At 46.0% G+C, this 922746-nt stretch carries 804 protein-coding genes, 14 tRNA genes, 7 pseudogenes and 2 riboswitches (2 of these 827 running past the window's edge); of the genes and pseudogenes, 378 read left to right on the top strand and 447 right to left on the bottom strand.

Annotated features, from left to right (window positions below; all coding sequences use genetic code 11):
* From ACXAD4_RS09605 to uspE, 6 genes are all read left to right on the top strand, one after another.
* Positions 1 to 149, top strand: partial view of a FixH family protein gene (locus tag ACXAD4_RS09605; protein ID WP_039461225.1) — the end only. The gene continues 343 nt to the left of window position 1, outside the view; only the last 149 of its 492 coding nucleotides appear in the window; its start codon lies off the left edge, out of view; the stop codon is at positions 147 to 149.
* Positions 146 to 2539 carry a heavy metal translocating P-type ATPase gene (locus ACXAD4_RS09600; RefSeq protein ID WP_475240957.1) on the top strand — a complete coding sequence of 798 codons (2394 nt, stop codon included), beginning with the start codon at positions 146 to 148 and terminating at the stop codon, positions 2537 to 2539. Before ACXAD4_RS09605 ends, ACXAD4_RS09600 begins: the two co-directional genes overlap by 4 nt.
* Complete coding sequence (gene ccoS, locus ACXAD4_RS09595) at positions 2532 to 2741, top strand: cbb3-type cytochrome oxidase assembly protein CcoS (protein ID WP_475240955.1); 210 nt, start codon at positions 2532 to 2534, stop codon at positions 2739 to 2741. Before ACXAD4_RS09600 ends, ccoS begins: the two co-directional genes overlap by 8 nt.
* Positions 2728 to 3408 (top strand): sulfite exporter TauE/SafE family protein, encoded by a 681-nt coding sequence (locus tag ACXAD4_RS09590; RefSeq protein WP_475240953.1) that lies wholly within the window; start codon positions 2728 to 2730, stop codon positions 3406 to 3408. The genes ccoS and ACXAD4_RS09590 overlap by 14 nt, the downstream gene beginning before the upstream one ends.
* Before the next feature lie 75 nt (positions 3409 to 3483).
* Positions 3484 to 4239, top strand: coding sequence for an FNR family transcription factor (locus tag ACXAD4_RS09585; protein ID WP_039461230.1), 756 nt, complete (start codon positions 3484 to 3486; stop codon positions 4237 to 4239).
* Between the two features lie 273 nt (positions 4240 to 4512).
* Positions 4513 to 5454, top strand: a complete 942-nt coding sequence (gene uspE, locus ACXAD4_RS09580; protein WP_475240950.1) for a universal stress protein UspE — start codon at positions 4513 to 4515, stop codon at positions 5452 to 5454.
* 74 nt (positions 5455 to 5528) lie between these two features.
* Here uspE and ACXAD4_RS09575 read toward each other — a convergent pair whose 3' ends face one another.
* The 6 genes from ACXAD4_RS09575 to ACXAD4_RS09550 form a co-directional block, all read right to left on the bottom strand.
* Entirely contained in the window at positions 5529 to 5789 is a 261-nt protein-coding gene (locus ACXAD4_RS09575; protein WP_475240948.1) for a hypothetical protein, read from the bottom strand.
* A gap of 282 nt (positions 5790 to 6071) precedes the next feature.
* Positions 6072 to 6347, bottom strand: a complete 276-nt coding sequence (locus ACXAD4_RS09570) for a hypothetical protein (RefSeq protein WP_475240947.1) — start codon at positions 6345 to 6347, stop codon at positions 6072 to 6074.
* Positions 6348 to 6562: 215 nt separating this feature from the next.
* Positions 6563 to 7477, bottom strand: a complete 915-nt coding sequence (locus ACXAD4_RS09565; RefSeq protein ID WP_475240944.1) for a LysR family transcriptional regulator — start codon at positions 7475 to 7477, stop codon at positions 6563 to 6565.
* An 89-nt stretch (positions 7478 to 7566) separates the two neighbouring features.
* Positions 7567 to 8088, bottom strand: a complete 522-nt coding sequence (locus tag ACXAD4_RS09560; protein ID WP_475242746.1) for a mobilome CxxCx(11)CxxC protein — start codon at positions 8086 to 8088, stop codon at positions 7567 to 7569.
* Positions 8089 to 8302: 214 nt separating this feature from the next.
* A complete protein-coding gene (ttcA, locus tag ACXAD4_RS09555) occupies positions 8303 to 9196 on the bottom strand; it encodes a tRNA 2-thiocytidine(32) synthetase TtcA (protein ID WP_107298135.1) in 894 nt (297 codons plus the stop codon).
* A gap of 245 nt (positions 9197 to 9441) precedes the next feature.
* Positions 9442 to 10617: a serine hydrolase gene (locus ACXAD4_RS09550; RefSeq protein ID WP_475240941.1), complete on the bottom strand. Its 1176-nt coding sequence runs from the start codon at positions 10615 to 10617 to the stop codon at positions 9442 to 9444.
* Positions 10618 to 10925: 308 nt separating this feature from the next.
* On the opposite strand from ACXAD4_RS09550, the gene ACXAD4_RS09545 reads away from it, so the two are divergent.
* Positions 10926 to 12410: a carboxypeptidase M32 gene (locus tag ACXAD4_RS09545; protein WP_475240939.1), complete on the top strand. Its 1485-nt coding sequence runs from the start codon at positions 10926 to 10928 to the stop codon at positions 12408 to 12410.
* Between the two features lie 177 nt (positions 12411 to 12587).
* Here the strand turns inward: ACXAD4_RS09545 and ACXAD4_RS09540 are convergent, their stop codons facing one another.
* Together ACXAD4_RS09540 and ACXAD4_RS09535 are read right to left on the bottom strand one after the other, a co-directional pair.
* A complete protein-coding gene (locus ACXAD4_RS09540) occupies positions 12588 to 13184 on the bottom strand; it encodes a hypothetical protein (RefSeq protein ID WP_475240936.1) in 597 nt (198 codons plus the stop codon).
* Between the two features lie 178 nt (positions 13185 to 13362).
* The gene (locus ACXAD4_RS09535) at positions 13363 to 13674 is read right to left on the bottom strand and encodes a hypothetical protein (protein WP_475240935.1); all 312 of its coding nucleotides are present in this window, start codon (positions 13672 to 13674) and stop codon (positions 13363 to 13365) included.
* Positions 13675 to 13805: 131 nt separating this feature from the next.
* Here ACXAD4_RS09535 and ACXAD4_RS09530 point away from each other — a divergent pair, with 131 nt between their 5' ends.
* Entirely contained in the window at positions 13806 to 14081 is a 276-nt protein-coding gene (locus ACXAD4_RS09530) for a hypothetical protein (protein ID WP_475240934.1), read from the top strand.
* A 71-nt stretch (positions 14082 to 14152) separates the two neighbouring features.
* Here the strand turns inward: ACXAD4_RS09530 and ACXAD4_RS09525 are convergent, their stop codons facing one another.
* The 3 genes from ACXAD4_RS09525 to pepT (ACXAD4_RS09515) all read right to left on the bottom strand — a co-directional run bounded on the left by ACXAD4_RS09525 (position 14153) and on the right by pepT (ACXAD4_RS09515) (position 16641).
* On the bottom strand, positions 14153 to 14848 hold the full coding sequence (locus tag ACXAD4_RS09525) for an RES family NAD+ phosphorylase (RefSeq protein WP_475240931.1): 696 nt from the start codon (positions 14846 to 14848) through the stop codon (positions 14153 to 14155).
* Positions 14849 to 15253 (bottom strand): MbcA/ParS/Xre antitoxin family protein, encoded by a 405-nt coding sequence (locus ACXAD4_RS09520; RefSeq protein ID WP_475240930.1) that lies wholly within the window; start codon positions 15251 to 15253, stop codon positions 14849 to 14851.
* 155 nt (positions 15254 to 15408) lie between these two features.
* Positions 15409 to 16641 (bottom strand): peptidase T, encoded by a 1233-nt coding sequence (pepT, locus tag ACXAD4_RS09515; RefSeq protein ID WP_475240928.1) that lies wholly within the window; start codon positions 16639 to 16641, stop codon positions 15409 to 15411.
* A gap of 425 nt (positions 16642 to 17066) precedes the next feature.
* Here pepT (ACXAD4_RS09515) and ACXAD4_RS09510 point away from each other — a divergent pair, with 425 nt between their 5' ends.
* Positions 17067 to 17468: a hypothetical protein gene (locus ACXAD4_RS09510; RefSeq protein WP_475240925.1), complete on the top strand. Its 402-nt coding sequence runs from the start codon at positions 17067 to 17069 to the stop codon at positions 17466 to 17468.
* 73 nt (positions 17469 to 17541) lie between these two features.
* Here ACXAD4_RS09510 and ACXAD4_RS09505 read toward each other — a convergent pair whose 3' ends face one another.
* The 3 genes from ACXAD4_RS09505 to ACXAD4_RS09495 all read right to left on the bottom strand — a co-directional run bounded on the left by ACXAD4_RS09505 (position 17542) and on the right by ACXAD4_RS09495 (position 19739).
* Positions 17542 to 18150, bottom strand: coding sequence for a DUF2987 domain-containing protein (locus ACXAD4_RS09505; RefSeq protein WP_475240923.1), 609 nt, complete (start codon positions 18148 to 18150; stop codon positions 17542 to 17544).
* Positions 18151 to 18153: 3 nt separating this feature from the next.
* Positions 18154 to 18870, bottom strand: coding sequence for a glucosaminidase domain-containing protein (locus ACXAD4_RS09500; RefSeq protein ID WP_475242745.1), 717 nt, complete (start codon positions 18868 to 18870; stop codon positions 18154 to 18156).
* Between the two features lie 68 nt (positions 18871 to 18938).
* The gene (locus ACXAD4_RS09495) at positions 18939 to 19739 is read right to left on the bottom strand and encodes a DUF2189 domain-containing protein (protein ID WP_475240922.1); all 801 of its coding nucleotides are present in this window, start codon (positions 19737 to 19739) and stop codon (positions 18939 to 18941) included.
* A gap of 387 nt (positions 19740 to 20126) precedes the next feature.
* Between ACXAD4_RS09495 and potA the strand changes: the two genes are divergently transcribed.
* From potA to ACXAD4_RS09470, 5 genes are all read left to right on the top strand, one after another.
* The gene (gene potA, locus ACXAD4_RS09490; RefSeq protein WP_475242743.1) at positions 20127 to 21245 is read left to right on the top strand and encodes a spermidine/putrescine ABC transporter ATP-binding protein PotA; all 1119 of its coding nucleotides are present in this window, start codon (positions 20127 to 20129) and stop codon (positions 21243 to 21245) included.
* Positions 21229 to 22086 carry a spermidine/putrescine ABC transporter permease PotB gene (potB, locus tag ACXAD4_RS09485; RefSeq protein WP_475240919.1) on the top strand — a complete coding sequence of 286 codons (858 nt, stop codon included), beginning with the start codon at positions 21229 to 21231 and terminating at the stop codon, positions 22084 to 22086. The genes potA and potB overlap by 17 nt, the downstream gene beginning before the upstream one ends.
* A complete protein-coding gene (potC, locus tag ACXAD4_RS09480; RefSeq protein ID WP_475240916.1) occupies positions 22086 to 22856 on the top strand; it encodes a spermidine/putrescine ABC transporter permease PotC in 771 nt (256 codons plus the stop codon). The genes potB and potC overlap by 1 nt, the downstream gene beginning before the upstream one ends.
* A gap of 109 nt (positions 22857 to 22965) precedes the next feature.
* The gene (locus tag ACXAD4_RS09475; protein WP_475240915.1) at positions 22966 to 23997 is read left to right on the top strand and encodes an extracellular solute-binding protein; all 1032 of its coding nucleotides are present in this window, start codon (positions 22966 to 22968) and stop codon (positions 23995 to 23997) included.
* Between the two features lie 347 nt (positions 23998 to 24344).
* Positions 24345 to 25388, top strand: a complete 1044-nt coding sequence (locus ACXAD4_RS09470) for an extracellular solute-binding protein (protein WP_475240912.1) — start codon at positions 24345 to 24347, stop codon at positions 25386 to 25388.
* 64 nt (positions 25389 to 25452) lie between these two features.
* Here the strand turns inward: ACXAD4_RS09470 and ACXAD4_RS09465 are convergent, their stop codons facing one another.
* A complete protein-coding gene (locus tag ACXAD4_RS09465) occupies positions 25453 to 26340 on the bottom strand; it encodes a LysR family transcriptional regulator (protein WP_475240910.1) in 888 nt (295 codons plus the stop codon).
* A gap of 95 nt (positions 26341 to 26435) precedes the next feature.
* On the opposite strand from ACXAD4_RS09465, the gene ACXAD4_RS09460 reads away from it, so the two are divergent.
* Entirely contained in the window at positions 26436 to 26879 is a 444-nt protein-coding gene (locus ACXAD4_RS09460) for a PACE efflux transporter (protein ID WP_475240908.1), read from the top strand.
* A gap of 54 nt (positions 26880 to 26933) precedes the next feature.
* Here the strand turns inward: ACXAD4_RS09460 and cobB are convergent, their stop codons facing one another.
* From cobB to ACXAD4_RS09395, 13 genes are all read right to left on the bottom strand, one after another.
* Positions 26934 to 27644, bottom strand: a complete 711-nt coding sequence (gene cobB / locus ACXAD4_RS09455; RefSeq protein WP_475240907.1) for a Sir2 family NAD+-dependent deacetylase — start codon at positions 27642 to 27644, stop codon at positions 26934 to 26936.
* Positions 27645 to 27824: 180 nt separating this feature from the next.
* Entirely contained in the window at positions 27825 to 28565 is a 741-nt protein-coding gene (gene pstB / locus ACXAD4_RS09450) for a phosphate ABC transporter ATP-binding protein PstB (protein WP_475242742.1), read from the bottom strand.
* A gap of 89 nt (positions 28566 to 28654) precedes the next feature.
* Positions 28655 to 29899 (bottom strand): phosphate ABC transporter permease PstA, encoded by a 1245-nt coding sequence (pstA, locus tag ACXAD4_RS09445; RefSeq protein ID WP_475240904.1) that lies wholly within the window; start codon positions 29897 to 29899, stop codon positions 28655 to 28657.
* The gene (pstC, locus tag ACXAD4_RS09440; protein ID WP_475240903.1) at positions 29892 to 31253 is read right to left on the bottom strand and encodes a phosphate ABC transporter permease subunit PstC; all 1362 of its coding nucleotides are present in this window, start codon (positions 31251 to 31253) and stop codon (positions 29892 to 29894) included. Before pstC (ACXAD4_RS09440) ends, pstA (ACXAD4_RS09445) begins: the two co-directional genes overlap by 8 nt.
* Before the next feature lie 22 nt (positions 31254 to 31275).
* Positions 31276 to 32322: a PstS family phosphate ABC transporter substrate-binding protein gene (locus ACXAD4_RS09435; RefSeq protein ID WP_475240901.1), complete on the bottom strand. Its 1047-nt coding sequence runs from the start codon at positions 32320 to 32322 to the stop codon at positions 31276 to 31278.
* A gap of 190 nt (positions 32323 to 32512) precedes the next feature.
* Positions 32513 to 33589, bottom strand: coding sequence for a formate dehydrogenase subunit gamma (locus ACXAD4_RS09430; protein WP_475240898.1), 1077 nt, complete (start codon positions 33587 to 33589; stop codon positions 32513 to 32515).
* Between the two features lie 99 nt (positions 33590 to 33688).
* Positions 33689 to 34306, bottom strand: coding sequence for a formate dehydrogenase FDH3 subunit beta (fdh3B, locus tag ACXAD4_RS09425; protein ID WP_187462056.1), 618 nt, complete (start codon positions 34304 to 34306; stop codon positions 33689 to 33691).
* A gap of 12 nt (positions 34307 to 34318) precedes the next feature.
* The gene (locus tag ACXAD4_RS09420; RefSeq protein WP_475240896.1) at positions 34319 to 37174 is read right to left on the bottom strand and encodes a formate dehydrogenase subunit alpha; all 2856 of its coding nucleotides are present in this window, start codon (positions 37172 to 37174) and stop codon (positions 34319 to 34321) included.
* Between the two features lie 13 nt (positions 37175 to 37187).
* On the bottom strand, positions 37188 to 37412 hold the full coding sequence (locus ACXAD4_RS09415; RefSeq protein WP_475240895.1) for a twin-arginine translocation signal domain-containing protein: 225 nt from the start codon (positions 37410 to 37412) through the stop codon (positions 37188 to 37190).
* Positions 37413 to 37606: 194 nt separating this feature from the next.
* Entirely contained in the window at positions 37607 to 38212 is a 606-nt protein-coding gene (locus ACXAD4_RS09410; RefSeq protein ID WP_475240892.1) for a TorD/DmsD family molecular chaperone, read from the bottom strand.
* 9 nt (positions 38213 to 38221) lie between these two features.
* Positions 38222 to 39901: a 4Fe-4S binding protein gene (locus ACXAD4_RS09405; protein ID WP_475240891.1), complete on the bottom strand. Its 1680-nt coding sequence runs from the start codon at positions 39899 to 39901 to the stop codon at positions 38222 to 38224.
* A 285-nt stretch (positions 39902 to 40186) separates the two neighbouring features.
* Positions 40187 to 40897: a DUF3306 domain-containing protein gene (locus tag ACXAD4_RS09400; protein ID WP_475240888.1), complete on the bottom strand. Its 711-nt coding sequence runs from the start codon at positions 40895 to 40897 to the stop codon at positions 40187 to 40189.
* Positions 40887 to 41357, bottom strand: a complete 471-nt coding sequence (locus ACXAD4_RS09395) for a DUF3305 domain-containing protein (protein ID WP_475240886.1) — start codon at positions 41355 to 41357, stop codon at positions 40887 to 40889. The genes ACXAD4_RS09400 and ACXAD4_RS09395 overlap by 11 nt, the downstream gene beginning before the upstream one ends.
* A 266-nt stretch (positions 41358 to 41623) precedes the next feature.
* Between ACXAD4_RS09395 and fdhD the strand changes: the two genes are divergently transcribed.
* The 5 genes from fdhD (at position 41624) to ACXAD4_RS09370 (ending at position 47256) form a co-directional block, all read left to right on the top strand.
* Positions 41624 to 42541: a formate dehydrogenase accessory sulfurtransferase FdhD gene (fdhD, locus tag ACXAD4_RS09390; protein ID WP_475240883.1), complete on the top strand. Its 918-nt coding sequence runs from the start codon at positions 41624 to 41626 to the stop codon at positions 42539 to 42541.
* On the top strand, positions 42541 to 43455 hold the full coding sequence (locus ACXAD4_RS09385) for a substrate-binding domain-containing protein (protein WP_475240881.1): 915 nt from the start codon (positions 42541 to 42543) through the stop codon (positions 43453 to 43455). The genes fdhD and ACXAD4_RS09385 overlap by 1 nt, the downstream gene beginning before the upstream one ends.
* Before the next feature lie 567 nt (positions 43456 to 44022).
* Positions 44023 to 46008 (top strand): SDR family oxidoreductase, encoded by a 1986-nt coding sequence (locus tag ACXAD4_RS09380; RefSeq protein ID WP_475240879.1) that lies wholly within the window; start codon positions 44023 to 44025, stop codon positions 46006 to 46008.
* Positions 46009 to 46019: 11 nt separating this feature from the next.
* Positions 46020 to 46538, top strand: coding sequence for a DUF2505 domain-containing protein (locus tag ACXAD4_RS09375; protein WP_475240877.1), 519 nt, complete (start codon positions 46020 to 46022; stop codon positions 46536 to 46538).
* An 85-nt stretch (positions 46539 to 46623) separates the two neighbouring features.
* A complete protein-coding gene (locus tag ACXAD4_RS09370; RefSeq protein ID WP_475240875.1) occupies positions 46624 to 47256 on the top strand; it encodes a TetR/AcrR family transcriptional regulator in 633 nt (210 codons plus the stop codon).
* A 277-nt stretch (positions 47257 to 47533) separates the two neighbouring features.
* On the opposite strand, the gene ACXAD4_RS09365 is transcribed toward ACXAD4_RS09370, so the two are convergent.
* Positions 47534 to 48547, bottom strand: a complete 1014-nt coding sequence (locus ACXAD4_RS09365) for an extracellular solute-binding protein (protein ID WP_475240872.1) — start codon at positions 48545 to 48547, stop codon at positions 47534 to 47536.
* Positions 48548 to 48986: 439 nt separating this feature from the next.
* Between ACXAD4_RS09365 and ACXAD4_RS09360 the strand changes: the two genes are divergently transcribed.
* Both ACXAD4_RS09360 and pbpG read left to right on the top strand, forming a co-directional pair.
* Entirely contained in the window at positions 48987 to 49358 is a 372-nt protein-coding gene (locus tag ACXAD4_RS09360; protein ID WP_475240871.1) for a hypothetical protein, read from the top strand.
* Between the two features lie 112 nt (positions 49359 to 49470).
* Entirely contained in the window at positions 49471 to 50367 is an 897-nt protein-coding gene (pbpG, locus tag ACXAD4_RS09355; protein ID WP_475240869.1) for a D-alanyl-D-alanine endopeptidase, read from the top strand.
* A gap of 76 nt (positions 50368 to 50443) precedes the next feature.
* Here pbpG and ACXAD4_RS09350 read toward each other — a convergent pair whose 3' ends face one another.
* From ACXAD4_RS09350 to ACXAD4_RS09330, 5 genes are all read right to left on the bottom strand, one after another.
* Entirely contained in the window at positions 50444 to 51382 is a 939-nt protein-coding gene (locus ACXAD4_RS09350) for an alpha/beta hydrolase (protein WP_475240867.1), read from the bottom strand.
* A 308-nt stretch (positions 51383 to 51690) separates the two neighbouring features.
* Positions 51691 to 52050 (bottom strand): phasin family protein, encoded by a 360-nt coding sequence (locus ACXAD4_RS09345; RefSeq protein WP_317521471.1) that lies wholly within the window; start codon positions 52048 to 52050, stop codon positions 51691 to 51693.
* Positions 52051 to 52127: 77 nt separating this feature from the next.
* Positions 52128 to 52757, bottom strand: coding sequence for a phasin-related domain-containing protein (locus ACXAD4_RS09340; RefSeq protein ID WP_475240865.1), 630 nt, complete (start codon positions 52755 to 52757; stop codon positions 52128 to 52130).
* A 234-nt stretch (positions 52758 to 52991) separates the two neighbouring features.
* Positions 52992 to 53273, bottom strand: a complete 282-nt coding sequence (locus ACXAD4_RS09335) for a polyhydroxyalkanoic acid system family protein (RefSeq protein ID WP_475240863.1) — start codon at positions 53271 to 53273, stop codon at positions 52992 to 52994.
* 161 nt (positions 53274 to 53434) lie between these two features.
* A complete protein-coding gene (locus ACXAD4_RS09330; RefSeq protein WP_475240862.1) occupies positions 53435 to 53950 on the bottom strand; it encodes a lecithin retinol acyltransferase family protein in 516 nt (171 codons plus the stop codon).
* Positions 53951 to 54192: 242 nt separating this feature from the next.
* On the opposite strand from ACXAD4_RS09330, the gene ACXAD4_RS09325 reads away from it, so the two are divergent.
* Positions 54193 to 55446, top strand: coding sequence for a transglycosylase SLT domain-containing protein (locus ACXAD4_RS09325; RefSeq protein WP_475240860.1), 1254 nt, complete (start codon positions 54193 to 54195; stop codon positions 55444 to 55446).
* Positions 55447 to 55512: 66 nt separating this feature from the next.
* Here the strand turns inward: ACXAD4_RS09325 and ACXAD4_RS09320 are convergent, their stop codons facing one another.
* The 3 genes from ACXAD4_RS09320 to ACXAD4_RS09310 all read right to left on the bottom strand — a co-directional run bounded on the left by ACXAD4_RS09320 (position 55513) and on the right by ACXAD4_RS09310 (position 59847).
* Entirely contained in the window at positions 55513 to 55899 is a 387-nt protein-coding gene (locus tag ACXAD4_RS09320) for a hypothetical protein (RefSeq protein ID WP_475240858.1), read from the bottom strand.
* Between the two features lie 406 nt (positions 55900 to 56305).
* Positions 56306 to 58345, bottom strand: a complete 2040-nt coding sequence (locus tag ACXAD4_RS09315) for a sensor histidine kinase (protein WP_475240856.1) — start codon at positions 58343 to 58345, stop codon at positions 56306 to 56308.
* A gap of 8 nt (positions 58346 to 58353) precedes the next feature.
* A complete protein-coding gene (locus ACXAD4_RS09310) occupies positions 58354 to 59847 on the bottom strand; it encodes a sigma-54-dependent transcriptional regulator (RefSeq protein ID WP_475240853.1) in 1494 nt (497 codons plus the stop codon).
* Positions 59848 to 60129: 282 nt separating this feature from the next.
* On the opposite strand from ACXAD4_RS09310, the gene ACXAD4_RS09305 reads away from it, so the two are divergent.
* From ACXAD4_RS09305 to ACXAD4_RS09275, 7 genes are all read left to right on the top strand, one after another.
* Positions 60130 to 60942, top strand: coding sequence for an ABC transporter substrate-binding protein (locus ACXAD4_RS09305; RefSeq protein WP_475240850.1), 813 nt, complete (start codon positions 60130 to 60132; stop codon positions 60940 to 60942).
* On the top strand, positions 60943 to 61644 hold the full coding sequence (locus ACXAD4_RS09300; RefSeq protein WP_475240849.1) for an ABC transporter permease: 702 nt from the start codon (positions 60943 to 60945) through the stop codon (positions 61642 to 61644).
* Positions 61645 to 61657: 13 nt separating this feature from the next.
* Positions 61658 to 62365, top strand: a complete 708-nt coding sequence (locus tag ACXAD4_RS09295) for an energy-coupling factor ABC transporter ATP-binding protein (protein ID WP_475240846.1) — start codon at positions 61658 to 61660, stop codon at positions 62363 to 62365.
* A complete protein-coding gene (gene mobA / locus ACXAD4_RS09290) occupies positions 62349 to 62933 on the top strand; it encodes a molybdenum cofactor guanylyltransferase MobA (RefSeq protein WP_475240843.1) in 585 nt (194 codons plus the stop codon). Before ACXAD4_RS09295 ends, mobA begins: the two co-directional genes overlap by 17 nt.
* Positions 62930 to 64699, top strand: a complete 1770-nt coding sequence (locus ACXAD4_RS09285) for a bifunctional molybdopterin-guanine dinucleotide biosynthesis adaptor protein MobB/molybdopterin molybdotransferase MoeA (protein ID WP_475240840.1) — start codon at positions 62930 to 62932, stop codon at positions 64697 to 64699. Before mobA ends, ACXAD4_RS09285 begins: the two co-directional genes overlap by 4 nt.
* A 675-nt stretch (positions 64700 to 65374) precedes the next feature.
* Complete coding sequence (locus ACXAD4_RS09280) at positions 65375 to 66091, top strand: DUF3581 domain-containing protein (RefSeq protein WP_475240838.1); 717 nt, start codon at positions 65375 to 65377, stop codon at positions 66089 to 66091.
* Positions 66092 to 66283: 192 nt separating this feature from the next.
* Positions 66284 to 66844, top strand: coding sequence for a hypothetical protein (locus ACXAD4_RS09275; protein WP_475240836.1), 561 nt, complete (start codon positions 66284 to 66286; stop codon positions 66842 to 66844).
* 74 nt (positions 66845 to 66918) lie between these two features.
* Here the strand turns inward: ACXAD4_RS09275 and ACXAD4_RS09270 are convergent, their stop codons facing one another.
* Positions 66919 to 68436 carry a tetratricopeptide repeat protein gene (locus ACXAD4_RS09270; protein WP_475240835.1) on the bottom strand — a complete coding sequence of 506 codons (1518 nt, stop codon included), beginning with the start codon at positions 68434 to 68436 and terminating at the stop codon, positions 66919 to 66921.
* A gap of 414 nt (positions 68437 to 68850) precedes the next feature.
* On the opposite strand from ACXAD4_RS09270, the gene ACXAD4_RS09265 reads away from it, so the two are divergent.
* From ACXAD4_RS09265 to ACXAD4_RS09250, 4 genes are all read left to right on the top strand, one after another.
* Complete coding sequence (locus tag ACXAD4_RS09265) at positions 68851 to 69738, top strand: LysR family transcriptional regulator (protein WP_475240834.1); 888 nt, start codon at positions 68851 to 68853, stop codon at positions 69736 to 69738.
* Positions 69739 to 69842: 104 nt separating this feature from the next.
* Positions 69843 to 71021, top strand: coding sequence for an efflux RND transporter periplasmic adaptor subunit (locus tag ACXAD4_RS09260; protein ID WP_475240831.1), 1179 nt, complete (start codon positions 69843 to 69845; stop codon positions 71019 to 71021).
* 14 nt (positions 71022 to 71035) lie between these two features.
* Positions 71036 to 74167 (top strand): efflux RND transporter permease subunit, encoded by a 3132-nt coding sequence (locus ACXAD4_RS09255; protein WP_475240829.1) that lies wholly within the window; start codon positions 71036 to 71038, stop codon positions 74165 to 74167.
* Complete coding sequence (locus tag ACXAD4_RS09250) at positions 74160 to 75695, top strand: efflux transporter outer membrane subunit (protein ID WP_475240826.1); 1536 nt, start codon at positions 74160 to 74162, stop codon at positions 75693 to 75695. The genes ACXAD4_RS09255 and ACXAD4_RS09250 overlap by 8 nt, the downstream gene beginning before the upstream one ends.
* 601 nt (positions 75696 to 76296) lie before the next feature.
* On the opposite strand, the gene ACXAD4_RS09245 is transcribed toward ACXAD4_RS09250, so the two are convergent.
* On the bottom strand, positions 76297 to 77637 hold the full coding sequence (locus ACXAD4_RS09245) for a patatin-like phospholipase family protein (RefSeq protein ID WP_475240824.1): 1341 nt from the start codon (positions 77635 to 77637) through the stop codon (positions 76297 to 76299).
* Positions 77638 to 77812: 175 nt separating this feature from the next.
* Here ACXAD4_RS09245 and dgcN point away from each other — a divergent pair, with 175 nt between their 5' ends.
* On the top strand, positions 77813 to 78817 hold the full coding sequence (dgcN, locus tag ACXAD4_RS09240) for an N-acetyltransferase DgcN (protein ID WP_475240821.1): 1005 nt from the start codon (positions 77813 to 77815) through the stop codon (positions 78815 to 78817).
* 10 nt (positions 78818 to 78827) lie between these two features.
* A complete protein-coding gene (gene dgcA, locus ACXAD4_RS09235) occupies positions 78828 to 79796 on the top strand; it encodes an N-acetyl-D-Glu racemase DgcA (RefSeq protein WP_475240819.1) in 969 nt (322 codons plus the stop codon).
* 89 nt (positions 79797 to 79885) lie between these two features.
* Here dgcA and ACXAD4_RS09230 read toward each other — a convergent pair whose 3' ends face one another.
* A complete protein-coding gene (locus ACXAD4_RS09230) occupies positions 79886 to 81460 on the bottom strand; it encodes a BCCT family transporter (protein WP_475240817.1) in 1575 nt (524 codons plus the stop codon).
* A gap of 263 nt (positions 81461 to 81723) precedes the next feature.
* The gene (locus tag ACXAD4_RS09225) at positions 81724 to 82659 is read right to left on the bottom strand and encodes a Gfo/Idh/MocA family protein (RefSeq protein ID WP_475240816.1); all 936 of its coding nucleotides are present in this window, start codon (positions 82657 to 82659) and stop codon (positions 81724 to 81726) included.
* A gap of 105 nt (positions 82660 to 82764) precedes the next feature.
* Here ACXAD4_RS09225 and ACXAD4_RS09220 point away from each other — a divergent pair, with 105 nt between their 5' ends.
* Entirely contained in the window at positions 82765 to 83523 is a 759-nt protein-coding gene (locus ACXAD4_RS09220) for a phosphatase PAP2 family protein (RefSeq protein WP_475240814.1), read from the top strand.
* Positions 83524 to 83753: 230 nt separating this feature from the next.
* Entirely contained in the window at positions 83754 to 84632 is an 879-nt protein-coding gene (locus ACXAD4_RS09215) for an AEC family transporter (RefSeq protein ID WP_475240813.1), read from the top strand.
* 89 nt (positions 84633 to 84721) lie between these two features.
* On the opposite strand, the gene ACXAD4_RS09210 is transcribed toward ACXAD4_RS09215, so the two are convergent.
* Positions 84722 to 85078 carry a helix-turn-helix transcriptional regulator gene (locus ACXAD4_RS09210; RefSeq protein ID WP_317521443.1) on the bottom strand — a complete coding sequence of 119 codons (357 nt, stop codon included), beginning with the start codon at positions 85076 to 85078 and terminating at the stop codon, positions 84722 to 84724.
* A gap of 272 nt (positions 85079 to 85350) precedes the next feature.
* Between ACXAD4_RS09210 and ACXAD4_RS09205 the strand changes: the two genes are divergently transcribed.
* Entirely contained in the window at positions 85351 to 85734 is a 384-nt protein-coding gene (locus tag ACXAD4_RS09205) for a hypothetical protein (protein ID WP_475240812.1), read from the top strand.
* 119 nt (positions 85735 to 85853) lie between these two features.
* On the top strand, positions 85854 to 86297 hold the full coding sequence (locus tag ACXAD4_RS09200; RefSeq protein WP_475242741.1) for a DUF411 domain-containing protein: 444 nt from the start codon (positions 85854 to 85856) through the stop codon (positions 86295 to 86297).
* Positions 86298 to 86369: 72 nt separating this feature from the next.
* Here the strand turns inward: ACXAD4_RS09200 and ACXAD4_RS09195 are convergent, their stop codons facing one another.
* Positions 86370 to 87332, bottom strand: coding sequence for a hypothetical protein (locus tag ACXAD4_RS09195; protein WP_475240810.1), 963 nt, complete (start codon positions 87330 to 87332; stop codon positions 86370 to 86372).
* A 233-nt stretch (positions 87333 to 87565) separates the two neighbouring features.
* Between ACXAD4_RS09195 and ACXAD4_RS09190 the strand changes: the two genes are divergently transcribed.
* The 5 genes from ACXAD4_RS09190 (at position 87566) to ACXAD4_RS09170 (ending at position 94777) form a co-directional block, all read left to right on the top strand.
* Positions 87566 to 88261, top strand: coding sequence for a DUF2786 domain-containing protein (locus tag ACXAD4_RS09190; RefSeq protein WP_475240808.1), 696 nt, complete (start codon positions 87566 to 87568; stop codon positions 88259 to 88261).
* A gap of 289 nt (positions 88262 to 88550) precedes the next feature.
* Positions 88551 to 89855, top strand: coding sequence for an inosine/guanosine kinase (locus ACXAD4_RS09185; protein WP_475240806.1), 1305 nt, complete (start codon positions 88551 to 88553; stop codon positions 89853 to 89855).
* Positions 89856 to 90079: 224 nt separating this feature from the next.
* Entirely contained in the window at positions 90080 to 91069 is a 990-nt protein-coding gene (locus ACXAD4_RS09180) for an ABC transporter substrate-binding protein (protein WP_475240805.1), read from the top strand.
* A complete protein-coding gene (locus ACXAD4_RS09175; RefSeq protein ID WP_475240802.1) occupies positions 91059 to 93143 on the top strand; it encodes a putative bifunctional diguanylate cyclase/phosphodiesterase in 2085 nt (694 codons plus the stop codon). The genes ACXAD4_RS09180 and ACXAD4_RS09175 overlap by 11 nt, the downstream gene beginning before the upstream one ends.
* 431 nt (positions 93144 to 93574) lie before the next feature.
* Positions 93575 to 94777: a multidrug effflux MFS transporter gene (locus ACXAD4_RS09170; RefSeq protein WP_475240799.1), complete on the top strand. Its 1203-nt coding sequence runs from the start codon at positions 93575 to 93577 to the stop codon at positions 94775 to 94777.
* 320 nt (positions 94778 to 95097) lie between these two features.
* Here ACXAD4_RS09170 and ACXAD4_RS09165 read toward each other — a convergent pair whose 3' ends face one another.
* The 5 genes from ACXAD4_RS09165 to ACXAD4_RS09145 form a co-directional block, all read right to left on the bottom strand.
* Positions 95098 to 95877, bottom strand: a complete 780-nt coding sequence (locus tag ACXAD4_RS09165; protein WP_475240796.1) for a dimethyl sulfoxide reductase anchor subunit family protein — start codon at positions 95875 to 95877, stop codon at positions 95098 to 95100.
* 2 nt (positions 95878 to 95879) lie between these two features.
* Entirely contained in the window at positions 95880 to 96497 is a 618-nt protein-coding gene (locus ACXAD4_RS09160; RefSeq protein WP_475240794.1) for a DMSO/selenate family reductase complex B subunit, read from the bottom strand.
* Positions 96498 to 96507: 10 nt separating this feature from the next.
* Entirely contained in the window at positions 96508 to 98934 is a 2427-nt protein-coding gene (locus tag ACXAD4_RS09155) for a DMSO/selenate family reductase complex A subunit (RefSeq protein ID WP_475240793.1), read from the bottom strand.
* 296 nt (positions 98935 to 99230) lie between these two features.
* Positions 99231 to 100070: a hypothetical protein gene (locus ACXAD4_RS09150; protein ID WP_475240791.1), complete on the bottom strand. Its 840-nt coding sequence runs from the start codon at positions 100068 to 100070 to the stop codon at positions 99231 to 99233.
* Positions 100071 to 100154: 84 nt separating this feature from the next.
* Entirely contained in the window at positions 100155 to 101192 is a 1038-nt protein-coding gene (locus tag ACXAD4_RS09145; protein ID WP_475240789.1) for a DUF1214 domain-containing protein, read from the bottom strand.
* A 166-nt stretch (positions 101193 to 101358) separates the two neighbouring features.
* Between ACXAD4_RS09145 and ACXAD4_RS09140 the strand changes: the two genes are divergently transcribed.
* Together ACXAD4_RS09140 and ACXAD4_RS09135 are read left to right on the top strand one after the other, a co-directional pair.
* Positions 101359 to 102363, top strand: coding sequence for a LysR family transcriptional regulator (locus ACXAD4_RS09140; protein WP_475240788.1), 1005 nt, complete (start codon positions 101359 to 101361; stop codon positions 102361 to 102363).
* Positions 102360 to 103286: a LysR family transcriptional regulator gene (locus ACXAD4_RS09135; protein WP_475240786.1), complete on the top strand. Its 927-nt coding sequence runs from the start codon at positions 102360 to 102362 to the stop codon at positions 103284 to 103286. The genes ACXAD4_RS09140 and ACXAD4_RS09135 overlap by 4 nt, the downstream gene beginning before the upstream one ends.
* Before the next feature lie 34 nt (positions 103287 to 103320).
* Here the strand turns inward: ACXAD4_RS09135 and ACXAD4_RS09130 are convergent, their stop codons facing one another.
* On the bottom strand, positions 103321 to 104118 hold the full coding sequence (locus ACXAD4_RS09130) for a hypothetical protein (RefSeq protein ID WP_475240784.1): 798 nt from the start codon (positions 104116 to 104118) through the stop codon (positions 103321 to 103323).
* A gap of 306 nt (positions 104119 to 104424) precedes the next feature.
* Positions 104425 to 108339 carry an ATP-dependent RNA helicase HrpA gene (gene hrpA, locus ACXAD4_RS09125; RefSeq protein WP_475240782.1) on the bottom strand — a complete coding sequence of 1305 codons (3915 nt, stop codon included), beginning with the start codon at positions 108337 to 108339 and terminating at the stop codon, positions 104425 to 104427.
* A 182-nt stretch (positions 108340 to 108521) separates the two neighbouring features.
* Here hrpA and ACXAD4_RS09120 point away from each other — a divergent pair, with 182 nt between their 5' ends.
* Together ACXAD4_RS09120 and ACXAD4_RS09115 are read left to right on the top strand one after the other, a co-directional pair.
* Positions 108522 to 109055: an LA_2272 family surface repeat-containing protein gene (locus ACXAD4_RS09120; protein WP_317521430.1), complete on the top strand. Its 534-nt coding sequence runs from the start codon at positions 108522 to 108524 to the stop codon at positions 109053 to 109055.
* A 198-nt stretch (positions 109056 to 109253) separates the two neighbouring features.
* Positions 109254 to 109715, top strand: a complete 462-nt coding sequence (locus ACXAD4_RS09115) for a tellurite resistance TerB family protein (RefSeq protein ID WP_475240779.1) — start codon at positions 109254 to 109256, stop codon at positions 109713 to 109715.
* A gap of 91 nt (positions 109716 to 109806) precedes the next feature.
* Here ACXAD4_RS09115 and ACXAD4_RS09110 read toward each other — a convergent pair whose 3' ends face one another.
* From ACXAD4_RS09110 to ACXAD4_RS09100, 3 genes are all read right to left on the bottom strand, one after another.
* On the bottom strand, positions 109807 to 111441 hold the full coding sequence (locus ACXAD4_RS09110; protein WP_475240777.1) for a hypothetical protein: 1635 nt from the start codon (positions 111439 to 111441) through the stop codon (positions 109807 to 109809).
* 45 nt (positions 111442 to 111486) lie between these two features.
* Positions 111487 to 112227: a DUF2278 family protein gene (locus tag ACXAD4_RS09105; protein WP_475240776.1), complete on the bottom strand. Its 741-nt coding sequence runs from the start codon at positions 112225 to 112227 to the stop codon at positions 111487 to 111489.
* Between the two features lie 358 nt (positions 112228 to 112585).
* Positions 112586 to 113017, bottom strand: a complete 432-nt coding sequence (locus ACXAD4_RS09100) for a MarR family winged helix-turn-helix transcriptional regulator (protein ID WP_475240774.1) — start codon at positions 113015 to 113017, stop codon at positions 112586 to 112588.
* 101 nt (positions 113018 to 113118) lie between these two features.
* On the opposite strand from ACXAD4_RS09100, the gene ACXAD4_RS09095 reads away from it, so the two are divergent.
* Both ACXAD4_RS09095 and ACXAD4_RS09090 read left to right on the top strand, forming a co-directional pair.
* Complete coding sequence (locus ACXAD4_RS09095) at positions 113119 to 113610, top strand: DUF2798 domain-containing protein (RefSeq protein ID WP_475240771.1); 492 nt, start codon at positions 113119 to 113121, stop codon at positions 113608 to 113610.
* Positions 113611 to 113656: 46 nt separating this feature from the next.
* Positions 113657 to 113944: a DUF3861 domain-containing protein gene (locus ACXAD4_RS09090; RefSeq protein ID WP_475240770.1), complete on the top strand. Its 288-nt coding sequence runs from the start codon at positions 113657 to 113659 to the stop codon at positions 113942 to 113944.
* A 98-nt stretch (positions 113945 to 114042) separates the two neighbouring features.
* Here ACXAD4_RS09090 and ACXAD4_RS09085 read toward each other — a convergent pair whose 3' ends face one another.
* A complete protein-coding gene (locus ACXAD4_RS09085) occupies positions 114043 to 114345 on the bottom strand; it encodes a hypothetical protein (RefSeq protein ID WP_475240768.1) in 303 nt (100 codons plus the stop codon).
* A gap of 142 nt (positions 114346 to 114487) precedes the next feature.
* The gene (locus ACXAD4_RS09080) at positions 114488 to 116866 is read right to left on the bottom strand and encodes a helicase-related protein (RefSeq protein WP_475240766.1); all 2379 of its coding nucleotides are present in this window, start codon (positions 116864 to 116866) and stop codon (positions 114488 to 114490) included.
* A gap of 538 nt (positions 116867 to 117404) precedes the next feature.
* Between ACXAD4_RS09080 and ACXAD4_RS09075 the strand changes: the two genes are divergently transcribed.
* The 8 genes from ACXAD4_RS09075 to ACXAD4_RS09040 all read left to right on the top strand — a co-directional run bounded on the left by ACXAD4_RS09075 (position 117405) and on the right by ACXAD4_RS09040 (position 124799).
* Positions 117405 to 118136: a PIG-L deacetylase family protein gene (locus ACXAD4_RS09075; protein ID WP_475240764.1), complete on the top strand. Its 732-nt coding sequence runs from the start codon at positions 117405 to 117407 to the stop codon at positions 118134 to 118136.
* A 412-nt stretch (positions 118137 to 118548) separates the two neighbouring features.
* A complete protein-coding gene (locus tag ACXAD4_RS09070) occupies positions 118549 to 119433 on the top strand; it encodes an alpha/beta hydrolase (RefSeq protein ID WP_475240763.1) in 885 nt (294 codons plus the stop codon).
* 59 nt (positions 119434 to 119492) lie between these two features.
* Complete coding sequence (locus ACXAD4_RS09065; protein ID WP_475240760.1) at positions 119493 to 120329, top strand: oxidoreductase; 837 nt, start codon at positions 119493 to 119495, stop codon at positions 120327 to 120329.
* 25 nt (positions 120330 to 120354) lie between these two features.
* The gene (locus tag ACXAD4_RS09060; RefSeq protein ID WP_475240759.1) at positions 120355 to 120837 is read left to right on the top strand and encodes an SRPBCC family protein; all 483 of its coding nucleotides are present in this window, start codon (positions 120355 to 120357) and stop codon (positions 120835 to 120837) included.
* A gap of 30 nt (positions 120838 to 120867) precedes the next feature.
* Entirely contained in the window at positions 120868 to 121779 is a 912-nt protein-coding gene (locus ACXAD4_RS09055; RefSeq protein ID WP_475240757.1) for a helix-turn-helix domain-containing protein, read from the top strand.
* A 233-nt stretch (positions 121780 to 122012) separates the two neighbouring features.
* A complete protein-coding gene (locus ACXAD4_RS09050; RefSeq protein WP_475240755.1) occupies positions 122013 to 122753 on the top strand; it encodes a GlcG/HbpS family heme-binding protein in 741 nt (246 codons plus the stop codon).
* Positions 122754 to 122868: 115 nt separating this feature from the next.
* Positions 122869 to 123951, top strand: coding sequence for an L-dopachrome tautomerase-related protein (locus ACXAD4_RS09045; RefSeq protein ID WP_475240753.1), 1083 nt, complete (start codon positions 122869 to 122871; stop codon positions 123949 to 123951).
* 68 nt (positions 123952 to 124019) lie between these two features.
* Positions 124020 to 124799 carry a glycine betaine ABC transporter substrate-binding protein gene (locus ACXAD4_RS09040; RefSeq protein WP_475240751.1) on the top strand — a complete coding sequence of 260 codons (780 nt, stop codon included), beginning with the start codon at positions 124020 to 124022 and terminating at the stop codon, positions 124797 to 124799.
* A gap of 138 nt (positions 124800 to 124937) precedes the next feature.
* On the opposite strand, the gene ACXAD4_RS09035 is transcribed toward ACXAD4_RS09040, so the two are convergent.
* The 3 genes from ACXAD4_RS09035 to ACXAD4_RS09025 form a co-directional block, all read right to left on the bottom strand.
* Positions 124938 to 126398 carry a cryptochrome/deoxyribodipyrimidine photo-lyase family protein gene (locus ACXAD4_RS09035; RefSeq protein WP_475240749.1) on the bottom strand — a complete coding sequence of 487 codons (1461 nt, stop codon included), beginning with the start codon at positions 126396 to 126398 and terminating at the stop codon, positions 124938 to 124940.
* A 109-nt stretch (positions 126399 to 126507) separates the two neighbouring features.
* Positions 126508 to 127527, bottom strand: coding sequence for a DUF2955 domain-containing protein (locus ACXAD4_RS09030; RefSeq protein ID WP_475240746.1), 1020 nt, complete (start codon positions 127525 to 127527; stop codon positions 126508 to 126510).
* A gap of 34 nt (positions 127528 to 127561) precedes the next feature.
* Positions 127562 to 127981, bottom strand: a complete 420-nt coding sequence (locus ACXAD4_RS09025; protein ID WP_475240744.1) for a MarR family winged helix-turn-helix transcriptional regulator — start codon at positions 127979 to 127981, stop codon at positions 127562 to 127564.
* A 211-nt stretch (positions 127982 to 128192) separates the two neighbouring features.
* Between ACXAD4_RS09025 and ACXAD4_RS09020 the strand changes: the two genes are divergently transcribed.
* Complete coding sequence (locus ACXAD4_RS09020; protein WP_475240742.1) at positions 128193 to 129188, top strand: NADP-dependent oxidoreductase; 996 nt, start codon at positions 128193 to 128195, stop codon at positions 129186 to 129188.
* A 193-nt stretch (positions 129189 to 129381) separates the two neighbouring features.
* Entirely contained in the window at positions 129382 to 130278 is an 897-nt protein-coding gene (locus ACXAD4_RS09015; RefSeq protein ID WP_317521419.1) for a 1,4-dihydroxy-2-naphthoyl-CoA synthase, read from the top strand.
* A gap of 307 nt (positions 130279 to 130585) precedes the next feature.
* On the opposite strand, the gene ACXAD4_RS09010 is transcribed toward ACXAD4_RS09015, so the two are convergent.
* Positions 130586 to 131725: a GGDEF domain-containing protein gene (locus ACXAD4_RS09010; protein WP_475240739.1), complete on the bottom strand. Its 1140-nt coding sequence runs from the start codon at positions 131723 to 131725 to the stop codon at positions 130586 to 130588.
* A 257-nt stretch (positions 131726 to 131982) separates the two neighbouring features.
* On the opposite strand from ACXAD4_RS09010, the gene ACXAD4_RS09005 reads away from it, so the two are divergent.
* Positions 131983 to 132783, top strand: coding sequence for a LysR family transcriptional regulator (locus ACXAD4_RS09005; protein WP_475240738.1), 801 nt, complete (start codon positions 131983 to 131985; stop codon positions 132781 to 132783).
* Between the two features lie 251 nt (positions 132784 to 133034).
* Here the strand turns inward: ACXAD4_RS09005 and ACXAD4_RS09000 are convergent, their stop codons facing one another.
* Genes ACXAD4_RS09000 through ACXAD4_RS08990 form a run of 3 tightly spaced genes read right to left on the bottom strand, consistent with a single transcriptional unit; the run spans position 133035 to position 136672 of the window.
* Positions 133035 to 134219 (bottom strand): OmpP1/FadL family transporter, encoded by a 1185-nt coding sequence (locus ACXAD4_RS09000; RefSeq protein ID WP_475240736.1) that lies wholly within the window; start codon positions 134217 to 134219, stop codon positions 133035 to 133037.
* A gap of 35 nt (positions 134220 to 134254) precedes the next feature.
* Positions 134255 to 135307, bottom strand: a complete 1053-nt coding sequence (locus ACXAD4_RS08995; protein WP_475240734.1) for a tetratricopeptide repeat protein — start codon at positions 135305 to 135307, stop codon at positions 134255 to 134257.
* Positions 135308 to 135322: 15 nt separating this feature from the next.
* Entirely contained in the window at positions 135323 to 136672 is a 1350-nt protein-coding gene (locus ACXAD4_RS08990) for an anaerobic sulfatase maturase (RefSeq protein WP_475240731.1), read from the bottom strand.
* Positions 136673 to 136931: 259 nt separating this feature from the next.
* Here ACXAD4_RS08990 and ACXAD4_RS08985 point away from each other — a divergent pair.
* Both ACXAD4_RS08985 and ACXAD4_RS08980 read left to right on the top strand, forming a co-directional pair.
* A pseudogene (locus ACXAD4_RS08985) lies at positions 136932 to 137633 on the top strand (formylglycine-generating enzyme family protein); the annotation flags it as partial.
* A 76-nt stretch (positions 137634 to 137709) separates the two neighbouring features.
* Positions 137710 to 139410 (top strand): alkaline phosphatase family protein, encoded by a 1701-nt coding sequence (locus tag ACXAD4_RS08980; RefSeq protein WP_475240729.1) that lies wholly within the window; start codon positions 137710 to 137712, stop codon positions 139408 to 139410.
* 115 nt (positions 139411 to 139525) lie between these two features.
* On the opposite strand, the gene ACXAD4_RS08975 is transcribed toward ACXAD4_RS08980, so the two are convergent.
* The 4 genes and pseudogenes from ACXAD4_RS08975 to ACXAD4_RS08960 form a co-directional block, all read right to left on the bottom strand.
* A complete protein-coding gene (locus ACXAD4_RS08975) occupies positions 139526 to 140527 on the bottom strand; it encodes a CobW family GTP-binding protein (RefSeq protein WP_475240728.1) in 1002 nt (333 codons plus the stop codon).
* Positions 140517 to 140666 (bottom strand): annotated as a pseudogene (locus ACXAD4_RS08970) (carbonate dehydratase); the annotation flags it as partial. The gene ACXAD4_RS08975 and the pseudogene ACXAD4_RS08970, both read right to left, overlap by 11 nt.
* A gap of 57 nt (positions 140667 to 140723) precedes the next feature.
* Positions 140724 to 141179 (bottom strand): Fur family transcriptional regulator, encoded by a 456-nt coding sequence (locus tag ACXAD4_RS08965; RefSeq protein ID WP_475240725.1) that lies wholly within the window; start codon positions 141177 to 141179, stop codon positions 140724 to 140726.
* Positions 141180 to 141426: 247 nt separating this feature from the next.
* Entirely contained in the window at positions 141427 to 142710 is a 1284-nt protein-coding gene (locus ACXAD4_RS08960) for a phytanoyl-CoA dioxygenase family protein (protein WP_475240723.1), read from the bottom strand.
* Here ACXAD4_RS08960 and ACXAD4_RS08955 point away from each other — a divergent pair.
* On the top strand, positions 142709 to 143101 hold the full coding sequence (locus ACXAD4_RS08955; protein WP_475240720.1) for a helix-turn-helix domain-containing protein: 393 nt from the start codon (positions 142709 to 142711) through the stop codon (positions 143099 to 143101). The two genes, ACXAD4_RS08960 and ACXAD4_RS08955, sit on opposite strands and share 2 nt — an antisense overlap.
* Positions 143068 to 143715 carry a substrate-binding domain-containing protein gene (locus ACXAD4_RS08950; protein WP_475240719.1) on the top strand — a complete coding sequence of 216 codons (648 nt, stop codon included), beginning with the start codon at positions 143068 to 143070 and terminating at the stop codon, positions 143713 to 143715. The genes ACXAD4_RS08955 and ACXAD4_RS08950 overlap by 34 nt, the downstream gene beginning before the upstream one ends.
* Before the next feature lie 194 nt (positions 143716 to 143909).
* Here ACXAD4_RS08950 and ACXAD4_RS08945 read toward each other — a convergent pair whose 3' ends face one another.
* Positions 143910 to 144458 (bottom strand): carboxymuconolactone decarboxylase family protein, encoded by a 549-nt coding sequence (locus ACXAD4_RS08945; protein WP_475240718.1) that lies wholly within the window; start codon positions 144456 to 144458, stop codon positions 143910 to 143912.
* Between the two features lie 76 nt (positions 144459 to 144534).
* Positions 144535 to 144777, bottom strand: coding sequence for a DUF2798 domain-containing protein (locus ACXAD4_RS08940; RefSeq protein WP_475240717.1), 243 nt, complete (start codon positions 144775 to 144777; stop codon positions 144535 to 144537).
* 90 nt (positions 144778 to 144867) lie between these two features.
* Between ACXAD4_RS08940 and ACXAD4_RS08935 the strand changes: the two genes are divergently transcribed.
* Entirely contained in the window at positions 144868 to 145812 is a 945-nt protein-coding gene (locus tag ACXAD4_RS08935) for a LysR family transcriptional regulator (protein WP_475240715.1), read from the top strand.
* Positions 145813 to 145890: 78 nt separating this feature from the next.
* Here ACXAD4_RS08935 and ACXAD4_RS08930 read toward each other — a convergent pair whose 3' ends face one another.
* The 4 genes from ACXAD4_RS08930 to ACXAD4_RS08915 all read right to left on the bottom strand — a co-directional run bounded on the left by ACXAD4_RS08930 (position 145891) and on the right by ACXAD4_RS08915 (position 150585).
* On the bottom strand, positions 145891 to 146406 hold the full coding sequence (locus ACXAD4_RS08930; RefSeq protein ID WP_475240713.1) for a hypothetical protein: 516 nt from the start codon (positions 146404 to 146406) through the stop codon (positions 145891 to 145893).
* A gap of 199 nt (positions 146407 to 146605) precedes the next feature.
* On the bottom strand, positions 146606 to 148900 hold the full coding sequence (locus tag ACXAD4_RS08925; protein ID WP_475240711.1) for an ATP-binding protein: 2295 nt from the start codon (positions 148898 to 148900) through the stop codon (positions 146606 to 146608).
* Between the two features lie 40 nt (positions 148901 to 148940).
* Complete coding sequence (locus tag ACXAD4_RS08920) at positions 148941 to 149735, bottom strand: phosphate/phosphite/phosphonate ABC transporter substrate-binding protein (RefSeq protein WP_475242740.1); 795 nt, start codon at positions 149733 to 149735, stop codon at positions 148941 to 148943.
* 307 nt (positions 149736 to 150042) lie between these two features.
* Positions 150043 to 150585 carry a nuclear transport factor 2 family protein gene (locus ACXAD4_RS08915; protein ID WP_475240709.1) on the bottom strand — a complete coding sequence of 181 codons (543 nt, stop codon included), beginning with the start codon at positions 150583 to 150585 and terminating at the stop codon, positions 150043 to 150045.
* Positions 150586 to 150732: 147 nt separating this feature from the next.
* Here ACXAD4_RS08915 and ACXAD4_RS08910 point away from each other — a divergent pair, with 147 nt between their 5' ends.
* Both ACXAD4_RS08910 and ACXAD4_RS08905 read left to right on the top strand, forming a co-directional pair.
* On the top strand, positions 150733 to 151113 hold the full coding sequence (locus tag ACXAD4_RS08910; RefSeq protein ID WP_475240707.1) for a winged helix-turn-helix transcriptional regulator: 381 nt from the start codon (positions 150733 to 150735) through the stop codon (positions 151111 to 151113).
* A gap of 94 nt (positions 151114 to 151207) precedes the next feature.
* Positions 151208 to 151579 carry a DUF2237 family protein gene (locus tag ACXAD4_RS08905; RefSeq protein ID WP_475240706.1) on the top strand — a complete coding sequence of 124 codons (372 nt, stop codon included), beginning with the start codon at positions 151208 to 151210 and terminating at the stop codon, positions 151577 to 151579.
* On the opposite strand, the gene ACXAD4_RS08900 is transcribed toward ACXAD4_RS08905, so the two are convergent.
* The 3 genes from ACXAD4_RS08900 to ACXAD4_RS08890 form a co-directional block, all read right to left on the bottom strand.
* Positions 151539 to 152600, bottom strand: coding sequence for a methionine synthase (locus tag ACXAD4_RS08900; protein ID WP_475240705.1), 1062 nt, complete (start codon positions 152598 to 152600; stop codon positions 151539 to 151541). The genes ACXAD4_RS08905 and ACXAD4_RS08900 overlap by 41 nt on opposite strands.
* A 29-nt stretch (positions 152601 to 152629) precedes the next feature.
* The gene (locus ACXAD4_RS08895; RefSeq protein WP_475240702.1) at positions 152630 to 153604 is read right to left on the bottom strand and encodes a DUF1852 domain-containing protein; all 975 of its coding nucleotides are present in this window, start codon (positions 153602 to 153604) and stop codon (positions 152630 to 152632) included.
* A 320-nt stretch (positions 153605 to 153924) separates the two neighbouring features.
* Positions 153925 to 155628: a protein adenylyltransferase SelO gene (locus ACXAD4_RS08890; protein WP_475240701.1), complete on the bottom strand. Its 1704-nt coding sequence runs from the start codon at positions 155626 to 155628 to the stop codon at positions 153925 to 153927.
* Between the two features lie 483 nt (positions 155629 to 156111).
* Between ACXAD4_RS08890 and ACXAD4_RS08885 the strand changes: the two genes are divergently transcribed.
* The 5 genes from ACXAD4_RS08885 (at position 156112) to ACXAD4_RS08865 (ending at position 161025) form a co-directional block, all read left to right on the top strand.
* Positions 156112 to 157203, top strand: a complete 1092-nt coding sequence (locus tag ACXAD4_RS08885) for a calcium:cation antiporter (RefSeq protein ID WP_475240699.1) — start codon at positions 156112 to 156114, stop codon at positions 157201 to 157203.
* 21 nt (positions 157204 to 157224) lie between these two features.
* Complete coding sequence (locus ACXAD4_RS08880; protein ID WP_475240697.1) at positions 157225 to 157884, top strand: DedA family protein; 660 nt, start codon at positions 157225 to 157227, stop codon at positions 157882 to 157884.
* Between the two features lie 3 nt (positions 157885 to 157887).
* Positions 157888 to 159300, top strand: a complete 1413-nt coding sequence (locus ACXAD4_RS08875; protein ID WP_475240695.1) for a magnesium transporter — start codon at positions 157888 to 157890, stop codon at positions 159298 to 159300.
* 36 nt (positions 159301 to 159336) lie between these two features.
* Complete coding sequence (locus tag ACXAD4_RS08870; protein WP_475240693.1) at positions 159337 to 159987, top strand: MarC family NAAT transporter; 651 nt, start codon at positions 159337 to 159339, stop codon at positions 159985 to 159987.
* Between the two features lie 111 nt (positions 159988 to 160098).
* Positions 160099 to 161025, top strand: coding sequence for a LysR family transcriptional regulator (locus ACXAD4_RS08865; RefSeq protein ID WP_475240690.1), 927 nt, complete (start codon positions 160099 to 160101; stop codon positions 161023 to 161025).
* A 321-nt stretch (positions 161026 to 161346) separates the two neighbouring features.
* Here the strand turns inward: ACXAD4_RS08865 and ACXAD4_RS08860 are convergent, their stop codons facing one another.
* The 3 genes from ACXAD4_RS08860 to ACXAD4_RS08850 all read right to left on the bottom strand — a co-directional run bounded on the left by ACXAD4_RS08860 (position 161347) and on the right by ACXAD4_RS08850 (position 165432).
* Entirely contained in the window at positions 161347 to 163143 is a 1797-nt protein-coding gene (locus tag ACXAD4_RS08860) for a mechanosensitive ion channel family protein (RefSeq protein WP_475240688.1), read from the bottom strand.
* Between the two features lie 111 nt (positions 163144 to 163254).
* The gene (locus tag ACXAD4_RS08855) at positions 163255 to 164295 is read right to left on the bottom strand and encodes an alpha/beta hydrolase (RefSeq protein ID WP_475240685.1); all 1041 of its coding nucleotides are present in this window, start codon (positions 164293 to 164295) and stop codon (positions 163255 to 163257) included.
* 378 nt (positions 164296 to 164673) lie between these two features.
* A complete protein-coding gene (locus ACXAD4_RS08850; RefSeq protein ID WP_475240683.1) occupies positions 164674 to 165432 on the bottom strand; it encodes a TSUP family transporter in 759 nt (252 codons plus the stop codon).
* A gap of 132 nt (positions 165433 to 165564) precedes the next feature.
* Here ACXAD4_RS08850 and ACXAD4_RS08845 point away from each other — a divergent pair, with 132 nt between their 5' ends.
* From ACXAD4_RS08845 to ACXAD4_RS08805, 9 genes are all read left to right on the top strand, one after another.
* Entirely contained in the window at positions 165565 to 166329 is a 765-nt protein-coding gene (locus tag ACXAD4_RS08845) for an EndoU domain-containing protein (protein WP_475240682.1), read from the top strand.
* 131 nt (positions 166330 to 166460) lie between these two features.
* Complete coding sequence (locus ACXAD4_RS08840) at positions 166461 to 166913, top strand: hypothetical protein (protein ID WP_475240681.1); 453 nt, start codon at positions 166461 to 166463, stop codon at positions 166911 to 166913.
* A 268-nt stretch (positions 166914 to 167181) separates the two neighbouring features.
* Positions 167182 to 168606, top strand: a complete 1425-nt coding sequence (gene sbcB / locus ACXAD4_RS08835; RefSeq protein ID WP_475240679.1) for an exodeoxyribonuclease I — start codon at positions 167182 to 167184, stop codon at positions 168604 to 168606.
* A 214-nt stretch (positions 168607 to 168820) separates the two neighbouring features.
* Positions 168821 to 169360 carry a winged helix-turn-helix domain-containing protein gene (locus ACXAD4_RS08830; RefSeq protein ID WP_475240677.1) on the top strand — a complete coding sequence of 180 codons (540 nt, stop codon included), beginning with the start codon at positions 168821 to 168823 and terminating at the stop codon, positions 169358 to 169360.
* Between the two features lie 109 nt (positions 169361 to 169469).
* Complete coding sequence (locus ACXAD4_RS08825; protein ID WP_475240676.1) at positions 169470 to 169811, top strand: CidA/LrgA family protein; 342 nt, start codon at positions 169470 to 169472, stop codon at positions 169809 to 169811.
* Positions 169811 to 170488 (top strand): CidB/LrgB family autolysis modulator, encoded by a 678-nt coding sequence (locus ACXAD4_RS08820; protein WP_475242739.1) that lies wholly within the window; start codon positions 169811 to 169813, stop codon positions 170486 to 170488. The genes ACXAD4_RS08825 and ACXAD4_RS08820 overlap by 1 nt, the downstream gene beginning before the upstream one ends.
* Before the next feature lie 189 nt (positions 170489 to 170677).
* Complete coding sequence (cdd, locus tag ACXAD4_RS08815; RefSeq protein ID WP_317521382.1) at positions 170678 to 171565, top strand: cytidine deaminase; 888 nt, start codon at positions 170678 to 170680, stop codon at positions 171563 to 171565.
* 167 nt (positions 171566 to 171732) lie between these two features.
* Positions 171733 to 172623: a DMT family transporter gene (locus tag ACXAD4_RS08810; RefSeq protein ID WP_475240674.1), complete on the top strand. Its 891-nt coding sequence runs from the start codon at positions 171733 to 171735 to the stop codon at positions 172621 to 172623.
* A 148-nt stretch (positions 172624 to 172771) separates the two neighbouring features.
* A complete protein-coding gene (locus ACXAD4_RS08805; protein WP_475240673.1) occupies positions 172772 to 173743 on the top strand; it encodes a TAXI family TRAP transporter solute-binding subunit in 972 nt (323 codons plus the stop codon).
* A 90-nt stretch (positions 173744 to 173833) separates the two neighbouring features.
* On the opposite strand, the gene ACXAD4_RS08800 is transcribed toward ACXAD4_RS08805, so the two are convergent.
* Positions 173834 to 174238, bottom strand: coding sequence for a hypothetical protein (locus tag ACXAD4_RS08800; protein WP_475240671.1), 405 nt, complete (start codon positions 174236 to 174238; stop codon positions 173834 to 173836).
* 324 nt (positions 174239 to 174562) lie between these two features.
* Here ACXAD4_RS08800 and purT point away from each other — a divergent pair, with 324 nt between their 5' ends.
* On the top strand, positions 174563 to 175738 hold the full coding sequence (gene purT / locus ACXAD4_RS08795; RefSeq protein ID WP_475240669.1) for a formate-dependent phosphoribosylglycinamide formyltransferase: 1176 nt from the start codon (positions 174563 to 174565) through the stop codon (positions 175736 to 175738).
* Between the two features lie 104 nt (positions 175739 to 175842).
* Here purT and ACXAD4_RS08790 read toward each other — a convergent pair whose 3' ends face one another.
* Entirely contained in the window at positions 175843 to 176487 is a 645-nt protein-coding gene (locus tag ACXAD4_RS08790) for a thiopurine S-methyltransferase (RefSeq protein ID WP_475240667.1), read from the bottom strand.
* Positions 176488 to 176833: 346 nt separating this feature from the next.
* Positions 176834 to 177127 carry a hypothetical protein gene (locus ACXAD4_RS08785; RefSeq protein WP_107348508.1) on the bottom strand — a complete coding sequence of 98 codons (294 nt, stop codon included), beginning with the start codon at positions 177125 to 177127 and terminating at the stop codon, positions 176834 to 176836.
* Positions 177128 to 177358: 231 nt separating this feature from the next.
* Between ACXAD4_RS08785 and ACXAD4_RS08780 the strand changes: the two genes are divergently transcribed.
* Positions 177359 to 177754, top strand: a complete 396-nt coding sequence (locus ACXAD4_RS08780; RefSeq protein WP_475240666.1) for a nitrous oxide-stimulated promoter family protein — start codon at positions 177359 to 177361, stop codon at positions 177752 to 177754.
* Between the two features lie 4 nt (positions 177755 to 177758).
* On the opposite strand, the gene ACXAD4_RS08775 is transcribed toward ACXAD4_RS08780, so the two are convergent.
* The 3 genes from ACXAD4_RS08775 to ACXAD4_RS08765 form a co-directional block, all read right to left on the bottom strand.
* Entirely contained in the window at positions 177759 to 178121 is a 363-nt protein-coding gene (locus tag ACXAD4_RS08775; RefSeq protein ID WP_475240665.1) for a spore gernimation protein, read from the bottom strand.
* Between the two features lie 209 nt (positions 178122 to 178330).
* On the bottom strand, positions 178331 to 179839 hold the full coding sequence (locus ACXAD4_RS08770) for a peptide MFS transporter (RefSeq protein WP_475240663.1): 1509 nt from the start codon (positions 179837 to 179839) through the stop codon (positions 178331 to 178333).
* A gap of 460 nt (positions 179840 to 180299) precedes the next feature.
* Positions 180300 to 180806, bottom strand: coding sequence for an N-acetyltransferase family protein (locus ACXAD4_RS08765; RefSeq protein WP_475240661.1), 507 nt, complete (start codon positions 180804 to 180806; stop codon positions 180300 to 180302).
* Positions 180807 to 181016: 210 nt separating this feature from the next.
* Here ACXAD4_RS08765 and pdxY (ACXAD4_RS08760) point away from each other — a divergent pair, with 210 nt between their 5' ends.
* The gene (pdxY, locus tag ACXAD4_RS08760) at positions 181017 to 181871 is read left to right on the top strand and encodes a pyridoxal kinase PdxY (protein WP_475240660.1); all 855 of its coding nucleotides are present in this window, start codon (positions 181017 to 181019) and stop codon (positions 181869 to 181871) included.
* An 89-nt stretch (positions 181872 to 181960) separates the two neighbouring features.
* Here pdxY (ACXAD4_RS08760) and ACXAD4_RS08755 read toward each other — a convergent pair whose 3' ends face one another.
* The 4 genes from ACXAD4_RS08755 to ACXAD4_RS08740 form a co-directional block, all read right to left on the bottom strand.
* Positions 181961 to 184264, bottom strand: a complete 2304-nt coding sequence (locus ACXAD4_RS08755) for a putative bifunctional diguanylate cyclase/phosphodiesterase (protein ID WP_475240659.1) — start codon at positions 184262 to 184264, stop codon at positions 181961 to 181963.
* Positions 184261 to 185199 (bottom strand): transporter substrate-binding domain-containing protein, encoded by a 939-nt coding sequence (locus tag ACXAD4_RS08750; RefSeq protein WP_475240656.1) that lies wholly within the window; start codon positions 185197 to 185199, stop codon positions 184261 to 184263. The genes ACXAD4_RS08755 and ACXAD4_RS08750 overlap by 4 nt, the downstream gene beginning before the upstream one ends.
* Positions 185200 to 185261: 62 nt before the next feature.
* Positions 185262 to 186671, bottom strand: a complete 1410-nt coding sequence (locus tag ACXAD4_RS08745) for an aminotransferase class V-fold PLP-dependent enzyme (protein WP_475240655.1) — start codon at positions 186669 to 186671, stop codon at positions 185262 to 185264.
* 375 nt (positions 186672 to 187046) lie between these two features.
* Positions 187047 to 187310, bottom strand: coding sequence for a hypothetical protein (locus tag ACXAD4_RS08740; protein ID WP_475240653.1), 264 nt, complete (start codon positions 187308 to 187310; stop codon positions 187047 to 187049).
* A 279-nt stretch (positions 187311 to 187589) separates the two neighbouring features.
* Between ACXAD4_RS08740 and ACXAD4_RS08735 the strand changes: the two genes are divergently transcribed.
* Both ACXAD4_RS08735 and ACXAD4_RS08730 read left to right on the top strand, forming a co-directional pair.
* Positions 187590 to 187663: transfer RNA gene (locus ACXAD4_RS08735), tRNA-Gly, on the top strand.
* Positions 187664 to 187707: 44 nt separating this feature from the next.
* Positions 187708 to 187794 (top strand) — tRNA-Leu (locus ACXAD4_RS08730).
* A 63-nt stretch (positions 187795 to 187857) separates the two neighbouring features.
* On the opposite strand, the gene ACXAD4_RS08725 is transcribed toward ACXAD4_RS08730, so the two are convergent.
* From ACXAD4_RS08725 to ACXAD4_RS08700, 6 genes and pseudogenes are all read right to left on the bottom strand, one after another.
* Positions 187858 to 188325 (bottom strand): acyltransferase, encoded by a 468-nt coding sequence (locus ACXAD4_RS08725; RefSeq protein WP_475240651.1) that lies wholly within the window; start codon positions 188323 to 188325, stop codon positions 187858 to 187860.
* A gap of 55 nt (positions 188326 to 188380) precedes the next feature.
* The gene (locus ACXAD4_RS08720; protein WP_475240650.1) at positions 188381 to 188758 is read right to left on the bottom strand and encodes a hypothetical protein; all 378 of its coding nucleotides are present in this window, start codon (positions 188756 to 188758) and stop codon (positions 188381 to 188383) included.
* A gap of 22 nt (positions 188759 to 188780) precedes the next feature.
* Entirely contained in the window at positions 188781 to 189818 is a 1038-nt protein-coding gene (locus ACXAD4_RS08715; protein WP_475240647.1) for an NAD(P)H-dependent flavin oxidoreductase, read from the bottom strand.
* A gap of 41 nt (positions 189819 to 189859) precedes the next feature.
* Entirely contained in the window at positions 189860 to 190369 is a 510-nt protein-coding gene (locus ACXAD4_RS08710; protein ID WP_475240645.1) for a GNAT family N-acetyltransferase, read from the bottom strand.
* A 96-nt stretch (positions 190370 to 190465) separates the two neighbouring features.
* A pseudogene (locus ACXAD4_RS08705) lies at positions 190466 to 190594 on the bottom strand (ClbS/DfsB family four-helix bundle protein); the annotation flags it as partial.
* Between the two features lie 212 nt (positions 190595 to 190806).
* Positions 190807 to 191436: a LysE family translocator gene (locus tag ACXAD4_RS08700; protein ID WP_475240643.1), complete on the bottom strand. Its 630-nt coding sequence runs from the start codon at positions 191434 to 191436 to the stop codon at positions 190807 to 190809.
* A gap of 143 nt (positions 191437 to 191579) precedes the next feature.
* On the opposite strand from ACXAD4_RS08700, the gene ACXAD4_RS08695 reads away from it, so the two are divergent.
* Positions 191580 to 192236 carry a glutathione S-transferase gene (locus ACXAD4_RS08695; protein ID WP_475240640.1) on the top strand — a complete coding sequence of 219 codons (657 nt, stop codon included), beginning with the start codon at positions 191580 to 191582 and terminating at the stop codon, positions 192234 to 192236.
* Between the two features lie 3 nt (positions 192237 to 192239).
* Here the strand turns inward: ACXAD4_RS08695 and ACXAD4_RS08690 are convergent, their stop codons facing one another.
* The 3 genes from ACXAD4_RS08690 to ACXAD4_RS08680 all read right to left on the bottom strand — a co-directional run bounded on the left by ACXAD4_RS08690 (position 192240) and on the right by ACXAD4_RS08680 (position 193917).
* Positions 192240 to 192932, bottom strand: a complete 693-nt coding sequence (locus tag ACXAD4_RS08690) for a DUF4336 domain-containing protein (protein WP_475240639.1) — start codon at positions 192930 to 192932, stop codon at positions 192240 to 192242.
* A gap of 9 nt (positions 192933 to 192941) precedes the next feature.
* On the bottom strand, positions 192942 to 193385 hold the full coding sequence (locus ACXAD4_RS08685) for a GNAT family N-acetyltransferase (RefSeq protein ID WP_475240637.1): 444 nt from the start codon (positions 193383 to 193385) through the stop codon (positions 192942 to 192944).
* A gap of 196 nt (positions 193386 to 193581) precedes the next feature.
* The gene (locus ACXAD4_RS08680; RefSeq protein WP_475240635.1) at positions 193582 to 193917 is read right to left on the bottom strand and encodes a zinc ribbon domain-containing protein YjdM; all 336 of its coding nucleotides are present in this window, start codon (positions 193915 to 193917) and stop codon (positions 193582 to 193584) included.
* Positions 193918 to 194176: 259 nt separating this feature from the next.
* On the opposite strand from ACXAD4_RS08680, the gene ACXAD4_RS08675 reads away from it, so the two are divergent.
* Together ACXAD4_RS08675 and ACXAD4_RS08670 are read left to right on the top strand one after the other, a co-directional pair.
* Positions 194177 to 194560: a DUF2784 domain-containing protein gene (locus ACXAD4_RS08675; RefSeq protein ID WP_475240633.1), complete on the top strand. Its 384-nt coding sequence runs from the start codon at positions 194177 to 194179 to the stop codon at positions 194558 to 194560.
* Positions 194557 to 195312: an alpha/beta hydrolase gene (locus tag ACXAD4_RS08670; RefSeq protein ID WP_475240630.1), complete on the top strand. Its 756-nt coding sequence runs from the start codon at positions 194557 to 194559 to the stop codon at positions 195310 to 195312. Before ACXAD4_RS08675 ends, ACXAD4_RS08670 begins: the two co-directional genes overlap by 4 nt.
* Positions 195313 to 195339: 27 nt before the next feature.
* On the opposite strand, the gene ACXAD4_RS08665 is transcribed toward ACXAD4_RS08670, so the two are convergent.
* From ACXAD4_RS08665 to ACXAD4_RS08625, 9 genes are all read right to left on the bottom strand, one after another.
* Positions 195340 to 196239, bottom strand: coding sequence for a LysR family transcriptional regulator (locus ACXAD4_RS08665; RefSeq protein WP_475242738.1), 900 nt, complete (start codon positions 196237 to 196239; stop codon positions 195340 to 195342).
* A 70-nt stretch (positions 196240 to 196309) separates the two neighbouring features.
* The gene (locus tag ACXAD4_RS08660; protein ID WP_475240627.1) at positions 196310 to 197614 is read right to left on the bottom strand and encodes a BatD family protein; all 1305 of its coding nucleotides are present in this window, start codon (positions 197612 to 197614) and stop codon (positions 196310 to 196312) included.
* Complete coding sequence (locus ACXAD4_RS08655; RefSeq protein ID WP_475240625.1) at positions 197611 to 199311, bottom strand: vWA domain-containing protein; 1701 nt, start codon at positions 199309 to 199311, stop codon at positions 197611 to 197613. The genes ACXAD4_RS08660 and ACXAD4_RS08655 overlap by 4 nt, the downstream gene beginning before the upstream one ends.
* On the bottom strand, positions 199301 to 200425 hold the full coding sequence (locus ACXAD4_RS08650; RefSeq protein WP_475240623.1) for a vWA domain-containing protein: 1125 nt from the start codon (positions 200423 to 200425) through the stop codon (positions 199301 to 199303). Before ACXAD4_RS08650 ends, ACXAD4_RS08655 begins: the two co-directional genes overlap by 11 nt.
* Positions 200418 to 200993, bottom strand: a complete 576-nt coding sequence (locus ACXAD4_RS08645) for a DUF4381 domain-containing protein (RefSeq protein WP_475240621.1) — start codon at positions 200991 to 200993, stop codon at positions 200418 to 200420. The genes ACXAD4_RS08650 and ACXAD4_RS08645 overlap by 8 nt, the downstream gene beginning before the upstream one ends.
* A gap of 2 nt (positions 200994 to 200995) precedes the next feature.
* On the bottom strand, positions 200996 to 201958 hold the full coding sequence (locus ACXAD4_RS08640) for a DUF58 domain-containing protein (RefSeq protein WP_475240619.1): 963 nt from the start codon (positions 201956 to 201958) through the stop codon (positions 200996 to 200998).
* Positions 201959 to 201969: 11 nt separating this feature from the next.
* Positions 201970 to 202956: an AAA family ATPase gene (locus ACXAD4_RS08635; RefSeq protein ID WP_475240617.1), complete on the bottom strand. Its 987-nt coding sequence runs from the start codon at positions 202954 to 202956 to the stop codon at positions 201970 to 201972.
* A 112-nt stretch (positions 202957 to 203068) separates the two neighbouring features.
* Positions 203069 to 205390, bottom strand: a complete 2322-nt coding sequence (locus ACXAD4_RS08630; RefSeq protein WP_475240616.1) for a multiheme c-type cytochrome — start codon at positions 205388 to 205390, stop codon at positions 203069 to 203071.
* Positions 205391 to 205490: 100 nt separating this feature from the next.
* Positions 205491 to 207038, bottom strand: a complete 1548-nt coding sequence (locus ACXAD4_RS08625) for an arylsulfatase (protein ID WP_475240614.1) — start codon at positions 207036 to 207038, stop codon at positions 205491 to 205493.
* Positions 207039 to 207409: 371 nt separating this feature from the next.
* Between ACXAD4_RS08625 and ACXAD4_RS08620 the strand changes: the two genes are divergently transcribed.
* The 5 genes from ACXAD4_RS08620 to ACXAD4_RS08600 all read left to right on the top strand — a co-directional run bounded on the left by ACXAD4_RS08620 (position 207410) and on the right by ACXAD4_RS08600 (position 214980).
* A complete protein-coding gene (locus ACXAD4_RS08620) occupies positions 207410 to 208975 on the top strand; it encodes an arylsulfatase (RefSeq protein WP_475240612.1) in 1566 nt (521 codons plus the stop codon).
* 450 nt (positions 208976 to 209425) lie between these two features.
* Positions 209426 to 210361: a LysR family transcriptional regulator gene (locus ACXAD4_RS08615; RefSeq protein WP_475240610.1), complete on the top strand. Its 936-nt coding sequence runs from the start codon at positions 209426 to 209428 to the stop codon at positions 210359 to 210361.
* Positions 210362 to 210730: 369 nt separating this feature from the next.
* Entirely contained in the window at positions 210731 to 212419 is a 1689-nt protein-coding gene (locus ACXAD4_RS08610) for an NAD-dependent malic enzyme (RefSeq protein ID WP_475240607.1), read from the top strand.
* 275 nt (positions 212420 to 212694) lie between these two features.
* The gene (locus ACXAD4_RS08605; protein ID WP_475240604.1) at positions 212695 to 212907 is read left to right on the top strand and encodes a hypothetical protein; all 213 of its coding nucleotides are present in this window, start codon (positions 212695 to 212697) and stop codon (positions 212905 to 212907) included.
* A gap of 585 nt (positions 212908 to 213492) precedes the next feature.
* Positions 213493 to 214980 carry an alanine/glycine:cation symporter family protein gene (locus ACXAD4_RS08600; protein WP_475240601.1) on the top strand — a complete coding sequence of 496 codons (1488 nt, stop codon included), beginning with the start codon at positions 213493 to 213495 and terminating at the stop codon, positions 214978 to 214980.
* Positions 214981 to 215094: 114 nt separating this feature from the next.
* Here the strand turns inward: ACXAD4_RS08600 and pepT (ACXAD4_RS08595) are convergent, their stop codons facing one another.
* The 3 genes from pepT (ACXAD4_RS08595) to ACXAD4_RS08585 form a co-directional block, all read right to left on the bottom strand.
* Positions 215095 to 216336 (bottom strand): peptidase T, encoded by a 1242-nt coding sequence (gene pepT / locus ACXAD4_RS08595; RefSeq protein WP_475240600.1) that lies wholly within the window; start codon positions 216334 to 216336, stop codon positions 215095 to 215097.
* 83 nt (positions 216337 to 216419) lie between these two features.
* Positions 216420 to 217781: a C4-dicarboxylate transporter DcuC gene (gene dcuC, locus ACXAD4_RS08590; protein ID WP_475240597.1), complete on the bottom strand. Its 1362-nt coding sequence runs from the start codon at positions 217779 to 217781 to the stop codon at positions 216420 to 216422.
* 185 nt (positions 217782 to 217966) lie between these two features.
* The gene (locus ACXAD4_RS08585; RefSeq protein WP_475240594.1) at positions 217967 to 218827 is read right to left on the bottom strand and encodes a MurR/RpiR family transcriptional regulator; all 861 of its coding nucleotides are present in this window, start codon (positions 218825 to 218827) and stop codon (positions 217967 to 217969) included.
* Positions 218828 to 219515: 688 nt separating this feature from the next.
* Here ACXAD4_RS08585 and ACXAD4_RS08580 point away from each other — a divergent pair.
* Positions 219516 to 221501, top strand: coding sequence for a bifunctional metallophosphatase/5'-nucleotidase (locus tag ACXAD4_RS08580; RefSeq protein ID WP_475240592.1), 1986 nt, complete (start codon positions 219516 to 219518; stop codon positions 221499 to 221501).
* Between the two features lie 108 nt (positions 221502 to 221609).
* Here ACXAD4_RS08580 and ACXAD4_RS08575 read toward each other — a convergent pair whose 3' ends face one another.
* Positions 221610 to 222545, bottom strand: coding sequence for a LysR family transcriptional regulator (locus tag ACXAD4_RS08575; protein WP_475240591.1), 936 nt, complete (start codon positions 222543 to 222545; stop codon positions 221610 to 221612).
* A 128-nt stretch (positions 222546 to 222673) separates the two neighbouring features.
* Here ACXAD4_RS08575 and ACXAD4_RS08570 point away from each other — a divergent pair, with 128 nt between their 5' ends.
* Positions 222674 to 223702, top strand: coding sequence for a B12-binding domain-containing radical SAM protein (locus ACXAD4_RS08570; protein ID WP_475240588.1), 1029 nt, complete (start codon positions 222674 to 222676; stop codon positions 223700 to 223702).
* 30 nt (positions 223703 to 223732) lie between these two features.
* A complete protein-coding gene (locus tag ACXAD4_RS08565) occupies positions 223733 to 224293 on the top strand; it encodes a DUF1349 domain-containing protein (RefSeq protein ID WP_475240586.1) in 561 nt (186 codons plus the stop codon).
* A 46-nt stretch (positions 224294 to 224339) separates the two neighbouring features.
* Here the strand turns inward: ACXAD4_RS08565 and ACXAD4_RS08560 are convergent, their stop codons facing one another.
* The gene (locus ACXAD4_RS08560) at positions 224340 to 225299 is read right to left on the bottom strand and encodes a hypothetical protein (protein ID WP_475240584.1); all 960 of its coding nucleotides are present in this window, start codon (positions 225297 to 225299) and stop codon (positions 224340 to 224342) included.
* Positions 225300 to 225443: 144 nt separating this feature from the next.
* Between ACXAD4_RS08560 and ACXAD4_RS08555 the strand changes: the two genes are divergently transcribed.
* Positions 225444 to 225719, top strand: coding sequence for a hypothetical protein (locus ACXAD4_RS08555; protein WP_475240582.1), 276 nt, complete (start codon positions 225444 to 225446; stop codon positions 225717 to 225719).
* A gap of 26 nt (positions 225720 to 225745) precedes the next feature.
* Here ACXAD4_RS08555 and ACXAD4_RS08550 read toward each other — a convergent pair whose 3' ends face one another.
* The 6 genes from ACXAD4_RS08550 to ACXAD4_RS08525 form a co-directional block, all read right to left on the bottom strand.
* A complete protein-coding gene (locus ACXAD4_RS08550; RefSeq protein ID WP_475240580.1) occupies positions 225746 to 226438 on the bottom strand; it encodes an SDR family oxidoreductase in 693 nt (230 codons plus the stop codon).
* Positions 226439 to 226465: 27 nt separating this feature from the next.
* Complete coding sequence (locus ACXAD4_RS08545) at positions 226466 to 227371, bottom strand: hypothetical protein (protein WP_475240579.1); 906 nt, start codon at positions 227369 to 227371, stop codon at positions 226466 to 226468.
* A gap of 176 nt (positions 227372 to 227547) precedes the next feature.
* Positions 227548 to 228204, bottom strand: a complete 657-nt coding sequence (locus ACXAD4_RS08540; protein WP_475240577.1) for a DMT family transporter — start codon at positions 228202 to 228204, stop codon at positions 227548 to 227550.
* A 373-nt stretch (positions 228205 to 228577) separates the two neighbouring features.
* Positions 228578 to 229633, bottom strand: a complete 1056-nt coding sequence (locus ACXAD4_RS08535; RefSeq protein WP_475240575.1) for an SDR family oxidoreductase — start codon at positions 229631 to 229633, stop codon at positions 228578 to 228580.
* 190 nt (positions 229634 to 229823) lie between these two features.
* Complete coding sequence (locus tag ACXAD4_RS08530; RefSeq protein ID WP_475240572.1) at positions 229824 to 230708, bottom strand: SMP-30/gluconolactonase/LRE family protein; 885 nt, start codon at positions 230706 to 230708, stop codon at positions 229824 to 229826.
* 20 nt (positions 230709 to 230728) lie between these two features.
* Positions 230729 to 231337 carry a short chain dehydrogenase gene (locus ACXAD4_RS08525; protein ID WP_475240571.1) on the bottom strand — a complete coding sequence of 203 codons (609 nt, stop codon included), beginning with the start codon at positions 231335 to 231337 and terminating at the stop codon, positions 230729 to 230731.
* Positions 231338 to 231437: 100 nt separating this feature from the next.
* Here ACXAD4_RS08525 and ACXAD4_RS08520 point away from each other — a divergent pair, with 100 nt between their 5' ends.
* Positions 231438 to 232334 carry a LysR family transcriptional regulator gene (locus tag ACXAD4_RS08520; protein WP_475240568.1) on the top strand — a complete coding sequence of 299 codons (897 nt, stop codon included), beginning with the start codon at positions 231438 to 231440 and terminating at the stop codon, positions 232332 to 232334.
* Between the two features lie 185 nt (positions 232335 to 232519).
* Here the strand turns inward: ACXAD4_RS08520 and ACXAD4_RS08515 are convergent.
* From ACXAD4_RS08515 to ACXAD4_RS08500, 4 genes and pseudogenes are all read right to left on the bottom strand, one after another.
* Positions 232520 to 232808: pseudogene (locus ACXAD4_RS08515) on the bottom strand (SDR family NAD(P)-dependent oxidoreductase); the annotation flags it as partial.
* A gap of 247 nt (positions 232809 to 233055) precedes the next feature.
* A complete protein-coding gene (locus ACXAD4_RS08510; RefSeq protein ID WP_475240565.1) occupies positions 233056 to 234168 on the bottom strand; it encodes a hypothetical protein in 1113 nt (370 codons plus the stop codon).
* A gap of 476 nt (positions 234169 to 234644) precedes the next feature.
* Positions 234645 to 237206, bottom strand: a complete 2562-nt coding sequence (locus ACXAD4_RS08505; RefSeq protein WP_475240563.1) for an ExeM/NucH family extracellular endonuclease — start codon at positions 237204 to 237206, stop codon at positions 234645 to 234647.
* 464 nt (positions 237207 to 237670) lie between these two features.
* Complete coding sequence (locus tag ACXAD4_RS08500; RefSeq protein WP_475242737.1) at positions 237671 to 238237, bottom strand: glutathione peroxidase; 567 nt, start codon at positions 238235 to 238237, stop codon at positions 237671 to 237673.
* 250 nt (positions 238238 to 238487) lie between these two features.
* On the opposite strand from ACXAD4_RS08500, the gene ACXAD4_RS08495 reads away from it, so the two are divergent.
* Positions 238488 to 238853 (top strand): hypothetical protein, encoded by a 366-nt coding sequence (locus tag ACXAD4_RS08495; RefSeq protein WP_475240560.1) that lies wholly within the window; start codon positions 238488 to 238490, stop codon positions 238851 to 238853.
* A 52-nt stretch (positions 238854 to 238905) separates the two neighbouring features.
* On the opposite strand, the gene ACXAD4_RS08490 is transcribed toward ACXAD4_RS08495, so the two are convergent.
* A complete protein-coding gene (locus ACXAD4_RS08490) occupies positions 238906 to 239796 on the bottom strand; it encodes a homocysteine S-methyltransferase family protein (protein ID WP_475240559.1) in 891 nt (296 codons plus the stop codon).
* Between the two features lie 213 nt (positions 239797 to 240009).
* The gene (locus tag ACXAD4_RS08485) at positions 240010 to 240918 is read right to left on the bottom strand and encodes a S1/P1 nuclease (protein WP_475240557.1); all 909 of its coding nucleotides are present in this window, start codon (positions 240916 to 240918) and stop codon (positions 240010 to 240012) included.
* A 201-nt stretch (positions 240919 to 241119) separates the two neighbouring features.
* Between ACXAD4_RS08485 and ACXAD4_RS08480 the strand changes: the two genes are divergently transcribed.
* Positions 241120 to 242040, top strand: coding sequence for a LysR family transcriptional regulator (locus ACXAD4_RS08480; protein WP_475240554.1), 921 nt, complete (start codon positions 241120 to 241122; stop codon positions 242038 to 242040).
* A 68-nt stretch (positions 242041 to 242108) separates the two neighbouring features.
* On the opposite strand, the gene ACXAD4_RS08475 is transcribed toward ACXAD4_RS08480, so the two are convergent.
* The 3 genes from ACXAD4_RS08475 to ACXAD4_RS08465 all read right to left on the bottom strand — a co-directional run bounded on the left by ACXAD4_RS08475 (position 242109) and on the right by ACXAD4_RS08465 (position 245693).
* Positions 242109 to 243278 carry a DUF3179 domain-containing (seleno)protein gene (locus ACXAD4_RS08475; RefSeq protein ID WP_475240552.1) on the bottom strand — a complete coding sequence of 390 codons (1170 nt, stop codon included), beginning with the start codon at positions 243276 to 243278 and terminating at the stop codon, positions 242109 to 242111.
* Between the two features lie 204 nt (positions 243279 to 243482).
* Entirely contained in the window at positions 243483 to 244292 is an 810-nt protein-coding gene (locus tag ACXAD4_RS08470) for a tetrahydrofolate dehydrogenase/cyclohydrolase catalytic domain-containing protein (RefSeq protein ID WP_475240550.1), read from the bottom strand.
* A gap of 114 nt (positions 244293 to 244406) precedes the next feature.
* Positions 244407 to 245693, bottom strand: coding sequence for an L-lactate MFS transporter (locus tag ACXAD4_RS08465; RefSeq protein WP_475240548.1), 1287 nt, complete (start codon positions 245691 to 245693; stop codon positions 244407 to 244409).
* Positions 245694 to 246216: 523 nt separating this feature from the next.
* On the opposite strand from ACXAD4_RS08465, the gene ACXAD4_RS08460 reads away from it, so the two are divergent.
* Both ACXAD4_RS08460 and pepE read left to right on the top strand, forming a co-directional pair.
* Positions 246217 to 246414: a hypothetical protein gene (locus tag ACXAD4_RS08460; RefSeq protein WP_475240545.1), complete on the top strand. Its 198-nt coding sequence runs from the start codon at positions 246217 to 246219 to the stop codon at positions 246412 to 246414.
* 99 nt (positions 246415 to 246513) lie between these two features.
* A complete protein-coding gene (gene pepE / locus ACXAD4_RS08455; protein ID WP_475242736.1) occupies positions 246514 to 247245 on the top strand; it encodes a dipeptidase PepE in 732 nt (243 codons plus the stop codon).
* Positions 247246 to 247334: 89 nt separating this feature from the next.
* Here pepE and ACXAD4_RS08450 read toward each other — a convergent pair whose 3' ends face one another.
* The 3 genes from ACXAD4_RS08450 to ACXAD4_RS08440 form a co-directional block, all read right to left on the bottom strand.
* Positions 247335 to 248252 (bottom strand): cation efflux transmembrane domain-containing protein, encoded by a 918-nt coding sequence (locus ACXAD4_RS08450; protein ID WP_475240544.1) that lies wholly within the window; start codon positions 248250 to 248252, stop codon positions 247335 to 247337.
* 201 nt (positions 248253 to 248453) lie between these two features.
* Positions 248454 to 249038, bottom strand: coding sequence for a putative ATP-dependent zinc protease (locus tag ACXAD4_RS08445; protein WP_475240541.1), 585 nt, complete (start codon positions 249036 to 249038; stop codon positions 248454 to 248456).
* 205 nt (positions 249039 to 249243) lie between these two features.
* Positions 249244 to 250629 (bottom strand): PTS transporter subunit EIIC, encoded by a 1386-nt coding sequence (locus ACXAD4_RS08440; RefSeq protein ID WP_475242734.1) that lies wholly within the window; start codon positions 250627 to 250629, stop codon positions 249244 to 249246.
* Between the two features lie 542 nt (positions 250630 to 251171).
* On the opposite strand from ACXAD4_RS08440, the gene ACXAD4_RS08435 reads away from it, so the two are divergent.
* The gene (locus ACXAD4_RS08435) at positions 251172 to 252371 is read left to right on the top strand and encodes an enolase C-terminal domain-like protein (protein ID WP_475240540.1); all 1200 of its coding nucleotides are present in this window, start codon (positions 251172 to 251174) and stop codon (positions 252369 to 252371) included.
* 144 nt (positions 252372 to 252515) lie between these two features.
* On the opposite strand, the gene ACXAD4_RS08430 is transcribed toward ACXAD4_RS08435, so the two are convergent.
* The 5 genes from ACXAD4_RS08430 to ACXAD4_RS08410 form a co-directional block, all read right to left on the bottom strand.
* Complete coding sequence (locus ACXAD4_RS08430; RefSeq protein ID WP_475240538.1) at positions 252516 to 253226, bottom strand: GntR family transcriptional regulator; 711 nt, start codon at positions 253224 to 253226, stop codon at positions 252516 to 252518.
* A 183-nt stretch (positions 253227 to 253409) separates the two neighbouring features.
* Positions 253410 to 254987: a BCCT family transporter gene (locus ACXAD4_RS08425; protein WP_475240536.1), complete on the bottom strand. Its 1578-nt coding sequence runs from the start codon at positions 254985 to 254987 to the stop codon at positions 253410 to 253412.
* Between the two features lie 634 nt (positions 254988 to 255621).
* Positions 255622 to 256086 (bottom strand): hypothetical protein, encoded by a 465-nt coding sequence (locus ACXAD4_RS08420; RefSeq protein WP_475240534.1) that lies wholly within the window; start codon positions 256084 to 256086, stop codon positions 255622 to 255624.
* 267 nt (positions 256087 to 256353) lie between these two features.
* Positions 256354 to 258078 carry a class I SAM-dependent methyltransferase gene (locus ACXAD4_RS08415; protein WP_475240532.1) on the bottom strand — a complete coding sequence of 575 codons (1725 nt, stop codon included), beginning with the start codon at positions 258076 to 258078 and terminating at the stop codon, positions 256354 to 256356.
* 118 nt (positions 258079 to 258196) lie between these two features.
* The gene (locus tag ACXAD4_RS08410; RefSeq protein ID WP_475240531.1) at positions 258197 to 258703 is read right to left on the bottom strand and encodes a hypothetical protein; all 507 of its coding nucleotides are present in this window, start codon (positions 258701 to 258703) and stop codon (positions 258197 to 258199) included.
* 469 nt (positions 258704 to 259172) lie between these two features.
* Here ACXAD4_RS08410 and ACXAD4_RS08405 point away from each other — a divergent pair, with 469 nt between their 5' ends.
* From ACXAD4_RS08405 to ACXAD4_RS08390, 4 genes are all read left to right on the top strand, one after another.
* Complete coding sequence (locus ACXAD4_RS08405; RefSeq protein WP_475240530.1) at positions 259173 to 260099, top strand: WYL domain-containing protein; 927 nt, start codon at positions 259173 to 259175, stop codon at positions 260097 to 260099.
* 206 nt (positions 260100 to 260305) lie between these two features.
* On the top strand, positions 260306 to 261589 hold the full coding sequence (locus tag ACXAD4_RS08400) for a 2-hydroxycarboxylate transporter family protein (RefSeq protein ID WP_475240528.1): 1284 nt from the start codon (positions 260306 to 260308) through the stop codon (positions 261587 to 261589).
* Positions 261590 to 261749: 160 nt separating this feature from the next.
* Entirely contained in the window at positions 261750 to 263375 is a 1626-nt protein-coding gene (locus ACXAD4_RS08395) for an ATP-binding protein (RefSeq protein WP_475240526.1), read from the top strand.
* Positions 263372 to 264052 (top strand): response regulator, encoded by a 681-nt coding sequence (locus ACXAD4_RS08390; protein WP_475240524.1) that lies wholly within the window; start codon positions 263372 to 263374, stop codon positions 264050 to 264052. The genes ACXAD4_RS08395 and ACXAD4_RS08390 overlap by 4 nt, the downstream gene beginning before the upstream one ends.
* Positions 264053 to 264086: 34 nt before the next feature.
* Here ACXAD4_RS08390 and ACXAD4_RS08385 read toward each other — a convergent pair whose 3' ends face one another.
* From ACXAD4_RS08385 to ACXAD4_RS08375, 3 genes are all read right to left on the bottom strand, one after another.
* Positions 264087 to 264416 (bottom strand): hypothetical protein, encoded by a 330-nt coding sequence (locus ACXAD4_RS08385; protein ID WP_317521324.1) that lies wholly within the window; start codon positions 264414 to 264416, stop codon positions 264087 to 264089.
* Between the two features lie 116 nt (positions 264417 to 264532).
* Positions 264533 to 265057: a hypothetical protein gene (locus ACXAD4_RS08380; RefSeq protein WP_475240521.1), complete on the bottom strand. Its 525-nt coding sequence runs from the start codon at positions 265055 to 265057 to the stop codon at positions 264533 to 264535.
* Positions 265058 to 265138: 81 nt separating this feature from the next.
* Positions 265139 to 265738, bottom strand: a complete 600-nt coding sequence (locus tag ACXAD4_RS08375) for an HAD family hydrolase (RefSeq protein WP_475240520.1) — start codon at positions 265736 to 265738, stop codon at positions 265139 to 265141.
* A gap of 301 nt (positions 265739 to 266039) precedes the next feature.
* On the opposite strand from ACXAD4_RS08375, the gene ACXAD4_RS08370 reads away from it, so the two are divergent.
* The gene (locus ACXAD4_RS08370) at positions 266040 to 267548 is read left to right on the top strand and encodes a Na+/H+ antiporter NhaC family protein (protein ID WP_475240519.1); all 1509 of its coding nucleotides are present in this window, start codon (positions 266040 to 266042) and stop codon (positions 267546 to 267548) included.
* Between the two features lie 410 nt (positions 267549 to 267958).
* Positions 267959 to 268090, top strand: a complete 132-nt coding sequence (locus ACXAD4_RS08365; protein WP_475240516.1) for a hypothetical protein — start codon at positions 267959 to 267961, stop codon at positions 268088 to 268090.
* 36 nt (positions 268091 to 268126) lie between these two features.
* Here ACXAD4_RS08365 and ACXAD4_RS08360 read toward each other — a convergent pair whose 3' ends face one another.
* Together ACXAD4_RS08360 and ACXAD4_RS08355 are read right to left on the bottom strand one after the other, a co-directional pair.
* Positions 268127 to 268930, bottom strand: coding sequence for a transporter substrate-binding domain-containing protein (locus tag ACXAD4_RS08360; RefSeq protein ID WP_475240514.1), 804 nt, complete (start codon positions 268928 to 268930; stop codon positions 268127 to 268129).
* Positions 268931 to 268994: 64 nt separating this feature from the next.
* Positions 268995 to 269606 (bottom strand): TetR/AcrR family transcriptional regulator, encoded by a 612-nt coding sequence (locus ACXAD4_RS08355; RefSeq protein ID WP_475240513.1) that lies wholly within the window; start codon positions 269604 to 269606, stop codon positions 268995 to 268997.
* Positions 269607 to 269756: 150 nt separating this feature from the next.
* On the opposite strand from ACXAD4_RS08355, the gene ACXAD4_RS08350 reads away from it, so the two are divergent.
* On the top strand, positions 269757 to 270881 hold the full coding sequence (locus tag ACXAD4_RS08350) for an efflux RND transporter periplasmic adaptor subunit (protein WP_475240511.1): 1125 nt from the start codon (positions 269757 to 269759) through the stop codon (positions 270879 to 270881).
* Positions 270882 to 270883: 2 nt separating this feature from the next.
* Entirely contained in the window at positions 270884 to 273982 is a 3099-nt protein-coding gene (locus tag ACXAD4_RS08345; RefSeq protein ID WP_475242733.1) for an efflux RND transporter permease subunit, read from the top strand.
* 62 nt (positions 273983 to 274044) lie between these two features.
* On the opposite strand, the gene ACXAD4_RS08340 is transcribed toward ACXAD4_RS08345, so the two are convergent.
* Both ACXAD4_RS08340 and ACXAD4_RS08335 read right to left on the bottom strand, forming a co-directional pair.
* Positions 274045 to 275190, bottom strand: coding sequence for a J domain-containing protein (locus ACXAD4_RS08340; RefSeq protein WP_475240510.1), 1146 nt, complete (start codon positions 275188 to 275190; stop codon positions 274045 to 274047).
* Positions 275191 to 275448: 258 nt separating this feature from the next.
* Positions 275449 to 276156: a helix-turn-helix transcriptional regulator gene (locus ACXAD4_RS08335; protein ID WP_475240509.1), complete on the bottom strand. Its 708-nt coding sequence runs from the start codon at positions 276154 to 276156 to the stop codon at positions 275449 to 275451.
* Positions 276157 to 276704: 548 nt separating this feature from the next.
* On the opposite strand from ACXAD4_RS08335, the gene ACXAD4_RS08330 reads away from it, so the two are divergent.
* Together ACXAD4_RS08330 and ACXAD4_RS08325 are read left to right on the top strand one after the other, a co-directional pair.
* Positions 276705 to 278021 carry a glycoside hydrolase family 18 protein gene (locus tag ACXAD4_RS08330; protein ID WP_475240507.1) on the top strand — a complete coding sequence of 439 codons (1317 nt, stop codon included), beginning with the start codon at positions 276705 to 276707 and terminating at the stop codon, positions 278019 to 278021.
* 303 nt (positions 278022 to 278324) lie between these two features.
* Positions 278325 to 278418, top strand: a riboswitch (glycine riboswitch).
* A 100-nt stretch (positions 278419 to 278518) separates the two neighbouring features.
* Positions 278519 to 279892, top strand: coding sequence for an alanine/glycine:cation symporter family protein (locus ACXAD4_RS08325; RefSeq protein ID WP_475240506.1), 1374 nt, complete (start codon positions 278519 to 278521; stop codon positions 279890 to 279892).
* A gap of 64 nt (positions 279893 to 279956) precedes the next feature.
* On the opposite strand, the gene ACXAD4_RS08320 is transcribed toward ACXAD4_RS08325, so the two are convergent.
* The 3 genes from ACXAD4_RS08320 to ACXAD4_RS08310 all read right to left on the bottom strand — a co-directional run bounded on the left by ACXAD4_RS08320 (position 279957) and on the right by ACXAD4_RS08310 (position 281875).
* Positions 279957 to 280364 (bottom strand): nuclear transport factor 2 family protein, encoded by a 408-nt coding sequence (locus ACXAD4_RS08320; protein WP_317521314.1) that lies wholly within the window; start codon positions 280362 to 280364, stop codon positions 279957 to 279959.
* Between the two features lie 99 nt (positions 280365 to 280463).
* A complete protein-coding gene (locus tag ACXAD4_RS08315) occupies positions 280464 to 281093 on the bottom strand; it encodes a hypothetical protein (RefSeq protein WP_475240505.1) in 630 nt (209 codons plus the stop codon).
* A 119-nt stretch (positions 281094 to 281212) separates the two neighbouring features.
* Positions 281213 to 281875, bottom strand: a complete 663-nt coding sequence (locus ACXAD4_RS08310; protein WP_475240503.1) for an HAD hydrolase-like protein — start codon at positions 281873 to 281875, stop codon at positions 281213 to 281215.
* 353 nt (positions 281876 to 282228) lie between these two features.
* Here ACXAD4_RS08310 and ACXAD4_RS08305 point away from each other — a divergent pair, with 353 nt between their 5' ends.
* Positions 282229 to 282534 (top strand): high-potential iron-sulfur protein, encoded by a 306-nt coding sequence (locus ACXAD4_RS08305; RefSeq protein ID WP_475240501.1) that lies wholly within the window; start codon positions 282229 to 282231, stop codon positions 282532 to 282534.
* A gap of 115 nt (positions 282535 to 282649) precedes the next feature.
* On the opposite strand, the gene yegD is transcribed toward ACXAD4_RS08305, so the two are convergent.
* The gene (yegD, locus tag ACXAD4_RS08300; RefSeq protein ID WP_475240500.1) at positions 282650 to 284002 is read right to left on the bottom strand and encodes a molecular chaperone; all 1353 of its coding nucleotides are present in this window, start codon (positions 284000 to 284002) and stop codon (positions 282650 to 282652) included.
* Positions 284003 to 284253: 251 nt separating this feature from the next.
* Here yegD and ACXAD4_RS08295 point away from each other — a divergent pair, with 251 nt between their 5' ends.
* Positions 284254 to 285213 carry a patatin-like phospholipase family protein gene (locus tag ACXAD4_RS08295; protein WP_475240499.1) on the top strand — a complete coding sequence of 320 codons (960 nt, stop codon included), beginning with the start codon at positions 284254 to 284256 and terminating at the stop codon, positions 285211 to 285213.
* A 59-nt stretch (positions 285214 to 285272) separates the two neighbouring features.
* Positions 285273 to 286280: an alpha/beta fold hydrolase gene (locus ACXAD4_RS08290; RefSeq protein ID WP_475240497.1), complete on the top strand. Its 1008-nt coding sequence runs from the start codon at positions 285273 to 285275 to the stop codon at positions 286278 to 286280.
* Between the two features lie 5 nt (positions 286281 to 286285).
* On the opposite strand, the gene ACXAD4_RS08285 is transcribed toward ACXAD4_RS08290, so the two are convergent.
* A complete protein-coding gene (locus tag ACXAD4_RS08285; protein WP_475240495.1) occupies positions 286286 to 286753 on the bottom strand; it encodes an ASCH domain-containing protein in 468 nt (155 codons plus the stop codon).
* Between the two features lie 142 nt (positions 286754 to 286895).
* Between ACXAD4_RS08285 and ACXAD4_RS08280 the strand changes: the two genes are divergently transcribed.
* A complete protein-coding gene (locus ACXAD4_RS08280; RefSeq protein ID WP_475240494.1) occupies positions 286896 to 287519 on the top strand; it encodes a thioredoxin domain-containing protein in 624 nt (207 codons plus the stop codon).
* 558 nt (positions 287520 to 288077) lie between these two features.
* Positions 288078 to 289157, top strand: a complete 1080-nt coding sequence (locus ACXAD4_RS08275; protein ID WP_475240492.1) for a porin — start codon at positions 288078 to 288080, stop codon at positions 289155 to 289157.
* A gap of 77 nt (positions 289158 to 289234) precedes the next feature.
* Here the strand turns inward: ACXAD4_RS08275 and ACXAD4_RS08270 are convergent, their stop codons facing one another.
* Positions 289235 to 289921 carry a M15 family metallopeptidase gene (locus tag ACXAD4_RS08270; protein WP_475240491.1) on the bottom strand — a complete coding sequence of 229 codons (687 nt, stop codon included), beginning with the start codon at positions 289919 to 289921 and terminating at the stop codon, positions 289235 to 289237.
* Positions 289922 to 290347: 426 nt separating this feature from the next.
* Here ACXAD4_RS08270 and ACXAD4_RS08265 point away from each other — a divergent pair, with 426 nt between their 5' ends.
* The 15 genes and pseudogenes from ACXAD4_RS08265 to ACXAD4_RS08195 all read left to right on the top strand — a co-directional run bounded on the left by ACXAD4_RS08265 (position 290348) and on the right by ACXAD4_RS08195 (position 308020).
* Entirely contained in the window at positions 290348 to 292498 is a 2151-nt protein-coding gene (locus tag ACXAD4_RS08265) for an adenosylcobalamin-dependent ribonucleoside-diphosphate reductase (protein WP_475240489.1), read from the top strand.
* Between the two features lie 18 nt (positions 292499 to 292516).
* On the top strand, positions 292517 to 293212 hold the full coding sequence (locus tag ACXAD4_RS08260; RefSeq protein WP_475240487.1) for a TSCPD domain-containing protein: 696 nt from the start codon (positions 292517 to 292519) through the stop codon (positions 293210 to 293212).
* A 286-nt stretch (positions 293213 to 293498) separates the two neighbouring features.
* Entirely contained in the window at positions 293499 to 295436 is a 1938-nt protein-coding gene (locus ACXAD4_RS08255) for a hypothetical protein (protein WP_475240486.1), read from the top strand.
* 394 nt (positions 295437 to 295830) lie between these two features.
* Positions 295831 to 296319 (top strand): toxin-activating lysine-acyltransferase, encoded by a 489-nt coding sequence (locus ACXAD4_RS08250; RefSeq protein WP_475240484.1) that lies wholly within the window; start codon positions 295831 to 295833, stop codon positions 296317 to 296319.
* A gap of 6 nt (positions 296320 to 296325) precedes the next feature.
* Complete coding sequence (locus tag ACXAD4_RS08245; RefSeq protein WP_475240483.1) at positions 296326 to 297708, top strand: protein adenylyltransferase SelO family protein; 1383 nt, start codon at positions 296326 to 296328, stop codon at positions 297706 to 297708.
* A gap of 21 nt (positions 297709 to 297729) precedes the next feature.
* Positions 297730 to 298902 carry a glycosyltransferase family 2 protein gene (locus tag ACXAD4_RS08240; protein ID WP_475240481.1) on the top strand — a complete coding sequence of 391 codons (1173 nt, stop codon included), beginning with the start codon at positions 297730 to 297732 and terminating at the stop codon, positions 298900 to 298902.
* 107 nt (positions 298903 to 299009) lie between these two features.
* Positions 299010 to 299174, top strand: a complete 165-nt coding sequence (locus ACXAD4_RS08235) for a hypothetical protein (RefSeq protein WP_475240479.1) — start codon at positions 299010 to 299012, stop codon at positions 299172 to 299174.
* Between the two features lie 91 nt (positions 299175 to 299265).
* On the top strand, positions 299266 to 299406 hold the full coding sequence (locus ACXAD4_RS08230; protein ID WP_475240477.1) for a hypothetical protein: 141 nt from the start codon (positions 299266 to 299268) through the stop codon (positions 299404 to 299406).
* Between the two features lie 94 nt (positions 299407 to 299500).
* Positions 299501 to 300763 (top strand): HlyD family secretion protein, encoded by a 1263-nt coding sequence (locus ACXAD4_RS08225; protein WP_475240475.1) that lies wholly within the window; start codon positions 299501 to 299503, stop codon positions 300761 to 300763.
* On the top strand, positions 300760 to 302883 hold the full coding sequence (locus ACXAD4_RS08220; RefSeq protein ID WP_475240474.1) for a peptidase domain-containing ABC transporter: 2124 nt from the start codon (positions 300760 to 300762) through the stop codon (positions 302881 to 302883). The genes ACXAD4_RS08225 and ACXAD4_RS08220 overlap by 4 nt, the downstream gene beginning before the upstream one ends.
* A 134-nt stretch (positions 302884 to 303017) precedes the next feature.
* The gene (locus ACXAD4_RS08215; protein WP_475240473.1) at positions 303018 to 303707 is read left to right on the top strand and encodes a class I SAM-dependent methyltransferase; all 690 of its coding nucleotides are present in this window, start codon (positions 303018 to 303020) and stop codon (positions 303705 to 303707) included.
* A 16-nt stretch (positions 303708 to 303723) separates the two neighbouring features.
* Positions 303724 to 305238 carry a radical SAM protein gene (locus ACXAD4_RS08210; protein ID WP_475240471.1) on the top strand — a complete coding sequence of 505 codons (1515 nt, stop codon included), beginning with the start codon at positions 303724 to 303726 and terminating at the stop codon, positions 305236 to 305238.
* 68 nt (positions 305239 to 305306) lie between these two features.
* A pseudogene (locus ACXAD4_RS08205) lies at positions 305307 to 305474 on the top strand (cytochrome ubiquinol oxidase subunit I); the annotation flags it as partial.
* A 282-nt stretch (positions 305475 to 305756) separates the two neighbouring features.
* Positions 305757 to 307025, top strand: a complete 1269-nt coding sequence (locus ACXAD4_RS08200; RefSeq protein WP_475240470.1) for an NADH:flavin oxidoreductase/NADH oxidase family protein — start codon at positions 305757 to 305759, stop codon at positions 307023 to 307025.
* 134 nt (positions 307026 to 307159) lie between these two features.
* Entirely contained in the window at positions 307160 to 308020 is an 861-nt protein-coding gene (locus ACXAD4_RS08195; RefSeq protein ID WP_475240468.1) for a RecX family transcriptional regulator, read from the top strand.
* 67 nt (positions 308021 to 308087) lie between these two features.
* On the opposite strand, the gene ACXAD4_RS08190 is transcribed toward ACXAD4_RS08195, so the two are convergent.
* From ACXAD4_RS08190 to ACXAD4_RS08180, 3 genes are all read right to left on the bottom strand, one after another.
* The gene (locus ACXAD4_RS08190) at positions 308088 to 308393 is read right to left on the bottom strand and encodes a nuclear transport factor 2 family protein (protein WP_475240467.1); all 306 of its coding nucleotides are present in this window, start codon (positions 308391 to 308393) and stop codon (positions 308088 to 308090) included.
* A 115-nt stretch (positions 308394 to 308508) separates the two neighbouring features.
* Positions 308509 to 309435, bottom strand: coding sequence for a sodium-dependent bicarbonate transport family permease (locus ACXAD4_RS08185; RefSeq protein WP_475240465.1), 927 nt, complete (start codon positions 309433 to 309435; stop codon positions 308509 to 308511).
* Positions 309436 to 309438: 3 nt separating this feature from the next.
* Positions 309439 to 309684, bottom strand: a complete 246-nt coding sequence (locus ACXAD4_RS08180; protein WP_475240464.1) for a hypothetical protein — start codon at positions 309682 to 309684, stop codon at positions 309439 to 309441.
* A 113-nt stretch (positions 309685 to 309797) separates the two neighbouring features.
* Between ACXAD4_RS08180 and ACXAD4_RS08175 the strand changes: the two genes are divergently transcribed.
* The 5 genes from ACXAD4_RS08175 to ACXAD4_RS08155 all read left to right on the top strand — a co-directional run bounded on the left by ACXAD4_RS08175 (position 309798) and on the right by ACXAD4_RS08155 (position 314598).
* The gene (locus ACXAD4_RS08175) at positions 309798 to 310730 is read left to right on the top strand and encodes a LysR family transcriptional regulator (RefSeq protein WP_475240462.1); all 933 of its coding nucleotides are present in this window, start codon (positions 309798 to 309800) and stop codon (positions 310728 to 310730) included.
* Positions 310731 to 310879: 149 nt separating this feature from the next.
* Complete coding sequence (locus ACXAD4_RS08170) at positions 310880 to 311596, top strand: SGNH/GDSL hydrolase family protein (RefSeq protein ID WP_475240460.1); 717 nt, start codon at positions 310880 to 310882, stop codon at positions 311594 to 311596.
* A 557-nt stretch (positions 311597 to 312153) separates the two neighbouring features.
* A complete protein-coding gene (locus tag ACXAD4_RS08165) occupies positions 312154 to 312987 on the top strand; it encodes a DUF3100 domain-containing protein (protein ID WP_475240459.1) in 834 nt (277 codons plus the stop codon).
* Positions 312971 to 313420: a hypothetical protein gene (locus ACXAD4_RS08160; RefSeq protein ID WP_475240458.1), complete on the top strand. Its 450-nt coding sequence runs from the start codon at positions 312971 to 312973 to the stop codon at positions 313418 to 313420. Before ACXAD4_RS08165 ends, ACXAD4_RS08160 begins: the two co-directional genes overlap by 17 nt.
* A complete protein-coding gene (locus tag ACXAD4_RS08155; RefSeq protein ID WP_475240456.1) occupies positions 313420 to 314598 on the top strand; it encodes a M20 metallopeptidase family protein in 1179 nt (392 codons plus the stop codon). Before ACXAD4_RS08160 ends, ACXAD4_RS08155 begins: the two co-directional genes overlap by 1 nt.
* A gap of 733 nt (positions 314599 to 315331) precedes the next feature.
* On the opposite strand, the gene ACXAD4_RS08150 is transcribed toward ACXAD4_RS08155, so the two are convergent.
* Positions 315332 to 316672 (bottom strand): patatin-like phospholipase family protein, encoded by a 1341-nt coding sequence (locus tag ACXAD4_RS08150; RefSeq protein WP_475240455.1) that lies wholly within the window; start codon positions 316670 to 316672, stop codon positions 315332 to 315334.
* Between the two features lie 394 nt (positions 316673 to 317066).
* Here ACXAD4_RS08150 and ACXAD4_RS08145 point away from each other — a divergent pair, with 394 nt between their 5' ends.
* The 4 genes from ACXAD4_RS08145 (at position 317067) to ACXAD4_RS08130 (ending at position 322526) form a co-directional block, all read left to right on the top strand.
* The gene (locus ACXAD4_RS08145; RefSeq protein ID WP_475240453.1) at positions 317067 to 318092 is read left to right on the top strand and encodes a LacI family DNA-binding transcriptional regulator; all 1026 of its coding nucleotides are present in this window, start codon (positions 317067 to 317069) and stop codon (positions 318090 to 318092) included.
* Between the two features lie 132 nt (positions 318093 to 318224).
* The gene (gene nhaC / locus ACXAD4_RS08140; protein ID WP_475240451.1) at positions 318225 to 319721 is read left to right on the top strand and encodes a Na+/H+ antiporter NhaC; all 1497 of its coding nucleotides are present in this window, start codon (positions 318225 to 318227) and stop codon (positions 319719 to 319721) included.
* Between the two features lie 9 nt (positions 319722 to 319730).
* On the top strand, positions 319731 to 320903 hold the full coding sequence (locus ACXAD4_RS08135) for a MalY/PatB family protein (protein WP_475240449.1): 1173 nt from the start codon (positions 319731 to 319733) through the stop codon (positions 320901 to 320903).
* Positions 320904 to 321218: 315 nt separating this feature from the next.
* The gene (locus ACXAD4_RS08130; protein WP_475240447.1) at positions 321219 to 322526 is read left to right on the top strand and encodes a YjiH family protein; all 1308 of its coding nucleotides are present in this window, start codon (positions 321219 to 321221) and stop codon (positions 322524 to 322526) included.
* A 40-nt stretch (positions 322527 to 322566) separates the two neighbouring features.
* Here the strand turns inward: ACXAD4_RS08130 and ACXAD4_RS08125 are convergent, their stop codons facing one another.
* From ACXAD4_RS08125 to ACXAD4_RS08115, 3 genes are all read right to left on the bottom strand, one after another.
* On the bottom strand, positions 322567 to 323271 hold the full coding sequence (locus ACXAD4_RS08125; protein WP_475240444.1) for an SDR family NAD(P)-dependent oxidoreductase: 705 nt from the start codon (positions 323269 to 323271) through the stop codon (positions 322567 to 322569).
* Positions 323272 to 323351: 80 nt separating this feature from the next.
* A complete protein-coding gene (locus ACXAD4_RS08120) occupies positions 323352 to 323534 on the bottom strand; it encodes a hypothetical protein (protein ID WP_475240441.1) in 183 nt (60 codons plus the stop codon).
* A gap of 178 nt (positions 323535 to 323712) precedes the next feature.
* The gene (locus ACXAD4_RS08115) at positions 323713 to 325209 is read right to left on the bottom strand and encodes a phospholipase D family protein (protein ID WP_475240438.1); all 1497 of its coding nucleotides are present in this window, start codon (positions 325207 to 325209) and stop codon (positions 323713 to 323715) included.
* A gap of 75 nt (positions 325210 to 325284) precedes the next feature.
* On the opposite strand from ACXAD4_RS08115, the gene ACXAD4_RS08110 reads away from it, so the two are divergent.
* From ACXAD4_RS08110 to ACXAD4_RS08085, 6 genes are all read left to right on the top strand, one after another.
* A complete protein-coding gene (locus ACXAD4_RS08110; RefSeq protein WP_475240435.1) occupies positions 325285 to 325602 on the top strand; it encodes a DUF1656 domain-containing protein in 318 nt (105 codons plus the stop codon).
* A gap of 14 nt (positions 325603 to 325616) precedes the next feature.
* On the top strand, positions 325617 to 326489 hold the full coding sequence (locus tag ACXAD4_RS08105; protein WP_475240433.1) for an efflux RND transporter periplasmic adaptor subunit: 873 nt from the start codon (positions 325617 to 325619) through the stop codon (positions 326487 to 326489).
* On the top strand, positions 326489 to 327940 hold the full coding sequence (locus ACXAD4_RS08100; protein ID WP_475240430.1) for an FUSC family protein: 1452 nt from the start codon (positions 326489 to 326491) through the stop codon (positions 327938 to 327940). The genes ACXAD4_RS08105 and ACXAD4_RS08100 overlap by 1 nt, the downstream gene beginning before the upstream one ends.
* 142 nt (positions 327941 to 328082) lie before the next feature.
* Positions 328083 to 329294, top strand: coding sequence for a sodium/glutamate symporter (gene gltS / locus ACXAD4_RS08095; protein ID WP_475240427.1), 1212 nt, complete (start codon positions 328083 to 328085; stop codon positions 329292 to 329294).
* Between the two features lie 90 nt (positions 329295 to 329384).
* Positions 329385 to 330101, top strand: a complete 717-nt coding sequence (locus ACXAD4_RS08090; RefSeq protein WP_475240425.1) for a YrhK family protein — start codon at positions 329385 to 329387, stop codon at positions 330099 to 330101.
* Positions 330102 to 330362: 261 nt separating this feature from the next.
* The gene (locus tag ACXAD4_RS08085; protein ID WP_475240422.1) at positions 330363 to 330671 is read left to right on the top strand and encodes a transthyretin-like family protein; all 309 of its coding nucleotides are present in this window, start codon (positions 330363 to 330365) and stop codon (positions 330669 to 330671) included.
* A 78-nt stretch (positions 330672 to 330749) separates the two neighbouring features.
* Here ACXAD4_RS08085 and ACXAD4_RS08080 read toward each other — a convergent pair whose 3' ends face one another.
* On the bottom strand, positions 330750 to 332363 hold the full coding sequence (locus ACXAD4_RS08080) for a hypothetical protein (protein ID WP_475240420.1): 1614 nt from the start codon (positions 332361 to 332363) through the stop codon (positions 330750 to 330752).
* 518 nt (positions 332364 to 332881) lie between these two features.
* Between ACXAD4_RS08080 and ACXAD4_RS08075 the strand changes: the two genes are divergently transcribed.
* Positions 332882 to 333769, top strand: a complete 888-nt coding sequence (locus ACXAD4_RS08075) for a LysR family transcriptional regulator (protein WP_475240417.1) — start codon at positions 332882 to 332884, stop codon at positions 333767 to 333769.
* Positions 333770 to 333985: 216 nt separating this feature from the next.
* Here ACXAD4_RS08075 and ACXAD4_RS08070 read toward each other — a convergent pair whose 3' ends face one another.
* Positions 333986 to 336220 carry a patatin-like phospholipase family protein gene (locus ACXAD4_RS08070; RefSeq protein WP_475240414.1) on the bottom strand — a complete coding sequence of 745 codons (2235 nt, stop codon included), beginning with the start codon at positions 336218 to 336220 and terminating at the stop codon, positions 333986 to 333988.
* Positions 336221 to 336499: 279 nt separating this feature from the next.
* Between ACXAD4_RS08070 and ACXAD4_RS08065 the strand changes: the two genes are divergently transcribed.
* Positions 336500 to 336808, top strand: coding sequence for a hypothetical protein (locus ACXAD4_RS08065; RefSeq protein WP_475240412.1), 309 nt, complete (start codon positions 336500 to 336502; stop codon positions 336806 to 336808).
* 50 nt (positions 336809 to 336858) lie between these two features.
* On the opposite strand, the gene ACXAD4_RS08060 is transcribed toward ACXAD4_RS08065, so the two are convergent.
* Together ACXAD4_RS08060 and ACXAD4_RS08055 are read right to left on the bottom strand one after the other, a co-directional pair.
* Positions 336859 to 337392, bottom strand: a complete 534-nt coding sequence (locus ACXAD4_RS08060) for a hypothetical protein (protein ID WP_475240409.1) — start codon at positions 337390 to 337392, stop codon at positions 336859 to 336861.
* A 79-nt stretch (positions 337393 to 337471) separates the two neighbouring features.
* Positions 337472 to 337855 (bottom strand): hypothetical protein, encoded by a 384-nt coding sequence (locus tag ACXAD4_RS08055; protein WP_475240406.1) that lies wholly within the window; start codon positions 337853 to 337855, stop codon positions 337472 to 337474.
* Positions 337856 to 338387: 532 nt separating this feature from the next.
* Between ACXAD4_RS08055 and ACXAD4_RS08050 the strand changes: the two genes are divergently transcribed.
* Positions 338388 to 339602, top strand: coding sequence for a cation:proton antiporter (locus tag ACXAD4_RS08050; RefSeq protein WP_475240404.1), 1215 nt, complete (start codon positions 338388 to 338390; stop codon positions 339600 to 339602).
* Between the two features lie 46 nt (positions 339603 to 339648).
* Here the strand turns inward: ACXAD4_RS08050 and ACXAD4_RS08045 are convergent, their stop codons facing one another.
* Positions 339649 to 340545: a LysR family transcriptional regulator gene (locus ACXAD4_RS08045; protein WP_475240401.1), complete on the bottom strand. Its 897-nt coding sequence runs from the start codon at positions 340543 to 340545 to the stop codon at positions 339649 to 339651.
* Positions 340546 to 340814: 269 nt separating this feature from the next.
* On the opposite strand from ACXAD4_RS08045, the gene ACXAD4_RS08040 reads away from it, so the two are divergent.
* The gene (locus ACXAD4_RS08040) at positions 340815 to 341246 is read left to right on the top strand and encodes a hypothetical protein (protein ID WP_475240400.1); all 432 of its coding nucleotides are present in this window, start codon (positions 340815 to 340817) and stop codon (positions 341244 to 341246) included.
* Positions 341247 to 341301: 55 nt separating this feature from the next.
* Here the strand turns inward: ACXAD4_RS08040 and ACXAD4_RS08035 are convergent, their stop codons facing one another.
* The 17 genes from ACXAD4_RS08035 to pdxY (ACXAD4_RS07955) form a co-directional block, all read right to left on the bottom strand.
* Complete coding sequence (locus ACXAD4_RS08035) at positions 341302 to 342195, bottom strand: LysR family transcriptional regulator (protein WP_475240397.1); 894 nt, start codon at positions 342193 to 342195, stop codon at positions 341302 to 341304.
* Positions 342196 to 342368: 173 nt separating this feature from the next.
* Positions 342369 to 343142 carry a hypothetical protein gene (locus ACXAD4_RS08030; RefSeq protein ID WP_475240394.1) on the bottom strand — a complete coding sequence of 258 codons (774 nt, stop codon included), beginning with the start codon at positions 343140 to 343142 and terminating at the stop codon, positions 342369 to 342371.
* A 20-nt stretch (positions 343143 to 343162) separates the two neighbouring features.
* The gene (locus ACXAD4_RS08025; protein ID WP_475240392.1) at positions 343163 to 343570 is read right to left on the bottom strand and encodes a glycine zipper family protein; all 408 of its coding nucleotides are present in this window, start codon (positions 343568 to 343570) and stop codon (positions 343163 to 343165) included.
* Positions 343571 to 343732: 162 nt separating this feature from the next.
* Complete coding sequence (locus ACXAD4_RS08020) at positions 343733 to 344176, bottom strand: F0F1 ATP synthase subunit epsilon (RefSeq protein ID WP_475240390.1); 444 nt, start codon at positions 344174 to 344176, stop codon at positions 343733 to 343735.
* A gap of 17 nt (positions 344177 to 344193) precedes the next feature.
* Positions 344194 to 345579, bottom strand: a complete 1386-nt coding sequence (gene atpD / locus ACXAD4_RS08015; RefSeq protein WP_475240389.1) for a F0F1 ATP synthase subunit beta — start codon at positions 345577 to 345579, stop codon at positions 344194 to 344196.
* 20 nt (positions 345580 to 345599) lie between these two features.
* A complete protein-coding gene (atpG, locus tag ACXAD4_RS08010; RefSeq protein ID WP_475240386.1) occupies positions 345600 to 346472 on the bottom strand; it encodes a F0F1 ATP synthase subunit gamma in 873 nt (290 codons plus the stop codon).
* 15 nt (positions 346473 to 346487) lie between these two features.
* The gene (atpA, locus tag ACXAD4_RS08005) at positions 346488 to 348029 is read right to left on the bottom strand and encodes a F0F1 ATP synthase subunit alpha (protein WP_475240385.1); all 1542 of its coding nucleotides are present in this window, start codon (positions 348027 to 348029) and stop codon (positions 346488 to 346490) included.
* Between the two features lie 13 nt (positions 348030 to 348042).
* Positions 348043 to 348576 carry a F0F1 ATP synthase subunit delta gene (locus ACXAD4_RS08000; protein WP_475240384.1) on the bottom strand — a complete coding sequence of 178 codons (534 nt, stop codon included), beginning with the start codon at positions 348574 to 348576 and terminating at the stop codon, positions 348043 to 348045.
* Between the two features lie 10 nt (positions 348577 to 348586).
* Positions 348587 to 349057, bottom strand: a complete 471-nt coding sequence (locus ACXAD4_RS07995) for a F0F1 ATP synthase subunit B (RefSeq protein WP_475240382.1) — start codon at positions 349055 to 349057, stop codon at positions 348587 to 348589.
* A 35-nt stretch (positions 349058 to 349092) separates the two neighbouring features.
* Positions 349093 to 349329 carry a F0F1 ATP synthase subunit C gene (atpE, locus tag ACXAD4_RS07990; RefSeq protein ID WP_107297835.1) on the bottom strand — a complete coding sequence of 79 codons (237 nt, stop codon included), beginning with the start codon at positions 349327 to 349329 and terminating at the stop codon, positions 349093 to 349095.
* Between the two features lie 43 nt (positions 349330 to 349372).
* Positions 349373 to 350140: a F0F1 ATP synthase subunit A gene (gene atpB, locus ACXAD4_RS07985; protein ID WP_475240379.1), complete on the bottom strand. Its 768-nt coding sequence runs from the start codon at positions 350138 to 350140 to the stop codon at positions 349373 to 349375.
* A 21-nt stretch (positions 350141 to 350161) separates the two neighbouring features.
* A complete protein-coding gene (locus tag ACXAD4_RS07980; RefSeq protein WP_475240377.1) occupies positions 350162 to 350536 on the bottom strand; it encodes an ATP synthase subunit I in 375 nt (124 codons plus the stop codon).
* 500 nt (positions 350537 to 351036) lie between these two features.
* The gene (locus tag ACXAD4_RS07975; RefSeq protein ID WP_475240375.1) at positions 351037 to 352032 is read right to left on the bottom strand and encodes a porin; all 996 of its coding nucleotides are present in this window, start codon (positions 352030 to 352032) and stop codon (positions 351037 to 351039) included.
* A 260-nt stretch (positions 352033 to 352292) separates the two neighbouring features.
* Positions 352293 to 353510 carry a sodium/glutamate symporter gene (gene gltS / locus ACXAD4_RS07970; RefSeq protein WP_475240372.1) on the bottom strand — a complete coding sequence of 406 codons (1218 nt, stop codon included), beginning with the start codon at positions 353508 to 353510 and terminating at the stop codon, positions 352293 to 352295.
* Positions 353511 to 353660: 150 nt separating this feature from the next.
* Positions 353661 to 355688, bottom strand: a complete 2028-nt coding sequence (locus ACXAD4_RS07965; protein WP_475240370.1) for a carboxylesterase family protein — start codon at positions 355686 to 355688, stop codon at positions 353661 to 353663.
* Positions 355689 to 355851: 163 nt separating this feature from the next.
* On the bottom strand, positions 355852 to 357042 hold the full coding sequence (locus tag ACXAD4_RS07960; RefSeq protein ID WP_475240368.1) for a BamA/TamA family outer membrane protein: 1191 nt from the start codon (positions 357040 to 357042) through the stop codon (positions 355852 to 355854).
* 168 nt (positions 357043 to 357210) lie between these two features.
* Positions 357211 to 358080: a pyridoxal kinase PdxY gene (gene pdxY / locus ACXAD4_RS07955; protein ID WP_475240366.1), complete on the bottom strand. Its 870-nt coding sequence runs from the start codon at positions 358078 to 358080 to the stop codon at positions 357211 to 357213.
* A 306-nt stretch (positions 358081 to 358386) separates the two neighbouring features.
* Here pdxY (ACXAD4_RS07955) and aspT point away from each other — a divergent pair, with 306 nt between their 5' ends.
* The 4 genes from aspT to ACXAD4_RS07935 all read left to right on the top strand — a co-directional run bounded on the left by aspT (position 358387) and on the right by ACXAD4_RS07935 (position 364311).
* Entirely contained in the window at positions 358387 to 360099 is a 1713-nt protein-coding gene (gene aspT / locus ACXAD4_RS07950; protein ID WP_475240363.1) for an aspartate-alanine antiporter, read from the top strand.
* Between the two features lie 90 nt (positions 360100 to 360189).
* Complete coding sequence (locus ACXAD4_RS07945; protein ID WP_475240361.1) at positions 360190 to 361797, top strand: bifunctional aspartate transaminase/aspartate 4-decarboxylase; 1608 nt, start codon at positions 360190 to 360192, stop codon at positions 361795 to 361797.
* Positions 361798 to 362090: 293 nt separating this feature from the next.
* On the top strand, positions 362091 to 363548 hold the full coding sequence (locus ACXAD4_RS07940; RefSeq protein ID WP_475240359.1) for an amidohydrolase: 1458 nt from the start codon (positions 362091 to 362093) through the stop codon (positions 363546 to 363548).
* 94 nt (positions 363549 to 363642) lie between these two features.
* Positions 363643 to 364311 (top strand): trimeric intracellular cation channel family protein, encoded by a 669-nt coding sequence (locus tag ACXAD4_RS07935; protein ID WP_475240356.1) that lies wholly within the window; start codon positions 363643 to 363645, stop codon positions 364309 to 364311.
* Positions 364312 to 364369: 58 nt separating this feature from the next.
* Here ACXAD4_RS07935 and ACXAD4_RS07930 read toward each other — a convergent pair whose 3' ends face one another.
* Both ACXAD4_RS07930 and ACXAD4_RS07925 read right to left on the bottom strand, forming a co-directional pair.
* Positions 364370 to 364612, bottom strand: a complete 243-nt coding sequence (locus tag ACXAD4_RS07930; RefSeq protein WP_475240354.1) for a hypothetical protein — start codon at positions 364610 to 364612, stop codon at positions 364370 to 364372.
* Between the two features lie 112 nt (positions 364613 to 364724).
* A complete protein-coding gene (locus ACXAD4_RS07925) occupies positions 364725 to 364976 on the bottom strand; it encodes a hypothetical protein (RefSeq protein WP_475240353.1) in 252 nt (83 codons plus the stop codon).
* A gap of 317 nt (positions 364977 to 365293) precedes the next feature.
* Between ACXAD4_RS07925 and ACXAD4_RS07920 the strand changes: the two genes are divergently transcribed.
* The gene (locus ACXAD4_RS07920) at positions 365294 to 367057 is read left to right on the top strand and encodes an ABC transporter ATP-binding protein (RefSeq protein ID WP_475240351.1); all 1764 of its coding nucleotides are present in this window, start codon (positions 365294 to 365296) and stop codon (positions 367055 to 367057) included.
* Entirely contained in the window at positions 367051 to 368835 is a 1785-nt protein-coding gene (locus tag ACXAD4_RS07915) for an ABC transporter ATP-binding protein (RefSeq protein WP_475240350.1), read from the top strand. Before ACXAD4_RS07920 ends, ACXAD4_RS07915 begins: the two co-directional genes overlap by 7 nt.
* Before the next feature lie 74 nt (positions 368836 to 368909).
* On the opposite strand, the gene ACXAD4_RS07910 is transcribed toward ACXAD4_RS07915, so the two are convergent.
* On the bottom strand, positions 368910 to 369797 hold the full coding sequence (locus ACXAD4_RS07910; protein ID WP_475240349.1) for a hypothetical protein: 888 nt from the start codon (positions 369795 to 369797) through the stop codon (positions 368910 to 368912).
* A gap of 603 nt (positions 369798 to 370400) precedes the next feature.
* Here ACXAD4_RS07910 and ACXAD4_RS07905 point away from each other — a divergent pair.
* The 5 genes from ACXAD4_RS07905 (at position 370401) to ACXAD4_RS07885 (ending at position 376940) form a co-directional block, all read left to right on the top strand.
* A complete protein-coding gene (locus tag ACXAD4_RS07905; RefSeq protein WP_475240347.1) occupies positions 370401 to 371717 on the top strand; it encodes an MATE family efflux transporter in 1317 nt (438 codons plus the stop codon).
* 190 nt (positions 371718 to 371907) lie between these two features.
* Positions 371908 to 372783: a hypothetical protein gene (locus tag ACXAD4_RS07900; protein ID WP_475240344.1), complete on the top strand. Its 876-nt coding sequence runs from the start codon at positions 371908 to 371910 to the stop codon at positions 372781 to 372783.
* 186 nt (positions 372784 to 372969) lie between these two features.
* On the top strand, positions 372970 to 373440 hold the full coding sequence (locus ACXAD4_RS07895; RefSeq protein WP_475240343.1) for a Dps family protein: 471 nt from the start codon (positions 372970 to 372972) through the stop codon (positions 373438 to 373440).
* A gap of 115 nt (positions 373441 to 373555) precedes the next feature.
* Positions 373556 to 375724, top strand: a complete 2169-nt coding sequence (gene katG, locus ACXAD4_RS07890; protein WP_475240341.1) for a catalase/peroxidase HPI — start codon at positions 373556 to 373558, stop codon at positions 375722 to 375724.
* 301 nt (positions 375725 to 376025) lie between these two features.
* Positions 376026 to 376940: a DUF2971 domain-containing protein gene (locus ACXAD4_RS07885; RefSeq protein ID WP_475240339.1), complete on the top strand. Its 915-nt coding sequence runs from the start codon at positions 376026 to 376028 to the stop codon at positions 376938 to 376940.
* 74 nt (positions 376941 to 377014) lie between these two features.
* Here ACXAD4_RS07885 and ACXAD4_RS07880 read toward each other — a convergent pair whose 3' ends face one another.
* From ACXAD4_RS07880 to rlmC, 4 genes are all read right to left on the bottom strand, one after another.
* Positions 377015 to 378004 carry a linear amide C-N hydrolase gene (locus tag ACXAD4_RS07880; protein WP_475240337.1) on the bottom strand — a complete coding sequence of 330 codons (990 nt, stop codon included), beginning with the start codon at positions 378002 to 378004 and terminating at the stop codon, positions 377015 to 377017.
* A 104-nt stretch (positions 378005 to 378108) separates the two neighbouring features.
* Positions 378109 to 378999, bottom strand: coding sequence for a LysR family transcriptional regulator (locus ACXAD4_RS07875; RefSeq protein WP_475240335.1), 891 nt, complete (start codon positions 378997 to 378999; stop codon positions 378109 to 378111).
* A gap of 93 nt (positions 379000 to 379092) precedes the next feature.
* Positions 379093 to 379497 (bottom strand): DUF4345 domain-containing protein, encoded by a 405-nt coding sequence (locus ACXAD4_RS07870; protein WP_475240333.1) that lies wholly within the window; start codon positions 379495 to 379497, stop codon positions 379093 to 379095.
* Between the two features lie 61 nt (positions 379498 to 379558).
* Positions 379559 to 380683 carry a 23S rRNA (uracil(747)-C(5))-methyltransferase RlmC gene (gene rlmC, locus ACXAD4_RS07865; RefSeq protein ID WP_475240330.1) on the bottom strand — a complete coding sequence of 375 codons (1125 nt, stop codon included), beginning with the start codon at positions 380681 to 380683 and terminating at the stop codon, positions 379559 to 379561.
* 248 nt (positions 380684 to 380931) lie between these two features.
* Here rlmC and ACXAD4_RS07860 point away from each other — a divergent pair, with 248 nt between their 5' ends.
* Positions 380932 to 381939, top strand: coding sequence for a zinc-binding alcohol dehydrogenase family protein (locus ACXAD4_RS07860; RefSeq protein WP_475240328.1), 1008 nt, complete (start codon positions 380932 to 380934; stop codon positions 381937 to 381939).
* A 95-nt stretch (positions 381940 to 382034) separates the two neighbouring features.
* Here ACXAD4_RS07860 and ACXAD4_RS07855 read toward each other — a convergent pair whose 3' ends face one another.
* Complete coding sequence (locus ACXAD4_RS07855; protein WP_475240327.1) at positions 382035 to 382982, bottom strand: LysR family transcriptional regulator; 948 nt, start codon at positions 382980 to 382982, stop codon at positions 382035 to 382037.
* Positions 382983 to 383229: 247 nt separating this feature from the next.
* Positions 383230 to 383724: a hypothetical protein gene (locus tag ACXAD4_RS07850; protein ID WP_475240324.1), complete on the bottom strand. Its 495-nt coding sequence runs from the start codon at positions 383722 to 383724 to the stop codon at positions 383230 to 383232.
* A 181-nt stretch (positions 383725 to 383905) separates the two neighbouring features.
* Between ACXAD4_RS07850 and ACXAD4_RS07845 the strand changes: the two genes are divergently transcribed.
* Positions 383906 to 384244 (top strand): winged helix-turn-helix transcriptional regulator, encoded by a 339-nt coding sequence (locus tag ACXAD4_RS07845; protein WP_475240321.1) that lies wholly within the window; start codon positions 383906 to 383908, stop codon positions 384242 to 384244.
* 183 nt (positions 384245 to 384427) lie between these two features.
* On the opposite strand, the gene ACXAD4_RS07840 is transcribed toward ACXAD4_RS07845, so the two are convergent.
* Both ACXAD4_RS07840 and ACXAD4_RS07835 read right to left on the bottom strand, forming a co-directional pair.
* The gene (locus ACXAD4_RS07840) at positions 384428 to 384622 is read right to left on the bottom strand and encodes a transposase (protein ID WP_475242731.1); all 195 of its coding nucleotides are present in this window, start codon (positions 384620 to 384622) and stop codon (positions 384428 to 384430) included.
* Entirely contained in the window at positions 384606 to 385631 is a 1026-nt protein-coding gene (locus ACXAD4_RS07835; RefSeq protein WP_475240318.1) for a hypothetical protein, read from the bottom strand. Before ACXAD4_RS07835 ends, ACXAD4_RS07840 begins: the two co-directional genes overlap by 17 nt.
* Positions 385632 to 385746: 115 nt before the next feature.
* Here ACXAD4_RS07835 and ACXAD4_RS07830 point away from each other — a divergent pair, with 115 nt between their 5' ends.
* On the top strand, positions 385747 to 386760 hold the full coding sequence (locus tag ACXAD4_RS07830) for an IS110 family RNA-guided transposase (RefSeq protein WP_475240316.1): 1014 nt from the start codon (positions 385747 to 385749) through the stop codon (positions 386758 to 386760).
* Positions 386761 to 387105: 345 nt separating this feature from the next.
* On the opposite strand, the gene ACXAD4_RS07825 is transcribed toward ACXAD4_RS07830, so the two are convergent.
* The 7 genes from ACXAD4_RS07825 to ACXAD4_RS07795 form a co-directional block, all read right to left on the bottom strand.
* Entirely contained in the window at positions 387106 to 388158 is a 1053-nt protein-coding gene (locus tag ACXAD4_RS07825; protein ID WP_475240314.1) for a hypothetical protein, read from the bottom strand.
* Positions 388159 to 388515: 357 nt separating this feature from the next.
* Positions 388516 to 389829, bottom strand: coding sequence for a DUF1501 domain-containing protein (locus ACXAD4_RS07820; protein WP_475240311.1), 1314 nt, complete (start codon positions 389827 to 389829; stop codon positions 388516 to 388518).
* Positions 389830 to 389841: 12 nt separating this feature from the next.
* The gene (locus tag ACXAD4_RS07815) at positions 389842 to 391389 is read right to left on the bottom strand and encodes a DUF1800 domain-containing protein (protein WP_475240308.1); all 1548 of its coding nucleotides are present in this window, start codon (positions 391387 to 391389) and stop codon (positions 389842 to 389844) included.
* Between the two features lie 301 nt (positions 391390 to 391690).
* Positions 391691 to 393001 (bottom strand): DUF1501 domain-containing protein, encoded by a 1311-nt coding sequence (locus ACXAD4_RS07810; protein ID WP_475240306.1) that lies wholly within the window; start codon positions 392999 to 393001, stop codon positions 391691 to 391693.
* Positions 393002 to 393004: 3 nt separating this feature from the next.
* On the bottom strand, positions 393005 to 394528 hold the full coding sequence (locus ACXAD4_RS07805) for a DUF1800 domain-containing protein (protein WP_475240303.1): 1524 nt from the start codon (positions 394526 to 394528) through the stop codon (positions 393005 to 393007).
* 223 nt (positions 394529 to 394751) lie between these two features.
* Entirely contained in the window at positions 394752 to 395504 is a 753-nt protein-coding gene (locus ACXAD4_RS07800; protein ID WP_475240301.1) for a DsbA family protein, read from the bottom strand.
* Positions 395505 to 395551: 47 nt separating this feature from the next.
* Positions 395552 to 395932 carry a hypothetical protein gene (locus tag ACXAD4_RS07795; RefSeq protein ID WP_475240299.1) on the bottom strand — a complete coding sequence of 127 codons (381 nt, stop codon included), beginning with the start codon at positions 395930 to 395932 and terminating at the stop codon, positions 395552 to 395554.
* 290 nt (positions 395933 to 396222) lie between these two features.
* Between ACXAD4_RS07795 and ACXAD4_RS07790 the strand changes: the two genes are divergently transcribed.
* Positions 396223 to 396876 carry an outer membrane beta-barrel protein gene (locus ACXAD4_RS07790; protein WP_475240297.1) on the top strand — a complete coding sequence of 218 codons (654 nt, stop codon included), beginning with the start codon at positions 396223 to 396225 and terminating at the stop codon, positions 396874 to 396876.
* Positions 396877 to 397006: 130 nt separating this feature from the next.
* Here ACXAD4_RS07790 and ACXAD4_RS07785 read toward each other — a convergent pair whose 3' ends face one another.
* The 8 genes from ACXAD4_RS07785 to pcp all read right to left on the bottom strand — a co-directional run bounded on the left by ACXAD4_RS07785 (position 397007) and on the right by pcp (position 407104).
* Positions 397007 to 398818 (bottom strand): M3 family oligoendopeptidase, encoded by a 1812-nt coding sequence (locus ACXAD4_RS07785; protein WP_475240295.1) that lies wholly within the window; start codon positions 398816 to 398818, stop codon positions 397007 to 397009.
* A gap of 42 nt (positions 398819 to 398860) precedes the next feature.
* Positions 398861 to 399622, bottom strand: a complete 762-nt coding sequence (gene btuD, locus ACXAD4_RS07780; RefSeq protein ID WP_475242730.1) for a vitamin B12 ABC transporter ATP-binding protein BtuD — start codon at positions 399620 to 399622, stop codon at positions 398861 to 398863.
* A 37-nt stretch (positions 399623 to 399659) separates the two neighbouring features.
* Complete coding sequence (btuC, locus tag ACXAD4_RS07775) at positions 399660 to 400652, bottom strand: vitamin B12 ABC transporter permease BtuC (protein ID WP_475240293.1); 993 nt, start codon at positions 400650 to 400652, stop codon at positions 399660 to 399662.
* Positions 400653 to 400733: 81 nt separating this feature from the next.
* Positions 400734 to 401795 (bottom strand): succinylglutamate desuccinylase, encoded by a 1062-nt coding sequence (gene astE / locus ACXAD4_RS07770; RefSeq protein WP_475240291.1) that lies wholly within the window; start codon positions 401793 to 401795, stop codon positions 400734 to 400736.
* A gap of 188 nt (positions 401796 to 401983) precedes the next feature.
* The gene (gene ihfA / locus ACXAD4_RS07765; RefSeq protein WP_475240289.1) at positions 401984 to 402280 is read right to left on the bottom strand and encodes an integration host factor subunit alpha; all 297 of its coding nucleotides are present in this window, start codon (positions 402278 to 402280) and stop codon (positions 401984 to 401986) included.
* Positions 402281 to 402875: 595 nt separating this feature from the next.
* Positions 402876 to 405263 carry a phenylalanine--tRNA ligase subunit beta gene (gene pheT / locus ACXAD4_RS07760; protein ID WP_475240287.1) on the bottom strand — a complete coding sequence of 796 codons (2388 nt, stop codon included), beginning with the start codon at positions 405261 to 405263 and terminating at the stop codon, positions 402876 to 402878.
* Positions 405264 to 405281: 18 nt separating this feature from the next.
* Positions 405282 to 406265, bottom strand: coding sequence for a phenylalanine--tRNA ligase subunit alpha (gene pheS, locus ACXAD4_RS07755; RefSeq protein ID WP_107297789.1), 984 nt, complete (start codon positions 406263 to 406265; stop codon positions 405282 to 405284).
* Positions 406266 to 406417: 152 nt separating this feature from the next.
* Complete coding sequence (pcp, locus tag ACXAD4_RS07750; protein WP_475240285.1) at positions 406418 to 407104, bottom strand: pyroglutamyl-peptidase I; 687 nt, start codon at positions 407102 to 407104, stop codon at positions 406418 to 406420.
* A gap of 217 nt (positions 407105 to 407321) precedes the next feature.
* Here pcp and ACXAD4_RS07745 point away from each other — a divergent pair, with 217 nt between their 5' ends.
* Both ACXAD4_RS07745 and ACXAD4_RS07740 read left to right on the top strand, forming a co-directional pair.
* A complete protein-coding gene (locus ACXAD4_RS07745) occupies positions 407322 to 407579 on the top strand; it encodes a YiaA/YiaB family inner membrane protein (RefSeq protein WP_317521211.1) in 258 nt (85 codons plus the stop codon).
* 2 nt (positions 407580 to 407581) lie between these two features.
* A complete protein-coding gene (locus ACXAD4_RS07740) occupies positions 407582 to 408022 on the top strand; it encodes a hypothetical protein (protein WP_475240282.1) in 441 nt (146 codons plus the stop codon).
* A gap of 95 nt (positions 408023 to 408117) precedes the next feature.
* Here the strand turns inward: ACXAD4_RS07740 and rplT are convergent, their stop codons facing one another.
* The 5 genes from rplT to yqfB all read right to left on the bottom strand — a co-directional run bounded on the left by rplT (position 408118) and on the right by yqfB (position 411826).
* Positions 408118 to 408471, bottom strand: a complete 354-nt coding sequence (gene rplT, locus ACXAD4_RS07735) for a 50S ribosomal protein L20 (RefSeq protein ID WP_007469869.1) — start codon at positions 408469 to 408471, stop codon at positions 408118 to 408120.
* Positions 408472 to 408512: 41 nt separating this feature from the next.
* Entirely contained in the window at positions 408513 to 408707 is a 195-nt protein-coding gene (gene rpmI, locus ACXAD4_RS07730) for a 50S ribosomal protein L35 (protein WP_007469870.1), read from the bottom strand.
* A 96-nt stretch (positions 408708 to 408803) separates the two neighbouring features.
* Complete coding sequence (gene infC / locus ACXAD4_RS07725) at positions 408804 to 409355, bottom strand: translation initiation factor IF-3 (protein ID WP_082060595.1); 552 nt, start codon at positions 409353 to 409355, stop codon at positions 408804 to 408806.
* Between the two features lie 3 nt (positions 409356 to 409358).
* On the bottom strand, positions 409359 to 411290 hold the full coding sequence (gene thrS, locus ACXAD4_RS07720) for a threonine--tRNA ligase (RefSeq protein WP_317521207.1): 1932 nt from the start codon (positions 411288 to 411290) through the stop codon (positions 409359 to 409361).
* 218 nt (positions 411291 to 411508) lie between these two features.
* Complete coding sequence (gene yqfB, locus ACXAD4_RS07715; RefSeq protein WP_475240279.1) at positions 411509 to 411826, bottom strand: N(4)-acetylcytidine aminohydrolase; 318 nt, start codon at positions 411824 to 411826, stop codon at positions 411509 to 411511.
* 122 nt (positions 411827 to 411948) lie between these two features.
* On the opposite strand from yqfB, the gene hutC reads away from it, so the two are divergent.
* From hutC to hutH, 5 genes are all read left to right on the top strand, one after another.
* Entirely contained in the window at positions 411949 to 412662 is a 714-nt protein-coding gene (gene hutC / locus ACXAD4_RS07710) for a histidine utilization repressor (protein ID WP_475240277.1), read from the top strand.
* A gap of 262 nt (positions 412663 to 412924) precedes the next feature.
* On the top strand, positions 412925 to 414157 hold the full coding sequence (gene hutI, locus ACXAD4_RS07705; protein ID WP_475240275.1) for an imidazolonepropionase: 1233 nt from the start codon (positions 412925 to 412927) through the stop codon (positions 414155 to 414157).
* Between the two features lie 10 nt (positions 414158 to 414167).
* A complete protein-coding gene (hutG, locus tag ACXAD4_RS07700) occupies positions 414168 to 415193 on the top strand; it encodes a formimidoylglutamase (protein ID WP_475240272.1) in 1026 nt (341 codons plus the stop codon).
* A 55-nt stretch (positions 415194 to 415248) separates the two neighbouring features.
* The gene (gene hutU / locus ACXAD4_RS07695) at positions 415249 to 416940 is read left to right on the top strand and encodes a urocanate hydratase (protein WP_475240270.1); all 1692 of its coding nucleotides are present in this window, start codon (positions 415249 to 415251) and stop codon (positions 416938 to 416940) included.
* A gap of 23 nt (positions 416941 to 416963) precedes the next feature.
* A complete protein-coding gene (gene hutH / locus ACXAD4_RS07690; RefSeq protein ID WP_475240268.1) occupies positions 416964 to 418496 on the top strand; it encodes a histidine ammonia-lyase in 1533 nt (510 codons plus the stop codon).
* Positions 418497 to 418606: 110 nt separating this feature from the next.
* Here hutH and ACXAD4_RS07685 read toward each other — a convergent pair whose 3' ends face one another.
* From ACXAD4_RS07685 to ACXAD4_RS07660, 6 genes are all read right to left on the bottom strand, one after another.
* On the bottom strand, positions 418607 to 419356 hold the full coding sequence (locus ACXAD4_RS07685) for a DUF3726 domain-containing protein (RefSeq protein ID WP_475240265.1): 750 nt from the start codon (positions 419354 to 419356) through the stop codon (positions 418607 to 418609).
* Positions 419353 to 421068, bottom strand: a complete 1716-nt coding sequence (locus ACXAD4_RS07680; RefSeq protein ID WP_475240263.1) for a hypothetical protein — start codon at positions 421066 to 421068, stop codon at positions 419353 to 419355. Before ACXAD4_RS07680 ends, ACXAD4_RS07685 begins: the two co-directional genes overlap by 4 nt.
* A gap of 105 nt (positions 421069 to 421173) precedes the next feature.
* The gene (locus tag ACXAD4_RS07675; RefSeq protein ID WP_475240261.1) at positions 421174 to 422766 is read right to left on the bottom strand and encodes a BCCT family transporter; all 1593 of its coding nucleotides are present in this window, start codon (positions 422764 to 422766) and stop codon (positions 421174 to 421176) included.
* 94 nt (positions 422767 to 422860) lie between these two features.
* The gene (locus ACXAD4_RS07670) at positions 422861 to 423853 is read right to left on the bottom strand and encodes a membrane dipeptidase (protein WP_475240259.1); all 993 of its coding nucleotides are present in this window, start codon (positions 423851 to 423853) and stop codon (positions 422861 to 422863) included.
* 10 nt (positions 423854 to 423863) lie between these two features.
* Complete coding sequence (locus tag ACXAD4_RS07665) at positions 423864 to 425324, bottom strand: aldehyde dehydrogenase family protein (RefSeq protein WP_475240256.1); 1461 nt, start codon at positions 425322 to 425324, stop codon at positions 423864 to 423866.
* 4 nt (positions 425325 to 425328) lie between these two features.
* A complete protein-coding gene (locus ACXAD4_RS07660) occupies positions 425329 to 425721 on the bottom strand; it encodes a RidA family protein (protein ID WP_475240254.1) in 393 nt (130 codons plus the stop codon).
* A gap of 155 nt (positions 425722 to 425876) precedes the next feature.
* On the opposite strand from ACXAD4_RS07660, the gene ACXAD4_RS07655 reads away from it, so the two are divergent.
* The 3 genes from ACXAD4_RS07655 (at position 425877) to ACXAD4_RS07645 (ending at position 428601) form a co-directional block, all read left to right on the top strand.
* Positions 425877 to 426773, top strand: coding sequence for a LysR substrate-binding domain-containing protein (locus ACXAD4_RS07655; protein ID WP_475240251.1), 897 nt, complete (start codon positions 425877 to 425879; stop codon positions 426771 to 426773).
* A 231-nt stretch (positions 426774 to 427004) separates the two neighbouring features.
* Positions 427005 to 427868, top strand: coding sequence for a fructosamine kinase family protein (locus ACXAD4_RS07650; RefSeq protein ID WP_475240248.1), 864 nt, complete (start codon positions 427005 to 427007; stop codon positions 427866 to 427868).
* A gap of 529 nt (positions 427869 to 428397) precedes the next feature.
* Positions 428398 to 428601, top strand: a complete 204-nt coding sequence (locus ACXAD4_RS07645) for a CPXCG motif-containing cysteine-rich protein (RefSeq protein ID WP_317521193.1) — start codon at positions 428398 to 428400, stop codon at positions 428599 to 428601.
* Between the two features lie 115 nt (positions 428602 to 428716).
* On the opposite strand, the gene ACXAD4_RS07640 is transcribed toward ACXAD4_RS07645, so the two are convergent.
* Complete coding sequence (locus ACXAD4_RS07640; protein WP_475240245.1) at positions 428717 to 429331, bottom strand: riboflavin synthase subunit alpha; 615 nt, start codon at positions 429329 to 429331, stop codon at positions 428717 to 428719.
* A gap of 211 nt (positions 429332 to 429542) precedes the next feature.
* On the opposite strand from ACXAD4_RS07640, the gene ACXAD4_RS07635 reads away from it, so the two are divergent.
* The 14 genes from ACXAD4_RS07635 (at position 429543) to ACXAD4_RS07570 (ending at position 441070) form a co-directional block, all read left to right on the top strand.
* Positions 429543 to 431297 (top strand): diguanylate cyclase domain-containing protein, encoded by a 1755-nt coding sequence (locus tag ACXAD4_RS07635; RefSeq protein WP_475240243.1) that lies wholly within the window; start codon positions 429543 to 429545, stop codon positions 431295 to 431297.
* A gap of 163 nt (positions 431298 to 431460) precedes the next feature.
* Positions 431461 to 432831 (top strand): MATE family efflux transporter, encoded by a 1371-nt coding sequence (locus ACXAD4_RS07630; protein ID WP_475240241.1) that lies wholly within the window; start codon positions 431461 to 431463, stop codon positions 432829 to 432831.
* Between the two features lie 99 nt (positions 432832 to 432930).
* The gene (locus ACXAD4_RS07625; RefSeq protein ID WP_475240238.1) at positions 432931 to 433974 is read left to right on the top strand and encodes a DUF3080 domain-containing protein; all 1044 of its coding nucleotides are present in this window, start codon (positions 432931 to 432933) and stop codon (positions 433972 to 433974) included.
* A gap of 127 nt (positions 433975 to 434101) precedes the next feature.
* Positions 434102 to 434362 (top strand): DUF5062 family protein, encoded by a 261-nt coding sequence (locus ACXAD4_RS07620; protein WP_107297765.1) that lies wholly within the window; start codon positions 434102 to 434104, stop codon positions 434360 to 434362.
* 81 nt (positions 434363 to 434443) lie between these two features.
* Positions 434444 to 435232, top strand: a complete 789-nt coding sequence (locus ACXAD4_RS07615) for a ParA family protein (RefSeq protein WP_475240236.1) — start codon at positions 434444 to 434446, stop codon at positions 435230 to 435232.
* 282 nt (positions 435233 to 435514) lie between these two features.
* Positions 435515 to 435591, top strand: a tRNA-Val gene (locus ACXAD4_RS07610).
* Between the two features lie 29 nt (positions 435592 to 435620).
* Positions 435621 to 435697 (top strand) — tRNA-Val (locus ACXAD4_RS07605).
* Positions 435698 to 435724: 27 nt separating this feature from the next.
* Positions 435725 to 435801: transfer RNA gene (locus ACXAD4_RS07600), tRNA-Val, on the top strand.
* A gap of 29 nt (positions 435802 to 435830) precedes the next feature.
* A tRNA-Val gene (locus ACXAD4_RS07595) sits at positions 435831 to 435907 on the top strand.
* A gap of 26 nt (positions 435908 to 435933) precedes the next feature.
* Positions 435934 to 436010: transfer RNA gene (locus ACXAD4_RS07590), tRNA-Val, on the top strand.
* A 34-nt stretch (positions 436011 to 436044) separates the two neighbouring features.
* Positions 436045 to 436121 (top strand) — tRNA-Val (locus ACXAD4_RS07585).
* 47 nt (positions 436122 to 436168) lie between these two features.
* A tRNA-Val gene (locus ACXAD4_RS07580) sits at positions 436169 to 436244 on the top strand.
* Positions 436245 to 436806: 562 nt separating this feature from the next.
* A complete protein-coding gene (locus tag ACXAD4_RS07575; protein WP_475240234.1) occupies positions 436807 to 437889 on the top strand; it encodes a porin in 1083 nt (360 codons plus the stop codon).
* Between the two features lie 37 nt (positions 437890 to 437926).
* Entirely contained in the window at positions 437927 to 441070 is a 3144-nt protein-coding gene (locus tag ACXAD4_RS07570) for an ExeM/NucH family extracellular endonuclease (protein WP_475240232.1), read from the top strand.
* A 56-nt stretch (positions 441071 to 441126) separates the two neighbouring features.
* On the opposite strand, the gene deoR is transcribed toward ACXAD4_RS07570, so the two are convergent.
* On the bottom strand, positions 441127 to 441873 hold the full coding sequence (deoR, locus tag ACXAD4_RS07565; protein WP_475240230.1) for a DNA-binding transcriptional repressor DeoR: 747 nt from the start codon (positions 441871 to 441873) through the stop codon (positions 441127 to 441129).
* Between the two features lie 266 nt (positions 441874 to 442139).
* On the opposite strand from deoR, the gene ACXAD4_RS07560 reads away from it, so the two are divergent.
* On the top strand, positions 442140 to 442904 hold the full coding sequence (locus ACXAD4_RS07560) for a glutathione S-transferase N-terminal domain-containing protein (RefSeq protein ID WP_475240228.1): 765 nt from the start codon (positions 442140 to 442142) through the stop codon (positions 442902 to 442904).
* A gap of 16 nt (positions 442905 to 442920) precedes the next feature.
* Here the strand turns inward: ACXAD4_RS07560 and ACXAD4_RS07555 are convergent, their stop codons facing one another.
* The 3 genes from ACXAD4_RS07555 to ACXAD4_RS07545 form a co-directional block, all read right to left on the bottom strand.
* Complete coding sequence (locus ACXAD4_RS07555) at positions 442921 to 443817, bottom strand: LysR substrate-binding domain-containing protein (RefSeq protein ID WP_475240225.1); 897 nt, start codon at positions 443815 to 443817, stop codon at positions 442921 to 442923.
* A gap of 144 nt (positions 443818 to 443961) precedes the next feature.
* Positions 443962 to 444315 carry a bactofilin family protein gene (locus ACXAD4_RS07550; RefSeq protein ID WP_475240223.1) on the bottom strand — a complete coding sequence of 118 codons (354 nt, stop codon included), beginning with the start codon at positions 444313 to 444315 and terminating at the stop codon, positions 443962 to 443964.
* Positions 444316 to 444323: 8 nt separating this feature from the next.
* Positions 444324 to 445277 carry a M23 family metallopeptidase gene (locus tag ACXAD4_RS07545; RefSeq protein WP_475240221.1) on the bottom strand — a complete coding sequence of 318 codons (954 nt, stop codon included), beginning with the start codon at positions 445275 to 445277 and terminating at the stop codon, positions 444324 to 444326.
* A gap of 198 nt (positions 445278 to 445475) precedes the next feature.
* Between ACXAD4_RS07545 and ACXAD4_RS07540 the strand changes: the two genes are divergently transcribed.
* Together ACXAD4_RS07540 and ACXAD4_RS07535 are read left to right on the top strand one after the other, a co-directional pair.
* Positions 445476 to 446594: an efflux RND transporter periplasmic adaptor subunit gene (locus ACXAD4_RS07540; protein ID WP_475240219.1), complete on the top strand. Its 1119-nt coding sequence runs from the start codon at positions 445476 to 445478 to the stop codon at positions 446592 to 446594.
* Positions 446594 to 449671: pseudogene (locus ACXAD4_RS07535) on the top strand (efflux RND transporter permease subunit); the annotation flags it as partial. The gene ACXAD4_RS07540 and the pseudogene ACXAD4_RS07535, both read left to right, overlap by 1 nt.
* A gap of 360 nt (positions 449672 to 450031) precedes the next feature.
* Here ACXAD4_RS07535 and cydB read toward each other — a convergent pair.
* Together cydB and ACXAD4_RS07525 are read right to left on the bottom strand one after the other, a co-directional pair.
* Positions 450032 to 451030, bottom strand: a complete 999-nt coding sequence (gene cydB, locus ACXAD4_RS07530) for a cytochrome d ubiquinol oxidase subunit II (protein ID WP_475240217.1) — start codon at positions 451028 to 451030, stop codon at positions 450032 to 450034.
* A 10-nt stretch (positions 451031 to 451040) separates the two neighbouring features.
* Complete coding sequence (locus ACXAD4_RS07525) at positions 451041 to 452444, bottom strand: cytochrome ubiquinol oxidase subunit I (RefSeq protein ID WP_475240215.1); 1404 nt, start codon at positions 452442 to 452444, stop codon at positions 451041 to 451043.
* Between the two features lie 279 nt (positions 452445 to 452723).
* On the opposite strand from ACXAD4_RS07525, the gene ACXAD4_RS07520 reads away from it, so the two are divergent.
* Positions 452724 to 453971 carry an NADH:ubiquinone reductase (Na(+)-transporting) subunit B gene (locus ACXAD4_RS07520; RefSeq protein WP_475240212.1) on the top strand — a complete coding sequence of 416 codons (1248 nt, stop codon included), beginning with the start codon at positions 452724 to 452726 and terminating at the stop codon, positions 453969 to 453971.
* 68 nt (positions 453972 to 454039) lie between these two features.
* On the opposite strand, the gene ACXAD4_RS07515 is transcribed toward ACXAD4_RS07520, so the two are convergent.
* Positions 454040 to 454714 carry a GNAT family N-acetyltransferase gene (locus tag ACXAD4_RS07515; RefSeq protein ID WP_475240209.1) on the bottom strand — a complete coding sequence of 225 codons (675 nt, stop codon included), beginning with the start codon at positions 454712 to 454714 and terminating at the stop codon, positions 454040 to 454042.
* Between the two features lie 139 nt (positions 454715 to 454853).
* Positions 454854 to 455528: a fructose-6-phosphate aldolase gene (locus ACXAD4_RS07510; RefSeq protein ID WP_475240207.1), complete on the bottom strand. Its 675-nt coding sequence runs from the start codon at positions 455526 to 455528 to the stop codon at positions 454854 to 454856.
* A 219-nt stretch (positions 455529 to 455747) separates the two neighbouring features.
* Between ACXAD4_RS07510 and ACXAD4_RS07505 the strand changes: the two genes are divergently transcribed.
* From ACXAD4_RS07505 to ACXAD4_RS07495, 3 genes are all read left to right on the top strand, one after another.
* Complete coding sequence (locus ACXAD4_RS07505) at positions 455748 to 456680, top strand: glycyl-radical enzyme activating protein (RefSeq protein ID WP_475240205.1); 933 nt, start codon at positions 455748 to 455750, stop codon at positions 456678 to 456680.
* A gap of 2 nt (positions 456681 to 456682) precedes the next feature.
* On the top strand, positions 456683 to 459109 hold the full coding sequence (locus ACXAD4_RS07500) for a formate C-acetyltransferase/glycerol dehydratase family glycyl radical enzyme (protein ID WP_475240203.1): 2427 nt from the start codon (positions 456683 to 456685) through the stop codon (positions 459107 to 459109).
* Positions 459110 to 459306: 197 nt separating this feature from the next.
* The gene (locus ACXAD4_RS07495) at positions 459307 to 460053 is read left to right on the top strand and encodes a DeoR family transcriptional regulator (protein WP_475240201.1); all 747 of its coding nucleotides are present in this window, start codon (positions 459307 to 459309) and stop codon (positions 460051 to 460053) included.
* On the opposite strand, the gene ACXAD4_RS07490 is transcribed toward ACXAD4_RS07495, so the two are convergent.
* Positions 460023 to 462044, bottom strand: coding sequence for a tetratricopeptide repeat-containing diguanylate cyclase (locus ACXAD4_RS07490; RefSeq protein ID WP_475240198.1), 2022 nt, complete (start codon positions 462042 to 462044; stop codon positions 460023 to 460025). The two genes, ACXAD4_RS07495 and ACXAD4_RS07490, sit on opposite strands and share 31 nt — an antisense overlap.
* Positions 462045 to 462542: 498 nt before the next feature.
* Here ACXAD4_RS07490 and ACXAD4_RS07485 point away from each other — a divergent pair, with 498 nt between their 5' ends.
* The gene (locus tag ACXAD4_RS07485) at positions 462543 to 463472 is read left to right on the top strand and encodes a carbamate kinase (protein WP_475240196.1); all 930 of its coding nucleotides are present in this window, start codon (positions 462543 to 462545) and stop codon (positions 463470 to 463472) included.
* Between the two features lie 79 nt (positions 463473 to 463551).
* On the opposite strand, the gene ACXAD4_RS07480 is transcribed toward ACXAD4_RS07485, so the two are convergent.
* Positions 463552 to 465936, bottom strand: a complete 2385-nt coding sequence (locus ACXAD4_RS07480) for an ATP-dependent helicase (RefSeq protein WP_475240194.1) — start codon at positions 465934 to 465936, stop codon at positions 463552 to 463554.
* 308 nt (positions 465937 to 466244) lie between these two features.
* On the opposite strand from ACXAD4_RS07480, the gene ACXAD4_RS07475 reads away from it, so the two are divergent.
* Together ACXAD4_RS07475 and ACXAD4_RS07470 are read left to right on the top strand one after the other, a co-directional pair.
* Positions 466245 to 467348, top strand: a complete 1104-nt coding sequence (locus tag ACXAD4_RS07475; RefSeq protein WP_475240192.1) for a phosphoribosylaminoimidazolesuccinocarboxamide synthase — start codon at positions 466245 to 466247, stop codon at positions 467346 to 467348.
* A 285-nt stretch (positions 467349 to 467633) separates the two neighbouring features.
* On the top strand, positions 467634 to 469502 hold the full coding sequence (locus tag ACXAD4_RS07470) for a methyl-accepting chemotaxis protein (RefSeq protein ID WP_475240190.1): 1869 nt from the start codon (positions 467634 to 467636) through the stop codon (positions 469500 to 469502).
* Between the two features lie 88 nt (positions 469503 to 469590).
* Here the strand turns inward: ACXAD4_RS07470 and ACXAD4_RS07465 are convergent, their stop codons facing one another.
* On the bottom strand, positions 469591 to 470400 hold the full coding sequence (locus ACXAD4_RS07465; protein ID WP_475240188.1) for a MerR family transcriptional regulator: 810 nt from the start codon (positions 470398 to 470400) through the stop codon (positions 469591 to 469593).
* A 155-nt stretch (positions 470401 to 470555) separates the two neighbouring features.
* Between ACXAD4_RS07465 and ACXAD4_RS07460 the strand changes: the two genes are divergently transcribed.
* Positions 470556 to 471206 (top strand): Crp/Fnr family transcriptional regulator, encoded by a 651-nt coding sequence (locus ACXAD4_RS07460; protein WP_475240185.1) that lies wholly within the window; start codon positions 470556 to 470558, stop codon positions 471204 to 471206.
* 83 nt (positions 471207 to 471289) lie between these two features.
* Here the strand turns inward: ACXAD4_RS07460 and ACXAD4_RS07455 are convergent, their stop codons facing one another.
* Positions 471290 to 471841 carry a phosphoribosyl-AMP cyclohydrolase gene (locus ACXAD4_RS07455; protein ID WP_475240183.1) on the bottom strand — a complete coding sequence of 184 codons (552 nt, stop codon included), beginning with the start codon at positions 471839 to 471841 and terminating at the stop codon, positions 471290 to 471292.
* A gap of 966 nt (positions 471842 to 472807) precedes the next feature.
* Between ACXAD4_RS07455 and ACXAD4_RS07450 the strand changes: the two genes are divergently transcribed.
* Positions 472808 to 473389 (top strand): cytochrome b, encoded by a 582-nt coding sequence (locus tag ACXAD4_RS07450; RefSeq protein ID WP_475240181.1) that lies wholly within the window; start codon positions 472808 to 472810, stop codon positions 473387 to 473389.
* A gap of 86 nt (positions 473390 to 473475) precedes the next feature.
* Here ACXAD4_RS07450 and ACXAD4_RS07445 read toward each other — a convergent pair whose 3' ends face one another.
* The 5 genes from ACXAD4_RS07445 to ACXAD4_RS07425 all read right to left on the bottom strand — a co-directional run bounded on the left by ACXAD4_RS07445 (position 473476) and on the right by ACXAD4_RS07425 (position 478761).
* Entirely contained in the window at positions 473476 to 473961 is a 486-nt protein-coding gene (locus ACXAD4_RS07445; RefSeq protein WP_475240178.1) for a 2TM domain-containing protein, read from the bottom strand.
* A gap of 313 nt (positions 473962 to 474274) precedes the next feature.
* Complete coding sequence (locus ACXAD4_RS07440) at positions 474275 to 475816, bottom strand: alanine/glycine:cation symporter family protein (protein WP_222549055.1); 1542 nt, start codon at positions 475814 to 475816, stop codon at positions 474275 to 474277.
* A 440-nt stretch (positions 475817 to 476256) separates the two neighbouring features.
* Complete coding sequence (locus tag ACXAD4_RS07435) at positions 476257 to 477156, bottom strand: cation diffusion facilitator family transporter (protein ID WP_475240175.1); 900 nt, start codon at positions 477154 to 477156, stop codon at positions 476257 to 476259.
* 29 nt (positions 477157 to 477185) lie between these two features.
* Positions 477186 to 477575 carry a hypothetical protein gene (locus tag ACXAD4_RS07430; protein WP_222549053.1) on the bottom strand — a complete coding sequence of 130 codons (390 nt, stop codon included), beginning with the start codon at positions 477573 to 477575 and terminating at the stop codon, positions 477186 to 477188.
* Between the two features lie 100 nt (positions 477576 to 477675).
* Positions 477676 to 478761, bottom strand: coding sequence for a baeRF10 domain-containing protein (locus ACXAD4_RS07425; protein ID WP_475240172.1), 1086 nt, complete (start codon positions 478759 to 478761; stop codon positions 477676 to 477678).
* Between the two features lie 439 nt (positions 478762 to 479200).
* On the opposite strand from ACXAD4_RS07425, the gene ACXAD4_RS07420 reads away from it, so the two are divergent.
* The 5 genes from ACXAD4_RS07420 to ACXAD4_RS07400 all read left to right on the top strand — a co-directional run bounded on the left by ACXAD4_RS07420 (position 479201) and on the right by ACXAD4_RS07400 (position 485726).
* Positions 479201 to 479623 (top strand): hypothetical protein, encoded by a 423-nt coding sequence (locus ACXAD4_RS07420; RefSeq protein ID WP_475240170.1) that lies wholly within the window; start codon positions 479201 to 479203, stop codon positions 479621 to 479623.
* Positions 479624 to 479670: 47 nt separating this feature from the next.
* Positions 479671 to 480501, top strand: coding sequence for a magnesium transporter (locus tag ACXAD4_RS07415; protein ID WP_475240167.1), 831 nt, complete (start codon positions 479671 to 479673; stop codon positions 480499 to 480501).
* A 151-nt stretch (positions 480502 to 480652) separates the two neighbouring features.
* A complete protein-coding gene (locus ACXAD4_RS07410) occupies positions 480653 to 483406 on the top strand; it encodes a cation-translocating P-type ATPase (protein ID WP_475240164.1) in 2754 nt (917 codons plus the stop codon).
* 147 nt (positions 483407 to 483553) lie between these two features.
* Complete coding sequence (locus ACXAD4_RS07405; protein ID WP_475240162.1) at positions 483554 to 484468, top strand: LysR family transcriptional regulator; 915 nt, start codon at positions 483554 to 483556, stop codon at positions 484466 to 484468.
* Between the two features lie 151 nt (positions 484469 to 484619).
* Entirely contained in the window at positions 484620 to 485726 is a 1107-nt protein-coding gene (locus ACXAD4_RS07400) for a patatin-like phospholipase family protein (RefSeq protein WP_475240160.1), read from the top strand.
* Positions 485727 to 485781: 55 nt separating this feature from the next.
* Here the strand turns inward: ACXAD4_RS07400 and ACXAD4_RS07395 are convergent, their stop codons facing one another.
* The 9 genes from ACXAD4_RS07395 to ACXAD4_RS07355 all read right to left on the bottom strand — a co-directional run bounded on the left by ACXAD4_RS07395 (position 485782) and on the right by ACXAD4_RS07355 (position 496993).
* The gene (locus tag ACXAD4_RS07395; protein ID WP_475240157.1) at positions 485782 to 486903 is read right to left on the bottom strand and encodes a porin; all 1122 of its coding nucleotides are present in this window, start codon (positions 486901 to 486903) and stop codon (positions 485782 to 485784) included.
* Positions 486881 to 487324, bottom strand: coding sequence for a hypothetical protein (locus ACXAD4_RS07390; protein WP_475240155.1), 444 nt, complete (start codon positions 487322 to 487324; stop codon positions 486881 to 486883). The genes ACXAD4_RS07395 and ACXAD4_RS07390 overlap by 23 nt, the downstream gene beginning before the upstream one ends.
* 248 nt (positions 487325 to 487572) lie before the next feature.
* Positions 487573 to 489021 carry a decarboxylating NADP(+)-dependent phosphogluconate dehydrogenase gene (gnd, locus tag ACXAD4_RS07385; RefSeq protein ID WP_475240152.1) on the bottom strand — a complete coding sequence of 483 codons (1449 nt, stop codon included), beginning with the start codon at positions 489019 to 489021 and terminating at the stop codon, positions 487573 to 487575.
* 12 nt (positions 489022 to 489033) lie between these two features.
* Positions 489034 to 489747, bottom strand: coding sequence for a 6-phosphogluconolactonase (gene pgl / locus ACXAD4_RS07380; protein ID WP_475240150.1), 714 nt, complete (start codon positions 489745 to 489747; stop codon positions 489034 to 489036).
* Positions 489748 to 489752: 5 nt separating this feature from the next.
* Positions 489753 to 491252, bottom strand: coding sequence for a glucose-6-phosphate dehydrogenase (gene zwf, locus ACXAD4_RS07375; protein WP_475240147.1), 1500 nt, complete (start codon positions 491250 to 491252; stop codon positions 489753 to 489755).
* A 227-nt stretch (positions 491253 to 491479) separates the two neighbouring features.
* Complete coding sequence (locus tag ACXAD4_RS07370; protein ID WP_475240144.1) at positions 491480 to 493066, bottom strand: ABC transporter ATP-binding protein; 1587 nt, start codon at positions 493064 to 493066, stop codon at positions 491480 to 491482.
* A gap of 2 nt (positions 493067 to 493068) precedes the next feature.
* Entirely contained in the window at positions 493069 to 494091 is a 1023-nt protein-coding gene (locus ACXAD4_RS07365; protein WP_107297724.1) for an ABC transporter permease, read from the bottom strand.
* Positions 494091 to 495176: a microcin C ABC transporter permease YejB gene (locus ACXAD4_RS07360; protein WP_475240142.1), complete on the bottom strand. Its 1086-nt coding sequence runs from the start codon at positions 495174 to 495176 to the stop codon at positions 494091 to 494093. Before ACXAD4_RS07360 ends, ACXAD4_RS07365 begins: the two co-directional genes overlap by 1 nt.
* 2 nt (positions 495177 to 495178) lie before the next feature.
* Positions 495179 to 496993 (bottom strand): extracellular solute-binding protein, encoded by a 1815-nt coding sequence (locus ACXAD4_RS07355; RefSeq protein WP_475240140.1) that lies wholly within the window; start codon positions 496991 to 496993, stop codon positions 495179 to 495181.
* A 241-nt stretch (positions 496994 to 497234) separates the two neighbouring features.
* On the opposite strand from ACXAD4_RS07355, the gene ACXAD4_RS07350 reads away from it, so the two are divergent.
* Positions 497235 to 497570, top strand: coding sequence for a PBPRA1643 family SWIM/SEC-C metal-binding motif protein (locus ACXAD4_RS07350; RefSeq protein ID WP_475165080.1), 336 nt, complete (start codon positions 497235 to 497237; stop codon positions 497568 to 497570).
* Between the two features lie 101 nt (positions 497571 to 497671).
* Complete coding sequence (locus tag ACXAD4_RS07345; protein ID WP_317521150.1) at positions 497672 to 498127, top strand: RNA methyltransferase; 456 nt, start codon at positions 497672 to 497674, stop codon at positions 498125 to 498127.
* Positions 498128 to 498150: 23 nt separating this feature from the next.
* On the opposite strand, the gene ACXAD4_RS07340 is transcribed toward ACXAD4_RS07345, so the two are convergent.
* Both ACXAD4_RS07340 and ACXAD4_RS07335 read right to left on the bottom strand, forming a co-directional pair.
* Positions 498151 to 499881, bottom strand: a complete 1731-nt coding sequence (locus ACXAD4_RS07340) for an ATP-binding protein (protein ID WP_475240137.1) — start codon at positions 499879 to 499881, stop codon at positions 498151 to 498153.
* 2 nt (positions 499882 to 499883) lie between these two features.
* Positions 499884 to 500426: a heme NO-binding domain-containing protein gene (locus ACXAD4_RS07335; protein ID WP_107297719.1), complete on the bottom strand. Its 543-nt coding sequence runs from the start codon at positions 500424 to 500426 to the stop codon at positions 499884 to 499886.
* 273 nt (positions 500427 to 500699) lie between these two features.
* On the opposite strand from ACXAD4_RS07335, the gene ACXAD4_RS07330 reads away from it, so the two are divergent.
* Entirely contained in the window at positions 500700 to 500957 is a 258-nt protein-coding gene (locus ACXAD4_RS07330; RefSeq protein ID WP_475242729.1) for a c-type cytochrome, read from the top strand.
* A gap of 396 nt (positions 500958 to 501353) precedes the next feature.
* On the top strand, positions 501354 to 503441 hold the full coding sequence (fusA, locus tag ACXAD4_RS07325) for an elongation factor G (protein ID WP_107297717.1): 2088 nt from the start codon (positions 501354 to 501356) through the stop codon (positions 503439 to 503441).
* Between the two features lie 73 nt (positions 503442 to 503514).
* On the opposite strand, the gene ACXAD4_RS07320 is transcribed toward fusA, so the two are convergent.
* The 5 genes from ACXAD4_RS07320 to ACXAD4_RS07300 all read right to left on the bottom strand — a co-directional run bounded on the left by ACXAD4_RS07320 (position 503515) and on the right by ACXAD4_RS07300 (position 511534).
* Positions 503515 to 504306 carry a DUF4922 domain-containing protein gene (locus ACXAD4_RS07320; RefSeq protein WP_475240135.1) on the bottom strand — a complete coding sequence of 264 codons (792 nt, stop codon included), beginning with the start codon at positions 504304 to 504306 and terminating at the stop codon, positions 503515 to 503517.
* 438 nt (positions 504307 to 504744) lie between these two features.
* On the bottom strand, positions 504745 to 505920 hold the full coding sequence (locus tag ACXAD4_RS07315; protein WP_475240132.1) for an amino acid permease: 1176 nt from the start codon (positions 505918 to 505920) through the stop codon (positions 504745 to 504747).
* 468 nt (positions 505921 to 506388) lie between these two features.
* Positions 506389 to 506649 carry a hypothetical protein gene (locus ACXAD4_RS07310; RefSeq protein WP_475240130.1) on the bottom strand — a complete coding sequence of 87 codons (261 nt, stop codon included), beginning with the start codon at positions 506647 to 506649 and terminating at the stop codon, positions 506389 to 506391.
* Positions 506650 to 506764: 115 nt separating this feature from the next.
* The gene (locus ACXAD4_RS07305) at positions 506765 to 509011 is read right to left on the bottom strand and encodes a hypothetical protein (protein ID WP_475240127.1); all 2247 of its coding nucleotides are present in this window, start codon (positions 509009 to 509011) and stop codon (positions 506765 to 506767) included.
* A 282-nt stretch (positions 509012 to 509293) separates the two neighbouring features.
* Positions 509294 to 511534: a hypothetical protein gene (locus ACXAD4_RS07300; RefSeq protein ID WP_475240125.1), complete on the bottom strand. Its 2241-nt coding sequence runs from the start codon at positions 511532 to 511534 to the stop codon at positions 509294 to 509296.
* Between the two features lie 435 nt (positions 511535 to 511969).
* On the opposite strand from ACXAD4_RS07300, the gene nirB reads away from it, so the two are divergent.
* The 4 genes from nirB to cobA all read left to right on the top strand — a co-directional run bounded on the left by nirB (position 511970) and on the right by cobA (position 516747).
* The gene (gene nirB / locus ACXAD4_RS07295; protein ID WP_475240122.1) at positions 511970 to 514531 is read left to right on the top strand and encodes a nitrite reductase large subunit NirB; all 2562 of its coding nucleotides are present in this window, start codon (positions 511970 to 511972) and stop codon (positions 514529 to 514531) included.
* Positions 514531 to 514854: a nitrite reductase small subunit NirD gene (nirD, locus tag ACXAD4_RS07290; protein ID WP_475240119.1), complete on the top strand. Its 324-nt coding sequence runs from the start codon at positions 514531 to 514533 to the stop codon at positions 514852 to 514854. Before nirB ends, nirD begins: the two co-directional genes overlap by 1 nt.
* 111 nt (positions 514855 to 514965) lie before the next feature.
* Positions 514966 to 515820: a formate/nitrite transporter family protein gene (locus ACXAD4_RS07285; protein WP_475242727.1), complete on the top strand. Its 855-nt coding sequence runs from the start codon at positions 514966 to 514968 to the stop codon at positions 515818 to 515820.
* 168 nt (positions 515821 to 515988) lie between these two features.
* The gene (gene cobA / locus ACXAD4_RS07280; RefSeq protein ID WP_475240117.1) at positions 515989 to 516747 is read left to right on the top strand and encodes a uroporphyrinogen-III C-methyltransferase; all 759 of its coding nucleotides are present in this window, start codon (positions 515989 to 515991) and stop codon (positions 516745 to 516747) included.
* 109 nt (positions 516748 to 516856) lie between these two features.
* On the opposite strand, the gene ACXAD4_RS07275 is transcribed toward cobA, so the two are convergent.
* Both ACXAD4_RS07275 and ACXAD4_RS07270 read right to left on the bottom strand, forming a co-directional pair.
* A complete protein-coding gene (locus ACXAD4_RS07275) occupies positions 516857 to 517279 on the bottom strand; it encodes a DUF6691 family protein (protein WP_475240114.1) in 423 nt (140 codons plus the stop codon).
* A gap of 13 nt (positions 517280 to 517292) precedes the next feature.
* Positions 517293 to 517712 (bottom strand): YeeE/YedE family protein, encoded by a 420-nt coding sequence (locus ACXAD4_RS07270; protein ID WP_475240111.1) that lies wholly within the window; start codon positions 517710 to 517712, stop codon positions 517293 to 517295.
* A 178-nt stretch (positions 517713 to 517890) separates the two neighbouring features.
* On the opposite strand from ACXAD4_RS07270, the gene ACXAD4_RS07265 reads away from it, so the two are divergent.
* Entirely contained in the window at positions 517891 to 519543 is a 1653-nt protein-coding gene (locus ACXAD4_RS07265) for an FAD-dependent oxidoreductase (RefSeq protein WP_475240108.1), read from the top strand.
* A 101-nt stretch (positions 519544 to 519644) separates the two neighbouring features.
* Here the strand turns inward: ACXAD4_RS07265 and ACXAD4_RS07260 are convergent, their stop codons facing one another.
* Both ACXAD4_RS07260 and ACXAD4_RS07255 read right to left on the bottom strand, forming a co-directional pair.
* The gene (locus ACXAD4_RS07260) at positions 519645 to 520712 is read right to left on the bottom strand and encodes a hypothetical protein (RefSeq protein WP_475240106.1); all 1068 of its coding nucleotides are present in this window, start codon (positions 520710 to 520712) and stop codon (positions 519645 to 519647) included.
* A 307-nt stretch (positions 520713 to 521019) separates the two neighbouring features.
* Entirely contained in the window at positions 521020 to 521406 is a 387-nt protein-coding gene (locus tag ACXAD4_RS07255) for a DUF805 domain-containing protein (protein ID WP_475240104.1), read from the bottom strand.
* Positions 521407 to 521627: 221 nt separating this feature from the next.
* Here ACXAD4_RS07255 and ACXAD4_RS07250 point away from each other — a divergent pair, with 221 nt between their 5' ends.
* The gene (locus ACXAD4_RS07250; RefSeq protein WP_475240102.1) at positions 521628 to 521984 is read left to right on the top strand and encodes a YcgJ family protein; all 357 of its coding nucleotides are present in this window, start codon (positions 521628 to 521630) and stop codon (positions 521982 to 521984) included.
* A 21-nt stretch (positions 521985 to 522005) separates the two neighbouring features.
* On the opposite strand, the gene ACXAD4_RS07245 is transcribed toward ACXAD4_RS07250, so the two are convergent.
* A complete protein-coding gene (locus ACXAD4_RS07245) occupies positions 522006 to 522908 on the bottom strand; it encodes a LysR family transcriptional regulator (protein ID WP_475240099.1) in 903 nt (300 codons plus the stop codon).
* A 167-nt stretch (positions 522909 to 523075) separates the two neighbouring features.
* On the opposite strand from ACXAD4_RS07245, the gene ACXAD4_RS07240 reads away from it, so the two are divergent.
* The gene (locus ACXAD4_RS07240) at positions 523076 to 524764 is read left to right on the top strand and encodes an L-lactate permease (RefSeq protein WP_475240097.1); all 1689 of its coding nucleotides are present in this window, start codon (positions 523076 to 523078) and stop codon (positions 524762 to 524764) included.
* A gap of 211 nt (positions 524765 to 524975) precedes the next feature.
* Positions 524976 to 527825: an FAD-binding and (Fe-S)-binding domain-containing protein gene (locus ACXAD4_RS07235; RefSeq protein WP_475240095.1), complete on the top strand. Its 2850-nt coding sequence runs from the start codon at positions 524976 to 524978 to the stop codon at positions 527823 to 527825.
* Between the two features lie 92 nt (positions 527826 to 527917).
* On the opposite strand, the gene ACXAD4_RS07230 is transcribed toward ACXAD4_RS07235, so the two are convergent.
* The 12 genes from ACXAD4_RS07230 to ACXAD4_RS07175 all read right to left on the bottom strand — a co-directional run bounded on the left by ACXAD4_RS07230 (position 527918) and on the right by ACXAD4_RS07175 (position 543697).
* Entirely contained in the window at positions 527918 to 529195 is a 1278-nt protein-coding gene (locus ACXAD4_RS07230; RefSeq protein ID WP_475240092.1) for a glycosyltransferase, read from the bottom strand.
* 209 nt (positions 529196 to 529404) lie between these two features.
* The gene (locus tag ACXAD4_RS07225; protein WP_475240090.1) at positions 529405 to 530628 is read right to left on the bottom strand and encodes a hypothetical protein; all 1224 of its coding nucleotides are present in this window, start codon (positions 530626 to 530628) and stop codon (positions 529405 to 529407) included.
* Positions 530625 to 532007, bottom strand: a complete 1383-nt coding sequence (locus ACXAD4_RS07220) for a DUF3131 domain-containing protein (protein ID WP_475240088.1) — start codon at positions 532005 to 532007, stop codon at positions 530625 to 530627. The genes ACXAD4_RS07225 and ACXAD4_RS07220 overlap by 4 nt, the downstream gene beginning before the upstream one ends.
* Positions 532008 to 532024: 17 nt before the next feature.
* A complete protein-coding gene (locus tag ACXAD4_RS07215) occupies positions 532025 to 533431 on the bottom strand; it encodes a DUF3131 domain-containing protein (RefSeq protein ID WP_475240086.1) in 1407 nt (468 codons plus the stop codon).
* Positions 533432 to 533457: 26 nt separating this feature from the next.
* Entirely contained in the window at positions 533458 to 534780 is a 1323-nt protein-coding gene (locus tag ACXAD4_RS07210) for a DUF3131 domain-containing protein (RefSeq protein ID WP_475240083.1), read from the bottom strand.
* Positions 534770 to 536635, bottom strand: coding sequence for a glycosyltransferase family 2 protein (locus tag ACXAD4_RS07205; RefSeq protein ID WP_475240081.1), 1866 nt, complete (start codon positions 536633 to 536635; stop codon positions 534770 to 534772). Before ACXAD4_RS07205 ends, ACXAD4_RS07210 begins: the two co-directional genes overlap by 11 nt.
* Positions 536636 to 536650: 15 nt before the next feature.
* Positions 536651 to 538318 carry a glycoside hydrolase family 9 protein gene (locus ACXAD4_RS07200; protein ID WP_475240078.1) on the bottom strand — a complete coding sequence of 556 codons (1668 nt, stop codon included), beginning with the start codon at positions 538316 to 538318 and terminating at the stop codon, positions 536651 to 536653.
* Between the two features lie 3 nt (positions 538319 to 538321).
* Positions 538322 to 540454 carry a glycoside hydrolase family 2 protein gene (locus ACXAD4_RS07195; protein WP_475240076.1) on the bottom strand — a complete coding sequence of 711 codons (2133 nt, stop codon included), beginning with the start codon at positions 540452 to 540454 and terminating at the stop codon, positions 538322 to 538324.
* 38 nt (positions 540455 to 540492) lie between these two features.
* The gene (locus ACXAD4_RS07190) at positions 540493 to 540942 is read right to left on the bottom strand and encodes an ATP-binding protein (protein WP_475240075.1); all 450 of its coding nucleotides are present in this window, start codon (positions 540940 to 540942) and stop codon (positions 540493 to 540495) included.
* Positions 540943 to 540960: 18 nt separating this feature from the next.
* A complete protein-coding gene (locus tag ACXAD4_RS07185; protein WP_475240073.1) occupies positions 540961 to 542142 on the bottom strand; it encodes a nucleotidyltransferase family protein in 1182 nt (393 codons plus the stop codon).
* Positions 542143 to 542153: 11 nt separating this feature from the next.
* The gene (locus tag ACXAD4_RS07180) at positions 542154 to 542486 is read right to left on the bottom strand and encodes an STAS domain-containing protein (protein ID WP_475240071.1); all 333 of its coding nucleotides are present in this window, start codon (positions 542484 to 542486) and stop codon (positions 542154 to 542156) included.
* Positions 542438 to 543697: a PP2C family protein-serine/threonine phosphatase gene (locus ACXAD4_RS07175; RefSeq protein WP_475240068.1), complete on the bottom strand. Its 1260-nt coding sequence runs from the start codon at positions 543695 to 543697 to the stop codon at positions 542438 to 542440. Before ACXAD4_RS07175 ends, ACXAD4_RS07180 begins: the two co-directional genes overlap by 49 nt.
* A gap of 311 nt (positions 543698 to 544008) precedes the next feature.
* Here ACXAD4_RS07175 and ACXAD4_RS07170 point away from each other — a divergent pair, with 311 nt between their 5' ends.
* The 3 genes from ACXAD4_RS07170 (at position 544009) to ACXAD4_RS07160 (ending at position 551223) form a co-directional block, all read left to right on the top strand.
* Positions 544009 to 544938: a hypothetical protein gene (locus tag ACXAD4_RS07170; RefSeq protein ID WP_475240066.1), complete on the top strand. Its 930-nt coding sequence runs from the start codon at positions 544009 to 544011 to the stop codon at positions 544936 to 544938.
* Positions 544939 to 545226: 288 nt separating this feature from the next.
* Positions 545227 to 550194 (top strand): beta strand repeat-containing protein, encoded by a 4968-nt coding sequence (locus ACXAD4_RS07165; protein WP_475240064.1) that lies wholly within the window; start codon positions 545227 to 545229, stop codon positions 550192 to 550194.
* A gap of 147 nt (positions 550195 to 550341) precedes the next feature.
* Complete coding sequence (locus tag ACXAD4_RS07160) at positions 550342 to 551223, top strand: multidrug transporter (protein WP_475240062.1); 882 nt, start codon at positions 550342 to 550344, stop codon at positions 551221 to 551223.
* Between the two features lie 103 nt (positions 551224 to 551326).
* Here the strand turns inward: ACXAD4_RS07160 and ACXAD4_RS07155 are convergent, their stop codons facing one another.
* From ACXAD4_RS07155 to ACXAD4_RS07130, 6 genes are all read right to left on the bottom strand, one after another.
* Complete coding sequence (locus ACXAD4_RS07155; RefSeq protein WP_475240059.1) at positions 551327 to 554173, bottom strand: response regulator; 2847 nt, start codon at positions 554171 to 554173, stop codon at positions 551327 to 551329.
* Positions 554174 to 554610: 437 nt separating this feature from the next.
* Positions 554611 to 555567, bottom strand: a complete 957-nt coding sequence (locus ACXAD4_RS07150) for an alpha/beta hydrolase (RefSeq protein ID WP_475240056.1) — start codon at positions 555565 to 555567, stop codon at positions 554611 to 554613.
* A gap of 30 nt (positions 555568 to 555597) precedes the next feature.
* Complete coding sequence (locus tag ACXAD4_RS07145) at positions 555598 to 556518, bottom strand: hypothetical protein (RefSeq protein ID WP_475240054.1); 921 nt, start codon at positions 556516 to 556518, stop codon at positions 555598 to 555600.
* A gap of 1 nt (position 556519) precedes the next feature.
* Positions 556520 to 556789: a hypothetical protein gene (locus ACXAD4_RS07140; protein WP_475240052.1), complete on the bottom strand. Its 270-nt coding sequence runs from the start codon at positions 556787 to 556789 to the stop codon at positions 556520 to 556522.
* A 14-nt stretch (positions 556790 to 556803) separates the two neighbouring features.
* A complete protein-coding gene (locus tag ACXAD4_RS07135) occupies positions 556804 to 558102 on the bottom strand; it encodes an HlyD family type I secretion periplasmic adaptor subunit (RefSeq protein ID WP_475240049.1) in 1299 nt (432 codons plus the stop codon).
* Positions 558095 to 559819 carry a type I secretion system permease/ATPase gene (locus tag ACXAD4_RS07130; protein ID WP_475240046.1) on the bottom strand — a complete coding sequence of 575 codons (1725 nt, stop codon included), beginning with the start codon at positions 559817 to 559819 and terminating at the stop codon, positions 558095 to 558097. The genes ACXAD4_RS07135 and ACXAD4_RS07130 overlap by 8 nt, the downstream gene beginning before the upstream one ends.
* A gap of 210 nt (positions 559820 to 560029) precedes the next feature.
* On the opposite strand from ACXAD4_RS07130, the gene ACXAD4_RS07125 reads away from it, so the two are divergent.
* Both ACXAD4_RS07125 and ACXAD4_RS07120 read left to right on the top strand, forming a co-directional pair.
* Entirely contained in the window at positions 560030 to 561481 is a 1452-nt protein-coding gene (locus tag ACXAD4_RS07125; protein ID WP_475240043.1) for a DUF3131 domain-containing protein, read from the top strand.
* A 168-nt stretch (positions 561482 to 561649) separates the two neighbouring features.
* Positions 561650 to 562444, top strand: coding sequence for a family 16 glycosylhydrolase (locus ACXAD4_RS07120; protein ID WP_475240040.1), 795 nt, complete (start codon positions 561650 to 561652; stop codon positions 562442 to 562444).
* A 19-nt stretch (positions 562445 to 562463) separates the two neighbouring features.
* On the opposite strand, the gene ACXAD4_RS07115 is transcribed toward ACXAD4_RS07120, so the two are convergent.
* From ACXAD4_RS07115 to ACXAD4_RS07105, 3 genes are all read right to left on the bottom strand, one after another.
* On the bottom strand, positions 562464 to 562739 hold the full coding sequence (locus ACXAD4_RS07115; protein ID WP_475240038.1) for a hypothetical protein: 276 nt from the start codon (positions 562737 to 562739) through the stop codon (positions 562464 to 562466).
* A gap of 204 nt (positions 562740 to 562943) precedes the next feature.
* A complete protein-coding gene (locus ACXAD4_RS07110; RefSeq protein ID WP_475240035.1) occupies positions 562944 to 564161 on the bottom strand; it encodes a NupC/NupG family nucleoside CNT transporter in 1218 nt (405 codons plus the stop codon).
* A gap of 262 nt (positions 564162 to 564423) precedes the next feature.
* Complete coding sequence (locus ACXAD4_RS07105) at positions 564424 to 565341, bottom strand: LysR family transcriptional regulator (protein WP_475240033.1); 918 nt, start codon at positions 565339 to 565341, stop codon at positions 564424 to 564426.
* Positions 565342 to 566018: 677 nt separating this feature from the next.
* Between ACXAD4_RS07105 and ACXAD4_RS07100 the strand changes: the two genes are divergently transcribed.
* The 6 genes from ACXAD4_RS07100 (at position 566019) to ACXAD4_RS07075 (ending at position 571438) form a co-directional block, all read left to right on the top strand.
* Complete coding sequence (locus tag ACXAD4_RS07100) at positions 566019 to 566837, top strand: phosphate ABC transporter substrate-binding protein (protein WP_475240031.1); 819 nt, start codon at positions 566019 to 566021, stop codon at positions 566835 to 566837.
* 104 nt (positions 566838 to 566941) lie between these two features.
* Complete coding sequence (pstC, locus tag ACXAD4_RS07095) at positions 566942 to 567853, top strand: phosphate ABC transporter permease subunit PstC (RefSeq protein ID WP_475240028.1); 912 nt, start codon at positions 566942 to 566944, stop codon at positions 567851 to 567853.
* 5 nt (positions 567854 to 567858) lie between these two features.
* Positions 567859 to 568725, top strand: a complete 867-nt coding sequence (gene pstA / locus ACXAD4_RS07090; RefSeq protein WP_475240026.1) for a phosphate ABC transporter permease PstA — start codon at positions 567859 to 567861, stop codon at positions 568723 to 568725.
* Between the two features lie 17 nt (positions 568726 to 568742).
* On the top strand, positions 568743 to 569492 hold the full coding sequence (gene pstB, locus ACXAD4_RS07085; protein ID WP_475240023.1) for a phosphate ABC transporter ATP-binding protein PstB: 750 nt from the start codon (positions 568743 to 568745) through the stop codon (positions 569490 to 569492).
* A gap of 1166 nt (positions 569493 to 570658) precedes the next feature.
* Complete coding sequence (locus ACXAD4_RS07080) at positions 570659 to 571024, top strand: hypothetical protein (RefSeq protein WP_475240020.1); 366 nt, start codon at positions 570659 to 570661, stop codon at positions 571022 to 571024.
* Between the two features lie 90 nt (positions 571025 to 571114).
* A complete protein-coding gene (locus tag ACXAD4_RS07075; RefSeq protein WP_475240018.1) occupies positions 571115 to 571438 on the top strand; it encodes a hypothetical protein in 324 nt (107 codons plus the stop codon).
* Between the two features lie 183 nt (positions 571439 to 571621).
* Here ACXAD4_RS07075 and ACXAD4_RS07070 read toward each other — a convergent pair whose 3' ends face one another.
* From ACXAD4_RS07070 to ACXAD4_RS06955, 24 genes are all read right to left on the bottom strand, one after another.
* The gene (locus ACXAD4_RS07070; protein WP_475240016.1) at positions 571622 to 571819 is read right to left on the bottom strand and encodes a hypothetical protein; all 198 of its coding nucleotides are present in this window, start codon (positions 571817 to 571819) and stop codon (positions 571622 to 571624) included.
* Position 571820: 1 nt separating this feature from the next.
* Positions 571821 to 572513 carry a hypothetical protein gene (locus tag ACXAD4_RS07065; RefSeq protein ID WP_475240014.1) on the bottom strand — a complete coding sequence of 231 codons (693 nt, stop codon included), beginning with the start codon at positions 572511 to 572513 and terminating at the stop codon, positions 571821 to 571823.
* The gene (locus ACXAD4_RS07060; protein ID WP_475240013.1) at positions 572498 to 573193 is read right to left on the bottom strand and encodes a hypothetical protein; all 696 of its coding nucleotides are present in this window, start codon (positions 573191 to 573193) and stop codon (positions 572498 to 572500) included. Before ACXAD4_RS07060 ends, ACXAD4_RS07065 begins: the two co-directional genes overlap by 16 nt.
* A gap of 11 nt (positions 573194 to 573204) precedes the next feature.
* Positions 573205 to 573741: a baseplate complex protein gene (locus tag ACXAD4_RS07055; protein WP_475240011.1), complete on the bottom strand. Its 537-nt coding sequence runs from the start codon at positions 573739 to 573741 to the stop codon at positions 573205 to 573207.
* Entirely contained in the window at positions 573741 to 573932 is a 192-nt protein-coding gene (locus ACXAD4_RS07050; protein ID WP_475240009.1) for a hypothetical protein, read from the bottom strand. Before ACXAD4_RS07050 ends, ACXAD4_RS07055 begins: the two co-directional genes overlap by 1 nt.
* Before the next feature lie 76 nt (positions 573933 to 574008).
* The gene (locus tag ACXAD4_RS07045) at positions 574009 to 576651 is read right to left on the bottom strand and encodes a phage tail-collar fiber domain-containing protein (RefSeq protein ID WP_475240006.1); all 2643 of its coding nucleotides are present in this window, start codon (positions 576649 to 576651) and stop codon (positions 574009 to 574011) included.
* A 13-nt stretch (positions 576652 to 576664) separates the two neighbouring features.
* Entirely contained in the window at positions 576665 to 577267 is a 603-nt protein-coding gene (locus tag ACXAD4_RS07040) for a phage tail protein (RefSeq protein WP_475240003.1), read from the bottom strand.
* Positions 577254 to 578441: a baseplate J/gp47 family protein gene (locus tag ACXAD4_RS07035; protein WP_475240001.1), complete on the bottom strand. Its 1188-nt coding sequence runs from the start codon at positions 578439 to 578441 to the stop codon at positions 577254 to 577256. Before ACXAD4_RS07035 ends, ACXAD4_RS07040 begins: the two co-directional genes overlap by 14 nt.
* A complete protein-coding gene (locus ACXAD4_RS07030) occupies positions 578434 to 578772 on the bottom strand; it encodes a DUF2590 family protein (protein ID WP_475239999.1) in 339 nt (112 codons plus the stop codon). The genes ACXAD4_RS07035 and ACXAD4_RS07030 overlap by 8 nt, the downstream gene beginning before the upstream one ends.
* Positions 578769 to 580655 carry a phage tail tape measure protein gene (locus ACXAD4_RS07025; protein ID WP_475239997.1) on the bottom strand — a complete coding sequence of 629 codons (1887 nt, stop codon included), beginning with the start codon at positions 580653 to 580655 and terminating at the stop codon, positions 578769 to 578771. The genes ACXAD4_RS07030 and ACXAD4_RS07025 overlap by 4 nt, the downstream gene beginning before the upstream one ends.
* Before the next feature lie 18 nt (positions 580656 to 580673).
* Positions 580674 to 580817, bottom strand: coding sequence for a DUF6890 family protein (locus ACXAD4_RS07020; protein WP_170114892.1), 144 nt, complete (start codon positions 580815 to 580817; stop codon positions 580674 to 580676).
* A 13-nt stretch (positions 580818 to 580830) separates the two neighbouring features.
* Entirely contained in the window at positions 580831 to 581124 is a 294-nt protein-coding gene (locus ACXAD4_RS07015) for a putative phage tail assembly chaperone (protein WP_475239994.1), read from the bottom strand.
* Positions 581121 to 581360 carry a hypothetical protein gene (locus tag ACXAD4_RS07010; protein WP_107297663.1) on the bottom strand — a complete coding sequence of 80 codons (240 nt, stop codon included), beginning with the start codon at positions 581358 to 581360 and terminating at the stop codon, positions 581121 to 581123. Before ACXAD4_RS07010 ends, ACXAD4_RS07015 begins: the two co-directional genes overlap by 4 nt.
* A 2-nt stretch (positions 581361 to 581362) precedes the next feature.
* Entirely contained in the window at positions 581363 to 581593 is a 231-nt protein-coding gene (locus ACXAD4_RS07005) for a hypothetical protein (protein WP_475239992.1), read from the bottom strand.
* 3 nt (positions 581594 to 581596) lie between these two features.
* Positions 581597 to 582091 (bottom strand): hypothetical protein, encoded by a 495-nt coding sequence (locus ACXAD4_RS07000; protein ID WP_475239990.1) that lies wholly within the window; start codon positions 582089 to 582091, stop codon positions 581597 to 581599.
* A complete protein-coding gene (locus ACXAD4_RS06995; RefSeq protein ID WP_475239987.1) occupies positions 582088 to 582306 on the bottom strand; it encodes a TraR/DksA C4-type zinc finger protein in 219 nt (72 codons plus the stop codon). The genes ACXAD4_RS07000 and ACXAD4_RS06995 overlap by 4 nt, the downstream gene beginning before the upstream one ends.
* Positions 582307 to 582315: 9 nt before the next feature.
* A complete protein-coding gene (locus ACXAD4_RS06990; protein WP_107297659.1) occupies positions 582316 to 582771 on the bottom strand; it encodes a phage protein in 456 nt (151 codons plus the stop codon).
* A 3-nt stretch (positions 582772 to 582774) separates the two neighbouring features.
* Positions 582775 to 583899 carry a DUF2586 domain-containing protein gene (locus tag ACXAD4_RS06985; RefSeq protein WP_475239983.1) on the bottom strand — a complete coding sequence of 375 codons (1125 nt, stop codon included), beginning with the start codon at positions 583897 to 583899 and terminating at the stop codon, positions 582775 to 582777.
* 4 nt (positions 583900 to 583903) lie between these two features.
* A complete protein-coding gene (locus ACXAD4_RS06980) occupies positions 583904 to 584560 on the bottom strand; it encodes a virion morphogenesis protein (RefSeq protein ID WP_475239980.1) in 657 nt (218 codons plus the stop codon).
* Positions 584535 to 585032: a phage tail protein gene (locus tag ACXAD4_RS06975; protein ID WP_475239977.1), complete on the bottom strand. Its 498-nt coding sequence runs from the start codon at positions 585030 to 585032 to the stop codon at positions 584535 to 584537. The genes ACXAD4_RS06980 and ACXAD4_RS06975 overlap by 26 nt, the downstream gene beginning before the upstream one ends.
* Complete coding sequence (locus ACXAD4_RS06970) at positions 585032 to 585454, bottom strand: head completion/stabilization protein (RefSeq protein WP_475239975.1); 423 nt, start codon at positions 585452 to 585454, stop codon at positions 585032 to 585034. Before ACXAD4_RS06970 ends, ACXAD4_RS06975 begins: the two co-directional genes overlap by 1 nt.
* 103 nt (positions 585455 to 585557) lie before the next feature.
* Complete coding sequence (gene gpM / locus ACXAD4_RS06965) at positions 585558 to 586271, bottom strand: phage terminase small subunit (protein WP_475239972.1); 714 nt, start codon at positions 586269 to 586271, stop codon at positions 585558 to 585560.
* A gap of 7 nt (positions 586272 to 586278) precedes the next feature.
* Positions 586279 to 587289, bottom strand: a complete 1011-nt coding sequence (locus tag ACXAD4_RS06960) for a phage major capsid protein, P2 family (RefSeq protein ID WP_475239970.1) — start codon at positions 587287 to 587289, stop codon at positions 586279 to 586281.
* A gap of 9 nt (positions 587290 to 587298) precedes the next feature.
* Positions 587299 to 588147, bottom strand: a complete 849-nt coding sequence (locus ACXAD4_RS06955) for a GPO family capsid scaffolding protein (protein ID WP_475239969.1) — start codon at positions 588145 to 588147, stop codon at positions 587299 to 587301.
* 173 nt (positions 588148 to 588320) lie between these two features.
* Here ACXAD4_RS06955 and ACXAD4_RS06950 point away from each other — a divergent pair, with 173 nt between their 5' ends.
* The 4 genes and pseudogenes from ACXAD4_RS06950 to ACXAD4_RS06935 all read left to right on the top strand — a co-directional run bounded on the left by ACXAD4_RS06950 (position 588321) and on the right by ACXAD4_RS06935 (position 593071).
* Positions 588321 to 590105, top strand: coding sequence for a terminase large subunit domain-containing protein (locus ACXAD4_RS06950; protein ID WP_475239966.1), 1785 nt, complete (start codon positions 588321 to 588323; stop codon positions 590103 to 590105).
* Entirely contained in the window at positions 590084 to 591094 is a 1011-nt protein-coding gene (locus ACXAD4_RS06945) for a phage portal protein (RefSeq protein ID WP_475239964.1), read from the top strand. The genes ACXAD4_RS06950 and ACXAD4_RS06945 overlap by 22 nt, the downstream gene beginning before the upstream one ends.
* Before the next feature lie 68 nt (positions 591095 to 591162).
* A pseudogene (locus tag ACXAD4_RS06940) lies at positions 591163 to 591312 on the top strand (ogr/Delta-like zinc finger family protein); the annotation flags it as partial.
* A 109-nt stretch (positions 591313 to 591421) separates the two neighbouring features.
* A complete protein-coding gene (locus ACXAD4_RS06935; RefSeq protein WP_475239962.1) occupies positions 591422 to 593071 on the top strand; it encodes a hypothetical protein in 1650 nt (549 codons plus the stop codon).
* Here ACXAD4_RS06935 and ACXAD4_RS06930 read toward each other — a convergent pair.
* The 11 genes from ACXAD4_RS06930 to ACXAD4_RS06880 all read right to left on the bottom strand — a co-directional run bounded on the left by ACXAD4_RS06930 (position 593060) and on the right by ACXAD4_RS06880 (position 598653).
* Positions 593060 to 593263, bottom strand: a complete 204-nt coding sequence (locus tag ACXAD4_RS06930; RefSeq protein ID WP_475239960.1) for a hypothetical protein — start codon at positions 593261 to 593263, stop codon at positions 593060 to 593062. The two genes, ACXAD4_RS06935 and ACXAD4_RS06930, sit on opposite strands and share 12 nt — an antisense overlap.
* A gap of 172 nt (positions 593264 to 593435) precedes the next feature.
* Entirely contained in the window at positions 593436 to 593618 is a 183-nt protein-coding gene (locus tag ACXAD4_RS06925; RefSeq protein WP_475239957.1) for a hypothetical protein, read from the bottom strand.
* A 199-nt stretch (positions 593619 to 593817) separates the two neighbouring features.
* Positions 593818 to 596073, bottom strand: coding sequence for a replication endonuclease (locus tag ACXAD4_RS06920; protein ID WP_475239954.1), 2256 nt, complete (start codon positions 596071 to 596073; stop codon positions 593818 to 593820).
* Between the two features lie 18 nt (positions 596074 to 596091).
* On the bottom strand, positions 596092 to 596307 hold the full coding sequence (locus ACXAD4_RS06915; RefSeq protein ID WP_475239951.1) for a hypothetical protein: 216 nt from the start codon (positions 596305 to 596307) through the stop codon (positions 596092 to 596094).
* A complete protein-coding gene (locus ACXAD4_RS06910; RefSeq protein ID WP_475239948.1) occupies positions 596304 to 596531 on the bottom strand; it encodes a hypothetical protein in 228 nt (75 codons plus the stop codon). The genes ACXAD4_RS06915 and ACXAD4_RS06910 overlap by 4 nt, the downstream gene beginning before the upstream one ends.
* Positions 596528 to 596713 (bottom strand): hypothetical protein, encoded by a 186-nt coding sequence (locus ACXAD4_RS06905; protein ID WP_107297643.1) that lies wholly within the window; start codon positions 596711 to 596713, stop codon positions 596528 to 596530. The genes ACXAD4_RS06910 and ACXAD4_RS06905 overlap by 4 nt, the downstream gene beginning before the upstream one ends.
* On the bottom strand, positions 596710 to 597126 hold the full coding sequence (locus tag ACXAD4_RS06900; protein WP_107297642.1) for a hypothetical protein: 417 nt from the start codon (positions 597124 to 597126) through the stop codon (positions 596710 to 596712). The genes ACXAD4_RS06905 and ACXAD4_RS06900 overlap by 4 nt, the downstream gene beginning before the upstream one ends.
* The gene (locus ACXAD4_RS06895) at positions 597123 to 597509 is read right to left on the bottom strand and encodes a hypothetical protein (protein WP_475239946.1); all 387 of its coding nucleotides are present in this window, start codon (positions 597507 to 597509) and stop codon (positions 597123 to 597125) included. The genes ACXAD4_RS06900 and ACXAD4_RS06895 overlap by 4 nt, the downstream gene beginning before the upstream one ends.
* 38 nt (positions 597510 to 597547) lie before the next feature.
* Entirely contained in the window at positions 597548 to 597841 is a 294-nt protein-coding gene (locus ACXAD4_RS06890; RefSeq protein WP_475239944.1) for a hypothetical protein, read from the bottom strand.
* 10 nt (positions 597842 to 597851) lie between these two features.
* Positions 597852 to 598397 carry a phage regulatory CII family protein gene (locus ACXAD4_RS06885; RefSeq protein ID WP_475239942.1) on the bottom strand — a complete coding sequence of 182 codons (546 nt, stop codon included), beginning with the start codon at positions 598395 to 598397 and terminating at the stop codon, positions 597852 to 597854.
* A 40-nt stretch (positions 598398 to 598437) separates the two neighbouring features.
* Positions 598438 to 598653 carry a hypothetical protein gene (locus tag ACXAD4_RS06880; RefSeq protein ID WP_475239939.1) on the bottom strand — a complete coding sequence of 72 codons (216 nt, stop codon included), beginning with the start codon at positions 598651 to 598653 and terminating at the stop codon, positions 598438 to 598440.
* Between the two features lie 90 nt (positions 598654 to 598743).
* Here ACXAD4_RS06880 and ACXAD4_RS06875 point away from each other — a divergent pair, with 90 nt between their 5' ends.
* From ACXAD4_RS06875 to ACXAD4_RS06865, 3 genes are read left to right on the top strand one after another with little or no spacing between them, the layout of a single operon-like run.
* The gene (locus ACXAD4_RS06875) at positions 598744 to 599355 is read left to right on the top strand and encodes a phage repressor protein CI (protein WP_475239937.1); all 612 of its coding nucleotides are present in this window, start codon (positions 598744 to 598746) and stop codon (positions 599353 to 599355) included.
* The gene (locus ACXAD4_RS06870) at positions 599352 to 601265 is read left to right on the top strand and encodes an AAA family ATPase (RefSeq protein WP_475239935.1); all 1914 of its coding nucleotides are present in this window, start codon (positions 599352 to 599354) and stop codon (positions 601263 to 601265) included. Before ACXAD4_RS06875 ends, ACXAD4_RS06870 begins: the two co-directional genes overlap by 4 nt.
* On the top strand, positions 601258 to 602106 hold the full coding sequence (locus ACXAD4_RS06865) for an SRA domain-containing endonuclease (protein ID WP_475239933.1): 849 nt from the start codon (positions 601258 to 601260) through the stop codon (positions 602104 to 602106). Before ACXAD4_RS06870 ends, ACXAD4_RS06865 begins: the two co-directional genes overlap by 8 nt.
* A gap of 108 nt (positions 602107 to 602214) precedes the next feature.
* On the opposite strand, the gene ACXAD4_RS06860 is transcribed toward ACXAD4_RS06865, so the two are convergent.
* Positions 602215 to 602388 carry a hypothetical protein gene (locus tag ACXAD4_RS06860; RefSeq protein ID WP_475239931.1) on the bottom strand — a complete coding sequence of 58 codons (174 nt, stop codon included), beginning with the start codon at positions 602386 to 602388 and terminating at the stop codon, positions 602215 to 602217.
* Positions 602389 to 602782: 394 nt separating this feature from the next.
* On the opposite strand from ACXAD4_RS06860, the gene ACXAD4_RS06855 reads away from it, so the two are divergent.
* Positions 602783 to 603100, top strand: coding sequence for a hypothetical protein (locus ACXAD4_RS06855; RefSeq protein WP_475239928.1), 318 nt, complete (start codon positions 602783 to 602785; stop codon positions 603098 to 603100).
* 398 nt (positions 603101 to 603498) lie between these two features.
* Here ACXAD4_RS06855 and ACXAD4_RS06850 read toward each other — a convergent pair whose 3' ends face one another.
* Complete coding sequence (locus ACXAD4_RS06850) at positions 603499 to 604422, bottom strand: hypothetical protein (RefSeq protein WP_475239925.1); 924 nt, start codon at positions 604420 to 604422, stop codon at positions 603499 to 603501.
* A gap of 228 nt (positions 604423 to 604650) precedes the next feature.
* Positions 604651 to 605181, bottom strand: coding sequence for a hypothetical protein (locus tag ACXAD4_RS06845; protein ID WP_475239922.1), 531 nt, complete (start codon positions 605179 to 605181; stop codon positions 604651 to 604653).
* 103 nt (positions 605182 to 605284) lie between these two features.
* On the opposite strand from ACXAD4_RS06845, the gene ACXAD4_RS06840 reads away from it, so the two are divergent.
* Positions 605285 to 606289: a phage integrase gene (locus ACXAD4_RS06840; protein WP_475239920.1), complete on the top strand. Its 1005-nt coding sequence runs from the start codon at positions 605285 to 605287 to the stop codon at positions 606287 to 606289.
* A 29-nt stretch (positions 606290 to 606318) separates the two neighbouring features.
* Here ACXAD4_RS06840 and ACXAD4_RS06835 read toward each other — a convergent pair whose 3' ends face one another.
* Together ACXAD4_RS06835 and ACXAD4_RS06830 are read right to left on the bottom strand one after the other, a co-directional pair.
* Entirely contained in the window at positions 606319 to 607098 is a 780-nt protein-coding gene (locus tag ACXAD4_RS06835) for a hypothetical protein (RefSeq protein WP_475239917.1), read from the bottom strand.
* Between the two features lie 12 nt (positions 607099 to 607110).
* Positions 607111 to 607809, bottom strand: a complete 699-nt coding sequence (locus ACXAD4_RS06830; protein ID WP_475239914.1) for a hypothetical protein — start codon at positions 607807 to 607809, stop codon at positions 607111 to 607113.
* A 405-nt stretch (positions 607810 to 608214) separates the two neighbouring features.
* On the opposite strand from ACXAD4_RS06830, the gene ACXAD4_RS06825 reads away from it, so the two are divergent.
* The 3 genes from ACXAD4_RS06825 to ACXAD4_RS06815 all read left to right on the top strand — a co-directional run bounded on the left by ACXAD4_RS06825 (position 608215) and on the right by ACXAD4_RS06815 (position 611432).
* Positions 608215 to 609855 (top strand): mechanosensitive ion channel domain-containing protein, encoded by a 1641-nt coding sequence (locus ACXAD4_RS06825; RefSeq protein WP_475239911.1) that lies wholly within the window; start codon positions 608215 to 608217, stop codon positions 609853 to 609855.
* A 261-nt stretch (positions 609856 to 610116) separates the two neighbouring features.
* Complete coding sequence (locus ACXAD4_RS06820) at positions 610117 to 610563, top strand: META domain-containing protein (protein WP_475239908.1); 447 nt, start codon at positions 610117 to 610119, stop codon at positions 610561 to 610563.
* Between the two features lie 620 nt (positions 610564 to 611183).
* Positions 611184 to 611432, top strand: a complete 249-nt coding sequence (locus tag ACXAD4_RS06815) for a hypothetical protein (protein WP_475239906.1) — start codon at positions 611184 to 611186, stop codon at positions 611430 to 611432.
* Between the two features lie 71 nt (positions 611433 to 611503).
* On the opposite strand, the gene metE is transcribed toward ACXAD4_RS06815, so the two are convergent.
* Complete coding sequence (gene metE / locus ACXAD4_RS06810; protein WP_475239903.1) at positions 611504 to 613795, bottom strand: 5-methyltetrahydropteroyltriglutamate--homocysteine S-methyltransferase; 2292 nt, start codon at positions 613793 to 613795, stop codon at positions 611504 to 611506.
* A gap of 234 nt (positions 613796 to 614029) precedes the next feature.
* On the opposite strand from metE, the gene metR reads away from it, so the two are divergent.
* Positions 614030 to 614941 (top strand): HTH-type transcriptional regulator MetR, encoded by a 912-nt coding sequence (gene metR, locus ACXAD4_RS06805; RefSeq protein WP_475239900.1) that lies wholly within the window; start codon positions 614030 to 614032, stop codon positions 614939 to 614941.
* Positions 614942 to 614995: 54 nt separating this feature from the next.
* Here the strand turns inward: metR and ACXAD4_RS06800 are convergent, their stop codons facing one another.
* Together ACXAD4_RS06800 and ACXAD4_RS06795 are read right to left on the bottom strand one after the other, a co-directional pair.
* Positions 614996 to 615184, bottom strand: a complete 189-nt coding sequence (locus ACXAD4_RS06800) for a DUF4250 domain-containing protein (RefSeq protein ID WP_044623045.1) — start codon at positions 615182 to 615184, stop codon at positions 614996 to 614998.
* A gap of 115 nt (positions 615185 to 615299) precedes the next feature.
* The gene (locus ACXAD4_RS06795; protein WP_475239898.1) at positions 615300 to 615968 is read right to left on the bottom strand and encodes a hypothetical protein; all 669 of its coding nucleotides are present in this window, start codon (positions 615966 to 615968) and stop codon (positions 615300 to 615302) included.
* Between the two features lie 264 nt (positions 615969 to 616232).
* On the opposite strand from ACXAD4_RS06795, the gene ACXAD4_RS06790 reads away from it, so the two are divergent.
* The 5 genes from ACXAD4_RS06790 to ACXAD4_RS06770 all read left to right on the top strand — a co-directional run bounded on the left by ACXAD4_RS06790 (position 616233) and on the right by ACXAD4_RS06770 (position 623937).
* Entirely contained in the window at positions 616233 to 617405 is a 1173-nt protein-coding gene (locus ACXAD4_RS06790) for a GGDEF domain-containing protein (RefSeq protein ID WP_475239895.1), read from the top strand.
* Positions 617406 to 617677: 272 nt separating this feature from the next.
* On the top strand, positions 617678 to 619321 hold the full coding sequence (glpA, locus tag ACXAD4_RS06785; RefSeq protein ID WP_475239892.1) for an anaerobic glycerol-3-phosphate dehydrogenase subunit A: 1644 nt from the start codon (positions 617678 to 617680) through the stop codon (positions 619319 to 619321).
* The gene (gene glpB / locus ACXAD4_RS06780; RefSeq protein WP_475239891.1) at positions 619318 to 620655 is read left to right on the top strand and encodes a glycerol-3-phosphate dehydrogenase subunit GlpB; all 1338 of its coding nucleotides are present in this window, start codon (positions 619318 to 619320) and stop codon (positions 620653 to 620655) included. The genes glpA and glpB overlap by 4 nt, the downstream gene beginning before the upstream one ends.
* Complete coding sequence (gene glpC, locus ACXAD4_RS06775; protein ID WP_475239889.1) at positions 620652 to 621863, top strand: anaerobic glycerol-3-phosphate dehydrogenase subunit GlpC; 1212 nt, start codon at positions 620652 to 620654, stop codon at positions 621861 to 621863. The genes glpB and glpC overlap by 4 nt, the downstream gene beginning before the upstream one ends.
* Before the next feature lie 184 nt (positions 621864 to 622047).
* Complete coding sequence (locus tag ACXAD4_RS06770; protein WP_475239887.1) at positions 622048 to 623937, top strand: methyl-accepting chemotaxis protein; 1890 nt, start codon at positions 622048 to 622050, stop codon at positions 623935 to 623937.
* Between the two features lie 3 nt (positions 623938 to 623940).
* On the opposite strand, the gene ACXAD4_RS06765 is transcribed toward ACXAD4_RS06770, so the two are convergent.
* Positions 623941 to 625152, bottom strand: coding sequence for an MFS transporter (locus ACXAD4_RS06765; protein ID WP_475239884.1), 1212 nt, complete (start codon positions 625150 to 625152; stop codon positions 623941 to 623943).
* A 103-nt stretch (positions 625153 to 625255) separates the two neighbouring features.
* Here ACXAD4_RS06765 and ACXAD4_RS06760 point away from each other — a divergent pair, with 103 nt between their 5' ends.
* The 5 genes from ACXAD4_RS06760 (at position 625256) to ACXAD4_RS06740 (ending at position 631177) form a co-directional block, all read left to right on the top strand.
* Positions 625256 to 626125, top strand: coding sequence for a LysR family transcriptional regulator (locus tag ACXAD4_RS06760; protein ID WP_475239882.1), 870 nt, complete (start codon positions 625256 to 625258; stop codon positions 626123 to 626125).
* Between the two features lie 325 nt (positions 626126 to 626450).
* Positions 626451 to 627818 carry an anaerobic C4-dicarboxylate transporter DcuC gene (gene dcuC, locus ACXAD4_RS06755; RefSeq protein ID WP_475239880.1) on the top strand — a complete coding sequence of 456 codons (1368 nt, stop codon included), beginning with the start codon at positions 626451 to 626453 and terminating at the stop codon, positions 627816 to 627818.
* A 361-nt stretch (positions 627819 to 628179) separates the two neighbouring features.
* Positions 628180 to 629727, top strand: a complete 1548-nt coding sequence (locus ACXAD4_RS06750) for a methyl-accepting chemotaxis protein (protein ID WP_475239877.1) — start codon at positions 628180 to 628182, stop codon at positions 629725 to 629727.
* Between the two features lie 218 nt (positions 629728 to 629945).
* A complete protein-coding gene (locus ACXAD4_RS06745; protein ID WP_475239875.1) occupies positions 629946 to 630767 on the top strand; it encodes a winged helix-turn-helix domain-containing protein in 822 nt (273 codons plus the stop codon).
* Positions 630746 to 631177: a hypothetical protein gene (locus ACXAD4_RS06740; RefSeq protein ID WP_475239873.1), complete on the top strand. Its 432-nt coding sequence runs from the start codon at positions 630746 to 630748 to the stop codon at positions 631175 to 631177. Before ACXAD4_RS06745 ends, ACXAD4_RS06740 begins: the two co-directional genes overlap by 22 nt.
* Positions 631178 to 631284: 107 nt before the next feature.
* Here ACXAD4_RS06740 and ACXAD4_RS06735 read toward each other — a convergent pair whose 3' ends face one another.
* From ACXAD4_RS06735 to ACXAD4_RS06720, 4 genes are all read right to left on the bottom strand, one after another.
* On the bottom strand, positions 631285 to 631512 hold the full coding sequence (locus ACXAD4_RS06735) for a hypothetical protein (protein WP_475239870.1): 228 nt from the start codon (positions 631510 to 631512) through the stop codon (positions 631285 to 631287).
* Between the two features lie 713 nt (positions 631513 to 632225).
* On the bottom strand, positions 632226 to 632771 hold the full coding sequence (locus ACXAD4_RS06730; RefSeq protein WP_475239867.1) for a type II secretion system protein: 546 nt from the start codon (positions 632769 to 632771) through the stop codon (positions 632226 to 632228).
* A gap of 211 nt (positions 632772 to 632982) precedes the next feature.
* A complete protein-coding gene (locus ACXAD4_RS06725) occupies positions 632983 to 633426 on the bottom strand; it encodes a phosphate-starvation-inducible PsiE family protein (protein ID WP_107297610.1) in 444 nt (147 codons plus the stop codon).
* A 67-nt stretch (positions 633427 to 633493) separates the two neighbouring features.
* Positions 633494 to 634435: a universal stress protein gene (locus tag ACXAD4_RS06720; protein WP_475239864.1), complete on the bottom strand. Its 942-nt coding sequence runs from the start codon at positions 634433 to 634435 to the stop codon at positions 633494 to 633496.
* Positions 634436 to 634554: 119 nt separating this feature from the next.
* On the opposite strand from ACXAD4_RS06720, the gene ACXAD4_RS06715 reads away from it, so the two are divergent.
* Complete coding sequence (locus ACXAD4_RS06715) at positions 634555 to 635499, top strand: LysR family transcriptional regulator (protein WP_475239862.1); 945 nt, start codon at positions 634555 to 634557, stop codon at positions 635497 to 635499.
* Positions 635500 to 635667: 168 nt separating this feature from the next.
* Here ACXAD4_RS06715 and ACXAD4_RS06710 read toward each other — a convergent pair whose 3' ends face one another.
* Positions 635668 to 636876, bottom strand: coding sequence for a phosphoribosyltransferase family protein (locus ACXAD4_RS06710; protein ID WP_475239859.1), 1209 nt, complete (start codon positions 636874 to 636876; stop codon positions 635668 to 635670).
* A 323-nt stretch (positions 636877 to 637199) separates the two neighbouring features.
* Between ACXAD4_RS06710 and ACXAD4_RS06705 the strand changes: the two genes are divergently transcribed.
* Positions 637200 to 639584: a YgiQ family radical SAM protein gene (locus tag ACXAD4_RS06705; RefSeq protein ID WP_475239857.1), complete on the top strand. Its 2385-nt coding sequence runs from the start codon at positions 637200 to 637202 to the stop codon at positions 639582 to 639584.
* A 77-nt stretch (positions 639585 to 639661) separates the two neighbouring features.
* Here ACXAD4_RS06705 and ACXAD4_RS06700 read toward each other — a convergent pair whose 3' ends face one another.
* From ACXAD4_RS06700 to ACXAD4_RS06690, 3 genes are all read right to left on the bottom strand, one after another.
* Positions 639662 to 639817 carry a hypothetical protein gene (locus ACXAD4_RS06700; protein ID WP_317521059.1) on the bottom strand — a complete coding sequence of 52 codons (156 nt, stop codon included), beginning with the start codon at positions 639815 to 639817 and terminating at the stop codon, positions 639662 to 639664.
* 83 nt (positions 639818 to 639900) lie between these two features.
* Positions 639901 to 641556, bottom strand: coding sequence for a diguanylate cyclase (locus tag ACXAD4_RS06695; protein WP_475239854.1), 1656 nt, complete (start codon positions 641554 to 641556; stop codon positions 639901 to 639903).
* A gap of 501 nt (positions 641557 to 642057) precedes the next feature.
* Positions 642058 to 642801 carry a DUF2884 family protein gene (locus ACXAD4_RS06690; RefSeq protein WP_475239851.1) on the bottom strand — a complete coding sequence of 248 codons (744 nt, stop codon included), beginning with the start codon at positions 642799 to 642801 and terminating at the stop codon, positions 642058 to 642060.
* 176 nt (positions 642802 to 642977) lie between these two features.
* On the opposite strand from ACXAD4_RS06690, the gene ACXAD4_RS06685 reads away from it, so the two are divergent.
* On the top strand, positions 642978 to 643457 hold the full coding sequence (locus tag ACXAD4_RS06685; protein ID WP_317521056.1) for a LabA-like NYN domain-containing protein: 480 nt from the start codon (positions 642978 to 642980) through the stop codon (positions 643455 to 643457).
* Positions 643458 to 643557: 100 nt separating this feature from the next.
* Here the strand turns inward: ACXAD4_RS06685 and ACXAD4_RS06680 are convergent, their stop codons facing one another.
* Complete coding sequence (locus ACXAD4_RS06680; RefSeq protein WP_475239849.1) at positions 643558 to 644232, bottom strand: cation efflux transmembrane domain-containing protein; 675 nt, start codon at positions 644230 to 644232, stop codon at positions 643558 to 643560.
* 192 nt (positions 644233 to 644424) lie between these two features.
* On the opposite strand from ACXAD4_RS06680, the gene ACXAD4_RS06675 reads away from it, so the two are divergent.
* The 3 genes from ACXAD4_RS06675 to aqpZ all read left to right on the top strand — a co-directional run bounded on the left by ACXAD4_RS06675 (position 644425) and on the right by aqpZ (position 647050).
* Complete coding sequence (locus tag ACXAD4_RS06675) at positions 644425 to 645309, top strand: LysR family transcriptional regulator (RefSeq protein WP_475239847.1); 885 nt, start codon at positions 644425 to 644427, stop codon at positions 645307 to 645309.
* Between the two features lie 94 nt (positions 645310 to 645403).
* Complete coding sequence (locus ACXAD4_RS06670) at positions 645404 to 646225, top strand: UDP-2,3-diacylglucosamine diphosphatase (RefSeq protein WP_475239845.1); 822 nt, start codon at positions 645404 to 645406, stop codon at positions 646223 to 646225.
* Between the two features lie 135 nt (positions 646226 to 646360).
* A complete protein-coding gene (aqpZ, locus tag ACXAD4_RS06665; protein ID WP_475242726.1) occupies positions 646361 to 647050 on the top strand; it encodes an aquaporin Z in 690 nt (229 codons plus the stop codon).
* Between the two features lie 71 nt (positions 647051 to 647121).
* Here the strand turns inward: aqpZ and ydiJ are convergent, their stop codons facing one another.
* Positions 647122 to 650187 carry a D-2-hydroxyglutarate dehydrogenase YdiJ gene (ydiJ, locus tag ACXAD4_RS06660; RefSeq protein ID WP_475239842.1) on the bottom strand — a complete coding sequence of 1022 codons (3066 nt, stop codon included), beginning with the start codon at positions 650185 to 650187 and terminating at the stop codon, positions 647122 to 647124.
* 148 nt (positions 650188 to 650335) lie between these two features.
* Positions 650336 to 651829, bottom strand: coding sequence for a phosphatase PAP2 family protein (locus tag ACXAD4_RS06655; RefSeq protein ID WP_475239840.1), 1494 nt, complete (start codon positions 651827 to 651829; stop codon positions 650336 to 650338).
* A gap of 169 nt (positions 651830 to 651998) precedes the next feature.
* Between ACXAD4_RS06655 and ACXAD4_RS06650 the strand changes: the two genes are divergently transcribed.
* Together ACXAD4_RS06650 and ACXAD4_RS06645 are read left to right on the top strand one after the other, a co-directional pair.
* On the top strand, positions 651999 to 653642 hold the full coding sequence (locus tag ACXAD4_RS06650; protein ID WP_475239837.1) for a VRR-NUC domain-containing protein: 1644 nt from the start codon (positions 651999 to 652001) through the stop codon (positions 653640 to 653642).
* Between the two features lie 616 nt (positions 653643 to 654258).
* Entirely contained in the window at positions 654259 to 655569 is a 1311-nt protein-coding gene (locus tag ACXAD4_RS06645) for an outer membrane protein transport protein (RefSeq protein WP_475239834.1), read from the top strand.
* 68 nt (positions 655570 to 655637) lie between these two features.
* Here ACXAD4_RS06645 and ACXAD4_RS06640 read toward each other — a convergent pair whose 3' ends face one another.
* Positions 655638 to 657545, bottom strand: coding sequence for a carboxylesterase family protein (locus ACXAD4_RS06640; RefSeq protein WP_475239832.1), 1908 nt, complete (start codon positions 657543 to 657545; stop codon positions 655638 to 655640).
* Positions 657546 to 658107: 562 nt separating this feature from the next.
* On the opposite strand from ACXAD4_RS06640, the gene ACXAD4_RS06635 reads away from it, so the two are divergent.
* From ACXAD4_RS06635 to ACXAD4_RS06615, 5 genes are all read left to right on the top strand, one after another.
* Positions 658108 to 659352: an outer membrane protein transport protein gene (locus ACXAD4_RS06635; RefSeq protein ID WP_475239830.1), complete on the top strand. Its 1245-nt coding sequence runs from the start codon at positions 658108 to 658110 to the stop codon at positions 659350 to 659352.
* Positions 659353 to 659552: 200 nt separating this feature from the next.
* Positions 659553 to 660380, top strand: coding sequence for a pirin family protein (locus ACXAD4_RS06630; RefSeq protein ID WP_475239828.1), 828 nt, complete (start codon positions 659553 to 659555; stop codon positions 660378 to 660380).
* Between the two features lie 337 nt (positions 660381 to 660717).
* Positions 660718 to 662826: a TonB-dependent receptor plug domain-containing protein gene (locus ACXAD4_RS06625; protein ID WP_475239825.1), complete on the top strand. Its 2109-nt coding sequence runs from the start codon at positions 660718 to 660720 to the stop codon at positions 662824 to 662826.
* Positions 662826 to 663389 (top strand): YfiR family protein, encoded by a 564-nt coding sequence (locus ACXAD4_RS06620; RefSeq protein ID WP_475239823.1) that lies wholly within the window; start codon positions 662826 to 662828, stop codon positions 663387 to 663389. Before ACXAD4_RS06625 ends, ACXAD4_RS06620 begins: the two co-directional genes overlap by 1 nt.
* A complete protein-coding gene (locus ACXAD4_RS06615) occupies positions 663382 to 665406 on the top strand; it encodes a sensor domain-containing diguanylate cyclase (RefSeq protein WP_475239820.1) in 2025 nt (674 codons plus the stop codon). Before ACXAD4_RS06620 ends, ACXAD4_RS06615 begins: the two co-directional genes overlap by 8 nt.
* Before the next feature lie 83 nt (positions 665407 to 665489).
* Here the strand turns inward: ACXAD4_RS06615 and ACXAD4_RS06610 are convergent, their stop codons facing one another.
* Positions 665490 to 665960, bottom strand: coding sequence for a DUF2947 domain-containing protein (locus ACXAD4_RS06610; protein WP_475239818.1), 471 nt, complete (start codon positions 665958 to 665960; stop codon positions 665490 to 665492).
* 142 nt (positions 665961 to 666102) lie between these two features.
* Positions 666103 to 666321 (bottom strand): hypothetical protein, encoded by a 219-nt coding sequence (locus tag ACXAD4_RS06605; RefSeq protein WP_475239815.1) that lies wholly within the window; start codon positions 666319 to 666321, stop codon positions 666103 to 666105.
* Positions 666322 to 666730: 409 nt separating this feature from the next.
* Here ACXAD4_RS06605 and ACXAD4_RS06600 point away from each other — a divergent pair, with 409 nt between their 5' ends.
* Together ACXAD4_RS06600 and ACXAD4_RS06595 are read left to right on the top strand one after the other, a co-directional pair.
* On the top strand, positions 666731 to 668275 hold the full coding sequence (locus ACXAD4_RS06600; RefSeq protein ID WP_475239813.1) for a long-chain-fatty-acid--CoA ligase: 1545 nt from the start codon (positions 666731 to 666733) through the stop codon (positions 668273 to 668275).
* A gap of 118 nt (positions 668276 to 668393) precedes the next feature.
* The gene (locus tag ACXAD4_RS06595) at positions 668394 to 669158 is read left to right on the top strand and encodes a DUF3108 domain-containing protein (RefSeq protein WP_475239810.1); all 765 of its coding nucleotides are present in this window, start codon (positions 668394 to 668396) and stop codon (positions 669156 to 669158) included.
* Between the two features lie 16 nt (positions 669159 to 669174).
* Here the strand turns inward: ACXAD4_RS06595 and ACXAD4_RS06590 are convergent, their stop codons facing one another.
* The 7 genes from ACXAD4_RS06590 to ACXAD4_RS06560 form a co-directional block, all read right to left on the bottom strand.
* The gene (locus tag ACXAD4_RS06590) at positions 669175 to 669426 is read right to left on the bottom strand and encodes a hypothetical protein (RefSeq protein ID WP_475239807.1); all 252 of its coding nucleotides are present in this window, start codon (positions 669424 to 669426) and stop codon (positions 669175 to 669177) included.
* Positions 669410 to 669988 carry a gamma-glutamylcyclotransferase family protein gene (locus tag ACXAD4_RS06585; protein ID WP_475239804.1) on the bottom strand — a complete coding sequence of 193 codons (579 nt, stop codon included), beginning with the start codon at positions 669986 to 669988 and terminating at the stop codon, positions 669410 to 669412. Before ACXAD4_RS06585 ends, ACXAD4_RS06590 begins: the two co-directional genes overlap by 17 nt.
* Before the next feature lie 35 nt (positions 669989 to 670023).
* Positions 670024 to 670971 (bottom strand): 5-oxoprolinase subunit C family protein, encoded by a 948-nt coding sequence (locus tag ACXAD4_RS06580; RefSeq protein ID WP_475239802.1) that lies wholly within the window; start codon positions 670969 to 670971, stop codon positions 670024 to 670026.
* Positions 670953 to 671678: a 5-oxoprolinase subunit PxpB gene (pxpB, locus tag ACXAD4_RS06575; RefSeq protein ID WP_475239800.1), complete on the bottom strand. Its 726-nt coding sequence runs from the start codon at positions 671676 to 671678 to the stop codon at positions 670953 to 670955. Before pxpB ends, ACXAD4_RS06580 begins: the two co-directional genes overlap by 19 nt.
* On the bottom strand, positions 671665 to 672414 hold the full coding sequence (locus tag ACXAD4_RS06570) for a 5-oxoprolinase subunit PxpA (RefSeq protein WP_475239798.1): 750 nt from the start codon (positions 672412 to 672414) through the stop codon (positions 671665 to 671667). Before ACXAD4_RS06570 ends, pxpB begins: the two co-directional genes overlap by 14 nt.
* Before the next feature lie 174 nt (positions 672415 to 672588).
* A tRNA-Gly gene (locus tag ACXAD4_RS06565) sits at positions 672589 to 672664 on the bottom strand.
* 3 nt (positions 672665 to 672667) lie between these two features.
* Positions 672668 to 672741 (bottom strand) — tRNA-Cys (locus tag ACXAD4_RS06560).
* Between the two features lie 261 nt (positions 672742 to 673002).
* Here ACXAD4_RS06560 and ACXAD4_RS06555 point away from each other — a divergent pair.
* Positions 673003 to 673818 carry a hypothetical protein gene (locus ACXAD4_RS06555; protein ID WP_475239795.1) on the top strand — a complete coding sequence of 272 codons (816 nt, stop codon included), beginning with the start codon at positions 673003 to 673005 and terminating at the stop codon, positions 673816 to 673818.
* 63 nt (positions 673819 to 673881) lie between these two features.
* On the opposite strand, the gene nspC is transcribed toward ACXAD4_RS06555, so the two are convergent.
* From nspC to ACXAD4_RS06540, 3 genes are all read right to left on the bottom strand, one after another.
* Positions 673882 to 675021 (bottom strand): carboxynorspermidine decarboxylase, encoded by a 1140-nt coding sequence (gene nspC / locus ACXAD4_RS06550; RefSeq protein ID WP_475239793.1) that lies wholly within the window; start codon positions 675019 to 675021, stop codon positions 673882 to 673884.
* A 206-nt stretch (positions 675022 to 675227) separates the two neighbouring features.
* A complete protein-coding gene (locus ACXAD4_RS06545) occupies positions 675228 to 676472 on the bottom strand; it encodes a carboxynorspermidine synthase (protein ID WP_475239791.1) in 1245 nt (414 codons plus the stop codon).
* A gap of 70 nt (positions 676473 to 676542) precedes the next feature.
* A complete protein-coding gene (locus tag ACXAD4_RS06540) occupies positions 676543 to 679440 on the bottom strand; it encodes a diaminobutyrate--2-oxoglutarate transaminase family protein (RefSeq protein ID WP_475239788.1) in 2898 nt (965 codons plus the stop codon).
* A gap of 959 nt (positions 679441 to 680399) precedes the next feature.
* Here ACXAD4_RS06540 and ACXAD4_RS06535 point away from each other — a divergent pair.
* Positions 680400 to 681422 carry a PTS sugar transporter subunit IIC gene (locus ACXAD4_RS06535; RefSeq protein WP_475239786.1) on the top strand — a complete coding sequence of 341 codons (1023 nt, stop codon included), beginning with the start codon at positions 680400 to 680402 and terminating at the stop codon, positions 681420 to 681422.
* A 79-nt stretch (positions 681423 to 681501) separates the two neighbouring features.
* Here the strand turns inward: ACXAD4_RS06535 and rpe are convergent, their stop codons facing one another.
* Positions 681502 to 682173: a ribulose-phosphate 3-epimerase gene (rpe, locus tag ACXAD4_RS06530; RefSeq protein ID WP_475239785.1), complete on the bottom strand. Its 672-nt coding sequence runs from the start codon at positions 682171 to 682173 to the stop codon at positions 681502 to 681504.
* Positions 682166 to 682615 carry a ribose 5-phosphate isomerase B gene (gene rpiB / locus ACXAD4_RS06525; RefSeq protein ID WP_107297574.1) on the bottom strand — a complete coding sequence of 150 codons (450 nt, stop codon included), beginning with the start codon at positions 682613 to 682615 and terminating at the stop codon, positions 682166 to 682168. Before rpiB ends, rpe begins: the two co-directional genes overlap by 8 nt.
* Positions 682616 to 682867: 252 nt before the next feature.
* Between rpiB and ACXAD4_RS06520 the strand changes: the two genes are divergently transcribed.
* From ACXAD4_RS06520 to ACXAD4_RS06505, 4 genes are all read left to right on the top strand, one after another.
* Positions 682868 to 684259, top strand: coding sequence for a sucrose-specific PTS transporter subunit IIBC (locus ACXAD4_RS06520; RefSeq protein ID WP_475239782.1), 1392 nt, complete (start codon positions 682868 to 682870; stop codon positions 684257 to 684259).
* A gap of 39 nt (positions 684260 to 684298) precedes the next feature.
* Positions 684299 to 685750, top strand: a complete 1452-nt coding sequence (locus ACXAD4_RS06515; RefSeq protein ID WP_475239781.1) for a glycoside hydrolase family 32 protein — start codon at positions 684299 to 684301, stop codon at positions 685748 to 685750.
* Positions 685751 to 685841: 91 nt separating this feature from the next.
* A complete protein-coding gene (locus ACXAD4_RS06510) occupies positions 685842 to 686690 on the top strand; it encodes an SIS domain-containing protein (RefSeq protein WP_475239779.1) in 849 nt (282 codons plus the stop codon).
* A gap of 286 nt (positions 686691 to 686976) precedes the next feature.
* Entirely contained in the window at positions 686977 to 687276 is a 300-nt protein-coding gene (locus tag ACXAD4_RS06505; RefSeq protein ID WP_475239777.1) for a helix-turn-helix transcriptional regulator, read from the top strand.
* An 81-nt stretch (positions 687277 to 687357) separates the two neighbouring features.
* Here ACXAD4_RS06505 and ACXAD4_RS06500 read toward each other — a convergent pair whose 3' ends face one another.
* From ACXAD4_RS06500 to ACXAD4_RS06485, 4 genes are all read right to left on the bottom strand, one after another.
* The gene (locus ACXAD4_RS06500) at positions 687358 to 687663 is read right to left on the bottom strand and encodes a helix-turn-helix transcriptional regulator (protein ID WP_475239774.1); all 306 of its coding nucleotides are present in this window, start codon (positions 687661 to 687663) and stop codon (positions 687358 to 687360) included.
* A gap of 603 nt (positions 687664 to 688266) precedes the next feature.
* Positions 688267 to 688353 (bottom strand) — tRNA-Leu (locus ACXAD4_RS06495).
* Between the two features lie 79 nt (positions 688354 to 688432).
* Positions 688433 to 688508: transfer RNA gene (locus tag ACXAD4_RS06490), tRNA-Gly, on the bottom strand.
* Between the two features lie 3 nt (positions 688509 to 688511).
* Positions 688512 to 688585 (bottom strand) — tRNA-Cys (locus ACXAD4_RS06485).
* Positions 688586 to 688836: 251 nt separating this feature from the next.
* Between ACXAD4_RS06485 and ACXAD4_RS06480 the strand changes: the two genes are divergently transcribed.
* Positions 688837 to 689991, top strand: a complete 1155-nt coding sequence (locus ACXAD4_RS06480) for a family 16 glycosylhydrolase (protein WP_475239772.1) — start codon at positions 688837 to 688839, stop codon at positions 689989 to 689991.
* 56 nt (positions 689992 to 690047) lie between these two features.
* Here ACXAD4_RS06480 and pgsA read toward each other — a convergent pair whose 3' ends face one another.
* From pgsA to uvrY, 3 genes are read right to left on the bottom strand one after another with little or no spacing between them, the layout of a single operon-like run.
* Entirely contained in the window at positions 690048 to 690605 is a 558-nt protein-coding gene (pgsA, locus tag ACXAD4_RS06475; protein WP_475239769.1) for a CDP-diacylglycerol--glycerol-3-phosphate 3-phosphatidyltransferase, read from the bottom strand.
* A 38-nt stretch (positions 690606 to 690643) separates the two neighbouring features.
* Positions 690644 to 692476: an excinuclease ABC subunit UvrC gene (gene uvrC / locus ACXAD4_RS06470; protein ID WP_475239766.1), complete on the bottom strand. Its 1833-nt coding sequence runs from the start codon at positions 692474 to 692476 to the stop codon at positions 690644 to 690646.
* Positions 692476 to 693120 carry a UvrY/SirA/GacA family response regulator transcription factor gene (gene uvrY / locus ACXAD4_RS06465; protein ID WP_039468571.1) on the bottom strand — a complete coding sequence of 215 codons (645 nt, stop codon included), beginning with the start codon at positions 693118 to 693120 and terminating at the stop codon, positions 692476 to 692478. Before uvrY ends, uvrC begins: the two co-directional genes overlap by 1 nt.
* A 920-nt stretch (positions 693121 to 694040) precedes the next feature.
* Between uvrY and ACXAD4_RS06460 the strand changes: the two genes are divergently transcribed.
* From ACXAD4_RS06460 to ACXAD4_RS06435, 6 genes are all read left to right on the top strand, one after another.
* Complete coding sequence (locus ACXAD4_RS06460; protein ID WP_317520991.1) at positions 694041 to 694592, top strand: ECF-type riboflavin transporter substrate-binding protein; 552 nt, start codon at positions 694041 to 694043, stop codon at positions 694590 to 694592.
* A gap of 3 nt (positions 694593 to 694595) precedes the next feature.
* Positions 694596 to 696293, top strand: a complete 1698-nt coding sequence (locus tag ACXAD4_RS06455) for an ABC transporter ATP-binding protein (protein WP_475239762.1) — start codon at positions 694596 to 694598, stop codon at positions 696291 to 696293.
* Positions 696290 to 697129: an energy-coupling factor transporter transmembrane component T family protein gene (locus ACXAD4_RS06450; RefSeq protein WP_475239760.1), complete on the top strand. Its 840-nt coding sequence runs from the start codon at positions 696290 to 696292 to the stop codon at positions 697127 to 697129. The genes ACXAD4_RS06455 and ACXAD4_RS06450 overlap by 4 nt, the downstream gene beginning before the upstream one ends.
* A 507-nt stretch (positions 697130 to 697636) precedes the next feature.
* Positions 697637 to 698722, top strand: coding sequence for a glycosyltransferase (locus ACXAD4_RS06445; protein WP_475239757.1), 1086 nt, complete (start codon positions 697637 to 697639; stop codon positions 698720 to 698722).
* Positions 698723 to 698728: 6 nt separating this feature from the next.
* Positions 698729 to 699727 (top strand): glycosyltransferase family 52, encoded by a 999-nt coding sequence (locus ACXAD4_RS06440; RefSeq protein WP_475239755.1) that lies wholly within the window; start codon positions 698729 to 698731, stop codon positions 699725 to 699727.
* 236 nt (positions 699728 to 699963) lie between these two features.
* Positions 699964 to 701322 (top strand): ABC1 kinase family protein, encoded by a 1359-nt coding sequence (locus ACXAD4_RS06435; RefSeq protein WP_475239754.1) that lies wholly within the window; start codon positions 699964 to 699966, stop codon positions 701320 to 701322.
* 24 nt (positions 701323 to 701346) lie between these two features.
* Here ACXAD4_RS06435 and ACXAD4_RS06430 read toward each other — a convergent pair whose 3' ends face one another.
* Together ACXAD4_RS06430 and ACXAD4_RS06425 are read right to left on the bottom strand one after the other, a co-directional pair.
* The gene (locus ACXAD4_RS06430) at positions 701347 to 701688 is read right to left on the bottom strand and encodes a hypothetical protein (protein WP_475239753.1); all 342 of its coding nucleotides are present in this window, start codon (positions 701686 to 701688) and stop codon (positions 701347 to 701349) included.
* A 136-nt stretch (positions 701689 to 701824) separates the two neighbouring features.
* The gene (locus ACXAD4_RS06425) at positions 701825 to 702730 is read right to left on the bottom strand and encodes a DMT family transporter (RefSeq protein WP_475239751.1); all 906 of its coding nucleotides are present in this window, start codon (positions 702728 to 702730) and stop codon (positions 701825 to 701827) included.
* Between the two features lie 100 nt (positions 702731 to 702830).
* Between ACXAD4_RS06425 and ACXAD4_RS06420 the strand changes: the two genes are divergently transcribed.
* The 4 genes from ACXAD4_RS06420 to ACXAD4_RS06405 all read left to right on the top strand — a co-directional run bounded on the left by ACXAD4_RS06420 (position 702831) and on the right by ACXAD4_RS06405 (position 707096).
* The gene (locus tag ACXAD4_RS06420) at positions 702831 to 704321 is read left to right on the top strand and encodes an aminotransferase-like domain-containing protein (protein ID WP_475239749.1); all 1491 of its coding nucleotides are present in this window, start codon (positions 702831 to 702833) and stop codon (positions 704319 to 704321) included.
* 201 nt (positions 704322 to 704522) lie between these two features.
* Entirely contained in the window at positions 704523 to 705572 is a 1050-nt protein-coding gene (locus ACXAD4_RS06415) for a PQQ-dependent sugar dehydrogenase (protein ID WP_475242725.1), read from the top strand.
* Between the two features lie 142 nt (positions 705573 to 705714).
* On the top strand, positions 705715 to 705885 hold the full coding sequence (locus ACXAD4_RS06410) for a hypothetical protein (RefSeq protein ID WP_475239746.1): 171 nt from the start codon (positions 705715 to 705717) through the stop codon (positions 705883 to 705885).
* A 2-nt stretch (positions 705886 to 705887) separates the two neighbouring features.
* Entirely contained in the window at positions 705888 to 707096 is a 1209-nt protein-coding gene (locus tag ACXAD4_RS06405; RefSeq protein ID WP_475239744.1) for an MFS transporter, read from the top strand.
* 106 nt (positions 707097 to 707202) lie between these two features.
* Here the strand turns inward: ACXAD4_RS06405 and htpX are convergent, their stop codons facing one another.
* Together htpX and ACXAD4_RS06395 are read right to left on the bottom strand one after the other, a co-directional pair.
* The gene (gene htpX / locus ACXAD4_RS06400; protein ID WP_475239742.1) at positions 707203 to 708081 is read right to left on the bottom strand and encodes a protease HtpX; all 879 of its coding nucleotides are present in this window, start codon (positions 708079 to 708081) and stop codon (positions 707203 to 707205) included.
* 328 nt (positions 708082 to 708409) lie between these two features.
* A complete protein-coding gene (locus tag ACXAD4_RS06395; RefSeq protein ID WP_475239739.1) occupies positions 708410 to 708820 on the bottom strand; it encodes a hypothetical protein in 411 nt (136 codons plus the stop codon).
* Between the two features lie 413 nt (positions 708821 to 709233).
* Between ACXAD4_RS06395 and ACXAD4_RS06390 the strand changes: the two genes are divergently transcribed.
* A complete protein-coding gene (locus tag ACXAD4_RS06390; RefSeq protein WP_039468590.1) occupies positions 709234 to 709392 on the top strand; it encodes a hypothetical protein in 159 nt (52 codons plus the stop codon).
* Between the two features lie 181 nt (positions 709393 to 709573).
* On the opposite strand, the gene bioD is transcribed toward ACXAD4_RS06390, so the two are convergent.
* From bioD to bioB, 4 genes are read right to left on the bottom strand one after another with little or no spacing between them, the layout of a single operon-like run.
* The gene (gene bioD / locus ACXAD4_RS06385) at positions 709574 to 710254 is read right to left on the bottom strand and encodes a dethiobiotin synthase (RefSeq protein ID WP_475239736.1); all 681 of its coding nucleotides are present in this window, start codon (positions 710252 to 710254) and stop codon (positions 709574 to 709576) included.
* Entirely contained in the window at positions 710247 to 711071 is an 825-nt protein-coding gene (bioC, locus tag ACXAD4_RS06380) for a malonyl-ACP O-methyltransferase BioC (protein ID WP_475239733.1), read from the bottom strand. Before bioC ends, bioD begins: the two co-directional genes overlap by 8 nt.
* On the bottom strand, positions 711061 to 712221 hold the full coding sequence (gene bioF, locus ACXAD4_RS06375; RefSeq protein ID WP_475239731.1) for an 8-amino-7-oxononanoate synthase: 1161 nt from the start codon (positions 712219 to 712221) through the stop codon (positions 711061 to 711063). The genes bioC and bioF overlap by 11 nt, the downstream gene beginning before the upstream one ends.
* Positions 712208 to 713260 carry a biotin synthase BioB gene (bioB, locus tag ACXAD4_RS06370; RefSeq protein ID WP_475239729.1) on the bottom strand — a complete coding sequence of 351 codons (1053 nt, stop codon included), beginning with the start codon at positions 713258 to 713260 and terminating at the stop codon, positions 712208 to 712210. Before bioB ends, bioF begins: the two co-directional genes overlap by 14 nt.
* Positions 713261 to 713400: 140 nt before the next feature.
* Between bioB and bioA the strand changes: the two genes are divergently transcribed.
* Together bioA and ACXAD4_RS06360 are read left to right on the top strand one after the other, a co-directional pair.
* Positions 713401 to 714681: an adenosylmethionine--8-amino-7-oxononanoate transaminase gene (gene bioA / locus ACXAD4_RS06365; protein ID WP_475239727.1), complete on the top strand. Its 1281-nt coding sequence runs from the start codon at positions 713401 to 713403 to the stop codon at positions 714679 to 714681.
* A 118-nt stretch (positions 714682 to 714799) separates the two neighbouring features.
* Positions 714800 to 715366 carry an LON peptidase substrate-binding domain-containing protein gene (locus ACXAD4_RS06360; protein ID WP_475239724.1) on the top strand — a complete coding sequence of 189 codons (567 nt, stop codon included), beginning with the start codon at positions 714800 to 714802 and terminating at the stop codon, positions 715364 to 715366.
* Between the two features lie 77 nt (positions 715367 to 715443).
* Here ACXAD4_RS06360 and mlc read toward each other — a convergent pair whose 3' ends face one another.
* Positions 715444 to 716658 carry a sugar metabolism global transcriptional regulator Mlc gene (mlc, locus tag ACXAD4_RS06355; protein WP_475239721.1) on the bottom strand — a complete coding sequence of 405 codons (1215 nt, stop codon included), beginning with the start codon at positions 716656 to 716658 and terminating at the stop codon, positions 715444 to 715446.
* A 263-nt stretch (positions 716659 to 716921) separates the two neighbouring features.
* On the opposite strand from mlc, the gene queE reads away from it, so the two are divergent.
* From queE to ACXAD4_RS06315, 8 genes are all read left to right on the top strand, one after another.
* On the top strand, positions 716922 to 717590 hold the full coding sequence (gene queE / locus ACXAD4_RS06350) for a 7-carboxy-7-deazaguanine synthase QueE (protein ID WP_475239719.1): 669 nt from the start codon (positions 716922 to 716924) through the stop codon (positions 717588 to 717590).
* A 169-nt stretch (positions 717591 to 717759) separates the two neighbouring features.
* On the top strand, positions 717760 to 720642 hold the full coding sequence (locus ACXAD4_RS06345) for a hydrogenase expression protein HypA (protein WP_475239717.1): 2883 nt from the start codon (positions 717760 to 717762) through the stop codon (positions 720640 to 720642).
* 156 nt (positions 720643 to 720798) lie between these two features.
* Positions 720799 to 721635 carry a helix-turn-helix domain-containing protein gene (locus tag ACXAD4_RS06340; RefSeq protein WP_475239715.1) on the top strand — a complete coding sequence of 279 codons (837 nt, stop codon included), beginning with the start codon at positions 720799 to 720801 and terminating at the stop codon, positions 721633 to 721635.
* An 81-nt stretch (positions 721636 to 721716) separates the two neighbouring features.
* Positions 721717 to 722325 (top strand): GNAT family N-acetyltransferase, encoded by a 609-nt coding sequence (locus tag ACXAD4_RS06335; RefSeq protein ID WP_475239712.1) that lies wholly within the window; start codon positions 721717 to 721719, stop codon positions 722323 to 722325.
* Positions 722326 to 722549: 224 nt separating this feature from the next.
* On the top strand, positions 722550 to 724169 hold the full coding sequence (locus ACXAD4_RS06330; protein ID WP_475239711.1) for a methyl-accepting chemotaxis protein: 1620 nt from the start codon (positions 722550 to 722552) through the stop codon (positions 724167 to 724169).
* A 104-nt stretch (positions 724170 to 724273) separates the two neighbouring features.
* On the top strand, positions 724274 to 725674 hold the full coding sequence (gene asnS / locus ACXAD4_RS06325) for an asparagine--tRNA ligase (protein WP_222548936.1): 1401 nt from the start codon (positions 724274 to 724276) through the stop codon (positions 725672 to 725674).
* A 249-nt stretch (positions 725675 to 725923) separates the two neighbouring features.
* Positions 725924 to 726442 (top strand): DUF2937 family protein, encoded by a 519-nt coding sequence (locus ACXAD4_RS06320; RefSeq protein WP_475239709.1) that lies wholly within the window; start codon positions 725924 to 725926, stop codon positions 726440 to 726442.
* A gap of 139 nt (positions 726443 to 726581) precedes the next feature.
* Positions 726582 to 727160 (top strand): hypothetical protein, encoded by a 579-nt coding sequence (locus ACXAD4_RS06315; RefSeq protein WP_475239708.1) that lies wholly within the window; start codon positions 726582 to 726584, stop codon positions 727158 to 727160.
* Positions 727161 to 727224: 64 nt separating this feature from the next.
* On the opposite strand, the gene ACXAD4_RS06310 is transcribed toward ACXAD4_RS06315, so the two are convergent.
* Positions 727225 to 728136, bottom strand: a complete 912-nt coding sequence (locus ACXAD4_RS06310; RefSeq protein WP_475239707.1) for a LysR family transcriptional regulator — start codon at positions 728134 to 728136, stop codon at positions 727225 to 727227.
* A gap of 342 nt (positions 728137 to 728478) precedes the next feature.
* Between ACXAD4_RS06310 and ACXAD4_RS06305 the strand changes: the two genes are divergently transcribed.
* From ACXAD4_RS06305 to ACXAD4_RS06275, 7 genes are read left to right on the top strand one after another with little or no spacing between them, the layout of a single operon-like run.
* Positions 728479 to 728931: a copper chaperone PCu(A)C gene (locus tag ACXAD4_RS06305; RefSeq protein ID WP_475239704.1), complete on the top strand. Its 453-nt coding sequence runs from the start codon at positions 728479 to 728481 to the stop codon at positions 728929 to 728931.
* A gap of 15 nt (positions 728932 to 728946) precedes the next feature.
* Positions 728947 to 729552, top strand: coding sequence for a cytochrome c3 family protein (locus tag ACXAD4_RS06300; protein WP_475239701.1), 606 nt, complete (start codon positions 728947 to 728949; stop codon positions 729550 to 729552).
* On the top strand, positions 729552 to 731213 hold the full coding sequence (locus ACXAD4_RS06295) for an Lcl domain-containing protein (RefSeq protein WP_475239698.1): 1662 nt from the start codon (positions 729552 to 729554) through the stop codon (positions 731211 to 731213). Before ACXAD4_RS06300 ends, ACXAD4_RS06295 begins: the two co-directional genes overlap by 1 nt.
* A 58-nt stretch (positions 731214 to 731271) precedes the next feature.
* Positions 731272 to 732372: a YncE family protein gene (locus ACXAD4_RS06290; RefSeq protein WP_475239695.1), complete on the top strand. Its 1101-nt coding sequence runs from the start codon at positions 731272 to 731274 to the stop codon at positions 732370 to 732372.
* 12 nt (positions 732373 to 732384) lie between these two features.
* Positions 732385 to 732951 carry an SCO family protein gene (locus tag ACXAD4_RS06285; protein WP_475239692.1) on the top strand — a complete coding sequence of 189 codons (567 nt, stop codon included), beginning with the start codon at positions 732385 to 732387 and terminating at the stop codon, positions 732949 to 732951.
* Positions 732944 to 733417, top strand: coding sequence for a TlpA family protein disulfide reductase (locus tag ACXAD4_RS06280; protein WP_475239690.1), 474 nt, complete (start codon positions 732944 to 732946; stop codon positions 733415 to 733417). The genes ACXAD4_RS06285 and ACXAD4_RS06280 overlap by 8 nt, the downstream gene beginning before the upstream one ends.
* Positions 733418 to 733747 carry a c-type cytochrome gene (locus ACXAD4_RS06275; RefSeq protein ID WP_475239687.1) on the top strand — a complete coding sequence of 110 codons (330 nt, stop codon included), beginning with the start codon at positions 733418 to 733420 and terminating at the stop codon, positions 733745 to 733747.
* A gap of 66 nt (positions 733748 to 733813) precedes the next feature.
* Here ACXAD4_RS06275 and ACXAD4_RS06270 read toward each other — a convergent pair whose 3' ends face one another.
* A complete protein-coding gene (locus tag ACXAD4_RS06270; RefSeq protein ID WP_475239684.1) occupies positions 733814 to 734284 on the bottom strand; it encodes a YehS family protein in 471 nt (156 codons plus the stop codon).
* 186 nt (positions 734285 to 734470) lie between these two features.
* On the opposite strand from ACXAD4_RS06270, the gene ACXAD4_RS06265 reads away from it, so the two are divergent.
* A complete protein-coding gene (locus ACXAD4_RS06265; protein WP_475239682.1) occupies positions 734471 to 734689 on the top strand; it encodes a VF530 family protein in 219 nt (72 codons plus the stop codon).
* Here the strand turns inward: ACXAD4_RS06265 and thiE are convergent.
* Both thiE and thiM read right to left on the bottom strand, forming a co-directional pair.
* Positions 734686 to 735306 (bottom strand): thiamine phosphate synthase, encoded by a 621-nt coding sequence (thiE, locus tag ACXAD4_RS06260; protein WP_475239679.1) that lies wholly within the window; start codon positions 735304 to 735306, stop codon positions 734686 to 734688. The two genes, ACXAD4_RS06265 and thiE, sit on opposite strands and share 4 nt — an antisense overlap.
* 9 nt (positions 735307 to 735315) lie before the next feature.
* The gene (thiM, locus tag ACXAD4_RS06255; RefSeq protein WP_475242724.1) at positions 735316 to 736119 is read right to left on the bottom strand and encodes a hydroxyethylthiazole kinase; all 804 of its coding nucleotides are present in this window, start codon (positions 736117 to 736119) and stop codon (positions 735316 to 735318) included.
* A 197-nt stretch (positions 736120 to 736316) separates the two neighbouring features.
* Between thiM and ACXAD4_RS06250 the strand changes: the two genes are divergently transcribed.
* A complete protein-coding gene (locus tag ACXAD4_RS06250; protein ID WP_475239675.1) occupies positions 736317 to 737066 on the top strand; it encodes an enoyl-CoA hydratase-related protein in 750 nt (249 codons plus the stop codon).
* Between the two features lie 79 nt (positions 737067 to 737145).
* Here the strand turns inward: ACXAD4_RS06250 and ACXAD4_RS06245 are convergent, their stop codons facing one another.
* Positions 737146 to 738492: an MFS transporter gene (locus tag ACXAD4_RS06245; RefSeq protein WP_475239672.1), complete on the bottom strand. Its 1347-nt coding sequence runs from the start codon at positions 738490 to 738492 to the stop codon at positions 737146 to 737148.
* Positions 738493 to 739032: 540 nt separating this feature from the next.
* Here ACXAD4_RS06245 and ACXAD4_RS06240 point away from each other — a divergent pair.
* The gene (locus tag ACXAD4_RS06240) at positions 739033 to 740223 is read left to right on the top strand and encodes an amino acid aminotransferase (protein ID WP_475239669.1); all 1191 of its coding nucleotides are present in this window, start codon (positions 739033 to 739035) and stop codon (positions 740221 to 740223) included.
* A gap of 94 nt (positions 740224 to 740317) precedes the next feature.
* On the opposite strand, the gene ACXAD4_RS06235 is transcribed toward ACXAD4_RS06240, so the two are convergent.
* Both ACXAD4_RS06235 and ACXAD4_RS06230 read right to left on the bottom strand, forming a co-directional pair.
* A complete protein-coding gene (locus ACXAD4_RS06235; protein WP_317520959.1) occupies positions 740318 to 740623 on the bottom strand; it encodes a hypothetical protein in 306 nt (101 codons plus the stop codon).
* A gap of 309 nt (positions 740624 to 740932) precedes the next feature.
* The gene (locus ACXAD4_RS06230; protein WP_317520958.1) at positions 740933 to 741343 is read right to left on the bottom strand and encodes a MarR family transcriptional regulator; all 411 of its coding nucleotides are present in this window, start codon (positions 741341 to 741343) and stop codon (positions 740933 to 740935) included.
* 398 nt (positions 741344 to 741741) lie between these two features.
* Here ACXAD4_RS06230 and ACXAD4_RS06225 point away from each other — a divergent pair, with 398 nt between their 5' ends.
* Positions 741742 to 742416: a DUF2982 domain-containing protein gene (locus ACXAD4_RS06225; RefSeq protein WP_475239666.1), complete on the top strand. Its 675-nt coding sequence runs from the start codon at positions 741742 to 741744 to the stop codon at positions 742414 to 742416.
* A gap of 17 nt (positions 742417 to 742433) precedes the next feature.
* Here ACXAD4_RS06225 and uhpC read toward each other — a convergent pair whose 3' ends face one another.
* The 11 genes from uhpC to ACXAD4_RS06170 all read right to left on the bottom strand — a co-directional run bounded on the left by uhpC (position 742434) and on the right by ACXAD4_RS06170 (position 756271).
* Positions 742434 to 743762 carry an MFS transporter family glucose-6-phosphate receptor UhpC gene (gene uhpC / locus ACXAD4_RS06220; RefSeq protein WP_475239664.1) on the bottom strand — a complete coding sequence of 443 codons (1329 nt, stop codon included), beginning with the start codon at positions 743760 to 743762 and terminating at the stop codon, positions 742434 to 742436.
* A 60-nt stretch (positions 743763 to 743822) separates the two neighbouring features.
* The gene (gene uhpB / locus ACXAD4_RS06215) at positions 743823 to 745349 is read right to left on the bottom strand and encodes a signal transduction histidine-protein kinase/phosphatase UhpB (protein WP_475239661.1); all 1527 of its coding nucleotides are present in this window, start codon (positions 745347 to 745349) and stop codon (positions 743823 to 743825) included.
* Entirely contained in the window at positions 745349 to 745957 is a 609-nt protein-coding gene (uhpA, locus tag ACXAD4_RS06210) for a response regulator transcription factor UhpA (protein WP_317520953.1), read from the bottom strand. Before uhpA ends, uhpB begins: the two co-directional genes overlap by 1 nt.
* Positions 745958 to 746141: 184 nt before the next feature.
* Entirely contained in the window at positions 746142 to 747542 is a 1401-nt protein-coding gene (gene uhpT / locus ACXAD4_RS06205) for a hexose-6-phosphate:phosphate antiporter (protein WP_475239658.1), read from the bottom strand.
* 366 nt (positions 747543 to 747908) lie between these two features.
* Positions 747909 to 748562, bottom strand: coding sequence for an MBL fold metallo-hydrolase (locus ACXAD4_RS06200; protein ID WP_475239655.1), 654 nt, complete (start codon positions 748560 to 748562; stop codon positions 747909 to 747911).
* Between the two features lie 192 nt (positions 748563 to 748754).
* On the bottom strand, positions 748755 to 749309 hold the full coding sequence (gene mepK, locus ACXAD4_RS06195; RefSeq protein WP_107297527.1) for a peptidoglycan L,D-endopeptidase MepK: 555 nt from the start codon (positions 749307 to 749309) through the stop codon (positions 748755 to 748757).
* A 174-nt stretch (positions 749310 to 749483) separates the two neighbouring features.
* Complete coding sequence (locus tag ACXAD4_RS06190; RefSeq protein WP_475239652.1) at positions 749484 to 751166, bottom strand: L,D-transpeptidase family protein; 1683 nt, start codon at positions 751164 to 751166, stop codon at positions 749484 to 749486.
* A 192-nt stretch (positions 751167 to 751358) separates the two neighbouring features.
* Entirely contained in the window at positions 751359 to 752528 is a 1170-nt protein-coding gene (locus ACXAD4_RS06185; RefSeq protein ID WP_475239650.1) for a DUF1513 domain-containing protein, read from the bottom strand.
* Positions 752509 to 753516: an imelysin family protein gene (locus ACXAD4_RS06180; RefSeq protein ID WP_475239647.1), complete on the bottom strand. Its 1008-nt coding sequence runs from the start codon at positions 753514 to 753516 to the stop codon at positions 752509 to 752511. Before ACXAD4_RS06180 ends, ACXAD4_RS06185 begins: the two co-directional genes overlap by 20 nt.
* A gap of 13 nt (positions 753517 to 753529) precedes the next feature.
* Positions 753530 to 754960, bottom strand: a complete 1431-nt coding sequence (locus ACXAD4_RS06175; protein ID WP_475239645.1) for a di-heme oxidoreductase family protein — start codon at positions 754958 to 754960, stop codon at positions 753530 to 753532.
* A gap of 81 nt (positions 754961 to 755041) precedes the next feature.
* On the bottom strand, positions 755042 to 756271 hold the full coding sequence (locus tag ACXAD4_RS06170) for an imelysin family protein (protein WP_475242723.1): 1230 nt from the start codon (positions 756269 to 756271) through the stop codon (positions 755042 to 755044).
* A 265-nt stretch (positions 756272 to 756536) separates the two neighbouring features.
* Between ACXAD4_RS06170 and ACXAD4_RS06165 the strand changes: the two genes are divergently transcribed.
* Positions 756537 to 757022, top strand: a complete 486-nt coding sequence (locus ACXAD4_RS06165; protein ID WP_475239642.1) for a MarR family winged helix-turn-helix transcriptional regulator — start codon at positions 756537 to 756539, stop codon at positions 757020 to 757022.
* 27 nt (positions 757023 to 757049) lie between these two features.
* Entirely contained in the window at positions 757050 to 757895 is an 846-nt protein-coding gene (locus ACXAD4_RS06160; protein WP_475239640.1) for a LysR family transcriptional regulator, read from the top strand.
* Here the strand turns inward: ACXAD4_RS06160 and ACXAD4_RS06155 are convergent.
* On the bottom strand, positions 757855 to 758625 hold the full coding sequence (locus ACXAD4_RS06155) for a TSUP family transporter (protein ID WP_475239638.1): 771 nt from the start codon (positions 758623 to 758625) through the stop codon (positions 757855 to 757857). The genes ACXAD4_RS06160 and ACXAD4_RS06155 overlap by 41 nt on opposite strands.
* A 383-nt stretch (positions 758626 to 759008) precedes the next feature.
* On the opposite strand from ACXAD4_RS06155, the gene ACXAD4_RS06150 reads away from it, so the two are divergent.
* Positions 759009 to 760310 (top strand): anaerobic C4-dicarboxylate transporter, encoded by a 1302-nt coding sequence (locus tag ACXAD4_RS06150; RefSeq protein WP_475239636.1) that lies wholly within the window; start codon positions 759009 to 759011, stop codon positions 760308 to 760310.
* A gap of 76 nt (positions 760311 to 760386) precedes the next feature.
* On the opposite strand, the gene ACXAD4_RS06145 is transcribed toward ACXAD4_RS06150, so the two are convergent.
* The gene (locus tag ACXAD4_RS06145) at positions 760387 to 761277 is read right to left on the bottom strand and encodes a LysR substrate-binding domain-containing protein (protein WP_475239634.1); all 891 of its coding nucleotides are present in this window, start codon (positions 761275 to 761277) and stop codon (positions 760387 to 760389) included.
* Between the two features lie 205 nt (positions 761278 to 761482).
* Between ACXAD4_RS06145 and cuyB the strand changes: the two genes are divergently transcribed.
* Positions 761483 to 762193, top strand: a complete 711-nt coding sequence (cuyB, locus tag ACXAD4_RS06140) for a cysteate racemase (protein WP_475239632.1) — start codon at positions 761483 to 761485, stop codon at positions 762191 to 762193.
* A gap of 56 nt (positions 762194 to 762249) precedes the next feature.
* Here the strand turns inward: cuyB and ACXAD4_RS06135 are convergent, their stop codons facing one another.
* Positions 762250 to 763038 (bottom strand): TSUP family transporter, encoded by a 789-nt coding sequence (locus ACXAD4_RS06135; protein ID WP_475239629.1) that lies wholly within the window; start codon positions 763036 to 763038, stop codon positions 762250 to 762252.
* 598 nt (positions 763039 to 763636) lie between these two features.
* On the opposite strand from ACXAD4_RS06135, the gene ACXAD4_RS06130 reads away from it, so the two are divergent.
* From ACXAD4_RS06130 to ACXAD4_RS06115, 4 genes are read left to right on the top strand one after another with little or no spacing between them, the layout of a single operon-like run.
* The gene (locus tag ACXAD4_RS06130; RefSeq protein WP_475239626.1) at positions 763637 to 764356 is read left to right on the top strand and encodes a (Fe-S)-binding protein; all 720 of its coding nucleotides are present in this window, start codon (positions 763637 to 763639) and stop codon (positions 764354 to 764356) included.
* Between the two features lie 13 nt (positions 764357 to 764369).
* Positions 764370 to 765794: a LutB/LldF family L-lactate oxidation iron-sulfur protein gene (locus tag ACXAD4_RS06125; protein WP_475239625.1), complete on the top strand. Its 1425-nt coding sequence runs from the start codon at positions 764370 to 764372 to the stop codon at positions 765792 to 765794.
* Positions 765795 to 765796: 2 nt separating this feature from the next.
* Positions 765797 to 766552, top strand: a complete 756-nt coding sequence (locus tag ACXAD4_RS06120) for a LutC/YkgG family protein (RefSeq protein WP_475239622.1) — start codon at positions 765797 to 765799, stop codon at positions 766550 to 766552.
* 22 nt (positions 766553 to 766574) lie between these two features.
* On the top strand, positions 766575 to 767480 hold the full coding sequence (locus ACXAD4_RS06115) for a LysR family transcriptional regulator (protein ID WP_475239620.1): 906 nt from the start codon (positions 766575 to 766577) through the stop codon (positions 767478 to 767480).
* Positions 767481 to 767556: 76 nt separating this feature from the next.
* Here ACXAD4_RS06115 and ACXAD4_RS06110 read toward each other — a convergent pair whose 3' ends face one another.
* The 10 genes from ACXAD4_RS06110 to cmoM form a co-directional block, all read right to left on the bottom strand.
* On the bottom strand, positions 767557 to 767997 hold the full coding sequence (locus ACXAD4_RS06110) for a group II truncated hemoglobin (protein WP_475239617.1): 441 nt from the start codon (positions 767995 to 767997) through the stop codon (positions 767557 to 767559).
* Positions 767998 to 768230: 233 nt separating this feature from the next.
* Entirely contained in the window at positions 768231 to 770720 is a 2490-nt protein-coding gene (gene torA, locus ACXAD4_RS06105) for a trimethylamine-N-oxide reductase TorA (protein ID WP_475239615.1), read from the bottom strand.
* A gap of 23 nt (positions 770721 to 770743) precedes the next feature.
* Positions 770744 to 771928, bottom strand: coding sequence for a pentaheme c-type cytochrome TorC (gene torC / locus ACXAD4_RS06100; RefSeq protein ID WP_475239612.1), 1185 nt, complete (start codon positions 771926 to 771928; stop codon positions 770744 to 770746).
* A gap of 58 nt (positions 771929 to 771986) precedes the next feature.
* Complete coding sequence (torE, locus tag ACXAD4_RS06095) at positions 771987 to 772160, bottom strand: trimethylamine N-oxide reductase system protein TorE (protein ID WP_475239610.1); 174 nt, start codon at positions 772158 to 772160, stop codon at positions 771987 to 771989.
* A gap of 224 nt (positions 772161 to 772384) precedes the next feature.
* Positions 772385 to 773170: a tetratricopeptide repeat protein gene (locus tag ACXAD4_RS06090; protein WP_475239608.1), complete on the bottom strand. Its 786-nt coding sequence runs from the start codon at positions 773168 to 773170 to the stop codon at positions 772385 to 772387.
* A gap of 344 nt (positions 773171 to 773514) precedes the next feature.
* Positions 773515 to 774510 carry a membrane lipoprotein lipid attachment site-containing protein gene (locus ACXAD4_RS06085; protein ID WP_475239605.1) on the bottom strand — a complete coding sequence of 332 codons (996 nt, stop codon included), beginning with the start codon at positions 774508 to 774510 and terminating at the stop codon, positions 773515 to 773517.
* 295 nt (positions 774511 to 774805) lie between these two features.
* Positions 774806 to 779269, bottom strand: a complete 4464-nt coding sequence (gene mukB, locus ACXAD4_RS06080; protein WP_475239603.1) for a chromosome partition protein MukB — start codon at positions 779267 to 779269, stop codon at positions 774806 to 774808.
* Positions 779269 to 779997 carry a chromosome partition protein MukE gene (gene mukE / locus ACXAD4_RS06075; protein ID WP_475239600.1) on the bottom strand — a complete coding sequence of 243 codons (729 nt, stop codon included), beginning with the start codon at positions 779995 to 779997 and terminating at the stop codon, positions 779269 to 779271. The genes mukB and mukE overlap by 1 nt, the downstream gene beginning before the upstream one ends.
* Positions 779978 to 781300 carry a chromosome partition protein MukF gene (mukF, locus tag ACXAD4_RS06070; RefSeq protein ID WP_475239599.1) on the bottom strand — a complete coding sequence of 441 codons (1323 nt, stop codon included), beginning with the start codon at positions 781298 to 781300 and terminating at the stop codon, positions 779978 to 779980. The genes mukE and mukF overlap by 20 nt, the downstream gene beginning before the upstream one ends.
* Positions 781297 to 782118: a tRNA uridine 5-oxyacetic acid(34) methyltransferase CmoM gene (cmoM, locus tag ACXAD4_RS06065; protein ID WP_475239597.1), complete on the bottom strand. Its 822-nt coding sequence runs from the start codon at positions 782116 to 782118 to the stop codon at positions 781297 to 781299. The genes mukF and cmoM overlap by 4 nt, the downstream gene beginning before the upstream one ends.
* Before the next feature lie 120 nt (positions 782119 to 782238).
* Here cmoM and elyC point away from each other — a divergent pair, with 120 nt between their 5' ends.
* From elyC to ACXAD4_RS06050, 3 genes are all read left to right on the top strand, one after another.
* Positions 782239 to 783021, top strand: a complete 783-nt coding sequence (gene elyC, locus ACXAD4_RS06060; RefSeq protein WP_475239594.1) for an envelope biogenesis factor ElyC — start codon at positions 782239 to 782241, stop codon at positions 783019 to 783021.
* Positions 783022 to 783360: 339 nt separating this feature from the next.
* Positions 783361 to 784749, top strand: coding sequence for an L-cystine transporter (locus ACXAD4_RS06055; protein WP_475239592.1), 1389 nt, complete (start codon positions 783361 to 783363; stop codon positions 784747 to 784749).
* Between the two features lie 197 nt (positions 784750 to 784946).
* Positions 784947 to 785822, top strand: a complete 876-nt coding sequence (locus ACXAD4_RS06050) for a DMT family transporter (RefSeq protein WP_475239590.1) — start codon at positions 784947 to 784949, stop codon at positions 785820 to 785822.
* A gap of 75 nt (positions 785823 to 785897) precedes the next feature.
* Here ACXAD4_RS06050 and kdsB read toward each other — a convergent pair whose 3' ends face one another.
* From kdsB to ACXAD4_RS06025, 5 genes are all read right to left on the bottom strand, one after another.
* Positions 785898 to 786644: a 3-deoxy-manno-octulosonate cytidylyltransferase gene (gene kdsB, locus ACXAD4_RS06045; protein ID WP_475239589.1), complete on the bottom strand. Its 747-nt coding sequence runs from the start codon at positions 786642 to 786644 to the stop codon at positions 785898 to 785900.
* On the bottom strand, positions 786644 to 786823 hold the full coding sequence (locus tag ACXAD4_RS06040) for a Trm112 family protein (protein WP_039468742.1): 180 nt from the start codon (positions 786821 to 786823) through the stop codon (positions 786644 to 786646). The genes kdsB and ACXAD4_RS06040 overlap by 1 nt, the downstream gene beginning before the upstream one ends.
* Positions 786804 to 787820 (bottom strand): tetraacyldisaccharide 4'-kinase, encoded by a 1017-nt coding sequence (gene lpxK / locus ACXAD4_RS06035; RefSeq protein ID WP_475239586.1) that lies wholly within the window; start codon positions 787818 to 787820, stop codon positions 786804 to 786806. The genes ACXAD4_RS06040 and lpxK overlap by 20 nt, the downstream gene beginning before the upstream one ends.
* On the bottom strand, positions 787820 to 789577 hold the full coding sequence (gene msbA / locus ACXAD4_RS06030; RefSeq protein ID WP_475239584.1) for a lipid A ABC transporter ATP-binding protein/permease MsbA: 1758 nt from the start codon (positions 789575 to 789577) through the stop codon (positions 787820 to 787822). Before msbA ends, lpxK begins: the two co-directional genes overlap by 1 nt.
* Before the next feature lie 133 nt (positions 789578 to 789710).
* Positions 789711 to 792080 carry a DNA internalization-related competence protein ComEC/Rec2 gene (locus ACXAD4_RS06025; RefSeq protein ID WP_475239581.1) on the bottom strand — a complete coding sequence of 790 codons (2370 nt, stop codon included), beginning with the start codon at positions 792078 to 792080 and terminating at the stop codon, positions 789711 to 789713.
* A 31-nt stretch (positions 792081 to 792111) separates the two neighbouring features.
* Here ACXAD4_RS06025 and ACXAD4_RS06020 point away from each other — a divergent pair, with 31 nt between their 5' ends.
* Positions 792112 to 792642: a DUF2062 domain-containing protein gene (locus ACXAD4_RS06020; protein WP_475239580.1), complete on the top strand. Its 531-nt coding sequence runs from the start codon at positions 792112 to 792114 to the stop codon at positions 792640 to 792642.
* A gap of 219 nt (positions 792643 to 792861) precedes the next feature.
* On the opposite strand, the gene lolE is transcribed toward ACXAD4_RS06020, so the two are convergent.
* From lolE to lolC, 3 genes are read right to left on the bottom strand one after another with little or no spacing between them, the layout of a single operon-like run.
* Positions 792862 to 794106 (bottom strand): lipoprotein-releasing ABC transporter permease subunit LolE, encoded by a 1245-nt coding sequence (lolE, locus tag ACXAD4_RS06015; RefSeq protein WP_475239578.1) that lies wholly within the window; start codon positions 794104 to 794106, stop codon positions 792862 to 792864.
* Positions 794106 to 794795: a lipoprotein-releasing ABC transporter ATP-binding protein LolD gene (gene lolD, locus ACXAD4_RS06010; protein WP_475239575.1), complete on the bottom strand. Its 690-nt coding sequence runs from the start codon at positions 794793 to 794795 to the stop codon at positions 794106 to 794108. Before lolD ends, lolE begins: the two co-directional genes overlap by 1 nt.
* Positions 794788 to 795996 carry a lipoprotein-releasing ABC transporter permease subunit LolC gene (gene lolC / locus ACXAD4_RS06005; RefSeq protein ID WP_475239574.1) on the bottom strand — a complete coding sequence of 403 codons (1209 nt, stop codon included), beginning with the start codon at positions 795994 to 795996 and terminating at the stop codon, positions 794788 to 794790. Before lolC ends, lolD begins: the two co-directional genes overlap by 8 nt.
* A 190-nt stretch (positions 795997 to 796186) precedes the next feature.
* Between lolC and ACXAD4_RS06000 the strand changes: the two genes are divergently transcribed.
* From ACXAD4_RS06000 to ACXAD4_RS05980, 5 genes are all read left to right on the top strand, one after another.
* Entirely contained in the window at positions 796187 to 796765 is a 579-nt protein-coding gene (locus tag ACXAD4_RS06000) for a PilZ domain-containing protein (protein ID WP_475239573.1), read from the top strand.
* Positions 796766 to 796767: 2 nt separating this feature from the next.
* Positions 796768 to 800223, top strand: coding sequence for a transcription-repair coupling factor (gene mfd, locus ACXAD4_RS05995; protein WP_475239570.1), 3456 nt, complete (start codon positions 796768 to 796770; stop codon positions 800221 to 800223).
* 29 nt (positions 800224 to 800252) lie between these two features.
* Positions 800253 to 801065: a peptidoglycan binding protein CsiV gene (locus ACXAD4_RS05990; protein WP_475239567.1), complete on the top strand. Its 813-nt coding sequence runs from the start codon at positions 800253 to 800255 to the stop codon at positions 801063 to 801065.
* Positions 801066 to 801241: 176 nt separating this feature from the next.
* A complete protein-coding gene (locus ACXAD4_RS05985; RefSeq protein WP_475239565.1) occupies positions 801242 to 801820 on the top strand; it encodes a GNAT family N-acetyltransferase in 579 nt (192 codons plus the stop codon).
* A gap of 47 nt (positions 801821 to 801867) precedes the next feature.
* Positions 801868 to 802341 carry an FKBP-type peptidyl-prolyl cis-trans isomerase gene (locus ACXAD4_RS05980; protein ID WP_475239563.1) on the top strand — a complete coding sequence of 158 codons (474 nt, stop codon included), beginning with the start codon at positions 801868 to 801870 and terminating at the stop codon, positions 802339 to 802341.
* 110 nt (positions 802342 to 802451) lie between these two features.
* Here ACXAD4_RS05980 and ACXAD4_RS05975 read toward each other — a convergent pair whose 3' ends face one another.
* From ACXAD4_RS05975 to hinT, 9 genes are all read right to left on the bottom strand, one after another.
* Entirely contained in the window at positions 802452 to 802670 is a 219-nt protein-coding gene (locus ACXAD4_RS05975; protein WP_475239561.1) for a DUF7661 family protein, read from the bottom strand.
* A gap of 34 nt (positions 802671 to 802704) precedes the next feature.
* Positions 802705 to 803994: an NAD(P)/FAD-dependent oxidoreductase gene (locus ACXAD4_RS05970; protein ID WP_475239559.1), complete on the bottom strand. Its 1290-nt coding sequence runs from the start codon at positions 803992 to 803994 to the stop codon at positions 802705 to 802707.
* A gap of 399 nt (positions 803995 to 804393) precedes the next feature.
* On the bottom strand, positions 804394 to 804936 hold the full coding sequence (gene ycfP / locus ACXAD4_RS05965; RefSeq protein ID WP_475239557.1) for an alpha/beta hydrolase YcfP: 543 nt from the start codon (positions 804934 to 804936) through the stop codon (positions 804394 to 804396).
* A 95-nt stretch (positions 804937 to 805031) separates the two neighbouring features.
* Positions 805032 to 805877 (bottom strand): DUF6279 family lipoprotein, encoded by an 846-nt coding sequence (locus ACXAD4_RS05960; RefSeq protein ID WP_475239556.1) that lies wholly within the window; start codon positions 805875 to 805877, stop codon positions 805032 to 805034.
* 235 nt (positions 805878 to 806112) lie between these two features.
* Positions 806113 to 807003, bottom strand: a complete 891-nt coding sequence (locus ACXAD4_RS05955) for a phosphotransferase (protein ID WP_475239554.1) — start codon at positions 807001 to 807003, stop codon at positions 806113 to 806115.
* Positions 807004 to 807040: 37 nt separating this feature from the next.
* The gene (gene lpoB, locus ACXAD4_RS05950) at positions 807041 to 807634 is read right to left on the bottom strand and encodes a penicillin-binding protein activator LpoB (RefSeq protein ID WP_475239553.1); all 594 of its coding nucleotides are present in this window, start codon (positions 807632 to 807634) and stop codon (positions 807041 to 807043) included.
* Positions 807635 to 807684: 50 nt separating this feature from the next.
* A complete protein-coding gene (locus ACXAD4_RS05945) occupies positions 807685 to 808071 on the bottom strand; it encodes a YcfL family putative periplasmic lipoprotein (RefSeq protein ID WP_317524398.1) in 387 nt (128 codons plus the stop codon).
* Positions 808071 to 809456 (bottom strand): COG3014 family protein, encoded by a 1386-nt coding sequence (locus tag ACXAD4_RS05940; protein WP_475239551.1) that lies wholly within the window; start codon positions 809454 to 809456, stop codon positions 808071 to 808073. Before ACXAD4_RS05940 ends, ACXAD4_RS05945 begins: the two co-directional genes overlap by 1 nt.
* A 239-nt stretch (positions 809457 to 809695) precedes the next feature.
* Entirely contained in the window at positions 809696 to 810046 is a 351-nt protein-coding gene (gene hinT, locus ACXAD4_RS05935) for a purine nucleoside phosphoramidase (RefSeq protein ID WP_107297478.1), read from the bottom strand.
* A 442-nt stretch (positions 810047 to 810488) separates the two neighbouring features.
* Between hinT and ACXAD4_RS05930 the strand changes: the two genes are divergently transcribed.
* Together ACXAD4_RS05930 and pyrC are read left to right on the top strand one after the other, a co-directional pair.
* Positions 810489 to 812492 (top strand): methyl-accepting chemotaxis protein, encoded by a 2004-nt coding sequence (locus ACXAD4_RS05930; protein WP_475239550.1) that lies wholly within the window; start codon positions 810489 to 810491, stop codon positions 812490 to 812492.
* Between the two features lie 218 nt (positions 812493 to 812710).
* Positions 812711 to 813742, top strand: a complete 1032-nt coding sequence (pyrC, locus tag ACXAD4_RS05925; RefSeq protein ID WP_475239548.1) for a dihydroorotase — start codon at positions 812711 to 812713, stop codon at positions 813740 to 813742.
* A 73-nt stretch (positions 813743 to 813815) separates the two neighbouring features.
* Here the strand turns inward: pyrC and ACXAD4_RS05920 are convergent, their stop codons facing one another.
* The 4 genes from ACXAD4_RS05920 to ACXAD4_RS05905 all read right to left on the bottom strand — a co-directional run bounded on the left by ACXAD4_RS05920 (position 813816) and on the right by ACXAD4_RS05905 (position 820967).
* The gene (locus ACXAD4_RS05920) at positions 813816 to 816914 is read right to left on the bottom strand and encodes an efflux RND transporter permease subunit (RefSeq protein ID WP_475239546.1); all 3099 of its coding nucleotides are present in this window, start codon (positions 816912 to 816914) and stop codon (positions 813816 to 813818) included.
* A gap of 2 nt (positions 816915 to 816916) precedes the next feature.
* The gene (locus tag ACXAD4_RS05915; protein ID WP_475239544.1) at positions 816917 to 818002 is read right to left on the bottom strand and encodes an efflux RND transporter periplasmic adaptor subunit; all 1086 of its coding nucleotides are present in this window, start codon (positions 818000 to 818002) and stop codon (positions 816917 to 816919) included.
* Position 818003: 1 nt separating this feature from the next.
* Positions 818004 to 819044 carry an efflux RND transporter periplasmic adaptor subunit gene (locus ACXAD4_RS05910; RefSeq protein ID WP_475239543.1) on the bottom strand — a complete coding sequence of 347 codons (1041 nt, stop codon included), beginning with the start codon at positions 819042 to 819044 and terminating at the stop codon, positions 818004 to 818006.
* A gap of 414 nt (positions 819045 to 819458) precedes the next feature.
* Positions 819459 to 820967 carry a fumarate hydratase gene (locus ACXAD4_RS05905; protein WP_475239540.1) on the bottom strand — a complete coding sequence of 503 codons (1509 nt, stop codon included), beginning with the start codon at positions 820965 to 820967 and terminating at the stop codon, positions 819459 to 819461.
* A 265-nt stretch (positions 820968 to 821232) separates the two neighbouring features.
* Here ACXAD4_RS05905 and pabB point away from each other — a divergent pair, with 265 nt between their 5' ends.
* The 4 genes from pabB (at position 821233) to ACXAD4_RS05885 (ending at position 826478) form a co-directional block, all read left to right on the top strand.
* On the top strand, positions 821233 to 822636 hold the full coding sequence (pabB, locus tag ACXAD4_RS05900) for an aminodeoxychorismate synthase component I (protein ID WP_475239538.1): 1404 nt from the start codon (positions 821233 to 821235) through the stop codon (positions 822634 to 822636).
* 202 nt (positions 822637 to 822838) lie between these two features.
* Positions 822839 to 823447, top strand: coding sequence for a CoA pyrophosphatase (locus tag ACXAD4_RS05895; RefSeq protein WP_475239537.1), 609 nt, complete (start codon positions 822839 to 822841; stop codon positions 823445 to 823447).
* Positions 823448 to 823628: 181 nt separating this feature from the next.
* Entirely contained in the window at positions 823629 to 824882 is a 1254-nt protein-coding gene (locus ACXAD4_RS05890) for an aromatic amino acid transport family protein (protein ID WP_107297470.1), read from the top strand.
* 234 nt (positions 824883 to 825116) lie between these two features.
* Positions 825117 to 826478, top strand: coding sequence for an L-serine ammonia-lyase (locus ACXAD4_RS05885; protein WP_475239535.1), 1362 nt, complete (start codon positions 825117 to 825119; stop codon positions 826476 to 826478).
* Between the two features lie 72 nt (positions 826479 to 826550).
* Here ACXAD4_RS05885 and ACXAD4_RS05880 read toward each other — a convergent pair whose 3' ends face one another.
* From ACXAD4_RS05880 to ACXAD4_RS05860, 5 genes are all read right to left on the bottom strand, one after another.
* The gene (locus ACXAD4_RS05880) at positions 826551 to 827519 is read right to left on the bottom strand and encodes an ADP-ribosylglycohydrolase family protein (RefSeq protein WP_475239534.1); all 969 of its coding nucleotides are present in this window, start codon (positions 827517 to 827519) and stop codon (positions 826551 to 826553) included.
* Positions 827520 to 827644: 125 nt separating this feature from the next.
* Positions 827645 to 828232, bottom strand: a complete 588-nt coding sequence (locus ACXAD4_RS05875; protein ID WP_039457464.1) for an acetate uptake transporter — start codon at positions 828230 to 828232, stop codon at positions 827645 to 827647.
* A 435-nt stretch (positions 828233 to 828667) separates the two neighbouring features.
* On the bottom strand, positions 828668 to 829990 hold the full coding sequence (locus ACXAD4_RS05870; protein WP_475239532.1) for a hypothetical protein: 1323 nt from the start codon (positions 829988 to 829990) through the stop codon (positions 828668 to 828670).
* Between the two features lie 239 nt (positions 829991 to 830229).
* The gene (gene nfsA / locus ACXAD4_RS05865) at positions 830230 to 830952 is read right to left on the bottom strand and encodes an oxygen-insensitive NADPH nitroreductase (protein WP_475239530.1); all 723 of its coding nucleotides are present in this window, start codon (positions 830950 to 830952) and stop codon (positions 830230 to 830232) included.
* Between the two features lie 97 nt (positions 830953 to 831049).
* Positions 831050 to 832249, bottom strand: a complete 1200-nt coding sequence (locus ACXAD4_RS05860) for an iron-containing alcohol dehydrogenase (protein ID WP_475239528.1) — start codon at positions 832247 to 832249, stop codon at positions 831050 to 831052.
* A 273-nt stretch (positions 832250 to 832522) separates the two neighbouring features.
* Here ACXAD4_RS05860 and ACXAD4_RS05855 point away from each other — a divergent pair, with 273 nt between their 5' ends.
* The 4 genes from ACXAD4_RS05855 to ACXAD4_RS05840 all read left to right on the top strand — a co-directional run bounded on the left by ACXAD4_RS05855 (position 832523) and on the right by ACXAD4_RS05840 (position 836959).
* On the top strand, positions 832523 to 832786 hold the full coding sequence (locus ACXAD4_RS05855; protein WP_317524380.1) for a GrxA family glutaredoxin: 264 nt from the start codon (positions 832523 to 832525) through the stop codon (positions 832784 to 832786).
* A 199-nt stretch (positions 832787 to 832985) separates the two neighbouring features.
* Positions 832986 to 834668: an aspartate:alanine antiporter gene (locus tag ACXAD4_RS05850; RefSeq protein ID WP_475239524.1), complete on the top strand. Its 1683-nt coding sequence runs from the start codon at positions 832986 to 832988 to the stop codon at positions 834666 to 834668.
* Positions 834669 to 834941: 273 nt separating this feature from the next.
* The gene (locus ACXAD4_RS05845; RefSeq protein ID WP_107297463.1) at positions 834942 to 835616 is read left to right on the top strand and encodes a response regulator; all 675 of its coding nucleotides are present in this window, start codon (positions 834942 to 834944) and stop codon (positions 835614 to 835616) included.
* Positions 835616 to 836959, top strand: coding sequence for an ATP-binding protein (locus ACXAD4_RS05840; RefSeq protein ID WP_475239521.1), 1344 nt, complete (start codon positions 835616 to 835618; stop codon positions 836957 to 836959). Before ACXAD4_RS05845 ends, ACXAD4_RS05840 begins: the two co-directional genes overlap by 1 nt.
* Before the next feature lie 79 nt (positions 836960 to 837038).
* Here the strand turns inward: ACXAD4_RS05840 and fabV are convergent, their stop codons facing one another.
* From fabV to ACXAD4_RS05820, 4 genes are all read right to left on the bottom strand, one after another.
* The gene (fabV, locus tag ACXAD4_RS05835; protein ID WP_475239519.1) at positions 837039 to 838241 is read right to left on the bottom strand and encodes an enoyl-ACP reductase FabV; all 1203 of its coding nucleotides are present in this window, start codon (positions 838239 to 838241) and stop codon (positions 837039 to 837041) included.
* A gap of 199 nt (positions 838242 to 838440) precedes the next feature.
* On the bottom strand, positions 838441 to 840717 hold the full coding sequence (locus ACXAD4_RS05830; protein ID WP_475239518.1) for an acyl-CoA dehydrogenase: 2277 nt from the start codon (positions 840715 to 840717) through the stop codon (positions 838441 to 838443).
* Positions 840718 to 840775: 58 nt separating this feature from the next.
* On the bottom strand, positions 840776 to 841450 hold the full coding sequence (psrA, locus tag ACXAD4_RS05825; protein ID WP_475239515.1) for a TetR family transcriptional repressor PsrA: 675 nt from the start codon (positions 841448 to 841450) through the stop codon (positions 840776 to 840778).
* A 1213-nt stretch (positions 841451 to 842663) separates the two neighbouring features.
* On the bottom strand, positions 842664 to 843512 hold the full coding sequence (locus ACXAD4_RS05820) for an SDR family oxidoreductase (RefSeq protein WP_475239514.1): 849 nt from the start codon (positions 843510 to 843512) through the stop codon (positions 842664 to 842666).
* A gap of 341 nt (positions 843513 to 843853) precedes the next feature.
* Here ACXAD4_RS05820 and ACXAD4_RS05815 point away from each other — a divergent pair, with 341 nt between their 5' ends.
* Complete coding sequence (locus tag ACXAD4_RS05815) at positions 843854 to 844708, top strand: MurR/RpiR family transcriptional regulator (protein ID WP_107297457.1); 855 nt, start codon at positions 843854 to 843856, stop codon at positions 844706 to 844708.
* A gap of 357 nt (positions 844709 to 845065) precedes the next feature.
* Positions 845066 to 846511 (top strand): pyruvate kinase, encoded by a 1446-nt coding sequence (gene pyk / locus ACXAD4_RS05810; RefSeq protein ID WP_475239512.1) that lies wholly within the window; start codon positions 845066 to 845068, stop codon positions 846509 to 846511.
* A 76-nt stretch (positions 846512 to 846587) separates the two neighbouring features.
* Here pyk and ACXAD4_RS05805 read toward each other — a convergent pair whose 3' ends face one another.
* Positions 846588 to 847049, bottom strand: a complete 462-nt coding sequence (locus ACXAD4_RS05805) for a glycine zipper 2TM domain-containing protein (RefSeq protein WP_475242722.1) — start codon at positions 847047 to 847049, stop codon at positions 846588 to 846590.
* 84 nt (positions 847050 to 847133) lie between these two features.
* Between ACXAD4_RS05805 and aat the strand changes: the two genes are divergently transcribed.
* From aat to speB, 6 genes are all read left to right on the top strand, one after another.
* Complete coding sequence (aat, locus tag ACXAD4_RS05800; RefSeq protein ID WP_475239510.1) at positions 847134 to 847847, top strand: leucyl/phenylalanyl-tRNA--protein transferase; 714 nt, start codon at positions 847134 to 847136, stop codon at positions 847845 to 847847.
* Entirely contained in the window at positions 847844 to 848557 is a 714-nt protein-coding gene (locus ACXAD4_RS05795) for an arginyltransferase (RefSeq protein WP_475239507.1), read from the top strand. Before aat ends, ACXAD4_RS05795 begins: the two co-directional genes overlap by 4 nt.
* 175 nt (positions 848558 to 848732) lie before the next feature.
* Positions 848733 to 848951 (top strand): translation initiation factor IF-1, encoded by a 219-nt coding sequence (gene infA / locus ACXAD4_RS05790; protein ID WP_005298441.1) that lies wholly within the window; start codon positions 848733 to 848735, stop codon positions 848949 to 848951.
* A 280-nt stretch (positions 848952 to 849231) separates the two neighbouring features.
* On the top strand, positions 849232 to 849408 hold the full coding sequence (locus ACXAD4_RS05785) for a hypothetical protein (protein ID WP_475239503.1): 177 nt from the start codon (positions 849232 to 849234) through the stop codon (positions 849406 to 849408).
* Positions 849409 to 849574: 166 nt separating this feature from the next.
* Positions 849575 to 851497 (top strand): biosynthetic arginine decarboxylase, encoded by a 1923-nt coding sequence (speA, locus tag ACXAD4_RS05780; RefSeq protein WP_475239501.1) that lies wholly within the window; start codon positions 849575 to 849577, stop codon positions 851495 to 851497.
* 104 nt (positions 851498 to 851601) lie between these two features.
* Positions 851602 to 852516, top strand: coding sequence for an agmatinase (gene speB, locus ACXAD4_RS05775; protein ID WP_475239498.1), 915 nt, complete (start codon positions 851602 to 851604; stop codon positions 852514 to 852516).
* A gap of 179 nt (positions 852517 to 852695) precedes the next feature.
* Here the strand turns inward: speB and clpA are convergent, their stop codons facing one another.
* Both clpA and clpS read right to left on the bottom strand, forming a co-directional pair.
* Positions 852696 to 854960 carry an ATP-dependent Clp protease ATP-binding subunit ClpA gene (gene clpA, locus ACXAD4_RS05770; RefSeq protein WP_475239497.1) on the bottom strand — a complete coding sequence of 755 codons (2265 nt, stop codon included), beginning with the start codon at positions 854958 to 854960 and terminating at the stop codon, positions 852696 to 852698.
* 48 nt (positions 854961 to 855008) lie between these two features.
* On the bottom strand, positions 855009 to 855329 hold the full coding sequence (gene clpS / locus ACXAD4_RS05765; RefSeq protein ID WP_107298674.1) for an ATP-dependent Clp protease adapter ClpS: 321 nt from the start codon (positions 855327 to 855329) through the stop codon (positions 855009 to 855011).
* Positions 855330 to 855791: 462 nt separating this feature from the next.
* Here clpS and cspD point away from each other — a divergent pair, with 462 nt between their 5' ends.
* Positions 855792 to 856013, top strand: a complete 222-nt coding sequence (gene cspD, locus ACXAD4_RS05760) for a cold shock domain-containing protein CspD (protein WP_187463223.1) — start codon at positions 855792 to 855794, stop codon at positions 856011 to 856013.
* Between the two features lie 278 nt (positions 856014 to 856291).
* On the opposite strand, the gene icd is transcribed toward cspD, so the two are convergent.
* Complete coding sequence (icd, locus tag ACXAD4_RS05755) at positions 856292 to 857545, bottom strand: NADP-dependent isocitrate dehydrogenase (RefSeq protein WP_475239494.1); 1254 nt, start codon at positions 857543 to 857545, stop codon at positions 856292 to 856294.
* A 142-nt stretch (positions 857546 to 857687) separates the two neighbouring features.
* Here icd and rluE point away from each other — a divergent pair, with 142 nt between their 5' ends.
* The 4 genes from rluE to purB all read left to right on the top strand — a co-directional run bounded on the left by rluE (position 857688) and on the right by purB (position 861813).
* The gene (gene rluE, locus ACXAD4_RS05750) at positions 857688 to 858329 is read left to right on the top strand and encodes a 23S rRNA pseudouridine(2457) synthase RluE (RefSeq protein ID WP_475239491.1); all 642 of its coding nucleotides are present in this window, start codon (positions 857688 to 857690) and stop codon (positions 858327 to 858329) included.
* 255 nt (positions 858330 to 858584) lie between these two features.
* On the top strand, positions 858585 to 859700 hold the full coding sequence (gene mnmA, locus ACXAD4_RS05745) for a tRNA 2-thiouridine(34) synthase MnmA (protein WP_475239489.1): 1116 nt from the start codon (positions 858585 to 858587) through the stop codon (positions 859698 to 859700).
* A 14-nt stretch (positions 859701 to 859714) separates the two neighbouring features.
* Positions 859715 to 860332: a high frequency lysogenization protein HflD gene (gene hflD, locus ACXAD4_RS05740; protein ID WP_107298669.1), complete on the top strand. Its 618-nt coding sequence runs from the start codon at positions 859715 to 859717 to the stop codon at positions 860330 to 860332.
* A 110-nt stretch (positions 860333 to 860442) separates the two neighbouring features.
* The gene (gene purB / locus ACXAD4_RS05735; protein WP_475239486.1) at positions 860443 to 861813 is read left to right on the top strand and encodes an adenylosuccinate lyase; all 1371 of its coding nucleotides are present in this window, start codon (positions 860443 to 860445) and stop codon (positions 861811 to 861813) included.
* A gap of 65 nt (positions 861814 to 861878) precedes the next feature.
* On the opposite strand, the gene ACXAD4_RS05730 is transcribed toward purB, so the two are convergent.
* The gene (locus ACXAD4_RS05730; protein ID WP_475239483.1) at positions 861879 to 862232 is read right to left on the bottom strand and encodes a tRNA-binding protein; all 354 of its coding nucleotides are present in this window, start codon (positions 862230 to 862232) and stop codon (positions 861879 to 861881) included.
* Between the two features lie 183 nt (positions 862233 to 862415).
* Here ACXAD4_RS05730 and ACXAD4_RS05725 point away from each other — a divergent pair, with 183 nt between their 5' ends.
* On the top strand, positions 862416 to 863549 hold the full coding sequence (locus ACXAD4_RS05725) for a ribosomal protein uL16 3-hydroxylase (RefSeq protein ID WP_475239481.1): 1134 nt from the start codon (positions 862416 to 862418) through the stop codon (positions 863547 to 863549).
* 67 nt (positions 863550 to 863616) lie between these two features.
* Here the strand turns inward: ACXAD4_RS05725 and ACXAD4_RS05720 are convergent, their stop codons facing one another.
* The 7 genes from ACXAD4_RS05720 to ACXAD4_RS05690 all read right to left on the bottom strand — a co-directional run bounded on the left by ACXAD4_RS05720 (position 863617) and on the right by ACXAD4_RS05690 (position 872164).
* Entirely contained in the window at positions 863617 to 865728 is a 2112-nt protein-coding gene (locus tag ACXAD4_RS05720) for a methyl-accepting chemotaxis protein (protein WP_475239478.1), read from the bottom strand.
* Positions 865729 to 865944: 216 nt separating this feature from the next.
* Positions 865945 to 866934: a murein tripeptide/oligopeptide ABC transporter ATP binding protein OppF gene (oppF, locus tag ACXAD4_RS05715; RefSeq protein ID WP_475239476.1), complete on the bottom strand. Its 990-nt coding sequence runs from the start codon at positions 866932 to 866934 to the stop codon at positions 865945 to 865947.
* Entirely contained in the window at positions 866934 to 867899 is a 966-nt protein-coding gene (oppD, locus tag ACXAD4_RS05710; RefSeq protein ID WP_475239475.1) for an oligopeptide ABC transporter ATP-binding protein OppD, read from the bottom strand. Before oppD ends, oppF begins: the two co-directional genes overlap by 1 nt.
* Positions 867900 to 867968: 69 nt before the next feature.
* Positions 867969 to 868880 carry an oligopeptide ABC transporter permease OppC gene (gene oppC, locus ACXAD4_RS05705; protein ID WP_475242721.1) on the bottom strand — a complete coding sequence of 304 codons (912 nt, stop codon included), beginning with the start codon at positions 868878 to 868880 and terminating at the stop codon, positions 867969 to 867971.
* Between the two features lie 15 nt (positions 868881 to 868895).
* Entirely contained in the window at positions 868896 to 869816 is a 921-nt protein-coding gene (oppB, locus tag ACXAD4_RS05700; RefSeq protein WP_475239473.1) for an oligopeptide ABC transporter permease OppB, read from the bottom strand.
* A gap of 116 nt (positions 869817 to 869932) precedes the next feature.
* Positions 869933 to 871564, bottom strand: a complete 1632-nt coding sequence (locus ACXAD4_RS05695; RefSeq protein ID WP_475239471.1) for an ABC transporter substrate-binding protein — start codon at positions 871562 to 871564, stop codon at positions 869933 to 869935.
* A 426-nt stretch (positions 871565 to 871990) separates the two neighbouring features.
* Complete coding sequence (locus tag ACXAD4_RS05690) at positions 871991 to 872164, bottom strand: hypothetical protein (protein ID WP_475239470.1); 174 nt, start codon at positions 872162 to 872164, stop codon at positions 871991 to 871993.
* Between the two features lie 625 nt (positions 872165 to 872789).
* Here ACXAD4_RS05690 and ACXAD4_RS05685 point away from each other — a divergent pair.
* Entirely contained in the window at positions 872790 to 873182 is a 393-nt protein-coding gene (locus ACXAD4_RS05685; protein ID WP_475239467.1) for a MerR family transcriptional regulator, read from the top strand.
* 102 nt (positions 873183 to 873284) lie between these two features.
* On the opposite strand, the gene ACXAD4_RS05680 is transcribed toward ACXAD4_RS05685, so the two are convergent.
* From ACXAD4_RS05680 to moaA, 6 genes are all read right to left on the bottom strand, one after another.
* Positions 873285 to 874319, bottom strand: coding sequence for a porin (locus tag ACXAD4_RS05680; protein ID WP_475239465.1), 1035 nt, complete (start codon positions 874317 to 874319; stop codon positions 873285 to 873287).
* 487 nt (positions 874320 to 874806) lie between these two features.
* A complete protein-coding gene (locus ACXAD4_RS05675) occupies positions 874807 to 875343 on the bottom strand; it encodes a hypothetical protein (protein WP_475239461.1) in 537 nt (178 codons plus the stop codon).
* A gap of 236 nt (positions 875344 to 875579) precedes the next feature.
* Positions 875580 to 876029, bottom strand: a complete 450-nt coding sequence (gene moaE / locus ACXAD4_RS05670; RefSeq protein ID WP_475239458.1) for a molybdopterin synthase catalytic subunit MoaE — start codon at positions 876027 to 876029, stop codon at positions 875580 to 875582.
* Positions 876030 to 876031: 2 nt separating this feature from the next.
* Complete coding sequence (gene moaD, locus ACXAD4_RS05665; RefSeq protein ID WP_475239454.1) at positions 876032 to 876277, bottom strand: molybdopterin synthase sulfur carrier subunit; 246 nt, start codon at positions 876275 to 876277, stop codon at positions 876032 to 876034.
* Positions 876274 to 876753, bottom strand: a complete 480-nt coding sequence (moaC, locus tag ACXAD4_RS05660; protein WP_039456847.1) for a cyclic pyranopterin monophosphate synthase MoaC — start codon at positions 876751 to 876753, stop codon at positions 876274 to 876276. Before moaC ends, moaD begins: the two co-directional genes overlap by 4 nt.
* A 44-nt stretch (positions 876754 to 876797) precedes the next feature.
* Positions 876798 to 877787, bottom strand: a complete 990-nt coding sequence (gene moaA, locus ACXAD4_RS05655; RefSeq protein ID WP_475239452.1) for a GTP 3',8-cyclase MoaA — start codon at positions 877785 to 877787, stop codon at positions 876798 to 876800.
* Positions 877776 to 877919, bottom strand: a riboswitch (molybdenum cofactor riboswitch). It overlaps the preceding gene by 12 nt.
* Before the next feature lie 179 nt (positions 877920 to 878098).
* On the opposite strand from moaA, the gene ACXAD4_RS05650 reads away from it, so the two are divergent.
* The 3 genes from ACXAD4_RS05650 (at position 878099) to yvcK (ending at position 880169) form a co-directional block, all read left to right on the top strand.
* On the top strand, positions 878099 to 878326 hold the full coding sequence (locus ACXAD4_RS05650; protein ID WP_107298655.1) for a hypothetical protein: 228 nt from the start codon (positions 878099 to 878101) through the stop codon (positions 878324 to 878326).
* 153 nt (positions 878327 to 878479) lie between these two features.
* The gene (locus tag ACXAD4_RS05645) at positions 878480 to 879055 is read left to right on the top strand and encodes an LON peptidase substrate-binding domain-containing protein (RefSeq protein ID WP_475239449.1); all 576 of its coding nucleotides are present in this window, start codon (positions 878480 to 878482) and stop codon (positions 879053 to 879055) included.
* A gap of 223 nt (positions 879056 to 879278) precedes the next feature.
* Entirely contained in the window at positions 879279 to 880169 is an 891-nt protein-coding gene (yvcK, locus tag ACXAD4_RS05640) for a uridine diphosphate-N-acetylglucosamine-binding protein YvcK (protein WP_475239448.1), read from the top strand.
* Here the strand turns inward: yvcK and ACXAD4_RS05635 are convergent.
* The 3 genes from ACXAD4_RS05635 to uvrB form a co-directional block, all read right to left on the bottom strand.
* The gene (locus ACXAD4_RS05635) at positions 880131 to 880490 is read right to left on the bottom strand and encodes an Hpt domain-containing protein (RefSeq protein ID WP_475239445.1); all 360 of its coding nucleotides are present in this window, start codon (positions 880488 to 880490) and stop codon (positions 880131 to 880133) included. The two genes, yvcK and ACXAD4_RS05635, sit on opposite strands and share 39 nt — an antisense overlap.
* 18 nt (positions 880491 to 880508) lie before the next feature.
* Positions 880509 to 881951 carry a quorum-sensing sigma-54 dependent transcriptional regulator LuxO gene (gene luxO / locus ACXAD4_RS05630; protein WP_475239442.1) on the bottom strand — a complete coding sequence of 481 codons (1443 nt, stop codon included), beginning with the start codon at positions 881949 to 881951 and terminating at the stop codon, positions 880509 to 880511.
* Positions 881952 to 882355: 404 nt separating this feature from the next.
* Positions 882356 to 884392 carry an excinuclease ABC subunit UvrB gene (gene uvrB / locus ACXAD4_RS05625; RefSeq protein WP_475239439.1) on the bottom strand — a complete coding sequence of 679 codons (2037 nt, stop codon included), beginning with the start codon at positions 884390 to 884392 and terminating at the stop codon, positions 882356 to 882358.
* Between the two features lie 861 nt (positions 884393 to 885253).
* Here uvrB and rsxA point away from each other — a divergent pair.
* The 7 genes from rsxA (at position 885254) to nth (ending at position 892293) form a co-directional block, all read left to right on the top strand.
* Entirely contained in the window at positions 885254 to 885835 is a 582-nt protein-coding gene (gene rsxA / locus ACXAD4_RS05620; RefSeq protein ID WP_187462332.1) for an electron transport complex subunit RsxA, read from the top strand.
* A gap of 1 nt (position 885836) precedes the next feature.
* Positions 885837 to 886418 (top strand): electron transport complex subunit RsxB, encoded by a 582-nt coding sequence (rsxB, locus tag ACXAD4_RS05615; protein ID WP_107298648.1) that lies wholly within the window; start codon positions 885837 to 885839, stop codon positions 886416 to 886418.
* 1 nt (position 886419) lies between these two features.
* A complete protein-coding gene (gene rsxC, locus ACXAD4_RS05610; RefSeq protein WP_475239435.1) occupies positions 886420 to 889140 on the top strand; it encodes an electron transport complex subunit RsxC in 2721 nt (906 codons plus the stop codon).
* 2 nt (positions 889141 to 889142) lie between these two features.
* Positions 889143 to 890189 carry an electron transport complex subunit RsxD gene (gene rsxD, locus ACXAD4_RS05605; RefSeq protein WP_475239433.1) on the top strand — a complete coding sequence of 349 codons (1047 nt, stop codon included), beginning with the start codon at positions 889143 to 889145 and terminating at the stop codon, positions 890187 to 890189.
* Between the two features lie 10 nt (positions 890190 to 890199).
* Positions 890200 to 890832 carry an electron transport complex subunit RsxG gene (gene rsxG, locus ACXAD4_RS05600; RefSeq protein WP_475239430.1) on the top strand — a complete coding sequence of 211 codons (633 nt, stop codon included), beginning with the start codon at positions 890200 to 890202 and terminating at the stop codon, positions 890830 to 890832.
* Positions 890833 to 890834: 2 nt separating this feature from the next.
* A complete protein-coding gene (locus ACXAD4_RS05595; protein WP_475239429.1) occupies positions 890835 to 891530 on the top strand; it encodes an electron transport complex subunit E in 696 nt (231 codons plus the stop codon).
* A gap of 127 nt (positions 891531 to 891657) precedes the next feature.
* Complete coding sequence (gene nth / locus ACXAD4_RS05590) at positions 891658 to 892293, top strand: endonuclease III (RefSeq protein WP_475239427.1); 636 nt, start codon at positions 891658 to 891660, stop codon at positions 892291 to 892293.
* Positions 892294 to 892422: 129 nt separating this feature from the next.
* On the opposite strand, the gene ACXAD4_RS05585 is transcribed toward nth, so the two are convergent.
* The 3 genes from ACXAD4_RS05585 to motY form a co-directional block, all read right to left on the bottom strand.
* Positions 892423 to 892761: a hypothetical protein gene (locus ACXAD4_RS05585; protein ID WP_475239425.1), complete on the bottom strand. Its 339-nt coding sequence runs from the start codon at positions 892759 to 892761 to the stop codon at positions 892423 to 892425.
* 138 nt (positions 892762 to 892899) lie between these two features.
* Positions 892900 to 893223: a hypothetical protein gene (locus ACXAD4_RS05580; protein WP_475239422.1), complete on the bottom strand. Its 324-nt coding sequence runs from the start codon at positions 893221 to 893223 to the stop codon at positions 892900 to 892902.
* Positions 893224 to 893301: 78 nt separating this feature from the next.
* Positions 893302 to 894150 carry a flagellar protein MotY gene (gene motY / locus ACXAD4_RS05575; protein WP_475242719.1) on the bottom strand — a complete coding sequence of 283 codons (849 nt, stop codon included), beginning with the start codon at positions 894148 to 894150 and terminating at the stop codon, positions 893302 to 893304.
* 242 nt (positions 894151 to 894392) lie between these two features.
* Between motY and rnt the strand changes: the two genes are divergently transcribed.
* The 3 genes from rnt to ACXAD4_RS05560 all read left to right on the top strand — a co-directional run bounded on the left by rnt (position 894393) and on the right by ACXAD4_RS05560 (position 899209).
* Positions 894393 to 895061 carry a ribonuclease T gene (gene rnt / locus ACXAD4_RS05570; protein ID WP_475242718.1) on the top strand — a complete coding sequence of 223 codons (669 nt, stop codon included), beginning with the start codon at positions 894393 to 894395 and terminating at the stop codon, positions 895059 to 895061.
* Positions 895062 to 895473: 412 nt separating this feature from the next.
* Positions 895474 to 896697, top strand: coding sequence for an outer membrane protein transport protein (locus ACXAD4_RS05565; RefSeq protein ID WP_475239419.1), 1224 nt, complete (start codon positions 895474 to 895476; stop codon positions 896695 to 896697).
* 40 nt (positions 896698 to 896737) lie between these two features.
* Positions 896738 to 899209, top strand: a complete 2472-nt coding sequence (locus ACXAD4_RS05560) for a VolA/Pla-1 family phospholipase (protein ID WP_475239417.1) — start codon at positions 896738 to 896740, stop codon at positions 899207 to 899209.
* Positions 899210 to 899309: 100 nt separating this feature from the next.
* Here the strand turns inward: ACXAD4_RS05560 and ACXAD4_RS05555 are convergent, their stop codons facing one another.
* A complete protein-coding gene (locus ACXAD4_RS05555; RefSeq protein ID WP_317523322.1) occupies positions 899310 to 899915 on the bottom strand; it encodes a peroxiredoxin C in 606 nt (201 codons plus the stop codon).
* A 317-nt stretch (positions 899916 to 900232) separates the two neighbouring features.
* On the opposite strand from ACXAD4_RS05555, the gene ACXAD4_RS05550 reads away from it, so the two are divergent.
* From ACXAD4_RS05550 to ACXAD4_RS05540, 3 genes are all read left to right on the top strand, one after another.
* Entirely contained in the window at positions 900233 to 901555 is a 1323-nt protein-coding gene (locus tag ACXAD4_RS05550) for a Na+/H+ antiporter family protein (RefSeq protein ID WP_475239414.1), read from the top strand.
* Between the two features lie 154 nt (positions 901556 to 901709).
* Complete coding sequence (locus ACXAD4_RS05545; protein ID WP_475239411.1) at positions 901710 to 903092, top strand: response regulator; 1383 nt, start codon at positions 901710 to 901712, stop codon at positions 903090 to 903092.
* A gap of 61 nt (positions 903093 to 903153) precedes the next feature.
* Positions 903154 to 907497, top strand: coding sequence for a transporter substrate-binding domain-containing protein (locus ACXAD4_RS05540; protein WP_475239410.1), 4344 nt, complete (start codon positions 903154 to 903156; stop codon positions 907495 to 907497).
* A gap of 142 nt (positions 907498 to 907639) precedes the next feature.
* Here the strand turns inward: ACXAD4_RS05540 and ACXAD4_RS05535 are convergent, their stop codons facing one another.
* Complete coding sequence (locus ACXAD4_RS05535) at positions 907640 to 907978, bottom strand: Grx4 family monothiol glutaredoxin (protein ID WP_475239407.1); 339 nt, start codon at positions 907976 to 907978, stop codon at positions 907640 to 907642.
* Positions 907979 to 908276: 298 nt separating this feature from the next.
* On the opposite strand from ACXAD4_RS05535, the gene sodB reads away from it, so the two are divergent.
* The 3 genes from sodB to ACXAD4_RS05520 all read left to right on the top strand — a co-directional run bounded on the left by sodB (position 908277) and on the right by ACXAD4_RS05520 (position 913308).
* Complete coding sequence (gene sodB, locus ACXAD4_RS05530) at positions 908277 to 908861, top strand: superoxide dismutase [Fe] (protein ID WP_317523325.1); 585 nt, start codon at positions 908277 to 908279, stop codon at positions 908859 to 908861.
* Between the two features lie 251 nt (positions 908862 to 909112).
* Complete coding sequence (locus ACXAD4_RS05525) at positions 909113 to 910219, top strand: efflux RND transporter periplasmic adaptor subunit (RefSeq protein WP_475239405.1); 1107 nt, start codon at positions 909113 to 909115, stop codon at positions 910217 to 910219.
* A complete protein-coding gene (locus ACXAD4_RS05520; RefSeq protein WP_475239402.1) occupies positions 910219 to 913308 on the top strand; it encodes an efflux RND transporter permease subunit in 3090 nt (1029 codons plus the stop codon). The genes ACXAD4_RS05525 and ACXAD4_RS05520 overlap by 1 nt, the downstream gene beginning before the upstream one ends.
* A 60-nt stretch (positions 913309 to 913368) precedes the next feature.
* Here the strand turns inward: ACXAD4_RS05520 and asd are convergent, their stop codons facing one another.
* Positions 913369 to 914487, bottom strand: a complete 1119-nt coding sequence (gene asd / locus ACXAD4_RS05515) for an aspartate-semialdehyde dehydrogenase (protein WP_475239400.1) — start codon at positions 914485 to 914487, stop codon at positions 913369 to 913371.
* Between the two features lie 809 nt (positions 914488 to 915296).
* Here asd and nhaC (ACXAD4_RS05510) point away from each other — a divergent pair.
* The 6 genes from nhaC (ACXAD4_RS05510) to nifJ all read left to right on the top strand — a co-directional run.
* The gene (gene nhaC / locus ACXAD4_RS05510) at positions 915297 to 916745 is read left to right on the top strand and encodes a Na+/H+ antiporter NhaC (protein WP_475239397.1); all 1449 of its coding nucleotides are present in this window, start codon (positions 915297 to 915299) and stop codon (positions 916743 to 916745) included.
* Positions 916746 to 917241: 496 nt separating this feature from the next.
* Complete coding sequence (locus ACXAD4_RS05505; RefSeq protein WP_475239395.1) at positions 917242 to 917961, top strand: nucleoside recognition domain-containing protein; 720 nt, start codon at positions 917242 to 917244, stop codon at positions 917959 to 917961.
* Positions 917961 to 918425, top strand: coding sequence for a YjiG family protein (locus tag ACXAD4_RS05500; RefSeq protein WP_107298624.1), 465 nt, complete (start codon positions 917961 to 917963; stop codon positions 918423 to 918425). The genes ACXAD4_RS05505 and ACXAD4_RS05500 overlap by 1 nt, the downstream gene beginning before the upstream one ends.
* An 80-nt stretch (positions 918426 to 918505) precedes the next feature.
* Positions 918506 to 919627, top strand: a complete 1122-nt coding sequence (locus ACXAD4_RS05495; RefSeq protein ID WP_475239392.1) for a M20 family metallopeptidase — start codon at positions 918506 to 918508, stop codon at positions 919625 to 919627.
* Positions 919628 to 920070: 443 nt separating this feature from the next.
* Entirely contained in the window at positions 920071 to 921420 is a 1350-nt protein-coding gene (hcp, locus tag ACXAD4_RS05490; protein ID WP_039459247.1) for a hydroxylamine reductase, read from the top strand.
* 142 nt (positions 921421 to 921562) lie between these two features.
* A protein-coding gene (nifJ, locus tag ACXAD4_RS05485; protein WP_475239389.1) for a pyruvate:ferredoxin (flavodoxin) oxidoreductase crosses the window boundary here: on the top strand, positions 921563 to 922746 show its 5' portion. Its footprint extends 2389 nt past the window's final position; only the first 1184 of its 3573 coding nucleotides appear in the window; the start codon lies at positions 921563 to 921565; its stop codon lies beyond the right edge, outside the window.

Raw genomic sequence — 922746 nt, 5'->3', positions numbered from 1 at the left:
CAGGGACTTATCGCTTTGAATCTCCAGAGGTTATTGAAGGTCCATGGTTCGTTGAGTTAGAGCCGTTTGATGGAGACTGGATGTTACAAGGACGTGTTAACCTGCCAACATCCGACCCGATTTCGCTGTACGGGCAGATTAAGGAATGACGAAAGACTGTTACCACTGCGGCGATCCTGTTCCACAGGATTGCCATCATCATGTAGAAATTCTCGGCCAGATCCGTGAAATGTGTTGCCCAGGTTGTGAAGCGGTAGCGCAGACCATTGTGGATAGTGGCCTCACCTCTTATTACGAGTACCGCACTGCGCCTGCAGAAAAAGCGGACTTGGTACCGCAACAACTGCAATCCCTCCTCCTCTACGATCACGATGAAATCCAACAAGAATTTGTCCGTGAAAGCGAGAATTGCAAAGAAGCATCGCTATCACTCGACGGTGTTTCCTGTGCCGCATGTGCATGGCTAATCGAGAAACAACTGAAGCGTGAACCGGGCGTTGTATCCATCAAGGTCAACACTACGACTCACCGAGCACTTTTAGCTTGGGACCCAGACACTGTTAAGCTCAGTCACCTTTTGAGTGTTATCCACCGTTTAGGCTACAAAGCCGCCCCTTTTGAAGCTGATGCTCAAGAGCAGCAATACCACCGCACGATGAAAGGCTACCTCTACCGCCTTGGTATCGCAGGTATTGCGACAATGCAGGTGATGATGTTAGCAATCGCCCTGTATTTTGAAATCTTTGGCGACTTAGATGCCGAGTTCAAAAACTACCTCCGCTGGGTCAGTTTAATCTTCGCCACCCCCGTCATGCTCTACTCGGCACTGCCATTCTACCTTAATGCGTGGCGTAATCTGCGAGCAAAAACATTAGGAATGGATGTCCCCGTTTCTATCGCTATGTTATTTGCCTATGTGGCAAGCCTTTATGCAACAGTAATGGAAAAAGGCGAAGTGTTCTTCGAGTCGATTTCGATGTTCGCTTTCTTTTTATTGCTTGGTCGCTTTCTTGAAATGCGCGCAAGACGCCATGCCGCTGCCGCCAGTGCTAACTTACTAAAGCTGGTCCCGGCAATGGCGACATTGGAAGACGGCTCACAGGTCGCTGCCAAAACATTGAAAGTGGGTGACGTTGTCACAGTGCTGCCAGGTGAAAGCCTTCCTGCTGACGGTGAAATCTTAAAAGGCCAAACGTCCATTGATGAATCTATGGTAACGGGTGAATCGATGCCTGTACCAAGAATCGTGGGTGATGCAGTTTTTGCGGGTACGATTAATGGTGACCATCATATTACGCTCAAGGTAACTAAAGACCGCCAGAACTCGCTGATTTCAAATATTGTTCGCTTACAAGATGAAGCACAAAGCTCCAAGCCCAAGGTGGCTGAGGTTGCCGATATTGTTGCCCGTTACTTTGTTGCAGCCATTTTGATCATTTCAGCTGGCACCTGGCTTTACTGGTATCAGCACCGCCCAGAAGATGCATTGTGGATCACCCTGGCTGTATTGGTAGCAACGTGTCCATGTGCCCTATCCCTTGCTACACCAACAGCGCTAACGTGTTCGACTTCCAGCCTAGGTCGTTTGGGGATCCTTTTGCGCCGCGGCCATGTACTGGAAACTCTGTGTAATGTTAACCAGCTAGTCATCGATAAAACCGGTACGCTGACTGAAGGTAATATCCGCTTAGTGAAAACCCAGACTTTCAACGGCCACTCTGAAGATAAAGCATTGGAAGTTGCAGCAGAACTTGAGCGCTTCGCCAATCACCCTATCGCTCGAGCTTTTTCTGCTTACCGAAACGAAAAGCCGCTGTTCAATGATGTTGAGAATGTGATTGGTAGTGGTTTAGCTGGAACAGTTGATGGTCAAGAGTGGCGAATTGGTAAAGCCGACTTTGTCTTAGCGCTGAATCCTAATAAAGAGCAACTGCTTGCCGGTTGTGATAACCGTTTCCAGGTATGGTTGAGCTGTAACGGCGATCTCGTAGCTAGCTTTATGTTGGCAGACCCTATTCGCGAAGACAGCCCTGAGCTTATTAAGCAGTTTCAGGCTGAGGGGATTCAAGTCACTATGCTGACCGGTGACCATTCAGCATCCGCACAGGTGGTAGCCGATAAACTGGGTGTCGATCACCTTGAAGCAGGTGTCTCTCCTGAAGGCAAGTTGGAATACCTCAGAAGCCTAGACAAAGACAAAGTAGCCCTAATGATTGGTGACGGTGTAAACGATGCTCCTGTACTCGCTGGTTCACACCTTTCTGTTGCCATGGGCGGTGGTACTGATATAGCCAAGTCATCGGCTGATATGGTATTACTGGGCGACCAGCTATCTCGCATTCTACGTGCCAGAAAGCTGGCGCAAAAGACGCGTAAAATTATCCGGGAAAACCTAGCTTGGGCGCTTGGGTACAATTTGATCATCCTACCGCTTGCGGTTGCCGGATTTGTGGCACCTTATATCGCTGTTGTTGGTATGTCCGGTAGTTCGATCATTGTTGTTTCAAATTCTTTAAGGTTATTAAAAGAAAATGGCTAGTCTTTACTTGTTAATCCCTATCGCGATTGTCTTCGTATGTATAGCTGTCGGGATTTTTCTTTGGGCTGTTCGCACTGAACAGTTTGAAGATCTTGAACGCCAAGGCTACGATATCCTGTTCGATGAGGATGAGTCAAAGCCGACTGAAAACCAGAATGAACACGCTGCGAATGAGATAAGTGGTAACCATGGTAACCGTTGATTTCTATGCGGCGTTCATCATAGGTTTGATGGGGGCTGGCCATTGTCTGGGCATGTGTGGAGGGGTTTCTGCTGCTATTACCCTCGGCGTACAAAATAACCAACACACTTCCCGTTGGCCATATTTAGTGTTATATAATCTTGGCCGAATCGCATCGTACATGATTGCCGGAGCGATTATCGGTGGCGCTTTTGCCAACCTTGCAAGCTACGGTAGCCAGGTAACGGCATTAGCATCATTACGGTTACTTGCCGCTACCATGATGATTTTACTCGCTTTATACATAGGCCAATGGTGGCACGGTGTGAGTAAGATTGAAGTGATAGGTAAAGGCCTATGGCGTTTTCTATCACCAATGGCAACAAAGCTACTACCGTTACGCAGTCCTATCGCCGCTATTCCCTTCGGGGCTTTATGGGGGTGGCTCCCATGTGGTTTAGTGTATTCCACATTGAGTTGGGCCGCAGTTGCAGGCAGTGCGACATCAGGCGCTAGTGTGATGTTAGCTTTTGGTTTAGGTACCCTACCTGCCATGATCGCGGTGGGCTCTATGGCAAATCAACTGCAGAAGTGGCTTAAGAATCTTTACTTTAAGAGAGCGAGTGCCTTGCTGTTATTGGCCTACGGGGTTCATACTGGTTATATCGCAATCAAACAAATAATGTAGGCTTTTTTAATACTCGTCATAATGATTCATATTATGTTAAAATATTGACCTACATCAAATTGGTTAGACAGGCTTATGATATCAGACAAACTAACAACCAAACGTATCCAATCAGGCGGATGTGCGATCCATTGTCAGGATTGCAGCATCAGTCAGTTGTGTATTCCATTTACGTTGAATGAGTCTGAGCTAGATCAGCTAGATCAAATTATCGAACGCAAAAAGCCAATCCAGAAAGGACAGGAGCTTTTTAAAGCGGGTGATGAACTGAAGTCACTGTACGCAATCCGTTCGGGTACAATCAAGAGCTACACCATTACCGAGCAAGGTGATGAGCAGATCACTGCTTTCCACTTAGCCGGTGACTTGGTTGGCTTTGATGCTATCAATGAAATGATGCACCCGAGTTTTGCTCAGTCTTTGGAAACATCAATGGTTTGCGAGATTCCATTTGAAATTCTCGATGATCTGTCAGGGAAAATGCCAAAACTTCGTCAGCAAATTATGCGTCTGATGAGTAATGAGATTAAAGGCGACCAGGAAATGATTCTGCTGCTATCTAAGAAAAACGCTGAAGAGCGTCTAGCAGCCTTCCTGTACAACTTGTCTCTACGTTTTTCACAGCGCGGTTTCTCTCCTCGTGAGTTCCGCCTGACAATGACACGTGGTGACATTGGTAACTACTTGGGCCTAACCGTTGAGACTATCAGCCGTTTGCTAGGTCGTTTCCAGAAGTCTGAAATGCTAAGTGTTAAAGGTAAGTACATTACTATCCTCAACCATGAAGAGCTTGCGAAGCTCGCTGGTGTGAACAAAAACACTATTGCGTAACAGAATCGCCTAAGTGAATGATTATAAAAAGTGATACGCGAGCCGTATCACTTTTTTTATATTAATTTCCCGCCGTTACTCCCCTATTCTTATCCTTTACGTTAAAGTTATTAGTAACCAAAGACGCTTTTTGTGACATTTACATAACAAGCAACTGATTTTGGTAAGATAACTCTGAATGTTTCTCTGCCCGAAAGTGACAGATAGATATCATTCCTTTGAGGGAACAGAGACTGGTTTAGATGCCAACACGGTTTGTGTAAGGGGGCAGTTATGACCAAATACAGCAATATACTCGTTGTTGCCGATCCGGCGCAGGATCATCAACCAGCATTGTCTCGCGCTATTCATCTTGCTCGTCGTTCCGATGATGTAAAAATCACCCTTTTCCTTGCAATCTATGACTTCTCGTATGAGATGACATCCATGCTATCTGCCGATGAAAGGCAAGCGATGCGTCGTGGTGTCGTTATGCAGCGTGAAGAGTGGTTGAAAGACTTGATTCGTCCTTATACCGATGATGGTTTTAATATTCAGTTGACGGTTGTGTGGCACAACCGGCCCTATGAAGCCATTATTGCCGAAGTGTTCAGTAATCATCATGACCTAATTATCAAAGCAACTCATGACCACGATAAGATTGGCTCTGTGATTTTCACACCGACAGATTGGCACCTGTTGCGTAAGTGCCCGTGTCCGGTACTTATGGTGAAAGATCATAGTTGGCCTGAGAACGGAAAAATCTTGGCTAGTGTTAATCTTGCCGCTGATGATGAAACCCACGACAAACTCAATGACTCTATCGTTGATGAAGCGAAATCTGTTGCTGATTTACTGGGGGCCGAAGTTAACTTGGTCAACGCCTACCCTGCGACACCAGTTAACATCACAATCGAATTACCTGAGTTTGATCCTGCTTCGTATACCGATGCAGTCAGAGGACACCATCTCAAATCGATGAAGGCGCTACGCCATAAGCACGGCTTACCTGAAGAGCAGACACATGTGCTTGAAGGGCTACCGGAAGATATTATTCCCCAGGTGGCTGAAGATATCGATGCTGAGCTAGTGATCTTGGGTACAACAGGACGCACAGGATTATCTGCGGTCTTTATTGGTAACACCGCTGAGCACACCATTGATAGCCTGAATTGTGATTTATTGGCTCTGAAGCCAGATGGATACGTGAGTCCTTTAAGTCCTAACCTGCCATAGAACAAAGCTAAACTGATTAAATAAAGCCTCGTAAGAGGCTTTTTTTATTGAATCATTTGGGTTATACGCCCTATCTATCTTAACTCTATTGGTTGAACCGGCTGTACTTGATTGCTCGCCGGTTTCTCTTCGGCGTTAGCTAGCTTTTTCAACAGAGAAGTAAGATACAGCTCATTCCTGATTTTGTTGCAGTAAGCATGGCTGATATTTCTGCGGTTCCACTCACTGGCAATCGCAACACGAGTCTGTGTGGATTTTCGCCCAAAGGCGTAAGTTTCACAGATTTCAAGGTTACTCATTTGCTGTGGTGTTTTGGTGACAGTGCTACTACGCATACCTAACTGCTGTGATTGCGAAGATGAGCAACCTGCCAAGCTTGATAAGCAAAGTGCAATAAGCGCTGTTTGAAGCAGCTTTGAACGGCGAATCATTGAAGGTATAAGCATAATATTGAATTATAATGATTTATTGTCTGTCGCCATTATAACCGATTACGTCTTACATCCAATCTAATTTGCCCCTTTCACTGTGAACCTGCTACAGCTTTCCGGTCGTTGAATATAGTAAAGGGCTGATTAGCACATATCAGCCCTTTAAAGGATTCGATTTTAGAACTTTTAGTCTGCAGTATTGTAGTGATATTCAAACACTGAGCTGCTTGAATCATTCACTCGGGCATCTCCAATGTGGCCAGCAGGCATTGATGCATCACCTGAAGTGGTTAACTGAGCCTCCATCACACTCATTGCTGGTGTGTTTGTCTGCTTAATTAAGTGTGCAGTAGGCGCAGTACGCTCACCTGCAGTCGAAAGATGGTAATCCAGAACATCAGTTGCCATTGCTTGTGAAGACAGAAACAAAGCGCTGATGATAACGAAAGCTGATTTTTTCATAACCTACCTCTGTGTGTATTATCAGTACCCTCTGTCCATGAGAGTGTTGAACAATTCTTTGTGAGGTTTGAACTCCCTCACTTGATGTACACATTGTAGGGTTACGACTGCCTTAAACCCATGGCAGAAATGGATTAGTGAAATACCATAAACGCATCTCTGAATGATAGCTTAATGCTTAAAATGGATTTCTTTTGCTTCTCTTATTGTACGCTTTACTTATTTGTCACCCGAAGCTGTTTGATTTCTTGCTCCAGCCAGCGGTACTTATCTGTATTCCAGTGCTTTTGGTTATACGCCATCACAACATCCATAACGTCACGTCGTTCGGGTCGGCCTGTCTCGTCCATTTCAACAAACTGAAAGGTCTGCTGATCAACTATTTTGTATAACTCTCTTGGAGCAATAAACAACATGTCTTCAGTTTTTAGCGCTTGTAGGATTGGGTGAGCATGTTGGCTTCTAAATGCGGGCTTTTCTCGCAGTTTGGCATATCTTTTCACGAGTTCCATTTGTTGATTGAAGCCAGGTACAACCATACCTGCCCAGCGATAGTTATCTAACTCCTCGATCGGGATAGGCTGATTTTCTTGTACAAAGCCACGGCGGCAAATAAAACCAATTTGACTCTTGGCGATATTTTTTTGATATACATCTTTAGGGGTGACTAAGGGCTGGTAAGTAATGGCGAGATCACAGCGGCCATCTTGTAATTGGGCAATAGTACTGGAGCCAAAACTATAAAGTTCCAGCTCGACATTTGGGCAAGCGCGGTTAAACAAACGATAGAATTCAGTGCCATAACTCTCTATCAAAAAACCATTGAGAGCGATTCGAAAGCGGCCTTCCATTTGGGATGGTTCAAACTGTCTGCTTTCTAATGCTTTTTCGAGCTGAGTATAAATACCGGGTAATACCGAAGCCAACTCTTCAGCTCTCGGGGTCAACTTCAGGCCTCGATTATGGCGGACAAATAATTGATCATCCAACGCTTCACGTAACCGTCCAAGTGCCCTGCTCACCGCAGGTTGACTGGTCTCCAGTCTATCTGCTGCACGGTGGGTATTTTTTTCTTCCAACAAGACGAGGAGAACCTTGAGCAGATTAAGATCGAGGTGATGAAGGTTCATGAAGTTCCCTGTAGTAACAAATGCGCTTAAAGATTATCTGGTGACTTAAAGGGAATATTAATCGGATTGTAGAATTAACTCTAGAAATTCTAAAACTTCCCACATAAGTCACAATTCGATGGTTTCATATTTTTTGGCTTTATATGGCAAGACGAACAAGCTTGAGAAAACTCAATTAAGCTCTGCCGGTAACCATAACGCTTCTCTCTATCGGTTATCTTATAAACGTGATCACCGGAAAATTGACCATGATAGTCATTTCTAATTGCGGATAAAACGCTGCTTGAAATGGAGTCATTACTGTCTATGAGAACAGTTAGTCTGCCATAAATTGAAGTACTTGATGACAAAGCTTGAATAGCATACTCGTTCTGGTCATCCCACTTGGCTAACAAGGACCATAGGGAAAGAATTATTTGAGCGAGTAATACAATGGAGGTGAGAATGACAATTGATGCAATAATGATGAAGCGTTGACTGTTGTTGAAAACAATAAGCATAACAAGGGCCGGAGACACTATACCGCACAGTGTGATTAGATAGCGAAGGCGGTGTAATTGGGCTTTTCTTCTTTCGAAGATCTTTATTGCTGCGTAAGTGTAAAACCGCATCTCCAATAAATGAACTGGCATCCCTACCTCACAATATAGTCATTCCATTTGGCGATAAGCATATTATAGCTCTCGGTTGAGTATTTATGACGATTCTAGGGTTAGAGTAAAGAAGTCGTAAAGAAAAGAGATTCAAACAGGTAGGAACAGCGTGAGGATATCGATAATGGCATTAAAAAAGGGAGAATATCAATATCCTCCCTTTCGTTTAAGATTAGATGTTAGTCACATCAATAAACATAGATTCATCAATGTTGGTTGATGAGACAACCGCTTCACTGAATTCGTACTCTTCACGTTCGCCTTCGCGATCTAGTGGCAAGTTAACGAAGTCAAACAGGTTACGGTCTGCTAGCTGACTTGGGCTAACATTTTGAATTGATTTAAAAATGCTTTCAACGCGACCTGGCGTCTTCTTATCCCAGTCAATCAACATCGCTTTGATCGCCTGGCGCTGCAAGTTCTCTTGCGAGCCACATAGGTTACAAGGAATGATTGGGAATTCCTTGTGCTCTGCGTATTTGATCAGATCTTTTTCGCGGCAGTACGTCAACGGGCGGATAACCACGTTACGGCCGTCGTCTGAACGTAGCTTTGGTGGCATCGCTTTAAGACGAGAGCCATGGAACATGTTCAAGAACATGGTCTCAACGATGTCGTCCAGGTGGTGGCCCAGAGCAAGTTTGGTTGCGCCAATCTTCTCTGCGAATGAATACAAAGTACCACGGCGCAGACGTGAGCAAAGGCCACAGGTCGTCTTACCTTCTGGGATCTTCTCTTTAACGACCGAGTAGGTATCCTTATCCACGATGTAGTAAGGAATATTCAGCGTTTCAAAGTAATCCGGTAGGATGTGATCTGGGAAGCCTGGCTGCTTCTGATCCAAGTTAACGGCAACAACGTCAAACTTGATAGGTGCGGCTTTTTGAAGATTCAACAGGATATCCAGCATCGCAAATGAATCCTTGCCACCACTTATACATGCCATCACAACATCATTTTCTTCGATCATGTTGTAGTCAATAATGGCATTACCAACATTTCTTCGAAGGCGCTTCTGAAGCTTGTTGAATTCAAGTGTTTCTTTTCTAGTATCTGTTTGATTCATTGCGATTACTCACACTGCCGACAGTATCGACGGTTGATTTCCTGATTGGATTTTCGTAAGGCGAGGATTATACGGATTTTTGAGGCCAGTTGAAATATTTGTCTTTGCCAAAAGCGCGGTACGGTATACATACTCACATTGGTCGTCACTCATGGCCAAAGTAGTGCTTTGTAACTAAAGTGATTTGTCTGGATGGCAAAAGAAAGCCGCATCGAATGATGCGGCTTTAGCAGTAATATCTTCAGTTACTTAAACAAGCCAATGAAGAACAGCTTGATGTAATCAATCAAACGACTGAATAGTCCACCCTCTTCGACTGATTCCAAGGCAACCAACGGCACTTCGGCAACGTCCTCACCATCAACTTGGTAGAAAATCTTACCAACAATTTCCCCTTCATTGATTGGCGCTGTCAGCTCTGAAGTCAACTCGACGGTTGCATTCATCTTGCTCACATCACCCCGTGACAAGGTCACGTAAGTATCTTCCATTGTGCCCAAAGAAATAGTGTCGGTATTACCCATCCACACTTTTTCATTGATAAGCTCATCACCCTGCTTGTGAGGTGAGACGGTTTGGAAGAAACGGAAACCGTAGTTCAATAATTGCTTACTCTCAGCCTCACGCGCTTTAGGGCTGCTTGAACCCATTACGACAGAGATCAAGCGCATGTCGCCTTCAGTCGCTGAACTAGCCAAGCTGTAGCCGGCACCACTGGTGTAGCCAGTTTTCATACCGTCTACATTCAGGCTGCGGTCGCCTAGTAGGCCATTACGGTTACGTTGGGTGATGTTGTTGTAAGTAAACGAACGCTCGCTGTAGATGGAGTAAATGTTCGGAAGATCTTTAATCAGTGCTCGACCAAGCAGTGCAATATCGTATGGCGTTGAGTACAGCTGATCACTATCTAAACCATGTGGGTTAGAGAATGAGCTGTTGTTCATGTTTAGCTTCTTGGCCCACGAGTTCATCAGGCTAACAAACGCCCCTTCTGAACCAGCTACATGCTCAGCAATTGCCACACTGGCATCATTGCCCGATTGAACAATCAAGCCACGGTACAAATCCATCATGTTCACTTCAGTATTTACCTCAATAAACATCTTTGATGAATCCGGGAAATTCCTAGCCCACGCATTGCGGCTGATCACCACTAGATCGTCTTCGCTGATGTTGCCGCTTTTCATTTCCTGGCCAGCAACATAGCTTGTCATTAGTTTCGTTAGACTTGCTGGGTTAAGTTGCTCATGGGCATTTTTTTCAACAAGAATCTGACCAGTATGGTAATCCATCAATACATAACCGTTTGCACCCAGAACTGGTGCATCGGGAATGACTGTAGGTGCAGCAAAGGCAGAGGCCGAAAGACAGATTGTACCTGCAGCTAAGGTGCGAAAAGAGTGTTTCAGTTGTATATTCATTATTCTCGCCGTCGATGGTGTTATTGGGAGCAGTATATCTAACCTAAGAACGAAATCTTGTAAGCTTTACGAAGTCTTACGTTATTGTAAAATCCGTTACAACTGGCATTTAAGTTAGTGTATTTTTTAACCCAAGATATAAAATTTCAAGCAACATTTCCTGCTTTACTTCGCGTATTTCAATGCTGATCGATTCAATTCATACCAGTAATCAAGTATCAAGGCATAGCGCATGCGTTAAAATGCCGTTAGGATAAAGTAAAGTAACATTTTCTCAGGCAGAGATAAGTCTACATAAAGGAATGACAATGACTTTCTATGAAAAACTAGTACACCATAATAAGAAGATTTCTCGGCTTGAACACCTTGAAGCCATTTGTGGCTGGGATCAGGCTTCAATGATGCCTGAAGGGGGGAACTCTGCCCGCTCTGAAGCATTGGCAGAGCTTGCGGTAATTAAGCATGAGCTCTCTACAGCACCACAACTTTCTGAGTGGTTTGAACAAGCTGAAGGGGAACAACTGGATGTGGAAGAAGCAACCAGCCTTCATGAAATGAAGCGTAGTTGGCAGCAGGCAAACGTATTGCCAGGCGAGCTGGTAGAAAAGAAATCTTTAGCGTGCTCCAAATGTGAACACGCTTGGCGGACTCAGCGTGAAAAGAATGACTGGCAGGGCTTTAGCCAAAATCTCAAAGAGGTTGTCGAACTGGCTAGGCAGGAAGCACAGATCCGTGCAGAGGCAACAGGGTTAAGCCGTTATGATGCCCTACTCGATTTGTATGAACCGGGCATGACGACCAGTGAGCTCGATGCGCTATTCAGTGATGTAAAAGCCTGGCTACCCGAGCTGATCCAACAAATCATGGAACGCCAAAGCCAGGATGTTACCATTCAGCCTGTAGGCCCTTTCCCCGTAGAGCAGCAACAAGGCTTAAGCCGTGCCTTGATGATCAAACTGGGTTTTGACTTTAACCACGGTCGACTTGATAAAAGTGTCCACCCTTTCTGTGGCGGCGTGCCGACTGACGTTCGAATTACGACAAGATATGATGAAGCCGACTTTACTTCTGCTCTGATGGGCGTGATTCATGAAACAGGCCATGCACGTTATGAGCAAGGTTTGCCAGAAAAATGGGCTGGATTACCGGTCGGTAAGGCTCGTTCGATGGGGATCCACGAATCACAAAGCCTGTTCTTTGAAATGCAGCTATCACGCAGCGAGTTGTTTATCGATATTCTCGCTCCGCTTGCCGCTGAGACATTCCAGCGCAGTGATGACCCTGCCTTATCTTCGGAGAACCTGACTCTGCTCAATACGCGAGTTAAGCCTGGCTACATCCGTGTTGATGCCGACGAAGCCACCTATCCTGCCCACGTGATTTTACGGTATGAAATTGAGCGTGATCTGGTTGAAGGTAAGATCGAAGTCGAAGATATCCCTGAACTATGGGATAAGAAAATGTCCCAATACTTAGGTCTTTCAACCAAAGGTAATTTCTCTGATGGTTGTATGCAGGACATTCACTGGACTTTCGGTGCCTTTGGTTACTTCCCATCTTACACCCTAGGGGCGATGTACGCAGCGCAGTTCATGGCGGCGATCAATAAAGAAATGAATGTTGATAACCTTGTTCGTGAGCGCAATTTACAGCCGATCTTCAACTGGCTAGATCGCCATGTTTGGAAACGTGCTTCAACGGCCTCAACTGATCAGCTGCTGATTGATTCGACGGGTGAAAGGCTTAATGCCAAGTATTTCAAGCAGCATCTTGAGCACCGCTATTTGAAATAAATAAGGTTTGAATTAAAGCATTAGTAATGCATAAGAAAGCCGCTAGATATTAGCGGCTTTTTTCAAGAAGGTGGTTTGTGCATTTTTACATTCTTCGAAATTCAAGCTTTTAGTTTGTTCTCATAGACAGCTTTAAAATTCACTCTGGCGTTCATACCCCAACGAAATTGTTGACGTTTATACTTTCTTTCTCTCATAACAACCTGTCATCAAGTTTACCAACATAAGCTCAACGCCACGCTTTAAGGTTGCATGAGTTGAGTTTAGTCCACATAACTCCCAACCAAAACGCTCAGAAGCCTTCTCCACAGTTATGAACGCTTTCTTGTATTTTTTGCTCAGCATTTCGACTGCCAAATCAATATCGAATGTAGTTTTCTCTATTGGGATTGGGTTTGTTAGGTCAATCTTCATGTACCAATGCCCTTCTTCGGCCTGGGTAAGATCTGTTAGACGGAAAATTGAATCTTCGTTTACACCATGAATGTGCCATTCATCATCTGATGACTTATCTCCATTTGTGATAAGTACTCCAACACAATTAATACCGGACTTAATCATGCTTATATGAGCCTTGCGTTCAGACCAATTTGGATTGATGCTGCCACGCTTGGTTAACGCTGGCTTATCATTAAACACGTAGACCCGACCATTTGAAATCTCTTCCATCCACACATTAAGTGACACTACGTTATTAGGAAGCACAGCTCCCCAAGCCATAGGGTTCTTCAGGCGTTGTCCTAGGTAGTCACGATATAGTTCGTTGATTCCCATGCTGATTACTCCAATGAGAAATAGGCTAGCAACAAACTTTGCAATATACAGTATGACGTACCAAAAGTATATCTAAAGAGGAGCACTAGGCTACTTATAATTGATTTCAGACCACATTACACTTCAATTGGAGCGTTAACTGGCTAGGAGTAGAGTCATCGTAAGCATAAAAAAGCCGCTAGATAGTAGCGGCTTTCTTCAAAAAGGTGATTTGTGCTCTTGTGGTGGTGAGCTTTGATAATGCGTATTTCAACTTAGCCTCAAGCCTTTCATGCTCTAATGTCGCGTGTTTGATGCCTTGCAATCCATCCATTGATTTCGCTTTTCTGTAATGCGATGTGCATTGTGCGAGTTTACACTCTGCGACCTTCAAGCTAACTCTAAGCTCTTCCGCTTGTAACTTCCATTCATGTGCTTCTAGCTTAAGAAGCTGTAAAGTGCCGTTAATACCGCTCGATGATGCTTCTGACATACTGCTCATAATGTACATAACGTTTCCTCATCGCTAGTTGATGGCGCTAGATTACCAGTACAAAAAAACACCACTTACCATTTTGCGCCAGTCCGCTTTTTCATGATCCGGCTTATACTGATTACACCCGGAGCGTTAGGAGGCTGACAATGAAATACACGGCAGGTGATCTTGATTACAAAGGTGAAGAGTCTGGGGTTCATAACTGGATCACCAAACAAGGCAAGAGTTTTTACTGGCACCCAGATTGGCTACATATTGCTGAAGACCAAACCGGCCTCCACGCCAAGCAGCAGCTTGAAATCACCAATAATGAAAAGGGAACCAAAGATCACGCGGTGCTCGCTATCTTGAAGCATCTCAATGACTGGATGGTGGATGAAATTGATAAGCACCCGGAAGTGAAGAACCAACCGAAGTTGTAGGCCAAGTAGCTAAAGTGCACTTGGATATAATCCCAAAACAGGCACTGGGCGGGTTCCAGTGCCTTAGACTCTTAGACTAGGTTAAGCTCGAGAACAGAGTTAACAGAGTCTCCATTCCACTTATAGGTGAAGTGTCGACTTTGGCATACTTTATTTACTAATACTGGCTTGTACAGCACATAGCAATCGTGACCTTGATGCCGTACCGATTGGTAAACAATACCGTCCCCTTTTGCGACTTTGATATCGCTGGCCAGTGCCTGAGAGTGTGCATAATTGGTCGGGTGATACAGCGTAGAATCTAACAGATGCTGTTCACGCAAATCCACTAACTCAGCATTGAACCAAGCATCAATACAGCGCATCTGGATATCCTGAGCTGGTTCATTGGTATATCCCATCACCCGCTCCATATGATGGACGGTCTCTTTGATCGCGGTGTTTACTTCAGGTGAAGCATAATAGCCTCCGAAGTCAGACGTATTGAAACGCGCTCCCTCCGGGTTTACATGAGTAAATGCCGCCATGACATAGCTACAGTGAGGGATCCCGACGAGTCTTTCTTCAGATGGTATACGACCAAAATCCCCAGTCTCCTCCGCCAATCTTGGATTAGTAATTGCTTCAATCGCAAAAATTGCTTCTAGCTGCTCAGGCTCGGCAACATCCTCATAGAGATTAATCGGTGGGTATTTTGAAGGGATCAACCGGTAACAAAGCTGGTCAGAAAAGGACGCCTTCTTCATATCATTAAAATTAATGTCCATTTATGAATGCCCGCCACGCCATGCATTCAACCTTGTCGCGACGTGGTAGAGGTCAACAACTTTTCCCTGACACATGATTTCCATTGCTGTACGCCCAGCAAAAAAAGGATGACTATTGGGCTTTTGCACCCAGTTATACACACTCTCTTCCGCCGTGAACATGATCCGCAGGCACTTGTGGATATTGAGGATATAACTCATTCTTTCCAATAAATCTTTCGATACTTTGGCTGATTCCGGATGAGTACGGTACTTATTCAGCGTCGAACGGCTACTCAGTCCAAGCAGTACCATTTGCTGGTTTTGGCTGCAAGACCATTTATCAAGAATGTTGAAAACAACGGGCAAGACGGCATTACCTGCCTGGGCGAGTTGCTGGGATTGATTGGCTTGGGCTGCATTCATGATCACCGCTCCATTTGTCTATATATGGACAAATTTAGCATATATCTACATATACAACCACATTGGTGATATTTATTTCCTCTGAAAATGGATAAAAAAATACCCAGCATTGCTGGGTATTTCGAAGATACAATTTGAAAAGTGCTTACAGTGGCTTATGCCTGAGTACTCTTTGCAGTATTCTCGGCAATTTTCACAATAACCTTAACTGCCTGCTCCATTCCTTCAATTGTGATGAATTCATGAATGCCGTGGAAGTTGTAGCCGCCTGTGAAAATGTTCGGGCATGGCAGTCCCATGAATGACAAGCGGGCACCGTCCGTACCACCACGGATAGGCTTAATCAAAGGCTGTACATCACATTCAATCATCGCTTGTTTAGCAAACTCGATAATGTGCGGATGAGGCTCAACCATTTCACGCATGTTGTTGTAGCAATCAGTTAAAACAAGCTCAACACGACCTTTCTTCAGCTGGCTGTTCAGTTCGTCAACTTTGGTTTGCATGAATGCCTTACGGCGCTCTAGGCCTTCACGGTCGAAATCACGGATAATGTAACCAAGCTCAGTACGGGCAACCGCTGGCTCCATTGATTTCAAATGGTAGAAACCTTCGTAGCCTTCTGTGCACTCTGGCGTTTCTTCTGCTGGCATCATCAACTGGAACTGCGCTGCGATGTTCATCGCATTAACCATTTTATCCTTAGCTGTGCCAGGGTGAACATTGATACCGTGGCAGATGACATCAGCTGACGTGGCATTGAAGTTTTCGTACTCCAGTTCACCGACAGGGCCACCATCGATGGTGTATGCCCACTTAGCGCCAAACTTCTCGACGTCAAATAGGTTAGCACCACGGCCAATTTCTTCGTCCGGGGTAAAGCCGATACAGATATCACCGTGTGGGATTTCAGGGTTCGCTTTAAGGTGAGCAACTGCCGTAATGATTTCAGCAATGCCCGCTTTATTATCCGCACCTAGCAAAGTGGTGCCATCAGTGGTGATCAGATTATGACCATGCAGCTTGTTCAGATCTGGATATTGAATTGGCGACAGCACTTCATCACCAATACCAAGGGCGATATCTCCACCTTGATAGTTCTCAACGATCTGAGGTTTTACATCTTTACCTGAAGCATCAGGTGCAGTATCCATATGGGCAATAAAACCAATCGCCGGTACTTCATGGCTGACATTTGAAGGTAAACGAGCTGTCAGGTAGCCGTTTTCATCCAGGGTGACATCTGAAAGGCCGAGTTCAACCAACTCATCCTTCAACTGCTGAGCTAATACACGCTGCCCTTCGGTACTTGGGCACTGGGCATTGGCTGGGTTAGATTGAGTTTCAAAGCTCACGTATCGTAGAAAACGCTCAATTAAGTTATCCATGTCCCACTCATTTTGATCAAATTAATTACTATGCTGAGCAAGTATCCCGATAGGAGCAGTTAAATGAATTGCGATGAATCAGTTTTTTGTGCATTAAATGAATAATGCACAGAGCGCTGACCAATTTTTCCTGCGCAAATCACACTAAAACCAGCATTTTTGATTGATTAGTCAACAGTGATTGCACTTGTGTGCTGCGAAATTCTGCTTCCGTAGTTTAAATTGTGTTGGTAATTTATACGTATGTTTCGTTTACGCCTGATCATTACTTCGGTGAAGCCGAAGTTAAAGTGTGTGGAAATGTAAAAGGTTGATCATCCACTATAGAACACACATCTTATTTAGCTGCCATTCAGTATGTGTGACATCGGTAGAAAATATTTTTTCAAATAGTGCATAAGATGAATTTAAACCAAGGAGGTCTTATGCTGACAAATCTATTTCTACCGCATGAACCCATTGAAAAAACTTTGGATGTTCAAATACCTGTTATCAACGATAATATTCCAGCCAAACTAAAATTGAGGTATAGGAAAGGAAAATTAAAAGCAAATTTACACTTCTGCAATAAAGATGGAAATGAAAAGCTAGACTTGTTCTATCCGCGTATTGCTTCAGAGTTCAAGCGCCAAGCACAGCTTAACTTTACCCAATGTTGTCACTCTCGCTACTTACCCAACTTTCTATTAACTTCTCAAGTGTCGAAATGGTGCAATGACAACGCCAAGTTGTATATATCTTACGAAACACCGAACGGCATCAAAGTGACAGAACATCAAAAAGGAGGTATCAGAATCAAAGCCAGAAATAGTGATTTAAATGTCTAACTTTCCTTCTGTTTATAATATACAAAGCCCGGATTATTATCCGGGCTTTCATTTTTGCTTAGACAGTATTAGATCAGGCTTGGGGGATCCAAGGCGTTACTTTTACCGCTGGTTGCGAAAAGCTCACTGTTTCACCAACAGCAAGTGAGGAGAGTTCGATAATTTTGGTGTCGCCATTATCAAAATGAACAACAACACCTTCGACATCCGGCATAAACCAACCGGAGAACATTCCGCCCAGATCAGACAATATCTGGTTCATCTGAGGCACAAGTTTAGCCACTTCTGATTGTTCGAGGGATGTACCGTATTCATGCTTCGCAATGACCTGCATAGACACATCGCAGGTAATGCCATCATCAATAACAAAAGTGACATCAGGGTTAGCCTGGCGTAAGTTGCTGTCGATAGGTACCGTCAGCTCATTGTTATCAGGGATGACTAACTCTTCGAAATGTTTGTCCTTGCGCATTGACCCTTTGTAGATCTGACAAACGCTACCATCTTGCTGGTTAAGAAGAAACAAGGCAATTTTGACATCATCGTGCCCTTCTTTCACATTCTGCTTGAGCTTGCCGTAAAGTGTGCTGTAACGCATTTCTATGTTCTGTGCTGCTGCATCCTGAGCATAGAGTGATGTGCTGGCAAATAAGCCAGCCAAAAGCCAATGGGTCAACTTCATCCTTTATCCTTGGCGCCAATATTGATTGTTATGCCTGATCATGGCCTGTATCTCATCGACATAAGCCTGACCACGTTCTGAGTAACGGCTTAGCCCTTCGGCCAACTTCGTACCTTCAATTATCTCACCTGACATCCGCTGAGCAGCTCGTATGTCACGCAAATCTTGGTAAGCACGATTGGTATTTACATTCATGAAGTACGCTTGTACCGACAAATAAGGTGAGGCAAAAACAGCGACTTCATGATTAGCGCCGTCATTTCGGGCGTTCGGGACTAATCCGCAGCCCTTACGATAACACCATTGACCAAAATAGTTGTTTCCTTCCACTGCAAAGCGTGATGTTCCCCACCCTGATTCATTGGCGGCCTGGCTTAACACAAGCGATTCAGGAATCATATCTACTCGGTTCAACATTTCGGACAGCCATTCGCCTGTCACACCCTGCTCATGAAGTGACACCTTGTATGTCTCTGCCAGCTTTTCTACGTAATTACGTTGATCGCTGGATAGAGGCTCTCTGGCGGAGACTGTAGGTTTAATGGATTCTAAGAACTGACGTTCTTTATCAACCCGCTGGTTCTCATGTTCAACCGCCGGGCGGAGGAAATCAAAGAAAGCAGCTTTCTTTTGGTTAACGTCAGTAATTTGGGAGAAATCGGGTTTGCTTCCTTGTGATGAGGCCGCTGGGGCCTCATCGTTGGCGCTTTGGGAGGGCATTTCGCCACATGCTGTCAATCCACTGACCAATGCAATAATGGCGACTTTACTGGTTGTTATATTTTTTATCACGCGTCAAAAACCTTTGGATCCCCCTGCTGGTTTTGGTCGTTATCGTCTTGGCCTTTCTGCACGGTAGTGACATGAAGTGAAACACCGAACAGATTACGGTAGATAATGGCTTTCACATTGAAGAAGAATGGGATCGTCCAGATCAAACCAATGCCAGCAGTGGCAAATGAAATAATAAACATTGTTAGGATGACAATAAAAATTGCAGTCATCGGCAATAGTTTACGCAAAGTCGCGATAAGTGAAAACTGAATTGCTTTTAATGGCGACAAACGTTTTTCGCAAACCAGCATAATAGCCAAGCTAAAGCCCATAGAAAGCAGCATGCCAAGAATTGGGAAAATCGCATTGGCAATACCCTGCAGCGAAGCACTCAGCAGAATGGTAATAATAGATGCCAATGCAAAAGGGAAACCTTTGACCAAATAGCTCGGCTTACTCGGCAAGCCTACGGCATGATTCAACGCCATCAAACTCACACCTGCCAATAGCGGTGCACTTAATACATCTGACCAAAAGTTTGCCATATAGCCTGCTTCAATAACTGAGGCAGAAATCTCTCCGCCGGTCATGATGGCATCAAAGAAAACCGCAGCGCTTCCTAGTTGGACTTGAAGGCCAAGCAGAAGTAACGCAACTTGGGCGAGAAACAAACCAATAACCGCTGGCAAGAAAGTCAGAAAATTCTTGGCTGTAATCTTCCAGGCCTCTTGAAGCACAGACAGAGACTGGAGTTCACTCTCACCTTTCAATGCTCTTTCAATTGAACCGCCAACTTGGAATGTTTTGTTATTCATTTGTATTTCACTAACTATTACACACTTGGCCCGTGATTGTACGCTAGTTAGGCACGATAGAGAAACTTTGGGCCAAAAAGCTGCTTTTGCATTCAGTGGGCTATTATTGCTGGCAAATTAGCCTGTGCTGCTGAATACACTATGATTAATAGGTTATGCCAGAGCAACCTTTGGGTTTACTTATTGATTTATAGGCTTAATTTACCAGGTTGTTAACCGGGCACTTAGACTGTCATAAAACAAAGATACGCTTGTATGAAAATAGTCTAAGAAATTGAAAAAAAACGCTTTGAATTACACGTTTAGGGGACTATTATGCGCCCCCTAAAATCAACCTAATAGTTGGGGGGATTATCTATGAAACCCCTAGGTGGAGATCTCGTAGAATTGAACGCTGCAGAAACAACTAAAGCACCAGTGATTCAGCTAAAAGGGCTGAGCAAAAGCTTCGACGGAAAGCAAATTATCGCTGGTCTCGATCTGAATGTGAACGATGGTGAATTCTTAACCATCCTTGGCCCTTCTGGCTGTGGTAAAACAACGGTACTTCGACTTATCGCCGGCTTTGAAAATGCCGATGCGGGTCAGATTGTTATTGCTGGCAAAGACGTGACAGGTATTCCGGCTGAACAGCGCAATGTGAATACTGTATTCCAGAGTTACGCGCTTTTCCCGCACATGACAGTATTTGAAAATGTTGCCTTCGGCCTGCGTATGCAGAAAGTCGCTGAAAGTGAGATTGAACCACGTGTAATGGAAGCGCTTCGCATGGTGCAACTCGAAAAGTTTGCCCCGCGTAAGCCTCATCAGCTTTCTGGTGGTCAGCAACAACGTGTTGCTATTGCACGTGCTGTGGTCAACAAGCCGAAAGTATTGTTGTTAGATGAATCTTTGTCTGCGTTGGACTACAAACTTCGCAAACAGATGCAGATCGAGCTTAAACAGCTGCAGCGTAAACTGGGCATTACCTTCATTTTCGTTACCCACGATCAGGAAGAAGCCCTATCAATGTCAGACCGTATCATTGTTATGCGTTCTGGTAATGTTGAGCAAGATGGTTCTCCACGTGAAATCTATGAAGAACCTGAAAACCTATTTGTTGCTCGGTTCATCGGTGAAATCAATGTATTTGATGCCGTTGTAAAAGAACGACTAGATGAAACCCGCGTATTGGCGAATGTTGAAGGTCGTCCTTCAATGATTCACTGCAAACTACCGGTTAGCGCGGGTGACAAGGTTAAGGTATTGCTGCGACCTGAAGATATTCGCCTTGAAGAAATCAACAATGGTGATGAAGCACAAGGCATCATTGGCTATATCCGTGAGCGTACCTACAAGGGTATGACGCTAGACTCTGTTGTTGAGCTAGAGACGGGCACGTCTGTCATGGTAAGTGAATTCTTCAACGAAGATGATCCTGATGTAGACCACTCTCTGGATCAAAAAGTTGCGGTTACTTGGGTTGAAAGCTGGGAAGTGGTGCTGGCAGATGAACAAGAAGCTTAATCTTCAAAACATCATCATAACCATCATTGTTGGTTGGCTATTGCTGTTTGTCTTTATGCCAAACCTGATGATCATCGGTACCAGTTTTCTGACCCGAGATGATGCGAACCTGATTGAAATGACCTTTACATTGGACAACTACATCCGGTTGTTCGATCCGCTTTATGCCAAGGTCATGATGCATTCGTTTTATATGGCGCTGGTGGCCACCCTGCTTTGCTTGGTGATTGGCTACCCGTTTGCCTATGCGATTGCAAAGATGCCAGAGAAATGGCGTCCATTCATGCTGTTTTTGGTGATTGTGCCGTTTTGGACTAACTCACTGATCCGTACTTACGGCTTGAAGATCATGCTAGGTACGCGCGGTATTCTAAACAATACCCTGCTCTACCTAGATATTATCGACAAACCGATTCGTATTATGTACACCGAATACGCGGTCATGGTTGGTCTGGTATACATTCTTCTGCCGTTTATGGTGCTACCGCTTTATTCGGCGATTGAGAAGCTTGACCATAACTATATTGAAGCGGCACGTGATTTGGGTGCGAACAAATTCCAGACGTTCGTAAAAGTGATTTTCCCATTGACCATGCCTGGCATCATTGCTGGCTGTTTGTTGGTTCTGTTACCTGCTCTGGGTATGTTCTATGTCTCCGACTTGCTTGGCGGTGCGAAGAACCTGCTTATCGGTAACGTAATTAAGAGCCAGGTATTGAACGCCCGTGATTGGCCGTTTGGTGCCGCAACCAGTATTGCTTTGACTATCGCGATGGCAGTCATGCTGTACGCCTACTACCGGGCAGGCAAACTGCTTAACCGAAAAGTGGAGCTTGAATAATGGGACGCGCATTTAAAATCAGTTTTATGACTGTGGTGTATGCCTTCCTATATACACCAATCATTATCTTGATTGTAAACTCATTCAATGCCAGCAAGTTCGGCATGAAATGGGGCGGTTTTACCACCAAGTGGTATCACCAGTTGGTTAACAATGACAGTTTAATGCAGGCAGCATGGCACTCTCTGAATATTGCCGTGTTCTCTGCAACTGCAGCAGCGATTATTGGTAGCTTGACGGCCGTTGCCCTCTTCCGCTACCAGTTCCGTGGTAAGCACTTTGTCAACGGCATGCTATTCGTTGTAATGATGTCTCCGGACATTGTGATGGCAATTTCGCTATTGGCGCTGTTTATCTTGGTGGGTGCGGAGCTTGGCTTCCTTACCTTGCTGCTTTCGCACATTACATTCTGCCTACCATTTGTCGTGGTAACGGTTTATAGCCGTTTGAAAGGTTTCGATGTGAAGATGCTGGAAGCTGCACGTGACTTGGGTGCTAGCGAGTGGGTGATCCTGAAACAGATTATCCTACCGCTTGCCAAGCCTGCTGTAGCCGCTGGATGGTTATTGAGCTTCACCCTGTCTCTGGATGACGTGATTGTCAGCTCATTCGTGACAGGCCCGAGTTATGAAATTCTGCCTTTGAAGATTTACTCCATGGTTAAAGTGGGTATTTCACCAGAAGTGAATGCATTGGCTACAATTATGCTGATTGTATCTTTGATTCTGGTTGTCAGCTCTCAGCTACTCGCTCGAGAGAAGATCAAATAAGGCTAGCAACACCGCTTTAAATTTGGCTTTAGCCAAAGAACGAGCAAGTGGCCTTCGGGCCACTTGTTTTGTATTAACACCCTAAAAGGGTTTTGGAGATGATAATCTAATGAAAAAATGGTCCGCTTTTCTAGCCGGTACTGCATGCGCTGCAGCAATGTTCACTAACGTTGCCAATGCGGCAGACAAGGAATTAGTCTTTATGAACTGGGGCCCGTACATTTCTACGGAGCTGCGTGAACAGTTCACTAAAGAAACTGGTATTAAAGTGATTTATTCGACTTACGAGTCGAACGAGACTATGTACGCTAAGTTAAAAGCCCACCCTCAAGGTTACGACCTGGTTGTGCCGTCAACTTACTTCGTTGCTAAAATGCGCGATGAAGGCATGTTACAGAAAATCGATAAATCAAAGCTAACTAACTTCAAAGAGCTTGATAAGAATTATCTGGATAAGCCTTTTGACCCAAACAACGACTACTCGATCCCACACGTTATCGCAATGACAGGCTTGGCAGTCAACACTGACATGTACGATCCTGCCGATTTCGATAGTTGGGCGGACCTTTGGAATCCTGAGCTTGAAGGCCAACTGATGCTTATGGATGACACGCGAGAAGTGTTCCACATTGCTCTGCGTAAATTAGGTTACTCTGGTAACACCACCGATCCTAAACAGATCGATGAAGCTCACGAAGAACTGAAGAAACTGATGCCAAACGTTTTGGTATTCAATTCTGATAACCCAGCAGCACCTTACCTAGCCGGTGAAGTGGGCTTGGGTATGCTTTGGAATGGCTCAGCGGCTGCCGCTCAAAAAGAAGGCCTGCCGATTGAACTGATTTGGCCGAAAGAAGGCGGTATTTTCTGGGTTGATAGCCTAGCCATAGCCAAGAATGCCCAAAACGTTGAAGCAGCACACAAGATGATCGACTTCTTGTTACGCCCTGACGTGGCAGCCAAAATTTCTGAAGAAACGGGTTATTTGACTGCGGTTGAAGCATCGAACGCGAAATACAAAGACAACCCTACTCTATTCCCACCGCAAGAAGACCTTGACCGCGGTGAGTGGCAGGACGCGGTTGGCGAAATGAACATCCGATATGAAAATTACTTCCTGGAACTGAAAGCAGGCCAGTAATAATCGACTATTTTGAAGGCAGCCAATTGGCTGCCTTTTTTATACCGAAAATATACCAATTTTGACTATTAATAGTTCAGACAGTTATTAGTCGTTGATATTCCATATCATAGTCATTCCATTCCCTGTTATAATATGCTCTTAAAAGCGCTGTATTATCAGTGCTTTTTACAGAACCTTACTACCCTTGTGACAAGGGTAAACATCCGACGTTCGGCTTATGGGCTGAGCATAACGACACTTTGCAGGAGAAGCGGTTAGTACTTCACCGTGATGATTTTCATCCATAATTAGTACATTCGCTAGAGAACACTCTCAAAATCCCATTTAGTTTGGAGCATATAACAATGAAAAAATGGTCTTCTTTAATGGCCGGTGGTGTTTGCGCAATGGCTATGTTTTCGAACATGGCAACAGCCGCAGACAAAGAGCTTTATTTCTACAACTGGTCTGAATATATCCCTTCAGAAGTTCTGGAACAGTTCACGAAAGAAACTGGCATTAAAGTGATTTATTCGACCTACGAGTCGAATGAAACCATGTACGCGAAGCTGAAAACTCACGGTGACGGCTACGATCTAGTGGTTCCTTCAACCTACTATGTATCGAAAATGCGTGAAGAAAATATGCTGCAAAAAATCGACAAGTCAAAGCTAAGCCACTTTGATGAAATCGATCCGAACTTCCTGCACAAGCCATTCGATCCTGAGAACGACTACTCTATCCCTTACATCTGGGGGGCAACCGGTATCGGTGTTAACACTGATATGATGGATAAAGACGAAGTTGCTAGCTGGGCTGACCTATGGGACCCGAAATGGGAAGGTCAGCTAATGATGATGGACGACGCGCGTGAATTTTTTCACATCGCACTGCGTAAACTTGGCTACTCTGCGAACACCAAAAATCCTGAAGAGATTAAGGCCGCGTACGAAGAGCTTAAGAAGCTAATGCCTAACGTACTGGTATTCAACTCTGACTACCCTGCCAACCCTTACATGGCTGGCGAAACATCTCTAGGGATGTTGTGGAATGGCTCGGCTTACATGGCTCGTCAAGAAGGCGCGCCAATTGACATCGTATGGCCAAAAGAAGGTGCTATCTTCTGGATGGATAGCATCTCTATCCCAGCTAACGCGAAGAATATAGACGCTGCGCACCAGATGATCGACTTCCTACTTCGCCCTGAGAATGCAGCGAAAATCGCTCTAGAAATCGGTTACCCAACACCAGTTGCAACAGCGAAAGATAAACTTCCTGCTGACTTTGTTAACGATCCAAGCATCTACCCACCACAAGAAGTGATGGATGCCGGTGAATGGCAAGACAGCGTAAATGGTGCAAACACCCTTTACGAAGAGTACTACCAGAAGCTGAAAGCAGGTCAGTAATCTCTCTCCTCCGTATAAAAAACTCGGGCTCCAGCCCGAGTTTTTTATATCCTGCTAACTCTTTTCATTCCACGTCATCCAACAACCCATTTAAAGCAATATTTAGCCACTTCACCGCAGGCCCGACAGCTTTTCCTTTGGGAGTCACGCATTCAACCGGAGCTTGCCATTCTTTGTGATCGAAGGTTACGGGCAGTATTTTCATTTTACCCATTGATGCCCTCTGTTTGGCTTCATGGCTTGGCAGGTAGGTCCAACCCAAACCTTTCTCAACATATTGAATCAGTACATGGTGATCGTTCGTCCACCAATGCAGGGAAGATATCGGCGGCATGTAAGACATGGACTTTCCACTTTCGCCTCTTACCATTAACTGGCGATAAGGGATCAAATCTGCCGGCGTGACGCTGTCATGTTTTGATAAAGGATGTTCTGGGCAGGCAACGGGCACAAAGCGAATACTCCCAATGTATCGAACATCCAGTTCTTTGAAGTGAACCATGTCAGTCAACATGACCCCGAGATCCCCTTTTCCGCTAAGCAAGAGATTAGGAATATCAGTACTGCTGGCCAGCATAGTACTTAGGGTTGTCGATGGAAAGCGTTGGCTAAACTCATCAGCAATTTCTCCGAGTTTATCAATCAATAAGTTATCGTCAATTAAGATGGTGACTTCCGTTTCTTGGCTATCACTCAATGCATTTGCCGCGCTCTGTAACTCAAAGCTTTGCTGCAAAGTGGCTTCTGCAAACCTGAGCAAATGCCGCCCTTGTTCTGTCAGTGTTGGCTTTCTCGTAGAACGATCAAACAGTTCGACATTTAAATCAATTTCTAAGTTTGCAATACCCTGGCTAACTGCTGATTGGACTTTTCCCAGCTGTCTGGCACAAGCAGAAAAAGACCCTAACTTAGCCGCTATAACAAACATCTGGAGCTGGTCAAGATTGTACATACTATCAGTAATAGTGATGATAACTAACTAGATTAAATCACAGATAAAGATACATTACACGCACAAAACAACTTGCATTAGCTTAGGAAAAAATGATGACTATTAAAGAACGTATCTTACACACAGTGTTGTTTGAAGTGTTTGCCCTTGTGATTTTGATGGGAGCCGCAACGATTTTCACCAAGCATAACCCAGCCGTTGTCGGTGGACTAAGTATCGTGATGTCATTGATCGCGATGACCTGGAACTACATCTACAATGTGATATTTGATAAGTTTGCCGGAGAGGATCGCTTAAGCCGTACAGTTAAAACACGAATCCTGCATGGCCTCGGTTTCGAAGGTGGGCTAATTTTTGTCACGATTCCGGTATTGATGTGGGTACTGCAGCTGGACTTTTGGACTGTGCTAGTCCTTGATTTGGGCATTGTGATTTTCTTTTTGATCTACGCAATCATCTATAACTGGTCTTATGATCACGTTAAAGCGAAGTTTTTCACAAAGCCAACGCCAATCGAAGCTCACGTTTCTGAATGCTAAAGTAGAATGCCCGCAATGAGCGGGCATTTTCAAAAGAATCAATGCCTGTAAGGTTTAACCAAGTATTTCTTCAACAAAGTTAGGGACTAGCATTGATGCTGGCCCATAACGCTTTTCAGCAAATTCGCTTTCGACTTCACTCGGCTCTAGGTTCAACTCAATCGTATGAGCCCCGTGCATCGCCGCCTCGTGGACGAAACCCGCTGCCGGATACACAGCACCCGATGTACCGATAGAAATAAACAGGTCTGCCTCTAAGAGAGCATCATGGATTCTGTCCATACCAATTGGCATTTCTCCAAACCAAACTACGTTAGGGCGCATCGGAGCAGGCATCTGGCAGCAATGGCAATGATCATCTAGTGATATATCCCCACTCCACTCTACTGACTGGCCTGTTTCACTACATTGGGCTTTGAGCAGCTCGCCATGCATATGAATAACATTTTTGCTGCCTGCAGCTTCATGCAGGTTGTCGATGTTCTGAGTAACAATGGTGACCTTGCCATCAAGCTCTTGTTCAAGCCTAGCCAATGCTTTGTGTGCATCGTTAGGGAAAACTGTGCCGCTTTCTAGCTGCTGGCGACGCAAATTATAGAAATTCTGCACGAGTGCCGGATCACGATAATACCCTTCAGGCGTTGCCACATCTTCTATGCGGTGGTTTTCCCACAACCCATCCTGGTCGCGGAAGGTACGGATGCCTGACTCTGCAGAGATGCCCGCGCCGGTTAGTACAACTATATTTCGATATGGGAAAAGCATGGCCGTGTCCTTTCTTTATTCTCTAGTTAACTTTATACCATTGTTTTCATGTGGTTATAAGTGAAACGTCTACGACATTAGTCTAATTATAAGTAACAAACAAAAAGTTATAGTGCGCTAGGGAGTTAAAATGGAATGGTCAAGTCCATAAAGAGCCTACATAACATGTACACAATTGAACTAACCGAAATGACCAGCTAGATACTGTGTGGTTAAAGGATGTTGTGGTTGTGAAAAGAACACTTCCGCCTTGTCGACTTCAACCAATTTACCTAGGTGGAAATAAGCTGCCCTATCAGAGATTCGTGAAGCTTGCTGCAAGGAGTGAGTGACAATAATGATACTGAAATTTTGCTTTAAGTCTTTAATTAATTGTTCAATTTTGTCTGTCGCTATAGGATCTAATGCCGAGCATGGCTCATCCATCAATATGACTTCCGGCTGAATAGAGATTGCCCTAGCAATACACAGGCGTTGTTGTTGACCTCCAGATAAACCCAAAGCAGGTTGATCGAGCCTGTCTTTTACCTCGTCCCACAACCCAGCCCTCTTAAGGCATTGTTCAACACAGTGATCTAACTCCGTACGGTTACTGATCAAACCATGAATTTTAGGGCCGAAGGCAATGTTGTCATAAATCGATTTAGGAAATGGGTTGGGCTTTTGGAAAACCATCCCTACCCTTGCCCTTAGCAGTTCAGGCTCCATCTGCATCACTTGCTGGTTATCCAAAGCAATGTCGCCTGAGACACGACAATTAACAATGGTGTCATTCATACGGTTAAGACAACGAAGAAACGTGGATTTACCGCAGCCTGAAGGGCCAATCATAGCCAAGACTTCCTGTTGACCTATATCCAGGTTAACGTCATATATGGCCTGCTCCCCGCCGTAAAACACATTCACATCTCGGGCTGTCATCTTTGCATGAGCGATCAAAGGTTGGCCTAATGTTTTACTGCCAATGTCATCACTATCTTGAAACTTTATGGGTGTCAGTAACTTACTCATTAGCCCTCCCGCTCTAACCGATGGCGTAGATACAATGCCAGTCCGTTCATCAAAACTAAAAAAGCGAGCAATACCAAAATGGCTGCCGCCGTAATTTCAGCAAAGCCTTTCTCAGGGTTTTCCGCCCACAAATAGATTTGTACAGGTAGAACAGTGGCGGAATCCAATATGCCGTTAGGGATATCTACAATGAATGCGACCATTCCGATCATTAACAATGGTGCTGTTTCACCAAGTGCCTGCGCCATCCCGATAATGGCCCCTGTTAACATACCAGGCAACGCCATGGGCAATACCTGATGCAACACTACCTGCATGTGCGATGCTCCCATCGCCAAACCGGCTTCTCTTATCGAAAGCGGAACCGCAGTGATCGCTGCTCGGCTTGATATCACAATTGTTGGTAATGTCATTAGTGCGAGCACCAAGCCACCTACCAGCGGGGTCGAACGAGGCAAGCCAAATACACTCAGGAAAACCGCCAAACCCAATAAACCAAACACAATAGAAGGTACTGCCGCGAGATTATTGATGTTTACTTCGACAAAGTCGATAAAACGGTTTCTTGGCGCAAACTCTTCCAAATAAACAGCGGTTGCCACGCCAAGAGGAAAGCAAATCACCAGCGCAGTCAACAAGGTATACATTGAGCCAACCAATGCCCCTCGAATACCGGCAAACTCTGGATTTCGGCTATCACCATTTTGAAAAAAAGTCGTGTTAAATGTCGTTTTCACCTGAGCTTGCTGCAGCAGCGCTTGATACCAACCCTCTAACTTATCCGCTAAGTTAGCATCCCGATCGCCTGATTTATGTAACCGGTTAATACTGTCCGATGCCGGCAGCCACACTAACTCAATTATTCCCGCAGTCGGTTTCTGGTTGCGCCATTGTTCTACCAGTTGGTATTCCGCTGACTCGGAGATCAACTTGTAGAGTAATCGGCGATCTGAACGAGATTGCACGGCAGGAAACTGTGCTCGTAAGCTTTCCCGAATAGCCGCACGCGCTTTACTTGAAGTGACGGTATCCGGCACTTCTACACGCAGTTGTATTTCTGTGGCTTTAAACGCTGGCATTCCTTTAATCGCAATGGCGGAAAAAATCAGCAGCAAGAAGCCCAGTGAAAAGACGATTGCCGCCAGTCCTATCGTTTTATGGATACTCTGATGTCGATAGCGACGTTTTAAGCTCAAGCTAATGCGCTGGTTCTTGTCCGCTATAGCGTGGTTAAACTCAGTCATAATGCTCCCGGTATCGCCTAACTAGTCGAAGCGCAACCACATTAAGTGACAGGGTCACCAAAAATAATACTAAGCCAAGGCCAAATGCCGCGAGTGTCTTGGCGCTATCAAACTCTTGATCTCCAATCAGTAAGGTAACAATTTGTACCGTCACCGTTGTCATTGATTCAAGCGGATTAGCAGTAAGGTTGGCAGACAATCCTGCAGCCATGACGACTATCATGGTTTCACCAATCGCCCTTGATACCGCTAGCAATAACCCGCCAACAATACCGGGAAGTGCGGCTGGCAATACGACCTTATTTATCGCTTCAGCTTGGGTAGCACCCATTGCCAATGCGGCATCTTTCAGATCTTTTGGCACAGAACGAATCACATCGTCAGAGAGTGATGATACAAATGGGATAATCATCATCCCCATCACTAATCCAGCAGCCAAGGCACTCTCTGAGGATGTCTGAGTAAGACCTATGCCTTCGGCGAGGCGACGTATGAAAGGGGCTATAAATAGTGCAGCAAAATAGCCATAAACCACTGTTGGGATCCCCGCCAGAATTTCCAAAATCGGCTTCACCCACTTCCTCACCTTTGCTGGTGCATACTGTGAAAGATAAATTGCGGTAAATAAGCCCACAGGGGCAGCAACCAGCATCGCAATAAAGGTGATCATAAAGGTGCCTGCGAATAGCGGCACAGCGCCAAATGCACCGCTAGCCCCGGCTTGATCTTCTCTAATCGCAATTTGAGGTGACCAGTGCAGGCCAAATAGAAAATCAGAAAGTGGAACGAGTTGGAAGAACCGAATGGCCTCAAAAAGTAGGGACAATAAAATACCCAAAGTGGTGATTATCGCAATAAGGGAACCACCCCATAAAAAGCCGATAGTGATCCGTTCAACGACTTTTCTGGCTTTGAAACTCGCATTAATGCGCCACCAAACTGCAATGCTGGCGATGAATGTCCAACCAAATGTGATAGCGTGAAAAACCTGCTTTAAAAACGCCGTTTGTTCACGATAATAGTTTGCGGCGTTAGCCATGTTGTCAGATGTTGCAGACAAAATGCCATCAGCGATCCCGATAACTTGGGAGACAATGACGTTGGTCGTTTCAAGCGAGTGTTGCGAGAGATATTGAACAAGTAGATAACGTGCAAGACTTTCACTGGAAACAAACCAGAAAATACCAAGCAACAGCAATGGCGCAACAACCACTAAAACAGCAGACAAGCCATGGAAATGTGGCAGCGAATGCAGCTGACTCTGCCTACCGAGTTGCCAGGCAATGCGCCTCGCTTTTTCCCGGCAGGCAAAGAAAGCAACCATTGTAATAAGCAATACTAGCCCGAAAATCATGGATAGTTGCCCGTCGCTTACTCTAAGGGATGTTCACAGTCAGGTTTACTCCTTCATCCCTGACTTCAGTCCACTCAGTGTCATCCAGTGGGATCAGGCCGCGGTCAGTGAGGTATCCTTCTGCGCCTATCGCATCTTCACTGGTAAAGAGGTCTACATACTCTTTCAGACCTGGTACAACACCGATATGGGCCTTCTTAACATAGAAGTACAGCGAACGTGAAACCGGGTACTCCCCCGCACTGATAGCTTCAAACTCTGGTGCGACACCATTGATTTTCGCTCCGTGTACCTTATCGCTGTTCTGGTCGAGGAAACTGTAGCCAAAGATACCAAACGCCGACGGGTTAGCACTTAGCTTCTGAACAATCAGATTATCGTTCTCTCCCGCTTCGATAAACGCACCGTCTTCACGGATGGCATGGCAAGCGGCCTGAAAACGTTTCTTATCCTCTTTCTTCAGCTTTTGAATACTGTCGTTCTCAAGGCAACCTTCCTCCATCACCAGCTCGACAAACGCATCTCGAGTCCCTGATGTTGGCGGAGGGCCAAGCACTTCTATTTTGGTATTCGGCAAATTGGCATTGATGTCTTTCCAGGTCTTGTTAGGGTTTCCAACTAGCTTACCTTTTTCATCAGGCAGTACCTTTGCCAAAGCCTGGTATAGTTCGCCAACAGTCAGCGACATCACATCACTTTTTACTGAATTAGCCAGTACAATACCGTCATAGCCAATTTTGACCTCGACGATCTCTTTGACGTTATTGTTCATGCAATTCTCAACTTCTGAGCCTTTGATTTTGCGAGAAGCATTAGTAATGTCTGGCGTATCAACCCCAACCCCGGCACAGAATAATTTTAAACCGCCACCGGATCCGGTTGATTCAACCTTAGGTACCCCAAAGTCTGTCGAGCGGCCAAATCGCTCAGCGACAACAGTCGCAAATGGATAAACCGTTGACGAACCAACGATGCTGATTGTATCGCGAGAAGCGGCATATGTTTCAGTAGCGGCAAACGCTGAAACCGAAACCAGTGCAGCTGCTATTACTCTATTTAACTCAAGCATTAAACTGTCCCACCATTGACTGATTTAAACCCACTTCCACAGTAGAAAATCGCATCCAAAGCTGCCAATAAACTTCGATGACAATTTCAAGAACCCTTTGTTAAAATCTTAACAAACCAGTCATTCACCCAGCTGCAGATATAAAAAAACCGGTAGGGTTAGCTACCGGTTTTACCATAATAATCAGCTGTTATGCGTTATCCTGAGCGGCGTTGCCTTTCTTATCCGCCTCGGCTTTCTCATCATAGCCAGGCTGGTTTTCAGGCAAGTCTTTCACTTCTTCGTACCACAAATCATGGTGCTCTTTGGCCCAAGTTTCGTCCACTTCACCCGTGATCATGCCATCAAGACCCGCTTCCATACCAAACAAACCAATGTAAATATGGAAGATGAAGCCACAGATAAGTACCAATGCAGACAGCATGTGAACTAAGTGCGAGAGTTCCATATCACGACGTGTTTGGTCGAAGATTGGGAAATCCAAGATAAAACCACTGGCCACGATAAAGGCACCAAAGAAGATCAACAACCAAAAAATCGCTTTTTCACCACCATTGGAGAACCCAGCTGATGGGTGACTGCCTTTGTGCTTACCGACCATACCGCCCATCTTCATGAACCACTGCATATCAACTTTGTTGAAAATACTCTTACGCCACCACTTAACCAGTACCGCTACCAAGAAAATCGCAAACAAAGGGCCAATGTAGTTATGGTATTGCTTAGCTGCATAGATCACCCAACCCCACAGCTCAGTAGGAACGATAGGCTTGATAAAGTACTTACCATAAACCAGCGTCAATCCACTAAATGCCAAGGTCAAGAAGGTGAAAGCTAAACTCCAGTGCAACGCCCTATCCAACCGGCTCCAGCGTTTGATCTTACGGCCTGTTTTGGGCTTGCTGAGCTTTAATGGGCCAACGACAACATACGCCAGCGCCACCATCACCAAACTGCCAAAAATGGCTAGTGCGCCAAGTGGTGACATCCACTTTTCTTTCATAATGAACCAGGTCTGCCCCGGTACACTAATCAGCACACCATGCTCTGGTGACTTCGATGTGGTATAGCCCTCTTGGCCATCTTTGACTGCTCGCCAATAGTCAGCACCGGCAAAACCAATGACTTCATGCCTTACAACAGACTCGCCCAAGCGCTCAGATTCAGAGTTAGCACCGGTTTCATTACTTGCTGCCGCCGATAATGAAAACATCAATACCAAGGCGGTTGTTAGCAAAAAGAACCAGTGTTGAATTCGCTTAGTCATATTACTCCCGACTGTTTGTTCAACAGTTATATTCAGATCTCTTTACCCAGAGGCAACCTCAGCGTTAGAGATTGCCTCTTGTTCGTTTGCTAGGACTCGTTATGCCTTACGCACTTTGGCTGCATCGTAAGCCAGGTCGTCAGTACTCGCCCAACCCGCTTCTTTTGCCCCACGAGCAACAACACGCTCACGGTAGATATCAGAGATTTTCGCAGCATCACCTGCCAGTAGCGCCTTGGTTGAACACAGCGAAGCACACATTGGAAGCTTACCTTCAGCAATACGGTTGGCACCATACTTCTGTTTCTCTTCTACCGAACCCGTTTCGACATTCGGGCCGCCGGCACAGAAGGTACATTTGTCCATCTTGCCACGTTCAGCAAAAGCCGTTTGCTGCGGGAACTGCGGCGCACCAAACGGACAGGCAAACAAGCAGTAGCCACAACCGATGCAGAGATCTTTATCATGCAGAACAATGCCATCTTCGGTTTGCACAAAGCAGTCAGCCGGACACACCGCCATACATGGCGCATCACTACAGTGCATACAGGCTACCGAGATAGAGTTCTCATTTGGCAAACCATCGTTAAGGGTAACGACGCGACGGCGCTGAATACCCCATTCAAGTGCATCATCATTTTCGTTTTTACAAGCTGTCACACAACCGTTGCACTCGATACAACGTTTAGAGTCACAAAGAAATTTCATACGTGCCATCAGAATGACTCCTTACGCTTTAGAGATTTTACAGAGGGTAACTTTGGTTTCCTGCATCTGGGTCACAGGGTCATAACCATATGTAGTTGCCGTGTTGGCCGCTTCGCCAGAAACAAACGGCGCACAGCCATCAGGGTATCGACCACGTAAATCTTCGCCCTGGAACTTACCACCGAAGTGGAACGGTATAAATGCCATTCCCGGTTTCACACGAGGCGTTACCATGGCTTTAACATGGATTCGGCCTTTCTCTGCACCTTCAACCCACACCATTTCACCGTCTTTGAAGCCAATATCATTGGCATCTTTCGGGTTTACCTCTACAAACATCTCTTGCTGCAATTCTGCCAGCCATGGATTAGAACGGGTTTCGTCACCACCACCCTCGTACTCAACCAATCGACCGGAGGTCAATACGATTGGATATTCGTCTGACACGTCTTTATCCTGAATTGACTTGTACAACGTCGGCAGACGGAACATGGCTTCGCTGTCATTCCACGTTGGGTAATCTGTTACAAGGTCACGGCGTGGCGTGTACAGCGGCTCACGGTGAAGCGGCACTGCATCTGGGAATGTCCATACCACTGCACGTGCTTTGGCGTTACCAAACGGAATACAGCCGTGCTTGATGGCTACACGCTGGATACCGCCAGACAGGTCAGTTTTCCAGTTCTTACCTTCAGCCTGTGCTTTTTCTTCAGCGGTCAGGTCATCCCACCAACCAAGCTGCTTAAGCATCTTGTCGGTAAACTCTGGGTAACCATCTTCAAGCTCACAGCCTAGCGAGAAGCTGTCATCTGCTAGAAGGCTTTCACCATTGCGCTCTACACCGAAACGGGCACGGAAGTTACCGCCACCTTGAGCGACAGTTTTCGATGTATCGTACAGAATATGAGTACCAGGGTGCTTCATCTCTGGTGTGCCCCAACAAGGCCACGGCAAACCGTAGGTTTCTCCGTTGGCTGGGCCACCTTCCGCTTCCAAAGAAGTCTTATGGAACGTGTGCCAGTTCTGCTGATGCTCTTTCAGGCGCTCAGGGCTCTGGCCAGTGTAACCAATAGTCCACATACCCTTGTTGTATTCTCGGGTGATGTCTTCAATTACAGGCTGGTTGTTTTCAACACGGATGTGCTTGAACAGCTGCTCGGAAAGACCAAGCTTCTGAGAGAGCAGATACATGATTTCGTGGTCTGGCTTGGATTCGAACAGCGGCTCAATGATCTGATCGCGCCACTGAACTGAACGGTTGGTTGCCGTTACAGAACCAGTAGTTTCGAACTGGGTAGTCGCTGGCAGTAGATATACATTGTCTTTGCGGTTGTTCATTACCGCAGCAACGCCTGGGTATGGGTCAACAATCACCATCATATCCAGTTTTTCCATTGCCTTGCGCATTTCGGTACCACGGGTTTGCGAGTTCACCGCATGGCCCCAGTAGAACATGGCTCGGATGTTATCGTTCTGCTCGATGTTGGCTTTGTCTTCAAGCACACCATCAATCCAGCGAGAAACAGGAATACCGGCATTATTCATTGGTTTCTTGCCACGGTATTCATTCTGGTCGAAGCGACCCTTCAGCCACTCGTAATCCACATCCCATACTTTCGCCCAGTGTTTCCAGGCTCCTTCAGAAAGGCCGTAGTAACCAGGTAGGTTGTCAGACAGTACGCCAAAGTCCGTCGCACCCTGTACGTTATCGTGACCACGGAAAATGTTGGCACCACCACCTGATTTACCCATGTTGCCAAGGGCAAGCTCAAGAATACAGTACGCTCGGGTGTTGTTATTACCTGTGGTGTGCTGGGTACCACCCATACACCAAACCACACATCCTGGGCGGTTCTCAGAAAGCATTTTTGCCGTTTGATAAACTTCCGCTTCTGGTACACCACTTACGCGCTCTACCTCAGCAGGCGTCCATTTGGCGACTTCTGCTTGTACTTCATCCATACCCCAAACACGCTGGCGAATGAATTCTTTGTCTTCCCAGCCATTTTTGAAAATGTGGTATAGCACACCCCAGATGAAGGCAACGTCAGAGCCAGGACGTAGAGAAACATAGTGATCAGATTTCGCTGCTGTACGGGTACGACGAGGGTCCGCTACCACAATCTTACAGCTGTTGCGCTCTTTGGCGATCAGGATGTGCTGCATCGCAACTGGGTGCGCTTCTGCAGGGTTTGAGCCGATAAACAGGATCGACTTACAGTTATGCATGTCATTGAGCGAGTTGGTCATCGCCCCGTAACCCCAGGTGTTTGCTACACCGGCAACGGTTGTGGAGTGACAGATACGCGCCTGGTGGTCAACGTTATTCGAGCCCCATAGCGAGACCATCTTACGGAACAAGTAAGCCTGTTCGTTGTTGTGCTTAGCAGAGCCCAACCAGTACACTGAATCTGGACCCGACTCTTCACGAATCTTCTTAACTTGCTGGCTGACTTCATCCAAAGCCTGCTCCCAGCTAAGCTTTTTCCACTTACCGTCAACCAACTTCATTGGATATTTGATACGGCGTTCACCATGGCCATGCTCGCGGAGTGCAGCACCTTTTGCACAGTGGCCACCGGCGTTGAACGGGTGATCGAATGCTGGTTCCTGACCAGTCCACACCCCTTCTTGTACTTCAGCGTAAATACCACAGCCAACAGAACAGTGAGAACAAATAGTACGCTTCACTTCAGCCGGCGCTTTAGGATCAACGTCTTTAGCTTCGGCTTTTTTCATCATGCCCGGTGCAAACATGCTTGCACCAGCCATACCACCAGCAGCAGCCAGTGATGAATTTCGGATAAAGGAACGACGCGAAATACCTAGCTGGTTTTCGTCCTTGCTTACGTTATCGGAACGTTTAATCAGTTTCATTTATTGCTCCGCCTTACAAGGTTTCGTAGTAATCGCGAATATGCTGAGTTTCGCGATAGCCAGTAGTGTTGTCATCTTGATCTTTGGTATAGCCTTCAGGCTTGTCGGCCTTCGCCTGAACCGCAGTTGCTGTACCTGCAACAACAGCACCAGCCGCCACGCTCAAGCCAATATTTTTCAATAGTTGGCGTCGGCTTTGACGGGTTTCATTTTGACTAGGTTTTTTCTGCTCACTCATAAAAGCTTGCTCCTTATCGTGTTTCCGAATCCGATAGGCTCGTTTCGGAAATCAATTTTTTTGCTAAGTTTTTCGTAAAATAAATAACGACTTAAAAGGCTTGTTCCAACTATCCACTGAGCACCCTCATTGCATCGCTCATTAAATAGTTCGGTAGCGGTTACGTCGTCACAAAAATGAAAATTAGGTAAAGTCTAGTTCACCTCTACTAATCGTGTTTTTTCCACCAGCAGGAACTGAAGAGCCAACTCAGCAACAGCGTTATAAAACACAGCGCTGTTGGCAGCTTTAAGATCAGCGCATAGTCGCTCAAACCATGCCGCGATATGACGATTGAAGAAAACTTGCTGCAAGTGCTTGTCTCCCCCTTCCACCAGCATCGCCATCACTTCCAATAATGCGGCGATGTGATCTTCCGGCTCTTTGACATTCTCTTCACGGGCAAAGCCCAACTGCATAAGATCACGACGAAGATGGGCAAGAGGCATTTCCATCAATGAACCGGTTAGGTACCAAGATCCAAATGGGACGATCTCGCCACGACCGATGCCGATAAACAGATCTTGATACTCTTCTTCAGCAGCTAAAACTGTTGTGGTCTGTGCCGCCAATTTGAGAACAGGCCAAGAAGCTGCCATTGTGTTTGATGAAGATGCATTCTGATTTGCTTCAACATCTAGTGCAGAAAGCCAATCTAAAACGCTTTGATCCGGTGCCTTGCGAAACAAATGTGCCAACAAGCCATATATTTCAACACGCAGTGCACTATCTTCTTGTTGAGTTTGAAGTACTGATTCCATTTGCTTTTCCTACACTTTTAGCTGACTTTCAGGATCATCGACGATCGTCGAGAAAATATCGCGAACACGGCAGTCTTCGCACATATTCAACCGACGAATGGCTTCTCCCTGAAACTGAGAGTGATTTTGTAACTTCTCGGTCAACATTTTCACCATAGAAGCTGGAGCAAATGGTTTACCGCAACTGGTACAACAAGCCGCTTCTTCCTCATGCAGAACCTGTGCTTCCTGGCGTGTCTCTGCATTCCAAGTCAAACCCGGATTAAGGGAAATCACTTTTTCAGGACACGCTTTTTCACACATGCCACATTGCACGCAATCTTGTTCAATAAACAAAAGACCTGGACGATCGCCAATGGCATGAAGTGCTCGCGTCGGGCATACAGACACACAGCCCATACACAATGTGCAATCTTCAGACTTGCACTCTACAGAACCATAAGGGGCATTTTCAGTTACCGCAGTACGTTCTGGTTTTACCGCCGCGTTTTCATAAAGGGCATCAAGAACCGTAAACAACTTCGCGCGTTTATTGCCTTCCAATGGAGTAGCTAGATTCAATAATGCAGAGTCAAAACCCGTGAAGGTCTTGGCACCAGCAAAATCAAACAGAGCAATACGTTCAACGTCATAGCCCATATCAGCCAAAAATGACTGAGCCGTTGCTAATTCATCACGTAGTACACGATCGATAGTGTCAGGAATATAAGAGGTGTTTGTCGCCAAAAGCACTTGATGTGCACCATAAGCCAATGCACTAAACCAAGAATCAATGCCTACCGTAGCCAGTTCTTCCAATGCAACCGGAATAACAGACTCAGGAAGATCAGAGATGATCGTATTTACCTTGTCTTCATCCCGGTTACCATAGAAAAGCAATGTCGGCTTTTCCCCACCCGCTTTTCGATAGTTTTCCAATAATCGATAAACAAAGTGTTGAGTATTTGCCGGATCAGGTAACGCATAAGAAATCGCTTCGGTCGGACATGCTGTCGCACATGTTCCCACACCTTGGCAAAGGTATGGGTTGATTTCTATATGATCGCCAGTGCTGGACAATGCACCAGCAGGGCAAGCATCAACACAACGCTCACATCCAGTCACACCGCGAGATGAGTGCGCACAAAGATCAGGATTCAGTCGAAAGTATTTCGGCTTATCAAATGTCCCAATCATCTCAGGAAGATCTTCGATGACATTTGCCAGTTTCGCTTTTCCTGCCCCAACGGCATAATAACCCGGTGCAGAAATCTCAAGCTCGGATAGGCCCTTGTCCGTCATATCAACAATCAAATCAAAGCAATCACGGCCAATCGCCACTTTTGCCAAGTTCACTGTCGTCAACATGCTCTCGATATCACAAGAGACTTCAAATGCCCCTAGGTAACCTTTTACGGTTGCCTTAGAAGCAAAGTAAAGGTTATCCCGTTTAACACTGTTTTTGGCTTTTTCTTCAGAATCGGCCTTCGCTGTGGCAAGTAGGGTTACCGAATTCAGCGAAGTAAACTGTGTTTCAAGGGTTGTGATTACGTCTTCTGCACCCACCAGCAACACATTCCCGCGGCTTTCATAAGAAACCGTTGGTGGAATGAGATTGGAAAGCTCGACGGTACCATTTATGGCAGTCAGTCTCGCTTTACCATTTTGCTCTTTGGTAGCGGATAGTGCTTCAAGTGTACTATTTAACATTATTATTCCTGTCTACTCGTCACCGTTAGTCAGTGGCGATTGAAACGCACTGTTTAGAAAAGGGTTTTCTAAATAACTCGCTTCATACTCTTTACTAGAGCAATAACCGATCCAACTTTTCACGGAATAAAATGACTTATAGGGAGCCAAAATCTCTTTAGGACAGTTTGACCAAACCACTTAGCGACAATTTGTCCCACCACTTGGTGAGTATTGCGCCAAAATGTCCCGATCATTTTTAAGGTTATTTTTCCCTTTTTGTCCCAGTTCGTTTGTTGTTAGGTATTAAGTTGGCTTTTCTTCACTCTCTATTTCAGTAGGGATAGAAAGTGCGAGGCCTGTTTCAACATCTACTGCCTCATTAGAATCAGAATCGAGTGCATCCGAGTCTTGTGTGCCAAAGCCTTGTATATCTGAGCCTTGCACGTAAGCCTCAGGTGTTGCTGTTTCAAGCTGCTCCGTTGTATTCTCAACTGCATGAGCCTCACTCCCCGCTTCTGTACAAGCATTGAGAGCTTCCTCTGCTGTTTCCGCAACCTCATTGACCCATTGACGAAGCTGCTGTGTTACCTTGGTATCAAGCACAGGCACATTTGAAAAATCTTCCGTGTGATCGTCCATGTCACTGATATAGTTAAATTCATCAGAGTGAAATAACTTGCGCAGCGCCGCCTTTTTCACAGACTTTTCAACCCCTTGCTTCATAAAGGTTGATACACCAGAATCAAACGTTACCTTTGCCGCATCAGCAAGGGTTAACTCAGGAAGTGTGGTTTGTGGATCAGAGCCGTTATCTTCATCATCAAGTTTCACAGTCTCGCTGCTAGCAATGCTCTCTGACTCGGAAGCGTTGAGATCATCTTTTACCGGTTTCTGATCAATCGGTTCATGATCGATAAGCTCTTGTTCTTTCTTATCCGGTTCGGGATAAGCTTCGCCTTCGTTCTTGGCGTTGATTTTGCGCTGAGACCAACGCTGGAAGAAGTTAGTTGCCACTAGAACGCCCTTTTTGCTCTTTGTTTTTACAACGTTTACGACGATATTCGATTTGTTCGCCATGACGACCGATAAAGGCCTCCATCCAAGCTTGGATTTGTAAAGGTGCTTTTATATGAAGAACTTGATAGTCACCATCCATGTAGCTACTTGCCAACCCTTGGGCGGCCGTAATCAGTAATGGCGATAGCTGTTCGTTTTCTTCTTCACAAACAATAAATAAGTGTGGATCACGCGAGCTGAGGTTAAAGCGGTAGTCAGAACGTTCGTGGCGATGCAGTTCCAATGGCATCACATAGCCACCTTCTTTATTTGCCAGTGTCTCTTTTTCATCTTCGTCATATAAACAAACGTCTTCAATTGACCAAGAAAGTGTTGTCCAACGACCAACTTGCTTTTCTTCTGATACCAGACGAAATGCTATCGGCCACAATGACTCATTTTTATATTGTTCAGGCACACTCACTCCTTAGCTTTTCGGTTCGGGCTTATCTAATTGATAACCCCATAAAGCAAGGATCAGACCAACTTTATAAAAGCACTTCCAAACAGATGACATTTCCAGAAACAAATAAGTTGGAATGATGTTTGCTAATACATCTGACAACGACTTAATCTATGTTTTAAAAGTAGACGTTCCAGAAAGTGTTGCGTATACATGAACACATCCAACAGGAAGATCTCCTTTAGATGCTAAGTAACAACCATCAACAGCAGGATAATTTGATGAGCCAATTGCCAAAAATAATTAAAACAAATTCATCTGTTAGTCAGACAATGACCGTTCAGGTAATGGATGAGTATGGCGATATGATGGAAAAAGAAATTGCCTGTGAACATCCCCTTACCGTCTATCTCAACTGGGTAGAGATTGTCACCCTAATGACGTTAGGTGAACGTCCATCCGCACTTGTGCTTGGTTACCTCAAAAACCAAGGTTTTATTGAAGACATCGACGCCATCGAATCTTTGATCATTGACTGGGAAACCAACTCCGCCGCCGTCATTACCCGCGAAAATACCGATGGCCTAGAAAAAAAGCTGGAAAAGAAAACCGTTACGTCTGGATGCGGCCAAGGCACTATGTTCGGTAACGTAATGAAGAAATTGGAAGGTATCCAACTACCTAAACCAAGTATTCCCCAATCAAAGCTTTATGGCTTGCTTGAGTCGCTGACCCACCATAACGAAACGTATAAAGCTGCCGGTGCCGTTCACGGCTGTGCGGTGTGCAAAGACACGGAGATTTTGTCTTTTGTTGAGGATGTAGGTCGCCACAACGCTGTCGATACACTCGCTGGTGAAATGTGGCTCAAAGGTGAGCAAGGTGCCGACAAGATTTTCTACACCACGGGTCGATTGACCTCTGAGATGGTGATCAAAGTGGCTCAGATGGGCATTCCTGTTCTGCTCTCTCGTTCAGGTGCAACTCAAATGGGCTATGAGCTTGCTCAGAAACTGGGGATCACCATGATCGCCCGCGCCAAGGGCCACCGCTTCCAGGTGTATAACGGTGTTGAAAATCTAATACTAGATGTAAAAGGTGATGCTAAAAGCCTACCTGTTGAAGATGCACATAAACCAACACATAAAGGTGAAACTGATCAGCAGCATTCTAGCCACCAGCAAGGTGGTAGCAAATAATGGAAAATAGCTACCCGGAGTTCATGAATGCCAAGCAAGTGGCCGAATATCTCGATTTGAATGAAAAGAAAGTGTACGCCCTTGCCAATGATGGATTACTACCCGCAACCAAAGTCACCGGCAAATGGCTTTTCCCAAAAGCACTGCTCGACAAATGGTTACTTGAGTCCTGCCACAATGGGGTTTTGAACGATCGCCTACTGATAGCGGGCTCCGATGATCCTCTGCTACAGATGATCGTGGGTGATATGGCGAATAAGCTAGGTAGCACGGCGCTTATCGGTTATACCTCAACGGGCACCCGCCAAGGTCTGGCAATGTTGAGTAAAGGTCATGTCGATATGTGTTGCATTCATTGGGGACATGCCGAAGAAGCCGCTCTTCGCCATCCCGCATTGCTGCAACAATACAGCGGTCATCGTAATTGGGTTCTTATCCATGCATTCGAACGCCAGCAAGGTTTAGTGGTGTCTCAAGAGATAGCAGACTGCGTGAATAACCGTTCTATTCAGCCTCAGGAGCTACTGTCTTCCCGTTGGCGATGGGCAATGCGCCAAGAAGGTGCCGGTAGCATGCGAGCCCTATCTGAATGGTTACATACTCACGCTTTCACGATTGAAATGCTGACCAGTATAGGAACCTGCAATAGTGAAAGAGAACTCGCATCGAACATTGCCAGAGGTGAAGCCGATGTTGGTTGTGCCAGCCAAAGTACCGCGGGGGAATTTGGCCTTGGATTTATACCCCTTTGTACTGAAGCCTTCGAGCTGGTGATCCCGAAAAATATCTATTTCAGAGACCTGCAACAGAAACTCCTCCACGCCTTAAGCGATAATACTATTCAGGGCAAAGGTGATCAGCTAGGCGGTTATAATTTTACCCGAAGTGGTCAGCAGGTTTGGAGTGGTAAGTAACCACCCAACTAAGAACTCGAAACTAATCTTGCTAAAAACACATAACTCAATAAAGAGGGGCAGCAGATGCCCCTCTTTACGATTTCATTAATCGCTATCAAAACGGATTTTCTTTCAATATCCAGCCTGAAGAAAATGCTATCAATACAAAAATTTAAAGATGAAAAACGCCAGCTTTGCCATCATAAGAAAACCTAACGCTATCTACCCCTGAAAAAGACTCTTTCTCCTTACCATTCATGCTGTTATCTAATAACTTTACAGATAAACCAATCAATAAAGTCAAGCACGTTAGACCTTTCGCTTATATACATTTATTAATGTTTAGCACCTGTCATATATTCGATATTTATCACTGGTCGGATGTGACAAATGAAACCCAAAAAGAAAAAACGTGAGCAATTACTCTAAAACGTTAAATTCCCGCAAGGAATCTTGATCTAGAGCACATTTCTTCAGGATTTGCTTTGAGGATACCTGCCACTAGATGCACACTGAAGTAGGTCATCTGACCAGTAAATTACTCTGCAATTGAATGTAAAAATAAATACCGCGTAAGGAGTGGTCATGAATTATTTCATTACCGGCGCAACTGGATTTATCGGTTCTCAGTTATTACAACGTCTGGCTAAACGTCCTGGTGATATCTACCTACTCACCTATGACAAAATTTCTGAAGATAGACTGGAAGCTCTGTTAGAAAAACATAATCTGCCTAAGAACAAGTTTCACTGCATCAAGGGCTCGATTACCGAACCAAACCTTGGCATCTCAGCTGAAGATACCAAGAAGCTCACTGGAACAATTGATCAGTTCTTCCACCTAGCAGCTATCTATGATCTGACTGCTAGCGAAGAAGATATGATGCGCGCCAATATTGAAGGCACAGAACATACACTTCGTTTCGCCGAGCGCATTAACGCTGGTTGTTTCCACTATTTCAGTTCAATTGCTGTTGCGGGCCAATACCGTGGCTGGTTCCGCGAAGACATGCTGAATGAAGCGACTGGACTTGAGCATGCTTACTTCTCAACCAAGCATAATGCTGAAAAACTCGTTCAAGAAACAGCGACTATCCCTTGGCGTGCTTATCGTCCGGGCATTGTTATCGGCGATTCGAAAACGGGTGAAGCCGATCGTGTTGACGGCCCATACTACTTCTTCAAGATCATCCAGAAGCTACGCCGCGCACTACCAGAGTGGGCTCCTCTTCTAGGCCTTGAAGGCGGCCGCCTGAACCTAGTACCGGTTGACTATGTTGCCGATGCTATCGACCATATTTCTCACAAACCTGAATTGGATAACCAGTGTTTCCACATTGTGGACCCTGACCCATACCGCTCAGGTGAAGTGATTAACTTATTTGCCGAAGCAGGCCACGCACCACGTATGGCTATGCGTTTGGACATGCGTGTGTTCCGCATGATCCCTTCTCACTTCTGGTCTCAGCTTGGTCAAGTTCCAGCACTCAAGCGTTTTATCGATGCGATCAGTAAAGAAATGGACATGCCGCAAGACGCGCTGAGCTACTTCAACTACCCGACCCAGTTTGATTGCAGCAACACGCTAAATGCGCTGTCAGACAGTAACATCTGCTGTCCTCGCCTAGCCGATTATGCTGACAAGATTTGGGATTACTGGGAGCGCAACCTAGATCCTGAGCTGCATGTCGAGAAAACCTTACAAGGCTGTGTTAACGACAAAGTGGTTGTGATCACTGGTGCCTCTTCAGGTATTGGTTACACCACTGCGATTAAACTGGCAAAAACGAAAGCTCGCCTAGTACTGATTGCCCGTGACCTTGAGCGTCTACAGCAGACCCGAAATGAAATCGAGCGCTTGGGTGGCCACGCCTTCATCTACCAGTGTGATTTGAGCCAAGATGAGCCGTCTCAGGAAGTGATCAAGCAGATCAAACACGACCATGGCAAGGTTGATATTCTAATTAACAACGCCGGCCGTTCTATCCGCCGATCAGTAGAGAAAGCAACTGACCGTCTGCACGATTACGAACGTACCATGCAGATCAACTACTTCGGTGCGCTGCGTATGATTCTGGGTAACCTGCCAGAGATGATCGAAGCCGGTGAAGGCCACATTATCAATATCTCATCCATTGCGGTATTGACTAACCAGCCATTGTTCTCTGCTTATGCGGCATCAAAATCAGCACTGGATACTTTTACCCGTACAGCAAGTACTGAACTAGGTGGACAAGGCATTGATTTCACAACTATCAACATGCCGCTGGTTGAAACTCGCATGATCTCTGATCACTACCGTGAAGCTGAAGGTGGTATCCCACTGCTAACTCCAGAAGAAGCGGCTGACTTGATCATCAAAGCCATTATTGAGCGACCGAAGCGCATTGCAACCAAACTAGGCCTGCTTGGCGCATTCATCCACGGTGTCTATCCGAAACTGGGTGAACTGCTAATGGCAACGGGTTACAACCCTGACCACGGTAAGCACGATAGCGAAGATGCTGAGCCTAAACAGCCTTCTGCTGATGTAGTGGCTATTAATAGCATCATGCGCGAAATACACATGTAAGGATGTAAGTAATGCAAGTTTCAGTAATCCACGACTACAAAGAAGATCTTGATACCTTACTGCGCTATTTCAGTGAAGAAGACCTCATTACTGAAAAGTACCAGAAACTGGGTGCCAAGAATGTCCGTGTCGCTACGCTTGAAGAAACAGAAGATGGGTTCCGAGTAGAAACCCAACGAGAAATGCCAGCGAACGTACCTGCAGTGCTGAAAAGCTTGCTTGGTAGCTACAACACCATCAAGCAAACCGAGTCTTGGCATTGGCAAGAGAATGAGCAGCTGGTCTGTAAGCTGCAAATTGAAATCTTGGGTGTCCCTGCCACTATTGAAGGCCAAATGGTTTTCAGTGAGCCAGCGACCCGCCCAGGAATTGCCACTTCCAACCATGTCACTATGGATGTGAAATCAGCCATTCCACTGGTCGGAAGCACCTTAGTTTCCTTCATTTGTGGTGATATGAAAGAGCAAATGCAAGGCGAGTATGACTTCCTCCGTGAAGTACTGCCGCAATTGGTTGCAGAAGAGCAATAATGCTCCCCCCATCACCTTCGGCATAGTCAAAATATGCTAATGATGGTAATGTCGAAGGTGAAGCTCGAATAACAAGGAAAAGATGATGAAAACCAAAGATAGGATTTTGTCAGTTAGTCTTGAGCTGTTTAATCGTGATGGTGTTGCCCAAGTTAGCACGTTAATCATCGCTACCGAGATGGGGATCAGCCCTGGTAACTTGTATTACCATTTCCGTGGCAAAGATGAAATTATTGCGACTCTGGTCAATGAGCTGCAAAACTCCCTGACGACTATCAGCAATGAGTACGCAAGCCAGGTCAAGGACTTTGATGACTACTGGCCATTTATGCATACCGTAATGGCACTATTTACCCATTATCGCTTTTTGTTCAGGAACCTGGATAGCCTTAACGGTCAGAACCCACAGATCAAGCGTAAGATCAGAACCCTGATCCTCAAGCTCCGTCATTTGTGTAATGACATGCTTAAGCATCTTGTCGCTCTTGATAAATTGAAATGTGATGAGCAAAGCTTGCCGCTTCTGGCTGATAACCTATTGCTTGTCAGCTTGAACTGGTTGAATTACCAAACATTGCTTGATGACCATTACACCGAAAGCGACCTAGCCCGCTCTGGTGTTCTGCGCCTGATTTCAATGGTGGAGCCGTATCTAACCGAGAACGCGAAGTCTCCTTTTTTTACCCACGAGGATCTCGTTGAAGAGTTAGTAAACTGATCCTCCAAGTTAGAATTTCATCCTATTTGTAATAATCAAAAACACCCTATGCCAGAGCACAGGGTGTTTTTTCTTGTATTAAACTAGAATTTTGCTAAATCTCTTTAACAGCATCACTTTTAAGGTGCTCAATGAAAGTCATCGTTTTAGTCTTCCTTTTCATCGCTAACACTGTGTTCTTCGCTATGCATACTAAATCGAGCGATCCTAAACAGATAGTAAACAGCAGCATGGTCAACAATACAGCGCCATCACCTCATAGCAAAAATAATTAGCTTTATAGGTCAAATTGCACTTCGTCCAGCAGCCTAACTGCCGCAGTCCGGAACTCGGAGATTTTATCAAGAGGCAGCGCATCAGCGTTGAAATCACCCCAAGAAGCCACTAACTCTGTTGGCTGAACACCTGGTTTGACCGGATATTCAAAATTCGCAGCTGCATACATTTCCTGTGCTTTGCTGTCAGACAAGAACTCCATCAGTTTAAGGGCATTATCAGTATTCGGGGCATGCTTAGCCATCGCCATACCACTGACATTGACGTGAGTACCGTTTTGCTCTTGGCCTGGGAAGTTTATATACACCGATTCAGCCCAACTGCGCTGATTTTCATCTGCCATCATGAGGCCGAAGTAATAACTATTGCTGACGGCTATATCACAAAGCCCTTCTTTTACCGCTTTTACTTGGCCGCGATCATTGCCTTGTGGCCTACGAGCTAGATTATTCTTAAACCCTATCAGCCATTCTCTTGCTTCCTCTTCGCCATGGTGGGCTATGATCGATGAGACTAACGAAATGTTATAGTGATGTTTGCCCGAACGGGTACAGATTTTCCCTTTCCATTTAGGGTCGGCTAGATCCATATAATCAAAGTCACTTGGTAACCTGCCAACACGATCTCGTGAAGATTGGACATTACGGGTACGCAGCGTCAGTGCATACCACTCACCTTCGCTATCTCGGTACTGACTAGGAATATTCTTATTTACAACTTCATTATTAACTGACTTAACCAAACCTTCATCGGATAATTCAATCAAGTGGCCGACATCCGTCGTCAATATGATATCAGCAGGGCTCAAGCGGCCTTCATGCTTGAGCATTTCGGTAAAGCCTTCTCGAGCAAATTTCACATTCACTTTTATACCAGTTTTATCGGTAAACTCATTAAACAATGGCTCGACTAAAAAGGCCTGTCGATACGAATAGACATTGACTTCTTCGGCTGCGATAGAAAATTGAGGAAAAAATAAAGTTGCTGAAACAGCACCCAATAATAGCTTTTTCATGGACATCTCTTTAAGAATGATAGACGTTATCAATACCTATTGAGCAGCATAAGATTTAGCAGAAACACCTGCAATCACATAAATTTTGCTTTATATCTCAAAACTTTACTCCCTAATTTAGTCACCCCCATTGATTTTAATACCTATAAAGAAAGCATATTTGTCAGCATTATCATATAGTTAAGCAACTTAACCCATTTACCACAACGTGTCTTTATCACTATATAATTATTAAATTAAGTGACAATTTTAATAATTAAAAACAGACATCACATACATTTAATAAATTGTTCAATGTCATTAATACATACTTACCATGAATCGCACTTGCTCATACCGTAAATTTATTTTCCAATTAAAATAGTCTTTTACATTTTGAAAAAGTATATCTCTCTGTATTGTGCTAAAAATTGACAGTTAGCATAAATGGATGACCGGTATGAACATCAAACTTTTTAAAAGCCTATCAGAATCAACAATTTGTATTGTTGTGTTCTACACGTGCTTCCATTGGTTGATGGTCAGGTTCGCGGGCGAATTCTATACCGATATTGTTGGCAAGTTTTACCGCTTCTATATCGTTTCATCTACCTTATTTATTATATTGGAAGTACTGCAATTCTACCGAGGCAGTTCATGGGGCTATCTAGCCTACGCGTTTGCGACTGTCGCCATCATGGCCACTTCCTTCGAGCCTAACTTACTCACCGAGTTGGCTCTACAAATGATGATTACTATCGGTGCGTTAGGGTTTGTGTTTTGTATGTACCAATGGTGGGAGGATAAAGGCTGGGAGGATCAAGAGCCCTAGCGGATGAACTGTGACAGGGCGACCTTCCCAATTAACGTTAAACTAACTTTACCTGTCCCTGCCCTCAAGCTACCCTTGTCTGTAATGCAATAAACCGTTATATCAACAAGGAGTGGTTTTGTTTCGCCATCTCAATCGACTTATCGCCATTGGCCTACTCATGTCAGGCGTCGCTGCGCATGCCAGTAAACTAAACACCGATAACATCCAAACTGCATCTGTCAGTACATATGTTACCGATCTCGACACCAACAAGACGCTTTTCCAGAAAAACTCAGACATAGTGATGCCAGTCGCCTCGCTGACCAAAGTGATGACAGCGATGGTCGTGCTCGATGCCAAGCTCCCATTGGACGAAGCCATTAGCTTTGAAAAAATCGACAAAGAAAGAATATACAACGGCTATTCGCGTATCAGAATGGACTCTACCCTTAGCCGCGGAGAAGCCCTTCACATTGCCTTAATGTCCTCTGAGAACCTGGCTACGGCGGCTTTGGCACGGCAATACCCTGGGGGCTATGATGCATTTATCAAAGCCATGAATACCAAAGCAAAAGCTCTCGGTATGTCAGATACCGTATTTGTTGATAGCTCTGGCTTAGATCCAAATAACGTATCTACCGCTGCAGATATCACCAAGATGATCAAAGCAGCCTATGCCTACCCTAAAATCAAGAAATACAGCACCACACCTGTCCATACTGCCTATTTCAAAAAGCCCCGTTACAAATTGGGTTACACCAACACCAATGCGCTTGTTAGGGGCCAGAAGTGGAAAGTTGGATTGAGTAAGACGGGCTATTTAGATATTGCGGGGCACTGCCTGGCCATGGTTACCCATGTAGAGGGCCGACAACTGCTAATTGTAACGCTGGATGCCTACGGCAAGCTTACACCTGTGGGTGATGCTGGCAGAATCAAGAAATGGCTTCAAAGTGGCAATAGCGGTAAGGTATCGGAATCTGCAATGCACTACCAGAAGCAGAAGCTCTCAACCTTAACCAACTAACATCAATAACGCATAGCCGCTTAAATAAAACGAGCCCTAAATGGGCTCTTTTCTTATGCTAAATAACCAAATCAAATCAACTGGCTTTTTTATCAACTGACTCGCCCGCTTCCTTGAATTTCTCCTTAATAAACCCAGCCATCAACTTCATGACTTCGCGAGCTTCACTTAGTTGATAGAACAGCGGAAAGACATGCGGTACTCCCTTAACAACGTTAATCGTAACGTCATTACCAGCCTCGCCTAGCCTTTGGGCAAGATGAATAGCATCATCCATCAATAACTCTTCGGTACCTGCTGTGATAAATGTCGGCGGCAAATCATGATGGTCAGCATAATAGGGAGAGATATCTGGGTCGCAAGGATTCTGCATGCCGATATAGTTGTTTCTCATCAGTAGCAAAGTGCTCAAATCAAAGAATGGATCATCCTTGCATTTCTTGAAGGCCGACTCACCGGTTACTGCCATATCGGAAACTGGCGACATCATAATACCGCCTGCGGGTTGCGGTAGCTTTGCTTCGCGTATTCTCAGCATGGTGCTCAAAACCAAATTACCACCAGCAGAATCTCCAGCGAAAAAGATTTGATGAGGGTGGTATCCTTTCACCAACAACCCACGGTACACCGCAAAACAGTCGTCAGGGGCGGCAGGATAAGGGTTTTCTGGCGCTAGGCGATAGTTGACCGTTAGGCCGCGTGAGCTCGTATGATTAGCAAGGCGTGCGAGAAAGGCGTTGTGGATCTTTGGGCTGTGAAAACAGAACCCTCCCCCGTGGAAGTAAAGGATAATCTTATTACCGCTACTCTTGGGCATATCGACCCAATCGCAAGACACATCGGCGAAACGGGTTGGCGTGATCTCCATCCCCTTTGGTGCAGCAATAAAAGGCCCATAGTTATCAATAGATAAAATGAGATCTCGCATTTCTTCGGTTGATTCACAGTTTGCAAGACGTTGCCGCATAATTCGGAATAAAACCTTGTTGAAAGCCCTATTACGCCAACTATCCATATACGCCACCTTTTTTACAATTCATTTACAAAGTTAGAATTAAACAAGGGGTTTGGTCAATATCTGGTAGCAAAAAAATGATGCTTTTATTTTAGAAGTGCCTAGTTTTCTGTTAGTTAACGTTCAAACAACCGTTTTTCTAGGGTGCAAAAAAACTCTGCCAGTAAAGGCAGCAAAAATAGCAAAAAAGGTGCGCGTGCATGGCCCACGCGCAACCTAAAGGCTTCACAACCTGCAGACTGGGAACGGTTGGTCAGCCCGGAGCTACTTATTGTCTGGCTGGCATAAACGTAGCTCCGTATTGGCAGTTACTCTGCTTCTGCCAATTTCTCAACGGCTTGAGTCAGTTTGTCGATTTTCTCGTCCATACGCTCAAGCTTCTCACGGTCAACGCCACTTAGGCGATAGAACAGATCATTCATACCTGCTTCTACTTCCTCAGTCGCTTTTTCCGTGTTCTTACCAATACACTCTTTCGCTTGGATTTCGACTTCTTTACCGCGCTCAACAAGCTCGTCAAACATCTGGTTTGACTTCTCATTAAGCTGCTGAGCTTCTTCCAAGCTACGGCTGTAAATACCAAGGCCTGCTAACCAAATGTTACGTGCAATGCCTTCACCACTTTCAACGACATTTTTTGCCGCTTTCACTACTGTATTGTTGCTCATAATCATATCCTCTTGCGTTATCTTGCTTTAAGCACGCTCGATTTAACTCACGGCTGCATATCTATTGGAAGCTATGCTTACACCACTTCAGGTTTTGTACTTACCGCAGGCTTGTCTTCAGCTTTAGCCTTTGGTTCCGCAACAGCTTTAGTTGCCGCTACGGTCTGTGGCTTTACCGGCGCCTCGACCTCTTTTTTCTCAGCTTCTGGCTTAGCCGCTGGAACTGGCTGAGCAGCTTTTACTGTTTTACGGCGTGCAACACTTGGTTTCTTGGCTGCAGGGGCTGCTTTTTCAGTGGCTTTCGCAGCAGTACGCTTACGTGGAGCCGGCTTTTTCTCAGCTTGAGCTTTCTGGCGCTCTACCAAAGCTTCAATATTGGCAGTTAGCTGGTCGATCTTGTCGTCAACACGATCTAGGCGCTCGTTATCCAAACCAATGAATTTCTGAACCATGTTGTGCATGCGTTCTTCAATCGCTACTGAGGTCTGGCTGCGTGCAGTGTGTACTCGCTCTTTGGTTTTCGACTCAACTGCACGTCCACGCTCAATCAGCTCATCAAATAGGCTCTTGCCTTTATCAGAAAGCTGATTCATTTCTTCAGCGCTCTTGGCATAAGCACCAAGGCCAGCTAACCAAATGTTGTATACCATTGCGTCACGAATCTGCTCTTTATTTGATTCTTCCGCAGTCTGTTTAAAAATCCCCATCAGTTTCCCCTCCATACTTTTGCGATAATGCCAGCCAGTGGGTATTGCCTGACTGCTTGTATGTAATTTACGAATTTCAATTAGAATGTTCTCCCTAAAACAACACTTTATCGCGAGAGAGAGCTTGTTTGTGAGGACCGTCACAAGAGAGGTCTGAATACGGTTTATTAATCAGAGGGATAAAAAAAGAGCTCATCATGAGCTCTTTTAAAATAATAAAGAATTTATTTTGAATTAACTCGCCAGAAGGTGCTTGTCGAGCTGTTCAGTAATATGGCTTTCAATGGTTGATGCAAAGAAGGCAGCTGCAAAGCCGACAAGCTGAAGCTGAATGGTTATTTTCCCATCCTCAGCATGCAAATAGCCTTTTGCAGCAGAGTGTTTGATATGCATTTTATCGTCTTGCCAGGACCAAGTAAGGCCATACTCCTGTTCAAGCTGGCCTGCAATTTTTTCGCTTAGCGTAGTAATGTCATCATGTGCTCTGTCATGATGGCGTTCAATTAAAATCGTCACAGAAGTTCTCGCGCATTAGTGTATTTACTCAGTCACCTTTTGTTAACATACGGCCTAACTATAAAAATTTCTGTGGGACAGATCTAACATTTTGAAATTTGTTGCAGATACCCTAAGAGAATATGTATCACCTGTCATACTTGCTTCAACCATAAACTTAATCACAGCAAGCGACGAAGCAAAGTCGGCAGAATCAAGCTTGCCCCAACAGCCAATTTAGCGCCTTGGACGGCATTATGGTAAGGCTGCTTTTCAGATGACGTTAACACAGCGCCCAGAAGTAAGCCAACCCCCGCCATTTTGATCACTGTCGAAGGGGCGCTGAGCGTCATATACCCACCTGCCGCCGCGACCACCAAACGCTGAAATTGAGTACACTCTATCTGTAAGCCGTGGGCCTCCCGGACAAATTGTTCACAGTTCTGGCTAAACAAGTTATAACTTCGCCCTAGTTTTGATTTGGCATACCGCACTGCCGCCCTAGGATACGGGCCTGCAATATCACTAACTTCTATCCGGCGCCCTTCTGAAAACTCTCCCTCCGTCTCCCGCTCGACCCGACGCCATTTCTTAGAGTTATGAATAACATAGCCTCGGCCATCAGCGATGCCATAGTGCCAATAAGTACTACAGCGAATTCTCAATACCGTACCGGCCGGAAAATTTGTGCTCTGCATAAATACGTCTATCCAAGTCGCTATCAGTATCGTAAAGCCTAGTTGTTACTGAGCAATAATGTGAAATTTGTCTCATTTCGAATAAGAACTCATATTATCGGGCTATAACGCGCTTTACCTTGGTAGCTTACTTCCAATCTACCTGAACACTGCTAACATAAAAAAAGACGTCAAAATAATGACAGATATCACAATAAATTTTTGACTGGCGATAATTTATTATGATCATTAGAAGTATATTTTTGTTTTTGTTCATAAGTTTCACAATTGGATGTCAATCAATCCCAACGGTCAATCAAGGAGACTTAAGCGCGCAAACCGCTTCTGCTCAGTCATTTCCTGAAGATGCTGATAACAAATGTGAAGTAGATAGCCGTTTGTTTGCTGGCAGCTTTATTGCCACTGGCTCCCGTCATACGCACGCCGAGTCTTCATCAGCAATTAATTCGCTAGTAACAAGCCCTACTGATTTTCATCCAGAACTCACTTCAAACGACATACCTACACAAACCCTGGTTGAAGAGCCTGACATGTGGGATTTGCTTGCCAGCGAGCTCACCATGGCGGTGCCAAATAACCGTACAATCCGCTATTACAAGCGATGGTATGTCAATAATCCCTACCATGTAGAGAAGGTGACTGCCCGGGCAGAGCCTTTTCTTTATTATATTTACCAGCAAGTTAATGCCCGTGATTTACCTATAGAGCTGGTCCTTCTACCCTTTGTTGAAAGTAGCTTTGATCAATTTGCCTACTCGCACAAAGGCGCAGCAGGCCTTTGGCAATTTACTGAGCCTACCGGTAAGACGTTTGGATTAGATATTATTAAAGGCTATGACGGGCGGAGAGATATTGTCTATTCAACAGAGGCTGCCTTGGATCTCCTCGAATACCTGTACGACAAGTTTGATGGGGATTGGCTGCATGCGATTGCTGCATACAATACGGGTGGCGGCCGAGTAAGGGCTGCCATCAAGCAAAACAAAAAATTAGGCAAATCGACTGATTTCTGGTCTCTTAAGCTTCCCAAAGAAACCCGCCACTATGTACCTAAATTGTTAGCCATGGCAGACCTGGTTAAGCATCATGGCTATCGATACGATATTCCACTCCATACAATCAAAGCTGAACCTGTACTTGAAGAAATTACTATAAGTCGAAGGGTTAAGTTAGGTACAGTTGCGGCATATTCTGGTTTATCGAGTAAAGAGCTGTATCACTACAACCCTGGCTATACCGCTGGATATACCCGAAAAAATAAAGACAACAAAATCTTGATGCCGATGAAGAACAAAACCCAGTTCTTCGAGCATAAGAATGCCCGCACCTACGCCAAACAAACTTACGACGTGTACGATATTCAGGCAGGAGATTCACTAAACCAGTTGGCCTACATCAACAACATTTCGGTTGATTTAATCAAGCAGGTTAACAACCTCAGTGACGCTACCATTTTTGCTGGCCAAAAGCTGTTAATCCCCAACCACAGTGAGTAGCAGGTAAGCACTCTTTACAAACGGCATCGACAAAAAAGCAGCAAGCAACACTGAATTGCTTGCTGCTTAGTTCGAGGTAACGGCCGCAAGAGTTTCTTCTTTTTTAATTGTCGTTGTTTCAATAGGCGGGATACTTAAGTGAGTAATTTCCGTTTCGGTTTCTATGAACTGATCAGAATCGTGTCCCTCTGGATCAAGCCAGGCCAACATTTGGCCTTCTAGAACATTGAGTGTTTTCAGATCCGACTCATTGTGTGATAGAGACAAACCAATCAATATCCCAGCCATTAAGCACACAGGGGCAACAAGATGTCGAATAACCAAAACACATGCCATCGCTGCAACGGATATTAATGTTGCAAAATAGATGTTTCCAGGAAGGTCTGAGTAAAAAGCGATATAAAGAGCAAAAAATTGAAGCAAGGCTCCCAGTGATAAAACTGCAATTTTCATAGCGTCATCCGTAACTTGGCCTTTTCTGCAAGTATAGACACTCAAAAAATAATGCCGAAGTTTTTATGCGCCGCCGGCATACATCATACAAATTGACAGTGTGCACAATTCTATCAATTAATGCTTCAAATATAAGAAATTTGATCTATGATGAAAAAGTGAAAATAAAAACACAAAGATCTTCAATTTGTCATAAAAGGGTAATATATGCAGCATCAAGAAATGATCAATCCAACTCACACAGGCATCATCACACGTACGGTATTCACTAGCTTGGCATTTATGGTTGTTGGCCTCGTCTTCATGTAATCACCTCACGGTAAAAAGCGATGAAACTTTTATTGTTAAAGCGTTCATTAAAGTAAAAAGGGCATGTTAAAACATGCCCTTTTTGCTATTTGATGACCTAAATTGTCTCTAAGTCTACAATCATCTTGTTTTCGCTATTGGCTTTTTCCGGCAGATACACTGTAAATACCGATCCAGTACCCAATTCTGATTCCACTTCGATATCACCACCTATCCCACTGACAATACCTTGGCTGACCGACAGCCCCAAGCCAGTCCCGCTCCTTCGGGTGGTATAGAAAGGATTGAATATGCGCTCGATGTTCTCTTGGCTGATGCCGCAACCATGATCTTTAATCTTGACCATGGCACCAATGGCTTCGCCCTTTTCATCAAACCAATCTTCAGTACTGACAACCAATGTGCCCTGATCGTCCATCGCATGAATGCCGTTCATTTGTAGATTCACTAATACCTGAAGCATTTGGTGGCGATTAACCTCTACACTGCAACGCGCATTGAGCTCAGTTTGGATTTCAACATCGAATTTCTTGGTGCCACTTCGTACCAAGGTCAAACTTTCTTCAACAATGGGATTCAAATGCTGCCAAGTCACTTCATCTTGGACACCACCTTGTCGGCTATATTGCAGTAGGCTTCGGGTAATATTACGAATACGATCAATCTGCTCGTGAATGGCCTCCAGCTCTTCCCGGACACGCTCAGTATCATCTCCCAGCTCAAACTGCATCAATTCCACATTACCCAAAATGACCGCTGTGGGATTATTGATCTCATGGGCTATGCCTGCTGTTAGCTCGCCCAAGGCCGCCAACTTCTCATTACTGACCAATTTACTTCTGGCCTGGTTCAGTAGTTTGATATGCTGCTCTAGCTCTTCGGTTTTTTCTCGCAGGCTTTGAGTTCGCCTTTGCACCTTGTCTTCGAGCTGCAATGAAGCCTGTTTGATTACCTCATTCCTTTGGTGAAGTTGATCAAGCATGGTATCAAATTGCTTGCCGAGAATTTGAAGCTCATGACCGCGTGTTAAGTCCAAGCTACCTATACGGCGGTCAAGGCCTAACTGAATCGCAGAAACCACCTGGTGCATTTTCTCGATAGGCCGAAACAAATCTCTCGCACCACGGTAGACGATCACTCCAGAAAGCAATAGAACCAATACGATCCCTACCCCGAGTTCAACAATATTGGTCAAGTAGATTTTGATCATCGGCCATTCGAGATATCCGGTGTAAAGCATCCCGATAATATTGCCGTTATAGTCTTTCAGTGGCTCATAGGCCGAGACATACCAATCGTCATAGACAAAAGCCCGATCGACCCACATATCACCCTGTTCAAGGACCGATTCTTTCACATCGTCTGACACTCGTGTGCCAACGGCGCGGCCATTTAACTGGGTGCTATCCAAAGGTACATTGGTACTGACTCGAATATCACTCATAAATAGCGTAACCGTACCGATACTGCCTTCAGGCAAAGTATCTGACGCATAAACCAAGTCACGGATACGATCGACAAGTTGGGTACTGTTATTGAGCAAAATCCCGCCATCGACTATCCATTGCAAGTCGCCATGCTGGTTGAAAATCGGTATTAAACTGCGACTGATCAGCCCGTCGGATACCAGGGAGTTTTCATCCAACAACGGAATTTGGGCACGTGCGGGCAAATCTGGATGAAGGTCATCCAACTCATAAGAAGCCAATCTCTGGAAGAAAGTCTGCTCCTCGCCCTGCTGGAGGAGCTGTCGATTTGCCTTGGGAAACTCACCTAGGGCGGAAGCCGGATGAATTACCACAAAATCCAAGTCATACTGGCCGGCTTGTTGTTTGACCCAATCTATCAGCTGACTTTGATCTTCTTTGAGCAAGGTCTGGAATTGGTATGATTCAGTCAGAGAGCCCAACCGCATTCTTTGCTCTTTCTGCAACAACTCCATACTGTGATGAGCAACAGCAAGATCAGCCCGTACATTCATCAAGGCATTTTGCCAAGTGTAAATCACCGTCCAGTACATAGTCAGGGCGATCAACGCCAGCAAGGTAATAATTATCGGCACAGAAGTCAGCAGAAGTAGCCGATAACGCACCATAGTCCGAAGGCGCCGAACCCAAATCGCAATGCACTGTTTCATGGCCGACCCTACTCTTCTGACTCAGTCAGGACTTCATCAGCCCATTCCTTGAACTTTCGCTCCAACGTTTTACGCGCTACACCGAGCTGGCGGGAGGCTGCTGACTTATTGCCTTCATGGGAATCGACAACTTGCATAATGTGGGCTTTTTCGACTTCCTTCAGTGTCCAATCACTTGGATAGCAGAATGTAGTGTCATCACCCTCCTGACATCGGCATGGCTGATTATTTTCACTAGCGCCAGATGACAAAGATGACTGCTCAGAACTATCGGCTATTTCAGTGACAGCGTCACTCGCAGTATTGGCACTCAAAGGGGCCTCGCCTGCCAACTCACGCCAGTAATCTGCAGGAGGTTTACCCAGCAACAAACAGCGTTCCATCATGTTACGTAATTCACGGATATTACCCGGCCAGTCATAGGCCTGCATCGCAGAAATATCTTCATGAGTCCAATTAACAGGCTTGGAGCCTAAATCTTTGGCAAGTTGCTGAGTAAAGTGATGGGCAAGCGCTGGAATATCATCTAGGCGATCACGTAGAGATGGCAGTTCGATAGTCAGCACATTAAGACGATAATATAAATCGCGACGGAAGCGCCCTTCGGCCACTTCTTCTTTCAGGTTTCGGTTTGTTGCTGCGACAATTCGCACGTCGACCTGTACTTCACGCTCGGCACCCACCGGGCGAATCGCTTTCTGCTCCAAGGCACGCAGTAAGGATGACTGCATGGACATCGGCATTTCACCGATCTCATCCAAAAACAACGTACCGTTGTTTGCGACACGGAACAGGCCTTCACGGCCTTTTTTCGCACCGGTGAAAGCCCCTGAGACATGGCCAAACAGTTCACTTTCAAGCAAATCTGGTGCGATAGCACCACAGTTCAATGGTACAAAGGGGCCGCTTCGTTTGCTCAGCTGATGAAGCGCACGAGCAACGAGCTCTTTACCAGTGCCAGACTCACCTTCTACTAATACTGCAGCTTGTGAAGGAGCTATTTGGGCGATGAGCTTTTTCATCGACAAGGTACTTTGCGCGTCACCGATAATATCAACCGGATAACTGCGTTCGACATCTCGCTGCAGCGCAAAGTTTTGTCTTTCAACCAAACGACGCTCGATACAGCGCTGTACCGACTGCATCATTTGATCAAGATTGAATGGTTTCAAAATGAAGTCTGATGCACCAGCCCTCAGAGCCTTAATCGCTGTTTCCAAGTCAGCGTAACCCGTCATGAAAATAACGTCACTACGACGTGTCTGCGGATCAAAGGCTTCATGCCACTCAATACCGGAGCGTCCCGGCAGGTTGATATCAACAATCAACAGATCGAAATGGCACCTTTTACGCAGCTCTTCCGCTTCCTCAATGCTTCCTGCAACATCAACCTGAGCAAATTGTTTGCTCAACGCTTTTTTTAGAATGGCACGCATTCCCGGCTCGTCATCGACGACTAAAACCGATACCGCAGACCATGACACTGACGCATTTTCAGACATAAAAACTTAAATACATTATGGTTATAGTGGTGGGACATTTTGTCTCACTCTCATTATGTCTGTCAAAGATGTTTCAAAATGTTTTTCAAACAATGTGAAGACTAACGAACATTTTGTTTTAAATCATTATCTTATCAGTGCACCTAAAGGTATTATACGCAACATGTTCAAGTTGGCATTTGATTTGCTTATTGACTCGCTCATAGCGATGAAGAATATCTCCTTTGGAGAGCTTCGCTTGCGTAAAATAAATGACAAAATGACGTTCAGTCAGGAAGACCTATGAAACTATTAAAAACAACTCTTATTGTATTAGCCCTAGCTTCTTCAGCTGCAATTCAAGCTGCAGAGAATATGACGGTGCGATTGGCAACAACTACCAGTACATATCACTCTGGCCTATTGGACTACCTGCTACCTGAGTTCAAAAAAGATACCGGTTACACGGTTGAAGTACTTGCTGCTGGTACAGGCAAGTCTCTGCGCATGGGTGAAAACGGTGACGTTGATTTAGTGATGACCCACGCACCAAAAGCTGAAGCCACCTTTGTTGAAAAAGGCTTTGGTGTTTTACCGCGTAAACTTATGCACAATGATTTTGTCATTGTTGGCCCTAAGACTGACCCAGCCCATATCAGTGACATCAAAGATGTTACTACTGCCCTGAAAACCATTGCTGACGAGAACGAAACCTTTGTCTCACGTGGTGATGATTCAGGCACCCACAAAAAAGAGCTGAACCTTTGGGCACAGACCAAAATGGAACCAAACTTCGGTGGCTACAAAGCTGTTGGTCAAGGCATGGGGCCAACATTGAATATGGCCTCTGAGCTTCAGGCCTACACCATGACAGACCGTGGCACTTGGCTAGCTTACCAAAACAAGCTAGATCTTAAGATTGTCCTGCAAGGTGACTCTCGCCTGTTCAACCCATACCAAGTGATTTTGGTAAACCCAAGCCGTTACCCTGACATCAACTACCAAGGTGCCAAGTCTTTCAGTGACTGGTTGGTAAACCCGAAAGCGCAGACCATGATCAACGACTACAAGCGACACGGCGAACAGCTTTTTGTCGCGGATGCTATTGCTCAGTAAATGGATATCTGGCAAACCACTCACCAAGCGATCCAACTGCTGTTTAGCGGCGATACTGCCCTGTGGGGGATCGTTGGTGTTTCATTTTCGGTTTCAATGTTGGCAATAGGCATTGTGCTATTGCCAGCACTGCTGATCAGTTTCGCCCTCGCCTATGGCCGATTTCCAGGGCGCTGGCTGATTTTGTCCTTGTTCAATACTTGCCAATCTATCCCGACAGTGGTGATCGGTCTGTTGCTCTACATGCTGCTCTCACGGGCAGGGCCTTTGGGTGATTGGAAAATGCTGTTTACCCAGCAGGCAATGATATTGGGGCAAATGCTGATCTGCCTGCCTATTCTCGTATCCATGATGCACGCTGCTTTTCAAAACAGTGATAAAAGAGCTTGGGAGACCTCACTGACGTTGGGCGCAAGCCTGCCAAGAGCATTTATGAGCCTAATGTGGGAGAGCCGCTTTCCACTCCTAGCTGCTATTATTGCTGCATTCAGCCGTGTGATCACAGAAGTTGGCTGTTCCATGATGGTTGGTGGTAATATCCTCAACTCAACACGAAATATTCCAACTGCGATTGCGTTGGAAAGCTCCAAAGGAGCCTTTGCACAAGGTGTTGCCTTAGGAATGGTGTTACTGATTTTGGCTTTAGGGCTAAACTTTTTCCTATCTGTTGCGCGTGGCAAAGCCCACCTTCGCACTAACTAAGCCGGAGAATTTGATGACGCAACTCTCTATCGAGGCCACAGACCTATCGGTTAGATTCAAAGACCGGCTCTTATTCCATGTTCCGAATCTTGTGCTTGGACCAAGGGATGCAGTCTATCTCAGTGGCGATAACGGTGTGGGAAAAACCACCCTACTAAAGGTCCTCAGTGGTTTGCAGCGCCCAACGACAGGCTCCATCAATATAAACAAACCGTCTATCTTGAGGCGTTTATTCTGCGCCCAATCCAATAATGGCGTAGTTTATATGCATCAAACCCCTTATATGTTTGATGGAACTGTGCTTGATAATGTCTGTTATGGTCTTAAATTCACCGTTCGTGATCGCCGGAACCGACGGACAGAGGCGATCAATGCCCTTCGTATGGTAGGCTTGGAAACATTGGCCGATGAACACATATCTGTTCTTTCTGGTGGTGAACGACAACGAGTTGCGATGGCTCGCGCGTGGGTGACTAAACCTGCGGTGCTGTTGATGGATGAATCCAGTGCCAGCCTTGATCAAGAATCAACCGAGCGACTTGTCGTGCTGTGCAAAGACCTACTTTCTCGCGGTACCAGCCTCGTGATCACGAGTCACCAGAAAAATGCGCTAACAGAACTGTGCCGCCGCCAATGGACGATTACAGATTCCCAACTCATTGAACGCGCTGACCTTCAGCTCGTTGACGAGGACAATAATAAATATGCCTACGCCGGATAACACAAGCTGGGTCATTTTGGCTGGTGGTCAAGCCAGCCGAATGGGTGGAAATGACAAAGGATTAGTGACGCTCGCAGGCCGAGCAATGATTGAACATGTCATCGACACCCTTGCTAAACAAACCGCATCAATCACTATCAACGCAAACCGCAATCAAGATACTTACCGCCAATATGGCACCGTGTTTGGTGATCACATCAAGAATTACCCAGGCCCTCTTGGCGGGATGCATGCTGCGCTACACCACCTCGAATCCGAATGGATAGGGTTTGTACCTTGCGACTGCCCAGCCCTGCCCGCAGATCTTGTCGATAGAATGAGCAGCGCTTGTGACAGCCGTACCGATATAGCTGTTGCTCACGATGGTGAACACATTCAGCCAGTTGTCACTCTGGTTAATCGCCGCATCTTGCCCAAACTCGAGCAATTCTTGGAAAATGGCGACCGTAAAATTATTCTGCTCTATCGCCAGTGCAATATGATCACGGTCGACTTCAGTGATCAACCCAATGCTTTCGTCAATCTCAATACGCCAGAAGAACTAGAACAATTCGGACAAGCACTATGAACCCAATTCAATCATCCCTGCCGATGCTGGGCTTTGCCGCATGGAGCGGAACAGGCAAAACTACGCTACTAGAGGCCATGCTGCCTAAACTCGTTGAGCGTGGTATTCGTGTTGCGGTTATCAAACACGCACATCACAATTTTGATATCGATAAAGAAGGCAAGGACTCCTACCGTCTTCGTAAGGCGGGCGCTGCGCAAATGCTGATATCTTCACGCTACCGCCGTGCCATGGTTACCGAAACACCGGAAGAAGAAGCCACTCTACCTCAGCTCATCGCTCAGCTGGATCTCAATGAGCTCGATTTGATCTTGGTAGAAGGCTTCAAGAAACTGAGCTTCCCTAAAATTGAGCTTCATCGCGCAGAGATTGGCAAACCATGGCTGTTTCCTGAAGACGATAACATCATTGCTGTCGCATCAGATACTCCTACTGAAACTGTCCTACCAAAGCTAGATATCAATGATCTCGACAAACTCACGGCATTTGTCGCTGACTTCACTACCAAGCATTCTGGCCAATCACTAAGCTGTAGTGACCTTGACCCATCCGGCATGCTGTCCGTTGCCGAAGGCCGCGATCGTATCCTGAGCCAGATTGTCGCACCAAGTACCGAAAAAACCGTTGAATTAAAAGAAGCATTGGGACAAATTGTCGCAAGCGATATTTTGTCGCCAGTCAATGTGCCGCAACACACTAACTCAGCGATGGACGGTTACGCCATTCGCAGCGATGATCTAGGCCGAGAAAGCTATCAGGTCGTTGCTCAAGTAATGGCAGGTCATAGTTATGATAATCCTTTAAATCACGGTGAAGCCGTCCGAATCATGACCGGCGCACCCGTACCGCAAAATGCGGATACTGTGATTATGCGTGAGCAAGCTCATCAGAACGGTGACAGCGTCACGTTTGACTTAGGTATGGGAGCAATCAGAGCAGGACAAAATGTTCGCCAAGCCGGTGAAGACCTTGCCATCGGTCAAGCCGCGGTTCAAAGCGGTACACAAATCACAGCACCTGAACTGGGTATGATTGCTTCACTGGGATTGAGCTCTGTTACCATTAGACCACAGGTCAAAGTGGCTATTTTCTCTACCGGTGATGAAGTGCAACACCCAGGTGAAGCGCAAAAACCAAACTGCATCTATGATTCGAACCGTTACACGCTTCATGCCATGCTCACTAAAGTTGGCTGTGAAGTGATTGATCTCGGCATCATCGAAGATAGCGAGAAAGCATTGGAAGCGACCCTATCAACAGCCAGCGAACAAGCCGATCTGATCTTGTCTTCTGGCGGCGTTTCAGTGGGTGATGCTGATTACATCAAGACCGTATTGGACAAACTAGGCCAAATTAACTTCTGGCGTATCAATATGAGACCGGGTCGCCCTCTCGCTTTCGGTCATATTGATACAACACCGTTCTTTGGCCTTCCGGGCAACCCTGTTGCTGTTATGGTCGCGTTCATGCAGTTCGTTGAACCTGCTATCCGCAAACTTCAAGGCATGAACGACTGGCAGGCACCATTCTTTACCGCTGTGGCGGAAGAAAAACTACGCTCGCGACCAGGCCGTACCGAATACAGCCGAGGTATCTTTGGAATTGATGCTAATGGCCGACTAACGGTGAGAAGTGCAGGCAAGCAAGGTTCAGGTATCTTACGTTCTATGAGCGAAGCAAATTGCTTGATTGAAATCCTACCTGAGCAACCAGGTGTAGAGATTGGTGAGAAAGTGCGTGTGATTCCGTTGGAAAACCGAATCTAAAGAGTGAAGAGATAATGGCGGTTTGGTCTCTGCACTGTCGATAACAGCTGCAGAGACTACCAGCCTGAGAGTTTACGCTGCAATTATTATGAGCACTCAGCAAACGGTGTTTAAGCCACCGTTTACTGAGTGCTTATTTTTTGCAGCTTCCGTGCTACTTTATTTTTCCTGAGCTTCTACACGTCTAGAAGATGGTTTATTGTGCTCCGTACACGCATATCGCTTGTACACAGCATCTTGGAATTGCTCAGATAAAGTAACCCTAGCCATTGTTCGTCAATAATTGAGGAACCTGTCTGTTCCTTCCCTCAAGCGGACTCAGCGACGAAGCTGAACCATTGCTTATCAGAAAGGTAATAAACGACTTTATATCATTCTTAGTTAGGATTTGTATGTTATTGTCATCCTTGTCGTTTTCAGCAATAGTACAAAATTATGTATTGAGTTGCACTAAAAAAATTTTCTCACGCTATAATCACTTCCATAACTGTGACAAATGTAATCAATCATAGTGATTTGGTATAATAATCGGCCAGTCGCTATACTGAGTTTTGAGTCACTATCAGCTGATTTATTTTCTTTTCCTAGTCATTTTTCACTGGCTAGACCATTTATGATGAAGATATCAGGTAGAATAGATGACAGTTTAATTAACCCACTATCAGTACGTTAGGCATGTTTCTAGATTCATATTACTTAGAAGAGAATGGTGTATTCAGCTTTACCCGTGAGCAAGCGAGTCACTTTGCAAAGAAAATCGCTGGCGATTTCAATCCCATTCACGATGAAGATAACAAACGTTTCTGCGTTCCTGGTGATCTTCTATTTTCAGTTGTACTTTCACGTGCAGGCATCAGTAAAAAGATGCGCTTTGAATTTGCAGGCATGATCAATGATGGCATCGGCCTGAAAGCAAAACACAGCTGCTTCAACGATTTCGCTATTGTTGATGATGCTGATAAAGAGTATCTGCATGTTACTCGTGAAGGTGACATCACCACAAACAAAGCTCTCATCGAGCAGGTGACCAAAAGCTACGTTCAGTTCTCGGGCATGAACTTCCCACACATCATGGTTCCTTTGATGAAATCTAAGGAGATCATGATCAACACAGCGCGCCCATTGGTTATCTACGAGAGCATGGAGCTCAACTTTGAACGCCTAGACCTCACCTCCCCTACGGTTGAGCTAGCCGAGTCACAAATCGAAGTTGATGGTAAGCGTGGTAGCGTGACACTTAACTTTCACTTCAAGGAAAACGGTGAAGTGGTCGGTACTGGACGTAAGCGCATGCTTATGAGTGGCTTGAAGCCATATGACCAAGCAGCGATTGACGATTTGGTTGAACGCTTCAATGCACGTAAGGCTGAATTCTCAGCCATTGCCGCCTAAAATTAATTCACTGCTAACTTAATGATTTATCCTTTAAAGCCGTCTTTATGACGGCTTTTTTATTACCATATTCACGCCAGCCACTAGCATGTTCTCCGATTGATCCTCCATAAGACCCTATACTTTATGTTGTCATAAAGGTGTGACAACTCATTCCATGATGTTGATTTCAGACTAGGTGGAGAAATAATCATGGTTAATCTCTTAAAATCAGCTCTTTGCGTATCAGCCATCCTGTCAACCAGCTTAGTTGCAGTGCCAGTATTGGCTGAAGACAATAAGATGTCTGAAGATTTGATGACAGAAAAAATAGGCAGGGCCAAGTCTGCCGCCCCCGCATCAATCAGTGATGAAGCGACTATTGTCGTTGACGGTAAAGTCGTTGTTGAAGGTTCAAATGGCTGGACTTGCATGCCAGATACCTTCCCGGATGACGGCATGCCTATGTGTAACGATGCAGTATGGATGGAAATGTTGACAGCAATGATCAACAAGAAAGATTTTACCGCAACAAAGATTGGCATTTCCTACATGTTACAAGGTGACCGAGGCGCCGGTGTCAGTAACTCAGACCCTTATCATCCAGACCCTAAAAATGCTGAAGATTACACCGAAACCGGCCCACACCTAATGATTATTGTGCCAAAAGCCATGCTCGAGGGGATCACCGATGACCCTTCATCAGGTGGTCCATACGTGATGTGGAAAGATACCCCATATGTACACATTATGGTTCCGGTTGCTGACAAATAATCTAACGGTGACGATTGAAATAATAACTCAACCCGGCCTACTCGCCGGGTTTTCAATGCATGGCTTGCAACAAACTAGGCTGAACGAGAGACTGGATGATTCTGCAAAGCATCCATATAGGTTTTACTCCGCATAATCTCTGTCTCTAAATCTAGATGACGGATGATATAGTTACTGCGCTTTAGCCTTTTGATAACTTGTAACGCCTGCTGCTTACTTGATGCATCGACAGTAAGAAGAGCCGTTAGGATCATGCAATTGATATCAAAAGAAAATGGATAATACCTTTCCACTACATCCAAGGTTATCACTTGGCTTTGTTGCTGTTCGGGGGCGAGTTTAGGTAACTTCTTCAACCATATATAGACTTTCTGTAGCTTGCTATAAGGTTTCGCCGCCCATTTATATAAATCTGTATTTTGTTTGTGCAATTCCAACGCATTGATTTTATTAACCAATGAAAAACACAACTTCACCTCACCAAAAGTTGCCAAAACACGTAACGACACAAGATTCAGATGCAGGCAAGGCTTTCTCTTTCTCATCACATCATTGTGATAGATGTCCAACGCCATTGCTCTCGCCTTAAGCCCCTTCCCTGCCTTATTGATATGAAGGGTCTTCAGCAAATTGACTAACGCGACAAGTTCTTCACGCTTGTCTGCAGATAAACGCTTAAACAGGCTTCTCAATACAGGCTCAAACAATGTTCTATACTGGTCTTTGCTCACTTGTATACCAGAAAACAAAAAGGCTTCTGAAAGCTCAATCGCTAACTCGCAATAGTCTTCCAACTTGCTCGGCATATACTTCAGCCGCTTAGCCAATACCGAAGATAACGACTCAAGTTTTTCTTGCTCAATCAAGCAACGAACTAGCTCGACAAATGCCTCTTGGCTGGCAGGATTTGATTCGAATGCAATATACCTGTGCTGGAAAATTGCTTCGATATTATTGAGCTTTTGGTACTCTTCCGCTAAGCGAGTATGGACTAAAAAAGGCAGTTCATCCTTCTTTAATAACCATTGCAGAGCCGAAATACTTTGCTTTGGCTCGGGGCAAAAGTCACTGAAATGAATGATATTTCTTGGCTCTATCAATGCCCTATCATGCTGTTGATATAAGTTAAGAAAATCATTATTCATCTGCTGTTTATAAAGTGACAGCAATGAAAGATTCAGCAACTGAGGGTTTTTGATCTTGTCTTTGTACTGACTAACACTTGTCGTGAATCTTTCTAGGTTATTACCAGCACTTTGGAATACATTTTCATAAAACGCTTTATGCTTTAATAGCCGGTTGAGCAATGTATTAAAATTCTCATAACTAAATAAGCCAGCAACCACATGGTCAGCATCCAGAGACCGGGCACTGTTACAGTCAAAATCACTTGCCAGTTCTGATAGTGCTAATAAAAACAGTGGATAGCGCTTAAAAAAAGAACTATTTCTTTTTTCAACAATATAGTCAGAAACCTTTTTTTGATATTGATATTCATAGTCAATGAAATAGACATCATGAATGTTACGATTGATTTTTAGCTGATTAAAATCAACAACATCCACGTTAACAATGCCTGCCTTTACAAACATTTGCTTTACTTGGAAAGCACGATCTCTATTTTCGCAGCAAATTTGCGCTGACAATTGCGACAAAGGAATCATTATAAAAAGACAGTTAACCGACAAGTAAATATATAATCACTATAGCCAATCATTCTGATATAGCAAAAAATGACAAATATATAATTAAGTAAATATTATCTATTTATTTTAATATTAATAGCTTAGCATCACAACAGGACAATAAAATGACATCAATGTGAAATTCCGACAATATATTGTCACCATCGGCGTGATCTAATCAATATTTAGCATTCTCTTTCCACTCACAGTTATCAATCGATTGCTCTTATATGATGATACTGTCAAAATAACTTACTGAGAGAAATGTGTTTTTTAAGCAATAATTGTGATTTTCACCCCAAGGATAGATAGGGTCAGATTGTGAATTTACGCCAGATAGAGGTATTTTACGCTGTAATGAAGAGCGGCAGTGTGTCAGGGGCTGCAAGATTACTGCACGTTTCACAACCAAATATCACTCGAGTGCTCGCTCACACAGAACTTCAGCTTGGTTTTCCTCTGTTCCACCGTCACAAAGGACGACTTATCCCTTCTGAACAAGCCGAAGCCTTGTTACCTGAAGCTGAAAAACTCTATCGCCAAGTGGGAAACCTACAATCGCTCACCAGTAAACTACAGAAAGGACACACCCATCTTCGAATCGGCGCTCCACCTATTCTTTCAACCAATCTCATCCCTCCGGTATTAGCTAAGTTATATCAGTCATCTCCAGTATCGGCGGAGATCTCGACAGGAAATCAAAATGAGCTCTGTGATGCTCTATTGGACAATCAACTCGATTTCGCGATCAGCTTTGGCCACACTGCTCCACCAAGGATTAGTAGCCAAGAGTTAGAAAAGGCCGAAATGGTCGCCTTGCTGCCAGATAATCTTGCTTGGTCTTCGAGCTCAATAACCATACCTGAGCTACTTGATGTCGCTCCTGTTATTGGCCTGGATGCTCGCGACCCGCTAGGACTAGCAGTTAAACACTCGGTCCTAAAACACCAGCCTAATTACCACTTTCAAATATCAGTAAGATCGTATTCGACCGCAGCTGAGTTAGTGATTCAGGGCATGGGCGTTACGATAGTTGACCCTTGGACAGCAAATAACTACCAAGATACAGTCAGGGTTATTTCATTGGCAGAGCAGATCCCTGTCACCATTAGCTTACTTTTTGCCGATCATTCCCCTTTATCTTCAACAGCTAATCAGTTTATTGATCTTCTTTGTCAGTACTTAAAAGAGAATCCTACGCAAAGATAAGACACTGTCCCGTCACAAACCTGAATAAGCTATTCATTACTCTTAATGATTAGAGCAAGGCTTAGTCACGCTTTTAGTTTGTAGCTTTAAGGTAGGTTGGCGAAATGATCAGTGTTAAGCAGCAACTGTTACAACCGTTCTCATTGTCTTTAGCTCTTTTAAGCTTCACCTTTTTGCAGGGTTGTGAAGACAAACAAGCTACAGCCCCGCAAGGGCCACAATATGACATCGGCTATGTAACCATCGCAACTAAGTCAGTAGAACTGCGCGATGAAATGCCAGGTCGAACAGTCGCCTCTTATGAAGCTGAAGTTCGGCCTCAAGTAGGCGGGATCATCCTCCAGCAACTGTTTGAGGAAGGTACCATGGTGTCAAAGGGCCAGCCCCTTTACCAAATCGACCCTGCACCATTTCAGCTTTCACTTGATCAAGCCCGTTCTGATTTGAATAAAGCTACGGCGAATCTGGCTACCGCAAGAAATCGTGCAGATAGATACCGCCGCCTTGTGAGGGAAAAAGCTGTATCCCGGCAGGATTATGATGATGCTGTCGCTACATACCAAGAAGCACAATCAAACGTTGCCAGTGCTAAGGCCAGTGTTGAAAACGCCAAAATCAACCTCAACTATACCAAGGTCAACGCCCCTATTGATGGTCGAGCCGGGCGGTCTTCCGTTACCGCTGGTGCTTTGGTCACTGCCAATCAATCAGCCCCCTTGGTAACAGTACAAACTTATAACCCCATGCATGTCGACCTCACCGCTTCGAGTACTGAGTTACTGCAGTTTAGAAGAGAGTTGGCCCAAGGCGCTTTCAAGCGCGACGATGCTGAATTAAGTGATATTCAGTTGTCTCTTGAAGATGGCACCACTTACGACCAGCCCGGTACTATCCTTTTTTCTGACATCAACATCGATGAAACAACGGGCTCTTTTGTACTGCGGGTATCTTTTCCAAACCCGCAGCAAATTCTACTTCCCGGTATGTTTGTCAGAGCTTCCCTACCAAGAGGGGTAGTCGACAAGGCGATTTTAATTCCCGCCAAAGCCTTAACCCGCACCCCCAAAGGAGACGCCCAGGTGAGCGTCATCGGACAAGACAACAAAGTAGAAGTGAAAACCGTACTAACCGACAGACTGGTGAATAACCAATGGCTGATCACCAAAGGGTTGAACGTCGGCGATAAAGTCATTGTCGATGGCTTGCAGTTTGTCCGCTCTGGTGCACCTGTCAGCAAGTCCCATGAAGTCAGCAGCACAACGACTAACAATCCTTCGAAGTAAAATAGGACGGGTTCATGGCTCATTTCTTTATACAGCGACCTGTTTTTGCATGGGTGCTTGCCATTTTGGTGATGTTGGCAGGGGTGATTTCTATCATCCTGCTACCCATTGCCCAATACCCGACTATTGCACCGCCGGCAATTCAGATTTCTGCCACCTACCCTGGCGCTTCGGCGAAAACGGCTGAAGATTCTGTAACCCAGGTTATCGAACAGCAAATGAACGGCCTTGATAACCTGCTATACATGTCCTCCACCTCGGACTCTTTCGGTAATATCACCACGACTCTCACCTTTGCGGCAGGTACCGACCCTGATATTGCTCAGGTACAGGTTCAAAACAAACTCTCTGTCGCGACCCCTTTATTACCGCTAGAAGTGCAAAACCAAGGAGTAAAAGTAGAGAAAGCCAGTAACTCTATTCTGATGGTAATTGGCTTCGTCTCTGATGATCCCTCCTTAACCAATGAAGATATATCTGACTACATTTCCAGCAATGTGCTAGACCCTCTAAGCCGGGTCGATGGTGTGGGTCAAACCCAGTTGTTCGGGGCAGAATATGCCATGCGGATATGGCTGAACCCTTACCAACTGGAAAATTATGACTTGATGCCTTCTGACGTTGTGACTGCGATACAAGAGCAGAATGCCCAGGTATCAGCAGGCCAACTCGGCGCAGCACCTGCCGTGCCAGGCCAACAACTAAACGCCACAATTACCGCCCAATCACGGTTGCAAACCGTTGAACAATTTAAAAAAATCTTGCTCAAGGTCAACCCTGATGGCTCTCAGGTGTTAATGGAAGATGTTGCCAAGGTTCAATTAGGGTCGGCGTCTTACCAAACGGTCTCGAATTACAACAAGCAGTCGGCAACGGGGATATCTATAGCCCTGGCAACCGGCAAGAATGCTCTGGAAACCGCCAATGCCGTTAGAGCCAAGCTCGGTGAGCTCACCCCTTTCTTTCCTGAAGGTATCAAGGTGGTTTACCCCTATGACACCACCCCATTCATTGAAATTTCGATAGAGGAAGTAGTTAAGACCCTTCTCGAAGCGATCTTCTTGGTGTTCTTGGTGATGCTGCTGTTCTTGCAGAGCTTCAGGGCAACATTGATCCCGACGATCGCGGTACCGGTCGTGGTTCTCGGTACCTTTGCTGTACTGCTCGCTCTAGGGTACTCCATCAATACCCTGACGATGTTTGCACTCGTACTGGCTATCGGCCTGCTGGTTGATGATGCCATCGTGGTGGTGGAAAACGTAGAGCGGATCATGGAGGAGGAAGGGCTAGAACCAAGGGAAGCGACCGAAAAGTCCATGACCGAAATCACCAGTGCCCTGGTGGGTATCGGTATGGTACTGTGCGCGGTGTTTATCCCAATGGCCTTTTTCGCAGGTTCTACCGGCGCAATCTATCGCCAATTTTCAATTACTATCGTCACTGCGGTTGCCCTTTCTGTGATGGTTGCCATCATTCTGACACCTACCTTATGTATCAGCCTGCTAAAAACTACGGATGGACACAAAACAACGGGCTTTGCTGGCTGGTTCAACCGCAATTTCAATAAAGCCACTGAAAAATACACCTCTGCGGTCACCATTATTACCCATAGAAGTATCCGCTTTTTATTGGTTTATTTAGGTATTGGCGCCGTCATGGCACTGCTGTTTTTACGCCTGCCAAGCGGTTTTCTTCCGGATGAAGACCAAGGCATCATGATGAGTATGGTGCAGTTACCCAGTGGCTCAACCCAGGAGCAAACCTTAGAAATTCTCAATAAAGTTGAAGATCACTTTTTGGTGGCTGAAAAGAAAAACGTGAAGTCTGTTTTTTCTGTTTCAGGTTTCAGCTTTGCGGGCTCAGGTGCCAATACCGGTATGATGTTTATTGCCCTTAACGACTGGGATGAACGAACCGCTGACAGCGATAAGGTCAATGCCATTGTCGGACGGGCAATGATGGCCTTTACCGAAATCCCTCAAGCATTGATATTTGCTTTCGCCCCACCTGCAATTATGGAATTGGGTAATGCCACTGGCTTTGATATGTTCCTGCAAGATCGTTCTGGGCTCGGCCATGAGAAAATGACTGAAGCACGAAACCAACTCTTGGGCATGGCCGCTCAGAACCCTAACCTTATCCAAGTGCGTCCTAACGGGTTGGATGACACCCCCCAGTACCATATCCAAATTGATCAGCTAAAAGCCCGGGCTCTAGGCGTGTCGATCAATGACATCAACAGTACCTTAGGTACAGCTCTGGGTAGTAACTATGTGAACGACTTTATAGATCGAGGCCGGATCAAACAAGTTTACGTACAAGCCGACATGCCTTATCGCATGAATCCGGCAGATATCATGGAATGGAAAGTACGGAATCAGTCCGGCGAAATGGTGGCTATGCGGGTTTTCAGCGAAGGGGAATGGACTTATGGCTCCCCTCGCCTTGAGCGCTATAACGGTACGTCTGCCATGGAAATACTAGGCGAACCTGCACCGGGCGTCAGTACCGGCGAGGCCATGCTGGAAATGGAACAAATCGTCAGCCAATTGCCTAAAGGGGTTGGCCTTGAATGGACGGGGATGTCCTATCAGGAACGTATCTCTAGTGGTCAGGCACCTATGCTCTATGCCCTGTCGATACTTATAGTATTCCTGTGCCTTGCTGCACTTTATGAGAGCTGGGCGGTGCCCTTCTCGGTCATCCTAATCATACCGTTAGCCATATTGGGAGCGGTGACTGCTACCTTGGTTTTCGGGCTTGATAATGACGTTTATTTCCAAGTCGGGTTGCTTACAACCATTGGGCTAGGGTCGAAAAACGCCATCATGATTGTCGAGTTTGCCAAGTCATACCATGACTCAGGTGAAGATATGTTCAAGGCCGCCATTCATGCTGCCAAAATCCGCCTTCGTCCTATATTGATGACGTCTCTCGCCTTCGGCATGGGTGTTGTCCCATTGGCAATATCCAGTGGGGCTGGTTCAGGTGCACAAAACGCCGTGGGTACCGGCGTGGTAGGTGGCGTTCTCACCGCAACCTTCCTCGGTATCTTCTTCGTGCCTTTATTCTTCGTCGTTGTCACACGGGTGTTTTACGGACCTGATAAAGAGCCTGCTACCGCAGAGGAGACCAAGAATGACTAAAACAACGTCGCTTGCCTTCTGTATCTATGCAGCCATAAACCTAACTGGGTGTACTATCTTTATTCCGAGCTACCAACAGCCTGTCGCTCCTATTGATACGACATGGCCTGTGGATGAAAGTGACAACAACTTTTCCATTTATACCGGGAGTAATGTACCCGGTGTATCCAATCGCTATACAGAAAGCCTTGAGCCATCAATCAGCCGGGTTTCTCCCTATGAAGATTGGCGGGCATTTATCCAAAGTGACAAGCTCACACAGGTCATTGAACTCGCACTTCGCAACAACCGGGATGTACGGATTGCAATATTGAATATCCAACGTGCCGAAGCACAATACGGTATTCAACGTGCAAACCGATTACCAAATATCGATCTCGGCGTTACGGGCGCGAACCAGCGGCTGTCTGAAAACGTTAATAATGGTAATTCAACGATCAGCCGCCAATACAGTGTTGACCTTGGTGTAAGCAATTATGAAATTGACTTCTGGGGCCGGATTCAGAGTCTCGAGCAGCAAGCACTTGAGCAGTATCTGTCAACCATTGAAGCGCGGAAGAATACTCAACTGAGTTTGGTGAGCAGTGTCGTTGAATCCTACTTAACCCTGATTGCTGATCAGCGCTTGTTGCGTTTAGCCGAAGATACTTTGCGGGTTCAGCAAGATTCATTAGCGCTAACAGAAAAAAGTTTTAACAGTGGTGTAGCAACCGGCCTTGATGTATCGCAGGCTAAAACGACTGTAGCCACGGCACTTAAAGATGTTGCCCTGTTCACCAGCCAAGTGGATGTCGACATTAACGCACTAAACACATTAGTCGGTACACGTGTGCCAATTCACCTGCTCCCTCAGTTAGCCGACAACATCGGTTTTGCGCCTGTCCATGTCGGTGTACCTTCTGACGTACTGCTTCGCCGCCCTGATATTTTATCTGCCGAACACCAACTACGTGCGGCGAATGCCAATATCGGCGCAGCAAGAGCAGCATATTTCCCGACGATCTCACTCACCGCAACCGGTGGATTACTCAGTGCATCGGCTGATGATCTGTTTTCTGGTGACAGCCGAAGCTGGGTATTCACACCAAATCTAGTGTTGCCGATTTTTAACTGGGGTGAACTCGACAGCCAACTTGATGTTTCCATTGCTGATCAGCAAATTGCGCTAAACCAATACGAGCTGGCTATACAAACTGCATTTCGGGAAGTTGCCGACGCGCTAGCGAACCAAGCAACCTTGAAAGACCAAGTGTCAGCCCAGCAAATGCTGGTCGATGCAACAGGTGAAAGCTTCCGTTTATCCAACCTGCGCTTTGACGAAGGGGTTGATGACTACTTCACGGTGCTTGATTCTCAACGCGAGTTTTATACCGCCCAGCAAGAGCTCATCAATACCAAGCTCTCTGAGGAGCTCAATTTAATCACCTTGTACAAGGTACTGGGTGGTGGCTGGGTAGAAACAGATGTACCAATGCCAGATTCGTTACCGTCGACGAATGCTCTATATAACCAGCAGTACAGTCAATAACATTGGTTTTTATCGCAATACACGCGTCAATACCACGGTCAGTATCTTTCATGAACTGACAAAACAGCCATCCTTATGACTTTTCCACAAGATTACGCAAAAGGATGGCTGCGATGAGGCAAATACAGCTAGACAAATATCCCGATTACCATCACCAAAACTTCAATTATTAATCTTTTCTATCGCTGATCACTTTAACTGCACTTTTTGTAATTAAATTACATCACTGTAGATCACACATGCCAATAACCACTTGAAAAGTGACGCAAGTCACACTATTATTCTTCTTGTGGCAGCAATCAAGCCACCTAAAAGTAAATTTATTACAGAAATATAACAGAGGTGACTCTCATGAACTACGATTCTCTTATGGCAATGCACTACATTCTTTCTAAGCGTGTTAAATCTCAAACCAAGCAAAAGCGTAAGTAATAAACCTAACTCTCAATCCTAATTGAATGGTTAGAACGCAGCAAACTATCTACAAAAAAGCTATCAACAATAACCAATAACCAATAGCCAAGACATGATGACGAGTAAGTCCTCCTAATTGGAGGCGTATATAACGCCCCCTCTAACAACTCGTCAATTAGAGCAGATTCTACAGCTCTTCACCGCCATCGCGGTAACTATTGAGAAAGGCTTGAAAAGATTCATTTTGCATTAACTGCTGATACCCCTCCTCGATTAAAGCGTCCACCTGCTCAGGATCCAAACTCAAATCTGTAGGTATCTGGTTGAGATAATGCTTTTGCTTTATGCCAGTTACATCTTGCAGGTTGATATCAACGAAATAAGTCGACATCTGTACATCTTCGGTAGAAAGAATGGAAGCCCAACGATCCATGGTTCTAGCAAACAAACTTTTTGATGCATCATTAAAACGGTGTAGCTGAATGTCTGTCATTGCCGACAACGTCTCTTTGATTGTCGGTTCTTTGGTTGATCGCTCCATCTCAAAATCAGGCGATGTAGAGGCATCGACCACAATCATCACGAAATGCGGCAGTGGCTTTGCACCAATCCGTTTAAAGAAAGCTTCACCACCGCCAGAGCTTTCAATGACATCATAAAATGACAGCAGTCCAAGGTTGTCCGTTATGCCACCGTCGACGAGATGAATAAACGTCCTGTCGTATTTATCCTGGTAGCTTTTCAGCCCTTCAACCGTATGGCGAGTATGTGCCTTTCTCTCACCATCCGATGATAATTCAATTAATTGACTTTGTTCGCACCCTTCATGGTTTCTCAGTACCACTGGATTAAATACCAAGGGGACTGCAGAAGAAGCTGTCACGGCATTAGCGACGGGATAAGTGGATAAGTCAGAACACAGCAGATCAAAATACTCTTGAAGGAAAGAAAAGCGTATCCCGCCCCCTAAATCTGATGCATTCACCACCACAATGGGTTTATCTGGCCGGTTCATATCAGCAAAGGTTGCACCGTAGAATAAATTGGCTTGATAGTAATCGATGGTCCGCTGGGTTCTCCCCCCAGTTGTAAACCAAGTCCTCGGGCTTATAACCCGCGAAAAGAGATCATCACTGATGCTGTGATAAAGGAAATCTTCTTCAAAATCCGTAAAAAGCTTGTCGCCGTACAAACCATAATAAGCCGCAGTAAAACTTCCGCCAGATACAGAGCTGATAAAGTCGACTTCTTCTAACACTGGCTTGGTGGGTTGATCGAATTTCAGCGATGTATCCCTCAACGCTTTCATCACACCGTATGACAAGGCTGCAGCCCGCGTTCCACCACCTGACATCGCAATAGCAACGGTAATTTCCCCCTTGTTTACCCGGTTTGCCGCTGTAGTGAGTGAATAGGTGTTCTCTGTATTCAAAGACAACTTAGGCTCATTAACGACTTTGCCATATGTCGTGCAACCGAAAGACGTTACCCCAAGCAACAAGCCAAATACTTTCTCTGCTAGATGCATTCCCCACTACCTATTCGCTTCTCTTTTTCTTATACATTAGTTGAGGCTAGAAAATGGAGGTGTAGCAACTAAGCGACTATAACCTGAGGTTATACCCTTGAAACATTTAAGTATTCGAGCTTGGGTCTATGCTGATTTAAGGTGCCATTACGATAGCAAATACCAAGGATGAACCATGCAAATTCCACAACCTTACCTGTTATTCCTCGGCGATGTCACAGATCCCCTCTCTGCAAAAACCGCAAGGGGCATTCTGCAATGGCGGCCGGAGATCTGTGTCGGCCAACTTAGACTCACACCGGATACTGTCAGTCTTGATTTAGCAGATCTTTCCCTAGAAGATGCCTATGCCAAAGGCGCGCGAACCTTAGTACTAGGAACGGCCAACTCGGGTGGCTACATTCCTCCTAGCTGGCTGGCGACCCTTGAACGCGCACTAGACATCGGTTTTAACTTGGCGTCGGGCATGCACCAACGTTTGGGTGATAACCCGACACTGGCGCAAAAAGCTAGGACCAATAACTGTAAGCTTTTCGATGTCCGTCACTTCGATGGCGACTTGGGTGTTGGCAACGGTAAACCCCGAGAAGGCAAGAGGCTACTGACAATAGGAACGGATTGTTCGGTTGGGAAAATGTATACCTCCCTTGCGCTCGAAAAAGAGATGAACCATCAGGGACTGAACACCCAGTTTTGCGCGACGGGTCAGACAGGGATATTCATCGCTGGTAAGGGTATTGCCGTTGATGCCGTGGTGGCTGATTTTATTTCCGGTGCCACTGAAGCGATAAGCCCAGCATTTGATGATCATGATTGGGATGTCATTGAAGGACAAGGTTCGCTGCTTAACCCTTCTTTCGCTGGTGTCAGCCTTGGGCTTTTACACGGTGCCCAACCCGATGCTATGGTGCTTTGCCACGAAGTTGGGCGCCAGCACATTCGTCACCTCTCCCATATGCCCATGCCTGATTTGGCGTACGTGATGGAAGCAAACTTGACGGCTGCTCGCCTGACCAACCCTGACGCTAAATTTGTCGGGATCTGTCTCAATACCTCAGCACTGGATATTGAAGATGCCCGCGCATACTGTGAACAGCTTGCTAGTCAGTTCCAGTTGCCAGTTACTGACCCAGTTCGATTTGGTGTATCTACCATTGCCGAGCAACTTCATCAGTTTTAAAGGAGCATCCATGGAAATCTCTGCCCGTCACGAGCGCTTCGACCTGGCAAGACCATTTGTTATTTCCCGCGGTAACCGAACCCATCAAGACGTTGTTGTAGCCACTGTACAATTGGGTGATCGCAGTACGAATGCCGAATGTACTCCCTATGCCCGCTATGGCGAAAGCATCGAAAGTGTGATCAAACAAATAGAAGACTTTAATGAGGTTCTTACACAACACCCTGGCTTATCAGCCAAGTCTGTTCAGCAGGAACTCGTGCCACAGTTGCCTGCAGGAGCGGCTAGGAATGCTATCGACTGTGCGCTCTGGCGGCTCAATGCAGAAACAAACTTTCCTGCACCGCTGTTTGATATCAAGCAACAGATCACCACGGCGATGACGGTTTCAATCGATACTCCACCGAAAATGGCCCAACAAGCAAGAGAGCTTTGTGATTTGGGGGCAAGGTTACTCAAGGTAAAGCTGGATGACAAACAAATCGTCGAAAGGGTCGCTGCGGTAAGAGAAGTGGCGCCAGATTGTGAAATCATCTTGGATGCCAACGAGGCGTGGGAGCAGCAAGCATTAGCAGAACTGTTCTCCTCACTGACTGAGTACAACATTCGAATGATCGAGCAACCTGTACCAGCAGGTAAAGATCATTTGTTGAAAGGCTTTCCTCACCCTATCCCTATGTGTGCCGATGAAAGCTGCCATACTAGCGGTGACCTCGCCGGATTGGAGGGATGCTATGAAATGGTCAATATCAAACTGGATAAAACTGGCGGATTAACTGAAGCCATAAAGCTCGCCCAGCAAGCCAGAGCCCAAGGGCTGGAAGTCATGGTCGGTTGCATGGTGGGTACATCACTAGCTATGGAAGCCGCCCTGCCTGTTGCCAGCCAGGCTGAGTTAGTCGATTTAGACGGCCCTGTGCTACTAAAACATGACCGTGAGAATGGTTTAGTTTATCGAGATGGTTTGATACTGACTTAACCCAGACAGATTAATGCCCAAAGTCTAGGCATAAAAAAACGCAAAGCCATTTCAATGGCTTTGCGCTTATCATTAGTTACGACAGAGTATTACGACTGACTAGCCACTTCCGCTTGCTCCCAGCTTTGCTGAGCTTTCGCTTGAGATTCTGCCTTCTTGCCCTGCATACGTAACACCGCGGTAGGGCCAGTTACCAAGGTAACAGCAATCAAAATGGAAACAGGGACTGCAGTAATCACGATAAACGACTGTAGTGCATTCAAGCCTCCATCACCAGCAAGTAGTAACACACCTGCAATTACACCCATCGCCAACGCCCAGAACAAACGCTGTGATTTCGATGGCTGATTGTCGCCTGATACGACTAAGGCAATTGAGTAAGCCATAGAGTCGCCAGTTGTCACAACAAATGTTGTCGTCAACACCAAGAACGCAGGGATCAGCAGCTCGTTGAACGGTAGCTGTGCCAACGATGCTAGCAAAACAGCTGGCAGGCCAGAGTCAGCAAGCGGGCCAGAAATACTGCCTGGAACCTGAAGCTCAAAGAAAATCCCTGTACCGCCCAATACCGTAAACCAGAAGTTAGTTACGATCGGCGCGGCTACTGCGATTGTTAGGATTAATTCGCGGATGCTACGACCTTCAGAGATGCGGGCAATAAAAATAGCCATCATAGGTGCAAAGCCGATAAACCAGCCCCAGAAGAACCATGTCCACCACTGGCTCCAAGCAGGACTATCTGCATTCACACTCATTTCAGGCAAGTGCTGAATGTATGAAGCGAAGGCTAGGCCAAAGTGCTCAAAGATAAATTGAGTTGGACCAAATACCAGCATAACCATCAACAGAGCAAAAGCACCGACAATGTTGAAGCGGCTCAGCCATTGAAGGCCTTTATCCATACCTGTAAAGGCAGATAGCGAGTAGATTGCAACAACAACGGCCAAAATCACCATCTGACCTGAAGCATTGTTCTCAATACCAGCAACCACTTCAAGGCTGTAACCTAGCTGTGATGCCAAGAATCCGATTGGACCGATTGTACCTGCCGCTACCGCAATGATTGAGCATGCATCAATCACGGAGCCAACCCAATGGTTTTCTAGCTTGTTACCCACAATAGGATAAAGCAGCGCGCGAGGGCGAAGTTTTACCCCACCTTGATGGTGTGCGTACATCAGAACAATCGTTGCTAACGTGCCAAGTGCTGCCCATGCCAAAAAGCCCCAGTGCATAAAACTTTGGCTAAGCGCCGGCACTACTGCAGCAGATGTCTGCGCTTCCACGCCGTCAAAACTTGGCGGCATCGTCATGAAGTGGTAAATCGGCTCGGCAGCAGACCAGAACACACCGCCGCCAGCAAGCAGTGTACACATAATCATCGCTAGCCAGCGGAATGTGCCAATTGTCGGCTTGCTGTTCACAGCGCCAAGGCGTTGCTTACCATATGGGCTTACAGCAATCACAAGGGCAATTACAAGATTGATCACCATCAGCCACTGCCAGAATTGGCCAAATGCAGCTGTAGAGTATGAAAAAGCGGTATCAATAATCTGACTGATTAATGTCAAATCATAGAGGGAGAAGAGGAGGAACAGCCCTAGAAAACCAATCGTTAGAACTGAAACTGTTTTGTCGCTACCTTTTAGGGTATTGCTTAGCATAATAATCTCACGGTGTGTGTGAGGGGCGGCACTTTAACAGCACATTCCCCACCACACCAGTGAAATATTTCTTTATATTTTATAACGACAACTCAAACACATAGCATCATTAACAGACAACCTAGAAAAATAGTCAACTATTAGAGATAGTTATCAGACATGCTACCCACTCCGGGTTAAATACTTTGAACACGAAATATTTTTTGTGACGCAGCTCAAAATCACATCAAACCCGAAGTATCAAAACGCCTACAATACTCTCTTCATTTCACTTGATTAACCAAATGCTCTGCTAACAAATGACTATGCAGGTTACGTTGAGTAAGGGAAAGTGCCTGTTTTCCTGTACTTACCACTTCTAACCAATGCTCTGCCATTGCATGAAAGCCTTTGGCAGCTAGCATTGGCGTCCAGTCAGTAAGTTTAAGACGCTCTTCTTTATTACCCTGCCAACAGCTCCCTTCAGTAAATGAATCAAACCGGTAACTGGCATTTTGATAATTGGCCGATACCGTTTCCATGGTTGAACCATGTTGGCGGTTCATTGATGCATGGAAAAGCGTTTGTCCCTGCTGCCATTGCACATCCAACCTTCCCAATAACCTTTGCCCACCGCTTTGCACAAACTGACTGGTCACAAAGGTATCATCAGGTGCAATACTGCCATTGAGATTAATGCTATCCAGTGGATGAATAAAATCATCAAAGATAAAGGTACGCGCCTCGCCCGGCAAATCATGACGGTGTTTCTCCCAGCGTAATGACAATAATGGTGTTGTCATCTGGGTATCATTCGCAACACCAGGCAAGAATTGTTGATAGAGAGGGATATAACGACGATTAAAACCCATAAATAAAGGAACTTGATGGCTTTCAGCCAGATTATGCAGCCGTTCGCATTGATCATAATTATCTGCAAGCGGCTTATCGACAAAAACAGGTAAACCAAGTTTTAGAAAATACTCGGCCAACATAGGATGTGAAGACGTCGCGCTGTGGATCATGACGGCATCTATTCCTGCCTTAGCGAGTTCACGGTAATCCGTATAGCTTTCCTTTATATGATACTTCCTGGCCAGTTGCTGTAAGCGTTCAGGATTACGGGTACAAAATACCCACTCTACGTTTTCCAGTTGGGTTAGTACTGGTAAGTGGGCTTTAACGGCAATATCACCTAATCCAATCAGGGCAATCTTCATCTTCTTCCTTACTAAACTTAAGCTAACGGTTTATGACACTTATTTTACTTTTTAGAGAGTAAACTCTGATAGAATCCCGTCTCCATTTTATGAAGTGTATTGATTATGTCTCTCCGTCCATTCATCCAACAAAAAATACCCGGCCTTATTGCACTCTTGTTAATGACCACTGTCTTGTCTGCAGTATTGGTATTTTATTCTCAAGCAAACTTGAATGGACCTGTCTCTGATATCAGTGGAATGTTGTTTTCGCTTTTAACACACTCTGCAGGAAACCCAGGATTCCTGGTATCCGTCGCCGTATTTATGCTCATTCCAATCGTGTTAAGGTTACCACGTAAGTCTCTGATCAAACTAGGTATTCAATTTGCGCTGCTTCTTGCTCTGAGTTTTGTGGCAAAAACGGTGATGAAGCACATTACTGAGGTCCCAAGGCCATATACACATGAGCTTCAAGCGCTTCACATTGTCGACACGCCTCAAGCGTTCTATGCTCTGGGCCAAGAAAAGAAAGACGAAGCAGTACAGGAAGCCAGTAAAAGCGTTAGCCACTGGCGCATTAGTCATTGGCAAGGAGAAACCAACTATTCGCTACCATCTGGCCATACCATTTTTACCGCAGTCTGTGTGGCTTTCTGGGGTGGTTTTTTCTTAAGGCGTCGACAGATTGTACCTGCAAGCATCATTATTCTATGGGCAGTTGGTGTCGGTATCAGCCGTATTTGGTTGGGCATGCATTGGCCGACTGATCTGCTAGCCTCTATCTTCGGTGCCGCTTGTTTGTACCTCTGTATTCCAGAGTGGGGACTGTCGCCGGAAAAGCAGGGGAAACTGACTGAGCAAGGGGCTAAGCAGGCAGTGTAATACGCGCGTTTAGCAGCTAAGTCAGTACCCTCCGATAATACCTGCTGGTCAAGCATCAAACTCTTCCCCTTGGTCTTGACCGGCAAAATAATGCTTTTAGCACAATACTTTACCTAAACAACCCAACTGACACATTACTCCACTTTTTCTCAAAACCACCCTATCCGCATGCTTAGAATTACGGTAATTTTATTTAAGAACTATTTTGGGTTATTGGCATAAGGGAAGGCATGCTAGAACAAATTTTAGGGATACTGTTTCCGGTATTCACTTTGGTATTGATTGGCTTTGCTGTTGGACGCTGGTTAAAACCAGATTTCCGGCCTATCAACCGCATAAACATGGATGCATTTACCCCCGCCTTGGTGTTTTCGTCACTGGTTACTATGCCGTTGGATGCCGAACAGCTTCCCTTACTGTATGCTTCGCTCATTGCTGTCCTTATCCCCGGTATCCTCATGATACCTATTTGTCGCATTGGCAGACTTAATTATAAAGCGTGGGCTCCACCACAAATGTTTCGCAATAGTGGTAACCTCGCTATTCCTCTCTTCACTTATGCATTCGGGGACTCGGCTCTCGCCCCTGCTGTTCTATTGTTTGTGGTATCGGCCTGCGTTCACAGCAGCCTTGGTTTGGCCATGCTTAGCAATGGAAATCCTTTTAAACAAATGATCAGGATGCCAATCTTTATTGCCACTTGTGCGGCATTGCTTTTCAACATCAGTGGTACAGGCGTTTGGAAACCTCTGTATGACGCGACGGCATTATTAGGACAAGCAGCCGTACCCGTTATGTTACTGTCATTGGGTTCGCAGATGTGTAATTTACGTTTGGAAGGGTTAAAAATCGGGCTTGTTTGCACCTGCCAGTCTCTGGCGACTGGTGCTATAGCGTTTTCGCTGATCTACTTTTTTGTCCCTCTACCCACTCTAGAACTGCAAATGATGGTGCTGTTCACCATGCTACCGCCAGCGGTAATGAATTATCTCTATGCTGAGCGCTTTGTCGTCGAACCTACAAACGTCGCCTCGATGGTGCTATTTGGCAATTTCTTCAGTATTTTCGCGTTACCGCTCTTACTCATGTTTTCACTGTCTTTGGCTTAAACAAAAACACCTCTGCCGATATTTTAATGAAAAACTATTGGCAGAGGTGTCAGACACGCGATGCATCAAAAAGGGTTTTACAAACGGGATTAATGCACTTCTACGCTATGCACGTATTCTACAACCAGCTGATTGCCTTCATAACGTACATTTCTGATGTCACCATCAACAATGAAGGTATTTGTCAGGGTCACAGAATTTGGCATTTCACCGCCCATTTGATTACGTAGTGACGGCAAGGTCAGCATTGGGTCGACACCAATATAGCTACAGAACTGGGTGACAAAACGGTGCTCTAGAGGAACACTTCCACGAAGAATGTCAGAAAAGACAAGCTGGCTCACCCCTAGACGTTTAGCCATTTCGATCTGGGTTACTCGCATCTTTGCCTTGTAGCTCATCCAAGTATCGTGAAGAACCTGACGGTCTTGTTCTGTATATTGCATCTTAATTTCCTTGCGCCCTGTACCTAGTGCACTTGTATTTTTTCGTTGTACTTATTTAAGCTGATCCTTAAATCAGTTTTGTCAGAGAAAAGTAAGGCTTCAAGGCTTTCAAAGCCACGTCACATAAGGGGCGAGCTCGTTTTCATTAAAAACAAATGGTCATTCATAGACTTGTCATTTTTTGTCCAAACAGTGTATTGTCTTGCTCTTGAGATTGTTCAATCCCAAAAATGATGGATATAATGTGCTTGTCCACCCAATAAAGGTTCGTTATGCGCTTGCAAAAGATGATTGCCAAATTTGTCATCTTCATGATGCTGTTTGTTTCAGTAGCATCAAATGCATCTACCTCTCAGTTTGGTTCTGCTCCTTACAATGACTGCAGCTCCATTGCGGTAATATCCCACTGTTGTAACCCTAGTTCGAGTATGGCATCAACCATTTCCGATGACGGTGATACTTGCCATATCGTTGAAACAACAGCATCGGAGAACTGCTGCAAAGACAACCAATGCCATTCCGTGCAGATCCCTATCGCCATTCTTGCTGATGAACTTATCGTTGCTCCTTTAGAAGGTTCGCACCACTATAAAGAACTTGAAGGTAGCTACCGCCTGATAAACCGGGTGATCTTCCGCCCTCCTGTCATTGCTTAATTTGGTCTTTAAAGGCCAAACACTAAACGTGCTTCCATTTCAACAGCACCTTAACGTTTCACACTAAGCAAAATAATTTATTAAAAATTAATACGTTACTGACAGGTATTATCATGAAAATGTCTTCAAAAGCCCTAATCGCAACAGCATTGATCACAACGAGCTCATTCTCTTTCGCCCAAACTTACAAGGGAACGAACTATCAATCTCCTTACTGTGGCTGCTGTAAAGAGTGGGTAAAACACATGGAAGATAACGGTTTCGAGCTAGATGTCGTTTATCAAGAGAACATGACACCGACTAAGATTGACTTGGGCATCCGCCCTAAATATGCCTCTTGCCACACTGCAGAGATTGAGGGCTACTCCTTTGAAGGTCACGTACCAGCCGAAGATATTCTTCGCTTTATCGAATCTAAACCTAAGCGTATGGTTGGTCTAGCCGTTCCTGGCATGCCGATGGGGTCACCAGGTATGGAATACAACGACCAAAAAGATCCGTATGAAGTGCTCGCCTTCGATGAGAATGGCCGCACTATGGTATGGTCTCGCCATAACCAGTAGTATTGGCTAAATTCATAGAAATAGAAAAAGGCGCCGTCGCGCCTTTTTCTTTGTTCAAACAGCTTGTTTAGCTTATAGCTTATCGAACCACTGTCGGTTCGGATCCTGTTGTTCAGCCCACTCTGGTTCAAGCTCGCGATGCTCAAGATAAATCTGCATAGCGGTAAAATAAGTAAACGCCGTTAGTTCAGAATCAGCCCCGAAATGTTCAAAAAAGGCATCTTCTTGCTCGGCAAGCTGATTCAAGGATTTTATCCCCTGCTTCAATATCCACTGAGTCGCATGGGGCGGGATCATGGTACGGTGCAGAATCAGCTCAACGATATCGCCGACATTAACATCAACCCCCTTTGCTTTGCTCGTCTCAGGCATAGCCAATGCAGCTTCTTCCGCTAACAGGGCCTTCAAACTATCAATGCTAGCCGTACGCTCTGCCACAGAGTAACCATAGGTCGTTTTAGCAAAACGGATGGCATATCCAAGACGGTCGCGCCCCACGACTTCAACCACTTCCTCAAGGTATTCCTGAGGAATGTTATAAGACTTTGCCAACTGCTCCACGGCATGACTCAAACTCGTGTAAGTAATCCCATCAAACTGAACATGAAAACTAGTACTCAAAGCAGCGACCGGTAAACCATCGATAGTAAGAGGCCAGCCTTTATAGTTAACTCGTGCTTTGGCAATTTCAAACATTTTCCAAGCGCTTTCGCGAAAACCTTCCAAGGCCTTGCCTTCAAATTCAGACTGTTCTAGCTCTTCCTTGGTCCAGTTAACCCCAATTTGCAGATGCTTCTGGTACTTGCGGTGGAGCTGTTCTTTTACTTTGTCACGCAACAGTTCCAGGTCACTCGCTTTGACACCTTTGCAAATGCCATAACACTCCTGGCAGCTAGGCAACAGCACAGGTAGCTTTTGGTGATCGTAATTAGGTGATGGCAAAAAGGCAAAAGACTCAAAATAAGGCTCACCACAAAACCAGCAGGTATGGCGATAATTGAATGGAACATCAACGGATTGGTAGGTCGCTGTCATAGCAAAAATACCCAAAAGAAAAACTGTGAAGTGACTTAAGCCTATTATGCGCACGCCGCAATCAAGACTCAAGGCGAAGAGCTGGCAATTTCCTGATATAACATGAATACATAGCTACTGAGATACTCGCATATATTCAAGGGAAAAACTGCATAAACTATCCGCTTAAGAGAATTGTGCTGGCTTCGTGAACACGTTAAAATATGTGCCCTTTTCTATCATGGTGCGATCGAATGTCTGAACAAAAGCGAAAGGCGCTCAAAAAAATTGCAAAATGCCTCGAGCTGGGTAGCTCCGCCAACGTCAATGAAGCTGCGCAAGCCATAAAAATGGCGCATCGCTTGATGCTTAAATATGGCCTTGAGCAAGACGACATCGAATTTATCCAAATGGGTAAAACCAAAACGCAAACCCTACTGCCTGCTGATATCAGCCAGCAGATTTTGAAGATCATCCGCGGTATCAATCGCCGCTTTGGTGTCGAATGCGTATTGACCAACCATAAAGGCCTCAAACAGGCTGAGTTCATTGGTGTCGCTGAGCGTGCTATCTTTGCCGCGTTTGCTTTTGACGTTGTTTACCGTGAAATGAACCAGCAGACCGGTCAATTCAGAAACAGCTTCCAAGGTACTGGTACCAGTACTGCCGAAGTGACCCGTCGAGTCTCGTCATTCCTTGCTGGTTGGCTTGAAGGCGCACTTGAAAAGCTACCTGAACTCAACACTGATGATGACCATGATAAGCGCATGAGTAACTTCATCGACAAAGAGTTTGAGAACCTTGATCGGGAAACCTTTAAGAAACAGCTTCAAGAAGCGATGAATGCCCTAACCGATGATTACGAAAAAGGCATGAAAAAAGGCCGCTCCATCTCGGTTAACCGCCCTGTTGCCGGTGAGAAAGCGTTCCAGCCAAAGCTGCTTTCATAAGCTAAGTCACTCAACATCCACCAACCAAAGCATTTTGGGGCAGTTATTGAGTGGCATATGAATATTAAGGTATAATTTCTCCTCGCTTATTAAAAAACAGCCAACACTTTGGCTGTTTTTTTGTTGGTAAAATAAGCAGTTATACCTTTTTGAAATAGTCGTTAAATTTTTCCGAATAAAAAAACAGCAACCAATCACAAAATGTCATCTTAACGTCATGAAGTGGGATGTAAATCTCATTTTTATGATACAATGAAACAAAATTCCTTTTAACCGATAGCCTTCAAACATGAAATTCCCTGGTCAGCGTAAATCAAAGCATTACTTCCCAGTTAATGCCCGCGATCCATTAGTAGCTCAAATCCAGCAAGAAAATCCGCTATCTCGTACTCACCTTGTGGGTGTCGGCCAAACAATCGTAGATATCGAAGCGCGTATCGATGATGAATTTTTGGCTCGTCACAACCTTAGCAAAGGCCACTCACTGGTTCTTGCTGAAGACAAGGCGGAGTTGCTATATCAAGAGCTGAAAGAGCGTAATCTAATCAGCCATGAGTACCCAGGTGATACCATTGGTAACACCCTACATAACTACTCTGTTCTTGCGGATGACAAATCTATCCTTCTTGGCGTGATGAGCCAGGATCTAAAGATCGGTTCTTACGCTTACCGCTACCTTTGCAATACCTCTAGCCGTATGGATCTAGATTTCTTGCAACCTGTTGAAGGGCCTATTGGTCGCTGTTATACCCTTATCACCGAAGACGGTGAACGCACCTTTGCGATCAATGAAGGGGAAATGAACCAGCTGAAGCCAGAATTCGTGCCTGAAAGTGCATTTGAAAATGCCTCTGCACTAGTGCTTTCCTCGTACTTAGTTCGTGGTAAGCCAGGCGACCCAATGAAGGACTCAGCACTAAAAGCTATCGAACACGCTAAAAAACACAACGTACCTGTTGTTCTGACTCTTGGTACCAAGTATGTCATCGAAGGCATGCAAGACTGGTGGATTGACTTCCTCAAAGAACACGTAACCTGTGTTGCGATGAACGAAGAAGAAGCTGAAGCGCTAACCGGTGAGAAAGATCCACTTATCGCCGCAGACAAAGCCCTTGAGTGGGTTGACCTAGTTCTATGTACCGCTGGCCCAGTTGGCCTTTACATGGCGGGTTACACTGACGACGAACTCAAGCGCGAGTCGACCCTGCCTCTTCTGCCTGGACGTATTGCTGATTTTAACAAATACGAATTCAGCCGCCCTATGAAGAAAGCAACGTGTGAAAACCCAATTCGCGTATACTCGCACATTGCGCCATACCTAGGCGGCCCGGTGGAAATCAAAAACACCAATGGTGCTGGTGATGCTGCGTTATCTGCCCTTTTACATGACATGTCTGCAAACCGTTTCCACAAAGCCAATGTGCCTAACTCGGGTAAACACGTAGGTGATTTCCTAAGCTATTCTTCGTTTTCACAAATTTGCCAATACTCAAACCGCGTAAGCTATGAAGTATTGACTCAACACGCCCCTCGCCTATCGCGCGGACTCCCAGAGCGTGAAGACTGCTTGGAAGAAGCATACTGGGAACGTTAATCGCCACCAGCTGATTGCTATACACAAATAAACACTATGAAACGGAGCCTCGGCTCCGTTTTTTATACCCCTTTCTTTTTATGTCTTTGATAGTAATTGTCCTAACATTAAATTAAGACATAACCCCTAAACTATTGATGATATTATCATTATTCAAAGGTGGGTGGTCGAGACTGAAAATAAAAAATGTTGCGCATTTAGTTGGAAACAAATGGGATGTTTCAATGATGAAAGTGGTGGCAGTTTTATTACAGGTTCTTTTGTTGATTGGCTGTAGTGAAGACCAATCAGGACATAAGGCTGCGAAAGAAACGACTCAGGTTTCTGTCGTCACCGGTATGCAACCCGGGACCGGCTTATTAAGAATTGCTGATAGTGAACATTACTTTCAACAACAAAACATAACTGTTGATATTAAAGAAAAGCCCAGTGGCAAGCTTGCGATTCTCTCTATAATAGATAAAGAAGTTAATGCCGATATCATTTTTGCAGCAGATATTGCCTATCTTGCTAACCAACACTTGCTGAACGAATACCGAGTAGTTGCCACCGTTTTTGATTCAGACAACCTCAACGCTATCGCCAGTAAACAAAGTTTTGATGATATTCAAGCGATATCTGGTAAAACACTTTGTACCCAATACCTTTCTGCCTTGCACTTCTTTGGTCAAGTCCTTGTTGAAAGAAGTGCGATTCAAAATGTCACTTACAAATTCTATAAAGTCTCAGAGCTCAATGACAGACTTCTCGATGACGAATGTGACTTTATTACCACACGAGAACCCTTGATTGCAGACTTACTGATTAAAAGTGAAGACCAAGCTCAGCTCGCTTTCTTTCCAGGTATTTACTTGCAACATGAATTGATGCTTGCTCATGACCGAGTCCCTGACGAAATATTAAGCAGATTTATCAAGGCTATGATTCAGGCCGAAAGTTTGTTCAACACCTCCCCTGAACAAGTTAACTTAATCCTGAGTCAGAGCTTGAAAACTAGTCCAAAGCAATTGAGTATCCTTCATAATGACAGTGTCTGGGAAGTGTCGCTCTATCAGCCATTGCTCCCGTTACTTGAGCGTCAGATGGAATGGCTCATCTCGCATGGTGTCGATGAGGGTAAAGGTAAGTCATTTACTTCATCAGCCTCATTAAGGCCAGATGTATTACAGCATGTAGCCCCGTTACGACAGACGGTGATTGCATATGAAGATTAGTATCAAGCAAATCATTGCCCTCTTCGTTATCCTGCTGACAGGGTTTATATTTGCCCTCTTCTATGTATCAGAGAAACAAAATCAAATCAGAGAAGAAGTCATCAAGTTAGATGAACAAGCCTTTAGGCTGACGCAGGAAACCAATCGGCTGAATGTCTTTGTGGCCGATTACATTTTCAGGCAATCGCCTGATTCTTTGGAAAAGTGGGTCAAGACACTTAATAGTGTCGAGCTACAGTATGAACAATTGTTATTGTCTACCAACCTTAATGATCACTCCATATCCAAACGTATCGATGCCGACATATTTAGGATCAGAAAGCAATTTTCACTACTGCAAGGTGCAACAAGCAACAACGACACCCACTGGATAACGATTAACCTCAATACATATAATCAAAACCTAATCACCCACCTCAACAAACTGATCAAAGAAGTCAGAAAGACAGCCACCAGTGATTTGTCGAAACTGACAGCTAATCAAAGAGTCATTTTTTCTATCATAACAACCTTGGCGATATTACTGCTGGCAGTCATACATTCCGCCCTCATCGCTCCGCTGAAAATTGTTAAACATTTACTCTTTCGTATAGGTCGAGGTGACAAAGTTATCGATTTTAGAAAATCGAATATCCAAGAATGGTCCCAACTAACCAGTGATATTGAGTCCATGTACTATGACTTAAAAACAACCACCGTCAGTAAAGCCGCTCTTGAATCTGAAATCGAAATGAGAAGAACTGCGGAGAGGCACGCTAACACACTCGCCCGTACTGATTATTTAACTGGCTTACCTAATCGCAGACGTTTAAGTGAACTATTTGAGTTAAAGAAAAGGCAACATAATAAGCTTTTTCTCATGTTCCTTGATATCGATAACTTTAAGTCTATCAATGATAATCTCAACCACTCAGTAGGTGATGAACTGCTGCGTCGCGTCGGACGGCTAATAAAAGGTCAATTAAAAGGCAATGATGTGGTCGCTCGTATTGGTGGTGATGAGTTTGCAATTATCTACCTAGACAGCAGTGAGAAGAGTGCAATAGATTTATCACGGGCCATTCGGCGCAAGTTAAGCCAACCTATTCAAATAGCAAATACGACGATTAGGGTACGCTGCTCTGTCGGTATCGCAACCTACCCCAAAGATGGTGAACAAGCCAACACTTTACTTGCAAATGCTGATACAGCCATGTATTACGCAAAAAGACACCAAGTCGAAACATCTGGTATCGCATTATATACCACCCAAATTGGTAACCTTAGTAAAGACGACTTTGTCATCAACCAAAACCTTAAACTCGCGATAGAAGCCAATGAATTTGACGTATGGTTTCAGCCACAAATCAATATTCAGACGGGTATCGTTGAAGGGTTCGAAGCATTACTGCGATGGAAAAAACAAGATGGAAATTTTATCAGCCCAGAGCTCTTTGTCCCCTTACTAGAAGAATCAACGGATATCGTTGTAGTGGGTGACTTCGTTATTGATAAAGTCATTGAATTTCACCAAGTACTTCTTAATGCAGGCTACCAACTCTCTATTTCTATCAATGTTTCTGCTGTACAGTTGGAGAATGCCGATTTCATAACAACCTTACAACAAAAAATAGCCAGCAAAGGCCTGTCACCAGAGAGTTTTCCACTGGAGCTTACTGAAACAGCTATCTTTAAGAATAAAGAAAAAGCCCTTCAATCAATGCAACAGTTGAATGAGCTTGGTTTTTCTCTTCAGCTTGATGATTTTGGTACAGGTAATGCGTCACTCGATCTTCTGCTGAGCAAACAATTCGACACTGTTAAAATTGATAAATCTTTCACCCTAGATGCACCATACAATCAGCAAACTGATGCCGTCATTCGAGCCATTTCAAAGCTTTCCAAAGAGCTCAACTTTACGATTGTTCTTGAGGGTATAGAGCAAAACATTCATCATGATTTCGCTGCTAAGTATCAGATAGAATTGGGGCAAGGCTACTATTACGCTAAACCGATGCCACGCGATGCAGCCACTCAATGGGTTCTAGACAACAAAAAGCATATCCAAGATATCTCGATTGAAGTCAGTGCTTAATACCTGATATTATCCGGAGCTTATAACCTTGTGGACGTATTTAAATAAGCCGTTTTATGGGCAGTATATCTTCTAAATTATTGATAGGTATAGCTTTGCTGTTAGCACTAGTCGGTGCCGGGCAAATCGCGTTTTTTTGGATCGTTGTTTCAAATATGGATTCAATGGAAACACCCTATTACTGTTTAAAAGAGGGTATTGAATATCAATGTAGTCGGGATGAATACAACGCCATTTACTATAGCGATTGAATTTACACGTCACACCTTACACTCTCGATGAGAATACGCATTCCAAAGCAAGTTGATTAGCATCAATACAGAAAAGCCAATAGTTGATATAATCAACTAAACTCTGCTTTTACTGCGCCCTCTTCCAGTTAACATAAGCGGCTACCACACTGCTGTCGCTCATCCATTGAGAGTAAACCTTTGAAGAAATCCCAACCAATACTGGGGAAATCCGGTACGTTATTTTTCCTTGTCATCATTAGTGCCTTTCCCCCACTGACGATTGACTTGTACCTGCCTGCGTTGCCACAAATGGTCAATGTGTTCAACACAGATCAATCCATGGTAAACCTCACTCTCAGCAGCTACTTCGTCACCTATGCGGTCGGCTTGCTATTCTGGGGGCCATTGAGTGAAAAGTTTGGTCGCAAACCTATCTTATTTGTTGGGATAAGTGGATACATCATTGCTAGTATCTTATGCGCAATGGCAGGCAGCATTGAACAGTTGATCGGCGCACGGGTTATTCAAGCCTTTGCCGGCAGTGCAGTTACCGTTGTCGCTACCGCAATCGTCAAAGATCTGTTTGATGGACGTGAACGCGAAAAGATCATGGCGACCATTATGTCTCTAGTGATCATTGCACCTATGGTAGCCCCGGTTCTTGGTGCTTTTCTATTGAAAATCGCCTCTTGGCGAATGATGTTTGTTACGCTTGCAGTATTTGGTGCCTTCGCTTCTATACTGGCGTTCTGCTACAAAGAGACGCTTGAAGCCAAGTACAGTGGCTCTATCATTCGCTCATGGGGAAGGCTTTGGGTCGTACTGAAAAACCCAAGATTCGTTGCGCTGCTGGTGATTTTCTCTATCACGCCAATCGCCATGATGGCCTTCCTAGCCGCTGGCTCATATATCTATATCAATGGTTTCGGACTTACCGAACAGCAATTTAGCTATGCGTTTTCATTCAATGCATTGTGTGCTTCATTCGGGCCAACCATTTATATGAAGCTATCTCGTCATATTCCGGTTCAGAAAATCATCACCTTATGCTTCTTCTTACTCGCTACAGCTGGAGTGTTAACGGTTACCATCGGCCATACATCGCCAATAGTGTTCGCGTTAATTGCCGCACCAGCAACTTTAATGGTGATTACCATGCGTGTACCTGGGACTAATCTGATGCTTGACCAGCAAGACAGTGATACAGGCTCGGCTGTCGCATTAATCCAGTTCTGCGGCATGATTTGCGGCTCGCTTGGCATGGTATTGGTTTCCATCCGTCCCGATTCGCTGATTGAAAACCTCGGAATTCTTCAGTTTATCGTAGGCCTCACAGGTGGTGTGCTTTGGTTACTGGCTAGAAACCAGCCATTTGTGGCCAATAAGCTCATCAAGCAATAACGTCAGAAAATAACTTCAAATAATAGATATCTTCACGCAAAACCGGCACTTAAAAGTGTCGGTTTTCTTTAAAAGCCCTTGCTATAAACTAACAAGACCCGTTTCATACGCTTACTGTTTTCCGAGTAATAAATGAAATGGAATGCACTATCGCGTTAACCCCCCCTTAATTACAGGGAGTTACAAAGAAAATCTGGGATGATACAGTATAATCAACCTTATTTAAGCAGCAAATAAACAGGCCAAGCTTTTCAACTTGGCCTGTTATATCTATTTTTCTATTCATTAATCTATGAGCATTTAAACACAGCTTTTAAACACTACATGCTTATCGCCCACAAGTTATAAAAACTCACACGTCCAACCAATTCACCAATTACCAGCAAGCCACACGCAGAGAGTAAGATTGGCTGAGCTGATTTCTGTTTCAATAGAGCAAAAAAGGCCAGCCCCCCACCAATCAACAATGCAACACCTTGTGCTACCCACAGGCTACTCTGCTGCGCAGCCAACAAAGGCTCCACCCCAGTAACAAAGGTAATGTAATCAAAGCGCAACGCTAAAGTGATCACTATTGCGGCAATTGAAAAAGCCATTCCATGTCGAAAAGCACCGAGCACAGCAGCTAGCGCCCCACCGGTGATAAATACCGTCGTCAGCATCTGAATCGTTGTATGGGAAGTATCCCAAGCTGCGACAGTACTCAGCTGATAGACTTTCGGAATAGTGGTGATAAAAGCAATGGCAAAAATAGCCGCTACCCACCGCAGCACTTTTCTTTGCCCCTGTGTTCCTTTCTCATAGTATCCCGCAAGGCCGACCAATATACCCAGACCAGCAAACGCCCCGCCTAGCAAGATTTCATTACTCATTGGAGAGCGCCCGATACCCGCCAACAGGTTCAAAGCACGCATTGGCACGCCTAGGTGGAACATGCCAACAAGCATGCCAACAGATAGCAGTACCATAGAGACCAAAATACCAATAGACAGCTTGCGCTCAGTCATACCATTGACAGGTTGGCTCAACAATAAAATCAAATACGCGCCCGCGGCAGCTTGTGCCAGTACCGTAAAAAATACCAAAGGTAATTCATGCATAACTACACCTCCGCCCTATTCTGAATCGTTCCGGCTTTATCACCGCTTGGCCTTGACTTGGAATGCGGATGAATAACCAAATTTGGCTTGGTTAAATTCGCATTCGGTAAAGGGGCAATTTCATTGAGCTGGCCATATTTTTCCCTCAGCTCAGCAATTGGCCCAAACTCTATCGCCCGTTGCGGGCAGGCCTCGACACAAACGGGCGGTTTACCCTGCTCCAGCAAGTCAAAGCAACCATCGCATTTACTCATGACTTTCTTTTCAGCATCGAACTGAGGCGCACCATAAGGACAGCGCATTTCACAGTACCGACAGCCTACACACTGGTCTTGATCGACAACCACCAGCCCATCTTGTTCACGCTTAGCCATTGCTCCTGTCGGACAGCCCTGCGCACAGGCGGGCTCATCACAATGGTTACACGCAATGGAGAGGTAATAGCTGTAGACATTCTGTTGCCATAGGCCATCTTTTTGCACCCATGTGCCTCCACCGTACTCATAAACGCGACGAAGTTTAGGGCCGACATCCAAGTCTTTCTTGTCTTTGCAGCTTACAGAACACGTTTTACAGCCCGTGCACTTGGCTGAGTTAATATAGAATCCATATTGCGCCATTACTCACCCCCTAAGCCTTTTGGATTTCCACTAGATTCGAATGCTGCGGATTACCTTTTGCCAAAGGAGAAGGCCGCTGTGTTGTCAGAGTATTAATACATCCTCCAACATCGATCCCTTTCTTGTTCGGTTGATACCATGCCCCCTGCGGGACGGCGACAACCCCCGGAATGATCCTTGCTGTCACTCTCACTGGCATATGGATTTGGCCGCGATCATTGAACACCATCACACGATCCCCTTGGATCAAGCCCCGTGACTGGGCATCAACAGGGTTCATCCAGACTTCATCATGAACAGCCTCACGCAGCTGCGGGACATTGTGATAAGTCGAGTGGGTTCGGCCTTTGGTATGGAAGCCAATCATCTGCAATGGGAACTGCTTCATGCGCTCAGGCTCACCCAAGCCTTCGAAACTCTCACAGTACTCAGCAACGGCTGTGATCTTATCGCCTGCTGGCAACTCCCACGTATCAGCAATGTTTGCCAAGCGCTCAGAATACATTTCAATCTTGCCCGAAGGTGTTTTTAGAGGGTTGGCCGCAGGGTCATCTCTAAAAGCTTTGAGTGCGATATGGTCTTCACTCTTTGCCAGTTTACGGTCAATGATCCCCATACCATCTGTTTTGGCATATTCTGGAAGGTGAGGGTTTGCTTTGCGAAGGTTCTGATAGCAATAGGCAATCCACTCCTCGTAAGAACGCCCTTCAGTGAAGGCATCGAAGGTTCCCATTTTCTTGGCGATTTCAGCCAATACATCATACGTCGGACGGTTTTCCCACAGCGGCTCAATCGCTGGCTGCAAACGAGTTACGTAATGATAAGCCCCTGTCGCGTAAGAATTATCAATAAGATCGCTAGTTTCCAGTGTTGTCACATCAGGCAACAGAATATCAGCATAACGCGCTGATGGCGTCATATGATGATCCCAGACCATGATGAACTCACACATCGACTCATCTTGTAGGATGTCATGGGTTTTATTAAGATCCGAATGCTGGTTCATGGTGACGTTACTGGCGAAATGCCACAAGAACTTGATATTCGTATCCAGTTTATCCTTATTGCGGATATAGCTGTTTTCGGCAGTCATTTCGGTACCACGGGTAATAGCATCCGTCCATAGGAAACAAGGGATCGATGTCTTAACAGGGTTGGCCGTAGCAAAACCAGGAACAGCATATTTAACACTGCTGCCCCAGTTACCTGTGTTGGTACCCAGCTTACCGAATTGCTTGGTCATCACGGGCAACATCATGATTGCCCGTGCAGACTGCTCGCCGTTGGCGGTACGTTGCAACCCCCATCCTTGAGAAATCCAAGCGGCTTTAGCGCCCGACATTTCTCTTGCCAATTGCTTTATCCTTACCGGGGAGATGCCGCAAATTTGGCTCGCCCATTCTGGCGTTTTTTCAATGCCATCAGAGCCCTTGCCAAGAATGTAATCTTTATAGGAGGCATTTTCAGGAGCTGAATCTGGCAGCGTACTGGCATCCCACCCCACGGTATAGCGATTGATAAACTCATCATCTGCCAAGCCTTCAACAATGAGGGAATGCCCAAGGGCTGCTACTAGTGCTGCATCTGTACCTGGCTTAATCGGTATCCACTCGGCATCGAACGCAATACTGCTATCAGACATACGGGGATCAATGATAATCACTTTGGCATTGCTACGCTTCAATGCTTCGAAAGCTTCTGCAATCTGTCCACCGCCCGACATCCGGGTTTCAGCCAAGTTTTGACAGAACATGACCACTAAATCCGAGTGAGCGATATTCGATATCAGGCTCCCCTGACCACTGCCGTATACAAAAGGTTCTACGGTAGAGATTTGCGCTGTCGAATAAGTACCATGTTGTTCTAGAAAACCGCCGATGGTATTCAAAAAACGCTTATTGGCATTTCGGCCCAATAGATTTGCACCGGTAGAGCCAGAGCCATATTGGTAATAAATCGCTTCGTTACCATATTCTTCGATGGTGTACTTGAGCTTATCAGCAATAATGGTCGTTGCTTCATCCCAGCTTATCCGCTGGAATTTCCCTTCACCGCGCTTACCCACCCGCTTCATCGGATACTTCAATCGATCTGGGCTATAGGTTTTCCATTTCACCGAACGGCCACGCAGACAAGGACGGATCTGGTGCTGACCCCATACCTCATCATCAATACCGTTCTCCGTTGAAATTTGAGTCACAACACCGTCTTTGGTGTGGACTTTCAACGGGCAGCGACTGCCACAGTTGACCAAGCAAGCACTGTATGAAATCTGCTCTTCTGTGTCGCTAACAGGTGTTTGCGCTTGTGCAGATTTAGAGAAAGGAAGAGGGACGCTCGCAGCGATTGCTGCCATTCCCCCAGCCTTAGCCGAATGCCCAAGAAATTGCCTGCGAGACAACCCCTTCATGAAGGCATTAAATTTATGACTATCCATTGCCACCGCCTTAATTATATTAAATTCTACAATCAGATTACGGTGGAACATATGTTGTGAATATTGATTAATATCAACAGATTTATCAGCAATAAAACACCTAATCACAAAGTGGTATTTCGATCACCAAGAGTAGCAATTATTCGCTTGCGGAATATTTGAGGAAAATCTGATAAATCAGTAAATGAGAATTAATTACATGATTAAGTTAAACCAGAAAGGCCATAGCAACTTCACTATGGCCTTGTTCTTTATATTCTATTGAGTGGAAAGCTATTAGCTGTTTAAGCAATAATTTAAAAACGCCAATCGAAGCCTACAGAAACCTTTGTTTCTTCTCCACGTAAAGAGTCAATGCTGCCTGTTGGATCGTTAATGTCATTGACTTTAATATTGGTATATTTACCTTCGAGGTAAATATTGAACACGGCATCGCCTAGTTGTGTCCGGACGCCCTGCAATAACACCAGATCTACCATCTGCATGTCTACACCACCGTAGCTTGAACCGCCAAATGCCTGAAACACAGTATAGTGCGTATCATTCCAAGGCTGAAGCCCATAAAGGTTGACTGAGGCCATATGCGCGTGATCACCGCCAAGCAACTGTTTTACATCAGCCCCTCTAATAGACATGCTATTCGTTCCTGTCGAGTAACCATTTAGCATGCTGCTGTTAGATTGACCGTTAAATCCTTTGGCTATTTCATCAGTATCAATGTCAACATAAGAATAGTTGACGGACGGGAAGAATAACGTCTTGCCGTTAGCTGCTGTCAATGGGAGCATATAACCTGCAGTGTAGAAATTCGCGGCATCCGTTAAATTGACATCTGCGTAGACACCACCGAATCGCTCATCAAAATTTGCCAGGCGAAATCTGAAGTCTTCTGACTGGGTAAAGTATTCGCCAATCATAATAGTTTGTGTTTGATACTCACCATTACCGTATAAGTTATCAAAACCGCCACCTGCGACGAGCTTTATTTCGCCTTTATCATCCGATGCAATACCACCCCGCCATGAGGTATTTCGTGGATCTGCATCGTGAACCTCTGTATCTAGAGCCAATGCTGGAGCTGAAAGAGACATAGCCGCAATAAGGCTAAGAGAAAGAAGAGTTTTGCTGCTGTTCATTTTTTGTGCCTATAATTTTTAAAATCTGTTTTGCTTTAATTCGCAATTAAGAGGCACAATCCTTGTGCGAATTTTCCCTGAATTTTATTGAGTTGAGATTGCTGGCATTTTATATTCGCCATCAATAATATTTTGAGCAGGTTCATAAACACGCATTAGTAAGTTCCAACCATCGGTAGTATCTAAGCGGTTAGCCACATCACCACAAACGGCCTTATCTCCATAATGCATCGTGAAAGTACCATCTGTATTCATATCTGCCGTGGCACTATTAATATTGTTGTGGTCTGAGAACATGTAACCCGCATCGTTATATACCGTGATGGACCAAAACGCGTCATTTTCTGGTACTTCATAGGTCGCGGTATAACATACATCTGTATCGAGCTGTGGTGCCTGAGCGATATACACTGTTTCTGAACTTGGGAATAAACCCCAAGATGTTGCGACTGCCATGTTATGCCCTTTATAGCGATCGACCTTGCCTCGTTCACCCTGCCAGTCGTTAGGATACTGAGTGATGGTATCCCGCATGTCTTTTTCATATGTCGAGCGCATCTCTAGCATGCCCTGCCAATCCCAATTAACCATTGGCTTTGGTTCCATACTGCCAGACTCAACCTTCACACCAGCAAGCACATCACGTGCAATTGCGATATCAGCTTCATCTGTCGCATCAAACAACTGGATACGAGGAATAGCCACTACCCAACGTGAGTACTCTTGTTTGTCAAATGTATGAGTGGTTCCCGCCCCCTTTAGGATATGCAAAGTCTTATGCTCATTATCCAACACATAGACAGACACATATCTATCATCTGCATGCTCTGGGATGGTTATGCTATAACCTTCACTGGTATCAACCGGAATGCCTGCATAAAGTGTATCGCGGTTCATGCGAGGAACAGGTTGATTGTCTGTAGGTGTAGGCTCCTCATAAACCAAACCATGGTTCATGCCGCCCTCATCGAAGAAACGGTAAATTCGGGCATCCATCTCAACTTCGGCAAAGTTCTCTACCGTGACAGGTTTTGGCGTGGTTTCTGCTGCTACATTCACAGCATTGAGTGATAGCGCAAGCGCTAATCCTAAAGTGATTCGTGATTTAGTTAAGTTCAACATTTTGTGCCTCTTATCGTTTGTTAAGTACCGCGGTAGGCGGCTCGTTCATTTCGATGGGGGTAATTTAATCGACGAGTGGCATTTCTCAAATGGAATCAAGATACTTTCAAAAAGTCCTGAAATTCATATATTCTAATATCAAGTACCTAACTTACCAGGTGGAAAAATGAATGATGAAGACATGTTCAGAATTGACTTCAACTGCTTGAAAGTATTAAAAATTATTGGAGAGGAAAACAGCACACATAAAGCAGCAGAACGGTTGAAGGTAGGTCAATCGGCGGTAAGCAAAACATTGAAGCGCTTAAGAGAACAATTTAACGATCCATTATTTACACGAAAGCTTCATGGATTAGAGCCAACGCCGAAGTGTGAGCTTATCCTTACTCGTCTTCCTCATGTGCTGAGTGAGATCGAAGAACTCTTCCGAGATAGCCATACCTTTGAGCCAGAGCACTTCGATGGGGTCATTAAGGTTCATATCAATGCCTCACTCTGCCACCCTTTAACCAGTATTCTGATTGAAAAGTTTCATCAGCTTGCCCCTAAGGCGACGCTGCAATTCGAAGATTGGTCATACAATACAGAACAACAGATAAAAATCGGCCAAATAGACCTGGGCATCAATTTCTACCCTATCAATATCTCAAAAGAACTGTTTCAACAGCCAATATGCTATCCAAAATTTAAGTTGTGTTGTGCTAAAGACAATCCAATTGCTCAAAAAAATAAAGTAACCATTAGTGATATCGCTAACTCATCATTAGTATTAGCGATCATGCCTGACTACAGTGTCAAAGAAAGTTATATCGAGACTTACCTAAAACGCAGGGGATATATTCCAAAGGTCCTGCTTCGTACTGACAAATTAGAAGTTTGCAGCAAAGTACTCAAGATTACCAACAGTATTTGCCCTGTTAGCGAAGTGGTGAGTCCAATAATGGAAGAGGAAGATTTAGTCTTACTAGACATCGATCATCTAGATGATGTCAAGCATTACCCAATAGCATATTTTATTAATAATAGAGTAAAAGATTCAGCTTATTCCAAGTGGTTGATCCAGGTGATAACTGATGTAATCAATGACCTTACCTTGATGTATAAAAACCCACAACACCAATATACCTACCCAAGGCTCACCCCTGAACACTATAAGAGCGGTCAATCATGAAAGACGAAGAATTGTTTAAGATTGATTTTAATAGTCTAAAGTTACTTAAAGTCCTTGGTGAAGAAAAGAGCAGTAAACGAGCAGCACAACGCCTATATATCACCCAGTCTGCTGTTAGCAAGGCGCTGAATCGATTAAGGGAGCAATTCGATGATGACTTGTTCATCCGCCAAAAACACAGTTTAGAACCAACAGAAAGATGTATTCGGCTGCTAAATCGTCTTCCAGGCGTGATGAGTAGCTTAGAAGACCTATACAGCGACAGAAGTAACTTTAACCCTGAGAGTTATAACGGCGACATAAAGATCCAAATCAACTCGGTACTGAGTTACGGCATAATGACAAACCTATTTAAAAAAATTCATTCATTAGCCCCGAATGCAACTCTGATAATGGAAAATTGGTCCCCTAATACTGAGCAGAACATCAAGCAAGGCACTGTCGATATCGGTATTAATTTCTATCCGTTAGAGCTATCCAAAGATATTGCCCAAATTGCAATTTGCAATCCTGAATTCAAGCTGTGCTTTCATAAAGATAGCCCACTAGCAAAAAATCAATTCGTCACACCTCATGACGTTGCCAACTACCCACTTGTCTTGGCCATTCAACCAAGTTTCAATCAAAAAGAGAGTCTTTTAATTAAATATTTCAAAAAGCGTGGTTTAAACCCTCAGATTTTATTACGTTCAGATAAAGTTGATATTTGCTTGGAAACAGTCCGCAAAATACCGAGCTTTATGGTGGTCAGTGAAGTTGTTCAAAGCGAGTTGTTTGAAGAGTTAGTATTGGTCGATATGAATCATTGGGAGGAAGTCCATCACCTTCCCATCGCCTGTTACCTTTCACATAAATTAAAGATAACACCTTACTCACAGTGGTTGACTCGGGTGATACAAGAAACAATTGATGAGCTTTATTAACACAAAAAGCCCTCTTTGACTGAGGGCTATAATCTTAAAACTGATAATTAAATTCTATCCGATGATCACCATTGGCATAGTTTGTATTTTCGCTCCAGTTAGCAAAATATCGAACATTGGTACGAGGATTAATTTGATAACTCAACGCAGCTTCATGAAGTAATACACTTTCATCGTTTTCCAAGCCATAATTTTTGAAGGTGTCTGACCCCGACATTGTCCCCATATACATTGGGTTATAATTCAGCCAAATATTATCTGTAATTTCTAATTTGCCGTATAGCCCAACAACATAATAGCTACCATGTAAGTCCCAGCGTTCTTGTGCTGAATCTGCTCCTTTCCCACTGCCATCTAAAGTCTCACCAAACGCGACTCCGACACCAGCAAGGGGGTAAAGATTTACTGGTCCCATTTTAGGAAGAGCTTGAATGAAGCTATATGACGCTGAACCTTGCGTACCCTGCTCTTCCGTAAATGCCACATTAACATCCAGTTGTGCACCACGGCCGTTAGTCAAATCAACGTTGAAGTTACGGTATCGGATAGAATCTATGCTGTCATCTGCCCCACGCCCATTCCAGCCTAGCGCATCTCCAGCTACCCCTTTTATTTCAACCACATTCATACCCATGGTGGAATCGCTGCCAGTATCATACGTTTGACCCACTTTGAAATTTAGGCCCTTGTCTGTATACCCAATACCCGCTTGCGTGTAAACAGCAAGTGGATCTGACATATCTTGAACATCTGTGTCTGAAGCCAGTAAAGGTGTTGAGAATGACATCGCCGCAATAAGGCTAAGAGAAAGGAGAGTTTTGCTGCTTTTCATTGTTTGTGCCTATAGTTTGAAATTTTGTTCTGCTTTAATTCGCAATTAAAAGGCACAATCCCTGTGCGAATTTTCCTTGAATACTGCTGAGTAGTGATGGCAAGTGTATTGCCTCATATAGTTAGTGAAAAACCGCGCTATTGCGGCTTGTTCATTTCGATAGAGGTAATGTAAACGAAGAATGGATTTTCCTTAATGGAATCAGAACGCTTTAAAAAAGTCCTTTAATTCACATGACAATTCTCCCAATAAAAAAAGGCAACCCTGTGGATTGCCTTTTTCATCAGTTAAAAAATTTAGCGTTAATTAACAATCGCTTATCGCATTACGCACACGCTTATCAGATACCGGATAAGGGGTACCCAACTGCTGGGCAAAGTAACTGACGCGTAGTTCTTCAATCATCCAGCGGATCTCTTTCACCTTCTCAGGGACAGGCTGACCTTTAGGGATCTTGTTCAATAGCTCTTTGTAGTCCGAAACCACCGAATCGATCTTCATGATGTGCATGCGGTCTTTGTTCGGGTCGATTGGTAGTTTCTCCATACGGCGCTCGATAGCACGCATATAACGAAGAATATCTGGCAGTTTCTTCCAGCCACACTCAGTCGCAAAGCCTTTGAAAATCAGACCTTCAATCTGCGCCTTAATATCAGACAGGGCAAAAGCCATTGTCAAATCGACACGGCCTTTGAGTTTCTTGTTGATATTAAATGCCGTGGTCAGGATCTCTTCAACCTGCTTGGCAATATCCACAACGGTATCGCCGAGTTCACCACGGACATGTTCTTTAAGTGCTTCGAAAGCTTCAGGCTGCCATACAATGCCGCCCTTCTCTTCAATCAGTTTATCAATACCACAAGCGATACAGTCATCAATCAGATCCATCACCCGACCGTAAGGGTTGAAGTAGAGCCCCAACTTCGACTTGTTCGGCAAGTTAGCATGAAGGTATTTGATCGGCGAAGGCACGTTGAGCAGAACCAAACGGCGCTGGCCTTGCTGCATTGCGGTACGCTGCTCTTCTTCGGTCTCAAACAGCTTGATGCCAACAGAGTCTTTGTTATCAACAATCGCAGGGTAAGCTTTCACTTCAAAGCCACCGCGCTTTTGCTGGTAACGTTCTGGCAGCTGACCAAAGCTCCAGGTCTTCAGGCCTTCCTGCTCGATATCATCATCCGCTACCTTAGACAGGGTTTCTTGCACCTTCTCTTTCAGGCCATCTTTCAGGCTGTAAAGATCTTTGCTCTCACGTAGCTTACGGTTACGGTGATCAACCACACGGTAAGTAATCTTCAAGTGATCAGGCACCTGTTCAAGGTTCCAGTCTTCACGCAATACGGTGACACCCGAAATACGCTTAAGCTCTTTTTCCAGCGAATCTAGCAACGGCATTGCCATCGCTTCAGCACGAGACAAAAAGGCATCAGCGTAGTTTGGTGCAGGAACAAAGTTACGACGCACCGGTTTTGGCAACGACTTAATCAGCGACACCACGAGTTCGTGACGCAAACCTGGGATCTGCCAGTCGAAGCCATCAGGCTCAACTTGGTTCAAGATAGGCAGTGGTACGTGAACCGTTACACCGTCACTGTCTTCACCCGGCTCGAACTGGTAGCTCAGCTTAAGTTTCAGGTTACCCTGGTGCCAGAAGTTCGGGTAATCCAGATCAGTCACATGGCTTGCATCACCCTTGAACAGCATTTCACGTTCAAAGTTAAGCAGTTCAGCATTATCACGCGAGGCTTTCTTCCACCAGGTATCAAAGTGACGACCAGATACCACGGTGTGATCAATACGCTGGTCGTAGAAGTTGAACAACTCATCGTCATCAATCAGAATGTCACGACGGCGGGACTTATGCTCCAGCTCTTCAACTTCACGCAATAGCTTACGGTTCTGTTGATAGAACTTGTGCTTGGTGTCCCAATCCCCTTCTACCAATGCCGAACGGATGAACAGCTCACGAGAAATAACAGGATCAATCTTGCCATAGTTCACTTTACGCTTCGCAACGACAGGAATGCCGTAAATTGTCACTTTTTCAAAAGCAGCAACCGCAGCTTGTTTCTTCTCCCAATGAGGCTCACTGTAGCTTCGCTTAAGCAGGTGCTCAGCCAAAGGCTCCACCCACTCAGGTTGGATCTTGGCTGCGATACGGCCCCACAAGCGTGATGTTTCTACCAGCTCAGCAACCATTACCCACTTAGGCTGTTTCTTGAAAATGCCTGAGCCCGGGAAGATATTAAAGCGAGCATTACGCGCACCTTGATATTCGTTTTTCTCCTGATCTTTCAGACCAATATGCGACAGCATACCGGCAAGAATTGCGGTATGAATACCCTGGTAGCTTGCTTCTTGTTCATTGATGCGGAACTCAAGCTCTTTAACAACTTGGCTCACCTGGTAGTAGATATCCTGCCACTCACGCACTCGTAAGTAGTTAAGGTAATCTTTCTTACACTGACGACGGAACTGATTGCCAGACAACGCTTTTTGCTGCTCTTGGATGTAGTCCCACAGGTTAACAAAGGTCACGAAGTCCGATTCTTTATCGTAGAAACGGCGGTGCTTCTCGTCAGAGGCTTGTTGTTTATCAGAAGGACGCTCACGCGGGTCTTGAATCGACAAAGCACAAGCGATGATCATCACTTCTCGCAGAGAACCATTCTTTGGCGCTTCCAACACCATGCGTGCCAAACGCGGGTCAATCGGCAGGCGAGCCAACTGGCGGCCAATCTGTGACAGACGCTTACGCGGATCTTTCGCTTTGGTGTTAATTGCGCCTAGCTCTTCCAGCAAACGAATACCGTCTTGGATATTACGGTTATCCGGTGCCTCTACAAACGGGAAGGCCTGAATATCGCCAAGGCCAATTGCCGTCATCTGCAAGATAACGGATGCTAAGTTAGTACGCAGGATCTCAGGGTCGGTAAACTCAGGGCGTGACAGGAAGTCTTCTTCTGAGTACAGGCGAATACAGATACCTTCGGCAACACGACCACATCGACCTTTACGCTGGTTGGCACTCGCCTGAGACACACGCTCAATCGGCAGGCGCTGTACTTTGGTACGGTAGCTATAACGACTGATACGCGCAGTACCCGGGTCGATAACATATCGAATACCCGGAACCGTCAACGAGGTTTCAGCAACGTTAGTTGAAAGCACGATACGGCGGCCAGCATGAGTTTGGAACACACGGTTCTGCTCACCGGCCGACAGACGGGCATACAATGGCAGAATTTCGGTATCCCGTAGATTACGTTTTTCTAACGCATCAGCGGTATCACGGATTTCCCGCTCACCATTCATGAAGATCAGGATATCACCCAAGCCCTCATCACATAGCTCGTCTACCGCATCGAAGATGGCTTGAAGCTGATCACGATCGCTATCATCGCCATCTTCGGAAACAGGACGGTAACGTACTTCCACTGGGTAAGTACGGCCTGACACTTCAATAATCGGCGCATTGAAGAAGTGCTTGGAGAAACGCTCAGGGTCGATAGTTGCAGAGGTAATTATGACTTTAAGATCAGGGCGCTTGGGCAGCAATTCACGCAAATAGCCCATGATGAAATCGATGTTAAGGCTGCGTTCGTGGGCCTCATCGATAATGATGGTGTCATATTGGTTCAAGAAGCGATCGTTTTGGATCTCTGCCAACAAGATACCATCGGTCATCAATTTGACCTGGCTGCGATCCGACACTTTATCGTTGAATCGAACCTTGTAACCGACATAAGAGCCAAGCTCACATTGAAGCTCTTCGGCAATACGGCTTGCTACCGAGCGGGCAGCCAATCGACGTGGCTGGGTGTGGCCAATCATGCCTTTAGTGCCAAGCCCTAGCTCCAAGCAAATCTTAGGTAGCTGGGTGGTTTTACCCGAGCCTGTTTCACCGGCAACAATAACAACCTGATTGTTCTTGATCGCTTCAGCGATTTCGTCTTTTTTCTGGCTGACCGGAAGCTGCTCTGGGTACGAGATGGTCGGTCGCTGTGTGGCACGCATCTGCACCGTTTGCATTGATTTCGCAATATCTAGTGCGATCTCATCAAACACGGCGTGTCTTGCCTGCTCTTTCTTGATCCTGGCCGCACCTTGCACGCGTTTGTGCAAACGAAACTGATCGCGCATCATGCAATCTTTAATCGCGGCCTTGAGAGTTTTTTCGTTGTTTAAAACGTTAGCCTGAGGAGTATTCGACTGAGTCAATGGAATTCCTGATATTTCAGCTGGGTATTTCACAAAATTGGACGAATTCTACCACAACTCTGTGGTTTTGCGGCATACGAGAATTGCAGCCCAATTTATTAACGATTGGTATGACATAATTTGCAGCACAAATATGTCTTCAGGTATTATTTTGTCGCAACTTCATACATAGAGTAAAAATAATGAAAAAAACACTAGTTAGCCTTGCGCTGGCAGCTGTGATGGCCTCACCTGCTTTTGCTAACCAACCTGTACAGCTATCAGTACCAGGCAACAACCTGCCAGATGGTAATGTTCACGGTTTCCGTGCTTCTCTTCTATATGGACAGACTCCATCTGTAACTGGCTTCCAGCTACCTATGCTAGGTTTGGCTGAATCTCAAACTTTCAAAGGCTTGAGCTTCGGTATCCTATTCGGTGCAAACCGTGTAACAGGCGACTCTACAGGTGTTAAGTTTGGCCTAGCTAACTGGAACGACAACACTGCAACCGGTGCTGACTTTGGTTTTGCCAACTACACTGGCAGCCAATTCACTGGCCTTCAGTTCGGTGCGCTTAACTACGCAGGCAGCCTAAACGGCCTACAGCTTGGTTTCATCAATGCAACTGACCGCATTGAAAAAGGTATTCAGATTGGTCTAATCAACTACGACAAATCGGGTACTTTCATCAGCAAAGATATCCCAGTATTCCCGATTATCAACGCCCGTTTCTAATCGACAATACACTTAATATCAGTAGCTTGGGGCACAACTCCAAGCTACATCTCTCTTATTTTCAACTCATTCCTGTACTTTCACACCTTTTATTTCTTGAATAACTGCTGACTAAACATCCAATTGCGCCATTTACGAGGAACTCCAGTCCTCTATAAACAGTCATATACTTAATAGAAATGAAACCTGAGGCTCAGCATGTTCAAACAATTGCGTACAATTTTCAGACAAGTCATGAATGAAGGAACAGATGGCGGTGCTGTTGATACCCCGACACTCCATCTCTCCATGGCATGCTTGCTCTGCGAGGTCTCAAACGCCGATCACAGCGATGACCCAAGGGAGATCCAAGCCAAACGCCACCAGCTTGTTTACCTGCTAGATATCAGCGAAGAGAATGCAGACGCATTACTGGAAAAAGCACTCTTGCAAAGCAAGTCATCAGTTTCGCTGTATGACTTCACCAGCAAACTACGCTCTTTAGAGCCCGAACAGCGCTACGAACTTATTGAAGCCATGTGGCAAGTTGCCTATGCCGATGGTGTTTTAGACCCAATGGAAGAAGCGGTGATCCGCCAAGTGGCCGAGCTTATCTATGTCGACCATTCAGAGTATATCCGGGCGAAGTTAGCGGTGCAGAAAGACATGGAGCAAGACTGACTCTGTCAGCAAACTCCACAAAATAAGCCAACACTAATATGATGGCAGTAAAATGACTAGTTACGCTTTTACTGCCAAAGCACTTTTTATATCAATAATTACGTCTTAATTCCTTATCGGTAATCCGTTTACTGGCAAGGTGCTGTTGATTCGCCTGCCATTGCATCCACTGCTTTAGTGCAATAGAACTTTGCAAAGAATAATCTAGCGAGATCCACTCTTTGCGGCCATCTGAATAGTCGGGAGCATCACCAGCCATGACATTCTTAGGACCGCTGGCGGTTTCTACCGTCATGTTGAAAGGCACACCGGCTCCTGTATTAGCGAAGTACAGGCTATCTATGTCAGTGAAACTGATGCCGTCGTTAACCGTGGCTGGGTCTCCGGCCCGATCCATCCCTACAGCTGTATTGTTGGCCACTGGCGCAACGCACTGTTTCGTTTGTGCAGAGAACTGAGAAATCAATGGAGGAGTTGCTTGATTTATATCCGGTACTGAAGCGGTACCATGGCAAGACATACATGAAGAATTTGCATTATCTGCCGGACCATTTAGCCTTTGATTACAACCTAAATGTCCCAATTGACGCATACTGGCACTACCACTATATGAATTTAGCCGGTCGACGGTCTCCCAAATAATTACTTCTTCAGCAAAGCCATTTTCTCTTGGGTTTTTGGGATAATTATATGCGTACTGTCCTTCAGGTGGCGTGTCGTTACCCCACATCAAACCCAGTAGGCTAATTCGCTTCCATGGTTCTGCCTCATCGGCTTTATGAAGCCCGTCAGCAACAAAAGTACCGTATACCCAGCTGGTTTCTGGAGCGCGGCTATCTTTAACTGCAATATCAAATTGCAACAAGCGTACATCTTCCCACTGAGCATAACTACGAGGACACTGCAGGCTTTCTTCCACCAACGTACATTCAGAACCTTTCGCCGGTGTACATTCACAGAACACGGGATCGGAGATATTGGCGTTCCAAGCTGGCATGTTCTGCAATACAGGTAACTGAGCAACCGTAGATGTATTAAAAAGCGGCTTTGCTATCACTGCACCTTCTTGAAATTCAATATTATCAGTTGGAATATCAACGGTGCCATCAGACCTCCAAATTTGACCCAATGTATATGCTGCTGTTGAATTATAAATCGCAACCGCCCACATAGTTGACTTATCTGTTCCGGTACCATCCTTTGTCGAGAAAGTAACTGGAGCCTCACGAGTCAAACCATGTGTAAACTCACGACCACTCATCGCATCATATGTCTGAAAAGGCATATGGAACCAAGCACGCACAGGATTCTCACAAACGCCAAAATCCAATTGACCTGGCTGATTAATATTTCCTTGTTGTGCATATTCCATCACTAACCAAGCATACTCTTTGGCTAGTTTGTTCTTGTCTGCTTGACTCGTGTTAGCCTGAAACAACGGATCAAATTTTTTATCTCTCCATTTTTGCGATTCTTTATCATCAACAGGTTCAGCTGGATATTTATCTGAGAGACGAAATACTGGTTGCTTCCAAGCCGATGTTGGTGCGTTAGTAATTGTTTGACCAGCCCACATTTCTCTAAACTTAACATCCACATCCTGCCAATATGAAGGCCATGTACCAGTACAGGTATTTTCCATCTTATAGTTATTTGCTTTAGATACTGAAATATTTAAAAATAATATTATCATGAAAGTTAGAATAGAAAATTTCTTATCGCTCATAATCAGGTTCCTATAAATATCAGACGGGCTGTATATGATGTTAAGTTAGGCCATATCAGGTTCATCATTAATACAATTACCGTTTTTATCGGTAACTAAGCATTGGCTGGTAAATGCAAAAAAAATAGCGTCATAGCTGCCATCTTGATTTACCACAAAAAACGCCCCATCCTGATAAGATCCATTATCTTTATACTGATACTGACTTGAGGGTGTCCCCTGATTTAAATGCACATCATCAACACCTCGAGGGGGAAGGTCTTGTTCACGATGACGACGGGCACCATACATATGAAAGTCTCGATAACTCTCAGTTTCATTGCGATATGATTCATGAGATTTAAAATCTGTATCATCATAAAGCGTGCCAAAAACAATAACTTCTTTACCCACGACTAAGTAGTCATTAAGTATATTTGTAATATCCTTAGCTGATTGTGGCTCCGTTTGCTTCAACTCATCGACCGGAAATAACGGATGATGAATTAAATCGAGTGCCAAACCTCCTGGCTGACATGTCAACTCCGTAAATCCTTGTACAATATCGATAAAGCTTGCCGACAAATGGCTGACTACATCAAAGTTTGTTTTAACCAACATTCGAACATTGGCTGTCACTTTACTCTGAATATCAATATTTACCTGATATTTCATCCCTCCTTCATTCGGAACTTCACATATAAGGTTATAGTGACTCATACCTGACTTGTGTGAAGTGAATTCACCTTCATCAACATTGATGAAAGCCCTAAAAACGCCATAAGTTTTGTTTTTTGGAAAAGGCATAACCGCCTCCCGATCACGGATAAAACGTTTATACATAAAGATAAGAGTGATAATTTATTTCATAGCATACGCAATCATTCGAAGAAAAATAAAATTAAACATTCAAATTAATCTTATGAAGCTAACCTAATCTCAGTGAAGAAATTAACGTATCACACTCTTGACCCAATATGGTTTAGGTAAACCAATATCTCGATACTCATAAAAAATTAAATATTTGTCTTTAGGTTGAAAGACTAGGCGTAATAATATTAAGTTTCAAATTTGCATTTGTTTACCTTTAAATTATGTGTGCTTTGTTCCAGAAAACCGCCAAATGGCGGTTTTTGTAGAAAAGATACCTTTATGTACATCCTAATCATTTGTCACTAGATAGGTTCTTTGTCATCAAGCCCGTAATGCGCTCAAACTCCTCCAACTCCTGTTGAGAGATCCCTTTCATCATCTTGTCATTCATCTTTGTATCGATTGTGGCAAGTTGCGCCAGAATCTCCAACCCTTCACTCGTGACTAACAAGCGCTGGCTTCGCTTATCTTCTGGGTTTGGCACTTTTTCAATCAAGCTCTGTTTGATCAGTTCATTCAAGAGGCGTGTCACTTGTGCTTTATCGCGATCAAGAAACTGAGCAATATCATTAGCTGTACATGTTTGTTTTTTCGAAATAATTTTCAATACACGCATATGCATTGGCGTAATGCTCAAGTCCAGCTGTTCAATATGTTCATGCATATGGCGCTTCAACATATGGACTAACTGAAACACACTCTCTAGTGACTTTGACTCTGACATCCTAGTTTCCTTAAATAAAATTTAGTTGACCTTATCAACCAAAACACTATAGTTGACATTATCAACTTAATTGACAGCAAATTCAAGACTGGAGCATCTAGATGACTGCAGAAGCAACAATGACAGCCCCGTTCCCCAATCAAAAGAAAACACCCTTGATCTACAAGGTATTGGTCGTACTAGGAATGATGACCCTAATGGGTGGTACCTTGACTGGGGTAATGACATACATGAACGTCGGCTACACCGATACATTCTTTGCCGACTGGTTCAGTTCATTCCTGAAAACAGTATTAGTCATGATGCCTTTTGGTTTCGTGATGATGACTTTAGTCACCAAGCTGATAGGTAAATTGATGCCTAAGGCTAGCGAGAAAAAAAGAAACCTCGTTGTAGGCTTGAATATGGCCGTGATTATGGAGTCTATGATGGCCTTCACGACGACCGCAAATAACATCGGTTTTGATGATATAGGGCTGTTTGCCGATAGCTGGCTGCAGGGGTTCCTTGCTGCCCTACCTGTCGGCCTAGCATTAATCACCATCATCTCAATGACGATTAAACCAAAGATTGAACGCTTTTTAAAAAGCTAAACCTCAAAAGAATTAAATCCTACCCTTTGAATAGCTGGAGAATAAAATGAAACAGCCACATAACTACCGTATTACTATCGAGCGAACCAATGAAGATAACAAATCAACGATGCAGTTCGAGATGCAGGACCGCGAAGATATGTTCACCATTGTCGATGCGATCAAACAAGGCAGCGGCCTAAATGAAAACGACTCGACCCGTCTTGGGGTTGCCCTACGCCTGCTTGGCCCAATGATGATGAAAGACCGCAAACACCCATTGTTTGCTGAATTCTTCCCGCACTTCAAAACATTCATGACCAACTTGAAAGGTAAATTAAAGAATAAAAGCTAACAGTGTTAGATGGTCAAACAAGAGCTGCCTTCTTTATACAAAATAAACAGGCAGCTTGAAGTTTGACTCAACAACGACATTTAAATTTCGAATTAATATTAGGCAAATCGTTGTTCTTGAATCAAGGCGTGTAGGCCTTCAAAGCAACCTGTATATTTTAATGAGTTCGCTTGTTTGGATATGTCTTTGGCTGACATCGGCGCGGTTTCCACCGCATCATAGACTTGCCCCATCACACCTTCCAGATACTCGTCGCTTAGATCAACCAAGCGCACTGGGTAACGTTTACCAACACTGACCTTTGCTTTGAAATAGGTATAGCTTCCCTGCAGCTGCTCAACATTCACATCAAAGCCCAGTAACTTCATCGCGCACACATTTTCATGCCCATTAAACTGCATTCCTTGCTCCCTTGAAGACGATGCAACCTCTCATACCTGGCGAGTATAGGTTGCTTTATTTCCCTTCATTAATTACATGCCAGTGTGACATTTTCATTGAGATTTGATGGAACAAAATAGACAGTAGCCTAATGAGAAATTGCTAACGCACATCTACAGTTCGGCTCGCCTTGCGATACTGAACCCTCCAGCCTTGCCAACGCGGCAACTCCCAACGTTTCGGATCAGCTTTACGGTTTCCGCTTTCATGGACAGCCAACACCAACTTTCGTGGTATGTGGTATTCGATCCGCATAGTCAGGTCTGTCAGGGTGACCTTGTAGGGATAAGCTTGGTCAAAATCAGCCCGCTCCCATTCCGGGATCCCATCAAAAGTGATGTCATCATTCGTAAATAACTCAAAATCTTCGGCAGACTCCACCCCAAGGGCTTCGATTTGCTCACCTAGCCACTCTCGTACATCCACAGGCTCAGCAGCACGCGAGCACACATCAGCCTGATAATTGCCCAAGGCCAAATACAAGTTCCACTGGTGGATGTCTGCGGTGATTTTCTCGCTTAGCCCTGGCAATAGGGTTCCGTCGAGGATCATATCGACAAAGGTATCATGCGCTGAAGCACCTTCCGGTGAAACCCATTCCGACTGTATAACGCGCCCAGCATAAATACGTTGCTTTTCAACCAAACAGCCTTGATCGGATACTTGTGTTCCACCAAAACCTTCTTCACCCAACTCAAGTTGATTCATCAACTCAAACGTGATCGGTGCCATACAGGTCGCCAACACCAAGTTCTGCTTTACGCCTTTACCGGGTAACGCAAATTGATCGAACACCACTGCGGCTTCTGCGTTTTCTGGGAATCGGCTGTCGCGGCCAGTACTCACTTCACTGTAGCCATTGCCTAAGGCTTGTCGACGTTTTTGCCGGCGGACAAAGGTCAGTTCGGGAGCTGCTCTCATCACAGCTAACAGCCATGTATCCCGTTTTACAGATGACGCCACTTCTAGTACGGGTAACCCTAGTGCCTCCCGCATTTGCTCTGAAAGCATGCGCGCTTCTGCCAGAACATCTTTATCAATGCTTAGCCATTCCGGCACGCTTCCTCGTAGCAGCTTAATCAGAGCCATTGCATCACAATGCTTTGGTTCCCATTGGCCAAGCTTTTCACGCGCTTCTTCCCCAGACGGCATTTGCCAAATCCGCTGATATACACTCAGCGAAGCCGCTAAATCCACCATGGCTTCCCGGCTGGCTTTATCTGGCATTGCGGTGATCAGGTGAGCAAACAAGGTATCTATCGGCAAAGGGTATAAAATCTGACCGTGCTCGGTCGCTTTGCCGTCATTGTCGATTGCCTGCATCTGCAACAGCTTGTCTTTAGCAATCAGCAGGGATTTTTCTGGTACGGTATCGACAAAGTCCAAACTATCTAAAGGATAACCACAGCAAGCAGCCGCCAACATAGGTTCAACCAACTCTTCCCTATGCATCTCAGGTGGTGTGATCAGCTCAAGTGGTGCCGCCTTGCCAAATAACCTGACACACGTGCCATCGGTGACACGCCCTGCCCGCCCTTTACGCTGCTCAGCACTGGCTTTGGAAATCGCATGCAACCCGAGTACTGTTCGCCCATTTCTCTGATGGGTCCGGCGCTCTAGACCGGTATCAACAATCAAGGTGACACCTGGGATCGTCAGTGACGTTTCAGCTACATTGGTTGCCAGAATGATCCTTTGTTTATCACTTTCAGTCAGTGCTCGATGGCGTTCGTCATCAGTCACAGAAGCGTGCAAAGGAATGATATCAAGTACGCCAAGCTCTATTTGATCCCTGAAAACCTGCTTCAAAGTAGACAGGCACTGAGCAATTTCTTTTCTGCCCGGCAAGAAGACCAATATATCTTGGTGGTCTTCATATCGTGTCAGTACGGCATCTTTGACTTTGTTCTCAATATGACGAGCATCTGGCATATTGCGGCTATCTGAAGCGATATGCTCAACGGCCACTTGGAAGTTACGACCTTCGGCCCTTAGGCACTTTCCATCGAGATATATCGCTAGGCGTTCACTGTCTAAAGTTGCCGATGTCACTACAAGCTTATGGCTGTTTTTCTGCTTAAGCATTGCCAACAGCAAGTCTGTATCCCAACGCCGCTCGTGGAATTCATCGATAATGACTGTGGTAAAACCGGCTAGCCCATCTTCACTTAACCATCGAAGTGCGACGCCTGAGGTGACAAACACAACCTGAGTCTCATCAGAGAAAGTGTTATCAAAACGGATGGCATAGCCGACTGAATCACCGATTTTTTCATTCCTATCACTGGCAACGAACTCAGCCAGAGATCGACAGGCAACTCGCCTTGGTTCAACCACCAACACCCGGCCTTTTTCTGCGGCCCACACAGGTAACCGGGTCGATTTACCCGAACCGGTTTCAGCCGATACAACAAGATGGGATTGTTCTAGAGAAGCAAGGAACTCGTTTTTGAGCGAGTCAATAGGCAAAGAGATAGACATGGCAGGGTTTTATATCAATAACATGTGATCTATTGTGGCAAGATTTCAGAGACATGTCATGGTGTTCTTGTTCTTGCCGTCATGTGTTGAACTATGCCAATAGAAGATACCCGGTAAACTCAAGAAATAGAGCCCAACCACTGAACGTCTATTTTCAAAATTGAATACCCTTACTCTTTAATTAATTATCCGAGCCGAATATCAAATGGTACTGTTTTAACGTAACCAAAAATAATTAAAGACGACAAGGTGATTATAGTGAGGGGTCACTATAACTAGCCATGAAATCAGACACAAATCTAACTTAACCGCGGTAAATAAACTCGCTTCGCAGTGAGCCTAAAAGACAACTGGAATGCTCAACAATGTTCAATATCCAGGCGACTACTCGAACGCACTGTACCGCAGGTTGCTTATATCGGAAGCAAATACCAGTCGCAGACACAAGCTGAGATATTTACAGAAGAATATTCAGCTTAAACCAAACAATGAAGTTCAGCTCGAAGCCGAGCGGTAGAGAAAGTAAAGGATTAACAACATGAAAAAGAAAACAGCTTTAGTAATTAGTGCTCATTCCGCCGATTTTGTATGGCGCTGTGGCGGTGCCATCGCCCTACATCAAAAACTAGGTTATGACGTGACGATCGCTTGCCTTTCCTACGGCGAACGCGGGGAGTCCGCAAAACTTTGGAAACAAGAAGGCATGACTATTGAAGATGTTAAGCGTATCCGCCATCAAGAAGCGACTGCCGCTGCTGCTGCGCTTGGTGTCAAAGACATTCGCTTCTTCGACTTCGGAGACTACCCGCTTGAGATAGACAAAGAAGGTAAATACCAAATTGTCGACCTTATTCGTGAAGTTCAGCCTGAATTCATCATGACGCACTCTAAATGGGATCCTTATAACACCGATCATATGTACGCAACAGAGATCGTTCTTCAGTGTCGAATGATCGCTCAAGCTTGGGGACATAACCCAGGAGAAAAAGTGCTCGGTGCACCACAAGTTTATTTATTTGAACCGCATCAAAGTGAGCAAATGGAGTGGAAACCCAATACCTTCCTCGATATTTCTGAAGTTTGGGAAAGCAAGAAAGCAGCTATCGAATGCATGCAAGGTCAAGAACATCTATGGACGTTTTACGAAAACCTGGCAGAAAATCGCGGCAATCACTTTAGAAGAAACTCCGGCGGTCAAGCAGGCGGCAGAAGTTGCCAGCACGCTGAAGGCTTCCAGGCTATCTTCCCTCAATGTGTAGATTCTCTGTGACGTGAATAGTTGCAATTACAGCAAACTAGCAGCAAAAATCATCTAGGAAGCAACATAGAACTAGAGATAGAGTAGCGATAGCCTTGAGCATAACAACTAACCAAAGCGCACTTAAAGCCAGTCAATCTACTGACTGGCTTTTTCTGTCTTTCCTACTCGCCACCTATCGCTCAGTTCCGGTTCATAAAATACATGGTCCAAATTCGAGCCTGTCTATCAAGTCGATAGCTATTCATCATTTCATACAAATAACAGTGTGTAGAAATTACACATACTAAGAATCAAGTAAAACTAAGCCATCCCCTTTCCTCGAAATATGTATACATCCTTCTGGGATATGTATACCTCATCTCATCGCCACCCTATTTATACTCCTCCTTGCCCACCAGCGAAGTGTTTAAAGGAGAGGGTTATGATCACGAAATACCTAGCGGACATGATGACTAAAAGTGGCCAGTCACCGGTATTCGAAACGCCTGAAAAATATGGTTTGAAATACCAAGACGTTACCTTTACGACTCTAGATGGTGTAGAGCTTTCCGGCTGGTTAATCGAAGGGAGCACAAAAAAAGTTATTATCCAATCTCACTTTGGCGTGCAGTGCAGCCGTGCTGGCTATACTCCTGCAGGTAAAGGGATGGTAAAACTGTATAAAAAGAATATCTCCTTTCTCCGGCAAGCCAAACATCTGGTCGAGCAAGGCTACAGCGTATTGATGTACGACTTGAGGAACCATGGCAACAGTTCCAAAGGAGTTAGTGAGTACATTGCCTGGGGCTGTGAAGAGTCACACGATGTGGTGGCTGCCGTAGATTACATCTCAACCCATCCTACTTATAAAAACAGCGATATTGGCCTGCTTAGCATCTGTATGGGCACCAGCTCTACCGCATATGCTTATGGTCTTGAGCACGGCCTGCAGAACTACCAAAACATTAAGGCACTGATTTCAGTTCAGCCACTGCGCTACTTAGACTACATGAGTGCCATGGGTATACCTGATTTTCTCACCAAACGCGTGAATCAATACAACATCAAACGAGGCGGTGCGGATCTATCTGGCTCCTTCTTTGAGTTTGTCCCAAACATCAAGGTACCAACGCTTGTTATCCAAAACAAAAATGATCCTTGGACCAAGCTAGAAGCTGTCAACGAGTATTACCAACTGCTTGGTGGCAACAAAGAAATGATGATGCTCGATTTAGATAAAAATCGTGCTGCCGCTTATGAATGGCTAGGCGAGTCTCCGGAATATCTCAGTGCTTATTTTAACAAGCATATGCCTTCGATTAACTAATCAAAACTAGCGATAAAGGCTGGTATAGAAATAATTTTTAAAGAAACGGATTAACAAGCATGATTCAAGTAACCTCACCAAAAGTCATTTTGATCACAGGTGCATCGTCCGGGATGGGTAAAGATACAGCCCTAGATTTAATCAACCAAGGGCACATTGTCTATTGTGCGGCACGGCGTGTTGAAGAAATGGAAGATCTCAATCTCCTAGGAGGCAAGATCATAAAACTCGATATAGCTAATGAGGGTGACATTGTACGTTGTGTCGAGCAAATCATCGATGAGCGAGGCCGTATCGACGTGCTATGGAACAATGCCGGATATGGCCTTTATGGTTCGGTGGAGGAAACGAGCCTGGAAGATGCCAAATACCAATTCGATGTCAATGTATTTGGTCTTGCGCGCTTAACTCAACTAGTCACTCCGTATATGCGAGAAGTAAAGTCTGGCACCATCATCAATACGTCTTCTATTGGCGGAAAAATCTATGCACCAATGGGAGCTTGGTACCATGCCAGTAAGCATGCTATTGAAGGTTTTACCGATTGTTTAAGGCTTGAACTGGAGCCCAAGGGCATCAATGTCGTAGTACTGGAGCCGGGTGCAATCAAGACTGAATTCCCAGAGGTGATGTCTAAGCAAGTGCTTGGCAACTCCGGGCATGGACCTTACCAAGACCTAGCGAAACGTGTCGCCAATTTGAGCCTGAAAGAATCTGGCAAAGATGGTGCAGGGTCACCAACCTCAGTGATTTCTAAGGTAGTACAAGAGATCATTGCCAGCCCGAAACCAAAAACACGTTATGCCGCGGGTAAGTTCTCGACTACAACACTGCTGATGCGACGTTTCTTAAGCGATAGAGCATTCGATAGAATCATTGATTTTATGGTGCGATAACTCCCCCTAGCTCTAGAGGTAAACCATGCCAATGTTAAGCTCACAAGCCTTGTTAGCAGCCAGTATGTCATTCAGTGCCATGCTTGGCTCAAAATCAGTACACACCGAAATTGTTATTCCGAGTGCACCGGAAAACGTGTGGCAAGTTTTGGTTGATATTGAGCGCTACCACGAATGGAACCCTGCAATCACACTGGTGAACGGCACTTTAGCAGTCGGCAACTCTGTGACCTACCGCTTTCAAGAAACCGATGACAAAGCGGCGAACATTACCTCCAGAGTTCAAGCTATCAAGCCTACGGCTCACCTAAACCACAAAGGTGGGTTGTGGGGAATAATTACGTTTGACCAACACTATCGCTTAGCCATGCATGAGTCTGGTACAAAGTTCACAATAGATGAAACCTACACTGGGTTCTGGGTCCATTTCTGGGATCATACACATACCCAAAAACAGTATGAAAATATGGCCTTAGCGCTCAAGCAACGCGTGCTAGATTTATACTAAGCCTCAGAAGATCAATGAGCTAGAAAAGCTATGACGAACATTATCCATATTACGACCATTGACCAGATACATCAGGCGCTTGGCTTGCCACCGCCCATGCATCCCTTGGTGTCACTTATCCAAATTGATGACAAAGTAACAGGCTACGATTATGGTGATTCTACTTATGTATATGATTTCTATCAGATAGCATTAAAGTCAGGGATCAAAGGTGACATCATTTACGGGCGTAATCATTATGACTTCTCCCAAGGCAGCATGATCTTCACCAAACCAGGTCAAGCACAGCAATACACCAATACAGAAAGTGTCGAAAATGAAACGGGCTGGGCTTTACTGTTCCACCCTGATTTAATCCGCCGCTCAGGGCTTGCTAATCAAATGGCGAGCTACTCTTTTTTCTCCTATGACATCCATGAAGCACTTCATGTATCCGACCGAGAAAAGCGAATACTGGGAGAGCTAGTCAATCAAATAGAAGAAGAATACAACCAGAATATAGATAAACATACGCAGAAGCTTATCGTTTCTAATATTGAGCTGATACTGAATTATTGCACCCGATTTTATGAGCGACAGTTTATCATCCGCCAAAATCATAACCTTGATTTGATGGAAAAAGTCGATGCCATTTTATACGACTATTTTGAATCTGATAAAGCGGCGGAAAGCGGGTTACCCACAGTAAAATATGTCAGCCAAACAATGTGTATGTCGAGCAACTATCTCAGTGACATGGTGAAAAATGCCACCGGACGAAATGCCCAGCAATACATCCAAGACCATGTTATTGAAAGGATAAAAAACGCCCTGCTCAGTACTAATGAGCAGGTTAGCCAAATCGCCTATGGGCTTGGATTTGAATACCCACAACACCTATCAAAGTTGTTCAAGGCAAAAACAGGAATGACCCCTATCCAATACCGTAATTCGACCCACTAACGCCTAGGCAAGCGATGGGCATTATATACAAAATGCCCTATGTCTAATAATTAGATTATCACTACGCTAGAAAACATCTTTTTCATTTGAAACATATTCAAATTCAATTTGATAATCACACCTGATGCTCTACTAAGCTTTATTTTGTTTAGTGATTTATTCGCTGCGATCGACAGAAGTTCTTAGCAGTAATATATGGATTAGAATCACGCAATAAACAGGAGATGTGTCAGATGATTAAAAGAACCTTATTAATGATCCTAACCTTTAGCTTTTCCATGTCCGCTCAAGCTAATTTATGCGAAGGATTACCAAGCCATGCAGACCTTTCTAAGGCACTGAAAAGTTCTGTCGCAACAACGAGTGATGAGACGAATGGTGGTCTTGAACTTAATATGTGGGGAACCATCGTCGCTCGTGATGGTACTGTTTGTGCGGTGGCAAAGACCGGCGAACACTTCGGGGACCAATGGCCTGGAAGCCGCGTCATCTCGGCCCAGAAAGCCAATACCGCCAATTCTTTTAGTTTACCTAATCTTGCCCTATCAACTGCAAACTTGTGGACCGCTACTCAACCAGGGGGCAGTTTATTTGGTTTGCAGTTTAGCAATCCTGTCGATATTAACACCGCGTACAAAGGAGATGCCAACAACTATGGCAAGGATAACGACCCCATGAAAGGAAGCCGTATTGGTGGTGTAAATGTTTTCGGTGGTGGGCTTGCCCTTTATGATCAAAACAAAGATATCATCGGTGCTATCGGTGTCAGTGGGGATACTTCCTGTGCAGACCATAACATCGCTTGGAAAACTCGTCATGCACTCAAGCTCGACTATGTTCCTAGCGGTGTATCAGATACTAACGACGATAATATCATTTATGTTGAAGGACATGGTTTTGCGCATGTGTCATGCGGTAACGGTGAATCTGAAATAGCGGCAACTTTGCCGAAAAAATTCCCCATATCTAAGTAGATATTAAGATTGGGTCTGCCAATTATATGCCCCAAATTACTTAACCCTTTTCACTTATTATAAATTTATGCATTTAGAGGGCTTTGGATAACTAAAGGCCTAGGAGTACTGTGCCATGAAGATGAGTAAAACACTATTAGCACTGACCACGATAATGTTATTTAACACAGCACAAGCAGCGGATATTGAAGTTATTGCCAAACTGGAGGGAACACGACCAGGCAATATTACTGTGACCGAGCAAGAACGTATTATTCTGTCGATGCAACCTCTTGATGCCCCAGAATTACGTGTTGTTGAACTACTGAAAGACGGCACCACAACCGCATTTCCTAATCAAGACTGGGCTGATGGCCCAGAAAAAGGTGAAGTGGGTTTTTCTTCTGTGATTGGTATCGATAGCACGCCAGATGGTGTGGTATGGATCCTTGATATGGGCAGTGAAACTGCTCCTGCACAAATTGTTGCGTGGGACAGTGTTAAAAATCGCTTATTTAAGCAGATAGAGATAGGTAAAGAAGTGATGGTTGCCAACTCTTTCATGCAGGATTTTGCCTTAGATACGAAGCGTAACTTGATGTATATCGCTGATACCAGTTTGGGTAACCTGCTTGGCGATCCAGCACCCGCCTTTGTGGTGGTTGACCTAGAAACAGGCAATGCGCGCCGTGTGCTGGAATCACATCCTGCGTTGCTGTCACCTCTGCATGATCTCGAGATTGACGGGTCATTAATGGCCGCCAAACGTGAAGATGGCAGCCTAGATGCGCTGTATCTAGGCTTGAACCCGATCACCATAGATAAACAGTTCGAGTGGGTGTACTTTGGCACCGTCAACGGCAGTGCTATTTATCGCATTCCAGCCAGCGCACTGGCAAACGACAAATTATCTGGGCAATCCCTTGCAGAACAGATTGAATTTTATAATGAAAAGCGTCCAAGTGATGGCATGATCATGAGTGATAACGGCGATATCTATGTCGGTGATGTGGAGAAAAACGCTATTGGTTTGGTTCGTGAAAACCAATATCGAATCTTTGTACAGGATGATAAGCGTTTATCATGGGCAGATGGCTTCTCGACCCAAAATGGGTATCTCTATGTCACACAAAACTCACTACACCTGAACCCTGCATTAAATGAAGGCGAAGAAGGTGCCACCAAACCTTATCACGTTTTACGCATCAAACTTGATTAACCTTTACAGCAATGCGGGAGACTCTCTCCCGGGCTAACTGCTGTCCTACATTTATGGTTGTAGATATTATGAAAAATACTATTGCTATCGGCGTTACCGACCTATCATTCCACCGTGTCACTGCCTCATTGGTAACCCATGTGTTGACGGATATGGGCTTTGAGGTCACACGTCATTATGCACCGCATCAGGATAATTTTTCGCAACTCAAATCAGGCACCGTTGATATGCTTTCATCGGCGTGGCTGCCATCCAGTCATGGGATCTACAAAGAAGATGTTGAAACAGTTCAGCCCCTACAGGAGCTTGGACTTCACTATGAGCCCTATGCACTTTGGGGGGTACCCGATTATGTGCCCGAGCAAGCTGTTTCACAGATTAGTGATTTACTGAAGCCTGATGTAATTGCCAAGATGACCCTTGATATTCAAGGCATTAATCCGGGCGCCGGCATCACTCGTTTTTCACAGCAAATGATGAACGCATATGAGCTAGCTAATGCGGGATATCGTTTTCATACCGGTAGTGAAGAGGATTGTTTTGGTGCTTATGAGCGCGCCGTTGCTGATCAAAAGTGGGTAGTGGTACCGCTCTGGAAGCCTCAGTTCTTACATTACAAATACGTGATTCGTGAGATTACAGAGCCCAAAGGGCTACTCGGTATTGTTGATCGCGCTGTTTTATTACTGCGAAATGATCGCGCGCATTTATTTACCAGTGAGCAATTGGAACAACTCGACAGCCTACGTTTTTCCAATGAAATAATCGCAGCGCTTGATTATCAAGTATGCAGAGAAGGTAAGCCCCTAGATGAGGTGTCCCGTTCTTGGCTTGATGCACAGGCATAAATCACCACGGTAATTCAATATTCACGGCCCTGTACTGTAATAGATACTCATTTTTAGCCTAGGTACGCTCTTTTGAGCGCACCTGAGTTTTATTAAGAGCATATAACTCAATACACTTCTCAAATCACAGATAACCTTCTAGTTATCTGTTCTAACATGTCGTTGTAAAATGCGGTTTGCTTCTTGCTTAACAGTGTTGTTTCTGCGCCACTTCCAATATATATCCCTCGCTCTTCGACCACTCTCCTCGATTGCCACGATAGGTGCAGGGTAAGTGTCACCAATATATAGCTGGTACATTTGCTCTTCCATGGGTGTCAATTGCCATGGTTGATGAATAAGCTCATCAGGCAATTTACTCAGTTCAGGTAGCCAATGTCGAATAAAGCTACCTTCAGGATCATGCTCAATCGATTGCTTTATCGGGTTATAGATTCGAATGGTATTAATACCTGTTACACCCGCTTGCATTTGGAACTGCGGATAATGAATACCCGGTTCGAAATCTAGGAACAATGTTGCAAGATGTTCTACGCCATAACGCCAGTCGATCATCAAATGGTGGCAAAGGAAGCTAACCAACATCGCTCGCATCCGAAAATTTATATACCCGGTTTGATGCAAACAACGCATGCAAGCATCAACCAATGGATAGCCAGTTTTACCGGCTTTCCATGCTTCAAGTTTTTCATCTATATCTTGCTCATATGGGAACGACAGATAGCCTCGGTTAATTGGCCTTTGTTCCATTTCTATTTCTGATTCAAACTTTTGTATGAAATGGCAGTGCCAATGCAAACGGGATGCAAATGCTGACAAAGAACGCCGCCAACCGGGTTTCGACCAATTCGCCAATACAACTTGATACAGCTGCCTTAGGCTTATGTTACCCCACGCGAGGTATGGTGAAAGACGGGAACAGCTATCACAGCTTTTTGAAGGCGATGAAATACCAAAGGCGTAATCCTTGCCTCGGGATTCGAAAAAGCTATCCATTACTTGGTGGGCATGTATTTCCCCGCCGACTTGCATGCTGTGGTTAGAAATATTCCATTGCTTCGGTGGAGTAAAGAGTGGTAGACGGGAATCTGTCACCCATTGCAAAGAATCGAATTCTGGTTTAGCCAACGATGACCGCATAAATTTTCGCCAATGCTTATCCCACCCTTCTCGGGAACTGGCTCCACGAATTACCCCACCCGTTGGAGATTCCACCCATTGTATGCCCTGCGTGGAAAACCACTTAGCAACTTCACGGTCCCTGTCGAAAGTACACTGAAGCCCGATCTCTTGGTGGCTCCGCACACACTGAATATTAAAATTATCTTTCAGTGCTTGGAAAACGGAAATAGCTTCACCTTGTACCGTCACAACCTTACCGCCATATCGACCAAGTTGTTCATTTAATTGCTCAAGTGACTGCAGGACAAAGCGCCAATGCCGTTCACTGTAATGGGGATTATCCAAAAGCATTGGTTCAAAAATGTAGAGAAGTAAACAAGGCGTCTCCGGCATGAGTGAAGCTAGAAATAATGGATCGTGGTCGCACAATCGCAAATCACGTTTGAACCATACAATCTGGATCGCTGTTTTTTTCATTGTCTTTTCCTTTTTGAAAGACAACGGTGTTTTTTCTCATAAAGATCAATATCTGAAACTTTTTTCAGACAACAAAGAGACCGATTATCAATTATCGTTGTGGGGTTGGTTATCGGGAAGTCACCTTGCGATAAATACAGCTGATCAGCCAGCACACCACCAAGGTATATACAACGGCAGTGAAAACACTCAGCAACCGGAATTGGTAGGACTGGTAGATATTGAAATCAAACCGGTCAGCTTGGAGAAGGAGCAAGGCAAAAGGTGTTAACGAATAATGGGCCAAATGCTTGGCCTTGGGGTGATAAATGATTGCTGTCAGTAGCAGGCTGGACAGAAACACTACCGCAAGCGGTAGAAGGTATTCGCCAGAGGTGACTGACAAACCCAGAATATAGGTGACATAGCCTACCACCGCCAATGCACCACCCAGTAAATTCGCACGCAGAAAATCCCAACTGACTTTAGCAACATGACTGACTTCAGGGTAAATGCTGATCACACTCACGGCCACGATGACCATGTAATACTGCTTCAAATCTGTATAGGTGAATAATATGAGTAAAGGCATGAATACCGCCAGCACTACCCACTCTTTATTGAGCAGTAGCGGAGTCGTTTTCGCTTCGGCACCTGAGTGAGAATCAGCATTTGGGCTTTTTGCTGGAAGCAAAACATACATGATATAACTAACCACCATGGCAACGGCAAGACCTAGCAGCAAGCTGGCAGTCAAGGGCACGATGAGTGCTTGGTTGACGATACCGATCGCCGATACCAAGACGATAGCCACGACCCGGATCGGTGCGTGAATAGGGTTTGGCTTTAGTCTGTCAAAGCGATGGCAGGCAAAAATGACGGCGGCAATTGTGAGCAGAAATACCCACGATGACAGCGAATAAACTATGGCTACCAACGCCCCAACCCCCGCGCCAACAGCAGCGGTCACAAATACCTTAACGTATTCTTTGAGTGGGATACCTGGCAGTTGCAACATCATGATGTGCAAACTGAGCAAAGGGCAAAAAAACGAATAAGGCCAATCAAAGAACAATGTAATGGCCACACAAACAGTAAATGTCAGTGTTAATTGCAGTTGTGCTGAAACACCCTTTTGCCCGACGCTCATAATGAGTTTGCTATCCTGCCTCACCTTACATCCCCTAGGCTAAATTGTTAGCCAACTCTAAGCAGAGTTTGCGCAATGACTCGACATCCTCAGCCTTCATACTGGATTTCTCCTCAAGCTGGGTCTTAAGATCTTTGGCTTTTTCACGCAGTGCCAAGCCTTCATCAGTCAAGGAAATGACTTTCTTTCTCTCATCCTCTGCAGAAACTTGTCTGGTTAACAACTGCTTGGCTTCAAGACGCTTAACAATCGGTGTCAAGGTGCCGGAATCCAGTCGTGCACTCATAGATAGCTCTTTCAGGCTGACACCATTTTGGTACCAGAGCGACTGCATCACAATGTATTGTGGGTAAGTGAGGTCGAATTCATCGAGCAGTGGACGGTATGCCCTCACCAATGCATTCGAGGCGGTATACAAGGCAAAACACACATTGTCTGATAGCTTCTGGGCCATACTAAGATCCGAGTTATATCGATTAGGTGTGATGATACCAAAATGCCTGACTTCAAAAAATACTTAGCGCGCAAATTATTTTATCGCAAAGCTATTGCATCTTTCTCGCTCTGGCAGTAAGTTAATGAACAAATAGTTTGCGCGCAAACAATTTACGCAAAAAGTATTACTACGAAAAGCATCTCCACACAGAGCTGATAAGGACTGAATAATGAACAGCCAACAAATCCACCTTGCCTCTCGCCCAGAGGGTACACCATCTGCAGGTAACTTCGAACTGGTCACGGTTGCCCTACCCGAGCTAAAAGAGGGTGAATTACTGGTTCAAAACACCTGGATGTCGGTCGACCCCTACATGCGCGGACGCATGATTGATCGCAAGAGCTACATCCCTCCTTTCCAAATTGGCGAAGTGCTAGAAGGCGGCGCTATCGGTGAAGTTATCCAATCAAATAACCCAGACTTCCCTATTGGTAGCAAAGTCAGCAGCATGTTGGGTTGGCGCAGTCATTTTATCAGCGATGGCAATGGCTTAACCTTGCTGCCTACTACCCCGCTTCCAGAGCAGACTTTCCTAGGGATCATGGGCATGCCGGGCATGACGGCATGGACAGGTCTTTTCCGTATTGCGGAGCTTAAACCAACTGACACTGTCTTCATCTCAGCCGCCTCTGGCGCTGTCGGCAGCATCGCCTGCCAGATTGCAAAAATGCATGGCTGTAAGGTTATCGGATCGGTCGGCTCAGAAGAAAAAGCCCAATATCTTCGTTCTTTGGGTGTCGATGCCACAATCAATTACAAAGAAGCAGACAACCTAAGCCAAGCCCTTGCTGAAGCAGCCCCTCAGGGCATTGATGTGTACTTCGAAAATGTGGGCAGTGAACACTTGGAAGCGGCATTGAACAACATGAATGACTACGGCCGTATTGCAGTGTGCGGATTGATTTCGCAGTACAATGCCACAGAGCCACAACCTGGCCCGAGTAACATGGCGATGTTGATTATCAAGAAGCTCAAGATGCAGGGCTTTATTGTATTCGACCACTGGTCACACTACGGTGAGTATGCACAACAGATGGGTCAATGGATTGCAGAAGGCAAAGTGAAATACGAAGAGACGGTTTACCAAGGTATTGACCAAGCAGCTGACGCTTTCATCGGCCTGTTTGAAGGTAAAAACAAAGGTAAGATGCTGGTTAAGCTCTGATCCCGTCAAACCAAGGGTAATCTAGCATCTTTAAATTAGCCACCAGCTGTCTTTAGCAAGGTTGGTGGCTATTAAATATCCCACCTCACTCAAAACATTCGCCATCTAGTCACATTCTTTCATAAACCATTGACATTTGGCTGTAACTCCCTAGCCTTACATCACCTTTTGTATAAATCAGGCAATCGTCATCATGAGCCGCAAAGAGATTTTTAATCCTGAGCTTTGGGAAGAAGTTCCAGGGTTCGACTTTGAAGATATCACTTACCACCGCGCCAAAGACCAAGGTACGGTACGTGTCGCATTCAACCGTCCAGACTGTCTTAACGCCTTCCGCCCAAAAACTGTCGATGAGCTATACACTGCACTAGATCACGCACGCCAGTGGTCAGATGTTGGTTGTGTTTTCATCACGGGCAACGGTCCATCAGAAAAAGGCCAATGGTCATTCTCTTCAGGTGGCGACCAGCGTATTCGCGGCAAAGACGGTTACAAGTACGAAGGTGAAGAAGCCGGCAAGGCTGACGTAGCCCGTATGGGTCGCCTGCACATTCTTGAGGTGCAACGTCTGATCCGCTTTATGCCTAAAGTGGTGATTGCGGTTGTTCCTGGTTGGGCAGTTGGTGGTGGCCATAGCCTGCATGTTGTTTGTGACCTAACGCTGGCCTCTAAAGAACATGCGATTTTCAAGCAAACTGACCCAGATGTCGCTTCATTCGACTCCGGGTACGGCTCAGCCTACCTTGCTAAGATGATCGGCCAGAAGCGTGCTCGTGAAATTTTCTTCTGCGGCTTTAACTACAGCGCACAAGAAGCTTTTGAGATGGGGATGGTAAACAAGGTAGTTGATCACTTTGAGCTGGAAGAAGAAGCACTTCGCTGGGCAAAAGAGATCAACAGCAAGTCTCCAACAGCGATGCGTATGCTGAAGTACGGCTTCAACCTGCCTGACGACGGTCTAGTTGGCCAGCAGCTATTCGCAGGTGAAGCAACCCGCCTTGCCTACGGCACCGACGAAGCCCAAGAAGGCCGTGATGCGTTCCTAGAAAAACGCGACCAAGACTTCAGCAAGTTCCCTTGGCATTACTGATATTTAGCTAAGAAACATTGCCATACATAAAAAACGCGACCATTATTGGTCGCGTTTTTCTTGAATAATACTGTTTAATAATAAGCGTTGGGTATTACAAATATACGCCCAAGAGTACTATCAAAATGGTGATGACACTCGGTGCTGTTAAACGAAGTATCCACTTTATACAAGACTTCATCACTCCCCCCACTTGTGTAAGACGCATTCACGTTTGGCTGCTTTACATCTAGAAAGAAAGATAAAAATTTTCGTTTGATTTCAACAGGTCATTTCACGACATTTAAGTTATAGCGACCATTAATGTCTAACTGGACTCCACCAAATATCCATTGCGCCCACTGGATTTCACTTGGTACATACACGCATCGGCTTCATCAAGGTAATGTTCGGCTGGATGAAGATCTGTCCAAGTATGGATACCACCGATACTGACACTGACAAAGTCACGTAGCGGGTGTTTTAAGGCAAGCGCACTCACAGCCTCACAGGCTTGTCTCGCTTTCTCTTCCAGGTCTGTTTTGCTGATCCCTGTCAGCATAACGACAATCTCCTCGCCGCCGTACCTCGCAATAACATCACTTTTGCGCTTAAACACATTTCGCATTGTTTGCGAGACTTTCTTCAAATATTCATCGCCTTTTGCATGACCATAGACATCATTCACCTGCTTGAAATGGTCAATATCGATGAGTAGTACACCAAGCGATCTTTGCTTGCTTTCTTGGTTAAGCAACGCCATGTGTTCTTGCAGATATCGTCGATTATATAAACCCGTCACTTCATCAATATAAGAGTAACCATTGAGAATGATATTTTTAGCGGCAATTTCTCGGTTATGGATAACAGCCTTGGCCATCCAGGATTTTTTCTTTTGCTCGTGGTAATAATCGCGAACGTAGCATCGGTAGTTATTAATTGATATGTAATTCAACCAAACATACATAGCACCTAAAGAAAAATAATAATTTGCATACAACACCATACCAGAGTGAAAAATCTCAACCATCATGTTAGCTTGCAATATATAGATGGTATAAACCAATAAAGAGAACGACGGCGGGAAAACCAATAGTTTGGCAACCAAGGTAATCATCATCAAACTGATAATAGAGATATCTGAGAACATAGAGATTGATAATGTATGAATAGTTGCAACTATACTCATCATCACCAAAATACTTAATTTCTGATACACAACTGACTGCCCTGAAATAGCCCCAGATAACAATAGTCCTAGACCAAGTACAGGGAATCCATAGAGAAACAGTTGCTTTACATGTACTCTTTCTATCTCTTTATCAATGATTAGGCTTTCATCTAACCAAAAGTCTGTCACTTGTGACAACACTATCGATATAACGACAACAGCGATAATGACCTGAAAGAGGTACTTCCCATTATGCTGCTGTATATTTTTTTCTAATTCTGTTCTTCGATAAAACATAAATAAAAAAATGCCCTTACATCGGAAACATAAAGGCTAATCCCTAGCATATTGGTTATTATTGTCCGTCTTCAAAAAGAATAAAGTTTCTGGAAAACCTTATTAGCCACCTTTCCTTAACCGACGAAGCCATTATAACCAGCTCACAATTATCTTTGGAATTACCGTTATTCCAATAAGATACCACATCAATCTGCTTTCATTTAACCTAAGATTAATAGATAATCATGTTATGGAATAACAGAAATTATTGATTTATGAATGATTTAAATGCGCTCCATGTTTTTCTTGCTTTGATGCAAACCCACTCAACGACACGAGCTGCCCAAAAACTAGGTCGGTCGCAATCCTACGTTTCTAAAGTGCTCGCCCAACTGCGTGAGGATTTGGATGATCCGCTTTTTGTCCGTACCGCCGAAGGGCTATCCCCCACCAGTTATGCTGTGTCTATCGAACCTAGACTTCGCTCAGCGTTAGACCAAGTCAATATTGCCTTAGAGCCTGAAGAATTTGATCCAAAATTACTCGACAAAATCACCCTGCATATTATCGAGCCATACCTAATCACTATTGGCAAAGATATTATTGACGCAATCCGAAAGGAAACAGATACCGTTATCGATATCCGCCAATGGAGCCCGCTGAGCGAAACCATGATCCAAGAGGAAGTTGTAGATATTGGCATACATATCTTGAACAACAAACCCCAGACATTACACCAAAAACCTTTGTTTAAAGGTCGGGGACATTTCGAAGGCAATACAGATGGTGAATACGTCAAATACATTATTTCGGGGGTCAACGAGTTTGAAAACCGCTACGAGATGATCGATCCTTCAATTGAAACCAAAATTTTCACTGACAATCATATTCTTACCACACAATTAATGGATACCTGCTATACGCTCCGTTATGCACCAGATAAGAACCAGCAAGGCGATTACGATATAGACCTTACGGTTGCTATTATCACCAAAGCATCACGGCGACAATCTGAAAAGATCCAATGGCTTACTAAATTGCTGGTACCACTAATTGAGACGTTTGAAGGCTATTAAGCCAACAATGTGGCACGTTATTCCTGCTGGAATTTCGGCTATCACCAAAATCACTCTTATCAACCATATAATCTCTTCACCCATTACAACCCTTTTCGATATTAGTGATGAGTCATTCCAAACAAGTAAAGCGACTTGCTCAAAAACACCTTAAGCAAGTACGGATGTCAGTATTATCAAGACATTTAAAAAACAAAGAAAAAGCCAAATCATCATGATTTGGCTTTTTGTATAAAGTGATTGCTTCAACTTTAGTAGGTGAAACTTACACCCAAGAAGTGAATCCGACTGTCGAAGGTACCATTGATACCATTCAATGGAAGCTCCCCAAAGCTTCGATTGATATCCACTTCACCCAAATCAGCGTACTCATAGAACATATCGATAGTGACATCATTCCATTTCGTCGCTGCACCGACCGAGTAGCGATATTGCTCGCCAACAGGCACATCTACCCATTGTTTGGTTGGGTCATCTTGTGGTGATGTTTCGTAAGAGAAGCCCGCTTTCAGTCGCCATTGGCTGTTTAGCTGGTAATCTGCACCAAAGGCAAACTTCCACACATCATCCCAATCACGATCAATCGTAGCCGTCCTCGTCTGGCCGGCAGCAAGACCAAACTCCATCACCGTGTTATCCCACTCACTCCATTGATGCCATTGCACCGAAGCCAGGAGATCTAACTTTGGATTTACCGCATAGCTGGCACTGATGTCAGCAATAGCTGGAACAGTGATATCTGTTCGCAGACTACTGAAAATTGGACCATCAATTGGCCCCGATACGCGAGTACCAAATTCATGCTCTAACTTAGTTCGGTAGCTAGCACCGATTGCTAGTCGCTCATCGTGTTGATACATCACGCCGAAGTTGGCCCCAAACGCCCAGTCAGTATCTTTATCGATATCTAGTAAGCTTGTCGATTGTTCTAATGACGCCCAACTGAGCTGAACCCCAGCGCCAACTGACCACTGCGGGTTGATTTGGTAACTGATAGCAGGGTTGATCTGCATGGCTGTCAACGTGATTTCGTCTAGTGCAGCAGCACCTGCCCAATCAGTGCCATATGACAAGCTCGAACCGCCAACGGCACCAAGGGCAATACCGACATGGAGATCATCAGTCACTTGGCGGGCATGGAATGCACCAGCAGATGGCAGCACCGAGTGTGCTTTACCGTCGCCATTATCACCGTTGTCCCGATATTTCATTTCGAGATCAAACCCAAGCAAATTAAACGTCGTGAGGCTCTCACCCATTCCGCTCATCGTCGCCGGGTTAACCCACATCGCCGCAGCCGACCCCGTATAAACACCATCCCCCGCGCCCGCTGTACCTGCATTCGCAGTTACTGCTTCCTGCAGAAAAATGCCACTCGCATTAACAGGTAAAGACAATACTGACATAACGGCCAGTGCTGATTTTAATGGTCGCATTTGCTCCCTCTTTATTATTTATAATTGTGGGTCTATTAGCCCCGTTTAGATTTTAGTTCGTCTATTACAAAGGCGGGGGCGACTTTACCCAGTGATTCCAAACATGCATCAGCATTGAGATGGTCATATCTCACGTAAATATCACACACGGCATACAGCTGCTCTGGCGCCCCAGAAATTTCATAGGCTTTTTCAAATGACGTTGTTGCTTCGTCAACATTGAAAGCTTCTTGCAACACCCCGTTCAAATACCAAAAGTAGCTATTATCTGGCGAGAGTTCAGTCGCTTTACTGATCGCATCTGCAGCTTGTTTTTTCTCATCAAGTCTGACTAACGTCAGCGCTTGGGAATAAAACAAATTTGCTTCATCTGGCAATGCTTTTTGTGCCTGCTCCAGCACCTTGTTCGCTTGCTGGTCATCCCCTTGGGCTCGATAGTTATCTGCCAACCCTAACCAAGCCTGAGGGTTTTGCTTATCGTTATCGAGTAAGGTGTTATAGATGTGGTGTGCTTCATCAAATTCCTGATGCCAGCGATATATATCAGCTAACAGCAACTGGGATGATTGATCGTCCTTCCCTTTGAGGTATTTGATTAACTCCGTCGCCGCCGGCTCCATTAACGCCTGTTGCTTAGCATCCATTTCGCCGTAATTTCGGATTAAGTTTGTGGTTGCGGCCAACCGGACATGCTGGTCACTATCTTGCAGCAGCGACGAGAGCAACCGCCAGCGGTGGGCAAACTGATAAGGCTCAGCCCCCAGCACAGCTGCTTCTCTTACCTGCGGGTTGTCATCTTGAAGGCCACGCGCAACGGCAACCAAGCTATTCTGGTTCGGATGACGTGCTAATTGCCGCAAGGCCTCGGCACGCTTTTCATCATTTTGGCGATGATCCTGCGCGATCATCACCCACTGCTGGATCTGCTTTGCTTGTCTTTGTTGATCTGGAGTTAGCTGCTTATTACTCAATGTTTGATCCATTTGTTGGTCAGTGACATTCGGTTCTGGCAAATTTGTTTCAGCATACGAAGGCATCGGCAAAGCAAATGATGCGCTCAGAACCAGTGCAATCAGTGATTTCTGCATTTCCTTTACCTCAGGTTAAAATCGAGTTGGGAATAGTTGCTGGCGAGATGACATGTTCGGCATGCCTTGCTTTTGTATAGCCTTTTTCAATTCGGCATCGGAATATTTTCCATGGGCGACCGGATGGCCAGTTGACCGCAAAATAAGCGCCATCGCTTTGTCCGCATGCGAGAAAAACTTCTTCCAGCCAGCACACAAATAGTTCAGCCCTGGCTCGCCTTCTTTGGTTCGAATAAACCGGTTTTTCGGGCACTCACCAAAGCAAGCGAACTTGTAGTCACACTGCTGACACTGGCTGGTTAATGTACGGGATTTAGCAAAGCCAAATTTCTGCTGCGCTTCTGAATAAGCCATATCATCGAGTTTTTGATGATGGATATTGCCCACTCGGTAATCTGGATAAACGTAATGGTCACAGGTGAAGACATCACCATTTGGCTCCATTGCCAAACCTTTACCGCAGACCTCACCCAAAGTACAAAGTGGATTCTTTCGCCCCATCCAGGTTTCAACGCTGGCTTCAAAATACTGAACGAATACGTTGCCGATATCATGCTGTACCCATTCGTCAAAGACAGCAATCAAGAAGTCGCCCCACCCTTCGGCAGAAACACACCATGGCTCAACCACTGAGTTCTTGTGCCATGGATTTAAACGCTTATCGCCTTGGCGTAATTGCTCATGCGGGTTCCATTTCTGCGGAGCTGTCGTTCGGAATGTTTTCTGCTCGACAATGGGGATAAACTGGATCTGAGGCGATCTCACTTCGTCTCTCAAGAAGCGGTATACCTCTAACGGGTTCTTGCTCGCTAAGTTGTTCACGCAGGTCAGCGTAGCGAATTTCACTTGGTGCTTATGCAATAGCTCAACCGCAGCCATGACCTGCCTGAAAGTACCACGCCCCGCTCGGTTGGTTCGGTAAGCGTTATGAAGCATTTCTGGGCCATCAATGCTGAGTCCAACTAAGAAATTATTCCCGGCTAGAAACTCACACCACTCATCATTAAGCAGCGTCCCGTTGGTTTGCAGGTCGTTTGAAATCACGACACCTGACGGCTGGTACTTCTTTTGTAGCTCAACCACCTTACGGAAGTAATCAACACCCAGCATAGTCGGTTCACCGCCCTGCCATGAGAAAATGATTTCAGGGGTATTTTGGCCTTCAATATATTGACGGATGTAGGTCTCCAAGGTGCCCTCATCCATCATAGGAGAGCAGCCTTTCTTATACTCAAGTAAATCCTGCTTACTCAGGTAATAACAATATGTGCAGTCAATATTGCACGCGGCACCAATCGGTTTAGCCATTACATGTAATCGCTTTGATGCTTTGCCGTTGTATTGCGGGCCCTGAGTAATCAGCATATTCCACCTACTTATAAACAATTAAGTCAGCCAATAATAATGCGTGCTACACCTGGGCGCTTGTTATACCCCTTATAACCTTTAGGCATGGCAAAAATTCATACAATACCGTCCTTAATTCAATGATCTGTTTGTTGATTCACGGAGACCCTTTATGCCATCACCAACACTAAAACGGGCTGCATTTATTACTCTCTCAGGGCTCACCTTGGTAGCCGCTGCAACTTGGATCAACAAGGATCTGTTTGCCAGCGAGCCTCATCCGGTGATGAAGCAAATTGAGGCGGATATGGTGCTCGTCGAAGGTGGGCAATTTAAGATGGGTTCAAACCTGCCAGAGGCCAGCAAGGCAGAGTCGCCAGCCAGAACCGTGTCGGTTGATAGCTTCTACATCTCTAAATTCGAAGTCACACAATCATTATTTGAGTCAGTGATGGGCTCTTCAATGAGCTACTTCAGCGATCCTAATGTGCCGGTCAATAACTTAAGCTGGCAGCAGGCAAACTACTTTATCGAGCAACTCAACACCCTAACGGGAGCCAACTACCGCCTACCAACCGAGGCTGAGTGGGAATTTGCCGCCAAAGGGGGCAACAAGAGCCAAGGCTATACCTATAGTGGCTCAGACAATATCGAAGATGTGGCCTGGTATGCCGGTAATGCCAAAAACCGCGCTCACCCTGTTGGCCAGAAAATGCCAAATGAGCTTGGCCTATACGACATGACCGGAAACGTCGGTGAGTTTGTGATTGATGCCTATGACGAAGGTTTCTATCGCTATGGTTCAACCGACAACCCTAATAACGCGCAAGATTCAAAAGTTGGCCTCGCCCATAAATCAGTACGCGGCGGCAGTTTTGCCTACGATGAAAACTTATCGGAGAGCTACCGACGTGATTTTGCCAGCCAAAACATCATCATGGCGGATATGGGATTAAGGCTTGTCCGAGACACCAATTAATTTTCCGATAACGAAAGCCGTTAACTTCTCTTCTACACTTCAAATGTTCTTAAAAACAATAACGGAGCCTCTATCAATGAAGATAGCAACAGTACCCCGCCTGTTATGTCTTAGCTTAAGTTTACTCACAGCAAATGCTGTGGCCGCCCCGCAACCTTCGCCGAAATTAGTATTACAGATCACCGTTGATGGCTTGCGTGGTGATTTGCTGGAGCGTTATAAACACAATTTCGGTGATAAAGGCTTCCGATATTTAATGGACGAAGGCGTCTATTACACTAACGCCCATTATCAGCATGGCAATACCGAGACCATTGTTGGCCACGTTTCTCTGGCGACAGGTGCGCCCCCGAGTGTCCATGGCATGGTCGGCAACGTTTGGTACGACCGTCAAAAAGAGCGCTTGGTCTATAACGTCGAAGATGGTGACTACGCGATGCTGACCCAAGGTGCAGGCGTTAATCAGTCGACGGAAATCGACCCGACCCAGAAAACCGCCAAGCTTGATGGCCGCTCACCGGTTCCTATCCTTTCGACTACTTTCAGCGATGAACTGGCGGTTGCTAGCAATGGCGAATCAAAAATCTATTCGGTATCGGTAAAAGATCGCGGTGCGATTTCACTAGCGGGTCATTCTGGCAAAGCCTTCTGGTTCTCTAAAGCCCAGTCTGAGTTTGTCACCAGCAATTACTACTATGATGATTACCCAGCTTGGGTCACAGAGTGGAATGCCCAAGGTTACCCTGCTCGTTACAGTAAACAAAAGTGGGATCTCAGCCTTGAAAGGGAAAAGTACACGCTGAAAGAAGGCCCGCAAGAGCAAAAGGTTGATCTTGCAGGGTTCAAGCGAACTTTCCCGCACCCTTATGGCCCTTCAAGCTTTCAATATTTTAGTACCATGCTGACACTAAGCCCAGCGGGCGATGAGCTGACCGCTGATTTTGCTTCGGCGTTGCTTGAACAAGAAAAGTTGGGGCAAGGCAACTTCACCGATTATCTTGCCGTAAGCTTTTCGTCTAATGACTATGTCATTCATATGTATGGCCCATCAAGCCTTGAAACAGAAGATAACTTGATCCGCCTAGATCAGACACTGGCTAACTTCTTGGGGAATGTCGAAAAACAAGTAGGCTTGGATAATACCCTGATCGTACTTTCAGCCGATCATGGCGTACCAGAAGCTGCCCCAACGGTGAATGCCTTAGGCTATAACACCGCGAAGTACTTCAACAAAGACACCATTATCAGCGAGCAACTGGTTAGCCGGCTAAACAAAGAGTTTGGCCTGGGTGAAGACGCCATTCGCTTGTACTCGCAACCGTATATCTACCTGAACCATGAGGTTATCAAAAACAAAGGGGTCTCTCTTGAAGCGGTACAAAGGGCGGTTGCAGAAGAAGTAGAAAAAGTGAAAGGCATAGAACATGCCGTCACAAGCACAGATATCATGCGCAATACACTGCCTGATAACCGTGTGATGCGCCTAGTGACAAATAACCACCATCCACAACGTTCTGGTGACATATACCTGGTATTCACCCCACGTACCTATATTAATGATATGGATGGATTAACTATCGCATCTACCCACGGTTCACCATGGCGATACGATACCCATGTCCCGGTTATCTTTGCAGGTAATGGCATTGAAGCCAACAAAGTGACACGCAAGGTCACCCCATACGATATTGCACCAACCTTGTCGAATGCACTTGGCATTACTTTGCCTAGTGGTGCAACGGGGGAAGTGTTGAAGGAAGTGAATAATGGCAACTAGCCAGTGACTAATTGGTAACAGTGGCTAGTCGGTAACATTGTCATTTCAAAGTAGTGATATTGTCTCTAGGTAATACCTCTGACAGAGAACCTTGGCTGTCAGAGGTAATACAAGGTTAACCCACTACACAACTAAATATCTGCTCTTCAAGCGTATCATCTAAATTATCAGAGATAAGCTCGATCCGGCTTTCCATACAATCATCTAATTCGACTTCTGTCAGCCCGTCTGGAGTAAGGTTGTACCCAAACACGCCATCATCAGTGATAAATACCGCTTTCATCCGCTCAACATTCAAACCAACAAGCAATGCAACCAGTTTTTGACGGCTGAAAACCTTATCCGGCGCAAAACGCCAACCAACGCTTAGGAACCCTTCGCCCTCATTCGTTGCCTTGAGTACCCCTATTTCTGGCATTGGTTGCTCAGAGACTAATGGCTTTGAATGACCATGGTGGTGATGGTGTGTAGGTTGCTCTTGAGCAGCGGTTGGCCCTTCAAATTCAGACAGGGCAATGTTTCCATGCTGAGCAAAGATAACTTGGCTTTGGGTTTTACCATGTTGCTCTACGTAAGCATGAAGCTGTTCTTTTTCGTTATCTTGGTAAAGATCGACCTTATTGCCCACTACGGTATCAGCAATAGCGATTTGCTGATTAAAGGTATCGTGGCTGGTATACCGAGAGTCAGACAACTTTCTGGCATCGACCAGGGTCAGTGTTTTCTGCAACGAAAGCACATTACGGTAGTGCTCTGATGAGAGCACCTGCAAGACCTCTTTAGGATGGCCAAGCCCTGTAGGCTCAATCAGTAATCGATCCGGCTTAGCTTCAGATAACAATTGATTTAACGCAATCTGCATGGGCAAGCCAGCCGCACAACACATGCAGCCACCGGGAACTTCACGGATAAACACCTGTTGCTCTTGGCTTCTCTGCCCTTCAAACAAGCTGCCATCAACACCTATTTCGCCAAATTCATTAACCAGAACCGCCCAGCGTTCATTGTCTGGTTTGTGTTTCATCAAATTCAGAATGGCGGATGTTTTTCCCACCCCCAAAAAGCCTGTCACGATATTTGTCGGTACCGCGAGTATTTGTTCATTGTCAGAGTTCATTTGCAATTCTCCTATAGCCCTGAACAAGGGTATGGTTTGCAGAGACAACAGATTCCGAGAAAACGGAATACTCTGGAGGGACTTTTGAAATACTATTTAGGTCAAAATTAGCACCTATGTTTGTCATTGGTGATATGTTCTCCATACGTGAAAGGCTTTCCTTATAGTTATTCAAAGCTTGGTCGGTTGATGTAATTTACGAATTGATGCATTCATCACATACACAACTAATTTCTAGTTGAGGGCTGATCACAGTAAACCCCTCTTCGCGTGCATTAGTTTCTAGGCTATTTATCATGCCCTTATCAATAGTTAGCTCTTTGATTTTATTGCACTTTGAACAAATCAAAAATTGCGAAATCCCATGTTCGTGGTCACAAAGGATATGAGAGCACGCCACATATTTATTCGAAACTTTAAGCTTATGTACTAAATGCTCTTGCTCGAGAAATTCCAAAATGCGGTATACCGACATCGCTTGCAGGCTATGGTTGAATTGCTCCTTGCAATAATCTATCAACTCATAAGCCGACAGTGCTTTCTGGGAGTGCAGTAACCCAAATAGCACCTGCTTTCTTTTCACTGTTAACTGCTTACCCCGAGCTTTACAACTCTGCTCCGCATGCTCCATTAGAGCGTCGATGTTGCTCATCGCATGTACCCTTGACACCTTGTGCCTAATAAATCTGCTCAATAAAACCCACCCACCAATATTGTGTTATGTTATAACATAATAATGGACTTCATCAAGCACACACTAAGCTTCATTAAAATCGACATGCAATAAAAAAGGCCACTTTAGAAAAGTGGCCTCATCATTCAGTGAGTCTTAACCAAGGGGCGTTTTACGTTTGATTTAGACAGAATCGTTTATAGGCTCGGTATATCACCATTATTCTTTAGCACTGCGATATCGGCTTTCTTCTCTCAATTTGGGCAAGTAAGGCGGCTTGGTAATCAGCTTTCTCCCAACGCTGATCTAAAGCTTGCCGCAACAATTGCTTCATTGTTTGTGGCGCGAGATCATCAATCGGTGGATCAGTATCAAGATTTGACGGAAAGGAATAACCATCTGATGATGCCGTTAATATGGCATCTTTCTCTAGCTCTGTTAGCACATCATCATGCCAATCATGTGCGAGAGAGGCGTACACAGTCTGCGAAATCTTAGCAAGATCGATAGTTTCCATCGGCTTACCAAATGCTGATGAAATTTGGAGTAAGTTAGCGGTGCGATGTAATTCAGCGGTATCATTTTGTCCTGCAGCGTGGATAACAGCAGGATTGAAGAAAACAGCATCCCCTTTTTTAAGCGGAAGTTGTACGTAATTACTTTCAAAATACTGTTTAAATTCTTCTTCACGACAAGATATATACCCTAGAGGGTAATGTTGAGAAAAAGGCAGCAACTTCGTCGGGCCAGATTCCAATGGCATATCACTGTGGGCTATAGCACCTTGCAAAGTGAGCATTGCTGACATCTTCTGAGCGTGGACGGGATAGTTTCTTAATGCTTCTGGATGCTGAAAGCCTAAATGGTAATCCCGGTGAGATTGTTGTGCTCTCCCACCCGGTCTAACGATGTTCACTTGGGCTGTTACTTGATAATTTGCCCCCAACCAAGCTTCTGAAACCAGTTTGAGTAATGGATTTTTGTAGTATTCAACAAAAACAGCAGGCGAAATGCTGGCACTTTTTTGAAAGGCATTCCAGATGCGTCCGTTTGCCATCGCACCTACTTGAGCAAAATGATCGCCTTCTCCATACCCCTTCTCAGCGTCGAGAATCGATTCAAAAATATCACTCATGTCATCAACCACGGTGGTATTTCCATAGAACCCTTGGATCACCACGATACCGCTGCCATTTAGGAACACATCAGCCATTTCTTCTTTCACGTCTTGCCAGTTGTCTCGGCTAATGCTTCCACCGTCATAGATGACAATGCCTTGGTGGGTCAATTTTGCATGGTGGTAGGTATTGATTGATTGCGGCTTACAGCTATCGATAAAGTCCTCTAGCCTGACTGTTTCCTTGCTCGAAAAGTGCGGGTATTCACGGTTCATAAGTGCCTCCTGCAAAATGGTAGTGACAACCATGTTAAGCATTTGTAACCTTGGAATGTGAGAAAAAACCATCAAAAGTCCATCAAGGAAATCTTCAACGGCAAGGACAATCTTCATGAAGAAATTTACCGTCAAGCAAATTGCGGCTCAGGCTGGGTTTAGTACTGCCACTGTCGACCGCGTTCTTCATGGCAGAAGCGGCGTACATCAGCAAACCAAGCAGCGCATTGAACAGGCAATTTCAGAACTGGAAGAGCAATACAAATTGGATGCTCTTAAGGGACGAACATTTTATGTCGATGTCATCATGCATACACCATTGAGGTTTAGTCATCTTGTCCGGGAGGCGTTGAATCGTATATCTGTTCAAATGTCCCCGATTCGCGTCCGGTTGCGTTATTTCCTGTATCAAGATATTGATATCGATACTTTGGTGTCGGTTATCTATGAAGCAAAAGAACGCGGTAGCCATGTGTGCTACTTAAAGTGCCTGACCATCCAAAGATAGTGAAAGCGGTGAACATATTACATAAAGAAGGTATTCCGGCCGTCACTTTGGTCACAGACATATCCCAATCCAAGCGATTGAACTACATAGGAATTGATAATACGTCCGCAGGGGAAACAGCTGCTTTTTTATTGACTCAGTGGCTAGGTAAACAAAAGAGCGGTATTTTGCTGGTTCAAAGCAGCAATGCATTCCGTGGCGAAGAACAAAGAGCAAAAGGGTTTCGCCATTTTTTAGAAAGCTATCCAAATTTACCGGTTACTACAATAAGTGAAGGATATGGACTGAATGTAGGCACTAAAAAACAGGTCGAAGCAGTGCTAAAAGATAACTCGAATATTAGCGCGGTATACAGTGTCGGAGGGGGTAATCGCGCCATTTTAGATGCATTCAAAGAAATGAATCGCCCTATTGATGCGTTCATAGGACACGATTTGGATGATGATAACCGCTACCTCCTGAGAACTCGGAAAATACAGGCTGTCATTGATCATAACCTTGATGACGACGCTAGAGCCGCTTTTTTCAGCGTATTTGCACCATATGGTCTCATGCCAACCTTTTCGTACACTTCCAGTCGAATCAATGTGGTCACCCCGTTTAATTTACAATAAACCGCCTGTTTATATGAGTTCGATGAGTGTTGCTTGCTGTATATAGCCTCCCGAATACGCATTATTTTCAACACCGATGAATAATAATGAGCCCACTTCGTAAAGTGGGCTCTCTTTAAATCAGATAACTAGACTTAAGTTGTTCATTCACCTAAATGACTTTATCTAATTGAACTCGAGTTCAGTTCGTCTGCTCACTTACTCCAAGCAAACTGCTCAAACACCTTATCGACTGGCGTATGCGCGATATGGTTGACATAGTTACTGATCACTTTCTGTGATAATCCAAGAATCACTTCCAATACCTGTTGCTGGCCATAACCTGCCTCATAGAAGGCGTTCAGCTCTTGCTCAGACACATTGCCACGGCTTCTAACAACGCTGAGTGTAAAGTCCTTCAAAGCCTGAAGCTTTTCTGTCGGCATAGCCGCGTCATTTCTCAACGCTTCTGTCAGTGCTGGATCTACTTTCATGGAATGAGCGATACCCGTATGGGCTGGCACACAGTAATGACATTCATGCTCAACATTGATGGTTTGCCACACTACGGTAAGTTCCTCGGCATCAAATGAGGTACTAGTGAATAATTGATGCAGTTGAGTATAGGCTTTCAAGGTTTCTGGCGATTCAGCCATAACTGAATATAGCCCCGGAACCATACCCATCTGCTTTTGCGCACCTTCAAGGATGGCTTTGCTTTTTGCAGGGGCTGTTTCAACGGTGTGCAGTTTAAAATCGCTCATGGTTTTATCCTCGATATATTAACGTTCTGACTTTACAAGCAGGTTTTGACTAAAGTGTTCAGTAGGAAATACTGATTTATTTGGCTTCTGGTTCTAGAAGCACCTTAGTAACAAAGATACGGACTGTTGGTGCAACAATGGCCAATAGCAACAAAGCAGTTGGCAACATTTGCCCAATTGCATTCATCCAAGCATCAAAAAACACACCATCTTCTGGAAGGCTTTTGGCTGCCATAATCGCCGGCATGCTCAAAAGCATAGTGGGTAACACCATTGACACCATCAGTGGGTATTGAAACTTACGCGGAAATTTCTTCATGGCTTGCTCCGATTGACTAACTTATGACGCTATTCTAGGCTGAGTCTTAGCAATCAAAAATAGACAATATTGAATTTGAAGCGTGCATTTATGAAAGCTAAAGATATTTCCAATCTCTATCTGTTCTGCCAGTCAGTGGAATGTGGAGGGTTTGCCGCAGCCAGTTTACAAACACATATTTCAGCCCCAACCCTGTCCAGAGCGGTAGCAAGCCTTGAAGAGAAACTAGGCGAGAAACTCGTTCACCGTAACGCCAAACAATTCCAACTAACGACTGCGGGCGATGAGTATTACCACCGGTTTGCCGCTTTGTTCTCGCAACTCAATGACGAGTGGACTCAACTATCTAACAGCCAGCCTGTGCTAACAGGCGAGATCCGCATTTCATGCCCAGAGCCGTTTGCCGATCATTTCTTGCAGAAGTTGGCAATTGAATTTATGGAGCTTCACCCTGAAATTACCATCACTATTCACTTCAGTGCCGGGACAGAGCGTTTCTTTGATGAGCAGATAGATCTTGCGATTGTTACCAGTCCTCCCCACGCCAATCATCTTGTGCAACGGCAACTGTTTGAATCCCCCCTACTGTTAGCGGCTTCTCCAGCCTACATTGAAAAACATGGTATGCCTGCTGGTGCAAAAGAGTTGATTTCTCACCGGCTTCTATCGGGGAATAACTTGCCATATTGGGAAATCACTGAAAATGGGAAAACAGTCCGTGTCCCTTATCAACCCAAATATGCCATCAGCAGCTTGAGGCTAAATATAGATGCAACATTAGCGGGAGCAGGAATTTGTATGATGCCCAAAGCAGCGTTTGAGCGATATGCTGAGCACGGGGAGCTGATTCAGGTGTTGCCAGATGTAGAGTGCCCAACAGGAAAAGCATTTCTGGTATGGGCCGATAGAAAGTTGATTGCTTCTAGGGTGGTTGCATTTAGAGATATGGTTTTTGAGCGCTTTGGGCAAACAGCAGAGTTTTTGGCATCAATTAGCTCGGATAAAACTAGCTCAGATAAAACTAACTCGAATTAGAATAACCGATATATTAACGACTAAACGCCAGCTAAGGCTGGCGTTGAAATTCTTTTACTTTGTTATCTTAATCCGGGGTTAGCGATTCAACTTATACAGATAAGCATTTAACCAAGCCAAGGCCAAGATAACCAGGGTCATAACCGGAGGTTTTGACTGCAGCGGTAACACCTCCGCAGGGACATTGGGCAATAGGTGGACATATACTGCCACCAGCATGATAGCAGTGGTAAGGATTGTCGATAACAGCATCGCCTTATCGCGTAATTCACCCGTTATTTTCTTGCCGCCAATCATAATGACTAGCAGCAACACCCCTGCACCCATTTCACCTAATTGCCCCGCCCAACGGGACAAAACAGGAAAAGGTAACTCACTCAGTGCAATTTGGTTGGCGAACATGGTGGTAAACGGGTCAAAGAACTTAACAGTACCGGCCATCAACAGGAAAGCGCCAAGCAAGCCGGTAAGGATTTTCTGTACATTTAGCGATAGCGCATCTGTTACATCAAACGAACGAAATAAAAAGAAACCGGTGACCAGAAACATGGAGCCAATTAATGAAAGCTCAAGAACTAACTGCGATGTACTCATAGCAAAAACCTTTTAAGTTACAGAATAACGAGTTGATGCGATGATCTTAACGGCTCTGTTAGCCTTCAAAAACAGCCAAGTTTGAAGTTGATACTTGCAAATATGAACGGTTGAATCTGTTATCAGTATGCTTTTTCTTCGTGTCGCTTTCTTATCAGAGGCGCTTAGTACCTTGACCGTAGACATGCGTAGAGCCAGATTAAACATATCGTGAACTACATTCGGGAGCGCTATCAGCAAGATCTCCCCACTTTGCGATCATAGCCACCAACTCTTTTTTCTTAACCGGCTTAGTTAAATAATCATCTAATCCACGTTGGTGGCAGCTTTCTTGCTCTTCTAGCATCGCATGAGCTGACAAGGCAATGATCGGGCACCAATTGGATTGACCACTTTTCTGCATTTCTCTGATCTCACAGGTGACAGCGTAACCATCTTTGTTCGGCATTGAGATATCTGTAATGACCATATCGGGCTGATGCCGTTGATACAGTTCGACAGCTTCTACTCCATCTTTGGCAAAAATGAGTTTCAACCTGCTGTTCGCTAACATAGCTTCTACCAACATGCGGTTTACCTGACTATCTTCTGCCACCAGCACAGTTAAAGCAGGTAACTTACTTTCATCAACAAAGTGAGAATTATCAGCCTGAGCAATCATATTTAATGAACCAGCGACATAAGACGTATGCTGTTCAAAACCAATTGAAAATGAGAACGTTGAACCTTTACCTTCTTCTGATTCAACCTGCAGCTTACCGCCGAATAACGCAACGAGATGATTGCAAATAGCCAGCCCCAGACCGGTTCCCTCAAATTCACGGGTAGCTGAGTTATCGACCTGCTCAAATTTATCCATGATAAACGGTAGGCGTTCTGCCGGTATTCCCATTCCTGTGTCTTCTACCGTAAACCGGAGAGTTGGCGTTTGACCTGAAAAATCTTCTTTAACAGACAATTTAACGTAGCCTTTTTGGGTAAACTTCACGGCGTTACCCAGGAGATTTAATATTATTTGGTTCAAACGTCCTTTATCACCAATCACTTGAGTATTGATGCTTGGTGTCATATCCAGTATCACTGGTAAGCCTTTATTCTTGGCTTGGTAAGCGCTCAGTTTAACGGCTTGTTCTAATACCTCACGCAAATCGAATGGCGCATCATTGAGGGTCAATTTTCCTGCTTCAATTTTGCTGTAATCCAAAATATCGTTAATGATAGCCACAAGGTTGTCTGCTGATTGGTTAATGATTTTTAGTTTTTCATGCTGCTCAGGAGTCACTTCACTATCTAATAGCATTTCACTGAGTCCCATAACCGCATTCATTGGGGTTCTGATTTCATGGCTCATATTGGCCAGAAATTCGGACTTAGCTGTGTTGGCTTTTGTTGCCTGAGCCAACGCATCTTCAAGACGTTTATTGACTTGGCGGCGCTCAGTGATATCTCGCTCAACAGCAATAAAGCGAACGACCTCTCCCGCATCATTCAGTACAGGCGAAATATCCATCTCAACCCAGTAAGCCTGGCCTTGCTTGGTATAATTTAGTAGTTCGACTTTAATCGCTTTCTTTTCAACCAATGCATCAGACATCCGCGTAACGGTTTCGCTATCAGTCCCTTTTCCTTGCAGCAACTCACCAGGTTGCCTCCCCAATACCTCTTTCGCTGAATATCCGGTAAGGGCTTCAAAAGCGGGGTTAACCCAGGTAATACAGCCTTTGGCATCAGTGATGATAATGACATCACGTGCATGCTCTGCAACTTGAGCAAGCTGTGTGACCTTCTCTGTCAACGCAATTTGCTGTTGGTGTTTTTGAGCTAGGTCTGACTGTGCCTTGGCGAGCGATAATGACATCTGGTTAAATGCTTCACCAACCCTGGTAACCTCATCATTACCTGTAATCGCAATTTCACCGCCAGGCCCAATCGCACCAACTTGCTCTACCCCTTGTTTTAGCTGCTCCAAGCGCCGTAATAAATACGTACCAAGGGCAAACGAAAAGATAGCAACTAAGGTCATTTCTATTAGGGCAATCAGCAAGCTCATTCGTGTGGCTTGAGACATAAGATCCTTAAAATCATTGACCCTCACCCCCATTTCGACCTTACCGTAATACTCACCGGCGACCACTATCTCGCTACAAACATCATAAACGCCATCATGGACTTCTGATGGTAAGTTATGGGTTGTGACATTTTGGTAGTCACCATGGCGGGTTAGCTCCACCCCATTACGATCGGTGATACGGATATAGGCTAAATTATGTTCAGCGGTAATTGATTGGGCAAAACTGTCCAAATAGGCCAAATCTGTTGCCAGAACAGCGTCCCGAGAAGCGCTCGCAAACACGCTGACTAGCTGTTTGCTACCTGTTTCAAGGCGAGTATCGTTAGAATTCTTAAGCCACTTCAGCCCGGTAAAAATCAATACGGCCAACACCAAGGCTTCAATTAGTGCGATACCTATTATCGTTTTTGTACGTAGTGTCATAACCTAGCCTCACCAATTACACCTTCAGCAGTGTTGATGCCTACAATTGGATACCGAGTGCGACAACATCGTCCCAATCACCATCTTTTGCAGGTTCGAGCCCCTTTATGCTGAGCTTTTGAAATGCCGCTATAGCATCAGAGTGCTGGTTCAAAACAGTTAGGCTTTGCTGTAATGCCGAAACGATAGATCCATCCAGGCCTTTGGCGTACGCTATCGCGTGAGGGGTATAGCTATTGGTTCGGTAAATAACGGTGAGTTGCTGCTTGATTGACTCATCCAAGCTGTTGTAAGTCCGCATTACCCCACCACCAGCGGGATAAAGGCCTTTAGCTACAGCCATGTAGACTGAATCATGCGAGCCCACGTAACTGGGGGAGATTGATAGCCCCTTCTGGCGTAACTCTGATTGAGTCAGGATTGATGCGGCAAAAGCGCGTGGTGCTGGGAAGGCAAGAGAAGCATTATCAAAGTCCTCAATCTGACCCTGCCATTGATTTTTCGCAACCATGATCCCTGTAATCCGCTTATCTTTTGCTCGGGCAAGTGCGGTATAACCCGGGCTCTGGTTAACCAAAGTGAAATGGTACGGATTCATGTAAGCAATATCGTATTCACCCGCGGCTAAGCGCTGCTCAAAAGTCGGAATATCCCGTGCGGTTGCAAAGCGAATGTCCAAGCCCGTCACTTCACTCCATGCCTTGAGCAGCGGCCCCCACTGCTGAGCAAGCTTAGCGGCTGACTGCTGAGGCACAACACCAAAAACCAGAGTTTGTTTTGGTGTATTCTCCGCTTTAGAATTTGCTGCTACACCGCCGGTAAACCACAACGCCATGGCGAAAGCTGCAAATGTGATTTTGTTTTTCAAATTGATTCGCATCTTGCCTCTCCCTTCGACTGCCTATGCTCAGATATCTTCCGCATCAAGGCGAGTTCATGTATTTAACAGCTCTCTGCTGTTGATACAGAAAGATAGTCAAGAAAGGTGCCAAGTTTAGGCAGTGCTAAAAGTGAAATATCTACGGGAGGAAGTTAACTTGCTATTGAGGATACAGAAGCTCTGATCTTGATGATGAGGTACGCGCATTCAGCCATCGTCACTCACCATCAATGCAGAGCGCAAGCTAGAAGCAGAGCACAGCCTAGAATACACCATTTGAGTTAGCGATATCGCCGCCACTGATAAGTGAATATACCCTCATTGAAAAATCAAGCGCCTGAATAGAATCCCAATGCTCAACAATTCTGCCCTCTTCTATGCGCCAGGTATCGATAATGTTCATGCCTTTTTGATCATTGCCTCTATCTTCTTTATTTAACGTGGCATGGGAATGAAATATCACGAAGTCACCATCAGCATAGATATGCTTAACGTCATACGTGTAGTCAGGGTACTCCTCTACAAACTCTTCAAGAAAGCCCACTAACCCGGTAATTTTATCTGGTAGATTTCTATTGTGCTGAACATAAGCACTATCGTTGTAGTGCTCCATGACATAGTCAAAGTTATGATTATTCATCAGGTTTTGTACAAAGTCAGTCACGACTTTTACGTTGTTTAATTCCTGCTCTGTCCAATTCGGTTTTTGCATGGAATCCAGATCGATGATCAGGCTATCTGAACCTTTGGCATCAACTACGTTACTTGCTAATAGAAAAATCAAACATGTCATTGCTTTCCACATAACTCACTCCTAAGTACTTTTTCGATTAGGTATACATTGATCACCATAGTAATTATTAGTAACCTACAGTACAAGAAGGCACCGAAATGTGCGGTAGGCACTTTTTGGTAACCAGCGTTCAATTCAACGTCGAGAAGGAATAGAAAAGTGACAACACCAGCCAAGCCAGAAAGACGCGTTTTTTATAACAATGAAGATTGCCCGGTACGCAATGTTGTCGCGCAGATCGGTGATAAATGGTCAATGCTTATTCTGTTTGCTTTAGTTGACGGAACAGAAAGGTTTAATGCACTGAAGTCCAGGGTGGAAGGAATTTCCCAACGCATGCTGACCCAAACGCTGAGAGATTTAGAGCGGGAAGGTTATGTTAACAGGACCGTATATCCTGAAGTCCCGGTAAAAGTAGAGTATTGCCTGACAGAAATGGGACGCGACTTAGTTAAGCCACTGTACCAATTGGTAACTTGGGCAGATCAGCACCAAGATGATATCAGGCAAGCTCGAAAAGCCTATGATGAAAGAAGTTGAATCTGACGACTCTTATTTCCTTGATGACTGCAAGAAACTATCAACTACACTTTGATCGTTTAGCCTGTAAAAGAGTCTAAAACAAGGTGTGACCATGACTGGTAAAACTAACGTGTTAGGCGGCCCCTTGGCTCTCTGTAACTGCTCGCCTACAACAGGATTCTATAGAGATGGCTATTGCCGCACCGATTATAGCGATGCTGGCCGTCATGTCGTATGTGCCTTGGTAACGGAAGAGTTTCTCGCCTTTACCAAAGCACAGGGCAATGATTTGTCTACACCAAGGCCGGAATTTGGCTTTCTCGGCCTCGCCCCTGGCGATCGCTGGTGCCTATGCGCCCAGCGCTGGAAAGAAGCATGGCAGGCAAGTTGCGCACCACCAGTAGTATTAGCAAGTTGCGAAATAACTACCTTAGATATAATCCCTATTGATGTACTAAAGCAGCACGCAGTTGATGCACATTAGAAAGCTCTCTACGGACAATATCTGCCCCCGCACTTAAGGCGTTAAGTTTAGCTGTAGAGACATCCCGTGACAGAGGCGCCATACCACAGTTGGTACAAGGATAAAGCTTGTCGGCATCGACATACTTCAATGCTTCACGCAATGTATTAGCAACTTCTTCAGGGGTTTCAATGGCATTTGTTGCGACATCAATCGCCCCAACCATCACTTTCTTGCCTCGAATAAGCTTAAGCAACTCGATAGGCACACGTGAGTTATGACATTCGAGCGAGATAATATCGATATTCGACTGCTGTAATTTAGGGAACACTTCTTCATATTGTCGCCACTCAGAGCCAAGTGTTTTCTTCCAGTCGGTATTGGCTTTGATGCCGTATCCGTAGCAGATATGCACTGCCGTCTCGCATTTTAATCCTTCGATTGCACGCTCTAAACAAGCAATGCCCCAATCATTCACCTCAGCAAAAAACACATTAAATGCTGGTTCATCAAATTGAATGATATCAACCCCTGCCGCCTCTAATTCCTTGGCTTCCTGATTCAGTATTTTGGCGAACTCCCATGCCAATTTTTCCCGACTGCCATAATGATCATCGTAAAGGGTGTCGATCATCGTCATTGGACCGGGCAACGCCCATTTAATTGGTTTTTTAGTTTGTTGACGCAAGAATTTAGCGTCTTCAACAAAGACCGATTTGGGGCGGCTCACCGGCCCCACTACCGTCGGTACGCTTGCTTCATAACGGTCACGAATTTTAACTGTTTTGCGACTATTAAAATCTACGCCGCTTAAGTGTTCTATAAAGGTTGTGACAAAGTGCTGGCGCGTTTGCTCGCCGTCACTCACGATATCAATCCCGGCCAGTTCTTGTTCATGTAAAGAGACACGTAAAGCATCGCGTTTGCCATCAATTAACTCGTCACCTTGCAGTTTCCATGGTGACCACAATTTTTCAGGTTGAGCCAGCCAAGAAGGCTTAGGTAAGCTTCCCGCCGTTGAAGTCGGTAATAGTGTTTTCATCGTTATTTCGTCCAGATTCTCGTTATCGATTACGCGTAATTTTCAGACCATTGCTCCAGAATAGATTGATAGGGTTTGATGAAATGCTGCTCGGCAAATCTCCCCTGCTCAATCGCTAACTGGCTGCGTTCTTTACGGTCGTAAACAATTTGAGTTAACGAGTGGTCTAAATTCTTCAAGTTTGGTTGATAACACTTACCGGCAACCGCATTGGCATTATAAATTTCAGGTCGGTAAATCTTTTGGAATGTCTCCATAGTGCTAATCGTGCTAATTAACTCAAGGTTCGAGTAATCATTGAGCAAATCACCGAAGAAGTAGAACGCTAACGGTGCAACGCTGCTCGGCGGCATAAAATAGCGAACCTGTAAGCCCATCTTATTGAAATATTGCTCGGTCAATGACGACTCATTTGGCTGATATTCGAAGCCCAACACAGGATGCTGATTCTCAGTGCGGCGATAAACTTTATTGTCCGATACGCTCAGACAGATCACTGGCGTTTTTTTGAAGTGCTGCTTGTAAGTTTCTGAGCTCACAAAAGACTTAAAGAGTTTGCCATGCAATTCACCAAAGTTATCTGGAATACTGAATTGGGCTTGGTTTTTGTTATGATCCAACAGCAGAACACTAAAATCGTAATCTCTTACATATGAGGAAAAGTTATTGCCAACAATCCCTTCAATACGCTCGTTGGTTTTTCGATCAACAATATTGGTTTTCAATACTTCAATTGATGGAAAGGCATCACCATTGCCTTGAATATTCATATCTACAGAGATGATTTCAAGCTCAACAGAATAACGGTCACCATTAGGGTTATCCCAATGCGCCAAGGCATTAAAACGATTGTCGATCATTCGTAGTGCATTGCGCAGGTTCGCTTGGCGGCTGTTTCCACGAGCCAAATTAGCAAAATTAGTCGTGATACGTGTATTGTCTGATGGTTGATAATTCTCATCAAAACAGATGCTCTTAATAGCAAATGTGAAATCTTTAGTCATCGTGAATTGGTATCCTATATCCTTTGAAAACAACTGACTTTATTCACTCTTTGGGATAGTTATGTTTATATTTTCCCAACCGTTAATTTTCACAGTCATCTGCTATTTATGGAAAATAGCCAGATAGAAAAATCACCGCAAATTACCTAACGCTAAGAGCAGTCTTTTTTATACTGTGTTCACGAATTGAATAAAATTGGTTTTGCTTCACAAAGAACATGAGGAAATTTCATGATTCGGGTTTAACTCAACACCTCCTTACAACATTAATAGCACCAGCCATAAGCGATAGAGCTATAGCTGGCGCTTGTATCGAATCTCTAAGATGAACAACTGTAATGAGATACGCCACCAGCAGTGAAAAACTCTAACGGTCTTAACTTATTATATTTCTTCTCCACCCACTCAGACTGTTCATCGTATGGATTGGCAAGAACTTGCTGCAGTTCATGGATAAGGGAGAAATCCCCATTCGTCGCTTTCTCATAAGCAGGAACAACGAGCCACTCACGCCAGGTGTATTTTGGATTCACCCGCTTCATTTGATTTGAAATTTCGTCAATACTCAGTGCTGGGTTGAACTTCTCACGCCATGAGATCAGCCATTGGTTCCATGCTTCTTCAAGCTCTTTACTTGGTGTTGCATAGAAGCTCTCGGAAATCCCGGAAACCTCCTCTGGAAGGTTTGAGAGCTGGCGGAAGAAGATGGTGTAATCAACATGGGTTTTCATCATCAATGGTAAAAGTTGGGTAAACAACTCGCTATCGAGTGTTTCTAGCCCAAGTTTCGCAGCCCACATGTTACTGACTTTATCCTCCATCACCGTGGAGAACCCCTCGATGATTTGTTCCAGTTGCTCTAATGCTTGTGGGTTTGATTGCAACAGTGGCCTTAGCGCTGAACAAAATGATTCGAAGTTCTTCTCAGCCGCCAATGGTTGGTTGAAGAAAGCAAAATGGCGGCCACCGCCCGTCCATGGTTGGAAGTAAGGGTCAAAGTATTCACAGAAGCCAAATGGGCCATAATCTATGGTAAATCCACCCACAGCACAGTTATCGCTATTGAAATTGCCTTGGCAATAACCAACTCGCAGCCAGTTGGCGATCAAGGACGTCAATCTGTCTCGAAATTCTGTCGCGAGAGTAAGTAACTTATCTGCCATTGGCAGATCAACAGCAATCTGGTCTTTGTACTCCCGCTCAATAATGTGCAACACCATCATTTCCAACTCGGCCATTGCATTGGGCCGGGAACCAACACGAGCCCTTCTGCCAAAGAGTTCCAACTGGCCTACTCGCAAGAATGAAGGGGCAACGCGAGTGGAAATAGCCACAGGATTGGAGACCATAATATCCGGGTTCTCCGAGCGAGATCCCTCGCTGTACCATGGGCGGTCCACGGTTTCGGATTGCGATACAAACAGGCTTAACGAACGGGTTGATGGTACGCCAAGGGCATGCATATACTCTTGAGCAAGAAATTCTCTCACACTCGAACGCAGCACGGCCCTACCATCGGCACCGCGGCAGTATGGCGTCGGTCCACCGCCTTTTAACTGCATCTCCCACCGCTTGTTGTTTAATACCCCTTCAAATACCGAAATGGCTCGGCCATCGCCATAGCCGTTACCCGTTTTAAAGGGACACTGCTCTGTGTATTCATTGCCAAAAATGGATAACGCATAACCTGTCGCCCATCCTATTTTTCGCATCGGTGCAGGTACATAGGCAATATCACCAGAAAATAGCTTTGCAAACTCATCGGTTAGCGCCAAGCTGTCGTCTAATCCCAGCTCCTCGAAAAACTGATGGCTATGGCTGACATAGATTGGTTTGGCAATCGGTGAAGGTTTAACTGGCACATAATGCCCTGATAGTACTTGTCTCGGAAAATAGTCGATACCGTCTTCTGTGGCATCGGGGTCTGGGTTGAGCGTATCTAGCAAAGAGTAATCAGAAGCCTTAGCAAGCTCATTAAGATTGAATATGTTGGCTGACTTCTCAGCCCTATCTTGTTTACTCATCGCTTCAAGTCTCCATGTCTTCAACTTACACCTAAGTGCCTATTAGCAATGATACGTCTACATCACCGAAAAGGCATTAATCACTTCGACAAGCCATTGGTTGCCCTACCCGCACCATTGCACTCGGGCATAGCTGGCCGAGTTGTTGAGTGGCTTCGGCTATAGCGGTTAACCAATCCTGTGTTGCTTGGCTTCACCTCTCGCAATCGGGCGCAGAAGACTCGATTAAATTGGATATCGGCACTTAGGGTGGGTCGCTTCTGTCGTTTCAAGTCCTCCACTAAATGTTCTAAAGCTTCACGTTTATGTGGAGCTAGTTCCCCCATCCTCGCCATGAATGAATTTCACTAATTCATCGCCTCACTCCCCCAACCTCTCTAATGTACGCCTTAAGTACTACTGGAATGGAATCAGTAGCTTTCCAGCCCTATTACCTCGCTAAAGGATGGTAACGCGCGGTAGGGATACCTTTGAAAGGCTGATATGTTGAAAATACTAAAACAAGAATACACACTGCTTGTCGGTATGCTTGCCATTATATTTTTTAAAATGGCTGGCAATACTCTGCTAGATGGAAATAACTCTCCTATTTTATACCTGCTCACCACAGGCATATTATTTTACGTGGTAATGACCGCTATTTTTGCTGTTGTTCGCCACTCCGATGCCATGGCAATTCGGCTCGGCGATCCCTACGGCACGCTTATTTTGACGCTATCTGTCGTCGTACTTAAAGTCATTATGCTTTCATCATTGATGCTCACAGGTGACTCAAATCCCGTCTTGGCAAGGGATACCTTGTTTGCCTTGATAATGGCGGTACTCAATGGGTTCGTCGGTATCGCTCTTTTGATTGGCGGTGTAAAGCATCACACTCAGACCTACAACATAGATGGCATTAAAGCTTATATCGTCGCTATTATCCCACTGGCCATGTTGAGCTTAATTTTACCCAATTTCACCAGCATGGATGACTTTGGCGGTATGTCGGTGGGCTTGACCTGGACGCTTGTCCTCGCATCGCTTGCCCTATATGGCGTTTTTCTCTTTGTCCAAACCCGAAGCCATACCCACTTCTTTATTGACGCCGACAATAAAGACAAGCATAACGCCCCAAGCCAGCTAAGTAGCAATGGTTTCCATTCTATGATGCTCGTCAGTTACTTGTTTGTGGTCGCCGTTTTAGCTAAAAGCTTAGCCGTTCCAATCAACGACAGTATCACCGTAATGGGGGCGCCAGCAGCCTTGGGCGGTTTATTGGTCGCCCTGATCATTCTTGCTCCTGAAGCCTCCGGCGCATTGAAAGCGGCAATCAATAATCACCTTCAGCGCGCAATGAACCTGTTCTTTGGCTCGGTACTTGCTGCCGTCGCCCTGACTATACCCGCTGTATTGCTAGTTTCAGGGGTGATCAACGAGCCCATCCGATTAGGTTTAGACCCCGCAGAAATGGTACTGCTTGTCGCTACCCTGTTAATGACCAGCGTGAGCTTCAGCAGTGGCAGAACCAACTCACTCAACGGGGCAACCCACCTCATTCTGTTCTTCGCCTACATCATCCTGATGTTTGATTAAGACAATTTTGGTAAGGGCTAGATGATGCAACAAATCCTAATGGCTATTTGGCTACAAGACTTTGATTCTTTACAAATCATCAACCCAATAGATCTCTTGTTATTGCTGCTTGGAACAGTCCTTCTATTAGAGTTCAGCTTAGTGTTTTTACCGCTACCTGGTGTGGGTTTAGCATTATTTATTGGTGGGCTAGTTAGTGTAGGCGCTGTTGACCATTACAGTGCAATACTGCTGCTGTCGACTGCCGCTTCTATTGGCACCATCCTGGCCTATCTGCAAGGGCGTTGTCTGTATGGCACAAAGCTGATGCACAACATTGTGCATCGCCTCCCCGAAAATGCTCTACCAAGACTAACAAGGATGCTAGACAAGTATGGGTTCTGCGTCCTTTTTATTTCACGCTATATACCGTTTGTGCGTGTATTAACCCCGATGTTAATGGGCGCGACACTGTTCAATTTTATTCGTGCAGTACTTATCAGTATCACCAGTTCATTAATCTGGGCCATAAGCTTAGTGATCATTGGTACCCAAGCCATGAAACTTCCTTTTATGGCTATTTATCAAGAGCTAATCACTAGGTGGTCCTTAATATTCAGTTTTATTGGTTTGGTGATAGCGCTTATCACCTTATTTATACATTGGATAAAGCAACAATTTCTTAAAATCGACAAGGTATAAACCATGACAATTATTTCAATACCCTTACAACTAAACAACACCGAACAGCTCAGTGAGCTATTGCGATTTTGCATAGACACTCAGAGCGCTGAATTGCTTCACGAATATGTTGAGTCCGCCTCACCTGAGGCAGTTACATTGGCATTCAGGCAATTATCAAACAATGACCGCATTACTGTTTGGGTACTGCTCAGCAGCCAGTCGCCAAAGTTCGCTGCCAACCTTCTTGATCTTTTTACTGATAATGAATTGCTCGAGCTATTCCGCCAGCTCCCATTAGAAACCACCATCGAACTGTTTAAGTATCTCCCCTCGGTAGATAGAAGGTTGCTAATAAGCCAGTTACCGCGTCACCTTCAGTCGCAACTCAAACTCGCTTTACCCCAGAAATGGCGCAATGAAGAACGAGCAGCACTGATCTACCCGGAATATTCAGCTGGCGGTATATGTAAGAATGAAGTCATCAAGCTGCATGAGGAGGCAACGGTCGCGGATTTAAACGCAGCGTTACAGGAAATGGAGCAAAGCTCTAGTTCTGAACATCCAAACTCAGAACACTTGGAATGGCGTTATATCTATTTGCGTGATGATATGAAAACCTTCGTTGGCGCATTAAGGCTGAGAGATGTTTTCCTTCAATCTCCAGATACCCCCCTCAAGCAACATATAGACCCATCGATTCCGGTGGCTCAACCAGAGCTTGAGCTCCATTCCCTAAAAAGCATCTTAGATACAACACAACACCCTGTTATTCCGGTAGTGAATGAATATGGGTTTCAAATCGGCACAGTTGGCTTTAAGCAAGTTAACGAAGCCCTTTATGAACAATCAAAACACCAACTGCTTGAACAATCCGGTGTATTTGGCGGTGATGAATTTCGAACCATGTCGACAATAACCCGCAATCTACGCAGGTTGGCCTTCTTGTTGCCTTCCGTTGTACTGAGCTACGCCGCGGTCTCTATCATTGCCGCTTTTGAGCCCATCATTGAACAGATAGCGGTTCTAGCAGCCATTTTACCGCTTGTTGCTAATCTTTCGGGTGCAGCGGGCAACCAAGCGGTCGCGGTATCAATAAGAGAGCTTTCCGTCGGCCACCTTACTGCCAAAGATCTGTTTTACGTTGTCAGCAAAGAGATCCCCATCGGCCTTATCAACGGCATTCTCATTGGCATTGTGTTAGCCGTACTGACTTTATTGACTCACGGCAGTGAGCATATCGGCTTACCACTGCTCATTGGTGTCGCCTATGCCTTTTCCTCGACTCTCGCCGTCATTATTGGCGGTACATTACCGTTGCTTTTAAGGCGCCTGAGCCTCGATCCCGCCATGTTGTCTAGCCCCGTTTTAACCACATTAACCGACGCTATCTCCTTCTTCAGCGTCCTCTATCTCGCACAGTTATTTTTACTGTAAACACTTTACGCCATACCCATTTATAAGAGTTTGCCTATGCATATCGAAACTTTATTCACCTTCCTGACATTAACCGTTATCGGGCTATTACCGATGATGAACCCACCTGCAGCCGCCACAGTATTGCTGGGGTTGAGTAAAGGAAAAGATAAAAGCTACATCGTTTCTCAAGCCAAAACGGTTGGCGTTTATTTATTCTTCGCCCTGAGTATCACCTTTTTGATTGGCGCATCAATATTAGAGCTATTTAGTATCTCGATACCAAGCTTACGCCTTGGTGGTGGTATTATTATTGTTGCGATCGGTTTCAACATGCTCTTTCCCAAGCCAGACACGAACAATGGCCCTCCAGGACAAGATTCTATCGCGTTGGTACCTTTAACCATTCCATCACTCTGCGGCCCCGGTACCATGGCATTGATCATTAGCCTTGCAGCAGAATTAGCGAGTCATGGAGATGACCTGCACATGCCAAGTGTATATAGTGGGGTATTATCCGGTTTCGCTGTCGTTGCTATAATCGCTACATTTACCCTAAGTATGGCTTATCCCTTGCTCAAAGCCCTTGGCCAAAACGGTATTAACGCCTTTACCCGGATTATGGGCTTCCTACTTATTTGTATGGGGGTACAGTTCTTTACTCTGGGTATTGAAGAGATTGTCCAAGACATCTACAAACTCCTATGAAGATAACACTTTCTTCATTAAGCTATTGAAATAAAGCGCCCTAAATCTATTCTTAAACAAGTACAGTTAACGCAAAGTTAGATACTAGATAAGAAATGCAAAGGGTATTCGATGAAAGAGATCCGTGATTTAGACTTAAACCTTCTAAAGTTATTGCAAGCCGTGGTTGAAACGCAAAACACACATGCGGCTGCCGATAAATTGGGGATCTCACAGACCAGTGTCAGCAGAGGACTGGCAAAGCTAAGGGAGACCTTTGGCGATCAACTTTTTATTCGCAAAGCCCATGGTATACAGCCCTCTGAACTGGCTGAAAAGCTTGCTGAAGCGGCAGATGAAATGTTCAACCCACTGATCAAAGTGGTCGACTCTTACCGCGACTTCGATCCTCAAACATTCAATGGTGAAGTCACTATCGCCTTGAACATCTTCCTGCTTGAGATCTGTGGCGAAGGTATTTTTACCGCATTAAGGGAAGCCCTTCCCAAGGCCAAATTCAAATTAAAATATTGGCAAGAGGGTTCGCTCGCCGAAATGCTAAACGGCCATATCGATTATATGATCCATTTCTCAGCCTTTCCGCTACCACAAGATATCTACCAACATAGGATCAAAGAGATCAAACTTTGCTTAGTCGCTCGCAAAGATCACCCGATTTTAAAAGATGGCAGTGAATGGGAACGTATTCACCAACTGCCCATCGCTAAAGGTATTGTTGACGGCATCAACTCTAAGCGCTCGCCGGTAGAAGAGCTGTATCTATCTAAAGGCTACAAAGCAAACATCGAGCTAGTATCACACAGTGCTCGTGTCATCTTCAGCAAATTAAAAAATACCGATGCGATACTATATGGCAGTTCGTTTATGTTAGAGCTGGACCCTACATTGAGTACCTATCCATTACCGACAGTGCCCAAGGAAATTCGCCAAATACAAGTTAGCGGTGGCTACTTGCAGTCGAAACGAGGCTTTCCACTCAACCAATTACTGCACCAGATAATGCAAACCTACTTTGACGATCTCATCCAACCCGAATAGATATACCCAAGCTACTTCAAGATGCAGGTTCAGCGAGAATTTATAAGCTTATAGACAAGGCATTGTTTTGAAGATCTAGTGGCTCTAAATCAAGAAACAATAACGCGGTATAGAAGCTTAGAAAACTCGCCCTTCGGGAGGGGGGCAGCCCATTCACTCCTTCGTTGAAGCTTTTTGAAAGGGAATGCCATTCCTGCAAACCTTCGCCTTGGATTGAATGCACTGACAACCCTCTGAATCCTGTACCTTGAGGTAACTTGGGTATAAAACAAAGACAGGTGATTACTGTTCACCTGCCTTAACTCACTTGAATGTAACAAGCTACGCCGTAGCATCTTTTCTAGTTGCCGAGGATTGAGCGGGATAAATAATGGTGTCCTTGATTTCATATTTATATTCGAAGCTGAAATCAGGGAATGGGTAGTTGTTGCTTTCATGCCATTGTTTCACTGTTGAAGAGGCTTTCTCTTTTAATTCCTCATCTATCGCAGATATCTTTCCTGCAAATTGGTACTGGTTAGAAAAAGCCAGTTGCGCCCCTACCGTTTCAATTTGCCGCATCACCATTAACAAAACATCTTCTTGTACGGCCATAAACTCATCATGATCTCGACACCTAATATAGGCAAGCACATTCACCAAAATGCCATACTCACCTACCCCCATGAAACGTGCTCGCAGAGGCTCGGCTTCTAACTGAGGGTGTCTTAAAAGTACCCGGCGGATATTCACCAAGAGTAACCTAAGCTGATCCCTAGTTAACTCAGCACGCACTCTGAAGGTATGCTCCATCCGTCGTTTATCCCGCCGCTCTAGGTTATCTATCTCCATATTGGCAAACTCAGAGTTAGGAATAGTGATCAGTGAACGCTCCAAGGTTCTGATCCGGGTCGAACGTAAACCAATACTTTCAATAGTGCCAAGTTTGTCACCATAGCGGCAGAGCTCACCAATCTTAATGCCGCCATCTGCATATAGGGTTAAACCATTAATCACATTCTCCAACACTGGGCGGATTGCCAAAGCAACGGCTAAACCACCGACACCAAGGCCAGCAACTATTGGAGAGATAGAGAACCCCATAAACTCAACCACGTAAATTGCCAGTATTGCGATCGTTAAGCCGCCAAAGATGCGTGCCAATACGGTGATTAACGAGGAGTCGACCTGCTTCCCCCCGTGCTTATGATAGGCAAACAACATCGCTATATAGTTGAACAATGCCATGATTAACCAGGCGGAAAAGAAAAACTGCCAGAGCAAAAAAGCCGTAGACAGCAGCTGGTACACATTACCTGTGATCCATATACCATTGTCGATCACTAAGCGTGTTACCAACAGGATCACTACTGCGCTAAGCATTGAAAATAACCGCCCAAATTGCCAGCGTTGGCCTCTAGACTCCCAATGGTTATTCCAGCACTCGCCTAACTTAAAGCTCACTCTTATAAGCAATTTACAGAGCACGAAAATGCCCAATAAAGCGAACCATTGCCATAAAGGCAGCGGGCCATAGAGCTGGACAAAATCATCGGGAAGTGAATAGATTAAGCTTTTGGAAAACAAGGGACCGGGCGTAACCAGAAACTCTTGATAGTAATCAGTTCGCGATGCCAAGTCATAAGGCATAGCTTCCATCTTGCGGTACCAAGACGACAATTGCTGAACCGTATTGGCAGAGAACACAAATTGACCCTGTCTATTACCGGTCTCTAACCGCACGATAGACAGATCAGAGTTTGCGAAACGCCAATAGCTAATATCTTGGGCCTTTTCGTGATCAGGTGCGGCTTGTAACACTGTGCTATCGAACCTGTCGAGGATCTCCCGCAATAAGATAATTCGCTCCATCATTACCACAGTTCGAGTACGGTTAGGCACCAAAGAAAGATCCATGGTTCTGATAGCCTGATTGTATGCGTGCTTTGCTTCTTTGGACTCCAACGATTCAGCCTGCCAGTGTTTTATCACTATCTCCGAGTAGTACAGGAAATTAACTAAGGTGTGCTTTGGGCTAGACGTGTCGGCGAGTGAAAACGGAGAGTGAGCAAGAGTTGATGCACTACATAGCATCATGAAAAAGAACAATGAACGCCGAATGAGTAATAATAATTTCATGATTGTGCCCTTGACCTGTTTCTTGAAACAACTCACTGCTTTGAAAACTAACTAAAGAGATAAAAGCGCTCAGGTGAGCGCTTTTATTCCAAGAACAACCTATAAGGACAACTACTTGAGGTGCTTGGCAAAAAACTGGTGAATCTCTCTTATAGCATCATCAGACTCGGGCACCTCTGTGACTAGGCCGCTAATATAATCACCGTGTGCCTGGCCATCATACACATGCAATTGGGTGTCTACATTTGCACTGCGTAGTAAACGGTGCATACGAACCGTATCACTCAATAACAGATCACGTGTACCCGTTATGAACAGCGTCGGTGGAAAATCATCAATTTCGGCATATACCGGTGACAATAGAGGGTTTGCTAAATCTTCACCGTTTGCATATAAGTCAAACGTCGCTTGGATAAGGCCATCGCGCTTCCCTAGAGGATCTAATCCCTTCAGGGTTAGCCACGAATCCGATGTTTCTTTTAAATCCGTTGCCGGCGTGCCCGCGTAAATTGCACCCGGTGTCGGCAAATCCATTTTCTGCAATTTCAGCACCGTCGCCAAGGTTAGGTTGCCCCCAGCCGAGGTACCGAATATTGCTGTTGCTTCTGGCTTTTGCGTTTTGGTTAATTCTTGCCAAACAGCGACAGTATCTTCTAGTGCTGCCGGGAATGGGCTGAGTGGTGGTTTACGATAGTCTATGGAAATAACTTGCGCGCCAAGCCCATTTGCGACCCAAGCCGCCTCCCGAAGCGCTGATTCCCCCCCGCCAAACACAAAAGCACCACCGTGAATATGGATCAACCATTTGTCTTTATACTCTGGGGCAACATCTTTAGGTGTCACAAAGAACGTCTCCACCCCAGCATAGGTTTTCGCTTCATAAGTTACACCCAAGCGCTCCATACCTATATGGGCTAGCTCTATACCAGGAGCATTGTATGCTTTTTGAAAGTCTAGCCACTCTTCGGTGGACTCAGGAACAGGAATAACAGGAGGCTGTTCACGATTTTCAATTATTGTTGCCATCTCTGATGAGATACCAGCAGGTGTCGGGATAGTTCGCTCATTCAACATAATGTTAGCCAGTACAGCTGAGCTAGACATGCTTACCAATAATGCAGGAAGAATCGTACGTAGCAATTTCTTTTTCATCATGACTCCAAAAAACCGTATCGTTTATGCCCTGTGGACTGTTGGAGCCATTATTCAGCACATCACACAGCCATTCGATGAATTAGAGAAATTCAATACTGCACGAAATAGGCACACGTAAACCGCCAAATATGAATTACTCAAAACCATGGATATCTACGTAGAAAGCAACGACAATGTGGCTATCAGAGAAGGGATGATTAAGGGGATTAGAATGAAAAAGTACTTGCCTGTTATTGTGATATTTAGCTGTTACCTCGCGTTCTTTTTCGGACTTGTAACTAGGATATCGGCGTTGTGAACAAAGCTTGTGACATGTCGACCAAAGGCTTACCACTATTGCTGATAGTCAGGTATTAAGTGGCAAGCCTAAATGGTTTAAAACAGGTTGGCGTAAACCAGTTTTCCCAACATAACCGTACACACGACTATCAAGGCCGGCTTAACCACCTTGCTACCCTTATGATGAACCAGCTTTGAGCCGTATTTAGCACCAATCCACTGACCGGCAGCCATTGCCAAACCCAGTAACCAGATAATCTCACCGCCAGTCATGAATACCATCACAGCGGCCAAATTGGTCACAAGCAACAGCAGCTTGGCATGTGCCACCGCTTTAGCCGCACTGAAACCCAGCAAGGAGACAAAGCTGATAACGAAAAATGAACCTGATGCAGGACCAAAGAAACCATCATAAAAAGAGATCAACGCCCCGAAAGTAAAACCATACATCCCCATCGATATCCGGCTTTGGGTATCAAAATCTGCAATCCGTGGCGAGAACAAGATATACACCATGGCCGCCAAGATCATAAACGGCAAAAACTGACTCAAAACCGAAGACGGTATACGTTGTACCAGGAAGGCACCAAAACCCGAACTGACAAAAGAGAGTATCAAAGGCACTTTCAGGCTCGAGAAGTCAATCATACCCTGCTTGGCAAAGTAGCCGACTGAAGAAATCTTGCCGAAAATAGCCTGAAACTTATTCGTCGCCAAAGCCTGTGCAGGTGACAAGCCAGCCAATAGTAGCGCAGGGAGAATAATCAACCCGCCTCCACCTCCAATTGCATCAATAAACCCAGCAATCAGGGCTACAAGAAAGAAAATCGCGACGATATCTATTGTTAATTCCACACTTAACCTACAACAGTCCACAACGTTGAAGGCACGTATGTTACCCAAGTAAATGAGTCGTTGCTAAGCTATCTGTGTAACAATTTTCTAGTTGGCATTAATTACACGAAACGAGTTGAAAAGGGATTGCATATGAAAACTCAAATCTTGCTAACCTCCTTTATCGTCTTCAGTAGTCAAGTTACTGCCGACACCCGCGTACCTTTCTTTGATAATGATCCCAATACGAAATATGCCCCTACATACAACTTCGAATATAAGCCTATAGATAAGGATGTCTTGGAAATATGCGGTGACTGGGGCTATGTCGTGACTAACAATGATTTAGAGTCGTTGTTTAATAGACACCCTGACCTTACTGATAGGTTGCTAACTATAGACAGTTCTCTTACTCAAAAAAAACTTGTCAGGCTTTGGGCTGAAAATGATGGCTTTACGCACATATTCTGTGGTGAAAAAGAGAAAGATGGCTCACTTGGTGGATTACACTATGCCCCTAGATATCAAGCGCTTTTTGAGCAAAATCATATATCAATGTGTAAGCTAGGGACAACTAAATGCTTTGATCCGTCCATAAACGAAATTGTAGAGGACAAAGGCATATATTCTGTCCCGGTAAGTTACATAACGCCCGACGGCAGAGGAGGCTTTAAAAAAGTGAATGGCTATAACCTTGAGATGAACGCCGATGAGATCCTCTATGAGGCCACTCGAGGATATTTCAAGCTAAAAGGAAGGAAGGGATGCTTCTTGAACATCCCTGAAACCGATGATTACCCCGCCCATACGGCAGTCATCGTCAGCACCAGAAATAATGCCATTACAACCTTCTATTCTGTTGGCCCTAGAGGTGAAAAATTTAACGCCCGCCAGTACAGCACTAAAGATTGTGAGTAAATGGTCATCCATTTATTATTTGTGTTTTTTTTCTGGCAGTACACAATATCAATCATGCAAATAATTGCTCGCGCTTAACTGGTATGGTATTTTAGAAATGATAAATTTAAACCTTAAAGGATATAAGGTAAATGATATTATATGAAGCACCAGATTATTTCAATGATAATATTCATCTTTTATTAATATCAATGATATCCTTAATAGGATATATATTGAGATATAAAACAGGTGCCTTAAAAGAAAAGATCGGTTATACATTCTTTTTTACAGTCTCTATGATTGCATTTATTGACAATTATTCGATCAACTCCTCAATACAAAGTGCCCTCAAAGGAAAATGTACCCCTTATGATTGTGAAGTGATAGTTGGTGAAGTAGAAAACTTTAAGTCCTATCCTGGTAGAAAAAAGTATATCACTAATGAATTTTTCATTTCTAGCAAAAAATTCATCATCGAGCCAAGAAATATAAGATATGGATACAATAAGTTATATGAGCAAAGAGGTGTATTTAGAGAAGGAAATGGTAACTTTAAAGTATTACTTTATAAAGATTATATTATTAGAATATCAAGGCTCTAATTATAATGTTCTTCATCACATCGAAAAAAGAAAACTCTCTTAATGTTGAACATATGTGAGCCTTCAGTGCCCCTATAGTGCCGGTTTACAAAAGCTAATTCCACTAATCTGCCCCATATTGACGTGGTTTAAGTAGGTTAACTTAGAAGCCATAAAGTACATGACATTAGAAACTGTTGAGGTTTTAAGCGCAAATTTAGCCATGCCCCTCCCCCTAATTCTTTGTTATCATTAAGCCAGATGACACTTTACCCGTGTGAAGATAATAATGAGCAACAACGACAATCAGCCAACCCTGTTTTGGCTGGATTATGAAACCTTCGGAGCCAACCCGGCACTAGACCGCCCTTGCCAGTTTGCAGGTGTGCGTACAGACATGGACATGAACATCATCGGTGAGCCGCTGGTGATCTACTGTAAGCCGCCTGTGGATTACCTGCCTTCACCTGAAGCTTGCCTTATCACCGGGATCACGCCGCAGGAAGCCCATGAGAAAGGCTTGTCAGAGCCTGAGTTCATTGCCCGCATTCACCAAGAGCTGTCTAAGCCGAATACCTGTGTGATTGGCTACAACAATGTGCGCTTCGATGATGAAGTCACCCGCTATACCCTTTACCGTAACTTCTACGACCCGTATGCCTGGAGCTGGCAGAACGGCAATTCGCGGTGGGATCTACTGGATATCATGCGTACTTGTTATGCGCTGCGTCCAGATGGCATGAACTGGCCGACCAACGAAGAAGGTTTGCCAAGCTTTAAGCTGGAGCACTTGTCTGTTGCTAACGGTATCGAACACGCTAACGCTCACGATGCAATGGCTGATGTGTACGCGACTATCGAACTGGCAAAAATCATTAAACAAAACCAGCCAAAGCTGTTTGATTACTTCTTCAAGCTGCGTAACAAGCGTAAGTTGCAAGAGCTGGTTGATATTGTTGAAATGACACCGCTGATGCATGTCTCTGGCATGTTCGGTGTTGAGTGCGGCAATACCAGCTGGATTGTACCGATGGCGTGGCATCCGGATAACAAAAATGCGGTTATCACGGTAAACTTGGCTATGGATCCTACCCCGCTTATCGAGCTATCTGCCGATGAGCTGCGTGAGCGTCTATATACCAAGCGTGCCGAACTAGGTCCAGACGAGCTACCAGTCCCACTTAAGCTAATTCACCTGAACAAGTGCCCTGTACTTGCGCCGGCGAAAACATTGCGTGCTGAAGATGCAGCCCGTATCGGTATCGATCGTGAAGCTTGCCTGAAGAACTTGGCAACATTGAAAGCTCACCCTGAAGTGCGTGAAAAGCTATTGGCAATTTACAGTGTCGAGCGTGAATTTGAAAAACATGACAATGTCGATGCCATGCTTTACGACGGTTTCTTCTCTAATGCTGACCGCTCTACCATCGACATCATCCAGAAAACACCAGAAGAAGAACTGGGCAAGCTAGAACTGAATGTCAGCGATAAGCGTATCAAGCCCCTGCTGTTCCGCTACCGTGCTCGTAACTTCCCAATGACCTTGGATTACCAAGAGCAGCAGCGCTGGAAACATCACTGCCAGGATTTCTTTGAACAGAACCTGCCAAGCTACATGCAAAACCTCGAAGACGTCGCTATGGAGCACCAGTCGAGTGAGAAGAACATGAAGATCCTAAAAGCTGTCTACGATTACGTACAAACACTCGTGTAAACTAGACACCATAGGCAAGACTCGCTTCTTTGCTAGCTAGCTGAAATTTGGTCAAAAAATTTTAGCCCCTTGTGCTCATGCAGCCGAGGGGCTTTTTAACAGTAATGATTCTTCGTTGTGAGATTGCGCAACACCGGAACTGCACCAACACTAAGTAGTGATGGATCTTTAAATTGTCATTCATGGATTCGAAGGTTGAATTGTAGTGATTGATATGACAACACAATCTTTAACACGCTGTTTCCGGTTTCCAAATGTCGATTTCGAGCCAGATGTCCACTTATTGGTTTGGCGAGACAAAACAGAAACCCCACTTACCTTACATGAGTCTCGTTTGCTTGAGGCGCTGTGCTATTGTGCTGGAGAGGTTATCAGCCATGAACAACTGCACAACAAAACCTTCAGCCAGTTAGACCCTTATGAAGACAGCGGCAATCATCACTACGATCTTAACACCGTGCTTAAACCTCTAGCAGCCAAGCTAGACCAACACGGCAAAATGGCAATCGAAATCGAAGTCGTTGCTCCATATGGCTTTAGGGTGCCATTGCCGGAAAAAATGTGTCGATTGGTTCATGAACCTGAAAAAGCAGAAGAAACAGTGACTCCCCCTATCGAAAAACACGATGATCAAGAGTTCCGTTCGGCAACTGAAGAAATAGTCAAAACCAGTGTTGCGCATAAAGTATCTGTGGCTGTGTTAGCGCTAATGGCACTCGGCGTCATTGTTGCTTCTTTTATGGGCTACCTATAACTGAAAAAATTCCGAAGCATAGCTGGAAAATCCGAAGTAACTAAGTGTGGCTTAGATCACGTTTATTTTGTATGATAAATGAGTTTCTTCACCCACACCTGAAGGGCTCATGGCATATCTACGTTCTTTCTTTATCATTTTTTTCTGCCTCATGTTAGGCAAAGGCATTCAACACCTTACAGGTTTAGCCATCCCAGGTAGCATCATCGGCATGCTGATTTTGTTTACCATACTCTCTATGGGGCTTATCCCTGCTCACTGGGCCATGCAAGGCTGTCATTTGTTAATCCGCCATATGGCACTTTTGTTTGTGCCTGTCGGCATCGGCTTGATTAACTACCTCGATCTACTTACCAATAACACGCTTATCATTCTTCTTAGCACTATCGGTAGTAGTGTGGTGGTTTTCGTCGTTATTGGCCTGGCAACACACTATAAGGAAAATCAATGATCTGGCTGCTGACTACCTTGGTCGTGTTCTATACGGCTCGTTATATTTCCAAGCATATCCAGCACCCGATCGTTAACCCGCTTCTCATCTGTTTGCTTGTGATCATTCCGCTGCTGATGTGGCTCGAAGTCCCCTACGAGACCTATTTCGAACAGAACAAGTGGCTAAACGCATTACTGGAACCCGCTGTGGTCGCATTGGCCTTCCCGCTTTATGAGCAATTAAGCCAAATCCGCAAAAAGTGGAAGGTGATTTTCTCAGCCTGCTTAGTAGGTAGTGTACTTTCTATGGTTACCGGCGCGGGTATTGCCTTGGCGCTTGGCGCAGATGCACAGCTTACAGCTTCTATCTTGCCCAAATCTGTCACTACACCGATTGCAATGGCCGTTGCAGAGCAAGTTGGCGGATTGCCTTCTGTTGCCGCTATCATGGTTATTATTGCTGGCTTGTTCGGTGCGGTATTGGGTTATCCCCTGTTTCGGCTTATCGGCGTAAAAGAACCTATCGCCAAAGGCTTAACCATGGGGACAGTATCCCATGCATTGGGCACGGCAAAGGCTGCAGAAGAGAATTATCAGGAAGGAGCATTTAGCTCATTGGCACTGGTGATTTGTGGTGTGATCACGTCAATTTTGGCGCCTTTATTGTTTCCACTCATCATGGCAGTGTTTAGCTAGCTTGTGCTAGTAATCGAATACAATACTAAATCACTGATAATATTCTATAATTTTTTTAGAACCTGTGTGACCCGACTCGCATTAATGCAAACCATGCAACGATACATCGTTAAACGTGATCAAGATCACTCAAATATACAATTACCAAGCCTACAATGTTTCTCCATACACAAGACGGAGTGAAAACTCATGCACACTAAAGTAATGGATGCTTTAGGCGCTCTACCCGCTGATCTAGCTTCTGCCATCAAACCAGTGTTAGAAGCTGAGAATTTCGATGCCACCTTAAGCCCTGAGGTGTTTGCTCAGTTAATGTCGAAAACCAACATGACTGACAGTGAATTGCGTGTTGCATTACTTCCGCTTGCCGCTGCTTATTCTGTTGCACCTATTTCTAACTTCTATGTTGGCGCGATTGTACGTGGTCAATCTGGTACGCTTTACTTCGGTGCTAACATGGAATTCGTTGGTGCTTGCCTTTCTCAAACGGTCCACGCCGAACAATCCGCCATCAGCCACGCTTGGGTGAAAGGCGAAACCGGTATTTCTGATATCACCATTAACTACAGCCCGTGTGGTCACTGCCGTCAGTTCATGAACGAACTAACAACCGCAAAAGAGCTGGTTGTTCAACTGCCTGAACGCGCTGCAAAGTCATTGCAAGAGTACCTACCTGAATCTTTTGGCCCAGCCGACCTGAACATTACTGATGCGCTGCTTACCAAAGTGGACAACGGTATTGAAACCGAAGCTTCTGAAGAACTTGTTCAGCTAGCATGCCAAGCAGCTAACCGTGCCCATGCCCCTTACACCAAGAACTTCAGCGGTGTAGCGTTGAAAGCCAAAGACGGTAGAACTTTCATTGGCATGTATGCCGAAAACGCGGCGTTTAATCCAAGCCTTCCTCCACTACAGGTTGCTTTGATTAACATGAATATGGCTGGCTACCCGTTGGCTGAGATTGAAGAAGCGGCACTGGTAGAAAAAGCGGACAGCACTATCAGCCACCTTTCTGATACGCAAACCACTTTGGAAGCGTTGAACCCAGATATTCCGCTGTCTTATGTTGCAGCCTAACTTTATCTGATTGAATAAAGTATCTGACTGAAAAAACCGCCAACTGGCGGTTTTTTTGTATTTATGCGTTTTTTGGCATTGTCGATTGTTTTTATTACAAAGCGGTTTTCTCTTGCTACCGGTAGGAGTATGATTTTCAAGTTATAAACTCAACCAATCGTTATTACATGTCGCATCAACACAACCCGCTCCAAGGGGCCAGCTGGATGATCTCTGCCGGCCTGGCTTTCGCTATCGTTAACAGCCTAGCGCAGTATTTGAGTATGATTCTTCATATTCCGTCAACCACTGTTGCTCTGTTTCAATACTTCATCGCTTTGGTCGCTATCTTTCCCTGGCTACGGACCTTAGGACTTCGCAACGCCCTGCGCACCCAACATTTTGGCCAACACTGTTTTCGCGTATTTCTCGCTGTTATCGGTATTCAGCTATGGCTTTGGGCATTGGCCTACCCTGTGCCTATCTGGCAAGGTATCGCGCTTCTAATGACTTCCCCGCTATTCGCCACAATTGGTGCAGGCATATTTCTTAAAGAGAACGTCGGCACCGCGCGCTGGTTAGCAACACTGGCTGGATTCAGCGGTGCCATGATCATACTCGAGCCATGGTCAGACGGCTTTAGCTGGGCAACACTGTTACCCGTCGCGGCTGCGTTTTTCTGGGCGTGCTACTCACTGATGGTCAAGAAGATGTCGGCCAGTGAATCACCAACCACCATTGTGGTTTACCTGCTGATCCTTATCACGCCTTACAACCTATTCCTTGCTGTGCCGGAGTTCACCCTGCCGCAAACCGGTTTAACCTGGTTGTTGCTTGGTGCAGCAGGCTTGCTCACAGCGCTAGCACAATGGGCCATCGCCAAAGCGTACGCCGTCGCCGATGCTTCATTTGTTCAGCCGTTTGATCACGCTAAATTACCGCTCAATGTCCTTGGTGGATGGCTAGTCTTTGGTTGGGTTCCACCGGGCAGATTGTGGTTAGGTGCAGCGATCATTATTGCTTCTGTTGCTTTCATTACTCAGTGGGAAAACAAGAAAACGGTGCGGACAGAGAGTTAAACGGCACAATAAACCCACGTCTGTTTCAAACTCAATCCCCTGTTGGTGATAATTCCCAAAGCAACCGGGGATTGTCTTATTCGCACGACAAATCTCATAACCTCACCGTCTACACTCAGCCTAACCAGATAGATGCGAGGTTTACGGAATGTCTTGGCGTGCTTTAGCTTTCTCGTTTATTGGTAGCGCTCTGCTATCACTCTCTTCAATGTCACAAGCTCAATCTTTTGTCACTATCGGTACCGGTGGTGTAACCGGTGTTTACTACCCGACAGGCGGTGCCATATGCCGGCTGGTCAATAAAGATCGGAAGAAGCATGGCGTAAGATGCTCGGTAGAATCTACAGGGGGCTCTATTTATAACATCAACACCATCCGTGCCGGCGAACTGGACTTGGGGATCGCTCAATCAGATTGGCAGTATCATGCCTACAACGGCACCAGTAAATTTGAAAGCAAGGGCCCGTTCAAATCACTGCGTTCATTGTTTTCTATTCACCCTGAACCTTTCACTGTGGTCGCCCGGGCAGACTCCGGCATCAAGAATTTTGAGGATCTCAAAGGCAAGCGGGTGAACATCGGCAATCCGGGCTCGGGTCAGCGCGGTACGATGGAAGTACTGATGAAAGCCTATGGCTGGACGGAGAAAGATTTTGCACTGGTGGCAGAGCTTAAAGCCTCTGAGCAATCCAAAGCCCTGTGTGATAACAAAATTGATGCGATGGTTTATACGGTCGGCCACCCAAGCGGTGCTATTAAAGAAGCGACTTCCGCCTGTGAAAGCGTCATTGTTAATGTCTCAGGCCCTATAGTTGATAAGCTAGTCGAAGAGAATAGCTTTTATCGTAAAGCAACCGTACCGGGCGGTATGTATCGGGGTAATGAGGTTGACGTGCAGACCTTTGGGGTCGGTGCCACCTTTGTCTCATCAGTGGCAGTAGATGAAACTATCATCTACGAAGTGGTCAAATCGGTGTTCACTAACTTTGAGAACTTCAAAAAACTTCATCCGGCTTTTGCCATCCTCACTAAAGAGCAAATGGTCGCAGACGGCCTCACTGCACCACTCCACGATGGCGCAAGAAAATATTATCTGGAAGCTAAGCTCATAGAAGAGTAAATCGACAAAAACAAAAACGAGGAGCTCGTTATCACGACGCTCCTCGCTCTATTCCCAAGAAACTTGGGCAAAAATGTCTTCCGATAATGTTTAGAATCGGATACGGAAACCTAGCTGACCTTCTAGGTCTAGGTCGACATCTTCAACGACATACAGAGTCGGGCCAACTTCACCGTAGAATTCGAAGCTGTTTACAGGCACCTGGAAGCCAATACCGCCACGAACACCAAGTTTGTTGTACTTGTTGTCAACGTACTGGGCACCCACAAAGGTGTATAGGTTGTTCATGCCCGGATCTTGGGTTAGCGAACCTAGGTTGAAGGTTTTATCAAAGGCCAAGCCAAAATCGTCAATACCCAGAGAAAAGCGCAGGTCATCGTGCTTGTACTGGATACCCGACATCGGGCTACCAAAGAAGATACCAACAGCTTGAGATGCATGAGCCGAAAACGGAACTGCAATCATCAGTCCCAACGCTAACAGATATTTTTTCATGATGTAATCATTGTCGTTGCCAAACAAAACTGCGGCTAATCTAACGGTAAAGCAGGTTAAATTCGACCCTAGAAGCTGACTAATGACATAACTTTGACAATCATGACAGAATATTGCTGTGATTCTGTTGTCGTTGGAACCCCCCTAATATAGACGAAAACATCACCAGCCTGTCGTCGTTCTAACCAACTCTTAACTTACGCTTTTTTAGTCATCCGCCATTCGCAAAATTGTCATGAACAAACCAAAAGCAAACGTTTGCGCAAAAGTGAAATTGCTGTATGATCCGCACAAGTTTCACGTCACCTCCAGTAAGGAATTCCCATGTTAGGATCTGCAACCCGCTTGAACGCAACGCGTGTACTTCTTCTTGGCTCTGGCGAGCTTGGTAAAGAAGTGGCCATTGAATGCCAACGCCTCGGTCTAGAAGTTATTGCCGTTGACCGTTATGCCGATGCGCCGGCGATGCACGTTGCCCACCGCAGTCATGTTATCGACATGCTTGACGGTGAAGCACTAAAGCAACTGATTGCCGATGAAAAGCCTGATTACGTTGTCCCTGAAATTGAAGCCATTGCAACCGACACACTAGTTGCACTTGAAGCTGAAGGCTTGAATGTTGTACCAACAGCCAATGCCACCAAGTTGACCATGAACCGTGAAGGTATTCGTCGCCTAGCAGCAGAAGAGCTTGAGCTGACTACCTCTCCTTACCGTTTTGCTGACAACTACGACGACTTCAAAGCCGCCGTAGAACACGTTGGCATCCCTTGTGTGGTGAAACCTGTGATGAGCTCATCTGGCAAAGGCCAGAGTGTCATCAAGTCACAAGAAGATATCGAAAAGGCTTGGAACTACGCCCAAGAAGGCGGCCGTACTGGTGCGGGTCGTGTGATTGTTGAAGGCTTCATCGATTTTGATTACGAAATCACTCTCCTAACCGTCCGTGCAGTAGACGGTACTCATTTCTGTGCGCCAATCGGTCACCGCCAGCAAGATGGTGACTATCGTGAATCTTGGCAACCACAAGTGATGTCAGAAGAGGCAATCAAAGCCGCTGAGAACGCTGCAGGGAAAGTGGTAAATGCACTAGGTGGCTACGGTACCTTCGGTGTTGAGCTATTCGTGAAAGGCGACCAGGTTATCTTTAACGAAGTGTCCCCTCGCCCGCATGATACCGGTATGGTGACACTGATCTCGCAAGAGCTTTCAGAGTTTGCCCTGCACGTTCGTGCGTTCCTAGGCCTACCGATTCACACGATTCATCAATATGGCCCATCAGCCTCTGCTGTGGTACTGGGTGAAGGTAGTTCAGAAGATATTCGCTTCGATAACATTGCCTCAGCAGTGGCTCGCCCGAATACTCAAATCCGCCTGTTCGGCAAACCTGAAATTAACGGTCGCCGCCGACTAGGTGTTGCGCTAACGCGCCGTGAAAGCACTGAAAGTGCTGTTGAAGATGCTATCGCGACGGCCGCTGATATCAAGGTTGTGTACTAATTGCACCTACTCAGCTAGCAATTGTAAAAAGTTAATCATTTTCTAAAAAAGGAGCCATCGGCTCCTTTTTTGTTATCAGTAACTTATACCCTTTTATCTTGGCATCAAGAAACTGTAATCAACCACGCTTCTTCTGCAAAACGCGTCAGGCCACGCTTTCGACGAGGGTGTGACTCATTAGCATCGTCACGGGCCAAATGGCGGATATCACAGCCGGCAAATAGCGCTTCGATTTCATCTTTTACGACTGAGAATGGAGGGCCATCCATTTCGTGCTGCGGGTAATCCAAAGTGATCAGCAAAATACGCCCGCCCGACTTCACCATTGAAAGTAGCTTCTGCACATAACTCTGGCGCATTTCTTGTGGCATTGCGATCAAGGCTGCACGATCGTAAACGATATCAACCGGATCAACGTTGGCAGTAAAGTAATCACCACAGTGGATGGTAATTTCATCAAACTCATAGATTGATTGGCCGTTCCCTACAGGGATCACCATCGGGGTGTAAAAATGTTCAGCAAAGAAAGCACGGACTGCAATCTCGCTCAGCTCAATGCCCACTACTTTCTCGTGCTTAGTCGCAAGCCAGGTCAAATCAACTGACTTCCCGCACATAGGTACCAATACCGAATCTTCATAAGTAGGTTGTACTTCTTGCCAGTATTTCTCAAGCATTGGGTTGGTATCATCAAGGTGAAAACCAATTCGGTTTTCCGCCCAGCGGCTATGCCAAAACTCTGCATCCATTGATCATTTTCTCTTTTTTAGACCGACTGTGGGCTTTATATCAAACTTAGCTTGAGATGGCTAATTAGGCTAAGAAGAATAAAGCAGCTCTAAAAGCCCCTATACGGCGCTATGGAAGCCTTTCTCTATCTACTTGGTGTGAAGCTATTGCTTGTCCTCAATATCGCCTCAGAGGCTCGCGCGCAAAACACGCACATAGAACAAAAAACACACAACCACCAGGTGCAAAAAAAGATGCCGAAGCATCCTTTTTTGCTAACGAGACTTCAAAGGCAAATCCCGCTAAAAATCTGTTCTTCAATTTTCTTTTATGAGAGTCATTGAATAAACGATAAATGCTAGCGAATTATGAAATTCGGAATAGCTTAATCGAGTCACGGCGAACAGTTACACCACGGAAAGTTACTGGCTCAAGCAACGTCATTAGCTGCTTAGATACAAAAAACTTACCGCCGTAGCTACGATCACCACCACGATTTACCCAATCTGCAAATTCATCTGCCAAGTTGAACATAGAGTTTCCAACAAGCAGAACCAACACTTTAGCGACTTCACTGTCATTCTGTTTATTAAACTCAGCGTCGCGAACTTTCTTACGATATTCTTCGACGATTCTTTCCAGGCACTCAAATCTGCTCATATACACCACCACAAAAAAAGAGGTGCGGATACTACTGCTCATACTCGCCGAAATCAACCCACCCAAGGCCTATTCTTGGCAGAAATTTGTAATTTTTTCGTTCTCTTAACATGATTCGGGGCATTTATAAGGAAAATGACGATTTATGTCATATTTTTCACCTTGCCAATAAGTTACATTTGAAATATAACTTTAGTTGTACAGCATTGATTCTTAGCAAGAGAAATGGCCATGAGTGACCACGAAATAGACGCTTCTGTCTTAATCGGGAGCCTGAAAACAGAGTATAAAACCATTGAGGCGATGGTGAAGATTTACTGCAAGGATCATCATGGGACAAAGATGCTATGTGAAGAGTGCGTCGACTTTTTAAACTACGCACTAACAAAGCTCGACCGCTGCCCATATGGCGAGGAAAAACCCACTTGCAAATTATGCCCAATCCATTGCTACAAAGCGGACTACAAAGAGCGCTCACGCATCATCATGCGCTATAGTGGCCCGAAAATGCTCTATCACCACCCCATCCTTGCTATCCGGCATTTAGTGGCTGGCAAAAAGCCGGTACCAGAAAAACCGGCACCGAATGCTTCCAACAGACACAAACGCAAGTTAAGTCAGCAATAGTCCATTAATTTCGGTAGTAATCGACAACTTGAATCGTGCTGGGTGGATCATTGGCTTCCAATGATAACTGGAAGCTTTTGCCGCCTTGCATTTCAATTGTTGAGCCACCACGTCCAGTGACACTGACTCCCTCTATTTTGTCGAAAGAGCGGGATTCGCTGTAATGCATTGTGACGGTTAAATCGACGTCTTTATTAGACGATAACTCAAACTGGCAGATACCGGTTAAACAGTAGACATCCAAATTACCATCTTGATAACGGACGTCCTCAACATTCTTTATCGGGTGAGCTGTTATTTGCAGCTCCTCTCCACACCCAGTCAACATCACCGCACCAATGACTGCAGCAAACAGGTAATTTTTCACACACCCTCCACTATCTTGTGTGTTTTCATACGATTAATATCACACCAATTCGCCTGATCGTACAAGTAAAAATCCTACTCAAGCACCCAATAAGTAGCAGCACTTTCCCACGCACAATAAAAAACGCCAGCAATTAGCTGGCGTTTGGCTTTCAGAAAGTTTATATACGAGGAATAAAACTCTACAAATCAATCTCTGATAAATCAGAATCAATGCTGAGGTGTCAGTGATTTGGCCTCTTCTTCCTTCTCGAGTTCTTCACCTTTACGGATAAGCTTGTTGATCACTTTAGATAGCGCCAGAGTCACAAATGCCATTACAACAGCCAGTACCGCAAGGTTGAAGAAGTAACTCGCATAAACGCTTTCAATCAGATCTTGGGTTAGCTCAACATCTCTAGGCAACGCAATCTTGGTGGAGATAACCGCCGCCAAAATGCCACTTAGTGACAAGGCAACAGAACGAAGACCGATTGAAAAAGCCGACAAGTAGCGAGGCACCATCTCAAAGATAAAGCCAGCACCCAAAGCACCAACAATCAGCTCAGCCAAAGACTGGAAGAAGTGTACCCACAAGATCCAGTCCGCTGAGATTTTACCGTTGTCACCGACAAAGTTGGTTGATAGACCTAGCAGTGAGAATGCAATCGCACTGAAGATAAACGCAGCGGCAAACTTAGTTGGAATTGATGGAGAAATACCTTTTTTCTCAAGCCAACCATAAACGAAGATCACCGGGCCGCCCAATACGAAACACCATAACGGGTTAAATGCAGCATTGGACTCAGGGCGAATTGGGATCAAGCCAAATAGGTGGTCACCCATCAGGTTAATCGCGTAGATGTTCATCGATGTCAGCATCTGACCGTAGTAGAAATAGAACACGATCATGATGAAAATAAGAATTAACACCCCGCACATTTTGTATTTGAAAGCTGTGGTTGCACGAGTGATTTCAAAAATGAAATAACCAATCGCACCCGCACCCAATGCGTAAAGCAGGTATTTACCTTCATCAAGATTCGAGAAGACCCAGAACACCAGACCTAGCATTAAAGCAGATCCTAGTACAAAGACACCCCACACTTTCATTGATACTGGTCGACGGTCAATCTCATTACCCACGGCGACGAGGCGGTCACGGAAAAGCACAAATAGAACCAAGGTAATAGACATCAACCCAGATGCAATATAGAAGTTACCTTGATACGCTAAGAAAGCCACCATGAAAGGGAAAAGGTATTTTGAAGCAAAAGAGCCTAAATTGTTTATCGAATAATTAACCGTCAAACCTTGCTGGAACGAGTCTCGGTTATCAGAAGCATAGGAATTACCCAATAGTACCGTCGGGCTAGTAGCAGAAAGCCCCCTTGCATAGCCGATTAAAGCAATCGCAAAAATACTCAATGGCACATTAAGCGAACTTGCACCTATACCCAAGGTAAAGAAACCGATGGTGTACGTGGTGTAGCCAATATATACCGCACGGAATGAGCCAATATAACGGTCAGCTACAAAACCACCGACGGCCGAGAATACCGGACCAACCGCACCGAAGGCACCCATCATCATGATAGTTTCGGCTTCGCTGTAATTTAGCTCATCAAGAAAAAACTTCGTGAGTAGAACATAGGTGCCGTAGAATGCTGCACCCCAAAGAAACTGCCTTAAGATAAGAACTCTAGCAATAAAAGGGAATCTAGAATTTGCGTCTTGCATATTATACTCCTTCAATATTATGCACTGCGTAAACTAGCAATTTACAACTGATAATTTCATGATCAAAAGCAACTTATTCAACAAATCACCTATACCAGGCGCACTTTTTTGCATATATGTGATATTGATATAAAAATTAACAGTAACGCACTGATTAAAAAGGAAATAATAAACTCATCAGTAAAAGTCAAAACCAATCGCATAGATGATTTTGTATGATGAATATTGCAGTTAAATCGCATCTCTGTTCATTTATTGTGCAAGTTGGTTCTAGATATAAAATTTAAAAGCCCTCTTTTGAAAATCGAAAAACGAAAAAAAATGACTAGTGAAAACTAGTCATTTATACCCAAGCTACCTCAAGATGCAGGTTCAGCGAGATTTTATAAGCTTATAGACAAGGCATTATTTTGAAGATCTAGTGGCTCTAAATCTAGAAACAATAACGCGGAATAGAAGCTTAGAGTTGTTTATAAAACAGTAATGTTGCGTCTATTTCACCATTAGCACTGATTGCAAATGCAGGAATTTCACCAGCAAACTGAAACCCCATAGCGGAATAAAGTTTAGAAGCCACATCACCTTTTCGGGTATCCAACACCAACAGGCTTCTACCTAATTTCACTGCGGCCTTTTCCGCTGCAGCCATTAAAGCCCTACCACACCCTTTACCTCTCTGCTGAGGTAACACCATAAGCTTTTCAATTTCTGCACGATGGATACCATTGGCTTTTTGGCATAGCGCCAATTGCACAACACCGACTACTAAGTCGTGTTCTCTGGCGATAAATAGCCGCCGATCCCCTTTAGAGAGTTCGGACTCTACATTATGCCAATATGAAATGGCTTCTACTTTTTTTAATGGTGGTAAAAATCCGATGGATGCGCCATCGTTAACACATTCAATTAATAACTCAATCAACCCTTGTTCATCATCAGTGGTTGTCACTATTTCCAGAACATCCATGTATCCTCCTACCCTCTAGAGCTCGCCCGCACCTAACTGTACAGATATAAACCAATCTGACATGACCTAACTTGCCTGACAAGTTTAAACTCAACAAATCTTACCCATGATTTCAGCGCTGCAATGTAACAAGTACTTATTAGCAATTGTGATAAGTGGCCTGTCACATTATTATCTGTGTCGTTCACATACCCCAACAGGATAAAAATAATGAAAGGTATTCTTTCTGTTCAGTCACATGTCGTTTATGGGCACGCAGGTAATAGCTCAGCCGTTTTTCCACTTCAGCGCATGGGCTTTGAAGTTTGGCCAATTCACACTGTTCAGTTTTCAAACCATACCCAATATAAAGAAGGGTGGACAGGGCGTGCATTTGCTGCAGAAGATATCACCAGTCTCGTATCCGGCATGGCAGAGATTGGGCAGCTTGAGAACTGCGAAGCTGTACTTAGCGGCTACCAAGGTAGTGCAGAGCAATGCCTTGCTATTAAAGAAACCGTCCAGAAAGTCAAAGCGGCTAACCCGCAAGCTCTTTATGTCTGCGATCCGGTAATGGGAGCACCTGACAAAGGCTGTATCGTCGCTCCAGGCATTGCTGAACACCTTATTAATACTCTGATGCCGATGGCAGATATTATTGTGCCGAATCAGTTTGAGCTCAGCCAGTTTGCGGGCATGGAAATCAACTCGCTAGAAGATGCAGTAAAAGCCTGTCAACTTGCATTGGAAAAAGGCCCGAAAATGGTCCTGGTTAAGCACCTGCACAGTGTATCAAGCGAGAAGTTCTCTATGATGCTGGCAACTCAAGATGGCTGCTGGCTCGCTCAACGTCCTCATCTTGAATTCGACAAACAGCCGGTTGGTGTTGGCGATCTTATTTCAGCACTATTCACTGGCCAATACCTAGCCACAGGCAAGGCCGAGGAGGCTTTCAGCCATTGTAATGATGCTTGTTACGCCGTACTAAAAGAAACGTCACAGCGTGGCGAGTGGGAGCTACAAACCATTGCCGCGCAAAATGAGATTGTTGAGCCAGCCGAGCACTTCCCGCTAGAAGCACTGTAATCGCTGACTAACCTTGGCGAGTAAAAATCAACGCAGCGTGAATAACCGTTCCCTCTGCGTTGATTTCGTTTCTATTGTTGCTTTAGCTCTCAAGCAACGGACTGCGGCACCCTAGCCTTCGACAGCAGCCGCTCAAACAGTTCTGCAGGTAGTGGCTTACTGAAGTAGTACCCCTGTCCGTAATCACATTCTTTTTCCAAAAGGAAATCTGTATGCCAGCGGGTTTCTACCCCTTCAGCCACAACATGAATGTTCAGCGCTTTTGCCATTGCAATAATGGCACCAACTAACTCTCGATTAGGTTCGTTCTGATCAATATCTATTAGAAATGATCGGTCAATTTTCAATTTGTCGAAAGGAAACTTTTGCAGATAACTCAGTGCTGAATAACCGGTACCGAAGTCATCAATCGTCAATTCTACCCCTTGCTTACGTAAGTTATTTAGTAAGGTAATAACATCTTGGGTATGGTCAAACAGCAGACTTTCTGTCACTTCAATATCCAGCCTATTTGCAGGCAAACCTGACGACTCAAGTCCCTGTTGGATTTGGGCTAATAATTTTTCACAATACCTAAACTGCACACTCGAAAAGTTAATTGAAATCTTGATAGGCATAATAGACTGCCACCGAGCGGCTTGATGGCATGCTTGCGTAATGGCTATCTCACCCAGTTTATGGATCAAACCGTTCTTCTCGGCCAACGGTATGAATTCATCAGGAGAAATAAAGCCGAGCCTTTCATCATTCCAGCGCATCAAAGCTTCAGCCCCTACAATCTGGTTGGTTTCCAAATCAAATATAGGTTGATAATGCATTTCAATTTTATTGTTACTAATAGCTTGGCGCAGTCGCCCGTCCAAATCCAAAGAACGCTGGGTATCCGTCAACATACTGTCTTCATAAAACCGAAACGCATTACGCCCATCTTGCTTAACCCGGTACATCGCCGTATCTGCTGCAGCAAGAAGCTGATGGGTATTGTCACCATCCTGAGGATAGACAGACATACCAATACTGGTGGTAATGAAAAACTCCTGATTGTTCCAGAAAAAAGGGCGCTCAAACAGCGATAGGATTGACGATGATAATGACTGAGCAAATGTTTCATCGCTGAGATTGGGAATAATAAGCAAAAACTCATCACCACCTAAGCGAGCTAATACACTACTCCCTCCGACAACGGACAGCAGGCGCTGACTGCTTTCCGTAAGTATATAATCGCCAGCCAAGTGGCCAAGCGTATCATTGATCTGCTTAAAATTATCCAAATCAATAAACATCACAAGTACCTTGGTATTGGTTGCAATCGCATTAGCTATAACTAGCTCCAGCTGTTCATTGCCATATTTGCGGTTAGGCAAACCTGTTAGAGCATCATGCGAAGCTTGATAAGCTAATTTTCGCTCAGAGAGTTTTCGACGATCAATCTCTTCGACCAGCCTTTCATTTTGAACTGCAAGTACTCTTTGCTGTTTATGGGATTCTTCAAATTTCGTTTTTAATATAATGTTGGCATTATTAATATTGAAGGTATAAAACAAACCGATAATTACAGGCACGGCCAAAAAAGAAATACCAACTACAAACCAACCAGATGTAAAGATATCCTTTTCATTAATTGGTGAAAACCAACCTTTTAGCTGATAAGGTGTGTTTTCAATCGGTAGCTCATAGAAAATAATATTAGAGTTTTCGAAAGGATCTTCTTTTATTGAGTTCCAAACCAAAATATCATCAGCACCCGTAGAGAGCAGCATTTTGCTTCTACTGCCTTCGTACTCTTGCGCCGTTAGCTGTTCAATAATAACCGTTGTGTTGATATCGGCGATAAGATACGCCACAGGACGCCCAGAGTAATACACCGTTTTGAATATTTCACTATGTGGTTGCTCTAGGTCGTGTCGTGTATGCAACACATGAGTGCCGTCTAATGTATTCTCGAATCGCTTCACATCAACCTGTAAACTGATTTTTTCAGCGGTATCGACAATTACTGTTCCATCATAACTTGCCAGTATAAAACGTTTGTATACAGGTATTTTATTAATTAGCTTGTTTTTAACCAGTTGATTAAGCTCATTATCAAGCCTAACCAAACTAGCCCCAAGCCCATACTCCATTGACATACCAGACGCTAAATTGGCAAAGAAGGTTGTCATTGCACGGCTAGTGGTAAAATCTGAAACTTCTTCACTTGATACACTATAGAAGTACTCAAGCATACTGGCATAGCTCTGTACTTTAAGTGTTAACTCACGGTGCTGGGACTCTTTCAACCTTGTTTGGCCAAGGTTGGTCACTGCCAAAATCAATATCAGATATGCCGCCAGAAGTACTGCGGCAAGAATGATAAGGTTACTGCTTGACAGTTTTTCAATCCATTTCTTCATAAATCAGTTTCATTGCTCTTAGTAAAGTAGTCGCCATAAAAATAAAATACTGACGGATAATGCTTTTCTATAAGCTTCTGATATGTCCCATCATTTCTAATCTTAGTTAAATATTGATTAAATGCATGACGTAAATCGGGGCTAGTTTTCCTAAAAGCTGCAGCCATACGTTGATCTTGTGAGACCGGTCCAATAACTTTGATCTCACCAGGCCACTTTTCTAAAGCAATTAATGTATCTGCCACATCCAATAACGTGGTTTCTGCATCGTTATTTAATATGGCTGGAACCATTTCGTTTAGTTTCCGCCCGGGCTCAGGCAGGATGATATTCGCACCTGTGTCATACAGGTTATACAAATTAGGGTCGAGGCAAGAATGCTCCATCGCCAAAACGTCTTTATTCTTTATTAAGCTTTTTACGATATTAATATCTTTATCTACATCCCCAGTTGGTTTTATTGGCTGTAAAGGGGAATCGGCCCGTGCAACCAACCAAACAGCAGAGGGAAAATAGTCAGCGGAAAAATCTACGATCTCTTCACGCCAATCGAGCACGGTCGCACCATTAGCAATGATATCGCCCTCAACCTGAATTTGTTCGCCCCATACAAACTCATTATTTACATAGAAGGTATTTTGGCCCGTCAATTTACCGACAACATTATTCCACTGGGCAGGCACGTACTCGTATTTAACCCCGATTGACGAGGCAAACCCTTTAACCAACTCAACATCCAATCCGCTTAGTGACTCGAAATCATCCGTTTTGATATACGAGACAAAATTTGCGTAAGGGACACCGATATGTCGCAAAACACCTCGCGCTTTGATCTCGGCGAGATCATCAGCAGTTACGACTGTACTGGTCACTAGTCCTGTTCCCAGTAATGCAGTCGCAATCAGTGCATTTATTATCCGTTTTGCTTTCTTCATCCATTCAGCCTCTCATCCATGAAATGCGAAAAACGCCCAGCGAATGCCGGGCGTTAATTTGATCAAGCCATACGTGTATAAAGGTCCTCAATCGCCTTTACTAATCCTTTTACATCTTTTTCATTGTGGAAAAGATGAGTTGAAATACGTAGTGCATAGGTTGAAACAGCATCATCTTTATACAATTTAAAGTCCGTCGTCCGTATGATGTAGCCATACTCTTCTCTTAGTCGGTCTCTAAATTCAGTGAGTAATTCACCATCATCTGCGTTGAATGGAAACGGATTGAATGTCGTTAATCCGCTGTCTAATCCTTCTACATCAGGGGAGAACACAAGAGCATGAGGTAGCGCTTTAGTAAGCAAGTTTTTACAAAGCTTACTCAGTGACAAAACTCTTGATTCAATGCGGTCACGGCCAATTTCATCCCACATTTTGCAGCTATCTGCTAATGCTTGCTTAGCCGGATAATGATCATTACCTATATACTGCATCTGCAATTGGGTACCCAGATAGTCAGCATGAGATAGCGAAGAGTTAATGTACCAAAGTGGGTTTTCACACTCCGGCCAATACTCATCTAAACGGGAAGCGTTATCGCGAACATACAAGATCCCTGTCGCCCCCGGGCCACACTGCCATTTATGACCCGACCCCGCATAGAAGTCACAATCGATATCGTGGAAATCCAAGTCCATCATGCCGATGGTATGCGCCCCATCCACAAGTGTTGGCACCGCATATTTTTTCGCGAGTTTACAAATCTTCTTCGCTGGCAGGCGTGTCCCCGTCTTGTAAGTAATATGCGAGAAGACAATCAATTTAACATTACTGTACGCATTCAGCGCTTTTCTAAACGCTTTCACATAATCTTGTTCGCTGACACTTTCAGTACCGGTATAAATTGGCAGCTCTACTTCAACGACCTCAACCCCAAAACGCTGCTTAACAACATTCAGTGGTGACGATGCCGCAACATGTTCATGATGAGTCGTTAAGATGACATCACCTGGCTCAAAGTGGAGACCATTGATAATGGTGCACATCCCATCTGTGGTGTTACGGCTCAGAATGATCTCGTGCGGCTCTGCGCCAAAGCCGGCAGCAACAGATTCAACCATCTCAGAAACATACGGCCAGCCACCGAATTTTCCATCCATATCCCATGGATACTTCGCGACAGTTTTATTGTTCTCATGAAAGGCTTGCAGCACAGGCTTGGGCATTGAACCGGTCGTCCCGATATTCATGTATGTTGAATGTTTATCGAGAATGAACTGTTGCCTAACTTCACGCCAAAATTCATCTTCACCACTTGTTAGATGTAGAGATTGCCAATCAACTGACTCCTCTGAAGCTAAAGCTTGGCTACTAAATACCGTACTACCCACCCCTGCAACAGCTAGCCCTGTAGTCGTTTTCAAAAACTGTCGGCGATTACGGTTTTTCAGATCAGACTCTGAATGACTCATTTTTATCTCCCTGTGTCGTGCACGTAAAAATCGAGAACAATTAACAATTCAATCAATAAAATCACAAAATATTGCCAAATGTAATTATTCTTTTCAGAAATACCGAGCAATATCAAACTATCCCTGTGCAAATACAGCGATTGAATTTACAAAACAGCCATACCTAAAAGGTAATGTTCAATTTTTTGCACAACTAGTTAAACAATTAGACCAAAATCAATGGTGAGACCTAATTGTTATTTCATTTAGCCCGCTTTTGTTCCAGATTTATTGCTATTTCCACATACAAAAACGCCCCGCATAGGCAGGGCGTAAATTACAAACATTATTTCACAAGACGTTTAGTGCTAAGTCGCTTAGGTAACAGCGAAGCTATCATTCATTCTCTTTTTGATTAGAGCAATAGTCTTCAAATGCCTCTTCTGTGTTCTCAAACCCTTGTTGCTCGGCTAATTCCCATGGGCGCTCACACTGCTCCGTTTTCGCACACCAGCTATACCCAGCTGAGCTCTTGCACCCGTACTCGTCTTCATCTGCCCCAACCATAGGCTCAGCAGAATCATTACAACCAATCAATAAAACTCCACTTGAAAAGGCAATCAACGCTATCGCTAATGGTGTTTTACAACGGCGTACCATACTCACCCTCCGCATCAATATGAAATGTGCTATCTCAGTAAACTTAGCTCAGGTTGGTCACTATATCCCGGAGGGGGTTAAACCCAATAACATCTTCGTGTACATCGAAAGCGTTAACGAGTAACGGTACATCCGCTGACAATATGAGAATTGTTTACTAAATGTTCAATCATTTTAATCACACCCATCAAAGCGTGATAAATGTAGCAAATTTTATCTTATCGGATTGCGAGTGAAGCGATACAGGCTTATCGTTTGTTTGTAATCAGTAACTTATACGCGAGCATCGTATAATGGTATTACCTTAGCTTCCCAAGCTAATGACACGGGTTCGATTCCCGTTGTTCGCTCCAAGCGTTCAGGCGCAAAGAACAGTTACTGACGAGTAAGATGACATGCGGTGGTGGCGGAATTGGTAGACGCGCTAGCTTCAGGTGCTAGTGTCCGCAAGGACGTGAGGGTTCAAGTCCCTCCCTCCGCACCAATCTTACTTTTATGCCTATCCAATTTATCAAGCTTTCTAACCTTTTCTACATAGATGCTTATCTCAGACAGGCAGCGCTCTAAGCATTTTTGCTGGGTTGCCCGCATAGATACCTTTTTCAGTAATGTCCTTTGTCACCACACTACCGGCACCAATCACAGAGCCCGAGCAAATTCTCACGGGTAGAATAGTCGCGTTAGAACCAATAGTCACCTTATCTTCTATAACGGTACGTCCCCAGTTATCAGGGTCAGGATCCGGCTCACCCCCTTTGAAAAGATCATTGGCAAACATGACACCATGGCCAATAAAGCAATCTGCACCAACAGTGACATATTCACAAATAAAGGAATGAGATTGCACTTTTGTCCTTTCTCCGATGACTGTATTCTTTTGGATCTCGACATAAGGCCCGATAAATACATCGTTCTGCAAGGTACAACCGTAAACATTAGACGGTTCAATAATAGTGACATTGTCACCACATTCTATATCGACAACTTTGGCCTGGATTATTCTTGGCTGAGGCATCAAATACCTTTAACTTCTTAATTTAGATATGAGAAATCAGATTACATCGCCACAATTAATAAGGCAACGCTTCGGGAGCTACCCCTATATAGTCCGGTGCAAGGGCATGAATAAACTGTACAGCACGTATCGTACTGTGGCCTAACATTTCAGCTTTACAAACCCGATGCATCCCATCCATAACCCTACCCTCATGACATAAGATAATGGGGTAAGACAGATCTGCACTATTAATCAAACTCGCATGTTCTAAAATATTTCTGCATGTTGGTTTGGCTCCACCTAAGTCATACCAGAACGCTTCATCCAACTCCTTTATATTGGCTAACGGCATGTCAAAAACAGGAAGTGCCTCTGAGAGCCGAATAAGGCGAAAAACATCCCAAGCCTGCAATCCTTGCTCTGACTGACGAAAATGATACTGCTGCCTCATATAATTAATGCCTTTGTTCCGATTAGGTTAATGTAGAAGACAGCGACAAGGTCAGCTCCTTGGCCGACACTTCCTTGCAGCCCGATGTATTTTGTCCGCTCCATAACGGTGAGAAATCCCCTTTTCCCTGTTTCTCATACAGGCTCCGCAATTGGGTCATCTCAATTGAGGCATAAGGAAACTCTGGGGCATCCACACAAAGTGGACCAAGCTCTTCCATCACGCGATTCACAATGCCTCGAGCAGGTCTACCAGAGAATATATTGGTCACTGCAGTATGATTTGACCGTTCCCCTTTAAGCGCCAAACGATGAATAGATGATGTTTTCGCCTCGGCACAAAGCAAATGCGCTGTACCGACTTGCACATATTCAGCTCCCAACAACATGGCAGCCTTCACTCCTTCGCTTGACGCTATTCCGCCCGCGGCAATAACCGGTACGTTTACTTTGCACGCTATTTGCGGCACTAAAGAAACAAGCCCCATCTGAGTCGATAACTTATTGGATAAAAACATCCCGCGATGCCCGCCAGCTTCAATGCCTTGAGCAATCACTGCATCAACACCTTGCGTTTCTAACCACAAGGCTTCTTCGACCGTAGTTGCCGTTGAGATAACCGTGGTGCCCCAGCGTTTTATTCGTGCTAATAAATCTTTATCAGGAAGGCCAAAATGAAAACTGATCACGCGAGGTGAAAAAGCTTCTATTGCATCAGCTATATCGTGATTGAATGGGACTCTGTTCGCACCACTGGGCTGGCTTACACACTGGCTCCCAGCTTCTGCAAAATAGGGTTTGAGGGTTTCTTGCCATATGGCATGCTGGGCAGAGTTATACTTCGGCATTTCATGGCAAAAGAAGTTGAGGTTGAACGGCTTATCCGTGGCCGATTTAATCCGCTTTATCTCACTAATGATTTGCGCAATACCCAGCATACCGCAAGGCAAAGAGCCCAACCCACCAGCTTCACATACAGCGATAGCCAACTCACTGTCTTGCACTCCAGCCATAGGAGACTGAATAATAGGTAATGTCGTGCTAAATAAATCCTTTTGCATGGCCTTCCTTATTGAATACATTTCATATTAATAAGGAGCTATCATGCCACTCTTGGGTGACGATAAACGTGCCACACTTCTCCTTCACTCAAAGAGAGCTCTTTTTCAAAAGTTGCCCCGAGTGAGGCTGCTAGTCTTATCGAAGACACATTTTGAGAATGAACAACACTGATCAAATCTAGCTCGGGCAAGAAATGGCTACCCACAATTTGAATGGCTTTGGCCGCTTCTTTTGCATACCCCTTCCCCCAATGGCGACGAATTAGAGCCCACTTTAACTCAGGCATTGGCCAATTTTCGGGAAAAGAGAGCCCTACTAGACCCAAGAACTCGTTACTGTCTTTTAGCTCCAACGCATAAGGCCCATAACCAAGACGATGCCAATGCTCCTCAACACTGGAGATGACTTTTCGGCATCCTTCCATGTCGAGTGGGTCCCCATAGGTATATTGAACAGCCTCTGGATCAGATAAGTAATCCAACAACAAGGCTTCATCACTTTGCTGCAACTTCCTAAGCAACAAACGCTCTGTTGTAATTAATTTAGGCACCAAACACTTCAAGCAACGGCTCCTTGTATGAAACTAAAGGGCTACTAGAGCCATCTAACTATAATCAGTTGATTTTAAGCCGCAAAAGCGATTTTGTTAACAGTAGGTTCTCTTGAAGCGCCTGACTTTTGTCCGCATGTTTTTCATCGGAGATGAAGTATTAAACTGAATCATCCTTCCTAACGTCCACTGCTTGTACCAAGCAATGCCGTAGAGTGTTTCATTATACTGACGTAGCAAATGCCCTGCAGACGACAAGGCTTCCATCGTGGCAACAGCCCCAACCAAGGGGTAGTTATACACCTCGCCTTCAAGGTATGAGAGCATCTCATAACCTTCCTTGTTGACACCAAAAACAGTCGGAGCGGCATCAAAAGACTGTGTTTTAAGGTGCTTGAGCAGCTTATGTACGGAAGGCGTCCAATATCATCGCCAGCTTAACTACGATTAACTGTAGAGAGTAATGCGCCAGCCCCAATAAATACACCGCCTGTGAGTCTATTGAACATCTTCGCTCTGCCAGAAGCAAATACCCAGTTCGAAGACTTGGAGCCCAAATAGGCATAGAATAGTAACCAAGAAAGCTCTAACACTACAAATGTGACAGCAAACACAACATATTGGAAGAACAGCCCATGTGAGGGATTAATAAACTGAGGAAATAGCGCGGTAAAAAAGAGGATAGCTTTCGGGTTGCTGGCACCAACAATAAAGCCGCTAATGAAATGGCTGGCAAAATACGAGGGGACAGCGGTTATCGGCGATGGCTTGTCAAACTGAGTATTGTTGGATGTGAAAGATTTGACACCCAGATAGATCAAATAACCAGCTCCTACCCACTTGATCAAATTAAAAAACAATTCAGACGAAGCAATAATGACGCCCAATCCTGTAAACGATAACGTCAGGATAGAAGTGATAGCCGTCAAACTTCCTAAGGCAGTATATGCGCCCACTTTCCAGCCAGCTGAGACTCCCTTTGTCATGCATAGCAACGAGCTTGGACCCGGTGATGCGGTGAGAACCAAAACGGCAAGCACATAATATATCCATACTTCTAAAGCCATATGGAAACTCCTTTTCCATGATAACGATATTCAAACTAATCAAGTTTAGCCTTAATTCAGCTAACAACGCGACACATCTCACTTCCTTGCAGGAATTGAGACTAAAATCATAAAGATAACCCTAGATTTACAAGGTTTGATATATGCCATTGCCCATAATTTACTCCCTACGAAGATGCCCCTACTGTGTACGGGCTAGGTTGGCCATATTGATGGCACAACAGCCTGTTTGGTTGCGTGATGTGGTTACCAGCCACTTACCCAGCGAGATGCTGCAAGCCTCACCGAAAGGGACTGTGCCTGTATTGGTACTCACGGATTCCACGGTTATCGAAGAGAGTTTGGACATCATGCTTTGGGCATTACAGCATAGTGACCCACACAACTTGCTGTTAAGTGATAAACCTCTATCCCATCAAGCTACGATGATGTCATTGATTAATTGTAATGACAGGGATTTCATTCCCTCTCTGGATAAATACAAGATTGCTGCTCGTTATCACCACGACAATGCCACAACCTACCGTGAGGAATGTGAGCGATTTATTAGCGATCTTGAGGGGCGATTAACGAAACACACATACTTGATGGGTGAACACCCAAGTTTTGCCGACTACGCAATATTGCCCTTTATCCGTCAGTTCTCACGTGTTGAAAGAAAATGGTATTTAACCGCTTCCTACCCTAATCTAGAGCGTTGGCTTACGTCTCATTACCAGAACCCACTTTATTCCAAAGCCATGACCCAATACCCACGTTGGCTCGACACCAAAGAAGAATTTATGATTGGGAAGGAGTAAGACCTATTTATACAGTAACCACTTAAATGACCTTTCTATAAATTGCTTCGCTCCACTCTCCACTATCTCACCATGAGACATGACAATCACCTTAGGGTGCCAGGCTATGAGTTGGTTTAAATGCTCCCTAGCCTGAGATTTTCCAAATGTGAAGCTCAAACGCCAATCAAGCGGCATCTTCCCATTAGGGGCTAAAATACCGACACCTTTGGCGATCAAACGCTGCCAATGATTAAAATTTGAAGATGGAAAGTTTTCGATAAGATCAGTGACTATCAATGTGCCTGACTTTATATGGAAAAACACACACTCTTCCATTAGAGGAGAGCCCGTAAACATGACTTGATCAATCTCATCTGCCCAAGGCCATCTTTGATTATCATTTAATGAGGAATTAAAGTGGATATCAGCACGTTTTTTTATCACTTCACGAGAACCAAAGGTCATTGCATCTGGATAGCAAGATTGCCAATCAGCAATAAACAAATGATGTAAATGATTCGGAGCAATAAGGTACTTAACCTCTCCGAGGTCAGCTAATTGGCTCTTGATTTCACTCGTTAGTTTTATTGGGCTATGTACCCATAATTGATCTTCAGGTAGACGGACAACCGTCATCCGTGTTGTGAAAGGCAATGATAAAAAAGGAACTGCTTCACCGTCTAAAATCCAGATATCATCTGATATTTTACGCATAGTTCCCCCTTATCCTTTCAGATTAAATACCAAGTTAAACTCATGCTCTGATTCACTGACTTGCTCAAAGCCCAAGCGTAAGTAAAGCTTAAGTGCCGGATTAGTTTTTATCACACTCAAACCAACGCTAGCACCCATGTGTAGGGCTTTATCGGTGATAGAACGAATCAAATCACTGCCAATTTTAAGATTCTGATAACCAGGGTGGATTTGGATCTGAATGATGTACCATTGATTTATATCTTCATAATACACCACCTTAAACAGCCCTACCGGTAGGCCATCAAGTTCAATGACCTGAGCAGCATCAAACTCATAACTGATACGCTTTATATACTCATCGCGTGTTGTAGGCATACCGACCTGTTCTAGATGGGGTCGCATTGTGATATCACGTAGATCTATTAAGAAGTTAATATCAGATTCCAAAGCTTTTCTTAGAGATATGTCCATATATTCTCCTTTTCGCCACCTTTATAAATAAAGGAACCGAACAATCAATTAGTGAATAGTCATTATTGAAAGAGTATCAACATTGGCTACAAATGTAGCCAATATCGCAATTAATCTATGAATAAAGATGTAGAGTGCTAAAAAGCATCCTCAACCAACACTCAATATACTGTCTTTATCAATACAACCTAGTTTCTCAAGCTTTCTTGACAAACTTCGCTGTAATCATCATTTCACCCGCACCATCGACTTTGCAATCCAATTGATGATCTTTTCCGTCTACAATGCGACGAACAACCGCTTTCGTACCAATTTTAATCACCAGTGAACTGCCTTTCACTTTGAGATCTTTCGCTACTGTGACCTTATCACCTTCCGCAAGAAGGGTGCCGTTGGCATCTTTGATTGACAATGTATCTTCGTCAGCAAGCTCAGAAGGATTCCATTCGTATGCACATTCAGGGCAAACTAAATGAGATTGATCTTGGTAAACATATTCAGACTGGCAGTTAGGGCAAGGTGGCAATGACATACATTTCTACTTCAGATAGTTACAAAGAAATATATGTTAAATGTTTTTCACCTCATAATCGACTGCTGTGAAACACCTTTAATCAAGCGCCTTTACTCATACTCTGTATTACCCTGATGAAACTGTCCCCAGATATTGTTGATAACAGTAGAGAGCCTAGATGTTATAGGTCGGTATAACTTTTAAGCTTTGACCTGAATGTGGATAACAGCTATTGCTATAATAAGTTGCCTTAAGTCAATGGAAGTGGTGACCGCTTATGATGTATCGAATCCTGGCAGATCTGGTCGTCATTTTACACCTATTGTTCATCATCTTCGCATTGCTCGGAGGCTTACTGGTAATATGGCGAAGCTTCATGGTGTTCGTCCATATTCCTGCAGTACTCTGGATTTCAGTTCTCAGTTTCAAAGGCTGGATTTGTCCTTTGACGCCATTGGAAAACCAATTACGTCAAGCAGCTGGTGACGAGGGCTATCCTGGTGGATTTATTGAGCACTACCTCATTCCAGTGATTTATCCTTCAGGGCTAAGCTTTGATGTCCAAGTGTTGCTGGGTATTACGGCTTTGATGATCAATATCGTTGTTTATTCGTTCGTCTATTATTGGTATAAACGCAGGCAAGGCAGGACGCATGAATGAAAAGTCTCTTGGTAATCATAGTGGTTGGCTACGCCCTCTTCTTCCTTACTTTTTGTTCCCTTCAGCGTCAGTTTCTCTACTATCCCCAGTCTGCCAGTAATGTTTACGGCGAGATGAACACCCACTTTACTGTAGCTGGTGAAAAGCTACACGGCTGGGTGCTCAATGAAGGGCAATCGAAGGCTTTAATCTATTATGGCGGGAATGCAGAAAACATCGAAGCCAACATCCCCTTCTTTAAGGCGGTGATCCCTCACTATAGCGTTTACCTGATCCCTTACAGAGGTTATGGCAACAATCCCGGTAAGCCAACTGAATCCGCTTTATATAACGATGCTGTAGCGATTTTTGAGTCGATACAAAGCCAACATAAATCAGTCTCTCTGATGGGTCGAAGCCTCGGTTCCGGGATTGCCACCTACGTGGCAGCAAATAGGCAAGTTGATAAGCTTATTTTAGTCACGCCTTTCGATAGCATTGAAAATGTCGCCAAAGATATCTACTGGATGTTCCCCGTTTCTTGGTTTATCAAAGACAGATACAGCTCTTCGGATAGAGCCAAACAGATCACCGCACAAACCTATATTTTTATTGCCGGAAAGGATCAGGTGATATCCAGAGCCAGAACCGATCAGCTCATCGCCGAATTTGGCAATCAACTGCAAGAGGTAGTCGTCATAGATAGTGCTGGCCACAATACGATTTCACAATACCCCGAATATACGTCAGGGCTAAAGCGCGCCCTGGATTAGCTCTATAACCCGAAGATAATTACAGCATCAATTATCCTTTACCACTTTAAACAATAACTGCCTCAGCCAACGGTGGCTGGTTTCAGAGGTTCGGCTGGGGTGCCAGATGGCACATAAATCATAAACATCTTCACCAAAAGGCAAAGGCAGCGCCTTGATGTCATAAAGATCAGAAAAAGCTTCAATGGTCGATTTCGGTAAGATACCAATCATGTCTGAATCAGCAATAATCGGCAGCATTTCCACTGCACCTGGTGCCCTCACGATAATATTACGCTGATCAAGTTCCGGAATATCTTCAGCATTCAATAGGCTACGGCGAGCATGCCAGCGGGCCACCACGACATGATCTTCGGCCAAAAACTGATCAATAGAAATTGAATCTGATAAACGCGGGTGATGCTTGCAACACACGACACTGAGTTCTTCAGAATAAAGCACTTGTGATTTCAGCAAGCTGCGACCACGTGGCGGCAAATCAATCACCAAATCATAACGTTGTAATCGTAGATCAGACTCCATGTCCTCAGTGAACAAAGGGTGAATTTCAAACGCGATATTCGGTGCTTCCAAACGAACCTGCTCAATCAAAGCAGGCACAATGCTATAGCTAGCAACCGAAACGCAGGCGATCGAAAAGATCCGCTTTGATGTTTTAGGATCAAACTCCCTCGAAGCAGAAAGCGTCGAACTGAAGTTCTTAAACGAGGCAGCCAATGCTGGATAAATATCACTGGCGAAAGCTGTTGGCTCCACCCCGTTGGCGTTACGGTGAAATAAAGGGTCATCATAAATATCACGCAAACGCTTTAGCCCTTTACTCACTGCTGGCTGGCTCACATCCATCCGAACTGCCGCTTTGGAAAGGCTTTGCTCCTCATACACAGCAACAAAAATAGGAATAAGGTTTAAATCAGTGCTTTTCATCTGCTCTGTCATTTATCATCATTGTTATGCTTCTAATCATAGTCATTAAATTTCAATAATTTAATGGAAACTAATGCTGCTTGTGACCCTTGTCTAACTTAGGTAACGCTTTGGGTAACTTGAATCGAGTAGATGATTTGTGCTGGTTACTGATCATTCGCCACATCTTCTGAAAAATATGCGCTTTTCCTTTACCTGATTGGACTTGATGACTGGTGTTCAACCACGCTTTATCATTACCGGCTCTACTCATTTCTAGATGTTCGGTTGATACACGCAAATGTCTGTACAACTGTGCCCTGGCCTTTGACCACTCGCCTTTCCTCACTTCAAGCCAAAACAGCAGCCATGGTGGCGTTGGGTGGGATTGATAATACCGCTTTCCGGCAAAGAACATACCAAGCGCTATAACCAGTACAGTAACCACCATGATTAAAGTACGTAAGTTAGCCTTCACAAAAGAAGCCGGAGTATGGCGTGCATGAAATTCTTTTCCTTCAAGGGTGATTGTTTCAAGCTTGCTGGTTTTGGCATTCCACCATTGGAACTGGTGCTCGGGTAGCTTGAAATCCCCCCCTTGCTGTATCACATAGACGGTTTCTTCAACTCGGCGTGATTGATAGTCGCCCCGCGTCTGCGAGTCATCCAATCTATGGGGTTGAGGGTATGCCTGAAAATAGGTCGATAACTCACTTTTTAACAGGTTCGGCAACAGTACAGAAAGGCTATCCTGAGCCTCGACAGTCACTTTACGTGTGATTGCATCACCAACTTTTAAATCATCGCTCGATTGCGACCACTCTTGCTTAACATCGACATTTGTCGCAGTAAACCAAGACGTATCCTCACTGAGCAAGCCTGACGGTAAACTAACGTTAAAGGCCAGCGGTTGGGTATATAAAGTACCTGCAACATTACTGCCATCTGGCGCTGAAACCTGCACATTCACAGCGAGTGGAGGCACGGTATAAGAGCCAGATTTAACAGGGTACAAGGTGATTTCCCACCGTTGGCGAGACCACGTCTGCCCGCCTTTTCGCTCGGTATAATTGGTGGCTAATTGATTGCGTTGCTTAGCGATGACATTGGAGATTTCAACCGACTCAATACGGGTGCCCCCGGTAAACCAACGAGGCGTGGCCACTTCAACATTCAAAATGGCCTGTTCATTGACACTAAAGCTAGGTGGGACCTTGGATGGTTCTGTCTCATTACCACTTTGTCCTTTATCATTCCCATCACTCAACCATGCCTTGATTTCTACATCATTGCTTTTCTGAAGCTGCTGAATAGTGACAGCGTAACCAGGCATACTCAGTAAAGATAAGATTAGAGCTAGCCATAATGGTAATGAGGTAATAAACCCTGTTCTCATTGTTGTACCTCACCGGTCAAATCGCTTTTATTTGAATCATTGAGCTGGATCTGAAATTTTGCCCGCAGAAAGTACTTAGGATCGGCTTCTACCCGCCTTAACCATTTATCCGCCAGTTCATCACTGCCTAAAATTTCGCTGGCATTCAGTGTGTCTTTGATCATAAGCTCTGCGGCGGTTTTTTCATCGGCTCCATCAGCTGTGCGAGGTTTGTCATCACTCAACTCGAAAGACTCTTCCGGTCCATCCGTTGTGCCCGCTTGGCTTTCACTGGTGCGGTTGATTTCCTCTACGATGCCGCCGATAACCTTGAGGTTATGTTCAACACCAGATCGTAGTTCAGGATCAAGGATTCTCTTATCAGCTAGAGACTGTAATAAGTCTCTCGCAGCAAGATACTCCCGCTGCCTCGCCAATGCACTCGCCGCGTTGTACAAGCCAAAGTCACTGTCCATTTGCAAGAATGCTCGGTGGGCCTGTTTATACTCACTGGCATAGTAATAGGCCGTCCCTTTTCTTAGCGGGTCAACGAAATGCTTCGCAGCCTCTAGGTAGTCCCCTTTATTGAACAGCCACTGACCTTGCTGATCTGGCGTTAGCCACAAATCCCACCACCATTGCGCTGTTTTATCCCAGACTGTCACCTCTGCTGCAGGTGCAGTTGGCTGTGCTTTTGATGAGACGATTGTTTCCGCTTTAACAACAGGTGCGACCAATAGGCTTCCACTCAGGGTCATGACCACACACCATTGCACCAGCCAACCTTTGCGGAACCACAGCAGCATAAGAAGGGCAATGGGCAGCAACAGTTGATACCCCATATCCTGCCAAGGCATCGATGACTCACCATTAAGTTGCATGTTCCGCTCAACTGAGCGGTTAAGCCGTTCTATATCGCTACTATCGACAGTAACTGAAATGAATCGGCCTCCGGTGTCACTGGCAAGTTGCCTTAATGAATCAAAATCCGCAGGCGCATCGCTGACAACATCACGGTTACCCGCGCCCAGTATCATCAATTGATATGGTTTGTCTGCAAAATAGGTTTTAAAAGCCTCAGCAGTATTCGGGTTAACACCATCAGAAACCATCAACACTGTCGAGCCAGGCCTCCCTTGCAGTAGCTGATCAATAAGCGGCAAAGCCTGTTCAGCAAACTTGCCTTCAACCGGCATAATTTCAGGGGAAATCGCCGCCAATATCGGCTCAAACACCTTTGTATCTTGAGTCATTGGCATCGCAACATGGGCAGAGCCTGCATACACCACCAAACCTGTGCTGCCACCTTGGCGCAGTGCTAACAAGTCACGGACTTTATGTTTTGCCCGCTCTAATCGGCTTGGAGGTAAATCTTTCTCAAGCATCGACTCGCTGCTATCAAGCAGCACCAACATTGAGGCTTTATCCTCACCAAACGGTGAAGCTTGACGCTGCCATGTTGGTCCGGCGCATATCACAATCGCTATCGCAATGATGGCCATCAGTAATTTAAGCGGCAGTTGCTTGCTCCAGCCTCTTTCCCCAATAGTCAGCACATTACGAAGGTGCTCAGGCAGTACATCTTTCCAAGAAGGCTGACTATCTTCACGCCAGCGAAGCCACAATAAAAGCCCCATAGGTATAAAAGCCAGCAACCACATCGGTCTGATAAAATGAAACTGAGTAATCACCTGCTGTAGGTTCACGCTATCCAACATGGTTACCCTCCGAGTCTTCTTTTTGCGAGCTAGTTTTCTTCAAGCTAGCCTCAGAGCCTTTATCCTCCGAGACCCGACGCCGGTGACTGTTGCTGCGTCGATTAAATGTTGCCAGCGAGAATGCAACTAAGTACATCACAACGACGACCGCAATCAGATAGTGGTGAATGCTTTGCTTGGGACGATAGGTTGAGCTTTCATAGAGTTGAGGCTCAAGCTTGCCAATCTCTTCATAAGCAGCAGAGAGTGCTTGACGATCTAATGCAACAAAAGCTTGTCCGCCCGACTCTTGAGCGACACGGTTGATGGTGTCCATATCAAGCGCCGTCTCGCCAACTGTTTGCGGGTCGCCCATGGCAATCATATGGATCCTTACCCCTTTTGCCTTGGCAACCTTGGCTGCTTCAATCGGTTCAACAAAACTATCGGTATCATTACCATCGGTAAGCACGATAGCGACTTTCTCTCTATCTGCATCACCTTTTTCCTGGTGGCTTTGATCAAACACTTTAATTCCCAACCCCATCGCATCCCCTAGATGGGTGCTCTGACCCGCCATAGCCACTTCGGTTTGGTTAAGCAGCGCTAGCCACACATCCTGATCGGCCGTAAACGGTGTTTGCAAAAAAGCCGCATCGCCAAACAGAATCAAGCCCAAGCGATCGCCCTCTCGGGTTTTGACAAAATCTGCCAATACCTCTTTCACGGCATCAAGACGGGAGACTCTCTGGCCTTTTTCGGAGGTAAAATCCTTTTCAGCCATTGATCCTGAAAGATCCACCAGCACCATGACATCCCGACCAAAGCTCTCCCTCACTTGCGGAGCGCCCAAAATAGTTGGCTTGGCTAAGGCTGTGATAATCAGTATCCAAGAAATCACCAAGGTCATACGTTGCCACCAAGATGGTGATAGCTGGTTGGCACCAGCGGAGGGGGTTTCACCTAGCGCCTCAATCAACTGGCTGAAAAATGGCACTTTGATCGCACTTTGCTTGGTACGATAAGCTGGAACAAAATAGACAACCAACAGTGGTAACGGCAGAGCCAGAAACCACCAAGGATGAATGAACTCCAAGTTAGTCAGGGAAAAATTAAACAGAGAAAAGTTAAACATGACGCCCTTCTCCCTGCTCTTTACGTTTAGTCACTAATTTGGCAATAAAACCGCTTTGGGTTTCGCGATGCCCGTGCTGTCTGTACTGAGATGAGTGACTCTTCACCCAGTTAACCGCTTGGTGCTGTAAACGGGTTCGCTCTTCAACATTCAATACCGTCGATGGGTCAACCAGTGACTGTGTCCACTTCTGGCCGAGTTCATCAGCAAAAACCTCTTTCCCACCACTCAACCTATCAAGCTGTTGTAAGAATGATTTGCCAAATAAACGGCCATAGGCGGGATCCAAGTACACCAGTACAACTTTCAAAATCGAGTACAGGCTATATTCAAAGTCTTGTTCATTGGGGTCGAGGTTATTTATTGCCGCAATGGCCTCGCTACGGTAGCGGTTATGCCACCAAAAAAGTAGCCGGCGATAAGCAAGAAAGGCAGCCAGAATAATCAAAGCGGTGGCAAGGATTTTCCAACCGATCGTTTGCGGCATCCAACTGACACTATCAGGTACGGTGACATCAAAAAGATCACGCAGTATATACGTGCTCGGAGGTGTATGTTCGATACTCATTGTTATTGTCTCCCAACAAGCCGTTGGAACTGACTAATGTGGGAACCCGAGGTATCCAGTTCAATAAAAGGAAGGCGTTTCAACGCCATTAATCGAGTCAGTGACTGGCGCGCAAGTTGGCTTCGCTCAGCCAAACTAGCACTGGCATTGGTGATTTTTTCTTTGGAGTCCAGGGTTAACTGATACCGTCCGTCTCCGACCACCCAATTTGATTTTGCGAGCTCATTTGGCAGAGTTTGCTCAAGAGGGTCGTTGACCATTACAGCCAGCACATCGTTATGTATTTGAAACTGCTTGAGCAGATCAAGGTGTTGCTCCTCACAATCACGCCAATCGGTAATAAATACCAGAGTCGATTGGGATAAATTCATTCGCTTAAGCTGCTCAAGCCACAGCGAAAAGCTCACCTTGCCACTATTTGTAGAATCAACGTTAAGTTGCTGATTAGCAATAGCCAAAAGCTTTAACTGCGCCATATACGCGTGCTGGGATCGCTGCGATTTACTGTGGTAGACCTTCTCGGCTGAAGCGATAACGACACCTACCCGATCGCCATCTTTGAGCACTCGCCAACCACACATGGCAGCAATTTCTGCGGCCACGACAGATTTCATCACTTGGGTCGACGAGAAGAACATCTGGCTACGCTGGTCGACGCAAATAATGACATTGCGATCTTTTTCTTCGGTATAACTGCGAACATGGGGCTTGCCCGTTCGAAGGGTTACCTTCCAGTCGAGATTACGAATATCATCGCCCATTTGATAATGACGCAGCTCTTCAAAGTTAAGCCCACGGCCTCGAAATAAGGAGTTATGTCGGCCCGACAAGACGCTACCGGCTTTCAAATGCGGCAATAAGCTAAACGTATTGATCTGGGACTGTAGACGCACTAACCGTGCGTAATCACAATATATACGACTATCAAGCCCGGCAGGCTGAGGGGCAATGTTCGGCTTTGCCATAATGCCCCCTTTTAACCGATTTCTACATGGTCAAGCAGCTCTTCAACAATCCGCAAGTGACTGATCCCATCGGCAAGGGCGTCGTAGCTCAGGGTAAAGCGGTGGCCAAGCACCATAGGTGCCATGGCACGAACATCGTCCGGCAAAACATGGTCACGACCTTGAAGCCAAGCATAGGCTCGCGCGCATTTATCCAGTGCAATAGAAGCACGTGGACTCGAGCCGACCTCAATCCATGTTGCAAGACTTGAATCTGGATAACGCTCTGGCTTACGTGTCGCCATGACCAAAGCAACAATATAGCGCTCGACAAGATCTGAAACCGCAATATTCGGCAGCTGACGGCGGGCCTCAAGTACAATATCTGTTTCAATATATTGATGTGCTTGATCTTCGGAGTGAGATTCACTGGCTCCCAACTCTTCACCACGTACTAGACGAATAATATCAAGCTCGGCGTCATCTTCAGGGTATTCGACCGTTACCTTCATCATAAAACGGTCCATCTGTGCTTCCGGTAGTGGGTAGGTCCCCTCTTGCTCTACCGGGTTCTGTGTCGCCAGTACCATGAACAGCTCTGGTAATTGATGGGTTGTATCGCCTACTGTGATGGTTCCTTCCGCCATCGCTTCAAGTAGTGCGGCTTGCACTTTAGCCGGCGCTCGATTGACTTCATCAGCTAAGACAATACTGTTAAAAATTGGTCCAGGTTGGAAATGGAGCTGGGGTTTGCCGTCGAGATCTTGATAAATCTCGGTGCCCGTTACATCTGACGGCAACAAGTCAGGCGTAAATTGAATTCGACCAAAATCCGTTTGGAGCAAAGCGGCTAAAGACTTCACCGAGCGAGTTTTTGCCGTACCAGGTAAGCCTTCTAAAAGAATATGACCATTAGCCAACAAGCCAATCACCAGTGCTTCAACGACATGGCGCTGCCCGATAACACTTTTCTCAGTTTGTTCAATCAGCTGATTTATAGCTTGCTGTGCTTGGTTCATAGATTCTCTCATCTAGTTAGTATTTTATGGACTGTATCGTACCCATAAGCCCGATAACTATTGGTTATACTGGCCATTACAGCTCAAGCCTTTTCATGGCTCCAATTTGCTATTACCCCCTAATCTGAGCTTTCAACTGAATCACCACTTCTGGTGGTACTATCTTGCCAAGCTGCTGCGTGCAGCCTTCAAACGCCGTAGCAACTTCTCCTCTTTGGTAATTGCGAGCCAGTACCTCACACCGCGCATACAAGTGCTGGGGATTACCGCTTAGTTCAAATGCCGTATTGATAGCCTCGCTTGCTGCCAGGACATCGCTTTGTTCCAGAGCCAACCCATAGACATACCAGTAATGGGAATTATCCTCGGCCATTTCAGCGGCTTTTTTCAGTAACGACTTGGCTTGCTGCATTTCTCCGGCTCGCAGGTACGCAAGCCCTGTACTGTAAGGTAATGCACTGTCGTTAGGCTGGGCCGCCATACCTTGTTTGAGCACATCGAGGGCTAGCGTTTCTTTGTTTTGGCTCCGGTACAAGTCAGCCAGATTGACATAGCTATTGGCAAAATATGGCTCGATCTCAATTGCCCCTCGATACCAAGAGATGGCTTCATCAGCATCCCCCATCGCGCGAGAAACGTTGCCAAGGTTCGTTCTGCCAAACCCTCTATCTGCATTGAATTGTTGGATCTCGATATATTCTTGCAACGGCTTGTTCAGGCTGTCTTTTTGCAACAGGTTCATTTGTGTCCAATGTACGACCAACGCCGCTGCCGTTTCTGTTCTCACCGACAAAACAGGATCTGATAACAATGGGGATATAATCTGCCAACGCTCCGGCCAACCGTAACTAGCCGAGCCTTCAATCGCGCCTAACCGAATCAACTCATTGTCATGTTTAACCGCTCTTGCCAAAGCCACCAAGGTGTTCTGTCCTGAATTACCCGCCATGCGAGACAGTGCCGAAGCTCTGATAATATGACTCAGGGACGAATCTTGAGCAGTATAAGAGAGTGCATCCGGCGCGGCTTTATGGCCAATGCTATCGGCATAAAATGCCACACCAAAATGCTGCTGATTGCGATACTTGGAGTTAGGGAAATGCTTGGCAAGCGTTTTATCTGCCCACTGATCAGTTTGATCTTCATGGCAACCAGTACACACATTGGGGGTGTTGATATGCTTGCTGATATCCGGCCTAGGGATATGCCAGCTGTGATCACGCCTAGGATCAACCTGCATATAGGTCGTTTCGGGCATATGGCAGGTAGTACATTTGGCCGCCTCCGAGCCTTCAGAATGAAGTGTGTGCTTGCTGGAAGCATATTCAGGTGAGACATGACACTGACTACACACAGCCTCTTCAGGGATCTTTAGTTTTGCAGTATGGGGATCATGGCAGTTGGTACAGGTCACCCCCTTCTCCGCCATTCGTGATTGCAAAAAAGAGCCATACACATAGTCCTCGTCATAAATCTGGCCGTCATGATAATAAAGCTCTGGGGTGATCAAGCTCAGCCGATACTTATCCAAAAATGAACCCTTAACATGATCAGCTGTTTCGTTAAGTTGAGTGCGGCGGCTATGGCATTGCGCACAAGTTTGTACTTGGTCAGTCGGACTTATCGAAGCAGGTTGAAGGGTTTTATGCCCCTCCTTTGCAACCCACTGTTTAACAGAAACAGTCAGATCACGCTCGAACCCCATTAGTCCATCTGAATGTGATGCAGACATATCACTATTGCGCTTTTTGACATAGTCGATATGTCCACTGGCAGGGCCATGGCAAGCCTCGCAACCGACATTGATTTCTGACCACGTGGTTTGATAGCTATCTGTCTTGCTATCGTAGTTTTTCTTTAGATTGGTTGAGTGGCAATCGGCGCACATAAAGTTCCAGTTCTGCCCAACATTGGTCCAATAGAATTCATCAACCGGTGTCGCGTCGGGATATAAGTGAAACCAACGTTGCCCACCTTTTTCTGGCGGACGAGCATCCCACGCAAAGGGAATTAACTGAATACGGCCATCAGGAAACTCGACCATATATTGCTGCAGAGGATAAACACCAAAGGTATAGCTAATTTTGAAGTCAGAGAATTGCTGATAAGCACCCGCGATATTGACCCAATACTCATCACCCTTTTTGAAAAAACGATTGGTTTTACCTTTATGTTCGAGCTTTTGGTCGGAAAAGTTGGCCATTACCGATTCAGGTGTTGCATGTTTCATCGCCATTTCATGGTGAGAACCCCGCCACGCTTTTACCTGCTCGGTATGACACTCAACGCAAGCTTCACTGCCAACATACTCAATGGATTGAGCAGTTGCATTATCAACGGTAAATCCTGATACGAATAAAAAAGCAAAACAGTTAACAACGAAGTTGTTGAGTTTGAATTTGCAAAGCCAATCCCATTGAAGCAACCGTGCCATAGCCTTCCTTGAAGAGTGATATCCCTGCAATAAAGATAGTGTATGAAAGACGATAAAGGGCTCCGAAGAGCCCTAGACATTCGTATTTAAATTCAGAACCTTATTTATTTGTTGGCTGTTGAAGTTTTTCCATTACCTGATCAAGCGAGAAGCTTGCCGCTTTCTGCCTTGGTGGGAACTCCTTGAAGGTTTCAAGGAACTTGGCCACATAAGCTTGGGCCGGCACTAGCATGAAGGCGCGGTCAAGCATCCAGTCGTAGTAGGTGTTCGAAGTAATGTCAGCGACCTCGTAAGGGTCCATCCTCAAATTGAAGATTTTAGGTACACGCAGTGGAGTGAAAGGTTCAGCCCAAATACGTAATGTCCCTTTAGCACGCTGCTCCAAGAATACGATCTTCCAGTTGTTGTAGCGAAGTGAACTCAGATCACCGTCATCGGTGAAGTAGAACACTTCTTCTCGAGGCCCTTTATCCACTTCACCGGTTAGGTATGGCAGGAAGTTGTACCCGTCGAGGTGAACTTTAAAATTCTTATCGCCTGCTTGGTGACCTTCAAGTAGCTTCTCTTTGATCTTGTCATCACCGGCTGCTGCGAGGAAGGTTGGCATCCAGTCCATGTGGTGCATGATCTCATTGGATACACTGCCCGGCTCAATTTTACCTGGCCAACGTACCATGGCGGGTACTCGGTATGCCCCTTCCCAGTTAGTATTCTTTTCACCACGGAATGGCGTCAAACCGGCATCTGGCCACGAGTTCATGTGCGGGCCGTTATCAGTCGAATAAAAGACAATGGTGTTATCCTTGATGCCGAGATCGTCCACTTTCTTAAGTAACTCACCGACATGGTTATCGTGCTCAACCATACCGTCGGCATAAAAACTGATCCCGGTCTTGCCTGAGTTCGCTTCTTTAACATGAGTACGGAAATGCATACGAGTTGCATTCCACCATACAAAGAATGGCTTCTCGGCTTTCACTGCGCGATCCATGAAGTCCAAAGCAGCCTCAAGTGTCTCATCATCAACGGTTTCCATCCGCTTACGAGTCAGAGGACCTGTATCCTCAATCTTGCCGTCAGCATATGATTTGATGACACCGCGAGGGCCAAACTTCTTACGGAAGTCAGGGTCTTTAGGGTAATCAACATTCTCCGGTTCTTCCTCAGCATTGAGGTGATAGAGGTTACCAAAAAATTCATCAAAACCATGATTAGTTGGCAGGTGTTCATCTTTATCACCGAGGTGGTTCTTACCAAACTGACCTGTCATATAACCCAGCGGTTTTAGCAGCTCTGCAATAGTGGCATCTTCCGCTTGCAAACCGAGATCAGCACCGGGAAGTCCCACTTTACTCAGCCCTGTTCTCAATACAGTTTGCCCGGTAATAAACGTCGAACGGCCAGCGGTACAGGATTGCTCACCGTAATAATCGGTAAACATCATCCCTTCCTTGGCAATACTGTCTATGTTCGGAGTGTGATAGCCAACCAACCCAAATGTGTAGGCACTGACATTGGTTTGCCCGATGTCATCACCCCAGATAACTAAAATATTGGGTTTCTCTGCTGCGATACTACTGCTTGCAGCACCGACCAGCAGTGTTGCAAGTATCATTATTCGGCTTTTGAAGCCTTTTCTCGCTGTCATATAAACCTCAGTCACTAAGTTAAAATGGCGTCCTGCAACAAAAATTAATAGCTCACAATGGGTAGTTCCGCGACCTGCACCACTCAAAATTAAGTATTTTTCTGCGATTAAAATAGTCCGAAGCCGTGCCTTAAGACCAACTTCGCCTGCGGAAACAGGTGTGATACTCATCACGGTTAACGTCGATTTTACTTCACTCTCATTTGATTAAAAGCGTTTATAAAACATCATATTAGCTAACGTAATTAACCAAAGGTTATAACCGCTATAAAGCGACAAAGCCCCTTAGTTGCCAGTAACTTAGCGCCCAACGACAAATAAGCACCTTTCGTGCTGATTAAAAAAACGCTCTTAATTTGAACGGAGTTATTATGGCAAACCAAGTAAGTAAACTGGCTGTCGGTCTTGGGGTTCTCGCAACGTCAAGCGCTGCTGTTGCAGCAGACAAACCAAACATTCTGGCGATTTTCGGTGACGATGTGGGTTACTGGAATATCAGCGCGTATAACCAAGGCATGATGGGTTACGAAACCCCCAATATTGACCGTATCGCCAATGAAGGTGCATTGTTTACTGATCACTACGGTCAACAGTCTTGTACTGCTGGTCGCGCATCCTTCATTACGGGTCAAGAACCTTTCCGCACCGGCCTTTTGACCATTGGTATGCCAGGCTCCACACACGGTATCCCTGATTGGGCACCAACTATTGCTGACTTGCTAAAAGAGCAAGGCTACATGACCGCGCAGTTTGGTAAGAACCACTTGGGCGATCAGGATCAACACCTTCCAACCGCTCACGGTTTTGATGAGTTCTTCGGTAACCTCTACCACCTTAACGCGGAAGAAGAGCCTGAAACTTACTACTACCCGAAAGATCCTGAGTTCCGTAAGAACTATGGTCCTCGTGGCGTGATCAAATCTTACGCTGACGGCAAAATTGAAGATACCGGCCCGATGACCCGTAAGCGTATGGAGCACGCAGATGAGGAATTCCTTGAAGAATCACTTGCCTTCATGGAAAAAGCAGTAAAAGCCGACAAGCCTTTCTTTATCTGGCATAACACCACCCGCATGCACGTTTGGACTCGCCTACAAGAGAAGTACCAAGGTAAATCGGGTATCAGTATTTACGCTGACGGCATGCTAGAACACGATGATCACGTAGGTATCTTGCTAGACAAGCTTGACGAGCTAAAGATTGCTGACAACACCATCGTTATTTACTCTACGGATAACGGTGCTGAGACCGTAACTTGGCCTGATGGTGGTGCAACCCCATTCCACGGTGAGAAAGGCACTACCTGGGAAGGTGGTATGCGTGTTCCTCAGCTTGTTCGCTGGCCGGGTGTGATTGAACCTGGCTCTCGTATCAATGAAATGATGGCGCACCAAGATTGGCTACCAACGCTTATGGATGCTGCCGGTGTGCCAGATGTGAAAGAACAGCTGGCTGAAGGCTACACAGCTAATGGTAAAGACTGGCGTGTACATATCGATGGCTACAACTTTAAGCCATTCTTTGAAGGTAAAGAAGACAAAGCACCTCGAGAGTCTCTGCTGTATTTCTCAGCCAACGGTGAGCTGAACGCAGTACGCTGGCACGACTGGAAACTGAACTTCGCCGTGATGGAAGGTAACATTTCTGACGCTATTCGCTTTGAGCAAAACTGGCCGCAGATCATCCACCTCCGTGCTGACCCGTTCGAAAAAGCTCCACACGAATCGGCTATGTACATGCGTTGGATGGCTGACAACATGTGGTTGTTCGTACCGATTCAGGACGTAATCGGTGATTTCTTCAAGACGCTGCCAGACTACCCAATGCAGCAAGGCCAGTTGATGAATCCTGCTTCAATCAATTACCAATCATTGGGTCTACAAGGCAAGATGCAACAACTAGATGCCCTGCAGCAGAAAGTTGAAACGATGAAATAATTATCCTTCCTTTTGGATAAACCAAAACGCCCGCGATTCTATGAATGCGGGCGTTTTCTTGTTTGGGGTTTAGGTTGAGAGTTTTGGTGATTTTCTACAAACCTTTCTCTTACACTGCGAAGATGGTTGGCGCTTTTCCGTTGCACGATTTCTCGAGTCCTTTTGCTATCCAAGCTCAAAGCTTGAACTCCTGGTTACAGTAGCTACAGCGGTAAATCTGCTTATATAGCAAGCGCTGCCACCAACGTCTCTTCACTCTTACTACTATTTTATGTTTGCACGATTTGTCCATCGCCATCGCCTGCTTTTGTCATACAAGGCGGCAAAGTATAGGAACAGAGCTCGTTTCATTAAACCGTCAATATGGAAACCCATCGTTTCATTTCATGGAACAGTAAACCCCACAGACTCTGATAAAATAGAACTAACAACCATTATCATCTTGCTGATATGAAAACAGAAGATATAAAGCTTTTCCATAAAGTCGTGGAGTTCGGTTCGATTTCAGAAACCGCGAAATGGATGGACTTGCCCAAATCAAATATTAGTCGTCGGATCAAGCAGCTGGAGGAAGATACCAGTATCAAATTATTCCATCGTCACAGTAGGAATGTCACTCTGACTGAATCTGGAAATCGCTTTTATATCTCAACTGTGTCGATCATCAAGGATCTTGACCAAACCGTTTTATCGCTACAAACCCCAGAAGATGATCTGCAGGGCAAACTCAAAATCATGGTCATGCCTGTCATGCTCAATAAAGCTCAATTGGTTTTGGACTTTATGACATTGCACCCGAATATTGAAGTTGAGGTGATTAGCTCCCCCTATGAGCAAGATTTAATTAAAAACAATATTGATATGGCTTTTAGGTTATCGAACAAAATCAGTGAAGAAAACTTGGTCGCCCGGGAAATGGCTAGAGAAACATTCGGTTTGTATGCCTCACCCCAATATATTGCTGAATATGGTGAGCCGCAATCACTGGAAGATTTAGTAGAGCATTTGTTCATTGTCTATAGATTTAGTAATGGTCAAACTTTCGACAAAGTAACGAGTAAAAACGGAAATATCATCCATCCGAAATCTTCACTTACCGTGAACAGCATATCGCTAATGATAGAAGCGGCGACACAACATAAGGGAGTACTTTTTACTTCTAGACGCATTGGCAAACAGTTTGTGGATAAAGGGCTTCTGCAATTAATTATCCCAAGCTACGCACCAATAATGAATTTATCATGGCTTGTGCACCCACCAAGACATTTCATGTCACGTGAGGGTAAAGCCTTCCTTGATTTTGTCTTGGAAAGACAATCAGATTTGCTATATCCAGATTCAGAGCTCATCGATGTACTTAGAACACCGTTCAAACCACAACAATAAATAAACACAATAAAAATCAAGTCAAACATTGTTATTTACAAACGCAACTAAAAACAAACATAAACAACAAAAATAAAACCCTTGCAAACCCCCAAATTTCATGCACTTTTTATCCACCATAACGAGAAACATACAGCAACAAATTACCACCAAGAAAACAAACAAACAGTAACAAAATCAACATAATTTCAAACATGAGCATTTTACCGTGTTAATGACCGTAAAAAACCCCTCTAAAACTTGATCTAGACCTCGAAATTTCTTCGCTTTCCCTTTGAATAATCAGCAAGGTAGATCTACGATTAGCGCCTAAATGGAAAATCTTACGATAGCCCATTTCCTTACTACCCATGAAACAGAGTCTATTGCATGAATAACGATAAACGCCCCCTCTATATCCCTTACGCTGGCCCTGCGTTACTAGAAACTCCCCTGCTAAACAAAGGTAGTGCATTCTCTGTCGAAGAGCGTATGTTCTTCAACCTGGAAGGTTTGCTTCCAGAAGCTATCGAAACCATTGAAGAACAAACAGAACGTGCTTACAAACAGTTTTTGAAATTCGAAAACGACATGGATAAGCATATTTACCTACGCAATATTCAAGACACTAACGAAACCCTTTTCTACCGTTTGGTTGAAAACCACATCTCCGAGATGATGCCAATCATCTACACACCAACAGTTGGTGCAGCATGTGAAGATTTCTCAAACATTTACCGTCGTGGTCGTGGTCTTTTCATCTCTTACCCGAACCGTGACCGCATTGAAGACATGCTAAACAATGCATCTCGCCACAACGTGAAAGTTATTGTTGTGACGGACGGTGAGCGTATTCTTGGTTTGGGCGACCAAGGTATCGGTGGTATGGGTATTCCAATCGGTAAGCTTTCTCTTTACACAGCGTGTGGCGGTATCAGCCCGGCTTACACCCTACCGGTTGTGCTTGATGTTGGTACTAACAACCCACAGCGTCTATCTGATCCTATGTACATGGGTTGGCGTCATCCTCGTATCTCTGGCCAAGAGTACGACAACTTCGTTGATGAGTTCATTCAAGCAGTTAAACAACGTTGGCCTGATGCCTTGATTCAGTTCGAAGACTTTGCTCAGAAAAACGCTATGCCTCTACTTGAGCGTTATAAAGACAAAGTATGCTGCTTCAACGATGACATCCAAGGTACAGCAGCAGTGACTGTGGGCTCACTGCTAGCCGCATGTAAAGCAGCAGGCAGCAAGCTATCTGAGCAGCGTGTCACCTTCCTGGGTGCAGGCTCTGCTGGTTGTGGTATCGCTGAAGCGATTATTGCGCAGATGGTCTCAGAGGGTATTTCTGACCAACAAGCACGTAGCCAGGTATACATGGTTGACCGCTGGGGTCTGTTGGTTGATGACATGCCAAACCTGATCAATTTCCAGAAGAAGCTAGTTCAGCAGCGCTCGACCATCAACGAGTGGGATACAGAAGACAACAACATCTCCCTACTAGATGTAATGCGCAATGCCAAACCTACTGTTCTGATCGGTGTATCTGGCGTTCCTGGCCTATTTAGTGAAGAAGTGATCCGCGAAATGCATGCACATTGCGAGCGTCCAATCATCTTCCCGCTATCAAACCCGACTAGCCGTGTGGAAGCAACGCCTGCAGACATCATTCGCTGGACTGACGGTAACGCACTAGTGGCAACGGGTTCACCATTCGAACCTGTCGTTCACAACGGTAAGACATACCCGATTGCCCAGTGTAACAACAGCTACATCTTCCCTGGTATTGGACTTGGTGTTCTAGCCGTGGGTGCTCGTCGCGTAACTGACGAAATGCTAATGGAAAGTAGCCGTGCGCTAGCAGAGTGTTCACCACTAGCTATCAACGGCCAAGGTGCCCTACTACCGCCTTTGGAAGAGATCCAGGACGTTTCTCGCCATATCGCGTTTGCCGTTGCTAAAAAAGCTGTTGAACAGCGTAAAGCGCCTAAGAATACTGATGAGCGTATTAAAGAGAAGATCAACGACAACTTCTGGAATGCAGAATACCGTCGTTACAAGCGTACTTCTTTCTAATTTATTTAGGGCAGCATTTAGCTTTCCCCTATTTAAAGGCATCATATCTACTAAGACCCGCCAATAGGCGGGTCTTCTTTATACATTCTTTTTGGTAATTGCAAACTTGCTTTACCGCTATATTAATATTTTCCGTGTTTCCTCCAAAAAAAACACTAAGTCGATACTCAATAATCCACAGTGCAATTACTATATTTCAATCAAACTAAGCAATAGTTTGATGTTTCATAAAGTACGAACAGTTTGTATTCATTAGTAAAGGTATTGGTAATAGTATGCAGGATCTGCCAATTTGCTCTAAATGTGGCCAAGATGAAGAGTATCTCGTTTCAGAAACTGGGGGATATGTGTGCATCTGTGGCCATCAGTTCGAAGGGCAAGAACTTGATGAAATCGAAAAAGACACCAACCTTTCTACTCGGCGAGAAGTAAAAACCAACGCTTACCAAGCCACTTACCAGCATCGTTCAACGTCCCTACTACACTAAACGTCTACACCCAAGTTACCCATATAAAGATCTGTCACTGGTTAAAACCGCTTTTAATGAGCGGTTTTTATTTAACTAATTCATGAAAAATTATTCATCACAGCCATCCAATCCTTTCACAGCCATTCTCAAATGTTAAGAATAGTTGAAATTCACACAACAACTCACGGTTAAATATTCTGCATTATTTAGTTAACACAGAGTAAAAACCAAAAATATCACCAATTATACACCGTTCATTAAGCACCTGTAAGAAACCTAGCAACACAAAGATAAATATATGAAATTAATGAGTTAATTTTACAGAATCAAATACTGCAAGCTTGAGTTGCGCAAATCTCATTGAAAAAACGTGATGTATATCACGCTGATGTAGGCGAATTTCGTGCTAACTTACCGCCCCGTCTACAGATGAAACACCTGATTCTATGTTTCACAATTGTAACTTCAACAAGTTACACATGGCTGGATTCTTCCAGTAAATAACAAATATAAATTCAGAATCATATTCATGAACTGTCATGTAAATGGACGTTTCAGTTTGCTCAACCAGTAATGGTTGAGTGTCATATACAGGAAATTAGTATGAGTGTTACAAACGAAACTTGGTTGACCTCGCTGAACGATGGCCTAGAAGCCGTCATCGGCGCAATTAACGGTGTACTTTGGGGCCAACTCCTTGTTTACCTACTGGTAGCAGTCGGTATTTACTTCACTTTACGTCTCGGCTTTATCCAAATTCGCCAGTTCCGCCATTCTGTTGATGTCCTAAAAAGCGGTAAAGATGTTGATAACGGTATCAGCTCTTACCAAGTGTTCTGTACATCAATGGCAGCCCGTGTAGGTACAGGTAACATGGCGGGTGTTGCTGTTGCTCTAACCGTAGGTGGCCCAGGTGCTATCTTCTGGATGTGGTTGATTGCCCTATTTGGTATGTCTACTGCATTTATCGAGTCAACACTGGCACAGATCTACAAGACCAAAGACGTTGACGGCCAATACCGTGGTGGCCCAGCCTACTACATGGAAAAAGGCCTAGGTATGCGCTGGATGGGCTCACTATTCTCAGTGTTCCTAATCATTGCATTCGGTTTGGTATTCAACGCAGTACAAGCAAACACCATCACAGATGCACTAAGCCACTCTTTCGGCTTTGACGAAACCATCATGGGTGTTGTGATTGTTGCCTTCTCTGCCTTCTTCATCATGGGCGGTCTACGCAAGATTGCGGCAGCATCAGCGAAAATCGTTCCAGTAATGGCTATCGGCTACCTGGCAATTGCAATGATCATCGTGATCATGAACATCACTGAGCTTCCAGCCGTTCTTGCTCTTATCGTTAAGAGTGCATTCGGCTGGCAAGAAGCGGCAGCAGGTGGTGTGGCTTACACCATTGCTCAAGCGATGCAAAGCGGTATCGCACGTGGTCTATTCTCGAACGAAGCAGGTATGGGTTCTGCAGCAAACGTTGCAGCAAGTGCGACACCAAACCCGAACCACCCAGCGTCTCAGGGTTTCGTTCAGATGCTAGGTGTATTTGTTGATACCATCGTTATCTGTTCTGCCTCTGCAGCAATGATCATGCTAAGTGGTGTGATGGATCAGCCAAACGCAGCGACAGGTATCAGCCTGCTTCAGCAAGCGCTAACAAGCGAGCTAGGTAGCTGGACAACTTACTTCATGGCGGCTGCGATTCTGCTGTTCTGTTTCTCGTCAATCATCGCGAACTACAGCTACGCAGAAACTAACGTAATGTTCCTGAACGGTAACACTAAGAAAGGTCTTTTTGCCTTCCGTCTGTGTGTACTTGTGATGGTAATGTTCGGCTCTGTTGCTTCACTTCCTGTGGTTTGGAACCTAGCTGATGCCTCTATGGGTATGATGGCGCTAATCAACATCGTTGCTCTAGTGATGCTATCTAAACTGGCTATCAAGGTTATCAAAGACTACGAAACACAGCTTAAAGCAGGTAAGACTCCAGAGTTTGACCGTTCTAAGTTCCCAGAGCTAGATGACCTAGACGGTGCATGGCACCCAGAAGGTACTGAGCCGGTAGCTGCTACTAGCAAGTAATCTTCTCTGAAGCTACAAACGAAAGGGCCAGCGTGAAAACGCTGGCCCTTTTCATTTATCTTAATGAAGGCCCTATTAAGGCCTAATTTCTTCACTCAAGACTCATAAATCAATTTACTTCGTGAGTTTTTCAGCCGTAATTCGAATTACATCTACCACAACATCACTTGCCGCCTGAAGCGATTTTACTGGCAAGTATTCGTAGATAGAGTGGAAGTTGTGAGCGCCGGTAAAGATATTCGGACATGGCAAGCCTTTTTGCGACAGCACCGCGCCATCGTAACCGCCACGCATTGGGATCGCATTCATCTCGATATTGTTGCGCTGATAAGCCTCCTTGGCGATATCGATAGGGAACCCCGCCTCACCTTCTAGGCTATTGGCCACGTTCTCATAGCGGTCTGACAACTCGATGTCGATATGGCCTTCACCCCATAGTGTTTGGCAGCTATCGGCTAGTTGTTGCAAGAAAGTCATACGATGGGCATAGCCTTGCTTGGTAAAATCACGGATATCCATTTTGAGTACCGTTTTGGCACTGTTACCAGCCATCTCTTTGACCCAGTAATAACCTTCCCTTCCATCGGTATACTCCGGTGCCTCGCCCGGTGGCAACATAGAAATGAACTTATGGGCCATTAACAACGAGTTCTTGAGCTTTCCCTTGGCCGACATCGGGTGTGCGGATTGGCCAGTAAAAGTCACCACCGCATTACCCGCATTCCAGTTCTCATGAACAAACTCACCGATGCCACAGCAATCCAGGGTATAACCAAAATCAGCGCCGAAACTTTCTACATCAAAGGCCTTAGCACCGCGCAAGCCTTGCTCTTCATCTGGCAGGAATGCCACTTTGACTGGACCATGCTCAATCTCTGGGTTTTCAGTTAACACCTGAATTGCGTTCATGATAGCTGCAATTGCCGCTTTATCATCTGCCCCCAGCAAGCTGGTACCGTCGGTAACGATAATTTTCTGCCCCTGATATTGACTGATTTCAGGAAACTCTGCTTGCTTGAGCACTATCTGTAATGCTTCATTCAGTACGATATCGCCACCTTGATAAGAAACAATCTGAGCCTTGGTGTCATTGGTTTGCTCGGCGCTGGTATCTAGGTGGGCAAAGAAAGAAACAGTGGGTAAGTCTTTATTGGTATTGGAAGGCAATGTCGCGGTAAGAATCGCGGTATCTCGAAGAACGACCTCTTCCATGCCTAAGGTTTCAAGCTCTGCTTTTAGTAGCAGAGCCAGTTCCATCTGCCCTTGGGAAGAAGGCATGATGCCCGCGGCGCCTTTTTCACTGCTGGTTGTTGTATTAATTTGGGTATAGTTGATAAATCTATCGACAATATTCATGTTTCAGCTCCGATCTGAATCGAAAATACGGCAGAGTTCTGCTCTGCCGTATGATTGTTAGTAGTTTTAATTGTTCACCGCGCTTACACGATAATTTGTGAGCAAATCATCACAGTCAGCAAACCACCAAGCATTGGAATCGCAGTACGTTTTGCCAGTTCGATTGGCGAGACATTGGCAACCGCTGCACAGGCAATTACAACACCGGCAACCGGTGATGCTGAACGCATCAAACCCGCAGATAGCTGCATTGGCAGTGCAACGTGAGCAGCTGCCGTACCTACTTGCGAAGCCACATCTGGAGCAAGGTTTGAGAAGCTAAAGAATGCCGCATTACCCGAACCTGATAGCATGGTGATCGTAATGATAATACCCACCAGCATCACAACCATGGCTGAATAGCCAAGCCCCATATTCGCGGCAGAGTTTAGCAACAAGTCGATAAAGCCAATCGCGCTAAGGCCGACCACAAATACTTGAGCGGCGATGATCAGTGTTACCACACCAGCAAATACATTGCCCATACCTTCCAGGTACACCTTCAGAGAAGCCGCAACAGTCTTTCCATCACGGGTATAAATGAAGTCACACACCATAGACACGAACAGGGCAATGAACATCGCTGTGACTACGTCCATCTTAATTGATGTGATTGCGAATTTGCTGAATGTCAGGAGTAACATCAATGGAAGAACAGGTAGAATTGCAAACCACTTCGGCGCTTCGCGCTGCTCTTTAGAATCCAAGTTGAATTCGTGGGTGACACCATTCTCTTCGTCTTTACGATCGAAGTAGCGCTGACAGAAGAAGTGAAGGATCGCAATCACCGCCATAGCTGCTAAAGATACAGGCAGCTGGTAGCTTGCAAAGTAAGTCGCAACATCAATGCCAGACACTTCTGCTGCTTTGTTCGCTGCCGATGAAGCAGGACCAAGATCCAAACAACCGGTAGTCGCCACAACCGCTGCTGCCGCAGCAGGGTTACAACCCACACCCACTAGTACAGGGTACATTGCCACCAATAGCAATAGCGCAAGGCCTGTCGCACTCGGGATGAAGATGTTAATTAACTGGCCGATAATGTAAGCCATCGCCAGAACGATGTATGGATTTTTCACATATGAAAGCGGTTTTGTCGCAATTTGAACCATGGCATTGGCCGCACCGATGTGACCCATGTATTTCGAGAAACCACCCACAGCCATGATAATCAAGCCCAGTTTGGCAAGCGTGGTAGAAGAAATCACTTTGATGACTTCAAAGAAGTCCACAACCACAGAGCCGGTATGTGCCCCACCCTTTGGCATGAAATCAGTGTTACCGCTTATCACCCCAAGTGCAATCATGAGCAAGCCAGCCAAGAACAGCACAGCCTGTGTATTATATTTTTTGACAATAAAATATCCGACACCAAATATAGATGGCAGAGCTAAGTATGTAATCATTTATAACCCCTTCAATAGAGAAGCAAAAGTGTTTTATTGGTTTAAAAAATAATGTTTAAATTTATAGAACAGTAAAAAAACGTTGAGTTACCCATACCTCAATATTTAGTAACATTGAAATACAAAGAAATATCCCGGCATACCTGCCGTATTAATTGATATACTAATTATTTATATTTTTAGTATTAGTTTTTGAATACACTAAATTCGTCAAACAATCCTTCTATGCGAGTAAATCGGTTATCTTTCTCTTGATGCATAGATAGCCCCTTGATAAACGCTTCTATCAAGGCAAAACCTGCAGCCCGGTTATTGAAAAAGCCGCTACCAGCACTTTCGACAATAAACTGTACATCACAATAAGAGACAAATGGGTTTACCGGTTGGTCGGTAACCAGAATGTTATGACCACCGCACTCATGGAACCAGCGTACGAGCTTAATAGTTATTGAAGAGTATCTGTGATACGAAATAGCCAGCAAGACATCGTCTTTAGTCACATCAACCAACTGATGCGGTAAGGTTGAGATATCAGCTTTTAACAACACTACATCTTTACGTAAGTACCTGGCTAATAGATAAAAGTAAGTCGCCAAAGCTTCAGATGATGCGCTTCCCATTACATAGAGCTTGCCCTTTGTTTGACGCATCAGCTTCATCGCTAGCTCAAAATCTTTCTCAGATAGGCTATTAAATGTCTTATCTACATTATCGATCGTCTCTTGATAATGGTTTGCCAACAGACCGTCGACGGTATCTTGTGACGGTTCGTGAGTATGATATTCATAGCGCTCAATGGGGGTAGTTAAAGTTTGTGCCAAATCATCTGACACTTCCTTTTTAAATTGAATAAAGCCACTAAACCCTAAGCGCTGTAAAAAACGACCTAACGTTGCTTTGCCTACCCCTATTTGTTTACAAAGCTCATCAATCTTAGCAAACGGCAGCATGGTGTAATGCTCCATAAAGTGGGCGGCAATACGTTTCTCTGCTGCTGTGTATGAGTCAAATTTATTGACTGCATTAATGAACTCTTGCTTATTCATGGGTTTTATTTCCCGCATTTTTCTTTATGTGGGAAATTTTTCCACTCAGTGATTAAATAGGCAAGGGAATACGATTTTCCCAGCAAAATTTTGTGATCACCCGCTTAAGCAATACACATAAACATCAAGGATTAATTTTTTATTTATTATATTGTCACACCACATTAACACATAACGCTTATACAGTATGATCATCTTCATTTTACCCGCTAAATTTTGAGTCATTTTTGCCTCCACCTTTAAAGGGTACTTAATGCTCAACCTTTATTTTGCGCTAAATCAATTCACGGCCATTGTGAATTTATATTCGCGGGATATTTTTCCCAATATAGGCATAGTTCACAAACCATGCAGGTCAATTGATTACTTTAAAAGCAAAACCCCGCCCATACATTCACCGAAAAAATCATTAGTACACTTAGTTACAAGTTCATACTCATATATGGAAATAAATGGATTTGCTCCTATATCCTTTATATTCAACAACCTGCGCCTGATAAAGCAATCGTTACACACAATCGTTTGCTTGCTAGTTGAAGTTCGAAATTTTATGTCTCCGTTTTGTAATTGCCCCTCTGTTTTATCTCGTATATAGTGCGCAAGTCTTAAACTAATAAGGCTTTTCTCTGTGGTTGAATAGTATTCACAGCATTCATCCATCAACAGATAATTATAAATAGGTTATCCCATGAAGTTTACTAAGCCTCTTATCGCGCTTTCTGTCGCAACGGCGCTAGCTGGTTGTGCTCAGTCTACAGTTGAAACAGGTGACTCCTTTACCCTTACTGTCGCCCACATTAACGACACGCATTCTAACTTTGACCCTGTTAAGTCCAGCTTCTGGGCTCGTAACAAACTGGTTTACAACGAGTTCGGTGGCTTCCCTCGTTTGCAGACCATGGCAGATGAGTATAAGAAGGCTGCTGAAGATAATGACCAGAGCTTCTTGTTCCTTCACGGTGGTGACGCATGGCAAGGCAGCGCATACTTCAAACTGAATGAAGGCGCAATGAATGCTGAGTTACTGAGCCGCTTGGGCATTGACGCCATGGCACTGGGTAACCACGAGTTTGATCTTAACAACACAAAACTTAACCAGTTCATCGGTGACATCAACTTCCCTGTTCTTGCTGCAAACATCGACGCCAGCCAAGACGCCGACCTGAAAGACCAAACCAACCTCAAGCCTTACGTTGTTTACGCATTCGACGGCAACCAAAAAACTGAAGTCACTGACCTAGACAACCTTCCTCAAGGTAAAGATATCGTTGCTGTATTCGGTATCGCGCTAGATGACATGCCAAACATCGCCCCTAATACAGGTGACGTAATTTTCCACGACATGGTGGAGTCTTCTCAGGCTACCGTTGATATGTTCCATGCCAAAGGCATCAACAACATCATCGCAGTTACCCACATTGGTAACGCTGTCGATGTCGACGTTGCTTCACAGGTTAACGGTATCGACCTGATCGTCGGCGGTCACTCACACACCCTACTGGGTGATTTTACCAACCTTGGCCACGACAATGGCGGCGAATACGCCCAAATGGTTCAGAACCCTAACGGTCAGAGCCAGACCTGTGTTGTTCAAGCCGGTGAGTACGCACAAGCGATTGGTCAGCTAGACGTGACCTTCGACGCAAACGGCAAAGTCACTAACTGTGCTGGCCTTAACGTACTGCTAAGTAACGACGAGTACTTCCACTCGCCGCTACGTGAAGCAGGTAGCGAATTTAGCGCCGATGAAACCGCTAACGTGGTTAGCTTCATCGAAGGTGAAGACAACATCACCATTACCGAAGAAGAAGCGGTAATGCGCCAGATCATCGACACCAAGTACAAGCCAGCTGTTACCGAAGCTTACGGTAAAGTCATCGCCCAGGTACCAGAAGAAATCAACCACGAGCGTCGCCCAGGTGACGGCGGTACTGACGTTCACGGCTCTGACGTTGCCCCAATTCTGGCAGCTGGCCAATACTACTGGGCTAATTCACCAGAAGTTGTAGCGGTAACCGGCATGAAAGTCGATTTCTCGCTGATCGGTGCTGGCGGTATCCGCACCAACATCGAAGCGGGTGAGTACCGTGAAGGTAACATCTCTCTAGAGCTTCTACCGTTCTCTAACTTCATGTCTGTAGTACCTGTGAAAGGTAAAGACATCAAAGAGCTTATCGACGGTACCGTATCTGCGACCCTTCCAGAAGGTTCTCACGCAGGTAAATTCCCATACGGTGGCCACATTCGTTACCAGTACACTGAAACAACACCTTACCAAAGCGGTAAGCTGGATTACGTTGAAGTGATGACAGGCACTGCGGATGCACCTGTTTGGACGCCAATCGAAGACAACAAGACCTACAACGTTGCAATCAACAACTACAACGCAACAGGTAACGATGGTTGGACGCCGCTATTTACCGCCCAGCAGAAGTCTTCTGGCCGTGTTGACCTTGCTTACGTTGACGGCAAGCTAACAGGCTTCAAAGTGAAGAACATCGTTGAGGCAGATGGCCGCTTCAAGGTGAACTACGAAGGCGAAGCGCCTAACTGTAAGGCTGACAACTTCCGTTGTAACACCGATGCACAAGCTGTTATCGACTACATCGCTGAAAACATGCCGACACTTAAGCCGCTTGACTACAACGTAGTGACGTTTAACCGCGCGAACTAATTTGTTCATTCGGTAAGTCACATAGTAAAAAGGATGGCCTGTGCCATCCTTTTTTTGTTTGCTCTAGAGTACTTAGAAGTATCTCTCTGCTTCCTGTTTCAGTTGACGCTACTTCAGCACACTTTTATCTATCAGTTTTGCATCGACCAGCTGCAGTAACACTTCACGTGTTTGCTCGCGCAAAAAGTCACGCAGCAACCTTACTGTAGGCGTAATGGATTGACGGCTTGGGCAGACCAACCATAGCTCTGTCGCAGTAGGCTTGTATTCCGGCATCAAGGTTATAACCCGCTTGTTGAGAAGATCATCGGCCATATCCAAACAGGATTTGATCGCAATCCCCTGCCCCGAAACGCACCAGCGCCTAACCAAATCACCATCATTGGAAGAACGGTTACCTTTAAGCTTTACTTTTTGGCTTTGCTCACCATTACTAAATCGCCATTCGTCTTGGACAATATCGTGCAGCTGATAGAACAAGCCATTATGTTGTTTCAGCTCCTCTAGAGTGCTTGGCGTCCCATTGGCTTCAAGGTAAGAAGCTGATGCACACATCAAACGCGGCACATTACAAATCTTGAAACCATACATACTGGCGTCAGTCGGGGCTCCGTAACGCAAAGCCATATCCACCGAGTCACGATAAAAGTCGATATTGCTGTCACTGATATTGCTGCGAAGTGTGACATTAGGGTGATTAGCAAGAAAGTCATCCAACCACGGAGTGACGACATTCCTACCAAGATCTGATGAGAGCGAGATCCTGACTTCTCCTTCGATATCATCAAGATCTTCACGGACATTTAGCTTGGCGCTTGCGAGCATTTGTAGGGCTTGCTCGCACTGGGGTAAATAACGCTCACCAGCAGGAGAGATTTTGAGCTGCCTGGTAGTACGGATAAACAGCTCTGCACCAAGGGATGCTTCTACCCGTTTAACTGCCGCACTGGCCGTAGCCACCCGCATATCTAAACTGGTTGCAGCCGCAGTAATACTGCGAAACTCCGCCACCTTCAACACCACTTCGAGATCTTGGATCAGCATACGCTTCCCTCTAATACACTTATTATCAAATATTGTTTGATAATATATCAATTTCAACCCTGTTTTTAAGAAAAGTCACAATGCTTATGATGCTGATCTAGTAAATACATACCGACCGGATAATGAACATGCAGTCTATTGAGTTTCAACAAGGACCAATCCGTCCACCATCAGAAGCCGACAGCTTACTGATCAGAACAACCCAAGGTTGTCCATGGAACAAATGCAGCTTTTGTACTCTATTTGACGGCATGGCGTTTTCCATCCGCCCTGTTGAAGATATCAAGCGTGATATCTGGGCCGCGAAAGCCTTTTACAAAGGGCGAAAATTCGATAGCTGTTTTCTGCAAGACGGTGACTCATTCGCGATGGATACTGAAGATTTACTTGATGTTTTGTTTACCCTCAAACAGGCATTTCCAGAACTGAAACAAATCAGCTCCTATGGCCGAGCACAAACCATGACAAAGAAGTCACCGGAAGAAATGAAAGCCATCTGCGATGCTGGCCTGAACATGCTTTATTGCGGCATGGAGTCGGGCTCTATCGATGTATTGAAGAAAATGAAGAAAGGCATTACGCCTAAATCTATTCTCAAGTCGGCGGAGTATGCCAAGCAAGCGGGAATGAAAATGATGACCTTCATTATTATTGGCTTGGGCGGAAAAGAGCTCTCTGAGCAGCATGTAAATGAAACAGCAGCCCTGCTCAACCATATAGATCCCGAGGAAATCCGTATTCTGTCTCTGGCGGTCAAACCCGGAACCGAACTCGATGCTATGGTCAAAGATGGCCGTTTTACTCCCCTTACCGAAATTGAAATGGTGATGGAGCAAAGGAAACTGATAAGCCTTTTGGAAGGTGTTAAGGGTAATTATGGCAATTACCATTCCATCAACTTGCTGATGGAGCTAAATGGTAAATTGCCTGAAGATAAACCAGAGTTTCTTGCGACAATCGATCGCTTCATGGCGCTAGAGCCAAAACAACAGCAAAACTTCATTCTCGGTCGCAGAGTTAACTATTACAGCCAGCTGGATGATATGAACAACCAGCTTTACTTTGATACGGTACAAAGAGAACTCAACAGAATTGAGCAATCTGGCAATGCGAATATTGACGATATCTTTTATCAACTGCGTCAGCGCATGATTTAACCACATTGAATTTACGAACAGGAACCGACCATGGTTGAAATAAACAACTGGCTTATTCGCAATGAAAACCCAACAAACTGGAAAATCGAAGACCAGAAGCTTCTTGTCCAAGTCTCTGAAGGGAATATCTGGGGAGCCGGATCACCGGAAGTGGATAATATGTTTATCTATCCACTCGGACAAGATAACGCTACTGCGGGAAACTATACCGCACAAGTTTCTATCAATCTGATCCCGAAACAGACTTTTGAACAAGGTGGGCTGGGTATTATTTGGGATACCGATAACTACATCAAAATCAGCAAAGAAATGTTCAACGGTAAGCTGTCGCTGGTGTTTGTTATCGAGAAAGACGGACAACCTGCAATACAGCAGATTATTGATTACTCAGCAGATGAAGTCGTTGTAAAAATTGAAAAGCGTGATCGCTTGGTAACCGCTTCATATGCAGAGTCTTTCGGTGGTTCCTGGACAGTCGTTGGTACAGCTGATGCCCTTGATGGTAAAGAAGAAGGGTTAATGCTCTACACCTTCGGAGGCTCGCAGGTGAACCCTTCTACTGCAAGCTTTTCGAACTTTGTGTTGTTGTGAGACTGTATAGCAAGAGTTGAACAAATCAACTCTTGCTAACATTGATTTATTCGGGCTTGAACATTAAAACAGCCTTATCTTCTACCCGATATAGATAAGGAAAAGGTGAAATTAATCCTGTTTTAATATCATGTTGCATCAAATCAGGGTCGTTTGTGTATTTATCTTCAGTCTGTCCTTTTACCCGCCAAGAATAGGCTGGTTCATAAGAGTATATGCCTTTCAAGCCTGACTCTTTCATGGCATTTGTCAACTTAGTATCATTATGTGAATAGGAGACCACAAAGTATCTATCTGCCTTTGGTACCCCTTCTATATCTAAAGCACCATTTATTACAACAGGATTCCAAATAAAGCCATCTCGGCGTATATGGCACTGTTGAAGCTCTTTCGGTGTGTCTACCCAATCTGGAGAAAATGAATCACTCGCGACATAAGCTTTGCAACTTTCATCTGAAATATCCCATACCGCCGTAAACTTGGTGATATCACCAAAAACGCTTTCTTCATACTCATAAATCGCATACTTATCTTTTGTATATGCTGTTTCAATGACTGACTTAAACTTCTCATAAATCCTTACATAAGCATCTTCTGCTGATTCCTCATTAGAAAAAGGCTCGATAAATAAAAAGGTTTTGCCTTTATAATGCCCAAACAGCTTATCGTATTTTTGCATACCAAAGAAAAAAGAAGCGGCGTCTAATTTGGATAAAGTCGTCGCCCAAACAAACACGCTAGCAGCCGATACCACTTCATTATGAGAATCTATGCTTTGGTAATAGTTCTTTGAAAGCTCATCAAGGTTATTATGCACATCAGGATCTTTCTGAGTACCTAGATACATCAATTGCATTGCGGTACTGTACTTCTTTTCATCATCATAAGATTGAATGACAGCATCTTCTGAATCAATCGCATCTTTTTCAACACTCTCAGCCAATCGTGCAGTTGAGCACCCAGCGAGTAATACACTACCCAGACATAAGGCTAAATACCTTTTCATGCATTCCATCCTTGAAGATATCCAATCTATTGAACAATTAATGCTAACACCAATAGCAACAGGATGCATATTTGACTAGGCATAATTTGACGACGCTCTTTATGGCGCTACACTAAGCACACTTCAAACGTATCTAATGAACTAATGAGCAAACCCACTTCCCTTTGGCAACGTTTCAAATCAGCCGCCGCTGATGTCCTTGATTTCCAATCCCGCGTGTGGGTGGTCAATATTCGCAGCAGCACGCTTCAGGACGAGTCATTTGTCGTCAGCGAAGATAATTTCAAACAACCATTACAATGGATGAAGAAGAAACAGTTTGATGAAGAGATGCTAGAAAAGGTTGAGGTGATGAAAGTCTCTCAGGTATTGGTCTTTCATATTGAGGGCGTGAGATACCGGCTACTTCGGGTGAAGTAACCGATATATTTTGCCCAATAGAAGCTCTACCAATCAATCTGTTGGCCATCTCGGAAGAAGCCGCCTGATGGGCCATCTTGCTCCAATGTCGCAGCCCATACGATACCTTTAGCACCTTCTTCGATGGGACGACCACCCGAACCTCCCATGTCTGTCGCTACCCATCCCGGACAAACTGCATTGACCAAGATCCCTTCCTGACCCAGTTGATTTGCGAGCATCAGGGTTAATGCATTCAAGGCAATCTTCGACATGCTGTAGGCCGGTGTCGAGCCCCCCATGTTATGAAGTGCACCCGCCCCGCTACTGACGTTCACGATCCTGGCTTTAGGGCTTTGCCGCAACCAAGGCAACAGGGCTTGTACCATTCTCCACGCGCCATAGACATTGGTATCCATCGCTTGTTGTACAGTCTCTAAGTCTGCATCGACCACATTCTGCCAAGTATCATAGTGTATCGCAGCATTGTTGATTAGCGCGTCAACCCGAGAAGTCTTGCTATTTACAAAGTGTACGAACCTTTCAACACTGTCGGCATCGGTAATATCAAGTTGTGCAGGGATCAAGTTATCACTCCCTAACTCTTCAACGGTCTGCTTGGCGCTTTCTATTTTTCGCGCAGTGACGAAGACCTTATAACCTTGCAAGGCCAGCTGTCGGCTGGTTTCTTTACCTAGACCGCGATTAGCCCCGGTAATAATGGCAACTGGTTTGGACATAACCTACCCTCTAAAACTTGTAATGCATTACTCACGCACTTCGGCATGCAATTTGGCAATTTTAAGCTGACCCTGCTGCTGGATCACCTCTAGCTTCTGATGAACACGCATATCGTATTTGTCGCCATTTTTGGCCGTCGCTTTCCAATTCACATCATAACTGACCTGCCACCCGTCGTTCTGGTTGCCAGTGATAGACAAGTTTTGGATATCATGGGCATTCCAAGTGATATTATCGGTCACCCCTTTATACCAACGCAGGAAGTCATCATATGACTTTACCGGAAAATCCGGGTAGAGCATGTCTACCGGCTCTGCGATTCGCTGTAAAAAGAAACCCGATTCACGCTGATGATCGAAACCGGCAAACCACAGGTAAACAAAGCTAGCGATATCATTTTGGCTTAATTGCTTACGGGCATCACTGTCATAGCTATCGCTCAAGAGATTCATATCAATCTGCAAACACTCAATCAGTCCTGATTCATCAAACGTGAAATACTCCGTCCACTTATGGGCATCAGGCGAAATAACCTTCTTACCATCTGGTAGATACTTGTTCAGACTGCCATATAACTCAACTTCTACCGTTTTGTTACCCACAGTTCCTTTGATCTCATAATAAAAATCATCTTGAGTACTGTAGGTGGCAAACCAATCTTTTATCGATTGAATATGCCCTTCTCTACCCTGATATTCTGTCCTGTTTTCATCATGGACGATTGTCTTGCTGTCATTAGAGAAAAGCGCCTTTCGCTGCTCGGCAAATACTTCCATATCTTTTTCATCGGTCACTGTATTGCCAATAAGTGAGTACTGGGAGAAGAAAGCATTAATTAGATCTTCGCGGTGTTTCCGCTCTTGGGTATCTTGCGCCGATACATGAGAGCTCACCGCGGCAAGCAGGAGAAAGATAAACGTTATGAATTTCATGGTTTGCATTCCTATCGGCTGTGGGTTCTAACTGCGAAAAAGGCTTAGGTAAAGACTAAGCCTTTTCTAGCAGGAGTGATTGAACAAAGCTGCTTGGGGTTTTGCATCTTATTGCTCAGTAGTGAATACTCTAAGCCGTTTGAGTGCCTTAACACCTTGAGCATCCCGACTAGGTTTTACTCATTGCTTCTTGCCGCAAACACTAAGGCAATACCGCCCAAAATCAGCAAGGTAGAGATCGTTGTAGCAAGCGTAATTTTCTCGCTGAGGACTATCCAGCCACCAATGCTGGCAATCGCTGGCACCGAGAGCTGAACGACGGAAGCTCGTAATATAGATAGGCTGGGTAACACTGCATACCAAATCGCATAGCCTATACCTGAGGCGACCGCGCCTGAAAGCACAGCCAACAACAGGCCGCGTGATGAGATATCTACGATTTCAGGCGAGAAAGAGATGATAATCCCCCCAGCCACGGCAATACTTCCACCCAACAACGAAGCTAATATGAAGCTTACCGACATGATTAACAGCGAAGGGCGTTCACTTTCGCGCTTGCCCAAGATGGTGAAAGCAGCCCAGCATATCCCGGCTAACACCATCAACACGGCAGAGCCAATATCAGGCCGGGTAGCATTCGGGATAAGCAAATAACCAAAACCGGCTAGAGATACAACCAGCCCGCCCCACTCCCAAAGGCTCATTTTATTGCCACTGAAAAGATGAAACCCAATCATGGTGAACTGGACTGACGCAAATAAGATTAACGCCCCCGTGCCAGTCGCCATATTCACATAAGAAAAGGAAAAGGCTGCTGCATAGCCAAATAACATCAGAGCCCCAAGAAGGTCAGATTTTCTCCAATTAGAGGAGCTGAATAATGAATTAGAATGCAGGGCTAGAGTCAACACAGCTAGGGTTATTGCGCCTGATATCAATCGAACTAGAGTGAAGCTAGCGGCATCAATGGCTCCTTCAGCTAATGCCAAGCGACACAATATTGAGTTGCCCGCAAACGCCATCATGGCACAAGTTACATATAGCGCTGTTTTTAGTGGTGAGCTTAGCTGTGAAGCGCTGTGCAATGGCGATTTTTGCAATGAAAACGGCCTTTTGTGTATTTATACGAGTCGTTCCCCCCATGATGGGCGGTTTAACCAAGAAATGCCAGTCGATACAAGTCAATGGTAGTACTTAACTATTACCCTACGGAATAACCCGAGCTTCACGAAATTGCGACATTAAGCTAATGAACATGTCTTCGGTATCAATCACTTCGTGGAATCCAAACCTCCGTGCTTTACTCGTGTCTGACATAATGTCGAACCCTGCCCCGAAGACGAAGTCGCCGTATTTCCAAGAAACAATGTCACCATAGTCGTAAGGCTGCAGATCGTATTTCTCAATCATCTGTGACCAGAGCTCGGCTTTATCACTCATCATTTCGCCCAGATTGATATGACGTCGATGGCCGACTTCCATATCAAAAAACTTGGCTAGCTTTGGCCACATATTCTCCCAGCGAAAGAAATCACCATTGGTGATATTAAACGCTTCGTTGGCACACTTTGGCGTGGTCGACATCCAAGTGATTGCCCGAGCCAACAACGAAGCATCCGTACACTGGTACAACGCATGAAAGTTGTCAGCCGTACCAGGATGGCAAAGCGGTAAACCCAGCTCTCTAGAAATACTGGCATAGATCGCAAGGACCATACTCAGGTTCATCGGATTCCCTACGGCAAAACCACAAATTGCATGAGGGCGACACGCAGACCAACTCCACGATTTACCCGCTTGTCGCTCAGCAATATAATCTTCTTGGGCATAGTAGAAATTTGGCGACATATGTCGTGGATCGGTTTCCTTAGCCGGTGTTTTAAACGGGCCTAGATGATTACCGTAATACTTGGTGCCTTGGACCAAGTGAACATGCTGGAGTGAGGGTGCAGGAAGGTTCTCGATGGCCTCAACCACATGGCGTAACATGCGTAAATTCGGCTCGACAAGCTCTGAGTAAGACGGTGTTTCGATGTAAGCGCCATGAAAAATGTGGGTCACATGGCTGAGTTCATCAAGCTTATAAAGCGTGTCTTCTTGGCTCAGCAGATCCACCGAGATATGTCGAAACGCTTTTTGAATATCTGGTCGTCTGCGCGACACACCGATAACCTCCCAATCGTCCTGCTCGCTTAAATGCTCAATCAGGTTTCTGCCGACAACACCACCAGCACCGGTGACTAAAGCGACCTTCTTATTCATGGAAAACTCCCAAATCGAAGTTAAATACTAACTAAAGGAAATAAAAAAAGTGACTTTACTTTTCAATATACGGGTCAGAATATTATTCAAAGAAAGTCACTGTCTTTTCGATAATGCGTAATAGTGGAGTTAATCAAACCTTATACACACGCTCATAGATAACGCTTATAGATAACGCTTATAAGCCGTTTTATTTCAGTTTGAACAACAAGACTTTATTGAAAGCCGTCACCATGAGTAGATCTTGGTTCTTGCCGCCAATTTCAAGGTTACTGATATGGCCCGCGTCAATGGCAATGAAATCAAATTGTTTACCTTGTTTGTCAAAAACACCGACCCCACCAGGCCCTGCGACATACACATTGCCATACTGGTCAACCTCTACGCCATCAGCCATCGGCTCTGAGGCTGAAGGTGAATTGACCTTGGCAAACTGGGTCTTGTCACTGACTATCTGACCGTCCACTTTGAAACGATAAACCCAACCATCAGAGGTATCAGCAACATACAAAAATGACTCGTCAGGAGAAAAAGCAATGCCATTGGGTAATTTCAGCCCCCCATATACTAACTGGAGGTCACCATCCAAGTAGCGATAAACACCCCTAACAGGCTGCTCTTCTTCCGCTTTCTGCGGGCCGAACCCTTGAATGCCGAACGGAGGATCGGTAAACCAGACGCTATCGTCACTTTTAACAGTTAAGTCATTTGGGCTATTCAAGCGTTTCCCGTTGTATGTCGCCGCTACAATGACTTTCTCACTGTTCCCCTGTGCATATGACAGCTGTCTGTCATGACGTGCAGCCCATAAGTTACCCTTTGAGTCAAAATCAAGGCCATTAGCATAGCCAGAGTTTTCATCAAAGACACTCAGTGTCCCGTTCAGATCATAGGAATATGTCTTGTTGTTGGGGATATCGCTAAATAAGAAGCGCTGATGTTGCGCATCCCACACAGGACCTTCAACAAATCCAAAATCATCACCGACAAGGGTCGGGTTTTCTTCGACCAACAAGCTTGCTGACGCGTTCATGGAGAAAGCAGTGACAGCGACCATAAAAATTAACTTTTTCATCGTAAATACCTCTTGTTAACTCAGTTGCCTGCGAAGGCTTTGAATGTTTGACCCGACTCAACCCCTAGAACCGAACGGACGTAGGATGTGGCGACATCTTTTGCAGCAATCGAGTGGAATCCAGGGAAGTAGTCACCGTATGTACTCAGTGACTCGGTGACCACAGACGGACTGACAATATTGATGCGAATACCGCGCGGCAGCTCAGTCGATACCGCTTTGACGAAATGCTCGATAGCGCCGTTGAGCGTGGCTGCACTCGTCCCATAGGCAATCGGGTGATCAGCGATAATGCCGCTTGTTAACGTGATGCTGCCATGGTCATTGAGATATTCCGCACCAATTTGGGTTAAGTTCACTTGCCCCATCAGGCGGCTGTTAATACCAACATCCCATTCTTCACGCGATAAATTAGCGAAAGAGTTAAAGGCAACATCCCCTGTCGCACTGATGATGGCGTCTAGTTGACCAATAGAATCCAGCGCCGAACGGATTGATACGGGGTTGGTCAAATCAATCTGTACATCGCCACTGCTTTTACCTGCTTTTACCACCTCATGTGTTGCAGCTAGCGCTTCGACAACTTCGCGGCCGATTGTACCTGATGCACCAATTACAAGAATTTTCATTGTTTCGCTCCTTTCTGTTTACGTTTTGAATCTTAGTTAGTTGTATAAGAGAGAAAAACAACAGAAAATGAGTTCACTGTTTACTAAATGGTGCCAATCGATGAACCTAACGTACTTGCAGACCTTCCTTGTGGTCGCCGATGAAAGTAGCTTTACTAAAGCCGCAGAGGTACTTGATGTGTCAAAGGGCATGGTGTCACGCCATGTTCAGAAGCTCGAGGAAACATTGAATTCCCGGTTGTTTCACCGAACCACCCGTTCGATCAACCTTACCGAGGTTGGGGAAGAGTTATATACCAAAGCGAAGCAAATTCAGTTACTGGCCACCGAAGCGGAAATGCGGGTGAAGGATATTACACAGGAAGTCTCGGGCGATCTGAAAATAACGGCTCCGTTTGAATTTGGCCGGGCGCTTTGTCGTCATGTCCTTCCCCCTTTTCGCAAGCAATACCCGAAAGTAAACTTAATCTTGGATTTTGGTCCTATCAAAAAGAAGATCGAAACAGGCGATTTTGATATCGCTTTTAGGGCTTATGATGAACTACCCAACGATGTCATCGCCAAAGAGCTGGGCTTCATCCGAAATGTGCTCGTTTGCAGCGTTAATTATGCACAAGGTAAAAAACTAGAGGCCATTAAAGATATTCACCAGTGCAGTTTCATTCTCAATAGCCAAAATGAACGCTGGAATCAGCTTGAACTGATCAGTGGCCAACAAAAATACCATGTTGAAGTAACAGGAAACCTTCGCTCCAATACGTACAGTTCCATATTAGAACTCGTGATGCAGGATATGGGGGTCGCAAGCTTGCCCTATTATCAAGTCGAGGATCTTCTCGAGCGGGGTGAACTTGTCCAGGCATTCCCTGAGTGGTCGGTGAAAGCACATAAGTTGAGCTTGATATATGCACAACGACGATTAACCCCGAAGAAGCTTGTTACGTTTAACCTTGCGGTTAAACAATGGCTCGACGCTCATAATTTGTACACGATGTGAGTGTCGTTTAACGCTGGATAACAGTTAACCCATTATGGATTGACATTTAAAGATATATTTCAAAACATTGTGAGGTGAAATATATATAAATTATAAAACAGCAACTTAGAATTAAAATTTAAAATCAAGAGAGGCAGGAACCCTTTGATGTACGAGTAGGTAAATCTAAGACGTTTATTAGCCGTTTACGTCAATGATAAACCACCGTCAACGACTAGTGTGTGCCCGAAAATATAGCAAGCTTTGTCAGAAACAAGAAATTCAATAGCGTTAACTATGTCCTCTGTCTGCCCAAAGCGCTTGATAGGTATAATTTCAAAGACTTCTTCCTTGATATTTGATGATTCAGTCTGTCGCTCTTCCCAATGAGGAGTCCATGTAACTCCCGGATCAACAGCATTAAGCGAATACCTGATTGATACTCTCTAGTGCGACTGATAGGCTCAAGCCTTCTAAGGCATACTTTGAAGCGCTATCGAAATAACTGTACCATACACCCACACTTTCCATTGGACTAAGTCGGTCACAGAATGACTGTCTGTTAATGGGAGAATAAAGTGTTTTTACTGCCAAAACCTGTCATTACCACGCAAAAACACAGCCATTATGATGCTATGTATACCACAGCTACTTTTGGGTTGACTCATATATCAACAAATGAATTTAATGGCTTACACAAAACCAGCATAGTGCTGATTTTGTGTATACAGTTTATTAAAAGCTATTTTGTAGCAAGCCAATCACTCACTAAATTATAATAATCACTTTCAAACTGCTCGTAACTGGTAAGTTCGCCTGTCGATACTGCTATAGCGGCTTCGAAACGTGCAATCCAATTTTCTTTGGCAGTTGATGGCATGTCACACGCACCGCTTGTTTGCCCGTATGCTGGCTCAGTAAAAGACGGGGTGCAAGTGATCACTGTTTCACTATCTCGATGCCAGCGGTCACTCTTAATAAACTCCTTAAATCCAAGTTTACCTAGGCCTTTTTCCTGTAGATAAGCAGTCATTGTTGCATAGAGACCATATGCCTCATAACCACCGTGAAGTGCGCCATCGTTAGTTATAATATTGGTGTTTGGCGACTGTTCTGCATGTTTAGTTTGCCATTCATTTAAACTATACACTCCAAAGCCTGAAATGTTCTCAGCGAGCCCTTCGATGAACCAAGCAAAAGGCCCAAGATTAAAGCCAAACTCGTTATTCTTTAACTGACCGTCTATTACATGGCCAAGTTCATGTTTAATCAAACCAAATTCATATTGACTGCCATAAGTATGGTTCTCAAAACCAGCAATCTCGCTACCATGCCCACTACCTGTGGTACCAGTCCCTTGTTTTACACAAAACCCAAGCCGCTTTTTACCATCAGTGGTAGTTGCACCATAAGTATGACGAATCAATTCATCAGGCGTTGAGTCTAATTCTGTCGCTATCTGTAAAAGAGAAACCTCGGCAATGCCCGCTAAACGCTGAAGATTTATTAGTGATACAGCATCACTTGAGACACCTATTTCAAAATGCTCACTCCAATAAGCGGTGTTTCCTATACATTTAGAGCTAGAGTTAGTCTTAGATCGACGTATGTAGCCTCCATCACCATTGTTTGCATCAGATTTAGCTACAATAGGCGCAAGCGCAGTAATTTGACTTTCTATTTCTGTAAACGATGTTCCATCATTAACACCCCAGCCTCCGTTAAAAGCGGAATTACCACCGTTGCTATCATTACCACGGTTGTCATCATTACCACCGTTGTCACTACTACCACCGCAGCCATATAGCGCTAAACCAGCTAAAACTGCACAGGCAATGCACTTCTTCTTTATCATCATTTCCTCAATATATCAGCTATTTACGGCAATGCTATTAACACTACTTTTGGTGTGGCTTTATACCCCAAAGACAACAACACATCATGGCATTTTATTGCTTTGAATTAAAAAACCATACATTGATCACGGTTATAAATACCCACAGCTCAATAAACAACCAGAAGCAATAAGTATCTTATCGGGGTTGAGTTATTGCCGAGTTATCTGTTAGCGACTATATGGAGAGGTTGAGCTGCTCAGCGAAGTATAATTTCTAGCAATACCTAATACGGTTTGCTTTTTGTAGGGGAAAAGTCCATTAACAGAAAATGGATAAGTTCGAATCTATCCAACATTGAGACCACTTAAGTAATATAGCTAACCCGTTATTAATAAGAATTAAACAAAAAATGGGGGGAAATGAATAGTACTCAGATCCCCCGTAACTTATCAGCTTCGCATTGCGCCGGTTGTTTTTACTTACCTAGATAAGGTTATTTTTTGCCATTCTTGTGTTTGTACTCCAGAGTCACAATGATTGGATCGTGATCTGACGACGAGTAAATGTTGTCTGATTTTTCCAAATCGCCGGTGTACTTACTGCTGTACTCAAACAAGTTACTTTCAGCAGCATTGATGTGCCAAGCTTCAACTGCAAGCACCTTATTCACTAGTGATGGACTCGCCAACGCGTGATCCAAGCTACCTAGCTCACCTTCATAGCTGTAGCTGTAGTCCGTTTTGTGCTTCAGGTTTACCAGGCCATAACCTTTTTCTACTAGCTGCCCTTCTTCCTCGAACACTTTTCCATCCAGTGTGGTGTATGACGCGGTGTAGATTTTGCCGCCACGGTCAGCTTCATCGAATGAAGTAAGTGTAAGGATTGGGTCTTCCATGCCATAGGAGTTCAAATCTCCCATCACCAGAACATCACCTTTGATGTCTTGAACAGCTTCACCGAGTACTTTGGCTGCTGAAACGCGGAAGTTATTACAGCTACCCTGTACGTCTTCATCTTCACCGAAAATGAAATCATCTTCCCAACACGTTGAGCCTTTTGATTTAAAGTGATTCACAATCACGGTCAAGTCATCTTTAGCACCAGGGATATTGAACTTTTGCATCATGGCATGACGCTGATAAGCACTTTTCACTCCGCCTTCATCCAGTGGTGCATGCTGCTCCGGCAGCATGATCTGGCGTGCTTTATTCTTCGCCTTCACTTTGTGATGACGGTAGATGATACCCACGGTAATTGCGTCAGTACCAAAGTACTCAACCCCTTCAAAGCCAGGTTCATCTTTAAACGTCAGGTCTGATTTATGCACTTTTACCGCGCGGTAGTGATCTTTCTTGTCCGCTTGCACATCGTTTAATGCATTAACCAATGATTGAAGCGCACTGTTGTCATCAAAACCGTTATTTTCCAGCTCCATCAGGGTAACAATGTCAGCATCCATAGCGACGATTGCATTGACGAGTTTGGCCTGTTGAAGGGTAAATTCATCCACTGAAGGCGCACCACGGTAACAGTTATCGTTAGGCCCGACCGATGCTTCAGTACACATAGGGTTCGGGTTGCCCGATTCCGCATATGAGGTGAAGTAGTTGAGAACGTTAAAGCCTGCTACCTTCAAACCCTCTTCATATGACGTAACAGGCTTGTCTGTCCTTTCATTTTCTGGCTCGCGCCCCAAGTAGCCACTGTTGATAGTATTGGTTGTCACCAAACGGTATTCACCGTAGCTGTAACCCACCATCGCAGTCAGGCCATTAAGCTTATCACCCATACGAAGATAGCCATCTATTGGGTTAAAGTTATCGAACCATGGCACTTCACCATCTTTGGCTTTGTAATCTGATTCAACATAAACACGGCTGATCGCATTTTCGGCAGCCACCTGCTCGGCAGCTTCTGTCTCTGCAGCATAAAGATGCGTCGGGTTATATAGCGGGGTGTTGTGAGCCAGCATCAGGTTATTACGGTATGAGGCATAATCGAAACTGAAGTTACGCGTAATCACCAGTGGGCTATCAGCATCAAGCAATACCTGCATGCCCTCATGGCGCTCCAAAGCGGTATGAAGGTCTTCCCCTTCCTTCACTCGGAAAGCTGTCGGCTCTGGGATTGGGTTATTAGTGCTAACAACTTTAAATGCATTGTTGCGAACATCCAGTTGAGTATTACCATAGTATTCTTTGACGGTCGCTTCAACACAGACCTCTGCCCCTGGTTGAATGTCACTTGGTACAGTACCGCCACCCAAGAAAACAAACACACCGTCAGACGTATTTTCATTGCCATCGCCATAAGGGTCTTGGAAGTAGAAGCCTTTGTATAGGCTTTCACCTCTTGCGGTAACAACACCACGGACAAAGTATTTTTCTGGGCTTTCAAAGCTACCTTCCGGCACGAGTGGGCTTCTGTCACCATCACCTTGTACGTCATAAATTGGAATAAGGTTATCGATATCGCAAACGAACGGATTCGGTGGTGGAGTTGAACCATCACAGGCTTCAAGCCCACTGCAGCCTAGGCCATCAAAGGTATCGGTTGGAAACGTCACCCATTCAGCGTTGACATCAAAATCACTCTCGACATCTGTTCTGCCTGAAGTGACAGCAGGCTCCCTGCGCAGCGTGACATCTTTGGCAAAGTCTTCACGAACACCAAGTTGCCCTAGGCTATCTATCAGCGCTTCACCATCGAACAAGGCGACAACATCATCACCATTAAAACCTAGGCTTCCTGAAGACTGATCACCGACGTCCTTAATATCCTGTGCCGCTGAACTGTGGTACAGCACATAGCTTTCACCACCAGCTAAGCTCACATCATTGAGGTTGATGGTTGTACCAAATGAACTCGCACCATTCATCGCTAGCCGAATGCTATATTCTGAGAGGTTAATTCCAGCATCAGATAAATTAGTGACTTCGATCGCTTTATTATAACTTTTGCCTTCAACATATTCTGTTATTAACAATTGCGCAGAAACAGAAGATGACATCAAAGCCAGAGCAACCGCACTGGCTAATGTGTTGATTCGTGTCATGTGTAAACTCCAATATAAATAAAACCCTAGGCTACTAAAACCGCAGATTTTCCAACTGATAGTGTTATGCTCAGTGAATAATTATTTAATTAGGATAAATTTGAATTAAATATCAAAAATATCATTTTGAGCGAGCCTATTTTTATATATCAATGTTACAAATAACAATTTTAATGAATTAAAAATGGAGTTTTTATTCAACTTCTGACTCAGGTGCACAAGGTTACATAAAGGTACAAATACTGCTCGCAAAATCAGAAGGATACTATTGATACGTCACATAAAAAATGTCAGGAAGGAATTATAATTGTCATCAATACTGAAAACAGGGATGCAATTCAGTTACACCGTCACCACAAAGCATGTTACTAATCTATATACTCAGTAATATGCTTTATACATGGGGAGCAAAGCCGCCAGTAATTTTATATAGACGGCCTTTTCACAGATAATGGAAGTACGATTTATAGGGCTTTTTCAATAGCATCTATCATCACAGCATCAGTTGGATTAGTTCGGCTTGAGAAAACAGCGACTACCTCACCCTGCCTGTCGACAATATATTTATAGAAATTCCATTTTGGTGAAATACCTGTTTCTTTTGCAAGATGTTGAAACACAGGATTCGCCTTTTCGCCTTTAATATGGGTTCTCTCAACCATAGGGAATGTCACCCCATAATCGAGATAACAGACCTTGGCAGTATTTTCTTCGCTGCCACGGTCTTGATTGAAGTCGTTAGATGGAAAACCAATAACAGAGAAACCTTGCTCCTTGTAGTCCTGATACACCGCCTCAAGTTGTTCAAACTGTGGCGTGAAGCCACACTGGCTGGCAGTATTGACAACAACAAGTACCTGCCCCGCAAATTGCTCACACAGTTTGACCGATTCAGTTGAGTTCAATTTATTAAATTGCTGGTCAAACCAAGCACCACATTGTGCTTGCGACGCTGACTTTGCCTCTGCCCGGACTGTTTGTGAATAAAAGGCACCCGCCGCAAGGCATACACCCAAGATACACGCTGTCATTGATAGTCGGCGGGACTGATTAACAGGTTGCTTCTGCTCGATACAACGGCTCTGATTCATAACTCGCTCCCAATTCTCCCTGATGGAAAATGTGACAATAAAACATGTATTTGAGTACGGCAGTTCATTACAGCCTGATCACTATCCGTTCAATAATTAATCATATACCCTGCAATCCCTTTAACCATACCTCGACCTCCATTACACTTGCCCTGTTAAAAATGCAGTTACACGCCGAAGGACAGTTCGAATGCCACAAGTAAACATTGTTCCAAACCCTCAAATTGCCATCATCTTCAAAGGTTGGGCAGAAGACTGGGCCAAAGAAGGTCAGACTAACCAAAAAGATATGGCCAACAAGTTCCACACTGTCTATAAAATTGCGGCAGACATGTTCATCAAAGGCGGTGAAGTGGATATGGAGTTCTTGTCGGCGTTGTTCGAAGACTGCAAGCAGAAGCTTGAGAATGCCCAGGCAATGAATGAGAAAGTGAAATCAGCGCTGAGCGAAGACGATGAGCGCGCACAAGCAATCATCCAGAAAATCACCCATACCGCGCAAGATGCAGCCCATGTGGTTCGCTACTTAGGCCAACTGCTTAAACCAACAGCTTAAAAATAAAAAAGCGATACCAGCACAATGCCAGTATCGCTTTTTAATCAACTCACTAAAGTGAATCTCTCCACTTAGCCAACACGTTTATGTGCTCTGGGCCAATACCACAACAGCCGCCAATGATTGTCGCTCCTGCTTCTCGCCAGCGCTTGGCAAAGACTAGATAATCTTCAGGAGACAGCTCTCGCATTGCTTGCAATGTATCGTTGGCCTCATGGTCTGACTTTATCGGGGTAAAGTTATTGGCATAAGCCCCTATCTCCAAATCCAAGCCATGTGCCTCTATTACTGCTTTGGTATCAATGATCGCCTGCTCCATCACTTCAGGAACAGAGCAATTAAAAAAGATACCTTCACCACCCGCTTGGCATACATGTTCAGCGACAAGTTTTACCTGCTCGCCAGAACGCAATCTCGCTTCACCTTCCGCATCATCAAGAGTAAATGCGTAGTAGCAAGGCTTCTGGGTTTGACTGAGAACCTTTTGGATAGTTTTCAGCTCTTCGACGCTGGAAATTGTCTCAGCGATCCAAAGGTCAACATGCGGATTTTGTGCTTGGATAAGAGCAGTAAAAATACCTACGGCTTCAGCAGGCTTGAATAGATCTGGCCGGTAACTGCCAAATGCAGGCGGAAGACACCCAGCGACCTGCACGACCTTTTTACTGTCTACTGCAGCAAATTTGGCAATCTCGGAAGCTTCACCCGCCAAACGAGGGCCATCCGAGGCGTATAGCGCTTCACCCAAGTGGAAAGGGACACACGCATAGCTATTGGCGATAATGATGTCAGCCCCACTGTCGATAAAACGTTGGTGTGCCTGGCGAACATGGCCCGGAGATTCGATAAGTGCTTGAGCACTCCATAGCGGCTGAGAAAATGGCGCGCCAATGCGTTTGAGCTCCCTGCCCATTCCGCCATCAAGTATGGTTAGTTTCTTCATTGTCAGCCCTATACAACTTAGCTATATCTATATGCTGTATTGAACCACAATATCCATCAAATGTGTTTTGAATCTTGTTCACAGCGAACATGAGATAGTTCAACGAGCATAAAAAAACCGAGCAGGTCACTTAGACTTACTCGGTTTAATCTTTACTTATCCCAAACAGACCTTATGTTATCGGCTGGGTTATGTGTTACGTATTTTGCTGCATTATTTGCGATTCTGGGCGTAAGCTGTGTTGAGCTCTTCTGCCAAACGATAGCCAGCTTGAGTTAAACGCTGTTTTACCAACTCAGAACCTTTCTGGTAGTAAGCCTCTGAAGGCTTGGCGTCTTTTTCGACACTGTAACCAAAGTCGGCTAACGCGTAGCTTTCCTTAACCCACAAATCAACATCAGCCACCTGACCTAATTCCATATTCCCTTTCGGAAAATTTTGCTGCAGAGAAGCTGCAAAGTCGTGGATGTTATGGGCTTCATCTAGCATACCCATGCCGCTATCCCATAGGTGATGGAGATCTTTTTGCGGTACATCCAAGGTATGCTTGTTGGCACCCAAATCCGTCACACACTCATTCTTGCTCAAACTTTGCGAAATAGAGTGCATTGGCTGGTGTGAGTCACCGGCTACATGGCTCATGAACATTAAGCTCGCCGCTTGCGGATTATGCTTGAAGTCTTCGAATAGGTAACTTGCCACCAGCTTGATGTTCGGGGTATGAACAAAATCACACTGGCTGCTCGCTGGGTATGCCTGGTTAATGTAATGCCATGCACCTGTTTCTTTCTCTTCCCATTGGTTCAGCTTGGCAGGGATTGTCTCTCCCATTTGCTGCCATACCTGCTCGGCAGGCACTTTGCGGATTAAGTCCGGCACCATGGCGAGTTTGGCGAACTGACTCGCCCCCTCAAAGCTGTCCATTTTCTGCTGAACATCCTTTGGCATCGACTGGTAAGCCTTACCTGCTAGCTCATCCACTTGCACTTTGACCGCATCGTCCAGATTCTGGTAAGCAATTTCCGCAACAGTGACATGACCTTGGTAGTTCCAAGCCATTGCTGATGTCGGTGCTAGCGCCAACGCTGCCATTGCAGAGGCAACAAGAGTGATATTTTTCATAGCTGACCATATTTACATTTTGTTACATTCGTCGCTACTTTGCTCCTCAGCGAAGTGATGGTCAAGCAAATATCCGCAATAAGCATTTAATTGAGCACGTAATCGATTAACACCCATCAAAACGTTCACTCCTTAAGCAAAATGATCTTGCTAACATCAACTAGGATTATTCTGATAATAAAAAATGACTGTAGGCAAGCCATGCAACTCGATAACTTCGATTTAAATTTACTCAAAGTGTTAGTCGTCCTGCTACAGGAAAAGAACACCCGTAAGGCCGCCGAACGCTTAGGGATCAGCCAGCCTGCAGTAAGCCGTGCATTGGTTAAAATCCGAAGCCATTTTGACGATCCACTATTTATCCGTCAGCCAAGAGGATTAAAACTAACCCCCAAAGCTCAAGGGTTGGAGCAAGAATTGCCTAAGGTCTTGTCCCTGCTCGCTTCTACATTACAAGGCGATGATTTCAAGCCCAGTGAACTAACCGGCATATTTCGTATTGCCCTACATAGCTACTTATCCGAAAGTCACGGCTATGCACTCTTTCAAGCCTTGACTAGAGATGCACCTGAGCTTGATATAGAGATACACAATTACAGTGCCGCTACGGTAAACCAGCTTATCAACCAAGAGCTGGATGCCGGGCTAAGCTTCTACCCAACTGGCGTCCCCAAGGCGCTCAGGCAAATCCCAATTGCAGAAACCTTGATCGGCGCAATATGTAAAAGCAGCCATGAACTGGCAGGCAAAACCGTCCCTATTGTCTCGATGTTGGACTACCCTATTACCGGTTTGATTTTGCCGGATTTGAACAATCAGTACATGCTCATCCAACAGCTGTTTCCTGAAGGTACGATTCTCAAACCGAAGTTACGTAGCCAGTATCTCAATAATGTATTGAGATATATTGATGAGAGAAATGCAGTTTGTATCTGCCCGAAAACTTCATTGGCGAGCCTTTCAGCAGACGATTTCTCATTTATCGAGTTTGCGGGATTAGAAGAAACATTAACGATGAAAATATCCCTGACGTTTAACAACAACCAATTCCGTAGTGCCAAGTACCTGTGGCTGGAGGCGTTGGTAAAGTCGGTATTTGAAGAGTCAGGCACGGTTGGGTAACCAGATATAAAAACAAAAAAGGAAGCACCCTTGGCTTCCTTTATTTGAATACTTATAACCTATCTGTATCAGCTCATCAATTTTGTTTCCGGGAACCAATGTGACCATACCATCCAGAACACGCCGTTTTTTGTCGGTACTTGGTCTAACCGTCCCCACTCAGAATCGGTTTCACCTTTGAAATTAATCTCGCTAAACGCCACTCGTTGGCCGTCTTTCTCCAAACTGAATATATTCACGATATCGTATTCACTGCTATACACCATGACATAGGGCTTACCGGCCATTTCAAACTGATACACTGGGTTTTGTATGGCAAAGTCATGAGTAAAGGCTATTTGCTCGCCAGCGTAATCAAATCCCCACACCTGTTCTTTGGCATTCAACCTATCATCTGCCAAGTCCAATGTCGGGAAAATAGGCCCCCGCTCGGGATCGAACTGCTTTTGCATCGGTTTATCAAACGCTTTGACTAGCAACTTATCCATCCAACGTTCATAAGGGTAAATAAATACCTCGGCATCAGGGTAAATCTCCTGGAATGCCTCCCATGTCATCATGGTATTTGGATATTGTTGGATGTTTGACTCACCAAATTCGGTCTCCATAGTGATTTGCTGGATGAGGTCTCCAGAGTTACGGTCGACCATCACAAGGTTATTGTGAGTTTGGATAAGGATACCGAGATCTGACTTTTCACCATGACCGATATCTTGGTCGATAACCACAGGCAGGTTACTTAAGGCACAAAAGGTCAATGCTACATCTTTGCCGCCAATATTATCTCCAGCGATATGAGGTATTTCCATGTACTCACGTGGATAGCCACGAACGTCACCATTGATCTCTACTGCATAGATAATGTCTTCTTTGCGTAGCTGGTTATTGGCCTCAGCAACAGTTACATAAATCGCATCAGTTTGCTTAGGCGGGAACAACAAGCTCAGCAGGAAGTTTGCCGTAATAATACTGACCAACACGCCCTTGGTTGCCCAACGCATTTTACGGTTAGTCCACAGTCTTGCTTTCGAGTGGAGATACCAAAGGTAGCCCAGTAATACCAAATTCGCGGCGACGAAGTACTCGCTGTACTCATAGTACGCGACGGTCCAACTACGAGGTAAGTTCAAGCTCTGCCCTGGCTCTGTCATCAAAATTGCAGAGAAGATGGAAAAGAACGCTGTCACCACTGCAACAACATAAAAATGGACTTTGTTTAACTTTCGAGATTCACTCATGTATCGCCTCCAACAGCCTGAAGTGAAGTAATGAGTGCATTCTAAGGGAGGTGAAAAAAGCAGCAATCACGCTACCTGTATCGCTGATATACCAAACTTGGTATATCGACATTGAAAATTGAGCAGCCATAAAAAAAGCGCTACAACCGTAGCGCTTTATCAATATGAATTAGATCTAGTCAGCTAGACTAGCTTTTCGGAAACCTAGCTAGTTGTTTGACAGAGCTTAACCGCATTGCCCAATACATTCAGACAAGTCAGGCGACCTACACCGCCTGGTACTGGCGTGATAGCGGCAGCAGATAGGTGACCATCATGGTGTTTGATATCCCCCACCAGCTTGCCATCAATGCGGTTGATACCGACATCGATAATCAACTGACCTTCGATAAACTGAGTATTGTCCAACGTACCGTGATAACCCGTTGCCACCACAATGACATCGAACTTATTCCAGTCTACCGCTGCCAAATCTGAGCGGCTGTTGAAACTAGAAACCGTGCTCTGGCGGTTAATCAACTCGATTGCCAGCGGTTTACCCACGATATTACTGCGACCAAGAATAGCCACCTTCAATCCAGGGAAACTGAACTCCCCGCAATGAAGTTCAATGATATCGATAGCCGCTTGAACGGTACAAGGTAGAACAGGGTTCTGACCCAATACCAGCTGACCAAGCGCTTCAGAGCCAAAACCATCCACATCGACTGCTGCCGGAAGGTCTGGTGCGACTAATCCATTAGGTAAAGGCAGTTGGAATAAAATCGGATGATCCGCCTTTGCGGCCAAGCCATCGAGATCTGCCTGTGTTGTCCCCTCTTCAGGAAGGACAATGTGATGGCAAGGCAATTCCAGCGCTTCAAAAAGGCGTACCTTGTTTCTCACATAGACCTTACTTGCTGGATCATCACCGACAGTAACGATAGTCAGTTGAACGGGAATGCTCTCTGCGTCGATTTTCTCTTTAAGCTCAGCCATTTTGGCTTCGTAAAGTGTATTAATTACTGCTTTCATACTACTTACTGTTTGTGACGAATCTCTTGTTTATAACCAACTGATTCTACTTCAACATTGAGATAGGACAATTAAAATGTGTTTCTCATCACATAATTGCCCTATCTCTGTAGATTATGCAGTCGCTGGCTGTGCTTCCAGAGCTTCTTGCTCTTTTGCGCGCAGTACTTTGGCAACGTGTGCTTTCATCACAACAGAAATTACCAAAGCTACAGATAGGATACCCACGAAGATGTACATGGTCATGGTGTAGCTGCCTGTCAGGTTACGAACGAATGCAGCCAGTGATGAACCAGACAGACCCGCTAGAGCCCAAGCAGTCAGTACGTAGCCGTGGATTGCACCTAGCTGCTTAGTACCGAACAGGTCGCCGATGTAAGCAGGAAGCGTTGAGAAACCACCGCCGTAACAAGTCATAATGATGAACACGACAATCTGGAATGCAATAGCGTTAGACAGCGAAGGCAGCATGAAGAAAGCGCCAATCTGGATGACGAAGAACAGCATGAATGTGTTCGGACGCGTTAGGTAATCAGAAGCCGCAGACCATAGTAGACGGCCAAGACCATTAAGAAGACCCATCACACCAACCATAGTTGCCGCTTCCATTGCTGTCAGACCAGCAATTTCCTGAGCCATTGGTGATGCTGCAGAGATAATCGCGATACCACAAGTGATGTTGATGAAAATCATCACCCATAGGCCCCAGAACGTTGGAGTACGTACTGCATCGTTAGCACTTGATTGGTTCAAGTCTGCTGCTGGTTTCTTAGCTGGCGTACCGCTTTCTTTGGTTTCAACCATAGATGCTGGCTTCCAACCTTCTGGCGGACGTTCTAGGTACAGGGATGCAGAAAGCATAACAACAAAATAGGTTGCACCCATGATGTAGAAAGTCGAAGACAAGCCAAACGCGCTTATCAGCGTTTGAATTACCGGGCTAGCAATCATAGAGGCAAAGCCGAAGCCCATAATCGCAAGGCCAGTTGCTAGACCACGGCGGTCAGGGAACCACTTAATAAGGGTTGATACCGGCGTAACGTAACCCATACCTAGGCCGATACCCGCTAGAACACCGTAGCTAAAGTACAGCATGTACAGGCTTTCCATCGCTACTGCGATACCGGCACCGGCAATACCTGTACCGAAGAAAGTCGCTGCAATCATACCAGTGAAGCGTGGTCCTTTTTTCTCAACCACATGGCCCATAACGGCAGCCGACGCGCCCAAGAAGAAAATAGCGATACCAAAGGTCAAGGAAATTTGCTGCAAATCCCAACCAAACGCTTCATGAAGCGGATTAGAGAATACGCTCCACGCATATACAGAACCGATGGAAATATGAATACCTACCGCCGCGAGTGCAATAAGCCAGCGGTTTTTCACTTGTGCTGTTTTCATTTTTGAGTTACCTAAAATTCGAAGACAGACATACCCTATATGAAATGATTTGAGAGAAAAATAAAGGCAAAATATCGCCCCCATTTCGAAAAGTTAATGCTGAAATAAAGATTTTCAATGCCATACAAAATGAAATTGGGCGTTTTTTTAAGAATAAAGAACATATAAAATTACACCAAATAAGATATTGAAAAATAACACATTTAATGAATTTTTTATGATTTAACACACTTAGAACAACTCGGTTAAACCGCAGTGTTAGATCGCCTGCACTTACATAGTGCAATCTAACTTTTCATTCTTGGAATGATTGATATCCTGAATTTAACCTGAAGTTTGTCTAAATATTAATCATGATTCCTGATTATAAAAAATATAATTTTAAAATAAATTGATAGCGAATTGACAAAACCCTGAAAAACGAACGCTCTTTTACTGGTTAAATATTTGCAGCCCCCCTTAGTTCTTAGCAGTGAGCTCAGAACAAAGAGTTCCGAACAAAGCAAAATAATGAGGTGAGTGTATGGATCAGGCAGAAGGTTTACGCAGCATTTTCCAGCGTCAGCAATGTATCCAGCGTGTTCGCGGATACCACAAACAAATTCGAGAAGCAGTTGCCCATGGTCAAACCCAACAAGTCAGCCAGTTGCTCAAAGGGCTTGAAGCTGCCCAACTTCAACTTGAAGCGACTTATGATCAAGCACCACGACTAGTTCACTGATGGGTAAGGTTGAAGGGACAGTTTTGTGCTCCCCTTCACCTTACTGATAATGAGATTCATATATGCTTAACCTCTTTACCCAAACCAAGAGAATATATGATGGATCTCTTACTACTCAGTAACGGCAAAATTGCTGGCAACACCAAGGTGATGGAATTCGCCCTACCTGCGATTACAGAAGTCTTTACCCGCAAACAAGTCAAAAACGTACTTGTTATCCCTTACGCGGTTATTCGCAGTAGCCACGACGACCGCACCGCTATGGTCGCAGAGTCACTAAGCCACCTTGATGTGAATGTGACCGGTATTCATCGTGCAGAAGACCCTGTAGAAGCCGTTCGCCAGGCAGACGCTATTGTTTGTAGTGGCGGTAATACTTGGGTACTAAATAAGACGTTGCATGATCTTGGCTTGATTGGCCCTATCCAGCAGGCAGTGACTCAGCGTGGTGTCCCTTATGTTGGCTGGAGTGCAGGTGCCGTTATTAGTGCTCCAACAATTCGCACAACCAATGATATGTGTATCGTATCAGCAGCTATCACCCCTTCCCTTGGCTTTGTGCCTTTCCAAATCAATGCCCACTACATTGACGCAACGATTGAAGGCCACATGGGTGAAACCCGTGATGAGCGTATTGAAGAGTTCTTAGTAGTGAACCCTCACCAATCGGTTATTGGTATTCCTGAAGGTTCATGGCTTGCGGTATCTGGCGATACCATGACTTATGAAGCCGCTAACGGCAAACCACTTCACTGGTTCAAGCTGAACCAAGAGCGTAAGTTGATTCAAGCAGGTTCTGATGTCACAGAGCTTATGGGCCTAGACGGCTAATTGCTAACTTTAGCAATTCAGTGATACATAGATTAAAGCACAGAATAAAGGAACACCTCATCCTTTATCTCTGTGCTTTTTTGTAAGGGTTATACCAGCACCATCTCAACATCAACAAAAGTCAGATCACTGGCAAGCGAACCCTGTAGTGACGACTTCACCACCATGACTTGGCGACTCTGCTCATTGCTAAGCGCATCTAAAGACAACCCGACAATCACCAAATAACTACTGCCTGTTTTACTAATATTCAATGACTCAGCCTTCAGCCCAATATCCGTTAGCGCTTGGTTAACCTTTTCAGCGATAGCCTGATGTTGCTTATCGTCCTGTAGCTTGCCACCGGCCAATTCGACAAAGGCTTCTCTGATAATTCGCACAGGCTGTCCAAGCATGGATATCGCCAGCACAACCACGAGCAAAGCATCGCCGATATATAAAAGGAAGTCCCACGAAGAGCCTTGCTCGATATAACCAATTACCACCAGGACGGCACCGGTTGAAGCCGACAATACACCATCAATCAACGACGCCTTCTGGTCAACGGCGAGCATCGAACTATTGCCTTGCAGCTTCTTGTTCTGGATAAAGTAGAACGCCGACAACCCCCAACAGATTGCTACCATCGCAACCGCATAATAGATAATAGGTCCAGTTTTGATCATGGCGATGGGCTCGCCAGCCAAATATTGTAGTATCTTGCCGCCATTACTGGTAAACGCCGAGATAATCACACCAAGGAGCAACAAGCCTTTTACCAAAGAGTACAAAGCTTCGGTTACAAACAACCCGAAAGGAAAAGTCTCAGAGCGAACTGCCTTTATTTCAGCAATTTTCAAGGCAACGATAGATGAAAGAAACAAAATGAAGGACATGTTACCATCAAGCAATAGTGCCTGTGAGCCTGATAGGTAATAGACTCCCCAGCCACTCAAGGCCATCACCAAGTTAGCTAAAACCCCAATACGGATAGATTGGCGTTCGATGGCTATGATTTTTTCTTTCATACTTAATCCAACTTGCAGTAAGTCATTCACAACAAAGAAGCTAATTTGTGCCTCACTATAGCGATCAGATAATTACTTGTCATTAAGGTGATATACCCAGTAAATTGGAGATAGAGGAGAAATGAATAGAAAAAACGCTTTCACTCGAGCTATGAAAGCGTTGAGGACATCCGACAGATCTGTTTAACCTGTCAATGTAGGCTACACACCATAGACAGTGGCTTTCGACACATCCACGACATAGTTGCATGACAACAGGTTGCGACCGATGAGCAACTTATCGGACATCAGGCTTCTGTCTTTTAAATTAACTTCAACCTTGTAGTCGCGATCATCCAAGGTTAAATCGAGCTGGATGCTATAACGCATCTCGGAGCCAAGGGAATTCTGTATCTGGCGAACATGGGTGATTTTTTCACGCATGTGAACCGTTTCCCCTCGTTCATTCGCCGTGATGAAATTCACTATCTTGCCAATGTTTTCCTCGGCATCCGGCGAGAAATCTTCTATTTCAACATTGGTTGCATGAATCGAAGTACGCGTTGCCCCAGTATCTATGCGAGAGCGGAAATTGAGGTTGGCCGCTGGAGAATAAAAGGTTTCCTTCTGGCCGATGAACAGTTTGCTCGTTTGCTCATTACCTAATCCATCGATACTGCACGATTGTGCGTAGTCATTTGCTAATACCGCTGGCGATAGCATTAACGTTGAGACCAATACCGCTCCCAAAGCGATACCCTTGCCTGTTTTCAACGTTTCGACCTTGCATCCTTTCTTTATTAACATGACAACTCCCTTACATGTTTTTCGTTATCCTGTAGCCATCATTACAAAGCTGTTTGACAGCAACAAGTATGTGAAAAAAGGATTTACAATTCTCCAGACGCAAAAAAACGCAGCTATTGCTAGCTGCGTTTTTTACTATTGCTGAGTCTTATTCTTTTGCAGGCTTTATTTATCTTCCTGACTTATTTACTTGTTACATATGGCCTTACTCGTCATCCAACTTAACAAACAGCGTTGTTAGTACGAAAGACAGAGCGAACACACCACACACACCCATTACTGCCTGGATGAAATTCTGTGTACCAGCAGACAGGTAAGCTGGCAGACTGAATACTGATGACAGGATGTAGCTTGTTAGGTGCGTATCAAGCGTTACAGAGATTGCACCGAACACACCCGCAGCCAGACTCGCGGTGAACATCGCCTTAGTGTACTTGGTTAGAACACCGAACAATGCTGGTTCAGTAATACCTAGGATAGCCGTTACACCAGAGCCCGCAGTGATTGAAGATTGCTCTTTCGATACGCTCTTGCGCTGCTTGTACCAGATAGCCAGTGTTGCACCCGCGATAGCCAGGTTACCTAGACACATGATAGGCATCAGCAAGTCCTTGCCGTATAGAGCGAAGTTGTTCAGGCTGATTGGCGTCATGCTGTGGTGGATACCAAATACGATAGTAATTGGACGCGTCAGGCCAAAGATGAAACCTGTCAGTGTTGGTGAAATCTCAAGTAGCGAGCTGACTACCCAGCCAGCACCGTTACTTAGCCACATGCCTAGAGGGCCAACAGCAGACAATGTCGCAGTCGCCGTTACAGCAAAGGCAAGTAGTGGCGTAAATACCGGCTTAGCAACGGTTGGAACAATGCTGTCTACCAGCGGTGTGACTTTTGACAGCAACCAAACTGCCAAGATAGCCGGAACGATGGCACCGCCGTAGTTCATTAGTTCAATTGGCACCACGCCCAGAACTGTCAGTTCAGCTGCATCGCTCGCTGCTTTGAGCGCAGCCGCTTTATCAGCAAGCTGAGGCGATAGCATCGCAGCAGCAACGGCCAGCGCGATGTACTCATTGACGCGGAACATTTTAGCTGCCGAGAATGACACCAGCATTGGCAAGAAGAAGAACACAGCCACAGAGATTGAGCGGAAGAAGTAAACCGTGTCAGATGTTTCAGAAATAACATTGGTTGCGATAAGGCCAGATAGCAGACCCATCAACATACCCGCACCGGCAATAGCAGGTACAACTGGACCGAAGATACCCGCCACGACGCGCATGACGTTCTGGAACAGCTTGCCGTCATCTTTGCTCTTTGGCTTGTCTTCATCACTGACCGCAGCACCATTACCAGCCATAATAGCTTGCAACGCTTTGTGCCACTTCTCAACTTCTACACCAATGATGATTTGGATTTGGCCTTCGGCAAAAACGACACCCTGAACCCCTTTGATGGATTTCAATGTCTCTTCCGATGCCTTCGACTGGTCGGCAATTTTCAGCCTCAGTCGTGTCATACAGTGCGTAGCATCGGTAATATTGCTGATGCCACCCAATGCATCAATCATTAGCGATAGTTTTTCAGTCATCGCATCTTGTTTAGATGATGCAGATGCCTTTTTTCCAAAACCACCCATCGACTCACTAATTTGCATATTTAAATAACTCTCTTTAAGAAAAGAAATCTAGTGGATTAGCTATCTTTTGTAAAACAAAGATATTCACACTTAAGATATGTCTTATAAATTAATCACTCATGATTTCATTTAATTTGAGTTAAACACTCATATTTGAATATCACGCCGTACGAATTTATTTTCTTTTCCTCCTGGCCCTGAGACAGTGCATCAACTTGCACATTTACAGCTCTGTTCAACACCTGAAGTTCCATTTGATGAAGCAAATGATATAGAACCAATTCGAAAATCCAACGGACGAAACTGAGAGTTAAATCACGAAAATTAGGACATTTAGCGCTAAAACAATTAATTTTCTGCGATTGGTCTGTTTTTTGGTCCTGTTTAGCTAAGTTACCGTACCAATTAAATTTATTAAAAAAATAGGGGTTGAAATAACGGTTTTTCAATTGGTATATATAAAAATAGATTCCGGCTCAGATGAGAAATTCATTGTGAAAAAAACATTAATCACAGATGTTGAATGCATTATTACTAAACCTGATCGTCATAATTTAATTACTGTTATCGTCCATACTGATCAAGACGTTACAGGTTATGGTTGTGCCACTTTCCAACAGCGTCCATTAGCTGTCAAAACCATGGTGGATGAATACCTCAAGCCACTGCTAGTGGGTAAAGATGCGAACAACATCGAAGACCTATGGCAGATGATGATGGTCAATGCTTACTGGCGCAATGGGCCGGTGATCAACAATGCAGTATCTGGTGTGGATATGGCGCTGTGGGATATCAAAGCTAAACTGGCCCAAATGCCACTTCACCAACTGTTTGGTGGTAAATCTCGTGATGCGATTCCTGTTTATACTCACGCGACAAGCGACACAATGGAAGGGATCTATGAGCTTGTTGATGGCTTCTTAGAGCAAGGATACAAACATATCCGCTGTCAGCTTGGTTTCTACGGCGGTGTTCCTGAGAATATCCATACGACCGAGAACCCAACTGAAGGCTCATACTACGATCAGGATCAGTACACTGAAAACACTCTGAAAATGTTCAAGGAGTTACGCGAGAAGTATGGTAACCAGTTCCATATTCTCCATGATGTGCACGAGCGCCTGTTCCCGAACCAAGCGGTTCAGTTTGCCAAAGAAGTCGAGCAATACAAGCCGTACTTTATTGAAGATATTCTGCCACCAAGCCAGACCGAATGGCTTGATAATATCCGCAGCCAAACCTCAGTGTCACTGGGCCTGGGTGAACTTTTCAATAACCCTGAAGAGTGGAAGCAGCTTATCATCAACCGTCGCATTGATTTCATTCGCTGCCATGTGTCGCAGATCGGTGGTATCACCCCTGCCCTTAAGCTAGCCCATCTATGCCAAACGTTCGGTGTTCGCCTTGCGTGGCACTGCCCGCCGGATATGACACCGATTGGTGCCGCAGTGAACACACACATGAACGTTCACCTGCATAACGCTGCGATTCAGGAGCATGTGGAATACAAAGAAAATACCCAGCGTGTTTTCCCTAATGCCCAAGAGCCACGCAACGGCTACCTGTATGCATCAGAAGAGATTGGTATCGGTGTAGAAATGGATGTTGCTGCAGCGAGAGATTTCCCGGTGACTTACCGCCCGCACGAGTGGACCCAGAGCCGCCTGCCTGACGGAACTATTCATACGCCGTAAAGAGGTTTTCAGAACCTAGATCCTAGAGCCTAGATCCTGGAACTTATAACTTAGGAACTAGGAACTTAGAACTTAGAACTTAGGAACTAAGATCTCAGTTCTATCACACAAATAGCTGCGTTATTTCTTCCTGAAATAACGCAGCTATTCTTTTTTACCCCTGAACTTAATATTCTCGCGATTAAATGGGATCACGTAGGTGCATTGGTAATCAATATCTATCACCTCGCTGACAATAAACACCTCACCTGTCGAGAGGAAACCTCGGTTAGTGATCTTCATTGCCGCAATCCCTTTTTTACAGCCCAATAATTCCGCTTCTTCTTTAGAAATATTAATCGCTTTATAGCTGGTTAAATACCTGTCGATTTGCAGGCCAAGATCCAAAGTATGGTTTTGCAACGAACTTTCGATAATATCGTCGTTCATTTTAGGAAAGAGTTTTACCGGCAGTTTGGTACTTTCCAGCTGGACGACTTTCCCATTGACCAAACGCAGGCGTTTAATGCTCCAGATATAATCATTTTCATCGCTCAAGAATGAGTTTTTGTCATGAGAGTCAGTAATCTTCTTGTTCAGGCTGACTTTCTTGTACGACATCTCCTCGAAGCTGTTTTCAGTAATTGAGTTATAAACCAGCGGGTTATTGCGGTTAGCCTCTTTGACAAAATGCCCTGCCCCCTGGCGGACAAACACCGCACCGATGGCCTCAAGCTTATTCAGTGCTTTGCGTACAGTAAACCGAGACACCGCATAGCTTTCTGCCAGCTCCCTTTCGGCAGGCAATTTATCGGTGATCACACCTTGGTAAATCTTGCTTAGGATATCTTGAACAACAAATTCAAACTTCTTCATAAATGTGGTGATTACTGCCTGAAAGCTTCGAAGAGGGTTTCTCTATATTTTATTCAATGGCCTCTGACTATTCAAATTAGTCAGCCACTTTCAAGCTGTTAGCAAAGCACTCATGTTCAGCTAAAGCACATAAAAAAACGGCCTCAAAACAAGTTTGAGGCCGCTTTCCTGCATTCATTATTGCTAATAAGCGCTACGTTCAGTTCTTAATCCTTTCACCAAACTCACGCACATTAACAGCAACACGAAGCTGAACGGTAGTGCCGTCGCCACGACACCGGACTGGAATGCCTGAAGCGCTTCCGAGCCACCAATCCAAAGCATCACAGCGGCGATCGAACCTTCTACAGTCGCCCAGAAAATACGCTGCGGAACCGGTGCATCCACCTTACCACCAGCAGTAATACTGTCGATAACCAGCGAGCCTGAATCCGACGAGGTAATGAAGAAGATCAATACCAAAGCAATCGACAGCACGGAAATCACCGAGCTAAATGGCAGTGCATCGTAAACATGGAACAGGGTAAGCGAGATATCATTAAGACCATTTGCACCTAATTCGCCAACTTTGTTCACCACCTGATCGATAGCAATACCACCGAAAATCGACATCCAAATAATCGTCATCAGCGTTGGTACAAAGATCACCGCGAACAGGAACTCACGTACAGTACGGCCATTAGATACACGGGCGATAAACATACCGACGAATGGTGACCATGAAATCCACCATGCCCAGTAGAATACTGTCCACCCGTGCATCCAGGTGGTGTCATCACGGCCATGCGGGTTGCTCAACTCAACAATGTTGCCGAAGTAAGCCATGATGGTTTCTGGCAACGCAACAGTTACCACATCAAAACCTACAAATGCGACAAAAACCAATAGTACAAAAGCAAACACCATGTTGATGTTACTCAGCACCTTCACACCGCCATCAATACCACGGATCACCGAGAAAATCGCAATCGCAGTAACAAAGGCAATCACGCCCATCTGCATACCGATACCGCCTTCGGTACCGAACACGTGGTTGATACCACTGGTTGCCTGCTGAGCACCGAGGCCAAGCGAGGTAGCCAAACCGAACAAAGTCGCCAATACCGCCAAGATATCGATGACATGGCCCAACCAGCCCCATGCCCTATCACCAAATACCGGATAGAACACAGAACGAATGGAGAGCGGCAAACCCTTGTTGAACGCAAAGAACGCCAGCGACAAACCAACAATGGCATAAATCGCCCAACCATGGACACCCCAGTGGAAAATAGTAGCGCCCATAGCCAGCGCTTTAGCTTCTTCAGTATTTGGAGCGACATTGAACGGCGTGCCCCACCAGTTGGTGAAGTAAGCCGTCGGCTCAGCCACACCCCAGAAAAGCAAGCCAATACCCATGCCAGCTGCAAACAGCATTGCTAGCCATGAAACTCTTGAATGATCTGGCTTAGCATCTTTACCACCGATACGAATTTTGCCTAACGGCGACAGCATTAACCCCAGAGTGAAAATGACAAAAAAGTTAGTCAGCCACATGAAGAACGCATCGAAGTCATTGAGGATGCCATTTTTAACGCTGTTTAGCGCTTCTTTGGCTGTTTCGGGGTCGATGAAGATAAGTGCACCGAGGAACAAGATAATCAGTCCTGCACTGGTGCCAAAGACAGGGTTATGTATATCAAAACCCCACTTCTGAATGTTGTCCTGACCTACCTGATAGTCGGTCGTCTCTATACTGTATTTCTTTAGTACACTATCCATAAAGTCACTTTAACGTTGTGTAGTCGATGCTTTTTCGTCCATAAAAAGCACTCGATTATTGTCAGTGATAAAAATTTAATTTAGACCACTAAACATTTTTTAATGTGGGTGCAGGGTAACAGCAATTGATAAACAATTCAAATGCAGTAATTTGATGGTTTTTTGTACTTTTTATTTCACTAAAACTGAAAATCATTGATATGGACACTAAACATTGGCCTGTAAACGGTTCGTTTCGGTAGTTGTTTAGCGGTCGAAAGGTTTTGGGTTGTAGATATGTTTTAAGAATGGAGAACCTTGGCTATTTGTACGAGCCAAACAGCCTCAATTGTTACTTTAAATAATTGCTTAGAGGTTTGATTAACCAAGAGAAATGATCAGAAGGGTATGTTTAAAGGTTCGAAGAAGGCTTCTTTAATTTTTCAAAGATTTTCTAGTATTCAATTAATTAGCAAATTTCCAGCCATTAGATCATCTTTGGCTGTAAGATAGTTCCCAATAACAAAGCGAGCTCAAACCGTGTTTGGGCTCGCTTTCCTACATTCACTATTGCTAAAAAGTGCTGCGTTCAGTTCTTAAGCCTTTCATCAAGCTTCCGAACATTAGCAGCAAGGCAAAGTTACTTGAAAGACCACTAGATCTTCTCTAGCTGATTGACGTATTCCACAGGAAGTTCTGACACAGACATTACAGTTAAGCCATCAGACTTATTCAGCTCCATTGAAGCAGTCTCAGGCAGCTTCCACATTGCCCCTGTAGCTGGATCGATGATAAGCATACCAATCAAGCCACCAAACAGGATATTGCCCAAATACCAGCCATCTAGACTACTTGTCAGAGTATAAGTCACTTCCGTGTAATCTTCTTTTTGGTATGTGATGGTGTATTCAGCCCCATCGAAATATCCAGCTCTACTGGATAAAGTTACGGTGCTTGGTGTAACACCTTTATGAATAACATCACCATTTTCATTAGTAATAATAAAGCTCGCTTCAGATGGGGTGCTACGAATCGAAACGGGGTAAGAGCTATCACTAACAATAGTTGAACAGCCACCAAGCATTGCCACTAAGCATGAGGACAATAAAATCCTTTTCATGTATATACCTATCATTATGTTTGCGTTTGGCTGATAATAGCGAAATTATGCAACCAACAATACATCAACCAAATGCTTATTTGATCTATGATAACAACCACAAATAAAAGGCTAAATACTACAGTACCCAGCCTTGAACTTTACATTTAAAAGGTTTATACGTCAGACAGTTAGTTAACTTTCAACAGCTAGGCTTTTGCGCTGTTCTTTTTAAGTTTCTTTATAATACATCCCTTCCAGATCGAGCCGCTAATGCATTGCCAAAAGTTACCACTCCCCCATCAGCAGCCGGCTCTTAACGCCTTTGATCTGCAATCCCATCGCTTCAAACACATCTTCGAAGTTACGGCATTGTGGTGGTAAATTTGGTAAGGAAAGTACTGCTTCATCGAAGAAACGGGTTTGCTCTTGTTCTGTTTGCCATGCAACTTGCCACCAGTCCAGGATACGTTCTTTTGAGCTGTTCAATCGCTTGGACTTTGGCACCCTATCTTTTTTATTGAGGTTTTCCGATGTGGTTGTCGGCAGTAAGTTCCAGCGGTCATTGTTTGGCCAATAAGCAAAAGGTAAACAATGATCTACGTGGTACTGCTCGCGAAGTTTAATACCGCTCCATACACTTTGGATTTCGGTGCCGCACTGACGAAGGGTATCGACTTTTCTCCGCACTTCTCGGGTGTCGTGATCTTTATCGACCCAAATCAAGCAATCATAGTAGGTTTGGAGATTAATGTTTCTCAGCCGATTATTCTCAAACCGCTTCATTTCAGTAACCCACTGATTAACAACCAAGGGTTCAATCCAGCTACTGTAAAGTCGCAGACAGTCCCAGAGACTTTCGTCGAGTAGAAATGTACCAAAACTTGCTAAGAACTCACTATCAATAAAGAGAGAGCTCAATGATTTCCGTTTCTGGCTTGGTGCAATCATCTCGAATAAACGATTATCTTTCGGGCCTTGATAGATAAATTTTACCGGGCCACTTTTAATGGTTGCCAGTGTTGCTGATAAGGTTTTCTGAAGGGCTTTTGCATCTTCCCCGGTAAACAGTGCACCTATAGCAAGGTCATCTGCAGACAGGTGACGGAGTTTATGCCAGCCATCTTCTTTTACAAAACCCAGCCCTTTGCTGGTATTACTGCTTTGCTGAATGCCTTGGATTCCATCGATTTCAATATCGATTAGCCGTTTGAATTGGCGCATCCAATACAAAGCCACTAGCCCTTGAGGTAAGGCAACCTTACCATCGGTCCGATCGAGCACTGCCCCAGGATGGGCATCTGCAATTCGAAGAAGTGTGCGCAGGAGTGCTAATTTATAAGTTGCCGACTTACTGTCATTTACAATGATATGGCGCACTTTGGTGAGATCACCCGAACCATCGTCCGGCAGGTTTAACACTAACGTTTGCCACTGGACGCTGTTACGCCCCATAGCATCTTCATTCAACTCTGTTTTCAAGCAAACATGCAATGCACGCTCTTTTGCTAACTGCTCGACCTCTTCAGCTGAGACTCCATGGTTTTTACGACCATCATCGAAATCGCCGTGGCGGAGAGTGATGATCAGCTTACCATTGGGTGCTAACAGGTTACTGAGCTTTCTAAATGTGCGTTCACGCTCTGACGGCGGAATATGCATCCATACCGCTGAAAGTAAAATGAAATCGAAGCGGATACCAAGAGAAATGACTTTCTTAAGCTCTGGAAGATTATCGTTCAGCCAGACGACCTCTGTTGACTGGGTATGCTGTTTACCAATTTCACGTAGCGCCTCTGCAGGCTCTACCGCATACACTTCACAACCATTTTCGGCAAACCATAAAGCATCACGTCCACTGCCTGCACCAATATCAAGTACGCATGGCTGTTTGCCCATATCATTTGCCACTGGCCAGAAGCGTTTCCAGCTTGCGTGAACGTCTTCAAAGGCAAGTTTCTGATAATCGCTAGCTAAGCGAGAAGCATTGTTATGGTAAAAATTATTGTGCATTGAGTGGGATATATGAAAGTAGTAAACAGATCAATTTTCATCACTTTAGCTTACCTTTTAGTAAGTTAAAGTGACGATTATCATTATTAGAGAAGACTGGTTTTCAGAAGCCTAAGTTTTATGCGGAGTATCGATTTTCACTTTGAAAGCTTTGGAGCTCGCCGAACTGCGCCAATACCCCCAACATCTCCGCAGGCACGCAATCCCCTGCACAGTAGTCTTCCAGTTCTGACAGTTCACTGATCACCAGTAGCAAGATTTCCAAGGCGATAGCGATATCGCTCTCTGCAAAATTTGCCAGGGTTTTCCAACGGCGTTCTGTCTGGCCATCAGATAGCAAAACTGATTCGCACACTTTAAGGCTGATAGGCTTGAAGTTGTCATCATCACACGCAATCTCTTTCAAACCAAAGAAATCTATCGGCATGACAGAGCCCATGCGAACCTTGGCGCTGACTTTGGTGAGCGTATCTAGGCTCAAGTAACAGTCGCGTTCGATCCCTTCACTGATCATCAATCCTTCGACATACACCAGCACACCTTGTGCCAGATGGTCGTCCAAACATACCGCCCCATTGTTCAGCGATACATAAGCTTGCTTTAATTGATGTCTTGTCAAGTTCACGGTTGAGCACCTTTATTCGTATTGTGAGAACTAGCAAGGCTTGCAGCCTTTTCTACCTTATTTTCAGGGAGCAGTGACTTAATTCATCTGTGAAATTATGTTTCTGCGCAGTATTGTCCACATAAATAGCAAAATTTCACCACTAAAATTTTGTGGACTTTAGAGTAATGACTCATTTGCTTTTAATTCACTCAAATAAAAGCACATTTTTGCACCTGTCGGTTATTTATACCACTGTCAGGGGAGTCACCACAAATTTATACACCTACTCAAAAAAAGTACAATCACCTTATCTACTGATTTTGATTATGTAAACCTGTTGATTTAAACAGCTTGTTACTGCTTTTGATTATGTGATTGATTTTCTTCAGCTTACTTTCTTCAATCAACTGTCATCTTTATAAATAGTCTTGCTTCTACTGATTTTCGGTATATATTAGTGACAAGCCAAAGTACTGGATAAATACACATGACCTCATACAACACTGCTGGAGTATCACACATGGATGTCGAGACTAAGCTCAATGCCGTTGGCTCGGCGCAACGTGAACGGCTGGCCTTTATAGACTTCGCCCTTTACTTCCTTGGTGAGGTCACGCGTAAAGACTTGATTGACCGCTTTGCTGTCGGCCATGCTGCGACCACTCGTGACTTTGCGCTGTACAAAGAGATCATGCCGGACAACCTGAAGCTGGATATGCGCTCTAAGAAGTACTACAAACAGCCAGGGTTCGAGCCGATGTTTAATCTGGACCTGAAGAAAACGCTGGCCACCATTTCTTTAGGTTATGGTGATGGCTTCTCTGGCCATCAGGATTTTCCTATCCAGTGTGAATCCCCGACTTCGCTAACCGTTCCTCGCACGCCAATTATGGCGGCACTGTGTGAAGGTATTTACCGCAATAAATTGCTGGAGATTGAGTACATCTCGACTTCTAGCGGTAAAGGTACGCGCGTGATTGCGCCGCACAGTCTTGTTGATTCCGGTAACCGTTGGCATGTGCGTTCTTTTGACCGGAAGAACGAGCAGTTTATGGATGTGGTATGTAACCGCGTGACTTCGGTAACGATTTTGGATGAAGAGCCGACTAGTGAAGAACGCGTTGAAGCCGACCGCCAATGGCAAAAGTACATTGAAGTCGAGTTGATCCCCCACCCGCACCAAGGTAACCCAGAAGCAATTGAACTGGATTATGAAATGGAAAACGGCAAGCTAGTGATTGAGGTGCGTGCTGCGCTAGCTGGCTACCTGCTGAGAAAGTGGGAAGTTGATTGCAGCGAAGATGGCCGTTTACACGAATATGTCGGTTACCAATTAGCACTGGCTAACCCGCAGGCGTTATACCAAGTTAATAGCGCTACGCTTGCGCCGGGGTATCGCTCGTCAATGAGCTAACAGGCTCGACTGATTCATAAAAGCATAAACAAACCGTCCGAATGGGCGGTTTTTTGTTTGGTTAAACAATACGTTTGGATATGGGCCATGTACAAAAGTTACAAAAGCATTAGATAGTTACATAAACACTCTCTTCAATTTTCCTGCTTGTACATGTTGCTAGACTACGCCCAAACCACAACAACACGTAAAACAACAGGTGAATTATGTTTTCCAATAACACCATGACTCAAAGCGACAAGCGCATGATGAATGTGATTTTTGCGCTATCTGCAGCCGTGATCCTGCTGGCCACCGCGCAAAACCATATGCCAACCGGCATCATCGGCGCGATTGGCGTAATGGCTGTCGTCGGCTATATCTTGAATGTCGCGGGTGATAAAACTCCTATCGTTAACCAGTTCTTCGGTGGCGGTGCCATTGTTATCATTTTTGGCTCTTCCTACATTTTCCACAGTGGCATACTTCCCCAAGAAACCACCGAGACCATTACCACCTTTGTCAAAGGCGGTGGCTTCCTGTCTTTCTTCATTGCCAGTTTGGTGACCGGTTCTATCTTGGGTATGGACACCAATGTATTGAAGAAAGCTGCGCTTAAGTACATCCCGGTTATTTTGGGTGGTGTGGCGTGTGCGTTCTTGTTCGCCGGTGTTGTCGGTGCTGCATTAGGCCATGGCTTTATGGAATCAGTTATGCTTATTGCCCTGCCAATTATGGGCGGCGGCATGGGCGCGGGTGCGGTACCATTGGTTGAGATTATGTCGGGTAATACCGGTATGTCTGCTGAAGTTCTGCTTTCTAAAATGGTACCGGCATTGGCTATCGGTAACGCGATTGCCATTGTCATGGCGGGTCTTTTGGATAAAGTCGGCAAGTTCTTCCCGTCTCTGACAGGTAACGGTCAGCTGATGCGCGGCAAAGTCGAAGAGAAACAAGAAGAGACAGAAGAGCAGCCAATTTCTATCAATGTACTGGGTGTCGGTGCACTATTGGCTATCACCATGTACTTTGTTGGCTCGATGCTGAGCAGCGTGATCAGCATGCACACCTACGCGCTAATGATCATCTTCGTTGCCTTGGTCAAAGTCGCCGGCTTTATGCCTCGCGAGCTTGAGCGCGCAGCACACGGTTGGTACAAATTCGTGGTCGATAACCTAACCCCTGCTCTACTTGTTGGTATCGGTGTGGCATATACTGATCTCAACCAAATCATCGAGTCTCTAAGCCTGGTTTACTTTCTTATGGTTTTCGCCACTGTTCTAGGTGCTATTGTTGGTACCGCGATCATTGGCCGTCTTATGGGCTTCAACCCAATCGAAGCGTCTATTACCGCGGGTCTTTGTATGGCGAACATGGGCGGTACGGGTGATGTGGCAGTACTGGCAGCCAGTAAGCGTATGGAGCTGATGCCTTTTGCTCAGATCTCTTCACGAATTGGTGGTGCGTTTATGCTGATATTGGCCACCATGATTATCGAGTTACTGAAGTAATCCCTAATCATCACAATGAAATGCCGGGTGAGTGATACTCCCCGGCATTTTCCATTTCTTCAATATTTGTTTTGAGCTATTTATCGATGATCTCCTTAGATAAAAGATATCTAGCACAGTATTCTCTCCGCCAATACAGTTATAATCCGAGCCAAATCCAGTGCTTAGTCAAACTACTCGTTCAATGAAACTCAAGAGCTACCTTGCCCTCACCACACTTGCGACTACATCTTCCATCGTTGTGGTCGTAACAACCTTCATCTTCTACCTACTGCAGAATGCGCACATTAACGGGATTGAAGAAAGAGGATTGGAGTTGGCACGGGTACTTGCCCATGATCCGGTAGTGATTGAAGCCGTCAAAGCCAAAAACAACCACCAGCCGTTCGAGCTGCAGCAATATATCGAAGATATTCGGGGTAAAACTGATGCCTCGTTTATTGTGGTGACGGATCAGCAAGCCCTAAGACTCACCCATCCAGACACCAATAAGATCGGTCTGCACTTTAACGGTGATGATATCTATCCTTCCCTTAACCAAGGGGTCGATCATACCAATGTCGCTTCAGGCACATTGGGCAAGGCTATTCGTAACTTTTCCCCCATTACCGATAACGGCCAGATCATCGGCGTGGTGAATATCGGCTATATGTACGATCGCAGTATCGGTATCCTGATGGAGCAATTTGGCAAGATTGGCGGGCTAGTAGCGATTGTTTATCTACTTGGCGTCACTATCACAGGTACCTTTGTGTTCAAGATGAAGCGGACTTTTCTCGATTACGAGCCTGAGATCATCGTTCATAAGTTCCGCGAGCGCGAAATGATCCTCAACAGCATTCGTGATGGGATCATCGCAATAGACAACAATCACTGTATTACCACCATGAACCACAGTGCCAGTAAGATGATTTCAATGGGCAAACTGGGACCGCATGATTACATCAATCAACAGTTATCTTCGTTTTCTGCGACTTTGAGCCATCTGGTACTATCTGAAAGTGACAGCTTTCACCAAGGTCACTTCAGCATAGGCAAACATACCTACCGTGCGGATATCTACCCTATCAAGCACAACAAAGGGATCCGCGGCCATGTGATTGTGTTCTACGCAAACCTTAACCAGGATGAACTTGAGCGCGAAATTGTCTACCTAAAAAACTATGCTGAGTTACTGCGTAGCAAAACCCATGAGTATTCCAACAAGCTTAATGTTTTGTCCGGCATGCTACAGCTTGGTAACTTTGATAAAGCTGTCGATTTTATCCAACAAGAAACCGATAGCTATCAGTCGATTATCCGCAGTATTGTGACCTCAGTGAATGACAGTGCCATCGCCGGGCTATTAATGGCCAAGTTCAACAAAGCCTCGGATCTCGGAGTGACTTTCACCCTTGATGAAGATACCTGTCTGTCGAGTTATGAAAAGGCGGTATCTGAAAAGCTGGTGACCATCATCGGTAACCTTATAGACAATGCCCTGCTTGCAGCCTGGCAGAATCGCAACCAAAAGCCTGCAGAGATCCAGCTCTACCTCAGTGATCGTAACCAGCATATTATTATCGAGGTGCAAGATACTGGTGTTGGTGTACCAGACGAGATCTGCGACTCGATTCTCGAGTTCGGGGTCAGCAGCAAGCACGATGACCAACAAAATGGGGTTGGACTATACCTTGTAAACCAACTGGTTGATTACTTCCATGGTAGTATCGATTGGGAGCGGACAGAACAAGATACCACCTTGTTCAGCCTGTACTTAGACAAACAGATAACGACACGTATATGACAAAAACGACGGTGATGGTGCTAGAAGACGACATTCGCGCCAGCTATACCCTTGAATCCACCATTAACCAGCACCCACAGTTTTCTGTGGTAGCGGTTAGTGAAAGCTATGCTGAAGCCATCATGCAATTCGAGGCGTTCAAGCCTGATTTGGTATTCGTGGATATCACCCTACCTGATGGTAATGGGCTAGCCTTCATTCGCCAGCTTCGCAGCCAAAACGTTGCTAGTAGCTTTATTATGACGACGGCCGAGCGAGAGGCTGCAACGGTTGAACAAGCCGTTCAGCTTGGTGTGATGGATTATTTGGTAAAGCCAATCCGCATGTCGCGGGTCAATCAGGCTTTGGAAGATTACCTCAAATACCGCCAGACCCTGACGACAACAGCCACTGTCGATCAAAACGATATCGACCAACTATTTCGCAAATCAACTGCTGCCCCTGTACGAAATACGCCCAAAGGCATTGATGCGACAACTTTAGCCAACTTGAAGCAATTATTGTTATCAGAACAGCTGCAAGATTTCTCAGCCGATGACATTGGCAAGAAGATGAATGTTAGCAGGGTCACTGCAAGACGTTACCTTGAGTTTTTGGAAACGGAAGGGATGATAAAGCTAGTGCTGAATTACAAAACAGGAGGCAGGCCTCAACGGCTCTACCAACTGTTAGGCTAATAACCGGTTAATTACTCTGGTTATTTTAAACTGGCTATTTCGGAATATTGAACGATTTCTCACCCATACAGGTAAACGTGAAATAGCGGCTGCGTTCATGGAAAGAAGAGAACCCTTTACCCCGGCAGTAAGCACCGTTTAGCTCGTGCATATAGGCCAAGGTTTCTTGATCTTTGACTGAAAAGTAGCTGTTGTTTTCACAGACGACACGGATCTTACCGTCATCACCCTGAGCGTATGACTGCACATTAGAGCCACATAGGGTAAAGCTGGCTTCGACAAACTCATCAGCACGCTCATCAACAGATTTGGTACATCCTGCTATTACCAGGGGTAAAAAAGTCACAATGAGTAATTTTTTCACAACCGGTCTCCTACACACTTATTGGTAAATGCCCAATAATCAGTGTAGTGCGAGATTCTACTTACTGTGTCTCAATTATTGTATAAAAGACTTTTTTACCCAGTCGAATAACAAAATTATCCGTTGATTTGTCTTTTTTTGCCTTTCGGTTCATCGATACGGCGGCGGTGCCAGATTGAATAGTGACGCAGTCCTGCTGGGCCATGAGCGATAACCACTGACATCACCAAGATGACAATAAACAGTTCAGGCTTGTGTTGCGGAATAATAAAAAAGCTACTGAGCAAACCCAGTTTTACAAAGGTGAGAACACCTTTGAGTTGGATCAGCCATAAGCGCGATTGTCGAATTTCCAGCCCTGTCATTATCACACCTGTCACCATCGCCATTATCCACCAATGCAACCACAGTGACTTCTCAACACCATACAGAAATCCAGCGGCACTGCCGGCAATACCCAGGATATGCATCGCCCTGATTGCAGTTTTACTCAGGCGTTGGATCCAAAATCGTGTTTCTGACATACCAAACTGCTCTTGCTGAGCATGCTTGCCCTGTTTTGAGCCTGAAGACTCTTGTGACGGCGATGTTTTGGCTGATGTTGAGGTGCTATCAGAAGGGGATTTCGAAGGTTGGTTCATGGCATTTAAAGGGTATTCAAACAATGCGGTGAAGAATACCCTTAATAACCGTAATTAACTAGGGGCTTTTCGTTCAGATAATTAGCGAGACGCCTTGGTCAGTGTGGTAATTTCACCATCAACAACCATATAGCAGTCCATACCTGCAGCCAGTGCCGCTTTCACACCCAGCTCTGTATCTTCAAATACCACGCAATCTTGCGGTGCAACACCAATACGCTTGGCTGCTTCAAGGAAGGTATCAGGATTCGGTTTGTGGTTAACTACATCATCGGCAGTAACCAGTGCGTCTAACATTGGTAGAATACCGGTTTGATCCAACAGAGGCTCGGCATTGAACATGCGACTGCCCGTCCCCACTGCGACTTTCTTGCTGCCTTTGTTATCAAGCAAGACTTGATATACCGGCTCTATCACTTCGCCCTTATGGGCGATCTCATCGTAAAACTTGTATTTAGTATTCGCTAAGCGCTCTGTATCGAAATTCTGGCGAAAGCTTCGGTTGATCTCATTGGCAATTCGAATGCTAGGCATGCCGCCTAAGTTGTAAAACCAATCACGATCAAAAGGTATCTCATGAATCGCACAGGTCTTTTCCCATGCTTCCAGGTGTGCTGGCATTGAATCAACCAACGTACCATCCATATCGAAAATGATACCCTTGTAGCTTGATAAATCCATGTTTCTCCTTGTTTATTTAGCTTGTCTTTTAAGTATTGGTAACCTCCAAGACACCCGTGCATCCTAACGACACTATATGTCACTTATATTGCAATAAGCTGTTGATGTAAACCTTAATGCCTGTTGATTCTGAAATGGCTTGGTTGGTTTTTAAGCAAAATCATCTCCAATAAGCATAAAAAATAGTAAAACCTTCCCCAGCCCGGTATACATTCAATTATTTTGTATATATATTCAAACAATAAACATTGATATTCACCGTGCCTTTTTTGATATTGGACGTACAGCTAAGGAACGCTACATGGCTCAACCAGACATAACCTCTCTTATCCCAATAATTATTACTCTCGCTTTATCCCTCACAACACGAAACGTTGTTATCGGCTTGTTTGGCGGTGTTTTCAGTGGCGTTGTAATGCTAAACGGTATCTCACCGCTTGATACTTTCGGCACTCTCGTTAAAGACTACTTGGTACCTCAACTGACCGACAGCTACAATGCAGGCGTCATCGTTCTACTTGTCTTCATTGGTGGATTTGTTGCTTTGATGGAGCAATCCGGTGGTGGTCAGGCATTTGCTGCAAAGGTTACTCATTGGGTGAGTACTAAATGCCGTGCGCAGCTATCTTCATGGTTTGGTGGTATTTTTATTTTCTTCTCAGACTTAGGCACACCGCTAATTGTTGGCCCAGTTTTCCGTCCACTGTTTGATAAGCTAAAATTGTCGCGCCAAAAACTGGCTTTTATTATTGATTCCACTTCTTCCCCGGTCGCGATATTGATCCCTTTTATTGGTTGGGGTGTGTATATCATGGGCTTGCTGCAAAAAGAGTTCACGGCTATGGATGTCGCCATTACTGATTGGGAAGCCTTCATCAAGGCTATTCCTTTCCAGTTCTATGCATTTCTGGCTATTTTCATCGTACCGCTAGTCGCATTTAAGAAGCTCGATTTCGGCCCAATGGCTATTGCGGAGCAACAAGCGCAGCAAGGTATTATTACCGGAGCTAGCAGCGAAACCCTCAACACCTTTACGCATAAAAATGCAAAAGCCTCTTTTGTATTTGCGCCATTGCTCGTTATGGCATTGGTATTGATCATGATGCTGGCACCGTTGGGCTTCCCGTTTAAGCAAGTGTCAGGCTCTGTCTTTCGGGCTGCCCTTTCTAGTGCCTACTTCTTTGCAGCCATTACCTTAATTTCATTAATGGCGTTTTATGGAGTACGCAAGCTCAGTGACAGCATCAGTGTATACCTCAAAGGCATGGGTAACATGATGCAAGTAGCAATCGTACTTATTCTGGCATGGACACTCAGCAGCGTAGGCAAAGAATTAGGCACTGCGGCCTACATTGCCGAGCAAGCTCAGGCAGGCTTTCCTTATTGGTTGGTCCCTGCTGTCGCCTTCTTGTTAGCAGCAATTATTTCTTTCGCGACAGGATCATCATGGGGCACCTTTGCCATTATGATGCCTTTAGTGATCCCGACAGCCATTGCTATTGATGCCCCACTTTATGCATGTATTGGCGCGGTGCTATCAGGCGGGTTATTTGGTGATCACTGCTCACCGATATCTGAAACCACCATCTTGTCATCGACAGGCTCTGGGTGCGATCAATTCGAACACTTCAGAACGCAGCTACCTTATGCACTGCTTAATGGCTCAATCGCCTTAGTCAGCTTCATCGCTGCAGGATTGTTGCAAAGTCCTGTAGTACTAGCTGTAGCCCTTATTGCACAGGCTTGTTTGGTATATCTACTATCAAAGTGGAACCGCAACCAGAAAACGGTTCAAGTCAGTACAAGCTAGTTAGCTAAGCTCTTTTCATAAAGACGTTCAACATAACTACACAAATAACAGTGCAAACAGCCAGCATCACTCGCTGGCTGTTTGCGTTTCAGCTTTCGTTAATCACACAAGCATGATGTCACACTTTGACATAGTACTAAACGATGACTGAACCGCATTCATTTTGACGGAATAGTCCTATAACTAGGCAATCGAAGGGGGTATTCTTAGCGTGTATGGTGGAATGTTCAGGAGGTAAGGTTGATGAATGTATTGAATCTTTTGGGAAGCGCTATCGCAATAGGTAAAGCTTTGGCCGGCCTTGTATTATTTCAATGTGCCATTGCAGCCGCGCTAAGTATTGGCCACATCCTTACCGCCCCATTTAAACAACTATTAGCGACCATGTCGAAGGTAAAAAGGAAACATAAGTGAATCTATTCGGATCAGCAGTTGATATCGCATTTCGAGTGGCCCAAACAGGGATCGCTGGGATCGGCTTGTTTATCATAGTGATGACTTTCGTTGGCGCTGGGATCGCACGTTGGTTAGGTCGGGATTAGTCTCCGAGACTGAAGTAACTTCTTCTTGTTGTGCTGTTATTTTACATCTAGCTCTACCAGCCCCCACTTTTTCGCCACTCGATCGAAAAAAACCTGAGTTTGCTTGAGCTCGATCCAATGGTTCACGTAATTGATCCAAACCTGATCTTCTTTTGGCAGGAGCATAGCTATCGGTGTCGGTAAGCGCATCCCATCGACCTTAGCAACACTCAGCTGTGGGTAGCGTTTGACTAACGTCGCCGCTTCGATATTCGAAGTCACAATCGCTGTGGTTTTGTTATCAAGCAGATATTGATGGGTAAGCTTGGCACTCTCGCTGGCATGTTTTCTCGCATTTGGCAGCAGTTCTTCAACAAGACTTTGCTGCACCGTACCCGCAGTCGTCGTCAATATCACTGAAGAAGCATTAAAGTCGCTCCATTTCCTGAACCGCTTAGCATTCGCTTTCGTAACCACAGGCACAAATGCCAAGTGATAGTAGGTATCGCTATAGCCAGCTAATCTTGCGCGGTGCATGTTCAAGGAGGCGCTGCCCGTCATGTCGTATTTATCGGTAACGACACCGTTAACCAGCTTCTTCCAAGTCGTCGGCACGTATTCCACCGTGACACCTAAATCCTTGGCAAGCTCAGTGGTGATATCAATGTCGAAGCCACGGTAAAAATTTGTGGCAGGATCCCGTATAGTCATCGGGCTCCAGTCCCCTGTCGTTCCTACCCTAAGTGTGCCTCGGTCGATAATTTCTGTCAGCCGACTTTTTGCTGCATGGGTCATCCCTGAGAGCAATGACATCAAAATACAAACAATTACCGCTCCACTTTTGATGTACCATGCTTTCATAGATGCCTCTGATACCTAATAACAAAGTTATCTATAAAGATAGCAGTAATTTGTTTTGGCAAATTTAAGCGTTGGAACTTTTATAGCCTTGTAAAAACATTGAGACACATGTTCTTAGGTACTCACGACGTTCCTGCTCTGTTTCCTGGCTCTCCTGACCAAGGTAAGCCCAGTACACCACCTTCCCGTGGCACATGAGCAAAAATTGCAATGCTGCATCGGCGCAGTTCAAATCCGACCTTAACACTCCTTTTGCTATCAACTGACCTAGATAGCCCGCCACCATTTCAGTGGTATTTCTCGGACCGGCATTGAGATATACCTTTGCCAAATCAGGATGGGTATCACTTTGCCGTACCGCTGTTTTGTAGGTATTTAATGCTTCATCACTTAACAGCATATTTTGAAAACGCCAAGCGAACTCCTCGAGGACTTGTTCTGGCTCTCGCGGATCATCCAACAGGCTAATATCAAGCTGATTAGCCGTGCATTTGGCACGAATACAGGTATCAAACAGATCGTCTTTAGTTTTGAAATGCGAATACACAGTTTGCTTGGAAACCTGCGCCCTGACAGCGATGGCCTCCATGCTTATCCCATATCCTTGCTCACAAAACAGATCCGTTGCGGCCTTTAATATTTGTTCCCTTTTCTGGGCACTTCTGGCAGTTAACACACGCTCACCCCTAATTAACAACTATATAGTAGTTTTAATACAATCAAACTGGACAGTCTAGTTCTGATGGTATATTTTTTAAACATATGGACTGGACAGTCTAGTTTTATACCTATACGAAATAGGTATCACTACTTAAGGCAGGGCAAGATGAAAAGGACAACAATAGCCGGTATCGTGATAGGTTCCGTATTGCTAGTAGGCTGTAACACCTCAAGCACATCACCTCCAGAACAGCAATTCAATCAGTTGCTGAGTGTAAATACGATCACATTAGACCCTTCCGATCACTACAGTGTTGAGCGTGAGTACGTCGGGATGGTACAAGCAGGGCAACAGGCAAATTTAGGTGTCGAGCTAGGCGGTAAAGTCGCTCGTATATTGGTCGATGTTGGTGACAATGTTAAAGCGGGTGAGCCTCTTCTTATTTTAGATACTCAACTTTTGATCACCCAAGCTGATGAACTTCGTGCTCAGCAGTCACAAATCACTGCACAACTGGATTTGGTTGAAGCGAACCTGAAGCGACAGCAATCATTGAAGAAAAAAGGCTTTAGTGCCGACTCAGAAATTGATGCCCTAAACAGTCAGCGTAATGCACTACGAGCCAACTACCGTCAGTTAACCGCGTCTCTAGCAGCTAATCAGTTAAGGCAAGACAAATCTACAGTCTATGCGCCTTATGATGGCACTGTCAGCGCACGCCATGTTTCCAAAGGTGATGTGATCAATACTGGCTCACCGACACTTACCCTTCTTGCTTCCACCAGCAAAGAAGCCCATATAGGTATACCCGCCAAACAACTCGGTAAATTAATCAGCCACAGTGATTGGCAACTGCGAGTCGGCCCTGACAGTTACCCGGTCACCCTGTTGAATCCAGGAGCTCGAGTCGACAGTGGTTCCCGTACCGTGAAGTTACGCTTCGCCCTTCCCGAATCTGCTGAGGTCATAGACGGGCAGCTGGCCTATCTACAGTTCAGTGATGTGCATGATAAACCTGGATATTGGATCCCGCTTTCTGCGATGACCGATGGCCTTCGCGGAGTGTGGAACGTGTTTGTGATGAGCGATGAAGATAACCAGCATATTGTTGAACGCCGTTCCATCCAAGTGTTACACGCTAATGCTGAGTATGCCTACGTCACTGGTGCTCTAACTTCTGGTGAACGATTGATTTCAGACGGGCTGCATCGCCTCGTCCCCGGTCAGGCAGTTCAACCAGTAAAAAAGTTACCACTTCCATTGAATAACCGCGATGAGGCCGCGCTATGAAGATGGAAGCCATAATCAGTAATACCCGCCTATTGGTATTGGCGATAGCACTCTTGGTTGTTGCAGGTTTCTCTGCCCTTACCACCTTACCAAGAGCCGAAGATCCGGTCATTCACAACCGTCATGCCAGCATCATCACCCACTTCCCAGGAGCGACTGCAGAACGGGTCGAGGCATTGATCACCGAGAAGATCGAAACCGAACTGCGTCAGTTGGAAGAGATCAAAGAGCTCTCATCGGTATCCAGGCCGGGTATATCGGTTATCCGAATTGAGCTCAACGACGAAATCACCGATTCAGAGCCGGTATGGTCGAGAACCCGAGATAAACTCTCTGATGTGACGCCTTCACTGCCTACAGGCGCTTCCGTGCCCGATCTTCAAAACGAGCACGGCTATGCTTTTACCATGATCACAGCACTGACCTGGCAAGGAGAAAGCCAGCCAGATCTACTCACCTTGCGCCGTTATGCTATCGAGCTTGGTAACCGCATGCGAATAATGAGCGGGGTTGAGTTTGTTGATGTCTATGGCCTGCCCGATGAAGAGATTCAAGTCACGTTAGACCCTGCCGCTACCAGTGCTCTCGGGCGCTCAGCCATTTCTTTATCACAAGCGATTGATCAAGCAGATGCCAAAAACTCCGCCGGTGAGTTGGTTAATGGCAATAATCGCTTTGCACTGGAGGTCTCAGATTCTCTCGATACCCTAGACAGAGTGCGTCGTGTCCCTATCGCTATGGATGACAATGGATTCCTAATTCGAGTTGAGGATATTGCAGAGGTTGAACGAAAAGCCGCCTCTCCACCGTCTGAAATTGGCGTAGTAAACGGTAAGCCTGCGATTATTGTTGCCGCTCGGATGCAACCATCGCTTCGTGTTGATCAGTGGACTGATCGGATGAATCGGCTGCTTGATCAATACCAGCAGCAGTTACCTGCCAATGTATCCGTTGATGTCATTTTCGAGCAGCAAAGTTATACGGAAACTCGCCTTTCCGATCTAAACCAAAGCTTGCTGCTTGGTTTTTCGATCATTCTAATCGTACTGTTGCTGACCTTAGGGATCCGCTCGGCGATCATCGTTGCAATCTCGTTGCCTTTAACGAGCCTTGTTACTTTATCGATGATGAAATTCACTGGGCTACCAATTAATCAAATGTCGGTAACCGGCTTGATTGTTGCCCTCGGGATAATGGTCGATAATGCCATCGTGATGGTCGACACCATTCAACATTACCGCCAACAAGGCAAAGCCAAAATCGAAGCCGCTATGCAGGCTATCCGCCATCTGTGGATCCCGCTGCTTGGTTCGACGCTGACCACTGTATTGGCGTTTGCGCCGATATTCCTGATGCCAGGCCCTGCCGGTGAATTCGTTGGGGCTATTGCGATCACCGTGTGTTTCTCCCTAGTTGGTTCTTACTTGATTTCCCATACGCTGGTTGCCGGTTTCGCCTCCCGCCTTTTGCCTTCTATCAATCAGGGGCAACGCTGGTACCATACCGGTATTGTGATTCCGGCGGTGAGCAAGCGTTTTGAAGGCTCGATTCGATATGCCATCAAACACCCGCTGATCACTGCTGGGTTAGTTTGTATTTTGCCATTCACCGGTTTTTGGGCGGCAACAACCTTAACTGAACAGTTCTTCCCGCCTTCTGACAGGGATATGTTTGAAATCCAGCTGTTCTTACCCCCTCAGGCCAGTATCTTTGCAACATCAGAAGCGACCAAGCAGGTTGATGAGATCATGGCGGAGTATGAAGGTGTTGAACGTGTAAGTTGGGTTGTCGGCGGTAACTTCCCTTCGTTCTATTACAATCTGGTTAGCCGCCAACAAGGTGCACCTTACTTTGCACAGGCTATGGTCAAAGTGCGTGACTTCGAGCTAGCCAATACCATGATCCCTATTCTACAGGCTGATCTTGATAAGCAAATGCCCAATGCACAGATCCTAGTACGTAAGCTTGAACAAGGTCCTCCTTTCAATGCTCCGCTGGAAGTGCGCTTATACGGCCCTAACTTAGACAGGCTCAAAGCCATTGGTGAAGACATTCGTCTAATCATGGCAAGCACACCTAACGTCACCCATACCCGGGAAACCCTGCAACCCGGTACCCCCAAGGTATGGCTCAACGTCAACGAGGAGGCCAGTCAACTAAGTGGTTTAAGTCTTAAAGATTTTGCTGATCTACTCCAAGCTACTTTCACCGGACGTTTGAGTGGCAGCATTATCGAGGCGACGGAGTCCATCCCTGTACGTGTTAGGGTCAGCGATGAAAGCCGAGAGCACATGAGTCAGTTGAGCAGCCTACCGCTTCCGGTGAAATCCGAGAGTGATTTGATGGGCTTGCCTGTCTTTGCGATTGCTGATTTATCACTAACACCAAGCAGAGGTGCCATACCTCGTCGTAATGGTCAGCGTGTAAACGTGATTGAAGGCTATATCCGGGCAGGCGTGCTACCGCAAACCGCTTTGGTACATTTCCAGGCAGAGCTCGAGAAATACCGTGCAAGTATACCAAGTGGTTACAGTATTGAGTTTGGCGGTGAGTCCGCAGAGCGCAATGAATCCGTCGGCAACCTGATGGCTAATCTGACTATGGTCATTACCTTGTTAATCATGGTCGTTGTGTTGTCTTTCAACTCTTTCCGGTTGAGCTTGGTGATTTTCTTTGTCGGTATTCTTTCGGCAGGATTGGGGCTATTGTCGGTGGCAGCCTTTGGCTATCCATTTGGCTTTACCGTTATCATTGGCCTATTGGGACTTGTCGGCTTGGCGATTAATGCCGCTATCGTGATTCTGGCTGAGCTAAAGAGTAGTCCCGAAGCGAGCAAAGGTAACCTTGATGCCATTGTTGTCGCTGTGATGAGTTGTACCCGCCACATTACGTCGACGACGATTACCACTATCGGAGGCTTTATGCCATTGATCCTCGCAGGCGGAGGCTTCTGGCCACCCTTTGCTGTGGCTATCGCTGGCGGTACCCTGCTCACGACCCTAGTCTCGTTTTACTTTGTCCCTGCCGCATTCAAGTTAGCGGTTAAGTATAAGCCTCTTGCTGTTCGCAGTGTTGATTTAAGTAGTGCCACGGCAAGTTAACCACTGAATGATGTAATGGCAAAAGCCAGCCCAACAGGTTCATCTGTTGGGTTGGCTTTATGTTATTGGCAATGTTGCTGCAGGTTGCTGTAAGACGCGGCGAAATTCTTGTTCGGGAAGTATTCGTTGTTGATCAGCAAGCTCTTACTCTTGGCCCAGTTATGGGCAAAAGAGCCGTTGCCATAAGGGATATCGTAAATTTCGAAATGCCTTTCATCTCGGGTATAAATGAGATTGGCAGCCATCCTGCCCGAGCGCTGTAGAGTATTCTTGTAGTACTGGAAGTCACTGTTACAGCTCTTGATCACATAAGAGCCCTTTTCACTGCGCACGCTGATGTAATAGCTAGACGTATTAGCAAATTTCTTCAGCTGCCAAATACCCACTTCACCACTGAGTTGGATGACAGGGATAATTTTCTTTTCAGCCGATTGGGTATTATCCGTCGAGACAACTTGATTGTTTGCTTCTTCTTCACTCACAGCTGGATCATGGTGAAGTAAACGCATCGTTGGTTTACTCATTGTTTGCAGAGGCGGATTGATGCTGTTCCAAACACTCATCAACGGCTCTTTGCCTGGCCCCATCGCCAACCATACCAACCCGACAGGCACACCCAGCATCGCCAAGCGCCCCCAGATACGGCTTCTTCCAATCGCTTTGATTTGATTTGCGACAGCAGGTGTGATCTTCTGAGAGGCCGCGACGAGCTGACCTGAGAGCTCAGGCTTCATAACCTCTTTACTGTCACTGCGCTTTTCACGGCGAAGACTATCTACTTTCGACTGCAAACGGCGGTTTTCTCGACGCAAGGTTTGCATTTCCTCCTCCATCATCTGTTTGTAATTTTTATCGTCATCAGATGGTGAAGCTTTTTCTTGTTCTTTCTGTTTCTCTTGTGCCGTTTTTAGCTTTCTCTCAAGCTCGTCATTTTGGCGTTGAAGGTTTTGATTTACTTCTTCAAGATGTTGACACTTTTTCTTCCATATTTCTGTCTGCTCATTCGATTTCAAGTAGACCACTTGAACCGCTTCTTCATGTCCATGCCCTGACAGAACCTTTTCATAGGCTTGGCCTATCAACTGCATGATTGACTTTGAACCTCCCTTGTCAGGGTGGCACCGACTAGAAAGCAACTTATAACGTCGCTTTACGTCAGCCAGAGGCGTATTTTTATTAATTCCTAGAATATCGAAATACGTCGTCATTCCATTCTTACCGCAAGCATCATTTTTGAACTAACATCCCACTTTCATTATATGCAGATAAACACATATCTTGCTAAATGTATTTTTCCGCTTTTAACAAAAATCCATACAAAAAAGCTATAAACAATATCGATTCATAAAAACAGGGAATGTTATCGGCTTTTGGCGAGAGAAGTTGAGGGCTCGTGCTCAATAAAAGCAAAAACAACCTACTAACTTGTGTAATAGGTTGTTCTTTAATCATTTTAGGTTGATTACTCAGGTATGTAGGTTATGTTTTCGCATTCTGAACTCGCCCGGTGAGCAGCCCATATGCTTTTTAAATACCCTCGAAAAATAGGAAACATCTTTGAAGCCTGCTGAGTGAGCGATCTGGGAAATCTTTTCCCTGTCAGAGCTCAAAAGGCCACACGCTAAGTCCAACCGTTTCTTGATAATGTACTGCTTCAATGTGACACCCATGACATTATGAAACAGCCGAGAAAAATAGGTTGGCGAGTAATGGCATGCATTAGCAAGGTCTTCTTCCCTCAGCGGGGAGCTGATGTTCTCATCGATTATCTTTAGTGCTGGTCTGATAGATAGTTCACGCTGCTCAAAACCCTGCACAGGCTCGGCAACGACATTGTGGGTATGAAGCCTACTGAAGCAAGCATCGATTTCTTGTTTGGTCGCATTAGCAGCAATCACATCCTCACCACCAGCACGAAGTACATTGAGTGCAAGGTCGGCATCTAGGCTATGGTATACCACCACGACTTTGGTTTGCGGAAAACGGCTTTTCACCGACTGTAGCAATTCAAAACCATTCGACGTTGAGTCTATGACCTCGAGGAAGATCAGCTCCTGACCTGTCATGGTTGATAACAGCTCAAAAGGTGAGACGTCCACCACATCATGTGACATCTTTAGGTTTTCTTTCGCTTCTGCCACTTTATCGAAGTGGCTACAACTAACCCATATCACAGCTTCACCTTAATCTATTAAGAAAGTTACAAACGCTTTGTCTGTCTGAACTCTCCCTGTCATAAATCTTCGTCGATCTTTTTATAGTTTTATGTCCGTCAAAAAAGTGACGTCACATTGATAATTAACGTCCATAAACCCAAAAAATTCCAGAAGGCAAATTTGTAGCAACATTAACGCTGTTTTCTCAAAATATTCTGCTAGTGCGATGACTTCAACAGCTTAAAGCGCATATCTGCCTCTAAAATCTCACGATATATACTCAAAGTGAATTAAAATACTTTTTATATGCAAATTAAATCTAATAAATTAATCCGTACTGTATTTTATTAAATTCAACTTTTGCCTTTTTTCACCACGGACACCACAAAATTATAGCGCTTATCCCCATAAGCAAGAAAAAGACCATATCAACACAATTGCAGTGAACGCACTATCACCATATACAATCTGCATCACAAATTTTTAAAGTCGATAGCATTATCAGCACTAGTTCTGACATTTTATTCGGATAGCAAAAGATTAAATGTGTTACGAGGGGGCGAGAGATGAAATACGGATATTTTAACAAGGAAATCTACTACTTTTTTGCCGCTTTTCTTCTCTTTGTCCAATCAGCGCATAGTCTGGCTTCTTCACACCAACTGGCCTTGTACTATCCCGATTGGAAAATTTATGACTCAACCTCCTCTGAACTCACTGAGCTAACGACAAATGATGTTACCCACATCATTTATGCTTTTCTTGCGGTCTGCGGGCCTGTCACCCACTCACCAGAAAACGTTCAACAACTTATGCAAAAGCGCTGTAAAGGAAAGCCCACTGGTCATGTTGTTGTGTTAGATGAGCATGCCGCTCTCAAAGCCAAATTAAAATGGAATACTTCGCACCAAGTGTATTACCGGGGCAACTTTGGCCAGCTCAAATACCTGAAGGAACAACAACCTGACTTAACCATAATTGCAAGTATTGGCGGCTGGACCCTGTCTGAGCCTTTCCACACTGTAATAACCAAGCCGCAGTATCAAGCCAATATGGCCAAGAGTATCGGCACTCTACTTGAAACCTACTCATTCCTCGGAGGCGTGCAGATAAACTGGGAATACCCCGGAGGTTATGGTTTATCGGGCAAAGGGCTATCAGAACGAGAAGTTGAAAAACAAGGCTACACACAACTACTGCAACGCATAAAGACTGAGCTTGATCTGTTAGGTAGTGAAAAGCGTCAGCATTTCGAGCTGTCTATTGCCTTCAATGCCAGCCCGAGGCATCACGGAAGCATCGATTGGCAAGCCACTGCCCCACTATTAGATTTTGTCTATCTGATGAGTTATGACTTTCTTGGACCTTGGAATTCGAGTGTTGGTCATCACACCAATGTATTTGAAACCCCGCTCACTCCGAAAGGGTTTTCCGTAGACGGCCAAGTTAAATATCTTGTCCAGCAATCTGTGCCCAAAAAGAAAATCATTGTTGGTAGCCCTTCACATGGGCGAGGCTGGAAAGGTGTGGCGAATGCCGATAAAAACAGTTTAGAGGCATTAAAAGCTACTCAGAAAGATGGCCTGCCTGCATCGCTAACTGAGTCGGGCTCAATCAGCTTCAAAGACTTATCGCGCCACTTCCTTGAAAGCGACAAGCTGGGATATGTGTATTATTACGATCAACAAGCCGAAGCAGCCGTACTCTATCATCCGACATCTAAGAATTACATTTCCTTCGAATCGCCACGCTCGGCAAAAGCCAAAGCGCAATATGTCCATAACCAGGAACTGGGAGGCATGTTCCTGTGGGAAGCAACCTCTGATCATCAGAACCAGTTGCTTGATGCTATCGTTAGCGGGCTGGATAACAAGCCTCGATAAAGGTGGTCGATATTCCCGATTCAAATGAAAAAGGACGCATAATTATCTAGCACGTCAATCCATCCTCTTAAATTTTGTCGAATTTTTTGAAGACAATCGCATTTTTATCTATTACTATGTCTCGGCAAAATTGAGTTCCGATGAAGACAGCAGGAGAGTGGCAAGTACTACGTCATTACGACAAGTATCAAGCCCGCCGAAGAAGTAAGCTCACTATCCTGTTTGCAGCCACTGCAAACAATGGTCAGTAAATCTTTCAGGCACCTTCTTAGTCAATTGCTAAGTAAGGTATGGACTGTTGTTGGAGGAGCCTCTGGAGAGATCCGTTAAATCGGACGCCGAAGGAGCAAACCTGATTTCAGGTGAAACTCTCAGGCAAAAGGACAGAGGAGATAAGATCAACAGCACAGAAAGTAACACCAACATTCTGATACACCATACAACGGTATAACTGTTGTTCTTTATCTCTTCCTTTGATGTTTAAAGGTAAAGAGAAAATGAACCCACTATATAGCTTCTTACAAACTATCGATAACCTCGTTTGGGGCCCACCACTACTTCTTTTGCTAGTAGGTACAGGCGTTTACCTGACAGTTCGCCTTGGACTGATCCAAATCCGCTACCTACCCCTCGCTTTAGGCTACCTGTTTAAGGGAAATAAAAACAGCAAGGCTGACGGCGACGTCTCTAGCTTTGCCGCGCTTTGTACGGCTCTTTCCGCCACTATTGGTACCGGTAATATTGTCGGTGTTGCTACCGCTATTAAACTCGGTGGCCCAGGTGCATTGTTCTGGATGTGGCTTGCTGCTTTATTCGGTATGGCAACCAAATATGCAGAATGCCTGCTGGCAGTGAAATACCGCGAAGTCGATGCTAACGGCCAAATGCTGGGTGGCCCGATGTATTACATCGAAAAAGGGACGGGTCAAAAATGGCTAGCACGCATGTTTGCTGTATTCGCTTTGGGGGTTGCCTGCTTCGGTATCGGTACGTTCCCGCAAGCCAATGCAATTGTTGATGCTGCCTACCTATCGTTTGAGATCCCACGTGAAATCACAGTGATAGTGCTGACCATTCTCGTCGCCGTTGTAACACTTGGCGGTGTAAAATCCATTGCCAAAGTGGCGAGTAAAGTCGTGCCTTTCATGGCAGTGTTCTACATTATTGCCTGTGTGATTGTGCTTGGTTCCCAGTACAGTGCTATCCCTGAAGCTATTCAGCTTGTTGTGCAGTCAGCCTTTACCGGCCATGCTGCAACCGGTGGTTTTGTCGGTGCAGGTATTATGCTTGCTATCCAATCGGGTATTGCTCGTGGTGTATTCTCGAATGAGTCAGGCCTAGGTAGTGCACCTATGGCTGCTGCTGCTGCGAAAACCGACTCTTGTGTTGAACAAGGCCTGATCTCGATGACAGGTACTTTCTTCGACACCATCATCATCTGTACCATGACGGGTCTTACCCTAGTGGTAACGGGTGCATGGCAAAGTGATTACGCCGGTGCCGCGATGACTAGCTACGCCTTTGCAAGCGGTCTCGACTCGAGCTTTATCGGTCCCATGATGGTGACTATCGGTCTGATGTTCTTCGCCTTTACCACTATTCTTGGCTGGAACTACTACGGTGAGCGCTGCATCACTTACCTATTCGGTGTGAAAGCTATCTTGCCATACAAGATTTTCTTCTTGGTGTTGATTGCAGCAGGTGCCTTTATGAAACTGGATATGATTTGGCTGATTGCCGATATCGTGAACGGTTTAATGGCCATCCCTAACCTAATCGGTTTGATCTTGCTACGCGATGTGATTGTGACGGAGACGCGTGAGTTCTTCCAGAAACTGACACCGCCACCAGCGAACCTACAAACCGCTTAATCTTTTCACTGACTTTCGTCAGCCGTAAAAACACCCCGTGTTGAGGTCATCACACGGGGTGTTGTTATTCTAAGCGACGGGTGAGCTGCTGATATAAATCAAAACTGCTGTCTTCTAGTCGGCAATCGACAATTTTATCACCTTGATGTTTAAAATAAGCCATGCCTGTCATCATCACTTTTTGTTTTTTTGCCGGGATTTTCGCCCATCCGCCACAATACAACGCATGACACTGATAAACGACGACCGTTTTATTTTCATCTTTAATCGTATCGATAATGCGGAAAGTGACCTCTCTAAAGCGCTGGCCCCATACCGTTATAAAATTAAGGTATTCGGTATGACTGAGGAGATAGCTTTTTCCACCCGGTACGTGGAAATGAAAAGGATCGGTGGCCAACTCCTGTAGCTTTGTACTGTTAGCGTTTGACCATACATCGTTAAACCATTGCAGAACCCACTTCTCATCCATGTGATATTACTCCAAGTTCGCTGTCTACTCCCATTTAGCATAGAACTTATAGAGACTTCTATCTAATCATCTTACGATGAGAGAGAGTTAATAAAACACTTAGATGAAACGTGATTGATTTTGCAATACCCAGATTTTAGCCCTTTCATCTTTAGTCGATGCTGCCAGGTTTTCAGCAATTTGACGCCATTGCTGCCGATCCTCTTGATTCAGCTCTACTATGTTGTTTTCACTAAGATCAAGCGCCGTCTCTATAGCCAATTGCTCATACTGCTCTTCATCAGAGATTTTCCATGATTCCAATAGTAAATCCTTCGCCAGCTCCTGATGATTGGTATACGAAAGATAGCGTGCCTTCTCTTTCAAGTAATAAGCTTTTGCCCGAGGTTCGGCATCATCCAAATACACTTCAGCTTGATCCAAATAGTATTTAGCTTGCTCAAAATCATCACGCAGTAAAAAAGTACGCCCTATTTGGCTAAGGAGCTCGCTGAGAAATGTTTTATCGGCGCTGCTTGCTGCCATATTCAACAGAGAAAAGTAGGTTGACGCGGTTAATTCAGGATCATCTTCATTCCAAAGCGCCATGTAGTCTGGGAAATTGAAATCTGCGTAGCGGTGGCAATAAGGGACTTCCTCCTGCGCCGCATGTAATGGCAATGGAGATAGAAAAAGAGGTGTAATAAACAGAGAAAGGGATAAAAGACCCATTGGGCGTAAAATTAGCATAGCAATTCGAATGCAAACAAAAGAAAATAACTGCTTATACTATATGCGGATTTTCCCGCACTACGCCCAAAGAGTTGAGAATCTGGAATGATTCTCACACCACGCTAATATCCGCTGATTTATGCCGATAACGCTAGTCGTGAAAACGCCGCCTGGTAATGTGCCAGGTTCGGAATATGGGGGTGATTTCCCGATACATTCCCAACTTCCACATAATCATAGCCTAGCTCTTGCGAGGCATTCTTGTTGCGATCGCCATTGGCAAAAACGACACGGCGGTCAAACACAACGCCAGAATCTTGCTTGGCACGAAATGCTGCCAGCGCCATGATTTCAGTGCGGCTCAACGCATCGGAAGAGGAAGCAAACGTCACATTGCTGATATCAATACCTGCCGCACGAAGCTTCATTTTTGCCGTAGACGCCCAACCACTTGTTGCAATAGCAATATGAGTATCTTGCTGATCTTGCATCTCATTCAAGAAAGCCTTGGCCCCCAACACTTCACTCACCGTCTCTGGGCTATCTTTAATGGCCTGCTGAACCAACTCGGAATAACGACTTTCGACTTTACGATGGATAAGTGAACGGCTTTCGGAAATACCATGCTTGGCGATGAGTTCATCTAACACACCGGCATCGGTAAGATTGGAGTAATGGGAAAGATCTGTGTCCATTTCAATACCTAGCACGTCTTTGACTGCTTTAACATAGCAATCCAACTCTAGGTTTTTGGAATCCACCAGCGCCCCATCAATATCTAATAAAAACAAATTTGCCATTTTTTATCCTTATGACTCGCTGTACTCGACGCAAGATAATGCGCTTGTAAATAAAATGTTGCAACCCTTAAGCCAACTTAATCTGTAAAAGCTTGTTTCAGATCAAGCCTTATTTGTCAGTATCTTAGTATAAGATTCAAACACTGCCCCACTGATTGTACACTTATCAACCAATTCAATTATCAGTGACTCAATCAACAGATGCGCAAAGTGTAATCACGAAATGTAACAAACTCATTAACATCATCACATTTTTGACCCAACATAGTATCTCGATCCGTATTATCCTTTTGATGCAATATCAAAAACTAAAAACAATGTCGTAAACCTGTGAGCAATAAGAAGGTCGTAATATGAAGAAGACAGCTAATAGAAGGAATTTTCTCAAGCTTGGGCTTGCCAGTGTCATTGGTATGACTGTCGGTAAGGATTTGTTAGTCAAGCCTGCTCATGCAGCAGATTTGCCTCAACTTACAGAAGACGATCCCCAAGCGAAAGCCCTTCAATACGTCCACGAAACACCAGATAGTGAAAAGAACTGCGCTAACTGCGCCTTGATTCAAGGTAATGATGGCGACGAGTGGCGCCCATGCGGGATCTTCCCGGGTAAAGCCGTCAATGCCAACGGCTGGTGCAGTGCGTGGGTGAAGAAACCTTAAGCTTAGCTTTTCCTAAGCTAATACTTAAAGAAAAAGCCTGCTATCAATGTATCCAAGCAGAATGGATCTTGATAGTCAGGCTTTTTTAACTGTCATTTAAGTGAACGATAAACTCTTATCTGAAACACTGCTCAGCCCAACGAGCAAGACCTGCAGTTACGGAACCAAAGTAACTACCGCTAACAACTGGTGTAGATGGCAGTTGTTGCTCAATACAAGCACGCAGTATTGGCGAGCGAGCTGTACCGCCTGTCATATACACCACATCAGGTTTAATACCACTCTGTTCGATGGCATCTGTAACCAGTTGGCTGATGTGAACTCGCGGTGCTTCAATCGCCTGGGCCATTTGATCTTGGCTCACTTCAACTTCCAGCAAATCAGATAGGTGTGATAGAGCCAATCGATGCGATGCCGTGTCTGACAATGCGATTTTGCACTCTTCTGCCTTACGTACGAGCTGGTAGCCCAAGGTCTCACGATAAACCTTAAGCAAGTGCATTAGTTTTTCAGGCTCTGCTGCATCTCGCTGCAATTGCTTCAAGACTGCAAGGTTGGCAGAACCGTAGAAGTCTGTTTGGGCGACAACGTTATTGATGGCAATCGGGTTCCAGAACTGACCAATTGGCATATCGATGCCTTTCTGGGTTTTGGTCCCCAGCCCTAGTAGCGGCATGATCTGACGGAAAGCCAAATAGATATCGAGATCATTACCACCCACGCGTAAACCAGTATGAGCCAGCAAACTGTCGGTTCGGTCAACTTTACCTGCCCAGCTTGGTCCCATTTGGATCATCGAACAGTCTGTCGTACCGCCGCCGATATCAACCACCAATACGGTTTTATCTTCAGTTAAGGTACTTTCATACTCAAGACCCGCAGCGACAGGTTCAAACTGAAACTCAATGTGCTCAAACCCTGCACGCTTCGCAGCCTGGCGCAGAATCGCCTCTGCCTGCTGGTTGGCTTTTTCACCGCCGGTACCCTGGAAGTTGACCGGACGACCAATCATGGTGCTAGTGATCGCCTTATCAAGCTGAGTCTCTGCTTTTTGCTTGATATTGCGCATCATGGCACAGACTAGATCCTCAAAGAATCGTATCTGCACATCTCGCAAACCATTGGCACCCAAGAAGGATTTTGGTGATTTTACGTAATAGACTTCTTCAGGATCTTCAAGGTAGAGATCTAACGCCGCCTGACCAAAAAGCAGATCGCCTTTTTCGACAATGATGTCTTCTTCACGGTTGAATGCAATGGCACGTCGCAAAACTTGTTCACCCAGTTCATCAACTGGCTGCACGCCCATATGGCGGTAAAGGTATTCGCTCACCGCTTCTCGCGTCGGGGCACAAAGTGTCGAAGGGATAAAACTGTTTTCGCCTTCCAGCGCCAGCATGCGTGGCTGCCCTTGCTCCATAACTGCTACTGAGCAATTGGCTGTTCCATAATCAAAACCGATAAACATGTTATCCTCCGAACCAAGAAAAGCCGGCCATCATACTGAAATTAGCCATTTGTTCAATCAAGAGTTTATGACAATGCTAGGTAAGTGCGATTGAGCCCCCTCTTAACATCTTCACTTCCCCTCTACTCGGCCCCTACCCCAACAAAGTTAAGATTAACTTAACCTTTAGCTCTAAAGTTTCAAATATTCAGATCATAACAATGCGACTATGATGTGGCCGTTTTCATCACTACGGCGATAGGAGCAGGCCTATGACGGGAATACATATTTCATGTGCAGTAAACAATGTCGATGCGCTGTCATATCTTCCAACACAAACCGATAAAGTCGCACTCGTAACCGAAGGTGGCGGCCAACGTGGAATTTTTACCGCTGGCGTACTGGATGCCTTTTTGGATGCAGAGTTTAACCCCTTTTCTTTATTGGTTGGCACGTCAGCTGGCTCACTTAACATCGCTTCTTTTATTTGCGGTCACACCAAACATGCCTACCGTGTCATCACCGAGGCCACTACCACCCATGACTTTTTCGATCTGCCTCGTTTTCTCATGGGAAAAGAAGGATTGGATCTAGACTGGCTACTGGAGCAGACACAAACCCGATTACCTTTAGATTGGCAGCAAGGGCACGAGAACATGCGTTCACGCACTGTTCTTGCTTGTGCTTGCCACGCAGAAAACCATCGCGCTTCATTCTTTGATCTTGATAATGATGACTGGCATGTTGCGCTGAAAGCATCATGCGCTATTCCCGTATTGCGCCGGGCGCCAATTCTGAGCCAACAACAATATTGGGTTGATGGTGGTGTAGGCGCTCCAATCCCCGCTCAAGAGGCATACGATAGAGGCTACCGTCATATTGTGGTGATCCGCACAGTGCCTATCACTGCGAGCTTTGACCACTGTTGGATGTCAATTATCAGCAAAGCACTTGGCAAGACTAAAGCTTCAGCACTTATCAAACTGTTACTTGAACATGAAGAAAAGTACCGGCAAACCCAAGCTTTTTTAAATAATCCGCCTGATGACGCCATTATTTATGAAATCCATCCCCAGAAAGATCTCTGCTCAAAATTGATTGGCAGCACTATCGACTCACTCGATCTCGATTATCAGTTGGGCTATCAGTCAGGACGCTACTTTATGGCAACGCTAGGCAGAAAGTTTGCCTCACCGGACGAACTCGATAGCGCTTTATCTCAAGCAGCCTAAATACTTCCCCTCTACGTATAACAACCATGTATAACAATAAAAATACACAGGAAGGTTTCATGACCCCATTACGATCAACGGACTTCGTCACCAAAGAGTCGGTATTTACAGAATTAATGAGCCGCGACATTCGCCGCATGTGGCAACAACGTCAAGAGCACACATTTGATGGTGTCAACGGTATCCCACTCTTCGGCGTCAGCCTTTGCCAAAGTGAAGCACCACTGCTGCAGCAAAACCGATATTGCGTCGTTATAGTGAACGGCCGAAATGAGAGTGTATGGAAGTATCAAGAAGTGATGTTTGAATACTTTTCCCACGGCTTTGACATCTATACCTATGATCACCGAGGACAAGGGGCGTCCGGTCGTATTGCCGATGATCCCGAGCTGGGGCATGTCGACACATTTGCTGACTATGTCGCTGATCTTGAAACCTTTATCGAAACCATCGTACAACCAAGCCGCTATTCCCGCTGTTTTTTACTGGCTCATTCCATGGGCGGTGCGATTTCAACATTGTATTTGGAACAACACCCAAATGTATTCAACGCAGCCGTGTTAAATGCCCCAATGTTTGGTATTCATTTACCGAGCCCGCTGCGTTTTGTCGCCCCTGCAATCGCGAAGCTTTATGATCTCTACCAGTCCAAACCAACATATGGCCTGGGACAAAAAGCTTACCATGAGCAGCCTTTTGAGCAGAACGATCAATGCCAGAGCCAACTTCGCTATGTTTGGGCTAAGCATCTGTATCAAACCCACCCTGAATTACGTGTAGGCGGCCCAAGTGCAAGGTGGATCTGGCAGGCTATGCGAGCGGCTAAACAATGCATTCAGGAGTCAGATAAATTGAAAACACCTCTACTGTTACTCCAAGCAGGAAATGACACCATTGTAGATAATCGCGCCCATCACCTATTTGACAACAATACCGCTCAATGTCAATTGAAGATAATTGAATCAGCACGTCATGAGCTACTGATGGAAAAGGATGAACTACGCAATCAGGTAATGAGTGAAACCCTGTCGTTTTTTGAGCAATTTTTCATTGAGGAATGTGCATAAACCACTTACCGTGGATAAACCTTCTCAAAACGCTCCAACACCAAATCAGACGACTCGTTAAATTCAATATTTAAGCTGGCCGCATACTTGGTAAAGAATGCAATATGGGCATCTCGCCACCATTGATACGACAGATCCCCCTCTCCTTCGAGAGCTGCAAACTCTGGCGTGACTTTATTGAAAGGGCAAATAGAAACGTCTTTGAGTTTGATGATACAAACCGGCTCTTGTACCCAGTTAAGCACAACAGATAAGCGTCCGACTTTTGGTAGGAGCTCTTGCTCGGCATCATAACCCGCTTTCAAGCTGCAAGATGCTCGCTTGATACCAGCGTTGATCAACCTCGCACACTCATTAGCATTGACTTCATCGGCACAAAAATACTCCGCGATAACTTCTGGTATGGCATCTCGCTCTTTGGGCGTCAGTGTTGCTAAGTATTGCTCGAGATATTCCTTCTGTACTTTGTTCATGCGTCCTGCTTCTTTGATTCATTAGTAATGTTGATAGAACACACTGTTCTTGCTCTAGATACAAGTAAATTGATTCTTGTTAGCGATCTCGCTGTCATTTTCATCCATACTTACTGTTTTAATACCCAATACAAATATGAGTATGAATACACTAACTAAAATCTTTGCCTCTACCCTTTTTCTTCTAGTTGCCCTGACAGGATGCAGTGAAAATGAGATGCCTAAGGAAGGGGTCAAATACACGGTCGTTGAGACACCGACTGAAGGTGTTGCTGATGTGGTTGAAGTTTTTTCTCTTGGTTGTGGCCACTGCCGTAATATGGAACTGATGCTTCCTGAAATCAAAAAGCTGGCTGAAGTAGAAATTGACCAAGTGCATGTTACTTTCAATGAAAGCGCACAGTATGCTGCCTACCTTTACTACACAGCTGCAGTTCAGAGTAACGGTAAGCCTTCACCTGAACTGAAAGAGTCACTGTTTGGCTTTGTTCAAGAGCAAGCAGCCGACCTGGATGAAGAAGGACGAAAAAATAAGCTAGACGAAATCTTTAGCCAATATGATCTTGTCAGCCCATTCGACCTAAATGATGAACAGAAAGAGCAAGTCTATCAGCAGATGACAAGCGCAAATCAGCTAGAGCAAAATGCGCAAATTACCTCTGTACCTTCTTTCTTGGTCAAAGGTAAATACCTTGTACAAAATGGCGCCCACGACAGTTTGGAAGATCTAGCTAACACCATTCGCTTCCTTTCTGAGAAGCAATAAACAATGTTGACTGGGCTGACAAATGCCAGCCCAGACACTTAACTACAATTAACGCCCCTGCATATCACCGCTTTAGCTCATAGCTTTATAGCTTTATAGCTTTATAGCTTTATAGCTCATTGATACTGGACATTTAGCTCTATCTTGTCATTACCCACAGTAAACACCTCCTTTCTTGGCAGACATTTCTGTTCTTACCCCCCCACTCAAATCAACAAATCATTAAAATCAACTGCGTTTTGATAACAAGCTTAAGTGTTTCTTGATCTATTTATTAGCGTAATCAATAGAAAAAATTCTAAAGCTCAACAGCTGAAAAAATAGCTTTTTGATATGACGTTACCATTAATACTCTACAGCCATCAGAGCGTAAAAAAGACTGTAACAAATGTTAAGGAACAAAAATAAAGCCAAATAAATACAACAACTTAACCATAAAATTTTCTTTAATCCCATCGCGTTAAGAACATTTCACTATTACTACGGAACTTAGTATTCAAAAATAAAAACAAGCACTTACAAGGTGCGACACACCATTAAAATATTAGGATCTAAGAAATGAATAAAAAGGTAATTGCCCTAGCAGTGGCAGCAGCGGCAGCATCATCGTCTGTACATGCATTGGAAGTTTATAACGATGGCACTAACACTTTCTCTGTTGGTGGTCGTTTGGCAGCAAGTGCTCGTTTCTCTGATGGTGACTCTGAACTTCGTAACCAGTCTTCTCGTATCAACTTCGGTTATACCCACGCTCTAGAAAGCGGCTGGGACATCGGTACTCGTGCCGAGTGGGCATACGATGCGCTGGCTAACAGCTCTGAAGGCAGCCATGTTTCAAACCGTTTGGGTTACATCACTGCTGACAACGAAGACTTTGGTAACTTCACCCTAGGTAAAGCTTGGTCTGTTCATTACGACGTAACAGGTAAAACAGATATCTTCTGGGTTTACGGCGGTGACACAGCCGGTAACTATGACGGTATTTCTGGCGACGGCGGCGTACATGGTACCGGCCGTGCGGATGACGTTATCCAGTACCGCAACAACTTCTACGGCGTTCAGGTTGGCCTACAGTACCAATTCCAGGATTCAAACCTTTCTCGTGATGAACAAGGTAATGTAGATGGTGGCTATGACCGTGACTACGGCTACCAGGCAATGCTAGGTTATGACTTCGATACTGGTATGGGTATCGTGGGCGTGAGCGGTGTTTATGGCGAAACTAAATTCGACGACCGCGCAGACGCAAAAGTTGCGAACGCCGTAATCACATACGAAAACGAATCTCTGTACCTAGCTGCTAACTACGGCCAGTTCCGTAACCACCAAAAAGCGACTGGCAGTGTATTCGGTGACGCTCAAACATCAGCTAACAACGATACAATCAAAGAAGCGACAGGCCTAGAGCTTGCAGCAACTTATGACATCAACCAGTTCCAACTTCTAGCCGGCTACAACCAACTGGAAGATGACAATACTTCGGCTAAGCAAGCATATGCAACCCTTGGTGTAGCTTACTTTACAGGCCCAGTCATTGTTGCGGCTGAGTACCAAATTGACGCAAGCAGCAAAAATGCCTTCGGCTCTGATGCTGGCCTAGACGACGAGCTTGCTCTGCTAGTGCGTTACAACTTCTAAGGTACTAACTCGCTAATCTGTGTTCATTCTGTCGAATTCATTTGACACTTTTGGGGCACCTTTCGGTGCCCCCTTTTTTATTTCACATTAAAAGTGAAATACGTCTCCGGATAGGGCTCATCCGCTAAAGTGAAATGCCACCACTCTTCTTTCAGTGGCTTGAAACCATTTTTGAGCATCACACTTTGTAGCAACATCCTGTTCGCTCGTTGCTGGGCTGTACTTTTCGGCGAACTGGGCCATGAGGCTTTTCCGAAATAATCCCACCCCGTCCCCATATCTAGCTCTTCGCCACTGGCCAGATCAATCAAAGTCAGATCCACCGTACTTCCCCTAGAGTGGCCAGATTTGGCCGCAATATACCCATCACGGAATAAATTCTTCTTCTCTACTGTTGGGTAGTATTTCTCCTTCATTCGCGTATCAGATAAATCTTCTGCCCAACGGACAAAATGGTCCACAGCCTGTTGCGGACGGTAAGCATCAAACACTTTGAAGCCGAGTCCAAACTGTTTCAAATCGCGCTGTGCATTGGCAAGCGCTTGGGCAGTCTCCTCGGTACTGATAGCCTTTGCCGCTTTGTAGCCACTGATCCGTTCACCCACAAAGTTGTCACTGCTGAAATATCGGATATCAACCACTATGGTTGGATCTACCTGCTGGATATCAACGAACCCATCAGGTATTGATTTGGCAATCGAAGGGAAACTCAATAAAGTCACAATAAACACTATGAAGCTATAGTTAGGCATCCTTTGGGTCATAAACTTTCCTTGTGGCAATGTGAATGCGGTAAATAAACTGTAGTGCAACATACATATTTGATGTAACGCCCTACCCTGTTTACATCCTTAGCCATTCAATTTTAGGCGCTAAGTTGTTTTATAAATCAATACACTAGCGATATATGACTTATACTACTTTTGCCTCTGTCGAGCGGTTTGATCACATTTCGCCAAGATTGTTTACAACCAATTTATCTATAAATATCGTTGCTACTACCAATTGGTTACAAAGCTTGATTATCGGCTTGTCAAGACTTGAAGATCTGTTGGGTTAGTGGTTTGATCTGCGCCTTGCTGATTTTCACCCTCCACGCTCAACTGGGTGAGTAAGCTATAAATATGGGTTGGATAACTCTATTTCTAGCTAGCAGCAACACAACATGATAACAGTAAGGTGCATTCATAATGGCGAAATCCCCAACCGCTTCGGAAGTCTCTCAAGCCGTCGATATCGAGTACCAATCCACTTCAATGGAAATTTGGGACAGTAAGTATCGTTTGAAATCAAAGCACGGAGAAGCTATTGATGTCACGCTTGACGATACTTTCAAACGCGTTGCCCGCGCATTGGCAGATCTAGAAAACGATGATACTAAAGATCATTGGTATAACGAGTTCCTATGGGCACTCCGAAATGGGGCAATTCCAGCTGGCCGCATCACCTCAAACGCAGGTGCCTTCGAACACAAACCTGCGACCTCGACCATTAACTGTACCGTGTCTGGCACCATTGAAGATTCAATGGACGATATCCTCGGCAAAGTTCATGAGGCAGGCCTGACACTAAAAGCGGGCTGTGGTATCGGTTACGATTTCTCTACCCTTCGTCCACGCGGTGCCTTTGTCTCTGGTGCAGGCGCATACACATCTGGCCCACTTTCTTTCATGGATATCTATGACAAGATGTGTTTTACCGTCTCTTCAGCCGGTGGCCGTCGCGGTGCGCAAATGGGTACCATGGATATCCGCCACCCGGATATCATCGAATTCATTCGTGCCAAACGAGAAGACGGACGCCTTCGCCAGTTCAACCTGTCGCTGCTGATCACCGAAGATTTTATCGAAGCGGTAAAGAACGATGCTTCATGGCAGCTTATCTTCCCTATCACGGCGAAAGAATCGAAGCAGGACAAACTGGATCTGGACAATGACACCAGCATTGTTTGGGCTGACTGGCCAACCAAAGAAAACCTGGTTGAGGATGCTGAAGGACGCGTAGCATGTAAAATCTACCGCACACTTCCTGCTCGGAATCTGTGGAATGTCATTATGACATCGACCTACGATTACGCCGAGCCGGGCTTTATCCTGATCGATAAAGTTAACCAGATGAACAACAACTGGTTCTGTGAAGAAATCCGCGCGACAAACCCATGTGGTGAGCAGCCACTACCACCTTACGGTGCTTGCTTGCTGGGTTCGGTAAACCTGACCAAGTTTGTCCGCGAACCTTTCACCGACAATGCCCACTTTGACTGGGATGCCTACCGCAAGGTTGTAGCTATCTTTACCCGCATGCTGGATAACGTAGTAGAAATCAACCAGCTTCCACTTGAAAAGCAACGCCACGAAATCACCAGCAAGCGTCGTCACGGTATGGGTTTCTTGGGCCTAGGCTCAACAACTACCATGCTGAAGCACAAATATGGCAGTGCTGCTTCTGTTGCCTTCACAGAGCAAGTTGCTCAGGAAATGGCCATCACCGGCTGGAAAGAAGGCCTGAAGCTAGCAAAAGAAAAAGGCGTTGCCCCTGTGATGGACGAAGAGTTCGAAATCACAGCCAAGATGCTGCGTCTGCGCCCTGAAATGGCAAAAGACGGTATTAAAGTCGGCGACAAGGTAAAAGGCAAGGTCCTTCACGCCAAGTACAGCCGCTACATGCAGCAAGTTGGTGAAATTGAGCCGAAACTGGTTGCCGAACTAGCGAAGCACGGCTGTCGCTTCACGCACCATAGCTCCATCGCTCCGACAGGCACCATTTCTCTGTCGTTGGCTAACAATGCCAGTAATGGTATCGAGCCTAGCTTTGCACACCACTACACCCGTAACGTTATCGTACCGGGCAAGAAGTCCAAAGAAAGCGTAGATGTTTACAGCTTCGAACTATTGGCCTACCGCAAGCTGATCAACAAAAAAGCGATGCCTTACACTACTGATGAAGAATGCCAGCTGCCGGAGTACTTCATTACTGCTGATGACATCACACCGAGCCAGCACGTAGAAGTACAAGCTGCAGCCCAACGCTGGATTGACTCATCGATTTCAAAGACGGCCAACGTACCGACTGACTTCCCGTTCGAAGACTTCAAAGACATCTACATGGATGCTTATGACAAGGGCTTGAAAGGTTGTACAACTTTCCGTTTCAACCCAGAAGTATTCCAGGGCGTGTTGGTGAAAGAGAAAGATCTCGAAAACACCACCTATGTCTTCACCCTAGAAGATGGCTCAACCTTTGAAGCCAAGGGTAATGAAGAAATCGAATACGATGGCGAAACACATACCGCTGCAAACCTTTATGATGCCTTGAAAGAAGGCTACTACGGTAAATTTTAAGGTACAGGTTAGAAAGACATGACAAAGAAAATCGACGGCAAGATTGTTGCCTTCAAAGTAAAGAGCCAAGAGCAAGAAACGCCACAGGCAGCTCCTGCACCAGCTGTACCTGAATATGAAGTCCAGCATATGCATGAAGACATGCCGCGCCCGGAGAAGCTTCTAGGTACCACCTACAAGCTTAAAACTCCTGAGCATATCTCGGAGCACTCGCTCTTCATCACGATTAATGACGTTGTGTTGAACGAAGGTACCGAGCACGAGGTGCGCCGCCCATTTGAAGTGTTCATTAACTCGAAAAGCCTTGAGCACTTCCAGTGGATTGTTGCCCTAACCCGCATCATGTCTGCGGTATTCCGCAAAGGGGGCGACTGCACTTTCTTGGTTGAAGAGCTACGCTCTGTGTTTGATCCGCGTGGTGGCTACTGGAACAAAGGCAAGTACGTACCATCTTTGATCGCTGAAATTGGCAACGTGATCGAGCAGCACCTGACTGAAATCGGCATGCTGGGCAAACCAGACGTCGACGAGCACCAGCAAGCATTTCTTGATGCCAAAAAAGCTGAGCTTGAAGGCAAGAAAGAAGAAACCGAGGAAGAATCAAGCAGCTTCCCGCCTAGCGCGACACTTTGCTACAAGTGCCATAACAAGTCGGTGATCGTCAAAGACGGCTGCCAGACCTGTTTGAACTGTGGCGACTCTAAGTGCGGTTAAGCATTTAGCTATATACCAAACAGAGAGCCGCCAACTGGCGGCTTTCTTTATTCTTAAATTATATAAATTGCCTAAAACCTAATTTAACTTTCTTATTATAAATACGCGTTTCTAAGCAATTAACCATTAACCATTAACCTAGTATTGATGTTGTTAGCTGAAAATTATTTATTGCATTTAATTTCAGAGAGCTAACCTCTTTGTAGTATTTTTTTATTCATGTAAAGAAATTAAGACCTTTTTGTATATCTATGCTTTTAACTCCACAACAATAAGAGTGAAAATCATGGCTATTTCAAATAAAACCCTTACTAAAGTAGCCCTTGGGGTCGGTCTGGGATTGGCAGTAAATGCTTACGCAATATCACCACCAGCAGATCAACTACTCCCCCCAGCAAGGACAGCAAACCTTTTTGCACTAGAAGTTGACTGTGAATGTGTACTTGAGATCACGCCTCAAAAAGTCATCACAAAGAAGATAACCGAACAGGATATTCTCGAAGTTCTCAATGAATCAGGCGCTATGTTTGATGATATTAGCTTTGACAACAAAGCAATTGTTGCGCTGCCTGATGGTTCTATTATCTTTGGCGTAGAAGCCTATCAACCCTATATTGGCGATGAAGACTTTTTGCTCAAACATGACCAATATGGTGAACTATCTATTCTTCTCACCTCCCAAGATGCAATGGATGTCAACGATAATGTTGCTCCTGATTTTGAAGGCTTGGTGATGGGTATTGATGGCAAACTTTATGTCGGTGAAGATGGTAGCGATGACGTACTTAAAGTAGACCCTATAACCGGCGACGTCTATCGCTTTGCCAAAAAAGAAGCTTTCGAGGCGTTAGGTGATGACTTCATTTTCGATATCCAACCGGCAATATCCGCAGACGAGCGTTACATCTACCTAGCCTCTGATGATACACCCAATGTTGTCTATCGCATCCCATATGTATATGGCGCAGGTACACCGGAAATACACGCCAAAGGTCCGGGCGTAAACCCACATGAACTGTCAAAAGACAACACTTTATACATCGTCAACAACAAGAAAAATCCACCACTTTCATATGAAAGATATTATCCGGGCAATTACTATGCCCCATTTAAGCCGGCAAATATTGACGGAACTTTCACACTTACATTTAAAGAAGATACCGATTACTACCCGAAACAAATCACTACGGACCCAATTCCTTGGGATGCTTCCCCGTACCTTATTGCCAGCATTATCAAACAGGCTCTTTATGAACCGGTGAAAATTATGGGGCGCGGCACTATCGGTACACCATGGACATTTAACGACCCGGAAGGATACCGACTACACAGCGTCAATTCTTATGGCCTTCAATATGCTGTTGCCGAACTTGCAAAAGAAGAAGAGCCTAGTGATGACACCTCTCCTAAAGAAGCTGTTGAAGGACAAAACCACATAGAAGCACTGGGAACAGATGCTTATTACGGGAGAATTGAACTTCAGGTAAATGTACAAGTGGTAAGCGGTAGCAATACAGATATGGGTAACTCGGATGTAAATATCGGTTACCTCAATATAAAAGTGGGTGATAGCCCTGAAACGGTAAAGGATAAACTGGTTAAAAAGACTCACCTTGGCGAAGATGATGTTCAGGTCAAAGGCGCAGGTACAATCAAATCCCCTTGGGTATTTATCTTCGGTGGCGATTATAAATATAAAGAAGTCGAATTTAATGTTCTTAACGATTATTACGACAAAATTAAACCTGAAGAGATCTTAATAGGCACACTCAAAGATGCGAGAGCCTTTGATGATCCCGATGGTTTCATGACACGACGAGATAATGGTGACATTACCCTTGCTGACGATGCTGGTGCCCACTTTATTTACAACATTGATAAAAATGGCTACGTCTCAACCCTCATCACGGAATGGGAACTCGTTGTGGCAAATAAGGGCCGTGTCGATATGGAAGGTGGATTAGCTTACGACCAAGACGGAAACCTCTTTGCCAGTAACCATAACTCTTTTGATGGTGATGGAGAACAAGGCGGCAATGTCTTCAAGATCACCCCTTACGGCTATATCTCTATTTGGATCGATGCCGAAGACATCATTGCTGTCACGTACGGGGAAGAAAACGATGTTGAAATCGAAGGCATCGCTTTTGAGCATGGTATCAAAAACAATGGTGAACCAGAGTATCCATACCACCTATTACCAACACCACCGAGTTATCCATAACTCGCTCGTTGCAACTTTCAAACGGTGATTAATATTAAAGCGACCATAAGTGGTCGCTTTCTACCTTACTAATACCTTGAAGCAACCTATAGCCAAGGTCAACTAAAGTCACCTAAATAACTTGATGCTTTATAAAGATTTTATTTTATATATTATAAAAGAAATGCATATCTAGGTTAGTTTTTTGAAAACAAGTTATGTGTCGCATTTTTTATTGTTTCATACTTACAAAAATTTTAAAAACTAGAAGTCAGTCGACTTTTTTTTCTCACCTTCTTTCATTTACAAGTCATTTAATTAATTATATTTCTTAACAAAAAACCTAAGAATTTTAATTAAATACCAATAAACCATATTGGTATAAATTAATGTATCCATACCAATAAGTGATTCTATGAAAAAAGCAGGTGAAATACCAAATATTCACAACTGGAATTCTTTAATTCTTGAAACGACTGAAAGAAGGATTTTCTTTGAGCCTAGACAAGAATTATTAGGTGATTTGTGTTACGTGTACGCAAAAAATGAAAAGAGAAAAAAAATAACCGTTGGATCTTTTTATCACTGGATGATACCAGCCATCAATCAAGAACAAGTTAAGCTTTTTCAAGGTGAATTTGACCGAAATGCGAGCGGGTATGCTTGTTGGGCTTGGGTGAGTGATAAAACCCTCGATGAATACTTAACAGATCCTGGCTTTGTCCCTCATCCTTCTCAATGGAATGAAGGGGCAAATCTCATTGTTTTCGACGTTTGCTTACCTTACCCGGAATCAAAATTTATTAAGCAGTTACTCATGATTAGTAGAAAACTGAAAAAAGCAGGAGTGAAAAGCCTTCACTACCGTGAGCCTGGCAGCTCTGAACCAGTATATAGTTGGTAATCTAGTATGAATAAAAACCTCCTTTTAACTCACAATATACCTAATCACGATAATACTGCACTTTATGGTGATCATTTGCCAGAGCACAGTTTTATTTCTTATCCGGCTTTTAAAGTTAAAGATGCACAAATCGCCTGGATGAATGAAAGTTGGTTTGATGAAAATGACATAGATTTGGCCCAAGCAGAACAGCTTATTCTGGACAACTTTGCTTATGTCAGCCGCGGTTATGCCGATGATAATGAGCTTGATCTCACTGACAGTAAAACTTTCATCGCTGATCGCTACGGCAACACGGGTGATGCGGGTAACGGCGGCAGTGCCCGCTGTGGTCTTAATGGGCAGTTACAGATCAAAGGTAACGGCGTTAACCCGCTGGTTGCAGTCAATGTTGATAAGGGTCACTCATCTGGAAAGTTGCCACTCAGCGAAGCCATCAGTGAAGCATTATGGAGTGAGCTTTGCCATCGTGAACTCCCCTATGGTGCGTTAAGGATTATCGCTATAGTCAGAACTCCGCAGTCAATACTTGGTGAGAATACCTTTGGTGATGAAGTAGAACAGCCTTGCTCTATCATGATCAGAGAAGTGGCTACCCGTCCCGCTCACTTTGAACCCGCACTCAACTTTTGGCCTCGGCAAGGATATGCACATCTACGCGATTTAACACATATTTATGTTCAATCAGCAGTCCAGTTACTTGAGAGCAACGAACGTAAAATGAGCGGTAGTAATACCCCAGTATTCGATGTCGTGGAACGTTTTGTCACCCGTTTTGCAACTCAAGTTGCCGTTAGCCGCATCAAAGGAATGCCGCATGGTTCATTGACCAGTTCAAATATAGCTTTGGATGGGCGTTTTTTAGATTTAGGCACGGTATCCGGAATCGGTGATTTTTCCAATGTGCTGTTGACTTCAGGCCTTGGTGCTACTTGGGATGATCATCATGGTATCAATGAATGGCTACAAACGTTTTTCTTTCATTTAAATAGGCACAGTGAATCAGGGCTTAGTGACACTCAACAAAAAACGTTGCTGAATAAATTTAATACAACACTGGAAGAGCAAGAGAATCGTTATACCGCTATGGAATGTGGTATTCCGGAGCAAACTCCTGATCTCATTGAAATCGGACGAAAAATAAAGAAAGAACTGAGAAAAGACAAATGGCATGTTTCCCGACTGGCCGATTGCGACTTTAATAAAGAAAAGTTTGCATGCGAAGTGAAGTCCGCCCTTGAGCTTGTTGGTTTCCCAGATACAAAACCCAACTTTAAATATAGAGATATCAAATATTCAAGATTCACTATTTTTTCTGACCCTTGCTTACAAGGGCTTTGCGGCACCAAAGAAGAGATCAGTGCGTTTATTTCTCAGTATGTAAATTAAATATCCCAGCAGGCAAGTGAAATGGAAACCTTATCAATAATAATTGCAGTCCCTCTTCTTGTGGAGCTTATCTGTGTCATGGTGTTGATGGCGATATTTCTATTTCGCTGGAAGCCTGAAACCATTAAAGATGATTTACCATTAGTGACAGTATTTGTACCTTTTTATAATGAAGATAAAGCACTTATTATAAAGTCTTTAGAAAAGATAGACCAACAAGAATACGCATCAAAAATACAGGTGCTGATTATTGATGATGGTTCAACAAACGACACACCAAAGTTTGTAAAACAATGGTTGCAGCAAGACAGAAAACAGGACTACATCCTGTTAAGTAAACCAGAGAATACGGGCAGAAAAGGTGCTGCTCTGGATTTTGCTTTAGAGGAGCAAGTCGCTACGGGTGAGATCTATATTGTGGTAGACAGTGATACCTTCATTCAGCCCGGCGGTATTTTAGCGCTAGCCAATAAGATATGGAGCCATCCGGGCTACGCCGCTGTCTGTGGCTATGTGGTACCCAAAAACCGTGAAAGCAACTTGTTATGTAAGTCTCAGTTTTATGAGCACATAGGTGTGCACGGCGCCCTTAGAACTTCTCAGGATCAGCTCGGTGTCGTTCCCGTTCTCGCTGGAGCATTTGTCGCGCACCGTGCCAGTGCTGTCCGTGAACTGGGAGGCTGGAGCGAGTGGTTAGTAGAAGATATTTCTTGGTGCTGGAAAGCCCTCGCTCATCGCTATCGAACTGGTTACACTGCTCAGGCTATAGCAACGACCCAATGTCCTGAAAACAATAATGCACTTTTCCGTCAACGTCGCCGCTGGTCTCGGGGCCGTGTGGAAGCATTCTGGGAAACTTGGAAAGTCTCGCCTTTCATGGGGTTGATATCTCTACCGTGGTTTCTCATCTCGGCGACTGAATTCCTATTTCCGCCCATCTTCATTGCTATGCCACTGTTTGCTCTGTTAGGTATGTGGTTACCTTTAAGTGTAATGGCATTAGCTTTGTTGGTTGAATCGATATTTATCTTCTTCTTTATCGCGAAAACCGGTAATGCCCACAATCTTAATCGTCTTGAGATGGCCATGTTACCGTTTTTTACTCACCTACTTCGCTTTATTACCTGGATCCCCAATATTCTCGGCTATTTGGATGAAATATTTGGCCGAGATAAAAAGTGGCTGACCCGATAGCTTTTTTGGCTTCACAAGAAAATATTTTACAAGATTTAGACTAACTGCAGTCTAGAGGCGGCAGCGCATTACGCCTGCCATTCATTTCACGATATAAGGAAAATATCATGTTTGAGCTAACTGAAGAGCAGATCAATCTAGTCTCTGGTGCTTCATCTGAAGAGAACCGTCCACCGACAACAGGTGGTGGTAACAATGGCTGTCATGAAGAATGTTGCCCACCACCAACAAACCCTCGCCCACCTCACACTGGTGAAGAAGGTCGTTACTAAATTGATAAGTAACGTAGGCTTGTTGAGTTCCTAGCAGATTATCGACAGGCTTTATTATGTTAATTGGAACTTAAACGAAAAGGAAAACATTATGTTTGAACTAAATGAAGAGCAAATCAAACTTGTATCTGGCGCTGGTGAAGAAGGTAGTTCAGGTGGCGGCATCGGTACTGACGAAGAAGGGCGTCCAGGTGGCGGCGGTGGCTCAAGTGAAGAAGGCCGTTACCGTTAATCGATAAAAATCAGACGCAGGTTTAAACCTGTTGTTGCTCACAGGGGTTACCACACCCCTGTTTTTCAAACCACAGCAGTTCCAGTAAATCTCTATGTCTAGGCAATTATTTCGTGAAGAGTACCTTCAGCAACAAAACAAAACTGAGCAAGGACAGATCCTAATTTTATCTGGCCTTAATCAAAGTATTGTAACGGCTTGCTGCATAGTTGTAATTGGAGCCATTCTTAGCCTGCTTGCTCTTGGCAGCTACACCAAAAAAACCCAGCTTGAAGGCGTGATAGTACCGTCAACTGGTCTCATTGCCGTAAAAGCTGCACAAAATGGTGTAGTCGAAGCTATTTATGTAGAAGATGGTCAGCAGATTGAAAAATCTTCCAGTTTATTTCGAGTGAATAGCGAAGTATTTGACATAAGTGGAGAAAGTATCAATCAACGTTTAAAGCGAAGTCTGGAACAACAATTCCAATCACTGCAGAGTCAGCGTGATTACGAACATTTAGTGACTCAATCCCGTATCGACGATCTAACCAGTAAAATTGAACGGTTAGAACTAGAGATCAAGAGTGCTAAGCAGTCACTCGAATTTGCAAAAGAGCGAACTCTGCTAAAACAAGAAGCAAGAGAAAGTTACAGCAAACTACTTAAAAATAATTATATATCGGAACTTGCCTACAAAGATTACCTTTCTAGCCTAGTCAGCCTCCAGTCCGATGAAGAGAGCCGGAAATTAATGATCCAACAACTGGAGCGCGAGCGCGTGGCAGCACAGTACCAGATCGACTATATGTCACTGCAAGGAAATCTTCGTTCTTTGGAGCTTGAGAGGCAAATAGACAGCCTAACTCAACAACAAATAGAACTTACCTCAGCTTCTGAGACTGTTGTCCATTCACCAGTCAGTGGCAAGATCACCACATTACGTGCCGAAAGTGGCCAATCGGTAAATCAGGGAGAAGTTTTACTCAATATCATTCCGAAGCAGGCAAAACTTCAGGTTGAGCTGTATGCGCCCAGTCGTTCAATAGGCTTCCTACGCCCTGGCCAACCGGTTGGATTACGGTTTGATGCCTACCCACACGAAAAGTTTGGCATACAAAAAGGTAATGTCATTCAGATTTCGCAATCGACACTTACTCCAGCAGAGCTAAAAGCACAAGACCAGACCATCCGATCAGATGCCGAAACGCTTTACAAAATCATAGTATCACTCAATAAGCCAACCATTGATGTATATGGCAAGGAGCAGCCCCTAAAAGTAGGAATGCGAGTGAGTGCTGATATCAACGTCGAAACTAGAAAACTATATGAATGGTTGTTAGGGCCCATCGCCCGGATTCAAGGAATAAATGAATGATCCAGATAGAGAACCTAGATTGGGCGTGGCGAAAAAAGCTAAGGCTGGTCAGGCAAACCGAGTCGGCTGAATGTGGTATTGCTTGTCTCGCAATGATTGCTGACTGGCACGGGTTCAAAATTGACTTACCCGCTTTAAGAGCACGTCATCACTTTTCTCAACATGGCCTGACATTGGCAGATGTCATGAACTGTGCTCAGAGCTTAAAACTCTCTTCTCGCCCACTACACGCAACACTTGAGGAATTACCAAAACTCAGTTTGCCATGTATTTTGCATTGGGATATGAACCACTTTGTGGTGTTGAGCAAAGTTACCGATAAATACTACGAGCTTTATGACCCGGCCTCTGGAGTAACTAAGATCTCGAAGGAGGCTATGAATAAGCACTTTACCGGTATCGCCTTAGAGCTGGCTCCTACACATGACTTTGAGAAAGCAGATGTGCGGGAAAAAGTTCGTATTCGAGATTTAATTGGCAAGACGGTAGGGTTTAAACGCGCACTGAGTAAAATATTCATCTTCGCCGTCGCCTTAGAGGTGCTGGCATTAGTGGCTCCATTGGTCAATCAGGTAATTATTGATGAAGTGCTCGTTAGCTTTGATCATAACCTGCTTGATCTTGTGATCATTGCCCTGTTGCTATTGGCAGCGACTCAGAGCTTGGTTAGTTTGGCTCGGCAATGGTTTACCATCTATCTCTCTGTCAACTTCAATATGCAGTGGGCAGCGAATGTCTTCCACCATCTGATCAGGCTACCAATTGACTGGTACGAAAAACGGGAATTGGGGGACATCTCAGCCAAGTTTGACTCACTCAATACCATCCAGCATGCCATCACCAATAATATCATTCAGGCATTACTTGATCTGATCCTTGTAACGGGCACTTTGACAATTATGTTGTTTTACAGCCCGTTGCTGACCATGATCAGCATCACTACAGTGATCCTCTACGCGTTAATGCGTTTTGCTTGGTTTGACAGCTTTAGACGTGCTGAAGAGGAGATCTGGTCAACCAATGCCAAAGAGCAAAGTAACTTTCTAGAGACACTGCACGGCATATTGAGTGTAAGAATCAATGGAGGCATGGGCTGGCGAGAAAATACATGGAAAAACCTCAACATTGCACGTAGAAATGCTCAGTTGAATGAGTCCAAGCTGATGATGATCTACAGCGTTATCATGGAAGGTCTCACCGCTATTTCTACTGCCGGTGTGCTGTGGTTTGGTGCCAAGCTTGTGCTTGATGGGCAATTTACTGCAGGTATGTTAATCGCTTTTTTATCTTTTCAAGGGCGGTTTTCTGGCAGTGTGACCGATTTAATCAACAACTATTTTGAGTTTCGTATGTTGTCAGTACACACAGAGCGTCTAGCTGATATTGTACTGACCGACAAAGAGCAACTTAAAGAAAACATTGCTTTACCGTCTCCTTCGACGAATGAAGTCGAGGTAACAGCTTTGCAAGTGGATAACCTCAGTTTTCGCTATTCAGAAAACAGTCCCCTGCTATTTGAAAATCTTTCATTCAGTGTTTCTGCCGGAGAAGTAGTAGCGATCACAGGTCGCTCTGGGTGTGGAAAAACTACGCTAGCAAAACTCCTGCTAGGACTATATACACCGGAATCTGGCCAGGTAAGGATTTTTGGCCAAGATGTGTCTCACAGCAATTTGTCTGATTTACGAAATGGTATTGGTTCAGTGTTCCAGGATGACCAACTATTCAACGGATCTATTTTGTCAAACATCTGTTTTTTCTCCCAAGATATTGATATGGAAAGAGCAATAGAATGTGCCAAGCTCGCCAATATTCACAATGAAATAGAAGCGATGCCAATGGCCTACCAAACACTGGTAGGAGAAATGGGTAATACTGTGTCAGGCGGGCAAAAACAACGGATTATTTTCGCTCGGGCATTATATAAGCGCCCCAAATTGCTCATTCTAGATGAAGCAACCAGTCACCTAGATGTTACCAGCGAAAAAAAAGTCATTCATGCCGTACGCGAGCTTAACCTGCCGGTAATCCAAATTGCGCATCGCCCGGAAACTATCGCTGCTGCAGACCGTAGTGTTGACATCAGTATTAAGGCACTACTGAGAGGCAATGCCGCGTAATGATTATCCGTCAATAAAGTAAGTAAATACTTTAGTCAAAACATGACGGTATTGCTTTAACCCAATGTAAAAGTTGTACGAATAATTTTACCCATAGGGTTATTTCAAACTAATTTAAGATTAAGGATAAATCGATGAGTACATTAAGTGACGATGATTTAAAAGTTATGAATTATCATGAAGGTCAACCTGATAATTCGACAACTAACGGAAAAAATTATACCTATGATTGGACTAGCATCCATGCTGATAATTTCAAAACGTGTTTTGAACAATTAGGTGAAAAAAAACGAGCCCTCGAAGTGGGTTGTTATGAGGGAAGAACGACAGCCATGCTGGCTAATGTTTTTGATCAAGTGGTGGGTGTAGAGCCAGCCCCTCGAGATTTACTTCTTGAGACGGTTAATGAAAACGATAACGTAACACTTTGTAAAGGCCTACTCTATGACGTAATTAATGATGTGGGCTCAAATTTTGATTTTATTTATATTGATGGTAGCCACATCGGTCAGGATGTACTTCTAGATGTTCAACTCGCCTGGAAAAAACTGAACGTTGGTGGCGTATTACTGATAGATGATTACGAATGGTACAATGACCCGTATATTGTAACGATGTTTAATGATGGGTTCATTGAAAGCCTTGGTTTAGATCATAAAGAATATCGAGCAAGATTTAGCCCTAAACGAGCTGTGGATGCCTGGCTGAGTGTTTCTGTGGAAAGTGAAGTTTTCATCGACGGTTACCAGATTGCGGTAAGAAAACTACGCAATATCAATGATCAAATTAAAAATCGAAGAGTTTTCTTCTCTCCTGATGATTAATATAAAGGGCTAAAGTATGAAAAATGAAAACTTCCTCAGCCTAACTATTAACCTGCTCAAAGCTCTTATGGTAGTATGGGACAAAAATGAACAACAGGTGATTGAAACTCTTGATACATTAGAGTCAGAATATCAAATAAAAAGTAACAGCAACTTAATCTATCTTGCACAGGAAAAGAAGCCTGATGACAATAAACTTATCCAGTTATGGGATAGGAAAAGTAGCTTTATCGATTGGTGCCTGAACAATAACATTGATTATTACTATGACGTACTCACTGGCAGGATTTTCCATGATAAGAAAGAGCAGTATATTGAATATGTGATAACATCCAAAGCAATGTTATATAAACTGCTTCGCAGTTATCCTGCTAAAATAGATCAAGTCTTAAGCTGGAATAACAAATCCTCCGTCAATGACTTTGCTATCAATGAAAAAATTAAATTCTGGATAGATCATAGCCAAGATGAAGCAGCGTTAGTTTCTCCATCAGAAAGGAAAGTCGAAGGTTATTGCCCTAATGCCTTTTTTGATTATATCGTTTGTTATGATGAAGCCTATATGTGTTGTAGTGGTTGGCACGCAGCTAAGAGTATGGGTAACCCATCAGAGCAATCACTCAAAGAGATTTGGAATAGCGAAGAGGCGACATTATTTAGAAAGTCTATTATTGATGGCTCCTACCGGTATTGCTTAAACGACACCTGTGCACATTTAATGGACAGCAATCATCACTTTCCAGCTCTAGAGCAATACCATGAAAGTATCCAAAAAGACATTCTTCGCGGTGATGGCGTGATGTCTCATGGACCTGCCCACCTTAATTGTGGTTTTGACATGTCGTGTAACCTTTCATGCCCATCCTGCCGAAGCGAGCAGTTTATTGAAACTGGAGAACGTGCAAAAAAAATCCAAGAAATAGAAAATGAAATTGAAGATATGGGATCATTCTTTCACAGTCTTTATATTTCTGGATCCGGTGACCCATTTGGTTCACCCTACTCGAAAAAGTTCTTGAAAAGAATGAACAAGGAAGATTTTCCCAGACTGAGATGTCTACATCTTCATAGCAATGGTCAATTATTTAACCAGAAAAACTGGCTTGATCTTCCACAATTCATTCGAGAAGGTGAAGTAGCCGTTGAAATATCTCTTGATGGTGCGACTGGAGAAACCATTGAGAGTAATCGTAGAGGTGTTAAATTTGACAAACTACTAAGCAACCTGAAGTTCATCTCAGAGCTGAGGAAAAACAATGACATCATGTATTTAAACTTCAGCTTTGTTGTTCAGGAAAACAACTTTCATGAGATGAGTGACTTTGTTACCTTCTGTACATCATTGCATGCAGACTGTATTAGTTTCGCTAAAATCCTAAACTGGGGCTCATTTTCTGAAGAGGAATATGAAGACAAAGCTGTTCACTTATCTACACATCCTCGACACCAAGAATTATTAGACATTCTTAAGATAGAAAATCTATACAATGGCAATGTCTCACTCGGAAACTTGAGGTCACTGATAAGTTAACCTTAGATTAATCACTTGCCAACGACATACTCTGACTCATAGCTAAAATGATCTTATAAGGAGTCAGGTATGTCATTACGGACAAGCAAATATACAAAGCATGACAAAGTTCTGGGGGAAATTATTCGGGATTAACTTCAATTGGTTTGGCTTCTGGCCTCACCATGGAATTCCAGTTTGGGTCTAACTGGTCTTATTATTTCCATTACGTTGGTGACATATTTGGTGCACCGCTATTTTGGAGCTTTAGGATTATGGTCGGTTGCGGCATGTTAATGGTCATGCTGTTTACCCTGGCTTTCGCCAGCTACATCGGAATTAAAAATGGATTCCGCATGGAACGCAATGAGCGAAGCTGGAAAAACACTAATTCTCTATGAAGTATTAGTACCGACCTATCAATTGTTCTAGATGCTTCATTGAGAGCAAGAAGGTATCCATTGGCTTGATATAATGATATAAAAAGCACGATCGTACTTATTTTATAGCTCCCAAACATATCCGATAAGGAAATCATTATGGTGCAAGCAGAATTACAACAAAGCACGGAAGCGACCAACACGCCATCTCTCAATTGCCCATTTCCGCTAGGTAAGGCCACAACCATAAAGAACCGCTTGTTCAAGTCAGCCATGAGCGAACAACTCGGTGATGCCAACCACAACCCCAAGCAGGGTTTGGTCACCCTTTACCGCCGTTGGGCCGAAGGGGGGATCGGTTTGGCAATGACTGGCAACATTATGATTGACCGAAATGCACTCGGTGAGCCAAAAAATGTCGTGCTTGATGAGAAGAGCGATCTCACTATTTTCAAAAAGTGGGCAGAAGCCGGAAAGCAAAACGGTTCCCATATTTGGCCTCAACTCAACCACCCTGGTAAACAAATTCCTAATTTCCTGACCAAAGAGCCAGTCGCACCCTCGGCAATACCTTTAACGAGAGGATTAGAGAAAGGCTTCAACACACCAAGAGCCCTTACCGAAACAGAAATTCTCGAGATCATCGGTAAATTTGCGACCAGCGCAAAACTGGCCAAAGACGCAGGTTTTACTGGGGTGCAAATTCATGGTGCCCACGGTTATTTGGTCAGCCAATTCCTGTCTCCAAGGCACAACCAAAGGGATGACCAGTGGGGCGGCGGTCTGGAAAACCGTATGCGCTTCGTCCTTTCGGTTTACCACGCTATCCGAGAGCAAGTTGGCGAGCATTTCCCGATTGGTATTAAACTCAATAGTGCTGATTTCATGAAAGGCGGTTTTACCGAGGAAGACTCCATGCAGGTTGTTCGTTCCTTGGCTGAGGCCGGTATAGATTTAATCGAAATATCCGGCGGTACCTATGAAAGTCCGTCTATGATGAGCGGAAAGAAAGCCAAGCAAAGTACCTTACAGCGTGAAGCTTACTTCCTCGATTATATGGAAAAAGTGCGTAAACTTGTTTCGACTCCCTTGGTCGTTACCGGCGGTTTTCGTAGCGCCCCAGCCATGGCAGAAGCACTGGAAAGCGGAGCAACTGATTTTATCGGTTTAGCCCGGACGACAGCGGTGGATGCAGATTTCCCTAATAAGCTGTTAGCTGACAGCCAATACAGTATGCCATTAATCAATCCAACAACGGGCAACAAAGCCATGGATAAGTTGGGAATGTTAAGCATTACCTGGTATGAACAACAACTTTGGCGCATGGCTAAAGGGCTCGATCCGAAACCTAACTTAAGTGCATGGCGTGTTGTTTTCAAAACCATCGCCAGCGCAGGAATATACGCTTTCAGAAAACGTAGAGCGTAAGTTCGATTCTATTTGTTGCGGTGCTCAGTTGCAGTGCCGCAACATCTTGATTTACCCCCTTCCCCTTTGCTATAAACCTACGGCTCCACACAGCTTCCCACCCTTTGGGCAATAGACGAACGTTTGAAATTTATATGACCTCAGATCAGCCAGAACAGAAGCAAACGACTTATAAAAAGCCGGATAACACTCGCAAGGCATATTCGAAACACACAAATACACGTGATGGTGGGCAAAGAAAGGCTGGGCCGAAGCCTGCTCAGAAAGTCGAAGATGTTTTTGAATATGCGATTTGGTGGCTGAACCAACGCGGATATTCCGTTGCAAAGCTAAAAGAAAAACTTACCCGTAAAACCACCAACGCTGAATGGGTAAAAGAAGTCATTAACCGCTTGCTAGAGCTGGGATACCTTAACGATCAACGCTACGCTGAAACCTATGTCAATTCGCGCTGTCGCTCTTATGGCCCTTCAGTGCTAGCGCAAAAGCTCAAACTACAAGGCGTCGCACAAGCCGATATTGATAACGCATTATTATCGATTGATGAGTCCGAGCAAGATGTATTGATCACCCGTGTTATCAATAAGTACGCCGGGAAAAAGAGTGCAAGAGACATCAGTTTGCGTCTTCAGCAACAAGGGGTCAGCGCGTCTAGGATACAAGCTATATTGCCACAATCCCTAGATAGCGAGCATGAGCAGCAACTGGCTGAGCGACTCATTGCTAAACACGAGAAGAAAATGGGAACAACGGGGCTTATTCAAAAATTACGCAGCGAAGGGATCAGCCAAGAGTGTATCGATCAAGTTCTGCTCATTGAAACAGAGCAAGATGGTGTTAGCGATGACCAACGCAAAGCATTGGAATTTTTGAACAAAAAATATAAATCCCCAATTACTGACTTTGCCGACAAGAAAAAAGCCACTGCATTCTTGGTTCGAAAAGGCTTCAGCTTCACTGACGCCAACTATGCCCTCGAACATCACTTAGAATAGACATTGCTTAATACAGATCAGGGAGCAAAACGCTGTTTTGCTCCCTGTAACTTAATAATTATCTTAGTTAGAGGAAAAAGAGTTGCTCTTGCGTGACGCCCTCATCACCAAAGCTAATTAAGCCGGCTCCTATTACTTCACCAACCTGCCACTTACACCATGCTTTACTACCATCGACCATGACCTCTGTAATATCCATCTTATCGCCATGTTCTCTCAACCCAGTAATATAGGCTTGCAGGCCCTCTCTGCTGTGAACAATGCCATTTTGGTCCAACAGCATGTAATCAAAAGTCACGTTTTCCGCAATCTCATCGGCATCTAAATGGGTGAAGCCACTCGCGTAACCACCCAACTTGTCTTGCGCTGACATGATCCTATCCTCTCTCGGTCTAGGAAGAACTAAAGTTAACATGCAGTATAGTACTTAGCCCCGCTTCAACCTTAACCCCAAAGGGTGAGTATAAATAGCAGATATTAATATTACTCTAAGCCTGTAGATATTGACCAAGAGCTATGAAGAACGGTACACCCAGCAATACATTGAATGGGAAAGTAATTCCCAAAGCAGCCGTTATCGACATACCCGCATTGGCTTCCGGCAAGCTTTCTTTCATAGCTGCAGGTACTGCGATATAAGAAGCACTCGCCCCTAGGATAGCCATTAATGCAATCCCGCCACCGCTAAAACCAAGCATATACCCAAGGCCTGTCCCTGCGATACCGCCAATCATCGGCATCAAAATGGCAAAGCTCACCAAGAACAGGCTGTTCTTCTTGAGTGCCGATAACTGCTCACCCGCTACTAGGCCCATTTTCAGCAGGAACAACGCCAACACGCCCGAGAACAGCTCGATGAAAAACGGCGACAGTTTCTGCACGCTTTGTCCGCCGAAGTAACCGATAAGTAAGCTGCCGACCATCAACAAAATACTCTGGTTGGCTACCAACTCTTTTTTGATAAATTCGGCATTGATGAGTTTCAAGCTCCCCTTGGCCAGTATCAAACCAACCAAAATTGCTGGCATTTCCAGCAAGACTACAAACAGTGGGAAATAGGCTTCATAGTTGATGTTATTAGCCTCGAGTAAGGCCACAGCAACAGCATAGGTCGCGACACTGACTGAGCCGTAATGGGCAGCAACAGCACCGGCATTGATTCGGTCCAACTGGCCAAAGTAACGCAATAATGGGTAGGCTATCAGCGGCAACAACAAGCCAAACGCAATGACCGCAATAGACATAGTAATCAGGCTTGGGTCGATATGTTTCTGTAGCGCGATGCCCCCTTTAAGGCCAATCGCCACCATTAGAAACATACTCAAGGTCTTATATAGCCCCTCGGGAAAAGAAACCTTTGCGCCCAGAAGTTGGCATACAATTCCCAGGACAAAAAAAGCGACGACTGCATCCATAACTTACTGCTTCCCTGAACCTTGAGCTGGTAGTGCTTGACCTCGGAGCAGATGTCCAGGCACACCAGAAATTTGTTTTCCATCCCTGTTTTCAGCAGATTTGAAGGCGCTAAACAAAGTAAACCCAGCCAAACCCGCAGCCAAGATAGCAAAACCCATCAATCCTTGACCAAGCGTTGCACTCAAGCTGTAAAACAAAACCAGCATCGCGCTGGTTAACAGTGGCAAAGCGTAATTTCTTATCTTCATTGTGACCTCCATCGAAATTGAGGAAATCTTAACGCCAGCTTAAAATAGATAAAAATAGATAATAACTATATTATAATTAGATAAAAATCTAATCTTCGTCATTGGAGAATCTCATGTCGTCAAGGCTCCATGCCCATATTGGTACCTTCCGCCAGTTGGAAATTTTATTGGCTGTCTACGAGGAAGGAAGCATTAAATCAGCCTCCGAAGCCTTGTTCCTGACCCAACCTACTGTGTCTATGCAGTTGAAAAAGCTCTCAGAGGCCATTGGTTTACCGCTATATCAGCAAGTCGGCAGAAAGCTCAAGTTCACAGATGCTGGCTTGGCAACAGTCGCAACAGCAAAGAAAATCCTACAGAACTGTGAAGAGTTGGATATGCAACTCTCCAGCCTAAGAGGACTTAAGTCAGGAACGCTAAGGCTGGCCTGTGTCACAACAGCAAAATACTTTATTCCGCATCTACTCGGGCCTTTTTGCGAGCATTACCCTGGGATTGATATCCAGTTTACTATCGCCAACCGACAACAGATCATCGACCGCCTGGAGCAAGGCTTGGATGACTTTTATGTATTCAGTCATTTACCTGAAGGGCTCGATCTCGATGTAATTGAGTTTATGTCTAATGACTTGGTCGCCATTGCCGAAGCCGATCACCCTCTGGCAAACCAGCCCTCGGTATCATTAGAAGAGTTCTGCCAACAAGATTTCCTCATCAGGGAACAAGGCTCAGGTACCCGATATGCCATCGAGGGCTTTTTCAATGAGCAACAGTATAAACCCAACATCAAAATGACAATCGCCAGTAATGAAGCCATCATTCATTCGGTACTGTCACGACTTGGCGTTTCAATCCTGTCGGCCCATACGCTCGCCTTTGGAGAGATTTATGGTGTGAAAACACTCAATGTAGAAGGGTTACCTATCCAATCTAAGTGGTCCTTTTCATGGACAAAAGCCGAGAGCTTATCCCCTATCGCCCAGGTATTTCTGAGCTATGTGGAAACCGAAGGCCGAGAGGTGATGAAAAAAGCGGTTCAGTTTTAATATAACTCGGCAGCCATGTCGCATCTCAATAGGCATTAAACACGCAACAAGAATGAAAGACCTTTCTCTTACTTCTGAGCCTGCAGCCTTGGTCAATTGAGGCTAGGCTTAACCCTAAAATGGTAGGAAGAAGCAACAGAGAGTTTCCAATGCTGCATCAACTTATCCTGATTTTAATGGGTCCTATTTTTTGGGTGCAAGGCAAGTATGTCCGAAAATCTATTCCGTGCCTCAGTGAAGCGGAAGGGCCTCGTCAGGGCCGAAGTGGACAAGGTAAACAACCATTAAGAGTCTTACTACTTGGCGACTCCGCCGCAGCCGGTGTTGGAGCCAAATGCCAGTCACAAGCTCTATCTGGCCAGCTAATTTCAGCGTTAGAAAAGCATTTTAAAGTCGAATGGCAACTTATCGCTAAAACGGGTTTTACTACCAAACAGGTCCTCCAGTCTGTCATGTTACATCCCAAGCAGATGTATGATGTCGTGGTGATTTCTGCAGGTGTTAATGACGTGACCAAACCGACCAGTGCGGCTAAGTGGCTCAAACACCAACAGACACTTACCAATACACTACGAAGCCATTTCTCTTGCCAACACATCATCCTCAATGAAATTCCGCCTATGGAGGTCTTTCCGTCCCTCCCCCATCCATTACGTTGGTATCTAGGCAGCAAGGCCAAGGCTTTCAACCGAAAACTAGCAAAATGGGTAGATACTCAGCCAGATTGTGAACTGGTCAACATAGGGGGACCACTTGATGTAGTCCATATGGCCGTTGATGGTTTCCACCCCGGCCCACAAATTTACCAGCAATGGGGACAAGCGGTGGCAAAACTCATTAAGGCACGGTGGTCCTCACACCGATAAAAACCATTTCTGCTAGTTATTAATATTATTGTTTTTAGTGAATTTTATTATTTCTTAGTATCTGTACACCTAAATTTCATCAAAAAGCTAAAGAACTTTACTTACCAGCCTCAATATTTAATTGTTATTCTTTTAATCAGTATCACCTAAACATTATCAACATATGACTAGTTTTAATCGCCACTTCATGCAATCGCATATCATTCATCACGTCTTCAGCTAAAAAATCCAAATAACATTTATAACATTACTTGAGAGCAAACCCTTGCACGTTCTAAAAAAGTAAAAAACAATACTGTTATGTTGTTAATACAACTTTGCAAAGTTGTCTCACACCCCAAAAACCACAAACCCTGTGTTGTTTTTAGGTTAAACAACAAGTTACTTAACATCATATGTTTAGCAAACTTATAGGATTTGTTGCCACTTGGTTTAAGTGCAAAAAAACAAAATATGTAATAACTTTTGATTCTCAACAAAGTCGATTCACCTCACATTTTATATTTTAACCATCGTTAATATCTCACCCCGAAAAATAACCAATCAGGTAGAAACCTATGAGTAATCGCTCACCTATAAAAGTAGTTGCAATATCAACTATTATCGCAATGGCTGTTATATTCATTGCGCAAGTTGTTATTGGAACAAAAAATATTTCATTCGGGGAAATAAACATTGCCATCCTGCCAATGCTGTTTGCCGTAACGATCGGGATGATCATTTCTTTAAATCCAGTACGTAATAAAATTAGTGCATGGGGTAAGATCTTCACCGAAGAAGAAGAATCTTTCTCATCAAAAATGGTCGGCTTCTGCTTGCTTGTGCTGGGCACCCAGTACGCAGGTATGATCATTCCAAACATCGACATCATTTTGGATGCTGGTATCCCGCTTATCTTCCAAGAGCTAGGCAACCTGTTGCCAATTCTGGTAGCAATTCCGTTGGCCGTGAAATTTGGTATGGGCCGTGAGGCAATCGGTGCATGCTCATCGATTAGCCGTGAACCTTCTATCGCTGTAATCCAGGGCAAATACGGTACCGGCACCAAAGAGTACATCGGTGTTCTGGCGATTTACCTGTGTGGTTCGGTGATCGGTACCCTTTGGTTCAGTGTACTGGGTAGTGTTGGCCCATTAACGGGTATTCACCCACTAGCACTTGCTGCCGGTACTGGTGTAGGCAGTGGTTCAATGCTAAGTGCAGCATCTGGTGCCTTGGTTAGCAACCTTAACCCAGAGATGGCTCAGCAAGCTCTTAGTATTGCTGCGGCATCTAACCTGCTTTCATCTGTACTAGGTGCACTATCGCTTACATTTATCGGTATTCCACTTGCCGAATTCGTTTACAAAATTTGCCAGAAGAAAGAGGTGCAAGATGCAGTCGGTGCTTAATGATATGAAGTTTGTGTTCTTGGCACTGTTGCTTGCCATGTTCACACAAACCCTGACTTCGGGTATCAGCTTCTTTAATATGTGGGATAGCTTCATCGCGATGTCGATTGTAGTATTCCTATCACTGGTGGCCAAAAACTACATCAAGTCACCACTACCGACTTTTGCCTACGCGACCATTATCGGTATTTTGATTTGTTTACCCGAAACAGCAGTAAGAACGTTCTTCCTCGATTCAATCGGCAAAGTACAGTTCCTGTCTTGTACAGTACCTCTATTGGCCTTTGCTGGTCTGTCTGTCGGTGGCAAGATGGAAGAGCTGAAAAAGCTTTCTTGGAAAGTGATTGTATTGTTCCTAGTGGTTTCAACTAGCTGTTTCCTAGGCGCATCTTTGATTGCACAAATTGGCTTCTCAATGAAAGGGATTATCTAATGCTGTCTCGTTTTAATATCGACAATAAGCTTCTTGAGCTAACCACTTTTAGCATCACGGCTCGCCAAGATTTACATCAAATCCCTGAGCTGTCTGGCGAAGAATACAAGACATCCGCATACTGCCAGAACATCATGAATGAGTGTGGCTACGCTATCACGACTTATGAAGGCTATACCGGCTTTATCGCTGATTTGATTGTTGGTGACTCGTTCAAGATGGTTGCCTTCCGTGCTGATATGGACGCACTGGAGATGGATGACCTTACTGACAACGAACATACTTCAAAGCATGCTGGCCGTGCCCACAACTGTGGCCACGATGTCCATATGGCAACGCTGCTAACTGCGGCAAAATATCTGTCAGCTTACAAGGATGAACTAAAGCACAACGTGCGTTTCATCTTCCAGATGGCTGAAGAAGATATGCGTGTCGATGGCGCGAACAAGATGGTCGAACTGGGCTGTATGAATGGCGTGAACGAAGTCTATGCCCTTCACAATGACGCAGCGCTTGAATGTGGTTTCGTCAGCATCAACAATGGCATTATGTCTTCTTACGGCAGTGCCTGGACTCTGGACATCGAGGGCAAATCTGCCCATGGCTCTACACCTCATAAAGGGCTTGATGCAATCCGCGAAGGTGCACGAATTGTCGAAGACATGGACTACATCGTCGCCAAGCAAACTAACCCGTTCTCGCCAGCGGTATTTGTCTGCGGCATGTTCAACGGTGGTACGGTGCCAAACGCTGTAGCTGCTAATGTCCAAGCTCGCGGGACAATCCGCTCGATGGACAGTGAAACTGACGAAGTACTACGTAACAGCTTCGAATCAATTGTTGCCCAGAGCAAGCTTCGTGGTTTCAACACCTCTATGACTTACTGCGGTTACCCTGCCATTATCAACCATCCTGAAGCTTATCAGCGTGTGGTTGAAGCAGCCAGTGATGCGGTTCCTGCTGATATGATGAACATCAATGGCTCGCCAATGACCGGCAGTGAAGATTTCAGCTACATGGTTAACGCTACTGAAGACAAACGCGGTGCGTTCTTCTTCTTGGGTTCAGGTAACAAAGAGAAAGGGATCTGTAACTACCTTCACTCTAACCCGTACTATGTTGATGAACATGCCCCGCTGGTAGGCGCACAAATCTTCATTAATATCGCCACCAGATAAGCGAGTAACACCGCTACATAAACAAGGCCTAGCATATACTCTAGGCTTTTTTCTTTTTAGCTCCGTCACCCTTAAAGCCCTAACCAACCTTTATTTGAAAGGTACATAGCTCCCACAATACCGACAAATTAACTAGCTAGCAGAAATGAATGACAGATATTCATAATGTATCAATTTCAATTAAGTTAACATGGTGAATAACCTTGTAAAAATCTGATGGGAATGGATATCATCTCTATGCTAAACATAAAAAGTCATCTCGAAGATAATAATCTAATAAATATTAAAGATTATTCTTTTATCGATGGTCGAATAATCACTGCCGAGTTTAATAATACTATTTTAATCGTGCAACAGGACAGTATTCGAAGTGAATATGACATTGATATTGTAACAATTGCTAAAGATATTAAGTGCAATATATACACAAACTATTTTTATTCTTATGATTCTTTTAGCATCCGAAAACTAATGTATATAGTCTCTAAAATGAAGCAGCAAGACAAATACAACACTAACATTAAAAAATAATTTAAAAAAGAGATTTTAACCCTGCACAATATCAGGGTTAACGCTCTACTGCCTTAGAATTAAGCTTCTCTAAATCTTTATTTCTGGTAAATCAGGATAACACCAACTGCATAATAAAGTTTACATCAAGACAAAAAAGTTAAAATCTTTGACAACACAGGCCAAAAATAAAAACAATCTGTAATAAATATTATTAGCAACTTCATTGATTAATAGTAAATAGACATTTTTTAATTTTTCCCATTAACCCTGGTTCTATTCTATCCCAATTAAAATTTTCGATATCAGCAGTATCTTTATTCCATGATTCAATACTTTGAAATTGAGAGTAATTAGGTAAATCGTTTTCCCAGTGTTTATCGATTAATCCTTGTACATATCCATAACAATACATATGTTGCATATATTCTTTACTAAACGGAGCGTTTGATGGGGTATCAGGAATTCTATGATCTATATATGAATAATTGAAGGTAGCTCCAATCAACTTACTTTGATGATATATATTATTAATATTATTTCGACCTTGATACTTTATCATCGTTGATATTGACCGCCCCGATATATTAGTCAACGTAGGCTGTGTTGGCTCCCAAATAGCACCTATACGCGAGTTATTTATCATCCAAATATGACTTACTCTGTTTTCTGGCAGATTAATCCCTAACTCAGTAAGTTGCTTATCTTCAACACTTGATAATTCTTCAACATCCATATTTTCTGGAATGAAAAAGGCTTGAGCTATAACACCACCATCTACGTGTAGCTCATCATAAGTAACGCCATTGATATTCAATGGAATAAGAACGGGTTCAAATACACCAGGAATTGAAGCGGATGCTATAAGTACACTTTGGAATAGACGCTCTGCCTCTTCAGTCTCATGCATTGCAATCTCCCCCATATTCCATATCACAGGTCGCTGGGCGTCAAGATTCGTGGTTTTTACTAAAAAAGTTCTCCCTCGTAAGTATTCTTGTTTGACTTTATCTAATAATTCACGATCAATTTCATCTCTGACTAGCTCCTCAAACCTTGCAGTATTCAATAACGATGAGCTTGAAAAAATTTGCCAAATATATCGTGTTTGATAAAGGTCTTGATCAGAAAGTTCTGTATAAAATGCCCTTAGTTTATGATCATAATCTTCACCTAAGAACGCATATAATCCTAAAATAGCTCCAGTACTTATTCCTGTTACCATGCGGAACTCTGGTCGTTTACCACTTTCTGTCATACCATTTAAAAGACCAGCACCATATGCACCATTTGCCCCACCTCCTGATATTGTCAAGAAGTGTTGCGGTTTAATATTGCCAGCGTCATCCACAACAAGATTTTTGTCGAAAGTAGTACTTCGCAGCTTTTCATCAAAAACATATTGTTCAACTGAATATGGTACATCCCCCCAATGCCTGAGTGTTTTAGAACTCAACAAACCATCATTAACTTTTAAATGTGAAGGTACAGGGTTACGTTGTTGACCATTACTACAACCAAATAAAACAAGAGACAACAAAAAGACGAAAGTTTTTTTATACATATATTTCCCAATATAACCTGCAACAATTAAATTAATTACTCCGGAACATAGAACAATTATCATTGCCAGTATAATACTGATTAAGAATTTACTTTAAATATCATAACAATACCATCCATACAGAACCATGAATAAGAGATATTCAAATATGAGTACATTTAATTATAACTATAGTTCAGCAACAATTATAAATTCAGTATATTTTTATTAAGATATCGATTTCCAGATCACAATTTTTTAAATACTTACGTAATCTGTCTGAACATCAATGACGAACATTACTAAACATGCGGCCTTTATTACCTAGCTTTGACCCACCTAACATCTTTCTTCCCAAAATCCCGCTACACTCCGCGCCAATTATTCCTATAGCACATATTCAACGTGTACAGTTATGGCAACCATTAAAGATGTCGCCCAGTTGGCAGGCGTATCCACCGCGACGGTATCACGCGTTATCAACCGCTCTGCTTACGTAGAGCCTGTTACCTTGGAGCGGGTTGAAAAAGCCATCAAAAGCTTGAACTACCAGCGTGACGCAAGGGCCACAGCCCTGGCTAGCCGATCCAATAATACACTCGGTCTACTGACCGGTAACCTTGCAGATCCATTCTTTGCCCTTATCGCCAAGCATGTTGAAGAAGTGGCACGGCAGCAAGGCTGTCAGCTAGTTGTTGTCAGCGGCGGCCATAATGCCCAGCGGGAAAAAGAAGGATTGGATTTTCTTATCAGCCAAGGCTGCGAAGCCATGGTGGTCCACTCCAAGATGCTCGACGACTCGACCCTGCTCAGATACAGCGCACAGCTGCCTGCGATGGTGCTGCTTAACCGGACTATTCCCCAGATAGCCAATCGATCGGTGTGGGTCGATAACCGCAAGGGAGCGGCTGAATCTGTCAGTTACCTGATTGCCCAAGGACACCGTAAGATAGCCTGTGTCACCAGTGATCTTCCGATTGAAGACAGGACAGATCGACTCGAAGGCTATCGTGATGCCATGCAACAAGCGAACTTGGTGATAGAGCCAAACTGGATCATCAACCAGAACTTCAGCGAGCATGGTGGTGAATTGGCTGGTGAGCAGTTGCTTACCCAGTGTCCCGAAGTGACCGCTGTCGTCACTTTCAACGATGTCATGGCAGCTGGCCTAATGACAAGCCTGCACTCTCATGGCTTGAATGTCCCCGGCGACATATCGATAGTAGGTTTTGACGATGTTTTGCTGGCCCGTTATCTCTACCCTCGCCTGTCGACCATACACAACCCGATTGACGAGATGTCCGCCCATGCAGCCAAGCTTGCCCTCAAGCTCAAAGCCAGTGGTTTGAACCCGCCTAGCGATCACCAGTTTCAAGCGACTTTAATCGAGAGACAAACCGTTGCAAGGCCCAGAAAGCCCCTTTTAAGCAAAAAAATGTGACGAAACTCATATGTACATACGCCATGTAAGCGCTTACATGAAACCAGCACCTAGCTCTCATTTTGCGATTAGGTGCGCTTTTAACATTGTGTCATTGAAACAAACCTGTACTGACTCAAAGAGGACAACACAATGACAAATACAAAGCCTCTGCCATCACTTCCGCTGGCGATAGCCCCTATCGCGGTAATGTTTGGCTTACTGGCAATTGGTTACGGCATGCTTGGACTGCGTATCGAACCACTACTATTAGTTTCAGCTGCGTTTACCGGCTTTATCGCTTATCGCATGGGTTACAACTGGGATGACATCATGGGAGCTATTGTTGAGAAGCTCGCCAAAGCCATGCCGGTTATCCTCATTCTGGTCTCGGTCGGTGGCTTGATAGCCAGCTGGATGATCAGCGGTACCATCCCCTACATGGTCTACTGGGGCCTGAAAGTCATCAGCCCTGAATACATCTTGATTGCCGCCTTCTTTGTCACCAGTGTCGTGTCGGTGTGTACCGGTACATCTTGGGGCTCGGCAGGTACAGTCGGTGTCGCACTCATGGGTGTTGCTGCTGGCTTGGATGTCTCCCTTGCCGCTGCTGCGGGTGCTGTGGTTTCCGGTGCTTACTTTGGCGATAAAATCTCCCCACTTTCGGATTCAACCAACTTCGCACCTGTGGTGTCTGGAACCACCCTTTATGAGCACATCCAGCACATGCTCTACACCACATTGCCAGGCTTTGTGATCGCTTCTATCGTCTTTTTCTTTGCAGGTCAGCACGGTGATATCGCCGGTGTTGCTGAGCCCCAAAAAGTGGTCGAGATCCTAGCTGGCCTTGAAAGCCTTTATAACCTAAACATCCTGCTTGTTATCCCACCAGCAATGATCCTTTGGGGCGCATTGACTAAGAAGCCGGTGATCCCTTTGATGCTGACTGCTTCGGCAATTGCACTTGGTCTGGGTATGGTGTTCCAAGGCTTTAGCCTGCAACAAGGTTTCCAAGCTTATGTCGATGGCTTCAACATCAGCATGTTCAGCGCCAACGGCCACGCAATCGATACTATCATTCCAGATGTTTCAAAGCTGCTTAATCGCGGTGGCTTATTCTCGATGATGAGTACTATCCTGTTGGTCTTCTGTGCCTTTGCCTTTGCGGGGATCCTTAGCCTTACAGGTGCACTCAATGTTGTACTTGGACACTTCCTGCACCTTATCCGCACAACAGGCCAGTTAATCCTGTCGACCGTGATCGCGACTATCACCGTTGTGTTCACCACTTCCGATGGCAAGCTGGCACTGCTTATCCCGGGTGAACTGTTCCAAAACGCTTACCGCAAAATGGGGCTAGATACCAAGAACCTATCTCGTACCATCGAAGATGCCGGCACCATTATTGAACCACTAGTCCCTTGGACTGCCGCAGGTGTTTACATGGCCGGAACCTTGGGCGTATCCACCTTGGACTACCTACCATGGGCAATCCAGTGTTATACCGGCGTGATCTTCGCCATTATCTACGGCTTCACTGGCTTCGGTATTGCCAAAGCACCAGTTACCCAAGCACCAATGAATCAGGCAACTGAGCAAGCATCAGAACAACAAGCAACAAACCCTTCGGCAGTTGCTGAAGTGAAATAAGGTAACACCATGACAGTAACTTTCGACCAGGTTCATGACCGCCGTTCAACCGGCTCACTCAAGTGGGACTTCATGACCGAAAAGCTGGGGCTTGATTCTGAAGAGCGCCTTCCTATGTGGGTATCGGATTACGATTTCCAAGCGCCGCCAGCAGTATTGGAAGCGCTAAACCAACGTATTGGGCATGGCATCTTTGGTTATGCCGAGCGAAACAATGAGTATTACCAAGCGATCATCAACTGGTATCAGCAGCAACATGGGATCAATATCGATCAAAACTGGATCACTACGGTCCACGGTGTGTTACCCGGCCTGTCGATGTTAATCCAGATGCTGACTGAAGCTGGCGACAAGGTGGTCATGCAAACCCCTGGCTATGGCTCATTCCGCAAGATCACCGAACTCAATGATCGTGAAATCGTTGCTAACCCTCTGATAAACGACAATGGCGACTACCGTATGGATCTTGGCCACCTCGAGCAATGCTTTGAGCAAGGCTGTAAGGTGATGATCTTCTGTAACCCGCACAACCCTGTAGGCAAAGCTTGGTCGCGAGAAGAGATTCTGTCATTGGCCGAGTTGTGTGAACGCTATCAGGTGTGGTTGCTGAGTGATGAAATCTGGGGCGATTTGGCTATGCCTGGCCATCAATATCACTCCGCACTGGCATTACCCGAGCGCTTGCACAAGCGTCTTGTGGTCGCCACTGCCGCGAGTAAGACATTTGGCCTGTCATCACTGCGGATCTCTAATTTCATGATCCCAAACAGCGAATTGAAAGCTCGCTTTGTCCGTCGACTGGATGCCCATGGTATGGATGTCTATAACAGCCTGGCAATGTGCGCAGCGACGACCGCTTACCAGTCATCTGCTGATTGGCTCAATGCGTTGAAGCTCTATTTGCAGGGTAATATCGACACCTTAGCGACCTTTATTGAAAAAGAGCTACCTCAACTGCACTTCCAGCCACCACAAGCTGGCTACCTAGCTTGGGTCGATTGCCGCGAGCTAACCCTTGAAGATGCTGTTCTAGAACAAAGGTTGGTTGAAGCAGGCATCGTACCGAGCATGGGGGTTGCTTTCGGCACGGAAGGTTCAGGCTATATCCGCTTGAATTTAGGTTGCCCGCGAGAGACCCTGCTTGAGGCTTGCCAGCGATTGAAAATGGCACTGTCGGTATAAGTCACTTCTGGTCACTCACCTATCAGAACGTAGAGTGACAAACTTAAAAAGGATCTGATTGTGTCAGATCCTTTTTTATTGGGCTCACGGCCCTGTCTGCTTATATAGCCTTGTCTGCTTGTATGGGCAATGCAAATACACAACGACTCAGCGCTTATTTGTATATATCTAACCCCACCCACAATGGTTAAAAAAATAAGCTCAAGATCTCATTTTAGCAACACTGTTAACATCACGATCACAAACAGTCCAACTATAAACTTACTCAGCACTCTTTTGTATATACATTATTGTCAATTAAACAAGGAGAGTGCTATGAGTCAAATGAGTGAATCTACCCCCTCCCATACCAATCACTGGTTTCGGTTGTTGGGGTTAAGTGCTATTGGGATCTTTCTCTTTTTTGTACCAGTCACCTTTAACGACAAGCAGAGTATCCCCCTCGATCATATTGTTACCTTTATCAAAACCAGCCTTGGCAGTGGCGCTGCTTGGTATGCAATTGCAATGATTTTAGCTGGGGCTATCTATCCCTTGGTGACAGGAAAGTGGCGGCAAAATACGACTGAAAAAGTATTTCTGGTACTAAAATGGCTAGGTGTGGTTGCTGCTATCTTAGCGGTTACCAAGTCGGGACCTGCCATCTTGCAACAGCCAGATATGTTGCCATTTCTTTTTAACAAGCTAGTCATATCCGTGGGATTAATCGTTCCCGTCGGCTCCGTTTTTCTGGCCTTCCTAGTAAGTTACGGCTTGCTTGAAACCATCGGGATTTTATTACAGAAACTGATGCAGCCTATATGGCGGACTCCTGGCAGGAGCGCCATCGATGCCGTAGCCTCATTTGTGGGTAGCTATTCTATTGGCTTGTTGATTACCAATCGTGTGTATGTTGCGGGCCATTACAGCGCGCGAGAAGCGGCAATTATAGCAACCGGCTTTTCAACAGTGTCGGCCACATTTATGATCATTGTTGCCAAAACACTCGACTTGATGCCGGTATGGAACCAGTATTTCTGGCTCACTTTACTCATTACCTTTATTGTCACAGCGATTACGGTTCGACTTCCTCCCCTTTCACGCATTAATAACGAAGCCCAACATAGGGAGCCGAGTACAGTCAAAGGAAGTCGAATCAAAGTCGCAATAGAAAACGGCCTAGCCGTTGCCGAGAAAGCCCCACCGATTGGCAAGAACATCTTGGACAACTTCAAAGATGGTTTAGTCATGACAATCAGCATCTTACCTTCAATTATGTCAGTGGGTGTTATTGGCTTACTCGTCGCAAAATACACCCCAGTATTTGATTGGATCGGCTACTTATTCTATCCAGTAACCTTGATCTGGGGCTTGGAAGATGGAATGGCATTGGCCAGAGCAAGTGCTTCAGGGCTAGCAGAAATGTTCTTGCCTGCCTTACTCATGAAAGATGCTGATATTATTGCCCGCTTTTCGGCTGGTGTCGTTTGTGTATCCTCGATATTGTTTTTCTCAGCATCGATTCCATGCATTCTGGCAACAAGGATCCCACTTAATGTTTTCCAGCTTGTCATAGTCTGGTTCATCCGAACTTTCCTAAGCCTTATGCTCGCTATCCCTACTGCACTGTTTTTATTCGGCTAATATCTTAAAAAAGGATCTGACTAAGTCAGATCCTTTCTTCTTAAATCAAACCACTATTAATTGGGATCAAGGCTCCCGACAGCTGATGTCTTGTCGGCTGGCTGATATCTATCATGACGCTTGCCATCTGTGCTGGGTCGACAAAGTCAGCGGGGTTAATATCAGGCAAGGCTCTCCTGTTTACTTCGGTATTAATGATGGTTGGCAAAACTGCATTGACGGTAACATTGGTATTGATCAGCTCTGCCGCCAAACTCTCAACTAAGCCGTTCAACGCCATTTTGGAAGCCATATAAGGACCAAAACCTGCACCAATGAAACGCGAGGTATCCCTCGCCGAAACAAACACCATACTGCGGCGGTGTTCACCCAACATCATGGGTACAAGGGCTTTCGCCATTGTCCATGCGGTCTGGAAATTGGCATTGAACAGGCGCTCGACCTCCTCGGCTTCCACATGTTGCCAGTGATTCCAAGAGAATACACCAGCACAATGGTAGTGAGCTTCTATTGTACCCAGGTGCGTTATTGCTTCTTCCACCATACGGCGGGCCGATTTTTCATCGGCCATATCACCATAGATAATTTTTATCGCCCCTTTGTGCCTCTCCTCGAGTTGGCCGCCTCTTTGCTCATCCCCACCCCGAGCAAAACCTACTAGCTTGGTGCCCTCAGATATGAGTTGTTCGATAATCTTGCCAGCCACTTCAGAAAATGGGGCTGCGACAGTTGCTGTTTTGATCATTAGATACCTCTCTTTTTTCAGGAGTATATCTGAATGCCTTTTGCCATTGCCGCAAAGCAGTTTTGCTTTATGTACATACTTTATCGGAGCAGTTGCAGGCTTGCCCTTTCGCACATGATCTGGGCAAACTCAGTACCTTGCCTATTCTCCACTTCCTTGACTAGCTCCGTCAGTAAAACTTCCAGATCTTCAACACTTTTTGTTCTCGCCGATTGCGCCATGTAGTCGGCGATACTTTGCCTTGCTTCCTGCTTTTTACACATTGTTTCATCCTTTACATTGAATCCCAGTCACCCACATCTTAATTTTCAGTCCACATTGATCAACTGATCGCGCTCACAAAACTTTTTTCAAAAACAAAATTAAACAATTTAAAATCAGTAATTTAAATTGAAGTGTCGTGAAATGACTTTGACTTTTTGAATTGGTAATAACACTCCATTACAACTCATTTTGGATTTTCAACATCCGGTAAAATCCATTGCTCAAATGCTGGTTCGATTTCATCCGGGGCTCCATCAATTTGAACTCGTCTTGCTTAGACCAGGTCAAATCATCTTGATGACGGCGTCTTACCTGCCAAAATTTATCGGGATTTGCATCCTGTAAATACATCTTCAATTCACGGGCAAACTCTTCACTTTCAACGAGCAATCCCAACTCTAAATTCGTCATGTCAGATCGCGGATCAAAATTCGAAGAACCAATAAAAGAGATCCTATTATCAGCAATAAACGCTTTGTTGTGGTAGTAGCCATGGCTATTAAAATAATTACCTCGGTGTAACGAGTGGCTATCGTATTCAAATATTTTTATGCCCATTTCCAATAAATCCGAACGATATGCCTGATAATAAGCGGCTGCAAATGGCGAATCATTAGATGCCACTGAGTTTGTCAATACGGTAACACCTATATCACGCTCTACTAATGCAGAAAACATCGAATCATGCTCTTGAGACTGAATCATATAGGGAGTAGAGAGCACTAATTCTTCCATAGGCCATTCATTGATATTTGCAAAATGCTCAATGCGCTTACGCAGATAAGACTGGCTATCGCTGCGCTTCCGCTTAGAGTCAAACATCGGGAAAAGGTCAGCGCCGATATAATTTGGCTCTGGTAACAAATCCACCTTTCGCTCTATCGACTCTACAATCAGCTTATTTTTAGCCGTGGTTTGTTGGTACGCCATAACAAACGAACCCCGATGGCGCTTCGCGCTATAGGCGATCACGGCTCTGACTGGCACTACCAGCTCGCTACCCCATAACTGGCTAAAGTTCTCTTCATACGCACTAATCACCTCACCTTTGACCAGTACATCGAGATCGAAAAAGTTAGCATCAGGGCTATAACCAAAATAGTCATCACCTATATTTCTTCCTCCCAGTACCATTAACTGACCATCAACATTGAAATACTTTTCATGGAGGCGGTGATTTAGCCGTTCACGGTGCATTTCGAAGTCTGCTGCACGGGTTAGCCATCCCATCTTTCTAGCGTTAAATGGGTTAAACAGCTTTATAGACAGGTTCGGGTGTCTATCAATATCAACCAGCCATTTTTCATCGAATATCAACAGATCGTCGACAATCACCGACACTTTCACACCCCGCTTTGCGGCAGCGAGCAGTTCATTCCACAATGTCATGCCTGAGGCGTCAGCGTTCCAGCTAAAGTACTCTGCTTCTATATACCGCTCTGCATTTCGTACAGCCTGGATACGGTATGCCAAAGCCATAGAGGCCTCGGGGATCAGATACACCTCTCCCTGATAGGCTTTGGGTAAAGACATTGACTCTTTGTTTAACCATTGCTCAGGCTTGGCTGAGCAGCCCATCAGCAGTGAGGGTACTAATATGCATAGAAGCTTAAATGGTAATTGGAAGTGAGTAGCTAATAGACTATCTCTAAGCTTTTTTATTAATGTCATCATATTAATTTAGGTGGGTGATTTATTAGTATTAAACAATATAAAATTAAACAGAGACTGAATAGCTCAAAATGATTGATGGGCTTGATCCTACAAACTGGATATAGGGATATTACTTCTACATGGTACATTACAAAACATCAATTCAACCCTATTAATCAACACTATAGAAGAATTAGGATTATGCTATCAATACCTCATGAAATATCTTTTGGTGAGATTTATTTACCTCCACTACTTGTTGTCATGACAATAGCATATTTACTAGCAATCAGTGTATCAAACATCTGTGGAAAGCTCGGTTGGCATAAATATATTTACTCACCTGCTATTGCTGAGTTCTCCCTCATGGTTATTTTTGTAGAAGTATTTAGTCGATTCATTGCAATTGTATAAATTCAGGCCATTCCATGTTTAAAAAACTCATTTTCACTATCCCGCTTATTGCACTTGCAGGGCATATTCTGATCAATAAATATGAGCAGATGGATCATTACCCTTGGACACGTGATGCCCAAGTACGCGCTCATATTATTCAGATTACTCCCCGTGTAACAGGGCCAATCATAAACCTTGCCGTTACGGATGATAGCGAAGTGAAGAAAGGCGATTTGCTGTTCGAGATCGATCCAAGTATCTATAAAGCGGATCTCGAGAAAGCAGAAGCCCAAGAACAGCAAGCGACAGAGCAACTGAAAAAAGCCAAGAACGAGGAAAGCCGCTCGTTGGCATTATCACGTCGTCAGCCAGGTTCTGTGCCAATCTTGAACCTCAATAACTTGCACATTGCCGTTACCACGGCTCAGGCAAACCTCGCGGCAGCGAAAGCCGTTGTTCACGAAGCAAAGTTGAACCTAACATTCACAAAAGTGATGGCACCAGCGGATGGCTATATTACCAACCTCAACCTACGTGAAGGTACTCAGGTTGTGGCCAATCAACCGACCGTGGCCCTGATAGACAAACACAGTTTCTGGGTAGAAGGTTTCTTCAAAGAAACAGACCTGCAAAATGTCAGTCAAGGTGACTTGGGCGTGATTACCCTAATGATGCACCCTGACCAACCATTTGAAGGCAAAATTTCGAGCATCGGTTACGGTATTTCACAGCAAGATGGCAGTACTGGCAATGCTTTGCTTCCTACGGTGAACCCAAACTTCGAGTGGATTCGCCTCGCCCAGCGTATCCCGGTTAAATTTCACTTTGAAATGCCACGGGATGATATTCAGCTTCGTGTAGGAACCACTGCATCTGTAAAAATCATTAAAGAAGAGAGCAACTAATGATGTTGAAGCTCAGCCCAGCAACCAAAGAAGCACTTAAAGTCGCGATTGCTTTTACGCTATCGATCGTGATCGCCATTGCTTTAGGATGGCAGAAGCCCTACTGGGCAGCGATCTCTGTCATTGTTGTTGCGGCGAACGACAACTACAACGTAGCAATCAAGCATGGACGCAACCGACTGTTTGGTACAATCGCAGGTGTGATTTTTGCCGTCTTTAATGTCCACTACTTTGCTCAGGACAGAGAGATGTTTATTTTCAGCGTCCTGTGCTTCGCAGCCATCTGTGTCTATATGTCCAATTGGCAGCGTTATGGCTATGCTTTCAAGATGGCATTCACCGTCGGTATTATCATTGCTGCCATGGGCCAGTTCGACAGTTTCTCAACCTTTGATTTTGCTGTACTTAGGGTGCAAGAGACAACACTGGGGATCTTGGTTTACTCCCTTGTTTTCCAATTTATATGGCCAAGAAACACCGAGTCGCTTTTTAATCAATCCATTAGCCAACTTACTGAGAGGCATATTGAGCAAGTTAAAAGGCAACTTACTGCTCTCTACCTATCAGGAAGTTGCAGTGACATTTCAGATGAAGAAAACGACCAGTCTAGTAAAGAAAACAACCAGTTAGCATTACTGTTAAAGGAAGCCATTTCCGATAGTTCTCGTATTTACTCGCAGCGCAAAATATGGATGAAGCTTGCCGCGTATTTACTTGACACTAATGATGAAAAGGCAGCTTCAACTGATAACAATGACACGCTTAAAAAACACCTGCAGCAAAGGTATCTGACCCTGCAGCAAATAAAGCGACTGCTTTGTCGTCAAGATATCGAGGCCATTGCTCATCTTGCGCCGATCACATCAATGAAACCAATTGAGATCAAGAATGATTTCTGGGGTGAGGTGAAAACTGCACTGATAGCGAACTATCAAAATCGCTTGATCTATGTTTTCCGTTCATTGGCAGCACTGAGCACATGCTATGCATTGTGGATTTATTTACCTATGCCAGCAGGTATTCTATTTCCATTAATTGCATCAAGCTTTGTCAATGCGCTGTGTGATGCACCATCAGCCTATTATAAATATGCGGTATTGGGGATTTGCAGTTTCAGTGTTGTGTTCTTGTTAGAATATATCTTTATTCTGCCCGCCCTCACAGAGGTCTATGAGCTTGCCGCTTTTTACTTTATCAATATCTATTTGGTATGGAAAATGTTTGCGGGGCCACAGTTATCAGTCTTGAGAGTACTGGGAGGCAATATGCTGGTCGTTCTGACAATGTCAGCCCTATATTTAACCCCGGTATATTCAATCACCCAATCTCTTAATATGTTGCTGTTCATTTTCATCATATTAATTGTTGTTAGATTCTATACCATGCTCACGGAGGAGATTGGTGAAGGGATGATGGGATTAAAACCCAAGGCCAGCGGTGAGGGGCAATAGGCACTAGTGCATTTAATAGCCCATAGCCCATAGCCCATAGCCCATAGCCCATAGCCCATAGCCCATAGCCCATAGCGAAGTTATTCCATTTAGCAGATAGCTTCTCTTTTATTGCTCAACATTAAATTAGTGTACTCATACCATGACTTATGAAATATCGACCTTGATGTCGTTTACATTTGCGATCCTATTGCTGTTTATTGGCAAGGGGTTAATCGAACGCTTTGAGATTTTACAGAAATATTCTTTTCCAGAGCCGGTAATTGGCGGTTTTGTCTGTGCGGCAACCGTTGCCCTACTCTATTACTTTGCCAATATTGAAGTCTCATTTTCATTAGAAATAAGAGACTTCCTATTATTGTATTTCTTTGCTGGCATTGGGCTACAGGCAAAAATCAAAACCTTACTCAAAGGTGGTAAGCCGTTGCTTATCTTATTAGTACTTGCTGCCAGTTTTATCTTTCTACAAAACGTCGTCGGTATGAGCGTAGCCTCTCTGTTTGGTCTCGACCCTAAGGCGGGCCTGCTCTCTGGCTCAATCAGTTTGATTGGTGGTATTGGAACAACACTAGCTTGGGCACCAACCTTTGTCCAAGATCTTGGTATCAGCAATGCCATGGAATTGGGCGTTGCATCCAATACCGTCGGATTAATTACAGCGTGTGTCATCGGTGGCCCGATTGCCAACTACTTACTTAAACGCCACAAGCTTTCAGCGTCGAAAGACCATGACCTAACAATTGGATCACAGTTTGATGAAGCGCAAAAGGTTGAATTAAGCCATTATGCAGTATTATGGGCATGGGCTTGGCTCAACGTAACCATTACCATTGGCTACAGTATTGATAAGCTGCTAAAAGCCAGTGGAGCTAACCTACCACTGTTCGTAAGTTGTCTACTTGCGGGTATTATTGTAGGTAACACAGGTCGTTTGTTATTTACCAAAAACAAAACCCAAGAGAAAATTTTTCAGGGCCAGAAAGGCTTGGCAATGATCTCTGATATCTGTCTGGGTATGTTCCTAACAATGGCGCTGATGGGGCTTAAACTATGGGACTTAGAAGGGTTATTTGGCTATATCTCTGTGATAATGTCGGCACAAATTCTGTTGTCTATCGTGTTTACGCTCACTGCTGTGTACTACATGATGGGGCGCAACTATGACTCTGTCGTCATTTGTTCTGGCTTCGGTGGTATTACACTGGGTTCGACGGCAACAGCCATCGTCAACATGACAGCAGTTACCAGCAAATACGGCTCGAGCCCGCAAGCTTTCATCGTCGTACCTTTGGTCTGCGGCTTTTTCATCGACATAATCAATGCCTTGATGATTGGGTTTTTCGTTGGACTATAAAACACCTTAACTTTAAAGAGATCGATATACATCGATCTCTTTTCATATTCTCATCTCTAACCATTCATAATTTCAATAAAGCATTCTCTTATGGCCCATATTTTACCCAATAGAAAGCGTATCCTAGATTTAACATCAGACCAAAAAGAACTGAGAAGACAATTCCGATGGGAAACCATTAATGCGATTTCATATAAGATTGGTGGCTTGTTGTTTGTCATTGGCAGCTACTTCTTCTTTCCAAGTCAAACACAAAATCAGATAATTGGGTCTTGGTTATTCCTTTCAGCTTCAATGATTTATTTACTGGTTAACCTACACGACCTGTCAGTAATCAGAGTCCATTATGCTAATCAAAAAAACCACGACATCAAGTTGAAACTGGAATACTTGAGTGTATGGATATATTTCGTTGGGACGTGTTGTTTTTTATTTGGCCGAGTTGTGTCATTTGATTTTATCGGCATGCCAATTTATGGTACATATCTATTTATATTTGGTAGTTTGCTATTCTTTATTGGTGCAGCAATCAATATAGCATTAGTTACTAAAGAAGAGTCACTCAAACAACTACAACTATCAAATTTAACGTCCATTACCTTCATGCTCGGCTCTGTTTTGTTTTTCGTCGCATCAATACCTGCCATATGGAACTTTGAGTACGTAAACGACAAAGTGGTTGTTCAAGGCTTTCTCGCCTCTCAGTTTATGCTAGGTAGCATCTTCTTTTTATTAGGCGGGGTTTTCAACTATTATCGTCTTTATGATATCGTTCAAGAAGCGATAACTCTTACGAAAAAGCAGTAAAAATAAGCTAATTCAAGTAGATAACAATAAGTTATTTTGTATTCACTACGATAAATTAGAAGTTTAAGTCCGTAACAAATTATCAGTAGTGGATGTAGCAATAACTCGAATTTGAAATTGACGGATGTAACCCTCCAAAACCGATTGTATCTTTTTTAACCACCAGCTTACTATACTTCTCAAGAAAGCAATTTAACGCCACCAAATTATTCCATAATTTACTGAATTTTATGAATAATTTATCCATATAGTGAGAAGATTATGAAAAACATCTCTAAGGTTATCATCCCCATCCTACTATCTTTTAGTACACCTACGTTTGCTACATTCGATATGGATTTCTATGCCGATGAAGAAGCGACCTGGGTGAGGGTAACAAAAAACGGTAAGCCAGTTCCCAATGCTAAAGTGACTAGTGACCATACTGGAAGCAACACTTTTATTACTGATGAACGAGGAGAGACTTTTCTCTTTACTCACTCCATCCGAACAGGAAGTGTAAATTTTATAGCCGTAAGCGATAGCGGGGAAACTATCTCTAAAATGTATACTGTCGATAACAAGAGCTAATCATTAACAATGACGAACTTAAAATTAACAAAAGCCGACAATATTAACTATTGTCGGCTGTCTATCTAACTAATTGCTTTAAAAGCGATAGCCCAGGTTCAGGGTTAACGAATCTCGGTCTTCACCCGTACTGTACATACCCGTAATATTGTAGTTTTTACCCAATTCTTTGTTGAAGCCTACAGTATATGTCCAACGGTCGACATCAATTCCTACCCGGTATGGCATGGTAATGGGAATACCGCCAGCCTTGAAATTAACGCTACCATCGAGGTAATCATCATAATCCTGGTACTCTGCACCGACAAAGATCTGTGCACGGTAGTCCGGCATCTGATAACCAATTAATGGCTGGTAAGTTGCAATGCCATCACCCCAGTCATCGGCACCATCTAGCTTGGTCTTGGTATAGGTCGCTGTTGCTGAAGCAAACAAATTTTTATAGCCAACGGCTAGAGTGGTACCCACCCCTACAGAGCTATAACGAAGGTGGATCGGGATATTCAGATCAACAGCATTCATTTCAGGGATTTCAAGCAAATTACAATCTACAACACAGATTGGCTCGTCATTGCCTTTGAACTGAGTTTTTACCTTGGCATTGATATCAATCTGACCAATGTAACCGAACACATTCCAGAACGGTAAGATGTTGACGTCACCTCGCAAGGTAACACTTTTGGCATTGATTTTAGCGGTTGTTTTTTCTGGGTCGAAAAATTTAGCAATAAAGTTAGGGTCCAGACCAAATACACTAAAACTGGTTAAATCCATGCTCAAATCTTGGTCACGGTAGGCTACCGACACACCGTATGGCATCGGTAAATCAATCCCCTTACGACGGATCATATCTCCCATTAAAGGAAACGTTCGATCTAACTCCACACGCTCTTCACGATAGCGAGGATCAGAGACTTCACTCATCAGATCTTGGTTAAGTACGACAACTCCCATATCACTATCATCATAGTGGGCGACAGGAGTGGTAACATATTCAAGCTTAATTGGTTTTTTCTTTTTTTTACCCGTTGCAGTAATGGTTTTCTTTTTCATAACAACATCACTACCTGGCTGGGCATCGAAAAGTACAACCTGAAGGTAGTCATCAATTCTATAGTCAGCAAAGGTAAATGGTTGAGAGTTCCTCACTTCCATTTTCGTTACTTTCCCCTGCTCGACATGCAATTTAACCCGCATAAACCTGAAATAAGCAACATCTTGTGGCAAGCCAAATTTTGAAAAGTTAAAGCTGATAACCGCTGAGTTATCACCTGTTTTAATATGGCTAACTGAGCTTTTATCATAGCTGTCTGCATAATTTCTAAGGCGATATTCGTTTCGGGTAATTTTGGAAATTTGGTCCAAAACATCTTCATTTTTACTTAGCTTCTTTTCGTCGTACTTCACCCGAAGATCGATATTGCCCTTATGGTCAATACTTTGTACAAGATACGCTTCTGATGAATCGACTTTACCATCATAAGTGACAGTCTTTTTGACATGCTCAACAAGATCACTCGCCTGGACCAAAGAACTCAAGGCGTACTTAGGGATATCTTTCGAAATTTTATACTGTTCGAAGACATCCATTTTCTGTTCTTGTTGCAATTCTTGCTGCATTGAAGATGAGACTCTGCGCTCCTCTGCCAGAGTAACGTCAGGAAAGGCCGCAAGCAATGCAATCGCACCCATGCTTAATGCCCTATTAGACGGTTTAGAAAACAATTTATTTGCTTGAATCATAATTAAACTGCTAGACACAAATAATCAGGACATCAAGCATATTGCCTGATGAAACCTTGAGTAAAAAAGTAATAGAATAATGTAGCGAAGCACATATATACTACGGTTAATGTGCCGTAAACTTTATGACATTATTTAATATTATGATAATCACTTTTGTAGGATCTCTCCCTACATACATTTTCTTTTTGGCTATTTGAATTACTGCGCCCTCACTTTTGATGGACAGAACCCTCATTATTTAAAACTTATTCTTATATCCTCGCTTATGTAGGATTCCTTCCTACACTGCCATAAATAAACCTTTCAAAACATTTCAAACTATTATATTTTAATAAGTTGCTAATCGATGTAATTCAAACAATTACCCTCAATTAATAGGGTTAACAATCATATCCATTTATTTCAGCCTATGGATACTCACATCATTGCACACACAACTTATTTACTTTTCAGGTATTAGCTTAATGAATTTTAGTTTTGAACAGCTTCTCGCATTTGTCTCTGTTTGTGAGCGTCAGTCATTCAGTAAAGCCGCGATGAGCCTAAACAAACACCGGACCACAATCGGCCAAGTCATCACCAACCTGGAAGATCAGCTTGCCATCGAACTGTTCGAACGTGCAGGTCGCAGCGTTATCCCAACCGAAGACGGTAAGTTACTGTACTTATATGCAAAGCAAGCCGTAGAACAAGCTAAAACCTTTGATAAAGTCGCGCTCAGCCTCTCCTACGGTGGATTGGAAAGTATCACTATTGGCTATACCAGTTTTATTCCCCACCCTGCCCTAGCCCAATTGAGAACCCAACTGCTTAAAGACTTCCCTTCAATGAAGGTTAATTTTATGGTGATGACCAAAGATGAGGTCGTCAAAGCACTTCACGACGGCACCGTACATATCGGGCTGACAATAGGACGAGATTCCAAAGCCATTGATAGCTTAGATCGCACTTTCCTCAGTTATGCCAAATTCAAGGCTTTTGTCCATAAAGACAGCCCACTGACACGCCTATCTGATGATGAAGTATTGAATGGACTGAAATCGAGCAGCCAGTTTGTTTTGCGTTCACAGCTTGATGAAGGGTTTGGCGAAAGCTCGATCTTTTCACCAGATTACGAAGTCATTGAGCAATTGTCATTGGTTATCAAATTTATCCGTGAGGGACTTGGTTGGTCTTTCCTGCCACAGTCTATTATGAAATCCTCCTACGCCACAGAAAACTTTGCAGAAGTGAAGTTAAAGGAGTTTGGGTTTGCACCACAAGTACCGGTGATTATGCTGTGCCCCCACTCCAAGCAAATTGGCAATATCAAACAATCCATTATCAAGAGTATCGAATCATTCATTGATTGAGCATTATTGTTGCAAGCAATCTAATCACTTCCTTTAGCCCCCTACTTGGGGGCTTTTCACTTCACAAAGCTCAAAAACATTGACAGACCGGCTTATTATTTAGATTCAGAGCCTCAACATAATCAGCACCTATCCATATAACATTCCTGGACTTCAAATCAAAAAAAAGGTGCCAATGGTTATCCATTGGCACCTTTTCCTTTAATTTAATTGCCTTTAAAACGGCTTACCAAAGAACAGGTAGACACTACTTTCCCCAGTATCAGCATGGCCAAAGGAAACCGCTGCTGCCCCCATCGGCGTTTCCGAACTCAAGAAGACACTCCCGGCTTTAATCCATTCATCGAATTTGGTGTTCGGGTTCTCGGTCCACACGTTACCTATCTCGGCAGAGGCGCCAATGAATACCGGCCATTCGGTACCAACCAATGATTTATCAAGCTTGTAGGCATATACACCCGTCGCCAATACCTTGTGATTCCCTAACAGACTATCGCGGGCATAACCTGAAAGGTTCAAAAAGCCCCCTAAGGAGACCAAATTCGCTAGGCTTTCCTTGTCTTGCTCAACCGATTCAACGTTGACCCGGCCGATAAAGTTATGCGAGCCAATATGGGTCGCCCCTTTCCAGTCCAGTTGATATTGCCAAAAGTCCCCAGCACCGCCACCTTCGGTAACGAAAGAGTCTGCATCACTGGTTTTATAGCCCACTTTGGCCTTCAGTTGCTGACCAGAAGTCGGGAATAAGGTGCCATTGAGGGTATCATAGCCAAACACCAATTCAGGCCCATGCAACCAGTAGTCTCCCAACTTACCAATGAGGTTCGTATTTAGGGCTTCAAAACGACCTTTTTCATACCGATAGGCCAATTCTAGATTGGCGTTATTGGAGATATTTGCACCCAACCCGCCATAGACCTGCCCTGACTTTTGATTCAAACGGGTAAACGGCGCTCCTTCAGTATTCACAAAAGCATTCCAACGCTTTCTGCCATATTCTCCTCCCACAATAGTGTAAAGGCGTTGCGAACTATCAAGCGGTTGGTACCAATCAGTGGCCAGCAGATAATCTGTCCCCAGACTCACGGCCGTACGCCATTGGCCACCGGTGCCAAGCACGTTATTGACGGTCAAAGCACCATCAACCGATAAAAACAAATCATCGTTGAAACTGTCTTCAAAGTGAATCCCGACATCAAATACATTAGGGCCCCAGCTTTTTTCTTCCGTCTTAACCACCAAGGTTGACTCACCGTTGTGATAACTCTCAACAGAGGCACCAACACGTTCAAACTGATCCATGGCATAGACTTCAGCAACAGCATCTTCAACACGCTCCGCATTGATATCCTCGGTCGGCAGGTGTTTCAGCTTACTGAGTATTTGGCCATCAGATACCTGGCTGTTATTACGCAGTTCGATTCGAGATACCGGCTTACTGCTGTGGATAAGAGCCTGTCTTTTGCGCTGCTTGTCCTGCTGGTATGAGGCGTAGTCTGACTGACTCAGCGATAGTTCTGATAAACTCGTCAGCTGCCTCTTGGCTGCAATCTCTCCTTGGGGAACAATACGTTTCATTGCGCTGAAATCAGTCATCTTGACGCCATCAACGCGCGGCATTATCAAGATGTCATCACTTTCCAGTAGTGCAACTTGCTGATTTCTATTTTCATTGGTCAGGAAACCGCTTAATTGACCGACTACGGCAAAAATTGAATCAATACCGTCTTCGCTGCGTAGCGGAGCGCCAATATCGACCGCAATGACAATATCAGCACCACTTTCTTTAGCTACAGAGACCGGCAAGTTATTCACCATACCGCCATCCGCTAGCAATTTACCGTCCCGTTTGATCGGTGCAAGGAACCCAGGTACCGTCATGCTCGCCTGAAGGGCTTCAACAAAATCACCATCATGGAGGACAACCTCACTACGATCTGGCATATTCGTTGCTACAGCCCTAAACGGTACAGGCAGTGAATTGAACGAATTGACGGTTGGCACAAGGCCTACTGATCGGCGAATAAGCGACGACATGGTTTGTCCCTGCAAGGCACCTTTTGCCACCTTGAATTTACCATCCCCGATTCCCATATGAGGATCGATGGGAAAAGCATCCCTGAACTGCTTGTCACGATAACTGAGTTGCTCCCTTGGGATCTCATCTGAAAAGCCAGAGTTGAAATCCAATGACATCATAATGGTCTCAATTTGCTCTGCATTATAACCTAGGGCATACAACCCGCCGATATAAGCACCAATAGACGTACCAGAAACAAAATCAACGGGGATACGGTTTTCCTCTAGTACTTTCAGTACACCGATATGAGCGGCACCTTTAGCGCCACCGCCACCCAGTACCAGGCCTATTTTCGGCCTTTCATCAGCAACAGACACTGTGCTTATTACAAATAATAATGACGCCAGAAAACGACGGGGTTGAAGTTTCATTGAGCCCTCAGTAAATAATTTAATTGAGTCAATTTGCTCCATGACAAATGGAATAGTAAAAATGCAGTGTGCCTGCGGAGCAATGAAGGTTGATATACTAAAATAAAATGATAAACATGTTTCCTTGCTGGCAGCTTAATATATTTTTTAGCTTGAATGATGGCATCCTACATAAAGGATTATCTCAATACCGATATTAAATATAAAATTATCTCAGCGCTAGCGGTAGTCATTACCCTTGACGCAATGACTTTTTAAACACAATTTATGAGATTAACAATGAAAAAGATGACTAAAGTACTTATCCCTGCATTCCTTTTAGCCAGCACTTCTGCATTTGCAGGTTTAGATTTACATTTTTCAACAGAACATAACGCCGCATGGGTAAAAGTTACTGATAATGGTGCGCCAGTTGAAAATGCAACTGTAGTCACCGATCACACTGGAGAGAAAGAATTCACTACAGATGCTGAAGGTCGTACTTACATCTTCATTCCTGAAATTCATTCAGGTGCTGTAAATTTCACCGCGGTGGACGATAAAGGTCAATCTGTTTCTAAAAAGCAATATATTAAAAACGAAAAATAATTAAATTAACAAATTAAAAAGGTGCTAACACTCTTAGCACCTTTTTATCATCACAGATGATAATTTACGCCAATCATCACCCCAGTGTTATTACTTGCCGCTTCACCACGATCTGATTTATAGTTCATTTCAATATAGGCATACTTAAATACCAATCGAACCCCTGCACCGTAATATTGAGCTGTTTCTTTGACTTTTTCTACTTCGCATTTCTCCTCAAAACATATCTGCTGGTGATAAGAATAATAAGCAGAACCTGTTTCAAGAAAGGGTTTTATAGCGAAATACTCATGTGCTCGATAGTTGTAGCCGAGTTCCACACCAAACCTTACTACGCTCTGTGCTTGACCGTCAGTTTGGGAATTGCCGTTATCTTGATACTGTAATTTAAAGCCAAAAAAATCAGTAAAATCAGCACCAATTTCAAATGAATAAGCACTTCCCTCATCTGCAATTTGATATACCCCTCCTCCGGCTCTGAAATCTACATCCGAGACGGTCTGGCTGGCCCAACTCTCCGCTGATTTTGCCGGAAAGGCCAATAGTGTCATCAATGAGATGCTAGTAATAAGTAAAGGTTTCATGGCATGTGTCATTAGGAGGGATAGATATTGAATAATAATAACTATGTTAAAATCTTACACCTGATGCTTCATAACCGGCTTACTGGGTTGTAAAGAACAAGGAGTGACTATTCGACTGATTGTTATTTGATACAACAGAAAATAACCCATAGGGGTAAAGGTGTATGGAATGCGTTTGCTCCCCCTTGAGCTCTGCTGACATTAAGGGGCTAAGCTCCTCACTACCTGTCAGCACTAATATTGCATTATCTTTCATTGTACCTATACCGCAACTATTCATTCCTGTCCCATACCGTTGAGATATTTTCTTTACCAGTTCATCGTGGATGAGATGCATATCGGTCTTTGTAACGGTTTTGGGGAGAAAACCACAGAAGTCAACAATCTCTTTATGTGTAAGGTAGCTGTATGTTTGATTAGGGTCTAATTGCCACTTAACACCCTGACTTAATAATATTTTCACTGAGTTATCCATCCTCTTTTTTACAGTGGAACATTCCTGTCTCTTTATCGAAATGACAATGCTCTTTCTTATGATGTGTATCATTTGCATAAATAGGCTGTGAAACAAAAAGAGCTAGCAGAAAAATAGCGAACCATTTTTTATACATATAACACCTCAAAAAAAATCCCCTCTCCTCATCGGTAAGAAGTGAGAAAAGGGGCAAGCATAGCTTCAACTTTACAATGAACAGGAATTAGTGAATATCATCCAACAAGCAACTTCTTTCTATTGTGACCACTCTCATTATCACAATAGGCAGTGGGTTAATTCAGCTATATTTATACCTCAATCACCTATTCGATACACATCGGTTTGAGATTTGCTTTTATAACTTTTTTATGCTTGATAAGGTAGGAAGGTATCCTTCATAAACGATTATGCTTATTTCCCCCCTTCCCCTTATCATGGATATATCCCTATCCACCATTTACTCACCATGTCCGAATATCATACTTTTTGCTTACTATTCTTCATTACTCTGCTCATTGTGATGATTAACAGTAAAACTACCCGTTTACAAACGACGATAGCTATCACCGCTGGTACATTGTTAGTTTCTGCATTTCTGAAACTGATAAATGCCAGTCAATGGACTAATATATCTAGTCATATCATTGAATTAATAAAACATATCAATTTTGAACACTTCCTCCTCCATGGTATTTTGGGGTTACTGCTTTTTGCCGGTGCTATCAATATCGACATTAAGCGTCTAGCACAACAGAAGTGGGAAGTATTGATACTCGCCTTATTTGGCACATCAATCTCGACCGTGTTTATCGGTGGCATGCTATTCAGTTTATGTCAGGTGATTAACTTCCCATTATCACTGATTCATTGCCTATTGTTTGGTGCTTTAATCTCACCAACAGACCCTATTGCTGTCCTGGCGATAGTGAAGAAACTCGGCGCGCCAGAAAGTATCACCTCCCAAATAGAAGGCGAATCCCTCTTCAACGATGGTATAGGCTTAGTCATCTTCAGCTCACTTTACACCCTCGCGTTTAGCTCTGAGCCAATGACAATAGCAACAGTGGGCAAGGTGTTTTTAACAGAAGCGGTAGGAGGCATCATTATTGGGGCTGCCTTTGGCATCAGCTGCCACTCTGTCATCAAGCTCTGCAGCAGCTTAAACCTCAAAGTCATTCTGACCGTGTTTCTTGCCACCGGAGGTTATGCTTTTGCTGATGTGATTGGAGTATCAGCTCCATTAGCCATTGTTGTTGCGGGGATTATCGTTGGAAACCTCACAATGCAAACGGCGTTTAATGCCAAACAAGGAGAAGTACTCGAGCAAATTTGGGAAGTGATCGATGAGGGCTTTAACGGAATCTTATTTGCACTGGTAGGATTTAGTGTCTTGGTGATCAATGTCCTTCAACAGGATATGATTGTGGTTGTTCTGGCAATCCCTGTCGCTTTAGTTGCCCGTTATTTGAGTGTCTCTTTTGCTTACCAGTTTTTCTCAAAGTTCCGGCAATACAACCCATTGTCAGTCAGCGTTATCGCTTGGGGCGGGCTTCGCGGCGGACTCGCTATCGCCATGGCCCTCTCGATCCCTGCCGATATCTGGCTCGATAGCAATCAAGTGTTAAATCTAAAAGAAATTATTTTGGCAATGACATACGCCGTAGTGATTTTTTCAGTACTAGTACAAGGCACAACCATTCCAAACTTGATCAACAAGGCTAATCGTTATCAATAGAGACTTTGGTGACTATCCTTGTAGTCACCTTACTTCTTGATGCCTATTACTTGTTAGTCATTTCTACAAACTCTGTAATTGCCGTTTGGATAGTTTGCTTAATATCTGTGATCTCATCAGAGTAAGTACACCACATAGCAACAGGTACTACGATATCATCCTTGAACTCATCAAATTTCAATTCCGTGAGGCCATCGACCAAACTCTCATTAACAGAGACCCGAGGCAGGATACCCCAGCCAAGATCTTCTTTAATTAACTTGATCATCAAAGCCAAGCTGTCTACCTGATCATAGTTTGCAGACAGAATTATTTTATGTGACATATCGTCTTTTATCAATGACTTAAGAACAAACTGTCGCGTAGTTTTCAACTTACCGAACAATAAATCAGAAGGCGTTTTCGCTAATTCACCATACTTCGAACCATAAATAGAAAAACGAATATTTCTTAAAAATGTCGCATCCATATTGGTAATGACTCGACGGACATCAACGTTAACAAACCCAATATGAAATTCACCATTTTCAATCCCTTCTCTGATTTCCTCTCTCGCACGAATTAAAAAATTCACTTTAAGTAAAGGAAATTGCTCTGATAAAGCATCACGTACAGCAACCAATACGTTGTTTGGAATGAAGCTGGTATATGCAATCGTCAGTTCCTGTAACTGACCAACCGATAAGCTCATCGCCACTTTGTTCAATGCCGATGCTTGTTCAACGACTAACTTCGCATAGTGATATAGCATCTTACCGGCATCAGTGGACTCCACACTACGACCAACCCGCTCAAACAGCGGTACAGCCAAATCATCTTCTAGGTTACCGATCACCTGACTGGTCGTGGTTCTGTGTTTGCCCAATACAGTGGCGGCTTTACTAAAAGATTTTGTTTCGAAAACTGCCACGAAGGTTGTTAGCTGCTCGATACTAAAGGTCACTACTGTACTTCCGTCTCTCTCATCATTCATTAACAGTAGACTATTTTGTCTGAAACTCAGAGTTATCTCTTTAGTGGCTGCCATTTTTTTGTGCGCAATAACAATTAGTTGTTGATTGCTTAATGACTCGATATCAGGACAACAACGAGGGCTTTATCCTGCATAAGCGAGTTAGCCCTCACCCAAATAACCCATAAAATTCCCAATACTGGTTTCAATACCAGCTTTCATATTTAGCTCAATTGCATCAATTCATTAGGACTCCATAAATGAAAAAAATTCTTATCGCTTCCGTTCTCGCCCTTTCTTTTAACGCTGTTGCTCAACCAATTGAAACACCTCAGTCTAATCGTGATCAACTCAACATGAATCTATCGCAACTGGTACATGTGGAAGGTAACGCAATGGTTTTAGTGACCCCAGATGAGCATGGCGGCTTTGAGAAAGCGCAATATCAGATGGTTGTAAGAGAAGAATACAAAGATGTACTGGTTACTAAGAAACAAGCAAAAATGATGGGATTAGAGAAAAAACGCCATTACTTCATGACATCAATGCACAGTTTCGAACAGCTGGAAGAGGAACTCTTCAAGAGAGTAATTAAAGATAACCCTGACTATTTCTCTGTACAGTACTACCAGCACATCGTGGGAGATGCTGATATTACCGAGTACTCAGCCCGTATCGTTGAATATAAGTAACCTCTAAAAAAACAAGTAAACAAAAAAGCCCAGAACAGCTGTTTGTTCTGGGCTTTCATTTGCTCATTGCAACAAATTCTTTTATTGCTTTCTCGACAACTTGTTTAATTTCAGTCACTTCATCATTAAAAGTACACCACATTGCGACTGGAATAATAAAGTCATCTTTGAACTGATCAAACTTTAGCTCTTTGAGGCCATCAATCATGGTTTCAGTAACAGACACCCTTGGTAGAATGCCCCACCCGAGATCCTCTTTAATCAGTTTAACCATTAAAGCTAAACTGTCTACATGATCATAATTGGCAGAAAGCAGAATTTTCTTCTCCATCTCATCTTCAATCAGGGAGCGAAGAACAAACTGACGAGTGGTTTTTAATTTAGCAAACAACAAATCTGAAGGGGTATTGGCTAATTCACCGTATTTTGAGCCAAAGATAGTAAATTTAAAATTTACCAGGAACGTCGTATCCATATCGGAAATCACATTACGGGTGTAAACATTGACCAAGCCAATATGGAATAAACCCTTTTCAATACCTTCCCGAATCTCTTCCCTTTCACGGATAAAGAAATTGACTTTAAGTAAAGGAAAATGCTCAGCCAGAGTGTCACGTACTACAACCAGTACATTATTAGGAATAAAGCTTGTATAGGCAATACTGATTTCCTGTAACTGGCCCCCTGATAAATTCATTGCGACCTTGTTTAATACCGATGCTTGCTGCACCACCAATTTTGCATAGTGATATAGCATCTTTCCTGCATCTGTCGGCTCGACACTCCGTCCAACTCGTTCGAAGAGTGGAACAGCCAGATCATCTTCTAAATTTGCAATAACCTGACTGGTGGTTGTCCTATGTTTCCCCAAAGCCGCTGCAGCTTTACTAAATGATTTAGACTCGAAAACTGCAGCAAAGGTCATAAGTTGTTCAATGCTAAATGTCACGAAAGCACTTCCTTCCTATTCTTCCTCCATTAACACTAGCACTTTTCTATTTGCTGAACTGAAATCCTTCCTTTTACCGACTAAAGCGTGTCCGATGAAGACAGCTGTGACTACTTATCAATACAAATAACAAAAAAGCCCAGAACAACGGTATGTTCTGGGCTTTGCTGTGATTAGCCGTTAACTGGGTCTTCTTCCATTTCAAGCCGTCTAATCAGCGACTTCAGCATTGGTAAATTGTGGCTTTGATATCCACAGTTTGCGTTGAAGTATTTCAAGTTATCCAATTCAATCTCGTGTTCATGAATGAGATGATAACTAAATTGATACTCGTTACTCATCTTCTGCACAACGGCATTGATCTCGTCAGCTATCTCAATGATATCTTTGTGGTAAATCACGCTTACCATCGCGTGCTTATCGATTATCACAGTATCATCCACCAGCTTCACATCGCTGTTATGCTCGGTTTGAATCGCAACATCTGCATTGACGTGGCTGATCAATAATTCTGATAAGCGCGATTCAATTTCAGACAGAATATCACCAGAATCAAACGGAGTATCTATATAGTCAATTTTGATAACAGAGCTGGTCACCCTGAGCTCTAACAACGCCTCTTCGAACATACTGTGCAAATCACAGTAGGTAGATGTATTTTTTATTCCATGGAAATTGACATTATAATCTTTAATCATGGAATATTGATGATTAAAGATAGGATCATTTAGCATTTCAAAATCATTTGTATAAGTTAGCTCATCACCATCAAATCGCCTTTTTAGTTCGCTAAGGCTTAAATCGGAAATAAAGTAACTTAACAAATCATCCGTGTATGCTTTGTCATATTCAAAGCCGCCGCCTTGTACTAATTCATGGAACACTGATGCCAGCTTTTTATAGTCAACAGCGCTTAGTTTATATTCAAAAGGGTAAATAGAATTCATATATCCTCTCTTGTACACCTTTAATTCAATACGGTATAACCACGACTGGCCATGCAGTGCTTAATGACTTGTTCCACTTCTGCACTGTAAGCAATCTCGCTTTGCTCTTTTGCCCTATGATGGGATGTCAGTCCGCTGACTAGGCCAATCCCAGCGCCGACTTTGGCACCATCTGAACCACTACCACCCGCAATAGCGACGCCTGCAGCACCCAAGGCTGCTCCCCTAGCAGTCGAACCTAGAGCGGATTTGCCCGTACTTTCTACCTGCTGATGTTGAACTTGCTGAGAATACTGCTGACATTCGAACATATCAGCATGATACTTTTCCTGATCGATATTCTTTATGTCAATAATAATATTGGCAAAGCAATTTGACGAAAATAGCAATGCCAATATCGATACTTGGCACATTCTTTTATTTACCATACACGCAACCTGAAGTTTTAATTTTAATAGCAAAGTTAATTTCATGGTTAACCCTATAACAATTAACTTTGATATTAATTATTAATTTATATATTTCACTTACGAAATAAACTCTGGGCTCGGTACTGCCCAGAGCTTTATCGGTATTATTGGAGATAATGCTTAGCGGCGCATTGTTTTTTGGGTTAGCTCAATTGCCCTGAGCTGAGCAACGGCTTTTGCCAATTCCATCTGTGCCACTTGGAAACCTTGGCCTTCTGCTTGGGCTTGGATATTTGCTTCAGCATCTCGGCGAGCTTCATTTGCGCGGGCTTGATCGATGTCCTTCCCGTGCATCGCCGTATCGGCCAGCACGGTTACTACAGAAGGTTGCACCTCAACAATTCCACCTGAAATATAAAGGACTTCTTCAGGTTCCTTCATATCAGACACAAAGCTTGCCACGCCTGGCTTCAATTTACTCAGTAAAGGCGAGTGACCCGGCCTTATACCTAGTTCACCGTCTTGCCCCGATACAGCGAGTGCATGGGCAGGCCCGGAATATAGTGTTTTTTCAGCACTGACGATATCAAGCTGAAAGGTTTTCTGAGTGACCCCCATAGCCATGATGATCCCTCCTTTAATTAAAGTTGTTTCGCTTTCTCGATCACTTCGTCGATAGCACCGCAGTACAAGAATGCTTGTTCTGGAATATCGTCATAATCACCGTTTAGCAGCCCCTTGAAGCCCGCGATGGTTTCTTGCAGAGACACAAATTTACCCGGCTGTCCGGTGAAAACTTCAGCAACATGGTATGGTTGAGTCAGGAAGCGTTCTATCTTACGAGCACGAGCAACGGTTTGCTTGTCTTCCTCTGACAATTCATCCATGCCCAAAATCGCGATGATATCCTTTAGCTCTTTGTATCGCTGGAGTACTGTCTGCACCCCACGAGCAACTTCATAATGTTCCTGACCTACCACTTGTGGGTCCAATTGGCGAGAGGTCGAGTCCAATGGATCAATGGCTGGGTACAGGCCTAACGCTGCAATATTTCGGGACAGTACAACGGTTGCATCCAAGTGGGCGAAAGTGGTTGCAGGAGAAGGATCCGTCAAGTCATCAGCGGGTACATAGACTGCCTGGATGGAGGTGATAGAGCCTTGCTTGGTCGATGTAATTCGCTCCTGCAGCACACCCATCTCTTCTGCTAAGGTTGGCTGATAGCCTACCGCTGAAGGCATACGTCCCAACAATGCAGAAACCTCGGTTCCCGCCAGGGTATATCGGTAGATATTATCGATAAACAACAGTACGTCACGGCCTTCATCACGGAAACGCTCAGCAATGGTCAACCCGGTAAGGGCAACTCGCAGGCGGTTACCCGGTGGCTCATTCATCTGGCCGTATACCATGGCGACTTTGTCCAACACCCCTGATTCCTGCATTTCATAGTAGAAGTCATTACCTTCACGGGTACGTTCACCTACACCGGTAAATACAGAGAGTCCTGAGTGCGCTTTGGCGATATTGTTGATCAGCTCCATCATATTGACGGTCTTACCTACACCCGCACCACCGAATAAACCGATCTTGCCCCCTTTGGCGAAAGGACAAATCAGGTCGATCACTTTTACCCCAGTTTCCAGCAACTCGGTACTATTCGCCTGTTCTTCATAGGAAGGGGCTTCACGGTGGATTGGATATGACTGCTCTTCACCAATATCACCACATTCATCAATAGGTTCACCCAGCACATTCATGATACGGCCCAGCGTTTGCTCACCCACCGGTACGGTAATTGGGTTATGGGTATTTTCGACAACCAAACCACGGCGTAACCCATCAGACGAACCCATTGCGATACAACGTACTACACCACTACCAATTTGCTGTTGGACTTCCAACACCAATGAAAGATTACTTTCACCCGCGACTTTCAAAGCATCGTATACACGGGGAACTGCATCATGTTCAAACTCGACATCGACAACCGCGCCAATGACTTTAACAATTTTACCTGTACTCATTTTTACCTCAGTCATTCTCTTTATACCGCTTGCGCGCCTGCCACAATTTCACTCAACTCCTGAGTAATTGCCGCCTGTCGTGCCTTGTTGTGCACCAGTTGTAGATCATTAATTAGGTCATCGGCGTTATCGGTCGCCGCTTTCATGGCCATCTGCCGTGCTGCCATTTCACAAGCGGTACTTTCCACCGCACCTTGATAAACCTGGGACTCCAGATAGCGAACCATAAGTTCATTCAATATCTCCTTGGGAGGTGTCTCGTAAATGTAATCCCAGCGGGATGGCTTGCTATTATCTTGTGCCGCCCCCGATGTCATGTCGGGGTGTGGAAGTAACTGTGAAATCGTCGGCTTTTGTACCATCGAGTTAACAAAGACATTATTTGCCAAAAACACCCGGTCTACCTTGCCATTCTCATATTTTTCCAACATGGCATTTACCGGACCCATCAATGCTTCTAGCTTCGGTTTGTCCCCTAGACCTGAAGTTTGTGCGACGACATTGCCAATGCTGTGAAAAAAGCTAATGGCTTTGGCACCAATCAGGGTGAATTCGACCTCGACCCCCTTGCTTTGCCACTGTTGCAGATCCTGCAAGACCTGACGGAACAAGTTACTATTTAGGCCACCACACAACCCCCTGTCGGACGCAATCACTATGTAACCTATCCGCTTGATTTCACGCTGTTCCAAATACGGATGGTGGTATTCAAGCTGACCACTAGCGACATGATTGATCACCCGGCGGATCGTCTCGGCATAGGGGCGCGTTGCGCCCATATTGTTCTGTGCTTTTTTGATTTTGCTGGCAGCAACCATTTCCATCGCACTGGTGATCTTCTGTGTGCTTTGCACACTGGCTATTTTGGTGCGGATTTCTTTAGCGTTCGCCATATCGCCCTCCTGCTATCAAAATGCTTGTGTTGCGAAAAATTCCCGCAGCACCTGATGCAATTGAGCTTCGACTTGATCATCATAATGACCACTGACATTTATCTTGTTCAATAGGTCGCTATATTGACTATTGGCAAAATCAATCAATGCCGTTTCAAACTCGACGATACGTGCTAATGGCACATCAGTGAGATAGCCTTTTTCAGCAGCAAAAATACTCAATGATTGCTCGGCAACCGGCATCGGCGAATATTGCTTCTGCTTCATCAGTTCTGTCACCTTCTCACCGTGATCCAACTGCTTGCGGGTAGCATCATCCAGATCGGAAGAAAACTGGGCGAATGCTGCCAATTCACGGTACTGTGCCAGTGCGGTGCGGATGCCTCCGGATAGCTTTTTCATGATCTTACTTTGCGCGGCTCCCCCTACCCGGGAAACTGAGATCCCCGGATCAACCGCCGGACGTAGACCCGCGTTGAACAGGTGGGTTTGCAAGAAAATCTGACCATCAGTAATCGAAATCACATTGGTTGGAACGAAAGCAGAAACATCGCCGGCTTGGGTTTCAATAATTGGCAGCGCGGTCAACGAGCCGGTTTTCCCTTTCACTTCACCGTTGGTAAAACGCTCGACATATTCGGCATTAACCCGTGCAGCCCTTTCCAATAGGCGTGAGTGCAGGTAAAACACATCACCCGGAAACGCCTCTCGGCCCGGTGGGCGCTTCAGCAATAGTGAAATCTGACGATATGCAACGGCTTGTTTTGATAAGTCATCGTAGACTATCAGCGCATCTTCACCACGGTCGCGGAAATACTCTCCCATAGTGCATCCGGCATAAGGTGCCAGATATTGCAACGCTGCAGCTTCAGAGGCTGACGCCACCACAACAATGGTGTTCTCCAGTGCCCCGTGCTCTTCAAGTTTGCGGACAACGTTGGCGATAGTGGAAGCCTTCTGACCAATAGCCACATAGACAGAGTAGATACCGGAGTCTTTTTGGTTGATGATGGCATCAATGGCCATAGCCGTTTTACCGGTTTGACGATCGCCGATAATCAACTCTCGCTGGCCACGGCCAATAGGAACCATGGCATCAACCGCTTTGTAGCCGGTTTGGATCGGTTGGTCGACAGATTTACGGTCAATCACACCCGGTGCGATAATTTCTACCGGTGCAAAACCATCGTGCTCAACAGGGCCTTTGCCATCAATAGGCTGACCAAGGGTATTCACCACACGCCCTAATAGCCCCTTACCAACAGGTACTTCGAGAATACGGCCCGTTCCCTGGACTTTCATGCCTTCACACAAATCGGCATAAGGCCCCATGACTACCGCGCCGACAGAATCACGCTCCAAGTTTAGGGCTAGGGCAAAACGGTTGTCCGGCAGAGCGATCATCTCGCCCTGCATCACATCTGCAAGACCGTTGATCTTAATAATGCCGTCGCTAACAGAAATGATGGTACCCTCATTATGGGCCTGCGCTGGCAGATCAAATTGTTCAATGCGCTGCCTAATTAGCTCGCTGATTTCATTCGAGTTTAATTGCATATCTTTTTACCTATTAACTATGTAAGCGGCTCGAGAGTGAATCCACAGCATGCTTGACACTGCCATCCAGTACGGTTTCACCATCTTTGAGCACCATGCCGCCCATCAATTCCTCATCAACGTCAATGTCTAACTCGATAGAACATTGATATTTTGCCTCAAGTGCCTTGGTCAGATTTTCTACCTGAGACAAATGCAGAGGCTCTGCCACGGTGACACTGACCAACTTGCTCCGCTGGAAGCTAGCGACTATTTCTGCAAAGCTTGCTGAAATATCCGAAATCAAAAAAAGTCGGTCATTTTCTGCAATGATTTTGAGGAAATTGATAAAGAACGGGTCAATATTCTCACCACATACATCTATGACTATCTGCGACCAAACCGCTTTATCACTAACCGACGCTAATGCTTTGCTTGCTTGAAGTTCATTAAGCACCTGACTGGCCAAAGCCAACATGTCGCTCCATGACGCCAGAGAGTCGTGATCTTTGGCAAACTCAAATGCAGCCTTTGCATAGGGACGAGCAATGCTTTTTTCGTCTGACATTATTCCTCCCTTAGATTTCACGGATTAACTTATCGACAAACTCGCGGTTGGTAGACGTATCCAAGTTTTTATCAATCAGTTTTTGCGCACATTCAATAACCAATGAAGCCATTTCATCCTTGAGGTCTTTCTTCATTCGATTTCGCTCCAACTCAATATCCCCCAAGCCTTGTGCCACAATGCGATCCTTTTCTTGTTCAGCAGCCGCCTGGGCTTCAGCGATAATCTGTGCCTTGCGCTGATTACCTTGCTCAACCAGTTGTGAGGCATTTTGTTTGGCTTCATCTATTAATTGCTGGCCATTAGCCTTTGCGATTTGCAGTTCCTTTTCCGCATTAGCCGAGAGAGATAGTGATTTGGCAATTTCATCTCGCCTTTCATCAAGTAACGTCAATAAAGGTGGCCACACGTACTTCATGCATAGCCATACAAAGATCACAAAGGAAATTGCCTGGCCAAGCAGGGTTGCGTTTAAATTCATAACATCCCCAGATTAAGCTTTGTTATTTAATAGGATTAGGCCACAGCAAAAATAATGTAGAGACCAATACCAACACCGATCATAGGGACTGCATCAACAAGACCCATCATGATGAAAAACTGGGTACGAAGCATAGGGGTCATATCAGGTTGTCTCGCTACGCCCTCTAGGTATTTACCCGCCAGGTTACCAATACCGCTTGCTGCCCCCGCAGCACCCAAACCAATTAACAAAGCACCAGCGACATAAAGAATTGCACTTGCAAGATCCATAATAATTCCTAGATATAATTTAATTCAGTGTAGTAATTCGAAATTAGTCTTCTTCAACCGCCATCGCTAAATACACGACGGTAAGAACCATAAAGATAAACGCTTGTAAGAAAACGATTAAAATGTGGAATAATGCCCAAGGCACACTCAGCGCCCACTGCATCCACCATGGCATTAATGCGATCAGGATAAAAATCATTTCCCCTGCATACATATTGCCAAACAAACGTAAGCCTAATGAAATTGGTTTAGAAATCAGTGTAATCATTTCTAAAACAAAGTTTACTGGATATAACAAAGGGTGACCGAACGGTTGCGTTGTCAACTCTTTGATAAAACCCTTAATGCCTTTATGCTTGAGTGTATAGCCAATAATTAAGATAAACACACCCAGCGCCATTGACATAGTGACATTCACATCTGCCGATGGTAAGTCCCTAAAATGTTCAAATCCGAGTATTCGGGTAAACATCGGGAAATAATCAATTGGCAGCAAGTCAATCGCATTCATTAGGAAAACCCAAACAAAGATAGTTAAAGCCAATGGGCCAATTAACTTGTCCTGGGTTTTGAATATCTCCTTAACCAAATCATTTACAAATTCAAAGGTGATTTCTATGAAGCTCTGGAAACGACTGGGAACACCACTTGTTCCTTTTGTTGCCACATATCGAAAAACACCAATAAAAACAATACCAAATAACCAAACCATCAACATGGAATCAAGGTTCAGACTCCAAAAGCCTTCACCGATAGTGAGGAAGGTCAGATGGTGCTCAATGTAATCATGAGCAGTTGTTAATATTTCCACCTCGTTTAACCCTACAACTGGTTAATTTAAAGCAGGCGTAATTAAATGTGCTAACGTAGTAACCACATAGGCTAGAAGCATCTCTGTATAACTCACTGATGAAAAATGAATTACTGAAATAAATAGCAATGCTGTATATGCCCACTTAGTTGTAATATTTGTAACCGCTAAAGACTTAGGATTAAAAACCCCGAGCGTCTTAACTTTAAAATTAGCCATCTGCATACCAAGCTGTGTCGGAAGAATAGACAAAATCACCCCAAACAACACAGACTTAATGTCGATATGACCATTAATTGCAAAACAAATGAAAACCAAGGTTGAACCAACAATACTTTGGCTAATCAACATACTATTAGCAGCTTGCTGTATATCATTACCCGCTAAACCATTCAATGTCAGCCCTCCCAATGTCTTATATCTCCCTTTTTCACACTCCTTCATCCTTTTGCCGTGAAGATGAGTTAATTATATTAAGTAACATTTTATTACGCACATCGCCTTTGACGGATTTAACCCTACATAAATTACCTTATCAAAAAATAAAATAAATATGTTGATCACGACATAAAATATACTTATATTAATCACACGAACACAAAATATCATTTATCTTTTGTGTTCCCGCTGTAAACTGCTAGCGCTTTTATTTTTTCATGTTCCTCAACGGACGAGGAGGCCTGACATTCTTTTAATGTAATAGGCTCTTTGCCCTAATTTTATGCCATTAGTATCTACTATTAGCATAGAGTTAGGGCTTTTTTTTAAGTAGCTATTGGCTATTGGCTATTGGCTATTGGCTATTGGCTATTGGCTATTGGAAATAAATATAACGAGAATAACCCCGGCAATATAAATATTGCCGGGGTTATTTATAATTAAAAACTAGACGTTAATTAAAACGTATAACGTAGACCTAGACGTACTGTGTCTTCAGCATCAACGGTACGGATATCACCGTAACCATCCCCAGCATCCAGACGGTTGTTCATGTACGACAGGTAGCCGTAGATGTTATCGGCAAAATCATAGCCAGCAGTCACCTCGATAAAGTCTGATGTTTTGTCTCCATCAATCTCTTGGTTCTGGTATGCACCAATTAGTTTGAAATCGTTCTGGAATTTGTACTGAATGGCAAATTCGGTACCGTTGAAGTCGTCGGTATCATTGTAATCACCATTGGTGTAAGTCAGTGCAGTATACAAACCGCCATGAGCATAATTCACACCGGCAATAACTTGGTTCTGCTTTTGGTCAATACGCACATTATTTTCGACGTATGAATCATTTGCCGAATACCCCAAGGCGATACCTACACCTACAGGGAAGTTGTAGAGAACCGATACACCATAGCCATCTGAATTGTCTTCCTCACCCAGAATGTAGCTTGCTTGGACATTAGCACCGCCCACCTGTACACCATAAGCAATGGTATTGTTTACCTGCTCGTCACCAGATGCGATGAAAGACTTCTGTGCACCAGTGAATGTCGCGATATCAGACATATCCGAGATTTGCACACCGGCTGTGTTCTGACGACCAAAAGACAGTGCGCCCCAGTTGCCTTTAAGTCCTGCGTACATGTAACGCTGCTTGAAGTTTGTCTCTTGTGAGTTGTCATCAGACGAATTCACCGTTTGCTCGGCTTCGTAAAAACCATAACCGGTCAGGTTATCGTTAATTTCGGTTGAGCCACCGACATTCAAACGAAAACGGCTTTTGTTTTGCATTGTGCCGTCAACTTTGTCGCCATTTTCTTTGCCATTGAAATCACCACGGAATTCCGCACGACCGCCGATGTTTAGTTCACTACCATTCTGGCTATAGACATTCGCTGCTGTTGCTGTCGTCGCCATACTCGCCAACGCCAGAGTGATAAGTGTTTTCTTCATTTTAATTTCCTAATTTGTGTATCGATAGAAAAGCAATAAGATAAATTTGCTTAGTTTTATTTTTAATCTGAGCTAATAAAAAGGTTGGAATTAAATTTATTTAACCTCCGCATCAGATAGCGGAGATAAATATAAGGTAAAAACATATAACCCAATAATCCCTTTTGATGGACCAAACCCTTCACCATCTGTTGATATAAAACAAAGCCTGCGATACACAGCAGGCTATTTAATTATTGATGGTGTTTTAAATGAAACTATTAACCGATAATACTGATAAACCCTTGTAGAATAACCAAGTTCACCATATCAATAAAAAATGCCCCGACGATAGGGATCACAACAAAGGCCTGTGGTGACGGGCCGTACTCGTTAACGAGCGTTCCCATGTTCATAACAGCTGTAGGAGTTGCGCCTAGCCCAAATCCACAGTGTCCTGCCGATATTACAGCGGCATCATAGTTTTTGCCCATCACCCGATAGGTGACAAAATATGAGAACAACGCCAGGATAACCGTCTGTACCAAAAGAATGAGTAAGAAAGGAACGGCTAAATCAAATATATTCCATAGTTTCAAATTCATCAGCGCCATAGCCAAAAACAAATACAGTGAAACCGTACCTAAAATGTCTGTGGTTTCGGTATCTACTGGCTTAGCTTTTAACACATCACAAGTATTGGTAATAATTACACCGATGAACAATGCATAGACAAAATCTGGGATCATCAACCAATCAATAGCCAAACTATTAATATATTGATGGAGGTATTTGGCACCTGTCACACACAACATGATCAGGAACAAGTTAGACATCACTTTCTGCGCCGTTACCCGCTCAATTTTTGTTTCAATAAAGGTAACGACATTCGACTGCTCAGGTTCCTTATCACTATATGTTTTAGATAGGTCATTCTTACTGATCAACCTTTTACCAACTGGGCTACCAATAATCCCGCCCATCACAAGACCAAAGGTCGCAGCAGCCATAGCAATCTCCATGGTATGCTCAAGACCAAAACTCTCAGTGAATGTCTGCGCCCAAGCAGCCCCTGTACCATGCCCTCCTGACAGGGTAATTGAGCCAGCAATAAGTCCCATCAGTGGTTCTAGGCCCAGCATAGTCGCCATCCCAACACCAACGCCGTTTTGAATGACAATGTAAATTGAAGCAATCACCAGAAAAACAAAAACTTTGGCCCCACCCTTGGCAAGTTGCTTAAAGCTAGCTGCCAGACCAACGGTACTGAAAAACATCAGCATCAAGGTGTTTTGTAGGGGTAAATCAAATTCTATCTGTATGCCACTGAGATGAAGGGCTGTTATGATACAGGCGATAACCAAACCACCGACAATCGGCTCGGGAATACTGAACTTGCGAAATACAGCGACATGTTTATTGATAACCAAACCAAGAATAAGCACACAAATAGCAATTAAAAATGATTCCAGTGCGCCAATTGAAATTAATGTATCCATAGAGCCTCGACGTGCTGAGCACCCAGTAACTAACTCTGGGCAATAAAAATTAAGTGGTATTCATTCCATGGAGAAAATCATTAAGGCAGAAAATAAACAGGAAGGTTGTTTCCACACCCTTCCTGTTTTATAGCAACGAAAGATATAATTTTAATTCATATAATTAAACAAAATGCCGCTATCTTTTAGTGCATTACAGGTACCAAACTGAAGGGCTGGGTCTTGACCTTGATTATACTCAGCATCCCATTTGTACTTCTCACCAAACACACCATCTTTATCAACAACCCAAACATTATCGCTGTCGCTGTCATATTGGTTAAAAATATCATCAGTGAACCACACCCGAGACATTTTGCTTTGCAACGCTTTATCTTTGCCGCTCAAAGACAACATTTTCTGCTCATCCATGTTGTAGTAATTGTTAAATACAAAGGGAAGCTCTGACCCATTACAAGCTTTACCAGTCAAACAGCCAATAGATTTAACAATACCGTTGATTTTATCTAGAATGCCGTCATTATCACCTATCGGCCAAACAGAGAACCCTGCATTATATTTAAACTGATACAATGTTACCGGTTGCTTTTGCTCTTGTGCAAAAACATATGAAGCACAGTCAAATAGCAAATCATTTAATAGCTTATGAAACTTACCAATATTTGCTGCGGCGCCACCATCAAGCAATGATTGATCGTTGTTCGGCTTATAATCTTCTAACTTAAATATCTCTGATGTTGTATCACTGCCAAAGAACAAGCTTGCAATAACTGGGTACATATTTTGACGCACTGGTTGGTCTAACTCTATAAAACCACTCAGCACACTACGTACTGTATTTAAAGTTTCTTTAAGGCCATCTTCAAGCTCTGATTCTTCACCCGTTAAATGATCAAATAGTTCATTGATAGTAGTGTCATACCCAAGTTCAGGAAGCAGCAAAGGCTGCTCATCACCATCGGAGATGTTGTATAGAAATAGCAGTTCTATCAATGAAGCAAAGCTGTTTGATTCATTCTCGTTGAACCCCAGCACTGTAGGAACTTTAAATTCTACTTGATGCTTCTGCTCCGTGACGTGGTAGCCTTTTTTCTCAGTGAATAATTTTTTATAGTTCTCTATATAAGGAGCATAAGGCAACAGTGAAGATGTACTATATGTTGTACTCAATATATTGCTTAATTTATTGCTAATTTTGGTATCAATGCCTTTTGCTTTTTCTTGTACAACCAACAATTTATCAATAGGCAAGTTTTCAAGAACGTTTTCGCTGCTCTGTTCTGGGTACTCTGTATTTGCAAAATCAACCAATGATTCACTCAATGCTGCCGCTGACTTGTTGCTTTTTAAAGCAAGTCCTACCGAGTTACTTTGCATTATCGCTTTCGAGAAGTACTTTCCAGCAATGTCGTCAATTCTGTCAGGGTCTTGCTCTTCATCTGTTACTTGTTGAAGGATTCCGATTGAGCTGGCACCAGCTCCTTGGCCAAACACTGTGACCTCTTGGCTATCACCACCAAAGAATCCAATATTCTTATTGATCCATTCCAAAGCCCTTTTTTGGTCACCTATTCCATAGTTGCCCCCCTTTGGATCATTTTCAGGGTCAACCCACAAGCTACCCAACAATCCCAGGCGGTAGTTCAAGGTCACTGCAATAAACGGCTCTGTACGCTCACCCAATGCAGTATCAGAAACACTTTGTGCGACAATCACATCACCGTGATTCATTTTGTGTGAGCCGGAGCCGGTCTCGAATGACCCACCATGAATAAAGACATACACCGGAAGTTTTCCGTAATTTTCAATATTCGCTGGTCGCCAAATATTCAGGTTAAGGCAATCTTCTGATTGGGTGGCAGTGCTTGCACTTGTTTGCGGACAAATATCGCCGAAATCTATGGCGGCAATATTGCCACTTAAACTTTTCATCTGGCTGTGCTGAAAACGACCAGCCTCTGCAAAACGAATCCCCTTGTAGGCTTCAATTTGCACTTTCTCTGTTTCGCCTTGGATATTGTTTATTTGAACAGTTTCAGTCACGCCTGTAATTGTGGCGTTTTCGCTATATACCACCGCGCTATTGTTAACTGGGCTTTCATTTTTATTATCACCACCACAGGCGGCCAAGCCCATGGCAATCGTTGTTGCCACCAGAGTACGAGTAAACAGTTTCATAAAAATCTTCTTCAGAAAAATAATCGTGAATTAAGTCATGCCCAACGTGCTAAACGAATGCCACTAGCCCGTGAATGAAGCGTATTGTAGAGAGATGACATCAAATGCCGTAATCGATTATGTAGGACGTTATCCACCCTTTGCCCGACCACAATTAGAGTCTTTAAAAACCAGAGCCCACTTGGAAATACAGTGCGCTGTCGCCTTCGCTGAAAGCCACATCTACCCCCATGTGGATACCGTAGCGGCGGGCAATTTGGTAACGGAAGCCCACACCATAAGCATCGACACTGCTTTCGCTTTTGGTCAGAGGGTTTTTCAATAGGCCATAGTCCGTTGTCTTACCCGCCCCATAGAAACCCGATAAGGTCCAACGGTTGTCTAGGTGGTACATCAATTGACCTTGCAGGGTGGTTACTTCATCCCCTTGGTAGCGAAACGCCGATACGCCTCTCAGGTCGATATAAGGTTTGGACAATGGTGGCAAAAACCATTCATCTGTTTTCAGGCTCTGGTAATCACCCGCAACAGCTATTGTCCATTTGTTATTGATAGGAATATAGCCTTGTCCCTCCAATTTGAATTGGTCATATTCATAGTCGCTGCCAATGGCCTCGCGATAGAGGTCGTATTCGGCGTTAACCACAAAGCCATTACGCGGGAAGAATAAGTTGTCTATGGTTTCGTATTTCGCCAATAAGCCAAGACTGGACATATTGGTCTCTTTGCCCATAAAACCAGTCAGAAGCTTGTCTGCTAAATGATTGGAAGATTCAATCGTCGAGCGGGAGTAAAACTGTTTAACACCAAGCAACAAAGGAGAGTCCCCTACCCTGAATTCAGCTTTTTGCAATACCACAAGGCCAGTAGATTCGGTATCAAACGCTAACTCGACGTCATTTCCACCGAGTGAGAATGTGTCATAAATATCGAGTTTGGCATTGCCATAACCGACAGCGCCCAAATATCGGATTTTGTCTTTATTCCACGTCCGGCGATGAGCAGCGAAAGCTAGCCAGGTGCCGTTTTGGGTCCCCGCCGCCCCGACAACAGTCACAGCCGGTGGGATAAGTTGGGCACCACCATCTAGTGATTGTTGTGCGAGTTGTTTGCGCTGTTGCTTTTCTGATTCGGATTCATGGAGAAAGATCCCCATCGCTCCGCCACCATAGCCCACGGCAGGTTCAGTGATAATGATAGGTACCGGCAAAAAACCATAGGCGTTCTCAGCCAGATAGTCACCCATGTCAAATTTACCATCCACAGGGTCGGTGAATGAGATGGCATTTGCTGCTGGAATAGCAATTATAGCTGCACTTAAAAAGGCAGCCGTGGTCGTAATTTTTTTTAACATGAGAGATTTAATATAATTATTTAAAAAAAGACTTTCATTAACTGGAAGCCGGTTAATATTTGAAATGGCTTAATCATCGCTACACCCAGCATGGAACAAACCAACATCAACGTCGGTACTAACCTTTTGTTGATAAGTGCAAACAAGGTGGGTAGTTGATTTTTAGTTTTACAGTCCAAAATAAGCAACCTTCTGCAGTTTGTATTTATTTTTCGGGAAAAATATATCGTCCTGGGCGGCAATTGTTTGCAATTCCCACTCATTCAATTGGTATGTTTTCTCCAATACAGAAAAGCTGGCATTGTTACAAAACTCAAAAGCAAGTCGAGAATTTTGACTACTTAGGTATTTCCCCGTGAATAGGGCTGAAATCAAGTCACCAACACCAACTGGTTGTTTGGCAAAATCTAAATATGGACGTTCGGCCAACCATGCTCCATCTTTAGACGCCATCATCATTGTAAATTTGTCTTTGCTAATACTGTGAAGGTGTTTTACCACAACCAATTTTGGGCCTTTGCTCAATGCGATCTGACAAGCCGTAATAGCATCTTGCAAATCGTTGATCTCTATGCCAGTAAACTGGGTTAGCTCATACTGGTTAGGTACTATAATATCCGCCATTGGCATGACTTGGTTAACTAGGATTTCTGCCACACCCGGCGCAACGATACAGCCTTTGGCTGGGTCACCCATTACAGGATCGCAGGTATAGATAGCCTCAGGATTGCGCTCTTTTACCAACTTTACTGTGTCAATAACCGCTTCACACTGCTCCGCACTACCCTGATAGCCGGACAATACCGCTTGGCATTGACCTAATTTCCCTATGTTGTCGATACCGCTAACCAGCTGGGTAATATCTTCAGCCGCAAACGCTCTGCCTGTCCACCCTTGTTCATATTGGGTATGGTTAGAAAACTGCACGGTATGAATGGGCCAAACATCAAACCCCATCCTCTGCAACGGAAATATCGCTGAGCTATTCCCTGCTCTTCCATACACAACATGTGACTGAATGGACAGAATACCAGACATATCTCACCTTCTTCGTTATTTATTAAAGGAAACTAGGCCACATATTACTGGCCGGTGAATTTGGCCGCATAGAGTAAGTAGTCTAAGGAGAATTTAATAATCGTTTTTGACGGATAGCATCCATCGTTATTGATGGCTTTAATAATTGACGGGTATCGTCCTACAAAAGTGATTATTAGATTATTTGCTCTCGCCGTATTATTTTTCACGAACCGGAGCACAGACATTGTTTTGTCGCTCTGAAATCTATTCACGGTAACTACCGCTGAATATCAAACATGACATTATATTTTTATTGGTAAAGCGATGACTATTATTCAAAACTTAATTAGTAGTTCGCCTTTTATCGCCCTATTTTTAACATTAGCCTTCGGTTACTTAATTGGTAAGATTACAATTGGCCGATTTGTATTAGGTGGTGTTGCAGGTACGCTATTAGTCGGTGTACTTATTGGGCAATTTGGCGTACATATTGACCCGGGCGTAAAAAGCATTTTCTTTGCACTCTTTATTTACGCTGTTGGTTTCCAGGGCGGCCCACAGTTCTTTAGTGCATTGAACTTCCGTACTGTGAACATCCTGCTTTCTGCAGTCGTGATGACAGTCACCGGTTTATTGTGCGTACTGGCAGCGGCTTGGATCTTCGATCTCGACCGAGGTACTGCGGCAGGCCTTGCTGCGGGTGGCCTGACTCAATCTGCCATTATTGGTACAGCGGGTGATGCAATTGCCAAGCTTTCCGGCCTGACAGCAGAAGCTAAGCAACTGATGCAAACCAACGTGGCTGTTGGCTACGCGGTAACCTATATCTTTGGTTCATTGGGTCCTATCTTGATGGTGACCTGGATTATCCCAAGCATCATGAAATGGGATATCCGTGGCGAAGCGATCAAACTGGCTGAAAAAGTATCTGGTGGTAAACCTGAGCTTGCGCCGGGTGAATTCAACGCCCTTACCGGCTTGGTAACCCGTGCTTACCTAGTTGATGCGAAAAGTAGCCTACAAGGCAAAACCATTGCCAAAGCCAATGAAAAACTCATTGATATCGCTATTGAAGTGATTGAGCGTGATGGTAAGAGCCTTGATATCGATAAGTACACACCAATTCAAAATGGTGATGTCATCATCGTAACTGGCCGCCGTAACCAGGTTCGTGAGTTTGCCAAAGAAATTGGCCGCGAAGTGCCAGTACCGGCCGGTATCGAACTTATCGAAGAAAACCGCCAGCTTATTGCGACTGATTCCAAGCTGATTGGCAAAACCCTAGAACAGGTTAAGCGTGAAACCAACAATGATATCGCCCGTGGCGTATATATCACTGGTTACCAGCGTGGCGGCAACAACATCGAGATCACTCCAGATCTTGTGGTTAAGAAAAACGATGTTATCCAGTTGACGGGTTCAGCCAAAGACATCAACCGTGTCGAGAAAAACATTGGTAAACGCCTCGGCTCAGCTTTTGTTACCGACTATGTGTTCTTTGGTCTGGGTATGGTACTTGGCCTTCTGATTGGCATGATCAGCTTCAAGATTGCGGGTATCCCGGTCACTATCGGCTCAGGTGCAGGCTGTCTGATTTCAGGCCTAATGGTTGGCTGGTTGCGTAGCCGCAACCCTCGAGTGGCTTCGTTTCCACAGGGCGCTGCTAACTTTATCCGTGACTTCGGTCTAGCTGTATTCGTCGGTATCGTTGGCCTTGAAGCTGGCCCACAAGCTGTCGTTGCCGTTAAAGAAAATGGTTTGACCCTATTGCTGCTAGGTGTTTGCGTCACGCTTATTCCACAACTTGTTTCTTTCTTCTTCTCTTACTACATCCTGAGAATTAGAAACCCAATTGAAGCGCTTGGTTGTGTAACCGGTGGCCGCAGTGCAAACCCTGCATTTGCCGCCCTACTAGATAAAGCAGGCAACTCAACACCGGTATTTACTTTCACAGTAACTTACGCGGTAGCAAACGTATTACTGACACTTTGGGGCCCAATTATTATCGGCATTATTAGTAAAAACGCCGGTATGTAATCCCCTTACTTAATTCGAAAAACATTAACTCAACACTTGCGGGTGTATTTGGGTCGGCCAATTACACCCCACCCTAAGAGAAAAAAGATTATGACTACTGAAACTAACACTATCGACTTTTCAAAATTCGCGAACCTAAGCCCATTTGAGCTTAAAGATAAACTGATTGAAGTAGCACAAACAGTACCAGACCGTGCACTGCTAGATGCTGGCCGTGGTAACCCTAACTTCTTGGCAACACTTCCTCGCCGCGCTTTCCTTCGCCTTGGTGACTTTGCCCTGGAAGAGTCTGAGCGTACATACTCTTACCTAAACGGTGGTTTCGGTGGTATCCCAGACGGTGTTGGCATTGTTGAGCGCTTTGACACTTTTGCTAAGCAAAACGCTAACGCAGAAGGCGTGAAGTTCCTACAAAAAGCATTGAGCTACACCAAAGACCGCCTAGGTATCGACAAGCAAGTATTCCTTAACGAACTTGTGAATGCCTTCCTAGGCTGTAACTACCCAGTGCCAGATCGCATGCTAACCAACATCGAGCAAGTGGTTAAGCAATACATTGGTCAGGAAATGTATGGCAGTATTCCAATGTCACACGATTTCGACCTATTCGCGACTGAGGGTGGCACAGCGTCAATGACCTATAGCTTCCAGTCTATGTTCAACAACGGCCTACTGAAAAAAGGTGACAAGATTGCGCTTATCACACCTATTTTCACTCCTTACCTGGAAATCCCAGAGCTGGCTGAATACGAACTGGAAATTGTTGAGCTTCGCCTAGATGAAGAAACATGGCAGCTACCGGATGCAGAAATTGCCAAGCTAGAAGACACGGATATCAAACTACTGTGTGTGGTAAACCCAGCAAACCCTGCATCGGTGAAAATGTCTGATGAGACACTAGACAAGATTGCAACGCTAATCGATACCAAGCGTAAAGATCTGTTCATCATTACTGATGATGTATACGGTACATTTGCAGATGATTTCGTATCTCTATTTGCAAAATGCCCATACAACACCCTATGTGTTTACTCATTCTCTAAATACTTCGGTGCAACAGGCTGGCGTCTAGGTGTTATCGGAATTCAGCACAACAATGTGTTCGATGACGCACTACAAAACCAATCTGAAGAACAAAAACTGCTACTGGATGAGCGTTATAAAACACTGACTCCAGAGCCACGTACTATTAAATTTATCGACCGTATGGTTGCAGAAAGCCGTGGTGTAGCTCTTAACCACACAGCCGGCCTTTCTCTTCCACAACAGGTTCAGATGGCACTATTCTCACTGGCTTGCCTAATGGATGCGGAAGAAACCTATAAAGATGCGTGTAAGAACATTATCCGCCAGCGTTACAACACCCTATACAAAAACATGGGTGTTGAAATGGAAAAAGATGTCAACCGCGTTGATTACTACACCCTGCTAGACCTTGATGTACTGGGTGCCAAGATGTACGGCCAAGAATTCGTTGACTGGTTCAAAGGCAACAACAAAGGTAAAGACTTCTTGTTCCGCCTTGCTCATGAGACAGGTGTAATCTTGCTTCCGGGTAAAGGTTTCGACGTTGTACACGGTTCGGTACGAGTATCGCTAGCTAACCTGACTCACCACGAGTATGAGCTAATTGGCCGCGAAACCCGTAAGGTGCTGGATGAATACTACAATGACTTCATCACAGCGACACAAGCCTAAAAATTAATAGCTGTGACTCCCCCTCACAGCCGTTAATTTCACTAAATCTAAGCCCCGCAAACATCCTGAGTGTTTGCGGGGCTTATTATTTTGACCAGACTTTATTTTATTAAAATACATTTTTTAAATATCCACATAAATTCCGCATGATGACTGAGTCATCACATCATGATTTAAATTATCTACGTATTAAATTTATTATTAACCCGTCCTCAAGAGATGAACAAACCTGTACTTTATCCATTGCGTTCAACTCTTAATTATCTATTTAAAATCCAGAGTGAATAATACTTATGAATAAATTTGAAAAGCTAGACAACGAAGTAAAAGCCCTTTCTGATGTTATTTGGGATATGGCCTCAAATGTATGGGATTTTGCCGAGCTAAGCTATGAAGAATTCAAGAGCTCTGCTTACGAAAGTGCTGTACTGGAAAAGTTTGGCTTTGAAGTTGTCGAGCGTGATATTGCAGGTCTTGCTACCTCGTGGGTAGCCACTTGGGGTACGGGCAAGCCAGTTATTGGTTACCTTGTTGAATTTGATGCTCTACCAGGTCTTGGTAACGACACTGTACCTTTTCAGGAACCAACCAAAAATGGTAACACCAACGGCCATGGCTGTGGTCATAACCTGATCGGTTCAAGCTCAATTGGTGCCGCTATCGCACTGAAAAACCATATGGAAAAAGAGAACATCCCTGGCACAATCAAAGTCTACGGTTGTCCGGCAGAGGAAGCGTTGAACGGTAAAAACTATATGGCTGCAACGGGCCTCTTTAATGACCTTGATATTTGCCTGCACAACCATCCAGCAATGGTTAACGCAGCCATCAACATGCACTCAACCGCTTCGATTGACTTGATCGTCGAGTGGCATGGTGTAACAGCACACGCTGGTGTTGCCCCTTGGGATGGCCGCAGTGCTCTGCATGCCGCTGAAATCTTCCTGATGTCTGCCAACATGATGCGTGAGCAACTCGAACCTACAGGCCGTCTTCATTACCAAATCCTTGACGGCGGTAGCGCAGTAAACGTGGTACCTGACCATGCAAAAGTACTTGTTCGCTATCGTGGCAAGAGCGCTGAAAATGTACGTAAGCATAAGAACTGGCTAGAAGATATGGCTGAAGGTGCTGCACTCTCTACCCAAACCAAAGCTGAAGTAACTAACCTAGGTGGCATTTATGACTGCCTACCAAATGACGTACTGGCAACGTCAATTACCGAACATATGCAGCGTTACTTCCCTATTGCCTGGACAGAGGAAGAGCAAAATTTTGCCAAATCTATTCAGCGTGAAATGGGCAAGCCGGAAGATGGCCTGGCAACCGATGTGCTACCGGTACAAACTGGCGTTGAAGTGGGTGGCTCTACCGACGTGGGCGATATCAGCTGGCAGGTACCGACAATGGGCGTTATCTTTGCGTCATGGCCTAAGCATATCCCACCACACCAATGGGGTTGTACAGCCTGTAACGGTATGAGCATTGGTCAAAAAGCCGGTCTGCAAGCTGCCCATACTTTAGCAGCCCAAGGTTTGGAACTTATGACCAACCCTGAGCTAATCGAAAAAGCCAAACAAGACTTTGAAGCCAAGAAGAACGGCTTTGAATATCAATCGCTGAATGATTTTGACCAGAACCCACGTGGTAAGTTGGATGATCAAGCCTTGAACCATTATGAGTGCTGCCTTCATACCGCTCTTGAACATTTTGGTATTGGCCACCAGCACAGCGAAAAGTGTAACCACTAATCGCAACATGCAACGAGATAAGCAAGTGCTGCATGGGCACTTGCTTACTTTTACTTTCCACTGGTAATCACACCCACAGAGAATAACTGTAGTTATGTATCACACTGCTATTCTGATTGAAATTATCAGCGTTTTGGGCACGGCTGCTTTTGCCATATCTGCCGTTTTAGCAGCAGAAAAAAAAGAAATCGACCTGTTTGCCGTGATGGTACTAGGTATGATCACCGCCGTTGGCGGTGGCACCATAAGAGATTGCTTGTTAGATGTGCCTATCTTCTGGGCCCAAGATCTTTCCTACATTTGGATAGCATTGGCCAGCAGTATCATCGGCTTTATCTTTTTTGGCCTACTGAAGAAAAAATGGATAAACCGTTTTTATTTGTATATTGATACCTTTGCCATCGCAATGTTTGGTATACAGGGCACAAACAAAGCTTGGGAACTAGGGTTTGGTATTCCCGCAGGCCCAGTCCTGCTAGGCGTCATCACCGCTGTTGGTGGGGGTATAATTAGGGATGTCCTGCTGCAACGCCCAACACTGTTATTTAGCAAAAACCTATATGCAATCCCGGTTACTATTGGCTGTACCCTGCATGCAATGATGCTGATGCTTATCCCAGAAATTGGCAGTATCAGTGCCATTATCTCGATAGCCTTGATCATTTACATGCGCCACCTTTCAATCAATGACAAAATCACATTACCTGAATGGGCATTACTGGGATACAGAATCCAAAAGTTCGAAAATTATCACAATAAGTAAATCAAGTTCGAAGATAAAAAAGGTGGCTCTTAAAGAGCCACCTTTTTATTTTCTGCAATTATTGCATGGACAACCAACCGAATAAAAGTATGACTGATACAGCAAATGCGAATAAGATAATTCGCACAGTTGCAATAATATAGTCTTTTTCATACCACTTAGTATCTTGGTCATTGCTTCCCAAACATTCAACTTCTCTTTTCAATTCTTCAACGTCATACCGGAGGCGTGTCACCTCTTCAATTAATTGTTTTTCTTTCATATCTTCATCTAAAAGCAGCTTCATCTCTAATGGGTTCATCGAAAAATAACCAAACCAATCAACCCTGTAAGGACACAGCCCAGAAAAATAGAAAAGGCCAACATACACCATGGGTGGTTGTTAGCCCATTGATTGATATCTTTCATCTAAATTACGGCCACCAGTCAAGTCGCTTAACTTTAGCCCGTAACTGTTCATTTTCTTTGCTTGACTCCCAAAGTAGTACTTCCAATTGATGGCGGTCTATGCAGTGCTTACCCAAAGGTCTTTCTTTTGGATAATCAGTATTTTTAATATTCCGGTTGAAATTATTTAAGCCAACCGGTTCTGGTAAAGTAAAAACAGTTGATTTAAAGCCCATAAGATGTCGAAGCAACAAAGGGGTTGGGAACTTTATTTTCATTGTATCTTGAATATTATTTGTATATAAAAACTATCCCCTATTTTATATCAAGCGCATATTAACTCATCATCCTCATTGATTGATCACACCCTCTTTATAAATCAAAACTTCCACTCAAAGCACCAATTTAAAAGTATCAATTAAAAAGCAATTTTCCGCCACCAGCAAACTAATGTCATATTAATAACTGCTCAAAACAAATTTCCCCCTATGGCAAATAAACATTAAGTATTCAGAATGATTTCGTATTCAAATAGGTGTACAATTAAGACTTATTCTCAATTGGCACGTGTCGAACCACCTAATGACTGAGCTTCATGACTAAAACACAATTTTTTGCGCACTTTCTGCGTATGAATCGCAAGTCATATATACTGGCGATTATTTTCATATTCCTTGTTAACTGGCTCCAAGTTGAGATCCCGCGCTATATTCAGTTGGCAATTGACCTGATTGATAGCCACTCACCCAATGGCCACCAGCAGCTGACAACCTATGTGGGCACCGTGGTATTCATGGCGATCGCCATGGTTGTCGTTCGCATTTGGTCACGTATGTATGCGCTTAACCCTGGCCGCATTACCGAGGCAGCCCTCAAAAATATTCTGCTGCAGAAGTTGAACCGCTTACCCAATAGCTTTCATAGCCAGTTCGCATCGGGAAAGCTCATCTCAATCATCAACAATGATTTAAATGGTGTTCGCCTGTTATTTGGTGTCGGGTTTCTGCAGTTTTTCAACGCCCTGCTGGCGCTTTCTCTTACCCCTTTGTGGATGTGGCGCATTTCGCCCGAGCTGACACTCTATTCGGTTGTCCCTATCGTTATCGCCTTCGTGATTTTCCGTATCGGTTTCAAACGCATGAAAACACTACACATGGAACACATGCGTAGGCTGCAAAACCTGTCAGCCCAGTTGATGAGTTACTTGTCAGGTATTGATCTCATCAAGAACGAGCAGATGTCTCCTTGGGTAAAGGACGAAGTCGAGAAACTGAACCAGCAACTGCTGCAATGCCGCATGAAAATCACCCGTATACAGGTGTTTTTCATGCCGGTACTGGATTATGCCAACAATCTCATGAAGATTTTGATCCTCGGGCTTGGCGGCTATATGTTAATGAACCAGCAGCTTACCCTTGGTGAAATAACGGCTTTTCTTAGCTATTCCGTGTTGCTGGCGATGCCGCTGATGCAACTAGGACGAATCGCCACCATCTATCAGCGGGGCATGGTAGGTATAGAAAGCGTGCAAACCATCCTTAATGCTGAAGTCCCAGAGCAAGATGAAACACCTTTGGCGCAACATGAAGTCGATGCACTACAGGCCAAAACACTTTCAGTACGTAACCTGAGCTTCAGCTACCCGGGTGACGAAACCCTGGTTTTAGATAACGTGAGCTTCGATATTCCCCCGGGCAAAAAAGTGGGTGTACTTGGTAGCATAGGAGCCGGTAAAACCACCTTGGTCAATAGCCTCAACCACCATTTGGATGTTCCTGCTGGCACCGTTTTCCTCGGCGATAAAGACATTACGACTTTTTCCCGCTCCGACTTGCGCCGATATATCAAAACGGTGACCCAAGACCCATATCTGTTCTCGGCTACGGTAGAGGACAACATTCGCTTCGGCAGCCTCGACCCGGATATTTCAAAAACTCAAGTCGATGAAGTGTTGTCACTCAGCCAGCTAGCCAGTGATGTTGAGCGTTTTGAAAACGGTGACCAAACGCTGGTCGGCGAAAAAGGGATCATGCTCTCCGGTGGCCAGAAACAACGATTGAGTATTGCCCGCGCCCTTTTTGAGCCATCTGATTTGATCATCTTGGATAATGTCTTGTCAGCGGTTGACTACGAGACAGAGCGTAAAATCTTGGAAGGCTTATTCGAGCGCTTGCAAAACCAATCCGTGCTGGTTGTCTCCCACCGCGTTAATGCCCTCGAATATATGGACGAAATCATCGTACTGAGTGAAGGCAAAATCATCGCCAAAGGTGATCACGCTACCCTGCTGCAAACCTGCCCTTACTATTTTGAGACCTGGAAACTGCAACAGAATGAAACGGAGGCAACAGCATGCTAAAGGGCATTGACGTTAAATACTTAAAGCACTTTTTCAAGTTTGCCAAGAAATACAAAGGCTCTGCCATCCTTGGTATTTCCATGTTGCCGCTTACCGTCGCGACCAGTTTGTTGTTCCCTTGGCTGATTATCCAGGTGATTGATAGGCATCTCGCGCAGGAAAGTACCAACGGTATGTGGCTGTATATTGCCGCCCTGCTTGTGGTACTGATCGTCGACTACATTGTTGACACCACCTACTCCTACAACCTGCGCAAAACGGGCCAGTACACCATTACGGATATGCGTTCAGTGCTCGTTGACCGCGTATTGAGACTGCCTCGCAGCTATTTTGATAACACACCCAACGGCGTGACCCTCTCCCGCCTCAGCAGTGATCTTGAAACCATCGGTGAGACATTCATCCAGTCCGTGGTTGGGCTGGTTCGAGATAGCCTCAATACCATCGCCCTATTGGTGATGATGCTCTTTATCGATTGGCAGCTAACCCTAATTGTATTGGTTATCATGCCTCCGGTAATGTACCTGACGGTATATGTCCGCAACCGCCTGCGGGCACTGCACTTGACCACACGCTCTTCATTGGCTCGCGGTATCGGCTATTTGCAAGAAGTGATTTTGGGCGTCAAAACCGTTCAGCTATACCGTGCCGAAGAAGCCGTTGAGCAAAAATACAAAGGCTATACCGATGAGTTTTTAAAAGCGCAGAAGAAGGTCAATAAATACGACGCCGTTCTGTTTTCCTTTATCTCCGGTATTACCTCTATCACTGTGGCACTGATGATTTGGTACGGCTCCGGGCAAGTCTTGGAGGCATCACTGACCTTGGGCGTACTGATTGCCTTTATCAACACGCTGGAGAAAGTGTTTGTTCCGATCCGCGATTTCACCTCGCAAATCGCCTCAATCCAAAGCTCATTTGCCGCGTTCGACCATATTGAAGAACTATTCGTCGAGCCTATCGAAGAAGAAGGCCGTGATTTACAGCCGACACATAAAGTGGAACAACGGCTTAAAGAGTTTGTCAGCCTTGAGTTCCGAAATGTCAGCTTCCGCTACAAAGATGACGCCCCATACGTGCTGAAAAACGTGTCTTTTGTTTTGGAAAAAGGCCATCAAATCGCACTGGTTGGCTCAACTGGTTCGGGTAAATCAACGATCATGCGCTTGATATCGAAAACCTATCAGGATTACGAAGGCAGCATTTTATTAAATGGTATTGAGCTCTCTGAAATCTCTATCGATGACTCAGCCCATTTGTTCTCGCTGATGATGCAGGATGTACACCTGTTTGAAGAGACGATCCATTTCAATATCGCCTTGGGTAAAGAAGATATCTCTCGCGAACAAGTTGAGCAGGCATCACGCTATGTGTATGCCAATAGCTTTATCGAGCAACTGCCACAAGGCTATGACTTCCCGTTAGATAAAAACGGCTCTAACCTTTCCGTTGGCCAGAACCAGTTAATCTCCTTTGCCCGTGCAGTGGCACAAGGCGGACAGGTAATGATGCTTGATGAAGCCACCAGCTCGGTCGACTCCATCACTGAAGATCTTATCCAAAAAGCCATGCAGCGCTTATTCAAGGAAAAGACCGTGATCGCCATCGCCCACCGACTTAGCACAGTGCGCCACTCGGATACGATCCTGGTTCTGGAAAAAGGTGAGATTGTTGAACGGGGTGACCATCAGCAGCTTGTTGAGCTAAACGGTATTTACGCTGGATTGCTCAATGAGTCGGCGCTGCAGGATACCAGTTTAGAATTAGCAAAATCGTAATGTAATTTCGATACAACAAAGGCCGCATTTAGCGGCCTTAATTCGTTTGGCTATTGTCTACTTAGGATTACGAATTAGTTCGCAGGCCAGTGGTAGTAAGTAAGGTTGTCTGGATCAGATTGCGCATCGTTGTTATACAGTGTGCGCAGAGCAGCTTTAGCACGGTCTCCAAATACTTCACCATCAGCACCGAATCCATCGAAGTGATCAAGGAAGCCAAGTGCATGCATGAGTTCGTGAGTTGCTATCTCAACGTCAGCTAGGCAAGTGCCATCTGGATTATCAAGGTTTATCCATACCCATCCACCATCTGCTTTGAAGTAGTTATTCTCGTCAATAACAATAGGGGCAATCTGCATATTGTTGGGGCCAATAGAGGCAGAGCCACAACTTTGGTTACCATGCATTTTTACACTTGTGCCAACAGAGAAGATAAGACCGCCTTTGCCTTCTACTGAAGAGTAATCTAGTTCAGAAGGAAACATATCTTCGTCGTGATCAACGTGGATGTAACCCATGTCTTTAAAGATAGGTCTGCCGATAACTTCGTTGATATTTGCGATTGCTTGCGCAAAGCGAGGGTCTTTTTCGGCAACATCACCTGTTTTCGAATTCACGTTATAGTAAACAGGAATAAGCTCTTTTTCGTTAGCCACATAACGAGCCGTCATTTTCTCAACTGCTGGCGTATTCGGATCCAACGAGCAACGTAGGGACCCGCATTGGTACTCGTTATTTAGATCAACCGACTCTTGGTCAGTTAAAGGGAATTGGTATTCATTATTGACATAAATATCATCTCCGAGCAATTTCCAAGACGTTTTGATAGCTGCGATGGTTTGAGCTTCGGAAGCTGGTTTGTTGCTACCATTACTGCCGCCATTGTCACCGCCACCAGAACCGCCACAGCCAGCTAGCGTTGCTACAGCAAGTGCTGCAAAAACATATTTTTTGTGAGTCATAATATCCCTTTTAAATATAAAACCACCTTAACCTCATCCATATAAGAATAATATTTTGAGTAAGATAGATAATAAGATGCGGGATTTTGTAATAAGTCAGCTGTAATTTCAAATTGAATAACACTATGTATTTATTGCTTATATAATCCGAAATTAACATATAAGTTTTATTTTATTTGTTATTGCGCCTTATAACCCCGCCCTATGGCTTTAATAATGATTATATTATTTTTTTAACTGAGTTATGTATTACTCCTAACACTCATTAATGCCAAGTTTGGGAATTTTTATTCTTTTAGTCTATTTTTTATTCATAAAGAAAAAGAAGGTAAATTATTCGTACCACTTCTTTTTTAAAACCTCTTCGAATAATCGATAGGTATATTTTCTTATGTCATCTTCAGCTTAACACTTGGAAGAAAGGCAAAACCGTCACTCTCGCAGAGTAACAAATTGAAATAATTTACTACATTGACCCTCGAGTCATTCCAGACTTTATCCTCTCAACCACTCCGTTAAACACAAACTTTGAATTAAATTAGGTGGTACAAAATGGGTGTTGGTTCTACTGGAGGAATCGATCTAGAAAATAAAAGCATAGGGATGGCATTAACCAAATTTGCTGTGCCTTCCATATTGGCCGTGTGGGTCTTTGCCCTCTATACCATGGTCGATGGTATGTTCGTGGGCCGCGGCGTCGGCCCCGAGGCACTGGCTGCGGTAAACTTGTCCCTGCCTTTCATCAATATCATGTTTGCAATCTCAATCCTGATCACCATTGGTGCAGGTACTTTGGTCGGTAAACTTAAGGGTGAAGGGAAAATCGGCGAAGCCAGCGAGATTTTCTCGCAAGCCATATACTTTTTAGCCGGCTTCGGCGCTGTTGTTTGCTTCCTTGCCTTTATCTTCGTCGAAGATGTTGCCTACCTGATGGGTGCTCGGGGTGAGCTGATCCCTATGGTAGCCGAGTATTTGGGTACCCTTCTCTTTTTCCAAACCTTCTATTTGATGGCTTATTCGATGGAAGTGTTTGCAAAAATTGATGGCTTTCCGCAACGTGAATTGGCCGCGATTTTATGTGCTGCTGTCACCAATGTCATTCTCGACTACGTATTGATCATTCAGTGGGGATGGGGTCTGCGCGGTGCCGCTATCGCAACAGGTAGTGCTCAGATGCTACAGATGTGCTTGCTAATTCTTCACTACCGCAGCCGCTCAAGTAACCTTCGCTTTGTCCGTGTAATGCCAAAGCTACATAACATCATCAAATACGTGAAAATCGGTACACCTGACTCAATTACCGAAATGTCTGCTGGCTTCGTATTGATGGCTTTTAACAATGCTATTTTGTTCCACTACGGGACTGCCGAGCTCTCTGCTTTCAGTGTCATTGGTTACATCAACAACTTCATGCTGATCACTTATATCGGCCTGACTCAAGGCATGCAGCCAATCATTACTTTCTCTCGCGGTAAGAAAGACCACGGCAGTATTTTGGCTGTTGCCTTGCTGACAGTAAAAGTTGCACTGCTGATTGGTGGTATGTCTGCCTTGGCGGTATTCTTCTTCGGGGACAACATTGCAATGGGCTTCCTGGAAGATCCTGAGTTGGTCGCCATGTCACACCAGTACATGAAGATATTCTCGCTGGGCTTCATCTTTATGGGCGTCAACACTGTTATCTCTGGGTTCTTTACTGCGCTTGAAGCGCCGAAGCGAGCAGGTCTGATTTCACTGATGCGCGGCTTCATCATGGTCATGCTGTTCCTGTCCCTGCTGCCGATGTTCTTTGGTGCAGAATCCATCTGGTGGGTAACAGGCGCTGCAGAATTGGTAACCGTATTTGCCGCTATTATTCTGTTTGCAAGGAAGATCAGCTTCCACCGTATTGGCGCCCCAGTCGTCAGTCCGGCCTCGTAATCTCCCCCCTATTCCCTCTCACAGACTCTCTGTGGGAGGGAATCCTGCGACATTCCTCGATAGCCCTGCACATTGGTTACCATTGGTCAGTGCACCGTTAAGCATGGTTTACACGATAATTGTTGCCTGATCCCTGTTTAATCTCGTGACGTTTATACTAGTAGTGTCTTCAAGCACCCCGGGAGAAGTTATGTTTGATTCATCTTCATGGGACAAAGGCCGTCACTCAGGTCATTTGAGTGAGGATGCTGAAAAGGGAAGACAGCGTCGAATGTACCTTAACGACCCAGGCTCTTTATACCTATTGCACGCTGAACAACAGCTAGAGTGTGGTGAGGGCAAAGATTTAATTTCTCTCAATGAACCGAGACGTAAAGCCAAATCTTTAGTTCGCTGGCCTGATTTGTTGTCGTTAGATATAGCTTACTGGAACGATCAACAAGCGCCGATCATGCAGCTAGGTCGTGACCACAGACAAATTACAGCGAACCAAAGCAACCCAAAATATATATCTACGATCCCAGATACATACATTAATGAGTTTAGAGGAGAGTGGATAAGGCTTCTCTACAATGGCCATTTTGTTTACGGCAACCTATACAGTGCTCTCCATTACATCATCAAATGGGCTCTGGCTGCAGTTAAATCATGGCTAGATAGGCGCTTTCCTTTCCAGTTACAGAGAGACAGCCAATTACTCCCTTATAACGTCGGAAACAATCTGGCCTATCATCAAGAAAATCACTTTAGCAATGAACTGGTAAAAACGTATTTAACTAGCCACTACTGTGACTGGATAAACGCTCACCTTTTCGATTTAACCATTGAGTTGAACCATCACCTCAACCATCAAACGCCCGCAACTTACATCATTGATTACGTGAACGCAAAAGGGCTTCCGTGTGTCGATTTTGTTTGCAAAAACCAAGACGCTTTAAGGCTAATACGCCCAAGCCGCTTTGTTGAAGATATGCAGAGTATGATTTGTGACACCCGTTACCTTGAGCACAAAGCACAAGAATTAGCAGCCAAAATTGAAAACGAAATACGAGAACTAGGTTGGTGAGAAGAGGAAAGGCTCCATTTGGTGTTAGCCAGAGCTAAATTGCGCACCCAGTACAATCTAAAAAAGAGAACATGATGATTATTCTTATCACTTTTACAAACTTGCGATTGTCACCAATACTTTAGCCAATCTTCTCATTATCGGTTCAGTTAGTCGTTAAATTTATACGCTAACTAAGGAGCGACTGTGACCCAAATAGACATTGGTATAAACAGCGAAGGCAGAGTCAAAACGGCCGACGGCCTGAAAAAGTTACTTGCTGATTCTTATACACTATATTTGCAAACTCACAATTTTCATTGGAATGTTCAGGGCCCGCATTTTAGAGACTTGCACCTGATGTTTGAAGAGCATTACACCGAGTTAGCAACTGCCGTTGATGAAATTGCTGAACGTATCCGTACCTTAGACGTACCAGCCCCAGGCACATTTCAAGAGTTTGCCCGCCTCAGCTCAATAGAAGAAGTAGATGGTGTTCCCAGCTCTTCCGAAATGGTAGACATACTTACTAAAGGGCACGAGCAAGTCGTCAGAACCTCTCGAGAGGTTCTCAAGTTGGCACAAGCTGCAAACGATGAGTCGAGCGTTGCGCTAGTTTCAGATCGCATGCGAATTCACGAAAAAACAGCTTGGATGCTGAGAACAATTCAGAAGTAATGTACTGAAACTTAAGCTTAATAAACAACAAATGTAAATATCACGCTGTGAAAAAACAGCACCGCAATTGTCATTATGCAATGTACGTGGAATTCACTGGAATAGGAGAATTATTATGCCGCAGGATAAACCTACCGCGGGTAAATGTCCTTTTTTGCATGGTTCGATGACCACTAATGACCGTACGGAAATTGATTGGTGGCCCAAGTCACTTAACCTAGATATTCTTCATCAGCACGATACAAAAACAAACCCTTTAAGTGACTTTAATTATCGGGAAGAAGTCCAGAAACTTGATTTTGCAGCTCTCAAACAAGACCTTATCGCTCTGATGACAGACAGCAAAGAGTGGTGGCCTGCAGACTGGGGGCATTACGGTGGTTTGATGATACGTATGACATGGCACGCTGCTGGTACGTATCGTATTGCCGATGGTCGAGGCGGTGCCGGTACCGGGAACCTTCGGTTTGCCCCTCTCAACTCATGGCCAGACAATACCAATCTGGATAAAGCAAGACGGTTACTGTGGCCAATCAAACAAAAGTACGGTAACCGCCTTAGCTGGGCTGACCTAATAGCTTATGCCGGTACCATGGCCTATGAATCTATGGGCCTTAAAACCTTTGGCTTTGGTTTTGGCCGTGATGATATCTGGCACCCAGAGAAAGATATCTATTGGGGCTCGGAAAAAGAATGGTTGGCGCCAACAAATAACCCCAATAGCCGCTGGTCTGGCGAGCGAGACTTAGAAAACCCGCTTGCTGCCGTCATGATGGGTTTAATTTATGTTAACCCAGAAGGTGTTGACGGAAATCCTGATCCTCAAAAAACAGCCCATGATGTTCGCGTCACGTTTGCTCGTATGGCGATGAACGACGAAGAGACGGTAGCTCTGACTGCCGGTGGGCACACTGTGGGTAAGGCGCACGGTAATGGTGACGCATCACTGCTCGGTCCTGAGCCTGAAGGCGGTGAACTTCATGACCAAGCCCTTGGCTGGCTGAACAAAGACAAACGTGGTGTCGGCGCTGATGCGGTAACCAGTGGCCTTGAGGGTGCGTGGACTACCCACCCTACGCAATGGGACAACGGTTATTTTAAACTACTGCTCAATCATGAGTGGGAGCTGAAGAAAAGCCCAGCAGGTGCATGGCAATGGGAGCCTGTTGATATCAAAGAGGAAGATAAACCCGTTGATGCCGAAAACCCATCAGTGCGTCATAACCCAATCATGACAGATGCTGATATGGCAATGAAGGTTGATCCTGAATACCGCAAGATATCAGAACGGTTTTACAACGACCCAGCCTACTTCTCAGAAGTCTTTGCCCGTGCATGGTTCAAACTTACCCACCGTGATATGGGGCCAAGAGCACGTTACATTGGGCCTGATGTTCCGTCAGAAGATCTCATTTGGCAAGACCCTGTACCAACAGGGAGCACAAGCTATAACGTGGACGCAGTGAAAGCAAAAATCACGTCCAGCGGCCTATCGGTCAGCGACATGGTATCCACCGCGTGGGACAGCGCCCGCACATTCCGAGGCTCGGATAACCGTGGTGGCGCAAATGGTGCACGGATCCGTCTAGCCCCGCAGAAGGACTGGCAGGGTAATGAGCCTGAACGCTTATCGCGGGTTCTATCCGTCCTAAGTGGTATCGCACAGGAGTCTGGAGCGAGTGTTGCTGATGTGATCGTGTTAGCAGGTAATGTCGGCGTTGAGCAGGCTGCTAAAGCTGCAGGCTTCAATGTTGCTGTTCCATTCTCTCCAGGTAGAGGCGACGCCAGCGCAGACCACACCGATCAGGAGTCCTTTGAAGTATTGGAGCCTCTACATGATGGTTATCGTAACTGGTTGAAGAAAGAGTACCTCGTTACCCCTGAAGAGATGCTATTGGATCGTACCCAGTTAATGGGCTTAACCGCTGCTGAGATGACAGTCCTTGTCGGTGGTATGCGTGTAATCGGCACAAACCATGGCGGTACACAGCACGGTGTCTTTACTGACAATGTAGGTCAATTGACTAACGACTTCTTCGTGAATCTGACTGACATGAATTACACCTGGGAACCTGCTGGCAGTAATCTCTATGAGATCCGCAATCGCCAATCAGGTGAAGTGGCTTGGACCGCAACAAGAGTCGATTTAGTGTTCGGTTCAAACTCTATCTTGAGAGCTTATTCAGAACTCTATGCCCAAGATGATAACAAAGAGAAGTTTGTAAACGACTTTGTTACAGCCTGGGCCAAGGTCATGAATGCTGATAGGTTTGATCTGAAATAAGTCAGCGACTCCACTTAAAGAGGAAAGATGTAAGTTTTCTCTCAACGTAAAGCCTCTGGGATCCCAGAGGCTTTAATATGAAAACAATACCTTACAATCCAATCATTTTGCTTTATCAAAGCCTAAAAAAAGCACCTTTCACTAAATACCTTTCAATCGAGCAAATGTGGCTCTAGTTATTAGTCATAAATAAGTTTGAAATTTTAGCTGCCGTTAACATTTTCCAATGATTTAATTTGACCAAAATTTGCGGGTACGAGTAATGTTTAATTAACACATAACAATAAAGTAGGCGCTAATTGTGGACGGGAATACGCTATTTCATTACACCTCAACGGACGGGCTACTGGGCGTTATGCTCAACAAAGAGATATGGTTTACCGATTACCAGTTCTTGAACGACAAAGGGGAGTTCAAAAAGGCGCTGCATGCCCTCACAGGGCGACTTAGAGACTCAGAGTACAGTGAATGCAGTAAAAACCTGGAAATGCTCCTACATCAAATCGAAACCCAGCACTCCATGTGTGTTTGCTCTTTTTCCGGTACCAGTGACTCCCTAACCCAGTGGCGCTTTTATGGTGATGACTGCCGCGGGAGTTGTATCGGTTTTAGGTCCGATGTACTAAAAAACAATACCAGTGATAGCCCTTCATTAACTTGTTCTGCTCACTATTTTGGCGGTACGCTAATGCTAAGTGAGACATTCAAATGCAGCTATGACCCGCTCCATCACTATATTGAGGAGACCATTAGCCTGTTCAAAGAACTGTTCGACTTCTTGAACACTATGGATATGCCCAACGAACACGAGCAACGAAATACGCTAGAAGCCTTGGCGCCACACTATAAATCATCACTATTTTCCTTGCTCAAAACACTATTTGCCTGGAAGCACCATGACTTCATTAACGAAGATGAATCACGGGCCATTGCACTAGTGCCACTCAGTGAGCTGAGCTATCGCGTAAACCGGAACCTTATCACGCCATATTACAAGCGTACCTTGGAAGATGTCTTTTCCATGGAATCGATCAAAGTCATCATTCTCGGGGCGAAATCCGACAAAAGGAACTCACTGGCGATCTCCAGCTTGACCTCGCAATACGGCGAGCAAGCCCTGCTATGGGGCGCTAACGCCAGAGAGCTATCTCAAATAAGACCTGAGACCTATGAAGATGTAGGACAATGTGCAAGGCACAAGACCCAATATAATTGAAGCCAGCAATACTCGACTCCAATCAAAAAGGCCTCTCACAGCGAGAGGCCTTACCGTTTTACAACTGAACTATTTTACAGCTGAACCATGAATGACTTATCGAGCGGAATACGGAACTCCTTGCCCATCATGTCATAAACATTGAAGCGCACTGTGTTCCAGTTATCTTCGAAGTTGTATTCGAACACGCTGTCGCCGGTTTCTAGACTTTGGGTCAACGTCCATTCTGTCGCATAACCCATCATACCGTTACCGAAATCCATATAAGGCGCGTCAGCAGGCACACGGTAAGGTACAGTTGATAGTTTCATCATGCCATTTTGCACACTTGTTGGTTCGGTCAGTTTGCTCATAAAGTAGCTCGCATGGACGTAGCGACTGTGGGCATTACCGTTACCGATAGAGCCGTAGTCTGTATCACGGTCAGCATTTTCCCAGCGAGACGCCACCTCTTCTTTTTGAGCCAAATGCTGCTTTAGGGACGGGTCATTAGTCATGACCATCGCTTCTTCACCACGGTAGGTATTTACACCATCCTCGTCCATCTCAATCACCAGGCGGTCACCGCTCTTATCAGTCACCGACCAGTGTAAATTCATTTCCATCGGCATGCCATCAAGACTCAAACGACCAAAATCAAGATCCGGTAGCGCTTTGACGATCTCATCAACCGAGGCGTAGTTTGTCAGAAGGTACTCACCGAAAGTGAACTGGGTGATCTGAGAGCTGTTGGTTACCGGCTCCATGGTCATTGAAGGGTAGAATAAGGTGTTCACCTGCAACCCTTCACTGTTAACGCCATCACCCACTAGCTCACCATAGGCAAAAATAGCCACAACATCATATTTGACCTTGTACTCGTCGCCGATTCCATTGCCCTGGATAGACCGCATGTCACCTTTATTGATGTTGCCAAGAACTGGCTTTGTCGATTCGACCCAGTCCATGGTTCTTGTGGTCATTGTTCCTAACTCGGTATTCCAAGCAATAGAAGTACAGGCATCGGCGAGCCCTGAAAGGGTACCACCGAGAAGAATAGCAAGGGCAAGTGTTTTATATTTCATAGTTGCTCCGATTTCACGTTTGGGTATGCTTTTGACTTTAAAGCGATATCGACAAACGATGAAATCGGGTCATGAGGGTTTGATCCTCACTTGGAGGCTATCATTTAAAGGCTATATTGATGGCTATACTGCTTGAATAATGCGGTCGCTTCTTTGACAACGGGACCCGGTATCGTATTGCGAATCCAAAGGTTTATTGGAAATAGCAGGGTGCTGTTGACTTCTCCCAGCTCAATGGTGGCAAGTTCGCCGGAACTCAAAGAATCATCCACACTATGGCGTGGTACGATTGCCCACCCTTCTCCGCTTAGCAGTAATTGCTTGAGGATACCTATACTACTAATCTCTTCGGCGTGGTTAGACAGGGTCACCGTTTTTGCCAGCCCTGAGTTAATATAATCTTCGAGCAATAGTTGCCTTGATCGTTTGACTGCTTTGAGATCATTAAGCTGCTGTTGCTTGATAAAGTTTGGGCTAGCGCAAAGTACGAAGGGTAAATTGAGCAAATAGCTATATTGAATAAATGTCGTCGCCTGGCCAGCAGGCACCAGCATGATAGCCATATCAGCCTCACCTTCTTCCAGTGCTTTTCTCACACTATCTATGTTGCGATGACGCCAGTGAATTTTCACCAACGGAAACTTACTCCTTAGCCCTTTCATCACATCACTGATCAGCCCCATTGGCACCAGTTCGCTATAATAGATACTTAGCTCGCTCTCAATACCTTTTTCGCGGTTCTGGCACAATTGCTCAAATGACTTGGTCGTTTCTGCCAGGTTTTTAGCGTGCTGGTAGAGCACTAGCCCTTCTTCTGTTAGTTGAGGGTAGCGGCTCGTCCTGTCGAACAGTTCCATATTGGTTTCAATTTCCAAATTGGTCACCACCTGCCCCAAGGTCGTCCGGTGTTTGCCCAATTGTTTGGCTGCGGCACTGAAAGATCCACAATCGGCAACCGCGATAAAGGCTTTTATTTGCTCATAGCTGATATTCATTTCACCCTCACCTAACTTCACTCCCTACTCGCTCGAAATCAATCGGCCAAATCCCAACCCTATAATATGGCAAGAAGCAATATACTGACTGAATTACGAGTGACTTTGCTCTGTTATTCCCCTTCTTTCTTGCTTGATCATTTTAATTCCAACTATCCCGAACCCCAGCTCCAGAACGAGATACACCACTAGTAGCCAATGCGGCATTCCATCGACAATCAAACTGCCTACTCGGCCTACTGCCAATCCCAGCATAAATATAACTAGGCTGTATAACGCGTGAAGCTTGTACTTTTTGGTAAAAGCACCCAGCAGCCAAAACAAAGCTAGAGCCATATACAGCCCCATAATGGCTCGGAATATATGAGCAACATTTGTTGGGGTAGCATCGATATCAAACAGGTAGCGCAGTGATATTTCTGGAGCAACGCCATATGAAAGGGCTATGGGCGTTAGTCCGCATGCCGCTAACAATAAAAAGATACTTTGTGGTTTCATAGTGTTTTTGAGTTAATTTAACAATGTCAAAAGCATAGTCGGAGTTTTAATCAACTGTCACTTAGTGACTCAACAACACCATCACTTCCGCATGCTCCGTGTGGGGAAACATATCAAACCACTGCAGCCGCTGAACCTCATAAATCTGCAGAGCCTGCAAGTCCTGCTTCAGGGACTCAGGGTTACAACTGGAGTAGATAATATATTTTGGCCCCAATGCGGCAAGTTGCTCGATTAATGCTTGCCCCAACCCACGACGAGGTGGATTCACCAATACCAACTCAGGTGCACGTCCTTGCAAATGGGAGAATTGGGCAGAATCCAACGCATCAAATTCGAGGTTATTGATCCCCAAATGCGCGGCTGAAAACTTGGCACTGGCAATCGCTTCAGGTTCAATCTCGATACCAACAACACGCTCAACATTATCGGCACAGTGCAAGGCAAATCCACCCACACCGCAGAACAAATCCCACATCGTAGTCGGTGCTAGCTCCCTGACCCAATTGCGAGCTGTCGCATATAGCTGCTCTGCAACCTTCGGGTTAGTCTGGAAAAAACTCTTTGGCCGAATCACCAATGGCACACCATTGAACTGCTCGACCAAATGCTGGGCGTCAGTCAGGAAAACCTCTTCTTCCCCTTCCAAGCGCGCCATATGAATAGGTTGCAGGTTTACCGACACCACCTTCACTTGTGGCCAATCAGCTAGCAACTTTCCAAGGTTCGCTTCAATCCGAGAAACTGCATCTCGACTTCGCATCACGAACCTCAGCATGAACTCCCCCGAGCACTCAGTCCGGGTCAGCAGGATGTATTTCAACTCACCTTTCTTTTTCACCTTGTTGTAAGGAGGGATCCCCGCCATGCAAATCCATGTCTGTAGGTATGCCAATAATGCCTGCATGTCATCTGGATACAGTGGGCAATCACATAAGCTAACTGGCTGGTTATCGGCTCCTTCAATCCCTAGCACTGGCTGATGCGCAGCACCAAGCACAACCATTTTAGCCTTGTTACGACACCCAGTTTTCACGCTTGGAACAACTGATAGCCACTGCTGTGGCATGACTGTTGAAAGCAGTTGTTTAAGCGTTTCATCTTTTTGTTGGATTTGTTGTTGGTATGGCAGACCAGAAAAACAACAGGAGCGGCAGCGTTGTTGGTTAAAGTGAGAACATTGCATGAATTTACGGCTATTGAAGAAAAGCCGCTAGTCTATTCTTTTAAATCAAAAGCACCATTTGGGTTCTCGATAGTTGTCACAAGCGATATTTATCAACACGCTATTCGCGCTACTGACGTTTGCGGTAGCATACTTTGCCCATGCCATTATGGATAGAAAAATCCATAATCATTGGATATTCTGACTCTTTCCCACTACCTGCCAAACCTTCATTATACTTTCCATCAAACATACGGTTCGAGGTCATCATGAAAGCAGTCGGTTATCAGCGCAATCTACCAATCCAAGACGAAGCATCACTACAGGACATTACGTTAGACACGCCAACAGCCACAGGCCATGACTTGCTGGTTGAAGTTCAGGCTATCTCAGTTAACCCAGCGGATTATAAGATACGCCAAGGGGTACCTGCTGAAGACGGTAGATGGAAAGTGATTGGGTGGGACGCTACGGGTATCGTAAAAGCGGTCGGTGAGAACGTGACCTTGTTCAAGCCCGGCGACAAAGTCTGGTATGCCGGTGATATTTCTCGCTCAGGTAGCTATGCCGAAATGCAGTTGGTCGATGAGCGTATTGTGGGCAAAATGCCTCAATCACTCTCTTTTGCAGATGCTGCGGCCCTGCCGCTGACTTCAATTACGGCGTGGGAATTACTATTTGATCGCCTCAATGTCGTAAGAACGGCTTCTGACAAACGTATATTGGTCATTGGTGCTGCCGGCGGTGTTGGTTCAATTATGGTGCAGTTAATCAAACAACTTACCAACCTGGAGTTGATTGCAACGGCTTCTCGTCCCGAGACCATTGATTGGCTCAAAGACTTGGGCGCAGACCATATCATCAACCACCGCAACCCTCTTGGTGAAGAGTTTGAGAAACATGGGCTTGATGAGGTTGACTACGTGGTGAGCCTGAATAATACCGAGCAACACATTGGTGAGATCGTAAAAGTGATCAAACCCCAAGGTCAATTTGCCTTGATTGATGATCCTGCATCGTTAGATATTGTCCCATTCAAGACCAAATGTGTGTCTATCCATTGGGAATTGATGTTTACCCGTTCCTTGTTCCAAACGCCGGATATGCAAGAACAACATGAGTTGCTCAACGAGGTCTCGGAAATGATCGACAATGGTGATATCAAGACCACAGTCGGTGACCACTTCGGCAAGATTAATGCTGAGAACTTGCGAAAAGCCCATGAGTTTTTGGAAACAGGCAAAGCGAAAGGCAAGATTGTGCTTGAAGGGTTTTAAGCTGTTACCCAAGTAGTAATAAATCCATAGACGGGCGCTCACTTTTACAGTGAGCGCCCTTTTTTATTTATCAGCTATCGCGTCATTTCTATTTACTAGCGATACAGTGACGCATAGTTGGGGACATGGCTTACCCAACGTGGCGGATCACCAATATCATCCTGGAAAGCCTGGATAAACTCGCGTACTAAAGGCGTTTGCTTACGGTGTGGATAGACCGCATACACCGCCCTATCTTTGCTGGAAATCACGTGATCCGTCAGTAACGTCACTATCCCCTGCTCTTCGATATTCTGGTTAAGGTTATAAAGATCAATCACCGCATAACCCAAACCATCCCTGACTCCAGCAACCATCATTCGGACATCACTGACCTTGTAGTTACCTTTCATTTTGTATGTTTTGAAGTTGTCTCCATGCGGCTTATCACTCATCCACATTTGATCCAAGGTAGTATCAGCATTGCTGTAAACCACTGCCGGTAGCTCGGCGAGCGACTCTGGAGTTGTTGGAGTGCCGTGTTTTTCTATAAAAGCTTTAGAAGCTATAACAGCAAAATGGGTATTGGCAATTTTTTTGGCGATCAGGTTGGACTCTTCCAGTTTGCCAATCCGGAAGGCCAAATCATAGTGATCGGCAATGATGTCAGCTTTCTTATCATCCAACGACAACGTCACTTTGACATCCGGGTATTTCTGCATAAATCGCGAAATCACCGGCTGAAGATACTCCTGCCCAAGAAATACTGGCGAGGTAATACGAATAGTGCCTTTCGGCGTCGACTGGTATGAGTCCGCGATATTATGGATGTTGTGCAAGGTATCGATAAGCAGCTGGGCCTGCTGCAAAATCTCCTCCCCTGCTGGTGTCAAAGCAAAAGAGCGGGTTGAACGATTGAGCAGTTGCACGCCAAGGCCAGCTTCCAGCTTTTTGATTTGCTTGGAAAGTGAAGAGTTGTCCATATCATGCAGTGCTGCCGCTTTGGAGAACGACCCTTGCTGCACAACATCGAGGAACAATGATAGTTGGTTGGTAATGGACATTGATAACCCTTATCCGTGGCGGCTTATACAAAATAATATAAGGATAGTTTTGAAACTTTAAGTACTTTTTAACCCGTTATCACAACGGAAACCACTAACGTTTCTGTTCGGTGAGTCTCAATGCTCCATTGTACCAACTTCAGCTTAAACTCAAGGGTGTATTACTGTGTTTTCTTCCCGCTCTATACGATGGCATAGCAATCTCCTAATTGGTTATTCATGTCCACTAATCGAGTGAAGTCCATAGTCACTTTGATGTTTTGGGGCCAGATGCCAATATGTAAATCACAAACATAATTATCAAAGGTAATGTCATCCATTTCACCGCGGCAATTATAGAATGAAAATAAAATATTTCATCAGTAACTTCACTCGGGTATCGCAAAAAATAAATCTCTATTGTATTCTCTAGGCAATCTAAAGAACCTAAAAAAAATGGAATATAAACAATTACATTTAATCTTGAGTAAGGGTGATACCCCTTTTTACGAAGAAGGAAAGCTAAAAGCGAAGAAAAAAACAAAGAGTATGAAATCGCATAAATATAGTCGATAAATATCCAATCTAAGAAATATGAAATACCATCATCACCCCACTGATTAATAATGTTCAAGCCAACACTTTTATCAAATGCCAACTGAAGCTCTATAACACTAAATCCATTACCTGAATCAATATTTGGATTCAAAACAAACATTACCAAATAAAACATAATCAAAGTGGCAGTAGTAGATACAATCAACACCGGCACTTTACTTAGAAAATCAATTAAACGTAATCTAATCCCAAAGCTATTATTTATTTATTCCATTGTAATCATCCTTGCATACAGTTGATGTAGCAATCCTATTACATTAATATGATACCAACAAGAATGCACAAAAATGTGCGTCACGCACAAAATGTATACTATTGAGGAAATAATGAAGGATAATAGCCAAACTTGTAATCCCGACTGTCCATATGAAGTCGCATTAGACATCATCGGCGGCAAATGGAAAGGTTTCATTATATTTCATCTATGGAACGACACTAGGCGCTTTAGCGAATTGCAACGGCTGATTCCAAACATCACACAAAGAATGCTTACAAAGCAACTTAAAGAGCTTGAGGGGCATAAAATAATTAAGAGAAAGGTTTATGCCGAAGTTCCCCCTCGGGTTGAATATTCTCTTACAAAGACTGGAGAATCAATCAAACCTGTATTAGAAACCATTGAACAATGGGGGATCAAATATATTCAAGAACAAGAGAAGGCCTAGCGGGTTAATCCGGTTCTACCACACTTGGTAAGTCTGACTACAGTCCTTCCTAGCTTTGCCAATTCTCCTCCAGCTATTGTCGGGTTAGAAGCTGTAGTGCTTCACACTTCAGAACTCGTTAATTAGCTCGAATTAGTAAAGGCACTGATAAAGAATGATGCACTAACACTACTTGTCACATCTCTACCTTCTATGCAAAAGCCAAGCCTCATCCTTGTATGCTTTTCGCCACTTAGAAAGCATGAATGGATGAATATCTAATGCCTCAGCTACCGATTTAACGGTTCGGTGAGTCTCGAAGCTCCATTGCACCGCTTTCAACTTAAATTCTAGTGAATATTGCGGTGTTTTCTTCCCCGTTTTAGTGGACTTTAGGATCGAGCTTAGCCAAATCTAAGTCAAAGTACTGATAATAAATCGGTATGCTGAACTTATCACGTAAGTAAATTAAATATTCAGCAATATCCTTATCAATTTTATTTGGTGAAACTATTATTAACTTATTTGCATTCTCTTTTGAGGGGAAATAAGCATACTCCATCAATTGAGAAAGAGCCTCTCTTATACACCCCAATAAAGATGGTGATGTTTTTATTTCATAAAAAGTGTACTCAGAGCAAGATGTCTTGACTACTAAATCCACCCTTGTCCCATTAGTATTTATTTGCTCCGTGCCTACATTAGAACTTCCAAACTGTTGTACCAATTGAAGATATGCACCATTCTGGATTCGATTATGAATATAATCAACTTGTGTTTCATGATCAGAATGAGCAGTCCAACCAAGATCTTTACCAGGATTATGCCCAGCCACAAAGTTAAATCCGGACGTAATGAATTTTGGTTTTCCATCGTATTGCTGAAAGTTATAATAAGTAGCTTTTATTGACGGATCTTTAGCTGAAAACAACTTTGGTGGTGATTCTAGATTAACATTATTAGGATTAAACTTTACATTAACAAAATGTTTAGGATTAAATGATTCTAAATCTTCAAATTCGGCTCCGACTTCCTTTAAGTCTTGAACCATTTCATCAAGCCAACCACGTTTTTTATATTCATCATATACTAGCAATGACTCTTCATCGTGAACTAACTCTACATTATCTATTTCACCAACCCACCACCGTGTACCTGTTTCACTATTTATTGTATAGAGATGAATATTGACTGTTTTCCCTTTATGCGCATTTCTTCCATTATTAGCAGGCTGTAGAAAGCTATAATGATAGCCATTTATTATTTTACTAGTGTCAAATAGCCACTCCTCATGACCATAACCTACTTGGTCTTCATAAGCCTCTTTATTTTTTGACTTTCCTTGAGGCCCTGATGGCTTTACCCAGCCTTCTGTATTCCAACAAATTCTAGCTATTTTGTCTTGCATCTACCTTCCTTTAATAATCATCGGTATAACGATTAAATTTAACGAATGACATGGACTCCCCCTCATCAGACTTTGCCACACTTGGTAAGTCTGACTACAGTTCTTGGAGGCCACCATGTCACAATCAATTTATGGCATTGATTTAGCCAAACATTCGTTCAGTATCCACGGTGAAGATCACCAAGGCAAGGTGCTGATCCATAAAACAATAACCCGATCGAAAGTCCTTTCTAGTTTTGCCAATATCCCACCGGCTATCGTCGGGATGGAAGCCTGCGGCGCTTCCCATTACTGGGCTCGTGAAATAGCTAAACTCGGCCATACAACAAAAATAATGGCTTCCAAATATGTGGCGCCTTTCAGGACGGGTGCCAAAAATGACCTCAATGATGCCGTAGCAATTTGCGTTGCTGTCACCCGCCCTTCAACACGCTTCGTTAAGATCAAATCACCTGAGCAACAAGCAATCTTGCTCCTTCATCGCGCTCGCGATAACTGGGTTCATGAGCGAACAGCACTGTTAAACCAGATGCGAGCAATGCTGGCCGAATTTGGTATCATCGCACCAAAAGGCCGACATGCCTTACAAACAGCAATTCCAGAAGCACTTGAAGATGCTGACAACCAACTTCCCGATCTCGCGAGGGCTATCCTTTCCGATAGCTACGACCACTTATTGAATATAAATCAACGTATCGCTGACCAGGAACGATGCTTCGATATGCTGGTTTCATGCAGCCATAACGCGCAAAAAATCATGAAAGTTGCTGGTATTGGCCCGATAACCGCAACCGCTGTAATCGCCAGTATCGGCAAAGGTGAGCAATTTGATAAAGGCCGTGACTTTGCCGCCTGGCTCGGTCTAGTTCCGTCTCAATACTCAACCGGCGGAAAGCCGAGGCTTGGTCGAATAACAAAAAAAGGAGATAGATACCTGCGAACCTTATTGGTTCACGGTGCCAGAGCGGTTATCTCGGCCATAGGAAATAAAACTGATCGCCTCAGTCTATGGTGCAAAAGCTTGGTCGAACGACGAGGCTTCAAGCGCGCTATTGTTGCTCTGGCAGCCAAGAACGCACGAATTATCTGGTCGCTACTGAGTAACGACACCGAATATCAACCAATATAAAAACCAAACTTTTTCTAACGGAATAGATAACTTCACCGGGTCATTGCAATAGCCAATGATGATGTAAGGTTCAGACCTTTTGCGGGAAAACCTGATAATGCGGCGGGCACTGTAGATGCCTTCTAACGAATGAGGAACCGCAACCGCGTAGTGTCATCAGGGTCATGGCATCAAAAGCCAGTAAACAGACCGAATGTAGAGCGGCAGTCCCAAACCTTATATTACCTGACGCTATTGTTGACAACCGGGGGAGTCCATGTAGCCGCATTAAGGTGTGAGCGACGCTTGGCTATACTTGAGCGAAGCGAAACTGCCAAGCGTTGCGAATCACTCTTAAATGCTTTGTTAGCTTTTCCACTGGTAGTTATTCATGATCGATTCTGCATAGTTTATGAGATTCAATTTTTTCTGATGTAAATCTGCTGACGAAGTTGAAGGCATTGAGAGGTTCTTTGACCAATATTTCTCTACCAAAGGTTGTAATGCCTCATGACATTTACCTGTTTCTTTCAGCCTAACTTCGGACATAAAACTCTCTTTAAAGCCTTTATCCATTTCACAAGAGGCTTGGTGCCAGCAATATTCGAGTTCCTGCATCATTAAGCCCACAGTCGCATCGCCTGAAGCTAACCAAGATATATCACAAACTCTGTCTCGGAAACTGTATAGAAATTCAGTTGCAGATATAAACATACAAAGATCTTTAGCCATGTTGTCTAACAACTTTTCCTCATCAGATCTCTTCGATTTCAATTGCATATCTTTATCAATCTTGCTTATCATTTTTTTATCAAATTGAGACTGATTTTTACGAGCGTAAAACAAGACCAAAGACAAAAGCATTACAAAACCAAATTGCGGTAAATTGTTAAACTTTACTGTTTCAGTAAGTATCTCTACATGTTTTTTTACACCACCTGGTGTTAAAAATATATTTTTAACGATGACCAAATATGCCTTAACTATGTCAACATTAGATTGAATATTGTTCGTATGTGACCTAATTAAACCTTTAAAGTTCTCCAATGCTTCTTTTGGGTATCCACACTGGTAGTCATCTAATAGTGATTGGTTGAATTCATCCATTGCTTGGTCAGGATTTGAGTATCCAAGGTACAATTCAGATGCTGCAAATATTGTCGAAAAATTCAAGCCGTAACGTTTCACGCAATTTATCATTGCTTCTATATTGTCTCTGTTACGTTTTTGCCATATATCGCCAAAAATATTCGAATCAATGACTAATGAATTCACAGTTTGAGATACATTTCCTGAAACCACTTTAGGGTACCCAGAGAAAGGAAAACCAATGTATATAGGTTTGTCTCCTGTACTGAGATCTATAGTTGTGACTTCAAACGGAATCTCACCAGAAAAGTCAAAAGTTACTGTATTCAATTTCAATCTCCATTATCTCGGTAAAGCTAACATTTTATTTTACGTACACCTTTCGCATATCCGCCCAAAACTCGATATACGCGAAAGAGATATTCGCAAGAAGATCGTATATCATGCCCCAAGAACACAACGTTCCTTAGATCTTACTCCCTTGACCATTCTTTTCGCACACAACAAATCAAACAGCAAAGTACAGATATCCATGCATTTTACTCCATGTAGTGAGTAGTACAAACATCAATAATGAATATGTGAAGTATTTCAGGATGTAGAGGTGGCGCTTTGCAGTATTCAGATACGAAATGTCGCTCCGTAGAAGGAGCGACATAGGTGGTATTACTTAGGCGAGGTTATTGGTTACTTCGACAAAAACGGTATCGTGTTTTGCTCAAACGCTTCTAATGATGGAAATAGTTTTTCAACATCAATATATTCATCAAACCATGTTGCCAGTGTCGCATTAACTTGGTCAGCTGCGATTTCTGGGATCAAGCGGCCATTATTGTAGTCATACTCGCTGCCCGGCGTTAAATCAGGCCATTTACCGTAGGCTTTACCGCCATTCACAGCACCGCCCATTACCAACTGATGACCCGCCCAACCATGGTCTGTACCTGTATCATTAGCCATCAAACGGCGGCCAAAGTCAGACATGGTAAAGGTCGTCACATTATCCAGCATGTTGATGTCTTTAAGATCATCATAGAAGTCTGCCATCGCATCTGAAAGCTGCTCCAATAACGCATGATGGGTATTCTTCTGATTATGGTGGGTATCAAAGCCGCCAAGACCAACAAAGTAAATCTGTCTGTGATGTCCCATTTCCGCATGCTTTTTGATTAACTTGGCCGTGGTATGGAGCTGCTCGCCCAATGAAGAGCGGACGGTATCATCATCCTCTTCACCCAGTAATTCAGCCAACCTTTCATTCTGATAATAACGACTCGACATGACATCCGTGTAGTTGTCTTTGAAGAGGTTATTGAACTGACGATCAAAATGATCTTCCAGCGCTTCTCGACGTTCGTCTTGATCTAGCCCGTTATATTTACCGGCACCGCCTCCCGTCATAACCATTTGCTCATACACATCATTGCGGAGCCATTTCTGCTCGCCGTTCAATGACATCATCGGTGATAAATCGTTGGACATATATACACTTTCAACCATACGACCCGCCCACCCGAGCTTGTCTTCCATGTTGAGCGCACCCGACTGCCACATGGTCTGCTGTAGGTTATGCGCCATCAAAAAGTCTGGGACAGGGTGCGGGGTACCTTCCCCGATAATTGGGCCAACAAGCTGGCCTGAGTTCACAATCACTGTCGCATTGTTGTCCCTGAACACAGACTCCAACCGCGCCATCGCTGGGTGTAAGCCTAGGCTAACTGCCGGGCGATTATTGCCGGCTTCTGATTGAATACCGATATTTACCAGCTCATGCTTTTCAATCGCTAATGTTGGCCGAGCTTTTTCGTACTCATCATAATGAGCATCTACAGGTACCACCATGTTGTAAGCATCATTACCGCCGAAGAGGAAAATACAAACGAGGGCTTTAAATCCATCATCACCAGCAACCGCATGTTTGCTCAATGATAAACCGGGTACTGCTGATAATGCGCCAAGTGCAGTAGAGCTTTTCAAAAAGTGGCGACGTGACATTTTCATTTTGGATAACTCCTACTCTTGGCAACGGAAATCAGGGGAACATTGAATAGCAAATAGCGTTGCAAACGTTCTTCTATCTGTACCAATATTTTTGTCAGTCATCTCAATAAGCAGATTTTCAAGGTAGTGATGCAGTTCATCTGACATCAAGCCAAAGAAGATCCGCTCATTAATCCACTCCATGTAGCGCTCAGGATCATCTACCCTGTTTTCCAAAGGCGTTCTATCCCATGTCCATTGCTTCTGCTGGGTGTATCGATGGCTCAGGATAAGGCCCCACATTGCATTGGAGATCCGGCGCATGGAGTCCATCGTGTGAATGTTGAATTCCGGAGCGGTAAGCTCTTTATTGGCTATTTCCCCTTTCGGGGCGTAATCAGGTTCATAAAAATTGAATACACTCGGTGCCTGTAATGGCGCTTGACCGAAGTTATTCTGAAGTCCAGGGAAATCCCACCAGCGGCGAGAATCATTACTTTTGACGTTTAACGCTCGGCAGAAGTTAGTCATCGCAATGACTGGTTCTTTGACCTTGCCGAAGTTACGTGGATTAGAACCAAAGTTCTGGTGATCTGCCATTGCACGGCCTTCAAGCAAATCTTCATCAAGCAGAATCGCTTTAATCACCGCCTTCATATTGCCGCGTACGCCCGCACCATCATCAATAAAGACCCGTGCAACTCGTTCAATGTAATCACGACGAGGGTTACTGATGGTTAAACGCTGAATTAACAGCCGTGAGATAAAGACCGGCGTATTTGAGTGTTGATATAACAGCTCGATGGCCATATCCAAATCATCGCTAGCACTTTGGCCTGCAGGAAAATCGAAACCTAACACTGACTTAGCACCTTCATCGTGCCAGTCCGGATTATTCACCATGGATTTAGTATTACTGTCTTTCCCGTCAGCATCTTTGTCCTTTCGCCACCCGGTTAATGCACGGGACAGTTCTTCAACATCTTGCTGGGAATAAGCAGGAATCGGCTTTCCTTGATTATCTAATATTGGTTGGCCATTAATATTTAATTGCCATAGGCCAATAGAAAATAGCTGCATAACTTCACGAGCATAATTTTCGTCTGGGAAAGTATTATTTTGCTCATTGTGAGCCCGGCTTCCAGCCAAGGTCAAAAATTGCCCCATTGCCGGGTGCAAAGTAACGGCTTTTAATAGTTCATCAAATCGACCAAAAGCATTTCTCACCAACACATCGTAGTATGAGGCCAAGCCTTCCCCACCCGGGCCACCATTATTCGAGACGACAAATACCTGGCTCAAAGCGAACGCGACTCGTTGACGGAGTTGGTCTCCTCCAGTAAGTGAACGCTGCCACCATGCACTCATTCGGGCACTTTCATTTAATGGTTCACCAGTGTCTTCTGCCACTTTGCGAGCAAGGTTCAAGTGCATGTTCTGACGGGAAAACTGATCTTCAAACCAGCCATCTATCCCGCCATTGAAATCAAGAAGCTTTTCGACATCGCCGTGCTTCGGGCCAAATGTCGCTCGGTACAGGAACTTCGTTGCCTGAACCGAATCATTAATTGTTATTGCCACTGCTCTTCCTTATTGATTCATTCAGCGTCTTTACGCTTAAAACATTAAGCGGCTGAATAATAGGAACTCCGAAAGCAACAAATGTTGATTTTACGTCAATTCATTCGAATCGAAATAAGGGTTGGGAACAGGATAACAAATAAAAAATTCTTACATTTACCCATTGAAGAAGTTAACAATACCTTGAAGCTCCAATGTTAAAAGCAAGTGATAGATAAGACGATATTTTACTTCTAGATCTATGGTTAAAAAAAGAGCCAGCGTCATGCTAGCTCTTTCCATCAATAACTCCGCCTCTGTCTTAAAGAAAATCTAAGGTATTTTTTGGGAATGTCTTTAAAGATGGGAATAGCTTTTCTAAATCCCCATTGTAATCAAACCAATTTGCCAATGTGGCATTGACCTGATCGGCGGCGATCTCTGGGATCAAACGGCCATTGTTGTAGTCATATTCACTACCCGGTGTCAGATCTGGCCATTTACCATAAGCTTTCCCTCCTTTTACAGCTCCACCAACGACCAACTGATGCCCTGCCCAGCCGTGATCAGTGCCTGATTCGTTTGCCATAATTCGACGACCAAAATCAGACATTGTGAAAGCGGTGACCTTGTCGGATAGCCCTTGCCGTTTCATCTCTGTGTAAAAGGCTGCAAGTGCATCAGACACCTGGCCCAACAGACCCGCATGAGCTTCTGCTTGATCTTTATGGGTATCAAAGCCGCCTAAGCCGACAAAGAAGATCTGGCGGTTATGCTTCAGCTCCGCTGCGTTTCTTACCTTGATTAACTTGGCGGTGGTATGAAGCATATTGCCTAGCTTTGTCTGCGGGAAACCATCAAGATCTCCAACGGCCCCCAATGCTTCATCCAATGCGTCGTTCTCGTAATAACGGCTAGCCATAGTCGTTGAGTAGTTTTCCGTATACAGATTGGCAAACTTCTCTTCGAAATGACGCATCATGGCACCAACACGGTCGCTGTTATTCATTCCGTTATACTTGCCTGCCCCATCGCTGGTCATTACCAAAGGCTCGACAGTGTTGTTCCGCAACCACTTCTGCTCTCCGTTCAAAGACATCAGTGGGGATAAACTGCCGGACAGATTCATTTCCTGAATCATGCGACCCGCCCAGCCCAGTTTGTCATTCATGTTTTCTGCACCCGACTGCCACATGGTTTGCTGCAGGTTGTGGGCCATTAGAAAATCTGGCACTCGGCTATTAGGGTTGTTCTCACCAATGATAGGCTCAACTAACTGCCCTGAATTTACAATGACTGTGGCATCGCCTTCATCAAAAGCTGATTTAAGGCTTTCCATTGCAGGGTGTAAACCCAACTGAATATCGTTTTCAGTAGCAATACTTAACGGCACTAACTCTTTCTGAGCAATGGCAAGGTTGGGCCTCGCTTGCACATAAGTCTGGTAAGCACTGTCTGTGGCAGGGATCACCATGTTGTAAGCATCGTTCCCGCCAAACAGGAACACGCAGACCAACGCTTTATAGTCTTCCTCAGAAGCATGGGCCATATTCAATCCGGTCAAAGCAGGCGCAACCGAAGTCGCACTTAACGCTACCGAGCCTTTCAGGAAGTGTCGACGTGATAATTTCATGATTTACTCCTGGCAGCGAAACTCTGGCGAGCATTGAATGGCAAACAGCGTGTCATTGATTTTTCTATCATCACTACGATTCGCTGCACTCATTTCGTCCAACATTTGGCGAATAAACCCGGCTAGCTCAGCCGACATTAACCCCGCAAAGAGACGTTCATTGAGCAACGCAATATACTCGTCGGGTTTGTTTACCCGATTCTCGAACTGTGAACGATTCCAAGACCAATGCTTTTGTTTAGTACTGTCATGAGACAATATCATGGTCCACATCCGGTTAGAGATACGCCGCATGCTGTCCATTGAAAGGATGGCAAACTCCGGTGCCGACAATTGCTTATCTGTTATTTCACCTTTAGGGGCATAATCAGGTTCATAGAAATTGAACACGCTTGGGGCTCGCAATGGGGCCTGACCAAAATTGCTCTGGGTACCGGGAAAATCCCACCAGCGGCTTGGATCATTGCTCTTCACGTTGAAGGCTCGGCACAGATTCGCCATCGCGATAACAGGCTCTTTCACTTTACCGAAGTTACGGCCATTAGAACCGTGATTTTGATGATCCGCCATTGCTTTACCGTCAATGACATCTTGATCCAGCAATATGGCTTTGATCACCGCAGTCATGTCACCACGAGCACCTTTGCCATTATTCTTGAATACATCCGCTACCCGCTGGACATAAGAGCGGCGGGGATTACTTATGGTCAGACGTTTAATCAGTAGAACTGAGATAAACATGGGTGTATTGCGGTGATTGAACAATAAATCTAGCGCTTGTGATAAATCTTGCTCTGGGGACTGACCTTCGGGAAAAGTCTGGCCTAAGACTCGCTTTTCGCCAAAGTCGTGACGTCGGTGATCAGCATACATAGGCTTGAGATAGGTATCACGTCGCCAGCCAGTCAGTACCCTTGCTAACTCTTCGACGTCTTGCTGGGTGTATGTCGGCTCTTTGTTTCCCTGACTATCGAGCTTTGGCATACCATTATTTTGTAACTGCCATAAGCCAAGACTAAATAGCTGCATGACCTCTCTGGCATAGTTCTCATCGGGAAAAGTATTCTTCTCAGGATCAGCCTTGCGACTCCCTTCAAGGGTCAGAAATTTCCCCATTGCGGGGCTCAGTGTGACGGCTTCAAGTAAATCTCGGAAATTGCTAAAAGCGTGTTTAATCAGAACATCGTAATATTCAGCTAACGCTTCAGAATTTGGACCTCCGCTTCTCGATACAACGAAGATCTGACTTAATGCATAAGCGACGCGCTGCCTGAGCTGATCACCGGATGTTAAGCTGCGATTCCACCAAGCGCTTAAGCGAGCATTTTCATTGATATTGTCGCCGCTGGCTTTTGCATATTGCTCAACTAACGGACGGTGTAAACGCCAATTACGCGTAAACTGATCGTTGAGCCAGGCCTCCTGCCCCATGTTTAAAAAGTCTTCAACATCCCCGGACTTTGGGCCGAAGGTGGCTCGGTACAGGAATTTCGCCGCCTGTTCCGGTTCATATATTGAGCTAGCCACGGCACATACCTCTCTCCTTAGTCATTATTGTTCTTGAAGGATTTATTCAATATTAATAATGATTCAGAAGCATCAATAGAAGAAATGAATATCCTTTTTTTGGGACTAAAGTAGCAATTAGCTAACCCTTAACCTCTGAAATATATTAGGAGTGAGTAGTTTGAAGAGAAGGTTTAAAAAAGGCGGGATACACCCGCCTTACTATCATGCAATACAAAAAGTATTAACTCTTGCTTTGCTGCTGAGCGATTTGTGCTTTAACGATTGGACGCAATTGCTCGATAGGCATATAGCCCGGAATGATTTCCGTGCCCATGATCATCGCAGGCGTCCCACGTAAACCGAGCTCGGTAAACATCTGGTAGTTCTTATCGATCATCGCCCGGGTCTCATCTTGGCGCGCTAAGCTCCCCTCGGTCCCCGTATGTTTGGCAATACGAGTAAGTGAGGTTTTATCGTGCATCTGAGGACGTTTTACCAACAACTGATGAACTTGCTCATAGGCATCGCGATTTTGCTGCCATACGTTCAGGGCAAACTCTGCTGAACTAGTACCCAATCCCTTCACATCTTGTTGCTTTAGCGGCACATAGATGTTCACGACTCTAATGTCATTAGGCATTTCTTCAACCAGCTGCTCGAGAACTGGATCCAGCTTCTTACAATATGGGCAGTTATAATCAGTGACATTAACAATAGTGAACGCTGCATCCGCCTTACCAATTGTCGTATGCTGCGGGTTGTTATAAATCCAGTCTTGGTATTTCGCCATCATTTCTGATTGGCGGTTTTGCTGATCAAGGTACAGATTCAAGCTTGTCAGCAGGCCATCGATCAAGTCTGGGTTTTCAACCAACACCGCCTCGATCTTTTCCAGCTTCTCTTGCTGGTTCTGGTTTAATGGCTCAGCGAAGCTAATAGAAGAATAAGAGAATGTCACAGCAGCCACTAGCGGCAGAATAATAGATTTTTTCATGATTTTTCCTAGATTAAATACGTTAACAAGTTGAAGTCGTTAACGCTTTACTCCAGAAAGCAACAATGCCGCAAATGAAGCCGTGTCTTGAAGTACACCAGCTCTTCAAAGTAACGATAAAAATAAGCTAACGGCGTTGGCAGCCATTCCATATCAAAGTGAGTAAACAAAATAAGTGGTGTATCTGCCCCTTCATCCGAGAAAACCTGGTACCGGATGAGCTTTTCACTCAGGCTACAGACACCAGTCTCATTTTGGTCATCACTTTGTTTGGGCGAGATCCGTTGCCACTCAGGGACACTGCTCGCATATGTGTTGGCATCAACGACTTTGAGCTGTAACGTAGAAACAAAGCAAAACACGACCACAAAGCCGATAATGCCAATACTGGCTTTTGCCTTATTTATCAATTGCTCATAGCTATTCACGTTACTAATACTTCTTCATCAAGCCGATTATTCAGAGGTAAGGGTTAGTGCTTTTCTGGCACATTAAGTTCCAACTCAAAAAGCAAAATAACTTTCTATTGCTCAATTTATATTCACCCTACCTCCCCGCGGACATTGTACGCCGATTGTATTGAAATGTATGGATCACAAAAATGCTATTGAACAGCGTTTTATTGATCGTTACTATTCACCGCAACAATAAATGAGCAGGTTAAACCTAGCTCACTAGATAACAGACTTTAAGTCTCGAATACATAATTAGGACAATCATGAAAAAGTTAATGCTACTACCTTTGGCTGCACTTGTAGGTGCTTCTTTCGCTGCTAACGCTCAAGAGCCAATGACCCAGAACTTCGACTACATTTCTGGTGGTTTTCAGTACAGCAAATTTAACAAAGACCTGCCATCTGAAGCTGTAGAACTCAACGGCCGTTATTACGCAACAGCCCTATCTGATGATGCTGCAGGTCTTTACCTACGTGGTAGCTGGAACTTCACCGACAACTTCTTTGTTGAAATGCGTGGTGATGCATCTGCTGTTGACGACTTGATCGTTTCGAATGGCCTTATGGGTGTGGGTTACTACATGCCAGTTCAGGATAACTTTACTGTTTATGGTCTTGCGGGTTACTCAAAATCTCGTATCGAAATTGATGTCCGCTCTTTCTTCGGTAAGTACAGTAATAACGAAGAGCAATCAGGTTTCACCGGTGAGTTAGGTGCTCGTTACCAAGTAATGGATAAGTGGATGGTTGAGCCTGCCGTTCGCGTAGCTGACTACGACGACACTATGTACGAGCTTCGCCTTGGTAACAACGTTCAAATTACCGATCACGTTAGCCTAGAAGCAAACCTATCTCGCATTGATTACGATATCTTCGCTGAAACAAACTTCCAGCTAGGTGCTCGCTACAGCTTCTAATAGAACGCCTCATCAACGTTCTCGCTAGACATTCCTCTTCGGAGTTATTCGCTTACGCTAGGTTAAAGCGACGGCCTGTATAAACAGGCCGTTTTTTTTGCTTTGTAACTAGGTAAATATATGGCTCACATCAGTGACGGAAGCCATTGAACTTGCCAATCACCGACCCAAACTCCTCAATTTGCTTGGCAACCATATCCACGCTCTGCTGCCAGAACGCGGGTTGACGGATATCCATGCCTAGGTGTTTCTCTACCACCTCTTCTGCCGTCATCGAGCCCGTATCACGCAGTAAGGCTTTATAGTCGGTATAGAAGCTATCGCCTTTCGCTTCACGCTGGGCATAGACCCCTTTACTGAACAAGTAGCCAAATAGATATGGGTAGTTATAGAAACTGATCTCTGCGATGCTAAAGTGCAGCTTGCTGGCCCAGAACATCTCATTGGTTTCGTTCATGGCCTCGCCGTACCACTCCTGCCATGTTTCAGACATCAGCGCCTTAAGCTGGTCTGGCGTAAACTCGCCGTCTTTACGTTGCTCATAATAAGCTTTTTCGAACTCATAGCGTACTGGGATGTTAACCATAAGTGCCAAGGCAGACTGCGCTTCTTCCCATAGCATCAGCAGCTGTTCTTGCTCACTGTCGGCTTTGGCCATCAAGGCATCACGCACCACGTTTTCTGCAAAAATTGAGGCGGTTTCAGCCAACGTCATCGGGTAGCGGGTTTGCACCAATGGCATGTCTTTCATCACCCAGTTATGGAAGGCATGGCCCAGTTCGTGGGCTAAAGTGAGTACATCCGACATACTGCCGCCCCAGGTCATAAAGACTAACGGGGTTCGGCTATCAGCAAATTTGGTGCAGTAGGCACCCAAACGCTTGTTTGGCTGCGGGGCTGCATCAATAAGCTTGTTCTCCACCATCATATCGACGAAGTCAGCCATTTCCTGGTCAACATCCGCAAACGCCTCACGGATAATATCGATGCCTTGCTCGAAGCTATATGAAGAGCCTTCGCCACCGGACAAATCAGGCATAGAAGCCATCTCATCCCAAGGTTTTAGCTTGTCAGTGCCAAACAAGCGCGCCATTTGCAATCCTGCTTTTTGCCCAATATGACGGTTGTCTTTAGCAACAGCCATCATGGCATCCAGCGTGGCTTTTTCAATGCGGCTGGTATGCAAGCTTGGATCAAGGAAGTTCACCTGCTGGGAGTGACTACGCTTCTCATATTCGGTAAGGCGAGCACCAGACAGTGCATTCAAAATGGCAGCAAAGCTTTCCTGATGTGCTGTCATCGCTTCAGAGATTGCACGCCAAGCAGGTTCTCTGCGCAGGCTGTCACCGCCATAAAGAATACTCGCCGCCTGTGATAGCCCCATACGTTCTTGCTGACCATCAGGTAATTGCAAAGTGACCTTTAGGCTGCCGGTGATATTGTCGTAGAGACGTCCCCACGCCAGCTTGCCATCAACGTCCAGTGCAGTAAGCAACTGCTCTTCAGCAACAGACAACTGCTGTGGCTTTAGCAATCGCTCGCGCTCAAGCAGGAAACGCCATGACGATAGCGCCTCGTCACCCTCAGTCATTTCGAGCAAAGCATCAAAGTCCTCAAGGCTGAGCTTTACAATCGCCTGCATGAATGGCGTCATGGCTTGGTCAAGCTGGGACTGCAAGACATTGACCTTGCCTAAGAGTTTTTTGGCTTGTTCATCAGCAGCGTCTACCGACAATATGCAATTTACAAACGCACTCAGGGTCATCACCTTCACACGCTCGACTTGTTGTTTTGCCAGCGCGGAAGCCAGTCCTTGCAATGACGTTGAGTCCAATGTTGCCAACTGCGGCAAAAGTGCCTCTACAGTAGCAAGATCTTGTTCGATTTTTGGATCATTCAGATCCTGATAAGCAATGGAAAGATCCCAGCTCGGTGTGTTCATTCGTTCTCCTTGATGAGCATTACGCATTCGTCAAAAAAAGCGTTAATCAGTAAACAATAGGCAAGATTTGCCTTCATGTTCAATCCGCTGTATTTGCGTAGAAAAGACAGCTTCTAGTGTGTCTACTATCATGACGTCCTGTGGCTTTCCTTTCGCCACACATGAACCGTTGTTCAATAAAATCACTTTATCCGCTTCACGGAGGGTACGATTCAAGTCATGGTTGGCCATAACCACCGCGATCCCCTTGCCCGCTAGTCGACGGATTATTTGGTACATAATCGCTTCTTGGCCGATATCCAATGCCGCAGCTGGTTCATCCAACAGCAGTAACTGGGCGTCAGGGTTCAGAGTCGGCCACACTTGAAGACAGGCAGCAGCCAACCTTACTCGCTGCCATTCACCACCCGATAACTGCTGGATATTACGATTGAGCTTATCGATTATTTTCAAGGCGCCGCAGACTTCATCTATCGCCTCTTGAACATTACCAGCAGATAGCTCCCCCAATGGAGACAGGGCCAAAGACAGATAATGATATACCCCTACCGCAAAGGCAGGTTTGTCCTGCTGCGACAAATAGCTACGCATTCTGGCCAGTCGCGGGAGATCTAGCTTTTCGAGTGACTCATCAGATAGGCTGACCTCACCTTTAGCCTCAACCAATCCAGACAGCATTGAAATCGCGCTACTCTTGCCGCTGCCATTGGGGCCGATCAAATGAACAATCTCACCTCGACGGACCGAAAATGAAACCGGTAGTAGCCGCGGTGGCATCGCCAAATTCTTAGCCGAAAGCACCACAGGTTGTGACTCTTTTATCGTTTCCATTCACAACCCCTTAATTAATCTGCGAGCGCATGAGCATCCAAATAAACACCGGCGCTCCCAAACTAGTGATCACCACCCCAACCGGTAACTCAGCTGCCGGTAGCATAACCCTTGCGAGGGTATCAGCTAAGGCTAATAGCAATGCACCGCATATCGCCGACAACGGCAGTAGATACCTGTTTTCTGTACCCAGCGCCAGACGTATCAAATGAGGCACGACTAGACCGATAAAACCGATAACGCCGGCCATGGCAACCGATGAGCCAACCAAAAGGGAGACAACAAGAATCAAGCGCCAACGGCTAGCTTCTACATCTAACCCAAGTTGTTTGGCCTGGTGCTCGCCCAGCATTAATAAATCCAGTTTTTGACCCTGTAGGCAAAGCCATAGTAGTACAGGTAGGATAAATAGCAGCAAGACCAGTTGCTGCCAACTCACCCCTGCAACACTCCCCATCAACCAATACATCAATAGGCGCAGGTTTAAGTCGTCACTGAAATAAAAGGCCCAGGTCACAGCAGCACCGGACAAAATCCCCAAAGCCACACCAATGAGCAGCAAACGGGCTGTTGAAACCCGCTTCCGCCGAGATAAACCGACCAGAACAAGAGTAAACAGCAGTGCCCCAGCCATTGCTGCGATCATCATTAAAATAGGTGTTGGTGCAAAAGGCAGAACAAATAACAATATCACTAACGCAAGGCTGGCACCGCCTGATATCCCAAGCACGCCCGGCTCTGCCAACGGATTCCCTAATAGGACTTGAAGTACCGCTCCTGAGGCCGCCAAAGAGGCACCTACAGCCATAGCTGCCAATAAACGAGGTAACCTAAGCTGTATTAACAGCTGCTGCTCAAGGCCAGTCTGAGCAGACCAAGGCCAAATGAAGATTTCCCCTACGGAAAGCCCTAGAAAAGACGCAATAACTAATGCGATAACGGCAGTGATAAAACCGATGCGCCATCGCGCTTGCCGGCGAACAAGAAGATCATTTAAGAGCATGAGTGAGAAGGCATAATAAGTAACGACGCCTTACCATACCGTCTCACTCATAAAATGAAAAGCGAGCTTTGAGGTAAATACTTATGTCAGCGCTTGGACCTGCCCTTCAGGGCTAACCTCCGTCTTTTTGACCATCAAACATGCCCGCTGACCAATCGCTACATTAGGGTTGGGGAAAACAACCGCTTCTCCCTCTTCCAACACGTAGTATTCAATATCCTCATCACGCCCCAACAAGGTACCCTGCGGGTACATAGTAAAGTTGGCTTGATCATCCGGGAAATTCAGCGTGAAGTGTTCACTCTGCTTCATCAGCGTCCGCGTTACTTTGTACACTGCGAGTTTGTCTTCCCGCCACTGATAACTCGGCACTAACTGTGTCACCAACTCAACCATGGCTTGATAAAACGAAGATAAACGCTGCAGATCATTTTGACCGAATGGAGCGACCTTTCCCAACTCCATCGTTAAGGCCTGTGCACCAAAATACTCCGCGCTATACCAACTGAATGTTGGTGATGGGGAATTTGATAGTAGTGCTGCCTCAATCTCACCCTGCTGTAAAAAAGCAAACAGATCACGCTGTCGCGTTTGATGACGAGAAAACGGACTGACTGCAAAGGTGTAATGCTCAGAATCACGGATGGCACAGTGCAAATCTAAATGCCAACGAGACTGTTCATCCTTTTCACCTTGCTGGAAGAAATCCTTTACCGCCACCTGAAGTGTATTTGCGCGAATGCAGTCAGAGTTGGTTGCAGGGTTTTCAGCTTTGAACAAGCGATTCATATTTTCATCGACGAAACGACGGTGCAGGTTAATCGCTTCCGGATGACCAATGATTATTAGTAGTCGGTGAACAGGTTGAACTTCCCCTGAAAGAATTTTCTCAACTAACTGCTGCAACAACTCTATAGGACTGGTTTCATCACCGTGCACCCCCGAGGAAAGGACAATGTCTTTTGGGGATGCATTATCCGAGATAGAGTTAGCACTAGCCGGTGATATTTTCAGAATGCCCCTACCCAGCAACTCACAAGAAATACCTGACTCAGTCTTCCAAGCCCCCTGCTCTTCAGACAAAGCCATGTTCAGTGTTGCCTCAAGAAACTTTCCTTCCTTTACTCGTTGTAGCATTCCCATTAACCACCTCCATGTTATTAGCTAATCCAGAGCTAATGGAATGCTGTCATTTTACCGCTGCATAAATCAGTTTGAAACCATATAAAAACATAAATTTAACATCGCGCGCACAATTTATTTCGGACATAAAAAAGCCCGGGTAAGTTCTACACACCTTACCCGGGCTCTGTTTTTCAATGTTTTCGCGATTACTTTTCGATTTCGATATTTTCTACGCGAGCTTTAAGTTTCTGACCTGGACGGAAAGTCACAACACGGCGAGCAGAGATTGGGATATCTTCACCTGTTTTAGGGTTTCTTCCCGGACGCTCGTTCTTGTCGCGAAGATCAAAGTTACCAAAACCTGATAGCTTTACCTGTTCACCACACTCAAGCGCTTTTCTGATTTCCTCAAAAAAGACTTCCACCGTATCCTTGGCGTCCCGTTTGCTCAATCCAACATTTTCAAACAGGTTCTCAGCCAAATCGGCTTTTGTGAGCGCCATAGATAATTCCCTCAAGACTATATTGAATGGATTGCAGGAAGACATTAGCCATTCCTACAGCGAATTAGTCGAGTCAGGCAGAAGCCAGAAACCGCTAAAATAGCCAGCTTCTCTGAGCTCAATCCTAACTAGAGTCAAGTTTATGCCAACTTGCTGATTTCCGCCAACTTTTTTATGTCAACTTATCTTTAAATAATTGATTTTCACTAGCACAAATAGCCTCATTTCATGCACCCAGTTGTGCTTAAATCGAATAATTTCTGGTAAATATTGCTACAAATCACGCAACTTTCAACACAAATTGCTACCAAGCCAACTCAATATAGAAATTATCGCTATCTATCAGAAAGTTACCGTATTTAGATTCAGATCAAAAAAATCACAATGTGTTAGACAATTTTATAAAACAATGACTTAAAAACACCGACTTTTTGTAGCAGATTGCCTCATTCAGAAGTATGCCTCTATCACAATACAGAACCAATCAGCTCCATAAACCTAGTTTCACCACGATGAGCAGCAACACCCCACAAAATACGCGCAAAAAAAAGCCCTGCCAAAAAGGCAGGGCTTTCATATCAATCAGGATGCTCGATTAGTCACGTAGTGACGCGCCGAACTTCTCAGAAATGTGAGCAACGATAGCATCTACAGAGCCAGCGATGTCCGCATCTTCAAGCGTACGCTCAACAGACTGAAGAGTTAGGGCAATAGCCAAGCTCTTCTTGCCTTCTTCTACGCCTTTACCTACGTAAACGTCGAACAGCTTAGCGTCGGTTAGGAACTCACCGCCCGCTTCCAGACATGCGTTCACGATGTCGCCAGAAGCTACAGCTTCATCAACAACAACTGCGATGTCACGACGGTTAGCTGGGAACTTAGAAAGCGCTACCGCTTCTGGGATCACTTTAGTGTTGATCGCAGACCATTCGATTTCGAATACGATAGTACGGCCGTTTAGGCCAAGCTTACGCTCTAGCTCAGGGTGAACAGTACCGATCACACCCACTTCTTTGCCGTCTACGATAATCGCAGCAGACTGACCTGGGTGAAGAGCTGGATGCTTAACGGCGGCGAAGCTGTAAGCCTTCTCGTTAGCAGAAAGCTCAAGGATAGCTTCTAGGTCGCCTTTCAGGTCGAAGAAATCAACAGTGTTGGTTTCGATGTCCCAGTGCTCTTCGCTGCGAGTACCCGCGATAACACCAGCCAGCATTGGCTCTTGACGCATGCCGTTTTCAGCCGTTTCACATGGGATGAAACGTAGGCCGTATTCGAACAGGCGAACACGTGGCTGCTGGCGCTTCTGGTTGTGAACAACCGTGTTAAGCAGACCTTGGATAAGGCCAAGGCGCATCGCTGACATTTCCGCAGAGATTGGGAACGGCAGTACTAGCGGCTCAACACCAGGAACGATCAGTTTCTGCTGCTCTGGCTCAACGAAGCTGTATGTGATCGCTTCTTGGTAACCACGGTCAACAAGCAGGTTACGAACACGCTTAAGAGGAAGGTTTGCTTCAACGTGGTCGTGCATCTTAAGTGCTGCAGCTGGGTTCTGGTTTGGAATGTTGTCGTAACCGTAGATACGGCCAACTTCTTCGATCAGATCCTGCTCGATAGCAATATCGAAACGCCATGTTGGTGCAGTCGCCGTCCAACCTGCTTCTGTTGTTTCAACAGTCAGGCCTAGACGCTCTAGGATTTCTACCACTTCTGCATCAGCAATGTGGTGGCCTAGAAGGTTGTCTAGCTTAGTACGACGAAGTGCTACTGTGTTTGGCTTAGGAAGATCTGCTTCAGATTCCACAGCAACAACCGGTGCTACTTCACCACCACAGATTTCAACTAGCAGCTGAGTGGCACGCTCCATTGCGCTTGCCTGTAGTGCGTAATCCACACCACGCTCGAAACGCATTGAAGAATCAGTGTGTAGACCGTAGCTACGAGCACGGCCACGGATGTGGTCCGGTGCAAAGAATGCACACTCTAGTAGTACGTCAGTTGTACCAGACATCACGCCTGATAGCTCACCACCAAAGATACCTGCAATTGCTAGTGCTTTAGTATGGTCAGCAACAACTAGCGTGTCTGCATTTAGCTTAGTTTCGCTACCGTCAAGCAGAGTTAGCATCTCGTCTTGCTCAGCCATGCGTACCACAATACCGCCATTGATCTTAGCAAGATCAAATGCGTGCATTGGCTGGCCTTGCTCAAGCAAAACGTAGTTAGTGATATCTACAACCGGGTCGATTGAACGAATACCACAGCGACGCAGTTTCTCTTGCATCCACAGCGGTGTTTCTGCTTTAACGTTTACGTTCTTAACCACACGGCCAAGGTAACGTGGACACGCTGCAGGTTCTTTGACTTCGATAGACACTGCGTCGTCGATAGACGGAGCAACCGCTTCAACAGCTGGCTCAGTTACGTCAGCACGGTTCAATACGCCAACTTCACGAGCAAGACCGCGAATGCTGAAACAGTCAGCACGGTTTGCAGTTAGGTCAACATCAACAGTAACATCGTCTAGACCTAGGAATTCACGGAAATCAGTACCGTTTACCGCGTCTTCAGCAAGCTCCATGATGCCATCAGACTCAACGTCGATACCCAGTTCAGTGAATGAACAAAGCATACCGTGAGAAGGCTGGCCACGTAGCTTAGCTTTCTTTATTTTGAAATCGCCTGGTAGTACTGCGCCAACAGTCGCAACAGCCACTTTAAGGCCCTGACGACAGTTAGATGCACCACAAACGATGTCTAGCAGCTCTTCTTCACCAACATCAACTTTGGTTACGCGCAGTTTGTCAGCGTCTGGGTGCTGGCCGCACTCAACAACCTGGCCCACTTTAACGCCAGTGAAAGTACCGGCTACTGGTAGTACGTCGTCTACCTCTAGGCCAGCCATAGTGATTTGGTGAGTTAGCTCGTCAGTTGTAACCGCAGGGTTTACCCACTCACGAAGCCAAGATTCGCTAAATTTCATAGTGTATGAACCTCTGGATTACTTGAATTGTTTTAGGAAACGAAGGTCGTTCTCGAAGAACGCACGAAGGTCGTTTACGCCGTAACGAAGCATGGTTAGACGCTCAACGCCCATACCAAATGCAAAACCAGAGTATTTCTCAGGGTCGATACCTACAGAGCGAAGTACGTTCGGGTGAACCATACCGCAACCTAGTACCTCAAGCCATTTACCGTTCTTGCCTTTAACGTCAACTTCAGCTGAAGGCTCTGTAAACGGGAAGTAAGAAGGACGGAAACGCACTTCCACTTCTTCTTCGAAGAAGTTGCATAGGAAGTCGTGAAGGATGCCTTTAAGCTGCGCGAAGTTAACGTTCTCATCAACCAGCATACCTTCCACCTGGTGGAACATCGGAGTATGCGTCTGATCGTAGTCGTTACGGTATACACGGCCCGGTGCGATGAAACGGAAAGGAGGCTTGCCATTTTCCATCGTACGGATCTGAACGCCAGACGTGTGAGTACGCAACATTAGATCAGGGTTGAAGAAGAATGTATCGTGGTCGGTACGTGCTGGGTGGTCTTCAGCAATGTTCAGCGCATCGAAGTTGTGGAATGCATCTTCGATCTCAGGACCAGACTCAGTGTTAAAGCCTAGCTCACCAAAGAACTGTTCAATACGCTCAACTGTACGCGTTACTGGGTGCAGGCCACCATTTTCAATGCGACGACCCGGTAGGGTCACATCGATAGTTTCAGCAGCTAGCTTAGCTTCTAGCTCAGCACGCTGTAGTGCGTCTTTGCGAGCGACGATCGCTTGCTGAACGGCACCTTTAGCCTTGTTGATTTCCTGACCAGCAGAGCGACGCTCTTCTGGTGGAAGCTTACCCAAACCTTGAAGTTGAAGGGTCAATTCACCCTTTTTGCCCAGATACTGGACACGGACTTCGTCCAGAGCGACTAATGAATCAGCCTGCTCGATAGCTGCCGTTGCGTTGGCAATAATCTCGTCTAGATGTTGCATCGTTTCCTCATCCACCTACAGGTGGCGTCCTTTAGGGAGATATAAATTCGCGTAACGATACATACTAAAGAAACATGCGTCTAAATCCAAATCCAATCGTAAGAAAACCGTTGGATTGCGTGAAAAAAACACCAATTCCTCTTAAGGTTGGATTAATTGATGGTTCCTGCTGATATTTGCTGCTCTGATGGAAAACTGGCTGCGGTAACAATCGCGCAAGCAATGCCCTCTACCATGGTCTCAAATGGCATAGAAGGTAATGGCTGGCTTTCAGTGATCTGCAGTTCGTCTTCAATTTGTTCTGGTAGCAGTGGGACATGAACGAAATCGCACATCGAGCTCAACCGTGTTTGCGTCGCAAGGTAGTGGCTTATCCCATAAAACAGGTGGTTACAGACAAAGGTACCTGCGCTGTAAGAGATTTCAGCTCCTACTCCCTGTTGTTTCAAAGCCTGCATCAAGGTCTTGACCGGTAGCTGGGTAAAGTATGCGGCAGGCCCAGCTTCAACAACAGGCTGATCGATAGGTTGATTACCCGCATTATCGGGAATCCGGAAGTCATCAAGGTTAATCGCCACTTTTTCGAAACTGATATTTGCCCGCCCGGATGCCTGCCCTAACATCAACACAATATCAGGCTGAAAGGACTCAATCGCGTCAATACAATGATTCACTGACTCACCTTTCACAACAGGTAATAAAGCTGTTTTCAGCACGATGCCAACTTTATTCATTGTCTGCTGAAATACATCTGTTTGCAGCTGATCGACAATCAATGCCGTTGGGTTAATCGCCTGCCCACCAAAAGCCTCAAAGCCTGTTACCAAAACACGCGTCATATCGTTCTCATTATTACATTAAAAGAAAATATCTAAGTAGATTACCCCACGAAACGGTATAGCAAAATAGCTATTGCTAGCTTGCAAAATAATATCAATCCCTTTGCGCCTCTCATCGTGAATCAAAAATTTATTCTTTTTTTATTGCGCTATCATCCAACATAACCTAGATTAATAAAACGCCGTTCGATTGATAGATGAAACAAGGAAAGAAATCATGGGATCACAAGACAAATACTGGCTTAACTATGCAAAACTCACTTTTATTATCGCTGTTGCAGCAATGATTATTAGCATCGTGATGCTGCCTGGCGATCTCCTCATCAAAGGCTATTACAGCATTTGTAGCCTCTTTCTCATCAGCGCCACTATAACGTTAAGTAAAGCCGTGCGTGATGAAGCTGAATCCAAAAAGCTACTCCAGAAACTGGAAGAAGCTAAAACAGCCCAACTGCTCAATGAATTAGATGATTAGACATGGCATTTGATAGGTCTCTAACCTCAGCATGCCTCAAGCTTGTGGAGCAAATAAAGCAGCTTAAGTTATTGCGTGAAGCTAAGGAGGGGCAGCGCTCTGAGCTTATCATTAAGCAACAGACGCTTAAGTTACAGCACAAGAAATGCGAGCAGGATACTGAGGCGATGATCACTCCTTCACCATGCAATAGAGAGGATAGTGAAGCCAGTGCGTTCAAGGCCTTACTGCGTCGAAGCTGGCGGTTAAAGCAGGCAATAGATAAATGTCATACGTCTGTCCAGCGCCTTGAACTGCAAATCTCACGATTAGAGAAACGGATTGAGGCTGCGTTGATAATGAAAGCAGACGTGATGAAAGTGCTTAAAAAAGGAGAAGGAAATCAGAAATTGCAGATTGGAATCGAATTAATGCTGGTGAAAAACCAACTGTTGCTTGGATAGCCTAGTTAGCCAGCCTGTATCAGAGAAATTATGATTGCGATAGAAAGAAAAAAGGAGAGCCGAAGCTCTCCTTTCCACATCAAAACTGACTGAAATTACAGTGCAGCTTTTGCTTTTTCAACTAGTACTGTGAAAGTAGCTTTGTCGAATACAGCGATGTCAGCAAGGATCTTACGATCGATCTCGATAGATGCTTTCTTAAGACCGTTGATGAAGCGGCTGTAAGACATACCGTTCTGACGAGCAGCAGCGTTGATACGTGCAATCCATAGTTGACGGAAAGTACGTTTCTTGTTGCGACGGTCACGGTAAGCGTACTGACCAGCTTTAGTAACTGCTTGGAAAGCTACGCGGTAAACACGTGAACGTGCACCGTAGTAACCTTTAGCTTGTTTAAGAACTTTCTTGTGACGTGCACGTGCTTGTACACCACGTTTTACGCGAGGCATAGGAGACTCCTAACTAAATTAAAATATAAAACTAAAAACGATTAAGCGAACGGAAGCATACGTGCAACAGCTGCCACTTCACATGCAGGAAGGATAGCGTTTGGACGAAGCTGACGTTTGTTCTTAGTAGTACGTTTAGTCAGGATGTGACGCTTAGTCGCGTGCTTAAACTTAAAGCCACCAGCAGTTTTCTTGAAACGCTTAGCAGCACCTTTGTTGGATTTCATCTTAGGCATGATGAGACTCCGCATTGTTGATAGTTAATAACATAGTAATCAGGCGAACAAAAAGCGCTGCGGTTAAGCAGCGCTTTTGCTACTTGAATGCCGTAATTACTTCTTCTTAGGGGCAAGCATCATCGTCATTTGACGACCTTCAACCTTATTAGGGAAGCTTTCAACAACCGCTAGGTCGCCTAGGTCTTCTTTAATACGGTTAAGAAGATCGATACCAAGACTCTGGTGGGCCATTTCACGACCGCGGAAACGCAGTGTGACTTTACCCTTGTTGCCCTCTTCTAAAAAGCGAGTCAGGTTGCGCAGTTTTACCTGATAATCGCCTTCGTCTGTACCAGGACGGAATTTAACTTCCTTAACCTGGATTTGTTTCTGCTTTTTCTTTTGCTCTTTAGCAGCCTTGCTCTTTTCGAACAGGTACTTGCCGTAGTCCATCACACGACAGACTGGTGGCTCGGCATTAGGGCTGATTTCAACTAGATCAACACCAGCTTCATTAGCAGTATTCATTGCTTCTTCAATAGAAACAACACCAATTGACTCACCGTCAAGACCAGTAAGACGTACTTCGCGTACGCCACGAATTTCACCATTCAGACGATGTGCATTCTGCTTAACTGGTGCTTGGGTTCTTCTTCCGCCTTTAATACCTTATTCCTCCACAATATTGAGCTTGCGACTGCTAATCTCTTGCTGCAAGTAAGCAACAAGATCGTCAATCTTAAATTTACCCAAATCTTTACCCTTGCGAGTACGAACTGCAATCTCGCCTGCTTCAACTTCTTTGTCGCCGCAAACAAGCATGTAAGGCACTCGCTTCAAAGTATGTTCGCGAATTTTAAAGCCAATCTTCTCATTTCTCAAGTCCGCATTAACACGAATTCCAGATTTTTGAAGTTTTTCGACTACTTGTTGAACATATTCTGCCTGGCCATCAGTGATATTCATCACAACCGCCTGTTGAGGCGCCAACCAAGTTGGGAAGAAGCCGGCATATTCTTCGATAAGGATACCGATGAAACGCTCTAGTGAACCAAGAATAGCACGGTGGATCATAACTGGCGTATGACGCTCGTTATTTTCACCAACGTAAGTTGCACCTAGACGCTCAGGAAGTGCGAAGTCTAACTGAACTGTACCGCACTGCCAAGCCCTATCTAGACAATCGTGCAAAGTAAATTCAATCTTAGGACCGTAGAACGCACCTTCACCCTCTTGGATCTCGTAAGGGATCTCCATTGATTCTAGTGCAAGTTTCAGATCCGACTCAGCTTTATCCCACATTTCATCAGAACCTACACGCTTTTCTGGACGTGTAGACAGCTTAACAACGATGTTGTCGAAGCCGAATGTCTTGTAGGTATCGTAAACCATTTCGATACAGCTAGTTACTTCAGCCTGTACCTGCTCTTCTGTACAGAAGATGTGGGCATCATCCTGAGTAAAGCCGCGAACACGCATAATGCCGTGTAGCGCACCTGATGGCTCATTACGGTGACATGAGCCGAACTCAGCCATACGTAGCGGAAGGTCACGGTAAGATTTCAGACCTTGGTTGAAGATCTGAACGTGGCCTGGGCAGTTCATTGGCTTGATAGCGTACTCACGGTTCTCAGAAGACGTCGTGAACATCGCTTCAGCGTATTTGTCCCAGTGACCAGAGCGTTCCCAAAGCACGCGATCCATCATTAGAGGACCTTTCACTTCCTGGTAACCGTACTCAGTCAGCTTTTCACGGATGAATACTTCTAGATCACGGAAGATAGACCAACCATTGTGGTGCCAGAACACCATACCCGGTGCTTCTTGCTGCATGTGGAATAGGTCTAGCTGCTTACCGATTTTACGGTGGTCACGCTTAGCCGCTTCTTCTAGGCGAGTAAGGTGTGCTTTAAGTGCTTTCTTGTCGTGGAAAGCAGTACCGTAGATACGCTGAAGCATCTTGTTGTCGCTGTTACCACGCCAGTATGCACCCGCAACGTTCAGCAGAGTGAAGTGCTGACAGAAACCCATGTGCGGTACGTGTGGCCCACGACACATATCGATGTATTCTTCGTGGTGGTATAGGCCCGGACGGTCATCGCGAGATACGTTCTCGTCTAGGATTTCCATTTTGTACGGTTCGCCACGTGATTCGAATGCATCACGCGCTTCCTGCCAGCTTACCTTTTTCTTGATAACTTGGTACTTGGTCTTCGCCAGCTCTTTCATACGCTTTTCGATCTTCTCTAGATCTTCTTGCGTAAGCGACTCTTCTAGGTCGATGTCGTAGTAGAAGCCGTTGTCGATAGTTGGACCAATCGCCATTTTCGCTTCTGGGTAAAGCTGCTTGATAGCGTGGCCAAGAAGGTGAGCACATGAGTGACGAACGATTTCAAGACCGTCTACTTCATCTTTAACCGTGATGATTTCAAGGCTAGCATCTTCTTCAATAAGGTCACACGCGTCTACGCGGTTACCATTAACACGACCGGCAATAGTTGCCTTCGCAAGACCAGGACCGATCGATTGCGCGACTTCCATTGTAGAAACTGGGTTGTCAAATTGACGCTGACTGCCGTCAGGAAGAGTAATTACAGGCATGTAAATATCCTTTCACAGTGGTCTTGCACACCAAGCAAGACATGTTGAATTAAAAATATAAAGCTTTGAGAGCTAAATAAAAGAAAGCTCAGAGGTCCGGCACTGCAATACTGAGCAGACCAAAACCGCTAAGCGAGGCAGCAACTATAACAAACGCCTATGACAGATTGCAAAGCCACGTCACATTTTATTTTTTACTTGCCCAAATCATTTGAAGGTCACTTGGGTGCCAATTGAAAGCTCACCACGAAGAGTTCTTTGGTTCCGGGGTATATCTCTTCTAGAACATCCCGCAGCTGTTGTAATGGCATGTTTTCACGCTTGGCATGGGTCTGATTAAGCTCGTCGATTGATACCGGCTCGACTCCAGTGATATCCAGCTGGCAAAATACTCTGCCCTCTTCATAAATCACGCCATTAACTCGGCTTCCGACTGCATAATGACTGTCAGCTTCATCACGAATAGTGATGGTTTTCTTACCAGCCAAGATATCCTCTTCAAAACGTGACAAAAACAGTAGCTCTACTATTGCCATCTTTAACATTCCAAGTTAATCAAGCCTCACAATACTGTAGTCACCTCACGCAAAAGCACACAGAAACTTGAAATGAACAACAAATGTTGCTTTGATTTGTATAGGCAATTAGGAAAAGCGTTATGGCTCAGTCACCTCGTTATCAACAGATCAAAAGTTACTTGTTAGAAAGAATTCATACTCGCCAATGGCCACCGGGGCACAAAATCCCGACGGAAATGGCGTTATCTGAACATTTCTCGGTAAGCCGCATGACAGCCAACAAAGCCATCACGGAGCTGGTTAAAGAGGGCTTTCTTGAAAGAACGCCGCGCTTGGGGACTTTTGTCTGTAATAAAAAAGCCGAATCACCGTTGATGGAGATCCGCAACATTGCCGAAGAAGTGAAAAAACGGGGTCACCGCTATTCTTCTGACGTCATTTCCCAATCGACCATTCATGCCACCGAAGATATCGCATTACGATTGGGCGTACGCCAAGGGACAGAAGTCTATTTCACCCAAATCGTCCACTTCGAAAATAGCTCACCAATACAGCTCGAAGAGCGTTGGGTTAACCCGGAACATGCACCGGCTTATATCAAGCAAGACTTCAGCTCACAGACACCCAATGAATACTTGGTGAAAGCCTGCCCGCTAAGTGATATCGAGCATACCGTTGAAGCGCTTTTGCCTCCCCAGCGGATTGCTGAGTTGCTTAAGGTCAGTCCACAGTCACCTTGCTTATTGCTTAATCGCCGTACCTGGAGCAACAACAATTTGATCAGTACTGCCCTGCTCTATCATCCCGGCAACAAATACAAACTTAGCTCGAGGACCAAGGTGGGAGTTCAATAGATCCTAGATCCTGGGTTCTGGATCCTAGGTTCTTAATCTAGGAACTAGGATCTATTTTCTAGGAACTACTCCCCAAAATCTTCCTCTACCTAAGCGCCCTTCAAACGTGCGATCCCTCTCATAAACCAACGATTGTCAGCAATTAATTACAATTACGATCACATTTCATTTACATCCCACCTTGAAATTCAACCTCTAATTGCCTATTTATTTGTATATACATTATCGATTACAGAACACTAAATAACTTCAGGGTCATGAAATGGATAGAGTGCTGACAAACGTCAATATGGTCACCCTAGCGGGCGAAGCTGGCTACCAAGTCATCGGTGATGCCATGATTGGTATTCAAGATGGCATGATTATGTATGCCGGTCACAAAGATCATTTTGACTGCCACGGCCACCCTGAAGTCATTGACTGCCAAAGCGCATTGGTCACACCGGGATTAATAGATTGTCACACTCACCTCGTCTTTGCCGGCAACCGTGCAGAAGAGTTCGAACAACGCCTTAATGGTGTGCCGTATGAGCAAATTGCCAAAGCAGGCGGTGGGATCCTTTCAACTGTTCGTGCAACCCGCGAAGCATCAGAAGATACCCTTTTCAAGCTGGCGTGCGAACGTTTGCAAGGTTTAAAAAATGAAGGCGTAACCACCGTTGAAGTTAAATCAGGTTATGGCCTCACACTTGAAGATGAGCTGAAAATGCTCAGGGTCGCTCGCCGCATTGGTGAAATGCCAGATATCAATGTTTCCACTACCTTGCTCGCGGCCCATGCTCTCCCACCAGAGTACGTTGGTGATCCAGATGGCTATATCCAATTCATCTGTAATGAGATCATTCCAGCTGCAGCCCATGAGCACTTAGCCGATGCCGTCGATGTGTTCTGTGAAGGCATTGGCTTTAGTACCAGCCAGTGCAAGCAAGTTTTCCAGGCTGCACAAAAGCACGACCTTGCCATTAAAGGGCATACCGAACAACTTTCCAATTTAGGTGGTAGTGCCATGGCCGCTCGAATGGGGGCCTTGTCTGTAGACCATATTGAGTACCTCGATAACGAAGGGGTTGCTGCACTCGCTGCTTGTGACACCGTTGCTACTTTGCTACCCGGTGCATTTTATTTCCTACGTGAAAGCCAAATGCCACCGCTTGATCAGCTACGTCAACTGAACGTGCCAATGGCAATTTCCACTGATTTTAATCCCGGAACATCACCCATCGCCTCTATTCGCACCATGATGAACATGGCATGTACCTTATTCCGGTTAACGCCTGAAGAGTGCCTGCGTGGCGTTACAGTCAATGCAGCCAAAGCTCTGGGACTAGGTGAGCAACGAGGGCAGATTTGTTCGGGCATGAAAGCGGATTTAGCCATTTGGAATTTATCTCATCCTGCTGAACTGTCATACCGTCTAGGAGTGCCTGACCTCAAGGCGCGAATAGTTAATGGCGAATTGTTCAATCACGCTGGTTTTTCTAGTTCAGGGCAATAAGGAGAATCCTATGTCGGTAGATATGAGTGTCTGGCAAGGTCGAAGCGATCCTGAAGACGGTAACCTCGGGTTACGTTGGCATGAGGTGATTAAGCCAGCAGATGAAGTGAATGATGCTGGCATTATGCTGCTCGGCTTCGCTTGTGATGAAGGTGTTTCTCGCAACAAAGGCCGTACCGGTGCCTATGACGCCCCTATCACGATTCGAAAAGCCCTGGCAAACCTTGCTTGGCACCACACCGAGCCCGTTTACGACGGCGGTGATATTTCCTGCAATGATGGCAACCTTGAGCTGGCCCAAAAACGCTTAGGGGAAGATGTCAGCCGGGCACTGCGTCAGAAACACAAAGTCATCGTTTTCGGTGGCGGCCACGAGGTAGCTTGGGGAACTTTCCAAGGTATCGGTAGTTATCTGCTGCAAAAGCAGCACGCTCAAGAAGGTGTCATTGAACCAGAAGATCTAGACACCCCCCTTCCGGTTCCCAAAATTGGCATTATCAATTTCGATGCCCATTTTGATCTGCGTAATCCGCCATCTGGTGGCTCTGCCGAGCAAGGCAGTTCAGGGACACCGTTCCAACAAATCGCACGTTTTTGCGAATTACAGGGCTGGCCGTTCAACTATGCCTGCCTCGGCTTGAGCCGAGCAGCCAATACCCAGGCATTGTATGAGAAAGCCGACAAACTGGGTGTGCTTTATTTCGATGACTGTGAACTCACCCACCAGCGCCTGCCACTGGTAATAGAGTCTCTGGAACACTTTATCGCCCAATGCGATTACCTTTACCTGACCATAGATATCGATGTGTTCCCAGCCAGTACTGCACCGGGCGTTAGCGCACCGGCAGCACGTGGTGTACCACAGGACATCATTGAGCCATTAATGAATACCGTATTAGCTGCCGAAACGCCCTCGGGAGAGAAGAAAGTTCTGGTTGCTGATATGGCGGAATATAACCCGAGATTTGATATCGACAACCAAACAGCACGACTCGCTGCGCGATTGGCCTGGACCATCGCCCGTGCCCTACGTTAACCACCGCCGCTGTCTTTATAAACTATTACAGTGACAGCATTGCAAGGAGAGCCACATGACACATGATACCCAACCACGCTTGGATGAAAGCCGCACCATTATTGCCCCAACAGGCACAACGCTGAATGCCAAGTCATGGTTAACCGAAGCGCCACTGCGGATGTTGATGAATAACCTCCATCCCGACGTAGCAGAACATCCACACGCTTTGGTGGTATATGGCGGCATTGGTCGTGCTGCAAGGAACTGGCAGTGCTATGACAAAATTGTCGAAGTACTAAAACGCCTCGAAGAAGATGAAACCTTATTGGTTCAATCCGGTAAGCCGGTTGGAGTATTCAAAACCCACAGCAACGCGCCACGAGTATTGATTGCCAACTCGAACTTGGTCCCTCACTGGGCTAACTGGGAGCATTTCAACGAGCTCGATAAAGAAGGCTTGATGATGTACGGCCAGATGACCGCAGGTAGCTGGATCTATATCGGCTCACAAGGCATCGTACAAGGCACCTACGAAACCTTCGTTGCTATGGCAAAACAGCACTTTGATGGTGACAGTTCGGGTCGCTGGATTTTAACCGGCGGTCTTGGTGGCATGGGTGGTGCGCAGCCTTTGGCAGCTACCATGGCCGGTTTCTCAATGATTGCGGTTGAATGTGATGAGAGCCGTATCGACTATCGCCTACGTACCGGTTATGTTGATTGCAAAGCAACGTCTCTTGATGAAGCCCTAGCGATTATCGAAGAAGCGAAACAAACCGGTAAGCCTGTATCTGTTGGTCTGCTGGGCAATGCAGCAGATGTTTTCTCTGAAGTTGTTCAGCGTGGCATTGTACCAGATTGTACTACTGACCAAACCTCTGCCCATGACCCATTGAATGGTTACCTGCCGCAAGGCTGGACCATGGAGCACGCTGCCGAGATGCGCCTAAGCGATGAGGCCGAGGTAGTAAAAGCTGCCAAAACGTCGATGGCAGTTCAAGTCGAAGCGATGCTTGCCCTCCAGAAAGCAGGCTCTGCCACCGTTGATTACGGGAATAACATCCGCCAAATGGCATTTGAAGTCGGCGTGGAGAATGCCTTCGACTTCCCGGGCTTTGTTCCAGCCTATATCCGTCCTCTCTTTTGCGAGGGCGTAGGGCCTTTCCGTTGGGCTGCGCTGTCTGGCGATCCGGAAGATATCTATAAAACAGATCAAAAAGTAAAAGAGCTGATCCCTGATAATCCTCACCTACACAATTGGCTCGATATGGCTCGTGACCGTATCCAGTTCCAAGGTTTACCTGCACGAATCTGCTGGGTAGGTCTTAACGATCGCGCTCGCTTAGGCAAAGCGTTCAACGAAATGGTCAAGAACGGTGAGCTGAAAGCACCGATTGTCATTGGTCGAGACCACCTCGATTCAGGCTCGGTTGCCAGCCCTAACCGTGAAACAGAAGGCATGATTGACGGCTCTGACGCAGTATCTGACTGGCCACTGCTTAATGCCCTGTTGAACACCGCTTCTGGCGCAACGTGGGTCTCGCTACACCATGGTGGTGGCGTGGGTATGGGCTTCTCACAGCACTCGGGGATGGTCATTGTCTGCGATGGAACAGATGAAGCCGCTGAACGCGTTGGCCGTGTACTACGTAATGACCCTGCTACCGGTGTTATGCGTCACGCCGATGCCGGTTACGACATTGCGGTTAACTGCGCCGAAGAGCAAGGCCTCGACTTACCGATGATCCCATCAACCCAAAAATAATAAGATCACCTAAAGGACGTTGTATGTACCAAATTGAAATCAATCCAGGGAAACTGTCTCTCAAGCAGCTTCGACATATTAGCCGCCACAAGGTGACACTGTCACTTAACAATACTGCTTATGATGACATGTTAGCCAGTACCCAGGCCGTTGAGCAGGTGATCGCAGAAGACAGAGTCGTTTACGGAATCAATACGGGCTTTGGCTTGCTTGCCAATACCCGTATCGCCGTCGAAGATCTAGAAACCTTGCAACGCAGTATTGTTCTGTCCCATGCCGCTGGCATTGGTCAGTTCATGGAAGATCATACGGTCAGGCTGATGATGGCACTTAAGATCAACAGTCTTGCACGTGGTTACTCGGGGATCCGCCCTAAAGTGGTTGAAGCGCTTATCACGCTGGTTAACGCTGAGATCTACCCTTGTATCCCGCAGAAAGGATCCGTAGGTGCATCAGGCGATCTAGCGCCATTGGCTCATATGAGCACGGTACTGTTGGGTGAAGGACAGGCCCGTCATAATGGCGAGGTAATTAGCGGCGCGGCAGCACTGAAAATTGCCGGTTTAGAGCCTATCACCCTTGCACCAAAAGAAGGCTTGGCATTGCTCAATGGCACGCAGGCTTCCACTGCTTTTGCGCTTGAAGGTTTGTTTGCCGCCGAAGATCTGTATGCCTCAGGTACCGTCTGTGGTGCTATGTCTGTCGATGCAGCGCTTGGTAGCCGCCGCCCGTTTGACCCTCGTATCCATCGCGTGCGCGGTCACCGTAGCCAGATTGATGCTGCGATGGCCTATCGCCACCTACTCGACAAAGAGAGCGAAATTGGCTTATCTCACCAGCAGTGTGAAAAAGTCCAAGACCCTTACTCTCTACGCTGCCAGCCTCAGGTTATGGGGGCTTGCTTGCAACAAATCCGACACTCTGCCGATATTCTGGAAATCGAAGCCAATGCGGTTTCTGACAACCCATTGGTGTTTGCCGAAGACGGTGACATCATTTCAGGGGGGAACTTCCATGCAGAGCCGGTTGCCATGGCTGCCGATAACCTAGCATTGGCCATCGCCGAGATTGGCAGCTTGTCAGAGCGCCGCATGGCCCTGTTAATCGATAGTGGGCTGAGCAAGCTACCACCTTTCTTGGTCGATAACGGAGGAGTGAACTCGGGCTTTATGATTGCACAGGTGACGTCAGCAGCACTGGCCAGCGAGAACAAGACCCTTGCCCACCCAGCTTCTGTCGATAGCTTACCGACATCGGCTAACCAGGAAGATCATGTCTCTATGGCGACCTTTGCAGGCCGCAGGCTCAAAGACATGGCTGAGAACACCCGGGGGATCTTGGCTGTTGAGCTGCTCGCCGCTGCACAAGGCTTGGATTTCCGCTCGCCAAACCGCAGTTCAGATCGCTTGGAGCAAGCCAAGGAAATGCTACGTGCACGTGTGAGCTTCTACGATAAGGATCGCTACTTCGCACCGGATATCGAAAAAGCCAATGAGTTATTGCTGGAAGCCCATTACAACACGCTAATGCCATCACAACTGTTGCCTAGTCTTTGAGTAAAGCCTCACAACAGCTTGGTATAGAGTGATATAGAAAGCGCCTCATATTGATTTAATATGAGGCGCTTATTTTATGTTTTCCACTATTTGCTATGCGCTACTTGCGATTAAGCGACCAACTCCCCCGCCCCTTTGGCAGAGACTTCACTGTTCTCGACTAAGAATACCGTTGCCGCTTGCTTGAGTTTTTTCCACTCTGCATCATCAACCTCTATCCCCTCACGCCAAGCATTTAAGTAGGTGTTTCGTAAACTGGCTGAATCGATTTGCTGATACCCTTGCACACTCGGAGATGGGAGAGCGAAGTTAGAAACCGATAATTCAATGGTCATATCATGCACATTTACATGGGCTTCTGAAACATGGCCTTCAGAAACTTCATCAACTTGGTAAAGCTCAGGGAAGACACACCCTTTATTGAGCACATAGAGGGTCTTTTTCGCATCAGAGCCATTTGACCACTGTGCCTTGCAGGCCAGCCCTTTCGCTGACAGCTTCACCAGTTCGCTATAAGCAAGCCAACGGTTGTGGCAATTGCTGACATGGATAGTCAGTGATTTCGTCTCTATCATTTGCTCAACCGCATAATCAATCACGCTGGGTAAATGACAAGCGATGCTCGCTCCAGCCATGTCGATTTCAATCTGATCCGACTTAGGCTTTACTAAGGTGACCGGGCTATCCTTTTCATTAGCCAAAAAAGGCACGGCTGTATTAAAGTGGCTGACGCCATTGAGACCGACCATCTGCAGATCAGCAACCATATTTGCTATCACATCCGCTTCACCACAGCAGCGTCGTAAACCCAGGAAGGCTTTGTATACGGCAGTGACTAGTTCATTATGAGATACAATCATTTTGCTTCTCCTGCTCGATCTTGCTCTGTTAACTCTGCTACCGATGGCAGGATCGGGAATAACCACTCACCATCGTGAATTTCATCCAGCAACGGAGAACCTTGGAAGAAAGTCACTTGCACCCAACGGTCAGAGCGCGGATCGAACTTGGTTGCACCAAATACCGCAAGCTTACAGCGCAACAAGTGCATCGGTAGCGAACCTTTGTGCAAGACATTCATCTGGATATCACCCATGACTTTGTTACCCAAAGTCCATGCCCGCTTGGCAATCCCCCTGAACTGCGGATTCAATACCAAAAACTCGGCCAAGGTTTGTTGCGGCTCGCTTTGTAGCAAGGCGCTATATAGTCGATATACCTGACGGCCAATATCCAAAGGCAGCTCACGCTCTTCACCTGCCTCTACACCTCGAACACCGAGGCGCGGCTCTTCTTTGTCTTGCGAGCGATACCAAAACCAGTAGTTGTTCTCCGGCAGTTGGAAATCAGTATCAATGGCCCAACGGTAACGACTTTCTAATAAGTGCATGAGATCTTGCACTTTCTTACCGCTGGTCAGTGCTAACGTCTCATCGCCGTTCATTTTCTCTTGATAGCTATCTGCAATGTCCGGATATAGCTCCATCACGCAAGAAAGAATAATTTCTTGTGCTTCCAACCCAAGATCTTGCGAAAGCTCAACAAAGGCATGCCAATCTGATGTGCGCTCTAGAGCTAAGTTGGCAATTTCCTTTCTGAAAGAGGTTAACTCTTCAGTGGCCTGTTTGTTCAGTTCACGCTGGTGATCGTCAATCGTGACGACTTGTTTAAGGTGAATCACCGCCTGCTGTAGCAAATAGCTAAGCTGAGGAAACTTAGCTGAGTCAAAAGGTTGATCTAATATCTCACCCAATGCTTGCTCACGAGTGGTCATCCACTGATCAACAATACAAGGGTGGTTGATCAAATAGGGTGCCATTCCCAAACCGGTGGCATTACCCACGCCAAGGTAGCGTTGCAGTGAACGGTGCAAGGTTGTGGCTTTTTCACCTCCTTGCTGCTTCGCGAGATAATGAATCCAATCAAGACTGAACTCACGCAGCAAATACACGGCACACATCTGGGCGCTGAAAGACTGGTGGAAGTCTGGGTTATCTTCCAGCAATTTGAAATCTGCAATACCGAACTTTCCGTTGCCGTATACCGCAGTCGTTCGCAGGATATAACCGACATTCGCCAACTGCTGTGGATCGGGCTGCTCACCTTGGGCAAGGCTAGACACTAAGTGTTCAAATACCCTCACACTTTTATTGGCACGGGCTAACACTAAGGCACTGTTAGGATTACGGCCAGCTTCCTGTAGCGGTACATTGGCACGTAACCTTTCGAGTAACGATGAGTCAACCTCTCCTTGAATAAGAGCAAAAGTGACATCCCATTTTTCGGCAATGACACGGTCATTACGCTCTTCATCGCTGATTTCGTCGCAGAACACCACAAGGTGATAGTGGTTTTGCTGGGTTTCTAGGCGATAAATCGCATGACCATAACCTTCAGGTGATAATTGCCAATCATATTGACTCACCTGCCATTTCTTCTGCGCCATCTGGCGAATAAAGTAACGGACAAAGCTGATTCGGTTTTGGTGCATTGCACCTAGTCTTTCCGGTGCCATAACCACTTCTGGCTGGCGTAAGGTGTTATCAGATTTCAGGGAACGATGTGCATCCATATTGCTCACCACCAATTTTATAATTATGTTTCTGGTTTAAGGCGTCCAACTACCGCCCGGGAATGTTGTTGTAGAGTACGTGTGAATCCATTTGAGTCTGTAAACTTAAACCCCTTGCTCTTTAGCCATCTTCATCGCAATTTTGGGGGCATCCCATAGCGACGGCAGCAGAATGAGCGATACCGGTACAGCGGTTATCACAATGAATGACTGCAGTGCCGATACTCCTCCGGAGCCAAGCGAAATCAATATAAGTGCCGTCAAACCCATCATCACGCCCCAGAAGGTTCGGATGAAAGCATTTGGCTCGGTTTCACCACTGATCACCACACTGATGGTGTAAGTCATCGAGTCACCTGTTGTCACGATGAAGATCGTGGTCAGGATCAGGAACAGAATCGATACAATTAGCGGGAACGGTAGCTGCTGGGTAATCGCCAGTAGTGCCCCCGGAAGATTGAATCCTTCAAACGCCTTACTCACTGAGCCTGGGTCGGCCACTTCAAATGCCACACCGGTACCACCAACGATGGTGAACCAGAAGCAAGTCACGAGCGGTGCCATCACACTGTGAGTCATGACCAACTGGCGAATTGTGCGACCACGGGAGATACGCGAAATAAAGATTGCCATCATAGGGCCATAACCTAGGAACCAGCCCCAGAAGAACACAGTCCACCAGCTTAGCCAGCCTTCATCGCCACGGTAAGTAGACATTGGTATGAAATTATCCAACATGGTGCCAACACCTTGCAGATAACCATTGATGACAAAGTTTGTCGGGCCAACCAGCAAGATGTACAGCATCAGGCCAACCGCCAAGATAATATTCCAGCGGCTAAGGATCTGGATCCCGCGATTCAGACCACTCAAGGCCGAGATGGTATAGATTGCAATGGCAAACAAAATGATGATCAGTTGAGTGGTAAAACCATCAGGAATGGCGAACAAGGCATTTAGGGCATAGCTGATTTGCAAACCGAGGAAGCCAATAGGGCCGATTGTCCCTGCTGCCACCGCAATAATGCAGCAAGCATCGATTGTCGCGCCAATAGCTCCTTTGAGGGCTCGTTCACCAAGCAAAGGATAAAGCAACGTACGGGGTTTAAGCGGTAGCCCTTTGTCATAGTGCAGGTGCATCAGCACAATAGAAGTGAGGCATCCGGTGATTGCCCATGCCAGAAAACCCCAGTGCATGAATGACTGTGAAAGGCTGTTAATCGCCTGCTGCCAAGGTGTCGCGGCCTCGCCGTACAGCGGCGGAGCGCTAACATAGTGGGCAATCGGCTCTGCCGCAGCCCAAAATACGCCACCACCCGCTAAAAGCGTACACAACATGACGGCAATCCAGCGGAAGGCATCGGTTTCAGGCTCATCCAGGTTGCCAAGTTTAACGTGGCCTGTTCTGCCTGCTGCTAAAGCGAGGCCAATCAAAAAGGTAAGTAGCAGCAGAATTTGCCAGTAAGGACCAAAATATTTAACCGACCAGGCAAACCCGGTATTTACAAAAGAAGACAGCAACTCATTGTCATATAGCGCTAGGGTGACAAACAGAGCGATAAAGCCGCCACTAAGCCAGAGTACCGGATTATTGACACCGAGCTTTTCTGTTAGGGTTTCTGTTGTAGGGTGTGTGCTTTTCTGCGAAGGCTGAGTATTAATGGTTTCAGCCTTTGCCGTGTTCATAATGTCAGACATAAATTGTCTCCAGCGGTTAGTGGATTTGTCTGGGCAAAGATAATTAGGTGGCCTGCTGGAGTTATTGGAATGGCAGGCCTTTTAAGTACTTGTGTTACTGCTCGGCGGGCTCAATACCGCTTTGCAGGAAGTTGAACCAGTTACCGCCAATGATTTGGCCGGCTTCGGCTTTACTGAAACCTGTCTTGATCAATCCGTTGTAGATGTTCTCCATCCCACGGCTACCGCTAAACCAAGGCAAGGCATCAGGCCAGCCCGAATTGCTTGCTGAACCTTCACCGTAATCCATCGCTTTCGACCAACGGCCGTTTCGCATCCATTCAAGCACTGATTGTGGTTGGTTCAGGCACAAGTCACTGCCGATACCGAGATGCTCAACGCCGACCATTTCTGCGGTGCGGGCAACCATCTGGCAAAAGTCTTCCAAGGTACACTGGCTGCCATTTGGCAAATGGAACGGATAGAGGCTAAAGCCCAACAAACCACCTCTGGCAGTCAGTGCCTTGATAACGGTGTCCGACTTATTGCGCAGCGCATCATGGGCAAAGGTCGGGTTGGCATGGCTGATGCAAATCGGGCGTGCCGATAGATCAATCGCTTCAAGGGTTGAACGCTCAGCGCTGTGCGACATATCGATAATCATGCCGACACGGTTCATCTCCTCAATCACCTGCTTACCAAAGCGAGTGACACCGTTGTCGTTTTGTTCGTAGCAACCTGTCGCCAGCAGGCTTTGGTTGTTGTATGTCAGCTGCATGATCAACAGCCCCTGACGACGCATCACCTCAACCAAACCAATTTCATCATCAATGGGTGAGCAGTTCTGCGCTCCGAACATGATCCCGACCTTGCCTTGCGCCTTTGCACTCTCTACATCTGCCATCGACATCACCGGCATGATCAGATCAGCATTGCGTTCGAACAACAGGTTCCACTCGGCAAAACGGGTCAAAGTTTCACGGGCATTCTCGTGATACACCAAGGTCGCGTGCACGGCGTGGATACCGCTGGCCTTCAAGGTCTGGAAGTATTCCCGGTCCCAATGGCAGTACTGCAAGCCATCAATCACTATTTCCTGCTGGTACATAGGCCACTCCTTAGTAAGGACGCTGGTAGGCAGTTTTCACTACGGTGTAGAACTCTTTTGCGTATTGGCCTTGCTCGCGAGGACCAAAGCTCGACTCTTTGCGGCCACCAAATGGTACGTGGTAATCCGTCCCTGCCGTCGGCAGGTTCACCATGGCACAACCGGTTTGGATCTGCTCTTTGAACAATGCGCTGGTGCGCAGGCTCTGGGTGATAATGCCGCCGGTTAAACCAAATCGGGTATCGTTGGCTGTGGCAATGGCTTCATCCAAATCAGACACCTTGATGACACAGGCCATAGGGGCGAAGACCTCTTCTTGGTTCACTTCCCAGCTGTTTTGGGTGTTCACGAACAGGGTTGGTGACATGTAATAGCCTTCGTGTTTCAGGTTCAAGCGCTCGCCACCAAAGGCTAGCTCAGCGCCGCTTTGACGGGCATTCTCCACCCAACCGAAGTTAGCTTCAAGCTGCTTGCCATCAACCACCGGCCCCATGAAAATGCCATCCTCTAATGCGTGGCCTACTTTCAGCTCACTCATGCGCTTGATTAACGCTTCAACGTAGGCATCGTGTATACCGTCCATCACGACCAAGCGGGATGAAGCAGTACACTTCTGCCCTGCTCCGGAAAACGAGCCGGCAATGGTTGCTTCAACTGCGATTTGGATATCGGCATCATCAGCAACGATCAAGGCATTCTTGCTCCCCATTTCAAGCTGGCAACGAACAAAGTTTGGCGCCGTTGCAGCCGCCACTTTACGGCCAGTGTCTACCGAGCCCGTAAAGCTCACCGCTTGGATCTGCGTAGAGTTAATCAGCGTATCCCCGACTTCCGCCCCGCTGCCCAGTACCAAGTTGAACGTGCCAGCAGGCAAGCCTTGGCGGGCAATGATTTCTGTTAGCGCCACTGCACTGGCAGGGGTTAGATTGGCCGGCTTCCAAATCACACTGTTACCAAAGGCCAATGCTGGGGCAATCTTCCATGCTGCTGTCGCTGTCGGGAAGTTCCAAGGCGAGATAATCGCTACAGTACCCACGGCTTCCCGAGTCACTTCCACAGAGACACCCGGACGAACAGAAGCGGCGGTATCACCAACCTGGCGTAGCACCTCAGCGGCGTAATACTGGAAGAACTGACCAGCGCGGTAGATCTCACCTCGACCTTCTGCGAACGGCTTACCTTCCTCGCTGGATAACAAGCGGCCCAGTTCGTCACAACGAGCAATTAGCTCATCACCAATGGCCTGCAGCACTGCCAGCTTGCGCTCCATCGGAGTTTTCTCCCACTCCGGTTGCGCTGCATTGGCCGCATCAATGGCTTGCTGAACCTGAGCTTGGCTGGCTTGGGCAAAGTCACCCAAGCTCTCACTGATATCTGATGGGTTGATGTTTGCAACAGTGCGTTGGCCTGACTGCCACTCACCTGCGATATAAAGGGATTGCTCTGCTTGAATTGTCGTTGTCATTGCCATTTCCTTATTCCTTCACCGCGGCGTAAACCACTAGCTCAACTAACATTTCTTCTCGTGCCAAACCCGCCACTACCATGGCTGCACGATTTGGGTATGGGGCATTGAAGTACTCGGCATAAACCTTGTTGACGGTGGCAAGGTACTCTCTGTCAGTCACATAGATCAGCACCTGCAATACAGAATCCAATGACTCACCCGCGCACTCCAAGGTGTGGACTAGGTTGTCCAGTGTTTTGCGGGTCTGGGCCTCGATCCCGCCGTCCACCACAACGCCATTCTGATCAATAGGGATCTGCGCGGTGTAGAGCGTTCCATTATGGGTAATGGCCCACTCAAGCGGGGCTTTAGATGCAAATAGAGAGGTTTTGACAGCTTGCTTTTTATCTTGAAGGCTCACGCTCAACTCCACTTTTGTAATCAAGATGTTTCGAGATGGTTAAATCATGCACTAACCGTACTGATATATCTAACGGTTAATTTTTTACAATTGATAAATTTTATTTAACACTTAAGTTAAGGCATGATGGATAAAGGGCTAACAGGGAGGGTTCAATGGGAATTAAGCTTCAGCAAATGATTCATTTTGTGATGGTAGTCGAAGAAGGCGGCTTCAGAGCCGCAGCAAAACGGGCAAACCGCTCACAGGCAGCACTGTCTACTTCTGTCAAAGAGTTAGAAAGGACATTAGGCCAAGCGCTGTTCGAAACCGGACATAAGGCGCAACTCACCCCATTTGGTAAAGTGTCTTACCCTAAAATTTCCCAGTTCTTGAGTATTTACAATGATCTCGATAATGATCTAAAAGCCATTGCCTCGGGTCAGCAAGGCAAAGTGCGCATCGCTTGCGTCCCTTCCGTTGCCGCTAAACTGATCCCGAGCGTGTTGGCAGCATTCTGTGAGCGCTACCCCAAAGTAGAAGTGAGTTTGATAGACGATAACGCCGCAGGGGTTGAAGCTAGGTTATTAGCCGGAGAAGTCGATTTAGCCTTGGGTAACTGCTCACAGGTTGAAGATGATGCCATCTCTTTCACTCCCTTATTGTCAGATCCACTTGGCGTAGTTTGCCTACAAGACAACCCTCTCGCCCAGCACGAACAAGGGATAAGCTGGGAAACTTTGCTCAAGCAACCGTTTATTCGTAATGGTACCTGTACGTTACTAGAATCGACGCCTGCCCATGTGCTCAGTGAGAAAGCGCTCTATTCCGTCGAGAACATCACCTCTTTATTTTCTGTTTTGGAATTGGGAATAGGTATTACCACCCTGCCTAAATTAGCTTTTCCTACAAATGAAACCAAGTTGGTCTGGCGTCCATTGATTGATCCACCATTGAAGCGTGATATCGGTATTTTCCGTCTCACCGACCGGACTATTTCGCCTCAGGCAAATGCATTTTATTCCCTTTGTGTTGAATACCTTATGTATACCGGCGAAGCACTGGATAAATAAATAGCAGGAGATAAGACGGTTTGAGTCATACACCCACAAAGCCAGTGCATAAATGAAGACAAAGAAGTGCTAATTGATGCCCAATGGAAAATTAATCAAAGGTTCATACACGCTAATTTGGCAATCAAACATTAAAACCTTGATAAATACCCAGTTATTCGCTCAATAAATAGACTACTATGTTGAGAGGCAACAAGCCCAACTGCATATTGATGTTTCGTGGAGGATGCTATGTGGCAAGCAATTTCTCACCAACTTTCTGAGGTATTGGATAGACCATTCAAAATCAGCGAAAAGGAAGTGCTTGAAGGCGGTGACATTAATGAATGCTACTGCATCGGCGACGAAGACGAGCGCTACTTCGTCAAACTCAATGACCGCGAACGGCTTGTAATGTTCGAAACTGAAGCCGAAAGCCTGAGAATGCTCAACGAAACTGACTGCATTCAGGTGCCTCAGTTTATCCATCTAGGCGCAACCAAAGACCGTGCTTTCATTGTGCTCAATTACCTGCCGACCAAAGTGATCGATAACCAATCTGCTTATACTCTTGGTGAACAGTTAGCGCGAATGCATGCCTGGGGCGAACAGGGCGAATACGGCTTTGATCTCGACAACTATGTAGGCCGAACCCCGCAGCCCAACCAGTGGCGCAGGAAGTGGTGCCGCTTCTTTGCCGAGCAGCGTATTGCGTGGCAATTGCAGCTCTGCTCAGAAAAAGGGATCGACTTTGGCAACATAGACACGATCACTGGCAAGGTTATCGATCTTCTGGTCCACCACCAGCCTAAGCCATCTTTGCTTCATGGTGATCTTTGGCATGGCAATACTGCCCTTACCGTCACCGGGCCGATCATTTTTGATCCTGCCAGTTACTGGGGCGATCGCGAGTGTGATATCGCCATGACCGAGTTGTTTGGTGGTTTCCCACCAAGCTTCTATGAAGGTTACCAGTCTGTCTGGCCGCTGGATGATGGTTATGAGGAGCGCAAAGATCTCTACAACCTCTACCATGTTCTTAATCACTGCAACTTATTTGGCGGCAGCTACATCACGCAAGCTGAACAAATGATGGAAAAACTCGGGCTAAAATAAATATTTTTTAGCAGTTCGTCATTTGTGTGACCGTTTAACGATTCAAAGCCGGAGCGACAACTTGCTCCGGCTTATACCTGATACTGGTTATGCCAATGCCCTCGCTGAGCCATTGCTGAGCCATTGCTGAGCCATTGCTGATAGCAAACTTAAGTCGTTACTCGAAGTAAATAAGCAACTTTTTGCAACTAACAAGTAACCTACTATTTTGAAAAGGTGTAAATTAAACCATTATATTTTTTGCACCTTTTTACCCCCATGCATTCACACAATAAATGTTCCAATTCTGACCTAAGTTTTATTTTGTTAATATAAACAAAAATTTATACGTCCAGTCTTTTTTCATGTTCCAACTCCTGACTTTTATTTCTTTTTCAGTTTTTTCTATCACTTCAAACTTTATAGTTAATTTGAGGCGAAAACGAACGCTTAACGCTAAAGTTAAATCATTGAACTGAACCGGTCGTGTTCTTGAGAATTATTGCAACTTGGATGCTAATTCTTGTCATAAGTTTGCAAGGAGTACACTATGAAGAATTTCACAGAGCAGACAGTGGTATGCCCACATTGCGGCCACAACATCCCCATTACCCTTGATGCCAGTGCAGGTAGCCAAGAGTTTTATGATGACTGCCCTGCCTGTTGCCATGCTATTCACCTAAATATGCAAGTTGATGAGCAGCATAAAACCATCAATTTGTTTGTGGACGCTGATGATGAGCAAATATTCTAATCTTTAATGTTGGCGACAATTAATCACCAATATCAATAAGCAAAAACCCCTACTGCTATGTAGGGGTTTTCATTATTTCAAGCACATTGCTATTAGTGTTATTAGCCTTATTGATTTATGCAAGGCCCTTTTCTGCCAATACCCTTTCTACGGTATCGACAATTGCTTGAGTTTGCGGATCAATTTCAATATTGACGTTATCGCCCACTTCCTTGACGCCAAATAATGTTCTCTGCAGAGTTTCTGGAATAAGGTGAACACAAAAACGCTCTTCTTCAACGGTACCAATAGTTAAAGAACAACCATCCAAGCCAATATATCCCTTCCGTAATATATATTTATTGTATGACTTGGGAATTTCAAACCAAATAGTTGTATTGTTTGGCGAGACTTCGATATCAACAATCTGCGTTACAGCATTGATATGACCCGACATGGAATGGCCACCTATTTCATCACCAAACTTTGCCGCACGCTCAATGTTCACCTTATCACCAACATTAAGCTCTCCAAGGTTAGTGACTGCCAATGTTTCTTGCATCAGATCGAAAGAAACATTGTCACCTTCTAACTTAGTGACTGTTAAACAGCAGCCGTTATGCGCCACAGAGGCACCAATTTCCAGTCCTTCGCGCATCTTGCCGAACAAACGAACAACATGGGTTTGAAACGCTTCTTTCTTCTCAATCGCAATAACTTCTGCGGTGCCCTGAACAATTCCGGTAAACATAACAACTCCTGCGGATAAGCTAACTTTCAGCATGTTAACAGTAAATTAGTTCGGTAAAAAGCAAGCCAAATTGCACTATTAGGTTTAACCCTATATGCTCAGCACATATTTACCCATTTATTGAAGCCTGTACTCAATTGGACTCAACATGCTTGCACACCTAAGAAATAATCTTAACAGGCACATACAGGTGTTATTAGCATTGTTAGTTGTGTTAACTGCAATTCCGATTGGCTTTCTGTGGCATCAAAGTGCGGCAAGGATTGTCCACCACACGATAGAAAATATCTACCAGCATGCAAGCCAAGCTGTTCTCAATCATCTTGATGAATTCTTTACAGACGCCAATAAAGTCTATGAACACCAAGAGCGCATCCAATCAGAATTAAGTACAGTCGTTGAGAACAGGGAGGCACTGCTTCACCACATCACTAATGTACTTAACCATCACGACGAAATAGATTATTTCTATTTTGGTAATATGGATGGAGGACTACTTTCCGCTGGCCATCAAGGCAATGAGCATTATTTCCTGATAGAAACCGAAAATGGCAAAGCGGGAAAACTGCAGCATTATGAGTCAGACCATTTTGGCAGCAAGGGAAAGCTCATCGAATCAACCGACAACTTCGATGCCAGAGCCAAAGCATGGTTCCAAAATGCCACTAAGGTTAACTATCCAGTTTGGAGTAAAATTTACGCCGGCGCTTTTGACCCTACCCTACTTGGCATTACGCTGTCCAAAGCCCAACGCGATGATAACGGCAAACTATTGGGTGTATGGGGTTTGGATTTAACCCTCAATACCGTTATTCAAGAGTTGAGCAAAAGTAAACTCAGTGAGCACGGTGATGTCGTTTTGTTTTACAAAAACCAAGTCATCTTGGCCAGCACCTCTAAGTCTCACCTGCCTACTGGCGGCACTCTGACTAAGATCAATCCAACTACCGCCCCTATCCTCGATAAACTGATCAATAAAGATCATGACAAGGGTAACAGCCTGTTGCTTGTCGAGCACAAAGGCAAAGAGTGGGCTGGGTTTATCACTGACTACACTCTCGCAAAAAGTGACTTGGTCAAAATTGCCTTCTATTCGCCAATGACTGACTTTGCACCAGAGTTGGTGACCGCGCAACGTGTTGCCATCTTGCTCACTATTATTTTGGTAATCATTGCGATCTTGCTTGGCCGAAAAGCCGCAGGCCATATTCGTTTACCCATTCAATCTCTAACTCGGGCAGCAGAGCAAATCAGCCAGGGGCGCTGGGGGAGCAAAATCGCCATTACCCGTGATGACGAACTCGGCACTCTCGCCAAATCATTCAATAAAATGCAGCACAACCTTGAACTCACCATTCACAAGCTAGATAGCCAACAGCAAGAAACCAAACGCCTGAACGCCCTATTAGCTCAACAAAACCAAGAGCTGGAAGCTCGGGTCAAAGAGCGCACCCAAGCCCTTAGCACGGCTAATGCCAAACTTCAGCAAATGGCTTATTTCGATGCGCTCACTGGTATTGCCAACAGACGCTACTTCTGGCAACAGCTTGATGAAAAGTGTATTTTTCACAGAGGCTGGTTACTCATCCTAGATATAGATAACTTTAAACACATCAATGATGCTTATGGGCATATTGAAGGTGACAATATCCTCAAGCACTTCACTGCAACCTGCCAGGCGGTTTTACCTGAAAACTGTCTATTTGGTCGCATTGGTGGAGAGGAATTTGCGTTATGGTTAGCAGACTTATCTCGTGAAGATGTTGAAGTCATCACCCAGACGTTACTGTCGACGCTTGCTCAAACCCCTTACAGAAATAGTGACATTTCGGTGGTTGTCTCCACTAGTATTGGAGCGAGTCGCTGTACGGCTAACCCACAAAAATCTTATGCGGTTGCTGACAAACTACTTTACGAGGCGAAGCTAGGTGGCAAGAACCGAGCAGTGATAGAACGGGAAAGTTAACTGCCATGCACAACCTCTTCGAGAAAGCATAATTCTACAACCATAAACATCTGATACTTAACAAAGATTGTGAATTACTCTCTTTTTGCTCGAAGTGAATTGTGTCGCTTTAGCTAATCGTTATAATTCCCGCGTTATTTACTCTTCAATCAGGAGCGCTTTCGTGCACAACTATCGGCGTGAAACACGCCACCTTCTAAAATTGGCCATCCCCGTACTGGTTGCTTCTGTTGCTCAAACGTCCATGGGGTTTGTCGATACCGTCATGGCCGGTGGTGTCAGTGCAACAGATATGGCTGCCGTATCGGTTGCTGCCAGTATCTGGCTGCCTGCGATCCTGTTTGGTGTTGGTCTGCTTATCGCCCTAGTACCTATTGTTGCTACCCTAAACGGCTCAGGCAAACGCGATAAGATCCCTTTTGAGGTCCAGCACGGCTTTCTGCTTGCCGCGTTGATCTCGGTACCTATCATCTTGGTGTTATATAACGCTGGTGCCCTGATTGATATGATGGATGTCGAAGAAGCTTTGGCGGAGAAAACCACAGGATACCTGCATGCGGTACTATTTGCCGTTCCGGGCTTCCTGTTTTTCCAAACGCTTAAAAGCTTCTCTGAAGGCGTTTCAATGACCGTCCCTGCTATGGTTATTGGTTTTATTGGCCTGGCCTGCAATATCCCACTTAACTGGATCTTTGTTTACGGTAAGTTTGGTGCCCCAGCTCTTGGCGGCGTCGGCTGTGGTGTCGCCACTGCGATTGTCTACTGGCTGATGTTCATCTCGATGCTGATATATATCCGCTACAATAAAAAGCTGCGTAGCGTCGGTATTTTCGACCATTGGCACAAACCGCAATTCAAGGCAGTTACCCGCTTATTTCGCCTGGGCTTCCCGGTTGCCGCTTCAATTTTCTTTGAAGTCTCCTTGTTTGCCGCAATTGCATTGCTGATATCACCACTAGGCTCGACCATAGTGGCCGCCCACCAGGTCGCCAGTAACTTCTCGTCGCTGATCTTCATGATCCCGATGAGCTTAGGTGCAGCCTTAAGTATTAGAGTTGGCCACCTTCTTGGTCGACAGGACTTCAACGAAGCCAAAATTGCTAGCCGTTGCGGTTTGATTGTGGCCTTTGTGACAGCTGCAATGACTGCGGTAATGACGGTTGTACTGCGTGAGCCAATTGCTGAGATGTATACCAATAACCGTGAAGTAATCATGATTGCTGGACAACTATTGTTCTTGGCAGCTATCTACCAGTGTACCGATGCCATCCAGGTGGTGGCGGCCGGTGCATTGAGGGGCTACAAAGACATGCGCGCGATCTTCATCCGTACCTTTATTGCCTACTGGATCCTCGGCCTGCCGATTGGCTATATACTCGGTATGACCGATTGGATAGTTGACCCAATGGGTCCACATGGCTTCTGGATCGGCAACATTATCGGCCTAACCGCTGCAGCACTTATGTTAGCCACTAGAATGCTCTGGGTGCAAAAGCAAGACGAAGAAGCACAACTGCAGATGTCATTGCGCTAAGCGGATTTCCTAGCAAGTTCAATAATTAAAGGCGGCCTATGGTCGCCTTTTTGTTTTGCTGCGTATACTTACCATACTACTAGTGACTAGTTCTAAAGCATGTATACAAAGCCCCATATTTTATTAAACACGTTATTTATCCTACTGGCTCTTACGGGGTGTGAGCCCAATACTGCCAAACGCAGTTTCGATACCTATAACGATAGACTAGCCAATGTCCTTGATACCTCACCCGCGACAATCAATGACGATGATTTAGAAGCCTTCCCTGAGCCAAGAGAACTCCTAGTTCCGATTGAAGATATTCGCATTGATCTACTTGATGCCTATGAGTTGAGAAAGTGCGGTCTGTTTAACCTGATTGCAGAGCGCAACTCAATACTGGGGAAAGTGCAGGACAAAACTCGGCAACTCAGGTACGAGCTTATTCTGTTAAATGGACTCAATCACTGCCAAGAAACATTACCGGATGATTCCGATGTGCTTCCAATGCTCGATGGTTACAAACAACAAAAGCAGGCCCAACTTGCCCATCACCTGTGGAATATGTTCACGACTGAAAAAGAGTGGCGGCAACAGTTGACTATACATCATCAACCCTTTGAACTAGGTCTATTTTATGGTTTCGATGAAAGCCTAAATGCATTTAACCACCTTGCCTATATCCAACAGCACATCCAGGCCGGAACCAGTATTGAAGAAAAACAAGCCGATAGACTTATCAAACACCAAGAGCAGCTACATGCCCACCACTATTTCGGGCAGCTTATTTTTTCAATCCAACTTTCCACCTTATGGTTGGATAGCATTACCAACATGCTAGAAGAGAGTGAATCGGCGCTCATTTGCGGCCCAAATCGTAACCAGCAACAAGCCGAGTACCTGAGCAATGTCTTCTACAAATTTTTTGTTAACGAGATACAACCTTATCTTGCCGAACTGGATTCCCAGTACCAGCAAATATCCCCGCCTCTGAGCGAACTGCTAAACCCTGATCATGCCAACAACCAAGCCATTACACCTTACTATGAGAAGTACATAAGCGGAGAGCTACACGACCAGTTCAGGCAGGCGACCCTAAAACACGTCAGCTTTTGGCAAAGAACCTTCAAACGCTGCAATATCAAAGTGGGTATCCACTAACTCGCTAACGGTTACTGCTGCACTGCCAACAATTTCAAAGACTCAGCGCAAAGAAATGCGCCATGTTGCTATAAATGCGTGGCAACAGGCTCTAAGATGAAACTAACAACATTAGGCGGAGCCAAACATGAAGAAAAACAAGAACGATGCAAAGTTGCTGAAAAAAGCGCTCGAACTGGGAATGGCTTTTGCTCAAAAACAAGGGTTTGATGACTTGGACAAGTCCGTCTCATCAAAAGACAAAGTGGAATGCATTTACCGTTTATTGGTTCAGTTCAAGCAAATCACCCCGCTCCCTGAAGACAAGGAAGATGGCCCGAACATGAAACACAAACTGATCTTGTGGATTTCACGGCTTCTTCCACCCGACCACGAGTTATTACAATAAGCATTGCAGCTCATATTAGGCTAATGGTAGCCTATTCTTTTTAGACATTTACACATAGTTACCAAGGTAGGTTCAAGCATTATGCGTCGTGTTGTTTTCAATCAAAAAGGTGGGGTCGGTAAATCCAGTATTACAGCTAACCTTGCCGCCATCAGTGCCGCTAAAGGCTATAAAACCCTTCTTATCGACTTGGATGTCCAAGGTAACAGCAGCCATTATCTTGGCTTTGATATCAACACCGACAACAACAAGAATATTGCTGAGCTGCTTAACCAAACTGTCGGGTGGTTTTCGGTGTCGACGCCTATCAAGTCTTACCCGCAGGCCACACCATTTGAAAACCTCGATATTATTCCTTCTAGCCCTAAGCTTGAAAAAATCGAATCAGAGCTAGAGCGCCGCTACAAGATTTACAAGTTACGCGACGCCCTTGATGAGTTAGACAAGGAATATGACCGGATTTATATCGATACCCCACCCAACTTGAATTTCTTCAGCAAAGCAGCGCTTATCGGTGCCAATAAGCTGTTAATTCCGTTTGATTGTGACAGCTTTTCGCAACAAGCCTTGATGACATTGCTCAACAATGTGGCGGAATTGCGTGATGATCATAACCCCAACCTCGAAGTGGAAGGGGTTATCGTCAATATGTTCAACGCCCAGGCTAAGTTCCCAGCGCAGATCATTGCAGATCTAAAAGATATTGGTTTACCTATCCTTGAGCCTTATCTACCGCTTTCTATCAAGATGAAGGAATCACACTACCACCAGCAACCGCTGATCCACTTGCTGCCTTCGCATAAGCTTACCCAGTCATTCAACGATTTATTTGCAACACTTGAGCAAACAGAGAGTGCAGAAGTCAGCTAGAGCACAGTAGCCCAATAGCTTTTTCACCTTTAGTTAATACCAGCAGTCATCAAAAAATGACTGCTGGTATTGGTTTATCCAGTGTTCAAATGCCAAACCAGTAAATACAACGACGAATAAAAGTGATTGAAATCACAATTTTACCCACCTCGGCGGCGAGAAATAATCCGCCGCGCTCAAAGCATAAGCAAACAGTCACCATAACTTAAAAAAGCCAACTCAAACACTTGCACGAGGGATCATCACTCGCTAATATGCTCCTCGTTCCCACGGGAACGCAGTACGACCGTAGCTCAGCTGGTTAGAGCACCACCTTGACATGGTGGGGGTCGGTGGTTCGAGTCCACTCGGTCGTACCAATTTCTAGCTTAAAACTAGAACACAATTTGCGTCTGTAGCTCAGCTGGTTAGAGTACTACCTTGACATGGTAGGGGTCGGTGGTTCGAGTCCACTCAGACGCACCATTATCACTTAAACATGATAATGACAGTACGACCGTAGCTCAGCTGGTTAGAGCACCACCTTGACATGGTGGGGGTCGGTGGTTCGAGTCCACTCGGTCGTACCAACTTCTAGCTTAAACCTAGAACACAATTTGCGTCTGTAGCTCAGCTGGTTAGAGTACTACCTTGACATGGTAGGGGTCGGTGGTTCGAGTCCACTCAGACGCACCATTATCACTTAACGTGATAATGACAGTACGACCGTAGCTCAGCTGGTTAGAGCACCACCTTGACATGGTGGGGGTCGGTGGTTCGAGTCCACTCGGTCGTACCAACTTCTTACTTAACCACTAAGAAGTACATAATTTGGGTCCGTAGCTCAGTTGGTTAGAGTACTACCTTGACATGGTAGGGGTCGGCGATTCGAGTTCGCCCGGACCCACCAAATTCCAATAAACGCATTACCTCTTTGAGGCTCCCAAGCGTTTATTCGGGCGATTAGCTCAGTTGGGAGAGCACCTCCCTTACAAGGAGGGGGTCACTGGTTCGAGCCCGGTATCGCCCACCACTTATAAAAGCCTGTTCTTCGGAACAGGCTTTTTTGCTTTCTAATCCCTGCCCTGTCTCTCATTTCTCCATATTGCACCAACAGCAAAATAACATACTTAATGCCGTGTAATTAAAGTCCGCATAAACACTGTTTACTTATAGCTCCGGTGATTTTGTCACTTCGTTGACGGTATAAGTTTTACACACACCTACCTTCTCATCAGCCTGCAAATTATGCAGTCAGTTTTTTTATCCATCAAACACACTTACCTACACCACAAATGTTGTGAATGTAACAAAAGTGACTTATTTCACAACTACACTCCATCGCGTCAATTTTTTGCTCGCAAAACCGTTAACAAACATGCTCAACACGAAGCAATATTGGCTAAAACCACGTAACTCATTGAGTCAAAATTGCCTCAGATACATTGCTATCAGAAATTTTTCTCATGAGTTCCAACAAGAATATTGATAGTGCTCTCATTATTAATAGCTAATATTTGCTTCAATACGAGCAGAAAAGTGATAATACGAACAAAATAAAACCAAAATGTTTGAATAACAACAAAGGTTAAATAATGAACATCCTCAAACATAAAAAAACAGCTCTTGCGACATTCGTTTCTGCTCTAATGATTGCCCCGTCGCTTCAAGCGGCTACGGTCTATCAAGCTGACAACGGCGATTATCTGGATATTTACGGCGAAGTCGGTATCGGCGGTCACTTCGGTGCTGATTTCAAGTCAGGCGAGTTTTATAAAGATCAAAGCTACATTGATGATTCTTTTGCCACACTTGGTGCCAAAGGTCGAAACGGCGAGATTCTTTACCGCCTAGAACTTGATTACGAGCGTGAGAACTGGAAATACGGCTCAGGTGACATGGTGCTCAGCATCGACAAACTATACCTTGGCTACGAATTCAACGATCACCACTACATTGAAGCCGGCTTAACCGATACTGCCTTTGATGATTACGACAAGTACGGCGATTTCACCTTTGATACGACGGTAGAAACCGGTGAAGCCGGTGACCAAGACGCGACGGTAAAATATGAAGGCCGTTACGGTGATATCAAGGTAGGTGCTTCTTACAGCTACGATTCCAAGTCTAGCTCCGGCTCTCCACTGGGTGATGTGGTGAACGGCTACGCAGGTTATTTCGGCAAAGTCTTTTCTATCGTTGTTGGTATAGAAGGCCGTGGTGGTTCTGAGGGTGAATCGAAATACGGTGAACAACGCCTACTTGGTTTAGGTATGCGCCTAGCTGTCACTCAAGACCTTACACTTGGCTTCAACGGATTTTTGGAACAAGAAGATATCGCTCAGGAAAAAACTGCAGTTGATGCTAGCGATCCAAACAACAAAGCTTACCGCTATAACGACTACCAAACTCTCGATCATGAAGGTGCTTTGGTCTCCGCCAAGTATAACCTCACCGAGCAATGGCAAGTGGTTGGCTCGGCGAACTATGAAGCCTATGAAAACTGGGACAAAGATAGTGAGTACTGGGACGGCAAAGACTACAACTGGGGTAGCAGCCGTACTTGGGGCACCTTGGGTGTGAACTTCAAACCAACTAGCTCATCGGTACTGGCTATCGAAGGCAACGTCGGTGAAGCCGCTCAAGATGTTTACGCCTACGCACGCGTCTATTTCTAAATCTCACCAATAACTAAAAATAAAGAGTCAAACTTCTATGAAAAACAAAATAACACTGGTTTCAGCAGCGGTTGCTGCCGCCCTAGCCGCTCCTGCAATGGCCGGCATTAACGATATTATTATCTCAGAGTACGTTGAAGGTAGTAGCTATAACAAAGCTATCGAGTTGACGAATACTGGCGATACTGATTATACCTTCGATGGCGATGTTGGCCTTTACTACGATAATGGCCAGTACATTAATATGATCTATAACTCTAAAAAGGAATCGATCCTTAAAGGAGTGACAATCCCTGCAAATAAAGCTGTTGTTTTCGTTCACGGCAGAGCTGGCGAAGATCTTATTACCGCGATTGGTAATAATGGTGCTTCCCATGTTTTGTCTCCGACTTCTGGCTATAACGCAATGGGTTTTAATGGCGATGACTCTGTAACCCTTGCTCGTACTACCGACCCGCGTAGCAACATAATTGACATTATTGGTAATGGTGGCTCTAATTGGGGAGGAGACAAAACCTTCCGCCGTTACCAGGGAGAGTCACAATCATCTACATACAAATCATCTGGCTGGTCTCTATTTGGTAAAGATGATTTCTCTGGGCTTGGTGATACGACATTAGAAGAAAAACCAGCAGAGCCTTTAGACACCACCATAGGTCAAATCCAAGGTGAAGGATTCCGTTCACCTTTGTTGAAAGATGGTGAATACCTATCAACTGATCGTTATCGTGTTACTGGCGTGGTCTCAGCAGTTGCTAACTCATTTGTAACGGGCTTCTACATTTATTCAGATGATGGCAACGAGCTGACATCAAATGGCTTATTCATCCAAACTACTGACGACAAACCTGAGATTGGTTCAACCGTTACCGTTACCGGTAAAGTAGGCGAAGATTATGGTTTGACACTACTTGCTGCAGATGAATGGTTAGTCGACGAAAGTAAAGGTATTCACCCACCAGCATCTGTTGATCTAACGATGATTGCTGCTGACGGTGGCAACTTCGAAAAAACCCTTGAACGTTATGAAGGGATGTTGGTTCGACTACCTCAAGACATTGACCCAGCTACAACGGACGTCAACGAAGACATGCGGGTATCACGTACCTTTAGCTACGACTATGATGGCGGCCGCAACAACATGGTACTGGCATACAAGCGCCCTAATATGCAACCTAACCAAGAGAATATTGCGGGTAGCCAGGCATCTAAAGATCAGATGGCTGAAAACGACAACTTCCGCTTGTTTGTCGACAGTGACGAGAAGCCAGGCAATGGTGAGATCCCTTACTACCCTAACTTCAAAAACGATCCAAAGAATAACTACATTCGCATTAACGACAGCGTCGTTGGTCTTGAAGGCGTTATTCACTTTGCTTATGGTGATTACCGCCTAATCCCAATGAATAACGTGGATGACTCAAACTTCATTCATAATACCGACCGTAAGTCTAAGCCAGAAATCAGTGAGGAAACCGCATCTGATGCCTTTGCTCTTCGCATAGCAACACAGAATGTCCTTAACTATTTCAACTCCCCATATGGCGGTGCGGAAAACCAGCACGGAGACAACCGTGGTGCAGAAAGCCAATACGACTTTGAACGTCAGCAAGCTAAGATCGTTGAGGCTATCTATGGTCTAGATGCCGATATCATTGGCTTGATGGAAATCGAAAACAACGGCTTTGGTACCTACAGTGCCATCACCGAACTTGTTAATGCCGTCAACGAGAAGTACTACTACGAAAACTACGAAGACCGCAACGAGGCAAAATCAATCCACAATAAATACGCATTTGTGGGTTTTGACTCAAACGGCGATGTTGTACTGGATGAACATGACTCGGTAGGCGGTGATGCCATTACTTCTGGCCTGCTATACCGTCCGAGTAAGGTTGCAATCGAATCATCTCGTATTATTGAAATGCCGCGTCAGGAAGCGCCTATCATCACCGATGAAAACGGTGCACCAATTACAGACGACAAAGGTGAAATCCGTGAAAACGGTAAGAACTTCCAGCGTAATACTGTTGCCGCTACTTTCCGCCTGATTAATACCGGTAAGAAACTGACGGTTGCGGTTAACCACCTTAAATCTAAAGGCTCAACTTGTTGGGAAGATTGGCAAGGCTGGGAGACTTGGGAGAATTTCAACACAGAGAAGGATGACGTCAAAAACGATGACTACCAAGGCTCATGTGAAAACTTCCGCGTAGCTGGCGCTGTCGCGCTGGGCGAGCAACTAGCCAAAATGGGTGGTGATCAGGTGGTAATGGGTGACTTCAACTCCTACGCCAACGAAGATCCTATGTTGGTTCTAACCACGATTCCTGAAAAATTACCTGAAGGAAAAACCATTCGCGCAGCACGTGATACCTTCATTGGCTACAAGCCACAATTTGGTGAAAATGGTGCCGAGATCACCAAATCCTTCGGCTTGATCAATGCCGTTGAGATGATCAACGACAAGGTCGAAAAAGAGACCAAGCAAAAACATGCGGTTTGGAGCTACTCCTACAATGATGAGATTGGTTCACTTGACCATGTGCTGATCACCCCGTCATTGTCTAAGAAAGTCATCGATGCAACAGATTGGCATATCAATGCAGCTGAATCACCACTGTTTGATTACAGCAGCAAATACAAGAGTAGCTCTTGGGGGCAAAACCCATTCTATTCTCAAGATCCATATCGTTCATCAGATCATGACTCAGCCATTATCACCTTAAGCTACGGTTATGGTGAAACGGCTGGTGAACCAGTCTTGCTGTCAACAAAGAGTGGCCGTATGGAAGTGGCTTACCCTATTCCAACGGTTGACGCGAAAGCGGGGGATATTGCAAGCATTCAGTTCTCGCCAGCACCGGCAGATATGAGCAAAGTCACCCTGCCGAAGATGACGCTAACTAAAGACGGCAAACAAACCGTTTTGTTTGATGTTAACGGCATTGATGCGGGTGACTATAAAGTAACAATGACGTTAGAGCGTCCAACCAGCACTAAGTCTAGCGCTCAATCTGTTGAGAACTCTTCAGTAACGATGAACGTTGAAGTCGTTAAACGCGACTCGCTGGCTCCAACAGTCACTGAACCAACTTACGACGGTTCAGGCGGCTCTACTGGTTGGTTGGGCCTTCTGTCTCTAGTCGGTCTAGGCTTCCTGCGCAGAAAGCGTAAGTAACACCCGCTAAAGGCTACCCATTAAAAGTAAAAGAGGCTGATTTCAGCCTCTTTTTTTTATTCCTGTTTTAAAAGCCAGCTTTTAGGTAACTCGCTGTCACACAAAACTTCATCGATGTCTTCAATCCTACACATATAGGCTTTTCTGACCTTGCCTATCTTACTGCTATCGGCAACCAGGATGGTTTTCTGCGACTGGCGCATAGCTTGGCGTTTATAAGGTAGTTCGGTAAGTGCATAACAGGTGATCCCCTGCTCAAGATCAATCCCTGCCGCTGAGGCAAACATCAAATCAAACCGCAGATTGTCCAATTCAGTTTGGCTTGATAACGGGTAAAAATGATTGCACTTTTCATCAAACTGACCTCCGCACAAGATAGGCTTGCAATTGGGTTTGCTCTTCAATGCCAAGAATATGTTCAAAGAAAAACAAACGCCTGTAAATGCTATATCATCATCGATGGCATGAATGATGTGGACAGTGGTTGTCCCATTATCAAAAAAAACCGTGTCGTTGTTGTTGACCCTTTGCGCCGCCAATTTTCCAAGTGCACTTTTCTCACTGACATGATTTTCGTTCTGTTCAATGAGTTTATACTCAGCGCTACCTGTGCCTGACTGCTTATTAATGATATAGCCGCCAATCACACTCAGCGTGGGATGAGGAAGGGTTAAATCACGGCGTAGTGTCATTTCGGACACCGCCAACGTTTCTGCAGCCTGCTTCAAATGGATCTTATCTTGGCCCTGTAGCAATTCAGCTAACTGCCTTAGTCGTTTTTCCTGCTTTGTTTCGGTTTTCATGCTTCCAGCTAGCGCCTTTTCTGTCTGTTCACCAACCTCAAGATGGTTTGTTCTAGTATATCTAACCATTCAAAGCAAAATAGAACATTCTCTTTATTCTTCAATCGTGATCGCTTTATTCCGGCAAAATACCTCTACATCATTTCTAATGTTAATCATGCAATGTAAATCACTGAATGGGTTGTCTTTTATCGACTAGAATAGATATACCCACCAGCAATTAATCACTCAATGCGTTGTTTTTACCAAAAGGAATTAGGTTAACAATGAATCAGCTTCTAAACGTTACCACCTCACTGCTTGCTTCAACGTATCGCTGCTGGCAAGGCACCGTGGCGGATAAAACAACCAAGCAGCCAGATCAAACACTCATGCTGTTTGACCAAGAGAATGATGCCGAATGCCGACAGGTCCGCGAAGCGCTGACCCAATTAAATTTAGATATTCTGGTTGTACCCTGCCCCAAAGGCGGCAAGAACCTCGAAGCGTTGAAGGCCAAATCAGGTAAAGGGAATGAAATCCAGCCGCCTGTCTTTGTCGATAACAACCAATCCAAGGCCAAGCAGGGCGCGAAATCAATCCTCAAACACCTTAACCAGCATTATGGCTCAGTCAAAACCTCGACATCTTTGCTTGGTAAAGTCACCAATCAAATAAGTTCAACGCTGGCATCAACGGTTCGCTTTAATTCAGGCACTCAAGCCCAACCTGCCAATCAGCCAGAACTACCTTTGATTTTATACAGCTTTGAGTCCAGCCCTTTTGCTCGGCTGGTGCGTGAAAAACTATGTGAGATGGAAATAACGTACATTTTAATAAACTTGGGCAAACAACAGGTATCAGACATGGGACCAGCAACCATGCGGTGGAGTCTGAAGCCTTATCAGCCATTGCCCGATACCAAGCGCGAAGACTTCTTCAAACAATACGGCAATGTGCAGGTTCCTTTCTTGATGGATCCCAACACCAACCGAGCTATGTTCGAGTCGGCGGATATAGTGACTTACTTGGAGAAAACCTATCAGGGGTAATTTAAGATCCCTGAAATCAATGAGCTAATAAGGCAGATTTACAAATATCTGCCAAGACTTCGATACTTGGCAGGCAGGTATAATTAGGCCTGAAGACAAAAGCAATTCGCCGGTGCGGGCTAGGCTCGTTAAGGTGAATAACCGATAGTTTCTCGTTTGCGGTAACGAGCTGGTCTTTAGCCATAGCAGGTATCAATGTCGTACCTAAATTACCCTGTACCATTTGGATAAGGGTATTCAAGCTCGTCGCACCGAAGCCATGGTTTGCCCGCTGCCCAGAAAGTTTACACACATCCAGCGCATGATCTTTTAGGCAGTGGCCTTCTTTGAGCAACATTAACCGAGTTTGGGTTACCTCATCGCTGGTGATCTCAGTTTGCTGCGAGTGCATTGTGCCTTTCAGGGTGACCCAATAGAAATCTTCTTGCCAGAACTCCAAACTAAGGAGCCCTTCGCAGGGATAAGGCAGCGCCAAAATAGCGGTATCGATTTCACCGCTGCGCACCATATCTACCAGGTGCTGGGACTGCTCTTCCACAACATTGATTTCTGCAAGTGGGAAACGCTCATTGAGAGTAGGAAAGATCATAGGTAGCAAATAAGGCGCAATAGTAGGGATAACCCCAACGCTGATAGGAAAACTCAGCGGTTCACTTTTACTGCTAGCCAAATGCTCCAAATCTTCAATTCGCAATAAAATGTCTTTCGCTCTCTTAAGCACCTCTTGACCAATAGGCGTTACCAAAACCTGTTTATTATTACGCTCAAAGATTTGTAGCCCTAGTTGCTTTTCCAACTCACTGAGCGCAGCACTGAGGGCAGACTGACTGATAAAGCAGAGATCGGCAGCCTTCTTGAAATGTAGGGTTTTTTCTACGGCAAGTGCATAGCTCAGTTGCTTAATGGAAATCATTGCGCCTCTAAGTCTGGAGGTTTAGCCAAACCAAGCGACGCAATTCAATCATCAGTCTGATAGAGAAATGATTTAACGATTTGAAAATACGCGGCTTAATTAAAACTATAAGTATAGACTGTGAGCAGCCGCTTTCCGGTTCTGTTATTGCGCCTTTTTCAGCTTTTGTTCTTCACCTTTTTTCTCATTGGTACCCTTTGCCGTCTTTTCTTCAGCTTTACCTTTTGGCGTAAATTCAACAACATGCTGAGTTTCCGCAGGGAAAGTGGTACCGAAGAATTTACCACCGCGGTCAATACTCAAGTTATCGCAATAGATACTGCCTGAGACCACGCCTTTATCTAAAATCTCGATGGCATTAGCACGGCACACCCCTTCGATTTCACCATTAACGATGATTTTGTCCGCCCAAACCTCACCTTTGATTGAACCGCTTCGGCTAACAATTAATCCTTTTTCTAGCTTCAATGTTCCGTCGATATTGCCATCGACTTGCATGTCACAACTTAGCTTGAGTTCGCCTTGGATGTCACATCCCGCTGCGATGACAGTTGTAGTTGTTTGCTGACTTGCTGCTCCACTTTGTTTATTAAAGATGCCCATTGAATATTTCTCTCTTTTTCAAAAATATGTTCAAAATTGTCCAAACTCCAATCAACGAAAGGCCGAGGGTTCAACGCCCGCCCAACGAAGCGCACTTCATAATGCAGATGGGGCCCGGATGACAAACCTGAGTTTCCGGAATAGGCAATGAGATCGCCTTTATTAACAAAGTCACCGGCTTTCACGGCAAATTTGTGTAGATGGGAATAAGAAGAAGAAAAGCCAAAGGTATGCTGCAAGCGCAAGAAGTTACCGGAGCCCTCTTTACTCGGACGAACGGTTTCCACGACACCATCTGCTGGTGCGTAAACAGGCGTACCGGTATTAACCGCAAAATCCAAACCACGGTGTAAACGCCGCTTACCTGTCACGGGGTGTACGCGGTATCCAAATTGCGAAGACTGCCTGGCATTCAGAACGGGAGCACCATTGGGCAAGCTCTCTAGAATCGCGGTACGGACGGCAGAGTTAATCGCCGCAACATCCAAGCGTTGCTCGATGGCATCGACTTCCCCGGTCACATCAACTCCCAATAGGGTTTCGAGCTCATGCAGTCGATCTGACACGCCGCTCAGTCTATTCTCACGGGCATCCAGATCGGCTTCTAGGTCGAATTTCAGCGACTTCAGCTGTTCAAGCTCCTCAGTCAATGTTGATGACTGAGCTTCCAATTCCATTTGTTTATATTTCGCGTCATCGGCTTCTGACTTTAGGTACACCATCCAACCTACCGCGGTTAACGTTACCGTCACTGCGGATATTGCCAACCAACGTAAGTTCCGCTGAGCCCTATTACTCAGCTGAAAGTGTTTAGATCCATGTATCGAGGAAACCGATATCGTGATTTGTTCCTTCATAAGGGTACTAGCTATTGATAAATCACTTATTTTATAAGCGACCAATGTTCCATTTGTATTAAGCGAGACACGTCAAATTCTTAAAATTAACATTCAAGCTGATTATTGTTAGTATGCAATCAGCTGCTTTTAAAGCATTTTTGATAACTCATTATTAACAATGCATACTGATATTTTGCTTACTAGGGACAGTAACAGATGATTTCAATCAAGGAACTATTTCGACGTAAACCTTGGATACTCTCCGCATTTATTTTGCTCGGTATCGGTCTTTGGTTATTTACTGGCCAGCAAAAGACCCCATCTGACACACCAGTTCCTACTGAGCAAGGTACAGATAACTCCACCGCACCTCCTCTGGCTAAAGTGGTTATCGAGAAGTTCACTGTCGAGCCTGTCACCCGAACGCTTTCCTTATATGGTCGAACCGCGCCCAACCGCAAAGCCACACTCGGTGCTGAAGTGGCCGGTAAGGTTGAAAACTTATTGGTACGCAAAGGGCAGCATGTCAAAACCGGCCAGCCGTTAATCCAACTCGACAAAGCAGATCGCGAACTGCAACTTGCTCGTGCCACAGCATTGCTTAAGGTCAGGAATCAGGAGTTCAATGCTTCTAAATCACTGAAAAATAGAGGCCTTCAAGGTGAAGTAGCATTCAGCCAAGCAGAAGCAAACCTGATTGAAGCAAAGGCGCTGGTTAGAGGCTTGGAGCTAGCATTGGGTAACACCGAAATCTATGCCCCTTTCGACGGCATTATCGAGCTCCTCTATATTGAAAAAGGGGATTATCTCGGTGTGGGTGACCCGATCATTTCTATTGTCGATTTAGACCCTCTCGTGATTAGTGCCGATGTCAGCGAGCGACATATCGACAAGATTTACAAAAGCCAACCGGCTGAAGTCAGCTTGGTCACTGGGTTTACCACGACAGGACAACTTAGCTTCCGAGGTGCCGTCGCCAATGAATCCACCAACACCTACCCAATTGAAGTGGAGATCAGCAACCCTGAGATGGCACTCACAGCAGGCACCAGCGCCAACCTCGATTTGATCTTGGCAACCGAGCCGGCAATAAAAATTACCCCTTCTATGTTGGCTCTAGATGAAGCGGGTAACTTGGGGATCAAAACCTTGGCTGAAGACGACAAAGTTCATTTCGTACCTATCTCCATCGTAAAGGTCGAGCCTGACGGTGTTTGGCTTGGTGGCACAGACACAACGGTAGATGTCATTACCACAGGCCAAGGGTTTGTTAGAGATGGTGATACCGTAATTCCTGTTCGCCCAAGTTCAGCTCAAGCAAGTGGGAGTGAGTAATGTTTGCCATTATAGATGCGGCGATAAACCGCTCTCGTACCATGCTTACCCTGCTGGTTCTGATCTTGCTGGCGGGGGTGATTACCTATCGAGTCATCCCCAAGGAATCTAATCCGGATATTACCATTCCCGTAATTTACGTTTCGGTAAGCCATCAAGGGATTAGCCCGATAGATGCCGAGCGCTTACTTGTTAGACCTCTGGAAAAAGAACTGCGCTCCATCGAAGGCGTCAAGGAAATGAGCGCTGTTGCGTCTGAAGGACATGCCTCGGTCACGCTTGAGTTCATTGTCGGCTCCGATATCAACACCGCCCTGACCGATGTCCGCGAGGCGGTTGACCTTGCCAAGCCCAAGCTCCCCGAAGATGCCGATGAGCCTACCGTACATGAGGTTACCCTCGCCAGTTATGAGCCGGTACTTTCTCTGGTGCTTTATGGCACTGTTCCTGAACGCACCACGATTCAAATTGCCCGTGAACTACAGGACAAACTAGAGAGCTTCAAGCAAGTACTGGAAGTAGATATTGCCGGTGACCGGGAAGATGTCGTCGAGGTACTTGTCGAACCATTGCTGATGGAGAGCTATGGCCTTGACCAAGAAGATGTCTTTAATCTTGTTGCCCGTAACAACCGCGTGGTCGCCGCAGGTTTTGTCGATACAGGCTACGGGCGTTTTTCGGTCAAGGTGCCGTCAGTATTCGACTCATTGAAAGACATCCTCGAGTTACCGATAAAGGTAGACGGTAATAAAGTGGTGACCTTCAGCGATGTCGCAACCATTCGCCGTGCATACCGCGACCCTGACAGCTTTGCCCGCCTCAATGGTGACACTGCTGTCGTATTGGATGTCAAAAAGCGTGCTGGCGAAAACATCATCGAAACAGTCAATATCGTTAAAGCCGTCGTCGAACAAGCGCAAAAACGACCTGAGTGGCCTGACAATCTATTGGTTGAATACACCCTCGATCAATCTGATGATGTTGAGACCATGCTCAATGACCTACAGAACAACATCTTGTCGGCCATTATCCTCGTTGTGATTGTCATCTTGGCGATACTGGGAACCCGTACCGCTTTCTTGGTTGGCGTCTCGATTCCTGGCGCTTTCCTGACAGGTCTTTTGATGTTGGCGGTGAGTGGAGTCACGGTCAATATGATCGTGCTTTTCGCGCTGATTATGGCCGTCGGTATGCTGGTCGATGGCGCAATAGTTGTAACCGAGTATGCCGATCGAAAAATGCAGGAAGGGACAGGCCGCAAACAGGCTTACCGAGAAGCCGCCAAGCGGATGGCATGGCCGATCACGGCTTCGACGGCAACCACCCTAGCAGCATTTGCCCCATTGCTGTTCTGGCCAGATACCACCGGCGAGTTCATGCGCTATCTGCCTTTAACCCTGATCGCAACATTATCCGCCTCGCTGTTGATGGCACTGTTGTTTGTCCCTGTATTGGGTAGCGTACTAGGTAAACCGCAGTACACCACCAAGCGGGAGCAAGAGCGTAAAATCGCGATGGAAAAAGGCGATTTCAGTCAAGCCAGAGGGATCACCAAACTCTACCTTTCCAGCTTGGCGGTAGCTATCAAGCACCCGATAAAGATCCTGATAGCCGCTTTTGTTTTCGCTATTGCCGTCGGCTTTGCATACAGTAAGGCGGGCCTTGGCGTGGTGTTCTTCCCTGAGGTCGACCCGCCTCACTTTACGATTAAAGCACGCTCTCATGGCGACTTATCAATTTTTGAGAAAGATGCCTTAATGCGCCAGATAGAGCAACGCATCATGGGCACGGCAGGGATTAAAAGTGTCTATACCCGCACAGGGGGCAGTGATGAAATCGGCCAGATCCAGTTGAACCCTCTGGATTGGCAAGAGCGTCGACCAATCAAAGACATCATTGCAGAGATGCGCGAGAAAACCGCTGATATTGCCGGGATTGAGCTTGAATTCAAGTTCCCGCAGGCGGGACCGCCAAGTGAGCATGATTTAGTTATTGAGGTGTCCGGTAACAACACTGAAGACATGAACGATGCAGTTCGGCAAGTCCGATACTGGTTAGAGTCCCATCAAGCTTTCACCAATATCTCAGATACTGCAGATAAAGAAGGTATCGATTGGGAAATCAACATCAACCGTGATGATGCAGCCCGTTTTGGTGGTGATGCCACCCTAGTCGGCAACACGGTACAGTTCGTGACAAACGGCCTGAAGATTGGAGAGTTCCTGCCAGATGATACCGACGAGGAAGTCGATATCCTGGTTCGCTACCCAGAAGACAAAAGGGATATCGGTCGCTTTGATGAGCTCAGGGTGAAAACACTTTATGGCATGGTGCCTATCACTAACTTTGCCAGTATTACCCCATCACCGAAACAAGGCACTATCAACCGCCTCGATGGTAAGCGGGTCATTGAAGTTATGGCTGATATGGCGACCGGTTATAACCTGAGTCTGCAACTACCAGTCATTAATGCAGCGATTGCGGAGATGCCTCTCGCCAAGGGGACTCTGGTGACGGTACGCGGGCAAAATGAAGATCAGGAGAAATCTTCTGCCTTCTTGCAAAATGCATTTTTGGTTGCCCTCGCGGTAATGGGACTGATTTTGATCACCCAGTTCAACAGCTTCTATCAAGCGCTGCTGATCTTGAGTGCGGTACTGTTCTCGACCGTTGGTGTGTTCTTGGGACTACTGATATTCCAGCGCCCGTTTGGCATTATCATGTCAGGGATCGGGGTGATTTCGCTGGCAGGTATTGTGGTTAACAACAATATCGTATTGATTGATACCTATAACCAACTCCGACACAGCGGGCTGGATAAGGTAACAGCCATCATGCATACCGGGGCGCAACGTTTACGTCCTGTACTGCTCACCACAATCACCACGATTTTGGGTTTGCTGCCTATGGTGCTTGAGATGAATATCGACCTGATCAACCGATTGGTTGAGTTCGGCGCCCCAAGCACCCAATGGTGGTCACAACTCGCGACAGCGGTAGCTGGCGGGCTGGCGTTTGCCACTTTGCTGACGCTGATCCTAACGCCATGTCTGTTAATGCTGGGACGAGATCATAAACCGCAACTTGATCAACGCGAACCCAAGCCTCAACAACACGATGAAGGCCTTAACACCCCGTCAATCAAAGGCGAAAAAAGCCGCTTAGTTGATCCGGAAGATGTTGTCGAACAGCAATTAGGAAAAGTGTTTGTGCAAGAGGCTGGCGCAACAACTACCTTAACGTCAAGTGAAGTGGAACGAGATAAGTAACTTCTGTATTGCTAACATGCTAAGCCGCCATCGTATGGCGGCTTTTTTATTTCTTGGTAATTCAGCCTAATGCCCATTTAATCACCACAGCAAGCAGGCTAACAGCCAGGATGCCACCTAGGTAGAGAGCAACAAACCAGAACCACCTTTTAAAACAAGGATTAATCATTAGTGATATCCCTCGTCTTCTTTGAGCTTGCCTCTGAATACCCAATAGGAGTACGCCGTATAGCCTATGATCAGCGGTAATAAGAACACCGCACCGCTGAGTAAGAATTTCAGGCTAGTATCCGGCGCAGCCGCATCAGCATAAGTAATGGCGTGAGGCACAATGTAAGGGTAAGTACTGACTCCGAAACCCAAAAAAGCCAGGAAGAACAAACCCAATACTACCAGATAGGCTTGCACTGGCTTATGCTCCATCAGATCTTTGAACAACAGGTAGACCAGAAAAGCAGAACAACCAGGTATCAATAAGAACAGCAGTGCTTGTGGGAAAGAGAACCAACGATCTGCAATCGTTTCATTGCCCAATGGCAACCAAAGACTAAGGATACCGACCATCACCACCATAATGAGCGCACAGCGCTTGGCAATCACATAGAAGCGCTGGTGCATACCGTGTGGCATTTTGATCAGCAGCCAGCACGCCCCGAGCAAGGTATAAGCTGCAACAGTCACAAATCCACAGTACACACTGAATGGCGTAAACCAATCAAACCAACCTCCGCTGTATGCCCTATCGGTAACGCTAACACCCTGCAGTAAGGTTCCGAGGATCATACCTTGTGTGAAAGTGGCCATTAACGAGCCAAGGAAGAACGAGCTGTCCCATAGGAACTGCCCCCGCTTGGTCCTGAAACGATATTCAAAAGCGACACCACGGAATATCAGCCCCAATAGCATCATAATGATCGGGGCATACAAGGCAGGCATTGCGACGGCATACGCCAAAGGAAAGACAGCAAACAATCCTCCACCGCCAAGTACAAGCCAAGTTTCATTGCCATCCCATACCGGTGCGATGCTGTTCATCATCAAATCCCGCTCTTTGGTAGAGTCGGCAGAAATGAACAAGATACCAATACCTAGGTCGAAACCATCAAGAATGACGTAAGCGAAAACGGCTACTGCTATCAAGATGTACCAAATCAATGCGTAATCCATAGCTCATGCCTCACATAGTCAATTTGTTTGAAGAAGCCAGTGATTGTTTTTCTTTGTCCTCATCGCCGACATCCGGCACACTAGATGTCGGTGGCATAACGTATTTTGTCGGCGGCTTGCGCATTAAGCGAAGCAGGTAGAAGAAACCAGCGCCAAACACAGTAAAGTACACCAGCACAAACGCAGCTAGAGACACACTTACCGCTGCGGCATCTACCGGAGATATCGATTCTGATGTTCTCAGCAAGCCATAAACAGTGAATGGCTGACGCCCTACTTCTGTAGTGATCCAGCCGCACAAAATAGCAATAAAGCCTGCAGGTCCCATTGCCACACAGCAGCGGTGGAACAATTCGTTATGGTAAAGCTGGCCTTTTTTGCGCAGCCACAGGCTGTAGAGACCGATAGCCAGCATCAAGAAACCGATACCAACCATGATCCTAAAGCTCCAGAACACAATGGCAACTGGTGGGTGATCTTCTTCAGGAAATGCATCCAGTCCTTTTACTTCTCCATTCCATTCATGGGTTAGAATCAAACTGCCGAGATGCGGAATAGCAATTTTGTAATCGACTTCTTTAGTTTCCTCATTAGGTAAACCAAACAGAATCAATGGCGCGCCTTGCTGAGTTTCATAATGCCCTTCCATCGCGGCCACTTTTGCAGGCTGATGTTCAAGGGTATTAAGACCATGCATGTCACCCACCACGATTTGAATAGGTGTGACAATTGCAGCCATCCACAGCGCCATGGAAAACATGGTTCGGGCCAAATGGTTGTTTTGAGATTTGAGCAAGTGATATGCCCCCACCCCACCGACTACGAAAGCAGTGGTCAGAAACGCGGCTAACACCATATGGACTAATCGATAAGGGAAGGAAGGATTGAACACCACGGCCCACCAGTCCTCAGGGATGAACTGCCCGAGTTCGTTCATGGAATAACCAGCTGGGGTCTGCATCCAACTATTCACTGACAGTATCCAAAATGCTGACATCAAAGTACCAATGGCTACGATTACCGTAGACATAAAATGCAATTTCTTACCAACTCGGTTCATCCCAAACAGCATAACGCCAAGGAAACCCGCTTCAAGGAAAAACGCGGTGAAAACCTCGTAGCCCATCAGCGGCCCCAGTACCGGACCTGTTTTATCAGAGAAGACACTCCAGTTGGTCCCGAACTGGTAACTCATGACAATGCCGCTGACCACACCCATACCAAAACTGATGGCAAATATTTTTATCCAGTATTGATAGAGCTCGATGTATTTGTGCTTACCGGTCTTGAGATACAGGCCTTCCAAGACTGCTAAATAACTTGCGAGTCCGATAGTGAATGCCGGAAAAATAATGTGAAAAGAAACAGTGAAGGCAAATTGGAATCTAGCAAGATCGACCGCGAGTTCATTCATGGTTTCTCCTTAATACCTAATCTGACGCGCCTTTTTTTGGATAAGTATTGAGATAAAAACAACACTTTCCATACTGTGTTTTGTACGCGTTGCTTAACAGTATGGTTCATCTTGCAAAGATATGGCGAAGAGACACCAAACTAGATTTTTCGACTAGCTTGCCGAGTACATAAGGTGCGTTATAGTTAAAACATTGCTAATCGAAATTCCCACTCAGCCCGTAGCAGTAGCAATAAATCTGCTGGCAATCCCATGCCAGTTTTTCGTGAGGGCTAAACAATGAGTCTTAAGTCGACATTAGAAAAGTTTGAACACGCCTTTGAGCCAGGAGGCAAATACCAAAAGTGGTTTCCACTTTACGAAGCATTTGCGACATTGCTTTACACTCCAGGACAAGTTACTAACAAACTAACCCATGTTAGAGACAGCATCGATCTCAAACGGATCATGATAATGGTTTGGCTAGCTGTATTTCCGGCCATGTTTTGGGGATTATACAATGTCGGTAACCAGACGGTTATTGCACTAAACAGTCTGTATTCACCGGAAGAGATACAGCAACTAGTCAGTGAAAACTGGCAATACTCAGCGACTCTCGCTCTAGGGGGGAGTTTATCCGAGTCCGCCAGTTGGGCAAGCAATATGCTGCTCGGTGCTTTTTACTTTCTACCCATCTACATAACCGTATTCATTGTTGGCGGTTTTTGGGAAGTGCTGTTCGCCATTATCCGCAAGCATGAAATCAATGAAGGGTTCTTTGTTTCATCCATTCTGTTTGCTTTGATTCTGCCGCCTACCCTTCCATTGTGGCAAGCTGCACTGGGGATCACCTTCGGGATTGTGGTAGCAAAAGAAGTATTTGGTGGTACCGGACGTAACTTCCTCAACCCTGCCCTAGCTGGCCGAGCATTTTTGTATTTTGCCTACCCGGCTGAGATTTCTGGCGGTATGGTATGGACAGCGGCAGACGGTTACACCGGGGCAACCGCGCTGAGTCAGTGGGCTGAAAACGGCTCGACCGCCATGGTACACAATGCCACAGGCGAAGCCATCACCTGGATGGATGCCTTCGTCGGTAATATTCCCGGTTCAATCGGTGAAGTCTCGACCTTGTTCCTATTAGTGGGTGGCTTGATGATCATGCTAATGGGTATTGCCTCGTGGCGAATTGTCACCGGGGTTATGGTAGGGATGATAATCACCGCCACGCTGCTCAACCTGATTGGCTCTGACACTAACCCAATGTTCGCCATGCCGTTTTGGTGGCACCTTGTTTTGGGCGGCTTTGCTTTTGGTATGTTCTTTATGGCGACAGACCCTGTTTCCGCCGCATTTACTAACAAGGGTAAATGGGCCTACGGGCTCTTAATTGGGGTGATGACGGTATTTATTCGTGTTGTCAATCCGGCCTACCCTGAAGGCATCATGCTGGCAATCTTGTTTGCCAACCTGTTTGCCCCATTGTTTGACAACTTAGTCTCGCGTGCCAACGCCAAGCGTCGACTAAGTCGTCATACCACTAGCTAGACCCAATTCTCCCCTAACGAGTATTTTGCTTAGGGGAGCTTCTTCCTGCTGTTTTTTCCAGAACTTATTCAAGCTAGGCAATCGACAAATATCATCGGTTCTTGATAGCGGACTGGTACCCCTTCTTCAATCAAGTCATCAATCACATCATCGGCCATTTCAACAAAGGCTTCACTGAGCAGATCACAAATCGCTTCCCCACCTTGGGTAATCGCCAGTGCAGAAAACCAAAGCTTTAGCTGAATAGATCGCTGAGCCAATTTGCGGAACAATCCATCACAATCGGTTCGGGCAATATTGATAATCAACTCGCACAAGCAGGCAGCAAGCCCTTGCTGACGAAATGCTTCTTTTACATAAATGGTATGAAGCGTGACTTCATAAAACAGTTCTGACGACTTACGCGGATTGTGGGGATCTTCGAGGTAACGACTAAATGTCGCCACTGCAGCTACCTCACCATTGACGTACACTTCCAGTGCAATATCACTTGCCTGATCCGATTGGCGACTATGGGCAGTTGCCATCTGATTATCTGCAATCACCGCCTGAACCTGATGGTAATCCTCATCAAGAGATTCAACCTCACTTGTCAGCTCAGACAAAGGCTTAATCACAAGCTGCCAATCAGATTTAGGCAATGGCGGTGCAAGGCCAAGCAGGGCTAATTCAGTACTCGACATTAGTGCCAAATTTAAGGAGTCGGAATGGATAGATGAAGATGTGTGGTGAGAAGATTCCATGATCACTCCCTTTGATTTTGCAAAATCGGAGTGTATCAAAACATATTAAAATCACGGTGATGCAATTAAACATCTGTGAGCGGGGTTTCATTTTGTAGGCGTAGAATAAATAAAAGGGCCATCAGGCCCTGCTCACAGATTAGCTTTCATATGAAAGCTTACTGCCAAACTGCCCTTGCCAGTCGGTAGAGAATTGATTGACCGCAGGCTGTACCGCTGGGTTTGCCAGCATTTGCCCCATAACATCTGTCGGAACGGTAATTGCTCCGATACCCAGTTTCATCACTTCTGTTACCTGGCGGGTATTTTTGAAGCTAGCAGCTAGAATCTTGCTCTGGCACTGGTTGGCATCAAGGAGTTGCTGCAAGTCAGCCACAATAGCAATGCCATCCGTCCCCATACCATCGATACGATTCACATATGGGGCAAGATAGTCAGCGCCAGCCATCGCAGCAAGGAAGCCTTGGTAAGCACTGTAAATTGCAGTAGCTAGAACTTGGATACCTTCTTGTTTCATCTTACGAATCGCCGCCAAACCAACTTCGGTCGCAGGCACTTTCACCACAACATCATACGGCATTGCATCTAATGCCTTGGCTTCGGCCACCATATCTTCAACCGTGGTACTGACCACTTGGGCATGAAACCTTGCGTTAGGCCCTAGGATTTCTGCCGCTCCTGCCAATACTTCATTCAGTCCTTTTCCCTCTTTCGCAAGAATCGACGGGTTTGTCGTGATGCCCCGCAGAGGTAGGCAGTGGCTAAAGCGTTTAATTTCAGCTAGATCCGCAGTGTCCAAGTAATACTCAATCATGGTGTCATCCTCAATGTGTTTCGTTGGGCACACTATAACGCTACCAAGCCGAGTAAAATTTGATCGCAATCAAATTAAATTTTATTCGAAAGTTATAACGTTTCGAATATCGAAAGACAAAATCACAATATCGACCCAAATCTGAAAATGCTAACGGCAGCGCTCAGAGCATTACTGCAATGTGAAATGCATATTCGAGAGAGTACGAGTGAGGTATCCATGCACTTTAATATCCAACACTTTTCAACCCATGATGGTGACGGGATCCGAACGATCCTTTTCCTGAAGGGGTGTAGCCTTGCATGCCCATGGTGCCAGAACCCTGAAAGTCGCAGCGAAAAACTCTCACTTCTGTTTGATGAGCGCCTATGCCTTGCTGATTGTGATCAGTGCATTAAGCAAACATCACCTGTTGAGCGTGAGAACGGGAATGTCATCTTCCGCGATGCAGAAAATAGAATTCAAATTCAAAGAGATAAGCTAAAGCAGCAAACGATAGAAACTCTCCGTGGTGTGTGCCCAAGCCAAGCGCTCAGTGTTGTCGGCGAAGATTCCGACATCGAACAGCTCTGCCAGCAATTATTGAGGGATAAACCCTTCTATGAACAGAGCAAAGGTGGGGTCACCTTTTCGGGCGGGGAACCACTGATGCAAGCGGGATTGGTTAGCGAAATTGCTAAAAGGCTGCAGAGTGAAGGGGTCAATACCGCCATTGAAACTTGCCTACATGTACCTTGGAAACATGTCGAGCAAACCCTGCCCTTTATTGACTGCTGGCTAGCTGATCTCAAGCACACCGATAGCGAGATTTTCAAAGCATGGGCCCATGGCTCACTGAGCCGGATCCATAAAAACCTCATTCAACTCGGAGAACGTGCCAAGCGCATGATCATTCGAGTACCTGTTGTGCCTGGATTTAATGATAGCGATAGCCAACTTCGCAACATTATCGATTTTGCCGCCCAGCTAGATAGCTGTGAGGTCGTGCACTTGCTGCCCTACCACACTCTGGGCATTAACAAATATAACCTGCTGGATATGCCTTACCTATGTGCGGACCAGCCATTGAACAACCCTGAACTGCTTGAGCGGGCCAAAGCCTATGGCGAATCACACCCGATCAAACCAATGACGATTACGATTAGAGGCTAACCATGAAACTCAATACCTTACCCGAACGCATCCAAGCCCATAAACATGCGCTAATCAACATTGTAACGCCGCCTATTTGTACCGAGCGTGCCGAAGCCTATACCCGCGCTTACCGTGACAACGAAGACAAGCCGGTTGTGGTACAGCGCGCCTTGGCGCTGGCTGAGCACTTAAAAACCCGCAGCATCTGGATCAAGCATGATGAACTGATCATTGGTAACCAGGCCAGTAAGGTACGTGCCGCTCCTATTTTCCCCGAATATACGGTTCGCTGGCTCGAAGCAGAAATCGATGATCTGGCAGATCGCCCTGGGGCCGGTTTTGCTGTCACCGAAGAAGATAAACAAGCTATTCACGACTTAACGCCATATTGGCGCGGCAAAACCGTTCATGATCGTTGCTATGGTCTGTTTACGGAAGAACAAGAAGCCATTCTAGCCTCAACCATAATCAAAGCCGAAGGCAACATGACATCGGGTGATGCTCACCTGGCAGTGGATAACGAGAAACTTTTGAATATTGGCCTAGACGGTCTATTGGAAGAGACCCGTCATCACCGCAGCCAACTCGACCTCTCACGTTGGGAAGATCTTAAAAAAGATCAGTTCCTGAAATCTGTCGAGATCGTACTGGTTGCGATCCAAGAGCATATCCACAAATACGCCGACTTGGCCGAGACCATGTCTAAGGAAGATCCTCGCCAGCAACGTCGTGAAGAACTTCTTACTATCGCCAATAACTGCCGCCATATCGCCACCAACCCTCCACGCAGTTTCTGGCAGGCACTGCAGCTTTGTTATTTCGTCCAGTTGATGCTGCAGATCGAGTCTAATGGCCACTCTGTATCATTCGGCCGTATGGACCAATACCTACACCGTTTCTATCAGAAAGATATCGAACAAGAGGGCCATATCAGCCGAGAATTTGCCATGGAGCTTCTACAAAGCTGCTGGTTGAAACTGCTAGAAGTGAACAAGATCCGTTCAGGCAGCCACTCGAAGGCGTCGGCTGGTAGTCCGCTATACCAGAACGTGACGATTGGAGGTCAAAAACTCAATGAGCAGGGTGAACCGGAAGATGCGGTTAACTCCCTTTCATTGGCTATCCTGGAAACCTGTGGCCAGCTGCGCTCTACCCAACCGAACCTCAGCGTACGCTACCATGAAGGGCTCGACCAATCCTTCCTGATGGATTGTATCGAGGTGATCAAATGCGGTTTCGGCATGCCCGCTTTCAATAATGATGAAATCGTTATTCCGGAGTTCATCAAGCTCGGCGTTGAGCGCGAAGACGCGTTTAACTATTCGGCTATCGGTTGTATCGAAACTGCCGTACCGGGTAAATGGGGCTACCGCTGTACCGGCATGAGCTTTATGAATTTCGCTCGTATTATGCTGGCAGCACTGGATGGTGGCCGCGATGCAACAACGGGTCAAGCCTTCTTGCCACACGAGAAAAGCTTATCCAAAGGCAATTTCGAAAGTTTCGAAGACATCATGCAGGCGTGGCGGGATCAGGTTACTTACTACACCCGTAAATCAATCGAGATTGACTGTATTGTTGACTCTGTTCTCGAACAACAGGCGCATGATATTTTCTGCTCATCACTGGTTGATAGCTGTCTTGAGCGCGGTAAAACAGTTAAAGAAGGTGGTGCCAAGTATGACTGGGTATCTGGCCTACAGGTCGGCATTGCTAACCTTGGTAACAGCCTAGCGGCTATCAAGCATATGGTGTTTGATAACCCGCAGATCAGCCAGCCAGAACTCGCTGAAGCACTGGCTTCCGACTTTACCGGCAGCGAAGGCGAACAACTTCGTTTACGCCTGCAAAACTTCGCACCGAAATTCGGTAATGATGACGATATGGTCGACAACATGTTGGTCGAAGCCTACCAAGCGTATATTGACGCCCTGTCTGGCTTCAAAAACACCCGATATGGTCGAGGGCCAATTGGTGGTGGTTACTATGCCGGCACATCCAGTATCTCTGCCAACGTACCCTTCGGTGCCGCTACCATGGCAACTCCAGACGGCCGCCTAGCCAAAACTCCGTTGGCAGAAGGGTCGAGCCCGTCTTCGGGTACTGATATCAAAGGGCCTACGGCGGTGTATAACTCACTGGGTAAGCTGAAAACAGATAAAATCCTTGGCGGCGTGTTGCTAAACCAGAAGCTAAGCCCTGCTTCGGTTGCCTCTGACAGTGACAAGCTCAAGCTGAGCATGCTGCTGCGCACTTTCTTCAACCACCACAAAGGTTGGCATGTGCAATACAATATTGTCTCGCGCGATACCTTGCTGGCAGCCAAAGAAAACCCAGACCAATACCGAGACTTGGTGGTCAGGGTTGCAGGCTACTCAGCATTCTTTACCGCGCTGTCTCCTGAAGCACAGGATGACATTATCGCAAGGACCGAACATAACCTATAACTTATCCGCATAAACCTAGCCCGCCAAGATGCGGGCTTTGGTCCAACTTGTCTCTCAGGCCATGACAATGCCCGCCCAAAACGTTAAACTTTCATTAGAAATACATTCGAAATAGCAATCCGAAAGCTTTACTGTTCATAAGCTCAAACTTACTCCTCAACATTTTCGTGATTGCTGACAAGGACATTGAAAGCCTCATGAACCCACGCCATAGCGAAATCCTGCAACTTGTAAACCAAAACAGAAGAGTCTTAGTCGCCGAGTTATCAAGCCATACCGGGGTGTCGGAAGTGACGATACGCCAAGATCTGACCCAGTTAGAAAAACAAGGCTATTTGAAACGCGTCCATGGCGGAGCCACTGCGCTGCAAAGCGATGATATGAACGATAGGCTGAATGTCCGATTTGATATCAAGCAGCAACTTGCCCAGCGCGCCGCAGAGCTTGTCCAACCCGGAGAAACAGTCATGATTGAAGGCGGCAGTGCCAACGCCCTGCTTGCCCGTGAACTGGCCAACCGTGGTGATGTCACTATTATCACACCCAGCGCCTACATTGCAGGTATGATCCGTAAAAGCAAATGTGATGTGATTTTGCTTGGTGGTATCTATCAACCGCAGGGTGAAAGCCTAGTCGGGCCACTTACCCGACTGTGTATTGAGCACACCCACTTCAGCACCGCTTTCCTTGGCATTGACGGTTTTCACCCTGATACCGGCTTCACCAGCCGAGATATGATGCGGGCTGATGTTGCCAATGCCATCCTCAACAAAAACCAACGTAATATCGTGCTGACCGATGCCAGTAAATTTGGTCAGATTTTCTCCACCAGCATCGGTAAGCTCGACCAATTCTCTGTGCTGGTTACTAATAGCGGTATCGATGAAAGCGACTTAGCACTGCTGCGCAAACATCATGTCGCTGTCGAACTGGTTGATAACTGATAACTGGTTGATAGCTTATAGTTATTGCGCCCTGATGCCTTTACTTGGTACAGGGCCCTATCCGCTTTGAGCAACAACGAAACCCACTCTTGGCAGAGTTGTGCGGCGCTCGAGGTAAAAATCGCCCCCATCGAAACAGTGACCGAGTAGTCACCACAGCTCAGTGAAAAGTCTGCGGCAGTGATTTGCTGTTTGATTCGCTGAAGAACTCGTTCACTCTCGCTTTCACGACACGACACAACCATAATGAACTCTTCGCCGCCCCAACGGACGACCACATCACGCTGGCGAACTACTGACTTAAGTCGTTTAGCCATTTCCACCAGCACCTCATCGCCAACATTGTGACCGTAGTCATCGTTGAACTTCTTGAAGTGATCGATATCAATCACCACAACCAACCCGCCATGGCGATAGTCGGCAATCGGCATATTTTTCAACCAACGCTCAAGAAAACGCCGGTTGTGCAGCATTGTCAACGGATCTTTGTTTGATTGCGTCTCTAGCTGTGCATTGGATTGCTCAAGCACCTGCTTATCTTTGTTGAGCATGGAATAGCGCCGATATAACCAGTACAACAAGATAATAATCAATGCAGTACCGAGTTTGAGCATGTTCTCGCTGGCCTTTCGCTCGGCCAACCTTGATGAGGTCAGTGCATTTTCTGCCTTGAGCAACTGGATTTCTTTCTCTTTAACATGCGTGTCGTAGCGTTCTTGCATGTCAAAAAGCTCTTTCCTGCGTATATCGAAAAGATAGCTACGCCCTAACTCTGAGTACTTTTTGTAGTATTGAAGAGCCTGCTGGTAATCATCACGACTTTCGTAAATCTTTGCCAACAGCTCATAGACATAAATCATCCGGTGTTGGATTCGATTGGACTCATAGACCGCCAAAGCCAGCTTGGCATAGTACAGAGCTTGTTCGGTTCGCTGTGAAGAATAGAACGCTTCAGATAAACTCTCATGGCAGTTTGCTACCGAAATACCGTTCTTTCCGCCATGCCGCCTTGCCATAGCCAAACACTGTTCCGCCGCAGTCATTGCAGAAGGCTCATCGCCATGATCCAAGTGGAATGCCGATAAGTTTATCAATGCAATCGTCTTAATACGCACCGAGCGAGTTTTGCCCGATAACTTTAGTGCTTTATCCACATGAAACTTTCTTTGCCGTTCGTTCCCAAGGTATTTGTCTATAACACCCGCATTAATATGCAAAATTGATTCAATGTAGGCATTATTGATTGCGCTTCGACCATACCACTCGAAAGCTCGCTGGCTATAATGCGAAGCGGTCTCCCACTCTTCCATATTGATATAAACCGAAGCAATATTGGAAAGTAACCTCGCCAATTGCTGGTTATCAGAGCGAGAAGAAAAAATCTCATAAGCCTCTTGATACCTATCCAAGGCTTCATTGTAATTTGAGCGCTCAACATCAATATTGGCCAACCATTTCAAACTTCTCGCCAGCAGTAATTGGTAACCAATATGCTCTGCGTTAAGTTTTACTGACTCCAACTTGACTTGCGCCAAGGCATATTCCCGTTGATCCATTAAGGTCAAAGCATCGAGGAACATCACCTCAGCTTCCATCCAGGCTTCTCCCGAGCGCTGGGCGACTTTTTCCAATTGATCGATGAAAAAAACGATATCAACATCAGCGAGATCTTCAGCCTGTTCAATGTTGTAACGCCCAAGCCAATACAAGGCTTGCTCATTGTAGCTTGCCCCATCCTCTATCCGTTGTTTCAAATACACGTTTTGCTTGTTGGCAAGCGAAGGATTATCCCAAGATAAGTTGTAGTACTTGAGAAAAGGATTATCGGCATTGTCTACTTTGCTGGATAAATAGCATTGCTGTGCGGATTTATCACCACCAGCCAGAGCCTTCGGCGAAACAAAACCGCAAAAGAAAATGAAGAATAAACCAACAGTTAGCGCTTTAAGAGGAAAAGGTATCGGCATAGAATGATAGGCAATAAAATTCAACGTCTTCCATAATCGTGTTCCATCGAACAGTATTTTTAACAAAATTTGAGTTAGAAATACAGCAAACTTATGCAACTATCACAATCCGGTTGTAAAGTGAGTTATGCAGTAGTGGCATCTGAGCTTTCCTGCATTGTCGCCAGAGGGCATAGCAAGCACTTTCATGTGATCTTATTAACATTTTTCACTTTCAATTGTCGAAAATAACTATTCGCTTTTTTTGCTAAGCTATATCTCCTTTATTTAAAAACAAAAAAGAAAGCTGCATAGCTTCGGATATTTACGCACTCTTTGAACCCTAGTTTGAATTAATGTGAAATAAACAGAAATTTATTATTAGAGAATTATCACATTCAAGCTCGATGTTTTTTCTTAATCTATCTCTAACCAAGCGTATTTCTAAGCTTGGAATAAAAACAATTAAATACAAATAAATACATATAAACCATATTCCCAAGTCATATCTACACGCTTGGGTGTATAAATGGAGATACGATCATGCGCATAGTTTTAGCACTAGGCGGTAACGCCCTATTGGCTCGAGGCCAAGCCCTTACCGCTGAAAACCAAAGAGAAAATATCCAAAAAGCTGCAGCCAGTATTGCTGCAATTGCCAACGATCACGAAGTGGTGATTGTGCACGGTAATGGCCCACAGGTTGGCTTGTTGATGGAGCAAAACAGCGCTTATCAAGAGTACTCACCTGAAACTACGCCATACCCAATGGATGTATTAGGCTCACAGACCTGTGGCATGGTTGGTTATATGTTGCAGCAAGAGCTTCGTAATATTGACGCAAACCTCTCAGTTGCGACTTTGGTCACTCAGACCGAAGTCAGCAAAGATGATCCGGCTTTTGCCAACCCTACCAAGTTCGTTGGCCCGGTTTACACTGAAGAGCGCGCCAAAGAAATCATGGCAGTAAGCGACAAAGAATTTAAAGCGGACGGCCAATACTTCCGTCGTGTAGTTCCATCACCAATGCCTAAAGCAATTATTGAACAGCAGCAGGTTGAGACTTTACTGAAAAGCGGCAACGTTGTGATTGCTTGTGGTGGTGGTGGCGTACCCGTTTGCCGTCAGGAAGGCAAAATGGTCGGTGTCGAGTGTGTTATCGACAAAGACCTCACCGCTGAGCTATTGGCAGAAACCATCAACGCTGATCTATTCGTGATTCTGACTGACGGTTCCATCTACCGTAATTATGGGAAAGAAGATCAGGCTGAAATGAAAGTTGCTACTCCTGAAGGGCTGTCTCACTTTAACTTCCCAGCAGGCTCTATGGGACCAAAAGTCGATGCTGTGTGCCAGTTCGTCAATAGCGGTCGCGGCAATGCTGCTATCGGCTCACTGTTCGAGCTAGATAGAATCCTGACCAACGAAGCAGGCACATTAATCAAAGCTGGCGAAGGCATTGAGTACTACTAAGTTAAACTAGCTTTGGGTTAATTTTAATATTTAGCCTCTACTTTTCGTAGAGGCTAAATTATTATCACAGAGCGGGCAATTATCGCCGCACCATACTTCTCGCATTAGCCGCAACAATCAATCTATTCACCAATACTTTTTTCTTAGTATCAGCTACCGACTGTAGCTCACGAATAATTCGGTTGATTTCGCCATCTAGATATTTGGCATTTTTGGTTTTCACCATCGCCCGAATGACTTTTTCTGCATTGTCTGGCAATGGCTGCTGCATCGCCCACTTATAGCTGTATTTACTTCTGCCAATTACTACGTCATCACTTTGTTTACTACCACCAAGATTCAACGCTTTCGCTGCCGGAGTTTTCTTCACTTTATTTACCGGTGGCTCGGCCACATCCTGCTCGCGCCCCATCCTGCGACAGTATTCTTCTGCAACCGGGCTGGAGTAATAAGGTAGCGTACCTTGCTGGTATAGCTTCGCTCCCAAGTCCTGTGCCAGATTGATTTTGCCTTCCAGTACAAACCGACTGGCATTGGTTGCCTTAACCGATGGCTTATCCGGCATAGTGTAATAGACAAAGGCTTTTTCTTTCGCCCGGGTCAGTGCCACATACGCCAAACGACGCTCTTCTTCCAAATCAGCCCCTACCGTACCCGATGCACGATTCACATAGGGAAAAGCATCCTTGTCCCAAAACGGCAGGTGGACATGGTTATACTCACACCCTTTAGCCCGGAAGATTGTTGTCAGCTGGATCGAGTCTTGCGCATTCGCTTCATTAGAGCCTGTTGCATTTGAGCCAGTATTATTCTTTACGCTTTTCTGGTTAGACTGCTGAGTGTAATACTCGAAATACTGCAGCGCCTTTTCACAGCTCTGATCCATTGCTTCAAGCACAGTGGCGACGCTGTCTAGGCGCTCAATCGCTTCTTCTATCTCAGAGGCCGTCGCCTCTGTTTTCCAAATCCAGCTATCAAGCCCGCTTTCGTTACGGTATTGCTTATAGACGTCCGACGCCTTGAAACTGCCTTTTCTCATTAAGCGCTGCAAAAGCTCCAGACGTTCAATGAGATTATCCAACTTCAAAGTGGCATTGGCTTTTTCATAGCGGCCAATAAACGTTAGCCACTGCGAAGGCTCCATTCCCGCCAATTGTTCGCATAACGGCTTGAGGGATTTATTCGGTACATAACAATGCGGGAAACTCATCAGGCTGAACAATAACCCCGACTTCTGTGCAACATTCATTTCTGAAAAACGCGGTGTCGCCAACGTCGCCAACTCCATCAGCAACTTCACTTCACGGCTATGAGCCAATACTGATGGTACAGGCATTTGATACGGCAATTGCTTGCTGAGAAAAGCCAACTCAAACAACAGGGTTTGTGACCAGCGGCGAACCAAAATAGCCACATCAGAAGGCTTTCCGCCATCAGCAAGGTATTGCCCTATCGTATTGGCGATTTCACCCACCTGTCTTGAAGAACCACATTCTACAACTTGGGTATCGGAAATCCCTTCACCGGAGACAGTGAGGAACTCGCTGAAGCGTTCCTTGTTATTAGCAATCAGATGGCTAGCCGCTAGCGCTAAGCTATGACCGAAACGGAAAGTCTGCGACAGGGTATAGGTTTTCGCCGGGGCAAAGTCCTGCTCAAAGTTCAGCATAAACTGTGGCGCACTACCCCGCCATTTGTAGATACACTGGTCGACATCACCCACAGCCAACAACTGGGTTTGCGGCCCCAGCAACTGTTTTAGTAAGCGGTATTGGGCAGTGTTGATATCTTGGAACTCATCGACCACCACCAGCTTGCAGTGCTGGTGAAAGTGCTCACGAATCGCATCATCGTTTTCAAGCAGTTTGACTGTTTCCACCAGCCAGTCATCAAAAAACAACAAGCGCTGTTTCTTTCTCAGGCTTTCAAACTGCTCATAGGCATCGAGAATAAACAGGTAGTCCCGGTTGATTTCGGCAATCTTGAACACTTCATGCGGTGAGAGCATGTAGGCTTTCACTAACCCGATAAAGCTCAGCAGCAACTCAATGGTCTTCGGATCTTTGATCATCTGCTGGCGCTGGTAAGTCTTCTCAAGGCCTGAAAGCTCCCTCAAAATAGCCTTTACCAACGCCTTGTCACTTTCACCACTCTGGTAATCGACCCGATAGCCAGTATTGCGAATGAAGCCGGTTTGGTTGAGAAACTTCAAACAAAAACTGTGGAAGGTATGAACAGGTACCTGCGCCTGGATACCGGTATCACGCAACTTGGCCTGAAAATCGGTGCGAATATCGCGGTTGAACATCAACACCAGCATCTCTTCGGCAGGAATCGCTGCCAACTTTTGCTCAATCAGGCCCACCAATGTGGTTGTTTTCCCCGTCCCTGCCCCGGCAATACAAAGGGCATTCCCGTGCTGGTGTTGAATAAATGCCGATTGTTCACTGGTATAACGGGTCATGATGGGCCTTGCCTCAAAAAATGGAGTCTGATTTTGCCACACTTCAAGCCTGTCGCTTGAATAAAATATGACCACTTGAAATCGGTTCACATAAAATCATTCTTTGAATGAAATATAAATTTGCGCAAACGTTTGCTTTTCTAGCTGAAAGGCTATTCGAGTTCTGTTATCATCGCCCGCATTAAAGGTGTAACGACCTTGGCACAATAACCTAGGAACTATAACCTTGGGATTTACGACTACCCTTGGATTACCTAGTTTTGCCGCAACGTTTTACCTTCGTTTAACTTTTGAAATAGGAATTCGCCATGAGCCTTGCTGATCAAGTTCTCGCTGTAAATGATGACCTGCCAATCCGAACTGATAAACCCGTCCATAGTGGTAAAGTTCGTTCCGTCTACTGGTTAACCGAAGAAGATAGCCGCCGCCTGATCGCTGAAAAAGGCTACAACGTTCAGCCTGATGCCCCACTGGCTATCATGGTGATCAGCGATCGCATCTCTGCTTTCGATTGCATCTGGCATGCCGAAGGCGGCCTAAAAGGCGTACCGGGTAAAGGTGCTGCACTTAACGCCATTTCCAACCACTGGTTCAAGCTGTTCCGTGAAAATGGCCTTGCCGACAGCCACATCCTTGATATTCCGCACCCGTTTGTGTGGATCGTCCAAAAAGCCAAGCCAGTTATGGTTGAAGCGATTTGCCGCCAGTACATCACAGGTTCAATGTGGCGTGCCTACAGCCAAGGTGAGCGCAACTTCTGTGGTATTGAACTGCCAGAAGGTCTTGATAAAGATCAGAAACTGCCTGAGCTACTGATGACACCTTCCACCAAAGGCATTCTGACTGGAATTCCGGGTGTGCCTGAAGTTGATGATGTCAACGTAACGCGTGACGATCTGGTCAACAACTACGAAGCATTTAATTTCCGCAGCACTGACGACATCGGTCAATATGAAAAACTGCTTAAGGAAGGTTTTGATGTCATCAGCAAAGAGCTGGCAGCGCTGGATCAGATCTTTGTCGATACTAAATTCGAATTCGGATATGTGACCGATGCCGAAGGTAAAGAAAAGCTGATCTATATGGATGAAGTGGGCACACCAGATTCATCCCGTATCTGGGACGGCGAAGCATACCGCAATGGCGAAATCATCGAGAACTCGAAAGAAGGTTTCCGCCAGATGCTGCTGAACCACTTCCCAGATCCAGACATCCTATTGAACAAAGATCGCATGGATGAGCGTTTCGCTCTAGCCCGCGATAACGAGCTTCCTGTTGAGGCGCTGATGAACCTATCAAAGGTTTACACCGACATCGCCGAGAAGATCACTGGCGAAAAAATCCTGCTTTCTGAAAACCCGAAAGCAGAAATCGTTTCAGTGCTTCGCGAGCAATACGGTTTGATTGACTAGGATTACATTCCTTTATATAGAGCGCGTAATTGTTAAGAAAAAGGCAGCGTCTGTGCTGCCTTTTTTGTTTTCATTACCTTTCCGGTGACCATTAGTCATGGACAATTTGTTGCGTATTTTATACTGCATTTCATTAATCACCCAATAGCATATAAATCTTTAATTTCACAACAACACAGCAAAAAAGTTCAGCTTCAGATCACAAAAACACTCAACAAACGTTAACAATTACGTTACCACGCCGACATTATAACTATCTACTTTTTGTGCTTGTTGAGGGATCCAATGAAGTTTAGCCATAAAGTTGTCGCATCATCATCGGCAATACTATTGGTGGCACTCGCACTACTGTCAGCCAACCAATATTTTAATACTAAAAATCAAATCCAGTCTTTGGTTATGCAAAGCATGGAGGAAATCATTTCCGGCATGAGCAATACCGTCAATGCCGAACTGGAGAGCAAAAAGTCATTAGCGAGTTATACTGCCGGCTTAATCACCAGTGATATGACACTGGATCATATCCATACCGTGATTGAGCAACCCACTATCAAAAATACTTTTTTGCTCACGGGATTGGGATTTGAAAAAGACGGTAGCTTCACCAGTAATGACCCAAGCTGGGATCCGGGAGAATCTTGGGAACCACGAGCACGTCCTTGGTATATTGATAGCAAGCAGAAACGCGACACCATAATCACTGCGCCATATGCTGATTCTGTGACCAATGAGATTTTGGTTTCTATTGCCAGCCCATTAATCGCTAACGGCCAGTTCCAGGGTGCGATCTTTTTCGACATGAGCCTATCGAGCTTAGCCAATCTGGTTAACCAAGTCTCTTTGTTCAATGCTGGATACCTGTTCATCGTAGATGGAAGCGGGACAACTATCGCTCACCCCGATACGAAGTACAATGGCAAACCAATGACCGACTTTATTGGCAACCACTCGATTTCATCTGATGCTGTCCATGCTGAGCTGGACGGAAAAACTGTGACATTATCATTTAGTCAAATTGAAGGCCAAGAGTGGTATATCGGTGCCGTACTTGATGAGAGTGTTGCCTTTGCCGCAGTTAATCAATTACGCAGCGATGCCATTATCTACTCTCTTGTTGCTTTGATCGCAGGGATCATCGCCCTACTGCTGTTGATCAAGGTGTTGATGCGCCCGCTTGCTGATCTTAATACAGCAATACAAGATGTGGCTTCCGGACAGGGAGATCTAACCCGACGTCTTGATACCAACACCGATCAGGAGTTTGCCGTACTAGCGACAGGCTTCAATGCCTTCACTGAAAAACTACAAAACCTGATCCTACAATCTAAGTCTCTCAGCACAGATATTTTGCTCGGTACCGAACAAACTGCCGCAGGCGCTCAGCAATCCGCCTCCGCGATGTCAAACCAACTCAAAGAGCTCGATCAGTTAGCAACAGCGATGCATGAGATGGCAGCGACGTCGGTTGAGGTGGCCAATAATGCTCAGGGCGCTGCGACAGCCGCGCAGCAGGCTGATGAAGCTGTCCAGGATGGCGGACGCATTGTCTCCCACACTGCCAGTGCTATTTCCGATCTGTCTGCACAAATTGATGAGGCAGTCGAAGTCGTTAGGCAGCTAGAAGCTTCGACAGGCAATATTGAATCCATACTTAAGGTTATCAACGAAATCGCCGACCAAACCAATCTGCTTGCCCTTAATGCCGCTATTGAAGCTGCGCGAGCAGGTGAGTCAGGCCGAGGCTTTGCTGTTGTCGCGGATGAAGTACGAACGCTGGCGCAAAGGACACAAGAATCCACGACTGAAATTCGCCAAATGATAGAGCAGCTTCAGTCAGGTGCAAGCTCTGTAGCAAGTGTGATGGGTGTGAGTAAAGAAACTGCAGCTTCAACCGTGGAGAAATCTCAAGAGGCCGACGAAGCATTGGTCAGGATCAGTGGTGCTATCCAGCAAATCAACGATATGAACCTGCAAATTGCTTCAGCTGCTGAAGAGCAAAGCTTGGTGGCAGAGGAAATCAATACCAACACATTAAACATCAAGGAGTTGAGTGTTCAGGTCTCTGACGCTGCAGCGGCAGCCGATCAGGCTTTAGAAGAGCAAATTAGCAAAGTGCGTGAGCAAGACTCAATCATGAATAAGTTTGTTGTTTAAGGTCGCCGTTCAAGGAGTTTAATCCAAACTTACGAATAAAATAAGGCAGCCAATTGGGCTGCCTTATTTTTTAGCTACTGGCACCACGCTATTGTAATCTCACCGGCACCTGTAATTCAGTCAAAAACTCATCGGGATTATCCGTTTCATGGATATCGATTTTGTACAGTTCGATTGCCGGGCCATTCATCGTCAATCCGTTTTCCGCCATATAGGCTTTAACTCTATCGTAATGACGCACGATATCTTCCATCTCGTCGTGTCCCCAGAAATCAAGGCAAATATACTGCCCAGCTTCCAAGGTATAATCGCCATTATCATCCAAGATAAAGCTCTCAGCATACGTTCCATAATTTCCGGCATCAAAATGGCGCTGAGAAATCCGGGCACCGGCATTACCAAAACCGGTATAGCGAGTTTCCTCACCATATTTATCGGCTTCAATTTCCTTGTGCAAACGATCAACATCCCAGAAAGACGAGACCTGTTTCTTACTAATCCAGCACTTTCTTTCTGGCAAGGTACGCAGCGTTATCTCCATATCATCTGGCGTTTGCTTGGTCGCTACTAAATGCCGCTTCCTTAACTGGAGATCTTGCTTCAGCCCCTGCAATTCCGCTTGCTGTTGTTCGATAGCTTCCAGTTGCAATTCAATCAGCGACTCACTCTTACCAATCGTACGATCCGTTAAATGATCTTTGATATCCAGTAAACCAATATCCAAATGGCGTAATGTACGGATGACATTGAGTTTCCAGATCTGCCGGTTGGAATAGTAACGGTAGCCGTTATCCTTAACGTACTCGGGCTCAAGTAGTCCAATTTTTTCATAGTGGCGTAAGGTATCTACGCTGACATCATACAGTTTGCTGATTTGGCCAATTCGATACAGTTTCATAAGGATGCTTACTTTTGTACACGTCTGTTAATTCGTACAAACAATAAGGCACTCGAAAATTCAATTCTGTGCGAATCGCACAAACAGTTAAAAAACCGTGTTAGACTCTTTAAAACATCAACACTGATAGCCGACACTTTCGAAGATGAATCGCGATGGGTATAACGGACGAATATCAAAAACAGCTAGCTAAGTACCTAGACCCAAAACTGTATCCTAGCTTGACGAAGCTATTTCAAGAATCTGGACGAATTACTACCCACCCCAAAGGCTCGATCATTGTCGGCCAAAATGTTGCGATGACAGATATTTGTGTCATGTTGTCGGGGGACGTAGAGGTTTACTATGTCGATCAGCATGGGATGCTGTACATCATGGCAGAACTCAGCGCAGGTAACTGGCGAGGCGAAGTTGAGTTTTTAGAGCCGGGCTCGGTAGGAGTATTCAGTAAGGCGCTCACTGAAGTTGTTGAGCTGCAAATCTCCTATACCACCTTAAGGCAAAGTAATGTCCCAAAAGCAGAGTTATATGAATTTATCGCCCGCAATTTAGGCAGCAGAATAAAGCTTGCGCATAAAACTTATCAGCAACGAACCATCTATACCCTTGAAGAGCGTATACTCGCTCAGCTCAATACTTTAGCTGACTCGTCACGTTGTGTGGATATTACACAGGAAAAGTTGGCGGCTTATATGGGAGCAAGTCGATATCAAATTATCCGTGCACTCAAAAAGCTTGAAGCTAAAGGGCTTGTCGCAAGAAAAAGCTACGGTGTGTTAGAGCTGCTAGAAGAGAAGCACAGATAAAGAATCTAAATCGCCGTGTCGCTAAACCATAAAGAGCTACACGCATGTAGCTCTTCATAGGTTGTTTGGACTGACTATGAATATTACTCGGTATATTCAAGTGAAGAGTGATGCAGCGCGATACGCAATGCACCAGCATCATCTTTAACAAACTTCCAAGTCTTATCTACGCTGGTCTGGTTGCCTTCACCATCAGTGAAATGGACTTTACCCATTGTGCTGGCACTGTTTCCTGTGATGAAGACACCGGCGTTTTCAACTTCACAGGCTTTCCAGTTCTTTAGCGCAAAACCCGTGTCCTGTGGAAATGCCTCATCACCCCCAACAAAATACGACAATGCCCCTTCTGGCGTGGTGCGGAAAGTTTGTGGATTAACCGTCAGGGTTGGTTTGAATAGCACTGTCCCCATTTGATATGCATAGGCCCCCTCGATAACTTCTTCTGCCAATGTTTTAGCGGCTTCATGCCCATTTTCGGTATAGGTCGTGCTGATATCAACCAATGCCTGACACCAACCATGCTGGGCAGCCAATACTTCATCTTCTGTCACCGCTTGATTAACAACAACACTGGCGAAAGCCGACGTTGAGAAAGAGAGTAATGCAACCGTTTTAATCATCGTTTTAAATTTCATAATAGTTACCTAAATAAAAAGTGGTAGGCATAAAACCAAGGGAAAATAAAACTTATTAATACCCTTATGTTTAATGATGTTTATTCTGAATTCTAGGTTCGTAAACTTAACTTTGGTTCGTGAACTTAAACTACCCACAATTATTTAAAACGAATAGCAGAGTTGAAATATATTTCAGGCTCTGTACAGAAATACCGTTTAAACGTAGAAAACTTAAACTCGGAAGTATCAAGGGCTTTCATTGCGATACAAAACATGAACTTACACTTCAAAATGTAAATTCAATGATGAAAAAGTCACACAGTCAAAAAATCGAATATTGTTCTACTATATCACTTGACTCTGGAATGGTTCAAGATATTAGACTAGCCATATTGCAGTTTGATTTATAACTTTAGTGAAGATAATTAATTACACCAACTATTTATTAGCGTTAATTTATCCTAGTAGGTAAATAGTGTTATCCAGTCACTATTTTTGGTTTTTTTATTATCTTCACGTGTTGGCAAGTATATAAGTCAAGTGTAATTTTCGTACCTTGTTCTAAGTAGGTCATTGTAATGACTGATTTGCCCCATGTGTCTCTCCTTTGCACTTGGGGCTTTTTTTTCATTGAGCATTGGTGTTCATCAGTTAGATTGTTTTTTTGCAATCAGCAAGATTCTTTGGCACGCGCACAAGCTAAGTTTTCTAGTTTGCGCATTCAGTATTAAGACATAGATACCTATGGGATTTACGAGCTATTTGGGATATTACATTTAAAAACAACATACTTGTATAGCACTTCAGTCACTTGAAAGATAAAAACCAGTTTTTATCCCAGGATTCAAATATACTGACTTTCTCTTTTACTCCTCATTACTACCCTTTACCTAGCTTTACTTTCAGTTAACAAAACTTGAATAACCCTTAAGTAATAATGGCTTTATACCAAAAATAAAGCTCAGCAAGTAAAGGACTATTCCAATGAAAAGCAACCAACCGTTATCCAACCAGACCATTATCTTCCACTGGCTGACCGGACTCAGCTTCATCGCGACATTCGCCATTGGTTTTTACCTAGTCGATTTGCCTCGTAGCCCAGAAAAATTTGAATTACTTGGCTTGCACAAGTCATTCGGGGTAGCGGTATTGGTTGTTGCCCTGCTTAGGGTTCTTTGGCGGTTAAAAGAAGGGCCTATCCAATGTGCAACCGCAGGTACAGAGGCAGGCGCAAATTGGCAGGTAAAAGCCGCGGCAATCGTTCACTATACCTTACTGGTAAGCACCCTGTTAATGCCTATATCTGGCATTATCATGAGCGTAGGCGGTGGCCATTCCGTTGCATTTTTTTCAATTGAGCTTATTGCTGGCGGGGAAAAAACTGAGTGGGTAAATAGTTTAGGTAAAAGCCTGCATTTCTACGCCTCACGTATTGTCATGATCACCTTAGCCCTACATGTGGCAGGCGCACTGAAACACCACTTTATCGATAAAGATAATACGCTGACCCGCATGCTTCGCATCAAAAAAGGAAAAGGCATCCAACACTCTGCAACACAGAACTAAGCTCATTAACGCGTCAAAGAAAAGAGGCTGGTCTCCGCCAGTCTCTTTTTATAAAGCTTTACCAAATACCAAATTCCAATCGGCAATCAGAGCTTGCGACCAAGCCGTTTCTCAACCTGGCGTTTCTCCCACTCAGCACCAAAGAAGTTGAATACCTCGAAGGCGCTCAAGCCATGTGACACTATCCCTATCCCCCAGCCCATCGCTGGCCACCATGCCCAGATATAGCTCGGATCTGTCATGAAGTTAATGACGAACAACATGGCGATCACCATGACATAAGTGATCAGGTGAGAGTAAAACCCTTTTATTTCCCTGACTTGCTCGATAGCTTTCATTTCATCTTGGGTGATTTTTGTATTTTCGCTTGTGTGTGTTTGCTCGTTCATAATTGGCTCTCCCTGAAGATCGGTAACTGGAATTTCAAACACAGCAGCCAATGATTTTAACGATTCCAACCCTGCCTTATGGCCCCTTTCTATACGCTGGATAGTCCGAACACTCAAACCAGATAACTCAGAGAGATGCTCTTGAGACCAACCACGTTGTAGTCTTAGCTTTCTGACAATCATTGTAGAATCCTTTCTGCTGTTTGAATCAACCGTACTTTTCTTCATGGCAAAAAAGAACGACACAAACCCGACAGTCACCTGACATCACTATTTTTTCAATCACTTATAGTAGCTAATGTCATCAAAATGACAGGTCTTTACGTTAGCTTTTGACGCTAAGTATTATTGTGCCAGCAATTATTTATGTATACCTCATCAGATATCCCATACTGGCTCACAACTTTCTTGGTAACGAGATGAAAAGAAAAGGGCCACTGGGTAATACCCAATGGCCCTTCGTTAATTTAGATTTTGAGTTCGAGAAGAGTGCTGTTTAAACCGTTGTCTTCACTGGCTCTGCATCTCCATCAGTTTGCTCTGAAGATACTTTACCGTGGAATTTCTTCTCCCAGAAATCAGCATTCTTGATACCAAGCTTAACAGGGTCGAAAGTGAATTCTGTCACGCCAGCTTTCTGCTGTTCTTCGTAATCTTTCAGCGCTTTAAGTGCTGGCTTCGATAGGAAGAAGATGATCAAGATACCCACAATGTTTAGCCATGCCATCAGGCCAACACCCACATCACCCATCGCCCAAGCAAGGTTGGCCGTCTTCACTGTTCCGTAGAACACAGCAACCGTTAGGATGACTTTCAGCACGAACATCATACCCGGGAATTTCACTGTACGGCGGATGTAAGCAATGTTGGTTTCTGCAATGTAGTAGTAAGCAAGAATGGTAGTAAAGGCAAAGAAGAACAGTGCAAAGGCAATGAACGGTTTACCGATACCAGGCATTGCACTTTCAATCGCCATCTGGGTAAAGACTGGGCCGTTAGCACCAATGTCTGCCGCTAGGTTCTGGACTAAGAACGCACCTTCTGCACCACCGTGTACGTTGTAAGCACCAGTGATAAGAATCATGAACGCAGTAGCAGAACAAACTAGCAGTGTATCGATGTAGATTGAGAAAGACTGTACCAGACCCTGTTGCGCCGGGTGCTGTACATCAGCAGCCGCTGCAGCGTGAGGACCTGTACCCTGACCCGCTTCGTTAGAGTAAACACCACGTTTCACACCCCAACCGATTGCAGCACCGACACCCGCCATTGGCGTAAAGGCATCACCGACAATCATCATAAAGATGCTTGGCACCATGTTGATGTTCAGTAGGATGATAATGAAAGCAATAACGATGTAGGCTAGCGCCATGAAGGGAACAACAACCTGGGTGAAGCTCGCAATACGCTTAACACCACCGAAGATGATGAAGGCTAGGATAATTGAAACGAAAGTACCGGTTACAATTTTCGCTAGGCTGATTGTACCAATAGTGGTCTCAATCATCTGGCCTGGACCAAATGCCGCTTCAACCGCATTACCGATACTGTTTGACTGTACACCAGGAAGAAGCACACCACAGGCAAAGATTGTAGCAATTGCGAAGATCCACGCGTACCACTTCTGCCCCATCGCCTTTTCAATGTAGTAAGCCGGACCACCACGGAACTGGCCATCTTCATCTTCTTCTTTATAAATCTGCGCCAATGCAGATTCACTGTATGCTGTTGCTGCACCAAGGAAAGCAACAACCCACATCCAGAATACCGCACCCGGACCACCGAAACCGATTGCCGCAGCAACACCTGCAATGTTACCTGTACCAACACGCCCAGAAAGGGAAACGGCTAATGCCTGGAAAGAGGAAATACCCTGAGCGGAACTTTTACCGGATAACAGTAGGCGCCACATTTCACGGAAGTGACGAAGCTGAACAAAACGGGTGGTAATGGAGTAAAACAGACCTGCGCCCAGGCACAGATAAATCAGCACCGGGCTCCAAATTATTCCATTAAGAAAATCTACTAACGACTGCATTAAAAAACTCCCTGTATGATTGGTTAATGCTTCGTCAGTATAATAATCACATTGTAACCCTATTGTTAAATATTTTATTTCATCATGCAATTTAGCGTGATCTACAGCCCATAAATTGGAGGGTATCGCGATAAAGCAGAGAAAGCTCCTACCAGTTAGCGTGATCTGGGTCGATTTATCTGATTCCATTGCTACGGAAATGTTATTTAGCTGTTTAAAAACCAAGCAAACAAACCCAAAAATTCCCGTTTGCTCACAATTTTACGCTGCCGCCTAACCTCATTCCGACTTACGCCAACTCGGTTTTGAAAAGGGGTTGAACATGAGATATGAACTTGATTGAATTCAAAAACCAAAGAAAAAACCAGCACTTATCATGCTGGTCAATTATATTGAAGGCTAACCACTACCCTGTAGCGACAATTAACCAAATCACGTTGCTAAGCCCAAGCAGGATCAGATGTAAAGCTAACATTAATCCAATGCTTGCTCTTGAGCGTGTCAGCAACCTTAGCAATATCACTGCGAATCGTGTCCATATCTTTAACAGTAAGCGCATCATTAGGTGGCATTAAAAAGTTAAGTTCGATGTTCAGCTCCCTGCCTATAGAGACCATCCTCAACTTGTAGGTGGCATTGAGTCTTTGTGCATACTCGGCGGCAACAATCTCTATCGGAATTCGGAGTTCGTTGTTGGTTTTCACCAACATCATTTCCTTACCTGCTGCCAGCATGCTTTTCAGTGGCAAAAAGATAAACAAGTTTGAGGCAACCAGTACCATCACTGGGTCAGCATAATCGACAAACACACCCCATTGAGTATTTTTCAGCAAGAGTGCTGCAGTAAATCCTGCCAGCACACCAAGACTGAGTAACAAATCTCCTACCCATTGGTTCTTCTCAGCCTCTAAAATAGCAGAGCCTATTTGTCGATTCCGCTCCCTCAACAAGAAGGCAATAATTGCACAACCAACTGTGCTGATACCGGCATATAAAATAGCGGGGCCGGGATCAACTGGTGCGCCCCCCGATATAATGTCTGATACTGCGCCTGCCGATGAGTAGGCACACATTCCTATCAAGGTAAGCGACTTGAACACTATCAGCATGGGCTCGAAATGGGCTTTTCCGAACGGAAACTTAGAATTAACCGATTCCGATGATTGTGCCACCAGCTTTAAAACAATAAGAGACAGGCCGCTGAGGCCGACGCTGATCAGGGAATAAGTACCATCAAAGGTAATCATACTGGAATCAGCCAATATTCCCCATACAATACCCAACACAGAAAAGAAGAAGGTAACTGCAATGGATATGATAATTAATCTTTGTTCCTGCATATGAATCTATGCCTTAAGCCTGTTAGGCATTAATAGTTATAATCAACCAATATCGGCAATTTGACTTCATGTAGTGCTAGCCAAGAACGTATTTTTGACTTCGCTTTTGGGATAATTTGATAACTGGAAAACAGCTGACCACATGAGCCTTTATCACTAGTGCCCATTTCTCTTGCCGTCAACAGACCTTTGCTTATCAATGCCTTTAACACAGACTCTTCAATTGTGTAGATACCCAGCGTATTTTTATAGCAAGGAAGTTCTTCAAAGTTTAAATCAGATAACCAGACACCTATATTCTCATCAACCACATAAGCAGCTTCACCTTGGTGATATTCCAATGCATATAGAGAAATGATTGCAGAAAGCTCTTCTTCTGTTAAAGACGAGATACAAGCCTTGTAATAATCTTTTGACATTTTAAATAATAGCCACAATAAAACGCTGAATGGATTTATTGTGGCTACCCTTATTTCAAACAATATAAATCAATATGAAGTTAACAACTAAAACCGATACTTAGTCGAACGTGTAATACAAAGTGGCGCCTGCTCCACCTAAGTAATTCAGCGTTTGTGCCGCTTCCCCATGGACAAGCTCGATATCAGCACCAGCCTGTACCCCTTTGATCAGTAACTGGTCAAACTCATCACTCTCTATCGGGTACGGAATATAAAGCGTTTTTACCTGGCCCAAAGACAGAGCTTCGAGAACAGCCTCTTTACCCACTGCCGCCCTTCCGCATGTTTCGCGGCGAATGATAAGTTGCTTCATTTTATATACGTCGTCCAACGACTCGTGTTCGTCAGCAATCATCTTCACCGTTTCTAGGATCTGGTTATGAGTTGCTTCAAACGGGATAGGCTCAATAGAAACGACCTTATCCGATACAGTGTGGTGCAATGCATGGCTGACACTGTTAGCAATCTTCAAGTTACCACCAAATACAATGCGATCGAATTCGCTGTTTTCCATGAAGTAAGCATTGATCTCTTCAGCTGCCTCACGGATCACACGACGCTCTGCATCAAGCGCTCGTCTTTCGGATGCTTGGGTTCGTGCCTTACGGCCACCAGGCCTTAGGAACACACCTGTATCAATACCTGATTCCAATACTCCCTCTTCCAACTCTGCTGGTAAATCAACAGAGAGAATCCGATGCTCTGTCTCAGAGAAAAGGATAACGAGATACTTTCCGTAACGATGAAGAAGAGAGAGTAGCTGCTTTACCTGTGGGATACCGTAGTATGCTTTGGTCTGCACAGGCAGTGGCAACTGCACCACAAAATCTTCTTCAAAGTCGGTGAAAATTGCAATAGAACGCCCTTTCAACTCCAAAGACTCGACCTTGTCGATAATCCGGTTTTCGACAGCTTTCCAAGTTAGTTCCGAGTCGATTTCAGTGAGAATATCATCACCGTATTTCTCAGCTAGCTCGCTAAGCTGGTTTCTAACTTCGATAAGCCAGGCAGGACGCTCTTTGTGGTTCGCTGGGTTCTTCATATCAATATTGATATAAAGGGATAGCATGTCTGAATCCTGAGCTTTTCTAGTACTAATGTAGTTATTCAGAACATCAAAAATATCTTGGATATTGTTCTTCATTGTAAGTCTCTCTAAATCGCAATGTAATTAAAGCAAGCTGATTCGGGGGGTACAAATAACCACTTACTTTATGGCGAGGTAGTTACCTCTCAAATTTCGCTGAGCATGATAAAGTCTCGAATGACACGAGAGTCAACAAACAAAAAAACCGACAAGTGTTACATAATATTTCACAGGGAAAGTAAAGTTATCAAAACGGCAAGATAAACAAGCAAAATCACTTCCAATAAACAGTGATATTCAATTTTGAATATCTCAATTTCCTTCACTTTGAAATTATTCCACTTAGCATTATCGACATCAGCCCGATAGAAACGACTCAAAATATCGATTAAAAGTGATTTTTTTGCAGATGCATGAATTTCGCTTCTATTTTATTTGTCTGTTTTTTATTTTAATTTCTTTGATTATTATCTGTTTTCAATAAATTTGAGGTCCCATGGCTTATGTTATTGTTTTAGGCACCGTATTTACACTTACGCTGTTAGCTAGAAAGCACATTATGAAAAATAGGCAAATTAAAGATTTTGTTGCTGACATTGAACAGAATCACTTATTCGGTAAATTCTGCCCGGATACTACAACTTATAATGCTTTTAAAACCAAACACGAGCATGTTTATACTGTCATCGGCTATCAGCAAATTGAAGAAAGTGCTTATATTGCAGAGGTTTGCCTTGCTAGCCAATCACTGAAAAGGTTATCAACAATTACCAACGAAACTGCCTTAAATGTCATTGGTAACGGTAGTATTCATCAACTTTGTCAATTTTGGCAAAGTGATTTTTTTGACCACGTTGTTCGATTAAATATGCTCCAAATTGAAAATAGCTCTCCAAAACATTTTGCGATTGGCAATTAATACTTTAACGGCAAGCTGAAACCATTACTAAATTTTGATGGCCCCAAATGAATACTGATATAGATACACCTCTTTATTCAAGACATCACATTGATGTTCAGTCGATACGCTTCCTGGACTTTGATGACCAACAACAAATTGAGTACTTGGTCACGGGAGACATTGAACATGTTATCAACGTTTTACAGCACTGCCCACATGGTCAAGTACAGCATTTAATCGAGCAATTAGAGTTAATTGGTCATAGCAAACGTGCCAGACATATTGCGGTTCAATTGGGGATCATCCTATCCGAGGCTGAAACCAACCGTGATTACCTTACGACTTCTGTCAGCGAGCACGTACTGCAGCGAATCGGCTGGATCGTCACCCTTGCCCTGCTGGGGATCGTATCAGGATTAATTATTGCCCAGTACGAAGACACACTGAGCCAACTGGTATTGCTCGCGGTTTATATGCCCGTTATTGCTGCAGCAGGTGGCAACACTGGCTCGCAAGCCGCGACGCTTGTCATCAGAGCGCTGGCAACCGGTGAGGTACAGCAAAGGCAGTGGTTTCGGGTCGCCTTGAAGGAATTTAGAGTCGGTCTCGTTCTGGCTGCCGCGGTTGCTTCAGTCGTTGTTGTACGTATTTTGATATTCAGTGATGTCACCAGCCTTGGCGACTTTTATATCTCCGATATCGCGTTGGCTATCGCAATGGCCTTATTTATTCAAATAGTCTTATCGACAACACTTGGCGGAGTGCTACCTATTATTGCAAGGGTCTTTAAGCTCGACCCAGCTGTACTGGTAAGCCCTATGCTCGCTTCAATTGTCGATATTTCAGGGATGTGGATCTATTTCTCGGTGGTCAATGCCACCTTGGGTATTAGCTAGCTCCAAACCTTAAATTTTTTATTAACTTGGTGCCACTTTGCCGGAGTTTATCAGGCATTGCAGCACTGCTACACCCACACTTATCAATAAGTAAAACACATGATGAAAAATACTTGCTCTCAATGTAACCACTCGAATGGGAGCCAATTACATGATTACTAAATGGTTTTCCATCAAGAGTTCTGATTCTCTAGAGATCCTTGAAAGTAGCAAAGACACAGGACTTTCAAGCTCTGAAGCACAATCTCGCCTTGAGCGTTACGGCCCGAATGAAATATCTGACAAGCAGGCTACACCTGGGTGGAAGATATATTTAGAGCAATATAAAAACCCATTGGTCTTTATTCTTGCCATTGGTGCCATTGTTTCATGGGTTACCGGGCATTTAATTGATGCCATCGCTATTGCCGTGATCATCCTAATCAACACAGGTATTTCATTCTGGCAGGAATTCAAAGCCCAAAAAGGAATGGAAGCGCTTAAAGATATGGCTGCGCCAAAGGCTGAGGTTTTCCGCGATAGCCAATGGATCAGTGTGGCTGCAAAAGAGCTAGTGCCTGGTGATGTCATCAAAATCAATACTGGTGATATTTTACCTGCCGATGTCAGGCTGCTTGAAGCAAACCGCCTATCTATCGACGAGGCAGCCCTTACCGGAGAATCTGAGCCTGTCAATAAAACGATAGAAGCAATTGATGACCCGTCTGTTGGTATTGGTGACCAGAAAAACATGGGCTTTATGACCACCATTGTCACCACAGGTACCGGTCTTGGCCTGGTTACTGCCACGGGTATGGATACTGAGGTAGGTCATATCGCCGATATGATGAACCAAACCGAAGAAACAAAATCACCAATGCAGGCCCGTATGGATACGCTTGCAATGATGTTGCTGTTCGTTGGCCTCGGTGTTGTTGCACTTGTTTGTGGAATTGGTTTGTACCACGGCATGCCATGGCTGGATATCCTGACAACCGGTATTTCCTTGTCTGTTGCCGCTATCCCTGAAGGCCTGCCTACGGTTGTGACTATCGTATTGACGATGGGCTCAACCAAGATGGTCAAAAACAACGCCCTTGCCAAGCAGCTATCAGCAATTGAAACACTGGGCTCAACAACGGTTATTTGTTCGGATAAAACTGGTACCCTAACCCAAAACCAGATGCAGGTTATGAAGGCTTATGATGTATCAGGCCGCTACTGGAATGTGTCTGGTAAAGGCTTTGATCCAAAGGGTGAGTTTATCCCTGATGGCCATAAGCTGAATGTGGCTGACAGCCCTGCGATGATCAAAGGCCTGATGGTTGCAACGCTGTGTAACGATGCCGAATACATCAATGCCGAAGGTAACTGGACAGTCCGTGGTAACCCTACAGAGGGTGCATTGATTGTGGCAGCAGCCAAAGCCGGTTTAAAACAATCGGAGTTGCTTGAATCATCCGGTTATAAGATCGTCAAGAAGTTCCCATTTGACTCTGCCCGTAAGATGGCATCAGTTATCGTTCGTGACCCAGAAGGTAACCACTTCTTGGCACTCAAGGGCGCACCGGATGTTGTCCTGAACAAGTCAGCCAACTTTATGACTGACAAGGGATATATCCCGCTAGCTCCGACTGCATCAGAAGGAAACCTGGGGTATGACCTAAGTGCTTCTATGGAAATCAAAGCTGATTTCCAGCAGGCCATTGCCCAATTTGGTAGTGAAGCCCTTCGTACCCTTGCTGTCGGCTTCCGTGAACTCACAAAAGCTGAACTGGAGTTAGATTACCCGGAGCTTGAGAAAGACATCAATATCCTTGGTATCTATGGCATCATGGATCCACCGCGTCCGGAAGTCCGTGATGCAGTAGAACAGTGTTACCAGGCCGGTGTTCGTACCGTGATGATCACTGGTGACCATGCTGCAACTGCAGCAGCTATTGCCCGTGATATTGGTATCATCCGTAGCGAAAACGACAGGGTTGTAACAGGCGCAGAGCTTGACCAACTCGATGATAAAGAGCTGCAACAGATCTGTCCTCAGGTTGCTGTTTTTGCCCGTGTGACCCCTGAGCACAAGCTACGTATAGTAAAAGCCCAGCAAGAGAACAACGAGGTTGCCTCGATGACAGGTGATGGTGTGAATGACGCACCAGCCCTTCGCCGTGCTGATATTGGTGTTGCCATGGGTATTACTGGTACGTCTGTTGCCAAAGACTCGGGCGACCTGATCTTACTGGATGATAACTTCAGCACCATCGTTAAAGCCGTCCGCCAAGGACGTCAGATTTTCGATAACCTACGTAAGTTTATCCGCCAGGCATTGACCGCCAACGTCGGTGAAGTATCGGTTATCCTGTTCGCGTTCTTGTTGATGGGTCCCGATGCCATTTTGCCACTGACACCGCTGATGATCCTTTGGGTCAACCTTGTTTCAGATGGCCTACCGGCCCTTGCCCTGGGTGTTGAACCGGAAGAGAAAGATCTTATGGAAAGGAAGCCGCGCAAGCGTAACCAGGGCTTCTTCTCCGAAGGACTTGGCCACCGCATCGTAACCCGTGGCCTTGCACTGGGTGCACTTAGTTACGCAGGCTTTGCGATGGCACTAAACGCAGGATACAGCGCCTACTATGCACAAACCGTTGCCTTCCTGACGCTGATTTTCTCGCAGTTGTGGCACCTGTTCGATAGCCGTACTTTCACCACGGTGTTCCGCAAGAACCCGTTTACCAATAAGTACCTGCTGTTGGCTATCGCCGTATCCGGCGGCTTGTCGCTAGCTTTGGTATATAGCCCATTTGGCGAACTGGTATTCCACACCCGCCCATTGGAATTTAGCCACTTGATGATGATTGTTGCCGCTTCGGGGGGAATGACTTTCATCCTGTCAGCCATCAAAGAGCTAACCAAGACCAAGCTTCTGTAAAGAAGAAAGGCTTAAGACCGCAGCATACTTGCTGCGGTTTTTCTCTTAGAACTTAGCGGGATAGACAATCACTGACTACTGAAAGTGGCCATGATTTCCGCTATTGTTAATAACAGCAAAACGATTTCAATAACTTCAAGGCTAATTATGGAAACTCGCCTAGACGAACTTAACCTCAACTTGATGCGTCTACTAAAAGCACTGGTCGAGAAAAAAAGCACCAAACTTGCTGCTGAACAACTAGGTATGTCCCAAGCGACAGCAAGCCGAGGATTAGCAAGCCTTAAAGAAGTATTTGGTGAAATGCTCTTTGTCCGCAAGGCCCATGGCATCGAACCCTCAGCAATGGCAATCAAACTGGCAGCCGTTGTTGATGATATGCTTAGCCCAATTCAGGACGTACTGGAGGACTTTGCCGAGTTTTCTAGTGAAGATTTCAATGGCAACATTTCAATAGTAGCAGATTCGGTCTACTACGAAGAGCAAGGAGCCAAACTGATATCCCAACTCTACAAGGCGCTACCTAATGCCTCATTTTCTTTTTTCAACTGGGATGAAAACAGCTTGGAAGAAATGCTCAACGGCAAATTTGACTATTGTATTGTCGATAACGAGATGGAATTAGGGCAAGACATCTATCTCAAGCCGCTGTTTAGCGAAAAAACCGTGTTGATTGCCAAGGAAAACCACCCGATATTGAGCCTAAGTTACGACTGGGATGAAATTGCTGAGCTCCCATTGGTGATCCTGCCACCTCCGGTACAAAATACCCCACTAACCAGCATCGAAGTCGAGTATTTACGTAGGGATCTTACCCCTAATATTCTTTTGCGCTCCTACAATATCCAGGCAGCTTGCCAATTGGTATCAGAGACTGATGCGATTATGTTCTCGAGCATTAGCACGGCGAGCAACTTTGAGGGAGTAACCCATTATCCTGCCCCTCCGTTGAGCCACCAGTTCAATGAGTTTACTATTTATGGGGGTTACCTCCAGACTAACAGGAATCACCCGCTGTATCGTTATTTACACAACACTATCTCCGCTATTTTCAATCCATAGACAATGTGAGTTGAGACATACCACCGTAATGATTTGAACAGCTTATAACGGCAATGCCAATTGACTCTAGCACCATTCAAGACTCTACAATTTTGTTTATTTTGCAGTGTTACCTGCCAGTAGTAACGTATCGTTTTGAATAGGTTTAACCATGGCATTTGATGAGCCAAGCAATTATGCCCTTGTGGTTCAAGGGGGAGGACAAAAGGGCAGTTTTGCCGCTGGTGTGCTTGACCAGTTTATGAAGTATAACTTCAATCCGTTTTCATTTTATGTCGGCACATCAGCCGGCGCATTGAATATATCTCCTTATGTCACAGGACAAAGCGGCTTTGGATTGAACTTTATTTTGAATTTCACGACCAAGTCCCGCTTTTTCAACCTCAAGCAGTTTATCAAGCGTAAACAGCAGATGGATCTTGACTGGGCATTTAAGGCCATGATGGAGACCAAAGACAGTTTGCAAATTGAAAAAGGTAAAGAAAAGCTTAATTCGAGAGAAGCATTAGCCTGTCTGACTGATTCGGAGTCACTTCAAGACGCTTATTACCCTATTTTTACCGACAATTGGTATGACGTACTTCGCGCAACATGCGCCATTCCAATCCTATACCAGCAACAAGTCGAAATAGATGGAAAGACATGGATAGACGGTGCGATTGCTGCCAACACCCCTGTGATTAAAGCTTATAAAAGAGGATACAAGCGTATTGTGGTTATTCAAACCTCGCCGCTTGAAAATGATAACAAGCAGTTAAACGAAAAGCAGATACTCCATTCTCGAAAACTGTTGCAAGAGAGCCTTGAACATATCCATTGCCAACACCTTTACAATAAGCGAAGACAACAAGCAAAGTACTATGAACGCAGGCTTGAAAGAATTATCAATCAAAGAATAAAGGCTTTATCCAATTCGCAGAATGGGGTCGATAGCGAGCAAAAAGAGAAACAAAGTTGGGGCACTTATTTAGAAGATACACTTCACTTGGTCTCGATACATGCCAAGCGGTTTGGTTTCGACCCTTCCAATACCAAAGCGCTGGAGTTACTCGTCACCTTATTTGATAATCAAGCCATTGTTGATGACTTTTTAGATTCACCTCCTGAAGATAGCTTCATCTATCGCATTGCTCCCAAACGTCGCTTGAAAAGCAAAACCTTGCTGAGTAGCCGTAATGATATCCTGGAAGATTACTCCCACGGCAAAATGTGCGCATCTGAGTTTTTGGCTGACTATATTCCACAAGTCTATTCATAACAATGATAAAAAAGGCACGCTCATAGCGTGCCTTTGACTCGGGATTCCATATAAATTAGAGGTTAAAGCTATAATTCAAGCCCAAGGTAAAAATATTTGCCGAGCGGTCGTCTGGCTCTTGCCCTGTTGGGTATGTGAAACTACCTCTCGAATCACCTTTGGCTTTGGTATAATGCCACTCTGCGACCGCTGCCAAATTAGGTAATATGTCGTACCTTGCCCCCAAACTAAAACTATCAGACTTATCCTTGTTGCCCTCTTCCCCACCGGTTCTTTTACCGTAAACGACATACGGCGTCCAATCGTGGTAATGATACAGCAAGGAAACATAGCCCCCCCAAGGAGCATCTTTACTGGTTGTCCCTTCAAAGATAACCGTAAAATCTTGCCACTCATACTTCAGGCCATATGACCAAGTTTTACTGTCTATTGGAACGGAAAGCTTGCCAAATTTAATGGGAACACCAAAGTCATTAAACTCGATAGGGATAATGTTTTCGACCGTTGTAATATCGAGCCTAGCTTCGAAATAGTTGAGATAGACGCTCCAAACATCACTCTCTAAATCCAACCGCAAGCCATAGAGTTCTTTCAGATCAACATCATAGTAAGTATTGTTAATTTCATTATCATCAATCGACGTTTCAAATGCGGCATAAGGTTGTACCTGAAGCAGCAAACTATCATTCAATACCAAGGTATAATAGCCATCGATGCCATCATAGCGGGTAAAACCACCGGTGGTATCGTATACCTCAGCAGGAAGCCTTACCCAAGGGTAAGCCTGGTTAACAAACACCACTTGGGAATACATAAACGTCGGTGAACGTAATCGCCCAGCACGTATTTTCAAGTCGGCAATAGGTTCAACGGAAATATAGGCCCATTCCAGATCCGGATCGCTAAAATTATCTGATGGACGTTTTACAAGCTGCGCTGAGGCATGAAGCCAGTCTGTGGGGAAAATATCGGCCTGTAAACCCACTATGGTGTCACAATCAAAACACCACTCGTCGGTAATATTGCGGGTGTAATAATATGGCGTGTCATTATCGCTTTTTGCCGCGGCGACCGAAGCAAAACCAGATATAGCCAACCAATCAGGTAATTCAACCGCTTTTACCGCTAAAGAGGAAAACAGCAACAACGCAGTACTAATGTATTTCAAGCAGTACATTGAGCCCTCCTATTTGGCTTATCGGCAAATACCCTATGGCAGATGGCTCTTGCTCCAGCCACTGATGCACCAATTCAATATCATCAGATTTCATCTCTGTTGGTGGCTTCGCTCTGCCTGAGAAAGCAATCGATGACCAAATCCTTTTCATCTGCCCCTCACTCTTCCTTAAGATTTTCTGATAAAACTCCTTTCTGTATTCACTACCAGAAGGGAAGTCGATTAATTCTATTTTCCCAATCCCTGGAATTGTTTGAACCTTGCCAGAAAAAAGGAGTTTTGCTTTGGTTTTGGTGAGCTTTTCTGCAGGCGGTGTCGGTGTAGAGGTGACAATGGCATAACTCTCCGCCAAGGTTGTTGGAGAAAAAACGATAAATAAAAATAAAAGACAGCCAAACACTCTTTGCAATAAAAATGTCACATTACACGCCCCAGATATTTCCTATAGAAATATCGTAGGCAGGATTAATTCATTCAATTAACAATTCATTGTTGATTTTGATTCAAGTCACATAAAATCTATTAATTGTTTTTTGACTTTTATTTGACAGCTAATTCGTCAATATATTGAACCACTTAAAGCAATTTATCGCTTTTAATTCTATAAAAAAAGACGCTGAATCTTCAGCGCCTTAATATTAGCAATGCGTGTGATTCTTTATAACCTAATTAAACATCGTAGGTTGTTGAAGAAATATCACCACCAGTTCCTGTCCAATTGGTGTGGTAGAACTCGCCACGTGGCTTGTCAGTGCGCTCATAAGTGTGGGCACCAAAGTAGTCACGTTGTGCCTGAAGCATGTTTGCTGGTAGACGAGCAGTCGTGTAACCATTCAAGAAAGTCAGTGCCGAAGACATACAAGGCATTGGCAGGCCAGTCTCGAATGACTTAGCAACAACCTTACGCCATGCAGGTAGGCAGCTTTCAAGAATATCTTTGAAGTAGTTATCAAGACCAAGGAACGCAAGCTCTGGGTTAGCTTCGAAAGCATCGCGAATGTTACCCAAGAATGCGCTACGGATAATACAACCACCGCGCCACATTAGAGCAACGTTACCGTAGTTCAGATCCCAGTTGTTAGACTCAGACGCTTCACGGATCAGCATAAAGCCCTGCGCGTAAGAGATGATCTTAGATGCAAGCAGTGCCTGACGAAGTGCGTCCAACCACTCTGACTTATCACCTTCAACAGCTGTAATTGGGTTGTTGAACAGTGATGCTGCTTCTTCGCGCTGCTCTTTCAGTGAAGACAGGCAGCGTGCGAATACTGATTCAGTGATCAGCGTTAGCGGGATACCGTGATCAAGCGCGTTGATACCTGTCCACTTACCGGTACCTTTCTGACCAGCAGTATCAAGGATTTTCTCTACCAGCGGCTCACCATCTTCATCGCGGTAGCCAAGAATGTCAGCGGTAATTTCAATCAGGTAGCTATCTAGCTCAGTTTTGTTCCACTCAGCAAACGTCGTCTGCATCTCATCGTGGGACATACCCAGGCCTTCTTTCATGAAGTGGTAAGCTTCACTGATCAGCTGCATATCACCGTATTCGATACCGTTGTGAACCATCTTCACAAAGTGACCTGCGCCTTCTTTACCTACCCAGTCACAGCATGCTTCACCTTTATCGGTTTTAGCAGCAATTGCCTGGAAGATAGGCTTAACATGTGGCCATGCTTCAGGATCGCCACCTGGCATGATAGATGGTCCGAAACGTGCACCTTCCTCACCACCGGATACACCAGCACCAACATAACGGATACCTTTTTCACGTAGCTCTGCCACGCGGCGGTTAGTGTCTGGGTAGTTAGTGTTACCACCATCAATGATGATGTCGCCTTCGTCTAGCAGCGGTACTAGGTTGTCGATGAACTGATCAACAACTGCACCTGCACGAACCATCAGCATCACCTTGCGTGGTGATTCTAGTTTGCCAACCAGATCTTCAAGAGAAGTTGCACCGACAATGTTGGTACCCTTAGCCGGACCCTGCAAAAATTCATCAACTTTCGCCACAGTACGGTTGTAAGCAACCACTTTAAATCCGTTATCGTTCATGTTTAGGATCAGGTTCTGACCCATCACGGCCAAACCGATAACACCAATATCAGCTTTCATTTACTTCTCTCCTTATGCCAGCTCTTTGGCTGCCTCTGAATCTAAATACCACTCGGTTGTGCCAGCCTTTGAGCTGACTTTAGCTGCTGGGTATGCTTCTGCAGCCGGTGCGTTGTCAGCGATCTCTTTGATCACTGCCGATTTACTTGCACCTAGTACCAAGTAAGTAATACGTTTAGCGTTTGCCAGCAAGTGCGCGGTTTTCGTCACGCGGATCTGGCGAGTGTCTGGATGTGCAGCAATTGCTGCAATTTCTGTTGTGTCGTAGTCCGTTTGCCCTGGGAACAATGAAGCGGTATGGCCATCGGTTCCCATGCCAAGTAAGATCCAATCAAACTCAGGTACCCCATCTTTTTCTGGGATTTCTGCAATCATCTCTTCGGCAAAACGGATCGCTTCCATCGCAGCAAACTCTTCACCGCGAATACGGTGGATATTTTCAGCAGGGATGGCAATGTGATCGAATAACAAGGCTTTCGCCTGACCGTAATTACTCTGCTCATCTTCTGGCGCAACGCAACGTTCGTCGCCCCACCAAAAGTGAAGATTTTGCCACTGGATAGACTGAGCAAACTCAGAGCCCGCTAAAAATGCAAACAACTGAGACGGGGTGCTGCCACCGGACAGTGAGATATGAACAGGTCGGCCACGCTCACTGTATTCCTTCAGGTTGTTAGCCAATGCATGAACAACCTGATCAGAGTTTTCAAATACATGGTAATTCATGAGTTTTATAACTCGCAGTAGTCGGTGTTGGTCAGGTTCTTACAAGGGAAGCGCCATTCACGATCGTCTCGCGACAATAGCTCATCGGCTTCTTTCGGCCCCCAAGTACCTGCGGCATAACCGTATAGGTGCTCTGGGTTTTCCTTGTAGTCCAAAATAGGTTGTACAAACTGCCAGCATGCTTTCACCGCATCTGTACGAGCAAACAAGGTCGCATCACCTTTCATCGAATCCAGTAGCAAACGCTCATAAGCGGTTAGCATATGGGTCTCTTCAAGGCTTTCGTAGTGGAAGTCCATGCTCACTTCTTTGGCTTCAAAACCAGCACCCGGCTGCTTAAGGCCAAAGCTCATCAAGATGCCTTCATCTGGCTGGATACGAATGATCAGTTTGTTTTCTGGGGCGTTTGCACCAAATACTGGGTGAGGCGTCTTCTTAAAGTGAATAACCACTTCAGTCACACGGGTTGGCAAGCGTTTACCTGTGCGCACATAGAACGGCACGCCGTTCCAGCGCCAGTTATCGATAAACATCTTCAAACCAACATAGGTTTCGGTACGCGAGTCTTCTGCCACACCCGGCTCTTCGCGGTATCCCACAAGGTGATCACCACGCACATCGGATTCGGTGTATTGGCCCAGTACCAAGTTGTTTTGCAGATCTTTTTCAGAAAGCGGCTGAAGGCTCTTGAATACCTTCATCACTTCATCACGCATCGAGTCAGCATTAATCGCTGCCGGCGGCTCCATACCTACCATTGCCAATACTTGCAACAAGTGATTCTGGAACATATCACGAACGGCACCAGCCCCGTCGTAATAACCACCACGCTCTTCAACGCCAAGGAATTCAGCCGCTGTGATTTCAACGTAATCAATGAAGTTACGATTCCAAAGCGGTTCGAACATACCGTTGGCAAAACGGAACACCAATAGGTTTTGGACTGTTTCTTTACCTAGGTAATGGTCGATACGGTAGATTTGGTGCTCTTGGAAATGGGCGTGTAGATCTTTATCTAGCTGCTCGGCAGTTGCCAAGTCGTAACCGAAAGGCTTTTCGACAATCAGGCGTTTCCAGCCGTTTTCTTCACTGTTGAGGCCATGAGCTGCAAGGCACTCTGGAATAACGCTGTAGAGGCTCGGCGGAGTCGCCAGGTAGAAGGTCGTATTGCTGTTAGTTTGATACTTCTGCTCGATATCATCCAAACGAGATTTCAGTTTGGCGTAATCTTCTACATTCTTGGTATCAATGGCTTGGTAATGAAGGCGTTGACAGAAAGCATCAAGCACCTGAGGGTCAACTTTTTCGTTGGCTGTCAGCGAATCTTTCAATTTCTGCTGGAACTCATCATCAGAGTAGTGAGTTCGGCTTACCCCCAAAATAGCGAATTCTTCAGACAGCAATCCATTCGCGAATAGGTGGTAAAAGGCTGGGATCAACTTACGATGAGTCAGATCACCCGACGCCCCGAAGATGACGATACAATTATTTTCAGGCTTAACCATAATGCTTTCCCACTCGCCTGAATCCATCAGGACAAGTTATTCATTTTATTGTGTTGTGAATGTTATCAACACGGCTAAAAAGCACCAGAAGGTTTTCCCTATCGCAGCGATAGGTAAAACCTTCAATTGGTCACATTTTAGTCGATAATGAGAACGGCGCCTTTTGGGCGCCTCATTATGTATGAGAAGCACATAACATCCCAGCTACATTTGTCTGGTACTACCACCTAAGACAAGGCAACTAATTGCTTTGTATACTCTTGTTGCGGCTCACTAAACAGGGTTTGAGTTTCCCCCTGTTCAACCACCTGCCCTTGGCGAAGCACCAGGGTATAGTGACAAAGCGACTTCACAACATGGAGGTCATGGCTAATAAAGAGGTAGGTTAAGTTATACTTTTGCTGTAGGTTTTTTAATAACGTAAGCACCTGAAATTGAACAGTTCTATCTAGCGAAGATGTTGGCTCATCCAACAGGATAAACGCCGGTTTCAGCACCAGAGCACGGGCAATAGCGATCCGCTGGCGCTGACCACCAGAGAATTCATTTGGATAGCGATGACGTGTTTCGGGATCGAGTTCTACATCTCGCATCACATCACAAATGACCTTGTCTTCCTGCTCTGGCGTTAGGTTTTGATGAACTTTTAGCCCCTCACCAATAATTTGTGCCACTGACATTCTCGGGTTCAAGGCTGAAAACGGGTCTTGGAAAACCACTTGCATCTTGCTGCGTATGGGCAACATTTGTTTACGATTAAACGCCGAGATATCTTCTCCGCGGTATAAAATTTCACCGGTACTTTCCAGCAATTTGAGAATCGCCATGCCTGTTGTCGACTTGCCCGAGCCACTCTCCCCCACCAAACCGACACTGTGGCCTGTACGAAGTAAAAAGCTCACATCGGTCACCGCTTTGATATGATCCTTAACGCGCTTTAATACCCCACCTTTGACAGGAAACCACACCCGCAAGTCTTTTACCTCGAACATGGGTGCCGCTGCCATATCAACAGGGACCGGCTCACCACTTGGATCGGAGTTGATCAACTTGATGGTATAAGGATCTTGCGGCCGTTCGAACACTTCAGTCATGGTGTTGGTTTCCACCAAACGCCCCATCTGCATCACCGCAACACGATCGGCAATTTTTCGAACGATGCTCAAGTCATGGGTGATAAACAGCATAGCCATGCCCATTTCACGCTGTAGATCTTTGAGCAAATCCAAAATCTGCGCCTGTACCGAAACATCCAGTGCCGTTGTCGGTTCATCGGCAATCAACAGTTCCGGCTCGTTAATAAGCGCCATCGCTATCATTACCCGCTGGCGCTCACCACCTGACAATTCGTGCGGATAAGATTCCAATCTTTTTTCTGGGTTTCTGATCCCGACTTTCTGCAACCATTCCAGCGCTTTCTTCTGCGCTTCTCGCTGCCGAGTACCACGGTGGATAGCGAGGATTTCACACAACTGGCGGCCAATTTTATGCAGTGGATTCAAAGACATCATCGGCTCTTGAAAGATCATACCAATGCGGTTACCCCGTAAACCACGCATTTCCCGCTCACTACAACGCATCATATCGATGCCATCATAATGAATATGGCCGCTGAGATAACGGGTGGATGATTTCGGCAGTAAGCGTAAAATCGCATTGGCTGTTACCGATTTTCCCGATCCACTCTCCCCCACCAGCGCAAGGGTTTCTCCGCGTTTAATATCCAGGCTAACGTTGTAGGTTACCTGATTGGTTGATTTTCCACTTTGAAAGCCCACCGACAGATTTTCAATAGTAATAATAGGTTGAGACATGGTTACCTCTGATGGTGGGGATCAAATGCGTCACGCACGGCTTCACCGACAAACACCAGCAAACTCAGCATGATTGAAAGGACAACGAAGGCAGATAAGCCCAACCACGGCGCTTGCAAGTTAGTTTTGCCCTGAGCCAGTAGTTCACCTAATGATGGGGAACCCGCTGGCAGGCCGAAGCCAAGGAAATCCAGTGACGTTAGTGTCGTTACCGAGCCGCTAAGAATAAATGGCATCATTGTGAGTGACGCCACCATAGCATTCGGCAGCATATGGCGTAACATAATACGTCCATCACCGACGCCCATCGCCTGGGCAGCCCTGACATAATCAAGGTTCCGACACCGAAGGAATTCGGCACGAACCACTCCGACTAGTCCCATCCAACTAAACAGCACCATGATGCCAAGCAGCCACCAGAAATTAGGCTCAACAAAGCTGGATAAAATGATCAGCAAAAACAGCGTCGGCATGCCGGACCATACTTCAATAAAGCGCTGACCGAACAAATCGACCCATCCGCCGTAATACCCCTGACTAGCACCAACGATGACACCAATCACAGTAGAAATAATGGTAAGCGCAAACCCGAACAAAACAGATATACGAAAGCCATATATGATGCGGGCTAGCACATCACGCCCTTTGTCATCCGTACCAAGCCAGTTAACACTATCCGGTGGCGACGGAGCCGGGCCAGACAAGTTGTAATTGATAGTGTCGTAACTAAAGCGGATAAGCGGCCAGATCATAAAGCCGTCAGCCTCGATCAAGTCCGCCACATAAGGGTCGGTATAATCGGCTTCAGCATCAAACTCACCACCAAACTCGGTTTCTGAGTAAGGGGTGACAATGGGGAAATACCACTGCGATTCAAACTGAATCACCAGCGGCTTGTCATTAGCAACCAGCTCTGCGAACAAGCTGAAGAAAAACAGGATCGAGAAGATCCATAATGACCAATAGCCCCGCTTGTGAGCGCGGAACCTCGCCCAACGTTCCTTGGTTAATGGGTTAAGTTTCACTAACGTGCCTCAAAATCTATCCGTGGATCGACCAATGTATAGGTAATATCCGAAATAATGTTCAGCAACAGCCCGAGTAGCGTCATGATATACAAAGAGCTAAATACTACCGGGTAATCTCGCTGTATGGTCGACTCAAACCCTAACAATCCTATCCCTTCAAGAGAGAACATCACCTCGATAAGCATCGCCCCTGTGAAGAAGATGCTGATAAAGGCCGCCGGAAAGCCTGCGATGATGATCAGCATGGCATTACGGAAAACATGGCGGTACAAAATGCTGCGCTCATCAAGCCCCTTGGCGCGGGCAGTGACCACGTACTGCTTATTGATTTCATCTAGGAAGGAGTTTTTGGTAAGCATGGTCAAAGTGGCAAAGCCGCCAATAACCATCGCCAGAATAGGCAGTGTCAAATGCCAGAAATAGTCGATGATCTGCTGGTACCAGTTCAGCTGGTCAAAATTGGACGACACCAACCCGCGCAACGGGAACCAACTAAAATAATTGCCACTGGCAAAAAATATGATCAGCAATATCGCGAACAAGAAACCGGGGATAGCATAGCCAACGATCACTACCGCACTACTCCAAACATCGAACCGCGAACCATGTTTGATAGCCTTGGCGATCCCTAATGGAATAGAGACCAAATAAATGATTAGCGTACTCCAAAGCCCTAGTGAGATAGAGACTGGCAAGCGATCAATGATCAAGTCGATCACATTACCGCCTTTGAACAGGCTCTCGCCAAAGTTGAATGTGGCGTAATCCTTGAGCATATCGAAGTAACGCTCGTGCAATGGCTTATCAAAGCCAAACTGTTTCTTGATTGCTTCGACCACTTCAGGATCCAGCCCGCGAGAGCCTCGGTAACCGGAGCCGTTTTCAGAAGGCTCTAGCGATCCAACTTCCTGCCCGCCACCGGTAAAACGCTCCATGATACCGGAGCTATGGCCTTCAAGCTGAGCCACTGCCTGTTCAACCGGTCCTCCTGGCGCAATTTGAATGACAAAGAAGTTGATGGTGATGATCGCCCACAAGGTAGGGATCACCAACAACAGACGCCGAATAATATATGCCGACATACTTACCGCCGCTTCTCAGGTAACTTGGCCGCTTTTTCAGTATCAATCCACCAGGTATCTCGACCCAAAGAGTATTTTGGCCGTACATCCGGCCGAGAGAACTTATCCCAGCTCGACACACGGAACATACTGATATGCCACTGCGGGATGACGTAGAAGTTCCACTGCAATACCCTGTCGAGTGCCCGGCCAAGGCTTAGCAACTTATCTGGGTTTTCCTGATTTTCTGCTATCTGCTCAGTCAGGTAGTCAATTGCCGGATCTTTTACCCCTGCGGTATTATAGGTACTGTCGATAAAATTACTGTTCCAGGCAATCATCAGGTTCGGGCTCGGGTAAGGGTTAGCCCCGTAACCGGCCGAGACCATATCGAAATCCCTGTCACGCAAGCGTTTGATGTACTGAGTGGTATCAACAGTACGCAAACGCATATCGATACCCAGTAATTTCAGGTTCTTCTGAAGAGGAATCGCCAGACGCTCAGTGGTCGGGCTGTACATCAAAAGCTCAAAGGTAAAGGCTTCTCCGTTCTCAACATTTGTCATAACTTTGTTCTGCACTTCCCAACCGGCTTCTTTCATCAAGGCCAAGGCTTTTCGAAGTTGAACGCGTATACGGCCGGAGCCATCAGATACCGGCGGCTGGTACTCCTCGGTGAACACCCTCGCAGGTACTTTGTCTTTTACCGGAGCCAGAACAGCAACCTCATCGTCGGATGGCAGTCCCTTGGCTTCATAATCAGTATTTTGGAAATAGCTGCGAGTACGGGTGTACTGGTTATAGAAGAGGCTTTTGTTCATCCACTCGAAGTCCATGGCATAAGACAGGGCTTCTCGTACTTTGGGATCGCTGAAATAGCTGCGCTCGGTATTAAACACAAAGGCCTGCATCGACTGCGGAATCTGGTGCGGGATCTCTTCCTTTATAATGTATCCCTTATCAAAATTCGGGCCTTGGTACATGGTGGCCCAGAACTTAGCAACGTTCTCTTCGCGTATATCATATTCACCGGCTTTAAACGCTTCCAAGGTGACGGTTTCATCCCGGTAATAATCGTACTTGATCGTCTGGAAGTTGTTCCGGCCGACATTAACCGGCAAATCTTTCGCCCAATAATCTTTCACCAAGGTGTAGGTGACACTTTGACCAGACTTGTAGTCAGTAATTTGGTAGGCGCTGCTGCCAATTGGCGGTGTATTGAGAGGCTCACTGAGGTTCTTGTCTTTCCAGTAGTGCTCAGGCAATACGTTCATGCCCTGTACTAACGCCAACAACACTTCTCGGTTCGGCTTGGCCATCTCGATTCGAGCGGTACGCTCAGACTTCGCCGTGACCGATTTGACATCTTTAAAGTAAACCTTGTATTGGGCGACTCCTTCCTTCATGAATTTATCAAAGGTAAAGGCTACATCAGCGGCAAGGATCGGCTCACCGTCATGGAATTTGGCATTCGGGTTGATATCCACTTCCATCCAGGAAAAATCTTCCGGGTAACGAACCTTTTCGGCGATGAGGGGGTAATAGCTGTCAATTTCATCTTCTGAGGACACAAACAAGGTGTCATAGATAGCTTCGCTCCCTGCCGCCGATACTCCCCGTGAAGCAAAACGGTTGAAACTATCAAAAGTGCCAACTTGAGCGTAGGTTACCTGCCCGCCTTTGGGAGCATCAGGATTCACGTAGTCAAAATGGGTAAAGTCCCCAGGGTATTTAGCGGTTCCAAACCCTACCAAAGAGCGGCTTTCTATCACTTCACTAGCCGATACGGAACCAGCAATGACCATCGCCACCAGCAACGACGAGACGCTTTTGTACATCTAGGCCTCCATGCAAAAAATCTGTTTCAGACGGCGCTTACTGGCACCATCTTACTCGTTGAATTAGATGAAATTATTTTGTGGTATATGTTTACGATAGGACACTAATGACAAATGAACAACCACTCAATAGGCAATATGAAAACCTGTGATCACTTGCGACAAGCTATTGAAGCCGTTAATATCGCCCGCTTTCAGGTTTACGGACCGCAATCTCATCTACATTTGCCAGGATAACCCTATGTCAAAGTTCTTCTATAAAGGCCGCATTGAGAAAAAACCAAAGCACGAGAGCTACGGCTTTAATACCAAGCAAGCCAAGAAGTTAGGCACTGAAGTCAACCCACTTCAACTTATTGTCAATAGCGATGAGAAAAAAGCTGAAGTCGAAGCACAGCTTGAACAACACCAAGTCGTCGCCACGATTACGGTTAATCCAGAAGCAGAAGAAAATCTGGTTGAGCTGGAAACATTGATCAACAAACCTAAAACGACAGTATTTGAGAAAACCCCAAACCGTAATGACCCGTGTTCGTGCGGAAGCGGTAAAAAGTACAAGAAGTGCTGCGGTAAATAACCCCGCCAAGCGGTATTAGAGTGGCTAGGGGAAGTCCCCTGCCATTTTTCGTCAAAAAACGTATAATCTCGCGCTGTTGTAAAATTTCGGAAATACGAGTTATGAGCAAAGGTTACGCCTGTGTTGGGTTGTTCAACCCAAAAACCCCTGAAAATGTTGGTTCTGTGATGCGCGCTGCTGGCTGCTACGGCGTCAATAGTGTGTTCTATACAGGCACTCGCTACGACCTTGCCAAGAAATTCTGCACCGATACCAAGAATACCATCCTTGATATCCCATTAATCGGTGTCGAAGATCTGAAAAACATTATTCCGCATGATTGCGTACCCGTTGCCGTTGATCTTGTGGAAGGTGCCAAGCCACTACCTGACTACAAACACCCAAAACGTGCGTTTTACATTTTTGGCCCGGAAGATGGCACGCTGAAAAAAGACATCACCAACTTCTGCCGCGAAACTATCTATGTACCGACCAACGGTTGCATGAATCTTGCTGCCGCAGTTAATGTCATCCTATATGACCGCATGGCTAAAGGTGAGAGTTTTTCGAACCATTAAGGTCTAAGACTCAAGCAAAAACACTAATGGGGGACAGTTTCTGTGCCCCATTTTTCTATCATTTCCCTAAGCTCAACACTCTGGTATGGCTTACAAAGGATGTCGTCCATTCCAGCCGTAAAGCACTCTTCCCGCTCTGCTTTGGTGGTGCCAGCAGTCAAGGCAATAATAGGTTTACTGTAACCCGCGCTGCGAAGCCGCTCTGTTGTCGCATAACCATCAAGAACAGGCATCCGGCAATCCATCAGGACAATATCAAAGTCTTGCTGCTCTAATATTTCTAGTGCTTTCTGGCCGTTGTCAGCAATGGCTGGCGTAATGCCGAATTTGCCCAGCATCAACTTGATGATCATTTGGTTAGTTTTCAAATCTTCTACGACCAAGATAGACAAGTCATCAATAGACGCCGCGCCACCAAATTGGCCTTCACTTTCATCAACCGTAACCTGATTGATTTCCAGTGGTAAAGTCACGGTAAAGGTGGTTCCTCTTCCATCTTCACTATCGACTTCAATCCAACCTTTCATCTGCTCAGCCAACTTTTTACATATAGCCAACCCAAGCCCAGTTCCCTCATGTTGGCGATTACTGGAGTTATCAACTTGGGTAAACGGCTGAAACAAGGTGGCGATTTTATCTTTGGGGATCCCGCAACCGGAATCACGCACCATAAACTTCATTGCATCGTCTTGCCACCCAATAGTGACCGATACGAACCCTTGCTGGGTGAACTTAATAGCATTACCAATTAGGTTTACGAAGATTTGCTTAATACGGTCCTCGTCCCCCAAAAGCCACTGAGGTGTATCCGGCATAAAGTGAATAGAAAAATCTAGCTGCTTTTCATTGGCAGGATGCTGGAAAATATCTTTGAGCATATTGGTCATCAAGCGACTATCGAAAGGCTTAATCGCTAGCTCCATCATCCCTGCATTGATCTTGCTGTAATCAAGTAAGTCATTGATGATAGCCCTTAGCAGTTCGCCCGAGTGATGAAGTGTCGACAACAAGCCGCTCTGGTGGTTATCCAAATCGGTATCAGACAAAAGCTCAGCGGTACCAAGTAAGCCGTTTAACGGCGTACGCAGCTCATGGTTTATCATTGCCAAGAAATCACGGGTCGATTTCTCAGATTCCTCTGCGGATTTCCGTGCGCGAATCGCATCTTCAAGCTTTAATTGGCGGTCAATCGAGGTACGCAGCATTTCGCCAATCAAGTTCATATGCTTGCGGATGGTAGTATGCCACTCCCTTCTCTCATCGATACGGGTAACAAAATACCCTTTCACCGCTGAATTACTCAGAGAAAACCAGTGAAGCTGTTGATGCTCGTCCCAGTGCTCGCCAATGGTATCCAGCTTGGCAGGAGGAGTGCATTTCTCATTGATTTCAGAGGAATACGTAATATTAAGAGCAGGTGTTGATTGACAGCTTATCTTAACCGCACAAGCACTCACCGCATGGCTGGATACCAAAGCATCAAGCAATTCTTTGATAATGCCAAAAGAAGGTTGGTATTTAAGGAACGTATGCCCGAAACGAAGCAGCAAGTTATCCATCTTCTGCTGGTAAGAAAGAAAATCTGACCCACTGGCGACTTGATCTCGCATCTGTTCAAGGTTCTGTTCTACCAACTGTTTAGTCTGATAGAGCTCTAGACTTTTTGACTCAAGTAACATTTCAGCCATTTTCCTGGCTTCACGCTCCCGGTCAATTTTCTTTTGCATCAAAGCAACTTGACGTTCCAAATCCATAATTACCCCGCGTTAAGGGTCAGCGTAAACCGGACATGGCTCTGGTCTTGATTTACCGGCTCCATCTCGATATCCATCTCTTCGTTGAAGTGCTGGACACAACCACGGATCAAGCCTAGGCAAACATGGGAAAAACAACGTGCGGATATATAGTCGAGCACCATCTTGGCTGAGGTTTGCGATATAAAGTCGAACTGCGGCGGGTTGGCATTGGGATAAAGCTTTTTCACTTCAATGTGAATATGGCGCTCTACCCTTTCAATAAAACTGAACGTACCTGTTGGCTTATCACCGTTACCAAGCGGCATGGTCGTTAACAAACGCGTAAATAATGCCTCGCCATACACTTCTTGCAGCGCCTCGGGAGACACACCGGTAATTTTACTCAAACAGACAATCATCTTCACCAATACCCGGTGATCATAACTTCCCACTGCCGTGTAGATCCCATCAACCCCGGCATCATCAAGCATCTGTTGGCATACCTCTAAACCAAAGCGATTTTCAACGATATCGAGAAACTCGGTAAAAATAATTCCTTTCATAGACTTAATCTCCCTTTGCCCATGATTTGAGTATGGAAAACGAATGGCTTGTGGTCAAAATTATTGCAACTAATTTCATTAGATATAACCCCAAGCCCTTCACCCCAGCCTTTTTCAGTAAAAGGTTGCAACCGCGCTATTGCGAAAGGCAAGCGGTAGCATTATTTTGTTGGCACTTGTCATAAACTTAAGTTAACCATGAAACGTAACATCCTTTTTTCCTTCCTTTATATAGCAAGTACATTTTCCAGTTCAGCCGTCTTTGCTAACTCGATGCCTTCCGGTAACTATGAGGACGGTAAAATGAAATCTTTTTCCTGTCAGTTCTGTCATGGCCAAACGGGTGTGGCCAAAAAGAATGGTTACCCACATATCAACAACCAAAACGCCCTATACCTTTATAACTCCATGAAAGCCTACCAAAAAGGTGAACGAAGCGGCGCATTTAGTGAAATGATGAAGCAACAACTCTCGGTACTCAATGACCAGGATTTGGCTGACATTGCTATCTATTTTTCCGAGCAACCATAATGTAACAACCTATGCTCGCCTGTCAGGGAATTTACCCTAAGCCACTGGTAGCTTTTAGCGTTTACTACTAGAATTAAGCGGATTTGGTGGCATGTAGGCTGCCATTTTTACATCATCATCGTTCACATTCAGTGAACAATGAGCAGGTAAATGACCAAGATGTGAGCCAAAAAACAGCTTTATCAAAGCGCAATTTGACAGTGATTTGGGAAACATATTGTGTTATTACATGCAGCTCCTGTGGGTTTATTGAGCGTTTACGCCAGAAAACCTAAAAAGACGGAGCAAAAACAAGCAAATGTTCATTTTATCTTAAATGAGCTATGTAATGTTTGTTGGAATCAGTGATATACTCCCCCACCGAATAGTGACACTAATTGTTTATAGAGAAAAACAATGGCAGATTTATCTAAATACAGAAACATTGGTATTTTCGCGCACGTTGATGCGGGTAAAACCACTACTACTGAGCGTATCCTTAAGCTTACTGGTCAGATCCACAAGACTGGTGAAGTACACGACGGCGAATCAACTACTGACTTCATGGAGCAGGAAGCTGAGCGTGGTATTACAATCCAGTCTGCAGCAGTTAGCTGTTTCTGGAACGGCCACCGCCTAAACGTTATCGATACTCCTGGACACGTTGACTTCACAGTTGAAGTATACCGTTCTCTTAAAGTTCTTGACGGTGGTATCGGTGTATTCTGTGGTTCTGGTGGTGTTGAGCCTCAGTCAGAAACTAACTGGCGTTACGCGAACGAATCAGAAGTATCTCGTCTGATCTTCGTTAACAAACTAGACCGTATGGGCGCTGACTTCTTCAACGTTGTTGATCAGGTTAAGAACGTTCTTGGTGCTACTCCGCTAGTAATGGTTCTTCCAATCGGTCGTGAAGACGACTTCGTTGGTGTTGTAGACCTACTAAGCCGTAAAGCTTACGTTTGGGACGAAACTGGTCTTCCAGAAAACTACACAATCCAAGACGTTCCTGCTGACATGGTAGACGACGTTGAAGCTTACCGTGAAGAGCTAATCGAAACTGCTGTTGAGCAGGACGATGACCTAATGGAAGCTTACATGGAAGGTGAAGAGCCTTCTATCGAAGACATCAAGCGTTGTATCCGTAAGGGTACTCGTGACATCGCGTTCTTCCCAACTTTCTGTGGTTCTGCGTTCAAGAACAAGGGTATGCAGCTTATCCTTGACGCTGTTGTAGATTACCTACCATCTCCAACAGAAGTTGATCCTCAGCCGCTAACAGACAAAGAAACTGGTGAGCCAACTGGTGAAGTTGCAACTGTTTCTGCTGATGAGCCACTAAAAGCGCTTGCGTTCAAAATCATGGACGACCGTTTCGGTGCACTTACGTTCATCCGTATCTACTCTGGCCGCATGAAGAAGGGTGACACTATCCTTAACTCTGCGACTGGTAAAACTGAGCGTATCGGCCGTATGGTTGAGATGCAGGCAGATGACCGTAACGAGCTTACTGAAGCACAAGCTGGTGACATCATCGCTGTTGTTGGTATGAAGAACGTTCAAACTGGTCACACTCTATGTGATGTTAAGCACGAGTGTACTCTTGAGCCAATGATCTTCCCAACTCCAGTAATCTCTATCGCAGTAACGCCTAAAGACAAAGGCGGTTCTGAGAAGATGGGTATCGCTATCGGTAAGATGGTTGCAGAAGATCCATCATTCCAGGTTGAAACTGACGAAGAAACTGGCGAAACCATCCTTAAAGGTATGGGTGAACTTCACCTAGACATCAAGGTTGACATCCTTAAGCGTACTTACGGCGTAGACCTAATCGTTGGTCAGCCACAGGTTGCTTACCGTGAAACTATCACTCAAGCAATTGAAGATAGCTACACGCACAAGAAGCAGTCTGGTGGTTCTGGTCAGTTCGGTAAGATCGACTACCGCATCAAGCCAGGTGAAGTTGGTTCTGGCTTCAAGTTCTCTTCAACTGTTGTTGGCGGTAACGTTCCTAAGGAATTCTGGCCTGCAGTAGAGAAAGGCTTCGAAGGCATGATGGACAACGGTGTCCTAGCTGGCTTCCCAGTTCTTGACGTTGAAGTTGAGCTATTCGACGGTGGTTTCCACGCAGTTGACTCATCAGCAGTAGCATTCGAAATCGCAGCGAAAGGTGCATTCCGTCAGTCTATGCCTAAAGCTGGTGCTCAGCTTCTTGAGCCAATCATGCACGTTGACGTGTTCACTCCAGAAGACCACGTTGGTGACGTAATCGGTGACCTTAACCGTCGTCGCGGCATGATCAAAGACCAGCAAGCTGGTACTACTGGTGTTCGTATTAAAGCAGACGTTCCTCTATCAGAAATGTTCGGCTACATCGGTCACCTACGTACTATGACTTCTGGCCGTGGTCAGTTCTCTATGGAGTTCGCACACTACGCACCATGTCCAGCAAACGTTGCTGAGCAGGTAATCGCAGAAGTTAAAGAGCGCGAAGCTAAGAAGTAATTCTTATCTGAGTAAGCTTTAATAGCTGATAAAAACCCGATAGCTTGGCTATCGGGTTTTTTTTGCTTTGTTTTTATGAGCTACAGTTGGCAAGGTATTTCATCAAGCCGTACTGCTTTAGCCAGTCGAGTTGTTCTTCATGCTTCACCAAAAAACGCCCTGAATAGTTTATCCCGTTAGCAAAAACACCTTCGATGTTATTTTTGCTGCGGGGAAACAATAGCATCCAGCGCTCGGTCAGAAGTAGGTTGTAAGGGGCACAACTTCCGTCAGTTGTTTCTGCCAATAACCCCAACCTCGACATCATAGAGAGGTAATTCTCATACAGTTCCTTGGCATCTAACCCTTGCAAGGGAACAAATTGATGCTCAAAGGGTAACTCCCCTGCTGCAATGACCTGCTCTAACGGAATGGGCGAACGAACAAGCTGCATATGACGATGTGTTTGGCTTGCACCAGCGATGGGTCCATTATTGTAAAAACCGAAGACATCGGGATGATCAAACCCTTTTAGCCAGCCCTGGAAATCACTCAAGCTAAGACAGGTTTGCTGTGGGACAAAAGCTTTTGAACAAATAAGAAGATGAGGAGACAAGACCGGAAACTTATTCAACAAGCAGACATGCTCTTTCCCGGCATCGGCAACGTAAAGAGATTGTTCATAAGGCAGGAACGGATTGCCTTGGGTAGACGTCGCACGAAACTTTTTAGTCGCATTGGGCGTAACGACATGGCCTAAAAATGCGATACCCTGCTCTTCTATCACTTGGGCATCGGTGACTATCGGCATTAGACTGCCATCTGCCAACGCCTGTTGAGAAACTTGGGTGGCTCTTTCCCACAACGTTTCAGTTTGACCGGACATATGTCCCTCCTCTCTATCCTTCTTTCACCATTGTATACCCAAGTGCGCCCAAGGTGTTTGTTTCAAAACGCTTTATTCAAACATATAGACAACCCTTGAAGTTACCTAATGCAGTGTACACATTAGTTTACAACGATAGCCTTTTTCGCCATATACAGGATGAAGGCTAGATATAGCTGCAAACCACGAAAGTTTGTATTATCAATGCCATTGGAAAACACTGCTTTATCCTATTCCCAATAGTACTCCATAGAGCAGTTAGAAGTTTTTGTTTGGTCGCTAAAACTTCAACAGGTAGTTTTGTTTGGTCGCATCCTACCTATCCAGCCTGTTTGCCTTTTGCATCATTCAGGTAGAAACAAAAAGGGCGTTTACCCAGTAAACGCCCTTATCCCTATTTGTTTTTCAGATTATTCTTCAGTACGGTAACTGCTGATATTAAATCAACTCTGCAGCCAGCAAGAAGCAACCGAACAGGAAGCTCAAACCCATCGCCAGCTGGCCACCTGATGCTTGATACAGCACACCCGACGCATCGACCTCAAATGTACTGTCATCTTCTTTTCGCAGCTTCATTGTCATCGCCATTGGGATGAATACGGCCAGGAATACCAAGATAATACCGGCGTAGCCCAATACAGAGAGGAACTGATCAGCAGCAAACAATGCACCTGCTAACGGTAGTATGAACGTCAGTACGTAAGTCACTGCTCGGTTCTGACGGAATGTATCCACGTTTTGGTCAAACAGGGCCATTGCCACGCCAAGGAAAGAAGTAAGCAGGGCAAGGCCTGTGAACACTGACAGAATCAGGTTAATCATGCTGTGGCTTGAGCCCAATGCAGCAATGAGTTCAGAAACGTTAGTGAAATCAACCATCTGCTCTGCACTTAGATTACCCATCGCCGCATATAGCCATAGTAGGTAGCTGAACAACGGAACCAACGAGCCGATCACTACCATGTTACGTAGTTGCTTGTGAGTCGCTTCTTTGTTGTATGTTACCAAAGATGGGATAACGACCATGAAGCCAAAGCTGGTGAACAGTACTGAGCTGGTTTTGATAAGGTCAATCTTATTGTCGCTGGTTGCTACCATCAAGTTATCGATTGAAATCGTTGGCACCAAAGACAGAAGCGTCAGTACCAGCATAATTACCATCACGGCAAACAATGCGCGGTTTAACTTATCAATCACTGCAGTACCCGCAGCCACAACGATACCAGCAATTAGAGTAAAGGCAATCTGGCTCTGCATCAGGCTGAGATCAAGGCCGATGCTGGATAACAGCTTCTGAACCAGGTCCCCTGCCCCAATGATGTACGCCATCAATAGGCAAACAAGCAGTGCATACAGCAGGCCATTGGTCACCAGCTGGCCACCTTTACCGAGCGTTTTGCGAGCAATGGTATTCATACCAAGGCCGCCACCCGCCTTAATACTGGCTTCAAGCAATAGAAGTGCAGCGTACGTTGTACCCAGCCAGATCACCAGCATCAACAACGTACCCCAGACCAGCCCGAACTGGGCCAATACCATAGGGATAGCCAACATACCGGCACCCAGTGCCGTACCCGCAATAATAAGAGAACTACCAAGCAGTTTTAGATTCACAATTTTGTCTCGTAATAATGTGTCTCCGCCTCGTAAAGGGCAGAAAACGAAAAGGGGAAATAATCTATTTTTCAAGGTGCTGCAGATGAAAATGCAGCAATAGAGAATTAGTGACTAAATCGGAATGCGGCAAAATAGCCGTAAAACTGGAAGTTTGCGGAAGGTTTAGCAGATTGAGAATGGCAAGCGCAAGGTAAATTAGCGGCCGAGGATAGATGGATCTTCCCCGCAGTTTTATTGTTCATTAATCGTACTCCAACAACGATAAATCCCTATAAGTAAGGTAACCTTCCACTGATTACCCTTGTTTTGTTTGGTCAGTTAGCAACTTATATGGTCATTAGAAGCACTTCAACACTCGCACGTGAAATCTTATTTTCCAAAAATGAAAATTAAGATTTCAAGCAAATAAAAACCCTTTGGCCATTGGCGCAAAGGGTTCGATTTCACTCAGAAAGAGGGAGTAGCTTAGGCTGATACCACTTCACCGGATTTGGCTGCGATTAGCGTCAGCTTGTTAAACGAGGCTGGATAAACACTGATGGTGCTGCCATCGTCAAAAAGTAGGCCGTCATAAAAGTTACCACTCCACTTTACACGGGTGAAACGTGCATAGCGCGCTTTACTGTAGACCTCTTCGAGGGCGTTGATGGCGCCTTGCTTTTTCACTTGTTCCAAAATTGCTGGACTTAGTAACTTTTCTGCCACTGACTTGGCCGATTCGTTCATCCCTTTTTCTCTGTATCACTCAACGATTATTTTGTTTTACCAAAATTATACAGAGTTGCAAGGGGGAATCTCTCACTTGATCGATTCCCCCATTTTCTAGCTCAAAAGTGTCGATTTAATGGACAGTGGTTTCATCTGATATTTCAACCATTTTTCCACCAGATTGAATGAAGCTTGCTATTGCTTGTTGTTGCAAATCCATCGCAGCTTTTACCTCTGGGAGATATGTATTCCACATTGGGTCACCAAATGTTCTTGGACGTAACTCTTCACAGGCTGAATTGGAAGCTGGGGCATAGTCTGTACATATTGCAGGACCTTCATATGGGAACAAATACGTACCATGACCACCATGTTTGGCACGAATGACCCCACGGAGAGCTGTATTAGTTACACTAGCTGTTGTTTCTGAAATAGGTTCCAGCTCCAAATGTTCAATCAATGGTTCAGTTCCAGCCAAAGGCTTGCCTGGCACATAGTTGACAACCACATTATCTGGTAAGTAATCTGACCCATCAGTTTTGCAATCATCCGCAATATTAGGATCACAAGTGCCCGCCGCTTCAACTAGTAACAGCGGTTGATTTTTATTATCTCGTTGACGCGAAATAAAGTTTGCTGGATCTCCGCTGTCTACTGCGGCTTGAACTGCTGGATACATTTCGGCTGTAACCATATCGAAGACCATGTCTTCTAGGCTTGCTACTTGTTCAGCATTCTCTTCTTTATACACTTCTAAGGCATCTAAACCTTCTACTTTGGACATCGTATCGGCATCATACACACCCACCATTCCTGCTATGGCTAGCTGTATGTCGCTTGAACTTCTAATCTCGGTTTCCACCTCTCCACCGAGTAATGGTGAGTTCATCACTAAATCAGTTAAGTGCATTCCAGGAACAGCAAGGCTAACCGTTTTAAAGCTAAGCTCTGGATAGTCCTGAGACATATCGCTTACCATTGTAGAAATTATACCGCCCAGGGAATGACCGATTAAGCTTACATCCGTGCTGTCAACAAAAGGTGTATTATTTAATGCTTTGCGCAACGTCAACTGATCAATCACCGCCTGACGCTGGTTATCTCGTAGGGTCAATGCACTTAGCAAGTTTAAATATACTGACTTTTCTTGATTAACTTCACCAGAAGAAGCGGTTATGTCTATCGTACCATCTTGATCTAGATCGATACCACGCTCACCATGCAAAGGATGATCAATTGCAATCACTAAGCGATTTTGCTCTAAAATCCGGCCTGTCATGGTTTGAGCACTTTCTTTGTTTGCAGTAATTCCATGGACAAAAATTGCGGCAGGCAATTGCGGAGCATTAGGATTTAATAAATCAGCCCCTTTTGGTGCATAAATTACGACAGGAATTTTTAAATCTGGGATTGTTGGCTCTGGCACAGCATTGCCATTTTCGCCACCATGTACAAATTCACCATTTGTCCCCTTCCACCAACTGTACAATGATGGGCAAGATACAATCTTATCAGCTGCCACCGCTTTGTATTCAAAACTACCTTCTTCATAAAGTTGCGGCACTTTACAATCGATTTTATCAATAGGTAGTTCCAAGTAATATGGAATTGTTAATTCTGCCGAATACATTTCGGGACTATCTTTCCAAGGTTTTAGTCGTTTGACATTTTCCAGCGTCGGCTCTAGTGGCATATTCTCAATAGCCGCATCCATAACCGGATAGATACTCTGAGTAGTAAAGCGCGCACTATAAACAATACTGTCTTGAACACCTGCGGCTGCCAAATCATTGTGGTTGCTTTGGATCTGGCTTACAAAGGCATCGCCTTTTGCATGGCCAAGATTATCACCCTCAACTAGGCTTTGATAATAGTTTGAGCGTCTTAGTGTATTGCCCGATACATCGGTAATACCCTCCGAAAGTGCAAGAACAAAAGTGGTCGATTCAGGTAGTACAACTTTTGGCAGAACCTGAATATCACCCGACTCCGTTACCTCAACCACATAGTCTTCGTTTGGTTTAAGCAGCTCACCGGTTTCAACGTTCAGGATATACGTTTTCTCCGTCAGCGTATTGGTATCAAGCGCATCTTCTGGACCAGAAATTGGCAATACTATTGGGTAGCCAGTAGACCACCCATCTAATGCACCATAGACGTTCTCGTAGTTTCGGTAATCCACTTCACCGCCATTCGCTTCTTGTTCAAGCTCCAGGGTACCATCACTATCGGTAAGTAGAATGTCGTTGGGATAGATCACCTGATCCAGATTGAATGGAACATACTGCCGTGGATCTTCAGAGGTATCTATCTCATTACAGGCCGTGAGCGAAGCCGCAATGACAAGTGCCAGACATAGAGGTTGTGTATTTTTTATCATTGTCATTTCCATCGGTTTATTAAACTGCTTTCAGACGCTCGGCTATCCTAAATGAAAAGCAGTAAAACCCCGACGGCCACACTCTATTAACCTACTGATTTAATAAATTATTTATATTTTTAGGTTTTTTATCGCGCTATCTATTTGAAAAAAACGAGCGGTATACATCAAGCATGATTGCTTTGACTGCTCATTGCTGGGGGCGTCATCCCTTGACCTTGCATTTAAAATACAGATGACAAGGGATGACTGACGACTCACCTTAGGTGAGAGACTTCTCTCTTATTGGGAACCTAAAGGTTTTTGAGCTTCGGTGTGATAGTACTTTGCATCGAAATCTATCACTTTGCCTTGTGAGTCAATAAAAGCAGCAACTGTATTTTGCAGTTGCTCTTTCGAGGCTTTGACCCGATCTTGCTCTTCTTCGCTGAACTCCGGATCACCAATTGCAGAAGGGAGCAATTTACCGTCTTCCGTTTCTTTGGCTGGCCCTTCATATGGAAATAGATAGCTGCCGTGTCCACCATGCTTCACTCTGATGGCACCTTTCACTACCATATCCTGGCTACCATCAATATCACCGAATAACGTATCTAGCTGCAAATGGCTAATTAATGGTTCAGTACCGGCTAATGGCAATCCCGACACTTGGTTTGGAATAACAGCATCTGGCAAGTAATCATCGCCGGTTTTACAATCCCCCTCAATTTCTGGATCACATGTACCGCTTATTTCAATGAGCAACGTTGCCTGTTCGGTATTTCCGGACTGCATGCTCGTATAGTTAGCGGGATCGCCGGCATCCACAGCAGCTTGTACGGCTGGGAACATTTCTTTGCTGACACTCTCATAGAGCTTATTTTCAAGTTCTTCTACTTGTTCACTGTGCTCTTTTTCATATTCAGCCAGCGCTTCCAGTCCTTCCACTTTGGTATCAACATCTGCATCGTACACACCGACTATCCCTGCGATGGCAAGCTGGATGTCTGTTGAATTCTTAATTTCTGTGCTGACTTCATCGCCTAAGGTTGCAGAATTCATGACAAGGTCAGTCAAGTGCATACCGGGTGCGACTAAGCTCACGGTAGTAAACGCTAACTCTTCATCTTGCTGGGATAGTTCGCTCACCATTGTAGAAACAATAGCCCCCAGAGAATGTCCAACCAAGCTAACGTCCGTACTATCAATAAATCGCGTGCTGTTGAGCGCTTTACGTAACGTAAGCTGATCGAGAACCGCTTGCCGCTGGTTATCACGGAGTGTCAGTGGGCTTAGCAGGTTAAGGTAGGTCGATTTGTCTTCATTAGGCTCGATGGCTGAAGCGGTAATATCAATACTTCCGTTGTCATCTAAGTCTACCCCTCTTTCACCGTGCAGAGGATGATCAATCGCTACAACCAGACGCCCGTTAGCCCCCGTGTTCACAACGCTTTTAACCATGGTAGAAGCTAGCTCTTTCCAACCGGTAATCCCGTGGACATACATAACAGCTGGAAGCGCACTCTGGTAAGATTCCGGCGTCCAGCCAACAGGGGCATAGATCATGACAGGGATCTCTTGCTCAGTTCGTGCCATTGGTTCTGGGTTAGTCCCATGAACAAAGTTACCACTACCATCCTTCCACCAACTGTATAATGACTCACAATACTTGACCGGCTCTGCCTCTATTGCTTTGTATTGTTGTGATTTAGGATTGTGAAGACTCGGAACATCACAATTCGCAGCATTTGGCTTTTCCAGATAATATGGGATTTTGATTGTCGCTTTATAGGTCGAATAACCCATAAAATCCGACTCGCTGACAAAGGTAATATTCGTCAAAGCCTGCTCGGGAATATTCTTCTTTGCAGCTTCCATAACCGGATACACACTTTGGGTTGTAAACTGTGCACTGTAGACAATATTGTCTAAGACACCGGCTGCAGCTAATTCACTATGATTATTTTGGATCTGGCTAACAGCATCATTCCCTCTCGCATGATCTAAATTATCCCCGTCAAGCAGGCTCTGATAAAAGTTTGATCGTCTCAAAGCATTGCCGGATACATCAGTGATCCCATCAGACAAAGCAATAATGAAGGTTGTCGACTCTGGAAGAGTACTTGTTGGCATAACTTGAATATCTCCCGACTCTGTAACCTCCACGACATAATCTTCGTTAGGCCTCAGCAACTCACCTGTCTCAACATTCAAGATGTAAGTTTTCTCTGTCAGTGAAGACTTATCAAGTTCATCCTCAGGTCCAGAAAGGGGCAACACAATAGGATAACCAGTAGACCATCCATCTAGCGCTCCATAGACGTTCTCATAGTTACGGTAATCAACTGCTCCACCACTTGCTTCTTGATCAAGTTCCAAAGTGCCATCACTATCGGTCAACAGTAAGTCATTGGGATAAATCACCGTATCGAGACTGTATGCAACATACTGATGCGGATCTTCTGAGGTATCTATTTCATTACACGCCGTAAGCGTTACTGCAATGGCAAAAGCCAGGTAGAGAGGTTGGGTTCTTATTGTCATTGTCATTTCCATTGGTTTATTAAATAGCTTTCATACGCCCGACTATCGTAAATGAAAAGCACTCAACACCCGACGATAACAATCTCTTAACCAATTGATTTAATATATAATTTATATTTTTAGGTATTTTAGTCACAATGAAACACTGCGCCCCCCGCTGTGCGTCACCCAAATTTTATCGTTACTGAAACTGTCACATTAGCTTCATAATATGTAAGAAAAGAACACAACTAAAAGGCTATCTCTTTCATAATTATTGTATTAATTCTCCATATTTATTCTTGTAATACAATATTATGTATTTTAAGTTATTGATTTTTAATGACCTACCCCTTTAGGGTTATTCAAAACTGTAATTGATTTACGTCATATTTATTCACACATTGTCTCATTAAGATCCCATTCAGAATTTATGACTTTGTAGTAGAGGATCTTATGAGCAGAGTGAGATTGGCCATCATCGGCAATGGAATGGTGGGCCATCGCTTTATCGAGGAATTAGTCGATAAAGCCAATATGGACAATTATGAGGTAACCGTCTTCTGTGAAGAGCCTCGTGTCGCCTATGACAGGGTTCACCTGTCATCGTATTTCTCCCACCATACCGCCGAAGAACTTTCACTCGTTAAAGAAGGCTTCTACCAGAAACACTCAATCAACATCTTGCTCGGCGAACGTGCGATTAACATCAATCGCGAAAACCGTATCATCTACTCCAGCACAGGTCGTGAAGTACAGTACGACAAGCTGATCCTCGCTACTGGCTCCTTCCCATTTGTACCGCCAATCAAAGGTAACGAAAGCAAAGATTGTTTTGTCTACCGCACAATCGAAGATCTCAAAGCTATCGAAGCCAATGCGAAGAAAAGCAAAGTCGGTGTTGTTGTCGGTGGCGGCCTACTGGGTCTTGAAGCCGCTGGTGCACTGAAAGCGCTCGGTGTTGAAACTCACGTTGTTGAGTTCGCACCAAAGCTGATGGCTGAGCAGCTAGATCTTGCAGGCGGTAACCAATTGCGCCAGAAAATTGAGCGTATGGGTGTCAATGTTCACACCAGCAAGAACACGTTGGAAATCGCACCAGAAGGTAGCAATGCTCGTAACGTTATGCGTTTTGCTGATGGTACCGAGCTTGAAACAGACTTTATTGTGTTCTCTGCAGGTATCCGCCCACAGGACAAACTGGCTCGCCAAATGGAGCTAGATGTGGCTCCTCGCGGTGGTGTGGCTATCAATGATTTCTGCCAAACGTCAGATGAGAACATCTACGCCATTGGTGAATGCGCCTCTTGGAACGAAATGTTCTACGGCTTGGTTGCTCCTGGCTACAAAATGGCGCAGGTTGCAGTGAGCCACCTGATTGGTGAAAACAACCGATTTGAAGGCGCTGACATGAGTGCCAAGCTGAAACTGCTTGGTGTGAAAGTTGGCTCTATCGGTGATGCCAATGGCCGTACGCCTGGCTGCAAGAGCTTTGTCTACCAGAACGAAGAGCAGGAAGTGTACAAGCGCCTGATCGTTTCTGAAGATAATAAAAAACTACTGGGTGCTGTACTGGTTGGTGACACCTCTGACTACGGTGATCTGCTACAACTCATGCTCAATGAAATGGAGCTGCCTGAGCACCCGGATGCCTTGATCCTTCCAGCCCATGCGGGTGCCGAGAAGCCATCGCTTGGCGCGGATGCTCTTCCAGACAGCGCTGTGATCTGTTCTTGTTTTGATGTCACCAAGGCAAAAATTGCCCAGGCCGTGTCTGATGGCAACCACACCTTGGCAGACGTTAAAGCTGTAACGGGCGCAGGTACTGGCTGTGGTGGTTGTATTCCACTGGTGACTTCAGTACTTAACGCTGAGCTGGCAAAATCCGGTATCGAAGTGAAGAACGACGTGTGTGAGCACTTCGCCTATTCACGTCAGGAGCTATTCCATCTGATCCGTATCGAAGAAATCAAAACCTTCGATGAACTGCTAGAAAAGTACGGCAAAGGCTACGGCTGTGAAGTGTGTAAGCCGCTAGCGGGTTCGATCCTTGCTTCATGCTGGGGTGAGCACATCCTGAAGCCTCAGTTGGTTAAACTTCACGACACCAACGATAACTTCCTGGGCAACATCCAAAAAGACGGTACCTATTCAGTCATCCCACGTATGGCCGGTGGTGAAGTAACACCACAAGCACTTGGCGCTCTTGCTGCTGTGGCTGAAGAATACAGCCTGTACACCAAAGTCACTGGTGCACAACGTATCGGTCTGTTCGGCGCGCAAAAAGACGATCTTCCTGAGATCTGGCGCAAGCTGATTGATGCTGGTTTCGAAACCGGCCAGGCGTACGCCAAAGCATTACGTATGGCGAAGACCTGTGTGGGCTGTACCTGGTGTCGCTACGGCGTTCAGGACTCTGTTGGCCTAGGTTCACTGATCGAAAACCGCTACAAGGGTATCCGTACACCGCACAAGATGAAGTTCGGTGTTTCAGGTTGTACCCGTGAGTGTGCTGAAGCGCAGGGTAAAGACCTTGGCATCATTGCAACAGACGCGGGCTGGAACATGTATGTATGTGGTAACGGTGGTATGAAACCTCGCCATGCAGACTTGCTTGCCAGCGACCTAGACCAAGAGACCCTTATCAAGTACATCGACCGCTTCATGATGTTCTACATCCGCACCGCTGCCCCGCTTCAGCGTACTTCGGTATGGATGGAAAACATGGAAGGCGGTGTCGACTACCTACGTGAAGTGATTGTTGAAGACAAACTGGGCATCAACGCCCAACTTGAAGCTGACGTAGCCAAGCTGGTTGATGAGTACGAATGTGAGTGGACCGCGACCATCAATGACGAGTCACAACTTACCCGCTTCGCCCACTTCATCAACTCTGACTTGCGTGATGACAATGTGGTCTTCGTTTCCGAGCGTGACCAGCACCGCCCGGCAACATTCACTGAAAAACACCCAGGTGCGGTTGGCGATATCCTGCACGTTGAATTGGAGAACTCATAATGGCTTTTGAACAAATCTGCGATATTCAAGATATCACTCCGGGTACTGGTGTTTGTGCGCTGTTCAACGGCCAGCAGGTAGCTATCTTTCGCCCTAACGAAGCAGAAGAAGTATTCGCCATCAGCAACATGGACCCATTTGCCCGCTCCAATGTGCTGTCACGCGGCTTAATTTGCCAACACCAAGACGAACTTTGGGTTGCAAGCCCACTGAAAAAACAACGCTTCAACCTGTCTACTGGTGTGTGCATGGAAGATGAGCGCTTTAACATCAAAGCCTTCAACGCCCGTGTAACCAACGGCAAAGTCGAAATTGCTGCGTAACAACCTAACTGGTTAATTAGCAAAGATTTAATAGCGAAAAGGCTCTTTGCCCATCACTTGAGTGAGAGCCTTTGACTATTCAATTTTAATTTAACTTTTTGGAGTGACATGATGTCCTATTCAAAACCGATGGAATTCGTTCAGACAATGATTGATACGGGCGAGGCCAAAATTCGCACATCGACACGTGATTTGATTTTGCGTGGCACGATGGCGGGTATTATCCTCTCGCTCGCCGTTGTTGTGGCGATCACCACCATCACACAAACAGGCATTGGCATTATTGGTGCCCTCGTTTTCCCTGTCGGCTTCTGTATCTTGAGCCTAATGGGTTATGACTTGGTAACCGGTGTATTTGGCTTGGCGCCGCTGGCTAAATTCGAAAACCGTCCGGGCATCACTTGGGGCAGTGTTCTTCGCTGCTGGGGCCTGGTTGGCCTTGGCAACTTGATAGGCTCTCTAATCGTTGCCTTCCTTATTGCCCTTTCTTTCACCATGAACTTCAGTGTTGAGCCGGGCGCTGTTGGCCAAACCTTTATTAAGGCTGCAACAGCACGTACTGTTGGCTTTGAAGAGTTAGGTGCCAATGGTTGGATCACCTGTTTTGTCCGCGGTATCTTGTGTAACCTAATGGTTTGCTTGGGTGTTATCGGCAACATGACCGCTCGTAGCGTGGCAGGTAAAATTGCAGCAATGTGGCTACCAATCTTTATCTTCTTCGCGCTAGTATTCGAACATGCCGTGGTGAACATGTTCCTGTTCCCATTGGGTATGATGCTAGGCGCAGATTTTGGTATTTCTACCTGGCTGAGCTTTAACCTGGTACCAACCATTCTTGGTAACCTTGTTGGTGGCTTGCTATTTACGTGTGTTCCACTGTACCTGACTCACGCGAAAACAGCCCCTGCGCACAACGTAGAGAATGACTCAGTTGTAGATGCAGCGCCAGCATTCGGCACTAAGTAATCATTATGCTTTGGTCCCGGGTAAAGCCCCGGGGCCAACACTTACCAATAAACCTATTGTATTGTTTTGGCTATAAAAAGTAATAACTCCTTAGGGTGAAATGCTGAGTCCTCCCCCTACCAACTAGAGTGTTACTTTTTATATCCAAATTTTTAGAAAGGCGTTGCTATGAGCACCAACATTACTTCATCAAACAGCGGCTTTGTTTCACTGGTCGGCGCAGGGCCTGGCGATCCAGACTTGCTGACCGTTAAAGGGCTTAGGGTTATTCAAGCCGCAGACGTTGTTGTCTATGACCGTTTGGTATCAAAAGATATTCTGGCGCTAGCAGACTCTTCAGCCGAGATGATCTACGTCGGTAAAAAGCTCGACTTCCATTGTGTCCCACAAGATCAAATCAACCAGATTTTGGTACAAAAAGCCCAAGAAGGTAAGCGTGTTGTGCGTTTGAAAGGCGGCGATTCTTTCATTTTTGGCCGAGGTGGTGAAGAGCTTGAGGAGCTTGCCAAATTCGGCATTAAATATGAAGTCGTACCGGGTATTACGGCTGCAGCTGGCGCAACCGCTTATGCAGGGATCCCCCTCACCCACCGTGACCATGCCCAAAGTGTCCAGTTCATCACAGGCCATGTACAAAAAGATGGCCGTGAAATTGAGTGGGAATCATTGGCACAATCCAATAATACCCTGGTGTTTTATATGGGCCTAAAACAAAGTGGCCATATCTGCGATAAGCTGATCACCCATGGGCTTGCAGCAGAAACCCCGTGCGCGATTATCGAGAACGGCACCCGCCCAGAGCAACGTGTACTAAACGGCACGCTAGCGACATTACCTGAATTAGCCAAGGGAGCAGTCAGCCCTGCGCTCATCGTGGTTGGTAGTGTTGCCTCGCTGAGTGAGAAGCTGCACTGGTTTAACTCGTAACATATTCAATCAGTAACATGGCATGACCCAGTAATGACAAAGGGCACTAAACAGTGCCCTTTTCTTTTCGTCGTTTTGTTTTCTGTATTTGCTTATTAGTGCTTAGGCTTCAGCGCCTGACCAATGCTGTCCCAGCGGCCATCCCCACCAGCATAGTCACAATAAACACCAACATTGATGGGTTCAGCCCCAAGGTCGATGTCACGGCAGGGCCCGGACAAATGCCAGCAATCCCCCACCCTAGGCCAAACAATGCCGCGCCAGTGACCAGCTTTTTGTCGATCACTGTGCTGTTCGACATCTCGAACTTTTCTGAGCAAACGGGTACCGAGCGCTTCTTGATCACTAGCAAGTAAACAGGCAGAAATACTGCTAGCGCCCCACCCATAACAAACATCAGGCTTGGATCCCAAGCCCCAGCGATATCTAGAAAACCGAGAACACGATGGGGATCAACCATGCCTGACACCATCATCCCCAAGCCAAAAAGTAGCCCCGCCAATAACGCAACGAGTTGTGTAAAAGCTTTCATCTTTGAGCTCCCATTAAAGTACATGCAAACGAACAAAGACGGTCGCAATCGCAACAGCCATAAATATACATGTTGCGACAATTGATCGCTTGGACAAGCGGCCCATCCCACAAATACCGTGACCGCTGGTACATCCGTTACCTATCTTAGTACCAACCCCAACCAGCAAGCCTGCAAGCCCAACCCAGAAGAAAGAAGAAACCGGTAAGGTTTCTGGCAGCGTAAATCCAACAACTGGGGCTAACAGGCCACTTGCCATCATGCCAATGACAAACAGCAGTCGCCATGAAACTTCACCTTGTTTCGATGCCAACAAACCAGACACAATCCCGCTGATACCGGCAATTCGGCCATTGAGCAATAACAAACCTGATGCTGATATGCCCAGCAACATCCCTCCAGCCAGTGCATCCCATGGGATCTCAAATGCCATCATTTTCTCCAAACTCACTCAGTAATTCTATTAATTAGAGAATACTAAAGTATAGACATCAGTCAACACTAAATTAGTATTAAATAAATTAGTAATTTCTAAATTAATGTTTTATATTGGCTGCCATCATGAATCGAGATACTGTAGTTCCCTATCATTAGGGCAGACGGAGAATGCAATGACCAAGATTTTGATTGTGGGCGGTGTTGCCGGTGGCGCATCAGCTGCTGCACGTGCACGCCGATTAAGTGAAGATGCTGAGATCATCATGTTTGAACGCGGGGAGTTCGTCTCTTTTGCCAACTGTGGTCTTCCCTATCATATCGGGGGCGATATCACAGACCGCAGCAAACTGTTGCTCCAAACTCCAGAGAGTTTCCTTGCCCGCTTCAATGTCGATGTCAGAGTAATGAATGAGGTCATTGCTATTGACCGCGAAGCTAAACAGGTTACGGTTAAAAATGTACTTGATGGCACTGAGTACACAGAAAGCTACGACTTCCTGCTGCTTAGTCCTGGCGCTGCGCCGGTCATACCTCCTATTGCTGGTATCGATAACCCGCTGACTCATTCGCTACGCAATATCCCTGATATGGACAAGATCATTGCCACACTTGAAGGCAACAAGCCAAAGCACGCTACCGTGGTTGGCGGTGGCTTTATCGGTCTTGAGATGATGGAAGCTTTCCACCAGCTTGGCATCAAAACGACCTTAGTCGAGGTGGCCGATCAAGTGATGACGCCCGTTGACCGTGAAATGGCTGGCTTTGTTCACCAAGAAATCCGAGATAAAGGCATTGATCTTCGCTTAGGCGTTGCATTGGAATCGGTTAACTACAGCGAAGAGCAGCAAAGCCTTACCCTGACACTTAACAATGGCGACACCATCGAAACGGGTATTTTGATCATGGCGATCGGTGTTCGCCCGGAAACCCAGCTCGCCAAAGATGCCGGGCTGCAAATTGGTGAGCTTGGCGGCATCTGGGTTACCCCGCAGATGCAGACCAGCGATCCAAGTATTTTTGCCGTCGGTGATGCCATAGAAGATCAGGACTTCGTTACCGGTAAACAAACTTTGGTTCCACTTGCAGGGCCTGCCAATCGTCAAGGGCGTATGGCGGCCGACAATATGCTGGGCCGAAATGAAAGCTACCAAGGCACACAAGGTACGGCGATTTGTAAGGTATTCGACCTAGCCGTGGCTTCTACCGGTAAGAATGAGAAGCAACTTAAAACTGACGGCGCTAGCTACGAAAAAGTCTATGTTCACACCGCCAGCCATGCCAGCTACTACCCAGGCGCTGAAACGGTCTCTTTGAAACTGTTGTTCGAGCCAAGCACGGGCAAAATCTTAGGCGCACAAGCGGTTGGCAAAGATGGCGTCGATAAACGTATTGATGTACTTGCTGTTGCCCAGCGTGCCGGCATGACCGTCGAGCAATTGCAGCACCTTGAACTGACCTACGCACCACCTTACGGCAGTGCCAAGGATGTGATTAACCAAGCCGCCTTTGTTGCCAACAACATCATCAAGGGTGATGCAACGCCTATTCATTTTGATGAAATTGACAACCTTGCGGACGACCAGTTGCTGCTGGATGTGCGTAACCCTGGCGAACTCAAAAACGCAGGATACTTGGAAGGGGCAGTTAATATCCCTGTTGACCAGTTACGCCAGCGTATGGGTGAGCTACCAAAAGACAAAGAAATTGTCATCTACTGTGCTGTCGGATTGCGTGGCAACGTTGCTTATCGCCAGTTGGTGAACAATGGCTTCAAGGCACGTAACCTGATTGGTGGTTATCGTACTTACTCGTTTGCACAAAAGTAACTCATAGCCGTAAATAACTCTTACCCATAAAGATTAAAGCCTGAGAAGATTATCTCAGGCTTTGTTTTTTTCACCGCTTCTAATGCTTCTCGATAACAGCATTAGTAATAACTACTTCCTTTACCATTATTATTGCGCTTGTAATAGCCTTTACCATTATTGCTCTTATCTTTGTCTTCATAAGAGTCATGGCCGTCATCTGAATCATCATAGTCACTGTCATGATTGCTATCGTCATGTTTACCGTAGTAGCTGTCACTATGGTATTCCTCGTAGTAACTATCACGGTAATAGCGGTAACGGTACCAGTCATACCAAGTCTTTAACTTAGGCACGTACTCTTCTAGGTGAATGATAAATAGGCAATCAAAAAACATGGGGGAGTCAACTTCCCCTGGGACAAAATTGGTCAAATCGACCATACCAGACAATCGAACGGTCCCTTTATGCCACTGGTACGCACCATAACCTTTAACAATTGCATTTTGGTCACTGGAAGCACCGGTAATATGGGTGATTGTCTGGCCGTCAGCGGTTACAATAGGCTTCAACACAGGTTGAACTGTTGTGTGTCCTCTGGTAATTAACAGTCCATCGGGTAAGTGGAAGAAAGTTGTACCTATTAACGATACACCGCCCCCACCCTCAGGGTCAGCAGTAAATTCAGACAAACAATCCGTTGCCCAACCTATGTGCTCACCATCATGAATATTCTTCAATTCGACATCGAAGCACTGTGCATCCAAAGGCGGCCCATATTTCTCCAACGGAGGTACAGTATCCGGGTACATCAGTCCGGTACCGACAAGATTCAGCGCTAAGCGTTTCTTATCGCCATCATCATCGTCTTTATAGCCATCTGAGTCATCACCACTCGAATAACCATCCCCTCCAGAGTGACCATCACCAGAGTAATCTTTGCCGCCGCTGGACTGATAAGTAGAAGAATATGAGTGGCTATAACTGCCAGAGTATGAGTCATCATCTCCTTTACTTGAATAAGACGAAGAGTCATCACTGTCATCATCGTACTTTGAATCTGAATATGATGAGTAATACTTATCATCGTCATCATCATAATCGTCGTCATATTTTCCTGAGGCTAAGCTCCCCGCAGAGAACCCAACACAAACCGCCAAAATTGAGAGCGCGATTTTGTTCATTTTCATCATGCAACTCCACGTAATTCTGTGGTACTTCTTGATTAATTAGCCATCTGAACAATCTATATGATTACGTCTAGACAACAGGCAACACTTAGACCAAATCACTAGACACTGGCTTTTAGTGTAGATGAATCAGAAGAATATCTTGAGAGGTGGCGATATGGCCAGATAACCATTTATCCCTTAGAAATAAGAGAATTAACCGAAAATAAGATGTGTTTTAGCCGTGAGAAATCTTTATCAATTCTCAAAAATAATACAGACATTAACAAGGTGGCAGCCTTAGAGCTTTTGACCGCCACCATATAGCTTACATAGATAGGTTAATAGAAGTAGGATCCTTCGGATTTGGGCCATACTCATTGGCTGCGGGCTGGCTGTCCTGTACAAAGAAATACAGCAACACCAACACCCCAACCAACGGGATCAAGCCGATCAGCATCCACCAACCCGTTTTACCGATGTCATGCAGGCGACGCACCCCAACAGCAATGCTTGGAATAAGGATTGCTAACGAATACACAGTACCAATAGCTCCAGCGCCTTCACCAGCCCCGGGGTTCCCCAATGCCGAATCCAACATCGACAAAGCAATACTGATAATGATGTTGAATAAAAAGAAATACCAGTACTCTTGCCTTTGTGCCCTTCCCTTGAAGACAGCGTAGTTTTTCAATACATGGATATACCAGTTCATAAAAGACCCTAGTTCAAATAGTTACAACAGATGTCAGTATAGTATTGTGTTCGATTCCATGATTCTGCTAACCAACGCAAACTTATTGTGGCTGCCTGTGTATGGTTTTGTATGCCCTAATTACTTGGATATATTACTTGGTCCGAAATAGCCCATCTGACTTGGGAATGACCCACATCTGATCAATACTAGTTGAAACCCATTACGACAAGGTGCCCATCATGAAATCAGTTCTTCTACCTCTGGGCCTTTTATTTGTTAGCCATGCTGCGTACAGTGAAAACCACACGATACATGAACCGCTTTTCTCCCCAGACAAAGGAGTGATATGCGATAGACAGGCAGGCTTTTGTGTCGACAGCTATGGTATTTCGATGGGGTTTACCAAAGAATTCTTGGGCCAAGAAGCCCAAGATAAAATGATGGAGCTGATCAACAGGGTGGGAAGCAAAAACTTCGATACTACCCGCTACTCATTCAGCAACAAGGTATATTGCGACTCAGAACAACGCGCATGCTTTCTTGACCGCTTCTCCGACGAAAAACTGGAAGACTATACCAGCATCTTGTTTGACTGAATCACATACAGCCCCCCGCTATCAAAAAAAATGTTGAATCGCCAGATAGCGGGTGCGGATGTGTTCTATAAGCAACTTTATCTTTTGTGATGGTTGCCTGGTGTATGGATACACCGCATAGATCCCTAACCGTTTGCCAACCTGCTCAGGAAACAAATCAACCAACTTCCCTTCCATAATATCGTGGTATACCAAGCAACGCGGTACATAGGCGATGCCGTAGCCGCCCAGTGCCGCTTTTCTCAATGCCGCTGCATTATCAGTAGAGAAATTACCGCTAACTCGAAGAATGTAATTGCCCTGCTCGCCGATAAACTGCCACTCTGAAGCTCCAGTGGTTTGATAGGCATATTGCAGGCAGTTATGATCGACCAAATCTTGCGGCCTTTCCGGCCGACCATTTCGGCTAATGTACTTGGGCGCAGCACATATCACCCACTGCGAGTCAAGAATATGCCTAGCGATCAAGCTAGAGTCTTCCAGGTAACCGGTTCGGATCACCAAGTCATAGCCATCTTCAATCAAGTCTACAAAGCGGTTATCCAATGACATATCGACTGTAAAGCCCGGATGCTCGGTGCAGAATTCAGCCACTGCGTCCGCTAACAGAAGATCACCTGAGATGGTAGGTACAGACATCTTGACATGGCCGCTGACTTTTTCACCAAATCCACTGACGGCATCGACTGCTTCCATCGCGGCCTGCTTCACATTTTTGGATCCCAAATATAACACTTTCCCTGCCTCACTAACCGTGAGTTTACGGGTGGTTCGATACAGGAGCTGTACCCCCAAATCATCCTCCAGACGGGCGATTCTTTTACTAACCACTGAGTTTGTAAGGGAATTCAACTCCGCCACTTTACTAAACGAACCATGTTCCACTACCTGAGCAAACAAGATCAAGTCATCTGCCTTCGCCATTATTAGTCCATTTTTGGAAGAAATATTTTTCATTATTTCCCTATACCAAATAAAAATAAAGCGATATCGTCACACTCGATTAACAAAACCAAATACAAAAACAACAAATATGTTCATTGATGCATAGGTTATGCATTACAAAACAGCACTCCGAAGGACTGATAATCATGAACGACACCCTACTTGCACTCGTTGCATTTTCACCAATAGTGGTTGCCGCTATCCTACTGGTCGGGTTGAACTGGCCAGCCAAGAAAGCGATGCCCGTGGCATTCTTGCTGACTGTGGCCATCGCCCTGTTCTGCTGGGATATGTCAGCTACCCGCGTCTTAGCCTCCTCTCTGCAGGGGCTGACCATTACCGTAGCAGTACTGTGGATCGTGTTTGGGGCGATATTCCTCCTCAATACGCTCAAGCACACCGGAGCCATTACCACCATCCGTAATGGGTTTACCGATATATCCAGCGATCGCCGGATACAGGCCATCATCATTGCCTGGTGTTTTGGTTCCTTTATTGAAGGTGCCTCTGGGTTCGGTACCCCAGCAGCAATTGCAGCCCCTCTTTTGGTTGCTATCGGTTTCCCTGCACTTGCCGCTGTATTGATGGGTATGATGATTCAATCCACACCAGTCTCCTTTGGTGCGGTTGGTACACCTATCATTGTGGGGGTCAACAAAGGACTGGATACCCACAACATTGGTGAAACACTGATCAGCCAAGGCTCGAACTGGGATATTTACCTGCAGCAAATCACTACAAATGTGGCATTAATCCATGCCACTATCGGTACCTTGATGCCGGTTCTGATGGCGATGATGCTGACCCGCTTCTTCGGCAAAAACAAGAGCTGGACCGAGGGCTTGGATATCTTGCCGTTTGCCCTGTTCGCCGGTGTTGCCTTCACGGTGCCTTACGCCCTGACTGGCATGCTGCTTGGCCCTGAATTCCCTTCTTTGATTGGTGGCTTGCTGGGTCTGGCTATTGTGGTAACAGCCGCCAAGAAAGGCTTCCTTGTACCGAAAAAGCAATGGGATTTTGAAAGTGAAGATAAGTGGCCTGCAGAATGGTTGGGATCACTGAAAATCGACCTTAAAGCGACTGACAAGCCAATGAACCTTGCACTGGCTTGGGCACCTTATGTCCTACTGGCTGTGGTCCTGGTTGCTAGCCGTGTCAGCGCTGACTTCAAAGCCTTGCTGGTCAGTGTCAGCCTATCATTTTCAAATATTCTGGGTGAGACAGGTATTAGCGCCTCGATCCAACCTCTGTACCTGCCAGGCGGGATCTTGGTATTTGTCGCGATTTTAGCCGTGCTGCTTCAATCACGTAAGCTGAGCCCTTTGACAGAAGCGTTCAAGGAATCCAGTAAGACATTAATTGGTGCCGGTTTCGTATTGGTGTTCACTATCCCGATGGTGCGTATCTTTATCAACTCCGGTGTCAATGCTGCTGACCTTGCAAGTATGCCTGTCACAACGGCTAATTTTGTCTCAGAGCTTGTCGGTGGCTTCTTCCCGGCATTGAGCGCAACCATTGGTGCACTGGGTGCTTTCATTGCAGGCTCGAATACTGTTTCCAACATGATGTTCAGCCAATTCCAGTTTGAAGTTGCCCAGACTCTGACTGTATCCAGTGCTGCTATTGTTGCCCTACAAGCGGTTGGCGCAGCGGCCGGTAATATGATTGCCATCCACAACGTCGTTGCCGCCTCTGCCACGGTAGGCCTGCTTGGCCGCGAGGGTGCCACTTTACGTAAAACAGTGATTCCTACGTTCTACTACCTAGTGATGAGCGGCATTATCGGTCTCTTCATCATCTATGGTCTACACATCACAGATGTATTGATGGGATAGCGCTCAATCAATCGAGCAATCTCAGTACATAAGGCCAGCAACTAGCTGGCCTTATCTCCCAAAATATTCAACAAAGCAGCTTTAACCAAAGAACTGATTTTGTAGTCCTGACTCTCAATCCTAACCAAACATTCCAACAATAATGATTGAGATCAGTAAGATGGAAACAGCATTCAACTATTCAGTAATACCGACTGATGCAGGATGAGCAATGGAAAATAAATACCAACAGCTAGAAGCCCTACTCGCGACCCAGATTGATAAAGCTAGGATCATCACCGAAGAAGCCAAGCGGCTTGCATATGGGACTGATGCCAGTTTCTACCGCCTTATCCCTCAGATAGTTTTGCGTCTTAATAATCTGGATGAGATCATTTTCACCATTCAATCCTGCCGCCAACTGGACATCCCTTTTACTTTTCGGGCCGCAGGTACCAGTTTGTCAGGGCAGGCCGTGTCAGATTCAGTTCTTATTACCCTGACCGATAAATGGCGCGGCCATAGTATTCTGGATCAAGGTGAAAAAATCCGCCTTCAGCCAGGTGTTATCGGTGCCGATGCCAACCGTTACCTCGCACCTTTTCAACGTAAAATCGGCCCAGATCCGGCTTCTATCAATACCTGCAAAATTGGTGGTATCGCTGCTAATAACGCCAGCGGCATGTGCTGCGGCACCGCCCAGAACTCATACAAAACCGTTGACAGCATGACCATTGTCTTCACCGACGGTACTGTGCTCGATACCGCCAGCGAAGCAAGCATAGAGGCATTCAAAAACCAGCGCCCTGATTTAATTGATGGCCTTGCAAAATTGGTCGAAGAAACTCAGCAGAACACTGAGCTGTCAGATAAAATTCGTCACAAATACCGACTGAAAAACACCACCGGTTATGCGCTCAATGCGCTGGTTGATTACCATGACCCTATCGAGGTGATAGAACACCTGATGATAGGCTCTGAGGGCACTCTAGGCTTTATCGCTGACATCACGTATAACACAGTGATCGAGCACCCGCACAAAGCCTCGGCCCTGCTTGTTTTCAAAGACATCGAAGCGGCAAGTAAAGCCGTGTCCGTTCTGGCAAAAACCAACGTTTCTGCCGTCGAGATGATGGATGGCCGCGCGTTGCGCTCTGTGGCGGATAAACCGGGCATGCCTGAGTATATCCAAGCGCTGGATCTTGAATCCGCTGCGTTATTGGTTGAGACTCGCGCCAGTTGCAGCCACCAGCTTGAACAGCAGTGTCTGGACGTTATGGCAGCTTTGACCGAATTTTCCATTACCCACTCAACGCCATTCACCACAGATGCCAATACCGTCGCCAGCTTGTGGGCGATACGTAAAGGGATGTTCCCGGCCGTTGGCGCTGTGCGTGAAACGGGAACAACGGTGATCATTGAAGATGTGGCTTTCCCAGTCGAGCACCTTGCCATGGGGGTTCGTGAGCTTCAGCAGTTGTTTGACAAGTACGACTACAGCGAGGCAATCATTTTCGGCCATGCCCTTGAAGGCAACTTGCATTTTGTCTTTACCCAAGGCTTTGAAGAAGAGGCAGAAGTGAACCGCTATGGCAGCTTTATGGATGATGTTGCCGAGCTAGTAGCGGTCAAATATCAAGGCTCGCTAAAAGCCGAACACGGCACTGGCCGTAATATGGCTCCCTATGTCGAACTTGAATGGGGTAATGATGGCTATCGCCTGATGAAACAGATCAAAACCCTGTTTGATCCCGAGAGTTTGCTCAACCCTGGGGTAATCATCAATGACGACGAACGTGCCCATATTTCCAACCTCAAACCAATGCCTGCAGCGGATGAAATCGTTGATCGCTGTATTGAGTGTGGATTTTGTGAGCCTGTTTGCCCGTCAAGAACACTGACTCTATCACCACGCCAACGTATCGTGCTATATCGCGAGCTGCAACACCGTGAGAGAGAATACCTTGCAGGCAATAGCCGGCGCCCACCAGTCGATGAGCTCAAAGACGTTTTCGAGTATCAAGGCGTCGATACCTGTGCAGCAACCGGACTGTGTGCCGATCGCTGCCCTGTTGGCATCAATACCGGCGATCTGGTTAAGAAGCTCCGTATTGAAAAGTACCAGCGTTTTACCCCTATTGCGCGATGGACTGCAGATCATTTTGGAGCCACCACAACTATGGTTAAAGTTGGCCTCAAGAGCAATCAAGTTGCCCGTAAACTGGTTGGCGATAAAGCTGTCGGTGCATTAACCAATGGCCTGCGTAAAGTAACAGGGGGCGCAACCCCTATTTGGATGCCGGAATATCCCCAATCTAACCCGCATAAACTCAGCCAGTTACACGCCAATTCGATACATTCGGCACACGCTGAGAGCGCAAGCAAGAAAGTGGTATACATGCCATCCTGTGCCAGCCGAACCATGGGCCAGCAGGATTCTGCCAAAGATAACCGTCCACTGACGGAAGTCACGCTTTCACTGCTGAAGAAAGCTGGCTTTGAGGTGATCACCCCAGAAAAATTCAGTAGTCAATGCTGTGGTATGCCCTATGACAGTAAGGGAATGAACGATATCGCCAAGCAGAAAGCCCAAGAGTTGGAGTCGTTGCTTTGGGAGGCAAGTAACGAAGGCACTTATCCGGTTTTGATGGACACCAGCCCGTGTGCCAAACGCAGTATCGAAAACTTTACCCAGCCTTTGGAAATACTCGAGCCTGTTGGTTTTGTGTCACGGTATTTGTTGCCTCACCTTTCTCTCTCTCCAATCAAAGAGACAGTAATGCTCCACGTTACCTGCAGCTCTCGTCGAATGGGCTTGGAAGCAGATATGCTTTCACTGGCCCAAGCATGTGCCGAAGGGGTCGTCCTTCCTGAGCATATCCAATGCTGCGGCTGGGCGGGTGACAAAGGCTTTACCACACCTGAGTTAAACGAAGCTGCTGTCGCACCGCTGAAAGAGCAAGTCCCGACAGGCTGTACCCGCGGATTCAGTAACAGTCGAACCTGCGAGATCGGCTTATCTCACCACAGTGGCATTCCTTACCAGTCGATTCTCTACCTTGTCGATGAGGCTGCGGTTTAACTACGACAATTCCCTAGATAAATGAAAAGCCCAAACTGTTATCAGCAGTTTGGGCTAAATTCTATCCACCAACATTTCATTCAAGACAACACTTACGAGACTGTGTCCACTTCAGCTTGCTTTTGCTCCACCAGCCAATGTTCTATCTCGCGTGGTGCGAAGATCAACGGATCACCAATTTCCGCATCTTCAATATCTCGAAGTTGTTCAGGCAAGATATCAATGATCAACTCGAGATCTTTATGACTATGGATATGGTCTTCGAAGATCCTGACCATCTCGTGGTTATGATCGATATCCCGAGCTTTGGCCGCAGTAGCCAAACCACTTAACAATGTATACCAAGTCGTCATTGGCCCCTGGGTTATCGAGGCAGACTCAGCATCGGAATCAATAAAGGCGAACGGTACTGTCTGCAGCGGATATTCCTTTTTCATTGCCGCAAAGATCCAGTCGGTATCAAAGGAAAAGTCATACACAGAGGGCTTAGCCAAGATATATTGGATAACTTCGCGATCATAGAGCTTGAACGCCGCTTGAGTATCTTTAATATTATTGCTGAAGATAGCGCGTCCAATCATCCGCTGCATGTGGCGCAATGTTTTGATACCTATGCCCCATCGTTCTTCCTGCTTAACCAAAATAGAATCGGGGTGCTTGCGGTTCCCCAGAACCACTTTGGCATCCTCTGAAACATAAGGCTTAAGGAGTAGACCTAGCTGACCTAAATGTACCGAGTTGTCAGCATCGGTATACATCACGCAGTCGGCTTTATCCGCCAGTGCTTGCTGGCAACCCAAGATAATTGCTCCACCTTTTCGGGAATCATCTGCCGACGTAAGATTCTGCAGTGGGCCTTCAGAAGTAGGCAACTCATCAGAAAGGCGCAATACTGACACTTTAGCTTTGTCTGGATGCTCAGCGAGAATTTGATCGGCAATACCTGCACTATTATGTGGGCAACCGTCATCGACTGGATATAGGTGCCAGTCAACGACAGAGCCTTGGGTGATCCAATTGAGCTGATCAATTTTAACCCTTAAGGAGTCCTCTCCATTCGGGTTCAGCGAAGTTTTTTCATTTAAACGGTTATGCTCACCCCACATGGCAAACACCACACCGACTAACAGTGGGCGTTTTAGTTTAAGTACATATCGCTTGGATTCGACTAATTTGACCGCTAAGCGAAACTCAAGGGGGCATTTCTCTGAGGCTGCTAGCTGTTGATAATATTTCGTAGTGATATCTGTTAAGCAATATAAGGTATTGGCAAGTTGTAATAATCGCTTCTGATGCTGAGATTCTGTTAAGTCAAAAACGTCACTTGCGTTGTCAAAAGCTTGCTCAACAATTTTTTCTGATGCTGTCATTGCTTATCCCTCTTGGTTACTCCCTTAAGTACTCACCCACAACGACAACAGGGCTTAAATTAAGCTTAGTAACGGCTATAAGAATGACAAATTTTTTACGCAACCAATTGCATTAAAAGCATGATTTTGAGGTGTTTTATATCACAAAGTTAATATTTGCTCTTGCTGAAATGCAAAATTAACAATTGAAGCCACTAGGTATAGAGAAATCACTGAGAGACAGGCGCGAAACTTCTGCGCTGCAAAGGGGCAACAACATGCTTTTCAGGCTGTTCAAAGTGGCCTGACGGGATAATGATTTGCTCATTTTCCGCATCCTGTCGATTATTCTGGCTTTGCTTTTTCGGTGTAACGAGCTGCTTCAAGTCTTGCTCCTCGTACTCGATTTCTTCAACCGGTGTAACAAGGACTTTATCTTTAGCTTCTTGCGTAATCAGTTCGGAAGCATCCGTTGATGTACCTTCACGCTCTGCTCCCTTTTCTATTTCAGACACCGCCTCAGGCTCAGCGGCTTGCACCGATTTTTGAGGCCCTGAGATAACAATCCCTTTACTCATTACAGGGGCTGTTTGCAATTTAACCTCGACATCAGAGACCACCAAATGGCGACTAACTGATGTTTCAGTGGGAATAGATTCCAGCTTTTCTTTCACAGGGTCGATATCCGGACCGGTGATGTCTGCCATTTGTTTTTCTTCATCGGCGCTTAAGGAAGATTGAACAGGTTGGCCAATAGTTGTATCCCTTTCCGTCGACTCAATTAGCGCACCTGTAGGAATAACATGCTGTTCTTTACTGTATGATGTATTCAAGCCGCTTAATTTTTTGCCGCCTTGTGGCGGTTGATAAGCAGGGCTCACATTCGGTGCTGTCGGCACCGGCTGAATTGTCGCACCTCTTTCTTGGCGGTCAGCCAAGCCCAACTTCGGGCTCTCGAAGCTAAACAGTGATAGCTTTTCATCCCAACTCTGCAGCACAGCCAGCTCATTTTCCCATTCACTATCAATACTCGAGGCTAAATCAGCCACCTGTAACTGGGTCGACAGTAAGGTATTGGCATGCTCGTAACGACGGTGAAGCTTCTTTTTCATTTGCTTCCAGTTCGTCCCGCCGGTCATTAGATAACGGGTACTGTCGGCCCAGTATTGATAAGCCATGGCATCATTGGCTTTGTCTGCCGATATTGCCGCCAACGCTTCCGATAACCCGGCATACTGCCACATTCGCTTACGTCCTAACTTGGCTTCCGAGCTCAAAAACAAAATACTCAACCGATGCCACTGCTCCGAAGCCTGTTGGTAACGCCCAGCATTCACCAAATGGTTAGCCTTGGTGTAATAAGCCAATTCTACATCCACCGCAGAAGCTATCCCCTTCAACGGCAATAGAGCAATAACGCAAAAGACTATCGATAACAGATAAACCCTTTTCATCGGAATGTCTCCACCAAGCATTTTTGAGGGTGGTAAAAACGAGAGTCGAATTGGACATCGCGGTATTCACGAGCTTTCGATGGCTGGTACAACTTCCCATTGGCTTTATACAACAAGGCTTCAAGCACCCCGGCGTTGGTTTGCAAGGAAATACTCTTCTCGTAGCTACTGGTCAGTTCATAGCGCCCTTCATACCAGCCGCGCTCTGGGTCGTATAACTCACGTACTAGCGTCAACAAACGTTCGGTATAATCGGTTTTCCATAGCACCCACATTTGAAAGGCGACCCGGGTAGACACCAAGGCTTTTTCATCATGATCACTGCCGTCTTCTGCTACCGTGATCCATGGTGTACCCAGTGCATAGATACTGTCGTAAACAAAATAAGGCTCCCCTGTGACAACATGCTCACCACGCGCAGTGTAGATACGATCCACATCCCAGCGTGACTCTTGGATGCGGTATACCGAATCAGCCATTGCAGCCAAGACATCGTTGGTATGTTTCGAGTCTGACGAGTAGCGATCGTCAATGTCATCCCAGTTAAACTCAAGCCCCAGCAGCAGATAAGGCGTACTATAAACAGGACGAAGGACATCGTAGTCTCGCGGGTCACGACCATCAAATAACAGATCAATCCCGTTTATTGTGACCACTTCGTAGGGATCAAGCATCATGGCTTTTTCCGGGACAATCTGCCAATCAAGATAGCCATAGGCAGTATACTCTTCGATGCCCAAGCGCCCTTCTTTATAGCGATAAACATTACCGTTATTAATCGCACCGCCATATAGTTCACCGTCTTCCGTCACTAACTCACAGAAGTTCCAGCGCAAGACAGCCTTATCGACATACTCGGAAAACTCAGGATTACGCTGTTTGACCATTGCCAATGCGATCAGCAAACGCCCAACATCAATCGAAGACCAGCCCAGTTCTCCGGGTTGATTGGCGTAATCCACCATCATCCCAGTCCCCGTGCTATAGACCTTATTGGGGACACCGGTCAGGCCAAGTGGCATTTTATTGAGGAAGGAAAGCACCAACGTCAAGCGTTCATCGTGCTCTTTGCTGGTAATAAACTCAAATTCACGGGCTGCCATCAGCGCAATCAGATAGTCAGCTAGGTTTGACAAATTAGTTGTCGGATAATTATCAAGCGCATTCACCAACCCCGTAGTGAGGTTGGTGTTGTTTTCAACATAGGTCCAGGCAATTTGCGCCCATTCAAGCTCCTGCTCGGTCAACGAGCCATACCGTCCCTGGCGCAGCACCTGCGACTCGTTAACCGACGTTATCCCCCCTTGAACACCTTGATAGACTACTCCACAAGATGTCAGGCAGAATAAACTGGCTGCAATCACCGTATTTCTCAACATCTATATCCTTACTACGGCTATTTGAGCTTGCTATTGAAAGCCCCTCTGCGAGGCAGACACTGCCCCTCATAGCCAAATGGTGATTCAAGCGCTTTTTCCCACAGGCTTGGTGCAACATTGTCTTTATAGGTAAGCAACTTACCCTGTTGTTTATAAAGTAGGATCTCCAAAGTGATACCGTTGTTGTTCGAGGTGAAGGTATTGATCAGGCCGGTGCCATTTTCAAATATCCCCTCATAAAAGCCTTTTTCACGGTCATACAAATGTGAAACATGGTCAAACAACAAATCGGTATATTCGGTATCCCAAAGCACCCACATTCCCATCGCACCCTTGATGGCTACTGCAGAGTACTGAGGAAGATACTCACCCACTTCCGAAATGGTATTCCAAGCGAAGCCATCGGTATAAATGGTGTCATACACAAAGTAAGGAGGGCCTGCTAACTGGTGCTCAGTTCGCGCAGTAATAATACCGGTTTGCTTATAGCGCTCCTCCTGAACACGGTAAATCTGCAAGGCAAATTCCGCAATCCAATCATTAGAGTAGTTATAATCATGGCCCGAGCGGTCATCCGCTAAATCCCACCCTAATTCGATACCATCCAAAACATAACTTTCGGTAACCACATAGCTGTGCGCTTTCAGTTTTCGAGGGTCACGGGTGTCGTATGGAACATCGTAGCCATAGAGGTTAATGGTGCTATACGGCTCTGGCATTGCTGCCTGGGTAGTATTAAAGCCCCATAGCTCAAACCCTTTAGCAGCATACTCTTCGTAGCCCAAGCGTCCTTCCTGCAAGTATTGAACAGGTTTGTCTTTCTCAAGAAGCGCCCCGAACATGGTGCCATTTTCATCAATCACGTTACAGAAATTCCAACGTAATATCGCTGAGTCGATACTGGTCGCATACTCAGGGTAGCGGTGCTTGATGATATGAAGCCAAATCAACAAACGGCCAAGGTCGAGCGCCGAATATCCAATCTCGCCAGGCTGGTTACCGTAGTCCACTTTAGCAGCGGTCTGAGTATTATATGCCTTGTTGGGCAGCTCATTCATGAACAAATCAAGCGTATTCAAGGTCGTCAAAATACGAATAAGACGGCGGTTAAACTCCTCTTTTTCGATGATCCCTAATTCATATGCGCTTACCATGCCCGCCATATAGGACGCAGCATCCCACCATGTCACTGAGGGGTAGTTATTTACCGCATTCACCAGCCCCGTTGATTCCTGGTAGTTATTTTCAAAATACTTCCAGGCAATGCGGGCCATATCCATTTCTTGTTCAGTCAGTTGCCCCTGACGAGGTTTGGGAATCGTCCAGTGACTCTTCCTATCCACCACATCATCCGAAAAACTGCTGTATTTGTTACCGCAACCGGTAGCCAAAACCCCTAAAAGGCCAACAATGATATAACGCATACGATACTCCCTATCATAGTTGCGGTTTACTTCACGCCCACACTCAGTAAGGCTCCATTTTCGATGTAAGCAAGCGATTCCAAAACAATCCCGTTGGTGTTTGCCGTAATTGCTTTATTCACACGGCCATCGACTTCATAACGGCCTGAATACCAGCCTTTCTCTTCCGAGAATAATTCTTTTGCATCTTCAATTAGCAACTCAGTGTATGGCGTGTCATACAAGGCATACCAACCAAATGCTGCTTTGGTAGACAGTGTTTTAAGGTGAGAGGCATCCTCGCCTTGGTCTGTGATCGCATTCCACTCTTTGCCATCAGAGAATACGGTGTTGTAAACAAAGTAAGGCGCTTCATCGACGTTATCTTCACTGACCGCCGTTAAAATGCCTGTCCGGTCAAATCGGTTTTCCTGCGCTTTATACACGCGGTGGGCAAAGATCTTCGACACACTGTCCGCACCAAACTCCAAGCTATCCAGGATGTAGGACTCACTGACCACATAGTTATGGGCATGGTATTTAGCCGGGTCACGCAAATCGGTTGGGATATCAACACCGTCGATATTACGCAGCTCCAGGTAGTCGATATATTTCATCGCATTAAACACGTCACGGCCCATAAGGGACATCGCTTTAGAGGCATATTCCTCATAACCGATACGCCCTTCCTGAACCAGTTCCATCACTGTTCCGTCATCTTGCTGCGGTCGGGAACCGTACAGGTAGCCGTCTTTGATCATGACACCGACATCCCAGTGATTGAGTACCGCATTGACCTGGGTGTTAAAGTGCGGGTACTGCCACACCAAAATATTCAGCGGTACTAAAATTCGGCCAATATCAATGGCTGACCAACCAATTCCGTTTTCAACCGGTCGGTTTTGGTAATCCACCATTTCTACGGTTTGGGTGTTGTATGCCTTGTTAGGCAGCTTGCCATCAATCAGCGGCAGGCGAGCAAGCGTGTTCAGCGCTTTCTCCATTCGTAGCTCAAACTTATTCTTACTGATAATATTGAGTTTTTCTGCTGCCAGTAAGCCCATAAGGTAAGAAGCGGTATCCCACATGGTAGTGGAAGGATAACCGTCTACCGAGTTTACCAGCCCGGTATTTTCCTGATAGTTATTTTCAAAGTAGACCCACGCGGTGTTTGCCCACTCATACTCCTCTTCAGTCAGTACTCGGCTAGCACGTACTGGGATTTCTTCTTCAGCTTCAAAGGTAATGTTTCCAAGAACATGACCTTGATCACGGGTCTCGATACTAAAAGCGATCACCAGAGCAGTAAGAAGGCCAAATAGAAACACGATATGATGCCGTGCATTCACGAGTGCTTGCTTAAATTCCATATTCTAATTCCTCAGATTCCTGTTCCTGCTTCTTATCTGCTGGTGGCGGCGTCCAATAGGCGGCAGCAATCATCCCCCACATCGCCATCATATTGTTAATTGTCCAAAAACTATTGAATATCAATCCGCCCAAAGAATAACTACCGAACATGCCAGTAAAGTAACTAAACCACGCGAAGCACATGCTAAATAGGCTCAGGCCAAAGACCAGCTTTTGCGGTATGACCAAGTGACCAAAGGTGCCGTCCTGACGTTCTTTGGGTGTGGCTGGGAAACTAATCTTCCGTCCGCGTAATACCGTCCAAAGCGCCCGCATGTTGACCGGGAAGAAGGACAGAAAGTTGGTTTTACCTTTATACCCTGCGACGCCCCATGTACCGACCATCATGGCGAGCTCTGCCGTCAGTACGAACGGTATGAAGTGCAAGTAGAAAGTGACGTCATAGGCACTCACCGGCGCAATGCTGGTCAGGAAGTAAATGATCGGACAAGTTAAGAAAATAATGTTCCATATAGCTGACAAGTTTGACCAGAAGCTGGCACCGTACATCATCTTCTGCTTAAGGTTCATCCCTTTCCTGAACAACGGGTTATCGTTCATGAAAATATCAATAGAACCACCGGAGTACTTGAAACGCTGGACTGTCCAGGTCTGTAGATCCTGCGGTGACAGCATCTTACTTTCGACTTCTGGGTGCTGAACCGAACGCCAATTCCTTTCGGTATCAGAGTGAAGAACTATCGAGGTATATATATCTTCCGATACGTGGAACTTATAAGGCGTAAACTCAGTGTCGAAAATGATCTCTTGGCGCAGGTTATCAGACACATCCCGATCCACCGTTTTCTCTTTGGTGATCTTTCTGATTTGCTTCTCGATCTCTTTATGTTCTTTACTGATCTGCTCACTGTAACTACGCAATGCTGCTTCCATAACCGCTTCACGGCGGTGGATAGAGCCCGCACCGCAACAGAAAGAGGCATTCACCCAGTTGCGGCGACGCTGAATCACGTCATAGAACATCTGCGGATCATTCACATACGGATCTTCACCGATTTTAACCGGTCCATAAAGTTTCTCTACGCCACGGCCTATCGGTGCTGCCCAATTACCCAGTTTGCGCTGTAACCAATTTGGGAGGCGCTCGCCCTCCGGTAAGTCAAAGAACCATTGCGGAGTTTGAACCCAAGCAACATCCGGATCACGGAAGTAGCCCATGGTGTGCTCAAGAATAGTGGGGAACGGACGGGTATCGGCATCACAAATAACGATGAAGTCACCGTAAGTCTGCTCCAAGGCATTACGCAGATTACCCGCCTTAAAACCGATATTACTCTCACGGGTAATGTACTCGACGCCCATCTCATCAGCGAGCGCCTTCATTGACGGGCGCTTACCATCATCAAGAATAAATATCTTGATATCGATGTCATAGGGATAACGGATCTTCTGGGCATCTTCGATACTCAACCTGACCAACTCCGGCTCTTCATCATAGCTCGGGAAGAACACATCAATACTGATTGGCCTTGTTTCACTGGCTTCAGGACTATCTTCCGCAACGCATTCATTGATGGTATGCGGCGGGGCCTTCTTCGGCTCATCCTTGGTCTTCCACAAATTGAAAGTAAAGAGCACTGAACCGATAAAGGCGCAGGACTCTGCAAAAACAAGCGGAAAAGAAAACCACATGGCGTCGTAGTTCAGCGCATAGGTCCAGCGCCACCACAGATACCAAATACCCAAAGTGAGATTACAGGTGGCAAGGTACTGGTAGAGCAGTTCTCTCGACATGCTATAAGGCACCGGCTCTGGTGGCTTACGATGTTCGAATTCCTTGAAATAAAAATCCATGAGCTCTCACTCCGGTTAATAATGATTAAAGTAAGCGTGATGCACGGCAATCAAACCAATCAGACTGGCGTTGTAATCAATAGCGAACTCATTGACTGCATACGACTTCTCGCTATCTATATAACTCAGCATCCCCATATTTTTCGGTGCGACTCCAGCTTGCGCCATTTCATTCGGCCCACCGACTAGGTAGCCAGGTAAACTGACCCCTGTTGCAATTCGGTACAGGTGATGAAGATTACGTACCGAATAGGTGCCACTGTTAGTGACAAAACTCATATCGAAGGCATTGGCTCCCAACAGGTAGTCAATTTGCGACTGAACCGAGGCACGGTTTTCTAAGCGCCCTTTGGCAAAATCTGCCCATGCAATCAAAATACCCGCTTCCGCCGTCATCTTGTTCGAGCCCCAGATGAAACGCTGATTAGCCACCCTAAAGGGCGATTGCTGCGCCTGTTGGATATAACGGTTGGCTACCTGATCCAAGTCGTTGACTAGTTGATCTCTAAACTCACCTTTGTCCTCTGCAAGAATTAGGTGCCAAACACCCATTGCGGCAGGGTTTTTCCATTCGAAAATATCGATCCATTGCGGGTCGTAGTTTTCTTGGAAGGCTGCTTTAAATTTGTCTTGGCCTGTCGTGATATACAGCTCAGCATAAGCCCAAAGCCTGTCATCCACATCGGTATCCAGTGATGCTTCCGAATCAAACTTATTCTTCATGTATGGGCCGGAACCACTGTCATCCCCTTCTTTCCAATCGATATATTGCTCGTCTTGGCCCGAAAGATAGTTAATTGCATGGATCGCTGCACTGAGGTACTGTCGAGATAAATCAGCATCATAAGGTTTGGTAATCCGAGCGGCAAAGGCCATTGTCGCAGCGAATTTAGCGGTTTCAGGCGTACTAACGCCATAAATAAAGCGGGTTTGGTTATCCTGCCAAGGACCAATTTTAGCCGGCCAACTAGCACCTGATACCTTACGATACACAGCACCGTCTTCGCGCTGCATTTTCAAAAGCCAGTCCAGTGCATAGATGGACTCATCAATAATGGCTGGCTTATCGCTACCCGGTAATTTGGTCTGTGAATATAACTGGGGGGCCTGTCGATAGGCTTCAAGTAACCTAGCAACGGTTATAGTTGTGGTCGCCACATACTTACCAAAATCGCCGGCGTCATACCAACCACCGACAACATCCAACTGGGTGCCGGCCTTATGGAATGCATCTGAACGGAAGAGTTGGCCATCCAGCATATGGCTTTCTGGGCGGTTCATCCCTGTAGAAATGTCTTGCACCGCCATGCCTGAACGCTGTAGATAGAGTGCGTGAACCAAGCGCTCATTAAGCGGAAGGTAGGCATCGGCACCAATTTGAAAAGGCACAGATTGGCCACTGCCAGTCACCAATTGATACCAACCCGAACGGTTTACCTGCGAAAAATCAACCGCAGTTACCTTGCGTTCATCAGGCAAGATGACCTCGTCTGAACGTTCCAGTTTGGCAATGACACGACCATCTGCGACAGATATTAATTGCACGTCATTGGCCTGCTCTGCCAATACATAGGCAAACTTATCCCCTGCCGGTAGGTACCCTGACTGGTTTACCATTATATCTGCGCTCTGTGCCGAGAAGGCAACCGTTGCTCCCATGATATAACTAAGCACCTTTGTCATAATCTAGCCTTCCAAATCCTGCGCAAGATAGCGGTTAATACTCACTGTTTCGCCCTTGTTATCCCTAAGCTCCAACGTCAAATAAGAAGCCAAGCCGTTTATAGGCTGCTGATTTGCAACCTTAACCAACGAATTAGCAGCAATGTTAAGCCCTTCGAATTTCCAGCTCTGTTGGTTATAGCTGTTAGTCACCACCAAAGAGGCATCATTAAAACTGATGAGAGAGTCATTAATCACGCTCAACGTCAGCGAGGGTTGCAAGGCTGTCAGGTCAGCTTGTGCAATAGCCAATACTGGCTGATATGACTCCTTCAAGGCGTCATAACCCGGCTTAGGTACCCTATCGACATCCATCACCGACCAAGTCACTGACGGCCAGCTATCGACAAACATGAATTGATAAATAGCAGCGACCCCATCTCCTTTATTCAACCTTAGATGTTCAGCTGCAAATTTGGTCACTAGCCTTTGATATTCTTGGGAATTATTCCAAAACTGTGACAGGGATTCACCTTGTTGAATATGGGCAATATTGAGTGTTTCATGATGCTGGTAATTGTGATAGCCAAGCGTGTTTAAAACATCATCATTCAATGGCCACTCAACTTGCCCCTGAGTAATAGTTTCCATCAGCTCCCAGCTAGGCATTGCTTGAGCACCGAACTCACTCACAATCATTGATGGCTGGTAAGTGCGGTAATCCTTATATGAGCCCGAATACCAACCTAACCAAGGATGCTCATGGGTATAGGAGGCTTTGCGCACAATCCTTCTATCATTAGCCGCTAACAGAGCCTGATAAACATTCTCCGATAACTGCTTATTTTGGGAGGGTTGATAAGATGGGTACTTATACTTCATCCAAGTCGCATCCCATGGCGGCTCGTTGTGGCCAGACCAAAAGGCAATAGAAGGATGGTTGAACAATAAGTCTGTCATTGCGCTGGCTTGGCGAGCTGCTTCAAGGGCAAAGCTCGCTGAGTCACTGTAGCCCCACTGCAAAGGGAAATCCTGCCATACCACCATGCCAGCCTTGTCAGCCAGTTCATAAAAAGCCTTCCCGGCCACATGCGCATGGACACGGACACTGTTGACGTTGGCGTTTTTCATCAAGTCGAAATCTTGCTGATATTGAGCGGGAGTTACTTCACCCAGCCATTGGCTAGCAATGTAATTGGTGCCCCTGATGAAATAAGGTTTACCGTTAACAAGAAATTGTTTGTTTTCGCTGTCAAGGGTCATTTCCCTAAAACCAATAGCCACCGTTTTCTGATCCGTCAGCTGGCCTTCTATTGATACTGAAACAGTAAGGTCATATAAAGCTGGCTCCCCCCAGTCCCAAGGCCACCATAGCTGACGGGCTGCTTGAGGGATGGATAACTCAAGATTGTTTTGACCGGCTTTAATATCCTCTTCAACAAGAAACGTCTCAGCATCACTACTTCCATGGCGTTGCAGTACCATTTCAATGGTTGCCTCTACCTCTCGATTGGAGTCAACCGCTAGCTCTATCTCTGCAGAGGTGATCTGCTTGCCGATGTGGTTTACCCGAGGGCGCACTTTAAGTGTTTCTAGTGCAACAGGGCCTGTTTGTCTCAGCGTAACATCGCCCCAGATCCCCCCAGAGTTCCAGTCTTGTCCTTTGTCTGACCAAGCACCACCAGGGCGAGTGTCATGATGATTAAGTACGCCTTTAACGAGCGTTTTATGTAATGACCAATCCTCAACATGTTTCTCGTTGGGGCTATTCACCCAGACGTTCAGGGTATTTTCGCCGGAATTAACAAGACCCGTTATTTCTGTTTGATGTGGAACAAAATAACCAGTCTGACTTGAAACGTATTTTCCGTTAACAGTAACTGCCGATTCGTAATCAACACCATCAAACTCAAGCCAATATCGGCTTAAGTGATTCACGCTATCCAGTTCAAATTTCCGATCGTAATAAGCGGCGCCCGCATAATTGATGCCTGACGTTTTCCAATGACCAGGCACAGCAACATTATACTGCCCTATCCATTGGTCGTTTTCATCAATTATCTCTAGGCGCCAGTTTCCATTTAATGACTGCTTATTAACAAACCAATCATTATTTCCCGAAAATGAAGCACACGAAGATAATGAGAATAACGTCATAAGTAATATTATTCTCATATTTCCCTTTATTTAAATGGTTATTCAGCGCGTTTTAAAATTTTAAAGGTGTTTTTATTTCCACTTTGAATATATTCAAGATTGTCAGTAAGCTGCACAACAATAATGAATCCTCTTCCCGATGTCGTCCATGTTTCTGGATCATCTGGATCTGGCTCAATAAACTCACCGTTAACCGCACGGTTAAACTCTTCCTTGCTCATTGATTTGCCATAATCTGACACTTCAAAGACCAACTCGTTATTGGAGTTAAAAAAACATGAACACTCTATCGGTAATTCATCTGAATACTGATAGGCATGCTCATACGCATTATTCACCACTTCCACAAGACAGAGCTCAACTTGCTCAATGACGTCCTGTGAAACTTGGTTACTTCGCAAGTATTCCTGCATATCTTCAGCAATATCACGCGATACATCTGGAGAACTACTGTACTGCTTACTAAACCTCTCAGTGACTATATCCATTGGTAAGCCCTTACCTATTTAGTTAAGAATTTCTTCCTCATCATTAGATACAGAGGGAATATAAGTAGAAATACTGCCCAAGGAGCCCATCATTGGCTGAACTTGGCGTCGATCGTTGAGGATATTCACCGCCTTAAGCTCACTTAACGACTGGGTATAACCATCATGACTAATGAAGTAATCGCCAAATACTGTTTTTTCTTCCACGAAAGCAGATGAAGCGACATGGATATATTCACTAACCAAACTTTGTTTAATGACAGCCCCTGACTCGACCTTACTGTTGGCACCAATAACAACAGGCCCCTCAATAGTCGCACCGGGTTGAATTTCACAGCCGCTGCTAACAATAACGGGAGGGGTAATATCACAGCTATCAATGTCAAAAACCGTATTAATCCCCACCCAAATACCAGGTTTCACTTGCGTACCCGGAATGGGATAGCCAGGGACTTTTCCTTTCATGATATCGCTGGTAACCGTCCAGATATCACTGATATTTCCGACATCCAACCATTGGAAATCCATGCTGGTCGCATAGAAATCAACGTTATTCTCAACAAGCTTAGGAAATAGCTCGCTACCAATATCGTACTCCTGCTCAGCGGGGATATAGTCAAAAATAGCGGGCTCGAAAATATAAATACCGGTATTAATTTGGGTCGACAGCGCTTCCTCCATCGCGGGCTTCTCTTGGAAACTCGTGACTTTGCCGTAGCTATCAGTAACAACTACGCCGTACTTTGACACTTCTTCCAAAGCCACATCGCGGGTCACTATGGTGGCAATACCACCATTTTTCTTATGGCGGCGTACCGCTTCAGTCAAATCCAAATCAATCCAAGCATCACCACACACCACGACGAAGGTTTCATCAAAAAAGCCCGAAAAATCTTGGATTTTCCGCATACCACCTGCAGAGCCCAGCGCTTTACTGACAAAGTTACCATCAACAATTTCGCCTTCGTAGGAGAATGAAAGCTGTACATTGAAATGATGGCCATCGCCAAAATAATTCTCGATAACCTCAGCCAAATGGCTGGTATTGACCACGATCTTATCAATACCATGTGATGCAAACAGCTGGATCATGGATTCCATCACGGGCTTACCCAAAATAGGAATCATTGGTTTGGGAATTATTTGGGTAATCGGCCTAACTCGTGTTCCTTTCCCTGCGGCGAGGATCATTCCTTTCATGCCATACTCCTTTATGCCATGGTTGCGACAGCATCTTCGATTGTGTCAAAGCTGGTGATCAGCTTATCCATACGGGTTAATTTAAGTAACTCTTTAACTGCACGCTGCGGATTCACTACACTGATTTTCTTACCACGAAGCATCTTATAAACAGCCATTACAGCACCTAGGCCGCTGCTATCCATAAAACGGACTTCCGATAAATCAAGCACTAAATGACTACCAATACCCGACGATAGTTTCTCAACTTCTTCCCGGAAACTTGGTGCTAACTTCGCATCAAAGCGCTCTTCTTTTATTTGAAGAATTGTGCATTGACCTTGGTTGATAGTTTCATATTGCATAGCTGCTCCCTTTCTGGATTGCCTTTCCATTCAACAACAAGCACGCTGACGTCATCATCAAACTGTTCAGCCTGCTGCCAATCTCTTACATTGTTTACTAACAACTCTGTTTGTAACGTGGTCGGCTGATCTTTCAAATCAACAACCGTTTTCCGGAAACCCTCTTCCGAAAACATTTCACTTCCTTTCTCTGCCTCTGTAATTCCATCCGAATACATCCACACTTTGTCGCCTGGCTCCAACTGGATAAATGATGTTTCGTATTCAACGAAATCAAAGGCCCCAACGACAAAGCTTTCCTGACCAATAAACTCAGCCTCTCCCTCCTTAGAGCGCAACCATACCAATGGTGGGTGGCCAGCAATGGAGAAAGCCATTTTTCCTGTTTTAATATTCAGAACGGCGTATACCATGGTGAAATAGAGCAAGTTCTGATCATCACTGAGGTACTGCTCATTAAGTCGTTTAAGCACCTCATGAGGAGGGGTGATTCGGTAATATGGCGGCTCTTCAAGCGCTGTTTTTACAATCGAACCATGGCCAGAGCTAACAGCGATGCTTTGCTGCACCGAAAACGATAACAAGGCAGAGGAAACACCGTGTCCCGCAACATCCAGCAAATAAATAGCCACATGCTCCTCATCGAGGTTCATGTAACCGAGCATGTCACCACCTATTTGCGCACTAGGAATAGAGACATAGCTCAGCTCTACGCCTGACATTGTCTTTTCTGTCGGCAGCAAACGTTTGAGCAACTCTCCTGCTGATTCCAAGTCCTTTTTCATTGTTGCGTAGGCACTGTCCAACGCTTCATTCTTGGTCGTGATTTCATTATGCAGCGCCAATGTTCGGAAACCTGCCTGAATACGGGCAACCAATTCATCGACATGGGTATCTTTCACCACGAAGTCATCGGCACCGGCATTGATCCCGCTGACAATAGATTCTTTGTCGTCTTTACCAGACAGCAGCATGAAAAACAGGTAACGGCCATAATCTGCTGATTTCACCCTAGAGCACAGTTCAATACCGTCCATTTCCGGCATCATCCAGTCGCTGAGGACAAATTGAATGTCCGGACGCTCCTGTAGCACCTGCAATGCATGCATACCATCGCTAGCCGTAATCACATCAAAGCCACGCTTGGATAGCACTTTTTCCATAAATAGAAGCATGGTTCTGTTATCGTCAACCAGTAAGATTTTCTTCATCGAATCACCTGCAAACCATGCCACCCAAGCATAAACACATTGTTGCGCAACAATTTTTTTTTCGTCAACCGATATGCAATCACTTTTATGTACAACTACATTCTAGTAAGGTTTATTAGACACAACAAAAAATTGTTCTTTTTCTGTTTGTTACCTCAAAAAATTACTTTCAGTTGATTTACTTTGCATGTGAAAGCAGCCACTACTAGTGATTGTTTGCACTCTGGCACACAAGGATGATGGGCTTGCGCGGTTTCAGTTTTATTATTTTTCCTCTATTAATCGCTATGCCTAGCATGGCTGATGAGTACATGAGTGAAACACGCAAACATGCCCCAGGCCCCTCTTCTCCATCTTTAACTCCAGCCAGCAAGATCCCCAACTTTGAAGCGGATGAAGAAGAGACGGAAGCCGATTTGATTTGGAAAGGGGTCTCCAGCTCCTTTCATTTTCCTTTCGAGGAGTGGGATGAGAATAAAGACAAATCATTTTTACACGGGTTAAGCGGCAACCTTGGATTTGGCTACCCGCTACTCGAAACGCCAGCAGCCAATATTCCAGCCAACGCGACCAATGGGCCGTCCAATACAAACATGACTACGACCCTGTCACTCAAATACACCATTTTAGGCAACTGGTTTGTGTCTGGTACCCTCTATTACTACTGGGATGCTGATCAGCAACAGCCTTGGAACCCTGACTTCACCTATGTATTTGGCTACAGCGACTGGCGTCCTTATACCTTTAGCCTGATGTATGCCAACTATGGCGGTAACCGATTTAAAGCCACTGATGAGCAGCCTGTTACCAATTTCAATCAAGGTACCTGGTCACTGGGATGGAAATTTCCCGTCGTCGACCCGGTAAAAAGCTGGCTGACCTTTACCGATGAAGGGGCTATTGGTTGCCAAATTGATTTCAACTACACACCGGAATACTTCGACCTCGCCACCACGTCGTATATGACAGGCCACAAAACCCTCAGCCTCGGCTGCAAGTACTCCATTTTTGGTAACTGGTATGTCAACGGCACCGCTTTCTATTACTTCGACACCTCGCAAAAACAGCCCTGGAACCCTGATTACACCTACGGCTTTGGTTACTTTGACTGGCGTCCTGGCACTATCACCATTCAGTACAATAACTACTCCGGAAACCGCTGGAATTCTTCTGATCGCGCAGAAGGCACTGGGCGCTTTAAAGATGGTTCTATCACTATCGCCTACTCTTTTTCTTTCTAAATCACATTTCGCAATCTGCAGCTGCAGAATGCAAAAATCCATATAGCAATGCCTATAAATCCGTCTATTCTTGATGTTACATCAGCATATAAACACAAATGCATAACATTTTACTTTAGTTGATCATGATGATTATTTTAAAAACAGATAGTTAGCATCATTGAATTTCTGCAGCACGATCATATAAAACGAATTGGCATGCATCGTGCTGTATAACCAGTAGCAAATAACGAAATACCAATACTGAAATATCAATACCGAGTTACCAATATTCACAGTGAGGTCAATATGGAAGGGACTAAGTACGACGACAAAGTAACCGGAACAGAGAACGACGATAGCATCGATGTACTCTCTGGTAGCGATGAAGTGGAAGCAAAAGGCGGTGACGACTTTGTTGTTGGTGGTGAAGGTAGCGATAAGCTGGCTGGTAACGAAGGTTCAGACACCATTTTCGGTGATGTTCAGTATGGCGAGGAACCTCCTGCGGATCCCGCCCCCGATGATAATTGGGGCAACGCCCAGTCGGTGTATCAATATACCGCTTCAGAAGAGCCCGAAGAAGCAATCACCCACAGTGTGCGATTAGGTAACTACCTGGTTGATAATACTGGCTCAATCAACGCTAAATTTACCACTAGCCAAGCCTATGATGCTGTGTTCGTCCAGCTTGTTGACAGTAACGGTAATGTTGTAGACAAGGTTCCCGCCACCGTTACTGAAAGCGGTGAAATTGTACTTGAGTATACCTACAGCAGCGACAAGTTTAGCTCGGACGAATTGATTTCGTTTGAACTTGTCGATCCTGATGGTAACCCTATTTCAGATATTGATTCGGTCGAGGTCATCGCTAACAACATTTATGACGACACCATTTACGGTGGTAGTGGCGATGATACCCTTTTCGGCCAGCAAGGCTCTGACACCATTTACGGTGGCGAAGGTAATGATTTCCTCGATGGTGATATCAACGACGATACCCTCCATGGTGGTACTGGTGATGATGTCCTGATCGGCGGTAATGGTGACGATGTCCTTTACGGTGACGAAGGCAACGACACCCTACTCGGCAGTGATGGTGACGACACTTTATATGGTGGAGATGGCGACGATACCCTACTCGGCGAGCTGGGTGATGACACCATCGAAGGTGGCGCTGGAGCCGACATCCTTATTGGTGACGATGGTAACGATACCCTCTCTGGCGGTACTGGCGACGACAAACTATTTGGTGGTTTAGGCGATGACGTACTGGCAGGCGGTGAAGGCAAAGATGAAATTCACGGTGATGCTGGGGTAGATAATATTACCGGTGGCGCGGGCGAAGACTTCATCATGGGCGGTGCCGGAGACGACATCATCGATGGTGGTGCCGACAATGATCTTATCCTCGGTGGTGATGATAACGACACCCTAACCGGCGGCGAAGGCAATGACCAGCTCTTCGGTGAATTCGGTAACGATAATGTCGATGGCGGCTTGGGAGATGATGAAGTCTACGGCGGTATCGGTAACGACGTCCTTGTCGGAGGCGAAGGCCATGACAAGTTGTTTGGTGGCGAGGGCAATGATGTTCTCGACGGCGGAGCAGGTAGCGATAGCCTTCATGCCAACGAAGGTGATGACATCATCAAAGCGGGTGCGGGCGATGACTTCGTTTATGCCGGTGAAGGTAACGATGTTATCGATGGCGGCGAAGGTAACGATACTATTTTTGGTGAAACGGGGAATAACCAAGTCACAGCAGGTACCGGTGATGATACCGTTTATACCGACGCAGGCAATGATACGATTGATACTGGTGACGGCCACGATACCGTTTACGCAGGTGCTGGTGATAATGTGATCAGCACAGGCGCTGACAACGACACCGTCTATGCCGAAGACGGCGCAGACAAGATTGACGCAGGCGAAGGCCATAACATTGTTTACGCCGGAGATGGTGACAATACCGTCACGGCTGGTAGCGGTGATGATGACATCTTCTCTGGTGCTGGCATCGATAATATTCAGGCTGGCGCTGGCAATGACGAGGTCTTTACTGGTGCGGGCAATGACACCATCAACGCAGGCACGGGTAGTGACAAAGTCTACGCTGGAGAAGGTGACGATGCCATCGAAGGCGTTAGCGGCAACAACGAACTATTTGGCGAAGCCGGTAATGACACTATCAACGCAGGCCTCAATGCCTCGACCCTCTACGGTGGTCAGGGCGAAGATACGCTGACGGGCTCCGATGAGAATGACTACCTCCATGGCGGTGAAGACAACGATGTACTCATCGGCAACAAAGGTAACGATACCCTCGAAGGTGCCGCAGGCAATGATGAACTGTCAGGCGGAGAAGGTAATGACATCCTGCTGGCAGGTACCGGTGATGACAAAGTATCCGGCGGAACCGGTGACGATACTTTAGTAGGCGGAACGGGTAATGACACATTGCTTGGTGAAGAAGGTAAGGACATTCTTGTCGGTGGTGCAGGCGATGATGTCCTCGACGGTGGTATCGGTGTCTCAGAGCTTTACGGTGATGACGGTGACGATACCCTACTCAGTGCTGACGACAATGACTTGCTCAGTGGCGGTGCTGGTAATGACACCATTACCTCCAACGCAGGTAACGATACCGTGTTCGCCGGTACAGGTAACGATGTGATAGACACAGGAACCGGCGATGACACTGTATTTGGCGATGCCGGGCAGAACACCATCACCACAGGTGAAGGCGCAGATATTGTCTACGGCGGTATCAATGAAGACGATATTAACACTGGTGAAGGCAACGATACGGTCTACGGTCAATCAGGCGCCAACATTATCAATACCGGAGAAGGCAACGATACCGTCTACGGGGGTATTGACGCTGACAACATCACAACAGGTACTGGCGATGACCAGATCTTCGCGGGGTCTGGCGCTGATACCATCAGTTCAGGGACAGGCATCGACCATATCGATGCGGGTGCGGGCAATGATGTTATCGATGCAGGCGATGGCGATGATACTGTCTTCGGCGGTGCGGGTAATGACACCCTGATTGGCGGTGCCGGCGCTGACTACCTCGCCGGTGGTGACGGTGACGATACCATTACGGATGACGGCACCGATACCGTATTGGGCGAAGGCGGCAACGATACCCTGACCGCAGCAACCGGGGGTAGCCACCAGATTTACGGTGGCGAAGGAGACGATACCCTGATTGGTAGCGAAGCGAGCGATACCCTTTATGGTGGTGCAGACAACGATACCATCACAGGCGGTGGTGGTGATGACATCCTATACGCAGGTGAAGGCAACGACCAAATTGACGCAGGTGAAGGTGATGACACCGTATACGGCGAAAATGGTAATAACACTATTGCCTTAGGCGAAGGGACCAACACGCTGTTCGGTGGTGCGGACAACGATACTGCAACCGCAGGCAGCGGAAACGACACCATGTATGGTGCGGCGGGTAATGACAATTTATCCGGCGGTGCCGGTGACGACCTTCTCGAAGGTGGTGAGGGCAAAGATATCCTATCCGGCGGTGAAGGCGTTGATACCCTGGTTGGTGGCGCTGGAAATGACCAAATCAGTGGTGGCCTAGGTAATGACAAACTGTTTGCCGGTGAAGGTGATGATACCTTGTCAGGCGGCGAAGGTGACGACGAGCTTCACGGCACAGCAGGAACCAATACCCTTTCAGGCGGCGCTGGTGAAGATACCATCTACGGGGGGACCGGAAACGACACCGTCGATGGCGGCGATGGCGACGATAAAATTGAAACCTTTGCTGGCGATGACAATATCCAAGGTAATACCGGTAACGACACTATTGATGCCGGAGAAGGCAATAACATTATCGACGGCGGCGAAGGTGACGATGTGATTGTTGCAGGTGACGGCAATAACACGATCAATGAGATCTCCGGTGGTGATGACACTATCACCCTAGGCAATGGTAACAACACGGTAAATGCTGGTGCAGGTGCCGATGCCATTAAGACGGGCTCAGGCCATGATGTCATTGATGGCGGCCTGGGCAATGACACCATTAATGCCGGTGATGGCCACAACCAAATCACTGCGGGTGACGGGAATGACAATATCACTTCCGGCAGCGACAACGACCAAATCGATGGTGGTGAGGGTGACGACACCATCAACGCTGGTGAGGGTGACAATACGGTTGTCGGCGGCCTTGGCAACGACAGCATGACCTCAGGCGTTGGAGTCGATACGCTTGAAGGAGGAGAAGGTAACGATACCCTCAAAGCTGGCAGTGGCGATGATGTATTAAAAGGCGGCATCGGTAACGACAAGCTTTATGGAGAGTCCGGCAACGATAGTCTTGAAGGCGGCGAAGGCAACGATTCCATGTATGGCGGTTCAGGCAATGACTTGCTGCGCGGGGAAGCCGGAAACGACTTTATGAAAGGCGATAGCGGTGACGATACCCTGTACGGTGGCGAAGGTGACGACCATCTTAGAGGCGGAGGTAACAACGATACCCTGTTCGGTGAAGCTGGAAACGATACTCTAGACGGTGATGGCGGTAACGACACGCTATTCGGTGCCGAAGGTGACGACAAGCTCATCGGTAACGGTGGCGACGATACCCTTTCTGGCGGTGAAGGTAATGACACCCTACAGGGTGGCAGCAATAATGATAACCTGGATGGTGGTATCGGTAATGACAACCTTGATGGAGGCAGTGGCGACGACCTCCTGTTTGGTCAAGAAGGAAATGATATCCTAGATGGCGGTACAGGCCTTGACCAACTTTACGGTGGCACAGGCAACGATATTCTGGTGTTTGATAAAGATGATATCGACAACACCGACGGTGTCAGTGTCCACTTCAGCGGTGGTGACGGCTTCGATATGCTACAAGTCGGCAGCGCTGGTGACGGTCAGATCATCGATATGACAGCGACGGCTTACCAAGAGCTAGAAGCCGTTGTCATTGATGCCACTGATGCTGAACTGAAAGTCGGCCTAGACAAGATCCTTGCCAATAACACAGCAGACGACGCCAGTAATGGCCAGTTTGTCTGTACCGGTGCGGGTAAGCTAGACCTAGAAGGCTATGGCTGGGAAATGGCTACTGAAGCCCCAGAAATGTCAGCTGATTTACGCGCGGCCTACGAAGCCAGCAACATCGATACAACCTCACTTCAGGGCTATACCTTCTCTAACAGTGAAGGTAAAGAAGTCACTATCTGGAGTGATAATGAAAGCGATGACATCAGCTTTAATGGCTCCGAGCTCTAAGCCTTTGGCCTTAGGCTTAGTTTGAGTTGTTTCTTAAGCTTAAACCCCGGTTTTACCGGGGTTTATTTTTACTGACAATCAATAGATTCCATCTTCAATACATGTTCGCTACACTACCCAGCCGCTCTTCAATACGATGGAACCGTAATGTCATTTAGCTGGGTTGCTTTTACCCTCCTCGCCGCTCTGAGCCAATCTTGGCGCAATGCCTTCCAAAGCAAGTTAAGTAAAGATTTGAGTGTGGCGGGTACGACCTTGGCACGCTTTATTTTTGCAAGTCCGCTTGCGTTGGTCTATCTAATCGCGCTGTATCAATGGCAAAGCGCTCCAATCCCACAATTTAGTGGTGAGTTCTGCTTTTATGTCATCGGTGCAGCTGTCATGCAGATAATCGCTACTGGCCTAATGGTATTACTGTTCAAACTTGAGAACTACGCCATTGGGGCTGGGCTAGCAAAATGTGAAGCCCCAGTTTCAGCGGTGCTTGGTGTGTTTTTCTTCGGTACAGTCTTAACCTTTACCGGTTGGATAGGCGTTTTACTTGGGACCATTGGCGTGCTGTTACTGAGTAGCCCGTCGGGATGGCGGCGACTATCCATGAAAACCCTGGTACTTGGGCTTAGTTGTAGTTCAGCCTTTGCCCTAACATCATTGTGGATCAGAGAAGCCAGCCTGAGCTTGCAACTCCCTTTTCCTTTCAGCGCCGCTTGGGTACTATTTTTAGTCATACTGCTCCAGACCTTGCTGATCACCACATATTTATCAGTGAAAGAACGCCATACTTTAGCCGCCATGTTCGCCCGGCCTAAACTGGTCATCATGACAAGTTTGACCAGTGTAATCGGCTCACTCGGCTGGTTCAGTGCCATGTCGTTACAGGCCGTGCCCTACGTGAAAACCCTTGGGCAGGTCGAAATCATTTTTATGATATTCATCTCTTATTTCTGGCTAGGCCAACGTATCAGTAGAAAAGAAATAACTGCCCTATTACTACTTTCACTGGCAGCCATACTGGTGATGTGGCAATAAATTTGCGCTAAACAATGAAAACCGACAGCGACAAAGCCAGCTGTCGGTTTATTCGATGTAACAGGTTTTTGCGATGAGCCGGGTGTAAAGGAAAAAACCTCTATTAAACTAAGTTATCCATTTCGTGTAATAGCTTTTCTCGTCGCACAGGTTTAGGTACATAAGCGTCCATCCCTGCATCAAAACAAGCTTGAATATCATCATCGACCACACTCGCCGTCAGCGCAATAATAGGTATTTTCGATAACTGATTCTGCTGCTCAAACTCCCGAATCTCCCTCGTTGCTTCAAAGCCATCTTTTACCGGCATCATACAATCCATTAAAATCAGCGAAAAACCTTGATTGGATGAATAGATATCAACCGCTTCTTGGCCATTATTGGCAATATCGTAGTCAAACCCTGCTTTTTTGAGGTGAAGAGATGCAACCTTCTGGTTAACAAGATTGTCTTCCACCAGCAAGACACGTTTTGATGCGGCTGTTTGCTCAACGTCTTCATTCTTATCGACTTGAGCCCCACTCGACACTTGAAGCGACGTAATATCGGCAATTTTTTCCTGAAGCACCTTGGCTTTAAAAGGTTTCGGAATGTAATCATTCATCCCCACATCGAAACACATCTGGATATCATCGTCGACCACACTCGCCGTTAACGCGAGGATTGGGGTACGTTTCAGTTGATGGGCTTTTTCATAACGGCGAATTTCTTCTGTCGCCTGGAGGCCATCCATCACAGGCATCATGCAATCCATCAGGACAAAGGTGTATTGATTGCTAGCAGTAAACAAGTCAACAGCTTCCTGGCCGTTGTTTGCAATATCAAAAGTACACCCTGCCTTTTGAAGGTGGAGAGATGCGACCTTTTGGTTAACTAGGTTATCTTCCACCAACAGAACATGCGGAACTTGAACCTGCTGATCAGCAAAATTATTTTGCTTTTGAAGACCCACCGCTTTTTGGTAACAATGCTGGAAAGCTTTCAACAGCCGGTTCCCGAGCAATGGATAAGTTAAAAGCGCATCGATACTGTCTCCAAAGTCCGTCGCTTCACTGTTCATGTTTCTAATTAGGCACAACGAGCGGTGTTCGCTCTCAAGCCCATTAATTGTTTCATTCAGAGCCTGCAGCGACGATTGATTATTTTCACTAATAATAACGATTTGCCTGGTAGCATGACCAGCGATAGGCACCTGCGATGACTCCCCAAGGCGAGTATCAACATCAATACCAAAAAATGCCAATTCACGGGTAATACGTGACATTTTCAAGGCATCTGTACCAAGCAAAATGACTTCAGCATCTTGATAGGAGTCTTGATTCTCTAACTGCTTTTCATCAACAGGTAGCGACAACGTAAAATAGAACCGGCTCCCTACTCCCTTGGTTGAATCCAGACCAATTTCACCGCCCATCATCTCAATTAGCTGGACACTGATGGCAAGGCCCAGGCCGGTACCACCAAACTGACGGGTTGTCGATTCATCTTCTTGGGTAAAAGGTTCAAAAATACTCGCCTGCCTGTCTTCATCAATCCCTATACCGGAATCTGATACCTCAAACAGCAATTGAGCAACATTATCTTTCTCTTCAAGACTTTTAATACCAATAGACACCGTGCCTTTATCGGTAAACTTCACCGCATTGGACATAAAGTTCATTAGCACCTGCCTAATGCGGTGATCATCAATCACTACCCGGCTCGGTACATATTGGTCGATATTGACGTCTAAATTGAGCCCTTTCTCTTTAACCTTCGGTGCGACGATAGAAGCAATATCGTAGATGGTTTCTCGAATCGCTGTTGAATGGGCACTGATATGGAGCATGCCTGATTCTATTTTCGAAAAATCAAGAATGTCATTAATCAGGCTCAGCAATAAGTGAGACGAAGTTTCAATCGTGTTGACATAATCTTTTTGGGTCGCAGTCAACTTTGTATCGGCCAGTACCTCAGAAATACCGATGACACCATTAAGCGGAGTACGTATTTCATGGGACATATTGGCAAGGAAGCTACTCTTCGCCTTACTGGCCTTTATCGCTGCATTTTTCGCATTATCTGCTTCCTCTTTAGCGATGATGAGCTTCTCTCGCTGCTCTAGTCTATCAACGGTCAGGCGTTTAACTTCCTTGGCGAAAGTGCTTAGCTCATCTTTACCGCTGACCATCACGCTAGCATCGGAGTCAGCACTGTCTTTGGCATTCAGTATTTTCAAAACCAATTTAAGGTTGCCCGTTAACCTCACGGTCAAACTGATACCAATCAACAGCACGATAAAGAACAAGGACAAACTCAAAACTATAAACACATTCTTTTGTTTATTGAATGCTGTTATTGATTGCTGAATTTCTAAACGGACTTGATCTTCAATTTGCCCACCCGCGGTTTGGAGCCTAGAAAGGCGCGCATTAAGTGCCTGCGTTCCAGCAACCATCTCTTCTGATGTAAAATCTGCCAGGCTTTCACTTTCCAACAATTGTGTCCGGAAAGCATTACTTTGCTGAAACACGGGATCAGAGAATGTATCGAGCAACAACTTAACTTGGTTTTGATCGGCATTAATCGCCAAAAAGCGGTTGAGAAAAAGCTGCTGATTTTGAGCCAACAAGCGAATCTCGTTCAAAATATCCGCCGTACTGCGGGACGTTTCTTGGCTATTTGCTGACAACAACCATTGACTGAACCAACCTTCCTCCTGAGACCAGAACATCAACCATTCCAGTTGATATAAGGCTCGCAAGTGGTTATCTACTGACTCTAACAGTTCAGCGTAATGTATTTTTTCCACTTCTAGCAGAAGCTGACGATAAATGTCGACTTGCCACTCAATAAGATCAAGTAGCTCTTCACCGTCTTGAGCACTTTTGATTTCAGTGATATTGGCAATATAACTATCAAGCAATAGGTTAACGGCTTTTGCTTCTTCTCCACTACCAAATAATTGCATGACGTCATTTCTTATATCACTCGCCAAAGAGTTAGCTGCCGATTGTTCATTTTGAACAATAGCTAACCGATTGGAAAAGTGATATTGCGATAAATCTTCCAAGAACTGAACCGCATGCTGGGCTCTTTCTAGTGAAGATACTTGAAGGTTAATGTGTATGAGCTGTCGATTCACTAAAAAAAGCGAAAGACAAAGTGGCATCGCAATCAACAAAAACAACTTATGCTTTATTAGCAACCTATTCCAAACCTGACTAAACACTTTTTCATCCTGAATTTATTATTTGTGCCTAATAATTCTAGGATAAAAAACCTGCTTCTAAACTAATTTGGCTTAAATGGTATAAATTACATTATTGTTGTGATTCACCTAACAGATTTATTACTTATGTAGCACATGCGTATATCGTATAACGACTAGGGTTTCTACCTAATAAACTATTTGTTGGTATTGATAAAATCAACAATGGATTTTGCAACTTGCTCCGTTGTTTCTGGAGATAAAACATCACCAGCTAACACATGTTGAAGTTTATCCCCACTATCAGAAATAACTATCGATTGACGACTCGCTATCGGCAAACGTTCTAGCATCGCTTGCGTTTTTGCAATGTCAACAATCCGATCTTGTTCAGAATAAAGGGTTAAAACTGGCGTGGTAATGTTTTCAACTGGTTGCCTACGTGTCACATCAACCACCCCCATCATAGTTACTAGAGCCTCTACTGGATATCGCGTTGTCCAGTATTGAGCTTGTTGGGCATTAACAGGCTTCCATTCACGATAATCACCAACAACAAGCCTCGCTATCTCATCTCCCATTGGCAGCAGTAGTAGTTCAGCATTACTATCAGCAGGCCCAAGATTGGGCGAGATTAATACTGTATGGCTAAGTTGAGACAGTTCCGCTTGAGCAGTTAACCATAAAGCTAATGTTCCCCCTGTAGATAGGCCTACAACAACGACTTTATTGCCCAACGTTGTTCCTATGTCATAGGCGTGGCGAGCATCATTCAGCCAGTCATTAACCGTGACTGACTTCATGTTATCAGCAGGTCGCCCGTGTCCCTTGAGGCGAGCTTCATACAAATTAGCCCCTAGCTGTTTGGCGACCAATTGCGCCAATGGGGCAGTATCCTGCCGAGAGGAGGAAAAGCCATGCAAATACACGACAGAATAGGCCGTTGGGTTATTTACCTCCCCCGCCCAGGTTATCTTTTTTTCTGTACCAGAGGTAATATCTGAAAATCGCTGCTCCTGAGCGTTAACAAAACCCTCGATATCCTGTGGAATTGATAGCGCTTGATAGGCGTAGGAGGTATCAACCCGAGGGCTGAATGAATATAATCCGGCTACTATCGCGAAAATAACAATGGCCCATTGTGACTTTTTCATCCCACCCCTAAACCCGTTACCTCAATGTATTTAGTCAACCACACATAGCTTGCGGTTTTGTGAATTAATCATACTGTCATTCGAAATAACGTAATAGTAAAACTCATCCCGCATTTCATACTTCTGAATAAACGTCCTAATATGATTCAACAGGCTTTTTGCCTCATTGTAGCGATACAGGTAGTCTTTATCGCACTCGTTCACCACATCCAGGTCAACACGAAGCTCATTGAATTGATCCATCAGTTTGCTGACCCGCTCTTCGTTCTGCTTTTCAAGTGCAGAGCTGGCATACAGCTTCTCAAATTCAGCCCGTTTTTTCTCCCACTCATCAACATTTGAAATTTTGGCGCTGATTTCAGCTTCCTGAGATTGTAGTTGGGCAAGCTCTTGATCCACCATCAATTGTGATTCCGTCAACTTCCTCCTCTCTTTGGCTATTGCACTATTTACGTCTTTCTCAAATCGTCGCTGTAGGCTGTAGAGCTGAGAGCTTTTCTTCTCCAGGGCTTTCTGCGAATCCAAATATTGCTTCTCAAGCAGCGCTATCTCGCTGTTTTTATCAACCATTAGCGTACTGGTTGCATTAATTTCCTGCTTGAGGAAAACATATTGTTCATCGAGCTTAATCAGCCGCTCATCCAGTTCATCAATCACCAGCTGCTGCTCTTCCAACTGGGCTTGTTTCGAAGCAAGCTGCTGCTGAAACTCATCAATCAGCGTTTGCTTCTCAAATAGCTGCTGTTCGTATTCATCAAACTTGTTCTGGACTGATAAATAGTCCATTTGTCCTTGGTTGTATTGCCAATAAAAGTACACAGCCTGAGCCACAACGACAGTGAATATGATACCGGCAAGGGCGACCAAACGACGCTGAGAAAACATGGATTGTTGCTCATGCTGAACCAAGGGGGATGACGATGCCTTTGTTCTGCTTTTTCTTCTTTTCATATCATCCCTCTTGAGCCGATGTTGCGCTGACACCAACTTTCACATGGCACTTCGGACAGATGTATGAACGCTTATTGATGTCGGCATGGCAAGAAGGGCAAGTAATATGCTTTCTGTCCTTACTCATATAAATCAGCAAAGCACCAATAGGGCCCAAGACATAGCCCAGCAAGATACCGGCAATTAAATTCCCCTTCTGATAGCCTAAATAGGTCGACAAGCAGAAAAAAGCCAAATAAAAGAGAAACCAGAATACGATACCAAATTCCATATGTTCACCACTGATTATGATTCTCTGAATGCTCGGTAATACGAATTGAATAATGGGGCTGTGAAGTAATCCCACATGGTTTGAGCTTCAAGCAAAATAAAGACTTCTGTCGGCATCCCCGGATAAAGCTCGATGTGTTCCAATGAGGTCACTTCATCTTTATCCAGTTTTACTCGGACCAAATACCCGATAGGTTGCTGCTGTGATTTAGGCTGTAATCGGTCAGCCGCAACATAAATTACTTCTCCATGTACTGGTGGTGTGCGGCGGACATTGTAGGCACTGAGCCGTACTCTGGCCTCCAACCCTTTGTGTACCACATCAATATCTTCCGGCTTCACCAATGCTTCGACGATCAGCTCATCACTGTCTGGCACAATTTCCAGAATCACGTCACCGGGATTAATCACCCCGCCGATACTATGAACGTTGAGCCCAACAACCGTACCGGTATGCTCACTTCGGATAGTAACCCGAGAGCGGATATCACTGGCGGCGTTCAATGACTCGGCGACATCTCGCCATTCACGCTCAACCGTCGCTAACTCAGCAGCCCTCTGTTGCTCCCACTCTACTTTTTCAGACTGGTGATCTTGCTCAAGCGAACGTAATTTGCCTTCAAATACATCAATTTGCGCTGTTAATTCCGCGACCTGAGCTTCAATACCAGCTTGATAACGTTGCAATTCCAACATACGGGTTTTAGACACATACCCCTTCTCTAATAAACCTGCCGTCATGGCAATTTCCTGCGTAACCAGAGATAGTTGGCGATTGATGGCTTTTAGCTGGAAACTGGCCCCGCGTAGTTGCTCTTCCAACACCATGCTTTTCTGTTGGTACTGTCCTTCCGATAAATCTCTGCGTAATAACGACTGCTGAAACTGCAGCTGTTGGGTGTTAATGATATTGTTAAGCTCCGTTTCATCGACATCATGCTGATCGTGATAAGTCCACGCAATCTGACGCTCTTGGCCAAGCTCTGCTTTCAAACGATCGTGACGGGCATTGAGTGTCGCAGCTCGAAGCACTAACCGGCGATAATCCGACTCAGCCTTAGTATTGGACAACTCAAGTAATACATCGCCCGTTTTGACGTGTTGCCCTTCTTGTACGTAGATAGCTTTTACCCAGCCACCCTGCAAGTGCTGAACTTTCTTACGCTGAGATTCCACCACCAATGTGCCTTGCGCAATAGAGGCCGAATCTAACGGAGTAGTAAGCGCCCAGGCAAAAAAGCCCCCGACAGTTGTCAGCAAGAATATACAACCAAACAGAATGATGCTGCGAGTATCAAAACGCTGATTATCCATGCTTCACCCCTTGCCCAGAAACTTGAGAACTCTTAGCCGACTTTTCGGCCGAATTGTCTACACCGGACATGGTTCCTAGGAACTTATCGCAGGTACCCGCTTTTTCAATCTTGCCGTCTTTAAGCACAATGACCCAGTCCATCTGCCTCAAGAACCCGGGGCGGTGGCTGATCATCACCACTGTGATTTGATTCTCTTTGCAGTACTGCAGCACGATGGCCAATGCCACCTCACCTTCAGGATCTAAGTTAGAGTTCGGTTCATCCAGTACCAGTACACTGGGGTTGGAAAAGATCGCCCTTGCCAGTCCGATCCTTTGCTTCTGACCACCAGACAGCTGTATCCCTCCTTCCCCAAGATAGGTGTCATAACCTTGCGGCAGAGAAATAATCAGCTCATGAATACAGGCTAAGCGAGCAGCATGAATAATGTCTTCTGCGGGAGCATTGGAAAAACGACAAATATTCTCGGCAACCGTACCGGCCAGTAAGCCAACTTCTTGCGGTAAGAACCCAATATGTTTGCCAAATTGCTCTTCAGGCCAGAGATCAATAGCAGCACCATCGATCTTGATACTGCCCATGCTTGGCTTGTGGATCCCCATGATCAAAGCAGCAAGGGTGGATTTTCCCGAGCCACTATTCCCCATAATGGCCAGTGCATTTCCTGCTCCCAGCTTAAAGCTGATGTTCTGCAACACTGGCTGGCCTTGGTGCTGGAATTTAAGCCCGACATTATGAAGCAGCAATTCCCCTTTGGGCTCTGGGAGTTCAGTCTGTGGTTCGACCTGTTGGCTGTCTTCATACTGGTTTAGCCGTTTATAAGCCTGCAACGCACTGAACCACGTCTTCCAGCCACTTACCGCTTGCTCAAAAGGTGACAATACACGGGCCATGATTATAGAACTGGCGATAATCGCCCCGGCGCCAAGCTCATTTTGCAGCACTAATACGACACCGGCCGTCAAAACAATCGCTTGTAGCAAAGTTCTGAAATAGCGACTGATTGATAATAGCTGACCGGTTCGGGCATTGAGTTTCCATTGCAGATCCAATAGCTTGAAGTTACGTCGGTTCCATAGCGATCCAACGCTATCGGCCATGCCCATCGCCCTCAGTGTTGGGGCATTCCTCAGAAAGTCATTCAGCTCGGTGCTGGTTTTAATGCTTAACGCTTGGGCCTGCTCACTGGGTTTCTTTGCTGAGAGCATCATAACAACAGCTAAGACACAAAAAACCAAACAACCAATTAGCGCGATAATTCCGAGTAACGGATGCAACACAAATAGGATCAATAAAAACAACGGAACCCATGGAATATCGAAAACCGCAGAGGTTGAGGGTGTCACTAGGAACTGACGCAGCTCAGTCAGATCTTGCAGCCCCTGCTTTTCAATCCGATTCATTTTGGACGAACGGCGAATGCTATCAGCCAATAATGACGAGCTTAGCGAGACATCCAACTTCAAACCCGAACGTTGCAGCAGCAAGGTTCTCACATGTTCAATCACTGCTTGTGCCGTCAATAAACCGATGGCGACAACCATCAGTGCCATGAGCGTATCGAGACTGGTACTGCTCAGCACCCGATCGAATAATTGCAAGCTATATACAGGCAGCGTTAATACAAGGAAGTTGATCGCCAAACTAAAAAGAGCGACAAAATACAGATCCTTCTTACACGCTGATAATGCCGTTGCTAACGTTTCCTTAAGCAAAACCCTTTCCCATACGCCACTAGTGGTATATGAATTATAGGACAAGCAAAAAAAATACAATAAAGAATTTGCAGATAATTAATTATACATCAGACAGTTATCTACGAGAGCAGCGTCACATTTTTGCTCCACATGCATAGCAAACTATCCCAACATATGAATTAAACCGATATAACTTAGTAAGGAGTCACGAAAAGGAATGCAATCGTAATGCCTAAAGCATTTTTGCAAACAAGAGAAACACGACGAAAAATCGCATTATGTACTACCTTATGTACGTCATTGCTGTTGTCGTTTTCAGTGTTTGCCGCTTTTAATACCGAAACTGAAGAACCGGAGCCTAGTTTTTATGGGGGCCGTAGCGTCACCCACAACAAGCAAGATGTGTCTAATAGCGAAATCCATTTTCAAAGACGCACGATAGCACCACCGATCAATACTGAAGAAACAGTATTATCTGTTGAGCCTGAAGCTGACACTTTGCATGTAGCAACCGACCCCGTACATGTTCCTACGACCAAAAAGCTATCCCCCATTGAGCTAAGTCGCAACGAAAAGCTACTCGCCAAAAAGGCTTATTACTATTTCGAACAGAATTGGAATGAAGAGACTGGGCTCATAAACTCAGTGCAAGGCTATCATCACAGTACAATGTGGGATGTCGCCAGTGGCATCGCTGCCATACTTTCAGCTGAAGGCCTCGGACTCATCACCACGGAACAAGCGGATAACAAACTGCAAAAGACCTTAGATACCCTATTCGAACTTCCCCTATACGATAACTCTCTACCTAACCGTGAATACAATACCCATACAGCCAAGCCATCAGGGCGCTATAGCAATAGCAGTTCAAACGGCAATGGTTGGTCAGCATTGGATATTGGCAGGCTTCTGATTTGGCTGGAAATAGCTCAAGTACATAAGCCTCAACTGACCCAAGGCATTGAACGCATCCTGTATAAATGGGATTTAGACAAAGCTGTTTCTAAAGGGACACTATACGGCGAACTCAAAACGTCCAAGAAGCGTCACTACCGCCAAGAAGGTCGCTTGGGTTACCTACAGTATGCAGCCTCAGGCTTCGATCTCTTCGGTTTTGATGTCAGCATGGCCTATGAGCAAGATAATATAAGCAAAGTCAGTGTTGACGGGCTAGATGTGCTTATAGACAAGCGAAACCTCCCCTACTTCACGACGGATCCTTATGTCCTCTATGGCATCGAGATCGGTTCGACAGACCAATGGTGGAATCAATTGGATGTACTGTTTCGTCTACAAAAGCGAAAATCAACCAAAGAGCCAAACCCTTGGATCTTTGCGGAAGATGCCATGAGTCGATCACCTTGGTTTTCTTACAACAACATCTATATTTACGGTAGTTCGTGGTTGAGTATTGCTCCCGGTGGCAAGCCTATCGAAAATCCACAAATTTTTAGCAATAAAGTCGCGTATGGGTTGAGTGTGTTATTTGATGGTGATGATTTCAGTCAGCAATTATCCAATGAGGTTATCAACAACAGCTTGACTCACAGAGCGGTTCCTACCGGTGTTTATTTAAATGGCGGTCCTAACAGCGCTTACAACATTAACACTAACTCATTGATATTATGTGCTTTATGGTATAAGTCACGGCATTTTCAACCGTTAATTGAACTAGGCTGATTTGCATTTTGAGAATACCTTTCTAAATTAAGTCTCATATTTTCATTTTCGTCTCAAATCCAATACAGGTTTGCAGTTATAGAGCAAAAAAATCCTGCTAGTTTTACTCCCTAGTGGCTAAAGAAACTTTGCTACAAACCTATTCTAATTTCCAAAGGATCTGTATTTATGTTGTTACGATCTCTCAGTAAAACGGCAGGCATCATCACTATGTTTACACTCTCAACCTTTACGCTTGCCAATAACCCAATTGAAGACCCGCTTACCGAACTCAATACTGACCTTTGGTGGAAGTCAGATGGCTGGAACAATGGTTTCCCTTTCTATAGCCGCTGGGAAGGAGAAGCGATTAGCCACTCAACAGATGGAATGGCAATCACCTTGAGCCACGCTCCCAATGGGAGTGATGACTTTGAGTTTCAATCAGGGGAGCTAAGAAGCCACGAATATTTTGGCTATGGTTGTTATGAAGTAGAGATGAAGCCTATTGCAGAGCCTGGTGTGATCAGTTCTTTCTTCCTGTTTGCCGGTCCTTATGACAAACCAGAAGATGGTAACGGTATGCATAACGAAATTGATGTCGAATTTCTTGGCAACAATACCAATGTTATGCAGGTCAACTTTTGGACCAATGACGATCGCTATGCTCAAAGCCACGAGCAATTAATCTATTTGGACTTTGATGCCTCACAAGATTTCCATCGCTATGGCATTAAGTGGACCAAAGGGGGGATCAAGTGGTATATCGATGGCAAGTTGGTCTACAAAGTGAAAAACAGCAGCGATGATCCTATTCCTTCCGAAAACGACAGCCGGCTTCGCATTATGGCCAATGTCTGGGCGACAGATGAAAGGATTTCTAATTGGGCAGGAGAATTCAGCAAAAATCTCAACACGTCCGTCACCGCAGAGTACAGGAACTTCCGTTTTATTCCCGGTCGGAAATGCTCGCTGAGAAACTAGCCGCTGGCATTAACCATAATTAAGCACGCTTAATCCTTACTACTTTCATTACTTCAAATGTCAATCCAGCTACAACTTCAGTGGCTGGATAGTAAGTCAGGTTCACCTTTGCACCGGCTAGTGATTGATACTTTTTTTTGCGCTTGAACTTAAACGGCACATCGTACCCCTCAAGCATCAGGGAATGCATAATCCAGTCGCCCGACTCACGTTGAGTATGCGATGTCACTTTCTTATCTTCAGAGTGAATAAGCGCATTATGCTGATTGAGCAACTTATCTACATCAGATTTCATCGTCGGACCTTTATCAGACTTATATCACATGTGAGACAGACACTACCGGATTGGCTACATATACTCAAATGGTCCTTAGGTCTTATATTGCAGTTCAAATGATCATAGTGTGCTTGGCACTATTGATACATACAAAAACAGAGTGCATCGCACTCTGTTTTCTTTTATCTATCAGTCAATTTCTGACTATTGGCCACTATCGCCTTAGAAAGACAAGAATACACCTGCGATTGTCGCACTCATCAGGTTTGCCAACGTCGCGGCAAAAATCGCTTTGAAGCCTAGACGGGCAATATCAGGACGTCGGCTTGGCACTACACCACCTAGGCCACCCATCAACATTGCAATTGAAGTCAGGTTAGCAAAACCACATAGAGCAAAGGTAACAATAGCTTGAGAGTGGCTGCTCAGTTGCTCTTTAACCGCCATCAAATCAGCAAACGCAACAAATTCATTTACAGCAATCTTCTTGCCGATCAAGCTCGCAGCAACAGTCGCTTCAGACCACGGCACACCGATCAACCATGCCACTGGCGCAAACAAGTAACCGAAAATTAGCTCAAGGCTCAGGTTATCAATACCGGTCCAGCCACCAACGTGCGCCAGACCACCATTGATCAGTGCAATCAAACTAATAATCGCCAGTAAACTAGCACCTACAGCCATAACAATCTGCAAACCGCTTAGTGCACCCTGAGTTGCCGCATCGATAATGTTAACCGGCTCATCGTCGGCACTATCATCAGCTGCGTTGTCATCATTGATAACTTCGGTCTGAGGAACAAGGATTTTAGCCATCATCAAACCGGCAGGGGCCGACATAAAGCTTGCAGCAATTAGGTAACTGATATCAACACCAAGGCCAGCGTAGCCAACCAAGGTACCACCAGCAACAGAAGCCAAACCACCCACCATCACAGCAAATAGTTCTGAACGACTCATTTTGGCCAAGTAAGGACGGACAACCAATGGCGCTTCAACAGAGCCAACAAAGATATTCGCTGTTGCCGACATGGATTCAGTACGGCTAGTACCCAACATGCGCTGAAGCAAACCACCGATACTGCGGATAATAAAGCCCATCACACCCAAGTAGTACAGCACAGAGATCAGTGCTGAGAAGAAGACGATTGTCGGCAGGACATTAACCGCGAAGATGAAGCCAAGTTTGAACTGAGCCAGTTCGCCAAATAGAAACTCAGTGCCCACACGGCCGTAGTCGATGATTCCAGAAACCGCCGCTGACACAGAGTTGAGGATCTCACGGCCTACAGGCACGTATAAGATAAAGCCTGCAAAAACCAGCTGAATGGCAAAAGCGCCACCCACAGTACGCCAGTTAATTTCACGACGATTTTCTGAAAATAGAACTGCAACCGCAAAAAGCGTCAATACGCCTAGTGCACTGACCAGATAGCTCATGGTCAAACTCCACAAATTTGTTAGTAAACGATTGCGGAGGCATTCTATTTAGAAATAAAACTGTGACAAGGATCAACTTGTTACACACATTTACACTTTCGCCACATACAGCTTGAGATCTGGCTATTTATAAGCCAAATCATGCCTATACATCATGATTGGTGCAAATACGGGATACTATTGTCACCATAGTTGACAATATCCCCCCTTATTACAGAGGTGATGATGCGAAAACGATTTCGTGTTTGCGCCTTACTGGTGATTAAAGCACCTTATCCCAGTACACAGGTTCACCAATCTTCTCGCGAATAAAATCGAGAAATGCCTGGACCTTCTTTGGCAAATACTGGTATCGAGGGTAAACAGCATATAAAGGCATGTGCTGCGACAAATCCCAATCTGGAATTAGGCGGACTAGCCGGCCTTCTTGAAACTCCTTGTCCAATAAATAAGTCGCCAAATACCCTATCCCATGGCCAGCAAGTGTCGCATCAAGGATCGCATCCGCGGAATCGACCCGGTAGTTTCCAGAGACTTTGATATTTTGTTGCTCACCGTTCATCTGAAAACTCCAGATGTTATCTTTACGCTCTCGGCTGTAATAGGTAATGCAATTATGGTTATCAAGATCACCTGGCTGGTAAGGTACACCATGACGAGCAAGGTAATCAGGACTTGCAGCAAGCACAAAATGGCAATCGGCCAAATGCCTGGCGACAAACCCTTCCGGCGGTGAGTCAGTCATTCCTATCCATAAGTCCAGCTGCTCAGCGATAAGATCGACTCTGTGATCAAACAAACTCATTTCAACATCTAGTTGGGGGAATTGCTGATGGAAAGCCGCTAGGTATGGCGCGATATGATGACGAGCGAAAGACTGGGCACTGCCTACTCTGAGGATCCCCTGCATACTATCGGAACTCTGGACTAGCTCGCTTTCCGCTTCATTGATCTCGGCGACGATATTGGCACAGTGCACAGCAAACCTTTCTCCTGCCTCGGTTAAGGAAAACGAACGGGTTGTACGCTGTACGAGCTGCACTCCCAGTCTTTGTTCCAGTTGCTGCACCTGCTTGCTGACTTGAGTGCGGGATATATCAAGTAGCTGTGCCGCCTTGGTAAAGCTACGCTGATTGGTCAGCGCATTAAACACAACCATCTGTTGGGCTTTTTTGATCATTATGAATGTTTTTCTTGAAGCTCAGTATGGTAGACATTGTAACAGAGGGGGGACAAATTACGATTTCACCCCGTTTTCTCCCACCGAGCGACTACTTTCTCCCTTTAGCATCATTCACAACTGTCATATAAAGGCAGAGAGGAGCCTCTATTTTGGTGGTAAAACCTACGATTTCATGAAACCAGCCATTCTTAGAAAAAAAAATAGAAAAAAGTTTTTTATCGTAACAACGCTCAGCTTTAATCGCACCAGATCTGGCTGAAGCCCATGTAAGATCGGCAAAACCAATTAACGAAACACAAATCAACAGAAACTACAAAAAGCACACACCCCCACAAAACACTACAAAACAAACACTTTCAACCAAAAAAATAGGACCAAAAGCAAAGTAAAAGGATATCCAACCATACAAACAAAAAAACATATAAAACTGAATGCGTTGCACCTTCATGCGTTAACCACTATGGCCTAATATGCAGTAGCCGTTTTTCTCTTAATAGCTACGCGCCACAATAAGAACTGGAACAGAGATCAAATTGAGCACATATTAAGCATTTATGAATAGCGTCATAGAGTGTTCAAACTACTGAAACATTACTGTCATACTTCTTCCCTAATCTTGGCCTCGTTCATTCAAACCTATTGGCAATACGGCCAGCTTTTTAAGGATTAGGAAAATGAAAACAAAGGTTATTGGCGCACTAGCCCTAGCAGGTTCAATGGTATTCAACCCAGCAATCGCAACTGAAACTGTTTCTGTTGTAGGTTCGAACTCTGTTACACCTATCATGGAAGTTCTAGGTGAGACCTACGCTCAATCTCACGATGTAACAATCGAAGTTCAGGGCCCAGGTTCATCTGCTGGTGTTCGTGCTGCCCACGACGGTTCTTCTGACCTAGGTATGAGCTCTCGCGACCTTAAAGATTCAGAGAAAGCAGACAACATCAAAGAAGTTGTTATCGCTCGTGACGGTATCGCGGTTGTTGCACACCCAAGCAACCCAGTGAACGACCTATCTAAAGAAGAAGTAACGAAAATCTACAAAGGCGAAATCACTAACTGGAAAGAAGTTGGTGGCGAAGACAAGCCAATCGTAGTTGCAACTCGTGATACAGCTTCTGGTACTCGTGGTGCTTTCGAAGACATCATGGACCTAAAAATGAAAGTTAACGATGTTTCAGTTTCGGCTATCTCTCAGCGTGCACAAGTTGCAAGCGGTAACGGCCAGCTAAAAACTATCGTAGCTAACAACCCATTTGCTATCGGCTACATCTCTCTAGGTTCAGTAGACGATTCTGTAAACCCACTGTCAATCGACAACCATGAGCCATCTGTTGAAGCTATCCAGGCTGGCGAGTACGGTGTACAGCGTCCATTCCTAGTACTTTACAAAGAAGGCCGCCCATCAGCTGAAGCTCTAGATTTCCTTAAGTGGATTAAGAGCCCAGAAGGCCAGAAGATTGTTGCTGACAAAGGCTACATCGCTGTTAACTAAGTAAAAGATTTATTTACCGGTCATCATCAGATGATGGTGGCCGGTTTTTGTTGATTCCTCGGTATTCGGGTAAACCTTGTTTAGCCAATATCTGGAGTAAAATTATGACCATCGCAAATAACATTGAAAGTTCAGCTAAAGGCTCTTCGCTTAAAGCAAAAGATAAAGTCGACTGGCGCGAACTGTTTTTTAAATATCTATTTTTATCGAGTGCTGCACTTGGCATTCTATCGCTAATCTTAATTGGCTACTTTATTTTCCGTGAAGGCTACGATGCCTTCGCCCAAGCCGGTGTTGGCCCTATCGTATTCGGTACCAACTGGCTTCCACCTGCGCTTTACGGTATCGCTCCGATGATCGTGGCTTCTGTAGTCTCTACTGCAGGTGCGGTTGTCCTGGGAGTGCCAATTGGCGTACTAACTGCGATTTTCATTGCCGAGGTTGCCCCGAAGCGCCTTGCCAATACAATCCGTCCGATGATTGAACTACTAGCTGGTATCCCGTCTGTTGTATACGGTTTCTTCGGCCTGGTTATCATCGTACCCCTGATTCAAGATGTTTTCTCAGTACCTGCAGGTAACACCATCTTGGCCGGTATCATCGTTCTTGCGGTGATGATTCTGCCAACGGTTATCACAGTATCTGAAACATCAATCCGCGCTGTACCTCGTACTTACAAAGAAGGTTCGTACGCACTAGGTGCATCGCAGATGTTCACTATCTTTAAGCTGCTAGTACCTGCTGCCCGCTCAGGCATCATGACCGGCGTTATCCTGGGTGTCGCCCGTGCACTGGGTGAAACCATGGCAATCATCATGGTTATGGGTAACTCTCCGGCAATGCCACAAGGTCTGTTGGACTCAGCCCGTACCCTAACGGCAAACATTGCGATTGAAATGTCATACGCAACGGGCTTGCACGCAAGCGCACTATACGCAACGGGTATCGTTCTTCTGGTCTTCATCATGGTACTAAACGGCGCGCTTCTTTATCTGAACCGTGAGCGTGCGAGGTAATCACAATGGCTCTTAAAGGTACAAATACACAAAAGCAGCAGATGAAAGATAAAATTTCTCTGGCGCTTATCTGGTCGGCAGCCTCTATCACTGTGGGCTTCCTAGTGTGGGTTGTTTGGTACATCCTCAGCAATGGCCTGTCTTACGTAGACTGGACATTCATCACCAGCGACTACACCACCATCGGTCAAGAGTCAGGTATCTGGCCAATGATCGTATCAACCCTATACATGGTTGCCGCTTCAATCGGTGTTGCTGCACCGCTAGGTATCATGACTGCTATCTACCTAACCGAATATGCAAAAGTAGGTAGTAAGCTAGTTAAGGTGATTCGTTTCTGTACTGAGTCACTGGCCGGTATTCCGTCGATTATCTACGGTCTATTCGGTATGACATTCTTCGTTGTCGTAATGGGCTTCGGTTACTCTATCCTGTCAGGTGCCCTGACCCTGAGTATCCTAATTCTGCCAGTTATTATCCGTACAACTGAAGAAGCACTAATGGCTGTACCTCAGACTTACCGTGAAGGTTCATATGGTCTGGGTGCATCTAAGATTTACACCATCTGGAGACTAATCTTACCAAGCGCTATGCCGGGTATTGTTACCTCCATCATCCTCAGTGTAGGTCGTGTTATCGGTGAATCAGCACCGGTCTTCATGACAGCAGGTATGGTTGCCCGTATCCCAGAGAGCATGTTCGACTCTGGCCGTACGCTAACCGTCCACCTGTACAAACTAACGCAGGAACTATACACAATTCACGAATGGAACCAGGCATACGCAACCGCCACCATTCTAATCATTGTTGTTCTTGTTATTAACTTGCTAACGAAGATCATCGCTAGCCGATTCAATACTGCGACTTACTAATTTTGAGGAAGAGAACCATGAATAAATTTAGCATTGAAAATCTAGACCTATACTACGGCGAAAACCAGGCACTTAAGCAAATCAACCTGCCAATTCCAAACCGTCAGGTAACCGCGCTTATCGGCCCGTCAGGCTGTGGTAAGTCAACCCTACTGCGTTGCCTTAACCGTATGAACGACCTGATCGAAGGCGTTAAAATCGAAGGCAATCTGTCGATGGATGGCGAAGACGTATACGGCAACATCGACGTTGCACAGCTTCGCATCAAAGTAGGTATGGTATTCCAGAAGCCGAACCCGTTCCCAATGAGCATCTACGAGAACATTGCTTACGGTCTTCGTGCTCAGGGCGTTAAAGACAAGAAAATCCTAGACGAGGTAGTAGAGCGTTCTCTACGTGGCGCTGCCCTTTGGGATGAAGTAAAAGACCGTTTGAAATCACACGCATTCGGCCTGTCGGGTGGTCAGCAGCAGCGTCTGTGTATCGCCCGTACTATCGCGATGGAGCCTGAAGTGATCCTGATGGACGAACCAACATCAGCACTTGACCCAATTGCGACCAAGAAAATTGAAGATTTGATGGAGACTCTGAAGAAGGACTTCACCATCGTTATCGTTACCCACTCCATGCAGCAGGCACGTCGTATCTCCGACCGTACCGCCTTCTTCTTGATGGGTGAGCTGGTAGAGCACGATTCAACAGACGTGCTATTCAGCCAGCCAGCAGACGACCGTACTCGCGGTTACGTCAACGGTGACTTTGGTTAATAGCCTTTTAATCGCTTCCTCAAGTCTTATGCAGAATTTTGACGAATAATAATAGCGATGGTAAATATTGCCCCCTCATGTAGGGGGCCTTTTTTTGTTTAAATACAATAACCTATAATCATTAATTTTTAACAAAATCAAAGTAATGGCGACAAAATGGCGGCAGACAATTTTTATACCAATCACTCCCCCTCTTCTAACCCCGTATAAACACTCTCCTGAGTATTTCAGTTTGAAAAGAGGGGGCATTTTTAAGTTATTGATTTTTCAAACACTTAAACCGTACTCTCAAATAATCGATTATGACGCGATCAACCAAACCACTACGAAAAACCACACCATTCCTTGTAATACAGCGACTTAGCCAAAGCATCCACCTATTCACAGAGATCGTTAGAATGAAATCCACTGAAATCTTGATCATTCGTTGAGATTTTCCCTGGTCTTCTTTGCTGAATTTTTTAGGTTTCCGAATCTCTCCCTGTCCCTTTATTAAAGCGGTCTGAGCATCCAATGCATTCCAAATGCTGGCCTTAGAACTACGTAAAAGCAAAACTGAAAAATTTTTTGATCGAAAAGCGCGCGGGAGGGGAGGAAGAGTGCGGATTCCGTGAGAAATCTGTCTCCACAGAAGTTTACCGTGGCGCAATGCCCCCCTACACAAGGTTGCTGTAGACTTAACAGAACTCTTCATTAGGCGAAGACTTTGTGGTTTCGTCATGACAAACGAAGCCTGTTTATTTCAACACCTGATTATAAAATAAAAGACATGTTTTATAATTCAACATATCGCACATAATAGTCACTAAATAGCATGTATATTCAGTACTTTATGAAGTCATTTTATTGATGTAAATAAATATTCAAGCTTTTTTAGAAAGGAGCTAACCATCGAGACTTTACAAAATATTCTCATTACTTTTATTTCAGCTCTAGCAGGTGCAGCTGGAGGTGCTATTGCAGCAATTCTCTGGCAAGAAAGAAAGGAAAAGAAGGCTATAACAGAGATTCGTGAATCGGCTATTCTCAATGCACTTATTTTATGTAGGCACTATGAAGAAATAGTCAATCAGATACAAAGAAAAATAGTTTCTAATGACCGAAAACTGGACTGGCACGAAATAACTCTAATTGAAGTTCATTTTCCATACAACCTAGAACATAAGGTGTCAGATTTACTGTCAATTCTTGGAAAGGATGAATACACACTTGTAAGCAAGATAATTCATGCTGAATGGGTCACTAGATCCGCAATAGAAGTATCCGCAAAAAGAGATAGTGAATTCGAAAGAATACAACGGCATCTTATTGAAAAAGGCTCACCCCAATCCCTAACTAAAGAGCAAGCAACAAAAATCATAGGAGCCCCCTGGACAACAAAAATGCAATCACTGACAAAAGAAATGCATGCTTCAGTGAGCGCATCCCTTGAACAAAACAAGGAATGTTTCAACCTATTAGTTAAGCTTCTCCCCAACGAAGACAAAATCAAGGACTCATTTGAGAGAATTGAGCCAACACTGAAACTGTAACAAGCTACTGTATCCGACCGCTTACAGTACACTAGCACAATGCGGATCCAATCTGGCGGCTGAGCAAAGTATTATAACTACGGAGGAAAAATGAGTAACATCCCAAATGTTGAAGGCTGGAAGTGGTTTCATTTTTTATATGCGATAGGTGTTCCTATTTGTGTTGGATCATTCTTTCTTGAGTCTACGCCAATAATTGGACATTTGTTTTGGATTCCTTTCGGTTTCGCTCTTGCAGCACTCGGTAGCTTTGGGCAGGCCGCATCAAAAAGAAGACCTTATCGGAACAATGGTATTCGTGGTTTCGAAACTTACCTACAATTAAATAAGTTTAGTGTGACAGCGCTTTGCTTATCGCTAATTGGTTTTTCTGTTTCTATATATGCAATCTTTGAGCAATCAAAAGTGAGCTAAGTTTCGAGTTGAACCGAAGAGATAGTTATAAAAACGTTTAAGAGTGATTCCCGACACTTGGCAATTTAAGTTCAAGGTTGGGTTTCGTGTCTACGGCAAATAGTTCATTTTAGATGGCCGCATTGCTTATAACTATGTGCTGCGTTTCCACAATTATTCCCCCCTAACGTACAAAGCATAAGTTCAAACTACCGAGTGCCGCCCTTGTGAGCTTCCAATCTTCACATCAGCCTCAGCGTTCTGAGTGATTTCATCCACCACAGCATTGGCAATGGCTTCGGCCATGCTGCCAGCTTGAGCAAATTTTCCTTCTGTGACAAAGCCTTTGGCCTGCAGTTCGGTGATGATTCTTTTTTTTAGTGATGATTTACTGAGTGCCATATTACTTCCCTGCAAATACGGTTTTAGATACATCAACATGCGGCTTGCCAGTGAACGGGCAAATCGTTGCGCCAGTACAAACACCTGTGCCGCCGTTCATCTTGATGGTGTTGGCATCTTCGGTGATGTGCTTCGCGGCTGTCGCCTTGTTCCCTCTAACGGTTTCCGTGTGGTCACCATCGATTTCGGCTAAACGGCTTTCCAGTACTTTGATGCGCTGGTTTAGGCATTCCAGCTGGTCATCTTTGTCAGTCTTGCGTTCGAAGTTACCCTCTTTGTCTATCAGGTGATAAACACCTTGCCGCTGCTGGTAACGGCTTTCCCCTTCTTTGATACCTGGTAACTTGAATCCAAGTGGGAGAACGCAACGAATAAATGGTTTATCTGGTTGGCCGAAGATAAATCCCAATTCAACGATGCTACCAATGGCAGGCGGCTCCAGCCTTCCTGCATGATCGCCCACACCAGGAACAGGCAAAGGTACTGCCTGCAATGGTGGTTTATTTTTATAATCGACACCCTTTTCATCTAGCAGCTGGATATCTGCCGCGTAGTAGGGATAGAACCTGTCGGACTGTTGCCCTTCTTCTGGCAGCTCAGGCAGGGCAACCACCTTGCCCCATCTGGGTAAGTGCCAACGGCCCGTTAGCTCAGGGAATAGACGAAAGATAATCCGCTTTATTGTACTTTCCATGTTAGTTTGGCCTCCGTGCCTTCAAATTCAACTGATGACAGGCGGATGCCGTTAACCATCACACCCGGCTTGAGTTTTGGGAGTGCCGGTACCCTGACCGATTTATTCGCGGTGTGTTTGGTCATCAGTTCATAGGGAAGGGTTATAGGCTTATCAGCCCAATACGAATCTTCCCAGCTGCCAACGAATATCTGCCCATTGCCCTGCTGTTGCCAGAACAAGTCGTCAATGCTGAAGGCTTGGGCCAGCTCATCCATGATGCGATACCCATTGCCATCACTATAGAAGCAAGGGATTGAAGTTTTGCTGTAAGCCTTCTCCGGTACCACAAATTGCAGTCCCGTTTGCTGGGTCAGGTTACTCAATAGCTGCATCAAGGTTGGATGACGCATAATCACATTGAAAGGGTGATAGAGAACGGCAGCCAGCTCCCTACAGAAAATATCTGACCAACCATTTTCAGCCGGCTGCACCCGTTCAACATAACCGAGGAAAACCCGATCAATCGAATCGCCCCAACCCAAGTCAACGGCCACAATGGTGTCAGTGTCTGGTTTACCTTCTATAGTCAGCTTACATCGCCCTGGCGTGTTTTCTGTTAATGCTACCCTGTGCGATTTCACTTTTACCTTTTGACTTCCAAGGTAAACCCGACAAATAAAGTTATGATTTGCTGTCAAGATCGTTCACTTCATGCCAAGGAGTTATCAAGCCGCTTTAGCAATCCCATCAAGCCTGCCAGCTCAACATTAGTATCTGGTGGTGCATCAACTTGCGTCCCTGTTTCAACTGGAGTGGTTACACCCTGTACTTTCTGCTGTGCTGCTGGTTTGTCTGGTTGGCGTTGCTCGATTCGTTCAGGCACAGAAAGGTACTCGGTAAGTTCAAAGGCGATATTCCATTGCCTCAATGTACTTTTCTCATCCGCCCTTACTGTTCCTTGGAATTTCACCTGGCGGATTTTCAAGGTTTCAGCAGTAGTATTACTGATTCGGTATATGTGCCGAGCACCATTATCTTGGGTGTCGGCCATGCTGAAAATGTTTGTCAGCAGATGCTTTTGGCTGAAGGGGATCACACCGGAAACGGTCAGAACTTTACCCTTGCTACCCGTTTCCGCTTGGTCTGTCGCCGAGGATTGACCGGACATATCCTGCCCGGCTAATTGCTGTCGTACGCTAATGCGCAAGTTCTTTAGCGGTAGCTGGGTTCCGTCAAGAGTTAGCATTATGAAATAACTTCCCAACTTGATAGCTCATCTGTATCTGATGGCTGATAAATCACGTAAGTCGTATCTGGGTTTGTTGCCACTTTCGTAGCTCGCATTGTTGTACCGTCTTCCAGCGGTAAGTTTAGCGTTTCTGCTTCAGCAATATAATCCAGCTTTAACCATGCGTGTGAACCATTTGGCATAAGCATAACACACCTATCCTTATGCCAATTAACGCACCGTACCACCTTACCTTGTCGGCACTGCTCTATAGCTTCGGTATAATTAAACATCTAACGACTCCACTCGTAGCTCTAACTGAGTAGAACTTGGTCCTACGTTTGTTTCACCAGATACAATGATATCAATGCTAGTGTATTCCAGAACTTCTTTCTTGATATACACCTCCAATGTCCCAGAACCACCTTTGCCAGTGCAATACACATCCTTCGTTTTATAGTTCCCCTGAAACGACTTCATCCTGATAATAAAATTGGCATCACCGGCTGGCCTTTCCCATGTGTATGACAAGGTAATTTTTGCACCTGATTTTGTCGTTATAGGCTTAATTTGATTATCACCAACAAACGTCACATTCTTATCATTTCGGGCGCCGGGGAAATCGGCTGGAATCTTAATACTTTTATCCGCGCCTATTGTCGGGAATGTCTTTGAACCATACCACATAGCTCCATTACCAAATGTTCTCAACTGGTCATTTGGATCTAAAATTAATTCGGGCTCAACACCAGAAAACGGCATAGTGATTGTGTTACTGGATCCATCGCCTTCAAGAATGAGGCGTAACGCATAGAAATCAGAAAAACCCCCAACATTCTTTATATCATTACCAAAAATATTCATTTCAGAAGCTGAAAAGAATGAATCTTGAGCTTTTTTAATGATAATGGCGTTTTTGGTATGTAAGCCGAAATAGTTTGGCGTAAAACGCCCCTTGTCTGAGTTGGTATAATGGTCCAGCGTAAGAATCAGCGGGTACGTTCCTCGACCCTGGTTTACCAATGGTCTCGGATCCGTATCATAACTATATGTCTCAAAGTAATTGTCATAAAACGACATTGTCTGCGGTCTGTTTATCTGGACTGCAATCTGTTGGTATTTTGCATTGTGTGGGAAATGGTTTCCTGTAACGACTGTCGACTGGCCTTGGTCGATATACAACCCCTTTAAATTTTCCCAGCCAAAATCACAGCCAATCACATGCGCACCATGGGCAGCATCCATCCAGCAGCCCCATTCAGCCGCATCAGTAAATGAACAGTTATTCAGCTTCCACAACCAGCTTCCGAGCGAACCGTCTAGGTTGCGATAGAAATTCGCAAACGTGACACCGTCAGCCTCAACATGGAAATAATCCAATTCCACACTTTTATCTGAAGTTTTAAACGGTGTATTGTTTCTACCACCAATTAAGGTGACAGCGCTTAAAATTATCGCCAACTGTTTCACTTCTTTCGATTTTGGGTCAAACGTGTCAGTCGTAGTATTAACGATACCGGACGCCCCATAAGCCCGCCAGCCAGAAGTATTAATTCCACGGTTACGCTTATAATAGGTTGGCAAACTAGGCGTTTTAAGATGCAAACTTTTCGAAAGAGGGATTTCCTCTGTCGCGTAGCTCATGCCGTTGACCGTTATTTCAGCGGGGTCGGGCAGACAATGCAACGCATACAGCCACGCATTGGTATCATCCGTTGGTGAAGGATTATCAGCATTATTGGGCAATATTGCGTCCATATAACCACCATAGCGACGTAGATCACCTACCGGCCAAACGTTATATTCGAGGATGATTTTTTTCTCTCCCTCCCCATAATCAACCGTCATGACATTATCGACAATCGATTTTATTGTGAATTTATCGGGGACCACTTCATTTTCAGGATAGGTACGTCGCTTAAAAACCATCAGCAACTTTAAATCAGTGAGCCGAATCGCATTCTGTCCATCCACCTGCCTGGTCCCAAGATTGAAATCAACCAATGTGCCAACTAATTGTTGTGTATTGGTATCGGATTCACTTGAAACTGTTACTTCTTTATTTACCCACTCTTTATCAGCACTCTCCCCCTCTGGCCTCAAATCACTAACGCTTCCATCAGCCAACACCTGCGCTATCTTACAAACAAAGTGTTTAGCACCATTTCCATCGGTGTAGTCGTCCTTCTCTTCTGCAGTAAAGACGAAATCAAACAGAGTGACTTGCTCACCTGTTGGCGTTCCTTCGCGGTGTGCGTCTACGTAGATGAATGATGGCTTGTTAGGGACTTGAACATTGCGATCAAATTCGAGTGTGACACGGTTGCCCGACACATAGCCGGCACCCGCTTTGATATTGAATGCACTTGCTTGAGGCGTAACCAAGAAACCGTCTTCAATAAACCAGTCTTTGCCGTTCTGGTCGATAATCGCTTGGGCCACATCATCGTCCATTTTTTTCATACGTGGCGTGGCGTTGTACTGCCACGATGAAGCGTCCACCGTGATGTTGGTGATTTCAGCAATGTCTTTGTACTCAAGTACGACAGAGCGCACCAAAGTATTACCTGCAACACCTGGTTCATCGGCTGACTTTGGTGTTAAAGCATGGTGATCGATAGTGACCAATACGCCATATTCAGAGCAGTACGCACCCGTCCAGTTGAATTCGAACGGGCCAACGTTGCTGGTCAATGTCGTGCTGTAAATGACCGAGTCGGCAGAGAGTCGGCCACGCTGCTCCACAGCTTCTTGGTGAACAACATTATCAGTTGGTACCACATCATCTGGCTGTGGGAATTCTGGGCGATTAGGCACGTTGGCAAAAATCATCTTATCGATGATTAGCGGCTTTTCTTCTGCGTTGAGCTGCGCCAACAGTGCTTTACCTGCGGCGGTTAAAATTGACTTGTCAGTGGTATTTGCCATCTTTAGTTGTTCCTTAACCTTTCACTGTGGCTTGGTAATATTCACAATCGACATTAAGCACGTTCGGCAACCCAGCAACGTTTATCCGTGTTTTAACGTGTGACATTGAGTATTGCGCTTCGACGTTCTTGCTTCGCGCGGCCAACGGCATTTCGACATAACTGGTGTATTGATAGCGGCGACAGGTGCGCCCGTATTGACGAACTACTGTGTCTAATAACTTCGGGACATTGGTTAAGTCACCGTCTCGAATCTTTAGGCTGATCACATCCCAGTCTACGTTCACTAACCTTTCATCTTGAGATATGTGCGGATAGCCGAGCTTGTCGAACATGTCTTCCCAACCAGACACCGAACCAGCATCACGAGAAAATCCGTAAGCATGAGCCACACGAATTCGAAACAACTCTTCGGGCTCTTGGCCAAGTTTTTCTACACCACGTTGCCAAGCAAGAATATTGACCAATCCAATTGGTGCGGTCAGTGGGTCATGTTGCTGCAGCGGCATTTCGAATGCGGCTTTCACATGTTCCCAATAGTTGCGTAGGGCTCTTGCGAGTTTCGCCAGCTCACCTCTACCCATCCAGTAACGAAGGTTTATCTCAGGTATTTTCAATTGATACCTCCAACGTCTGGATGCGTGGCACCGTCAAGTTGTTGATGATGTCGGCGTTGTCGAATTCGAGTGATTCAATCTCAGCGAATTGGCCGTGTAGCTCTTGACCTAATTTAGAGAAACTAAAGCGCAACACAGGATTGGTAACGGTTGGCGAATAATCGGTGTTCTCGCGGAAGGCCGCCCCGATGAACTTTTCAACGGCAGCTTTTAACTGGGTGCGCTCATCCATTGTGAGTGAGCGAAGCGGCCACACTCGGCAAACAATATTGGCCTGCGTTTCTGGCATCGCCATCACCTGCAGATCATCACCATGGCCGTGTTGCCCTTGCTCACGGATATAGGCATTCAAGTCAGCAAGCATTTCTGGTGATGGTTCACCCGTATCAAGCAAGATGTAGGAATTGGCGGTACCTGGCCCACGTGGTGCGTTATGCTCGAAATACACGTTGTCGTCGTTAATACCTGCGCGACTCGTTAGCAATGAACGGTAAGCTGCATCAATGTGCCATTTCGCCACCGCGCTCCACTGGTTGCGAATACGCAATCGAAGTTCATCATTGCTTTCTTTGTCTGCACCCGCCTCTATTAGCCATTCAGCTGGGTTCGTTGCTGCTGCAATACCTGGTATCGCTGTAGGCAGAATATGATAGTAACCTTCACCAAGGTTGTAGGCCGCGCCTTCATTTTCGGCTTCCACTTCAGCTATGATCATTGTTTCGTTTTCTGGCAGCGTAGTATCAGCAAGCACACGAACGCGGTAGATATTGCCGTTAATGGGTTCGGTCTGAATCCAAGTGTCTTTTGGAATGACTAACGCTGGCCCTTTCGCGGCTGCACGCTGAAAAGCAATCAGCCCTTTGGCTTTTGTTGCCCCCTTGCGAGTGAGTTTGCATTGCCAAGCGAGTAGATCTAACCATTGATCTACTGCCGTCGCCACAAACATATTCGGTAGTACGTAGCCAACCAATAAGGTATTGATGAGCCACAAGGTGACTTTCACCACTGCTGATTCAATCAAGCGCCAGAACGGGGAGAAAGGCGAATCATTCGAGATAATGCACTCTTCCTTTTCCATCTCTTCTTTCAGCACTTTTTTCCAACTCGCTTCATCGGTAGGAATACCGGATTGCTTTACCAACTCGGAGTAATCTGGCTTAGGAATATCAGACATTGGTTGTCTCCGAAGTTTTGATATCCAAAGTTACGTCACCAAAGTCTGTAGTCGTGGCGAAAACAAAAATGGTGCCTTCAGTAGGTTCTTCTAGTCGAACGGTACCAGGTACTAGGCGCACATCTTCTTCAACCAACAATTCCAACTTGGTTCGAATATCTGATTTCTTCGATGGGCTTCGTTCTGCAATCAGCTCAACGGCCAAATTACTTTCCAAAATGGCATGCTTGATGTCTTGGGCGATGACGGCACGGTCTTGAATCAATACAGGGTTACGGCCTGCATCCAGCACCACATCACCATTTTCAATTAACAGGTCTTGATACATCATCCGGCGATAAACTCCATTTCTGTGGCGAAGTCTTGCGGGTTGTTCATCTGTTGGGCATGAATACTGATTGGCCCATAGCTAGTGCTGCTACTTGTATATGAGGCTATGTTCTTGGCTGCGCCGCCTGGTTGGATGGCTGCTCTTGGTGTGGCCTGCTGAACGGCTTGGGATTTAACTTCGACCTCATCGCCACCAAAGCCTGGTATCCAATCCATGACTTTCTTCGCCGTATCCCACAAGCCGCCCAGCTGCTCGGTTATCCAACCAAACACCGAACCGAAAATATTGCGCAGGCTATCAGCCAAGGCGAACAAACCATCAAATCCACTGGTATCGGAAAAGCCGCTCATTACCCACTGCCAACCGCCTTTCACTATCTGGAAGGCTGCTTGGAATGGTGCGGCCAGCAATGAAATTGCTGACTCAAGCACTTGGAACCAAGTGGTATCACCAAAACTGGCCTTGAGATCATCCCAGTAGTAAATCAGTGCACCAATTGCTGCGATGGCCGCTACCACCGCACTAACCACCAATATGATTGGGTTCGCTGCCATCACAATATTGGCCGCTAGCATTGCCGCCTTTAATGCTGCTAACCCTTTGGTGATCACAAGGTTCATCCCTGCCCAGATTTTCATTGTTAAGGTGAAAGCCACCATGGCCTGCTTGCCAATACCGACCATCATGGTGAACAAGCCGCCGGCTGCTACTAAGCTGAGAACGGCAACACCAGCAAGGCCGATGTACTTGGTCAGGTTCGGGAACAACTTCGTCCAGAGCAACACCTCTTTGCCGCCATCAGCAATGGCCTGAACAACGGGAAGGATCACCGGTAACAATGCCTGACCGAACGAGGCTCGAATCGCGAAGATAAGTTGCTCGAAACGCTCCCATTGGTCGGTCATGGCTCCGGCCATCTGCTCAGCAACATCTAGCCCTTTAACATTACCTAGGTCATTTATGGAAGTTGCCAACCCGTCGGTGTTTTGCATTAACAGCTGGATCATGGCTACCGCATCTTTCGTTCCAAATGCCTTACTTAGCTCAGCGCCTTCAGCAACTGAAAGCGTTTCGCCATAGCGACCTTTGATTTGATTGAGGATGTCCACGATTGGAAGTAACTGACCTTGGGAGTCAGTGAACGACATATTCAGCGCATTTTGAGCTTTAGCTGCGCCAGCAAGGAAAGAGCTGTATTTTGTACCCGCTTCACTTCCTGACATGGTCGCTTGCAAGGTACCCAGAATTGCCATCTGCTCTGTCATGCCCACACCTACCGAGGTAGCCGAAGCGCCTACAGAAGTGAAAGCCGCCGACATCTGATCACCCGTGGTCTTGAACATCTGCACCGCCCTGGCGGTTTGACCTCCAAGCATGCTTACCCAGTCGGCCTTGCCCATTTGATTAGCTGAGTTTTGGAAGATGCCGTACATGGTGCCGACATAATTGGTGATAGTCCCCGTATCGGCTTTAGTCGCAGCTGCCAGCACACCAGAAGCCTTGGTGAACTCTGCAAGTTCGTTGCCAGCCAAACCACCGATCGCTGATTGAATATCGTAGGAGGCCGAAACAAATTCAGTCGCTGACCTGCCATAATCCACAGCAAAGTTCAGTGCGCTATCGCTTAATTGCTGCAGCTGCTCATCGGCTACACCAAGCGATTTCACCTCTCCCAAGACACGGTCCATTTCAATTGCAGGCCCCAATGCAGCCTGGAGTGCTAAACCAGCTCCGGCCACCCCCGCAGCACCTGCGACCATGGTATGGGTGCCATCGCGGTAACTTTGGCCCATATCATTGAATTGACGTTGAATGTTTCCCAATGGCTTACTGATTTTGTCAATCAGTCCAACCTGAAACATCAATGCTTGCGGTAGGCTCATGAATATCAGCTTCCTTGCTTATGAGCTGAATGCTTTGGCAACTCCGTTCGCCGTGGACATTCGCATGTTTTCCCAGTAGTTCTTCTCTAACCAGATAGCCCTTGCCAAATTGGCTTCAGTGTCTGGCTCGCCCGGTAACCACTTACGCCGCCAGGCGAGCATCTTGCCGTAATCGTTACGGTCTATTGCCGCGACAAGGCCATCTATTTTTTACAGAGATTTCCAACTGCGGGGCATACTCAGCCATTACTGCTGCTGTGATTTGTACTGCTGCACTTGGGTTTGCGTTAGTAATTTCGCGCAGTGCCTCTTTGCAGCCATCATCAACCGTGTTGAACAAGAAATTATGAGCAGGAGCCACCTTGTTATCTGGCATTAGCTCATTCATGTAGTCGTTGTATTCCACTTCCGATGGCTTAAACGCTAGCTCCTTGCCCGCAATAACTAGCGTAATTAGTTGCTCATTCATGCTACTTTCCCTTGTTTAAGCATTTCTACAACCCGGTCAAAACCGGTATCAAAGTGGCGCTCTAACCTCTCCGCCATATCTTTGAGTTCTTCCTTAGTGGCGTGGTGCTGTGCCACATAGGTTTTGTAATCGGATAGCTCTTTTGAAAGCCTAAAGAGGTAGCCGATTAACACGCTGGTTAGCAATGTTAGAAGTGATGCCAGAGCTACCAGCGCATTTAGCCAATTTGGATCCATACCTATTCCTTCTGTGGAATTTCTTTAAGGCGTTTACCCTTTAGAGAGGCAATCACATCATCGACAGTGGCCTGAACCACATCGTTAGTGGTCAGGTTCTTCAGGGTTTCCAGCCCCCAAACCACACCACGAGTGGCAAACCGTTCCAAAATGATTTTCCAGCCAATCTGAAAAAACAGCCCCTTCAACACATCCAATAAAGTTTTCAAAAGAACGCCAGTGATAAAGTTCATGCCTTACTCCTGTTCCATCATGTGTAAGTAAGCGTTTTTGTAATCGGCTTCGGTGGCCTTGCCAGCAGATGTATTCCAGTACTTCTTGGCATAACGTGCTAAGCCATCCAAATCATCTGCTGCAGGTAGAGGTTCAGGGAAACGGAGCAAATTCATCCTTGCGGCTGCCACTGCATATTGCGGACAAACCACCATCATTAGTGGGTCATGCTCACCAATAGCCCCGAACATACTCATGGTATCCAGTAGATGTGGTTTCGTTTTCCCCAGCCATTCAATCAACCAGAAGAAAGTCGCTGGTTCCATTTGAGTGAAACCCAGAGCAGGCCCACGAACCTGTTTTGAATAAGTTAGCTTTCCTGACTCGTGCGCCACAATCATCATGATGAGCGCAATAGCAGCCTCATTGTTCAACTTGCTGTGACCGCCTGCTGCAGCATCAAGCTGATCAAGCACAGGCTTAATCACATAGTTAATAAAGCGTTTCGCGATATTCATAGACGTCCCTTGTCTGCTAGTTCCTGGCATGAAGTGCAGTGCTTGCACCCCGGTACTTTCTCGCGGCGTTTTTCGGGAATCGGCTCGCCACATTCGCCGCATTCATGTGCGCTTTCCCGTTGTTCAATCGGGTGATACCTTGCCCGTTGCTTGGCAATCGCCATTTCAGTGAATTGGGCTTCGAAACGGCAGCCTTGGTCGATAACATCAGTCATTCCGTCCCCTTACTGAACCAAGCCTTCGGTTTCGTCATCACGCAAATAAGGTGTTCCATTGATGCGAACAAACTTATGGCTCGATACTTCGAATGGCACCTTGTGAACTAAGGCACTCCCACCTGTACCATCGATATCAAGCAGATCAGAAAGCTTAATGCGGCATCCAAAGGCTTCGACCTTGAGCTCGTCCTTATCGATCTTGCCGTAGAACATGGCATCAAAAGCAGGTAGCGCCCGCCATGCGCCGGCGTTCTTGGCAGCTTTGCCGAGCAAGTTAAATTGCGCCGTGGTTAATTCCAGCTCACCAGATGCCTCCACATCGCCATCGACGTAGCCATCAGGTACACCGCTGGTTTTGTTCACTGCAGAATTATCAGTAATAGAAAGGGTCACTTTCTGTGCCTTGAGCTTGATATCGCCCAAGGTGAAATGCATGTTCTTGCCAGATAAACGCATCGACATAAATTAGCTCCCTGCTCCATTACTCAAATCCAGTGCAATATTCACCACGATGTGTTTCGGGCAGTTATGCGGGCGGATCATGATGCTGATAATGACTTTGGTTTTGGTCTCCCAAGTAATCATCACGTCCTCATCGCGTGGCGTCATGATTTCACCAGGGAAGGTGATACCACCAATTTCCGTCGTGAAGGCCATGTCAAACAACACACTGCGGAAATAGCTGCGGTTAAGCTCAATGCTTGGCGGCGTTGAATTAAGAATGCGGTCTGCAATACGACCGATGGCCTTGAAGCGAATACGGCGGTTAGCCTTATGAACGGGGCGAACATACTCCAGATATTGGTAATCACCGGTCTTGGTTTCCAACGTCATGGCATCAGACCAATAGATACCTTCGTAATCGGCGTACCATTGCGGTACCGAGTATCGAGCTTCTGCTAACGTGGCGATAGTAGACATTTCTAGCACTTTGCCTGCGCTATCAACTGGCATCTCACCCAGACTCAGCACTGAACCCGTAGTAACACGCATTGGTGAATCCGCAACAGTGACAGAGCGATCACACAGCCGGCCACCCAATACCCCTACGTTATTGCCGTTGAGCAAAGGAACAGGTACGACCCACCGGGCAGCTACATCTTTCACCAAAGCCAACATAGCGGTTTCATAGTCCGACCAGGTCTGTGCGTGTTTATCAATGCCCTTACATGCTGCAAGAATGAACACCCAGCGACCTAACTTGCTTGTTAACTCTTCGGCCTTTGATTGCATCGCATCAAAATCAGCTTTGTCCGTTACCGGATCAACAATCGCAATACCTTCAAAACTGTCCGTTAAGTTGGCGCTATCAACCGCTTCGGCCCACGTTTCAGCATCTTCACCTGAAGCCAATCCATAGATTGCAGCGGTCCAGTTTTGTTTCCCGTTAAGCTGTGCTGCACGAATGTTGTCGCCCAGCGCATCGTCGCCCACGATGTTATCCAAATCTGTCATGGCATTGATGCGGGTTACCTTGCCTTGCAGTTCAGCTTTACTGGTGGTGCCGATATACAACAAATGCCGTTCAATCTCTGGCGGCGTTCCTTGGCCTAAATTGAGGTTGTTAACCTCTACCTTACCGATTCCCATTGTTTCAGTTCCTTCTGCGTGCCTGCTCCATGATTTTGATAAGCTGGCGATTCACATCCTTTTCACGGCTTCCCAATATTTGGCGCTCAGCTAATGGGATGCTCCATGACTGCTTGCTTGGCTGGTTCGTCATTTCCCTGATGAGCAACCCTGCCTGACCATGGCTAACACTTTGCATGATGTACCTTAGCGAGGGTTTCTTTCGGCCTTTGCCGCTTTTCCTCGGTACCGTGTAACCTAGCTCCCGTAGCTTTCTAGCTTGTCCCTTTGTGCATGAAGCCTTGTAGTTAGGCTTTCCCCAGCGTTTTCGCATTTGGGCGGCCGTTACCTTTTGTGTCTGCCCTGCGTGATGCCGAGCAGCAATCCGGCCTGTTAGCTTGTTCTTCCAAGTCAGTTCGAGGCGGTTGGCGTTCTTCACATAAGGCTCCAAGCCCTTACCCATTCGCCGTAATATCTTGCCTTTCTTTTTGTTCTGCCTTGGTTTTAGTGCACTTCCTCTTACATCCCGCTGCTGACTTATCCTTCGCCTAGCATTGGCTCTTTCCCATCGGCCTAATGTTTTCAGTATCCAAAAACGCTTTTTAGGCGGCATCGCCAGTAATGCCAGTTTCTCTTCAAAATTCAGCCGGTCACGTTCATTGAGCTGAATCGTCGGTGTCATTCCCCACCTCAGCTTCTTCTGCATAGTTAATGGGAACGGTCTGAACCCGATAGCTCTGCCCACGCCATGTGATTGAACCGTCTAGGTCTGGAATCAACTCAATGGGCTCCATCATTTCTATTTCGATGGCGACATCCGCTACTTCCTGTGAAAGCACATCTACACTAACTTGCGGATCACCAAGTTCATATTCATAACGCTCGCTATCACAGTCAGATAACCAGCAAGACACCAAAGCAAAGATGTTCCTTGGGTCGCATTTTTGATGGGGAAATTCCTCAATAGAAATCACTGCGGTGTAACGCCACTGAGCTGCTACATACCCGCCGTTACCCCTATCTTCCCCATCGACCTGAATCGTTGCCGACTCCTGCCAGGCATCTATCTTGTTTTCCAGCACATCGCTTTTCATATGGGCAAGCATGTACTCAGTGAGGTGCTGTAATTTGGTTTTGGTATAAACCTCTGCCATCAGATCACCCCTACCGACGCACGGCCCAATCCAAGCAGCAACCGGGTATCTCGATTGCTCTGGGCAATGAAATCATCCTGCTGTTCTTGGCTATCGTTGGCTAAGTTATTGGCTTCTTTGCGGCGGTCTTGAGTGGCAAACTCTGGCAGCAAATCGCCATGGGCACGGCCATAAACCGCACGCTTATAAATTGCGGTGTCATCGTCATCAAGTTGTGGCGGCTGGCCTTCAGCATCCAGTAACGACACCAACTGTTTTTTCACCGCTTTCGAGGCTATACGAATCGCCATTTCCATGCTGTCGTTATCAAATACGGTCGGGATACGGCGAATACTACGAAACTCTTCGGTCGATAAATCCGGCCATCCATTGCCGGGAATGTTGGTATTCACATCCGTGTTTGATTTACCGCCAAAGCTCATCGCCTATCACCTTATGAACCGTTGAATAAGTAAGGGTTAACTGGCATCGACGGTTATTGTTTTCCATTGCTGGTCAACACCTCAGCCAGAAACCCTTGGAGGGTTAGGAGTCGGTCAACGCCCGCAGGCGCATATCAATTTTTTCTAAGACAGTTTTAACGCCACACTTAGGGTTAAAATCCTGTGCTCTCATAAGCAATTCAGTGGCCTGTTGTAACTTGTCAGCGCTCTCTACTGAGCTAGGTAGTGCTTTGCCGTTTATGTCTCGCAATAGCAATAGGCCGCAGAACTTAAACCATTTAGCGGTTAGCTTTTCGTTGAGTCGCCATTCCTTACTGACTTTCTCAAAAACAGTTGAACAGTAAGGCTCAACACTGTTGCCCCGCTCGGCCTGTACCTCGCACCACACCAACACAGCGTCAGCAGCAAAATGTGGCCAATCTCGCTTCACGCTATCCGGGGTTGGCTGCCCCTGCTCAATACACACAAATGCCCATTCAATTGCCTGGTCAAACTGTTCTGTGTCGAACAGCCAGATCACCACATAAGCAAATACCTGGTTGGCAAACACATCACCCTCAGCCAGATACCGCTCAACATAAGGCATGTACTTCGGCAATAACTCGTTGCGCTTCATCGCAACCTTGTCGGCAATGCGGCTTAGCTGTTTAAGGCGCTTGATATCTTCCTCAAGCGCAATCAGCTGAAGGTGCAAGCTAGAGTTTTCAGGCGCGATACCCGTATCCTTTGCCCGCAGCGATTCACTGCGGGCTTGTTTGATTTCGTTATCGCGAAGACAAGGTGAATAGCGAGCCATCTTTCACCTATGCAACCGGCTTAGCGCCAATGTGTACTTTGGTTTCATCGAAAGAGGCGTATGCCTTCATGTTGCCAATCGCATAACCTTCCCAACGAAGATACTTGTTCTCGTAAGCCTTGCGGTCTTGAACATGCTCAGCCTTACGATGACGAGTGCCTTTCTGGGTATAGACATGAAGATTTGGCAGCATGGTTACGGACATACGCTTACCAGGGAAGAAAGGCGGTACAACTGCAGGGCGTCCAGCAATGGAGAACGGTAGATGTTCAGCTGCTTTCTTCTCGCTTGGTGTGCCTGCTTCGTCATAAATTCGGGCAGACTCTTCCGCCACCAAATCAGCACCAACCAAAATCACCAAGTTCGGATTGTTCCGATACTGTGGCGGCAGTTTGTTGTTGATAAGGTCAGAACCCATGGCATCCAATGTTTTGTAATCCCCCTTACCTTCGTAATCGAGATACACATCAACATCGACAATTTGGCCTGGCGCCTGATCTTTGATGATTTGCTGCCAGCCTTTATTGACGTCTTCACCATTTGGATTCTTCGCTGGATCAGTATCTTCGGCCACACTGGTACCGTTGAAACCGATGCGCAAAATATCCAAAGCAAAAGCTTCATTGGTAGACTCGTTCAGCAACTTCATGAACTCACCAGCATTACCCGAGTTCGCCCATACACTCAGCGTGTCCCAGGTAATTGAGCAGTTAGAGTCCGTTTCGACAAGCGCATAGGTAGTGCCATCAATATTGGCTTTCTTATGAAAACGGCCATCTTTAACTCGACCGGTGTGCAGCCCCAGCGCGCCCACTTCAACGGCTTGCCCAATGATTTGGTCAACATCTTTCATGGTTATGCGCTTCAAGAACGCAACAGACTCAAGAATCGCTTTACGAAGCTGGGTTTCTTTCGGGCCTGTAATCGAGAAAAGGTTCTCGACACTCGAAACGTTGTAAGCCTTGGCGAGCTGCTGGGCATACTGGTTTAGGTAGTTAAGTGCAGTTGAATTCAGCATGTCATCTCCTTAAACCAGTGAGTTGCAATCAAAGCCGTCACCACCCGATACATCAGGGGTGTTACTGTGGTCTTCTTCCAGCAACTGACTGAACTGTTGTTGCATGGTCGATTGACCTTCTGCCAGCTTGGACACCGCTGATGTCAGCTCACTGAACTGCTCTTCTGTAATACCCACTTCCGGCTTATCCGATTTATTGGGTTCTTCAGGTGGCGTTTCTGCTCCACCATTGGCAGCAAAGTGAGACTGCAATGTTTCTTGAAGCTGCCCCTGACCTTCCACCACTTGTTTAATGGCTTCAGCCAGAGCGTTGAACTGCTCCTTGTTCATGGGTTGTTCTTCCTTCTTGTTGCTAGCACTCTTGTCAGAGAACAAATTAAATAAACGACGGATGCCGCCTGCTTCCTCGTGCAGTTCATCCATAACTAGCAGTTCAGGCTGGGCATACATGCAATCATTAGAATTGGAAAATAGCCTGATACGATCAGTACCAAGGCTTGCTGGTTGGTCGGTTATCGCCATACCTGCTAGGTAAGGCTTACCGGTGTTGGCAAAGTTAGGTTTAATCTCGATTGAGGTATAAACCTTTTGGTCTTGCTGATTGAATTCGACCATCATCATGTTTGGTGCCAACACAGCAAAGAGTCGCATCAATCCATCGACCTCTTCCGCTTTCGCCTCTAACACGTCACCACAGGCATACCAGCGCCAATGCTCAGGCCAAATCCTTGCACCATAAACGTCAGGGTCATAGTTCTCCGCCATATCAAGCAGGTCTTGCCTGCTGATATCCCTTCCATCAATGGTGTCGCCTTCCGTGGCGACCCGGATCCATCCGGTTTTTAGCTTCCCTGCCATATGTCATCCATGACTAAATTTCATTCAAATGCACATCTAATCAAGGCAAGAATACGCACTTAAATAGTCAAAAGCATTTTGATTCATTCGGATAATTTCGGATTTAAACGATATCCGAATTTATCCGAATGAAACTGCGTCATTTGAATGATTCCGAGCTGTATGATTGCGTCATGGCATACTCTCCTGAAATCCGCGAAGCGGCCAAACGTCTCTATTTGCGACGTTGGACACCAGATGAAATAAGGGAAGAACTTGGGCTACCAAACACCCGAGTCATTTACTATTGGGCTGATAAATACAACTGGCGAGACATGCTTCGTGAAGAAGAAGTCGATGAAGCAATTGCCCGTCGTATCGTCATGTTGACCGACCTGGCAGAAAAGACGCCCAACCAACTTAAAGAACTCGACATGCTGATTGAAAAGCATGTGAAACTGAAGAAACAGCGAGTACTGCAACAAAAACAGACCTCATCATCAAGTGATAGCAGCAATTCAGCGAGTAATGAGCAAAGCTCCAATAAGGGCGGCTCGAGCACTAAGAAGAAAGGCCGAAAGAAAAAGAACGATGTTAGCCAGCTTACTGAAGCTGATTTCAAAACGTGGCACGACAGTCTCTTTGCCTATCAACATGAAATGCGGAACAACCTACATCAGCGTATCCGCAATATCCTGAAGTCTCGCCAAATTGGTGCCACCTACTACTTTGCCGGTGAAGCATTAGAAAACGCCGTGCTGACGGGGGATCCTCAAATATTTCTGTCGGCCTCTCGTGCCCAGGCCGAAGTATTCCGCAGTTACATCATCGCTATTGCTAAGCAGTTCCTTGGGGTTGAGCTTTCCGGTAACCCCATCACCCTTAATACCGCGCATGGTGATGCCGAACTTAGGTTCCTCTCTACCAACAGCAATACGGCTCAGAGTTATCACGGCCATGTCTACATTGATGAGTATTTCTGGATACCTCAGTTTGAACGCCTAAACAAATTGGCTTCGGCCATGGCTACCCATAAAAAGTGGCGTAAAACCTATTTCAGTACGCCATCAGCAAAGGGCCACCCTGCCTATGGGTTCTGGACTGGTGATACCTGGAAAGGTGAAAAGAAAGATCGCCAGAATAAAGAATTTCCAAGCTTCGAAGAGATGCGAGATGGTGGCCGGCAATGTCCCGATAGACAGTGGCGTTACGTTGTTACCATCGAGGATGCAGCTAACGGTGGCTGTGACCTGTTTGACATCGACGAACTACGCGACGAATACAGCGATGATGACTTCAAAAACTTATTCATGTGCATCTTCGTTGATGATTCACAGTCCGTCTTCAAGTTCTCCCAACTGGAAGATTGCGGCGTTGATACCGCTAGCTGGCGTGACTTCAAACCGAAGAATGCCCGACCATTTGCCGCCCGAGAGGTGTGGCTAGGGTATGACCCAGCCCGAACGCGAGATAACGCCACTTTGATAGTACTCGCCCCACCGCAGTTTGATGGTGAGAGATTTAGAGTATTAGAGAAACACCACTGGCGCGGGCTTAACTTTCAGCACCACGTTGAGCAAATCAAACGTATTACTCAGCGCTATCATGTTACTTACATCGGCGTTGATATCACTGGGATCGGAGCTGGGGTATTTGATTTACTGCATAACCTATTTCCCAGAGAAGCCAAAGCCATTCATTACAGCGTGGATAGCAAAAACCGCCTAGTACTCAAAATGATCGATTTGGTTGAGAGTCAGCGCATTTGTTGGGATGCCGAGCATAAGGATATCGGTGCTTCATTCCTTGCCATCAAGCGCGGTGTTACTGGCAGCACTAACCAAATGACATTCAAAGCCGACCGAACTGAAAGCACCGGCCATGCCGACGCATTCTTTGCCATTGCGCATGCCGCCATCAATGAGCCTATTAACCACAATACGAAACGGAAGTCGTCATGGAAGACAATCGCAGCCTAACCAACCAATCATCTCAATCTGTCGCCTTTAATATCGGTGAAACCTGGGACACTATCACTGGCCTTGATGCTCTGCACTGTATGGATGAAAGTGGAGGTATTTTCTTTGATGACTACAACGAGTTTTGGATACCCCCACTCGACCGGACTTTGCTGCTAAAAATCAGCAAATCGAACCCTTATCATGGCCCTATTATCTTTAGCCGTAAAAACATGGCGGCTGAGCTCATCCAGCTTTCATCCGTTCTAAGTCGTGAAGATCTAGAAGCTGCTTTATACAACTTCCTGTTATTTGGTGACTGCCCACTACTAAAAATCCGTAACCGGCTAGGCAAAGTGACTCGATTAGTCACACTTTCCAGCGTATGGATTCGGGTAAAAAAGAATGGAGATTTTGCTTACCTACAGCGCAATGGTGAGCACCTTACCTATCGCAAAGAAGATGTGATCTTCATAAAACAGTACGACCCATACCAACAAATCTATGGGGTGCCCGATTACATGGGCGGCTTACAGTCGGCCCAGCTGAATACGGATGCTACTTTATTCCGCCGCAAGTATTACAAGAACGGCGCCCACTGTGGGTTTATCTTCTATGCTACCGACCCGAACCTAGACCCAGACAAACAGAAAGAATTAGAAGAGTCGATGGCGGCCAGCAAAGGTGTAGGCAACTTCCGTTCTCTGTTTGTGAACATCCCTGATGGTAAGCCTGACGGTATCAAGATAATCCCGGTTGGGGACATCGCAACCAAAGATGATTTTACTAATATCAAATCAGTCACCTCTCAAGACATGCTCGCCGCTCACCGATTCCCACCGGGGCTATCTGGCATTATTCCAGCTGGTACTTCTAGCTTTGGTGATCCATTGAAAAACGATGAAGCTTATAGAAAAAATGAGTCAATTCCATTGGCTAGAAAGTTAGTAGAAGCCATCAATCAAGATATTGATATTACGAGAAAATATTGTCTAAACTTACACACTTAACTGTACATAAAAACAGTGCTTGAGTTATTATTTAATGACTATATCAAACGAGGTGTCTACCCATGGCTATGCGAATTCATTGTAAAGAGTGTGGAAGCAAAGCAAGAATTGAGAAGACCAACTGGTTTTCAGCCACTTCAGCTGATTTGTACTGTTCCTGCTGTGATCCTGAGTGTGGATTTAGGTTTGTAATGAGTTTGGGGTATAGTCATTCACTAGTAGATATCCATAAAAATGCTCAATAAAGTTATATTCTCACAATTAATCAGTCAACAGTGTCTAACTTAGCTAACATTAGTTTTATAAGTCTAAATATAGCTAATAACTATGAAACATATACAAATATTACTACTTGTATTTCTGTCTGCTTGTTCAAACACTAGCGAATACATTGATAAAGATACCAAATTTTTAAGTTTATACGATGAACTAAGTTCACATATAGTATCCATATCAAGAGATGGAGAGCTTCTTGATGTTAAGTTTTCTATGAGAATAGATAAGACAAAAAAAACTAGAGAATTTTTACCTGAAAATAGTATAAACACTATAAAAACTAAAGATACAAAAATTAAAAGCGATTGTTATTATACTACACAAAACTCCACATGCTACTTTAATAACATAACAAATAAGATTAATAATTTTGCCAAAAATTTCGAAGAAAATGGAAGATGTGAAGAAAAGGAAAGCATAGAAATACTTCTGTATGTTCATGGTGGACTAAATACTGACACATCATCCTTAAGCAGAGTTTTTAAGAATTATGAAGATATATTAGATGATTGTATTTATCCTATATTCATAAACTGGGACTCTGGACCTTTTGAAACCTATTCAGATCACTTGTTTAGAATTAGACAAGGGGAAATTTCCAATACAGCTCCGCTCACTTTTCCAATTTATTTTATCACTGACATTGGAAATATTTTTATTAACACACCAAAAGCATGGACTGTTGCAAGTGCAAATTCTATAAACGCAACATTGAAAAGTGACTACTCTAATCTTTCATATGATATTTCTGAATATAACAAAAGAAAATGTAAACCACCAATTGAATTCAAAGAAAATAACGAAGTAAATAGAAATATTGAAAGGAATGTGCAGTGGATAATTACAAGCCCTGCAAAAGTTATATCAACCCCAATAACTTATACAATGGGAAAGCCCGCATGGGAAATGATGTTACGAAGAACAAACACTCCCTTTTATTCACCAGAAGACTTTACATCAATCAATAAATTAGAGGGAATTCAAAAAGATCACAATATAGAAATAATGGGCAACGAAGAACCTAACATGAGTAACGGAAAAGGTATACTAATACATTTTATTAATCATCTGTCTACTCACCTAGCATACAACTTCGACATCAGCGATAAAAAAGATAATAACGACAATAAGGATGATAAGAAAAAGATTAAAGTTACAGTTATGGGTCACAGCATGGGAGCTATCATTGTTAACAAACTAATATTAACCGAACATAAACTCCCTATTAATAATATTGTACACTTAGCTTCAGCTGACTCCATTGAAGCTTTATTTTCATCTGTCGTCCCTTATCTGAGGAAAAATAAAAACACACAGTTTTATAGTTTAAAATTACATCCAGATAATGAAAACAGGGAAGTTACATGGTGGGGGTTGCTACCAAGTGGAAGCTTATTAGTTTGGGTCGATGAAATGTATACAAACCCTGAGACAATATTGAACAAAAGATCAGGAAGGTGGGATAAAATGGAAAGAACATTACACCTTATACCTGACAGCGTTGAAGATAGGATGTACTTTAAAGTATTTGATATCGAAAAAAATAACAAAAGTAATGGCTACATCACTTCTCCTCAGAAACATGGCGAATTTGGAGACACTGCTTTTTGGCGAAAAGAGACTTGGTGGAACAACTCAATACAAAACACGAAAGCAGAAAGTAAGTGTAATAAAACTACTCAAGAGTCTTTAACTCCTTAACTCTTGAAATCTCGCATCAGCCAACAGCTCCCGCACCATCTCCAATTGGGTCGCATCAAGCGGCCCTTTCTTGTCTTCGACTACTAGCTTGATCAGGTACAAAGCCACTTCGGTACGGTCTTCGCCGTATGTCTTTGCAGCTAAAGCCTCAACAATGAAATCAACTGCTTGCCAACTGATTGAGTGCGCCATCTTCATAACTCCTTGCGTAAAGCACTGTATGAATATACAGTATTGTGTAAGCGGTTTACAGCACTGATAGGCAAAAAATTGACACAACCACATGATTTTGATGAAGTTCTAATCAAAACTCCTCGCTTAGAGCTTTGTAATGGCTGTCGCCAACACAGATATTGCATCCAGGTTATGAACACTCCTCTCCCTTGGAAGTTGGCTTCTTCTCCCAAACCACATCCTGTTTGGCTGTGTGAGAGGTGCACTGATTTTGATGAGCGTAAGCCTTTCCGAGATTTTGCGAAGCAGCAATCTCCGCGTTCAGTTTGATTTGCTCTTTAAGAGCTTTTAACCCTAAAGCATCAAAACACATAGAGTTCGCTCCTCATTGTTGTGATTGGATAAGCAGCCCACCGGGCCGATATACAGGTTGGCCCCAGCTCTTATGTACATGATCATAAACCTGCACATTGTTTGAATCCTCGACAAGCTTTTCCCAGCACAACCGGTACCTTGGGTTAAAGTGAGTCGCGTCACTTGGTCGACCTTCAGGTACGGCCATTTCTATAAACTCATACATCAGATACTCCCTCTTTCTTTGAAGTCCAGTACTCCTTACTTGGCGGGGTAAAGCCGCCTGCGTGCACTGGGATGGATTTAATGATGTCGGCATAAGTCCGTTCTGGTTCCGGTTCTGGGATTTCTTCATAGTCCCAACCCGGCCAGCCGTCCTCATACTCTTCAACTACCTGCGAAATGCGAAGCTGCAGGCCGATATCCGTTTTATCGAGCCATACCTGCTCACCTTTCTTAGTTCTTATCTTATCGCCCCTGGCAATGGCAGCTGCGCCACCTATATCAACGTCAATGCCATTCCGTTGAACATGGTTGAAAACAGTCCGTTTCACTTCGTTCAGCGGATCATTGAGATCCTCCGTACAGTTATTGACAGAACTCCAAGGGGCGCGGCTGTCGCCGCTTTTTGCAGACGCTGCACCTTTCTTAGCAATTACCCAACCATCGGCGCGCGATATCATGGTGAGGTCGATGTGGTTGGTAATACCTTTTAACTTGGCAACCGCTTCCCCGTACTTGTTTTCCTGTGGTTTATAGATAAGGCGTAATGGCTGTTCCTTGCGAGGACAGAACAAACCACCCATAGCTGCAATGAACATGCTCCAACTGCCAGAATCAGCCGCAACTCGGGCCACTTCCAATAAGGGCTTCTCAGCTTTCAGCTCTAGGAATGATTTCACTGGCCGCTGATACTTCACACCTGCCTCTTTGGCTGCTGCAATTCCCGCTTTGGTTTCTTCATCTTGTTCTAGCCGGCGTAACTCTCGCCAAATAGAAACCGGTGGCCCACCTATCTGTTGGAACTGACGAATCCCCCACTCACTCGCCCACCCTGTTACAGCTTCTGCTGTCACGTTGGCAGCCATACCTGCTTCTTCATCTTCTTCCACCTTAAAACCATCGACATTCTTAGCGATGTACTTGGCGATATAACCGGTGGCGCTACCCTTTTCTGGGTCGATAGCTTTGTAGTCAAAGCGTGGGCTAATGCGTTTCGCGGTTTGCTCGATAAGGTCATGGTCAGTAACCAGAGAGAGCTGGCCTGTTTCTTTAACGAAACAGCTCGCCCAGTAGCCAATATCGAAATGACTCACTCGTAGTTCTGAACGATCTTCACGGGTAAAGTAATCTGCCAACACAAAGCGAATCAGCTGCTCGTGTTCAGGGCGGAAGAAAAACAACATGTGCCAATGCGGTGTGCCATCGTGGTGTGGTTCACATACCCGAAAGCCAATGATTGGAAGGTGAAGGCGATTCAGCTTGGCACGAGCACGTGACCAAACCTTACCTAGATAACGGTTAGTTTGTTTTGGGTTAGCGCCAGCATACTTACGATTGCTATGGGCCTTCCCTTTCTTGTCTTTTATAAAGGCGTGGTACTTACTGGGAGCCGTAGCAGTAAAGAACCCTCCCATTAAACCTTGTTCCTGGGCGATATCTTCAAAGCCGCGCATTCTAACCATTAGCTCATGGCGGCGAATTTCGGGATTTGATACAGATGCCTCAACAGCTTCAAGCAAGGCAATTTCTTCACCTGTTATCTCGTTCTTGGCAATCATTTGCGCCAAAGCCCGCCTATTAGCAAGCTTGCGTTCTTTGTAATCACGCAAGCCGATACGGCTCAAATAAGCTGAAACACCTTTGCGAACCTTACCGGCAATAATCCGGCAGTGTTCGCAAAAACGTCTGTAAGCAATTTCTAGTTTTCGCGCCCACCAATCATCAGAAATCAGGCGAGCCATTTGGCTTGCCATCAAGATTTCCTGAACACGTTGCCCATATTGCTTCGGGGTTTCTCCCTTTTCAGGGGTTACCGTCTGCATCGGTACGCCAACAGTGAAGGCCCACTGATTTGGGATATTCATCATTTCTTCAAATACTGATTTCATTGCGGCTCCTGCCTCACTACCGGAAGACAGAATGTTGTGGCACTGAGCGGCAAGGTCATTGGCTAACTTGCTACGCTTTACCTCATTTCGAAGGTTTTCGATATGCGTTGGAAACTGTGCGATGGCATTGGTGATCATTTGCACCTGGCGGCGTAACCAGATATTGGCACTCCGGCTTTGGCCATTTCGCTTTACATACTTTTCCCAGCGAAAAACGTATTGCTTGTAGAGGGAGCTGGCGAGATCACCTGGTAATGTAGAAACCAAGTTTTGAGCCCAAGAGGAATCATCCCGCCACAAGGCTGTGCGCCCTGGGCAGGAATCAATATAGGCTTGAGAGGGTTGCGGGTAAGTGGTGTCCATTGCTGATAACCTTCCTTATCAAACCAACTTCCCTATGGCTTCGATGGCCCATTTGTTAGCAAAAGCTTGGTCAACCTTCCCTTCAACTTCTTCTGGAAAGGTTGCCGTTACTCCCCATCCCCAAAGGCTAGGAGGGGTTAATTTCAGCTCTACCACAAAGGCGTTCATCAAAAAGTTATAGTGACGGGGTTTAACCGTGACGACACCATGATCGGTTTGAAAGGTCTGGCTCATACCTCAACAAACTCCTGTGCATCGACAATTAGAAAACCGCCTGCTCCACTTCGCTTTCGTATCACACCGTTTATTAGGTGCTCGCAATCGAACTTGGTACATGCTTCAACGATGGCTTGCTGTTGAGTGTCTAAGTCACCCACTTCCATATTCATTACTTCGCCGGTTTCATCATTACGAATGATGCCGCCATCAGCACAAAGGAATGCCGCTAAGTAGTTCATGCGTTCTCCTTCTGAATGGCTTTGGCTTCGGCGATAACTGAGTTGCTGATATCAATTTGCCTTAGGGCATCAGCAGATGAATAACGATGCTCTTCAAGGATGGGAACAAAACAAACCATACACTGTGTCATCTCGTTCAGGCGGTCGATAAGTTCTTGGTACATCTGCTCTTGCGTCATCATGCCGATACCTCGTTAAGTGAGTTATTGAAGTGGAGTTCGTTGGTTTGCTGCCACCAAGTTTCAATTGCCGATGGCAATGTGACCTGACGGTTGTGGGCTGCGGTAAAGAACAAACCACGAATTGCGCCCAGGGCTTGGGTTTCGAGTTCACTACCGTTTTCTGTGTTGTTAAATACACACATCCAGAACGCGAACCAGCCGGCGTAGATGTCGTCTTGGTCTATTAATGCAGGATCATGCGCAACATGAAGTGATTGCGCTTTTGCCGTATCTAGGGCAAACCACTCGCCAGTGACGTCTTCTATGTAGTTGAAGATGTTTACGAATACATCTTTCTGAGATGGGCCAAGGCCGACCATATCTAATGTTTGATTGAGTTCGTCGGCCATTACCATGATATGACAGAGGCTCATGCTGCAGCCTCCAACTTATCTTTCGCTTCAGCGATAAGCTCAAGCAACTTGTCTTCGATTTCTAATAACTGCTGTAGCGGTGTGGCGTCGTCTTCAAATCGGTTACGGTCGAGATAAAGAGATTCTCTATAGAGATGAATGCTCTCTCCTACTTCATAACTGTTATCGACAGGATTCACCTGCACATCAAACTGTTCGGTATGGGCATGAAAGCCCACATGGATATGGATGTACTTTGTGTTGCTCAAACCCAATGATGTAATTTCGCTGATGACATCTAAACAACCGCGTTCTTGGCTAATTTGCTCTGCAAAGGCTGTACAGTCTTTTGCTAATTTCTCGGCCTGTAATGCTAATTCACTTTTTCCATTTCCTTTCTTCATGGTGTTCTCCTAACCAAGTGACTGCCCTTGTCGGGCTATTATTGAAACTCTTTCAATGAACGATAAGCGAGAGGCTTAAGGGCATCTGCCAATGTATTGATGGCTCGGTGAAGCTTCTTACGTTCGAATGGTGTCAGTTCATGGAGCTTCATTGGAATGTGGCGTTGCTTTAACCCCGCCGAGAAACATAAGGTGCGTTTTACTGACTCATCGAGGTTCTCGTAACTGAGCCCCACGAGGCTTTTGCAATTGAGTAATTCATGACAGTGAGCTAGCGATTCTGATGCTGGCCTGGGGTATGACTGTTCAAGTTTTCGTGCTGCGTTTCCCATGGTTATCTCCTTATGAAAGACCCGGTAGTGGCATTGAACCAAACGCGTCGACCGCACAGGAAAGCACTGGTACAGCTTGAAACTTGCCTTCGACTTCATTCATTAGCATGACAAGTTCACGAACGGCGCATTGCGCGCGCTTCACGACTTGTTCTTTGGTGCGGCGATTAACTCGGTTGGTGGCATTGATTTGCAACGTGTGAGCACTGAGCTCACCGGTGGCTGAAGAAATCTCTAACATGCGATCGGTTAAAGATGTTGGTGCTTGCTCTGAATTGGCAGCTGGTAATGGAACCGCTGTAAGGTTGAGTTCCCTTAATAGGCCATCCACCAAGCTGGTATCCATTTTCCCTGTATCAGGGTTATAGGTTGCTTTAGTGAGTAGCAGCAGCTCTTCAGCGAATAGCTTATGGGGTTTGTTGGCATCTAACTTATTGCACTGCATTTGAGCATCCAAACCGAACTTTGCAGCCAGATGCTTAATGACATGCGTGTTGCTGAAGGTGGTGCAAGCGTTGAGGAACGCTGTATGTTTTGGACATTCATTTGCAGACATAGTGAGCTCCTATCCCAATTGCTATATTCAAATGACTTAGTTAAAACACATATGAATCCGCTTCTCGCATTAGGGCAACCATGTTGATGAGCGGTTTTTCTTTGGGTTTGCCCGGTGTTTTAGGACGGATAGGGAGCTTGCCTTCATGGAGCATCTTGTTGACCTGCCCAATTGTTATCCCTGTGATATCAGAGAACTTTTGTACTGTGACAAAGGGGGCAAGTGGTGCACTAAAGACTATTGAAGTTGTATCCATAGTGGTATCCTTTCTTATTGTTTCAGTTTCATGCGATTCCATTCACCCTTTTGCGAATCGCTTGGTTTGCAAATGAATACTAGATGACATATGAAATCAGATCAAGAGAAATTATTCGCTTTTGAATACCAAGGCGGGCGCGATGTAACCGATAGATTGCTTAAAGTTATGAATGTAAAAGACTTTCAAACTTTGGCAGAGTCTTTAAATATTCCTAAAGCTACGATATCTACCTGGCACAGTCGCAATCAAACTCCATTTGAGATTGCAGTTAGAATTCATTTGAAGCTTGGAGTGTCCTTACAATGGCTATTGTTTGGCAAGGGTGAGGTTTTTGAAGTAAGCGAACCAAGCATTTCAAATGACAAGGTTGAGCTACCCTACTTCAAGCTAGAGAACGGTGAATTGCTAGATAAAGGCAAGATGTTCTTTGATCCCCAGTTCCTGGAAGGAATGCCTGATGCTGAACACTTGATGCTGGTCGAGCATGAAGGGAAGAAGTTGTTTGTTGATACGAGCAATACGAAGGTAATTAGTGGTGAGTATTTAGTGTCCTTTTCAGAGTTGACCACTATTAACGAGTTACATCGTATGCCTAATGGCAAGATGTTTATGAACTTCAACGGGAAAGATGTTGAAGTTGAAGATCAGCAGATTGAGGTTTTGGGTAAGGCTTTACTTTTCTTAGGGAGTAATAAATGACTAACTCTCCTCTTTCTCATTACATCAACAATATAATAATTAAAGACTTTAAAGATAATGGATTTATCAATAAATCATCTACAAGTAAATCACTTTCAAACCTAAGCCCTCTTAATTTTTTCATTGGGACGAACAATAGTGGAAAGAGTCGATTAATTCGATATATCTATAACTCAAAAGATGTCTCAATTGGGTCAGATAACTTAAACATAAGATCTTATGTTAATGAGATCAGAGAAAATATAAGTTCTCTTCATGACAATGAATATCAACACCCTGATCCTTTTTATGAAACTACACTAAATGATGAAGCTTTATATCTAGCAAATAGTATCAATGATTTATACGACCGCAATGAAAACAGTGAGATAAATAATGAAATAAATGAATTTTTATCTCAACCAGGAATTAGCCAAGACCTGGCTGAGAGGCTTTATAATGAAATTTATGGAAATTTAGAAAATAAAGTTGAGTATAAATTTTTAAACCTTCACGAAGATAATTTTAATAAGTGCTACATACCTATCCTCCGAGGTCTAAGGCCATTAAATAAATCAGATAGCGATGAAAATGATTTGAAACTTGTGCGTACTGTAGAAGACTATAATTTAGTTTGTAGTCAATACAAGAAAGATGAGATTAAAGTTAGTAATAGTGGAAAATCTAATTGCAAAAAATACACCATCTTCACCGGATATAGTATTTACTCTGATTTAATCGAATTACTCATGGGCGGACATAATTCTAGAAGTAAACTCGAATTCTATGAAAAATACCTTTCCAATAATTTCTTCAACCATGAAAAAATAACATTAAGCCCAATTAAAGGGAGAGATGTTGTTAGTATAAAAATCGGTGATGCTGATGAGAGACCAATCTATGATTTGGGTGATGGTCTTCAAACAATAATAATAATTACCTTCCCTGTTTTTACTGCTAGCGAACCAACACAATTTTTCATAGAAGAACCTGAAACTCATTTACATGCCGGTTTTCAACGAACATTAATTGAAGCACTCGCATCTCAAAAAGAACATCAATTTTTTATTTCAACTCACTCCAATCATTTTGTAGATCTCGCCCAGGAGCGTAATGATGTTTCGATACAACGAGTATTCCAAGAAAAACAGAGTGATGGTAAGTTTAAAACCTGCGTGGACAGTCTTGCAAAAGATACAGAACTACTTGACGATTTAGGGGTTCGAGCATCTTCAGTTCTACTCGCAAACAGCTCAATCTGGGTTGAAGGTGTGACAGATAAGCTTTATTTACGAGCTTATATGAAAAAGTATATTGATGAGCTAAAAGCTACACATAAAGAAGAAGCTGATAACTTATATAGCTTTAAAGAGAATCTCCACTATATTTTCACTGAATACCAAGGTAGCAATATCACCCATTGGTATTTTGGTGATAATGAAAACATCAATGATGAAGCCACATCGGCACCTAAACTTTGCGCAAAAGCTTTTTTACTTGCTGACGGAGATATTCAGAGTAAAGGAAAAAGAGTTCAGGAGCTAAAAGATGCTCTTGGCGATAGTTTTATGCTTCTCGATTTCAAAGAAATTGAGAACTATATCCCAGAATCGATTTTAAAAAAAGCAAGTGAAGAGTTGTGGAATACATTCAAATTAAAAGTAGATGCCACATTTAACCAAGAAGCAATTAAACAAAGCGACTATGGAAGTGATAAAGGTATCGGCTGTTACCTTGAAGGATTTGTAAATAATCACCCTACGGAACGCAGATTCTTTAAAGATAAGAGCGGAACAATAAAAGATAAAATTAAGCTATGCCGTATAGCGGTTCGCCTAATGAATGAAAGTGAAGATTGGGAACTGACTCCTGAAATAACTAAAGTCTGTGAACGTATTTATGATCATATTTTAAGGAGCAATCATGGCTGATTTAATAGTTGGTAAAATTTACCACCGAAAATCTGAAATTCATGGACCTTATAAAGGCCAAGCCCAGGGTGGAATCTCTACCCCATCTGATTTCGATGTCATTTTCATCTTTACTGGTGATGGTGGTGAGCAACATGGATATGCTGACCACTTCACAGAAGAAGGCATTTTTCATTACACCGGTGAAGGCCAAGTCGGTGATATGGAAATGGTCCGCGGTAACAAGGCTATTCGCGATAGTGGGAAAACTGGCCGCATTATTCATGTTTTCGAGTACGTGAAGAAAGCTTACGTTCGCTACAACGGCGAAGCCGAGTGCATTGGCTATCACGAGGAACAGAAGCCTGACCGCGAAGGCAATATGCGTAATGCTTTTGTTTTCCACCTTATGATGAAGAGCTCTGATGAAGCAGTCATAGAACCAACTAGCCTAACGTCAGAAGTTGAAAGTGATAAGGCAACCAAGGAAGTTAAGAAAAAACTTCGTAAGCTAAAATCACTAGAAGATTTGCGAGAAGCTGCGCTTCAAACATCACCTAAAACTTCTTCGGAATCTGAGCGAAAAGTTGTTAACTACTACCGTTCGGAAGCATTGAAAGCCTATGTTCTAGCAAGATCTGGTGGTAAATGTGAAGGCTGTGGCGACGATGCACCATTTAAAACTAAGAAAGGTCCTTACCTTGAACCGCACCATGTTCATCGCCTAGCTGACGGCGGCCCCGATCACCCTAAAAACGTGATTGCTGTTTGCCCCAACTGCCACCGACGAGCCCACTACTCTACCGATGCAACTGAGTACAACAACAGTCTGATTGAAAAGCTTAGCCATATAGAAAAATAAGCCGCGAAAGCGGCTTATTTTTCTTTGAGTTAAAGCTAGTCATTATCTAAATCGGAAGCGATTTCATAACCGATAACTATTGCGATAGACAGTAATAGAAAATTCATATTACTTCCTCCCTTTTTTAGGTAGATATCTTCTAGCGTGCTTACCTATTACCTGCGCTGTTTCCTTATCAGTCGCATCTTTAATGACATGGTATGTAGTTGCCCCAATAAGGACACCACCAATAAATGTTAAAGCTTCTGCTGTTACTTTTGACAAAAAAACGAATTGAATCATGATAACTCCACCGTAATTCCACCTTAGATTTAATATTGCTATACAAGCAATATATGGCCGCCACATAAACCTCATGTAGCATGAGAACACCTGCATTATGCAAGCGAAAAAAATACCAATAATTATCTATTCTGGTTTATCACGCGGAGAGTATCGTGCCGCTAATGTATCTAGTAAAAAGCCTTAAGAGAAATAGGCAGGAATGCAATGTACTCTTTATTAATAAAAATATATTTTGCATTTGAAAGATTGGTTCAGCGATACTAAACCTTACTCATTAGTGACTTTAGTTCGATAAAGCCTGTTACGCAAATTTTTTTCACTCATACATCAAGTCTTCACAGTACGATTTGATATAAGCATGAATCACTAGTTTACCCGCAGGTTCTTGTTGATGACCCAGTTGCTTCAAAGTTTCCAGTACTTTACTGGCTATGTCATGATTGGTAGTAACAACCTCAAACCTGCAGGGTACTTCTTGGTTTATAACCCTCTGCCCTTCCATGCCATCGACAACGCCAAGAATATAGAGCATCGCGTACTGGAAGCCCTTATCGCCTTGCTCACTTATGGCAATCAGCTTGTCTGTTTTCATGCCTGTCCAGGCGACTTCTTGAGCAAGCACGTTGGCCGAAAGAACGATGGAAAGCAGCAAAAATATCATCTTCATTATTACGCCACCAATATCGCTCGTCCATCAACACTCACCTGATACAGCCCACACTCAGACACCAACCATTCTTCATTTCTACCAAGCATTTTTAAAATCCATCTGATCATATTTGCCCCCTTAGTCTAACTTGATAGAAGCAGCCAAATGCCAGAAGTAGTAATGATTTCATGTGATTTTCGGGTTATTGCACACTTTTCAATATTGACCAATAACATCAATTACATTGATATTAGAGGCATAACATCCTCAGGGGAACAATGAATCAAGTCGAGTTCACATTAGATGGTAGCTACATGACAGTTAAAATCTTCTGGGGTGAAATCAATAACTATACAGAAAAGCCCTGCCACTAATGCAGGGCAATATTAGATAATAGCTCAACACTTTTGCTGAACTATTTATCGAAGAATGGTAACGCGAAAGAATCAATCATCTAATCATTTTTTGTATTTGGCTTCAGCATTCGCTCTTGCTTCGGCTCTGATTTCTTCCTCAACAATAATTCTCTGAATCCGGTGGCGCTGCACCACCCTTAGAAGTGCGAATGGCAATCTGAACAAACCAATCACGATGCCAACTACAAAAAAAACAACCCCAACCATAAAGCTCCACAAAGCCTTAACGGTTCGCAGGATGATTCCACGCATCAAGAAAACCACCAACAATATGGACGCCAAAACTAGCAACTTTGCAATCAGCCCATTTTTATTTTTTACGTAAACTTCATGATTCAGTGCTTCATGCTTGGCTTTAGCAAGAGTCATTTGGATGTTTAGTGCCTCAGCTGCGCCTGATGGGTCAATAGTTGCATCAATCTCTCGCACTGGTATCCAACGAGCCTCAACTCTCTTCTCAAGTCTGCCCATCTCGTTCATCGCCAGCCCAGAATCAAAAACGGTCTCCTTGCTCTCCATATGCAAGGCAATCGACTCACCCTGCTTCTCAGATTCTAAAAATAGACCCAATTCCTGTTCACTAGAGTGAAAGCCACTAAGGTAATGCTGAGGCGCATAACTATTGTAATACTGGTTGCGATCAATCTCTTTTCCGTTAAACGCATAGAAGTATGCCTTGTCTTCATAGGTATGTTTTGAACGGATGCTTGGGTTACATGAAAGGGTGTATTTCTCCTCCCATCCAAATACAAACGAATACATCTTGTCTACCCAGCTAAAAGCATAATCTGATGAAGAATAAGGTCTATCAATATTACAGTACGCATCAAGAGTAAACACTCGCCTATCTGACACCGACCACTCGATAACACCCGTCTCTTTGTTAAAAGACTTAGTGACATTATCCGATGCTAACGCCATTGAAGATGAGAAAATTAAACAGATTGCCACAAGAAAATTATTCATTTTATTTATTCAAACACTTGATTATAAAAATGAATAGATATTATATTAAGTTCTTGTATTTAGATAATTAAAATAATTTTTCATCACGATTTGCAATACATTTCTACTAACAAATAAGAATGTATCCGGCTAGCCATACTGGTATGTTAACGTAGGATAACACCCTAAAGAAAAACCAATTATGAGAGCTTCTTACCCCCAATATATTAACTATAAAGAGCATTAGAACTACCGGAAGTAAAGCAATGTGGCAACTAGCAAGAATTGCAAGAAAATCGCTCCGATTAGAATGTTTAGTTTTGTTTTAAAACTACCGACTTTTTCTTCCAGTTGCTGAATTCGATAGTTTTTATCAAACAAAACGACACTTTTTCGGCTGTTTTCCTTGTCAATTTCTTCCTTCGTTGTTCTCAAAGCATATGTGCCAATAACACTACCACCTGCACCGTAAAACATAACAGGCGCCACGCTAGCTAAAAGATCGCTGACTCTCTTAAAGTCAAAAAATGTTGCAGGCACTAAGTGCGGTAAAGCTTCGAGTAGTTCACTAAAAAATGCACCCATTAAGATTAATAGAAAACCTTTCCAAAGCTGATCTGTTCGGAGTTCACAAACCCAAAATAAGATGCACATAAAGAATGCTACCAGTGCTGGACTAGCTAAAAATTGAATTTTAAAGAAGAAAGCCGCAATCATGGCTACGAATGAAATAACAGCAAGAGTTATTAATTTCTTATGTGTTGTTAAGGTTGTTTCCATCTGATCCTCAAAATTCATTTGTTTGTATGTAAAAAATAAAACATTGCAACAACATGAATATCATAGCAAAATAATACTGTATATTAAAACAGTATTTTAGCTTATGTCAGTTAGAAAACAAAGAGATGGAACGTGGCTATGTGAATGCTACCCACATGGTCGACAAGGGAAACGAGTAAGAAAGAAGTTCGCGACTAAAGGGGAAGCCACTGCTTTTGAGCGCTTTACGTTTCGTGAAGCTGAAGATAAACCTTGGCTTGGTACTGCGGACGACAAGCGCCGACTATCTGACCTCATTGAGCTTTGGTATCACTACCACGGTAAGAACATCAAAACCGGTAAGTTGTACCTCAAAATACTGAACAACATGTGCCGCCAAATGGGCAACCCTATTGCAGCCAAATGCAAAGCGAAGGATTACACCGAGTACCGGGCGAACCGTACCAACATCCTGATGGGGGATGGACGCCCTGTTGCAGCCGAAACTCAAAACTTGGAACTAACTCTATTAAAGGCGGTGTTCAACGAACTCATTCGAATCAAGGAATGGCCGCTGTCTAACCCATTTGCTGAAGTTAAGAAAATTCGTTCCGATGAACGTGAACTTACTTTTCTTTCACACGAGGAAATTCGTACTCTTCTCGCTTACGTTGGCACCCAGAACAATGCGGAAGACATGTCCAATGTAATAAAGGTTTGTCTGGCTACGGGAGCTCGCATTATGGAAGCGGCAAACCTCAAAGGTTCGCAACTCTCCAAGTACAAAATCACTTTCACCAATACCAAAGGGAAGCGTAATCGTACCGTGCCTATCTCACCCGAACTGTACGATGCTATCCACAAGCCTGGTAATGGCCCTCTTTTCTCTGTTAACTACTTCCCTGTCTATATGCGATTACGAAAATGCTTTCCTGAACTCCCCAAAGGACAGGCTACCCACGTGCTTCGCCATACCTTCGCTAGCCACTTTATGATGAACGGCGGAAACATCTTGGTGCTGCAACGAATCCTAGGTCATCGCGACATAAAACAGACCATGGTTTACAGCCACTTCTCGCCCGATCACCTGCAAGATGCAGTGAAGAAAAATCCTCTAAATTATATTTAACTTTGAATATTTTTCATTGAAAAAAATAATTACCCAGGTCTCGGTATAGTTGGTCCATCAGGTAAGTCTGGTGTCTCTGGTGTCTCTGGTGTCTCTGGTGTCTCTGGTGTCTCTGGTTTCTCTGGTTTCTCTGGTTTCTCTGGTTTCTCTGGTTTTTCTGGTCTCTCTGATCTCTCTGGTAAAAAATCTATTTCTTTTTCTTTTTCTTTTTCTTTTTCTTTACGTTCATTTTCTCTACGTTCATTTTCTCTATCTATATTACTTTCAAATTCACCAACAATTTCACTAATAACAGATGTATTAATGTTAATTCCCTCACTCAATTTCACCTGTTCAGATAATAAATATACTATATGAACATTGATATCATGTAACATCTGAGTTAGAACTCTTGTTTCTTTTAGTACTTTATTAAGCTTACTGTTCGGCTCAGACATAAGCTGTAATTGCTTATCTTGTATTTCCAACATCTTTTTGTAGGAGTTTACAGCATCTAATGCATCTTCTAATTTATCTGTATTTTTTTGTTTTAGGCTCTTCCGTATAGCTTTTAATGCACTTAGTGTTAAATTTTGATGTTCCTTTTTTAAATCCCTTTCTAATTCTTTCATCTGTTGCTGTAAGGTTCCCCCATAAATTTTTTTTGTGAGTACCTTCCGGTGATCAATGGTTTCTTTAATTTCATCACGAAGCTTACTCCATTCATAGATTTCATCATTAATATCAACCTCACTTACTGATATTGATGAGGTTAATAGAAATGACATATAAACTAAGAATCTAAAATTTATATCACGATAATTTTTCATAACGTACCAAGATCACTTCAATTTATTATTTATTCTTTGAATCTCACCAATAATTTCATTTACAGCACTTTGGTAGGCTTCAGTATTAGTATCACTTTTCTCCTTGAGTAAGTTTAAATCTGATGATAGGGTATTTAACTTATTAGATACCTCATACAACACCTCTGCATTCTCCTCCAACATTAAGCTGTTAAATAATGACAGTTGAACAGTATTAAATAAGGCACTATCAATAATTTCCTTTTCTTTTTGTGACAACTTCAGAACATGATTAATTTCTTCTATTGAACTTTCAATTTTTGTCATCTCTTTTTTAATCATATCAATTGAAGACTTTTGCATCTCAACTGTAGTATAATCATTCCATAATTCTTTCATTAAGTATATTTCCGGCTTTAATCTTTTATCCTTTCTAAGGTAATAAACTAGCCAGTTTTCATTTATATTTTTTTCAATTAGATACTTACTATTATTAAGAATTGAATTTAAATTTTCTCCTGACTTTACGAAGTAGTATTTATTATTATCATCAAGGAATATTGCTATATCAGAATTCTCTCGATACTTATAATCGAAATCATAACTATTAATAATCTTCTCTAACCTTTGATTTGTTTTCTCTACCTGGTACTCGGTATCTCTAGGGATAGGAATATCACTCGAACATCCAACAACTATAAGAAGTGTTATGAAATATAGATAATTAATCATAATGGGGCGTTAATATTAAGGGTTGTATGTAACTTAAAGATACATGCTTTTAAGCACACTGATGTCTTAATTTACTTACACCATTTAAATCCCTTGTTTCATCTGTCTGTTACTTTTGGCGACAAAATGGCGACAGAGAAGAAAAAACACGTCGTAAATTGCTGAAAATAGCACAATTAGAGGTTATCTAAGTCATTGATAAGACTCACAAGGTATTGATTTTATTGGATTTATCAAAAATCGCTAATACTAGCGATGGTAAATATTGCCCCCTCATGTAGGGGGCCTTTTTTTATCTGTACCCTCCCCCTAGTTTCTTTCTCATTTTCCAGAATTTAAGCCAGCACCGACCCGTTTGATCTCTATGTTTATTGTTACGTAGCTATCTCTCGGAGTCTGTCGTCTATGCGCTGGCTAGTTGTCTTCACCCTTTTCTTCTCCCTACTCTCCTTTGCCGAAGAGGCCGAGCAAGCCCCCGAGCCCAAACCCGATGAGTTTGCCAAGATAGAGCAGATGGAAGCGGAGATGGGAGAGCTCTACAAGGAGTCACTGGATAAAACCGGCACCGCCAAAAGCATCATTGATATGCAGATGCTAAATAAGAATGAGGATATCCGCGCTGAGCTACAAAAACTGATCAACAACCGAACCGAAGAAAATACTGCTAGGGTCATCGGCTTTGTTAACGATCAGATCGAGTACCTCACCCTCGCCATTGATTTTCTTGCCGAGCAGGTTACCAAACTACAAAAAGATCTCGATAGTGCCGACCAAGAGCAAAAACTGATAATCCAAAAGACCCTTCATGAAACAACCGCTTTTTATCACACGATTCTTGGCGAACAATGGACAAATTTTGGCTGGCTAGAGTTAATGGGAAAGCCGGATGAAGAAAGCAAAGAAGCCCTGATAAAAGAAATTGATCAAAGGCTAGATTTTCTATCAGCCAAACTCTCGTTCGATAACCAACAAGAAAATATGCTGGCAGGCCAACTAAGATCAGCAACCGAAGAAGAGAAAGCTTCGCTTCAACTCCAATACATTCATGCCCAACGCCAGGTCGTCGGTGATATTGAAGGGCTACAGTTTATTGTCGATCTTGCTAACAAGATGGGCTTAGACACCACCGACTACACCAAACAGTTGTTCGTTGTGTCCGGTAATCTAACCAATGAGCTCCTTGATATAAAAGTGCTTTGGTCATTACTTTCTGACGGTTTGAAAGACTTCCGAGACTATTTAGCACAAAATACGCCTTCTGCCTTGTTCAAACTGTTTGTGTTTCTGGTCATCATCTTTATCTTCAAAATCTTCAAGAATATCACCCGGCGTATTGTTACCCGCGCGGTGTCTTCGCCAACGTTGCGGATGTCGCAGTTAATGAAAGACTTCTTCATCTCTATAAGTGGCAACACCGTGTTGTGTATCGGTATCCTGATTGCCCTATCGCAAATAGGACTGAACCTCGCTCCCGTTCTGACCGGTTTCGGTGTGGCGGGTGTGATTATCGGCTTTGCCCTACAGGATACCTTGTCTAACTTTGCATCCGGTATGATGCTGCTGATTTACCGCCCGTTCGATGTCGACGATTTTGTCGAAGCCGGCGGAACCTCGGGAAAAGTTAGTCATATGAGTTTAGTCAGCACTACCATCAAGACGTTTGATAACCAAATCCTTATCGTACCGAACAGTAAAATATGGGGAGACACGATAAAGAATATTACCCACGAAAGAGTTAGACGGGTCGATATGGTATTTGGTATTGGCTATGGTGACGACGTAGAGAAAACAGAAAAAGTATTGGAAGCTATTTTAGCTGATCACCCAATGGTGCTGCGCTCACCCGAACCAACCATCAAGCTGCATGTACTCAATTCCTCCTCTGTCGATTTCATCGTTCGTCCCTGGGTTAAAACAGAGGACTATTGGGATGTCTACTGGGATGTGACCCGAGAAGTTAAAATGCGCTTTGACAGGGAAGGCATATCTATCCCGTTCCCACAACAAGATGTTCATCTTCATATGATAAAAAAGGATGAAGGTTAAACTGACGCAGGCTTAACATTTTTTCTTTTTGGGTCGTATAAACTACTATCTTGTTTAGTGTTTATGTTTTTTCTATGGACTAAAACATAACCAATCCTGAATATAGTTAAGGTTTAGTGTGATTTTTTATATTCCCTCACACCAAAATCTGATATATATTGTAAAACAAGATAAAAAACAACGTACAATTAATTCTCTAGCTTATGTATTCAGGGGAATAATACTTGGCTAGACAGTTATAAAGACTTCTGGGAATTTATGATGATGAAGAAACGTTTTCTTGCAGCTTTGGCCGTACCTGTCATTCTTGCCGCTTGTGCATCAAACACTGTAAGCGAGCCGACTACCGCTATGATTACGAATACTGATCTTGCTTCTTACAACTGGGTGCTCAACAAAGTTGACGGTAATGCACTTGAAATTGCGGAACCATTCAAAGCCCCTAACCTTCAGCTATCTTCTGATCTCGGTGCCAACGGCCATGCTGGCTGTAACCGTTACTTCGGACAAGCTGAGCTGAACGAAGGCAAGCTTCGCATCGAAAAAATGGGCATGACCATGATGGCTTGTCCAGAGCCTGCGATGGAGCTTGAGCGAGTGATGAGCGCAACGCTAATGGACTGGAGCACAGCCACAGTAGCAGGCAACCAGCTAACGCTAGCCGGTACAGAACATACGCTGACTTTCACACGCACCGAAGCTGAGTAAACAACCAATCATGATTTAATACTCCTGCAATTTGCAGGAGTATTATTTTATAAATAACTACTTTTAGTTAACTCTGGTATATACCCAAGTTACCTCAAGGTGCAGGATTCAGAGGGTTGTCAGCGCATTCATGCAAGGCGAAGGTTTGCAGGAATGGCATTCCCTTTCAAAAAGCTTCTACGAAGGAGTGAATGGGCTGACACCCTCCCGAAGGGCGAGTTTTCTAAGCTTCTATACCGCGTTATTGTTTCTTGATTTAGAGCCACTAGTTCTTCAAAACAATGCCTTGTCTATAAGCTTATAAATTCTCGCTGAACCTGCATCTTGAAATAGCTTGGGTATATGTCAAAACCATTAATTCACAAAACTTTAATTTCTTGTCAGACATACATACTCAAGCTTCATACCTTCCTTATTAAATTGATTAATCCACAAACCATTTCAATAAGTTACATATAACTGATACCACTATCAAAAACTATATAATATGTTATCAATTAAGCCTTGCTGATAAGTTATTAACTTAAAGTTTTGTAAATCATGCCTATAGCGAATTTTTATCATCTAAGATAATAACTGTGACACGTTACACGTTTTCACTCTTGCTAAGGTAGGCTGCCATGAAAAATATCGCATTAATTATTGCTGGATTATTTCTTGCCAATTCGGCTGTTGCTTATGAGCTACAAGGTCGTAATGACAATAGTGAAGTGTCAAAGCAGCATGTTGAATATAAACCGTCCAATTATGTTCCAAACAGCGAACAACTTCAGGGCCAAAATGATCGTACCCACTTTCCTAAGCTGAAGACCAAATATAGCAAGTCGGACTACAAGCCTAGCTTCGATGACATAAAAGGTCGCTCTTAACACGTCAAAGCCCCTGAGAGACATCACAGGGGCTTTACTTCACGCATTAGCAGCACTACACATCAATGACCTTATACAGCTTTCGATTGATACTGCTGTCGCAGTAATTTCGCCGCTTCAACCAAGTTTGTTAGGGCTGCTTCGGTTTCTTCCCAACTCCGCGTTTTCAATCCGCAATCAGGATTTATCCATAAACGTTCAGCCGGTATTTTCGCTTCTGCCTTTTCTACCAGTTCAACGATCTGCTCTACCGAAGGTATGTTTGGAGAGTGGATATCATAAACCCCAGGACCAATCTCATTCGGGTAATCAAAGGCCTCGAAAGCTTTGAGTAACTCCATATCAGAACGGGAAGTCTCAATGGTGATCACATCAGCATCCAAAGCGGCGACTGACTCAATCATGTCATTGAACTCGCTGTAACACATATGGGTGTGGATCTGGGTTTGCGGCTCCGCGCTGGCGGCAGAAATCTTGAAGGCTTTAACGGCCCAATCGAGATATGTCTGCCAGTGGCTTGCCTTAAGTGGCATTCCTTCACGGATCGCAGGCTCATCAATCTGGATAATCTTGATACCTTTGTCTTGCAGATCGGCCACTTCATCTCGCAAAGCCAGTGCTATCTGATTAGCAATCGCTTCGCGACTTAGATCTTCCCGCGGAAATGTCCATCCCAAGATTGTCACAGGACCTGTCAGCATACCTTTTACAGGCTTTTCCGTTAGTGATTGAGCATACTGCGCCCAAGAAACTGTCATTGGCTCAGCACGATAAATATCAGACACAATCACGGCAGGTTTCACACATCGAGAGCCATAACTTTGTACCCAACCAAAGCGAGTCGCGGCAAAACCTTCAAGCAGCTCAGCAAAGTATTCCACCATGTCATTACGCTCAGCTTCGCCATGAACCAAGACATCCAGGCCAAGCTTGTTCTGGCGCTCAATCGCATCGTCGATATGCCCCTGCATGGCATTGACATAAGCTTGCTCGTCCAACCGCCCTGCTTTGAAGTCCCTTCGTTGGGTGCGAATCTCGCTGGTTTGCGGGAAGGAACCAATGGTTGTTGTTGGCAGCAGCGGTAACCCTAATGACTGACGCTGTAGGCGAGCACGCTCTTGGTAAGGCAATTTTCTCTCTGCCAGAGCATCGGTAATGGCTTCACTTCGCTGGCGAACCTGTTCATTATTAACTACTGCACTGGTTGCTCGTGCTTTGATCGGCGCGCTGTAACGAGCACACTCTTCAATCGCGATCTCATGGCCATCAATGGCCTGTGCTAACAAGGTCAACTCACGACATTTTTGCTTGGCAAACGCCAACCACTGGCGCACTTCAGGCTCAAGCTCAGTTTCCAAGTCCAAGTCCATCGGGCTATGAAGCAATGAGCACGAAGAAGCTAGCCAGAGGCGATCTCCTAGTAGAGCCTTGACCGGTTGTAGTTTTTCCAGCAGAGCACTGAGATCTGCCCGCCAGACGTTTCGTCCATTGACTACGCCAGCCGATAACACCCAGCCTTCAGGTAAATGCTGCACCACTTCTTCCAGTTGTTCAGGCGCTGCCGAGACATCCACATGAAGGCCATCGACTTTCAGTCCGGTGATCACGTCCAAATGATGAGTAATGTTATCAAAATACGTCGTCAGCAAGAGTTTTGGTGCTCCATGGAGCACCTGATAAGCAATTTTAAATGAATTTCGCCACTCTTTAGGAAGCTCAAGCGCCAGTACTGGCTCATCAATCTGTACCCAATCAACACCGAGGTTTGCCAGTTTAGTTAGAATTTGCTGATACGCCGCCAGCAGTCTTGGCAATAAAGAAAGCCTATCAAAGCCTTGCTCTTTTTCTTTTCCCAGCCATAGATAAGAAACAGGCCCCAACAGTACAGGTTTCACTTTATGGCCAGCTTGCTTGGCTTCAGCGATTTCTTCGAACAGTTGCGGCCAGCTGACGTTGAATTCATCGTCGGCGCTGAACTCAGGCACAATGTAGTGATAGTTGGTATAGAACCATTTGGTCATATCAGATGCTGCACACGCACAGCCAGTTGGCGCTTTGCCCCTCGCAACCCGAAACAGTGTATCAAGATCAGGAAAACCACTACGGTGGCGCTTTGGCAAGTGACCAAGCAGCATACTGGTACCAAGCACATGGTCGTACCAAGCAAAATCACCAACAGTAACGACATCAAGCCCTGATCCTGCTTGCTCTCCCCAGTGGCGATGACGAAGCAGACTACCGACTTCCTTCAGTTCTGCCTGCGAAATCTCCCCGCGCCAGTACTTTTCCTGAGCAAACTTTAGTTCTCGCTGGCTGCCAATTCGCGGGTACCCCAAAATATGTGTTGTTGTTTTTACAGTCATTATTGTTCCGTCCATGCATTCTTTACCGTTGTTGGAATAACAATGACCCACCCACTGACTATGAGCAATTTCTTATCACTAATGATTATCTTGAATAAAATTCATATGAAATGACTTGTGTAATTATTGATAAAACACTATTTGGCCGTCTAGATGTTTACACCGCTATTTTTTCTCGTTACAGTAAACAGCGTTACAGGGATAGCGCGAACACGGAACGTATGAGGAAACGATTTGATTGAAATTAAGCACTTAAAAACACTGACTGTGTTGAGAGATACCGGATCGTTAACCGCGACAGCCACTACCTTGTGTCTGACCCAGTCAGCTTTGTCTCACCAACTAAAAGATTTAGAGCAACGGCTGGGTAGCCAGCTTTTCCTGCGCAAAACTCGCCCTGTAAAGTTCACAGCAGAGGGTGATATTTTATTGCGCCTTGCCGATGACCTCTTCCCCCGACTGGCGCAAGCAGAGCACGAACTTGCTAGCTTAAAAGAAGATACCAACGGCCGACTTCATATGGCGATAGAGTGCCACTCCTGCTTCCAATGGCTGATGCCAGCACTCAAGGAGTACCAGACCCATTGGCCGAATGTCACTTTAGACTTCTCATCCGGTTTTGGTTTCGAGCCACTGCCAGCACTGAGTGCCGGAGAGCTCGATCTCGTTATTACCTCAGATATCCAAACTCGAAGTGAAATTCATTTCGAGCCGCTGTTTGATTTTGAAATGCGCCTGATTGTTTCACCTCAATCACCACTGGCCTCAAAAGAAGTGATTACCCCGGAAGATCTAGCCCATGAAACTATGCTGAGTTATCCGGTACAACGTAGCCGCCTAGATGTGGTAAAACATTTCATGCAACCTGCAGGAGTTGAGCCAGCCAATTGGAAACAAGCGGATAATACCCTGATGCTGATTCAGATGGTTTCTGCTGGACTAGGCGTTGCTGCACTGCCGAACTGGGCCGTTTATGACTTTGCTCGCCAAGGGCTCATTATCAGCAAACCGCTTGGTGATGGCTTGTGGCGTCGCTTATTTGCCGCGATCAGAGCCCAAGAGCGAGAACGCCATTATCTTTCTGCTTTTTTTGCTACGGCAAAGCAACAGTGCCAAACACACCTGGAAGGAATCAAGGCTGCATAATCAAGGTGAGTGTTATTCACCTTCATCATTGCAGCCTGAATTAGAGAGCGGATGTTATTTGAATTGGTTATTGATTGGATCGTAATGGTAGCCCAAGTCTTCCATTTTTTGATTTAATTCGTTGAAGTCCAGCTCATAGCGGCTGACCAACTCTTCGACTGTCGAACACTCAAGGCGTAATCGCTCATTCACGATACCGAGAACGATGTTGCCATCCATGTTCAAAAGATTGTTAATCTCCATACTTCCTGCCCCTCGGTAAGTATTCACTCATGAGTAAGCATAGACAGAATGAGGCGGAAAGAGAAAGCGCCGCCTCACATTTCACCAATCTGGCTTAGGTCTAACGGCCAGGCAATTAAATTAATGCGACCTGCATGTTGGCAGAGAGCACTAAAATGCCAGCAGCCGCCACCAATTGCCAACGGTTAACGGTTTTTCCCGTTAACAGGTGCATCGACCATACGAGCAGCCCAGCGACCAGTAATACCAAAGACGCAACCACATTGGTTGTTAGCAATGCGAGTTGGCTCTCATCGAGTAAAGAAGATAGCCACAGTAAACAAAGTACACTCACCATAGCACTGATAAAACCAGCGAAAGGTAACAAGCGGTGGAAAGCCTGCAAACGGGTTCTTGCCTGAGTCAATAGAATGTGGGCAACCAGTGAACCGAACAGTGCAATGCTGACCGTGCTCAATACTGCCACCGGTAGCGTTAATGTCGGTAACAGCGAGAACCAGACGAGAAAAGCCAATACATTCGCTGCGTAGAACACGTTTAATGGTCCGGCATCACGGGTTTTGCCCGTTTTAACTTTCAAGGTGAAGTAACCCAAAGCAAGCAACGGTAAGAATGCATAAGGCTGGGCCAGTGCTACAACCAGCCAACCAAATAGAAGAACAGGTAAAGTTTTATGTACCCTTCCCCTTTGGCCCGGGCAGATTTCTCCTTTGGTCAGTACCAAGGTCAAAATCAGCTGGGCACCCAATAAAGCGGGGATCAGAAAAATTAAAGCAGCGTTCATGGGATTATCTTGATGTGGCAAAACAAAGTGTGTGGATGATAGCAATTACCCTGTTCTATACCAACTATGAAAATGCACTATGCGTCTTATTAAGTCGTTATTTTGCTCTCTTTAATGTTAATCAAACTAGGCAATAGTGGCTTAATTTTTGGATCAACATCACTGAATATCAAATGCCGACGTGGAATAATAACGCTTTATTGCGAGCAAAGATCAATAGCGGTTTGGATCTAAGACTAACAGGATGTAGCAAGGACAAGCGCTATGACGTCATCACTGCACCAACTGTTCCAATCTCTCAAGCTATACATTCCCGATCTTTGGAGTGCACGAGCGCATTCCACCAGCTTTAAAAATACCCGAAGCGGCTACCTACGTAGCAGGATCACCATGCTATCTTCCGTTTGGGGTGTCTTAGTGATCTTATGGCTACCGTTCGATCTGTTGTTCCTCGCACAACCTACCCATCTTCATATTGCAGGCTCCCGCATACTCTTGGGTAGCTTCCTTCTGTCTATCGCATGGCTGAATCACAGGCATACAACGTTAAAACGCGCACAATGGTACATGGGCTTAATGGTGCTCAGTATCAACATGTTTTATCTTTATACCGCTTGGGTGCTCGACTTTCCGACTGTCTATAGCGGTTTTGTCTATGGCTACACCCTACTGCCAATCATTCATGTCGCCATCTTAACGATTCTGCCTGTCACTCTAAAAGAGAGCTTGTGTATGCTAGCAGTCACTGCGCTTACTCAGCTCTTGGTTGACTACTTATCTGGCCATTTATTTAGCCCAGAGAATATCGCCAGCTACTGGCTACAAAACGTATTGGCGTTGATGGTTGTCTGGTCCCAGTTGTCTAAACTACACATGCTAATGCGGTTGTATCGACAGGCAACGCTTGATCCACTTACCGGAATATATAACCGACGCATGCTGTTACAGCTAGCAGATAAACAGTTGGCCAACTGCATACAAAAAGAACAACCTTTCTCCGTTATGTTGTTCGATATCGACCGGTTTAAGCGGATCAATGACACATGGGGCCATGGCGTTGGCGACAAGGTACTGAAAGAATTTGCTCATTTTATGCAGGAGCATATCCGAAAGACGGATCTGTTTGGTCGTTTTGGAGGAGAAGAGTTTATCCTTTTCCTGCCAAAGTGTACGTCCTGTGACGCAGAAAGAATTGCTGAGCGAATGCTATCACGCATTCGCGCATTAGAAGTTGAAACCGGTATTGATAGCACCGCCATCAGCTTTACCACCAGCATTGGCCTTTCCAGTTATGGTGATAACGATTCCCTCTCCTCTTTGATTGAACGCGCTGACAGGGCCCTATACGATTGCAAAGACGCAGGCCGTGACTGTAGCCGCTACCACCCTATCGATTACATGCCTATTTTGAGCGAAAGGCGTAAGGCCATCGCTTAATCCACTCTTTTCTCATATGCACTTAACACTTTCGTTTAGTCATTTCCCTTTAATAAATACACCTACGCAGCCTTTCGAATAGCTTGAACTGGCTAAAACTGTTTCTTTTTCAGTCAAACAATCACATTTACGCGCACTCGAATGCGCGAACGCTCATAAATGTGTGACCGATCAAATATTACCCTTACAAAAAGTGGCATATTACCCAGCATAAAATAGAAGGAATTATCCATTTCCTGATCCACGGACCAAAACAATAAGCGAAAACGAACATGAATAGTTGGTTTGAAACAGATGTTGTGATTATTGGCGGCGGCGCTACCGGTACAGGTATTATGCGTGACTGTGCCTTGCGCGGAATCCCATGCATCCTGGTTGAAAAAGATGATCTTGCATCAGGAACCACGGGAAGAAATCACGGCCTTCTCCACTCTGGAGCGCGATACGCCGTTACCGATCAGGAATCGGCCAAAGAATGTATTCAGGAAAACCGCATTCTAAAAAACATCGCCCGCCACTGCGTTGAAGATACTCAAGGGCTGTTTATTTCCCTGCCTGACGATGATCTCGATTTTCAAAAAACCTTTATTTCATCTTGTCAGGCCGCGGATATAGATGTTGAGCAACTTTCACCGAAAGATGCACTCCGCCTTGAGCCAAACTGTAATCCATCACTAATTGGCGCGGTAAAAGTGCCTGACGGCACCTTGGATCCCTTCCGTCTATCAGCATCAAACGTACTCGATGCAGTCGAGCACGGCGCCCGACTGTTCAACCATACCCATGTCACTGGTCTCATCCGGGAAGGAGCCACTGTCCGTGGTGTTTACTGCCTGGATATGAAAACTGGCCAGTCATTTGAAATCCGTGCCAAGCAGGTGATTAACGCCGCCGGGATCTGGGGCCAGCAAATCTGTGAGTATGGCGATCTGTCTATCAAGATGTTCCCGGCCAAAGGATCACTACTGATCCTTGATTACCGCATCAACAACTTGGTGATCAACCGTTGTCGCAAACCGTCCGATGCTGACATTCTGGTGCCCGGCGATACAATTTCTCTTATCGGCACTACTTCCGAGCGGATCGATTACGACAAGATTGATGATCTGCATGTGACCAGCAAGGAAATCGACATTCTGCTCGAGGAAGGCACCAAGCTTGCTCCAATCATGGCGAACACCCGTGTACTACGTGCTTATGCTGGCGTGAGACCACTGGTTGCGGTTGATGGCGATACCAGTGGCCGTAATATCAGCCGCGGTATTGTACTGCTTGATCATGCTGAACGTGATGGTCTTGACGGCTTTGTCACTATCACCGGCGGTAAACTGATGACCTACCGCATGATGGCAGAATGGACCACCGATTTGGTGGCGAAAAAGCTTGGCAATACTGCACCATGTATTACCCATGAAAAACCGCTGCCGGGCTCAGAGCAAGCCGAACCGAAGAAACCTGCTACTGCCAGTTTGGCCAAACCTGTTTACCAATCGGCTTTCTATCGCCATGGCGAACGGGCAGAAAAATTCCTGGGTAATGACAAGAAAAGCCAAGCCGTGATCTGTGAATGTGAAATGGTGACTTGTGGCGAAGTGGAATATGCCATCAAGGATTTGGATGTTCATAATCTTGTTGACCTACGCCGACGTACCCGCATCGGTATGGGCCCTTGCCAAGGTGAACTCTGCTCCTACCGTGCCGCAGGCTTGTTCTCCGAATACGGCAAAACCTCGGGTAATGAAGCTAGCCATTTACTTGAAGAGTTCCTAGAAGAACGCTGGAAAGGGATCAAACCCGTATTTTGGGGCGATGCATTGCGTGAAGGCGAATTTACCTACTGGATTTACGAAGGGCTGTTTGGCGTCAGTGATCTACCAGAACAACAATCAACGCCAGCTGACGAGGTAACACAATGAAATTTGATAGCATCATCATCGGCGGCGGTGTCGCAGGCCTAAGTTGCGCTATCCGCTGCGCAGAAGCTGGTTTAAAAACAGCGGTTATCGCAGCCGGACAAAGCGCCTTGCACTTTTCTTCTGGCTCGGTAGATGTACTTAGCCGCCTGCCTAATGGTGAAGCGGTTGATGCGCCTTTCTCTGCTTTTGCTGAGCTGAAAAGCCAATGCCCATCTCATCCCTATAGCAAATTAGGCGAACTGCAGTGCCGTGAAGCCATCAATTGGTACCAGGACATGATGGAGCACTGTGGTGTCTACCTTACTGCTCAGGCCGATGAAAAGAACCATTACCGTGTCACCCCAATGGGTACCTTCCGCTCAACATGGTTGTCTCAACAAACTGTGCATCAGTTCCCGCACCACCAGCTAGCAGAAGGTTTAGCCGAAATCGCTTTGGTGACAGTAGATGGCTTCCGTGATTTCCAGCCGCAGCTGGCCGCTGACAACTTATCAAAGCTCAGTGCCTTCGAAGGGGTGAAAATCAAAACAGCTGCGGTTGAACTGCCTGATTTCGAAAGCATGCAGCGCAACCCATGTGAATTCCGCTCTATAGATATCTCGCGCGTGCTACGCGATGAAACCAAATTACACGCTTTTGCCAAGTCGATGATCCAGCAGGTTGGCAAAGCCGATCTTGTTGTTTTGCCTGCGATCTTCGGCAATGGCGACGGTGCAGCGACGATCAAGTTGCTCGAAGGCCTGACTGGCTTCAAGATCTGCGAGCTGCCAACCATGCCCCCTTCACTGCTGGGCATCCGCCTAGAAGAGGCTATGAAGTCACACTACAAACGCCTAGGCGGCTTGATACTCTCTGGAGATGAAGTCCTCAAGGGTGATTTCAACAATGGCCGTCTGGAGAAAATCTATACCCGCAACCATGAAGATATCCCTCTGGTAGCCGATAGCTTCCTACTGGCAACTGGTAGCTTTTTCAGCAAAGGCTTATCAGCACAACGTCATGCGGTCAACGAGCCAATCTTTGGTCTGGACATGGCTGACAATACCCATAGAGATCACTGGTACCAACCTCAGTTTTTCGCGCCTCAAAGCCACCCGTTCATGAAAATGGGGATTGATTGCAATAAGCAGCTGAACCCAACCATCAATCAGCAAGTTATTAAAAACCTATTCTGCGCAGGCGCCATTTTGGCCCACTATGATCCGGTACAGGAAGGCTCTGGCTCAGGCGTGGCTATCTCCACTGGCTACTATGTAGCCCAGCAGATGATCGCCACCCACCAGCACGAACAAGTCACAGATACACAGCCAAAACAAGAAAGGACAATCGCATGAGCCTTCTTCAAAAAGACACAAGCTTCGACCAATGCATCAAATGTACGGTTTGTACCGTCTACTGCCCGGTTGCCAAAGCCAACCCACAATACCCAGGCCCTAAGCAATGTGGCCCAGACGGTGAACGTCTGCGCATTAAAAGTCCTGATTTCTATGATGAAACATTAAAGCTGTGTACCAACTGTAAGCGTTGTGAGACCGCCTGCCCTTCAGGGGTAAAGATTGGCGATATGATTGCTGTTGCCCGTGACGAGCACGCTAAGCTACCGATGAACATCAAAACCATCCGTGACTTTGTGCTGAGCCATACCGACTTGATGGGATCGGCAGCGACACCATTTGCGCCAATCGTCAATACCATTACAGGGTTGAAGCCGGTCAAGAAGATCATGCACAAAACCATTGGCGTGCATGACCACAAGAGCCTGCCGAAATACTCACACGGCACATTCCGCCGCTGGTACAAGCAAAACTGTACCAGCCAAGCCTTGTACCCTAAGCAAGTGCATTACTTCCATGGCTGCTATGTCAATTACAACCACCCACAGCTGGGTAAAGACTTTGTTAGCGTAATGAATGCAATGAGCATTGGCGTCCAATTGATGGACAAAGAGAAATGTTGTGGCGTGCCATTAATTGCCAACGGTTTCTTTGACAAAGCGAAAAAGAATGCCAAATTGAACATCGACAATTTTTCTGCCGCAGTAGAGAAACATGATGCGCCGATCCTTTCTACTTCATCGACCTGCTCTTTCACTCTGAAAGAAGAGTACCCGAACGTACTGAAGGTAGACAACAGCAAGGTCGCCAATAAAATTGAGTATGTGACCCGTTTCTTGCTCAAAGAATTCATGAACGGGCGAGCGCCAAAGATGAAACCTGTCAACAAGAAAGTGGTCTACCACACGCCTTGTCACCTCGAAAAGACCGGTGGTAGCTTGTACACCATTGAATTGCTGAAGATGATCCCGGGCCTTGAGGTAGAAGTACTCGACAGCCAATGCTGTGGCCTAGCAGGCACCTACGGCTTCAAAACGGAAAATTATGATACTTCTATGGCAATCGGCAGTAACCTGTTCGAGCAAATAAAACGTTCCAAAGCGGATTTTGCCATCACTGACTGTGAAACCTGCAAATGGCAAATAGAAGAAAACACTGATTTAGAAACCATCCACCCTGTTTCCTTGCTAGCAATGGCGCTGGCTTAACATTTTGTATTCACCCTCATCCCGAAGTTTGCCTCTGTTTCCCAAGTTAAAAGGGCAAATTTCGGGATTTTTTCATTTCTGCCCCTATAGTTATATATAGCAATGCAGACTATTGTGTCTTGATTTAATGACACGTGCGCATATGTCTGTGATTGGGTTGTTATAAGCAAACAGGGAGAGTGGAATGCAACGCCAATTTGTTAAAACGATCAAAGCCAAGCTGTATCTGACCAGCCTCTTTTTGGTTAGTGCCATGGTTACGTTCGGTGCCTTCGAAACCCTTTCATTTATCAAATTAGATAATCTTCAATTAGCAGCCCAAGAAACGGCGCACAGCAATGCCGACTTACTGACCTTACGCCGTCACGAAAAAGATTTTCTAGCCCGTCTAGATGCTGGCTACATAGAGAAATTCAATCAAAAGCAAATAGAACTCAATGCTCGATTGGCAACTGTGAAAGCGATATTAGCCAAATACAACGATGAACATAACGCTGAATTTGAGCAAGTCAAACAGTCTCTAAACAATTATGCCAATCAATTCAATATCATCGCCGATCAAACCATACTGCTAGGGCTTGCGCCTTCTGAAGGACTAAGAGGAAATATCCGCTCCGCTGCAAACGATACTGAAGAGTTATTGCTGATCAACGGTCACGAAAAACTTTATCGACTATTGCTGACATTGCGTCGAAACGAGAAAGATTTCCTGATCACGAAAGATCCAAGCCATATTGAGGTATTCAACAACAACCTTGATACCCTACTTTCAACCTTAGCCATTAGCGATCTCTCTACGTCAGAAAAAAGAAGCCTAAGAAGAAGCATCACTATCTATCAAATGATGTTCGACGAACTTGTCCAGGGTTATACCGACATAGGCCTAACTTACAATGAAGGCCTTTACGGTGAATTGAGAACCAATATTCAACAAGTCGAGAGTCAAATCGACCAATTAGAACAAACTATCATCAATACAATTCATGACATGCAGTCTCAGGAGAAAATGATCCTCTTGGTAGGTGGCGGCGCTATTACTCTCATTATGACGCTGGTGCTGTTTGTGATCAGCCGGACTATCAATAAACGGCTAAACGCAGTTAACCGCATGATGAACGACATCGCACAAGGTGAAGGCGATCTCACCGTTAGAATGAATGACCAAGGCGATGATGAACTTGCTCAGCTAAGTCGCTCCTTTGATCTTTTTACCAGTAAACTTCAGGCAATCATCAATAATATTGCCGACATCTCCAAGCAACTATCCAAAGCGGCCAACGAGTCCAAATCTGCGGCATCTGGCAGTTTGGCCAATGCCGAACAACAGCAAAGTGAATCGGCTAACGTCGCAACATCGGTCAATGAACTGCTGGCGACCAGTAGTGAAATTGCGAACAATATTAGTGATACCGCTACAGCGGCACAAAACGGACAAGATAATGCGGTGAAAAGCCTAGAAATAAGCCAGCAGGCCGCCATATCTATTGATTCGCTCGCCGATGAGATCCAGTCAGCACAAGTTCAAATCCAAACACTGGAAGCACAAAGCCAGAACATCAACAAGGTGACATCCGTTATCAGGGATATCACAGAGCAAACGAATCTACTAGCCCTCAATGCGGCAATTGAGGCCGCACGTGCTGGTGAACATGGCCGAGGATTTGCCGTGGTTGCTGACGAGGTACGCCAACTTGCCCAGCGTACCCACAGCTCGACACAAGAAATAGAGCAAACCATCGAACAACTGCTTGCAACAGTGAGCCAAAGTGTCGCGGCGATGCAGCATAGCCAAGCATTGGCTGGGGATACAGTGGCTCACACCAAACAAGCTAAAGAGGCTGCCGATTTAATCGTTAAGGCTATCACTGATATTTCAGACAGAAGCCTTCAAATAGCATCGGCCTCTGAACAACAGTCCGCCGTATCTGCAGAAATCGATCAGAACATTCATCGAATTGCTGAGCTGGCAACCAATACAGCAACGGCTGTTAGCCAAACCAGCACCAGCAGCCAAGACGTTGCCAACATGGCTGAGCAGCTAGATGCAGTAGTCGGTCAATTCAAGTACAAGTAATGGCTAACGGGGCTCAGAAGGCAGTGGGGCATCTGAGCTCCCCTCCGTACTCGCGTACAACCGGTAACACAACATGCCCATTAACACATACAGGACTGAGCCCCCCGCGATGACGCCAGTCCATCCAAAGTACTGCCAACAACCGATAAGATAAAAGCCGCCAAGACTACCGCCGGCATAATAGTGGACCAGATACAATGCCGTCGCGGTGGCCTTGGCCGTTTTAGCTCGTTGGCTGACCCAGCCGTACGCCAACGAATGAGTAAAGAAAGAGCCCGAGCTGATTAACAGTAGTCCCAGCACCATGGCATATACCGACTCATACCAGGCAACCCACATCCCCATCGCACTGATACAGGTTCCCAGTACCATACCCGGTACCGCAGAGAATCGTTGGGTCCAGCGCCCGCTCAAATTTGCCGAAACCGTACCACTTAGGTAACACAGGAAGATCATCGACGCCCAGCTCACAGGCACAGAATATGGTTCAGCGACCAGTCTGAATCCCATGACAGAATACAAGTTCACAAACAAGGCAAAGTTAACCCCGCCAATCAGCATAGCCTGCCACAACTCTGGGGTCCGCAGGTGCACCAATACACTGTAGGTTTGCTGGCGAAGCTGACCTTTGGCTGGTTTGAAGTTTCGCTGTTCAGGCAAAAGGTAATAAATAGCGATGGCAACCACCAAGCTAAATACCGCCATGCAAATCACAGCACCTTGCCAACCAAAGCGTTCAGATAGAAAACCACCGGAAATCCTGCCGACAATCCCCCCCAATGAATTGGCACTAATATAACCACCGACCGCCAACATCAGGGCGCGAGAGGTAAATTCCTCGGCCATATACGCCACGGCCACGGCGGCAAACCCCGCCAAGGCTGCTCCCATCAAGGCGCGGCTTAAACTGAGCATGAGCAAGCTTTCTGCTGTCAGCATCACAAAACCAATGACAGGCAACAAGCTCAGGCTGATTAACATCACCGGTCGCCGACCGATGCGTTCAGACCAAACAGCCCAAGGCACCAGCGTGACCGCCAAAGCCAAGGTCGCAGCCGCCACCAGCCAATTTACCCGGGTCGCTGACACCGCAAAGTTCTCCGCCATTAGTGGCAACATTGGCTGGAATAAATACAGATTGCAGAAAATAAGAAATGAGCCCAGACACAAGGCAAAGCTGGCTCTTCGATACTCTGTGGTTTGAATGTCTATCATGTCGGTTATCAGCAAAAAAGAAATCTGCTTCAACCGTAGCAATTCAATAGGAATAGTGAAAATATATTAAAAATATGGAAGCTATAAAGGAAATATATAGCCAATGGATATTCGCCAACTCAATTACTTCGTTACCCTCGCCGACACCGCCAACTTCACTCGCGCAGCCGCCAAGCTCCACATCGCCCAGCCTGCACTGAGTATTGCAGTGAAAAAATTCGAAGAGCAACTGGGTATCGTACTGTTTGATCGCAATGAGCGCCGAGTCTCCCTGACCCCTGAAGGGGAAGTACTTTTACGCCATGCACGATTGATCCTACAGAGCGTGCATGATGCCACCGTTGCCATGGAAGAGTTAAAAGGACTCACCAAAGGCGAGGTTAAGCTCGGCGTACCCAGCTCCCTGGGCTCCTATTACCTGCCAGATATCTTAATGGGTTTCAAAAGCCAGTATCCCAATTTAAAGTTGACCATCGTCGAAGCGGGTACCGAGACAATCCGTAAAATGCTGCTAGATAAAGAGCTCGATTTGGGCATCATTCATTGTGACCATATTCCGGAAAGACTCGCAACAGAGCACTTACTCACGACCCAAATGGTGGCTGCTGTTCACCCAGAAAATGAGTTGGCCACACTCGATACCATCGATTTCAAAACCTTCTTCGAACAAGATTTGGTGATGTTCAAGCCCGGTTATTTCCATCGCGAATACATTGACCGCATTTGCCAAGAGAACCACTTCGAACCCAATATTGCTTTCGAAACTAATTTGCTACCGATGATTTTAAAGATTGTTCGCAACGACTTTGCCGTAACCGCATTGCTCGACATGGTGACAGAAAATGAATCAGGTGTTGTCCCTATCCCCTTTGAACAATCTGTCATATTGAATATTGCCATTGCATGGCGAAAAGACGGTTATTTATCAGTGGCAGATAAGGCTTTTATGGAATATGTGAAGAACAATCGTTAAATGTAATCAAATTTACATTTTGTAACACGGTAAATTAGTTATTAACCCGTATAAGCAATGTATTACCTGCGCTTACGTTTATTTGCGCAAAAGACAAGCAAAATATAATCATTAACGACATTCAAACATATGATGTTGCGCATCTTTTCATGACTGTAGCGCAAAATTAACACATTACTCAAAATTCTGTTTCAGATCATAAACTGGTCCGATTATTGTCGTTCCTCCACCACTTTTTAGGTAAATTTATCGAAAATAATGTGTAAGAAAATTTTATCAATTGACACATTGTTTCTTAATTTTGTGGTTTAAGAGGATTTTTTCCATGTTGGAGCTATTGATTGGCTTGGCAGTAACGGTTGCTGTTGGCTATTTCATCATTAAAGGATACAAACCTGCGGGCGTTCTACTAACAGCAGGCCTATTGTTACTGCTCATTACCGGCGTTCTTGGATATAACGTACTGCCTGAGAAGATTCAGGCGACCGGTAACTTCGTCACCGATTCTTTAGAGTATGTGAAATACATGCTGCAGTACCGTGGGGGCGGCCTAGGTATGCAGATCATGCTACTTTGTGGCTTTGCATCCTACATGACACACATTGGCGCTAACAACGTCGTGGTAAAACAATTCTCTAAACCACTTTCAGTCATTAAATCACCATACATATTGCTAGTAGCGGCTTACATCGTAGCGTGTTTGATGTCACTGGCGGTAAGTTCGGCAACTGGCCTAGGTGTACTATTGATGGCCACTCTATTCCCGATGATGACAGCAATGGGTATCTCGCGCCCTGCTGCAGTTGCTATCTGTGCCTCACCGGCGGCAATCATTCTTTCACCAACATCAGGTGACGTGATTGTTGCAGCAGAGAAATCAGGCCTACCACTGCACGTTTTTGCCGTTGAAACCGTACTGCCTGTTTCTATCTGTGCAATCATCGTGATGGCTGCTGCTGCGTTCTTCTGGAACAAATACCTCGATAAGAAAGAAAATATCGTGATGGAAAAAGTCGATATTTCTGAAATCGAAGTAAAAGCACCTGCTTACTACGCTATCTTGCCATTTATGCCAATCATCGGTGTATTTGCATTCAACGGTGAAACTATCCCAGGCCTATCACTGGATATCTACACTATCGTAGTAATGTCTATCTTCATCGGCGCCATCGTTGACTTCGTGACCAAGCGCTTCAAAGGTAAGGAAACACTGGAAGACCTAGAAGCGTGTTACCAAGGTATGGCTGATGCATTCAAAGGCGTTGTGATGCTGTTGGTTGCTGCGGGTGTATTTGCACAGGGTCTGATGTCTATCGGTGCTATCGACAACCTGATCGGTCTTGCTGAAGCGGCAGGTGCAGGTGGTTTTGCCCTGATGCTACTACTAACAGGCCTGACGGTTGCAGCAGCTATCGCGACAGGTTCTGGTAACGCACCGTTCTACGCATTCGTAGAGCTAGCACCAGCACTTGCCGGTAAAATGGGCCTTAGCCCTGCATTCCTTATCATTCCGATGCTACAGGCGTCTAACCTAGGTCGTACGATTTCTCCAGTATCTGGTGTAATCGTGGCAACCTCTGGTATGGGTAACGTTAGCCCATTCGAAGTGGTTAAGCGTACTTCTGTACCTGTGCTATGTGGTCTTGCGACTGTGATCATCGGTACCGTGGCACTGGTTCCAATGTACAGCTAATCAGCTTTCGCTAATTCATTTAGCAAGCTCATTTAGTTATTCATTCAAAATCCCGATATAGCCCTGTTATATCGGGATTTTTAGTAATAAAATTTTGCTTTGAAATTTCACGCTAGTCCCTTCACATCATCCACTCAGCATCTCAATACTCAGCATTTATTAGACCTTTATGCCAAATTGGCATATTTAACGCAAATATTACACCACCTCCCCGTTTGCTGTAATTTACCTTGCTCAAAATCCGTTTACAGTTGGAAGAAGAACAGTGATAAATCTGTCAGAAAACAAAAAGATAGTTTCGGCCTTGTAGAGCTGCAGTATCGCTTTTGTCGTCAGGCCTTTTGCGTATGAAGAGGAACTTATGATGAGAAAGCACCAGCATGTGAACAATCATGAGGTAGAACTCAGGCAGGATGCACAACTGGTTACCACAACAGACACCCAAGGCGTCATTACTTACGCCAATGAGGAATTCATTACTATCAGTGGCTACAGCGTTGAAGAGTTAATTGGACAACATCACAATATCATCCGTCACCCAGATATGCCGCCGCAGGCCTTTGCCGATCTCTGGCAGCACTTAAAAAAAGGCCAGCCCTGGCGAGGAATTGTCAAAAACCGCTGTAAAGACGGTAGCCATTATTGGGTCGATGCCTATGTCACCCCGCTGTATGAAAACAACAAATTAATAGGCTATCAATCAGTGAGGCGTAAACCCACCTCTGACATGAAAGTCACCGCCACTAAAACTTACCAACGACTAAATCAAAAGAAGAATCCCTATAGCTTTAAACTTTCTGTGATGCAGAAACTTTGTGTCGCCATCTTGCTGATCATTGGCTCGGTGGCCAGCTCCTTTTTCTTCCTCAATCAATACAAGTTAATTGGCGAGCTACTGCCGCTTTGCTTGCTAGGCTTTCTTTACCGACAAGAGCTATTTGTTACCCCGCGCTTTTTTGAACAGCTAGAACAAAGCTATGACAGCATTACCAAGCTGATATACAGTGGTGACAAACAGTCTTCCATTGCAGACTTCCACCTCGAACTTCATGACGCCAGAATAAAAACAGTGTTAGGACGGACTACGGATGTTTCCAGAGCGCTAAATACCGTTGCTGATGAACTGCTGGCAGCCTCACAACAAACCCAAAACTCCATATCCGAGCAAGACCGCGACACCCAACTTGTTGCCTCCGCCATTACCGAGCTGTCTGCCGTTGCTAACGAAATTGCGACCAATACTCAAATGACCAACGATAAAGTCAACGAGACCCAAAAACAGTGCAGTGATACAGAACAGGTATTAACGACAACCCTAGATAATATCAATACGCTAGCGATTGAGACTGAGAATACAGCCACTACCGCCAAGTCACTGAGTAAAGTCTCCGATCAAATCCACAACATGATGGTTGAAATCCAAGGAATTGCTGAACAAACCAATTTATTGGCACTCAATGCGGCAATAGAAGCCGCAAGAGCAGGAGAACAAGGTCGAGGCTTTGCCGTCGTTGCCGATGAAGTCAGGGCGCTATCCCAGCGAACCCATGGAGCAACCGAGCAGATTCAATCAAGTATTGAAGATATCAACAGCACTCTTGAGCAATGGCACCTTACAACATCTGAAAGTATTTCCCGCACCCAGCAGTGTGTCCACGATACCAATATAACCGCTGAAAAAGTCCGTAAAGTAGTGATCATGGTTGACGAAATTGCCGAAATCTCAAGCCAAATAGCAACGGCAGCCGAAGAGCAAGGTTCTGTTACTCAAGATGTCAGCAATAATGTTCATCAAATCTCTTTTCTATCGACGAAAAACCTCGAGCAAGTAGAAAAGATGGAGACGGCATCAAAGCAGATGCGGGAAAAAGTCACCATGCTTGAAAGAATGAGCAAGTCATTTGAATAGTAATCCTAGTAAAGGCAACACCAGGTTTCACCAACCATATTCATAGCCAAAGGTGATAAATACAGGGTTGCCATAACCCTGTTTTATCAACATTGGAAATGCGTAGTATACTAGTAATTATTTGCTTGAAATATGGCCGTTTTTGACAGAAAACTAACGGTAGACGTATTTTTTTCCTCTATATTGGCTTTTGACTACGCAGCTATTACTCAAACAATATGCAAAATAACCAATCACCTACATCACCCTATATCTCATTGCAGACATTGGAAGTCTCTGTCAATGAGTTGACTATCCGGCATACTCAAACTGGCGCGCAAAATAAACTCCGAATTAAAGAAATGGAGTTGCTGAAGATCCTTTGCCAAAACTACCCAGAGGTTACCCTGAGAAAAGAGTTGGCAGACACCATTTGGGCTGGCACCTACGCCTCTGATTTCACCATCAACCAAACGGTCAATGGTCTTAGATCTAAGCTGTTTGATTTAGGCAAAGCTTATATTGTGACGGTGCCAAAGCGCGGTTATAAGCTAACCGTTGAACCGGAATATCATGACACTGAGCCATCCGCATCTGTGATTCAACAATCCTCGAATCTAGCGCATAGCTCCTCAGTCGACTCCGCAATGCCTTCTGAGCAACCGAGTATTACTCGCCCAGAAGCAGAAAGTGCTTACTCTGAATCCAGCAACACAAACACAGTTGCAGACAACGCACTGGCAGAACAAAGTCCGAGCCAATCAATGTCGGATAGTAAAGAAGGAAGCGACAGAAACTCTCTTTCTCACCTAAAGTCTGTTCGGTTCTACCTTTCTGCTTTATGTGCAAGTCTAGTGATTGTTGCCATGCTGCACTGGTTCCTGCCAACTGATACCGCTTACAGTATGGGTGACACAACTGTCCTCTTCATTCCTGAAGATAATGAAATCGAAGTGCTGAAAGGCTTGATAGAACAAAACAATTATCAGTACATCGACAAGGTAAAAGAAACGCTTTATGGCTGCGACGAGAATCTAGTATGTTCAAAAATAAAACAGTAATTATCCACTTCTTCATTACCATACTGATTTTTTCTGCCGCTTTAATCACAGCCAAAGAGAGGATCTTGCCAACATTTAGCCAGCATGAAGGGATGTGGTATACCACGACTGAAAATGGCCTACGGTTTTACGTCGAACTAAATGGTAATCAAATGAACGTATATGGGCAGGACAGGCAAGATCAGAAGTTTGAAGTGAAATACCTCAGCCACTACCAGAAGGACGTTGACGATCGCATCGTGATCCGACAAATTGATGCGAATGCTGAAGATCCTCGCTTGAAAGACAACCTTGATAAGAACACCAACGTTGTCAGTTCGGTGCGATTAATTCCAGGTGAGAACCGCCTGCTCACTAGTTTCTATAATGGTTACGAGCTCAAGCTATACCGGCTCAAGCCGGTTCAATAATCTCATTTGGCAAGAAGTAGCTTGGGTATATAAATTTCGTGCCATTAATTCTGCTGCTGAGTGACAGTTTGTGTGACTCAGCAGCATCGATAACTAGCTAATAACGATTAATCGTCGCGACGCTCTTCTCTTCTTTCTTCACGACGTTCCTCTCTACGCTCCTCTTGTCGTTCTTCCTGACGATCTTCACGCCTTTCCTCACGTCTGTCTTCACGGCGCTCCTCTCTTCGCTCTTCTACACGCTCCTCATGCCAATCTTCCAAATCCGCCATGGCAATTGGTGAGAAGCTTAAAGAAGCCAACAGACTCCCCATAACAAACAGTGATTTTTTCATACAATTGTTCTCCAACCTTCTTCGAGATAATTCTCGGAATGACTTGTTGGAAAACAGTGTGCATTTTTAGGAAGGACTTAACCAATTCAAAATTTATTTTTTATATCAATAAGATAACAAATAAAATGTGAACTATAAAAAAGATGAGATATAAAAAAATAAGGAGGCCTAAGCCTCCTTATTCTGTAATGCGGAAAACGTTTCTCTTAGGTAATACCCATCGCCAGTTCCATTGCTCTGCAAATCAACCCCTTCAACTAAGTGGATAACCAGTGTTGAGTGCAGCACGATCATTGTGACGGCATTCAAGGTCATTTGTTTCCATTTTAGAAAAGTTGATTCTTGGATACGTCCAGTCTTGACCAAGTAAATCAAAACTACCCATTTGAGTAACGAAAAAATCGTGTACATAGTATCCCAAATCGTTACGCTTTAGCCTATTCAGGGTATCAATGATAGCAATGCACTGCAACTATGTTAACAATTGTACCTTTATGGATACTTTATAATTCAGGTGGTTAAACCTTTGTTTTATCCGATAAATTGTGATCCAGATCACACTAAAGGTAAACTTACTCAGCAGAAACTGTTTTCTAGCAGTTGCAAACTCCGTTGGTGTCAAAACACCAAGCATCTACTCTGGTTGCTAATTTGCCCAAACAAAAACACCCACTCTTTGCAGGCTGCGGGTGTTATTAATTAACTATTTATATTTATTGGCAAGCACTTATTTCTAAAAGGTAAGTCTCGTCTTTTTGAGTCGGATGAAGATAGCGAAGATAACAGCTGTTATTTATTAACTTTGGAGGAGTAACAGTGTAATCAAGGTTCTTTTTATCGGTGATAAGCAATGCTTCATCACCAGTAAGTTTCGTGATCCCCCAATCTTTCTCCACCTCATAGTGTTTATTAATGCCATCTACTAAGGTTGTAATTGTATAAAAATTAGACTCTGGATAACCGTACCAGAATATACACAGATCTTTGCCGTCTTTCTCACAGCCACCAATAGGTATATCAGTTGCAATACTGCCTGCGGTGTCGTTATTTGTTGTATATCGACTTTCTAGCCCTGCCATCGCCATTTTGCCATATCCAATCTCTAATCCAGACTCAACAGCACCTTTCAATCCTTCCAGAGCAGAATTTCGGGCATCTACCTGCAAATTCAAGAAACGCGGAGCAGCGGTAACAGCTAAGATGCCAAGAATCACGATCACAACGACCATTTCTATCAGTGTAAAGCCATTTCTTTTCATTATAAAACCCATTGAGTATTAACTCTAACGAGCGTCAATTTAATGGCGAAATGCAATCAAGTCAATAAGATGCGCGTATTTTTTCACCCACACATATTGCCAAAAGGAATAATCTCTCTGGAAACTCTTTATTACAGAGATGATTTGTAATGGCTTACCTTTCAATATTCTTGGGAATATTCATTTTTTGAATAAACTTTCATTATCACAATTATTCCTCTAGATGACTTTTTCGTGGTAGCTGATGTATCAACCAATAGCCGATACTCATACTCAGCACAACCGCAGCGATACCATACAAGTAGGCAACTTCCATTTCTTCAACATCAATAATTATCACCTTACGAGCAATCGCCATCAAAGCTGTTGCCATTACGATTTTTACATGGATAACATTTTCACGAAGGTAGATCGTAATATTGATAAAGATTTCGATTGCTATCAGCACTGCCATAAAGGCACCGAAAGTCGCCAGCATATCGGAGATTGTCAATATATATTGAGGAGGTGTGATCAGGCGCTGGTACAATATCCAGGCAACATCAAGTACGCCCATTACAATAACAAAAACCATGATAATTGAGAGCGCTCTTACAGCCCAATGAATAATAACTTGGAGCTTTGCCGATAACACATCATTGCTGTCAATTTTCATAATTTTCCCTCCCCACAAAGCCAAAAGGTTTGCGTATAGCAACCGTCAGACGGGGCGACAATCCGTATCAGCCCTCCTCCAAAACCGGCGACGTAAAGTCATCAGGCTTAAGAGTAATCACAGAACAACCTATGTCGTTAAGCAGTGACTCAGCAGTATTGCCCATCAGAAATCCGGCAATACCGGTACGAGACAACGACCCCAATATCACCAAGTCAGTCCCTTCTTCGTTGGCATATTTAGGCAATATTTGACGGGTTTCCCCTTCCAAAACTTTTATTGAGGTTTGAATCGGGCTGTTTTCATAAGGCATCAGCAACGAGCGCAGTCTTCCTAATCGTTCGTCCCGCATTTTTTTCGATAAAAGGGCGATATCCAAGTCGTCATAACCACTCCATTTTCTCAAGAACCCCTCGGAATCCAGCCTCCATGCGTGACAAACGGTTAGGCTGGCACCGGTTATCGAACAAAACTCAACAGCCAGTGCCAATATTTGCTCATTGAAATCACGGTAGTCTTGGTTCGAGATATCCAACGCCGCTACGATATTTTTTACCGGCCGTGGCGCTGTGCTTATCGACCAGATTGGCACTTCGGACTTACGCATTATGTGTAAAGTCGTACTCCCCCGCTGGCAGGCTTTTTCTTTGGCTTCCCTATGGGTGTCCAAAATGACCATGGTGGCTTGGCTATCATTCGCCTCTTTGATGATTTCAATAAACGGGATACCAATTCGTATCTTGGTCTGAAACTTGATGTTGGTATATTCCTGCTTGAGTGATTGTACCCACTCTTTGAGGATGCCGTGGTAGATTTTCGTCGATTTATCTAGGAGGTCGAGTGTCGTACATGAGAAACGTGAGATCTCCTTGAGCTCAGCCAAGTCCTCGATAACCGTCAACAATGTCACCTGTGCTGATATTTGATTGGCAAAGTTAAATGCCTGATGGAAAGAGTCATCGAGCTGCTGTTCTGGCGCAATAGGAATAAGTAGTTGATTGAAACTCATGCTGCCTCCTCGGGTGCATTACACCATCATGGGTGCCTTGCTTGAAGACAAATATGCAGTATTCAATAACCAAAGTATAATTAATATTAAACATGACATTCATAGGATTTCATCTATATATGTCGCAACAACATCTCAGGTACCGAATAAGTAACATCAGGAACTTACGGGTTTTCCTCAGTGTTTACGAACAGGAATCGATCACCTTAGCAGCCCAGACTCTGAACTTAACCCAACCCACTGTCTCTATTCAGTTGCGCCAACTTACCGACTTGATCGGTATGCCTTTATACCAGGTTGTCGGGAAAAAGCTCATCTTTACCCAAGCTGCAGATACCTTGGCCAAATACGCCAATGAACTCCTTGATACCATAGATAGACTAGAGATTGATTTGGCAAACCTGAGCGAGATAAAAGCAGGGACATTAAAGGTGGCCGTTGTCACCTCAGCAAAATATTTCATTCCGCATTTGTTGGGTAGCTTCTGCGACACATACCCGCTGATTGATATCGTTTTAAAAGTGGGCAACAGGCAATCTATTCTGGAGCGCTATCACCAAGGGTTAGATGACATTTATCTATTTAGCCATTTAGAGCCGCAGATGGAGCCCCACTCTATCCAGTTTCTGCCAAATCGGCTCTACCCCGTTGCCCCCAAAGATCATCCACTGGCTAACCAATCGCACATAGAACCGAAAGAGCTACTGAACTACCCCTGGCTGTCTAGAGAGCCGGGGTCCGGAACCCGCTTCGCCATCGACGCACATTTTGAAAAGCTCAACCTCCAGTTCAAGCCGAAACTGGTTATCGAAAGTAACGAAGCGATCAAGCATTGTGTTATCGCAGGTATGGGGCTGACCATTTTATCGGAATACGCATTGGAAGATGAGCCCAGTACAAGTTTAGTGAAACTCTCTATCGCTAATTTTCCAATTCTCACCAACTGGCACATTGTTCGCGCCCCGCTCAAACATCAGACTCCGCTGAGTGATGCCTTTATCCAGCATGCCACATACGAAAAATCCCACAGTAAGAAGGGTATGTCCTTGAGAACAGATATTTGAGTATCAAAAAATGTTGAGAAGATAGGGAAACCGCTCGTTTCCCTATACTGATCAGAAATCTATTTGAATAGAGACATCTTTTTTCGTGGCAAAGGCTTTTGCAGCTTCTACCTTAGTCGTCACTCTGAACAGGAGGCTAAAGAGTTACGTGAGTGACCACATTAACAATTACAGTTCGGACAGTTGATCAGAGAACCAAATTTTACGCTGGAAGCGAGGGTTCTTTGATGACATGTCAATTTTATAAGGATTGGTCTCTTCCGAGCGCTGCGGTAAATTCAGAATCTTACACAGTTCTTGAGCCAAAAATTTCTCAATTTTCAGGACAACCATTTTCTTGCGTAAACGGCCTTGCTCATCTCTGTTAAGGATCGTCGGCATTGTGTTCAGTGTCAGGATCTCACCCAGTGCAGGATCAGACATGCGCTCACGGCCTTCGGTGCTTGCGTAGAAGTGTGAAACGGTAAATACCATGCGCTCAGGTTTTAACTGCTGAAGGAACTGGCAGGATTTTACTACTGTTGAACCCGTTCGAACCATATCATCAAATAGTACGATACTAGGGTTATTCAGACCTTCGAAAGTATCTTCGCTTTCTTCGTGAAGGGTGATTTCTACCTTACGTTCAGCAGTACGTTCTTTGTCTAGCATGATGAACTTTGCCTTGGTTAAACCAAGTGTGTTGTACATCTCTTTGACGAAGTCGCGAGCACCTTTGTCTGGAGCACAGAGAACAAGTCCTTCACCGTCTGGCCCATAGCTCAAAATATTTGAATTCAACAGGTAGTGGGCGTAAATCTTGTAAGGAATAAGGTTGTAGAATCGGCCACCAAAAACGTCGCTAAACATTTTCTGTACAGACACAGAATGGTTATGCACCGTCACAACATCATCAACCCCAGCAAGCTTTAGCATCTGCGCGTAGAGCTGAGAAGTAAAGGGTTGGCCATCAAACTTCTTGATGTCGGCTACATCACGCTCACCGGCGGGATCCCCCAAATCTGCACGGGGACCACGATCTTGCGCTGAGAAGAATAAATCTGGCTCAACCAAAACCACTCGGCTAGCGCCATTTTCTTTGGCCGCTCGTGCAATGATAAGGTTATGCATTGCCAATTCCTGGCGACTTGTCACCAGGTTACCGGTACTGACTATAACAACGGTTTTGCCTTCTAAGCTGTTGCCGATATTCTCCATGTCATTTTCGTCTGAGATAAAACGTGGGCAAAACTCAGTGTTCATGAAGTGCTTCATGCTAATGACATCGGAGATATCTTCATCCTGACCCATTGCATAAGCGACGTCGATCGCGAAAGGGTTGTCGGAAGAGTTACTGACAATCACTACATCATCTGATTGTACGTTCTGGCTGCTCATGGCATTCCTTTTCTATAAGAAAGAGTGTTGGTCGCGTGTATTCTATTACAGAATGAGTAAAACGGCAGAGGCAAACTGGCCCTTGCGAATTAAATGCCCCCATTTTCCCTCGTAATGCTTACTATGTACTGAAAGAGTAAAAAAGATGTAATACACAGCGAACGTGGTAAACTGCTCCCCTTTTAAACACCCTATACTATTCTCTAGCGCCCGATATGACTCCGGCGCTGTTTTCGTTGGTATAGGTAAAAGACACAAATAATCAAAAAGGCCGGGCATCTGTATGCCCTGCTATGCCCCATTTTGAGAAAAACTGTAAGCAAATGATTTCAGACAAAATTAACGAGTATCCAAAGTACTGGGCGGAATGCTACGGTACCGCACCTTTCCTACCGACTAGCCGTGCCGAGATGGACGCGCTGGGCTGGGATAGCTGTGACATTATTATCGTTACCGGTGATGCCTACGTCGACCACCCTAGCTTTGGTATGGCCGTCATCGGACGTTTGCTTGAAGCACAAGGTTTCCGTGTAGGTATCATTTCGCAGCCTGAATGGGGCAATAAAGATGCCTTCATGGCACTGGGTCAGCCTAACCTGTTTTTCGGCATCACTGCCGGTAACATGGATTCGATGATCAACCGCTATACTGCCGACCGAAAACTGCGCCACGATGATGCTTATACGCCTAATAATGAAGGCGGCAAGCGTCCTGACCGTGCTGTTCTTGTTTATTCTCAGCGTTGCCGCGAAGCTTACAAAGACACCCCAATCGTTCTAGGTGGTATCGAAGCCAGCCTTCGCCGCCTTGCCCACTATGATTACTGGTCTGATAAAGTCCGCCGTTCAGTACTGTTTGATGCCAAAGGCGATATTCTACTATTTGGTAACGCAGAGCGTGCATTAGTGGAAGTGGCCCATCGCTTAGCAGATGGCGAAAACATTGCAGATTTGACCAATATCGCCGGTACTGCGGTTATCATGCGCGAGTGCCCTGAGCACTATAAAGAGATCGACTCTAGCCGCATCGAAAAACCGGGCAAGGCCATGCCGATGCCTAACCCATATGCGACAGAAGAAACCTGTGCCACCAACAAAAATGAAAAAGCACAAGAGCCTGAAGCTAAGCCGGTGCAGATCCAACCTTCTCGCCATGATGCCGAAACAACAGTAATTCGTCTGCCTTCGTTCGAAAAATTGCGTAACGACCGTATCTTGTATGCCCACGCCAGCCGTGTGATGCACTTGGAGACTAACCCTTACTCAGCACGTGCCTTGGTGCAGAAGCATGGTGATCGCGAGCTGTGGATTAACCGTCCGCCAATCCCTCTGACGACAGAGGAGATGGATTATGTGTTCGGCCTGCCGTATGCACGTGTACCGCACCCGGCATATGGCAAAGCGAAGATCCCTGCCTATGACATGATCAAGACCAGTGTCAACATCATGCGCGGTTGTTTTGGTGGCTGTTCATTCTGCTCAATCACCGAGCACGAAGGCCGCATTATTCAAAACCGCTCCCATGAGTCGATCCTCAGTGAGCTGGAAGACATTCGTGACAAGGTACCGGGCTTTACCGGCACCATTTCTGATCTAGGTGGTCCAACAGCTAACATGTATCGCCTAGGCTGTTCCGATCCTCGTGCTGAGAAGAACTGCCGTCGCCCGTCATGTATTTTCCCAGAGATCTGTAAGAAGCTGGATACTGACCACAAGCACACCATCGACCTGTACCGCAAGGCACGTAACGTTGATGGCATCAAGAAGATCATGATCGCATCAGGGGTTCGTTACGACCTCGCGGTTGAATCGCCAGAATATGTCAAAGAGCTGGTGACTCACCACGTCGGTGGCTATCTGAAGATTGCCCCTGAGCATACCGAGAAAGGTACGTTGGATCTGATGATGAAACCGGGTATGGGCACCTATGACCGCTTCAAGGAAATGTTCGAGAAATTCAGCAAAGAAGCAGGTAAGAAGCAATATCTGATCCCTTACTTCATATCTGCCCATCCAGGCTCAACCGATGAAGACATGCTGAATTTGGCATTGTGGCTGAAGAAGAACGACTTCCAGTGTGATCAGGTACAGAACTTCTACCCATCGCCGATGTGTAACGCCACTGCGATGTACCACTCGGAAACTAACCCGCTCAAGCGTGTGAAGTACAAAAAACGTGAAGACTTGTTTGTTGCCAAAGGTGAACGTCAACGTCGCTTGCACAAGGCGCTATTACGCTACCATGACCCGCTTAACTGGGCGTTGATCCGTGACGCACTGATCGGCATGGGCAAGAAGCATTTGATCGGTGACAGACCAAGCTGCTTGGTACCAGAAGAAGGCAGCGAAGCTGAAATGACACCAGCACAACGCCGCGGATCAGGCCGCCATGGTTCAAAACGCTTTGCAACCAAGCACCCTAACCAGCCAGATATCCGCAAAGATGGTAAGCGTGGTGGTCAGCGTAAGAATGGTAGCCACACCGGAAGTAACGGTAATAACCAAGCAGGCAAGCAAGGCAGCAAGCCAAATGGTAGCCGAAATGGTTCATCGTCGAACACCAGAAACGGTCAGAATACCAAGGGCCAGTCCAACGGGTCTAAGCCTCAATCAAGACAAGGTGGCAACGGTAAAGGGAGCACCCCGCGTAATGGCAAACCAAGCCAGTCACGCTCCGGTGGTAAACCAAACCGTCCTCGAGCACGATAAACTTACCAATCATAAATAAAAGAAAGCCCGCAGTAGCGGGCTTTCTTTTGCATAACATACATTCGGAGGGTAAAAATCTATCGCATCAATTCTGAGGCCATCAATCCCACAACGGCAAGTGCCACCAGCACCCCGAAGCCAATCAAGATTTTCTGTTGCGATTTCTCATCAAGATACTTGGTGACTAGTGCCCCCAGCAACAGAAGTATAATGATCACAGCAAGCTTCAGCATCTCAACACCACAATGAATATTGGCTCATATAACAACCATATCAGACCGATAATGCATGATCTGTCTAGCTAATCATGTTTTCACTATTCAGCGAAAGTCGTTTGTAACATACTGTTTAAACAATAAATCACCACCTGATTTTTGCCACATGCTTTCGCTTGGTAAAGTGCCTGATCGGCCCTGGCGATGGATTTTTCCATGTTATCGCTGATCTCAGCCACCCCTATGCTCACATGCACCCGGCATGACTTACGACCACTTTCGATCACAACAGAAGCGATACTAGAGCGAATAGATTCCAACTTTGCTTTTGCGGCAAGTAAATCTTTAGCTGGCAACAAGATAGCGAACTCTTCACCTCCATAACGGGCCACGACAGCATGCCGATCACTTTCCTGCCTCAAGCTATTTGCCACAGAGGTGATCACTTTATCGCCGAACAAGTGCCCATAGCTATCATTGATAATTTTGAAATCATCAATATCTATCATGGCAACATAGCACTTGCCGTTTGCTTTAAGCTGCTTTTCAATCTGGGCTTGCAGGTAATTCTTGTTCATTAAGCCAGTCATTGCGTCCGTTTGCTGGATCCTTAATGCCAACATGACGTGCCCTAACGCCCCTTGCGCATAAGTTCTCAGCATATTGATAAAGAACGGTAGTTCCAAACGCGGAGCGGTAATGTACAACAGTCCGATTAGCTGCTTATTCTTGGTCAATGGAACTCGGATACAGGTTTTACCTGGAGCGAGAAAGGCCGATAGGATATCCGGCTGCTTATCTGGCAGTTTTGCCAACCTTCCCAGCCTTGATGCCAAATTCAATCGTAACTCTTTCTCAGAAATACAATGCTTACACTGAGCCGATTCAAAATCTCCTGAATATACATTTCGCATATACAGATGGATTGACTGACAGCCAATAACCCCTTCAACCATTTGCTTCAACGCATCAAGCAGTTCTGGGATACTCTCAACTTCACTGAGTTGCCTTCCATAGATATGTACACGGTGAATAATATAAAACGACAAGCCAATGATTAGGATGAATACCAAGAGTGATAAAGTCACAGCGCTGATACTGAAGGTATGCATAATGATTTCAGACTTAGCCGCGCCGGATAGTACAATCCAGTTATGCAATGCATTGGCGTCATATACGCTGAATTTCTCTTTATCCTGATACTCGTAAGAAGGGATGATACCTGTCCCCTCTCCCTTCTCGATAACGGCCAGCAAATCTTGGCCCACACTGACCGAAGGTGTTCCGATCCTGCTTGAGTCCGGATGCATAACGATGTTTCCGGTCCCTCGCTCAACCGCATAAACATAGCCATTATCCAATGTTTTGAGCAGGGATAAGTTTTCGTACAAACTGGCGACATCAACTTCCAGAAGAATCCTAACTTCTTGCTGCTTCAGAGGCTCAAGCACGGCAACAAAGGCCACCGTCCACTTTCCTGTGCTACCACTGAGGTAAATGGGTGTGATATAGGTTTGCCCCGTCTTCGCTGGCTCATACCACGGACGTTTGGCAACCTTATGAGACACAGCTTCTTTAAAGAATCCGTCGGTACCGTAGTAATTACCATAAGCTAACAATCCGACTTCGAGATACTTGCTCTTTTCACTGACAATGGTTTGTGCCGCTTCCATCAGGCCTGGAATGCTGTTTTTCTCTTCCCAAAGTTGCTCCAGAAGGTACAGATGACTCTCAGCTGAAACAAAATGATGTTCCAAATATTCGCGTGCAATGCGTACGTTTGAGGTCGCCTGGCTTATTGCTGCTTTTTGGTTATTTTTATATTCGCTGTAGCCTACATAAATTAATAAGCTTAAGACTGATATTACCAGCGGAAATATAATAGAAATTAATAATCTGGGCTGTACTTTCATGTACTTCAATAACCTTTGAAGTTTATTTTTTGTCACTCGGTCAAAATTTTGACCGAGCATAGTGCAACATTATCCATATGTGGAGGAAAAGCGCTTTTAGTTATAGAAATCAAAGCGCTATTTAGTGACCTATTGCACAAAACTTCGCGAAACGAAGCAAAAGGGGCTACTTTATATTCAAAAAATAAGGGTTCATAAGAAAAATGAACCAGAAGAACAAACCAATAATAGAAAATAACTCCAATGCATCAAAGATGCACCATGCGACAAACTCGCCGCATAAAGACAAAGCCCTGCATTGCAGGGCTTTTAGCGAGAAAAGTTACAACACCTACAACTACAGCCCTAGATATAAAACATTGGGTAGTCTTTCAGTTCAGGAATGACTTTTTGCAGCTCCTGCTCTTCTTCAGCCAAGCCTTCGATAGATTCACACACAAAACCTGCCTGCTCGGCGACTTCACCTGAGCGTTGGCGTATTTTATCCTGTAGGCTCTTTTTCAACTCAGATAGCTGGGTCTGGAATTCAGAGAAGCTCAGATCGCCGCTTTTCATTTCCTCAGAGAGGGAAGCAATGACACCCGATACCGACTCGACACTGATATGCTTCAGGGCATCTTCAAACTCTTGCTTCCAATCGGTCTCCATCGACCCGAACACATCAGCCGGCATAACAAACTCGCCTTCAGGGTAAAACTTCTGCTTGGCCTTCGCGCTGTACTCATCAACTAACTGTTCTGCACCAGCGAAAGCATCACTCTCTCCGAAGTGCGATGAAAGCTCATCGATAACCTCTTGAGCAATACTCGCGCCATCATCGGCGAGATCAGCCATTTTAGGCAGGTATGATTTCACATGCTCACTGTAAGATTGCAAGGCTTGCGTCTGCTGCTCAGAAAGCGAAACTTGCTTGCCATTAATAAATAGCTGGTTAGCTTCATTTATCAAAAGCTTGGGCTCACCGCCTTGGTAAACGGAAACCTGTTCACCAGAAATATGGATATCATTCGGTACATTAACCGGACAACTTTGGGCAAAACTTCCTGTCGAGCAAGCAAGAAGTGACAAGGCAATAACGGATTTTTTCATGGCTAACTTCAATCTTATCGATTTTGTTGCCCTACTTTATACCCAAACTACTGCCTAATGCCAGCAGATAGCGGCACGTTATTCAGTTGCCCTTTGAATTTTACCCCAGCCGAAGAGTACATATTACAATCACTTAGGTATATACTACCCCTTGGCCCCATCAAAAAAGAGTTACCGTGGAAAAAGTCGCTATTTTTGTCGATGTGCAAAACATCTATTACACCGTCAAAGACACCTATGGGTGTAACTTTGATTACAATGCTTTTTGGGCTGAAGCTACCCAAGGCAGAGAAGTTGTGGCGGCGTACGCTTATGCCATTCACCGTGGTGACGAAAAACAGCGTCAATTCCAAAATATTCTTCGTGGAATTGGCTTCGACGTTAAGCTCAAACCTTTCATCCAGCGCAGTGATGGTTCTGCCAAAGGGGATTGGGATGTGGGTATCACTCTCGATGTAATGGAGCATGCGCCAGATGTCGATCGTGTCATCTTGCTATCGGGAGATGGCGACTTCGACCTACTTGTTGATAAGGTACAAGGCAAGTACGGGATAGACGTAGAGATCTATGGTGTTCCGGGACTAACCGCAGCTTCACTGATTAACACGGCCAACTTCTTCCGTGAGATTGAAGACACGCTGTTGCTTAAACGCTAGACAGTATTTTCGATAAAATAACAGTATTCGATACAACAAAGGTAGGAGCCAAGCCCCTACCTTTATTGTTACTAACACTACTCTCGCTGATTTAGATCGTTTAACGAGTTTCCGTCATCACTTCATACTCAGCGGTACCACGCAACTCCTTTAGGGCGCCAATCATCATCTTCAGCGGTACAATTACAAAGTACACCGAGGCAACGACTACCATCACAGGGTCTGCATATACAGAGTATGCGGCCAAACCGATATACTGCATCACGGTTGCCAAGATAAAACCAACCATTACCGCACCACTGATCACCGTATCCATCATCCATTGCTTTGATTCAGCAACGACTAAGTTAGAGCCTGACTTTTGGCCATACTTTCTCATCACAACATACGTTGCCAAGCAACCGACGACGTTAATCACGCCAAAAAGAAGTGCTAAACCGGTATCAATATCTCGACCACCATCGAGTATTGCCAGAATGGCTGAGCTGAACGAAATACAGCACATGAAAGTGATCACTAACCCTTTAAACGCGATGACCATTGGCTCTACCTTCTGGACCGCTTCAGAGTCTTTTCTAGATGGCGAGCGGATATACGCTGCAGCCATCAGGGATAACACGGTCAGCGCCAAACTGACTAATGAATAAGCACCGTCGAAAATAATAACCAGTGAGCCCATCCATAGACCAAAGCCGATCCCTAAAACGGCAAACAACAGCGCAGAAAATGTTGAAAATTGTAAAAGCTTGCGCTCCAGTGCCACATTACATTGCATAACTACCTCAGTGCAGAGTCTCTATTTCCCCTGCTTGATTTCCAATTTTGATCTCACTGACGATCATACCGAGGCAGCTCAAAAGCTGAAAATCACTGAGCGCCAATTTTTTTGGCGCTAACACAGACTTTCCTTACAGGATGAAGGATAATTATACTTACTCGCAAAACCTACTCAGGACACAGGATCACAATGAAACTCAGTCAATTAGCGCTGTTTCTAGACACCTGCGAAACGGGCTCGATTACCGAAGCCGCCAAACGGAGTGGCAAAAACCGAACGACGGTCAGTTCGGCGCTTAGCGCACTTGAGGATGAACTGGGCGTATCGCTCCTTGAACGCAGCGGAAACCAAGTACAGCTAACGGAAATCGGTGACTCAATCAGAAGTGATGCCGAACGGATCATGATGATCGCCAGTGATATCCAAGCAAAATGCCAACAGCACCTCGAAGGCGTTGAATCAGCATTGCGGATAGCAAGAGACGACGCCCTTCCAGAAGCCTTCTGGCGCCAGCTAGTCCACGATCTGAGTGTCAAATACCCGAATAGCAGTATCTCTATCTATGTCGCGCCACCTCCCGAGCTTGATGAAATGGTCGAGCAGAATATGGTGGATATGGCCTTTTGTTTATTGCCCACGACCGATAACCTGCCCAATAATCAATATACCCAATTGGGCCAGATAAGAATGATGTCAGTGGCGCGGGCTGATCACCCGCTTAACCACCTTACTGAAGTGCTCAGCGACGACTTGGCTCATGCGACAGAATTTGTGCTGGCAGCGATCAAAGATCAAACGCTTGTCGCGGTATCCCCCACCTCTAGCAACTATATCGCGCTGACCTTTTACGAACACCTGCGCAATGCGGTGCTCGATGGCAATGGCTGGTCTACTGTTCCATCCGTGCTCATCAACAGCTATTTGCGCGATGGTACGCTGAAAGTGCTCAACCACTACCAATCTATGCGCTGGCAGCCTTACGGGGTGATATATGGCAAGCATATCCAACTCGGGAAAGTGTCAAGATGGCTTTCAACCCAACTGGAAGCTTATCTAGACAAGGAGTCGAACTAGTTTCAAATGACATGAGGATGTCACGATAGCTCAAACAAAGGGTCATGTTTTCTTTCTAGTGTTGTATATACCCAAGCTACTTCAAGGAAGGGACATGTCAGTCACACATCACAGAACTATTTGGCTATCCGACATCCATTTGGGCAATAAAGACTGTAAAACCGATTACCTGTTGGACTTTCTCAATAAGAACAAGGCCGATACCCTGATCCTGGTCGGCGATATCATTGATTTGTGGTCCCTGAAAAACAAACACTATTGGCCAGAGAGCCACAACCAAATCATTAAGTTACTACTGGAGCAAGCCAGCGCTGGAACTCGGATCATCTATATTCCTGGTAATCACGACAGCTCAGTGCGTAAGTTTGTGCAATACAACTTCGGTCATGTCGAACTTCACGACACTTATATCCATACAACGGCCAGCGGTAAGCGCATTTTGGCAATTCATGGCGATCAATTTGACAGCGTCGTATGCCATAACCGCTTTCACGCCGTGGTTGGAGATGTCGGTTATGATTTTCTACTGTTCATCAACCGATGGTGGCACCTGTTCCAGAAACTGCGTAACAAACCTTATTGGTCTCTCGCCAGTTATCTGAAATCGAAAGTCGACAAAGCGAACCAAGCTATAGAGCGTTTTACCCATGCTGCAATCAACCATGCCCGCCAACAGGATGTTGATGCCATTGTCTGCGGTCATATTCACCATCCATCTATTGTCCAAGACAAGGAAATACTCTATCTCAATGACGGTGATTGGATTGAAAACTGCACCTGCATCGCCGAAGCATTTGATGGTGAGCTATCACTGATCAGCTGGACAGACAGGTATCAGGAAATAGCACGTAACCACTCCTTGAAGATGGTCTCAGACAGTGTCTCAGCACCTGTCTCAAAAGATAGAGTGGCATGATTTAAAAAGAAAAAACACAATAAAAACGGCTTATCGAACTTCACGTTTCAGTGTTGAGTCTGTGTCTCAAATCAGGGTTTCTACACTTAACGGACACATTTTGCGGTGGTAACTCATTAGAGGTAGGCCTAAATGATAAAAAAACTAGTGGCCGAGTTCATCGGGACATTTTGGTTAGTACTCGGTGGTTGTGGCAGTGCTGTGTTATCGGCAGCCTTTCCTGAAGTCGGGATTGGCTTACTTGGGGTGTCGCTCGCTTTCGGGCTTACCGTCGTAACGATGGCCTATGCTATTGGCCATATTTCAGGGTGTCACCTTAACCCTGCTGTCACTGTCGGTCTGTGGTCAGGCGGACGTTTTCCTGCCAGTGAAGTTATTCCCTATATTGTCTTTCAGGTTCTAGGTGCAATTGCTGGCGCATTTGTTCTTTATATTATTGCGAGCGGCCAAGCAGGCTTTAGTCTAGAAGGCGGACTCGCTTCCAATGGCTATGGCGATCATTCCCCTGGCAACTATACAATGATGTCTGGCTTTATTACTGAATTTGTAATGACATTCATGTTCCTGATAGTCATTCTGGGTGCAACGCACAAACTCGCGTCTCCAGCGATGGCGGGCTTGGCTATTGGTCTAGCGCTAACCTTGATCCATCTTATCAGTATTCCAGTCACCAACACCTCAGTAAACCCAGCTCGAAGTACAGGCCCTGCCGTAATGGTCGGTGACTGGGCTATGACTCAGCTATGGTTATTCTGGCTAGCGCCGTTACTTGGTGCGCTTATCGCTGGAATAGTCTATCGGTGGCTTTCCCCTAACGACGACTAAGCGACACACAAAAAGAATGCGGCTTAACGCCGCATTCTTTTTTCTGGTTTCAAACACCCGCGATAACAGCCCTATCGGCTAGTCAAAATCCGAACTAGAACTTGGACTGGGTGTTTCATTTTAATGTGCTCAAAGCGTTTTGCCTGACTACGACAAGAGTAACCTGTCGCCAAACATCTGTCGGGATCCAGCTTCGCCAAATTAGGCTGCCAGCTTAGGTCGAAAACACCTTTTGATGCTTCTAGCTTATCTTTCTCATGGCCAAAAGTCCCCGCCATCCCGCAGCAACCTACGGAAACTGGCATCAAGTTGGCACCAAAATGACGGAATATGGTTCCCCACTCTTTTTCCGCATTAGGTAGTTTGGTTTTCTCGGTACAGTGCGCAAACAAATACCAGTCATCACCTTCGACTTGAGGTGCCGCTGGTTTTTCTGCCAACAAAGGAAGGAGCCATTCATGGGCAGTCAGCACTTCAAAATCACCACGCTTGTCACCCAAGATTTCGTTATATTCATCTCGATAACAAAGCACAAGCGCAGGGTCGACACCCATCATAGGAATGCCCAACTGAGACAGTTGATTGAGAAAGTCAGCCGTATTCTTGGCAGTTTTAGCAAACTGGCGCAAGAAACCTTTCACATGCTGCGCCTTACCGTTCGGTTTAAATGGCACGAGCATTGGCTTTTTACCTAACCTTTCTGCAAGAAATACCAAGTCTCGAACAACTTCAGCATCATAATAACTGGTGAACGGGTCCTGTACGATCAAGACATAGTCCTGGCGCTCACGCTCTGACAGCGCTTGAAGCCACTGCAGATCAAACCGCGTTGAATGATGACCATCCAAACTTTCAAATAATGTCGGTACAGACAGGGCTGGCATATCGACATAACCTATCGCTTTTGCTGTCAGGCTTTTCGACCAGTTCGGGCGCATAATCGCATTAAAAGTTGCCGGGGCTTTGGCCATCAATGGCAAATAGCTTTCAACATACGCAACAAGGTAGTCTTTGGCCGGGCGTTGGTAGCGGCTATAGTAAATGTTCATGAAACGCGAACGGAAGCTCGGAACATCGACTTTGATCGGGCATTGGCTGGCACAGGCTTTACACGCCAAGCACCCATTCATTGCCTCCATGACCTCGTGGGAGAAGTCGTAGTCGTTGCGTTTGGACCCAAAGGTATTCATAAAGCGGTCTATGATTTGCTTCACTGACGGTGAACTGTCCATCAAGGACTTTTCAATCTCGACAGGATCAAGGCCCTGCTCGGAAAGCTGTCTTAGCCATTCTCGTACCAGGCCAGCCCGACCTTTCGGCGAGTGGCGGCGATCAGCGGTTATCTTCATTGACGGACACATCGGCGAACTCGTGTCGTAGTTGAAACACAACCCGTTGCCATTACACTCCATCGCCTGTTTAAAGCTGTCACGCACTTTTACTGGGATCTGGCGATCAAAATAGCCACGTTTCAGGCCATCCACTTTCACTAACTCAGCGTCGCTTTCCAGTGGTGTACAGATCTTACCCGGGTTCATCCTGTTATCCGGATCAAACGCCGCCTTGATTCGGCGCAATTCGGTAAACAGCTCATCACCGAAGAAATCCGGCCCATATTCAGAGCGATAGCCTTTGCCGTGTTCGCCCCACATCAGGCCGCCATATTTAGCCACCAAAGCAACCACTTGATCGGAGATTTGCTTCATCAAGCGCTCTTGCTGGGGATCACACATATCGAGCGCAGGTCGAACATGCAACACTCCGGCATCTACGTGACCGAACATGCCGTAATCAAGCTGGTGCTCATCAAGCAACTGGCGGAAATCAGCAATAAAGTCAGCTAAATTTTCCGGCGGCACACAGGTATCTTCGGCAAACGGGATCGGCTTTTTACTGCCTTTTGCTGCGCCTAGCAGTCCCACCGCCTTTTTACGCATATTGTAGATTTTTTGGATATCAGAAAGCTCTGAACATACCTGATAACCGATAATGCCATGCTGTTTCTTCGCCAGCATTTCATCAAGCCGCAGACACAGATCATCGACTTGTTGCTGGTTGGCTTTTGGATCATTACTGGCGTATTCAACAATATTGATACCCAGCATCTCTTGACCAGGCACGTCCGTGATCAGCTCACTGACTGTATGCCAAACAATATCTTGCTTGGCGAGATTCAAAACCCGAGAGTCTACAGTCTCTACCGAGAGTGCCTGCGCTTCGACCATCATTGGGGCATTACGCAACGCTGAATCGAAGCTATCGTATTTGATGTTTACTAAAGTACGGGATTCAGGGATCGGCGTGAGGTTGAGCTTGGCTTCGGTAATGAAGGCCAAAGAGCCTTCCGAGCCACACAGCAATCGCGTGATATCAAACTGGCTCAACGATTCATCAAAAACATTTTTTAAATCGTAGCCAGTTAGGAAACGGTTGAGCGGCGGAAACTTATCGACAATTTGTTCGCGCTTTTCTCGGCATACCTGTTCAGACACTTTAAGAGCCTGACTGGCAAGCTCCGTTGCTACAGGCAGTGACTGAATCGCATCACTTTGCAACGGCTCTGTATCCAGCACTGAACCATCAACTAGCACCGCCTTGAGGCCCAGTACATGATCTGAGGTTTTGCCGTACTTAAGCGACCCTTGACCTGAGGCATCAGTATTGATCATACCGCCTATAGTCGCACGGTTACTGGTAGAGAGATCCGGAGAGAAAAAGAAACCATAAGGGCGAAGCGCATCATTAAGCTGATCTTTCACCAAGCCGGTCTGAACCCTCGCCCACCCTTCTTCTGCATTGATTTCCAACACCTGGTTCATATGCCGCGAAAGGTCCACGACAATACCTGGAGTCAGCGACTGGCCGTTGGTCCCTGTACCACCTCCACGGGCTGAAAATGTAATACTGGCGAAAGACTTAGTCTGTGCTAGTTGGCCTAGAATAACCAAATCTTGGTTTTTAGTAGGGAAAATAACAGCCTGTGGAAGTTGCTGGTAGACGCTGTTATCCGTTGCCACTGCAAGACGGCTGGCATACGAACTTTCTATATCGCCACAAAAACCTGACTTTTCAAGTTGTTGCAGGAATGACAGTACTATTTCTTCAGTACCGTTTTGGTGTGTCAGTGCTGGTAACATTGCTCTCCTTGTCCAGTATCACGCCGTATCCTACGACGACTGGCCTCTCCATTGCTTTATAATTTGGTTGTCGTCACACTTTACCCCAGCAGGATCGGGAAAAAAAGTATCCGCTTCAATCCTCTGCCCCGAATACCTTTTTTACGCATTAAACTCTCCATCGGCCCAACTGGTAGCGGACCCAAGCAGAGCCTGAAGCCAGCCAAGCCCCTAATAACAAATAACCAACTCCCTTGATCCCCAACACAATCAAGCTCACCGTTTGCAATGAAGCAATAGAGGTTGTCATACCATAAATTCCGAATGCACCAATCAGAACACAGGCACTTGCTATAAGCTTTCTTGAAACAGAAAGCTTCGATGTTTGCTGGTTTATGTGAACCGCGTAATCAATACCGAGGAAAATCCCTAATAGAATTGCAAATAAATACGCTTGCACTGGCACTAGCGAAATACCAGCCACCGTCCCGACCATCACACTCAGGCCAAGCCAGAACCAACGGTTAGTGAGTTGCTGTTGAAAAGCCGTAAATTCATAGGTGCGCCAGACGATAAACATGGCAACGATGACAATACTGAGCATAAAACTCAAAATCACATCACTGATGAAATGAACACCAAACCAAACCCTCGCGACCCCCTGTCCAACTATCAGTGACAGCACCAGCAGAGCAATCAGGATTTTTGACCATATCGTTTTGAATTTGAGCTGAAGTAAATATCCCCATACCCCAAGGAGCAATGAAGCCATTAAAATATGCCCGCTTGGAAAGCCAAACCCGTATGCGTTGACTTTCTGAAGTGCTGGAATAAAGAAATATGGCCGGGGCATCATTAATCCATGCTTAAGCAACGAAGCGCCAAACAAAGCGACCAGCATCAAGAAAGCCATCTCAAGGAAAAACGGCGTTCTGCCATACCCAGCTATCACAACCGCTATGATAAACACAAACCATGGTTCACCCAGAACACTGATGCCATACATCAAGACACAAAAAATCCACTGCAAAGAAGACGGCCATGTCGAAATGTAATGTTGGAACTTGTCGATTAGCCCAAGCTCATATTCATGCAATAAACTGATTTCAGCGTCAAAACGGTCGTAAACTTTCACCTCACTGTCAGGAGTTTGTGCTAGCCATTGCGGTAACAAGGCTGCATCTTCTGCATAGCGATATTCATCTACTTCTATCGCAGACGGATTGATGAGATAGACCCGTTCTACTTCTGTGGCAAAGTGCTTGGAAAACCATGAGGCTACAATTGGATAACCGCGACTATCTTCAAATGAAGACACTAAAATAGGTGAACTCGCCTTACAGGCAAAAATCGCTGCCCTGCCACGGTATTGAATGAGGTGCTCAACCTCAACGGCAATCCCAGTTTCTTCGAGTGCTTCACGCGCAGCGGCTTCTTGAGGGGTATCACCTTTATCGATATATCCCCCGGGTAACGACAATTTATTAGTGATGACTTCTGACAACATAATTAAATTATCACCACTGCGAATCACGCATACCGCTCCCACCATATTGTCAGGTTGCTTGCTCGCATCTATTGCGCTTTCATCAGCAACAGTGCTAAAACTCATTATTGCCAATAAAATAAGTATAAAAAGCTGGATGATTGGGTTTGGTTTCACCTGTTAAGCCAATTGTTATTTTGAGGGATAATTATTTGAATTCTATCAACAAAATAACTATCAAACCATTGAAATCAAAAGATGATATGTCTCTTTCGAGCACTATCATGCTACCTTGATAAGTCAATTATTAAATAACAACTTTTATACCATAAACACATGAAGCACTATGAGTGACCAAGCCGTTTTCCCTGACTTAGCAGACACCTATTACCGAGATAATTTCCACTGCTTGGTGAGTACCGTCATTGAACAATATTCTGATTTGTTGTCCCCAGCGGAAACACTTTGGTGCAACACCTATTTTGCGCTCAGTGAAGCGGCTCAATGCCTCTATATCAGGTTACTTACCCGAAAAGGACCGTTTTTTAGGCGCGACAAAATCCGTTATCCAGAAATCAAATTACTACCCCAAGCTTTTACCGAGCTGAACCGTGTCGGGTTGATCACTCTAGAACCTACTGATATTTCTCATTGTGAATATTGTAATCTATTCACTAAGCCTGAGCTTATCAGCCGCTTTGAATTTCTGTCGGGTTATAAGCAGGCTAAAAAATCAGAAATTATTGAGCAAGTCACCCTTCATCAACCAGACCTCAATCACTACAGTAGTGATGTACTGAAAGTCCACCATGCAGAACACTTGGCGGTATTTTGCTTACTTTTTTTTGGCAACACCCACCAAGATCTCAGCCAATTTGTTTTAGCCGATATCGGTATTCAAAATTTTGAAAGCTACCCTATCGATTCAGCCTACCGTCTTTTTAAACACAGAGAGCACATTGATAGCTGGATCGCTTTATCCAAGCTGGCGGACACTTATTGGCAGCATAAAGAAGCTAAAGACAGCCAAGCCATCGCTGAGATGCAGTTTAATTTGCCCGATGCATTCAACTGGCAGCCATTGGAGCGAAAACGCCAACGTCTCATTAATCATATTGCCCGTGATCTAGAGAGGCTTGGCAACCATGACTCAAACCGTTTAGAACAAGCTCTGACTCTTTTTCAGCACAGTGAGCGGGCGCCGTCCAGAGAGCGGCAAATCAGGATCCTGGATAAGCAGGGAAAAACCGAACAAGCACTGGCGCTTGTAAAACAGATTCTCGTAACACCACAAAACGAAGAAGAAGCTGATGTGGCCGACGTCCTCAACCACCGTTTGCTCAACAAGTTGGGAGACAAACAGCCACCGAGGAGAAAACCAATCTTTGCCAATGAAAAGCTTCAGCTGAAACAGCAACAGTCATGTGTTGAACTGGATGTCGCCACCTACTTCCAACAACAGGGATGGCAACCCTATTATCTCGAGAATACCTTGCTCTGCGGGCTCTTCGGCCTCGCCATGTGGGATATCATTTTCTCAGCTCAACAAGGGGCTTTCCTCAACCCTTTCCAACGGTCACCAAAAGACATGTTCTCAAGAGACTTCTACCTCAATCGTCAACAACTGATTGACCAGCGATTAGCGGAGCTTGAATCGGGACAATGGCATGACTGGCTGAATGTATTTAATAACAAGCATGGGATCAGCAACGACTGGGTACATTGGGGTGTACTATCCGAAGAGGTCATAACCAACGCGATATCGACCATTCCAATAACAGCGTTAACTGCAATCTTCAGGCGCATTTTATTTGATCCAAGAAGCAACCGCAGTGGTTTCCCTGATTTAATCCTATTTAAAGATGAGCAATATACCTTTGCTGAAGTAAAAGGCCCTGGCGATACTTTGCAGAGTAATCAAATTCGCTGGCTGAAGATGTTCCAACAGCATGCGATTACTGCCAAGGTGGTTTACGTGCAATGGTGCTAACCATTCATTCTGGGTAGAGATCACGTACGAACAAGCTTATTGGTGCCAAGGAGTGGCGAAATACTATATTTTCATAACGACCAAATTGTAAGTAACCATTAACAGCCGAGATTCACCTTGTATTAAATCCGAACAATTAAAAGCAATAAAACGCATAAAATAACATAAATAAAACAAGCGTTATGTTATAAAAAGGCAAGGATCAGAACCTAACTGACTATTTAAACCCACAACACTGATAATAATCACAAGTGAACAAAGTAAAACTAAAACCAAAAGCATAATAACCATTTACAGCTTCCACAAGAATGATATTAGATACTCACCATTCAATAAAAACATAAACTTAAGCTATTAGTTTATTTTTACCCTATTTCAACTTCAAAATAATAGAGTATTTACTTTATTTATAGCAAACATCACCATAAATTTAAAGCTATATAATTATGATGAATTACCTTCCAAATAAATCTTAATCGCCATCAACAACTCGACAACATAATAAACTCAACTGGTCTGATTTGTGGTATTTCCTGTCCCACATAGAATTCTCCCGAAATTATGCACTAGCATAGTTCGCTATAAAACTAATTACATAAATACTAAAGAATTCTCTATGTTCAAGAAGCGTTTGTTATCCTGTGCGGTGTTAACTGCACTCTCTGTTACGTCTGTACAAACTATGGCAGCCGGTTTCCAACTCAATAGTCAATCGGCGACAGGCCTTGGCCGTGCATTTGCCGGTGATGCAGTTATTGCTGACAATGCCTCAGCGATGGCCCGTAACCCTGCGACCATGGCTATGTTCAAAGAAACCAGCATGTCTTTGGGTTTCACTGTTATTGATACCGATGTCCGAATCAAAGACGGTACTTATAATCAGATGAGCTTACGTGAAACAGGTAACCCTGATCTTCCATACCTGCCAAATGGTACCAATGAGTTTGATATCTCAGGTACTAATGGTATTGGAAGCACCTCTGTAGTCCCGAACTTCTATTTGGTGGTTCCTGTCAATGAGCAATGGGCTTGGGGTGTTTCGGCATACTCTAACTTTGGTACCGGTACTGAATTTAAAGATGACTTTGCCGCTTCCGTCTTTGGTGGCACGACTGAAATTCAAAGCATGAATTTCGGTGCCAGTGTATCTTATCGCCTGAATGATCAGTGGAGCTTCGGTGCCGGCCTAGATCTTATCTATGGCATGGGTAAGCTAAAACGCGATATTGATGTAGAAACCTGTAAAGGGTTTGGGCCAAATCAATCTTGCACAGAGCACAAATTCAATGCCCTCGATGTTGATGCCTCTGGTTTCGCGGTCGGTGGTAATATTGGTGTTGTATACGAACTGAATGACAATCACCGCTTTGGTCTTTCTTACCGCTACAGCCCGACTGTTACGGCTAAAGGCGATGTAGATACCGTAGTTGGAAGTACCAACAAGCTGGATATGCCACTGCCCGATATGGCTGAGTTTTCCGGTTATCACCGCCTAGCAGACAAATTTGCCGCACACTACAGCGTGCAGTGGGTACAATGGAGCGCGTTTGATTCACTACAAATTGCTGGTATTGAGAAAGAGTATGCATGGAAAGATGCAGGCCACATCTCAGTCGGTGGTACGTACTACCTGAACAATGACTGGACCTTACGCGCTGGTTATATGTATGACGTTGCTGCAACTGACGAGCTGAAATCTATTTCTATTCCTGATTCAGATCGTCAATGGCTATCAGCAGGCTTTACCTACCACATTGACTCACGCTCAAACATCGACTTTGGTGCCACTTACCTACTTGGTAAAGACACCCATGTTGAGGAGTTCATGGGGATTGATACGCCAATTGGTGAAATTGGTACCAGTGTATCAGCCACCACTCGTGCAGATGCAGTTCTTGTGGGCTTACAATACAGCCGCACATTCTAATTCCACGCTCAGGATAAAGACAAAAGCGGAAGCCTTATGGACTTCCGCTTTTTTGTATCATTCATCAATTAAAAGTCGAGTAATTTTTCTTTCTCTAATTCAGCACAACGGCTTTCGTTATAGCTTTCATCCCAGCGGTTGTTTAACTCGAAGCCACTAGAATTGATCCTAATGAACTTATCGTTACTATCTGAACCGTAATCCCAAGACATGTCATCAGCAAACAGGCTGTCACTGAACCACTTACGTGACATCTGAGCCATTAGCTTCTTATCCGCAGAGTTTGCCAGTACCATCTCACCTTTGATGTTCATTTCTTTATTGAAGACATACGGTAGTTCAGCAGCATGGCAGGCTTTGCCTTTCACCGTACCATCAAGGTTTTGACAACTTAATGCAGCCAAAGGTGAAGCTCTAAATGGCCAGAAGTTAAATTGTGATTCATGCTCAAATTGGTACATGATTACATTATGACCTTTGCCATTATTTTCGAATTGTGTCTTCAACGCTTTTCGTGACGGGCAAGTAAATAGCATATCATTTGCTAGCATACGGGCTTTACGAACGTTTTCGCTGGACATTTGAATGGTGTCTTCAGGCGATGGAGTGTAGGCCTCAATTTCTAAAAGCTTAGAGCCTTTCTGCTTCCAGCAGTCCCAAAATGGAGTACAGTCAACAGTTGGTACTCCACCAAAGAAACTCTTAACCAATAGCTCATACATACCGTACAAGCTTCTTATCGGTACATATTCACCATCAAGGAAAATATAATCACCATTACTGTCTTTAATATTTGCATAAAGCAATGCTTCAAACATGGAAGTAAAGATGTTCGCTTCATCAGTATTAAAGCCAACCACAGTTGGCACACTATAAGGAGTATCAATAGGTTGCTCCTTCATAGTTACTTCATCTAAATATGGCGCATAAGGTAGAAACCCTGAAGCTCTAGGTGTTGATGTAATCAGATTCGAAATCAAGATACTTCCAGACTTACCATATGATTGAATATCCATAATCTGATTTGGAGTTAGAGTTTTAGAGTAAAGATCCACTCCATAATGTTTTTTAGAGTAACTATTTAACTGCACTTCCAAATTTGACGCCGACTCTTCATCCTTATATGGAATACCATAAGGATTACTTTGCATAATTGCCCGTTGGTAATAGCCATTATTAGAAGGGTCATCTAGATCTTCGCCACCAGCAACAACAGAATCTTGCTGCAAAATACCAATAGACATTGCACCAGCACTTTCACCAAATACTGTCACATTGTCACTATCACCACCGAAGTATTGGATATTCTTATTTACCCACTCTAACGCACGCTTCTGGTCACCAATACCGAAGTTACCACCTGCTTGATTTTCAGGTTGCGTTCCATCCACCCATAGGCTTCCCAGAAGTCCGAGACGGTAGTTTAAAGTCACCGCAATAAATGGTTCGTCTCTATCGCCCGATTCATTATTAGCATCAGAGACACTCTGCGCGACAATAGTGTCACCATGGTTAAGTGGCAACGAACCCGCACCACTTTCAAATGATCCGCCGTGAATGAACACATAAACTGGCAACTCTTGCTGTTCAGAGATACCCGCAGGTCGCCAGATGTTCAGGCTTAAACAGTCCTCTGATTGGGCAATACCTTCGTTACCTGCCTGCGGACAGATATCACCAAACGCTGTAGCGTCAATTAGCCCTTTAGTTGGCTCAACCAGTTTGCTGTGTTCAAAGCGATTAGCTGATGCATATCGAATGCCTTTAAACACCTCAACATCAACGGTTTCGTCTTTATTATCCAGGTTGGTAATCTCAACTTTTTCAAGCAATCCCTTAAACTGAGCATCACCGACTTGTACAGTCACGTTGGATGGCTCCAGGTTATCTTTTCCAGATACGGATGAGTCATTGTTACAAGCAACGAGGGCTAACGCGATGCCTGTTGCGATAATAGAGCGGGAATAATTTTTCATCATTATAGTCTTTATATGCTTCTTGTTTTTTATTTACAGCAATATATAAGTTAAAAGTATTAACCTTCAAACTTATAATTAAGCCGTTTGTGTTCAGTTATTATATTCAATACAAAATTAAATAACATAATATATTGATCTGGTCTGAGGTTTTAAAATAACAACCACAAAGATAAATAACGGTTAAAACAAACAGCACCACCAATAGATAAGGCGCTAGCATATAAAAAACAAATGGAACTTTTCAATGGCATAATGAGTCATAGACAAAAACGCACTAACCAAGTTAAATAATTAGACACATCAATACTAACTTGATAATTTTTATTGCCTCATATCACACAGCCTTCATTACAATTAGAAATACCTTTCAGACGTAAATTCAGAACGCTTATACATATAGCAGCGCAGTTAACACTTTCGAAAAACAAACAAATACAAACAGCCGATAATTAAAATAAAATAACTGGTCAGAGTTGTTTAAATAAATACTCACTCTAGAATCCCAGCTAATTTCTGGCGATGTTAAACGCCAAATTCAATAATTAATAAAGTAATAAATATGTTCAAGAAGCGCCTGTTATCCTGTGCTGTAGTTTCGGCTATTACACTTTCTTCCGCCCCCTCTTTCGCAGCTGGTTTTCAATTAAACAGCCAATCAGCCACTGGTCTTGGTCGAGCTTTCGCTGGCGATGCCGTAATTGCAGATAATGCCTCTGTTGCCGCTCGAAACCCTGCCGCTATGGCACTGTTCAAAGAAGCTAACTTTTCTCTTGGCTTCAATGTTATTGCTACCGACGTCAGACTAAAAAGCGGCACCTACAATGATATAAATATCCCTGACTTCGCCATCACCCAAGAAGATATCTCAGGTACCGATGGTATCGGTGGTACCTCTTTTGTACCGAACTTACACCTTGTTATGCCACTGAATGACAAATGGGCTTGGGGTCTATCTGCATATTCTAACTTTGGTACTGCCACTGAGTTTGACGAAAAATTTTCAGCTAACCTTTTTGGTGGAAAAACCAGCATTAAAAGCATGAACTTAGGGACAACTCTTTCTTATCGCCTAACTGATAACTTCAGTATTGGCGCTGGATTAGACCTAATTTATGGCATGGGTGAGCTGAAGCGTACTTACAAAGGTATTACCGCGGTTGATATTGATGCAACAGGCACAGCGCTAGGCTGGAATACCGGTATTGTTTACGAAGTAAATGATGATCATCGCTTTGGGTTAAGTTACCGTTCTAGCCCTACTGTGGATGCAGAAGGTGACGACCCAACTGATAAAATATCTCTACCACTACCAGACATTGCCGAGTTTTCAGGTTATCACCGCTTGAACGAGAAATTTGCTGCCCACTATAGCCTTCAATGGGTACAGTGGAGCAAGTTCGATACAATCAACATTCAAACTCAAGACATGCTGTTTGGTCTAGTTCCCTCTCAGTCAATTGATAAACAATATCAATGGAAAGATGCCGGCCATATTTCCGTCGGGGGTACTTACTACCTAAACAACGATTGGACGCTGCGCGCTGGTTATATGTATGACGTCGCCGCAACAGACGAATTGAAATCTATTTCAATCCCAGATTCCGATCGCCAATGGCTATCTGCAGGCTTTAGCTACAACCTAAATGCGAAAGAAACTATCGACTTTGGATTCACTTACCTTATTGGTCAGGATGTGACCTTCGATGAGCATTTGAACCCTGAGCTGGATGCACCGTCAATTACCGGTGCGACAACCCGCGCCGATGCTATTTTGTTTGGCCTGCAATATAGCCGCTCGTTTTAATCAATAACCCATTCGATTATCTCTGTAAACGGAAACCCTGTGTGGTTTCCGTTTTTCTGTTTTTTTTCATGAATTAGCATGGTGAAGCCCCAGTCTTGGGTCTAAGATTTATTGTATCAATTTCATGATTGCAGCATGTTTCTCTTCTCTGTAAACCAGAGTGCCATGCTCATCGTCGCATCACGATATTGGTCAATGCCATGAGAAAGACAAGAACCGTACAAAAAATCCGTTTTGGCAGAAAGCGTGGCCTACACACAACATTTATCAGGCAATCTGAGCTTGAGCAGCTAAACCCGTTTGTGCAATGGGATCATTACACCGCTAAAGCGCTGATACATTCCAAGCGCCTCGACTATCAGAGCCACTCAGGCGTTGATGCTGTTAGCTACCCCGTGATCGGCAAACTTAGTCACCATGACTCAACAGGCAACCACGTCACCCTTGCCAGTGGCGATGTCCATATCATGACGTCAGGTGATGGCATTATTCATAAAGACATCATGACGCCGCAAAACGGCCAAGTGGAATCCTTTTGTCTGGGTACGATTCTTCCTGCTGGGCAAATGGAAATGTCACCGGCTAGCTGCATTAATTTTGATACCCAACAATTGCCGCTTATCGAAGAGCATGACTCGACAACAAAGGTGATTATCGGGAGCTATAAGGGTATCGCAAGCCCTGCGAAATACAGTATTCCCATGACATTCCTCGATATAATGATTGCACCATATGGATGTTGGTACTTCGACACCGATCCTGAACAACTGGCAGGGTTTGTCTATCTTCGCTCTGGTAGCGTGTATATCGGCGGCAGCCAGCTCCATAATCGCCAAATGGCAACCCTAAATCAGTCACCATTACCGATTGAAGTCCGTACCAGTAAGCTGGGAGCCAGGATCTTTATTGTGACTGGAAAACCTCAGCAACAGCCTTTAATCTCAAATCATCACTCGGTTCACTCATCGCAGAAAAATATGTCAAAAGCGACTCAAAACATCGACCGCTTGATGACGACAAGAAAGTGATCTTGATTCAATAACCATACAATGAGTGATATTGATCGCAAAAACAGACACTCAATTTTTTGACACCCTTTTTGCTGTAGCCCGTCAACAGCGGGGTAAATTTGACCCAACAAGGCGATTTATAAATCAACATTTCATCCTCTGAGTTTGTTGCAAGAATTAATGACAAAATTTCGCCCCTGCGAATACCTGTAGCCAATATTTACTCCCCCTCCCCTACGCTCAGACATCCCCCTAACAAATAACAAGCAGCGCCAGCAAAATCATATAAGCGTTTAAATTAAAAGGATTTATTTTATCATCTGATTATCCCCACTACCTAACAGGTCGCCTTTCCATGCCTTCTATCAGTACTCAACCAGGCTTGTTATCCCACTCACGCAGTAAATTAATCCTGCCAGTGCTGCTGGGCTTGTGGGGATCCAAGGGGTATGCCAGTGATTTAGAGCAGTTAATGTCCATGAGCTTAGAAGAGCTCAGCTTAGTGGATTTCCAGGTAACTTCCGTAGCCAAGAAACCGCAATCCATTAAGGATATACCCGCAGCGGTTTATGTAATCTCCAATGACCAAATTCGCCGTAGCGGGGTTCGCTCTATTGCGGAAGCACTTGCGCTGGCACCTGGAGTCCAAGTTACCCGTATCTCCGAGTACAACTGGCAAGTATCCCTGCGCGGACTCAATGAGGTGCTGTTCAATAAGCTCTTGGTCATGATTGACGGGCGAAGCGTCTATAGCCCATTAATGTCAGGTACCTTTTGGCACACTATCGACACACTCCTCGAAGACATTGAGCGCATAGAGATCATCCGCGGTGCGGCAGGCACCATGTGGGGAGGCAATGCCGCTAACGGTGTAGTCAATATCATCACGAAAGAGAGTCAAGACACCCTAGGCCACTATGGGGAGGTGGCCGGTGGTGAGTACGGTTACCGGGAGCTTAATTACCGCTACGGTACGCGTTTCAATGAAAACCTCACAGCACGAGCCTTTGTTAAAGGGATTAAAGGGGACTATTACGTAGATAATGATGATACCTGGCGCAACATTCGTGGCGGGCTCCGAGCCGACTACACAGCCGACAATCATCATTTCACCTTTCAGCTAGGTGGATACCAAACAAGATCTGATCACTCTTGGTTCTATGCCGACTTTTCATCGCCGGTATATAGCCTTTTTCAGGAAACAAATCTTAAGGTTTATTCTGAAGGCGCCTACATCAGCGCTAACTGGCAAGCGCAGCAAGATACCAGCTTTTATGAAGCCAATCTCTGGGCTGATACTAACTCCACGGATGAACCATCTGCCGCCGGAAAGTTCCATACTCTCGATATAGATTTACTTGGCCATCATCAACTTAGTCCAAGCCAACAACTGACTATCGGAGGAGGAGCCCGTGCCATCCATCGCCGTACAGAGCCTTATCCTGATGATCACTATACCCGTCTTGAACCATGGGGCCGCTACAGCCATGATCCTGTAGGCACTGATAGCATTTTCAATACCTACGTCCAGCTAGAGTCCCAGCTGACGGATACAATCAGCTCAACCATTGGGGTTAAAGTAGAGCACTTTAGCCTTAACAACAGCACAGAGCTGCAGCCACAGGCTCGGCTGTTATATCAACCAAGCATCGATCAGCAGTTTTGGGTTGGGGCTGCGCGTGCTGTTGTGACACCGTCATTTGTTACCACCAAGACCGATGGTTATTTTCTGGCTTCTGTCTGTCTTAGCGAAGACTGCCAAGATAATCGTCCTGGCATTATCTACACTGCGGCTAACGAAAATCTAGAGACAGAGTCCGTTATTACTCTTGATATGGGCCACCGTTTTTTTGCGTCGGATGCATTAACGGTTGATAGCACCCTGTTTTACAGTCAGTACAATAACCTACTGATGGAAAGTGGCAGTGAATGGATTTGCATTTATGGCCAATGCCAAGACGGCACCCAACTTCCTAGCGAAATGTTTGCTTTGGTACAGACGTATAGCGATAACCTCGATATCGAAAACTATGGCTTTGAAACCGCGATCCAATGGACACCGGTACCAGATTTTAGTCTCAATACCAGCTATAGCTATATTCAGACCTCAGCCTCCTGCACAGGACATGTAAATTGCGAACCTGATGCGATGTCAGGCAGTAAGCTCAAATATAGCCACCAGCCATCACACCTACTATCACTTCAGAGCCTATGGCAGATCACTCCGGCCTGGCAGCTTGATTTATGGTTCAAATACAAAAGCGCCGTCTCAAGCTCTATCGACTATTTCGCCTCCCCTTCTGTCAGCACCTTGGATGCAAGGATCGCTTGGCAGAAGCAAGCTGACTGGCCCCGCATTGAGTTAATTATCGATGCACTTGGCCGTAATCCTTATCAAGATATGCCAGAGATGGCCAAAGTCGATCAAAATATCTACCTGAAAGCCAGCTGGGGGATCCATTAATGTTACGACGATGGTACCCATCCTTAGTATCAACCATAGCTTTTCTTGCTCTACCGCTAAGTTGGGCGGTATATGGCAAAAACCAGCAAACACAAAGTTTCGCTGAGCATGATATCAAAGCAGTCTATGTCTACCGCTTAGCCAGCTTTATTCGATGGCCTGAGGGAGAAAAGAACAAAATCGCTTTCTGCACACTAGGTAATGACAATACCACGCGTAGCTTGGAAGCCCTCTTTCGCCAGCAGAGTGCCCGTGGCCAGTTCGAAGCCGTCAGCTCGTTAACCGATGCCGCCTTGAAGTGTGATTTGTTGTACCTAACTCAGGACGCTATCGAGCAGTTCAACCCACTTCCGCAATATAAAGGGTTGCTCACCATCAGTGATGCACCCAGCACGCTAGAGGAAGGTGGAATGATTGAACTCAGGACACTGAATTACCGGGTAAAACCCGCACTGCATCTTGAAAATATCGATAACGGCCAGCTTAACGTTAGCTCGCAGTTGCTGCGTATCGCTATTCTCGTTTCCGACCTTAAAGGAAATAAAGGAGGTGACAATGAATAATTGGCTAAAAAACCTCACCCTGAACCAGCGCTTGTCTTTTCCGATTATGACGTTCAACTTGCTGGTATTGCTTGGCTTTCAGTTTATTAGCTATCAAAGCTATCTGGCTATAGAGCGAGAGAACCTAGTTTCTAGAACCCAGATCCTTGCTAAGGGGGTGGGGAGTAACCTCTCTGCACCGGTATTGTTCCATGATAGCTTTGCCGCAAAAGAAATCTTATCCGCGCTTAAGGCCGACGAGCTCATCGTAAATGCAAGACTGGAATTGCCCGACCATTCGCTCTTTGCCGAATATGAAAGCCCATCATTTCCATACATTGAACCGAATATTGAGCAAAAACACTTCATCCGCCAGCATGGATACCATTTTGGTAAAGACAATCTGTACCTCATTGTGCCAGTCGTCATTGATGGGGAGGCGATTGCCCATATCCACCTTGCCGCATCCCTGCACCAGCTCAATGAAATTCAGGTGACACACCTTAAGGTCAGCCTGTTCCTTTTCCTGATACTAATCATTACCAGTTCTTACTTTATCAACCAGATCCAGCGCTGGGTCGTCACTCCGATAACCGAACTCAACAAAGGCATTCGCCGGTTAATCCAAGGGGATGCACACTTGCCTATTCCGCATAGCCAGTTCTCCAATGACGAACTCTATGAACTTACCCTTGGCTTCAACAACATGGTCAACACAATCAATCAGCGAGACAAAGAGCTACGCAGTGCCATGCAAAAACTGGCCATTGAAAAAGCCTTTGCCGATGAGGTGATCGAAACCGTCCAGCATGCCTTGATTGTTGTGAATAATTACGGTGTGATCACCTTGGCTAATGAAGCTTGCCAGTCTATGTTCGAGCTTTCTTCTTTTCAGCTTTTCAACAAGCCGCTTATTGACATTTTGCAGCCCAGCGAGAGAGATGCATTTCAATTATTATTAAATGATACGCTCAACAAAAACAGAGAGATCGAGCAACTAGTTATCGAAAGCCGCGCCCATTCCCAAGAAGTAAGGACGTTCCAGTTGGTCAGCAGGCCACTGCGCCACAAACAGCAAACCTTGTTCGCTATTGAGGATGTTACCGAACGGCAACATGCGGACCGGCAGCAAAAACTCGTGACCAAAGTTTTCGATAATAGCCAAGATGCCATTTTACTTTTTGATCGCGAAAACCGGGTAACCATGGTCAATACGACCTTTATCCGCCTATCGGGGTTCAAAGAACAAGATATTCTGGGTAAACACTACCACCACATTATCGCGAAAGAAGAGCTGGACCCAGTATTGGGTAAGATCAAGGAGGCCCTTGCAACACAAATCCAATGGCATGGTGAGCTCAACTTTTCAACCTGTGACGGTCAAGAGCTGCCTTTATATATTCGTATCAGCCAAATTAATGATCCCTATAGCCAAGACCAGCAAACCGTAGTGATCGGCTCCGATATGCGCTCGATGAAAAAAATGAAGCAGCTCGAATATCAAGCCAACCACGATATGCTGACTAACTTGCCAAATCGCGGCAAGTTATATCAAACCCTTTACGATAAGCTTCGTGAGCAGCAGCTATCGGGCCATTCATTCTGTGTGCTTTTTCTTGATCTCGACGGATTTAAAAGTATCAATGACAATTTTGGCCATGATATCGGCGATCAGGTATTGATCACTATCGCAAATAGGCTGACCCAAGCGGTCAATCGCCACGATGTTGTTGCCCGTATCGCCGGAGACGAATTCGTTATTGTCTTATCCGTGGGACAAAACAGTTCGTCAATACAAGATACGACAAATAAAATAATGGAATCTATTTCTATGCCGATGAAAATTGAAAATTATCAATTAACCATTGGCGCAAGCATTGGTAGTTATCTCGTTCAGAGTAACGAATATCAAAATATCAATGATATTTTACGACGAGCCGATAAAGCGATGTACAAAGCGAAGTTAAAAGGAAAAGGCCAGCTTATTCACTATCTCCCCTCCCAGCATGTTGAACGGGAAGTAGCTGCAGACAGCTAATTAACAATTAATCATTGAGGGTTCCGCTACCACCATAAAGGGCTTTTCGGTGGTAGCGAGCAATCGTTGAACCGGAGTAACGATTAACGGTTGGCTAAGCGAAATGTACCTTTTGAGCTGAACCAAACGGCCTGCGTTTTTTTCCGGCCTAGCAACATTGGACCATCATCAAAGAATAGGAAATTTTTCCAATTGCGCTTGAACACACCCCATTTCGTTTCAATCACATTGTACTTTTCGTAGCAGAAGAACACGGTGGTGTTATCTTCCCAATCAAGAAAATCCAACATTTCTTCCGGCATTTCAGGTTCGTCGCTATCCCAAGCTTGTTGCCAATCAATAGGTGCAGACCAGATCTTGTCGTTATGTGCCCAATCCCCATTTTCAAAATGATCAGCATCAGGACTTTGACGACTGACATGCTCGCCCCAAATCTGGGCAGATCGTGCTTGGGTAAAGGGTTTGATTAAGGCCAAGTCTGATTCGGCAACTGGCATAGATGCGTGGGTGAAAATCCACTTGCGGGAATAGTTATCTAACTCTACGTGGTTCATTGGACGACCTAACAATTCAAGACGGGAGAAATGTACCTGAGTCGTCCCTATTGTGCCAGTAGTTATCCGGTTTTAACGCTAATTACTCTATGACTCACATCAATCGAGCGGTGACTTACCGCTCGATTACCCGAAATTATTGCTATTTTTTCTGATCCCAAAGATTACTCACCCAACCGCCGACGGCATCATCATAATGACAACCCGTATAGTGTTTCTCGACAACGACTGGTTCTTGCTTGTTGGATTCAATCAATTTAGAAATGTGGCATGCCATCGGATCGCCACCTGTAGTCAAGCGACGGCGAGTCGCTACTTCTTTGATGATTTGCAAGCGGTAAGCCGAGTTCATTTTCTTCATCTTTCCACACCTCTATTGATTGAGCCCAAATAAAAATAGGAGGCGTTAAGAAAATCGTCAAATAACAGACTTATAAAGTTCACACATATCAACTAAAGGGAAAATTTCATGGCTTTATATTTCAATGATTTAATTCCACATTTTTTATCTTGTTATTTTAATTATTCACATTAACAACATAATACTCTGATATATAAGGAATAAAAATGTCATTAAAAATTCTTTATTAATACAAAAAAGATTCACAGTTTTGCGAGTTATCTCTCTCCGACATATCTGTCTCATTTTTCCTACAACGCGACTCACAATATGCGTAATGTCTAATCTCACAACATTTTTACTCGCGGTAAGTGGCAGTAATGTGATAGACGATTTAAAATGAAAAGCTAATACAACAACAACTTAGATTATGTACAACTTAGCCACCAACCTCGAGCGTAATGCCGATTTTCGAGGCAATGACACCGCTTTGATTTTCAATGATGAGAAAATCAACTTCCGCATTCTGAACAACATGGTCAATGCGATCGCCAACCATCTTTGTGAAATTGGTATCAAGCCTGATGACAAAGTAGCGATTTCGTGCCCAAACATGCCCGCTTTTGTCATTGGCTATTATGCTATCCAAAAAGTGGGGGCTGTCACTGTTCCACTCAATATCATGCTCAAAGGCCCTGAAGTGGCCTACCACCTGAACGATTCCGACGCAGTTGCTATCATCAGTTTCCAGGGAAACAGTGCGCTACCGACTGGGGAATATTGTTTCGAAGGGTTTAATCAAACCCCTAATTGCCAACATTTCATCTCTATTGAATCCGGCAGCGGCGAACCTTTACCTGAAGGTGCCCACAGCTTTAACCAGTGGCTGACCTCAGGCAACACTCATTTTGAGGCCGTTTACCGCCGAGCTGAAGATACCTGTGTGATCCTATACACATCTGGTACTACAGGGCGCGCTAAAGGGGCTGAGCTCAGCCAGAGCAATATGCTGTGTAATGCCCAGGCCTGCCAGGCACTGACGAACCAGAAGGGCTCTGATGTCAGCATCGCTATCCTGCCACTGTTCCACACTTTTGGTCAGTCGCTCATCATGAACACCTCTATCCTTGCAGGTAGCGCCCTCGTTCTGATCCCGCGCTTTGTACCTAAAAGTGTTTTCCAGCAAATGCACAAACACAAAGTCACCCATATGGCTGGTGTACCTACCATGTTCATGGGGCTGCTTGCTTTTGCAGAAAAACATGGCAACGCTGATATTGATGAAATCGCAGATAACCTGAAGGTCGCCATTTCAGGTGGTGCCTCTATGCCTGTTGAGATCCTCAAACAGTTCGAAGAGAAACTGAAAGTGCCTGTCATCGAAGGCTATGGCTTGTCTGAGTCTTCCCCTGTTGCCGCTTTCAATCACCTGGAATATGAGCGTAAGCCCGGTAGTATTGGCCAGCCTTTACCGGGTGTTGCCATGAAAGTTGTCGATGACAGCGGCCATGAAGTCCCTCGCGGAAAAGAAGGCGAGCTCCTGATCCGTGGTCATAACGTCATGAAGGGGTACTATAAGAAGCCTGAAGAAACCGCCAAAACCGTGGTCAATGGATGGCTTCATACTGGTGATATTGTTCGGATGGACGATGAAGGCTATGTATATGTCGTCGACCGCTTGAAGGAGGTGATCATCCGTGGTGGTTTCAACATTTACCCTAGAGATATCGAAGAAACCTTTATGACCCACCCGGATGTTCAGATGATTGCTGTCATTGGCGTTCCTCACAAGACGTACGGTGAAGAAGCTAAAGCCTTTATCATCCTGAAGGAAAATGCAACTGTCACAGCAAAAGAGCTGGTTGCTTGGGGTAAGGAGCGCCTCGCTGACTACAAATACCCGCGCTTGATTGAAATTACCGAAGAGCTGCCGATGACCGCTACTGGCAAGATCCTCAAACGTTTACTGAAATAGGCACTTTTCAATAAATTTATTGCAGGCCTGCGCCTCTAGCAGGCCAATTTGGCATATTAGCGCCCGCCCTGCTAACTTAATTACATCATCCAACGTATTGAATAGCGAAGGTGTAAGCGTGCAGGTTAACCTTTTATTGTTCTTTTTGGCTTTCCTAAGCAGTATCGCTTCCGCTCAGACTTACGCCGAACCTTCTCCTGCATTTCATCAGTGCACCAAGACTCTGACATACCAATTATTTTTCAATAATCTGAAAATTGGCCAAATGACCCGAGTATTACGATGGCAAGACAAACAAGCCCAGATTAACTCATATAGCAATATTGAAGTATTGGCGACCAAGACCCGATTTAACCAACAAAGTCAGGTGTTCTGGTCCGAAGAAGAACAAAGCTTTCTATCAAAAGGTTTCCGACGTGAAGTGAAAGGCTTGTTAGGTGGTAAAACAGAAGTCTCGTTCAACGATGATGGCAGTTCATCCAAAGTCACCGTCGATGGCAAGGTATCATCATTCACCAGCGATAGCCTACCATTGCTCGATGCCGATGCAATTGGCAGCCAAATGAGGCTAGGCTTGATAGAAGGTAAAACTCAGTTTGAGTACAACCTGCAGGACACCGACGACGTAAACCGGTATTACTTTCAAGTCAAAGGTAGAGAGCGCATCAAATCAAACTTTGGCAGCGTCAATACCATTAGGGTTGAGCAAGTGAGAAAAAGTGACAGGAAGCTAGTGATGTGGTTCTCGCCAGACGTCGATTACCAGTTAGTCCGTGCCACCTACAAGCGGAAAATACTCGATCTCAAAGCCGTCTTACTCAGCAACAAGAAAGTCTGCCCTGCAACCAATCAGTTTTCATACACACCGACATCTAATCAGTAGCATTATCAACTATTGATTATTTCATTGTGACCTTGCCGCCAATCATTTTCAGCGCTGGAGCACCACGAATCAAAGTATCTCTGGCAAAGACTTGTTCGCACTTAGGACACACACCTTCCTGCTGAGTAAAGTCTTTAACAATCCGCTCTTTGAAGCACTTCACCAACGCCCCTTTGCCACCTTTACGGTATTTATACAGTTGGGTTTTGCATCCTGCACAGAAAATTTCAACGGTTTTGGTTGGGCCTTTTTTATTCGGTTTTGCCATGATGGTGCTTTGTTCTTACCTGAGCCAGAAGTTGATCGATATGTTCGAGGTGATCATCATGCACGCCAGCATGGTTACCATATTTGGGCTGGTGACGATCATTTTCCAAAGGATGATGCCAGCCAATGGTCGTCTCGACAAATGTTTTGGCAAAGGTGCCTGAAATTGACAGACAACCGGCCAAAACCGTATCAACATAGGTCTGCATGATAGGTTGAAGCTGACAGGGGAGCTCATGGTCATCCTTGGTATAAACCCACACAGGAAAATCACCCACTAGCGGTTGCTGCGACTTTACCTGAGTAGGATCAAGCTCAATGCGACGATAGCCCCTTTCGCGGTGATCAAACTGCTGCAATGCCTTCTCATCCACTCTCACTAGAACACCATTGCATTGGCCATCTCCAAGAGCCGCCACCAAAGGCGAAATACGGTAAGAGCCATCTACCTTGCCCCAGTGGCGCTGCAACCCATGGACAGTAACAGGCTGGGCTTCTTTTGCCTGCCCGGTTAACAAACGTGATGCGTGGTTAATCAAACTGCCGTAACCAAAAATATACATAGAACTGCAATTACCTCTCTAACACTCACTCAAAGCTATAAAGCAAAAAAGCGCGAAAACTGCTGCCATTGCTCAATGACTTCTGCCAATGTAGCACGTTTAAATATCACTTCGGTACCTGGCCTTGCCTGAGCCAGTCTTGGCAAATCAATACGGGCAACACAGCCTAACTTGGGGTAGCCACCAAGTGTTTGTCTGTCATTGAGCAAGACAATGGGTTGACCATTGGGAGGTATTTGAATCGCCCCAAGTGCTATCCCTTCCGACACAATCCCTTCAACATCAGCATTGATCGGCTCTCCTGTCAGCTTGCAGCCCATGCGATCTGTTTCCTGACTAACAGTATAACGCCCCGAATAAAATCGCTGCTTGTCACTCTCTGAAAAGCTCGCTTGCTGGTAGGACTCTATCACCCGCAGCTCTATCGCTTTGTTGTAATCAGGAATAAAACGAGCAGAAGCTTGGCGGCTAACTCCCTTCCCTTCGAGCTCTTTCAATGACTTCCCGGGTAATTGATTCACCGATAAGCGATCCCCCGCCTCGAGACCTTTGCCTTGGTGTAGTCCACCCAATTGGTTTCGCGGTACACAGGCAGCGCTACCCAGCACCATAGGAGCATCAAACCCGCCCTGAACAGCCAAATATGCCCTAAGCCCCGAGCGAGCAAAACCGAACACGATCCTTTGTCCTTTTCTCACCTCAATGCTTTGCCACATGGGTAGAGGGACACCATCTAGCTGCGGCTGCATGTCCGCACCAGTCACCGCGATGCGGCAATCTTGCAGGACATGAAATTCAGCTTGACCCAGCGTAATTTCCAACATCGCGCTATTGGCATCATTAGCTAGCAAATAATTAGCCCAGCAAAACGCATGCAGATCAACCGCTCCGCCTTGGCTCAAACCTTGTGCCCCCGCACCATAGCGCCCAGTGTCTTGGATCAGAGTGAGCATACCCGGCCGGATCACTTCCATTGTGGCCATAACTGTCCTCCTTGTGCTACGAACTCGTCCTTGGATATTGGTGAAAATTGCACCTTATCGCCAACTTGAAAAGGCGTCATGGGTGATTGGTCGGGTTGGAATAAAGTCAGCGGGCAGTTGCCGATAATCTGCCACCCACCCGGTGAGTCATTTGGATATACCGCCGTTTGCTGATTGGCGATACCTACACTGCCAGCCGGCACCCACTTCCGTGGTTCACTATGGCGAGGGGTGACTATGGACTCATCAACCGATGCAAGAAAGGCAAAACCCGGCGCAAACCCGATGGCACAAACCGTATAAACCTGTTGGCTATGGCGCTGGATCACCTCTTCAACACTCATCCCTTTCTCATGCGCCATTGAGGCTAAATCGGGGCCAGCTTCGGCTCCGTAGTACACAGGCAGGGAGATAAGCTTTGGCTGATAATCGCTATGCCCTAGTTCATCTTCGGCACTGTTACTGGCCTGTTCTGCATGTGCCGAATAAGAGGCCAGCACACCAGCAAGCTGCTCGTAGCTCAACATATCGGGACGGTACTGGATCAACACCGAGGTATAAGAAGGGATCACCTCGATTAAAGCGGGGTGCGATAAAGACTGAAGGTAGGCGACAAACTGGCTGATCTTTGGTGTAAGCGAAAGATCAATTTGATCACCAAAATAGACTATCGCATTGCACTCTGAAACGGCTTCAACCTTGAACATTGGCCAGATCCTCTGCAAGCTGCCGCACCATCGCTATCGACTCATCATTGTCGCCATGTACGCAAACCGTGTCGACTTCAAGCGCTAACACCTTACCGTCGATGGTGGTTATTTTACCTTTGGCTAGCTCAGCAACCTGCTGGCGAATCCTCTGGCTGTCATGGTAAACCGAACCGGCTTGAGATCTGGGCACCAGCAAGCCTTCGTTATCGTAAGCCCTGTCGGCAAAACCTTCGAACAACAACTCTACGTTACGCTGTGATGCTAGCTCTATATATTGCTGATTATCGCGCCTGGCTAAGATCATCAGTTTCAACGGCGAGGAACGGTATGAGTTTAAATCAGCAACGGCGCTGAGAATCGCTTCGAAGATCCAAGGCTGTGCCATCATGTCGTTGTACAGTGCACCGTGAGGCTTAACATAGCTCACAATACCGCCGTACAGCTGGCAAAGCGCCTCGAGCGCACCAATTTGGTAGGCGACCAATCGGGTAATGGCCTCGGCACTGTGGGGGATAGAACGACGCCCAAACCCACTCTTATCGTCATAGCCTGGGTGGGCACCAATCTCGACGTTATCTTCCACCGCCAATTGTATGGTCTTGGCCATATGATCTGGGTCTGAGGCGTGGAATCCACAGGCAATGTTGGCCAGGTCGATATATGGCATGACGTCGGCATCCTTCCCCATTGTCCAACTGCCAAAGCTCTCGCCCATATCACAATTGAGTTTCATATCTGCTCCCTGCTTACACCAAAGATAGTTTGTTAATTTCCAAACTAAGTGGTTGATATTAAATCTACTCGAATAAGTATAACAAGCAGTTCTCGGAGCGGACAGTATGAGGAAAAGTTGTGAAGACCAGATACGAAAAAGCCCCAGCATTTCTGCTGGGGCTTTGTCTGAATTTGGAGCGACACACGAGGTTCGAACTCGTGACCTCAACCTTGGCAAGGTTGCGCTCTACCAACTGAGCTAGTGTCGCAAATGGAGGCGCGTCCCGGAGTCGAACCGAGGTCCACGGATTTGCAATCCGCTGCATAGCCACTCTGCCAACGCGCCTTCAATACCTACGAGGTGTTCCCCGTTGCGGTATGGGGTGCATTCTACGGATTGAGCTAATTGAGTCAACAAGAAATTTGGTTAAACACTACCAAGCGGTCACTTTGCAATCAAACAAAATCAAGTCGAATATTTTCTCATCAACCGATGACTCTATAAGCCCGAACAATTAAAGCAAAGCTGCCTCCCTAGAATGCTTGAATACCTCAAGGAGATCTTGGAAAATAGTGACCTTCATCACACTTAGTATCTCAAAAGACCATGACTACCCTCTCCCGCATCGGCTTACTCGCCTTCGCTGTTGGCCTCTTAACTGCGTGCAGCCCCAAACAGCATCAGCCGATGACGACTGGGATCAGCTTTATTACCCAAGCACCTGATTATCTTCTGCAAGACTCCAGCAACACTTCACTGCAAAAGTACGCCCCGAAGAAAACGGAGTACTGGCTAACCCACCAATATCGTGTGGCTTCAAGAAAGGCTGCTGACAATAACGCAGCGTTCATTGCATTTTACTCAGATCAGCTACATGACAAGCCCATCCTTACCCCAGCTTTCTCGTATGTAACGGCTATCCTCTCCAGTAAAACAGGCAATGATAAACTTGAGGGTAACGAAAGTGCCGAGCAAGCTATCCTTGCCAGTAATATTGATTTTGGTATGACCCAATCCGACACTGACGTGTTTGCCTACAACCCAAACAAAGCCCGTGCAGATGTGTTTGAACAGCAGCAAGAGAGCGAGTCCATCGCGTACTTGTCACTCATTAAGCAAACGCATTCTGAGCAAGATGCCCCCCTTACCCGTGATTTGGCGGTACTAGCTCATTCTATTGACAGGCTGGCAACTCAAGGTAGAAACAAAATCGTTCTACTCAGCCAATATGACGCTCAGTTCAACTCTCACATTTCAGAACGAATTAAAGGATTGGATGTGATCATCAGTGCAGGTGATAGCAGCAATGTCGTTATCCAGAATAATACGTGCCTTGCGACATTCGAGCATACTAAGGTGAACTGGCAGACGTTATATGTTTCTTTCGACTCTGACGGGAATATTCTGAGGTGTCGGTTTTAATAAAAAAACGCCCATTTTGACTAAATGGGCGTCTTTATCATGTTTGTTGGTATTTATGTCTTATTAAGAGACTGACCACTGCGACAACGAGCGCTTGAAGTCTTCATAGCCAAACTCGTTCAGCATTTGGATTTCACCGCTACTGCGCTCGCAGTAGATGGATGGCATCTTCAAACCATTGAACCAGTTCAGTTTCACCATGGTGTAGCCCGCGCTATCCATGATGTGAAGCTTCTGGCCAATTTCTAGTGGCTGTTCAAAGTTAGCGACACAGAACTGATCGCCAGCTAGGCATGAGCAAGAACCAATCACGTACTCGTGCTCACCGTTATCAGAAGCTTCAAGCACAGAAGCTGGCTCATCATAGATCAGCGTATCTAGGCGGTGGGCTTCTGTCGCTGAATCGACAATCGCGGTCTTCTTAACGTTTTCAACGATATCAACAACGGTAACCACAAGGTCTGTCGTTTTGGTGATAATCGCTTCACCCGGCTCAAGGTAGAGCTGAACGCCGTGTTTCTCTGAGAAGGCTTTCAGAGCTTGCGCCAGTTTCTCGATATCATAACCTGGCCATGTGAAGAATACGCCGCCGCCAAGGCTAACCCAGTCTAGCTTGTCGAGGTGGCTGCCGAACTGCTCTGAGATCGCGTCAAGCAGGCCGATGAACGCATCAACATCTTTGTTCTCACAATTCATGTGGAACATGACGCCATCAAGGCTCTCGAATACTTCCGGCTTGATGTGATCAGCCTGTACACCCAAACGGGAGAACTGACGAGCTGGGTTTGCCAAGTCTTGGCCTGCGTAACTCACACCTGGGTTCAGGCGAAGGCCCAATGACGCTTTGCCTTCGACGATGTGGCGGTAAGCGGCTAGCTGGCTTTGTGAGTTAAAGATCATCTTGTCGCAGATATCTGCCACTTCACGTACGTCATCTTCGCTGTAACCAACGCTGTAAGCATGGGTTTCACCACCGAAGGTTTCGTAGCCCAGTTTCACTTCAAACGGGCCGCTACTGGTTGAACCGTCAAGGTATGGCTTGATGATGTCGAACACACCCCAAGTCGAGAAGCACTTGAGGGCCAATACCAGTTTTACACCTGAAAGCTCTTTGAGCAGCTTGGCTTTTTCCAAGTTGGCAATTAGCTTATCTTCATTGATCATGAAGTAAGGTGTTTTCAATTCTTCTTTCTTGAAAGTCATTACTATTTTCCGTGCTCAGGTCGTATCAGCCTGATTGTTGCCTGTAATATTTTTTTACTTTGTAACTCACGGTGTTCAGACAGGACAAAGCAAAAAAATATCACAAACAACAAACAATCGAATGAATCTAACCTAGTCAATTGCACCAAGAAGGGAGCAGTAGCTGCTCCCTTCTGATATTACGTATCCAATAAGAGGTTTAAATCTTACTTAAGGATTTTGATGTCAGGTTGGCCAACTTCCAGCTCCTGAACATGCCAATCTAGGCCGATTTCAGGCATGGTTTCTAGGAACGGATCTGGGTCTAGCTGTTCCATGTTGAACACGCCTTTGTCAGCCCACTTGCCACGGAAGTACTGTAGTGCAGCTGTGATCGCTGGTACACCGGTGGTGTAAGAGATTGCCTGGTGCTCAACGTCTTCGTAAGCAACTTCGTGGTCGGCATTGTTGTAGATGAACACGCTGCGCTCTTTACCGTCTTTCTTGCCCTGTACCCAAGTACCGATACAGGTTTTACCTGTGTAGCCCGGAGCTAGAGATGTTGGGTCTGGTAGCAGTGCTTTAAGAACGTGTAGCGGCTGAACAACAGTACCGTCGTGCAGTGTTAGCGGATCTGGGCTTAGTAGGCCGATATCACGCATGCAGTTGAAGTAGTTCAGGTACTTGTCACCGAAGCCCATCCAGAACTCGATACGCTTAGCTGGGATGAACTCTTGCATTGAACGAACTTCATCGTGCGCCATTGAGTAAACTTTGTGCGAGCCCACTAGTGGGAAATCGAACTCAAGCATACGTGAGTGACACGGTACTTGTTTCCACTCTTCGTTTTCCCAGTAGAAAGAGTCACCCTGGATTTCCAGCATGTTGGTTTCTGGGTCGAAGTTGGTTGCGAACTTCTTGCCGTGGTCACCGGCGTTAACGTCCATCACGTCAATAGTGTCGATTTCATCGAACAGGTGCTTCACAGCGTATGCTGCAAACACAGAAACTACGCCTGGATCGAAACCAGCGCCTAGGATACCTGTGATACCCGCTTCTGCGAATTTCTCACGGTAGCCCCACTGCCAGTCGTACGCTTGTGGTACTTGCTGGCCTTCAGAGCATAGGTCTACGGCTACAGACGTATCTAGGTAAGAGACCTTCGCTTGGTAACAAGCTTCCATGATAGTCATGTTTACCCATGGAGGACCAGCGTTGATCACAAGATCAGGCTGAACTTCTTTGATCAGTGCTACTAGCGCATCAACGTCGTCGGCATTTACCGCACGTGCTTCTAGTTTCTTGGATGGGTCTTTCAAGTTGTTCTTTTTCTTGATTGACTCAATGATTTTTTCACACTTGCCGATTGTGCGTGATGCAATCGTGATATCACCAAGAACTTCGTTATTCTGAGCTGCTTTATGTGCAACTACCCAGCCAACACCACCAGCACCAATCTGTAGAATTGCCATTTCTATTTATTCCATCTAATTAATGAGTGTTCCGGCACAGCGATTTCACGTGCTGTGCCGTACCTGTTTATTAACCTAGTTTGCGCTCAGCTTGAGCTGCAACCAGGTTGATTTCTGTTAGTAATGATTCAAAATCAGACAGGGTCAGACATGGGTTCAAAATCGTGAACTTGAGGGCCACTTTGCCATCTACCACGGTTTCACCCAGTACTGCCTTGCCTTCAACAAGTGCATCAATGCGTAGTTGTTTATTAATTCCATCTAATGCCGACTCTTCGTTGTTGCCGATGTAACGGAACAACACAGTAGATAGAGCCGGATCCGCCAGCAGTTCAAACTCTGCCGACTGGTTAATCATGTCTGCGACCTGTTGGGTCTGGTTCAGAAGGTGGTCGTACATCGCACCCAGTAACTGAGGGCCAACACACTGCATCGTCATCAACACTTTCAAAGCGTCGAAGCGTTTGGTGGTCGCGATGGATTTGTCGACCAAGTTTGGCAACAAATCATCTTCACGGTTCAGGTAATCTGCATGGTGGAGCAGGTACTTGAAGTTCTCTTTGTCTTTGATCAGCACCGCACCACAGCTGATTGGCTGGTAGAACAGTTTGTGAAAGTCGACACTCACAGAGTCGGCCTTCTCGATACCGTGCAGGCGAGTCTTGTGGCGGCTCAAAATCAACGCACCACCGTACGCGCCATCAACGTGCAGCCACAGGTTGTGCTGCTGGGCAACATCTGCCATGCCTGTCAGATCATCAATTGCACCGTGGTCAGTCGTACCTGCCGTACCCACCATTGCAAACGGCAACAAACCGTCGTTCTTCAGGGTTTCAATAGTATTAACCAAAGACGCTAGCTTGATGGTACCGTCAGGGTTGGTATCTACTGTAACTACGGCATTTTCACCCAACCCCATCAGAGACGCTGATTTCTGAACCGTGAAGTGAGATTTCTTCGAGCACAGGATACGCATTTTGCCTGCGTAATCTGGTAGGCCTTGCTTCTGGATATTGTGGCCAGAGATAGTATCTGCCGCCCAATCGCGAGCCAGCAACAAGCCCATTAGGTTTGATTGCGTACCGCCACTAGTAAACACGCCGTCTGCTTGAGCACCTAGCTGGTACAGCTCACACAGCCAATCCACTACTTTCTGCTCAACAAATGTTGCCGCGCTTGCCTGATCCCAAGAGTCCATTGACTGGTTAAGGGCAGCAATGAAAGCTTCTGCAGCCACTGCCGGAAGCAAAGGTGGTGTGTGCAGGTGCGCAATACAGTGCGGGTGCTGGACCACGATAGAGTTCTTGGCAATTAGCTCACCGGTTTGCTCGATCACCAAGTCCAAAGGCATTTGCTGGTTATCCAGATCAATGTTGTTGATCATGGTTTTTAGCTGCTGAGGATCCATACCAGAGTATGGTGTCTTGGTATTTTCGAATACGTTTTTCAGCACTTGCGTAGTCTGGTTCAAGGCCGCTTCGAAAGTATCCGCACCGCCTTTACCGGTATGGATGAAGTGGTTGCGCCAATCCGCAGCTTCTGCAATCACTGGCTCTTTTACTTTAGCTGGTCCTGCCGTTGCAATAATGGCCTTGCTCAGTGCATCAATGGCAAAATCAAGCTGCTCGTAGGAGATGATCAGCGGCGGTAGGAAACGCAGTACAGAGCCCTGACGTCCGCCTTTTTCAATGATCAGACCGCGCTCAAGCGCTGCGCGCTGGATAGCAATAGTCAGCTCAGGATCAGCCTCCGGCTCACCGAACTTGTTCTTAGAACCATCAGGCTTACAGATTTCGATACCCAGCATCAAACCTTTACCGCGTACTTCAGCGATACAGTCGGTGTACTGAGCAATACGCTCCAAGCCTTCGCGTAGGTATTGGCCAGCTTTGTGCGCGTGTTCCACTAAGTTGTCACGACGGATAATCTCAAGCGCTTTCGCACCTGTAGCCATCGCTAGCTGGTTTCCGCGGAAAGTGCCTGTGTGCTCGCCCGGCTTCCAAGTGTCAATCGACTTATCAAAGATAAGCACCGACATTGGCAAACCGCCACCGACAGCTTTAGACAAACACAGGATATCAGGCGTAATGCCTGACTCTTCGAAGGCAAAGTTAGAGCCGGTCTTACCGATACCACACTGGATCTCATCAAAGATCAGCAGGATGCCGTGCTCTTGTGTAATACGGCGTAGCTCGCGTAGCCAGAATGCCGGAGCCGGGATCACACCGCCCTCGCCCTGTACTGGCTCAACAATGATAGCCGCAGGCTTTTGCACGCCACTTTCATCGTCATTGAGCATGCGCTCGATGTAACGAAGCGTTTGCTTCGCACCTTCATCGCCGTGGATGCCAAACGGGCAGCGTAGGCTGTATGGGAAAGGTAGGAAATGAACATCAGCCATCAGACCTTGGCGGCGCGCCTTGGTACCTAGGTTACCCATCATCGCCATGGTGCCGTTGGTCATACCGTGGTAAGCACCGTGGAAAGCCGCCATAGTATTACGGCCTGTGGTTTGCTTCGCCAATTTGATTGCTGCTTCTACGGCATCGGCACCCGATGGACCACAGAACTGGATACGGGCATTTTTGGCAAACTCATCAGGCAAGAAGTTCATCAACTCTTTGATGAACTTATCTTTCACCGGCGTAGTAATATCCAGTGTCTGGTATGGCAGGCCTGCTTGCAATTGATCAACAATTGCCTGGTTAATTTCAGGGTGGTTGTATCCCATCGCCAACGTACCGGCACCAGCGAGGCAGTCCAGGAACAATTGGCCACGGCTGTCTTCGACTAGCGCACCTGAAGCCTTGGCAATAGCCAGAGGCAGACGACGTGGATACGATCGCACTTCGGATTCATAATGCTCTTGACTAAGCAGCAACTCGTCTGGTGTTAGGTCATAAACACCATTGACAACAGGTACATTCGACGCGAGTTTTAGCTCGTCAAGGTCAAACACATTACTCATGTTCTTTTCCATTTGAAACACTGCACCCCTTGCCCTTTCTCCATTGATAACAATGTCAAAAATAATTTTGGTTCAGCACAACAAACACCCCGAGAATAACGGAGTGATTAAGCGAGAACTGGAGAAGGTATCAAGGTCCGGCACAGTAGCATCTTGCCAAGTTGCATAGATGCATTGACTATAAACAACCGATTGCTTGCGCGATCGGCGTGACCGAAAACAAACTGATTAGCCAGACAAACGTTTGCCAAGGCGCCACTCGTCAACAACGACAGAATGCGATCAGAAAGTTATAAACCAGTGAATGTGATCAGGAAGATCAAGGCTCAGTAATAATACTGCAGTTGGGTAAGACAAAGCTGATTAGAGTTTTTAGCGTAATAGTATTCACAGTTGGGTTCCTTCAATATGCGCCTGTGTTCTTTCTACAGGTCTGCATTATCAATGCCCTTCTACTAACCCTAATCAGGCTAGTACCTACGGCGTATCAAGGGGCAATCAGCCCGAATACCGCTTGATACAGTGTGCCTCAGAAATGTCTGTCTGAGATTGCGCAGAAAAGTAACACACCCGATATGTGTATGCCAGAAATATTTAATTGAATTATGTGTCAAAATCTAACTTCGCGATCGTTGACCAATAAATTTACAACATCAGAACAAAACACCCAATAATTCACCAAATACCAGCATAACATGAAGCGGCTCACCAAATTACCCAGATTCATATGCTACTGTTTGAGCGGAATATTGCTGTTACTAAGGAAGGCCTATGAGACACATTGTTCTGTTTTCCCCTCCCTCTGGAACCCAACCCTGAGTTCAAGCTGTTGCTAACGGTCTGTTCAGCACCTACTTTTCTATTCTTAAACATCACCAACTCCTCTCTATTCCCGATCCCGGCCCCTGCTGATTTCTCGTTTAGTTCTCCAATCCAGTTTTGATTAACAAGGAATGATTATGGAAATCTTGATGGGTGTCGCCGCCCTGCTCGGCGCACTGTGCCTTTTTTCGTTGTTTAGCTTCAAGGCCCCAAACGGCAGCGCTGCGATGAGTGGGCTGGCCGATGCCGCCATTGCCACTTTCTTGGTTGAAGCCATACATAAATATGTCATGGGTAACCTACTCGGTATTAGCTACCTGGCCGATTTCGGGAATATGGTCGGTGGTATGGGGGGTATAGCTGCAGCCACACTGGTTATGCTGCGAATGGGTGTTCAGCCTGTCTATGCCATCGTAACTGGGCTGGCCATGGCCAATCTCGGTATCTTGGAAGGCTTTATTGTTGGCTACCTGTTCTCTTTCGCAGCCCCGCAGTTCAAGAAGTACCTGCCAGAAGGGGTAGATGTCATACTTGGGGTGCTTACCCTCGCCCCCCTTGCTAGGTTGGTCGGAATATTCATTAGCCCTGGACTAGAAGTCTTAATGGGTACCTTAGCCAGTATGATCACCGAGGCCACGTTGCTCTCACCTATCGCCATGGGCTTCTTGCTCGGTGGCCTGATCAAAATGGTATGTACTTCACCACTGAGTTCAATGGCATTGACCGCAATGCTGGGATTAACAGGCTTGCCAATGGGCATAGCAGCGATCGCCTGTGTCGGTGGCTCATTTACTAATGGTTATATATTCCACTCACTCAAACTTGGTAAGTCCAGTAACACCATCAGTGTAATGCTTGAACCACTGACCCAAGCCCACATAGTGACAAGAAACCCTGTCCCAATATTTATGTCTAATTTTATCGGTGGCGCATTGGCCGGGGTCATCGCTGCCTACTTCGGTATCATCAATGATGCCCCGGGTAGTGCCGCGCCAATACCGGGTTTACTCGCCTCTATTGCTTTCAATGAACCACATACCCTGCTAATGGCAACCGTTGCCGCTGCCATTGCCGGGTTGGCAGGCGGCGTTATCGGTAACCGTATCTACAATAAGCTACTGGCTGAGCGTATACCTCTGCAGCACTTTGCAAACGGCTAATACGTAAAAACCCGCTAGCCTATACCCAAGGGGTCATTGGCTAGCGGGTCTTTCAATAAATGGCCATAGGGGCTTGTGATTATGCCGCTACACTTTGCTGGCCTAATGTACGTAGATCGCCCATGGTTTCGGCGTAGCTCTTCTCTTTGCCGAATAGGCCTGCAGTACCTAGGACAAAGTATTCAACCTTGTCTTGCAGCTTTTCAATCACTTCAGGGCTAATTGCACCATCAATGGCAATTTTGGTATTCACACCCTGCTCTTCAATCATCGAAATGATACGTTCGATACGGCTATAGGCATTTGGAATGAATGCCTGACCAGCAAATCCAGGGTTCACAGACATCACCAACACAACATCAGTCACATCCAACACATCTTCAATCGTACTCAATGGCGTGCCAGGGTTAATCGCCAACCCCGACTGGATACCTTTGGCCTGGATATTCCCCAGTGTACGGTGTAGATGTGGTGGCGCCTCCGCATGAACATACATCAGCTTAGGGCCTAGCGAAGCAAACAGGTCGATAAACTGATCCGGGTTTGAAAGCATCAGGTGCACATCATAATCGATATCACTCAATTCGCGGATCGCTTTGATGTCTTCTGGGCCCAACGCAAAGTTCGGAACAAAGTGACCATCCATCACGTCAATATGAAGCATATCCACATTGGCTTTTTCTAACTCTTTCAGCTCTTGGGCCAACTTAGAAAAATCCACACACATCATTGAAGGGCAAAACTTAGCCATGGTACTTCTCCTCAATTGCAGCGATTTGGTTAATGCGGTTCTGGTGACGGCCACCTTCAAATTCAGCATTCAGCCAGTTATCAATGATCATCTTCGCCAACTCAATACCGATCACACGTGAACCAAACGCCAAGATATTCGTGTTGTTGTGCTCTTTAGAAAGCTGAGCTGTATAAGGGTCGCTACAAACCACTGCACGAATACCCGGAACTTTGTTCGCCGACAGTGAAATGCCAACACCTGTACCACAAATCAAAATACCCAGGTCAGCTTGCTTACCCACCACAGCTTCAGCCACAGCCAAACCGTATTGCGGGTAATCCGTTCGTTCAGTTGTAAATGCACCAAAGTCTTCAACTTCAATGCCTTTGCTTTCTAAATGACTGATTACTAGATCTTTATGTTCAATGCCTACGTGGTCACAACCGATAGCGATTTTCATTTTTGCTCTCACTGATAACTAAACCTGGCCATAGTTTACAAAATAATTTACCACTGTAAACACATTAAATTTTACGGAATACCATTTATAAATATAAACAACTGAATTAAAACAAATTAAAAGTTCACGAAAAAATTCACAAAAATAAAAAATTCACAAAATTGTTTTTTCTGTGACTTGGATCGATGTTAAAGCGACTTTTGGCTGATAATTTAATAGGGAGTTAACCAATGACTGTGAAGGGTAGACAAGATGTCATATTCAATGATTGCCGAAGAGATTGTCGGCTCCCTCGGCGGAGCAGATAATATTGTTTCCGTAGCGCACTGCGCCACACGCTTACGCGTTATGGTGGCAGATGAAAACAAGATTGATAAAAAGCGCATTGAAGATACGGAGAAAGTAAAAGGCGCCTTTTTTAATAGTGGCCAATACCAAATTATCTTTGGTACAGGTACCGTCAACCGCGTATTTGAAGCCATTGAAGGGTTGAAATTAACAGTAGCGAATAAAGACCAACAACGAAAAGCTGCTGAAAAACAGGGGACGGCTTTCCAACGTGCTATCCGTACCTTTGGTGATGTATTCGTTCCAATTATTCCTGCACTTGTGGCGACAGGCCTGTTCATGGGTCTGCGCGGCTTGCTGATGCAAGAAGAAATTTTGGGGCTATTTGGCCTAACGCCGGAGACTATCCCGCAAAACTTCGTGCTTTATACCCAAATCCTAACGGATACTGCGTTTATCTTCCTACCGGCACTGATTGCTTGGTCAGCTGCACGCGTGTTCGGCGGAACGCCACTTATTGGCCTAGTGCTGGGTATGATGCTGGTTTCCCCTGCACTGCCGAATGCCTGGCTGGTTGCCTCCGGGGAACTGGATCCACTCATGTTCTTCGGCTTTATCCCGGTACTCGGCTACCAAGGCTCGGTTATCCCTGCTTTCATTGCCGGTATGATAGGGGCGAAGCTCGAACGCCGGATCCGCAACATCGTGCCTGAAGCATTGGACTTGGTAGTCACTCCTTTCCTTACCCTGCTGATCATGATCACTGCATCGCTGTTTGTTATCGGTCCAATCTTCCATTGGCTGGAGCTGGTTATCCTGTCGGCAACACAGTTCATGCTTGACCTGCCATTTGGCCTAAGCGGGATCTTGATTGGTGGCTTCCAGCAGATTGTTGTAATGACAGGTGTTCACCACATCTTCAATCTACTTGAAATCCAATTGCTGACTAACACAGGTGCCAATGAATTCAACGCAATCATTACTGCAGCGATTGCCGCTCAAGGTGCGGCATGTTTGGCAGTCGGCCTGAAAACCAAAGACACAAAGCTCAAGGCTCTGGCTATGCCTTCTTCGCTATCAGCCTTCCTGGGCATTACCGAACCTGCGCTATACGGTGTCAACCTTCGCTTCTTCAAACCATTCATCATGGGCTTAATCGGCGGTGCCGTAGGTGGATTCTTCGCTGTCATGTTTGGCCTCAAGGCGACCGGTATGGCCATCACGGTTATCCCAGGTGCTCTGTTGTACCTCAATGGCCAGATGCTTGGTTACCTAGCCGTCAATGCCATCGCCATCGCAACCGCATTCACCTTAACTTGGATGTTCGGTTACTCAGACAAGATGCTTGATAAATAAATAATTAGAAGCCCCCATACTGGGGGCTTTGGAGATCCAATGAAGACAGCTACAGCTACTGCTACTGCTACTGCTACTGCTACTGCAGATCAGCAATACATCAATGACGTACTCGCCATAGCCATGAACATGTCATCACAGTCAAACAATGATCCGTTCCGCCCGGCTTGGCACTTCGCTCCACAGTTTGGCTTACTCAACGATCCTAATGGGCTGGCCCATTTCAACGGGGAATTCCATCTTTTCTACCAGTGGAACCCAAAAGCGTGCCAGCACGGAGCCAAAGCTTGGGGGCATGCAACCAGTAAAGATTTGATCAACTGGTCACATCAACCGCTTGCACTTGCGCCAACAGAGCACTTCGAAACCCATGGTTGTTATTCCGGTTCTGGCTTGGTGGTCGACGGCAAGCTAGAGCTTTTCTACACCGGCAATGTCAAATTTGAGCAAGGCGGAAGAACCGCTTACCAATGCCGGGCGACTCTCGAAGCGGGCAAACAGGTCGAGAAGCAAGGTATTGTGTTATCCCTCCCAGAAGGCTATAGCGGCCATGTCCGTGATCCTAAAGTCTGGCAATACCAAGATGCGTATTACATGGTTCTCGGCGCCGAAGATCTCGATTACCGCGGCAAGGTATTGGCTTATCGTTCTGACGATCTTAACAACTGGGAAATGATCGGCGAGATCTTTGGCGATGGCGTAGGCAACCAGCAATCCGATGACTTCATGCTCGAGTGCCCCGATCTGTTCCCACTCGCTGAAAAGCATGTGCTTATCACCTGCCCGAAAAATTGGATTGATAAGGGTGACAAGAAAGTCGAAACCTTTGATGTGACCTACCATATCGGTGATTTCGATCACCAGGCAGCGACCTTCGAGCACGGCAACGGTGTCTTGATGGATCATGGTTTCGATTTCTACGCTCCGCAGACCTTCGAAGATGAGTCTGGCCGTCGCATTTTGTTTGGCTGGATGGGGAAACCTGACGAATTCGAGTCTTACCAACCGACTATCGAACTGGGCTGGATCCACCAGATGACCTGCGCTCGCGAACTGACTATCCGTGACAATACCCTAGTACAAACACCGGCTAAAGAACTTGAAAGCCTTCGCCAAGATCAGCAAAGCTTCACTGGGCTAAAGCAACAATTCATCGGTTTATCTGCCGAATTGGTTCTCGAAAACTTAGATGACGCAGACATCAAATTGGAAATCGCTAACGATTTCTACATTGAGTCCAACCAAACCGGGCTTGTCACCTGGCGTAAAAATCTCAAGACCGAAGAATGGGAGTCTGTAGCTTGGCAGGGAGCCGTCAATTCACTTCGCCTGCTCCGTGATCATTCTTCGATTGAAGTATTTATCAACGGTGGTATTGCTGTTTCTACTTCGCGCTTCTTTGGCCTCGGGTTAGATGAAGAGAAAAATATTGGCTTTGCGCTTACTAGCAATAAAGAGATAACGGCAACACATTGGCAATTATCGGCCTAATCCAAAGGGGGCTGCACCGAGCAGCCTCCATGACTAATCGAGGGTCCCTATGTATAATGATGCGATTGCTTCAAAAGGAATGATACTGTCCGTGGATCTTAACCAAGTAATTCCAAATATTCGCATGCGCCTTCCCTCGCTCACTCGTACCGAGCAATCGATCGCGGAAAACTTCTTAAAGCCGCACTTTTTACAAAAGTCGACGTCTATCAAAGAAGTTGCCGAGCGTCTGGGAGTATCTACTGCCTTAATCGTCAAAGTATCGAAAAAGCTTGGCTTCAGTGGTTTCAAGCAACTGAAAGATGCCCTTAATGCCCAGCACCAGTCTGATAGTTTCCTAGCAAGTGAACAGTTGGAGCCAGACGATTCATGCGAGCAGATCATCACCAAGGTGCTGCAGAATTCTATCAATGCCCTAACAGAGATCCTCAATTTCGTTGATGCCAAAATGGTCAGCGCGGCAGCAGATGCCATCGTCAATGCCAGGAATATCGAACTCTATGCCGCTGGCGGCTCAACCATTATCTGTGAAGACTTTCAGCATAAACTATTACGATTTGGCATGCGTGCATCAGTGCCGCGCGATAGACATCTAATGCTCATGTCTGCCAGCGTACTGAGCAGTAACGATGTGGTATTGGTTGTCTCACACTCTGGCCAAACCGTTGATCTGATGGATGCTGTCCGCTTGGCCAAACAGTCTGGTGCCAAAATCATATCCATCACCAATAACTACCATGCTGAACTTTCTCAGCTTTCTGACTATCCGTTGTATGCCCCAGCCTCTCCTGAACCCCTGCTGGGCAAAAACGGGACCGCGCGTTTAGTAAAGCTGGCAATGATTGATAGCTTATACGCCACTATCGCCGGCAAGATCCCAGAGCTCGTTGACGAGAACCTTGATAAAACGACCAAAGCTGTAGCTCTCCTTCACCGATAGTTGTCATTTCAGTATTTCCTTTCCTAACCCCACAGGGTAAATGTGGGGTTTCTTTTCCTAAAACAATACTAATTTCGACGTGCAGTAATTATTACTTTCTGTAGATAATTAATGACATTGAGATAACCAAGTAGCACTTCTTACCATTCATGGTGAATTTGTTTTATTTTTAATATACAAATTATGATGAGCAAATATAATAATTCGTAAAATAACAAACACTATAATTCTATAACACGGAATCAATTTTTTTAGTCAGCATCCGTATTCAGCAAGGACCACTACAATGCTAACTTATGATTACTACTGTGAAGTAATCGCATTTAATATCAAGCAATACAGGGAGATAAAAGGATTTACTCAGTCAGAAATAGCTCAATGTATTGGGGTATCGAGAAAAACGATTCTAGATATAGAATCAAACAAGACCTCTCTAAAGGTAAAAACATTGCTTATGATCGCTGACTGCCTGGGCTGTAACGTGAATGAACTTTTACATGAGCCAAGCCACCCCCATTTATCATGTGACGAGATAGTAACCATGCTCTCAGAAGGCGGGATAGCACTTATTGACACCAATAGATAGGTGTAGACAAGCTGTAAAAAGCAGCCAGGATAACATATTGGCACATGCCCTATTTGCTTATCTTGGCTATCACAGAATAAGTTACTTCGGGTTATTGACAACCATCAAGCCATTATTTTCAAAGATTTCAATAATTCGATTACCCATCATTGAGTCATTGCCTTTTTTTGAAATTCCCAGCACATCGGTAATTTCGCACTTCAGGCAATTACAAATTCGATACAGCGTTGATAGCTTAATATCTGATTTGTTTGACTCTATGTCAATGTAGGTCCTTCTTGAAACATTAATACATTTGGCTACCTGAATTTGTGTTTTACCACGAAACTCACGAAGAGTTTTAATTCTGTGGGCTAAAAACTCAGGTTCATAGTTATTAAGTTGCATCTATCCTTACCGATTTATTTTCATTACTTCCAAACACTCCGATTGAAAGCAATTAATTGTCACCATGTGGTGTAGAATGAATGTGAGTACAAAACATTCTTAATGTGAAGGAATTATACTTTCATTCGAAATACATGTAAATTATTCAATCAATATCACATTATCAACAGCAATTGCACACTGGCTTTCAGTATAAGTATGACAATCAATCGGTTGCTAGCACAAAAGCACTTTTTCTTATCCAAATAAATCTTTACATCATTTTTATTGATACATCTGCGTATTGTGACATAATAGGCCCATCTTGATGATTTAAGCCTTATCAAGAGTTCTACATTCTTTTACCGTCGTACCCTTTTTGTACGACGGCTTTTTCTTTCTAGCCTTCTCTACTTTTACTCCCCCTAACGTTTATTCAAGCGTATCTAATGCGTTGCCCGCATCGAGGTAAACCAATCTAATTCTGTGGAGGTTCAACAATGGCAAAGAGGGGAAGGCTTGGCGCCCTCTAAACAATGAAAAACGACGGGCTTTTTTCGAGATGAGATAAAAAAAGAGAAATACAAAAAAGCCCACAAGCTAAGCTTGTGGGCTCTAATGAGATGGTGCCCCGGGCCGGACTTGAACCGGCACAGCGCGAACGCCGAGGGATTTTAAATCCCTTGTGTCTACCAATTCCACCACCAGGGCACGCAATTCTTTGCGATGCCGTTTAGTACAGTAAACACCATCTGTTTCTTACCGCGAAAATTGCCGTAAGATTTTAATTTGGAGCGACACACGAGGTTCGAACTCGTGACCTCAACCTTGGCAAGGTTGCGCTCTACCAGCTGAGCTAGTGTCGCAAATGGAGGCGCGTCCCGGAGTCGAACCGAGGTCCACGGATTTGCAATCCGCTGCATAGCCACTCTGCCAACGCGCCGTATACCTTTCGGGTTGTCCCCGTTGGTATGGCAGCCATTTTACACAACTCAAAAATGGTGTCACGAAAAAATTGAGAAAAACCAGTTTGTTCGATTCATTTTCAACCAATCATCTTAAAAAACAACACAAAGCGAGTAATAGTTCATCAAGTCTCATGAGATATTCTCATTTCTCAGAGCATTACAAAAAATGAAACAACAATCCTCAGCTATATTTTTGACGCCTTTTAAGTCGTTTAATGAGGGTTCCATGCGCTATTACTCCATATTTTCATCTTTGCTATTGCTAATTCCCAGTATCAGCCTTGCCGCTCCTCCTCCAGGAAAAGGAAACAACACTGAAATCACTTCAGCTCCAAGCTTCAGTGACGCACTGACATCCTTTGATTCCAACTTGTGGCAGGCTGCTGATGGGTGGGCTAATGGTTCGCCATTCTTAAACGCATGGTCTTCAACTGCCTTGGATTTTGGCCATGAAGGATTGGGCATTGTTCTCAGTGATACCCCGTTACTCGGATATAACTACACATCAGGTGAGCTGCGAACATCTGATTTTTACGGATACGGCTGTTATGAAGTCGAGATGAGACCCGCAGCTGTCAGTGGCGTTGTCAGTGCCTTTTTTACCTTTATGGGCCCTTACGATAATGTCCGCGGTGGCAATGGCCAGCACAATGAAATTGATATCGAGTTTTTGGGTAATGACACCAATGTGGTTCAGCTTAACTTCTGGACCAACGATGATCAGTATGCCAATGGTCACGAGCAAATCATAGAACTGGGTTTTGATGCCTCAACGTCATTTAACCACTATGCTTTTGACTGGTCAGAATCAGGGATTAATTGGTACATCAACAAAAAGTTGGTGTATAGCGTCATCAGTACACCCGATGACCCAACCCCCAAAGTCACCGATGGCACACATAAGATTATGATGAATATGTGGCCCGTAGATGCCACTGCATCGGGTTGGGCCGGTGAATTTACTTATCCCATGATGCCTATTTTGGGGCAATTCCAGAATGTCCGATTTACCGAAGGGAGTGACTGTACCTTTGACTCTCCAGAGCCTCCTCCGCCATCGCCGACTAACAGCCTAACTATCTCTGATCACAGCATCTCACTGAATAATAAAGCCACCCAAGCATCAGCAACCGTTACAGTAAGTGATAGCAATGGGCTAAACATAGAAGGTGTTACAGTTACCGGGGTATGGTCAGGTGTTGTTAGTGATGGTGATGGAGAAAAAATCACAGATCCTAAGGGCTCTGCATTGTTCTACTCTCGGCGTAGCCGCTCAGGCTCTGGCACATTCCAGTTCTGCGTAACGAGCCTATCCAAAACCGGCTACTCTTGGGCTTCGAGCGATGATGAACAAAAATGCTCTGAGGTTAATATTCCATAGATAAAAGAAAAGCGGCTTTGTAGCCGCTTTTCTCCATCAATCCAATGTGCTGGATTTTACAGGTGCTCTGAATTGAGCAAATCATGCTTGGCCGCTTTGAGATAAATATACATCGACCAGTAAGTCAGGATCATCGCCACATACAGCGCAATGTAACCAATCCAGATCAACCACTCGTTCGGGTGCCATAGCATTAGCAGCAATGCGACCATCTGAGCACCGGTTTTCACTTTACCGACCCAAGACACAGCAACGCTTGAGCGTTTACCCAGTTCGGCCATCCATTCACGCAGGGCTGAGATAATGATCTCACGACCGATCATGGTAATAGCCGGAATGGTTACCCATACTGAATTGTAATGCTCTACCACCAGCACCAAGGCAGCAGCAACCATTACCTTGTCGGCAACAGGGTCGATAAATGCACCAAAGCGGGTCGTCTGGTTGAGCTTGCGGGCCAGATAACCATCAAACCAGTCGGTAACACCGGCAATCAAGAAAATCAATGCTGTTGCGAATGGGGACCAGCTATACGGTAGGTAAAAGGTGATCACGAAAAATGGAATCAAAATTAGCCGTATGAAGCTTAGGATGTTCGGAATTGTTAAACGCATAATTGTTCGTTCTTATTGTGTAGATGTACCGCGCTGGCCTAATGATTCAGCGCGTCATAAATTTTTTCTGCCATAGCACGACTGATGCCCGGCACCTTAGCGATTTCTTCTCTGCTAGCTTTCTTCAGTTCCTGTAAGCCACCCATATACTTGAGCAATGCTTGGCGGCGTTTCGGGCCAATCCCCTCAATGTCCTCCAAGGCACTACGTTTTCTTACTTTTGCACGCTGGGCACGGTGACCACTGATTGCATGATTGTGACTCTCATCCCTGATATGTTGAATTAAATGCAACGCTGGGGAATCTGCAGGCATCGAAAATTCTTCACCCGTTGTCAGCAACAAAGTTTCCAGCCCGGGTTTACGGGTGGTTCCTTTGGCAACACCCACGAGGATCGAGCGCTTAGGCCACTCAGCCATCAATGGGTTAACTACATCATACGCTCTTGACAGCTGACCTCTACCCCCATCGATAAAAATAATATCAGGAATTCTATCCGGATCGACTTGTGAACCATACCTGCGCTCCAAAGCTTGTGCCATAGCAGCATAATCATCACCACCGGTAATGCCTGAAATGTTATAGCGTCGGTACTCTTGCTTCAATGGCCCATCCTGATTGAACACGACGCAAGAGGCAACCGTCTTTTCACCCATGGTATGGCTGATATCAAAACATTCCATGCGTTCAAGGCGATTGAGCTGGAGCGCTTCACGCAAAGCAGTGAAACGTTGATGGACTGTCATCCGGTGACTGAGCTTGCTTGTCAGTGCCGTTCTAGCGTTGGTTTGGGCCAAGCGCTGGAACTTGGCCTTATTGCCACGGGTACTCGATTTGATCACTATCTTGCGACCCGCCAACTCCGTCAGCGTCTCGGCAATCACCGCTTGCTCATCGCCCAAGGCTTCACCCAAGAGAATTTCACTCGGGATCACCCTACCCTCAGCCTGATTGAGGTAAAACTGGGTGACAAAGCTCGATAACACCTCGGTTATCTCGGCGTCCACCGGCATCTTGGGGAAATAACTCCGACTACCGAGGATTTTACCCTGGCGAATATAGAGTGCATGAATACATGCCATGCCGTTTTCATAGGCAATGCCGACAACATCCAGATCATCGTCACTATCATGGCTAACGAACTGTTGTTCCTGCACCCGTCGCAACGCCTGTATCTGGTCACGGTATGTCGCCGCTTTTTCGAATGCCAGCTGCTGGCTCGCCTGCTCCATTTTCTCGACCATCGAGGTGATCACTTGCCGGTCTTTTCCCTTCAGGAACATCCGAACATAGTTAACCTGCTCTTCATAGTCTTCGTCAGTCACTAGCCCTTTGACACACGGGCCAAGGCAGCGGCCGATTTGGTACATCAAGCAAGGACGGCTACGGTTTGCATACACCGAATCTTCACACTGACGGATCGGAAAAATCTTCTGCAGCAAGTGCAGACTTTCCCTGACAGCGCCGCCGTCTGGGTATGGTCCGAAATACTCACCTTTGCGCTTCTTGGCTCCCCGGTGCATCGACAAGCGCGGGTGGGCAGAGGCACTTAAGAAAATGTAAGGGTAGGATTTGTCGTCCCGGAGCAGGACATTGTATTTGGGCAGGTATAGCTTGATATAATTGTGCTCAAGGATCAGCGCTTCCGTTTCGGTATGGGTAACGGTGACATCAACCTTGGCGATATTTTTAACCAGTGCTCTGGTTTTCTCCCCTGCCACATTGGCCCGGAAGTAACTGGAAAGGCGTTTTTTGAGATCTTTCGCCTTTCCGACATAGATAACCTCATCGGCCAGATCATACATTCTGTATACACCTGGCTGATGAGTTACTGTTTTTAGGTAACTTTTGGCGTCAAACTGTTCCGACACTACAACGTCTCTGTGTCTAACATTCCATGGCGAATAGCAAGGTGGGTCAGCTCAACATCACCATTGATGTCCAGCTTGTTAAAAAGACGGTAACGGTAGCTGTTGACAGTCTTCGGGCTCAGATTCAGTTGCTCTGAAATATCGGTCACTTTCTGTCCTTTGGTGATCATCATCATTATCTGAAGTTCACGCTCAGAAAGATCTTTGAAAGGGTTTTCTGAATCTGGAGCAAACTGGCTCAATGCCATCTGCTGTGCGATTTCTGGTGAAATATAACGCTGTCCGCTGTTGACCATACGAATAGCATTAATCATTTCGTCAGGGCCGGCACCTTTTGTCAGGTATCCTGCTGCGCCTGCCTGCATCACCTTGGTCGGGAACGGATTTTCTGTATGAATCGTCAAAACGATAATTTTGACATCAGGGCTAAAGCGCAAAATTTTACGTGTCGCTTCAAGGCCACCGATACCAGGCATGTTCATATCCATAAGAATGATGTCCGCATGCGAGTTACGGCACCACTTTACGGCTTCTTCACCACTGTCGGCTTCCCCTACCACTTTTATACCACGGACATCTTCAAGCAGACGTCGGATCCCTGTGCGAACCAGTTCGTGATCATCTACAAGGAATACATTAATCAAGCTGTATCTCCAATATGATTTGGCTCTGCACCCAGCCGAGATGGCGGGATAGCTGTTACTGATATTACCCAATTCTACCTTAACTTCCCATCGAATCTCATGCAGTTTCTGTGTAACAGCGCATGTTTTCGCGGTAAGTTAAGACTTGACAAAACAATGATTTGTCAATTTTTACAAGCTTCAAAATAAAATAGCTTGGACAGCAGTATTTACTATATTTCGAAAAAAATAAAGTGAAATATTCAAGTTATCCAATTAGTTAGATTTATCTCAAAAAGATAGCTCTAAGCTGTCATAATATTGTGACAATCAATAAGTTAAATCAACTATCCATAAGTGGTGTCTATTTATCATTTCCTCATCAAAGCTTAAAAAAAGCAATTACTTACCACAATTTACTGTTTTTTCGGCAAGCTACAAAATTCATTTGCAAAAAACTGCGCTATCACATTCGACGTTTTGATGATCCTCTCCTCATCAGGGAGTTAGATTTGCAAGGCTCATAATCGTAGAAATAGAAAATACTCTCTTGTATAAAGTATTACTCATCATTGCCTGTTAACAAAGACAAGCCACAAAAAAATCTCACTTCGAATACTTGTTGATATAACTCGCTGTTCACAAAGACATCCTTTGACTGCATCTCTACTACGCACGAACGTTCTGCAATGTTCACCGCAACAGCAGTAAAGGCAGATCTGGCTAAGAGTTAGACGTCTAGATGTAGAGGTTTCCCTTCTGTTGTATGTTCATGTATTATGGCGCGTCCTTATGCCTGCCGGCATAACTGCTCTTGCTTAAAAATGGATTTTTGCAGTACTACCCGCCACATAATTGTGGGTTTTCTTTTGGATATCGCGAAGCAGCCTTGTGGCCGGCAATGTACAAGCAAATACCCAAGAGCTTTAAAAGGTTATGTCATGAATCTCTCTGCCAAGACAGTTGTGCTCATCGCAATCGGTGCAGCCTTATATGGTATTGGTGGTTTACCTATGTTCGGTATTCCTGTCTTCGCAAATACCACTCTCAAACCCGCAATGGCAGTACTTGCCTTATTTGGTGTGCTATTCGGCCCTCTTGTCGGCTTTCTTGTTGGATTTATCGGCCACTGGGTAACCGACCTTTTTGCGGGTTGGGGCGTTTGGGTCACTTGGGTACTCGGCTCGGGGATTGTCGGTCTCGTTATCGGTCTTTATCCAAAAATCACCAAAGAGCGTATTGAAAAAGGGCTGTTCTCTAAGCTCGATTTTTGCCTGTTCGTCACTCTTGCTTTCATCGGTAATGTGGTCGGCTATGGCTGCTCTGCCTTTCTTGATGCCGTCCTCTATGCCGAACCGTTTACCAAAGTATTGGCACAGCTCACCATCATTGCAGCCGGTAACACCGTGCTGATTGCCATTGTCGGCCACTTCATCCTTACCGCTGTCGCCAAACGCAAGCAACAAAGCTACAACCTGATCGAGGCCGAATAAGCTATGTCTATCCAGTTTACAGACTTCTCATTCAAATATTGGGCGTTGCAAAAGCCAACCCTGAAAAATATCAACCTGACCATTAACCAAGGTGAGAAAGTTGTTATTGTTGGGCCAAGCGGTAGCGGCAAATCCACCTTGGGCCAATGCTTGAATGGTTTGATCCCATTCTCGGTAAAGGGTGACATCACCGGCAGCCTGAAAATCAATGGCAAAGAAACCCAAGAGATGGATCTTCACCAATGCACGGGCATGGTGGGTACGGTTCTTCAGGATACCGATGGCCAGTTTGTTGGCTTGAGCATTGGGGAAGACATTGCTTTTGCCCTTGAAAACCAAATGATTGCACCAGGGCCTATGCGCCAAGTGGTGGAAGAGACGGCTGCAATGATGGATCTGGCTGACATGCTGCACCTGTCTCCTTTCGATCTCAGCGGCGGCCAGAAGCAGCGTGTTTCTCTTGCGGGTGTCATGGTCGACGATGTCGATATTCTGCTGTTCGATGAACCACTCGCGAGCCTTGACCCGAAAACCGGCAAATCAACCATCGAAATTATCGATCGCCTGCACCGTGAAACAGGCAAAACAGTCGTGATAATCGAGCACCGCCTTGAAGATGTTCTGCACTGCCAGGCTGACCGCATCATCCTGATGGAGCGCGGTGAGATCGTTGCCAACCTGACACCCGACGAGCTGCTTGCCAGCCCGCTGTTGGCACAACACGGGATCCGCGAACCCCTCTATCTTTCGGCCTTAAAATCGGCCGGCTGTGAGATCAATGAAACCGATAAGCCAGCTTATTTATCAACACTTGACATAGAGCGCTTCAAGCCACAAGTGATGGACTGGTTCCAACAAGGTGACATCGTCACAGCTCAAGCTGAAGAAACACCTCTACTTGAGGTCAAAAACCTCAGCTATTCCTACGATGGTGAACGCCAGACCCTAGAAAATGTCAGCTTTACCGTTAACCAGGGCGAGTTTGTTTCTATCTTGGGCAAGAACGGTTCGGGCAAATCGACCATTACCCGTTTGATCATGGGAGTATTGGAACCGGATACAGGCAGCATCAGCTTTGAAGGCCGCGATTTGGCATCCTGCTCTATCTTCGAGCGTAGCCAAAATATCGGTATTGTATTGCAAAACCCGAACCACATGATTTCCCATCATATGATTTTCGATGAAGTTGCATCAGGTCTGCGTAACCGTGGTGTACCTGAAGCAGACGTTGAAACCAAGGTTCTTGAAACGCTACAGCTTTGTGGCCTGGATCGCTACCGCCACTGGCCGATTGATGCATTGAGCTATGGCCAGAAAAAGCGAGTAACCATTGCAACCATTTTGGTACTAGAGCCTAAGCTGCTTATCCTCGATGAGCCAACCGCGGGCCAGGATTACCACCACTACACCGCAATGATGAGCTTTATCAAGGAGCTGAACCAGAAGCTTGGGATCACTATATTGATTATCTCCCATGATATGCATTTGGTACTGGAGTATACCCAACGCGCTGTCGTTATTGCTGACAGCAAGCTACTGGCCGACTCTGCCGTTAACGAGGTGTTTAGCCAACCCGCGTTGCTTGAACAAGCCAACCTGACCGTCACCAGTTTGTATACCCTAGCATCCCGCCTGGGGATCGAACGTATTGATCACTTTATCCGTTGCTTCATTAGCCATGAGGCAGGCTCTCACTCATGAAAACCAACAAGATTAAATTCGGTATTAGCTACATCAATACCGGCTCACCCCTGCATGCGCTAAACGGGATCACCAAGTTCATTTTGTTTATGGCTTGGGTCACCATGGTCCTGATGACCTTTGATGTCCGTATTATTGTCGCTATGATTTTGGTTGGCTTTGCTTTGCTGCGACTCTCTCGCGTGCCTTTTGCCAACTATAAGACATTGATGACAGGTACGGTCACCGTACTGCTCCTTAATGCATTATTCATGTTCCTCATTGCCCCGCAGCAGGGCAAAGAATACATGGGAAGCCAAACGGTGTTACTTGCTCTGCCAGGTAACTACTCGCTAACCCAGGAAACCCTGTTTTACTTGGTGACAGTGACACTGAAATACTTCAGCATGTTCCCTGTCGCCTTGGTGTTTGTGTTTACCACCCACCCTACAGAGTTCTCGGCGAGTTTGAATAAACTAGGCGTACCATATCGTATCGCCTATGCAGTCAGCCTGACATTGCGTTACCTGCCGGAAGTCACCAAGGACTTCATCAACATCATGCATGCCCAGCAGGCGCGTGGCGTTGATATATCGAAGAATGCCCCAGTTATCACCCGTATCAAAAACGTCGCAAAAATCCTTGGCCCATTGATTTTCTCCAGCCTTGATCGCGCTGAGGTGATTTCCAATGCCATGACATTACGTGGTTTTGGCCAGCACAAGCGCCGTAGTTGGTTCAGTCTGAAACCAATGACCAAGGCAGACTTTACCGTGTTGTTCACTATCGCGGTGGTGTTGGCTCTTGGCTTCGCCAACCGCTATCACTCTGAGCAGCTGTTCTGGTATCCGTTATAGTGATTCACAAGACATCTCAAGTGCAACACAATTGTGTTCATAGGTAAGTCTTCATTAAGGCTACAATTGATAAGGTATAGAGCAAAATGCTCTGATTAAAATGGTGGTTGTTGAATCGTAATGTTCACCTTCACACCTAGTGCCGAAATCGATGTAGCCGACTAAGCCATAAAAGGTAAGCGAGTGTATTTCGTGGCTCGAACAGTTGAAGTCTAGGAGCAGTTCTTTAAATAAGGTGCTAGGGCTATAGACACAAGAATGCGCACAGCTGCATATAATGACTTTGTTCATTCTTATATATCAAATAGTGCATTAGAATAAATTGGAACTGGATGGTAACTAGAATCTTTTGATTCATCCCAATTCGAACAAAAATCAACCATCAAAGATAAACAGCACATAATCCCACTGAAATTTATAGATAAAGGCGATATCATAAGTGTTGTTATGCTTTTTGTTAGACATAAACCTTAGTTATGGTGTGAGTAGTTTGGAAATAGTAAGAATATGAGAATAGCTATCGCGATTGATCGGTTATCTAAAGGTGGAGCGCCGAAGGTGATGCTATCACTGGCCAATGAGTTGTTGGCGCTTGGTCATGAGCCACATTTTCTCTTGATGTCAGAAGAAAATATTTACGATCTGCCCAAAGGTATTAATGTTCATTGTCTCTTCGAGACTGACGACAAGAGGCTAAACAGATTATTCAACCTCGATAAAATTGCTAAGGAACTTAGCGCCAAAATTACGAGAATTGAGTCTGAGATCGGTCAATTTGACCTGTTTTTATCCAACTTAGACAAAACTAACTTATTGATGGCCAAAACATCAGTTAGACCGTTGTTTTTTGTCATCCACGCATCAGTGGAAGAAGAGCTAAAACGTCACGCATTACTGGGGCCGTTAAAGTATGTAAAAAAAATCAGGTCAAAACTGGCGCTTAATGGCCATCACTTGATCACGGTATCAAAAGGGATTGAAGAAGAGATTAGAAAAAAAGGCAGGATTAGACCAGCGTCGATCACCACCATATATAACCCTTTTGATATCAAGGATATTGTATCTAAATCGTTAGAGACGAATCCCGATATACCTACTGGCGACTTTTGGATTCATATTGGGCGCTTTGTACAGCAAAAAAGGCATGATGTTCTTTTCGCATCTCTAGCAAAGATGGAAAACAACCTACCCATTGTTTTGCTGTGCCATAAGCCCAAGAAGGCGAGAAAACTGGCTCGAAAATACGGCGTTGAAGACCGATTGATTATCCCTGATTTTCAGTACAACCCCTACCCGTGGATTAGAGCGGCTAAAGGGATGTTATTGAGCTCCGATTTTGAAGGGCTTCCAACTGTTTTGATTGAGTCTCTGATGTGCGGTACTCCCGTAGTGAGCACTGATTGTCCGCATGGCCCAAAAGAAATTTTGTTGGATAACTTAGCTGAGTATTTGGTGCCAAGGCGTAATCCAGAGGAGCTGGCCCGAAAAGCTGATCTGTTGTTGTCGAGATCTATCGACTTGACTAACTGTGACATTGAAAGCAAAGTGGCTTCAGATGTAGTGGCTAAGAAATATCTGGGGTTAATAGGTTAATTTTACATGTCTTTTTTACCAACTAAGAAAAAAATCGTTTTCGAAAATACCTATTTTAGTCTGTTCATTTACGTGCTTTTGGATGATGACTGGCAAAATAGTGATTATATCTTTTGGGGGAATCGATTTACGTTGAATTGCGTAAAGCGAATGGCGAACACTGTAAACGTGTTAGAGTACTCCTACTATTATCTGCCTAGGATTATACCTAAGTTAAACAAAGCGCCAATTCAGTACTTCAAGAGGAAGCTTGAACAAAAGCAGATTTTTCGAAACTACGATGTTTGTGTTGGCAATCCACGTGAAATCAACAACCCTTTGGTAAAAATAGACCGAGTCCAAATTGATGACGGCGTGGGAACAACTCATGTTGAACTTACAAACGGTCCAAAGAAAAAAAGCCTTATCAATAGCTTTCTTAGCCGGCTGGTTCTCAAAGAGCCCATAAAAATTTCTAAAATTGGAAAGTTTTATCTCAGCCAAAACATAGAAGTAAAAGCGGAGTTTAAAGAGAAGATTGAAGTTCTTGATCTAAATGCTTTGTGGGCAGAAAAAACTGAAGAGCAGCGTGCGCAGATACTTGAATTATTTGATGTAGATGCTAATGAGTTCAAATGCTTCGACAGTAGTTACAGTATCCTTTTCACGCAACCGTTGAACGAAGTAATTTCAGGCTATGCTGAGAAAAGTAAGATTGAAGGCTACAAAACTCTACTTAATAATTTAGGTATCGATGAGTCAAAATTGATCATCAAGCCTCACCCTGCAGATCAAACAGATTATACCTTGCATTTTCCTCAGGCATCGGTTCTTCGCCCAAGCTTTCCTGCGGAAATTATGTCTTTACTAGGTATGGAAGCGGATAAAGTTGTAACACTAACTTCGAATGCAGTTGAACTATTTAGGCATCGCAGTAAAGAGGTTGTCTACGCTAAAGCTCCTGATTACTTCAAGTTACCTGAAAAGCGCGCAAAAGCATTCAATGCTCTTGATTTTAAGCAGTAATCTAATGCTAACCATGCCTTTCTCGCACACCTCGACAAGATAACCAGACCTCATAGGCCAGCCTGTTGTATTAACACATGCTGGCCTTTTTATCATACATTCTTGGGTGCTATTACCACTCCCCGTCGAAACTTCAAATTTTTTTACTTCCTAGTCGTTCACGTTAATCTTGCTATATGAACTAAGCTCGGCAGCAATACGTAATCTCATTAAATGAGTTTAATGGGTAGCAAGATATGAAAGCGGAGACAATCATCAATAAAAGTAAACCAGGAACAGCAAGAGAATACGCCAAGGTACCGAAGGGGCGGCTATCTCGCTTAGGACAACTAGGCTCGTTAGCCACCCGAGTGGCGGGCAGCATGGTCACCGAGGGAGTAAAACAACTCGCTCTGGGAAACCGTCCCAAAGCCAGTGAGTTACTGCTTACTCCCGGTAATGCCAAAAGGGTTGCTGAGCAATTGGCCCAGTTGCGCGGTGCCGCTATGAAAGTGGGACAACTCCTGTCTATGGATGCCGGGGATCTACTGCCACCGGAGTTAAGCGAGCTACTCGCCCGCCTTCGTGCTGAAGCCAAAGCCATGCCTATCAGCCAGCTCAACGCTGTGTTGCAGGACGAGTGGGAAATTGACTGGCAGGACAGATTCCAAACCTTTTCGTTCTACCCTGTTGCTGCTGCCTCCATTGGCCAAGTTCATTCAGCCACCAATTGGCAGGGGGATAAAATTGCGCTCAAGATCCAATACCCGGGCATAAAAGAGAGCATAGATAGCGATGTCGATAATGTCGCAACACTATTAAGGGTTTCAGGTTTACTACCCAAAGATGTCGACTACCAGGATTTGCTCGAAGAGGCAAAAAAACAGCTCCATGCCGAGGCTGACTATAAACTTGAGGCCGAATTGCTCAAGCAGTACAAACAGCTGCTTGCTGCTGACACGCGCTACCAGATACCTGATGTCTTTGAGGAGCTAACCACAGATAATATTCTTGCCATGGAGTTTTTGCAGGGCCTGCCGGTTGAGTCACTGACCAATCAGCCACAGCATATACGTGACCATGTCATGGAGCTTGCTTTCGAACTGTTGTTCAAAGAGATGTTTTCATTCAGGCTGGTGCAGACCGATCCGAACTTCGCCAACTTCCTCTACAACGAACAATCACAACAACTTATCTTGCTCGATTTCGGTGCAACGCGTGCTTACCCTTCCCATGTTGCGGAAGGTTATCAGCAACTGCTTAGCGCTGCCCTTGAGCATGATAAGCCAGCAATGAACCTAGCATTGCGGCAAATTGGTTTCTTTAGCCAACCAATCACCGCATCTCAACAAAATGCAGTCATCGAGTTATGTTCAGAAGCCTGTGAGCCGATAATGATTGATGGTGTGTTTGATTTTGGCCAAACGGATTTGGCGCGACGGATAAGAGATGCAGGAACGGCGCTGAGCATGAAAGAAAATTATTGGCATACCCCACCCGCAGATGCAATTTTCTTCCATCGCAAACTGGGTGGATTGTACCTGCTAGCCGCCAGACTTGAAGCTAGGGTCAATGTCAGGGAGATTTTCGCACCTTACCTATTAAGAACAAAGTGATACTGTCTCCAGCTAACACAATAATTATGAAGCAGGGCTCAGGTAGTGGGCCCGCCAGTAGCCAGCGTCATCAAATAGCTCTTCATTAAGTGCGATAGCATTTTCAATCGAAAGGTACAATTCTGAGTTTTCTTCCCCCAACGACTGCAACTTTTCACGAGCGCGGTATAACTCAGCAATGTATGCCTGCTGCGATTCAATCAATAGGTTCTGGCGAATACCTTCTTGAGCGGTCCTTTCTTTGGCAATATAGCCTATAGCATTCTCTCCCGCATGAGGTGCATCTTGCTCTAGGCTGACCACAAACAATGAACAGCCTAACGCGAGACCTAATAAACCTGTCTTCATAACATTCTTCATCATCATGCAACCTCATACCTGATCATTGACACAATAATGACAAACAATTGAATGGCGTTCAATTAATATAAGCTGAACAATTTTCCATCAAACCATGTCTTTCTTTAGCTTAAGATAGCTGCCATCGTGTTAACCTCTCATACTATGATGCAGGTTTGGCCGGACTGTATGTTTCTGCCTTTGGCAGTTTCGGCTTACGGGTAACCAGAAAGACAGCTACGGCAGCCAAAACAAACCCAGCCGCGCCCAGCTCATCAAAAGTTTCCCCGAAAATTAACCAAGCTTGGAAAGCGGTCATTGGTGGTACCAAGTAAAATGTGGAAGCTACTTTGGATGACTCTCCATGCTTGACCATGAATAGCAGCAGCAAAATAGCGACGACCGACAGCACTAACACCAGCCAGCTCAAGGCAAAAATAAACGTCGGCGTCCAATTAACCACCATAGTTTCGGTTGTCATTGCAACCGGAAGAAACAGCAAAGCTGCCGCGCTATACTGCCACACTGCGCTTCCCACCATGTCTATGCCCTGGCAAAATTTTTTCTGGTAAAGCGTACCGAATGTAATGCCGATTAATGCAAAGATAGTGAACAAATAGGCCGCTTCCCGGCTGCCGTCCTGATGCCAAGCCATATTGCCCTGAAGTACTAGATTGATCCCGATAAAGCCAATCACAAGCCCTAGCCATTGCGACACCCGCATCCGTTCTCCCGCACAACCAAACATCACGACAGCAGTAACAATAGGCTGTAGCCCTACCAATAAAGAACAAAGCCCTGCCGGCATCCCCAGGCCAATAGCAATATAGGTTCCACCGAGGTAAAAGCCATGGATCAACAACCCTGCTACCATGCAGTGAATCATCGCCTTACCGGTTGGTATGCGAGATTTAAGGATAGCCACCAGCAGCAAGAACACAGCTATGTTTGCCAGCATACGGATCAGCAGGAAAGTCGCAGGCTCTGCGTAAGGTAAACCCAATCGCGCCCCGATAAAACCGGAGCTCCAAAGTACTACAAACAAGAATGGGATAAATCGCGTCATCATGGCCTACTCGCTTCTCTTTTGCCTCAATAACGATTACTTTAAAACGGGTACAAAATCCTTAACAGGGACAGATAAGTGTATTTTATAGGGTACAGAAGGCATGAATGAACAGCGCCATGAGCACACCGTGCAAACCGAGCCTCAGACACAGACTCAAGGCCAGCTTAAGAAAAAATACCAATACGTTTACCAATGGATAGATGAGCGAATAGACAAACAAAGCTTTCAGCCCGGAGAGCGTCTTCCTTCCATCCGTGAGCTCAGCCAACAGTTGTCTGTCAGTAAAAACACGGTGATCCGAGCCTACCAGCAACTGGAGGCCAACCAAAAGATCACCGCCTCTGCTCGTTCCGGCTATCGTGTAAATCAGACCAAGGCGACAATCTGCGACACCACGCCTATCCCTGAGCCGGGCTTCGTCGATCTAATGGAACTGAGCAAAAAAATCATGGGGCTTCCGGTTTCCCGAGAAATCCTTCCTATGGGATCAGCCCACCCAGACACCGACTTCCCCGCAATCAACAGCCTGTACGCTGAGATTGGCCGTCATAGCCGCTACCAAAGCCATATACCCAGCCACTATCAACTGCCTCCCGGCAATGACTTGTTATTACAGCAACTCGTTGGCATCAACAGAGAGCTAGGCGTGACGATTTCCAAGCAGTCACTATTGGTCACCCATGGTGCCCAGCAGGCCATAAGTTTGAGCCTGCAGGCCATTACCAATGACGGTGATATTGTTTTGGTTGAGTCAGCCAGTTACTTCGGCAACCTGATGCTGCTTGAGTCCTTGAACCTAAAAGTGATTGAGATACCCGCCAGCCCTATCACAGGTATTCATCTCGACGCCCTTGAGCAGGCACTCCAACGCTGGCCCGTCAAAGCGATCTTGATTAACCCAAGTTTCAATAATCCAACGGGATATGTCATGCCGACTGCCGACCGCTTAAGGTTTCTCGCCATGACCAGCGGTATTCCAATCATCGAAGACGATGTGTTCGGTGGATTAGCCTATCAGCAACGTCCATTGCCACTGAAAACCCTCGATCAGGAAGACCGGGTTATCTACTGCAATTCCCTATCGAAAACCTTGGACTCACGCTTACGTATCGGCTGGGTGATTGCGGGCAAGTATCAATCGGTTATAGAGAAGCGCCTACTCACAGACAATATGGGCAGCCCCAACCTGATCCACTCTGCCGTCGCCCAGTTCCTTGAAACCGGGAAATACCGCCAGCATTTAGGCAAAATCCGCCGCAGTTATGCAAAAAAACAAAAACTGTTTCATAAGCTACTGACCCAATATTTGGATCAGTACCCCCAACTGCAAGGCCACTACCACCTTACTCAACCAAGCGGCGGTTTCTTGTGTTGGCTTACGCTACCTGAAAATACCGACGGCCAAGCCATCTATCAGGAAGCTTTAGCGCATGGGATCAGTGTGCTTCCCGGCAGCATGTTCAGTACCAATCAACGCTATGCGCACTGCCTGCGCCTGAGCTTTGCTAACTTTAGAGAGACCAATGAGTGGCAGCGAGGACTAACTCATTTTGCCGCTATCATTGCAAGCTATACACCGCCATCACCATAAAGTCGAAAAGACACGGCAATACAAGCTGCTACAATTCTGGTAGCCATCAAAAATGAGCAAGGAGCAATCAAGATGTCGGGACAGTATCTACCAACCCAATTAAAGGCGAAGTGCATTGCCTTAGTTTGCTTATTGAGCTTGGCATTCTCTCCTCAAGCCTTATCCGCGCCTGTTTCTGTTCTTGAGGGTAGCAGTGCGGGGATGCCTTTTGTGGTAGAGCGCATTGCGCAAACCGACGGAGTGCCTTGGGGGATGACCTTCACGCCAGCACAGGGTTCGCAGCAACAAGAACTGCTCATTACTTATCGTGACGGGAATATTCGCCTTTTAGACACCGAAACAGGCTCAACACAATCTGTCTCCGGCCAACCCGCTATCAGCCAATATGGTCAAGGCGGCCTAATGGATGTCGCTCGGCTAGATATGCCTAATGGTCAGGCTTGGTACTATTTCACCTATAGCAAAGCCATTGATGGACAGGCGGCGACAACGCTCGCCCGTGCTCAACTTAGCAACAACAAATTAAGCCAATGGCAAGATTTGTTGGTCACCAAGTCGCTGAGTGATGCTTCACGCCACTTTGGCAGTCGTATTGCCTTTGATGGCCAAGGCCATGTCTTCTTTTCCATCGGCGATAGAGCCCACCGTCCCAACGGACAGGATCTCACTACCCATGCAGGCAGTATTCTTCGGCTATACCTGGATGGAGCCGTCCCTAAGGGCAACCCTTTCGTCAATACCAGCAATGCCCTCCCAGAGATTTGGAGTTACGGTCACCGCAATCCGCAAGGGATGATTTTTGACCCTGACACGAACCGATTATGGTCTAACGAACATGGGCCGCGCGGCGGCGATGAAATCAATTTAGTGAAAGCCGGGGCTAACTATGGTTGGCCGGTCACTTCCCACGGTAAAGAATACTGGGGGCCAATTTCTGTCGGAGAAGCGGAAGAAAAGGAAGGAATTGTTTCCCCACTCAAGGTATATACCCCTTCTATTGCGCCGGGCAGCCTTCTTCTATACAAAGGTGCCGCATTCCCTAACTGGCAGGGAAATTTATTCAGTGGTGCACTGAAGTTACGTCATTTAAATCGCGTCACCGTGACAGATAGTGGCAGCATAAAAGGTGAAGAACGGTTGCTCGAAGAGCTTGACGAACGTATTAGAGCACTTGTTACTGACAATCAGGGATGGCTGTATTTTTCTGCTGATTCGGGGGCAATATACCGGCTGCGCCCTCATTCTAATTAAGTGCTGTCAGATCAATGACTTCATTATTCAAGAGCATCAGCACTGAATGCATAATATGCATAGAGTCTTTGATCTTTTGTCATTTGAGTCATGTTTTGAATTCCTCTACTATCCCCGCTCTTTTTTGCACTTTGAGGCACTGATGTTTTCACAATCCCTGACAGCTCAACTGGTGCGCATGGTTTTGCTACTGGCCCTGACGCTAGTCGGTGTTCACCACTGCCAGCCTTTGTTGGACTCGCTGGCCGAGCATGCCATGAGCGGCGGTTGCCATCAGCAAAACTCAAATGACCACACTTTTACCGGACTATAACCATGAGTATTTTTCGCTTTCCACTGCTTGTGTGGATGGGCATTGGAACACTAATCATCAGCCTAGGGATCAGGCAGTCTTTCGGTATCTTCATGATGCCGATTTCTATGCATTTTGATACTGGCCGTGAATTCTTTAGTCTGGCTATTGCTCTTCAGAACCTGCTGTTCGGCGTTTTCCAACCATTCGTTGGTATGGCCGCTGACCGCTGGGGAGCGCAGAAGGTAATTTGGAGTGGCGCCATTGCCTATGGCCTAGGGCTTTACCTCACCTCTATCGCTGTGGAGCCAAACTGGTTATACGTTTCTCTTGGTGCCCTAGTTGGCTTAGGTTTGAGTGCCACCAGCTACGTTATCGTACTGGGTGCTGTTGCCCGTGTCGTTCCTGCCGAACATACCGCAAAAGCTTTTGGCCTAACCACTGCTGCTGGCTCATTCGGTATGTTTGCGGTGATCCCTGGTGCCCAGTACATGCTTAGCGAATTTAACTGGCAGACAGCGCTACAAGTTTTCGCCATGCTGTGTGCACTAATGATGGCTTTCTCTTTCTTTATGAAAGCTAACAAGAAGACAACGGCCGCCTCGACAGCTACGGAGACAGAGCAAACTCTCAAAGAAGCGCTGAAAGAAGCCTTCAGCCATCGTGGCTACTGGCTGATCCACATGGGCTTTTTCGTGTGTGGCTTCCACGTGATGTTTATTGCTACCCACCTACCTAGCTACTTGGCAGACAAAGGCTTACCCGGCACGACAGCCGCTATGGCTCTGGCCTATGTCGGTATTTTTAATATCTTCGGCAGCTACTTTTGGGGCGTAATGGGTGACAAGTTCAACAAGCGCTATGTAATGTCTGCCTTGTATGTCATGCGCACACTGGTTATCGCTGGTTTTGTTACTCTGCCAGTTACAACAGAAACTGCCGCCTTGTTCGGTGGCGCAATTGGTTTCTGTTGGCTAGGCACAGTGCCACTGACTTCAGGCTTGGTACGCCAAATCTTCGGTCCTCGCTACCTGTCGACCTTGTACGGTCTGGTGTTCTTCACCCACCAAGTCGGTAGCTTCCTGGGTGCATGGTTCGGTGGCCGCATTTACGATTACTACGGTAGCTACGAGCCAATCTGGTGGTCAACTGTGGTATTTGCCTTGATTGCGGCGCTCATCCACATTCCAATCAATGATAAGCCTGTTGTACGTCAACCTGCTGCGGCTTAAGTTCTAAGCAACACGTAAAATACAAAAAGCCCCCGGTCACTTCATGTTGGCCGGGGGCTTTTTCATTCCAGTAGAGCGTAAGCGCTACAAGGTACTGTAATCTTACTTACAGGTGCTCACCGCGACGAAGCGCATCGATACGCTTATCGAGTGGCGGGTGCGTCATAAACAGCTCAGAAAGTGATTTCTTGCCGTTAATACCAAACGCCATCATCGAACCCTCAAGCTGAGACTCGTGGCTCATCTTCAAGCGCTCAAGGGCAGAAATCATCTTCTCTTTACCCACTAGGTGTGCAGAGCCTGCATCAGCCTTGAACTCACGGTGACGGCTGTACCACATTGTCAGGATGCTTGCCAAGAAGCCGAATAGCACTTCCATGATCGAAGAAACAATGAAGTAAGTCATGTAGCTTCCGCCTTCGCCTTCTTCATCATTGCTATTCACGCCACTGATCACACCGGCAACCAAACGCGATACAAAGATAACGAAAGTATTCACCACACCCTGCATTAGAGTCATGGTTACCATATCACCGTTAGCAATGTGGCTCACTTCGTGGGCCAAAACGGCTTCGGCTTCGTCTCGAGTCATGCTGTGCAGCAAACCTGTTGAAACTGCCACCAGTGAATCATCACGCTTTGCACCAGTTGCAAATGCGTTGATATCTGCAGAGTCGTAAACAGCGACCGTCGGCATACCAATGCCCGACTGCTGAGCCTGACGGGCAACAGTTTCCATCAACCAATGCTCAGTTTCATTGCGCGGATGCTCGATGACCATACCGCCCACTGAACGAAGTGCCATTGACTTCGACATGAACAGTGAAAACAGCGAACCACCAAAACCAAACAAGGCAGCCATGACCAACAGCCCTGAAAGGCTACCTGGTTGCATGCCTGTTACCGCATAAACGACGTTCAAGACAACACTGAAAACCAGCATTACCGCTAGGTTCGTTGCCAAAAACAATGCAATACGCTTCATATTGTACTCTTTCTCCAAAAAAGAAGGTGCTGCTACCCCAGTCATGACGACTTTGTACACTACTGAGGCATCATCCATTTGTTATTGATATGTATAGTATGGTCGTTGAAACAGAAAACAAGTGGAAGTGGAAAATTGTTACGTTTCATTTTTGTTATTAAACAATCAAATACTATTAAACAATCTTTTTTATGGTAATAGAAACACCTTTAATTGGGGCTTAACGCAGTATATGTCTCCGCCAACATTCCGCCAGTACTACAGGGTACCTTTATCGTTTCTGCTGAGATTAGATAGCAACATGCCTTTCGTCATTTACTGCACTCATTCAGGCATGTACCCCTCTGTATGACAACCCCATAGCGAGTGCTTGCTCTTCGGTGATAGCCCCTTGCTTCTTCAAAAGGCCAATGATTGAATTTGGCTTTCTTGCCATTTTCTCCGCGATAGTATCGATGGCCATGTTTGCTTGAAAATCCTTGATAACTGAGTAGACACTTTCCTGCGTCCAAGGTAATCCATAGTTCATCGGCAACCCCTTCTCGAGGTTCTCCTGCTGCTTCTCCTCTAAAGATTTCTTGACCTTTTTCTTCGGAGGCTTATTGCGAAGAATAAAAAACAGAGCTCGTATTACTTCCGGTTGGTTGTATGGTGAATCATCACTAAAACATTCCCCAGTGATGGGATCTACGCCATTTGCCAATGCCTCAAGCACTGAATACGCTTTATCTTGTTCCATTTACTGTCCCTCTATTGCTATCTAACCTTCCATTCTGCGGGGCGCTATTAAAGTCCACAGGTTCGTAAAACATTGATGATATGGGTTAAGTACCGCGCTGACACTTCCGGCTTCCTTTCCCTTAAAGGCACTCACAAGTGGCTTTCTCAATGATGCAATCAACAAAGAGCATCTTGAGATATCACTCGAAAATGCCTGACCACTTATGCCGGATATCAATTATCAGCCGCAGTGGTCTTACCAGAGTGCATGAGGAATGGACAACATGGCATACAAGAAGCAAATATGAAACACTGAGCAATGGTAGGACTAGACAGGTTTAGACTTTAGTCTTATTGTAACTACGACTGAGATATTCTATTGTCGTATTTAGTTAGTGATGATGCATGGTGTTTAATTATCAAGGAGGAATGATGGCCGATCACGAAAACTACCAGGTAGCAATTGACATTCTACGCTGTCATCTTGGTATGTCTGCAGAAGAAGCGCGTAAAGAGCTGGGGTTAGACGGAAATAACAAAAAGCTTACTGAGACGCAAGAAGCGCTTATTGGCCTAACAGGCAACAATTAAGCCTTCTGCCTATAACCAAATTCAATAAAAACCTCTCTGCAAAGAGAGGTTTTTTATATCTATACCCATCTAACTTCAAGATGCTTGAACGAAAAAAAACCTGCCGGCTGGCAGGTTTTTTGTCTACGTAAATGAGTATTCAGCCACAGGTTTCATCTGCTGCTTATAAGCGGTTATTCGGTTATAGCCCAAGCGGTGACAGATCAATGTAGTTCGACAGGTTGCGCTTTTTGATACCAGGCATGTAAGGAATTTCACCCAGTTTCTGACCCGGCAAGTTCTCTTCCAGCATACGAATGATATCGGCATAGTTTTCGGTACCCGGATTAATGCGGTTTGCTACCCAGCCAACCACTTCCAAGCCATCGTTCTGAATAGCTTCAGCCGTCAAAATAGCATGGCTCAAACAACCCAGTTTGACACCAACGACCAGGATAACTGGCAGTTTTTCCTGCTTAACCCAGCTAGATAGGTAGTCATTCCAAGACACTGGCACACGCCAGCCACCTGCACCTTCAACCAAAACAACGTCAGACTTTTGCTTAAGGTGATCCAACCCTTCAGACAACACGTCAAACTCAATAACACGTTTTTCCTGTTCTGCCGCTAGATGCGGAGAAATAGCCGCTTCAAACGCATAAGGGTTTACTTCGTCGTACTCTAGCTCAACAACCGATGCATCTTGAATATACAAGGCATCTGAATTACGCATACCATTGGCAGTCGGTGCGCTACCGGACGCGACCGGCTTATAACCCGCCATCTTGATATTCGCGCTAGCTGCAGCATGAAGAATGGCGCGAGAGGCTACAGTTTTACCTACTTCAGTATCTGTACCTGTTACAAAGAAAGCGTTAGTCATTAATAATTACTCCAAAACAGACTTGGTATGTTGCCGGCAGCCGATCATCCTCATGTCGAAACTCATCATAAGCGCTCTCTAATGCCTTAAACGTCTTTCGACTGGCCAAGCCTGCTTTTCGCCCCTGATGAATATGTGTTGCCCCTATACCTTTCAAATCTTTCATAAGGTCAACTGCCGAGCGGTAATACATGGTGATTGGCAGGAATTCTAGGTCAACCTCTGTACACCCCGCTTGCGCCAGCGCAAGTTTTATGGCCTTTTGCGAAAGAAACTGGTTTACATGTTGATATTGATCAACCTGCTTCCATGCATAAGAAAGCTCATGCAGTGATCCTTCTGCCAATGTAGAAAAGACAATATGGCCACCAGGTTTAACGACACGGCGCAACTCTCTTAGCGGCACAGACAGATCATCGCACCACTGCAGGGCTAGGCTGGTAAAGGCAAAATCGAACTGGTTATCGGGCAGCGGTAGGCATTCTGCGTCTCCTTCAACATAAGTCACACCTTCACCACAACGTCGTTTTGCCTGATCCAACATTTGGCTAGACAGATCCGCGGCACAAACTTTCATTCCCCTTTGCACCAGTTGCTGACTGAAATAGCCTGTTCCGCAGCCGAGATCGAGCACTTGGCTATCCGCGATATTGAGGGCCGGTAATTTCGCCATAAGATAATGACCAACCTGGCGTTGAAACGCTGCCGATTGATCATAATGCTTTGCGGCTTTGCCGAAGGCATCGGCGATTGCTTGCTTATCGGTAACAACGACATCGTCCATAGAAGGGACTGCAGTGTCTGCATTATTCTTCATGCCATACCTCATTGATTGCCTGTGCTAACGAGCGAATTTCCGTGTCTTTATGTGTTGCCGTCAGGGTGATCCGCAACCTTGCTGAGTTAGCCGGAACGGTTGGCGGTCGGATAGCACTGACCCAAAGTCCACGCTGACGAAGTTTATCCGCAAACTTGACGGCCCGTTCACTGCTCCCCACCATCAATGGTTTGATCGGGGTCTGGGTATCTACCACCTCGACATCTGGTGACAAATTAACCGCCAAAATTTCACTAAGCGCTGCAAGTTTTTCGCGCCGCCAATTATCTTGCTGGATCATGTCACACGCCTTAGACAGTGCATGAGCCTGTGCAGGAGGCATGGCGGTAGAGTAAATAAAATGGCGGGCGAACTGGACGAAATACTCAGCAACATCATGGCTACACAATACTGCCGCGCCTTGCAGACCAAACGCTTTACCAAAGGTCACCACCAGAATATCTGGCTTGATGCCAGCATGATCACTACTGCCACGGCCAGACTCACCAAGCACCCCGCAGCCGTGGGCATCGTCTACCGCCAGCATGCTGCCGGTTTGCTGGCAAACCCTTGCGATATCACCGAGCGGCGACAAATCCCCATCCATACTGAACACCCCTTCGGTCACAACGAGCTTCGGAGAGGTCTCAGGAATACGTGAGATCAAGCGGGATAGAGCAGAGGGATCATTGTGGGCGAAGCGTCTCATCGTAGCTGGCGACAACATCCCTGCTTCTATAAGCGAGGCGTGGTTTAGCTTATCTTGTAAGAGGTGATCCCCTTCTTGGAGCAAGGCAAATAGCAAGGCTTGATTGGCACTAAAGCCGCTACTGAACAACAACGCCTGCTCAAAGCCCAACCAGTCGGCAAGCTGTGACTGCAAGTACTGATGTGGCGAGTGAAAACCTGTTACCAACGGGCTGGCTCCGCTACCTGCACCATAGCGAGATAACCCGTCCTGCCAAGCTGCAATCAACGCGGGATCTTGTGCGAGGCCAAGATAGTCATTGCTGGAAAAATTCAGCAATGAATTCTCCCGGAACTGCACTGACATATCCTGTCCGCGTTCAAGACAGCTTACCGTCCGGTAAAGCCCTTGCTCATGTCTGTCAGCAAGGGCAGAAGCGATGCGTTGATTAAACCGATGCATCGTAGAACAGATCATCCTTGGTTGGTCGCGCAGCAACACGCTGGGCGACTTGCCCCAACAGCTCCTGTGCCTGCACTTCATCCGGCTTCGCGGCTTGCTCCTGGCGGTTGATCCCTAGCTTGGCGAATAACTGCATGTCTTTATCTTCGCCTGGATTTGGTGTCGTTAACAGCTTACAGCCATAGAACACCGAATTGGCACCGGCCATAAAGCATAAGGCCTGCATTTGCTCGTTCATGTCTTCACGACCAGCCGATAAACGTACCGCTGAGTTCGGCATGATGATACGTGCAACTGCGATAATACGAACGAAATCGAACGGGTCGACATCATCGACAGACTCAAGCGGCGTTCCTTTCACCTTCACCAGCATATTGATTGGCACACTTTCTGGGTGGATTGGCAAATTGGCAAGTTCAACCAATAGGCCAGCTCTATCACGGGAGCTCTCACCCATACCGATGATCCCGCCGGAACAGATCTTCATACCTGCTTCACGGACATGGCTCAAGGTATCAAGGCGGTCTTGGTAAGTACGGGTAGTAATGATGTTGCCGTAGAACTCCGGCGAGGTGTCAAGGTTGTGGTTGTAGTAGTCCAAACCGGCTTCAGCGAGTTCATTAGCTTGGTCACCAGTGATCATGCCAAGTGTCATACAAGTTTCCAGCCCCATGGATTTCACCCCGCGTACCATATCCAACAGATAAGGCATGTCGCGCTCTTTCGGGTTTTTCCATGCAGCGCCCATACAGAAACGGGTTGCACCTGATGTTTTGGCTTTTTGTGCCGCATCCAGTACACGTTCGACTTCCAGCAAGCGCTCGCGATCGACATCAGTACGGTAATGTGCACTTTGCGGACAGTACTTGCAGTCTTCAGGGCATGCACCGGTTTTGATTGAAAGCAACGTACTCACCTGTACCTTGTTAGGATCATGGTACTGGCGGTGTACCTGCTGGGCTTCAAACACCAAATCCATAAATGGCTTATCAAATAGCGCTTGAACTTCCTCGACTGTCCAGTCGTGACGTACTTCCACGTGAAATCACCTCTTATTATGTGCTCAACGTGCACTGATTTGTGCCGTTGAGATTATGCATTCATTGCTTCTTGTTACTTGGCTAGTCTACTTTCAGACGGTAGACTGTCAACCACCAACAAGGAGCAAGGTTTACAACTGTGCAAAAAACACACAATAAAGTCGATTTGGAATTTGACCAGCAGCACGTCTGGCACCCTTACACTTCAACGCTTAACCCACTGCCATGTTACCCAGTAGTCAGTGCCAACGGAGTGTATTTGCAACTTGAAGATGGACGGGAAATTATTGATGGAATGTCGTCATGGTGGTCAACCATCCACGGTTATAACCACCCGGCACTGACAGAGGCCGCCAAGGCACAGCTCGACAAGATGTCACATGTCATGTTCGGCGGGATCACCCACCAGCCAGCCGTGGAGCTTTGTCGTAAACTGGTTGATATCACGCCAGAGCCTCTCCAGCATGTGTTTCTGGCTGATTCAGGCTCTGTTGCAGTGGAAGTTTCCCTAAAGATGGCTCTGCAGTACTGGCATGCCAAAGGTGAACGACGTCCCAAGTTCTTGACGGTTAAGCATGGCTATCACGGCGATACGTTTGCCGCCATGTCTGTTACCGATCCAGACAACTCCATGCACAGTCTGTACAAAGGATTCTTGCCCGAACATATTTTTGCCCAGTCGCCAGAATGTGGTTTCTTCGAGCCGTGGCAAGAATCAGATATCGACGACTTCCGCCACCAGCTTGAGCAACACCACAAAGAGGTTGCCGCAGTGATCATCGAGCCTATCGTCCAAGGAGCCGGAGGGATGCGCATTTACCATCCAACCTTCCTTCAGCGGGTGCGTCAGTTGTGCGACGAATACGGAATTTTGCTCATCGCCGATGAAATTGCGACCGGTTTTGGCCGGACAGGAAAATTATTTGCTTGCGAACATGCCGGTATCAGTCCTGATATTATGTGTGTCGGCAAGGCACTCACCGGGGGGTACATGACCCTATCGGCCACCTTAACCAGCACACATGTCGCAAATACGGTATGTGGCGGTGAAGCGGGGTGCTTCATGCATGGCCCTACCTTTATGGGCAACCCTTTGGCCTGCGCCGTTGCCAATGCCAGCTTGGATATCCTTGCTCAAGGTCACTGGCAACATCAAGTGAAATCAATTGAAAAACAACTAGCTGAGTCACTACCCGAGATTGGAAAACTGGACAAGGTCAAAGACGTTCGCTGGCTAGGTGCCATCGGTGTCGTAGAGCTGTATGAGCCCGTTGATATGGCCAGTATTCAGGAAACTTTTGTAGATAGTGGTGTCTGGATTCGCCCTTTTGGCACACTTGTCTACATAATGCCTCCATTTATCATTAACCAACAACAACTTAGCCAGCTCACATCCGCCATCAAGTTAGCACTTAAGTAGTATCGAAAAGCAGACAACTTCTAATGATTGTCTGCTTATACTTTTCCTGAACGTTATAGCAATCCCAACTTATGATTGGATCGTATTTATAATGAATAACGTCAGTAAGGCTAGAACTATGCAATTACCACTATTTCCGTTACAGATTTACCTGCTACCAGGTGGGATAACTAAATTGCGGATTTTCGAACCTCGCTACACCCGATTAGTCAAACTGGCTATGGGTGATGGCAATGGTTTCGGTCTCTGCATGAAAGACGAAGATTCGCTTTGCCATTTCGGCACTCGAGTGATCATCACTGACTTCGAAAAGCTTCCTGATGGTCTATTAGGTATTACTATCCGGGGCGTTGAAAAGTTTTTAATCAACAAACATTGGCAAGAAGATGATGGCCTGCGGTTTGGCGATGTCACTCCGATGTCCAATTGGACGCCCAGCCAGATCAAGTTTGTCGATCGGGACATCTCCAATAGCTTAAAAGCCTTATTTGAAGAGTATCCCGAGCACGCAGAAAATTATCCTCTGCCTGATTACAATGATATGACTTGGGTCTGCCAGAGATGGCTGGAGCTGTTGCCTCTGGAAACAAACCAGAAGCAATGGTTTATGAGCCGCAATGACCACCGTGCAGCGTTATCATTCCTGCACAATGTCATTGACGAGCAATTGAAAAGCGACAGCTAAGTTATAACGAAATCAAAGCACATGTCTGTGGATGTGAATTTTTACAAAGACATGCTGACTGATAAAACCAATAAAGACTAACCTTCAATCAACTTCATCAGCAAATGGCCGTCATACATGGCCTGCTTCACCAAAGCTGCACCTGGCATGGTTGCCTGGGTATAAAACGAACTCTGTTCGATCACCAAATCACGGTTATAGACTGGCAATGATTGATTACGTACACAATCCATAATCGCCGGATATAGGATATCTTTTGCTCGATTGAATTCCCCACCGATGAGGATCTTCTCAGGGTTAAACAAGTTCACCATAATGGCGATGGCCTGCCCCAAATGATGCCCCAATTCGATAATGACCTGACGAGCCAAAGTATCACCTGCGATAGCCGCGTCGCAGATACGCTCTATCGTCAGACTTTTACCGTGCAAAGACGAAGGGTGCCCCTCACGCAGCCGCTGCTCCACTTGTTCGATAACCGCCTTTACGCTAGCTACCGTTTCGAGGCAGCCATGGTTACCGCAAAAACAACGCTTACCGTAAGGTTTGATTTGGATATGGCCAAGCTCACCCACATTGCCAATTCGGCCTTGAAGCACCACATTATCGAGCACGATACCGGCACCGACACCGTGGTGGATCGACACCAGAATAGAATTAGCGACATCACGAGAATTACCGAACAGTTTCTCGGCAAGTGCCCATGAGCGCGTATCATTACCGACAAATACAGGCAGTCCAGTCGCCTCGTGGATAGCCGGCCCAAGTTCTAGGTTGTGCACCTCGTAATGTGGCATCTGAATAATCGTGCCAGCATCTGCATTCACTACCCCCGGTAGCGACACAGCAATGGCAGTAATTCGGTCAAGCTCACTCACATGGTTGGCAAAAAAAGTGTGAATTTCTGAGATAAGCTTTTTCAAGACGGCATCTTGATGAAGCACGTCGACATCCTGACGCTCTTCTACCAGGATATCACCACCCAATTCATGCAAAGCGATTGTCAGGTAACCCCGCCCCAAGCGGATAGACATGAACTGCCAGCCTTCATTGGCTGGTACCAAGCCCACCGCTGGACGTCCACGACTGGAAGATTCTTGAATTGCCGTTTCTTTGATCAAGTGGGCATCAATCAGCTCACGGGTAATCTTCGTAATACTCGCGGGTGCTAATTGGCTACGTTTGGAAAGCTCAATGCGGGAGATTGGGCCAAACAAGTCGATAAGCTTGTACACGCTGCCGGCATTATTTCTTTTGATGTGGTCGATGTGACCAGGCTGGGCGACATACATGCCTAAACTCCCGATAAAATCTGTCATCATTTAATACAAATTGAATTTTTTTACTTTGCGAACTAATTGTGAAGCCGATTATGTTAAGTCCGTGACAATGGTCACGGGGATTCATGAAAAACAAGGCGATATTTGTGCCAGCTCTCATTCTACCGCAAAACTATTGCCTTTTTTTTAACTACAAAAATTAACCTTCATAAAGACAGCTCCTCGCAATTTTGCGATAATCGCCGGTCGCAAAATCCCCCGCCATGAGGTTAACGGTGTACAAAATTAACGAAGTCTTTGAAACAATCCAAGGTGAAGGTGTTTTCACTGGTGTTCCAGCCATTTTTGTCCGGCTACAGATCTGCCCTGTCGGCTGTGCTTGGTGTGATACCAAACAAACTTGGAGTGCCGAACCTCAAGATCATGGCTCTATCGAAGACGTTATGGCTAAAAACGGCGACTCTCCGCTCTGGACCGAGATAGACGCCGAAGGCATCGTTAGTTTACTCAAACAACAGGGATACACCGCCAAGCACGTTGTAATCACTGGGGGTGAGCCATGTATCTACGATTTGTTGCCGCTAACCTCCGCTTTGGAGCAAGCCGGTTTCCAATGCCAAATTGAAACCAGCGGTACGTCAGAAATCCTGGCGACGGAAAACACCTGGGTAACGGTTTCGCCGAAAATCAACATGAAAGCCAAGCTTCCAGTGCTCGCAACTGCGCTTGAGCGTGCCGATGAAATCAAGCACCCAGTCGGTACCCAGAAAGATATCGACCAGTTGGATGAATTAATTGACGGCAAGAACCTTAAAACTAACGTCAATATTGCCCTACAACCGATTAGCCAAAAGCCACGGGCAACAGAGCTCTGCATTGATACCTGCATCAAACGCAACTGGCGCTTATCTATCCAGACCCACAAATATCTCGCTATCGCGTAATAGTTTGATATCTATACAGATACCTTCTCTGTGCGGCTGTCTTACTTTCAGGACAGCCGCTCTATATACGAGACACATCTCCTTTCTTAACTTTGCACCTTTTTGTCCTATCTATACTGAGCAGAAAACAAATACCAATAAAGATTTTTGACCTATTGGGGAATTTATTATGCGCAGTTATATGGGATATACCCTGCTGTTTATCAGCAGCCTGCTGCTTGCTGCCTGTGGAGACAGCAGTGATACCGCCGCACCTGTTGCAGGCACACCAGTACCCGTTTCCACCACCTTCACGGTTTCTGTTGATGCACCCGACGGTATAATCCTTGCCAATCAATCCAGCTTCTCTCTGATACAACCCGCCTATGCCAATGCGGTAAAAGATCTGACTGAACAGAACTTTGCTGCAGTTTGGTTAGATGGCCAAGGGAAAATTTTTGACTCTATTAACATCACCCGCCTAGAGTCTCAAGGCGATGGCAAATATGTTCTCGATGCTGGCACCCGACCTAGAATAAACGCCGTGTTGTTAGTTGACTTAGACGGTGTACCTGAATTTACTGTCGGTGAGAATCTGCCAACCGGCTTATACATGACCCCGTTGGCAGCTGAACGCTTGGCAATTTCTCTCGAATCATCTCTTACCTACTACGCGCTTGCTCAACGAGTGGCAGCTGACGCAAGCTGGGGAGTATTTACTGATGTATTTGAGTCAGGCGCACAAGGTGCTGTTGCATTAGCGCTTGAAGATATCAATAAAATCGCTATTGATATCCGCGATACACTCTTTCCTAAAATTGGTGTTCAGGGCCTGACACTCGAAGATCTTATGAGCCTAACTATCGTACAGACCATGACGGAAGGAAGGCTTGAACGCTACTTTACCGAGCAATCTGCGGTCATTGCCAACATTCTGGCAATCCTGAATGATGGTTACTGGGAGATCAGTGCAACGGAAAGCAACGAGGGCAAAGGTATTTTTGCTGATTCAACATCCTATGACGGCAATGAAACCACCATTACTGAATACAACTGGGACAAAAACGGCAGTGAAGATATCTCTCTTAGCGAGGTATTCACCTATCTAAGTAACTCAACCACCTTTGGCTCTGAGGACATCCGTTCTCAAGTCCTGACTAATCAAGGCTGGGTCGGACTGTTTGAGTACCTAAAGGTACAGTTTTCCACCGACCGCAGTGCCTTGCTTACCGATGCGGCATTGAATACGTCGGATGAAAGAGGCGTCACCTTAGAAGCCAGGGTATATCCGCTATCGGGGAAGAAAATGCACGACTTTCTGTCGAGCAGGGAGAATCATTATCTGACCCGTTATATTCCGGATGACACCACATTCGCCGATGGCTCTTCCGGTTTTTACTTCACCTGGCGTCCAGAAAGTGAAACCTATCTATTGTGTGACAACACCAACGACAAAGATACTTGCCGTGCATATCCAATCCTAACCCCAGATGCAGGCTTTACCTCTCTCGACGATATCAAAACACCGTTGTTCGATATTGGTATTACTATCGATCAGGTCAACGGTTTCAAACTGAGCGATAATATCGTAGCCGAGTTCATCAGTGACGATTTCTTTACCGTCCGCTACTGGAGCCGGATTGCCGCCAATGAATGGACGATCCAAGATACCGGGGTTTGGGCACCGGCAACAGTATCAGGTCGACCTGTAATGAGGTTCGATGTGCCAGATATCATCAAACAAATTGCCGACGATTACCCATACAATGGTCGCAACCTATTTCTTATCGAAGATAGAGGCTTTGTAAATATCGGAGAGGTTTTGCTCGAGTTAGCAGAATTCAACTTCTCCGGGTTTGATAACGATGCCAAAGCGCAAATTTTTGCAGCGGCAAGCCGTGATAACCTGCCACCATTTGGTGAGTGTAATTTCGGCGACACCAATTTTGCCAATGAAGGATTATTCCTCAATGCAGTCACTGAATGTGGCGGCGATGAACGCTTTACCACTCAATCAGTGAATGATCTTGTCGACAAGACCTTAGTGCAGATCAGTGAACAAGGGGAAATTACCGCCCATATTCTACGCGGTGATAACAGCTGGGAGCATTATCGCAATACCTTGGAAGAAGTCGGTTCTCGTGCTTGGTCATTGACTGAAGAGGGCTATTTGAAACTCATTGGCGATACCAACATCGAAGATGAGTTCGATTACTGGTCACTTAACGGTTACGAGTATCAACGAAGCTTACTGGCAATTAAAGTTTTCAGCCAACAAGGACAACAAGCCCAAATATCCAGCACCATGGCCAAAGAATACGTGGCAGGCTCGTTGGCAGCTTGCCTAGAAGGTGATTCAGGCTGGGATCAAACCACGGCAACGCCCGTTGTCAAAGAAACCTTGGCCAACTACAACACCCAAATCCAGCAGTGTAAAGAGATTTGGTTTGGCCGCAATCCAGTGTTTACCGAAGCACTACTCATTGGTCAGACAGGTAATAACAGCGATGATAAAGCGCTGACTTTTGCTAGTGACACCGGGGGTGACAGTGGCAATCACAGTAACCCAGATACTGCACGTTACCTTAAATTGAGTGATGACTTCCAAGGTGATTTTTTCAAGGGTACTTATGTCGACGGAAGTGGCTGTGGCTTCAACTTCGACATTCTATGGAAAATAGAAGATGACGGCACCCTATATTACGAAGCGGTCGACGGTTCGATGAATGAGCGGATCCAAATCACCGATACCGACGGTTTGAAGCTGGCTATCAAAGCATTTAATCACCAGAGCCGCTGGCAGACCGATGAAACCTTGAACTACGCCAGTGATGAAGGTGAGATCTGGAGTGATATCGTCACCCTGATTGATGCCAGCCAAGTGCCGAATGTCATGCCGGTAGATCCACCGCCACCTGCCGAGGAAGAAACTCCACCAGAGGGTGAGACTCCTCCCGCTGAAGGCGAAGAGCCACCAGCAGAAGAAGAACCAGCAGGCCCACCAGCCGGGACTATCCTCAACGATGGCCAAACCTGTGCCTACCTTGAGGTACCTGAAGATCCAGCACCATAACTCTTCACCACTTCCATCCAACGCCCGGGGTCACTTCACTGCCCCGGGCGTTTTGCGTTGTTATAAGTAGGTAAGATGAAAAGCCAATATCCGATCCGTGCTCAGTGCATTAAAATAACAACGTAAACAAGCATACTCGAGCTGAGCAGGTAAAGAATGATCACATGGAAACACCAACTAAAAGGTTATGAATGGCTCATTCACCAGATCTGGTATCTTGAAGTGGAAGACAATGACACCATCGAAAAACTGCCACAGCTTATTCCCAACCCCAGAGCACATCTATTATTTACCCCGCCAGAGCAAGGTTACTGCTATCAAAGTGGTGACGGACATTTGTCAGGCAAAGGAAGCCACTTACTTACAGCCAGCGACAGGCTACTGACCTTGATCGATAGCGCCCCACTCAAGCGAATAGGCATTACTTTTCGCCCTGAAGGGCTTTACTTGCTCAACAAATCCAATGAAGCATTAGTCAATCAGTGTGGCTGGTTTGACTGGCTAAGCCCGCTCTTCGACAACCATTTTCAGCAGCAACTCTGGCAGAGCGATTCCAAACAAAGCCTAGTTGAGCGCATCCAACAGCAAATTGAAAATCTATGCTTGTCGAGACAAATAGATAAACCCTTCACCATCGTGCAGAAAACCATTGCGGTTATGGAGGAAAATCAGCTTGAAGCGACTGACCATCACTTAGATATTAACCAACTGGCCGAGTTATGTGCCTGCTCGAGACGCACACTGGAACGCAGCTTCCGCCAAGTCACTGGGCTGAGTGTCAAAAAGTACCAATTATTGATCAAGCTGGAACTGATGATCCTTGCTCTCTACCAACAAGATAATGAGATTGATTGGTCAGCATTTTCCCAACAGTTTGGTTTCAGCGACCAATCTCACTTGATCAGGCAACTCAAGCAACAGCTAAAGCGTACCCCTTCCAGTTACCTGCAGAACCGAGATCTCACAATTGATATCTATGGGGACTTTGAATAAACCTTCTGTTTATTTTGTCGCAAAAGTCCAATCGCAATTGAATATGCTTCGTTAATATAGCGACCAGATAACGAGGTAACTATGACAATTTCAACGACAAACCCAACGTCATATTCAGCATTGAAACAAGGCGACACGATCGCCTTCCACGACACTTTGACGATTCGCCTTATTCAGCCGCCTGATCTCAATGACATCATCACCATGTTAGGCGACGACAAAGTCAACCAATACCTGTTCTTTGCCCCAGCCGACGAGAGCCTGTACCAAGGTTTTTTCGGTCCAATTATTGAAAACACCCAAGAAGCAATAACAAACGGTGTATGGCCTGACAGTCCGACTTTTGTTATCCGTGACCAAACAGGTCGATATATGGGGATGGCAGCCGTTACTCAGGTGATGTTCTGTGAAGGGAATTATGAGGTGGGTTATCAACTTCCTGCCCACGCCTGGGGGCAAGGTATCGCCACTCAAGCTTGTCGATTGATGACAGATTTAGGTTTCCAACAACTAGGCGCCCATAAAATCAGTGCCGATTGCTATGGCGCTAACATTGGCTCTTACAAGACATTGGAGAAATGTGGCTATCAGCTTGAGGGACGGCAGAAGGACTATTACAAGCTCGAGCAAGGCTTCGATGACAAGGTCTACTACGGTATGACAGCTGCAGAATATTCTTCTCAACAATAAATTAACACTAATAGGCCAAGCATCACTTGGCCTTCTTGCAAAACACATGAAAAAACAACAATGAAATAGCATGTAAATACAAAGCACTACACTTTACGCAGATCACATTCAGCTAACCTTTTCATCTAGAATATTTGCTCGCCATCACACCCACTCCATTCAGCCATCTCTTAACATTTCAAACACATTACAATGTCCACAATAAAAATAAGAGATCATGGAAGATGCGCCTTACAATTGCCAACAAACTGCTACTTACCCTCTTTTCTGTCTTCACTATCGTATTGGTTAGCAGCCTCATCTATGAAGCGGGACAGCAAAAGAAGTTACTGGAGTCGGTGATCAGCGAGCAAACCCTCGATAAAGCCGGTAACTACTTTGATAGCCTCAATATGATGATGCTCACGGGTACTATGTCGCAGAAAGAAACCCTGCGTGAAAAGGTGCTCTCCCACAGTGGTATTGAGAATGTCAGGGTGATCCGCGGGCCCGGCATTACCCAGTTCTTCGGCCCGGGGTTAGACAACCAAGCCCCCGTCGACAGCTTTGACCAAAGGGCACTAGCAGGCGAAACCATTGCCGAAACTATTACGACCGAAACAGGCCAAAAGTTATTGGTCGCCTTGCCCATGAAAGCCAGTGCCGATTACCGTGGCACCAACTGCCTACAATGCCATATCGTGCCAGAAAACGATGTGCTGGGTGTCGTCCGGCTTGAATATGATTTGGTCCCGCTCTATCAGCGGGTCAACCAGCAGTTACTGTCGGCTGGCTCTATCATGGCTGCTATCGCAGCGACCGGTTTTTTCTTCACCCTTTTCATGATCCGCCGGATCATTGTCAGCCCGCTCAAGCGCCTGTCAAACTACATGCGCACCACCAGCAAAAATAAAGACCTCAGCCAACGACTAAATGAAACCCGCCAAGATGAAATTGGTGAGCTGTGTAATAGCTACGACCAGATGCTGGATAACTTTTCCGGCAGTCTGGTACAAGTCCAACAAACGTCTGAGTCACTGACCGAGCAGGCCAATCACTTAATTTCGGTCTCAACCCACACCACCCAGGCTGCAGATAGCCAACGGGTCGAAACCGGTGACACGTTCAGCGCTATAGACACCATGCAGCAACAACAACATGACATCGAGCAGCGCACTACCGAATCTGCGACGTTAAGTCAGCATGCATCAGAGTCTGCAATAGCAGGGACTCAGCTCGCCGCTGAAGCCGGAGAAAGTATCCAATTGCTGGTCAAAGACATCGAACATGTAAAACTGAAAATCGATCACCTCAACCAGCAGAGCCTTCAGGTTGGCACCATTCTCGATGTCATTCGCAACATCGCCGAGCAAACTAACCTGCTGGCATTAAATGCGGCGATAGAAGCAGCCAGAGCCGGCGAGCAAGGCCGTGGCTTTGCCGTTGTTGCCGATGAAGTGCGTAGCCTTGCCACCCGTACCCATCAAGCCACCGGTGATATCCAAACGATTATCGAAACCTTGCACAATGACTGCGAGGCCTCTGCCGATGCTATCGAGACAACATGCCAGACAGCCTACTCAAAGGTCAGTACCATCCAAGAACTCTCTGCAGCGCTATCGGCAATGGGCGATCAGATCCAGGTCGTTAATACCCATGCCATCGATATCCAACAGCAAAGTGCCAGCCAAGCCTCATTGGCTGATGGTATCCGCTCAAAAGTCGGCACCATTACCCAACATGCAGACGATACCGCTACCCACGCCCAAGCGTCGAAAGAAATTAGTGTAAATCTTGAACACTTAGCAGAACAATTAGAGCGATTACTGCATCAATTTACCCTTTCAGGCAATAACAAGGGTTGATGCTAAACGTAAGAAAGGTAATATGGTCTCCTTGGACTGTGTATTTGGGGTAATCTACCCCGGTAATACACAAATAAAGTGCCTTAACGGAGAATAATTTACACATGACTTACGCGCCTGTAACAGACGTACTTAGCGGTAAGCTAGCGGTTGACAGTGAAGTCACTGTTCGCGGCTGGATCCGTTCACGTCGTGATTCCAAAGCTGGAATCTCTTTCCTTGCCATTTATGACGGCTCTTGTTTCGACCCGATTCAGGCCGTGGTCCCTAATGAGTTGAATAATTACCAGGAAGAAGTGCTTAAGCTGACAACTGGTTGCTCTGTTGAGGTTACTGGTAAGATTGTTGAATCACCTGCTAAAGGTCAGGATTTCGAACTTGCCGCTACTGAAGTAAAAGTAGTGGGTTGGGTTGAAGACGCTGAAACGTACCCAATGGCGAAAACTCGTCACTCTATCGAGTACCTTCGTGAAGTGGCACACCTTCGCCCTCGCACCAACGTAATTGGTGCCGTAGCACGAGTTCGTAACTGCCTTTCTCAAGCAATCCACCGTTTCTACCACGAACAAGGCTTCTTCTGGATGTCTGCGCCACTGATCACTGCCTCTGATGCAGAAGGTGCCGGTGAAATGTTCCGCGTTTCAACACTTGATTTGGTTAACACACCAATGACAGACGCTGGCGAAGTGGATTTCGACAAAGACTTCTTCGGTAAAGAAACGTTCCTTACAGTATCTGGTCAGTTGAACGCTGAAGCGTATGCTTGTGCACTAAGCAAAGTTTACACCTTCGGTCCTACTTTCCGTGCTGAAAACTCAAACACCAGCCGCCACCTAGCGGAATTCTGGATGGTTGAGCCTGAAGTCGCATTCGCTGAGCTTGACGATGTGGCTAAGCTTGCTGAAGACATGCTGAAGTACGTGTTCAAAGCGGTACTGGAAGAGCGCCGTGATGACCTTGAGTTCTTTGCTCAGCGTATCAACAAAGATGCAATCACGCGTCTAGAGCAGTTTGTTAACTCTGACTTCGCTCAGGTTGACTACACCGATGCAATCCAGATCCTGAAAGACTCTGGCCGTGACTTCGAGTTCGACGTTGAGTGGGGCATCGATATGTCTTCTGAGCACGAGCGCTACCTGGCTGAAGAGCACTTCAAAGCACCGGTTGTTGTTAAGAACTACCCGAAAGACATCAAAGCGTTCTACATGCGTATGAACGACGATGGCAAGACAGTTGCAGCAATGGACGTACTTGCACCGGGTATCGGTGAAATCATCGGTGGTTCTCAGCGTGAAGAGCGCCTAGAGCTTCTAGACAAGCGTATGGTTGAGATGAACATCGACCCTGAGCATATGAGCTGGTACCGCGACCTGCGCCGCTACGGCACAGTACCGCACTCTGGCTTCGGTCTGGGCTTCGAGCGTCTAGTGACTTACGTAACAGGTATGGCGAACATCCGTGATGTGATCCCATTCCCACGTGCACCACGCTCTGCAAACTTCTAATTACCCATTAGAAGCTAACCTATTTAAAAATAGGTAAATCTATTCAACAGGACGAGCCCATGCTCGTCCTGCTTGTTTTTAGGGTGATTGTTTATAAGGCTCCCCCCCTGTTGCCGCTCCCTACTCGCCTGATCATCTCTTATCTGCTCTATCCATGTAGTTTTGACCCAGTTAGGACATATCCCCTTGGCAATGCGCTATATATTGTTATATAGATGAGAATTCAGTGGCTTGCCGAAAGGAGGCAACATGATAAAACGGATTCTAGACAGGCTGATATTCGGCGGACTGTTAATTGCCACGCTGCAGATCCCGATACTGGCTGATCATTACCTGCAGTATTTATCCGGCTTTTATGATGCGACCACCCTGCAAGTCAACGCCTACCGAGACAATGCCCTGCAACATGGCTTTGATAACGCTGAAAGCATGATTGCTTCGCTGCTGCAGGAAAACAATTCCGTGGTTAGAGTCGATGCAGAACAAAAGCTGAAAGTCCTAAAACAACATGACATGCTGCAGCAAGGCATGGAAATACTCGCCCATGGCCACCTCGTCGATAAGACCGTGTATATGTTTAACCCGGCACGAATCAGTGAGCTTCAACGGGTACTTATCCATTTCACCCCCGGCATTCCGCTTGATATTGAAAACATTGCCTTCTGTGTTGTGATGGCATTAGGGCTAAACCTTACCCTTTATTTACCCTTTATTATTTTTCGCCGCCGACAGAAAAATACGGCCAGTCCAATGCCATCAGCAAACTAGGTGGCGACATTTGAAACAACCGATAAAACAAAGATCGCCTATGTCCCCTGCCAGATAGACTTCCTCTACTGCTTCGCATAAGCTTATGCCAATCCGCTTGAACCACTCAAGCCACTGCCAGATACCCAATGAGCTTACTATGATCAGAGATGTCACCCTAGCCCCAGCCGACCAATGGAAAAAACCCTTCGTTTCCGAGGTCGCTGAAATTATCAACCTGCTCAAAGAGTATGGCTATGATGGTGCGACCCTTGCGCGATTAACGGGCCTACAAGAGAAGAAACTCTCTGATTGGATGTCACGTTACAAGCGTGAACCTGAAAATGTTTCCGATATTCCCTACCCTTGCTGGTGTTTTCTAGCAGCTTTAGCGGGTCGGCCAAACATTCAGAATAACGGTCAACCGCTTGACGTCGATGCAAGAAAAGTGATGCGTGCGTTCAAGCCGACTGCTTTCAAGAGCAAAACTGCGTTTGAAATGCCGACGGAAAAAGAGTTCAAACGTGTTATTGGTGACAATACCTTTACCGGCATCACGATCGACAGCCTGTGTGAGACATTTCAGTGGAAACCGGCTCAGCTTGCCGAGAGTATGGTAAAAGGCACACTGCCGTTTTTAAACTGGTGCCTAATTTTGATGCTGTGCGGTTTTAACGTCCAGAAGATGCTGCTCAACCAGCATGAAGGTGAAATCACCTTAGATGAAAGTGCTGGATAATAATATCGACTTAGCCAGCAACTATATCAGGCCGAAACTTGAGTAAAGTCCGGCCTTTTTTACATTAGAAAGCTTTTGCTTTCTCGTACCAATACGTTTGAAAAGCGGTAAATTCCTCGATAAAGATCTTGTAGCGTTTAGGTGTATACATATTCGGCTTGAACACAATATGCATCTCGTTCATCTCAAACCATTCACCGTCGAACAACTTAACCAGCTTACCCTGCTTAATCCATTTAATACTTTGGCTTTCAGGAATCAAGCCAATACCAAATCCCCCAAGAGCCAACTCAATTGCTATATCAATCGAGTTGGTGGTCATGTGCCCGTTTACCTCCACGATTTTCTCATCGCCTTTCTTATTTCTCAGTCGCCAGAACTTCTCAATGGTAGGAGTTATGGTCTGGGTAATACACTGATGTAGCTCAAGCTCATGGATTGTTTGAGGCTGGCCATATTTCGCTAAATACTCCGGAGAAGCATAGCAATATCGACGGAAATCTGAAATCTTCTTACACACCACCATTTCATCTAGCGGCTTAATAGGCGATATCATCAAATCCACATCTTCAAAACGCTCCAAGTTATCAGGCGATAGTGTTTGGAAATGAAGCTTGATGTTGGGGTACTTGCAATGAAAGTCGGGCAAGAAACTTTGGGTCAGGAAACGGGCCATAGGATGAAGGCAACCAATTCGAAGCAACCCGCTGTCCCCCTTTTTTTCGGCATGCAACCCTTCAATGGTTTGCTCAACCACATCAAGGATCTGACTGGAGGACTTAAAGAAAGCTTCACCCTGTGGGGTCAGGCATATGCTATTACCTCGGCGATGAAACAGTGTCACTTTGAGGCTTTGTTCCAAGCTTTTTATTTTCCGGCTCAAGGTTGGTTGGCTAACATCCAATGCCTTGGCAGTTTCGGTGTAATTGAGTTTTACTGCCAGCAGTGAAAACATTTTAATCGCATCTAAATCCATTCCAGCTCCGCCAAATCACCCTTTAATTGTTTCCTGCGAAATAATACCGGCTAAATTTTGAATATTCTTGATAGTTCACATTTATTGAAAATAAATCGGTCACTTTTTTGATCTCATAAGGGCTATTCACTTTCCGAATAACCCTTATGAGGTACACGTGTATTGCTAATTCTAGCGCGCTTTATAATCGCCTCATAACGCTAACTATTCCTTTTGTGAGGTGGTCTTGTAAGCCCTCCTTACTTTACAAGCAGCGCGGGAAATAGACAGAGAAATTATGTTTACCTGAACTTCCTCAGCAGCTTGAGAAACAACCCATTTTCTAGCTTTTAAGGAGTCCAAATGAGAAAGCTAATAGCAGGCATAGGATTGCTGATAGCCGGGCAAAGCCTAGCCGGTGTCTCTGTCACTGATTGTGTGATAGTAGAGCCTATTGCCAATAAAACCCACACAGCCCTCTACTTCAATGTGGATTATACCCTCAACAATGAGATGAAGGCCCTGCGGCTTCCATCACCGGAAGCGATCCTTGGCGGCGAAATTAGCGCGCTTTCCGATCATGTAGAGATGCATAAAACCATCATGGACAACGGCGTGATGAAAATGGCTCAGGTGCCAAAAATCTTTCTTAATGAAAACAGTAGGGTTAGCCTCGAAAAAGGCGGCCTGCACTTCATGCTGTTTGACTTGAAAAAGCGCCCTATCGAAGGGGAGAGCTACCCAGTCAACATTTGGTTCAGCTACCTCGGTGACGTGCAATGTAAAGCCGATGTAATGAAAGTCCAAAACCTTTAATCCACTGGTCTGCCTATGTCTATTATCAACAAAATTAAGAATATGAAGCGTTCAAGCTTTGTTGTCATGGTGCTGGCCTTTGTCGGTGTCGGGATCTTCGCGGTGCCAAAAGCCATGCACGCTGTCAGCTCCAATGAGTTCTGTGCCTCTTGCCATACCATGACACCAATGGCCGAAACCTTTTCCCTAAGCCCGCACGGCGGTGGTGGTTCAAAAGGTATCGTCGCCAACTGTGTCGATTGCCATTTGCCGGTTTCTAATGTGGTTGAAGAGCTTTATGTAAAGGGCACTTCGGGCATCCGCCATATGTGGGGCGAGTATGTACTCGGCATGGAAGCACTGAACTATCAAGAACTACATGAAAAGCGCACTGAGTTTGTTTATGACTCAGGCTGTGAGAATTGCCACCAGAAACTGGAGTCGAGGGCTGTTGCTGCAATAGAGACATCTCCGGTTGCCGATCAAGTACACCAACTTGCGTTCCTGAACCGCGACAATGACCCTAACTACCAGTGTGCCAGTTGCCATTACGATATCGCTCACCCAGATCTAAAACGCAACATGCGCCATCGCGAAGAAAATAAATTACGCGACCAGTTCGCTGCATTGGGAGAATTCTAATGAAACCTTTAACCCTGCTTTCCCTAAGCATTGCCAGCGCCCTTTTGGTTTCCCATTTAGCTAATGCAACTCCCCGACAGGATATCGATAACGGCTATGACGATTACACTATCAATCGGACATTCGAAGACCTATCCGCCAAAGAACGCCAGGTTGCCACCCGTATCGCTTATGGCTGTTACCTTGGCTGCCATCGCCCTGCCGCGGAAGAAGTACCGGAAACCCTGAGCCCTAAACTCGAAGGTTTTGATCCCCAGTATTTCTATAACCAATGGGTTGATATGGATAATGAGCGCCATTCTGGTATCTCATCACAGATGAAAGAGCTGGTTTATGCCTTTAGCCCGCGTGAAATGGCCAATACCTCGCTCCTGTTTTCCACCCGAACCATGAAATACAACCCGATGGATCATGTATTGGAAAGCGAAAGCTTTGCTAATGGTAAGAAGCTGTACGACCAGTCGTGCAAAATGTGCCATGGCGAACAGGGGGCCAGTGAGCATGCAGCCTATCCACCGCTGAAAGGCCAGATGCCGACCTACTTGTTTGAACAGATGATTTCATACCGTGATGGCAAGCGTACCAACCGCCAAGCCCCAATTATGGTGCCTTTTGCCAAAATGTACTCCGAGCAGGATTACAAGGACATGATCGCCTATGTAACGGGTCAGGAGGTCAAACTGATAGAGCGCCAAGAGTTCATTACCGGTATTGGTATGCCAGCACCGGAAGGGTTTGTATTACCTGACAGTGGGCAGATCCAAAACTTTACTGATACTCCAGGGCAAGATTCCGATTACATCCAGAATCCACTGAGCTATACCATCAGTAAATCAGGTAAAGTCACGCTGGATAACAATACCAAACTGATGTGGGAGCGTGATGCTTCACGGATTTGGATGACCGCTTCCGAAGGCCAGGAATATTGTGACAACCTCGAACTAGATGGCTACAGCGACTGGCGTTTCCCGTTGATGAAAGAGCTGCAGAGCATTGCCGATATGGGTAATTACCGCCCGGCCATCGATATGGATGCCTTCCTCAACATGCCGCGTCAAAGTTCCGGGATCTGGACCTTTCCGGTCAGTGACCATCCGGATCATGTTTGGCACGTCGGCTTCCCTGATGCCCATATCATGGGCCAGCACACCGCTTCCACTAAACTGGTTCGTTGTGTGCGGGCCGATAACGGGGCTGCTTACCACAACATGAAATACATCGACAATAAGAATGGCACGGTGTCCGAGCTTGTGACCGGCCGGATGTGGCAACAAGAGATTGACTACAATCGGCGCAACTGGGAGTCATCACTCGAATATTGCAACAACCTTGAGCTTGCGGGCCATTCTGACTGGCGCCTCCCCAACATCAAAGAAGCTGTGTCGATTGTGAACTACAACAAAACGTCACCATCCATTGATGAAGAGTTCTTCCCCAATACCCCGGTTAAGTATTTCTTCTGGACCAGTACTTCTGATGTTGCCGGCCCGACACTTCACGTCAGGCCGCTCGGCAAACGGAAAAAAGACCTGAGTGGTGATGAGCTCGACCTACGCCACACCGGTGATAACGAGGGCTGGGCACAGGGTTACATGATTGGCTCTGGCTATGGCATGCAAAAGGACAATGAGTTTTACAACCGTTGTGTACGTACTCTCTAGCCCTTGTGGTTACACCGCTCCCCCACCAGGGGAGTGGTGTTTTTAATAGGTGATCTTCATGTGCAAACTACTTCGCGTACTCTTGTTGAGTGTTATCTCCCTTTTCAGCCTCCTGACCTATGCGAGCCTCCCCCGTTATGATGACGGTGCCCGCTGGGCGTTTGTTTCAGAAAACAATTCATCCCGGGTTGCCGTCGTTGATACCTTTGAATTCAAACTGGCTGGCTACCTGAAGTTGAAAGCGATACCAACTCAAATGGAAGTCTCCGATGTGCAGGATCTGCTGGTCTATATCGACAGTAAAAGCCAAAAAGTCTTTAGTTTTGATCTGGTGACACATACCCATAGCGAGATAGATTTGGGTTATGTACCAACTGCTATCACCTTTCATTCCGACGGCGCCCAGCTGGCCGTCGCAGGACCAGATCGCATAGATATCATTCATCCACTCAAGAAACAGCACATTACCTCGATATCGGGTGTCACATCGCCATTTAGCATGATTTTCGATAACGGTGGCTATAACCTCTATGTTGCCGAGCAGCAATCAGGCAAAACCCTTGTCTACCGTAATCATGACGGTAAACAATCCCATATCCAAATGGGCACTGGCAATATATCAGAGCTGACCTTATCGCCAGATGCAAGGCTCGTTTTGGCCGCTGATATAAAAACCAATAAAGTCATCGTTCATGATCTGTTCAACGAAACGCCCTACCAAAGCTATGAAATGGGGGCGAAGCCATGGCGTCCTTATGTAAGCTCAGACTCCGAACATATGATTTTTGTTGCTGAAAATGGCAAAGCTGTCGTAATCAATACCTGGTCAGGGGAGCTTATCAATGAATTTATGCTCAATGATAAACCCCGCTCTATCAGGACGGGGTGGCTAGAGACCATAGGTATTGTTGAAAGCAAAAACATCTTGAGTATTTTTGAATTGGCTGGTGACACGCCAGTCACTCAAGTCAATCTGACGGACCCGCTCAATGATGTAGTGGTGGTTTCAGACTCCAAAACCTTATTTGCTACCCAGCAAAATAGCAGTGCTCTATTCATCTATGACATCCGCAGTCAATCAATACGTCCCACTATCGATACCGGTTTGGCCAACCCAAAACTTATTGCAATGGGGATCACCAATACCATTTGCCATTAGGAAACGATCAAGATGAAAATACGCTATCATACTTTTTTGAGCCTATTCGGTGGACTGTTGCTTGCCACCGCTACTGCTGCCAAGCCATTGCAATTCAACCTTGAAGAGCAGTCTTTGGGCACTGTCACAGAGAAAAACTGGCCGGGCAAATACCTGCTTATTGGGGTCGGCTATACCAGTTGCCCTGATATCTGCCCCACAACCGTTATCGACCAGGTAACGGCCGTCAAGACACTGGCTGAAGACAAAGACAAAGTGGTTCCAATATTTATCACTGTCGACCCCAATCGAGATAGTGTCGAGAGCATCGACTTGTACGTCAAATACTTCTCGAAAAACATGATTGGGCTATCGGGCAGTGACGAGCAAATACGCCACGCAGCCAAGAGCCTAAGGGCGACCTATGGCTATTCACTTCAAGGTAAACCTATCTTCCCACCACTACCACAGCGTTATGAGGTTTTCCACTCTGCCTACCTCTATTTGTACGGCCCAGACCGCGAACTTATTGATGTATATGGCTATGGAAAAGGCGGGGTCATGATAGGTCGCAGCATCAAGGGGCACCTCAATGAATAAGAGTGTAACTTTCCTCGTTAGCCTAATGGTAGGCATGCCAGCGCTTGCCAGTGAATGCCCCACCCCTCAGGGATTCGAGCTGGCACAAGATAGCATGGAGTGGCCATCAGCTTCCCCTGCAAGTGTCACCTTGGTTAACCTATGGGCGGTCTGGTGTCCGCCTTGCCTCAAAGAACTCCCCATGCTCGATAGCATTGCCGATAGTAACCTCTATTCAATCAAGACTATACATATCGGGGATAATCCAACAGCTATTGATGCCCAGTTCGACAAACTCGAGATCAGGCACCTTCCGAAGACAATTGAGGCTGATTTTGCCAACCTGCAGCAATGGGGATTCCAAGGCCTGCCTGCTACCTTAATCACCGTTAACCAGCAGGTCATGTACCGCTATTCCGGCTATATACCCTATTCTGCCACCAAGCTGGATTCATGGCTGGCCTGCCTTGCCAAGGAAAACAGCTAAATGAAATTTTATCCCCTTATGCTAACAGCATTGCTTTCATTGCCTATCCAGGCTGGTGATACCCTTGAGCAAGGAAAAGCACTGTACCTTTCACCGGGGAAAGGAGGTTGCGCATCTTGCCACGGCCCAACAGGCAATGAGCCCGTGATGCCCATGTATCCCAAACTAGGCGGCCAAATGGAAATGTATACCTTCAACCAGCTTAATGATTACAAGAACAAGAAAAGGAAAAATGGTTTGTTCATTCCAATGGAAGTAGCGATGGAAACCTACACTGAAGAAGAGATGCAGTTGATTGCCAAGTTTTTGGCCTCGCAAAAGAATATGTAACCAAAGAAAAAGGCCATACATAAGTATGGCCTAGGTATTCCTATAGACAGCGAAGCTTTATAGGAATTACTCAGCTTCTTGAGGACGGATTTTATACTGCACCCCTAACAGGAAATTGCGCAGGATCTGATCTTTACACTCACGGTAATGCTTGTTGTCTGGCTTTCTGAAAAATGCACTTAACTCATGCTTACTCAAATTAAAATCAACGCTCTTCATGATGTCCAGAATATCTTCCGCTTTGTAGTTCAACGCAATACGCAGCTTCATGAAAATCATATTATTGGTCAAACGTGACTCTGGCTCAGGCTGCGGCCCATCTTGCTTGCCACGTTTTTCATTGATTAAGCCATTGAGGAAGATCGCCAACTCGCGGTCAGTACATTTGGTAAAAGCAGGATCATCTTCTTTCTTTAACCAATCACTAACTTGCTCACGCGTTACTTCATGCTCAGCAGCAGCGAAAATATCAATCATCGCTGAGTCATTAAAATCAAAGGTATAGCGGAGGCGTCGCAAGATATCGTTATTGAGCACAGTAATTCCTAAAATCAATGCAGGCTTGCCAATATGGCTTGCTGCGAAAATAGCTTCCCCCGACAACATAAAGCAGTTTCGAGTTAGCTTGGCTAAGTAGTTTAACAGATATTCGATGCCGAAGATTCATTCGTGCTAGCCAAACTGGTATAGTGCCGTCTCAGATAACACAATGAAGCACACACTATGGATCACCAACCGAACAACCCATTACACGGCCTTACCCTACAACGAATTGTCGAAGAACTTGTCGATCACTACGGCTGGGAAGAGCTTGGTCAAATTGTCAAAATCCGTTGCTTCAATAGCGATCCTAGCATCAAATCAAGCCTGAAGTTCCTGCGCCGCACCGAATGGGCAAGGAAAGAAGTCGAGCAGTTGTATCTCGACACCTTCTTCCTTTAATTGCCGCCCATTAGCGTCAATAGCTGCTGACTCGCTTCTTTCGGTGAGTCAGCATGGCATACCGCCGATACCAATGCGATACCATCAGCGCCCGCTTCAACCACTCCCCGGATGTTGCCCTCATTGATCCCACCGATAGCAACCAGCGGCAGCTCACTATATTTAGATGCCTTGGCAAGACCATCCAGCCCCCAGGCATAAACCGTATCGGTTTTAGTCGGTGTAGGGAAAATTGCACTCAAGCCAAGATAGTCCACCGGCAGCGACTGGGCAGCTTCAAGCTGCTGTTCGTTCTCTACCGACAAACCCAAGATTTTATCTTCTCCAATCAAGCGACGGGCTATGTCCGCTGGCATATCTGATTGACCGAGGTGAACACCGTCAGCATCCACGGCCAAGGCGACATCGACCCGATCATTGATGATCAGCGGGATCCCTGCCGCCTGCAACATAGGCTTAACGGCCTTAGCACGTTGAATGAACGCCCGGATATCACCGTGCTTTTCACGCAGTTGAACCATAGTGACTCCACCAGCTATCGCCTCGCGGATCACAAATTCCAGTTGCTCGATATCCTGGTGCTCATCGGTCACCAAGTACAGTCGATAATCGTACATTGCAGGCTCCTAACGTACGCTGATCTTCAGGCGAGCCTTCAGCGTTGCTTCATCAAGCTGATAGATGGCATCCAACAAGTTCATCTGCAAGCTACCCGGCCCTGCCGATTTCGCAGCCGCCAATTCACCGGCAACGCCAAGGATCGCTGTTGACACAACACCCGCGCTAACACCTTCGCCATTTGAGCTAACTGCAGCAAAAGCACCGGTCAACGCAGTATGTGAGCAGCCCATTCCCGTGACGTAAGGCATCATTTCATGGCCGTTATCCAGCGCAATAACACATTCACTCGTCACGACATAATCTGTGGCACCAGAGATCACGACGGTACAGTTATGACTTTCAGCCAAGGCTTTTGCCGCATTCACCGCCGCATCACTGCTATCTAGCGCGTCGACTCCTTTGCTCTGTGCCGCCTCTCCGGCCAGTGCAATAACTTCCGACGCATTGCCACGGATAATCAAGTTATATGCCAGCTTGGCCAGTTGACAAGATGCCTCGGTACGAAGTTGGCTTGCGCCGCAGCCAACCGGATCAAGCACCACAGGTTTACCATTTGCATTGGCTTGCTCTACCGCATACACCATACGCGGCAACCACTGGCTATCCAAAGTACCGATGTTGATCACCAACGCACCAGCAAAGCCCATCATCTCTGCCATTTCTTCGCGGCTGTGCGCCATGATTGGAGACGCACCAACGGCAAGTAATGCATTAGCCGTGTTGTTCATCACTACGTAGTTAGTAACATTAACAACCAAAGGTTTGCTCTCACGTACCTTTGCCAGAGCATCACAAACATGCTGTATCAAGTTCTCAGTGTGGGTATTCAAGGCTGCATTCCTTTTTAGATTTTTTAACCAACAGATTATACCTAAGCAGCCACTAGCATTGAGCTAAAAATAGTGAGGTGCGATCTCACTTTTCGCTCCTTTGTTGTCATTAGTTGTTTCCTTGTCCATGATTAATAGACAAAAACAACTCATCCTACCACTCAAGGAAAGCTGACATGGACATCCGCATTACCCACAAAGGACCGATTCTTGATATACAACTCACCCGCCCTGAGGCCAAAAACGCCCTGAATCAAGCGATGTACCATACGCTGGCAGACACCATTAACCACGCGAACCAGTCTCCCGAAACCCGAGTCATTGTCCTACGCGGCCTGCCAGAGATCTTTTGTGGTGGTAATGACATGCAGGATTTTGTGGCTATCTCACAAGGCATGGCTGACTTTCATGGCGAACGTTTTATGAAGTCATTGGTAGAATGCGAAATCCCCATCGTCGCGTCGGTTTCAGGCCCGGCGATTGGCATAGGTACGACGATGCTGCAATTTGTCGACGTGGTTCATTGCTCACCCTCGGCAATTTTCAAAACACCATTTGTCCATCTAGGGCTTTGCCCGGAAATGGCCTCGAGCACTGAGTTTGCGAAGATAGTCGGCCTGAGAAAAGCCAAAGAAATGCTATTGCTTGGAGTGCCGATGACCGCAGAAGAAGCTCTTGCGTTGGGTTTTATCAATCAGATCAGCCAAACCCCTGATGACTTGGCCTTTCAGTGCGCCGAACAGATCAGCCAGCTTCCTCCCAAGGCAATGAGGATCAGTAAGCGTATGCTCAGCCAGCAGGACAAAGCACGACTACTAAGAACGATTGAGGACGAAAACGTAGAGCTGATTACACGGATCCGAAGTGACGAGGCCAAAGAAGCCGTCAGTGCATTTTTGGAAAAACGCCCTGCAAAGTTTAGTTAGCTTGAGGCGATTGGTAAAAAGAACAACATTGGGAGAGTTAGGCCAGTTAACCACTGGCCTTCGATTATAAACGCTGGATTTAAGCTGTTACCCCTTCAGCCTGAATCCCTTGCTCTATCTTATTCGGCTCGTCTTCATCTTTGACAATGCAAACCACCAGACCTGCGAAAATCATTGAAGCGCCACCCAATACAATCGCCATCATGGTATTGCCGTCAAACGCCCAACGGGTAAAGAAGCCCAAGATCCCAGCAGCCAGGATTTGTGGCAGTACGATAAAGAAGTTGAACACCCCCATATAGAACCCCATCTTCTTCGCTGGCAGTGCGCCCGCCAAGATGGCGTAAGGCATACAAAGAATACTGGCCCAAGCCAGACCAATTCCCACCATATTGACCATCAGCATGGTCGGGTTCTGGATAAGGGAAATCGATGCCAAACTCAAGCCACCAATGATCAGCGACAGACTATGGACAAACTTACGGCTGGTACGCTGTGCCAACCAAGGCAGTGCAAACGCAGCTAAAGCTGAAATACCGTTGTACGCAGCGAAACACAAACCAACCCAGTCTGCTCCTTCGTTATACATTGCTGAACTGGTGTCAGTGGTACCGAAAATTTGCGATGTCACCGCAGAAGTGGTGTATATCCACATCGCAAACAACGCAAACCAAGAGAAGAACTGCACCACAGCCAACTGCATCATAGTCTTTGGCATGGCTTTAATATCAGCAAAAATCGCTTTCAGGCTAGCCTTCTCTTCTTCAGGCTCAGATACCTCACCGTGAAATGCCGCCAGCTCTTTCGGTGAGTATTCCTTAGTTCTTACCACTGTCCAGAGAATTGAGGCGACAAAGACCAAGGCACCGCACAAGAATGAAATCTTCACAGACGGTGGCACTTCGCCAGCCGGGGCAGTATTTGCCACATCGAAAACATTGCTTAGCAAGTATGGCATTGCCGAGGCGACCACCGATCCAACGCCGATGAAGAAGGTCTGCACCGCAAAGCCTTGGGTGCGCTGCTCTGACGGTAGGTTATCTGCCACTAGTGCACGGAAAGGCTCCATCGAGATATTAATCGAAGCATCTAAGATCCATAGCATACCGGCAGCCACCCACAGGTATGGCGAATAAGGCATGATGATCAAGGCTAAAGAAGAAGCGATAGCACCACAGAGAAAGTAAGGTCGACGGCGGCCCAATACCGTCCAGGTGCGGTCACTGAAATAACCAATTATAGGCTGCACCAGCAAACCGGTTAACGGCGCTGCAATCCAAAGAATAGGGATTTGATCAATGCTAGCTCCCAGGGTTTCGAAGATCCGGCTGACGTTGGCATTTTGCAAGCCAAAACCAAATTGAATCCCCATGAAGCCGAAGCTCATATTCCATATCTGCCAAAACGTAAGGCGTGGCTTTTCCATTGAGTGTTCCCCGATACTGCCTGCTACAAACACATTGAAACTGCAGCAGATTTACAACATTCGGACAAAGCTGATGATCTTTTTTATCTTAATTAGTATGTTTCTGAACTATTCGAGGTGAAGACAGGATTTTTCCATGTTTACATCGATATTTAAGGCCATGATCATCACATTTGACCGATTTCCATCGGGACGCAATGCTATGACAACCCCACCCCTACCAACTGTGATCAGTTTCACATAGGGTTACACTTGCATACTGGTTTTATAATTTAATTACGTTTTTAGATGAAATTTATACAGTTTCAATGCGATTTGGCGCACAAAACATCAGTATATAGATGATTTTTGTTGTAATTTTCTTGCAACTCACAATGATGAAAGTTTGACCATTCTGCGCAAATGTTAGTGAAAACCAATAACAATTTACTGCTGTCATATTTTATTTGGCCAAGATGTTACAATTTCTTGTCAATGCCCGGTGATAAAAGGTATAAAGAACATATTACCCTTTACCATTACCAGCATGGATGATTGACAATGTTTGAGAAAATTTCTGCTGCACCCGCCGACCCTATTCTTGGATTAACTGAAGAGTTCAAAAAAGACACCCGCCCAGAGAAAATCAATCTTGGTGTCGGTATCTACAAAAACGAATCAGGTAATACCCCCGTTCTAACGACAGTAAAAAAAGCAGAAGCGATTTTGCTGGAGAAAGAAACCACCAAGTCTTACTTAAGTATTCCTGGCACGGCAGAATACGGCCTAGCTGTTCAGCAACTGCTGTTCGGCGCCGACTCTCCAATCATTTCTTCAAAACGTGCCCAGACTGCACAGGCTCCAGGTGGTACAGGTGCATTGCGTCTGGCTGCTGAATTTATCAAGCGCCAGCTTGGTGATGTGAAAGTGTGGATCAGCAACCCAACTTGGGCGAACCACAACGGTGTTTTCACCGCTGCTGGCCTTGAAACCGTCCAGTACAGCTACTACAACGCGCAAAGCAAAGACATGGACTTTGACGCAGCGCTAGCGGATCTGGCGAATGCTGCTCCGGGTGATGTCGTACTACTGCACGGATGCTGCCACAACCCAACCGGTATCGACCCTCAAGCACCACAGTGGCAACAGCTAGCTGAGCTTTGTAAAGAAAAACAACTGCTGCCAATGTTTGACTTTGCCTACCAAGGCTTTGCCAAAGGTGTTGAAGAAGATGCCCAAGGCCTACGCATTTTTGCAGACCTTTGTGAAGAACTTCTTATCGCCAGCTCATTCTCGAAAAACTTTGGTCTATACAACGAGCGTGTGGGTGCCTTCACACTTGTCGCTAAAGATAACGCAGAAGCAACCACGGCATTTAGCCAGGTAAAAAGTATTGCCCGCGTGATCTACTCTAACCCACCAGCACACGGTGCGGCGATTGTGACTGAAATCCTAAACGATGCAGCTCTTCGCGCCGAATGGGAAATCGAAGTAGCCGATATGCGCGACCGCATTCAGGAAATGCGTACTCTATTTGTCCAGACACTGAAAGATCTGGGCGTAGAGGCTGACTTCAGCTTCATCGAGCGTCAGAACGGTATGTTCTCTTTCTCTGGTTTGAGCAAAGATCAAGTTAACCGCCTGAAAGATGAGTTCGGTATCTACATCGTTGGCTCGGGCCGTATCAGTGTTGCGGGTATGACCAAGGCAAACATGCAGCCACTGTGTAAAGGCATTGCCGCGGTACTGTAACTCTTAAGCGATACCAAACAGCAAACAGTTACATCAAAACACCAAAAACGGGCGCATTGCGCCCGTTTTTTATGCCATAAATTAGCAATAGCAGTTAGCCAGACTTGTCTAGAGGTAGCACGTTACAGAACAGCTCTCTTTCGTATTGATGCTCCAACTGCTCGCGCCAAGGTTTGTTCGCCACAGGGATCAAATAGAAAGTCTCTCGTGATGTATCAGTGACAAATGCCATACCATGCTGCATGAGTTCATAATGGATGTCGTTTACAAATCCTAGCGAAAAGCTCTGACGTCCCGTCAACTGGTTTATGTCGTCCCTAGTTAAACTCACGCCTTGGTCTTCGTTAGCGAATCGAACGCGCAACCAGTCGGAGAACTCCCTAGCACTTATCATTGTCATAAACTCGCCTCCGCATAACACATCTTGAAAACCAAGACGTTACTGATAGGTGTCTATTTATAATAAGTTATAGCAGAGATGAGACATAACGACAGGAGAATGCAACACGTTTATCATTGAGATGCAATTTAGCGCATTTTTGAGACAGTGTTACAAACGTTGCAGGAACGTTTTTTTTAGAGGAATTGTCGGGGAAATAAGAAGAGAGGGTAATACCCGCCCCTGATAGCATCAGGAACGGGCCTGGCTGTAATTCCAAAGCTGGCTCGAATCACTCTGTATCACACAGTGTGCTCCGCAGCAGAGGAATTAAAGTGCTTTGTAAAGCACCTTGTTGCCCGCCAGTTGGATGCGCTCAACCAAACCTTCTTCGGTCAGTTTTTTCAGCGCACCAGTAGCCCAAGAAGCCGCTTTGGTGTCTTCCTGGCCAGCTTCAAGACCAATACCTTTCGGATTGATACCTTCTGCGTTCTTAACAACAATATCCAGCACTTGCTGCTGTTTTGGAGTCAAAGACACTTTCGCTGCAACTGGTGCTGCCGCTTCTACTGGCTTCTGCTCTTCAACAACAGGTTTCGCCGCTGGAGCAGCTTTTACTGTTTCTGCAGTTGGTGCTTTTTTCACAACAGCCTTCACTGCTGCTGGTTTTGCTTCAACTACTAGGCCTTTAATGCGCTTTTGTAGTTTCAGCTGAACTTTACGTTTGTGAGAGATTCTCATTAAATTTCCTACTCCGTTGCACTACTTTCAGTCACCACCATTCATCAACCTGAAAACAGAACAGGCCGATACTTCCAGCGGGAAAAAGTAAGCGCGTGTTATACCAAGGATGTCAGAGAAATGCCAGCGAACGGTTATTTCATCCTCAACAAAAGATGATTTTACTCAAAAATAAGCGACCACCTCTCATTTTTGACTATTAACTCCGAACAGAAAAAAGCTCGAAATAAAAAGATGTTATAGAAATTTGCGGGGATTTTTCTCCATCTTCGCCTAACATCTGGATAAATACCCATATGCAATTAAAGAAGCATACCCCATGATAATTTCACATCTTGAGTGATCGTTTTTGCCATTTCGACAATACTTAAGGTGATCAAATCAGCTCGGTATCGGCAATGCGCGAAAGTCTGAAAACCCGGTATATCACTACCGGCATCACCCCCTACCAAGCGAACCTGTTTATTGCAGGTATTGCCGGCTTCGTTGTCGCCACACTCATAGGCTTGGTTTTCCCCGATGTCGCCCCACCAGTGGTTGCTATCTTGCTAATAGGCGCCTGTATCATGATGCTGGTTGGCTATAAGTACTCTCAAGGTCCCGAACTTTCTTTTACCCTGACTTTCATGCACATCCAATTTCACAGCCATTGCGGAGGGTGGTTAGCACGCTGGAAAAATATCGACAGCATTTCTCAAGCCAGTATTGCCAAAGACGGTTGGCTCCAACCCGTGCCTTGGGTTGGGGTCCGACTCAAAGACTACGAAGAATTCATTGATTCTATTTGTCCGCGAGTCGCGACAAAAATCCTCATTGACCAGCGCATCCTGCTAATCATGGCCCATAAAGGCATTGATAACCCACCATATGAGATAGAAGACATCATGTTTGATGATCAGCACTATACCACCCTATCCGGACATACACTCAAGGGCTTGCAAGCCATGCTTGCCAACCGGATGCACTATAACCGTGAGCTTATCGGTTACGATTTTTTTATCTCGGAAGACTTCCTCGACCGCCCTGCCGCCGATTTTGCCGGCTTGGCAAGGCGATATCTCGCGGCCAGCTAAATCGCCAAATACCGGAATTACGCTGTCGCCGTCTCTGGCGCAGACTGCGCTTTTAAAAACGGCATCAGTAATAAGCCGATCACCCCTGCCGCGATGGAAATCACCACAAAGAACCCCGTCCAGTGGAAATATTCCATCACTAATGCCAACGGGTAACCCGCCAATGCAGCCCCCATGTAAGCAAATAAGCCAACAAAACCTGTGGCTGCCCCGACAGAGTCTTTATGCGAACACTCTGCTGCAGCCATACCGATCAGCATTTGAGGGCCGAAGACAAAGAAGCCCACCGAGAAAAAGCATCCTGACAAAAGGGCGAAATTTTTCACTGGCATCAGCCAAAGAGCAGCCACCGATAGGAAAATACCGATAGCAAAGATGACATTCATCGGCCCTCGGTTACCACCAAACAAGCGGTCTGATCCCCAGCCAGCCACCAATGACCCAACAAAACCACCAATCTCAAACAGCGACAGCGCCATATTGGCTTGGATCAAGCCGTAACCCTGCTGCTCACTGAGGTACAGGTTACCCCAGTCATTGATTGCGGTCCGTACCACGTATACCAGCACATAGCTAAAAGCCAGCAGCCAAATGTATTTATTGCTCAGTACGTATTTTCGCAGGATCTCCCGTGAGCTGAGGCCAAATCCCTCTCGCTCATGGGTCAACTCAAGCCTGTCTTGGCGCCACTCACCAACAGTGGGCAAGCCCAGGGAAACGGGCTTGTCCCGCAACCGCCAACACAGTACTGCCCCAATCACTACAGCGACGACACCCGGTACAATAAAGCCCAGTCGCCAGCTGTAGTGCAAGGTCAGGTAACCCACCAGCAGCGGGATCATGGCCCCACCGACATTGTGGGCCGTATTCCATATAGACCACCAGAAACCACGCTCCGAACGGGAATACCATGTAGTCATCAACTTCGAGCAAGGTGGCCATCCCCAGCCCTGGAACCAGGCATTACAAACCCATAGCGTCATCAGCCACCACAGAGAATCGGCAAAACCGAACATGATGTTCACCACCCCGGTAGCCATCAGGCCAATGCCCATAAAATAGCGAGGGTTGGAGCGATCGGAAATCACCCCAGAGAGAAATTTAGAAGCGCCATAGGTGATGTAGAACAAAGTGCCCATCATACCGATGTCGGATTTATCCAAGCCGAGGTCGACCAGCATGGTCGGCATGGCATAGTTGAAGTTTTTGCGGGTAAAGTAAAACACCGCATAACCAACATACATGGTCAGCATGATATGCAAACGCCAATAGCGATAGCGCGCATCGACATTGTCAGATTGGCGTTCAGCCTCTGGTGTGGGTGGAGACTTTACGCTCCCTAACATCGGTGATTCCACTATTACGTTCTCACTTCAATTAATTTCAAGCAGCTACACAAGGCTTGCTCAAAGCACAGGCAGTTGAATGGCGATACGGGTTCCTGTCTGCGAGCCTGAGGTATGGCTTTCCACCTGGATTTCGCCACCAAGGGCTTCGACCCGCTCGCGCATTCCCTGAAGACCAAAGCCTTTTGAAGACATCTGCATCACTTGTTCAACACTGAATCCACGTCCATCGTCCTTGACGGTTAAAGCCACCGCCTCGGTACCGAGTACAAAAGTCAGCTCAAGCTCACTGGCACGGGCATACTTAACCACATTGTTCATCGCTTCCTGGCAAAGACGGTACAAGGTTACGCTCAGGGTATCGCTTAGCATTTCCGGCTCTCGACCGTTACAGTGCCACTTGATCGTCGCCTTGATCCCCTGTGCCTCGCACTCCAAATCCCTGATTAATTGCTCAAGTGAATCCGCCAGCCCCATGTCATCGAGGGACTTGGGCCGCAACTGACTTAACAAGCCTTTAGTAGTGTCATAGATATTCAGCGAAAGGTTTTCGATCATCCCAGCGCAGTTGGCTCCGACAGGCGTGGTTTCGACCCGCTGGATAATAGATGCCTGGGTGCGGATAGCGGTAATGTTCTGGCCGATTTCGTCATGGAGCTCGCGGGCTATGTCACGCCGCACCGACTCTTCGGCTTTGACCAATTGACGGGAAAGACTGTGGTTGCGGTTTAGCTGTAGCCGCAGTTGCTGATTGAGCTCACGCTGACGCTGGATCCCCATCCCCAGCAAAATACCGGTCAGGCTTTGCGCCGAGAGCGACAGCAATAAGTCGGTGACCTCAAGATCACTCCCTGTGCTACGGGCAGCAATCAGCGCCACACTGTTGAGCAAGGTACCCAGCAAGGCGCCCTGCCAACCGTAGCGGAATGCCAACAAAATAATCGGAATAGCCAAACAAAAAGGAGCAAATCGACGCATTTCATCCGGCAGGCCAAGTTGCAATGCAATGCTGGCGATGAACAATCCGGCGTAAAGAAAGATATGCCTGACCCGCAATGCAACCGGACGGGATACCAGATCGACGGTCAGTGGGATCCAAGCCTGCTGAAACAGGTAACTCCAAATCAAGTAACAGCTTGGTACCAACATCAAACCGCCGGTCACACTTACCAGCAGCACCATCCAGCTATGATCACTGAACCAACCGGAGATAGCGACATTGAGTAACGCCGCCAATCCAATGACTGTCCCCATCACACACAGGCGACGGATCTGAGAGCCATAGTATTGTCCATGGGCGAGCCATAGCAGCGGTACACTCGCGATGCTGGCACACAGAGCCGATCCCCATAATGGATTCCCTACCTGCGGAGCCAATGCCAGCATCAACCCCCATTCGGCTCCATATACCGCACCCCAGTATTTCTTCGGGCAATGTAAGGCAATCCCCATCCGCAAGGCGAAAGGGAACAGGAAAACAGCCAACTCAGGGTCGAGAGTAAAATAGGAAGCAATGGCCCAAAGGCAAAACCAAGCACAGGTTATCAGCAACCACCCGCCCAACGTGGTCAGGGCAAATTTGCGCACTACAACACCTCGGTGTCGAAATGCTTGGCAAGCTCAACGTTGTTCTTGGCACCCAACTTGTCCATCGCATTAGCGCGATGAACATGGATTGTCTTGTGGCTAAGGCCGAGCTCGGTGGCTACGGCTTTGACATCCAAACCGGTCGCCAGCAACTCGCCAACCTGACGTTCACGCTTGGTCAATTGAGAGACCGAAGCAGCCGTTTTCGAGGTTGTCGCCAGCTTGATAGCAATATCCGGTGTAAGATAACAGCCACCAGCCGCTGCTGTTCTGACGGCCTGTACCAGTTCGTCCGGGCTACAGCGTTTGCTCAGGTATCCCCTAGCGCCTACCTCCAACGCCTTTTCGACTACCGATGGACTATCGTGGACGCTAAGCATGATACAGGCTATCCCTTCAGGTAAATCAGCCAACAGGGACAAACCGCTTTCATCCGGCATTGATATATCGAGAATACAGACATTGGCCTGACTGCCCGGCAGACCTTGGCGGGCATCTTTGGCGGAACCGAATTCGCCCACCACATTGATGTCATCTTCCAACATCAGTAGCTGCGCAAACCCAGACCGCACAATGATATGGTCATCAACCAAAGCGACGTTGATCATTTTTTATCCCCCAAGGCGAAAAAGAGGCATAAACTACCTGTTCAGCCCTGCCGAGACAAGGCTGAAATGTAATTAATCAAAAATAGTACTGAAGCAACACAATACTTGTACTTAGAACCTAAATCACAGATATAAAAAAACTGCCCGCAGGCAGTTTTTCATTGAAAGCATCTCGTGAAATCGATTAAGCCGTTTCTAGCTCAAGCTGCTTTTGCTGACGCTTCTCGCGGCGGATCTTCTTTTCTTCTGCAAAGGCAACAAACAGCAGTAGGACAATACACACCGCTGCTGAAGTATCCAATGCAGCAAAGGTGCCTTTCCAGCCTGTCAGGCCAAAGATTGGCGTACCATCAGCAATCATACCTAGACCCAACTTGGCAAAGCTGTCACCAATCAGGTAAGCAAAGGTACCCTTGATACCGTCGGCAACACTGATTGCTTTCTTCGGTACGAAGCCAACTGCTGCCACACCGATAAGAAGCTGAGGACCGAAGACCAAGAAGCCAAGTACGAACAGTGAACCTAGGTACATGTACTCATTGGTTGCATGCTGGTAGAACTCAAGGCAGAAGATAATCAACACCAGTGACACACACGCAACGATGGCACGGCGGCCGTTCGCCAGGTCAGACAGGTAACCCCACATCAGCGTACCGACTAGCGCACCCACTTCGAACAGGGTGAAACCAGAAATCGCGGTTTCTTTTGAAAGACCAAGCTCTTGGTAAGCATATACCGTTGACCACTGATCGATACCGATACGTACGATGTACAAGAAGATGTTGGCAAAACACAGTAGCCAGATGATCTTGTTCTTCAGGACGTACTCCATGAAGATTTCACGCTTGGTCATCTGGTTCTCTTCAGCGCTGATATCTTCTTCGCTGATCTCTTCACCAAATAATTCTTCGGCTTTACCCAGACCGTAAGCTTCCGGTGAATCACTACCAAAGCGCAGACCCAAGAAGCCCACGACCAATGCGATGATTGATGGGAAGATGAACATACCAATCACGTGGCCGTCGAACAGATAGTTAGCACCAAACAGGGCTACACCTGCCGCACCCGCACCACCCACGTTGTGGGACATGTTCCACAGGCCTAGGTAAGTACCACGCTTGTTACGCGGTGTCCATTTGGTGATGGTCGAGTAACTTGATGGGCCACCGGTACTCTGGAAGAAGCCGCTCAGTCCGTAGAAAGCAATCATCATGAACAGGCTGGCGCTTGAGCCACCCATGCTCACACTGAAGCCCAGCATCGCGATACCGGAAAGAATCAACATGAAAGGAAGAAACTGTTTGGTGTTCTTTCCATCGGCATAATATGAAACAACAGTTTTACCAATACCGTAGGTAATGGAGAAGCCCAGACCGATCAGACCCAGATCTGTCATCGACAAACCGTAGGTAGAAATCATGTCGTTCTGAGCAACGTTGAAGTTTTTACGGATCAGATACATGGTCATGTAGCCAATGAATACAACCAGGTAAGATTGCATAAATGGCTTGAACCACATTTTACGGCGCTCTTCTACAGGCAGATCCAGCGTTGGCTTTCTGACCTGATCAAGGAGTTTAAGCATGTGTCACCCTCAATACTTTTTCGACGTTATTTGCAGCAGTTGCTGCTGGTTCTGTTCTTCTCCTGCCGAATAGGGTCTGTTGAAACTTCAAGGGACGCTGTAAACCACGCCTAAAAGCCTAAAGCTTCAACAGCCCCTACTCGCCAGATAAGCAAACTGCAAGAAGACCATTGGCAGGCATTGTAGGGAGACGAATAAGGACAGGCTTGAGAACCGGACTTAGGACAGTTAGGAATTTTTCCTAATTCCAGCCAAAGTGAGGAAGAAACGTGAAAGTAGTCACAAAATTTCCATGGGAAAAGGAAACAGGAATCTGTTGAGGGAGAGAAAGCAAACAGCCCAGAATAGTCTGGGCTGCGAAAATCATTAGTACAACGGCATCTCGTCGGCTACAAATGGGTTAGACACACGCTCGCTGCCAAAAGTCGAACTCGGGCCATGTCCCGGGATAAAGGTCACTTCATTGCCAAGTGGCCATAGCTTGCCTTTGATGGAATCAATCAACGTCTGGTAATCCCCTTTCGGGAAATCAGTACGACCGATACCGCCTTTGAACAGCACATCACCAACAAACGCTACGTTAGCGTCTTTGCTGTAAAGCACCACGTGGCCTGGAGTGTGGCCTGGAGTATGCAGCACAGACAGCGTCTGGTTGCCTACGGTTACCGTATCACCTTCATCTAACCACTGGTCTGGATCGAATGCTTCAGTCATCGGGAAGCCGAACATCTCACTCTGACGAGGCAGACCCTGAAGCCAGAAAGCATCTTCTTTGTGCGGCCCAACCACTGGAATACCCAGCTCTTTTGCCAACGGCTCAGTGCCACCTACATGGTCCAAATGACCGTGGGTCAAGATCAGCTTAGTGACAGTCAGTCCCAATTGCTGCGCTTTCTCTTTAAGAAGGTGGATATCACCTCCCGGATCAACCATTGCCGCTTCCTTGGTTTCATCACACCAGATGATGGAGCAGTTTTGCTGAAACGGAGTGACCGGCACAATTTCAAATTGAAGACTCATTGATAATTCCTAGCGATTTCAGTTCTTGCCGCAGGATAGCAAAAACAACAGGGCAACAACAGTGGGAAGCAACAGGGAGTGGAAGACACAGGGTTGAGTCCAGAAACAGCAAAGCCGACAGCTACCAAGAGAGGGAGGAAGTGTCGGCTTTGTAATTATTCGGTTTGTTTTAAGCGCTCGCTAGTTGGACGGTTAACCGTTCCAGCGGCGTACAGGGCCCGTATCAATATGCACGAACCCACTACGTGGGTAATATCCTACACCACCTAGGCGTAGTTCAAGTGCGGCATTACGAATTCGTGACAGAGAGACACCTTCTAGATTGAAGTCGATTGCCTGACCTTTCATATGATAGCTCTTTGTCGCGACTCCGCCATTCTTCTGCAATGCTTTATTGGTCGCTGGCGAACGGTAGCCTGAAATAATACGTACTTGGCCTTTATGGCCTAGCCCTGCTTGAATCTCAGTGATCGCATCGAACAAACGGCGATCCATATGGGCAACTTCGTTGCGTCTGAAGTCACGGCAGATATGGTTAATTTTCTGCAGCTCTTCTTTGACATACAGCTTGCCATTGAAATATTCACTTTCAAGGTTTTCGCTGGTATGGATATTGTGCAACGAGATCTGGCGAGCACTCCCTGCTTTATATGGACTTGCTACTACCCAGCTCGGCAGTAAGCATGCCCCAAGCGCAACTCCACCAGCAGCCAGAAGCTGACGGCGCTTGTAATCAATTTCAGACATAACTCAACAACAACTAACTTCAGGCCTACTCCAGGCACAGTAACGCAACCCCAACCGGGCTCCCTTAATGGAGGAGCAAGATAACGTTCAGATATTGTTCAGTCAAACCTTGAAATGACAAAAAACAGGCAGCTTTTTGACCAAAAGCTGCCTAATTATTGACGTGAAAGCATTTTATTCAGTGTAAAGAGATGTAAATAATTCTTGGTTTTGCGACATCGCGACAAACTTGTCATAGTCGTAAACATCATTGCGATAGTTTACCAAGCCCTCATTATCGACCCATGCGGTCTGGTAGATCACCTGTATCTTGACCTTGTTGGACAAGCCAACTGTCTTGGTTTTCGTACGTGCCTTAAGCTGGTTGACTCTTTGCTCTGACACTCCCGAATGGTTCAACAGGATCATCGCCAAATTACCCGCCTGCTCTACCCTGACACACCCGGAACTGAATGCCCTGGTCTCTTTGGCGAACAAGCTCTTGGCTGGGGTATCGTGCAGGTAGATAGCATGGTCATTAGGCATATTGAATTTATACAGACCCAAAGCATTTTTCCGCCCGGGCTTTTGCCGCAACCGATAAGGGAACTGTTTGGCATTGACGATGCGCCAGTCGATGGTATGGATAGGTATTTGCTCAGAGCTCTGCCAGCTTCTGATCACGGCAAAGCCATTACGGTGCAGGTACCCTCTGTCTCTTCGTGCCTTAGGCAAGATATCCTTGCGCATGATTGACATCGGCACATTCCAGTATGGATTGAACACCACAGACGAAACATTGGTAGTCATCAACGGAGTCCGGCGACTTGGCCTGCCCACTATGACTTTACTGTCCAGCACATGCCGGTCATTGAGCCATAGGCTAAGCTCGTAATTGGGAATATTCACCACCAGTAACGACGAAGCATCAGAAGGCCATAAACGGGTACGCTGGGCATTGAGCGCCAAAACCCGAATGCGTGACTGCGGCGATATCGCCAGCCATTGCCGGGTTTGCGGACCAATCACGCCATCTTCCTTCAAGCCATGGCGGCGCTGAAAGCTTTTCACCGCATTAGCCATATCAATGTTGTAAGTACGAACGCCGGCAGCCCGGATCTGGTCTGCTTCGAAATCACGTAGGTCACCAAGCTGTTCAAGAATGGAGATCAACGCATCAGGATCCCTCAGCCTGGTGCCGAGCCGGATGATCCCTGGCTGGTAGAACCCCGGCCAGCTATCACTGGCGGCAGGCTCAAGGGCATCAATCGCCAAAAGCAACCGGGTATAGTTTTCATCATCGGGTTTGAGGCTGTTGACATAGAAGCGCAACCGCTCAGTGTCTATCGCGTTATATAGCCGTGATAAGGTCGCCTCGGAGGGCATCGGCAGCTTAGGATCAACCCCTGCGCCAAACAGCCAGCCTTTGCCATAGGTTGGGATCCCTTCTACATAACTCATGTAGGCAAACAAGGTATCAGTGGCCAACAAATCATATTGGCGCCAGTCGTTTGCTTGTTTGTAATGTTTGAGTAGGGAATAGCGGCGGTTGAAATCACTACTGATATTCGACAACACCACCATACGTAACTGCTGCTCGAAATCACTGGCAGTGAAGGTATCCTGCCATAGCGGAACAAAGCCAATACTCTGGTACAGATCGGCCAACTCATCCACATAGCGGATAGCCGCTATATCGTTGGCGACTTCATGTACCCATTGACGGGCTTTCTTCTGCTGCAGGATATCATCAGAAAACTGCTGCTCCAGCTGATCTCTTGCAGATAAAGGCTGTACTGGCCAGGTTTCTTCTTCGGCATGGTTCACCTGAGAGAAGACACACATCAGGACAAGCCCCAGACGACTGAGCTTTAACATTACCAACTGACTCCTCATTGCCGTTATCATAATTATGGCAAGTTTGATGTATAACGGACTAAATTTAGCCGTCACTGCCAGTTGGTAATGTTTCAAATCCTGACACCTGTCAGGATATTTGACATATTTTGTTATTATTGGGACAACAATCTACCAGCACCATTTTGGTGCTTGAACGCTTCCTTAAAAATTTTACAGAATATTCCAATGGTTATCCCACATCACGGGGCTCTGTACTGACGTCATTTGCTGCGATGGACTAATTGATAGGACTTTTCCGGCTCCCGAGCCAACTAACCACTTTCCATCCTTGACACCAACTCCAGAAGCATCAACCAGAGGCCGCAGTTCAACCAGCTCACGGCTGTCCTCTTGCCATATTCCATAACAATTGCCTCGTGGTGAGGTTGCCAGTAAATAACCATCAAGGCTGGCAATACTGGCAATGTAATGATTGAACCTGAGCCACTGCTCTTCCTCGGCCAATAGCGGTTTGAGAACTTCGCCTTCTCCACGACGGTGCAACGCAACCAAAGGTGCGGCATCTACGGGCAATCCTCGATACTGCTGTCCGCAGGCAATCTCTCCGGTATCCGTCACACTCAAGTGGCGGATACTGAGCTGCTTGTCAGCCAATACCGCTTTGTCGACGATTTCACCTGTTGCCCGATCAAGGTAGACCAAAGCCGGTTGCATCGAATCCAAATTCAGAGGTGTCCGCCCTCGAGTGTGTACCCCGCCGACACCCACCGCTAGCGTTTGCTCATCCGCCAGAACCACTTCATGCGGGCCTATCCCAAATCCGCTGAACTCAGCGACTTTTTTAAGCTTCGCTGATGCTGAGCTACCGACCTCATACACACCGATGATCCCCTCGCTGGTTTGACGAACCCCTTCAGTGGTGTACAGCAGTTTGCCATCGGGCGAAAACATCCCATGACCATAAAAATGCCGGTCGTAAGGAGCGGTATAGATTGGCCATGCCTGCCCGGTGCGATAATCAAAGACTTGCAAATAACTACCAGGCCGGCGGCTAAACGCTGCTGCCAAGTTACCGTTTGGCTGCAAGGCTACCCCATGGCCACGATCTGGCAGGGGCAATTGATAAAGCGGCAGTCCATTGCTATCTGCCACCACAACACCAAAACGACCATCTGAATGGCGGCTGCAGCCAATAATGGTTGCCTGCGATGAATCGATCTTATTGTCCAAGGCACTTGGTTGAGCATGACTACAACCTGTCAGGACACTAGTCGTCAATGAACCACCCGCCACAACGGTAGCCAAGGGGCGCAGCGCAACGCTGCCCAAAGCGCCCAGCAACAACCGGCGCCGTGTTTGATCAGTCACCATCGGTTGCATTGAACCCCACAACGATTCCCAGCTCCGGTGCCACTTCGTCCTGCAGCGTCCACTTTATATATTCCAACCCATTAAAAATTGAAATCAGTTGGCGATATCCCTCTCTGCTTTTCAGCATGACAGTCATCGACGGCTCGGCAGGCCAGCTTGCCAATAGGTTGGCAAACTGCTCTGTCAGGCGATCGGCGGTTCCGGCATACCCTTTATCGCGGAGCAATTGATCCAAACCTTGCCCGTTAGCAATGTACAACTGCTGCATCGCCGCCACGCTGGCCTTGAGGTTGACCATCGAGGTGCCCGAGCGCCATGACTCTGCCTGATAGGGTTTAGGGTGCCCAGGCTTGCCCATTGGCCGTTGCAGTTTTTTGATGCTGTAATCCAGCTGGTTATTCAAGGCTCCGAGGTATTCACCTAGAGCTAGTTCAGGCGTCATCGCTTGCCATGGATCAGCTTGCCAAGCGTTCACCAATGCCTTACCACTTTGATCGATATAGGCAGTTACCGCCTCAGCCAATTGGCAACCGGCTTCTGTCTTCAGAGCCTGTGGTTGTTCATAGAGAAACCACTCTGCCGCTCCCAAGCCCTGCACAGCAACACTTTGACTGGCTAAATCCGAAGCACTCCAAGCTGTATCTTGTTTTAATAACTGACCGAGCTTACGCCCAGTGGTATTTTTCTTGTCTGGCCAAAACTGAATTTGCCAGCTGAGAGCCAGCGCTTCTTCGCTACCCTTTTCACGGCCCTGAAATACCATCCAGCTTTGCATAGTCTTCGTCCAAGCCAACTGCGCGGTTTCTAGTTCTTCGTCGTTTCCTTGCGCACAGAGCGTTGCCATTGCGTTGTTCAACTCGCTTGTTGCCGAATAGAACTGGCTGGCAGCACTGAGGTGCTGCTGGTGAATGGCTTCGCTAGTACCAACCACATCGCTTTTGCAACCAACCAAAATAGCTGCCGACAACATCGACAGGACAATTACACGTTTGTTCATCTCTATCTAGCTCCTAGAGCGAATGAAGAAAAGAGACTAACGCCTCTCGGTCTGTTTTCGAAAGAGACACAACCTTATCGCGGCTCATCTGCGCTTCACCGCCGTGCCACAGAATCGCTTCCATCACATTGCGAGCCCGGCCATCATGAAGCAAATTAGTATGACCGTTAACTTCCTCGGTATACCCCAAACCCCATAGCGGAGCTGTTCGCCATTCTCGACCATTGGCAAGATACTCACCGCGGTTATCCGCCAAGCCTTCACCCATGTCATGAAGCAAAAGATCGGTATAAGGGTTGATCAACTGTTCAGACAAGGCTGGAGTATCAGTACTTTTGGCAGTTGTGATTTGGGTAACATGGCAACTTTGGCAGCCAACTTCGGCAAACAACGCCTCACCTTTAATGACTTGAGGGTCACTCACGTTACGCCGAGCAGGAACAGCCAAGTGGCGGGAATAAAACTCCACAAAGGTCAGTACATTTCGACTCACTTCAGGCTTGCCGCCATTGGGCAACTGCTCACAAACCTGTTGCAGGTCAGAGCAATTCTCTGCCGGGAATAGCTCACTGGTCAGCCCAAGATCGCCATTGAACGCAGCGGCATTTTGCTGCATCAGGCTAGGTTGTCCGGCTTTCCAACCAAAGCGACCAACGGCAAAACCCTGCGCTTCGACATCCCACACCCGGTTTAACTTGCCGGAGATCCCTTGTTCTGCTGCCTGCTGCTCCCTGGCAATCTGCTCTAATGTTTGCTCCGGGATCAGCTCTAGCAGCCCCAGGCCAATCATGGGTGGAGCGACACGGGCCGACATCATCACCTGCGGGTGCATCGGGCCATAATTTAAATCGGTGATGGCCAACTGCGGCTTTCGCAGCATGATCACTTCGCCATCAGCCACGGTTACTGGTACATCTTGGTAGGTCAGATTAATTTGGCCTTCGGGCTTGGCACCTGATAGTGAGAAGTCCTGTAACTGTCCGCCATAAATGGGATCGGGAATCACTCCGTGTTTGATAATGGCTTGTTTCTGCTCGGCGGTTTGCGCCGGAATGCTCAAGCGGACCAGCATAGATACGGCGTTGCTGTCCCCTTGCTCTGGCGGATGGCCTCGGCCATCTTTGATATGGCAGTTCTGACAACCATTGGTATTAAATAGAGGACCCAATCCATCACGGGCATCAGTAGTAGCAGGCGCCTGAACCCAAGGGTTACGGAAAAAACTGTTACCCACGCTAAAATCAAGCCGCTTGGACAGCGGTAGGTTGGCTGCAGGGAGGGAAAAGGCATTAGCACCCTTTTTTCTGACGGTCGTCTCGCCACCCGACTTCATAGCCAAGATATCTTCTGCCGATAACGGGCTGTCTTTGGCTTGTGCTGCAGAGAAAGAAATCAATGTTGATAGCAGCAATCCGGCTGCTTTAAACGTGAAAGGCAACTTCATTATTCATCGCTCGAGCTGTAATTATAATGATCACGAAAGGGCTCTTTCGAGCCCTTGGTCATTTGAGGGGGTTGACCAGAATTAGAACTGGTGATCCGCGGTATCTGGGTTCAGGTTGCTGATGCCGATGATTGACGCAGCTTGCTCAATGCTGGCTGTCTGCTTAACCAATGCCATGATCGACTCATTCACCAATGCATTACCTTTTTGGTTACCAGCAGCAATCAGCTGATCAAAAGCTTGATCTTGCTTTTCAGCAGACTCAACCAAGGTGTATACCTGGCTGCGGGCACGATCGAAATCAGCCTGAATTGCTATAGCCGCTTGCTTGTCTTTGCTCGCAACTAGGTCGTGAATGCTTGGGCCTGATACCAAAGTACCGTTCACTCGCATGTAGGTACCGGTGTAGACGTTGTAGATGCCCTGCTCATTGTAGTAATGAGAGTTGTGGGTGTTGTCAGAGAAACAATCGTGCTCGTCTTCCGTTGAGTTCGCTTCCAGTGCCACTTTCATGCGCTCACCGGCCAGTTCACCCAAAGACAGTGAACCCATACCAAATAGCATCTTACGCAGACCGTTATCCGCTGAATCTGCCATTAACTCGGCACGGTAGTTATCTTTCACTTCCGGAGACCATTGCTGGGTCATCCAGCTCAAGTCGTTTTGCAGCAATACAGACGCAGCTTTAAGGTAGTCACGGCGGCGCTCACAGTTACCATTGGTACAGTCTTCACCGTAAGCGAAATCCGTATACGCTCGCTGACCGGCACCGGATTCTGTCCCGTTCAAATCCTGCCCCCACAACAAAAACTCAATCGCGTGGTAACCTGTTGCCACGTTCGCTTCAGAGCCACCAATTTCATTCAGATCAGCCAAAAGCTCCGGTGTGATTTTTGATGTATCAACCTGCTGATTACCCACCTGTAATGATTTGTTAGCAACAATATTCGCATTGGCACCTTCATTGCCCAGCTCATATTGGTAGTCATCGGCTACGTAATCGATCAAGCCTTCATCCAGCGGCCAAGCATTAAGCTGACCTTCCCAGTCATCAACCACCGCGTTACCAAAGCGGAACACTTCAGATTGCTGGTAAGGAACACGGGATGCTTTCCACGCTGCACGGGCTTTATCGAGGGTCTCTTGGGATGGCGAAGCGATAAAGGCATCAATAGCCTTGTCCAGACCTTGTGCTGTGGTCAGTGAATCACTGAATACACTGTGAGCAAGATCGGCATAGTGGGAAACGACCTGATCTTTAGTTACAGCTGTAGCATTTGCCATGGCAGGTACCGCCAAGATAGCAGCCATAATCAAATTACGAGAAAATTGAGTCTTCATTATTTTTCATCCATGTGAAAGCTGTTTTATAACCACTAACGATAACGAAAGTGAGAATTATTTTTATTCCAATAATGATAACTAAGATTGTAAGGAAATGTAAACACCTTTTGCTAAGCATTCGATTGCTGCTATATCCAATGACAAATCAGATCGAGACAACATTATGAAAAGTAAGGCTTCCAACTTTGGTCCGTTTGTTGTAATTTCGCCGAGCACTATTTAGGAGAGTAATATGGACAAGCACGAAGAAGTCTTGATTGCCCTGCGACAAATCATCCGAGCCATCGATCTGCATTCGCGCAAATTGAATAAACTGGCTGGTTTGACAGGCCCGCAGCTGGTATTGATGCGCGCAATACGCGATTCCGGCGAAGTGACTATCCGTCAGCTTTCCAATAATACCAATATGAGCCAGGCGACCGCGACCACGATCCTTGATCGTTTGGAAAAGCGTAGTTTGGTGATCCGTGAACGTAGCAAACTGGACAAGCGCAAAGTCCACGCCTATCTCACTGATGAAGGTAAAGAATTATTAGCGAAAGCACCGCCTCCTCTACAAGAGGACTTTGTTGCCCGCTTCCAGCGTTTGGAGGAATGGGAACAGTCGCTACTGCTATCTTCCGTACAGCGCATTTCTTCGATGATGAATGCCGAGCACCTTGATGTGGCCGCGATGCTAGAAACCGGTAGTATTACCAAGCAAGAAACCGACCGCTAACCGGCACCAATTGAAGGAATATCGCGCTTGCTACTCGAAGGCATTGAAACGTTATTGGTACTGGCCCAAGAAGGCACCATGAGCAAAGCAGGCAGCCGGCTTTACCTCAGTCAGAGTGCGATCAGCAAGCGTATTGCTAAACTGGAGCAGCGGATCGGCAAGAAGCTGATTGAACCGGATGGCCGTCGGATCAAACTGACTGCCGACGCTTTGCAGCTCATTGCTGCGGTCGAGCCGGGATTCAAGGCCCTTAAAGGGCAGATTTTTGATCAGCTCGATGTCAATGATCGTACCGTTATCCATTTAGCCTGCTCAGAAACCCTGGTTGCAGGCTATCTAGCGCCAGTAATGGGCGGTTATATCCAGCACGATCCCTACCTTGCCATCAGCACCCACCACACCCCCATCATTGTAGAGAAGGTGCAATCAGGCGATGCCGCTGTAGGGTTTTGCGCTGGTCACTTGCCTCCTCAGCATGGGTTGGCGGTTACCCACTTGTTCGACGAACCGTTTTCGGTTGTTAGCAGAGAAAGGCTTGACCAACAGCCGAGCCAGTTGCTAGTCAATGACTTGAAAAACCCAGCCAACGCCAATCAGGTCAGTTCTTTACAGAAAGCTGCTATTGCCCCTTACATGGAAATGGACTCTTATACGGCTGCTGCACAGCTGGCCTTGAGTGGCGTCGCAGCGGCGCTGGTACCCATTTCGATCGTTAATACACTCAAAATTGCCCATCACCACTGCCACCATTTTCCATTTCTGGATGCACTAACGCGCCCGGTACAGCTATGCTATCGCCAAAGCAGTCTCCAAGCTCCCCGAACACGTAAGCTTATTGAAACCATTGCGGGTTCTGTTCAACTAACAGTTTAATAGCCATACACATTGAGGTAATGACGACCATCGGCCGGATCAACTTCCGCCCCTTGGAAATGACCACTTTCGCTCCCATACGCGCGCCAATAAACCCACCAACAGCCATGATGATCCCAATCTCCCATACCGGCAGGCCTGCAAAGATAAAAAACAATAAGGCGGCAAAGTTAGAAGTGAAATTCAATATCTTGGTTCGTGCCGTGGCCTCCACCAGTCCGAACTGGGCAATCGCGACAAAGCAGATGGTATACAATGCACCCGCTCCCGGACCGAAGAAACCATCATAGAAACCAATACTGGTACCAACACTCAAAGCAAAAAGGTTCTCAGACATCTTTGGCTTACCGCCACCTTGCCCGACCTGAGGGGCAAACAAGAAATACAGCGAAATACAAACCAACAGAATGGGGATCAACTGCGTTAGCACACCGGCATCAATACGCTGGACAAGCTCTGCGCCAGTGGCGGCGCCAATGAAGGTAAAGATAATCGCATTGCGCATCTCACCCAAACTGACCAAACCATTACGGACAAAATACAACGAGGCAGAAAAGCTACCAAATGAACCCTGCAGTTTATTGGTCGCCAACGCCTGGGTTGGCGGTACGCCTGCGGCAAGCAAAGCGGGTACAGTCAGCAAACCGCCACCTCCGGCAATTGCATCAATGAAACCTGCTAGACCAGCGACTAAAAACAGCAGTCCCAATACTTCTAATGACAACTCCATGTAGACATTTCTCTTTCGTTAAGTTCTTGAGTTCTTGAGTTCTGGGGCTGGAAAATACCATCTGTACCTATCATCGAACAGCGAAACGACGGACCACAACCCATTCCAGTTTGGAATTGGTTAAACAAAGATCACAAAAAGCCCAATGCATAATGTTAAAAAACATAATAACTTCTGCGTAATTAATAACCTTTTGACGATGCTATTTTGACCAAAAACACTGAAATCTATTGTCGTCTGTTAACCCTGTCCCAGTTTATCGGCTTCGCCTATGCCGATTCGGTATTGAAAAGCAATATTTGGCATTTAACAGCTCTTTTTCGTTTGCGCACCATACCCACAAGTAATTCAAGGTTTTATCATTTCAAACGGACAGGAAAATTATGTTAGTAGTAATAGAGCTGTTGGTCGTATTAGGCTGCATATACTGGGGACTCAAAATGGGCGGGCTCGGAGTCGGGCTTGCTGGGGGTTTAGGGTTGGCAATTCTCACCCTAGGCTTTGGCCTTGAACCGAGCGCCCCTGCCGTCAACGTCATCTTGATCATCATGGCGGTGGTAACCGCGGCATCGACTATGCAGGCCGCGGGCGGGATGGATTGGCTGGTTCACCATGCTGGCAACCTGATGCGCCGTAACCCGAAATACATCTGCTTTCTGGCACCGATGATCACCTGGCTGATGACCATCATGGCAGGAACTGGTTACACAGTGTTTTCAACCTTGCCGGTGATTTCTGAAGTCGCCAAAGAGATCGGTGTGCGCCCTTCTCGGCCTTTGGCAGGTGCTGTGGTGGCCTCACAGGTCGCGATTTCCGGCTCCCCTATTTCCGCCGCAATGGCAGCTATGATTTCAATCATGGAGCCAATCGGTGTCAGCTTTCTGGAAATTATGGCAGTCTGCCTACCTGCGTCTTTCATCGCTGCGATGGTCGGTGCCTTCATTGCGTCACGCCAAGGCTGCGAGCTAAAAGATGACCCTGTTTACCTCACCCGCCTACAGCAAGCCCAAGATCAGAAACAACAGCAAAACCTCACCCTTGAACCGAAAGCCAAATACTCGGTTATGCTGTTCCTGCTTGCGACCATTGCCATTGTGTTTTATGCCGCATTTCCTGTATTGCGCCCACATTTTGCCGATGGCAGCATGATGTCGACCCGCGATATCATTATTGTGTCGATGTTCGCCGTTGCTTGCTTGATGGTTCCGATGTGCAAGGTTGATCCGGAGAAGATCATCCGTACCACCACATTCCGCTCAGGTATGAGTTCTGTGGCGGTTATCCTTGGCATTGTCACTATGGGCTCAACCATGGTGAACGCCTACCTTCCTGAAATCAAAGAATTTGCTGGTTCATTGTTGCAATCCTACCCGATGCTACTATCACTGGTGCTATTCGGTACTTGCACTTTACTTCTTTCACAAGGCGCGACAACACCACTGATCATCCCGTTGGCTCTGAGCCTGCAGGTACCGCACTGGGCGATCCTAGCTTCATTCGTCGCGGTTACCGGGGTGTTTGTTCTTCCTACCTATCCAACATCGCTGGCAGCCATAGAGTTCGACTCCACCGGTTCAACCCGAATGGGCAAGAATATCTTCGACCACCCATTCTTGATGCCTGGCTTGATTGGTGTGGCGGTATCAACTGTATGCGGCTTTTTGCTGGCCCCTATGATTGTGTAATAGGTAATAAACAGGCCACTAGAAAAAAGCGAAGCGCCATTTGGCGCTTCGCTTTTTCATTTTTATTTGTTCACGGTTAGACCTGCTTTTCAGCATGTAGCCGCAATGCCTGCCACACTTGCTCGCCCGCAGGGTGCAAGCGGGCTTGATAGCGATAGGCGTAGTAAGTGATCGGGAGGCGCAGTGACTCATCACCGAGTATCGCCACCTTGCCATTTGCCAAGTCCTGCTTGATGGCATAGTCCGGCAACCATGCCACACCAAGCCCTTGTAATGCCAATGTCTTGAGCAAGTCTGTCATGGAAGATGAAAACACAGGGTGTAAGTTCACTTGCTCCCTGACCACTTCAACTTGCCGCCCCATGTATGAGCTCGGACTATAGGCAAGCCAAGGAACTTCAGAGTCCGGGGTAATGTTGTAGAGCGGTTTACCAGCCTCATCACAGGCACAAACAGGCAATAGCTCAGCTTGGCCAACTTGCAATGACTGGTAAGGTGGTAGGCGCAACAGCTCATCATCGAAGGCCAACAGAATATCACAGCCCCCTTCTTGAAGTTCTTCAATGGCTTCATCGACATCGATCGCCTCGACGCTCAATATCGGCTTATGCTTGCCGGCCATCAACTCCGATTGAATCGACGGCACTAGACTGGTTGCCAACGAGTGGGCTGCCGCCACCCGGACATTATTGCCGCCCAACTTGGATAGATCAGATAGCTGACCAATACCATCCATCATTTGGTTGATCAAAGTACGGGCAGTAATACGGAACAACCGCCCGCTGGCGGTCAATGCAACTGGCGTCTTGCTGCGGTCAATCAACTCTGCACCGACCGTCTGCTCCAGCGCCTTGATACGCCGGCTAAATGCAGGCTGGGTAACATTGCGTTTTTCTGCGGCCAGCGAGAAATTCCTCACTTCAGCCAACACCAAAAAGTCTTCCAACCACTTACTTTCTATGTTCATAACGGTACAACACGTTTTTCCCTAACCTCGGCTGCGGCAGTATAACGAACCCATTAGCACATACAGAGCTGTTTCAAGCCACTCAGATCACAAATTCAGCATCTCCCCATACCGATTATGCATAACCGGCTCAGCAACGGCATTTCTCACCACCACCTCACTCCCCTATAGTGAACTCAGTGGAAAATACTGTAGGAACAATAAGATGAGCAGGAAATTAGGTATATTGGGCGGAATGGGGCCACTAGCCACTGTCGAGTTCATGCAAAAAATCATCGCGCAGACACCAGCCAGCAGCGACCAACAACATATTCCTATGCTGGTTAGTAATAACCCGCAAATCCCTGACCGTACCGCTTTCCTGATCAGCAACGGCGATGATCCCTACCCAGCTCTGAAGCAAGGCATGGAGCAACTCGAACAGGCTGGGGCCGAATGTATCGTCATGCCATGCAATACCGCCCATTATTGGTACCCTCGATTGAGCAATACCTGCCGGGTGCATATGATCAGTATTCTCGATAGTGTGGTCGATGAAGCTAAACAGCGTGGCTACACAAAAGTGGGGATCATGGCCACTTCCGCGACCATGACAACGAGGATGTACGAGACGAAGCTGGCTCAAAAACAAATTGCTGCCGTTGCCCCGGAACAAGACCAGCAACAAGCCGTGATGGATGGCATCTATGCCGTTAAAGCTGGAGATGTCAAACAGGGTCACCAGTTAATGAAACCGGTATTTGATTCCCTGCTAGAACAAGGTGCTGATGCTGTTATCCTGGGGTGTACCGAGATCCCCGTCGCCCTGGCTGAAACCGTGTTTAACCAGCCAGAGCAATGCCTCGACTCGCTCAATATCTTGGCAAAAGCCTGTATTGACTGGGCAACGGCTGACACTGCCGAGCTCGTAGCTTAACAAACTAAAAACTAGCAATCACAAGCACGTCAGTTGGCTAGACGAAAGGCAAGTGGTTACACAAACGAAACAATAGTATCCAGCCACTGGGGGTGGTCTTCGGCCAGTAGCTTCACTGCCATGACCATGGACACTGTCACCACCAATGGGCGGATTAATTTTCGCCCTTTGGTCACGACCACCTTCGCACCTAACCTTGCACCGATAAAGCCGCCTAATGCCATCACTAAACCGATTTCCCACACTGGCAATCCGGCAGCGACAAAAAACAGCAGTGCAGCAAAGTTAGAGGTAAAGTTAAGCACCTTGGTTTTAGCCGTCGCCTCGACAATGCCCAGCTGGGCGATGACCACAAAACAAACGGCAAACAGCGAGCCAGTACCCGGACCAAAGAAACCATCGTAAAAACCTATCCCGGTACCAACGGTCAAAGCAAACCCCGCTTGGCTTAGCTTTGGCTTACCGCCACCTTCGCCTGCTTCAGGCGCAAACAGGAAATACAGTGCAATCACCACCAGCAGTGCCGGGATCACCTTGGTGAGTGTACTGGCATCCATATACTGGACAAGCAAAGCGCCTGCGGCAGAGCCAACAAAGGTGCACAAGATGGCCAAACGCATCTCGCTTAGTTTGACCAAGCCATTGCGAACAAAATAGAGGGAAGCCGAAAAACTACCGAATGAACTTTGCAGCTTATTGGTCGCCAAAGCCTGAGCAGGAGGAAGCCCTGCCGCAAGTAAAGCGGGTACTGTCAGCATACCACCGCCGCCAGCAAGGGCATCAATAAAGCCGGCAAGGCTAGCAACCAAAAACAAAGCCCCGATAATTTCCCAAGAAAATTCCATACAACTTCCAACACAAAATAAAACACAGCGACAAGCAAACGGCCAATGGAGCAAAGCCCCCCAAAGGCACGATAGAATACGGATTGCCAGCAAAAAGAAAAATGAAAATACGGATAGCGACCTATTCCCGTTTTTAATAGGTTGGATTCGCAGAGTCAGTAATTAAATTTCTTTATAGAAAAGGAATACGCCATTTTGTCGTTATTTTACAAACATTGCAGCGCGGGAGCACCGGCAGGTTATCTAGCCTTTTGCTTATCACTGGCGAAACAGCGGCAGATTTAACCACAGCATTAGTGCAGGGATACAAAATCATTGTTTCCAAAAGTTGATTAATCACTTTTCATCTATTCAACTGTGCGATTCATAAGTGACTATTTTAATTATAAATAGCTCTTGATGTTGATTTTTTCATTTCCTTTAGCCGGCCAAATTTGCCTTGATTAGCGTATTTATAGCTATAAAAAAGCGTAGCGCAAAGGCTGCGATTCCCTACAATATTCTTCCTATAACACCATTTCGTTACACCCTGTAAACAAAATTACAAAGAGTGAAGCGTTAGCCTGCTAGCCACTTCACCCCAAGCACTGGAGCACGTATGAAGGTCAACCTATTCGCCACCTGCCTGTGCGATACCGTCAAGGCGGAAGTCGCCAAAAAAAGTGTATTACTGCTGGAGCAACTCGGCTGTGAAGTCATCTTCCCAGAGCAGCAAGGCTGTTGTGCCCAACCTTCACTCAACTCTGGCTACATCAATGACAGCAAAAAAGGGATGAAAAACCTCATCACGGCCTTTGAAGCCAATGAATACCCAATTGTTTCCCCAGCGGGCTCCTGCGTCGCTTCTATCAAGCGCTACCCGGAATACCTGGCTGATGAGCCGGAATGGGCAATGCGAGCGCAACAGGTCGCCGACCGTTTCTTCGAACTGACCCAGTTTATCGTCAACCAGCTGGATGTGACCCAGCTCGGCGCCAAGCTAAACGGCCGCGCGGTTTACCACCCTTCCTGCAGCCTGATCCGCAAGCTCAATGTACGTGAAGAGCCGATCAAGCTGCTTGAGCAAGTCGACGGGCTGACCCTGCTGCCGATTAACCACCAGGAAACCTGCTGCGGCTTCGGCGGTACCTTCTCCATCAAGATGTCCGAGATTTCCGGCGAGATGGTCAAAGAAAAAGTCGGTCATATCAGCGCCGTCGAGCCTGACTACCTGATTGGCGCAGACATTAGCTGCCTGATGAATATCGGCGGCCGTATCAGCCGCGAAGGCAAGCCCATCAAAGTCATGCACATCGTCGATGTGCTGATGAGCCGCTGAGGGAGGAAATACAATGTCGATGAAAACCAGCAGCACCCAATTCAAACAACGCATCGAAGTCCAGATGCAAGATACCTTCATGCGTGAATCCGTCGCCAATGCGCAAACCCGAATGTTCACCAACCGCCAAGTAGCCGCCGACAAATTGGGCAACTGGGAGCAATGGCGTGAAATGGGCATGGATATCCGCAACCATGTTCTGGAAAACCTGGATTACTACCTCCACCAGCTGAGCGAGAGTGTCAGCCGTAACGGCGGCAAGGTGTTCTTTGCCCAAACCGCCCAAGAGGCCACTGCCTATATCGAATCCATCATCCAGGATAAAAATGCCAAGAAAGTGGTTAAATCCAAATCCATGGTGACCGAAGAAATCAGCCTCAATGCGATGATTGAGCGCAACGGCTGCGATGTGGTCGAAACCGACCTTGGCGAGTATATCCTGCAAGTGGATGACTACGACGCCCCGTCGCATATCGTCGTGCCCGCACTGCACAAAAACCGCTACCAAATCCGCGATATATTCCGCGACAAAATTGGTTATCAAGGCAGTGAGGAGCCAGAAGCCCTCACCCGCTATGTCCGCGACTATATTCGCCATGACTTCCTGGAAGCCGATATTGGCATTACCGGCTGTAATTTTGCGGTTGCCGAATCAGGCACCGTAACACTGGTGACCAACGAGGGGAATGCCCGCCTAGCGACCAGCCTACCAAAGACCCATATTGCGGTCATGGGCATGGAGCGGATCGTCCCTACCTTCGAAGAGTTGGATATTGTGATCAGCCTGCTATGCCGCAGTGCGGTCGGCCTACCTCTGACCGGTTATGTCACGGCCTTGACCGGCCCAAGGGAAGAAAGTCACCTTGATGGCCCGGAAGAGTTCCATTTAGTCATCGTTGATAATGGTCGCTCTGATATCTTGGGATCGGAGTTCAAAGATATCCTGCGCTGTGTACGCTGTGCCGCCTGTGTCAACACCTGCCCGGCCTACCGCCATATCGGAGGCCAGTCGTACGGCTCAATTTATTCAGGGCCGATTGGCGCGGTACTGTCACCATTGCTTGGTGGTTATGAGGACTTCAAAGAGCTGCCGTATGCCTGCAGCCTATGCAAGGCTTGCCATGATGTCTGCCCAGTCAAAATCCCACTGTCAGATCTACTGCTCAAGCACCGGCAGAAAATGGCAGAACAAGGTATGACCCCGCTATCGGAGCGAATGAGTGTGGCCGCATTCAATATTATCAATGCCAAGCCATTGTTATGGGATAAAACCGTGAAAGTCGGAGCCACCTTGGCCAGCGGCCTGATCCGAAAAGGCAAGCTACCTCTGCAGGTAGGTGCGATCGGTGAGTGGACAGAAGCAAGAGATCTGCCTCAACCAGACGGTCAGTCATTCCGCAGCTGGTTTAAAAACAGACAATCTACCCCGGAGTCTTGAACATGAGCGATATCATCAACCGCGACCGCTTTCTCGATAACATCGCCGCCAAGCTGGGGCGGCCACGGCAAACAACGCCTGTCGAGCGCCCTTCACTACGCTATACCTGCCATCAGGACGTCATGGCAGGGAAGAGCAAAAATGAGCTCAAGCAAATTCTGATTGATTACACCCACAAGGCGCTGGGTGCCCAAGCACACGTCACTACAAAGGCCGAGTTAACGGAAACTCTGCGTCAAGTTTGTGCTGATTACTGTATGGATGAAACGGCTCCTAGCCACGCTAACACGCCATTAGCCGCGCCGAGCGAAACTTTGGTCTCTGCCGATCCGCGCTTGCTCGAGTTATTTGATCCCGAGCAACTCGATACTGACGAGCATATTGTCCATGTATGGAATACTCAGCTTGGCTACGGGCCGAATATTGAGATTGCCGAACGTGCCAAGGTAGGTATTGTCTACGCGGAGCAAGCGCTGGCTGAGTCCGGTACTATGGTGCTGTATAGCCAACCAGCACAAGGGCGTGCTATCAGCTTGTTGCCTGAAGCCTCGGTGTTTGTGTTACCCAAAAGTGCACTGGTTGCCCGCTTGACCCAAGCGACCGCTGAGCTGCACAAAAAAGCCGAGCAAGGCGAACGCCTACCGTCCTGTGTGAACTTTATCTCGGGGCCTAGCTCGACGGCTGATATCGAGCTTATAAAGGTGGTCGGAGTCCATGGCCCAGTCTATGCTACCTATGTCATTATTGATGACCTATAACAGACAGTTAAAGTAGGTATTCATGGCGCAGATTGACGATCTGGTACTTTTTGCCCAAGTTATCGAGCACGGCTCCTTCAGCAAGGTCGCCGAGCTCAACAACATCACCAAATCGGTAGTGAGCAAGCGGATCAGCAAACTTGAGCAAGAGTTAGGGGTACAGCTGATGTACCGGACCACCCGCAGGCTGACACTGACCGAGCCAGGCTCTATCCTCTACCAGCGGGCAAAAGAAGTCCGTCTGGTAGCGCAATCTGCCTTTGATTCGGTAACGGGCTACAGTGAGGCCTTGTCGGGGCATATTCGGATTTCGGTACCGACCATCTCCGGCGAGCTATTATTGTCCAAAGCCCTGTCTGACTTTTGCCAAAACCACCCCGGACTCACCATCGATATGTCGATGGACAACCAGTTTGTCGACTTGGTCGCGCAAAACTATGACTTGGTGATAAGAACAGGCTACCTTGAGGACTCCAGCCTCATCGCCCGCCATATCTTCAACTCAAGGTGGGTGATTTGTGCAACGCCTGGCTACCTTGAACAGTTCGGTATGCCGGAATCGCCAAAGGCACTCAAACACCATAACTGCTTAGGCTATACCCAGCAAAGTACCGGACCATTTGACTGGCTTTTCCTGCGCAATAGCGACGATACCTACACCATGAAAGTCAATGGTAACTTCTCCAGTGACAATGCCGCCGGCCTGCGCAAAGCAGCACTGGCTGGCAATGGCATCGCCTACCTGCCAACTTGCTTGGTCTATGACGATCTGCAAAGTGGCGATTTAGTGGAACTGTTGCCGGAGCATGCCGGCAAAGTGGTGGGGATCTATGCGGTCTACCCTTATACCAAGCAACCGCCCAAACGTATCCAAGCTTTGATTGAACACATTCGTGAACACTACATGACGATGAAAGAGCGGTTTTAGAACTGGTTTTAAGATCTATTTGTAAGGATTGGCTCTAAGCTGTTAACTCTAGGTTCCAGGATCTAGGATCTTGTTTCTAGGTTCTATTCCGACACATTTCAGCAGGGAATGATAACTGGACCATGATATGGCGCTTGAACAGTTCGTCATAGCCCTGCTCATCCAATGCTTTTTGCATACAGTGCAGCCAAGCTTCTTTCTCTGACACCCCAATAGCCAGATGACGATGAGCGCCGGGAAGATTCATCATTCCGAACTTCTCTTCATAGCGAGCAGGTCCACCAAGCCAACCAACAAGGAAGGTGGTTAGCTTATCAATAGACTCGCTGAGATCTGCATCATGCATTTCACGCACCTTCTTTGCCTGCGGCAAGGTATCCATATGACGGTAGAAGGACTCTACCAACGCTCGGACACCTTCTTCACCACCGGCGGCTTCAAAAGCAACTCCCGCTACCGTGTAATCCGGTGCGGTTCTTTCTTGTACTGTGTAATCATTGGGTCTGTAAGGCTTCATGTTTAACTACAACTGTCTGCTAACACTTTCAGATTTATCAATAGTCCAATTATACGGGAAATCTGCAGGCAGGCGCTGTGTTACATCTCAGAAACCAGTGTCAAAGTACACTGAGATAACCAAGCGGAAAAGCGTGATGACCAAGCAAAAAAAATAACCCGCCATGGACGACGGGTTATAACTTTTCATCCAGTCATGCTAGGCCATGGATAACAGCTAAATGGCTAAGGCCTTCAGGTTTCAATAATCGGCCCACCAAAGGCTGTCACCGGCGGTACCTCACCTTTGAACTTCTCGATATCAGCCACTACGGTGTTGGCACTGGTTGCTTGTGCTAACTCTGAAGAGCCGACATCCATGGTCAAGGTGTTAGGGTCGCCATAGGTATCAATTGCCCCCAGCCTCTCGCTGAGCGGACCATACCATGCCCCTTCATGGATCCGGATCACGCCCGGTGGGTAATCATCAGACACCACAGCCCCAGCTAATAGCTGTCCGCGGTCATTGAACACCCTAACCAAGTCGCCATCATTGATACCGCGAGCTTTGGCGTCTTCCGGGCTGATATAAACCGGCTCACGATCTTGAACCGCATAAGTGGCTCGGTATTCATCTGATTCACACATCTGTGAGTGTAAACGCTTGTCCGGGTGGCAGGACTGCAACCAGAGCGGAAACTTGTCTGAACCCGGCCCACCGTGCGAACGCTCGGCTTTTTCAAACCACATTGGATGGCCCTGACAATGCTCGTAGTTATAGCTGGCTATCTTGCGACTGTAGATCTCAATAAAGCCTGATGGAGTACCGAGTGGATTAATTTCAGGGTCTTCGCGGAAATCTGCATGGCGGACAAAGTTTTTGCCCTCGCCAAAGTCAACCCAACCAGCCTGCCCAACTTCCCAGAACTCATCGAATTCCGGCATTTCAAAATTGGCTTTGTTGGCCTCTCGGCACTCGTCATAGAGCGAGCGCACCCATTCCATCTCATCCATGCCACGGGTATATTCCTTGTTGCGACCGAAGCGGCGGCAGAAATCGGTAAAGATATCAAAGTCGGTACGCGACTGATAAAGCGGATCCACCAACTTGTGCATCGCTAATATACCTGTGCCCGAATAGGCGCCGTACAAGTCGATATCATTACGTTCGAACTGAGTACAGGCAGGCAGAACGATATCGGAGAAGCGGCATGTCGCTGTCCAGGCAAAATCAATCGTCACCACAGTTTGCAGTTTCTGAAAAGCAGTTTTCATCCGGTTACGGTCTTGATGGTGGTGCCATGGGTTACAACCGCTGACCACCAACATCTTGGTGTCCGGTAACACCACTTTCGATCCGTTGTAATTGATTTCTTTACCCGGCTCTAGAATTGCATCAATCCAGCGTGCAACCGGGATAGTCCGGCTGTAGCCTTTAAAGTCGCTATTATCCCACTTAGGTTTCTTGCCTTCATCGACATTACGCGGGAAACCACCAGGCCCTGCAGCCCCGGTTGGTGGGATCCCCACCCCGCTGTAGTGGTGAGAATAAGAGATACCGCCACCCGGCAGACCGATCTGTCCCAACATGGTCGCGATAACCGCCCCCATCCAGTACGGCTGCTCACCGTGCTGCTGGCGTTGTACCGCCCAGCCAAAGATTATCTGGGTACGATCTTTTGCCAGCAAGCGGGCGAACTCACGGATCTCATCGGCTTTCACACCACAGATAGGCTCGGCCCACTCAGGGGTTTTCTCTACTTTGTCTTTGCTTTCACCCAACACGTAAGGGATAAACTCATCAAAACCCAAGGCATAGGTTTCGATAAAGGCTTTATCGTAGAGCTCTTCTTTGTACAAGGTATGGGCAATCGCCAACATGAACGGCACATCCGTCTGCGGGTTCACATACAGCTGATCGCAACCCAAGTAGTTCTGGCTTTTCGACTTAACCGGATCGACCGAGATCACTTTGATCTCGCCCTTGGCTACCTTGTCCTTGAGCTGCTCGTAATACATGTAGGAATCATGGGTCTCACATTGCCAGCCAACCTGGGTATTCTTAACCGGATCGTTGGCCCATAGGATCACGGTTTTACTGTTTTCCAGAATATCCGGCCAAGACGTCCCTTGGGCATAGACCTCGGTCGAGCCCAGTACGTAAGGCATGATGGTCTGGCCGGCACCGGTTGAGTAATCCCCGACTTTGGTCATAAAGTTACCGTGCATCCCCACGGCACGTTGCATGTGGTTACCACAGCTGTGGAACTGGCCGGTTTGGCGCCAACCGGTCATCCCGGCGTGCAAGGCCCATGGGCCATAGTCTTTCTGGATTCGCTCCAGCTCGTTATAGAAGATATCCAGCGCTTCGTCCCAGGTTACCCGGATAAAACGGTTGTTACCGCGGGTGTCACCGCTGTATTTGTGCTTCTTAAGCCAGTCCAAGCGGATCATTGGATAACGGACGCGGGAAGGGTTATAGATAATCCCCTTGATCCCGTTGATCATGTCCGTCGGGTATTTATCCCGCTCCAACGGTTTGATCTCTACCACCTTACCGTTATAAATTTTGGCGCGGAATGCACCCCAGTGGGAGCCCGTGGTTTTCCAAATTCCATCTGCCGAATACGGTGATGACACCTCCTCGGCAGCACGGGCAACTGAGGTGAGTAGACTCGGACCAATAACACCAACCGCACTGGTGGTGACCAACCCTGATAAAAATTGACGTCGACTCAGAGACATGTTCTTACCTCGCTTCGCTTCTTTTAATGGCCGCCATCAGAAAAATCTGATGAATGTTTCTGTAGGTATTTCAGCACTAAGGCTTCACTGTCACGGTCGAGGTTGACGAACGCCAACATACCGTTGAACATACCCGGCCATGTATTTGCATCGAAGTGATTTTCTGCAGGCTGTGTATGACAAGTACTACAGTTGTTGTTATAGGCAGGTCTTGCCTCAGCCCAGATTTCCTCTACATCATCAAGCAAAGACTCTTTCGGCATCCAGAGTTTCACGGTCACCCGCTGCCAGCCCAAGCCTGTTAATTCATCTTCTTTCTCTTCGAATTTCTCCACTAAGGTGTCACTCAATGCCGCATCTTTACTCAGTGCTGCGGTAGGAATATTGAGGCCGAAGTCTTCGTTGATCACCCGACCAAAGCCTTTGGTTTTACGCCAGCCGGCAATTTCAACCTGCACTGCATTGTCTTTGACCTGCACCACTTTCACTTCAGAAGCCGGGTTGAGCTGGCCACCATCAATGGTAAGGGCTTCATCTTCGTACATAGGGAGGTAACGGACACTGAAGTAGCTTTCACCCTCTTTGAAAGAGGTATTGCCCGCCTTCTGTACCAACTGCTGAACCATGCCGCCAGAGAGTTCCATGTTGCCCGGCAGCTCATGGGCTATCCCTTTGTGGCAATCCATACAGCTCTGATCACGCTCAGCCGCTTGCTGCATTTGGGTACGGGCCAAATCTGACATCTCGTCCCACTTCATGCTGTCGTAGTTATGGCAGTTTTTACACTCCAACGAGCCATTGGCAGCAAAACGCTCCCACTCGTGGTTGGCAAGCTCTAGGCGTTTTTCCAGGAATTTTTCCCGAGTATTGATCGTTCCGAAAATTGCGCCGTATACCTCTTTACTGGCTTGCATTTTCCGAGCGATTTTATCGGTCCAATTATGGGGCACATGGCAGTCTGGGCAGGTTGCCCTGACACCGGAATGATTTGACCAGTGCACGGTTTCTTGAAGCTCTTCGTAAACATTGTCACGCATTTCATGGCAACCTATACAGAACTTCTCGGTATTGGTCATTTCAAGGGCGGTGTTAAAGCCCCCCCAGAAAATGATCCCGGCAATAAAACCGCCGAGTGTCAACACGCCCAAACTAATATGCACTGCTGGACGCCAAAACGTCGCCCACAGCTTTTTCAACGCGTTCATCATAGTGTTCTACCTATTTCTTTGCTGCTTTACTCTGGCGCTCATATCTCGGCAATCAAAATTACCCATGGCCAGGAGGCCCAAGGAAAAACACCTGCATCGCCCACACAATAAAGCCATAACCTCCTACGATGGCGACCGATAGAATGGGAAATAGGAAAATGGTGATAAACAAAAAAGAGCGCCATTCATACTTGGCTTTCTCTTGATCACTGACGGGTTCCGGGTTGCTCATTGCTTCTTTCCTTTTACCTATCTTGTTATTTTTCTCTCAAGCAAGGCAGTTGCCTAATCCTTAAGAGCTAATTTCTGTAAGTATAGTTAAGGATCGAATCTGGACTCAGAATTGCTAAGGAAATATCAGCCGGTAGAAGGGATTGGTAAGCGGCGTCTCAAAGGGCACAAAAAAAGGTGCCACATGGCACCTTTTTAATATTCTGTTCTATGTTAATCAGCGAATTACAATGCTGCGCTATAAATTGTCTGATTCTGCTGATATAACTTCAAACGCTGCTCAAAGTTGGCGTAACGCTGGCCGTTTGGCTCTTCTAGCTTACCAATTGCAGTTTCTTGGGCTTCAACTGCGCGGCGGAACTCACCACATGCAGCGTAAGCAGCGGCTAGGTTATCGTAGTCACCTGCATCACCGGTACCGTTACGGTTTAATACCTGCTTAGCTAATTTCAGCGCACGCTCACCGTCGCGCATACGCTCGTCAGAGCAAGTGGCATAAAGCCATACTAGGTTACGCTTTGATTCAAGTGAGCCACCGTTGGCTGCTTCATTAAACCACTTGATAGCGTTGCCGCAGTCAACTGAACCCGTCGCACCTGACGCATAATACATGCCCAGCTCAACCATGGCAGGAACATCACCTTCTTTGGCTGCTTCAGTATACCAGTGAACAGCTTGCTGGTGATCACGTGGCAGCACCTCACCCTTTTTGAACAAGTCGCCAATCAAGGTTTTTACTTCTGGCATATCGACAGCCGCTTTTTCCAGCCAATACATGCCTTTCAGCGGGTCGGCTTTGAGGCCATTGCTACCTTCAAGGTAGGCACGTCCCAAAAACAGCTGCATATTTTTATCACCTTGCTCAGCTTCAAGCTCAACATAGTTAAGGGTTGATAGCAGGTGGTGCTCAGGAGAAGTGGTTACAGAAGCATTGGCGGTTGTTGCACCGAAAGCAACAAGGCCGAAAATGGCACCAAATACAACTTTTTTCAGGGTCATCTTAGCTGGCATATCTCGGTCTCTTTCAAAGCGTTTGCGGTTTCTGGGTAGGAAATTTAAAGAAGTACCGGTCAAAAAACAACCACAAAAGATAAGACACTAGAGACCAACAATAGCGACATTTGGGGTTAATATGATTGCTGTCAGCAACTTAACGCTCACAAAAAAATGTAGTATAAAATCAAAAATGAGAGATAGATCCGATTTATATAAACTAAAAGATACGGATATTTGCTGAATAAAAGCTTGATAGCAGAAGAATATATCGAGGCAGGTAAATCGCCCCGCATAAACAAAAACAGCCAGAGCAATCTGGCTGTTTTCGGTTTTACCTTTAACTTTAAACAGTTAGCACTTTACAAGTTACGGTAGGTCTTTTCACCCGCGCTGATGTACTGGCCTTGGTGGTACGAGGTATCACCATCTAGGTCGATATCCAGATCAATCTCATTTGGTAGATCCAACAGTGCATCACACACCAACACCACATCGTATTCGCCTTCCGGCACATACTGCATCTCATAAGTGTTGTCGTCAGCGACTTGAGCTGTCTTGACTGGCGGATAATCTGAGCCTAAATCACCGTATTCAGGGGAATCTGCTTCATAGAGATACACATAGGCATCTTTCGCTGAAGTGCTACATGCCGATACGTCAATATCACCGAACAATGTACCAGCAGTGATGTTGTCTACCACCTTGAAACCTTCACTCTTCAACTGGTACGCCTGCTCAACCAGTTGGATCATACTCTTGAGATCAAACGTCATAGTAAAGGTTGTCGGTACATCAATGTTGATATCCAGACCATCAAACTTCAGGTCATCAACAATATCCATCTTCATCTTGTCAACTGGATTACCGACATAGGAATAAGGGGTATCCAAGAAGTCACCGTAGCTCCCCTGCAGAATAGAGAGTGCCATGCCGGTATACTCACCAACGGGCAGCAACTGCTCGGAAATCAAGTTCACCAAATCTACCCCAGTGACATCATACAAGTCGATTACAATAAACTTTGGATAGCCATCGTTATCTACCGGAATATCCGAATCTGCTGGGATACATTGTGTCGAGTTGACCCCATAAGGGTCAGTCATAGATTTTGTTGTCCATTCAATGATAGTACCTGCAAGATCTGTTACTTGTACTGCATCAATGGCAACACATGCTTGTAGGTCATCTGCCCCCTTAGGTACCTCGTTAGGTGGCATAGAAACATCCACCGATACTGGCACTGAATCGTCTTGGTTTGCTGCTGCATCATTATTCGCTATTGAAGAAGCCCCATCGGAATCACTACACCCGGCCACAATGAGCGTGGCGAGCACTGGTAATATTATTTTTTTCATGTCATCACCCCTACGACAAATAAAAACTGGCCTGTACCAAACCAACATGCTGGCCGCTTAGTGTTTGGCTATGTATTTTTGTGTCATGCCTGAACAAAACTGAGCAGCTAGCAAAGCTCGGTTTTGTTCAGGCTGACAAGTGGCCGAATCTGACAGTTAAAATTTTAGGCGGATATGGAAGGGCAAAAAATTTATCGTTAGGGTAATTAAGTAATGAGAAAAAGTTCTTATCTTCAAGACGAAAAAAGCCGGTCATACGACCGGCTTTACTATATCGAAATCAGCTAAGATGCGGTTACACCGGATCCAGCTCCAGCATGGTTTGGATATTGGCAGGCGCTTTTGCCTCCTGACCAAAGCCACGCAGACCAACCACATGCACGTGCTCGCGATCTTTGAAGATCTTACGCACCAGCTTATAGGTGGTTCCTTTCTCAGGGCTGATATTCTCCGGTGCTGCAATAAGAAGCTGCATATCCAAGCGGTCACAAAGCTCAAACAGCGTTGCAATCGACTTACCATCCAGTCGCGCGGCCTCATCGAGGAACAACAGACGACATGGGATGATATCTTTACCACGCAGACGACGGGATTCTTCTTCCCAGCTTTGTACAACCATCAGCAGAATTGCCTGACCAGTACCAATCGCCTCACCGGTAGACAGCGCTCCAGATTCAGCCTGTAGCCAACCGTCTGTACCACGGTTAACCTCAATACTCAGCTCAAGGTAGTTACGGTAGTCCAGCAACTCTTCACCCATCACCTGCGGTGAACGCTGACCAACATCAATATGCGGGTTCAGGCGCTGGAACAACTTAGCAATCGCTTCAGAGAATGACAGGCGGTGGTTACCGAACAAGTCCTGATGCTGATCTTGCTGATCAGCCAAACCTTCCAACAGCTGCTCGTGGGTTTCGCGCACTTTCACATTCAGACGCACACCTTTTACCTGGCCAAATCCGATATTCTGCAGGCCTTGGTTTAACATGCGGATACGGTTCTGTTCACGCTGGATGGTCTTGCGAATAATGTTCGCTACCGAGTCAGAGCTAAGCGCCAAACGCTGTTCACGGGCGGTAAGCTCTTCACTCAGACGAGCCAGCTCCACTTCCATCTCTTCGATCGCTTCAACTGGATCATCGGTACGGATGATATCGTGACGGATACGCTCACGCAGGTGCTGGTAAACCGCAATGTAGAATAGAACCTTGCGCTCTGGGCGAGAGACATCTTCCGAGGCACGCAGTGCATCACGCAGGCTCTCATTATCTGCAACTGCTAAGCGCAGCGCACCCAAAGATTTATCCGATAGCGAACGTAGTTCATCAGCCGACATATAAGCCATTTCGCGGCGGTGCAAGCGACGTTCAACATCACTCTCACGCGCAAGGCGCAGTACTGCACACCAGCCTGCTTTGGCTGTCACCACAAGCTTGCGGATCTCTTGGTATTCTTTGCCTACTTTACGCAGGCGTTTCACCAAGCCTTTCATTTCCAGCTCGACAGAAGTAATGCCTTTCTCTAGCTGGCTGCGGCGAGTACGCGACGTGTGCAAACGCTCATTCAGCTCATCACGGCGCAGACGGGCACGCTCTTCGGCTTCCAAATCGGCACGAACACCCAGCTCCTGAAGCTCACGCTCGAACTCCTGAACCGTTTCCAGTTTCGCCTGGTGCGAACTCTTCAGCGACGCCAACAATTGGTTGTACTGGTTCGCCTGCGAACGCGTCTGTTTCAGTGCATCACGACAGCGGTTACGCTCACGCTCAGCCGAGGCCAGCTTGGCTTTCAACTGCTCGTTCAGCTCAGAGCTCTTGTTGAGCATGTCGATGGAATCAGCATAGCCAAAGTGGTGACGACGCTCGGCCAAATCAGCCACCGCGAAGATCTTCGCTTTCAGGGTCTGAAGCTGTTTGTCAGCATCATCGTAGCTGATCTGCAAGGCATCAAACTGCTGCGGGTCAGCATCGAGAGCCGTAACCAGCGATTCAAGCTCAGTAATCGCTTTGCCGTGGCGGTTAAGGTACTGACGAGCTTCATCCAACTGCGACAGCTGCTGTTGCACTTCATCAAAGCGTGCTTGCAGGGTGTCATCTTCCAGCAGGTTAACCAATGGGTTAATTTTACCCAGTAGGCCAAGCGCTTCGCGAGCTGCTGTCAACTGGCTTCGTTGCTGTTGCTCCTGTGCTTGCGACTCAGAAAGCTGGCGGCTTACCTGATTGCGCTTGTCACGGGCAACTTTTAGCGCCGCTTCCGGATCGTCGCTAAAGGCAACAGCCATATGAGTTGCAACAAAGCTATTGAAGCTCTGGTACAAGCGTTGAAGTTTCTGCGAATCGAAAGACGCCATGGCGTGATCTTCAACCAGCTGCTCACGCTCTTCACGCAAGTGCTCTAGGCGCTGTTCGCGCGCTGCTCGGCCAAACAGTGGTACTTTCGGGAAACGAGAGTAGCGTAGTTGGCGATCGTTAAGATGAACGCATACTGCATCTTCCAGCTCATCTACATCAAAACCGCTGTCGTCGAATGAATCAGCATCACCTTCGATGATGTATAGGTCATCCGGACAGTCATCCAGCGCAACGAGTTTTTCTTTGATGCCTTTTAGATCCGGTACCACGATAGCGTGACGTGCCGGGCCATACATCGCACTGAAGTAAGGCGCATCGGCTAGGGTGATGTCATCGTAGATTTCAGATAGCAGACTACCGCCCAAGGTATCAGCCAGTGCGCGTAGGCGTGAATCGTCACTACCGCCCGGTTGAGCCAGACGTTCGATATCCAAATCAATCTGTTGCTTGCGGGCTGCCAGTTTGTCACGGGTCGCAGACGCTTCACGCTCTTTGTCCAGTGTCAGCTGCATCGCTTCCATCACCGCCTGGCTATCATAAAGCTCGCGCTCTGATTGCTCAGACAGCTTTTCCAATGCATCAGAGGCGGCAATCCACGCCGGTGCAGCTGCTTCCAGCGTTGAAATCTGACTAGTTAGCTGCTGCTCCTGTCGGCGCATGTCATTGCGCTGCTCGACCAAGATCTCCTGCTGTTGTTCCAGCTCTTCCAACGTCGCTTCGTGGCGCGCCTGCTCTTCAGCCAGTGCCAGTTCACCGTCAAGCTCAACCACAAAGCGCTTAGCATAGGTTTCAGCCAGCTCAATGGCTTGGCGCTGATTACGCACTGCACGCTCAAGGTCACGGTACTGGGCTTTGAGCTGATCGCTACGCTCAGTAATCGCGCCTAGCTGGCGAGCTTTAGCAATCAACTCACGGGCTTTGCTGCCGGCTTCTGCACGCTCGATTGAGCCCGCAATAGTAGTGACAATCTGCAGGCCTTTCTCAAACTGCTGCGCCGCTGCCGACGACATATCCAGTTTGTGCTTAAGGGCCAACAATGCCGTTGTCTGGGTGTCCTGATCTTGCTTCAGCTGGGCAAGGTAAGGCACAGCCTGATCGGCCAGCATCTGGTGCTCACCGGTAATATCACGCGCTTTTTCCAGTGCCTGTACCGCTTGCTGGTATTGCAGGGCACGGGTCTGCTGCATATCCAGCGCCTGCTGGTAATCTGCCAGCTGAGTTTTCAGGCTATCGACTTCTTCTTCGGTCAACAGTGCCTGCTCTTCAGCCATTGCAAGTTGCTCGGCAGCTTCTTCAACTACCATCACCTGCTCTTCCAGACGTTCTGTCAGCTCTTCCAGATCTTCACGGTAACGTTCGATCTTCTCCTGCTGACGTACTGCTGTTTGTACCAGCTGAAGATGGTCAGAAGCCGCTTGGTGATCCTGCTCCAGCGCACCTTCGCGCTCGGTCAGTTCATCCAGTTCCGCTGTCATGTTGGTCAGAGAAGTCTGCTGATCATCCAAGCTCTTGCGAGAGCCCATCAGCTCACCACGCAAGCCCAGCGTTTTTTCCAGCTTCTGACGACGCTCATTGGCATGGCGCATGTAGTCTGCCGCCACGTAGTTGGTCGCTTCGGTGATCAAATGTTTGAAAAGATCACGATCGTTTTGAGTCAGCTTGATCGCTTCCAGCGTCATGCGGTTTTCACGCAATGCCGCTTCCATGTCCTGGAATGCTTTCTTCACACCGCTGTTGTGCGGCAACAGGTAGTCACGCAGCGAGCGGGTAATCGCACTAGAAATACCACCGTAAAGCGAGGCTTCAATCAGACGGTAGAATTTAGAGCGATCGGTACTGTTACGCAGTTTCTTCGGTAGCACACCGAACTCGAACATCTGGACATGGTAGTCCGTCACCGAGTTGAAGGCTTTGAACATTACGCCTTCATATTCGCTGCTGACCAGCTCTTTGACTTCGTTGATTTGACGTACACGCGCCTGGTTATCAGACAGTGTCTCAACCAAGATTTCGGTCGGTTTAATGTGTGATGGCAAGCCCTGGATAATAAAAGGCTTGATATCCACCTTCTTATCACGACCAGCAACCTGCTGCAGTTTCACCGCAAAAATGATGCGCTGATTCTTCGAGTTCACCACATCCAGTGCCGAGTAACAGGTACCCGGTTTCAGCTTACCGTGCAGACCCTTGTCTCGAGAGGCATTGGAGCTACCCGCTTCAGTGGTGTTACGGAAATGAAGCAGGCTCTGATCCGGAATAAGGGATGTGATAAATGCCGCCATAGTGGTCGACTTACCGGCACCATTACCGCCAGAAAGCGTGGTTACCAGGTTATCGATATCAAATGTGCGGGCAAAGAAGCCATTCCAGTTGACCATGGTCAACGATTGATACTTACCGCGTTCCATTAGGCTTCACCCTCCAAACCGGCTGTGTCTAGTTCTTGTTCTTGTGTTCCATCAGCTTGCAGCAAGCTTGACTGGCTTGGCTCCTGCTGATGCACCACGACCGCTTCACCGTCACGGATCAGACGCATCTGCGCTTCACGCACATCATCGCCGACACGAACATCTGCACCAAAGCGGAACACCGCTTCACTGATACGGAACTTACCGTTTTCGCCAATTGGAATGATCATGCCAAGGCGGCGCAGACGGCGCAGCGAGGTCTTGGTCTTGTCGAACAGTTTTTCGCGGTCAAGATCAGAGCCTGTCGCACGGTGAGTCACCAGCTTCATGAGCTTCTTCTCATCGGCTAGCTGCATCAATTCGTCAAACAACTCTTGGTTGGTGAAAATCCCTTCGTGGGCCAAACGCTCCGGGCTAAGGTAAAGGAAACACAGTACCTTACCCACCAGCATATCAAGCTCGGTCAACACCGAACGGCTGATCAACGAGGTTGAGCGCGGACGCAGGTAGAAAAAACCTTCCGGTGCACGAACCAGTTCTGCGTTATAGCGCTTGTAAAACATTGCCAGATCCTGCTCGAACTCAATCAGCAGGGCATGGTTGTCCAAATCTTCGCTGGAAATATGGCGACCAGAGCGAAGGGCGTTATCAAGTGCCGGGAAAAGCGGGTTGGCAATCGCCTTGGCCAGCTTTTCAGGCATAAATTCTTCAATATTTGTCAATGACATTTGCTTGTACCTTGGCTCCGTAGTCATTAATAGCTTCCCAATCAGGCTGGATGGCATTGAAGTCCGACTCGGAGTAACCCAGTCGAACAGCCTGATCAATCACCAGACGCGCCATGTCGAAATGCTGCGCATGTGGATGCTGAGCCAAATAATCTTTAAGAAGCAAACTCAAGTTAATTGCAGCGCCGGTTTCTTTGAGGGCCTGCAACATCGCGGCAATTTGTTCTGCCAGTTGGTCATTGACCAGATCCAGCTCTTCAAATTCCATTTCTTCCGGTACGATACCGGTCACTTCGTCATCACGCAGGACCAAAGCCTCATCACGCATATCGAGCAAGCGCTCGGCATCGGCGTAAGTCAACATCCAAGGCGCGTCGAAGTAGTCTTTCACCGACTGGCGCAAGCGCTGGCTGAAAGCACGGTTCTTGTCCATGTCGATGGCAGTACGGATGAACTTATGGACATGACGGTCATAGCCAATCCACAAATCTATCGCCTGCTGTCCCCAGTTGATGATGCGGTCCAACTTGGCTTGCAAGTTAAATACCATGGCATCAACAAACTCCAAATCCGGGTTACCCTGAATCTCTTCCTGGATAATCAACAGCTGGGTTTGTAACTGGTCACCTGCCGCCTGCAAGGTGTCCTGCAGCTCACGGAGGGTACTGGAGGTCTCGTTCAGCAGGGTTTCACAGCTACTGATCGCTGCTCGCCAATCCTGGTTCAGCAGTTCGGCAATATCTTGCTTCACCTGTTGCTGCTGCTCGTCCATGGTGCGCTGGTTGAGATCGATACGGTCAAAGATCTCGGCCACTGAGTATTTCAGTACCGCATGGACATTCTGGCGCCAGTGTTTTTCGTCGCCGCCTTCCTGCGCAGCCGTAGCAGCCTTGTTAATCTCATCGGCAACCATGGCAAGCTGAATAGAAAGTTTCAGCGTTGAATACTCGCGGTGGCGGGCATAATAATCGGTGATCCCAAGTGCCAATGGGCTCAGACGGTAAATACTGGCACCGTCAGTGACCTCACTGGTAAAGCGGGAAATCAGGCGTTGGCGAACCAACTCATTAATGGCGTTGTTGGCACGGAAGGCCACGGTTTCCGGTGTCTGTTCGAACATATCACTAACAATGCGGAATGCATCGATCAGTTCACCTTCCCCTAATTCTTCATCAAAACGATCGCCGCTCAACACAGCAATCGCCAACAGAAACGCCAGCCGCTCGGTTGGTAGGTTAAGCTCAAACTCATGTTGCTTAACCCAATTGACCAACTCGGGAACGGTCTGGGTTACTTCACTCATCCGTTGTCCTTATTGCTTTTGTATTTATCAGTCTCTGAGCCAGATAACGGCTTTTGCGCATATACATGTATGTATCGCCCCAAAGACAAATAAGGTTCCTGACGACAAAGTTTTTGCTCCATCGCCAGTACCTGTTCAAAACTGTAATCCCCGACCATGGTTGTCTGCATATAGTCGTGGAATGTACGTACTCCGGTTTTACCCAGAATGTTAAAACCTGCGCTTTCAAGCCAGCTATAGACCTCGTCAGGCTTGATCCCGTGCAGAGGTTGAAGCTTGAAGCGCTTTCTATGCGGCATCCCCTCTTCGATATGGGTCAGGTTGCCACAAATCAAGTTCTTAAACAGCAGGCCATTATAGTTGTAGAACATAACGGAAATAACACCGCCCGGTCTAACTTGCTCCAGAAGGTATTCCAAAGCCGCCTGCGGATCCGCCAGCCATTCCATCACAGCATGAAACAATACCAGATCAACCTGGTTGTCCAGATGCTCCCCGATCTCCTGTACCGGGCTGTGAACCAAACGATACTGCTCAAGCAAGCCGTTTTTAGCAATATCTTGCTCAGCAAGCTTCAGCATTTCGCTAGAAAGATCACATAAAGTAACGTGATGCCCTAGCTCTGCCACCTTCTGCGACAGTTGGCCAACACCCCCACCCGCATCCAATAGATGCAGTGGTTTATCGCTCTTCAATAGGGCTAAAATTTGCTCAAGATCTTCCCAAACAACCGTTTGGCGGATCTGGCCTTTACCAGTTCCGTAAATATTTTTTGCAAATTTTTGCGCTAAGTCGTCAAAATTTCGATCTTCGATCACGTCAGCTTTACGTTATGATAGCGGTTCTAAAAATGTGGCTTATTTTCTCACAAGCGATAAAGGAATAAAGGCTTGTGGTGCTTTTTCGAGCTCAACTGCTGATTTTTCGGACTACATTGCATGTTTGAACTAAAAAAAATTGTCTCTGCTTTTCTTATGCCCCTGCCAGCCATGCTCATGCTTGGCTTGTTTGGCCTACTACTGCTCTGGTTTACCCGCCGTAAGGGACTGGCAAGCTTTTTCATTGGTTTTGCCTTCTTGGGGATCTTCCTAGTGTCGTTCCAGCCGGTTGCTACTAGTCTGTTGCGCCCGTTGGAAAAAGCCTACCCACCCTATGTGCCATCCGGTCAGACGGTAGAGTATGTCATGGTACTGGGAAGCGGCCATGTGATTGATCATGCGATGCCAATTACCTCGCAACTTTCACGTACGTCTCTAATGCGCTTGAACGAAGGTATGCGCATCCACCGGCTATTCCCTGGCTCCAAGCTAATTCTGTCAGGCTATGGCGGTGGGACCAATATCAGCCAGGCAAGGATGATGGCCAAGGTCGCCCTGGCTCTGGGGGTCAACAAAAACGATATCTTGCTGCTTGAAACCGCCAAAGATACTTGGGAGGAAGCCTTCCAGGCTGCGTCTGTCGTAGGCGATGACAAACTCGTTATTGTGACATCTGCCAGCCACATGAAAAGGGCGATGGGAGAGTTCCATAAAGTCGGCTTAACCCCAGCCGCGGCCCCAACCAACTTCCTTGCCAGCAATAAAATCGAACAGCCATGGGAGCGCTATCGCCCGCAAGCCAAATACCTCGAGCAAACCGAGCGATACTGGCACGAAACTTTGGGGCGTTGGTGGCAAGAATTACGCACCATGGCGGGTGACGAAGATACCGCAGTTCAGTAACGCCCTTCCTTCTATCTGTCCGCCGGTTTTCTCCCTGCCGGCGGATTACTCCAAGTACATCATCCCCTCGTTATAAGCACTACTTTCCTTTTAAAGAATAATCGACCACCACCTCAATAGTCTTAAGACTAACTGGCTATTTCTCCCCTTGAGTTACCGCTTGATGCTTAACGTTTAAGCTAAATAACATTTCGATCTATTAAATACCGATAGTTCATATCCAAAAGTATCGAAATCATTTCATGTTTTGCGAGTCGCATCATACTATTGCGCCAATTAGTGATTGATAATTTTGCAGAACGGAATTGCAAATAAACGACAACAGTAGGATTAGGTTCGATGCTTCAGATACTCAACTTGGCGGTTTTCGCCATCATTATTGCCCTGTTGGTTAAACAACAAAAATCAGAACAAACGCTGTCCAAGCGGGTATTTACCGCCCTGGGCCTTGGTGTGCTTTTCGGTGGTGCGCTTCAGCTTATTTACGGTGGCGGTAGCGACGTTATCGCTGGCACGCTGGACTACGTCAATATTGTTGGTGCGGGTTATGTAAGCCTGTTGAAGATGATCATCATGCCGTTGATCACTGTGTCGATTATTGGTGCGATTATCAAGGTTAAAGATTCTGGCTCACTGGGTAAAATCTCTGGCCTGAGTATCGGTATCCTGCTGGCAACAACAGCCGCTTCCGCTCTTATCGGTATCCTGATCAGCAGCATGTTCGGCCTGAGTGCTGAAGGTATTGTCCAGGGTGCACGCGAGATCGCCCGTGGTGAGATGCTGGAAACCCGCCTGACCTCGGTAGAAGCGATGTCTTTTGCTGACATGATTATCTCTTTCTTCCCTGCAAACCCATTTGCCGATTTGGCCGGTAGCCGTCCAACATCAACCATTGCCGTGGTGATTTTCTCCGCTTTTGTAGGTGTCGCAGGCCTTACGATGATCCGTACCCAGCCTGAGCTAGGCGCGAGCTTCGAAAGGTTTATGAATGTTGCGCAGGAAGTTGTACGTACACTTGTTCGTATGGTTCTGAGCCTGACGCCTTACGGTGTGCTTGCACTGATGACCAAAGTGGTGGCAGGTTCGAACTACGACGATATTCTCAGCCTGATTAACTTCGTGGTTGCATCATACGTGGGCCTTGGTTTGATCCTTGTCATGCACTTGGTGCTGGTCACTTTCGTTGGCGTGAACCCAATCCGCTACCTGAAGAAGATCCTGCCGGTGCTGACTTTCGCGTTCACCTCACGCTCAAGTGCAGGTACTATCCCGCTAAACGTTGAAACTCAGGTGAAGAAACTGGGTAACGGCGATGCTGTCTCAAACTTCTCAGCATCATTCGGTGCCACCATGGGCCAAAACGGTTGTGCAGGTCTATACCCAGCAATGCTAGCTGTTATGATTGCCCCAACAGTGGGTATTAACCCTCTTGATCCGGGCTTCATGCTTACCCTGATTGCGATTGTTACTATCAGCTCGTTCGGTATCGCCGGTGTCGGTGGTGGTGCAACCTTCGCCGCTCTCATTGTGCTTTCTGCGCTGGATATGCCTGTTGCGCTAGCTGGCCTACTGATCTCTATCGAGCCATTGATTGATATGGGCCGTACCGCAGTAAACGTCAGCGGCGCGATGACAGCCGGTACCATTACTTCTCGCGTACTGGACCAAGCGGACAACAGCCTGTTCGAATCTGACGACGATATCGAAGAGCAAACCGCGAAAGCGTAAGAACTAGGAACTAATAAATGCCACCCTCTTTATGATGGGTGGCATTTTTGTATGTGAAATCAACTGCCCACTGCATAAATCAGCCTTATAACTAAAATACTCAGTGAAATTTCAGCCTCGATAGGTAGAATACGCCACTTGCCATACAATATGGCATTAGCAGTTTTTCACTTACCTTTATCGAACACTGAGTTTCAATGCGTAATCCTGTTAACCAAGCCATCGTTTTACTTGTTGCTGCCAACTTGCTCGCCTCCTTCTCGGACGTTTCTCTGAAAATCCTCAACGGTGAAGTGCCCACTTTCCAGTATGTCTTCATCCGCCAACTGCTCAGTGTGGTTATGCTGCTACCGTTTTGGCTAAAACTTCCAGTGGCAAAGCGCCAGCAAGGGTGCTGCAAAATCGCCTTCTGGCGTGCCCAATTAATCTTGATGGGTAGCGCCTGCGCCATGGTGGCGATCACCTTCTTACCGCTAGCAACCGCCAATGCCATGTTCTATGTTGGGCCTTTGCTGATGCTGCCACTATCCGCCTTCCTACTAAAAGAAACGCCACCTCGCTCCAAGGTTATTGCGACCAGTATTGGCTTTGCGGGTGTGTTAGTCGTATTACGTCCAGAGCATTTTCACTGGGCAGCAATTGTCGGTCTCGGTAGTGCCTTGGCAATGGGACTGGGAAATATCTTGATCCGAAAACTACCCAAAGATCAGCACCTGATATCAACGCTGTTCTGGACCGGCGTTATGACCCTGCCGCTATCGCTGCTGCTAGCACTGCCGCAATGGGCCTATATTGAATGGCGGCATGTTGGTTGGATAATGGCAATCAATCTCTTTGTATTGGGTTACCACGCCTTGGTGGTCATCGGTTACAAGAAGGCTGCTGCGGGGCAAATAGCCTTGGCAGAATATTCGGGACTGGTATTCGTCACTGCATTCGGGGTGATGTGGTTTGATGAGATCCCGGATCTACTGACTGTGCTGGGCATTTTACTGATTGTGGTGCCAATGATGCCAATCAACTGGAAGCGCTTGTTCAACAGCAAAGCCAGCGCAGCATTTAACGAGTCTTAATCCTTAAAACCCTACAAAAAAACGGGAGGCAAATGCCTCCCGTTTATCGATTCAATTAGCTTCCAGCCTTCAGGGTTAACCGACGAGCTGGCGCACTTTTTCCAGATCTTCCGGTGTATCAACTCCAGCAGGCGGCGCATCAATCGCCACTTCAACGTGGATTTTCTCGCCGTACCACAGCACACGAAGCTGCTCTAGCGCTTCGATTTTCTCCAGCGTGCTTGGCTCCCAGTTAATGTAGGTATTAATGAAGCCGGCACGATAGGCATAGATGCCGATATGGCGCATCAGGTTCTGATGGATTTCCTGCGGACGTTTGGCGAAGTTATCGCGATCCCACGGAATAGAAGCACGACTGAAGTAGAGGGCGTAGCCGTCTTTGTCGGTCACCACTTTCACCGCATTCGGGTTGAACACCTCATCGGCATGGTCGATTTCAACCGCCAATGTCGCCATTGGCGCATTGCTGCCTGCTAGGTTAGTTGCAACTTGGCGGATAATACTTTCAGGGATCAGCGGCTCATCACCCTGGACGTTCACTACGATTTGATCATCTGCCAACTGGTATTTCTCGACCACTTCCGCCAGACGCTCGGTCCCCGACTCATGATCACTACGAGTCATGCAGACTTCACCACCAAACGCTTTTACAGCATCAGCGATACGCTGGTCATCAGTGGCAACAATCACCTGATCGGCACCGGCTTTGCTCGCCTGCTCATAAACCCATTGGATCATTGGCTTGCCAGCGATATCAGCCAATGGCTTACCCGGTAGGCGCGAAGACTGGTAACGGGCCGGAATAATCACGGTAAAAGACATTATTTCACCTCTTCAGAGCTCAGAGTACGTGCCTCAGGCTCAAGCAATACTGGGATACCGTCTTTAATAGGGTATGCCAGGCGATCAAATTTGCAGATCAGTTCATTTTTGTCTTTGTCGAAGTTCAATTTGCCCTTACATACTGGGCACGCAACGATTTCAAGCAGACGATGATCCATATTCTTCCTTTACCTTAATGATCCGGTTAATCAAGCTATCAGCCTGCTCGGAAGGCATCTCGGCATCTACCGGTAAATACCACCAATTAGGCTGGGCGAAAGTGTGGCATTTCACCGCATCTTTCTCTGTCATGACTAAGTGCTGCCCTAGCCCGGACAGCTGTTGTAATTCTTGCTCGGCGAACGCCTGGTGATCGGCAAATGGCTGACACTTTACCGGGGTGATACCGAGCTGCTTCAGTGTATTAAAAAATCGGGGCGGATGGCCAATGCCAGCCATAGCGACTACTTCACCCTGCAACCGAGCGGCTTCACATCGCTCACCTGTCGTAAGGTTGATAAAGTCAGAAGGCACCAATTGCATCGGGATTTCATCCCCTTGGGCTTTGCCACCATTGCAAATGAGAAAGTCCACTTCTTGCAAACGTTCACACCCTTCACGCAACGGCCCCATAGGAATAAGCTGCTGATTACCAAAGCGACGCTGACCGTCAATCACCACAATTTCAATATCCCTTGCCAGCGCATAGTGCTGTAGGCCATCGTCAGTGATGATGACATCGACTTCGGACTCAATTAGCTGAACCGCTTCTGCGCGCTTGGGAGACACCGCCACAGGCACGCCCGTACGGCGGTAGATCAGAACTGGCTCGTCACCCGCCTCGGCGGTGGTACTCAGCCCATCAACCAAATATGGGTAATGGGGTGCTTTGGCGCCATAGCCACGAGAGACGACTCCCGGCTTGAGCCCTGCTGCCTTAAGTTGCTCCACCAACCAAACCACAACGGGTGTTTTACCATTGCCACCCGCCGTAATATTACCGACGACAACCACAGGTACCGACGGACGGTAAGGTGTTTTCTGACCGGACTGGTACTGCTGGCGACGGCGTCGACTAACCGCGCCAAACACCTTACTCAACGGCCATAGTAAAGGTTTGAGCACCATCCCTGCCGGGTGGCCCTCAAACCAGATCTTTTCAATAACCGAAGCCATTATTCACCAAACTGGATACGGTGCAACTGGGCGTATGCGCCATCTTGTGCCAACAGTTCAGCATGAACGCCGCGCTCAATGATTTCACCATCATCAACCACCAGGATTTGGTCGGCATTTTCGATGGTTGACAGACGGTGAGCAATCACCAGAACCGTACGGTCTTTCTGCAACTCATCCAGCGCTGACTGGATTGCTCGCTCAGATTCGGTATCCAGCGCCGAGGTTGCCTCATCAAGGATCAAGACTGGGGCATTGCGCAGCAGGGCACGGGCGATAGCTAGACGCTGGCGTTGTCCACCAGACAAGCTAACACCATTCTCACCAATCACGGTATCCAGCCCATTGTCCATGTCTTTGATAAAGTCCATGGCATAGGCAAGCTCTGCTGCTTTTTCGATATCTGCCCGGCTGTAGGCGTCACCGCTGGCATAAGCGATATTGTTGGCAATGGTATCGTTGAATAGATGAACATTCTGGGAAACCACCGCAACCTGCTCGCGCAAGTTAGCCAACTTATAGTCACAAATATCGTGACCATCAATGATAATACTTCCCGAGTCAATGTCGTAAAAGCGGGTCAGCAAGTTGGCAATGGTACTCTTGCCTGAGCCAGAACGCCCTACCAAGGCTAACGTTTTTCCTGCTGGCAGCTCAAAGTTGACATTCTTCAATGCCGGCGTGTCTTTGGTCGGATAGGTGAAAGTAACATCCTTAACTTGAATATCACCATTCACACGTTTAGCTTCAAACTGACCGTGGTCTTTCTCGGTTTCCATTTCCATCAGGCTAAACAGTGTCTGGCAGGCTGCCATACCGCGCTGGAACTGAGATGTCACGTTTGTCAGGGACTTAAGTGGACGCATCAAGCCAAACATAGAACCAAAAATAAGCGCAAACGTACCCGGGGTCAGCGACTCACGCAGTGATTCGGTATTTGCCAAGATCAGCACCACAACCAGTGCTAGAGAGGCAATCACCTGAATAACCGGGTTTGCAATCGCCTGGGCAGAGACCAACTTCATTGTCTGACGGCGCATGCGGTTGCTTACCTGTTCAAAACGTTCCTGCTCGACCTGCTGACCACCATAGCTCAACACCACTTTGTGGCCTTTCAGCATTTGTTCGGCAGATGACGTCACCGAGCCCATCGCATCTTGCATATTTTTGGAAATACTACGGAAACGCTTGGAAACGACCCGGATGCTAATCGCAACCACAGGGGCAATCACCAACAAAATAGCAGAAAGCTGCCAGCTGTTGTAGAACATGATAATCATCAGAGCGATGATCGTTGCACCTTCACGAACTAGGTTCACCAACGCGCTACTGGTTGCCGATGCAACCTGCTCAGAGTCATAGGTAATACGGGACAGTAATTTACCGGAGGATTCTTTATCAAAAAAGCCAACTGGCATTTTCATAAAGTGATTGAACATTTGACGGCGTAGGGTCATTACGACATTGCCGGAAACCCAGGCTAGACAGTAAGTGGAAACAAAGCCACTCGCGCCACGAAGCACCATCAAACTAAACAAATAGATTGGCATCATAGCCAAGAAATTCGACTCAATACCGTCTATGCCACCGAAGCTTTCATCCATCAGCGGCTTGATCATCGAGAGCATCAATGCATCACTTGCGGCGTTGATAATCAATGCAACAACAGCGGCTGCCATACCGGCTTTATATAGGCTGATTGAAGGCCACAGTCGCTTAAACGTCTCCCAAGTGGTTTGATCGTTCGAAGTAGTCATGGAAACCATTTTTTCTTAAAGACAATTTTCCCATTCTACTCGCATAAATGCTGGAGACCAAATAAGTTCATTGAACAAGGCACAATACTGCTTGATTTTCAAACAACCAGTCACATCGGGCAGGAAACTTACCTTACTGCTCTTGGAATATGGCAGGCCTGAACCATGCCGCTTTTCGGTCTTGGCGGTAACGTATTACTTCAATATCATTTCCGCTAATTTGCAGTGTGACTTGTCCTGCTTCAGAGGTCGCAAGCCAACTTACGCCTCTATCCAGATAACGCTGTCGCACTTCAACAGAGGGCAATTGCCAAGGATTATATCGTGCCACCGATACCAATGCGTAGTTTGGCGACATGCTGCCTAGCCAGCCCATCTGGTCAAGCCATGTCATAGTCGACGAGCTGCGACTGCCATGATGGGGCACCAGTAAGATATCTGGTGCAAGTTTGGGCTCCAGCCTTGCCAACAACAGTTCGGAAACCGCATCAATATCCCCGGTCAGCAGTAGAGAGACTCCCTCCGCTTCCTGACCGCTGCTTTTACTGTTTTCATTAGCACTAAGGCGCTGTTTTACTTCAATCACACAAGAATGGGGGTTCGCCGCCCTTGTCACTTGTCTGGGTGGCCAGAGTACCCGGAACTGCAGGCTTTGCCACCGCCAGCTCTCGCCACGGGTACAGGGTAAGTAACCAGCGCGCAAGTCACTGCTGCGCTTCCACAAAGGTGCAAATGTCTCAACTATGTAATCAGATCCAGCAGCATGGTCGCTATCCGCATGGCTCAATATCAGTCCATCCAGCCGACTCTGGCCGCTTTGCTTCAATACCGGTTCAATAACCGAGCTAGCAATAGAGCCTCCCGGCCAGCGATTTCCCGTATCGTAGAGGACACTGCGATTGTTGCTCGAAATCAACACTGCCAACCCATGACCGACATCAAGCATGTCGACCTGCCAAGTATCGATATTTCTTTGGTTTTCTGGCCCTTGCTTATTCCACACCCCGGCGACAACAACCAAGACACTGATCACTGCGGCAAATCTTTTGAACGGTAGCAACCAGACCAAGATAATGATGACAGCAGCCGATAAGACCCACCCTCCCTGACTATCGGCTAATGTCCACCAGCCACCTCGAGATATCTGCGCCAACTTAAGCACAGGCATCAACGTCAAATCGGCTAAATGCCAACAAGTTAAGGCTATCAGTTCTATTGGAGAGAAAATAACTGCGGTTAAAACCAGAGGGACAGTGGTCATACTCACCCAAGGAACTGCCAGCAGGTTTATAACAGGCGCCCAGGGAGAAAACCCGCCGAACCAAAGCCACTGCACCGGCAGCATCAAAGCCAACAAAGACAGCTGAAGCAATACCAACGCCTTCATCCTTCCATACCAGCGCTGGAATACTGTTAGTTCCGGGTGGCTATCAAACCTCACACCACCAGCATGAACGATGGCAATAACCGCAACCGCCGAAAACGACAACCAGAAACCCGCGTTGTATGAGGCAAGCGGATCCTGCACAAGGCTGAGGGTAAACACCAACAACAAGACTTGCCAACTAGGCCAAACGATACGAAGCCGTAGTAAAATTAAGGCAACCATACTCATCAGTAAGGCTCGCTGTGTGGGCAAAGTAAACCCAGCAAGCCACGCATATAACGCACCGATGCACAATCCCAACCATAGCGGCAACCAAATCGCTTGCGGCCGGTCACCCATCGAATGGCGCAACAACCCGCCGCACCACCAGCCCAGCATAATAGCAAGACCAATATGCAGCCCGGATATCGCCATTAGGTGGGCAAGACCGCTATCTCGCAACAGCCCCCAATCTTCATCTTGCAAAGCATCACGATAGCCAAAGCTTAATGCCAGCAAATAGCTTTGGTACTCCAGTTCTGCTGTATAATCAACCGCGATATCAAACACCGACTGGCGAAGTGATGCCAGATCATTGTTACCATTTTCCAAGCGCTGACCACTAAGTACGACGCCAGTTGCATGGTTCCCTTGGCCAACAAATTGCCGTTCCCGATCATAGCCTGCACTATTTACCCGGCCAATTGGCGGCTTCATCCTGATCTTTAACTGCCAGCGTTCTCCTTGCTTCATCATCGGTACATTGTCTGGGTCTTGCCAGCTCAGCCTTAAACGCAGTGTTTTGCTCGAATGTTTACCTTGCTGACGTAATTCTGACGTTACAAAATCAAACAAAGTATCTAATTTCTTATGATTTAATAGGCTACTAACTTCACCAACTATGGTAATATTCCTCGGCTCAATAAAAGCCAGTTGGACGTTTTTTAGATAGGATGTTGCGGCGAGATTCGCCAAACAAGCACCGATCGCGATATAGATCAAAAGTCGCCATCGGAAATAGAAACACACTACACTGCCTATCATTAAGGCTGTAATAAATACATGATAGGTTGGCAATGCCGACCAGAAATGAAGCGATAGCAGTCCAAGTGCAACCCCGGCAGCGCTTTTGTTCATCTCAAGCCTGCCTGTGAACAATAGAATTACAATGCCAAGACAAGTAATTAAACGAATAATGCCAAGCCACGATGTCATCAAGCGCCAAAAAGCGCTGAAGATATTTGGCAATGTGCTTTACAACCCAAATTTGTGGTGCCTCAATCGCCGTTCGGCGTCTGGCGCATTTGCGGTCGGTTTGTTTATGGCGTTCGTACCTCTTCCCAGCCAGATGATCATGGCTGCCGGCGCCGCCATCTTCTTCAGCGTAAACTTGCCGCTGGCGGTTTGCTTGGTATGGATCAGTAACCCTATCACTATGCCTGTGATGTTTTACGGTGCCTATAAAGTTGGCGCTTGGCTGATGAATACACCGCACCAAGCTTTCCATTTTGAGCTGTCCTGGGAATTCCTGTTGCACCAAATGAACCAGATTGGACCTCCTTTTCTTATGGGCTGCGCTGTCTGCGCCGTCTTCTTCTCTGCTTTGGGTTATTTCGGTATCCGCGGCTTATGGCGCTACTCTGTTGTCCGAAGCTGGCAAAAACGCCGATTCAGGGTCTTGAGCCTCCACAAGGATTAATCGCCAAATAACAAAAAACCTCGCAGATGCGAGGTTTTTTTATACTCAATCTTTTTAAGTCCAATGTATGGCTGGCTCAATTATTTCTGACAAAAAGCCGAAGCGGTTGGCAGACTAATAAAACCAAGCCATACATTTTACCGAAAAGCTCGACCTTTCCCCCAAAGCGGTACCTTGAAAGATTTACCTAAGAGCAGCACCTTGAGGGACGTTGGTCGATTATTTGGCACTCAGTACGGTTGCAGGTTGAAGGGCGCCTGCACGCTTGGCTGGATACCAGGTTGCCAAAAAGCTCAATATCACAGCGGTTGTTGTCACCAGCATCACATCATGCATCGATAACGCGGTCGGGAGAAAATCAACAAAGTAGATATCTCCAGACAGGAACTGATGACCAATCACACTTTCCAAGCCTTTAATCAAGGTTGTCAGGTTAACCGCAACCATTGAGCCCAGCAGTGACCCCACCAAGCTTCCTACGACACCGGATAGTACACCGTGCCATACGAAAATAGAGCGGATCAGCCGATCAGTTGCCCCCATGGTGCGCAAGATCGCAATGTCTGCGGCACGGTCTTTCACCGCCATCATCAAGGTAGACACGATGTTGAAGCAAGCCACCCCAATGACCAATACCATTACCAGATACATGATGGTACGTACCATCTGGATATCACGGTAAAGATAGCCATATTTCTGGTTCCAGCTTTTCAGGTAGACATACACAGGTAGGGTAAAGCCGACTTCCCGCACGATGCTCTGGGCATCGAGTACCTTGTCCACGTTCAGTTCAATACCTGTAACCCCGTCGCCCATTGATAGATACTGCTGGGCATCTTTCAGTGGCACCAACGCAAAGTTGTGGTCGATCTGCCCGGCTAGAGCTAGCAAGCCCGCTACTTGAAGTCGAATACGGTGAGGGGCTTTGAGCTTCAAACTAGGATCCGGGTTTGGGATCATCGCAGTGATCCAATCTCCCACTCCAATACCTAGCTTATCAGCGACACCCTGTCCCAGTATCACCTGCTGCTTGCCCGCTTCAAGGCTCTCCCAAGCGTTGTCTTTCACATACTGCGGCAACACACTGACGTCTTTCTGCTTTTCAGGATCAACGCCGCGTACTTCCACCGCCTTGAGGCTACTGCCTTTTTCCAGCAATGCCGTGAACTGAACATAAGGGGCCGCTGCCGTCACCCGCGGGTGCTGCTCGACCAAATCAAGTACTGGCTGCCAATCCTCGAAAGGCGGGGTGACAGCCTCCAGCTCTCCATGAGGGATCACCGACAGCACACGGTTTTGCAGCTCGCGCTCGAAGCCATTCATGGCCGAAAGGCCGATGATGATCACCGCCACACCCACAGCAATACCCAAGGTCGATGAGATAGAAATAAACGAAACCATGCGGTTTCTTTGTTTGGCGCGACTAAAGCGGCTACCGATAAATAGAGAAAGCGGTCGGAACATCAAGCCACCTCTACCTGCTGCAACTCGCCGTCTTGCATGTGCATGCAGCGGTCCAGCTTGCCAGCAAGCTCATTATCATGGGTCACCACCAAAAAGGCCGTACCGGATTCTTTATTGAGCTTGCGCATCAGGTCATAAATCTCAAGGGCTGTCTTATGATCCAAATTACCCGTTGGTTCATCCGCCAGTACTAACGATGGCTTGTTTACCAGCGCTCGAGCAATAGCAACACGTTGGCGCTCACCACCACTTAGCTCTGACGGGCGATGTTCCAGTCGATGTCCCAAGCCAACCAGCTCCAGAATGCTATGGGCCTGCGAACGAGCCTTGGCCGCAGGGATCCCACCGATAAGCAAAGGCATTGCCACGTTCTCCACCGCACTGAAGTCTGCCAGCAGGTGGTGGAACTGATACACAAAACCAATCTCTTTGTTACGGAGCTTAGCCTGCTTGTTGGCACTCATAGCATTGAGTTTCTGCCCTTTGAAGAACACGTCCCCTTCGCTCGGATCATCCAGTGCACCGAGCAGATGCAATAGTGTACTTTTACCTGAACCCGATGCCCCGACAATTCCGACCAACTCACCGGCATCCAGGTGGAACCCCACCCCTTTAAGCACCTCTGTCTCAAGTTGGGCTTCGCGATAAACTTTTCTCAAGCCCTGACAAACCAATAATGCATTACTCATAACGAAGTGCCTCAGCAGGACGAACCGATGCCGCCCGGTAGGAAGGAAAAACAGTTGCCAGCAAACTTAGGATAATCGCGCCGACAATAACTAAAATAATCTGCAGCGGCGAGATCACTACAGGTAGGTGCCCACCAGCAGAAATCAAATTCACCCCCATCACAGTCAACAGAGCGTTGAGGTTCAATGCCAGTACAGTACCCAGCAAACCGCCGATAATCGCACCGATCACCCCACTGCTGGCACCTTGCACCATAAATACCATCAAGACTTGGCGGCTACTCATGCCCTGCGTTTTCAAAATAGCGACTTCAGCCTGTTTCTCCATCACCACCATGATCAGCGCAGAAATGATATTGAATGCCGCAACGCCGATAATCAGCCCGAGCATCAAGCCCATCATGTTCTTTTCCATTTTCACCGCTTGGAAAAGCTCACCGCGTTGCTCACGCCAATCCGACCATGTCATCCCTTCAGGCAAAGGCTGGTTGGCCAGCTCGGCCACGACAAACGGGTCATCGACAAACAAACGCCAACCAGTAATTTGGCCGGGTTTAAACCTAAGCAATCGCCCGGCATCATCGATGTGGGTCAAGATTAATTGGCTGTCGACATCTGAGCCGGTGTTGTACAAACCAGCCACTTCAAAGTTTCGTTGGCTTGGAATGCGACCAAGCGGCGTATACTGGCTAGCACTCGTCACCATCAGGCGAACCTTGTCACCCACTTTCACCCCCAATTGATTAGCCAGCACCTGACCCAAGATAACCTTATAGCTACCCGCTTGCAGATCCATGATATCGCCTTGGTTGATGTAGTAACCCACCGGCTCAAATGCATCAGGGTCAACGCCTAGCAGCATGCCCGCCGACAAGGACTTGGCACTCTGTAAAATAGCCTCGCTACGGGTAAGCGGCGACACCATATCCACACGGGGGATGGCAGTAAGAAACTCAGGGGGTTGCTCAGTACGGACAAGGTGCCCATCTTGGCTGGAGATAACAGCTTGGGGCATCACTCCAAGGATCCTTTCCTTGAGTTGTTGCTCAAAACCATTCATAACAGACAGTACCGTGACTAGGGACAACACCCCGACGGTAATCCCCGCGGTCGACATATAAGAAACAAAGCGGCTGAACCTATCTCCAGAGCGTCCCCTGAGATAGCGCAGCCCGATAAAAAACGATACGGGATGAAACATAGAGTAAGAAGATACCATCCTTATAAAAAACTGTTCGAAAGCATACCTGTTGCAGCTCTCGATTACCATTAAGCGCAGTAAAACTAATGTAAAAACAGCGGTTAAAACCACCACTCTTCGGCTTGCTTACTTGTCCCGATGCAATAGCTGAGTGATAATCGTAGAATAGTTAATTTATAACGAGTGCGACATGAATCAGGACGAGTATTTTTCAGTCCATGCCGGATTGACCATCAACGTAGAACCTCTGCCACCCGGTGAAAGTGTTCCCGACATGCTGACTTTCCAGCAAGAAATCCCGCCCCTGTTTCGTATTGCCAGTGAATGCAGCAGCTTGGATGAAGGACTGGAGCATTCTTTATCCCAGCTCAAAAAAGATGAGTTTAAAGCTCTGTCCAATTATCTGGCGGCCCAAAACAACAAGATCAACTTGTTGCTGTCTTTTGTGCTTGCTCAGCAAGATGATGCCAACCTCCGCTTCATCACCCATACGTTCGGCGCAAGCCAGCTGTCCTACTTTTCACCGCAAGCGCTGGCAGAGGGAAGTAAAGTCAGACTCAAGTTGTTTCTCGACAACCCTGCCGCGGCTGTTTATGCCTATGCTGAAGTAACCCAGTGCCAACCTCAGCCAGACAGCAGCTATGAGATAGCTTTGAAATACGTATGCTTGATGGAAGATGACAGGGATCTGCTGATCCGAGCCGCCCTGCACTTCCAGCAAAAAATTCTGCGCCAACGCGCCCAACAGCGATCAGACAATAAAAGTTAACCATGAAAGCACAGTCTATTCTCTCTCTACCATTACCGTCCAAACCAGGTGACAACCGATTTATCGGTAATGTGTCCGGTGCTGCGCTGGCACTTTCCGTCGCAGAGCTAGCCCAAGATCATCAGGGTCCCATCCTTGCTGTGGTACCTGACACCCAAACAGCACTGCGTCTGCAACCTGAAGTCAGTCAGTTTACCTCGTTGGAAGTGAGCGTGTTCCCGGACTGGGAAACCCTGCCTTACGATAACTTCTCGCCGCACCAGGATATAATTTCAGACAGACTGACTCGCTTGTATTCCCTGCCACAGCAGGCTGATGGCGTGGTTTTGGTGCCAATCAGTACCCTGTTGCAGCGCCTAACGCCACGGGCTTTCATCCACCAGCATGCACTGATGGTGCGCAACGGTGACAAGCTATCATTGGATAAACTGCGCTTGCAGCTGGAAGCCTCGGGCTACCGCCATGTTGATCAGGTTATCGAACACGGTGAATACGCTAGCCGTGGCTCATTGATTGACTTGTTCCCGATGGGCAGCAATCAGCCTTACCGCATTGACTTCTTTGATGATGAAGTCGACTCCATCCGTCAGTTTGATCCGGAAAACCAACGTTCAACGGGTGAAATTGATCAAATTCGCCTGCTGCCAGCCCACGAATTCCCGACCGATGAAATCGCCATCGAGAATTTCCGCATGCGCTGGCGTGAGCGCTTCGAGGCACGTCGCGAGCCGGAATCTATCTACCAGCAAGTGAGCAAAAAGACCTGGCCTGCGGGTATCGAATATTGGCAGCCACTATTTTTCGAGCAAACCGAAACCCTGTTCGACTACCTGCCTGATAACAGCTTACTGATCACCATCGGCGCATTAGAGCCTGCTGTTGATCAGTTCCTGACCGATGCCGAGTACCGCTTCGACCAACGCCGGGTCGACCCGTTGCGCCCTCTGCTTGAACCCAAAGAGCTGTGGCTGACCAAAGATGAAATGTTCACTCATTTCAAAACACTGCCCCAGGTGCGCATCCGCCATGATATCGAGCCAGATAAAGCAGGCCGCTATAACCTCCCGGTACAGGCTATCCCCGAGCTGACCATCAACCACCAGCTCAAAGAGCCACTAGCCGAACTGCGTCGCTATTCGGAAAGTTACCCGGGTAAAATTATTTTCTCTGTGGCCTCGGAAGGCCGTCGTGAAGCCCTGCTTGATTTGCTGGGCCGGATCAAACTGCGTCCTGTCGTCGCCTCAACACTGACCGAGGCATTGGCAGCACCGGGCAAATTCAGCCTAGTCATCGGTGCGGCTGAACAAGGCTTTGTTCTGGAACAACCTGATATCGCATTGATTTGTGAAAGCGATCTTCTGGGTGAACGCGTTGTCCAGCGCCGTCGCCGCGATGAAAAGAAATCCGTCAACGCCGATACCATTATCCGCAATCTGGCCGAACTAAAAGTCGGTCAACCGGTTGTTCATATTGACCACGGTATCGGCCGCTATCAGGGCTTACAGACCTTGGAAGCGGGCGGGATGAAAACCGAATACGTCACCCTGGAATATCAAGGTGGTGCCAAGCTCTATGTCCCTGTGGCTTCGCTACACCTGATCAGCCGCTATTCCGGCGGGGCGGAAGATAGTGCCCCAATTCACAAACTGGGTGGCGAGACATGGGCCAAAGCCCGCAAGAAAGCAGCAGAGAAAGTGCGTGACGTCGCCGCTGAATTGCTCGATGTTTACGCCAAGCGCGAGATGAAGCCGGGCCACAAATTCAACCTTGACCGTGAAGCCTACGCTGATTTCTGTACCGGCTTCCCGTTCGAGGAAACCCACGACCAAGCGCTGGCTATCAACGCCGTACTGTCGGACATGTGCCAGGCCAAAGCAATGGACCGTTTGGTGTGTGGTGATGTGGGCTTTGGTAAGACAGAAGTGGCGATGCGTGCGGCCTTTGTCGCGGTCGACAACAACAAGCAGGTTACCGTACTGGTACCGACAACCTTGCTGGCCCAGCAGCATTTTGAAAACTTCCGCGACCGTTTTGCCAATACGCCGGTGCGGGTTGAAGTACTGTCGCGTTTCAAAACTGCCAAGGAGCAGAAGCAGATCTTGGCCGATATGGCCGAGGGAAAAATCGATATCCTGATCGGCACCCATAAGTTGCTCAATGCCTCTTTAGACTACCATGACCTTGGCCTGCTGATTGTCGATGAAGAACACCGCTTCGGGGTTCGCCAGAAAGAAAAGCTCAAAGCGATCCGTGCCGATGTCGACATCCTGACCCTGACTGCTACGCCGATCCCTCGTACCTTGAATATGGCCATGAGTGGTATGCGTGATCTATCAATCATCGCAACACCACCTGCTCGTCGCCTGGCGATCAAGACCTTCGTCCGCGAGTCGGACGATGCGCTGGTCAGGGAAGCAGTACTGCGTGAAATCATGCGTGGTGGTCAGGTTTACTTCCTGCACAACGATGTCGACTCCATCGAGAAGACGGCCGAAGATCTGGCCAAGCTTATCCCGGAAGCACGTATTACCTTTGCCCATGGTCAAATGCGTGAACGCGAACTCGAAAAGATCATGAGTGACTTCTACCACCAGCGATTCAACCTGCTGGTATGTACCACCATCATCGAAACCGGTATCGATGTACCGACCGCCAACACCATAGTGATCAACCGTGCCGATCACCTCGGTTTGGCCCAGCTACACCAGCTTCGTGGCCGTGTCGGTCGTTCGCACCACCAAGCGTACGCCTATATGCTGACGCCGCACCCTAAGCGCATGACCAAGGATGCGGTCAAACGACTCGAGGCAATTTCATCACTAGAAGACTTGGGCGCAGGCTTTACCCTTGCCACCCACGACCTTGAAATCCGTGGTGCAGGTGAACTACTTGGTGATGAGCAAAGTGGTCAGATCCAATCTGTCGGCTTTACCTTATACATGGAAATGCTCGAGCAAGCCGTTGAAGCACTCAAGGAAGGTAAAGAGCCTTCACTGGATGATTTACTACGTCAGCAAACTGAGATCGAGCTGCGTCTGCCGGCCTTGTTGCCTGAAGACTTCATCCCGGATATCAATACCCGACTGTCGCTGTACAAGCGTATCGCCAGTGCCAATGATGAAAAGGCGTTGGATGAACTCAAGGTAGAGCTTATCGACCGCTTCGGCCTGCTGCCTGATCCAACGACCAACCTGCTGGTTCTCAACAAGATCAAGCTCAAAGCTGCGGGGATTGGCGTGCGTAAGATCGAAGCCGGCGAGAAAGGTGGCTTCATAGAATTTAACCCAAATGCCAATATCGACCCTGGCTTATTGGTTGGGCTGCTGCAATCACAGCCACAACATTTCCGGATGGAAGGGCCAACCAAGCTGAAAGTCATGGCACCGATGAGTGACAGAAAAGACAGAATAAAGTATGTTGACGGTCTTCTAACAAAGTTGGCCGAAAACGCTCTATAATAGATAGCACTTAAGTGCGGAGTATTATCTTGAAAAATCTCATTTATTTGCTGCTGTTCGCCATTAGCTGGCCAAGCCTTGCAGCCAGACAGTTCGATATCGAAGTGATCCTTTTCAAGCGCAACATTGCGCCTGAGCAGGTCAGCGAATCTTGGCCTGATAGCCAAAAGCCTATCAACCTCAAAGGCGCTATCGACTTTGGTGATACTGCTCGCCTACAGGCACGAGGGATCACCAAAATGCCTTCGTCGCAGTTTGAGCTCAACTCACAGTACAATAAGCTCAAGCAACACGCAGGCTTTACCCCGCTAGCACACTTTGGTTGGCGCCAAGGTGATTTGAGCCGTGCCGCAGCACCTCGCATTCACTTTACAGCCGGTGAAGACTTCTCCGCCCAGTTTTTACCTGATGGCAGCGTGAAATCTGCCCAGTCTAGTGAGCCTGCTGATGAGCAGTTCAATGACGGTTTCACCGAAGAGTCACTCACGGAAACGGATGACAGCATCGAGAAAGACATTCAGTCTCTGCGCGAGCTTGACGGTACGCTGCGTGTGTATGTTCAGCACTTCCTGTTCACCGAAGCTAACTTTGCACTTCGCGAACCAAGCCGTCGTGAAGTGATTATCGGTGCCGAGCCTCTTGATACGATGGATGGGTCGCTAGAGCCAGAGAGCAACGTGCAAATCGGTCACCTGCAAGAAGTGAAAAAGCAGGTCAAAGTAGAAGAATTCCTCAAGGCGTACCAGTTCCAGCAACAGCGTAAGATGCGCAGTGGTGAAACTCACTACCTTGACCACCCTCTAATGGGTATGGTGATCCAAATTCGTCGTATCGACGGATAACCTCACCAGCTAACAAGTACTCACTCACAAAGGGCTGCATAACGCAGCCCTTTTCACATTTTCAACCCCTTCCTTCTTGTCAGCCACGACAATCCCGACACTGCAGTTTATGCTAATACCAACTGAGTCATATTCAGTTGATACTAGAATGCATATTTACGGAGACTGTGGACAGGATGAAAACAGACTACCAACTGACAAGCAAGCGCTTGCTGCTTCGCCCCTATAAAAATGCCGATCTGTTGGATTTGCTTGAGGCCATCCACCATTCGCAGCAAAGCCTTACCCCTTGGCTTCCTTGGTGCCACGCCCAGTACAGCCAACACGATGCCCATGAGTGGATTCATGCTAGCCAACAAAATTGGGCTTACGACATTAGTTATGAGTTTGCTATCTTCGAACGCAGTACGGAGACGTTTATTGGTAGCACTTCGCTGAGCAATTTGTCCGAGCTGACCAATTCGGCTGAAATGGGGTATTGGATCCGGTCCAGTGCCCAGAGACAGGGCTATGCCAAAGAAGCCTGCCAAGCTATTGCCCAGTTTGCCTTCGAGACTGTCGGCCTAACACGGATCGAAATAGTCACCCACACCGGTAACCTTGCCAGCCAACGCACAGCCCTTGCTACCAAGGCCCATTTTGAGTGTACAGCCCGAAACCGGATCATCACCCAGGATGGCCCAGTCGATGGTTTACTGTTCTCACTCATCCCCAGTGATATTACCTCTTCTCCCCCGCCTTTCACCCAGCAATAAGCTCTGCTACTATCAGCCAATGAATCAACACGAAATGAGGAACTTACGTGTTTAAAATTATTCTGGGTATCGCCCTTGTTGCGCTAATCATCTTCTTTATTCAACGCTCCCAAGGTAACAAGCAAGCGGCTGTTGAAAATATCAAGGCGGGTGAAACTTTCCTGGCTGAGAACAAGGAAAAAGAAGGGGTGAAGACCACTGCATCCGGCCTACAGTACCTGGTACTGCAAGAAGGCACTGGTACCGTTCATCCAAAAGCGAGCGACAAAGTCACCGTCCACTACCACGGTACGCTTCTAGACGGCACAGTATTCGACAGTTCAGTTGAACGTGGCGAGACTATCCAATTTGGCCTGAACCAGGTAATCAAAGGCTGGACTGAGGGTGTACAGCTAATGGTTGAGGGTGAGAAAACACGCTTCTTCGTCCCGGCCGAACTTGCCTACGGCAACCGAGCAATCGGCTCTATCCCACCGGGTTCGGTGCTGATCTTTGATGTTGAGCTGTTTAAAATCAACTGATTATCAGTGGCTTTAGACGATTAACAAGATCAAAAAAAACCGCCAGTGCTGGCGGTTTTTTAATATTGGCTTATAGCTTAACCAAGCTAGCTTTGCCTTACGTAAAAGGCTTAACAGCGGCGGACTTCCGGATGATTGGCACTGGCATTCTCATGGTAGATATCCGCCAAGTAGGTCGCCAAATCAGCTTCTTCAAGCTCTGGTGGAATAACCACATCATAAATACGGGCACGCATTGCAGTATCTGACTCTTTGAACAGTAACCAAAAGCCATCTTTTCGTTGTACTGACATCTTGGTACCAAATACATCAAACAGCAGGAACATCATTGTTCTCCTCTATCGGCCCGTATCCAGACTCTGCTTAGTGAAGCTTCAAGTTAGGACGCAGTACGCGGTTAATTCGGCCAACCAGCATCATCAAGCTGGTTTTCACCACACCGTGCAACGCGATCTGGTGCATACGGTAAAGGGAAATGTATACTACGCGGGCAATACGGCCTTCAACCATCATCGAGCCTTTGGTCAGGTTGCCCATCAGGCTACCCACGGTTGAGAAACGGCTCAGTGACACCAGCGAGCCGTGGTCGCTGTAGACATATGGCTTCTGCTCGCGGTCAGTAATTTTAGCAACGATGTTCGAGAAACAACGGCTTGCCATCTGGTGTGCGGCCTGGGCTCGCGGTGGAACAAAGCTACCGTCTTCCTGTGCACAAGATGCCAAATCACCGATAACATAGATATCATCATCGCGGGTTGTCTGCAGCGTCGGCTTAACCACTAGCTGGTTAATGCGATTAGTCTCAAGGCCGGCGATATCTTTGATAAAATCAGGCGCCTTGATACCTGCAGCCCATACCATGATTTGCGCTGGGATATGGTCGCCATCTTTGGTTGTCAGGCCAGTTTCGTCTGCTTTGGTGACCATAGTCGCAGTGCGCACATTGACGCCTAGCTTGGTCAGCTCACTGTGGGCAGCTGAAGAGATACGCGGCGGTAGAGCAGGAAGAATACGCTCACCCGCTTCAACTAGGTTGACGTTCAAGCGAGAGCTATCCAGATCACCAAAACCGTAGTTCTGCAGTTCTTTAACCGCATTGTGCAGTTCTGCTGACAATTCAACACCGGTTGCGCCAGCACCGACAATCGCAATATCAACCGTTTTCTGCTCTTTGTTCGCATGCAGCTTCAAGAACTGGTTGTTCATTTGTGTACGGAAACGGTGCGCCTGCTCAGGGCTGTCAAGGAAGATACAGTTGTCACGCACACCCGGAGTGTTAAAGTCATTCGAAGTAGAACCGATAGCCATAACCAGAATGTCATATTCCAGCTCGCGCTCTGGCATCAGCAGCTCATCATTCTTGTCATAGAGCGCTGACAGGCTGATCACCTTACGGTCGCGGTCAATGTTTTTTAGGCTACCCATCTGAAAATCAAACGAGTGGTTTTTCGCATGGGCACGGTAACTCAGTGCATCTACCCCTGCATCCATCGAACCCGTTGCCACTTCGTGCAATAGCGGCTTCCACAGGTGGCTTGCCTTGCGGTCAACCAAGGTAACCTTAGCGCGGCCTTTACGGCCCAATGTACGACCCAGTTTCGTTGCTAGCTCCAAACCGCCGGCGCCACCGCCAACAACAATAATTCGAGACATGACAACACTCCTTCCACAAATTCAAATATTTAAAAAATTAAAAACTTTATCTGACCCGAACAACTTCCAGTCAGTGAAATTCTTTTATTTCATGCGCTTAGGCTGAGATTTTTACGGGGTGCTTGTTGCACCTTCTTCATTTAATTAACTCAACTTTTTTTGATTTACCTCAAAAAAAGTTAAGATTTGCATTATAAGCCAATATTATTTCAAGGCAAGAAATAATTGATTAGGATCAAAACCCCACACAAAATTCGGGCTTTTAGTCCCCATAGCGACACACGGTAGAGCACACAATTTGCCTTGGTGGAGGTTAGTCGGGGGGATCGCAGAGGGTCATGAGACCCTGTTAGCGTGCTGCAGACGGACATATTCCGTCTGCTTGCTACGAGGTAAGTATCAGGAGGCTTCTTTAAAGGCTTTTATTGTTTGTAGATGCTGAGAGATCTTCTTGAATTTATGGGTTTCTTTCTCGTCCCAGATAATATCGTAGAAATCACCGAGTACATCCTTAGTGTGGTTATTGTCTAGAACTTCATCATTAGTTGAAAGGATGCACAGGCATTTGCCTTCATTTTTCTTACGAAAATCATTCACACACTTGGTGGAAATATCAGCATATTCTTCAGGACGGTCAATACGACCTTCCATATTACGCTCAGGATACAGGTTAGGGTTAAAAATAACCTGCTTCATACCACACAGAAAACCAATCCTTTCAGACCAGTATCCACCAAGCCCCACCCCACAGATAAGTGGTTGTTCATCAGCAGACTCTTCCTTCAGCTTATGCACTTCTTTTAGTAGATGCTGCATATCATGCTTTGGGTGTAGGGTACTGTAATTCACAAAACGCACATCAGGATCAATGAACTGAAGCTGCAATACCTTTTCATGGTTACCTGGGCTTGTGGAGTCAAAACCATGCAGATAAATAATCATTTTTATTCCCTATTGTGATTATCAGTAAAATCAATCTAACACGTTTTGTGGGGTTTGTTGACATTACTTTCACAAGAGGTGAGACCATCATCTAGTTATTGATTAATCAGTAACGCCACTTCCTTGCGGAGATTAACCAACTTGCGATTTAGATACGCTTTCTGCTGTGGCGACATTGTATGATTAAGCCGCCGCATCAATTCAAACCGCCGATTGAGATAAAAACGGATCTCTGTTTGGTATTGAGGACTGTTCAAGGCAACCATATCTCTCATCAACTGGGTGAACTGCCCTTTGAATGAAGGTTGAGTACGCTTTTTCATCAACTGCTGCCAACGCTCAAAATAGCCATTACGCAGAGAGCGAAATATCGGCGACATCTCCAGCTGGTATCCTGCCAACTCAGTCAGTAGCTCCTCTTGCCTGCTGGTTAGGGAGCCCACCCAATCCTGGGTAAAGTCTTGTAAACGCTCCGACCGCTTAGCAAGCTGCTGCGATTGACTCAGTTTACTTCTTTCCTGATCGAACTCTGCAAACCGCTGGCGCAAACGCCCTTCGAACTGAGCCACTTGAGAATCATTCAACTGAGCAAACATATCGGCCACCGGATTTGCCAAAATCGCTGCCGAATCCTGCCCCAAACGGGTGAATACCGTGTAGTACTCCTGCATTTGACCGAACGTCATTGGAGAAAGGAGATCGGCCTGTAGGCGATCAATAGCACTGTGGATTTTCGGCAGCTCTTGCCGGCGATGAAGTGCATGAGCACGGTCAACTCCCTGGTCAAAGCTGGATTCCTGCGACGAATTAAGAGTGACATAAGAGGAAAGACGGTAGTTCAACCATACGTCCAAATTATTGTAAGCCAGCCGGGTCGTACAACCTCCAACCAAGACTACGGCCAAAGTAATGCCCGTCCACTTTGGAAGCAACTTGCTCATTACCATCCCCTCTTCCGAACTCAACGCTTGAGTTACTTGATTTAATCAATGTCTTTTAAGTTACGTCGCTGTATGACAATACAGATCATTATTTCTAGCCACCTTCGATATAGCGATATCGAGGTAAAGAGAATGAAGAAAACAGCTATAAGTATAAAGACCCAACTGATACGCATTTCGCACAAACAGGAAAGACGTTACTCAATTGTAGACGAGAGGATTTAAAAAGGTTCTATTAATCAGAGAATTGCAGTCTATTCCACAACTTTTCTTTCAAAGATTGGGCTTCGTTGAAATAGTCTTCATTAAACGGCTCCTGACCGGCAAACTGCTTTGCCCCGGCATAGAACCACAGCATGGCAAGGTAATCACACCAGGGATGCCAATACTCAACGGCAGAATGCCACAAAGCTCGCGTATCGGCATCGCAGATTCCCATCTGTTGGCAATACAAGTCGACAGCCTTAATCGGAGCCAATTGATTGGCTGCAATGGTTAATGCCAAATCCAGCGAAGGGTCACCAGCCGCAGCATACTCCCAGTCAATCACTTTCTGCTGACCGTCCAGTGCAATAATAATGTTGTACCAGCCCAAGTCATGGTGACAGCATGTATCTTCAAACCACTTTCTGATCGGTTGGGACTGAAAGTAGGTATGGATACGCTGTAGCTGATCATTTCCTTTTTCATCTCCCATAAATTGCCAGTAGTGTGCACCTCGCTGTTGAACATCTAGACGCCAGTATGGCAACGGAAGTTGATGGACCGCGCTCTGTAAAGCAACTAAATCGGATAACGGAAAATCTGTGTTGGCGGTTTGACCTGTTGCCCATTCAACCAATAGGCCTTCCGCAAAATGGGCAAAGGCTCTGGGAGCAAGATCTGGTAATGAAGAGGTGTGGATAGCATGCAACACATCGTATTCAAGCTGCCTAGACACACCAAAGGCTTGTGACGAGGAAGAATCAGGACGCCATACAAGCGTATGGCTCTGCCCCGTTTCGGTATGCTTGATAATCACCTTCCAGCAACGGTTACTAAGACCGCCACTGAGAGGTTCAGCACTAACAAGATGATGATCTGGCAACCTAAGCGCAAATAACTCGTGTAACGACTCGACACTCATTTACCGGTTCACCTTTAATGCTCTTTGTTAAGCAAAATTACCAGCCCAGAAGGCTCTTAGATTCCTGCTTACGGATTTCGGTTTCGTCAGCCCACTCGATAAGGCCTGTTTTCAGATCCATCAAACGCATGGTCATCTTGTAGTAAACGTCTTTATCACTGCCTGCTGACTTCACGATGCTCGACAAGTTGCCGTACATCATGTATTCGGCACCGACCATTTGGCCAAATTGAATCGCAGTGCTTTGGTTAACCAGCTCATCATCATTCTGGAAGTTCAGTTGCTTGCGGACATCTTCCACGCGCGTCATATCCACGAAACGGAATTTACCTGAATTCAGCAACTTAGTGCTGACCGAATCAGTGATGGATTCAGTATCAATGTGCTCGCTGGTTTTGTTCTTGATGCTATCGACCATAATGATAGGACGTTGGCCATTACCAGTAATGTAAGCCACCGAGCCCGATGTCAGCATGCTGTCTGTCATCTCTCCGGCAATCTTTTGCAAATCCGTTGAGCCAAACTCAATCGTTGTTGTCTCTGCCTGCTGGGCATCGCCATAACTTACCTTCTGGGCACAACCGCCCATCAATGCTGCTACACCCATTAATGCGATTACGCTTTTTTTCATCGTCTTACCTTTATCTGTCAAACAGCACCGCTAAGGTGCCAATCCCAAAATTAATAATCTGCTTTGCGGATATATATCCGGTATTGCGTTGCCTGAGGGCTTCTGGCAACCGCTTGTAATGTCATCGTATCTTTGCCGTGCAGCACAACCTGACGCCATGGGCTATCGCTACCACTCACCTCAAGCCCCTGTGCGTCGTACCAATAAAAGCGGTACTGCAGGTTGAGATCGGAATCAATCTGGCTGGTCACCGGCACCCCGGCCTTCAGTAACCCATTAACCACTGAGACATTGGCTTGCTCAATGGATAGACGGCTGGCAAGGTTAGGATTGCCAATCACCACACTTTGATTACTGCTCTCAATACTTATTCCCGACGTTGTCGTTGAACAAGCCGCCAAGCCCAAGACCATTCCCAATACAAGTAATATTCTCATCAGTTATTCCCCAATAAGACTGACCAACCGGTCAGCTGATTTCCCTGACGTGACACCCAAACCATGGTTGTTCTGCCTGCTTTTACGTCAACGTCTATCTGATGGCCATTCCAGGCCAAATCATACTGCCCTGCTGCGACATCTTGCTGGGCAATTGCCACTGAGGCTGGCAAGCTCTGCCAGCTTCGGGTATCTGGTTGCTCGGTGAGGGTATTGAAAATGTTCGTCAGGACATTACCAATATCATCCCCCTTTCTTGCTGCTGTCTTGCGTACTTCGTTCTTCGCGACCACCCGCAGCGCCTGTCGCAGTACGATAACGGGCAAGTCTTCTTGCAAGCTGTAACGAGCCATGCCATTCACATTGGCAACCTGGCTGTCGATCATAGGCTTACCGTTGAGCTGCAATGGCGAATATAATTTATTGGACGGATTTGGGTAATACGGCAATGCCAGATTGTAAATCACCCCATCACCGCGACTGTCTGTCAGCCAGATAGGTAATCGCCAGCCATCTCTTGCCGACACCACACCCTGCTCGTCAAAAACAATCACCCGGCCGGTATTGGCAGAAGGTGCCTGGTATTTGCCGTAGCGCGCCTCCAGTGCTGGCAGATCATTATCCATCCTCATCCGCGTTGCCATACGTAATACCGTTTCAGCAACAAATGGGTTATTCGGTGCTACAGCCAAGGCCCGCTTGTAATCAATATAAGCACTGTTCAAATCGCCATCTGCTTCGTAGAGCACGCCTGAAAGGAAAAACAAATAACCGTTCTGGATATTACCCAGCTCACTCCCCACATCAGGGTAGCGTGCCAATACCGCACCAAGGTTTTGATCCATACCATTTCGCCGCGCTTCTTTAGCCGCTTTATTGAGTTCAGCCTCTCGCTGTCGCTTGGCTGCTTCCTGAACCTGGTTCGCGCGACGTACTTCTACCAAAGCCCCTTCGAGATTGCTTTGCTGAAGGTAATTCAGCGCCAAGTACAGATGCAAAAAGCCCAGTTCATAATCCGCAGGACGATAGGTGATCATATTGTCATTGGTCAGCAGAGAACCGGCTTGGTTAAAGCCTTCGGAAATCTGGATGCTGGCTTGACGCTGCTGCTCCTTGACCGCACTGTCAGCCGACTGCAGTGCACCAAAACTTTGCGGGTATTGCCCCGCGACAAAGCCAACTCGCCCTTTCTCCATTCCATCGAGGATTTCACCTGCAGGCGCATCAGGCAATACGTCCAACGCTTGCTGGTACAAGCCCTGCTGCATTGCCTGATGGGTCTTGCTGTTTGCCGCACTATAATGACTAAATAAGCTCTGGGTGGACAGATTCGCGCAAGCAACCAACCCCAGAGACAGCACCGCTACGACGGCATGTTTCAACATCTTCTCGCTAACCCTAATTACTACCAAACGGATAAATGCAGGAAACAACGTCTCCACGCCACTTGGTATACAAAACCTGAATACCCAGAACCAATAGCAATGATGCTAAAAATACCTGCCAGTCAGACTTTATTTTGGAACGTAAGTTCACTGATGAACGGCTCAGCTCGATGATTGGGCCACTCGGTTGAGAAACCAGTACCATCAGCTTGAGCCGCTTTTCTTAGCCTAAGAGCGCGTTAGCCCACAAGCATTGGACCTAGAGGACGACCACCCAGCAAGTGCATGTGGATGTGGTAAACTTCTTGGCCGCCGTGAGGGTTACAGTTCATGATCAAACGGTAACCGTCTTCAGCCACCCCTTCCTGCTCAGCCAGTTTACGAGCAACCGTGAATAAACGGCCCATCATTAGCTCATCTTCTGCTTCAACATCGTTCACAGTCGGTAACAGTTTATTCGGGATGATCAAAATATGGCTTGGCGCACGCGGGTTAATATCGCGAAAAGCCGTTACTAAGTCGTCCTGATAAAGAATATCAGCAGGAATTTCCTTACGAATAATCTTACTGAAAATGGTTTCTTCAGCCATGTCTTGCTCCATTTATCGTTATCAAATCTACACTTGCAGTATGCTCGACAACGTTGATAAGAGCAATATTGAACATTGTTTTTAATCTTTTTTCCAGTTTTTTTTCTCGCCAAACTATTTCTTCCAGACAAATGGCTTTTAGAGGCCAGCCGAATCAATAGACGGAGAATCATTACGTTGAGGGATAACAAAGTTATTTTTTGATGCAGCGGTCAAAGAATGTATGAAGCCAAATCATTTACTATTTGGCACGGTACTCAATAGCCATAACAAGGATTTATTGTTGCGGTGAGTCAATAATGACGCAATTTTGTTCGCTTTTTTTGCTTCTAAAAATTGAGACGTCACATTTTGTGCGAAGACCAAAACCATAATTCTAACTTCGTATTACATTGCCATAAGTAAGTTCTGCTGTCGCTTGCTTGTATTGTTTAGGGATATTATGAAGACAACGAAACAGACCTCTGTCATACGACGTATGTATACCGGTATCACCGTGATGGTAATGCTATTTGTTGCCACACTGGTCATGATGCTCGATGGCACCAGCCGGATCCACCAACAACTCCAGATTGTTACCAACCAATCTTTACCCTTGGTGTCGCTGTCCAACCAAGTCAGCGTCAGGCTGCTGGCCGCCGACAAAATCTACAAGGATTTTCTCACCAGCCAAGATTTGGTGAGAATGGATGCCTATGGAGAAAACTTTGGCCAAGCCCATAAACAATTCCTCGCCGCTTTCGAACAACTAGCCAGCGCAGCGCAGGACAATGCCGCCTTGAGTGGCCAGCTAGAAGCGCTTATCGCGCTGGAAAACCGCTACTTCCAAGAAGCCCACACTGCCATGGATAACTACCGGACCCAGCTTGTGGCCCAGGAAGAGCGCCAGCAATCAGCCCGTCGTTTCCAGCAGTTGCACAGTAGCCTGAATAGCCGGATGAAAGACTATGTAGATGATCAGGAAAGCATCTCGGTCAAAATGATCGCCAAGAATTACTTCGTCAAACTGCAAGAAACTGAAGTTGTCACCTCCGATGCGCTTGCGACCGAAGACATCACGGCCATCGATGATGCCATCAAGAGCAACCGTCGCAATATCAACCACCTCAATAATGCCTACCGCTCCCTCCTGGCTATCATGCCGGAGCTTAAGCCTATCTTTGATAAGTCAATTGCGCAGTACACGGTAGATATCGGCCAATCCGGTGGGGTACTGGATGATCATTTCAAATATATCGAGGCGCGCAACCGCCTTTATGACAACATTGCCATTCTGGCCAATGAAATTGACCAGGCGATGGAGCTGCTTGGTAGCTTCAGCGCCCAAGCGAATACCCAGATGGATTCGGCTATTACCAATGCCGACAGCACCTACAACCAGGGATATCGCAATGCCATAATTCTCGGCGTGGGAACTACCTTGTTTGCGTTGTTCATTGGCTGGTATATCGCCCAGAGTGTCCGTAAGCCATTGAAGGCAACCCTGGTAACGCTTGAAGCCTTGGCAAAAGGTGATATGACCAAACGCAGCCAAGTGAACCAGTTTGTGGAATTCAGCAAGCTGGGCAATTACATCAATACTCTTGCTGATAATTTGCAGGAAATTCTTGGCAGACTAAGTCAGGCCTCGAGTGATCTCACTTCTGTTGCTGAAGAGAATCAAACAACAACAACAGAAGCGAAGAACCGCCTCCATGAGCAACGTCAGCAAACAGCTTCCGTGGCGACAGCCATGACAGAAATGGAACAGTCCGTTACCGACGTTTCCCACAGTGCCCAGAACACCATGGAACGAGTACACGAAGTTGAAAAAGCCTCGAGTACCGGTCGCGAAGTGATGAGCCGCAACATCAACACCACCCACCAGCTATCGACGCGCTTGGATAAATCTGTCCATGCGGTTTCTGACTTGCAGCAAATGAGCAGTAATATCGGCTCTATTTTGGATGTGATCAGAAATATTGCCGACCAGACTAACCTGCTCGCTCTCAACGCAGCTATCGAAGCCGCAAGGGCTGGCGAACAAGGTCGAGGCTTCGCGGTGGTGGCAGATGAGGTCAGAGTACTCGCCAAACGCACGACAGATTCAACTGCGGAAATCGAGCAAATGATCCAGCGCCTACAGTCTAGCTCCGGCCAAGCGGTTGAAGTGATGCAAAGCTGTGTCAGCGAAATGGAAAACAGTATTACCCAGGCCTCGGATGCCAACAGTGCCATGGAAGAGATCCAGGCTATCATTCTCGAGATCAGCCAGATGAGTACGCAAATCGCACAGGCAGCCGAAGAGCAGCGCAGTACCACAGGCTCTATTGCTCGTTCACTGGAAGATATCAGCCACATTGCTGATTCGAACTACCGCTCAATGGAAGAAGTTGCCGAAGCCAGCGACAAGCTCGATCAGCTCGCCCACCAGCAAAATGATCTGGTGCATCGCTTCAAGCTCTAGCTCTCTAAAGCGATTCAACCCACTTCAAAGCCAGCTATCTCAGCTGGCTTTTTCTCATCTCACCCCCCTCAGAAAGCGGAAAATCACCTTTTCTCCCCTCTCATAAGCAATCGTTTGCTCTATTCTGCGTCAATTAATTCAATAGTTTGAACAACCCACTTTACAAGCCCTGACAGAGGTTTTAGAATCGGTCGATTTTTTTTGGGAGGGAAGCAACAATGACGACTATTACGATTACACGTCCTGATGACTGGCACCTGCATTTGCGGGATGGCGACGTGCTCAATGACACTGTTCGCGATACCAGCCGTTATATGGGTCGAGCTATCATCATGCCAAACTTGGTCCCGCCGGTAACCGATACTGAAGCAGCCCTTGCTTACCGTGAGCGTATCCTTGCCGAAAAGCCTCAAGGCAATTTCTCTCCTCTAATGACCCTATACCTTACCGACAACACCACTCCTGACGAAATTCGCAAAGCAAAAGCCACTGGCCATATTTATGCCGCCAAGCTTTACCCAGCCGGTGCAACCACCAACTCAGATTCAGGTGTCACTTCAATCGACAAACTGATCCCGACGCTGGAAGCGATGCAGGAAGAAGGCATGCTACTGTTGATCCACGGTGAAGTAACCACTCACGATGTCGATATCTTCGACCGCGAGAAGCAGTTCCTCGACACGGTACTAGGACCAATTGTCGAGAAGATGCCAAACCTGAAGATCGTGGTTGAACACATCACCACTAAAGATGCGGTGGAGTTTGTTAACAACGCAGGCCCTAATGTCGCGGCAACCATCACGGCACACCACCTGATGTTCAACCGCAACCACATGCTCGTTGGCGGGATCCGTCCACACTTCTACTGCCTGCCAATCCTAAAGCGCAACACGCACCAAGCAGCGCTTGTAGCCGCAGCGACCAGCGGTAGCCCGAAGTTCTTCTTGGGTACTGACTCAGCACCACACGCTCAAGGCCGCAAAGAATCGGCTTGCGGTTGTGCAGGTTCATACACCGCGCACGCGGCCATCGAGCTTTATGCTGAAGTGTTCGAGCAAGCTGGCGCGCTGGATAAGCTAGAAGCCTTTGCCAGCTTCAATGGTCCTGACTTCTACGGCCTACCACGTAACGCGGATACTATCACCCTGACCAAAGAAAACTGGGAAGTACCAGAGACAATGGCTTTCGGCAATGATGTTGTTGTGCCAATCCGTGCTGGTGAAGAGATGACGTGGAAAGTAACAGCTTAAAACCTGTCACAGTCTCTCGAGACAAATATAAAGGGGCGCATATTGCGCCCCTTTGCTTTATCCCAGCGAGTTACTAGCTGTGTACTGGTTCCGGTGGTGTCACAGGACTACTGCCTGGCAGTGCCACATTGTGGAACAAGCGATATAGTACAGGCACTACAATCAGAGTCAGTACCGTCGCAAAGCCCAAACCAAACATGATGGTTACTGCCATCGGCTTGAAGAACACATCGGGTAGCAGCGGCACCATACCAAGCACGGTGGTGATTGCCGCCATACATACCGGCCTGACACGACTCACCGCCGCATCAACCACAGCCTGGTACTTCTCCTTCCCACTAGCTATCTCGATTTCGATCTGATCTAGCAGAACGATACCGTTTTTCACCAGCATGCCGGACAAGCTGAGGAAACCTAGCAAGGCCATAAAGCCAAATGGGGTATTGAGCAAGAGCAATCCTGTGGTAACCCCAATTACCGCCAATGGCACCGTAGCCCACACAATCAAGGCTTCCTTCACTTTGTTGAACAGGAAGATTGTAATGAGGAACATCACCAGATACCCCATCGGCATGGTCTGGAACAGTGACTCTTTCGCATCGGCTGATGACTCGTACTCACCCCCCCACTCCAGTGAATAGCCCGGCGGGTAATCCAGTCCTTCGATAAGGGGTTGGATCCGCGCCTGTACCGTGGCCGCGGTTTCATCGCCCAATGGATCCGGATCAGCCATCACCGTTAGCATCCGCTTGCGGTCTTTCCTGGCAATTAGCGGGTCTTCCCAGATGACATTCACGCCGTTGATCACCTGCTGCAACGGAATATAGCCCTGGGTTGCCGGACTCCAAATCTTCATCCCTTCGATGGTACTTATATCGACGCGCTCTTCATCAGGCAAGCGGGCAACAATCGGCATCAGGTTAGTACCATCTCGATATACCCCAACCGTCAGGCCAGAGAATGACATCTGCAATAAGTCGTCGACGTCTTTCTTGGTTATACCGTAACGACGCGCCTGACTTTCATTGAAGACCGGCTCAATGACCTTGTTCCGCTCACGCCAATCATGGCGAATATTAAAGGCGCCAGGATCGGCGTTCATGATATCCACAACTTGCTTGGCGAGCGTACGCAAAACTGTCGGGTCTGGGCCGACCAAACGGGCTTCAATTTTTGAGCCTGATGATGGGCCGAGCATAATTTGCTTGAGCTTGTATTCAAGCTCTGGGTGGTTGGTATCAAGAAGGCCCCCAATCATCCCCATCACAGGTAGCACGTCTTCGAAACTCTTAACCCTGATCACCAGCTCTCCATAAGAGGAGTAGCTCTTCTCCGGGGTATAGGTCAGCATAAAACGCTGTGACCCCTTACCAGCACTGGTACTGATATATTCAACCCGCTCATCCTGCGAAATAATGCCTTCTAGCTCTTCCAATGTAGCATCCGTTGCCCGGATATCCGTCCCTTCAGGTAACCAAACATCGACCATAAACATCGGCGTGGTTGATGACGGGAAGAAAGATTGCTTAAGCAAGGTAAAGCCGTATAGGCTTGCCCCTAACATCGCTACCAGCACAATCACCGTCAACCAAGCACGGCGCATACAGAACTCAAGAAATGCCTTGTACAAAACGAAAATCTTGCCCGCATAAGGATCGGCATCCGGATCAGCATTACCGGTTTTGACACTTTTGAAGAACAAGTCACTGAAGAACGGCGTCAGGGAGATCGCGGTAAACCAGCTGAGCATCAAGGAAACCAACAACACGGTAAACAGCGTACGACAGTACTCTCCGGTTGAGTCCTGCGACAGGCCAATCGGTGCAAATGCCATCACTGCAATGACGGTTGCCCCGAGCAATGGCCACTTGGTTTGGGTCACAATATCCGAGGCAGCTTGCATCCGGGTTCTCCCCTTCTGCATGCCTATCAGCACCCCTTCGACCACCACTATCGCGTTATCCACCAACATACCCAAGGCGATAACCAAAGCACCGAGCGAGATCCGCTGCAAGTCGATAGCCAGCCAGCTCATGAAGACGAAGGTACCCAACACAGTAAGCAAGAGGATCAAACCAATCAGCAAGCCTGAACGCAGCCCCATAAAGAACAGCAGGACAACAATAACAATCGCTACCGCTTGGCCAAGGCTGATGATAAAGCCGCTGACCGATTTGTCTACCTCTGTTGGCTGGCTGTATACCACGCCGATATCAATACCAACAGGCTGCTGCTCTTTAAGTTCACGCAAGCGATTTTCCACCCGCTTACCGACATCGACAACGTTGACCCCTTCAATCGCGGAAATCCCGACATGCAAAGCCTGCTGGCCGTTATAGCTGATTAGATTGCTCGGTACTTCTTGGAAGTCGCGCTTGATTTCTGCCACATCTTTTAGGTAGATCAACCCTTCTGCGCCACTCTCGGTAATAATCAAATCACCGAGTTCATCAACGCTTTGGAATTCGCCGGTTGGGTGAACTCGGATATATTCGCTTCCTATCCTCACGGCCCCGGCACTGGTGACCAGATTCTGAGTCTCCAATGTGCTATAAATGGTTTGTGGTGAAATGCCTAAGTTGCTTAAGCGCTGCAATGAGATCTCAATAAAAACCTGCTCTTGCTGAGTACCAGTAACAGATACCTTACCGACCCCTTCAACCAACTCTATTTCACGGCGCAGGTAATCAACGTAGTCGCTAAGCTCCTTATAGCTATAACCTTGGCCAGTCACCGCCAGCAAAATACCAAAAACATCACCAAAATCATCGATAACCGACGGCTCCTGCACCCCTGGCGGCAATGATGGCTTGAGGTCGTTCACCTTACGCCGCATTTCATCCCAAATCTGCGGGAGATCATCCGGCCCATAATTGTTTTTCATGGTCACGGTAATTTGGGATAGACCGCGGCTAGACACCGAGTTGACCTCATCAACATAAATCAACTGCTGGATTTCTTTTTCAATCGGATACGTCACTTCCTCTTCAACCTGAAGAGGCGTTGCACCAGGATAAGCGGTGACTACCATCGCATCTTTGATAGTAAACGCCGGGTCTTCCAAACGCCCAAGCCCGAAAAAGGCCATGGTGCCACCAATCAAGAAAATCAGTGTCAGCATCCAGCTGATCACTTTGTTCCGAATAAAATAGCTTGCGATATCTTGCTTCATAATCAGCCCGCCTCCTTATTGACTATGGTGACCGACTGGCCTTCACGTAATCTATTCGCGCCTTCGACAACAATATGCTCTCCTGCCTCCAATCCTTCTAGTAGCCTGACGCCTTGTGGAACCACTTTATCAGTGACGACTTTGCGCTTACTTACGGTATTATCCTCGTTAAGGACCCAGACAAATTTATTGTCCATTGCTAATTCATCGCCATCTTCATTGAAAATGGCTTCGAGCGGGATCACCGCTTCCCCTTTTCGGTAAACCTTTAGCTTCTGGGCATCAATTTTAACCTCGACGGCCATCCCATCGAGGATAAAGCGATCTTTGGGCATCGGCATGGTCAGGGTTACGAGGAAAGAGCCCAAATCAGGATCCGGCTCAGTGGTAAACTCCTTGAGAAATGCCTGGTATGCCGCACCATCCTCAAGCAAAATCTTCGCCCCAGGCTTAGATTCCTGCACCTCTACCGCTGTACTTTGCGAATAAATCATATCGGGTGCTTGGATGATGACATCAACCTGATCGGCGAGATGCAGGTTCATGACTAGCTGCCCCACCTGAACATTCTCAAACTGTTCAACCGGTACACGAGAAATCACACCTGAGAATGGGGCTTTAAGTTCTGTAAAAGTTAAATTGAGCTTGGCGTAATCCAAGCGGGCTTTGGCAATACGGCGCTCAGCTTTCAACTCATCAAATTGTGACTGAGGCAAGAAGCCCTGCTTGACCAGTTTCGCCGAACGGCGATATTGGCTATCGGCCACATTGAACTTAGCCTGGGCATCATCCACTTCCAATTTATAGTCAGTCGGGTCAAGACGAGCCAAAAGCTGCCCTTTCTTCACCTGATCACCGGGTCGAACAGCAATAAAGCTGATTTCTCCCTGTACCCTGAAAGACAAGCTCGATTTGTCGGCAGCTGCTGCTACTGCAGGAAATGTTAATTGAGGTGCAGTCTCTGCCATTCTTACTTCGGCGACTGAAACAGGCGCTACCACGGTACGAGGTTCAATAGTAGCTCTATCACAGCCTGCCAGCAGTATGGCTCCACCCAACATCCAAGGTATTAGCGTTAACATCTTCATCCTACAGTCCCCGCTCTTTTACCCATTTACGCACTTTTTGCCCTTCCTGTAACTCCGATACCCCGGATGTCGCAATCAAGTCACCGTCGTTCAAGCCATTGATGACCCTTCGCCTGTCATCAAGCTGAACAAGCACCTTATTGACGATCCCTTGCTCGTCAACACGCCAGACAAAAGTCTCCTCCCCCTCGGTCAAGATAGCCCGGGACGGTATTGAACCACTTGAAATATGCGGAATGGCGACGCGAACATGCCCTGCCATACCCGGCAACAAGTTGAAGCCCTTGGGGCGTTCCATAAACAGGGTCACTTTATAGCTCGAGGTCTTTTCGTCCGCTTCAGTATCGATTTCCTTGAACTCAGCAGAAAATGTCTGCCCTGGAATGGTATCGAAGCTAACGGTAGGATCCCTTTCAACATTTTCTTGATGTTGGAAACGAGCAAGGAGCTGATCAGGCAGCTGGAAGGTCACATTGATCAGCCCAGCACTTTGGATGTGCATCACGGGTTGCTTGGCCGCGACATATTCATAGTTTTCCACCAGCGAGAGGGAAAGCGTACCATCATAGGGGGCCACTAAACTGGCATAGCTAAGGTTTGCTTGGGCCTTATCGAGATCAGCTTTTGCCTGGTTAAGTTCGGCTTCAGAGCGGTCGAAATCCAGTTCAGACACCACATTGGTCTTGAGCAGTTCTTTATCACGTTTATATTGCACGTAGGCCAATTCATAATCAGCCTTGGCCTGCTCCAGCAAGAGACTCAGCTCATCGGTATTCAAATGAGCCAGTACCTGGCCACGTTTTACGATGTCCCCCGGATTACTGTGTACCTTGTCTAACTGCCCAGGCACCCGAAAAGCCAACACCGCTTTATCACCAGCCTCTACAACTGCTGGAAATGTGCGGAAACTTTCATTGTCACCCACCGATACGGCTACAAGTTTCACTGGCCGGGAGTCTGGTTCAGGAATGACGACTTCTTTATCCCCGCATCCTTGTACCAATAATGCTAACAAGGCCGGGGCCCACATCAAGCGTCCCATAAGATCCTCTGTAATTCTTCATTATTGTTGTATTTATTTATGGCGCCAGTCGCACAAAGCGATACCTCATGACACCAAAATGCTTGTTAATACTATAGTCCACATGTCGCTACATTAATTAAACAAAGCGCAGAAAAACAACAAAAAACAGGTTATTAAGAAAGGCACTGACGTTAGCAGAGCAGCTAAGACACAACGATAGGACACAGCAGGAAATCAGGAGAAGTCAGTAATAATCAGATGAAGAAATCTCAAACTCACTGAATAAGACTTTTTTTGATCGGGTTTTAGCTATTTTTATATGACTCAATAAAAAGGTTGATCGCTCAACCAATCAACAGGCAATAAAAAAGGAGCCTGCCGGCTCCTTTTCAAACTGATACCTATCAGCATACTGCTCTTTTAAGGCAACTATTAACCTTCAAGCTCAGCGATTTTCACTTTCCAAGTATCCGGGCCAGTCTGATGGGCATTGACCCCTTCGGCGTCAACCGCAACGGTTACTGGCATATCTTCGACTTCAAACTCGTAAATCGCTTCCATACCTAGATCTTCAAAGGCGACCACGCGTGCTTGTTTAATAGCTTTAGCCACCAGGTATGCCGCGCCGCCTACAGCCATTAGGTAAACTGCCTTGTGCTGTTTGATTGACTCAATCGCTGCAGGGCCACGCTCGGCTTTACCAATCATGCCTGTCAGACCAGCCTGCTCAAGCATCATGTCGGTGAACTTATCCATACGGGTTGAGGTCGTCGGGCCTGCTGGGCCAACGACTTCATCGCCAACCGCATCAACAGGGCCAACGTAATAAATAAAGCGGTTCTTGAAATCAACCGGGAAGTCTTCGCCCTTGGCCAGCATATCCTGGATGCGCTTGTGCGCCGCATCACGGCCAGTCAGGATTTTGCCTGACAACAGAATAGTTTCGCCTGAACGCCATTCCTGAACATCTTCCTTGCTAATTTCATCAAGGTTCACACGGCGGACATTGTCACCCACTTCCCAAGTCACTTCCGGCCAGTCTTCCAGTTTCGGCGGAGACAGATCAGCAGGACCGGTTCCGTCAAGGGTGAAGTGCACGTGACGAGTCGCTGCACAGTTAGGGATCATGCACACAGGCTTGGAAGCCGCATGCGTCGGTGCCGTTTTGATTTTCACATCCAGCACGGTAGTCAGGCCGCCAAGACCCTGTGCACCAATACCCAGCTTGTTCACTCGGTTATAGATATCAAGACGCAATTCTTCTTCTGCATTTTGCGCACCGCGCTCCTGCAACTCATGGATATCGATAGATTCCATCAGAGATTCTTTTGCCAATACCGCCGCTTTTTCGGCAGTACCGCCGATACCTATACCCAGCATGCCCGGCGGACACCAGCCTGCGCCCATCAAAGGTACTGTTTTTTCGACCCATTCTGCCACGTCATCAGACGGGTTGAGCATGACCATTTTGGTCTTGTTCTCAGAACCACCGCCTTTAGCCGCGACCTGAATTTCAACTTTGTCGCCAGGTACCATATCAATATGAACAACGGCAGGGGCATTGTCCTTGGTATTTTTACGACTACCAGCAGGATCGGCTACGACAGAGGCTCGTAGTGGATTGTCCGGGTTGGTATATGCCTGACGGACACCTTCGTCAATCATTTCCTGTACAGTCAGATCACTATCCCACTGTACATTCATACCAATCTTGACGAAGCAGGTCACGATGCCGGTATCCTGACAGATTGGGCGGCGACCTTCAGCTGACATACGCGAGTTGATCAGGATCTGAGCAATAGCGTCTTTTGCAGCCTGGCTCTGCTCTTTGTCGTAAGCTTTTTCCAAAGCCTGGACAAAGTCGAGCGGATGGTAGTAAGAAATGTACTGTAGCGCATCGGCCACACTACTAATTACATCTTGTTTACGGATGACGGTCATATCTGCCCTCGTTGATTTTTTATCATTCCCTGGCGCCCGATTTTTATGCTTCCAGTGTAGGGTGTGATTCACATTCTCAGTAGAAAAATGCAACCACGCGGCCATGATCCTCATGGCATTTCTCCATCAAGCCTATTTCAGTGCTACCAGCTAAAAATAATGCTCTCAGGACGTCCTTGGGCGTCGGATTAAATTCTGTGTTTATGATACTCTTGCGGATAAATTCGCGCCATGCGGCAAACGTACACCTGTCACAAAAAAGAAAATGATTTGTAAATCGCATCCAGAACTGAGTATCGAACAACTCGACTACCACAAAGACGCCTCGCTAACGTGGTTTGAATCGTTTGCGGGCCAGCCTTGGGCTATGATATTACGCTCGGCGGCTTCTGATCACCCAGATAATCGCTTCGACATTTTAGTTGCTGATCCTTTAGCCACTTTAGAGACATATGGTGAAACAACTCATATTAATTTTTCAAATGGTGATGAAAAGACGAGCAGTGATGACCCGTTCGCGCTGATCCAGTCGCTACAAGAGCAGTTGGTTCCTTCGACAAGCCCTTTGAAAGATGTACCTTTTATCGGCGGTGCCGTCGGATTGTTCAGCTACGATCTCGGCCGTAGAGTCGAAAAAATAGCCAGCACCGCCAAACACGATATTGCGACCGCTGACATGGCCGTCGGCATTTATGACTGGGCATTAATAGCCGATCATCAAACTGAGCAGCTTTATTTAGTGTCCCCTGAAGGCAGTAATCGTAAACATTGGCTACAGCAGCACCATTGTGCCACTGAGCAAAGCGTTGCTGCTACCAAATCGCAACACCCAACTGCGTTTGCATTAACATCACCATGGCAAGCCAACATGGATAAAGACGAATATTGCAACAAATTCGATCGAATCCAGCAGTATTTGCTGTCAGGTGACTGTTATCAAATCAACCTAACCCAGCGTTTTTCGGCGAGTTATCAAGGTGATGAGTGGCAGGCATATCGCTTGTTGGAAGAGCGTAACGGTGCGCCATTCTCTGGCTTCCTGCGAACCAGCGACAGTGCGATTCTTTCGGTTTCGCCGGAAAGATTCCTTCAGCACCGTGAAGGCTATATAGAAACCAAACCGATCAAGGGGACCCGACCACGCGATTCTGATCCTGCCCTTGACAAGGCGTTGGCTGAAGAGTTGCGTTCAACCGAGAAAGATCGCTCGGAGAACCTGATGATTGTCGATTTGCTGCGTAATGATATTGGCCGAGTTGCCAAGCCGGGTTCCGTCAAGGTGCCGTTGTTGTTTGATGTAGAAAGCTTCCCGGCAGTGCACCACTTAGTCAGTACCGTCACGGGCGAGTTGGATGAGCAATATACCCCAACCGATCTCCTACGTGCTTGCTTCCCTGGCGGATCGATTACCGGGGCACCGAAGATCAGGGCGATGGAAATCATCGAAGAGCTGGAGCCTAATCGCCGCAGTGCCTATTGCGGCAGTATTGGTTATATTAGCCGTTGCGGCCAGATGGACACCAGTATCACTATCCGTACCTTGGTGGCTAACGATCAGAAGCTTCATGTATGGGCCGGTGGCGGCATTGTCGCCGACAGCCAGGCTGACAGTGAATACCAAGAAACTCTCGATAAACTAAGTCGGATTCTGCCTGTACTGGAAAACTAGCCTCCGTATTTCATTGGCAGGAGGTGAAGGCCAAAACAATTATTTTTATTGGCTTGGCCCTCATTTACCGATAGTCTTATTAGATTAGTGCTGCAAGGATCCGCAGCATTGAAAACGCCTAGTATTAAAATCAATTCGCTAAGTGGCTGTTTCAACATCTATAGTTATTAGTATGCCGTAACAGTAACACCACGGAAGGTTTATGAATTGCCAACAACAGATCATTACCCGCTTTCTGCTAGCACCACAGGCTAGCTACGATAAAAGCCACACCCGCCGTGTTCGCCAACATATTAGCGAAGGCCATGCCTTAAAGCCTGCTGCCGTACTCATACCTCTTGTGCCACGTCATGGGTCTTTCAGCATGATCTTCACCCGCCGTGCAGACCATTTAAAGCATCATCCAGGCCAAGTTTCTTTTCCTGGTGGGCGTTATGAGCCACAAGATGTTGATTTGATTGATACCGCCCTGCGTGAGACCCATGAAGAGACTGGCATTTTATGCAACCGTGACAGTATTGTTGGACAGCTACCTAGCTTACCCACTATCAGTGGTTATATCGTCACGCCTTACTTATCGGTTATCTCACCTAATTACAGACCAGAACTGGATCCAAACGAGGTTGATGAATTGTTCGAAGCCCCTATCGAACATGTATTAAACCCGATGAATATCAAGACACAGAAAGTTACGCTTGATGGAAAAATACACAATATTTATTCAGTCCCATTCAGCAAATATTCAATTTGGGGTGCCACAGCCCAGATGCTCAAAGTACTGTCGGATCAGCTCTGGCATGAGCAAAACTAATCTGACACGATAATTTCCCTAATTTTACCCCACCCTTCAATGTGATCAAGATCACACTAAATTGTATTGCAATTTCGCCCCGTTACAGAACGAGATCTCGATCAAGGTTTTCCTGCAATAAATCACGAAAATGCGCTCCGTTCCTAATTTCCGTTCCGTAATTAACTTTGGATATATAATCATGCAAACATCTACAAGCACCGTAGCGACTAGCGCTGCAAAAGCAGGATGGACGTATAAAGACGTAACATGGGCACTATCTCTTTTCGGTACTGCTGTTGGCGCGGGCGTATTGTTCCTGCCAATCAAAGCGGGTGCCGGCGGTTTCTGGCCTCTTGTTATCCTAGCCCTGCTTGCTCTTCCAATGACTTGGTTTGCTCACAAGAGCTTGGCTCGTTTCGTTCTTTCTGCGAAAAACCCAGACGCAGATATTACTGATACTGTTGAAGAACACTTCGGTAAAGCTGGCGCAAACATCATCACTTTTGCTTACTTCTTCGCCATCTACCCAATCGTTCTTATCTACGGTGTAGGTATTACCAATACTGTTGACTCTTTCATGGTTAACCAGCTAGGCATGGAATCTCTTCCACGCTGGATCCTGTCTGGTGGCCTAATCATGGCAATGACTGCTGGTGTTGTATTTGGTAAAGAATTGATGCTGAAAGCAACTTCAGCAATGGTTTACCCACTAGTATTCGTTCTACTAGCACTATCTGTATACCTGATTCCTGACTGGAACGCTTCAATGATGTCTGTTAGCCCAGACTGGGGTTCAATGCCTTCTATCATCTGGCTAGCAATTCCAATCATCGTGTTCTCATTCAACCACAGCCCAATCATCTCTCAGTTCTCTAAAGAACAGCGTCGTGTTTACGGTGAAAATGCAGTACAGAAAACTGACATGATCACTGGTGGCGCAGCAATGATGCTGATGGGCTTCGTAATGTTCTTCGTATTCTCTGTAGTACTTTCTCTGTCTCCAGAGCAACTAGCTGACGCACAAGCACAGAACATCTCTGTACTGTCTTACCTTGCAAACATCCATGAGTCTCCAATGATTTCTCTGATGGGTCCTATGGTTGCGTTCGCTGCGATTACTTCTAGCTACTTCGGCCACTTCCTAGGTGCACACGAAGGTCTAGTTGGTCTAGTTAAGTCTCGCTCTGACATGCCAAAGAGCAAGATCGAGAAAATTTCTCTAGGTTTCATCGTAGTAACAACTTGGATTGTTGCAGTAGTTAACCCAAGCATCCTGGGCATGATTGAAACAATGGGCGCGCCAATGATTGCCGCTATCCTGTTCCTAATGCCAATCTTTGCAATGCAGAAAGTACCAGCAATGGCTAAGTACAAAACATCTGCTCCTGCTCAGATTTTCACAGCGCTATGTGGTATTGCAGCGATTACTTCTGTAATCTACGGTGCACTATAAGGCGGATTATCACCAACTTAGTGATAATTCACCAGCGCTAAGTGAATTTGTAAGAAAATGTGCTACAACGCATAGTCTTCTGACTCAAATTCCGTAAAATAGAGCCACTAAAGAGCAGGACGCGTTTGCCCCTGCTCTTTTATTTTTGATTATCTCGCCAAGGAAGGGGCGAGAATGATAAAAACTATACAGTCTCACGGTAACTAGACAGTTGCCCTGACTGAGGTATTAGCAATGATCAGTGTTTTTGATATCTATAAAATCGGTGTGGGTCCTTCCAGTTCGCACACTGTCGGCCCAATGAAAGCAGGTAAAGAGTTCATCGATGACCTGCGTGCCATGGGCAAGCTTCGTGACGTGACTAAAATTACCGTGGATGTTTACGGTTCGCTTTCTCTAACCGGTAAAGGTCACCACACTGATATCGCAATTATTATGGGCCTGGCTGGCAACAGCCCTGAGCATGTTGATATCGACAGCATCCCAGGCTTTATCGCCCGCGTTGAAGAAACAGAGCGCCTTCCAGTTGGCATGCACTGCCACACTGTCGATTTCCCTCGTGAAGGCGGTATGAACTTCCATACTACTAACCTTCCTCTTCACGAAAACGGTATGACTATCCACGCTTTCATCGGCGAGGAAGAAGCGTACACCAAGACTTACTACTCTATTGGTGGTGGTTTCATTGTTGACGAAGAGAACTTCGGCAAATCTTCTGAATCATCGGTAAAAGTCCCTTACATGTTTACGACAGCAGAAGAGCTAGTAAACCAGTGTAAGGAAAACGGCCTATCTGTGAGCTCAATGGTAATGACCAACGAGCGTGCGATGAACGCCGAAGACGAAATCAACACTTACTTTGCCAATATCTGGCGCACCATGCGTGAATGTATGGATCGCGGTATGAGCGAAGAAGGTATCCTGCCTGGTCCACTACGTGTACCACGTCGTGCAGCAGCACTTCGCCAGCAGCTAATGACAACTGAAAAACTAAGCAACGACCCAATGACGGTTGTTGACTGGGTTAACATGTACGCTTTCGCTGTTAACGAAGAAAACGCAGCCGGTGGCCGTGTTGTTACCGCACCAACCAACGGTGCTTGCGGTATCATTCCTGCCGTTCTTGCTTACTACGACAAATTCATTCAGCCTGTTGGCCCGAAAGAATACACCCGTTACTTCGCAGCTTCTGGCGCAATCGGCGGCCTTTACAAGCGTAACGCGTCTATCTCTGGTGCTGAAGTTGGCTGTCAGGGTGAAGTGGGTGTGGCATGTTCTATGGCAGCAGCTGGTCTTGCTGAGCTTATGGGTGGTAGCCCTGAGCAAGTATGTATGGCAGCTGAAATCGCAATGGAGCACAACCTAGGTCTAACTTGTGACCCAGTTGCAGGTCAGGTACAGGTTCCATGTATCGAGCGTAACGGTATCGCCGCGGTTAAAGCGATCAATGCTTCACGTATGGCACTTCGCCGCTCTTCTGAGCCTCGCGTATCTCTGGACAAAGTTATCGAAACGATGCTTGAAACCGGTAAAGACATGAACGCGAAATACCGTGAAACATCACAGGGTGGCCTGGCAATCAAAGTGATTTGCTAATAGCCCTTATGAAGAATAGAAAGCTACCCACACGGGTAGCTTTTTTATGCCTGCCGTTTAGGGAAGCACTGCTTAGAATGCCCCACCCGCGCTGTGTAGCAGCTGCTCGATATCTTCTGCCAACGCTTCGCCGCATTGCAATGTCGTAACCCACGAAATCGGAATACCCTGCGTATCACCAAAGCCATAACAGGCCCCGGCAATCGCCCCGACCAAGATCCCCCGGCCGCAGCTGTCACCGCCCACCGCGATGTTATTAAGAATAGCCTCGGTATAGCTCGAGCTGTTTTGCAGTATCCACGCCGCCATCGGCAAACTATCAGCCAGATGACAAGCACTGTTGGCAATCGACAACACATGGCTGAGATCATTGACATCCCCGCTGAGCCCCCTAGCCTGCTCTATTTTCTCCATGATTGGCTCAGGGCATTTGACCTTCAGCACATTGAGGACAGGATCCATTCGTCGAGAACGCAAAGCTTCATTAAGAGCACTGGCAAATGCCTTGGCACATGCCAAAGCCTGCTCATTTTGATGGGTCACCCCAACAATACGATCAATTTCGCTTTCCAGTTTCTCCGACGGCATCTTTAGCGCCACCAAAGCCGGCACTGCACACAGAGCCGGGTTCTGATCATCATCACTGCCAGAATCTTCCGGCCAGTCTTCAGGAGGTAAAGAGAACAAAGACAGCAGCAACGCCTTGGTCGGAGTATCGACATAGCCGATGAACTCCCCGCCGGGTCCGAAATAATCCAAAATTTCCTGCTGCACACGGTGAGTCTCGACATCGGGTTCGCTGAGCAAGCGGATATACAAGGCTAGCCATTCGCCATAGATGGTTAGCTCCCCAGCCGTAAGCTTGTCATGGGCATAGTAACCTTCTACCCCTTCATAATGGTGGGCATCCGGCTCGATAAAAGGAAAATGCGGAAGAGATTGGAGGGTGCGGATTCGCTCCGGAGAATAGATCCAATGGGTCCCCATACTGGCTGCATCAGCCACCAGCGCCCCCATCAGGGCTGCATAACGTTGTGCCATTTTCTTATCCTTGTCATCAGCTACACGCAATGCAATAAGCTTATACCCATTCCCATGAACTGGCTGAACAAGAATAAAAAAACCCGCCATAAAGGCGGGTTCTAGTAATCAGCGATACGCTTACATTAAGCAGCAGCTTTTAGCGCTTTGTCTTTTTTCAGCTCGCCTACAGGCAGGATAGTACGACCGTACTCGTTGTTAAGTACCTGTGCCATTGCGAAGTAGATAGCACTTGCACCACAGATGATACCTTCGAAACCAGCGATAGTACCGATCAGTGTGCTGCCAGTGAAATCACGTGCTGCCAATAGGAAGAACAGTACAGTTAGAGAGCCGAATACGAACTGCTTAGCACGTGGGTAGCATAGTGAACCAATGAACATGAAGCCTGTGAAGATACCCCATAGCAGTAGGTACCAGCCCATAAAGCTTGCAGGGCTAGCCGGTAGACCCATGTAAGGCATTACGATCAGACCAACTAGCGTCAGCCAGAATAGACCGTAAGAAGTAAATGCAGTCGTACCGAACGTGTCACCACGCTTGAAGCACATCATGCCTACGATAACTTGGCTCAAGCCACCGTAAAAAATACCCATAGCTAGGATCATCGAATCAATTGGGAAGAAACCCGCATTGTGGATGTTCAGAAGGATGGTAGTCATACCAAAGCCCATAAGACCTAGTGGTGCTGGGTTAGCTAGTTTCGTAGACATGTTTTCCTCAAATAGGAGTAATTCAACAAAAATGATAAAGATTAAAATTTGGATGCATCAATCAATGCGCGGCGAATTCTAAAGGACGCCGACAGGCAAATCAAGCCAAAACCCGTGCAAAACTTAACCAAACTAAAAAAAAGTTGGAATTTTCCACTTTTATGTAAAGTTATTTTTAATCTTCAATTACAACTAAGTGTTAGAAAATGTAATCACAATAGATATTCAAACGGTTACACCGCAAAATAAAACCATTAAAAACAAAAAGTTAAACACATCATCAAATCTCTATTTTTTCACAACCTGTCATAAATTGCATTTTCCTCAGTTTTTACTCTCCCTGGCTCTAATCCAGAAATAACAGGTACAAAAAAAGCAGCATAAATGCTGCTTTTTTAAAACTGCTCATTAATCACTCGCGAAGCGAGGGCGAAGTTATATCTCCTGCTCAGTGCCTTCTACATTGCTGGTCGTTGCAACTGCACTGTTGTTGTATTCCAATTGCTCAACATCAGACTCTTGTTCTTCACCACGAATAGAGCTATCAGCTTCAACCTCATCTTGAGTCACAGGGCTAGCTTCACCGTCTTGTTCTGACTCAACCAAGTCAGATGTATCTTGAGGTGTGTTCTTTGCTTGTACTGAAACCGGCGGAGCAACCGCTGATAACTGAGCTTGAAGGAGCGCAATCTGTTGGTTCTGTGCCTGGATCAACCCCTTCAAGGTTTCGAGCTGGGCCTGTTGTTGGTTCGGCTGCTGTTTACGGCTGGCTATTTCATATTGCTCACGCGTTTCTGCCGCTTCTTTGCTTAGGCGCTTGGCTTGCTCTGCGAGTGGTTGGTCACGCAGATCAGAATCATTCAGTGCTTTCGAAATGCCCAGCAGCTTCCCCTCCATGACCAGAATATAGCTTTCATATTCATCACGGTTGCGATCACGCAGGTATTTCACTTCCTCAGCAATGTGGGCTGCGTGAGCAAGCTCGAACTCAATGGCAGAGACAACCTGATTAATTGCATCAAAGGCACGCGGCTGTTTATCAATTAAATCTTTACCGGCTTTGATTTCTTCTTCTACCCTGGCGTAACTAAGCGGTGCATAGTAGCGGACATCTTCACGGCGTAGCTGGCGCAACGCTTCTTCTTGTGGAGTGATGTAGATGCGCTTGATGACCCGAACTTCCAAGCTATGAGCGCGGGAGAGGAATTCAGTCTGTTCTTCTCGGGCGCGATTTAGATCACCGCGAGCGACAAACGCAAAAAGATTGCCGTAAAACCGGTTTAAGCGAACGAACTCGCTGCGGTAATGGGCATTGGCATCTATCGAATTGAGATAAGCCAGCTGAGTCATGGCAGGCTCCAGTACCCTGTCGGCGATCTTCTTGAGCTCGACTAATTCTGTATGGTTGTTTTCTACCACCTCGATATCACCATAAAAGCGATCAAGATAGGTCACTGAAGAAAACAATGAATAACTCTGGTTGGCAAGTTCGGGAGAGGACTGGATATCTTTGAACAGATTATCGGCTCGTTGCCAACTCTCCATCATAGTGGCATACCTTTCCGGCGCATATAGCTTCAAGCCTTCTGCGTCGACAAGGGTATTGCGCCAGTGGCGATGCACTTTACTGGCAGACTGAAGTACGCTTTCTACATTTACTTCCGATGATAAACCGCTGTCATTGTCTGGCGTGCTGGCGCAGCCAGCGAGCAAAGCAGCAAGCAACACCATGCTGGCTACTTTCCCAACATACTTCATAGATTCGTGTTCCGATTCATTTCCAGCCTGAGTGTTTCAGGCCGGTTATTATTGTCTTTTCTATCGATACTATTCTATCTGACTCAATGTTTTATAAAAAGTTCATCAATTACTTTTAGCAGGTTTTGATTGAAATTTGACATAAGGTCAACTTTTTCGCAGATTTTCCCATCACTTTTAGCTAAAAACTGTTTAATTGGCCAAATTGCGTTTTCCAGCGAACATGATGCTGCCGCATTTTATTTCAGGCTAAAACCTTGTCCTTCAATAAACTGCTTCATAAATGGCCGGGCTTCTTTATTTAGCGTGCCTGAAATTTGCTCACTCCAAGACATTTCTTTATTACCTCCGGTGCGGGTTTGGTAATATTGCCTTACGTGTTGGTCGTAACTGGCAAGCTTATCCATATCCAGCGCGGAATAACGATTTTCATGCACCACGATAGAACGAGGCAGGCGAGGCTTCACCTCTGGGGATTGGGCTGGATGACCAAGGCAAAGACCAAATAGCGGCAAGACATGCTGAGGCAAGGACAATAATGTCGCGACTTTGTCTGGGTTATTTCTTAAACCACCGATATACACCCCACCAAGGCCTAGCGATTCTGCAGCGAGCAATCCGTTTTGTGCCATTAGCGCAGCATCTACTGCACCGATAAGTGTTTGTTCGGTAAAGCCCAGTTTAGCTTCAGGATAGATTTGCTGATGACGGTTGTAATCAGCACAGAAAACAAAGAACTCAGCCGCACTGGCAACATATTCCTGACCACCCGCGTATTCAGCCAATAGCACTCTCATTTCAGGATCGGTAACACGGATGATACTGACACATTGAATGAAACTCGAAGAAGAGGCTGCAATTGCACAGTCTAAAATAGTATTTCGCTGGCTTTCACTAATTGGCTCGGTAGTAAATTTTCGAATAGAACGGTGCTGTAAAATGGTTTCAATCGTCTGGTTCATACATATCCCTATAACAGTGAGCCGAATAAGTCACTCTAGCATAGGCCCCCGCTTTGACCCACTGTTATATGGTTACAAGGAATATCCGTTATCCAGATTAATTTTCCTGACTGTAGAGATCATCCTGTGACCTCGAGTCTTTGACTTTGCACTGGCAAATTTGATTTAGAATACTCATCAGACGTTCTTTATTCAGCGGCAAAGGATTACCCTTGATGGAATTAGACAGCAATGCATCTTCCGCCACTTCGTCAAACATCACATTGCAGAACCCATAGTCTGTGACAGAAGGCAAATTCAATCGCTTCAAAGTTCGTTTCGTCCAGTCGATGCCATCGACAATTTCGGCATTCATCCGGCCAGTCAAAATACACGCTAGCTGGCGGTAACGATTAAGCACATCCGCCCTGCCCGCTTCACGGGCTGCCAACACATTTTCCTGCATCACATAGGGAGCTAACTGGGCAGTGATCAAGCCATGGGGAGCCTGGAGTCGACCACCAAGTGATGAGGCTAAACCATGGGCGGCTCCCAGCTTAGCATTAGCCAAAGCCATTCCTCCTAACATCGCCGCAAATGCCATATCAGAGCGGGCCCGGGGATCATCATCTTCACAGGCAGCAAGAATCGCCCCCGACAAGCGTCTCAAACCTTCCTCACACACCATGTCAGTCAACGGGTTTGGCTCACCACACACATAGGACTCCATCAAATGGGTAAAGGCATCCATACCGCAACAGCCCGACATCATGGGATCCATCCCATAGGTCAGGGTTGGGTCGACAATAGCCAGATCCGGTAGCATATCAGGGCTACGTAGCCCCACTTTGACATTTTCCTGAGCCGAGCGAAGTACTGCACTTTTACTGACTTCTGCCCCCGTACCGGCTGTAGTCGGTACTGCAATAAACGGAATGGGTTTAGCCTGCAGCGGTACGTTTCGTCCGACGACTTCTACATAGTCATACACACTACCTTGATTTGGGATCAAGGCCGCCAGTGCCTTGCCGGTATCTAATACACTACCGCCGCCAATGGCCAGCACCATGTCAGGCCGGAATTTCCGCCCCATCGCCGCCATCTCTTCCACCATGGCTATCAGGGGCTCACCATGCACAGCCACTTGTTGATAACGCATTCCCTGCTGCTTGAAATAACTGATCAATGGCTCTGCTCGGGCACTGTCCCTCCCTGTCACCAACAGCACGCTATAACCGAACTGGTTTAGTGTCGACAACGAGTTGTTCAGTGCGCCTTCCCCGAAGATTATTCGAGTGGCCGTCATAAACTGAAACATAGGCACTCCATTCCGTATTTTTGATTAATTATTATCGAGTGTGCCCCGTTACTCATTCCTGTTTTTGATTCTGAGCAACTTTTTTCCATTGAATATCAGCGTCGTCGCGATACTCTGCGAGGTGTCACACTTCATTTCATACCGTCAATTTTCTATTAATTTTGCGCTATTTATCTTCAATCGGTTTTGTCTATCACAGCAAGAGAGAAATCCCTCTTTCTCATCCCTGCCAGTCACGTTATAGTAACTCCATCAAATTTAAGGAGAGACGTTATGTTCGTTGTTATTTTCGGCCGCCCAGGTTGCCCATTCTGTGTTCGTGCAAAAGATCTAGCAGACAAACTAAAAGAAGAGCGCGAAGGCTTTAACTACCGTTACGTTGATATCCATGCTGAAGGCATCAGCAAAGCTGACCTTGAAAAAACTGTTGGCAAGCCAGTAGAAACGGTACCTCAGATCTTCATCGATCAAGAGCACATTGGTGGCTGCACTGATTTCGAAGCATACGCAAAAGAAAACCTAGGCTTGTTCCAGTAACCCCTAAGCAACAAGTTTAGTAACATTTTCTTAAAAAGGCTGAAATATCAGCCTTTTTTATTACCTATCGCTTTATTTTCCAGCAAATAAATTCGAAAATTTTCTATTATTAGCGATCATTTTCGGTATGCCGAGAACATAAAATCAGCTAGAATTTCACCACTTTGTTGCTGGTCTCTCTTCTCGGAAAAAAACTGTTGTGAATATCGATGTCGCCGCACTCCTTCATCAGAATGATATTCTGTTGCTCTTTGTGGTACTTGCTGTTGGTCTCTCGGCCGGAAAGATTCGTATAGCGAATATGCAATTGGGGAACTCTATCGGGGTTCTTATCACCGCCCTCCTTTTTGGTAACGCCGGTTTTACCTTTGATGCAGATGCACTGAACATCGGCTTTATGCTGTTTATCTTCTGTGTCGGTATCGAAGCAGGTCCCAACTTCTTTGGTATCTTTTTCCGTGACGGGAAACATTATTTAATGCTGGCGCTGGTTGTTATTCTTTCAGCGATCGTCATTACCGTCACCATGAGCAACTACCTCGGGCTTGGCCTAGGTTTGAGCACCGGTTTGATGGCAGGCTCTCTGACGGCAACACCTGTTCTGGTAGGGGCAAAAGATGCCTTAGCGAGCGGCTTATCCAGTATTTCCGATCCCGACAGCATCCAGCAGATCATCGACAGCATCAGTGTTGGCTACGCCATGTCCTATTTGATTGGCTTGGTCAGTGTCATTGTGTTGGCGAAGCTGATGCCTAAATTACAAAAGCAAAACCTGGCTGAATCATCTCAGCAGATCGCCCGTGAGCGCGGCATTGGTGAAAGTGCCCAGCGTAAGGTGTACCTGCCGATCATCCGTGCTTACAGGGTAGGCCCTGAGCTCATTAACTGGATTGACGGCCGCAACCTGCGCGAGTTGGGTATCTACCGCCAAACGGGTTGTTACATTGAGCGGATCCGCCGAAACGGCATTCTGGCTAACCCGGATGGTGATGCTATTTTGCAAGAAGGTGATGAAATCGCACTAGTCGGCTACCCGGATAGCCATGCCCGTCTGGATCCGAGTTTCCGTAACGGTAAAGAGGTTTTCGACCGAGACCTGCTCGACTTGCGTATCGTCGAAGAAGAGATAGTGGTAAAGAACGACAGTATTGCTGGCAAACGCCTGTCCGAGCTGAACCTATCGGAGTACGGCTGTTTCCTCAACCGCGTTGTCCGCGCCCAGATCGAGATGCCGATGGATCACAATATCCTACTGAGCAAAGGGGATATCCTCCAGGTCAGTGGTGAAAAGAGCCGTGTAATGGGCCTTGCCGAGCGTATCGGTTTCATCTCGGTACACAGCCAGATCGCCGACTTGTTGGCATTCTGCTGCTTCTTCATCATTGGTTTGCTAGTAGGTACCATCACCATGACCTTTGGCCAAATAGCCTTCGGCCTTGGTAGTGCTGCCGGCCTATTGGTCGCAGGTATCACGCTGGGTTTCTTGCGGGCCAACCACCCCACCTTCGGCTATGTACCGCAAGGGGCGCTGAACATGACCAAAGATCTCGGCCTGATGGTGTTTATGGTGGGCATCGGCTTAAGTGCAGGTTCTAACCTGTTCGATTCGCTATCACAGGTCGGTTTGGCAGTATTTTCGGCCAGTTTGATGGTAAGCGTGATCCCGGTAGTGCTGGCTTACTTATTCGGTGCCTATGTGCTCAAGATGAACCGTGCCTTGTTATTTGGTGCCATTATCGGTGCCCGCACCTGTGCCCCTGCGATGGACATGATCAATGAACATGCCCGCAGTACCATCCCTGCACTGGGTTATGCTGGCACCTACGCCATTGCCAACGTATTACTAACGATTGCCGGTACCCTATACGTGATCCTCAGCTAATAGCGGCGAAGCCTTCACCTAGGCCTAAAAACCCGAATACAATCGTCATAGCCAAACGCCATGCCCTCTGCATAAACTGCAGGGGGCTTTTTTTTGCTTAACACGACACTGTCGAGTCAGCACAGATTCAGTCCATTTCATCTAAGCTATAAAGAGTTAAAATTCATCGTATATCCCTGATTAGCACCACAAATTGCTAGGAAATATTCGCCACTTCACACTCTATTCAGTATATTGATTGAATAGATAGAAAAACTATTGGTAATCAAAACTATGCGTATCCTTATTGTTGAAGACGATCCGATTCTGAGCCACCACTTGAAATCTCAGCTAAGTGAAATGGGTCACCAAGTTCAGTGTGCCGGAACCGCTGAAGAAGGCTTATTTTTTGCTCAGGATTACCCAAATGATGTGGCTATCGTTGATATCGGCCTGCCAGATCGCGATGGTATCAGCCTGATCAAAGATATGCGTGAGAAAGGCCTGCGTTTGCCAATCCTCATTTTGACCGCCCGCTCTAATTGGCAAGACAAGGTCACCGGGCTTGAAGCCGGTGCCGATGACTATCTCGTCAAACCTTTCCAGAAAGAAGAAATGGTTGCCCGACTCAGTGCGTTGGTTCGCCGCAGTGCAGGCTTTGTGAAGCCGGAAATGACCGCCGGTGACATTCGTGTCGATCTACTCGCCAAGCAAGTATTTATCCAAGAGAACCTGCTTGAGCTGACCGCGTTTGAATACGACTTGCTGGAATATTTGATGCGTCACAGCCGCCAGGTCGTGTCAAAGCAGCGTCTTCTCGATGTGCTTTATGAAGATCAGGAAGGTGACCCAAACACTATCGAAGTGATGATCAGCCGCCTGCGCAAGAAGTTCACCAATAACGGTCAGGAAAACCCAATTTCCACCATTCGTGGTCAGGGCTACATTTTCGAACTTCAAGCACAATAATGAAGAAAATTATCCAGCCAAGGCTACGCCGCCGGGTGCTTGTCACTTCGGTGGCCATTATTGTATTGATCACCTCCGCCCTTGCCGGGGTGATCAACCAGCTCTATAGCCAGAGCTATATGGCGGCCTATTCTTCCGAATTGGTCGCCCAGATGCCGATGGTCGTTGCCCAGCTTAACCGTGCGGGCCTGATCAAAGATGTCGATAAGTGGATAGACTCCGTCGACCCTTCCGATACCGACTATATGTCCGTGGTCTGTGACAAAACGGATCACACCATCTGGCTGTCAGATGAAGCGAAAGAAGCCAATATCGGTGATATCTGTAGTGAGCTGCCCGATAGTATCCCAGTCCCGACCCTTGTAGAGACCCACCAGGGCGAGAGTTATATTGCCTATAACATGAGCCAGGAACGCGAAGGTGGCAACATCTACCAGTTGGTTGTCTTGCGTTCGGGTGACTCCTATGTCTCATCACTTGGCCAGCTGCACAAGCGCACCACATTCTACTTGGGGCTGTTTGTCCTGATTGCGATCGCCTTCTTGATTGCTGCTTTCCACTGGAGCTTCCAGCCACTGCGCAAAATGGCATCACAGCTAGATCAAATGACGGATTCCAAACGTGACAAGCTGGATGACGACTTCCCGATGGAGCTTCAGGATGTGACCTTGGCACTCAACCGTCTGATTGAGATCAGTAACGCGCAGAAAGGCCGTTACCGCCATGCGATGGATGACTTGGCACATAGCTTGAAAACCCGTTTGGCTGCCACTAACGCTTTGCTCGATGACAAAGAGATCCCACGATTTGAGTTAAATCAGCGGGTGATGGAGCAAATCAGCCAGATGGATGAGCTAGTCCAGTACCAGTTAAAGCGTGCCATGATGGGCCAGCAAGGTCTGCAGAAAGACAAGACCGAGCTAAAACCGCTTACGGACAGTTTCAGCCGTTTGCTCAGCAAGGTATATAACGAGAAAAACGTCTCTCTGCGTTGCTTCTTCAACGATAAATTGACGCTACCGGTCAACCGCAGCGACCTGATGGAGTTGCTGGGTAACCTGTTGGAAAATGCCTACCGCTTCTGTATCACCGAAGTGAGAGTTATTGTTCAGGAAAAACCCGATCGTTACATCATTATCATTGAAGATGATGGCCCAGGTGTGCCGGAAGAAATGCGTGAAGCCATTTTCCAGCGCGGAGTCCGTGCAGATCAGCTCAACCCCGGACAAGGGATTGGCCTGTCGGTCTGCCATGAAATCGTAATGAGTTACAAAGGCACCATCCATGTCAAAACCGCATCGATTGAAGGTGCTGCCTTTGTGATTGAACTGCCAAAAGATTGATCTCGATTTTCAGCAATCAACCAGTACAAAAAAACCGCCAATATTGGCGGTTTTTTATTGCTAGGCTTTCAAGCCAACGTTAGATGTCCTGAACATCAAACTCAACAGCTGGGTTCACATCAGCGTCGTAGTCAACCGCTTCGATACCGAAACCGAACAGCTTCAAGAACTCGTCTTTGTACTGCTGGTAGTCAGCGACGTCGAATAGGTTCTCGTTGGTTACGTTAGGCCACAGATCACGACAGTGCTTCTGGATGTCTTCACGTAGTTCCCAGTCATCCAAACGCAGACGGTTTTCACTGTCCAGCTCAGGTGCGCTGCCATCTTCTTTGAACAGACGCTGGGTAAACATACGGTGGATTTGCTCCATGCAACCTTCGTGTACACCTTCTTCACGCATCTTTTTGAACACCATAGCGATGTAAAGAGGCATAACAGGAATCGCCGAGCTCGCCTGAGTCACAACACTCTTCAGTACTGCAACGTTAGCAGAGCCGCCAGTCGCAGACAGTTTGTCGTTTAACTCAGTCGCTGCACGGTCTAGGTCCATTTTCGCCTGGCCCAGCGCACCGTGCCAGTAGATTGGCCAAGTAATTTCTGTACCAATGTAGCTGTAGGCAACAGTCTTACAGCCATCAGCCAGAACACCAGCTTCTGATAGGGCATTGATCCACAGTTCCCAATCCTGACCACCCATAACGGTAACAGTATCAGCCACTTCCTGCTCAGTTGCAGGCTCGATGCTTGCTTCGATCAGCACATCTTTGTTGGTATCAACAGCTGTTGCCGTGTAGGTTTCACCCATAGGCTTAAGCGTAGAGCGAATCACTTCACCTGAGTCTGGCATTTTACGAACTGGAGAAGCGAGTGAGTAAACAACCATGTCGATCTGACCCAGATCTTCTTTGATCAAATCGATTACTTTCTGTTTTGCTTCGTGAGAGAAAGCATCACCATTCAAGCTCTTGGAGTACAGGCCTTCTTCTTTGGCAAACTTGTCGAATGCGGCAGAGTTGTACCAGCCTGCTGTACCCGGTTTCTTTTCAGTACCCGGCTTTTCGAAGAACACACCAATTGTTGCAGCACCGCCACCGAATGCAGCAGCAATACGCGAAGACAGACCGTAGCCGCTTGATGAACCTACCACCAGCACACGCTTAGGGGCATTGGCAATTGGGCCCTGCGCCTTGGTGTATGCAATCTGCTCTTTGACGTTTTCCTCACAACCCACTGGGTGAGTCGTTGTACAAATAAATCCACGAATTCTAGGTTTGATGATCATTTTCAACTTCCCTTACACAATTGACAGTAGGATAAAAGGTAAATGACAAAATCGCATTAAATTTATGAGCGAAAACGCTAATTTCAGCAGTGGTTGGAGGTGTTCCGCGCGGAAAATCACAGAAATAGAGCAAAAAAAGTGCCACGCGATTGCGTGGCACATGGGAGACACCAGGTTTATTGTTCACAAGGCATAAGCCTTAGGCTGCTTTTCCCGGTTGCAAGCCGCCTTTTTTGAAGTGGGCAGCAGAGAAGTGATCCACCTGAATCGCTCTCTGTCTTAGTTGCTCTGCATTCTGCATCTTTTTCACTTCAGCTTCTGTGACGATCCCCGCATCGAGGGCAATTTGTAACTTCTCTGTTAACGAAACCTTGCGCGGGATCTCACCAGCTTTGACAGCCTTGGCGATCTTACGCTCAAGATCTTTCACCTCGTACATGGCAACAAAAGCACGCTCCATCAAGCCAACCGGATCATCCTCATGCTTGCCGACATAGCAAAGATGGGTCAGACGGTCACGCTGTTTACCAGGACGCATCAGCAGCTCAGCAATCTTCACTGCGTCCTCATCTTTCGGCGCGGCATAGTGAATACCCAGTGGGAACAGCAAGGTGCGCAGCAAGCGACCAATGCCTTTGCGCGGGAAGTTAGCCAACACTTCGTCGAACGCAACGCCACACTGATGCAAACAATGTTGCAAGCCATAATGAACAAATGGCAAGTCTTGCTGCTGACGGCCTTCGTCTTCGTAACGCTTGAGAACTGCTGAGGCCAGATACAAATGACTTAATACATCACCCAAACGTGCCGACACCATCTCACGACGCTTCAGTTCCCCACCCAGACTCAACATGGCAAAGTCTGCGGCAACAGCCAATGCTCGGCTCATACGCGACAGCTGTTTGTAGTATGTCGCGGTTTCGCCACTGACAGGTGAACTATTGAAGCGCGAGCCACTAAAGGCATTGAGCAGCGACTTGCTGACATTGCCTACCGCAAAGCTGATATGGCTGGCTAGCAGCTTATCAAAATCTTTGGCCCCTTCCCTGCTGTCCGGGTTGGCCGCCGCTTCCATCTCACTCAATACATATGGATGGCATCGGGTCGCCCCCTGACCAAATATCATCAGGTTTCGGGTCAGGATATTGGCCCCTTCCACAGTAATGGCGACCGGCATACCAAAGTAATGATGACCGATATAGTTCATAGGCCCAAGCTGGATTGCGCGTCCGGCATGGACGTCCATGGCATCATTGAGAATGGTACGGGCCATTTCCGTCATATGGTATTTGGCAATCGCCGTGACGATTCCCGGTGTTTCGTCCATATCGAGAGATGTCGTCGTCAGGGTTCGGGATGCTTCTAGCATATAGGTGAAACCACCGATTCGCCCCATCGCCTGTGCTACACCTTCGAAGTTACCAATCGACATACCGAATTGCTTACGCACATAGGCATAAGCACCTGTGGTTCTTGCTGTCAGGTGGCCCACTGCGGTGCCGAGCGCAGGAAGAGAGATACCACGGCCTGCAGACAGACACTCCACCAGCATACGCCAACCACGACCGACATAATCCTGTCCGCCGATGACCCAGTCCATCGGGATAAAGACATCATTGCCACGGGTAGGTCCGTTCATGAAGGCAAGATTAAGTGGATCATGGCGCTCACCGATTTCTACACCAGGGTGATCCGCCGGGATCAAAGCACAGGTAATACCCAGCTCTTTCTTGTCACCAATCAAGCCATCAGGATCCTGTAACTTGAACGCCAAGCCAAGCACGGTAGCTACGGGAGCCAGTGTGATGTAACGCTTGTTCCAGCTTACGCGAATACCCAGCACTTGCTCGCCTTGGTATTCGTCGTAGCACACCACACCCTGATCGGGAATACCACCGGCATCTGAACCTGCTTCAGGCCCAGTAAGAGCGAAACATGGGATATCTTCACCATGGGCTAGGCGTGGCAGCCAGTAATCTTTCTGCTCTTGGGTACCATAGTGAGTCAATAGCTCACCTGGGCCCAACGAGTTAGGTACCATAACCGATACCGCCGCACTCAAGCTCTTGGTCGCAATACGGGTTACGATGGTTGAGTTGGCGTGGGCGGAAAAGTCTAAACCACCATATTCCTTACCGATAATCAGCGAGAAGAATTTTTCCTTGCGCAGATACTCCCACACCTCAGGTGGCAGATCTTTATCTTCTTGGACAATCTGATAGTCGTTCAACATATCCAACAGCGGCTCTAGCTTGTTGTCGATGAACGCTTGCTCCTCATCACTCAATTTAGGCTGCGGGTAAGTTAAGAGGGTATTCCAATTCGGATTCCCGCCAAACAGCTCACCATCCCACCATACACTACCGGCCTCCATGGCCTCTCGCTCGGTGTCGGAAAGTGGCGGCAGCACTTTTTTGAACATTTTGAATGCGGGATCACTGAGATAGCGTTTTCTTAGCTTGGTTAACGTACTCATGTTTCAGGTCCTTTTGTCACTTTTATCGTTATTGGTTTTTTTGGGGTATTACATACTTTTATTGTGTTCCTGTTGGCTGTTCGCTGATTAGCGAAAGCGATTGTTCTATTGGTGCTGCAACGCCTGCTGCCAGATATGGCACCAAACGCTCGATCAAATCTTCAGGCTTTACCTTGCGGGAGAAATCATTTTCAGCAATCTCACACAGAGCGGTAGACGAGGCCATAGTGAAAACCGATGCCCCGAGTGTGAAATGCAAGCGCCAGAATAAGGTTTCAGGATCCAAAGAAGGGTTGGCGCGGCACACCGCGGTGGTAAATAATTTCAATACTTGGTCATAACGGGTCATGATGAACCAGCGCAAGTGGCCCTGAACATCGGTATACCCCCTACCTATCAGCGACATAAACACAGTCGCTCCATTGGCTCGGTATTCATTTAGTGATAACAACGGATCTTTGATACAGCGGAAAACATCTTCCATTGAAAAATCATCGCGGGTCAGTAGCACTTCCAGTTCTGATTGTAACGAAGGCATGAATGCCTCGAGATAGCGACCAAGAACAGCCCTAACCAAAGTTTTCTTGTCACCATAGTGATAATTGACGGACGCCAGATTCACCCCAGCTTTGCTGGTAATGGTTCGCAGTGACGTGTCTTTGAAGCCGTGTTCGGCAAAGAGTAGCTCGGCAGCATCCAGGATACGTGCCTTGGTTTCTCCCTTTCCAGCCATATTCATTCACCCGTATTAAACACTTGTTTAAACTTTACATCCAAGAAACATTTTTAACAAGTCGCAAATATACACCATGTTGTAACGTATTGATAATTTCGCGGTTTAATACAAAAGTCGTGAAGGTGATCAATCTTTTCCCGTGAGAATAGGCAGACTCACTGTGGCTAAAAAACTGTCTTAATCTCGTCTCATGAAAAAGGATTGAGAACAAAGCAAATAAAAAAAATCTGAGAAAGTGAAAAAAAATTGGAACAAAGTCCACATCTACGGGTCATAACTAGTGCCACTGCTTTTTCTTAGAAGACATTCTTCGAAACCCGTCCCCACCCATGGAGATGGGTTTTCTTTATTATGCGGTTTATTTTTCTCAACAGGGATCATCTTCATGATTGAAAATCATAGAGTTAGATTAAATAGACAATTTTTTTCAAAATTTAATGAACCAACTGAAAAATAGCCAGTCCTATATAGTGACATTCAGATTAAAGACTTTTCACAAATTGCTGGCCGCAAATTGCATTTACTCTTTAATCTAACAATGCCACTGCTGCTAAACTCCTAATTGTATATAGAGCGTTGCCCACTCAGTTGAAGTGGGCTTTTTTTTGCCCATAGCCCATAGCCCATAGCCCATAGCCCATAGCCCATAGCCCATAGCCCATAGCCCATAGCCCATAGCCCATAGCCCATAGCCCATAGCCCATAGCCCATTTTTCCCTAATATTTATCTTTTTCAAAAAAAACTAATTTTTTTTGAACCATTTTATTTAGCGCCAGTCATATATAGTGACATTCACATTAAAGACGCGGTACTTAGATAAATTATCTATTTGATACGCTGCTTTAGTTTATGATGCCACTGCTGCTAAACTCCTAATTGTGTATATAGAGCTTTCGCCCACTGAATATCAGTGGGCTTTTTTTTGCCAATCAAAAATAATTTTAAATTTTTTTGAACTAATCGAAAACTCGCCAGTCATATATTACATGATTCAGATTAAAGACGCGGTTCATAAGCACTTTCCAAATTGCTTTATGACTTAAACAGGATGCTCCTGCCCTTCTTTAATTTGTGATGCCACTGCTGCTAACTCCTAATTGTGTATATAGAGCTTTCGCCCACTGAATATCAGTGGGCTTTTTTTTATTTTTAAACATGAGCTTAAACCCAACTTACCTCAAGCTGCCCATTCGGAGCCAACAGCATTCATCACTCAGGGTTATTGTTCAGTAAGTCGGCATGGCGAAGCGTTAACGATAGCCAATTGCATGTTTTCGACGCATCAATGACCTTGCTGTTACGCTCAACAGATTCGACAAATTCTGGCAACGGCAAACCTGCTATATGCGCCATCTGCCGATAGTAGACTTCCCGGCTTGGATGATCCGGCGCAGCTAAGTGCAGCACCTGCTGGGAAGGCCAGTACTCTATTAGCTGCTCAATAGCAGCAATGCAGTCTGTTTGATGAATAAGGTTAACCTTGTCTTTACCGTGCTCAATCCCTTTGCGACCCGATAAGAATCGAACGGGATGCCTATTGGGGCCAATGAGACCAGACAAGCGCAGGATCACTGCCTCACTTCCCCACTCGGCAAGTAAGTACTGCTCAAGCTCATAATGTGCTTGCGCTGACAGAGTATCTGGCCGAGGCACGGTCAACTCATCAACAACCCCTTGGCACTCACCATAAACAGCGGTAGTACTTATGAACACGATTCTACGACAGCCAATCTGCCTTGCGGTAGCTGAGAGCAGTTTTACTTTAGCCACCAGATCATCCTCAGCTCCTTCATATCGACCCGGAGGCACATTGATAACCAGCAGATCGGTATCCAAGAACTGTTTTATTTCCAAAGACAGTGTCTCTGGCTGAGCTAATGTGTCGGGAAGCGAAAGCGCCACGCCATGGATACCGTGTTCAGCCAACTTACCGGCTTGTTCGGACGACTGCTTGCTGCCCCATGTTTCTATACCTCGTTGCGCAAGATGCCTGGCCAAAGGCAAACCGAGCCAACCGCAACCACATATACTGACCTTGTTGATTTTTCCCTGTTTCATCCCTTTACACCTCTTACCAACCACCTGAAAGTCATTTTCACATGGCTGCTCAAAACTTCACCTCGATTTATTTCAACCTGTAAATTAATTCCCGCACACTGAAAATTAGCTACAGAAAAACACGAAATCAGCCTTTCAAACCGTAATTTTGATTAAAAATCTTTTCAGTTCTGAAAGAAAAAATTCGATCCCTGTCAAACTATAATAAAAAGAGAAAGCGATATTCATGGATTTACTAGGAGCAGATCCATGAAAAGTAGTATAGTTTCATCAAAATGGCTTTAAGCACTTTATACGATAAGTAAGCCAGTAACGAAATTCAGTAACGAGCGGTAACCGCCATGAATACCCTAGAGAAAATTCAAAAGAATCTTGATAACTTCAGTAAGTCAGAACGTAAAGTCGCTGAAGTTATCCTAGCATCGCCACAAACAGCCATTCATTCGAGCATTGCAACTCTGGCTAAGATGGCGGATGTGAGTGAACCTACTGTTAACCGCTTCTGTCGTCGCCTGGATACAAAAGGTTTCCCAGATTTTAAACTGCACCTTGCCCAGAGCCTAGCTAACGGTACGCCTTATGTGAACCGCAACGTCGAAGAAGATGACGGCCCTGATGCTTACACCTCTAAAATCTTTGAATCTACCATGGCATGCTTGGACGTAGCGAAAAACAGCCTCGACCCAATGCAGGTGAATCGTTCCGTTGACCTGTTGACCCAAGCCAAGAAAATCTCTTTCTTTGGCCTTGGCGCATCGGCCTCTGTTGCTCACGATGCACAAAATAAATTCTTCCGCTTCAACATTCCAATTGTCTGCTTCGATGACATCGTTATGCAGCGCATGAGTGTGATCAATTGTAGCGACGGGGACGTTGTCGTGATGATTTCACACACAGGTCGCACCAAGAGCTTGGTTGAGGTAGCACGCATGGCCCGTGAAAATGGCGCCACTGTTATCGGCATTACTGCCAAAGACTCACCGCTAGATCGTGAATGTTCGATCTCCATCTGCTTGGATGTGCCAGAAGATACCGATGTCTACATGCCGATGGCGAGCCGTGTGGTACAGATGACCGTCATCGATGTACTGGCGACAGGTTTCACTCTTCGCCGTGGTGCCGGTTTTCGCGAAAACCTAAAGCGAGTAAAAGAGTCACTCAAGGACTCTCGCTTTACTAAAGAAGGCATTATTTAAGCTTCTTTATTCATTGCATCAAGGTTTGATTGATAAGGCATGGCTTCGGGCCGTGCCTTTTCTTTTCCCTACTCGATTAGCCACTCTAAAGCCTTATCCATCATCTACACTTACCCCAATCAAGAGCAAACTTCCGCCAATACGTGCAACATTGCCTATTAAAATTCTGCAATTTTTCTACCGTATGATGAAAAAACATGCATAACTAGTCCTACAATATGTTTTTTTCTTACAGTTTGTTGATAAAGAACAGCTTCTTTCTACCTTTATATGTAGTAAAATTTCACGCAATTCAATGAAGCAGATTTCTACAAGCAATCGTTTCATTGGTAACCAATGATACAGATGGAGTTTCCGATGTCTGAAAGGCTAAGACGTACTAAAATCGTTACTACTTTGGGTCCTGCAACCGACCGCGATAACAATCTAGAAAAGATTATCGCAGCGGGTGCAAATGTTGTGCGAATGAACTTCTCCCACGGCAGCCCAGAGGATCACATCCAACGCACCAAGACTGTACGTGAAATCGCCGCAAAACTAGGTAAGCACGTTGCTATCCTAGGCGATCTCCAAGGCCCGAAAATCCGTGTGTCAACTTTCAAAGACGGCAAGATTCAATTGGCGATCGGCGACAAGTTCACCCTAGACAGCGACCTAGCTAAAGGTGAAGGCGATCAGCAAGCTGTTGGTCTTGACTACAAAGAACTACCTAAAGACGTTGAGACAGGTGACATCCTGCTGCTTGACGATGGTCGTGTTCAGCTAAAAGTCACTTCTGTTGAAGGTAACAAGGTTCACACTGAAGTGACCGTGGGTGGCCCACTATCAAACAACAAAGGCATCAACAAGAAAGGTGGCGGCCTTTCTGCTGAAGCCCTAACAGACAAAGATAAAGCAGACATCATCACAGCAGCACAAATGGGTGTTGATTACCTAGCGGTATCTTTCCCACGTAACGGCGAAGACATGAAATATGCTCGCCGCCTAGCAATGGAAGCAGGCCTTGAAGCCAAGCTAGTTGCTAAGGTTGAGCGTGCAGAAGCGGTAGCAACTACTGAAGCGATGGATGACATCATCATGGCTTCTGATGCCGTAATGGTTGCTCGTGGTGACCTAGGTGTTGAAATCGGTGACCCAGAGCTTGTAGGCGTTCAGAAGAAACTGATCCGTCGTGCTCGTAGCCTTAACCGTACCGTGATCACGGCGACCCAGATGATGGAAACCATGATCACCAGCCCAATGCCGACTCGTGCCGAAGTGATGGACGTTGCTAACGCCGTACTTGATGGTACTGATGCGGTTATGCTTTCTGCTGAAACAGCAGCCGGTAGCTACCCGGTAGAAACAGTAACAGCGATGGCTGGCGTTTGTATGGGTGCAGAAAAAGAGCCAAGCATCAACGTATCTAACCACCGCCTAGCGCGTACTTTCGAGTCAGCGGAAGAAACTATTGCGATGTCGACCATGTATGCTGCCAACCACATGGAAGGCGTAAAAGCGATGGTCTCTATGACTGAATCTGGCCGTACGCCACTGATGATGTCTCGTATTTCATCTGGCAAGCCAATTTTCGCTATGTCTCGCAACGAGAACACGCTAAACCGCGCTGCACTATTCCGTGGTGTTACTCCGGTTTTCTTCGATCGTGACAGCGATGCAGGTCTAGAAGCAGCTAAACACGCTGTTGAAAACCTAAAAGAAAAAGGTTTCCTAACTACTGGCGACCTAGTGATCGTTACCCAAGGTGACGTGATGGATACTGTTGGTAGCACCAACAACATGCGTATCCTGACTGTAGAGTAATCTATCGCCTGAATACAAAAAGCGTGATGGTGTTAGCCATCACGCTTTTTTTATACCTGTTGTTATACCTACCACGCTACGGGTAGGTTTTATCTACCCTTACTCCATTATCGAAATAGAGTATTCTGACCTTGTCTTTGGGTTGGAACAGCATGGTGGAATCGACATCTTGGATCACATCGATCAGTGTGCCATCTTCTGCCTTGATCAATAGCTCCACCAATCGGTATTGAACAATCTGCTGCGTCGGCTGGCGATTATGCGCAATACCCGCGCCAGCAACCGCACCCACTGCCGTAGCGACCTCCCTTCCGGTACCGTCACCAAACTGATTACCAATCAAGCCACCAATCACGCCTCCTAGCAAGGTTTCCCAGCCATTTCGCTGCGATTCTATGACTTCTTGGTGGGTAATATAGCGGACACTGTCCACGGCACCGAATATCACTTGGTTCACCGTTCGCGCCTGATTTCTGTTGTATGGTGCCGCAGAAAGTGCCAGAGGTAGAACTAACAATAACACTAACCATTTTCTCATCATGTATAATCCTCTTTCCCGGCAAACTGTGCACTTGGGCAATGGCTTTATTCCCAAGTAAAATAAGCTACATTTAGTGTAATTATGGCAATTTATCTTCCGGAGCTTGATCCGGTCAATACCGATTTCCCAGCCCCTGAAACCGCATTAGCAGACCCAAATGGCTTGCTAGCCTTTGGTGGTGACTTGCGACCAGAACGTCTGGTCAGCGCCTATCGTCAAGGGATATTCCCGTGGTTTTCAGAAGGTGAGCCCCTACTGTGGTGGAGTCCTGCCCCGAGGGCGGTATTCCTGCCAGATCAATTCCAACCGAGTAAAAGCTTAAGGAAATTCTACCGAAAATCTGGCTACCAAGTCACATTGAATCAAGCTTGTCACGATATTATCGAGCTTTGTGCCAGCACCCGTAAAGCAGAAGAAACTTGGATCACTCCTGAAATGATCCAGGCCTATCAACACCTGCATGATCTCGGCTACTGCCATTCTGTGGAAGTATGGCAGCAGGGTAAGCTCGTTGGCGGGCTATATGGGATCAGTGTCGGCGGCGTGTTCTGTGGCGAGTCGATGTTCTCGCTGGCAGACAATGCTTCCAAGATTGCCCTCTGGAAATTTTGCGAACACTTCAGTTCTCATGGCGGCCAACTGATTGATTGCCAAATTATGAATGATCACCTTGCCTCCCTCGGCGCAGCCGAGATGGAGAGAGAGCTGTTCACACATTTCCTCCACCTGCAAAGAGATGCCATACTGAGTGATGCGTGTTACCAGAGTCAGGAGTTAACTTTCACACCGTCATGAGCAGTTTAAACAAGCTTCCTTTACGTATCGGTTTGACACCTGAATCGTCGTGCAGCTATCTCCCTGGGCAAAGCGAGCAGCTCGGTGTCGTGATGGACCACCATTGGTTGTCACCGGCTGGCTATAGTGTGTTGCTGGCATCGGGCTACCGTCGAAGTGGCAGTGCCGTCTACAAACCCATGTGTCAGCAGTGCAGCGCATGTGTACCGCTGCGGGTGGACTGCCCTGCTTTTCGACCATCGAAAAGCCAGAAGCGCCAACTCAACCAGATTACCAAGCTACGCTGGGAGTTCAAAACGGATCTGGATCCAGACTGGTATCCGTTATACGAGCGTTACATCACCCAGCGTCATTCCGATGGCAGTATGTATCCACCGAACAAGGCCCAGTTCTTCGAATTCTGTACCGCACCTTGGATGGATACCCTTTTCCTTCATGTTTATGAGGAAGAAAAACTTATCGCTATTGCCATTACCGATGTTTTCGATGATGCCATGAGCGCGGTATATAGCTTCTTTGACCCGGACAGCGCGCTCTCGCTTGGTACGCTGTGTGTACTCTATCAGATCCAGTATTGCCAACGTTCAGGGCGGCGCTGGCTCTATCCCGGCTACCAAATCGACCAATGCAAAGCGATGAACTACAAGGTTCGCTTCAAACCCTACGAAAGGCTGACAGCACATGGATGGCAACATTTTGATGAAAACTAAGCTGCATTTTTCACCGCTGCCTGAGGTAAATACGATAAAATACGTATTAATGCATCAGAGTAGCTGACAAAGCACATTCGCAGATGTAAAATTGCGGCCTAAACTTTACACTCAAACAGTTTCAAGGCATTATCCAGCCCGATCAGAAGAATGGCTGGTAGCCTAAGAGGATTCAATGGCAAAAGAAGACGTAATTGAAATGCAAGGTACTGTGCTAGACACACTACCTAACACTATGTTCCGCGTAGAGCTTGAGAACGGTCACGTTGTTACCGCTCACATTTCTGGCAAAATGCGTAAAAACTACATCCGTATTCTTACTGGTGACAAGGTAACTGTGGAACTGACTCCATACGACCTAACCAAAGGCCGCATCGTCTTCCGCGCCCGTTAATCTTATACCAAGATTACAGAATACAAATAAAACCCGGCCTTTCGCCGGGTTTTATTTTTTCTAACGCCAAGAAATCTTACGATGATTCCCCTTCACTTTTTCGATAAAAACTCCTCATCGTCATCGCAAATTTATTTTATTTGCCACACCCCCCGTTCGGTTGTTTAATCCCCCTGCACCCAAAGGCCAAAAGCGAGTGAGGTGTATGCGAGGGACACGCCCTCACCTTCTTCTGTCATACCGTGAAATCTGTCTGCAGCACGGCCGTTTAGGAATGACAATGAAACCTATCGCAATGCATGATATGCAAGTAGAAATCAACCTATTGCACATGTGCGACATCGCAGCCACTATCCACCCGAAAGACCGACCGCTTAACACGTCGCCGCACCTTGAGCGCCGAAAGAAACGCATGTCGCAAAGACGGGCCCAACGAACGCTCGCTGGCTGCGTCTAACCCACTTTGGTTCACCTAGGATGTTGACGGGGCCTATTGCATTCCCATCGCTCCGCACATCTATCTGATGAGTATTAACTAACCTGGTACTTACAGTCCTAAGGCTGGGCCTTGCCACAGCTGTCGATTGACTGTCAGTACCCAATCACTGCCCGAGGAAAAAGTAATGAGTGATTGGACGACTAAAAATGCGCGTGACGTTTACAACATCCCATATTGGGGACAAGGCTACTTTGATATCAGTTCACAAGGTGAAGTCGTGGCAAGGCCAGACAGCCAGAACCCGCTGAATACCATAGCCCTGTCACAGTTGGCGGATCAGTTAATTGCCAAGGGTGCATCTTTACCGGTTTTGGTTCGTTTTCCTGATATTCTCCATCACCGAGTCGATACCTTGTGCACGGTTTTTAACCAGGCTATCGACCACTACCAATACCAAGGCGAATATCTGGCGGTTTACCCAATCAAGGTGAACCAACAAGAAGCAGTCGTCAGCGAGATCCTGGCTAGCCAATATGCCAAGCAGCAGCGTCAGTTGGGCTTGGAAGCCGGCAGCAAACCAGAATTGATGGCTGTGCTGGCAATGGCACAGCAAGCAAGCTCGGTGATCGTCTGCAACGGCTACAAAGACAGGGAATACATCCGTCTTGCCCTGATAGGTGAAAAGCTCGGCCACGATGTCTATATCGTGTTGGAAAAGCTCTCCGAGCTTAAAACCGTCATGCAAGAAGCTATCGAGCTGGGTGTTCGCCCTCGTCTTGGTTTGCGTGCTCGCCTTGCATCCCAAGGTAAAGGAAAGTGGCAAGCCAGCGGTGGCGAGAAGTCCAAATTTGGCCTGTCTGCATCTCAGGTGCTGTCTGTTGTTGAGCAGCTGAGTGACAACGATATGCTCGACTGCCTGCAATTGCTTCACTTCCACCTTGGCTCGCAGATCGCCAATATCCGCGATGTCCGTAGCGGTGTCGGAGAAGCTGGCCGGGTATATGCCGAGCTGAAGAAACTGGGCGCAGGGATCACTACCGTCGATGTCGGTGGCGGTTTGGCTGTTGATTATGAAGGCACCCGCAGCCAGAGCAGCTGTTCCATGAACTACAGCCTGCGCGAGTACGCCAACAATGTGGTCTACACCCTGGGTGATATCTGCAAGGAGTACGACATTCCAATGCCGAGAATTATCTCGGAGTCGGGCCGTAACCTAACTGCTCACCATGCAGTGCTGATCACGGATGTAATTGGTGTAGAAAGGTATAAACAAGAATCGGTAAACCCGCCAGAGGCATCTGCCCCGCAGATCCTTCACAATATGTGGCACTCATGGAAGGAGCTGATGACGCTAACCGATTCTCGCTCGCTGATTGAGATTTACCATGACAACCAGAGTGATCTGGCTGAAGTACACACTCAATTTGCCATGGGTATACTGAGCTTTACCGAACGTGCGTGGGCCGAACAAATCAGCCTGCGGCTCTGCTACGAGCTAGAGAAAATGCTGTCGGCGAAGAACCGCGCCCATCGTCCATTGCTGGACGAACTTCATGAGCGCTTGGCTGATAAGTTCTTTGTTAACTTCTCGCTGTTCCAGTCGTTGCCAGATGCCTGGGGGATCGACCAAGTCTTCCCTATCCTGCCGCTGAGCAACCTCGATAAGGAGCCGGAGCGACGTGCAGTAATTTTGGATATTACCTGTGACTCAGACGGTGCTATCGAGCAATACGTAGAAGGACAAGGGATCGAGACAACGCTGGCAGTTCCGGCCTGGAGTGATGAATCACCGTATCGCATGGGGTTCTTCCTAGTGGGTGCCTACCAAGAGATCTTGGGGGATTTGCACAACTTGTTTGGTGATACCGATACCGCGATTGTCCGCACCATGCCGGAAGGCGGCTATGAGATCGAACGTGTAGACCATGGCGACAGCGTCAAAGACGTGCTGCGCAGTGTCCGTCTTGATTCTGCCAGCTTCTTGGCCCAGTACGAGCAGATGGTCAAGCAACACTTGCCTGAACACGAGCACAGCGCCATTTTGAGCGAGCTCGAAGAAGGGCTAAATGGCTATACCTACCTGGAAGATGTCCAGAGCCAGCGTTAATACATAACAACGCGAAATAACAGTACAGGCCACCAGCATACTGGTGGCCACTTAACAATATTTGGTCCAACAATATTTGTTCCCGACAGTATCAGGAGCCGATTATGGCAACACTTGCAACTCATCCAGATTATTCGCTAACGGCAAATGCCTTTGGTTTTCTACGTCAGCCGTTAGAATTTGCACCGCACTCCACCGATGCCGATATCATCATCACCGGTATCCCGTTCGATATGGCCACAACAGGCCGCTCAGGTAGCCGTATGGGCCCGAATGCAATCCGCCAGGTATCGACCCATCTTGCTTGGGAAGGCAAACGCTGGCCTTGGTCATTTGCGCTTAAAGACAAGCTGACCATTGCCGATTGTGGTGATTTGGTTTTTGACAGCGGTGATGCTGCGCAAATGTGCGAACGCTTGGAAAACCACGCGACGTCACTGCTTGAAGTGGGCAAAACCTTGCTGACCTTCGGTGGTGACCACTTTGTTACTCTGCCGCTGCTGCGTGCCCATGCCAAGAAATTCGGCAAAATGGCGCTGATCCATTTCGATGCCCATACCGATACCTATGACATGGGCAGCCAGTTTGATCACGGTACCATGTTCTACCACGCACCTAACGAGGGCTTGATTGATCCACAGCACTCAATCCAGATCGGGATACGTACCGATTATGACAATAAGCTAGGCTTCAGTGTCCTGGATGCAGGAACAGCTAATGACTGGTCGGTTGATCAAATTGTCGAGAAGATTAAACACACCGTCGGTGATATGCCAGTGTACCTAACCTTCGACATAGATTGCTTGGATCCGGCGTTCGCACCGGGTACCGGCACACCGGTATGTGGTGGACTGACATCGGACAAAGCGTTGAAGATCATCCGTGGCTTACAAGGCATCAATCTTGTGGGTATGGACGTGGTTGAAGTCGCACCGGCTTATGACCATGCCGACATGACCGCTTTGGCCGCTGCGACCATTGCAACGGATTTGCTGCACTTGTACGCGAGTCGAAAATAGACGATTGGCGGGAACAATGACTGATAGTTATACCCGGTCAAGAATGCTATTCCGAGAGCCTTGGGCCTACTATCCCAAGGACTACTTCACCTATCGCCTCTAGCCTTCAACCACTGGCCCCATAACGAAAGGAACCGCCCAGAGGCGGTTCTTTTTGTTAACGTTTATTATCGGTATGTCTAGTGCGCTGGTTCCAAATCACTACTGAACTGGAAATCCAGTTCATCGTTGACGATATCAACACGCACCGAACCGCCGTTCACCAAGCTACCAAATAGCAACTCGTTGGCCATTGGTTTTTTCAGGTTGTCCTGAATCACGCGGGCCATTGGACGGGCACCCATCGCCTTGTCATAACCTTTATTCGCCAGCCACTCACGGGCTTTCGACGACACTTCCATTGATACACCACGGGCATCCAGTTGGGCCTGCAGCTCGACAATGAACTTGTCGACCACCTGGGAAATAACATCTTTCTCAAGGTGGTTGAACCAAATGATACCGTCTAGACGGTTACGGAATTCAGGCGTGAAGACACGCTTGATTTCACCCATTGCATCGTGGCTATGATCCTGCTGGATCAAGCCGATCGACTTGCGGACCGTCTCGGTAACACCGGCATTAGTGGTCATCACCAAGATCACATTACGGAAATCAGCCTTGCGACCATTGTTGTCGGTAAGCGTACCGTTATCCATCACCTGAAGCAGCAGGTTAAAGACATCTGGGTGAGCTTTTTCGATTTCATCAAGCAGTACCACTGCGTGTGGATGCTTGATAACCGCATCGGTCAACAGACCACCCTGATCGTAACCAACATAACCTGGAGGCGCACCGATTAGGCGGCTCACTGTATGACGCTCCATGTACTCAGACATATCAAAACGAAGTAGCTCGATGCCCAATGTACGTGCAAGCTGTACCGTTACCTCTGTTTTACCTACACCAGTAGGGCCAGCAAACAAGAATGAACCCACAGGTTTGTTCTCGGCACCCAGACCAGCACGGCTAAGCTTGATCGCCTCGGTTAGCACATCGATAGCCGGATCTTGTCCGAAGACTAGCATCTTCAGCTTGTTATCAAGTTTTTGCAGTACATCACGATCACTTGAAGAAACCGACTTCTCAGGGATACGCGCCATCTTGGCGATCATTGCCTCGATATCACTGACATTAACAGTCTTCTTACGACGGCTCGCTGGCGCCAAGCGACAACGCGCACCGGCTTCATCGATAACATCAATCGCTTTATCCGGCAGATGGCGTTCATTGATGTATTTCGCTGACAGCTCAACCGCAGCACGGATAGCTTTGTTGGTAAAGCGAACTTCGTGGTGCGCTTCGTACTTCGGCTTCAGACCCATCAAAATCTTGGTGGTGTCATCCAGTGAAGGCTCGATAATATCGATTTTCTGGAAACGACGAGACAGCGCACGCTCTTTCTCAAAGATGTTGCTGTATTCCTGGTATGTCGTCGAGCCCATGCAGCGAAGCTTACCGTTACTGAGCAGCGGCTTGATAAGGTTAGCCGCATCAACCTGACCACCAGAGGCGGCACCTGCACCGATGATAGTGTGGATTTCATCAATAAACAGGATGGCTTGCTCTTCTTTCTCTAGCTGCTTCAGAATTGCTTTGAAGCGCTTCTCGAAATCACCACGGTATTTGGTACCAGCCAGCAGTGAACCAATATCCAGTGAGTAAATCACACAGTCTTTGATCACATCTGGCACTTGGCCCTCAACGATACGCCAAGCCAAACCTTCCGCAATCGCGGTTTTACCCACACCGGCCTCACCGACCAATAGTGGATTGTTCTTACGGCGACGACAAAGCACCTGTACCGTTCGTTCAAGTTCAGTATCACGGCCAATTAATGGATCGACCCCACCCGCACGGGCAAGCTGGTTGAGGTTGGTAGCAAAGTTTTCCAGTTTATCTTCAGAACTCTGCTCTGCACGTGGTTCTTCGCCACCCACATCAGGACCGTTGATATCGTCGTTGTCGCTATCTTTGACCGTGCCATGAGAAATGAAATTAACCACATCCAAACGACTGATATCGCTCTTCTTGAGCAAATAAGCCGCATGCGATTCCTGCTCGCTAAAGATAGCGACCAGCACATTAGCCCCGGTCACTTCGCTGCGACCGGAAGACTGAACGTGGAATACAGCACGCTGTAATACACGCTGGAAGCTGAGTGTAGGCTGAGTTTCCCTGCTTTCATCATCCACTGGGATCAGTGGGGTCGTTTGTTCAATAAACGAATCAAGCTCTTTGCGCAGCGTATCCAGATTAGCTCGGCAGGCCACCAAGGCCTCTTGTGCCGCTGGATTCTCCAATAATGCCAACAGCAGATGTTCTACCGTCATAAACTCATGACGTTTCTCTCTCGCCCGCGCAAAGGCAGCATTCAAGCTCGCTTCAAGTTCTTTGTTTAGCATAAGGCACCTCCCCTAAATACCACTCAATTATGGCGTGCCGGAAAAAGACTATGCCTTTTCCATCGTACACAGTAGCGGATGTTCATGCTCCCTCGCATACATCATCACCTGGGCCACCTTGGTCTCGGCTACCTCGGCGGTGAAGGTTCCGCACACCGCTTTCCCCTCGTAATGCACAGTTAGCATCAACTGTGTTGATTTCTCCAGATCCATGGAGAAGAACTTCTGTAACACTTCTATCACAAAATCCATCGGTGTGTAATCATCATTGTTCAAAATTACTTTGTACATCGATGGTGGTTTTGTCTGGACTTCCTCTTCTTCCAATACATCGGAGTCGGGAATAATCCACTCGTATAACTTACTCATAACCTTAACTTACCAGTACGATAGGAATAGTCTACCAAGAAACAAAGAGTTAACTTATATCCCTGCTTACAAGGCGTGTCCGACCACCGTTTTCCTACCCCTATATTCAGACTAATGCACACATTGTATTCCAGCAAATAAGAGATGACTATGACTAAGCCGACAATCCGGACGAATTACCGCCGTTTCCGCCTAAAGTGGGAGATACCGCCAGAATGCGACAGATTGCATAAAATACGTGCCAGAAAAGCAATTACATGCAGAAAGATGTCAAAAATTTAACACGGCACCACATTTTAATAAAATGTTATATGACCAACTTGACTGCCTAAGTCTTTTTACTAAAGTGTAACTTGTAGTAGATATTAACTGCATCAAATTAGCATTAGTATGCAAGTCGTGATACAAAGGACATAGCAAACTAATGCAAAATGGAACTTGAATGCACAGAAGGAAGTAAGCATGGCAACAGGTACAGTTAAATGGTTTAATAACGCTAAGGGATTTGGTTTTATCTGCCCTGAAACAGGCGAAGGCGATATTTTCGCCCATTATTCGACTATTCAGATGGATGGTTACCGTACACTCAAAGCTGGTCAGCAGGTCAGCTACACGGTTGAGACTGGGCCAAAAGGGTTCCATGCCAAGGAAATCATTCCCGTTGAAGGTGAGGCTGTTAAATAGCAGGTTTGACCTCTACGTTTCTTTCTGAAGACGAGCAAATGCTCGTCTTTTTTATTTCATTTCACTTTCTCTGCCCGGAATCGCTCTATAAGTTCTCTCTTTTGGCCAACAGAAAAGTGAATAACTTATGCATATTCACCCATTCTGTTAACGCTATCAATATTTAACAATACAGTTACAATGGCAAATAATTTGCCTATTGAGTAGCATATTTGAGGCACAAAAAAGCCCAGCATGAGCTGGGCTTTTTTGCATTTTATCGCAATGATGATACAGAATTACATCTGCTCAATCATGTCATCCGCAAACTCTGAACACTTACGCAGTGTCGCACCTTCCATTTGGCGCTCAAAATCGTAAGTTACAGTCTTGTTGCTGATCGCTGCTTCCATCGAGCTGATGATAAGATCAGCCGCTTCAGTCCAACCTAGGTGGCGAAGCATCATTTCTGCAGATAGGATCAATGAACCTGGGTTCACTTTGTCCTGGCCCGCATACTTAGGTGCAGTACCATGAGTCGCTTCGAACAGGGCAACACCATCACCGATGTTTGCACCCGGTGCGATACCGATACCACCAACCTGTGCAGCCAGTGCATCAGACACATAGTCGCCGTTTAGGTTCATGGTTGCAATCACATCGTACTCTGCTGGGCGCAGAAGGATTTGCTGCAGGAACGCATCTGCAATGCTGTCCTTGATGATGATTTCTTTACCCGTATTCGGGTTCTTCAGTGTCATCCATGGGCCGCCGTCAAGCAGCTCAGCACCAAACTCCTGCGCTGCCACTTCGTAACCCCAATCTTTGAAGGCACCTTCGGTGAACTTCATGATGTTACCTTTGTGGACCAGCGTTAGCGAGTCACGATCATTGTCGATAGTGTACTGAAGTGCAGCGCGGACTAGGCGCTTAGTGCCTTCTTCAGAAACCGGCTTGATACCTACACCACACTGTTGTGGGAAGCGGATCTTAGTTGCGCCCATTTCGTCTTGCAGGAACTTGATAACTTTATCAGCTTCTTCGGTGCCAGCCTTGAACTCAACACCCGCATAGATATCTTCCGAGTTCTCGCGGTAGATAACCATGTCTGTTAGTTCAGGTTGCTTAAGTGGGCTTGGTACACCATCGAAGTAGCGAACTGGGCGGGCACAGATGTATAGGTCAAGCTCTTGGCGAAGTGCAACGTTCAAAGAACGGATACCACCACCGACAGGGGTAGTTAGAGGACCTTTGATTGCAACTTTGTAGTCACGGATGAAATCAAGGGTTTCTTGTGGTAGCCAAGCATCTTCACCATATACTTGCGTTGATTTCTCACCGGTGTAGATTTCCATCCAGGCAATCTTACGGTCACCGCCGTAGGCTTTGTCGACAGCGGCATCAACGACTTTGATCATCGCAGGGCTTACGTCAACCCCAATACCATCACCTTCGATGTAAGGAATGACAGGGTTGTTAGGAACGACCAGTTTACCTTCAGAATCCAGAGTGATTTTCTGACCTTCAGCTGGTACAACTACTTTACTATCCATTTAAATCTCCTAGCGTCCATTTGTTATCTTTTTGTAAGATGCGCGCAAATCATACTTGAAATTTTATCGATACGCCACTCATTGTATTTTTCGCGTATAATAGGCGTGTCAATTTACTTTTCCCTTGTACAACTCGCTATTTATGAAGCCAAACACCTCTTCACGTCAACCTAAACGTGCCAATAATGAGCGCCGACCATCAAGAATACGAAATAAACCAAGGCGTCCCCGCGGCCCGACAAAGATCATATTATTTAACAAACCTTATAACGTTCTGACCCAGTTTACGGGCGAACCGGGGGATAAAACGCTGTCTGATTTCGTCCCGGTAAAAGACGTATATCCAGCCGGTCGACTGGATAAAGACAGTGAAGGATTATTGGTGCTGACCAATGATGGCGTTTTGCAGGCACGCCTGACCCAGCCGAAATCCAAGCAACCGAAAACTTACTGGGTTCAGGTTGAAGGTGCCCCGAGCGAAGAAGAGCTGGAACAGCTGCGACGTGGCGTGACCCTCAAGGACGGTCCGACCTTGCCTGCGGGTGTTGAAGTCATCGACAACCCTAATGTTTGGGAGCGAACCCCGCCTATTCGCGAGCGAAAGAATATTCCGACGACTTGGCTGGCCATCACCTTGAAAGAAGGGCGCAACCGCCAAGTGCGCCGCATGACCGCACATATCGGCTACCCTACCCTGCGCCTTATCCGCTACAAGATGGCTGATTGGACCGTCAGTGATCTGGCCCCGGGGGAATGGAAGGAAGTCAAACTCGACGCTTCTTAACTTACTTGCCAGCAGTTTTCTACTGCTGGCAAACCCTTCACATTTTCCTGCTGGCTTTTTACGAATTTAACATTAAAAACACTACACTTTTGCCTCGCCCTCATCTATCATTGCCACCAGAAAGCAAACGTTTGCGCAAATGAAAAAATGACGTTGGTAAAATTATTAAAGTGTGATTCCGCTCTCGCTCTGTTTCGGCCAGATGGTTTCTGTTAGAATCGCGCCCTTAACTTTTATTAACGACTGAAGAGTAAAATGTCAGATAACAGCCAGAAAAAAGTCATTGTCGGCATGTCCGGCGGTGTAGATTCCTCGGTATCCGCGTACCTTCTTCTTCAACAGGGCTACCAAGTTGAAGGCCTGTTTATGAAAAACTGGGAAGAAGACGACAACGATGAGTACTGCTCAGCAGCCGAAGATCTCGCTGACGCACAAGCTGTATGTGACAAACTGGGTATCCACCTGCACACCATCAACTTTGCGGCAGAATACTGGGACAACGTGTTCGAGTACTTCCTAGCTGAGTACAAAGCAGGCCGTACACCAAACCCAGACATTCTTTGTAACAAAGAAATTAAATTCAAAGCGTTTTTGGACTTCTCCGATGAAGTGTTGGAAGCCGATTATATTGCCATGGGCCACTACACCCGTCGCAGCTTCCCTACCGCTGAAGGCGAACTACCGCAAATGCTGCGCGGTGTTGATAACAACAAAGATCAGAGCTACTTCCTGTACACATTGAGCCACGAGCAGATTGCTCGCAGCCTATTCCCTGTGGGTGAGCTAGAGAAGCCCGAAGTACGCCGCATTGCGGAAGAGCAAGGCCTGATCACTGCGAAGAAAAAAGATTCTACCGGTATCTGCTTTATCGGTGAGCGTAAGTTCACGGAATTTTTGAGCAAATACCTGCCGGCACAGCCAGGTAAGATTGAAACCGCCGATGAAGGAAAAGTCATCGGTGAACACCAAGGTCTGATGTACCACACCCTAGGCCAACGTAAGGGCCTACATATTGGTGGCCAGAAAGGTGGTAACGGTAATGAAGAGCCTTGGTTCGTCGTTGATAAAGATGTAGAGCGTAACGTTCTGATTGTTGGCCAGGGTAAAGACCACCCTCGCTTGAAGTCAGACGGTTTGGTGGCAGCTCAGCTACACTGGGTTGATCGCCAACCAATTCGCGAACCGTTCAAGTGCACGGTTAAAACACGCTACCGCCAGCAAGATATCCCTTGTACCGTTATCCCGGTTGATGACGAAACCATCAAGGTTATCTTCGACGAGCCGCAGATTGCGGTAACGCCGGGCCAGTCCGCTGTTTTCTACAGCGGTGAAGTCTGTCTGGGCGGCGGTATTATTGAAAAGCGTATCTAAGGGAGTTGACGCACGTGGCAAACACTGTTTATGACCGTACTATTGCCTTTGCTGGTATTTGTCAGGCCGTAAAGCTAGTTCAAAAGATTGCCCGAGACGGCCATTGCGACCATGACGCGCTGGAAGCCAGCCTGAACAGCATTATGGCGACCAACCCGTCTAACACCATTGAGATCTTTGGCAACGAAGCCAATTTGAAAATGGGTCTCGAAGCACTGGCAGCAGAAATCGACAATACGCCATCAGGCAATGAGATCACTCGCTACCTAGTCAGTGTCATGGCATTGGAGCGTAAACTGGCTAGCCGCCGAGACAGCATGGCGCAACTGGGTGACCGTATCAGTACGGCCCAGCGCCAGACAGATCATTTCGAGCTACTGGAAGACCAAATGATCAGTAATTTGGCCAGCATTTACCTGGATATCATTAGCCCATTGGGCCCACGTATCCAGGTGACCGGTACACCGGCTCAGCTTCAACAACAAAGTGTGCAGCACAAAGTGCGAGCTCTACTTCTCGCCGCGATTCGCTCCGCGGTGTTATGGCGCCAGGTCGGTGGTAAACGTCGCCATTTGATCTTCGGACGCAAACAGATGGTCGAACAGGCGAAAATCCTGCTAGCCCGCTGCTAACAATATATTTCGTGCCAGCGTTGCTGGCACTTTTTTACCCCCTTACCAAACCTTGGCAAGGGTGAACGTTACACCTTGTTTAAACCTTAATTGATTCAGGAGAGAGCAACATGGAACTGTCAGCATTGACTGCTGTTTCCCCAGTAGACGGCCGCTACGGAAGTAAAACGATTGCACTTCGCAGCATTTTCAGTGAATTTGGTCTGCTAAAGTACCGTACAATCGTTGAAATCCGCTGGCTACAGAAACTTGCCGCTACTGATGCTATCGTGGAAGTTCCTGCGTTCAGCGCTGAAGCCAATGCCTTCCTAGATCGCGTTGCTGCTGAGTTCAGCGAAGAAGACGCAATGCGCATCAAGACCATTGAGCGCACGACTAACCACGATGTAAAAGCTGTTGAATACTTCCTGAAAGAAAAAGTCGCTGAAGTACCAGAGCTACACGCTGTGAACGAGTTCATTCACTTCGCATGTACATCTGAAGATATCAACAACACTTCTCACGCACTGATGCTGCACGAAGCGCGCGAGCAAGTTATCCTGCCTGAAATCCGCAACGTTATCGATGCGATCAAAGGCCTAGCCAACGAATACCGTGAAGTACCGCTTCTTTCTCGTACCCACGGCCAGCCAGCTTCTCCATCAACAATGGGTAAAGAAATGGCTAACGTTGCATACCGTATGGAACGTCAGTACAAGCAGATCGAAAACGTTGAAATTCTTGCGAAAATCAACGGCGCGGTAGGTAACTACAACGCTCACCTATCTGCTTACCCTGAAGTTGACTGGCACCAGTTCAGCGAAGAGTTCATCACTGAATCTCTTGGCGTAACTTGGAACCCATACACCACTCAGATCGAACCGCACGATTACATCGCAGAGCTATTCGATGCTATCGCACGCTTCAACACGATCCTTCTAGACTTCGACCGTGACGTTTGGGGCTACATCGCTCTGGGTCACTTCAAGCAGAAGACTATCGCTGGTGAAATCGGCTCTTCAACGATGCCGCACAAAGTTAACCCAATCGACTTTGAAAACTCTGAAGGTAACCTTGGCCTAGCGAACGCTATCTTCAGCCACCTAGCACAGAAACTGCCTGTTTCTCGCTGGCAGCGCGACCTGACTGACTCAACAGTACTGCGTAACCTAGGTGTTGGCTGTGGCTATGCAATCATTGCATACACTTCAACCCTGAAAGGTATCAGCAAGCTAGAAGTTAACCAGGCTGCACTTGAAGCTGAGCTTGACCAAAACTGGGAAGTACTGGCTGAGCCTGTACAGACTGTTATGCGTCGCTACGGTATCGAAAAGCCATACGAGAAGCTAAAAGAGCTGACTCGTGGTAAGCGTGTTGACGGCGAAGGCATGCGTAACTTCATCGATGGTCTGGAACTGCCAGAGCACGAGAAAGCACGTCTAAAAGAAATGACGCCAGCGAACTACATCGGTGATGCAGTTAAACTGACTGACAAGCTGTAATCGAAAAGTCATACATCATATATATCAAGGCCAGCATCATGCTGGCCTTTTTGTTGTTATGAAACCTAGCCCGCTCGGCTACCATTCGGAATAGAGGTTTCAGGCACAGCGAGGCAAGGTGTCAACTTATCAGCGTAGCCAATATCAAACAGCATCCCCTGAAAGACTTCGCCGGCCATTTTTTGCTCTGGTAAATTCACTACGAACAAGGCTTGTTTACCTTCAATCTCAAATGGGTCTTCCCGCTCTTGTTTGATACCAGCAAGAATTGAACGGACATGATCGCCAAAGTCTACCGTCAGCTTCATCAGCTTCCTCGATTTTTCAACTTCCGCCACAGCGGTAATCGTACCCACTCGAATATCCAATTTTTCAAAGTCATCAAACGTGATTAGTTCTTTAATAGGTGCTGGTTTCATCTTAATGCTCGTATCAACAATTTCGCTGTAATAGATTGAATAATCCAACCTATCACTTTGCGAGTCCGTAAACGAAGACCCTCCTCACGAAAGCAAACCTCTCTGTTTTATACCCAAAACACCGCAGCACGACAGAGTTATGCGTATAATCTCTTCATCATTGTCAGCATAAAAAGCAAAGCTATGTATCAACTCACTTTTTCGTTCGAAGCGTTTTTGGCCGAGTTCTGGCAAAAGAAACCAACCATCATCAAACAAGGATTCAAAGACTTTTCCGATCCCATCAGCCCTGACGAGTTGGCTGGGCTTGCCATGGAAGAAGATGTCGATTCTCGCTACATTGCTAAGCATGGTGACGACTGGGAGGTTAAACATGGCCCCCTCTCCTTTGATAACGTCCCAGAAGATAACTGGTCTTTTATGGTTCAGGCGGCCAACCACTGGCATGAAGGGGCAGCGCGCTTAGTGACACCTTTTCGCCAATTACCTAATTGGTTATTCGATGATCTGATGATCAGCTATTCAGCACCTGGTGGCGGTGTCGGCGCACATATCGATCAATACGATGTGTTCATTGTTCAGGGCTCGGGGAAGCGTCACTGGCGAGTTGGCCCTAAGAAAGCCAACTACGAGGAAGAGTTTGGCCATCCCGCACTACGCCAAATCAAAAGCTTTAAGCCGATCATTGATGAAATACTCGAACCCGGCGACATCCTATATATTCCACCGGGTTTCCCGCATGACGGCTATGCCATTGAAACGTCAATGAGTTTCTCAATTGGCTTTCGCTCACCGAAAAAACAAGAGTTGCTTAGCAGTTTTGCTGATTTTGTTATTGCTAATGAAGTGGGCGATGTCCACTACCACAACCCGGATTTGCCCGCCCGTAACACACCAGGGGCTATTATGGCCAGTGAGTTCACAGACATGGAAACCATGATGCGCAGCCTGCTCGATCACCCAGAGATGATAAAGCAGTGGATGGGAGAACACCTCAGCCAAAGCCGGCACGAGCTCGATATCATTGCCGCCGAACCGCCATGGCAAGCTGCCGAGGTCTACCAGTTCCTCGAAAGCGGTGAAGTGCTCAAACGATTAGGAGGTCTGCGTGCTTTCTATTATCCAGGGCATCCCCATGTCCTGTTTATCAACGGCGAGAGCTATGAGCTACCGGATGAATGCGGTACTGCGGCAAGCTACCTGTGTGATGCCGAAGCTATCAGCCAGAACATGCTGGGCAAGCTCATTGACCACCCGGCATTTATCGCCTTGCTAACCCAGCTGGTCAATTACGGATACTGGTATCCAGTTGAGTAAAGTCTTTTGATTAAAAAACACCGAGCGTTTGCTCGGTGTTTTGATGGAATGCATTACTTGGCTTGACTCATACTTTGAACTGACCCGCTAACGACTGCTGATGCTTAGATAACTCCGCCAATCGCTCGCCTATGCCTGCAGACCTCTCCGCCTGCTCAAGGATATTCTCACTCAAACCACGGATATTGGAGACATTTCGGTTTACTTCAGCCGATACTGCTTGCTGCTCTTGCGCTGCATGCATGATTTGCTCATTCATAGATTGGATGGATGCCACCGCCTCTGTGATTTGACCAAGGCTCACCACCGCCTGACCGACTTGGGATGAAGTCTCACCCGCCAACTGGTTGCCTTCTTCAATCGCAACGACCACATCACGTGTACCTTGTTGCAGTACTTCAATCACAGTGCGGATCTGTCCAACCGAATCATGCGTCCGGCTGGCTAGTTGACGAACCTCATCGGCTACAACGGCAAATCCACGCCCCTGCTCGCCGGCACGGGCCGCTTCGATCGCTGCATTCAAAGCTAGCAAGTTAGTCTGCTCTGAAATACCTTCTATCACCTGCAGGATCTGGTTGATATCTTCACTGTTAGTTTCAAGCTCCTTGGCAACCGGTACGGCATTTTCCATCCTGACCACCAAGTTATCCATTGACGTTGCTGATTGCTTGATCACATGATGGCCATCGCGCACTGCGCTATCAGCCTGACCGGCGGCAACGACAGCGGTTTCGGTGTAACCCACTACTTGCTCTGCTGTTTGGGCCAACTCTTCCGACGCGGTTGCGACCATATCCACTTCACGGAACTGGGCCTGGCTGCCATCCCTTGTATGGTTGGCAACCTCTGCCGCTTGCTTAGATGTAGTACCCACATCATTCACCGCCACCACGACATCACCGATAGTGGCTTGGAGCTTATCTAGAAAGCGGTTGAACCAAAGGGCGAGCTGGCCGACTTCATCATTTTGCGCAACATGCAAACGTTGGGTTAAATCACCTTCGCCGGTTGCGATATCTTCCAACCGCTCAGCAACATGGCGGATCGGGGCGACCAAACGTGAGGAAGCAAGCACAACCACCAGCAAACCAGCGACAGCCACAGCCAAACTGACAATCGATTGTACCCACGCCGACTGATCACGCTGTTGCGAAATATCTGCATCCAAGGCGATTGCCTCTGCCAGTACCCGCTCCACCGGTAACTGGATAACAACGCCCCAGCTCATCTGCCCAAGTTGTACAGGCGTGTAGGCATATAGCCACTGCTGATCATCCGTCCAAAGAATTTGCTCTTCGCTTCCTTGCAACCAGCGGGTTAGATCCGCAGGCAACCCGTCGGTTTGATTAAAGATCTGCCCGATTCGACTCGGCGACTGATCCCAAGCGACAATGGTACCGTTCTGGCTGATCAAACTGACATTACCCGCACTGTCGAACAGTGCTTGGTCTACAGATTGAATTAACGGTTGTAATGGAGACAGCTGAATATCAATCCCCATCACCCCTATGACTTCACCATCAATATCCAGCGGGACGGTAATCGTACTGACAACCGGAGCTTGCTGGCCAAAACCGGCCAACAGCGGATTAGACACACACATACCTGATTGATTATTGATGCACTGTGCCCACACATTCTGGCTAACCTGTAATTGTTGCTCTGAGTAAATAAACTGTTCAGATTCACCGGACGGCGATTTCGCCCAATAAGGTGCAAAGCGTCCCTGTTCATTGGCACCCACGTAATCAGCCCCTGCATAATTACGATCTTCACCATCAAGAGCATCAGGGTTGAATACGACAAAGGCTCCATGAATATTCTCGAACTCATTCACGGTACGGCGTAATAACTCGCTGATCGAACCACGTAATTCCGAGCTATTGGTGTAATTCTCTTCCGCATTGTATTTGAGGAACAATACACTTTGGGCCAGCATTTCGGCGCGATGAGTCGCCTCATCAAGATACTGCTGAACAGTGGTGCTTTGTTTTTCTGCTTGGGCCTGAACGACCAGTTGAGACTTTTCCCGGAGAGTGGAGTAAACCTGCTCGCTAACGAGTTGTTGACTTTGGGAGGCGAAATAAAATGACAGGCCTGTTAATACTATTACTGTCGCCAGTAAGGCTAGCCCGGCCATCAGGGCTATTTTCCATTTGACGGATAATGACCGCATACAACAATCCTTGTTACTACTACATTATTTCAATAACGAGCGTCATCTGAGTTACGCCCAGCCTTGGGCTCAATCGCTATATTGTGCTTATTGTGACATGCAGGTTACACATTCATCAATAGCATAATTAATTAAATTTATTGGATTTTTCACCATTTTATAAAACAAAAAAGGCGCGGCTTTTACACCGCGCCCAAAGCCTGTCACAGGCTTGAATTATTGAACGTTCAGGCAAGAAACTGCATGAACATCATCGCCGTTAAGCGTTGGTTTTTTATTCGCACACTCGGCCGTTGCAACCGGGCAGCGTGTGCGGAACACACAGCCTGAAGGCGGGTTCATCGGTGAAGGTAAATCCCCTTCCAGAAGCTCGATATGCTTGGTGCGCTCCAGATCCGGATCAGGGATAGGAACGGCCGACATCAAGGCTTTGGTATAAGGGTGCTTCGGCTCACTGAATAGCGCATCAGCCTCGCCCATCTCTACCGCATTACCCAGGTACATCACCAGCACTCGGTCAGAGATATGCTTCACCACCGATAAGTCGTGGGCAATGAAGATCAAGCTCAAGCCCATTTCTTTCTGTAGCGATTTAAGCAGGTTAACAACCTGTGCCTGAATAGATACGTCCAATGCCGACACTGGCTCATCACAAATGATCATTTTTGGCTTAAGGATCAATGCGCGAGCAATACCAATACGCTGACACTGACCACCTGAGAATTCATGAGGGTAACGGTTGATTACGTTAGGCAGCAAACCTACTTTGGCCATCATGGCCTTAACTTGCTGTTTCACATCATCTGCCGAAAGCTCCGGGAAGTAAGCTTTCAATGGCTCAGCGATGATTTCACCGACGGTCATACGCGGGTTCAGCGATGCCAGAGGATCCTGGAAAATCATCTGGATATCTTTACGCTTCTCACGCATCTCTTTGTGATCAAGTTTGGTCAGATCCTGACCCAACCAAACCACATTACCGTCAGTAGCTTCAACCAAGCCGATAACCGCACGGGCAAAGGTTGATTTACCACAACCAGATTCGCCAACCACACCCAGCGTCTCACCTTCATAGAGACGAATATCAACACCATCAACCGCTTTCAAGCTCAATGGTTTGGTCCACGGCCATGCTGATTTCTGAGCAATGCTGAAGTGAACCTTCAGATCATGAATATCAAGTAATACTTTCTTTTGAGCTTCCATTACCACGTCCCCATATCAGAAAAACACGCACGCAAGCGACCTTCAGTAAATGCCTTCAATTGAGGCGCTTCTTGCGAACAACGGCTAGATACACGGTGGCATCGTTCCTGATAAGGACAGCCGACTGGCAAACTCAGTAAGTTAGGTGGGTTACCCGGGATTGTTGGCAGCTCTTCGCCCTCGGTATCAAGACGCGGAATGGCTTTCAACAAACCTTCTGTATATGGGTGCGATGGCTTGTAGAAGATCTCATTAATCTTACCGTATTCCATAGTACGGCCAGCGTACATTACCAATACTTTGTCACAGCTACCGGCAACGACACCCAGATCGTGGGTGATCATAATGATCGCAGTATTGAAGTCAGTTTTCAGTTCGTTCAACAACTCCATGATCTGCGCCTGTACCGTAACATCCAACGCTGTTGTCGGTTCATCGGCAATCAGTAGTTTCGGACGACACAGTAGTGCCATCGCAATCATTACACGCTGTCGCATACCGCCCGAAAATTCGTGCGGGTACATGGTAATACGCTTGCGTGCTTCAGGGATTTTCACCGCTTCCAGCATACGAACACTTTCTTCGAATGCTTCAGCCTTGCCCATTCCCTTGTGCAGCATCAGTACTTCCATCAGCTGATCGCTTACCTTCATGTAAGGGTTCAGTGACGTCATCGGATCCTGGAAAATCATTGCGATTTGCTCCGCACGGATCCGGTTAAGTTCTTTTTCTGGCAGATTTAGAATTTCACGGCCTTCGAATTTCGCACTACCACCAATCATGCCGTTTTTAGCCAGTAGGCCCATGATTGCGAAAACAGTCTGGCTCTTACCTGAGCCGGATTCTCCTACGATACCCAGAGTCTCACCCTGGTTGAGCGAAAAGTTTAGATCGTTTACCGCGGTGACAATGCCGTCTTGAGTTTTAAATTCTACGCGTAGATCTTTGACATCTAATAAGCTCATAGTACTTCCTTATAATCTATCTACCCTTGGACTACCGCCAGTTTCTGGCGGTAAACCTAGGCCTTCTTGTTATCTGTCTTTTGGATCCAGTGCGTCACGCAAGCCGTCACCCACATAGTTAAAGCAGAACAGCGTAACCACCATGAATGCCGCCGGGAACATCAGCTGCCAAATGGCCACTTCCATCGTTTGTGAACCTTCCTGAAGCAATGCGCCCCAGCTGGTCATTGGCTCCTGAACACCCAAGCCAAGGAAACTTAGGAATGATTCTGTCAGGATCATAGATGGAACTAACAAGGTTGAATAAACCGCTACGATACCCAATACGTTCGGTACGATATGGCGGGTAATGATGCGCCACTGGCTCACGCCAGATACACGTGCCGCTTCGATAAACTCTTTACTGCGCAATGACAGGGTTTGACCACGTACAATACGCGCCATATCCAGCCAAGAAATCGCACCAATCGCTACGAAAATCAGCATGATGTTACGGCCGAAGAAAGTAACCAGTACGATCACGAAGAACATGAACGGTATCGAGTATAGGATTTCCAAAATACGCATCATCACACGGTCGGTACGGCCACCAATAAAGCCAGAGGTTGCACCGTAAAGCGTACCGATCAACACCGCCACCAGTGCCCCCATAATACCTACCATCAGGGAGATACGGCCGCCAACCAGGGTACGGGTAAACAGGTCTCGGCCAAGGCTGTCAGTTCCGAAGAAGTGGCCTTCTGCGCCAAAGCTTGGCGCGGCGTGCAATGCATACCAGTCGGTATCGTCAAATGCATAGTTACTGAACATTGGGCCAAAGATAACCGCCAGGGTGATCAAGCACAGGATCGTCAAGCTCACCATTGCCGCTTTGTTTCGCATAAAGCGGATACGGGCATCCTGCCACAAGCTACGGCCTTCAATTTCCAATTGCTCGGAGAATTTCTCAACCGCGTCTACATTTTCTTTTTTAGTCAGCATCATCGGTTGGGCTCCTTAGTAACGGATTTTCGGGTCAATGTACGCCAGAACAATGTCGACAATGGCGTTGAAGATAATGGTCAATGAACCAATCAGGATGGTGATACCCAATACTAGAGAGTAGTCACGGTTAAAGGCGGCGTTAACGAACAGCTTACCGATACCCGGCAGGCCAAAAATAGTTTCGATAACTACCGAACCCGTGATGATACCGACGAAAGCCGGGCCCATGTAGGATACAACAGGCAGCAAAGCAGGCTTTAGGGCATGCTTGATAATGATATAGCCGTAGCTCAAACCCTTGGCACGCGCGGTACGGATGAAGTTACTGTTTAGTGTTTCAATCATGCTACCACGGGTAATACGCGCAAACGTCGCAACATAAAGCAGTGACATACCCATCATTGGCAGCAGCATGAACCTCAGACCGCCATCGTTCCAGCCACCAGCAGGTAGCCAGCCCAAGTTAATCGAGAAGATATAGATCAGTACCGGGGCGAGAATAAACGACGGCATTACCACCCCGGCCATGGCCGTCGACATTATGCAGTAGTCTATCCAACTGTTTTGCTTCAAGGCGGCAATGGTACCGACGGTGACCCCCATCACCAATGCAAAAATAAAGGCAAAGAAACCGATTTTCGCCGAAACAGGCAGGGCTTTGGACACCAGCTCGTTTACGGTGAAATCTTTATATTTGAAAGAAGGACCAAAATCACCTTGTACAATGTTGCCAAGGTACGTGGTGTATTGCTCGAATACAGGCTTATCTAGGCCGTATTTGGCTTCGATGTTCGCCATGACTTCCGGAGGAAGCGGACGCTCGCTGGAAAATGGGTTACCTGGTGCAAAGCGCATCAGGAAAAAGGAAATTGTGATTAGCACCAACAGGGTTGGGATTGCTTCAAAAATCCGTTTTGCGATGAATTTAATCATAAACTCCACCGTTCTATTTAGTCTGTGACAGTCGAAAATTTACTGGCGTGAAATACCAGAAAGGGCACTGCTCCCGTCCTGAGAGCAGCGCTTATTATCATGCTTCTTGCTGGTTATTATTCAGCAATGATGTACATATCTTTGGTGAAGAGCTTGTCTTCTGCGTTGTTCGCAGGGTAGCCACCCACTAGAGGGTTAACCAGACGCGCTTTCACGTATTGGTAGATAGGAGCAATTGGCATATCTTCCGCTAGCTGTTGTTCAGCCTGGATGTATAGCTGCTCACGCTCAGCATCTGAAGTTGACTCCAGCGCTTTTGCCATGATTGCATCGTATGCCTTGCTATTGTATTTAGGGTCATTTGAGCTGTTGTTGCTCTGCATTAGTGACAGGAAGCTTGACGCTTCGTTGTAATCACCACACCAGCCTGCACGTGTTACATCGAAGTTACCTTGACGACGCGTGTCTAGGTAAGTCTTCCATTCTTGGTTCTCCAGGTTTGCAGTTACATTCAGGTTCTTCTTCCACATAGAAGCGATAGCTACCGCGATCTTCTTGTGGTTTTCAGATGTGTTGTAAAGCAGAGTGAAGTTTAGTGGGTTACCTGGGCCAAAGCCTGCTTCTTCTAGTAGCTCTTTCGCTTTCTCGTTACGTTCTTTCTGGGTCATCTGACCGTACTCAGGCGTAACAGGGTTGAAGTTAGCAGTGATTTCCGGCGTCAGGAAGTAACCTGATTTCTGGCCCTGGCCAAGCAGCGCTTTAGTTACTACGTCACGGTCGATAGCGTAAGACAACGCTTTACGAACTCGAACATCATCAAACGGTGCTTTTTGGTTGTTGAAACCGTAGTAGTAAGAACACAGGTTACCTGAAATAGACACTGAATCAGCGTGCTGGCTCTGTAGACGGCGGAAGTGCTCGTTTGGCAGCTCGTTGGTGATGTCGATTTCGCCCGCTAGGAAGCGGTTCATTTCAGCAACTTGGTTTTCGATAGGTAGGAAAGTAACCTTGTTGATAACAGTGTTGGCGTTATCCCAGTAGTTCTCGTTACGAGTAAGCACGATACGCTCGTTAACTACCCAGTTGTCTAGGGTGTAAGCACCGTTACCAACGAAGTTCTCTGGTTTAGTCCAGTTATCACCGAACTTCTCAACAACCTTGCGGTTAACTGGCTTAACTGTGGTGTGGCCCATCATCTTAACGAAGTATGGTACTGCCTGCTCTAGCTCGATAACCAGTGTGTAGTCATCTTTTGCAGATACACCCAGTGTTTCTTTGTCTGCTTTACCCGCGATGATTTCATCTGCGTTCTTCATGGTAGTCATTTCTAGGTACCATGAGTAAGGAGATGCTGTTGCAGGGTCTACAGCACGCTTGAAGCTGTACACGAAGTCGTGTGCAGTTACTGGGTCGCCGTTAGACCATTTTGCATCTTTGCGCAGGTGGAATGTGAATGAGCGGTTGTCAGTGGTTTCCCAAGACTCTGCAACACCTGGGACAGTGTTACCGTTCTCGTCTTGGTTCACTAGGCCTTCTAGAAGGTCACGGATAACGTGTGACTCTGGCACACCTTCCGTTTTGTGCGGGTCAAGTGAGGCAACTTCAGTACCGTTACCACGAACTAGTTCTTGCTTGGCAGCAAGTTTTACCCCTTCCGGTACGTCAGCAGCAATAGTGGAGAAAGAAGTGGCTGCTACGGTCATACCTGCACCCAGAAGAATCGCCTGGGTAATTTTATTCTTATACATGCATTAGCTCCAATACATCGTTAAATACGTCCTTGCGTTCTCCAGCCGGTGCCATCCCACAATATTTACATCGTTAATCCTAAACAATGCAAAGCAAACCGAAGAATTGGTCAAAACATTATCAGGCATTGAAGTAATTTGCCACATTTTGATTACAAAAACCGACATAATTCTTAATAAGCAATATGCCGATAGCATAAGCCACTAGGTGACAGAAATGTTGCAGCTAGATCTATCATAAAACCCAACATCTAGAGAAAAATCCGCCGTATCAGCCAAAAAAAAGTAAAATTTGAATAAATAATTGTAAGATTGAATAAATATACAGCAGAAATATCTTTTATTTTTCACAACAACTCAATATGTCAATAACAAAGATGCAAAAACATGACTTTTAGCCATAAAAAAAGCGCCTTTCGGCGCTTATTATTTGTTCTCGCTATCCATGTTGATGTTGGGGGGGACCTCGTTTATTGATTGTTCTTTGCCCTCAACCATAGTGTTATGTTCGTTACTTATCGCTTCGTCGAATAAACCGTCATGATTGATATCTTCCAACATCTGTTTGATTCGGCGATTAGACATTCTTTTATGCTTCATGGAACCCTCCGCTGTTAACCACAGCACTATTGACCCATAAGTTGATTCTTGTGTACCTAGAGAAGCTTTGCCGCTGGCGGGCTGTTGCCACTCTTGCACAGAACTAACTATGGCACAGGATCCTCAATTCTGCCCGGCGTACCACGTCTAGCATGTGGTTATAATAACTAAACAGCATATAAAGAATAATTAATAGATTAAGTTCTCACATCACTGAACTTTTCAACTTTGATACGTTTCTATCACTCCCCATTAACGCTACTATCATTTTGTTGGCTAAACCTTTGGTTTACTCAGCATTCCGTTCCCGTTCCGTTATCCTTGAGAGTAAAGAAAATATGAGACCAGCTGGTTGTTTTTCGCGTCCAAGCCCTTCCCGCGTCCGCCACGGTTACGTGCCAAAATCACGCAAGCCTAAAGCGGAATAGCGTATCTATCTGATAGACAAGTCCACAAAGCCCCTCATAGAGGGGCTTTCTTTTTCTTACTTGCTAACAACGAAGGCTAATCAGTCTTCATTTAGCAGGGCATGTTAAAAACTTGTGATCTGAATATTGATATGAAATGATCCCGTGGGATCAAGGAATGATCACACAAAAAAATATATCTCCTCAGGGAAGAAATCATGGATATCAGTAAACCAGCAGATGCGTATACCATTTCCCAGCTCGCCGAGGAGTTCTCTGTAACCCTTCGCAGCATTCGGTTTTATGAGGATCAAGGCTTACTCACCCCTAAGCGGCAAGGACAGTCTAGGATCTTCTCTCGACATGACAGAGCGCGACTCATTCTTATTCTGCGTGGTAAGCGCCTAGGCTTCAGCCTGCAAGAGATACAGGAGCTGTTCCAGCTCTATGACTCCGGCGCCCAGAACCTCTCACAGGTGCAACACATGCTGCAAACCATCCAGCTACGCCAACAAAAACTCAAGCAACAGCAAGCCGATATCAATTTGTTGATGATGGAACTCAATGCCGCTGAGCGTAAATGCTACCAGCACCTAAAGAAGTTTGATTGACCCCTCCTTTATATACCTTTTAGTTAATCCACTTTTTCGGACACAAAAAAGCCCGGCGCTAGGCCGGGCAAAAATAAATAAGACAATGAACGTGTAGTAGAATTAGAAGTAAACGCGAGCACCTACAAAGTAAACGCTTTCACCATCAACTGCTGTTGGGCCAACAGCTACATCAGCATTAGTATTCGTATAGCCAAGAGTAGTACCGTCTTTATATGCGTACTCTGCGAAAACGCGGAACCAGCTATTGAAATGGTAATCGGAACCAATGTAGAACACCTTACCATCGCCATCTACATTTAGTGCTTTAGACTCCTGATCTACAAACTCATAACCTGCATAAGCAGTCGCATTCTCTGCCCAGCTGTATGTACCGGCCACAGTAAATGCATCTTGGTCAATAGTCACGCCTGAAGTTTTATGTTTTAACTCCGAGTTGTAATAGGTGAAGCCGATAAGAGCAGGGCCAAAAGCATACTCAACAGTACCTTCGTAGTACGTATTTTCGATATCAGCGTCTATTTCGTTTTTATCTTCATCTTTTAGGGTGAAGCTTTTGTCACGGTTTACACCACCACCGATGTGTAAATTGAAACCACCTAAACTAGTACCAGCATAAAGTTCTGCTAGCTCTTGGTTTGCGTCATCTTCTGGTAAACCATAACCAGCAGAAACGATGAAGTTTGAGCCTTCAAAAGTATAATTGATAAATGAATCATGGCGCGCACCAGATAATACGCTCGATAAGTTACCAGTACCGCCGTTGTAGTATGAATAATCAGCTACACCGAAGTTATCTGATACGATCCACTGACGACCAAATGTAAACTTACCGAAATCAGTGTCTACACCACCGTAGTGAAGGCGTCCGTCCAAGTCGCCCCCATTCGGAGCCAGACCGAACTCGACCAAACCGAATACATCAACTGAATCAGTCACTGCATAACGTGATGAGATACCAGCTCGGGATGAACCCGCACTCATATCAACATCATCACCTTCATTTTTAACTGCCTGGAAACGTAGCTGGCCATAAAGATCAACGAATCCCTCGTCTGCTTTATAAAGTTCTACGGCCGATACGGAATGAGCGAAAAGTACTGCTGGGATTGCTACTGCTAGAAGTGTTTTTTTCATTTTTACTTACCTGTAATAATTTTTTTAATCTTGCTGACTCGTCCTGAGCCGAAATGAAACATAACAACAACAAAAAAATTCATCAATAGAGCAAAAAACTGACATAAAAAAACATCACAGCACTTTTCACCACCTAAAAAAACATAAAACAAAAACATAAAAAACCATAAAAAACACCCAAAACCTCATTATTATTCAGAAAATACCTCAATCCGTTAAGCTTTTATTCAGCAATCACCTAGTCTAAATTTCAAATCTATCAATAACAAAATGGAATAAGAAGTTTGTAAAGTTTAAAATTTGATATAAGAAACCCAACCGTTCGGTTACTTTTTGAGCGACTATTGATACATTTAGTTAACAAGTAGAACGATTTTATCGGGCAACAGATGTTCTGCAGGATAAGAAACTAGATTAATAAAAAAGGGAGCAGCTTGTTAGCTACTCCCCTTTTTCAAATAAACAGGATAAATGATTCAGCATCATACTAATGAAGTGGTATATGAATCATCCAAATATCATGTTGATCTTGGTGATATGCACCTTGCTCAATAATCTTATTCAAATACGCCAATCTATGGTGGCCTTCCAGAAGATTGTACGGTGCCCTCAGTGACTTGCCATTCACCATCGGGATGTCACGTTCATATTTCAAAACGATTGGTGCTTGCGGCCAAGTCCCCCTCTTTTGCATTTGTTGTACGAGCCAACTGCGCTGAAATATCGGATTGGTCATACGACGCGATAATTTATCAACCACCTCTTGATGAGGAGTTCTGATCTGTGACTGAATTTGCTCACTGGTCCAGGACTGAAGCTCAAATCGCATTGACTGAAAATCCAGCCAGCCCCAGTTACATACAACGCCTTTCCAGTGCCGGTAAAGCCATTGCTTCAACACATCGTCAGGAAAGTTAGGCAAAACCTGACTGGCTTTCGGCTGCCACTCTTCCCAAGATTCACAGTGGCGGCCGCCAAAACCATCAGGTTCAAGTTCGTAGAGTAGTCGATCGCTCCTGATCATAAGCATACTCCTTCTGTTACTCGCAAAACCATAACCATTCACTTTTAATGGTTATTTATACCCTCAATTTCAAAGTAGCATAGACCTTGGTGAAAAAATAGCTGAATAACAAAGAAAGATTATGCGGCGTGAGGCGTGAGGCGTGAGGCGTGAGGCGTGAGGCGTGAGGCGTGAGGCGTGAGGCGTGAGGCAAGATATTATTGGCACCTGCTAGATTCAGGTGCCAGAAAACATATTTATTTTTGCTGCCAACGATCGGCTGCAGAGGTATCGGTTTCACGAGCGTCGACCCAACGAGACTCGTCTGGTGTTTGCTCTTTCTTCCAGAACGGCGCACGGGTTTTCAGGTAATCCATAATGAATTCACAGGCTTCAAACGCCGCGCCACGATGGGCACTGGTCACGCCAACGAAAACAATCTGATCACCAAGCGCTAAATCACCCACACGGTGGATCACTCGTGTTTTCAGCAGTGGCCAGCGCTCACGAGCTTGCTCTACAATCTCTTCTAGAGACTTTTCCGTCATTCCCGGGTAATGCTCCAATGACAAGCCCGTTACCGCATCGCCTTGGTTGAAATCACGTACCTTACCGACAAAAGTCACCACCGCACCGGCATCAGTGCCCTGTGATAGCTGTGCGTATTCTTCTGCAACCGAGAAGTCTTCGAACTGAACAGAAATCATCACTAGCCTCCTGTTACAGGCGGGAAGAAGGCGACTTCATCACCGTCTTTGATTTCACTTTCCAAAGAGCTGATAGTTTGGTTAATCGCCACCAGCAGTTTGCCCTGCTCCAGCGCCAGTTGCCATTTATCGCCTTTTTCAGCAAGGTGCTGACGCAAAGATTCAGCAGTCGTAAAGTCTGCTGCGACCTCTAAGCGATCGACACCCACCAGCTCTTTAACCTGAGCGAAGAACAATACGTTAATCATGATTCCACCTTAAAATGCCCAGATTTACCGCCTGTTTTTTCCAGCAGACGAACTTGTCCAATCACCATGTCTTTCTGGACAGCCTTACACATGTCATAGATTGTCAGAGCTGCCACTGAAGCCGCAGTAAGCGCTTCCATTTCCACACCCGTTTTACCGGCCAGTTTACAACATGACTCGATACGTACCATGTTTTCAGCTTCAATTGCTTCAAGTTGTACTTCGACTTTTGATAGCAGCAATGGATGGCAAAGAGGGATCAAATCCCAAGTTTTTTTAGCCGCTTGAATACCGGCAATACGCGCGGTGGCAAACACATCGCCTTTGTGATGCTGACCAGATACGATCAGCTGTAGCGTTTCCGGCGCCATGTGCACAAAAGCTTCAGCGCGCGCTTCTCGAACCGTGTCATTTTTTGCTGACACGTCAACCATGTTAGCTTCCCCAGAAGCATTGATATGCGTAAATTGGTTCATCCGTCTGTCCCAAAACAGAAAAAGAAAATTTGAAAAGGTGGCGATTAGCCACCGATAGAGGCTAGGTTTGGTGTCATGCCAGTATTTCCTTCATCGAGGAAATGGCTCACCGCTTTTTCAGCTAGGCCACCTTGAATACGGGCAATAAGCTCTTCACGCTGTTCATCCTGCTGAAGCAGGTCGCGTAAGTCCACACCGTGATCGCCGAACAAGCAGAGATGCAGCTTACCCAGAGCAGAGACCCGCAGGCGGTTACAACTCTTACAGAAATCTTTCTCGTAAGGCATGATCAAGCCAATTTCACCCTGGTAGTCAGGATGACAGAAGACTTGTGCTGGACCGTCATTGTTGCTTTTCAGCTTCAGTACCCAACCGTTGGCAATGAGATAGTTTCGAATACTTACACCCGATACATGGTGATTATTGAACAATTCATCCATTTCACCGGTCTGCATCAGTTCGATAAAGCGTAGCTGTATTGGTCGCGTCTTGATCCAATTAAGAAACTGCGGCAACTGCTGGGAGTTGAGATCTTTGAGCAAGACAGTGTTGACCTTAACCTGCTCAAAGCCTGCGTCAAACGCCGCATCAATCCCTTCCATAACCTGGTTAAACATGTTCTCACCTGTAATTTGGTAGAACATTTTAGGGTCTAGGCTATCAACACTGACATTGATATGGGTAAGGCCGGCTTCTCGCCATTCGTGAACATGCTTGGCCATGCGATAACCATTGGTCGTAGTAGCGACTTTACGGATACCGGGTTGCTCGGCAACGGTACGGATGATATCGGTAAAATCGCGACGTAGACTTGGCTCACCGCCAGTAATGCGCACCTTTGACGTGCCACACTCAGCAAATGCGCCTGTTACACGCTGGATTTCATCAAGCGTCAGGAAGGATGGCTTCTTCTTCTGTTGAGGGTGGTAGCCATCGGGTAGGCAATAGGTACATTTAAAGTTACAGACGTCTGTAACCGACAAACGCAAGTAATAGAACTTGCGCTGATAATTATCTTCAAATTGTTTCGCCACGGAACACCTTTCCAAGTACGGGAGGCCGATGCATTTCTTTGTCGACCCTGGTGACAACCTGTCACTGGCTTTAGTCACTTATCCCTTTGAGTAAAGGAACTTAGTGAAAAAAGCTCGGAGCATGGCAATTGTACAGCACCGGATAAAACCAAAATGCGCACAACAGCGTATTACTTATAAAAATATCAGAGGAATTGCGATACAGGCAAACCTCACAGGTTTTTCGTGCTGCATTCTACCTTTCAGCCGATTTCACGACAATACTACTAAAGGGAATACCCGAAAATTTTCTTACTAAAAGTGAGGATATTATGTCCAATATTATTGAATCTGCGACAGTCGATGATATTGCCCTCTATTTACAACGTGAAGAGGGGCTCGATTCGGCACACGCCCGAGAGCAGGCCAAATTAGTTATTAATGGTTTTATTGATATGCAGGAGAAAGGATTGATCAAAGGCTGGTACTTTGATGAGCAAAGCCACTTGGAGCTGTTACCCAGTGATAGTGCGATGAAAATCATTGCGAATCAAAAATAATTCGCAAAATGCAAATTGCGAATTGGTACTTTTTTGCATTTTACAAAGATAAATAGAGTCAAACGCGCTGAAAACCGATTATAAGCGGTATGTAATGTTGGTATCCCATTTGCAATGTCTATTTCATCAGACAACTAGCAACCGGATTAGACTATGAAAACTTACATACCGCTACTATTCCAAAAACGCCACGTCTTACCCGGTGGACGCATTCCTCTTCGTATCGCTCCTGGGCCTCAAATGGCAGCATTCAAAGCCGCAATGCGAGAAGGCAACAGTTTTGGTGTTTGTATGTTTGACCAAGACGAGCACGGCCATCACTTTTTCCAAATCGGCACCCGTGTCACGGTTGAAGACTTCGACGTATCCCCTAGCAACGGGTGTTTGATTGTTACCGTTGCTGGGCACGAGAATTTTACCATCGACCATATGGAAGAAACTGAAGAAGGTTTTTTCTCTGGCGACTGCCAATTCATCCCGCCTTGGCCAGAAACAGAAGTTCGACAAGACCAAGAAATTTTGGCTGAGAAGCTCAAGCAAATGTTCAATAAACATCCAGAGCTCGGCGATCTACATCAGAAAAAGCAATTTGATAACTTAAGCTGGCTTTGTCAGCGCTGGCTGGAGCTACTGCCTGTCCCTGCCAGTGAAAAGCAAATGTTATTAAGCGCGCCCAGCTGCTCAGACACTTATGATTATCTGATTAGCATTATGCAAAAACCGCATTAACCCGTTTTCCTTGTCAACTGCTCAAATGCTGTACTTGCTTCAACTGCCGTACTAACCATTAGCCCTCAACATGTTTGAGGGCGTTTTTTATCCTTTCTACGCCCACAATGCGTGATGGACATATCACACCGACGACATATTTTGTCATCAACCCTGTTAACGCGATACACTGCGAATAACCTACTTAGTTCACACTTTTCAGCCAGCGATGACACACACTACAGTGAAAAATATTACAGAAGCCAAAATTGTCGCCATTGGTGGCGGTCATGGCCTAGGCCGTATGCTCTCGGCTCTCTCTGAATTTGGCGAGAATGTAACCGGTATTGTCACCACGACTGACAACGGTGGTTCAACAGGCCGTATTCGAGCCTGCCAAGGCGGTATTGCCTGGGGGGATACACGAAACTGTATTAACCAGCTGATCACTGAGCCGTCTGTCGGTTCGATGATCTTTGAATACCGTTTCCGAGGTAATGGCGAGTTGAACGGCCATAACCTGGGTAACCTGATGCTCAAAGCACTGGATAACCTCTCGGTAAGGCCTTTAGAAGCAATCAACTTGATCCGCGATATGCTAAAGGTGAAACCCCATATCATACCTATGACTGAGCACCCTGCAGATCTGTCTGCCATGACACCAATTGGAGAGATTATTTGCGGTGAGACCAGCGTCGATGAGTTAGCCGATATCCCCCAGCGCCTATATATTGAGCCAGCGGTACCAGCAACAAAAGAAGCCGTTGTCGCCATTCAACAAGCAGACATCATTCTGTTAGGCCCGGGTAGTTTCCTGACCAGTGTAATGCCGCCATTGCTACTTAAAGAAATTGAGCACGCTTTAAAAAATAGCTTAGCCAAGATTGTCTTTGTAACCAATTTGGACAAAGAACATGGCCCAGCAGGAATGATGAGCTTACCGCAGATGCTCAACTGGTGTGAGCGATCAATGGGGGGCCGCCAGATAGATACTGTACTTACTGATGTGAAGCGTGAGGAGCTGGATGAAAAGTACAACCAGCATATTGCCTCACTTGCGGCGAACAACCATCAATGGCGACATGATAGGGATAAATTAAAACAAGCTATTCACGGGATTGTCATGGCTGGCTAGGCGCTTGTATTGAACCGCCATTCCTTCAACCATCTGTCTGAATTCAGGCAGGTGGTCAACAATCCATTCGTCTTGCCCTTGCTTGACACGGGACTCACATTCTTGGGCCATGTCGGCAAGATCATCGGCACCGAAGCTAGCAGCACTGCTTTTGATAGCGTGGCTGATCTCTCTAACTTGCTTGATTGAAGGCTGATCGGAAAGCTGGCGCTGGTACTGTTCCAATTCATCGCTAAATACATTGAGGAGTAATGTCAATGTTTCCTCGCCGACTTCATCTGCCATACGTTTGATGGTTTCAGCATTAATTGTCATTGCCATGTATTTCTCTCCCTACAACTAACCTTGCGCTTCCTGCCAGGTTTGTAATTTACGGTAAATTGTTGACGGGCTAACTTCCAACAAACCCGCAGCACGTGGAATATTCCCATCACAAGCATCGATAGCGGCTTGGATTGCGCGCTTCTCAACAATCCACAGCGGTTCAACCTGCGATTTATCTATTATTGGTGTTGTGCTTGGCTGCAGCTGAGGGAGCTCCCCAGTCGTATTTCCAGCAGCAACAGGTTGATGTGATGCAATTTTAACGCCAGCTTGGTTTATTGGAGGTGGAACCATTTCCAAGGTGACTTCTTCACCAGAATTTAACACAACGATGTTGCGAATAACGTTTTGCAGTTCACGAACATTACCTTGCCAATGGTACTGTTCGAACAAGCTTCTCACTTCCGGTGAAAAACGGATGAAATCTTTGCCCTCTTCAACGGACATCAATGCCAGTAGGGCGTGAGCTATCTCCATCACATCACCGCCGCGTTCACGTAATGGCGGCAAGGTCACAGGGATAACATGCAATCGATAATAGAGATCTTCACGGAACCGCCCTTCCTGCACTTCTAACCAAGGGTTACGGTTGGTCGCACAGACAAAGCGGACATCCACGGTGCTGGTTTTTGAAGAGCCCACCTTTTGGTAGGTACCCGTTTGGATAAACCGAAGCAATTTGCTTTGCAAATCCAAATCCATTTCACACAGCTCATCAAGGAATAACGTACCATTATTGGCTAGCTCAACCGCTCCTTGGCGTTCTGTGGATGCGCCGGTAAAGGCCCCTTTCACATGGCCAAATAGTTCACTCTCGATCAGCTCTTTTGGAATCGCGGCACAGTTAAGGGCAACAAAAGGTTTGTCGTTTCGAGGACTTGCGGCGTGAACGGCTTCTGCACACACTTCTTTACCCGTACCGCTTTCCCCGGTGATAAATACCGTTGCTTTACTGGCTGCTGCCGACTCAATCACCCGATAAACGGCCTGCATGGGCAAACTGTTACCAATAAAGCCTTGATATTGAGCCCCTGACTGTTTGGATGTTGGTTGAGATGTTTCACCCTTGGCCTTCCTGTCTTCATCCTTCAAGGCATTATTGACAGTGACACGCAGGCGGTCAGCCTCACAAGGTTTAATCAAGAAATCTTTGGCACCATAGCGCATTGCCTCAACAGCCACATCGATGGAGCCATGAGCTGTCATGATCACGACAGGGATGTTGGGGTTATCTCCCTTAACCACTTCCAACACTTGCATGCCTTCCATATCAGGCAAGCGCAAATCGAGTAAGATGAGATCGGGGGTGACGTCTTTGACGAATTCCAGCGCTTCAGTCCCCGTACCAACAATGGTCACGGATACCCCCAGTGGGTTGAGGTATGACTTATATAACGCTGCGACTGAGGCCGTATCTTCAACCATCAGAATACGGCGTTGGTTTGTTCTGCTTTCCATTGCCCCTCCAAGTCCCATCAATCTTTACTAATTGTAAACAAAAGAAAAAATATAATGTGACTTTTTCTAAGTAATCGCTCAAATATAGCCAAGCTTCGTGACATTAGCATTATGAATCGCATATTGGTTTGCAAATTGCAAATAAGTCCCTTTACAACGTCCACAAATAAATACTAGAGGTGGCTAATTTTGCTGTTAACCCCCTAAAAAAGTACAACTAATGAGGACTATAAAAAGTTGGCACGCATACTGCTTTAATAAACCTGACTCTTCCTGAGAGTCAACCTAGCCAACTGACGTTGTTTGTGGAATTATTTCACTAAAACAATGACGCCAACCGAAACAATTATCGGTTGGCTTTTTTTTGCCTGCAATTTACTTGTTCACCAGTATTGCTAACTCAATTAACTATTAGCAATAAATTGCCCTCTCAATGTGTGAATTTTATCCCTAAGCTCCGCTGCTTTTTCGAATTCCAAGTTCTGGGCAGCATCGTACATCTCTTTTTCAAGCTTCAGGATTTCAGTCTCAAGCTCCTGAGGCGACATCGTGGTATACGTTGCTTTCTTCTCAGCCACTTTATGAAGCTGTGCTGCGCGGTTGGCTTTATTACCTTTACCCGGCGCACCCAGCTCCATAATATCCGAGACTTTGGTCTCTAGCGCTTTAGGCACTATGCCATTCTTTTCGTTATGTGCTATCTGCTTGTCACGGCGGCGATTGGTTTCATTCATCGCCCGCTCCATTGAGCCAGTGATCCTATCGGCATATAGGATTGCCCTACCTTCCAAGTTTCGAGCAGCACGGCCTATGGTCTGGATTAGCGAACGCTCTGAGCGCAAGAAGCCTTCTTTATCTGCATCAAGGATCGCCACCAGCGAGACTTCTGGCATATCCAAGCCCTCTCGCAACAAGTTGATCCCAACCAGTACGTCGAATTCGCCCAAACGCAGATCTCGAATGATCTCAACCCGCTCAACGGTGTCGACATCCGAATGCAGGTAACGCACTCTCACGCCATGCTCAGTCAAATACTCAGTAAGATCCTCCGCCATTCGCTTGGTTAAGGTCGTTACCAGCACTCTTTCTTGCTTAGCCTCACGGATCCTGATCTCCGAGAGTAGATCATCCACCTGAGTCGCAACGGGACGCACTTCAATTTGCGGATCCAACAAGCCTGTCGGCCTTACTACCTGTTCTGCAATATCCCCACCAGATTTCTCGATCTCATATTTGCCTGGAGTTGCCGAAATATACAGTGTTTGCGGCGCCAAAGACTCAAACTCTTCAAACTTGAGCGGCCTGTTATCCAATGCAGAAGGGAGACGGAAACCATATTCCACCAGGTTTTCTTTTCGCGAGCGATCCCCACGATACATAGCACCGATTTGTGAAACGGTGACATGGGATTCATCAATGATCAGCAAACCATCTGGTGGCAAATAGTCAAACAAGGTTGGTGGCGGCTCACCTTCAGCACGGCCACTTAGATAGCGTGAGTAGTTCTCGATCCCTGAGCAAAAGCCCAACTCCATCATCATCTCGATATCGAACTGGGTCCGCTGGCTGATCCTCTGCTCTTCAACCAGCTTGTTGTTTTCCAGCAGCTGTTTCTTCCGCACCTCAAGCTCGACTTTGATGCCATCGATGGCTTCAAGCACTCGCTCTCTTGGGGTTACGTAGTGGGTTTTAGGGTAAATCGTGCAACGGGGCAGGTCACGCTGCAGGATAGCCCCTGTCAGCGGATCAAACATGCTGATGCAGTCCACCTCGTCATCAAACAGTTCGATTCTTACCGCTTCTTTTTCTGATTCCGCCGGGAAGACATCAATGACTTCTCCCCTCACCCGAAAATTACCCCGCTCGAAGGTTACATCATTGCGGGTATATTGCAGCTCGGCCAAGCGCCGTAATACATCGCGCTGATCCAAAATATCGCCACGACGCACATGCAACATCATCTTAAGGTAGGAATCAGGATCACCCAGACCATAGATCGCCGACACCGACGCTACAATCACCACATCACGACGTTCCATCAAAGCTTTTGTCGCAGAGAGTCGCATCTGCTCGATGTGAGCATTTACTGACGCATCTTTTTCGATGAAGGTATCCGTCGTGGGTACATATGCTTCAGGCTGATAGTAATCGTAATAGGAAACGAAATATTCGACGGCGTTATCCGGGAAGAACTCTTTCATTTCGCCGTATAACTGTGCCGCCAACGTCTTGTTCGGCGCCAAGATAAAGGTAGGTCTACCCGCCTGTGCTATGACATTGGCCACCGTGAATGTTTTACCTGTTCCCGTTGCGCCTAATAGCGTCTGATGAGCAAGCCCAGCATCCAAGCCTTCAAGTAACTGATTGATAGCCGTTGGCTGGTCACCGGAAGGAGAATAGCGAGAAGAAAGTTTGAACGTCTTACTTGAAGGTTTTTCCATAATATAAAACCGTACTGGCTGGATGATCAGTATTGCTGACCATTTTCCTACGACTGAAAGTTATGTCAATAACCCTCACCGGAAATCACAAACAGGAATGCCCTTAATCATAATAATAAATCTTGACCGCTGCTGATTAGCGGCGTATTATCACCGCCCACGCAGCAATCCTATGTTGTTTACCTTCCGGTCAGCTTGACCTTTATCATCATCTTCAAAATATGCTTTTGAGGAAACTTTCCACAACTTATCCAAGATTTGATTTATATCAATTCACAGCATAATTGCATCAAAATATTCTCTAAAGTAATCACTCTATCTTTATTGCCCAGCACATTTTTCCCCTCGAACACCCTACCTATAACAGTGGTTTATTGCATATCCGATCGTGGTCACATTTTAACCGCAACGACATAGAGATGAACGAGAACCCTAGTTTCCAAACATCCATCAACACAGTTATCCACAGTTTCCGTGGATAAGTAAGCTAAACCCTTGTGCTGTCTGGGCTGACGGAAATCAAGCCTTTTTTTAGTCCTAAATTGGCTATTGAAGGAAATTTCTGCGTACTAAAACCTGAATGGTCATAAAACGACCAAAGAATGCAGAAAATGAAATTTCTCTCGGCAATACCTTACATGTTTGTCCAGATATACTGGCTAAATCATCAATCAAGATCATGTGTAAAGTAGCCAACTGAGTGGGTACAAAATTGTTAATGACAGATTAAGTTGCATTAACTTTGCAGCAATGAATGGTGAAAAGGTCGCCGAAGAAGAAAAACCCTGCTCATGGGGAGTTGTTATAGGTGCAACAAAGGAAGATAATATAAGGATCTTTTGCAAATAGTATTACGGCGGTATGACTGAATACCTACTCCTCCTCGTAGGTACAGTGTTGGTCAACAACTTTGTACTGGTTAAATTTTTAGGACTTTGTCCCTTCATGGGGGTTTCCAAAAAACTGGAGACAGCCATTGGGATGGGGCTTGCGACCACCTTTGTACTTACACTGGCGTCAGTGTGTGCTTACTTAGTCGAAACCTATATTCTTGTGCCTTTGGGCATCCAATACCTCAGAACGCTAAGTTTTATCTTGGTCATTGCGGTAGTTGTACAGTTCACTGAGATGGTGGTACACAAAACAAGCCCGACCCTATACCGCTTGCTGGGTATCTTCCTACCACTGATCACTTCAAACTGTGCAGTGCTAGGTGTAGCTCTACTCAACATCAATGAGCGCCACAACTTCATTGAATCGGTCATTTATGGTTTTGGTGCCGCTGCTGGTTTCTCTTTGGTTCTCATTCTCTTCGCTTCCATGCGAGAGCGTATTGCTGCAGCAGATGTACCCGCTCCATTTAAAGGCGCTTCCATTGCGATGATCACCGCAGGTCTAATGTCACTTGCCTTCATGGGCTTTACTGGATTGGTGAAACTGTAACATGAGTGGATTAATCATTGCTGTGATTGCCATTGCAGCTCTAGCCGCAATTTTCGGTTTGATTTTGGGCTTTGCATCGATCCGTTTTAAGGTCGAAGCCGATCCTATCGTCGAGCAGATTGACGCCATCTTGCCACAGACCCAATGTGGGCAATGTGGTTACCCAGGCTGCCGTCCCTATGCCGAAGCCATCGCCAACGGTGATGACATCAACAAATGCCCTCCTGGTGGCCAACAGACGATCGAGAAACTTGCCGATTTAATGGGTGTAGAGGTTCAGGAATCAGCGCATGATGCAGAGAAAAGCATCAAAAAAGTCGCCTTTATTCATGAAGACATGTGTATTGGCTGTACCAAATGTATTCAGGCTTGCCCTGTTGATGCGATTGTTGGAGGCACAAAAGCCCTGCATACCGTCATCAAAGATGAGTGTACCGGTTGTGATCTTTGTGTGGCACCTTGCCCGACCGACTGTATTGAAATGATCCCGGTAGAAACAACGCCTGAGAGCTGGCAATGGGATTTGAACCAGATCCCTGTTGTGAATATTCCAGCCGATAACAATGAAAGCACGGTGAAGTAACATGCTGTCTATTATTGAACAAATCAAACAAGGTCAGCTGTGGGACTTCCCAGGCGGTATCCATCCTGCCGAAAATAAGACCCTGTCGAACCGTACGGCGATCACTCGTGCTGGTGTTCCCGATGAATTGATCCTACCGCTAAAGCAGCACATCGGTACCAAAGGCGAGATCTTGGTCAGTGTTGGCGATAAAGTGCTAAAAGGTCAGCCGCTAACCAAAAGTGACATGAGCATGTGTGTGCCGGTCCATGCACCGACCTCAGGTACCGTCACAGCCATTGAACAACGAACCACCGCCCACCCTTCTGGCCTGAACGATCTCAGTATTGTTATCAAGAGTGACGGCGAAGATCAGTGGGGCTCCCAGCATAAGATTGCTGATTACGAATCTCTTGAACCTGCTGAGCTAATCGATGCGATCCGCCTAAGCGGTATTGCCGGTCTTGGTGGTGCGGGCTTCCCGACTGGCCGTAAGCTACAAGGTAGCCTGGGCTTGGCCGATATCCTTATCATCAACGCCGCTGAGTGTGAGCCTTACATCACTGCCGACGATCGTCTGATGCAGGACTATGCCGAGGAAGTGATCGAAGGGATCAGGATCCTACGCCATATCGTCAAACCAAAACTCACCCTGATCGGTATTGAAGACAACAAGCCTGAGGCCATCAAGGCATTGGAAAAATGTGTGTCTGCGGATGATAACATTATCATCCGCGTAATACCGACCAAGTACCCTTCGGGTAGCTCCAAGCAATTAGTAAAAATCCTGACCGGCCGCGAAGTACCTAGCCAATCGCGCTCTTCCGCTGTCGGCGTTGTAGTACAGAATGTTGGTACTGCCTTTGCGGTCAAGCGCGCCATTATTGATGGTGAACCGCTGATTGAACGTGTCGTGACACTAACGGGTGAAGCTTTCAAGCAGCGTGGCAACGTATTTGCCCGCTTGGGGACCCCTATTTCCTACTTGCTCGATAACTACGGTTACAAGCCGGATCGCAAATACCCTCGTGTGATTATCGGTGGCTCTTTGATGGGCTTCACCCTGCCACATGCCAATGTGCCGATCACCAAGATCACCAACTGTATCTTGACGCCGAAGCGCCGCGAGTTGCCGCTACATACTCACGAAATGTCATGTATCCGTTGTAGTGCCTGTGCCGACGCCTGTCCGACCTCGCTACTGCCGCAACAGTTGCAGTGGTATGCCAAGGACAAAGACTACGACAAATGTGAAGAGTACAACCTGTTCGACTGTATCGAATGTGGTGCCTGTGCCTATGTGTGCCCAAGTGAAATCCCACTGGTTAACTACTACCGCAAGGCTAAAGCCGAGATTTGGGCTAATCAGCAAGAAGCCGCGAACGCCGAACGTGCTAAACAGCGCTTCGAAGCCAAGCAAGCGCGCTTTGAACGCGACAAAGCTGCACGAGAAAACCGCTTCAAGAAAGCAGCCGAAGACCGCCGCAAGGATATGGCAGCGAAAGGCGGTGATGATGCCGTAGCTGCAGCCATTGCCCGCGTCAAAGCGAAACAAGCTGCTGCAACGTCAGAAACCGCTGACAAAAAACCAGCTGTTGCTGCTGCCATTGCCCGTGCTAAAGCCAAACAAGCAGAAGCGGCAAATGCAGGTAATGCAGCACCTAAAATCACCAGCGCTGTGCCTGACAACAGCGAAATGGCGAAGTTGCGTGAAGAGCGTAAGCGTCAAGCCCGCGAGCGCAAGGCTGCAAAATTAGCTGAAGAAAGCCCAGCAGAGCAAAACGCCGATAGCAAGAAAGATGCGGTTGCCGCTGCGATTGCCCGCGCCAAGGCACGTAAGGCAGCTCAGCAAACTGATACGCAGCCTGAATCAACGAAAGAGCAACCAGCCAACGCTGAGTCCGATCCGAAGAAAGCTGCGGTTGCTGCCGCTATAGCTCGCGCCAAAGCACGTAAAGCCGCACAAGAATCAGGCGGTGAACCTGAGCAACCAGCAGAAACAACACAAGCTGACGCAGATCCGAAGAAAGCCGCTGTCGCTGCTGCTATAGCTCGCGCCAAAGCACGTAAAGCCGCACAAGAATCAGGCGGTGAACCTGAGCAACCAGCAGAAACAACACAAGCTGACGCAGATCCGAAGAAAGCCGCTGTCGCTGCTGCTATCGCTCGTGCCAAAGCGCGTAAGGCTGCCCAGCAAGCACAAGCCGAAACACCAGCAGCAGAAACTGAACCAGATCAAACAGACGAAGCTGAAGTCGATCCGAAGAAAGCTGCTGTGGCAGCTGCCGTCGCTCGTGCCAAAGCGCGTAAGGCAGCCCAACAGGCACAGGCTGAAACACCGGCTGTAGAAACTGAACCAGAGCAAGCAGACGAAGCTGAAGTCGATCCGAAGAAAGCTGCTGTGGCTGCTGCCGTCGCTCGTGCCAAAGCTCGTAAAGCTTCTCAGCAGGCGCAGGCTGAAACACCAGCTGTAGAAACCGAACCAGAGCAAGCAGACGAAGCTGAAGTCGATCCTAAGAAAGCCGCTGTGGCTGCTGCCGTCGCTCGTGCCAAAGCTCGTAAAGCTGCTCAGCTAGCGCAGGCCGAAGCGTCAGTGCAGGAACCTAATCAAGAAAAAACTATTTCAGAGCAGCCAGCCGACGCTGAAATTGATCCGAAGAAAGCCGCTGTCGCAGCAGCTGTTGCCCGCGCTAAGGCACGTAAAGCTGCGAAAGAAGCACAAGAAAAAAATGAGGAAAACTAACTGTGGCTTTTAATATTGCTAGCTCCCCCCATGCCCACAGTCGCCGAAGCACCAGTAGCTTGATGCGTACTGTTATCCTTTGTACAACATTGGGCGTTGCCGCCCAATGGTACTTCTTTGGTTGGGGCGTATTGCTCCAAATCGCATTGGCCGCATCCTTGTGTGTTGCTACAGAAGCCGTGATTCTGAAGCTGCGTCAGCGTCCTTTGATACCATACCTTCGTGATAACAGCGCACTGCTAACTGGTGTGTTGATTGGCCTCTCTATTCCACCTCTAGCACCTTGGTGGATCAGTGTTATCGGTTGCCTATTTGCAATTGTTATTGCTAAACACCTGTATGGTGGATTGGGACAAAACCTGTTCAATCCAGCCATGGTAGCCTATGTGGTTCTTCTGATCTCATTCCCACTTCAGATGACGACCTGGCTACCACCACAGTCATTGGCAGCTGAGCCAGTCAGCTTAATTGATAGTGTGACTGCTATCCTGACAGGCTTCACTCCTGATGGATTCAGCGTCCACCAGCTTCGTATGTCGGTCGATGGTGTAACAATGGCCACGCCGCTCGATACGCTGAAAACATCACTGACCACAGGTCATACCGCAACTGAGATCCTATCAGGCCCAGTTTTTGGCCTGATTGGTGGAATCGGCTGGGAGTGGGTTAACCTCGGCTTTTTGTTGGGTGGTCTTATCATGCTGAAGATGCGAGTGATCCAGTGGCATATTCCAGCAGGTATGCTCGGAGCGCTGTTCGTCATCAGCACTATCGCGTTTATGATCAGCCCGGACAACTCTGCTTCGCCGCTGTTCCACCTGTTCTCGGGTGCAACCATGCTCGGTGCCTTCTTTATCGCGACGGATCCAGTGTCGGCGTCGACCACAGTCAAAGGCCGCTTGATCTTCGGTGCATTAATCGGTGTGCTGGTCTTTTTGATCCGTACCTTCGGTGGTTTCCCGGACGGTGTTGCCTTCAGCGTACTGCTTGCCAACATGTGTGTACCGCTGATTGACTACTACACCCGACCACGCACGTTCGGCCACTAAGGAAGCAACCATGATCAATGCAATGAAAAAAAATGGTGGCATCCTGGCTATTTTTGCCATTCTGGCCACCAGCCTAGTCTCGGTAACCAACATGCTGACGGCTGGACGAATCGAGCAACAGCAGCAACAAGAACTATTGAAGGTACTCAATCAAGTTATCCCAGCAGAAAGCCATGATAATGAGCTATATAAGAGCTGTACCTTGATTACTAGCGAACAATATTTGGGTACCGAAAGCCCAATGCCCGCGTATATTGCCGAGAAAGAGGGCAAAAAAGTGGGGATGGCTATCGAGGCCATTGCTCCTGATGGCTATAGCGGTGCCATTAAGCTGATCGTCGGTCTGGATCTTGAAGGCACAGTGACTGGTGTACGTATCCTAAGCCATAACGAGACTCCGGGACTGGGCGACAAGATTGAAACCCGTATCAGTGACTGGATATACAGCTTTACCGGCAAGCGCCTAGACGGGGAAAAAGATACCCGCTGGGCAGTACGCAAAGATGGCGGAGAGTTCGACCAGTTTACCGGTGCCACGATTACCCCACGAGCCGTCGTGGGCGCAGTGAAAAACGTATCGCTGTATTACCAGGCAAACCAGCAACGCCTATTCGAACAGCCACTGAACTGTCAGGGTGAGTGAAGATGATAAATAAAGAACTGATGAAAAATGGCTTGTGGAACAACAACCCGGCAATTGTTCAATTGCTTGGTCTCTGCCCGCTGCTTGCTGTTTCTGCGACTGTCACCAATGCCCTCGGTCTTGGCTTGGCGACCACGGCCGTATTAGTTGGCTCAAACCTGATCGTTTCACTGGTTAGGCAGTGGGTGCCATCGGAAATCCGTATTCCGGTGTTTGTGATGATCATTGCCTCCTTGGTAACTTGCGTACAGTTACTGATGAATGCCTTCACTTATGGCCTGTATCAATCACTGGGTATCTTCATCCCGTTGATCGTTACCAACTGTATCATTATCGGCCGTGCAGAGGCCTTTGCTTCCAAAAATGATCCTGTCCCTGCCCTACTGGACGGATTGTGGATGGGTATGGGCATGACAGCAGCCCTAGTCGTGCTTGGCGCGATGCGAGAAATTCTAGGCAACGGCACGCTGTTTGACGGTGCTGACCGCCTACTCGGAGACTGGGCAGCCTCACTGCGTATTGAAGTCTTCAGTTTCGACAGCAGCTTCCTGCTAGCAATCTTGCCACCGGGGGCCTTTATCGGAGTTGGCTTTATGATTGCTCTGAAAAATGCTATTGATAGTAAGCGTGAACAGAAAGCTGCCAAATCGCAGGACAAGCCTGCCATTGAGCGAGCCCGAGTCACAACCACCAATTAAGACAATGAATTAAACTGCTGGTGAGGGATCGCCAGCAGAACATAAAATTATAATTACACATACTCATACATCACCAAACGACCACTTCCAGCTTGGTGTTGTTGAGTAGACAACGCCGGAAGTTAGTATGAATAATCAAAAACGCGTCCAGATCCTGGAACGTTTACGTGCGGAGAACCCCCACCCCGAAACCGAGCTGAATTGGAGTTCGCCCTTCGAGCTGTTAATCGCAGTCCTGCTCTCAGCCCAAGCCACCGATGTCAGTGTCAACAAAGCCACAGATAAGCTCTACCCTGTTGCCAATACACCACAAGCCATGTTTGATCTTGGTGTAGACGGCGTTAAGGAGTACATCAAAACCATCGGCCTGTTCAATTCGAAAGCCGAGAACGTCATTAAAACCTGTAAGATCCTGCTTGAGAAACACGGCGGCGAAGTCCCTGAAAGCCGTGAAGCACTAGAAGCCTTACCGGGTGTTGGCCGTAAAACCGCGAATGTGGTTCTCAACACCGCATTTGGCTGGCCGACCATCGCCGTCGATACCCACATTTTCCGGGTCTCAAACCGCACCAAGTTCGCGATGGGGAAAAATGTCGATCAGGTTGAAGAGAAGCTGCTCAAGGTTGTTCCTAAAGAATTCAAGGTCGATGTCCACCACTGGCTGATCCTACATGGACGCTATACCTGTGTGGCCCGCAAACCACGTTGCGGCAGCTGCATTATTGAAGATTTGTGTGAATTCAAAGAAAAGACTGAGGTATAAACGGCCTCACTAGCACTAGATACACAATCTACAATAGCGATATTCATTATAAAAGAGACGCCCAATGTGGCGTCTCTTTTTAGTTTCGTTGATTAAGTTCGAGCAGTATCAAGTACTTAAAATATTGAACTATTCAACTTTACCGAAGTACTCTGTGACGGTTGCAACATAGCTCTCATCGTCACTGGTTGGGTCGTTATACTCGATTGAATAGTAAGGCATGATGCTTTCTTTTAGTTTTTCAGCAATCTGCATTTCCAGATTATCGGCACTCACTGTACTAACCACTTCATAGGTTTCAGCACGGTTAAGATCCATTTCTTTAGCTTGATCAAGTGTGATCCGCTGTGATTTCACTTCTGCAGAAAGCTCTTCGTCAATTTTATCTGCAGTACTATCTACAACGACATCATTGCTAGCAAAGGCTGCACTTGCTCCGAACAACATGATCCATAGAATATTTTTCATAGCCACTACCTTGCTTAGTTATTAATCCCAATAAATTTAGTCTGTTGAAAGCAGAGTTTTCGCTTCAAAAATAAGACTCGCAGGTAGGTAAAAGGCATAAAAAAAGGTGGCTGAGCCACCTTTTTCCAACAAATTCAGCTACTCAACTTTATCGTAATAACCAGTCACTATCGCTTGGTAATTGTTGTCATTACTCCGTGGTACCACATAGGCGACAGAGTAATATTCAATATTTTTATCTTTGAGTTTGTTATAGACCAACTGATCCAATTTGGATTTACCTGACACTGTATAAACAGTAAAGGACTCTGCCCGGTTCAAGCCCATCGACTCAGCTTTCCCCGTACTGACTTCATAAGGCACACCATCGACTTTGGCGACAGGATCGCAATCTTTAGCAAAGCAGTCCTGAACAAACAGAGGAGAAGCCGCGAAAAGCGTAACATACAACAACGATTTCATATTGGACGACCTATGTTCGACTACATCTCTATAAATTTAGTCAAGTAATCCATATTCGCGAGCATAACTTCACGCTGCTTAGATGATTGTACGTCCCAGTGAAATAACCACTCGGCGGTTCTTATTGCGCCCAATGGGGGTGGTGTTGTCAGCCACTGGGCGACGCTCACCATAGGCTTCAACCTGAATACGATCTTCCGGTAACCCCATCGCCATGAAATATTCCTCAAGACGCTCTGCCCGGCGCTCAGATAGAGCCTGGTTAGCCGTTTTTCCGCCCCTACCATCGGTATAGGTCGCGACTAGAACCAAGTCCACATCATCACTGTAACGAACAAAATCAGAGATTTGGGCCAAACGCTGTTGCGAGGCCTTGTTGAGCTGATCACTGCCTTGATCGTAATGGAGAACCGTAAAAGCAATATCTTCAAAGCTATATGGCAATAAGTTATTCAGGCACTGGCTGAACTGATCATAAGCCGGCTGGAATGCAACCGCAGACAAAGCGACATCAATACGTTTGTTCTGTTGCTGCCAATCCTGGTAACTAAAAGTCGGGTAACGCCCTGTTTCTAATTCAGACAGCATCACCCAGGCTGTTTGTCCGCCGACATAACCATCGAATTGCTTGAAGAACGTTAGGTTTGTAATACGCTGCGCCGCATCTCCCGGCATCCAGCGCGGAGGCATAGAGACTAAATTCACATTGCGGGTTTCGCCCATTGGACGACGCATCTTCAACTCGAAATCGAGATTAATCTTCTTACTCGCCTTGGAGGTAAACTGAGCTTCGCCATAATTGGGGATAGTATGGAGCATCCGGCACTCGAGAGGAGTATCGACCGCCACCTTCCACGATGACTGTGACGGCTGGGCGACATAAACAGGCGTAGCGCTTGCTGCACTGGCCATCACCATGCCAAGCATTGATACTAGTGCGCAAAATTGAATATTCGAAATTGCCATGGTTCCACCCGTTGCTGCAGTCCTGCCCTTCACACTGCCTACCAGTGCGTGAGAAATGTGGGGCTCATATTGTATCGGAAATCGCCAGAAAAACTTTAATTGGTCCTTTCTGTTGCACGATTTTACTCCAGAACAGGGAAAGGTTTAGCTCATCAATCGAATCTGACATAATGGCCGACTATTTTACATTGATTTACCGTTTTATGAGCCAAGATAACGAACTAAATACATTGAAAAGTCGCTTTCGCGGCTACTTTCCAGTCGTCATTGACGTAGAAACTGCTGGCTTCAATGCCAAGACGGATGCATTGCTGGAGATCTGTGCAGTAACCCTACAAATGGATGAAGAAGGCTGGCTGAAACCGGCGACGACGCTACATTTCCATGTAACCCCGTTCGAAGGGGCGGTGATCCATAAAGAAGCGCTGGATTTCAACGGCATCCGCGACCCATTCAGTCCATTGCGTGGTGCGGTTTCTGAAGAGAGCGCACTTAAAGAAATCTACAAGCAGATCCGCAAAGAGCAAAAAGCCGCAGGTTGCTCCCGTGCCATCATGGTGGCCCATAACGCCAACTTCGACCACAGTTTTGTTATGGCAGCCTCTGAGCGAGCAAAATTAAAGCGCAACCCGTTCCACCCATTTGCCACTTTCGACACCGCAGCATTGAGTGGTTTGGCATTTGGTCAAACTGTGTTAGCCAAAGCCTGTGCCACTGCAGGGATCGCATTTGACAACAAAGAAGCCCATTCTGCGCTTTACGACACTGAAAGAACCGCAGAACTATTTTGTGAGATTGTTAACAAATGGAAAAAATTGGGTGGTTGGCCGCTGCTAGAAAATCAAACAGAAGCTAGTACCGACACCGAATAATTCAAACAAAACAGACTCATCAGACCTCTGACCAAGCCTTTGAAATACGGGCTTGGTCACACTTCCATTCAAACAAACGTTCAAAACAAAGTGATTGTTTTAAACGCAGTCTAATTAAACATTGGTCAATTAGACATGTTTTTCAAAAACAATGCGTTACACTAGGTTAACAATTCTAAATTCCGCTCGTATACTGCTCTAACTGTTTCATATTGTTTCAAGTGGTATCACCGCATGAACGATAATTCATGGCTATTTATCGTTGATGCGTTTCCTTCGTGTGAACAAATATTCTGTTCCCCTGTTGTCAAGGGCCCCTTCCGAAACCTCGTGGCTCAGTAATACCTTTTTGCGTTTTTCATTCATGGATCGAAGAACAAGAAGTAACTCACTCTAAAAGGCACGCATAATAATGACTAAGAAAATTACTCTAACGGCGCTCGCCGTTTCGACAGCGCTACTCAGTATCAATGCTTACTCTGCTGGCTTCCAAGTTAACGAACATTCCGCCTCCGGCCTTGGCCGTGCATTCTCAGGAGAAGTTGCCGTCGCAGACAATGCATCGGTACTTGCCCGTAACCCAGCGGCGATGACCATGTTCGACCGGATGCAGTTTTCCGGTGCAATTTCTTACATTGACCCACAGATCGATATCACAGCACAATCAAGCGGTGAAAAGGCCACTGATGTTGCCCCTACTGCCATCGTTCCCGCAGGCTACTTTATCCAGCCAATTAACGACCAGTTTGCATGGGGTCTGGCAATGTTTACCAACTACGGTTTTGCTACCGAGTACCCTACAGATTTCACCTATGGCACCGATGCAGGTAAGACCGACCTTTTGACCCTGAACCTTAACCCAAATATTGCTTACCGCATCAATGACAATTTCAGTATTGGTGCAGGGGTTAACCTGGTTTATGCCGATGCCGAATTACTTCGCCACTACGGTGGCCTTCAACCCTCTAACCCAAGCGCCGATTTCCTAAAACTAGAGGGAGATACGTGGGAGTGGGGATGGAATATCGGTTTCCTTTATGAAGTGAACAAAGACAACCGATTCGGCCTGAGCTACCGCTCGGAAGTTGAACTGAAATTTGATGGTGATTTCACTGACTACACAGGTGCATTCCTGGAAGACGGTAACGCTGGCGATACCGTACCGGGTAAATTGAACGTGATCACCCCGGCCATCGCTGAATTTGGTGGCTTCCACCAGCTAAACAGCCAGTGGGCGGTTCACTATGGTGTGCAGTGGATACAGTGGAGCAAGTTTGATGAATTGCGTGCCACCAGCGACCAGTGTGTGGACAACACTTGCCTGCTTAAGGAAGAAGACTTCGACGACAATTTCCGTTACTCCATTGGTGCCACTTACAACTTAAACCCTGACTGGATCCTACGTGCCGGTTTTGCATTCGATGAGCAAGCAGGCAAATCAACCCTAAGTATCCCTGATACCGACCGCTACTGGTACTCGGCGGGCTTTACCTACAACTACAGCAACCAGATGACGTTCGACTTTGGCTTTACCTACCTTTACGGCAAGAGCAATAGCTTCGAAGAAAGCGGCGAGACCTTCCATGCCGAAAATGATGCGTACCTAACCTCTGCGCAGATTAATTACATCTTCTAAACCGCTAGGTAGACATAAATTCAGTTAAGGGAACACCATAATGAAAAAAAGTATTTTAGCACTAAGCATTGCAGCCTCATTGGCACTGGCAGGTTGTGGTAACGACGCCAAAGTCGAAAATAAAGTCAGCTACGAAGATCACATCGTCAAGAGCCTTCAGGCCGATACCAAAATCGAATTTGATGTATTGACCGCCCCGATTTTGCCGACTTTCCTTGCGGTAGATACACATGACGGAACGTTATCAACTGAAGGTAGTACCGGTGATGAGAATTACAAAACTGATTTAACAGATCCGGTTGTTGCTCTTGGTAAAGCCGATGGCTGGAGTACCACTCAGCCAATCAAACTCTCTTTTGGCAAGGCTCTGAATACTGACCTTGCATTAGCAATAAACTCAATCTCAGTCATTGAAACGAGTGATCCGATGGCTGACACAACGAAGCCGGCACAAGTTTTGAGGCAGCTAAAGCCAATGCTGTTACCAACTGATTCTGATGCTGACTATGCAGTTTCGTTGACGGATGACAATAAAAGCATAATTATCATGCCGGTCAAACCGTTAAACCCTAAATCCCATTACATGTTTGCGATTACCAACCAGCTCCAAGACAATAATGGTGAAGCTGTAGGCATGTCTGAATCCTATGCGGTTCTAAAGACAACGGTCAAACCACCGAGCAGTGACCTCATCCAAGCACAAGGCATGACCCACCTCATTGAAGGTACGATGGCCGCTAACGGTATCATTGCAGATCCAACATCCATCATCTACTCAAGCTGGTTTACCACAGGCTCTGTTGGTGACACCTTATATGCAACTAAAGCCGCTGTTGCGACTGGGTTAAAAAACGGTGGTATTTCGAGTGTTTGGAAAGGCAGTGCCAACCCCAATAATGTAGATTTAAGCAAAGCTTATTCAATCACAGAAAGTTCATCAGGCGACTACAGTGAGCTACTAGCAGCAGATGAGAACTTCACCAAGTTCATGGGAGATACTGATGGCTCACAAAAAGCAGCGCTTCAATTTGCGTATACGCAGCTAAAAGATGATGCTGATAATCGAGTTTTCATTACAGTTTCGAAGGGTACCGTCAAGCTGCCTCACTACCTTGAGCAAGGCAGTAATAACTGGAGCAGCACGCCATTTGAGTCAGGTATGCCTAGTCTAGCCATCGTGTCTAATGCGCTCAAAGATAAAGTACTTGCTCCAATAGTCACAGAGCAATTAATCGGCGCTGGCATCGATATGACAAAACTTAGCACAGACCCAGAAGAACAGCTTAAGCTGATTGGTCTAACGCTGACGGATCAAAATGGTAATCCGCTTGATAGTGAACGCCTTGTGACTCAGTACAGTCCTGTTCCACAAGTCAAATCACTTCAGGAAGTGCCATACCTACTCTTTACGCCGACATCAGCTGCCACTGAAGGCTCTATTCCCGTTGTAATCTATCAACATGGCATTACATCGGTCAAAGAAACCAGCTATGCCTTCGCCAATAACCTAGCAGCAAATGGGATCGCCGTTATTGCTATTGATAACCCACTGCACGGTGACCGCAGCCTAGATGCAACCCGTTCAGCCAATGCAGATATTCAAGCGTATTTAAACCTGACATATCTTCCTGTCGCGAGGGATAATATTCGTCAAAGTATGTTGGATATCAACGGACTGAGAACAGCTTTATCCGTCGGGCGTACCGCTGACACCTCTAAACTAAGCCTATTGGATTCTGAAAATGTTTCATTCCTTGGCCATTCTCTTGGTGGCGTGGTAGGTGCTCCAGCCGTAGTGGCTGCTAACCGTACACTCGGTACAAACTCTGATAGCCTGTTCTCGTTTCAAAAAGCGGCCTTTGCCAATTCAGGCGGTGATATTGCCAACCTCCTATTTGGCTCAGACGCTTTCGGTTCACTCATCAAACACAGCCTAATGTATAGCAGCAGTGCCGACTATAAGAGCTATGCCGATGCCAGCTGTACTGACAGAGATACTCTTGGATGGGAAAACCTGTGCTTTGATACCTTTGAAAGTGCCGCTACTGATGACGTAAAAGCTGAGCTTGATTCAACATTCAGTGCCTTTATCTTCGCTGCACAGACTATTATCGGTACCGCGGATCCGGTCAATGCCGCTTGGCTTGCAAAAAACAATACTATTGGAGACAACACCTCTGCGCCAGTGGATATCCCTATGTATATGCTGCAGGTTAAGGGCGATAATACGGTCCCCAATAATGTTGCGACTGCACCTTTGGCTGGAACAGAGGCAATGGCGGCTCTATTTGGCCTAGAATCCTTCGTCTCCGCATCGGAATCAACCGGGAATGATTTTGCTAAGTTTAAAGCTGATGCTGCGGGCCTTCACTCAACATTTATCGCTCCTTCATCACTGCCAACAACCCCTGAGTACACAACACATGTAGAGATGCAATCCCAGATAGTGCAGTTCTTTGCCAGCCCAACAGGAAAGCTAAGCGTTGTTACAGATGGTAAGTTAGAACACTAAACACTCTAAAAACAAAAGGCTAGCCACACGGCTAGCCTTCTTTTTATCTCCACTCACCGCCAAACCTAATTAATACTCAGCGACAAGTCAGCACACAAACTTATAGGTCGTCAGTGTGCTCAGACAGGTACGCAGCAACACCCTGTGGTGATGCATCCATACCTTCTTTACCTTTTTCCCACTGGGCTGGGCAAACTTCACCGTGTTCTTCGTGGAACTGTAGCGCGTCAACCATGCGCAGCATTTCGTCGATGTTACGACCTAGCGGTAGGTCATTGACGACCTGGTGGCGAACCACACCTTCTTTATCAATCAGGAATGAACCACGGAAAGCAACACCGGCTTCTGGGTGCTCGACATCATAGGCCTGGCAGATTTCATGCTTGGTATCAGCAATCAGCGGGTACTGAACAGGGCCAATACCACCATCTTCAACTGCTGTGTTACGCCATGCATTGTGCGAGAACTGGGAATCGATAGAAACCCCTATCACTTCAACACCCTTGGCCTGAAAATCAGCGAAACGCTTGTCAAAGGCGATCAGTTCCGATGGACAAACGAAGGTGAAATCGAGTGGATAGAAGAACAGCACCGCAGGCTTGCCTGCAATATGGCTGTGTAAGTTGAAGGCATCAACAATTTCACCGTTGCCAAGCACTGCAGCAGCAGTAAAGTCGGGGGCCGGACGGCCAACTAGAACACTCATAACAAACTCCATGTTATTGGCTAGGGCTTTCTGCTATCAAGAAATCCACAGCCAAGATAAGATCATACAGTAATACCTATGTACTACTGCCGAATATTCATACCAAAATGGCGAAAACCAGTATAGACAGGGTTATGTGACAAGGCTTAGACATGCAGCACAATAAAAGAAAATTCCTTCACTACATGAATTTTTATTCTACATGTTGTAAATTGATTTCCTTTGAGCAAAGCAGCCAAAACAAATAAGAAACATTGCACATAATGTGCAATCTTCAAGCAATTCACGACATAACACAATGGACGGATCTTAAGTTTATGAACCCAGTAGTTATATCGGTATGCGTTATGCTTTTACTCGCATTATTGCGAGTAAACGTTGTAGTAGCGCTTACCTTCAGTGCCATTCTTGGTGGCCTGATTGGCGGGATGCCACTTTCGGAAACCATTTCAGCTTTCGAAGGCGGTTTAGGTGGCGGTGCCACCACGGCATTGAGCTATGCCATGCTAGGTACCTTTGCCGTTGCGATTTCACGCTCTGGCATTACTGATGTCCTGGCGCAAAAAGTGATCAAGCGCATTAGCGGCCATGACAATGCAGCGGCTGCCACGGGCGTAAAGTATTCTGTTTTAATCATTCTTGTGCTTCTAGCCATTTCTTCTCAGAATGCGATCCCGGTTCACATTGCATTTATCCCAATTGTGATCCCGCCCCTGCTTCACGTATTCGCCAAGCTAAAAATTGACCGCCGTCTAATTGCCTGTGTGCTGACATTCGGTCTGGTAACACCGTACATGGTACTTCCTGTTGGCTTCGGTGGTATTTTCCTCAACAATATTCTGTTGAAGAACTTGCACGACAATGGCCTTGATGTCACCGCAGGCCAAGTACCGTTTGCGATGCTGCTACCTGCGCTCGGCATGATTTTCGGCTTGCTGGTTGCCACCTTCTTTACCTACCGCAAACCTCGCGAGTATTCAGAAGAGCAAATCCTGGCAGCAGAGCCTGAGCACAAAGAAATCAACATGCAGCACGTTTACATTGCTGTAGGTGCGATTGTAGCGGCACTGGGTGCACAGCTATACAGCGGCTCGATGATTGTTGGTGGCCTAGTTGGCTTTATGGTGTTCACCTTCGGCGGCGTGATCAAGTGGAAGGAAACCCACGATGTGTTCACCAAAGGTGTTCACATGATGGCGATGATCGGCTTTATCATGATTGCTGCAGCAGGTTTTGCGTCCGTCATGAAAGCAACTGGTGGTGTTGAAACACTGGTTAGCTCTTTGGCTGATATCATCGGCGACAACAAGCCATTGGCTTCGCTGTTGATGCTGGTTGTTGGCCTGCTAGTGACCATGGGTATCGGCTCTTCGTTCTCGACAATCCCTATCCTGGCAACCATCTACGTACCATTGTGCCTAACCTTCGGCTTCTCGCCGCTTGCTACAGTTGCCCTAGTCGGTACTGCAGCGGCACTGGGTGATGCGGGCTCACCGGCCTCTGACTCAACACTGGGTCCAACAGCGGGCTTGAATGCAGACGGACAGCACGAGCACGTATGGGACTCTGTTGTACCAACATTCCTGCACTACAACTTGCCGCTGATTGCCTTCGGCTGGATTGCATCAATGGTGCTGTAAGACAGAATCATCAGTCTTTGACCTCAAATCTGAAGAGGCCAACCGGATATCCGGTTGGCCTTTTTTACGCCCAATAACTCTAACCAAATTAAATGGTTAATTAGACATTTTCTGTTCTATAGTTATTCAAGGAGTTTTATATCAGGGATGATATATGGACAGAATTGCGCAATCCACTTTTCTCATCATAGATGACAGCAACATCATTCAAAGTGCAACCCGGGCCTTGCTCATGAAGTTGGGGGTGCCGATGAACAATATTATCAGTACCGCGAATGCCAAGGGCGCAGTGCAAGCCTGCAGCAAACGTAAGTTTGATATTATTCTCATCGACCATAATCTCGGTGCAGGCAGTACTGGCTTGCAGCTACTGGAATACCTTCATTTTAAAAACTTGATTTCCCGCAGAGCTTTAGTTTTTATCGTGACGGGCAATGACAGCCAAGAGGTTTTCTTCGGGTATTCGCAGCATGAGCCTGACGGTTATCTGATCAAACCCATTCGTTCAGAAGACATTATCAAGCGCGTCACGGCCGGTTTGCAGAAACGCGAGTACTGCGACATATTGCAGCAAGCCTATATCAACGAAGGACTTGCCAGTGTAAAACCACTTTTTGCCAAAGCGCCTGACACCGCAGCATTAAAAGGTGGCATTTTATTTGTTGCCGATCTGCTGACTGAGCAGAAACACTACGAAGAAGCTCAAGCGATGCTGGCTGGTTTGCTGCAAGTCCACGATGTACTCCAAGCCAAGGTCAAGCAAGCCGAAATACTGGTCGAACAAAAAAACTATAAACAGGCCCTAGAGCTGGTAAACAATTTAATCCGCTTCAATCCGTTTAATGTTCGTCTGCTCATGCTGAAAACCACGATCTGCACCTATACCGAACAATGGAATGAAGCTGAAGAATCTATTCTTCAACATATTCAGTTACACAGCGGCAATATTGAGCAGACCCTTACCTTAGTCTGGGTTCACCTGATACATCAAGATCTGGATAAAGCGATCCCGCTACTTATCAAAACCGCACAACTGCTGCCTCACTCCATGTGGGATACACCAGGTCGCCGAGGCATGATCCTGCTTGCCGATCTAATGTCACTACAGCGGAAAGATGATAGTAATGCCATGAAGAACTGGCGACTGGATGGTGCCTGGAGCCGCCTGTGCAATGATCCAAAAAGTCGGTTACGTGGAAAAGGTCCTCAGAAAGCGCTATTGGCGATACAAGCCCTGCTCAATCAAGATAGCGATAAAGCTAAACATATCCTTAGCTTGGTTGAAGATAAGGAAGTGACAGATTTCGAAACCGTTTATCTACTTTGCTGGGCGTATAGCCAACTGGAAGATGAAAACAAGTTTTCTCGATACCAGCAACTTAGCGAAAAAGTACAAGCGCCGATCAGTGAAAGCCTTACCAACCTTCAAAGTATCGCCCTGAAAGGCTTATATAAAGCCAGTCAAAAACTAAAAAGCGCCGAGCACAGCAATGCGGAAAATACTAAAGACGATATTGTGCTCGACGAAACCAATTAGACGTACTCCATAGCTCACGACCAGCGAAGCTTATGCTCGCTTCTTTACAAGGAAGTAAAGTATGCAGCCCAGATTATTGGGAAGATATTGTTCTCTTATCCTTCTAGCCTGTTGGTTAGCCTTTACCTCCTTGAGTACGGTTGCTAGCCAAGAGCCCGATGGTCCGAAGAGTCAGGTGAGGGTTGGCTTTCCGGGCTTCAATCTTCCCCCCTATATTTTTGTCGATCCTGCCTTGGCGCAACACATCACTGCGAAAGGGTATGCAGCTTCACCAGATAGTTATAGCGGATTGCTTATCGATGTCCTCAAACAAGTCTCTCGCCATGCTGAGTTTGACTATCAAGTGGTGTTTTATCCAACGTTTGAAGACGTTACCAATGCGTTTAAAGCCGGAGAGTTAGATTTACTGGCCGGTGTGACCTCAACATCCAATCGACAGGGATATATGTCGTTTAGTGAGCCTATTTTTTCCTTGCGCCGTGGCGTGGTCACGCTCAACAAGCCAATCAACCATTACCAAGAGCTCGACAGTGAAATCATTGCCATAGAACAAGGCTTCGCCTTACAAGAGCTGCTGCCTACCATTTTACCCTGGGCCCAATTACGTTCAGTACCAGATAGCGCTGTTGCCCTAACCAGCATTATCCAAAAAGAAGCCAAGGGCTATATTGGTGATGCGGTAGTTTTATCTAACCTGATCAAACAATTAGGCGATTCACGGTTAACTCTGTCTATCTTGCCCGATTTACCGACCAACCATCTTCACTTTTCAACCCAAAAAGGCAAACACCGGCTGCTAAACCGGATCAATTTTGCCCTTGAAGACATCAAAGCAGATAGCCTCAAGTCAATCTACAACCAATGGCTCACTCCAGACCAACTCAACATGTTTGCCCATTACGGGCACCTCAACCTTAGCCAAGAAGAGAGAAGCTGGCTTGAAGCTAATCCCACCATCACGGTGGGGGTACATAATGACTGGGCACCGTACGACTTTATTAGCGAGCAGGCACACCACTCTGGCCTCACGGCCGATCTATTGAAAATCATCGCCAACGAGCTGGGCGTAAAATTTGAGATCGTCACCAAACCCACCTACCCCGCTTTACGCGAGGCTTTTGCCAATGGCGAGTTTATGATGCTGTCAGCTTTGGCCGAAACGCCTGAAGACGCCCTGCAAATGCATTTCTCTACCCCATACGTCGATGAACCCTGGGTGTTATTTGGTCGTGCCGATTCAGCCTTTAGTCAACTGCTCAACCAAGGCACAACGCAAGTGGGAACAATCAGCGGCACCGCCGGAGAGAGTTTACTCGCAACGTTGTGTCTAGATTGTGAAATGCAATCCTTTGCCGATCAAGACTCTGCCTTTCGTGCATTGCAAACCGAGCAGGTAGACCAAATCCTCACCTCTCTTCACCATGCTTCCCCCTTGCTGCAAAGTGACTACATAGGACAGTTCAGGATGCAGGGCCAGATCCTGCAGGAAAACTTACTGCCGCTTAGGTTCGCTATCAACTATCGCCACCCTATCTTATTGAATATTATCAACAAGGCGCTGGCTTCTATTCCACCTGAGGAGTATTCAAGGCTCGAGCACCAATGGCTGACCTTTGATTACCAAGAAGGGCTGGCACCGCTTGAAGTCGCCAAATGGGCCGGATTGATTTCAACCTTGGGGATAGTGGTGATTGCCAGCATTATTGGTTGGAACCGTAAGATGGCCAAGGAGATCTTACAGCGTAAAGCCGCAGAGCTAAGGGCAAAAAAAGCGGAGCAGCGCCTCCAGCACCTTGCAGATAATCTCGATGGGATAGTACTTCAGCATATCCAGCCGGATCCCACCAAGCCATTGCTGTTCCAGTTCACCTTTGTCAGTGCAAGCATCAATGAACTATTGAAGGTCTCTGCCGAACAGTTATTCCGCTCCCCAGAAGCCCTACTTGATAAAATGGCGATTGAGAATATCCCAGAGTTAGAGCAAAGCATGCTCAGTGCCTGCCAACTAGGGCACTGGGATCATGAGCAAGCCATCGCGACTTCTGGCCAAACCCCTATGTGGGTGCAGTTCAAAAGCCGGATCACGCCACACGAAGACAAAGGCTTCTATTGGAATACCGTTATTACCGATATTTCGCTGCTCAAACAACAGCAACTAGCGCTCGATATTGCGCGGCAAAAGGCAGAAAGTGCCACAGAGGCCAAATCTCAGTTTCTGGCCACCATCAGCCATGAGGTACGTACTCCCATTAGTGGTATTCTTGGCCTACTCGAACTAATGGCAGACCAACCGCTCAATGAAGAAACCAAAAGCCTGCATGGCGGTTTGACCCAATCCGCACGCAATATGCTCCACATCGTCAATGATGTGTTGGACTTTTCTAAAATTGAAGCCGGTAAGTTAGATCTCAACCCTGAAGAGGTCGAACTTGGCATCGTATTGGCGCGGATCATCCAACCCCAATCCATCCATGCCCAGCAAAAATCATTGGCATTCCATTACTGGCAAGATCCACGACTGGCACACTGCCACTTGGTCGATGACATTCGCCTGCAGCAAATTCTCAATAACTTCCTCAACAATGCGATTAAGTTTACTCAGCAAGGGACGATTTCCCTTGCGGTAGACATAATGGCGACAAAGGAAGGCTCCGATGGAAAAGATTGCCAACTTATCCGCTTCAGGGTCAAAGACACCGGTATCGGGATATCAAAAGACAAGCAGCTGGCGCTCTTCCAGCCATTTGCCCAAGCAGACCAGACCACCAGCCGGCGATTTGGCGGTACCGGATTGGGCTTGGCCATCGCCCGCAAACTGGTCGAGCAAATGGATGGCACTATCGAGCTTAACAGCGAGGAAGGAAAAGGCAGTACCTTCAGTATCACCCTGCCACTGCCGGTAATCAGTCAAAAGCAAAGCTTAGTTGTGCCAGACTTCCATACCCAATCGGCAAATGTATTTGGCTATTTTATCCAGCGAGAAGAGCTGTGCAGTTACCTCGACCATCTGGGTTTATCGACTGAGATCACTACCCTTGATAACCCGTCGACGGTTTGCAATAAGATATCTCGAGTTAAGCCTGATTTTGCCTTCTTGACCCTGTCTTTGTGGCAGCAACTCAAACTTCCGGCAGCTTGGTTTGAACAAAATGCACCCACCACCAAAGTCATCATCATTAATCAAAATCCAATGCTATCGCCAGAGCCTATGGATGAACACTGGTGTTTGTCAGTCAATCCTTTGATCCCTGATAACTTACGTCATGTGATGACCCAACGAGTGGCACCTCTTATACAGCAGCATCAAGAGTCCAAGCTAGCGCAAACCGTTATGGAAAGCCGTGAACATGCTGAGATGTCAGGGCGGTTGATTTTGGTCGCCGAAGATCACCCCATCAATCAACAAGTTATTGCCAAGCAACTTGAGAAACTTGGTGTGGTTGCCGATATAGTCGACAACGGCGTTCAAGCCTTACAGGCACTAGAGCAAAACCGCTATGGTTTATTGTTGTCAGATTGCCATATGCCCGAAATGGATGGCTATACACTGGCTTCGACAGTGAGGCAAAAGGAGCAGCATGCTCGGGAGCTTCATACTCAGTTCGAGCAATATGATGAAAGCAGAGAACAAAGAACAGCAAGGCTAGCTTCAACGGTGGGCGCAAGCATTGCGCACTCTTGCCTTGAGCAAGGATTACCGATCATCGCCCTCACTGCGAATGCCGTTCAGGGGGAGGATGGACGTTGCTTTGCGGCAGGTATGAGTGATTTTATTGTCAAGCCCGTTTCCATCGAGCAGTTAAACGCCCTGATAGAGAAATGGCTTCCGCCCAAAATGGTTGAAATAAAGACTCAACCCGCTTCAGAAACAGATACTCAGACAGAGACAACAATAGACACTGAATCAGGCATTCTGGCCGATGACTTTGGCGCCTTGTTCGGTGATATCACGGCAAGTCTTGATACAGATAAAAACTATATAGATGAAGTCAATACAGCTAAAGACAATACACCTAAAGACAATACAGAAGAGCCAAATGGATTACATCGTGGTGTCGAAATTGACCTTGAAAGCAGCAGTAGAATGTCTGCCGAGGTAAATGCCCTGTTTGATAGAGAAAAGCTGGTTGCCATGTTCGATGACCACGCGTTAACAGAAAAGTTGATAGCAGAGTTCAAGGAAACGCATCAGCGTGATCTGCTACTACTGGAATCCGCTCTGGCGCAACATGATCAATTGCAGGCAGCTGATATCGCCCACAGGATGAAGGGGGCTTCCAAAATGCTGGAGTGCGACGCTCTTGCCCAACCACTGGCTGAAATTGAGCGCTATGCCTCTGCTGAGGATATCGAGCAAGCCCAACCGGCGATAGATAAACTCAGGATCTTAAGTGAGCAATTGTAGGCGCTTCACACCACAATGCAGTAGCCTCTTTGCCCCGATACAAAAACACCCCGAGAACGTTGCTTTCTCGGGGTGTTTTGCGAATATCCTTGATAGAACTTGGTGTTCAGCCTGCCTACCAAATCACTATTCGTTCAACAGGTTATTCTGCTGCTTCGCCGTCACGACGCTCAGCCGCATCTTTGATCAATGGCTGAAGTTCGCCTTTCTGGAACATCTCGATGATAATGTCACAGCCACCGATTAGTTCACCTTCAATCCATAGCTGAGGGAAAGTCGGCCATTGCGCGTAGGCTGGAAGCTCAGCGCGGATATCAGGGTTTTGCAGAATATCGACATAAGCAAACTTTTCACCACATGCCATTAGTGCTTGTGCTGCCTGAGAAGAAAAACCACAGCTTGGCAGTTTTGGTGAGCCTTTCATGTACAACAGAATTGCGTTTTCAGAAATCTGCTGTTTAATTTTGTCGATGGTTTCCATAGCTTCCTCTTACGACTTTGCTTTATAAGTTGACTATCACAGACATCATTCTACTTGGTCACGCGCAGGAAAAAAATGCCTAAAGAAAGTAAGGATATTATTTTTCGCCTCTTTTTGCCTTTCAGATCTTTTAATAAAGAAAAAACTTGCTAAAATGATTTCACCGTCACAATTTAGACCCATACCTCACGGTATAGTAATTCAGTGACAATAGTCAGTTTCAAATAATAAGTTGGCCCTAGCCGACTGGAAGCAATGTCAAGGGAAACGCCCCTTAACCAAAATGGAGAATCGAGCAATGGCATTCGAACTACCAGCTCTACCTTACGAAAAAAATGCTCTTGAGCCACACATCTCTCAGGAAACTCTTGAGTACCACCACGGCAAACACCACAACACTTACGTGGTTAAGCTAAACGGTCTTATCGAAGGTACTGAGCTAGAAGAAAAATCACTAGAAGAAATCGTTAAGACTTCAACTGGTGGCGTATTCAACAATGCAGCTCAAATCTGGAACCACACTTTCTACTGGCACTGCCTAGCACCAAACGCGGGTGGCGAGCCAACAGGTGAAGTTGCTGAAGCAATCAACGCTGCTTTCGGTTCTTTCGACGCGTTCAAAGCGAAGTTCACTGATTCTGCAATCAACAACTTCGGTTCTTCTTGGACTTGGCTTGTTAAGAAAGCTGACGGCTCTCTAGACATCGTTAACACGTCTAACGCTGGCACTCCACTAACAGAAGAAGGTGTTACTCCTCTTCTAACTGTTGACCTGTGGGAACACGCTTACTACATCGATTACCGTAACCTACGTCCAGACTACATGAACGGTTTCTGGGCACTGGTTAACTGGGACTTCGTAGCGAAGAACCTAGCTGCTTAATCGGGCTTAATTTCCCTCCTCTATTTCAGCACCGAAAGATGTTGAAATAAGAACGAAACGTCTGCTTTGGCAGGCGTTTTTTTTCATCTCTTTCTTTCTCTCTCAAAATTTCGCTGCCCTTCTGAGTCATTCTAAAAAGCCATAAAAAATATAAAATATAGGTATTTCATAGGCTTGATTGACTCTTTCCTGACAATTCCCTGAACAGATGAAAGTAAAAATGCGGGAGTATTCAGCAAGAAGATACTCCTATGACCAGATATTCAGCCTGCAAAACGATTGCCACTTCTTTCCTTTGCCTAGCCCCCGCGATGGTGATGGCCAATGATGTTGAGCCCTCAGCGATTCCGGTTACCGTGGAGCCTGTGTCCACTCGAAACATCGCACAAAAAATAGAGGAAGTAGGCAAGATCACCGCACTTGATAATGCCAACCTGACCTTTAGTGCCGGAGCAAAGATTGAAAAGATCGCCTTTAACGATGGTGATGCCGTAAAAAAGGGTGACATCATCGCTGAGCTCGACAGTACCAAAGCCAAAGCGGATCTGGACAAAGCGCGCAGCACCCTCAATTTGGCCAAAACCAAATTGCAGCGTACCCGTGACCTGCTGGCCAAACAGCCTGATGCGCTTTCACCTCAGGATATGGACGAGCTTCAGGAAGAAGTAAATTTAGCCGCCGCTGACTTCCGCCAGCAAGAAGCAACCTTGAAAGACTACACCATAGTCGCGCCATTCGATGGCCGGTTGACGACCTTTACCCATTCCATCGGTAGCCATATTGATGCATCAACAGCATTGGTCAGCCTATACAAGTTAGACCCGGTCAATGTCACCTATGCCATTAGCCAGGAAGATCTTGGCATGGCGCAGATCGGCCAAACGGTAGCCGTTACTGTCTCTGCGTTTCCAGAACAAACCTTTACGGGCGAGGTAAACTACATTGCCCCGGCTGTCGATGAAAGCTCAGGCCGAGTTGAAGTCCATGCCACCATCGAGAATCAAGAGCTGGTGCTTGCGCCAGGTATGTTTGCCAATGTCAGCCAACAATTGCAAAGAGGGAAGGCACAATTGGTTGTGCCGCAGAATGCTGTTCTCGCCAACAATGAGCAACGCTACCTCTGGGTTGTAGAAGGCGACCAACCCAAGCGTCGTCAGGTTGAGCTGGGAGCCAACACCAATGATGGCTATGTCATTATTGAGCAAGGCCTGAAAAAAGGTGAACAGGTAGTGATCACCGGCCAGCAAAAGCTCACAGATGAGAGCTCTGTTAATGTGCTCTCCTCCCAGCAGCCTGAAAAAAACCTGTCAAAATCGGTAAATAATGCCGGAGACGTTACCAACAAGGAGGCCGGATAATGCGCTTGCCTGAAGTTTGTATCCGCCATCCGGTTTTTGCTTCTGTACTGAGTATCGCCGTCGTACTCTTGGGGGTATTGTCATTCCAGAAGCTGGCCATCCAATACTTCCCGGAGCATCAAACCGCGACCGCGACCGTCAGTGCCAATATCACCGGTGCCAGTGCCGAGTTCATGTCTCGTAACGTCGCCGATAAACTGATTGATGCCGCAACAGGCCTCGACAGTGTCGATACCATGACCACCGACTGTGTCGAAGGTAGCTGTACCCTGAAAATCAACTTCAGCGATGATGTCGATGATGTTGAATACACCAACCTGATGAACAAGTTACGCAGCAGTGTCGAAGCGATTGGTGATTTTCCACCGAGTATGACCGACAAGCCAACGGTAACGGATAATTCGTCAGATACCAGCACCACCAGTAACGTCATCACATTCGTCAACACTGGTGGCCTTGAGCAGCAGGAGATGTATGACTACATCAGCCAGCAGCTTGTGCCGCAATTCCGTCACATTCAAGGAGTGGGCAGTGTCTGGGGGCCATATGGGGGCTCTTCGAAAGCCGTGCGGGTATGGCTCAAACCGGAGCGTATGAAAGCGCTTAACATCAAAACCGCTGATGTCGTCGGCACACTGAGCACTTACAACAGCACTTTCACTGCCGGCACCATCAAAGGTGAAGCCCGGGACTTCTCGATTAACCCGGTGAGCCAGGTCACTTCGCTGCAAGATGTGCAAGAGCTCGTCATCCGGGTTGATAATGGTCAGATCATCCGGGTCAAAGACATTGCCGATGTTGTCATGGGCGAAGAAAGCCTGACCCCGAGCTTGCTCACGGTGAATGGTAATCAAGCCATGTCGTTGCAGGTTCTGCCACTAAAAACAGAAAACCCCGTCGTCGTCGCCGAGAGGGTCAAGGCTGCTATCGAATCGATGCAAAGCAAGCTCCCTGACGGTATCGAGATGAAGATGGTTTACAACCAAGCCGACTTCATCGAATCTGCTATTGATGAAGGCTTTGCTACCTTGGTTGAAGCGGTAATCTTGGTGTCTATCGTAGTCATGTTGTTTCTCGGCTCGTTTCGCGTTGCCTCGGTGCCGATCATTACCATCCCAGTATGCGTGATCGGTGTGTTTTCCGTGATGGCAATGCTTAGCTTTAGCATCAACGTCCTGACTATCCTTGCGATTATCCTCGCCATTGGTTTGGTGGTCGATGATGCCATTGTGGTGGTAGAAAACTGCTACCGCCATATCGAACAAGGGGAAACACCATTCAATGCCGCATTGAAAGGCAGCAAGGAAATCATCTTCCCGGTGATTGCCATGACTCTCACCCTAGCGGTTGTCTATCTGCCTATCGGGCTAATGTCTGGCTTAACGGCGGATCTCTTTCGTCAATTTGCTTTTACCCTAGCCGCTGCAGTGATCATCTCCGGCATGGTAGCCCTCACCTTGTCACCAATGATGAGTGCATATCTGATCAAGCCAGTGAATCAGCACCCGAAATGGTTTGCCCGTATCGACCACCAGCTCAATCGCTTGGCAGACAGATACACGCTTGAACTTGAAAAGTGGTTTAACCGCAAAGCGGTAATGGCAGGGTTATCATGTCTTCTGCTAGTGCTGTCTGGGTTTGCCTTCATCAAAATGCCGCAGGTACTGCTGCCAACTGAAGACTCCGGTTTTATCGAAGTCACCTCAACCGCACCGACAGGTGTAGGTCGCCAGTATCATCTGTCGCATAATGATGAACTCAACAGTGTGATGGCGGGTCAACAAGCTATCGAAGCCAACCTGTCATACATTGAAGGTACGCCAACCAACCATGTATTGCTCAAACCTTGGGGAGAGCGCCAACAAACAGCGGATGAGGTCATAGCAAGCCTTACTGAAAAGGCTAATCGTACGGTTTCTGCCTACGACATGTCATTTGCCGTGCGCTCAGCAGATAACCTAGGCATCGCAACGAACCTGGTCTTGGAGCTGACAACTGTCGACCGTGATACTGATACCTTGGCGAACACTGCAGAGAAAGTAACCAACTTGCTAGAGCAGTTTCCGGGGGTGACTAACGTTAAGAACTCAACCCTTCGTGATCAGTTAACCTATGATTTGGAAATTGATCGTAACGCGATCATTTTATCGGGGGTGAATTACAGCGACGTCACCAATGCCCTGTCGACCTTCCTCGGTTCGGTAAAAGCGGCAGACTTGCAGGCAGATGATGGTTTCACCTACCCAATCCAAGTACAGGTTAACCGCCAGGATCTAGGGAGTTTTAACGTACTCGATAAGCTTTACGTAAGCTCTGACTCAGGCCAGAGCCTGCCGCTGTCACAGTTTGTCACTATCAAGCAGACTACGGCAGAATCAAGCTTCAAAACTTACATGGGTAAAGACAGCGCTGAAATCACTGCAAACCTGATGCCGGGCTATACTGCCAGTGATATTAAGACTTATATCGACCAAGAAGTTCCGTCATTACTCAACAGTGCCCAAGACTACGCCTTCAACGGCACGGTCAAACTGTTGGATGATTCACAAGCCGGTACTCAGTTACTCTTCCTGCTGGCCCTGATCTTTGTTTACCTGATCTTGGCTGCACAGTTCGAGAGTTTCATCGACCCGCTGGTCATCATGTTGACGGTACCTTTATGTATTGTCGGTGCACTGTTGACCTTGGCAATGTTTGATCAGAGCTTGAATATCTACTCGAAGATCGGTTTGCTGACACTAGTTGGCCTCGTAACCAAGCACGGTATCTTGCTGGTTGAATTTGCCAATGAGCAGCGCCGTCAGGGTGCAACAGCCATCAAAGCAGCGTTGGATAGTGCCCGCTCCCGACTGCGCCCAATTTTGATGACCTCGCTCACCATGATCCTCGGCTCGCTGCCACTGGCCTTTGCCGATGGCCCTGGCTCTCTGGGTCGGGTGAATATCGGTCTGGTGTTGGTAGGCGGCTTGGTTGCCGGTACGTTCTTCTCGTTATTCGTGGTGCCTGTAGCCTATGTGGCCATGGCTAAGTTGAAAGAGAAAGATGTTCTCGCGATTTGGCGCCGTCAAAGACAGGCCCCAGTAAGCTAACAATCCCACCAACAAGAAAGGCCTGCATCATGCAGGCCTTTTTTCATATACATCAGATTCTTATTGCTTTTCAGCCAAAATAATTCGCAGTGTACGACGTAGTGGCTCTGCCGCACCCCACAATAGCTGATCACCAACAGTAAACGCATTTAGGTAATCATCACCCATTGCCAGTTTACGCAGGCGACCGACAGGAATAGACAGCGTGCCCGTTACCTTCGTTGGGCTCAGCTCTTGGACAGTGATATCACGGTCGTTCGGGATCACTTTAACCCAATCGTTGTGTGATGCGATGATCTCTTCCACTTCATCCATCGGCACGGCTTTCTTCAGTTTCAGTGTCAGTGCCTGGCTATGACAACGCATTGCCCCGATACGCACACAGGTTCCATCGATTGGAATTGGGTTATTATCCAAGCCAAGGATCTTGTTGGTTTCTACCGAGCCTTTCCACTCTTCCTTGCTCTGGCCATTTTCACGCTTCACATCAATCCAAGGGATCAATGAACCCGCCAAAGGTGCACCGAACTCAGAAGCTGGGAAGTCTTCAGAGCGCATGGTTTCCGCAACTTTGCGGTCGATATCCAAAATAGATGTTGATGGATCAGCCAGCTCGCTAGAGACGGCATCGTTAATCACACCCATCTGGCTGATCAGCTCACGCATGTTTTTCGCACCTGCACCAGAAGCAGCCTGGTAAGTTTGAGAAGTCATCCACTCAACCAAACCCGCCTGGTACAAGCCACCCACAGCCATCAGCATCAAACTAACTGTACAGTTACCGCCCGCAAAGGTACTTACACCATTGTGTAGACCCTGTTTCATTTGCTCGTAGTTAACCGGATCAAGGGCAATAATCGACTCTTCCTTCATTCGCAGGGTAGAAGCCGCATCAATCCAATACCCTTTCCAGCCTGCTTGGCGTAGTGCTGGGTAAACTTTCTCGGTATAGCCACCGCCTTGGCAGGTGACAATCGCATCCAACTGTTTCAAGCGCTCAATATCGAACGCATCATGAAGGACACCGGCATCCTTACCAAAATTCGGAGCTGGGATCCCCACTTGGGACGTAGAGAAGAAAACAGGCTCAATCACATTGAAGTCACCCTCTTCTACCATACGTTGCATAAGGACTGAGCCCACCATGCCTCGCCAACCCACTAATCCTACTTTCATCATGTGCACTACACTCCCTGATCATTGTTCTATCGGTATAACTATCAACGTTACAGCTAAGATTACTGGTAGGACCTTTGGCCAAGTAACAGACGATAGTTATAACGACAGGCAGACCCCCATCTATAGTAATTTCAGCAACGAAACTCAAGCATAAGTTGCAAAATTCCTGTAAAAAAAATCACCACCCTGTAAACAAAACCGCCGATATTTATTACACCCGGCAGCATAGAATGCTCAATCCCCACATTATTTTTGGTGAAATTTCGGGCTAGAACACAACCAAAAACCGAACAAAGAGCAGACAAAAGCCAACAAAACGATCAAAAACAAGACCAAAAGATGAAAACACAGTTAAGTCACAGATAACATCTACTATCACTTATTTTGATCATTTCGCCACACATTGATAACCTACCAAAACTCGCAAGAACAACGCTTAATTCTAGAATACCACCCAAATTACGGTGGTATCATCTAGCTATTAATGGAATCACACATATGGAAACAATATGAAAGAACAGTCAAAAAACAAACAAAACACAAATTAAGCACGCGAAATTAACAACAATTTAAAATACAAACATGCTTTTTTAAAGGGTTGCTAGTTCATTTTGGATGAGATCACATCTAGAGACATTTTCTATCGTGACCTCGAAAGCTATCCGCTAGAGTAGCGGCGAATCAATGCTAGTACCCTTTAGCAGACCTATCAGGTCACCAAAACTATTAGAAAATAATCCCTTAGGACCGATATTTCCTGTCCTAAGGCTATTCACAATTTACAGGCTCGAACTTACAAGGTTAGAAGTATGAACAAACAGACTGTAAAACTACCGTCGCTGACTCAGGTCTTTATCGCTCTCGGTATTTTTCTTGCGCTGGCTTTCTCTTTTACTGCGAAACTCGATTTACCTATCCAGCTAGCGCTTTATATCGGCTGGTTCGTGATCATCGCACTGGGCATCAAGCTTGGTCATGATTACAAATCGCTGGAAACAGCGGCGACAAAAGGCATCGCCAACGGCTTGGGAGCCGTTTTGATCCTTCTGGCCGTCGGTGCCCTCGTCGGTACCTGGATTGCCGGTGGTATTGTGCCAACCATCATTTATTACGGCCTTAAGGCTATCCACCCTTCTATCTTCCTGTTGGCAACGATGCTGATCTGTTCGATGACAGCGCTGGCAACGGGTACCTCTTGGGGGGCGGCAGGTACCGCTGGTATTGCAATGATGGGTATTGGTCAGGGTCTCGGTATTCCTGCGCCAATGACAGCCGGTGCTGTCCTGTCAGGCTGTTACTTCGGCGACAAGCTATCACCACTATCAGACTCGGTAATTCTGGCCTCATCGATGTCGAATGTAGAAGTTGTTGAGCATATCAAAGGCATGCTGCCTATTGCCCTGATCAGCTACATCATTACCGGCATCCTCTTTACGGGTGTTGGCATTCACTACGCCGGCAATGTCGATATGTCTCAGGTTGAGTCTGTTATCCTTGCTATGGACAAGCAGTTCGTGATCTCGCCATTCTCATTTGTACCGGTGATCATTGTGCTTGCCCTTCTGGCTTTGCGCCTGCCTTCATTCCCAGTGATCTCACTAGGTTCATTGCTGGGTATCGTATGGGCGGTCATGGTTCAGGATATGGATCCACTCGTTGCCTTCAACACTGCATGGGCGCCTTTCTCGATTGATTCTGGCGTCGACTTCATCGATGCCATCCTCAACCGTGGTGGCATGTCATCTATGCTAGGCTCGGTCGCTGTCATCGTATTCGGTCTTGGCTTCGGTGGCCTACTGGATAAAGTGGGTGTGCTGCAGACTATCGCCAAGATCTTCGAGAAACGCGTGAACTCAGCAGGTAGCCTGTCAGTATCGACTATTGCCACCGCCTTCCTGGGTAACGTCTTCGGTTCTGCAATGTACGTATCACTGATCCTGACACCGAAAATCTGTGCCAAGAACTACGATCGTCTCGGCTACCAGCGTAAGAACCTGTCACGTAATGCAGAGTTCGGCGGTACCCTGACTTCCGGTATGGTGCCGTGGAGTGACAACGGTATCTACATGGCGAGCATCTTAGGCGTAGCGACTTTCTCATACGCACCGTTCATGTGGCTGAGCTTCGTGTGTATCATCGTAACTATTGTTTCTTCTTACATGGGTTGGTTCGTTGACCGCTGCCCACCAACAGCAGCAAGCGAAGAGGCTGTTGATGCAGCACTGCCATCCACTCAAGGACAGCAACAAACCGCATAATTTGCATAACTGCCACTTATAAATACTTCAAAGAGCGCCCTGCGGCGCTCTTTTTTATTCCGGAGTCAATAATATAGTTGTAAACAAATATTAATTGAACTTATACTAACCAAGCCCTCTTAACACCCACATTTATCATTCTTGAAAGCCCATAAACCATCAAAATAAACACACAAAGCACAACTTGGAAATGGTTAATTAATAATAAAAAAACAATTAATCATGCTTAAAAACATCCGTGAACGATATTAAAATTTGTGAATGAGATATTAATGTAGATCACGATCACAAATACCAGTCATTAACCCGTTTGGATTAGCATTCAGTAGCACATATTGACCCCCGTCAATTATTTCCCCCATAAATCAGGGACAATGACCTCGTTTCTTATTTTGAGGGCTCTGTTAAAGCTCAATTTGCAGTGAAGCGCTGTGAAGAATTGTTACAGATTCCTTATTTTGGCCAATCGGCCTTTTTGATTCCTAAGAGGTTACATATGAGCAATCCAGCAGAGAAAAACCAAAAGGTAACGATAGGTGCATACATTGCCCTAGCGTTCGCTTTTGTGTTCTTTTCAGGTCTACTACAAACCAACGAGTGGTACGGTGTATTTGATTTCAACACCCTGAACGGTTCTTTCGGTACCATGGCGAACACGGTAACTGCTGCGGCAGACGGTGCCATCGAAGTAACGCAAACCACTATGCGCGGTACTGGCGGTAGCGGTGCACGTGACGGCTTCCTATTTGCCCTGACACTTGTACCTACTGTTATGTTCGCTCTAGGTATGATCAACGTTCTTGAGCACTACGGTGCGCTAGACGCAGCACGTAAGCTACTGACTCCACTACTACGTCCACTAGTTGGCCTACCAGGCGATACCGGTCTGGCGCTAATCGCTTCTCTGCAGAACACTGACTCAGGCGCATCAATGACTCGCCAGCTTCAGGAAGGCGGCCACATCACTCAGCGTGAAACCGATGTATTCGCGATGTTCCAGTTCTCTGCCGGTGCAACCATTGTTAACTTCTTCTCTTCAGGTGCGGTGCTATTCACCCTAACCTACGCTGACGGCAGCAACGCAGTAACCTCTTCAATCGGTTTGGCAGTCGTCATCATGTTCGTGATGAAGATTGTTGGCGCGAACATCTTCCGCCTATACCTAAAAGCCACTGACAAGAAAAACAACGTTTCTACTGAGAAGGAGACCGCATAATGTCTCAAGCAACTAAAAAACCAATGGTTACTGATATCTTCGTAGAAGGTGCGAAGAAAGGCTGGGCAATCTCTACCAGCTCAACGATTCCAAACGTACTGATGGCTTTCGTAATCATCAAAGTACTTTCGCTAACCGGTGCACTAGACGCAATGGGCGTTCTGTTCTCACCTATCATGGGCATTTTCGGCCTACCGGGTGAAGCAGCAGCAGTTCTGATCGGTGCTTGGATGTCTATGGGTGGCGCGGTGGGTGTGGTAATCACCCTGTTTGACGCGGGTATCCTTGACGGTAACCACATCGCTATCCTAGCCCCAGCTATCTACCTAATGGGTTCTCAGGTTCAGTACCTTGGCCGTATCCTAGGTGTTATCGGTACAGAAGGCCGCCACATCCCAGTGATGGTTGCAATCTCTGTTCTGAATGCATTCGTTGCTATGTTCGTGATGAACATCCTAGTGTAAATCACTCCCTTTAAGGGGGCGTATTGCCCCCTTTTTCCTGTCGCTATTCATACCCTACAGGGTTTCTCTCAGGAGCTAATATGAGTTTCTCACTGCAAGATTACTTGGAAGAACTACGCCCGCTGATCGATGTTGACTGCGGTACGCTAACCAAAGAAGGCATTGAAGTTATTGCCAACCAGATGGAACAAAAATACGTTGATCTGGGCTGGAACGTTAAGCGCATTGACTGCGGTATTGCCGGTACAGGTCTTGAAGTCCGCAACATGCCTGAAGCAGAGCAAATTGACGTGATGCTAATCGGCCACATGGATACGGTTTTCCCTGTTGGTACTGTTGCTGCTCGCCCAATGACATTTGATGACAAGCGTGCCTACGGCCCTGGCGTTTCTGACATGAAGTCTGGCCTGTTGAACGTTGTTTACGCCCTGCGTGAAATGGACAAGGAGACACTGGACAAGCTGTCTATCTGTGTATGCATGAACCCAGATGAAGAAATCGGTTCGCTACACTCAGAAAAATGGCTGAAGAGCGTTGCGGTTAACGCGAAGAATGTATTGGTAGCAGAAGCTGCCCGTGCAGACGGCTCTTTGGTAAAAGCCCGTAAGGGTATGGCTCGCTACCGCCTGACTTTCGCTGGTAAAGCGGCACACGCAGGTAACGAACCACAAAACGGCCGCAGTGCTATCACTGAAATGGCCAACTGGATCCTGGCTATTAACGAGCTGACTAACTTCGAAAGCGGCACGACCCTGAACGTCGGTGTTGTTAAAGGTGGCGCAGGTGCCAACATCGTTCCTGACCACGCTGAAGCTGTGGTTGACGTTCGTTTCTGGGACAACGATGAATACGCTGCTGCCGATGCAAAGATCCGTGCGATGGCAGAAACGCCATTCGTTGACGGTGTAGCAATTACTATTGACCGCGAAGCGCACAAACCATCTATGGTCCCTTCTGAGAAGACAGAAGCGCTGATGGCGTTGGTTGAAGAATCAGGCAAAGAGCTGGGTATCGACATTACATGGCAAGAAGTAGGTGGCGGTTCTGACGCTAACCTTACTGCGGTACTTGGTATCCCGACACTAGACGGCCTTGGTCCTGCCGGTGCAGGCTTCCACAGTGCTGACGAATACCTTGAGCTTGAAACTATCGAGCCTCGTATCCAGCTACTGAAGAAGGTACTGGCTAAAATCGCGGGTTAATCTAAACTAACTCACCATTTTAGACAAAAGGGCGCAGCGGCGCCCTTTTTCATTCTGCTCTGTTTGCATTCTGAACAACTCCCTCCAGCTTATCCTTTTGGCCGCATCCGGTTCTTTTCATTTGCTTGGTAAGCCTCTAGGTATTTCTTCCGCACCTTGGCTAAGTGCGCCTGTGCAAGTTGTGCCTTTACTTTCATAGAGGTACCCATAACAAATCCATATAGCTGAGCGAGATGCGATAGGCTACAGGCATACAAAACACCGTTCAATAGCACAAACTCAATCAATACAATTCGATACAATAATCCTATCTACTCCACATAAGTGGTATTTTATATGTATGTTTTTAGCAAAACTGATCTTGATCAATGACGTTACTGCGCTTTGCCTCTATCCTCGCCCTATAAGTTGCAATATAAATACACCTTTAAAGGAATGCAATAATGTCGAACTTAGCAATGTTCTGTCATCAATGCTCTATGGCCCAGACTGGCGGCTGTGGTAGCACGGGAAAAACCCAAGGCACTTGTGGTAAAGACGAAAACCTTTCCCGCCTACAAGATATTATGATTTTCGGCCTGAAGGGCCTTTCTGCCTACCGTACTCATGCCGACGATCTGGGTGCAGACACCAAATCAGTCGATGACGTGATTGCCGAAACCCTATACTTCACGCTGACTAACGTTAACTTCAGCTTCGATCAGCATATCGCCCAGCTGATGAAAATTGGTGGTGCCGGTAGCGAGATGATGTCTCGCCTTGGTGAAGCCCACCATGGCCGCTTAGGGATCCCTACTCCTGTATGTGTGCCGCAAAACAAAGCTGAAGGTAAAGGTATCCTAGTTACCGGTCACGACCTTGAGCTACTAGAGCGCTTGCTGATTGCCACCGAGGGCAAAGGCATTAATATCTATACCCACTCAGAAATGCTACCTGCCCACGGCTATCCTGAGCTGCGTAAGTACAGCCACCTGAAGGGTAATATCGGTAAAGCTTGGTTCGACCAAAAGCAACTATTCCAGAAGTGGAACGGTACTATCATCGTTACCACCAACTGTATTGTACCGCCAACAGGCCGTGCTGATTATGCAGACCGCCTATACAGCTACGGCATTGTAGGTATCGATAACTGCCGCCAGCTTGAAGATGATTTCGGTCCATTGATCGAGCAGACCCTAAGCCTGCCGGACATCGAAGGCTTCGAGAGCGAAGAAACCCTGATGACAGGCCACAACTACAAGACCATTCTTGGTTTGGCTCCGCAGATCCTTGAAGCGGTTAACGAAGGCAAGATCAAACAGTTCTTCGTTGTTGCAGGCTGTGACAAGCCTGGTAAACCTAATGATTACTTCCGCGAGTTGGCCCTGTCGATCCCGGACGATTGCATTATCCTGACCTCTTCGTGCGGTAAGTTCCGCTTCAACGACCATGACTTCGGTACCGTTCCGGGCACAGAGATCCCGCGTTACCTAGACCTTGGCCAGTGTAACGACAGCTATGGTGCGGTGATGATCGCGCTAGCCTTGAGCGATGCGATGGGTGTACCTGTTAACGATCTTCCTGTGAACATCGTTCTGTCTTGGATGGAGCAAAAAGCAGTATTGATCCTGCTGGCACTGTTCAACCTGGGTATCCAGAACATCTACCTAGGCCCTAACCCGCCAGAATTTGTTAACGAAGATATCTTTGCCTTCCTGCAGCAGCAGTTCAACCTGCAGCTGACCGGCAACGCCAAAGATGATTTGGCTCGCATGCTGAACCCTCAGCCACAGCTAGACGTGGTTGAAGTGTAAAACGGCAATCATGCCCTCGGGCCGGCCCTCTGCTACCCACTAGGGGTCGGCCCACCCTAAATTAAAACAATAACACAGCAACATGTTTGCCTGTGTCGATTACCTGCACCTGTTAAACAGGGCTTGCCCATTGGAGCCAGTCATGTCTACTCATCAACAAAGCCAATCGCAGTTTGTCACCATGGACGGCAATGAAGCCGCCGCATCAGTCGCTTACCGCTGTAATGAAGTGATCGGTATCTACCCTATCACCCCGTCTTCCCCGATGTCGGAAGCGTGCGAGACATGGGAATCGCAGCAAAAGGAAAATATCTGGGGCCAGGTCCCTCGCGTTATTGAAATGCAATCAGAAGGCGGTGCTGCCGGTGCCGTGCATGGCGCCCTGATGGCTGGCGCAATGTCGACCACCTTTACCTCATCACAGGGGTTGCTGCTCAAAATCCCTAACATGTACAAGATTGCAGGCGAGCTGACCCCGTTCGTTATGCATGTTGCCGCCCGTACACTGGCAACCCATGCTTTGTCCATTTTCGGTGATCACTCAGATGTGATGGCAGTTCGCCAGACAGGCTTTGCCATGCTGGCAGCTGGCAGTGTGCAGCAAGCCCATGACTTTGCGCTTATCAGCCAAGCCGCAACATTGGAAAGCCGTGTACCCTTCGTACACTTCTTCGATGGCTTCCGTACCTCGCATGAAATCAACAAAATCAAAGTGATTGATGACGAGACGTTACATGCCATGGTAGACAACGAGCAGGTCAACGCCTTCCGTGAACGTGGCCTGACTCCAGATGCCCCGAGCATCCGCGGTACCGCACAAAACCCGGATACCTTCTTCCAGGCGCGTGAAGCTTCAAACCTGTTCTATCAGGCCTGTCCTGATATCGTCGCAGCGAAAATGGCCCAGTTTGCCGAACTGACAGGTCGTGAGTATCGCCCGTTTGACTACTACGGCCACCCACAAGCTGATGATGTGATTGTGGTGATGGGCTCGGCTTCATCGACTGTGAAGCAAGCCGTTGACCACCAGCTAGCCCTCGGCCAAAAAGTCGGTGTCATTACAGTTCACTTGTACCGTCCGTTCTCGCTATCTCACCTGATTGCGGTATTACCGACGTCGGTGGCACGTATCGCAGTACTGGACCGCACCAAAGAGCCGGGTGCCTTGGGCGAGCCGCTTTACTTGGATGTCTTGGCAGCCTTGCAGCAGGCCGTTGCCAAGGAGCAATTTCCGCACATGCCTGAGATTGTCGGGGGTCGCTATGGCCTTTCTTCCAAAGAATTTACCCCATCGCATGCAGCTGGCATTTTCAACGCCATGCTGGA

The sequence above is a fragment of the Photobacterium sp. AWH4_225 genome, assembly GCF_056158405.1.
Note: the sequence above shows the minus strand (reverse complement) of the source record. Positions and strands in the feature narration are given on the sequence as shown.

Bases quoted from the DNA above. Each gene is read 5' to 3' on its own strand.
- ACXAD4_RS09600 (WP_475240957.1), top strand. From the start codon at position 146: ATGACGAAAGACTGTTACCACTGCGGCGATCCTGTTCCACAGGATTGC.
- ccoS (WP_475240955.1), top strand. From the start codon at position 2,532: ATGGCTAGTCTTTACTTGTTAATCCCTATCGCGATTGTCTTCGTATGT.
- ACXAD4_RS09590 (WP_475240953.1), top strand. From the start codon at position 2,728: ATGGTAACCGTTGATTTCTATGCGGCGTTCATCATAGGTTTGATGGGG.
- ACXAD4_RS09585 (WP_039461230.1), top strand. From the start codon at position 3,484: ATGATATCAGACAAACTAACAACCAAACGTATCCAATCAGGCGGATGT.
- uspE (WP_475240950.1), top strand. From the start codon at position 4,513: ATGACCAAATACAGCAATATACTCGTTGTTGCCGATCCGGCGCAGGAT.
- ACXAD4_RS09575 (WP_475240948.1), bottom strand. From the start codon at position 5,789: ATGCGTAGTAGCACTGTCACCAAAACACCACAGCAAATGAGTAACCTT.
- ACXAD4_RS09570 (WP_475240947.1), bottom strand. From the start codon at position 6,347: ATGAAAAAATCAGCTTTCGTTATCATCAGCGCTTTGTTTCTGTCTTCA.
- ACXAD4_RS09565 (WP_475240944.1), bottom strand. From the start codon at position 7,477: ATGAACCTTCATCACCTCGATCTTAATCTGCTCAAGGTTCTCCTCGTC.
- ACXAD4_RS09560 (WP_475242746.1), bottom strand. From the start codon at position 8,088: ATGCGGTTTTACACTTACGCAGCAATAAAGATCTTCGAAAGAAGAAAA.
- ttcA (WP_107298135.1), bottom strand. From the start codon at position 9,196: ATGAATCAAACAGATACTAGAAAAGAAACACTTGAATTCAACAAGCTT.
- ACXAD4_RS09550 (WP_475240941.1), bottom strand. From the start codon at position 10,617: ATGAATATACAACTGAAACACTCTTTTCGCACCTTAGCTGCAGGTACA.
- ACXAD4_RS09545 (WP_475240939.1), top strand. From the start codon at position 10,926: ATGACTTTCTATGAAAAACTAGTACACCATAATAAGAAGATTTCTCGG.
- ACXAD4_RS09540 (WP_475240936.1), bottom strand. From the start codon at position 13,184: ATGGGAATCAACGAACTATATCGTGACTACCTAGGACAACGCCTGAAG.
- ACXAD4_RS09535 (WP_475240935.1), bottom strand. From the start codon at position 13,674: ATGTACATTATGAGCAGTATGTCAGAAGCATCATCGAGCGGTATTAAC.
- ACXAD4_RS09530 (WP_475240934.1), top strand. From the start codon at position 13,806: ATGAAATACACGGCAGGTGATCTTGATTACAAAGGTGAAGAGTCTGGG.
- ACXAD4_RS09525 (WP_475240931.1), bottom strand. From the start codon at position 14,848: ATGGACATTAATTTTAATGATATGAAGAAGGCGTCCTTTTCTGACCAG.
- ACXAD4_RS09520 (WP_475240930.1), bottom strand. From the start codon at position 15,253: ATGAATGCAGCCCAAGCCAATCAATCCCAGCAACTCGCCCAGGCAGGT.
- pepT (WP_475240928.1), bottom strand. From the start codon at position 16,641: ATGGATAACTTAATTGAGCGTTTTCTACGATACGTGAGCTTTGAAACT.
- ACXAD4_RS09510 (WP_475240925.1), top strand. From the start codon at position 17,067: ATGCTGACAAATCTATTTCTACCGCATGAACCCATTGAAAAAACTTTG.
- ACXAD4_RS09505 (WP_475240923.1), bottom strand. From the start codon at position 18,150: ATGAAGTTGACCCATTGGCTTTTGGCTGGCTTATTTGCCAGCACATCA.
- ACXAD4_RS09500 (WP_475242745.1), bottom strand. From the start codon at position 18,870: ATGCCCTCCCAAAGCGCCAACGATGAGGCCCCAGCGGCCTCATCACAA.
- ACXAD4_RS09495 (WP_475240922.1), bottom strand. From the start codon at position 19,739: ATGAATAACAAAACATTCCAAGTTGGCGGTTCAATTGAAAGAGCATTG.
- potB (WP_475240919.1), top strand. From the start codon at position 21,229: ATGAACAAGAAGCTTAATCTTCAAAACATCATCATAACCATCATTGTT.
- potC (WP_475240916.1), top strand. From the start codon at position 22,086: ATGGGACGCGCATTTAAAATCAGTTTTATGACTGTGGTGTATGCCTTC.
- ACXAD4_RS09475 (WP_475240915.1), top strand. From the start codon at position 22,966: ATGAAAAAATGGTCCGCTTTTCTAGCCGGTACTGCATGCGCTGCAGCA.
- ACXAD4_RS09470 (WP_475240912.1), top strand. From the start codon at position 24,345: ATGAAAAAATGGTCTTCTTTAATGGCCGGTGGTGTTTGCGCAATGGCT.
- ACXAD4_RS09465 (WP_475240910.1), bottom strand. From the start codon at position 26,340: ATGTACAATCTTGACCAGCTCCAGATGTTTGTTATAGCGGCTAAGTTA.
- ACXAD4_RS09460 (WP_475240908.1), top strand. From the start codon at position 26,436: ATGACTATTAAAGAACGTATCTTACACACAGTGTTGTTTGAAGTGTTT.
- cobB (WP_475240907.1), bottom strand. From the start codon at position 27,644: ATGCTTTTCCCATATCGAAATATAGTTGTACTAACCGGCGCGGGCATC.
- pstB (WP_475242742.1), bottom strand. From the start codon at position 28,565: ATGACAGCCCGAGATGTGAATGTGTTTTACGGCGGGGAGCAGGCCATA.
- pstA (WP_475240904.1), bottom strand. From the start codon at position 29,899: ATGACTGAGTTTAACCACGCTATAGCGGACAAGAACCAGCGCATTAGC.
- pstC (WP_475240903.1), bottom strand. From the start codon at position 31,253: ATGATTTTCGGGCTAGTATTGCTTATTACAATGGTTGCTTTCTTTGCC.
- ACXAD4_RS09435 (WP_475240901.1), bottom strand. From the start codon at position 32,322: ATGCTTGAGTTAAATAGAGTAATAGCAGCTGCACTGGTTTCGGTTTCA.
- ACXAD4_RS09430 (WP_475240898.1), bottom strand. From the start codon at position 33,589: ATGACTAAGCGAATTCAACACTGGTTCTTTTTGCTAACAACCGCCTTG.
- fdh3B (WP_187462056.1), bottom strand. From the start codon at position 34,306: ATGGCACGTATGAAATTTCTTTGTGACTCTAAACGTTGTATCGAGTGC.
- ACXAD4_RS09420 (WP_475240896.1), bottom strand. From the start codon at position 37,174: ATGAAACTGATTAAACGTTCCGATAACGTAAGCAAGGACGAAAACCAG.
- ACXAD4_RS09415 (WP_475240895.1), bottom strand. From the start codon at position 37,412: ATGAGTGAGCAGAAAAAACCTAGTCAAAATGAAACCCGTCAAAGCCGA.
- ACXAD4_RS09410 (WP_475240892.1), bottom strand. From the start codon at position 38,212: ATGGAATCAGTACTTCAAACTCAACAAGAAGATAGTGCACTGCGTGTT.
- ACXAD4_RS09405 (WP_475240891.1), bottom strand. From the start codon at position 39,901: ATGTTAAATAGTACACTTGAAGCACTATCCGCTACCAAAGAGCAAAAT.
- fdhD (WP_475240883.1), top strand. From the start codon at position 41,624: ATGAGCCAATTGCCAAAAATAATTAAAACAAATTCATCTGTTAGTCAG.
- ACXAD4_RS09385 (WP_475240881.1), top strand. From the start codon at position 42,541: ATGGAAAATAGCTACCCGGAGTTCATGAATGCCAAGCAAGTGGCCGAA.
- ACXAD4_RS09380 (WP_475240879.1), top strand. From the start codon at position 44,023: ATGAATTATTTCATTACCGGCGCAACTGGATTTATCGGTTCTCAGTTA.
- ACXAD4_RS09375 (WP_475240877.1), top strand. From the start codon at position 46,020: ATGCAAGTTTCAGTAATCCACGACTACAAAGAAGATCTTGATACCTTA.
- ACXAD4_RS09370 (WP_475240875.1), top strand. From the start codon at position 46,624: ATGAAAACCAAAGATAGGATTTTGTCAGTTAGTCTTGAGCTGTTTAAT.
- ACXAD4_RS09365 (WP_475240872.1), bottom strand. From the start codon at position 48,547: ATGAAAAAGCTATTATTGGGTGCTGTTTCAGCAACTTTATTTTTTCCT.
- ACXAD4_RS09360 (WP_475240871.1), top strand. From the start codon at position 48,987: ATGAACATCAAACTTTTTAAAAGCCTATCAGAATCAACAATTTGTATT.
- ACXAD4_RS09350 (WP_475240867.1), bottom strand. From the start codon at position 51,382: ATGGATAGTTGGCGTAATAGGGCTTTCAACAAGGTTTTATTCCGAATT.
- ACXAD4_RS09345 (WP_317521471.1), bottom strand. From the start codon at position 52,050: ATGAGCAACAATACAGTAGTGAAAGCGGCAAAAAATGTCGTTGAAAGT.
- ACXAD4_RS09340 (WP_475240865.1), bottom strand. From the start codon at position 52,757: ATGGGGATTTTTAAACAGACTGCGGAAGAATCAAATAAAGAGCAGATT.
- ACXAD4_RS09330 (WP_475240862.1), bottom strand. From the start codon at position 53,950: ATGCAGAGCACAAATTTTCCGGCCGGTACGGTATTGAGAATTCGCTGT.
- ACXAD4_RS09320 (WP_475240858.1), bottom strand. From the start codon at position 55,899: ATGAAAATTGCAGTTTTATCACTGGGAGCCTTGCTTCAATTTTTTGCT.
- ACXAD4_RS09315 (WP_475240856.1), bottom strand. From the start codon at position 58,345: ATGAAACAGTGCATTGCGATTTGGGTTCGGCGCCTTCGGACTATGGTG.
- ACXAD4_RS09310 (WP_475240853.1), bottom strand. From the start codon at position 59,847: ATGTCTGAAAATGCGTCAGTGTCATGGTCTGCGGTATCGGTTTTAGTC.
- ACXAD4_RS09305 (WP_475240850.1), top strand. From the start codon at position 60,130: ATGAAACTATTAAAAACAACTCTTATTGTATTAGCCCTAGCTTCTTCA.
- ACXAD4_RS09300 (WP_475240849.1), top strand. From the start codon at position 60,943: ATGGATATCTGGCAAACCACTCACCAAGCGATCCAACTGCTGTTTAGC.
- ACXAD4_RS09295 (WP_475240846.1), top strand. From the start codon at position 61,658: ATGACGCAACTCTCTATCGAGGCCACAGACCTATCGGTTAGATTCAAA.
- mobA (WP_475240843.1), top strand. From the start codon at position 62,349: ATGCCTACGCCGGATAACACAAGCTGGGTCATTTTGGCTGGTGGTCAA.
- ACXAD4_RS09285 (WP_475240840.1), top strand. From the start codon at position 62,930: ATGAACCCAATTCAATCATCCCTGCCGATGCTGGGCTTTGCCGCATGG.
- ACXAD4_RS09280 (WP_475240838.1), top strand. From the start codon at position 65,375: ATGTTTCTAGATTCATATTACTTAGAAGAGAATGGTGTATTCAGCTTT.
- ACXAD4_RS09275 (WP_475240836.1), top strand. From the start codon at position 66,284: ATGGTTAATCTCTTAAAATCAGCTCTTTGCGTATCAGCCATCCTGTCA.
- ACXAD4_RS09270 (WP_475240835.1), bottom strand. From the start codon at position 68,436: ATGTTTGTAAAGGCAGGCATTGTTAACGTGGATGTTGTTGATTTTAAT.
- ACXAD4_RS09260 (WP_475240831.1), top strand. From the start codon at position 69,843: ATGATCAGTGTTAAGCAGCAACTGTTACAACCGTTCTCATTGTCTTTA.
- ACXAD4_RS09255 (WP_475240829.1), top strand. From the start codon at position 71,036: ATGGCTCATTTCTTTATACAGCGACCTGTTTTTGCATGGGTGCTTGCC.
- ACXAD4_RS09250 (WP_475240826.1), top strand. From the start codon at position 74,160: ATGACTAAAACAACGTCGCTTGCCTTCTGTATCTATGCAGCCATAAAC.
- ACXAD4_RS09245 (WP_475240824.1), bottom strand. From the start codon at position 77,637: ATGCATCTAGCAGAGAAAGTATTTGGCTTGTTGCTTGGGGTAACGTCT.
- dgcN (WP_475240821.1), top strand. From the start codon at position 77,813: ATGCAAATTCCACAACCTTACCTGTTATTCCTCGGCGATGTCACAGAT.
- dgcA (WP_475240819.1), top strand. From the start codon at position 78,828: ATGGAAATCTCTGCCCGTCACGAGCGCTTCGACCTGGCAAGACCATTT.
- ACXAD4_RS09230 (WP_475240817.1), bottom strand. From the start codon at position 81,460: ATGCTAAGCAATACCCTAAAAGGTAGCGACAAAACAGTTTCAGTTCTA.
- ACXAD4_RS09225 (WP_475240816.1), bottom strand. From the start codon at position 82,659: ATGAAGATTGCCCTGATTGGATTAGGTGATATTGCCGTTAAAGCCCAC.
- ACXAD4_RS09220 (WP_475240814.1), top strand. From the start codon at position 82,765: ATGTCTCTCCGTCCATTCATCCAACAAAAAATACCCGGCCTTATTGCA.
- ACXAD4_RS09215 (WP_475240813.1), top strand. From the start codon at position 83,754: ATGCTAGAACAAATTTTAGGGATACTGTTTCCGGTATTCACTTTGGTA.
- ACXAD4_RS09210 (WP_317521443.1), bottom strand. From the start codon at position 85,078: ATGCAATATACAGAACAAGACCGTCAGGTTCTTCACGATACTTGGATG.
- ACXAD4_RS09205 (WP_475240812.1), top strand. From the start codon at position 85,351: ATGCGCTTGCAAAAGATGATTGCCAAATTTGTCATCTTCATGATGCTG.
- ACXAD4_RS09200 (WP_475242741.1), top strand. From the start codon at position 85,854: ATGTCTTCAAAAGCCCTAATCGCAACAGCATTGATCACAACGAGCTCA.
- ACXAD4_RS09195 (WP_475240810.1), bottom strand. From the start codon at position 87,332: ATGACAGCGACCTACCAATCCGTTGATGTTCCATTCAATTATCGCCAT.
- ACXAD4_RS09190 (WP_475240808.1), top strand. From the start codon at position 87,566: ATGTCTGAACAAAAGCGAAAGGCGCTCAAAAAAATTGCAAAATGCCTC.
- ACXAD4_RS09185 (WP_475240806.1), top strand. From the start codon at position 88,551: ATGAAATTCCCTGGTCAGCGTAAATCAAAGCATTACTTCCCAGTTAAT.
- ACXAD4_RS09180 (WP_475240805.1), top strand. From the start codon at position 90,080: ATGATGAAAGTGGTGGCAGTTTTATTACAGGTTCTTTTGTTGATTGGC.
- ACXAD4_RS09175 (WP_475240802.1), top strand. From the start codon at position 91,059: ATGAAGATTAGTATCAAGCAAATCATTGCCCTCTTCGTTATCCTGCTG.
- ACXAD4_RS09165 (WP_475240796.1), bottom strand. From the start codon at position 95,877: ATGCATGAATTACCTTTGGTATTTTTTACGGTACTGGCACAAGCTGCC.
- ACXAD4_RS09160 (WP_475240794.1), bottom strand. From the start codon at position 96,497: ATGGCGCAATATGGATTCTATATTAACTCAGCCAAGTGCACGGGCTGT.
- ACXAD4_RS09155 (WP_475240793.1), bottom strand. From the start codon at position 98,934: ATGGATAGTCATAAATTTAATGCCTTCATGAAGGGGTTGTCTCGCAGG.
- ACXAD4_RS09150 (WP_475240791.1), bottom strand. From the start codon at position 100,070: ATGAACAGCAGCAAAACTCTTCTTTCTCTTAGCCTTATTGCGGCTATG.
- ACXAD4_RS09145 (WP_475240789.1), bottom strand. From the start codon at position 101,192: ATGTTGAACTTAACTAAATCACGAATCACTTTAGGATTAGCGCTTGCG.
- ACXAD4_RS09140 (WP_475240788.1), top strand. From the start codon at position 101,359: ATGAATGATGAAGACATGTTCAGAATTGACTTCAACTGCTTGAAAGTA.
- ACXAD4_RS09135 (WP_475240786.1), top strand. From the start codon at position 102,360: ATGAAAGACGAAGAATTGTTTAAGATTGATTTTAATAGTCTAAAGTTA.
- ACXAD4_RS09130 (WP_475240784.1), bottom strand. From the start codon at position 104,118: ATGAAAAGCAGCAAAACTCTCCTTTCTCTTAGCCTTATTGCGGCGATG.
- ACXAD4_RS09120 (WP_317521430.1), top strand. From the start codon at position 108,522: ATGAAAAAAACACTAGTTAGCCTTGCGCTGGCAGCTGTGATGGCCTCA.
- ACXAD4_RS09115 (WP_475240779.1), top strand. From the start codon at position 109,254: ATGTTCAAACAATTGCGTACAATTTTCAGACAAGTCATGAATGAAGGA.
- ACXAD4_RS09110 (WP_475240777.1), bottom strand. From the start codon at position 111,441: ATGAGCGATAAGAAATTTTCTATTCTAACTTTCATGATAATATTATTT.
- ACXAD4_RS09105 (WP_475240776.1), bottom strand. From the start codon at position 112,227: ATGCCTTTTCCAAAAAACAAAACTTATGGCGTTTTTAGGGCTTTCATC.
- ACXAD4_RS09100 (WP_475240774.1), bottom strand. From the start codon at position 113,017: ATGTCAGAGTCAAAGTCACTAGAGAGTGTGTTTCAGTTAGTCCATATG.
- ACXAD4_RS09095 (WP_475240771.1), top strand. From the start codon at position 113,119: ATGACTGCAGAAGCAACAATGACAGCCCCGTTCCCCAATCAAAAGAAA.
- ACXAD4_RS09090 (WP_475240770.1), top strand. From the start codon at position 113,657: ATGAAACAGCCACATAACTACCGTATTACTATCGAGCGAACCAATGAA.
- ACXAD4_RS09085 (WP_475240768.1), bottom strand. From the start codon at position 114,345: ATGCAGTTTAATGGGCATGAAAATGTGTGCGCGATGAAGTTACTGGGC.
- ACXAD4_RS09080 (WP_475240766.1), bottom strand. From the start codon at position 116,866: ATGTCTATCTCTTTGCCTATTGACTCGCTCAAAAACGAGTTCCTTGCT.
- ACXAD4_RS09075 (WP_475240764.1), top strand. From the start codon at position 117,405: ATGAAAAAGAAAACAGCTTTAGTAATTAGTGCTCATTCCGCCGATTTT.
- ACXAD4_RS09070 (WP_475240763.1), top strand. From the start codon at position 118,549: ATGATCACGAAATACCTAGCGGACATGATGACTAAAAGTGGCCAGTCA.
- ACXAD4_RS09065 (WP_475240760.1), top strand. From the start codon at position 119,493: ATGATTCAAGTAACCTCACCAAAAGTCATTTTGATCACAGGTGCATCG.
- ACXAD4_RS09060 (WP_475240759.1), top strand. From the start codon at position 120,355: ATGCCAATGTTAAGCTCACAAGCCTTGTTAGCAGCCAGTATGTCATTC.
- ACXAD4_RS09055 (WP_475240757.1), top strand. From the start codon at position 120,868: ATGACGAACATTATCCATATTACGACCATTGACCAGATACATCAGGCG.
- ACXAD4_RS09050 (WP_475240755.1), top strand. From the start codon at position 122,013: ATGATTAAAAGAACCTTATTAATGATCCTAACCTTTAGCTTTTCCATG.
- ACXAD4_RS09045 (WP_475240753.1), top strand. From the start codon at position 122,869: ATGAAGATGAGTAAAACACTATTAGCACTGACCACGATAATGTTATTT.
- ACXAD4_RS09040 (WP_475240751.1), top strand. From the start codon at position 124,020: ATGAAAAATACTATTGCTATCGGCGTTACCGACCTATCATTCCACCGT.
- ACXAD4_RS09035 (WP_475240749.1), bottom strand. From the start codon at position 126,398: ATGAAAAAAACAGCGATCCAGATTGTATGGTTCAAACGTGATTTGCGA.
- ACXAD4_RS09030 (WP_475240746.1), bottom strand. From the start codon at position 127,527: ATGAGCGTCGGGCAAAAGGGTGTTTCAGCACAACTGCAATTAACACTG.
- ACXAD4_RS09025 (WP_475240744.1), bottom strand. From the start codon at position 127,981: ATGGCCCAGAAGCTATCAGACAATGTGTGTTTTGCCTTGTATACCGCC.
- ACXAD4_RS09020 (WP_475240742.1), top strand. From the start codon at position 128,193: ATGAACAGCCAACAAATCCACCTTGCCTCTCGCCCAGAGGGTACACCA.
- ACXAD4_RS09015 (WP_317521419.1), top strand. From the start codon at position 129,382: ATGAGCCGCAAAGAGATTTTTAATCCTGAGCTTTGGGAAGAAGTTCCA.
- ACXAD4_RS09010 (WP_475240739.1), bottom strand. From the start codon at position 131,725: ATGTTTTATCGAAGAACAGAATTAGAAAAAAATATACAGCAGCATAAT.
- ACXAD4_RS09005 (WP_475240738.1), top strand. From the start codon at position 131,983: ATGAATGATTTAAATGCGCTCCATGTTTTTCTTGCTTTGATGCAAACC.
- ACXAD4_RS09000 (WP_475240736.1), bottom strand. From the start codon at position 134,219: ATGCGACCATTAAAATCAGCACTGGCCGTTATGTCAGTATTGTCTTTA.
- ACXAD4_RS08995 (WP_475240734.1), bottom strand. From the start codon at position 135,307: ATGCAGAAATCACTGATTGCACTGGTTCTGAGCGCATCATTTGCTTTG.
- ACXAD4_RS08990 (WP_475240731.1), bottom strand. From the start codon at position 136,672: ATGCTGATTACTCAGGGCCCGCAATACAACGGCAAAGCATCAAAGCGA.
- ACXAD4_RS08980 (WP_475240729.1), top strand. From the start codon at position 137,710: ATGAAGATAGCAACAGTACCCCGCCTGTTATGTCTTAGCTTAAGTTTA.
- ACXAD4_RS08975 (WP_475240728.1), bottom strand. From the start codon at position 140,527: ATGAACTCTGACAATGAACAAATACTCGCGGTACCGACAAATATCGTG.
- ACXAD4_RS08965 (WP_475240725.1), bottom strand. From the start codon at position 141,179: ATGAGCAACATCGACGCTCTAATGGAGCATGCGGAGCAGAGTTGTAAA.
- ACXAD4_RS08955 (WP_475240720.1), top strand. From the start codon at position 142,709: ATGAAGAAATTTACCGTCAAGCAAATTGCGGCTCAGGCTGGGTTTAGT.
- ACXAD4_RS08960 (WP_475240723.1), bottom strand. From the start codon at position 142,710: ATGAAGATTGTCCTTGCCGTTGAAGATTTCCTTGATGGACTTTTGATG.
- ACXAD4_RS08945 (WP_475240718.1), bottom strand. From the start codon at position 144,458: ATGAGCGATTTTAAACTGCACACCGTTGAAACAGCCCCTGCAAAAAGC.
- ACXAD4_RS08940 (WP_475240717.1), bottom strand. From the start codon at position 144,777: ATGAAGAAATTTCCGCGTAAGTTTCAATACCCACTGATGGTGTCAATG.
- ACXAD4_RS08935 (WP_475240715.1), top strand. From the start codon at position 144,868: ATGAAAGCTAAAGATATTTCCAATCTCTATCTGTTCTGCCAGTCAGTG.
- ACXAD4_RS08930 (WP_475240713.1), bottom strand. From the start codon at position 146,406: ATGAGTACATCGCAGTTAGTTCTTGAGCTTTCATTAATTGGCTCCATG.
- ACXAD4_RS08925 (WP_475240711.1), bottom strand. From the start codon at position 148,900: ATGACACTACGTACAAAAACGATAATAGGTATCGCACTAATTGAAGCC.
- ACXAD4_RS08920 (WP_475242740.1), bottom strand. From the start codon at position 149,735: ATGGCGTTGTGGTTTACCGGCGGTGTAGCAGCAAATTCTAAAGCGGAG.
- ACXAD4_RS08915 (WP_475240709.1), bottom strand. From the start codon at position 150,585: ATGTGGAAAGCAATGACATGTTTGATTTTTCTATTAGCAAGTAACGTA.
- ACXAD4_RS08905 (WP_475240706.1), top strand. From the start codon at position 151,208: ATGACTGGTAAAACTAACGTGTTAGGCGGCCCCTTGGCTCTCTGTAAC.
- ACXAD4_RS08900 (WP_475240705.1), bottom strand. From the start codon at position 152,600: ATGAAAACACTATTACCGACTTCAACGGCGGGAAGCTTACCTAAGCCT.
- ACXAD4_RS08895 (WP_475240702.1), bottom strand. From the start codon at position 153,604: ATGACTAAAGATTTCACATTTGCTATTAAGAGCATCTGTTTTGATGAG.
- ACXAD4_RS08890 (WP_475240701.1), bottom strand. From the start codon at position 155,628: ATGAGTAAACAAGATAGGGCTGAGAAGTCAGCCAACATATTCAATCTT.
- ACXAD4_RS08885 (WP_475240699.1), top strand. From the start codon at position 156,112: ATGTTGAAAATACTAAAACAAGAATACACACTGCTTGTCGGTATGCTT.
- ACXAD4_RS08880 (WP_475240697.1), top strand. From the start codon at position 157,225: ATGATGCAACAAATCCTAATGGCTATTTGGCTACAAGACTTTGATTCT.
- ACXAD4_RS08875 (WP_475240695.1), top strand. From the start codon at position 157,888: ATGACAATTATTTCAATACCCTTACAACTAAACAACACCGAACAGCTC.
- ACXAD4_RS08870 (WP_475240693.1), top strand. From the start codon at position 159,337: ATGCATATCGAAACTTTATTCACCTTCCTGACATTAACCGTTATCGGG.
- ACXAD4_RS08865 (WP_475240690.1), top strand. From the start codon at position 160,099: ATGAAAGAGATCCGTGATTTAGACTTAAACCTTCTAAAGTTATTGCAA.
- ACXAD4_RS08860 (WP_475240688.1), bottom strand. From the start codon at position 163,143: ATGAAATTATTATTACTCATTCGGCGTTCATTGTTCTTTTTCATGATG.
- ACXAD4_RS08855 (WP_475240685.1), bottom strand. From the start codon at position 164,295: ATGAAAAAGAAATTGCTACGTACGATTCTTCCTGCATTATTGGTAAGC.
- ACXAD4_RS08845 (WP_475240682.1), top strand. From the start codon at position 165,565: ATGAAAACTCAAATCTTGCTAACCTCCTTTATCGTCTTCAGTAGTCAA.
- ACXAD4_RS08840 (WP_475240681.1), top strand. From the start codon at position 166,461: ATGATATTATATGAAGCACCAGATTATTTCAATGATAATATTCATCTT.
- sbcB (WP_475240679.1), top strand. From the start codon at position 167,182: ATGAGCAACAACGACAATCAGCCAACCCTGTTTTGGCTGGATTATGAA.
- ACXAD4_RS08830 (WP_475240677.1), top strand. From the start codon at position 168,821: ATGACAACACAATCTTTAACACGCTGTTTCCGGTTTCCAAATGTCGAT.
- ACXAD4_RS08825 (WP_475240676.1), top strand. From the start codon at position 169,470: ATGGCATATCTACGTTCTTTCTTTATCATTTTTTTCTGCCTCATGTTA.
- cdd (WP_317521382.1), top strand. From the start codon at position 170,678: ATGCACACTAAAGTAATGGATGCTTTAGGCGCTCTACCCGCTGATCTA.
- ACXAD4_RS08810 (WP_475240674.1), top strand. From the start codon at position 171,733: ATGTCGCATCAACACAACCCGCTCCAAGGGGCCAGCTGGATGATCTCT.
- ACXAD4_RS08805 (WP_475240673.1), top strand. From the start codon at position 172,772: ATGTCTTGGCGTGCTTTAGCTTTCTCGTTTATTGGTAGCGCTCTGCTA.
- ACXAD4_RS08800 (WP_475240671.1), bottom strand. From the start codon at position 174,238: ATGAAAAAATATCTGTTAGCGTTGGGACTGATGATTGCAGTTCCGTTT.
- purT (WP_475240669.1), top strand. From the start codon at position 174,563: ATGTTAGGATCTGCAACCCGCTTGAACGCAACGCGTGTACTTCTTCTT.
- ACXAD4_RS08790 (WP_475240667.1), bottom strand. From the start codon at position 176,487: ATGGATGCAGAGTTTTGGCATAGCCGCTGGGCGGAAAACCGAATTGGT.
- ACXAD4_RS08785 (WP_107348508.1), bottom strand. From the start codon at position 177,127: ATGAGCAGATTTGAGTGCCTGGAAAGAATCGTCGAAGAATATCGTAAG.
- ACXAD4_RS08780 (WP_475240666.1), top strand. From the start codon at position 177,359: ATGAGTGACCACGAAATAGACGCTTCTGTCTTAATCGGGAGCCTGAAA.
- ACXAD4_RS08770 (WP_475240663.1), bottom strand. From the start codon at position 179,839: ATGCAAGACGCAAATTCTAGATTCCCTTTTATTGCTAGAGTTCTTATC.
- ACXAD4_RS08765 (WP_475240661.1), bottom strand. From the start codon at position 180,806: ATGGATGTTCTGGAAATAGTGACAACCACTGATGATGAACAAGGGTTG.
- pdxY (WP_475240660.1), top strand. From the start codon at position 181,017: ATGAAAGGTATTCTTTCTGTTCAGTCACATGTCGTTTATGGGCACGCA.
- ACXAD4_RS08755 (WP_475240659.1), bottom strand. From the start codon at position 184,264: ATGAAGAAATGGATTGAAAAACTGTCAAGCAGTAACCTTATCATTCTT.
- ACXAD4_RS08750 (WP_475240656.1), bottom strand. From the start codon at position 185,199: ATGAAGAAAGCAAAACGGATAATAAATGCACTGATTGCGACTGCATTA.
- ACXAD4_RS08745 (WP_475240655.1), bottom strand. From the start codon at position 186,671: ATGAGTCATTCAGAGTCTGATCTGAAAAACCGTAATCGCCGACAGTTT.
- ACXAD4_RS08740 (WP_475240653.1), bottom strand. From the start codon at position 187,310: ATGGTACGCCGTTGTAAAACACCATTAGCGATAGCGTTGATTGCCTTT.
- ACXAD4_RS08725 (WP_475240651.1), bottom strand. From the start codon at position 188,325: ATGCCTCAGCCAAGAATAATCCAGGCCAAAGTTGTCGATATAGAATGT.
- ACXAD4_RS08720 (WP_475240650.1), bottom strand. From the start codon at position 188,758: ATGAGGCAGCAGTATCATTTTCGTCAGTCAGAGCAAGGATTGCAGGCT.
- ACXAD4_RS08715 (WP_475240647.1), bottom strand. From the start codon at position 189,818: ATGCAAAAGGATTTATTTAGCACGACATTACCTATTATTCAGTCTCCT.
- ACXAD4_RS08700 (WP_475240643.1), bottom strand. From the start codon at position 191,436: ATGGCTTTAGAAGTATGGATATATTATGTGCTTGCCGTTTTGGTTCTC.
- ACXAD4_RS08695 (WP_475240640.1), top strand. From the start codon at position 191,580: ATGCCATTGCCCATAATTTACTCCCTACGAAGATGCCCCTACTGTGTA.
- ACXAD4_RS08690 (WP_475240639.1), bottom strand. From the start codon at position 192,932: ATGCGTAAAATATCAGATGATATCTGGATTTTAGACGGTGAAGCAGTT.
- ACXAD4_RS08685 (WP_475240637.1), bottom strand. From the start codon at position 193,385: ATGGACATATCTCTAAGAAAAGCTTTGGAATCTGATATTAACTTCTTA.
- ACXAD4_RS08680 (WP_475240635.1), bottom strand. From the start codon at position 193,917: ATGTCATTGCCACCTTGCCCTAACTGCCAGTCTGAATATGTTTACCAA.
- ACXAD4_RS08675 (WP_475240633.1), top strand. From the start codon at position 194,177: ATGATGTATCGAATCCTGGCAGATCTGGTCGTCATTTTACACCTATTG.
- ACXAD4_RS08670 (WP_475240630.1), top strand. From the start codon at position 194,557: ATGAAAAGTCTCTTGGTAATCATAGTGGTTGGCTACGCCCTCTTCTTC.
- ACXAD4_RS08665 (WP_475242738.1), bottom strand. From the start codon at position 196,239: ATGAAAAGCACTGATTTAAACCTTATTCCTATTTTTGTTGCTGTGTAT.
- ACXAD4_RS08660 (WP_475240627.1), bottom strand. From the start codon at position 197,614: ATGAGAACAGGGTTTATTACCTCATTACCATTATGGCTAGCTCTAATC.
- ACXAD4_RS08655 (WP_475240625.1), bottom strand. From the start codon at position 199,311: ATGTTGGATAGCGTGAACCTACAGCAGGTGATTACTCAGTTTCATTTT.
- ACXAD4_RS08650 (WP_475240623.1), bottom strand. From the start codon at position 200,425: ATGTTTAACTTTTCTCTGTTTAATTTTTCCCTGACTAACTTGGAGTTC.
- ACXAD4_RS08645 (WP_475240621.1), bottom strand. From the start codon at position 200,993: ATGAGTATCGAACATACACCTCCGAGCACGTATATACTGCGTGATCTT.
- ACXAD4_RS08640 (WP_475240619.1), bottom strand. From the start codon at position 201,958: ATGGCAAAGCCGAACATTGCCCCTCAGCCTGCCGGGCTTGATAGTCGT.
- ACXAD4_RS08635 (WP_475240617.1), bottom strand. From the start codon at position 202,956: ATGAACCAAGCACAGCAAGCTATAAATCAGCTGATTGAACAAACTGAG.
- ACXAD4_RS08630 (WP_475240616.1), bottom strand. From the start codon at position 205,390: ATGGCACGGTTGCTTCAATGGGATTGGCTTTGCAAATTCAAACTCAAC.
- ACXAD4_RS08625 (WP_475240614.1), bottom strand. From the start codon at position 207,038: ATGACAGCGAGAAAAGGCTTCAAAAGCCGAATAATGATACTTGCAACA.
- ACXAD4_RS08620 (WP_475240612.1), top strand. From the start codon at position 207,410: ATGGCAAACCAAGTAAGTAAACTGGCTGTCGGTCTTGGGGTTCTCGCA.
- ACXAD4_RS08615 (WP_475240610.1), top strand. From the start codon at position 209,426: ATGAAAACAGAAGATATAAAGCTTTTCCATAAAGTCGTGGAGTTCGGT.
- ACXAD4_RS08610 (WP_475240607.1), top strand. From the start codon at position 210,731: ATGAATAACGATAAACGCCCCCTCTATATCCCTTACGCTGGCCCTGCG.
- ACXAD4_RS08605 (WP_475240604.1), top strand. From the start codon at position 212,695: ATGCAGGATCTGCCAATTTGCTCTAAATGTGGCCAAGATGAAGAGTAT.
- ACXAD4_RS08600 (WP_475240601.1), top strand. From the start codon at position 213,493: ATGAGTGTTACAAACGAAACTTGGTTGACCTCGCTGAACGATGGCCTA.
- pepT (WP_475240600.1), bottom strand. From the start codon at position 216,336: ATGAATATTGTCGATAGATTTATCAACTATACCCAAATTAATACAACA.
- dcuC (WP_475240597.1), bottom strand. From the start codon at position 217,781: ATGATTACATACTTAGCTCTGCCATCTATATTTGGTGTCGGATATTTT.
- ACXAD4_RS08585 (WP_475240594.1), bottom strand. From the start codon at position 218,827: ATGAATAAGCAAGAGTTCATTAATGCAGTCAATAAATTTGACTCATAC.
- ACXAD4_RS08580 (WP_475240592.1), top strand. From the start codon at position 219,516: ATGAAGTTTACTAAGCCTCTTATCGCGCTTTCTGTCGCAACGGCGCTA.
- ACXAD4_RS08575 (WP_475240591.1), bottom strand. From the start codon at position 222,545: ATGCTGATCCAAGATCTCGAAGTGGTGTTGAAGGTGGCGGAGTTTCGC.
- ACXAD4_RS08570 (WP_475240588.1), top strand. From the start codon at position 222,674: ATGCAGTCTATTGAGTTTCAACAAGGACCAATCCGTCCACCATCAGAA.
- ACXAD4_RS08565 (WP_475240586.1), top strand. From the start codon at position 223,733: ATGGTTGAAATAAACAACTGGCTTATTCGCAATGAAAACCCAACAAAC.
- ACXAD4_RS08560 (WP_475240584.1), bottom strand. From the start codon at position 225,299: ATGAAAAGGTATTTAGCCTTATGTCTGGGTAGTGTATTACTCGCTGGG.
- ACXAD4_RS08555 (WP_475240582.1), top strand. From the start codon at position 225,444: ATGAGCAAACCCACTTCCCTTTGGCAACGTTTCAAATCAGCCGCCGCT.
- ACXAD4_RS08550 (WP_475240580.1), bottom strand. From the start codon at position 226,438: ATGTCCAAACCAGTTGCCATTATTACCGGGGCTAATCGCGGTCTAGGT.
- ACXAD4_RS08545 (WP_475240579.1), bottom strand. From the start codon at position 227,371: ATGAAATTCATAACGTTTATCTTTCTCCTGCTTGCCGCGGTGAGCTCT.
- ACXAD4_RS08540 (WP_475240577.1), bottom strand. From the start codon at position 228,204: ATGTTATTTGGCTATGCAGCAGCCTTTTCCTTTTCTTATGTGAATATG.
- ACXAD4_RS08535 (WP_475240575.1), bottom strand. From the start codon at position 229,633: ATGAATAAGAAGGTCGCTTTAGTCACCGGTGCTGGTGGTGTTGTCGGC.
- ACXAD4_RS08530 (WP_475240572.1), bottom strand. From the start codon at position 230,708: ATGAAAAAGTTAATTTTTATGGTCGCTGTCACTGCTTTCTCCATGAAC.
- ACXAD4_RS08525 (WP_475240571.1), bottom strand. From the start codon at position 231,337: ATGAAAATTCTTGTAATTGGTGCATCAGGTACAATCGGCCGCGAAGTT.
- ACXAD4_RS08520 (WP_475240568.1), top strand. From the start codon at position 231,438: ATGAACCTAACGTACTTGCAGACCTTCCTTGTGGTCGCCGATGAAAGT.
- ACXAD4_RS08510 (WP_475240565.1), bottom strand. From the start codon at position 234,168: ATGATAAAGAAGAAGTGCATTGCCTGTGCAGTTTTAGCTGGTTTAGCG.
- ACXAD4_RS08505 (WP_475240563.1), bottom strand. From the start codon at position 237,206: ATGACACGAATCAACACATTAGCCAGTGCGGTTGCTCTGGCTTTGATG.
- ACXAD4_RS08500 (WP_475242737.1), bottom strand. From the start codon at position 238,237: ATGACAGCGTGTATCTTGGGTGTATGCCTTGCGGCGGGTGCCTTTTAT.
- ACXAD4_RS08495 (WP_475240560.1), top strand. From the start codon at position 238,488: ATGCCACAAGTAAACATTGTTCCAAACCCTCAAATTGCCATCATCTTC.
- ACXAD4_RS08490 (WP_475240559.1), bottom strand. From the start codon at position 239,796: ATGAAGAAACTAACCATACTTGATGGCGGAATGGGCAGGGAGCTCAAA.
- ACXAD4_RS08485 (WP_475240557.1), bottom strand. From the start codon at position 240,918: ATGAAAAATATCACTCTTGTTGCCTCTGCAATGGCAGCGTTGGCGCTA.
- ACXAD4_RS08480 (WP_475240554.1), top strand. From the start codon at position 241,120: ATGCAACTCGATAACTTCGATTTAAATTTACTCAAAGTGTTAGTCGTC.
- ACXAD4_RS08475 (WP_475240552.1), bottom strand. From the start codon at position 243,278: ATGAGTGAATCTCGAAAGTTAAACAAAGTCCATTTTTATGTTGTTGCA.
- ACXAD4_RS08470 (WP_475240550.1), bottom strand. From the start codon at position 244,292: ATGAAAGCAGTAATTAATACACTTTACGAAGCCAAAATGGCTGAGCTT.
- ACXAD4_RS08465 (WP_475240548.1), bottom strand. From the start codon at position 245,693: ATGAAAACAGCACAAGTGAAAAACCGCTGGCTTATTGCACTCGCGGCG.
- ACXAD4_RS08460 (WP_475240545.1), top strand. From the start codon at position 246,217: ATGGATCAGGCAGAAGGTTTACGCAGCATTTTCCAGCGTCAGCAATGT.
- pepE (WP_475242736.1), top strand. From the start codon at position 246,514: ATGGATCTCTTACTACTCAGTAACGGCAAAATTGCTGGCAACACCAAG.
- ACXAD4_RS08450 (WP_475240544.1), bottom strand. From the start codon at position 248,252: ATGAAAGAAAAAATCATAGCCATCGAACGCCAATCTATCCGTATTGGG.
- ACXAD4_RS08445 (WP_475240541.1), bottom strand. From the start codon at position 249,038: ATGTTAATAAAGAAAGGATGCAAGGTCGAAACGTTGAAAACAGGCAAG.
- ACXAD4_RS08440 (WP_475242734.1), bottom strand. From the start codon at position 250,629: ATGACTGAAAAACTATCGCTAATGATTGATGCATTGGGTGGCATCAGC.
- ACXAD4_RS08430 (WP_475240538.1), bottom strand. From the start codon at position 253,226: ATGAAGAAGTTTGAATTTGTTGTTCAAGATATCCTAAGCAAGATTTAC.
- ACXAD4_RS08425 (WP_475240536.1), bottom strand. From the start codon at position 254,987: ATGGATAGTGTACTAAAGAAATACAGTATAGAGACGACCGACTATCAG.
- ACXAD4_RS08420 (WP_475240534.1), bottom strand. From the start codon at position 256,086: ATGAAAAGGATTTTATTGTCCTCATGCTTAGTGGCAATGCTTGGTGGC.
- ACXAD4_RS08415 (WP_475240532.1), bottom strand. From the start codon at position 258,078: ATGCACAATAATTTTTACCATAACAATGCTTCTCGCTTAGCTAGCGAT.
- ACXAD4_RS08405 (WP_475240530.1), top strand. From the start codon at position 259,173: ATGACCTCATACAACACTGCTGGAGTATCACACATGGATGTCGAGACT.
- ACXAD4_RS08400 (WP_475240528.1), top strand. From the start codon at position 260,306: ATGTTTTCCAATAACACCATGACTCAAAGCGACAAGCGCATGATGAAT.
- ACXAD4_RS08390 (WP_475240524.1), top strand. From the start codon at position 263,372: ATGACAAAAACGACGGTGATGGTGCTAGAAGACGACATTCGCGCCAGC.
- ACXAD4_RS08380 (WP_475240521.1), bottom strand. From the start codon at position 265,057: ATGAACCAACCTTCGAAATCCCCTTCTGATAGCACCTCAACATCAGCC.
- ACXAD4_RS08375 (WP_475240520.1), bottom strand. From the start codon at position 265,738: ATGGATTTATCAAGCTACAAGGGTATCATTTTCGATATGGATGGTACG.
- ACXAD4_RS08370 (WP_475240519.1), top strand. From the start codon at position 266,040: ATGGCTCAACCAGACATAACCTCTCTTATCCCAATAATTATTACTCTC.
- ACXAD4_RS08360 (WP_475240514.1), bottom strand. From the start codon at position 268,930: ATGAAAGCATGGTACATCAAAAGTGGAGCGGTAATTGTTTGTATTTTG.
- ACXAD4_RS08350 (WP_475240511.1), top strand. From the start codon at position 269,757: ATGAAAAGGACAACAATAGCCGGTATCGTGATAGGTTCCGTATTGCTA.
- ACXAD4_RS08345 (WP_475242733.1), top strand. From the start codon at position 270,884: ATGGAAGCCATAATCAGTAATACCCGCCTATTGGTATTGGCGATAGCA.
- ACXAD4_RS08340 (WP_475240510.1), bottom strand. From the start codon at position 275,190: ATGACGACGTATTTCGATATTCTAGGAATTAATAAAAATACGCCTCTG.
- ACXAD4_RS08330 (WP_475240507.1), top strand. From the start codon at position 276,705: ATGAAATACGGATATTTTAACAAGGAAATCTACTACTTTTTTGCCGCT.
- ACXAD4_RS08325 (WP_475240506.1), top strand. From the start codon at position 278,519: ATGAACCCACTATATAGCTTCTTACAAACTATCGATAACCTCGTTTGG.
- ACXAD4_RS08320 (WP_317521314.1), bottom strand. From the start codon at position 280,364: ATGGATGAGAAGTGGGTTCTGCAATGGTTTAACGATGTATGGTCAAAC.
- ACXAD4_RS08315 (WP_475240505.1), bottom strand. From the start codon at position 281,093: ATGCTAATTTTACGCCCAATGGGTCTTTTATCCCTTTCTCTGTTTATT.
- ACXAD4_RS08310 (WP_475240503.1), bottom strand. From the start codon at position 281,875: ATGGCAAATTTGTTTTTATTAGATATTGATGGGGCGCTGGTGGATTCC.
- ACXAD4_RS08305 (WP_475240501.1), top strand. From the start codon at position 282,229: ATGAAGAAGACAGCTAATAGAAGGAATTTTCTCAAGCTTGGGCTTGCC.
- yegD (WP_475240500.1), bottom strand. From the start codon at position 284,002: ATGTTTATCGGTTTTGATTATGGAACAGCCAATTGCTCAGTAGCAGTT.
- ACXAD4_RS08295 (WP_475240499.1), top strand. From the start codon at position 284,254: ATGACGGGAATACATATTTCATGTGCAGTAAACAATGTCGATGCGCTG.
- ACXAD4_RS08290 (WP_475240497.1), top strand. From the start codon at position 285,273: ATGACCCCATTACGATCAACGGACTTCGTCACCAAAGAGTCGGTATTT.
- ACXAD4_RS08285 (WP_475240495.1), bottom strand. From the start codon at position 286,753: ATGAACAAAGTACAGAAGGAATATCTCGAGCAATACTTAGCAACACTG.
- ACXAD4_RS08280 (WP_475240494.1), top strand. From the start codon at position 286,896: ATGAATACACTAACTAAAATCTTTGCCTCTACCCTTTTTCTTCTAGTT.
- ACXAD4_RS08275 (WP_475240492.1), top strand. From the start codon at position 288,078: ATGAATAAAAAGGTAATTGCCCTAGCAGTGGCAGCAGCGGCAGCATCA.
- ACXAD4_RS08270 (WP_475240491.1), bottom strand. From the start codon at position 289,921: ATGACCCAAAGGATGCCTAACTATAGCTTCATAGTGTTTATTGTGACT.
- ACXAD4_RS08265 (WP_475240489.1), top strand. From the start codon at position 290,348: ATGGCGAAATCCCCAACCGCTTCGGAAGTCTCTCAAGCCGTCGATATC.
- ACXAD4_RS08260 (WP_475240487.1), top strand. From the start codon at position 292,517: ATGACAAAGAAAATCGACGGCAAGATTGTTGCCTTCAAAGTAAAGAGC.
- ACXAD4_RS08255 (WP_475240486.1), top strand. From the start codon at position 293,499: ATGGCTATTTCAAATAAAACCCTTACTAAAGTAGCCCTTGGGGTCGGT.
- ACXAD4_RS08250 (WP_475240484.1), top strand. From the start codon at position 295,831: ATGAAAAAAGCAGGTGAAATACCAAATATTCACAACTGGAATTCTTTA.
- ACXAD4_RS08245 (WP_475240483.1), top strand. From the start codon at position 296,326: ATGAATAAAAACCTCCTTTTAACTCACAATATACCTAATCACGATAAT.
- ACXAD4_RS08240 (WP_475240481.1), top strand. From the start codon at position 297,730: ATGGAAACCTTATCAATAATAATTGCAGTCCCTCTTCTTGTGGAGCTT.
- ACXAD4_RS08235 (WP_475240479.1), top strand. From the start codon at position 299,010: ATGTTTGAGCTAACTGAAGAGCAGATCAATCTAGTCTCTGGTGCTTCA.
- ACXAD4_RS08230 (WP_475240477.1), top strand. From the start codon at position 299,266: ATGTTTGAACTAAATGAAGAGCAAATCAAACTTGTATCTGGCGCTGGT.
- ACXAD4_RS08225 (WP_475240475.1), top strand. From the start codon at position 299,501: ATGTCTAGGCAATTATTTCGTGAAGAGTACCTTCAGCAACAAAACAAA.
- ACXAD4_RS08220 (WP_475240474.1), top strand. From the start codon at position 300,760: ATGATCCAGATAGAGAACCTAGATTGGGCGTGGCGAAAAAAGCTAAGG.
- ACXAD4_RS08215 (WP_475240473.1), top strand. From the start codon at position 303,018: ATGAGTACATTAAGTGACGATGATTTAAAAGTTATGAATTATCATGAA.
- ACXAD4_RS08210 (WP_475240471.1), top strand. From the start codon at position 303,724: ATGAAAAATGAAAACTTCCTCAGCCTAACTATTAACCTGCTCAAAGCT.
- ACXAD4_RS08200 (WP_475240470.1), top strand. From the start codon at position 305,757: ATGGTGCAAGCAGAATTACAACAAAGCACGGAAGCGACCAACACGCCA.
- ACXAD4_RS08195 (WP_475240468.1), top strand. From the start codon at position 307,160: ATGACCTCAGATCAGCCAGAACAGAAGCAAACGACTTATAAAAAGCCG.
- ACXAD4_RS08190 (WP_475240467.1), bottom strand. From the start codon at position 308,393: ATGTCAGCGCAAGACAAGTTGGGTGGTTACGCGAGTGGCTTCACCCAT.
- ACXAD4_RS08185 (WP_475240465.1), bottom strand. From the start codon at position 309,435: ATGGATGCAGTCGTCGCTTTTTTTGTCCTGGGAATTGTATGCCAACTT.
- ACXAD4_RS08180 (WP_475240464.1), bottom strand. From the start codon at position 309,684: ATGAAGATAAGAAATTACGCTTTGCCACTGTTAACCAGCGCGATGCTG.
- ACXAD4_RS08175 (WP_475240462.1), top strand. From the start codon at position 309,798: ATGTCGTCAAGGCTCCATGCCCATATTGGTACCTTCCGCCAGTTGGAA.
- ACXAD4_RS08170 (WP_475240460.1), top strand. From the start codon at position 310,880: ATGCTGCATCAACTTATCCTGATTTTAATGGGTCCTATTTTTTGGGTG.
- ACXAD4_RS08165 (WP_475240459.1), top strand. From the start codon at position 312,154: ATGAGTAATCGCTCACCTATAAAAGTAGTTGCAATATCAACTATTATC.
- ACXAD4_RS08160 (WP_475240458.1), top strand. From the start codon at position 312,971: ATGCAGTCGGTGCTTAATGATATGAAGTTTGTGTTCTTGGCACTGTTG.
- ACXAD4_RS08155 (WP_475240456.1), top strand. From the start codon at position 313,420: ATGCTGTCTCGTTTTAATATCGACAATAAGCTTCTTGAGCTAACCACT.
- ACXAD4_RS08150 (WP_475240455.1), bottom strand. From the start codon at position 316,672: ATGTATAAAAAAACTTTCGTCTTTTTGTTGTCTCTTGTTTTATTTGGT.
- ACXAD4_RS08145 (WP_475240453.1), top strand. From the start codon at position 317,067: ATGGCAACCATTAAAGATGTCGCCCAGTTGGCAGGCGTATCCACCGCG.
- nhaC (WP_475240451.1), top strand. From the start codon at position 318,225: ATGACAAATACAAAGCCTCTGCCATCACTTCCGCTGGCGATAGCCCCT.
- ACXAD4_RS08135 (WP_475240449.1), top strand. From the start codon at position 319,731: ATGACAGTAACTTTCGACCAGGTTCATGACCGCCGTTCAACCGGCTCA.
- ACXAD4_RS08130 (WP_475240447.1), top strand. From the start codon at position 321,219: ATGAGTCAAATGAGTGAATCTACCCCCTCCCATACCAATCACTGGTTT.
- ACXAD4_RS08125 (WP_475240444.1), bottom strand. From the start codon at position 323,271: ATGATCAAAACAGCAACTGTCGCAGCCCCATTTTCTGAAGTGGCTGGC.
- ACXAD4_RS08120 (WP_475240441.1), bottom strand. From the start codon at position 323,534: ATGTGTAAAAAGCAGGAAGCAAGGCAAAGTATCGCCGACTACATGGCG.
- ACXAD4_RS08115 (WP_475240438.1), bottom strand. From the start codon at position 325,209: ATGATGACATTAATAAAAAAGCTTAGAGATAGTCTATTAGCTACTCAC.
- ACXAD4_RS08110 (WP_475240435.1), top strand. From the start codon at position 325,285: ATGGGCTTGATCCTACAAACTGGATATAGGGATATTACTTCTACATGG.
- ACXAD4_RS08105 (WP_475240433.1), top strand. From the start codon at position 325,617: ATGTTTAAAAAACTCATTTTCACTATCCCGCTTATTGCACTTGCAGGG.
- ACXAD4_RS08100 (WP_475240430.1), top strand. From the start codon at position 326,489: ATGATGTTGAAGCTCAGCCCAGCAACCAAAGAAGCACTTAAAGTCGCG.
- gltS (WP_475240427.1), top strand. From the start codon at position 328,083: ATGACTTATGAAATATCGACCTTGATGTCGTTTACATTTGCGATCCTA.
- ACXAD4_RS08090 (WP_475240425.1), top strand. From the start codon at position 329,385: ATGGCCCATATTTTACCCAATAGAAAGCGTATCCTAGATTTAACATCA.
- ACXAD4_RS08085 (WP_475240422.1), top strand. From the start codon at position 330,363: ATGAAAAACATCTCTAAGGTTATCATCCCCATCCTACTATCTTTTAGT.
- ACXAD4_RS08080 (WP_475240420.1), bottom strand. From the start codon at position 332,363: ATGGGTGCGATTGCATTGCTTGCGGCCTTTCCTGACGTTACTCTGGCA.
- ACXAD4_RS08075 (WP_475240417.1), top strand. From the start codon at position 332,882: ATGAATTTTAGTTTTGAACAGCTTCTCGCATTTGTCTCTGTTTGTGAG.
- ACXAD4_RS08070 (WP_475240414.1), bottom strand. From the start codon at position 336,220: ATGAAACTTCAACCCCGTCGTTTTCTGGCGTCATTATTATTTGTAATA.
- ACXAD4_RS08065 (WP_475240412.1), top strand. From the start codon at position 336,500: ATGAAAAAGATGACTAAAGTACTTATCCCTGCATTCCTTTTAGCCAGC.
- ACXAD4_RS08060 (WP_475240409.1), bottom strand. From the start codon at position 337,392: ATGAAACCTTTACTTATTACTAGCATCTCATTGATGACACTATTGGCC.
- ACXAD4_RS08050 (WP_475240404.1), top strand. From the start codon at position 338,388: ATGATTAACAGTAAAACTACCCGTTTACAAACGACGATAGCTATCACC.
- ACXAD4_RS08040 (WP_475240400.1), top strand. From the start codon at position 340,815: ATGAAAAAAATTCTTATCGCTTCCGTTCTCGCCCTTTCTTTTAACGCT.
- ACXAD4_RS08030 (WP_475240394.1), bottom strand. From the start codon at position 343,142: ATGAATTCTATTTACCCTTTTGAATATAAACTAAGCGCTGTTGACTAT.
- ACXAD4_RS08025 (WP_475240392.1), bottom strand. From the start codon at position 343,570: ATGGTAAATAAAAGAATGTGCCAAGTATCGATATTGGCATTGCTATTT.
- ACXAD4_RS08020 (WP_475240390.1), bottom strand. From the start codon at position 344,176: ATGGCTATGGGGGTCACTCAGAAAACCTTTCAGCTTGATATCGTCAGT.
- atpD (WP_475240389.1), bottom strand. From the start codon at position 345,579: ATGAGTACAGGTAAAATTGTTAAAGTCATTGGCGCGGTTGTCGATGTC.
- atpG (WP_475240386.1), bottom strand. From the start codon at position 346,472: ATGGCGAACGCTAAAGAAATCCGCACCAAAATAGCCAGTGTGCAAAGC.
- atpA (WP_475240385.1), bottom strand. From the start codon at position 348,029: ATGCAATTAAACTCGAATGAAATCAGCGAGCTAATTAGGCAGCGCATT.
- ACXAD4_RS08000 (WP_475240384.1), bottom strand. From the start codon at position 348,576: ATGTCAGACGAAAAAAGCATTGCTCGTCCCTATGCAAAGGCTGCATTT.
- ACXAD4_RS07995 (WP_475240382.1), bottom strand. From the start codon at position 349,057: ATGAATTTAAACGCAACCCTGCTTGGCCAGGCAATTTCCTTTGTGATC.
- atpE (WP_107297835.1), bottom strand. From the start codon at position 349,329: ATGGATCTTGCAAGTGCAATTCTTTATGTCGCTGGTGCTTTGTTAATT.
- ACXAD4_RS07975 (WP_475240375.1), bottom strand. From the start codon at position 352,032: ATGAAGAAAACACTTATCACTCTGGCGTTGGCGAGTATGGCGACGACA.
- gltS (WP_475240372.1), bottom strand. From the start codon at position 353,510: ATGGATACATTAATTTCAATTGGCGCACTGGAATCATTTTTAATTGCT.
- ACXAD4_RS07965 (WP_475240370.1), bottom strand. From the start codon at position 355,688: ATGAAACTGTTTACTCGTACTCTGGTGGCAACAACGATTGCCATGGGC.
- ACXAD4_RS07960 (WP_475240368.1), bottom strand. From the start codon at position 357,042: ATGTTAAAAAAAATTACGACCACGGCTGCCTTTTTAAGTGCAGCTATA.
- pdxY (WP_475240366.1), bottom strand. From the start codon at position 358,080: ATGTCTGGTATTCTGTCCATTCAGTCACATGTTGTGTATGGAAGAGCA.
- aspT (WP_475240363.1), top strand. From the start codon at position 358,387: ATGACTATTATTCAAAACTTAATTAGTAGTTCGCCTTTTATCGCCCTA.
- ACXAD4_RS07945 (WP_475240361.1), top strand. From the start codon at position 360,190: ATGACTACTGAAACTAACACTATCGACTTTTCAAAATTCGCGAACCTA.
- ACXAD4_RS07940 (WP_475240359.1), top strand. From the start codon at position 362,091: ATGAATAAATTTGAAAAGCTAGACAACGAAGTAAAAGCCCTTTCTGAT.
- ACXAD4_RS07935 (WP_475240356.1), top strand. From the start codon at position 363,643: ATGTATCACACTGCTATTCTGATTGAAATTATCAGCGTTTTGGGCACG.
- ACXAD4_RS07930 (WP_475240354.1), bottom strand. From the start codon at position 364,612: ATGAACCCATTAGAGATGAAGCTGCTTTTAGATGAAGATATGAAAGAA.
- ACXAD4_RS07925 (WP_475240353.1), bottom strand. From the start codon at position 364,976: ATGAAAATAAAGTTCCCAACCCCTTTGTTGCTTCGACATCTTATGGGC.
- ACXAD4_RS07920 (WP_475240351.1), top strand. From the start codon at position 365,294: ATGACTAAAACACAATTTTTTGCGCACTTTCTGCGTATGAATCGCAAG.
- ACXAD4_RS07915 (WP_475240350.1), top strand. From the start codon at position 367,051: ATGCTAAAGGGCATTGACGTTAAATACTTAAAGCACTTTTTCAAGTTT.
- ACXAD4_RS07910 (WP_475240349.1), bottom strand. From the start codon at position 369,797: ATGACTCACAAAAAATATGTTTTTGCAGCACTTGCTGTAGCAACGCTA.
- ACXAD4_RS07905 (WP_475240347.1), top strand. From the start codon at position 370,401: ATGGCATTAACCAAATTTGCTGTGCCTTCCATATTGGCCGTGTGGGTC.
- ACXAD4_RS07900 (WP_475240344.1), top strand. From the start codon at position 371,908: ATGTTTGATTCATCTTCATGGGACAAAGGCCGTCACTCAGGTCATTTG.
- katG (WP_475240341.1), top strand. From the start codon at position 373,556: ATGCCGCAGGATAAACCTACCGCGGGTAAATGTCCTTTTTTGCATGGT.
- ACXAD4_RS07880 (WP_475240337.1), bottom strand. From the start codon at position 378,004: ATGAAATATAAAACACTTGCCCTTGCTATTCTTCTCGGTGGTACCCTT.
- ACXAD4_RS07875 (WP_475240335.1), bottom strand. From the start codon at position 378,999: ATGAATATCAGCTATGAGCAAATAAAAGCCTTTATCGCGGTTGCCGAT.
- ACXAD4_RS07870 (WP_475240333.1), bottom strand. From the start codon at position 379,497: ATGAAACCACAAAGTATCTTTTTATTGTTAGCGGCATGCGGACTAACG.
- rlmC (WP_475240330.1), bottom strand. From the start codon at position 380,683: ATGCAATGTTCTCACTTTAACCAACAACGCTGCCGCTCCTGTTGTTTT.
- ACXAD4_RS07860 (WP_475240328.1), top strand. From the start codon at position 380,932: ATGAAAGCAGTCGGTTATCAGCGCAATCTACCAATCCAAGACGAAGCA.
- ACXAD4_RS07855 (WP_475240327.1), bottom strand. From the start codon at position 382,982: ATGTCCATTACCAACCAACTATCATTGTTCCTCGATGTTGTGCAGCAA.
- ACXAD4_RS07845 (WP_475240321.1), top strand. From the start codon at position 383,906: ATGAAGGATAATAGCCAAACTTGTAATCCCGACTGTCCATATGAAGTC.
- ACXAD4_RS07835 (WP_475240318.1), bottom strand. From the start codon at position 385,631: ATGCAAGACAAAATAGCTAGAATTTGTTGGAATACAGAAGGCTGGGTA.
- ACXAD4_RS07830 (WP_475240316.1), top strand. From the start codon at position 385,747: ATGTCACAATCAATTTATGGCATTGATTTAGCCAAACATTCGTTCAGT.
- ACXAD4_RS07820 (WP_475240311.1), bottom strand. From the start codon at position 389,829: ATGAAAATGTCACGTCGCCACTTTTTGAAAAGCTCTACTGCACTTGGC.
- ACXAD4_RS07810 (WP_475240306.1), bottom strand. From the start codon at position 393,001: ATGAAATTATCACGTCGACACTTCCTGAAAGGCTCGGTAGCGTTAAGT.
- ACXAD4_RS07800 (WP_475240301.1), bottom strand. From the start codon at position 395,504: ATGAAAAAATCTATTATTCTGCCGCTAGTGGCTGCTGTGACATTCTCT.
- ACXAD4_RS07790 (WP_475240297.1), top strand. From the start codon at position 396,223: ATGAAAAAGTTAATGCTACTACCTTTGGCTGCACTTGTAGGTGCTTCT.
- ACXAD4_RS07785 (WP_475240295.1), bottom strand. From the start codon at position 398,818: ATGAACACACCGAGCTGGGATCTTTCCATTGCTTATCAGGATCTGAAT.
- btuC (WP_475240293.1), bottom strand. From the start codon at position 400,652: ATGCTCTTAAATGATCTTCTTGTTCGCCGGCAAGCGCGATGGCGCATC.
- astE (WP_475240291.1), bottom strand. From the start codon at position 401,795: ATGGGAATGCTACAACGAGTAAAGGAAGGAAAGTTTCTTGAGGCAACA.
- ihfA (WP_475240289.1), bottom strand. From the start codon at position 402,280: ATGGCGCTCACAAAAGCCGATTTGGCTGAGAACCTGTTTGAAAATGTT.
- pheT (WP_475240287.1), bottom strand. From the start codon at position 405,263: ATGAAATTTAGCGAATCTTGGCTTCGTGAGTGGGTAAACCCTGCGGTT.
- pheS (WP_107297789.1), bottom strand. From the start codon at position 406,265: ATGCAACATCTAGACGAGATTATTGCCAACGCAACGGCAGCTATCGAG.
- pcp (WP_475240285.1), bottom strand. From the start codon at position 407,104: ATGACGCGTGTTTTGGTAACAGGCTTTGAGGCTTTTGGTGGGCAGGCG.
- ACXAD4_RS07745 (WP_317521211.1), top strand. From the start codon at position 407,322: ATGGGATCACAAGACAAATACTGGCTTAACTATGCAAAACTCACTTTT.
- ACXAD4_RS07740 (WP_475240282.1), top strand. From the start codon at position 407,582: ATGGCATTTGATAGGTCTCTAACCTCAGCATGCCTCAAGCTTGTGGAG.
- rplT (WP_007469869.1), bottom strand. From the start codon at position 408,471: ATGCCTCGCGTAAAACGTGGTGTACAAGCACGTGCACGTCACAAGAAA.
- rpmI (WP_007469870.1), bottom strand. From the start codon at position 408,707: ATGCCTAAGATGAAATCCAACAAAGGTGCTGCTAAGCGTTTCAAGAAA.
- thrS (WP_317521207.1), bottom strand. From the start codon at position 411,290: ATGCCTGTAATTACTCTTCCTGACGGCAGTCAGCGTCAATTTGACAAC.
- yqfB (WP_475240279.1), bottom strand. From the start codon at position 411,826: ATGGCAATAGTAGAGCTACTGTTTTTGTCACGTTTTGAAGAGGATATC.
- hutC (WP_475240277.1), top strand. From the start codon at position 411,949: ATGGCTCAGTCACCTCGTTATCAACAGATCAAAAGTTACTTGTTAGAA.
- hutI (WP_475240275.1), top strand. From the start codon at position 412,925: ATGGATAGAGTGCTGACAAACGTCAATATGGTCACCCTAGCGGGCGAA.
- hutG (WP_475240272.1), top strand. From the start codon at position 414,168: ATGTCGGTAGATATGAGTGTCTGGCAAGGTCGAAGCGATCCTGAAGAC.
- hutU (WP_475240270.1), top strand. From the start codon at position 415,249: ATGACACATGATACCCAACCACGCTTGGATGAAAGCCGCACCATTATT.
- hutH (WP_475240268.1), top strand. From the start codon at position 416,964: ATGTACCAAATTGAAATCAATCCAGGGAAACTGTCTCTCAAGCAGCTT.
- ACXAD4_RS07685 (WP_475240265.1), bottom strand. From the start codon at position 419,356: ATGATTGTATCTCATAATGAACTAGTCACTGCCGTATACAAAGCCTTC.
- ACXAD4_RS07680 (WP_475240263.1), bottom strand. From the start codon at position 421,068: ATGGATGCACATCGTTCCCTGAAATCTGATAACACCTTACGCCAGCCA.
- ACXAD4_RS07675 (WP_475240261.1), bottom strand. From the start codon at position 422,766: ATGTCTGACATTATGAACACGGCAAAGGCTGAAACCATTAATACTCAG.
- ACXAD4_RS07670 (WP_475240259.1), bottom strand. From the start codon at position 423,853: ATGTACCAGCAGGAAATAGTGATTGATGGCTTGCAGTACTGCCATTGG.
- ACXAD4_RS07665 (WP_475240256.1), bottom strand. From the start codon at position 425,324: ATGGCAATGACAACGACAATTCAAGCAGAGCAATCCCTTTATATCGCA.
- ACXAD4_RS07655 (WP_475240251.1), top strand. From the start codon at position 425,877: ATGGGAATTAAGCTTCAGCAAATGATTCATTTTGTGATGGTAGTCGAA.
- ACXAD4_RS07650 (WP_475240248.1), top strand. From the start codon at position 427,005: ATGTGGCAAGCAATTTCTCACCAACTTTCTGAGGTATTGGATAGACCA.
- ACXAD4_RS07645 (WP_317521193.1), top strand. From the start codon at position 428,398: ATGAAGAATTTCACAGAGCAGACAGTGGTATGCCCACATTGCGGCCAC.
- ACXAD4_RS07640 (WP_475240245.1), bottom strand. From the start codon at position 429,331: ATGTTTACCGGAATTGTTCAGGGCACCGCAGAAGTTATTGCGATTGAG.
- ACXAD4_RS07625 (WP_475240238.1), top strand. From the start codon at position 432,931: ATGTATACAAAGCCCCATATTTTATTAAACACGTTATTTATCCTACTG.
- ACXAD4_RS07620 (WP_107297765.1), top strand. From the start codon at position 434,102: ATGAAGAAAAACAAGAACGATGCAAAGTTGCTGAAAAAAGCGCTCGAA.
- ACXAD4_RS07615 (WP_475240236.1), top strand. From the start codon at position 434,444: ATGCGTCGTGTTGTTTTCAATCAAAAAGGTGGGGTCGGTAAATCCAGT.
- ACXAD4_RS07575 (WP_475240234.1), top strand. From the start codon at position 436,807: ATGAACATCCTCAAACATAAAAAAACAGCTCTTGCGACATTCGTTTCT.
- ACXAD4_RS07570 (WP_475240232.1), top strand. From the start codon at position 437,927: ATGAAAAACAAAATAACACTGGTTTCAGCAGCGGTTGCTGCCGCCCTA.
- deoR (WP_475240230.1), bottom strand. From the start codon at position 441,873: ATGAAAACCGAAACAAAGCAGGAAAAACGACTAAGGCAGTTAGCTGAA.
- ACXAD4_RS07560 (WP_475240228.1), top strand. From the start codon at position 442,140: ATGAATCAGCTTCTAAACGTTACCACCTCACTGCTTGCTTCAACGTAT.
- ACXAD4_RS07555 (WP_475240225.1), bottom strand. From the start codon at position 443,817: ATGATTTCCATTAAGCAACTGAGCTATGCACTTGCCGTAGAAAAAACC.
- ACXAD4_RS07550 (WP_475240223.1), bottom strand. From the start codon at position 444,315: ATGCAAGTCGATGGCAATATCGACGGAACATTGAAGCTAGAAAAAGGA.
- ACXAD4_RS07545 (WP_475240221.1), bottom strand. From the start codon at position 445,277: ATGAAGGAACAAATCACGATATCGGTTTCCTCGATACATGGATCTAAA.
- ACXAD4_RS07540 (WP_475240219.1), top strand. From the start codon at position 445,476: ATGATTTCAATCAAGGAACTATTTCGACGTAAACCTTGGATACTCTCC.
- cydB (WP_475240217.1), bottom strand. From the start codon at position 451,030: ATGGATTACGCATTGATTTGGTACATCTTGATAGCAGTAGCCGTTTTC.
- ACXAD4_RS07525 (WP_475240215.1), bottom strand. From the start codon at position 452,444: ATGAATGAACTCGCGGTCGATCTTGCTAGATTCCAATTTGCCTTCACT.
- ACXAD4_RS07520 (WP_475240212.1), top strand. From the start codon at position 452,724: ATGAGTCTTAAGTCGACATTAGAAAAGTTTGAACACGCCTTTGAGCCA.
- ACXAD4_RS07515 (WP_475240209.1), bottom strand. From the start codon at position 454,714: ATGGAATCTTCTCACCACACATCTTCATCTATCCATTCCGACTCCTTA.
- ACXAD4_RS07510 (WP_475240207.1), bottom strand. From the start codon at position 455,528: ATGATTGAGTATTACTTGGACACTGCGGATCTAGCTGAAATTAAACGC.
- ACXAD4_RS07505 (WP_475240205.1), top strand. From the start codon at position 455,748: ATGCACTTTAATATCCAACACTTTTCAACCCATGATGGTGACGGGATC.
- ACXAD4_RS07500 (WP_475240203.1), top strand. From the start codon at position 456,683: ATGAAACTCAATACCTTACCCGAACGCATCCAAGCCCATAAACATGCG.
- ACXAD4_RS07495 (WP_475240201.1), top strand. From the start codon at position 459,307: ATGAACCCACGCCATAGCGAAATCCTGCAACTTGTAAACCAAAACAGA.
- ACXAD4_RS07485 (WP_475240196.1), top strand. From the start codon at position 462,543: ATGCGCATAGTTTTAGCACTAGGCGGTAACGCCCTATTGGCTCGAGGC.
- ACXAD4_RS07480 (WP_475240194.1), bottom strand. From the start codon at position 465,936: ATGACCCGTTATACCAGTGAACAATCGGCATTTATTCAACACCAGCAC.
- ACXAD4_RS07475 (WP_475240192.1), top strand. From the start codon at position 466,245: ATGAGCCTTGCTGATCAAGTTCTCGCTGTAAATGATGACCTGCCAATC.
- ACXAD4_RS07470 (WP_475240190.1), top strand. From the start codon at position 467,634: ATGAAGTTTAGCCATAAAGTTGTCGCATCATCATCGGCAATACTATTG.
- ACXAD4_RS07465 (WP_475240188.1), bottom strand. From the start codon at position 470,400: ATGAAACTGTATCGAATTGGCCAAATCAGCAAACTGTATGATGTCAGC.
- ACXAD4_RS07460 (WP_475240185.1), top strand. From the start codon at position 470,556: ATGGGTATAACGGACGAATATCAAAAACAGCTAGCTAAGTACCTAGAC.
- ACXAD4_RS07455 (WP_475240183.1), bottom strand. From the start codon at position 471,841: ATGAAATTTAAAACGATGATTAAAACGGTTGCATTACTCTCTTTCTCA.
- ACXAD4_RS07450 (WP_475240181.1), top strand. From the start codon at position 472,808: ATGAAAAGCAACCAACCGTTATCCAACCAGACCATTATCTTCCACTGG.
- ACXAD4_RS07445 (WP_475240178.1), bottom strand. From the start codon at position 473,961: ATGATTGTCAGAAAGCTAAGACTACAACGTGGTTGGTCTCAAGAGCAT.
- ACXAD4_RS07440 (WP_222549055.1), bottom strand. From the start codon at position 475,816: ATGCAGTCGTTAGTAGATTTTCTTAATGGAATAATTTGGAGCCCGGTG.
- ACXAD4_RS07435 (WP_475240175.1), bottom strand. From the start codon at position 477,156: ATGCAGGAACAAAGATTAATTATCATATCCATTGCAGTTACCTTCTTC.
- ACXAD4_RS07430 (WP_222549053.1), bottom strand. From the start codon at position 477,575: ATGTCAAAAGATTATTACAAGGCTTGTATCTCGTCTTTAACAGAAGAA.
- ACXAD4_RS07425 (WP_475240172.1), bottom strand. From the start codon at position 478,761: ATGAAGAACAATATCCAAGATATTTTTGATGTTCTGAATAACTACATT.
- ACXAD4_RS07420 (WP_475240170.1), top strand. From the start codon at position 479,201: ATGGCTTATGTTATTGTTTTAGGCACCGTATTTACACTTACGCTGTTA.
- ACXAD4_RS07415 (WP_475240167.1), top strand. From the start codon at position 479,671: ATGAATACTGATATAGATACACCTCTTTATTCAAGACATCACATTGAT.
- ACXAD4_RS07410 (WP_475240164.1), top strand. From the start codon at position 480,653: ATGATTACTAAATGGTTTTCCATCAAGAGTTCTGATTCTCTAGAGATC.
- ACXAD4_RS07405 (WP_475240162.1), top strand. From the start codon at position 483,554: ATGGAAACTCGCCTAGACGAACTTAACCTCAACTTGATGCGTCTACTA.
- ACXAD4_RS07400 (WP_475240160.1), top strand. From the start codon at position 484,620: ATGGCATTTGATGAGCCAAGCAATTATGCCCTTGTGGTTCAAGGGGGA.
- ACXAD4_RS07395 (WP_475240157.1), bottom strand. From the start codon at position 486,903: ATGTACTGCTTGAAATACATTAGTACTGCGTTGTTGCTGTTTTCCTCT.
- gnd (WP_475240152.1), bottom strand. From the start codon at position 489,021: ATGAAAGCTGATATTGGTGTTATCGGTTTGGCCGTGATGGGTCAGAAC.
- pgl (WP_475240150.1), bottom strand. From the start codon at position 489,747: ATGAATTACCATGTATTTGAAAACTCTGATCAGGTTGTTCATGCATTG.
- zwf (WP_475240147.1), bottom strand. From the start codon at position 491,252: ATGGTTAAGCCTGAAAATAATTGTATCGTCATCTTCGGGGCGTCGGGT.
- ACXAD4_RS07370 (WP_475240144.1), bottom strand. From the start codon at position 493,066: ATGTCTCAACCTATTATTACTATTGAAAATCTGTCGGTGGGCTTTCAA.
- ACXAD4_RS07360 (WP_475240142.1), bottom strand. From the start codon at position 495,176: ATGTCGGCATATATTATTCGGCGTCTGTTGTTGGTGATCCCTACCTTG.
- ACXAD4_RS07355 (WP_475240140.1), bottom strand. From the start codon at position 496,993: ATGTACAAAAGCGTCTCGTCGTTGCTGGTGGCGATGGTCATTGCTGGT.
- ACXAD4_RS07350 (WP_475165080.1), top strand. From the start codon at position 497,235: ATGTCAAAGTTCTTCTATAAAGGCCGCATTGAGAAAAAACCAAAGCAC.
- ACXAD4_RS07345 (WP_317521150.1), top strand. From the start codon at position 497,672: ATGAGCAAAGGTTACGCCTGTGTTGGGTTGTTCAACCCAAAAACCCCT.
- ACXAD4_RS07340 (WP_475240137.1), bottom strand. From the start codon at position 499,881: ATGGATTTGGAACGTCAAGTTGCTTTGATGCAAAAGAAAATTGACCGG.
- ACXAD4_RS07335 (WP_107297719.1), bottom strand. From the start codon at position 500,426: ATGAAAGGAATTATTTTTACCGAGTTTCTCGATATCGTTGAAAATCGC.
- ACXAD4_RS07330 (WP_475242729.1), top strand. From the start codon at position 500,700: ATGCCTTCCGGTAACTATGAGGACGGTAAAATGAAATCTTTTTCCTGT.
- fusA (WP_107297717.1), top strand. From the start codon at position 501,354: ATGGCAGATTTATCTAAATACAGAAACATTGGTATTTTCGCGCACGTT.
- ACXAD4_RS07320 (WP_475240135.1), bottom strand. From the start codon at position 504,306: ATGTCCGGTCAAACTGAAACGTTGTGGGAAAGAGCCACCCAAGTTTCT.
- ACXAD4_RS07310 (WP_475240130.1), bottom strand. From the start codon at position 506,649: ATGAACGAATCGGCCAAGTCAGTGGCAGAAAAGTTACTAAGTCCAGCA.
- ACXAD4_RS07305 (WP_475240127.1), bottom strand. From the start codon at position 509,011: ATGATAAAAAATACACAACCTCTATGTCTGGCACTTGTCATTGCGGCT.
- ACXAD4_RS07300 (WP_475240125.1), bottom strand. From the start codon at position 511,534: ATGACAATAAGAACCCAACCTCTCTACCTGGCTTTTGCCATTGCAGTA.
- nirB (WP_475240122.1), top strand. From the start codon at position 511,970: ATGAGCAGAGTGAGATTGGCCATCATCGGCAATGGAATGGTGGGCCAT.
- nirD (WP_475240119.1), top strand. From the start codon at position 514,531: ATGGCTTTTGAACAAATCTGCGATATTCAAGATATCACTCCGGGTACT.
- ACXAD4_RS07285 (WP_475242727.1), top strand. From the start codon at position 514,966: ATGTCCTATTCAAAACCGATGGAATTCGTTCAGACAATGATTGATACG.
- cobA (WP_475240117.1), top strand. From the start codon at position 515,989: ATGAGCACCAACATTACTTCATCAAACAGCGGCTTTGTTTCACTGGTC.
- ACXAD4_RS07275 (WP_475240114.1), bottom strand. From the start codon at position 517,279: ATGAAAGCTTTTACACAACTCGTTGCGTTATTGGCGGGGCTACTTTTT.
- ACXAD4_RS07270 (WP_475240111.1), bottom strand. From the start codon at position 517,712: ATGGCATTTGAGATCCCATGGGATGCACTGGCTGGAGGGATGTTGCTG.
- ACXAD4_RS07265 (WP_475240108.1), top strand. From the start codon at position 517,891: ATGACCAAGATTTTGATTGTGGGCGGTGTTGCCGGTGGCGCATCAGCT.
- ACXAD4_RS07260 (WP_475240106.1), bottom strand. From the start codon at position 520,712: ATGAAAATGAACAAAATCGCGCTCTCAATTTTGGCGGTTTGTGTTGGG.
- ACXAD4_RS07255 (WP_475240104.1), bottom strand. From the start codon at position 521,406: ATGAACTGGTATATCCATGTATTGAAAAACTACGCTGTCTTCAAGGGA.
- ACXAD4_RS07250 (WP_475240102.1), top strand. From the start codon at position 521,628: ATGAAATCAGTTCTTCTACCTCTGGGCCTTTTATTTGTTAGCCATGCT.
- ACXAD4_RS07245 (WP_475240099.1), bottom strand. From the start codon at position 522,908: ATGGCGAAGGCAGATGACTTGATCTTGTTTGCTCAGGTAGTGGAACAT.
- ACXAD4_RS07240 (WP_475240097.1), top strand. From the start codon at position 523,076: ATGAACGACACCCTACTTGCACTCGTTGCATTTTCACCAATAGTGGTT.
- ACXAD4_RS07235 (WP_475240095.1), top strand. From the start codon at position 524,976: ATGGAAAATAAATACCAACAGCTAGAAGCCCTACTCGCGACCCAGATT.
- ACXAD4_RS07230 (WP_475240092.1), bottom strand. From the start codon at position 529,195: ATGACAGCATCAGAAAAAATTGTTGAGCAAGCTTTTGACAACGCAAGT.
- ACXAD4_RS07225 (WP_475240090.1), bottom strand. From the start codon at position 530,628: ATGAAAAGGGTTTATCTGTTATCGATAGTCTTTTGCGTTATTGCTCTA.
- ACXAD4_RS07220 (WP_475240088.1), bottom strand. From the start codon at position 532,007: ATGTTGAGAAATACGGTGATTGCAGCCAGTTTATTCTGCCTGACATCT.
- ACXAD4_RS07215 (WP_475240086.1), bottom strand. From the start codon at position 533,431: ATGCGTTATATCATTGTTGGCCTTTTAGGGGTTTTGGCTACCGGTTGC.
- ACXAD4_RS07210 (WP_475240083.1), bottom strand. From the start codon at position 534,780: ATGGAATTTAAGCAAGCACTCGTGAATGCACGGCATCATATCGTGTTT.
- ACXAD4_RS07205 (WP_475240081.1), bottom strand. From the start codon at position 536,635: ATGGATTTTTATTTCAAGGAATTCGAACATCGTAAGCCACCAGAGCCG.
- ACXAD4_RS07200 (WP_475240078.1), bottom strand. From the start codon at position 538,318: ATGACAAAGGTGCTTAGTTATATCATGGGAGCAACGGTTGCCTTCTCG.
- ACXAD4_RS07195 (WP_475240076.1), bottom strand. From the start codon at position 540,454: ATGACGTTATTCTCATTATCTTCGTGTGCTTCATTTTCGGGAAATAAT.
- ACXAD4_RS07190 (WP_475240075.1), bottom strand. From the start codon at position 540,942: ATGGATATAGTCACTGAGAGGTTTAGTAAGCAGTACAGTAGTTCTCCA.
- ACXAD4_RS07185 (WP_475240073.1), bottom strand. From the start codon at position 542,142: ATGAAAGGAATGATCCTCGCCGCAGGGAAAGGAACACGAGTTAGGCCG.
- ACXAD4_RS07180 (WP_475240071.1), bottom strand. From the start codon at position 542,486: ATGCAATATGAAACTATCAACCAAGGTCAATGCACAATTCTTCAAATA.
- ACXAD4_RS07175 (WP_475240068.1), bottom strand. From the start codon at position 543,697: ATGAAGAAAATCTTACTGGTTGACGATAACAGAACCATGCTTCTATTT.
- ACXAD4_RS07170 (WP_475240066.1), top strand. From the start codon at position 544,009: ATGAGTGAAACACGCAAACATGCCCCAGGCCCCTCTTCTCCATCTTTA.
- ACXAD4_RS07165 (WP_475240064.1), top strand. From the start codon at position 545,227: ATGGAAGGGACTAAGTACGACGACAAAGTAACCGGAACAGAGAACGAC.
- ACXAD4_RS07160 (WP_475240062.1), top strand. From the start codon at position 550,342: ATGTCATTTAGCTGGGTTGCTTTTACCCTCCTCGCCGCTCTGAGCCAA.
- ACXAD4_RS07155 (WP_475240059.1), bottom strand. From the start codon at position 554,173: ATGCAATTATTTGGTAGTGGAGAAGAAGCAAAAGCCGTTAACCTATTG.
- ACXAD4_RS07150 (WP_475240056.1), bottom strand. From the start codon at position 555,567: ATGAAAAAGTCACAATGGGCCATTGTTATTTTCGCGATAGTAGCCGGA.
- ACXAD4_RS07145 (WP_475240054.1), bottom strand. From the start codon at position 556,518: ATGAAAAGAAGAAAAAGCAGAACAAAGGCATCGTCATCCCCCTTGGTT.
- ACXAD4_RS07140 (WP_475240052.1), bottom strand. From the start codon at position 556,789: ATGGAATTTGGTATCGTATTCTGGTTTCTCTTTTATTTGGCTTTTTTC.
- ACXAD4_RS07135 (WP_475240049.1), bottom strand. From the start codon at position 558,102: ATGGATAATCAGCGTTTTGATACTCGCAGCATCATTCTGTTTGGTTGT.
- ACXAD4_RS07125 (WP_475240043.1), top strand. From the start codon at position 560,030: ATGCCTAAAGCATTTTTGCAAACAAGAGAAACACGACGAAAAATCGCA.
- ACXAD4_RS07120 (WP_475240040.1), top strand. From the start codon at position 561,650: ATGTTGTTACGATCTCTCAGTAAAACGGCAGGCATCATCACTATGTTT.
- ACXAD4_RS07115 (WP_475240038.1), bottom strand. From the start codon at position 562,739: ATGAAATCTGATGTAGATAAGTTGCTCAATCAGCATAATGCGCTTATT.
- ACXAD4_RS07110 (WP_475240035.1), bottom strand. From the start codon at position 564,161: ATGAGCTATCTGGTCAGTGCACTAGGCGTATTGACGCTTTTTGCGGTT.
- ACXAD4_RS07105 (WP_475240033.1), bottom strand. From the start codon at position 565,341: ATGATCAAAAAAGCCCAACAGATGGTTGTGTTTAATGCGCTGACCAAT.
- ACXAD4_RS07100 (WP_475240031.1), top strand. From the start codon at position 566,019: ATGAAAACAAAGGTTATTGGCGCACTAGCCCTAGCAGGTTCAATGGTA.
- pstC (WP_475240028.1), top strand. From the start codon at position 566,942: ATGACCATCGCAAATAACATTGAAAGTTCAGCTAAAGGCTCTTCGCTT.
- pstA (WP_475240026.1), top strand. From the start codon at position 567,859: ATGGCTCTTAAAGGTACAAATACACAAAAGCAGCAGATGAAAGATAAA.
- pstB (WP_475240023.1), top strand. From the start codon at position 568,743: ATGAATAAATTTAGCATTGAAAATCTAGACCTATACTACGGCGAAAAC.
- ACXAD4_RS07075 (WP_475240018.1), top strand. From the start codon at position 571,115: ATGAGTAACATCCCAAATGTTGAAGGCTGGAAGTGGTTTCATTTTTTA.
- ACXAD4_RS07070 (WP_475240016.1), bottom strand. From the start codon at position 571,819: ATGGCACTCAGTAAATCATCACTAAAAAAAAGAATCATCACCGAACTG.
- ACXAD4_RS07065 (WP_475240014.1), bottom strand. From the start codon at position 572,513: ATGGAAAGTACAATAAAGCGGATTATCTTTCGTCTATTCCCTGAGCTA.
- ACXAD4_RS07055 (WP_475240011.1), bottom strand. From the start codon at position 573,741: ATGCTAACTCTTGACGGAACCCAGCTACCGCTAAAGAACTTGCGCATT.
- ACXAD4_RS07050 (WP_475240009.1), bottom strand. From the start codon at position 573,932: ATGCTTATGCCAAATGGTTCACACGCATGGTTAAAGCTGGATTATATT.
- ACXAD4_RS07045 (WP_475240006.1), bottom strand. From the start codon at position 576,651: ATGGCAAATACCACTGACAAGTCAATTTTAACCGCCGCAGGTAAAGCA.
- ACXAD4_RS07035 (WP_475240001.1), bottom strand. From the start codon at position 578,441: ATGTCTGATATTCCTAAGCCAGATTACTCCGAGTTGGTAAAGCAATCC.
- ACXAD4_RS07030 (WP_475239999.1), bottom strand. From the start codon at position 578,772: ATGATGTATCAAGACCTGTTAATTGAAAATGGTGATGTGGTGCTGGAT.
- ACXAD4_RS07025 (WP_475239997.1), bottom strand. From the start codon at position 580,655: ATGAGCCTACCGCAAGCATTGATGTTTCAGGTTGGACTGATTGACAAA.
- ACXAD4_RS07020 (WP_170114892.1), bottom strand. From the start codon at position 580,817: ATGCTCGCCTGGCGGCGTAAGTGGTTACCGGGCGAGCCAGACACTGAA.
- ACXAD4_RS07015 (WP_475239994.1), bottom strand. From the start codon at position 581,124: ATGAATGAGCAACTAATTACGCTAGTTATTGCGGGCAAGGAGCTAGCG.
- ACXAD4_RS07010 (WP_107297663.1), bottom strand. From the start codon at position 581,360: ATGGATCCAAATTGGCTAAATGCGCTGGTAGCTCTGGCATCACTTCTA.
- ACXAD4_RS07005 (WP_475239992.1), bottom strand. From the start codon at position 581,593: ATGAACTTTATCACTGGCGTTCTTTTGAAAACTTTATTGGATGTGTTG.
- ACXAD4_RS07000 (WP_475239990.1), bottom strand. From the start codon at position 582,091: ATGAATATCGCGAAACGCTTTATTAACTATGTGATTAAGCCTGTGCTT.
- ACXAD4_RS06995 (WP_475239987.1), bottom strand. From the start codon at position 582,306: ATGACTGATGTTATCGACCAAGGCTGCCGTTTCGAAGCCCAATTCACT.
- ACXAD4_RS06990 (WP_107297659.1), bottom strand. From the start codon at position 582,771: ATGTCGATGCGTTTATCTGGCAAGAACATGCATTTCACCTTGGGCGAT.
- ACXAD4_RS06985 (WP_475239983.1), bottom strand. From the start codon at position 583,899: ATGGGAATCGGTAAGGTAGAGGTTAACAACCTCAATTTAGGCCAAGGA.
- ACXAD4_RS06980 (WP_475239980.1), bottom strand. From the start codon at position 584,560: ATGACACCGACGATTCAGCTCAATGAACGTGACCGGCTGAATTTTGAA.
- ACXAD4_RS06975 (WP_475239977.1), bottom strand. From the start codon at position 585,032: ATGGCAGAGGTTTATACCAAAACCAAATTACAGCACCTCACTGAGTAC.
- ACXAD4_RS06970 (WP_475239975.1), bottom strand. From the start codon at position 585,454: ATGAGCTTTGGCGGTAAATCAAACACGGATGTGAATACCAACATTCCC.
- gpM (WP_475239972.1), bottom strand. From the start codon at position 586,271: ATGGCTCGCTATTCACCTTGTCTTCGCGATAACGAAATCAAACAAGCC.
- ACXAD4_RS06960 (WP_475239970.1), bottom strand. From the start codon at position 587,289: ATGCTGAATTCAACTGCACTTAACTACCTAAACCAGTATGCCCAGCAG.
- ACXAD4_RS06955 (WP_475239969.1), bottom strand. From the start codon at position 588,147: ATGGCAGGGAAGCTAAAAACCGGATGGATCCGGGTCGCCACGGAAGGC.
- ACXAD4_RS06950 (WP_475239966.1), top strand. From the start codon at position 588,321: ATGGCATACTCTCCTGAAATCCGCGAAGCGGCCAAACGTCTCTATTTG.
- ACXAD4_RS06945 (WP_475239964.1), top strand. From the start codon at position 590,084: ATGGAAGACAATCGCAGCCTAACCAACCAATCATCTCAATCTGTCGCC.
- ACXAD4_RS06935 (WP_475239962.1), top strand. From the start codon at position 591,422: ATGAAACATATACAAATATTACTACTTGTATTTCTGTCTGCTTGTTCA.
- ACXAD4_RS06930 (WP_475239960.1), bottom strand. From the start codon at position 593,263: ATGGCGCACTCAATCAGTTGGCAAGCAGTTGATTTCATTGTTGAGGCT.
- ACXAD4_RS06925 (WP_475239957.1), bottom strand. From the start codon at position 593,618: ATGTGTTTTGATGCTTTAGGGTTAAAAGCTCTTAAAGAGCAAATCAAA.
- ACXAD4_RS06920 (WP_475239954.1), bottom strand. From the start codon at position 596,073: ATGGACACCACTTACCCGCAACCCTCTCAAGCCTATATTGATTCCTGC.
- ACXAD4_RS06915 (WP_475239951.1), bottom strand. From the start codon at position 596,307: ATGAGCCAGACCTTTCAAACCGATCATGGTGTCGTCACGGTTAAACCC.
- ACXAD4_RS06910 (WP_475239948.1), bottom strand. From the start codon at position 596,531: ATGAACTACTTAGCGGCATTCCTTTGTGCTGATGGCGGCATCATTCGT.
- ACXAD4_RS06905 (WP_107297643.1), bottom strand. From the start codon at position 596,713: ATGATGACGCAAGAGCAGATGTACCAAGAACTTATCGACCGCCTGAAC.
- ACXAD4_RS06900 (WP_107297642.1), bottom strand. From the start codon at position 597,126: ATGAGCCTCTGTCATATCATGGTAATGGCCGACGAACTCAATCAAACA.
- ACXAD4_RS06895 (WP_475239946.1), bottom strand. From the start codon at position 597,509: ATGAAGAAAGGAAATGGAAAAAGTGAATTAGCATTACAGGCCGAGAAA.
- ACXAD4_RS06890 (WP_475239944.1), bottom strand. From the start codon at position 597,841: ATGGGAAACGCAGCACGAAAACTTGAACAGTCATACCCCAGGCCAGCA.
- ACXAD4_RS06885 (WP_475239942.1), bottom strand. From the start codon at position 598,397: ATGTCTGCAAATGAATGTCCAAAACATACAGCGTTCCTCAACGCTTGC.
- ACXAD4_RS06880 (WP_475239939.1), bottom strand. From the start codon at position 598,653: ATGGATACAACTTCAATAGTCTTTAGTGCACCACTTGCCCCCTTTGTC.
- ACXAD4_RS06875 (WP_475239937.1), top strand. From the start codon at position 598,744: ATGAAATCAGATCAAGAGAAATTATTCGCTTTTGAATACCAAGGCGGG.
- ACXAD4_RS06870 (WP_475239935.1), top strand. From the start codon at position 599,352: ATGACTAACTCTCCTCTTTCTCATTACATCAACAATATAATAATTAAA.
- ACXAD4_RS06865 (WP_475239933.1), top strand. From the start codon at position 601,258: ATGGCTGATTTAATAGTTGGTAAAATTTACCACCGAAAATCTGAAATT.
- ACXAD4_RS06860 (WP_475239931.1), bottom strand. From the start codon at position 602,388: ATGATTCAATTCGTTTTTTTGTCAAAAGTAACAGCAGAAGCTTTAACA.
- ACXAD4_RS06855 (WP_475239928.1), top strand. From the start codon at position 602,783: ATGACCCAGTTGCTTCAAAGTTTCCAGTACTTTACTGGCTATGTCATG.
- ACXAD4_RS06850 (WP_475239925.1), bottom strand. From the start codon at position 604,422: ATGAATAATTTTCTTGTGGCAATCTGTTTAATTTTCTCATCTTCAATG.
- ACXAD4_RS06845 (WP_475239922.1), bottom strand. From the start codon at position 605,181: ATGGAAACAACCTTAACAACACATAAGAAATTAATAACTCTTGCTGTT.
- ACXAD4_RS06840 (WP_475239920.1), top strand. From the start codon at position 605,285: ATGTCAGTTAGAAAACAAAGAGATGGAACGTGGCTATGTGAATGCTAC.
- ACXAD4_RS06835 (WP_475239917.1), bottom strand. From the start codon at position 607,098: ATGAAAAATTATCGTGATATAAATTTTAGATTCTTAGTTTATATGTCA.
- ACXAD4_RS06830 (WP_475239914.1), bottom strand. From the start codon at position 607,809: ATGATTAATTATCTATATTTCATAACACTTCTTATAGTTGTTGGATGT.
- ACXAD4_RS06825 (WP_475239911.1), top strand. From the start codon at position 608,215: ATGCGCTGGCTAGTTGTCTTCACCCTTTTCTTCTCCCTACTCTCCTTT.
- ACXAD4_RS06820 (WP_475239908.1), top strand. From the start codon at position 610,117: ATGATGAAGAAACGTTTTCTTGCAGCTTTGGCCGTACCTGTCATTCTT.
- ACXAD4_RS06815 (WP_475239906.1), top strand. From the start codon at position 611,184: ATGAAAAATATCGCATTAATTATTGCTGGATTATTTCTTGCCAATTCG.
- metE (WP_475239903.1), bottom strand. From the start codon at position 613,795: ATGACTGTAAAAACAACAACACATATTTTGGGGTACCCGCGAATTGGC.
- ACXAD4_RS06800 (WP_044623045.1), bottom strand. From the start codon at position 615,184: ATGGAGATTAACAATCTTTTGAACATGGATGGCAACATCGTTCTCGGT.
- ACXAD4_RS06795 (WP_475239898.1), bottom strand. From the start codon at position 615,968: ATGAACGCTGCTTTAATTTTTCTGATCCCCGCTTTATTGGGTGCCCAG.
- ACXAD4_RS06790 (WP_475239895.1), top strand. From the start codon at position 616,233: ATGACGTCATCACTGCACCAACTGTTCCAATCTCTCAAGCTATACATT.
- glpA (WP_475239892.1), top strand. From the start codon at position 617,678: ATGAATAGTTGGTTTGAAACAGATGTTGTGATTATTGGCGGCGGCGCT.
- glpB (WP_475239891.1), top strand. From the start codon at position 619,318: ATGAAATTTGATAGCATCATCATCGGCGGCGGTGTCGCAGGCCTAAGT.
- glpC (WP_475239889.1), top strand. From the start codon at position 620,652: ATGAGCCTTCTTCAAAAAGACACAAGCTTCGACCAATGCATCAAATGT.
- ACXAD4_RS06770 (WP_475239887.1), top strand. From the start codon at position 622,048: ATGCAACGCCAATTTGTTAAAACGATCAAAGCCAAGCTGTATCTGACC.
- ACXAD4_RS06765 (WP_475239884.1), bottom strand. From the start codon at position 625,152: ATGATAGACATTCAAACCACAGAGTATCGAAGAGCCAGCTTTGCCTTG.
- ACXAD4_RS06760 (WP_475239882.1), top strand. From the start codon at position 625,256: ATGGATATTCGCCAACTCAATTACTTCGTTACCCTCGCCGACACCGCC.
- dcuC (WP_475239880.1), top strand. From the start codon at position 626,451: ATGTTGGAGCTATTGATTGGCTTGGCAGTAACGGTTGCTGTTGGCTAT.
- ACXAD4_RS06750 (WP_475239877.1), top strand. From the start codon at position 628,180: ATGATGAGAAAGCACCAGCATGTGAACAATCATGAGGTAGAACTCAGG.
- ACXAD4_RS06745 (WP_475239875.1), top strand. From the start codon at position 629,946: ATGCAAAATAACCAATCACCTACATCACCCTATATCTCATTGCAGACA.
- ACXAD4_RS06740 (WP_475239873.1), top strand. From the start codon at position 630,746: ATGTTCAAAAATAAAACAGTAATTATCCACTTCTTCATTACCATACTG.
- ACXAD4_RS06735 (WP_475239870.1), bottom strand. From the start codon at position 631,512: ATGAAAAAATCACTGTTTGTTATGGGGAGTCTGTTGGCTTCTTTAAGC.
- ACXAD4_RS06730 (WP_475239867.1), bottom strand. From the start codon at position 632,771: ATGAAAAGAAATGGCTTTACACTGATAGAAATGGTCGTTGTGATCGTG.
- ACXAD4_RS06725 (WP_107297610.1), bottom strand. From the start codon at position 633,426: ATGAAAATTGACAGCAATGATGTGTTATCGGCAAAGCTCCAAGTTATT.
- ACXAD4_RS06720 (WP_475239864.1), bottom strand. From the start codon at position 634,435: ATGAGTTTCAATCAACTACTTATTCCTATTGCGCCAGAACAGCAGCTC.
- ACXAD4_RS06715 (WP_475239862.1), top strand. From the start codon at position 634,555: ATGTCGCAACAACATCTCAGGTACCGAATAAGTAACATCAGGAACTTA.
- ACXAD4_RS06710 (WP_475239859.1), bottom strand. From the start codon at position 636,876: ATGAGCAGCCAGAACGTACAATCAGATGATGTAGTGATTGTCAGTAAC.
- ACXAD4_RS06705 (WP_475239857.1), top strand. From the start codon at position 637,200: ATGATTTCAGACAAAATTAACGAGTATCCAAAGTACTGGGCGGAATGC.
- ACXAD4_RS06700 (WP_317521059.1), bottom strand. From the start codon at position 639,817: ATGCTGAAGCTTGCTGTGATCATTATACTTCTGTTGCTGGGGGCACTA.
- ACXAD4_RS06690 (WP_475239851.1), bottom strand. From the start codon at position 642,801: ATGAAAAAATCCGTTATTGCCTTGTCACTTCTTGCTTGCTCGACAGGA.
- ACXAD4_RS06680 (WP_475239849.1), bottom strand. From the start codon at position 644,232: ATGCAATGTAATGTGGCACTGGAGCGCAAGCTTTTACAATTTTCAACA.
- ACXAD4_RS06675 (WP_475239847.1), top strand. From the start codon at position 644,425: ATGAAACTCAGTCAATTAGCGCTGTTTCTAGACACCTGCGAAACGGGC.
- ACXAD4_RS06670 (WP_475239845.1), top strand. From the start codon at position 645,404: ATGTCAGTCACACATCACAGAACTATTTGGCTATCCGACATCCATTTG.
- ydiJ (WP_475239842.1), bottom strand. From the start codon at position 650,187: ATGTTACCAGCACTGACACACCAAAACGGTACTGAAGAAATAGTACTG.
- ACXAD4_RS06650 (WP_475239837.1), top strand. From the start codon at position 651,999: ATGAGTGACCAAGCCGTTTTCCCTGACTTAGCAGACACCTATTACCGA.
- ACXAD4_RS06645 (WP_475239834.1), top strand. From the start codon at position 654,259: ATGTTCAAGAAGCGTTTGTTATCCTGTGCGGTGTTAACTGCACTCTCT.
- ACXAD4_RS06640 (WP_475239832.1), bottom strand. From the start codon at position 657,545: ATGAAAAATTATTCCCGCTCTATTATCGCAACAGGCATCGCGTTAGCC.
- ACXAD4_RS06635 (WP_475239830.1), top strand. From the start codon at position 658,108: ATGTTCAAGAAGCGCCTGTTATCCTGTGCTGTAGTTTCGGCTATTACA.
- ACXAD4_RS06630 (WP_475239828.1), top strand. From the start codon at position 659,553: ATGAGAAAGACAAGAACCGTACAAAAAATCCGTTTTGGCAGAAAGCGT.
- ACXAD4_RS06625 (WP_475239825.1), top strand. From the start codon at position 660,718: ATGCCTTCTATCAGTACTCAACCAGGCTTGTTATCCCACTCACGCAGT.
- ACXAD4_RS06620 (WP_475239823.1), top strand. From the start codon at position 662,826: ATGTTACGACGATGGTACCCATCCTTAGTATCAACCATAGCTTTTCTT.
- ACXAD4_RS06615 (WP_475239820.1), top strand. From the start codon at position 663,382: ATGAATAATTGGCTAAAAAACCTCACCCTGAACCAGCGCTTGTCTTTT.
- ACXAD4_RS06610 (WP_475239818.1), bottom strand. From the start codon at position 665,960: ATGAACCACGTAGAGTTAGATAACTATTCCCGCAAGTGGATTTTCACC.
- ACXAD4_RS06605 (WP_475239815.1), bottom strand. From the start codon at position 666,321: ATGAAGAAAATGAACTCGGCTTACCGCTTGCAAATCATCAAAGAAGTA.
- ACXAD4_RS06600 (WP_475239813.1), top strand. From the start codon at position 666,731: ATGTACAACTTAGCCACCAACCTCGAGCGTAATGCCGATTTTCGAGGC.
- ACXAD4_RS06590 (WP_475239807.1), bottom strand. From the start codon at position 669,426: ATGGCAAAACCGAATAAAAAAGGCCCAACCAAAACCGTTGAAATTTTC.
- ACXAD4_RS06585 (WP_475239804.1), bottom strand. From the start codon at position 669,988: ATGTATATTTTTGGTTACGGCAGTTTGATTAACCACGCATCACGTTTG.
- ACXAD4_RS06580 (WP_475239802.1), bottom strand. From the start codon at position 670,971: ATGGCCACAATGGAAGTGATCCGGCCGGGTATGCTCACTCTGATCCAA.
- pxpB (WP_475239800.1), bottom strand. From the start codon at position 671,678: ATGTTCAAGGTTGAAGCCGTTTCAGAGTGCAATGCGATAGTCTATTTT.
- ACXAD4_RS06570 (WP_475239798.1), bottom strand. From the start codon at position 672,414: ATGAAACTCAATTGTGATATGGGCGAGAGCTTTGGCAGTTGGACAATG.
- ACXAD4_RS06555 (WP_475239795.1), top strand. From the start codon at position 673,003: ATGACTACCCTCTCCCGCATCGGCTTACTCGCCTTCGCTGTTGGCCTC.
- nspC (WP_475239793.1), bottom strand. From the start codon at position 675,021: ATGACTTTCAAGAAAGAAGAATTGAAAACACCTTACTTCATGATCAAT.
- ACXAD4_RS06545 (WP_475239791.1), bottom strand. From the start codon at position 676,472: ATGGCAATTCTACAGATTGGTGCTGGTGGTGTTGGCTGGGTAGTTGCA.
- ACXAD4_RS06540 (WP_475239788.1), bottom strand. From the start codon at position 679,440: ATGAGTAATGTGTTTGACCTTGACGAGCTAAAACTCGCGTCGAATGTA.
- ACXAD4_RS06535 (WP_475239786.1), top strand. From the start codon at position 680,400: ATGGAAATCTTGATGGGTGTCGCCGCCCTGCTCGGCGCACTGTGCCTT.
- rpe (WP_475239785.1), bottom strand. From the start codon at position 682,173: ATGGCTAAGTTTTGCCCTTCAATGATGTGTGTGGATTTTTCTAAGTTG.
- rpiB (WP_107297574.1), bottom strand. From the start codon at position 682,615: ATGAAAATCGCTATCGGTTGTGACCACGTAGGCATTGAACATAAAGAT.
- ACXAD4_RS06520 (WP_475239782.1), top strand. From the start codon at position 682,868: ATGTCATATTCAATGATTGCCGAAGAGATTGTCGGCTCCCTCGGCGGA.
- ACXAD4_RS06515 (WP_475239781.1), top strand. From the start codon at position 684,299: ATGAAGACAGCTACAGCTACTGCTACTGCTACTGCTACTGCTACTGCA.
- ACXAD4_RS06505 (WP_475239777.1), top strand. From the start codon at position 686,977: ATGCTAACTTATGATTACTACTGTGAAGTAATCGCATTTAATATCAAG.
- ACXAD4_RS06500 (WP_475239774.1), bottom strand. From the start codon at position 687,663: ATGCAACTTAATAACTATGAACCTGAGTTTTTAGCCCACAGAATTAAA.
- ACXAD4_RS06480 (WP_475239772.1), top strand. From the start codon at position 688,837: ATGCGCTATTACTCCATATTTTCATCTTTGCTATTGCTAATTCCCAGT.
- pgsA (WP_475239769.1), bottom strand. From the start codon at position 690,605: ATGCGTTTAACAATTCCGAACATCCTAAGCTTCATACGGCTAATTTTG.
- ACXAD4_RS06460 (WP_317520991.1), top strand. From the start codon at position 694,041: ATGAATCTCTCTGCCAAGACAGTTGTGCTCATCGCAATCGGTGCAGCC.
- ACXAD4_RS06455 (WP_475239762.1), top strand. From the start codon at position 694,596: ATGTCTATCCAGTTTACAGACTTCTCATTCAAATATTGGGCGTTGCAA.
- ACXAD4_RS06450 (WP_475239760.1), top strand. From the start codon at position 696,290: ATGAAAACCAACAAGATTAAATTCGGTATTAGCTACATCAATACCGGC.
- ACXAD4_RS06445 (WP_475239757.1), top strand. From the start codon at position 697,637: ATGAGAATAGCTATCGCGATTGATCGGTTATCTAAAGGTGGAGCGCCG.
- ACXAD4_RS06440 (WP_475239755.1), top strand. From the start codon at position 698,729: ATGTCTTTTTTACCAACTAAGAAAAAAATCGTTTTCGAAAATACCTAT.
- ACXAD4_RS06435 (WP_475239754.1), top strand. From the start codon at position 699,964: ATGAAAGCGGAGACAATCATCAATAAAAGTAAACCAGGAACAGCAAGA.
- ACXAD4_RS06430 (WP_475239753.1), bottom strand. From the start codon at position 701,688: ATGATGATGAAGAATGTTATGAAGACAGGTTTATTAGGTCTCGCGTTA.
- ACXAD4_RS06425 (WP_475239751.1), bottom strand. From the start codon at position 702,730: ATGATGACGCGATTTATCCCATTCTTGTTTGTAGTACTTTGGAGCTCC.
- ACXAD4_RS06420 (WP_475239749.1), top strand. From the start codon at position 702,831: ATGAATGAACAGCGCCATGAGCACACCGTGCAAACCGAGCCTCAGACA.
- ACXAD4_RS06415 (WP_475242725.1), top strand. From the start codon at position 704,523: ATGCCTTTTGTGGTAGAGCGCATTGCGCAAACCGACGGAGTGCCTTGG.
- ACXAD4_RS06410 (WP_475239746.1), top strand. From the start codon at position 705,715: ATGTTTTCACAATCCCTGACAGCTCAACTGGTGCGCATGGTTTTGCTA.
- ACXAD4_RS06405 (WP_475239744.1), top strand. From the start codon at position 705,888: ATGAGTATTTTTCGCTTTCCACTGCTTGTGTGGATGGGCATTGGAACA.
- htpX (WP_475239742.1), bottom strand. From the start codon at position 708,081: ATGAAGCGTATTGCATTGTTTTTGGCAACGAACCTAGCGGTAATGCTG.
- ACXAD4_RS06395 (WP_475239739.1), bottom strand. From the start codon at position 708,820: ATGGAACAAGATAAAGCGTATTCAGTGCTTGAGGCATTGGCAAATGGC.
- ACXAD4_RS06390 (WP_039468590.1), top strand. From the start codon at position 709,234: ATGGCCGATCACGAAAACTACCAGGTAGCAATTGACATTCTACGCTGT.
- bioD (WP_475239736.1), bottom strand. From the start codon at position 710,254: ATGACTAACGCTTTCTTTGTAACAGGTACAGATACTGAAGTAGGTAAA.
- bioC (WP_475239733.1), bottom strand. From the start codon at position 711,071: ATGAAGAATAATGCAGACACTGCAGTCCCTTCTATGGACGATGTCGTT.
- bioF (WP_475239731.1), bottom strand. From the start codon at position 712,221: ATGCATCGGTTTAATCAACGCATCGCTTCTGCCCTTGCTGACAGACAT.
- ACXAD4_RS06360 (WP_475239724.1), top strand. From the start codon at position 714,800: ATGCAATTACCACTATTTCCGTTACAGATTTACCTGCTACCAGGTGGG.
- mlc (WP_475239721.1), bottom strand. From the start codon at position 716,658: ATGTATGTCGCCCAGCCTGGTCACATCGACCACATCAAAAGAAATAAT.
- ACXAD4_RS06345 (WP_475239717.1), top strand. From the start codon at position 717,760: ATGCGCAGTTATATGGGATATACCCTGCTGTTTATCAGCAGCCTGCTG.
- ACXAD4_RS06340 (WP_475239715.1), top strand. From the start codon at position 720,799: ATGATCACATGGAAACACCAACTAAAAGGTTATGAATGGCTCATTCAC.
- ACXAD4_RS06335 (WP_475239712.1), top strand. From the start codon at position 721,717: ATGACAATTTCAACGACAAACCCAACGTCATATTCAGCATTGAAACAA.
- ACXAD4_RS06330 (WP_475239711.1), top strand. From the start codon at position 722,550: ATGCGCCTTACAATTGCCAACAAACTGCTACTTACCCTCTTTTCTGTC.
- asnS (WP_222548936.1), top strand. From the start codon at position 724,274: ATGACTTACGCGCCTGTAACAGACGTACTTAGCGGTAAGCTAGCGGTT.
- ACXAD4_RS06320 (WP_475239709.1), top strand. From the start codon at position 725,924: ATGATAAAACGGATTCTAGACAGGCTGATATTCGGCGGACTGTTAATT.
- ACXAD4_RS06315 (WP_475239708.1), top strand. From the start codon at position 726,582: ATGATCAGAGATGTCACCCTAGCCCCAGCCGACCAATGGAAAAAACCC.
- ACXAD4_RS06310 (WP_475239707.1), bottom strand. From the start codon at position 728,136: ATGGATTTAGATGCGATTAAAATGTTTTCACTGCTGGCAGTAAAACTC.
- ACXAD4_RS06305 (WP_475239704.1), top strand. From the start codon at position 728,479: ATGAGAAAGCTAATAGCAGGCATAGGATTGCTGATAGCCGGGCAAAGC.
- ACXAD4_RS06300 (WP_475239701.1), top strand. From the start codon at position 728,947: ATGTCTATTATCAACAAAATTAAGAATATGAAGCGTTCAAGCTTTGTT.
- ACXAD4_RS06295 (WP_475239698.1), top strand. From the start codon at position 729,552: ATGAAACCTTTAACCCTGCTTTCCCTAAGCATTGCCAGCGCCCTTTTG.
- ACXAD4_RS06290 (WP_475239695.1), top strand. From the start codon at position 731,272: ATGTGCAAACTACTTCGCGTACTCTTGTTGAGTGTTATCTCCCTTTTC.
- ACXAD4_RS06285 (WP_475239692.1), top strand. From the start codon at position 732,385: ATGAAAATACGCTATCATACTTTTTTGAGCCTATTCGGTGGACTGTTG.
- ACXAD4_RS06280 (WP_475239690.1), top strand. From the start codon at position 732,944: ATGAATAAGAGTGTAACTTTCCTCGTTAGCCTAATGGTAGGCATGCCA.
- ACXAD4_RS06275 (WP_475239687.1), top strand. From the start codon at position 733,418: ATGAAATTTTATCCCCTTATGCTAACAGCATTGCTTTCATTGCCTATC.
- ACXAD4_RS06265 (WP_475239682.1), top strand. From the start codon at position 734,471: ATGGATCACCAACCGAACAACCCATTACACGGCCTTACCCTACAACGA.
- thiE (WP_475239679.1), bottom strand. From the start codon at position 735,306: ATGTACGATTATCGACTGTACTTGGTGACCGATGAGCACCAGGATATC.
- ACXAD4_RS06250 (WP_475239675.1), top strand. From the start codon at position 736,317: ATGGACATCCGCATTACCCACAAAGGACCGATTCTTGATATACAACTC.
- ACXAD4_RS06245 (WP_475239672.1), bottom strand. From the start codon at position 738,492: ATGGAAAAGCCACGCCTTACGTTTTGGCAGATATGGAATATGAGCTTC.
- ACXAD4_RS06240 (WP_475239669.1), top strand. From the start codon at position 739,033: ATGTTTGAGAAAATTTCTGCTGCACCCGCCGACCCTATTCTTGGATTA.
- ACXAD4_RS06235 (WP_317520959.1), bottom strand. From the start codon at position 740,623: ATGACAATGATAAGTGCTAGGGAGTTCTCCGACTGGTTGCGCGTTCGA.
- ACXAD4_RS06230 (WP_317520958.1), bottom strand. From the start codon at position 741,343: ATGAGAATCTCTCACAAACGTAAAGTTCAGCTGAAACTACAAAAGCGC.
- ACXAD4_RS06225 (WP_475239666.1), top strand. From the start codon at position 741,742: ATGCGCGAAAGTCTGAAAACCCGGTATATCACTACCGGCATCACCCCC.
- uhpC (WP_475239664.1), bottom strand. From the start codon at position 743,762: ATGTTAGGGAGCGTAAAGTCTCCACCCACACCAGAGGCTGAACGCCAA.
- uhpA (WP_317520953.1), bottom strand. From the start codon at position 745,957: ATGATCAACGTCGCTTTGGTTGATGACCATATCATTGTGCGGTCTGGG.
- uhpT (WP_475239658.1), bottom strand. From the start codon at position 747,542: ATGCTTAAACTCCTTGATCAGGTCAGAAAGCCAACGCTGGATCTGCCT.
- ACXAD4_RS06200 (WP_475239655.1), bottom strand. From the start codon at position 748,562: ATGAGTCTTCAATTTGAAATTGTGCCGGTCACTCCGTTTCAGCAAAAC.
- mepK (WP_107297527.1), bottom strand. From the start codon at position 749,309: ATGTCTGAAATTGATTACAAGCGCCGTCAGCTTCTGGCTGCTGGTGGA.
- ACXAD4_RS06190 (WP_475239652.1), bottom strand. From the start codon at position 751,166: ATGTTAAAGCTCAGTCGTCTGGGGCTTGTCCTGATGTGTGTCTTCTCT.
- ACXAD4_RS06185 (WP_475239650.1), bottom strand. From the start codon at position 752,528: ATGCAACCGATGGTGACTGATCAAACACGGCGCCGGTTGTTGCTGGGC.
- ACXAD4_RS06180 (WP_475239647.1), bottom strand. From the start codon at position 753,516: ATGAACAAACGTGTAATTGTCCTGTCGATGTTGTCGGCAGCTATTTTG.
- ACXAD4_RS06175 (WP_475239645.1), bottom strand. From the start codon at position 754,960: ATGAAGTTGCCTTTCACGTTTAAAGCAGCCGGATTGCTGCTATCAACA.
- ACXAD4_RS06170 (WP_475242723.1), bottom strand. From the start codon at position 756,271: ATGGCTGCTATCTTGGCGGTACCTGCCATGGCAAATGCTACAGCTGTA.
- ACXAD4_RS06165 (WP_475239642.1), top strand. From the start codon at position 756,537: ATGGACAAGCACGAAGAAGTCTTGATTGCCCTGCGACAAATCATCCGA.
- ACXAD4_RS06155 (WP_475239638.1), bottom strand. From the start codon at position 758,625: ATGGAGTTGTCATTAGAAGTATTGGGACTGCTGTTTTTAGTCGCTGGT.
- ACXAD4_RS06150 (WP_475239636.1), top strand. From the start codon at position 759,009: ATGTTAGTAGTAATAGAGCTGTTGGTCGTATTAGGCTGCATATACTGG.
- ACXAD4_RS06145 (WP_475239634.1), bottom strand. From the start codon at position 761,277: ATGAACATAGAAAGTAAGTGGTTGGAAGACTTTTTGGTGTTGGCTGAA.
- cuyB (WP_475239632.1), top strand. From the start codon at position 761,483: ATGAGCAGGAAATTAGGTATATTGGGCGGAATGGGGCCACTAGCCACT.
- ACXAD4_RS06135 (WP_475239629.1), bottom strand. From the start codon at position 763,038: ATGGAATTTTCTTGGGAAATTATCGGGGCTTTGTTTTTGGTTGCTAGC.
- ACXAD4_RS06130 (WP_475239626.1), top strand. From the start codon at position 763,637: ATGAAGGTCAACCTATTCGCCACCTGCCTGTGCGATACCGTCAAGGCG.
- ACXAD4_RS06125 (WP_475239625.1), top strand. From the start codon at position 764,370: ATGTCGATGAAAACCAGCAGCACCCAATTCAAACAACGCATCGAAGTC.
- ACXAD4_RS06120 (WP_475239622.1), top strand. From the start codon at position 765,797: ATGAGCGATATCATCAACCGCGACCGCTTTCTCGATAACATCGCCGCC.
- ACXAD4_RS06115 (WP_475239620.1), top strand. From the start codon at position 766,575: ATGGCGCAGATTGACGATCTGGTACTTTTTGCCCAAGTTATCGAGCAC.
- ACXAD4_RS06110 (WP_475239617.1), bottom strand. From the start codon at position 767,997: ATGAAGCCTTACAGACCCAATGATTACACAGTACAAGAAAGAACCGCA.
- torA (WP_475239615.1), bottom strand. From the start codon at position 770,720: ATGTCTCTGAGTCGACGTCAATTTTTATCAGGGTTGGTCACCACCAGT.
- torC (WP_475239612.1), bottom strand. From the start codon at position 771,928: ATGATGAACGCGTTGAAAAAGCTGTGGGCGACGTTTTGGCGTCCAGCA.
- torE (WP_475239610.1), bottom strand. From the start codon at position 772,160: ATGAGCAACCCGGAACCCGTCAGTGATCAAGAGAAAGCCAAGTATGAA.
- ACXAD4_RS06090 (WP_475239608.1), bottom strand. From the start codon at position 773,170: ATGCCAGCTAAGATGACCCTGAAAAAAGTTGTATTTGGTGCCATTTTC.
- ACXAD4_RS06085 (WP_475239605.1), bottom strand. From the start codon at position 774,510: ATGAAAAAAATAATATTACCAGTGCTCGCCACGCTCATTGTGGCCGGG.
- mukB (WP_475239603.1), bottom strand. From the start codon at position 779,269: ATGGAACGCGGTAAGTATCAATCGTTGACCATGGTCAACTGGAATGGC.
- mukE (WP_475239600.1), bottom strand. From the start codon at position 779,997: ATGTCATTGACAAATATTGAAGAATTTATGCCTGAAAAGCTGGCCAAG.
- mukF (WP_475239599.1), bottom strand. From the start codon at position 781,300: ATGAGTGAAGTAACCCAGACCGTTCCCGAGTTGGTCAATTGGGTTAAG.
- elyC (WP_475239594.1), top strand. From the start codon at position 782,239: ATGTTTGAACTAAAAAAAATTGTCTCTGCTTTTCTTATGCCCCTGCCA.
- ACXAD4_RS06055 (WP_475239592.1), top strand. From the start codon at position 783,361: ATGCTTCAGATACTCAACTTGGCGGTTTTCGCCATCATTATTGCCCTG.
- ACXAD4_RS06050 (WP_475239590.1), top strand. From the start codon at position 784,947: ATGCGTAATCCTGTTAACCAAGCCATCGTTTTACTTGTTGCTGCCAAC.
- kdsB (WP_475239589.1), bottom strand. From the start codon at position 786,644: ATGTCTTTTACCGTGATTATTCCGGCCCGTTACCAGTCTTCGCGCCTA.
- ACXAD4_RS06040 (WP_039468742.1), bottom strand. From the start codon at position 786,823: ATGGATCATCGTCTGCTTGAAATCGTTGCGTGCCCAGTATGTAAGGGC.
- lpxK (WP_475239586.1), bottom strand. From the start codon at position 787,820: ATGGCTTCGGTTATTGAAAAGATCTGGTTTGAGGGCCACCCGGCAGGG.
- msbA (WP_475239584.1), bottom strand. From the start codon at position 789,577: ATGACTACTTCGAACGATCAAACCACTTGGGAGACGTTTAAGCGACTG.
- ACXAD4_RS06025 (WP_475239581.1), bottom strand. From the start codon at position 792,080: ATGAACAAAAGCGCTGCCGGGGTTGCACTTGGACTGCTATCGCTTCAT.
- ACXAD4_RS06020 (WP_475239580.1), top strand. From the start codon at position 792,112: ATGCCAAGACAAGTAATTAAACGAATAATGCCAAGCCACGATGTCATC.
- lolE (WP_475239578.1), bottom strand. From the start codon at position 794,106: ATGTTCCGACCGCTTTCTCTATTTATCGGTAGCCGCTTTAGTCGCGCC.
- lolD (WP_475239575.1), bottom strand. From the start codon at position 794,795: ATGAGTAATGCATTATTGGTTTGTCAGGGCTTGAGAAAAGTTTATCGC.
- lolC (WP_475239574.1), bottom strand. From the start codon at position 795,996: ATGTTTCATCCCGTATCGTTTTTTATCGGGCTGCGCTATCTCAGGGGA.
- ACXAD4_RS06000 (WP_475239573.1), top strand. From the start codon at position 796,187: ATGAATCAGGACGAGTATTTTTCAGTCCATGCCGGATTGACCATCAAC.
- mfd (WP_475239570.1), top strand. From the start codon at position 796,768: ATGAAAGCACAGTCTATTCTCTCTCTACCATTACCGTCCAAACCAGGT.
- ACXAD4_RS05985 (WP_475239565.1), top strand. From the start codon at position 801,242: ATGAAAACAGACTACCAACTGACAAGCAAGCGCTTGCTGCTTCGCCCC.
- ACXAD4_RS05975 (WP_475239561.1), bottom strand. From the start codon at position 802,670: ATGATGTTCCTGCTGTTTGATGTATTTGGTACCAAGATGTCAGTACAA.
- ACXAD4_RS05970 (WP_475239559.1), bottom strand. From the start codon at position 803,994: ATGTCTCGAATTATTGTTGTTGGCGGTGGCGCCGGCGGTTTGGAGCTA.
- ycfP (WP_475239557.1), bottom strand. From the start codon at position 804,936: ATGATTATTTATCTGCATGGTTTTGACTCCACAAGCCCAGGTAACCAT.
- ACXAD4_RS05960 (WP_475239556.1), bottom strand. From the start codon at position 805,877: ATGAGCAAGTTGCTTCCAAAGTGGACGGGCATTACTTTGGCCGTAGTC.
- ACXAD4_RS05955 (WP_475239554.1), bottom strand. From the start codon at position 807,003: ATGAGTGTCGAGTCGTTACACGAGTTATTTGCGCTTAGGTTGCCAGAT.
- lpoB (WP_475239553.1), bottom strand. From the start codon at position 807,634: ATGAAAAAAAGCGTAATCGCATTAATGGGTGTAGCAGCATTGATGGGC.
- ACXAD4_RS05945 (WP_317524398.1), bottom strand. From the start codon at position 808,071: ATGAGAATATTACTTGTATTGGGAATGGTCTTGGGCTTGGCGGCTTGT.
- ACXAD4_RS05940 (WP_475239551.1), bottom strand. From the start codon at position 809,456: ATGTTGAAACATGCCGTCGTAGCGGTGCTGTCTCTGGGGTTGGTTGCT.
- hinT (WP_107297478.1), bottom strand. From the start codon at position 810,046: ATGGCTGAAGAAACCATTTTCAGTAAGATTATTCGTAAGGAAATTCCT.
- ACXAD4_RS05930 (WP_475239550.1), top strand. From the start codon at position 810,489: ATGAAGACAACGAAACAGACCTCTGTCATACGACGTATGTATACCGGT.
- pyrC (WP_475239548.1), top strand. From the start codon at position 812,711: ATGACGACTATTACGATTACACGTCCTGATGACTGGCACCTGCATTTG.
- ACXAD4_RS05920 (WP_475239546.1), bottom strand. From the start codon at position 816,914: ATGAAGCAAGATATCGCAAGCTATTTTATTCGGAACAAAGTGATCAGC.
- ACXAD4_RS05915 (WP_475239544.1), bottom strand. From the start codon at position 818,002: ATGAAGATGTTAACGCTAATACCTTGGATGTTGGGTGGAGCCATACTG.
- ACXAD4_RS05910 (WP_475239543.1), bottom strand. From the start codon at position 819,044: ATGGGACGCTTGATGTGGGCCCCGGCCTTGTTAGCATTATTGGTACAA.
- ACXAD4_RS05905 (WP_475239540.1), bottom strand. From the start codon at position 820,967: ATGACCGTCATCCGTAAACAAGATGTAATTAGTAGTGTGGCCGATGCG.
- pabB (WP_475239538.1), top strand. From the start codon at position 821,233: ATGATTTGTAAATCGCATCCAGAACTGAGTATCGAACAACTCGACTAC.
- ACXAD4_RS05895 (WP_475239537.1), top strand. From the start codon at position 822,839: ATGAATTGCCAACAACAGATCATTACCCGCTTTCTGCTAGCACCACAG.
- ACXAD4_RS05890 (WP_107297470.1), top strand. From the start codon at position 823,629: ATGCAAACATCTACAAGCACCGTAGCGACTAGCGCTGCAAAAGCAGGA.
- ACXAD4_RS05885 (WP_475239535.1), top strand. From the start codon at position 825,117: ATGATCAGTGTTTTTGATATCTATAAAATCGGTGTGGGTCCTTCCAGT.
- ACXAD4_RS05880 (WP_475239534.1), bottom strand. From the start codon at position 827,519: ATGGCACAACGTTATGCAGCCCTGATGGGGGCGCTGGTGGCTGATGCA.
- ACXAD4_RS05875 (WP_039457464.1), bottom strand. From the start codon at position 828,232: ATGTCTACGAAACTAGCTAACCCAGCACCACTAGGTCTTATGGGCTTT.
- ACXAD4_RS05870 (WP_475239532.1), bottom strand. From the start codon at position 829,990: ATGAAGTATGTTGGGAAAGTAGCCAGCATGGTGTTGCTTGCTGCTTTG.
- nfsA (WP_475239530.1), bottom strand. From the start codon at position 830,952: ATGAACCAGACGATTGAAACCATTTTACAGCACCGTTCTATTCGAAAA.
- ACXAD4_RS05860 (WP_475239528.1), bottom strand. From the start codon at position 832,249: ATGTTTCAGTTTATGACGGCCACTCGAATAATCTTCGGGGAAGGCGCA.
- ACXAD4_RS05855 (WP_317524380.1), top strand. From the start codon at position 832,523: ATGTTCGTTGTTATTTTCGGCCGCCCAGGTTGCCCATTCTGTGTTCGT.
- ACXAD4_RS05845 (WP_107297463.1), top strand. From the start codon at position 834,942: ATGCGTATCCTTATTGTTGAAGACGATCCGATTCTGAGCCACCACTTG.
- ACXAD4_RS05840 (WP_475239521.1), top strand. From the start codon at position 835,616: ATGAAGAAAATTATCCAGCCAAGGCTACGCCGCCGGGTGCTTGTCACT.
- fabV (WP_475239519.1), bottom strand. From the start codon at position 838,241: ATGATCATCAAACCTAGAATTCGTGGATTTATTTGTACAACGACTCAC.
- ACXAD4_RS05830 (WP_475239518.1), bottom strand. From the start codon at position 840,717: ATGAGTACGTTAACCAAGCTAAGAAAACGCTATCTCAGTGATCCCGCA.
- psrA (WP_475239515.1), bottom strand. From the start codon at position 841,450: ATGGCTGGAAAGGGAGAAACCAAGGCACGTATCCTGGATGCTGCCGAG.
- ACXAD4_RS05820 (WP_475239514.1), bottom strand. From the start codon at position 843,512: ATGAAACAGGGAAAAATCAACAAGGTCAGTATATGTGGTTGCGGTTGG.
- ACXAD4_RS05815 (WP_107297457.1), top strand. From the start codon at position 843,854: ATGAATACCCTAGAGAAAATTCAAAAGAATCTTGATAACTTCAGTAAG.
- pyk (WP_475239512.1), top strand. From the start codon at position 845,066: ATGTCTGAAAGGCTAAGACGTACTAAAATCGTTACTACTTTGGGTCCT.
- ACXAD4_RS05805 (WP_475242722.1), bottom strand. From the start codon at position 847,049: ATGAGAAAATGGTTAGTGTTATTGTTAGTTCTACCTCTGGCACTTTCT.
- aat (WP_475239510.1), top strand. From the start codon at position 847,134: ATGGCAATTTATCTTCCGGAGCTTGATCCGGTCAATACCGATTTCCCA.
- ACXAD4_RS05795 (WP_475239507.1), top strand. From the start codon at position 847,844: ATGAGCAGTTTAAACAAGCTTCCTTTACGTATCGGTTTGACACCTGAA.
- infA (WP_005298441.1), top strand. From the start codon at position 848,733: ATGGCAAAAGAAGACGTAATTGAAATGCAAGGTACTGTGCTAGACACA.
- ACXAD4_RS05785 (WP_475239503.1), top strand. From the start codon at position 849,232: ATGAAACCTATCGCAATGCATGATATGCAAGTAGAAATCAACCTATTG.
- speA (WP_475239501.1), top strand. From the start codon at position 849,575: ATGAGTGATTGGACGACTAAAAATGCGCGTGACGTTTACAACATCCCA.
- speB (WP_475239498.1), top strand. From the start codon at position 851,602: ATGGCAACACTTGCAACTCATCCAGATTATTCGCTAACGGCAAATGCC.
- clpA (WP_475239497.1), bottom strand. From the start codon at position 854,960: ATGCTAAACAAAGAACTTGAAGCGAGCTTGAATGCTGCCTTTGCGCGG.
- clpS (WP_107298674.1), bottom strand. From the start codon at position 855,329: ATGAGTAAGTTATACGAGTGGATTATTCCCGACTCCGATGTATTGGAA.
- cspD (WP_187463223.1), top strand. From the start codon at position 855,792: ATGGCAACAGGTACAGTTAAATGGTTTAATAACGCTAAGGGATTTGGT.
- icd (WP_475239494.1), bottom strand. From the start codon at position 857,545: ATGGATAGTAAAGTAGTTGTACCAGCTGAAGGTCAGAAAATCACTCTG.
- rluE (WP_475239491.1), top strand. From the start codon at position 857,688: ATGAAGCCAAACACCTCTTCACGTCAACCTAAACGTGCCAATAATGAG.
- mnmA (WP_475239489.1), top strand. From the start codon at position 858,585: ATGTCAGATAACAGCCAGAAAAAAGTCATTGTCGGCATGTCCGGCGGT.
- purB (WP_475239486.1), top strand. From the start codon at position 860,443: ATGGAACTGTCAGCATTGACTGCTGTTTCCCCAGTAGACGGCCGCTAC.
- ACXAD4_RS05730 (WP_475239483.1), bottom strand. From the start codon at position 862,232: ATGAAACCAGCACCTATTAAAGAACTAATCACGTTTGATGACTTTGAA.
- ACXAD4_RS05725 (WP_475239481.1), top strand. From the start codon at position 862,416: ATGTATCAACTCACTTTTTCGTTCGAAGCGTTTTTGGCCGAGTTCTGG.
- ACXAD4_RS05720 (WP_475239478.1), bottom strand. From the start codon at position 865,728: ATGCGGTCATTATCCGTCAAATGGAAAATAGCCCTGATGGCCGGGCTA.
- oppF (WP_475239476.1), bottom strand. From the start codon at position 866,934: ATGGAAGCTCAAAAGAAAGTATTACTTGATATTCATGATCTGAAGGTT.
- oppD (WP_475239475.1), bottom strand. From the start codon at position 867,899: ATGAGCTTATTAGATGTCAAAGATCTACGCGTAGAATTTAAAACTCAA.
- oppC (WP_475242721.1), bottom strand. From the start codon at position 868,880: ATGCTGACTAAAAAAGAAAATGTAGACGCGGTTGAGAAATTCTCCGAG.
- oppB (WP_475239473.1), bottom strand. From the start codon at position 869,816: ATGATTAAATTCATCGCAAAACGGATTTTTGAAGCAATCCCAACCCTG.
- ACXAD4_RS05695 (WP_475239471.1), bottom strand. From the start codon at position 871,564: ATGTATAAGAATAAAATTACCCAGGCGATTCTTCTGGGTGCAGGTATG.
- ACXAD4_RS05690 (WP_475239470.1), bottom strand. From the start codon at position 872,164: ATGAAGCATAAAAGAATGTCTAATCGCCGAATCAAACAGATGTTGGAA.
- ACXAD4_RS05685 (WP_475239467.1), top strand. From the start codon at position 872,790: ATGGATATCAGTAAACCAGCAGATGCGTATACCATTTCCCAGCTCGCC.
- ACXAD4_RS05680 (WP_475239465.1), bottom strand. From the start codon at position 874,319: ATGAAAAAAACACTTCTAGCAGTAGCAATCCCAGCAGTACTTTTCGCT.
- ACXAD4_RS05675 (WP_475239461.1), bottom strand. From the start codon at position 875,343: ATGATCAGGAGCGATCGACTACTCTACGAACTTGAACCTGATGGTTTT.
- moaE (WP_475239458.1), bottom strand. From the start codon at position 876,029: ATGATTTCTGTTCAGTTCGAAGACTTCTCGGTTGCAGAAGAATACGCA.
- moaD (WP_475239454.1), bottom strand. From the start codon at position 876,277: ATGATTAACGTATTGTTCTTCGCTCAGGTTAAAGAGCTGGTGGGTGTC.
- moaC (WP_039456847.1), bottom strand. From the start codon at position 876,753: ATGAACCAATTTACGCATATCAATGCTTCTGGGGAAGCTAACATGGTT.
- ACXAD4_RS05650 (WP_107298655.1), top strand. From the start codon at position 878,099: ATGTCCAATATTATTGAATCTGCGACAGTCGATGATATTGCCCTCTAT.
- ACXAD4_RS05645 (WP_475239449.1), top strand. From the start codon at position 878,480: ATGAAAACTTACATACCGCTACTATTCCAAAAACGCCACGTCTTACCC.
- ACXAD4_RS05635 (WP_475239445.1), bottom strand. From the start codon at position 880,490: ATGGCAATGACAATTAATGCTGAAACCATCAAACGTATGGCAGATGAA.
- luxO (WP_475239442.1), bottom strand. From the start codon at position 881,951: ATGGAAAGCAGAACAAACCAACGCCGTATTCTGATGGTTGAAGATACG.
- uvrB (WP_475239439.1), bottom strand. From the start codon at position 884,392: ATGGAAAAACCTTCAAGTAAGACGTTCAAACTTTCTTCTCGCTATTCT.
- rsxA (WP_187462332.1), top strand. From the start codon at position 885,254: ATGACTGAATACCTACTCCTCCTCGTAGGTACAGTGTTGGTCAACAAC.
- rsxB (WP_107298648.1), top strand. From the start codon at position 885,837: ATGAGTGGATTAATCATTGCTGTGATTGCCATTGCAGCTCTAGCCGCA.
- rsxC (WP_475239435.1), top strand. From the start codon at position 886,420: ATGCTGTCTATTATTGAACAAATCAAACAAGGTCAGCTGTGGGACTTC.
- rsxG (WP_475239430.1), top strand. From the start codon at position 890,200: ATGATCAATGCAATGAAAAAAAATGGTGGCATCCTGGCTATTTTTGCC.
- ACXAD4_RS05595 (WP_475239429.1), top strand. From the start codon at position 890,835: ATGATAAATAAAGAACTGATGAAAAATGGCTTGTGGAACAACAACCCG.
- nth (WP_475239427.1), top strand. From the start codon at position 891,658: ATGAATAATCAAAAACGCGTCCAGATCCTGGAACGTTTACGTGCGGAG.
- ACXAD4_RS05585 (WP_475239425.1), bottom strand. From the start codon at position 892,761: ATGAAAAATATTCTATGGATCATGTTGTTCGGAGCAAGTGCAGCCTTT.
- ACXAD4_RS05580 (WP_475239422.1), bottom strand. From the start codon at position 893,223: ATGAAATCGTTGTTGTATGTTACGCTTTTCGCGGCTTCTCCTCTGTTT.
- motY (WP_475242719.1), bottom strand. From the start codon at position 894,150: ATGCTTGGCATGGTGATGGCCAGTGCAGCAAGCGCTACGCCTGTTTAT.
- rnt (WP_475242718.1), top strand. From the start codon at position 894,393: ATGAGCCAAGATAACGAACTAAATACATTGAAAAGTCGCTTTCGCGGC.
- ACXAD4_RS05565 (WP_475239419.1), top strand. From the start codon at position 895,474: ATGACTAAGAAAATTACTCTAACGGCGCTCGCCGTTTCGACAGCGCTA.
- ACXAD4_RS05560 (WP_475239417.1), top strand. From the start codon at position 896,738: ATGAAAAAAAGTATTTTAGCACTAAGCATTGCAGCCTCATTGGCACTG.
- ACXAD4_RS05555 (WP_317523322.1), bottom strand. From the start codon at position 899,915: ATGAGTGTTCTAGTTGGCCGTCCGGCCCCCGACTTTACTGCTGCTGCA.
- ACXAD4_RS05550 (WP_475239414.1), top strand. From the start codon at position 900,233: ATGAACCCAGTAGTTATATCGGTATGCGTTATGCTTTTACTCGCATTA.
- ACXAD4_RS05545 (WP_475239411.1), top strand. From the start codon at position 901,710: ATGGACAGAATTGCGCAATCCACTTTTCTCATCATAGATGACAGCAAC.
- ACXAD4_RS05540 (WP_475239410.1), top strand. From the start codon at position 903,154: ATGCAGCCCAGATTATTGGGAAGATATTGTTCTCTTATCCTTCTAGCC.
- ACXAD4_RS05535 (WP_475239407.1), bottom strand. From the start codon at position 907,978: ATGGAAACCATCGACAAAATTAAACAGCAGATTTCTGAAAACGCAATT.
- sodB (WP_317523325.1), top strand. From the start codon at position 908,277: ATGGCATTCGAACTACCAGCTCTACCTTACGAAAAAAATGCTCTTGAG.
- ACXAD4_RS05525 (WP_475239405.1), top strand. From the start codon at position 909,113: ATGACCAGATATTCAGCCTGCAAAACGATTGCCACTTCTTTCCTTTGC.
- ACXAD4_RS05520 (WP_475239402.1), top strand. From the start codon at position 910,219: ATGCGCTTGCCTGAAGTTTGTATCCGCCATCCGGTTTTTGCTTCTGTA.
- asd (WP_475239400.1), bottom strand. From the start codon at position 914,487: ATGATGAAAGTAGGATTAGTGGGTTGGCGAGGCATGGTGGGCTCAGTC.
- nhaC (WP_475239397.1), top strand. From the start codon at position 915,297: ATGAACAAACAGACTGTAAAACTACCGTCGCTGACTCAGGTCTTTATC.
- ACXAD4_RS05505 (WP_475239395.1), top strand. From the start codon at position 917,242: ATGAGCAATCCAGCAGAGAAAAACCAAAAGGTAACGATAGGTGCATAC.
- ACXAD4_RS05500 (WP_107298624.1), top strand. From the start codon at position 917,961: ATGTCTCAAGCAACTAAAAAACCAATGGTTACTGATATCTTCGTAGAA.
- ACXAD4_RS05495 (WP_475239392.1), top strand. From the start codon at position 918,506: ATGAGTTTCTCACTGCAAGATTACTTGGAAGAACTACGCCCGCTGATC.
- hcp (WP_039459247.1), top strand. From the start codon at position 920,071: ATGTCGAACTTAGCAATGTTCTGTCATCAATGCTCTATGGCCCAGACT.